The 902,958-nt window shown below is 62.7% G+C and carries 878 protein-coding genes, 14 tRNA genes, 2 other RNA genes, 9 pseudogenes and 3 riboswitches (1 of these 906 only partly in view); of the genes and pseudogenes, 415 read left to right on the top strand and 488 right to left on the bottom strand.

From position 1 onward, the window contains the following. A protein-coding gene (gene yaaA / locus C7I56_RS04425; RefSeq protein ID WP_106639286.1) for a peroxide stress protein YaaA crosses the window boundary here: on the top strand, positions 1-248 show its final stretch. The gene continues 508 nt to the left of window position 1, outside the view; the window shows 248 of its 756 coding nt (coding positions 509-756); its start codon lies off the left edge, out of view; it ends in the stop codon at positions 246-248. Between the two features lie 119 nt (positions 249-367). Then, positions 368-3,094, top strand: coding sequence for a DNA gyrase subunit A (gene gyrA, locus C7I56_RS04420; protein ID WP_199792316.1), 2,727 nt, complete (start codon positions 368-370; stop codon positions 3,092-3,094). Positions 3,095-3,287: 193 nt separating this feature from the next. Here the strand turns inward: gyrA and C7I56_RS04415 are convergent, their stop codons facing one another. After that, positions 3,288-3,677 carry a VOC family protein gene (locus C7I56_RS04415; protein WP_106639285.1) on the bottom strand — a complete coding sequence of 130 codons (390 nt, stop codon included), beginning with the start codon at positions 3,675-3,677 and terminating at the stop codon, positions 3,288-3,290. Next, on the bottom strand, positions 3,674-4,132 hold the full coding sequence (locus C7I56_RS04410) for a DUF488 domain-containing protein (RefSeq protein WP_106639284.1): 459 nt from the start codon (positions 4,130-4,132) through the stop codon (positions 3,674-3,676). Before C7I56_RS04410 ends, C7I56_RS04415 begins: the two co-directional genes overlap by 4 nt. 68 nt (positions 4,133-4,200) lie before the next feature. Between C7I56_RS04410 and trmFO the strand changes: the two genes are divergently transcribed. Then, entirely contained in the window at positions 4,201-5,523 is a 1,323-nt protein-coding gene (gene trmFO, locus C7I56_RS04405) for a methylenetetrahydrofolate--tRNA-(uracil(54)-C(5))-methyltransferase (FADH(2)-oxidizing) TrmFO (protein ID WP_106639283.1), read from the top strand. Beyond that, positions 5,520-6,284, top strand: a complete 765-nt coding sequence (locus C7I56_RS04400) for a ThuA domain-containing protein (RefSeq protein WP_106639282.1) — start codon at positions 5,520-5,522, stop codon at positions 6,282-6,284. The genes trmFO and C7I56_RS04400 overlap by 4 nt, the downstream gene beginning before the upstream one ends. Before the next feature lie 103 nt (positions 6,285-6,387). On the opposite strand, the gene C7I56_RS04395 is transcribed toward C7I56_RS04400, so the two are convergent. From C7I56_RS04395 to eno, 6 genes are all read right to left on the bottom strand, one after another. Continuing rightward, the gene (locus C7I56_RS04395) at positions 6,388-6,819 is read right to left on the bottom strand and encodes an EF-hand domain-containing protein (RefSeq protein WP_106639281.1); all 432 of its coding nucleotides are present in this window, start codon (positions 6,817-6,819) and stop codon (positions 6,388-6,390) included. 52 nt (positions 6,820-6,871) lie between these two features. Next, a complete protein-coding gene (locus tag C7I56_RS04390; protein WP_106639280.1) occupies positions 6,872-7,507 on the bottom strand; it encodes a squalene/phytoene synthase family protein in 636 nt (211 codons plus the stop codon). 115 nt (positions 7,508-7,622) lie between these two features. Next, the gene (locus C7I56_RS04385; protein WP_106639279.1) at positions 7,623-9,029 is read right to left on the bottom strand and encodes a pyruvate dehydrogenase complex E1 component subunit beta; all 1,407 of its coding nucleotides are present in this window, start codon (positions 9,027-9,029) and stop codon (positions 7,623-7,625) included. Then, the gene (gene pdhA, locus C7I56_RS04380; RefSeq protein WP_106639636.1) at positions 9,029-9,979 is read right to left on the bottom strand and encodes a pyruvate dehydrogenase (acetyl-transferring) E1 component subunit alpha; all 951 of its coding nucleotides are present in this window, start codon (positions 9,977-9,979) and stop codon (positions 9,029-9,031) included. Before pdhA ends, C7I56_RS04385 begins: the two co-directional genes overlap by 1 nt. Positions 9,980-10,315: 336 nt before the next feature. Beyond that, on the bottom strand, positions 10,316-10,630 hold the full coding sequence (locus C7I56_RS04375) for an FtsB family cell division protein (RefSeq protein WP_106639278.1): 315 nt from the start codon (positions 10,628-10,630) through the stop codon (positions 10,316-10,318). Between the two features lie 337 nt (positions 10,631-10,967). Further along, positions 10,968-12,242 carry a phosphopyruvate hydratase gene (gene eno, locus C7I56_RS04370; RefSeq protein ID WP_106639277.1) on the bottom strand — a complete coding sequence of 425 codons (1,275 nt, stop codon included), beginning with the start codon at positions 12,240-12,242 and terminating at the stop codon, positions 10,968-10,970. A gap of 157 nt (positions 12,243-12,399) precedes the next feature. Here eno and C7I56_RS04365 point away from each other — a divergent pair, with 157 nt between their 5' ends. The 5 genes from C7I56_RS04365 to C7I56_RS04345 all read left to right on the top strand — a co-directional run bounded on the left by C7I56_RS04365 (position 12,400) and on the right by C7I56_RS04345 (position 14,635). Then, the gene (locus C7I56_RS04365) at positions 12,400-12,996 is read left to right on the top strand and encodes a hypothetical protein (protein WP_106639276.1); all 597 of its coding nucleotides are present in this window, start codon (positions 12,400-12,402) and stop codon (positions 12,994-12,996) included. Positions 12,997-12,998: 2 nt separating this feature from the next. Continuing rightward, complete coding sequence (locus C7I56_RS04360; RefSeq protein WP_158702995.1) at positions 12,999-13,385, top strand: phage holin family protein; 387 nt, start codon at positions 12,999-13,001, stop codon at positions 13,383-13,385. Next, positions 13,385-13,807 carry a hypothetical protein gene (locus C7I56_RS04355; protein WP_106639274.1) on the top strand — a complete coding sequence of 141 codons (423 nt, stop codon included), beginning with the start codon at positions 13,385-13,387 and terminating at the stop codon, positions 13,805-13,807. Before C7I56_RS04360 ends, C7I56_RS04355 begins: the two co-directional genes overlap by 1 nt. Continuing rightward, positions 13,804-14,250: a hypothetical protein gene (locus C7I56_RS04350; protein ID WP_106639273.1), complete on the top strand. Its 447-nt coding sequence runs from the start codon at positions 13,804-13,806 to the stop codon at positions 14,248-14,250. The genes C7I56_RS04355 and C7I56_RS04350 overlap by 4 nt, the downstream gene beginning before the upstream one ends. Positions 14,251-14,404: 154 nt before the next feature. Further along, entirely contained in the window at positions 14,405-14,635 is a 231-nt protein-coding gene (locus C7I56_RS04345) for a DUF4170 domain-containing protein (protein ID WP_106639272.1), read from the top strand. A 43-nt stretch (positions 14,636-14,678) separates the two neighbouring features. Here the strand turns inward: C7I56_RS04345 and C7I56_RS04340 are convergent, their stop codons facing one another. Both C7I56_RS04340 and C7I56_RS04335 read right to left on the bottom strand, forming a co-directional pair. Next, complete coding sequence (locus C7I56_RS04340; protein ID WP_106639271.1) at positions 14,679-15,086, bottom strand: ExbD/TolR family protein; 408 nt, start codon at positions 15,084-15,086, stop codon at positions 14,679-14,681. A 71-nt stretch (positions 15,087-15,157) separates the two neighbouring features. After that, positions 15,158-15,796, bottom strand: a complete 639-nt coding sequence (locus C7I56_RS04335; protein ID WP_106639270.1) for a rhomboid family intramembrane serine protease — start codon at positions 15,794-15,796, stop codon at positions 15,158-15,160. Between the two features lie 162 nt (positions 15,797-15,958). On the opposite strand from C7I56_RS04335, the gene C7I56_RS04330 reads away from it, so the two are divergent. After that, a complete protein-coding gene (locus C7I56_RS04330) occupies positions 15,959-17,254 on the top strand; it encodes a L,D-transpeptidase family protein (protein WP_158702994.1) in 1,296 nt (431 codons plus the stop codon). Positions 17,255-17,294: 40 nt separating this feature from the next. Here C7I56_RS04330 and greA read toward each other — a convergent pair whose 3' ends face one another. The 5 genes from greA to carA form a co-directional block, all read right to left on the bottom strand. Beyond that, complete coding sequence (greA, locus tag C7I56_RS04325) at positions 17,295-17,774, bottom strand: transcription elongation factor GreA (RefSeq protein WP_106639268.1); 480 nt, start codon at positions 17,772-17,774, stop codon at positions 17,295-17,297. 75 nt (positions 17,775-17,849) lie between these two features. Next, positions 17,850-21,179: a carbamoyl-phosphate synthase large subunit gene (gene carB / locus C7I56_RS04320; RefSeq protein WP_106639267.1), complete on the bottom strand. Its 3,330-nt coding sequence runs from the start codon at positions 21,177-21,179 to the stop codon at positions 17,850-17,852. Then, positions 21,180-21,491: a hypothetical protein gene (locus tag C7I56_RS04315; RefSeq protein WP_106639266.1), complete on the bottom strand. Its 312-nt coding sequence runs from the start codon at positions 21,489-21,491 to the stop codon at positions 21,180-21,182. A gap of 3 nt (positions 21,492-21,494) precedes the next feature. Beyond that, entirely contained in the window at positions 21,495-21,665 is a 171-nt protein-coding gene (locus tag C7I56_RS12265; RefSeq protein WP_158702993.1) for a hypothetical protein, read from the bottom strand. Further along, complete coding sequence (gene carA / locus C7I56_RS04310) at positions 21,662-22,837, bottom strand: glutamine-hydrolyzing carbamoyl-phosphate synthase small subunit (protein WP_106639265.1); 1,176 nt, start codon at positions 22,835-22,837, stop codon at positions 21,662-21,664. The genes C7I56_RS12265 and carA overlap by 4 nt, the downstream gene beginning before the upstream one ends. Positions 22,838-22,981: 144 nt before the next feature. On the opposite strand from carA, the gene C7I56_RS04305 reads away from it, so the two are divergent. From C7I56_RS04305 to C7I56_RS04280, 6 genes are all read left to right on the top strand, one after another. Beyond that, the gene (locus tag C7I56_RS04305) at positions 22,982-23,434 is read left to right on the top strand and encodes a GatB/YqeY domain-containing protein (protein WP_106639264.1); all 453 of its coding nucleotides are present in this window, start codon (positions 22,982-22,984) and stop codon (positions 23,432-23,434) included. 77 nt (positions 23,435-23,511) lie between these two features. Next, entirely contained in the window at positions 23,512-23,928 is a 417-nt protein-coding gene (locus tag C7I56_RS04300) for a GIY-YIG nuclease family protein (RefSeq protein ID WP_106639263.1), read from the top strand. Beyond that, the gene (gene dnaG, locus C7I56_RS04295; RefSeq protein ID WP_106639262.1) at positions 23,925-25,781 is read left to right on the top strand and encodes a DNA primase; all 1,857 of its coding nucleotides are present in this window, start codon (positions 23,925-23,927) and stop codon (positions 25,779-25,781) included. The genes C7I56_RS04300 and dnaG overlap by 4 nt, the downstream gene beginning before the upstream one ends. 24 nt (positions 25,782-25,805) lie before the next feature. After that, on the top strand, positions 25,806-27,845 hold the full coding sequence (gene rpoD, locus C7I56_RS04290) for an RNA polymerase sigma factor RpoD (protein ID WP_106639261.1): 2,040 nt from the start codon (positions 25,806-25,808) through the stop codon (positions 27,843-27,845). 155 nt (positions 27,846-28,000) lie between these two features. Further along, the gene (locus C7I56_RS04285) at positions 28,001-28,600 is read left to right on the top strand and encodes an NADPH-dependent FMN reductase (RefSeq protein WP_106639260.1); all 600 of its coding nucleotides are present in this window, start codon (positions 28,001-28,003) and stop codon (positions 28,598-28,600) included. Between the two features lie 203 nt (positions 28,601-28,803). Then, positions 28,804-29,109 (top strand): PspC domain-containing protein, encoded by a 306-nt coding sequence (locus C7I56_RS04280; RefSeq protein ID WP_158702992.1) that lies wholly within the window; start codon positions 28,804-28,806, stop codon positions 29,107-29,109. Between the two features lie 50 nt (positions 29,110-29,159). Here the strand turns inward: C7I56_RS04280 and C7I56_RS04275 are convergent, their stop codons facing one another. Continuing rightward, positions 29,160-29,726, bottom strand: coding sequence for a hypothetical protein (locus C7I56_RS04275; protein WP_106639258.1), 567 nt, complete (start codon positions 29,724-29,726; stop codon positions 29,160-29,162). A 255-nt stretch (positions 29,727-29,981) separates the two neighbouring features. Between C7I56_RS04275 and C7I56_RS04270 the strand changes: the two genes are divergently transcribed. Together C7I56_RS04270 and C7I56_RS04265 are read left to right on the top strand one after the other, a co-directional pair. Next, positions 29,982-30,653 carry a DUF6975 family protein gene (locus tag C7I56_RS04270; RefSeq protein WP_106639635.1) on the top strand — a complete coding sequence of 224 codons (672 nt, stop codon included), beginning with the start codon at positions 29,982-29,984 and terminating at the stop codon, positions 30,651-30,653. Between the two features lie 70 nt (positions 30,654-30,723). Beyond that, on the top strand, positions 30,724-31,563 hold the full coding sequence (locus C7I56_RS04265) for an AAA family ATPase (protein ID WP_106639257.1): 840 nt from the start codon (positions 30,724-30,726) through the stop codon (positions 31,561-31,563). A gap of 276 nt (positions 31,564-31,839) precedes the next feature. Here C7I56_RS04265 and C7I56_RS04260 read toward each other — a convergent pair whose 3' ends face one another. Next, on the bottom strand, positions 31,840-33,255 hold the full coding sequence (locus tag C7I56_RS04260; protein WP_158702991.1) for a methyl-accepting chemotaxis protein: 1,416 nt from the start codon (positions 33,253-33,255) through the stop codon (positions 31,840-31,842). A 100-nt stretch (positions 33,256-33,355) separates the two neighbouring features. Here C7I56_RS04260 and C7I56_RS04255 point away from each other — a divergent pair, with 100 nt between their 5' ends. After that, positions 33,356-34,534: a vWA domain-containing protein gene (locus C7I56_RS04255; protein ID WP_106639255.1), complete on the top strand. Its 1,179-nt coding sequence runs from the start codon at positions 33,356-33,358 to the stop codon at positions 34,532-34,534. Between the two features lie 50 nt (positions 34,535-34,584). Here the strand turns inward: C7I56_RS04255 and tyrS are convergent, their stop codons facing one another. Continuing rightward, the gene (gene tyrS / locus C7I56_RS04250) at positions 34,585-35,808 is read right to left on the bottom strand and encodes a tyrosine--tRNA ligase (RefSeq protein WP_106639254.1); all 1,224 of its coding nucleotides are present in this window, start codon (positions 35,806-35,808) and stop codon (positions 34,585-34,587) included. Positions 35,809-35,898: 90 nt separating this feature from the next. Here tyrS and C7I56_RS04245 point away from each other — a divergent pair, with 90 nt between their 5' ends. Both C7I56_RS04245 and C7I56_RS04240 read left to right on the top strand, forming a co-directional pair. Further along, positions 35,899-36,537: a DOMON-like domain-containing protein gene (locus C7I56_RS04245; RefSeq protein ID WP_106639253.1), complete on the top strand. Its 639-nt coding sequence runs from the start codon at positions 35,899-35,901 to the stop codon at positions 36,535-36,537. Continuing rightward, the gene (locus C7I56_RS04240; RefSeq protein WP_106639252.1) at positions 36,534-37,733 is read left to right on the top strand and encodes an exo-beta-N-acetylmuramidase NamZ family protein; all 1,200 of its coding nucleotides are present in this window, start codon (positions 36,534-36,536) and stop codon (positions 37,731-37,733) included. The genes C7I56_RS04245 and C7I56_RS04240 overlap by 4 nt, the downstream gene beginning before the upstream one ends. A 4-nt stretch (positions 37,734-37,737) precedes the next feature. Here C7I56_RS04240 and recG read toward each other — a convergent pair whose 3' ends face one another. Then, a complete protein-coding gene (recG, locus tag C7I56_RS04235) occupies positions 37,738-39,795 on the bottom strand; it encodes an ATP-dependent DNA helicase RecG (RefSeq protein ID WP_106639251.1) in 2,058 nt (685 codons plus the stop codon). A gap of 74 nt (positions 39,796-39,869) precedes the next feature. On the opposite strand from recG, the gene C7I56_RS04230 reads away from it, so the two are divergent. Both C7I56_RS04230 and mfd read left to right on the top strand, forming a co-directional pair. Continuing rightward, positions 39,870-40,136: an FAD assembly factor SdhE gene (locus C7I56_RS04230; protein WP_106639250.1), complete on the top strand. Its 267-nt coding sequence runs from the start codon at positions 39,870-39,872 to the stop codon at positions 40,134-40,136. A gap of 70 nt (positions 40,137-40,206) precedes the next feature. Next, positions 40,207-43,668: a transcription-repair coupling factor gene (gene mfd / locus C7I56_RS04225; protein ID WP_106639249.1), complete on the top strand. Its 3,462-nt coding sequence runs from the start codon at positions 40,207-40,209 to the stop codon at positions 43,666-43,668. A gap of 22 nt (positions 43,669-43,690) precedes the next feature. Here mfd and C7I56_RS12565 read toward each other — a convergent pair. Continuing rightward, positions 43,691-44,467, bottom strand: a pseudogene (locus tag C7I56_RS12565) (EAL domain-containing protein); the annotation flags it as partial. 551 nt (positions 44,468-45,018) lie between these two features. On the opposite strand from C7I56_RS12565, the gene C7I56_RS04215 reads away from it, so the two are divergent. Together C7I56_RS04215 and C7I56_RS04210 are read left to right on the top strand one after the other, a co-directional pair. Next, the gene (locus C7I56_RS04215; RefSeq protein ID WP_106639247.1) at positions 45,019-45,795 is read left to right on the top strand and encodes an NAD kinase; all 777 of its coding nucleotides are present in this window, start codon (positions 45,019-45,021) and stop codon (positions 45,793-45,795) included. 64 nt (positions 45,796-45,859) lie between these two features. Next, positions 45,860-45,934 (top strand) — tRNA-Asn (locus C7I56_RS04210). A gap of 180 nt (positions 45,935-46,114) precedes the next feature. Here C7I56_RS04210 and C7I56_RS04205 read toward each other — a convergent pair. Beyond that, the gene (locus C7I56_RS04205) at positions 46,115-46,645 is read right to left on the bottom strand and encodes a hypothetical protein (RefSeq protein ID WP_106639246.1); all 531 of its coding nucleotides are present in this window, start codon (positions 46,643-46,645) and stop codon (positions 46,115-46,117) included. A gap of 14 nt (positions 46,646-46,659) precedes the next feature. Then, a complete protein-coding gene (locus C7I56_RS04200; RefSeq protein WP_106639245.1) occupies positions 46,660-47,829 on the bottom strand; it encodes a zinc-dependent alcohol dehydrogenase in 1,170 nt (389 codons plus the stop codon). A 177-nt stretch (positions 47,830-48,006) separates the two neighbouring features. Here C7I56_RS04200 and C7I56_RS04195 point away from each other — a divergent pair, with 177 nt between their 5' ends. Continuing rightward, positions 48,007-48,693 carry a hemerythrin domain-containing protein gene (locus C7I56_RS04195; protein ID WP_106639244.1) on the top strand — a complete coding sequence of 229 codons (687 nt, stop codon included), beginning with the start codon at positions 48,007-48,009 and terminating at the stop codon, positions 48,691-48,693. 43 nt (positions 48,694-48,736) lie between these two features. Here C7I56_RS04195 and C7I56_RS04190 read toward each other — a convergent pair whose 3' ends face one another. The 4 genes from C7I56_RS04190 to addA form a co-directional block, all read right to left on the bottom strand. Beyond that, the gene (locus C7I56_RS04190; protein WP_106639243.1) at positions 48,737-49,627 is read right to left on the bottom strand and encodes a hypothetical protein; all 891 of its coding nucleotides are present in this window, start codon (positions 49,625-49,627) and stop codon (positions 48,737-48,739) included. 270 nt (positions 49,628-49,897) lie between these two features. Next, a complete protein-coding gene (gene secA, locus C7I56_RS04185; protein ID WP_106639242.1) occupies positions 49,898-52,636 on the bottom strand; it encodes a preprotein translocase subunit SecA in 2,739 nt (912 codons plus the stop codon). Positions 52,637-52,851: 215 nt separating this feature from the next. Next, positions 52,852-53,172, bottom strand: coding sequence for a thioredoxin TrxA (gene trxA / locus C7I56_RS04180; protein WP_106639241.1), 321 nt, complete (start codon positions 53,170-53,172; stop codon positions 52,852-52,854). Positions 53,173-53,223: 51 nt separating this feature from the next. After that, the gene (gene addA, locus C7I56_RS04175; RefSeq protein WP_106639240.1) at positions 53,224-56,655 is read right to left on the bottom strand and encodes a double-strand break repair helicase AddA; all 3,432 of its coding nucleotides are present in this window, start codon (positions 56,653-56,655) and stop codon (positions 53,224-53,226) included. Between the two features lie 121 nt (positions 56,656-56,776). Between addA and C7I56_RS04170 the strand changes: the two genes are divergently transcribed. Further along, positions 56,777-58,027 (top strand): M24 family metallopeptidase, encoded by a 1,251-nt coding sequence (locus C7I56_RS04170; protein ID WP_425352375.1) that lies wholly within the window; start codon positions 56,777-56,779, stop codon positions 58,025-58,027. Positions 58,028-58,050: 23 nt separating this feature from the next. On the opposite strand, the gene addB is transcribed toward C7I56_RS04170, so the two are convergent. The 7 genes from addB to C7I56_RS04135 all read right to left on the bottom strand — a co-directional run bounded on the left by addB (position 58,051) and on the right by C7I56_RS04135 (position 67,893). Beyond that, positions 58,051-61,017: a double-strand break repair protein AddB gene (addB, locus tag C7I56_RS04165; RefSeq protein WP_425352367.1), complete on the bottom strand. Its 2,967-nt coding sequence runs from the start codon at positions 61,015-61,017 to the stop codon at positions 58,051-58,053. Beyond that, the gene (locus C7I56_RS04160; RefSeq protein ID WP_106639237.1) at positions 61,010-61,768 is read right to left on the bottom strand and encodes a nucleotidyltransferase family protein; all 759 of its coding nucleotides are present in this window, start codon (positions 61,766-61,768) and stop codon (positions 61,010-61,012) included. Before C7I56_RS04160 ends, addB begins: the two co-directional genes overlap by 8 nt. Continuing rightward, a complete protein-coding gene (locus tag C7I56_RS04155; protein WP_106639634.1) occupies positions 61,765-62,754 on the bottom strand; it encodes an aminoglycoside phosphotransferase family protein in 990 nt (329 codons plus the stop codon). Before C7I56_RS04155 ends, C7I56_RS04160 begins: the two co-directional genes overlap by 4 nt. Then, entirely contained in the window at positions 62,751-63,197 is a 447-nt protein-coding gene (tsaE, locus tag C7I56_RS04150; protein ID WP_106639236.1) for a tRNA (adenosine(37)-N6)-threonylcarbamoyltransferase complex ATPase subunit type 1 TsaE, read from the bottom strand. The genes C7I56_RS04155 and tsaE overlap by 4 nt, the downstream gene beginning before the upstream one ends. Then, positions 63,194-65,278: a PAS domain-containing sensor histidine kinase gene (locus tag C7I56_RS04145; RefSeq protein WP_245409578.1), complete on the bottom strand. Its 2,085-nt coding sequence runs from the start codon at positions 65,276-65,278 to the stop codon at positions 63,194-63,196. The genes tsaE and C7I56_RS04145 overlap by 4 nt, the downstream gene beginning before the upstream one ends. Positions 65,279-65,709: 431 nt before the next feature. Then, complete coding sequence (gene ahcY, locus C7I56_RS04140; protein WP_106639234.1) at positions 65,710-67,122, bottom strand: adenosylhomocysteinase; 1,413 nt, start codon at positions 67,120-67,122, stop codon at positions 65,710-65,712. A 210-nt stretch (positions 67,123-67,332) separates the two neighbouring features. Beyond that, a complete protein-coding gene (locus C7I56_RS04135) occupies positions 67,333-67,893 on the bottom strand; it encodes a YqgE/AlgH family protein (RefSeq protein ID WP_106639633.1) in 561 nt (186 codons plus the stop codon). Between the two features lie 124 nt (positions 67,894-68,017). Here C7I56_RS04135 and C7I56_RS04130 point away from each other — a divergent pair, with 124 nt between their 5' ends. Both C7I56_RS04130 and C7I56_RS04125 read left to right on the top strand, forming a co-directional pair. Next, a complete protein-coding gene (locus tag C7I56_RS04130; protein ID WP_106639233.1) occupies positions 68,018-68,500 on the top strand; it encodes a peroxiredoxin in 483 nt (160 codons plus the stop codon). 180 nt (positions 68,501-68,680) lie between these two features. Continuing rightward, complete coding sequence (locus tag C7I56_RS04125; protein ID WP_106639232.1) at positions 68,681-69,832, top strand: SDR family oxidoreductase; 1,152 nt, start codon at positions 68,681-68,683, stop codon at positions 69,830-69,832. A 1-nt stretch (position 69,833) separates the two neighbouring features. Here the strand turns inward: C7I56_RS04125 and C7I56_RS04120 are convergent, their stop codons facing one another. From C7I56_RS04120 to C7I56_RS04095, 6 genes are all read right to left on the bottom strand, one after another. Continuing rightward, positions 69,834-70,376, bottom strand: coding sequence for a YbjN domain-containing protein (locus tag C7I56_RS04120; protein WP_158702990.1), 543 nt, complete (start codon positions 70,374-70,376; stop codon positions 69,834-69,836). 86 nt (positions 70,377-70,462) lie between these two features. Then, positions 70,463-72,313 (bottom strand): M2 family metallopeptidase, encoded by a 1,851-nt coding sequence (locus tag C7I56_RS04115; RefSeq protein ID WP_106639230.1) that lies wholly within the window; start codon positions 72,311-72,313, stop codon positions 70,463-70,465. 56 nt (positions 72,314-72,369) lie between these two features. Beyond that, complete coding sequence (locus tag C7I56_RS04110) at positions 72,370-73,137, bottom strand: alpha/beta fold hydrolase (RefSeq protein ID WP_425352366.1); 768 nt, start codon at positions 73,135-73,137, stop codon at positions 72,370-72,372. Next, entirely contained in the window at positions 73,118-73,561 is a 444-nt protein-coding gene (locus tag C7I56_RS04105; protein WP_106639228.1) for a GFA family protein, read from the bottom strand. Before C7I56_RS04105 ends, C7I56_RS04110 begins: the two co-directional genes overlap by 20 nt. A gap of 108 nt (positions 73,562-73,669) precedes the next feature. After that, positions 73,670-74,698 (bottom strand): aspartate-semialdehyde dehydrogenase, encoded by a 1,029-nt coding sequence (locus C7I56_RS04100; protein ID WP_106639227.1) that lies wholly within the window; start codon positions 74,696-74,698, stop codon positions 73,670-73,672. Positions 74,699-74,881: 183 nt separating this feature from the next. Beyond that, positions 74,882-77,080, bottom strand: a complete 2,199-nt coding sequence (locus tag C7I56_RS04095; protein WP_106639226.1) for a S9 family peptidase — start codon at positions 77,078-77,080, stop codon at positions 74,882-74,884. 305 nt (positions 77,081-77,385) lie between these two features. On the opposite strand from C7I56_RS04095, the gene C7I56_RS04090 reads away from it, so the two are divergent. Then, positions 77,386-78,189 carry a DUF2189 domain-containing protein gene (locus tag C7I56_RS04090; RefSeq protein ID WP_106639225.1) on the top strand — a complete coding sequence of 268 codons (804 nt, stop codon included), beginning with the start codon at positions 77,386-77,388 and terminating at the stop codon, positions 78,187-78,189. Positions 78,190-78,266: 77 nt separating this feature from the next. Here C7I56_RS04090 and rplS read toward each other — a convergent pair whose 3' ends face one another. Next, complete coding sequence (rplS, locus tag C7I56_RS04085) at positions 78,267-78,650, bottom strand: 50S ribosomal protein L19 (protein WP_106639632.1); 384 nt, start codon at positions 78,648-78,650, stop codon at positions 78,267-78,269. 4 nt (positions 78,651-78,654) lie between these two features. Next, complete coding sequence (trmD, locus tag C7I56_RS04080) at positions 78,655-79,392, bottom strand: tRNA (guanosine(37)-N1)-methyltransferase TrmD (protein ID WP_106639224.1); 738 nt, start codon at positions 79,390-79,392, stop codon at positions 78,655-78,657. A 139-nt stretch (positions 79,393-79,531) separates the two neighbouring features. Between trmD and C7I56_RS04075 the strand changes: the two genes are divergently transcribed. Next, complete coding sequence (locus C7I56_RS04075; RefSeq protein WP_106639223.1) at positions 79,532-80,455, top strand: NAD(P)/FAD-dependent oxidoreductase; 924 nt, start codon at positions 79,532-79,534, stop codon at positions 80,453-80,455. A 93-nt stretch (positions 80,456-80,548) separates the two neighbouring features. On the opposite strand, the gene rimM is transcribed toward C7I56_RS04075, so the two are convergent. From rimM to ffh, 3 genes are all read right to left on the bottom strand, one after another. Next, positions 80,549-81,028 (bottom strand): ribosome maturation factor RimM, encoded by a 480-nt coding sequence (rimM, locus tag C7I56_RS04070; RefSeq protein ID WP_106639222.1) that lies wholly within the window; start codon positions 81,026-81,028, stop codon positions 80,549-80,551. 191 nt (positions 81,029-81,219) lie between these two features. Then, positions 81,220-81,759 carry a 30S ribosomal protein S16 gene (gene rpsP / locus C7I56_RS04065; protein WP_106639221.1) on the bottom strand — a complete coding sequence of 180 codons (540 nt, stop codon included), beginning with the start codon at positions 81,757-81,759 and terminating at the stop codon, positions 81,220-81,222. Between the two features lie 27 nt (positions 81,760-81,786). After that, entirely contained in the window at positions 81,787-83,253 is a 1,467-nt protein-coding gene (ffh, locus tag C7I56_RS04060; protein ID WP_106639220.1) for a signal recognition particle protein, read from the bottom strand. Between the two features lie 239 nt (positions 83,254-83,492). Here ffh and C7I56_RS04055 point away from each other — a divergent pair, with 239 nt between their 5' ends. Genes C7I56_RS04055 through C7I56_RS04025 form a run of 7 tightly spaced genes read left to right on the top strand, consistent with a single transcriptional unit; the run spans position 83,493 to position 90,581 of the window. Next, entirely contained in the window at positions 83,493-85,139 is a 1,647-nt protein-coding gene (locus C7I56_RS04055; protein WP_106639219.1) for a putative bifunctional diguanylate cyclase/phosphodiesterase, read from the top strand. 50 nt (positions 85,140-85,189) lie between these two features. Then, positions 85,190-85,993 carry a diaminopimelate epimerase gene (dapF, locus tag C7I56_RS04050; protein ID WP_106639218.1) on the top strand — a complete coding sequence of 268 codons (804 nt, stop codon included), beginning with the start codon at positions 85,190-85,192 and terminating at the stop codon, positions 85,991-85,993. Continuing rightward, positions 85,990-87,300, top strand: coding sequence for a tRNA (N(6)-L-threonylcarbamoyladenosine(37)-C(2))-methylthiotransferase MtaB (mtaB, locus tag C7I56_RS04045; RefSeq protein WP_106639217.1), 1,311 nt, complete (start codon positions 85,990-85,992; stop codon positions 87,298-87,300). The genes dapF and mtaB overlap by 4 nt, the downstream gene beginning before the upstream one ends. Continuing rightward, entirely contained in the window at positions 87,297-88,235 is a 939-nt protein-coding gene (ftsY, locus tag C7I56_RS04040; RefSeq protein ID WP_106639216.1) for a signal recognition particle-docking protein FtsY, read from the top strand. The genes mtaB and ftsY overlap by 4 nt, the downstream gene beginning before the upstream one ends. Then, positions 88,232-88,843, top strand: a complete 612-nt coding sequence (ispZ, locus tag C7I56_RS04035; protein ID WP_106639215.1) for a septation protein IspZ — start codon at positions 88,232-88,234, stop codon at positions 88,841-88,843. The genes ftsY and ispZ overlap by 4 nt, the downstream gene beginning before the upstream one ends. A gap of 23 nt (positions 88,844-88,866) precedes the next feature. Next, complete coding sequence (locus tag C7I56_RS04030; RefSeq protein WP_106639214.1) at positions 88,867-89,805, top strand: ABC transporter ATP-binding protein; 939 nt, start codon at positions 88,867-88,869, stop codon at positions 89,803-89,805. Then, a complete protein-coding gene (locus C7I56_RS04025) occupies positions 89,802-90,581 on the top strand; it encodes an ABC transporter permease (RefSeq protein ID WP_106639213.1) in 780 nt (259 codons plus the stop codon). Before C7I56_RS04030 ends, C7I56_RS04025 begins: the two co-directional genes overlap by 4 nt. 117 nt (positions 90,582-90,698) lie before the next feature. Here C7I56_RS04025 and C7I56_RS04020 read toward each other — a convergent pair whose 3' ends face one another. Beyond that, positions 90,699-91,325, bottom strand: a complete 627-nt coding sequence (locus C7I56_RS04020; RefSeq protein ID WP_106639212.1) for a superoxide dismutase — start codon at positions 91,323-91,325, stop codon at positions 90,699-90,701. Positions 91,326-91,547: 222 nt separating this feature from the next. Continuing rightward, positions 91,548-92,579 carry a phage shock protein operon transcriptional activator gene (gene pspF / locus C7I56_RS04015; protein WP_106639211.1) on the bottom strand — a complete coding sequence of 344 codons (1,032 nt, stop codon included), beginning with the start codon at positions 92,577-92,579 and terminating at the stop codon, positions 91,548-91,550. A 171-nt stretch (positions 92,580-92,750) separates the two neighbouring features. On the opposite strand from pspF, the gene C7I56_RS12260 reads away from it, so the two are divergent. From C7I56_RS12260 to C7I56_RS03975, 9 genes are all read left to right on the top strand, one after another. Next, on the top strand, positions 92,751-92,894 hold the full coding sequence (locus C7I56_RS12260) for a hypothetical protein (protein ID WP_158702989.1): 144 nt from the start codon (positions 92,751-92,753) through the stop codon (positions 92,892-92,894). A gap of 71 nt (positions 92,895-92,965) precedes the next feature. Then, positions 92,966-93,643 carry a phage shock protein PspA gene (gene pspA, locus C7I56_RS04010; protein WP_106639210.1) on the top strand — a complete coding sequence of 226 codons (678 nt, stop codon included), beginning with the start codon at positions 92,966-92,968 and terminating at the stop codon, positions 93,641-93,643. A gap of 4 nt (positions 93,644-93,647) precedes the next feature. Beyond that, a complete protein-coding gene (gene pspB / locus C7I56_RS04005; protein WP_106639209.1) occupies positions 93,648-93,956 on the top strand; it encodes an envelope stress response membrane protein PspB in 309 nt (102 codons plus the stop codon). Beyond that, positions 93,953-94,333, top strand: coding sequence for an envelope stress response membrane protein PspC (gene pspC / locus C7I56_RS04000; RefSeq protein ID WP_106639208.1), 381 nt, complete (start codon positions 93,953-93,955; stop codon positions 94,331-94,333). Before pspB ends, pspC begins: the two co-directional genes overlap by 4 nt. Positions 94,334-94,357: 24 nt before the next feature. Next, positions 94,358-94,624, top strand: a complete 267-nt coding sequence (locus tag C7I56_RS03995) for a hypothetical protein (protein WP_106639207.1) — start codon at positions 94,358-94,360, stop codon at positions 94,622-94,624. Between the two features lie 11 nt (positions 94,625-94,635). Continuing rightward, complete coding sequence (locus C7I56_RS03990) at positions 94,636-94,956, top strand: hypothetical protein (RefSeq protein ID WP_106639206.1); 321 nt, start codon at positions 94,636-94,638, stop codon at positions 94,954-94,956. A 37-nt stretch (positions 94,957-94,993) separates the two neighbouring features. Next, entirely contained in the window at positions 94,994-95,239 is a 246-nt protein-coding gene (locus C7I56_RS03985) for a hypothetical protein (RefSeq protein ID WP_106639205.1), read from the top strand. Between the two features lie 118 nt (positions 95,240-95,357). Further along, a complete protein-coding gene (locus tag C7I56_RS03980; RefSeq protein ID WP_106639204.1) occupies positions 95,358-95,765 on the top strand; it encodes a SufE family protein in 408 nt (135 codons plus the stop codon). Next, on the top strand, positions 95,762-96,217 hold the full coding sequence (locus C7I56_RS03975; RefSeq protein WP_425352365.1) for a PaaI family thioesterase: 456 nt from the start codon (positions 95,762-95,764) through the stop codon (positions 96,215-96,217). Before C7I56_RS03980 ends, C7I56_RS03975 begins: the two co-directional genes overlap by 4 nt. An 87-nt stretch (positions 96,218-96,304) precedes the next feature. On the opposite strand, the gene C7I56_RS03970 is transcribed toward C7I56_RS03975, so the two are convergent. From C7I56_RS03970 to C7I56_RS03925, 10 genes are all read right to left on the bottom strand, one after another. Next, positions 96,305-96,835 (bottom strand): J domain-containing protein, encoded by a 531-nt coding sequence (locus C7I56_RS03970; RefSeq protein ID WP_106639203.1) that lies wholly within the window; start codon positions 96,833-96,835, stop codon positions 96,305-96,307. Between the two features lie 36 nt (positions 96,836-96,871). Beyond that, an RNA gene (rnpB, locus tag C7I56_RS03965) (RNase P RNA component class A) lies at positions 96,872-97,345 on the bottom strand. Positions 97,346-97,355: 10 nt separating this feature from the next. Beyond that, the gene (locus tag C7I56_RS03960) at positions 97,356-98,045 is read right to left on the bottom strand and encodes an N-acetylmuramoyl-L-alanine amidase (protein WP_106639202.1); all 690 of its coding nucleotides are present in this window, start codon (positions 98,043-98,045) and stop codon (positions 97,356-97,358) included. A gap of 42 nt (positions 98,046-98,087) precedes the next feature. After that, positions 98,088-98,942 (bottom strand): CheR family methyltransferase, encoded by an 855-nt coding sequence (locus C7I56_RS03955; protein WP_106639201.1) that lies wholly within the window; start codon positions 98,940-98,942, stop codon positions 98,088-98,090. After that, the gene (locus C7I56_RS03950; RefSeq protein ID WP_106639200.1) at positions 98,933-100,003 is read right to left on the bottom strand and encodes a chemotaxis protein CheB; all 1,071 of its coding nucleotides are present in this window, start codon (positions 100,001-100,003) and stop codon (positions 98,933-98,935) included. Before C7I56_RS03950 ends, C7I56_RS03955 begins: the two co-directional genes overlap by 10 nt. Before the next feature lie 74 nt (positions 100,004-100,077). Further along, the gene (locus C7I56_RS03945; protein WP_106639199.1) at positions 100,078-100,443 is read right to left on the bottom strand and encodes a response regulator; all 366 of its coding nucleotides are present in this window, start codon (positions 100,441-100,443) and stop codon (positions 100,078-100,080) included. 66 nt (positions 100,444-100,509) lie between these two features. Beyond that, positions 100,510-100,941 carry a chemotaxis protein CheW gene (locus C7I56_RS03940; protein WP_106639198.1) on the bottom strand — a complete coding sequence of 144 codons (432 nt, stop codon included), beginning with the start codon at positions 100,939-100,941 and terminating at the stop codon, positions 100,510-100,512. Further along, positions 100,941-103,274: a chemotaxis protein CheA gene (locus C7I56_RS03935; RefSeq protein WP_106639197.1), complete on the bottom strand. Its 2,334-nt coding sequence runs from the start codon at positions 103,272-103,274 to the stop codon at positions 100,941-100,943. Before C7I56_RS03935 ends, C7I56_RS03940 begins: the two co-directional genes overlap by 1 nt. A 177-nt stretch (positions 103,275-103,451) precedes the next feature. Continuing rightward, the gene (locus C7I56_RS03930) at positions 103,452-104,087 is read right to left on the bottom strand and encodes a histidine phosphotransferase family protein (protein ID WP_106639196.1); all 636 of its coding nucleotides are present in this window, start codon (positions 104,085-104,087) and stop codon (positions 103,452-103,454) included. Positions 104,088-104,153: 66 nt separating this feature from the next. Further along, the gene (locus C7I56_RS03925) at positions 104,154-104,567 is read right to left on the bottom strand and encodes a M67 family metallopeptidase (protein WP_106639195.1); all 414 of its coding nucleotides are present in this window, start codon (positions 104,565-104,567) and stop codon (positions 104,154-104,156) included. A 12-nt stretch (positions 104,568-104,579) separates the two neighbouring features. Here C7I56_RS03925 and C7I56_RS03920 point away from each other — a divergent pair, with 12 nt between their 5' ends. Further along, entirely contained in the window at positions 104,580-105,536 is a 957-nt protein-coding gene (locus C7I56_RS03920; RefSeq protein WP_106639194.1) for an RluA family pseudouridine synthase, read from the top strand. Between the two features lie 50 nt (positions 105,537-105,586). Further along, positions 105,587-106,489, top strand: a complete 903-nt coding sequence (gene rpoH / locus C7I56_RS03915; protein ID WP_106639193.1) for an RNA polymerase sigma factor RpoH — start codon at positions 105,587-105,589, stop codon at positions 106,487-106,489. 91 nt (positions 106,490-106,580) lie between these two features. Here rpoH and C7I56_RS03910 read toward each other — a convergent pair whose 3' ends face one another. Beyond that, the gene (locus C7I56_RS03910) at positions 106,581-108,593 is read right to left on the bottom strand and encodes a M13 family metallopeptidase (protein ID WP_106639192.1); all 2,013 of its coding nucleotides are present in this window, start codon (positions 108,591-108,593) and stop codon (positions 106,581-106,583) included. A 127-nt stretch (positions 108,594-108,720) separates the two neighbouring features. Here C7I56_RS03910 and mtgA point away from each other — a divergent pair. Together mtgA and C7I56_RS03900 are read left to right on the top strand one after the other, a co-directional pair. Further along, a pseudogene (mtgA, locus tag C7I56_RS03905) lies at positions 108,721-109,446 on the top strand (monofunctional biosynthetic peptidoglycan transglycosylase); the annotation flags it as partial. A gap of 401 nt (positions 109,447-109,847) precedes the next feature. Then, on the top strand, positions 109,848-110,897 hold the full coding sequence (locus C7I56_RS03900) for a S66 peptidase family protein (RefSeq protein ID WP_106639190.1): 1,050 nt from the start codon (positions 109,848-109,850) through the stop codon (positions 110,895-110,897). A 195-nt stretch (positions 110,898-111,092) separates the two neighbouring features. Here C7I56_RS03900 and C7I56_RS03895 read toward each other — a convergent pair whose 3' ends face one another. The 6 genes from C7I56_RS03895 to C7I56_RS03870 all read right to left on the bottom strand — a co-directional run bounded on the left by C7I56_RS03895 (position 111,093) and on the right by C7I56_RS03870 (position 116,509). Beyond that, positions 111,093-111,416 (bottom strand): YbaB/EbfC family nucleoid-associated protein, encoded by a 324-nt coding sequence (locus C7I56_RS03895; protein ID WP_106639189.1) that lies wholly within the window; start codon positions 111,414-111,416, stop codon positions 111,093-111,095. A 1-nt stretch (position 111,417) separates the two neighbouring features. Then, on the bottom strand, positions 111,418-113,019 hold the full coding sequence (locus C7I56_RS03890) for a DNA polymerase III subunit gamma/tau (protein WP_106639188.1): 1,602 nt from the start codon (positions 113,017-113,019) through the stop codon (positions 111,418-111,420). Between the two features lie 281 nt (positions 113,020-113,300). Then, positions 113,301-113,395: signal recognition particle sRNA small type (ffs, locus tag C7I56_RS03885), an RNA gene on the bottom strand. 476 nt (positions 113,396-113,871) lie between these two features. After that, a complete protein-coding gene (locus C7I56_RS03880) occupies positions 113,872-114,207 on the bottom strand; it encodes a 2Fe-2S iron-sulfur cluster-binding protein (RefSeq protein ID WP_106639187.1) in 336 nt (111 codons plus the stop codon). Then, positions 114,204-115,424, bottom strand: coding sequence for a cysteine desulfurase family protein (locus C7I56_RS03875; protein ID WP_106639186.1), 1,221 nt, complete (start codon positions 115,422-115,424; stop codon positions 114,204-114,206). The genes C7I56_RS03880 and C7I56_RS03875 overlap by 4 nt, the downstream gene beginning before the upstream one ends. Continuing rightward, positions 115,421-116,509, bottom strand: a complete 1,089-nt coding sequence (locus tag C7I56_RS03870; protein ID WP_106639185.1) for a cysteine desulfurase family protein — start codon at positions 116,507-116,509, stop codon at positions 115,421-115,423. Before C7I56_RS03870 ends, C7I56_RS03875 begins: the two co-directional genes overlap by 4 nt. A 374-nt stretch (positions 116,510-116,883) precedes the next feature. Here C7I56_RS03870 and C7I56_RS03865 point away from each other — a divergent pair, with 374 nt between their 5' ends. After that, complete coding sequence (locus C7I56_RS03865; protein WP_106639184.1) at positions 116,884-117,540, top strand: alpha/beta hydrolase; 657 nt, start codon at positions 116,884-116,886, stop codon at positions 117,538-117,540. Positions 117,541-117,624: 84 nt separating this feature from the next. Here C7I56_RS03865 and C7I56_RS03860 read toward each other — a convergent pair whose 3' ends face one another. Beyond that, positions 117,625-117,804, bottom strand: a complete 180-nt coding sequence (locus tag C7I56_RS03860) for a hypothetical protein (RefSeq protein ID WP_106639183.1) — start codon at positions 117,802-117,804, stop codon at positions 117,625-117,627. Between the two features lie 136 nt (positions 117,805-117,940). Continuing rightward, positions 117,941-118,912, bottom strand: coding sequence for a threonine ammonia-lyase (locus C7I56_RS03855; RefSeq protein ID WP_106639182.1), 972 nt, complete (start codon positions 118,910-118,912; stop codon positions 117,941-117,943). Positions 118,913-119,117: 205 nt separating this feature from the next. Between C7I56_RS03855 and C7I56_RS03850 the strand changes: the two genes are divergently transcribed. The 3 genes from C7I56_RS03850 (at position 119,118) to C7I56_RS03840 (ending at position 122,058) form a co-directional block, all read left to right on the top strand. Continuing rightward, the gene (locus C7I56_RS03850) at positions 119,118-120,305 is read left to right on the top strand and encodes a type III PLP-dependent enzyme (RefSeq protein WP_106639181.1); all 1,188 of its coding nucleotides are present in this window, start codon (positions 119,118-119,120) and stop codon (positions 120,303-120,305) included. A gap of 112 nt (positions 120,306-120,417) precedes the next feature. Beyond that, positions 120,418-121,473, top strand: a complete 1,056-nt coding sequence (locus C7I56_RS03845; RefSeq protein WP_106639180.1) for a 1,9-bis(guanidino)-5-aza-nonane synthase — start codon at positions 120,418-120,420, stop codon at positions 121,471-121,473. Positions 121,474-121,620: 147 nt separating this feature from the next. Beyond that, positions 121,621-122,058, top strand: a complete 438-nt coding sequence (locus tag C7I56_RS03840) for an MAPEG family protein (RefSeq protein ID WP_199792315.1) — start codon at positions 121,621-121,623, stop codon at positions 122,056-122,058. 77 nt (positions 122,059-122,135) lie between these two features. On the opposite strand, the gene C7I56_RS03835 is transcribed toward C7I56_RS03840, so the two are convergent. The 6 genes from C7I56_RS03835 to C7I56_RS03810 all read right to left on the bottom strand — a co-directional run bounded on the left by C7I56_RS03835 (position 122,136) and on the right by C7I56_RS03810 (position 128,915). Continuing rightward, the gene (locus C7I56_RS03835) at positions 122,136-123,335 is read right to left on the bottom strand and encodes a class I SAM-dependent RNA methyltransferase (protein ID WP_106639179.1); all 1,200 of its coding nucleotides are present in this window, start codon (positions 123,333-123,335) and stop codon (positions 122,136-122,138) included. Further along, positions 123,332-124,720: an NAD(P)H-hydrate dehydratase gene (locus C7I56_RS03830; protein ID WP_106639629.1), complete on the bottom strand. Its 1,389-nt coding sequence runs from the start codon at positions 124,718-124,720 to the stop codon at positions 123,332-123,334. The genes C7I56_RS03835 and C7I56_RS03830 overlap by 4 nt, the downstream gene beginning before the upstream one ends. Further along, positions 124,707-125,429, bottom strand: coding sequence for an N-formylglutamate amidohydrolase (locus C7I56_RS03825; protein WP_106639178.1), 723 nt, complete (start codon positions 125,427-125,429; stop codon positions 124,707-124,709). The genes C7I56_RS03830 and C7I56_RS03825 overlap by 14 nt, the downstream gene beginning before the upstream one ends. Continuing rightward, positions 125,426-126,163, bottom strand: coding sequence for an enoyl-CoA hydratase/isomerase family protein (locus C7I56_RS03820; protein WP_106639177.1), 738 nt, complete (start codon positions 126,161-126,163; stop codon positions 125,426-125,428). Before C7I56_RS03820 ends, C7I56_RS03825 begins: the two co-directional genes overlap by 4 nt. 114 nt (positions 126,164-126,277) lie before the next feature. After that, positions 126,278-127,255 (bottom strand): GHMP family kinase ATP-binding protein, encoded by a 978-nt coding sequence (locus C7I56_RS12560; RefSeq protein WP_106639176.1) that lies wholly within the window; start codon positions 127,253-127,255, stop codon positions 126,278-126,280. 10 nt (positions 127,256-127,265) lie between these two features. Further along, a complete protein-coding gene (locus C7I56_RS03810; protein WP_106639175.1) occupies positions 127,266-128,915 on the bottom strand; it encodes an electron transfer flavoprotein-ubiquinone oxidoreductase in 1,650 nt (549 codons plus the stop codon). A gap of 162 nt (positions 128,916-129,077) precedes the next feature. Between C7I56_RS03810 and C7I56_RS03805 the strand changes: the two genes are divergently transcribed. From C7I56_RS03805 to C7I56_RS03795, 3 genes are all read left to right on the top strand, one after another. Further along, positions 129,078-129,779, top strand: a complete 702-nt coding sequence (locus C7I56_RS03805) for a uracil-DNA glycosylase family protein (RefSeq protein ID WP_106639174.1) — start codon at positions 129,078-129,080, stop codon at positions 129,777-129,779. Further along, complete coding sequence (locus tag C7I56_RS03800; protein ID WP_106639173.1) at positions 129,776-131,533, top strand: lytic transglycosylase domain-containing protein; 1,758 nt, start codon at positions 129,776-129,778, stop codon at positions 131,531-131,533. Before C7I56_RS03805 ends, C7I56_RS03800 begins: the two co-directional genes overlap by 4 nt. Before the next feature lie 138 nt (positions 131,534-131,671). Then, positions 131,672-132,745 (top strand): PA0069 family radical SAM protein, encoded by a 1,074-nt coding sequence (locus C7I56_RS03795; protein WP_106639172.1) that lies wholly within the window; start codon positions 131,672-131,674, stop codon positions 132,743-132,745. A 39-nt stretch (positions 132,746-132,784) separates the two neighbouring features. Here C7I56_RS03795 and dnaE read toward each other — a convergent pair whose 3' ends face one another. The 6 genes from dnaE to C7I56_RS03765 all read right to left on the bottom strand — a co-directional run bounded on the left by dnaE (position 132,785) and on the right by C7I56_RS03765 (position 141,713). Continuing rightward, the gene (dnaE, locus tag C7I56_RS03790; protein ID WP_106639171.1) at positions 132,785-136,270 is read right to left on the bottom strand and encodes a DNA polymerase III subunit alpha; all 3,486 of its coding nucleotides are present in this window, start codon (positions 136,268-136,270) and stop codon (positions 132,785-132,787) included. Positions 136,271-136,340: 70 nt separating this feature from the next. Next, a complete protein-coding gene (locus tag C7I56_RS03785) occupies positions 136,341-137,567 on the bottom strand; it encodes a lysozyme inhibitor LprI family protein (RefSeq protein ID WP_158702988.1) in 1,227 nt (408 codons plus the stop codon). A 68-nt stretch (positions 137,568-137,635) separates the two neighbouring features. Then, complete coding sequence (locus C7I56_RS03780; RefSeq protein WP_106639169.1) at positions 137,636-138,307, bottom strand: ABC transporter ATP-binding protein; 672 nt, start codon at positions 138,305-138,307, stop codon at positions 137,636-137,638. Beyond that, the gene (locus tag C7I56_RS03775) at positions 138,300-139,550 is read right to left on the bottom strand and encodes a lipoprotein-releasing ABC transporter permease subunit (protein WP_106639168.1); all 1,251 of its coding nucleotides are present in this window, start codon (positions 139,548-139,550) and stop codon (positions 138,300-138,302) included. Before C7I56_RS03775 ends, C7I56_RS03780 begins: the two co-directional genes overlap by 8 nt. An 82-nt stretch (positions 139,551-139,632) precedes the next feature. Then, positions 139,633-140,937, bottom strand: a complete 1,305-nt coding sequence (proS, locus tag C7I56_RS03770) for a proline--tRNA ligase (RefSeq protein ID WP_106639167.1) — start codon at positions 140,935-140,937, stop codon at positions 139,633-139,635. A 464-nt stretch (positions 140,938-141,401) separates the two neighbouring features. Then, positions 141,402-141,713, bottom strand: a complete 312-nt coding sequence (locus tag C7I56_RS03765; RefSeq protein WP_106639166.1) for a response regulator transcription factor — start codon at positions 141,711-141,713, stop codon at positions 141,402-141,404. 311 nt (positions 141,714-142,024) lie between these two features. On the opposite strand from C7I56_RS03765, the gene C7I56_RS03760 reads away from it, so the two are divergent. Further along, on the top strand, positions 142,025-142,726 hold the full coding sequence (locus C7I56_RS03760) for a helix-turn-helix domain-containing protein (protein ID WP_106639165.1): 702 nt from the start codon (positions 142,025-142,027) through the stop codon (positions 142,724-142,726). A gap of 27 nt (positions 142,727-142,753) precedes the next feature. After that, positions 142,754-144,019 carry a transporter gene (locus tag C7I56_RS03755; RefSeq protein WP_106639164.1) on the top strand — a complete coding sequence of 422 codons (1,266 nt, stop codon included), beginning with the start codon at positions 142,754-142,756 and terminating at the stop codon, positions 144,017-144,019. Between the two features lie 57 nt (positions 144,020-144,076). Here the strand turns inward: C7I56_RS03755 and C7I56_RS03750 are convergent, their stop codons facing one another. From C7I56_RS03750 to C7I56_RS03735, 4 genes are all read right to left on the bottom strand, one after another. After that, positions 144,077-144,652, bottom strand: coding sequence for a hypothetical protein (locus C7I56_RS03750; RefSeq protein WP_106639163.1), 576 nt, complete (start codon positions 144,650-144,652; stop codon positions 144,077-144,079). Beyond that, positions 144,652-145,443, bottom strand: a complete 792-nt coding sequence (locus tag C7I56_RS03745) for a C39 family peptidase (RefSeq protein ID WP_106639162.1) — start codon at positions 145,441-145,443, stop codon at positions 144,652-144,654. Before C7I56_RS03745 ends, C7I56_RS03750 begins: the two co-directional genes overlap by 1 nt. 4 nt (positions 145,444-145,447) lie before the next feature. Then, on the bottom strand, positions 145,448-145,888 hold the full coding sequence (locus C7I56_RS03740; RefSeq protein ID WP_106639161.1) for a hypothetical protein: 441 nt from the start codon (positions 145,886-145,888) through the stop codon (positions 145,448-145,450). Positions 145,889-145,955: 67 nt separating this feature from the next. After that, positions 145,956-146,783: a hypothetical protein gene (locus C7I56_RS03735; RefSeq protein ID WP_158702987.1), complete on the bottom strand. Its 828-nt coding sequence runs from the start codon at positions 146,781-146,783 to the stop codon at positions 145,956-145,958. A 336-nt stretch (positions 146,784-147,119) separates the two neighbouring features. On the opposite strand from C7I56_RS03735, the gene yghU reads away from it, so the two are divergent. Further along, complete coding sequence (gene yghU, locus C7I56_RS03730; protein WP_425352364.1) at positions 147,120-148,022, top strand: glutathione-dependent disulfide-bond oxidoreductase; 903 nt, start codon at positions 147,120-147,122, stop codon at positions 148,020-148,022. A gap of 277 nt (positions 148,023-148,299) precedes the next feature. On the opposite strand, the gene C7I56_RS03725 is transcribed toward yghU, so the two are convergent. After that, positions 148,300-149,637 (bottom strand): MFS transporter, encoded by a 1,338-nt coding sequence (locus C7I56_RS03725; protein ID WP_106639158.1) that lies wholly within the window; start codon positions 149,635-149,637, stop codon positions 148,300-148,302. A 207-nt stretch (positions 149,638-149,844) separates the two neighbouring features. Between C7I56_RS03725 and C7I56_RS03720 the strand changes: the two genes are divergently transcribed. Further along, entirely contained in the window at positions 149,845-150,285 is a 441-nt protein-coding gene (locus C7I56_RS03720) for a hypothetical protein (protein WP_106639157.1), read from the top strand. A gap of 67 nt (positions 150,286-150,352) precedes the next feature. Here the strand turns inward: C7I56_RS03720 and C7I56_RS03715 are convergent, their stop codons facing one another. From C7I56_RS03715 to topA, 6 genes are all read right to left on the bottom strand, one after another. Then, positions 150,353-151,990 carry a CTP synthase gene (locus tag C7I56_RS03715; RefSeq protein WP_106639156.1) on the bottom strand — a complete coding sequence of 546 codons (1,638 nt, stop codon included), beginning with the start codon at positions 151,988-151,990 and terminating at the stop codon, positions 150,353-150,355. A gap of 208 nt (positions 151,991-152,198) precedes the next feature. Continuing rightward, positions 152,199-152,603, bottom strand: coding sequence for a preprotein translocase subunit SecG (secG, locus tag C7I56_RS03710; protein ID WP_106639155.1), 405 nt, complete (start codon positions 152,601-152,603; stop codon positions 152,199-152,201). Between the two features lie 81 nt (positions 152,604-152,684). After that, positions 152,685-153,437, bottom strand: coding sequence for a triose-phosphate isomerase (gene tpiA / locus C7I56_RS03705; RefSeq protein ID WP_106639154.1), 753 nt, complete (start codon positions 153,435-153,437; stop codon positions 152,685-152,687). A gap of 70 nt (positions 153,438-153,507) precedes the next feature. Then, positions 153,508-153,795, bottom strand: a complete 288-nt coding sequence (locus C7I56_RS03700) for a hypothetical protein (RefSeq protein WP_106639153.1) — start codon at positions 153,793-153,795, stop codon at positions 153,508-153,510. A 4-nt stretch (positions 153,796-153,799) separates the two neighbouring features. Continuing rightward, positions 153,800-154,261: an FKBP-type peptidyl-prolyl cis-trans isomerase gene (locus C7I56_RS03695; RefSeq protein ID WP_106639152.1), complete on the bottom strand. Its 462-nt coding sequence runs from the start codon at positions 154,259-154,261 to the stop codon at positions 153,800-153,802. 136 nt (positions 154,262-154,397) lie between these two features. Then, positions 154,398-156,941, bottom strand: a complete 2,544-nt coding sequence (gene topA, locus C7I56_RS03690; protein WP_106639151.1) for a type I DNA topoisomerase — start codon at positions 156,939-156,941, stop codon at positions 154,398-154,400. A gap of 69 nt (positions 156,942-157,010) precedes the next feature. On the opposite strand from topA, the gene C7I56_RS03685 reads away from it, so the two are divergent. Continuing rightward, positions 157,011-157,499, top strand: coding sequence for a GNAT family N-acetyltransferase (locus C7I56_RS03685; protein WP_106639150.1), 489 nt, complete (start codon positions 157,011-157,013; stop codon positions 157,497-157,499). Here C7I56_RS03685 and dprA read toward each other — a convergent pair. Further along, the gene (gene dprA / locus C7I56_RS03680; protein WP_106639149.1) at positions 157,496-158,587 is read right to left on the bottom strand and encodes a DNA-processing protein DprA; all 1,092 of its coding nucleotides are present in this window, start codon (positions 158,585-158,587) and stop codon (positions 157,496-157,498) included. The two genes, C7I56_RS03685 and dprA, sit on opposite strands and share 4 nt — an antisense overlap. Beyond that, a complete protein-coding gene (gene plsY, locus C7I56_RS03675) occupies positions 158,584-159,186 on the bottom strand; it encodes a glycerol-3-phosphate 1-O-acyltransferase PlsY (protein WP_106639148.1) in 603 nt (200 codons plus the stop codon). The genes dprA and plsY overlap by 4 nt, the downstream gene beginning before the upstream one ends. Positions 159,187-159,261: 75 nt before the next feature. Here plsY and murI point away from each other — a divergent pair, with 75 nt between their 5' ends. The 7 genes from murI (at position 159,262) to C7I56_RS12255 (ending at position 164,939) form a co-directional block, all read left to right on the top strand. After that, positions 159,262-160,053 (top strand): glutamate racemase, encoded by a 792-nt coding sequence (gene murI / locus C7I56_RS03670; protein ID WP_106639147.1) that lies wholly within the window; start codon positions 159,262-159,264, stop codon positions 160,051-160,053. A gap of 106 nt (positions 160,054-160,159) precedes the next feature. Then, positions 160,160-161,374, top strand: coding sequence for a 5-aminolevulinate synthase (hemA, locus tag C7I56_RS03665; protein ID WP_106639146.1), 1,215 nt, complete (start codon positions 160,160-160,162; stop codon positions 161,372-161,374). A gap of 211 nt (positions 161,375-161,585) precedes the next feature. Further along, a complete protein-coding gene (rpiB, locus tag C7I56_RS03660; protein WP_106639145.1) occupies positions 161,586-162,044 on the top strand; it encodes a ribose 5-phosphate isomerase B in 459 nt (152 codons plus the stop codon). After that, on the top strand, positions 162,041-163,327 hold the full coding sequence (glyA, locus tag C7I56_RS03655) for a serine hydroxymethyltransferase (RefSeq protein WP_106639144.1): 1,287 nt from the start codon (positions 162,041-162,043) through the stop codon (positions 163,325-163,327). The genes rpiB and glyA overlap by 4 nt, the downstream gene beginning before the upstream one ends. A 133-nt stretch (positions 163,328-163,460) precedes the next feature. Further along, positions 163,461-163,922 (top strand): transcriptional regulator NrdR, encoded by a 462-nt coding sequence (gene nrdR / locus C7I56_RS03650; protein WP_106639143.1) that lies wholly within the window; start codon positions 163,461-163,463, stop codon positions 163,920-163,922. Next, a complete protein-coding gene (locus C7I56_RS03645; RefSeq protein ID WP_106639142.1) occupies positions 163,919-164,647 on the top strand; it encodes an RNA methyltransferase in 729 nt (242 codons plus the stop codon). Before nrdR ends, C7I56_RS03645 begins: the two co-directional genes overlap by 4 nt. A 79-nt stretch (positions 164,648-164,726) precedes the next feature. After that, complete coding sequence (locus C7I56_RS12255; RefSeq protein ID WP_158702986.1) at positions 164,727-164,939, top strand: hypothetical protein; 213 nt, start codon at positions 164,727-164,729, stop codon at positions 164,937-164,939. A gap of 39 nt (positions 164,940-164,978) precedes the next feature. Here the strand turns inward: C7I56_RS12255 and C7I56_RS03640 are convergent, their stop codons facing one another. After that, a complete protein-coding gene (locus tag C7I56_RS03640; protein ID WP_106639141.1) occupies positions 164,979-165,281 on the bottom strand; it encodes a chorismate mutase in 303 nt (100 codons plus the stop codon). 147 nt (positions 165,282-165,428) lie between these two features. On the opposite strand from C7I56_RS03640, the gene C7I56_RS03635 reads away from it, so the two are divergent. Both C7I56_RS03635 and rpsD read left to right on the top strand, forming a co-directional pair. Next, a complete protein-coding gene (locus tag C7I56_RS03635; RefSeq protein ID WP_158702985.1) occupies positions 165,429-165,695 on the top strand; it encodes a hypothetical protein in 267 nt (88 codons plus the stop codon). Positions 165,696-165,839: 144 nt separating this feature from the next. Then, positions 165,840-166,454, top strand: a complete 615-nt coding sequence (gene rpsD / locus C7I56_RS03630; protein WP_106639139.1) for a 30S ribosomal protein S4 — start codon at positions 165,840-165,842, stop codon at positions 166,452-166,454. 51 nt (positions 166,455-166,505) lie between these two features. Here the strand turns inward: rpsD and C7I56_RS03625 are convergent, their stop codons facing one another. After that, positions 166,506-168,476 (bottom strand): alpha/beta hydrolase family protein, encoded by a 1,971-nt coding sequence (locus C7I56_RS03625; protein WP_106639138.1) that lies wholly within the window; start codon positions 168,474-168,476, stop codon positions 166,506-166,508. 124 nt (positions 168,477-168,600) lie between these two features. Here C7I56_RS03625 and C7I56_RS03620 point away from each other — a divergent pair, with 124 nt between their 5' ends. The 3 genes from C7I56_RS03620 (at position 168,601) to aguB (ending at position 172,372) form a co-directional block, all read left to right on the top strand. Beyond that, positions 168,601-170,262, top strand: a complete 1,662-nt coding sequence (locus C7I56_RS03620; RefSeq protein ID WP_106639137.1) for a M28 family metallopeptidase — start codon at positions 168,601-168,603, stop codon at positions 170,260-170,262. A 138-nt stretch (positions 170,263-170,400) separates the two neighbouring features. Further along, entirely contained in the window at positions 170,401-171,381 is a 981-nt protein-coding gene (locus C7I56_RS03615) for an agmatine deiminase family protein (protein WP_106639628.1), read from the top strand. A gap of 142 nt (positions 171,382-171,523) precedes the next feature. Then, positions 171,524-172,372 carry an N-carbamoylputrescine amidase gene (gene aguB, locus C7I56_RS03610; RefSeq protein WP_106639627.1) on the top strand — a complete coding sequence of 283 codons (849 nt, stop codon included), beginning with the start codon at positions 171,524-171,526 and terminating at the stop codon, positions 172,370-172,372. 22 nt (positions 172,373-172,394) lie between these two features. On the opposite strand, the gene C7I56_RS03605 is transcribed toward aguB, so the two are convergent. Then, on the bottom strand, positions 172,395-172,613 hold the full coding sequence (locus C7I56_RS03605) for a DUF6500 family protein (RefSeq protein WP_106639626.1): 219 nt from the start codon (positions 172,611-172,613) through the stop codon (positions 172,395-172,397). A 111-nt stretch (positions 172,614-172,724) separates the two neighbouring features. Here C7I56_RS03605 and C7I56_RS03600 point away from each other — a divergent pair, with 111 nt between their 5' ends. Then, a complete protein-coding gene (locus tag C7I56_RS03600; protein WP_106639136.1) occupies positions 172,725-173,012 on the top strand; it encodes a hypothetical protein in 288 nt (95 codons plus the stop codon). Positions 173,013-173,036: 24 nt separating this feature from the next. Here C7I56_RS03600 and C7I56_RS03595 read toward each other — a convergent pair whose 3' ends face one another. Next, positions 173,037-173,807: a S8/S53 family peptidase gene (locus C7I56_RS03595; RefSeq protein WP_106639135.1), complete on the bottom strand. Its 771-nt coding sequence runs from the start codon at positions 173,805-173,807 to the stop codon at positions 173,037-173,039. A 203-nt stretch (positions 173,808-174,010) separates the two neighbouring features. On the opposite strand from C7I56_RS03595, the gene folK reads away from it, so the two are divergent. Both folK and C7I56_RS03585 read left to right on the top strand, forming a co-directional pair. After that, positions 174,011-174,517, top strand: a complete 507-nt coding sequence (gene folK / locus C7I56_RS03590) for a 2-amino-4-hydroxy-6-hydroxymethyldihydropteridine diphosphokinase (protein ID WP_106639134.1) — start codon at positions 174,011-174,013, stop codon at positions 174,515-174,517. A gap of 16 nt (positions 174,518-174,533) precedes the next feature. Then, positions 174,534-174,609 (top strand) — tRNA-Lys (locus tag C7I56_RS03585). Positions 174,610-174,624: 15 nt separating this feature from the next. Here C7I56_RS03585 and C7I56_RS03580 read toward each other — a convergent pair. Further along, the gene (locus C7I56_RS03580; protein ID WP_106639133.1) at positions 174,625-174,942 is read right to left on the bottom strand and encodes a hypothetical protein; all 318 of its coding nucleotides are present in this window, start codon (positions 174,940-174,942) and stop codon (positions 174,625-174,627) included. 138 nt (positions 174,943-175,080) lie between these two features. Here C7I56_RS03580 and C7I56_RS03575 point away from each other — a divergent pair, with 138 nt between their 5' ends. Then, positions 175,081-175,683, top strand: a complete 603-nt coding sequence (locus C7I56_RS03575) for a phosphatase PAP2 family protein (protein ID WP_245409577.1) — start codon at positions 175,081-175,083, stop codon at positions 175,681-175,683. Between the two features lie 31 nt (positions 175,684-175,714). Here C7I56_RS03575 and C7I56_RS03570 read toward each other — a convergent pair whose 3' ends face one another. From C7I56_RS03570 to C7I56_RS03540, 7 genes are all read right to left on the bottom strand, one after another. Next, a complete protein-coding gene (locus C7I56_RS03570; protein ID WP_106639132.1) occupies positions 175,715-176,368 on the bottom strand; it encodes a DUF938 domain-containing protein in 654 nt (217 codons plus the stop codon). A gap of 52 nt (positions 176,369-176,420) precedes the next feature. Further along, positions 176,421-178,337, bottom strand: coding sequence for an excinuclease ABC subunit UvrC (gene uvrC / locus C7I56_RS03565; RefSeq protein WP_425352363.1), 1,917 nt, complete (start codon positions 178,335-178,337; stop codon positions 176,421-176,423). A 218-nt stretch (positions 178,338-178,555) separates the two neighbouring features. Continuing rightward, complete coding sequence (locus C7I56_RS03560) at positions 178,556-179,194, bottom strand: F0F1 ATP synthase subunit B family protein (RefSeq protein ID WP_106639130.1); 639 nt, start codon at positions 179,192-179,194, stop codon at positions 178,556-178,558. Further along, a complete protein-coding gene (locus C7I56_RS03555) occupies positions 179,187-179,681 on the bottom strand; it encodes a F0F1 ATP synthase subunit B family protein (protein WP_106639129.1) in 495 nt (164 codons plus the stop codon). The genes C7I56_RS03560 and C7I56_RS03555 overlap by 8 nt, the downstream gene beginning before the upstream one ends. 31 nt (positions 179,682-179,712) lie before the next feature. After that, positions 179,713-179,940: a F0F1 ATP synthase subunit C gene (locus C7I56_RS03550; RefSeq protein ID WP_106639128.1), complete on the bottom strand. Its 228-nt coding sequence runs from the start codon at positions 179,938-179,940 to the stop codon at positions 179,713-179,715. A gap of 31 nt (positions 179,941-179,971) precedes the next feature. Next, positions 179,972-180,754: a F0F1 ATP synthase subunit A gene (locus tag C7I56_RS03545; protein WP_106639127.1), complete on the bottom strand. Its 783-nt coding sequence runs from the start codon at positions 180,752-180,754 to the stop codon at positions 179,972-179,974. 62 nt (positions 180,755-180,816) lie between these two features. Then, positions 180,817-181,137: an AtpZ/AtpI family protein gene (locus tag C7I56_RS03540; protein ID WP_106639624.1), complete on the bottom strand. Its 321-nt coding sequence runs from the start codon at positions 181,135-181,137 to the stop codon at positions 180,817-180,819. Positions 181,138-181,318: 181 nt separating this feature from the next. On the opposite strand from C7I56_RS03540, the gene C7I56_RS03535 reads away from it, so the two are divergent. After that, positions 181,319-182,179, top strand: coding sequence for a DUF3298 and DUF4163 domain-containing protein (locus C7I56_RS03535; protein WP_106639126.1), 861 nt, complete (start codon positions 181,319-181,321; stop codon positions 182,177-182,179). A gap of 148 nt (positions 182,180-182,327) precedes the next feature. Here C7I56_RS03535 and C7I56_RS03530 read toward each other — a convergent pair whose 3' ends face one another. Next, positions 182,328-182,834 carry a hypothetical protein gene (locus C7I56_RS03530; RefSeq protein ID WP_106639125.1) on the bottom strand — a complete coding sequence of 169 codons (507 nt, stop codon included), beginning with the start codon at positions 182,832-182,834 and terminating at the stop codon, positions 182,328-182,330. 1 nt (position 182,835) lies between these two features. Continuing rightward, positions 182,836-183,441 carry a GTP cyclohydrolase I FolE gene (gene folE / locus C7I56_RS03525; RefSeq protein WP_425352362.1) on the bottom strand — a complete coding sequence of 202 codons (606 nt, stop codon included), beginning with the start codon at positions 183,439-183,441 and terminating at the stop codon, positions 182,836-182,838. A gap of 147 nt (positions 183,442-183,588) precedes the next feature. Here folE and C7I56_RS03520 point away from each other — a divergent pair, with 147 nt between their 5' ends. Both C7I56_RS03520 and C7I56_RS03515 read left to right on the top strand, forming a co-directional pair. Continuing rightward, positions 183,589-184,485 (top strand): iron-containing redox enzyme family protein, encoded by an 897-nt coding sequence (locus C7I56_RS03520; protein WP_106639124.1) that lies wholly within the window; start codon positions 183,589-183,591, stop codon positions 184,483-184,485. After that, positions 184,479-185,450 (top strand): dimethylarginine dimethylaminohydrolase family protein, encoded by a 972-nt coding sequence (locus tag C7I56_RS03515; protein WP_106639123.1) that lies wholly within the window; start codon positions 184,479-184,481, stop codon positions 185,448-185,450. The genes C7I56_RS03520 and C7I56_RS03515 overlap by 7 nt, the downstream gene beginning before the upstream one ends. Before the next feature lie 62 nt (positions 185,451-185,512). Here the strand turns inward: C7I56_RS03515 and C7I56_RS03510 are convergent. From C7I56_RS03510 to C7I56_RS03490, 5 genes are all read right to left on the bottom strand, one after another. After that, a tRNA-Arg gene (locus C7I56_RS03510) sits at positions 185,513-185,589 on the bottom strand. Between the two features lie 35 nt (positions 185,590-185,624). Further along, positions 185,625-186,071 (bottom strand): DUF1178 family protein, encoded by a 447-nt coding sequence (locus tag C7I56_RS03505; RefSeq protein ID WP_106639122.1) that lies wholly within the window; start codon positions 186,069-186,071, stop codon positions 185,625-185,627. Beyond that, positions 186,068-186,898 (bottom strand): carbon-nitrogen hydrolase family protein, encoded by an 831-nt coding sequence (locus tag C7I56_RS03500; protein ID WP_106639121.1) that lies wholly within the window; start codon positions 186,896-186,898, stop codon positions 186,068-186,070. The genes C7I56_RS03505 and C7I56_RS03500 overlap by 4 nt, the downstream gene beginning before the upstream one ends. Then, the gene (grxC, locus tag C7I56_RS03495) at positions 186,899-187,156 is read right to left on the bottom strand and encodes a glutaredoxin 3 (RefSeq protein WP_106639120.1); all 258 of its coding nucleotides are present in this window, start codon (positions 187,154-187,156) and stop codon (positions 186,899-186,901) included. It abuts the gene before it with no gap. A 53-nt stretch (positions 187,157-187,209) separates the two neighbouring features. After that, entirely contained in the window at positions 187,210-187,953 is a 744-nt protein-coding gene (locus tag C7I56_RS03490; protein WP_106639622.1) for a ComF family protein, read from the bottom strand. Here C7I56_RS03490 and C7I56_RS03485 point away from each other — a divergent pair. Further along, positions 187,952-188,848, top strand: a complete 897-nt coding sequence (locus tag C7I56_RS03485; protein WP_106639119.1) for a methyltransferase domain-containing protein — start codon at positions 187,952-187,954, stop codon at positions 188,846-188,848. The two genes, C7I56_RS03490 and C7I56_RS03485, sit on opposite strands and share 2 nt — an antisense overlap. Here the strand turns inward: C7I56_RS03485 and C7I56_RS03480 are convergent. After that, positions 188,845-189,249 (bottom strand): (deoxy)nucleoside triphosphate pyrophosphohydrolase, encoded by a 405-nt coding sequence (locus C7I56_RS03480; protein ID WP_106639118.1) that lies wholly within the window; start codon positions 189,247-189,249, stop codon positions 188,845-188,847. The genes C7I56_RS03485 and C7I56_RS03480 overlap by 4 nt on opposite strands. 88 nt (positions 189,250-189,337) lie before the next feature. Here C7I56_RS03480 and C7I56_RS03475 point away from each other — a divergent pair, with 88 nt between their 5' ends. After that, on the top strand, positions 189,338-189,508 hold the full coding sequence (locus C7I56_RS03475) for a Flp family type IVb pilin (protein ID WP_106639117.1): 171 nt from the start codon (positions 189,338-189,340) through the stop codon (positions 189,506-189,508). Positions 189,509-189,606: 98 nt separating this feature from the next. Continuing rightward, positions 189,607-189,774: a Flp family type IVb pilin gene (locus C7I56_RS03470; RefSeq protein WP_106639116.1), complete on the top strand. Its 168-nt coding sequence runs from the start codon at positions 189,607-189,609 to the stop codon at positions 189,772-189,774. Between the two features lie 61 nt (positions 189,775-189,835). Here C7I56_RS03470 and C7I56_RS03465 read toward each other — a convergent pair whose 3' ends face one another. The 5 genes from C7I56_RS03465 to C7I56_RS12250 all read right to left on the bottom strand — a co-directional run bounded on the left by C7I56_RS03465 (position 189,836) and on the right by C7I56_RS12250 (position 195,205). Beyond that, complete coding sequence (locus tag C7I56_RS03465; RefSeq protein WP_245409576.1) at positions 189,836-191,299, bottom strand: M48 family metalloprotease; 1,464 nt, start codon at positions 191,297-191,299, stop codon at positions 189,836-189,838. 148 nt (positions 191,300-191,447) lie between these two features. Continuing rightward, entirely contained in the window at positions 191,448-192,389 is a 942-nt protein-coding gene (locus tag C7I56_RS03460; protein WP_106639114.1) for an acetyl-CoA carboxylase carboxyltransferase subunit alpha, read from the bottom strand. A gap of 10 nt (positions 192,390-192,399) precedes the next feature. Further along, positions 192,400-193,296: a tyrosine recombinase gene (locus C7I56_RS03455; protein ID WP_106639113.1), complete on the bottom strand. Its 897-nt coding sequence runs from the start codon at positions 193,294-193,296 to the stop codon at positions 192,400-192,402. Positions 193,297-193,299: 3 nt separating this feature from the next. Next, positions 193,300-195,087 carry a hypothetical protein gene (locus tag C7I56_RS03450; RefSeq protein ID WP_106639112.1) on the bottom strand — a complete coding sequence of 596 codons (1,788 nt, stop codon included), beginning with the start codon at positions 195,085-195,087 and terminating at the stop codon, positions 193,300-193,302. Further along, on the bottom strand, positions 195,068-195,205 hold the full coding sequence (locus tag C7I56_RS12250; protein WP_158702984.1) for a hypothetical protein: 138 nt from the start codon (positions 195,203-195,205) through the stop codon (positions 195,068-195,070). Before C7I56_RS12250 ends, C7I56_RS03450 begins: the two co-directional genes overlap by 20 nt. Before the next feature lie 86 nt (positions 195,206-195,291). Here C7I56_RS12250 and C7I56_RS03445 point away from each other — a divergent pair, with 86 nt between their 5' ends. Both C7I56_RS03445 and aroB read left to right on the top strand, forming a co-directional pair. Next, positions 195,292-195,834, top strand: a complete 543-nt coding sequence (locus C7I56_RS03445) for a shikimate kinase (RefSeq protein WP_199792314.1) — start codon at positions 195,292-195,294, stop codon at positions 195,832-195,834. Beyond that, positions 195,831-196,925, top strand: coding sequence for a 3-dehydroquinate synthase (aroB, locus tag C7I56_RS03440; RefSeq protein WP_106639110.1), 1,095 nt, complete (start codon positions 195,831-195,833; stop codon positions 196,923-196,925). Before C7I56_RS03445 ends, aroB begins: the two co-directional genes overlap by 4 nt. A 9-nt stretch (positions 196,926-196,934) precedes the next feature. Here aroB and C7I56_RS03435 read toward each other — a convergent pair whose 3' ends face one another. Further along, positions 196,935-198,698, bottom strand: coding sequence for a cation:proton antiporter domain-containing protein (locus C7I56_RS03435; RefSeq protein WP_106639109.1), 1,764 nt, complete (start codon positions 198,696-198,698; stop codon positions 196,935-196,937). 13 nt (positions 198,699-198,711) lie between these two features. Continuing rightward, the gene (locus tag C7I56_RS03430; RefSeq protein WP_106639108.1) at positions 198,712-199,182 is read right to left on the bottom strand and encodes an iron-sulfur cluster assembly scaffold protein; all 471 of its coding nucleotides are present in this window, start codon (positions 199,180-199,182) and stop codon (positions 198,712-198,714) included. Between the two features lie 101 nt (positions 199,183-199,283). On the opposite strand from C7I56_RS03430, the gene C7I56_RS03425 reads away from it, so the two are divergent. The 3 genes from C7I56_RS03425 (at position 199,284) to cysK (ending at position 202,047) form a co-directional block, all read left to right on the top strand. Next, entirely contained in the window at positions 199,284-199,502 is a 219-nt protein-coding gene (locus tag C7I56_RS03425; RefSeq protein ID WP_106639107.1) for a hypothetical protein, read from the top strand. A 275-nt stretch (positions 199,503-199,777) separates the two neighbouring features. Continuing rightward, on the top strand, positions 199,778-201,130 hold the full coding sequence (locus C7I56_RS03420) for an MFS transporter (RefSeq protein ID WP_106639106.1): 1,353 nt from the start codon (positions 199,778-199,780) through the stop codon (positions 201,128-201,130). Continuing rightward, on the top strand, positions 201,127-202,047 hold the full coding sequence (cysK, locus tag C7I56_RS03415) for a cysteine synthase A (RefSeq protein ID WP_106639105.1): 921 nt from the start codon (positions 201,127-201,129) through the stop codon (positions 202,045-202,047). Before C7I56_RS03420 ends, cysK begins: the two co-directional genes overlap by 4 nt. Here cysK and msrB read toward each other — a convergent pair. Further along, the gene (gene msrB, locus C7I56_RS03410; RefSeq protein WP_106639104.1) at positions 202,044-202,484 is read right to left on the bottom strand and encodes a peptide-methionine (R)-S-oxide reductase MsrB; all 441 of its coding nucleotides are present in this window, start codon (positions 202,482-202,484) and stop codon (positions 202,044-202,046) included. The genes cysK and msrB overlap by 4 nt on opposite strands. A 185-nt stretch (positions 202,485-202,669) precedes the next feature. Here msrB and C7I56_RS03405 point away from each other — a divergent pair, with 185 nt between their 5' ends. The 3 genes from C7I56_RS03405 to C7I56_RS03395 all read left to right on the top strand — a co-directional run bounded on the left by C7I56_RS03405 (position 202,670) and on the right by C7I56_RS03395 (position 205,541). Further along, the gene (locus C7I56_RS03405; protein ID WP_106639103.1) at positions 202,670-203,464 is read left to right on the top strand and encodes a nucleotidyltransferase family protein; all 795 of its coding nucleotides are present in this window, start codon (positions 202,670-202,672) and stop codon (positions 203,462-203,464) included. After that, a complete protein-coding gene (locus C7I56_RS03400; RefSeq protein WP_106639102.1) occupies positions 203,442-204,176 on the top strand; it encodes a metallophosphoesterase family protein in 735 nt (244 codons plus the stop codon). Before C7I56_RS03405 ends, C7I56_RS03400 begins: the two co-directional genes overlap by 23 nt. Before the next feature lie 270 nt (positions 204,177-204,446). Next, complete coding sequence (locus C7I56_RS03395) at positions 204,447-205,541, top strand: hypothetical protein (RefSeq protein WP_199792313.1); 1,095 nt, start codon at positions 204,447-204,449, stop codon at positions 205,539-205,541. A gap of 4 nt (positions 205,542-205,545) precedes the next feature. Here C7I56_RS03395 and C7I56_RS03390 read toward each other — a convergent pair whose 3' ends face one another. Further along, the gene (locus C7I56_RS03390; protein ID WP_106639100.1) at positions 205,546-206,610 is read right to left on the bottom strand and encodes a hypothetical protein; all 1,065 of its coding nucleotides are present in this window, start codon (positions 206,608-206,610) and stop codon (positions 205,546-205,548) included. A 134-nt stretch (positions 206,611-206,744) separates the two neighbouring features. Between C7I56_RS03390 and C7I56_RS03385 the strand changes: the two genes are divergently transcribed. After that, a complete protein-coding gene (locus C7I56_RS03385; protein ID WP_106639099.1) occupies positions 206,745-207,743 on the top strand; it encodes a hypothetical protein in 999 nt (332 codons plus the stop codon). Between the two features lie 95 nt (positions 207,744-207,838). Here C7I56_RS03385 and C7I56_RS03380 read toward each other — a convergent pair whose 3' ends face one another. From C7I56_RS03380 to C7I56_RS03370, 3 genes are read right to left on the bottom strand one after another with little or no spacing between them, the layout of a single operon-like run. After that, on the bottom strand, positions 207,839-209,635 hold the full coding sequence (locus tag C7I56_RS03380) for an acyl-CoA dehydrogenase C-terminal domain-containing protein (protein WP_106639098.1): 1,797 nt from the start codon (positions 209,633-209,635) through the stop codon (positions 207,839-207,841). A 17-nt stretch (positions 209,636-209,652) separates the two neighbouring features. Further along, the gene (locus C7I56_RS03375) at positions 209,653-210,075 is read right to left on the bottom strand and encodes a MerR family transcriptional regulator (protein WP_106639097.1); all 423 of its coding nucleotides are present in this window, start codon (positions 210,073-210,075) and stop codon (positions 209,653-209,655) included. Between the two features lie 45 nt (positions 210,076-210,120). Beyond that, positions 210,121-210,636 carry a hypothetical protein gene (locus C7I56_RS03370; RefSeq protein WP_158702983.1) on the bottom strand — a complete coding sequence of 172 codons (516 nt, stop codon included), beginning with the start codon at positions 210,634-210,636 and terminating at the stop codon, positions 210,121-210,123. Between the two features lie 150 nt (positions 210,637-210,786). Here C7I56_RS03370 and purF point away from each other — a divergent pair, with 150 nt between their 5' ends. Beyond that, a complete protein-coding gene (gene purF, locus C7I56_RS03365; RefSeq protein ID WP_106639095.1) occupies positions 210,787-212,238 on the top strand; it encodes an amidophosphoribosyltransferase in 1,452 nt (483 codons plus the stop codon). Between the two features lie 110 nt (positions 212,239-212,348). Further along, on the top strand, positions 212,349-213,056 hold the full coding sequence (locus C7I56_RS03360) for an SDR family NAD(P)-dependent oxidoreductase (protein ID WP_106639621.1): 708 nt from the start codon (positions 212,349-212,351) through the stop codon (positions 213,054-213,056). 76 nt (positions 213,057-213,132) lie between these two features. Here the strand turns inward: C7I56_RS03360 and C7I56_RS03355 are convergent, their stop codons facing one another. The 3 genes from C7I56_RS03355 to C7I56_RS03345 form a co-directional block, all read right to left on the bottom strand. Beyond that, positions 213,133-214,386 (bottom strand): SAM-dependent methyltransferase, encoded by a 1,254-nt coding sequence (locus C7I56_RS03355; RefSeq protein WP_106639094.1) that lies wholly within the window; start codon positions 214,384-214,386, stop codon positions 213,133-213,135. Between the two features lie 147 nt (positions 214,387-214,533). Next, the gene (locus C7I56_RS03350) at positions 214,534-215,556 is read right to left on the bottom strand and encodes a 2-oxoacid:ferredoxin oxidoreductase subunit beta (protein ID WP_106639093.1); all 1,023 of its coding nucleotides are present in this window, start codon (positions 215,554-215,556) and stop codon (positions 214,534-214,536) included. Positions 215,557-215,649: 93 nt separating this feature from the next. Next, positions 215,650-217,533 carry a 2-oxoacid:acceptor oxidoreductase subunit alpha gene (locus tag C7I56_RS03345; protein WP_106639092.1) on the bottom strand — a complete coding sequence of 628 codons (1,884 nt, stop codon included), beginning with the start codon at positions 217,531-217,533 and terminating at the stop codon, positions 215,650-215,652. A 222-nt stretch (positions 217,534-217,755) separates the two neighbouring features. Between C7I56_RS03345 and C7I56_RS03340 the strand changes: the two genes are divergently transcribed. The 4 genes from C7I56_RS03340 (at position 217,756) to C7I56_RS03325 (ending at position 221,854) form a co-directional block, all read left to right on the top strand. Then, positions 217,756-218,223 (top strand): RNA pyrophosphohydrolase, encoded by a 468-nt coding sequence (locus tag C7I56_RS03340; protein ID WP_106639091.1) that lies wholly within the window; start codon positions 217,756-217,758, stop codon positions 218,221-218,223. A gap of 148 nt (positions 218,224-218,371) precedes the next feature. Beyond that, positions 218,372-219,583: a hydrolase gene (locus C7I56_RS03335; RefSeq protein WP_106639090.1), complete on the top strand. Its 1,212-nt coding sequence runs from the start codon at positions 218,372-218,374 to the stop codon at positions 219,581-219,583. Further along, complete coding sequence (locus C7I56_RS03330) at positions 219,580-220,596, top strand: arginine N-succinyltransferase (RefSeq protein WP_106639089.1); 1,017 nt, start codon at positions 219,580-219,582, stop codon at positions 220,594-220,596. The genes C7I56_RS03335 and C7I56_RS03330 overlap by 4 nt, the downstream gene beginning before the upstream one ends. Before the next feature lie 4 nt (positions 220,597-220,600). Further along, entirely contained in the window at positions 220,601-221,854 is a 1,254-nt protein-coding gene (locus tag C7I56_RS03325; protein WP_106639088.1) for an N-succinylarginine dihydrolase, read from the top strand. A 100-nt stretch (positions 221,855-221,954) separates the two neighbouring features. On the opposite strand, the gene pgl is transcribed toward C7I56_RS03325, so the two are convergent. The 5 genes from pgl to C7I56_RS03300 are packed head-to-tail and all read right to left on the bottom strand — an operon-like array spanning position 221,955 to position 226,766. Then, complete coding sequence (gene pgl, locus C7I56_RS03320) at positions 221,955-222,665, bottom strand: 6-phosphogluconolactonase (RefSeq protein WP_106639087.1); 711 nt, start codon at positions 222,663-222,665, stop codon at positions 221,955-221,957. Between the two features lie 49 nt (positions 222,666-222,714). Continuing rightward, positions 222,715-222,993, bottom strand: a complete 279-nt coding sequence (locus C7I56_RS03315) for a hypothetical protein (RefSeq protein ID WP_106639086.1) — start codon at positions 222,991-222,993, stop codon at positions 222,715-222,717. Further along, positions 222,993-225,533 carry a cbb3-type cytochrome c oxidase subunit I gene (locus tag C7I56_RS03310; RefSeq protein ID WP_106639085.1) on the bottom strand — a complete coding sequence of 847 codons (2,541 nt, stop codon included), beginning with the start codon at positions 225,531-225,533 and terminating at the stop codon, positions 222,993-222,995. The genes C7I56_RS03315 and C7I56_RS03310 overlap by 1 nt, the downstream gene beginning before the upstream one ends. Further along, entirely contained in the window at positions 225,530-226,483 is a 954-nt protein-coding gene (coxB, locus tag C7I56_RS03305; protein WP_106639084.1) for a cytochrome c oxidase subunit II, read from the bottom strand. The genes C7I56_RS03310 and coxB overlap by 4 nt, the downstream gene beginning before the upstream one ends. Then, a complete protein-coding gene (locus tag C7I56_RS03300; protein WP_106639083.1) occupies positions 226,473-226,766 on the bottom strand; it encodes a c-type cytochrome in 294 nt (97 codons plus the stop codon). Before C7I56_RS03300 ends, coxB begins: the two co-directional genes overlap by 11 nt. 3 nt (positions 226,767-226,769) lie before the next feature. On the opposite strand from C7I56_RS03300, the pseudogene C7I56_RS03295 reads away from it, so the two are divergent. Beyond that, positions 226,770-227,498, top strand: a pseudogene (locus tag C7I56_RS03295) (c-type cytochrome); the annotation flags it as partial. A 1-nt stretch (position 227,499) separates the two neighbouring features. Here the strand turns inward: C7I56_RS03295 and C7I56_RS03290 are convergent. Then, positions 227,500-228,174 (bottom strand): cytochrome b, encoded by a 675-nt coding sequence (locus C7I56_RS03290; RefSeq protein ID WP_106639081.1) that lies wholly within the window; start codon positions 228,172-228,174, stop codon positions 227,500-227,502. Next, on the bottom strand, positions 228,171-228,899 hold the full coding sequence (locus C7I56_RS03285; RefSeq protein ID WP_106639080.1) for a cytochrome c oxidase assembly protein: 729 nt from the start codon (positions 228,897-228,899) through the stop codon (positions 228,171-228,173). The genes C7I56_RS03290 and C7I56_RS03285 overlap by 4 nt, the downstream gene beginning before the upstream one ends. An 83-nt stretch (positions 228,900-228,982) precedes the next feature. On the opposite strand from C7I56_RS03285, the gene C7I56_RS03280 reads away from it, so the two are divergent. From C7I56_RS03280 to C7I56_RS03270, 4 genes and pseudogenes are all read left to right on the top strand, one after another. Further along, positions 228,983-231,457 (top strand): membrane-bound PQQ-dependent dehydrogenase, glucose/quinate/shikimate family, encoded by a 2,475-nt coding sequence (locus C7I56_RS03280; protein ID WP_245409575.1) that lies wholly within the window; start codon positions 228,983-228,985, stop codon positions 231,455-231,457. 416 nt (positions 231,458-231,873) lie between these two features. Next, a complete protein-coding gene (locus tag C7I56_RS12245; protein ID WP_158702981.1) occupies positions 231,874-232,020 on the top strand; it encodes a hypothetical protein in 147 nt (48 codons plus the stop codon). Positions 232,021-232,166: 146 nt separating this feature from the next. Further along, positions 232,167-233,140 (top strand): annotated as a pseudogene (locus C7I56_RS03275) (IS1595 family transposase). After that, complete coding sequence (locus C7I56_RS03270; protein WP_199792342.1) at positions 233,116-233,343, top strand: hypothetical protein; 228 nt, start codon at positions 233,116-233,118, stop codon at positions 233,341-233,343. Before C7I56_RS03275 ends, C7I56_RS03270 begins: the two are co-directional and overlap by 25 nt. Positions 233,344-233,484: 141 nt before the next feature. On the opposite strand, the gene C7I56_RS03265 is transcribed toward C7I56_RS03270, so the two are convergent. Beyond that, positions 233,485-233,817 carry a hypothetical protein gene (locus C7I56_RS03265; RefSeq protein ID WP_106639078.1) on the bottom strand — a complete coding sequence of 111 codons (333 nt, stop codon included), beginning with the start codon at positions 233,815-233,817 and terminating at the stop codon, positions 233,485-233,487. Between the two features lie 411 nt (positions 233,818-234,228). Continuing rightward, positions 234,229-234,534 (bottom strand): hypothetical protein, encoded by a 306-nt coding sequence (locus C7I56_RS12520; protein ID WP_207789939.1) that lies wholly within the window; start codon positions 234,532-234,534, stop codon positions 234,229-234,231. A 202-nt stretch (positions 234,535-234,736) separates the two neighbouring features. On the opposite strand from C7I56_RS12520, the gene C7I56_RS03255 reads away from it, so the two are divergent. After that, positions 234,737-236,959 carry an AAA family ATPase gene (locus tag C7I56_RS03255; RefSeq protein ID WP_158702980.1) on the top strand — a complete coding sequence of 741 codons (2,223 nt, stop codon included), beginning with the start codon at positions 234,737-234,739 and terminating at the stop codon, positions 236,957-236,959. A gap of 35 nt (positions 236,960-236,994) precedes the next feature. Here C7I56_RS03255 and C7I56_RS03250 read toward each other — a convergent pair. Then, positions 236,995-237,071, bottom strand: a tRNA-Arg gene (locus tag C7I56_RS03250). 81 nt (positions 237,072-237,152) lie between these two features. Here C7I56_RS03250 and C7I56_RS03245 point away from each other — a divergent pair. Continuing rightward, the gene (locus C7I56_RS03245) at positions 237,153-237,659 is read left to right on the top strand and encodes a hypothetical protein (protein ID WP_106639075.1); all 507 of its coding nucleotides are present in this window, start codon (positions 237,153-237,155) and stop codon (positions 237,657-237,659) included. On the opposite strand, the gene C7I56_RS03240 is transcribed toward C7I56_RS03245, so the two are convergent. The 4 genes from C7I56_RS03240 to hemB are packed head-to-tail and all read right to left on the bottom strand — an operon-like array spanning position 237,646 to position 241,955. Then, positions 237,646-238,197 carry a gamma carbonic anhydrase family protein gene (locus C7I56_RS03240; RefSeq protein ID WP_106639074.1) on the bottom strand — a complete coding sequence of 184 codons (552 nt, stop codon included), beginning with the start codon at positions 238,195-238,197 and terminating at the stop codon, positions 237,646-237,648. The genes C7I56_RS03245 and C7I56_RS03240 overlap by 14 nt on opposite strands. Then, positions 238,185-238,748: a GNAT family N-acetyltransferase gene (locus tag C7I56_RS03235; protein ID WP_106639073.1), complete on the bottom strand. Its 564-nt coding sequence runs from the start codon at positions 238,746-238,748 to the stop codon at positions 238,185-238,187. The genes C7I56_RS03240 and C7I56_RS03235 overlap by 13 nt, the downstream gene beginning before the upstream one ends. A gap of 2 nt (positions 238,749-238,750) precedes the next feature. Further along, a complete protein-coding gene (locus C7I56_RS03230) occupies positions 238,751-240,964 on the bottom strand; it encodes a fused MFS/spermidine synthase (protein ID WP_106639072.1) in 2,214 nt (737 codons plus the stop codon). Further along, complete coding sequence (hemB, locus tag C7I56_RS03225; protein WP_106639071.1) at positions 240,957-241,955, bottom strand: porphobilinogen synthase; 999 nt, start codon at positions 241,953-241,955, stop codon at positions 240,957-240,959. Before hemB ends, C7I56_RS03230 begins: the two co-directional genes overlap by 8 nt. Before the next feature lie 138 nt (positions 241,956-242,093). Between hemB and C7I56_RS03220 the strand changes: the two genes are divergently transcribed. Continuing rightward, entirely contained in the window at positions 242,094-243,029 is a 936-nt protein-coding gene (locus C7I56_RS03220) for a diacylglycerol/lipid kinase family protein (protein WP_199792312.1), read from the top strand. Positions 243,030-243,161: 132 nt separating this feature from the next. Here the strand turns inward: C7I56_RS03220 and C7I56_RS03215 are convergent, their stop codons facing one another. The 4 genes from C7I56_RS03215 to C7I56_RS03200 all read right to left on the bottom strand — a co-directional run bounded on the left by C7I56_RS03215 (position 243,162) and on the right by C7I56_RS03200 (position 248,737). After that, positions 243,162-246,029, bottom strand: a complete 2,868-nt coding sequence (locus tag C7I56_RS03215) for a valine--tRNA ligase (RefSeq protein WP_106639069.1) — start codon at positions 246,027-246,029, stop codon at positions 243,162-243,164. A gap of 168 nt (positions 246,030-246,197) precedes the next feature. Further along, positions 246,198-246,599 carry a DUF2497 domain-containing protein gene (locus tag C7I56_RS03210; protein WP_106639068.1) on the bottom strand — a complete coding sequence of 134 codons (402 nt, stop codon included), beginning with the start codon at positions 246,597-246,599 and terminating at the stop codon, positions 246,198-246,200. Between the two features lie 14 nt (positions 246,600-246,613). Then, on the bottom strand, positions 246,614-248,071 hold the full coding sequence (locus tag C7I56_RS03205; protein WP_245409574.1) for a TolC family outer membrane protein: 1,458 nt from the start codon (positions 248,069-248,071) through the stop codon (positions 246,614-246,616). A gap of 15 nt (positions 248,072-248,086) precedes the next feature. After that, positions 248,087-248,737 carry a protein-L-isoaspartate O-methyltransferase family protein gene (locus tag C7I56_RS03200; protein WP_106639067.1) on the bottom strand — a complete coding sequence of 217 codons (651 nt, stop codon included), beginning with the start codon at positions 248,735-248,737 and terminating at the stop codon, positions 248,087-248,089. A 189-nt stretch (positions 248,738-248,926) separates the two neighbouring features. On the opposite strand from C7I56_RS03200, the gene C7I56_RS03195 reads away from it, so the two are divergent. Next, positions 248,927-249,000, top strand: a tRNA-Cys gene (locus C7I56_RS03195). Between the two features lie 8 nt (positions 249,001-249,008). On the opposite strand, the gene C7I56_RS03190 is transcribed toward C7I56_RS03195, so the two are convergent. Further along, the gene (locus tag C7I56_RS03190; RefSeq protein ID WP_106639066.1) at positions 249,009-249,836 is read right to left on the bottom strand and encodes an ABC transporter permease; all 828 of its coding nucleotides are present in this window, start codon (positions 249,834-249,836) and stop codon (positions 249,009-249,011) included. A gap of 64 nt (positions 249,837-249,900) precedes the next feature. Here C7I56_RS03190 and C7I56_RS03185 point away from each other — a divergent pair, with 64 nt between their 5' ends. Continuing rightward, positions 249,901-250,587 (top strand): GcrA family cell cycle regulator, encoded by a 687-nt coding sequence (locus tag C7I56_RS03185; protein WP_106639065.1) that lies wholly within the window; start codon positions 249,901-249,903, stop codon positions 250,585-250,587. A gap of 518 nt (positions 250,588-251,105) precedes the next feature. After that, positions 251,106-251,324, top strand: a complete 219-nt coding sequence (locus C7I56_RS03180) for a hypothetical protein (protein WP_245409573.1) — start codon at positions 251,106-251,108, stop codon at positions 251,322-251,324. On the opposite strand, the gene C7I56_RS12515 is transcribed toward C7I56_RS03180, so the two are convergent. Beyond that, positions 251,287-251,490 carry a hypothetical protein gene (locus C7I56_RS12515; RefSeq protein WP_207789938.1) on the bottom strand — a complete coding sequence of 68 codons (204 nt, stop codon included), beginning with the start codon at positions 251,488-251,490 and terminating at the stop codon, positions 251,287-251,289. The genes C7I56_RS03180 and C7I56_RS12515 overlap by 38 nt on opposite strands. A 121-nt stretch (positions 251,491-251,611) precedes the next feature. On the opposite strand from C7I56_RS12515, the gene parE reads away from it, so the two are divergent. Then, positions 251,612-253,597 (top strand): DNA topoisomerase IV subunit B, encoded by a 1,986-nt coding sequence (gene parE, locus C7I56_RS03175; RefSeq protein ID WP_106639063.1) that lies wholly within the window; start codon positions 251,612-251,614, stop codon positions 253,595-253,597. Positions 253,598-253,603: 6 nt separating this feature from the next. Here the strand turns inward: parE and apaG are convergent, their stop codons facing one another. The 8 genes from apaG to C7I56_RS03135 form a co-directional block, all read right to left on the bottom strand. After that, complete coding sequence (apaG, locus tag C7I56_RS03170; protein WP_106639618.1) at positions 253,604-254,002, bottom strand: Co2+/Mg2+ efflux protein ApaG; 399 nt, start codon at positions 254,000-254,002, stop codon at positions 253,604-253,606. A gap of 32 nt (positions 254,003-254,034) precedes the next feature. Further along, positions 254,035-254,763: a DNA repair protein RecO gene (recO, locus tag C7I56_RS03165; protein ID WP_106639062.1), complete on the bottom strand. Its 729-nt coding sequence runs from the start codon at positions 254,761-254,763 to the stop codon at positions 254,035-254,037. 6 nt (positions 254,764-254,769) lie between these two features. Beyond that, positions 254,770-255,771 (bottom strand): alpha/beta hydrolase, encoded by a 1,002-nt coding sequence (locus C7I56_RS03160; RefSeq protein WP_106639617.1) that lies wholly within the window; start codon positions 255,769-255,771, stop codon positions 254,770-254,772. A gap of 103 nt (positions 255,772-255,874) precedes the next feature. Then, entirely contained in the window at positions 255,875-257,440 is a 1,566-nt protein-coding gene (gcvPB, locus tag C7I56_RS03155) for an aminomethyl-transferring glycine dehydrogenase subunit GcvPB (protein WP_106639061.1), read from the bottom strand. A 274-nt stretch (positions 257,441-257,714) separates the two neighbouring features. Continuing rightward, a complete protein-coding gene (gene gcvPA / locus C7I56_RS03150; RefSeq protein ID WP_106639060.1) occupies positions 257,715-259,073 on the bottom strand; it encodes an aminomethyl-transferring glycine dehydrogenase subunit GcvPA in 1,359 nt (452 codons plus the stop codon). A gap of 155 nt (positions 259,074-259,228) precedes the next feature. Further along, positions 259,229-259,600, bottom strand: coding sequence for a glycine cleavage system protein GcvH (gene gcvH / locus C7I56_RS03145; RefSeq protein WP_106639059.1), 372 nt, complete (start codon positions 259,598-259,600; stop codon positions 259,229-259,231). Then, entirely contained in the window at positions 259,597-260,709 is a 1,113-nt protein-coding gene (gene gcvT / locus C7I56_RS03140) for a glycine cleavage system aminomethyltransferase GcvT (protein WP_245409572.1), read from the bottom strand. Before gcvT ends, gcvH begins: the two co-directional genes overlap by 4 nt. 63 nt (positions 260,710-260,772) lie before the next feature. Further along, a riboswitch (glycine riboswitch) is annotated at positions 260,773-260,882 on the bottom strand. A 1-nt stretch (position 260,883) separates the two neighbouring features. After that, a riboswitch (glycine riboswitch) is annotated at positions 260,884-260,982 on the bottom strand. A gap of 63 nt (positions 260,983-261,045) precedes the next feature. Then, positions 261,046-261,687 (bottom strand): hypothetical protein, encoded by a 642-nt coding sequence (locus C7I56_RS03135; RefSeq protein WP_106639057.1) that lies wholly within the window; start codon positions 261,685-261,687, stop codon positions 261,046-261,048. Between the two features lie 101 nt (positions 261,688-261,788). Between C7I56_RS03135 and ispH the strand changes: the two genes are divergently transcribed. Together ispH and rnhA are read left to right on the top strand one after the other, a co-directional pair. Then, positions 261,789-262,739, top strand: coding sequence for a 4-hydroxy-3-methylbut-2-enyl diphosphate reductase (gene ispH / locus C7I56_RS03130; protein WP_106639056.1), 951 nt, complete (start codon positions 261,789-261,791; stop codon positions 262,737-262,739). A gap of 6 nt (positions 262,740-262,745) precedes the next feature. Beyond that, the gene (gene rnhA, locus C7I56_RS03125; protein WP_106639055.1) at positions 262,746-263,186 is read left to right on the top strand and encodes a ribonuclease HI; all 441 of its coding nucleotides are present in this window, start codon (positions 262,746-262,748) and stop codon (positions 263,184-263,186) included. Here the strand turns inward: rnhA and C7I56_RS03120 are convergent. Further along, positions 263,168-264,280 (bottom strand): NAD(P)/FAD-dependent oxidoreductase, encoded by a 1,113-nt coding sequence (locus tag C7I56_RS03120; protein WP_106639054.1) that lies wholly within the window; start codon positions 264,278-264,280, stop codon positions 263,168-263,170. The two genes, rnhA and C7I56_RS03120, sit on opposite strands and share 19 nt — an antisense overlap. Further along, complete coding sequence (locus C7I56_RS03115; protein ID WP_245409571.1) at positions 264,277-265,215, bottom strand: alpha/beta fold hydrolase; 939 nt, start codon at positions 265,213-265,215, stop codon at positions 264,277-264,279. The genes C7I56_RS03120 and C7I56_RS03115 overlap by 4 nt, the downstream gene beginning before the upstream one ends. Before the next feature lie 50 nt (positions 265,216-265,265). On the opposite strand from C7I56_RS03115, the gene C7I56_RS03110 reads away from it, so the two are divergent. From C7I56_RS03110 to C7I56_RS03075, 8 genes are read left to right on the top strand one after another with little or no spacing between them, the layout of a single operon-like run. Beyond that, positions 265,266-265,733, top strand: a complete 468-nt coding sequence (locus C7I56_RS03110) for an A24 family peptidase (protein ID WP_106639053.1) — start codon at positions 265,266-265,268, stop codon at positions 265,731-265,733. Between the two features lie 44 nt (positions 265,734-265,777). Continuing rightward, positions 265,778-266,794 (top strand): Flp pilus assembly protein CpaB, encoded by a 1,017-nt coding sequence (cpaB, locus tag C7I56_RS03105; RefSeq protein ID WP_106639615.1) that lies wholly within the window; start codon positions 265,778-265,780, stop codon positions 266,792-266,794. A 2-nt stretch (positions 266,795-266,796) separates the two neighbouring features. After that, positions 266,797-268,398: a type II and III secretion system protein family protein gene (locus C7I56_RS03100; protein ID WP_106639052.1), complete on the top strand. Its 1,602-nt coding sequence runs from the start codon at positions 266,797-266,799 to the stop codon at positions 268,396-268,398. Between the two features lie 17 nt (positions 268,399-268,415). Then, a complete protein-coding gene (locus C7I56_RS03095; protein ID WP_245409570.1) occupies positions 268,416-269,075 on the top strand; it encodes a CpaD family pilus assembly protein in 660 nt (219 codons plus the stop codon). Then, a complete protein-coding gene (locus C7I56_RS03090; protein ID WP_106639051.1) occupies positions 269,075-270,331 on the top strand; it encodes a pilus assembly protein CpaE in 1,257 nt (418 codons plus the stop codon). Before C7I56_RS03095 ends, C7I56_RS03090 begins: the two co-directional genes overlap by 1 nt. Before the next feature lie 19 nt (positions 270,332-270,350). Beyond that, the gene (locus C7I56_RS03085; protein ID WP_106639050.1) at positions 270,351-271,328 is read left to right on the top strand and encodes a type II secretion system F family protein; all 978 of its coding nucleotides are present in this window, start codon (positions 270,351-270,353) and stop codon (positions 271,326-271,328) included. Between the two features lies 1 nt (position 271,329). Beyond that, positions 271,330-272,322, top strand: a complete 993-nt coding sequence (locus C7I56_RS03080; RefSeq protein WP_106639049.1) for a type II secretion system F family protein — start codon at positions 271,330-271,332, stop codon at positions 272,320-272,322. Positions 272,323-272,381: 59 nt separating this feature from the next. Further along, positions 272,382-272,627, top strand: coding sequence for a LapA family protein (locus C7I56_RS03075; protein ID WP_106639048.1), 246 nt, complete (start codon positions 272,382-272,384; stop codon positions 272,625-272,627). Here the strand turns inward: C7I56_RS03075 and ppdK are convergent. From ppdK to C7I56_RS03060, 3 genes are all read right to left on the bottom strand, one after another. Continuing rightward, a complete protein-coding gene (gene ppdK / locus C7I56_RS03070; RefSeq protein WP_106639047.1) occupies positions 272,624-275,302 on the bottom strand; it encodes a pyruvate, phosphate dikinase in 2,679 nt (892 codons plus the stop codon). The two genes, C7I56_RS03075 and ppdK, sit on opposite strands and share 4 nt — an antisense overlap. 322 nt (positions 275,303-275,624) lie before the next feature. Continuing rightward, positions 275,625-278,150 (bottom strand): glycine--tRNA ligase subunit beta, encoded by a 2,526-nt coding sequence (glyS, locus tag C7I56_RS03065; RefSeq protein ID WP_106639046.1) that lies wholly within the window; start codon positions 278,148-278,150, stop codon positions 275,625-275,627. 114 nt (positions 278,151-278,264) lie between these two features. Continuing rightward, complete coding sequence (locus C7I56_RS03060; protein ID WP_245409569.1) at positions 278,265-279,137, bottom strand: glycine--tRNA ligase subunit alpha; 873 nt, start codon at positions 279,135-279,137, stop codon at positions 278,265-278,267. 88 nt (positions 279,138-279,225) lie between these two features. Here C7I56_RS03060 and C7I56_RS03055 point away from each other — a divergent pair, with 88 nt between their 5' ends. The 5 genes from C7I56_RS03055 (at position 279,226) to C7I56_RS03035 (ending at position 283,173) form a co-directional block, all read left to right on the top strand. Next, positions 279,226-280,128 carry a TraB/GumN family protein gene (locus tag C7I56_RS03055; RefSeq protein WP_245409568.1) on the top strand — a complete coding sequence of 301 codons (903 nt, stop codon included), beginning with the start codon at positions 279,226-279,228 and terminating at the stop codon, positions 280,126-280,128. Between the two features lie 223 nt (positions 280,129-280,351). Further along, a complete protein-coding gene (locus C7I56_RS03050) occupies positions 280,352-280,981 on the top strand; it encodes a 50S ribosomal protein L25/general stress protein Ctc (RefSeq protein ID WP_106639043.1) in 630 nt (209 codons plus the stop codon). A 95-nt stretch (positions 280,982-281,076) separates the two neighbouring features. Next, positions 281,077-281,646 (top strand): aminoacyl-tRNA hydrolase, encoded by a 570-nt coding sequence (pth, locus tag C7I56_RS03045; protein ID WP_106639042.1) that lies wholly within the window; start codon positions 281,077-281,079, stop codon positions 281,644-281,646. 237 nt (positions 281,647-281,883) lie between these two features. Next, on the top strand, positions 281,884-282,480 hold the full coding sequence (locus tag C7I56_RS03040; RefSeq protein ID WP_245409567.1) for an outer membrane protein: 597 nt from the start codon (positions 281,884-281,886) through the stop codon (positions 282,478-282,480). Positions 282,481-282,567: 87 nt separating this feature from the next. After that, complete coding sequence (locus C7I56_RS03035) at positions 282,568-283,173, top strand: TIGR02466 family protein (RefSeq protein WP_106639040.1); 606 nt, start codon at positions 282,568-282,570, stop codon at positions 283,171-283,173. Between the two features lie 2 nt (positions 283,174-283,175). On the opposite strand, the gene C7I56_RS03030 is transcribed toward C7I56_RS03035, so the two are convergent. Further along, complete coding sequence (locus C7I56_RS03030; protein WP_158702979.1) at positions 283,176-283,343, bottom strand: hypothetical protein; 168 nt, start codon at positions 283,341-283,343, stop codon at positions 283,176-283,178. A gap of 41 nt (positions 283,344-283,384) precedes the next feature. Then, positions 283,385-283,690 carry a hypothetical protein gene (locus C7I56_RS03025; RefSeq protein WP_106639038.1) on the bottom strand — a complete coding sequence of 102 codons (306 nt, stop codon included), beginning with the start codon at positions 283,688-283,690 and terminating at the stop codon, positions 283,385-283,387. A 101-nt stretch (positions 283,691-283,791) separates the two neighbouring features. Here C7I56_RS03025 and ychF point away from each other — a divergent pair, with 101 nt between their 5' ends. Further along, positions 283,792-284,892 (top strand): redox-regulated ATPase YchF, encoded by a 1,101-nt coding sequence (ychF, locus tag C7I56_RS03020; protein WP_106639037.1) that lies wholly within the window; start codon positions 283,792-283,794, stop codon positions 284,890-284,892. 126 nt (positions 284,893-285,018) lie between these two features. On the opposite strand, the gene C7I56_RS03015 is transcribed toward ychF, so the two are convergent. Further along, the gene (locus C7I56_RS03015; RefSeq protein WP_106639036.1) at positions 285,019-286,785 is read right to left on the bottom strand and encodes a bifunctional metallophosphatase/5'-nucleotidase; all 1,767 of its coding nucleotides are present in this window, start codon (positions 286,783-286,785) and stop codon (positions 285,019-285,021) included. A gap of 137 nt (positions 286,786-286,922) precedes the next feature. Between C7I56_RS03015 and C7I56_RS03010 the strand changes: the two genes are divergently transcribed. Continuing rightward, on the top strand, positions 286,923-287,369 hold the full coding sequence (locus tag C7I56_RS03010; RefSeq protein ID WP_106639035.1) for a MaoC family dehydratase: 447 nt from the start codon (positions 286,923-286,925) through the stop codon (positions 287,367-287,369). Between the two features lie 171 nt (positions 287,370-287,540). On the opposite strand, the gene C7I56_RS03005 is transcribed toward C7I56_RS03010, so the two are convergent. The 3 genes from C7I56_RS03005 to petA are packed head-to-tail and all read right to left on the bottom strand — an operon-like array spanning position 287,541 to position 290,278. Next, positions 287,541-288,377 carry a cytochrome c1 gene (locus C7I56_RS03005; RefSeq protein ID WP_106639034.1) on the bottom strand — a complete coding sequence of 279 codons (837 nt, stop codon included), beginning with the start codon at positions 288,375-288,377 and terminating at the stop codon, positions 287,541-287,543. Between the two features lie 15 nt (positions 288,378-288,392). Further along, entirely contained in the window at positions 288,393-289,700 is a 1,308-nt protein-coding gene (locus C7I56_RS03000; RefSeq protein WP_106639033.1) for a cytochrome b, read from the bottom strand. An 11-nt stretch (positions 289,701-289,711) separates the two neighbouring features. After that, positions 289,712-290,278 carry a ubiquinol-cytochrome c reductase iron-sulfur subunit gene (gene petA, locus C7I56_RS02995; RefSeq protein WP_106639613.1) on the bottom strand — a complete coding sequence of 189 codons (567 nt, stop codon included), beginning with the start codon at positions 290,276-290,278 and terminating at the stop codon, positions 289,712-289,714. Positions 290,279-290,627: 349 nt separating this feature from the next. Between petA and C7I56_RS02990 the strand changes: the two genes are divergently transcribed. The 3 genes from C7I56_RS02990 to C7I56_RS02980 all read left to right on the top strand — a co-directional run bounded on the left by C7I56_RS02990 (position 290,628) and on the right by C7I56_RS02980 (position 292,610). After that, positions 290,628-291,077: a tRNA (cytidine(34)-2'-O)-methyltransferase gene (locus C7I56_RS02990; RefSeq protein WP_106639032.1), complete on the top strand. Its 450-nt coding sequence runs from the start codon at positions 290,628-290,630 to the stop codon at positions 291,075-291,077. After that, entirely contained in the window at positions 291,074-291,916 is an 843-nt protein-coding gene (gene hemF, locus C7I56_RS02985; protein ID WP_106639612.1) for an oxygen-dependent coproporphyrinogen oxidase, read from the top strand. Before C7I56_RS02990 ends, hemF begins: the two co-directional genes overlap by 4 nt. Positions 291,917-292,016: 100 nt before the next feature. Continuing rightward, a complete protein-coding gene (locus tag C7I56_RS02980; protein WP_106639031.1) occupies positions 292,017-292,610 on the top strand; it encodes a GNAT family N-acetyltransferase in 594 nt (197 codons plus the stop codon). Here C7I56_RS02980 and C7I56_RS02975 read toward each other — a convergent pair. Then, a complete protein-coding gene (locus C7I56_RS02975) occupies positions 292,577-293,359 on the bottom strand; it encodes a DUF7847 domain-containing protein (protein ID WP_106639030.1) in 783 nt (260 codons plus the stop codon). The two genes, C7I56_RS02980 and C7I56_RS02975, sit on opposite strands and share 34 nt — an antisense overlap. A gap of 101 nt (positions 293,360-293,460) precedes the next feature. Between C7I56_RS02975 and lipB the strand changes: the two genes are divergently transcribed. The 3 genes from lipB (at position 293,461) to C7I56_RS02960 (ending at position 295,367) form a co-directional block, all read left to right on the top strand. Then, the gene (lipB, locus tag C7I56_RS02970) at positions 293,461-294,114 is read left to right on the top strand and encodes a lipoyl(octanoyl) transferase LipB (protein ID WP_106639029.1); all 654 of its coding nucleotides are present in this window, start codon (positions 293,461-293,463) and stop codon (positions 294,112-294,114) included. A gap of 89 nt (positions 294,115-294,203) precedes the next feature. Beyond that, complete coding sequence (locus C7I56_RS02965) at positions 294,204-294,503, top strand: hypothetical protein (protein WP_106639028.1); 300 nt, start codon at positions 294,204-294,206, stop codon at positions 294,501-294,503. A 189-nt stretch (positions 294,504-294,692) separates the two neighbouring features. Further along, complete coding sequence (locus C7I56_RS02960; protein WP_106639611.1) at positions 294,693-295,367, top strand: hypothetical protein; 675 nt, start codon at positions 294,693-294,695, stop codon at positions 295,365-295,367. A gap of 92 nt (positions 295,368-295,459) precedes the next feature. Here the strand turns inward: C7I56_RS02960 and queE are convergent, their stop codons facing one another. The 6 genes from queE to C7I56_RS02930 form a co-directional block, all read right to left on the bottom strand. Further along, the gene (gene queE, locus C7I56_RS02955) at positions 295,460-296,086 is read right to left on the bottom strand and encodes a 7-carboxy-7-deazaguanine synthase (protein ID WP_106639027.1); all 627 of its coding nucleotides are present in this window, start codon (positions 296,084-296,086) and stop codon (positions 295,460-295,462) included. Then, the gene (gene queC / locus C7I56_RS02950; protein WP_106639026.1) at positions 296,083-296,775 is read right to left on the bottom strand and encodes a 7-cyano-7-deazaguanine synthase QueC; all 693 of its coding nucleotides are present in this window, start codon (positions 296,773-296,775) and stop codon (positions 296,083-296,085) included. The genes queE and queC overlap by 4 nt, the downstream gene beginning before the upstream one ends. Before the next feature lie 296 nt (positions 296,776-297,071). Then, positions 297,072-297,521, bottom strand: a complete 450-nt coding sequence (locus C7I56_RS02945) for a hypothetical protein (RefSeq protein ID WP_158702978.1) — start codon at positions 297,519-297,521, stop codon at positions 297,072-297,074. Between the two features lie 41 nt (positions 297,522-297,562). Beyond that, positions 297,563-298,474, bottom strand: a complete 912-nt coding sequence (locus C7I56_RS02940; RefSeq protein ID WP_199792311.1) for an Hsp33 family molecular chaperone HslO — start codon at positions 298,472-298,474, stop codon at positions 297,563-297,565. 137 nt (positions 298,475-298,611) lie between these two features. Next, entirely contained in the window at positions 298,612-299,802 is a 1,191-nt protein-coding gene (locus C7I56_RS02935) for an aspartate aminotransferase family protein (protein WP_106639024.1), read from the bottom strand. 142 nt (positions 299,803-299,944) lie between these two features. Then, the gene (locus C7I56_RS02930; RefSeq protein WP_106639023.1) at positions 299,945-300,292 is read right to left on the bottom strand and encodes a hypothetical protein; all 348 of its coding nucleotides are present in this window, start codon (positions 300,290-300,292) and stop codon (positions 299,945-299,947) included. A gap of 182 nt (positions 300,293-300,474) precedes the next feature. Here C7I56_RS02930 and C7I56_RS02925 point away from each other — a divergent pair, with 182 nt between their 5' ends. Together C7I56_RS02925 and C7I56_RS02920 are read left to right on the top strand one after the other, a co-directional pair. Continuing rightward, positions 300,475-302,169 (top strand): DEAD/DEAH box helicase, encoded by a 1,695-nt coding sequence (locus C7I56_RS02925; RefSeq protein WP_106639022.1) that lies wholly within the window; start codon positions 300,475-300,477, stop codon positions 302,167-302,169. Between the two features lie 151 nt (positions 302,170-302,320). After that, positions 302,321-303,385: a sigma-54 interaction domain-containing protein gene (locus C7I56_RS02920; protein WP_106639021.1), complete on the top strand. Its 1,065-nt coding sequence runs from the start codon at positions 302,321-302,323 to the stop codon at positions 303,383-303,385. An 18-nt stretch (positions 303,386-303,403) separates the two neighbouring features. On the opposite strand, the gene C7I56_RS02915 is transcribed toward C7I56_RS02920, so the two are convergent. The 19 genes from C7I56_RS02915 to C7I56_RS02825 are packed head-to-tail and all read right to left on the bottom strand — an operon-like array spanning position 303,404 to position 319,107. After that, the gene (locus C7I56_RS02915) at positions 303,404-303,799 is read right to left on the bottom strand and encodes a flagellar export chaperone FliS (protein WP_106639020.1); all 396 of its coding nucleotides are present in this window, start codon (positions 303,797-303,799) and stop codon (positions 303,404-303,406) included. Between the two features lie 33 nt (positions 303,800-303,832). Continuing rightward, the gene (gene fliD / locus C7I56_RS02910) at positions 303,833-305,446 is read right to left on the bottom strand and encodes a flagellar filament capping protein FliD (protein ID WP_245409566.1); all 1,614 of its coding nucleotides are present in this window, start codon (positions 305,444-305,446) and stop codon (positions 303,833-303,835) included. A 56-nt stretch (positions 305,447-305,502) separates the two neighbouring features. Then, positions 305,503-305,907, bottom strand: coding sequence for a hypothetical protein (locus tag C7I56_RS02905; protein ID WP_106639019.1), 405 nt, complete (start codon positions 305,905-305,907; stop codon positions 305,503-305,505). A gap of 56 nt (positions 305,908-305,963) precedes the next feature. Beyond that, positions 305,964-307,103, bottom strand: a complete 1,140-nt coding sequence (gene flhB, locus C7I56_RS02900; RefSeq protein ID WP_106639018.1) for a flagellar type III secretion system protein FlhB — start codon at positions 307,101-307,103, stop codon at positions 305,964-305,966. Then, complete coding sequence (fliR, locus tag C7I56_RS02895; protein ID WP_106639017.1) at positions 307,103-307,891, bottom strand: flagellar biosynthetic protein FliR; 789 nt, start codon at positions 307,889-307,891, stop codon at positions 307,103-307,105. Before fliR ends, flhB begins: the two co-directional genes overlap by 1 nt. Then, a complete protein-coding gene (locus tag C7I56_RS02890; RefSeq protein WP_106639016.1) occupies positions 307,888-308,166 on the bottom strand; it encodes a flagellar biosynthetic protein FliQ in 279 nt (92 codons plus the stop codon). The genes fliR and C7I56_RS02890 overlap by 4 nt, the downstream gene beginning before the upstream one ends. Before the next feature lie 4 nt (positions 308,167-308,170). Beyond that, complete coding sequence (gene fliP / locus C7I56_RS02885) at positions 308,171-308,932, bottom strand: flagellar type III secretion system pore protein FliP (RefSeq protein WP_106639608.1); 762 nt, start codon at positions 308,930-308,932, stop codon at positions 308,171-308,173. 29 nt (positions 308,933-308,961) lie between these two features. Further along, the gene (locus C7I56_RS02880; protein ID WP_106639015.1) at positions 308,962-309,234 is read right to left on the bottom strand and encodes a FliO/MopB family protein; all 273 of its coding nucleotides are present in this window, start codon (positions 309,232-309,234) and stop codon (positions 308,962-308,964) included. After that, a complete protein-coding gene (gene fliN / locus C7I56_RS02875) occupies positions 309,231-309,554 on the bottom strand; it encodes a flagellar motor switch protein FliN (protein ID WP_106639014.1) in 324 nt (107 codons plus the stop codon). The genes C7I56_RS02880 and fliN overlap by 4 nt, the downstream gene beginning before the upstream one ends. Next, positions 309,551-310,519, bottom strand: a complete 969-nt coding sequence (locus tag C7I56_RS02870; RefSeq protein WP_245409565.1) for a flagellar motor switch protein FliM — start codon at positions 310,517-310,519, stop codon at positions 309,551-309,553. Before C7I56_RS02870 ends, fliN begins: the two co-directional genes overlap by 4 nt. Further along, positions 310,516-311,097: a flagellar basal body-associated FliL family protein gene (locus C7I56_RS02865; RefSeq protein WP_106639013.1), complete on the bottom strand. Its 582-nt coding sequence runs from the start codon at positions 311,095-311,097 to the stop codon at positions 310,516-310,518. Before C7I56_RS02865 ends, C7I56_RS02870 begins: the two co-directional genes overlap by 4 nt. A gap of 9 nt (positions 311,098-311,106) precedes the next feature. Next, positions 311,107-312,339, bottom strand: a complete 1,233-nt coding sequence (locus C7I56_RS02860; RefSeq protein ID WP_106639012.1) for a flagellar hook-length control protein FliK — start codon at positions 312,337-312,339, stop codon at positions 311,107-311,109. Further along, a complete protein-coding gene (locus tag C7I56_RS02855; RefSeq protein WP_106639011.1) occupies positions 312,339-312,770 on the bottom strand; it encodes a hypothetical protein in 432 nt (143 codons plus the stop codon). Before C7I56_RS02855 ends, C7I56_RS02860 begins: the two co-directional genes overlap by 1 nt. After that, positions 312,767-314,098, bottom strand: coding sequence for a FliI/YscN family ATPase (locus C7I56_RS02850; RefSeq protein WP_245409564.1), 1,332 nt, complete (start codon positions 314,096-314,098; stop codon positions 312,767-312,769). Before C7I56_RS02850 ends, C7I56_RS02855 begins: the two co-directional genes overlap by 4 nt. Then, positions 314,095-314,739 carry a FliH/SctL family protein gene (locus C7I56_RS02845; protein ID WP_106639010.1) on the bottom strand — a complete coding sequence of 215 codons (645 nt, stop codon included), beginning with the start codon at positions 314,737-314,739 and terminating at the stop codon, positions 314,095-314,097. Before C7I56_RS02845 ends, C7I56_RS02850 begins: the two co-directional genes overlap by 4 nt. Further along, positions 314,732-315,748 carry a flagellar motor switch protein FliG gene (fliG, locus tag C7I56_RS02840; RefSeq protein ID WP_106639009.1) on the bottom strand — a complete coding sequence of 339 codons (1,017 nt, stop codon included), beginning with the start codon at positions 315,746-315,748 and terminating at the stop codon, positions 314,732-314,734. Before fliG ends, C7I56_RS02845 begins: the two co-directional genes overlap by 8 nt. Beyond that, positions 315,741-317,480 (bottom strand): flagellar basal-body MS-ring/collar protein FliF, encoded by a 1,740-nt coding sequence (gene fliF, locus C7I56_RS02835; RefSeq protein ID WP_106639008.1) that lies wholly within the window; start codon positions 317,478-317,480, stop codon positions 315,741-315,743. Before fliF ends, fliG begins: the two co-directional genes overlap by 8 nt. Position 317,481: 1 nt before the next feature. Beyond that, on the bottom strand, positions 317,482-317,829 hold the full coding sequence (gene fliE / locus C7I56_RS02830; RefSeq protein ID WP_106639007.1) for a flagellar hook-basal body complex protein FliE: 348 nt from the start codon (positions 317,827-317,829) through the stop codon (positions 317,482-317,484). A 12-nt stretch (positions 317,830-317,841) separates the two neighbouring features. Continuing rightward, positions 317,842-319,107, bottom strand: coding sequence for a sigma-54 interaction domain-containing protein (locus C7I56_RS02825; RefSeq protein WP_245409563.1), 1,266 nt, complete (start codon positions 319,105-319,107; stop codon positions 317,842-317,844). A gap of 15 nt (positions 319,108-319,122) precedes the next feature. Here C7I56_RS02825 and C7I56_RS12700 point away from each other — a divergent pair. Next, positions 319,123-320,172, top strand: a pseudogene (locus C7I56_RS12700) (flagellin N-terminal helical domain-containing protein); the annotation flags it as partial. Between the two features lie 213 nt (positions 320,173-320,385). Continuing rightward, positions 320,386-320,688 (top strand): annotated as a pseudogene (locus C7I56_RS12545) (flagellin); the annotation flags it as partial. Between the two features lie 116 nt (positions 320,689-320,804). Here the strand turns inward: C7I56_RS12545 and C7I56_RS02815 are convergent. From C7I56_RS02815 to C7I56_RS02775, 9 genes are all read right to left on the bottom strand, one after another. Then, on the bottom strand, positions 320,805-321,539 hold the full coding sequence (locus C7I56_RS02815) for a sigma-70 family RNA polymerase sigma factor (protein ID WP_425352361.1): 735 nt from the start codon (positions 321,537-321,539) through the stop codon (positions 320,805-320,807). Next, complete coding sequence (locus tag C7I56_RS02810) at positions 321,526-322,347, bottom strand: P-loop NTPase (RefSeq protein WP_106639005.1); 822 nt, start codon at positions 322,345-322,347, stop codon at positions 321,526-321,528. Before C7I56_RS02810 ends, C7I56_RS02815 begins: the two co-directional genes overlap by 14 nt. 1 nt (position 322,348) lies before the next feature. Then, complete coding sequence (flhA, locus tag C7I56_RS02805) at positions 322,349-324,448, bottom strand: flagellar biosynthesis protein FlhA (RefSeq protein WP_106639004.1); 2,100 nt, start codon at positions 324,446-324,448, stop codon at positions 322,349-322,351. Continuing rightward, positions 324,445-325,266, bottom strand: coding sequence for a transglycosylase SLT domain-containing protein (locus tag C7I56_RS02800; protein ID WP_106639603.1), 822 nt, complete (start codon positions 325,264-325,266; stop codon positions 324,445-324,447). Before C7I56_RS02800 ends, flhA begins: the two co-directional genes overlap by 4 nt. A gap of 61 nt (positions 325,267-325,327) precedes the next feature. Further along, positions 325,328-325,633, bottom strand: a complete 306-nt coding sequence (locus C7I56_RS02795) for a hypothetical protein (RefSeq protein WP_106639003.1) — start codon at positions 325,631-325,633, stop codon at positions 325,328-325,330. Then, a complete protein-coding gene (gene flgM / locus C7I56_RS02790; RefSeq protein WP_106639002.1) occupies positions 325,630-325,911 on the bottom strand; it encodes a flagellar biosynthesis anti-sigma factor FlgM in 282 nt (93 codons plus the stop codon). Before flgM ends, C7I56_RS02795 begins: the two co-directional genes overlap by 4 nt. Positions 325,912-325,973: 62 nt before the next feature. Further along, positions 325,974-326,471 (bottom strand): flagella basal body P-ring formation protein FlgA, encoded by a 498-nt coding sequence (locus tag C7I56_RS02785; RefSeq protein WP_245409562.1) that lies wholly within the window; start codon positions 326,469-326,471, stop codon positions 325,974-325,976. Between the two features lie 173 nt (positions 326,472-326,644). Further along, entirely contained in the window at positions 326,645-327,112 is a 468-nt protein-coding gene (locus C7I56_RS02780) for a flagellar motor protein (RefSeq protein ID WP_158702975.1), read from the bottom strand. Further along, positions 327,109-327,789: a motility protein A gene (locus tag C7I56_RS02775; RefSeq protein WP_106639000.1), complete on the bottom strand. Its 681-nt coding sequence runs from the start codon at positions 327,787-327,789 to the stop codon at positions 327,109-327,111. Before C7I56_RS02775 ends, C7I56_RS02780 begins: the two co-directional genes overlap by 4 nt. A 209-nt stretch (positions 327,790-327,998) precedes the next feature. Here C7I56_RS02775 and flgB point away from each other — a divergent pair, with 209 nt between their 5' ends. From flgB to C7I56_RS02705, 14 genes are all read left to right on the top strand, one after another. After that, entirely contained in the window at positions 327,999-328,352 is a 354-nt protein-coding gene (gene flgB, locus C7I56_RS02770; protein ID WP_106638999.1) for a flagellar basal body rod protein FlgB, read from the top strand. Between the two features lies 1 nt (position 328,353). Beyond that, positions 328,354-328,758 carry a flagellar basal body rod protein FlgC gene (gene flgC, locus C7I56_RS02765; protein ID WP_106638998.1) on the top strand — a complete coding sequence of 135 codons (405 nt, stop codon included), beginning with the start codon at positions 328,354-328,356 and terminating at the stop codon, positions 328,756-328,758. Beyond that, a complete protein-coding gene (locus C7I56_RS02760; protein WP_106638997.1) occupies positions 328,755-329,414 on the top strand; it encodes a flagellar hook assembly protein FlgD in 660 nt (219 codons plus the stop codon). Before flgC ends, C7I56_RS02760 begins: the two co-directional genes overlap by 4 nt. A 24-nt stretch (positions 329,415-329,438) precedes the next feature. Beyond that, positions 329,439-330,731, top strand: a complete 1,293-nt coding sequence (locus C7I56_RS02755) for a flagellar hook protein FlgE (protein WP_106638996.1) — start codon at positions 329,439-329,441, stop codon at positions 330,729-330,731. 14 nt (positions 330,732-330,745) lie between these two features. Continuing rightward, positions 330,746-331,486 carry a flagellar basal-body rod protein FlgF gene (gene flgF, locus C7I56_RS02750; protein ID WP_106638995.1) on the top strand — a complete coding sequence of 247 codons (741 nt, stop codon included), beginning with the start codon at positions 330,746-330,748 and terminating at the stop codon, positions 331,484-331,486. Between the two features lie 22 nt (positions 331,487-331,508). Next, positions 331,509-332,297, top strand: coding sequence for a flagellar basal-body rod protein FlgG (flgG, locus tag C7I56_RS02745; RefSeq protein WP_106638994.1), 789 nt, complete (start codon positions 331,509-331,511; stop codon positions 332,295-332,297). Next, the gene (locus tag C7I56_RS02740) at positions 332,294-332,953 is read left to right on the top strand and encodes a flagellar basal body L-ring protein FlgH (protein ID WP_425352374.1); all 660 of its coding nucleotides are present in this window, start codon (positions 332,294-332,296) and stop codon (positions 332,951-332,953) included. The genes flgG and C7I56_RS02740 overlap by 4 nt, the downstream gene beginning before the upstream one ends. A gap of 119 nt (positions 332,954-333,072) precedes the next feature. After that, a complete protein-coding gene (locus C7I56_RS02735) occupies positions 333,073-334,164 on the top strand; it encodes a flagellar basal body P-ring protein FlgI (protein ID WP_245409561.1) in 1,092 nt (363 codons plus the stop codon). Further along, complete coding sequence (locus C7I56_RS02730) at positions 334,161-334,448, top strand: rod-binding protein (protein WP_106638991.1); 288 nt, start codon at positions 334,161-334,163, stop codon at positions 334,446-334,448. Before C7I56_RS02735 ends, C7I56_RS02730 begins: the two co-directional genes overlap by 4 nt. Continuing rightward, the gene (gene flgK, locus C7I56_RS02725; protein WP_106638990.1) at positions 334,445-335,791 is read left to right on the top strand and encodes a flagellar hook-associated protein FlgK; all 1,347 of its coding nucleotides are present in this window, start codon (positions 334,445-334,447) and stop codon (positions 335,789-335,791) included. Before C7I56_RS02730 ends, flgK begins: the two co-directional genes overlap by 4 nt. Before the next feature lie 11 nt (positions 335,792-335,802). Further along, positions 335,803-336,657, top strand: a complete 855-nt coding sequence (locus C7I56_RS02720; RefSeq protein WP_106638989.1) for a flagellin N-terminal helical domain-containing protein — start codon at positions 335,803-335,805, stop codon at positions 336,655-336,657. Positions 336,658-336,751: 94 nt separating this feature from the next. Continuing rightward, complete coding sequence (gene motA / locus C7I56_RS02715; protein ID WP_106638988.1) at positions 336,752-337,615, top strand: flagellar motor stator protein MotA; 864 nt, start codon at positions 336,752-336,754, stop codon at positions 337,613-337,615. Position 337,616: 1 nt separating this feature from the next. After that, positions 337,617-338,549 (top strand): flagellar motor protein MotB, encoded by a 933-nt coding sequence (locus C7I56_RS02710; protein ID WP_106638987.1) that lies wholly within the window; start codon positions 337,617-337,619, stop codon positions 338,547-338,549. 20 nt (positions 338,550-338,569) lie between these two features. Next, positions 338,570-339,616 carry a GGDEF domain-containing protein gene (locus C7I56_RS02705; protein WP_106638986.1) on the top strand — a complete coding sequence of 349 codons (1,047 nt, stop codon included), beginning with the start codon at positions 338,570-338,572 and terminating at the stop codon, positions 339,614-339,616. 427 nt (positions 339,617-340,043) lie between these two features. On the opposite strand, the gene C7I56_RS12240 is transcribed toward C7I56_RS02705, so the two are convergent. From C7I56_RS12240 to C7I56_RS02690, 4 genes are all read right to left on the bottom strand, one after another. Then, entirely contained in the window at positions 340,044-340,214 is a 171-nt protein-coding gene (locus tag C7I56_RS12240; protein ID WP_158702974.1) for a hypothetical protein, read from the bottom strand. A 54-nt stretch (positions 340,215-340,268) separates the two neighbouring features. Then, positions 340,269-341,858, bottom strand: coding sequence for a peptide chain release factor 3 (locus C7I56_RS02700; protein ID WP_106638985.1), 1,590 nt, complete (start codon positions 341,856-341,858; stop codon positions 340,269-340,271). A 165-nt stretch (positions 341,859-342,023) separates the two neighbouring features. Beyond that, the gene (locus tag C7I56_RS02695; RefSeq protein WP_342587691.1) at positions 342,024-344,165 is read right to left on the bottom strand and encodes a M3 family metallopeptidase; all 2,142 of its coding nucleotides are present in this window, start codon (positions 344,163-344,165) and stop codon (positions 342,024-342,026) included. 92 nt (positions 344,166-344,257) lie between these two features. After that, positions 344,258-345,322 (bottom strand): phosphotransferase family protein, encoded by a 1,065-nt coding sequence (locus C7I56_RS02690; RefSeq protein WP_425352360.1) that lies wholly within the window; start codon positions 345,320-345,322, stop codon positions 344,258-344,260. Between the two features lie 98 nt (positions 345,323-345,420). Here C7I56_RS02690 and C7I56_RS02685 point away from each other — a divergent pair, with 98 nt between their 5' ends. The 8 genes from C7I56_RS02685 (at position 345,421) to C7I56_RS02655 (ending at position 352,553) form a co-directional block, all read left to right on the top strand. Then, positions 345,421-345,930, top strand: a complete 510-nt coding sequence (locus tag C7I56_RS02685) for an RNA polymerase sigma factor (protein WP_158702973.1) — start codon at positions 345,421-345,423, stop codon at positions 345,928-345,930. Further along, a complete protein-coding gene (locus tag C7I56_RS02680; RefSeq protein ID WP_106638983.1) occupies positions 345,927-346,559 on the top strand; it encodes a hypothetical protein in 633 nt (210 codons plus the stop codon). Before C7I56_RS02685 ends, C7I56_RS02680 begins: the two co-directional genes overlap by 4 nt. A gap of 278 nt (positions 346,560-346,837) precedes the next feature. Continuing rightward, positions 346,838-346,993 carry a hypothetical protein gene (locus tag C7I56_RS12235; protein WP_158702972.1) on the top strand — a complete coding sequence of 52 codons (156 nt, stop codon included), beginning with the start codon at positions 346,838-346,840 and terminating at the stop codon, positions 346,991-346,993. 110 nt (positions 346,994-347,103) lie between these two features. Continuing rightward, positions 347,104-348,078 (top strand): HEAT repeat domain-containing protein, encoded by a 975-nt coding sequence (locus tag C7I56_RS02675; protein WP_106638982.1) that lies wholly within the window; start codon positions 347,104-347,106, stop codon positions 348,076-348,078. Then, positions 348,078-349,004, top strand: a complete 927-nt coding sequence (locus tag C7I56_RS02670; RefSeq protein ID WP_106638981.1) for a transposase — start codon at positions 348,078-348,080, stop codon at positions 349,002-349,004. The genes C7I56_RS02675 and C7I56_RS02670 overlap by 1 nt, the downstream gene beginning before the upstream one ends. A 266-nt stretch (positions 349,005-349,270) precedes the next feature. Then, positions 349,271-349,966 (top strand): cell wall hydrolase, encoded by a 696-nt coding sequence (locus tag C7I56_RS02665; protein WP_106638980.1) that lies wholly within the window; start codon positions 349,271-349,273, stop codon positions 349,964-349,966. A gap of 87 nt (positions 349,967-350,053) precedes the next feature. Beyond that, on the top strand, positions 350,054-351,238 hold the full coding sequence (gene wecB / locus C7I56_RS02660; protein WP_106638979.1) for a non-hydrolyzing UDP-N-acetylglucosamine 2-epimerase: 1,185 nt from the start codon (positions 350,054-350,056) through the stop codon (positions 351,236-351,238). After that, a complete protein-coding gene (locus C7I56_RS02655) occupies positions 351,198-352,553 on the top strand; it encodes a 3-deoxy-7-phosphoheptulonate synthase class II (RefSeq protein WP_106638978.1) in 1,356 nt (451 codons plus the stop codon). The genes wecB and C7I56_RS02655 overlap by 41 nt, the downstream gene beginning before the upstream one ends. A 24-nt stretch (positions 352,554-352,577) precedes the next feature. Here the strand turns inward: C7I56_RS02655 and C7I56_RS02650 are convergent, their stop codons facing one another. Beyond that, positions 352,578-355,091, bottom strand: a complete 2,514-nt coding sequence (locus C7I56_RS02650; protein WP_106638977.1) for a glycoside hydrolase family 3 protein — start codon at positions 355,089-355,091, stop codon at positions 352,578-352,580. A gap of 262 nt (positions 355,092-355,353) precedes the next feature. Here C7I56_RS02650 and C7I56_RS02645 point away from each other — a divergent pair, with 262 nt between their 5' ends. The 10 genes from C7I56_RS02645 to C7I56_RS02600 all read left to right on the top strand — a co-directional run bounded on the left by C7I56_RS02645 (position 355,354) and on the right by C7I56_RS02600 (position 362,473). After that, on the top strand, positions 355,354-356,421 hold the full coding sequence (locus tag C7I56_RS02645; protein ID WP_106638976.1) for a LacI family DNA-binding transcriptional regulator: 1,068 nt from the start codon (positions 355,354-355,356) through the stop codon (positions 356,419-356,421). After that, entirely contained in the window at positions 356,418-357,647 is a 1,230-nt protein-coding gene (locus C7I56_RS02640) for an MFS transporter (protein WP_106638975.1), read from the top strand. Before C7I56_RS02645 ends, C7I56_RS02640 begins: the two co-directional genes overlap by 4 nt. 47 nt (positions 357,648-357,694) lie before the next feature. Beyond that, positions 357,695-357,769: transfer RNA gene (locus C7I56_RS02635), tRNA-Glu, on the top strand. Between the two features lie 232 nt (positions 357,770-358,001). Then, positions 358,002-358,346 (top strand): ArsR/SmtB family transcription factor, encoded by a 345-nt coding sequence (locus tag C7I56_RS02630; protein WP_106638974.1) that lies wholly within the window; start codon positions 358,002-358,004, stop codon positions 358,344-358,346. Positions 358,347-358,348: 2 nt separating this feature from the next. Then, the gene (locus C7I56_RS02625) at positions 358,349-359,278 is read left to right on the top strand and encodes an MBL fold metallo-hydrolase (RefSeq protein ID WP_106638973.1); all 930 of its coding nucleotides are present in this window, start codon (positions 358,349-358,351) and stop codon (positions 359,276-359,278) included. A 14-nt stretch (positions 359,279-359,292) separates the two neighbouring features. Beyond that, a complete protein-coding gene (locus C7I56_RS02620) occupies positions 359,293-359,721 on the top strand; it encodes a YeeE/YedE family protein (protein ID WP_245409560.1) in 429 nt (142 codons plus the stop codon). Between the two features lies 1 nt (position 359,722). Beyond that, positions 359,723-360,157, top strand: coding sequence for a DUF6691 family protein (locus C7I56_RS02615; protein WP_106638972.1), 435 nt, complete (start codon positions 359,723-359,725; stop codon positions 360,155-360,157). A 5-nt stretch (positions 360,158-360,162) separates the two neighbouring features. After that, entirely contained in the window at positions 360,163-360,504 is a 342-nt protein-coding gene (locus C7I56_RS02610) for a protein tyrosine phosphatase family protein (protein ID WP_106639598.1), read from the top strand. A 13-nt stretch (positions 360,505-360,517) separates the two neighbouring features. Then, positions 360,518-361,297 (top strand): sulfite exporter TauE/SafE family protein, encoded by a 780-nt coding sequence (locus C7I56_RS02605; RefSeq protein ID WP_106638971.1) that lies wholly within the window; start codon positions 360,518-360,520, stop codon positions 361,295-361,297. A 102-nt stretch (positions 361,298-361,399) separates the two neighbouring features. After that, positions 361,400-362,473 (top strand): NAD(P)-dependent alcohol dehydrogenase, encoded by a 1,074-nt coding sequence (locus tag C7I56_RS02600; protein ID WP_106638970.1) that lies wholly within the window; start codon positions 361,400-361,402, stop codon positions 362,471-362,473. Here C7I56_RS02600 and C7I56_RS02595 read toward each other — a convergent pair. From C7I56_RS02595 to C7I56_RS02585, 3 genes are all read right to left on the bottom strand, one after another. Beyond that, entirely contained in the window at positions 362,470-363,045 is a 576-nt protein-coding gene (locus C7I56_RS02595) for a CC0125/CC1285 family lipoprotein (protein WP_106638969.1), read from the bottom strand. The two genes, C7I56_RS02600 and C7I56_RS02595, sit on opposite strands and share 4 nt — an antisense overlap. Continuing rightward, positions 363,042-363,491: a redoxin domain-containing protein gene (locus tag C7I56_RS02590; protein WP_106638968.1), complete on the bottom strand. Its 450-nt coding sequence runs from the start codon at positions 363,489-363,491 to the stop codon at positions 363,042-363,044. The genes C7I56_RS02595 and C7I56_RS02590 overlap by 4 nt, the downstream gene beginning before the upstream one ends. 256 nt (positions 363,492-363,747) lie before the next feature. After that, positions 363,748-364,551 (bottom strand): universal stress protein, encoded by an 804-nt coding sequence (locus C7I56_RS02585; RefSeq protein ID WP_106638967.1) that lies wholly within the window; start codon positions 364,549-364,551, stop codon positions 363,748-363,750. 295 nt (positions 364,552-364,846) lie between these two features. Here C7I56_RS02585 and C7I56_RS02580 point away from each other — a divergent pair, with 295 nt between their 5' ends. From C7I56_RS02580 to C7I56_RS02570, 3 genes are all read left to right on the top strand, one after another. Then, positions 364,847-366,013, top strand: coding sequence for a sensor histidine kinase (locus C7I56_RS02580; protein ID WP_106638966.1), 1,167 nt, complete (start codon positions 364,847-364,849; stop codon positions 366,011-366,013). Next, positions 366,006-366,665 carry a response regulator transcription factor gene (locus C7I56_RS02575; RefSeq protein WP_106638965.1) on the top strand — a complete coding sequence of 220 codons (660 nt, stop codon included), beginning with the start codon at positions 366,006-366,008 and terminating at the stop codon, positions 366,663-366,665. Before C7I56_RS02580 ends, C7I56_RS02575 begins: the two co-directional genes overlap by 8 nt. Before the next feature lie 184 nt (positions 366,666-366,849). After that, on the top strand, positions 366,850-367,659 hold the full coding sequence (locus tag C7I56_RS02570; protein ID WP_158702968.1) for a universal stress protein: 810 nt from the start codon (positions 366,850-366,852) through the stop codon (positions 367,657-367,659). On the opposite strand, the gene C7I56_RS12785 is transcribed toward C7I56_RS02570, so the two are convergent. The 7 genes from C7I56_RS12785 to C7I56_RS02545 all read right to left on the bottom strand — a co-directional run bounded on the left by C7I56_RS12785 (position 367,607) and on the right by C7I56_RS02545 (position 372,236). Further along, a complete protein-coding gene (locus C7I56_RS12785; protein WP_342587690.1) occupies positions 367,607-368,077 on the bottom strand; it encodes an MBL fold metallo-hydrolase RNA specificity domain-containing protein in 471 nt (156 codons plus the stop codon). The genes C7I56_RS02570 and C7I56_RS12785 overlap by 53 nt on opposite strands. Before the next feature lie 72 nt (positions 368,078-368,149). Next, positions 368,150-369,238, bottom strand: coding sequence for an MBL fold metallo-hydrolase (locus tag C7I56_RS02565; RefSeq protein ID WP_342587689.1), 1,089 nt, complete (start codon positions 369,236-369,238; stop codon positions 368,150-368,152). Beyond that, entirely contained in the window at positions 369,235-370,143 is a 909-nt protein-coding gene (locus C7I56_RS02560) for a universal stress protein (RefSeq protein WP_158702967.1), read from the bottom strand. Before C7I56_RS02560 ends, C7I56_RS02565 begins: the two co-directional genes overlap by 4 nt. Next, positions 370,133-370,618, bottom strand: a complete 486-nt coding sequence (locus C7I56_RS02555) for an Hsp20/alpha crystallin family protein (RefSeq protein ID WP_106638962.1) — start codon at positions 370,616-370,618, stop codon at positions 370,133-370,135. The genes C7I56_RS02560 and C7I56_RS02555 overlap by 11 nt, the downstream gene beginning before the upstream one ends. 77 nt (positions 370,619-370,695) lie before the next feature. Next, positions 370,696-370,995: an MDR/zinc-dependent alcohol dehydrogenase-like family protein gene (locus C7I56_RS12780; RefSeq protein WP_342587688.1), complete on the bottom strand. Its 300-nt coding sequence runs from the start codon at positions 370,993-370,995 to the stop codon at positions 370,696-370,698. 60 nt (positions 370,996-371,055) lie between these two features. Then, entirely contained in the window at positions 371,056-371,682 is a 627-nt protein-coding gene (locus C7I56_RS12775; RefSeq protein WP_342587687.1) for an alcohol dehydrogenase catalytic domain-containing protein, read from the bottom strand. 11 nt (positions 371,683-371,693) lie between these two features. Further along, complete coding sequence (locus tag C7I56_RS02545; protein WP_106638961.1) at positions 371,694-372,236, bottom strand: GNAT family N-acetyltransferase; 543 nt, start codon at positions 372,234-372,236, stop codon at positions 371,694-371,696. 126 nt (positions 372,237-372,362) lie between these two features. Between C7I56_RS02545 and scpC the strand changes: the two are divergent. The 3 genes and pseudogenes from scpC to ppsA all read left to right on the top strand — a co-directional run bounded on the left by scpC (position 372,363) and on the right by ppsA (position 376,941). Continuing rightward, positions 372,363-373,881, top strand: a pseudogene (gene scpC / locus C7I56_RS02540) (succinyl-CoA:acetate CoA-transferase ScpC). A 94-nt stretch (positions 373,882-373,975) separates the two neighbouring features. Further along, positions 373,976-374,485, top strand: coding sequence for a hypothetical protein (locus tag C7I56_RS02535; protein WP_158702966.1), 510 nt, complete (start codon positions 373,976-373,978; stop codon positions 374,483-374,485). A gap of 62 nt (positions 374,486-374,547) precedes the next feature. After that, the gene (ppsA, locus tag C7I56_RS02530) at positions 374,548-376,941 is read left to right on the top strand and encodes a phosphoenolpyruvate synthase (RefSeq protein ID WP_106638959.1); all 2,394 of its coding nucleotides are present in this window, start codon (positions 374,548-374,550) and stop codon (positions 376,939-376,941) included. Positions 376,942-377,048: 107 nt separating this feature from the next. Here the strand turns inward: ppsA and C7I56_RS02525 are convergent, their stop codons facing one another. From C7I56_RS02525 to C7I56_RS02515, 3 genes are read right to left on the bottom strand one after another with little or no spacing between them, the layout of a single operon-like run. Next, entirely contained in the window at positions 377,049-378,254 is a 1,206-nt protein-coding gene (locus tag C7I56_RS02525; RefSeq protein WP_106638958.1) for an efflux RND transporter periplasmic adaptor subunit, read from the bottom strand. A 4-nt stretch (positions 378,255-378,258) separates the two neighbouring features. Beyond that, positions 378,259-380,649, bottom strand: coding sequence for an ABC transporter permease (locus C7I56_RS02520; RefSeq protein ID WP_158702965.1), 2,391 nt, complete (start codon positions 380,647-380,649; stop codon positions 378,259-378,261). Beyond that, the gene (locus C7I56_RS02515) at positions 380,646-381,350 is read right to left on the bottom strand and encodes an ABC transporter ATP-binding protein (RefSeq protein ID WP_106638956.1); all 705 of its coding nucleotides are present in this window, start codon (positions 381,348-381,350) and stop codon (positions 380,646-380,648) included. Before C7I56_RS02515 ends, C7I56_RS02520 begins: the two co-directional genes overlap by 4 nt. A gap of 141 nt (positions 381,351-381,491) precedes the next feature. On the opposite strand from C7I56_RS02515, the gene C7I56_RS02510 reads away from it, so the two are divergent. From C7I56_RS02510 to C7I56_RS02500, 3 genes are read left to right on the top strand one after another with little or no spacing between them, the layout of a single operon-like run. Further along, the gene (locus C7I56_RS02510; RefSeq protein ID WP_106638955.1) at positions 381,492-381,935 is read left to right on the top strand and encodes a CBS domain-containing protein; all 444 of its coding nucleotides are present in this window, start codon (positions 381,492-381,494) and stop codon (positions 381,933-381,935) included. Beyond that, entirely contained in the window at positions 381,932-382,375 is a 444-nt protein-coding gene (locus tag C7I56_RS02505; RefSeq protein ID WP_106638954.1) for a universal stress protein, read from the top strand. Before C7I56_RS02510 ends, C7I56_RS02505 begins: the two co-directional genes overlap by 4 nt. A gap of 1 nt (position 382,376) precedes the next feature. Next, entirely contained in the window at positions 382,377-384,794 is a 2,418-nt protein-coding gene (locus tag C7I56_RS02500) for a cation-translocating P-type ATPase (protein WP_106638953.1), read from the top strand. Between the two features lie 281 nt (positions 384,795-385,075). Here the strand turns inward: C7I56_RS02500 and C7I56_RS02495 are convergent, their stop codons facing one another. After that, the gene (locus tag C7I56_RS02495) at positions 385,076-386,263 is read right to left on the bottom strand and encodes an acetyl-CoA C-acyltransferase (protein ID WP_106638952.1); all 1,188 of its coding nucleotides are present in this window, start codon (positions 386,261-386,263) and stop codon (positions 385,076-385,078) included. Between the two features lie 188 nt (positions 386,264-386,451). On the opposite strand from C7I56_RS02495, the gene C7I56_RS02490 reads away from it, so the two are divergent. From C7I56_RS02490 to C7I56_RS02470, 5 genes are all read left to right on the top strand, one after another. After that, complete coding sequence (locus C7I56_RS02490) at positions 386,452-387,606, top strand: acyl-CoA dehydrogenase family protein (protein ID WP_106638951.1); 1,155 nt, start codon at positions 386,452-386,454, stop codon at positions 387,604-387,606. A 100-nt stretch (positions 387,607-387,706) separates the two neighbouring features. Then, entirely contained in the window at positions 387,707-387,961 is a 255-nt protein-coding gene (locus C7I56_RS02485; RefSeq protein WP_106638950.1) for a hypothetical protein, read from the top strand. Further along, the gene (locus tag C7I56_RS02480; protein ID WP_106638949.1) at positions 387,958-389,571 is read left to right on the top strand and encodes a carboxyl transferase domain-containing protein; all 1,614 of its coding nucleotides are present in this window, start codon (positions 387,958-387,960) and stop codon (positions 389,569-389,571) included. Before C7I56_RS02485 ends, C7I56_RS02480 begins: the two co-directional genes overlap by 4 nt. Before the next feature lie 208 nt (positions 389,572-389,779). Beyond that, the gene (locus tag C7I56_RS02475; RefSeq protein ID WP_158702964.1) at positions 389,780-390,247 is read left to right on the top strand and encodes a hypothetical protein; all 468 of its coding nucleotides are present in this window, start codon (positions 389,780-389,782) and stop codon (positions 390,245-390,247) included. Between the two features lie 76 nt (positions 390,248-390,323). Beyond that, complete coding sequence (locus C7I56_RS02470) at positions 390,324-392,210, top strand: acetyl/propionyl/methylcrotonyl-CoA carboxylase subunit alpha (protein ID WP_106638947.1); 1,887 nt, start codon at positions 390,324-390,326, stop codon at positions 392,208-392,210. Between the two features lie 41 nt (positions 392,211-392,251). Here C7I56_RS02470 and otsA read toward each other — a convergent pair whose 3' ends face one another. The 6 genes from otsA to C7I56_RS02440 form a co-directional block, all read right to left on the bottom strand. Further along, the gene (gene otsA / locus C7I56_RS02465) at positions 392,252-393,664 is read right to left on the bottom strand and encodes an alpha,alpha-trehalose-phosphate synthase (UDP-forming) (protein ID WP_106639597.1); all 1,413 of its coding nucleotides are present in this window, start codon (positions 393,662-393,664) and stop codon (positions 392,252-392,254) included. After that, positions 393,661-395,451, bottom strand: coding sequence for a glycoside hydrolase family 15 protein (locus C7I56_RS02460; RefSeq protein ID WP_106638946.1), 1,791 nt, complete (start codon positions 395,449-395,451; stop codon positions 393,661-393,663). The genes otsA and C7I56_RS02460 overlap by 4 nt, the downstream gene beginning before the upstream one ends. Then, a complete protein-coding gene (gene otsB / locus C7I56_RS02455; protein ID WP_106638945.1) occupies positions 395,448-396,212 on the bottom strand; it encodes a trehalose-phosphatase in 765 nt (254 codons plus the stop codon). Before otsB ends, C7I56_RS02460 begins: the two co-directional genes overlap by 4 nt. A 66-nt stretch (positions 396,213-396,278) precedes the next feature. Continuing rightward, complete coding sequence (locus C7I56_RS02450; protein ID WP_106638944.1) at positions 396,279-396,758, bottom strand: SH3 domain-containing protein; 480 nt, start codon at positions 396,756-396,758, stop codon at positions 396,279-396,281. Positions 396,759-396,900: 142 nt separating this feature from the next. Next, complete coding sequence (locus C7I56_RS02445) at positions 396,901-398,307, bottom strand: NAD(P)H-dependent flavin oxidoreductase (protein WP_106639596.1); 1,407 nt, start codon at positions 398,305-398,307, stop codon at positions 396,901-396,903. 66 nt (positions 398,308-398,373) lie between these two features. Beyond that, positions 398,374-399,240 carry an alpha/beta fold hydrolase gene (locus tag C7I56_RS02440; RefSeq protein ID WP_106638943.1) on the bottom strand — a complete coding sequence of 289 codons (867 nt, stop codon included), beginning with the start codon at positions 399,238-399,240 and terminating at the stop codon, positions 398,374-398,376. A gap of 61 nt (positions 399,241-399,301) precedes the next feature. On the opposite strand from C7I56_RS02440, the gene C7I56_RS02435 reads away from it, so the two are divergent. Both C7I56_RS02435 and astD read left to right on the top strand, forming a co-directional pair. Continuing rightward, positions 399,302-400,861, top strand: coding sequence for a protein adenylyltransferase SelO family protein (locus C7I56_RS02435; protein ID WP_158702963.1), 1,560 nt, complete (start codon positions 399,302-399,304; stop codon positions 400,859-400,861). 32 nt (positions 400,862-400,893) lie between these two features. Continuing rightward, positions 400,894-402,348 carry a succinylglutamate-semialdehyde dehydrogenase gene (astD, locus tag C7I56_RS02430; RefSeq protein ID WP_106638941.1) on the top strand — a complete coding sequence of 485 codons (1,455 nt, stop codon included), beginning with the start codon at positions 400,894-400,896 and terminating at the stop codon, positions 402,346-402,348. A 35-nt stretch (positions 402,349-402,383) separates the two neighbouring features. Here the strand turns inward: astD and C7I56_RS12230 are convergent, their stop codons facing one another. Together C7I56_RS12230 and C7I56_RS02420 are read right to left on the bottom strand one after the other, a co-directional pair. Next, complete coding sequence (locus C7I56_RS12230; RefSeq protein ID WP_158702962.1) at positions 402,384-403,208, bottom strand: hypothetical protein; 825 nt, start codon at positions 403,206-403,208, stop codon at positions 402,384-402,386. A 39-nt stretch (positions 403,209-403,247) separates the two neighbouring features. Further along, on the bottom strand, positions 403,248-404,759 hold the full coding sequence (locus C7I56_RS02420) for a replicative DNA helicase (protein ID WP_106639595.1): 1,512 nt from the start codon (positions 404,757-404,759) through the stop codon (positions 403,248-403,250). 211 nt (positions 404,760-404,970) lie between these two features. On the opposite strand from C7I56_RS02420, the gene C7I56_RS02415 reads away from it, so the two are divergent. Beyond that, entirely contained in the window at positions 404,971-405,435 is a 465-nt protein-coding gene (locus C7I56_RS02415) for a UPF0262 family protein (protein ID WP_106638939.1), read from the top strand. 62 nt (positions 405,436-405,497) lie between these two features. Then, on the top strand, positions 405,498-406,052 hold the full coding sequence (gene dcd / locus C7I56_RS02410; protein WP_106639594.1) for a dCTP deaminase: 555 nt from the start codon (positions 405,498-405,500) through the stop codon (positions 406,050-406,052). Between the two features lie 94 nt (positions 406,053-406,146). On the opposite strand, the gene C7I56_RS02405 is transcribed toward dcd, so the two are convergent. Both C7I56_RS02405 and C7I56_RS02400 read right to left on the bottom strand, forming a co-directional pair. Beyond that, entirely contained in the window at positions 406,147-407,670 is a 1,524-nt protein-coding gene (locus tag C7I56_RS02405; protein ID WP_280951940.1) for a helicase HerA domain-containing protein, read from the bottom strand. 60 nt (positions 407,671-407,730) lie between these two features. Continuing rightward, positions 407,731-408,303: a DUF1579 family protein gene (locus C7I56_RS02400; RefSeq protein ID WP_106638937.1), complete on the bottom strand. Its 573-nt coding sequence runs from the start codon at positions 408,301-408,303 to the stop codon at positions 407,731-407,733. Positions 408,304-408,484: 181 nt separating this feature from the next. Between C7I56_RS02400 and C7I56_RS02395 the strand changes: the two genes are divergently transcribed. Next, on the top strand, positions 408,485-409,645 hold the full coding sequence (locus C7I56_RS02395) for a hypothetical protein (RefSeq protein ID WP_106638936.1): 1,161 nt from the start codon (positions 408,485-408,487) through the stop codon (positions 409,643-409,645). A gap of 83 nt (positions 409,646-409,728) precedes the next feature. Here C7I56_RS02395 and C7I56_RS02390 read toward each other — a convergent pair whose 3' ends face one another. Both C7I56_RS02390 and C7I56_RS02385 read right to left on the bottom strand, forming a co-directional pair. After that, complete coding sequence (locus C7I56_RS02390) at positions 409,729-412,227, bottom strand: ribonuclease R family protein (protein WP_106638935.1); 2,499 nt, start codon at positions 412,225-412,227, stop codon at positions 409,729-409,731. 38 nt (positions 412,228-412,265) lie between these two features. Continuing rightward, the gene (locus tag C7I56_RS02385; RefSeq protein ID WP_106638934.1) at positions 412,266-413,603 is read right to left on the bottom strand and encodes a M28 family peptidase; all 1,338 of its coding nucleotides are present in this window, start codon (positions 413,601-413,603) and stop codon (positions 412,266-412,268) included. 129 nt (positions 413,604-413,732) lie between these two features. Between C7I56_RS02385 and C7I56_RS02380 the strand changes: the two genes are divergently transcribed. After that, positions 413,733-414,509, top strand: coding sequence for a peptidase associated/transthyretin-like domain-containing protein (locus tag C7I56_RS02380; RefSeq protein ID WP_106638933.1), 777 nt, complete (start codon positions 413,733-413,735; stop codon positions 414,507-414,509). A gap of 51 nt (positions 414,510-414,560) precedes the next feature. Here the strand turns inward: C7I56_RS02380 and C7I56_RS02375 are convergent, their stop codons facing one another. Further along, a complete protein-coding gene (locus C7I56_RS02375; RefSeq protein WP_106638932.1) occupies positions 414,561-415,568 on the bottom strand; it encodes a fumarylacetoacetate hydrolase family protein in 1,008 nt (335 codons plus the stop codon). A gap of 95 nt (positions 415,569-415,663) precedes the next feature. Here C7I56_RS02375 and C7I56_RS02370 point away from each other — a divergent pair, with 95 nt between their 5' ends. From C7I56_RS02370 to C7I56_RS02315, 11 genes are all read left to right on the top strand, one after another. Next, positions 415,664-417,160 (top strand): CoA-acylating methylmalonate-semialdehyde dehydrogenase, encoded by a 1,497-nt coding sequence (locus tag C7I56_RS02370; protein ID WP_106638931.1) that lies wholly within the window; start codon positions 415,664-415,666, stop codon positions 417,158-417,160. A gap of 18 nt (positions 417,161-417,178) precedes the next feature. Beyond that, positions 417,179-417,556: a hypothetical protein gene (locus C7I56_RS02365; protein WP_106638930.1), complete on the top strand. Its 378-nt coding sequence runs from the start codon at positions 417,179-417,181 to the stop codon at positions 417,554-417,556. 28 nt (positions 417,557-417,584) lie between these two features. Beyond that, positions 417,585-418,727: an acyl-CoA dehydrogenase family protein gene (locus tag C7I56_RS02360; RefSeq protein ID WP_106638929.1), complete on the top strand. Its 1,143-nt coding sequence runs from the start codon at positions 417,585-417,587 to the stop codon at positions 418,725-418,727. Between the two features lie 118 nt (positions 418,728-418,845). Next, a complete protein-coding gene (locus C7I56_RS02355) occupies positions 418,846-419,895 on the top strand; it encodes an enoyl-CoA hydratase/isomerase family protein (protein WP_106638928.1) in 1,050 nt (349 codons plus the stop codon). Positions 419,896-419,997: 102 nt separating this feature from the next. Beyond that, on the top strand, positions 419,998-420,771 hold the full coding sequence (locus C7I56_RS02350; protein ID WP_106639593.1) for an enoyl-CoA hydratase: 774 nt from the start codon (positions 419,998-420,000) through the stop codon (positions 420,769-420,771). Between the two features lie 124 nt (positions 420,772-420,895). Beyond that, positions 420,896-421,798, top strand: a complete 903-nt coding sequence (mmsB, locus tag C7I56_RS02345; protein WP_106638927.1) for a 3-hydroxyisobutyrate dehydrogenase — start codon at positions 420,896-420,898, stop codon at positions 421,796-421,798. A gap of 77 nt (positions 421,799-421,875) precedes the next feature. Beyond that, a complete protein-coding gene (locus tag C7I56_RS02340) occupies positions 421,876-424,002 on the top strand; it encodes a M13 family metallopeptidase (RefSeq protein ID WP_106638926.1) in 2,127 nt (708 codons plus the stop codon). A gap of 103 nt (positions 424,003-424,105) precedes the next feature. Continuing rightward, positions 424,106-425,017 carry a cation diffusion facilitator family transporter gene (locus tag C7I56_RS02335; RefSeq protein ID WP_106639592.1) on the top strand — a complete coding sequence of 304 codons (912 nt, stop codon included), beginning with the start codon at positions 424,106-424,108 and terminating at the stop codon, positions 425,015-425,017. Positions 425,018-425,242: 225 nt separating this feature from the next. Next, a complete protein-coding gene (locus tag C7I56_RS02325) occupies positions 425,243-425,656 on the top strand; it encodes a hypothetical protein (protein ID WP_245409559.1) in 414 nt (137 codons plus the stop codon). After that, positions 425,653-426,126 carry an HAD family hydrolase gene (locus tag C7I56_RS02320; RefSeq protein ID WP_106638924.1) on the top strand — a complete coding sequence of 158 codons (474 nt, stop codon included), beginning with the start codon at positions 425,653-425,655 and terminating at the stop codon, positions 426,124-426,126. Before C7I56_RS02325 ends, C7I56_RS02320 begins: the two co-directional genes overlap by 4 nt. 299 nt (positions 426,127-426,425) lie before the next feature. Beyond that, positions 426,426-429,668, top strand: a complete 3,243-nt coding sequence (locus C7I56_RS02315; protein ID WP_106638923.1) for an autotransporter outer membrane beta-barrel domain-containing protein — start codon at positions 426,426-426,428, stop codon at positions 429,666-429,668. A gap of 139 nt (positions 429,669-429,807) precedes the next feature. Here C7I56_RS02315 and C7I56_RS02310 read toward each other — a convergent pair whose 3' ends face one another. The 6 genes from C7I56_RS02310 to C7I56_RS02285 form a co-directional block, all read right to left on the bottom strand. Continuing rightward, positions 429,808-432,279 (bottom strand): fimbria/pilus outer membrane usher protein, encoded by a 2,472-nt coding sequence (locus tag C7I56_RS02310; protein WP_106638922.1) that lies wholly within the window; start codon positions 432,277-432,279, stop codon positions 429,808-429,810. Between the two features lie 10 nt (positions 432,280-432,289). Further along, the gene (locus tag C7I56_RS02305; protein WP_245409558.1) at positions 432,290-433,048 is read right to left on the bottom strand and encodes a fimbrial biogenesis chaperone; all 759 of its coding nucleotides are present in this window, start codon (positions 433,046-433,048) and stop codon (positions 432,290-432,292) included. Positions 433,049-433,167: 119 nt separating this feature from the next. Continuing rightward, positions 433,168-433,725 carry a hypothetical protein gene (locus C7I56_RS02300; protein WP_106638921.1) on the bottom strand — a complete coding sequence of 186 codons (558 nt, stop codon included), beginning with the start codon at positions 433,723-433,725 and terminating at the stop codon, positions 433,168-433,170. 170 nt (positions 433,726-433,895) lie between these two features. Next, on the bottom strand, positions 433,896-434,921 hold the full coding sequence (locus tag C7I56_RS02295) for a hypothetical protein (RefSeq protein WP_106638920.1): 1,026 nt from the start codon (positions 434,919-434,921) through the stop codon (positions 433,896-433,898). Next, entirely contained in the window at positions 434,918-435,403 is a 486-nt protein-coding gene (locus C7I56_RS02290; RefSeq protein WP_158702961.1) for a hypothetical protein, read from the bottom strand. Before C7I56_RS02290 ends, C7I56_RS02295 begins: the two co-directional genes overlap by 4 nt. Positions 435,404-435,450: 47 nt before the next feature. Next, a complete protein-coding gene (locus C7I56_RS02285; RefSeq protein ID WP_158702960.1) occupies positions 435,451-436,050 on the bottom strand; it encodes a hypothetical protein in 600 nt (199 codons plus the stop codon). 181 nt (positions 436,051-436,231) lie between these two features. Between C7I56_RS02285 and tgt the strand changes: the two genes are divergently transcribed. Continuing rightward, the gene (gene tgt / locus C7I56_RS02280; RefSeq protein WP_106638917.1) at positions 436,232-437,365 is read left to right on the top strand and encodes a tRNA guanosine(34) transglycosylase Tgt; all 1,134 of its coding nucleotides are present in this window, start codon (positions 436,232-436,234) and stop codon (positions 437,363-437,365) included. Positions 437,366-437,410: 45 nt separating this feature from the next. Here the strand turns inward: tgt and C7I56_RS12810 are convergent, their stop codons facing one another. From C7I56_RS12810 to C7I56_RS02265, 3 genes are all read right to left on the bottom strand, one after another. Further along, entirely contained in the window at positions 437,411-437,731 is a 321-nt protein-coding gene (locus C7I56_RS12810; RefSeq protein ID WP_106638916.1) for a DUF1289 domain-containing protein, read from the bottom strand. Then, positions 437,619-438,953, bottom strand: coding sequence for a DEAD/DEAH box helicase (locus C7I56_RS02270; protein ID WP_106638915.1), 1,335 nt, complete (start codon positions 438,951-438,953; stop codon positions 437,619-437,621). The genes C7I56_RS12810 and C7I56_RS02270 overlap by 113 nt, the downstream gene beginning before the upstream one ends. Before the next feature lie 91 nt (positions 438,954-439,044). After that, positions 439,045-439,488 (bottom strand): hypothetical protein, encoded by a 444-nt coding sequence (locus C7I56_RS02265; protein WP_106638914.1) that lies wholly within the window; start codon positions 439,486-439,488, stop codon positions 439,045-439,047. 103 nt (positions 439,489-439,591) lie between these two features. Here C7I56_RS02265 and C7I56_RS02260 point away from each other — a divergent pair, with 103 nt between their 5' ends. Together C7I56_RS02260 and C7I56_RS02255 are read left to right on the top strand one after the other, a co-directional pair. Continuing rightward, positions 439,592-441,037, top strand: coding sequence for an FAD-binding oxidoreductase (locus tag C7I56_RS02260; protein WP_106638913.1), 1,446 nt, complete (start codon positions 439,592-439,594; stop codon positions 441,035-441,037). A 66-nt stretch (positions 441,038-441,103) separates the two neighbouring features. Further along, positions 441,104-441,928 carry a SapC family protein gene (locus C7I56_RS02255; RefSeq protein WP_106638912.1) on the top strand — a complete coding sequence of 275 codons (825 nt, stop codon included), beginning with the start codon at positions 441,104-441,106 and terminating at the stop codon, positions 441,926-441,928. Between the two features lie 265 nt (positions 441,929-442,193). Here the strand turns inward: C7I56_RS02255 and C7I56_RS02250 are convergent, their stop codons facing one another. Next, a complete protein-coding gene (locus C7I56_RS02250) occupies positions 442,194-443,063 on the bottom strand; it encodes an N-formylglutamate amidohydrolase (protein WP_106638911.1) in 870 nt (289 codons plus the stop codon). Between the two features lie 418 nt (positions 443,064-443,481). On the opposite strand from C7I56_RS02250, the gene cpdR reads away from it, so the two are divergent. The 3 genes from cpdR (at position 443,482) to C7I56_RS02235 (ending at position 445,047) form a co-directional block, all read left to right on the top strand. Next, on the top strand, positions 443,482-443,859 hold the full coding sequence (gene cpdR, locus C7I56_RS02245) for a cell cycle two-component system response regulator CpdR (RefSeq protein WP_106638910.1): 378 nt from the start codon (positions 443,482-443,484) through the stop codon (positions 443,857-443,859). A 52-nt stretch (positions 443,860-443,911) separates the two neighbouring features. Continuing rightward, positions 443,912-443,986 (top strand) — tRNA-Val (locus C7I56_RS02240). Between the two features lie 110 nt (positions 443,987-444,096). Beyond that, complete coding sequence (locus C7I56_RS02235) at positions 444,097-445,047, top strand: DUF2279 domain-containing protein (protein ID WP_106638909.1); 951 nt, start codon at positions 444,097-444,099, stop codon at positions 445,045-445,047. Positions 445,048-445,074: 27 nt separating this feature from the next. Here the strand turns inward: C7I56_RS02235 and C7I56_RS02230 are convergent, their stop codons facing one another. Further along, a complete protein-coding gene (locus C7I56_RS02230; protein ID WP_158702959.1) occupies positions 445,075-445,890 on the bottom strand; it encodes a universal stress protein in 816 nt (271 codons plus the stop codon). Next, positions 445,887-446,507: a DUF308 domain-containing protein gene (locus C7I56_RS02225; RefSeq protein WP_158702958.1), complete on the bottom strand. Its 621-nt coding sequence runs from the start codon at positions 446,505-446,507 to the stop codon at positions 445,887-445,889. The genes C7I56_RS02230 and C7I56_RS02225 overlap by 4 nt, the downstream gene beginning before the upstream one ends. 182 nt (positions 446,508-446,689) lie before the next feature. Here C7I56_RS02225 and C7I56_RS02220 point away from each other — a divergent pair, with 182 nt between their 5' ends. Genes C7I56_RS02220 through C7I56_RS02210 form a run of 3 tightly spaced genes read left to right on the top strand, consistent with a single transcriptional unit; the run spans position 446,690 to position 453,670 of the window. After that, complete coding sequence (locus tag C7I56_RS02220) at positions 446,690-448,789, top strand: autotransporter assembly complex protein TamA (protein WP_106638906.1); 2,100 nt, start codon at positions 446,690-446,692, stop codon at positions 448,787-448,789. Further along, positions 448,789-452,991 (top strand): translocation/assembly module TamB domain-containing protein, encoded by a 4,203-nt coding sequence (locus C7I56_RS02215; RefSeq protein ID WP_106638905.1) that lies wholly within the window; start codon positions 448,789-448,791, stop codon positions 452,989-452,991. The genes C7I56_RS02220 and C7I56_RS02215 overlap by 1 nt, the downstream gene beginning before the upstream one ends. A 55-nt stretch (positions 452,992-453,046) precedes the next feature. Continuing rightward, the gene (locus C7I56_RS02210; protein WP_106638904.1) at positions 453,047-453,670 is read left to right on the top strand and encodes a response regulator transcription factor; all 624 of its coding nucleotides are present in this window, start codon (positions 453,047-453,049) and stop codon (positions 453,668-453,670) included. A 279-nt stretch (positions 453,671-453,949) separates the two neighbouring features. On the opposite strand, the gene queA is transcribed toward C7I56_RS02210, so the two are convergent. The 8 genes from queA to C7I56_RS02170 all read right to left on the bottom strand — a co-directional run bounded on the left by queA (position 453,950) and on the right by C7I56_RS02170 (position 461,968). Next, entirely contained in the window at positions 453,950-454,984 is a 1,035-nt protein-coding gene (gene queA / locus C7I56_RS02205) for a tRNA preQ1(34) S-adenosylmethionine ribosyltransferase-isomerase QueA (protein ID WP_106638903.1), read from the bottom strand. A gap of 16 nt (positions 454,985-455,000) precedes the next feature. Further along, entirely contained in the window at positions 455,001-455,735 is a 735-nt protein-coding gene (locus tag C7I56_RS02200) for a peptidylprolyl isomerase (RefSeq protein WP_106638902.1), read from the bottom strand. A gap of 68 nt (positions 455,736-455,803) precedes the next feature. Continuing rightward, a complete protein-coding gene (gene coaD / locus C7I56_RS02195) occupies positions 455,804-456,307 on the bottom strand; it encodes a pantetheine-phosphate adenylyltransferase (RefSeq protein ID WP_106638901.1) in 504 nt (167 codons plus the stop codon). A gap of 34 nt (positions 456,308-456,341) precedes the next feature. Continuing rightward, complete coding sequence (locus C7I56_RS02190) at positions 456,342-457,253, bottom strand: polyprenyl synthetase family protein (RefSeq protein WP_106638900.1); 912 nt, start codon at positions 457,251-457,253, stop codon at positions 456,342-456,344. Then, positions 457,250-457,498: an exodeoxyribonuclease VII small subunit gene (locus tag C7I56_RS02185; RefSeq protein WP_106638899.1), complete on the bottom strand. Its 249-nt coding sequence runs from the start codon at positions 457,496-457,498 to the stop codon at positions 457,250-457,252. Before C7I56_RS02185 ends, C7I56_RS02190 begins: the two co-directional genes overlap by 4 nt. 73 nt (positions 457,499-457,571) lie before the next feature. Further along, the gene (locus C7I56_RS02180; RefSeq protein ID WP_106638898.1) at positions 457,572-458,858 is read right to left on the bottom strand and encodes an amidohydrolase family protein; all 1,287 of its coding nucleotides are present in this window, start codon (positions 458,856-458,858) and stop codon (positions 457,572-457,574) included. A gap of 95 nt (positions 458,859-458,953) precedes the next feature. Further along, positions 458,954-460,345, bottom strand: a complete 1,392-nt coding sequence (locus tag C7I56_RS02175; RefSeq protein ID WP_106638897.1) for an amidohydrolase — start codon at positions 460,343-460,345, stop codon at positions 458,954-458,956. 21 nt (positions 460,346-460,366) lie between these two features. After that, positions 460,367-461,968 carry a peptide MFS transporter gene (locus C7I56_RS02170; protein WP_106638896.1) on the bottom strand — a complete coding sequence of 534 codons (1,602 nt, stop codon included), beginning with the start codon at positions 461,966-461,968 and terminating at the stop codon, positions 460,367-460,369. A 249-nt stretch (positions 461,969-462,217) separates the two neighbouring features. Here C7I56_RS02170 and C7I56_RS02165 point away from each other — a divergent pair, with 249 nt between their 5' ends. From C7I56_RS02165 to C7I56_RS02155, 3 genes are all read left to right on the top strand, one after another. Continuing rightward, a complete protein-coding gene (locus tag C7I56_RS02165; RefSeq protein WP_106638895.1) occupies positions 462,218-462,799 on the top strand; it encodes a nitroreductase family protein in 582 nt (193 codons plus the stop codon). Between the two features lie 252 nt (positions 462,800-463,051). Further along, positions 463,052-463,399, top strand: coding sequence for a GntR family transcriptional regulator (locus C7I56_RS02160; RefSeq protein ID WP_106638894.1), 348 nt, complete (start codon positions 463,052-463,054; stop codon positions 463,397-463,399). 12 nt (positions 463,400-463,411) lie between these two features. After that, entirely contained in the window at positions 463,412-463,963 is a 552-nt protein-coding gene (locus C7I56_RS02155) for a manganese efflux pump MntP (protein WP_199792309.1), read from the top strand. A gap of 10 nt (positions 463,964-463,973) precedes the next feature. Here C7I56_RS02155 and nadC read toward each other — a convergent pair whose 3' ends face one another. The 12 genes from nadC to C7I56_RS02100 all read right to left on the bottom strand — a co-directional run bounded on the left by nadC (position 463,974) and on the right by C7I56_RS02100 (position 472,980). After that, positions 463,974-464,822 (bottom strand): carboxylating nicotinate-nucleotide diphosphorylase, encoded by an 849-nt coding sequence (gene nadC / locus C7I56_RS02150; protein WP_106638893.1) that lies wholly within the window; start codon positions 464,820-464,822, stop codon positions 463,974-463,976. After that, entirely contained in the window at positions 464,822-465,823 is a 1,002-nt protein-coding gene (gene nadA / locus C7I56_RS02145) for a quinolinate synthase NadA (RefSeq protein WP_106638892.1), read from the bottom strand. The genes nadC and nadA overlap by 1 nt, the downstream gene beginning before the upstream one ends. Continuing rightward, positions 465,820-466,512, bottom strand: coding sequence for a DUF4230 domain-containing protein (locus C7I56_RS02140; protein WP_106638891.1), 693 nt, complete (start codon positions 466,510-466,512; stop codon positions 465,820-465,822). The genes nadA and C7I56_RS02140 overlap by 4 nt, the downstream gene beginning before the upstream one ends. Then, positions 466,509-467,375, bottom strand: a complete 867-nt coding sequence (locus C7I56_RS02135) for an MBL fold metallo-hydrolase (protein ID WP_106638890.1) — start codon at positions 467,373-467,375, stop codon at positions 466,509-466,511. The genes C7I56_RS02140 and C7I56_RS02135 overlap by 4 nt, the downstream gene beginning before the upstream one ends. Positions 467,376-467,850: 475 nt before the next feature. Continuing rightward, a complete protein-coding gene (gene grxD / locus C7I56_RS02130; RefSeq protein ID WP_106638889.1) occupies positions 467,851-468,177 on the bottom strand; it encodes a Grx4 family monothiol glutaredoxin in 327 nt (108 codons plus the stop codon). Between the two features lie 12 nt (positions 468,178-468,189). After that, on the bottom strand, positions 468,190-468,423 hold the full coding sequence (locus C7I56_RS02125) for a BolA family protein (RefSeq protein ID WP_106638888.1): 234 nt from the start codon (positions 468,421-468,423) through the stop codon (positions 468,190-468,192). Between the two features lie 4 nt (positions 468,424-468,427). After that, positions 468,428-468,754 carry a DUF1476 domain-containing protein gene (locus tag C7I56_RS02120; protein ID WP_106638887.1) on the bottom strand — a complete coding sequence of 109 codons (327 nt, stop codon included), beginning with the start codon at positions 468,752-468,754 and terminating at the stop codon, positions 468,428-468,430. A gap of 320 nt (positions 468,755-469,074) precedes the next feature. Beyond that, complete coding sequence (locus tag C7I56_RS12225) at positions 469,075-469,236, bottom strand: hypothetical protein (protein WP_158702957.1); 162 nt, start codon at positions 469,234-469,236, stop codon at positions 469,075-469,077. Then, the gene (locus C7I56_RS02115) at positions 469,233-470,240 is read right to left on the bottom strand and encodes an NADPH:quinone oxidoreductase family protein (RefSeq protein ID WP_106638886.1); all 1,008 of its coding nucleotides are present in this window, start codon (positions 470,238-470,240) and stop codon (positions 469,233-469,235) included. Before C7I56_RS02115 ends, C7I56_RS12225 begins: the two co-directional genes overlap by 4 nt. Before the next feature lie 10 nt (positions 470,241-470,250). Next, positions 470,251-471,135: a hypothetical protein gene (locus C7I56_RS02110; RefSeq protein ID WP_106638885.1), complete on the bottom strand. Its 885-nt coding sequence runs from the start codon at positions 471,133-471,135 to the stop codon at positions 470,251-470,253. A 78-nt stretch (positions 471,136-471,213) separates the two neighbouring features. Further along, positions 471,214-472,086 (bottom strand): hypothetical protein, encoded by an 873-nt coding sequence (locus C7I56_RS02105; RefSeq protein ID WP_106638884.1) that lies wholly within the window; start codon positions 472,084-472,086, stop codon positions 471,214-471,216. A gap of 51 nt (positions 472,087-472,137) precedes the next feature. Next, entirely contained in the window at positions 472,138-472,980 is an 843-nt protein-coding gene (locus C7I56_RS02100) for an N-acyl homoserine lactonase family protein (protein WP_106638883.1), read from the bottom strand. A 106-nt stretch (positions 472,981-473,086) separates the two neighbouring features. On the opposite strand from C7I56_RS02100, the gene lepB reads away from it, so the two are divergent. The 4 genes from lepB (at position 473,087) to era (ending at position 475,893) form a co-directional block, all read left to right on the top strand. Then, entirely contained in the window at positions 473,087-473,932 is an 846-nt protein-coding gene (gene lepB / locus C7I56_RS02095; protein ID WP_106638882.1) for a signal peptidase I, read from the top strand. Beyond that, complete coding sequence (rnc, locus tag C7I56_RS02090) at positions 473,932-474,594, top strand: ribonuclease III (RefSeq protein WP_106638881.1); 663 nt, start codon at positions 473,932-473,934, stop codon at positions 474,592-474,594. Before lepB ends, rnc begins: the two co-directional genes overlap by 1 nt. Before the next feature lie 103 nt (positions 474,595-474,697). Next, positions 474,698-475,003: a GIY-YIG nuclease family protein gene (locus C7I56_RS02085; protein WP_245409596.1), complete on the top strand. Its 306-nt coding sequence runs from the start codon at positions 474,698-474,700 to the stop codon at positions 475,001-475,003. Then, positions 475,000-475,893 carry a GTPase Era gene (gene era, locus C7I56_RS02080; protein ID WP_106638879.1) on the top strand — a complete coding sequence of 298 codons (894 nt, stop codon included), beginning with the start codon at positions 475,000-475,002 and terminating at the stop codon, positions 475,891-475,893. Before C7I56_RS02085 ends, era begins: the two co-directional genes overlap by 4 nt. Here the strand turns inward: era and C7I56_RS02075 are convergent, their stop codons facing one another. The 3 genes from C7I56_RS02075 to C7I56_RS02065 are packed head-to-tail and all read right to left on the bottom strand — an operon-like array spanning position 475,894 to position 477,203. Further along, positions 475,894-476,187 (bottom strand): type II toxin-antitoxin system RelE/ParE family toxin, encoded by a 294-nt coding sequence (locus tag C7I56_RS02075; RefSeq protein ID WP_106638878.1) that lies wholly within the window; start codon positions 476,185-476,187, stop codon positions 475,894-475,896. It lies immediately after the preceding gene. Further along, the gene (locus C7I56_RS02070) at positions 476,180-476,422 is read right to left on the bottom strand and encodes a type II toxin-antitoxin system ParD family antitoxin (protein ID WP_106638877.1); all 243 of its coding nucleotides are present in this window, start codon (positions 476,420-476,422) and stop codon (positions 476,180-476,182) included. The genes C7I56_RS02075 and C7I56_RS02070 overlap by 8 nt, the downstream gene beginning before the upstream one ends. 52 nt (positions 476,423-476,474) lie before the next feature. Then, positions 476,475-477,203 (bottom strand): NAD-dependent deacylase, encoded by a 729-nt coding sequence (locus C7I56_RS02065; protein WP_199792308.1) that lies wholly within the window; start codon positions 477,201-477,203, stop codon positions 476,475-476,477. 41 nt (positions 477,204-477,244) lie between these two features. Between C7I56_RS02065 and C7I56_RS02060 the strand changes: the two genes are divergently transcribed. Then, the gene (locus C7I56_RS02060) at positions 477,245-477,730 is read left to right on the top strand and encodes a GNAT family N-acetyltransferase (protein WP_106638876.1); all 486 of its coding nucleotides are present in this window, start codon (positions 477,245-477,247) and stop codon (positions 477,728-477,730) included. Further along, positions 477,727-477,915, top strand: coding sequence for a hypothetical protein (locus C7I56_RS02055; RefSeq protein WP_106638875.1), 189 nt, complete (start codon positions 477,727-477,729; stop codon positions 477,913-477,915). The genes C7I56_RS02060 and C7I56_RS02055 overlap by 4 nt, the downstream gene beginning before the upstream one ends. Before the next feature lie 93 nt (positions 477,916-478,008). Here C7I56_RS02055 and C7I56_RS02050 read toward each other — a convergent pair. Then, positions 478,009-478,122 (bottom strand): annotated as a pseudogene (locus tag C7I56_RS02050) (Sir2 family NAD-dependent protein deacetylase); the annotation flags it as partial. 150 nt (positions 478,123-478,272) lie between these two features. Between C7I56_RS02050 and C7I56_RS02045 the strand changes: the two are divergent. Further along, the gene (locus tag C7I56_RS02045; protein WP_106638874.1) at positions 478,273-478,704 is read left to right on the top strand and encodes a DUF2231 domain-containing protein; all 432 of its coding nucleotides are present in this window, start codon (positions 478,273-478,275) and stop codon (positions 478,702-478,704) included. Then, complete coding sequence (locus C7I56_RS02040; protein ID WP_106638873.1) at positions 478,701-480,014, top strand: PQQ-dependent sugar dehydrogenase; 1,314 nt, start codon at positions 478,701-478,703, stop codon at positions 480,012-480,014. The genes C7I56_RS02045 and C7I56_RS02040 overlap by 4 nt, the downstream gene beginning before the upstream one ends. A 265-nt stretch (positions 480,015-480,279) precedes the next feature. On the opposite strand, the gene C7I56_RS02035 is transcribed toward C7I56_RS02040, so the two are convergent. After that, positions 480,280-480,768: a hypothetical protein gene (locus tag C7I56_RS02035; RefSeq protein ID WP_106638872.1), complete on the bottom strand. Its 489-nt coding sequence runs from the start codon at positions 480,766-480,768 to the stop codon at positions 480,280-480,282. A gap of 153 nt (positions 480,769-480,921) precedes the next feature. Here C7I56_RS02035 and C7I56_RS12440 point away from each other — a divergent pair, with 153 nt between their 5' ends. Continuing rightward, on the top strand, positions 480,922-481,092 hold the full coding sequence (locus C7I56_RS12440; protein ID WP_199792307.1) for a hypothetical protein: 171 nt from the start codon (positions 480,922-480,924) through the stop codon (positions 481,090-481,092). A 55-nt stretch (positions 481,093-481,147) separates the two neighbouring features. Here C7I56_RS12440 and C7I56_RS02030 read toward each other — a convergent pair whose 3' ends face one another. The 6 genes and pseudogenes from C7I56_RS02030 to glmM form a co-directional block, all read right to left on the bottom strand. Continuing rightward, complete coding sequence (locus tag C7I56_RS02030) at positions 481,148-482,059, bottom strand: restriction endonuclease (protein ID WP_106638871.1); 912 nt, start codon at positions 482,057-482,059, stop codon at positions 481,148-481,150. After that, a pseudogene (locus C7I56_RS12540) lies at positions 482,043-484,820 on the bottom strand (type ISP restriction/modification enzyme). Before C7I56_RS12540 ends, C7I56_RS02030 begins: the two are co-directional and overlap by 17 nt. Before the next feature lie 578 nt (positions 484,821-485,398). Further along, on the bottom strand, positions 485,399-486,532 hold the full coding sequence (locus C7I56_RS02020) for a site-specific DNA-methyltransferase (protein WP_106638870.1): 1,134 nt from the start codon (positions 486,530-486,532) through the stop codon (positions 485,399-485,401). Positions 486,533-486,841: 309 nt separating this feature from the next. Then, complete coding sequence (locus C7I56_RS02015) at positions 486,842-487,444, bottom strand: ribonuclease HII (protein WP_106639587.1); 603 nt, start codon at positions 487,442-487,444, stop codon at positions 486,842-486,844. 50 nt (positions 487,445-487,494) lie between these two features. Continuing rightward, positions 487,495-488,310 carry a bifunctional hydroxymethylpyrimidine kinase/phosphomethylpyrimidine kinase gene (thiD, locus tag C7I56_RS02010; RefSeq protein ID WP_106638869.1) on the bottom strand — a complete coding sequence of 272 codons (816 nt, stop codon included), beginning with the start codon at positions 488,308-488,310 and terminating at the stop codon, positions 487,495-487,497. Then, positions 488,307-489,641, bottom strand: a complete 1,335-nt coding sequence (gene glmM, locus C7I56_RS02005) for a phosphoglucosamine mutase (protein ID WP_106638868.1) — start codon at positions 489,639-489,641, stop codon at positions 488,307-488,309. The genes thiD and glmM overlap by 4 nt, the downstream gene beginning before the upstream one ends. Before the next feature lie 104 nt (positions 489,642-489,745). Between glmM and C7I56_RS02000 the strand changes: the two genes are divergently transcribed. Continuing rightward, on the top strand, positions 489,746-491,032 hold the full coding sequence (locus C7I56_RS02000; RefSeq protein ID WP_106638867.1) for a dicarboxylate/amino acid:cation symporter: 1,287 nt from the start codon (positions 489,746-489,748) through the stop codon (positions 491,030-491,032). A 463-nt stretch (positions 491,033-491,495) separates the two neighbouring features. On the opposite strand, the gene C7I56_RS01995 is transcribed toward C7I56_RS02000, so the two are convergent. The 3 genes from C7I56_RS01995 to C7I56_RS01985 all read right to left on the bottom strand — a co-directional run bounded on the left by C7I56_RS01995 (position 491,496) and on the right by C7I56_RS01985 (position 499,194). Further along, positions 491,496-492,914, bottom strand: coding sequence for an amino acid permease (locus C7I56_RS01995; RefSeq protein ID WP_106638866.1), 1,419 nt, complete (start codon positions 492,912-492,914; stop codon positions 491,496-491,498). A 92-nt stretch (positions 492,915-493,006) separates the two neighbouring features. Continuing rightward, positions 493,007-497,194 carry a translocation/assembly module TamB domain-containing protein gene (locus C7I56_RS01990; RefSeq protein ID WP_245409557.1) on the bottom strand — a complete coding sequence of 1,396 codons (4,188 nt, stop codon included), beginning with the start codon at positions 497,192-497,194 and terminating at the stop codon, positions 493,007-493,009. After that, entirely contained in the window at positions 497,191-499,194 is a 2,004-nt protein-coding gene (locus C7I56_RS01985; RefSeq protein WP_106638864.1) for an autotransporter assembly complex protein TamA, read from the bottom strand. Before C7I56_RS01985 ends, C7I56_RS01990 begins: the two co-directional genes overlap by 4 nt. A 253-nt stretch (positions 499,195-499,447) precedes the next feature. Between C7I56_RS01985 and recN the strand changes: the two genes are divergently transcribed. From recN to ligA, 3 genes are read left to right on the top strand one after another with little or no spacing between them, the layout of a single operon-like run. Further along, positions 499,448-501,109, top strand: coding sequence for a DNA repair protein RecN (gene recN, locus C7I56_RS01980; protein WP_106638863.1), 1,662 nt, complete (start codon positions 499,448-499,450; stop codon positions 501,107-501,109). Further along, positions 501,109-501,816 (top strand): dienelactone hydrolase family protein, encoded by a 708-nt coding sequence (locus tag C7I56_RS01975; protein ID WP_106638862.1) that lies wholly within the window; start codon positions 501,109-501,111, stop codon positions 501,814-501,816. Before recN ends, C7I56_RS01975 begins: the two co-directional genes overlap by 1 nt. After that, positions 501,813-503,921 (top strand): NAD-dependent DNA ligase LigA, encoded by a 2,109-nt coding sequence (gene ligA / locus C7I56_RS01970; protein WP_106638861.1) that lies wholly within the window; start codon positions 501,813-501,815, stop codon positions 503,919-503,921. The genes C7I56_RS01975 and ligA overlap by 4 nt, the downstream gene beginning before the upstream one ends. Positions 503,922-504,165: 244 nt before the next feature. Here ligA and C7I56_RS01965 read toward each other — a convergent pair whose 3' ends face one another. The 3 genes from C7I56_RS01965 to C7I56_RS01955 all read right to left on the bottom strand — a co-directional run bounded on the left by C7I56_RS01965 (position 504,166) and on the right by C7I56_RS01955 (position 507,295). Then, positions 504,166-505,086 carry a 50S ribosomal protein L11 methyltransferase gene (locus tag C7I56_RS01965; protein WP_106638860.1) on the bottom strand — a complete coding sequence of 307 codons (921 nt, stop codon included), beginning with the start codon at positions 505,084-505,086 and terminating at the stop codon, positions 504,166-504,168. Between the two features lie 81 nt (positions 505,087-505,167). After that, positions 505,168-505,866: an SDR family NAD(P)-dependent oxidoreductase gene (locus C7I56_RS01960; RefSeq protein WP_106638859.1), complete on the bottom strand. Its 699-nt coding sequence runs from the start codon at positions 505,864-505,866 to the stop codon at positions 505,168-505,170. A gap of 133 nt (positions 505,867-505,999) precedes the next feature. Continuing rightward, positions 506,000-507,295: a methyl-accepting chemotaxis protein gene (locus tag C7I56_RS01955; RefSeq protein WP_106638858.1), complete on the bottom strand. Its 1,296-nt coding sequence runs from the start codon at positions 507,293-507,295 to the stop codon at positions 506,000-506,002. Positions 507,296-507,562: 267 nt separating this feature from the next. Between C7I56_RS01955 and sdhC the strand changes: the two genes are divergently transcribed. The 4 genes from sdhC to C7I56_RS01935 all read left to right on the top strand — a co-directional run bounded on the left by sdhC (position 507,563) and on the right by C7I56_RS01935 (position 511,884). Next, complete coding sequence (gene sdhC / locus C7I56_RS01950; protein ID WP_106638857.1) at positions 507,563-507,967, top strand: succinate dehydrogenase, cytochrome b556 subunit; 405 nt, start codon at positions 507,563-507,565, stop codon at positions 507,965-507,967. Further along, positions 507,967-508,353, top strand: a complete 387-nt coding sequence (gene sdhD, locus C7I56_RS01945; protein WP_106638856.1) for a succinate dehydrogenase, hydrophobic membrane anchor protein — start codon at positions 507,967-507,969, stop codon at positions 508,351-508,353. Before sdhC ends, sdhD begins: the two co-directional genes overlap by 1 nt. A gap of 1 nt (position 508,354) precedes the next feature. Further along, positions 508,355-510,142 (top strand): succinate dehydrogenase flavoprotein subunit, encoded by a 1,788-nt coding sequence (gene sdhA / locus C7I56_RS01940; RefSeq protein ID WP_106638855.1) that lies wholly within the window; start codon positions 508,355-508,357, stop codon positions 510,140-510,142. 155 nt (positions 510,143-510,297) lie between these two features. Continuing rightward, positions 510,298-511,884 (top strand): ArnT family glycosyltransferase, encoded by a 1,587-nt coding sequence (locus C7I56_RS01935; protein ID WP_158702956.1) that lies wholly within the window; start codon positions 510,298-510,300, stop codon positions 511,882-511,884. Here C7I56_RS01935 and C7I56_RS01930 read toward each other — a convergent pair. After that, on the bottom strand, positions 511,827-513,152 hold the full coding sequence (locus tag C7I56_RS01930; protein ID WP_106638853.1) for a lipopolysaccharide biosynthesis protein: 1,326 nt from the start codon (positions 513,150-513,152) through the stop codon (positions 511,827-511,829). The two genes, C7I56_RS01935 and C7I56_RS01930, sit on opposite strands and share 58 nt — an antisense overlap. Positions 513,153-513,230: 78 nt before the next feature. Between C7I56_RS01930 and C7I56_RS01925 the strand changes: the two genes are divergently transcribed. The 6 genes from C7I56_RS01925 to C7I56_RS01900 all read left to right on the top strand — a co-directional run bounded on the left by C7I56_RS01925 (position 513,231) and on the right by C7I56_RS01900 (position 518,662). Beyond that, positions 513,231-514,349 (top strand): hypothetical protein, encoded by a 1,119-nt coding sequence (locus tag C7I56_RS01925; protein WP_106638852.1) that lies wholly within the window; start codon positions 513,231-513,233, stop codon positions 514,347-514,349. Between the two features lie 8 nt (positions 514,350-514,357). Further along, positions 514,358-515,521 (top strand): hypothetical protein, encoded by a 1,164-nt coding sequence (locus C7I56_RS01920; protein ID WP_106639586.1) that lies wholly within the window; start codon positions 514,358-514,360, stop codon positions 515,519-515,521. A gap of 58 nt (positions 515,522-515,579) precedes the next feature. Then, positions 515,580-516,365 (top strand): succinate dehydrogenase iron-sulfur subunit, encoded by a 786-nt coding sequence (locus tag C7I56_RS01915; protein ID WP_106638851.1) that lies wholly within the window; start codon positions 515,580-515,582, stop codon positions 516,363-516,365. Between the two features lie 110 nt (positions 516,366-516,475). Continuing rightward, a complete protein-coding gene (gene zapE / locus C7I56_RS01910) occupies positions 516,476-517,585 on the top strand; it encodes a cell division protein ZapE (RefSeq protein ID WP_106638850.1) in 1,110 nt (369 codons plus the stop codon). Positions 517,586-517,683: 98 nt separating this feature from the next. Continuing rightward, on the top strand, positions 517,684-518,475 hold the full coding sequence (locus C7I56_RS01905; RefSeq protein WP_106638849.1) for an outer membrane protein assembly factor BamD: 792 nt from the start codon (positions 517,684-517,686) through the stop codon (positions 518,473-518,475). A gap of 4 nt (positions 518,476-518,479) precedes the next feature. After that, entirely contained in the window at positions 518,480-518,662 is a 183-nt protein-coding gene (locus C7I56_RS01900; protein ID WP_106638848.1) for a hypothetical protein, read from the top strand. Positions 518,663-519,034: 372 nt separating this feature from the next. On the opposite strand, the gene C7I56_RS01895 is transcribed toward C7I56_RS01900, so the two are convergent. Further along, positions 519,035-519,682 carry a LexA family transcriptional regulator gene (locus C7I56_RS01895; protein WP_425352359.1) on the bottom strand — a complete coding sequence of 216 codons (648 nt, stop codon included), beginning with the start codon at positions 519,680-519,682 and terminating at the stop codon, positions 519,035-519,037. Positions 519,683-519,770: 88 nt separating this feature from the next. Here C7I56_RS01895 and C7I56_RS01890 point away from each other — a divergent pair, with 88 nt between their 5' ends. Together C7I56_RS01890 and C7I56_RS01885 are read left to right on the top strand one after the other, a co-directional pair. Next, on the top strand, positions 519,771-519,968 hold the full coding sequence (locus C7I56_RS01890; protein ID WP_106638847.1) for a hypothetical protein: 198 nt from the start codon (positions 519,771-519,773) through the stop codon (positions 519,966-519,968). Further along, positions 519,965-520,288 (top strand): hypothetical protein, encoded by a 324-nt coding sequence (locus tag C7I56_RS01885; protein WP_106638846.1) that lies wholly within the window; start codon positions 519,965-519,967, stop codon positions 520,286-520,288. The genes C7I56_RS01890 and C7I56_RS01885 overlap by 4 nt, the downstream gene beginning before the upstream one ends. Positions 520,289-520,403: 115 nt before the next feature. Here C7I56_RS01885 and C7I56_RS01880 read toward each other — a convergent pair whose 3' ends face one another. Next, the gene (locus C7I56_RS01880) at positions 520,404-520,952 is read right to left on the bottom strand and encodes a type 1 glutamine amidotransferase domain-containing protein (protein ID WP_106638845.1); all 549 of its coding nucleotides are present in this window, start codon (positions 520,950-520,952) and stop codon (positions 520,404-520,406) included. A gap of 95 nt (positions 520,953-521,047) precedes the next feature. On the opposite strand from C7I56_RS01880, the gene C7I56_RS01875 reads away from it, so the two are divergent. Both C7I56_RS01875 and C7I56_RS01870 read left to right on the top strand, forming a co-directional pair. Continuing rightward, positions 521,048-522,058, top strand: a complete 1,011-nt coding sequence (locus tag C7I56_RS01875) for a DNA topoisomerase IB (RefSeq protein ID WP_106638844.1) — start codon at positions 521,048-521,050, stop codon at positions 522,056-522,058. After that, positions 522,058-523,212, top strand: coding sequence for a mechanosensitive ion channel family protein (locus C7I56_RS01870; protein WP_106638843.1), 1,155 nt, complete (start codon positions 522,058-522,060; stop codon positions 523,210-523,212). The genes C7I56_RS01875 and C7I56_RS01870 overlap by 1 nt, the downstream gene beginning before the upstream one ends. A gap of 43 nt (positions 523,213-523,255) precedes the next feature. Here the strand turns inward: C7I56_RS01870 and putA are convergent, their stop codons facing one another. Then, positions 523,256-526,288 carry a bifunctional proline dehydrogenase/L-glutamate gamma-semialdehyde dehydrogenase PutA gene (putA, locus tag C7I56_RS01865; RefSeq protein WP_106638842.1) on the bottom strand — a complete coding sequence of 1,011 codons (3,033 nt, stop codon included), beginning with the start codon at positions 526,286-526,288 and terminating at the stop codon, positions 523,256-523,258. Positions 526,289-526,370: 82 nt separating this feature from the next. Between putA and C7I56_RS01860 the strand changes: the two genes are divergently transcribed. The 3 genes from C7I56_RS01860 to C7I56_RS01850 all read left to right on the top strand — a co-directional run bounded on the left by C7I56_RS01860 (position 526,371) and on the right by C7I56_RS01850 (position 528,513). Next, positions 526,371-526,826 carry a MaoC family dehydratase gene (locus C7I56_RS01860; protein ID WP_106638841.1) on the top strand — a complete coding sequence of 152 codons (456 nt, stop codon included), beginning with the start codon at positions 526,371-526,373 and terminating at the stop codon, positions 526,824-526,826. 25 nt (positions 526,827-526,851) lie between these two features. Further along, positions 526,852-528,027 (top strand): acetyl-CoA C-acyltransferase, encoded by a 1,176-nt coding sequence (locus C7I56_RS01855; RefSeq protein WP_106639584.1) that lies wholly within the window; start codon positions 526,852-526,854, stop codon positions 528,025-528,027. 111 nt (positions 528,028-528,138) lie between these two features. After that, positions 528,139-528,513, top strand: a complete 375-nt coding sequence (locus tag C7I56_RS01850) for a YkvA family protein (RefSeq protein WP_106638840.1) — start codon at positions 528,139-528,141, stop codon at positions 528,511-528,513. Positions 528,514-528,633: 120 nt separating this feature from the next. Here the strand turns inward: C7I56_RS01850 and C7I56_RS01845 are convergent, their stop codons facing one another. Both C7I56_RS01845 and C7I56_RS01840 read right to left on the bottom strand, forming a co-directional pair. Further along, positions 528,634-532,116: a PAS domain-containing protein gene (locus C7I56_RS01845; RefSeq protein ID WP_106638839.1), complete on the bottom strand. Its 3,483-nt coding sequence runs from the start codon at positions 532,114-532,116 to the stop codon at positions 528,634-528,636. A 69-nt stretch (positions 532,117-532,185) separates the two neighbouring features. Beyond that, on the bottom strand, positions 532,186-533,406 hold the full coding sequence (locus tag C7I56_RS01840) for a polyhydroxyalkanoate depolymerase (protein WP_106638838.1): 1,221 nt from the start codon (positions 533,404-533,406) through the stop codon (positions 532,186-532,188). Positions 533,407-533,782: 376 nt separating this feature from the next. On the opposite strand from C7I56_RS01840, the gene C7I56_RS01835 reads away from it, so the two are divergent. Together C7I56_RS01835 and C7I56_RS01830 are read left to right on the top strand one after the other, a co-directional pair. After that, positions 533,783-535,555 carry an ABC transporter transmembrane domain-containing protein gene (locus C7I56_RS01835; protein WP_106638837.1) on the top strand — a complete coding sequence of 591 codons (1,773 nt, stop codon included), beginning with the start codon at positions 533,783-533,785 and terminating at the stop codon, positions 535,553-535,555. Beyond that, complete coding sequence (locus C7I56_RS01830) at positions 535,552-536,103, top strand: flavodoxin family protein (RefSeq protein WP_106638836.1); 552 nt, start codon at positions 535,552-535,554, stop codon at positions 536,101-536,103. Before C7I56_RS01835 ends, C7I56_RS01830 begins: the two co-directional genes overlap by 4 nt. Before the next feature lie 129 nt (positions 536,104-536,232). Here C7I56_RS01830 and C7I56_RS01825 read toward each other — a convergent pair whose 3' ends face one another. The 5 genes from C7I56_RS01825 to C7I56_RS01805 all read right to left on the bottom strand — a co-directional run bounded on the left by C7I56_RS01825 (position 536,233) and on the right by C7I56_RS01805 (position 539,717). Next, on the bottom strand, positions 536,233-536,493 hold the full coding sequence (locus C7I56_RS01825; RefSeq protein WP_106638835.1) for a hypothetical protein: 261 nt from the start codon (positions 536,491-536,493) through the stop codon (positions 536,233-536,235). A gap of 684 nt (positions 536,494-537,177) precedes the next feature. Beyond that, positions 537,178-537,603: an ExbD/TolR family protein gene (locus C7I56_RS01820; RefSeq protein WP_106638834.1), complete on the bottom strand. Its 426-nt coding sequence runs from the start codon at positions 537,601-537,603 to the stop codon at positions 537,178-537,180. A gap of 26 nt (positions 537,604-537,629) precedes the next feature. Then, positions 537,630-538,106, bottom strand: coding sequence for an ExbD/TolR family protein (locus C7I56_RS01815; protein WP_106638833.1), 477 nt, complete (start codon positions 538,104-538,106; stop codon positions 537,630-537,632). Between the two features lie 106 nt (positions 538,107-538,212). Further along, positions 538,213-538,986: a MotA/TolQ/ExbB proton channel family protein gene (locus C7I56_RS01810; RefSeq protein WP_106638832.1), complete on the bottom strand. Its 774-nt coding sequence runs from the start codon at positions 538,984-538,986 to the stop codon at positions 538,213-538,215. A gap of 50 nt (positions 538,987-539,036) precedes the next feature. Further along, positions 539,037-539,717 (bottom strand): energy transducer TonB, encoded by a 681-nt coding sequence (locus C7I56_RS01805; RefSeq protein ID WP_106638831.1) that lies wholly within the window; start codon positions 539,715-539,717, stop codon positions 539,037-539,039. 278 nt (positions 539,718-539,995) lie between these two features. On the opposite strand from C7I56_RS01805, the gene C7I56_RS01800 reads away from it, so the two are divergent. Continuing rightward, entirely contained in the window at positions 539,996-540,823 is an 828-nt protein-coding gene (locus C7I56_RS01800; RefSeq protein ID WP_245409556.1) for a hypothetical protein, read from the top strand. Positions 540,824-540,930: 107 nt separating this feature from the next. On the opposite strand, the gene C7I56_RS01795 is transcribed toward C7I56_RS01800, so the two are convergent. Both C7I56_RS01795 and C7I56_RS01790 read right to left on the bottom strand, forming a co-directional pair. Further along, positions 540,931-541,332: a dihydroneopterin aldolase gene (locus C7I56_RS01795; protein ID WP_106638830.1), complete on the bottom strand. Its 402-nt coding sequence runs from the start codon at positions 541,330-541,332 to the stop codon at positions 540,931-540,933. Beyond that, on the bottom strand, positions 541,333-542,091 hold the full coding sequence (locus C7I56_RS01790) for an SDR family NAD(P)-dependent oxidoreductase (RefSeq protein ID WP_106638829.1): 759 nt from the start codon (positions 542,089-542,091) through the stop codon (positions 541,333-541,335). Between the two features lie 166 nt (positions 542,092-542,257). Here C7I56_RS01790 and C7I56_RS01785 point away from each other — a divergent pair, with 166 nt between their 5' ends. The 3 genes from C7I56_RS01785 to C7I56_RS01775 are packed head-to-tail and all read left to right on the top strand — an operon-like array spanning position 542,258 to position 544,640. Further along, a complete protein-coding gene (locus C7I56_RS01785) occupies positions 542,258-542,824 on the top strand; it encodes a DUF1285 domain-containing protein (RefSeq protein WP_106638828.1) in 567 nt (188 codons plus the stop codon). After that, a complete protein-coding gene (locus C7I56_RS01780) occupies positions 542,821-543,426 on the top strand; it encodes a CoA pyrophosphatase (RefSeq protein WP_106638827.1) in 606 nt (201 codons plus the stop codon). The genes C7I56_RS01785 and C7I56_RS01780 overlap by 4 nt, the downstream gene beginning before the upstream one ends. A gap of 35 nt (positions 543,427-543,461) precedes the next feature. After that, positions 543,462-544,640 carry a CCA tRNA nucleotidyltransferase gene (locus C7I56_RS01775; protein WP_245409555.1) on the top strand — a complete coding sequence of 393 codons (1,179 nt, stop codon included), beginning with the start codon at positions 543,462-543,464 and terminating at the stop codon, positions 544,638-544,640. Here the strand turns inward: C7I56_RS01775 and C7I56_RS01770 are convergent. Continuing rightward, on the bottom strand, positions 544,607-546,325 hold the full coding sequence (locus tag C7I56_RS01770; protein WP_106638825.1) for a putative bifunctional diguanylate cyclase/phosphodiesterase: 1,719 nt from the start codon (positions 546,323-546,325) through the stop codon (positions 544,607-544,609). The genes C7I56_RS01775 and C7I56_RS01770 overlap by 34 nt on opposite strands. A gap of 126 nt (positions 546,326-546,451) precedes the next feature. Next, positions 546,452-548,698: a DNA topoisomerase IV subunit A gene (gene parC / locus C7I56_RS01765; RefSeq protein WP_106638824.1), complete on the bottom strand. Its 2,247-nt coding sequence runs from the start codon at positions 548,696-548,698 to the stop codon at positions 546,452-546,454. A gap of 245 nt (positions 548,699-548,943) precedes the next feature. Here parC and purC point away from each other — a divergent pair, with 245 nt between their 5' ends. Continuing rightward, the gene (gene purC, locus C7I56_RS01760; protein WP_106638823.1) at positions 548,944-549,720 is read left to right on the top strand and encodes a phosphoribosylaminoimidazolesuccinocarboxamide synthase; all 777 of its coding nucleotides are present in this window, start codon (positions 548,944-548,946) and stop codon (positions 549,718-549,720) included. A 497-nt stretch (positions 549,721-550,217) separates the two neighbouring features. Here the strand turns inward: purC and C7I56_RS01755 are convergent, their stop codons facing one another. Both C7I56_RS01755 and C7I56_RS01750 read right to left on the bottom strand, forming a co-directional pair. Next, positions 550,218-551,129: a M23 family metallopeptidase gene (locus C7I56_RS01755; RefSeq protein ID WP_106638822.1), complete on the bottom strand. Its 912-nt coding sequence runs from the start codon at positions 551,127-551,129 to the stop codon at positions 550,218-550,220. 122 nt (positions 551,130-551,251) lie between these two features. Further along, positions 551,252-552,076, bottom strand: a complete 825-nt coding sequence (locus C7I56_RS01750) for a ferritin-like domain-containing protein (RefSeq protein ID WP_245409554.1) — start codon at positions 552,074-552,076, stop codon at positions 551,252-551,254. Between the two features lie 158 nt (positions 552,077-552,234). On the opposite strand from C7I56_RS01750, the gene C7I56_RS01745 reads away from it, so the two are divergent. After that, entirely contained in the window at positions 552,235-552,987 is a 753-nt protein-coding gene (locus tag C7I56_RS01745) for an enoyl-CoA hydratase-related protein (RefSeq protein ID WP_106638821.1), read from the top strand. 109 nt (positions 552,988-553,096) lie between these two features. On the opposite strand, the gene bcp is transcribed toward C7I56_RS01745, so the two are convergent. Next, entirely contained in the window at positions 553,097-553,561 is a 465-nt protein-coding gene (gene bcp / locus C7I56_RS01740) for a thioredoxin-dependent thiol peroxidase (protein WP_106639581.1), read from the bottom strand. Next, entirely contained in the window at positions 553,551-556,253 is a 2,703-nt protein-coding gene (gene glnE, locus C7I56_RS01735; protein WP_425352358.1) for a bifunctional [glutamate--ammonia ligase]-adenylyl-L-tyrosine phosphorylase/[glutamate--ammonia-ligase] adenylyltransferase, read from the bottom strand. The genes bcp and glnE overlap by 11 nt, the downstream gene beginning before the upstream one ends. Between glnE and C7I56_RS12220 the strand changes: the two genes are divergently transcribed. Next, positions 556,228-556,509 carry a hypothetical protein gene (locus tag C7I56_RS12220; RefSeq protein WP_158702955.1) on the top strand — a complete coding sequence of 94 codons (282 nt, stop codon included), beginning with the start codon at positions 556,228-556,230 and terminating at the stop codon, positions 556,507-556,509. The two genes, glnE and C7I56_RS12220, sit on opposite strands and share 26 nt — an antisense overlap. Positions 556,510-556,670: 161 nt before the next feature. On the opposite strand, the gene C7I56_RS01730 is transcribed toward C7I56_RS12220, so the two are convergent. The 3 genes from C7I56_RS01730 to C7I56_RS01725 all read right to left on the bottom strand — a co-directional run bounded on the left by C7I56_RS01730 (position 556,671) and on the right by C7I56_RS01725 (position 558,403). Beyond that, a complete protein-coding gene (locus C7I56_RS01730; RefSeq protein ID WP_106638820.1) occupies positions 556,671-557,315 on the bottom strand; it encodes a sigma-70 family RNA polymerase sigma factor in 645 nt (214 codons plus the stop codon). Between the two features lie 86 nt (positions 557,316-557,401). Continuing rightward, a complete protein-coding gene (locus tag C7I56_RS12695) occupies positions 557,402-557,536 on the bottom strand; it encodes a hypothetical protein (RefSeq protein ID WP_280951939.1) in 135 nt (44 codons plus the stop codon). A gap of 69 nt (positions 557,537-557,605) precedes the next feature. Then, positions 557,606-558,403 (bottom strand): response regulator, encoded by a 798-nt coding sequence (locus C7I56_RS01725; protein ID WP_106638819.1) that lies wholly within the window; start codon positions 558,401-558,403, stop codon positions 557,606-557,608. A 289-nt stretch (positions 558,404-558,692) separates the two neighbouring features. Here C7I56_RS01725 and C7I56_RS01720 point away from each other — a divergent pair, with 289 nt between their 5' ends. Together C7I56_RS01720 and C7I56_RS01715 are read left to right on the top strand one after the other, a co-directional pair. Then, positions 558,693-558,896, top strand: a complete 204-nt coding sequence (locus C7I56_RS01720) for a NepR family anti-sigma factor (RefSeq protein ID WP_106638818.1) — start codon at positions 558,693-558,695, stop codon at positions 558,894-558,896. A 39-nt stretch (positions 558,897-558,935) separates the two neighbouring features. Beyond that, positions 558,936-560,495: a sensor histidine kinase gene (locus tag C7I56_RS01715; RefSeq protein ID WP_245409594.1), complete on the top strand. Its 1,560-nt coding sequence runs from the start codon at positions 558,936-558,938 to the stop codon at positions 560,493-560,495. Here the strand turns inward: C7I56_RS01715 and C7I56_RS12215 are convergent. Then, positions 560,492-560,662: a hypothetical protein gene (locus C7I56_RS12215; protein ID WP_158702953.1), complete on the bottom strand. Its 171-nt coding sequence runs from the start codon at positions 560,660-560,662 to the stop codon at positions 560,492-560,494. The genes C7I56_RS01715 and C7I56_RS12215 overlap by 4 nt on opposite strands. A gap of 413 nt (positions 560,663-561,075) precedes the next feature. On the opposite strand from C7I56_RS12215, the gene C7I56_RS01710 reads away from it, so the two are divergent. After that, positions 561,076-561,204: an entericidin A/B family lipoprotein gene (locus C7I56_RS01710; protein ID WP_106639579.1), complete on the top strand. Its 129-nt coding sequence runs from the start codon at positions 561,076-561,078 to the stop codon at positions 561,202-561,204. Positions 561,205-561,299: 95 nt separating this feature from the next. Here the strand turns inward: C7I56_RS01710 and C7I56_RS12690 are convergent, their stop codons facing one another. From C7I56_RS12690 to C7I56_RS01565, 29 genes are all read right to left on the bottom strand, one after another. Beyond that, positions 561,300-563,015: a phospholipase D family protein gene (locus C7I56_RS12690; RefSeq protein ID WP_106638816.1), complete on the bottom strand. Its 1,716-nt coding sequence runs from the start codon at positions 563,013-563,015 to the stop codon at positions 561,300-561,302. Continuing rightward, on the bottom strand, positions 563,015-563,785 hold the full coding sequence (gene tatC / locus C7I56_RS01700; RefSeq protein ID WP_106638815.1) for a twin-arginine translocase subunit TatC: 771 nt from the start codon (positions 563,783-563,785) through the stop codon (positions 563,015-563,017). The genes C7I56_RS12690 and tatC overlap by 1 nt, the downstream gene beginning before the upstream one ends. Beyond that, positions 563,782-564,087, bottom strand: a complete 306-nt coding sequence (gene tatB / locus C7I56_RS01695; protein WP_106638814.1) for a Sec-independent protein translocase protein TatB — start codon at positions 564,085-564,087, stop codon at positions 563,782-563,784. The genes tatC and tatB overlap by 4 nt, the downstream gene beginning before the upstream one ends. A gap of 23 nt (positions 564,088-564,110) precedes the next feature. After that, positions 564,111-564,353: a twin-arginine translocase TatA/TatE family subunit gene (locus C7I56_RS01690; RefSeq protein ID WP_106638813.1), complete on the bottom strand. Its 243-nt coding sequence runs from the start codon at positions 564,351-564,353 to the stop codon at positions 564,111-564,113. A gap of 189 nt (positions 564,354-564,542) precedes the next feature. Continuing rightward, positions 564,543-565,118, bottom strand: a complete 576-nt coding sequence (scpB, locus tag C7I56_RS01685; protein ID WP_245409553.1) for an SMC-Scp complex subunit ScpB — start codon at positions 565,116-565,118, stop codon at positions 564,543-564,545. After that, positions 565,115-565,867 (bottom strand): segregation and condensation protein A, encoded by a 753-nt coding sequence (locus C7I56_RS12530; protein WP_158702952.1) that lies wholly within the window; start codon positions 565,865-565,867, stop codon positions 565,115-565,117. The genes scpB and C7I56_RS12530 overlap by 4 nt, the downstream gene beginning before the upstream one ends. 135 nt (positions 565,868-566,002) lie before the next feature. Continuing rightward, on the bottom strand, positions 566,003-567,010 hold the full coding sequence (gene nagZ / locus C7I56_RS01675; protein WP_106638810.1) for a beta-N-acetylhexosaminidase: 1,008 nt from the start codon (positions 567,008-567,010) through the stop codon (positions 566,003-566,005). A gap of 1 nt (position 567,011) precedes the next feature. Then, complete coding sequence (locus C7I56_RS01670; RefSeq protein WP_106638809.1) at positions 567,012-567,644, bottom strand: SPOR domain-containing protein; 633 nt, start codon at positions 567,642-567,644, stop codon at positions 567,012-567,014. Further along, positions 567,644-569,374: an arginine--tRNA ligase gene (argS, locus tag C7I56_RS01665; protein ID WP_106638808.1), complete on the bottom strand. Its 1,731-nt coding sequence runs from the start codon at positions 569,372-569,374 to the stop codon at positions 567,644-567,646. Before argS ends, C7I56_RS01670 begins: the two co-directional genes overlap by 1 nt. Positions 569,375-569,596: 222 nt before the next feature. After that, positions 569,597-570,760 carry a deoxyguanosinetriphosphate triphosphohydrolase gene (locus C7I56_RS01660; RefSeq protein WP_106639578.1) on the bottom strand — a complete coding sequence of 388 codons (1,164 nt, stop codon included), beginning with the start codon at positions 570,758-570,760 and terminating at the stop codon, positions 569,597-569,599. Next, complete coding sequence (locus tag C7I56_RS01655) at positions 570,757-572,265, bottom strand: tetratricopeptide repeat protein (RefSeq protein ID WP_106638807.1); 1,509 nt, start codon at positions 572,263-572,265, stop codon at positions 570,757-570,759. The genes C7I56_RS01660 and C7I56_RS01655 overlap by 4 nt, the downstream gene beginning before the upstream one ends. Positions 572,266-572,904: 639 nt before the next feature. Continuing rightward, entirely contained in the window at positions 572,905-574,329 is a 1,425-nt protein-coding gene (ftsZ, locus tag C7I56_RS01650; protein WP_106638806.1) for a cell division protein FtsZ, read from the bottom strand. Between the two features lie 204 nt (positions 574,330-574,533). Next, positions 574,534-575,793 (bottom strand): cell division protein FtsA, encoded by a 1,260-nt coding sequence (ftsA, locus tag C7I56_RS01645; RefSeq protein WP_106638805.1) that lies wholly within the window; start codon positions 575,791-575,793, stop codon positions 574,534-574,536. Between the two features lie 11 nt (positions 575,794-575,804). Then, complete coding sequence (locus C7I56_RS01640; RefSeq protein WP_106638804.1) at positions 575,805-576,749, bottom strand: cell division protein FtsQ/DivIB; 945 nt, start codon at positions 576,747-576,749, stop codon at positions 575,805-575,807. Further along, entirely contained in the window at positions 576,746-577,669 is a 924-nt protein-coding gene (locus C7I56_RS01635; protein ID WP_106638803.1) for a D-alanine--D-alanine ligase, read from the bottom strand. The genes C7I56_RS01640 and C7I56_RS01635 overlap by 4 nt, the downstream gene beginning before the upstream one ends. 156 nt (positions 577,670-577,825) lie before the next feature. Further along, a complete protein-coding gene (gene murB, locus C7I56_RS01630; protein ID WP_106638802.1) occupies positions 577,826-578,719 on the bottom strand; it encodes a UDP-N-acetylmuramate dehydrogenase in 894 nt (297 codons plus the stop codon). Positions 578,720-578,816: 97 nt separating this feature from the next. After that, complete coding sequence (murC, locus tag C7I56_RS01625; protein ID WP_106638801.1) at positions 578,817-580,229, bottom strand: UDP-N-acetylmuramate--L-alanine ligase; 1,413 nt, start codon at positions 580,227-580,229, stop codon at positions 578,817-578,819. Then, positions 580,226-581,359, bottom strand: coding sequence for an undecaprenyldiphospho-muramoylpentapeptide beta-N-acetylglucosaminyltransferase (gene murG, locus C7I56_RS01620; protein WP_425352373.1), 1,134 nt, complete (start codon positions 581,357-581,359; stop codon positions 580,226-580,228). The genes murC and murG overlap by 4 nt, the downstream gene beginning before the upstream one ends. A 20-nt stretch (positions 581,360-581,379) precedes the next feature. After that, positions 581,380-582,573 carry a peptidoglycan glycosyltransferase FtsW gene (locus C7I56_RS01615; RefSeq protein WP_106638799.1) on the bottom strand — a complete coding sequence of 398 codons (1,194 nt, stop codon included), beginning with the start codon at positions 582,571-582,573 and terminating at the stop codon, positions 581,380-581,382. Beyond that, positions 582,573-583,847, bottom strand: coding sequence for a UDP-N-acetylmuramoyl-L-alanine--D-glutamate ligase (gene murD / locus C7I56_RS01610; protein ID WP_106638798.1), 1,275 nt, complete (start codon positions 583,845-583,847; stop codon positions 582,573-582,575). Before murD ends, C7I56_RS01615 begins: the two co-directional genes overlap by 1 nt. Beyond that, positions 583,844-584,914 carry a phospho-N-acetylmuramoyl-pentapeptide-transferase gene (gene mraY / locus C7I56_RS01605; RefSeq protein ID WP_106638797.1) on the bottom strand — a complete coding sequence of 357 codons (1,071 nt, stop codon included), beginning with the start codon at positions 584,912-584,914 and terminating at the stop codon, positions 583,844-583,846. Before mraY ends, murD begins: the two co-directional genes overlap by 4 nt. Continuing rightward, on the bottom strand, positions 584,915-586,288 hold the full coding sequence (locus C7I56_RS01600) for a UDP-N-acetylmuramoyl-tripeptide--D-alanyl-D-alanine ligase (protein ID WP_106638796.1): 1,374 nt from the start codon (positions 586,286-586,288) through the stop codon (positions 584,915-584,917). 108 nt (positions 586,289-586,396) lie between these two features. Then, positions 586,397-587,812, bottom strand: coding sequence for a UDP-N-acetylmuramoyl-L-alanyl-D-glutamate--2,6-diaminopimelate ligase (locus C7I56_RS01595; protein ID WP_106638795.1), 1,416 nt, complete (start codon positions 587,810-587,812; stop codon positions 586,397-586,399). Positions 587,813-587,815: 3 nt separating this feature from the next. Then, positions 587,816-589,507 (bottom strand): peptidoglycan D,D-transpeptidase FtsI family protein, encoded by a 1,692-nt coding sequence (locus C7I56_RS01590; protein ID WP_245409552.1) that lies wholly within the window; start codon positions 589,505-589,507, stop codon positions 587,816-587,818. Then, a complete protein-coding gene (locus tag C7I56_RS01585; RefSeq protein ID WP_158702951.1) occupies positions 589,504-590,205 on the bottom strand; it encodes a hypothetical protein in 702 nt (233 codons plus the stop codon). Before C7I56_RS01585 ends, C7I56_RS01590 begins: the two co-directional genes overlap by 4 nt. Continuing rightward, a complete protein-coding gene (rsmH, locus tag C7I56_RS01580) occupies positions 590,202-591,155 on the bottom strand; it encodes a 16S rRNA (cytosine(1402)-N(4))-methyltransferase RsmH (protein ID WP_106638792.1) in 954 nt (317 codons plus the stop codon). Before rsmH ends, C7I56_RS01585 begins: the two co-directional genes overlap by 4 nt. Further along, positions 591,152-591,637, bottom strand: coding sequence for a division/cell wall cluster transcriptional repressor MraZ (locus C7I56_RS01575; protein ID WP_106638791.1), 486 nt, complete (start codon positions 591,635-591,637; stop codon positions 591,152-591,154). The genes rsmH and C7I56_RS01575 overlap by 4 nt, the downstream gene beginning before the upstream one ends. A gap of 280 nt (positions 591,638-591,917) precedes the next feature. Next, positions 591,918-593,171, bottom strand: coding sequence for a Gldg family protein (locus C7I56_RS01570; protein WP_106638790.1), 1,254 nt, complete (start codon positions 593,169-593,171; stop codon positions 591,918-591,920). Next, positions 593,172-593,483, bottom strand: coding sequence for a hypothetical protein (locus tag C7I56_RS01565; protein WP_245409551.1), 312 nt, complete (start codon positions 593,481-593,483; stop codon positions 593,172-593,174). A 104-nt stretch (positions 593,484-593,587) separates the two neighbouring features. On the opposite strand from C7I56_RS01565, the gene C7I56_RS01560 reads away from it, so the two are divergent. Next, complete coding sequence (locus C7I56_RS01560) at positions 593,588-593,968, top strand: hypothetical protein (RefSeq protein WP_106639576.1); 381 nt, start codon at positions 593,588-593,590, stop codon at positions 593,966-593,968. A gap of 73 nt (positions 593,969-594,041) precedes the next feature. On the opposite strand, the gene C7I56_RS01555 is transcribed toward C7I56_RS01560, so the two are convergent. Next, positions 594,042-594,512, bottom strand: a complete 471-nt coding sequence (locus tag C7I56_RS01555) for a VOC family protein (protein WP_199792303.1) — start codon at positions 594,510-594,512, stop codon at positions 594,042-594,044. 136 nt (positions 594,513-594,648) lie between these two features. On the opposite strand from C7I56_RS01555, the gene purL reads away from it, so the two are divergent. The 4 genes from purL to C7I56_RS01535 all read left to right on the top strand — a co-directional run bounded on the left by purL (position 594,649) and on the right by C7I56_RS01535 (position 599,164). After that, on the top strand, positions 594,649-596,835 hold the full coding sequence (purL, locus tag C7I56_RS01550) for a phosphoribosylformylglycinamidine synthase subunit PurL (RefSeq protein ID WP_106638789.1): 2,187 nt from the start codon (positions 594,649-594,651) through the stop codon (positions 596,833-596,835). A gap of 78 nt (positions 596,836-596,913) precedes the next feature. Further along, positions 596,914-597,084, top strand: a complete 171-nt coding sequence (locus tag C7I56_RS01545; RefSeq protein WP_106638788.1) for a (2Fe-2S)-binding protein — start codon at positions 596,914-596,916, stop codon at positions 597,082-597,084. A gap of 267 nt (positions 597,085-597,351) precedes the next feature. Beyond that, on the top strand, positions 597,352-597,831 hold the full coding sequence (gene bfr, locus C7I56_RS01540; RefSeq protein WP_106639574.1) for a bacterioferritin: 480 nt from the start codon (positions 597,352-597,354) through the stop codon (positions 597,829-597,831). An 88-nt stretch (positions 597,832-597,919) separates the two neighbouring features. After that, the gene (locus tag C7I56_RS01535) at positions 597,920-599,164 is read left to right on the top strand and encodes a DUF418 domain-containing protein (RefSeq protein ID WP_106639573.1); all 1,245 of its coding nucleotides are present in this window, start codon (positions 597,920-597,922) and stop codon (positions 599,162-599,164) included. 101 nt (positions 599,165-599,265) lie between these two features. Here the strand turns inward: C7I56_RS01535 and C7I56_RS01530 are convergent, their stop codons facing one another. The 9 genes from C7I56_RS01530 to guaA form a co-directional block, all read right to left on the bottom strand. Then, on the bottom strand, positions 599,266-599,694 hold the full coding sequence (locus tag C7I56_RS01530; protein ID WP_245409550.1) for an Hpt domain-containing protein: 429 nt from the start codon (positions 599,692-599,694) through the stop codon (positions 599,266-599,268). 55 nt (positions 599,695-599,749) lie between these two features. Then, positions 599,750-599,974 (bottom strand): sulfurtransferase TusA family protein, encoded by a 225-nt coding sequence (locus tag C7I56_RS01525; protein WP_342587686.1) that lies wholly within the window; start codon positions 599,972-599,974, stop codon positions 599,750-599,752. After that, positions 599,971-601,341, bottom strand: coding sequence for a ribosome biogenesis GTPase Der (gene der, locus C7I56_RS01520; RefSeq protein WP_106638786.1), 1,371 nt, complete (start codon positions 601,339-601,341; stop codon positions 599,971-599,973). The genes C7I56_RS01525 and der overlap by 4 nt, the downstream gene beginning before the upstream one ends. 171 nt (positions 601,342-601,512) lie before the next feature. Beyond that, on the bottom strand, positions 601,513-602,862 hold the full coding sequence (locus tag C7I56_RS01515) for an outer membrane protein assembly factor BamB family protein (RefSeq protein ID WP_106639571.1): 1,350 nt from the start codon (positions 602,860-602,862) through the stop codon (positions 601,513-601,515). Next, the gene (locus tag C7I56_RS01510) at positions 602,862-603,566 is read right to left on the bottom strand and encodes a tetratricopeptide repeat protein (RefSeq protein ID WP_106638785.1); all 705 of its coding nucleotides are present in this window, start codon (positions 603,564-603,566) and stop codon (positions 602,862-602,864) included. The genes C7I56_RS01515 and C7I56_RS01510 overlap by 1 nt, the downstream gene beginning before the upstream one ends. 134 nt (positions 603,567-603,700) lie before the next feature. Continuing rightward, positions 603,701-604,558 (bottom strand): 3-methyl-2-oxobutanoate hydroxymethyltransferase, encoded by an 858-nt coding sequence (panB, locus tag C7I56_RS01505; RefSeq protein WP_106638784.1) that lies wholly within the window; start codon positions 604,556-604,558, stop codon positions 603,701-603,703. 212 nt (positions 604,559-604,770) lie between these two features. Then, the gene (locus C7I56_RS01500) at positions 604,771-605,631 is read right to left on the bottom strand and encodes a DMT family transporter (RefSeq protein WP_106638783.1); all 861 of its coding nucleotides are present in this window, start codon (positions 605,629-605,631) and stop codon (positions 604,771-604,773) included. Between the two features lie 22 nt (positions 605,632-605,653). Further along, positions 605,654-605,998, bottom strand: a complete 345-nt coding sequence (locus tag C7I56_RS01495; protein WP_106638782.1) for an ArsC family reductase — start codon at positions 605,996-605,998, stop codon at positions 605,654-605,656. Continuing rightward, positions 605,995-607,554, bottom strand: coding sequence for a glutamine-hydrolyzing GMP synthase (guaA, locus tag C7I56_RS01490; protein WP_106638781.1), 1,560 nt, complete (start codon positions 607,552-607,554; stop codon positions 605,995-605,997). The genes C7I56_RS01495 and guaA overlap by 4 nt, the downstream gene beginning before the upstream one ends. Positions 607,555-607,853: 299 nt before the next feature. Here guaA and C7I56_RS01485 point away from each other — a divergent pair, with 299 nt between their 5' ends. Together C7I56_RS01485 and C7I56_RS01480 are read left to right on the top strand one after the other, a co-directional pair. After that, complete coding sequence (locus tag C7I56_RS01485) at positions 607,854-608,858, top strand: sensor histidine kinase (RefSeq protein ID WP_158702950.1); 1,005 nt, start codon at positions 607,854-607,856, stop codon at positions 608,856-608,858. Between the two features lie 102 nt (positions 608,859-608,960). Next, complete coding sequence (locus C7I56_RS01480; protein ID WP_106638779.1) at positions 608,961-609,731, top strand: LytR/AlgR family response regulator transcription factor; 771 nt, start codon at positions 608,961-608,963, stop codon at positions 609,729-609,731. Here the strand turns inward: C7I56_RS01480 and C7I56_RS01475 are convergent. Beyond that, positions 609,707-611,779: a response regulator gene (locus C7I56_RS01475; RefSeq protein WP_106638778.1), complete on the bottom strand. Its 2,073-nt coding sequence runs from the start codon at positions 611,777-611,779 to the stop codon at positions 609,707-609,709. The genes C7I56_RS01480 and C7I56_RS01475 overlap by 25 nt on opposite strands. Positions 611,780-611,784: 5 nt before the next feature. Next, on the bottom strand, positions 611,785-617,472 hold the full coding sequence (locus C7I56_RS01470) for a HAMP domain-containing protein (RefSeq protein ID WP_106638777.1): 5,688 nt from the start codon (positions 617,470-617,472) through the stop codon (positions 611,785-611,787). Between the two features lie 258 nt (positions 617,473-617,730). Between C7I56_RS01470 and C7I56_RS01465 the strand changes: the two genes are divergently transcribed. Genes C7I56_RS01465 through C7I56_RS01450 form a run of 4 tightly spaced genes read left to right on the top strand, consistent with a single transcriptional unit; the run spans position 617,731 to position 618,976 of the window. Further along, the gene (locus tag C7I56_RS01465; RefSeq protein ID WP_106638776.1) at positions 617,731-618,039 is read left to right on the top strand and encodes a hypothetical protein; all 309 of its coding nucleotides are present in this window, start codon (positions 617,731-617,733) and stop codon (positions 618,037-618,039) included. Positions 618,040-618,043: 4 nt separating this feature from the next. Beyond that, positions 618,044-618,322 carry a DUF5985 family protein gene (locus C7I56_RS01460; RefSeq protein WP_199792302.1) on the top strand — a complete coding sequence of 93 codons (279 nt, stop codon included), beginning with the start codon at positions 618,044-618,046 and terminating at the stop codon, positions 618,320-618,322. After that, positions 618,322-618,588 (top strand): DUF5985 family protein, encoded by a 267-nt coding sequence (locus C7I56_RS01455; RefSeq protein WP_106639569.1) that lies wholly within the window; start codon positions 618,322-618,324, stop codon positions 618,586-618,588. The genes C7I56_RS01460 and C7I56_RS01455 overlap by 1 nt, the downstream gene beginning before the upstream one ends. Before the next feature lie 7 nt (positions 618,589-618,595). Then, complete coding sequence (locus C7I56_RS01450; RefSeq protein WP_106638775.1) at positions 618,596-618,976, top strand: PaaI family thioesterase; 381 nt, start codon at positions 618,596-618,598, stop codon at positions 618,974-618,976. A gap of 104 nt (positions 618,977-619,080) precedes the next feature. Here the strand turns inward: C7I56_RS01450 and C7I56_RS01445 are convergent, their stop codons facing one another. Together C7I56_RS01445 and C7I56_RS01440 are read right to left on the bottom strand one after the other, a co-directional pair. Beyond that, a complete protein-coding gene (locus C7I56_RS01445) occupies positions 619,081-620,184 on the bottom strand; it encodes an acyl-CoA dehydrogenase family protein (RefSeq protein WP_106638774.1) in 1,104 nt (367 codons plus the stop codon). Between the two features lie 95 nt (positions 620,185-620,279). Next, entirely contained in the window at positions 620,280-621,443 is a 1,164-nt protein-coding gene (locus tag C7I56_RS01440) for an acyl-CoA dehydrogenase family protein (protein WP_106638773.1), read from the bottom strand. A gap of 78 nt (positions 621,444-621,521) precedes the next feature. On the opposite strand from C7I56_RS01440, the gene C7I56_RS01435 reads away from it, so the two are divergent. The 6 genes from C7I56_RS01435 (at position 621,522) to C7I56_RS01410 (ending at position 628,129) form a co-directional block, all read left to right on the top strand. Then, positions 621,522-622,766 (top strand): acyl-CoA dehydrogenase family protein, encoded by a 1,245-nt coding sequence (locus C7I56_RS01435; RefSeq protein WP_106638772.1) that lies wholly within the window; start codon positions 621,522-621,524, stop codon positions 622,764-622,766. Positions 622,767-622,846: 80 nt separating this feature from the next. Then, entirely contained in the window at positions 622,847-623,623 is a 777-nt protein-coding gene (locus C7I56_RS01430) for an SDR family NAD(P)-dependent oxidoreductase (protein ID WP_106639568.1), read from the top strand. Positions 623,624-623,732: 109 nt separating this feature from the next. After that, complete coding sequence (locus C7I56_RS01425; RefSeq protein WP_106638771.1) at positions 623,733-624,518, top strand: SDR family NAD(P)-dependent oxidoreductase; 786 nt, start codon at positions 623,733-623,735, stop codon at positions 624,516-624,518. Positions 624,519-624,679: 161 nt separating this feature from the next. Further along, positions 624,680-626,743: a 3-hydroxyacyl-CoA dehydrogenase NAD-binding domain-containing protein gene (locus C7I56_RS01420; protein WP_106638770.1), complete on the top strand. Its 2,064-nt coding sequence runs from the start codon at positions 624,680-624,682 to the stop codon at positions 626,741-626,743. A gap of 211 nt (positions 626,744-626,954) precedes the next feature. After that, positions 626,955-627,521 (top strand): alpha-ketoglutarate-dependent dioxygenase AlkB, encoded by a 567-nt coding sequence (locus tag C7I56_RS01415; RefSeq protein WP_106638769.1) that lies wholly within the window; start codon positions 626,955-626,957, stop codon positions 627,519-627,521. Beyond that, on the top strand, positions 627,518-628,129 hold the full coding sequence (locus C7I56_RS01410) for a cytochrome b (RefSeq protein WP_106638768.1): 612 nt from the start codon (positions 627,518-627,520) through the stop codon (positions 628,127-628,129). The genes C7I56_RS01415 and C7I56_RS01410 overlap by 4 nt, the downstream gene beginning before the upstream one ends. 62 nt (positions 628,130-628,191) lie before the next feature. Here C7I56_RS01410 and C7I56_RS01405 read toward each other — a convergent pair whose 3' ends face one another. Together C7I56_RS01405 and C7I56_RS01400 are read right to left on the bottom strand one after the other, a co-directional pair. Then, positions 628,192-630,348 carry a prolyl oligopeptidase family serine peptidase gene (locus C7I56_RS01405; RefSeq protein WP_106638767.1) on the bottom strand — a complete coding sequence of 719 codons (2,157 nt, stop codon included), beginning with the start codon at positions 630,346-630,348 and terminating at the stop codon, positions 628,192-628,194. Between the two features lie 349 nt (positions 630,349-630,697). After that, entirely contained in the window at positions 630,698-632,860 is a 2,163-nt protein-coding gene (locus C7I56_RS01400) for a prolyl oligopeptidase family serine peptidase (RefSeq protein ID WP_425352357.1), read from the bottom strand. A gap of 122 nt (positions 632,861-632,982) precedes the next feature. On the opposite strand from C7I56_RS01400, the gene C7I56_RS01395 reads away from it, so the two are divergent. Then, positions 632,983-634,035, top strand: coding sequence for a hypothetical protein (locus C7I56_RS01395; RefSeq protein ID WP_106638765.1), 1,053 nt, complete (start codon positions 632,983-632,985; stop codon positions 634,033-634,035). Positions 634,036-634,251: 216 nt separating this feature from the next. Further along, the gene (locus C7I56_RS01390) at positions 634,252-634,656 is read left to right on the top strand and encodes a glycine zipper 2TM domain-containing protein (RefSeq protein WP_106638764.1); all 405 of its coding nucleotides are present in this window, start codon (positions 634,252-634,254) and stop codon (positions 634,654-634,656) included. Positions 634,657-634,832: 176 nt separating this feature from the next. Here the strand turns inward: C7I56_RS01390 and rplQ are convergent, their stop codons facing one another. From rplQ to rpsM, 4 genes are all read right to left on the bottom strand, one after another. Then, on the bottom strand, positions 634,833-635,258 hold the full coding sequence (gene rplQ, locus C7I56_RS01385) for a 50S ribosomal protein L17 (protein WP_106638763.1): 426 nt from the start codon (positions 635,256-635,258) through the stop codon (positions 634,833-634,835). A 135-nt stretch (positions 635,259-635,393) separates the two neighbouring features. Next, complete coding sequence (locus C7I56_RS01380; protein WP_106638762.1) at positions 635,394-636,458, bottom strand: DNA-directed RNA polymerase subunit alpha; 1,065 nt, start codon at positions 636,456-636,458, stop codon at positions 635,394-635,396. A 120-nt stretch (positions 636,459-636,578) separates the two neighbouring features. Then, the gene (gene rpsK, locus C7I56_RS01375; protein ID WP_019831586.1) at positions 636,579-636,968 is read right to left on the bottom strand and encodes a 30S ribosomal protein S11; all 390 of its coding nucleotides are present in this window, start codon (positions 636,966-636,968) and stop codon (positions 636,579-636,581) included. A gap of 96 nt (positions 636,969-637,064) precedes the next feature. Beyond that, positions 637,065-637,433 carry a 30S ribosomal protein S13 gene (gene rpsM / locus C7I56_RS01370; RefSeq protein ID WP_106638761.1) on the bottom strand — a complete coding sequence of 123 codons (369 nt, stop codon included), beginning with the start codon at positions 637,431-637,433 and terminating at the stop codon, positions 637,065-637,067. 210 nt (positions 637,434-637,643) lie between these two features. Between rpsM and C7I56_RS01365 the strand changes: the two genes are divergently transcribed. Further along, on the top strand, positions 637,644-638,159 hold the full coding sequence (locus tag C7I56_RS01365) for a DUF6438 domain-containing protein (protein ID WP_158702949.1): 516 nt from the start codon (positions 637,644-637,646) through the stop codon (positions 638,157-638,159). 3 nt (positions 638,160-638,162) lie between these two features. Here C7I56_RS01365 and C7I56_RS01360 read toward each other — a convergent pair whose 3' ends face one another. The 34 genes from C7I56_RS01360 to ctrA form a co-directional block, all read right to left on the bottom strand. Next, positions 638,163-638,678, bottom strand: coding sequence for an SRPBCC family protein (locus C7I56_RS01360; protein WP_106638759.1), 516 nt, complete (start codon positions 638,676-638,678; stop codon positions 638,163-638,165). A gap of 204 nt (positions 638,679-638,882) precedes the next feature. After that, complete coding sequence (locus tag C7I56_RS01355) at positions 638,883-639,536, bottom strand: adenylate kinase (protein WP_106638758.1); 654 nt, start codon at positions 639,534-639,536, stop codon at positions 638,883-638,885. A gap of 32 nt (positions 639,537-639,568) precedes the next feature. After that, complete coding sequence (gene secY, locus C7I56_RS01350) at positions 639,569-640,936, bottom strand: preprotein translocase subunit SecY (RefSeq protein WP_106638757.1); 1,368 nt, start codon at positions 640,934-640,936, stop codon at positions 639,569-639,571. Between the two features lie 207 nt (positions 640,937-641,143). Further along, on the bottom strand, positions 641,144-641,674 hold the full coding sequence (rplO, locus tag C7I56_RS01345; protein ID WP_106638756.1) for a 50S ribosomal protein L15: 531 nt from the start codon (positions 641,672-641,674) through the stop codon (positions 641,144-641,146). A gap of 120 nt (positions 641,675-641,794) precedes the next feature. Further along, positions 641,795-641,971 (bottom strand): 50S ribosomal protein L30, encoded by a 177-nt coding sequence (gene rpmD, locus C7I56_RS01340; protein ID WP_106638755.1) that lies wholly within the window; start codon positions 641,969-641,971, stop codon positions 641,795-641,797. 5 nt (positions 641,972-641,976) lie between these two features. Beyond that, a complete protein-coding gene (gene rpsE / locus C7I56_RS01335) occupies positions 641,977-642,717 on the bottom strand; it encodes a 30S ribosomal protein S5 (protein WP_106638754.1) in 741 nt (246 codons plus the stop codon). Positions 642,718-642,720: 3 nt separating this feature from the next. Then, a complete protein-coding gene (gene rplR / locus C7I56_RS01330; protein WP_106638753.1) occupies positions 642,721-643,074 on the bottom strand; it encodes a 50S ribosomal protein L18 in 354 nt (117 codons plus the stop codon). A 3-nt stretch (positions 643,075-643,077) separates the two neighbouring features. Then, positions 643,078-643,611 (bottom strand): 50S ribosomal protein L6, encoded by a 534-nt coding sequence (gene rplF, locus C7I56_RS01325; RefSeq protein ID WP_106638752.1) that lies wholly within the window; start codon positions 643,609-643,611, stop codon positions 643,078-643,080. 1 nt (position 643,612) lies between these two features. Next, entirely contained in the window at positions 643,613-644,008 is a 396-nt protein-coding gene (rpsH, locus tag C7I56_RS01320; RefSeq protein WP_106638751.1) for a 30S ribosomal protein S8, read from the bottom strand. A gap of 10 nt (positions 644,009-644,018) precedes the next feature. Continuing rightward, positions 644,019-644,324: a 30S ribosomal protein S14 gene (gene rpsN / locus C7I56_RS01315; protein WP_106638750.1), complete on the bottom strand. Its 306-nt coding sequence runs from the start codon at positions 644,322-644,324 to the stop codon at positions 644,019-644,021. A 42-nt stretch (positions 644,325-644,366) separates the two neighbouring features. Further along, positions 644,367-644,948 carry a 50S ribosomal protein L5 gene (gene rplE, locus C7I56_RS01310; RefSeq protein WP_106638749.1) on the bottom strand — a complete coding sequence of 194 codons (582 nt, stop codon included), beginning with the start codon at positions 644,946-644,948 and terminating at the stop codon, positions 644,367-644,369. Beyond that, positions 644,941-645,261 carry a 50S ribosomal protein L24 gene (gene rplX / locus C7I56_RS01305; RefSeq protein WP_106638748.1) on the bottom strand — a complete coding sequence of 107 codons (321 nt, stop codon included), beginning with the start codon at positions 645,259-645,261 and terminating at the stop codon, positions 644,941-644,943. Before rplX ends, rplE begins: the two co-directional genes overlap by 8 nt. 4 nt (positions 645,262-645,265) lie before the next feature. After that, positions 645,266-645,634 carry a 50S ribosomal protein L14 gene (gene rplN / locus C7I56_RS01300; protein WP_106638747.1) on the bottom strand — a complete coding sequence of 123 codons (369 nt, stop codon included), beginning with the start codon at positions 645,632-645,634 and terminating at the stop codon, positions 645,266-645,268. 62 nt (positions 645,635-645,696) lie between these two features. Next, on the bottom strand, positions 645,697-645,963 hold the full coding sequence (rpsQ, locus tag C7I56_RS01295) for a 30S ribosomal protein S17 (RefSeq protein ID WP_106638746.1): 267 nt from the start codon (positions 645,961-645,963) through the stop codon (positions 645,697-645,699). A 9-nt stretch (positions 645,964-645,972) separates the two neighbouring features. Then, entirely contained in the window at positions 645,973-646,179 is a 207-nt protein-coding gene (rpmC, locus tag C7I56_RS01290; protein ID WP_106638745.1) for a 50S ribosomal protein L29, read from the bottom strand. A 3-nt stretch (positions 646,180-646,182) separates the two neighbouring features. Beyond that, on the bottom strand, positions 646,183-646,614 hold the full coding sequence (gene rplP / locus C7I56_RS01285) for a 50S ribosomal protein L16 (protein ID WP_106638744.1): 432 nt from the start codon (positions 646,612-646,614) through the stop codon (positions 646,183-646,185). A gap of 12 nt (positions 646,615-646,626) precedes the next feature. Then, a complete protein-coding gene (gene rpsC / locus C7I56_RS01280) occupies positions 646,627-647,334 on the bottom strand; it encodes a 30S ribosomal protein S3 (RefSeq protein WP_106638743.1) in 708 nt (235 codons plus the stop codon). 1 nt (position 647,335) lies between these two features. After that, positions 647,336-647,716, bottom strand: coding sequence for a 50S ribosomal protein L22 (rplV, locus tag C7I56_RS01275; RefSeq protein WP_106638742.1), 381 nt, complete (start codon positions 647,714-647,716; stop codon positions 647,336-647,338). A 3-nt stretch (positions 647,717-647,719) separates the two neighbouring features. Continuing rightward, a complete protein-coding gene (gene rpsS, locus C7I56_RS01270; RefSeq protein ID WP_106638741.1) occupies positions 647,720-647,995 on the bottom strand; it encodes a 30S ribosomal protein S19 in 276 nt (91 codons plus the stop codon). A gap of 2 nt (positions 647,996-647,997) precedes the next feature. After that, on the bottom strand, positions 647,998-648,834 hold the full coding sequence (gene rplB / locus C7I56_RS01265) for a 50S ribosomal protein L2 (protein WP_106638740.1): 837 nt from the start codon (positions 648,832-648,834) through the stop codon (positions 647,998-648,000). Between the two features lie 10 nt (positions 648,835-648,844). Beyond that, a complete protein-coding gene (locus tag C7I56_RS01260) occupies positions 648,845-649,159 on the bottom strand; it encodes a 50S ribosomal protein L23 (RefSeq protein WP_106638739.1) in 315 nt (104 codons plus the stop codon). Further along, positions 649,152-649,778 (bottom strand): 50S ribosomal protein L4, encoded by a 627-nt coding sequence (gene rplD / locus C7I56_RS01255; RefSeq protein ID WP_106638738.1) that lies wholly within the window; start codon positions 649,776-649,778, stop codon positions 649,152-649,154. Before rplD ends, C7I56_RS01260 begins: the two co-directional genes overlap by 8 nt. A 3-nt stretch (positions 649,779-649,781) precedes the next feature. Then, complete coding sequence (rplC, locus tag C7I56_RS01250) at positions 649,782-650,537, bottom strand: 50S ribosomal protein L3 (RefSeq protein ID WP_106639567.1); 756 nt, start codon at positions 650,535-650,537, stop codon at positions 649,782-649,784. Positions 650,538-650,777: 240 nt separating this feature from the next. After that, positions 650,778-651,089 carry a 30S ribosomal protein S10 gene (gene rpsJ / locus C7I56_RS01245; protein WP_028969184.1) on the bottom strand — a complete coding sequence of 104 codons (312 nt, stop codon included), beginning with the start codon at positions 651,087-651,089 and terminating at the stop codon, positions 650,778-650,780. 220 nt (positions 651,090-651,309) lie between these two features. After that, entirely contained in the window at positions 651,310-652,500 is a 1,191-nt protein-coding gene (gene tuf, locus C7I56_RS01240) for an elongation factor Tu (protein WP_106638737.1), read from the bottom strand. Between the two features lie 125 nt (positions 652,501-652,625). Further along, positions 652,626-654,719, bottom strand: a complete 2,094-nt coding sequence (gene fusA / locus C7I56_RS01235) for an elongation factor G (RefSeq protein WP_106638736.1) — start codon at positions 654,717-654,719, stop codon at positions 652,626-652,628. Between the two features lie 193 nt (positions 654,720-654,912). Continuing rightward, complete coding sequence (rpsG, locus tag C7I56_RS01230) at positions 654,913-655,383, bottom strand: 30S ribosomal protein S7 (RefSeq protein WP_106638735.1); 471 nt, start codon at positions 655,381-655,383, stop codon at positions 654,913-654,915. A 12-nt stretch (positions 655,384-655,395) separates the two neighbouring features. After that, the gene (gene rpsL, locus C7I56_RS01225; protein WP_106639566.1) at positions 655,396-655,767 is read right to left on the bottom strand and encodes a 30S ribosomal protein S12; all 372 of its coding nucleotides are present in this window, start codon (positions 655,765-655,767) and stop codon (positions 655,396-655,398) included. Between the two features lie 411 nt (positions 655,768-656,178). Further along, positions 656,179-656,580 carry a cupin domain-containing protein gene (locus C7I56_RS01220; RefSeq protein ID WP_106638734.1) on the bottom strand — a complete coding sequence of 134 codons (402 nt, stop codon included), beginning with the start codon at positions 656,578-656,580 and terminating at the stop codon, positions 656,179-656,181. Positions 656,581-656,667: 87 nt separating this feature from the next. Further along, positions 656,668-657,003, bottom strand: a complete 336-nt coding sequence (locus C7I56_RS01215; protein WP_106638733.1) for a DUF3140 domain-containing protein — start codon at positions 657,001-657,003, stop codon at positions 656,668-656,670. A gap of 16 nt (positions 657,004-657,019) precedes the next feature. After that, the gene (locus tag C7I56_RS01210; RefSeq protein ID WP_106638732.1) at positions 657,020-657,643 is read right to left on the bottom strand and encodes a murein L,D-transpeptidase catalytic domain family protein; all 624 of its coding nucleotides are present in this window, start codon (positions 657,641-657,643) and stop codon (positions 657,020-657,022) included. Between the two features lie 171 nt (positions 657,644-657,814). Beyond that, positions 657,815-659,089, bottom strand: coding sequence for a Xaa-Pro dipeptidase (locus C7I56_RS01205; RefSeq protein ID WP_106638731.1), 1,275 nt, complete (start codon positions 659,087-659,089; stop codon positions 657,815-657,817). A gap of 223 nt (positions 659,090-659,312) precedes the next feature. After that, entirely contained in the window at positions 659,313-659,930 is a 618-nt protein-coding gene (locus C7I56_RS01200; RefSeq protein WP_158702948.1) for a DUF4142 domain-containing protein, read from the bottom strand. Between the two features lie 134 nt (positions 659,931-660,064). Further along, positions 660,065-660,775, bottom strand: a complete 711-nt coding sequence (ctrA, locus tag C7I56_RS01195; protein WP_106639565.1) for a response regulator transcription factor CtrA — start codon at positions 660,773-660,775, stop codon at positions 660,065-660,067. A 309-nt stretch (positions 660,776-661,084) separates the two neighbouring features. Between ctrA and C7I56_RS01190 the strand changes: the two genes are divergently transcribed. From C7I56_RS01190 to C7I56_RS01180, 3 genes are read left to right on the top strand one after another with little or no spacing between them, the layout of a single operon-like run. Then, a complete protein-coding gene (locus tag C7I56_RS01190; protein WP_425352356.1) occupies positions 661,085-661,741 on the top strand; it encodes an RluA family pseudouridine synthase in 657 nt (218 codons plus the stop codon). After that, entirely contained in the window at positions 661,728-662,141 is a 414-nt protein-coding gene (gene arfB, locus C7I56_RS01185) for an alternative ribosome rescue aminoacyl-tRNA hydrolase ArfB (RefSeq protein WP_106638728.1), read from the top strand. Before C7I56_RS01190 ends, arfB begins: the two co-directional genes overlap by 14 nt. A gap of 16 nt (positions 662,142-662,157) precedes the next feature. Further along, complete coding sequence (locus tag C7I56_RS01180; protein ID WP_106638727.1) at positions 662,158-662,640, top strand: GAF domain-containing protein; 483 nt, start codon at positions 662,158-662,160, stop codon at positions 662,638-662,640. 75 nt (positions 662,641-662,715) lie between these two features. Here C7I56_RS01180 and C7I56_RS01175 read toward each other — a convergent pair whose 3' ends face one another. Next, positions 662,716-663,165, bottom strand: coding sequence for a universal stress protein (locus tag C7I56_RS01175; protein WP_106638726.1), 450 nt, complete (start codon positions 663,163-663,165; stop codon positions 662,716-662,718). A gap of 128 nt (positions 663,166-663,293) precedes the next feature. Between C7I56_RS01175 and C7I56_RS01170 the strand changes: the two genes are divergently transcribed. From C7I56_RS01170 to C7I56_RS01155, 4 genes are all read left to right on the top strand, one after another. Then, positions 663,294-664,607: a pyruvate dehydrogenase complex dihydrolipoamide acetyltransferase gene (locus C7I56_RS01170; protein WP_106639564.1), complete on the top strand. Its 1,314-nt coding sequence runs from the start codon at positions 663,294-663,296 to the stop codon at positions 664,605-664,607. Beyond that, on the top strand, positions 664,607-665,014 hold the full coding sequence (locus C7I56_RS01165; protein ID WP_106638725.1) for an acyl-CoA thioesterase: 408 nt from the start codon (positions 664,607-664,609) through the stop codon (positions 665,012-665,014). The genes C7I56_RS01170 and C7I56_RS01165 overlap by 1 nt, the downstream gene beginning before the upstream one ends. Before the next feature lie 33 nt (positions 665,015-665,047). Further along, positions 665,048-666,445, top strand: a complete 1,398-nt coding sequence (gene lpdA, locus C7I56_RS01160) for a dihydrolipoyl dehydrogenase (protein WP_106638724.1) — start codon at positions 665,048-665,050, stop codon at positions 666,443-666,445. Positions 666,446-666,598: 153 nt separating this feature from the next. Then, entirely contained in the window at positions 666,599-667,348 is a 750-nt protein-coding gene (locus tag C7I56_RS01155; RefSeq protein WP_106639563.1) for a proteasome-type protease, read from the top strand. Between the two features lie 5 nt (positions 667,349-667,353). Here the strand turns inward: C7I56_RS01155 and C7I56_RS01150 are convergent, their stop codons facing one another. Next, on the bottom strand, positions 667,354-668,112 hold the full coding sequence (locus C7I56_RS01150; RefSeq protein ID WP_106638723.1) for an arginyltransferase: 759 nt from the start codon (positions 668,110-668,112) through the stop codon (positions 667,354-667,356). 219 nt (positions 668,113-668,331) lie between these two features. Next, positions 668,332-669,561, bottom strand: coding sequence for a threonine ammonia-lyase (locus C7I56_RS01145; protein ID WP_106638722.1), 1,230 nt, complete (start codon positions 669,559-669,561; stop codon positions 668,332-668,334). A 200-nt stretch (positions 669,562-669,761) separates the two neighbouring features. Here C7I56_RS01145 and C7I56_RS01140 point away from each other — a divergent pair, with 200 nt between their 5' ends. Together C7I56_RS01140 and C7I56_RS01135 are read left to right on the top strand one after the other, a co-directional pair. Further along, entirely contained in the window at positions 669,762-670,631 is an 870-nt protein-coding gene (locus C7I56_RS01140; RefSeq protein ID WP_106638721.1) for an NAD(P)-dependent oxidoreductase, read from the top strand. Beyond that, positions 670,628-672,271, top strand: coding sequence for an amidohydrolase (locus tag C7I56_RS01135; RefSeq protein WP_106638720.1), 1,644 nt, complete (start codon positions 670,628-670,630; stop codon positions 672,269-672,271). Before C7I56_RS01140 ends, C7I56_RS01135 begins: the two co-directional genes overlap by 4 nt. 102 nt (positions 672,272-672,373) lie before the next feature. Here the strand turns inward: C7I56_RS01135 and C7I56_RS01130 are convergent, their stop codons facing one another. Beyond that, a complete protein-coding gene (locus C7I56_RS01130) occupies positions 672,374-674,428 on the bottom strand; it encodes a protein-disulfide reductase DsbD family protein (protein ID WP_106638719.1) in 2,055 nt (684 codons plus the stop codon). A gap of 65 nt (positions 674,429-674,493) precedes the next feature. On the opposite strand from C7I56_RS01130, the gene C7I56_RS01125 reads away from it, so the two are divergent. Beyond that, positions 674,494-676,107, top strand: a complete 1,614-nt coding sequence (locus C7I56_RS01125; protein ID WP_106638718.1) for an alkaline phosphatase family protein — start codon at positions 674,494-674,496, stop codon at positions 676,105-676,107. 97 nt (positions 676,108-676,204) lie between these two features. Here C7I56_RS01125 and metH read toward each other — a convergent pair whose 3' ends face one another. From metH to C7I56_RS01105, 4 genes are all read right to left on the bottom strand, one after another. Next, the gene (gene metH, locus C7I56_RS01120) at positions 676,205-678,805 is read right to left on the bottom strand and encodes a methionine synthase (RefSeq protein WP_106638717.1); all 2,601 of its coding nucleotides are present in this window, start codon (positions 678,803-678,805) and stop codon (positions 676,205-676,207) included. Between the two features lie 96 nt (positions 678,806-678,901). Then, positions 678,902-679,948, bottom strand: coding sequence for a homocysteine S-methyltransferase family protein (locus C7I56_RS01115; protein WP_106638716.1), 1,047 nt, complete (start codon positions 679,946-679,948; stop codon positions 678,902-678,904). Continuing rightward, positions 679,945-680,862, bottom strand: coding sequence for a methylenetetrahydrofolate reductase (gene metF / locus C7I56_RS01110; protein ID WP_106638715.1), 918 nt, complete (start codon positions 680,860-680,862; stop codon positions 679,945-679,947). Before metF ends, C7I56_RS01115 begins: the two co-directional genes overlap by 4 nt. Further along, positions 680,859-681,812 (bottom strand): ArsR/SmtB family transcription factor, encoded by a 954-nt coding sequence (locus C7I56_RS01105; protein ID WP_106638714.1) that lies wholly within the window; start codon positions 681,810-681,812, stop codon positions 680,859-680,861. Before C7I56_RS01105 ends, metF begins: the two co-directional genes overlap by 4 nt. Positions 681,813-682,008: 196 nt before the next feature. Between C7I56_RS01105 and C7I56_RS01100 the strand changes: the two genes are divergently transcribed. Both C7I56_RS01100 and C7I56_RS01095 read left to right on the top strand, forming a co-directional pair. Next, on the top strand, positions 682,009-682,254 hold the full coding sequence (locus C7I56_RS01100) for a lipoprotein (RefSeq protein WP_158702947.1): 246 nt from the start codon (positions 682,009-682,011) through the stop codon (positions 682,252-682,254). A gap of 176 nt (positions 682,255-682,430) precedes the next feature. Further along, on the top strand, positions 682,431-682,667 hold the full coding sequence (locus C7I56_RS01095; RefSeq protein ID WP_106638712.1) for a hypothetical protein: 237 nt from the start codon (positions 682,431-682,433) through the stop codon (positions 682,665-682,667). Positions 682,668-682,864: 197 nt separating this feature from the next. Here C7I56_RS01095 and groL read toward each other — a convergent pair whose 3' ends face one another. Together groL and groES are read right to left on the bottom strand one after the other, a co-directional pair. Next, on the bottom strand, positions 682,865-684,511 hold the full coding sequence (gene groL, locus C7I56_RS01090; protein WP_106638711.1) for a chaperonin GroEL: 1,647 nt from the start codon (positions 684,509-684,511) through the stop codon (positions 682,865-682,867). Between the two features lie 113 nt (positions 684,512-684,624). Next, positions 684,625-684,912 (bottom strand): co-chaperone GroES, encoded by a 288-nt coding sequence (groES, locus tag C7I56_RS01085; RefSeq protein WP_106638710.1) that lies wholly within the window; start codon positions 684,910-684,912, stop codon positions 684,625-684,627. Positions 684,913-685,133: 221 nt separating this feature from the next. On the opposite strand from groES, the gene sppA reads away from it, so the two are divergent. Further along, complete coding sequence (sppA, locus tag C7I56_RS01080) at positions 685,134-687,002, top strand: signal peptide peptidase SppA (protein WP_106638709.1); 1,869 nt, start codon at positions 685,134-685,136, stop codon at positions 687,000-687,002. Positions 687,003-687,021: 19 nt separating this feature from the next. On the opposite strand, the gene C7I56_RS01075 is transcribed toward sppA, so the two are convergent. The 7 genes from C7I56_RS01075 to mdh form a co-directional block, all read right to left on the bottom strand. Continuing rightward, the gene (locus C7I56_RS01075) at positions 687,022-687,648 is read right to left on the bottom strand and encodes a trimeric intracellular cation channel family protein (protein ID WP_106638708.1); all 627 of its coding nucleotides are present in this window, start codon (positions 687,646-687,648) and stop codon (positions 687,022-687,024) included. A gap of 8 nt (positions 687,649-687,656) precedes the next feature. Then, positions 687,657-688,733 carry a phosphatase PAP2 family protein gene (locus C7I56_RS01070; RefSeq protein WP_158702946.1) on the bottom strand — a complete coding sequence of 359 codons (1,077 nt, stop codon included), beginning with the start codon at positions 688,731-688,733 and terminating at the stop codon, positions 687,657-687,659. A gap of 60 nt (positions 688,734-688,793) precedes the next feature. Continuing rightward, the gene (gene lpdA, locus C7I56_RS01065) at positions 688,794-690,188 is read right to left on the bottom strand and encodes a dihydrolipoyl dehydrogenase (RefSeq protein WP_106638706.1); all 1,395 of its coding nucleotides are present in this window, start codon (positions 690,186-690,188) and stop codon (positions 688,794-688,796) included. A 102-nt stretch (positions 690,189-690,290) separates the two neighbouring features. Beyond that, positions 690,291-691,565: a 2-oxoglutarate dehydrogenase complex dihydrolipoyllysine-residue succinyltransferase gene (gene odhB / locus C7I56_RS01060; RefSeq protein ID WP_106638705.1), complete on the bottom strand. Its 1,275-nt coding sequence runs from the start codon at positions 691,563-691,565 to the stop codon at positions 690,291-690,293. Positions 691,566-691,574: 9 nt separating this feature from the next. Further along, a complete protein-coding gene (locus tag C7I56_RS01055; RefSeq protein ID WP_245409549.1) occupies positions 691,575-694,391 on the bottom strand; it encodes a 2-oxoglutarate dehydrogenase E1 component in 2,817 nt (938 codons plus the stop codon). 35 nt (positions 694,392-694,426) lie between these two features. Continuing rightward, complete coding sequence (gene sucD, locus C7I56_RS01050) at positions 694,427-695,311, bottom strand: succinate--CoA ligase subunit alpha (RefSeq protein WP_106638704.1); 885 nt, start codon at positions 695,309-695,311, stop codon at positions 694,427-694,429. Positions 695,312-695,450: 139 nt separating this feature from the next. Next, positions 695,451-696,413, bottom strand: a complete 963-nt coding sequence (gene mdh, locus C7I56_RS01045; protein WP_106638703.1) for a malate dehydrogenase — start codon at positions 696,411-696,413, stop codon at positions 695,451-695,453. Positions 696,414-696,623: 210 nt separating this feature from the next. Between mdh and C7I56_RS01040 the strand changes: the two genes are divergently transcribed. After that, positions 696,624-696,986, top strand: a complete 363-nt coding sequence (locus C7I56_RS01040; protein ID WP_106638702.1) for a hypothetical protein — start codon at positions 696,624-696,626, stop codon at positions 696,984-696,986. Positions 696,987-697,003: 17 nt separating this feature from the next. Here the strand turns inward: C7I56_RS01040 and C7I56_RS01035 are convergent, their stop codons facing one another. The 4 genes from C7I56_RS01035 to yajC form a co-directional block, all read right to left on the bottom strand. Then, positions 697,004-697,378 carry an Mth938-like domain-containing protein gene (locus C7I56_RS01035; RefSeq protein ID WP_106638701.1) on the bottom strand — a complete coding sequence of 125 codons (375 nt, stop codon included), beginning with the start codon at positions 697,376-697,378 and terminating at the stop codon, positions 697,004-697,006. 5 nt (positions 697,379-697,383) lie between these two features. Further along, a complete protein-coding gene (gene secF, locus C7I56_RS01030) occupies positions 697,384-698,346 on the bottom strand; it encodes a protein translocase subunit SecF (protein WP_106638700.1) in 963 nt (320 codons plus the stop codon). Between the two features lie 118 nt (positions 698,347-698,464). Beyond that, complete coding sequence (secD, locus tag C7I56_RS01025) at positions 698,465-700,063, bottom strand: protein translocase subunit SecD (protein ID WP_106638699.1); 1,599 nt, start codon at positions 700,061-700,063, stop codon at positions 698,465-698,467. Further along, complete coding sequence (gene yajC, locus C7I56_RS01020; RefSeq protein ID WP_106638698.1) at positions 700,060-700,395, bottom strand: preprotein translocase subunit YajC; 336 nt, start codon at positions 700,393-700,395, stop codon at positions 700,060-700,062. Before yajC ends, secD begins: the two co-directional genes overlap by 4 nt. A gap of 362 nt (positions 700,396-700,757) precedes the next feature. Between yajC and C7I56_RS01015 the strand changes: the two genes are divergently transcribed. The 3 genes from C7I56_RS01015 (at position 700,758) to C7I56_RS01005 (ending at position 702,114) form a co-directional block, all read left to right on the top strand. Beyond that, positions 700,758-700,834, top strand: a tRNA-Pro gene (locus C7I56_RS01015). Positions 700,835-701,113: 279 nt separating this feature from the next. Then, positions 701,114-701,653 carry a glycoside hydrolase family 108 protein gene (locus C7I56_RS01010; RefSeq protein WP_106638697.1) on the top strand — a complete coding sequence of 180 codons (540 nt, stop codon included), beginning with the start codon at positions 701,114-701,116 and terminating at the stop codon, positions 701,651-701,653. Positions 701,654-701,706: 53 nt separating this feature from the next. Further along, a complete protein-coding gene (locus tag C7I56_RS01005) occupies positions 701,707-702,114 on the top strand; it encodes a holin family protein (RefSeq protein ID WP_106638696.1) in 408 nt (135 codons plus the stop codon). Between the two features lie 49 nt (positions 702,115-702,163). Here C7I56_RS01005 and C7I56_RS01000 read toward each other — a convergent pair whose 3' ends face one another. Next, a complete protein-coding gene (locus C7I56_RS01000) occupies positions 702,164-702,778 on the bottom strand; it encodes a Yip1 family protein (protein ID WP_106638695.1) in 615 nt (204 codons plus the stop codon). Positions 702,779-702,922: 144 nt separating this feature from the next. Here C7I56_RS01000 and hslV point away from each other — a divergent pair, with 144 nt between their 5' ends. From hslV to C7I56_RS00930, 14 genes are all read left to right on the top strand, one after another. Next, positions 702,923-703,474 (top strand): ATP-dependent protease subunit HslV, encoded by a 552-nt coding sequence (gene hslV, locus C7I56_RS00995; protein WP_106638694.1) that lies wholly within the window; start codon positions 702,923-702,925, stop codon positions 703,472-703,474. 91 nt (positions 703,475-703,565) lie between these two features. Next, entirely contained in the window at positions 703,566-704,867 is a 1,302-nt protein-coding gene (gene hslU, locus C7I56_RS00990) for an ATP-dependent protease ATPase subunit HslU (protein WP_106638693.1), read from the top strand. A gap of 124 nt (positions 704,868-704,991) precedes the next feature. Next, entirely contained in the window at positions 704,992-705,447 is a 456-nt protein-coding gene (locus tag C7I56_RS00985; RefSeq protein ID WP_158702945.1) for a hypothetical protein, read from the top strand. A 133-nt stretch (positions 705,448-705,580) separates the two neighbouring features. Beyond that, positions 705,581-706,150 carry a NifU family protein gene (locus C7I56_RS00980; RefSeq protein WP_106639561.1) on the top strand — a complete coding sequence of 190 codons (570 nt, stop codon included), beginning with the start codon at positions 705,581-705,583 and terminating at the stop codon, positions 706,148-706,150. After that, positions 706,150-706,758 carry a tRNA (adenosine(37)-N6)-threonylcarbamoyltransferase complex dimerization subunit type 1 TsaB gene (gene tsaB / locus C7I56_RS00975; RefSeq protein WP_199792301.1) on the top strand — a complete coding sequence of 203 codons (609 nt, stop codon included), beginning with the start codon at positions 706,150-706,152 and terminating at the stop codon, positions 706,756-706,758. The genes C7I56_RS00980 and tsaB overlap by 1 nt, the downstream gene beginning before the upstream one ends. Next, positions 706,755-707,231, top strand: a complete 477-nt coding sequence (rimI, locus tag C7I56_RS00970) for a ribosomal protein S18-alanine N-acetyltransferase (RefSeq protein WP_245409548.1) — start codon at positions 706,755-706,757, stop codon at positions 707,229-707,231. Before tsaB ends, rimI begins: the two co-directional genes overlap by 4 nt. A 111-nt stretch (positions 707,232-707,342) precedes the next feature. Then, positions 707,343-707,759 carry a Ros/MucR family transcriptional regulator gene (locus C7I56_RS00965; protein ID WP_106638690.1) on the top strand — a complete coding sequence of 139 codons (417 nt, stop codon included), beginning with the start codon at positions 707,343-707,345 and terminating at the stop codon, positions 707,757-707,759. A 68-nt stretch (positions 707,760-707,827) separates the two neighbouring features. After that, positions 707,828-708,250 (top strand): Fur family transcriptional regulator, encoded by a 423-nt coding sequence (locus C7I56_RS00960; protein ID WP_106638689.1) that lies wholly within the window; start codon positions 707,828-707,830, stop codon positions 708,248-708,250. A gap of 100 nt (positions 708,251-708,350) precedes the next feature. Next, positions 708,351-709,088, top strand: a complete 738-nt coding sequence (locus tag C7I56_RS00955) for a lysophospholipid acyltransferase family protein (RefSeq protein ID WP_106638688.1) — start codon at positions 708,351-708,353, stop codon at positions 709,086-709,088. Further along, positions 709,085-710,425, top strand: coding sequence for a tRNA (N6-isopentenyl adenosine(37)-C2)-methylthiotransferase MiaB (miaB, locus tag C7I56_RS00950; protein WP_199792329.1), 1,341 nt, complete (start codon positions 709,085-709,087; stop codon positions 710,423-710,425). The genes C7I56_RS00955 and miaB overlap by 4 nt, the downstream gene beginning before the upstream one ends. Continuing rightward, entirely contained in the window at positions 710,425-711,414 is a 990-nt protein-coding gene (locus C7I56_RS00945; protein ID WP_106638686.1) for a PhoH family protein, read from the top strand. Before miaB ends, C7I56_RS00945 begins: the two co-directional genes overlap by 1 nt. A 97-nt stretch (positions 711,415-711,511) precedes the next feature. Then, positions 711,512-712,027 carry an rRNA maturation RNase YbeY gene (gene ybeY / locus C7I56_RS00940; RefSeq protein ID WP_106639559.1) on the top strand — a complete coding sequence of 172 codons (516 nt, stop codon included), beginning with the start codon at positions 711,512-711,514 and terminating at the stop codon, positions 712,025-712,027. A 5-nt stretch (positions 712,028-712,032) separates the two neighbouring features. Next, a complete protein-coding gene (locus C7I56_RS00935; protein ID WP_106638685.1) occupies positions 712,033-712,926 on the top strand; it encodes a hemolysin family protein in 894 nt (297 codons plus the stop codon). A gap of 110 nt (positions 712,927-713,036) precedes the next feature. Next, a complete protein-coding gene (locus C7I56_RS00930; protein WP_158702944.1) occupies positions 713,037-713,207 on the top strand; it encodes a LysE family transporter in 171 nt (56 codons plus the stop codon). 152 nt (positions 713,208-713,359) lie between these two features. On the opposite strand, the gene C7I56_RS00925 is transcribed toward C7I56_RS00930, so the two are convergent. After that, on the bottom strand, positions 713,360-714,397 hold the full coding sequence (locus C7I56_RS00925; protein ID WP_106638683.1) for a DUF3667 domain-containing protein: 1,038 nt from the start codon (positions 714,395-714,397) through the stop codon (positions 713,360-713,362). Positions 714,398-714,490: 93 nt separating this feature from the next. Here C7I56_RS00925 and C7I56_RS00920 point away from each other — a divergent pair, with 93 nt between their 5' ends. The 8 genes from C7I56_RS00920 (at position 714,491) to C7I56_RS00885 (ending at position 720,380) form a co-directional block, all read left to right on the top strand. Next, complete coding sequence (locus C7I56_RS00920) at positions 714,491-715,132, top strand: nicotinate-nucleotide adenylyltransferase (RefSeq protein ID WP_106638682.1); 642 nt, start codon at positions 714,491-714,493, stop codon at positions 715,130-715,132. Between the two features lie 9 nt (positions 715,133-715,141). Continuing rightward, positions 715,142-715,540 carry a ribosome silencing factor gene (rsfS, locus tag C7I56_RS00915; RefSeq protein ID WP_106638681.1) on the top strand — a complete coding sequence of 133 codons (399 nt, stop codon included), beginning with the start codon at positions 715,142-715,144 and terminating at the stop codon, positions 715,538-715,540. A gap of 127 nt (positions 715,541-715,667) precedes the next feature. Further along, positions 715,668-716,090, top strand: a complete 423-nt coding sequence (locus C7I56_RS00910) for a 23S rRNA (pseudouridine(1915)-N(3))-methyltransferase RlmH (RefSeq protein ID WP_106638680.1) — start codon at positions 715,668-715,670, stop codon at positions 716,088-716,090. A gap of 4 nt (positions 716,091-716,094) precedes the next feature. Then, complete coding sequence (locus tag C7I56_RS00905; RefSeq protein WP_106638679.1) at positions 716,095-717,222, top strand: murein hydrolase activator EnvC family protein; 1,128 nt, start codon at positions 716,095-716,097, stop codon at positions 717,220-717,222. A 131-nt stretch (positions 717,223-717,353) separates the two neighbouring features. Beyond that, complete coding sequence (locus C7I56_RS00900; protein WP_106638678.1) at positions 717,354-718,712, top strand: S41 family peptidase; 1,359 nt, start codon at positions 717,354-717,356, stop codon at positions 718,710-718,712. A 114-nt stretch (positions 718,713-718,826) separates the two neighbouring features. Continuing rightward, complete coding sequence (locus C7I56_RS00895; protein WP_106639558.1) at positions 718,827-719,318, top strand: disulfide bond formation protein B; 492 nt, start codon at positions 718,827-718,829, stop codon at positions 719,316-719,318. Beyond that, the gene (locus C7I56_RS00890; protein ID WP_106639557.1) at positions 719,315-719,872 is read left to right on the top strand and encodes a demethoxyubiquinone hydroxylase family protein; all 558 of its coding nucleotides are present in this window, start codon (positions 719,315-719,317) and stop codon (positions 719,870-719,872) included. Before C7I56_RS00895 ends, C7I56_RS00890 begins: the two co-directional genes overlap by 4 nt. 4 nt (positions 719,873-719,876) lie before the next feature. Next, the gene (locus C7I56_RS00885) at positions 719,877-720,380 is read left to right on the top strand and encodes a hypothetical protein (RefSeq protein ID WP_106638677.1); all 504 of its coding nucleotides are present in this window, start codon (positions 719,877-719,879) and stop codon (positions 720,378-720,380) included. A gap of 113 nt (positions 720,381-720,493) precedes the next feature. Here C7I56_RS00885 and C7I56_RS00880 read toward each other — a convergent pair whose 3' ends face one another. Then, the gene (locus C7I56_RS00880) at positions 720,494-722,257 is read right to left on the bottom strand and encodes a DUF885 domain-containing protein (RefSeq protein ID WP_106638676.1); all 1,764 of its coding nucleotides are present in this window, start codon (positions 722,255-722,257) and stop codon (positions 720,494-720,496) included. A gap of 117 nt (positions 722,258-722,374) precedes the next feature. Between C7I56_RS00880 and C7I56_RS00875 the strand changes: the two genes are divergently transcribed. The 5 genes from C7I56_RS00875 (at position 722,375) to C7I56_RS00855 (ending at position 727,434) form a co-directional block, all read left to right on the top strand. After that, the gene (locus tag C7I56_RS00875; RefSeq protein WP_106638675.1) at positions 722,375-723,619 is read left to right on the top strand and encodes a putative DNA modification/repair radical SAM protein; all 1,245 of its coding nucleotides are present in this window, start codon (positions 722,375-722,377) and stop codon (positions 723,617-723,619) included. Between the two features lie 62 nt (positions 723,620-723,681). Beyond that, positions 723,682-724,545, top strand: a complete 864-nt coding sequence (locus tag C7I56_RS00870; RefSeq protein ID WP_158702943.1) for a hypothetical protein — start codon at positions 723,682-723,684, stop codon at positions 724,543-724,545. Positions 724,546-724,602: 57 nt separating this feature from the next. After that, on the top strand, positions 724,603-726,051 hold the full coding sequence (locus C7I56_RS00865) for a UdgX family uracil-DNA binding protein (RefSeq protein ID WP_106638673.1): 1,449 nt from the start codon (positions 724,603-724,605) through the stop codon (positions 726,049-726,051). Positions 726,052-726,139: 88 nt separating this feature from the next. After that, the gene (locus C7I56_RS00860) at positions 726,140-726,658 is read left to right on the top strand and encodes a hypothetical protein (RefSeq protein WP_106638672.1); all 519 of its coding nucleotides are present in this window, start codon (positions 726,140-726,142) and stop codon (positions 726,656-726,658) included. Continuing rightward, positions 726,655-727,434: a DUF1828 domain-containing protein gene (locus C7I56_RS00855; RefSeq protein ID WP_158702942.1), complete on the top strand. Its 780-nt coding sequence runs from the start codon at positions 726,655-726,657 to the stop codon at positions 727,432-727,434. Before C7I56_RS00860 ends, C7I56_RS00855 begins: the two co-directional genes overlap by 4 nt. A 139-nt stretch (positions 727,435-727,573) precedes the next feature. Here the strand turns inward: C7I56_RS00855 and C7I56_RS00850 are convergent, their stop codons facing one another. The 3 genes from C7I56_RS00850 to C7I56_RS12210 form a co-directional block, all read right to left on the bottom strand. Next, the gene (locus C7I56_RS00850; RefSeq protein ID WP_106638670.1) at positions 727,574-728,533 is read right to left on the bottom strand and encodes an IS1595 family transposase; all 960 of its coding nucleotides are present in this window, start codon (positions 728,531-728,533) and stop codon (positions 727,574-727,576) included. 129 nt (positions 728,534-728,662) lie between these two features. After that, positions 728,663-729,655 (bottom strand): NADP-dependent oxidoreductase, encoded by a 993-nt coding sequence (locus C7I56_RS00845; RefSeq protein ID WP_106638669.1) that lies wholly within the window; start codon positions 729,653-729,655, stop codon positions 728,663-728,665. Positions 729,656-729,854: 199 nt separating this feature from the next. Further along, positions 729,855-730,952 carry a DUF2171 domain-containing protein gene (locus C7I56_RS12210; RefSeq protein WP_245409547.1) on the bottom strand — a complete coding sequence of 366 codons (1,098 nt, stop codon included), beginning with the start codon at positions 730,950-730,952 and terminating at the stop codon, positions 729,855-729,857. A gap of 23 nt (positions 730,953-730,975) precedes the next feature. Here C7I56_RS12210 and C7I56_RS12685 point away from each other — a divergent pair, with 23 nt between their 5' ends. The 4 genes from C7I56_RS12685 to C7I56_RS00820 all read left to right on the top strand — a co-directional run bounded on the left by C7I56_RS12685 (position 730,976) and on the right by C7I56_RS00820 (position 741,606). After that, the gene (locus tag C7I56_RS12685) at positions 730,976-731,110 is read left to right on the top strand and encodes a hypothetical protein (RefSeq protein ID WP_280951938.1); all 135 of its coding nucleotides are present in this window, start codon (positions 730,976-730,978) and stop codon (positions 731,108-731,110) included. Between the two features lie 68 nt (positions 731,111-731,178). Then, positions 731,179-731,254, top strand: a tRNA-Ala gene (locus C7I56_RS00830). A gap of 179 nt (positions 731,255-731,433) precedes the next feature. Beyond that, entirely contained in the window at positions 731,434-733,161 is a 1,728-nt protein-coding gene (locus C7I56_RS00825; RefSeq protein ID WP_158702941.1) for a ShlB/FhaC/HecB family hemolysin secretion/activation protein, read from the top strand. Positions 733,162-733,173: 12 nt separating this feature from the next. Beyond that, a complete protein-coding gene (locus C7I56_RS00820) occupies positions 733,174-741,606 on the top strand; it encodes a YDG domain-containing protein (protein ID WP_106638667.1) in 8,433 nt (2,810 codons plus the stop codon). Here the strand turns inward: C7I56_RS00820 and C7I56_RS00815 are convergent. Next, positions 741,590-742,399 carry a class I SAM-dependent methyltransferase gene (locus tag C7I56_RS00815; RefSeq protein WP_106638666.1) on the bottom strand — a complete coding sequence of 270 codons (810 nt, stop codon included), beginning with the start codon at positions 742,397-742,399 and terminating at the stop codon, positions 741,590-741,592. The genes C7I56_RS00820 and C7I56_RS00815 overlap by 17 nt on opposite strands. A 111-nt stretch (positions 742,400-742,510) precedes the next feature. On the opposite strand from C7I56_RS00815, the gene C7I56_RS00810 reads away from it, so the two are divergent. The 4 genes from C7I56_RS00810 to C7I56_RS00795 all read left to right on the top strand — a co-directional run bounded on the left by C7I56_RS00810 (position 742,511) and on the right by C7I56_RS00795 (position 745,798). After that, entirely contained in the window at positions 742,511-743,266 is a 756-nt protein-coding gene (locus C7I56_RS00810; RefSeq protein WP_106638665.1) for a 16S rRNA (uracil(1498)-N(3))-methyltransferase, read from the top strand. Positions 743,267-743,308: 42 nt separating this feature from the next. Continuing rightward, positions 743,309-744,682: a glutamate--cysteine ligase gene (locus C7I56_RS00805; RefSeq protein WP_106638664.1), complete on the top strand. Its 1,374-nt coding sequence runs from the start codon at positions 743,309-743,311 to the stop codon at positions 744,680-744,682. Between the two features lie 103 nt (positions 744,683-744,785). Beyond that, entirely contained in the window at positions 744,786-745,409 is a 624-nt protein-coding gene (locus C7I56_RS00800) for a PilZ domain-containing protein (protein WP_158702940.1), read from the top strand. An 8-nt stretch (positions 745,410-745,417) separates the two neighbouring features. Further along, positions 745,418-745,798 carry a hypothetical protein gene (locus tag C7I56_RS00795; protein ID WP_106638662.1) on the top strand — a complete coding sequence of 127 codons (381 nt, stop codon included), beginning with the start codon at positions 745,418-745,420 and terminating at the stop codon, positions 745,796-745,798. 3 nt (positions 745,799-745,801) lie between these two features. On the opposite strand, the gene C7I56_RS00790 is transcribed toward C7I56_RS00795, so the two are convergent. The 6 genes from C7I56_RS00790 to C7I56_RS00765 all read right to left on the bottom strand — a co-directional run bounded on the left by C7I56_RS00790 (position 745,802) and on the right by C7I56_RS00765 (position 752,307). Further along, positions 745,802-747,622 carry a response regulator gene (locus C7I56_RS00790; protein ID WP_106638661.1) on the bottom strand — a complete coding sequence of 607 codons (1,821 nt, stop codon included), beginning with the start codon at positions 747,620-747,622 and terminating at the stop codon, positions 745,802-745,804. After that, complete coding sequence (locus C7I56_RS00785; RefSeq protein WP_245409546.1) at positions 747,609-748,487, bottom strand: CheR family methyltransferase; 879 nt, start codon at positions 748,485-748,487, stop codon at positions 747,609-747,611. The genes C7I56_RS00790 and C7I56_RS00785 overlap by 14 nt, the downstream gene beginning before the upstream one ends. Then, positions 748,484-751,576, bottom strand: coding sequence for a response regulator (locus C7I56_RS00780; RefSeq protein WP_106638659.1), 3,093 nt, complete (start codon positions 751,574-751,576; stop codon positions 748,484-748,486). The genes C7I56_RS00785 and C7I56_RS00780 overlap by 4 nt, the downstream gene beginning before the upstream one ends. Before the next feature lie 219 nt (positions 751,577-751,795). Further along, a tRNA-Gly gene (locus C7I56_RS00775) sits at positions 751,796-751,869 on the bottom strand. Positions 751,870-751,924: 55 nt separating this feature from the next. Further along, positions 751,925-752,176, bottom strand: coding sequence for a GIY-YIG nuclease family protein (locus C7I56_RS00770; RefSeq protein ID WP_106638658.1), 252 nt, complete (start codon positions 752,174-752,176; stop codon positions 751,925-751,927). Between the two features lie 45 nt (positions 752,177-752,221). Continuing rightward, positions 752,222-752,307: transfer RNA gene (locus C7I56_RS00765), tRNA-Tyr, on the bottom strand. 128 nt (positions 752,308-752,435) lie between these two features. Here C7I56_RS00765 and rlmB point away from each other — a divergent pair. Together rlmB and C7I56_RS00755 are read left to right on the top strand one after the other, a co-directional pair. Continuing rightward, entirely contained in the window at positions 752,436-753,179 is a 744-nt protein-coding gene (gene rlmB, locus C7I56_RS00760) for a 23S rRNA (guanosine(2251)-2'-O)-methyltransferase RlmB (protein ID WP_106639555.1), read from the top strand. 25 nt (positions 753,180-753,204) lie between these two features. Further along, positions 753,205-754,074: a hypothetical protein gene (locus C7I56_RS00755; protein WP_106638657.1), complete on the top strand. Its 870-nt coding sequence runs from the start codon at positions 753,205-753,207 to the stop codon at positions 754,072-754,074. Positions 754,075-754,262: 188 nt separating this feature from the next. On the opposite strand, the gene C7I56_RS00750 is transcribed toward C7I56_RS00755, so the two are convergent. Then, positions 754,263-754,580, bottom strand: coding sequence for a 2Fe-2S iron-sulfur cluster-binding protein (locus tag C7I56_RS00750; RefSeq protein WP_106638656.1), 318 nt, complete (start codon positions 754,578-754,580; stop codon positions 754,263-754,265). A gap of 87 nt (positions 754,581-754,667) precedes the next feature. Between C7I56_RS00750 and C7I56_RS00745 the strand changes: the two genes are divergently transcribed. Together C7I56_RS00745 and C7I56_RS12680 are read left to right on the top strand one after the other, a co-directional pair. After that, entirely contained in the window at positions 754,668-755,285 is a 618-nt protein-coding gene (locus tag C7I56_RS00745) for a DNA-3-methyladenine glycosylase family protein (protein WP_106638655.1), read from the top strand. A 55-nt stretch (positions 755,286-755,340) separates the two neighbouring features. Next, on the top strand, positions 755,341-755,472 hold the full coding sequence (locus tag C7I56_RS12680; RefSeq protein ID WP_280951937.1) for a hypothetical protein: 132 nt from the start codon (positions 755,341-755,343) through the stop codon (positions 755,470-755,472). 180 nt (positions 755,473-755,652) lie between these two features. Here the strand turns inward: C7I56_RS12680 and C7I56_RS00740 are convergent, their stop codons facing one another. After that, the gene (locus C7I56_RS00740) at positions 755,653-755,976 is read right to left on the bottom strand and encodes a hypothetical protein (RefSeq protein ID WP_106638654.1); all 324 of its coding nucleotides are present in this window, start codon (positions 755,974-755,976) and stop codon (positions 755,653-755,655) included. Positions 755,977-756,092: 116 nt separating this feature from the next. Here C7I56_RS00740 and C7I56_RS00735 point away from each other — a divergent pair, with 116 nt between their 5' ends. From C7I56_RS00735 to C7I56_RS00725, 3 genes are all read left to right on the top strand, one after another. Further along, a complete protein-coding gene (locus C7I56_RS00735; RefSeq protein ID WP_158702939.1) occupies positions 756,093-756,632 on the top strand; it encodes a hypothetical protein in 540 nt (179 codons plus the stop codon). 397 nt (positions 756,633-757,029) lie between these two features. Then, a complete protein-coding gene (locus C7I56_RS00730; RefSeq protein ID WP_106638652.1) occupies positions 757,030-757,224 on the top strand; it encodes a hypothetical protein in 195 nt (64 codons plus the stop codon). Between the two features lie 262 nt (positions 757,225-757,486). Beyond that, positions 757,487-757,963 carry a DUF2721 domain-containing protein gene (locus C7I56_RS00725; protein ID WP_106638651.1) on the top strand — a complete coding sequence of 159 codons (477 nt, stop codon included), beginning with the start codon at positions 757,487-757,489 and terminating at the stop codon, positions 757,961-757,963. A gap of 4 nt (positions 757,964-757,967) precedes the next feature. Here C7I56_RS00725 and C7I56_RS00720 read toward each other — a convergent pair whose 3' ends face one another. The 4 genes from C7I56_RS00720 to C7I56_RS00705 form a co-directional block, all read right to left on the bottom strand. Further along, the gene (locus C7I56_RS00720; RefSeq protein ID WP_158702938.1) at positions 757,968-758,765 is read right to left on the bottom strand and encodes a pepsin/retropepsin-like aspartic protease family protein; all 798 of its coding nucleotides are present in this window, start codon (positions 758,763-758,765) and stop codon (positions 757,968-757,970) included. Positions 758,766-758,970: 205 nt separating this feature from the next. Continuing rightward, positions 758,971-759,312 carry a hypothetical protein gene (locus C7I56_RS00715; protein ID WP_199792300.1) on the bottom strand — a complete coding sequence of 114 codons (342 nt, stop codon included), beginning with the start codon at positions 759,310-759,312 and terminating at the stop codon, positions 758,971-758,973. A 121-nt stretch (positions 759,313-759,433) separates the two neighbouring features. Then, positions 759,434-759,982, bottom strand: coding sequence for a hypothetical protein (locus tag C7I56_RS00710; protein WP_106638649.1), 549 nt, complete (start codon positions 759,980-759,982; stop codon positions 759,434-759,436). Between the two features lie 268 nt (positions 759,983-760,250). Continuing rightward, the gene (locus C7I56_RS00705; protein WP_106638648.1) at positions 760,251-760,547 is read right to left on the bottom strand and encodes a hypothetical protein; all 297 of its coding nucleotides are present in this window, start codon (positions 760,545-760,547) and stop codon (positions 760,251-760,253) included. A 326-nt stretch (positions 760,548-760,873) separates the two neighbouring features. On the opposite strand from C7I56_RS00705, the gene C7I56_RS00700 reads away from it, so the two are divergent. From C7I56_RS00700 to C7I56_RS00640, 13 genes are all read left to right on the top strand, one after another. Next, positions 760,874-761,485: a YceI family protein gene (locus C7I56_RS00700; RefSeq protein WP_158702937.1), complete on the top strand. Its 612-nt coding sequence runs from the start codon at positions 760,874-760,876 to the stop codon at positions 761,483-761,485. A gap of 195 nt (positions 761,486-761,680) precedes the next feature. Next, positions 761,681-762,703, top strand: a complete 1,023-nt coding sequence (argC, locus tag C7I56_RS00695; protein WP_199792299.1) for an N-acetyl-gamma-glutamyl-phosphate reductase — start codon at positions 761,681-761,683, stop codon at positions 762,701-762,703. Beyond that, on the top strand, positions 762,700-763,860 hold the full coding sequence (gene argJ / locus C7I56_RS00690; protein ID WP_106638645.1) for a bifunctional glutamate N-acetyltransferase/amino-acid acetyltransferase ArgJ: 1,161 nt from the start codon (positions 762,700-762,702) through the stop codon (positions 763,858-763,860). Before argC ends, argJ begins: the two co-directional genes overlap by 4 nt. After that, the gene (gene argB, locus C7I56_RS00685; protein WP_106638644.1) at positions 763,857-764,723 is read left to right on the top strand and encodes an acetylglutamate kinase; all 867 of its coding nucleotides are present in this window, start codon (positions 763,857-763,859) and stop codon (positions 764,721-764,723) included. Before argJ ends, argB begins: the two co-directional genes overlap by 4 nt. Beyond that, on the top strand, positions 764,720-765,601 hold the full coding sequence (gene argF, locus C7I56_RS00680; RefSeq protein WP_199792298.1) for an ornithine carbamoyltransferase: 882 nt from the start codon (positions 764,720-764,722) through the stop codon (positions 765,599-765,601). The genes argB and argF overlap by 4 nt, the downstream gene beginning before the upstream one ends. Next, complete coding sequence (argR, locus tag C7I56_RS00675; protein WP_106638642.1) at positions 765,598-766,074, top strand: arginine repressor; 477 nt, start codon at positions 765,598-765,600, stop codon at positions 766,072-766,074. Before argF ends, argR begins: the two co-directional genes overlap by 4 nt. A gap of 134 nt (positions 766,075-766,208) precedes the next feature. After that, positions 766,209-767,990 carry a TadE/TadG family protein gene (locus C7I56_RS00670; protein WP_106638641.1) on the top strand — a complete coding sequence of 594 codons (1,782 nt, stop codon included), beginning with the start codon at positions 766,209-766,211 and terminating at the stop codon, positions 767,988-767,990. Further along, positions 767,990-768,592, top strand: a complete 603-nt coding sequence (locus tag C7I56_RS00665; protein ID WP_106638640.1) for a TadE/TadG family type IV pilus assembly protein — start codon at positions 767,990-767,992, stop codon at positions 768,590-768,592. The genes C7I56_RS00670 and C7I56_RS00665 overlap by 1 nt, the downstream gene beginning before the upstream one ends. After that, on the top strand, positions 768,574-769,287 hold the full coding sequence (locus tag C7I56_RS00660; RefSeq protein WP_245409545.1) for a TadE/TadG family type IV pilus assembly protein: 714 nt from the start codon (positions 768,574-768,576) through the stop codon (positions 769,285-769,287). The genes C7I56_RS00665 and C7I56_RS00660 overlap by 19 nt, the downstream gene beginning before the upstream one ends. Before the next feature lie 43 nt (positions 769,288-769,330). After that, a complete protein-coding gene (locus C7I56_RS00655; RefSeq protein ID WP_106638638.1) occupies positions 769,331-769,657 on the top strand; it encodes a polyhydroxyalkanoic acid system family protein in 327 nt (108 codons plus the stop codon). A 171-nt stretch (positions 769,658-769,828) separates the two neighbouring features. Continuing rightward, the gene (locus C7I56_RS00650; protein ID WP_106638637.1) at positions 769,829-771,139 is read left to right on the top strand and encodes an FAD-dependent oxidoreductase; all 1,311 of its coding nucleotides are present in this window, start codon (positions 769,829-769,831) and stop codon (positions 771,137-771,139) included. Between the two features lie 93 nt (positions 771,140-771,232). Then, a tRNA-Pro gene (locus C7I56_RS00645) sits at positions 771,233-771,309 on the top strand. A gap of 97 nt (positions 771,310-771,406) precedes the next feature. Then, positions 771,407-771,631, top strand: a complete 225-nt coding sequence (locus C7I56_RS00640) for a hypothetical protein (protein ID WP_106638636.1) — start codon at positions 771,407-771,409, stop codon at positions 771,629-771,631. Positions 771,632-771,640: 9 nt separating this feature from the next. Here C7I56_RS00640 and C7I56_RS00635 read toward each other — a convergent pair whose 3' ends face one another. Together C7I56_RS00635 and C7I56_RS00630 are read right to left on the bottom strand one after the other, a co-directional pair. Next, on the bottom strand, positions 771,641-772,549 hold the full coding sequence (locus C7I56_RS00635; RefSeq protein ID WP_158702936.1) for a hypothetical protein: 909 nt from the start codon (positions 772,547-772,549) through the stop codon (positions 771,641-771,643). After that, positions 772,546-773,892, bottom strand: a complete 1,347-nt coding sequence (locus C7I56_RS00630) for a glycosyltransferase family 2 protein (RefSeq protein ID WP_106638634.1) — start codon at positions 773,890-773,892, stop codon at positions 772,546-772,548. Before C7I56_RS00630 ends, C7I56_RS00635 begins: the two co-directional genes overlap by 4 nt. 282 nt (positions 773,893-774,174) lie before the next feature. Here C7I56_RS00630 and C7I56_RS00625 point away from each other — a divergent pair, with 282 nt between their 5' ends. Then, a complete protein-coding gene (locus tag C7I56_RS00625) occupies positions 774,175-775,491 on the top strand; it encodes a hypothetical protein (RefSeq protein WP_106638633.1) in 1,317 nt (438 codons plus the stop codon). A 55-nt stretch (positions 775,492-775,546) separates the two neighbouring features. On the opposite strand, the gene C7I56_RS00620 is transcribed toward C7I56_RS00625, so the two are convergent. Beyond that, positions 775,547-776,005 (bottom strand): hypothetical protein, encoded by a 459-nt coding sequence (locus tag C7I56_RS00620; RefSeq protein WP_106638632.1) that lies wholly within the window; start codon positions 776,003-776,005, stop codon positions 775,547-775,549. 116 nt (positions 776,006-776,121) lie between these two features. On the opposite strand from C7I56_RS00620, the gene C7I56_RS00615 reads away from it, so the two are divergent. Next, positions 776,122-776,784, top strand: a complete 663-nt coding sequence (locus C7I56_RS00615; protein WP_106638631.1) for a hypothetical protein — start codon at positions 776,122-776,124, stop codon at positions 776,782-776,784. 42 nt (positions 776,785-776,826) lie between these two features. Here C7I56_RS00615 and C7I56_RS00610 read toward each other — a convergent pair whose 3' ends face one another. Both C7I56_RS00610 and C7I56_RS00605 read right to left on the bottom strand, forming a co-directional pair. Then, a complete protein-coding gene (locus C7I56_RS00610) occupies positions 776,827-777,186 on the bottom strand; it encodes a ribose-phosphate pyrophosphokinase (RefSeq protein ID WP_106638630.1) in 360 nt (119 codons plus the stop codon). Position 777,187: 1 nt separating this feature from the next. After that, positions 777,188-777,673, bottom strand: coding sequence for a hypothetical protein (locus tag C7I56_RS00605; RefSeq protein ID WP_106638629.1), 486 nt, complete (start codon positions 777,671-777,673; stop codon positions 777,188-777,190). Positions 777,674-777,783: 110 nt separating this feature from the next. On the opposite strand from C7I56_RS00605, the gene rarD reads away from it, so the two are divergent. Further along, positions 777,784-778,689 carry an EamA family transporter RarD gene (rarD, locus tag C7I56_RS00600; protein WP_106638628.1) on the top strand — a complete coding sequence of 302 codons (906 nt, stop codon included), beginning with the start codon at positions 777,784-777,786 and terminating at the stop codon, positions 778,687-778,689. 86 nt (positions 778,690-778,775) lie between these two features. On the opposite strand, the gene C7I56_RS00595 is transcribed toward rarD, so the two are convergent. Continuing rightward, a complete protein-coding gene (locus tag C7I56_RS00595) occupies positions 778,776-779,960 on the bottom strand; it encodes a BaiN/RdsA family NAD(P)/FAD-dependent oxidoreductase (protein WP_106638627.1) in 1,185 nt (394 codons plus the stop codon). Positions 779,961-780,089: 129 nt separating this feature from the next. Next, complete coding sequence (locus C7I56_RS00590) at positions 780,090-780,704, bottom strand: TetR/AcrR family transcriptional regulator (protein WP_106638626.1); 615 nt, start codon at positions 780,702-780,704, stop codon at positions 780,090-780,092. 197 nt (positions 780,705-780,901) lie between these two features. Between C7I56_RS00590 and C7I56_RS00585 the strand changes: the two genes are divergently transcribed. The 4 genes from C7I56_RS00585 (at position 780,902) to C7I56_RS00570 (ending at position 786,068) form a co-directional block, all read left to right on the top strand. Then, positions 780,902-782,170 carry a spinster family MFS transporter gene (locus C7I56_RS00585; protein ID WP_199792297.1) on the top strand — a complete coding sequence of 423 codons (1,269 nt, stop codon included), beginning with the start codon at positions 780,902-780,904 and terminating at the stop codon, positions 782,168-782,170. Continuing rightward, complete coding sequence (locus tag C7I56_RS00580) at positions 782,167-783,051, top strand: alpha/beta fold hydrolase (RefSeq protein ID WP_106638624.1); 885 nt, start codon at positions 782,167-782,169, stop codon at positions 783,049-783,051. The genes C7I56_RS00585 and C7I56_RS00580 overlap by 4 nt, the downstream gene beginning before the upstream one ends. An 80-nt stretch (positions 783,052-783,131) precedes the next feature. After that, positions 783,132-785,726, top strand: coding sequence for a GEVED domain-containing protein (locus tag C7I56_RS00575; RefSeq protein WP_106638623.1), 2,595 nt, complete (start codon positions 783,132-783,134; stop codon positions 785,724-785,726). Positions 785,727-785,804: 78 nt separating this feature from the next. Then, the gene (locus tag C7I56_RS00570; protein ID WP_106638622.1) at positions 785,805-786,068 is read left to right on the top strand and encodes a DksA/TraR family C4-type zinc finger protein; all 264 of its coding nucleotides are present in this window, start codon (positions 785,805-785,807) and stop codon (positions 786,066-786,068) included. A 79-nt stretch (positions 786,069-786,147) separates the two neighbouring features. On the opposite strand, the gene C7I56_RS00565 is transcribed toward C7I56_RS00570, so the two are convergent. Then, on the bottom strand, positions 786,148-786,894 hold the full coding sequence (locus C7I56_RS00565; protein WP_207789937.1) for a hypothetical protein: 747 nt from the start codon (positions 786,892-786,894) through the stop codon (positions 786,148-786,150). 299 nt (positions 786,895-787,193) lie between these two features. After that, positions 787,194-787,565, bottom strand: coding sequence for a cupin domain-containing protein (locus C7I56_RS00560; RefSeq protein ID WP_199792296.1), 372 nt, complete (start codon positions 787,563-787,565; stop codon positions 787,194-787,196). Between the two features lie 110 nt (positions 787,566-787,675). On the opposite strand from C7I56_RS00560, the gene C7I56_RS00555 reads away from it, so the two are divergent. The 3 genes from C7I56_RS00555 to C7I56_RS00545 all read left to right on the top strand — a co-directional run bounded on the left by C7I56_RS00555 (position 787,676) and on the right by C7I56_RS00545 (position 789,559). After that, positions 787,676-788,152 carry a MarR family winged helix-turn-helix transcriptional regulator gene (locus C7I56_RS00555; RefSeq protein ID WP_158702934.1) on the top strand — a complete coding sequence of 159 codons (477 nt, stop codon included), beginning with the start codon at positions 787,676-787,678 and terminating at the stop codon, positions 788,150-788,152. Between the two features lie 479 nt (positions 788,153-788,631). Beyond that, positions 788,632-789,159 (top strand): Panacea domain-containing protein, encoded by a 528-nt coding sequence (locus C7I56_RS00550; RefSeq protein WP_106638619.1) that lies wholly within the window; start codon positions 788,632-788,634, stop codon positions 789,157-789,159. Then, positions 789,134-789,559 (top strand): hypothetical protein, encoded by a 426-nt coding sequence (locus C7I56_RS00545; protein ID WP_106638618.1) that lies wholly within the window; start codon positions 789,134-789,136, stop codon positions 789,557-789,559. Before C7I56_RS00550 ends, C7I56_RS00545 begins: the two co-directional genes overlap by 26 nt. 5 nt (positions 789,560-789,564) lie before the next feature. Here C7I56_RS00545 and C7I56_RS00540 read toward each other — a convergent pair whose 3' ends face one another. The 5 genes from C7I56_RS00540 to C7I56_RS00520 form a co-directional block, all read right to left on the bottom strand. Then, positions 789,565-790,602: a P63C domain-containing protein gene (locus C7I56_RS00540; protein ID WP_106638617.1), complete on the bottom strand. Its 1,038-nt coding sequence runs from the start codon at positions 790,600-790,602 to the stop codon at positions 789,565-789,567. Continuing rightward, positions 790,599-791,519 (bottom strand): IS1595 family transposase, encoded by a 921-nt coding sequence (locus tag C7I56_RS00535; protein ID WP_199792295.1) that lies wholly within the window; start codon positions 791,517-791,519, stop codon positions 790,599-790,601. Before C7I56_RS00535 ends, C7I56_RS00540 begins: the two co-directional genes overlap by 4 nt. 59 nt (positions 791,520-791,578) lie before the next feature. After that, positions 791,579-792,322 carry a hypothetical protein gene (locus tag C7I56_RS00530; RefSeq protein WP_158702933.1) on the bottom strand — a complete coding sequence of 248 codons (744 nt, stop codon included), beginning with the start codon at positions 792,320-792,322 and terminating at the stop codon, positions 791,579-791,581. A 69-nt stretch (positions 792,323-792,391) separates the two neighbouring features. Next, entirely contained in the window at positions 792,392-793,177 is a 786-nt protein-coding gene (locus tag C7I56_RS00525) for a class II aldolase/adducin family protein (RefSeq protein ID WP_106639552.1), read from the bottom strand. 52 nt (positions 793,178-793,229) lie between these two features. Next, entirely contained in the window at positions 793,230-794,804 is a 1,575-nt protein-coding gene (locus C7I56_RS00520) for a GAF domain-containing sensor histidine kinase (protein WP_106638615.1), read from the bottom strand. A gap of 191 nt (positions 794,805-794,995) precedes the next feature. On the opposite strand from C7I56_RS00520, the gene maiA reads away from it, so the two are divergent. Next, entirely contained in the window at positions 794,996-795,631 is a 636-nt protein-coding gene (gene maiA, locus C7I56_RS00515) for a maleylacetoacetate isomerase (RefSeq protein ID WP_106638614.1), read from the top strand. A gap of 171 nt (positions 795,632-795,802) precedes the next feature. Here maiA and C7I56_RS00510 read toward each other — a convergent pair whose 3' ends face one another. After that, entirely contained in the window at positions 795,803-796,402 is a 600-nt protein-coding gene (locus C7I56_RS00510) for a TetR/AcrR family transcriptional regulator (RefSeq protein ID WP_158702932.1), read from the bottom strand. A 184-nt stretch (positions 796,403-796,586) separates the two neighbouring features. On the opposite strand from C7I56_RS00510, the gene C7I56_RS00505 reads away from it, so the two are divergent. The 3 genes from C7I56_RS00505 (at position 796,587) to C7I56_RS00495 (ending at position 802,502) form a co-directional block, all read left to right on the top strand. Next, positions 796,587-797,777: an efflux RND transporter periplasmic adaptor subunit gene (locus tag C7I56_RS00505; RefSeq protein WP_106638612.1), complete on the top strand. Its 1,191-nt coding sequence runs from the start codon at positions 796,587-796,589 to the stop codon at positions 797,775-797,777. 124 nt (positions 797,778-797,901) lie between these two features. Next, positions 797,902-801,111, top strand: a complete 3,210-nt coding sequence (locus C7I56_RS00500) for an efflux RND transporter permease subunit (protein ID WP_106638611.1) — start codon at positions 797,902-797,904, stop codon at positions 801,109-801,111. Beyond that, positions 801,108-802,502: an efflux transporter outer membrane subunit gene (locus C7I56_RS00495; RefSeq protein WP_106638610.1), complete on the top strand. Its 1,395-nt coding sequence runs from the start codon at positions 801,108-801,110 to the stop codon at positions 802,500-802,502. The genes C7I56_RS00500 and C7I56_RS00495 overlap by 4 nt, the downstream gene beginning before the upstream one ends. 24 nt (positions 802,503-802,526) lie before the next feature. Here the strand turns inward: C7I56_RS00495 and C7I56_RS00490 are convergent, their stop codons facing one another. Then, a complete protein-coding gene (locus C7I56_RS00490; RefSeq protein WP_106638609.1) occupies positions 802,527-804,431 on the bottom strand; it encodes a TonB-dependent receptor plug domain-containing protein in 1,905 nt (634 codons plus the stop codon). A 176-nt stretch (positions 804,432-804,607) separates the two neighbouring features. Then, positions 804,608-804,814, bottom strand: a riboswitch (cobalamin riboswitch). 106 nt (positions 804,815-804,920) lie between these two features. After that, positions 804,921-805,007 (bottom strand) — tRNA-Leu (locus C7I56_RS00485). A 104-nt stretch (positions 805,008-805,111) separates the two neighbouring features. Between C7I56_RS00485 and C7I56_RS00480 the strand changes: the two genes are divergently transcribed. The 5 genes from C7I56_RS00480 (at position 805,112) to C7I56_RS00460 (ending at position 808,941) form a co-directional block, all read left to right on the top strand. Beyond that, a complete protein-coding gene (locus C7I56_RS00480; protein ID WP_106638608.1) occupies positions 805,112-806,044 on the top strand; it encodes a complex I NDUFA9 subunit family protein in 933 nt (310 codons plus the stop codon). A 15-nt stretch (positions 806,045-806,059) separates the two neighbouring features. Next, positions 806,060-806,863, top strand: coding sequence for an undecaprenyl-diphosphate phosphatase (locus tag C7I56_RS00475; RefSeq protein WP_106638607.1), 804 nt, complete (start codon positions 806,060-806,062; stop codon positions 806,861-806,863). Positions 806,864-806,920: 57 nt separating this feature from the next. Continuing rightward, a complete protein-coding gene (locus C7I56_RS00470; RefSeq protein WP_106638606.1) occupies positions 806,921-807,709 on the top strand; it encodes a DUF2059 domain-containing protein in 789 nt (262 codons plus the stop codon). Positions 807,710-807,794: 85 nt separating this feature from the next. Further along, a complete protein-coding gene (locus C7I56_RS00465) occupies positions 807,795-808,214 on the top strand; it encodes a hypothetical protein (protein ID WP_106638605.1) in 420 nt (139 codons plus the stop codon). Between the two features lie 52 nt (positions 808,215-808,266). Beyond that, the gene (locus tag C7I56_RS00460; protein ID WP_106638604.1) at positions 808,267-808,941 is read left to right on the top strand and encodes a glutathione S-transferase family protein; all 675 of its coding nucleotides are present in this window, start codon (positions 808,267-808,269) and stop codon (positions 808,939-808,941) included. 4 nt (positions 808,942-808,945) lie between these two features. Here the strand turns inward: C7I56_RS00460 and C7I56_RS00455 are convergent, their stop codons facing one another. The 3 genes from C7I56_RS00455 to C7I56_RS00445 are packed head-to-tail and all read right to left on the bottom strand — an operon-like array spanning position 808,946 to position 814,530. Then, positions 808,946-810,217, bottom strand: a complete 1,272-nt coding sequence (locus tag C7I56_RS00455; RefSeq protein ID WP_425352353.1) for a DUF445 domain-containing protein — start codon at positions 810,215-810,217, stop codon at positions 808,946-808,948. 30 nt (positions 810,218-810,247) lie between these two features. Then, a complete protein-coding gene (locus C7I56_RS00450; RefSeq protein WP_106638603.1) occupies positions 810,248-813,316 on the bottom strand; it encodes an efflux RND transporter permease subunit in 3,069 nt (1,022 codons plus the stop codon). An 11-nt stretch (positions 813,317-813,327) separates the two neighbouring features. Then, complete coding sequence (locus C7I56_RS00445) at positions 813,328-814,530, bottom strand: efflux RND transporter periplasmic adaptor subunit (RefSeq protein ID WP_106638602.1); 1,203 nt, start codon at positions 814,528-814,530, stop codon at positions 813,328-813,330. A 264-nt stretch (positions 814,531-814,794) separates the two neighbouring features. On the opposite strand from C7I56_RS00445, the gene C7I56_RS00440 reads away from it, so the two are divergent. Continuing rightward, positions 814,795-815,511 (top strand): SIMPL domain-containing protein, encoded by a 717-nt coding sequence (locus tag C7I56_RS00440; RefSeq protein ID WP_106638601.1) that lies wholly within the window; start codon positions 814,795-814,797, stop codon positions 815,509-815,511. Positions 815,512-815,599: 88 nt separating this feature from the next. Here the strand turns inward: C7I56_RS00440 and C7I56_RS00435 are convergent, their stop codons facing one another. The 3 genes from C7I56_RS00435 to C7I56_RS00425 form a co-directional block, all read right to left on the bottom strand. After that, on the bottom strand, positions 815,600-815,857 hold the full coding sequence (locus tag C7I56_RS00435; protein WP_106638600.1) for a GlsB/YeaQ/YmgE family stress response membrane protein: 258 nt from the start codon (positions 815,855-815,857) through the stop codon (positions 815,600-815,602). Between the two features lie 193 nt (positions 815,858-816,050). Beyond that, entirely contained in the window at positions 816,051-816,350 is a 300-nt protein-coding gene (gene sciP / locus C7I56_RS00430; protein ID WP_106638599.1) for a CtrA inhibitor SciP, read from the bottom strand. Positions 816,351-816,453: 103 nt separating this feature from the next. Further along, entirely contained in the window at positions 816,454-816,735 is a 282-nt protein-coding gene (locus tag C7I56_RS00425; RefSeq protein WP_106638598.1) for a hypothetical protein, read from the bottom strand. 119 nt (positions 816,736-816,854) lie between these two features. Between C7I56_RS00425 and mnmA the strand changes: the two genes are divergently transcribed. Next, entirely contained in the window at positions 816,855-817,961 is a 1,107-nt protein-coding gene (mnmA, locus tag C7I56_RS00420; RefSeq protein WP_106639550.1) for a tRNA 2-thiouridine(34) synthase MnmA, read from the top strand. Between the two features lie 557 nt (positions 817,962-818,518). Here mnmA and C7I56_RS00415 read toward each other — a convergent pair. After that, entirely contained in the window at positions 818,519-818,917 is a 399-nt protein-coding gene (locus C7I56_RS00415) for a hypothetical protein (protein WP_106638597.1), read from the bottom strand. A 125-nt stretch (positions 818,918-819,042) separates the two neighbouring features. After that, the gene (locus C7I56_RS12675) at positions 819,043-819,168 is read right to left on the bottom strand and encodes a hypothetical protein (protein ID WP_280951936.1); all 126 of its coding nucleotides are present in this window, start codon (positions 819,166-819,168) and stop codon (positions 819,043-819,045) included. 150 nt (positions 819,169-819,318) lie between these two features. Between C7I56_RS12675 and C7I56_RS00410 the strand changes: the two genes are divergently transcribed. From C7I56_RS00410 to C7I56_RS12665, 6 genes are all read left to right on the top strand, one after another. Next, entirely contained in the window at positions 819,319-819,519 is a 201-nt protein-coding gene (locus tag C7I56_RS00410; protein ID WP_106638596.1) for a hypothetical protein, read from the top strand. 7 nt (positions 819,520-819,526) lie between these two features. Next, the gene (locus C7I56_RS00405; RefSeq protein WP_106638595.1) at positions 819,527-819,814 is read left to right on the top strand and encodes a hypothetical protein; all 288 of its coding nucleotides are present in this window, start codon (positions 819,527-819,529) and stop codon (positions 819,812-819,814) included. Between the two features lie 26 nt (positions 819,815-819,840). Then, positions 819,841-819,993 carry a hypothetical protein gene (locus tag C7I56_RS12205; RefSeq protein WP_158702931.1) on the top strand — a complete coding sequence of 51 codons (153 nt, stop codon included), beginning with the start codon at positions 819,841-819,843 and terminating at the stop codon, positions 819,991-819,993. A 223-nt stretch (positions 819,994-820,216) separates the two neighbouring features. Then, the gene (locus C7I56_RS00400; RefSeq protein ID WP_106638594.1) at positions 820,217-820,645 is read left to right on the top strand and encodes a hypothetical protein; all 429 of its coding nucleotides are present in this window, start codon (positions 820,217-820,219) and stop codon (positions 820,643-820,645) included. A gap of 9 nt (positions 820,646-820,654) precedes the next feature. Beyond that, positions 820,655-821,404, top strand: coding sequence for an MBL fold metallo-hydrolase (locus C7I56_RS12670; protein ID WP_106638593.1), 750 nt, complete (start codon positions 820,655-820,657; stop codon positions 821,402-821,404). Next, positions 821,365-821,760, top strand: coding sequence for an MBL fold metallo-hydrolase (locus C7I56_RS12665; RefSeq protein ID WP_158702930.1), 396 nt, complete (start codon positions 821,365-821,367; stop codon positions 821,758-821,760). Before C7I56_RS12670 ends, C7I56_RS12665 begins: the two co-directional genes overlap by 40 nt. 33 nt (positions 821,761-821,793) lie before the next feature. Here C7I56_RS12665 and C7I56_RS00385 read toward each other — a convergent pair whose 3' ends face one another. Further along, a complete protein-coding gene (locus tag C7I56_RS00385; RefSeq protein ID WP_158702929.1) occupies positions 821,794-822,333 on the bottom strand; it encodes a DUF3617 domain-containing protein in 540 nt (179 codons plus the stop codon). A gap of 61 nt (positions 822,334-822,394) precedes the next feature. On the opposite strand from C7I56_RS00385, the gene uvrB reads away from it, so the two are divergent. Beyond that, entirely contained in the window at positions 822,395-824,596 is a 2,202-nt protein-coding gene (uvrB, locus tag C7I56_RS00380; protein ID WP_106638590.1) for an excinuclease ABC subunit UvrB, read from the top strand. Positions 824,597-824,696: 100 nt separating this feature from the next. Here the strand turns inward: uvrB and C7I56_RS00375 are convergent, their stop codons facing one another. Continuing rightward, positions 824,697-825,053 carry a hypothetical protein gene (locus C7I56_RS00375; protein ID WP_106638589.1) on the bottom strand — a complete coding sequence of 119 codons (357 nt, stop codon included), beginning with the start codon at positions 825,051-825,053 and terminating at the stop codon, positions 824,697-824,699. 130 nt (positions 825,054-825,183) lie between these two features. On the opposite strand from C7I56_RS00375, the gene C7I56_RS00370 reads away from it, so the two are divergent. Next, positions 825,184-825,753, top strand: a complete 570-nt coding sequence (locus tag C7I56_RS00370; RefSeq protein WP_106639549.1) for a CC0125/CC1285 family lipoprotein — start codon at positions 825,184-825,186, stop codon at positions 825,751-825,753. Between the two features lie 43 nt (positions 825,754-825,796). Then, complete coding sequence (locus tag C7I56_RS00365; protein WP_158702928.1) at positions 825,797-826,093, top strand: hypothetical protein; 297 nt, start codon at positions 825,797-825,799, stop codon at positions 826,091-826,093. A gap of 96 nt (positions 826,094-826,189) precedes the next feature. Here the strand turns inward: C7I56_RS00365 and C7I56_RS00360 are convergent, their stop codons facing one another. Beyond that, the gene (locus tag C7I56_RS00360) at positions 826,190-826,639 is read right to left on the bottom strand and encodes a hypothetical protein (protein WP_207789936.1); all 450 of its coding nucleotides are present in this window, start codon (positions 826,637-826,639) and stop codon (positions 826,190-826,192) included. Between C7I56_RS00360 and C7I56_RS00355 the strand changes: the two genes are divergently transcribed. Next, positions 826,638-826,892, top strand: coding sequence for a KTSC domain-containing protein (locus tag C7I56_RS00355; protein ID WP_106638586.1), 255 nt, complete (start codon positions 826,638-826,640; stop codon positions 826,890-826,892). The two genes, C7I56_RS00360 and C7I56_RS00355, sit on opposite strands and share 2 nt — an antisense overlap. On the opposite strand, the gene C7I56_RS00350 is transcribed toward C7I56_RS00355, so the two are convergent. Then, entirely contained in the window at positions 826,885-827,463 is a 579-nt protein-coding gene (locus C7I56_RS00350; RefSeq protein ID WP_158702926.1) for a hypothetical protein, read from the bottom strand. The genes C7I56_RS00355 and C7I56_RS00350 overlap by 8 nt on opposite strands. A 120-nt stretch (positions 827,464-827,583) precedes the next feature. Here C7I56_RS00350 and C7I56_RS00345 point away from each other — a divergent pair, with 120 nt between their 5' ends. From C7I56_RS00345 to C7I56_RS00330, 4 genes are all read left to right on the top strand, one after another. Continuing rightward, complete coding sequence (locus C7I56_RS00345) at positions 827,584-830,412, top strand: M16 family metallopeptidase (protein ID WP_106638584.1); 2,829 nt, start codon at positions 827,584-827,586, stop codon at positions 830,410-830,412. Between the two features lie 40 nt (positions 830,413-830,452). Next, complete coding sequence (locus C7I56_RS00340; RefSeq protein WP_106638583.1) at positions 830,453-831,586, top strand: sensor histidine kinase; 1,134 nt, start codon at positions 830,453-830,455, stop codon at positions 831,584-831,586. Further along, on the top strand, positions 831,583-832,383 hold the full coding sequence (locus tag C7I56_RS00335) for a LytR/AlgR family response regulator transcription factor (protein WP_106638582.1): 801 nt from the start codon (positions 831,583-831,585) through the stop codon (positions 832,381-832,383). Before C7I56_RS00340 ends, C7I56_RS00335 begins: the two co-directional genes overlap by 4 nt. A gap of 130 nt (positions 832,384-832,513) precedes the next feature. Then, positions 832,514-833,179: a DUF4893 domain-containing protein gene (locus C7I56_RS00330; RefSeq protein WP_106638581.1), complete on the top strand. Its 666-nt coding sequence runs from the start codon at positions 832,514-832,516 to the stop codon at positions 833,177-833,179. Positions 833,180-833,280: 101 nt separating this feature from the next. On the opposite strand, the gene C7I56_RS00325 is transcribed toward C7I56_RS00330, so the two are convergent. Both C7I56_RS00325 and C7I56_RS00320 read right to left on the bottom strand, forming a co-directional pair. Beyond that, positions 833,281-834,513, bottom strand: coding sequence for an ABC transporter permease (locus C7I56_RS00325; protein WP_106638580.1), 1,233 nt, complete (start codon positions 834,511-834,513; stop codon positions 833,281-833,283). Further along, positions 834,510-835,454, bottom strand: a complete 945-nt coding sequence (locus C7I56_RS00320) for an ABC transporter ATP-binding protein (RefSeq protein WP_106638579.1) — start codon at positions 835,452-835,454, stop codon at positions 834,510-834,512. The genes C7I56_RS00325 and C7I56_RS00320 overlap by 4 nt, the downstream gene beginning before the upstream one ends. Before the next feature lie 43 nt (positions 835,455-835,497). On the opposite strand from C7I56_RS00320, the gene queG reads away from it, so the two are divergent. Further along, on the top strand, positions 835,498-836,559 hold the full coding sequence (gene queG / locus C7I56_RS00315) for a tRNA epoxyqueuosine(34) reductase QueG (protein WP_106638578.1): 1,062 nt from the start codon (positions 835,498-835,500) through the stop codon (positions 836,557-836,559). Positions 836,560-836,562: 3 nt separating this feature from the next. Here queG and C7I56_RS00310 read toward each other — a convergent pair whose 3' ends face one another. Then, entirely contained in the window at positions 836,563-836,946 is a 384-nt protein-coding gene (locus C7I56_RS00310) for a hypothetical protein (RefSeq protein ID WP_245409544.1), read from the bottom strand. A 144-nt stretch (positions 836,947-837,090) separates the two neighbouring features. Between C7I56_RS00310 and C7I56_RS00305 the strand changes: the two genes are divergently transcribed. Next, positions 837,091-838,086, top strand: coding sequence for an adenosine kinase (locus C7I56_RS00305; protein ID WP_106638577.1), 996 nt, complete (start codon positions 837,091-837,093; stop codon positions 838,084-838,086). Positions 838,087-838,202: 116 nt separating this feature from the next. Here the strand turns inward: C7I56_RS00305 and C7I56_RS00300 are convergent, their stop codons facing one another. Together C7I56_RS00300 and C7I56_RS00295 are read right to left on the bottom strand one after the other, a co-directional pair. Then, entirely contained in the window at positions 838,203-839,783 is a 1,581-nt protein-coding gene (locus C7I56_RS00300; RefSeq protein WP_106638576.1) for an amino acid permease, read from the bottom strand. Between the two features lie 246 nt (positions 839,784-840,029). After that, positions 840,030-840,407 (bottom strand): histidine triad nucleotide-binding protein, encoded by a 378-nt coding sequence (locus tag C7I56_RS00295; protein ID WP_106639547.1) that lies wholly within the window; start codon positions 840,405-840,407, stop codon positions 840,030-840,032. An 82-nt stretch (positions 840,408-840,489) separates the two neighbouring features. Here C7I56_RS00295 and C7I56_RS00290 point away from each other — a divergent pair, with 82 nt between their 5' ends. The 4 genes from C7I56_RS00290 to C7I56_RS00275 all read left to right on the top strand — a co-directional run bounded on the left by C7I56_RS00290 (position 840,490) and on the right by C7I56_RS00275 (position 844,013). Then, on the top strand, positions 840,490-840,972 hold the full coding sequence (locus C7I56_RS00290) for an SspB family protein (RefSeq protein ID WP_106638575.1): 483 nt from the start codon (positions 840,490-840,492) through the stop codon (positions 840,970-840,972). Between the two features lie 116 nt (positions 840,973-841,088). Then, positions 841,089-842,483 (top strand): class II fumarate hydratase, encoded by a 1,395-nt coding sequence (gene fumC / locus C7I56_RS00285; RefSeq protein WP_106638574.1) that lies wholly within the window; start codon positions 841,089-841,091, stop codon positions 842,481-842,483. A gap of 151 nt (positions 842,484-842,634) precedes the next feature. Next, entirely contained in the window at positions 842,635-843,267 is a 633-nt protein-coding gene (gmk, locus tag C7I56_RS00280; protein WP_106638573.1) for a guanylate kinase, read from the top strand. 176 nt (positions 843,268-843,443) lie between these two features. After that, complete coding sequence (locus C7I56_RS00275) at positions 843,444-844,013, top strand: hypothetical protein (protein ID WP_106638572.1); 570 nt, start codon at positions 843,444-843,446, stop codon at positions 844,011-844,013. Here C7I56_RS00275 and C7I56_RS00270 read toward each other — a convergent pair. The 7 genes from C7I56_RS00270 to C7I56_RS00240 form a co-directional block, all read right to left on the bottom strand. Then, entirely contained in the window at positions 844,010-844,699 is a 690-nt protein-coding gene (locus C7I56_RS00270; RefSeq protein WP_106639546.1) for an ATP12 family chaperone protein, read from the bottom strand. The genes C7I56_RS00275 and C7I56_RS00270 overlap by 4 nt on opposite strands. Beyond that, positions 844,699-844,932 carry a hypothetical protein gene (locus tag C7I56_RS00265; RefSeq protein WP_106638571.1) on the bottom strand — a complete coding sequence of 78 codons (234 nt, stop codon included), beginning with the start codon at positions 844,930-844,932 and terminating at the stop codon, positions 844,699-844,701. The genes C7I56_RS00270 and C7I56_RS00265 overlap by 1 nt, the downstream gene beginning before the upstream one ends. Beyond that, positions 844,932-845,588, bottom strand: coding sequence for an HAD-IA family hydrolase (locus tag C7I56_RS00260; protein WP_106638570.1), 657 nt, complete (start codon positions 845,586-845,588; stop codon positions 844,932-844,934). The genes C7I56_RS00265 and C7I56_RS00260 overlap by 1 nt, the downstream gene beginning before the upstream one ends. Continuing rightward, complete coding sequence (locus C7I56_RS00255; protein WP_106638569.1) at positions 845,581-846,183, bottom strand: FMN-binding negative transcriptional regulator; 603 nt, start codon at positions 846,181-846,183, stop codon at positions 845,581-845,583. Before C7I56_RS00255 ends, C7I56_RS00260 begins: the two co-directional genes overlap by 8 nt. Further along, positions 846,183-847,277 (bottom strand): RluA family pseudouridine synthase, encoded by a 1,095-nt coding sequence (locus C7I56_RS00250; RefSeq protein ID WP_106638568.1) that lies wholly within the window; start codon positions 847,275-847,277, stop codon positions 846,183-846,185. Before C7I56_RS00250 ends, C7I56_RS00255 begins: the two co-directional genes overlap by 1 nt. After that, on the bottom strand, positions 847,274-847,651 hold the full coding sequence (gene crcB / locus C7I56_RS00245; RefSeq protein ID WP_106638567.1) for a fluoride efflux transporter CrcB: 378 nt from the start codon (positions 847,649-847,651) through the stop codon (positions 847,274-847,276). Before crcB ends, C7I56_RS00250 begins: the two co-directional genes overlap by 4 nt. A gap of 102 nt (positions 847,652-847,753) precedes the next feature. Then, positions 847,754-848,056, bottom strand: a complete 303-nt coding sequence (locus C7I56_RS00240) for a glycine zipper 2TM domain-containing protein (RefSeq protein ID WP_106638566.1) — start codon at positions 848,054-848,056, stop codon at positions 847,754-847,756. 235 nt (positions 848,057-848,291) lie between these two features. Between C7I56_RS00240 and C7I56_RS00235 the strand changes: the two genes are divergently transcribed. Beyond that, entirely contained in the window at positions 848,292-849,869 is a 1,578-nt protein-coding gene (locus C7I56_RS00235) for a hypothetical protein (protein ID WP_158702925.1), read from the top strand. Here C7I56_RS00235 and C7I56_RS00230 read toward each other — a convergent pair whose 3' ends face one another. After that, the gene (locus C7I56_RS00230) at positions 849,870-850,568 is read right to left on the bottom strand and encodes a pirin family protein (RefSeq protein WP_106638564.1); all 699 of its coding nucleotides are present in this window, start codon (positions 850,566-850,568) and stop codon (positions 849,870-849,872) included. It abuts the gene before it with no gap. Between the two features lie 103 nt (positions 850,569-850,671). Then, the gene (locus tag C7I56_RS00225) at positions 850,672-851,301 is read right to left on the bottom strand and encodes an FMN-dependent NADH-azoreductase (protein WP_106638563.1); all 630 of its coding nucleotides are present in this window, start codon (positions 851,299-851,301) and stop codon (positions 850,672-850,674) included. A gap of 93 nt (positions 851,302-851,394) precedes the next feature. Here C7I56_RS00225 and C7I56_RS00220 point away from each other — a divergent pair, with 93 nt between their 5' ends. From C7I56_RS00220 to C7I56_RS00210, 3 genes are all read left to right on the top strand, one after another. Then, on the top strand, positions 851,395-852,333 hold the full coding sequence (locus C7I56_RS00220; RefSeq protein ID WP_106638562.1) for a LysR family transcriptional regulator: 939 nt from the start codon (positions 851,395-851,397) through the stop codon (positions 852,331-852,333). Positions 852,334-852,393: 60 nt separating this feature from the next. After that, positions 852,394-854,220, top strand: a complete 1,827-nt coding sequence (locus tag C7I56_RS00215) for a DUF885 domain-containing protein (RefSeq protein ID WP_106638561.1) — start codon at positions 852,394-852,396, stop codon at positions 854,218-854,220. 168 nt (positions 854,221-854,388) lie between these two features. Then, complete coding sequence (locus C7I56_RS00210) at positions 854,389-854,652, top strand: DUF3297 family protein (protein WP_106638560.1); 264 nt, start codon at positions 854,389-854,391, stop codon at positions 854,650-854,652. A gap of 7 nt (positions 854,653-854,659) precedes the next feature. On the opposite strand, the gene C7I56_RS00205 is transcribed toward C7I56_RS00210, so the two are convergent. Continuing rightward, complete coding sequence (locus tag C7I56_RS00205) at positions 854,660-856,861, bottom strand: amylo-alpha-1,6-glucosidase (RefSeq protein WP_106638559.1); 2,202 nt, start codon at positions 856,859-856,861, stop codon at positions 854,660-854,662. Further along, a complete protein-coding gene (locus tag C7I56_RS00200) occupies positions 856,854-857,939 on the bottom strand; it encodes a glycosyltransferase family 4 protein (protein WP_106639545.1) in 1,086 nt (361 codons plus the stop codon). Before C7I56_RS00200 ends, C7I56_RS00205 begins: the two co-directional genes overlap by 8 nt. Before the next feature lie 187 nt (positions 857,940-858,126). On the opposite strand from C7I56_RS00200, the gene C7I56_RS00195 reads away from it, so the two are divergent. Further along, positions 858,127-858,441, top strand: coding sequence for a hypothetical protein (locus tag C7I56_RS00195; RefSeq protein ID WP_106638558.1), 315 nt, complete (start codon positions 858,127-858,129; stop codon positions 858,439-858,441). A gap of 85 nt (positions 858,442-858,526) precedes the next feature. Here C7I56_RS00195 and C7I56_RS00190 read toward each other — a convergent pair. Further along, a tRNA-Thr gene (locus C7I56_RS00190) sits at positions 858,527-858,602 on the bottom strand. A gap of 134 nt (positions 858,603-858,736) precedes the next feature. Between C7I56_RS00190 and C7I56_RS00185 the strand changes: the two genes are divergently transcribed. Both C7I56_RS00185 and C7I56_RS00180 read left to right on the top strand, forming a co-directional pair. Further along, positions 858,737-859,375 carry a PAS domain-containing protein gene (locus C7I56_RS00185; RefSeq protein WP_106638557.1) on the top strand — a complete coding sequence of 213 codons (639 nt, stop codon included), beginning with the start codon at positions 858,737-858,739 and terminating at the stop codon, positions 859,373-859,375. Positions 859,376-859,489: 114 nt separating this feature from the next. After that, positions 859,490-864,151 (top strand): NAD-glutamate dehydrogenase, encoded by a 4,662-nt coding sequence (locus C7I56_RS00180; protein WP_106638556.1) that lies wholly within the window; start codon positions 859,490-859,492, stop codon positions 864,149-864,151. Between the two features lie 104 nt (positions 864,152-864,255). Here the strand turns inward: C7I56_RS00180 and C7I56_RS00175 are convergent, their stop codons facing one another. The 8 genes from C7I56_RS00175 to C7I56_RS00140 all read right to left on the bottom strand — a co-directional run bounded on the left by C7I56_RS00175 (position 864,256) and on the right by C7I56_RS00140 (position 874,761). After that, positions 864,256-865,380 carry a PepSY-associated TM helix domain-containing protein gene (locus C7I56_RS00175; RefSeq protein WP_199792294.1) on the bottom strand — a complete coding sequence of 375 codons (1,125 nt, stop codon included), beginning with the start codon at positions 865,378-865,380 and terminating at the stop codon, positions 864,256-864,258. 66 nt (positions 865,381-865,446) lie between these two features. Further along, positions 865,447-866,130: a Fe2+-dependent dioxygenase gene (locus C7I56_RS00170; RefSeq protein ID WP_106638555.1), complete on the bottom strand. Its 684-nt coding sequence runs from the start codon at positions 866,128-866,130 to the stop codon at positions 865,447-865,449. A 111-nt stretch (positions 866,131-866,241) separates the two neighbouring features. Then, entirely contained in the window at positions 866,242-868,524 is a 2,283-nt protein-coding gene (locus C7I56_RS00165) for a TonB-dependent receptor (RefSeq protein WP_106639543.1), read from the bottom strand. A 98-nt stretch (positions 868,525-868,622) separates the two neighbouring features. After that, a complete protein-coding gene (locus tag C7I56_RS00160; RefSeq protein ID WP_425352352.1) occupies positions 868,623-868,862 on the bottom strand; it encodes a ribbon-helix-helix domain-containing protein in 240 nt (79 codons plus the stop codon). 142 nt (positions 868,863-869,004) lie between these two features. After that, positions 869,005-869,727, bottom strand: coding sequence for an acetoacetyl-CoA reductase (phbB, locus tag C7I56_RS00155; protein ID WP_106638553.1), 723 nt, complete (start codon positions 869,725-869,727; stop codon positions 869,005-869,007). Between the two features lie 30 nt (positions 869,728-869,757). Beyond that, positions 869,758-870,765 carry a ferrochelatase gene (gene hemH / locus C7I56_RS00150; protein WP_106638552.1) on the bottom strand — a complete coding sequence of 336 codons (1,008 nt, stop codon included), beginning with the start codon at positions 870,763-870,765 and terminating at the stop codon, positions 869,758-869,760. After that, a complete protein-coding gene (locus C7I56_RS00145; RefSeq protein ID WP_106638551.1) occupies positions 870,765-872,990 on the bottom strand; it encodes a molybdopterin cofactor-binding domain-containing protein in 2,226 nt (741 codons plus the stop codon). The genes hemH and C7I56_RS00145 overlap by 1 nt, the downstream gene beginning before the upstream one ends. An 88-nt stretch (positions 872,991-873,078) precedes the next feature. Then, positions 873,079-874,761, bottom strand: a complete 1,683-nt coding sequence (locus C7I56_RS00140; RefSeq protein WP_106639542.1) for a class I adenylate-forming enzyme family protein — start codon at positions 874,759-874,761, stop codon at positions 873,079-873,081. A gap of 133 nt (positions 874,762-874,894) precedes the next feature. On the opposite strand from C7I56_RS00140, the gene lgt reads away from it, so the two are divergent. The 6 genes from lgt to C7I56_RS00110 all read left to right on the top strand — a co-directional run bounded on the left by lgt (position 874,895) and on the right by C7I56_RS00110 (position 881,150). Next, a complete protein-coding gene (gene lgt, locus C7I56_RS00135) occupies positions 874,895-875,707 on the top strand; it encodes a prolipoprotein diacylglyceryl transferase (protein WP_106638550.1) in 813 nt (270 codons plus the stop codon). 94 nt (positions 875,708-875,801) lie between these two features. After that, the gene (locus tag C7I56_RS00130; protein ID WP_245409542.1) at positions 875,802-876,848 is read left to right on the top strand and encodes a class I SAM-dependent methyltransferase; all 1,047 of its coding nucleotides are present in this window, start codon (positions 875,802-875,804) and stop codon (positions 876,846-876,848) included. Further along, a complete protein-coding gene (locus C7I56_RS00125) occupies positions 876,848-877,372 on the top strand; it encodes a GNAT family N-acetyltransferase (protein WP_106638549.1) in 525 nt (174 codons plus the stop codon). The genes C7I56_RS00130 and C7I56_RS00125 overlap by 1 nt, the downstream gene beginning before the upstream one ends. Then, on the top strand, positions 877,369-878,130 hold the full coding sequence (gene pgeF, locus C7I56_RS00120; RefSeq protein ID WP_106638548.1) for a peptidoglycan editing factor PgeF: 762 nt from the start codon (positions 877,369-877,371) through the stop codon (positions 878,128-878,130). Before C7I56_RS00125 ends, pgeF begins: the two co-directional genes overlap by 4 nt. Positions 878,131-878,316: 186 nt before the next feature. After that, on the top strand, positions 878,317-879,720 hold the full coding sequence (locus C7I56_RS00115; protein WP_106638547.1) for an SLC13 family permease: 1,404 nt from the start codon (positions 878,317-878,319) through the stop codon (positions 879,718-879,720). A 125-nt stretch (positions 879,721-879,845) separates the two neighbouring features. Continuing rightward, positions 879,846-881,150, top strand: a complete 1,305-nt coding sequence (locus C7I56_RS00110) for a cystathionine gamma-synthase family protein (RefSeq protein ID WP_106638546.1) — start codon at positions 879,846-879,848, stop codon at positions 881,148-881,150. Positions 881,151-881,256: 106 nt separating this feature from the next. Here the strand turns inward: C7I56_RS00110 and C7I56_RS00105 are convergent, their stop codons facing one another. Beyond that, a complete protein-coding gene (locus tag C7I56_RS00105; RefSeq protein WP_106638545.1) occupies positions 881,257-881,967 on the bottom strand; it encodes an HAD family hydrolase in 711 nt (236 codons plus the stop codon). 87 nt (positions 881,968-882,054) lie between these two features. Here C7I56_RS00105 and C7I56_RS00100 point away from each other — a divergent pair, with 87 nt between their 5' ends. The 4 genes from C7I56_RS00100 to C7I56_RS00085 are packed head-to-tail and all read left to right on the top strand — an operon-like array spanning position 882,055 to position 885,528. Continuing rightward, positions 882,055-883,164, top strand: coding sequence for an ABC transporter permease (locus C7I56_RS00100; protein ID WP_106638544.1), 1,110 nt, complete (start codon positions 882,055-882,057; stop codon positions 883,162-883,164). Next, a complete protein-coding gene (locus tag C7I56_RS00095; protein ID WP_106638543.1) occupies positions 883,161-883,955 on the top strand; it encodes an ABC transporter ATP-binding protein in 795 nt (264 codons plus the stop codon). Before C7I56_RS00100 ends, C7I56_RS00095 begins: the two co-directional genes overlap by 4 nt. Beyond that, a complete protein-coding gene (locus C7I56_RS00090) occupies positions 883,955-884,938 on the top strand; it encodes an MlaD family protein (RefSeq protein ID WP_106638542.1) in 984 nt (327 codons plus the stop codon). The genes C7I56_RS00095 and C7I56_RS00090 overlap by 1 nt, the downstream gene beginning before the upstream one ends. Continuing rightward, positions 884,935-885,528: an ABC-type transport auxiliary lipoprotein family protein gene (locus tag C7I56_RS00085; RefSeq protein ID WP_342587683.1), complete on the top strand. Its 594-nt coding sequence runs from the start codon at positions 884,935-884,937 to the stop codon at positions 885,526-885,528. The genes C7I56_RS00090 and C7I56_RS00085 overlap by 4 nt, the downstream gene beginning before the upstream one ends. Positions 885,529-885,645: 117 nt before the next feature. Here C7I56_RS00085 and C7I56_RS00080 read toward each other — a convergent pair whose 3' ends face one another. Then, positions 885,646-886,551 carry a LysR substrate-binding domain-containing protein gene (locus tag C7I56_RS00080; protein ID WP_106638541.1) on the bottom strand — a complete coding sequence of 302 codons (906 nt, stop codon included), beginning with the start codon at positions 886,549-886,551 and terminating at the stop codon, positions 885,646-885,648. A gap of 295 nt (positions 886,552-886,846) precedes the next feature. Between C7I56_RS00080 and C7I56_RS00075 the strand changes: the two genes are divergently transcribed. Beyond that, the gene (locus C7I56_RS00075; protein WP_106638540.1) at positions 886,847-889,150 is read left to right on the top strand and encodes a CDC48 family AAA ATPase; all 2,304 of its coding nucleotides are present in this window, start codon (positions 886,847-886,849) and stop codon (positions 889,148-889,150) included. An 87-nt stretch (positions 889,151-889,237) separates the two neighbouring features. On the opposite strand, the gene C7I56_RS00070 is transcribed toward C7I56_RS00075, so the two are convergent. Further along, complete coding sequence (locus C7I56_RS00070; RefSeq protein WP_106638539.1) at positions 889,238-890,632, bottom strand: MFS transporter; 1,395 nt, start codon at positions 890,630-890,632, stop codon at positions 889,238-889,240. Positions 890,633-890,754: 122 nt separating this feature from the next. Between C7I56_RS00070 and C7I56_RS00065 the strand changes: the two genes are divergently transcribed. Then, positions 890,755-891,369, top strand: coding sequence for a class I SAM-dependent methyltransferase (locus C7I56_RS00065; protein WP_106638538.1), 615 nt, complete (start codon positions 890,755-890,757; stop codon positions 891,367-891,369). Positions 891,370-891,454: 85 nt separating this feature from the next. Here the strand turns inward: C7I56_RS00065 and C7I56_RS00060 are convergent, their stop codons facing one another. Next, positions 891,455-892,633 carry a phospholipase D-like domain-containing protein gene (locus tag C7I56_RS00060; protein WP_106638537.1) on the bottom strand — a complete coding sequence of 393 codons (1,179 nt, stop codon included), beginning with the start codon at positions 892,631-892,633 and terminating at the stop codon, positions 891,455-891,457. A gap of 123 nt (positions 892,634-892,756) precedes the next feature. Between C7I56_RS00060 and rpoZ the strand changes: the two genes are divergently transcribed. The 3 genes from rpoZ to C7I56_RS00045 all read left to right on the top strand — a co-directional run bounded on the left by rpoZ (position 892,757) and on the right by C7I56_RS00045 (position 894,276). Further along, entirely contained in the window at positions 892,757-893,098 is a 342-nt protein-coding gene (gene rpoZ, locus C7I56_RS00055) for a DNA-directed RNA polymerase subunit omega (RefSeq protein WP_106638536.1), read from the top strand. A gap of 13 nt (positions 893,099-893,111) precedes the next feature. Continuing rightward, the gene (locus C7I56_RS00050) at positions 893,112-893,678 is read left to right on the top strand and encodes a methylated-DNA--[protein]-cysteine S-methyltransferase (protein ID WP_106638535.1); all 567 of its coding nucleotides are present in this window, start codon (positions 893,112-893,114) and stop codon (positions 893,676-893,678) included. A 166-nt stretch (positions 893,679-893,844) separates the two neighbouring features. Further along, entirely contained in the window at positions 893,845-894,276 is a 432-nt protein-coding gene (locus tag C7I56_RS00045; RefSeq protein WP_199792293.1) for a nucleoside deaminase, read from the top strand. Between the two features lie 390 nt (positions 894,277-894,666). Here C7I56_RS00045 and C7I56_RS00040 read toward each other — a convergent pair whose 3' ends face one another. Beyond that, complete coding sequence (locus C7I56_RS00040; RefSeq protein ID WP_106638533.1) at positions 894,667-895,344, bottom strand: YiaD family glycine zipper/OmpA-like lipoprotein; 678 nt, start codon at positions 895,342-895,344, stop codon at positions 894,667-894,669. A gap of 136 nt (positions 895,345-895,480) precedes the next feature. Between C7I56_RS00040 and C7I56_RS00035 the strand changes: the two genes are divergently transcribed. Further along, entirely contained in the window at positions 895,481-896,809 is a 1,329-nt protein-coding gene (locus tag C7I56_RS00035; protein ID WP_106638532.1) for a hemolysin family protein, read from the top strand. Between the two features lie 248 nt (positions 896,810-897,057). Here the strand turns inward: C7I56_RS00035 and C7I56_RS00030 are convergent, their stop codons facing one another. The 3 genes from C7I56_RS00030 to purD all read right to left on the bottom strand — a co-directional run bounded on the left by C7I56_RS00030 (position 897,058) and on the right by purD (position 899,383). Continuing rightward, positions 897,058-897,588: an NADH-quinone oxidoreductase subunit E gene (locus tag C7I56_RS00030; RefSeq protein WP_106638531.1), complete on the bottom strand. Its 531-nt coding sequence runs from the start codon at positions 897,586-897,588 to the stop codon at positions 897,058-897,060. 18 nt (positions 897,589-897,606) lie between these two features. Next, the gene (locus C7I56_RS00025; RefSeq protein WP_158702924.1) at positions 897,607-898,044 is read right to left on the bottom strand and encodes a hypothetical protein; all 438 of its coding nucleotides are present in this window, start codon (positions 898,042-898,044) and stop codon (positions 897,607-897,609) included. A 61-nt stretch (positions 898,045-898,105) separates the two neighbouring features. After that, positions 898,106-899,383 (bottom strand): phosphoribosylamine--glycine ligase, encoded by a 1,278-nt coding sequence (purD, locus tag C7I56_RS00020; RefSeq protein ID WP_106638529.1) that lies wholly within the window; start codon positions 899,381-899,383, stop codon positions 898,106-898,108. Here purD and xseA point away from each other — a divergent pair. The 3 genes from xseA to C7I56_RS00005 all read left to right on the top strand — a co-directional run. Then, entirely contained in the window at positions 899,382-900,839 is a 1,458-nt protein-coding gene (gene xseA, locus C7I56_RS00015; RefSeq protein WP_106638528.1) for an exodeoxyribonuclease VII large subunit, read from the top strand. The genes purD and xseA overlap by 2 nt on opposite strands. A gap of 14 nt (positions 900,840-900,853) precedes the next feature. Next, complete coding sequence (locus C7I56_RS00010) at positions 900,854-901,045, top strand: DUF2093 domain-containing protein (RefSeq protein WP_106638527.1); 192 nt, start codon at positions 900,854-900,856, stop codon at positions 901,043-901,045. Positions 901,046-901,254: 209 nt separating this feature from the next. Continuing rightward, positions 901,255-902,958: TonB-dependent receptor (locus tag C7I56_RS00005; protein ID WP_158702923.1), on the top strand; the 1,704-nt coding region annotated here is incomplete at its 3' end.

The raw sequence follows: 902,958 nt of genomic DNA, 5'->3' as shown, positions 1-902,958 counted from the left end.
ATTGGGCCGTGGTGCACGACCGCCTGCCCAAGGACACTCCAGTCATCGAAATCGACTTCCGGGAGGAAGGGCCGAACGGCCTTCGCTTCAACACCTTCGCTGCCAAGCGGGCGCGCGGCATGGTCGCCCGCTATATTTGCGAGCACCGCTTGACCGATGCCGAGGCACTGAAGGGGTTCGACAGCGACGGCTATGCCTTCGATCCGGATGGGTCGGACGAGACGCGCTGGCGCTTCACACGCCGCTAAAGCCTGCACGCGCGCGTACGCGCGCGGGGGTGGCCTTGGGCAAGCGCATCCGCTAACACCGCTTCAAGGGGCGGCAATCTTGATCGCTCCGGCACGATTCAACTGTCAGGACGATTACATTGGCCAGCACGCCGCCGACCATCGAAAATAGCGATATCAGCCCGATTTCCATCGTCGAGGAGATGAAGACCTCCTACCTCGATTATGCCATGTCGGTGATCGTCGCCCGCGCCCTTCCGGACGTGCGCGACGGGTTGAAGCCGGTGCACCGCCGCATCCTTTACGGTGCGCACGACGCGGGCTTCGTCGCCGGGCGCCCCTATCGCAAGTCGGCGCGCCTCGTCGGTGACGTCATGGGTAAATATCACCCGCACGGTGACGCCTCCATCTACGATGCCCTTGCGCGCATGACGCAGGATTGGTCGATGCGGGTGCCGCTGATCGACGGCCAGGGGAATTTCGGTTCCATGGATCCCGATCCGCCCGCCGCGATGCGTTACACCGAAGCGCGTCTTGCCCGCGTGGCCGATGCGCTTCTCGAAGACATTGATCGCGACACGGTCGATTTCCAGCCGAACTACGATGCGTCGGAGCGTGAGCCGCAGGTTCTTCCCGCCCGCTTCCCCAACCTTCTCGTCAACGGCGCGGGCGGGATCGCGGTCGGCATGGCGACCAACATTCCGCCGCACAATCTCGGCGAAGTACTGACCGCGTGTAAGGCCTATATCGACAATCCCGCGATCACCGTGGATGAACTGATTGAAATCGTCCCCGGCCCCGATTTCCCGACCGGCCCGCTGATTCTGGGCCAGGGCGGCGCCCGCAGCGCCTATCACACCGGACGCGGTTCGATCATCATGCGCGCCCGCCACGAGATCGAGGAAGGTCGGGGCGACCGCCGCTCCATTGTCCTCACCGCCATTCCCTATCAGGTCGGCAAATCGGGATTGGTCGAAAAGATCGCCGAAGCGGCGAAGGAAAAGCGGATCGAGGGTATTTCCGACATTCGCGACGAATCGAGCCGCGAAGGCGTGCGCGTCGTCATCGACCTGAAGCGCGATGCGACACCGGAGGTGGTGCTGAACCAGCTGTGGCGCCATACGCCCGCCCAGTCCAGCTTCCCGGCCAACATCCTCGCCATTCGCGGCGGCCGCCCGGAAACGCTGAACCTGCGCGACATCATCGAAGCCTTCGTCAAATTCCGCGAAGAGGTGATCACTCGCCGTTCGAAGTTCGAACTCAACAAGGCGCGCGACCGGGCGCACATCTTACTCGGCCTCGTCATCGCGGTAACCAACCTCGACGAAGTGGTGCGGATTATCCGGGGTTCGGCCTCGCCTGCTGAAGCGCGCGCTTCGCTTCTTGCGCGCCAGTGGCCGGTCGCGGAGATCGCCCAATATATCGCGCTCGTCGAAGCGGTCGAACATGAGGTGGAAGGCGACAATTATACGCTGAGCGAGACCCAGGTCCGCGCCATCCTAGACCTCCGCCTCCATCGCCTCACCGCGCTTGGCCGCGACGAAATTGGCGATGAGCTTAAGGAACTGGCCGCGTCCATTTCCGAACTGCTCGCCATCCTTGCCGATCGCGTGAAGCTTTATGGCGTGATGCGCGAGGAGTTCGATGCGGTTGAAAGCCAGTTCGCGACGCCGCGCATCACAACCATCGCGCCCGCCGGTGACAGCATTGACGATGAAGACCTGATCGAGCGCGAGGACATGGTCGTGACCGTCACCCATGGCGGCTACATCAAGCGCACGCCGCTCGACACCTTCCGTACGCAAAATCGCGGCGGCAAGGGCCGTTCGGGCATGTCGACGAAGGATGAAGATGCTGTCGTGAAGCTGTTCGTCACCTCGACGCACACGCCGGTTCTGTTCTTCTCGACCCACGGCAAGGTTTACCGCATGAAGGTGTGGCGCCTGCCCGAAGGCGCTCCGCAGGCGCGCGGCCGCCCGATGATCAATCTCCTGCCGCTGGCGGAAGGCGAAACGATCTCGACTGTCCTGCCGCTGCCGGAGAATGAGGAAGAGTGGAAGAACCTCCACGTTATCTTCGCGACTGCCCATGGCGGAGTGCGCCGCAACAGCATGGACGCGTTCGCGAACATCCCGTCCAACGGCAAGTTCGCCATGCGCTTTGAAGAGGATGCGACCGATCGCCTGATCGGCGTTGCCCTTCTGACCGAAGATGACGACGTGCTTCTCGCCACCAAGAACGGCCGCGCCATCCGCTTTGAGGCGACTGCGGTCCGCGAATTTCAAAGCCGCACCTCCACCGGCGTTCGCGGCATCACATTGAAGGACGATGACGAGGTCATCTCGCTGTCCATCCTCAAGGGCTTCCAGGCGACCACGGAAGAGCGCGAAGCCTATCTCCGCGCCGCGCCGTGGAAGGAGAATGAAAACGCGCCGACCCTGTCGCCGGAGCGGATGAAGGAGTTCGAGGATGCGGAGGAATTCCTCCTCACCGTGACCGTCAACGGCTATGGCAAGCGCACCTCCACCTTCGAATATCGCCGCACCAACCGCGGCGGCCAGGGCATCACCAATATCGAAACCTCCCAGCGCAACGGCTGTGTAGTGGCGAGTTTCCCCGCGCATAATGGCGAGCAGTTGATGCTCGTCACCGATCAGGCGAAGATGATCCGCACCACCGTCGGCGACATCCGCATCGCGGGCCGCAACACGCAGGGCGTCACCATCTTCCGCGTGGCCGACAACGAACATGTCGTGTCGGCGGCGCGGATCGAGGAGAGCGAGGACGAGGCAGAAGCCGTCGTGGACGTCGAGGACCAGACCTTGGCGGCGAGCGACGCGGTAATCGAGGGCGGCGGAGATTCCTAAGCACATCCGCTAGTCCTGAGCCTGTCGAAGGACGTGGGCCAGGCACGGTTCACACGGGCTTCGACAAGCTCAGCCCTAGCGGCAGTAGGGGTATTTGCTGTCCGCGCGAGCGGAGCGAAGCAATCCAGCGGCACTGGGCTTGGCCGCAGAATGGATTGCTTCGCCGCTTACGCTTCTCGCAATGACGGCTGGATTACTCCGTCGCGTAGCAAACCGCTTCGACATTAATTCCGTCGGGATCGTGGACGAAGGCCGCAGAATAGTTTGGCCCATATTTCGGCCTCAAACCCGGCGCGCCATTGTCCTGCCCACCGGCGTCCAGCGCCGCCCGGTGGAAGGCATCCACTTCCGCCCGTGTTTCGACCCGGAAAGCGACATGCGTGCCCTCCCATGGCCTTTCGTTATCGCCGATCCAGAAGAAGGGGTCGTTGCTCTTTCCGAAGCCCACGGTGGCACCGCCGCTTTCCGATTGATCCGCGCCGAAGGTCATCAGTGGTGCGATGCCGAGCGGTGCCAGGGCTGCTTCGTAAAAGGCCCGGGATCGTGCGATGTCGCTGACGGCAAGCCCGATATGATCGATCATGGTCCTGCTCCTTTCAGATTATCGACCGGGTAGAGATCCACCACCTGCGCATCCGGCAGCACATGCTTCCACAACAAAGTGCGGTGACACCCGGCAGGATCACGTTCGAAACAGAGTAAGGCGGACGGCTTTTCTCCGGCCAGGTCCTTGAGCTGCTCCGCCTGCAAGCCTGCCTCGGGCGTATTGAGCTGAGCGCCGTACACCCGCTCCAACACGTCATACCTGCCTTTTCGCGCCGCTTCGCGCCCTTCGGCGGGGGTGCCGAGCGCCTTCAAATTCACATAATCGATCCCGGCCTCGCGCAAGCCATTGGCCAGGATATTCTTTGAAAAGCCGGGCCTGCGCGACAGCGGTACGGCGCGGACATCGATCACCTGCTTCACACCCGCCGCGTGCAATGTCGCGATGAATTCGGCTTGCGTCGCGCCCTCATAGCCGATGGTGAAGATTTTCATGGCCGCTCCTTTATGCGAGCTAACACGCGAACCTTCACAAGGCTCCGGCCCTCGCCTATCGCAGGTCTATGTCTCATCAGGTGCATATCATCGGCGGCGGGCTCGCCGGATCGGAAGCGGCGTGGCAATTGGCGGAAAAGGGCGTGAAGGTGCGCCTGTCCGAAATGCGGGGCGTGGAAGCGACGCCCGCCCATCACACGGACAGCCTCGCCGAACTCGTCTGCTCGAATAGCTTCCGCTCCGACGATGCGGAGAACAATGCGGTCGGCCTGCTCCACGCCGAAATGCGGCAGCTCGGCTCGATCATCATGGCCTGCGCGGATCAGCACAAGGTGCCCGCAGGTTCTGCGCTGGCCGTGGACCGCGACGGTTTCGCGGCCGCAGTAACGGACAAGGTCGCAAACCATTCGAATGTCGAGCTGGTCCGCGAACGCGTGGACGCCCTCCCCGCCGACACTATGACGCCGGTCATTATCGCCACCGGCCCGCTCACCGCCGCAAAGCTCGCCGAATCCATTGGCGGCGCGACGGGCAGCGACGCCCTCGCCTTCTTCGATGCCATCGCCCCGATCGTGCACAAGGATACGATCGACATGGACATTTGCTGGTTCCAGTCCCGCTGGAACAAGGGTGAAGGGAAGGACTATATCAACTGCCCGATGGACAAGGATCAGTATATCGCCTTCGTCCAGGGCCTGATCGACGGCGAGAAAACCGAATTTCGCGAGTGGGAAAGGGACACGCCCTATTTCGAGGGCTGCATGCCGATCGAGGTGATGGCCGAGCGCGGCATCGAAACCCTTCGCCACGGCCCAATGAAGCCCGTCGGCCTCGACGATCCGCGCACCAGCCGCTGGCCCTATGCCGTGGTGCAGCTGCGCCAGGACAATGCGCTTGGCACGCTGTGGAATATGGTCGGCTTCCAGACCAAATTGAAATATGCCGAGCAGGTGCGGCTGTTCCGCACGATCCCAGGCCTTGAGAATGCCGAGTTTGCGCGATTGGGCGGGCTTCACCGCAACACCTTCATCAATTCGCCGCAGCTGCTCGATGAGACTCTGCGCCTGAAATCCCGCCCCCACGTTCGCTTCGCCGGGCAAATTACCGGTTGTGAGGGCTATGTGGAATCCGCTGCCGTTGGACTTCTTGCCGGACGCTTTACTGCGGCGGAGCTTTCGGGCTCAACCCTCCCTCTCCCGCCCGTGGAAACCGCTTTTGGCGCCCTCCTCGGCCATATTACCGGGGGCGCGGAGGCGGACAGCTATCAGCCGATGAACGTCAATTTCGGGCTCTTCCCGCCGATCGCGGGAAAGACGAAGAAGGCGGATCGAAAGCAGATGTACACGTCGCGGGCGCGTGAGGCATTTGCGGCTTGGCGGGAGGCGATATGACACGTTTGAGCGCGATCCTCCTGACGCCGTTGCTGGCCATTCTCGCTCTGTGTGCACCAAGTGAAGCGCGGCCGCAGCGTGAAGCGAAGCAGGTGCTGATCTTCAGCCACACGACTGGCTTTCGCCACGATTCGATCGCGGCGGCGGTCCCGGCTCTTTCCCGCATGATGCGCGAACAGGGCGGCAGCGCGGTGGCAACGGAATCACCCGACGTGTTCACGCCCAAGAGCCTTGAAGGGTTCGACGCAATTGTCCTTTTGAGCAGCACGACCGACCCCAAGGATCCGGGGAGCGAATGGTTGACCGGCAAGCGTGCCGAGGCCTTGCAGCGCTTCGTGCGCAAGGGCGGCGGGATTGTCGCGATCCATGCGGCGTCCGACTCCCATTACCATTCGCCTTGGTACGGCTCGCTCGTTGGCGGGCAGTTTGAGCGGCACCCTCCGGAAACGCCGGTGGGCAAGCTCAATGTGCTGGATGCCAGCCATCTGGCGACCCGCGGCCTGCCCACATCTCATAGCCGCGCGGACGAATGGTACCGGATTAGGGCGCTCGATCCGAAGGCACGGCTGCTCGTTACGCTCGACGCTGCTTCGATCGGCGAGGCGGGAGCGCCCTGGCCGATATCCTGGACCCGAACGCAGGGTAGCGGCCGGATATTTTACACCGCGCTCGGGCATACGAGCGAAAGCTATTCGGACCCCTATTTTCTCGATCATGTAAGGGGCGGCCTGCTTTGGGCGTGGAAGGACGAGCGCCTGTAAGTCATTCCCCGTCATTGCAAGACGCGAAGCAATCCAGAAGCATCAAGACTGGCGACGAGGTGGATTGCTTCGTCGCTTTACTCCCCGCAATGACGAGTGTCGGTTAGCAGGCGCACTTCTTCTTTTTGGCCGGTTTCGGCTTGGTGGTCAGGAATTCCGCCGCGTTGAGAGTGCCGTCGCGATTGACGTCGGCCTTGGCGAACTTGTCGGACGTCGCGACCGCCCATTCTTCAAACGACAATTTGCCGTCGCCATTCTTGTCGAGCTTCTGGAAGGGCTTGCGGCGCGTTTCGAGCATTTCGGCACGGGTGATCGTGCCGTTCTTATCCTTGTCGTACCGAGCGAAGCGCTTTTCCTCACGGCTCTTTTCCGGCGCGGAAGGCGGTTCGACCATCGTGTCGAGGAGCGGTACGGCGGCGCGCGGTTGCGGCGCGGACGGAACTGGGTTTTCGCTTTCAGCCTGGCTTTTCCAGATGAAGAAACCGGCCAGCACAAGCAGCAAGGCCGAGCCGACACCTGCAAGAAAACGTCCCATTTTTCCTCTCCCTTACCGATGAGGTTAGAGGAAGATTTCCATCATTCCAAGATCAGCGGCCGGTGAGGCGGTGAACCAGCATCGCGGCCATGCGGCGTGGCGAGCCTTGCGCTTCGAAAGGCAGGCCACCGCTCGCATCGTGACGGGCGAGCTTGGCGAGCATGGTGAGCGGGCGTGGGCCTGCGCCGTAATGATGAAGACGCTCGCAGGCGGCGGTCAGCGCGGCGTTGCGTTCGCCGCTGTCGCTGAGGTTACGGGCAAGATCGGAAAGGGCCCAGCCTTCGCCGAGGCGGGGTTCAGGTTCAGGTCCGCCGAGGATGTGGGTGGTGAGACGGAAGAGCCGGGCGCCACGATTGGCGGCATAGAGCTGGAGGCCAGCGGCATCGAGGCGGTCGGCGAGGAGAGCCCGCCAGCCTTCCTCCAGCCCGGCCAAGTCGGCGCCGGTGATGGCGAGGGGCAGGATATGGGCTTCGAGGGCCTGGAGGACCGGCTCGGCGGGCGCTGGGGTGGTGTCGAGCCGCTCCAAGGCCTCCCGCCACCAGACCAGCTTAATCTGACGGATGGCGGGTTCGCGGCCCGAGGTGAGGGCTGCCCCGAGGGCGGAGTCCAAGGTCCAAAGCGCACGGACCGCCTCGCGGTGGCGGACCGGGACGTAAGCCAGAGCCAGGGTGCGGTCGGGGTCCAACACTAGCCCTCCCCCTTGATGGGGGAGGGTTGGGTGGGGGTGATGCTGGGGATCGGTTGTGCTCTACGTCGAGCATCACCCCTCCCCAACCCCTCCCCATCGAGGGGAGGGGCTATAATCACCGATAGGTGACCTTCTTCGCCGCCGCGACGACGTCGTCCACCTTGATGAGCGCGGCCTTTTCGAGGTTCGCGGCATAAGGGAGCGGCACGTCTTCGTTGGTGACGCGAAGGACCGGGGCGTCGAGGTCGTCAAAGCCCTGCTCCATGGCGACGGCCATGATTTCCGACGCGATCGAGCAAACCGGCCAGCCTTCCTCAACCACGACCATGCGGTTGGTCTTGGCGAGGCTCTTCAGCACCGTCTCGGTGTCGAGCGGGCGAAGAGTGCGCAGATCGACGACTTCAGCTTCGATGCCCTCGGCCGAAAGCTTTTCGGCGGCATCAAGCGCGACGCCGACGCCGATCGAGTAGCTGACGAGGGTGACGTCCTTGCCTTCGCGGGCGATGCGGGCCTTGCCGATGGGGAGGACGTAATCGTCGACCTTCGGCACGTCGAAGCTCTGGCCGTACATCAATTCGTTTTCGAGGAAAACGACGGGGTCTTCGCTGCGGATCGCGGCCTTCAGCAAGCCTTTCGCATCCGCCGCCGTGTAGGGCGCGATAACGATGAGGCCGGGAACGCTCGCATACCAGGGCCCGAAATTCTGGCTGTGCTGCGCGCCGACACGGGCCGCGGCGCCGTTCGGGCCACGGAACACGATCGGGCAGCGCATCTGGCCGCCAGACATGTAATTCGTCTTGGCCGCCGAATTGATGATGTGGTCGATCGCCTGCATGGCGAAGTTGAACGTCATGAATTCGACGATGGGCTTCAAACCGCCCATGGCGGCGCCGCTGCCGATGCCGGCAAAGCCATATTCGGTGATCGGCGTGTCGATGACGCGGCGGTCGCCAAACTCGTCAAGCAGGCCCTGGGTGACCTTATAGGCACCCTGATATTGCGCGACTTCCTCGCCCATCACGAAGACGCGGTCGTCGGCGCGCATTTCCTCTGCCATCGCGTCGCGCAGCGCTTCGCGGACCGTGGTGCGGACCATTTCGGTGCCTTCCGGCACGTCCGGGTCAGCAGCCTGGCGCGACGCGGGCGCGGTCAGCTGCGTGGCACCGGTTTCGAGCTGCGGCTTGGCCTGCTCGGCTTCCGAACCGACTTCAGTCTTCTGATCCGACGGCTGTTCGACGGGCGCCTTGGCGGCGGGAGCCTGGACGGAGGAGGCATCCTCCCCCTCGCCCGCGATCATCGCGATGACAGTGCCGACCTTCACGCCGTCCGTGCCTTCGGCGACCAGGATCTTGGCGATCGTGCCTTCGTCCACGGCCTCGAACTCCATCGTAGCCTTGTCGGTTTCGATCTCGGCGAGAATGTCGCCAGACTTCACTTCGTCGCCTTCCTTCACGAGCCATTTGGCGAGCGTGCCTTCCTCCATCGTGGGGGAAAGGGCGGGCATTTTGAGTTCGATGGCCATCAGTATTTTTCCACCAGGGCGTCGGTGTAGAGTTCGGAAAGATCGGGTTCCGGCGACTGTTCGGCGAAGTCCGCCGATTCAGCGACGATGCGCTTGATCTCGTTGTCGATCGTCTTGATCTCGTCGGCCTTGACGCCGGCGGCTTCGAGCTCGCGCTTGATCGCTTCGATGGGATCGGACTTGTCGCGCACCGCCTGCACTTCGTCGCGCGAGCGATATTTGGCCGGATCCGACATGGAATGGCCGCGATAGCGATAGGTCTTGAGTTCCAGCAGGATCGGGCCCTTGCCCGCGCGGACCCAGGCCAGCGCCTCTTCAGCCGCACCGCGCACCGCGAGCACATCCATGCCATCGACCTGGATGCCCGGGATGCGGAAGCTTTCGCCGCGCTTGTAGAGCTGGTCTTCGGAAGACGCGCGATTGACGCTGGTGCCCATGGCATATTGGTTGTTCTCGATCACATAGATGATCGGGAGCTTCCACAGCTCGGCCATGTTGAAGCTTTCATAGACCTGGCCCTGGTTCGCGGCGCCGTCGCCGAAATAGGCCATGCAGACGCCGCCGTCATTGCTGTATTTGTGCTTGAAGGCGAGGCCGGTGCCGAGCGAGACCTGCGCGCCGACGATGCCGTGGCCGCCGTAGAATTTATGCTCGACGCTGAACATGTGCATCGAGCCGCCCTTACCCTTCGAAATGCCGGCGGCGCGGCCGGTGAGTTCGGCCATGATGACATTGGGATCGATGCCGTAAGCGAGCATGTGGCCGTGGTCGCGATAGCCGGTGATCACCGAATCCGTCTTGGAATCGAGCGCCGACTGAAGGCCGACAGCGACCGCTTCCTGGCCGATATAGAGGTGGCAGAAGCCGCCGATGAGGCCGAGGCCGTAAAGCTGACCGGCCTTCTCTTCGAAGCGGCGGATGAGGAGCATCTGCCGGTAATATTCCAGCATCTCCTCTTTCGAGGCCTCGTAACGCTGCGGCTCGGCCGGGCGCTCGCGGTTGGAAATCTGCTGCGCTGCCGGAGCGTCTCCGGCGCCGCTTTTCGTGGTTGGGGTCTTGGCCACGCTGGGTCTTTCCTGACGGTTCGTCGAATGAAGGCGGCTCTATGGCCCCAAAGGATGGGCAGTGCAAGCCGACGCTAGAGCCGGCTGGCCTTTCCCAGCCCTTCGAGGCGAAGTTGATGAAATTGATGCCGTGGCGATGATTTTCGCAACGCCCTTCACACCATCAATTTCGATTGAAAATGCTTATGCCCTAAAACCGGGCATGTAGGAAAGTTCCGACGCTTATTGCGCGATCGGGATGACCACTTCGTCCGGGCGGACGAGGCCGAGTTCGCTGCGGACCATTTCTTCGGCGAGGTCAGGGTCGGCCTTGCGCGGATCGAGCAAGGTGGCGCGGTGAGCGAGGCGGTCGCGTTCCTGTTCAAGCTTGGCAAGCTCGATGGAGCGCTCCCCGGCCATGCGGCGATAATCGCCATATTGGAGGATGCCATTGGAGCCAAACACGGCATAGCCCGCAAAATTCGCGATGATGAGGATCGCGAGCGCCGGAAACAGCGCGCGGCGGATCAGCAGGATTGCGTTGTTCGTGCTCGTCATCGTGGATTTACAGAATCAGTAAAAGCGGGAGGAATCAAGTTCTTTCCCGCCTTTATGGTAAATAAATCGAGATTTCGAGGGGTATCAGGGGTTGGGACGCGGGAATTCTTGCTCCCCACCCCCGTCATTCCGGCGGAAGCCGGAATCTCATGACGACAAGGGCGCCTTTCCGGTAGGAGACCCCGGCTTTCGCCGGGGTGACGTGTTACCCGTCCCTTGATGGGGAGGCTGGGTCGGTAATTTGCGGCGTAGAGCGCCGCTTTTTCCGGAGGCACCACCCCCACCCAACCCTCCCCCATCGAGGGGGAGGGCTTTAGATGGAGGGCGAGGGTCGGCTTTAGCGGAGGATGGAGCGGCCTGCGTAGACCGCCTGCATGCCCAGTTCTTCCTCGATGCGGATGAGCTGGTTGTACTTGGCGAGCCGGTCGGAGCGGGCGAGGCTGCCGGTTTTGATCTGGCCGCAATTCGTGGCGACGGCGAGGTCGGCGATGGTCGTGTCCTCCGTCTCGCCCGAGCGGTGGGACATGACGGCGGTGTAGCGGTTGCGCTGCGCCATGGTGACGGCCTCGAGGGTTTCGGACAGGGTGCCGATCTGGTTGACCTTGACGAGCAGCGAGTTGGCGAGGCCCTTCTTGATGCCCATGGCGAGGCGCTTGGGATTGGTGACGAAGAGATCGTCGCCGACGAGCTGGACCTTGTTGCCAATCTTGTCGGTCAAAGCCTTCCAGCCTTCAAAATCATCCTCGGCCATGCCGTCCTCGATCGAAAAGATCGGGTAGCGGGCGGCGAGATCGGCGAGATAATCGGCCATTTCGACCGGCGAGAGCGTCTTCCCCTCACCCACCATGCGATAGGCGCCGTCCCTGAAGAATTCGGTTGCGGCGCAATCGAGGGCGAGCATGACGTCGTCGCCGGGCTTGTAACCGGCCGCCTCGATCGAGGCCATGATGAAGTCCAAAGCGTCGGTGGTGTTGGCGAGGTTCGGCGCGAAACCGCCTTCGTCGCCCACCGCGGTCGAGTGGCCGGAATCGTGCAGGCGCTTCTTCAGCGTATGGAAGATTTCGGCCCCGCAGCGGACGGCTTCGGCGAAATTCTCGGCACCGACGGGCACCACCATGAATTCCTGGAAATCGATGGGATTGTCGGCATGTTCGCCGCCATTGATGATGTTCATCATCGGAACGGGAAGCAGCTGCGCCGAAACGCCGCCGACATAGCGGTAGAGCGGGAGCGCGCGGGCTTCCGCCGCAGCCTTGGCGACCGCGAGGCTAACGCCTAGGATCGCATTAGCGCCGAGGCGGGATTTGTTCTCCGTACCGTCCAGCTCGATGAGGGCGGCGTCGATCTCCGTCTGCTCCTCGGCCTCCATGCCGACGATCGCTTCGAAGATTTCTCCCGTAACGGCTTCGACCGCCTGGGTGACGCCTTTGCCGAGATAGACGGCCTTGTCGCCATCGCGCTTTTCGACCGCTTCGTGCGCGCCGGTGGAGGCGCCCGAGGGCACTGCGGCACGGCCCATGCTGCCGTCTTCCAGCATCACTTCGACCTCAACGGTGGGGTTGCCCCGGCTGTCGAGGATCTGGCGGGCGTGAACGTCGAGAATGGCGGTCATTGTTACGGCCTCGTTATGAGCTATATTGGAGATGTTGGGTGGCCTTATCGGCGCGCGCCCGGCGGCGCAACTTTCGCGTCCGGCAGCGGAACGAAGGCGAAGCCGCGGGTGTTCTTCGTGGACAGGATTTAACTCAATTTTACTGGAGGTAATAGTTATGCCCGCCCGCAACCCGGACGAACTTCCCGAAGGCACCGACCACATCGTCAATGGCGCGATGGAAACCAATGGCGGTAGCACAGGCACTGAAACGGGCGGCCGCAATGGCGGCTTTGTCGCGAGCGCAGATACCAACGACACGGGCGGCACGGCAAGCAGCGGCGGCATCAGGGGCCAGATCCGCTCCGGCGCCCAATCGCTGAAGAGCCAGGCGACCGACAAGGCGCGCAATTATGCCGTGGACGGCAAGGCAAAGGCGTCCGACAAACTGGACGATCTTTCCCGCATCGTGGAGGACGCGGCCCGCTCGATCGACGAGCGGCTGGGCGCGGAATATGGCGATTATGCGCGCAAGGCGTCGCGTTACGTTTCCGATTTCTCCGCCAGCATTCGTGACAAGGATGTCGACGAACTGGTGGACGATGCCCGCGTCATCATCCGCAAGAGCCCGGCCGCCGCGCTCGGCGTTGCCGCAGTCGTCGGCTTTACGTTGGTGCGGCTGGTGAAGGCCGGTCTCGACGAAGCGATCACGACCGGCAATTCCACAAGCAGCGAAAGCGGCAATCCGGGCCGCGGCAAGCGCAAGGGAGACTGACATTGGCGAGCGCGGGGCAACGGCCTGACGACGGCATCGGCGATCTCGTTTCGCGCCTGATCGAGGATGGAAAATCCTATGCGCGGGCCGAGGTCAACCTTGCCAAGGCCATTGCCCAGCATCGCGCGGGCAAGGCGAAAAGCGGCGCCGTTCTTCTCTGCGCTGGGATCGCCTTGCTCCTCGCGGGCTTTATCGGGCTGATCGTCGGGATCGTGATGGGACTCGCGCCTCTTATCGGGCCCGTCTTGGCGGGCGTTGCCGTTTTGGTTGTCACGGGACTGATCGGCTTCCTTCTGATCCGCGCGGGCGCGCGTAAGCTCGCCGTGATCGGATCGGGGAGCGATGAGGAGCGCGAGGCCCTTGGCGATGGATTGAGGGAGGCGGCGTAATGAGCGGCGCTACCACTGACCGGATCCGGGCCGCGCGGGCGGAAGCCGAACGGGCGAAAAAGCAGCTCGCTTCGACCTTCGTCGCGGCCAAGGAGGCGATGAAGCCGCAGACGATTGCCAGCAATGCGTGGGACAATGTGAAGGATCTTGGCGGCGGCATCGCCACCGAGGTTGTCGACACGGTTCGCGGTCAGCCGGTGACGGCTTCGGCCGTCGGCGCGGCGTTGACTGTTGCCATCGCACGGCGCCCTTTACGCTGGCTATCGCAGAAGCTGTCCAAGTCGCCGGATGAAGCCCCGCTCGTTTCCGCCCCTTATGCAACCGACGTCCAGCAAACGACGTTCATCAATCCAGAGCAAAATGCGCCCGAGGCCCTGCCCGCTTCCGAACGGCGCCAGTATAGTGAAGGAATGACCGCATGACGAAAACCAGCATCCGCGACGACGAAACCATCACAACCGAACATTCGGAAACGAAGGGCCGCTTCAGCTCCGCAGCGGACAACGCCCGCAACCGGGCGAGCGATGCCTATCGCGCCGCCCGCGAACGCACGGGATCAGCCTACAGCAGCGCGCGTAGCCGGGCGAGCAGCGCGACGCAGCGCACGAGCGACGCGATCTCCGCAAATCCCGTGGCGGCCGTGGTCGGCGGCCTCGCCATTGGCGCGGTTGTCGCCGCCCTCCTCCCCAAGACACAGCGTGAAGTGCAGGCGCTGGGCGCCACCGGCGCGCGGCTGACCGACAAGGCGCGTGAGGCCGCGAAGAGCGCCACCGATGCTGGCCGCGAAAAGCTCGACGAACTGGGCTATGCGGTGGTGAAGGAAAAGATCGGCGCTTTCGTTGGCGGAAAAGCCAGCGAAGCCTGACGCTTTGTTTCTTCGAACCAAAAAAGGGCGCCGCGCGATCGGCGCCCTTTTTCTTTGCCCGCGAACGTTGCACGGCCACCCAAGTCTTGCCTCCGGAAGCGTTCCTGCTTAGGCGAGCGGCAATCCAATATCGGCAAATGATCGGGGTAGACGCATGAGCAAGCTGCATCTGGTATTCGGTGGACGCGTCCGCGATCCTCAGGGACTGGACTTTGTCGACCTGCCCTCTTTGCACCTCGTCGGCCTTTTCTCCGACTATGACAGCGCGGTCGATGCCTGGCGATCCAACGCTCAGCGCACCGTCGACGATGCCGAAATGAAATATGTGGTGGTGCCGCTCCACAAGTTGCTCAACCCTGCAACGGGTGAAGCCACGGAGGCTTGACTAGCCGCCGATCTGCTTTGAGGCATAGCGGACATTTGATTAGTTAAATTTCAAAGCCTCGCTGGTCAGGCACATTGGACCATTCTGGGCCTTCCCCGCAGGCCAGATGCTCAGCGCATTGCAACTCGCGCGTCATCAACAAGCGAATCCTCACGACCTCCGCGCAAGGCGCTTCGGCGGTCGGTCGAAACAAGGTGAGAGGTTGTGGATTCATCGTTCCACTGATGCGAAGGTACTCGGCTAAAGCCTGCCAACTAACCGCCTGTCCATTCCAATGCGGAACGGCATCGATGTTCAACTGGATCGTATTCACCGCGCGATGAGCGGTTTGCATACTGTTCGGATCTTCTAGCCAGGCAGCATCGGGCCCTACACAGCTATTGTCGCCCTCGGAGCAAGCTCCGGTCGTGAGGATACCAACCAGGGTGAAGAGGCGAGCAGTCGCGTTCATGCCTAAGTGTTGCGCAAAGCCGCTACGAGCGCAATGTCCGCATACGCCCCTAGCAGCATCTAGGCTGCCTCCTACGCCTTGCGGTAGCGGAACAGCAGCAGTGGCTTGGCCAGGAGCAGTCCGGCGACGAAACCGCCGATATGGGCGGCGATGGCGATGCGGTCTCCTGTTGTTTCGAAGGTGATGGCGGTGAGCAATTGCAGGCCGATCCACGCCGCGCCCAGCCACAATGCGTTCAGCCATAGGGCGAGGGTCGGATTTGCGACCTTTACCCGGTTGCGGCCGAACAGCATCGCATAAGCGCCAAGGATCGCGGAAATCGCGCCGCTCGCGCCGATCATCGGCACCATTCCGCCCGACTCCGCAGCATATTGGGCGGCGGCGGCGGCATAAGCGCCCGCGACATAGAGGATTGCGATGCTGGACCGGCCGAGGATGGGTTCCACCGATCGCCCGCAGAAAACCAGGATCAGCATGTTGAAGGCGAGATGGATGAGCCCGCCATGGACCAATGTCGCGGTGAGTGGGGTTAGCCACACCGGGGCCATGCCGCCTTCGTCGCCATAAGTGAGGCGCGCGGGGATGAAGCCGCCCCAGACCGCGATGAAGTCCCCCGCCCGCAGCGTCGAGGCGAGTATCCAGCACAAAGCCGTCACGGCGGCGATCGCCATGGTCACCCGCGCATTGCGCCAATCCTGCGGTGGGCGCATCAGTTCTTGCCCAGCAGGACGTGAATGCGGGTCGCGGCGATGGCTGGCTTGCCCATGGTTTCTCCCAACATGGCGGAACAAGCCCCGTCCTTACGCGATCATGTGGTGACGGCAAGGCCGCATCGGGCTTCGCGGTTCGGCCTGAGTTCAGTTGGGGGTGTTATGACGTTGACCATGTTCCACTGCGCGCTTGCCCTTGCTCTCTCCCTCATCGCCACGCCGGCTGCCGCGCGCGATATCCGTCCGATCGAACCGGTTGAGATTCCGCCGAGCGTTCAGCAGGGCATCGACATGATCTATATCGATCCGGAAATCGCGCCTGCGATGCGGGAGCGGGATGGATTGTTGAAGGATCTGGGACTGAAGGAAGTTCCCGGCGCGCCGGTCGATCTCTTCCTGCCCGTTCACCCCCTCTACACCGAATTGCGGCGCGGCCTCATGCGTTACCGGATGGATTGGGCAGGCCTGCCGCAGGTGGAGATTGACGAAGGGCCGACGCTTAAGCTTGGCATGACGGGGGACCGCGTGGCTTTGCTTCGCGAGCGGCTGGGTCTTCCCGCCGGGGACAGATTCGACGCCGCGCTGGGGGCTGCGGTGCGCAAATATCAGGGCGTACATGGGTTGAAGGCGGACGGGGTCGCCGGTGCGGGCACGATCGCGTCGCTGAACAAGGGCGCCGAATATTATGAGCGGCTGCTGCTCATCAATCTGGAGCGTGCCCGCGTGCTGCCGCGCGCCAGCGAACGCGACCGCTATATCCTTGTCGATGCGGGCGAGGCGCGCCTCTACCTCTATGAAGACGGCAAGGTGCGGGACAGCATGAAGGTGATCGTCGGCAGCGCCGAGACGCCGACGCCGATGATGGCGGCCCTGATGCGCTTCGCCAGCGTCAACCCTTATTGGAACGTGCCGCCCGATCTGGTCCAGACATTGATCGCTCCGAAGGTGGTGGCGAATGGCCTCCCCTACCTTGAAGAGCGCGAATATGAGATTTTGTCCGATTGGACCGAAGCGGCCGAAATAGTCGATCCCGCCTCGATCGATTGGGCCACGATCGCGAAGGATGGCACGACCATGCGGTTCCGGCGGCGTCCGGGCCCTTGGAATTCCATGGGGCGCGTCAAATTCATGATGCCCAACGATTATGGCATCTACCTTCACGACACGCCGGACAAGTCACTATTCAACGCGGAAAATCGCTGGATCAGCAACGGTTGCGTGCGAGTGGAGGATGCCGAAAGGCTCGCCACCTGGCTATTCGGCCATATGCCGCAGGGGGGCGATCCGAAGGTTGAGCATAATGTCGACCTCGACCGGCCGGTGCCTGTCTACATCACCTATATGACGGCCGGCGTGTCAGGCGACGGCGTGACGTTCCGAAAGGATCCTTACGACCGCGACCCCGCACTGATCGCGCGCCTTTTCGACGAAACGGAGACGGTGATCGCGTCGAATTGAGGTCGGTTTGCCCCGGCCTTCGCCGGGGAAGGCCGCGAGATCAGATGAACTCGATCTTCTCGATCTCGTAATATTTGTCGCCTGACGGCGCGGAGAATTCGACTTCATCGCCGACATTGCGGCTGATGAGCGCACGGCCCAAGGGCGATGAATAGCTGATGCGGCCGACCTTCGCGTCCGCCTCGGTCTCGCCGACGATCTGATATTTGATCGGCTTGTCATTTTCGTCGAGCAGATGAACGGTCGCGCCGAATACAACCTTGTCGCCCGACAAGGTCGTCGGATCGATGACCATCGCGCGGCTCAGGCGGTCTTCGATGTCGGCGATCTGCGCCTCGATCTGGCCCTGACGTTCCTTCGCCGCATGATATTCGGCATTTTCGGACAGGTCACCATGGGCCCGCGCTTCCTCGATCGCGTCGATGACGGCGGGACGCTCGACCATTTTCAGGTGGCGCACCTCGGTCTGGAGCTTTTCATACCCCTCCGCCAGCATCGGCATCTTGTCGACCGTCGCCATGGTAAGCCTTTCGTTCAAATAACAATGAGCGGCTGCTTGTACAGCCGCCTGTTCACAAAGAAAATGTGCGGAAAATTACGCGTCGAAGGCGGAATAATAATCCTGCAAGGACCGAACTTCAAGGCTGCGGCCTTTTGAAGTGGCAATAGCCTGCACAACAGCGGCGCTGGACGCCGCTGTCGTGAAATAGGGCACTTTTGCCATAAGGGCCGATGCCCGGATCGATTGGCTGTCCTTGTGGCTCTGCCAGCCTTCGGTCGTGTTGAAAATGAGGTCGATGCCGCCGTCCTTGATCTTGTCGACGATATGCGGGCGGCCTTGGGCGACCTTGTTGACGCGTTCGACGTTCAGGCCCTGACCGATAAGATAATCGGCGGTGCCTGCGGTCGCGACGGCCTTGAAACCAAGGTCGAGGAGCGTGCGGACGGGCTCCAGGATCAGGGTCTTGTCGCTATCCTTTACCGACACGAACAGGGTGCCGCTTTCCGGAAGCACGACGCCGCCGCCAAGCTGAGATTTGAGAAATGCCGTCGCAAAATCCTTGTCGATTCCCATGACTTCGCCGGTTGACTTCATTTCCGGTGAGAGGACCGGATCGACGCCCGGGAAGCGCGCGAAGGGGAAAACGGCTTCCTTCACCGCGATATGATCGATCGAGCGGGACAGCGGCAGGAACTTCGCCAGCGGCTCGCCCGCCATGACCCGCGCCGCGATCTTGGCGACCGGGGTGCCGATCGCCTTGGCGACGAAGGGCACGGTGCGGCTGGCGCGGGGATTGACCTCGATCAGATAGACTTCGCCGTCCTTCACCGCGAACTGGACGTTCATCAGGCCCTTAACGCCGAGCGCGAGGGCGAGCGCCTTCGCCTGACGCTCGATCTCGTCCACGATGGACTGATCGAGGCTATAGGGCGGCAGCGAGCAGGCGCTGTCGCCGCTGTGGACGCCCGCTTCCTCGATATGCTGCATGACGCCCGCAATGGCGACTTCACTGCCGTCGCTGATCGCGTCCACGTCGACCTCGATCGCGTCGCGGAGATATTGATCGATGAGGACCGGGCTGTCGCCAGACACCTGAACGGCGGTGACGATATAATCCTCAAGCTGGGCCGGGCCGTCGACGATCTCCATCGCGCGGCCGCCAAGGACGTAGGATGGACGGGTTAGGACCGGGTAACCAATCCGCTCGGCCACGGCCAAAGCCTCTTCGCGGCTGCGGGCGATACCGTTGCGCGGCTGCTTGAGGCCAAGACGGGTGACGAGATCGGCGAAACGTTCGCGGTCCTCGGCAAGGTCGATCGCGTCGGGCGAGGTGCCGAGAATCGGAATACCGGCTTTTTCCAGCGCGGCGGCGAGCTTTAGCGGCGTCTGGCCGCCAAACTGGACAATGACGCCGTGGAGTGTGCCCCTGGACTGCTCGACATGGAGGATTTCGAGAACGTCCTCGGCGGTCAGCGGCTCGAAATAGAGGCGGTCCGACGTGTCGTAATCCGTCGACACCGTCTCCGGATTGCAATTGATCATGATGGTTTCATAGCCCGCATCATCGAGTGCGAAGCAGGCGTGGCAGCAGCAATAATCGAACTCGATCCCCTGCCCGATCCGGTTCGGGCCACCGCCGAGAATAACGACCTTCTTCGCGTCAGTGGGCTGGCTTTCGTCCTCCGGCTCGCCGAAGGTCGGCGCTTCGTAAGTCGAATACATATAGGGCGTTTTCGCCTCGAACTCGGCGGCACAGGTATCGATGCGCTTGAAGACTGGGCGGACGCCGAGCTTGTGGCGAAGCGCGCGGACCTCGTCCTCGCTGGTCGCGCCAGTCATCGCCTTCACCGTGTCGTGGATGAGGCCGTGGCCCTTCACCATGATTTTGCCGCCAACCACGTTCGCCGCCTTGATGGCGAGATCGGCGAGGCGCTTGTCGGAGAAGCCCATGGCCTTGAGGCGCCGCAGCCCTTCCGCGTCGCGCGGCAGGCCGTTCGTGCACACTTCTTCCTCCGCGTCGACGATTTCCTTGATCCGCTCGAGGAACCAGGGATCATATTTGGCGATGGCGTGGACCTCGTCCACCGTGAAACCTTCGCGCAGCGCCTGGGCGGCGACGAGCAGCCGGTCGGGTGACGGCGTCGCGAGCGCCGCCTCGATCTCCTCACGCGGGGCGCCGTAGAGGGCCTTGACGCCATCAAAGCCGGTGAGGCCGGTTTCGAGGCCGCGCAGGGCCTTCTGCAGGCTTTCGTGGATATTGCGGCCGATCGCCATCACTTCGCCCACCGATTTCATCGCGGTGGACAGCAGGGCTTCAGAGCCCTTGAACTTTTCGAAGGCGAAACGCGGGATCTTGGTCACGACATAATCGATGGTCGGCTCAAAGCTCGCGGGTGTCGCGCCGGTAATGTCGTTGTCGATCTCGTCCAATGTGTAGCCCACCGCCAGTTTCGCCGCGACCTTGGCGATCGGGAAGCCCGTGGCCTTGGACGCGAGCGCGGAGGAGCGGCTGACGCGCGGGTTCATTTCGATGACGACGAGGCGCCCGTCCTCCGGATTCACTGCGAACTGGACGTTGGAACCGCCTGTTTCCACGCCGATTTCACGCAGCACCGCGATGCTCGCGTTGCGCATGATCTGATATTCCTTGTCGGTCAGCGTCAGCGCGGGCGCGACGGTGATCGAGTCACCGGTATGGATGCCCATGGGGTCGATATTCTCGATCGAGCAGATGATGATGGCATTATCCGCGCGGTCGCGGACGACCTCCATCTCATATTCCTTCCAGCCGAGAACGGATTCCTCGATCAGAACCTCGGTCGTCGGGCTGGCGTCGAGGCCGCCGGCGACGATGGCGACGAATTCGTCCTTGTTATACGCAATGCCGCCGCCGGTGCCGCCGAGCGTGAAGGACGGGCGGATGATGGCGGGCAGGCCCACGACGTCCAGCGCCTTCATCGCATCGTCGAGGCTGTGCGCGATCTGGCTGCGCGGGCTTTCGAGCCCGATCTTGTCCATCGCATCGCGGAATTTCAGGCGATCTTCCGCCTTGTCGATCGCCTCGGCATCGGCGCCGATCATCTTCACGCCATATTTGTCGAGCGTGCCGTCGCGGAAGAGCGCGAGCGCGGTGTTCAATGCCGTCTGCCCGCCCATCGTCGGGAGCACCGCATCGGGCCGTTCCTTCTCGATGATCTTTGCCACCAATTCAGGCGTGATCGGTTCGACATAGGTCGCGTCCGCAAGCTCCGGATCGGTCATGATCGTCGCCGGGTTCGAATTGACGAGGATGATGCGATAACCTTCCTCGCGCAACGCCTTTGCGGCCTGCGTCCCCGAATAATCGAACTCAGCCGCCTGCCCGATGACGATCGGCCCCGCGCCGATGATGAGGATGGAGGAGATGTCGGTGCGCTTTGGCATTTATTGTCCACTCTGCTTTGCGGGCGCTTCGTTACCGACGAAGCCCATTTTCAAACCCAAGTCGGTCCCTTTCACCTTCCGAAGGAGGCAATCGACACTCTCATAACTGGCGTCGATCGGCGGTTTAATGTGTAATTCATCGGTTCCGATCAACTTCAGAGATCCCTGCGGAAGGCCGCAAGTTGTCGTGATCTCCACAAGTCGCGCTTCCTTTTCAGCCCGTATTTCCTCAGCGGTGAGGGGCGAATTGGTGCAGCCACCGCACGCTAAACCCAATAAAAGCGTCAGGGTGATATTGGTGCGCGTGAGCAAGTGCTATTCCCAGATGAGCAGATTATATAGGAGAGCGGCGAAAGCGATGGCGAGCGCTACCCAGGTCGAGGTCATGTCAAAACGCGGCCGCCAGTTGCGCTTGCGGGGAACAGCCGGAATAGCGTTGATCTCCGCCTGCATTTTCTGGCGTGCGGGATTGCGCTTGGAGGTCATGCGCCCCCTTCCCCAATTTGCGAAACGAACTTCTTGAACAGATAGATGCTGTCTTGCGGCCCCGGGCTCGCTTCCGGGTGATATTGCACCGAGAAAGCCGGGCGATCCGTCAGTTCCAGGCCCGCGAGGCTCCCGTCGAACAGCGAGATATGCGTCGCGCGCGCATTTTCCGGCAACGTTTCGGTTTCCACCGCGAAGCCGTGGTTCATGCTGGTGATTTCGACGCGGCCATCCTCCAGACGCTTGACCGGATGATTGGCGCCGCGGTGGCCTTGGTGCATCTTCGTGGTCTTGGCGCCGACCGCGAGGCCGAGGAGTTGATGACCAAGGCAGATGCCGAAGAGCGGCTTCTTCGTTTCGAGCAGCTGCCGGATCACCGGCACCGCATATTCGCCGGTCGCGGCGGGATCGCCCGGGCCGTTCGACAGGAAAATGCCGTCGGGCTTGTGCGCCATCACTTCTTCATAAGTTGCGGTGGCGGGCAGCACGGTGACGCGCGCGCCGGCATTTGCGAGATTCCGGAAGATGTTGCGCTTGGAGCCGTAATCGATGGCGACGACGTGGGGCAGGCTTTCATCGTCCACGCCGGGCGCATAGCCCTCTCCCCGCGCCCAAAGGCCGCCCGACCAGCGGTACATCTGGCGGCAGGAAACTTCTTTGGCGAGATCCATGCCTTCGAGGCCGGGCCAGGTGCGCGCCTTTTCCTTCAGGGCATCGATATCGAATGCGCCCTTGGCATCGTGCGCGATGACGCCGTTCGGAGCGCCTTTCTCGCGGATCAGGCGGGTCAGCGCCCGCGTGTCGACGCCGGACAGGCCGATGCGGCCGTTCGCCTTCAACCACTGGTCGAAATCCTGCACGGCGCGGAAGTTCGACGAATGGGTCACATCCTCGCGGACGATACAGCCCAATGCGAAGGGATTGTCCGCCTCGACATCCTCATAATTGGCGCCGACATTCCCGATGTGGGGGAAGGTGAAGGTGACGATCTGCGCCGCATAGGACGGATCGGTCATGATCTCCTGATAGCCGGTCATCGCGGTGTTGAAGCACACCTCGCCCACCGCATCGCCCTCGGCGCCGAAACCCCGGCCCCAGATGATTGTCCCGTCCGCTAACACCAATACGCCCGTGGCTCCATGTGGCGCAGGCGTGTGCTTGGTGTCGGCCATGGGGCGGGCACTCCTAGTAAAAGGTTTCTGGCGATGTCGCTAAGGCTCGTCCGCTAGAGACAGGGGGGCGCAGCGTCAATCTATTAAACAGGATTTATGCGGGCTATCGTGCGTCCTTTCCGCTGAAAGCAAGAACGAGAGATCATGATTCGCGACGACCTCAAAGCCGCGCTCGTCACCGCCATGAAGGGCGGAGACAAGGAACGGACGGCCACCATCCGCCTCATCCAGTCGGCGATCAAGAACCGCGACATCGAACTGCGCACCGCCGCCAACGCGCCGGATGACGACGTTTTGGTTACAGAAGTGCTGCAAAAGATGATCAAGCAGCGCCGCGAATCGATCACCATGTACGAGCAAGGCGGTCGCCAGGAACTGGCCGACCAGGAAAAAGCCGAGGTCGCGATCATCGAGGGCTTCCTGCCTGCACAGATGAGCGAAGATGAGGCCAATGCGGCGATCGACGCGATCATCGCGGAAGTGGGTGCGGGCTCGGTCAAGGACATGGGCAAGGTAATGGCGGTGCTGAAGGAACGCCATGCTGCGAGCATCGACATGAGCAAGGCGAGCGGGCTGGTGAAGGGGCGGCTTTCTTAAATGCGGCATGGCGGCTTCGTTCGTCCCGAGCCCTTCGACAGGGCTCAGGACAGGCGAAGTCGAGGGGCGCTGGCACGATGACCGTGCAATTCTGGGTCTATCTGCTCAGATGCTGGGACGGGTCGTTCTATACGGGCCACACGGACAATCTTGAGAAGCGCTTGGCCGAGCATGGGGAAGGCTTGGCCGCCGATTGGACGCGGAGGCTACCAGTCGAACTGGTCTGGTGCGACATCGCACCTAGTCGGGAAGAGGCGCTCGCATTCGAGCGGCGGGTGAAGAATTGGTCGCGAGCCAAGAAGGAAGCATTGGTGACAGGGGATTGGGAGAAAGTCGGCCATTTTGCACGACCGCCTCACGAGCGCCCCTCGACTTCGCTCGGGACGAACGAGAGTGGAGCGTTGCGCGAGGATAACAGCCCAACCGAACACCTGAGCTCGTTCGTCCCGAGCGAAGTCGAGGGGCGCACTTCCGATGTCGGGGGGTCGTCTTGAGCCTTTCCCCCCAATTTCTGGACGAACTGCGCGGCCGCACCCTCATCTCCTCGGTCATTGGGAAGCAGGTGAAACTCACCCGCGCAGGCCGCGAGTGGAAGGCCTGCTGTCCGTTTCACAAGGAAAAAACCCCGTCCTTTACGGTGAATGACGAGAAGGGCTTCTACCATTGCTTCGGCTGCGGCGCGCATGGCGACGCGATCCGTTTCCTCACCGATGCGCAGGGACTTCCCTTCATGGATGCGGTGAAGGAGCTGGCCGACAAAGCGGGCTTGGAAGTGCCTGCCGCCGATCCACGGGCGCGGGAGAAGGCCGACAAGGCGGCAGGGCTTTACGACGTCATGACGGCGGCTTCGCGCTGGCTTGAAGAGCAACTGGCGGGCCTGGAAGGCGCGGCGGCGCGGGATTATCTGAAGCGGCGCGGCATCACGGACGTGACGCGTGCGCGCTTCAATTTCGGGTTCGCGCCGGACTCGCGGACGAAGCTCAAGACGGCGCTCAAGGAATTCGGAGTCGAGAAGCTGGTCGAGTGCGGCCTGCTGATCCAGCCTGAAGAGAGCGGCAAGGAACCTTACGACCGTTTCCGGGGGCGCCTGATGATCCCGATCCGCGATCAGCGCGGGCGGGTCATCGCCTTTGGCGGCCGCATCCTTGGCGATGGCGAGCCCAAATATCTCAATTCCCCCGAAACGCCTCTCTTCGACAAGGGGCGGACGCTCTACAATCTCGACCGCGCCTCGCCCGCCAGCCGCGATGCCAAACGGGTGGTGGTCGTCGAAGGCTATATGGACGTGATCGCCCTTGATCAGACAGGAATCGGCGAAGGCGTGGCCCCGCTCGGCACAGCGCTCACCGAAGGGCAATTGGAGCGGTTGTGGCGGCTCGCCGCCACTCCCCTCCTCTGCTTCGATGGCGATGCAGCGGGGCAGAAAGCGGCTGTGCGCGCGGCGCTCCGGGCATTGCCGCACGTCGGGCCGGGGCGGTCGCTTGGTTTCGTCACGTTGCCCACAGGTCAGGATCCCGACGATCTTCTCCGCGCCAAAGGGCGTAGCGCCTTGGAAGACCTGCTCGGCGCACCCGAAAGCCTCGTCGATCGTCTCTGGCGACATGAGAGCGCCGCCGAGCCGCTCGATACGCCGGAACAGAAGGCTGGTTTGAAGCGCCGCCTGCTCGATCATGTCGCGACCATCGCCGACCCGGATGTGCGCGATCAGTATCGCAGCGCGCTCATGGACCGTTTCTATGCCCTTACCCGGCCGCCACGCCGGGAATGGACGCCGAACCGGCCTGTGGGGCGCAGTGTTTTCCAGGGGCGTTATGCCCCTCCTCGCCCCGCCTCGCAGCAGGCGAAGGCGGTGAGCGCGACGGGATTGGCGCCGCACGAGAGCCGCGCGATTCTCGCAGGCTTGATGCGTTTTCCGGCTATTCTGTCGTCTCATGCCGAGACGATTGCCGCCCTCCCCTTCCCGTCTGGCCAACCGTTGCGGCTGCGCGATGTGCTGATCGATTGCGCGCTGTCGCACGGCGAACTTGATCCCGACCGCCTAAATACCATATTGGCGGACAAAGGCGTTGCTGCTGTCGTGGAGCAATTGCGCCTGACACAAGGATTGGGCTTTTCCTTTACACGTCGTGACGCCGACCCGGAACGCGCCTGCCGCGAGCTGGTTTTGGTGATCGAGACGTTGGCGGCGCGCCCTGCCCTCGATGCTGCTTTGGCAGCGGCGACGGCGCGGCTGGAAGAGGATGGCGATGAAGCGGCGTTTATGGAGCAGCAACGGCTTCGAACGGCGCGGGACGAGGTAAATGGGCGGCTTGCGGCGTTGATGGAAAACGCGGCGGGCGATGCCTGATTTAAATTTGGAATAGGCGTGCGAATGGCGAAGACGAACACGGTCGAAGCGGACAAGAACGAAAATGGCGATGCTCCGCTCATCGACCTCAATGAGGCGTCGATCAAGAAGCTGATCGCCCGCGCCAAAAAGCGCGGCGTCATCACTTATGACGAACTCAACGACGCCCTGCCGCAGGATCAGATGTCGTCCGAGCAGATCGAGGATATCATGTCCGCGCTCAACGACATGGGCGTGAATATCGTCGAGAATGACGATAGTGACGAAGAAGGTGAAGAAGCCGATAGCGGTCCCGAGGAAGTCGGCGAGGAAAGCAACGAGGGCGAAGGCGAAGGCGAACGCTTCGTCATCGAAAAGAAGAAGGAGACGGTCGATCGCACCGACGATCCCGTCCGCATGTACCTTCGCGAGATGGGGGCGGTGGAGCTGCTCAGCCGCGAGGGCGAGATCGCGATCGCCAAGCGTATCGAGGCCGGCCGCGACACAATGATCTGGGGGCTTTGCGAAAGCCCGATCACCTTCAATGCCATCATCGAATGGTCGACCGCGCTTAACGAAGGCACGATGCAGCTGCGCGAGATTCTGGATCTCGACGCGATGCTGTCCAAGGGTCCGACCGCCGAGCAGGTTGCCAACGAAGAATCGGGCGAAGGCGAGGACGAAATCTCCGAAAAGACTGCGGGCCCCTCCTTCAAGGAGGAAGAGGAGCCTGAGGAAGAAGCTTCGACTGACGAGGATGAGGATGGTCTGACCGAGCGCCGTGCGCCGCGCCCGGCCGAAGAGGATGAGGAGGACAATGCCCTCTCCCTCGCCGCGATGGAGGAATTGCTCAAGCCGCAGGCGCTGGAGAAGTTCGCCAGCATTACCGCGCTCTTCAAGAAATTCTCGAAGCTCCAGACCGCGCGCATGGAAGCCATGGGCAACGGCCAGGAATTCCCGAAGTCCGACGAGAACAAGTATCAGAAGCTTTCCGAAGAACTGACCGCCGAAGTCGAAAGCGTTCAGTTCCACCAGCAGAAGATCGAATATCTCGTCGATCAGCTCTACAGCTACAACCGGCGCCTGACCACGCTTGGCGGCCAGATGCTGCGCCTGGCCGAGCGCCACAAGGTGCCGCGCAAAGCCTTCCTCGACAATTATATGGGCCATGAGCTTGACGAGAATTGGACGGAACGCGTCTGCAATCTCGACAAGAAGTGGACGGCTTTCTGCACCGAGGAACGTGACGGCATCGAGCGCATTCGCAGCGAGATCAGCGAGATCGCGCAAGCCACCGGCATGAGCCTTGGCGAATTCCGCCGCATCGTGAACCAGGTTCAGAAGGCCGAGCGCGAAGCGCGGATCGCGAAGAAGGAAATGGTGGAGGCGAACCTTCGCCTCGTCATCTCCATCGCGAAGAAATATACGAACCGCGGCCTTCAGTTCCTGGACTTGATTCAGGAAGGCAATATCGGCCTTATGAAGGCGGTCGATAAGTTCGAGTATCGTCGCGGCTACAAGTTCAGCACCTATGCGACCTGGTGGATCCGGCAGGCGATCACCCGCTCGATCGCTGATCAGGCCCGTACGATCCGTATTCCGGTCCATATGATCGAGACGATCAACAAGCTGGTCCGCACTGGCCGCCAGTTCCTCCACGAATTCGGCCGCGAAGCGACGCCGGAAGATCTTGCCGAACGCCTGTCCATGCCGCTCGAGAAGGTCCGCAAGGTGATGAAGATCGCCAAGGAGCCGATCTCCCTCGAAACGCCGATCGGCGACGAGGAAGATAGCCACTTGGGCGATTTCATCGAGGACAAGAATGCGGTGATCCCGGTCGACGCCGCGATCCAGGCGAATCTTAAGGAAACCGTCACTCGTGTGCTGGCGTCCCTTACGCCGCGTGAAGAGCGCGTGCTCCGCATGCGTTTCGGCATCGGCATGAACACGGATCACACGCTTGAGGAAGTCGGCCAACAGTTCAGCGTGACCCGCGAACGTATTCGCCAGATTGAAGCGAAGGCTTTGCGGAAGCTGAAGCATCCGAGCCGGAGCCGGAAAATGCGGTCGTTCCTCGACCAATAACCCGGCTCGTCATTGCGAAAAGCGTAACGACGAAGCAATCCAGAGGCTCGATCCTCGCATGGATTGCTTCGCTACGCTCGCAATGACGTAGGCACTGCCGCAACCTTCTGCCCTTACAGCCATTTCTCACCTGCGCCCGCAGCAGGAGACCAGCTATGGCCAGGCACAAGATCGCGATCGTCGTCGGCAGCCTTCGCAAAGACAGTATCAATCTGAAGGTCGCACGCTCGATTTGTGCCTTTGCATCGGACAAGCTTGATTGCGACATTGTGGGGATCGGCGATCTGCCGCTCTACAATCAGGATTTTGATACGGACTCCCCTCCGCCTTATGCCCGCTTCCGGGAAGAAATTGCGGCGGCGGAGGGTATTCTTTTCTGCACACCTGAATATAATCGCGGAATCCCAGGGGCTCTCAAAAACGCGATCGACGTCGGCTCGCGCCCTTATGGCCAGAGCGTGTGGGACAAAAAACCCGCCGCGATCATCACCGCATCGCCCGGCGCAATCGGCGGGTTCGGTGCCAATCATCAGCTTCGCCAGGTGTGCGTGTTCTTGAATATGCCAGTGATGCAGCAGCCTGAAGCCTATCTCGGCCGGGTATCCGACGACAGCTTCGATGCCGACGGATGCATCAAGGAAGGTGCCCTGAAAGGACTGATCCTCTCCCTCACCACCGCCTTTTCCGACTGGGTCGATTTGATTATTCGCTCGCGGCAGCTCCTTGCCGAGGATGCCGCGCACGCCAAGGCGTAGAGAGATTAAAAAATCTGAGCGCTATCGGCGACAAGGTCCAGCGTCATCGTAGGAAAAATTCCCAACACTTAGTAGCGAATTTTCCTACATCGGTATCGACGCGTTACGCAATTCTCGATTAATCAGCGGAAAACCACCATTTTCATGATCTGGCACGGCTCCTGCTGAACAGCATGCAAACACGCTGTTCAAAGGAGCCGATAATGAACATTGCCAAACAGAACCTTTTCACCCGCGACGACACCTTCCTTGGTATCTGTCAGGGATTGGGAGAAGACCTTGGGGTGAGCCCGGATATTTTCCGTGTGGCCATGATCCCGGCACTGTTTTTCTTTCCCGTTCAAACGCTGCTCGCTTATTTTGGAGCGGGCGTCGTCGTCCTCCTGTCACGGTTGATTTTCCCGGCCACGCCGCGGGTCCGTAAAGCCGATCATCGTCGCGATGATGCTCAACAAGAGCCCGCCGGAGCGCATAGGCTTGAGCACGCACCGGAGCGCCTTGCGGCCTGACCGGTTATGCCCTGGCGGGATGATCGCATCCCGCCAGGCGGCGAGCGCGCTCAGTCCCTCGTTTTCAACGAGAAATCGAGTTCGAAGTCGCGTGGGTCGCGGCTCATGACGAAATCCATAGGTTCGGCCCAAGCCTCAACAGAATAGTCGATTTCAGCAAGTCCGCGAATGAAAGCCTTTTGGCCATCGAAGGACAAATGCACAATTCCGGTCTTGCCCCTGCTATTATCGATCTTGACGATCAGACCGCCGGCAGGATCCGCTTCAATCCTGCCCTCGGCGCGCTGTTCCAGCTCGTGTTCGTCTGTCAGCTTGTACAAGAAAGAGGCCCGCTGCTCTTGATAGTCGATCGAAAGTCTCAAAAACTTGATGGTCTTTGCCTCATGGACGAGACCTCCGGACTTTTCCTGCCGGGGGCCAGGGACAGTTTTGGGATCACGGTCGAAAAAGTAACAACCCGTGACCGGCTTTCCGGCCTTCAGAACCTCGACCGGCGCACAAATGCCTTCCAGGTAGCTTTCGACATTGCGGATAACCGGTTTGGCAGCAGGCGCTGCCACGGCCGGAGCGATCACTGCGGTCGCAAGGCCGCAAGCTGCAAGATAACGTATCACCATTTTTCCCCTCCCCAGAGATGGACGTGCATGAAGCGGCGCGCCTTGTGCACTGTCAATCCTGAACGGCGGCTGTTCTGTCTTTGAAAGGTTGGCCCCTTACGCACAATTCATTCCGGCCATTGAATAAAAGCATATCGCGCAAATCGCTGAGAAACTTGAAAAAGCCGGCAGTCCCTTTGCGGGACACACCGTAAACCCGGCGTTTACTCAATGTCATTAAGGCGTGGCACGCGGGGGCGCAAAATGGAGACACGGATGGGACTGGCGCAAGTTGATCATGTGGACGGCTCCCGAGGCGCCAGCCTGCTGTTCGCACATGTGATGGAGCGTGGAAGCGCAGCGCATCCCTATGTGCGGAGTGCAGCTTTATCCGGCGGGCCCGATGCGGGAACGAACCTGACCGACGCCGTTCATTTTCTCTGCACGCTTCACGCCCGCTATCCGAGCATCATCGAGCATGCGGCGGAACGGAGCGTCGATCCGGTAGCGACAGCATGGTTTTCGGCAGCATCGCGGGCTTTTACCGCCGAGCGGTCGTTGCTCGCCAAGCTGGTCGTGACCGTCGGGGCCCTGCCCGCAACGCCCGGCGCCGGCGCAAGCGATGCAATGGCCATCGGACAACAGCGGGCGATGACCATGCTCGCCCAATCCGAACGGCGCGGGTGCGGACTTGGCGCGGCGCTGGCGCTGGCGCTCGACTGGTTCCACATCCGCCATGTGCTCGATCTCGCCGCATTACATTTTGGCATCGCGCCGCCGCCCAACCGCTTCACGGACGAAAATGCCATTGCCGAGGTTGCCACCGCGACTTCGGCAAGCCCCGCTGTGGAGCGCGCCATGCTGTTCGGCGCCGAGCAGATTGTATTGCAGCATCACGGCCTGTGGGGCGTCCTCGAAGCCCGGCAGATGGCCCGCGCCGCGCTTTAACCTTCTGCTGCGCGGTTGCGCAGGCGATTGCCCTCCCCTATCCCGCCTTACGTTTGCACGAGAGGGATAGATGCGCTTCGAGGGCACCAGCGATTATGTCGCGACCGAGGATTTGAAAGTTGCGGTTAACGCGGCCGTCGCCTTGCGCCGCCCTCTCTTGGTCAAGGGCGAGCCTGGTACGGGCAAGACGGTGCTGGCCCACGAGATCGCCCGGGCGACCGGCGCGCCACTCATCGAATGGCATGTGAAGTCGACGACCAAGGCGCATCAGGGCCTTTACGAATATGATGCGGTTGGGCGGCTGCGCGATGGCCAACTCGGCGATCCGCGCGTCCACGACATTGCCAATTACATCCGCAAGGGGAAGTTGTGGGAGGCCTTTACCTCCGACACGCTTCCCGTCCTGTTGATCGACGAAGTCGACAAAGCCGATATCGAATTTCCGAACGACCTGCTCCAGGAACTCGATCGCATGGAATTCCATGTTTACGAGACCGGCGAGACGGTGAAGGCGAAGGAACGGCCAATCGTCGTCATCACATCGAACAATGAAAAGGAGCTGCCGGACGCCTTCCTGCGACGCTGCTTCTTCCACTATATCAAATTTCCCGACCGCGAGACGATGCGGGCGATCATCGACGTACACTTTCCCGGCATCCAGCAAATGCTGGTCGCGAAAGCCATGGATATCTTTTACGAGGTCCGCGATGTCCCGGGCCTGAAGAAGAAGCCGTCGACGAGCGAGCTGATCGACTGGTTGAAGCTGCTATTACATGAAGACATGCCGCTCGACGTGCTTCAATCGCGCGATCCGGCCAAGGCTATCCCGCCTCTCCACGGCGCTCTCCTCAAGAACGAGGCGGACATCATGCTGTTCGAGAGGCTGGCCTTTCTGTCGCGGCGATCATAGGCGGCTAGGGTCCGTACTCAGTTAGGGAGTGGGTTGGGATCGTCTGGAGAGCGCTTTTGGGCAGGAGAGAGCCGAAGGGCGGGCCTCGACGGCCCGATCGAGGCGCTCGACGCATCCAAAAGCGATCTCCAGACGACCGCGAAGCGGCGGGCCGTCCTTTGCCGCCTGGCAGCGTCGCTCGTCGGTCACGATGCATCAAGCATCGCTCCCTCCTCGCTCCTCGCCAGACAACAAATGCCAACCCGTCACAACCCGCTCCCTGATTGAGTACGGACCCTAAGCCTCGCCGAGTCCCTCATCGCGATAGGCAAGCTCGAAATTGCCCCAACGCCGTCCCTTGATACGAAGCGGGACGAAGACGTTCTTCACCGCGATATAATTGCCCTCGCTGAATTGAACGCTGTAGGCCGCGAGCATGGCGGGAGCTTCGCTCGCCACCGCCCGGCTCGTCGCGTCGTCCATCATTATCCGGCGATTGCGGCAATATTCCTGGTTCCATTCGATATCCATGCGCTGGGGCTGTGAGCGTTCCGTGCGGTGGGTGGGCAGATAGCCGTTCACATCGCCGATGATCGGACCAACATAACGTGAATCCAAATCCTTGATCTGATCGAGCATCGGCCGGATGTAGCGATCAGCAAAGGCGCTGAAACGGGTTTCGAACTGTTCCGGGTTGGTGCCGGCCATGGGGCGATAATCCCTGTCGAACACGTCCTCCAAAGTGATTTCGCCGCGGTCGATACCGTCTTCGATCACTGTGGCGATCTCCGCGCAATAAACCTGCGCAAGCTCGATAAAGGCGGTGTCATCAATCCGCACGCCGCAACTGGCGAGCTTGTCGAGCATCAAACTGGACAATTGCTCGAGCTTCGCGATGCGGTCTTGAGCCTGGATAAGCTGACCACCATTGGCGCGCGCATCGGTCGCGAACGTCGCCAGGCCGCCCTTTACACGGTCGAAGCTTCGCTGGATGGCGCTGGTCGACTGCGCGATGCCGTCTGTCTGGTGATCGACCATGGCGACGAGGTCGGCGACGTCCCGGATCGTTTCGTTGATTGTGACGAAACCGCCCTGGGCGATACGGCTGCGGTCGACGCCGGTCTTGATCTCCGAGGTCACAAGCGTCGCCTCGCGGGTCAGGGAAGCGATGGTCGAGCCGATTTCGCTCGTCGCGGCGCGCGTGTCGTGGGCGAGCTTCTTCACTTCGGCGGCGACGACGGCGAAGGAGCGGCCCGCCTCCCCTGCCCGTGCCGCTTCGATCGTTGCGTTGAGGGCCAGCATGTTCGTCTTGTTGGCAATCGCCTCAATGCTCGACGAGACGTTCTGCACCTGCTCCATCGCGGCAGCGAAACCCGCCATACGGTCGCCAAGCTGGACGACGAGGTCGGCAAGGCCGCTGAAAATGCCGATCGTGTCGGCAATGGCCGCGCGGCCATTTTCGAGTTTTTCGCGGGCGCGTTCGGATAGGAGCTTCGCTTCATCCGTGGATTCCGACACGCGCGCCTGATCGAGGAGCAGACGTTTCGTAATCTCTTCCAATTTATCGAGCGTTTGAAGGTTTTCGGCGATGCGGCCGGACACGACAGACACATAGCCCGACACATCACTGCATTCGATTGCCAGCGACCCGCAACTGCGCGCGACGTCGTTGATTGCGCTGCTATCCAACTGCTCCACGGCGGAAGTTGCCACGGCACACCCCTTTTTCAATCTCAACTGGCTCGGTTAGAAGGGAAAAGTTGAAAGGGCGTTAACCGTGGAAACGGCGACCACCCTGGTCTAATATCTGCCTATGTTTTTCTCCTTCGTCGATGAACTGCGCGCGGCCGGGATCCCTGCTTCCCTGAAGGAGCATCTGACCCTGCTCGAGGCGCTGGATGCCGAGGTGATCGCCACGCGGCCGGAGGATTTCTATTATCTCGCCCGCGCCACTTTCGTGAAGGATGAGAGCCTGATCGACCGCTTCGATCAGGTGTTCGGCAAGGTCTTCAAGGGCCTGGAAACGACCTACGGAACGGAAGAAGCGCCGATCCCCGAAGAATGGCTGAGGAAGATCGCCGAACTTTACCTCACCCCGGAGCAGATGGCGGAGATCAAGTCTCTTGGTTCCTGGGAAGAGATTATGGAGACGCTGAAGAAGCGGCTCGAGGAGCAGAAGGAGCGGCATCAGGGTGGGTCGAAATGGATCGGCACCGGCGGCACCTCCCCTTTCGGCCATGGCGGCTATAATCCCGAAGGCGTACGGATTGGTGGCGAAGGGCGGCACGGGCGCGCGCTGAAGGTGTGGGACAAGCGCGAATTCCGCAACCTCGACAGTTCGAAGGAACTCGGCACCCGCAACATCAAGGTTGCGCTCCGCCGCCTCCGCCGCTTCGCCCGTGAAGGCGCGGCAGACGAACTAGATATTGACGGCACAATCGACGGGACGGCTCGCAAGGGCTGGCTCGACATCCGCATGCGACCCGAACGGCACAATGCGGTGAAACTGCTCCTCTTCCTCGACATTGGCGGATCGATGGACCCGCATGTCCGCGTGTGCGAGGAGCTATTCTCCGCAGCGACTGCTGAGTTCAAGAACCTCGAATTCTTCTACTTCCACAATTGCGTCTATGAAGGCGTGTGGAAGGACAATGCCCGCCGCTTCACCGAGCGGACGCCGACTTGGGACGTGCTCCACAAATACGGGCATGACTATAAACTCGTCTTTGTCGGCGACGCGTCAATGAGCCCCTATGAAATCAGCCATGCCGGCGGATCGGTGGAACATTATAATGAGGAAGCGGGCGCCGCCTGGATGCAGCGGCTCACGACCACCTATCCTGCCGCCGTGTGGCTCAACCCGCTTGGCGAGCAGCATTGGGGTTATTCCCACTCGATCGGCATGATCCGCGAGTTGATGCGCGGGCGCATGTTCCCGCTGACGCTCGACGGGCTGGACAATGCAATGCGGGAATTAAGCCGGAAGAGTTGACCGGCCGGCCCAATTGAGTGCCGGACTGCCGCCGATAACGATCGGAATAGTTATCGTATTAAAATTCCATGCTTCTTCTTACCGGCGGAAATACGGACCGGCCCATTCACAGCGACTACGGCTGTCTCGCTGTCGACCTTATCGCCATCTACCTTTGCGCCGCCGCCCGCGATCAGGCGCTTGGCTTCGCCCTTGGACGCGCACAGGCCCAAAGCCACCATCGCGTCGAGAATTCCGATCTCGCCCGAAGGCACGGCAAAGGTCGGCAACGCTTCACCCGCAGCGCCTTCCTCAAAGGTCTTGCGCGCGGTCTCTGCCGCTTCCTGAGCGGCATCTTCGCCATGGCACATCGCCGTGGCCGCATCGGCCAGCACCTTCTTGGCCTCGTTGATCTCGCTGCCCTGCAGCGCCTCAAGCCGCGCGATTTCGTCCAGCGGCAGATCGGTAAACAATTTCAGGAAGCGACCGACATCGGCATCCTGCGTATTCCGCCAGAATTGCCAGTAATCGTACGCACTAAGCTGGTCGGCATTGAGCCACACCGCGCCCGCCATCGTCTTGCCCATCTTGCCGCCGTCCGCCGTCGTGATGAGCGGCGTCGTAAGCCCGAACACATGCGTTCCGTCCACCCGGCGGGAAAGCTCCACGCCGTTGACGATATTTCCCCACTGGTCCGATCCGCCCATCTGCAGCCGGCATTCCGCCCGTCGCGACAGCTCCAGAAAATCGTAAGCCTGAAGGATCATGTAATTGAATTCGAGGAAGGAGAGCGATTGCTCCCGGTCGAGCCGCAGCTTCACGCTGTCGAAGCTCAGCATCCGATTGACCGAGAAATGCTGGCCGATGTCGCGCAGGAACGGGATATATTCGAGCTTGTCGAGCCACTCGGCATTGTCGGCCATCACCGCGTCCGTCGGCCCATCGCCGAAGGTCAGGAAATTCTCGAACACGCGCTTGATCGACGCGACGTTGCCCGCGATCACCTCATCCGTCATCAGCTTGCGGGCTTCGTCCTTGAAGCTCGGATCGCCAATCTTGCCCGTGCCGCCGCCCATCAGCACGATCGGTTTGTGCCCGGCCTGCTGAAGCCGCCGCAACATCATGATCTGCACAAGGCTGCCGACGTGGAGCGAGGGCGCGGTTGGGTCAAAGCCGATATAGGCCGGAATGATCTGCTTCGCGGCGAGCGCATCGAGGCCCTCCGCATCCGTAACCTGATGGATGTAACCGCGCTCGGAAAGCAGGCGAAGGAGATCGGACTTATATTCGGTCATAGCGACGCGCGGTTAGCACGCCCTTCGCTTGCGACCAACACCGTTCGGGCTGAGCTTGCCGAAGCCCAGTCCTCCTCTTAATCCGAACTCATGGCCAAACGCGTCGCTCTCCAATGCCATCCCGATACACCCTGCGGTCCGCTGACCGGCATCGATGTAGAGGTAACCCGCCACGGCTCTCGATCGGGCCTCCGCCGCATCGCGCTCCGTTTCGTGGCGAGCGGCAATATCGACGCTGTCCGCTTTCCTCATCACGTCACGAGCCACGCGCGAAAAGACGAGCTCTGGCGCACCACCTGTTTCGAAGCCTTCCTGCGGGTCGGCGATGACAACGCCTATCGCGAGTTCAACCTCGCACCGTCCGGCAATTGGAATTGCTACCATTTCACCGGTTATCGTGAGAATATGGCGCCGGAAAATCATGTGGGAGATCCGGCGATCCAGACCTATATGCGCCGCGAACCGCTGGGCCCGGGCGATGACGGCCACAGCTCGAGCATCGGCCCGCTCGACCGCTTCGAAGCGCCTTTCCTGATGCTCACCGCCACGCTCGAGCTTCAATCCGCCATGCTTCCCCTTGATCAGCCCTGGCATCTCGCCCTCTCGGCCGTAATTGAGGAAAAGAACGACCGCGTTTCCTATTGGGCACTGAAACACCCCTCGGGAAAGCCGGATTTCCATCATGAGGATTGCTTTGCGCTCGAACTCCCGGCAGCGATGCCATCATGAAATTCGGAATCGACCGCCTCCTCGCTGATCCAGCCCTCCGCGCTCCGCTCGAGGGCAAGCGCGTCGCGCTGCTCGCCCACCCCGCCTCGGTGACGGAAGACCTCACCCACAGTCTCGATGCGCTGGCGGCGCTGGGTGATGTGACGCTCAGTGCAGCCTTCGGCCCGCAACATGGCCTGCGCGGCGACAAGCAGGACAATATGGTGGAATCGCCGGATTTCCGGGATCCCGTCCATAACATCCCGATCTTCAGCCTCTATGGCGAAGTGCGCCGCCCGACCGAGGCGATGATGGACACGTTCGACGTGATCCTCATCGATCTCCAGGACCTGGGCTGCCGCATCTACACCTTCATCACCACCTTGCTCTACGTGCTCGAAGCCGCTGCAGAACATGGCAAGGAAGTCTGGGTGCTCGATCGTCCCAATCCCGCGGGGCGCCCGATCGAAGGTCTCACCCTTCGGCCGGGCTGGGAAAGCTTCGTCGGAGCAGGACCGATGCCGATGCGCCACGGCCTGACGCTCGGCGAATTGGGTCTCTGGTTCATCGCGCACTACAAACTCGACGTCGCCTATAAGGTGATTGGGATGGAAGGGTACGAACCCGACGCCGCGCCCGGCTTCGGCTGGCCGACGGATCGCCTCTGGATCAACCCGAGCCCCAATGCGCCTAACCTCAACATGGCCCGCGCTTATGCCGGAACCGTGATGCTCGAAGGCGCTACATTGTCGGAGGGGAGGGGCACGACCCGTCCGCTCGAACTGTTCGGCGCACCCGATATAGACGCCCGCGCCGTCATCGCCGAAATGCAGGCCGTCGCGCCCGAATGGCTCACTGGCTGCAAGCTCCGCGATTGCTGGTTCGAACCGACATTCCACAAACATGTCGGTACCTTATGCAGCGGTGTTCACATCCATGCCGAAGGCGCTTTCTACGATCACGCCGCCTTCAAGCCGTGGCGCATCCAGGCGCTCGCCTTCAAGGCTATCCGCAACCTCTACCCGGATTACGACCTCTGGCGCGACTTTCCTTACGAATATGAATTCGGGAAGCTCCCCATCGACGTCATCAACGGCAGCCCGCTTTTGCGCTTATGGGTGGACGATCCGGCCGCGACACCCGCAGGGCTCGATGCGTTGACGGCGGCAGATGAGGAAGCTTGGGCGGAGGAACGGCGCCCCTACCTCCGTTATTGAGTTTTTAACCGGAACGGATGAGGTCCACCGCGGCATCCCTCTCGAAGAGATAAAGGAGGTTGCGAGCCGCTTGCCCGCGCTCGCCCTTCAGGCCGCCGTTGCGGTCGATGAGGAGGCGGGCGTCTCCTGCCGCGATGGGGGCAAGTTCCTGTAACAATTCGGGCGTCGCAACGCGGAACTGGGCTTCGCCGGACTGGCGAGTACCGAGGATTTCGCCCGCGCCGCGGAGGCGGAGGTCTTCTTCGGCGATGCGGAAGCCGTCATTGGTTTCGCGCATCAGGGCGAGGCGAGCGCGGGCGGTTTCGCTTAACGTATTGCCGCGCAGGAGGAGGCAGATGGATTTCTGGTCGCCGCGCCCTACTCGGCCGCGAAGCTGATGAAGCTGAGCGAGGCCGAAGCGGTCGGCGCCTTCGATAATCATCAGCGTCGCGTTGGGCACGTCAACGCCCACTTCGATCACCGTTGTGGCGACCAGAACGGAAAGGTCGCCGCGCTGAAAGGCGGCCATGACCGCATCCTTTTCCGGCCCCTTCATGCGGCCGTGGACCAGACCGACGCGGTCGCCGAAGCGCTGGCGCAGCGTGCGAGCGCGTTCTTCGGCGGCGGCCTGATCGGAGGCTTCGCTTTCCTCGACGAGCGGGCAGACCCAATAGGCTTGCCCGCCGCCTTCCATGTGGCGGCCGAGCGCGTCGACGACTTCGACGAGACGGTCGACGCTCAGCACGCGGGTCTCGATCGGCTGGCGGCCGGGCGGCATTTCGTCGAGGCGGCTCACGTCCATCTCGCCATATTGGGTGAGCGTCAGTGTGCGCGGGATCGGCGTCGCGGTCATGACGAGAAGATGCGGCGGATGCGTGGCCTTTTGCGCGAGCATCATGCGCTGAGCTACGCCGAAGCGGTGCTGTTCGTCCACCACCGCGAGGCCGAGATTTTTATAGCCCACCGCTTCCTGGAAGATGGCGTGGGTGCCGACGAGGATGTGGATCGAACCGTCGGCTAGCGCCATGAGCGTCGCGTCGCGCGCCCTGCCCTTCTCGCGGCCGGTGAGGATTGCGATGTTGACGGGCAGCCCGGAAAGTTGGCGAATAAGGGTTTCGAAATGCTGGCGAGCGAGGATTTCGGTGGGGGCGAGCATGGCCCCCTGAGCACCGGCCTCCACAGCGATGAGCAGGGCTTCCAGCGCCACGAGCGTCTTGCCGGAGCCGACGTCACCCTGAAGCAGGCGGAGCATCGGCATATCCTGCTGCATGTCGCCCTCAATCTCGCCCATCGCGCGGCGCTGGGCGCCGGTGGGCGCGTAAGGCAGATTTAGCAGGGCGCGGAGGCGCCCGTCGCCCTTCAGCGGCATGCCCTTGCGCTTGCGGGACGAGGCACGGACGAGGCTCAAAGCCAACTGGTTGGCGAAGATTTCGTCATAAGCGAGGCGATAGCGGGCGGCGTCGGCTTCCGGATCGCGATGGGCGAGATTGAGCGCCTTCTGCCAGTCCGGCCAGCCGCGTTTCGCCATCAGGCTGGGCTCGATCCATTCACCAAGATTTGGCAAGCGGTCGAGCGCCTGCGCCACAAGCTGACCCATGCGGTTGTTCGTGAGCCCTTCCGACAGCGGATAGACTGGCTCGCGGAGAGGCAGCGTTCCGGCTTCGGCGGGCGGCAGGACATAGTCCGGATGGACCATCTGCAATTCCTGGCCGTAGCGATCGAGCTTGCCGGAGATGATCTTGGGCTCACCCAAGGGGAGCTGCTTTTTCGCCCAGCCCGGATTGTTGAAATAAGTGAGGGTAATGTAATTGCCCGCGTTGTCCTTGGCGTGGACGCGGAACGGCCCCCTGCCCCCACTGTGGCGGTAATCGACGGGCGTCACCTCGACGACGATGATGCAGCCGACATCGGCTTCGTCCAGCTCCGCGACGCGGCGGCGCTCGATCCAACTCACCGGCAGGTGAAACAGGATATCGGCGACCTTCTCCAGCCCCAGCCGCTTGAGCGGCTTGGCCAAACCGGGGCCGATGCCCTTCAGCACCTCCACTTCGGCGAACAGCGGATTGAGTATGTCGGGCCGCATGACTAGATGCGTGTCCTAATCAAAGTCGACGGGCACCGCCAGCGCCCGCCGGCTCTTTTCCTATTGGAGCCATGATGGACCGCGACAACCGCCTGAAACGCCTGCGCTTTCGTGCCTGGCACCGCGGAACGAAGGAGGCCGATTTGCTGATCGGCGGCTATTTCAATGCGCATCACGAAGCGTGGGGCGATGCGGAGATCGAATGGTTCGAGACGTTGCTCGGCGAAGAGGATGTCGAGATCATGGCCTGGGCGATTGGCACCCAGACGCCTCCGGAGCGTTACGGGGGGCCGATGATGAAGAAGCTCCAGACCCTCGATTATATCAGGCATTTGCGGTGATGGCGGTGGCGGAAGCGGTTCGTCCCCTCCGCCTTGATGGGGGAGGGATTTCTTGCGCGGGTGGCAGGGCATGAGCGGCCTCAAGAAGATCCTTTCGGCCAAGGCGTCGATCACCCTCGCCGGTGCGCCTTCCGGCTTCATGCCCTGGCTTGCCGCCGATCTCGCGCGGGCAGCCAAGGGGCGAGCGGTGTTCATTGCGCCCGATGAAGCGGCGATGCGGGCGATTGTGGATGCGGCGCATTATTTCGCGCCGGAGCTCGAGACCTTGTCCTTCCCGGCCTGGGACTGCCTTCCCTACGATCGCTCCTCCCCTTACCTTCGCGCGTCTTCGGAGCGGCTGGCGGCGCTGCATGCGCTTCAGCGCAAGAGCGACAAGCCGCAATTGCTCGTCACCACGGTCAACGCCGCGACGCAGCGGACGCTGACGCCATTTCGCATCCGGCAGTTGGTCGCACGGCTGGCGCCGGGCGAACGGATCGACCGGGACCGGCTAGCTGTACTCCTCAACGCCAATGGCTATGTCCGCGTCGAAAGCGTTCAGGACGCTGGAGAATATGCGGTGCGCGGCGGCCTCGTCGACCTCTTTCCCTCGGGCGAGGAAGAGGCCTTGCGCCTCGACTTTTTCGGCGACGAGATCGAGACGGTGCGGCGCTTCGATCCGGCGACGCAGCGGACGACGGGGACGGTCGAGGGCTTTACCCTCCTTCCCGCGTCCGAAGCTTTGCTGGACGAAGAGAGCATTAAGCGGTTCCGCTCGCGCTACCGTGAATTGTTCGGGGCGACCGCGACCGGCGATCCGCTTTATCAGGCGATTTCGGAAGGACGGCGCCTTGCCGGACTGGACCATTGGCTGCCCTTGTTCGAAGAAAGGCTGGCGACGCTCTTTGATCACCTGTCCGACGAGGATATCGTGGTTCGCGATGCGGGCGATGCCGGTGCGGCCGAAGCGCGGTTCGAGGCGGTCGAGGATTATTTCGAAAACCGCAAGCGCGCGCAGTCGAACGATCCCGGCAGCTACCGCCCGCTCGAGCCCAAGACACTCTATCTGACACGGGACGAGTGGCAGGCACTGATCGCGGAACGGCCGCTTCACCTCGCGACACCGTTCCACGAGCCGGAAAGCTCCAGCGTCGTCGACTTCGAAGTGGATGGCCCCCGCGACTTCGCGCCGGAGCGCGCGCAGAATGCCAATGTCTATGAAGCAGTGGTTGAGCATGTGACCGCGCTTCGTCGGGCGGGAAAGAAGGTTGTCCTCGCCAGCTATACGAGCGGCGCGCGGGAGCGCTTGAAAGGCCTGCTCGCCGATCATGGCCTGACCAAGACGGTCGAGACCGATGGCTGGCAGGAGGCGCTGGGCGCCGCAGCGAAGAATCAGGTCGCGCTGACCGTCGTCCAGTTGGACCATGGTTTCACGACCAAGGATGTGGCGCTTCTCACCGAGCAGGACATGCTCGGCGACCGTCTCGTCCGGCGGCGCAAGCGGAAGAAGAGCGCGGACGCCTTTCTGTCTGAGCTCGCGACGCTTAGCCCCGGCGATCTTGTCGTGCACGCCGACCATGGCATTGGACGCTATGAGGGGCTGACGCAGATCCCGGTCGGCACGTCCCCGCACGATTGCGTCGCGCTCGAATATGCGGGCGGCGACAAGCTCTACGTGCCGGTCGAGAATATCGACGTCCTCTCCCGCTACGGCAGCGGTGAGGAAGGCGTCAGCCTCGACAAATTAGGCGGCGAGGCCTGGCAGCGGCGCAAGGCGCGGATGAAGGAGCGGATTCGCGAGATTGCGAACGAGCTCATCAAGACCGCCGCAGAACGCGCGCTCCGTCCCGGCGTGGTGGCGGAACCCGACACAAGCTATGCCGCCTTCGTCGACCGCTTCCCTTATGAGGAAACCGAGGATCAGGACCGCGCCATTGCGGACGTGATCGAGGATTTAGGCGCCGGGCGGCCAATGGACCGTTTGGTCTGCGGGGATGTCGGCTTCGGCAAGACCGAGGTGGCCCTGCGCGCAGCTTTCGTGGCGGCGATGGCGGGCTATCAGGTTGCGCTCGTCTGCCCGACCACCCTCCTCGCCCGTCAGCATTATAACAGCTTCCAGGAGCGGTTTCAGGGTTTCCCGGTGGAGATCGGCCGTCTGTCTCGGCTTGTTCCCGCCGCCGAAGCGAAGCTCACTAAGGAGCGGCTGGCCGAAGGACATACGGATATCGTCATCGGCACCCACGCCCTGCTCGCCAAGGGTGTGGAATTCAAAAAACTGGGCCTCGTCATCGTTGACGAGGAACAACGCTTCGGCGTGACGCACAAGGAAAGGCTGAAGGCGATGCGGGCGGACGTTCACGTCCTGACGCTCACCGCGACGCCGATCCCGCGCACGCTGCAGATGGCGATGTCGGGGCTGCGCGAGCTTTCCGTCATCCAGACTCCGCCGGTCGATCGCCTGGCCGTGCGCACCTATGTTATGCCCTGGGATCCGGTGGTGCTGCGCGAGGCGCTGCTGCGCGAACATTATCGCGGCGGGCAGAGCTATTTTGTCGTGCCGCGTATCGCGGACCTTCCGGACATCGAGGAGTTTCTGCGCAACGAAGTGCCGGAGGTGCGCTACGTCGTCGCGCACGGACAGATGTCGGCAACGGAAGTGGAAGAGCGGATGTCCGCTTTCTACGATCGGAAATATGAGGTGCTGCTGTCGACCACCATCATCGAGAGCGGGATCGACATCCCGACGGCGAACACGCTCATCATGCACCGCGCCGATCGCTTCGGCCTTGCCCAGCTCTATCAGCTGCGGGGGCGCGTAGGACGGGCAAAGACGCGCGCCTACGCCTATTTCACGACGCCCGAGACGCGCACCGTCACCGAAAATGCGGACAAGCGCCTGCAGGTGCTCGCCAATCTCGACAGCTTGGGCGCGGGCTTCCAGCTTGCCAGTCACGATCTCGACATACGGGGCGCGGGCAATCTGCTCGGCGACGAGCAATCGGGGCACATCAAGGAAGTGGGCTTCGAGCTTTACCAGTCGATGCTGGAAGATGCGATCGTCGCGGCCAAAGCGGGCGACGTAGGCCTGGAAGCGCGGCAGGAGGAATTCTCGCCCCAGATCACCGTCGATGCGCCGATCATGATCCCGGACACTTATGTGCCGGACCTCGACCTTCGCATGGGCCTCTATCGCCGCATGAACGAACTTGAGACTCGCGCGGAGATCGAGGAATTCGCGGCGGAGCTGATCGACCGCTTCGGCAAGCTCCCGGAGGCAACGGATAATCTCCTCAAGATCATCGAGACGAAGAATAATTGCCGCAAGGCGTGCATCGTGAAGCTCGATGTTGGGCCGAAGGGCGCGCTTGTCTCGTTCCAGAATGACGAATTTCCCGACCTTCAAGGGCTCATCGCCTATGTGCAGCGTCTGAAGGGTACAGCAAAATTGCGACCGGATTCAAAGCTCGTCATCACCCGCAACTGGCCGGACCCGCAAGCGCGGATCAATGGTGCGGTGCAGCTATCGAAGGGGTTGGCGAAGATTTTGGGGTGACGTTCCGGCTAAGGCTGGAGCGCTAATTCCGTGCAGCGACCAAATCTTGCAAAGCGGCGCTGTTGATCGGCGGCGAATGGAGGAAGCCCTGTGAATAGGTGCAACCTTCCGCTGCCAGAAGATCGAGCTGCTCCTGCGTTTCCACCCCTTCCGCGACAACGGCGAGATCGAGGGAGCGGGCCATATCGATGACGCTGCGGACGACGACGCTGTCGCGGGTCGATCCCAGGATATCGACCGACATGCGCTTGTCGATCTTGAGGTAATCGAGCGGCAGTATCTTGAGATAAGCAAGACTCGAATAACCGGTGCCGAAATCATCGATCGCGACACAAAGGCCCGCCTCGCGAAGCTGGCCGAGCAAGGAGGAGGCGGTGTCGAGATTGTGCATCAGGCCGCTCTCGGTGACCTCCACGGTGACGCGCGCGCGCGGTGCGCCGGATGCGTCGATCAGCGCGAGGAAATTGCGCACGAAACCCGGCGCCATGATGTCCCCCGCCGTGATGTTGAGCGACACGCGAAGGTTCGAAAGGAGCGCTGGCCAAGCGGCCACTTCCCGCAGTGCCTTGGCATGAACGTGGCGGGACAATTCAAGGTTGAGGTCGGAGTGCTCGGCCGCGTCGAACAGGGCCTCAGCGCCGACTTCGCCTAATTCCGGATGGTGCCAGCGGGCCAGCGCTTCCACGCCGACGATCTTGCCGGTGGCAATGGAAACTTGCGGCTGGAAAAGAATATGAATTTCATCGCGTTCGAGTGCGGGCTTGAGATCGATTTCCAGCCGCTTGCGGCGCCGTTTGCGCTTGCTGTCGGTAAGGAAAAGCGCAGCGGGGCTCTTGCGGCCGCGAAGACCACGGCGGCGGCCACCGGAAACCTGTTCGGCAAAGCGCGCGGCGAAATGGACGGCCTCGACAAAATTGCGTGTCTCGAACGGCGCGAAGATGAAATGCGTGACGCCGTTACGCCGGAACCAGGGCAGATGATCGCATTCGGCGGGGAGGATGAGGAGAATTGCACTGCGCTCCTTCTCCGCAATCTCGGCAAGGGCCACAACAGCCTTGCGCGCGGGCCCCATGGCATCGCGCGCGTCGATGACGATGACCCACGCGCCGGAGCGCCTGAACGTATCCGGGCTGCTTTCGATATCTTCGGCAAGGACGGGTCGCCAACCGGCGCCTTCGCTCATCCGCACAAGATCAGCGCCGTGACGCGGAGAGAAAATGAAAAGCGGCGACTTGGATTCTGGCATTCAATACTTCCCCGGGGGGTCGCTCTATCGGGCAGAGAACGTTCCGCCAACGTCAATATTTCCTTTGCTTGCCGGATGGGCGTCACGCCCATAACTAGAGCGCTATGACCGGCTCTAAAAAACTGGCGTTGGTAACGTCGAAATCTCCCGTAGCGAAGGAGGCCGGAGCGCTGCTGAAGGCCCGTCACCCCTTTGTCCCGATGGACGAAGCGGAGATTGTGGTTGCGCTGGGTGGCGATGGGTTCATGCTCGAGACGCTGCACGCAATGCTCCGGAAGAAGAAATTGAAGCCGGTCTTCGGCATGAACCGGGGCACGTATGGCTTCTTGATGAACGAGTGGCGGCCGAACGGGCTCGACGCGCGGATCGCAAACGCAAAATCCTTCGCGGTGACACCCTTATCGATGAAGGCGGTGACAGCGGCGGGGAAGACCTATCGCAGTCCAGCCATCAATGAAGTTTCGCTGCTCCGCGAGACGCGCCAGACGGCGGGAATCGAAGTATCGGTGAACGGCCGCGTGGTGATGCAGGAGCTGGTCTGCGACGGCGTGCTGGTGGCGACGCCAGCGGGCTCCACCGCTTATAATTTCTCCGCGCAGGGACCGATCCTGCCTTTGGGATCGAAGCTTGTCGCATTGACGCCGATCAGCCCCTTTCGCCCCCGGCGCTGGCGCGGGGCGGTGCTGCCCGATGATATGACGATCACTTTCCGCGTTCTCGATCCGGAAAAGCGCCCGGTTTCCGCCGTGGCGGATCAGTTCGAGGTTCGCGAAGTCGAACGCGTGGAGATCAAGGCGGACCGCGCCGAGGCACTGACGTTGCTCTTCGATCCCGAACATGCGCTCGATGAGCGGATCGCGATGGAACAATTTAACATCTGACCCGGAAAGGCGCTTGCCTTCCCGAAAAAAGCGCTGCTATAGCCCCGCTCGCCCAAGAGGCTGCTCCCCGGTAGCTCAGCGGTAGAGCATCCGACTGTTAATCGGACGGCCGCCTGTTCGAATCAGGCCCGGGGAGCCACACTCCCTTGCAGTCTCTCAGGCATGAAAAGCCCCGGCAAAATCGCCGGGGCTTTTTCGTTTGTGTGATCTTCGCCAGTTCGGTTGCGTCTGCGTCATACCGGCGTAGGCCAGTATCTCGTGACGAGAAGGCGCTTTTCCGGCAGGAGCCCCCGGCTTTCGCCGGGGTGACGGAATGAGGTTAGGTGGTGACCTCAAGCTCGCGGGTTGCGATCTTTTTCTCCTCCTTTGGCCGGCCTGCGCCACGGGCTTTAGCGGCACCGCTGGGGAAACCGCTGCGGTCGCTGTAATCGCGCGTTTCTCCGCGTTCGCGCGCGCGTTCCTTGCCGAGCGATAGCGCGACAGCGACGTCGATCAGCGTGATGGCCGCAACCGCGCCGATCGCGATCGCCGCATTGCGTTTGGCCTCACCCTGCCCCTTCAACCCCTGCGCCAGCGTGCCGAGGTCTAGAAGATCGCCCGCAACGCGGCTCCAGATGAATGGGGCGGGATCGATCGAAAGCGCGCCAACGCCCGCGCCGATTTCGCGCACGCCATAAGCCCGCAGGACATTCTCCTGGCCATCGAGACCGACGGCGCGGCCGACCTTGCCGGGAGCAACGAGTTCGGCAATGCCAAGGCCGATACTGAACCAGCCGAGATTGCGAGCCATGCGGTCGGTAAGGGTCAGGCTCTTGTCGGGGCGCGCGGTCGCCAAAGTGGAAGCTTCCATGTCCGTATCTCCTTTTAAGGCTTCAGCACGACTTTGATGCAGTCGTCCTGCTTATGTTCGAATGTGCGGTACATGCCGGGCCCTTCATCAAGGCCGGTCGTGTGGGTGATGACGAAGGAAGGGTCGATTTGCCCTTCCTCGATCCGGCGGACGAGATCGTCGGCCCAGCGATTGACGTGGGTCTGGCCGGTGCGGATGGTGAGGCCCTTGTTCATCACCATGCCGAACGGCACCTTGTCGAGGACGCCGCCATAAACGCCGGGGATGGAGAGCGTGCCGCCCGGGCGGCAGACATACATCATCTCGCGCAGAACATGGGGGCGATCGGTTTCCATCATCGTCATCTGCTTAGCGCGGTCGTAGAGAGCGTCGACCGATGAAGTGGCGTGCGCCTCCATGCCGACGGCGTCGATGCACTTTTCGGGGCCCTTGCCATTCGTGAGCTCATTGAGGCGCTCGATGACGCTCTCTTCCTCAAAATTGATCGGGATCGCTCCGGCGGCAGCTGCCATGGCGAGCCGTTCCGGCAGCCGATCAATCGCAATCACTTGTTTGGCTCCGAGAAGGATCGCGCTGCGGATCGTCATCTGGCCAACCGGGCCACAGCCCCAGACGGCCACCGTGTCGGTTGGCTCGATGTCGCAATAGACGGCAGCCTGCCAGCCTGTCGGAAAGATGTCGCTGAGGAACAGGGCCTGCTCATCGGTCATGCTGTCCGGCACCTTGATGTGCGTGGCGTCGGCGAACGGAACGCGGAGATATTCGGCCTGACCGCCTGAATAGCCGCCGGTGAGGTGCGTGTAGCCGAACAGCCCCGCCGTGGCGTGGCCAAACACCTTGTCGCCAAGATCCTTGTTGCGGTTCGTGCGCTCGCAAACCGAGAAATTGCCCTTTCGGCACTGATGGCATTCGCCACAGATGATGGTGAAGGGAACGACGATGCGGTCCCCTTTCTTGAGCGCCTTGTTGTCTTTACCGACCTCGACCACTTCCCCCATCGTTTCATGACCCACGATGTCGCCGGGCTTCATGCCGGGCATGAGGTTGTGGAAGAGGTGAAGGTCCGATCCGCAGATCGCGCAGCTCGTCACCTTTATGATGGCGTCGCGGCCATCCTCGATCTCCGGATCGGGTACGGTATCGTACCTGATGTCCTGTTTTCCGTGCCAAACCAATGCCTTCATGACCGTCTCCCTTCGAGGTTGGAGAAGCAACGCACGGTCTGGCGGATCGCCCGTTGCTGCCGTCGCAGGGAAACACCGGCTCGCCGTTTCAGGCCCGGTTCCGGAATATCAGGGCGCGATCAGCCGGAACCGCCCCCTGACCAAGTCAGTTTCAATCGCCAAAGAAGGAGGTCATAGATGGCAACCCGTGAAACGAGCAGAAGCACAAGCCGGAGTGGCGGAACGAGCCGCAGCCGGACGAACAACCGGAGCAGCAACAACAATGGGTCGAGCACAGGCAGCAGCCCGCGCTCGGGATCTGAAAGCAGCGCTTTCAGCTGGGACAATGGCGGCCGCACCGCAGTGATCGGCGCGGCGGTAGCCGGGGTCGCGGCAGGCTTTGCGGCCAATATCGGCCGCAAGTTCATCGTCCAGTTCGCCACGGGCCGCGGCGATTGGATGGAAAGCCTTAAGAACGAACATGAAATGACGCTCGCCATTTTCGACAAGATTGAAGCGACGCGCGACGATCAGACGATGATGCGCGGTATGCTGCTGATGCAGCTGAAACACGCACTCAGCAAACATGCGATGGAAGAGGAAAATGTTATCTATCCGGCGCTTCGCGAAGCCAACGAAGGAGCGGAGGCCGATCACCTCAATTCCGACCACGGCTATGTGAAGACGTTCCTTTACGAACTCGACAATATCGAAAAGACAAGCCCGGAATGGATCGCCAAGGTCCGCGAGTTCCGCACGATGCTGGAAACGCATATGGAGGAAGAGGAGGAGCGCATCTTCCCGGAATTCCACGCTTCGCTGAGCGAAGAGCAAAACAAGAAGCTGACGGCCGCTATGCACAAGGAAGGGCTGAAGCTCGCTTGATGCCCTGATACCCTCTCCCTTTCAAGGGAGAGGGCCTCCCGCACTAGAGTTCGGGCTTATTCTCATTGGCCTTACGCACGCGTTCGCGTTGCGCCTCTGCCTCATGACCCTGAATTTTGCGTGAGAGATTGACCGCTGCGTCCCAAGCCGGGCCGAGATCAACCGCAGACACGCTCATCCTCGTCAATACGCCGTCGCGGTTCCAGCCAAGCTGCGCTTCGATCACACGTCCGCAACCCGCGCGGCGGCCTGCCTCCCAATCTCGCTTCGTCATCGAACTGTCGAGCGTCACGCCATTGTAGAGGCCGATATCCGGACCGCCGGAACCGATCATGCTGTTGCTGAGTGCAGCGCGGCAATTTTCGCCGACGCGTGTATCCATGGGTTTACCGGCGTCATTCCAATACCAGAGCATCGTTCCGCCCGATGTGCCCTCACTTGCGGGAACGCCACGGATAAAGTTCGCCTTGGCGAGCCCTTTATGGAGATTGGGTTCGCCATATTTGTCGACCAGTCCTTCGATCGTGTTGGCGACGAGCGGCCCCTCCCCCGGTCGGAAGGTGCGGTAATGATAGATACCCCACGCGCGTTCGCGATTGGTGTCGGGCAAGAAGCTCACCGCCATGATACGGCGGCCAAGGCGCTCGCCTCCGGTGAACGGGGATGGATCGCCGAAAACCTCCGAACGCATGGCTGAAGTAAAGATAAGATCGTCGCGATTATTGAGCCGCACCTTGTCGATATAGAAATCCTTGCCCCCGCGATGAACGTTCGGCAGCCCGGCGGCGCCGATCGCCGCCGTGGCTTCAGCAGGAGTCATGCCAAGGCGAAGGCCGTTGATGTCGACAGTCACCGGCGGCCCCGCCGTTTCCTGCGCGATCGCCAGGGACGCTGGCGATGCCCACAGAAGAGTCAGCAGGAAAACCGCCTTCATCCCATTTCCCTTTGTCCGTTGGCGACCGGAAAGTGATGCGTGAGGGTGAGCCATAATCCGTTCCCATGCATTGGCCCGAAGTTCAGTTCGGGGCCGTTCCGAAACCCTTACTCCGTTTTTTAGCTGTTTTCCAGAAAGTAGCATGAGCCAGAGGCCACACTCTTCGTAAAGGCTGCGCTGGATCGATCATAAAAGAAGGGCGCCGGTGTGCGCACCGACGCCCCTTTTTCCGGGAGATGCCGGTTTCACCGGCATGACTTCCCGATCTGATTACAGCGCCCCGTGGCAATGCTTGTATTTGCGGCCCGATCCGCATGGGCATGGGGCGTTGCGGCTGATCGGTTCCTCGCCCGTCATCGCCACCTGAACGTTGGTGTCTTCGGGCATATCCGGCTGCGCCATCTGCATCGGCGGCAAACGCGACATGATGTTGCCGGTGGACGCGTCTACGTCAGCACTATTGTCGTCACCGGTCATCGGATCGATGTGGGTCGTCACGAAGTCCGGAAGTGCCGGCTCGACCGGGGGCGTCCAGTTGAACTGCGCATAAGCGAGTGAACGCGTGACGTCCTCGCGGATCGAGCCGAGCATGCGCTCGAACATCTGGAAAGCTTCGTGCTTATATTCGTCGATCGGCTTCTTCTGCGCATAAGCGCGCAGGTGGACGACCTGACGAAGCGCGTCGAGCATTCCCAGATGCTCCTTCCAGTGATGGTCAAGCGACTGGAGGAGGATGCTCTTTTCGACCTGAACATAGGTTTCAGGCGGCAGATCCGCCGTCTTGCCAGCAATTTGCTGATTGGCGAGTTCAAGGAGACGCTCGACCAGCATTTCCGGTTCGACGGCTTCTTCCTGAACCCAATCGTCGATCGGTGGCGTCAGGCCGAAGATGTGCTGCACCCGTTCCTTGAGCGTCGCGACATCCCACTGTTCGGGATAGGTATTGGGCGGGCAGGTTTCCCCGACGATGCCGTTCACCGTTTCGGCGCGCATGTCCTCCACCACGTCACCGACCGTGTCGGCGTCCATGATGTCGGCGCGCTGTTCGTAGATCACCTTACGCTGATCGTTCATCACGTCGTCATATTCGACGACCTGCTTGCGGATGTCGTAATTGCGCGCTTCGACCTTCTTCTGCGCGGTTTCGATCGCCTTTGAAATCCAAGGGCTGACGATCGCCTCGCCATCTTCCAGGTTTTTGTTCATCAGACGCGCGAACATCGTCTGGGGACCGAAGATGCGCAGCAAATCGTCGTCGAGACTGAGGTAGAAACGGCTAAGGCCCGGATCACCCTGACGGCCCGAACGGCCGCGCAGCTGATTGTCGATCCGGCGGCTTTCATGCCGCTCGGTGCCGAGGACGAAGAGGCCACCCGCCGCAAGCACCGCCTGCTTTTCAGCCACGATCTCGGCACGGATTTCCTCCGCCTTCGCGTCATATTCGGGCGTGCCCGCCGTCAGCGCGGCATGTTCATCCGACATGCGGAACTCAAGGTTGCCGCCGAGCTGGATGTCGGTGCCCCGACCAGCCATATTGGTGGCAATGGTGACCGCGCCGATGCGGCCGGCCTGGGCCACGATGTGGGCTTCCTGCTCGTGATATTTGGCGTTGAGGACATTATGCTTGATGCCCTCAGCCGCGAAATATTTCGAAAGTGCATTCGATTTATCAATAGAGACGGTGCCGACCAGAATTGGCTGACCAAGCGCCTGCTTTTCCTTCACCGATTTAGTGATGGCGGCGAATTTGTCCGCTTCGTTCTTGTAGAATTCGTCATCCTCGTCGATCCGCTGCACCGGAACGTTGGTCGGGATGGTCACGACGTTCATCTTGTAGATGTCGTAAAATTCCGGCGCTTCGGTCGCCGCAGTTCCGGTCATGCCCGACAGTTTCGGATACATGCGGAAATAATTCTGGAAAGTAATCGAAGCGAGCGTCTGGTTTTCCGGCTCGATCGTCACGCCTTCCTTGGCCTCGACCGCCTGGTGCAAGCCATCGGACCAGCGGCGACCTTCCATCATGCGGCCGTTAAATTCGTCGATGATGACGACCTTACCCTCGTGGATAAGGTAATCGACGTCGAGCTTGAAGATCACATTGGCCTTCAGCGCCTGGTTAACGTGATGGACAACCTGCGTGTTCTCAAAGTCATAAAGGTTGGCACCAACGAGAAGGCCCGCATCTTCCAGCAGGCGTTCCATTTTTTCCGTGCCGTCTTCGGTCAGCACGACCGATTTCTGCTTTTCGTCGACTTCGTAATCGTCCGGCACCATCTGCCGAACGATAGCATCGACGCTCTTGTAGAGTTCCGACTTGTCATCCGTGGGGCCGGAAATAATCAGCGGCGTGCGCGCTTCATCGATAAGGATCGAGTCTACTTCGTCGACGATGGCGTAGTTGAAAGGCCGCTGCACCATCTGGGCGCGGTCATATTTCATATTGTCACGCAGGAAATCGAAGCCGAGCTCGTTATTCGTCGCGTAGGTGATGTCGCTATTATAAGCGTCGCGGCGCTGAATATCGCTAAGGTTCGGCACGATGACGCCGACCGTAAGCCCGAGGTAGCGATAAACCTGGCCCATCCATTCCGCGTCGCGGCGGGCGAGATAATCGTTTACGGTAACGACGTGGACGCCCTTGCCGGGAATGGCGTTCAGATAGGTAGCGAGCGTCGCGACAAGCGTCTTGCCCTCACCCGTACGCATTTCGGCGATCTCGCCGCGATGAAGCGCCATGCCGCCGATCATCTGCACATCGAAATGGCGCATGCCGAGCACGCGGACAGACGCTTCACGGACCGTGGCAAAGGCTTCGGGCAGCAGGTCGTCCAGGCTTTCGCCCGCATCATGCCTTTCGCGGAAACGCCTTGTTTGTCCCTTCAGCTCATCGTCGGTCATCGCCTGGATGGCGGGCTCCAGCGCATTGATCTTGTCGACGATCTTGCGGAGAGTGCGGACGTAGCGGTCGTTGGACGATCCGAAAATGGCTTTGGCAAATCCGCCAAACATGGGCGATCCTGTCTATTCTATTGTGTGATTTCACATGCGTCCGTCATGCGGACGCCCCCGCGAAATGCTGCCGCGCGATGTAGGATCGCGCAGGGACCAAGTCAATTGAAGGGCCCTCTCCATGTCATTCCGGCGAGAGCCGGAATCTCATGCCGGGAATGCGCCTCTCCATTGGGAGACCCCGGCTTTCGCCGGGGTGACCTGTGAGGATAAGCTTAAAGTTCGCCTTCCAACCAATTCTGGATCGAGCCTTTGGGTGCTGCGCCGACCTTGGTCGCAGCCGGCCGGCCGTCCTTGAAGAGGATCATCGTCGGGATGCCGCGCACGCCATATTTGGCCGGGGCATCGGGATTTTCATCGATGTTGATCTTCGCGATCGTAACCTTGCCATTGAGGTCGTTACTGATTTCCTCAAGCGCCGGCGCGATCATCTTGCACGGACCACACCATTCCGCCCAGAAATCGACGAGAACGGGCTCGGAAGCGCCCAGCACATCTTGCTGGAAGGAAGCGTCGGTAACGGTCTTGGTCGCCATGATGATCTCCGTAATGTGTTGGCGCCGATGTAGGGCCGAGCGTGGCCCGCCTCAAGTCGCGATTGGCCGGTAACGTCCAATCTCGTCGTCTGAAAGAGCGAACAAGGTGGGGCCTGCGGTGTAAAGCAAAGCCGCGTCGACGGCGCGATCAGGAAAAACGACTTCAAGGGCCGCGACATAGGCCGCCATCTGCCGGAGATGCGGCACGGGAATAGCATCTCGGCTGCGGGGCACCGCTCTCCCCGTCTTGAAATCGGCGACCAGAATGCGGCTTTCGGTGATGAGCAGGCGGTCGGTGGTGCCCGAGATGACCGATCCGTCGCCAAGGACGGCGGCGATCGGCGCCTCGGCAAGCGCGTTTTGTCCGAACAGCTCGCGAAAGCGGGGGTCGTCGATCACAGTGCAGGCGGCGTCGATCAGGGCGCCGCGTAGGGCTTCATCCGCTACACCGCGCGCTTTCAGCAGCCACTGGTCGGCAACCTCTTTTCGCTCAGCTGGTGCAATGGCTGGCAAGCGTTCGAACAATTGGTGGAGCAGCCGCCCGCGCTCCGCCGCCTGGCGCATGGCGGGCGAAGGCGGCGGATCGGCGACATCATCGTCTCCCAAGGCAGAGGGTGCGAGCGGCCGGGGTGGACGGGCCTCTTGAGGGGGCGATCGATAGAGCCAGCCGGGAAGTTGCGCGTCGGCGCGCTGGTCAACCGGATCAGGCTTCCGGCCCGGAAGCGGGGCGCTGCCGTGAAGGCGAGCCTTGCCCCAAAGCGGATCATCGTCCCATGCCGCCCCCATCCGGTCCAGCGTGCTTTCGATTGCGCGATACCAGCTTTCCTGCGGCGGTCCGTTGCGATCGGCGGGACCGAGGGCGCCGCCGATATAAAGCCGTTCCTCGGCGCGGGTAAGCGCGACGTAAAGAAGGCGCCAATGCTCCTCGCGGTCGCGTCTTTCCCGGGCCTCGACCTGCGATCGCAGCGGCTCGGTCAATTCGTCCTTTCGCGGGCGGAAGATAGGAACGCTGAGGCCATTCTCCAGCGGTAGGTTCGCAAAGCTTTCCCGCTTGCGCGCCGGATCGACCGTTGCGTCCGCGAGGATGACGAGCGGCGCCTGTAGGCCCTTCGAACCATGAACCGTCATGACCCGTACAGCATCGGAGGGGGCGGAGGGATCGCGTACGACCTCGACATCGCCGCGCGCGAACCAGTCGAGGAAGTGCTGGAGCGAAAGAGCGCCCTTGCCCTCGAAATCGAGCGCGCTGGCGAGAAGCAGTTCGATCGGATCGCGCGCTTCGGCGCCCAGTCGCTCGATCAGCTTGCGCCGCCCCCCTATCGGGCCAGACAGGATTGTTTCGAGAAATTGGTGCGGCGTCGCATAATCGGCCATGGCAAGGATAGCGAGCAGACCCTGAAGCGTTTCGGCGGCCTTGCCGCTCGCAGCCGTCCTTGTCCGGAGCAGCGGCCAAAGCGCGCCCGTCCGGCCGTGCGCTACTTCATAAAGCTCATCTTGCGACCAGCCGAATAGGGGCGACACGAGCAGGCCGGCGAGGTTGAGATCGTCGAGCGGCTGGAGCGCGAAGCGGATCGCGGCGACCAGATCGCGCACGGCAAGCGGCGCGTTGAGAAGCAGCCGGTCGATGCCCGCAACCGGGACGCCTTCCGCGTAGAGCCGCGCGACGATCAATCCGGCTAGCTCACTGCGGCGGCGGACGAGGATGAGGATGTCTTCCGGCCGTAACGGACGTTTCTTGGCTTCGACCATGAAAGGGGCATCGAGCCAAGTCTTGATCTGCCGGGCAAGGGTGGCGGCGTAGAGGCGGGCCGCATCGCCGATCCAGCCTTCCTCCCCTTCATCCACCTCCGCCTGGCTTTCAGCGGTGAACGGAGCCCATAATGTCACGGAGCCGCCACGGAGCCGATGGTGGCTCTCATGTTCGGCAGCCGGACTGGGAAGGCCGAGCGGCGCGGGGCCGAAATCCTCCAGCCAATTGTCGACGAGGGACAGGATGGCGGGCGATGAACGGAAGCTGCGGCTGATCGACAGGTCGAGGAAGCGCGCTTCGACCCCATCGGCTTCCCGGGCGAACCAGGCACGGGCGATTTCGAATGACTGCGGATCCGTACCCTGGAAGCCGAAGATCGCCTGCTTGTAGTCGCCGACGGTGAAAATCGTGCGGCGGCCGGGAGGATCGTAATCCCCCCCGCCCCGCGCGCCCTCACCCGCGAAGAATTCCAGGGTAAGCGCGCGGACGATGTTCCACTGCTTTTCGTTTGTGTCCTGAGCTTCATCGATCAGCACATGATCGGTGCGCTGGTCGAGCTTGAAGCGCACCCAGTCGCCCATGCCGGGTTCGAGCAGCAATGCCTCGGCCTTGCGGATGAGATCATCGAAATCGACCGCGCCCGCCCTGCGTTTGGCATCGGTATAAGCGAAGGCAAAGGCCTGCCCCGCGCGAAGCCCGGCCGCGACCAACGTGACGAGGCGCGCCTTGGCCCGCATTTCAATCAGCGCCTTGCAACATTCGGCGAGGTCGCCGGCGAGGCGTTCGTAATCGGCATCGGCCTTCAACTGCCCGGCGGTGATAGCACGCGGCTCGCCATCCTTGCGAAGCACGACATCGGCCAGCTCGCTCAGGGTCTCGGCACGGTCGGCGGCGGTACGGCCGCGCCAGGCGGTGATCGCGGCGCAGCATCTCTGCCCGGTCGCGGTTCCCCACATGCTGTTTGCGGACGAGATACGGTCAATCAAGCCTAAGTCAAATGTGTCGTTATCGCAAAGGCTTGCAATGCGTTCTTCAATATCCCCGGAAGGAAGATCGAAGGCCCTTCGCAGCCGCGCCTCGATCCCGGGAGCAGGCCCGAGCGCCTCCATCGCATCAGGCGCGCGGGCGCATTGAGTCAGGAAATCCTCCGCCCCGCTTTCCCCCAAGCGATGGCTCAATGCCTGCATGTCGCGGATAAGGCCAAGGTCGCCGCCAGCATCCGCGCGCACGAGCAGATCGGCAAGCGCCTGCCGCGCCAATTGCTTCTCCTCACGCCCCTCAAGGGGCCGGAAGCCGGGTGTCATCCCCGCTTCGGCCGGAAAAGCGGCGAGCAAGGCTTGGGCGAAAGCGTGGATGGTCTGGATACGCAGCCCCCCGCCGCGCGCGTCGAGTACACGGGCAAACAGGGTGCGCGCCCGTGCACGCCCCTCGGGCCCCGGATCTTCGCCCAGCGCCATCAGCTCGACGCCGAGGTCCGCATCCTTGAGCCGCACCCAATGGGCCAGCCGCGCATGAATACGGTCGGCCATTTCGGCCGCGCCCGCCTTCGTAAAGGTCAGGCACAGGATAGAGGATGGATCGGCGCCGCGCAGCAACAGGCGCAGCACGCGAGCGGTCAGCACATGGGTTTTGCCGGTTCCCGCCGAGGCGGACAGCGCCGCATGTTCGGCGGGATGGGACGCACGGAGCTGATCGCCCTCCAAGCGGTCGAGCGGCCTTAATCTACCGGACATCAAGAAAGCTCCCGCCCATCGCGCTTCTATAGGAAAACCCGAAGCTCCAGCCAAGCGGAGCGCGAAGCTTGCCTTGCACGGGCGATACCCTAACAGTGCGGTTGCAGGAGACACTATGACCATGATCGCGAACCGCAGGCAATTTCTCGCGCAGACTGGAGGCGCGTTGGCGGTCAGCGCGTTGGCGCCTTCGATGGCAGTGGCGGCCGATCCGGGCCCGTCTAATCTTGCCGCCCGCGCAGTTCCGATTACCCGCGAAGAGCGGCTGCGGCGCATCGCTAAGGCTCAGCGGCTGATGCGCGAGCAAGGCATGTCCGCGCTCCTCATCGAACCGGGGGCCTCGCTCGTTTATTTCACCGGCATCCAGTGGTGGCGCAGCGAGCGCCTCACCGCGGCGATCATTCCCCTCGAGGGCGAGATTGGTATCGTCACGCCGTTCTTCGAGGAATCATCTATTCAGGAGAGCCTCGGCGTGCCCGGCGATGTGCGGGTGTGGCAAGAAGATGAAGATCCGATCGCCCTTGTCGCGGGTTGGCTGAGGGATCGCAAGCTCGGAACCGGCCGGATCGGGATCGAGGGAAGTGTGCGCTTCTTTGCGAGCGACGGCCTCGGCCGCGCCTTGCCGGACGCAACGATTGTCCCGGGCGCACCAGTCGTGCGCGCCTGCCGGATGATCAAGTCGCCTGCCGAACTCGCGCTGATGCAGGTCGCGAGCGACATCACGCTCGCCGCCTATCACGACGTCCACAAAAAGGTGGTTGCAGGCATGACGTCACGCGAGGTTTCGGCCCTGATGACCGCAGCCATGCGGGAACGCGGTGCCAATCCGGAATTCGCGCTCGTCCTCCTGAACGACGCTGCAGCCTATCCCCATGGGTCGGACAAGCCGCAAAAGGTCGTTGAGGGCGGCATCGTCCTGATGGATTGCGGCTGCACCGTCCATGGTTATCAGGCCGACGTGTCGCGCACTTTCGTTTTCGGCACGCCGAGCAAGGAGCAAAGGACGGTGTGGGAACATGTCCGCCGCGGCCAGGCCATCGCCTATGAAGCCGCGCAGATCGGCCGGCCCGCTGGAAGCGTCGATGATGCCGTTCGCGGATGGTACGAGAGCATCGGCTACGGCCCGCGTTATGCCCTTCCCGGCCTTTCCCACCGCACAGGTCACGGCATCGGGCTGGAGGGGCACGAGCCGGTTAACCTCGTGCACGGCGAAACGACGCCGCTTGCCGCTGGCATGTGCTTTTCCAACGAACCGGGCCTCTACTTCCGGGGCAAGTTCGGCGTCAGGATCGAGGATTGTTTCTACATGGCGGAAGGCGGACCGCGCTGGTTCTCGACGCCGCCCACATCGATCGACGATCCGATCGGTTAGCAGCTACCGCAGACTATCCAACTTCAGTCCTCCCGACCATACCATTCGTCGAGACGCATCAGCTGGTCATAATCGCCATAAGGTGCATATTCCGGGTGAAGCTTCGCCGTGAAGGGCGCGTCGCCGGTCAGCCATTCCGATATCGCGTCGGCGATCTGGCGCGCGGCGAGCGTGGTGAAATCGGCGGGATCGATGGCACTCCGTCCGCCCACCGGGCTCGCGACATGGCCGATCGTCCCGGCCTTCTTCGCGAGCGACCAATATTCGAACCCTAGGGGCCTTCCCGAGGCCTCTCCAAAGCCGCCACGCTCGGCGATGAGGCCCAGGAGTCCAAGCTGCATTGCATAGCCTTCCGCTACCGCCTTGGACCGGGGAGGCATGCCCGTCTTATAGTCGACGATGACAAGGCTGCCATCGGCGGCGCGATCGATCCGGTCTGCGATACCGCGCAAAGTGATGCCGTCGAACTCTATCGATCCGCGATGCTCGGCGGCGATCGGTCGCCGTCCTTCCGCAGCCAGCCGGGTCACTTCCTCGGCGATCCAGTCAATGGCTTCGAGCAGGCGCGGCTCCCACAGCGCCTGCATCAGCGGACGTGCCGCCTGATCCTTGAGCAGGGCCTCGGCGCGGAGGCGAAGACGCGCGGGATCGCAGCCATCCTCCTTCGCCCAGGCTTCCAGGATTGCATGGACCGCCGTTCCCCGCCATGCCGCGCCGGGGTCTGCATCGACATCCTCGATTGCGGAAAGCCTGAGCATCGAACGGGCATAGAAAGCGAAGGGGTCGGCCTTCAGACGGTCCACATCCGTCACCGAAAGCGACTGCGGACGGTCCTTGACCGGCGGACGCGGCGCGGGGCGATCGGCAGGACGATGCGCCTCTGGCCGGTCGATCGCGCGTGCCCAACGCTGGGCGAGCGGCGCGCGGGTCATACCGCCGGTCATTGCCTCCAGCCGGAGCCAAAAACGCGACGCGACGGCGGGCGCGCGCGCGTCGCGGCTGGCGCGGGTGACGATTACCTGCGGCGCTCCAAGCGCGCTCGCAAAATCGTGCGCGGCAAGCCCGATGCGCCGCTCCAACCCTGGCAGGCCGAGATCGGCGCGAATGCGCGGCGCGAGCCAGGGATCGGGCGACGGCAAGGCGGGCCAGGTGCCTTCGTTGAGCCCGCTCAATATCATCAGGTCGGCATGCTGCAATCGCGCCTCGATGAGGCCCCAGATGAAGATGCGGGGATGCTGACCATAAGGCGGTCGCACCGCTTCGCCGGACAGAAGCTGGCCAAGAATGGCGGGCATAGCGCGCCGGTCGACCGCGTCAGGGCCCGCTTCGGCCTGCGCTTCCGCTTCTGCCAACAGATCGGCGGCGGCGCGGCCCGCCGGGCCTGACCATGCTGCATCACCCGCTAACCGGGTCGCGGCTTCGCGAATTGCCGCCAAACCATCGGACAGTCGCCCCCCCTCGCTACGATGTTCGAACGGCTCGAGCAGCGGCAGGACTGTGCGCCACCACGCGAGGGCGAGCATACGAAGATCGCGCGTGCGTTTGTCGCCCTTTTCCAGAAAATCCGCGATAGCGTGAAGCCCCGCTGGAGGACGCGGCCCGCGCAGCGCGAGGTCGAGCAGCCGCACGCCGTCCAGCCACGCCGCGCGCTCCTCACCTTTCCGCACCAGAGGATGCTTGAGCAGAGCAAGAAGCGGCACGGGCGCGAAGCGTTCGGCAGCCGCCGTCGCCAACGCAAGGAGCAAGGTGCCCGGGGGCGTTTCGGAGAGCGGGCGCCCGGCGCTGTCGTCGGCGACGATACCCCACCGTTCAAGATGAGCGGATACACGCCGCGCAAGGAGGCGATCGGGCGTAACGAGCGCCGCCGTTCTTCCTTCCGTTTCCACCGCCTCGCGCAGAAGGATGGCGATGCCCTGCGCTTCCTCGGCGGGATCGGTGAATATGGCGGCACGGACGCCCGACAATCGACGTTCGGCGGGCGGCAGATCGTTCCATTTGCCCGTAGCGTAAGCGGGGGCCATGGCATTGGCGATGGCCCTGCTGCGCGCGGCGGGCGCATCGTGGCCGCCGCTATGGCGCCAAATTTTCACTTCGTCCCGGTGTGCGCCCATGCGGTCGAGGAGAAGCTTTAGCTGATATTGCGGATGGGTTTCGATCGGACGGCTCCCATCCTCCGCGCCGCCCAACGCGGTCCACTCCTCCTCAGGCATCGCGGCATCAAGGCCCGGAAAGACGACCATGCCGCGATCGAGGCTCGATACTACGCGAAGCAGCCGGGCAATGGCGGGCGCTGTCGTGGTGATGCCCGCAGCAACCACGAAGCCATCCGGCGGCGCCTTGCGCCACTGCCGCGCGACCGTGGCGAGCAACCGGTTGCGGCGATCGGCAAGTTCTATTTCGCCTGATTTTAGAATATATTCCGGCCACTCTTTCAGAATAACCCTGAGCCGATCGAGTGACACCTGCCAATGGGCGGACAGGTCCGGCTCCACGTCAGCCGCGCCCGCGAGGCGGGCCGGATCGACCTCCTCGACCAACAATTGATCAAGCGTGCGGCCAAGGTCCGCCGCAAGGCGAAATGCCTCTGCTGGATCGGTGCCGGGCACATGTTGGGTGACGAGGCGGGCGAGGATCATCAGCCGCCGCATGGGGGCGACGGCTGGCGGCACCGGCGCGTCCATGCCTTCGAGCGCGCCGCCAATTCGTTCGTCGAGATCGGGATCGCCGATCGGCACCAGACGGGGCAAAAGTAGCCCGCCGCCCGATTGCCGTACGAAGGCATCCGACACCGCGCGCACCGCGCGATTGCTGGGAAGGAGGATGACGCCGTGGGCTAGCCCCGTGGGCGACTGTCCAAACCGGGCGATGAGGCCCGCCGCCAATGCATCGGCAAAGGCGCGGTGCGGCGGAATCGTGAAGAGATTCAGGCGAAGCCGAGAGGCCGCCTCTCTTTCACGCTCCACGGCGGCGCCCATCGCCCCGTCACTCATTGGAAAGAAGGGATTCCGTGATCTTCACCGCCTGCGGAGTGCCGACATCAAACCAAAGCCCCTGATGAACCGCGCCGAAGCATCGTCCTTCCGCAATCGCCCTGTCCCACAGGATATTGGTTGAGAAAGGCCCATCCGGAGTATCCGCGATCAGTCTCTTCGCCAGCATCTGGATGCCCGTATAAACGAAGGGCGCCACGGTTCCGGCTTTGCGGCGGCGAACCCGGCCTGCGGCATCCATATGGAAGTCACCCTGCCCACCATGGCAATTCGCCCGGGCGAAGGGGACCAGCAGCAAAAGCGCGTCCATATGCTCCGCATCCCAATGGGAGGCGAGCAGGCGCAGCGTGTCGACAGGGCCGTCGATCCACAAATTGTCGGAATTGACGGCCAGGAAGGGATCGGCGTCGATCAACGGCAGCGCGCGAACCAGTCCTCCGCCCGTTTCGAGCAGCTGATCGCGCTCATCGGACACCGCTATTTCAATGCCTTGCACGCGGTTCTTCAAATGCGCTTCGAGCGCATCCGCGAGATAATGTACATTGACCACCGCCTTTTCGACCCCGCTTGCACGCAGGCGATCGAAGCAATGATCGATGAGCGGCTTGCCTGCGACTTCGACCAACGGCTTGGGCCGGGTCGCGGTCAGCGGACGCATTCTCTTGCCGAGCCCCGCCGCCATGACCATCGCGGTCCGCGGCACCCTCCCTTCAGGGTCGGGCCGAAGCGAGAGCGGCGGCTTCAGCGTCATCGTTCGCCCCCCTCCCAGGCGGCGGCGCGCTTGTCGGATGGCACGTTCGCATCGAACCACGCCTTGATTGGGATCAGCGCAGGATGCGCAAGGTTGCGCTCAAGATAGCCCCAGACGCGCGGCTGGAAATCGAGATAATGGGCCTTGCCGTCCCGCTTCCACAGGCGTGTGAAGATGCCAAGGATCTTGGTGTTCCGCTGTGCGCCGAGCACTTCATAATGGGCACGGAAGCGAGCCGCGTCGGAAATGCCCGCCGCCTTCACGAAGCGGGCCAACATCCGCTCTTCAAGATCGGGCGCAACGTCGCGGCGGGCGTCCTGAAGCAGCGAAACGAGGTCGTAGGCCGCATGACCGGCAAGCGCATCCTGGAAATCGAGCAGGCCAAGCTCGCGGCGCCCCTCGAGCACCATCAGATTGTCGGCATGATAGTCGCGAAGCACGAGGACGGGGCGCGCCGCGACGTCCCGCGCCACATCGGCCCATGCCTCTGCCCAGGCGGCCCGATACCCTTCCTCGTCGAGGTTCATATCGAGCGCGGGCGCATACCATTCCGGGAACAGCGCGACCTCCCGCGCCATAGCGGCTTCATCATAAGGCGGGATGTCGCCGGGTGCGGGCGTCGAAACCAACTGGGCCAGGATATCGACCGCCGCTTCGTAAATTGCTTCCTCGCGTTCCGGTTCGCGCAGAAGCAGCGGGCCGACGCGGTGATCGCCGAAGTCCTCGAGAAGGAGCAGCCCCCTCTCGCGATCCACTGCAAGCGGGCGCGGCGGCAGGAAGCCCCGATCGAGAAGATGCCCCGCCACGGAGAGAAACGGCCCCACATCCTCGTGCTCTGGCGGCGCGTCCATCAGCACCGCCGTGTTCTCTCCCAAATGCACGCGAAAATAGCGGCGGAAGGACGCGTCGCCGGCAAGCGGGCGGATATCCGCCCCTTCCCATCCGTGAGCGGCGAGGAAAGCGGGCGCGGATTGCGGCGGAATCATGGAAGCGGCCATCTGTCTTTCCAAGCGGGCGGCACCTGGGCTGTCAAGGCGCGCGCGCCCTCTCCGTCGCGTTCGAGAAACAATTGCAGGCTGTCAGGCCAAAGCGCCGCGCCAAGCCGCTCGGGCCATTCGACGATCAATGCCGTGTCCCAGCGCGCATCGTCCAACGCCAGTTCCTCGAGCTCGCTCTCATCCTCGATCCGGTAGAGGTCGATATGCCAGACAGGAATGCGGACGTCCGGCGCCTCATAAACCTGGATGATCGGAAAGGTCGGGCTCGCGACATCGCCTTCGAAACCAAGGCCGCGCAGGATGCCGCGCGCCAGGCTGGTCTTGCCCGCCCCAAGATCGCCATGAAGCGCGACAACCTCGCCCGGCTGCAACCGCGCGGCCAATGCACGCCCCAAGGCTTCGGTTTCGGCCTCGCCGGTCAGGCGGATCATGCCGCCTCCCCCGAGCGCGGAATGTGAATGGTGACCTTCGTTCCGGCGCCAAGTTCAGATTCCAGCGTGATCTGGCCGCCATGAGCTTCGATAAACTGCTTGGCGAGCGGCAGGCCGAGGCCGAGCGCCGAATCCCCCTCGCCCATCGCTGCGCCCGTACGGTGGAAGCGGTCGAACACGCGGTCACGATCCGCGGTTGCGATCCCCCGGCCATTGTCGGTAACGATGATCGTCGCGCTCTTCCCATTGCCCTCGGCCCGCAGGCTCACCTTGCCGCCAAGATCGGTATAGCCCACCGCATTGGTGAGGATATTGTCCAGCGCCTGCCGCAGGCGCCTCTGGTCCCCCGCCACCTTGCCCGCCGAAGGATCGATCACGATGTCGAAGATGATCGCCTTACGCTCCGCGGCCGCACGCACGCCCTCGGCGGAGGCGGCGCAGATATGCTCCAGGTCCACCTGATCCTCGGCCAGCAAGAGGCCGCCTGTATCGCTCTGCGTGAGGTCCAGCACATTGTCGATCAGGCTCGACAAGCGCGATACGGAATCGAGAATTGCCCGCACATAATCATGCGCCGATGCGGACAGTTCGCCCGCATAGCCGTTCGCCAGCATCTCGGTAAATCCGGCAATGGAGGTCAGCGGCGTGCGCAGCTCGTAGCTCATGTTCGAGACAAAGGCCGTCTTGAGCTTGTCCGCCTCGACCAGCGCCTCGTTCCTCTCGCGCAATGCCGCTTCGATCGTGCGGCTGTCCGTGACGTCGATCATGGTGAAAAGCGCATTGCCGTCCGGCAGCGGAACGGCGGCGAATTCAAAGTCGCGGCCACCGGTCAGCTGGACATTGCCGGTGCGCTGCTTGCGCTCCACTGTCGCGCTTCGCACCATTTCGCGAATAAGCGAGGCTTGGCTGCGGTTTTTCAGCCTCTTGCCAAGCCGGTTGGCGAGCGCGTCGATGCGCGGATGAGCAACGAGTTCCTCCTCCTCCAGGTGCCAGACCTCGCGGAAGCGATTGTTCCACAATTGGAGCCGCCCGTCGGACGCGAATACGCCCACTGCCTCGAACAGATTGTCAAACGTGGCGGTTCGGACGCGTAGCAATGTGTCGCGCGCGCTGGCGAGCTGGATCTGCTCGGTCCGATCCTCGAAGATCAGCAGCAGGCCTCCATCAGGCAGCGGCTGCGCGACGACGCGCAAGTGCCGCCCCCCCGGCAGCAGCCAATCCTCTTCCTCCGCAGAGACGCCCGCAATGAACCAGGCCCGATGCTCTTCCTTCCACTGCGGGTAATCTCGCACCTCGGGAAGCTGCCTGTTTTCGCGCATACGGTCGAGCACGCGGTCGAATTCCGGCCGCTCGGCCAGCCAATCGATGGGGAGATTGAACAAACGCGCAAACGGCTGATTGTAGAAAGTGAGGCTTCTATCCCGCCCGAATTGAACCACACCTGCAGACAGCCGATCGAGCAGATCGCGCTGCGTCCGTGCAAAGCGGGCAAGGTCGGCGCGCGCCTGTTCGCGTTCTTCGACATCGATCGCATAGCCCGCGACACCCGTTTCGCCGAGTGGCAATTCGACGACCCGCATCATGCGTCTCTGCCCGGCAACGGTCGCGGGAACAGTCCGTGCCACCGCCTCACCCTTTTCGCGAACCGACGCGGCCTGACTGAGCGGGCTCCGCCCGTCCGTTTCGTCAACCAGTTCTAGACCCGATTGCACTGCCGTCAGGGCATCCGGCGCCTCGACAGCGGCAACATAAGCGCCGTTCACCATGGCAAGGCGAAGGTCGGGGCCCCGATACCACATCGGAAACGGCGCCGCCTCGATCAGCGCGGAAAGGGCATCGAGCGTCCCGGAGAGCCGCTGATTCTGCCCATGCAGCGCCTCCATCTTCCGTTCGCTTTCCGTGATGTCGATAAACCACAGAAGCTGCGTTCCGACCGGATAAGGATGCGGCGCCGGCCCAGCCTTGACGAGAAACACGCGGGAGGTTGTGATCGGCCTGATGATCCTGGTGAATGCGCCGCCGGACCGCCGGATTGCGTCAGCCTCTTCGGCGAGCTCGGCATCGATCTCTTCCAGTCGCATCGCGCCACTGCCGTGGATGCCCAGGCGCTCTTCAAACGCCCGGCTGGCATCGAGTTCACCTTTGGCAGTGACGATAACTGGTAGAGCGGGACCGTTAGCGAGCAGCGCAAATGCCGACAGCGCTTGTTGCTCGGAACCAGCGGCGATGGCAGCGCCCCGCGCGCCGCGATAGGTCAGCCAGGAGAGCCCAGCGAGCCAGATGCCGGTGGCCGCGCCAAAAAATGTCAGGGTCGACGATGAAAAACTGATCGGTCCGCCCCTTCAAAATACAGCAAACGGCCAACACCGGGCCCGGTCCAAGCATAAAAGGAAATCCGGCCACAGCAACGGTCGACGTGACCGGCAAAGAAAAAGGCGGAATGGCTAAGCCACCCCGCCTTTTTCTTAGCGAATGTCACGGCCGATTCCACAACCATGAAGTGAGCCGGAAATCAGTAACGATAGTGATCCGGCTTGAACGGGCCTTCAACCGGCACGCCGATATAATCAGCCTGTTGCTGCGTCAGGGTCGTGAGTTTGACGCCGAGCTTTTCGAGGTGGAGGGCGGCGACCTTTTCGTCGAGGTGCTTGGGAAGCACGTAGACGTCGTTCTTATACTTGTCAGAGCTCGTCCACAGTTCGATCTGGGCAATCACCTGGTTCGTGAAGCTGCTGCTCATCACGAAGCTCGGGTGGCCGGTGGCGTTGCCGAGGTTGACGAGGCGGCCCTTCGAAAGGACGATGATCTTCTTGCCGTCCGGAAATTCGACTTCGTCGACCTGCGGCTTGATCTCGGTCCATTTCATGTTGCTGAGCGCGCCGATCTGAATCTCGCTGTCGAAGTGGCCGATGTTGCAGACGATCGCCATATTCTTCATCGCGCGCATGTGATCGAGCGTGATGACGTCGGCATTGCCCGTCGCGGTGACGAAGATGTCGGCGCGCTTGGTCGCCTCTTCCATCGTCACGACTTCAAAGCCTTCCATCGCCGCCTGTAGTGCGCAGATCGGGTCGATTTCGGTGACCAGAACGCGGGCGCCGCCGTTACGGAGCGACTGGGCCGACCCCTTGCCGACATCGCCGAAGCCCGCGACGACCGCAACTTTGCCGGCAAGCATCACGTCGGTGGCGCGGCGGATGGCGTCGACGAGGCTTTCCTTGCAGCCATAGAGATTGTCGAACTTCGACTTGGTCACGCTGTCGTTGACGTTGATCGCCGGGAAAGGGAGCTTGCCCTTCTTGGCGAGATCGTAAAGGCGGTGAACGCCCGTCGTGGTTTCTTCCGACACGCCCTTGATCGCCTGCACGGTCTTGGTGAGGTAGCCGGGACGTTCGGCGAGGAACTTCTTCAGCGTCGCGGCGAAGATTTCCTCTTCCTCGTTGGTCGGGGTGAACAGCTCTTCACCGGCTTCGACGCGCGCGCCCCAGAGGGCGAACATGGTGGCATCGCCGCCATCGTCGAGGATCATGTTGCAGACCTGGTCCTGGCCCCAATCGAAGATGCGCACGACATAATCCCAATATTCTTCCAGCGTTTCGCCCTTCACGGCGAAAACCGGAACGCCGGTCGCGGCGATTGCGGCGGCGGCGTGGTCCTGAGTCGAGAAGATGTTGCACGACGCCCAGCGCACGTCGGCGCCGAGCGCGGTCAGCGTCTCGATAAGCACGGCCGTCTGGATGGTCATGTGGAGCGAGCCGGTGATGCGCGCACCCTTCAAAAGCTTCGACGCACCATATTCGGCCCGGAGCGCCATCAAGCCCGGCATTTCGGTTTCGGCGATTTCGATTTCCTTGCGGCCGAAAGCGGCGAGGCTGATATCCTTGATCACATAATCATTCGAGCGGGTCTGGGCCTGAGTCGCCACGATGGGTCTCCTAAAATGACGGAAGGCCGCTTGAGGGCGGCCAGCATGAGCGCGCTCCTAGCCGCGCACGCGCCGCAAGGCAAATATAAAGACATCTTTATATGCCCCTCACGCCCCACCCCGTCATCCCGGCGAAAGCCGGGATCTCAGGACCATTTGATGCAATTTCGTCGCTAGCCCCCCGCTTTCGCCGGGTAACGGAAGCAGGATTTAAGCCGTGCCGAAACTGCTGGTCAGCAATCGGGGGTCGATACCCGCGCTTGCAAAACCGCGGTCCCAGCGCTGATCCACTCCGCAATCGAACATCAGCGCTTCATCGCCCTGAACCGAGAACCAGCCATGGCGGGTCATTTCCTCGTCGAGTTGTCCGGCGCTCCAACCGGCGTAGCCGAGCGCGGAGACCCATCGGGTCGGACCCTTTCCAGCTGCGATGGCCTTCAAAATATCGAGCGTTCCGGTAAGCCGCCAGCGTCCAGCGACATCGACAGTGCCCTCCCCGCCCCAATCGGATGAGTGAAGGACAAAGCCACGCTGAGGCTCCACCGGTCCGCCCTGGTGGATCACCGCATTGGGTGCGTCGCCCGGATCGATGCCGAGTTGGCCTAGGAGATCGTGGAAGCGGATGCGCGGCATCACGCGCCCCAGCCCGATACCCAACGCGCCATCTTCATCATGCGCGCAGATGGCGAGCACAGCCTTGTCGAACCGTGGATCGCCGATGCCCGGCATGGCAAGAAGGAACTGTCCTGCAAGAAAAATGGGCCCGTCCATGATACGGAACATAGGCGCAGGCCTGCCGTTTTCCAAACCGCATCGCCCCTGTTCGCGGGCGATCCGCCCTGTTATGCGGCCGGAACGATTTGCAGCTTTATCTTCACATCAAAGGATCAGTTTCATGACCATTTCCGTTGGCGATCGCATTCCGTCCGTGACCCTTACGAAAGTCACGCCGGATGGCCCCGAACAAATTGGCAGCGAAGATTATTTCGCGGGCCGTCGTGTCGCGCTTTTCTCGGTTCCCGGCGCCTTCACCCCCACCTGCTCGGCCCGCCACCTTCCAGGGTTCATCGAAAAAGCGGAGGATATCAAGGGCAAGGGCGTTGACGAAATCGCCTGTACCGCCGTCAACGACGCTTTCGTTATGGGCGCATGGGGCAATAATGCCGAAGTTGGCGACAAAGTCACCATGCTCGCCGACGGCAATGGCGACTTCGCCAAAGCGGTGGGCCTCACCATGGACGGCTCCAAATTCGGCATGGGTACGCGCGGACAGCGTTATTCGATGGTCGTCAACGATGGCGTCGTCGAACAGCTGAATGTCGAGGAACCCGGTGCATTCAACGTCAGCAGCGCGGATTATCTCACCGAACGCCTTTAATTGTCTTTAGATTAGAGCGAAGCAATCTATCCGGCCACCAAATTCGGTGGCCGCTGGATTGCTTCGCTACGCTCGCAACGAGACGAAGGGCGTTTTAGCTTCGTTCCGCCTCTGCTCATCGGTCTTCCAGCAACTCCAGCGTCCCGGTCGCATTCCTCCCCCTAGATCGAGGAGAGTAAAATGGCGGCGCGACTTAAACCCATCGAAGAACAGGTCATCGTAGTCACCGGGGCGTCGAGCGGCATCGGTCTTGCAACTGCTCTCCTGGCGGCTGAACGCGGCGCCGCCGTCGTGCTCGTTGCCCGCAATCAGGATGCGCTTCAGCAAATAACCGGCGAGATCAGGGCCAAAGGCGGTCGCGCCGCCTTCCTCGCCGCCGATTTGGCGGACGAAGGCGCGCCGCACAGGATCGCCGATCTTGCGACACGCGAATTTGGCGGCTTCGACACCTGGATCAACAACGCCGCAGTCGCAATGTTCGCCCGCCTCGACGACACAACGATGGGCGAGCATCGCCAAATCTTCGACATCGGCTATTTCGGGCTCGTCAATGCCTCACTCCTCGCGGCCCGCCGCCTCCGCGAACGGGGCGGAGCGATCATCAATGTCGGCTCGATCCTGTCCGACCGTTCGGTCCCGGTCCAGGGCGCCTATTCGGCGATGAAGCACGCCGTCCAGGGATTTACCGAAGCGCTCCGCATGGAATTGGAGATGGAAAATGCGCCCATCTCCGTAACTTTGATCAAGCCGACCGGCATGCACACCCCCTATCCCGATCACGCCCGCAACAAGATGGACAAGCCTGCGGCCATCCCGCCTACCGTTTACGACCCGCGCCTCACTGCGGAGGCGATCTGCCATGCCGCCGAACATTCGAAACGGGCCATGATCGTTGGCGGTCAGGGCATCGTGCTGACGAAGCTCGCGAACATTTTCCCGCGCAGCACGGACAAAATCATGGAACGCTTTTTTGGCGAAGAATTACAAAGCATCGACCGGCGTCCACCGGCCGGCACCAAGGACAATTTGTTCGAACCGCGCCGCGATGGCGACATCGAATCCAGCCATGACCAGTATGTCCGCCGCCGGAGTTTAACGCTAAAGGCACAAATGCACCCACTCGCCACTGCGGCAATCGCCGGCGGCGCGATAATGGCTGCGGCGGGACTGATCCTTGGTCGGCGCGCCATGTCGCGTCGTTCAGCCTTCGAACCGCGTCAACTTCACGACCTGACCGACAATAATATCACCGGTCACGACCCGTCGATGATCGAGATTCTTGAGGCGACACCTTATAGGGAGCCGGACGCAGCCGACATCCATGTCGGCTAACTCAGGAAGAGCGCTTCTTTTCCAGCGGTCCCAGCACTTCGGTTGCAAAGGTTTCAGCCTGGCTCGCGAAAACGAGGAAATTGACGGCAAGGTCACCGCGAATGAAGCCATAGTCCGCTGTCAGATAACGCTGCATGGATGGATTGCCTTCCGGCGATAAATAGACCTTCGCAAAGGCATATTTGTGATTGAAGCGGGCAATCGCGTCTGCGACCTGTGGCTGCGGCGTGTTGGCGATTTTCGTCCAGGACGCCTGCATGCTCAATGCCTTGCAGCTTCCCCCAACGCATGAACTGAGCAGCAGGGTCGCCTTCCGGCCATTCGGGAAGGTGACGAGGAGGCGCGGTGCCGCCGCCGTCCCGCCCGCCTGATAGCGCGCACCGATAGATCGCAATACGCCGCCCACCGTATCCGCATTGAATCCGGCGATAAGCTGCCGGTTTTCGGGCGCCTTGGGATTCCACACCGGCGGCGCGGCGGTGACGGATGTGGCAAGGGCGAGAGAAGAAAGAATTACGATGCGGGCCGCGATCATCGGCGGCATTCTCCAGCTGATAAAGAAGGGGCGGCGCATCCCTGCCCCGCCCCATCTGAATTAACCATTTACAGCCCGTTTGTCAGCCGTTTTCCTTACCAGCCACAGCTCTTGCCCTTGTTCTGGCGCTTGAGCCAGGTCTGCAGCGGGCGGAAATATTCGAGCATCGCCTTGCCGGACATCTGCTTGGTCCCGGTGAAGCTTTGAAGCGCTTCCGGCCAAGGGCGCGAGGCGCCCATTTCAAGCATCGCGTTCAGCTTCGTTCCGACGTCCTTGTTGCCATAGAAGGAGCAGCGGTGAAGCGGGCCCTTCCAACCGGCCTGATCGCAGGCCGCCTTATAGAATTGGAACTGCAAGATACGGGCGAGGAAGTAGCGCGCATAAGGCGTGTTACCAGGAATATGGTATTTGGCGCCCGGATCGAATTGAGCCTCGGTACGCTCAACCGGAGGCACGATGCCCTGATATTGCAGACGAAGGTCGTTCCACGCCTTGTTGTAATTTACGGGCGTGATGGAGCCGTCGAATACGCCCCACCGCCATTTGTCGACCAGCAGGCCGAACGGCAGGAATGCAACCTTATCCATCGCCTGGTTGAGAAGCAGGCCGATATCCTTGTCAGCCGACGGCACCTTCGATTTATCGAGAAGACCGATCTGCGTCAGATATTCCGGCGTCACCGAAAGCGCGATTGTGTCACCGATCGCTTCGTGGAAACCATCATTCGCGCTGTTGAGGTAGAGGAACGGCTGCTTATTATAAGCCCGCTGATAGTAATTGTGCCCAAGCTCGTGGTGGACGGTCACGAAATCGGCGGCATTGACCTTCGTGCACATTTTGATGCGCAGATCGTCCTTATTGTCGAGATCCCAGGCCGAGGCATGGCAGACGACTTCGCGGTCACGCGGGGCGGTGATCATCGAACGCTGCCAGAAGGTTTCGGGAAGCGGGGCGAAGCCCAGCGAACTGAAGAACCCTTCGCCCGTCTTCACGATCTTCGTCGCGTCATAGCCGTTTTCAACCAGCAGGTCGGTCAAGTCGTAGCCGATATCTCCGGCACCCTGCGGCGCGACGATGTCGTAAATATTGCCCCATTCCTGAGCCCACATGTTGCCGAGGAGGTCGGCACGAATGGGGCCAGTCTTCGCCTGTACCTCATCGCCATATTTTTCGTTGAGCTTAGTACGCGCGTAGCAATGGAGATCGTCATAGAGCGGCTTCACCTCGCCCCACAATTTGTCCATCATTGCCGCGAATTCGTCGGCGGGCATGTCATAGCCCGAACGCCACATGGCGCCCGTATCCTTGAAGCCAAGTTCCTTCGCGCCCTGGTTCGCGATTTCAACGAGGCGCGCATAATCCTCGCGCATCGGCGTGCCGACATTGGTGTGCCAGCTCGTCCACATTTCCTTCAGGTCTTCCGGATCCCGCGTCGTGCCCATCAGGGCTTCGAGGTCGTTCCCGGTCTTTACCTCGCCATTCAGCGTGCCACGGCCTTTGCCGTAGGTGGAATTGAGGCGGGTCGAAATCTCGTTGAGCTCCGCGGCAGCCCCGTCCGTCGTCGGCGCCGGAAGAACGAGCCCGCCCTTAAGGATGTCGAGCTTGCGGCGCGTGTCGTAGCTGAGACCCTTTACATCGTTGAACTTCGCCGCCTCATTGGCGAGCCGAACGGACTTTTCCGTGCCGATGGTGCCGAAATAGGCGGAGAGCGCGTCGGTATCATCGGTGATATAGGTGTTGTTGACCCAGGCGGCGCGCGCGCTGATCACACTAAAATCGCCAAGCTCCTTTTCCGCCGCCGCAACGAAGGCATCGGCGTCCGCAGCCGTGAGCGCCGCAGCTGGCGCTGCCCGGGCCGGGGTTTGATTTTGTGCTGCGGCAGGCGCGCTGAACGCCAGGCAGGCAGCAATGGCCGCGGCGGAGGCAGCGGAGATCGTGACTTTCATCGGGAATCCTCTCGGTTCATGGGTTGCCGCCAATTGAGCGTGCCCGCGCCCCAACGTCAAGCCGAGAGGAAGCCGAGAATCGCCTGACCCAGTTCGGGCTTCGTGACGGCGTTCATGTGATTGCCTGGAATGGTTTGAAAACGAGCCCCTTTTATGGCTCGGGCCAACTCTTCGCCCGAACCATTATCGTCGTCGTCCGCGCCCGTCACAACCAGAATGGGCGTTTCGATCGCCGCTAACTCCTGGGCCGACGTATCCGCGAAAGTGTTGAGGATCAGGAGAAGGGCCTGAGGATCGCCGCCAGTGGTTTTGAGGAACGCTTCGGTCATCCATTCGGACGTGCCACGCGGAAAGGTGCCGAGATTGGTGAGGACGTTGTGGAAATACCCTCCCCGCCCCTGCGTATGAAGAATACCCTCCAGACCCATTCCGGAAAGAACTGCCCGTCGCGGACGCGCGCCCTTCACCATCATACGCACCGACGTCCGCGCGCCGAGCGAATAACCGGCAAGGTCATAGTCGGTGAGGCCGAGATGATCGATCAGCGCGAAGCCATCGTCAGCCAGCACATCCTTGGGATAAGCGGCGGGATCATGCGGTTTGTCGCTATCCCCGTGAGCACGCAGATCCGGCATGATGACTCGAAAGCCCGCCGCGGCAAGCTTCTCCGCATGACCGTAGCGTATCCAATTCACGAAGGCGTTCGAGAAATAGCCGTGGATAAGGACGAGCGGGCGCCCTTCGCCCATTTCCCGATAAGCGAGCCTCACACCATCGCGACCGGAAAAGTAGCGAACGGGAATGTCAGTCTGGGAGTTTGCCAACGGTCTTCATCCAGCGGTCGACGAGGCCCTGATGTTCGTCCGTGCGGATTTCCTTCAAGCCTTCGGTGTTGAGCCAGGCGCGGTGAATATTTTCCGCGCCGAAATGGTGGAAAGGGCGAAAGCGCGATGGATCGTCGAACGTCCCGACGATCAGGTCCATATTCTCGCTGTCCGGAAATTCAAACGTGAGCGACGTGCCGCAGGTCGAACAGAAGCCGCGCCGCGCGATCGGAGAAGATTGATAATAATCCGGCTCCCGTTTCCAGCTGACATCGGCCTTCTTCGCATTCTTCATCGCAAGCGACACGTTGCCCGACGCACGCTGGCACATGCGGCAATGGCAAAGATAGGCTTCGTCATTCTCGATCGATGCGGTGTAACGGATTTTCCCGCACATGCAGCCGCCGGTCATGTTCTGCGTCATTGCCACCTCACCAGCCGTCACCCTGAACTTGTTTCAGGGTTCATCTCCCAACTCCCGAAACCTTCCAACATGGATGCTGAAACAAGTTCAGCATGACGGTGGAGCGGGTCAAGCCGCCTTCTGAAGGTGCTTGCGGCCGAGAAGTTCCGCGATCTGCACCGCGTTCAGCGCGGCGCCCTTGCGCAGATTGTCGGATACGCACCAGAGCGACAGGCCGTTGTCGACCGTGCTGTCTTCGCGTACGCGGCTCACATAAGTGGCATATTCGCCCACCGCTTCGACGGGGGTCACGTAGCCGCCATCCTCGCGCTTATCGACGAGCATCACGCCTGGCGCTTCGCGAAGGATCTTCTGCGCGTCGGCGGCGCTGATTTCATCCTCGAACTCGATATTGATCGCTTCGCTATGACCGACGAACACGGGTACGCGGACGCAAGTCGCCGTCACCTTGATCTTGGGATCGAGAATCTTCTTCGTCTCCACCACCATCTTCCATTCTTCCTTGGTCGAACCATCGTCGAGGAAGCTGTCGATATGCGGGATGACGTTGAAGGCGATCTGCTTGGTAAACTTCTTGGGTTCCGCGCTATCGCCAACGAAGATGTTGCGGCTCTGCTCGAACAGCTCATCCATGCCGTCCTTGCCCGCGCCGGAAACCGACTGATAGGTCGCGACCACCACACGCTTGATCTTCGCGGCGTCGTGAAGCGGCTTCAGCGCCACCACCATCTGCGCGGTCGAGCAATTCGGGTTCGCGATGATGTTCTTCTTTTTGTAGCCCGCAATCGCTTCTGGATTCACCTCCGGCACGATCAGCGGTACGTCCGGATCCATGCGGTAGAGCGAGCTGTTGTCGATGACGATGCAGCCGGCCGCCGCCGCCTTGGGCGCATAGGTTCTCGAGGCTTCCGAACCCGCCGCGAATAAGGCGATGTCCCAGCCGGAAAAGTCAAAATGCTCGAGATTTTTGACCTTCAGCGTCTCGCCGCTGTCGCCGAAATCGATCTCGTCGCCCGTGGAACGGGCCGAGGCGACCGCCGCGATCTCCGCCAGCGGAAATTGACGTTCGGCAAGAATGTTCAGCATTTCGCGGCCGACATTCCCTGTCGCGCCGACAACGACGACCCGGTATCCCATGGTCACAAGCTCCAATTAGAAGGTTTGACGCCATCTAGGGTGTGACGAGCCTGAGGGAAAGTAGCATCGCCACTATTGTGTTCCGGCCCTGCTCGAACACATCGCGCTCTTCCCGTCATCGCGAGCGAAGCGAAGCAATCCATCGGCTGGATCACCACGTCGCTCCGCTCCTCGCGATGGCGATCAGTTCTTCACCTCGCGCTCAAGAAAGCGCTCGATCGTCTTCCACATATGAACCTGCGGCCCTTCGCCCGACACGCGATGGGTCGCGCCGGGATAAACCATCAGCTCGAACGGCACCTTCTTACCCTGCATCTCGCCCATCAAAGCGGTCATATTGTCGAACACGACATTGTCGTCCGCCATGCCGTGGATGAGGAGGATAGGATCGGCTATCTTCGAAGCGTTCGGGATCGCGCTCGACGCCGCATAAGCCGCGGCATCCGCGCCCAGGGGATTGCCCATGTAACGCTCGGTATAATGGGTGTCGTAAAGCTCCCACCTCGTCACAGGCGCCCCCGATACGCCTGCCGCGAAGACCCCGGGAAGGTTCTCGAGAAGCTTCAACGCCATATAACCGCCGTACGACCATCCGTTGACAGCAATCCGGTCTGGATCGACGAAGGATTGGGTTTTCAGGAAATTCACGCCCGCAAGCTGATCCTGTACTTCCACACTGCCCATGGCGCGGTAGATCTGATCCTCGAACGCCTTGCCACGCTGGGGCGTGCCGCGCCCGTCCACCGAAAAGACGATCCAGCCCTTGTCGACCAGATATTGCTGAAGCGCCCCCGTCCAGCCGCGCGTCACCTGGCGCCCCGTTCCCGGGCCGCCATAGACCTGCACGAACACGGGGTAACGCTTCCCGGGCTCCATCTTCGGCGTCATCATCTTGTAGTAGAGATGGCTGCCATCTTCGGCCTTGATCGTCCCGAATTGCGGAACGACGTGGCTGTCGAGATAGGGCGCATAAGGGTGGTCGCCGCGGACGGCATTTTCTTCGATCCACGCGATCCTCTTGCCGCTCGTGTCAGCGAGATAGACTTGGCCCGGCTGGGAGGGCCCCGACCGGGTAACGAGCGCCCGCCGCGCCGCCTGATCCATTGCGGCGCCATTCCAATAACCGCTCTCCGTTAGCCGCCTTGGCTCGACCTTGCGGTCAAGGCGCGCGACATAAAGATGCTGCTCGAGCGGCGAGTCCTTGTTCGCGGTGAAGTAGACAAGGCCCTTCCCCTCATCGACGCCCTCAACCGCGCTCACCGCCCAGTTGCCGGAGGTGAGCTGCGTCCACTTGCCATTCTTCCAGCGATAGAGGTGGTTGTAGCCGGACCGCTCCGACGACCAGAGCAGGCTGCCGTCCTTCAGCGCGCGCAGATTGTCGTGGAGGTTGACCCAAGTCTTGGCGGTTTCCGTGAACAATATCTTCGACGCGCCCGTGTCGGGATCGACGGCGAGGAGATCGAGCCTCTTCTGGTCGCGGCTTTCGCGCTGGACGAGCAATGACTTGCCATCCGGCGTCCAATCGACGCGGGCGAGATAGATGTCCTTGTCGGGCCCGAGATCGACCTTCGTCTGCCCCGACCCGTCCGGCCGCATGACATAGAGGTCGACAATGGCATTGGGCGTGCCCGCCGCCGGATAGCGCTGTTCATAGACGCGCGTCCCGCCAGCGCCGATGGCGGCGCGCGTAACGACCTTCACGGGGCTTTCATCGACCCGCGCAACGGCGAGATAGCGATCGTCCGGCGACCACCAATGGCCGGTCGTCCTGTCCATTTCCTCCTGCGCTACGAACTCCGCCGAACCCCAGGACAGGGTGCCGCCACCGTCGTTGGTGAGCTGCTTTGCCTTGCCGGCAAGGTCGGACACGAACAAATTCTGGTCGCGCACGAAGGATACGTAACGGCCGGTTTCCGAGACCTGCGCGTCTACCTCTGTTTCGGGCGTTTCGGTGATCCGCCGCACGGCGCCGCCAAGATCAGCGACGAACAGGTCGCCGTCCAGCGGGACGAGGATCGCCTTGCCGTCGGGCGCCCAATCATAAGCGACGATGCCCTTGGTGCCGCTCACCCGGGCGCGCTCGCGGCGCATCTTCTCTTCTTCGGACAGTTCGGCGCCCGATCCGAATTTCAGGGAATCCACCAGCATGCGCGCTTCGCCCGTATCGGCGTCGATCGCCCAAAGATCATAGCGATCCTTATCCTCTGCCCGGTTGCGCAACAGGGTCACGAGACGCCCGTCCGGCGACAGCCGTGCCAGGCGCGGACTCGGTCCATTGAGATCGGGGCTTTGGAATACCCGATCGAGCGTGAGATCTTCGGCAGAAGCGGGAAAGGCGGCGGAGGCCATTGCGGCGGCCAAAACCAGGGGGAGGAAACGCATGCCGCTTCGTAGCGCACGCTGGCCCGGTGTAAAGATGGCGGAAAGTGAAGGGGCCCATCCGCGCAAAGGGAGGAAACGCGGACGGGGCCCTGGCTCGTGGCTGCCCCTGCTCTCGAGTCCCTTCCTATGTAGTTTCTCTGAGTGATTCCCGCCATCTGCAAAATAGCGAAAAGTCCTCTAACTTTCGTTAGATAGCTCAGATCACATGCTCGCCCTCAAGGCTATTTCATGGTAAAGGTGAGTCATGGCGGCCCCCGGCCCGCCTCGGCGCCGGACCCGCCGCCTGCTTCGCGAAGGAGAGAGGCATGGCCGTTGCTCACCGCTACCCAGCCGCCCCTGCAACAGGCGCTTTGCCGGTGCGCAGGATTAGTAATGACGACCTTCGATTTGCCCTCCGCCAGGGGATGGACGATTTTATGGCAAAGCGCGGCGATATCCTGATTGCCGGGCTGCTCTACCCGCTGATTGGCGTATTCGCGGCCGTGATCATGCTTGGCGGGCCATTCCTGCCGCTCTTTTTCCCGGTGGCCGCGGGCCTCAGCCTGATGGGGCCGGTCGCGGCCGTCGGCTATTACGAATTGGCGCGGAGGCGGGAGCTGGGTATGGAATCCGACTGGCGCCATTTTTTCGACGTCGAACGCAGTGGCGCGGCGGGAGAAATCCTGTCCATTGCCCTCCTCCTGCTCCTGATCTTTGCCTTGTGGGTGCTGGCCGCCGCCACACTCTACATCCTGCTCTGGGGTTGGGATGTGCCGGCCTCTTTCGCCGCATTTGCGGAAAGGCTGTTCACAACCACTGAGGGGTGGGCGCTCATCCTATGCGGCAACCTTGCCGGTGCCCTGTTCGCGGTGGCGGTGCTTGCCATCAGCGTGGTTTCTTTTCCCATGTTGGTTGACCGCGGCGGCTCGGCCAGTGCCGCCGTCCGTACCTCGCTCGCGGCGTTCCGGGAGAACCGTTCGGTCATGCTGCGCTGGGGCGTGATGGTGGGGGCGTTGCTGATGCTGGGTTCCATCCCCTTCTTCATTGGCCTTGCCGTGGTGCTACCATGGCTCGGCTATGCCACTTGGCACCTCTATACCCGAACCGTGGAGAGGACCGCGCCGCGCTGACAGCTGGCGCCCCCCACGAAAAAGGGCGCGGAAGCCAATGCTCCCGCGCCCTTTCTATTTTTTGCCTGAAAGTCGGATCAGCCCTGGTTGGCTTCCCCGCGCGTGTCGCGACGCTCGGCGATACGGGCCGATTTGCCGGTGCGGCCGCGCAGATAATAGAGCTTCGCGCGACGGACGGCGCCGCGGCGCACGACCTCGATCGAATCGATGTTCGGGCTGTAGAGCGGGAATACGCGCTCGACACCTTCGCCGAAGCTGATCTTGCGGACGGTGAAGGAGGAGCCGAGGCCCTTATTGGCGCGGGCGATGCATACGCCTTCATAATTCTGCACGCGGGTGCGTTCGCCTTCGACGACCTTCACGCCGACCTTCAGCGTGTCACCTGGGCGGAATTCGGGAATTTTCTTGGCGGAGTTGAACTGCTCGATGGCTTCGGCCTCGAGCGTCTGGATGAGGTTCATGTACTTAACCTTCGTCTTCGCGCCGCGCACCAGAGGGCGACCGACCGGAAGCATCCCCATGACGCTCCATCAAGTCCGGCCGCCTTAGCCGTGTGTCTTCGATCGACCTGGCTTTCCGCCAGGCGGCGATCTTCGCATGATCCCCCGATCGCAGCACTTCGGGGATCGTGCGCCCTTCCCACAAATTAGGTCGGGTATATTGAGGGTATTCGAGGAGGCCGCCTTCAAAGCTTTCCTCCTCACCGCTCGAAGCCGCGCCCATTACGCCAGGAAGCAGGCGAACGCAAGCGTCGAGCAGCACGATCGCTGCCGTCTCGCCGCCGGACAGAACATAGTCGCCGATCGAGACGGGAATGATCGGCCTGGCCTCGAACAACCGCTCGTCCATTCCCTCGAACCGGCCGCAAAGGATCGAGACGCCGAGCCCGGCAGCAAGCTCCCGCACGAAGTCCTGAGTAAGCGGCTTTCCGCGCGGCGTCATGGCTAGGAGCGGCGCCTGAGGCTGGCGCGCAAGCACATGATCCACCGCCGCGCCAAGAATGTCCGCGCGCATCACCATCCCAGCGCCGCCGCCAGCGGGCGTATCGTCAACCGAACGATGCTTGTCCGTCGCGAAATCGCGGATCTGCACGGCATCGAGTGACCATTTGCCTTCGGACATCGCCCTGCCTGCCAGGCTGAGTCCGAGCGGCCCCGGAAACATCTCAGGATAAAGGGTGAGGACGGTTGCGGCCCAAGTCATGCGCCCCTTTCGCCGGAAAGGCTCAACGTCGCAACCCAAAGCATCGTCACCCTGAACTTGTTTCAGGGTCTATCTATCCGCCTGCCCAGCCGCCACCTGCATGGATGCTGAAACAAGTTCAGCATGACGAGGGTTGGGCATGAGCATGAACGACTTCGACCTTGATTGCCTCATCATCGGCGGCGGGCCTGCGGGCCTCACCGCAGCCATCTATCTCGCCCGCTTCCACCTCAAGCTGAAGGTGGTCGATGCCGGGAAGAGCCGTGCAAGCTGGATCCCCCTCACCCGCAACCATGCCGGCTATCCGGACGGTATTTCCGGCAAGGACCTTCTCGCCGCGATGAAGGCGCAGGCGCAGAAATTTGATGCTTCGATCGAAACCGGCCGTGTGACCCGGCTCGACAGGATCGAGGGCGGTTTCGAGGCGGAATGGGGCAGTGGGCCGGTCACGGCACGCACGGTGCTGCTCGCCACCGGCGTCACCAATCGCCGCCCGCCGATGGACGAGGATCTGCACGAGGAGGCGCTGTCGCGCGGTCTCATCCGCTACTGCCCGATCTGCGACGGCTATGAGGTGACGGACAAAAAGGTCGGCGTGATCGGCAGCGGGTCGAATGGCGTCGCGGAGGCGGTATTCCTGCGCAGCTACACCGCCGACATCACCCTGATCGCGCCCGACCAGGCACATCAGTTGAGTGCAGAGGATCAGGCGCAGTTACGGGAGTTTGGGATCGAGACGGTGGATGGCCCCTGTCAGGCCGTCGCGATCGACAAGGATTGCATCACGGTCGCCACCGCGGCGGGCTTCTACACATTCGACAGCGTTTATCCGGCCCTGGGATCGGACACGCATACGGAGCTTGCCGAGCAGGTCGGCGCCTCGCTCTCCGAAGCTGGATGCATTCTCGTCGACGATCATCAGCGGACGCGAGTGCCCGGCCTTTATGCGGCAGGCGATGTCGTCATCGGCCTCGATCAGATCAGCCATGCCATGGGCGAAGGCGGCGGGGCGGCGACGACAATCCGCAACGATCTGGCTAGAGAGAGGCCGCTATTGAGATAGCCCCAACCCCGTTCGCTTCGAGCGCAGTCGAGAAGCGTTCTACAAGGACGTGCAGCGCTTCTCGACTGCGCTCGAAGCGAACGGGTTTAGGAATTAAGCCAAGAAAGCGGGATCGACGATGATCTTACCGTCCACAAAGTCGGCAATCGTCGGATTGAAGGGCACCATCACCTTCTTCCCATCGGGCCGCTCGATCTCGAGAATGTCGCCCGCGCCGAAATTCTCGACGGCGGCGACGGTGCCGACAGCCTCCCCCTCACGCGTCGCGCAGAGCAAGCCGATGATATCGGCATGGTAATATTCCCCCTCTTCCAGCGGCGGAAGCGCTGAGCGGGGGACGGTGAGGACAGTGCCGCGGAGCGCCTCAGCGGCGTTGCGGTCCGCGATTTCGACGAAGCGGGCGATCGGCATGCCGCTGCCTTCCTTCACCGATTTCAGGGTCAGCGTTCGCTCGCCTGCCTGAACCACCTTGTGCTGACGCAGGCTCTCCGCACTTTCGGCGAAGAGCTTCAGGCGCACCTCGCCCGATATGCCATGCGCACCAGCTATGGCGGCGAGGGTGACATCAGTCATAGCCCCTCCCCTCGATGGGGGAGGGTTGGGTGGGGGTGATCTACGACGTAGAGCGCGTTCCTTCCGGAAACATCACCCCACCCCAACCCAGTGGCGGGTCGGTCATGCCCCCGGCATGACCTGAACAGCGCGGGGCGCTGTTTACCCGCCACTCCATCAAGGGGAGGGGCTATGTCATGAATCAGCCTCAATTACTCAGCCTTTTCAGCGCCTTCGGCCGGAGCATCTTCAGCGGCGCCTTCAGCCGGTTCGCTGGTCGATTCACCTTCGTTGGCAGCTTCCGAAGCCGGGGTGGCTTCTTCGACGGCTTCAGCAGCTACTTCGACGGTTTCTTCCTGGGCCGGAGCTTCTTCGGCCGGAGCGGCAGCGGCTGCGGCAGCTGCTTCAGCGGCTTCGGCTTCCTTGGCGGCGCGTTCTTCGGCGCGTTCCTTGGCCTTTTCGCCCGGCTCGGCCTTCTTCGGGTTGTTGCGCGCGGTACGCTCGAGGAGGCCAGCGGCGTCGAGGAAGCGATGGACGCGGTCCGTCGGCTTCGCGCCAACCGACAGCCAATGCTTCACGCGATCGGTGTCGAGCTTCACGCGCTCGGGATTGTCCTTGGAAAGCAGCGGATTGTAGCTGCCGACGCGCTCGATGAACTTGCCGTCACGCGGGGCGCGGACGTCGGACACGACGACCTTGTAATAAGGACGCTTCTTCGAACCACCGCGCGCAAGGCGAATTGCAACTGCCATTTAATATTCCTTTCTAGATACTTGTGCTTATTTCTTGATAAATTTGTCGAAGCCCGGGGGCAGATTGAACGGCGTGTTCCCGCCCGGAAGGCCCGGAAGCCCTCCCGGCGCAGCGCCACCCGCACCGCCGCCCATCAGGCCGCCGAGGTCGGGCATACCCCCCCCGCCGAACAAGGCGCCGAGCTTGCCGAAGCCGCCCATTTTGCGGACCTTCTTCATCATCGTCGCCATTTCCTGATGCATCTTGAGCAACCGGTTGACGTCCTGCACCGTGGTGCCCGAGCCATTGGCGACGCGAATCTTGCGCTTTGCGTTGAGGAGTTCGGGTTTGGCCCGCTCCTTCGGCGTCATGGAGGAGATCATCGCGTCGAGGCGATTGAGCGCCTTATCGTCCTGCGCCGCCTTCACCGCGCCCGCCATCTTCTTCATGCCCGGAAGCATGGAGGCAAGCGCGCCGAGGCCGCCCATGCGCTGCATCTGCGCGATCTGGGTGCGCAGATCGTTCAAATCGAACTGCCCCTTGGCCATCTTGCGGGCCATCGCCTCGGCCTCTTCGGCCTGAACGCTTTCCGCCGCGCGCTCGACGAGGCTGACGACGTCGCCCATGCCGAGGATGCGGCCCGCGACGCGATCGGGATGGAAGCCTTCCAGCTTGTCCATCCCCTCGCCAACGCCCGCGAATTTGATCGGCTTGCCGGTGACGGCGCGCATGGAAAGCGCCGCACCGCCGCGCGCATCGCCGTCCATGCGGGTGAGGACGACGCCGGTCAGGTCCACCTGCCCCGCAAAGCTCTGCGCGACGTTCACCGCGTCCTGACCGGTCAGCGCATCGACGACGAGCAGGATTTCCGCCGGGCTGGAGACTTCGGCCACCGCCTTCATCTCGTCCATCAACGCCTGATCGACATGGAGGCGGCCCGCCGTGTCGAGCAGCAGCACATCATAGCCCTGCAGTTTCGCCGCCTGCATCGCGCGGCGGGCGATATCCACCGGCTGCTGGCCAGCGACGATCGGCAGCGTCGCGACGTTGGTTTGCGTGCCGAGGACGGCAAGCTGCTCCTGCGCCGCCGGGCGATTGACGTCGAGCGACGCCATCATCACCTTCTTGCGGTTCTTCTCGGTAAGTCGCTTGGCGATCTTCGCGGTCGTCGTGGTCTTACCGGAGCCCTGCAGACCCACCATCATCACGACCGCGGGGGGCGTCACATCGATATTAAGCTCGGATTCGTCCGCACCCAGCATCTCGACGAGGGCATCGTTGACGATCTTGACGACCTGCTGGCCCGGGGTGACCGACTTCAGAACCTGCTGGCCGACGGCCTTCTCAGTAACCTTGTCGATGAAATCGCGGGCGACCGGCAAGGCCACGTCGGCTTCGAGCAGCGCGATCCGCACTTCGCGCATCGCGGCGCGGACATCGGCTTCGTTGAGAGCGCCACGGCCACGCAGACGGTCGAACACGCCGCCAAGGCGATCGCTCAGACTTTCAAACATGCGCGCGGCTCCTTAAAATGCACCGCTGCCCACAAGCACGAAAGCGCCGGCGGGCGAAACCTCGCCGGCCAGCGCGTGTCCGTGGACACCGGATATCGATCCATTCCCAAGGAAACGGTTCGCAGCGCCCATAGCTTTCGCGCCTGTATTGGTCAAGCCAGATGGCAGGTTTGCCGATCGCGCCAAATCGGACCGTGTCTTAATCAGCTTTTTACTCCTTTCCCTTACCAAGATGATCGATGGCCGGGGGAAAGAAAACCATATCGGGCGGCAGCCCAAAAAGCTCGGTGGCGGTGCGCGACGCGGCGGCGATCACACTTGCCGTTACGGCATTGTTCCTTTTCGCGCACGTCACGGGCTACGATTTGGCTAGAGCTGCACACCCTGCCCTGATCAATATCAATGCGCTCTCCGCCTTGCTTCTCCTTAGTCTCGCCTTCGGTGTTTATGGCTGGCGCAGGTGGCGGGATGCCGCGCATGAAGTCGCGATCCGCCGCGCGGCCGAACGCCAATCGCTCACTCTCACCGCCACCGATCCGCTCACCGGCTTCCTCAATCGAGCGTCTTTAGGCGAAGCGTCCGATCACATGTTCGCGATCACCCGCCCTGCCGGACGGACGGTGGCGATGCTGACCATTGACATAGACGGCTTTCGAACGATCAACGATTTGTACGGCCATCTCGCAGGTGACGGTTTACTGCGCGCCGTCGCCGCCGTCATGCGCACCGCCCTCCCCAATGAGGCCGTGGTGGCCCGCATCGGCGGCGATACGTTCGCGGCGATCTTCCCGTGCGATCCAAAGGCACCCTGGGCCGCCAATGCCGTCGCGGAACGCATCCTCGATCGCCTTGGCAAACCGTTCAATCTTGGCGGCGCTTATACCGAAGTCAGCGCGTCGGGCGGCCTTGCCCAATCCGACATCGGCTGTTCGGAGTTCGAAGCGCTGGCCCGCCGCGCCGACATCGCCCTCCGCGCCGCACGTAAGCTTGGGCGCGGACGCTATCTCTGGTTCGACGCGACGATGGAGGCCGAACTCGAAAAGCGCAACGCGATCGAGGCGGGCCTGCGCGATGGCATTCCCACTGGCCAGTTCGTCCCTTATTTCGAAGAACAGCGCGATCTGGCGACCGGCAGGTTGATGGGCTTTGAAGTGCTTGCCCGCTGGAACCACCCAGAACGCGGGCTCGTCCTGCCCGACGAATTCATTCCGGTGGCCGAGGATTGCGGCCTCATCGGCGATCTGTCCATGGCAGTCATCCGGCAGGCGTTGGAAGAAGCGCGCAGCTGGGATCCGACCATCACGCTTTCGATCAATATGTCGCCTGCGCAGCTCAAGGATCCCTGGCTCGCCCAAAAGCTGGTGAAATTGCTGGTCGAGACCGGCTTTCCGCCGGACCGGCTGGAAATCGAAATCACCGAAGCCGCCTTGTTCGAAAATCTTGGTCTCGCGCAATCGATCGTCGGAAGCCTCAAAAATCAGGGCATCCGCATCGCCCTGGACGATTTTGGAAGCGGCTATTCATCGCTCTCGCACCTTCGCGCCCTCCCGCTCGACCGCTTGAAAATCGATCGCAGCCTGATCGAAACGGTGACCGACAGCGCCGATTCCGCCGATTTCGTGACTGCAATTGCGCGGCTTGGCGAAAGCCTTGGCCTCGCCATCACCGCAGAAGGCATTGCGACGCGGGAAATTGAGGCGCGCGTCAAAAGCATTGGCGCGTTCAAGGGTCAGGGGTGGCTCTATGGCCGTCCGATCGGGATCGACGCCGTTCGAACACTCCTTGCCAGCCGGGGCCTTTTGCTCTCCGCCCGCATCGCCGCTCCAGCAGCGCAGGAGCCTGTGTCCCGGCCCATGCCGCGCCGCTCCGCAGGCCCTGCGCGGTAAAGCGCCGCGAGTGTAGACTTGGGGCCCTGCGCCCCCTAGATCGCGGCAGGATGATGCGCCGCTTTCATAAAATGCATGGTCTGGGCAACGATTTCGTGGTGTTCGATGCACGCGAAGAGCCCTTGGCCATGGATGCCGCCTTGGCCCGGGCCGTGGCCGACCGGCACCGGGGCATCGGCTGCGATCAGTTAATCGTGATCGAGCCCTCGGTGGTGGCGGACGTCCGGATGCGGATATTCAATGCCGATGGAAGCGAAGTAGAATCCTGCGGCAATGCAACGCGCTGCGTCGCGGCCTTGCTGGGCGGCCCCACCCGGATCGAGACACTGGGCGGCTTGCTCCTCGCCCAGGCTGACGGCGCGGGCGCCAGTGTCGACATGGGCGCGCCTCGGTTTGGCTGGGACGAGATCCCCCTCGCCTACCCGATGGATACCGCAGTTATGCCGGTTGGGTGGGACGGCTTGGAACGGCCCTTCGCGGTCAATGTCGGCAACCCGCATGTGATCTTCTTTGTCAGTGACGCCGACGCCATCGATCTTGCCCGCCTCGGCCCCCTGATCGAATGTGACCCGCTTTTTCCCGAACGCATCAATGTGAACGTTGCGAGCGTCGCGGATGGACGGATCAAGCTTCGCGTCTGGGAGCGGGGCGTGGGCCTGACGCGCGCCTGCGGAACGGGCGCTTGCGCCACGGCTGTTGCCGCTATTTCCCGGGGATTGGCGCCCTCGCCGGTGGAAGTCGATCTCCCCGGCGGCGCGCTGACGATCGATTGGGCCCCGGGCCGCACGATCCGCATGTCGGGCGCCGCGACCTACGTCTTTACCGGCGAAATCGACCTGGAAGGGTTGCGGTGACCAGCCCCGAGATCATCACCATGGGCTGCCGCCTCAACATGGCGGAAAGCGAAACGATGCGAGCGCTTGCCGGCGGGCAGGACGATCTCGTCATCGTCAACAGCTGCGCCGTCACCAACGAAGCCGTCCGTCAAACGCGCCAAGCCATCCGCCGCGCCAAGAAGGCCCGCCCCGACGCTCGCGTCATCGTCACCGGCTGCGCCGCACAGGTCGACCCCGCAAGCTTCGCGGCAATGCCCGAAGTATCGGGGGTGATCGGGAACCGCGAGAAGTTCCTCTCATCGTCATTCCGGCGAAAGCCGGAATCTCAGGAAAGAAAAAACACCGAACCCACCATCCAAGAGATCCCGGCTTTCGCCGGGATGACGGATCATGCCGAAATCCGCGTGTCGGACATCATGGCCGTCCGCGAAACCGCCCCCCACCTCGTCACGGGCTTTGCCGAACACAGCCGCGCCTTTGTCGAAGTGCAGAATGGCTGCGATCATCGCTGCACCTTCTGCATCATCCCCTACGGCCGGGGAAACAGCCGCTCGGTCCCCGCCGGCCTAGTCATCGACAAGATCAAGGCATTGGTGGACGAGGGCTATAACGAAATCGTCCTGACCGGCGTCGACGTGACCAGCTACGGCCCCGATCTCCCCGGCGCACCGACATTGGGCCAGCTTGTCGAGCGCATCCTCCGCCACGTCCCCGTCCTCCCCCGCCTTCGCCTCTCATCCCTCGACAGCGTGGAGATCGACGATCGCTTGTTCGACATCATTACCGGCGAGCCGCGCTTCATGCCGCACCTCCACATGTCCTTTCAGGCGGGCGACGACATGATCCTGAAAAGGATGAAGCGCCGCCACAGCCGTGCCCAGGCCGTCGAGATGGTCCAGCGCCTTAAAGCCAAGCGGCCGGAAATCGCCATCGGCGCGGACCTCATCGCTGGCTTCCCGACCGAAACCGAAGAGATGGCCGAAAACAGCCTGCGCCTCATCGACGATTGCGAAATCGTGATGGGCCACATCTTTCCCTTCTCGCCCCGGCAAGGCACCCCGGCCGCGCGTATGCCGCAGGTCGATCCGAAGCAGGTGAAAGAACGCGCGGCCCGCATGCGGGAGGCAACGGCGCGGCAGAAAGTGAAATGGCTGGAAAGCATGATCGGCACCCGCCAGAAGGTGTTGATCGAACGCAGCGGCGTCAAAGGCCATGCGGAGAGCTTCGCGCCCGTCCTCATCCGTCAGGCCCGCGAAGTTGGTAAGATCGTGGAAGTGAAAGTCACAGGTTTGGAAAACGAAATGCTGATCGGAGAGGCCGCTTGAGTGAGACACCCTGGCTTGAGCGGCTGCGCGGCGGCTTCAAGAAAACTTCCGATCGCCTCGGCGACAACCTCACCGGCCTCTTCACCAAATCCACGCTCGACAAGGAGACGCTGGACGAGATCGAGGATGCGCTCGTCGCGTCCGACCTCGGCCCGTCCACCGCCGCGCGGGTGCGTGAGCGGCTCGCGAACGAGCGGTTCGAACGCGGCCTAACCGAAGCAGGCGTGCGCGAAGTGGTGGCGGACGAACTCGCCAAGATCCTCGCCCCCGTCGCCAAGCCGCTCGAAATCGACGCCTTTCCGCGTCCACAGGTGATCCTCGTCGTGGGCGTGAACGGTTCGGGCAAGACCACGACCATCGCTAAACTCGCCAGCCTGTTCCTCGAACAGGATTATGGCGTGCTTCTCGCCGCAGGCGACACGTTCCGCGCGGCCGCCATCGGACAACTCAAAATCTGGGCCGAACGCATCGGCGTTCCGATCATCTCCGGTCCCGAAGGCGGCGATCCATCCGCCATCGTGTTCGACGGCGTGAAGAAAGCGACGGCGGAAGGGATCGACGTGCTGATCGTCGACACGGCGGGCCGCCTCCAGAACAAGCGGGAGCTGATGGACGAACTGGCGAAAATCCGCCGTGTCCTCGGCCGCCTCAATCCGGCAGCGCCGCACAATGTCGTCCTCGTCCTCGACGCGACGACCGGGCAGAACGCCCTCAACCAGATCGAAGTGTTCAAGGAAGTGGCTGGCGTCACCGGCCTCGTCATGACCAAGCTCGACGGCACCGCGCGCGGCGGCGTCCTCGTCGCCGCCGCCGAGCAATATGGCCTTCCCATCCACGCCATCGGCGTCGGCGAAGGCGTCGGCGATCTTCGCCCCTTCAATCCCACAGACGTCGCCCGCGCCATCGCCGGCGCGACCGGAGAAACCCAATCGTGACCGCGACTGCGCAAACCAAGCCAAAACCTCACGGCTGGCTCAATTTCCTCGTCGATTTCGGCCCCTTGCTGGTCTTTTTCGTCGCCTTCAAATGGGCGGGCATCTTCGCCGGGACCGCCGCCTTCATGGTCGCGATCGTTATCGCGCTCGTCCTGTCGCTGGTGAAATTCCGCACCGTCTCGCCGATGACTTGGCTCTCGGCCATCCTCGTTCTCGGGTTTGGCGGCCTCACCCTCTACTTCAACGACCCGCGCTTCATTCAGCTGAAGCCGACGCTTATCTACGCCGGTTTTTCGATTCTGCTCTTCGCGGGCCTCGTTTTCGGCCGTCCTTTGCTCAAATATGTGTTCGGCGCAGCGTTCGAGGGGCTGAACGAAACCGGATGGCTCAAACTCTCGCGCAACTGGGCAATCTTCTTCGCGGCAATGGCGGTTCTGAACGAAGTCATGCGCACCTATCTCACGTTCGACACTTGGCTCACCGTCAAGGTCTGGGGCATCACCATCCTCTCGCTCGTCTTTGGCGCGGCGAACCTGCCGATGCTGATGCGCCACGGCTTCTCCGTCGAAGAAGCCAAGGAAGAACCGCCGATCCCGCCGCAGGGCTGATCGTCAAAAACAAGGGGGGATGCATGCAGCCCATCATACAGATTGAAGGCGTCACAAAGACCTATACGTCCGGCCATCAGGCGCTGAAGTCCGTCGATCTCACCATCAACCGCGGCGAGATTTTTGCGCTGCTCGGCCCCAATGGCGCGGGCAAGACGACGCTCATTTCGATCATCTGCGGCATCGTGACGCCCTCCTCCGGCACGATCCATGCCGCTGGCTTCGATATCCAAAACGGTTATCGCGAAGCCCGCGCCCGCATCGGCCTTGTCCCGCAGGAGTTGACGACCGACGCCTTCGAAACGGTGTGGGATACCGTGTCCTTCAGCCGGGGTCTGTTCGGACGCGCGAAAAACCCGGCGCTGATCGAGAAGATCCTCCGCGACCTCTCGCTCTGGGATAAGCGCAAGGCGAAGATAAAGGAATTGTCGGGCGGCATGAAACGCCGCGTGATGATCGCCAAGGCGCTCTCCCACGAGCCCGAAATCCTGTTCCTCGACGAGCCCACCGCGGGCGTCGACGTGGAACTGCGCCGCGACATGTGGAACCTCGTCCGCCAGCTTCGGGAAAATGGCGTCACCATCATCCTCACCACCCATTATATCGAGGAGGCCGAGGAAATGGCCGACCGTGTGGGCGTGATCAGCCAGGGCGAACTGATCCTGGTCGAGGAAAAGACGCGCCTGATGCAGAAGCTCGGCAAGAAGGAGCTGACCGTCATCCTCGCCGACCCGATGACCGCGATCCCAGCGGAACTCGCCGACTGGAAGCTCACTCTTAAGGCCGACGGTAACGAACTCGAGTATATTTTCGACACGCATGACGAGCGGACGGGCATCCCCTCACTTCTGCGCCGGATGGGTGACCTCGGCATCGGCTTCAAGGATTTGAACACGCGGCAAAGCTCGCTTGAGGATATCTTCGTCAGCCTTGTCCACAACAATGGGAGGAACGGCCAATGACGCGCGTACCCGCCTTCAACCTCCACGGCGTCCTCGCCATATACAAGTTCGAATTGCACCGCTTCTTCCGGACCTTGTGGACCGGCCTCGCGGTGCCGGTCATCACGACCTCGCTCTATTTCATCGTGTTCGGCTCCGCTATCGGATCGCGGATGACGGAAATTGGCGGTGTGCCCTATGCCGCCTTCATCGTGCCGGGCCTGATGATGCTCTCGCTCTTCACGGAAAGCATCTTCAACGCCTCTTTCGGCATTCACATGCCGAAATTCACCGGCACCATTTATGAATTGCTGTCGGCTCCGCTGTCTGCATTCGAGACGGTACTCGGCTATGTCGGGGCGGCGGCGACCAAGTCGACCATCGTCGCGCTCGTCATTCTCGCGACCGCGCACCTCTTCGTGGACATCCAGATCGCCCATCCCGTGCTGATGATCGCCTTCCTGCTGCTTATTGCGGCGACCTTCTGCCTCTTGGGTTTCATCATCGGCGTATGGGCGAAGGGGTTCGAGCAGCTTCAGATCATCCCGCTGCTCATCATCACGCCGCTCACCTTTCTTGGCGGCGCCTTCTACTCGATCGACATGCTGGCCGAGCCATGGCGGACGGTCACCCTGTTCAACCCCATCGTCTATCTGATCAACGGCTTCCGCTGGACCTTCTATGGCACCGCGGACGTCTCGTTCGGGATGAGCTTCGGGATCACTGCGGGCCTGTTCCTGGTCTGCCTCTCCGCCGTCGCCTGGATTTTCAAGACGGGTTATCGCCTGAAAAACTAACCTCCCCCTAGGGAGGGTTGGGTGAGGGGCGAGCGCCGTTCGCATTCATCCCTCACCCATCCCGGCGCTCGAAGGCTCCGGGCCTCCCTCCCGCGCGAGGCGGGAGGGATCGTATCCTTAACCCTCCTGATCGGCGCGGGCGAAGCCGTTGCCGTCGAGGTTCTGGGCGACGAAGTCCCAGTTCACGATGTTTGACAGCACCTTGTCGGCGAAGTCGGGCCGCGCGTTGCGGTAATCGATATAATAAGCATGCTCCCACACATCGAGCGTCAGGAGCGGCTTCATGCCGTCATAGACGACCGGGCTGTCCGCATCGTGGAGCGACGTGATCTTGAGCTTGTCGGAATCAAGCACCAGCCAGGCCCAGCCGTTCGAAAAATGGCCGACCGCTTCGGCCTTTAGCTTCTCGAGAAGGGCGTCGGTCGATCCGAATTCGCTGGCGATCATGTCGGCGAGCTTGCCGGTCGGCTTCTGCCCTTCCGCGGGCGCGAGGCACTGCCAGTAGAAGCTGTGGTTCCAGATCTGCGCGCTGTTGTTGAACAGCGGCTTGTCGCCCTTCTCCTTCGCGGCGTGGATCACTTCGATCAGCGAGGCGCCGGCCAGACCCTTGTCGCCCACCATGCCGTTCGTTTTGTCGACATAGGCCTTGTGATGCTTGCCATGATGGTAGTCGAGCGTCTCTGCGGACATATAATCGCCAAGCGCGTCTTTCGCGAAGGGCAGGTCCGGGAGCGTGAAAGCCATGGGTATTCTCCTTTTTGGATCACCAGCAGCTAGACGCTCCGGGGCCGGATTTGAATGGCTGTCGCACAAAAAAGCCGCGCGGGAATTGCGATAGAGCAGGTTTGCGCTGGAGGGACTCGATCGGAACCCCACGCCCGTTCGCTTCGAGCGAAGTCGAGAAGCGCCAGCTCAGGTGGGGGTGTCTCGACTTCGCTCGACACGAACGGCAAAGTTGTTGCGCCGTCAGCCCTTCTCGCCGAGCTTGTGCCGCTTCATCGCGTGACGGAGCTGATCGTAGGTCAACTGAAGCGCGGTCGCCGCCGCACGCTGATTCCAGCGACATTTATCGAGCGCGGCGGCGAGGATCGCCTTTTCATATTCGGCGACGGCGAGGCGAAAATCCGCACAATTGGACGGATCATAAGCGGCGGAGATGGCTGCGACCGCCTGCACCTCGGCGGGGCTGGCCTCGGTCTTCGTCGGCGACATCGGCTGGGGACGCCAGGGCGATTCGAAAGGGTCGAACTGGATATAATCGACCGGATTTTTCGAATCCTCCCAGCGATAAACGGCCCGCTCGATCACATTGCGCAGCTCACGTACATTGCCCGGCCAGTCGTAACTCAGCATGCGGTCGATGGCGTTAGTGCTGAAGCCCGGCCATTCCGGCCAATCGAGCTCCAGCGCCATACGCCGGGCGAAATGATCGGCGAGGACGGGGATGTCGCTGATCCGGTTGCGGAGCGGCGGCAGCGTCACGACTTCGAAACACAGGCGGTCGAGAAGGTCGGCGCGGAACCGCCCCTCGTCCACCAATTTGGGCAGATGCTCGTTGGTCGCGGCAACAATGCGCACGTCAACCCGCATCGGACGGCTGGCGCCGATCCGCGTCACCTCGCCATATTCGACCGCCCGAAGAAGCCGGTCCTGCGCGGCAGAGGACAAGGTCGCGAGTTCGTCCAGAAACAGGGTTCCCCCGTCCGCTTCCTCAAACCGCCCTGCCCGCGCCTTGGACGCGCCGGTGAAGGCGCCCGCTTCATGGCCGAACAATTCCGCTTCGATCAACGTCTCGGGCAAAGCCGCGCAGTTCATGACGACCAACGGCCCGTCCCAGCGCGAAGACAAGTGATGGAGGCGCTCGGCCACCAGCTCCTTACCGGTCCCGCGCTCGCCGATCACCAGGACCGGCCGGTCCAGCGGCGCGGCACGGCTCGCCCGCTCGATTGCATCAAGGAAGGAGGAGGATTGGCCAACAAGCTGCGTGGTGCGCTCCATGACCAGATGTTGGGACCATTTCCCATCTCTTAGCAAGGGAAATCGAATGATGCTCCGAGCGTCTCCGGTAAAACCCACGCATTTCCGCCAAAAATGAATTTGGCACGGCTCTTGTAGCGTAAATGGCAAGAGCCGCCGGAACAGGCGGTCCAGGGTTCAAGGAGAATGACCATGTTCAACATCGACCTCAACAGCATTCAGCGTGTTGCAGCCTCTGCCGTGGCCGCCCTCGTTCTCAGCGCCACCTGCATCGGCATGGCGGTTGCTCCGGCAGCGGCGGAACAGGCACAAGTGGTTTCCGTATTGAGTGCCTGAGCCGGAAGCGATGTGGTATAGGGGCTGACAAGGCCTGCGGGCCACCGAAGACCTCAAGGAGTTTCAGTTAGATGGGTATCTTTTCGCGGACACGCGACATCATCGCCGCCAATGTGACCGACCTGCTCGACAAGGCGGAGGATCCGGGCAAGATGATCCGGATGATCATCCTCGAAATGGAGGAAACGCTGGTCGAAGTGCGCGCGTCCGCCGCCCGTTCGATCGCGGATCAGAAAGAAATGCGTCGCCAGATCGCGAAGCTGGACAAGATCCAGGAAGGCTGGGTCGAAAAGGCCGAACTGGCGCTCTCTAAAGATCGCGAGGATCTCGCCAAGGCCGCGCTGATGGAGAAGCAGAAAGCCGCCGAAATGGCCGATAGCTTGAAGACTGAAATTGCCGTGCTGGACGACGCCCTGCGCGCATCGGAAGCCGATATCGCGAAGCTTCAGACCAAGCTGCGTGAAGCCCGCACCCGCCAGAATGCGATCAACAGCCGCATGGAAAGCGCGCATAACCGCGCCCGCCTCCGCGAAATGTATGCCGGCCCCAAAACCGAGGATGCGTTCAGCCGCTTTGACGTGCTGGAGCGTCGCGTGGACATTGCCGAGGGCCATGTCGACGCGCTGGCGCTGGGCGCCCCGCCCAAAACGCTGGAAGAAGAAATTGCCGAGCTTCGCAATGCCGAGAAGATCGAGGCCGAGCTTGAAGCTTTGAAGGCCAAAACCCGCAACACTGGCCAGGAGGGCTGAGCAGATGGAAGAAGTCCTTGTTCCCATTTTCGTCGTGGGCATGCTCTTCATCGGCCTGCCTTGGCTGGTTTTTCACTACATTACCAAGTGGAAGAGCGCTGCAACGCTCACGACTGAGGACGAAAGCCTCCTAAACGACATGCACGACACGGCACGCCGTCTGGAAGAACGCCTGTCGACGATCGAGCGGATCATGTCCGCGGAAAATCCCGGCTGGCGGTCGATGACGCAGGATCCTGTGGAGCGGCTGGGCATCCGTGACATGAGCGAGATCGATCGCGATCTCAGCGAACTGAGGAGCCTCCGGAAATGAGCGCGAGCCAGACAAAATTCTACCTCGACAAGCAAAATGCCAAATGGTTGGGCGTCTGTGCGGGGATCGCAGACTATACCGGTATCGACGCGACGGTCGTTCGAATCGCCGTGTTGATCGGCACGGTGCTTGGCTCCGGCGCGCTTATCGTCGCTTATCTGATCGCGGGCTACATCGCCCCGTCGAAGCCCCGGGAGCTGGAGTATAGCACGCCGGACGACAAAAAGTTTTGGCAAGGCGTCCGCGCCAATCCCACCCGGACGGTGAAGGCGGTGCGCTCCAAGTTCCGCGACATCGACCGGCGCCTCGCCGACATTGAAACCTATGTGACGAGTTCGAACAACCGGCTCGCCAATGAAATCGAAAAGCTGCGCTGATTTCGTCAACCGAAGGACAAGGACATGGATAAAGCCGTTCTACTTGCTTTCATCGTCATCGGCCTGCCCGTCATCCTGGGGGTGTGCGGCGACCTGTTGAAAAGATGGATGCGCCTTAAGGAAAAGCAGCTCGATCATGCCGCTCAGCTCGCCGCAGACAAGGCAGCGGCCCAGGCCGCGCATATCGAGCGGCTGGAGCAGCGTATGCGGGTGCTGGAACGCATCGCAACGGACAAAGGCGGAGACCTTGCCGCACAGATTGACGATTTGCGCGACGAGCGCATGAACTGAGGACGCCCGTCATGGATAAGTTCACCTTCATATCCCAATTCTTCCCGCTTTTCGGGATCTTGGGCCTTCTCGCCATCGGCGGCTGGATCTTCACCACTTGGCTTCGGATCAAGAACGGCTATCCGCTCGAAAACAGCTGGGGAAAGCCGATCTATCCGAAGATCAATGACGAGATGGTGGAGCGCGTGAAACTGATCACACAGGAAAATGCGCAGCTCCGCGCCGAACTCGGTTCGATCAAGGATCGGCTTGCAACGGTCGAGCGGATCGTGACGGACGACAGCCACCGGCTGACGCAGGAAATCGAAGCCCTACGCCTTCCGAAAAACTAAATCGCTGATAGACTAAGCGAAAAAGGAGCTTCGTCGCATGAATCCGTTTGAAATGGTGGTGATCATTGTCGCCATCGTCTCCATCGCCGGGATCCTCAAGGCCAAATATGGCGTCCGCCGCGACCGCCATGGTAACGAATATCATGTGAATGATCAGGAATCGGCGCGACTGCGCGACGAGGTAAAGATGCTCCGTGATCGCGTCGCCGTGCTGGAGCGCATCGCGACCGACAAGGAAAGCAGCCTGGAGCGCGAGATCGAAAAGCTGCGGGATCAGCGTTGATCCCTTCGCCGTCATCCCGGCGGAAGCCGGGATCTCGTGACGAGATCGCACCCTTTTGTCCTGAGACCCCGGCTTCCGCCGGGGTGACGTCCACCCAATCCTCTGTTACCGCGCGCCCATGACCGCGCTCGACGATATTTACGCCGATTACGAACTGCTTGAGGCCGACGATCGCTACCGGCTGCTGATCGACCTTGGCCGCGCGCTCGAGCCGATGCCCGATGCATTGAAAACCGACGCTACGCTTGTGCGCGGCTGTTCGGCGGCTGTGTGGGTCTATCCGATGCCACAGGAAAACGGGCGCCTGCACTTCCTCGCCGACAGCAATGCCGCGATCACGAAGGGCATCATCGCGCTTGTTCTCGCGGCAGTGCAGGATCGAACCGCCAGGGATATTCTCGCGACGGATATCGAGGCCGCGCTTGGCCCCTTCGATCTCAAGAATCAGCTCAGTTCCAACCGTACGCAAGGGATTCCGAACATGATCTCGCTCATCCGCCAAACGGCCGAGCGGATGGACGTATGAACGCCGCCGATGCCCTCCGCGACATGCAGGGCTTCGATCCGAAGCTGTTTGCGGACTTGGCAGGGAAAGTCGGGCATGGCGGAGCACTGGGCATCGACTATCGCGCGCATGGGCCGGATTGGGCGGAATTATCCCTCGATTACCGCGAGGAATTGATCGGCGTCGAGGAAACCGGCGTCATTGCATCGGGCCCGATCATCAGCCTGATGGACATGGCGACGAGTATGGCGATCTGGATCAAGCTCAACCGCTTCCGTCATCAGGCGACGCTCGACATGCGGATCGATTACCTCCGTCCCGCCGTGCCCGGCCGCACGATCATCGGGCGTGGGGAATGCTACCGCATCACCAGCAAGATCGCCTTCGTCCGGGGCGTGGCGCATGACGGCGACCCGGAGGATCTGGTGGCGAATGTGACGGGGACGTTCATGTTTACCGAAAAGCGGAAATAGCCACACGTCATCCCGGCGGAAGCCGGGATCTCGTGACCAGATCGCACCTCAATCGTCCTGAGACCCCGGCTTTCGCCGGGGTGACGATTATGAGGCGCCCCGCCGCTCTTCGGCCTTCGAAAGCACTTCATACGCCGCGGTGATCGCCTGAAACCGTTTGGCCGCATCGGCATCGTCCGGCGCAACGTCCGGGTGATTGATCTTGGCGAGTCGGCGATAGGCGGCTTTGATTTCCTCAAAACCCGCATCCACCTCGACGCCGAGTATGTCCAGCGCGCGCATTTCGTCGCGGCTGCGGGTGCCGTCGCCCTCGCCGCCCCAGCCGTAGAATTTCGCCTGGCCATAGGCGTTGGCGTCGCGCTCTTCATTGGCGGCGCGAGCCTCGGCGTCCTCCTTGGACAGGCCGGCGAAATAGTCCCAGCCCTTATTATACTCAGCGGCGTGACGTTCGCAGAAATACCAGCGATCCGGACGGTTGGGCGATTTGGGTGCGGGACGGTCGCCGGGCTCATCGCAGCCTTCGCGGTCGCACAGGCGCACCTGCTGCGTCGCCCGTTCGCTGCCGTAGGCACGCCAGCGCGGAAAACCCCAGTCATTCGATCGCGTCGGACGTGCCATGACCACCCAATACCAGCCGGAAAACCGGCAAAAACAATCACCAGAGGGTCTATAAGCCGGGTTCTGTCCAGCGGTTCCCCGCCTGTGCGACCATTCCTCTAGGAGGCGGATCGCTCCGCCCCTCAAGCAACCAACCCGGGCGGTCCGGCCGGAACAAGGTCACCATGCCGCCCCTATTCGGTTTTGCTCCCGGTGGGGTTTACCGTGCCGTTCCCGTTGCCGGGCCCGCGGTGCGCTCTTACCGCACCCTTTCGACCTTACCCTGCTTCGCCGAAAGGCTACGCAGGGCGTGCCCGCGCTTTTCAGCCTTGTCACAGGGCATGCCCTGTGAAGTTTCAACGTAGCAGGGCGGTATGCTTTCTGTGGCACTTTCCCTGGGGTCGCCCCCGCCGGACGTTATCCGGCACCGTTGTTCCGTGGAGCCCGGACTTTCCTCCCCGCTTCGCTAAAGCTTCGCAGGGCATGCCCTTCGTAGCCTTGGCGAAGAAGGGCGGCCGCCCAACCCTCTGGTTCGCCCTATCTAGTCGTCGCCTTGCGGTTTGGGAAGAAGGAGCGCGAGGAGAAGCGACCGGCATTCGCCATCGATCGTGCCATCGATCAATTCCGGACGGAATCGGCGCTGAAAAGCAACGGTTGCCGCAAGGGAGTCACTTACATCGTAACCAAAGCGCTCCAGCGCGAGGAGGAAAGCGCTATCCGACCAACCGGGATCGACGAGGTTCTTCGTCGGGCGCGGTAGAGCAAGCCGGAGTCGGGCAAGCTGATGCCATGGAAAAAGTTCGCCCGGATCCTGCTTTCGCTTGGGCGCGACATCGGAATGGCCGACGACATTGCCGCGCGTAATGCCGTGCCGCTCCTTGATCTCCGCGACCAACGGGATCAACGCCTCGACCTGCGCCTCCGGGAACGGATTATAACCGAATTCATGGCCGGGATTGACGATTTCGATCCCGACGCTCGCTGAATTAACATCGGTGATGCCGCGCCAGAATGAATTACCGGCATGCCAGGCGCGCTTGTCCTCAGTGACCATGCGCAGGATCGTGCCGTCTTCCTTGATCACATAATGGGCCGATACCCCGGCTTCAGGATCGGTCAGCCGCTCGATCGCCGCCTCACCCGTCTCCATGCCGGTATAGTGAAGCACGATCATCGAAACGGGCAGCGCCCGCTCGCCGAAATTGGGGGATGGGTGATCGATCATCGCCATGCCCGCCCAAGAGACCGGCAATCGGGCCTTTTGGCAATAGGGTCAGGCCGCGCTGCTTGCCGGAACGGTCGTGCGGCGCGACGTGGGGGAGTAGATACCTCGAAATTCGGTGCTGGACACAAAGGCGTCGCTCTGGCCGATCACCGTTTCCCCCGCTCCAAGCATAAGATAGCCGTCATGCGCGATCGCCTGGGAGAGGCGGTCGAATACCGCGCTGCGTGCGGCGGCGTGAAAATAGAGAAGAACGTTGCGGCAGAGGATCACGTCGAAGCGTCCCGGCGCGGGCGGTGCGTCCATCAGGCTCTGTGTCTTGAAGCGGACCTTGCCGCGAATCGCCTCGTTCAGCCTCCACTGCCCCTCGCCCTCGGCCGCGAAATGCCGGATCATCTGCACAACCGGCAGACCGCGCTGCACCTCGAACTGGGAATAGAGCCCGTTACGCGCCTGTGCGATGGCGCCACGCGATACGTCGGTCGCGACGATGTCCACGGTCCAGCCGTCCCAACGCTCTTTCTCATCGGCGATCGTCATCGCGATGGAATATGCTTCCTGCCCGGTCGAGCATCCAGCGCACCAGATTGATAGTCTCTTTTCGCGCGCCCTCGCCTTCTGAAGCGCCGTAAACGCCCCGATCATCAGCAATTCGAACGGCTGACGATCGCGATAGAAATAGGTTTCGTTGTTGAGCAGGGCGTCGACGACTGCGTCGGACAAGGCCGGTTCACGTCCAGATACGATATCGCCAAGCAGTTGGTCGAGCGAATCGAACCCCCGTTCGCGCATCAGGCTCTTTAAAGCCGTTTCGATACGCCAGCGGCGGCTGATCGCCAGCTGCTGACCGGTTCGCGCTTCCAATAGCCCCGCAAGAATGCGGATGGCCGCGTCGGTTACTTCCACACCCCCTCCTGCGCCCGCTCGGCCACATGACCGGCCAGTTGGGCGGGCGGTGCAACTGCGGAAGCGAGCCCCGCTTCCGTCACTACACGCGGCATCCCCCAGACCGCCGAACTTTCCTCGTCCTGAGCGAAGATCACGCCCCCGCGCTCCGCCAATTCTCCGGCCCCCACCAAGCCGTCGCGGCCCATGCCGCTAAAAATCACTGCCGCCCCCCTTTTTCCGTACATGCGCGCGATCGACGCCAGCATCGGATCGACCGAGGGCAAGCAGCCCGACGAAGCGGGGTCGGTGGAAAGGGTCACGCGCACCATCCCGCCGCGCCGTTCAAGGCACAAATGCGCATCGCCCGGTGCCACTAATATTTCCTCGGCCTTCAAGGGCAGACCGGGTTCCGCGACCCGGGTAAGACGCCCTGATGCCGCTTCGACCTGCCGCGCGAAATGCGGCATGAAAACGGGCGGCAGATGCTGTGTGATGAGGATCGGCGCGCCGATCGTATCAGGCAGATGGCGCAGGAAATCGCTAAGCGCCTTCAAGCCTCCGGTGGAGGCGCCGAGGCCGAGACAGCCGATGCGATAAGGTTCGACCTTGCGCAGCACGTAGGGCGCGGAGTTCCCAACTGCCGCGGCCCGGACGATCGGGGTAACATTCTCTTCGCCCCCGCTTTCGCTCTCGTCCCGCTCTACCCGGCCGATGCGGCGAAGGCGGTCGGCGAGCACATGGGCAAAGCGCCCCCCAAAATTACCCGTGCCTGGCTTGGGCAGCGTATCGGCCGCGCCAAGCGAAAGGGCGCGCACTGCGGCCTCCGCCCCATCCTCGGCATTGGAAGAAACGATGAGAACCTTGGCGCCATTTCCGGCGCGCAGAATTTCGGGGAGAACATTGAGCCCGCTCGTGCCGGGCATCTCCACGTCAAGGAGCACAATGTCGACGGACAGACCGGTTAGCTTCTCAAGAGCTTCGTCGGCACGGCCTGCGGTCGCGACGATCTCGAAATCGGGAAAAGTCGATATCATTCGCGCCAGCACGGCCCGCGCGACAGGCGAATCGTCGACGATCATTAGTCGGATACGTGGTGCCTGCCCCGGCATCGCTCCTTTCCGCGCCCCGTCGATTGCGAAGGCGGATGCTGCCGTCACGCGACGCCGACGATCTGGAGCTTGCTCTCCAGCGTCTCGCGGTCGAACGGCTTCATGACATATTCGTCGGCACCGGCTTCGATCGCGGCGCGGATATGGGCCGTGTCGTTCTCGGTCGTGCAGAAGACGACCTTGGGTTGCCGCTCGATCGTCTGCTGGCGGAGCGTGCGCAGGAACTCCATCCCGCTCATCACCGGCATGTTCCAGTCGAGCAGTACGACGTCCGGCATCTGCTCCTCGCAGCGGGTCAGCGCTTCGCGGCCGTCCTCGGCCTCGTTCACATTGAAGTTGAGCGTTTCCAGAATGTGACGCGCAACCTTGCGGATCACCTTGGAATCATCGACGACGAGGCAGTTCTTCATCCCAAAAAACTCCTGGAGAGCGAAACATCCGTTTAGGATCGAAAAGTAAGGATGGAGTTAAGGCAATCACGCGGCACGGCGCGACGGGCCTTCGATTATCGCGGCCGGATCGACGAGCAGGAAAATATTTTCTCCCACCTCGATCATCCCGCGTGAAACCTCTGCCCAATTGGGGCTGGGTAATGTGGTCGCCGGCGCGGGTTCGCCAGCGCTTTCCACCACATCCTCCACCCGGTCGACCAGCAGGGCATAGGGATGCCCGCCAATATTGACGACCATCGCCTCGCGCCGTGGCTCTTTCGCGGGCGGAAGGCCGATAGCGGTGCGGCAATCGATGACGGACAGAACCCGGCTGCGCAAGGCTGACAGGCCCAGGATATGGGGCGCAGACCCCGGCACAGGAGTGAGCGTGTCGAGCTCCACCACCGACTCCACGTCGCTGGCTGTAACCGCGATCCGCTCTCCGTCGATATCGACGATCAGGTAAAGCCCGGCCATTAGCGCTGGCCCCGCACGGCGGCCCGGGCGGTGAGCGCGCTGAGCAGCCCTTCGCGGTCATAGCGATAGATGCTGCCCTCCTCCCCATCCGGTGCGGACCGGAGGCGGAGGAGCTTGCCGGAAACCGCCGGGTCGGGCACGTCTTCGGCATCACCCAAGATCAGGACATCCACTTCGGCGGGATCGGCGCGCTCCGCCTCCACCACCCGATATCCGGCCTGTTCCAGGATTGGGCGAAGGATGGTGTGCATCCAGGCGTCGCCAGAGGGCAAGGCGCAGGTAAGCGGCGCTTCCGCTGCCGCCGGCTCGCCGCAATGGGTTGCGAACAGCCAATAGGGGTCGAGGATTTCCACCTGCTCGCCATTCATCAGCGCAACGCCGCCGATTTCGCCCGCATCGATTGCGGGATGGATTTCGGCGGCAAGCGGCATGATGTCGATCACTTCGCGGAAAGCATAAGCCAGTTCCGCCGTGCCATCGGTCAGGCGCAAAAGGCGTGTACGGCCTTCCGGCGCGCGCTCGCATCCGGCAAGCGGCAGCATGGCGTCGCGGATCGTAACGCGCAGACGCCCGGCGCTCATTTGAACGGCGGGCGCCTCGACGTCCTCGATCCGCTCGACGAGTGCGAGGCGCACGGCCCGCGCTTTTCCGTCGAATCCGCGGAAGAGCAGCACAGGCGGCCGTTCTTCGCGTACGTCTTCGGCCACCTCGACCGGAGCGTTGATCTCCTCTGCGTCCAGTTCGACACCCGCTGCAGCCGCGATGCCGGAACAGTCGAGCAGCAGGATTGGGCTGCCGTCATCGGCAAGAGTCGTTCCCGCATAGAGGCCGGTCGCCATGATCGGCGGCGCGGCGGGCTTGATCACCAATTCCTCGTGATCGTGGACGAGATCCACGGCGAGCGCATAGAGCCCCGAGCCTGCGGGTTTCAGCACGACCATCATCTGGTCCGCTTCCGGCGCCCCCTCTTCCATCCCCAGAGTGGCGGCAAGCGAAACGCGCGCAATACGGCGACCGCGAATGTTGGCGAGGCGTGCGCCGCCCAGCCCCTCGATGCGCACATTGTCGCCGCGCACCCGCACAATCTCCTCGATAGCGGAACGGGGCAATGCGAATTTCTGGCCACCTGCCGTGACGGTAAGGGCTGGGATGATCGTCAGCGTCAGCGGCACGCGGAGGGTGAGCCGCAAGCCGACGCCCAAGCGGCTGTCGAGATCGACGATCCCGCCAATCCGTTCGATATTGGCGCGAACGACATCCATGCCGACGCCACGCCCGGAAATCGACGTTACCGCCTGCGCCGTGGACAGGCCCGGCTGGAAGACGAGCGCGACCTTCTGCTGCATCGTCATCGTTTCCGCGCGGGCCGGATCGACGATACCGGCCGCGAGCGCCTTCTTGAGCAGCCGATCGCCATCGATGCCGTGGCCGTCGTCGGACACTTCGATGAGGATCTGGTTGCCCGATTGACGCGCGTGGACGCGGAGCGTGCCGGACGGCGGCTTGCCGAGCGACGCGCGCTCCTCGGGGCTCTCGATTCCGTGGTCGATGGCGTTGCGGATGATGTGGGTCAGCGGATCGCGGATCATCTCGATCATCTCACGGTCGAGTTCGACGTCGCCGCCGTCCACGTCCAGCGCGATCTTCTTGCCAAGTTCCATGCAGAGGTCACGCACCATGCGCGGTAGCCCCGAGAAGAGATTGTCGATCCGCTGCATCCGGGTCCGCGTGATCGCCTCGCGCATTTCGGCGATGCAGGAGGATACACGGTCGAATGCCGCTTCCAGCACCGGATCGGCCTCGGTCTCGCGCAGACGCCGTGCAAGCTCGTTGCGCGCGAGAACCATGTCGGACACGCCATTCATCATCCGGTCGAGAAGGTCGACGGACAGCCGGATGGAGCGGACAGGCGCGCGGGCTTCACCGCCGCTTTCCTCGCCCATTTCGCGCCGGAGCGCGGCGACCTCGGGTTCATTAAGCGCCGCGACCAGAAGCTCATCGTCACCGCTTGGCACCGCTTCACCGGTCTGGAGCGCCTGCGCGATCTCCCCGATCCGGTCGACGATGGCGAGGACGGCGCTTACCAGATAGGGCTCAGCCGTGCGGCGCCCGGCGCGCACTTCGGCCAGCGCATCTTCGGCGGCATGGCTCAGGGTTTCGAGCCGCGGCAGATCGAAGAAGCCGCAATTGCCTTTCACTGTGTGGACGAAGCGGAAGATGGCATCCAGCCGCTCGCGGTCCGCCGGATTGGCTTCCCAGGCGACAAGTTCGCCGCCAATCGCCTCCAGCATGTCGCGGGTTTCCGCGATAAAATCGTCGATCAGGTCGTCCATCAGGCCGTGCCTCAAGCGGTTGAGGTTCGGCTTATCCGGCCCGGCTGGTAAATATCTGTTTAACTGCGGGTGTTGAGGGGTTCTGCCCCTCCCGTCATCCCGGCGAAAGCCGGGATCTCGTGACGAGCAAGCGCCTTTTCCGGCCTGAGATCCCGGCTTCCGCCGGGATGACGGAGGCTAGGCGGGGACGGACGCCCCGAGCAGCAGCACGCCTTCGTCGGCATCGCCATATTGCAGCGATCCACCGCCTTCCTGGACAAGACAATGGACGAGCCAGGCCGCAGCGACGCGCGGCGCCACCGCATCTTCGGCACCCTCGCCAAGCAAAGTGCGCTTCAATTCCGGATCGACCACGATGCGTGGCCCTTCGGCGCGGATGACCATGTCGAGCCCGTCGCCGTGCCGCTCGACCCCGATATCGAGCCGTCCACCGCGCACCAGGGCGTCACCCGCGATGAGCGAGAGGTTGAGGAGCACCTTTAGCGCCGCCTTGCTCATCGTCGACTCGTCGACCATCCAGCCGACGACAACGCGGCTGTCGCCATAAAGCCCCTCGATCGCGGCCTTGGCCTCGCGCGTATCGACCTGATCGGCGAAACCGCCCGCAGCGCCGAAGGCCAGACGGAAAAATTTCAGCTTGTTGGCCGATGCCCGGGCGCTGTCGGCGAGCAGGTCGAGACAGCGGGCCCGCATTTCGGGGTCATGTTCCTCGGCGAGCAATTCGATGCCGTTGTTGAGAGCGCCGACCGGACTCAGAAGATCGTGGCACAGGCGCGAGCACATCAGACTGGCAAATTCGTGCGGCTTCATCATTGCCCCTGTTTTCAAGCATCCACTCCAAGGCCCTATTGGCCGCTGGAGAGAGCGGAGGCAAGGCGCTCAATCGCTCTCCGCGATCTTCACCGGATCGAACCGGCCGTGAACCGCAACGCCCTGCCGCGCCACCCACAGTGCCGCTGCATCGCCGGAGACGATCAACCACAAGGCGCCTGCCTCCCCTGCCCGCCGCTCATCTTCGAGCGAAGGCCGCACATCGCCGCTAGGGTGAGAATGATAGTGGCCGAGGATTTTGCGGCCCTCTCCGCGCGATTGCCGCTGTAAGGGCAGCTGTATGCATGGATCGAGCTCAAATCCGCGCTTCGGGTCGAGGGCGAGGTTCGGTGACGCTACGGCTTCCTGGATTTCTTCAGCCCGCCCGACCAACAAGCCGCAAATTTCGGCCGGTTGTGCCGCCGCCGCTTCATTTCGCAGCCGTGCCAGCACCCCCCTTGAAATCTTAACGGCGTACCCCACATCGCTTCCCTGATGGATCGGGGGGTTTCGATCATGCGCGCTGCGGTCGCACCGGAAGCTGAGGGCTGGCGGCTCGACCGTGCCCTTGCCGCCGCCGTCCCGACCCTTTCCCGCGAGCGGCTGAAGGCGCTGATCAGCAGCGGCGCCGTTTTCGGCCCGCAGGGCGCGGCGGTCCGCGATCCCGCGTCCAAGGCGATTCCGGGCGGGCTTTACGAAGTCCATGTTCCCGCTCCTGCCGAGGCGCACAACGTGCCGCAAGATATTCCGCTCGTCATCACCTATGAAGATGAGCATCTGCTGGTCGTCGACAAGCCCGCCGGAATGGTCGTCCACCCTGCCGCCGGCAATCTCGACGGCACGATGGTCAATGCCCTGCTCCACCATTGCGCGGGCCGCCTGTCCGGCATTGGCGGCGTGGCGCGGCCGGGCATCGTCCACCGGATCGACAAGGGTACGTCGGGCCTGCTCGTGGTCGCCAAGACGGATCGCGCGCATGAGGGCCTCGCGGCGCAATTCGCCAAGCACAGTATCGACCGCCGCTACAAAGCGATCGTGGCAGGCATCCCCAATCCGCCCAGCGGCACGGTGGACGCCCCCCTCGCCCGCTCGTCGGCCAATCGCCAGAAGATGGCGATCGTCGCGGAGGGCCGGGGCAAGCGCGCGGTGACCCATTATGCGCTCGAACGGCCGCTAAAGGAGGCGTCACTCATCGAATGCCGCCTTGAAACCGGCCGCACCCACCAAGTGCGTGTCCACATGACCTCGATCGGCCACGCGCTGTTGGGCGACCCGGCTTACGGGCGCACAAAAATCGCTCACCGTGACATATTAAATCGATTGGACTTCAAACGGCAGGCCCTGCACGCTGCGGCTCTGGGCTTCATCCATCCGGTATCGAAACAAAACTTGACTTTTGAGAGCGTCGTTCCGTCTGATATGCAGGAACTGTTAAGCGCCCTCTCCGTATAAATGGACAAGCGTATCGGCGCCCCCAAGGCACCGATCAGGGAGTAAAGACTATGGCAAGCGGCAACGTCCCCAAAACCATCCCCGCGATGAGCGGCGAGGCGGGCCTCAACCGCTATCTGTCGGAAATCAAGAAGTTTCCGATCTTGGCGCCTGAGGAAGAGTTCATGCTCGCCAAGCGCTGGTCCGAGCATCAGGACACCGAGGCCGCGGCCAAGCTGGTGAACAGCCACCTTCGCCTCGTCGCCAAGATCGCCATGGGCTATCGCGGCTACGGCCTGCCGGTCAGCGAGCTGATTTCCGAAGGCAATATCGGCCTGATGCAGGGCGTGAAGAAATTCGAGCCGGACCGGGGCTTCCGCCTCGCCACCTACGCCATGTGGTGGATCCGCGCGTCGATCCAGGAATTCATCCTGCGCAGCTGGTCCCTCGTGAAGATGGGCACCACCGCAGCGCAGAAGAAGCTCTTCTTCAACCTCCGCCGGATGAAGAACCAGATCGAAGCGTTCGAGGACGGCGACCTGAAGCCGGAGGACGTGACGAAGATCGCCACCGATCTCGGCGTTTCGGAAGAGGACGTCATCTCCATGAACCGCCGCATGGCGATGGGCGGCGACACGTCGCTGAACGTCCCCCTGCGCGAGGAAGGCGAAGGCCAGTGGCAGGATTGGCTGGTCGATACTGACCCGCTGCAGGACGAACGCGTCGCCGAAGCCGAAGAAACCCGCGTCCGCCACGATCTGCTGATCGAGGCCATGGAAGCCCTCAACGACCGCGAACGCCACATCCTCACCGAACGCCGCCTGACGGACGATCCGAAGACGCTGGAAGAACTGAGCCAAGTCTACGACGTCAGCCGCGAACGCATCCGCCAGATCGAAGTCCGCGCGTTCGAAAAGCTGCAAAAGGCACTGATGAATTTGGCCGGCGAGCGGAAGCTGCTGGCGGCACACTAAAAGGATCGCGCCGAAGTGGTACTTCGACGCGGATTTTGGTGGAGCTGGGCATTTTCCCCCAGAATTCCAGCTGCTTAACGGGGGCTTGGACCTACCACAAGCGGCATTGCCGCTCTGCCGGACGCATCATTTTGGCATTTGCCTTACAGCTGAAGGCGCGACCAAAGGCAGGCAGATTCGACAAAGGAGCATTGATCCGAAACGCGGCGGGGGCATGGCCATTAGATGCCACGGATTGCTTGAAATAGCCCTCGGTTTGGGCGGTGCAGCGGTTCTGCGCATATCGGTAGAAAAAGCGCTGCGCAGGCGACGTGCCGCTTGAGTCGCGCTGGTAAACGCGGTCTCCCAGGTTCGCCTCCAGGGCTTCGAAGGCCAGCCGAACGCCGCCATAATCCGCTACATTTTCTCCATATTGCCGTTCTCCTGACATCTTAACGCCCGGCAGCGCTTCATAATCACTTGCTTGATTGATGACGCATTGGCCGCGGTCTTCCTTGGCCTTGATGTCAGCATTCCCCCACAATTCACGATCGCTGCCATCGGCGCCGAACATGTGCGCTTCGATCACATGGACGAACTCATGCCCGAAAACGGCGCCAAACGTTGCGTAGTTAAGCTCCGGCGGCGCATCTGGATCGAATCGGGGAGCCCCCAAAAATGCTGCCGTCACGATGAGGGAATTCGAGAGAGCGTCGGGAAAGCCGTTCGGAACGACGAGGCGCGCTGCAGCGATGCCGTCACCAACCCACGGGCTGACGATCATCTCCCAACCGGTGCGGGATCGATCCTGATTGGCCCGCCTCCAATTGCGACGTTGTTCGAAGGTGCGCGCGGCCAGTACGTTGGCGAAAAAGGAGGAACGATCCAGGGGATAGCCACCCACTTCAGGCCATTCGTTGGGATATCCGATCTTCAGGTCGGTCTTCGTCAACTTATCGACTGTCGCCTCACGAGCCTCAGGCGACAGCCATTCATTGCCAGCGATGGATGCGACGACCCTGAACTTGATGTCCTCGGCCATCTTCTGAGCTGCATCTCGCGCCTTCCAGCCTAGAATACGGGTCGCATATTGCCGTGAGAATTCGACGCCCATCGCGCGGACCGTCGCATCGCGGCACCGGCCTGCGGGGTTGGCGATCTGCACGCGAAGAGCAGGAATAATATCGCCGAATGTGCGGTTATAAGGATGCGGCAATTCGCCTCGCAGCGAAAACAGGAATGACCACCGCAGAAAGGCCCGTATGTCGGCTAAAGATCGGCTGGTCAGTTCCTCTTCAACCGCTCTCAAATATGCCGGAGCAGTGACATTGACCGTTCGGTCCGGCGCTGCGCCCACCATGACGAAATAGCGGGGCCAATCGATCGATGGAGCAAGCTCTTCAAGTTGCGCGAGCGAAAGCGGATTTTCCGCCGTGCTGGCATCATAACGGTCACCCCTCTGCTTCCGCAGCGCAGTCACGATCGACGCGACAGCCGCCGCTTCACGTTCCGCGTCCGTCTGCGTAAGCCCGGCTGCAGAAAAGGTCCGTGCGACAACCGCCTCATCCGCCCACAGATAGGCGTTGTGAATTTCACCCCTGTAGCGGCTCCACTGCTTCCGATCGGGCTGGCCGCTATAGGTAAAGAACGGGTCCACGCCGATGACGCTCAATTGATGCAGCAGGGTCTGAAGCTGTTCCGGCGACTGGACCGCGTCGATACGCGCTAGCCAATCCTTAACCGCCGCAACGTCGGAGGTGCCGCCATTGAGGCAGGATGCATGGAATGTCTTCAGTCGTGCAAGTTCAGGATCGTCGGAAATATTCTGCAAGAACAATGCTTCAAGATTGCGATCCAGATTCGCCTCGAACTGTTGGGCGGTCATGTCGATCGACGGCGTGGCATCATTCGGCTTCGCCGTTGCGATGAATCCGCCGCAGGATCGACGGTAAAAATCCTCACAGGCATCGACGGACATATCCATTGCAGACCATGAAATCGCGTTGCTCGGCTGCGGTTCGGGCTTCGCCGAGATGGCGGCGGATGGACTGGCTGCGAGCGCGAGATAGATACCGGCGCCATTTAGCGCACCGCCCATCGCTGCCGCGAGAAATTGCGAACGCATGTCTACCTCCTTCCCCAACCAATTATCTATTTCATGCTACTAATGTAACACATCCTTAGCAAGGAGCCTGAGGTGAACGGAACAAGTTCAGCATGACGCCGCCTGTCCTACCCGCTAATCTCGCCTAATGGCGAGGGTAAAGGCACGGCGGGCGCGGGCTCGGGGTTCACGGCGGGGTTGGGGCGGCAGGATCCTTGGGTGGATCCTGAAGGGGATCGTCCTTTTCATCCTGATCAGTCTGCTTTGGGTGGTGCTATACCGCTTCGTGCCGCCGCCCATTACCTTCACCATGATGGGCGATGTGCTGGGCGGGCGGTCCATTTCGAAGGACTGGATGCCGCTCGACAGGATCGATCCCGACATGAAGCGCGCCGTCATCGCGGCGGAGGATGCGAAATTCTGTTCGCATTGGGGCTTCGATCAGGACGCGATCGCGGCCGCGATGCGCCGCAATGCGAGCGGCAAGGGCGTGATCCGGGGCGGCTCCACGATCGGCCAGCAGACCGCGAAGAACGCCTTCCTGTGGCAAGGCGGCGGCTATTTCCGCAAGGGCCTGGAGGCCTGGTTCACCCTGCTCATCGAGAATATCTGGGGCAAGGAGCGGATCATGGAGGTGTATCTGAACCTCGCGGAGACCGGCATCGCGACCTATGGCGTCAATGCGGGCGCGCAGCGCTATTTCGGCAAGGACGCCTCCAACCTCACCCGGCAGGAGGCCGCGCGCATCGCCGCTGTGCTGCCGCTGCCGAAGAAGCGCGAGGCGATTACCCCCACCGGCTTCACCCGCCGTTATGGCAACAGCATCGCGGCGCGTATTCGCGTGGTGGCGCGCGACAATCTCGATGCGTGTTTGGACGGCAGCGGGCGGACGCAAGCGGAGGAGCCGGACTCTGCGCCCAAGGCCAAGACCAAAGCGAAGGTTGCACCGAAGCAGGCACAGCCCGTCGAACCCACGCCGCAGCCGGAACGGGTGGAGGATTATATCGGACCGGATGCTGCAACGCCGGCAGAACCTGCGCCCGCCAACACGCCTGCGCCGGAGGAATTGGACATTTGAGCTATTCGTCCTCGCCCAGATCAAAAGCCCTCCCCCTTGATGGGAGCGCCGGGTGGACAGCGCCCCGCGCTGTCCAGGCCATGCTGGGAGCATGGCCGACCCGGCGCTGGTTGGGTGGGGGTGATGTATCCGGAAACTCTCCGCACTACGTCCTAGATCACCCCCACCCAGCCTCCCCCATCAAGGGGGAGGGGTAAATGGAGCGAGTCGGGGGTATCAGCAGGCGATCAGCGGTGCAGGGCATAGGCGCCCTCGCCGCGACCCTGGCCCTTCCCGCCCCCGCTGCCGTCCGCCCGCCGTTGAAAGCGCCCCGGCTGCGGCTTGGCGACACGGTCGGCCTGATCGAGCCTGCGGGATTTAGCGACGATCTGATCGAGGTGGAGGCGATTGCGGGCACGATCCGCGCCATGGGCCTTGTGCCCAAAATCGGCCGCCACGTTGCCGCGCGTCACGGCTATCTCGCAGGCACGGACGAGCAGCGGGCGGCCGATGTAAACGCCATGTATGCCGATCCCGAAGTCCGGGCGGTCTTCGCGATCCGGGGCGGCTGGGGCTGTGCGCGGATCCTCCCGCTGCTCGACTGGAAAACGATCCGCGCCAACCCCAAGCTGCTGGTCGGCTATAGCGATATCACCGCTCTGCACCTCGCCTTCGCGGCGCGCGCGGGCTTTCCGACCATTCACGGGCCCAATGCGGCGAACGGCTGGCAGGAGCAGAGCTGGAACAGCCTGTGGAGCCTAGCCTTCAACGGCGACACGCCGATGCTGCAGAATCCTCCGTCTTCACCCGACGCCCTGCTCAATCCCGAACGCTGGCACACCACGCCGATCCGGCCCGGCAAGGCGAAGGGGCGCCTCATCGGCGGCAATCTCGCGGTGCTGACGGCGCTGGTCGGGACGTCCTGGCTTCCCGACATGAATGGCGCGATCCTGTTCATCGAGGATACCGGCGAGGCCGAATATCGCATCGACCGGATGATGACCCAGCTCGCGCTGGCGGGCATATTGAAGCGGCTCTCAGGCGTCGTCTTCGGCCAATGCACCCGCTGCACGAGCGACACCGAAGACTATATCGGCTTCACCGTCCCGGAGGTGCTCCACCACCACCTAGCCCCGCTCGGCATCCCCGCATTTTACGGCGCGAATTTCGGCCATGTCGGTAACCAGCTTTGCATACCGGTCGGCGTACGGGCGGAGATGGACGCGGGGGCGGGATCGATCAGGGTGCTTGAGCCGGTGGCGGTTTAACTCCACCGTCACCCTGATTTCAGGGTCCATGCCACTGGCATCGCGATGCCTGGAGATGGATGCTGAAACGAGTTCAGCATGACGGCCATGTCTTTCCAACCGCGTCATACCGGCGGAAGCCGGTATCTCAGGACGGATAAAGCGCGATCTCGTCACGAGACCCCGGCTTTCGCCGGGGTGCGGACAACCGCGAAATCAGAGCGGCATTTTGAAGCCCGGCGGCAGAGGCAGGCCGCTGGTGATCTTCTGCATTTGATCGTTGGCGGCGACATCCGCCTTGGCGCGGGCGTCGTTGATGGCGGCGGCGATCAGGTCTTCCACCATGCCCTTTTCGGACGGCTGGAGGAGGCTCTCGTCGACGCTGACGCCGATGATGCGGCCCTTGGCGCTCGCCTTGATCTTGACGAGGCCGCCACCCGACACGCCGTCGATCTCGATCGTGTCGAGATTATCCTGCGCCTTCTGAAGCTCGGCCTGGGCCTCCTGGGCCATTTTCATGATATCATCGAGGCTAGGCATGTCAGGCGCTCCGTCTTTCTTTTCCGGGATAGTCGATAAGCTCGGCCTCAGGGAAAATCTCCCGCGCGGCCGAGATGATGGGGTGATCGAGGATTTTCTGCTTGTTCGCTTCCGCCGCCATCTTCTCCTGTTCGAGGAGCGTCGGTTCGGAGGGCGCATCGGAAATGGCGACGGTCCACTGTTGCCCCGTCACCGCTTTCAACGCGGCGGTAAGGTCGCGCGCGAAATCGCCCGGCAGCGGCTTGGCGGGCCGGATTTCCAGCTCCGGCGGCTCGTAGCGGACGATGCCCGCATAATCGTGAAGCTGCTGGGCGAGCAGAGCCTTGCCGCCCTCCTGTAGCGCAGGGATCAGCGCTTCGAACGTCGCGGGCAGTGCGAGCATGGCGGGTTCGGGCGCAGGCTGCGGCGGCGCGGCGCCGGACGCAGGTGCGCGCGCGGGCACCGCCTCCCCGCTCGTCAGCTTTTCCATGAGCGTGCCGGGATCGGGCATGTCGGAGGCGTGGACGATGCGCAGCAGAGCCATCTCGGCGGCTTCCAGCGGCATCGCGGCGCTGTTCACTTCATTGAGACCCTTCAGCAGCAGCTGCCACATGCGGTGAAGCGCGGCGTGGCCGAGGCGGCTCGCCCAATCGGCATAAGCCTCGCGTTCCTCGACCGATTGCGCGGGATCCTGACCGCCGCCGACCTTCGCCCGCGTGATGCCGTGGACGCTTTCGAGAAGGCCACGGATGATCGCGGAGGGCTCGACGCCCAGATCATATTGTTCTCGCACCGCCGCCAATGCGGCCTGCGCATCGCCCGCAAGGACGAGGCCAAGCATATGCCGCACCGCGCCGCGATCGGACAGCCCCAACATCCTCCGCACCTGCTCCGCCGTGACGCCGTCCGCGCCGTGAGCGATCGCCTGGTCGAGAATGGAGAGGCCGTCACGGGCCGACCCTTCCGCCGCCCGCGCGATCAGCGCCAGCGCCTCGGGTTCAGCAGTGACGCCTTCCTTCTGCACGACTTCAGCGAAATGGGCGGCAAGCTGTTCGGCGGAAATGCGGCGGAGGTCGAAGCGCTGGCAGCGTGACAGGACGGTCACCGGCACCTTGTTCACCTCAGTCGTGGCGAACAAAAACTTCACATGTTCAGGGGGTTCTTCCAGAGTCTTCAGAAGCGCATTGAACGCATTCTTCGACAACATGTGGACTTCGTCGATAATGTAGACCTTGAAGCGCGCCGACACGGCGGCATAGCGCACCGCCTCGATAATCTCCCGCACATCGTCCACGCCGGTGTGGGACGCGGCGTCCATCTCGACGACGTCGATATGGCGCCCTTCGGCAATCGCGCGACACGGTTCGCACACGCCGCAGGGATCGATGGTCGGTCCACCCTGCCCGTCCGGGCCGATGCAATTCAATGCCTTGGCGACGAGGCGCGCGGTCGAGGTCTTGCCCACCCCGCGCACGCCGGTCAGCAGGAAGGCGTGCGCCAGCCGCCCGCGCCGGATCGCATTGCCCAGCGTCTGCACCATCGCATCCTGGCCGATCAGCTCGCCAAAACTCTGCGGCCGATATTTGCGCGCGAGGACGCGATAGGGCTGGGGAGATTCGCTCATGGGCTCATCTGTAACCGTTCGGACTGGGCCTGTCGAAGCCCTGCAACGGATAATATACACCCGCTAGCCCTGAGCCTGTGGAAGGGCGTGTGAATCGCACATTGCCCACGCCCTTCGACAGGCTCAGGGCTAGCGTCGGTGGGATGGAGCGAGTCTAGGGTGTTGCGATTGTTCGCTTTCTCGCCATTGCGAGCTCAAGCGAAGCAATCCAGCGGCTGGATCGCCACGCCGCTTTGCGGCTCGCGATGACGAAGAAGGTAAAAGCGTCGCGGCGAAGCTGCGCGGTAGGAGCCGGGCGACCCGGGGCGAAATCGTTACGGCTGCTTCCTTCCGGACCTGACCGGGTTGGCGACAGCACCGTCCGCCCGACTCCCGCGCGCTAGTTAGGGGGAGCTTGCCCATCTTGCAATGGCCCAAAGCGGGGCGACACCCACCTTTCCGCAACCAGGAAGGCCAGCGGCGTCGTACAGGCAAGCAACCAAAGGGCATATCCTATGCCCAATCCACAGCCGCGATAGAGCCCTTCGTCAAATGGCCGGAACCCACCGATTTGGAGGGCTGCTAAAAGCGCAAGAATTAGCGCCGCCATTGATAGCGACGCCCACGGTCGCTCGCCGGATGCGAGGGGAACAAGCGCAAGAAGCAGAAGCGGATTTGCGTACCAGCCAAATTGCCCTTCGATCGGTCCAGCCCAACCTGAAACCAGCATAGCCAATCCGGACTGCCAAAAGCTTTGGGGCGCCATATCGCCATACGCAGCGCAATATTGGACGGCCGGAAGCGCAAGCGACCCCGCCCATGTTGCGGCAACGGCCAAAGCGAACCAGCGACCGACGCGCACATCGCTCACGATCAACGCCCCTGCATATTATGGGCGCCGGGCGGCACACGAACGGAGATGCTTTCCATCTCCTCGGTGAGCCAGATCTGGCAGGACAGGCGCGAGGTGCGCGTTGCGTGCATGGCGAGGTCGAGCATATCCTCTTCCTCCTCGCTGGCGCGCGGCAGCTTCGCAAAATCTTCTGCCTCCAGGATGACGTGGCAAGTGGAGCAGGCCATCTGACCCTCGCATGTGCCTTCCAGCGGCTGACCATCCGCCTGCGCAACATCGAGCAGGCGCGCGCCGGGCGCGGCCTCGACCTCGCTCAGCACATCTCCATTGGCCGAGAGGAAACGCACGATGGTCATGCCGCGAACTGCCTCTGGCGCCGCGCGGCGGCCATGATGAGATCGAGGGCGTGAAGCAAGTCTTCCTCCGTCGTGTAGCGGCCAAAGCCGATGCGGATACTCGCCCGCGCTTCGCGATCGGTGAGGCCGAGTGCGGAGAGAACATGGCTTGGCCGCCCCGATCCGCTTGCGCAGGCCGACCCTGCGGAAAAGGCGACATCGCGCACATCCGAAATGAGGCGGGCGCTGTCCACGCCGGGCATCAGGATGTTGAGATTGCCGTGATAACGCGCATCGGCCGATCCATTCAAAATCCATTGATTGTCCAACCGTTGCCAGGCAAGTTTCCAAAGCCTTTCGAGATGCGCATGATCTTCCTCCGCGCGTTCAGCCAGCAGCCGCGCCGCCTCACCAAAACCCACGCAAAGCGCTGGCGAAAGGGTGCCGGAGCGGGTGCCCCCTTCCTGCCCGCCGCCATGAAGCAGCGGCTCCAGCACAACGCCATCGCGCACCCACAAGGCGCCAATGCCCTTCGGCCCATGTACCTTATGGGCGGACAATGCGATCATGTCGCAGGCTTCGACCGGCACCGGCACTCGGCCGAAACCTTGGACCGCATCACAGAAGAAAATTGCGCCTTTTTCGTGCGCTAGAGCAGCAAGCTCAGAAAGTGGCTGAATAACGCCAATCTCATTGTTGACCAGCATCGCCGCGACGAGGCCGGTACGGTCGTCGATGCGATCGGCCGCGAGATCGAGGTCGACAAGGCCATCCGGCCCGACCGGAAGGATATCGATTTCAAATCCCTGCCCTCCGAGCCAGGCTACGGTGTCGAGTACGCACGCATGTTCGGTGGCCAAGGTAACGATCTTGCGCTTTCCTTTGGGGAGGCGCGCCGCAACGCCTTTAAGTGCCCAATTCGCTGCCTCGGTCGCCCCAGAAGTAAAGTACAACTTTCCCCCTGCCCCATTGCCGTTCGGTTCGAGCGCAGTCGAGAACCGTGGTTCGGAGTCTGGGGCAAGCACTTCTCGACTTCGCTCGAAGCGAACGGAAGGAAGGAGGAGCGCCTGTACGATCCGCTCCCGCGCCACTTCGATCACGGCGGCCGCTTCCCGCCCAAGCCGGTGCGGCGAATGTGGATTGCCAAACTGGGTCTCGATCCACGGCCGCATCGCTGCCGCGACTTCCGGCGCAACCGGGGTCGTCGCCTGGTAATCGAGATAGATGGGCGCCTTCATGCCGCTCGTTTCCGCGCCGCCATTTCGGCCCAGGCTTCTGCAAAGCGCAGCACGTCCGCTTCCGTGGTCGACCACCCGAAACTCACCCGCACCACCTCCCGCGCCGTTTCCTCACTCATGCCCATAGCCAAGAGAACGCGGCTGGGCTTCAAGCTACCAGACGAGCAGGCGCTGCCCGCCGACACCGAAATACCCGCCGCATCGAGCTGAATAAGCTGCGCCAGCGCGGGCACGCCCGGCATGCGATACGCGCCGATAGTGGGGATGCGCGGGGCATCCGCAGCGATCACAACGCCGCCTGCTTCAACGACCCGCTCATCAAGCGCCGCGCGCAGCCGCGCCGCTTCTTCTAGCCAATCCTTGCGCGCCTCCAGCGCGGCGGCCATGGCGAGGATCCCCGGCACATTCTCCGTTCCCGGCCGATAGCCATGCTCCTGACCCCCAACCGCATCGACGAGGCCATATTCACGGACCAGCAGGGCCCCGACACCCGGCGGACCGCCAAGTTTGTGAGCGGACAGAACGATCATGTCGGCCTTTGGGAGAGGCAATTTCCCCGCAGTCTGCGCGCAATCAGCGAGAAGGAGTCCGCCCGTGCCGCGTATCACCGCTGCGATCTCGTCCAGCGGCTGAATCACGCCAGTTTCGTTATTGGCGTGCTGAACCACGTAAAGCTCATTGTGCTCCTGCGAACGCAGGAGCCCAGTTTCCCCGCCCGAACCGCTGGACTCCTGCTTTCGCAGGAGCACGACACCTCGGGAGTCCACGTTCAATCGCTCAGCCTTCGGCGTCAACCTTAACACCGCATCATGCTCAACCGGGGAAGTGACGACCCGCTCGCGTCGGCGCAGCGCAAGCGCCAGCCCCTCGCTCGCGCAGGAGGTGAAGATCACCTCCCCCTCCCAGCCGAGCGCCGCCTTGATCCGTGCTCGCGCATCTTGCAGCGCCGCCTTGGCCGCTCGGCCTTCGGCATGAGGCGAACTCGGATTGGCCCAGATGTCCATCGCCGCCGCCATTGCTGCCTTGGCTTCCGGCCGCATCGGCGTCGTTGCGGCATGGTCCAGATAGATACGGTCGTCAGCCACTCTTGCTCCTAGGGCCTGTATTCGGCGATGAGGTGTACCGGGATCGTCCGGAGACGGCTTTTGGGCAGGAGAGAGCCGAAGGGCGGGCTAACCGCCAGAACAAGGCGATCGACGCCGCCAAAAGCCGCCTCCGGACGACTGCGGAGCGGCGGGCCGTCCTTTGCCGTTTGGCGGCGTCGTTCGTCGGTCACGATGCAAAAGCATCGCTCCGTTCCTCTCTCCTTGCCAACCGCCAAATGCCAACCCGTCACGGTGCACCTCATCGCCGAATACAGGCCCAGATTGCTAAGTCGCCCTCTCTCCATATATAGGAGCGCGCGAACCGTGGCCCAGCCGGGCCGCGCCCTTATTCTTGCAACCCGTGCCGAGGTGCAATGCCCGAAGTTATTTTTCCTGGCCCCGAAGGCCGTCTCGAAGGCCGTTTCCAGCCCGCTCCGCGTCCGCGCGCGCCGGTGGCGATGATCCTTCATCCCCATCCGCACAGCGGCGGCACGATGAACAATGCCATCGTTCAGGCGCTCTACAAGACGTTCGTGCGCCGGGGCTTCGCGGTCCTGCGCTTCAACTTCCGCGGGGTCGGCAAGAGCCAGGGCGTGTTCGACAATGGCATCGGCGAATTGTCGGACGCCGCCTCCGCGCTCGATTGGGTGCAATCCATCCATCCGGAAGCCGAACAGACCTGGGTCGCGGGCTTCAGCTTCGGTGCATGGATCGGCATGCAGCTTCTGATGCGCCGCCCGGAAGTGCGCGGCTTCATCTCGATCGCGCCGCCCGCCAACATGTATGATTTCACCTTCCTCGCGCCCTGCCCGTCATCGGGCATCATCATCCAGGGCGAAGAGGATGAGGTGGTGACGCCGATCGCGGTGCAAAAGCTCGTCGACAAGCTTCGCACCCAGCGCCACATCACCATCGCGCACGACACGATCCCGGGCGCCAACCATTTCTTCCAGAATGAGATGCCGGAGCTGATGAAGTCGGTGGACGACTATCTCGACTTCCGCCTCGATCCGAGCTGCCCGATCCGCTGATTTTCTTTCCCTCTCCAAGCCGTTCGCTTCGAGCGTAGTCGAGAAGCGTGTCTCGACTACGCTCGACACGAACGGCTTGGGGTCTCAAGTTATGGGCATCGTCCAGATCAGCACGTTGCCGAGGATCACCGCACCGGCGATCAGCATCAGCACCCCGCGCTTCACGTCGCGCTTCTTCGCGATCAGCCACATGCCGCCAGCGCCAAGTGCGAAGACGGCGAGCATGCCGATGGAGAGGGCGAGGTTTCCGATACCGCTGTTCATGGCCTGCCTTTGGCATGATGATGGAAATCAAGACAAGCCGTTCGCCCTGAGTAGCGGCTGAGCGGAGCCGAAGACGCGTATCGAAGAGCCTAAGCTGGGGAACGCTTCGATACGGGCCTTCGACTTCGCTCAGTCCCTACTCAGCACGAACGGCCTGAGAAGTGAGTATGTCAGCATAAAGGGCGGAATCGACATTACCCCCCGACACCAGGATCACGCTCCTGGCGCTGAGGCTTCCCGCCTTCCCGGCCAGAGCCGCCGCGAGCGCGACCGCGCCGCCCGGCTCCACGACCAGCCGCAGGTGCCGCGCGGCGAAGGCCATGGCGGTCTGCACCTCCTCCTCGCTCACCGATACGCCCGTCGCGCCAGCATCGCGCAGCGCACCGAAGGTCAGCGGCGACACCAATTTCGTCTGCAGCGCGTCGCACAGGGTCGCGGGCGCATCGTCCGGCACCGGCACCCGCTCGCCCGCTTCGAAGGATCGCGCCATATCGTCCCAGCCTTCGGGCTCCACGGTCACGATCTCGGCATCCGGCAAGGCAAGCGCGATACCGGCCGACAAGCCTCCACCGCCGCAGCAGACCAGCACCTTGTCCGGCATGCCGCCCAATTGCTCGGCTATCTCTACGCCCGCCGTCCCCTGCCCCTCGATAATGTCAACATCGTCGAAGGACGGCACCAGGGTCGCCCCCTTCTCCGCCGCCAGCCTTGCGCCGATCTCCTCGCGGCTCTCCGTCACGCGGTCGTAAAAGACGATCTCCGCGCCCGCCTCCCGCGTCGCCGCGACCTTCACCGCAGGCGCGTCCGACGGCATGACGATCGTCGCCAGTATTCCGAGCCGCTTGGCCGCGATCGCTACGCCCTGCGCATGATTGCCGGACGAAAAGGCGACGACGCCCCGCTTTCGCTCGTCAGCGCTTAGCTGCAGCAGCCTATTCGTCGCTCCACGCAGCTTGAAACTGCCGCCCGTCTGCAGGCACTCCGCCTTCACCCAGGATGTCACACCGCCGATTTCCACCGGCAAGAGCGGCGTCTTCACGACATGATCGCGAATTCGGGCGGCGGCGGCGCGAACGCCTTCCTTGGTTGGAAATCGACTCATAAACATCCTCGACTCGTCGCAGCCTCAAAACGGACCGGCAGTGTCACAAACCGCTCGTCCTCCCTGAGCTAACATGCTGGCGCAGCGCTGGAAAACGCAGGCCTTTACATGGCGAAACGACGCTCATATATCGCGCCCTCCGCTGCCCCATGGGGACTTCCAAACCGCAAGGCAGCATTTTCGTCAACAATGCCTCTGGAGGTCCCTTGAATTGCACAAGCATCATAGCGCGCTGGGGCTAGCTTCCCTTAATCGGCCGGTTCAGCCGGTCACGCTCCTTCGTCCGCATGCCGCACAGCGTGCCGCCCGCTTCTTTGTCGAGAAGTTTCCGGGCAAGCCGATGTATGCGGTGAAGGCAAACCCCACTCCGGAGCTCCTTGAGATCCTGTGGGATAGCGGAATTACGCATTATGACGTCGCCTCCATCGCGGAAGTGCGCCTGCTTGCGCGCACTTTGCCGGACGCGACGCTGTGCTTCATGCACCCAGTGAAGGCCGAGGAAGCGATCGAGGAAGCCTATTTCACGCATGGCGTGCGCACCTTCTCGCTCGACACTCTGGACGAGCTGGAAAAGATCGTGCGCGCGACGAAGGGCGCCACAGACCTCAATCTCTGCGTTCGCATCCGCGTCTCCTCCGATCATTCGAAGCTGAGCCTTGCTTCCAAGTTCGGCGCGGAGCCGGACGAGATGAAGGCTTTGCTCATGGCCACCCGTCAGGCCGCCGACGCGCTCGGCATCTGCTTCCATGTGGGCAGCCAGGCGATGACGCCCGCCGCTTATGGCGAAGCGATGGAGCGCGTGCGCCAGGCGATCGTCGAGGCGGCGGTCACCGTGGACATCGTCGATGTCGGCGGCGGCTTCCCGTCCACCTATCCGGGCATGGAGCCCCCGCCGCTCGAAACCTATTTCGAAGTCATTCATAAGGCCTTCGAAAGCCTGCCGATTTCCTATTCGGCGGAACTCTGGTGCGAGCCGGGCCGGGCCCTGTGCGCCGAATATGCAAGCGTCCTCGTCCGCGTCGAAAAGCGCCGGGGCGACGAGCTGTACATCAATGACGGTGCCTATGGCGCCCTGTTCGATGCCGCCCATGTCGGCTGGCGCTTCCCGGTGAAGCTCGTCCGCGAGGACGCATCCGACACGCGGGACATGGCGTTCAGCTTCTACGGGCCGACCTGCGACGATCTCGACCATATGACCGGGCCGTTCATGCTACCCGCAGACGTTCAGGCGGGCGATTATATCGAGATCGGCATGCTCGGCGCCTATGGCTGCGCGATGCGCACGGCCTTCAACGGCTTCGGATCGGATTTGAAGGTGATCGTGGAGGATGAGCCGATGGCCTCGCTCTACCTCGCCCAAGAGGAACGCCCGGCGGCCTCGAACGTCGTGAAGCTGTAACGGCAAACATACATATTTGGCGTCATTCCGGCGAAAGCCGGTATCTCCCTTCTCCCTTTAAAGAAGTGAGATTCCAGCGTTCGCTGGAATGACGGGTCATTGGAGACATACGATGAACACCGAAACCCCGATCAACGACACCCGCAAGGCGGAACTCCTGTCGAAGGAAGTCGAACATATCGACATCAAGAGCTTCGACGCGCGTCCCATCGTCGATGCGATGAAGAAGATGAGCTTCACCTCGCGCGATCTCGGCCGTGCGACGGAAATCTACAATCAGATGCTCGCCGATCCGGATTGCTCGGTGATCCTCGTGATCGCGGGCTCGACCTCGGCCGGCGGCTGCATGAATCTCTATGCCGATCTCGTCGCCAACAACATGGTCGACGCGATCGTCGCGACCGGTGCGACCATCGTCGATATGGATTTCTTCGAAGGCCTTGGCCACAAACATTATCAGGCGCAGGAAATCCCTGACGACGATACGCTGCGTTCGCTCTACATCGACCGCATCTACGACACTTATATCGACGAAGAGCAGCTTCAGGTCACCGATCACACGATCGGCGAAATCGCCAACAGCCTTGAACCCCGCCCTTATTCCTCGCGTGAGTTCATCAAGGCGATGGGAAAGTGGCTGGTTGAAAACGGCAAGAAGGACAACAGCCTCGTCAAGCTCGCTTACGAGCATGACGTGCCGATCTTCTGCCCGGCCTTCGTCGACAGCTCGGCGGGCTTCGGCCTCGTCAAGCACCAGGTCGACCGGATGAAGGAAGGCAAGCCCTATATGGTCTTGGATGCCATCGCCGACTTCCGCGAGCTGACCGACCTCAAGATCAAGGCAGGCACCACCGGCCTCCTCATGATCGGCGGCGGCGTTCCGAAGAACTTCACGCAGGACACCGTCGTCTGCGCCGAAATCCTCGGCCACGAGGATGTCGAAGTACACAAATACGCGGTGCAAATCACCGTTGCGGACGTTCGCGACGGCGCCTGCTCCTCCTCGACGCTGCAGGAAGCCGCAAGCTGGGGCAAGGTCTCCACGGCGCTGGAACAGATGGTCTTCGCCGAAGCCACGAGCGTTCTCCCGCTCCTCGCCTCCGACGCTTATCATCGCGGCCACTGGAAAACCCGCGCCAAGCGCGCCTTCGGCAAGATGTTCGGCTAACCAGCCTCGTCATTGCGAGGAGCGCAGCGACGAAGCAATCCATCTCGCGGTCAGCCTGGCGATGGATTGCTTCGCTCGCGATGACGACAGGTTGCATATCCGTAACGATTGAAGCACCTTCCCTTCAAACAGGGGAGGTGTTTTTTCATGATCTACAGCCCAATTCTCGCGCCCGTCGTCGTGCTCGTTGCGTGGTCGCTCATCGTCATGTTCTGGATGGTTTTTACCCGTTTCCCGGCGATGAAGCGGAAAGGAATCAGCCTGAAGGGACGGGTCGGCTCCCGCCCGGGCGCGCTCGACGGCGTCGTGGAAGACAATGTCCAGTGGAAGGCCCATAATTACAACCACCTGATGGAGCAGCCGACCTTATTCTACGCCATCTGCCTGACGCTGGCGGTGATGGGGATCGGCCACGGCCTAAACCTCTACCTTGCCTGGGGCTATGTGGGCCTGCGTGTTCTGCACAGCCTGGTCCACGCCACGACGAATGTCGTTACCCACCGCTTCATCCTGTTCGTACTGGCTTCTATCTGTCTGATTGCGCTGACTCTGCACGCCGCGATGGCGGTGATATATCGCGGTTAACCGGCGTTGTGCTCCTGCGAAAGCAGGAGCCCAGACTTTCCACCGGTGCTGCTGGGTTCCTGCTTTCGCAGGAACACTTAAGCGCGTTCGCGGCTAAAGGCCGCCGCCAGTTCGACGTGCGTGGACCAGCGGAATTGGCCGACCGGCTGTATCCAGTCGAGCCGGTAGCCGCCGTCCATCAGCATCTTCGCATCGCGCGCGAAGGTGGAAGGATTGCAGGACACATAAGCGATGCGCGGCGCCGCTGAGCGGGCGATGAGCGCGATCTGTTCCTTGGCTCCGGCCCTCGGCGGATCGAGAACGAGGGCTTCGAAGCGATTGAGCTCCTTCTCGTCCAATGGACGGCGGAATAGGTCGCGGTGGTCGACGAAGATCTGCCGCTGCGCCCGGTTCGCCGCAGCCTTGAGCGACAAGGCCGCATCCCGTGCGCCTTCGGCCGCATAGGTGCGGCCCGGTAGGGACAGAGCGAAGGTGCCGAGGCCCGCAAACAGATCCGCAACAATCTGCGCGGGCCCAACAGCCTCCCGCATTGCCGCGACAAGCGCCGCCTCCCCTTCCTCTGTCGCCTGCAGGAAGGCACCATGCGGCAGCGGAACCGCAACGCCGCCGAGCGTGACGGTCACCGGTTCGGGCTCCCAGCGCGTCTGGGGCCCATAGCCGTCATCGAGTGCCAGCCGGGCAAGGCGGTGCGTCTCGGCAAACGCCGCCAGCGCCTCGGTCGCGGCAAGGCTATCCGCCGTCACATTTTCCAGCAGGACGTCGACGCCCTGATCGCAAAGCGTGAGCCGCACCCCGCCACTGCCGCGCGGGCCAAGCAACTTGCCGATAAGCGTCCGGATAGGCGCGATCAGCGCAAAGAGTTCGGGCCGGAGGATATGACATTCGCGTATGTCGATGATCTTGTGGCTCTTCTCCGCATTGAATCCGAGCAGCACCGTCTTGCCCCGGCTTTCCGCCCGGAGCGACGCGCGGCGGCGGCTGTTGGGCGGCGAGATATGGGGTGGGCGGATATCGACGCCTGTTATGCCCTGCGCGGCCAGAGCCGAAGCGACCCGGTCCATGAGGAAATCCGCAAAGGCTGCATCGTCCACATGCTGGAGCTGGCACCCCCCGCATTCCGGGAAATGGCGGCACGGCGGCACCTGATGATGCGGCCCCGGCGTCACCACGCCGTCGGCGCTCACTATGTCACCCGGTGCCGTCTTCGGCACATGGCGCCCGCTCTCGGTCACACCGTCGCCACGCGCGGCAAGGCGCAGGATCGTCTCATCAGTCATAAACATTCGCTCAAAGCTCGCGGCAGATGCCGGATCAGATCGTCGGCGATCAGGAAGGGGCCCGCGAGTTCCGCCGCGCGTGCATGCAGCCAGACAGCGGCACAAGCAGCCTCGAAAGCCCCCATCCCGCGCGCCCGCATTGCGGCGACAATCCCCGTCAGCACATCGCCTGTTCCCGCCGTCGCCAGCCAAGCGGGCGCACCGCCGGAAATCGCCGCCCGCCCATCCGGCGCCGCGACCACCGTGTCGGCGCCCTTCAGCAGCACCACGGCGTTGGCCCGTGCGGCGGCGGCGCGAACCTGATCGATCTTGCTCCCTTCCAGCGTCCCGAACAGCCGCGCGAATTCCCCGCCATGGGGCGTCAGGATCGGCGGCTCCACCAAGCTGGAGAGCAGCCCAATATCTTCCGCGATCAAGTTCAGCGCATCGGCGTCGAGGACGAGCGGATGTCCGGACTGCATCGCCTGCCGCAGCAGGCCCTTCGCGCCGTCCGACCGGCCAAGACCCGGCCCGACCCCAAGCGCATTGATGCGACGGTCGCTGATGTTCGCGCCGTCACGCTCGGTCGATTGCACCACGGCTTGCGGCACATCGCGAACGTGACGGTCGGCGACCAGGCGCACATAGCCCGCCCCTGATCGGGCCGCCGCCGACGCGCAAAGCGCCGCCGCGCCGGGCATGTCACCGCCTAGGACCGCGACATAGCCGCGATCATATTTGTGAGCATCCGGCCCTGGTTTCGCCAATCGAGGCCGCTCGATCCGCACGAGTTTGCTGGTCGCCGCGATACCGATGTCCGCCACCACGATACGCCCCATGTGGCGCGCGGCTGGCTGTAGCAAGTGAGAAGGTTTCAGCGCTCCGAACGTCACGGTCAGGTCGAAGTCCGGCACCGCGGACAGGATCGCCCCGCTATCGGTCGCCACTCCGCTCGGCAGGTCGACCGCAACGGAAATCCGGGCCGCTTCCGCCAATCGGCACAGAGCGCCGCTTAAGGCAACGTCGAGAGCGCGGGACAGCCCAGTGCCGAACAGGGCATCGATCAGCAGCGGCGCGCTTTTCGCTTCCTCGATCCGCTCGACCGGGCCGGTCCAACCCTTTCGTGCATCCCGCGCCGGATCGCTTGCCGGTTCGCCCGTCGCGGCGACGCGCACATCCACGCCTTGTTCGGCAAGGGCGCGGGCGATGACATAGCCGTCGCCGCCATTATTGCCGGGCCCGCACAGCACGACGGCAGGCAGCGGACCGGCGAAAATCCGGATCGCCTCAGCCGCCGCAATCCCTGCTCGCTCCATCAGCAGGCGAGCGGGCGTGCCAGCTACGACGGCGGCGGCCTCGGCTGCGCGCATCTCCGCGGCGGTCAGGATCGGGTCAGGCGAGCGCATCATGCGTTTCGCGGATGACCGGAACCAGGATATCGGCCCAGCGCGCGACACCGGCAGCGTCGCAGATCAGATCCTGCCGCACCTCAATGGCGAGATAGGGGAGCCCCCGGCTTTCCGCATGGCGATCCATAGTCGCGTTGAGGAGCTTGCCCGAATAAGGCTCATTATCGCCCGTCGGGATGCCGCGTGCGCGAAGTAGGTCGATGGCGAACCGCGCGGCGCGGGCGTCTTGATTGTAGAGTATGCCGACTTCCCACGGCCGCGCTTTCTCGGGCTCGGTGCGCAGGCGCGGCGTAAAGCTGTGCAGGGTGAAGAGCATCCTAGGGGCGAGCGCCTTCACCTTCTCCTCGATCAGCGCATGATAGGGCCGGTGAAAACGCGCGATCCGCGCCTCGCGGCCCTCGGCATGGAGGTCGGTGTTGGCCGGGACGACATGGCCGTCGCTGATCGGTGGAATGGCAGCCAGCTCATGCTCGTGCCGGTGAAGGTCGACTACCAAGCGCGACACGCGGGCGAGAATGGCGGGGCATTGCAGCCGCGCCGCGACGATGCGGGCGAGCGGATCGATGCCAATATCCACCGCGATATGTTCGTTGAACAAGGCGGGATCGATGCCGAGGTCGATATCGTCCGGCACATGATTGGAGGCATGATCGGCAACGAGCAGCAGCCCGTGGTCGGCGCCCGCAATGAATTCCGCCACGTTCATTTCTTCACCCGTAGCGCCACGCGGTCCGCAAGCGCGTCCGAAGCCATCAGGGTGTCGAACAGCCGGTCCTGTTCGTCGTCGCTCCGCTGCCCTCTGGCCGCGAGCCGCACACCGCGCCGGAGCGCCGCGAGGCTTGCCGTTTCAAAGGACGCGATGCTCTTCACCAAAGCTTCGGCGGCCTGTGGCGCGCAATCGCTGGCAATCTCGACCAGCCCGATAACCGACGCCTCGCCCCCGCTGACCGGCGCGGCGGAGAGGAGCAGCCGCGTCGCCTGCCCCGGGCCAACCAACTGGACGAGTCGCTCTATATCTTCTTGAGGATAGGAAATGCCGAGCTTGGCCGGCGTGATCGCCAGCTGCGCGCGCGTATCAGCCACGCGAATGTCGCAGGCCATAGCAAGCGCCACCCCCGCGCCGTAGCAAGCCCCCTCGATCACTGCGACTGAAGGAATGGAGAGCCCCGCCAGCCGGTCGAGCCCCGCCCGCATCGCGGCGCGAAAGGCGCCCGCAGCCTCCTCATCGCCCCGAAAGCCCGCAAAGTCCGAAATGTCCGCCCCAGCGCAAAAGGCTCCGCCCGGCAGCCCCGAAACCACCAGCACACGCGCACCCGAAGCTTCAACCTCACCCAGTACCGCCTCAAGCTCCGCCCACCCCGTGAGCGGCACAGCATTCCGCGCCTCCGGCCGGTTCAGCCGCAGCCGCGCGATGCTGTCGTCGAGAGTGAGATCGAACATGCCGCCCTGTTGCCTTGGGAGAAGGCGTTTGTCGCGTGAAATTTGCCGAAGTGCGGACGACCTGCGCTGCTCTATCACGGTCGAGATTCCGGCCTTCACCGGAGGCGGCCGGGGTTAGATCAAGCGGGACGAGAGCTTCCACCAATCGGGATGGGCGTCTCTGATAGCTGTAGCAGCCGCATCCCGGGCCTCTTCATCCTCGAACAACGCAAAGCAGGTTGCGCCGGACCCAGACATGTGGATGAGGGTCGCGCCGGGCTGTGCCGAGAGAGCTGCAAGGACCGCTTCGATCTCCGGCGCGACAGCGCAAGCAGGGGCCTGGAGGTCGTTGCGGCCCGCTTTGGGGTCGCCCGGCATCGGGCCTTTGTCCACGCCGTCCCAGCCGTTAAACACGGCGGCGGTGGAAACGGCGGTGCGCGGGTTGACGAGGAGGACGGGGGTTCCGGCAAGGCCGAGGTCTACGGGGCGCAGCTGGTCCCCGCGCCCGTCGCCGCGCGCCGTACGGAATGCGAGGCAGGCTGGCACGTCCGCGCCGAGTCTCCGGGCGATCTCATCGATCGCGGCCCAAGTGGGAAGCACGCCCTGCTCTCCGGCCGCAAGTCCGTCGCTCGCCTTCCTGTAAGAAGCCTTATAAGGACGCCCCTTATAAGGCGCCAATGCGCGCATTGCGGTGGTTTGGGAAGTGTCGGGTAGGTCGGTGGCTTCGGAGGTTTGGGGGGCATCGGTTATCCCCCACCACCGTGCCAGCAGGCGGAGAGCGGCGGCGGCGTCGGCGGAGCCTCCGCCTATGCCGGAAGCGACGGGCAGGTTCTTTTCCAAAGTGAGGGCTGCACCGTTCTTAGCCTTATCGATGCCGAACCGCTCGGCCAGGGCGCTCGCTGCACGAAGGACGAGATTGTCTTCGCCTGCGCTGAGCCCTTCCGCAAAGGGGCCGGTGATGCGGAGGGTGATCTCGCCTTCTCCCTCCTCCACCCGCAGCCGGTCGCCGTCCGCGCAGAAGGCGAAGAGGGTTTCGATGCGGTGATAGCCGTCCGGCTCCCGCGCCCGAACGTGGAGGGCGAGATTGAGCTTGGCGTAGGCGGTTTCCTCCACGTGCGCGCGCTTACATGTTCGGATAATTGGGGCCGCCGCCGCCTTCCGGGACCACCCAATTGATGTTCTGCTTGGGATCCTTGATGTCGCACGTCTTGCAGTGGACGCAATTTTGCGCGTTGATCTGGAGGCGCGGGTCGCCCTCCTCCTGGCCGACAATCTCGTAGACGCCCGCCGGGCAATATCTTTGCTCAGGCGCGTCGTAGAAAGCGAGATTATAGTCGATCGGAACGGCGGCGTCCTTCAGCGTCAGGTGGACCGGCTGATCCTCCTCATGGTTGGTGTTCGAGAGGAACACCGACGACAAGCGATCAAAGCTGATAACGCCATCGGGCTTCGGATAGTCGATCTTTCGCGCCTGATCCTTGGTGAGCAGCCCTTCATTGTCGGGATGATGGTGGAGCGTGAAGGGCAGGCCGATGCCGAGGTGCCGCATCCACATGTCGAGGCCCGCGACCATCGTTCCGAACATCGGGCCGAATTTGGCGACAGCAGGCTCGGCGTTGCGGACGGTCTTCAGTTCCTTCGCGACCCAGCTCTTTTCCAGCGCTTCGGGGTAGTCCGCAATCTCGTCGCCCTGCCGGTCCGCCTTGATCGCCTCGAACGCGGCTTCAGCGGCGAGCATGCCGGATTTCATCGCGGTGTGCGTGCCCTTGATGCGCGGTACGTTCACAAAGCCCGCCGAGCAGCCGATGAGGGCGCCGCCCGGGAAGGTGAGCTTCGGCACGGACTGCCAGCCGCCCTCATTAATCGCGCGCGCGCCATAAGAGACGCGCCGCCCGCCCTCGATGATCGCGCGGACTGCCGGATGTTGCTTCCAGCGCTGAAATTCCTCGAAGGGCGAGAGATAGGGGTTCTTGTAACCAAGGCCGACGACGAAGCCCAAGGCGACTTGCCCGTTTTCCTGATGATAGAGGAAGCCGCCGCCCACTTCATCGCTGAGCGGCCAGCCCTGGGTATGGATGACGCGGCCCGGCACATGCTTGTCGGCCGGAATGTCCCAAAGCTCCTTGAGACCGAGCGCATAGACTTGCGGCTCCCGGCCATCGCGGAGGTTGAAGATGCGGATGAGTTCCTTCGACAAATGCCCGCGCACGCCCTCCGCGAAAAAGGTATATTTGGCGTGGAGCTCCATGCCCGGCTGGTAATCAGGCTTGTGCGTACCATCGCGTGCGACGCCCATGTCGCCGGTTGCGACGCCCCTGACCGAGCCGTCCTCGTTGAACAGGACTTCGGCGGCCGCGAAGCCGGGGAAGATTTCCACGCCCAGCGCTTCGGCCTGCCCGGCGAGCCAGCGGCAGAGGTTGCCGAGCGAGCAGGTATAGGTGCCCTTATTATTCATGAAGGGCGGAAGGAGGGCATGCGGGAATTCGTGCTTCTTTGTCTCGGACAGGAACCAATGGTGGTTCTCGGTCACCGGCACGGTGAGCGGGCTGCCCAATTCCTTCCAATTGGGGAGGAGTTCATCGAGCGCGCGGGGATCGATAACCGCACCCGACAGGATGTGGGCGCCAACCTCCGATCCCTTTTCAAGAACGCAAACGGACAGTTCGCGTCCTTCCGCGTCGGCCAACTGCTTCAGGCGGATCGCGGCGGCGAGCCCCGCCGGGCCCGCCCCGACGATCACAACATCATAGGCCATGGACTCGCGTGCCGACATTCATCTTCTCCAATATTCGTGGGCGCCGCGCCGGACTCATATCGTCGCAAACAGCCTTCAACTCGCAGATAAGCGCCCTTTTTAAGGTTGACCAGCCCGTCCTCCTCTGACCCTAGTGCAATCGTGGAGCGGGGCAGCGACACCTTATCCCCTGCGGCCGCGATGAGCGCGCTCCAGTGGTGGATCGAAGCGGGCGTCGACACGATGGTGAGCGACGAACCGCGCGATTGGTTGCGCCCGAAAACCGTTCCTGTTCCGGCTGGTACGCCGGAAGCCAAACCGGCTCCAGCCTCGCCCGCTCAGGAAGCCTTGCCCGCGACCCTGGACCTGTTCCAGGCTTATTTGCGCGACAGCGATGCCCTGCCCTACAGCGCGCCGCGTGCGCCGCGCGTCATACCTTCAGGCGATCCGGCGTCCGGGCTGATGATCATGATCGACATGCCGAGCGAGGATTGCCTGCGCGATCGCCAGCTGATCGGCGGTGAGGCTGGGCGGTTGTTCGACAGAATACTCGCCGCGATCGGGCGCGACCGCACAAGCGTCTATCTCGCCGCCCTCTCCTGCTTCCGCGCACCGAGCGGCGTGCTGGCAAAGCCGGAAGAGGACCGCTGCGCCGAAATTGCGCGCCACCACGTGGGGCTCTCCAGCCCGCGCGCTTTGCTATTGATGGGCGATGGCGCAGCGCGGGCGCTGACCGGCCAATCGGCGACACAGGCGCGCGGGCGCTGGCATGAAGTCGCAACCCCTTCCGGCCCTGTGCGCGCGATTGCGACGCTGAGCCCACAAAGCCTGATTTCTCACCCCCGTCTAAAGGCCCATGCCTGGGCCGACCTGCAAATGCTGATGGAAGGATTTGAGCCATGACGATCGTTCGCGCGGCCCTGCTCCTCGCCGCATCGACGGCCATTGCCACCCCCGTCGTGGCAAATGCGTGGGACAAGGTTCAGGCCCCTGCCCCCGCGCCTTCGGAGCTGAACGCCGCCGAGCGCGCCCAATATCGTGAAGTCTTCGCGGCGATCCGGGGCGGGCGCTTTGCCGATGCCGCCGCGCGGCTCGATGGGATGAGGGACGGGCCCCTTCATGCCTTTGCCCGTGCCGAACTTTATACAGCGAAGGACAGCCCGGAAGCGTCGCTCGAGCAGCTTTCGGCACTTCTTGCCCGCGCCCCGGAATTGCCCCAGGCTGCGCAGCTTGTCCGGCTTGCCGCGCGGCGGGGGGCGACCGCCCTTCCCTCCATTCCCCAACCGCAGCGCTTCGATTGGGCGGGCAGCCAGCCCCGCCGCGAGCGGGCGAAGAGCGTGAAGGGTGATCCCGTTGCTGCGCAGATCGAACCGGTGATCAGCAAGATGATCGTCGACGATCAGCCTGCGGCTGCCGAGACGTTGCTAATCTCCCGTGAGGCGGAAATCGGCCCGCAGGCGCTGACCGAATTGCAGCAGCGTATCGCCTGGTCCTATTATCTGATCGGCGACAATATTTCGGCGCGAAGGCTGGCGGACAAGGCCCGGCGCGGGGTCGGCGACTGGGCGCTGCAAGGGGAATGGACCCACGGCCTTGCGTCCTGGCGGATGCAGGATTGCGACAATGCCGCTTATTCCTTCGGAACGGTGGCGGGCAGATCGAGCGATGCGGAGCTTGCCGCCGCCGGCCATTATTGGGCCGCGCGCGCCGATATGATGTGCGGGCGTCCGCAGCAGGTGCAGGGCCGGTTGCGCGTGGCAGCGCGGGCGAACGAAACCTTTTACGGGCTGCTGGCGGCGACGGCACTGGGCATGAAGGCTCCCGGCCCCGGCATTCATAATTACCGGGACGCGGAATGGCGCAACGTGGCGGGCCGACCCAATGTGAAGGCTGCGATAGCCCTTGCCGAGATTGGCGAGACGGATCTCGCGGGCGAAACGATCCAGCATCAGGCGCGGATCAACCCCGCCGATCACGACGCGATGCTTCACCTCGCCAGCGACCTCAGCCTCGCCCAGACGCAAATGTGGCTCGCCCACAATGTGCCGTCAGGTAAGCGGGTGGCGTTCACCGCCCGTTATCCGGCGCCGGATTGGCGCCCGGCACGCGGCTGGCGGGTCGATCCTTCACTTGCCTATGCCCATGCTCTTCAGGAATCGAATTTTCGAACGAAGGCCGTCAGCCACGCCAATGCCCATGGCGTGATGCAGGTTGTGCCCGGCACGGCCGGCGACATTGCCCGCAAGCGCGGTGATCCGTTTAGTCGCGAGATGCTGTTCGACCCCAATGTGAACGTCGAATATGGCCAATCCTATCTCGAATATCTGCGCGACTATAGCGGTACGGGCGGCCTGCTGCCGAAGGTGATCGCAGCCTATAATGCCGGTCCGGCGCCGATTTCCCGCTGGAATGAGCAGCAGATGGCCGGCGGCGATCCGCTGCTCTACATCGAGTCCATCCCTTATTGGGAAACACGCGGTTACGTGCCGATTATCCTGCGCAATTATTGGGTTTATGAGCAGCAAGCCGGAAAAACGGGATCGGCATCGCGGCAGGCGCTCGCCCAAGGTATGTGGCCTCGTTTTCCGGGCTTGAGCGGCCCGACTGCTGTGCGGATTGCGCCGCAGAGGGCGAGCACAGCTTACGGTTCGCCCTGAGAACCATGCTTCACCCCGGCGAAGGCCGGGTCTTAGGACGAGAAGACGCCCTAATTGTCACAAGATTCCGGCTTTCGCCGGAATGACGGTTTAATTTTGCTCTTTATCTGTTCTTGGCATCGGCGCATAAGCCCTTGGATGAGACACGAAGCCCGCCCGGGACGCGGCGCACCTGTTAACAATGTGCCGACCCGCTTCGGCCTCGCCACGCGCGAAGCGGATGGCGATTGGCTCGACGCGCGGGAGGATATTGACGAGGGGCTCCCGCAACTGCGCACCACGGTGACGGTGGAAAAGCCCAAAACGATCATCGCCCGCAACGCATCGCCGGACGTGGGTTTCGACCGGTCGATCAACCCCTATCGCGGCTGTGAGCATGGCTGCATTTATTGCTTCGCGCGGCCAAGCCATGCCTTTCATGACCTCTCGCCCGGCCTCGATTTCGAAAGCCGCCTGTTTGCCAAGCCCGATGCGGCGGAACTGCTCCGCAAGGAGCTGGCCAAGCCCGGCTATGTCGTGCGCAACATGGCGATGGGGACGAACACCGATCCCTATCAGCCGATCGAGGGCAAGTGGCGGATTACACGATCGATCATCGAGGTCCTGGCCGAAATGCGTCACCCGCTGATGATCACCACGAAATCGGACCGCGTGCTGCGCGACATCGACCTGCTGGCACCGATGGCCGCGCAGAAACTGGCCGGCATTGCGCTTTCCATCACATCGCTGACGCCGGAGACTTCGCGGACACTGGAGCCCCGCGCGCCCGCGCCGCGCAAGCGGCTGGCAGCCGTGAAGGCGCTGACAGAGGCGGGCATTCCAACCTATGTGTCCATTGCGCCCATCGTTCCGGCAGTCACTGACCACGAGCTGGAACATATCGTGGAAGCGGCGGCCGAAGCGGGCGCGGTCGGCTGCTTCTATATCCCCGTTCGCCTGCCGCACGAGGTGGCGCCGCTCTTCCGCGCCTGGCTGGAGGAACATTATCCAGACCGGGCGGAAAAGGTGATGCACACCATCCAGTCCCTTCGCGGCGGCAAGGACAATGACCCCAATTGGTTCACGCGGATGAAGGGCCAGGGACCGTGGGCGGATCTGCTTGCGACACGCTTCAAGCTTGCTTGCCGCAAGCATGGCCTCAACCGCGAGAAGCTTGCGCTGCGGACCGATTTGTTCCGTCCTCCGGAAGGCCCGCAGATGCGGTTATTCTAGCGCCCGCTTCACGCCCCTGCAGAAGCAGGAGCACGCTATTTATTCGTTCGAGGCCCAAGCCAGCCTAAGGCTCTCCGACGCGGAAAGGCTCACCCGGCCCATGCCCGGCAGACGCTCGATCCGCGCCGCAATTTCGGCGTCGAGCTGATAGTCGCGACCGAGCAGGACCAAAGCATTCCCGCTCTCCATCGGCACCCGCAACGTGAGGCGCCCGCGCCCACCGCGATGAGGCTCCAGCGCTTCGGCCAGAAGCGCCAGCGCATCCGGTCCCGAAACCTCGACCTCCATCGACAATTGCGTCCGTTGCGACAGGCTTTCGAACGGCTGGATCGACTTGATCGTAACGCGCGGCGTTTCTTCGCCCGGCCGCCGGTCAAGTTCGACGTTTAGAAGCCCGCAGCCGCCGACCTTCGCCGCTTCCTCCACCTGCGCCGCCACCACGTCGTCAAACACCGTCACCTGGAACTGGCCGGAACTATCCGACACCGTACCCATCAGATAGCGGCGTCCTTTGGCTGAAGTCCGCCAGCGCGCTTCCTCGACCAAACCGGCCATCACCCCAGGCGAGCGCCCGCCATCGGCAGGCGCGGGTAGCGCGCTCAGCTGCGCGAAAGTCTTGGCGCCATGCGCTTCGGCGAGATGCCGGTAATTGTCGACCGGATGGGCCGAAAAATAGAAGCCGAATGCTTCCTTTTCCTGCGCCATGCGCTCGGCGAGCGACCAGCTTTGTGCGGTCGGCATGCGGATCGGCACGACATTGGCGGCGCCCTCGCCGAATAGGCCACCCTGCCCGCTTATCCGCGCGTCGGCGGCACTGGCAGCGGCGGCAAGCAAGGTTTCGGGCGACGCGAACACCGCCGCGCGATCCGGCGCGATCCCGTCAAAGGCGCCGCCCGCCGCAAGGCTTTCCAATTGCCGCCGGTTGAGCAGACGCGGGTCGATACGCGCGGCGAACTCATCGAGATCCTTGTAAGGGCCAGCAGCATCGCGCTCGATGCAAAGCTGCTCCATTGCCTTCTCGCCAACACCCTTCAGCGCACCGAGGGCGTAGCGGACGGCATGGCCCTCGCCTGCTGCTTCCACCGAGAATTCGGCCTCACTGCCATTGATGCAGGGCGGCAGGAACATCACTTCAAGCCGCCGCATATCTTCGACGAAGATGGCGAGCTTGTCCGTCTGGTGCATGTCGAAGCACATGGACGCGGCGTAGAATTCGACCGGATGATGCGCCTTCAACCACGCCGTTTGATAGGCGACGAGTGCATATGCCGCCGCGTGGCTCTTGTTGAAGCCATAGCCCGCGAACTTGTCGATCAAATCGAACAGCTCGTTCGCCTTGGCGGGCGTGATCTGATGCGCCGCGCAGCCGCTGACAAAGCGCTCGCGCTGCGCATCCATCTCCGCCTTGATCTTCTTACCCATGGCGCGGCGCAGAAGATCGGCTTCACCCAGACTGTAGCCGGCCAGCACCTGCGCGGCCTGCATGACCTGTTCCTGATAGACGAAGATGCCGTAGGTTTCCTTCAGCACGCCCTCGAGCAAAGGATGCGGATATTCAATCGGCTCCCGCCCGTTCTTACGCGCACCGAAGGTCGGGATATTGTCCATCGGGCCCGGCCGGTAGAGCGAAACGAGCGCGATAATGTCTTCGAAATTGGTCGGCTTCACCGCCGCGAGCGTGCGGCGCATGCCTTCCGATTCCAGCTGGAATACGCCGACCGTTTCACCGCGCTGGAGGAGCTTGTAAACTTCCTCATCATCCCATTCGAGCCGGTCGAGATCGACGCTGATGCCGCGTTTGCCGAGCATCTGCACCGCCTTCTGCAGCACCGACAAAGTCTTCAGGCCAAGGAAGTCGAACTTCACCAGCCCCGCGCCCTCGACATATTTCATGTCGAACTGCGTCACGGGCATGTCCGAGCGCGGATCGCGATAGAGCGGCACGAGCTTGTCGAGGCGCCGGTCGCCAATCACCACACCCGCCGCGTGGGTCGAGCTGTGGCGCGGCAGGCCTTCCAGCTTCATCGCCAGATCGAACAGGCGGCGCACCTGCGGATCGTTCTTATATTCGGCGGCAAGTTCGCTGACGCCGTTTAGCGCGCGCTCCAGCGTCCAAGGGTCGGTCGGATGGTTTGGCACCAACTTCGCGAGCCTATCCACCTGCCCGTAGCTCATCTGCAACACGCGCCCGGTATCCTTCAGCACCGCGCGCGCCTTCAGCTTACCGAAGGTGATGATCTGCGCGACCTGATCGCGGCCATATTTCTGCTGGACGTAGCGGATGACCTCGCCGCGCCGGGTTTCGCAAAAGTCGATGTCGAAGTCCGGCATCGACACGCGCTCCGGGTTGAGGAAGCGTTCGAACAGCAGGTTCAATTTCAGCGGATCAAGATCGGTGATGGTGAGCGCCCAGGCGACCACCGATCCCGCACCCGAACCGCGGCCCGGCCCCACCGGAATATCATTGTCCTTCGCCCATTTGATAAAGTCGGCGACGATCAGGAAGTAGCCGGGAAAGCCCATGCGGACGATAACGTCCACTTCGAAATCCAGCCGGTCGAAATAACGCTGCCGCGCCTCTTCGCCGAGATCGTTATAGGCCGCGAGCCGCGCCTCCAGCCCCGCCCGCGCATCCCGACGCAGCTGCTCGGCTTCGCCCTCGAGATCGCCCGCAAGGCTTGGCAGGATCGGCTTGCGCTTGGGCGCGCCGACCGCGCAGCGCTGGGCCACCACGGCGGTATTCTCGATCGCCTCGGGAATGTCAGCGAACAGGTCGCGCATGTCCTGCGGCGGCTTCATCCAGGCTTCGGGCGATGATTTGTTGCGATCGTCGCGGTCCACTTGGCTCGATTGCGCGATACACAGCATCGCATCATGCGCCTGGTGGAAATGCGCGTCGGCGAAGCAGGCTGGATTGGTCGCGACGAGGGGCAAATCGCGCGCATAGGCAATGTCGATCAGCCCGGCTTCCGCCCTCTGTTCCACCTCCATACCGCGACGGCAAAGTTCGACATAGAGACGTCCAGGAAACAACCCTTGAAGGCGCGTCAGATAGGCTTCGGCCGCGTCCCTCTGCTCCTCGGCAAAGAGGCGCGCGAGGCCGCCTTCCCCGCCTGCGGTGAGCGCGATGAGGCCGTCCGTCCGCCCCGCGAGCACGGCAAAATCAACATGCGCATCCTCCTCGACCGGCCGATCGAGATGAGCGGCCGAAACGAGCGCGCAGAGATTGTCGTAGCCGGTCGCATCCTGCGCATAGAGAGCAAGCCAATCGAGTATCGGCCCCTGCCCGCCCGACGGGCCCGGTCGCGCCACAGCCAGCATCGCGCCGATAACCGGCTGCACGCCCTCGCTTTTGCACGCATCGGTGAAAGCCATGGCGGCATAGAGGCCATTGCGGTCGGTGAGCGCGACGGCGGGAAGGTCGAGCTTCTTCGCCTGCTTGGCGATCGCCTTGGGCTCAATCGCGCCGTCCAGCATCGTGTAGCAGGAGAAGACACGCAGCGGGACGTAGGGGTTGGAAGCCATTATCGGACTATGGGCGCACGGTTCGATTCTGACAAACGCCACGCGGCCTTTTCCACAGATTTCGCGGCGCTCAGCGCATGTCCGACAGGATATCGCGGATTTCGCGGGTGCGCCCGTCGAACGCCTGGGAAACGCAGGCTTCATTGTCACACGCCGCCAGATAAGTGCTGAAGGTTCCCGCCGTCCGCCGGAGAATCGAGGCGGTTTCCCGGTCCGCATTTTCGAGCGCCGAATAATAGAGGCTGGTCGTCCGCCGCTCCTTCGCCGCGAGCGCAGGGTTTGCGCAGAGTATCTGCGCCGATCGTCGCGATGCGCGGCAAGTATTTGCCGCAGCCTTACGCTGGCCTGCGGCGGGCTTGAGCAGCGCGGCAGACTTTTTCGGCCTGGATGCCACAACCTTCTTCGGCACGGGCTTGGCGGCAATCCTGACCGGCTTTTCCGCAGCCTTCTTTTTCTTCGGCGGAGCCTTCACAGCCTTGGTCGTGACGGGTGCAGGCTTCTTCTTTTCGGGCACGACCGTCTTGAGGGCAGCCGTCTTGAGTGGTTTCGCAACAGTTTTAGCTGCGGCCTTTTTAGGCCCCGGCTTCTCAGCCTTGGAGACCTTCACCAACTCAGCTTTTTTTGCGGGCAACGCTTTCTTCGGCGCCACTTCAGGCTTTTTTGGGGGTTCCGCCACTTTCGGCGCAGGCGGCAGAGCCGCTTCCACCGTCTCCTGCGCGGCAATCTTTACGATAGGCGGGACCGCGGCGGCTTCGGGAGGCGCAATCTCAGTCGTCTCAAGCGGTATGGCAGCGCGGATCGCCGCTATCTTACCCGCCTCGGCAGGAAGCCCGAAGGCTGCGAGGCGATAGATGATCGGCTCAGCTCCGCGCATCCGGTAGACGGGGCCGCTGCCGTCCGCCGCCTTTTGCGCGGCATATTCGATCCGCGCATTGATCCGGTGCCGCCCGTCAAACGCATCCTCCGCGCCCGGCGGCAGTTCCAGAATGAATTCGCCGCCGCATACGATCACGCCCAGCGACTCATCATAAGCCTGCACGACCGGATCCTCGACGCGCACCACGGTCGTCCCGGCGAGCAGATCGAGCGCGGCGGGATCGCCCTCGCGTAAATCCAGGGCTTCTTCGAAAAGCTGCGCTTTCAGCCGGTCGTAGGTAATCCGCGATCCGCAGGCATCCGACAGCACCTTGCGCGCCGGGGTCTTGCGCGGTTCCGGTGGCGGAGGCGTCTTTTCCGCGACCGTCGAATAGCCGAAGGCCGCCGCGCTCGCGACGAGCGCTAACGGTATCACGATCAAGAATAGTCTGCGCCTTTCCATGAAGACGCCTATAAGGTTCAATGGCTTGCTGGAAGATGACCAGCTTTTTAGTCGAGCTTGCCGCCGTGCAAATGGACGATCCGGTCCATCTTGGCCGCGAGCCGCTCATTATGCGTCGCGACAAGGGCGGAACTACCCTCCTCCCGAACCAGCCGCAAAAATTCGCCGAGCACCACATCGGCAGTGCGCTCGTCGAGATTGCCGGTAGGCTCGTCGGCAAGGACGAGAGCAGGGCGGTTGGCGAGAGCGCGGCCAACCGCCACACGCTGCTGTTCGCCGCCAGAGAGCTGGCTCGGTCGATGAGTGAGGCGGTGGCCTAGCCCGAGCGAGGTCAACAGCGATTCGGCGCGTGCTGTTGCCGCCGGGCGATCCGCGCCGTGGATAAGCTGAGGCAGGATCACATTCTCCACCGCAGTGAAGTCGGGCAGCAGGTGGTGGAACTGATAGACGAAACCGAGCGAGTCGCGGCGAACACGGGTGCGCCCATCGCTGTCGAGCCGGGCAGCCTCTTCGCCCGCGATGCGGATCGAACCTTGGAAACCGCCCTCGAGCAGGCCGACCGCCTGCAGCAAGGTCGATTTACCCGAGCCGGAAGGGCCGAGCAGTGCAACGATCTCCCCTTGCCCTACCTTCAGCTCAACGCCGCGCAGGACATCGATCGTTTCGCCGCCTTGGTGAAAGCTGCGGCGCAAATCATGGACTTCAAGGACATTATTCATAACGCAGCACCTGCACGGGATCGGTGCTCGCCGCCTTCCAAGCCGGATAGAGCGTGAAGATGAAAGCCGACCCGATGGCGAGCGCCACGATGGCCAACACTTCGAACGGGTCGGTCTTTGACGGAAGTTCGGTTAAGAACCGAATTGAGGGATCCCACAAATTCTGGCCGGTTACGAGCTGAATGAAATTCACCACCGACTGCCGGAAGTAAAGGAAGATAAAGCCAAGGAGCATGCCGGCGACCGTGCCGAGCACGCTGATTGTGACCCCGACGGTCATGAAAATCTTCATCATGCCCGACCGGCTGGCACCCATCGTCCGCAGGATCGCAATGTCCCGCGTTTTGGCGCGCACCAGCATGATGAGGGAGGACAAGATATTGAACACGGCGACGAGGATAATGAGCGAAAGAACGACGAACATCGCGATCCGTTCGACTTCCAAAGCTTCGAAGAGCGTTGAATTCATCGAACGCCAATCGGCCACGACCGCCCTTCCCTGAACCTGGGCGACGAGGGGCGCCAATATCTCGCCCACGCGGTCGGCATCCACGGTCTCCACTTCAACCATGCCCACCGCATCGCCAAGCATGAGCAGGGTTTGCGCATCCTCGATCGGCATCATGACAAATGCCTTGTCGTAATCGTAAACGCCGACCTCGAAGATTGCCGCGACATTATAGGAAACAATGCGGGGCACAGTACCGAACGGGGTCGTCCGCCCTTGAGGGCTGATTAGGCTGATTTGCCCCCCCACGCGCGCACCAAGCGCCTCCGCTAACCGGACGCCGATCGCGACATTGTCGCTGCCGGGCTGGAGCGCGCTCAGCGATCCCGAGACGACATTGCCTTGGAGCGCGGGATTACGGAGGATGTCCGCCCGCGTCATGCCGCGCACGATAATGCCTTCGACGCGCCCCTCATAGCTCGCCATCAACGGCTGTTCGACCAGCGGAATGGCCTCGGTCACGCCCGGCGTTGTCTTCGCATCGCGCACGATCTCGCGCCAATCGGGCAGGCGCCCGCCATAACCTTGCACCACCGCGTGACCATTGAGGCCGACGATCTTGTCGAACAGCTCGGCGCGGAAACCGTTCATTACGCTCATCACGATGATCAGCGCCGCGACGCCAAGCATAACCGCGACGAGGCTGATCGAAGCGACAAGGAAGATGAACGCCTCGCCACGGCCCGGAAGCAGGTAGCGCTTTGCGATCATCCGCTCGTAACGGTTGAGGATCATCGCGCGCCCTCCGCCTCGTCATTGCGAGCGAAGCGAAGCAATCCAACGCCGCTGGATCGCCACGTCGCGATGACGGAAGGGCTCATACGGTCAGCCTCGCCAGCGCCGCCTCGACGGACAATTCCTCGCGCTCGCCCGTCGCGCGGCGCTTCAGTTCAACGACACCTTTTTCCAGCCCCTTGGGGCCGACAATCAGCTGCCAGGGGAGCCCGATCACGTCCATCGTCGCGAACTTCGCGCCGCCGCGTTCGTCGCGATCGTCGTAAAGCACCTCGACGCCCGCGGCCTGGAGCTTTCCGTAAATCTCGTCCGACGCCGCGGCGCAGGCCTCATCGTCCGCGCGCATGTTGACGAGGCCGACCTGGAACGGCGCCACGCTGTCCGGCCAGACGATGCCATTGTCGTCATGGCTCGCTTCGATGATCGCGCCCATCAGGCGGGATACGCCGATGCCATAGCTGCCCATCTGCGGATGGATCTGGCCGCCGTCCTTGGTCTGCACGGTCAGCCCCATGCTGTCCGAATATTTGGTCCCGAAGGCGAAGATATGGCCGACCTCGATGCCGCGCCGCGTGCGGAGGCGTTCGGCGGGGACGGGACAATTTTCGACTTTCTGATGCTCCTCTTCCTCCATCGCATAGAGGCCGGTAAGCTTGGCGATCGTCGAGGCATCGGCGGCAAGCAGTTCGTCGCGCGATACATCCTCCAGCGCCGCGTCGTAGAAGACGGCACTCTCACCGGTATCCGCGAGGATGTGGAATTCGTGGCTCAAATTGCCGCCGATCGGACCGGTCGGCGCACGCACCGGCACCGCCTGTAGCCCCAGGCGCGCAAAGGTGCGGAGATAGGCGACGAACATCGCCTCATAGCTTGCCTTCAGCCCCTGTTCGTCGAGGTCGAAGCTGTACGCGTCCTTCATCAGGAATTCGCGCCCGCGCATCACGCCGAAGCGCGGACGGACCTCGTCGCGGAACTTCCACTGAATGTGGTAGAGTGTGCGCGGCAGATCGCGATAGCTCTTCACCGCATCGCGGAAGAGCGCGGTGATCATTTCCTCATTCGTCGGCCCGTAGAGCATCTCGCGCTCATGCCGGTCAGCGAAGCGCAGCATCTCCGGCCCATAAGCGTCATAGCGGCCCGACTGACGCCACAGATCCGCCGACTGCACCGTCGGCATCAGCATCTCGATCGCGCCTGCCTTGCCCTGCTCCTCGCGGACGATATCGGCGATCTTGTTGAGCACGCGCAGACCCAATGGCAGCCACGCGTAAATGCCAGACGCGGTCTGGCGGATGAGCCCCGCGCGCAACATCAGCTTGTGGCTGACGATCTGGGCATCGGACGGCGTTTCCTTGGTAACGGGCAGGAAGTAACGGGAGAGGCGCATCGGTCTCGTCAATCTCGTGGAGGAAGCGGATACGAACCTCTAGGCGGGTGGTTCCGGTCTGGCAACAATATGCCTCTCGAGGCGCGGCGAGTGTATGTGGCCGCAGCGACACAGGCGCCCTTGAAATGTGGCTCAAGTGCGACTTTCGCATGACAATTTCGGCTTATTCCAATAGTCAGAATTTACGAACGAGCGGCAAAAGCCACGGTTCGGGGAGGCTTCGGCCCCGCTCCCTTTTGCGAGGTAAGGGTGCGTGCGGGCCGGGCATCTGAAAATAGGGGGTCTGACGAGAGATCGTCATACAGGTGCCCGGACCGAATGCGGTCCGGGCACTTGTCGTTTCGGAGCAATAGCCTTGTAATGGGTGAGTTTGCCAAGCGGGCGTCAATGGACGATCCGGGCTGCCACACGATCATCGCCTTGATGATAGTCCGGACTGCGGGGCGCGGGAGTGCCGCGCCCATTCAATGCTTCATTTTATGGCTGCTCTCTGACCCTTTGGCCTCATGCTGGAATAAACATCCTTCACAAGCGCGCGGACCAGCTGGAGTGCCCAGAACCAGCACGCCGTTCAAGACAGCTTGCGCAACCATATGAGCCCGGTTGCGGGCCCGCATTTTCATCCGGACATTTTCGATGTGCCGCTCTACGGTGCGTGGAGCGATCCCGATTTCGTGAGCGACTTCCTTCGCGGACAATCCATTGGCGACGAGCTCAAGAACTTCGCTCTCGCGCGGTGTAAGGTCAGGCTCGGATCCCTGTTCATTCCACGGCATTCCTTCCCCTCCTGTTGGATGGGGCGCAACCGGTCAAAGCTCATGTGGGGAGAAGCAGTTGACGGTAGCGATCCAGCATCTCTTTGCTTTTAAGCCACAAACTCCCTTTACGACGAAAAATCGGCACAGGACGAGCAGGCCGCGAAAGCGCCCTCCTCCACATTCCCAAATATAGTTAAAACTTGGCGGAATTCGACCCGGTAAATCTACGTAGGCTTACTCCCTCCGCAAACTGTCCGGGTATTTGCATCCATTTGCGAATCAACAACAATCCCACAGGCTGATCCCTCAACGATAACAGGGGACTGCTGGTGATCACCATCCATCCGCATGAGGCAGACACCGGCTCCGCTCCTCCATCCAGCTTGCTCCGGATCGGGAAGGGCGTCGCAATCTATTATGAAGGCGATCCCGCCCGGCGATGGTACGAAGTCGTGTCCGGCATCGTCCGCACCTGCCGCTATCATGTGGACGGCCATCGCCAACTCACCGGCTTTTTCTATCCCGGCGACTTCTTCGGCGTGGAAGACAGCAATTATAAGGAAACAGCCGAAGCCGTGACACATGCGGTGATCCGCCGCCATGGTCATGAGGCAACCGGACAGGACGAAAAGGGCCGGCACAAGGGCGAAGATACCGAAGCCGCGCTTCGCCGGGCTCTGTCCAGCGCGCAGCAATGCATTTTCCTCCTCGGTCACCGGACGGCTGCCGAGCGTGTGGCCGCCTTTCTTCTTGCGGCGTCGGTCCGGCTGGGTGCCACGCGCGGTGTGCCGCTCCCCATGTCGCGGAACGACATCGCCGATCACCTTGGACTCACCATCCATACGGTCAGTCGGACCATATCCGATCTCGTGCGCCGCCGCCTGATTGCACTCGAAGGGCCGCAACGCTTCCGCATCGTCGACGAGGCCGGCCTCAGTGATCTGGCGGGCGAGGATCCATCGCTCTCGCCCGGGCAAAGTTTTGATGAGCTGACGATCGGAAATCAGGGAGAACCCCGGGCTTTTGCCTGAGGACCATATAACAGACCGGAGGGCAACATGCCGGCATCATGGGTGAAGAAAACAGCAGCCAGCATTGCCATCGCGTCGGCGTTGACGCCGTGGGTGCCGGCAGCGGCGCAAACGGCCAATATCGCGGATGAGCTTCGCGCCCTGCGTGAGGAACTGAAGCGTCAGCAGAGCATGATCGATCAGCAAAGTGCGCAGATCGAAGCGCAGCAGGAACAGATCGAGGCACTCAAAACGGGACTTTCCGTGCCGGATTTGAGCGAGTTGCGCGGCACTGGCCTGGCCCAGACGACGCCCACCGGGCAACCCACTGTATTCGCGGGACCGCAAATGCCGGACTCGCCGGTCGGCGAAGCGCCGCCCGAACCGGAAGCCGAAGTAAAGGCCGCCCAGGTGGAAGCCATCCCCCAGGAACAGGGTGTGTTGACCCGGCCGGGTCGCATCGTCTTCGAACCTTCGCTTGAATATACAAGGTCATCGACAAACCGGCTGGTCTTTCGCGGCATTGAGCTGGTTCCAGGCATCCAAATTGGCGTCATCGAGGCGAGCGACGCGGATCGCGACACGGTGGTGGGAACCTTTGCCGGTCGCTATGGCCTGACCAGCCGGCTCGAGATAGAGGGCCGCATCCCCTATCTCTATCGCTACGACCGGATCGAGGTCGCTCAGCAGCGGGATGAGAGCATCGTCCGGACGATCGAACTGCGCGAAAAGGATATCGGCGATGCCGAAGTCGGCATTCGCTATCAACTGAATAGCCCACGCGGTCAGCGGCCGATCTGGGTGGCAAGCCTGCGCCTTAAATCCAATACCGGCAAAGGGCCGTTCGACGTCGATTATGACGAATTCGGCGTTGCAACGGGACTCGCGACAGGCTCGGGCTTCTGGGCGCTACAGCCCGGTATCAGTTTCCTGCTGCCGTCGGATCCGGTCGTTATTTATGGCGGCGCAAGCTACCTCTATCATATGCCGGAAGATGTGAACCGGACGGTGGGCGGCGCTTTCATCGGCCGGGTCGATCCCGGCGATGCGATCTCTGCCAATATCGGCTTCGGTTTCGCCCTTAACCCGCGCTTCTCCTATTCGATGGGCTATCGCCACGCCTATCTGTTCAAGACGAAAACGGAAATTGGCGGCACCACCCAATTCGGGAATATCGCCCAGGTCGGGTCACTCAATCTTGGAATGTCCTATCGCTTGACGCCGAAGCAATCGATCAACCTGGGTTTTGAGATCGGCGTGACCTCAGACTCCCCCGACATCAGCATTACCCTGAAGATCCCTACGAGCTTCTAACGCAACCGAAAGCGCGATCCAATGCGCCGGCCGCTGTATTTCCGGCCGGTGTGCGGATTAGTTGCTGATTACGCCTGCCGTCGCATCGGCGATCGAGGATCCGATCGCATCGCTAAGGCGGGAATTAAGGACGCTTGTATGGAAGCCTTCGTAATTGCCGACATCAAGCGTCGCGTCGACTTCTTGTGCCATGTCGACCCCGTTGGCGGTGTTGATCAGGACGTTCTGTAGGCCGCCATCGGTCTTGTGGAGCAATGCAGTCTGCCCTTCATTGGCGAGGAAAACCATATTGTCGCCCACCTTCATACGGATCCCGCCCGTGCTCAAAATTCCCGACTGTAGTTCCGCCGCTGTGGCCGGGCTGAGCGCGGCGGACAGGACTTCCGTCGTGCTCGTCCCTTGTGCGCCCCAATTGACGGTTGTCCGGAGCACAAGTTCGCCGTCGAGGAAGGTGCGGATTTCCGCGCCAAGAGTGATGTCCATTCCGGCATAGGTAAAGCCGCCGCGCTGCTCGCTCAGTTCGGCTTCGCTCACCGGTTCGAGGGAGGCGAATATCTCGTCACCCTCGACCGGTGCATTGGCGGCCAGGAACAGGACGATCACGCCCGCGTGGATCAAAGGTACGCGTTTCATCACTTCACCGTCCCTACCCGCGCATCGATCAGAAATTGCGGGCTGATTTGATAAGCGGGCGGCAGGTGATTGGTGAGGTCGCCGGCCGCGACGCGAATGCCGCTATCCTCGTCCATCGGTGCCGACGACCATGGACCCCAATCCGACGCGAGATCGAAACGGGGCCGGTAATCGTCCGGCGCATCACGCACGACGAGAGCGATGTTGTTCCAATATTTCTGGAAATCCGCGGCGCTATATTGGCCAAGGCCGAGCATCGGATCGCCGACCAGCACCTGGTCTCCCCTGACACCCTTCACCACCACGAAATGCTTGAAGCCCTTCAGGTCGAGCAAGACGATGCTCGGCCGACCGGACTTGCCGAGATCGGCAACGGACAGCCGGTAACCGTCGGCGCGATAGCCCCGGGCCTCCAAGAAATTCTTCATGTCGAACATGGAGAAGCCGACTTTGCGGATCGCCGCTTTGTCGCCCTTTTCCCACATATGGGAAAAGGCCTCGCGCTCCTGCGTGCGCCGGCCGTAATGATAAGTAAGCAAGGTCGCGACAGCGGCGGATCCGCAACTGAAGTCATAGGCCTGGCGAACGACACTGCGGAACGGGATTTCCCACCAGCTCATGACGTGGACCGTGTAATTGTGTCCACCGGTTACCTCCGTGCCGAGCCGGACCTCTGCATGGGCAGGAGACGACAGGGACGCGGCGACCGCCGCGCCTGCCATCGCCGCGGCAAAGGCCAAGATGCCGTGGCGCCTCTTCCGGCTCATCGCGCGTTCCGCCCTGCCCGACATGATCCTATTCCCCAACGTTGATCGTGAAATTCATGCCGGTCTGCAAGCTGGCCTGCGCGCCTGTGTTGATGAGCAGGTTGCCGATGCCGTTGAAGTTGGACAACGCATTGTCGGACAGGCTGACGGCGCCCGCGATATAATCGCCATTCAGCACATTGCCGGATGTAATCGCGACCATCGTCTGGTTGGTCAGCTGTATGGTCTGACCGCCCCGTTGACCGTCGAGCTCTTCATTGGACACGGCGGCTACACCGGCGAAAAGATCGGCGTCGTCGACCAGCGTGTCGCCTGTTGCTTCGGTCGTGATTTCAACTGGCAGGATCTCCAATTCCAGGATCGGTATGAATTCGACGAGATTGGAGCCCGTCTCTTCCGCCGATGCCGAAGTCGGCACGATGATCGCCGCCGCAGCCAGCAGCAGAGCCTTTGCAAGGGGGTTTTTCATGGCTCGCTCTCCTGAAGAAAAAGGCCGGACCGGGTGTGGGCCCCGGTCCGGTCACATTGAGGCTGGATCAGTCGCCGCCGCCGCCGTTGCCGCCGTCGGCTCCGCCGGTCGTGTCGCCGAAGCTCACCGAGCCCTGGGCTGCGATGTTGGTCGCCGCCTGGGTATTGGCGTTGAGGCCGGTGTTCCAAGCCTGGTTCAGAATGCCGGCGAAGGCCGCGAAGGAGCTGCCCTCAACAGAGTTGTCACCGCTGTTATAGCCGACGCTGCTTTCCGTGTCGTCTTCGCCGTCGAAATCGGCGACTTCGTCGAGCTGGCTGTTGGAGTTCACAGCGACCAGGACTTGCGTCGCGACGATGGCAGCTTGCGTATTGCCATTTTCGCGATTGTCGCCATTGCCTACGACTTCGCCGCCGCGCGATGCGGAGCCGTTGCCATAGTTTTCGACTTCATTGTCGCGGTTGTTGCCATTGTCTTCGATTTCACCGCCGCGCGAAGCCGATCCGGCACCATAGTTTTCATTGTCGATTTCGCCACCACGGGAAGCCGACCCGGCGCCGTAGTTTTCGTTGTCGCGGTTGTTGCCGTTGTCTTCAACTTCGCCACCGCGAGACGCCGAACCATTGCCATAGTTTTCGACTTCATTGTCGCGGTTGTTGCCGTTATCTTCGACTTCACCGCCGCGCGAGGCCGAACCATTGCCATAGTTCTCGACTTCGTTGTCGCGATTATTGCCATTGCCCAGGCTATTGCCCGACAGAAGATCAAGACCGTCGGTGACGACGAGGTTGCCGTCGGCCGACCCGTTTCCGCCTTCGGTAATCTGTGCGGCGGCCGGGGTAGCAAGGCCGATCACGAGAGTGGCTGCAGATGCCGCCAGAACGTGCTTGAGTTGCATGACTTTCTCCCATCCTTTTTGGGAGTCCCGGTCCTGCCTTCCAGCATGGCCCCCGAGACTCGGTTTGGCGCTCGCTGTTGCGAACGGGAATGGTGTAGGACTCTCCCCGCCTAACAGTTTTGCGATAAGACAAAGCCTCTGATTTCAGCCGATAAATCGCGGAAAGCCGTCGCTTTTCCGGGGTAAAAAATGTGCGGAACGGCCAACCCGCGATGTCCAAAGCAGCCACTTGCCGTCACCTATCTGGCGACTCGCAAAGCTGGCGAATGAGCGGTTCGCACCCTATGTAGCGGCCGATAAGAAAGCGCCCCGCCGGAGACCGAGATGAGCCAGGACATGAACCCAGCCGACAACCAGCCCCCCGGCTATGTTCCGCCCAAGGTCTGGACGTGGGACAAGGCCAGCGGCGGGAAGTTCGCCAACATCAATCGTCCGATATCCGGCGTTACGCATGATAAGAAACTGCCGGTCGGCAAGCACCCGCTGCAGCTCTATTCACTGGGCACGCCCAACGGCGTCAAGGTCACGATCATGCTCGAGGAGCTGCTTGCGGCAGGCCATGCGGGCGCCGAATATGACGCCTGGCTGATCGACATCAGCGAGGGCGATCAGTTCGGTAGCGGCTTCGTTGCGGTCAATCCCAACTCGAAGATCCCGGCGTTGGTCGACCGCTCGACCGATCCGGAGACGAAGGTGTTCGAAAGCGGCGCCATCCTCTTCTACCTCGCGGAAAAGTTCGGCGCCTTCCTCCCCACCGATCCGCAACAGCGCATCAGGACGATCAGCTGGCTGATGTGGCAGATGGGCTCGGGTCCGCTCATCGGCGGCGGCTTCGGCCATTTCTTCGCTTATGCGCCGATCAAGATCGAATATGCGATCGACCGTTATGCGATGGAAACCAAGCGTCAGCTTCACGTCCTCGATACGCATCTGGCCCAAAACGAATATATGGCGGGCGACGACTATACGATCGCCGACATGGCGATCTGGCCCTGGTATGGCGGGATTATGCAGGACGCCTATGGCGCGCAGCAATTCCTCTCCGCCCACGAATACAAGCATTTGCAGCGCTGGACCGACCAGATCGGCGCGCGCGACGCCGTAAAGCGCGGCAAGATGGTCAACCGCAAGATCGGCGCGCCCGAAACGCAACTTCACGAACGCCACGATGCGCGGGACTTCGAGGTAAATAGGGCGGATCAGGTTGAGGCACGTGGCGGGGTTCGAGTTGATATTTAATTACCGTCCCTCACCCCGCTACGGCTGAGCTTGTCGAAGTCCGTGAGTCACGTGCCCTTCACACGCCCTTCGACAGGCTCAGGACTAGCGGCTGTGAATCTGGAAGTTATAGAAACTTCCCGCACTCAAGCTCGAGTTCCCTCCTCCAGTCTTCGCTGTCATGCTCCAGTCAGACCGCGAGGCATGCGGCCTCCGCTTTCACACACGCTTGATAAAGCCATATGTCGTTCGCTTCCGTGCGAAGCATGGCTGAGACAAAGATATGTCGGGCGGCGCTTCACTGCCCTGCGCGATAGCGGCTATCCGCCTCATCGATCGCCGCCAATGAAGTGCCCTTCGTCTCCTGCATCACGAGCGCCGCAATCAGGCTGATGGCGGCGCTGGCGAGGATATAGATCGCGATGGGTTGCCAGGCTTCATATTCGCGGAGCAGAGCCGTGCCGATGAGCGGGGCCCAGGACCCTGCGACGATGGCGGTGACCTGATAGCCTAATGACACTCCGGAATAACGCATGCGGGTCGGGAACATCTCGGCCATGATGGCGGGCTGGGCGGCGTACATGAGGGCGTGGACGGCGAGGCCGAGCATGATGGCGGCGAGCGCGGCGAGCGTGTCGCCGGTGTCGAGCATCGGGAAAGCGATGAAGGGCCAGGCCATGGTGAGCGCGGCCCCTGCGATATATACGGGCTTGCGTCCGACCTTGTCCGCCATCGCGCCGACAAGCGGGATGACGAGGACGTGGAGAATGTGGGCGGCAAAGAGTAATGCCAGGATCCGCGTCGTATCCGTGCCGCGATGGGCGAGATAGGTGATCGTGAAGGTGACCACCATATAATAAAGGATATTCTCGCCGAAGCGCAGGCCCATGGCGGTGAACACGCCGCGCGGATAGCGGGTGAAGACCTCTTTCAAGCCATAGCCGGTGTGGGCCTCCTGATCGATCTTCTCCTTGGCGGCCTGGAAGATCGGCGAGTCGGTCACTTGCGTGCGGATATAATAACCGATGCCGACGATCACGACCGACAGCCAGAAACCGACGCGCCAGCCCCAGGCGAGGAAATCCTGTTCGCTCAAAGTGGCTGAGAGCGCGAGAAGGACAAGCGTCGCGAGCAGATTGCCCACGGGCACGCCCGCCTGCGGCCAGCTGCCCCAGAAGGCACGGCTTTTGTTGGGACTATGCTCGGTGACGAGCAGCACAGCCCCGCCCCACTCCCCGCCAAGCGCGAAACCCTGAATGAAGCGCAGCAGGACGAGGAGCGCGGGCGCCCAATAGCCGATCGTATCGAATGTGGGCAGACAGCCCATCAGGAAGGTGGAAATGCCGATCAGGACAAGACTGAACTGAAGTAGCGCCTTCCGCCCGATCCGGTCGCCGATATGGCCGAACACGATGCCGCCGAGCGGCCGGGCAAGAAAGCCCACCGCATAAGTCGCGAAGGCCGCAATGATGCCGTCGAGTTCATTGCCGGTCTGCGGGAAGAAGAGCTTGCCGAACACAAGTGTGGCGGCGGTGCCGTAGAGGAAGAATTCGTACCACTCGACAACGGTGCCCGCCATGGACGCACCGACGACCTTCTTAAGATACGGCAGATCGGCCTGTTGTTCGTGGCGCATGGTAAAGGCTTCTCCGATTATGTTTTGGAGTGTGTAAGCCGGTGTCGCATTTCTGGGAAGCTCAAGCGCCGAACTACGGCTACTGCCTCCTGCTGATCGCATATCGATCAGGATCGTCCGCTAGCGTAAAGCGGACGGAGCGAGCATTTCAGCAAATCCTCAGGAATTGCTCATGCCCCCGAGCTCCATCTTATCTAGTCTTGCGGAATGGCAATGAGGTTCAGTTCAACGTCGAGCAATACACTGCGCGGCCTCTTGGTCGCTCCAGCGCCGAGCTTCGCGCTGATGTGTCTAATTTTCGTGACACCACGTTTCGGTTTACTCGACTGCCTCCTTGAGGGCGGACTGGCAATTGCGGGAAGTTACGGCTTCATGTTTGTGGCAGGCGTCCCGACACACATCTTCCTGCGGCGACTCCAGTGGCAGAGCTGGCCGCACTATTTTTGGGGATTCTCCCTTGCTTTGGCAATCGTCGCGGGGGTGATCACGGCATTGGAAGGTAATCCTTCGGATTCGTCGGGTTCAATGTTCGTGACCTTAGGCGGCGACCGGTGGCTGGCTCTTTTCGCACTATGGTTACCATTCGTCGCGGTGATGGCGACGATGTTCTGGGATCGTGCCGTGGATGCCGAGGATCAACGCAAGTAGCAGACCTTCCGCCCCGGGTCGTTTCCGGATTCGCCAGACTGTTCGCAAACCCTGTGCGAAATCGCCGTTAGACTAGCCGACTCTGCTTCACCGCCGCTTCAATGAAGCTGGCGAACAAGGGATGCGGATCGAAGGGTTTCGACTTCAGTTCTGGGTGGAACTGGACGCCGATGAACCAGGGGTGGTCGGGGCGCTCCACGATTTCGGGGAGCTGGCCGTCGGGGCTCATGCCGCTGAATACGAGGCCGCCTTGTTCCAGCTTGTCCTTGTAATGGGCGTTCACTTCGTAGCGGTGGCGGTGGCGTTCGCTGATGTCGGTGCCGCCATAGACTGAGGCGACATGGCTGTTGCCGGTGAGCTTCGCGTCATAGGCGCCGAGGCGCATGGTGCCGCCAAGGTCGCCGCCAGCATCGCGCTTCTGCAAGCCTTCCGCGGTCATCCATTCGGTGATGAGGCCGACGACCGGCTCTTCGGTATCGCCAAATTCGGTGGTGCTTGCCTTGGCAAGCCCCGCCGTGTTCCGTGCACCTTCAATGCAGGCCATCTGCATGCCGAGGCAGATGCCGAAATAGGGCACCTGCCGCTCGCGGGCGAACTGGACGGCGGCGATCTTGCCTTCCGACCCGCGTTCGCCGAAGCCGCCGGGGACGAGGATGCCGTGGCAGGGCTCGAGCGTGGCGGCGACCTCCGCGTCTTCATGCTCGAATACTTCGGCGTCGAGCCACTTGATATTGACCTTCACCCGGTTCGCCATGCCGCCGTGGACGAGTGCCTCGGTAAGGCTCTTATAGGCATCGGGCAGGACGACATATTTGCCGACCACACCGATCGTCACTTCGCCTTCCGGATTGGCGAGGCGGTCCATGACATCGTCCCAGCGCGCCATGTTGGGCGCGGGCGCATCCTCAATCCCGAAGGCGCGGAGCACTTCGGCGTCGAGGCCCGCGGCATGATATTGCGCGGGAACGGCGTAGATGGAACGTGCGTCGAGCGCCGGAATGACGGCTTCTTTCCGCACATTGCAGAAGAGCGCGATCTTGGCGCGGTCACTTTCAGGCAGTGGATGTTCGCAGCGGCAGACGATGATTTCGGGCTGGATGCCGAGGCTGGTGAGTTCGCGAACGCTGTGCTGCGTCGGCTTGGTCTTGAGCTCGCCCGCCGCCGCGATGAAGGGAACGAGGGTCGTGTGGATGGAGATTGTGTCCATCCGCCCGCGCTCATTGCGGAACTGGCGGATCGCCTCGATGAACGGCAGGCTTTCAATGTCGCCAACGGTGCCGCCCACTTCGCAGAGCACGAAGTCGAGTTCCGGATCGATGTCCGAACCGATGAAATCCTTGATCGCATTGGTGACGTGCGGAACGACCTGCACCGTGGCGCCAAGATAGTCGCCGCGCCGTTCCTTGGCGATGATGTCGCGATAGATGCGGCCGGTGGTGATATTGTCCGACTGGCGCGCCGGAACGCCGGTGAAGCGCTCGTAATGGCCAAGGTCGAGATCGGTCTCCGCCCCGTCGTCCGTCACATAGACTTCGCCATGCTGATAAGGGGACATCGTGCCCGGATCCACGTTGAGATACGGGTCGAGCTTGCGAATGCGGACCTTGTAGCCACGCGCCTGGAGGAGGGCAGCAAGCGATGCTGCCATGAGACCTTTGCCAAGCGAGGAGACCACGCCGCCGGTGATGAAAATGAACCGCGCCATGGGAGTTGGGGCTTAAGCGGGTGAACCTGATTCAGGCAAGGGCGAGAATCGGTTGAGGGGCGGAATTATTTCAAGCGCCGACGGTCGGTCAGACGCAAACCGTCACCCCGAACTTGTTTCATAGTCCATCGGGACGCAATCGGGGTGTCACCAGGATGGATGCTGAAACAAGTTCAGCATGACGGAAAGGGGAGCCATCCCCCTTCTATCACTGCGCCAGCGGGACGCTCTGGTTCGTGGCCGGTGCGGGAACGGCGACGTTACCCGCCTGTTCGGCGACGCCGGAGAGCGGATCGCCCGGAGCTGCTGTGCCGCCATTGGCGAGCGGAACGGTGGAAGACGGCGCGGGCGCCGCACGCTGAAGCGAAGCGTCGATCTCGCTCGGCGCGCGGTCGACGGCGGCGAGGCCGGCGAGAGCGATCGAAAGGACGATGAAAAGCGTCGCGAGGATCGCCGTGGCGCGGGTCAGGAAATCCGCGGCGCCGCGTGCGCTCATCAGGCCGGACGAGCTTCCGCCGACGCCAAGACCGCCGCCTTCCGAACGCTGCATCAGAATGACGATGACGAGCGCCGCCGCGACGATCGTCTGGATGATGAGCAGGAAGGTGAACATGGGTCTTGGCTTGTCTTTCAGGGAATGATTGGGCGCGATCTAGTCGATCGGCGGGCAAGGTTCAACCTTTCCGCCTCATCGTCACTTTGCGCTTGCGGCAGCTTCGATGATCGGAACGAATTGTGCGGCGGTGAGGCTCGCGCCGCCTACGAGAGCGCCGTCTACGTCCGGCACGGCGAAGAGTTCGGCGGCATTGTCGGCTTTCACCGATCCGCCATAGAGGATGCGCATCCCCTCCCCTTCCGCGCCGAACCGGCTACGAAGATGGGCGCGGATCGCCGTATGCATCTCCGCCACGTCCGCTGGCGTCGCGACCTTGCCGGTGCCGATCGCCCAGATCGGCTCATAGGCAACGACCAGTTCGCCGGTCTGCGTTTCGTCCGGAACCGATCCGGCCAGTTGCGCCGTCACGACCGCTACGGCCTCGTCCGCATCGCGTTGGGCTGCGCTTTCGCCGACGCAGACGATGGTGAGGAGGCCCGCTGACAACGCTGAAAGCGCCTTGGCGCGCACGTCTTCGTTACTTTCGTGCTGATCGGCGCGGCGTTCGGAGTGGCCGGTAATAGCGATCTTCGCGCCTGCTTCCTTCAGCATCGGCACGGAGACGCAGCCCGTATGCGCGCCACTTTCCGCCGCATGACAATCCTGCCCGCCAATTGCGAGGCTGGGCGCGCGTGCGGCCGCCGGCGCAACCAGGGTGAAGGGGGGGCAGATACCGACGTCGACATCGCAGCAATTTGCTGCTGCGGCGGCCATCGGGTCCAGTTCGGCCAAAGCGGCCAGACTGCCATTCATTTTCCAGTTACCGACGATAAGCTTACGCCGCACGGCCATCCTCCCTTGTTCTTCATTTTGGAGATGTCCTAGCGTTCGGTGAAGGCTTTGTCGAAGCCGCTCGATGCGCTCAAAAGAATTCCGTCAACGCCGCCAGACTCGGTCCGGCGAGCAAGAAGCCCCAGACGATGTCGAAAGTACGGACCCGGCGCATGATCGCCCCCCGCTTGCGTGTGGCGAGGTCCAGAGCGCTAATCGCGAGAACGGACAGACCGCAGAAGGCTGTGAGCGCGAGGGCGCCGATGAACAGGGGCCCCACAGCCTCCCACGCCGCATAAGCGGGCCACAGGAACAGGGCCGCGATACCGGCGAGCGTGCCGATCCCGGCGGCACGCTGGATAGTCCAGAAACGGAGCACGCTCTTATTGCCCCGGAATAGCGATCAGTTCGATGGTGAAGAGCAAGGTCGCGCCACCTGGAATTGGCCCTTTGCCCGACAAACCATAAGCCAGATGCGCCGGAATGGCGAATTCATAGGTATCGCCGACGCTCATCAGCGGCACGCCTTCCTGCCAGCCCTTGATGAGGCGCGGCAATGGGAGGGTCGCGGGTTCGCCCCGTTTGATCGAACTGTCGAACTCAGTGCCGTCGATGAAGCGGCCCGCATAGTGGATGGTGACGGTGTCGGTCGGCGCCGGGCGTAGGCCCGTGCCCCCACCCTTCACCCGGCGGTAACGAAGCCCGCTCGCCGTCTGCATCCAGCCCTCTGACGGCTTCAACGCGTAAAGGTAGAGCATCTGCTGGTTGTGATAATCGGCTGTGCGCTCGGTGGGAACCGCAGGAGCCTGGAGCGCCGCCAAAAGTGCGGCCGTCAAAAGCATCATTTAATCCCCCTCATTCGGCAAATGCTTCCAAACCCCGTCGTCATTGCGAGGCGCGAAGCGACGAAGCAATCCATTTCGCGGGCAAGCTTGGTGCCGCTGGATTGCTTCGCGCCGCTCGCAAGGACGAGTTGGGCGGTCACTTTGCCTTCTTCGCCGCCGGCTTCTTGGCAGGTGCCTTTTTCGTAGCCGCCTTCTTTGCCGGAGCCTTCTTGCCCTTCTTGGCGGGGCCCTTGGCCGCGCGGTCGTCGATCAGCTGCGCGGCTTCCTCCAGCGTCAGCGCCTGCGGATCGATGCTGCGCGGCAAGGTCGCGTTGGTCGTGCCGTCGGTCACATAAGGGCCGAAGCGGCCTTCCATCAGCTTGATCTCCACCTCGGTGCGCGGATGGGCGCCGAGAACCTTCAAGGGCTCACGCGATCCGCCCCGCGCGCGGCCACCGCCTGCGGCGGCTTCAGCTAGCTTCACGACCGCCGCATTCATGCCGGTTTCGAACACGTCGGCGGTCGAACCCAGTTTCGCATATTTGCCGTCGTGGGCGAGATAGGGGCCATAGCGCCCGATGCTCGCGGTGATCGGCTTGCCGCTTTCAGGATGGTCGCCGATCGTGCGTGGCAGGGACAGGAGCTTTAGCGCCCAATCTAGGTCGACATCGGCTTGCGGCACGTCGCGCGGGATAGAGGCGCGCTTGGCGTCCTTGCCGTCACCCTGCTGGACATAGGGGCCGAAGCGCCCGGTGCGGAGGGAGATTTCCTCCCCGCTTGCAGGATCGCTACCCAGCACCTGCGGGCCGCTATCCTGCCCCGCTTCCTCGCCGCCCTGGCCGAAGCGGCGGGTAAACTTACATTCCGGATAGTTGGAGCAGGCGATGAACGCGCCGAACTTGCCGCCGCGCAGGGCAAGCCGCCCCTCGCCGCAGGCCGGGCACACACGCGGATCGCTGCCATCTTCCTTGTCCGGGAACAAATAAGGCGCGAGGAACTGGTCCAACGCCGCCGTGATGTCGGACGGCTTTTGCTCCATGATCTCGGCGGTCTTCGGCTTGAAATCGCGCCAGAACGCTTCCAGCACTTTCTGCCATTCCGCCCGGCCGCCGGAAATGTCGTCCAGTTCCTCTTCCAGACCCGCCGTGAAGTCATAGGAAACATAGCGTTCGAAAAAGCGCTCGAGGAACGCGGTCAGCAGCCGCCCGCTTTCCTGCGGCGAGAAGCGGTTCTTCTCAAGCGTCACATAATCGCGGTCCTTCAGCGTCTGCAGAATCGCGGCATAAGTGGACGGGCGGCCGATCCCCAATTCCTCCATCTTCTTGACGAGGCTGGCTTCGGAATAACGAGGCGGCGGCTGGGTGAAATGCTGTTCGGCATGAACCGATTTCTTGTGCGGAGAATCGCCCTCGCCCATGCGCGGCAGGCGGCGGCTTTCCTCGTCCGCCTCGTCGTCGCGGCCTTCTTCGTAAAGCGCCATGAAGCCGGGGAAGAGCACCACCTGGCCTGTCGCCCGCAGCGCCGTCTGGCCGGTGCCGTCCTCCATCTCGACCGTCGTGCGCTCAAGCCGCGCGGACTGCATCTGGCTCGCCATCGCGCGTTTCCAGATGAGGTCGTAGAGGCGCGCATGATCACCGCTTCCGGCCTTGTCCTTGGCAAAATCGGTGGGCCGGATCGCCTCGTGCGCTTCCTGGGCGTTTTTCGCCTTGGTCTGATAGACTCGCGGCTTGTCCGGCACGTAGCCCGCATCATAACGGTTGGCGATGGCGCGGCGGGCGGCGGAGATCGCTTCTTCAGCCATTTGCACGCCGTCGGTACGCATGTAAGTGATCGCACCATCCTCGTAGAGGGTCTGGGCGATCCGCATCGTGTGGCTCGCCGCAAAGCCGAGCTTGCGCGCCGCCTCCTGCTGCAGCGTTGAGGTCGTGAAGGGCGGCGGCGGATTGCGGGTGAGCGGCTTGGTCTCCACGCTGGCCACGGTGAAGCGGCCATCCTCGACGGCCTTCTTTGCTGCCTGCGCGGTGCCTTCATCGCCGATCGACAGCCGCTCGACCTTGTCGCCCTTGAAACGGACGAGGCGCGCGAGGAACTCGGTTCCGTCCGCCTCCATCGTCGCGGACACGCTCCAATATTCCTGAGGCTTGAACGCCTCGATCTCGCGTTCCCGGCTGACGATCAGGCGTAGCGCCACGGATTGCACGCGGCCCGCCGACTTGGCGCCCGGCAGCTTGCGCCACAACACCGGCGAAAGCGTGAAGCCGACAAGATAATCGAGCGCGCGGCGGGCGCGGTACGCATCGATCAGATCGACGTCGAGCTCGCGCGGCCTCTGCATCGCCTCGGTTACCGCGGACTTGGTGATCGCATTGAAGGTGACGCGCTCGACTTGTTTCGGCAGCGCGCGGCGCTTTTCCAGCACCTCCTGCACATGCCACGAAATCGCCTCGCCCTCGCGATCAGGGTCGGTAGCGAGGATCAAGGCATCGGCCTTCTTCGCCTCGTCAGTAATGGCTTTGAGCTGCTTGGCCTTGTCGGCATAGGCTTCCCACTCCATGGCGAAACCATTATCGGGATCGACCGAACCGTCCTTGGGCGGCAGATCGCGGACGTGGCCGTAGGAGGCGAGGACGCGATAATCCTTGCCCAAATATTTCTCGATGGTCTTGGCCTTGGCCGGGGATTCGACGACAACAAGTTTCATGATGGCTTTCTTCTCACACGTACGCGCGAGGGTGGTGACTGGCGATATGGTTCGTCAAGGGCGCTCGCGATGATCCGTACACCGCGCCTACTTTTGCGTCGCGCGACGATGGACGATCTTGCCGCCATGCATTGCGTGCTGAGCGACCCGCGCGCCACGCTCTACTGGTCGACGCCGCCGCATGAAACCGTGGAGGTAACGGCGGCGTGGATGGAGTCCATGATCTCCTCCACGCCCGAGCAGTCCGAAGACTTCATCATCGAAAGGGACGGCGCGGTGATCGGCAAGATCGGCGCCTGGCGCCTCCCAGAGCTTGGCTACATCATCCACCCGGATCACTGGGGCCAGGGCCTGACGACCGAAGCACTGGCCGCCTTCCTCGACCATGTCGCGAGGCGGCCGGACGTCACGCACCTCACCGCCGACGTCGACCCCCGCAACGCCCCGTCGATCCGCCTCCTCGAAAAATATGGATTTTACGAAACCGGCCGCACCGAACGCACCGCCTTCACCCAAATCGGCTGGTGCGACAGTGTCTATTTCCGCAAGGATTTCTAGGCGAGGCTGACCTTTGCGCCCGCATGCCGTTCCAGACGTCCGGCAAGCTCGAGCTCAAGCAAGACCATGTGCACGATCGCGGGCGGTAGTTCGGCCTGGCGGATCACTTCGTCCACGGACACCGCCGTGGGACTGAGGAGATCCAGCACCACCCGCCGTTCCTTCTCGCTTGCGTCCGGGGCGGCGGCAGGAGCGGCGTAATCGCGGCCTACCTGCGCGAGGGGGCGAAGGTGGAAGGGGCGGATTGTTTCAAGGACATCCTCCGCATTCTGGATCAGGGTCGCGCCGTCGCGGATCAGGCCATTGCAGCCCTGCGCGCGCGGATCGATGGGGGAGCCAGGCACCGCCATCACGTCGCGCCCGAATTCGGCGGCATAGCGCGCGGTGATGAGCGAGCCGGATCTTGGCGCGGCCTCCAACACCACCGTACCGTGGGAGAGACCAGCGATGATCCGGTTGCGATAGGGGAAATGCCGCGCATGGGGCTGAACGCCTGGCGGCTGCTCGGCGATCAGCAGGCCGCGTTCGGATATCGCCTTCTGCCGCGCCTCGTTTTCCGGCGGATAATAGACATCGATACCGCCCGCGATGACGGCGATCGTGCCGCCTTCCAGCGCGCCGTCATGGACCGCCGTGTCGATGCCGCGCGCAAGGCCGGAAACGACCACAGCGCCGCCCCCCGCAACATCCTGCGCCAATTGCCGGGCGAAGCGGCAGGCGGCGGCCGATGCATTGCGCGCGCCGACCATCGCGATAGCGGGCATGTCGAGCAGGGAGAATTGTCCCTTGGCGATGAGCGCGGGCGGCGCCGTGTCGAGCTCGGCCAGCAGCGGGGGATAAAGACCCTGCCCCAAGAACAAGTAGCGCGCACCCAATGCCGCCACCCGCTCCATCTCCCGCTCAATCGCCGCGCGCGGGGCGATACGCGGCGGGCGGCCGCCCCCTCGCGCGGCAAGATCCGGAATGGCATCGAGCGCCGCCTTTGCCGATCCATAGCGTGCAAGGAGCTGGAAGTAAGTGACCGGCCCGACATTGTCAGACCGGATGAGGCGAAGCCGGGCGAGCTGGTCCTCTGAAAAGCCAGTCACTTTTTCTGCCCTACTTTGGGTTCCGTCCCGGCGATGAGACGCCCGATATTTTCACGGTGCTTCCACAATATGAGCAAGGCCATGCCGAGGAAGAGCGAGGCCATTGCAACCTCGCCTGTCGCGAAAGCAGCAACGGGCGCGGAAAGCGATGCGGACATGCCGCCCACCGAAGAGCGGCGGCTTAAAAGCAACGCGCCGATCCACACGGTCGCAAAGATCAGCGCCAATAAGGGTGCGAGCCCGAGGAGAATGCCGAGGAAGGTCGCCACGCCCTTGCCGCCCCGGAAGCGCAGCCACACTGGATAAAGATGCCCGAGCAGCGCGCCTATCGCCGCAACGCCTTCAAGACCCGGAAACAGCGCCCGAACGATCAGGATCGCCGCCGTCGCCTTCAGCATATCGAGGATCAAGGTCGCCGCGGCGAGGCCCTTGCGCCCCGTCCGCAGCACATTGGTCGCGCCGATATTACCTGAACCGATTGCCCGCAAGTCGCCCGCACCGGTGAGGCGGGTAAGAATGATACCGAAAGGGATGGAGCCAAGACAGTAGCCGATCAGGAGGGCAAGGATCGGCGGAAGCGCGGTTTCAGGCGTCAACATGCCGCCGGGTTTAGCGCCTCGCTTCGGACGCGCAACATTTACTCGCGAACGGATGAGAGGCTACACAGCCAATAAATGGCAAAACCCCTCCTCATCTTCGATTCCGGAATTGGCGGCCTGTCCGTCCTGAAACCGATCCGCGCGCTGATGCCGGCCGCGCCCATCGTCTATGTCGCTGACAATGCGGGCTATCCCTACGGCACGAAGAGCGAGGCGGAGATTGCGGCGCGCGTTCCCGCCCTTCTTGGCCGCCTCTCCGAACGCTTCGATCCCGAATTGATCGTCATCGCCTGCAACACCGCCTCCACCATTGCGCTCGACCACGTCCGCGCCGCGCTCGACCTGCCGATCGTGGGCACCGTGCCCGCGATCAAACCGGCGGCGGCGCTCTCGAAATCGCGCACCATCGGCGTCCTCGGCACGAACGCCACGGTGCGCCAGGCCTATGTGGATCGCCTTTCCGCAGAATTCGCCAGCGATTGCACGGTGATCCGCCACGGCTCGGCCGAGCTGGTCGACGCCGCCGAAGCGAAATTGCGGGGGGAAACGCCCGATCCCGCTATCTTCGCCCGCGCCCTCGATGGCCTCTTCTCTCAAACGGGTGGCGACCGGATCGACACGATCGTCCTCTCCTGCACACACTTTCCGCTGGTCGAGGAAGAATTGGCAAAGACCGCCACGCGCCCCATCCGCTTCGTGGACGGCAGCGAAGGTATCGCCCGCCGCACCGCCTGGCTGACGCGGGCGCATGTTTGGCCCGATATTCCATCTGACAGCTTCGCGGTCTTCACCCGCAGAGCGCCGGAAGTCGAAGCTTATACAGTCGCTCTTCGCGATTTCGGGCTAGCCAGGATCGAAACTCTCTAATCCACCCCCCAAAAGGAGGGGCATATTTTGCGATCTATTCGCACTGGCCTTTTCAAACCGCTTTATTGTAAGGGGCGCGCAAGGCACGTTCCCGAGGACAAGTATCTTGGATTATCAGCGGGTTTTCGCACAGGCGATCGAGCGGCTTCACGCCGAAGGGCGCTACCGCGTGTTCATCGATATCCTGCGCAACAAGGGCGCCTTTCCGAACGCCCGCTGCTTTGCCGGCCATAATGGGCCGAAGCCGATCACCGTTTGGTGCTCCAACGATTATCTCGCCATGGGCCAGCATCCCGCCGTCGTCGGCGCGATGGAAGAGGCGCTGCACGATGTCGGCGCGGGCTCGGGCGGCACGCGGAATATCGGCGGCAACACGCATTACCATGTTGAGCTGGAAGCCGAACTCGCGGATCTCCACGGCAAGGAAGCGGCCCTCCTCTTCACCTCGGGCTATGTCTCGAACGAAGCGACATTGTCGACGATCGCGAAGATCCTGCCCGGCTGCATCATCTTTTCCGACGAGCTCAATCACGCATCGATGATTGCGGGCATCCGCAATTCGGGCTGCGAGAAGCACGTGTTCCGCCACAATGACGTAGCCCATCTCGAAGAATTGCTCGCGGCCGCGCCTGCGGACGCGCCGAAGCTCATCGCCTTCGAAAGCGTCTATTCGATGGACGGCGACGTCGCGCCGATCGCGGAGATTTGCGATCTCGCTGACCGCTACAATGCCCTCACCTATCTCGACGAAGTCCATGCCGTCGGCATGTATGGCGCGCGCGGGGGCGGCATTTCGGAGCGCGACGATGTCGCCCATCGCCTCACCATCGTGGAAGGCACATTGGGCAAGGCGATCGGTGTCATGGGCGGCTATATCGCGGCCGATCGCAACATCGTCGATGTGATCCGCAGCTACGCGCCGGGTTTCATCTTCACGACCTCATTGTCGCCGGTCCTGGTCGCGGGCGCCCTCGCCAGCGTGAAGCATCTTAAGGCCTCATCCGAAGAACGCGACGCCCAGCAGGCCGCGGCGAAAAAGCTCAAGGGAATCTTCGCCGAAGCAGGCCTTCCCACCCTCCCCTCCACCACGCACATCGTGCCGCTGATGGTCGGCGATCCGGTAAAGGCGAAGCGGATCAGCGACATCCTGCTCGCCGAATATGGCGTCTACGTCCAACCCATCAACTACCCCACCGTGCCGCGCGGCACCGAACGCCTCCGCTTCACCCCGGGGCCCGCGCATACGGAAGAGATGATGCGCGAATTGGCGAACGCGCTGGTCGAAATCTGGGATCGGCTGGAAATCCGGCTGGCGGCGTAAGGCGAGGCCTCCCTACCGTTCGCCCTGAGTAGCCGCTGAGCCTGTCGAAGCGGTGTATCGAAGGGCTCCGCGCGGAATGCTTCGATACGGGTCTTTGGCAAGCTCAGCCCCTACTCAGCACGAACGCGGAAGGGGTTCCTCACATTATCCGGTGGCGAATCCCGCTTCTCTCCACTAGAGGCTGTGGCTCACCAAAACGGAGACGCACGCCATGGCCCATCGCATCGCCATCGCTTCCGATCACGCCGCCGTGGACTTGAAGGCCGCGCTCGCCGATTATCTGCGTGAAAAGGGGCATGACGTTTCCGACCTCGGCCCGCCGTCCACCGACAGCGTCGACTACCCGCTCTACGGGTATAAGCTCGCGGACGTGATCGCGTCCGGTGAGGCCGATTATGGCGTCGCCCTCTGCGGGTCCGGCATCGGCATCTCGATCGCGATCAACCGCAGCCCCGCCTGCCGCTGCGCCCTCGTGTCGGAGCCGCTGTCCGCGACCTTCGCCCGCTCCCACAATGACGCAAACGTCATTGCCATGGGCGCGCGGCTTATCGGGCCGGAAATGGCCAAGGCCTGCCTAGACGCCTTTTTCTCCACCGATTTTGCAGGCGATCGGCATCAACGCCGCGTCGATCAGCTTTCCAATCCCTCTTTCGCCAAGGACCAAGCATGACCGAGATCCGCGACGCCGGTTTCTTCACCGAAAATCTTGGCTCCGCCGACAGCGCCGTCGCCGATGCGATCGCGGCCGAGCTTGATCGCCAGCAGAACCAGATCGAGCTGATCGCGTCCGAAAACATTGTCTCGAAGGCCGTGCTCGAAGCGCAGGGCTCGATCTTCACCAACAAATATGCCGAAGGCTATCCGGGCCGCCGTTACTATCAGGGCTGCGCCCCGTCCGACGCCGTTGAAACCCTCGCTATCGAACGCGCCAAGCAGCTGTTCAATTGCGGCTTCGTCAACGTCCAGCCGCACTCGGGCGCACAGGCGAACGGCGCCGTTATGCTGGCGCTCACCAAGCCCGGTGACACGATCATGGGCCTCAGCCTCGATGCGGGCGGCCACCTCACCCATGGCGCAAAGCCTGCGCTCTCGGGCAAATGGTATAATGCAGTCCAATATGGCGTCCGTCCCGACGATCATCAGATCGACTATGATCAGGTCGAGCGGCTCGCCAAGGAGCATAAGCCCACCCTCATCATCGCGGGCGGTTCGGCCTATCCGCGCCACATCGATTTCGCCCGCTTCCGTGCCATCTCGGATGAAGTGGGCGCCCTCCTCATGGTCGACATGGCGCACTTTGCGGGCCTGGTCGCGGCGGGCGAGCATCCCACGCCTTTCGGCCATGCCGACGTGGTCACGACCACGACCCACAAGACCCTGCGCGGCCCGCGCGGCGGCATGATCCTCACCGACGACGAAGCCATCGCCAAGAAGATCAATTCGGCGGTCTTTCCGGGCCTCCAGGGCGGCCCGCTCGTTCACGTCATCGCCGCCAAGGCCGTGGCGTTCGGCGAAGCGCTCCAGCCCGAATTCAAGGCCTATGCCAAGGCGGTCATCGCCAATGCCCAAGCCCTTGCCGCCCGCCTCAAGGCACGCGGCGCCGATCTCGTCGCGGGCGGAACCGACACCCACCTCGCCCTCGTCGATCTTCGTCCGCTCGGCATCACCGGCAAGGATGCGGACGAGGCGCTTGAGCGCTCGTCCATCACCTGCAACAAGAATGGCGTGCCCTTCGATCCGCTGCCGCCCTTGAAGACCAGCGGTATCCGCGTGGGCTCGCCCGCAGGCACTACGCGCGGCTTCGGCGTGGCGGAATTCGAGGAAATCGGCGACATGATCGCCGACGTTCTCGACGGCCTCGCTGCCAGGGGCGAGCATGGCGACGCAAGCGTGGAAGCCGACGTCAAGGCGCGCGTCCGCGCCCTCTGCGCCCGCTTCCCGATCTATCAATGAGTCCATATCCGTTCGTGCTGAGTAAAGACCGAGCCTGTCGAGGGCTCGTATCGAAGCGCCTGCACAAGACCCTTCGATACGCCATTTCGACAGGCTCAACGGCTACTCAGGGCGAACGGAGAAAGCCTGACTGATGCGCTGCCCTTTCTGCGCCCATGACAATAGCCAGGTGAAGGACAGCCGTCCGTCCGAGGACGGCTCCTCCATCCGTCGCCGTCGCCAATGCGAAGATTGCGGCGCGCGCTTCACGACGTTCGAGCGCGTACAGTTGCGCGACCTCATTGTCGTAAAGTCCGAAGACCGGCGCGAAACCTTCGACCGCACGAAGCTCGAACGCTCCGTCGCCATCGCCTGCCGCAAGCGCCCCGTTGCCCAAGAACGGATCGACAAGCTCGTCTCCTCAATCCAGCGTCAGGTGGAAACGAGCGGCGAGAGCGAAATCGCCTCAAGCGCGATCGGTGAAATGGTGATGAACGGCCTTCAGGCGCTCGACACCGTTGCCTACATCCGCTTCGCCAGCGTCTATAAGGATTTCCGCGAAGCCAAGGATTTCGAGGATTTCGCCGTCACCGTGGCTGAGGCGGGGCGGGAATGACCGCGCTCACCCCTCCCCCCGCAATCGTCCTCGTCCGCCCGCAACTCGGCGAAAATATCGGCAAGGCCGCGCGCGCCATGCTGAATTTCGGCCTCACCGACATGCGCCTCGTCACTCCGCGTGACGGCTGGCCGAACCCCGCCGCCGGCCCTGCCGCATCGGGGGCGGACATCGTCCTCGAAAATGCGCGGGTGTTCGATAGCGTGGCGGAGGCGGTGGCCGATTGCCCGCACGTTTATGCCACGACCGTTCGCAAACGCGGGCTCGTCATTCCCGTCGTAACGCCTGAGGTCGCAGCCCAGGAAGTTCGCGGCCATGCGGAGCAATCCGCCATCCTCTTCGGGGCCGAACGGTCCGGGCTGGAAACCGAGGAAGTGGCGATTGCGCAAAAGATCCTCACCGTTCCGGTCAACCCGGATTTCCGCTCGCTCAATCTCGCCCAGGCGGTGATCCTCATCGCCTATGAATGGTCGAAGCATGAGACACTCGCCGTCCCTACCGGAGGCGAACCCGCAGAACCCCGCGCCACCCAGGCACAACTCGAAGGCCTTATCGGCCAAATGGACGAAGCCCTCGACAAGGCCGGCTATTATTTCCCCCCGGACCGTGTTCCCGCGACCCGCAAGACGATGCGCACCATCCTTTCAAAGGCTGGCTGGTCCAACCGCGAAATCCAGGCTCTGCGCGGTATGCTTCGTTCGCTCGTCAATCCTCGCCAGCGCTGATTTCGTCGATTAGTCGACAAGTGATTGCCTTGCGTCTGCGCCGATATAGAGCGGCGCCGCTAAACCAAGCGGGGGAACCATGTCGATTTTGTTTGTTGCTCTTTCTCTGCTCGCGACCATGCCGATCGGATCGGATGTCAAGGCCGAGACGAATACCAGCGCCATGACGGCTCCGACGGAGGCTCCGAAGGAAGAGCGGAAAATCTGTAAGAAGATCGAGGCGTCAGAATCGCGCCTTGCCGGCAAGCGCGTTTGCCTCACTGCTGCTGAATGGAAGCGGCAGTCCAATTAAGTTTGGGAACCGGAGCATGACAAATAGGTGCTCCGGCTTTCATCGCGTGGTGTCGAACCGGTCAAATTCGTAGGCGATCGACGCTTCAACCAGTCGCTCGTAAAGATCGGCAATCACCAAATCCGGCACAGCTGCTTTTGCCGCATGGCGTCTGACATTCGCAATAACCTCGGCTTTCCGTGCCTCGTCCCGAACAGCATCGCGATCCGGCTTAATCCGCGCCGCCGCGTCCATATAGCGGAAACGCTCCCCAATAAGCGCGGTAATCTGTTCATCCAGACGATCCACACCGTGGCGTACTTCTGCCATGGTGTGGCAGGCTTGTGGCTTCACTCGATCCATGGTGCCCAATTATCATATCGATCGTGGGGAGCAATCGCATTCCCTGTCGATGCTCCGTGATAGGCGGACTTTAAACATCAAACCAGATCGGCTAGGAATAAGCTTGATCAGCCGTAGCCATTAATCTTGCAATTAAAGGATGACGTTTTGCGCAGCATCAGCCTGTCAGCCGCAATACTTTGCAACCTGCTCGTTCTGTCTGGACCTGCCTTGGCCGAAAAGCCTGCAAAGAAAGACCCGAACAAGATGATTTGCCGTGCCAATCAAGTGGATACGGGTACGATCATGAGCAAGAAAGTTTGCAGGACACGCGCCGAATGGGATGCGATGAGCAAAAAAGGCGAGGATGATGTCGCCCGCCTTCGCCAGAAAACCGACAGCTATTCGGGCAGCCCGTCCAACGGCTTGAACTGATCGCATACTTGACCTCTCACCGCTCTTCTGCCAAAGGCGCGCCTTCGCAATTGGCTCCGCACCCCTGGTGAAGCGGTAGCCGCGTCGGACCTTGTCCGGCGGTGCGGTTCCAGGGACTTTGAACAGCAAATTGGAGTATGACTGATGTCGAAGCGCACCAGCGCCAAGTATAAACTTGATCGCCGTATGGGCGAAAACGTCTTCGGCCGTCCGAAGTCGCCCGTCAACAAGCGTGAATATGGCCCCGGTCAGCACGGTCAGCGCCGCAAGGGCAAGATGTCCGACTTCGGCATCCAGCTCCGCGCGAAGCAGAAGCTGAAGGGCTATTACGGCGACGTCACCGAAAAGCAGTTCAAGCGCACCTTCACCGAAGCCAGCAAGATGAAGGGCGACGCGTCGCAGAACCTCATCGGCCTGCTCGAGCGCCGCCTCGACATGATCGTCTATCGCGCCAAGTTCGCGCCGACCATCTGGGCCGCGCGTCAGATCGTCAATCACGGTCACATTCGCGTCAATGGCGTGAAGTGCAATATCGCGTCGCGTCGTATCAACGTCGGCGACGAAATCTCGCTGGGCTCGAAGGCGCAGGAAATGACCCTGGTCATGGAAGCCCAGAGCCTCGCCGAGCGCGACATTCCCGATTATGTCGTTCAGGACGGTAACACCAAGGTCACCTTCACGCGCGTTCCGACGCTCGACGAAGTGCCCTATCCGGTGAAGATGGAACCGAACCTGGTCGTCGAATTCTATTCGCGCTGATCGGTTTGAAATTATGTTGAAAGGGCGGCCAGTGGCCGCCCTTTTTTTGCCTTAAAGCTTCAATGCCTTCTTCAGGAAGTCAGCGCTTTTCCGGAGCATGTCCGTACGGGCTGCCGAATCCTCGAGATAATGGTCGAGGTCGTCGTAGATGACGAGGTCGGACGGGACGTTCGCCGCCTTTAACCGCGACGCCATCCGCTTGGCATGGCCAACCCCGACATTGCGGTCGACCGAACCATGAAACATGAGCACGGGCACCTTGATTTTATCCGCATTCTGGGACGGCGAGCCCTCCTTGATGTGCGGCCCCGATCCCACAAAGGCGCTGACCACACTGAAATCAGACCAGCCGCGCCGCTCTTCCTTCAATAAGTCGAGATCGGTAACAGGCGCGATTGCAATCGCAGCCTTGAAGAGGCCCGGCTCCGTCGCGGCTGACTGCAGCGCTGCATAGCCGCCATAGGACCAGCCGACGATCGCCATCTTGGCAGGGTCGGCAATCCCTTCCTTCACCAGCCAGCGGCCGCCATCGTCAACATCCCCGATCGCGGTTCGCCAATTCTGGAAGCCATTTTTCTGAAACCAGGCGTCGCCATAGCCGGCCGATCCGCGAAAATTGGGCTGCAGGACCGCATAGCCCTGATTGGCGAAATATTGGGAAAGCCAGTCAAAGCCCCACTCATCGCGCGCACCCGGTCCGCCATGCGGCATGACGATCGCCGGCAGCCCCTTGGCGCTTTCCTTCCCCGGCGGCAGAGTGAGATATCCAGGCACCATCGTGCCGTCAGCAGCAGGATATTGGATATGCTGGACGCTCGCCAGGGGCACCTTGTCGAGATGAGGTCGAACCGGCAGCAATTCCGACATATTCTTTGTGCTGCGATCGAGCAGGTAATAGCGGCCCGGATCGACATCGCTACCCGCCCAAATCAGCAATTTGGTCTCATCCACGCTTGAATCGGCGAAGCGAATGAGCGGCAAATTCGGAATCGCTTTCGACAGAGACACAGAAAGTTTTTGCAGCTCCGGATCGAAATAGGCGACTTCCGCTTTATCTGTGCTGTAGCGGGCGCCGACGATCCGTTCCCGCCTGCCGATAGTAACAAAGCCGCTTACGTCGACATCGGGATGAGAAAAAATCTCTTTCTCTTTAAGCGATCCATCGAGGTCCACAGTATAGGCGGCGTAACGGCCATCTTTCTTCTTGAGGCCATAAGCGACGTTGAGTTTCTTATCGACAGCATAGGGATTGAAACCCTCACCGCGATATTCGGCCATGCTTAGAGCAGCCCAATCGCGCTGGTCTGGCTGGCGATACAGATATTCGATAACCCCCTTGTCAGAGCCGGAGCTGGCCGTCTTCCTGAGGCCCATAATCCTGACGTTGCCATGGCTGTCCGTTATATATTCAACGGCGCTTGCGCGCGGCTGCTCAACGGTGGAGGATTTAAGCGTCCGCGTATCCACTCGATCGACGCCGAGGCCGTCCCTGCGCGACGCCAAAATTCTTCCTGTCGAGCGTTCGGGGATATAATTGCGGGCCATGAGCACAGTGCCATTTTCGCTTGGCAACCAATCTATGACGGAACTGCCGATCAGATCATATCCAAGTTGGTCTTGTCCGCTGCGATGGAGGACCGTGACATTCTTGCCGTCGTCATCGACACCGACGAGGCGCGAGAAGTAGGCGATTTCCGTGCCCTCGACCAAGGTTATGCCATATATCGAACAGACAAGGCGTGTGTTCGCCGCCCATTTGCAATTGCTCAATCGCTCCGGCTTGCCGCTGGCGATGAGAATGGCCTTCGGTTCGGCCCCACCATTAAGCAGAGTAACAAACAGGGCAGATCCCTGTCCTGTCAAAGGCGCGAGATAGGCGAATTTCGTGCCATCAGGCGAAATGCTGGCCTGTTCTATACTCTCGCGAGATCCGAACAAGGCGGCGGCGTCGGGTAGCTCTGCGCTCAAGGCCGTTGTCGAAAGAAGCGAAACGGACAGGCCGGCAAAAGGCAATATTCTCATGACATCCCCCCTTTTGAGCGTTTGATGCATGCTCCGGCCATCGCTGGCAAGTGGCCGGTGCCCGTCTTGCGCACCCCTTTTTCAGCTGTCACACAGGCATCCTGATCCTATTGAAAGAAGCCCCATGACCATTCGTTTCATTGCCCTGCTGACCGCCGGCACCGCACTCGCTGCCTGCACAACTGCGAATATCGACACGGCGCCCGCTTCCGCCGGATCTCCTCAAATCTCTCTCGACACCCTGAAGACTGTCACCGAACAGCTTTCCTCCGACGCCTTCGAAGGCCGCGCGCCCACCACGGCGGGCGAGGAGAAGACAGTCAATCTCATCGCCGAACGCTTCCGCGCTGCGGGGCTCCAGCCGGGCAACAATGGCAGCTGGTTCCAGGACGTGCCGCTTGTCGAAACACTCGCCACGCCGACGCCGCTCACCATTACCGGCGGCAAGGAGCCCCTCACCTTCAACTATCGCACCGACATGGTCGCGAACACCTATCAGGTGGCGCCGAAGGTCGAGCTTGCCAACAGCGACATCGTCTTTGTCGGCTATGGCATCAATGCGCCCGAGCGCGGCTGGAACGACTATGCGGGCGTGGACGTGAAGGGTAAGACGGTCGTCATCCTCATCAACGATCCCGACTATGAAACGCAGGGGCTGGAAGGCCCCTTCGAAGGCCGCGCCATGACCTATTATGGCCGCTGGACCTATAAATATGAGGAAGCCGCGCGCCAGGGTGCCGCCGCCGCGATCATCGTCCACGATACCGAACCGGCCGCTTATGGCTGGAACGTCGTCCAATCCTCATGGACTGGCGCGCAGTACAATATGGATGCCGCCAACAATCATATGGATCAATCCAAGGTGATCGGCTGGCTGACGAACGATGCGGCCAAGCGCCTGATGGCCTCGGCTGGCCAGGATCTCACCGCCCTCACCGCCGCCGCCAAGCAAAAGGGCTTCAAGGCCGTGTCGCTCGGCCTCAAGGCCAACATCAGCCTTGAGAACCAGATCAAGCGGCAGAAGTCGAAGAACGTCATCGGCGTCCTTCCCGGCAAGACGCGTCCCAACGAATATGTTCTCTATTCGGCCCATTGGGACCATCTCGGCCGCTGCGACGCGGCCCCGGACGGCGATGACATCTGCAACGGCGCGCTCGACAATGCGACCGGCACCGCCGCGCTCGTCGCCCTTGCCGAAGCGCATAAGAAGGCTGGCCAGCCTGATCGCTCGATCGTCTTCCTGGCCGTGACGGCCGAGGAATCGGGCCTGCTCGGCTCCAAATATTATGCCGAAAACCCGGTTTTCCCGCTCAATCAGACCGTTGGTGGTGTGAACATGGACGGCATCAACATCATCGGCGCGACGAAAGATGTCGTGGTGATCGGCGCGGGCAAGTCGGAACTCGAACCCTATCTCCAGCGGGCGGCGGCGGACCAGAACCGCGTGATCGTCCCCGAACCGACTCCGGAAAAGGGCTTCTTCTACCGCTCGGATCACTTCAGCTTCGCCAAGCTTGGCGTGCCGATGATCTATTTCGAAAGCGGAGAGGATTTGGTGAGCGGCGGCAAAGCCGCAGGCGCCGCGGCGGCTGAAGATTACACCACCAACCGTTATCACGGCCCGAAGGACGAATATCGCTCCGACTGGGATTGGTCGGGCGGCCTCCAGGACATCGCCCTCTTCTACCGCATCGGCCGCGAGCTTGCCGACAGCAACGCCTGGCCGAACTGGTACTCCACCGCGGAATTCCGCGCGGCGCGGGACAAGTCGCGCGGCGGGCAATAAGCTATTGGTGACAATCCCGTTCGTGCTGAGTAGGGGCTGAGCGAAGCCGAAGACCCGTATCGAAGCACTCCGCGTGGAGTCCTTCGATACGCCATTTCGACAAGCTCAATGGCTACTCAGGATGAACGGGATTCTTTGATGACCTACCGCCAGCCGCCCGAATGGGCGCATCACGAATGGGTGTGGATTGGCTTTCCGAGCCATGGCGACCTTTGGCTCGAGGATCTCGACGCCGCGCAGGAAGAGGTCGCCGCCTTCGCCCGTGCCGTGCACGCGGATGGCAATGGCGAGGAAGTGCGCCTCGTCGCCGCCGATCCCAAAGCTGTCGCACGTGCTCAGGAACTTGTCGGTCCCGACATCACGGTGATCGAGGAGATTTTCGGCGATATCTGGCTGCGCGATACCGGGCCGATCATCCTGAAATCCGGGGAAAGCCGGCTTCCCGCCAGCTTCCGCTTCAACGGCTGGGGCGGCAAATATGACTTGGAGGGCGATGATACGATCGGCCTCCGCCTTGCCGACACGATGGATGCGGAAGCCCAGCGCCATGACTGGATCCTGGAAGGCGGCGCGATCGACATCGACGGCACCGGCCTTGCCGTCACGACCGAACAATGCCTCCTCAACCCGAACCGCAATCCGGGCTTGTCAAAGCAAGAGATCGAAGCGCGGCTGAAAGCCGATCTCGGCCTCGACCGCATCTTGTGGCTGGGCGACGGCCTGCTCAATGACCACACGGACGGCCATGTCGACAATCTCGCCCGTTTCGTCGGAGAAGGGCGTATCGCGATCCCGGTCGCTGCGGGTGAAGACGACCCCAATGCCGCGATCTATGCCGATGCCAAAGCCCGCGCCGAAGCCTTCGACCTGACCGTGGTCCCCGTCCCCTCGCCTGGAAAGGTCGAGGTGGATGGCGAGATCATTCCGGCTTCCTATATGAACTTCTACATCGGCAATGCGGCGGTGGTGGTGCCGGTTTACGGCCAGCCCAACGACGATGCCGCCGTGGAGGCGATCGGCGCCCTTTTCCCCGGCCGCAAGGCCATGGGTTTCCGGGCCGATCACATCCTCACGGGCGGCGGCAGCTTCCACTGCATCAGCCAGCAGGTGCCGGAGTAAGGCCTTACCATCGCCGTTCGTGCTGAGTAGGGACTGAGCTTGGCGAAGGCCTGTATCGAAGCACTCTGAGGGGAACCCTTCGATACGCGTCTTCGACAAGCTCAGCCGCTACTCAGGGCGAACGGAAAGTGAGAGAATGCAGATGACGAAAGTAACCCTCGCCGCCCTCCAACTGGCCTTCACCGATTGCGTGGAGAAGAATATCGCCGCCGTCGAAAAGCTGGTGCGCGAAGCCGCCGCCAAGGGCGCTAAGATCATCCTGCCGCCCGAATTGTTCGAAGGCCACTATTTCTGCCGCACGCAGGATGAGGGCCATTTCGCCCGCGCGCTGCCCACGAACGAGCATCCTGTCGTCCTCGCCATGCAGAGGCTCGCCAAGGAACTGCGCGTCTACATCCCAACCAGCTTCTTCGAGGCGGATGGCCATCATCATTATAACAGCCTCGCCATGATCGATGACGAAGGCGAGATCATGGGCGTCTATCGCAAGAGCCACATTCCCGACGGCCCCGGCTATTCGGAGAAATTCTATTTCCGCCCCGGAAATACCGGCTTCAAGGTGTGGAAGACGAAATACGGCACCATCGGCGTCGGCATCTGCTGGGACCAATGGTATCCCGAAACCGCGCGCGCGATGATGCTGATGGGCGCCGATATCCTTCTCTATCCGACTGCGATCGGCACCGAACCGCACGATCCCGATCTTGATACCAGCCGCCTGTGGCGCCGCGCGATGATCGGCCATGCCGTGTCGAACGTCGTCCCAGTCGTCGCCGCCAACCGCATCGGCATGGAAGGCGACCAGCGTTTCTATGGCCACAGCTTCATTTGCGATGAACGCGGCGATTTCTTGGCCGAATATGGCGCGAACGAAACCGGCGTCCTCATCGCAACGGTGGATACCGTTCAGGCCAAGAAGCACCGTGCCGCCTTCGGCTTCTTCCGCGATCGCCGCCCTGAGCTCTATACGCGCCTGACCCAGGATATTTGAACCGGAGCGCCGCCGCAGCCGCCTAAATTCCCGATCGGATCATTTCCCGGATTTTGACCGCCTTCTCAAAATGATCCAGCGCGTGGGTCTTGATCCACCATTCGGCGGCTTCCATCAGCAGTTTGGGATCATCGTTCCGGTTCGCGAAGAATGCGTAGAAAGACAGGCCGACGCCCTCGCCCTTCTGAGCGATTTTCGCGTCGCACACCGCGATGGCTTTGGTTCTCAGGCTTTGTCTCATAATCCCCCCCATATGCGGGTGCGTCGCTACCACGCCCGCGCCAAGCGTAGAAGGCCGCATGGACTCTTCCCGCCCTTCGTCTAAACACGCGGCAGCTTAAGGAGGCGCGGCATGAAATATGAGAACGAAACATTCACCGGCGTGATGGTGAAACTCGACGGCAATGATTTTGAAAATTGCACGTTTGACGACGTCGTCTTTCACTTTGCGGGGGGCGATCTCAACATGTCGAAATGCACGATCCGCAGCTTCAGCTTCCAGTTCGATGGCGCGCTCGCCAACGGGCTGCACGCCCTTTACCAGCTGTTCGGTACAGAGGGCATGCTTCGCATCATCCGGGGCTTTACCGATCCGCAGGTTGGCGAGGAAATCGCGATTCGCCTCCCCGACCGCAGCTGACGCGCTACTGGCGCTTCCCAGGCGTCAGCTGGCACCCGGCAAAGCAGCACGTACCGCGATCGCCCCATTTCGCGCCTTTACGATCCGCGCCGTTTCGATCGGCGCGGCGAAGGACGTTCCCGTCGCGGTGGCGGCCGCCCCGCTTGCCATGACGGTCGGCACGTTAACGCCCAGCTGCCAGCGATAGACATATTTTCCTGGTTTATCCGTCGGCCGATTCGTCCCTTTCCATGGATGCCCCCCTCCATCCAGCGCGCCGACCAATATGGCTGCCGGAAAGGCTGCTTTTGCCGAGACGAGGTTCAACGGATGATCGAGCCCGTCATTGCCTGCGGCCAGGATTACCGGAATGCCCTGCCGCCCCGCCGCGCGGACGGCCTCCACGATCTGGGGATGGTCGGAAAGAGTGAGCGAAATATTGATCGCATCGACGCCCAGATAAACCGCGTGCCAGATCGCCTGGGCGACCTTTCCAGCATCCTGCTGGCAGGGCGGTGTCGCTCCCGCTGGACACCCGGCATCATCATCGATCCGGATAGAGACGATGGAAAGATCGTGCTCCGCTTCCCGTGCGAGGATCGTCGCGACCATCGTGCCATGGTCATAAGTGGGCTGAAAGGTCGGCCGCGCGCGATTGGATCCCATATCGAATTCGGCCGTCATCAGCGGCTTAAGCTCGTCGGTCAACGCCACGCCGCTGTCGATTACGGCGACGAGCGGGCGATCGGTCGCCGCATAAGCTTCCGATCCCGCCGTCAGAAAAAAGAAACATAAAGAGCCGAAAAACCCGCGCATCGCCACACCCCACCCCAGGCGGAATCGGCGATGGAGGGACGTCTTTTCCCCGCAGCCGCGCCCCCAGCGACGGCCTTGTCGGGCAGGATGTCCCCCCGGACGAATCCCGCTAACAGGCTGATGCGTAACATAAGTTCTGGAATATCCAGCATGAAATGTTGATCGGGGTGGCCGCCGTGCGCCCTCTCGGCTAGGCGCCTGTCATGGGCTCGCATCTCTATGCCATCGCGCTCGGCTCCAATCGCCGCCACGGACAGCATGGCGCTCCAACTGCTATCCTGCGTGCCGCCGCCTCGGCTTTGGATGCATTCGGACAGGTCGAAGTGATCTCTTCCATCCGCGCGACTCCCGCTTTGGGCCCGGCAGGACGCGGCTTTGCCAATGCGGCCCTCATACTCGCCACGGATATGGAACCCCCAGCCCTCCTCGCAGGCCTCAAGGCGATCGAACGCGCTTTTGGACGCCGCGCGGGTCGCCGCTGGGGTCCGCGCGTCCTTGATCTCGACATTCTGCTCTGGTCGGAAGGGGCGTGGGAAAGCCCCGGCCTCGTCATCCCCCATGCCGAGCTTCGCCACCGCCATTTCGTGCTCGCCCCCCTCGCCGAAATCGCGCCCGATTGGCGCGATCCGATATCGGGCCTTACCATCCGCCAGCTGCAAAAACGGCTGACGGCGCCAAGGCCTGTTGACCCGGACGCCGCCCGCTCCTAGTTGGACCCCGTGGTTAGGGCCGTTAGCTCAGTCGGTAGAGCAACTGACTTTTAATCAGTAGGTCGCTGGTTCGAATCCAGCACGGCTCACCACAGTTCCCATTTGTTTTACCGACAACGATCGGGATCGACGTAGCGCCGGTCGCCATCGCCGTCCGTATAATAGCAGCGGCCGTCATAATCCCAATAATAGCGCCGCTGGTTCGACGTTACCGCGCCGACGATCGCGCCGCCGACTGCGCCGGCCGCGACGCCTTCCTCGACGCTGACGCCGTCCACCGCTGCACCCACGCCTGCGCCGACTGCGGCGCCGATAGCCGCCCCCGTCGCGCCGCCGCGCAAGGCCGGATCCGTATCTCCATAAGTCGTACAGGCGCCAAGCGCAGAAGCCGCGATCACAAGTCCGGCCAGTCCAGTTTTACGCATAAATCACCTCGTCCTTTTCAGTCGGACGTCCGCTCGCGTTGAAGGGCAGCGAGCCCGCGGGCAGTCCTTGCCGGTCAAACGGGGACTCGGCGCGCTTCGTTCCGGACAGGCGATGGATGGGTGTGTTAAGGAGCCGGAATGACATTGCCAGTCCGCCTTGCCGTTACGGGTATCTCCCTCGCATTGTTTCTTGCCATGCTCTTGGCGGGTGGTTCCGGTTGGCGGTGGGACGAAGGCGTCTACCTCTTCCTCTATGGCGACCCGCGTCTCGCCGCGCCGGCACGCTTCGTCACCGAATTGGGTGGCTGGAAAATGCTCGTTCCGGCCGCGTTTCTGGGTAGCGCCGCCCTCTTCGCGGCCCACCGACGCCGCGACGCCGCTATCCTTCTCGCGATGACCATGGGGGGCCGTCTCCTGGTCTGGCTCATGAAGGAGGTTGTCGCTCGACCTCGCCCCGCGCTCGAGGATCACCTCGTCGCCGTCGGATCCGCGAGCTTTCCGAGCGGCCATGGGGCGAACGGCCTCATCACCTGGCTGGCCCTTGCCCTGCTCATTCCTCGAAAAAGCCGCGCCGTTGCGATCACGGCAGCTCTCATTCTCGCCTTCCTTATCGGCCTTAGCCGCGTCGTGCTCGGCGTCCATTGGCCCAGCGACGTCATTGCAGGCTGGGCCATCGGCCTGATCTGGACGGGCGGCCTCGCTGCGATCATTCGCGGCAAATCAGCGCGGGGCCCATCTTAAAGAGAGGACCGCCCCCTTTCCTCCGATCACTTTATGGGCGGGAAGGGACGCGCTTCCGAAACACCAGCGACAGGTTGTGCGCGGGCATTTCCTTTATATCGTCGAGCGCGAGCCCTTCAGCCCCGGCCGCCGCGACCACATCTTCGACGTACCGCAGGCCCCATTCCGGATTACGGTCTTTCAGCGACCGGTCGAACGCCTCGTTGCTCGGCGCCGCCTCTACGCCGCGCTGGCGATAAGCCCCGTAGACGTAGAGCACACCACCCTCCCGAAGCAGTTTCCCAGCCCCTTTGAGCAAGCCAAGCGTTGCCGCCCACGGGCTGATATGCACCATATTGATGCACAGGATCGCATCGGCATGATCCACCGGCCAGCGATCGGGCTCGGCGGCATCGAGCGGCACCGGAGCGAGGAGATTGGGCGCCCCATCGGCCGTCCGCCATGCCTCAACCGACCGCAGCGCGACGGGGTCAGCGTCGGTCGGCTGAAACAAAAGATGCGGGAATGCGCGCGCAAAATGCAGCGCATGCTCTCCCGTCCCGCTCGCGATTTCCAGCACCAGACCGGCATCGGGAAGCACTTCTCTCAGCACCTCCGTGATCGGATCGGCATTGCGGGCAACATGGGGCGCAGACCGCCGTGCCTCCCCCGCGCCATCGAATGTGAAAGGTTCAGGATTCGTCATTCCAACCTCCAATAGGCAACCAGATCAACACGCAGGCGGGTAATCTTCGCCCTCATCCTGTCGGGTGGAAATAGTCGTATATGCTGCGCGCCATAGCGCTGGAGATACCGGGTGCTCTCTCCAGATCCTCCAGCGCCGCATTCTTAACCGCCCGCGCTGTTCCAAAGTGCATCAGTAAAGCGCGCTTCCGTCCCGGACCAATACCGGGAACATCGTCCAGTGGGCTGGTGACCAGGCTCTTCGCACGTTTCTGGCGATGCGCACCGATTGCGAAGCGGTGGGCTTCGTCGCGGATACGCTGGAGATAGAAGAGCGTCGGATCGTTGGTCGGCAGCGTGATTTCGCGGCCGCCGGGAAGGTGCATGACCTCTCGACCAGCATTGCGGTCCGGCCCCTTTGAAATGGCGACGACCGGGATGTCGTGAACGCCCGCATCTTCCATCGTCTCGCATACGGCGGAGAGCTGCCCCTTGCCGCCGTCGATCAGCAGCAGGTCCGGCCATTCGCCGCTGGTCCGCTCCGGATCTTCCTTTTCCAGGCGAGCGAAACGGCGCGACAGCACCTCGCGCATCATCGCGAAATCGTCGCCGGGTGCTGTTTCCGGGCGCTTGATGTTGAACTTGCGGTAAGCATTCTTGCGGAAGCCCTCCGGCCCCGCGACGATCATCGCGCCGACCGCGTTGGTGCCCTGAACGTGGCTGTTGTCGTACACCTCGATCCGATTGGGCGAAGCAGGCAGTTCGAACAGGTCCGCAAGCGCCTTCAAATTACGGTTCTGGGTCGCCGATTCCGCAAGACGGCGGTCAAGAGCCTCCTCTGCATTGCGCTTCGCCTGCTTCACCATGCGCACGTGATCGCCGCGCTGGGGATGGCGGAGCGTCACCTTGCGCCCTGCCCGCTCGCCAAAGGCTTCCTCCAAAAGAGCGGCCTCGCCGAGTGTGCGGTCGAGCAGGATCGTCTTGGGCGGCGGCACTTCCTCGTAAAATTGGGTGAGGAAGCTGGTCAGCACTTCCTCTTCCGGCACCTCATTGGTGTGGGAAGGGAAGAAGCTGCGATGACCCCAATTCTGCCCGCCCCGGATGAAGAAGGCCTGGATGCACATATTGCCGCCCTTGCAGGCGAGCGCGAAGATGTCCGCATCCCCCAACCCCTCGGCGTGGATGGTCTGCGTGCCCTGGATGAAGGTGAGCGCGCGCAGGCGGTCGCGGTAGACCGCCGCCAGCTCGAAATCCATATTGTCGGCGGCCTCGCTCATCAGCTTGCCAAGCTTCGCCTGTACCTTGGTCGATTTGCCGCCGAGGAAGTCCTTCGCGTCCTGCACCAGCTCGTCATATCCCGCCTCGTCGATCCGGCCGACGCAAGGGGCAGAGCAGCGGCGAATTTGATAAAGCAGACAGGGGCGCGACCGATTGGCAAAGAAGCTGTCCGTGCAGCTCCTGAGCAGAAACAACTTCTGAAGCGCATTCAGCGTATTGCGCACCGATCCGGCGCTGGCGAACGGCCCATAATATTGCCCCTTCGCCCGCCGCGCGCCGCGGTGGAGCTGCACGCGGGGAAAACCATGGTCCTCGCGGAGCAGGATGAAGGGGAAGCTCTTATCGTCGCGGAGAAGGACATTGTAAGGCGGCCGGTAGCGCTTGATGAGCTGCGCTTCGAGCAGCAGCGCCTCGGCCTCCGTATTGGTCGTGACGATCAGCATTGACCGCGTCTGCGCGACCATACGCTGCAGCCGCTTCGTCAGCCGCGCAACCTGCGTGTAGTTGGTGACGCGATTCTTCAGCGCCCGCGCCTTGCCGACGTAGAGCACCTCTCCCTTCGCATCGAGCATCCGGTAAACGCCTGGACGGACGGGCAGCGTCTTCACGGTGCTGCGAATGACCGCGACGCCGACCTCCAGGTCCGGCTGATCGCTGCCGCGCACAGTGTAAACGGATTTCTCTTCGTTGAAGCGGTCGGAGGACTTGGTCACAACGGGGATTTAGGGGTTGTTGGTTCTCACCACCACCCTCTTGTCACACCAAACCCGCAGGCTTGTCGAAGCTCATTTCAGCTGGAACCATCCTTCGACAAGCTCAGGACTAGCGGTTGAGGGGAGCAGCGTCATTCCGGCGAAAGCCGGAATCTCAGGACGGAAAGGCGTTTAATGGTCACGAGACCCCGGCTTTCGCCGGGGTGACGTGTTAGCGATCAGTTCGGGCGACTGAGACCCGAGATGGTCTTGTCGACAAGGCCCTTGTCCGCAGCCGCGTCATGCGCTTCGGCAATCAGCGCAGCGGCAGCAGCCGAAGCGGCGGCAGCAGCCTTGGCGCGGACTTCGGCGATGGCTGAGCGCTCGGCGGCGGCAATCTTGTCTTCCGCCATGCGGGTGCGGCGTTCGACGAGGGCGGCGGCGTCCGTCTTCGCCTGGGCCACGATGGCATCGGCTTCGTGCTTGGCGCGTTCGAGCATCGTTGCGGCTTCGGCATTGGCCTGGGCCGACTTTGCTTCATATTCGGCCTTCAGCGCTTCGGCTTCGGCGCGAAGCTCGGCGGCCTCGTCAAGCTGCTCACGGATGTGAGCGATCTTTTTGTCCAGCGCCTTGCCGATCGCGGCGGGCACCTTTTTCCAGATCATGATCGCGATGACCGCGATCATCGCCAACGAGACCCAGACGGTGGCATCCATGCCGAGCGCCTTGGGTTCCGCATGATGCTCCGCGCCCTCGGCGGCGTGCGTGGTCACGGCATGCTCGCCGGTCTGGGGAAGGCCCTGTTCCGGCGCGCCCTCAACAGTCGTGTCGAGCGCATTGGCCACGGTGGTGGCGTCCTGATGGGTTGCATTAGCCATTGGCCAGAGCCGCCTTCACTGCCTTTTGCGCCTTGGCCGCGGTGACTTTCGCCCCCGACAGCTTGGCGACCATGTCCTGCGCGGCCTCGACGGCCACGGCTTCAACTTCGGCCAGCGCCGCATCCTTGGCGGAGCGGAGCTGGGCTTCGGCGGCCGCCGTCTTTTCGGCGAGCGCCGCATCGGCCTTGGCGAGCTTCTTCTCGGCATCGCGGGCGGACTTGTCTTTGGCCGCCTGCGTCACTTTGAGCGCCTCGGCGCGATTTTCCTCGGTTCGGGCGCGATAGGCCTCCTCGGTCGAGGTTGCATTTTCGCGCGCCGCCTGGGCCGCGGCGAGATCGTCGGCGATGCGCTTGTCGCGCGCCTCGACGGTCGCACCGATTTTCGGAACCATGCCCAGTCCGACCGTGATGAAAATCAGGCCGAAGGTCACAAGAAGCCAGAAAATCTGCGAGCCGTAAGTACTCGCGATCTGGTCTAGTTGAGGCATGGTTCCGAACGTCCCTTAAGAGGAGGAGTGGTTAGGCGACGAAGAGCAGGATCATCGCGACGACGAACGCGAGCAGGCCGAGAAGTTCGGCGGCCGCGAAGCCGATGAAGAGACGGCCCTGCTGGCTGTCGGCTGCACCCGGGTTGCGGAGCGCGCCGGCGAGGAACTGAGCGAAGACATTACCAACGCCAAGCGCGGCGAGGCCGAGACCGACTGCGGCAAGACCGGCGCCGATGAATTTTGCTGCTTCTGCGTCCATTTTGGAACTCCCTGGATTAAACGATTGAAACTTAGTGAAGATTGATCGCGTCGTTGAGGTACAGCGACGTGAGCAGAGCGAAAACATAGGCCTGGATCGCGCACACCAGCAGCTCGAGCACGGTGATGCCGATCATCAATGCGAAGCTGGGCACGCTGACAAGAGCCGCGAAGCCAAGACCCGCGTTCGCACCGTTGATCACGAAACCAGCCAATACCTTCATCAGGATATGACCAGCCGTCATCGCGACAAACAGTCGGAGCGCGAGGCTGAACGGGCGGATCATGAAGCTAAAAAGCTCAATCAGGAAGATGAGTGGGATCATCACGAACGGCGTACCGTGGGGCACGAACAGGCTAAAGAAGTGGAAGCCATGTTTCGCGAAACCGACCAGCAGCACGATGCCGAAGGAAATGATCGCAAGGATGCCGGTGACGGTGATGTGGCTCGTCACCGTGAAGGGATGCACGCCGATCACGCCGAACGGCATCATGCCGAGCAGATTGGCGATCAGGATGAACATGAAGAGCGAGAAGACGTAGGGCACGAATGTCTTGCCCTTCGGCCCGATATTCGCGTCGACCATCGAGGCGATGAAGCCGGTGAAGCCTTCGACCGCGGCCTGCCAGCGGCCGGGCACGAGCTCGCGCTTCATGCCGCCGAGCATGAACACCCACAGGGCAACGGCGGTGAGTACCATGAACAAGGCCGAATTGGTGAAGGCGATCTGGTGCCCACCAATTTCAAAGCCGTCCCAGATGCTCTGCACCTGGAACTGGTGCATCGGGTCGATCCTGCCTTCTTCGGCCGCCACGTCGCGTCTTCCCCAATTCTAAAGCCGGAAAAATCCGGCGGATAAAGCGAAGCGCCCGAAGATCAGTCCGGACGCCGACTTGAATTCCGTATGATGTTCCTGAACGCCACCCCGATCCCAAGGAACAGGAAGACGAGCAGGAGCAACGGCGTCGTTTCGAACCACTGGTCCAGGGCCCAGCCGATCACGGCGCCGCCGACAAGACCGCCGATGAGGTCGGCAAGCACGCGGTTGCCCTTCTGGTAATCATCATCACCGGGCTTCCGCGCCATGCCGGTCCGCACCGCTTCGTCCAGCTGCGCCTGCCGGAGCCGCTCGTCGAGCGATTCAAGGCGCGCATCCATCGGAGGCTTTCGGTCCTGCCCGGATTCGTCTTCCGTCATGCCAGTCTCCCGAGTGCGGCGCCGCGCCTTTAAAAGCGGGGCGACAAGGGCGTGAAACATGCCGGCGAACGAACCCGCCAAGGCACGGGCCCTTTAGGAAGGGGTGCGCTTGAAGTCAACAGCGGGCCTCGCAGCTCAGGCAAGCGTAGACTGTCTTCCAGCGGTGCGTTAGGTTCGCCTTATGGATGACGCATCAACTGTCGTGCTCCAGCGAAGGCCGGAGCTGAGTTTTCTGTTCCGGCGCCACTGGGCTCTGGTTCTCGCCGGAGCACCATTGTTGATCGCCTGCAACCCGGAGGCCGCCGATCCGCCGACGCGGGATGCCTCCCCTCGCCCGGCGTCTCAACCGGAAACACCGCCCGGCTCACCCACCAGACCACAGGGCGTCACGATCACTGAGAAAGACGACCTCGTCGAATTCAAATTCGCCTGGCCCGCTGCAGCCGCCGCCATTCCCGCGATCGATGCGGAAATGCGCGCTCATGCCACCGAACACCTTAAAAAGGCGCGGGAGGGATCGCGGGAAGAGCAAAAGGTCCGCGCCGGGTCGGACCTGCCGATAACACCCTTTGCCTTCGATGCCGATTGGAAGGCGGTGGGTGAGAACAGCCGCTTCCTCAGTCTCGCTGCGAAAGTATATGAATTTACGGGCGGCGCGCATGGCAACACGCATTATGACATTCTGTTGTGGGATAAGGGCGCGTCGACCAAACGCTCCGCGCTCGACCTGTTCGCGGACCGCGCGGCTGCGACCCTGCATATCAACGCCACTTATTGCCCGCTTCTCGATGCACAGCGAGCCGAAAAACGCGAGGAAGCGCTACCGCTTCAGGGTGAAGGCTGGCAGGTCGAATGTCCCGATGCATCGAAATATCCGATCGCGCCAGTCGATGCGAATGGGGACGGCCGTTTCGATCGGCTGCGCGTCTTGCTGCCACCCTATGAGGCCGGGCCTTATGCAGAAGGCACCTATGAGGTGGACGTGCCGGTCGACGATCGGGTGAAAGCAATGATAAGGCCCGAGCATCGGGAAGCGTTCTGAGGCCGAACTGCCTTCTTCAATGCCCGCCACCCAAACACCGCTAGGACTGAGCTTGTCGAAGCCCGTTCCAGCTGGAACCGTCCTTCGACGGACTCAGGGCTAGCGGGAAATGAGGGGGCGAGCATTATCCAGTCCAAACAACGCAGAATCAGGCGCCGCACCGCCAGGTTCCGGCGATCGTCACCGGCTTTTCGTCTCCTGCGCGCCGCACAGCCGCTTCGGCGGGCCAGCGGGCGGTCTCATCGACGATGATACGATCCGCGCCGATCCGGCCGACACTGACCGACAATCCTTCGCCCCGGAAGAATCCGCCGGTTTCGGCAGGACTTCCGTCTTGCTTCAGATGGACAATCCTGCCGCGCGTTTTGACGATGGCATCGCCTGTAACTGCAACAAGCAGGAAGCGGCCATCGACTGACAGATCGCAGCCTGCACCGGGTTTCAACTCCTTCGCCACGTCCTCATAGCTGATCGGCTCCAGCGGGGATGCAGGTTCCGGTACGGCAGCCTCGGCTTCATTCTTTTCCAGAGCCGCCAGATCCTCGATGCGATTGGCAAGGGCACGGTCTTCGACGTTCAGAGCTCCCCTCTCCTCCTCGCCGCTTCCGCCGCATGCCGTCAGGACCAGGGTGGAGGCGATCAATAGGCACCGCATCTCAATAGCCCATCAAGGCAAGAACTTCGCGGCGGCTGCGTTCGTCCTGTCTGAACACGCCCATCATCCGGCTGGTGGTCATCATGACGCCCGGCGTGTTGACGCCGCGAGCGCTCATGCAGGCATGGCTGGCCTCGATCACAACCGCGACTCCCTTGGGCTGCAACTGCTCCCAGACGCAGTCGGCAACCTGCGCGGTCAACCGCTCCTGTACCTGCAGCCGCCGCGCAAAGCCGTGGAGGACGCGGGCGAGTTTCGAAATGCCAACCACCCGGTCGCCCGGCAAATAGGCGATGGCTGCCTTGCCGATGATCGGCGCCATGTGATGTTCGCAATGGGACTGAAACGGAATGTCTTTCAGTAGCACGATCTCGTCATAGCCGCCCACTTCCTCGAACGTGCGCGACAGGTGATGGGAAGGGTCCTCGTCATAGCCCTTCGCATATTCCTTCCACGCGCGCGCGACGCGGGCGGGCGTGTCGAGCAGCCCCTCGCGATCGGGATCGTCGCCCGCCCAGCGGATGATCGTGCGCACTGCCTCCGCTACCACATCGGGCACCGGGATTTTTGGAGTGGCAGATTCGTCTTTTTCACTGATTTGGATCAAGGCCGGTATCTCGCGATAAGGAATTTGCCCCCTGATACACAGGGTCATGCCCGGCGCGAAGCCCGCTTGGCATGGTTTGCGGCGGAACAACGGGCCCACACCAACGGTTCTTCACCGAAACATCCATAATCATATCTGGGAAACACCATGGCCACCTTGCCGAAGGACGCGGCGCAAGCCGCGTCATCGTCGCAATTCCTGACCGACTCCTTTCAACGCGGACTTGCCCACTGGAATCACGAACGCCTCGACCCAGCCTTTCCGGAGGCGGATTGGCAGCAGACGCTCGACCGCGACACGCGGATGCTACGGCTGGAGGGCGCTTTCCTTGAGAGCCTTCGTGCCGAAATCATGGACGAGGCGGCGCAAGCGCCCACCGATGTCGAAGGCTTCATCGCCTGGTTCGAAGCGCTTCAGGACGATGGCCCGGGGCAAGGCGACCCCCTCTTCCCCTGGATTGCCGAACACGCGACGCGCGAGGACCTGACCTGGTTCCTGGAACAGGAAGCGGCTGGCGAAGCGGGTTTCGACGACCTCGTCGCTTATACGCAGGTAAAGCTGCCCAAGCAGGCGAAGCTCGAACTCGCCCGCAATTACTGGGACGAAATGGGCCGCGGCAATCCCAAGGGGATGCACGGCCCGATGCTCGACGGCCTCATCAAAGCGCTGCAACTCGACGCGCGGATCGACAATACCGTGTGGGAAAGCCTCGCGCTCGCCAATGCGATGACCGCGATGGCGACGAACCGCCGTTATGCCTGGCACAGCGTCGGTGCGCTGGGTGCGATCGAACTCACTGCGCCGGGCCGATCGGCCGCTACCGCAAAGGGCCTGCGCCGCCTCGGCTTCTCGGCCGACGAGCGCCGCTATTTCGATCTCCACGCCGTACTGGACGTCAAACATAGCGAGGCCTGGAACAAGGAAGCATTGCGGCCGCTCGTGTCGGAAGATCCCCGCCGCGCGACCGCGATTGCCGAGGGCGCCCTCATCCGCCTGCGCTGTGGCGAGCGCTGCTTCGAACGCTATCGGGCGGAATTGTGGTGAGCGAGACCCTGATGTTTTCTCACGCTTATGAAGAAGGGCGCCGCGACCTCATTATTCGCCGCGAGCAGCCGCTTTTCGGCGATCAAATGGGTGGCGGCGGGCAGCCGAAAACGGCTTCCGGGGTCAGTTCGGAAACCGGTGTACTCGACACCGTCCTCCTCGCCGCGCCCTGTCATCTGGCGATCGTTCCCGCCAATTCGGTCAGCCGCGAAAGCCTGCGCAATGGCCTCTGCTGCTCGACCCGGCTGGCGCGATCCGAACATCGTAGGCTTGCGGAACTGCTGAATGACCATGGGGTGCGCACGCATATCGTGCCCGCAAAGCCCGGCTTGCCCGACCTTGCCTTCACGCGCGACACCACTTTGATGACGCCCTGGGGACTGGTCGAGCTTCGGCCTGCCGCCCATCACCGTCGGGCCGAAGCGCCTTATGTCGCGAGCATCGTAAAAGACCATGGCTTCCCGATTCACGGCCGGATCGAGGACGGGTCGATCGAGGGCGGTGATATCAGCATCGTGCGGCCCGGCCTCGTCATCATCGGATGTTCTGGAGAGCGCACCGACGAAACCGGCGCCACGGCCCTTGCACGCATGTTCGAGGAAAAAGGATGGCGCGCGATCATCTATCGCTACGACCCCCACTTCCTGCACCTCGACACCATCTTCTGCATGGCCGGGGAGAATAGCGCCCTCGCCTGCATCGACGTCCTCGACGACGGCCTCCTGCTCCAGCTCGCGGCGCTCGGCATCGACATCATTCCGGTCAGTTACAAGGAAGCCCGAAAGCTCGGCTGCAACGTGCTGAGCCTTGGCGCAAAACGTATCCTGTCCACCCGCGAAAACACGCGCGTGAACGACACACTCCGCTCCCTCGGCAATACGGTGATCGAAGCTGACCTTAGCCAATTCACCCGCTGCGGCGGGGGCGTGCATTGCCTGACGATGCCGTTGGCGCGGCAAACCTGAAGAAGCGCCGATCGCTTTCCGGCCCGCAATGACGATCCAATCTAACGCGCCGCGTTGGAATTTGGTGACCCCGACTGGATTCGAACCAGTGGCCCTCAGATTAGGAATCTGATGCTCTATCCTGCTGAGCTACGGGGTCTCCGCCTCGCGGATTAGGCTGCGGGCGCTTGCGGGTCAATTCTCGTCGCGGGGATCGGTGACGGGGAATGGCAAGGGCGCGATGGCGATGCCTTCTTCGATCAGGGTTCGGGTTTCATCCGGCGTCGCCTTCCCGTGGATCGGGCGCTCGTCCTTATCGCCGTGGTAGATGGCACGCGCTTCTTCGGCGAAGCGTTCGCCGACATAGGTCGATCCGTTGAGGAGTTTCTTCTGGAGCGCCGCCATGGCCGCAACCATTTCCTTCATCCCTTCCGGCTCCGGCAGCGCCACATCGGTGCCGGCGATGGGCCGGTCACCCTTGGCCGATATGCGCGGCGCCATCACGGCCTTTTCAACTTCACTTGAACCGCAATAGGGACAGGAGACCAAGCCGCGCGCCTTCTGGTCCTCATAATCGCGGGTCGATCCGAACCAGATTTCGAAAATGTGGGCGCTTTCGCAGCGCAGGTCGAAAACGATCATTGGGTGACGTCCGGCGCCGCGATGGGACGGCGATGCCGGATAGCGGGTAAGCGCGAGCGGACGCGGCTCACCTCTTCCAGGTCGATCTCGGCGAAACCAACGCCATTGCCTTCGCCCATGTCGAACAGCACCTTGCCCCATGGATCGACGACGAGCGAGTGGCCATAGGTCTTTCGCCCATCCTGATGCGTCCCGCTTTGCGCGGCGGCGATCACGAAGGCGCCCGCCTCGATCGCGCGAGCGCGGAGGAGGATGTGCCAATGGGCCTCCCCTGTCGGCACGGTGAAGGCGGCGGGGACCGACAGGATGGTGGCGCCCGCATCGGTCAGCGCCCGGTAGAGATCGGGGAAACGCAAATCATAGCAGATGGTGACGCCCATCATTCCCGCAGGCGTCGATACGGCAACCGCCCGCTCGCCCGCGCCATAAACGGCAGATTCGCGCCAGCTTTCCCCGGTTGCGAGATCAACGTCGAACAAATGTATCTTGTCATAGCGCGCACGGATTTCGCAGCGATCATCGATCACGAAGCCGCGGTTGACGAAGCGCCCATCAGGCCGCTCCCCCTTCAGCGCCAGCGAGCCGAGGTGGACCCAGATGCCCGCCTCTGCCGCCGCAGCCCGCACCGATGCAAGCACACGATCTCCTGCCTCATCCTGCATCGCGGCCTGCGCGCGTTCCCTATCCCGGTCGAGCAGGCCGCTCATTTCCGGGGTGAACAGCATGCCCGCGCCGCCCTCCGCCGCTTCCTTAATGGCTGCGACGAGGTCCTGCGCATTGGCGTCGGGATCGATGCCGGTCCGCGCCTGGTAGAGGGCGATTTTCATTTAGCGGGCGAGAAGCGGGTCGAGCTTTCCGTCGCGGTCTAGGGCATGGAGATCGTCCGATCCCCCGACATGATAATCGTCGATGAAGATTTGCGGCACCGTGGTCCGGCCATTGGCGCGCCCCAGCATTTCCTGCCGCTTGGGTCCGCCCATGGTGATGTCATATTCATCGAAATCCGCGCCCTTTTCAGTGAGCAATTTCTTCGCGCGCACGCAATAAGGGCAGAGCATCTTGGTATAGATTTCGATACGGGCCATGGGTCACTCCTTAACGCATACAAGGTGCGAAGTGAGGCGCGGGTTCCCGCTTGTCAATCGTCGCGGATCACCCGCGCCCAGCACAGGATGCCAACCTCCTCCGCTCCGGCACGAATCAAGGCGGCGGCGCAGGCCTGTGCCGTCGCGCCGCTCGTATAAATGTCGTCGACCAAGATGACGGGACGGCCGGCGAGCCTCGCCTTTCCCTTCGCGTCCACCGCAAAGGCGCCGCGCATCGCTCTCGCGCGGGCGCTGCGTCCAAGGCCGCGCAACACGGGCGTTGCCTTGACCCGATGTAGAAGGTGGAGGTCCGCGTCCCGGCCGCTCATGCGCGAGAGCGCGGTGGCGATCAGCGCCGCCTGATTATAGCCGCGCGACCAGATGCGCCAGCGGTGGAGCGGCACCGGCACGATGATGGCATTGGGCGGGAACAGCCCGGCGTGACGGTTCATGAAGCGGGCTAGCGTTTCGGCGATGCCCGGGCGGCGGCTATATTTGAGCTTCAGCGCCACTTTCCGGGCGATGTCGCCATAAGCGACGGCAGCGCGCAGCCGCGCGAAGGGCGGCGGATCGGCAAGGCAGGCGCCGCACTCGCTTGCGCCCGGCATCGCGACTTCGAACGGAAAGCCGCAGCGCGCGCAACAAGGATCGCCGAGAAATTGAAGCGATTGCCAGCAGCTCATGCAGAAACGGTGCGGACCGTCAGTCACGACGCCGCACCCCGCGCAACGCGGCGGGAGCGCGAAATCGACGATCGCCCGCACCGGCCATCCAATCTTTGAAAGCACCCCCTGCATGGCGTCCTTGTCATCCAGCGACGGGCGCGGCACAAGCCCGGCCGTGAGCATCGACACGCCCTTCGACCGCGCGCTCCGCCGCCAGCGCCGCGACCGCGCCGCCCGCACCTTCGCGGATGCCGATTATCTACACCGGCTGGCGGCGGAGGAGTTGCTCGATCGGCTGGATCTCGTTCAACGGAGTTTCCATGACGTGCTCGATCTCGGCTCGGGCGGCGGCTACCTGGCCTCCCGCCTGCGCGATCAGGGGATGGCGGTGACGTCCGTCGACGCGGGTGCGCGGTTTGCCGAATTGACGAGGGGCGTTCAGGCTGAGGAAGATCAACTGCCTTTCACGCCGCAATCCTTCGATCTTATCATGTCCGTGGGCGTACTCGACACGGTGAACGACCTGCCCGGCGCCCTGGTCCAGATCCGGCGGCTATTGCGCCCCGACGGCTTGTTCCTGGGCGCGTTCCTTGGCGCAGGAAGCCTTCCCGCCCTCCGCGCCGCGATGATGGCGGCGGATGAAGTCGCGGGCGCCATGTCGCCGCATATCCATCCCCAGATCGACCTCCGCTCCGCCGGGGATTTGCTAGCCCGTGCAGGCTTTGCGCTGCCGGTCGTCGACAGTCAGGACATCACGGTCCGCTTCCGGCATCTGTTGCGGCTGATTGGCGATTTACGTGCGATGGGCGGGACCAATATTCTCGCCTCGCGCGCCCGGCGCCCCGTTCTCCGCGCCGGCCTCGCTGCCGCCATCGCCGACTTCGCGTCGCACGCGGATGCTGACGGCCGCACGGCGGAGCGATTCGAAATCGTCTATCTGTCGGGCTGGGCGCCCTCGCCCGATCAGCCCAAGCCCGCGCGGCGCGGCAGCGGGCGCGTGTCCTTGTCCGAAGTTCTGAAGAGCTAGATCAAGGCGTCGAGCAACCCGATCAGCGGCTTGTCGGCGGGCGGCATCGGAAGCGCGAACATTTCGTGCGGCCGCACCCATTTCAGCCCATCCGAATCGAGCGCCTGGGGCGTGCCCCGCCATTTCCGGCAAATGTAGAGAAGAAGCAGGAGGTGTTTGTCGTCCAGCGGGGCACTCGCAAAGGTTGAGGGTGCAAGACAAGCGGCATCCGTATCGATGCCCAATTCTTCCCTTAATTCGCGGATCAGCGCCTCTTCCGGCCGCTCGCCAGCCTCGACCTTGCCGCCAGGAAATTCCCATAATCCAGCCATTTGGCGATGAGCGGAGCGCTGCTGCAGTAATATTCGCCCGTCATTGTCGACCAGGGCAACAGCGACCACCACCAAAAGATTATCTTGCATCAAATCGGGGTCCTTAAACTTTCTTAACTCTCCCTATGGATATTTGCGCAGGAAACAGGCAAATATTCGCGCGGGGGAACAAGCAACGATGTTCATTGCAAAGCTATATCGCAGCCGCAAGGCCGCGACGGCCATAGAATATGGCCTCATTGCAGCGCTCATCGCCTTGGCGGCCGTGGGGGCCATCTCCCAATTGGGAAGCGGGTCGACCGGGATGTTCAAAGGCGTGGAAGATAAAGTCACCGACGCAATGTCGTGACGTTAAATCTTTTGCAACTTCTTCAGAATAAACCGGACGAGCTTGCCGACTAGGAAAGCAGGAAGAGTGGACACTTCCTACGAACAAGGAGATCGGACATGAACAAGTTTCGTAATCTTTTGAAGGACGTCAAGGCCGCGACCGCCATTGAATATGGCCTGATCGCAGCCCTCATCGCAGTCGCCGCCATCGGCGCGCTCGGTGGCATCGGCGAACAGCTGAACAGCACGTTCGGCAACGTCGAAAGCGAACTGAAGGGCGAATAAGCCTTCTCTTCGAAGTTAAAAGAGACGGCGGGCCATCAGGTCCGCCGTCTTTTTTTAATTCCTAAGCGCGATTGCCGTAGACGACGATCTTCACCTTGTCGCCCGCGCGGAGCTGGCTGTTCGACGCCAGCGAATTCAGCACCAGGAAGCGTTCGAGCTTCAGGTCGTTATAGGCCATCCGGCTCGCCAGGCTCTGCACCGTATCGCCGGGCCGCACCGTCACCACATCAATCACACGCGGGCGGATTGCCGACTCTTCCGACGCGCTAAGCCGCGCCGTCGAGCTCACCAGCGAACTGAACGGCCCCAGACCGCTTCCCGCCCGCGTCAGTGTGACGAAATGATAGGCCGTGTTCACGTCCCATTGATAGGCGAAGACCGTCACATCCAACTGCCCCTGCTGCGTCGCGACCCGCGCCGTTGAATAAGCCGCGGGGATGCCGTTCACCGTCGTTCCGCGCGGCTGGGCGAAATTGATCTGGCTCTGCCCGCCAAGGCCACGGAAAACCTGTGCGATATAGCTGCCGAGGTCGCCGCTATAACGCCCGCCCGCAAACATCGCCTGGCCGTTCGATCCGGAAATCGTCACTGCCCGCGTGCCATTCTGGATGCCGTAGCCATTGGGCACGGTGAAGCGCAGCCGCAGGTCCGGGTGGAAGAAATTGCGGCCTTCGACCACGCCTTGTGCGGGATCGTCGTCGACCAGCATCCCATCGATCTGGGCAAGGAACGCGTCGCGGTTGCGGGCGCCGCGCCCCGACATGCCGCTCTGGCTCGCCCGCTGCGTCGCGCGCGTCACACGGTCGGCGCTGAGCGGATGGGTGCGCGCCCAGGACGGGATGGCCCGCTCGTCCGGCCCGCCCGAAACGCGCGTATCGAGAGACGTCGCTTCACCGAGTGAGCGGAGCAGCGAGGGCGATGCGGCGGGATCATAGCCCGCCCCCGCCATGTAGCGAATGCCGAGGTCGTCCGCCTCGAACTCCTGGCTGCGAGAATAGCTGAGCACAAGGCCGGTACTGATCTGGTTGGCGATCTGCGCCACTTCGCTCGATCCGGTGACGACGCCCGCCAGGACGGATACGATCTGGCTCAGCTGAGACCGGTTGCTGCGCTGCTTGCTATGATCCGCGGCGATATGGCCGACTTCGTGGCCGAGCACCGAGGCAAGCTCCGCCTCATCATCCATCAGACTGAGCAATTGCCGCGTGATATAAACATAGCCGCCCGGAACCGCGAAGGCGTTCAACACCGGCGAGTTGAGTGTCGTGATGGTATAGGCCCCATTGCCGCCGCCCTGAACGCCGGATTGTGCGGCAACCTTGCGGCCGACGGTGGTGACATAGGCGCCGCGCGCGCCGGTTTCTGCGCCGCCAAATTCCTCGATGATCTTAGGGTGCTGCTGCGCGGCGGTTTGCGCCGCTCCTTGCGAGATTTGGCGGCCCGCCCCCTCCCCGGTCAGTCCTCCCGATGCACAACCGATAACGGCAGCCGACAGGGACAGGGCTGCGAGAATCCTCACCTTCATGGACATACTCCCGGCACTTCAGAACGATAGAGTTCCGAAATGAACACCGGAGGTTAGGTGAGGTTCCGTCGCACTTAGTGCTCCTGCGAAAGCAGGAGCCCAGACAGTCGAGCCGCTGGGTTCCTGCTTTCGCAGGAACACGATTAAACTATGCGATCGACAGGAATTTCTGGCGGCGCTCGGAACGGATTTGCGCTCCGGTCATGCCCGCATAACGATCCAGCTCTTCGCCAATCGCAGCGCCAAGCGTTGCAATCGCCGCTTCGCGCTGGCGATGGGCACCGCCAACCGGTTCCGCGACGATCCGATCGATGACCCCGAGTTCCTTCAAATGGTCCGCCGTCACCCGCATCGCTTCAGCGGCATCGGCGGCTTTTTCCGCCGTGCGCCACAGAATCGACGCGCAGCCTTCGGGCGAGATAACCGCGTAAACGGAATGCTCGAGCATCAGCACGCGGTTCGCCGCCGCAAGCGCGATCGCGCCGCCCGATCCGCCCTCGCCCACGATCACCGCGACGATCGGCACGGACAAGGCAAGGCACTCTTCGGTCGAGCGGGCGATGGCTTCGGCCTGCCCGCGCTCTTCGGCCTGCACGCCCGGAAAGGCGCCCGGCGTGTCGACCAACGTCACGACAGGAATGCCGAAGCGGTCGGCCAGCTGCATCAGGCGGATCGCCTTCCGATAGCCTTCGGGCTTCGCCATGCCGAAATTATGCTTGATGCGGCTTGCGGTATCGTCGCCCTTTTCATGGCCGATCACCATCACCTTGCGACCGCTCAGCGTGCCAAGACCGCCAATGATCGCCTGATCGTCGGCAAAGGCGCGGTCGCCCGCAAGCGGCACGAAATCATTGATCAGCGCCGCGATATAATCCTTGAAATGCGGCCGCTCGGGGTGACGCGCAACCTGGGTCTTCTGCCAGGGGGTCAGCTTGCCATAAGTATCGCGCAGCAGCTTTTCGGCCTTCGCTTCAAGCTTGTCCACTTCCGCGTCGATGTTGAGCGAGCCAGCGGCCGCCGTGTCGCGCAGTTCCGCCACGCGCGCTTCCAGCTCCGCGATCGGCTTTTCGAAATCGAGATAGGTCGCCATGGCCCGCGGGTTACGTGCGCTTTGCCCGGACGTCAACGAGCGGATGGCGGCTGTTGACGAGTTCGACGAGGCGGCGGCTGTCGACATGGGTGTAGATTTGCGTCGTGGCGATGTCCGCATGGCCAAGCAGCATCTGCAAAGCGCGAAGGTCCGCCCCACCCTCCAGCAGATGCGTTGCAAAGGCGTGGCGCAGAACGTGCGGGCTCACCCGCTCGGGCGGAATCCCCGCATTGGCGGCCAACGCCTTGATGAGCTGATACAGGCGCACGCGGCTCAAATGGCTCTTGCCCGATGGGAAGAGCCAGAGCGAATCCCTCGGCACGAAGGCGCTCCATTCGGCCACGGCCGCGCGGGCGCGGTCGGAAATGGGAACGAGCCGCTCCTTGCCCCCTTTCCCCTTCAGGATGAGGAACGGCTTGTCCGGCGATATGGCGGCGCGGGGCAAGGACACCAGTTCCGTCGCGCGGAGCCCCGAACCGTAAAGCAGTTCCATGAGCGCGATCAGGCGGACAGGGCCCGTTCCACTGATCTCGGCCTTCTGCCGGGCGAGTTCGGCGAAGAGCGCGTCGACCGCCTGATGATCCAATATTTTTGGCAGGGCCCGTTCACTGACCGGGCGCGGCAAGGCGGTGGAGGGATCGTCCGTGCGATATCCTTCATCCTGCAGAAAAGCGTAGAAACGCCGCAGCGCCGCCGACTTGCGGGCAACCGTCGCGCGCTTCAAATCCATCCATTCGGCGCCGAGGCCGGATAATGCGTCCACGCCCGCCATGACCAGCCGCCCGCCAAGCAATTCCGATGCCCCGCGCAAATCCCGCTCATAGGCGAGCAATGTATTGCGCGCCGCCCCCGCCTCGGCCGCCAGCATTTCGAGGAAGGCGGCGATGGCCTGACGATCCTCGTTCATTCGTCAGACCCGATACAGCGCCTCGGCCGCGATCATCCGCGCTTCAAAGTCGAGGCCAACGGCATGAAGCGCCCGCGTGATGCGGTAAAGATGCTGCGGCGGAACCCCCCGCCAGTCGCCCGTTTGCATTCCGGCAGCGGCCAGGATCGCGACAGCGCCTGCCTGACGGCGCGACACCGCACGATCCAGGGCGTCGGTCCAAAGATTGCGTTCATCAAGGGCGAAACCGTAGTCACTCGCAAGATCGCTCGCGGCATTCATGTCGAGACGGCCAAGCCCCGCAAGCGCCGCGATGAGCAGCCGCCCGCGGCTCTCATTCGCGTCGATGGCATCGTTGAGACGCCCGCGATCAGCCGCACCCCCGTCCGGCGCGCCCACGGCAAGAAGCGACCAGGCGAGAAGGCCGCTCTCTTCGTCGAAACCCCGCGAGACCGGAAGCCAGCGTGCCGCGCGACGATCCATGCCTGCCGCCAGCATCGCCGCGACGATCCGGCCTGAAGCGGCTTCCCGCTCGGCGGACGGCGCGATGCGGGCCGCCGCGCCGGCGGTCATGATGAGGCGGGCATGGCGTTCCGCCGCGCTGCCTTCATCGTCCCAAAGGTCGTTAAGCGCCGCCAGCCGCTCGTCAAAGCCGCCCGCATAAGCGCGGCCAAGACGCTCGGCGATCGTGCCGCCGCGTTCCGAAGGGTCCATCCGGTCGGCGAGCAGGCTGTGCATTTCGACAAGCGCGCTACTCGAAAACACACCAAGCGATGCGGCGACATGGGCAGCCGCAACCCGGCGATCCAGCGGGATCATCGGCGCGCGGGCCTGCCACGCCCAGATGTGGGGGCTGGCGCGATCCATCAGTGCGCCTGGAATATCCACGCCAGCCGCTGCGGCCATGCCGAAGCGCCAGGCGTTAAGGCCGTCGACGCCGTCCCATTGCAGATTGACGGCACGGCGCGTGTCCGACCCGGCACCCACGATCTTTTCAGCGAGCAGCAGGTCGAAATCGGCATTGCCGCTCTTACCCCGCGCCTGATCGACAAGGCTGCTCGCCCGTGCCGGTTCTCCAGCCAGCGCGGCGCACATCGCGTCGGCGAGCGGCCAGATCCGTTCGCTCGACATGGCCTTGCCCGGCTCGACGAGAGGGCAGAGCGCGGCGGGATCGGCGGTGGCGAGGGCCGTCTGCGCCGCCACCTCCATCATCTTGGGCGTATAGAGGTCGACGTCGACCTGCTGGACGAGCATGCGGGCGGCATCCGCCTCACCCATGCGCAACAGCAGCCACGCCCGTTCGGCAACCCAATCGACTGGCTGGACCGCGCCCGGCGCGGCCGTGCGGCTGATCAGTGCGCGGCGAAGCAGGATCGACGCCCAACGCGACGGCAAGGGGGCGTCCATGCGCCGCATCAGGCTGGACAAGAAGCGGCCATTGGCGGCGCCAAAAGCATCGGGAGCAAGCCCCCAATCGGCCGGGCCGATCACGCCGACGACCGACGGATCGCGCCGCGCATCGTCGGGAAGATCGAACGCGCCGGGCTGGCGGCGCGGCTGAGCGGCGGCAATGGCGGCGAGGTCTTCCTCCGCCGCATCGGTGATCACCGTATCGGTCGGCGCGGCCACCGGAGCAACGGGCGCACGCGGCGGGGCGGGCGGCGGCGTCTGGACCGGCGGCGGCAGAGTTTCCGGGTCGTTGAAGCCGGGCGGCAGAATCGATTCGGGCGTTTCCTGGCTCAAGGCCGGAATCGCGATGGCGGCGAGCGCGGCCCCCGCGAGGATCAGGCCCTTATTGCGCCAGGGCTTCATTCGTGACGTCCTGCTCCATCCGCGTTGTCGGAACCTCGGTAGCGCTGTTCGACAGATAGACGGCCCCGCCGATGATAATGACGGCGAGGATGATCAATATAAGGGCGGATCGCGACATCAGCTTTCCCGTAAATAATGGCACAAGGGATTGGACGATGGCCGCCTTTTGCCCCACGATGCCGCCCTATGTATAGCCCCGGCGGCATGACGAGACCAATCTCTTCTCCCGATCGATCGATCGTGCTCGTGGGCCTCATGGGCGCGGGCAAGTCGACCGTGGGGCGGCGCCTCGCAAAAAGGCTGCGTATGCCTTTCGTCGATTCCGATGCGGAGATTGAGGATGCGGCGGACCGCAGCATCGCCGAAATTTTCGAACAATATGGCGAGGAAAGCTTCCGCGACGGCGAAAGGCGGGTGATCGCGCGGTTGATCGAGGGGCGCCCGAAGGTGATCGCCACAGGTGGCGGCGCCTTCATGAACGATCGGACGCGGGCGCTCATCCTGTCCCGCTGCATCGCCGTGTGGCTGGACGCCGATCCCGCCATCCTTGCCGAGCGCGTGTCGCGCCGCGATACCCGGCCGTTGCTCAAGGACAAGGAAGCGCTGCCCTTCCTCCGCGACCTCGCCGAAATGCGCAATCCGATTTATGCGCAGGCGCATATCCGCATCCATACCGAACCCTTGCCCCACGACCGTGCGGTGGGTGAGATCGTCAGAGCCCTCCGCGCAATGGTGGAGACGGCATGAGCCAGGTGCGGGTGGAGTTTGCGGACGGCGGTTACGATGTGCTGATCGAGGCGGGACTGATCGACCGCGCCGGACCGCTGATCGCGCCCTATGCGCGGAGACGCATTGCAATCGTGAGCGAAGATCGCGTCTGGGAAATATGGGGCGCGCGGCTGTCCGATACATTGCGCGGCGTGGGAATCGAACCATTGCCTGTGATCATCCCGGCGGGTGAAGGGAGCAAAAGCTGGGAGATGCTCGGCCAGCTTCTCGAACGGCTGCTCGCCCTTGGCATCGAACGCGGCGATCGCATCATCGCTTTTGGCGGCGGTATGATCGGCGATCTGGCGGGGCTCGCAGCCTCGCTGCTGAAACGCGGCTGCGGCCTGATCCAGATTCCGACGACGATGCTCGCCCAGGTCGACTCCTCTGTGGGCGGCAAGACGGCGGTGAATATGGCGGCGGGCAAGAACCTCGCCGGGGCGTTTCACCAACCCAGCCTGGTGCTGATCGATCCCGCACTGCTCACCACCCTTCCCCCCCGCGAACTGACGGCGGGCTATGCGGAGGTGGTGAAATACGGCCTGATCGACGATGCTGATTTCTTCGTCTGGTGCGAATATAATGGCGCGGCGCTGCTCGCCGGGGATCAGGCGGCGCAGTTGCACGCTATCGAAACCTCCGTGCGGGCCAAAGCGCGGATCGTCGGCGCGGATGAGCGGGAAACGAAAGGGCAGCGCGCCCTCCTTAATTTCGGGCACAGCTTCGCTCACGCCTTGGAGGCCGAAGCGGGCTATTCCGGCGCGCTTCTCCACGGCGAGGCGGTTGCCGCGGGCATGTCCCTCGCCATGCGCCTGTCGGTTGCCGAAGGCCTGTGCCCGGACGAGGACGCGATGCGGGTAGCCGGGCATCTCCGCGTCATGGGGCTCCCCACCACCATTCCGGGCCAAAACCCCGAACGCCTCCTTGCCCATATGCGGCAGGACAAAAAGAACCGGAATGGCTGCATCCACCTCATTCTATCGCGCGGAATTGGCGGGACTTTTCAAACGGATACGATTTCCGAGCAGCAGCTGCTTATCTTCCTCGGCCAGGAATGTGCATATAGCTGACCCTTCAGCTCAACCCTCGCCCATCGAATTGGCCGGTGTGAACATCCGCTCCTTGGCGGCATGCAGGTCGCCCGACTTGGATTGACGCTCCAACCGCTCGGCGTCGCGATCCCGATAGGCCTGTTCGACTTCCGCCGCCTCCTCCTCGCTGAAGCCGAAGCCGACCAGTGCCCTCCGTCCCATCAGCACCGCGGACTCGAATACTTCGCGATAAACGCCTGCGAGATCCACGCCGTCTATCGCCATGACATGCAGGCGATCATAAGCGCGGACGTGCACCGCAGCCTGCGGAAAGGCTTCGAGGATGGGTTCTAGTCGGCCCGCCGTCAGGGCGTTACCGTCGGTGCAGAAAAACAAGGCCTGCGCCTCGCCCGCCCCCGCCTGACGAAGGAGATCGAGCCGGGTGCCGTCGCCATAATAAACCTTCTGTCCGAACGTCCCGGCAATTTCGATCTGGCTTGGCTTGCGGTCGATGATGGTGACGCCAATCTCCTTCGCCATCAACATTTGCGCCACGGTCTGACCATAGCGGCCATAGCCGATGACGATCGCCTTGGTGACGGGCGACAGCTCCGGCCCGTCGAGCGCGACCGCGCGTGGAGGCGCTCTTCGCTCGCGCCATCGGTTGAACATCATCAGGAAAGGCGTGGTGGCCATGGACAGGGTCACGATCGCGCTGAACAGGCTCGCGGCTTCCGGCGCCACCAGCATCGCGCGCTGCGCTTCGCCAAACAGGACAAAGGCAAATTCGCCGCCCTGGCTCAGCAGCAGGCCGAGCATCACCGCCTTCCGCCCGTCCATCCCGAACAGGCGCGCCAGACCGTAGAGGACCGTCGCCTTCACCGCGATCAAGCCAATGGTGAGACCGACAACGAAGAAGGGTCGATCGGCGATGACGTTGAGGTCCAGCAACATGCCGACGGCAAGGAAGAAGAAACCGAGCAGGATGGAGCGGAAGGGGTCGATGTCCGCCTCCAGCTCATGCCGATAGGGCGAGTCGGCCAGCATCACGCCCGCGACAAAAGCGCCGAGCGCGGTCGACAGATGTAGCGACTGCATGATGACCGCCGCAGCCGCGACCGTGAAGAGGCCCGCGACGACGAACAGTTCGCGTTCGCTCACCCGGCCGATGATGCGGAAGAGCGGATTGATGATGAAGCGCCCGGCAAGGACGAGGCCCGCAATCGCGGCGACCGTCACTAAAGCCTGCTGCCAACCTGGAGGCGCCGATGGGTCCGGCACCCGCGACATAGCCGCGATAATCGCGATAAGCGGGACGATCGACAAATCCTGGAACAGCAGGATCGAGAAGGCTCGCTCCCCCGTCGGGGTATTGATAGCATCGGGACGAAGGCTCGGGAGCACCTGCGCGGTTGAGGACAGGGCAAGCGGCAGGCCGATGGCAAGGGACGCCTCAAGACTGAAGCCGGTGGTGAAGTAAACAAGCGCGGTGATCGCGAGGCCGCTCAACGTCACCTGTAGCGTACCAAGGCCGAACATATCGCGGCGCAAGCGCCAGAGGCGGCTCGGGTTAAGTTCCATGCCGACAAGGAAGAGGAGGAGGACGATGCCGAGGTCGGCAATCGCCAATATCTGGCCTGCCTCGCCTCCGAAAAACCCGAAGCCGTGCGGCCCCACCACCGCGCCAGCCACCAGATAGCCAAGTACGGCGCCAAGGCCGAAGCGCCGGAACAAGGTAACGAATACCAAAGCCGCGCCGAGAAGGAGGACGCCGTCTCTTAGCAGAAAGGCCGTCGTACCGTGACCGTCCATCAGCCTGTTCCTTTCACGCGCTAATTTGCCGGCTCGTGCCGGACACGCCTGAAACATGCAAGCTGACGGCATTGGCCGCAGCCTCTGCGACAGCCTCGAAAGGGAGCAGGATCGAAGGATGACGCGCGGCAAAGGGCTGAGCGGGGCGCAGAATTTCTATTCCGGGCCAGTCGCCGGGATCGGCTCTGGTTCCGCCAAGGAACCCCTTTAGAGCGTCGCGTGCCTCAGCAAGCTCAGCCGCCGTTCGCCCGACTGCGGCCGCACCCATCAGGGAAGCCGATGCCTGGCCAAGGGCACAGGCCTTTACCTCTTGGCCCAGAGCAGCGACACGGCAATCCGCGCCGAGGATTACGTCCACTGCTATACGGCTGCCGCATACGACCGAGCGCTTCTCCACACGCGCGTCGGGCCGCTCCAGCTGGCCGAGATGCGGGATAGATGCGGCAAGGCGGAGAATGTCGCGATTGTAGAGCGCCGTCGTCATAACCGGTCATATAGGCGCGCTCACACAGCTGCGCCAATGCAGGAAAGGAACGAGCGCCGATCGCGCCGCGTTGACCCGCATCTCCAGCAAGGATCACCCCGATGACGCAGAATGGAAAGAGCGGCTCGCCGGGCGGCCGCGATCAGGCAGGCGGCGAGTCCCAGGGCGGCCACTATCCCAACCCGCACGACGGCAAACCGGATGCACAGAAGGATTATGATGGCGGCCAGTCAGGCAAGGCCTATCACGGCCACGGCCAGCTTGGTGAGCAGGATATCGAAAACACCGAGAACGCCAACGCGCCCGCGAAGGGAGATTGAGCCGTCATCCCGGCGAAGGTCGGGATCTTGTGACGATAATGCGCCTCCTTCGTCCTGAGACCCCGGCTTTCGCCGGGGTGACGTGCTGACTTCGAGCGTGCCTGAGTTCGAGCGCACCTGAGATCCAGCGTGCTGAGTTCCAGCGTCATCCCGGCGAAAGCCGGGAGCTCGCGACGAGAACGCGCCTCTGCCGTCCTGAGACCCCGGCTTTCGCCGGGCTGACGCAGTAGGCCGAACCAGTTGCGATGAACATTGTCCCGGCCTAGGTGCCTTTCATGCCCGCATCCGCTTCTACTCCCCCGACGTCCCCATTTCACTATCGCGACTACCGCGCCTTCTGGGCCGCGCGGCTGGCCTCGACGATCGCAAGCACGATGCTGGTCGTCGTCATCGGCATCCACGTTTACGACATTGCGCGTGAGACGATGAGCATTGCCGAAGCCTCATTTTGGCTCGGAATGGTCGGCCTCGCGCAATTCCTGCCATTGTTCCTCCTCACCCTCGTTGCGGGCTATGTCGCGGATCGTGTCGACAGACGCTGGATCGTCCGTGCAAGTCTGGCGCTCGAGTTGATCTGTGCTGCGGCGCTGGCTGTGCTTGTATGGTTCGATGCCATGTCGCTCGTCCCACTTTTCATCGTGGCGGTCGCGCTCGGCATCGGCCGCGCATTTGCCGGGCCTGCTCTTTCATCCTTCGCGCCCAATCTGGTGCCCGCCGAACTGTTGCCGAGCGCCATCGCGCTCAATTCCATTGCCTGGCAGGCGGGCGCGGTCGCCGGGCCACTGATCGGCGGCGCGACCTACGCAGTCTATACCGCCCTTCCCTACGAAGCATCCGCGATCCTCTTCGCCATTTCGCTTGGCGCAATGCTGATGATCCGGCCAATTCCGCTCGGCAATGCAGGGGACAGGCACCCGCTTCGTGCCGTGATCGAAGGTCTCGCCTATGTGCGAAACAACAAGATCGTGCTCGGCGCCATCACGCTCGACCTATTCGCGGTGTTGCTCGGCGGGGCGACCGCGATGCTGCCGGTTTATGCGCGCGACGTTCTCCACGTCGGCTCCGAAGGCCTCGGCGCACTCCGCGCGGCGCCCGCGGTGGGTGCCGCGCTCACCGCGCTCATCCTCGCCCGCCGTCCGCTAAAGCGGCATGTCGGCATTAAGATGTTTGTCTGCGTCGGCATATTCGGCCTCGCGACCGTCGTGTTTGGGGAAAGTCGCGTCATGTGGCTGTCGCTTGCCAGCCTCGTCGTGCTTGGCGCTGCGGATATGGTGAGCGTCTATGTGCGCTCCTCGCTCATTCAGCTTCACACGCCGGACGCCATGCGCGGACGGGTGTCGGCGGTGTCGGGCCTCTTCATCTCCGCATCCAACGAACTCGGGGAATTCCGCGCCGGGCTTGCGGGCTCGGCGTTCGGGCCCGTCGTGGCTGTCGTGGGCGGCGGCGCGCTAGCGGTGGCAGTCACCGGTTTTTGCGCCTGGGCCTTCCCCAGCCTTCGCAAGGCCGACCGTTTTGTCGCGCCCGACGAAGCTGTTCTTGCCGAAGCCTCTGGAAAGGACCGACCCGACTTCCCAATTCCCCCAATGGTTGCGGGTCTCAACCCGAAAGCCGAGAAAGGACAGCCATGAAAGCCGCCAATATTCTCGAAACAATCGGCAACACGCCGCACATCCGCATCAACCGCCTGTTTGGGCAAGCCGAAGTGTGGGTGAAGTCGGAGCGCTCAAACCCCGGCGGATCGATCAAAGATCGCATCGCCCTTGCGATGATCGAGGATGCGGAGAGATCCGGCGCGCTGAAGCCCGGCGGCACCATTATCGAACCGACAAGCGGCAATACCGGGATCGGCCTCGCCATGGTCGCGGCGGTTAAGGGGTATAAACTGATCCTCGTCATGCCGGAAAGCATGAGCCTGGAGCGCCGCCGGTTGATGCTGGCTTATGGCGCGAGCTTCGACCTGACGCCGAAGGAAAAGGGCATGAATGGCGCCATCGCCCGTGCGACCGAATTGCTGGGCGAGATCGAGGGATCGTGGATGCCGCAGCAGTTCGAAAACCCTGCGAATATCGATGTGCATGCCCGCACGACCGCCCAGGAAATCCTGAACGATTTTCGCGACAGCCCGATAGACGTTCTAATCACCGGCGTCGGCACGGGCGGCCACATCACCGCCTGCGCGCAAGTGTTGAAGAAGGAATGGCCGAACCTGCAGGTTTTCGCGGTCGAACCGACCTTGTCGCCCGTCATTTCCGGGGGCCAGCCGGGGCCGCACCCGATCCAGGGCATCGGTGCGGGCTTCGTGCCGAAAAACCTCCACACCGATCTGCTCGACGGCGTGATCCAGGTCGACCCCAATGACGCCAAGGACATGGCCCGCCGCGCCGCACGCGAGGAAGGCTTGCTTGTCGGTATCTCATCGGGCGCCACCCTCGCCGCGATCCGGCAGAAGCTGGCGGAAGTGGGTGAAGGCAAGCGCGTACTCGGGTTCAATTACGATACTGGCGAGCGCTATCTGTCGGTGCCGGATTTCCTGCCGGAAAATTAAGCCCCTTCCCTTTCCGGAGTTTCCTGAAATTCCATCGCTATGGAATTGAGGCAGTAGCGAAGGCCTGTCGGCGGCGGGCCGTCCGGGAAAACGTGGCCCAGATGCCCGTCGCAGCGGGCACAGCGTATTTCGGTGCGGACCATTCCGTAGCTACTATCGCTAATCTCGCGAATATGATCGGGATCGAACGGCTCGGTAAAGCTTGGCCAGCCAGTGCCGGATTCGAACTTGGTGCCGGATTTAAACAGCGGAAGCCCGCAGAGGCGACAGGCATAGACCCCGCCTGCCTTGTTGTTGAGCAAAGTGCCGCAGAACGGGCGTTCCGTGCCGTGCTCCAAGATCACCTGTCGTTCTTCAGGGGTAAGTTTCGCGGCGAGCCGCTCCCGCTCCTCCGGCGCCAAAGGGGTCACGTCATATCCTGAAGCAGATGTCGTCATCTCAATAGCCTTCCACACAAGCACCGTTCGGGCTGATCCTGAGCTTTGTCGAAAGATCGAAGCCCTGCCCTTCTATAATGGAAATAGGGAAGGACAGCCCTTCGACAAGCTCAGGGCGAATGGGCAGAGATCTTAAAACGGGCTTGCGGGAACGCAATCGCCCTACCCGCCGTTACGGCTGTCCAATGAGCGACACCCTCCAAATTCTGGACGAAGCCAGCTTCGAACCGCCGCCCGAAGCGGTGGATTTTTACCGCGACAGCCTGGCGCTGCTGAAAGAATCGGGCATCCCGTTTCTTCTGTCCGGCACTTATGCCTTGAGCTGCTTCACCGGAATCGTCCGTCCGACCAAGGATCTGGACGTCTTCTGCAAGCCATCGGATGCCCCCAAGATCTTGGCCTTCTTCAAGGAGAAGGGATATGAAATCGAGGTCGAGGACGAACGCTGGATCGGCAAGGTCTGGAAGGGCGAGAATTTCTTCGACGTGATTTTCAACATTTCGTCAGCCAGCATCCCGATCACCGACGAATGGTTCACGAAAGTCTATGAGGCGCAGGTTTACGGCACCACCGTCCGCATCACGCCGCCGACCGAATTCGTGCTGTCGAAAATCTTCCTGCAGACCCGCTACCGCTATGACGGAGCGGACGTCGCGCACACCATCTTGAAACAGCATAAGGACATCGACTGGCATTGGCTGCTCTCGTCGATGGAGCTCTATTGGGAAGTGCTGCTCATCCAGATGTTGAACTTCCGCTTCATCTACCCGACCGAGCGCGAGATGATCCCGCGCTGGTTGTTCGATGAGCTGATCGACAGAGTGAAGGCACAGGCGGAGCTTCCGCCGGCGGGGATCAAGATCTGCCGCGGCCGCCTCCTCTCCCCCCGCGATTTCGTGATCGACATCAGCGAGTGGGGCTTCGCCGATATCGTGGGCAAGGGAATCGACGAGAAGCATGAACGACCAAAGCACCACTGAGACGATCACGCTCGCCGCGATCGGCGACCTCCACGTCAATGACGATAGCCACAACCGCTATCGCGCGCTTTTCGAGGAAATGGCCGAGAAAGCGGACGTGGTCGCCCTGTGCGGAGACCTCACCAATTTCGGCAAAGCGAGCGAAGCCGAAATCCTCGCAGAGGATATGCGCCACTGCACCGTCCCGATCGTAGGCGTGCTCGGCAATCACGACTATGAATGCGGACAGCCGGAGAAGGTCGTCGAAATCCTCCATCAGGCAGGCATGAAGGTGCTGGACGAACAAGCCGCCATGATCGAAGGCGTCGGCTTCGCGGGCGTCAAAGGCTTTATCGGCGGCTTTGGACGCGGCGAGCTTGGCGCCTTTGGCGAAGAGGCGATCAAGGTGTTCGTCGACGAATCCAGGAACGAAGCGCGGAAGCTGGAAAATGCGCTGCGATCACTGCGTACCGAGCGCGTCGTCGCGATCACCCATTATTCGCCCATTCCCGAAACGGTGGAGGGCGAGCCCCCGGAAATTTTTCCGTTCCTGGGCTCGTCGCGGCTGGCCAATGCCATCGACCGTTTCGACAACGTGAAGGTGGCGCTTCACGGTCACGCCCACCGCGGCGCGTTTAAGGGCGCGACGCCGCGCGGCGTCCCCGTGTACAATTGCGCGCAGTTTGTCGTGCAGGCAGAAGCGGGCAAGCCTTACGCCTTGTTCGAGGTCTAAAAGCCGCACGCGCCGCGTTGCTTGTTCCGTTCTCACCAAGCTGGTAAATCTCCATCCGGGCCGACAGAGCCGGATAATGATCCCACGCATTAAACCGCGTGCGTAAATGGGGAGGCTAGTCTGATGTTCTCATCCCGTCTTCGGCGTGCCCGTGGCCTTGCCACCTCGTCGGCTTTAAGCGTCTTTGTCCTGAGCAGCCTTTCCGCATGTGGCGGTGGAAACGGTCAAGGCTCCAGTCCAAATGGTGGTGGACAGGTTCCGGCGCCGCCCGTGCCTCCGCCCGTTCCGACGCCTCCTCCCCCGCCCGACCCGCCTCCCGCCCAACCGCTGCGCAGCGTCGCGGCCTGGGAGGCGCTGTTTCTGAATGTGTGGAATCAGGAGCATGAAGGCGATTATCTGCCTCGCAGCCAGTCTTTCGACAGCGCGCAATATTACAATCTTGCCTACGCGATCGATGGCAACACGGCGATGTACCGGGCAACCGGCAAGGCGGAGTATCTCGACCGCGCCCTTCTTTATGTGAACAATGTCGTCGCCAATGTCCGCCCCTCATCGTCCCTGCCGGGCAGTGTGTTTAAGGACGGTTATCTTGGCTGGGCGTCGGCAGCTTCCGACACTGCGGGGCAGGAAGTGCCGCTCTACGAAAGCTATTGCTGGCGATACGTGACGCGATTGCTGCGCGTCATCGCGGAAACGCCTACCCTCTACAACGATCCCGTCTATCGCGCCCATTACGACAGGCTGTTGGCCTTCACCGAGATGCACATTTTCGATAAATGGGCCACGCGCGGCGCCAATTCCTATATCTATCGCAACCGCACGCATATGGCCGCGCATTGGGCGTTTATCGCCATGGACCTGTCGCGGATGACTGCGGACCCGGCTCGAAAGGCGGCTTATCTTGCCGTCTTCAACAACATCAATCGCGACATGCCGAACCACCCCTCGTCTCTCCGCGAACAGATGCAGCCAGGATTTGGAGCGCCGGACGCTTATTATTGGAGCGATATCTGGGGCTCGATCGCCCGCCCCGGCCAGGATGTCGCCCACGCGAACGGCGTCATCTCGTTCATCGTGGAAGCGCACGACGCCGGAATGGAGTGGACGGACGACGACATCAGAAAGTTCGTCGCAACCCTCGACAAGGCGATCTGGCCGGCAGCGGGGCAATTCGCATCTCACGTCGACGGTTCAGGGAGCGGCACCGGCTGGTTCAACGACGGCCTGATGAAACTCGGCCGCTACGACCGCAACCTGCAACTCCGGCTGGAAGCACACCGAGTCGGCAACAACATCACCTTCTTTGGCAACGGCGCGCTTAACGCGGCCATTTTAACGCAGTCAGGTGCAAGTTCGCCCGCCTGACGTCTCATTCAATTCCGGGCGGCTCCGGCGACGGGGCCGCCGCGCTTGTCGGCAGATAGCCCCGTTCGATCAGGAACGCGCGCAAAGCCTCGGGATAGCTCGAATATTCGATCAATTGGTCTTCGGGACATTCACCTTTCGTGCTGACCCGGCAACCGGTTGGCAAATCCCATTCGGCGTCATTCTCATAAGACCGCAGCATTTGCGCCCAGGCCTCATCGAACCGGCCGATGCGGGCCGCCGATGCAACGAAGGCGGCACAGGCGCCATTGCGCGGGCTTTCACCGTCCGGACGGCACCTCTCTCCGCTCTCCGTCATCCGCTTAGCAAAAAGCGGGCGGAAAGCGGGCGCACGGGATACGTCAGCGAACTTCGCGCCCACCAGGTTGTAAACGGCAGGCGGCGCCTCGCTAAAGGCATAGGCCGTGAAAGCGTAGAGAAATGCATTGTCATAGAGAATGAAATCGGCCGTCCCGTCGCCCGAAAGGTCGCGCGGAAACTCGCTGATCCCCTCGCCGTCCCATTCCCCCAGGTCCGCCGTCACGAAGCTGTCGCCGGACGGGACCGCGACCTGGATGGCGGTACAGCAATGCGCGCCGCCCGAATAGCTTGCGAGGATGACATGATCGATCCGCGCCTGTGGATTGAGGCGGCCGATCCCTATGCGGTGTGTGGCGGTCGGTTGGGCGGCTTCGCCTCTCATCACATGATCGTTCATACCGGGCGCGCTGACCGTCACCTCCGGAGCGGCCAGATCGTCCTCCACGACAGATGACACCCTGACCCGAATTTCGCCGGACTGGAACGTCACGGGCTCCGGATATTTCGCCGCGCTCCATTCAACGAAGGTGCCCGCCGCGATTTGCTGCGCCGCCTCCTCTGCCTGCACAACATTCGTCAGGTCGGTATCCGGCAGTGTGGTGGTGGCGGCATTGTCCGCAGGAGCGCCATTGTCCTTGGGCCAGGCGAACAGCGCCGCGACGCCAAGCAGCAGGATGCCGCCCAGAAGGTAGAGAGGCCAATTCCGTCGCTTGCTTTGCCCTAAAGCGTCCGTCGTTTCATGCACCATAATACCTCCCTCACCTCCGCCACCCTAAAACAGCGGAATACGCCCGCCAAGAGAGACCCCGCCTTGTCCCACTTCAAATAGCCATGTTAGGCAATAGCCGGGGATTCGGCTGCGGACCGAATGGGAGGAACATCATGATCTTACGCACGCAATTGCATCGCTATCTCGTCGCGTCCGTCGCGCTTGCCGCACTCTCGGGATGCGGTGGAAATGATGCGCAGACCACGACCAATAAAAGCGAAGAGGTCGCCGAGGCGCCGAAGGTCGATCCGGCTCTTGTCATTCAGGGAATGGTGACCGCGCCCGATGGACACTCGCTGGATGGCACCAAGGCCCTTGCCTGTCTGACGCCGCAGGAGACCTGCCTGAAAGAGGCCGAAGTCCCTGTGAAAGTCGAAAACGGCGTCGGCACCTACGAAATCGTTGTTCCGCAAAAAGGTGATTATCACGTTCTGATGTGGAAGGACGTAAACGAGAATACGTCGCTTGATGACGGCGATCTTATGGCCTTCGCAAACAATATGGACGCCATTCCGTCCGGGGAAAAACTGACCCCACTGACGCTTATCGTCGACCCGAAAGGCGACAAGAAGGTGGATAGGAATCCCGGTGGCATACCCTATCGCATGGGCAATCCGGCAGCCGCGGCCGACGCCGTCAAGAACGCCGGAATTGCCGGCAAATGGTCGCAGCAATCCTTTGGGACGGAGCTGGTCTGGGGTCCGGAAATTAAATTCCAGGCCGCGATTGCTACCGGGGGTTTCGGCACCAATTTGGGCGGCACCTTTGGCGCTGGATCGCCGACCAACACAACGATCACTTATTCATACAAGCCCGTTAAGGTGAAGCGGACGACGTCCCTCGACGTCGCGCCCGACGGCACTTTCCACATGGTCGCCCAGATGGAACGTCGCACGGGCAAGTGCACGCCGGTGCGCGAAGAGCGGTTCGGCCATGTCCGGCAGGAAGCTGGTAAGACGATCTTCGCCGTCGCCGACGTTCGCCAGCAATGCGGCAAGGGCAAGATGGAAAAGCTGAAGATCGACAAGGCCGACTATGTGTTCGCTGCCAAGGACAACGGCTTTACGCTGAGCGGCGACAAGGGCGCGAACCTGTCCTTCTCAAAGAATTGACGATCCTCGTCATTGCGAGCGCAGCGAAGCAATCCAGTCCTCACCAGATGGATCGCTTCGCTTTGTTCGCAATGAGGAAGAGTTAATACGCGCCCTTAAAAGGCCTCCACCGGCAGCGCCATCAGAGCGTCCGCCCCGCCCTCGATCTTGCGGCGGAGCGCACCAGCATCCGGCATGATCCGTTCCGCGAAGAAGCGGGCGGTGATCAGCTTGGCTTCGTGAAACGCCTTGTCGTCCGTCCCCGACGCAAGCAGTTCGCTCGACGCCTTCACCATGCGGAGCCACATGAGGCCGAGCGACACAATGCCCATCAAGGTCATGTAAGGGTAAGCGGCGGCGCCCGCATTGTTCGGGTTCGCCATGCCGTTCTGCATCAGCCACATTGTCGCGGTCTGCAATTCGCCATTGGCCTTTTCGAGAGCGGCGGCGAAGTCCTTTGTGGCATCACTGCCCTTGGCTTCGGCGACTTCGGTGCCGACGAGCTTGAAGAAGGCCTGGATCGCGCGGCCGCCATCCTTGCCGAGCTTGCGACCGACCAGATCCATGGCCTGGATGCCGTTCGTGCCTTCGTAAATCTGGGCGATGCGGGCGTCGCGGACGAACTGCTCCATGCCCCATTCGCGGATATAGCCGTGGCCACCAAACACCTGCTGGCAATTCACCGCATTCGCAAAGCCGATGTCGGTAACATAACCCTTGATGACCGGGGTGAGCAGCGAAATGAGGTCATCGGCCGCGAGCCGTTCTTCTTCGGTCGCAGCCTTGCGGGTGAGATCGACCTGCAGTGCGCCCCACAGTATGAGCGCGCGGGCGCCTTCATTATAAGCGCGGGCTTCCATCAGCATGCGGCGGACATCCGGGTGGACGAACAAGGTATCGGCCTTCGCTTCGGGATCGCGCAGTTCGGGGACGAGCGCCCTGCCCTGGCGGCGATCCTTCGCATATTGGACGGCGTTCTGATAGGCGACCTCGCCCTGCGCGAGGCCCTGGAGGCCGACGCCAAGGCGTGCCGCATTCATCATGATGAACATCGCGGCCATGCCCTTTTCAGGCTCGCCGATCAGATAGCCGGTCGCATCGTCATAGTTCAGGACGCAGGTCGAATTGCCGTGAATGCCCATCTTGTGCTCGATCGAGCCGCAGACGACGCCGTTGCGCGCGCCAACCGATCCGTCCTCATTCACCAGGAACTTCGGCACGATGAAGAGCGAGATGCCCTTCACATTGTCCGGCGCGCCGGTCCGCTTGGCGAGGACGAGGTGGATGATGTTGTCGGCAAGGTCATGTTCGCCGGACGAGATGAAGATTTTCGTGCCGGTGATCTTGTAGCTGCCATCATCCTGCGGCTCGGCCTTGGTGCGGAGCAGGCCAAGGTCCGTGCCGCAATGCGGCTCGGTGAGGTTCATCGTGCCGGTCCACTCGCCCGCGATCATCTTGGGCAGATAGGTTTGCTTCTGCTCGTCCGATCCTTTGACCAGAATCGCCGCGATCGCACCGGCGGTAAGGCCGTGATACATTTCGAAGGATTGGTTGGCCGAAAGCAGATATTCGCTGAACGCCGTGGCAATCACCTGCGGCAGGCCCTGGCCGCCATATTCGACTGGCGCGGACAGCGTGCCCCAGCCCGCTTCCTCGAACTGCTTATAGGCATCCTTGAAGCCCTTCGGCGTCGTCACCGATCCATCGTCGTGGCGGGTGCAGCCTTCCTCATCGCCCGAGCGGTTCAATGGGAAGATCACTTCCTCGCAAAAGCGCGCGCCTTCGGTGAGGACGGCTTCCACCATGTCGGCGGTCGCATTCTCGAAGCCCGGGACGTTCGAATAACGGTCGAGGCAGACGACGTGATCGAGAACATAGCGCGTATCGCGCACGGGGGCGGAATAAACTGGCATGCTCGCTCCTAAAGTTCTTATTTTCCGTTGGTATCCACGCCTTCGACAAGCTGGATGAACCCTTCCAGCTCGTGGATAGTCGCATCGATATCGACCTTCTGCTTCTTCAACAGATCAACCCGCGCCTTGCACTTATCGAGCGTCACACGGCGCTGTGCCTGCCGGTTATCGCCAAGGTCGTAGAGGTCGATCATTTCGCGAATGTCGGCGAGACTGAAGCCCACCCTCTTGCCGCGCAGAATCCAGGCGAGCCGCGCCCGGTCGCGCCAACTGTAGACGCGGGACAATCCCTGCCGCTCCGGCGAGATCAGGCCCTCATCCTCATAGAAACGCAGCGCCCGGGCTGTGACAGCGAATTCGTCGCACAAATCCGTGATCGTGTAGGTGCGGTCGGCGGCATCCGCCGATTGAAAGTCGGAATGAAGCGCGGTGTTCGGCATAAAGGCATTGCTACTTTACGTTCACGTCAACGTCAACGACCCACGCTACCGCGTTCCGCATAAAGGCTCGCCCACCAGATCGCGGGCGCGCAGGGCATCCTCCACCGAGGGGGCAACCATCGTGAAGCCGGCACCCGCAAGGCTCGTCCCTGCTGTACAATAATAGGAACAGCCGCTGGGAACCGCGTTCGAAATCACGAGCCTGCGCCCTTCAAGACGCGCGTCGAACGTGCAGGTCGATTCACCGGCCATGGTGAAATGCAAGTCACGCCCTTCCCGGCGCAATGTGCCGCCGCCGCTGCAGCTTCGATCGCCAGCACCGCGCAGGACAAGGGCGAAGCGCGTCGGCTGCCCTGATTTTTCAATGGCGCAGAGCTGGCTCGTCCCAATTCCCTGACCGCTTTCATAGAGGCCGGTAAGGCTGCCGGGTTGGCCGTCCGCGCGCAGCACCGGCGGCGTTTTCGCCCTCTCGCTAGAGGCCTCTCCATCAGCCTGCTTCGCTTCCTCCCCTTCCCGCCCGCAGGCGGATAGCAGCAGCAGGGCGATTAGAACTGCACGCACATTGCCTCTCCGTAACCATCTTCCGTTCAGCCAAGCGGCGTTAGGGGCGCTTGGGTTCCAACAGAAAAGCGTGCGCGGGCCAAGAGATGGGGCGACAAAGCCGATCCGGCTTCCTATATGACGCGCGAACAGGGGCAACGGGCTAGAGACATGTTGACCACCAATCCTTTCGACAACGACAAGCTGCGCGAGGAGTGCGGCGTTTTCGGCATTTGGAATGCGGAGACGTCTTCCGCCGTGGTCGCCCTCGGCCTCCATGCCCTCCAGCATCGCGGACAGGAAGCGGCCGGGATCACCAGTTTCGACGGTCATCGCTTTCACAGCCATCGCGCCCAAGGCCATGTTGCGGGCAATTTCGATAAGGACGATGTGATCCGCGCCCTCGCCGGCAGCGCGGCCGTCGGTCATGTCCGCTATTCGACGACGGGCGAAACCTCACTCCGCAACGTCCAGCCGCTTTTCGCCGAGCTCTCCCTGGGCGGTTTCGCGGTCGCGCATAACGGCAACATCTCGAACGCGATGAAGCTCCGCCGCGAACTGAATGCGCGCGGGTCGATCTTCCAGTCGACGTCCGATACCGAAGTGATCATCCACCTCGTCGCGACCTCGACCAAAACCGGTCTCGTCGATCGCTTCATCGATGCGCTGAAGCAGGTGGAGGGTGCCTATTCCCTCATCTGCCTCACCGCCGAAGGCATGATGGCCTGCCGCGACCCGCTTGGCATCCGCCCCCTCGTCATGGGCCGCCTTGGCGATGCGATCATCTTCGCGTCGGAAACGGTGGCGCTGGACGTCGTCGGCGCGACTTTCATCCGCTCGGTCGATCCGGGCGAATTGGTGCTCGTCAACGGAACGGACGTGAAGTCGCTGCGCCCCTTCGGCAGCGTGTCCGCCCGGCCCTGCATCTTCGAACATATCTATTTCGCCCGGCCCGATTCCATCATGGACGGCACCTCCGTTTATTCGGTGCGCAAGCAGATCGGTGCGGAGCTCGCCCGCGAAATGCCGGTCGATGCCGATTATGTCGTGCCGGTGCCGGATTCCGGTGTCCCTGCCGCTATTGGCTATGCCCAGGAAGCGGGCATTCCGTTCGAACTCGGCATCATCCGCTCGCATTATGTCGGCCGGACGTTCATCCAGCCGGGCGATCAGGTTCGCCACCTCGGCGTGAAGCTGAAGCACAATGCGAACAGCGCGCTCATCAAGGGCAAGCGCATCGTCCTGATCGACGATTCGATCGTGCGCGGCACCACCAGCCTCAAGATCGTGCAGATGCTCCGCGACGCGGGCGCGGCGGAGGTCCATATGCGGATCGCTTCGCCGCCGACGGCGCATAGCTGCTTTTACGGCGTCGATACGCCGGAGCGCAGCAAGCTGCTGGCCGGACGCATGAACCTTCAGGAAATGACGGATTATATCCAGGCCGACAGCCTCGCCTTCATTTCCGTGGACGGCCTTTACCGCGCGGTAGGCGAACAGGCCCGGGAAGCCGCTCGTCCGCAATATTGCGACGCCTGCTTCACGGGCGACTATCCGACCAGCCTCACCGATTTCACGGAAGCGCACGCGGCCGAGCCCGAGCGGGTCGAAACCTTCGCCTGACATTAAACACAAAGCCGTCACCCTGAACTTGTTTCAGGGTCCATCTTGGCGCATCGCGCCGTTCAACAAAATGGATGCTGAAACAAGTTCAGCATGACAATGGGGATATTATGAGCCAGTTTCTCGACGGAAAAATCGCGGTCGTAACCGGCGCCAGCCGCGGCATCGGCGCCGCGACGGCGGAGGCGCTTGCCGCGCAGGGCGCGCATGTGGTCCTGACCGCGCAGACCGTGGCGGGCCTCGAAGAGGTTGAGGACCGCATCTACCAATCGGGCGGCAGCGCGACGATCGCGCCCCTGAACCTCACGGAAAATGATAGCGTGGCTCGCCTTTCCTCGGCCGTGGCGGAGCGTTGGGGGAAGCTCGACATCCTCGTCCTCAATGCCGCCATGCTCGGCAACCTGATGCCGGTCGCGCAGATGGACGGGAAGGAATTCAACAAGATCCTGACCCTGAACGTGATCGCCCAGCAGGCGCTGATCGCGGCTTTCGATCCTCTCCTCCGCAACAGCGATGCGGGCCGGGTGATCGGCGTCACCTCCAGCGTTGCCAGCGATCCGCGTGCCTTCTGGGGTGCCTATGGCGCGTCCAAGGCGGCGTTCGAAAATCTCGTGCTGAGCTATGCCGATGAAGTGAAGAACCTCGCCCCCGTCCGCGCCGCGATCCTCGATCCCGGCGCCACCGCGACCCTGATGCGTGCCAAGGCCTATCCGGGCGAGGACGCCAGCAAGCTGAAGCAGCCCTCTGCGGTCGCCGACGCGATCGTCGAACTGTTGCGCTCCGACTTCGAAACCGGACACCGGCTGGAAGTCCGCTAACCTCCTTGTGCTCCTGCGAAAGCAGGAGCCCAGTTGAGGGGTGCGGCGCTGCTGGGTTCCTGCTTTCGCAGGAACACTAGGCTTTCAGCAAAGTCACCTGCGCGACGTCGATTCCGCCGCCGCGAAATCCTCCCTCGCAATACATGAGGTAATAGCGCCACAGATTGTGGAAGGCGTCGTCAAAGCCATCCGGCAGGCGGCCTTCCGCGACCGCCGCATCGTAACGCTGCCGCCAGCGCTTCAGCGTCTCGGCATAGTGAAGGCCAAAGCCCTCGCGGTCCTGCCAGGATAGGCCCGCCTTCCCGGCTTCGACTTCGAACCGAGGCTCGTCGATCAGCAGGCCGCCGGGGAAGATGTAGGTCTGGATGAAGTCCGCGCTGCCGGCATAGCTGTCGAACAAGGCGTGCTTGATCGAGATGAGCTGGATCGCGGCCTTGCCCCCGGGCTTCAGCGCGCGGGCGATGCTTTGGAGGTAAGCGGGCCAATATTCCTGCCCCACCGCTTCCACCATCTCGACGCTGGCGACGGCATCGAATGTGCCCTGAACATCGCGATAGTCGGTCAGCTGTATGGACGTGCGGCCCGCTAGCCCCGCATTGGCGAGACGCGCTTCGGCATAGGCTTTTTGCTCGGCCGAAAGGGTGATGCCGACCACCTCGACGCCATAATCGCGCGCGGCGATTTCCATCAGGCCGCCCCAACCGCAACCGATTTCCAACAGGCGCTGGCCCGGTTTCAGGTCGAGCCGGTCGAGCAGCGCGCGAACCTTCCGCTCCTGTGCCGCTTCCAGCGGTTCCGCGAAATCGTCGAACAGGGCGCTGGAATAAGCCATCGTGGCATCGAGCCAAGCCGCGTAGAAATCGTTGCCGAGATCGTAGTGGAAGGCGATATTCTTGCGCGCCTGATCCTTGCTGTTGCGGCGGAGCAGATGCGCGGCCTTGTTGACGGCGCGCCACAGGCCCTTGGCACGGGCGGCATCGCCCAGGCTCTCGCCATTGCGCATGAAGAGATCGAAGAGAGGCACGGGATCGGGGCTGGACCATTCGCCACGCTCCCAGGCCTTGTACCAGCCGACCGAGCCGGAGGTGGCGAGACGGACGAGCGCGTTCCAGCTGTGGAGGCGGACGACCGGCATCGGCCCGGGCGCGCGGCCACCGATCAGACGCTTGCTGCCATCGGGCAGGGTGGTATCGATCCCGCCTTCGAGAAGGCCCGCATCGATCCGGTCGAGGATCTTTGAGAAGCCGCGACTAAACGCTTTGGCGAGCAGACCACCGCCTGTCGCAAAGGAGCGGTCGGCCTGAGTGAGATGTTTGCCGCGAGTTGCCATAGTGGGCTGCTTAGGTTTCACGAGCTCCGATGCCAATAGCCCCTCCCCTCGATGGGGAGGGGTTGGGGTGGGGTGATGTTCGACGTAGGTCAGTGAACTCCCCAGCATCACCCCCACCCAACCCTCCCCCATCGAGGGGGAGGGCTTTTATTCCGCCCGGGGCTCTTTCTCGACTTGCCAGCTTTGCCCCTTGGAGACGAGGGCCTGGAGGTTCGGCGCCTTGCCTGCGGCCGCCGCCTTATTCTGCTCGACGACCGCGCTTTCGAAGGTCGGCGCGGGGCTGTCGAAGATGACGCCCAATGCGACGGGGAAGATGTCGGACGGCATTTCGACCAGCATTTGGGCGAGCGCCTTGTTCTGCGGGTTGTGGACGAGGACGCCCGCACTCTGCCAGTCGCCGTCGGTCACGTCGACGACACGGAGCGAGAGCGTTTCGACATCGAGCGCGATGCCCTTGGCACCGCCGTCGAACAGCATCGGCTCGCCGGTCTTCAGCCAAAGCTGCTTTCCGGCATTTTCCTTCGCGGTGAAGGGCGCGAAGACGTCGTCATTATAGACGATGCAATTCTGGTAGATTTCGACGAAGGCCGCGCCCTTGTGGGCATAAGCGGCCTTCAGCACGTCCGGTAGATGTTTGCTGACGTCGATACCGCGCGCGACGAAGCGGGCGCCCGAACCGAGGGCAAAAGCGCAGGGGTTGGCCGGGCGATCGACCGAGCCGTAAGGCGTCGAGGGCGAACGCGTGCCCGCGCGGCTGGTCGGCGAATATTGGCCCTTGGTGAGACCGTAAATCTCGTTGTTGAACAGCAGAATCTGGCAATCGAGGTTGCGGCGCAGCACGTGCATCGTGTGGTTGCCGCCGATCGAAAGCGCATCGCCGTCGCCGGTAATGATCCACACGTCGAGGTCCGGATTGGCGAGTTTTACACCGGTGGCAATCGCGGGCGCGCGGCCGTGGATCGTGTGGAAGCCGTAGGTTTCCATATAATAAGGGAAACGCGACGAGCAGCCGATGCCGGAGATGAACACGGTATTTTCCGGCTTCGCGCCAAGTTCCGGCATGGTCCGCTGCACGGCCTTCAGCACCGCATAGTCGCCGCAGCCCGGACACCAGCGCACTTCCTGGTCGGTCGCGAAATCCTTGGCCGTGAGTTTCGTCAGTTCGTTCATTTCATCTCTCCACGTCATTCCGGCGAAAGCCGGAATCTCCGTGTCATCAGGTGCATTTTCGTCCCGTCATCCCGGCTTGCGCCGGGATGACGGTCAAGCGTTCAAAGCCTCGTCGATCGCCGCTTCGATTTCGGCGATCATAAAGGGCTGGCCGGACACTTTGAGGACCGGCTTCGCGTCCACCAGATATTGGTCGCGCAGCAGGGTCTTGAGCTGCCCATTGTTCATTTCCGGAATGATGATCCGGTCATAAGTGGCGAGGAGCTCACCCAAATTCTTCGGCAGCGGCCAGATATGGCGGATATGGACGTGGGAGACGTCCAATCCTTGCTTCCGCGCGCGGCGGACGGCCTGGTGGATCGGGCCGAAGGTCGAGCCCCAGCCGACCACGGCGAGCTTCGATCCCGCTTCGCCCAGCGTCACGTCCTGATCCGGGATCGTATCGGCGACGCCCATCACCTTGGCGGCGCGCATATCGGTCATCGCCTGATGGTTGTCGGGGTTATAGTCGATGTGGCCGGTCTTCACATTCTTTTCGATGCCGCCGATACGATGCATCAGGCCTTCGCTGCCCGGCTTGATCCAGACGCGGGCGCGCTTGTCGTCGCGCTTATAGGCCAGCACCTGCTCGCCCTCGGCCGGCCTTTCATCGTGGAACGTCACGGGGAACGGCGCATATCCGCCCATGTCCGGCACCTTCCACGGCTCGGCGGCATTGGCGATATAGCCGTCGGTGAGCAGCATGACCGGCGTCATATATTGGACGGCGATGCGCACCGCCTCGATCGCGCAATCGAAGGCGTCGGCGGGCGAGCGGGCAGAAATGACCGGCATCGGCGCGTCGCCATTGCGGCCATAGACGGCCTGATAAAGGTCCGACTGCTCGGTCTTGGTGGGCAAGCCGGTCGACGGCCCGCCGCGCTGCGAATTGACGATGACGAGCGGAAGCTCGGTCATGATCGCGAGGCCCATCGCCTCGCCTTTCAATGCAATCCCCGGCCCGGACGAAGAGGTAACGCCGAGCGATCCGGCAAAGCTCGCGCCGATCGCGCTGGCGATGGCCGCGATTTCGTCCTCTGCCTGGAAAGTCGTGACGTCATATTCCTTGAGCCGCGACAGATGGTGAAGGATCGCGGACGCCGGGGTGATCGGATAGCCGCCGAAGAACATCTTGAGGCCCGCAAGCTGCGTGCCAGCGACGAGACCAAGCGAAATGCTCTCGGCGCCGGTGATCGTGCGATAAAGGCCCGGCTCGGCGGGCGCGGGATCGATATGGTGCTGCTTGAGCGGTCCCCCGATTTCGGCGGTTTCACCAAAGGCGTGACCCGCATTCAGCGCAGCGATATTGGCTTCGGCCAGCTCCGGCGCCTTGGCGAACTTCGTCTTCAGCCAATCTTCGATCGGCCCGCGATCACGATCGAACATCCAGAGCGCGAGGCCGAGCGTCCACATATTCTTGCAGCGCAGGGCCTCCTTATTGCCGAGGCCGAAGGGCTTCACGGCATCGAGGGTGAGCTGCGAGATATTGAACTTGATGAGCTGCCATTTGGCGAGGCTGCCATCGTCCAGCGGGTTCGCATCATAACCCGCCTTGGCAAGGTTGCGCGCGCCGAATTCACCCTCGTCGGCGATGATGAGGCCCCCGGGCTTCAGCGAGGCGACATTCACCTTCAAGGCCGCCGGGTTCATCGCGACCAGCACGTCGGGCGCATCGCCCGCCGTCTCGATGGCAGAGGAGCCGAAATTGATCTGGAAGGCCGAAACGCCGAACGTCGTGCCCTGCGGCGCGCGAATTTCCGCCGGGAAATCCGGGAAGGTCGCAAGGTCGTTCCCCGCGAGCGCGGTGGAGAGCGTGAATTGCCCGCCCGTCAATTGCATGCCGTCGCCGCTATCGCCCGCGAAGCGGACGACAACCGCCTCCAGCGGGCCATGCGGCTCGGATTCCTCAGGGGTCACGATATGGGTGGCGGTTGCCATCTACGATCCTTCGAATAGTCTTGCGCGTTCCCCTACGCTTCAAGCGTCCATGCTTCAACGCTCAAGATGGCATTACGATCTCTGTCATCCCGCCGCCGCTAGTCCTGAGCCTGTCGAAGGACGTGTCATCTCGTTCCGTCCTTCGACAAGCTCAGGACTAGCGGGGTGGAGGAGGCCGCGATAATCGGGGCGCGTACAAGCCATTTTTCAGAAAGGCCGTTCGTGATCGACCTCCCCTACCGCCCCGCCGCTGGCGTGATGCTCCTCAATCGCGACGGACAGGTGTTCGTGGCCCAGCGTTTGGATAGCACGCTCGAAGCCTGGCAGATGCCGCAGGGTGGGCTCGACGATGGCGAGGATGCCAAGGCCGGCGCCCTGCGCGAACTGGAAGAGGAAACCGGCATTGCGCCTGAACTCGTCGAAGTGATCGCGCGGGCCCCGGGGGAATTGCTCTACGACCTGCCGGACGACCTGATCGGCAAAATGTGGGGCGGCAAGTGGCGCGGACAGCGTCAGGCCTGGTTCCTGTGCCGCTTCCTGGGACGCGACGAGGACGTCGATCTGGAAACCGCGGAACCGGAATTCCGCGCATGGAAATGGGCCGATCCGGAGGAGCTTCCGGCGATGATCGTCCCGTTCAAGAGGAAATTGTACGAGGATGTGCTGGCGGCATTTCGGGGGTGGCTTTGATCTCGCTCTAACGTCACCCTGAACTTGTTTCAGGGTCCATGATTCAAGCTGCCAAATTGTCATCGACATGGATGCTGAAACAAGTTCAGCATGACGATATGCCGCCATGCGTTGGCATTCAGCGCAAACCCCAGCTACACACCCCCACATGGAGAGGCTTTCCCGACATGAAGCGGCGGCTGTGGAGCGCGCCGGGGCGGACCCTATGCTCGACAAGGTGGAGCGGTGGGCCGCGATCAATAGCGGGTCGTCGAACATGCTCGGCCTCGCGACGATGGCGGCGGTATTGGCCGACGAATTTTCGGTGCTGCCGGGTGAACTTCATCTCCGCGACCCGGCACCGGTTGACGCGATGGCATCGGACGGGTCGCTGAACGCGCTTCATTATGGGCAAAATCTGCATTTGAAGGTGCGCCCCAGCGCGCCGGTGCAATTGCTCTTCACCGGCCATATGGACACCGTGTTCGGCATCGATCACCCGTTCCAGGATTTGACGTGGCGCGAGGACGGCGTGCTTGGCGGCCCCGGCGTTGCCGACATGAAGGGCGGGATCGCGGTCATGCTTGCGGCGCTGAAAGCGCTGGAGGCCGCACCGGAGGCCAAGGCCTTTGGCTACGAAATCGTGCTCAACAGCGACGAAGAAGTCGGCTCGCCGGGCTCCGCCGCGCTGCTTGCGCAGGCCGCGCGGGGGAAGAACGCTGCCTTCACCTATGAACCCGCCGCCCTCCCCGACGGCACGCTCGCGGGAGCGCGTCCGGGCAGCGGCAATTTCTCGATCCTGATCAAGGGCAAGAGCGCCCATGCCGGACGCAATCCGGAGGATGGCCGCAACGCCGTCGTCGCCGCCGCCGACCTCGCCCTGCGCCTTGCCAAGGCCAAGGGGCCGCGCCTGTCCGTCAACCCGGCACGGATCGAGGGGGGAAGCCCCAACAATGTCGTGCCCGACCACGCTATTTTGCGCGTCAACATGCGCCCTTTCACGACCGAGGATCAGGACCGCGCCCGCGCCCAGCTCGATGCAGCGGTTGCGATGGTCGCGGCCGAACATGACGTGACGATCCATGTTCATGGCGGTTTCGGGCGCCCGCCCAAGCCGCTCGATCCCGAAGCCGAGAAACTGTTCGGCCTTGTCCGCCGCTGCGGCCTCGACCTTGGCCAGGATATTCGTTGGCAGCCGTCCGGAGGCGTGTGCGACGGCAATAATATCGCGGCCTGCGGCGTCCCCGTCGTTGACACGATGGGCGTGCGCGGCGGCGCCATTCATTCCGATCAGGAATATCTGATCGTGGACAGCCTGGCCGAGCGCGCCCAGCTGTCCGCCCTTTCTATCCTGCGCCTCGTTACCGGAGCCCTTGCGTGAGCTTTCGCATTCGTCCCGTCACCAATGAAGATTTCAAAGCCATTTATGAAATGGCCAAGCTGACCGGAGGGGGGTTTACCAACCTGCCGCCCGATCGCGGCGCTTTGGTCGAAAAGATCATCCGGTCCGAAGAGGCCTTTGCGCGGACCGAAGAATTACAGACGAACGACTGCTTCATGATGGTGCTGGAAAATGCCGAAACCGGGCAGATTCGCGGCACCTGCCAGATGTTCGGCATGGTGGGCACGCAGCAGCCTTTCTACAGTTACCGCATCAGCACGCTGACCCAGACGTCGAAGGAACTCGGCCGCACCTTCCGCGCCGAGATGCTGACCCTTGTGACAGACATGGAGGGTTCGTCCGAGGTGGGCGGACTGTTCCTCCATCCCGGCGAACGGGCAGGCGGCCTTGGCCTCCTCCTTGCGCGGAGCCGCTATTTGTTCATTCGTCAGCACCGGCAGCGTTTCGGCAACCGGCTGATCGCCGAGCTTCGCGGTGTGATCGACGAAGCGGGCGGATCGGCTTTCTGGGATGCGATTGCGGGCCGCTTCTTCGGCATGGGATTCCAGGAAGCCGACGAATTCAACGGCACGCACGGCACGCAGTTCATCGCGGACCTGATGCCCAAGACGCCGGTCTATACCGCCATGCTGCCCGAAAGCGCGCGCGGCGTCATGGGCCTCCCCCACCCGTCAGGCCGCGCCGCGATGAAGATGCTGGAGCGCGAGGGCTTCGCCTTTGAATCCTATATCGACATTTTCGACGGTGGCCCGACGATGATCGCGCAGGTCGACAAGGTGCGGACGGTGCGCGACGCCGCGGAGTATGTCTTTGCCGGCACGAGCGAGGATTGGGACGGCGAACAGCGCATGATCTCGACCGGGCGGCTCGGCAAGTTCCGCGCCTGCTATGGCTATGTCAGCACCCGCGACGGCACGGCCATGCTGGATCCGAAAGCGGCCGAACTGCTTGAAATCAAACCAGGCGCCCCCTTCCTCGCAATCGGGCGCTGATGCCATGACGCTGCGCGAGATCAATTTCGACGGCATTATCGGGCCAAGCCACAATTATGCCGGGCTGAGCCAGGGCAACCTTGCCTCTGCGCGCAACGCCCGTTTGGTGTCGCAGCCGCGTGCCGCCGCGCTGCAGGGCGTCGAAAAGATGCGGCACAATCTGCGCCTCGGCCTTGCGCAAGGCGCCTTTATGCCCCTGCCCCGCCCCAATCGCGGCTGGCTGGCCGCGCTCGGCACTGATGTGGAGAACGCGCCGGACAGCATCCGTCCCGCGGCCTTTTCAGCGTCGGCCATGTGGGCCGCCAATGCCGCCACCGTGTCGCCCGCGCCGGACACGGCGGACGGGCGATGCCATCTGACCGTCGCCAACCTGCGGACGATGCCGCACCGCAGCCACGAATGGCCGGACACGCTTGCCCAGTTGCGTCTCGCCTTTGCGGATGAGAGCGCGTTTGCCGTCCATGCGCCGGTGCCCGGCACCTTTGGCGATGAAGGGGCGGCCAACCATATGCGCCTGTGCGCAAGCCATGGCGCGCCCGGCGTCGAAGTCTTCGTCTATGGCGAACGCGGCGGCGCCTTTCCCGCCCGCCAGCATGTCGAGGCGAGCCGTGCCATCGCCCGCCTCCACGGCCTCGATGCCGATCGCACGTTGTTCGCCGCCCAGTCGGAAGAGGCGATCGCGGCGGGCGCTTTCCACAATGACGTTGTCGCGGTGGCGAACGAGAATGTGCTGTTCGCGCACGAACTGGCCTTTGCGGACAAGGGTGCGCTTTACGCCGACCTCCGCCGCCTGATGCCCGAGGTGGAGATTGTCGAAGTTCCGGCGAGCGCGGTGAGCCTCGCCGATGCGGTGGCGAGCTATCTTTTCAACGCGCAACTGGTTTCGCTGCCCGAAGGCGGAATGGCCCTGATCCTGCCGGAAGAAGCGCGGGAGACGCCCGCGGTCTGGAGCTGGCTGCAGGACATGGTCGCGGGCAATGGCCCGATCCGGCAATTGCTCATCGTCGACGTGCGCCAATCCATGTCGAATGGCGGTGGCCCGGCTTGCCTGCGCTTGCGCGTCGTCGCTGATCCGTCCTCGGTGGATCAGCGGTTCATGATGGACGAAGCCAAGCTCGATCGCGTCGCGGGCGTCATCGCCTCCCACTGGCCGGAGCAGATCGCGCCGGAGGATCTGCGCGATCCTGCGCTTTGGCGGCAGATGGAGCAAGCGCGCGAGGCGCTGTTTCGGGAATTGAGGCTCAACGAGCTCCTCTAGTACCCGTCACCCCGGCGAAAGCCGGGGTCTCGGGACCAGACCGCGCCCTCTCGCCCCGAGATACCGGCTTTCGCCGGTATGACGTGATAGGCGTGAGGGACTACTCCGCCGCCCAGAAGATATCGACGGGCGTGTCGAGTTCGGCGAGCAGGCGGCCGATCGGCTTGGACGACAGCGGGCCGTCTTCGATCGCCTTTTCCAGCACCTCTTTCTTCTCATCACCCGTGATGACGACCATCATCGTGCGCGCCGACGTGAGCGCTGCCGCGGTCAGCGTGACGCGATCATAAGGCGCATTATCCGGCATCGGATCAGGGCGCACGCCAACGGCGCGGCGTTCGCGCGGGCCGGTGAGTGCGCGATCCATGTCGGGGCCGGGGAAGATCGATGCGGTATGCCCGTCCGCGCCCATGCCGAGGCAGACGAGGTCGAGCGGCCAATCGACGATGGCGAGGCGCGCATCGCCCAGCTGTCCGGCCTGCCGATAATCGCCCAGCGCCGTTTCATCGACCAGCGAGATGATGTTCGCGCCCTTTGCGCCGAAAAAGTTTTCGAGCTTGGCATAATTGCTGGACGGATCGTCGAGGCCGACAAGGCGATCGTCGGTGGGGATCAGGGTCACCTTTTCCCAGTCGATATTCTTTTCAAGCAACGCCTTGTAGATTGCGTCGGGCGTGGAGCCGCCGGGCACCGCAAGCCGCGCGCCGCCATGAGCCTCGGTCGCGCTTTCGATCACGAAGGCGATGTCGCCGGCGGCCTGTTCGGCCAGCTCGTTCGCCTTCTCGAATTCCCACCATTCGATCTCGGTCATGTCTTCCCTCTTTTCCTATACGCCGCGCCCTATGACAGAGCGGACCGCGTTAGAAAAGAACCGGCAGCCCCTGCCAGATGATGGCGATGAGCGCGAGGACCGCTCCGGCGCGCCCGGCTGGGCTGACCCAGCCTGCAAGAACGGCTTCGCTTTGCCTGTTGATCCACGCCATGAGGAGAAGCGTCGCGGCTGCGCAGGCCAGGGTGAACAATCCCGCAATCGACCGCGCCGTTCCCGAAGACAGAAAGATGCTGCCCGTAAAATAGAGGCCAAAGAAGTGTACCGCCCAAAGCGCCAGGCCGCCGAGCAGGATGATCCAGCTGCGCATCACAGCGTTCCGGGAAACAGCCGGACCAAGCCGGGACCGGCGGCACCCAATGCGGCGGTGAAGATAATGAAGATCGCGGGCAGATCGATCACATTGCTGCGCGGTACGGGAATGAAGTTCCGGGCGCCCCGCGCCGCGACGAACGCCGCCATCAGCAGCGCGATCCCGCTGAGGCAGGCCTGCAGGCCGATAAAGGCGTGGATCACCGCCCCCTGCCCGCTCGCTTCGGGATCGAGACCCGCTGCCAGCCAGCTGCGATAATCGATGAATGTGACGGCGCTGATGACGATCGAGGCGAGGATAAGTAGCCAGATGGCAAGGCGCTTGCGGCCATCGCCCTTCAGCAACGCCCGCCGCGATCCAGCGGCGAGGAGCGCTGACAGAGCCGCGCCACCCACGATCAGCGCGAGGGAGACGGCGTCCGGCGGATCGATCCAGAACCGCGTGCTCCGCCCGTAAAGATAGAGGTAGGAGAAGACCGTCATCAAGAAGATCATGCCGATGACGATCATCAGCACCACCATCGCCCACCAGCCATGGGTGCTGGTGCCGGTGACATAGGTCGGCACGTTGATGCCGGCTCCAATATCGACGAACGGCTGCTTCACCGGCCGGTCGGTTTCCCACATCCAGCGCAGCACCGCGAGGATCGCCAATACGCCGCTCACCAGCCCCGCCCCATAAGCCTGGACGGTCAGCAGCAGGAAGAAGCCCGCCGTGAACACCGCCGACAAAAGCGGCCAGACGGACGGCCCCGGCATGATCTGCAGATATTGCGGCTCGGCCATAAGCGGGCTGGTGACGATCGTCTCGCGATTGCCCGTCACGCTGCCGGGCAAGAAATAGCGACCCTCCTCCACATCTTTCGAAAGATCGGGATCGTCCCACAAAGGCTGGCGGCTCTTCACGACTGGAATGGAACGCGTCGAATAAAGCTCGGTCGGCAGCCATTCGAGCGTGCCGGCGCCATAGATATTGCCCGCATTGCCGCCGCCCGGCGCGAGGCGGACGTTGCGTATGAGGTCGATCACGAACAGAGCGATACCCGCCGCGAGCACGAAAGCGCCGACGGTCGAGATAAGGTTCGGCAGATCCCAGCCGCGATCCGGCAAATAGGTATAAACCCGGCGCGGCATCCCCATCATGCCGGTCAGATGCATGGGCAGAAAGGCGATGTGCATACCTGCGAACATCAGGCCGAACACCCATTTGCCGAGCCGTTCGGACAGCGCGCGGCGGCTCACCATCGGCGCCCAATGATAAAAAGCCGCGAACATCGGGAAGACCATTCCGCCGATCAGCACGTAGTGAAGGTGGGCGACGATGAAATAACTGTCATGCGCCTGCCAATCGAAGGGCACGAGCGCGACCATCACGCCGGTCAGGCCGCCCATCGTGAAGATGATAAGCGTGCCGATGATGAATAAAGCGAGCGTATTGTAGCGCACCTTTCCAACTGCCAGCGTCGCGATCCAGGCAAAAACCTGGATGCCCGCCGGAACGCTCACCGCCATGCTCGCCGCCGAAAAGAAGCCGACGGAAAGGGTCGGCATCCCGGTCGTGAACATATGATGGGCCCAGACGCCGAAGCTGATGAAACCGGTAGCCAGCAAAGCGAGGACGACAAGGCGGTAGCCGACGAGATCGGTGCGCGCGACCATCGCGACCATCATCGAGACAAGACCTGCTGCGGGCAGGAAGATGATGTAGACTTCCGGGTGGCCGAAGAACCAGAAGAGGTGCTGCCACAAGAGCGGATCGCCGCCCCGCGTCGGATCGAAAAACGGCCAGTTGAACGCCCGCTCAAACTCCAGCAGCAATGTGCCGAGGATCACCGCCGGAAAGGCGATGATGATCATGATCGCGAAGACGAGCATCGCCCAGGCGAAGATCGGCATCTTGTCCAGCGTCATGCCCGGCGCCCGGGTGCGCAGCACGCCCACCACGATCTCGATCGCCCCGGCAATGGCGGAAATCTCGATGAAGCCGATGCCGAGCAGCCAGAAATCGGTGTTGATCCCCGGCGAATAGGCCGTGCTGGTGAGCGGCGGATACATGAACCAGCCGCCATTGGGCGCGAGGCCGACGAAAAGCGAGGAGAAGAATGCGAGCCCGCCGACCAGATACGCCCAGAAGGCGTAGGCCGAGAGGCGGGGAAAAGGCAGATCGCGGGCCGACAGCATTTGCGGCAGCAGCATGATGCCCAGCGCCTCCACCATCGGCACGGCGAAGAGGAACATCATCACCGTGCCGTGCATGGTGAAGAACTGATTGTAGGTTTCCTGCGGCAGCACGCCCATCAGCGGCGCGGCGAGTTGCACCCGCATGACGAGGGCGAGGATTCCGGCGAGCAGGAAGAACAGAAAGGCCGCGCCGACATAATAAATGCCGACATAATTGTTGTTGACGACGGTCAGATATTGCCAGCCCTTGGGCGCGCACCAGATGCGCTCCAATTCCTCCAACTCGCCGCGCGGGCGGGCGCCGGACGTCGGGAAACGATCGTAGAGCTTCGGGTCGAAGCCGGTTTCCGACGTCACTTCAGCCCCTCGAGATAGACGGCGATGGCCTTCAAATCCTCGGCCGGGAGCATGGTGTAGGCGGGCATACGGTTGGCGGGCTTGATCGCCTGGCTATTGCCGATCCATCCGATCATCGCGCCGCGATTATTGGGTAGGATGCCAGCGCCCAAAGTGCGGCGTGCGCCAACATAAGAGAGGTCCGGCCCCGCAAGGCCGTTGGCGGACGTTCCGGCCACCGCGTGACAGGCCGCACATCCCGCCGACGCGAACAGAGCCGCGCCGCGCCGCGCTTCGTTGGTTGCGGGTGCCGGTGGCGGCGCTTGCCGGGACGCCATCCACCGCCCGAAATCCTCCGGCGTATGAGCGACGACGACGAAGCCCATCAAAGCGTGGGGCCCGCCGCAATATTCGGCGCATTGCCCGCCATAGACGCCCGGTTTGTCGGCCTGGATGCGCATCACATTGGTGCGGCCGGGGATCATGTCGAGCTTGCCCGACAGGCGCGGCACCCAAAAGCTGTGGATGACGTCCGCCGATGTCAGTTCCAGCGCGACGGTCTGCCCGGCGGGTATGTGGATTTCGTTGGCGTCGCGCAGGATTTCGCGCCCCTGCCCGTCGAGATAGGACACCCGCCACCACCACATTTCCCCGCTGACGCGGATCCGCATGTCCGTGCCCGCGATCGGCTTCGATATGCCGCTGGTAAGACTAAGCCCCCAGATGAGGAGGAGGGTGAGCACCACGACGGGGAAGGCGACGCCGCCGATCCAGATCATCCGCTCGCCGCCCAGCCGCTTGCGCAGCGCGGGGCGCCCTTTCAGCGCCGTCCAGATGGCGAGTAGGACAATGGCGAGCACCGCGACCGCCATGCCCGTCAGCACCCAGGCGAGCGTCGTGATCGATCCCGCGAAAGGGCCCGCCGGGTCGAACACCGGCGGCGGCCATCCGGCTAGGCCTTCAACGGTCATGAAGCGTGTAAAGATAAGCGGCTGCATCGCGCGCTTCGCCCTCGCTGATCGGCATGGCGGGCATGGCGGTGCCGGGCGTCATGGACGGCGCGTTGCGAATGTAGCGGACCAGCAGATCCGGACGGTTGGAGAAGCGGCCCGCGATCATCCCCTGATCGGCAAAGCCGTCGAGCGAGGGGCCAAGTTCGCCTTGAGGCCACTTGATGCCGGGGATGGCGTGGCAGGCCGCACAGGCCGCTTTCTCGATCACGGCCTTTCCGCGCATCGGGTCCGCTCCGGGCATCTGATGCCGCTCTTCGGGCGGAGCCTTGCACGCGGCCAAGGCAAGAGAGCAGATCGTCATGGAAATCATTCGCTTCGCCACGGCAGCCCGCATTCAGTTACACCCCCGGAACCGTTGGGGCGGCGCGGAGGTTCCTCGCTCGTGCTCAAAAGCTTGAAACCTTGGCCGGTGCGCGCTTTGATCCTCGCCAGCGCCGCGTTCGGGGCAGCGGCCTGTAATCCGCCCGAAACCCGCGCGCACGATCCCTATTCGGCGAGTGGCGAGCTCATTGCCTTGTCCGGCGGCGATGCGGGCCCGCAAAATGCGTGCATCGCCTGCCACGGCCTGAAAGGCGAAGGCAATGGCGCGGGCGTGCCGCGCATTGCAGGGTTTGGGGCTGGTTACCTGTCCCGCCAGATGGAATTTTACGCAGCGGGCCTACGCCGCAATCCGGACATGCAACACCTCGCGCGCCGCCTCTCCCAGCAGCAGCGGCAGGATGTCGCCGCTTATTATGCCGCCCTCCCCGCGCCTGCGATCCAGCAGAAGGCAACCGCGCCATCGCGTCTTTATATCGAAGGGGATTCGTCGCGCGGACTCACCGCCTGCGCCGCTTGTCACGGCGCGAATGGCGAAGGACAAGGCGAAGGCAATCCGCCGCTCGCCGGACAGCCCGCATCCTACCTCGCCGATCAGCTGCGCCAGTGGCGACAAGGGGAAAGGCGCGGCGATCCGGGCAACCTCATGCTCGTTATCAGCCAGCGCCTGTCACCCGCGGAGATCGAGGCCGTTTCGGCTTATGCGTCAAGCCTTCCCGGTGATCGTCCGCGTCCTTCACGTCCGGAAGCATCCCTTCCAGAACGTCGTCCCGATCCCACCAATGATGTTTCAGCGCCGCGCCCACGTGGAGCGGAATGAGGATGATGAGGATGAGGATGAACATCTGGTGCAGATCCTCCGCCCAATCGAGGATCGCCCATTGCCATTGCGGGTCAAGCCCACCGAACGGCATTTGCGGCCACGGCACCAATCCCGCGACATAAAGTGGCCTCCCGTCGCCGAGAGCCGACCACATCATCCATCCCGTAATCGGCAGGCCGAAGAAGCAGAGATAGAAGACCACATGCGTCGCATAAGCGATATTGGTCTGCCACCCGCCTTTATCCGCGTCGTTGATCGGCCCCGGCACCATCATCCGCCATGCAAAGCGCAAGAAGGCGAGGAAGAGGATGAGAAGGCCAAGGTCGCTATGCCATTGATAAGCGGTCAGCCGATCGCCGCCCGCATACATGCGCGTCGTGTACCAGCCGAGCGCGAGCTGCAGGATGACGAGCGCCGCCATCACCCAGTGGAAGATGATCCCGACCGGCGTATAGCGCCCCTTGTCGCTATGCCGCCGCGCCCATTCGCGGAGCCGCGCCCCAATCATGCGCGCGCCGCCTCTTCGCGCGACAACCAACGGCCAAGCAGCAGCAACGCCGCGCCAAGATAGAAGCCGGCGGACGGCGCCCACATAATGAGCCCGGCAAGCTGCTGGTCGTCCATCTGCGTATAGCCCCATGGCAGTGTGGTCAGCGCATGAGGCGCATAAAGCGGATTTCCGCTGAACGTGATGAGCGCGCCGAGCAATCCCATCAGCACCATCGTCGCCAAAAGCGCCACCACGCCCGCCGGGCCGGATGCCGCCCGCAATGCCCGCCAGAAGAAGATCGACGGCAACAGGATCGACGCCTGCATCAGCCAATAGGCAAGATCGCTGGACAGCGCCCAGGCATAAAGCGGCGGTGCGTGCCACGCCCAGAACAACACGGCCTGAGCGATGGTCCACGCTGCGATCCGGCTATACCCCGTCGGCGCGGGCCAGGCGAAGGCGAGCAACGGCGCAACCGCCGCCGACAGCAGAATGTGATGCGCGACCCGGGCTGAAAACAATGCCGAACTCAGCGCACAGAGCGGAGAGATGAAGAGCAGGACGCACAGAAAGATCGCCGCCGCAAAGCAGAGACCTTGTCTATCGACTGCATATCGGAATCGGGCATAGCCCAAGACCGCCAACCCAAATCCACCCATCAAAAAAGGGTCGAAATTCCAGCGCGACAGAAGCTCGGAAGGCAAAGGCGCAGGTCCGCAATAGGGGAAGAAAGGCTCGATCATTGGCGCCTTGCGGATTGGAACGGTTACGAACCGGAACCAACCGCCCGGCGGCTGGTTCCGTTCGCATCCGCGAGATGGAGAGCATGATGGCATCGACCGCCCCGCCCCTTATTCGCCGCCGATCCTGGGCCGCGACGGCCGTCGGCATCCTGCTCGCCCTCCTCGGCGCGGTCTTGCTGATCGGCGGCATCTGGCTCCTCGCGCTCGGCGGTTCGCCTTATTATGCGGCGGCGGGCGCGGGGCTCGTCCTGTCGGGCTGGCTCATCATGACACGGCGGCTGGCAGGCGCCTTGCTCTACGGCGTGATATTCATCGCGACCGTCATCTGGGCATTTTGGGAAAGCGGGACGAACCCCTGGGCGCTCGTGCCGCGCGTAGTCGGCCCGGCGGTCCTTCTCTTGCTCGTTATTCTGGTCACACCCCTGCTCAGCGCGCGGGTCAACTGGAAGGGCGCAGGCGCCGCCTTCCTCGCCGCACTGGTCATATTGATCGGCGGCGGCGTGATAGCCGGGCGCATGGCGCCCGACGCGGTGATCGGCGGCATACCTCCCGCGCGCGGCGTGGTTCCCTTGAGCGTGGCAACACAGGCGTCGGGAAGCGACTGGACCGCTTATGGCGGCACCTATGGCGCCCAGCGTTACTCGACGCTCGCCCAAATCACGCCGGGCAATGTTGCACGGCTGGAGCGCGCCTGGGTTTATCATACCGGCGACCTTCCCACCGACATGAAGAACAATAAATATGGCGCGGAAACCACGCCGCTGAAGATTGGCGACACCGTCTATCTCTGTTCGGCCAAGAACATACTGATCGCTTTGGATGCGGCGAGCGGCCAGCAAAAATGGCGCTTCGATCCGGGCGTGCCCGACGCCTGGATTCCCTATACCGCCGCCTGCCGGGGCGTCGCGTATCACGATGCGAGCGCGACCGCCGCTCCGGCAACCGCACCGCGACCGGCGCCGCCGCTGGCTTCTCCGTCTCCAACCACCACGGCCTGCCGCACCCGGATCATCGAAGGGACGCTCGATGCGCGCCTCATCGCCGTCGATGCCGCAACCGGGCAGCCCTGCCGGGATTTCGGCACGAATGGACAGGTCGATCTGAAGGTGGGCCTCGGCCAGGTCGACCCCGGCATGGTTTCGGTCACCTCCGCGCCCACGATCGTGCGCGGCGTGATCGTCGTCGGCCATCAGGTACTCGACGGTCAGCAGCGCAACGCACCGTCCGGCGTCATCCGCGGCTATGACGTAACGACGGGCGCGCTCCGCTGGGCCTGGGACATGGTCAATCCGCAATGGACAGGCATGCCGCCCGAAGGCCAGGAATATGCACGCGGCACGCCCAATATGTGGACGACCGCGTCGGGCGACGAAGCGCTCGGCCTCGTCTACCTGCCCATGGGCAACAGCGCCGTCGATTATTGGAGCGGCACACGCAGCCCACAGGAAAAGCGCTTCTCGACATCGCTCGTCGCGATCGACGTTGCGACCGGGCGGCCCGCCTGGTCCTTCCAGACCGTCCGCAACGATGTTTGGGATTATGACCTCGGCTCGCAAGCCACGCTCGTCGATCTCCCCGCCGGCAATGGCGCCGTGCCCGCGCTTATCCTGCCGAGCAAGCAGGGCGACATCTATATTCTGGACCGGCGCACCGGACGCCCGCTGACGCCCGTCGCGAATATGACGGTGCCGGGCGGCGGGGTGGAGCCTGCGCAGCGTTCGCCGACGCAGCCAGTATCCCTGTACCATACGCTGCGTAAGGCGGATCTTCAGGAACGCGACATGTGGGGCATGTCGCCGATCGACCAGATGATCTGCCGCATCCAGTTCCGCCGTGCCCATTATGACGGCTTCTACACGCCGCCGACCGCGGACCGCCGCTGGATCCAATATCCAGGCTATAATGGCGGTTCGGATTGGGGCGGTATCGCGATCGATCCGCAGCGCGGCGTCATCATCGCCAATTATAACGACATGCCGAACTACAACCGGCTCGTCCCGCGGGCGGAGGCCGATGCGAAGGGTTGGGAAACGCGTGCCCAAATTGCGGCGCGTGGCGGTTCGCTGACTGGAAAGCCGGAAGGCAAAGGCGATCCCCAGGCCGGAACGCCCTATGCGATCGACGTCAATGCGGGCTGGCGGCTGCCCTTCACCAACCTCCTCTGCAAGGAGCCGCCTTATGGCGGCATCCGGGCAATCGATATGATGACCGGCAAGACCATCTGGGATCGCCCGTTCGGCTCGGCCCGTCGCAACGGCCCGTTCAACATCCCGACCGGTATTCCCTTCGACATCGGCACGCCGAACAATGGCGGCGGCGTCGTGACGGCAGGCGGTCTCATGTTCATCGCCGCCACCACCGACAATCTCATCCGCGCGATCGACGTCAATACCGGCAAGACCCTGTGGCAAGACGTGCTCCCTGCAGGCGGCCAGGCAACCCCGGTCACCTATGAGGCAGGCGGACGCCAATATGTGGTCATCATGGCGGGCGGCCATCACTTCATGGAAACGCCCGTAGGCGACGCAGTCATCGCCTACGCGCTGCCGCAACGATGATTTTTCAAGCTGGTGGGAAAATGCGGTATTATGGCGCAACAGCACCAAGCATGATGCCACCTGACGCCCTATGTAGCGGGTATGGGGAATTCGAACCTTAGAAAGGGGCTAGAGGAGAAACTCTGCGTTTTGCAGGGAGAGCTTGACGCTACTCGCAAGGAATTGCGGAGCATTCAGACGGCAGCGGATCGCCTGCCGACGCTCTACCATCAAGTCCGAGAGCTTGAAGACCTCGTGGCGTGCGCCAAGAAGCTGATCAAGCGCGATTACCCTGATTGGCAGCAACCAACTTACCTTAAGCCCCGTCCGCCAAGGAAGTGGAGAGGTCTTTTCAAGTCTGGTGAGATTGGCCTTCGGGCATTAACCGTTCTTCGCGAAAATGGTGGCTGGATCGGCCTCTTGAAATTGCTTCTATCATGCTCGACCAGATCGGGCACGATCCGGAAGACCTCGTTGCGCGTAGAAAACTCACCAATTCCGTAGGTGGATATTTCAAATCACATGAAGGTGATCTGGTCGAATCACGCGGCAGTTTCGCCAAAGAATGGCGGGTGATTCGCTAAATATCATCCATGTCTAAAAAGGTATGTCCAGAAACACTGGAGCGTTAACCATACGGATTTTGCATATCTGCCAAAACCTATGTCCGAAAATAAAAGTGTTGATTTAGTTAGATAATCTGCATCTTTACTCCGCTGCAACTCATGCAATGGAGGCAAAGTCGCAGCATTTCCTACTCTCGGCCGAAGCGAGGGCGCTTAGTACTAAGCGCATCCATCGCTTGTCTGACGAGGAGGCATTTGCCGAGTTCGTAGCCATTCGCTTTTCCGAAAACGGTGGAGCGCCGTTCTGCCCGTGGTGCGGCCATCGGGAGGTTTACGCAATCACTACCCGCAAGAAGTGGAAGTGTGCCGCCGCCGCCTGCCGCCGACAATTTTCAGCTACATCACGCACCAACTTCGCGAGCCGTAAGCTCCCCTTCCGCGATCTGCTCCTCTTAGTCGCCCACTTCATCAATGCGCTAAAGGGCATCAGTGCCATCCGCCTCAGCCACGAGCTTGAGGTCAGTTACAAGACCGCCTTCGTCCGCCTACACAAGCTCCGCGAAGTGCTATCGGTTCAGCAGGAGAACCCTCTTCGCGGAAAGGTGGAGATCGACGGGGGTATTTTGGAGGTCATGCCCGACCTAAAAACAATCGCCCCAGTCGGGTCGATCGCCGGCGTCTTCCCCATCGAACAGGCAAGCGACAATGCGTAGTGATCATGAGGGAGCGGCACGGACGCAGCCGGCCCTTCATCATGTCGGAAAGTGATGCTGCACGAATAGCGTATGAAGTTATCGAACGAGGGAGCGCAGTCTACACGGACGATGCGACACACTGGAACCGTCTGGCATCACGCTATGATTTACATAAGGTCAATCACAGCGAGCTCTATTCGGATGGTGATAAATGTACCAACTGGGCTGAATCTTACTTCGCTCGCCTGCGGCGTGCCGAGATGGGAACCTATCATCACATCGCCGGTCCCCACATAGCCGAATACGCAAACGAAATGTCTTGGCGCGAAGACCGGCGTCGATACGATAACAAGGAGAACTTCGACGCTCTACTCTTCGCCGCGACGCATCATCCCGTGTCCCGAAAGTGGAGTGGGTATTGGCAGAGGCGAAGGGCCGCGTGATGGCAACCTTTCGTTTCCACCTTATCGGCTCCAATCAACCTGTAGAAGTTGAGGTCGCCGCAACGTCGATCAACGACCTGAGCCAGATGATGTCGTGCCAACGGTTCGTAGAAGGGCGGCTGACGCAGCCGGACGGCGATGGAGTTCTCGCTGGTGTGCTGATTGCCACATCGCGCGTCCAATGCGTTATAGAGGCAGATTAGGCCGCAGCGCAGTGAGCCACCGTTTCTGAGGCAGCTTTGAAAGCGCGATCTGAGATTGCATTCAGACGCTCCGATGAAACGCCGGCTTTCAGTACAGCCGCAGGGTCGTCGCTACTATCGAAGTCGCCACTCCCATCCTCGCTATAGTAGCCTATTTCGAGATCCTTTCGGCCGCCCATCGAAAGCGTCACGACAGCTTTTGTAAGTAGTCGGATCATACGCGAAAGCCTTGAACCCATTGTAGCCGCCCATGCGGTTTTTGGCGTTGTATTCCCCGCACAAGATCATCTGCAAGGAACCGCCGACCGCTACCTGCTTGGTATGGATATTCCGAAGCTGGAGGCTGGATGGCTCCACCAAACGGGCTGCTAACACCTTCTTGGCTGAGGCAGCCATGCCTTCAACAGTTTGCGCGAGGGCGATCCCGCTGCCTAATAGGAGGGCACCGGCGAAAACCCGCTTCATTATTTTCATAGACATATTCCCGCGTTCGCCCGGCTGGTGCCGGGACGGTTAGTCACGCGCGAACACGGTAAGCACGCCCCGCTTATTGCCCCGAAGGGTATTGTATTTGGCGGGCCGCCCGACATGAGCGGACCCGTGTTCAGTGCGCGAATGCACACCCCACGCCGGTGACTAAGCCGTTGTGAGGCGAGAGTAGACTGGACGAGGATGACGCTAAGCGCAAGGCCCTTGACAAGGGAGGCGTTTTTTGTTAAACCTCATAGGCATCGCTTGTGAGGTTCTGTAAATTGATTTGCGCCGGACCTTGATCAGCTTCAATCAGCATACACAAAGGAACCGACCATGGCGGATCGGAAGGTGCCGTTGTTGGCCCTACAACGGATAGCGCGTGAGGCAGTCAGTAACGCTACATTTATATCGTCACTCCCCGCCGGGGAGAGTGCCGATGCTGCCATCCGACTTTTTCTCGACCGCCGCCGCGAGGAGATTGTAGCCGCCGCACTCAGGGCACTTGATGACTACGCGCTTGTTCTCCATCCGGAAGAAGTGTTGCGCCTCCTGTATGGAGAAGTTTCGGAGGAGGAGTTCGCCATCTTGGCCGCAGCGTAGGTCGCAGGCGCTGTAGCCTACCCCTTCGGAGTCCGCATGGCGGGGTGGGATCACAGTATCATGGTCCGGATAAAATACGTCTATGACCGACAGTCTTTCCGATTCTCTTCGAGACATTCTGAGCCCCTATAGGTTTAGCAGGGCACTCTAACTTCCGGGTTCCTATCACGCCAGTGTCCGAAATGGATGAGTAAGGCTGAAACGGTTTAGGCGCGTGTCATAGACAAGAGCGCTCAATTCTCAGATTCGTCAGAGAACGGGTATGCTGCTAATGGCTTAGCAACATGACTTAATCAGGCGCACGGGTCTGGGGGCTAAGGTGCTTACAGAAATCAAAGTTGCTAGCACAGCGAGCTATACGACAGCAGGTGCGCGCCTTGATGGCCTCAAGGCTATCAATTTTATTTTCGGCACGAACGGGACTGGCAAGACTACAATCTCACGTGTGGTTGACGATCCCGATGGGCATCCAACGTGCAGCCTCAGTTGGGTAAACGGGAAGCCGCTTGAGCGGCTGGTCTATAACCGCGACTTCGTCGCTCGCAATTTCGCTCCGCAACTTCGCGGAATTTTCACGCTCGGCGAAGCCGAGAAAGACACGCTGGAAAGGATCGACCGAGCTAAGGCTGATGTGAAGAAGGCTGAGGATACAATCAACCAGCTAGAGAACACGTTGGGTCTTCCGGATCAGTCCACTGGCAAACGGGCCGAGAAGAAGGCGCTGCGCGAAAAGTTGGAAGCCGACTGCTGGACAAAGATCAAAGGGAAGCACGACGCCCATTTCAAAGATGCCTTTTCGGGTCTCAGGAACTCGCAGTCGCGGTTCTGCGATCGAGTGCTACAGGAGCTTGCCCAAAATGGCGCGGCGCTGGAGGACATCAACACGTTAAAGGAGCGGGCTTCCAGCCTTTTTGAGCAGGGCATGGAGCGTTATGCCGCAATTCAGAATATTGATGCCACCGCATTGATCGAGGCGGAAGTCGAGCCCGTCCTAGCAAAGAAAGTCCTCGGGAAGGAGGATGTCGATGTTGCCGCGCTTATCACCCGCCTTGGAAATAGCGATTGGGTGAGGCAAGGGTTGGCCTATCTTGATGGAGCGGAGCAGTGCCCGTTCTGTCAGCAGGCTATCGAAAGTGATCTCGCGGAGCGGCTGAACGCCTATTTTGACGAAACCTTCCTTGCCGACACCCGCCAGATCGAGCGCATCGAGCAGTCTTACGGCTCGGTCGCGTCTACTCTCATAGAAAGCCTAGAAGCGATCGTTTCACTGGACAGCCGGCATATCGACGCAACGCGTCTCCGGGCCGACATTGATCGGCTTGTCACTCGACTGGAGTCGAACAAGCGCCTTATCGCGGCCAAGAAAAGGGAGCCCAGCACGCCAGTGACTTTGGAGCCGATCGGTGGGGCGGTTGCTGCGCTCGTTGGTCAGATCGACACCGCCAACGCAGTGATCGCGACGCACAACGCGCTGGTTGATAATCTTGCGACCGAACGCTCCAAGCTGATCGACGAAATCTGGAAGTACCTCCTCCACGAGAACGACGCGTTGCTTACGGCCTATACGACCGCAAAAAACGGCGTGGAGAGCGCGATTCAGTCACTCACCTCGCAGATCACAAGCAGGAGGCAGGACCTAGATACCGCCAAAGGCGAACTTCGCACCCTCGAAAAGAGCATAACGAGCGTCCAGCCAACAGTGGATGGGATCAATGCACTGCTTTCGTCCTTCGGCTTTACGGGCTTTAGGCTCAGGACCACCGGTGAACGCAATCACCTCTACGAGATCGTTCGGGACGATGGTGAAAATGCCACTGACACGCTCAGCGAGGGCGAGCGAGGCTTCGTCACTTTCCTCTACTTCTACCACCTCCTACGCGGCAGCACCTCTGAGTTCGGCATGAGCGCCGAGCGCGTGGTAGTGTTCGATGATCCCGTATCCAGCCTCGACAGCGACGTTCTCTTTATTGTCAGTGCGCTCATCAAGCGGGTCCTTAAGGAAGCGTGCGAGAACAGCGGGCAAATCAAGCAGGTGTTCGTCCTCACTCACAACATCTACTTCCATAAGGAGGTGTCGTTCGACTCCAAGCGAGGTGTCGAATGTCGGGCTCATGAGACCTTTTGGATCGTCCGGAAATCGCAAGGACAGTCAGAGGTGACGAGCTTCAACACCAACCCCATCAAGACCTCCTATGAGCTGCTTTGGGAAGAAGTCCGCAACCCCAACAGGTCCAGTTTGACCATCCAGAACACCTTGCGGAGAATCGTCGAGAACTACTTCAAGATTCTCGGGAGCGTGGACACTGACGACATCATCGCTCGATTTGAGGGTAAGGATCAGCAGGTCTGCGCGTCGCTCTTCTCGTGGGTGAATGATGGATCGCACAGCGCGCACGACGATCTCTACGTCTCGGTCGATGAGGGCGTGGTCGAGCGCTACCTAGATGTCTTCAAGCATGTCTTTGAGAAGACCGACCACAAGGCACACTACGACATGATGATGCGGAGCAGTGAGGCGGGGCCGATAACCATGCCCGCTTAAGGACTTGGTGCGTTTGCGCCATAATACCGGGAAAATGGCGCGCCCGAAAGGATTCGAACCTCTGACCCCCAGATTCGTAGTCTGGTGCTCTATCCAGCTGAGCTACGGGCGCGCGGTGAGAGGGGCCATAGGGCGAAGATTTGAGGGGCGCAACCCCGTTGCTGATAAAAGCGCGCGGCTTTAGTAAAAAGCCATGATCCATCGCCCTGTTGCCGCGCTTAGCGCCGCCATCGCCGCTCTCACGCTTTCCGGCTGCGCCAAGCCAGGCGACTTCCCGTCACTCGCCCCCCGCGCGGTAGAAAGCGAAGGGGCAGGCCAGCCCGTGCCCCCTCCCCCGCCCGCCCCCGCCGAACCCGCGCTCGCCGCGCGGATTGCCCAATTGCGCGCCGAGGCTGAGGCGGGACAGGGTGCCTTCGCTGCTGAAGCGCCCGCAGCGCGCGCCGCCGTGGCAAAGGCCGGTGCGAGCGGCAGCGAAAGCTGGACGGTCGCGCAGCAATCGGTGTCGAGGCTCGAAGCCGCGCGGAGCCTGACGACGACAGCACTGACGGAGCTGGATCGAATCGCGATTGAGCGCGCCAGCCGCCCGACCAACCCGGATGATTATGAGGCGTTGATGGCGGCGCTCGAAACCGCGCGGGCGCTCGCGGACGCACAGAAAGCGGAAATCGAACGGCTGACGGGCGCGCTTAGCGGCGCCTGATCGCCTGGGCATGAGCCTTGGCGAGCTCCACATAGTGCGCGACGCCCGCCTGCTGCGCCGCCAGCCCCTCGTGCGGAATTTCGCGTAGCTGCCGGGCCGGGCGCCCCGCCCAGAGCTGCCGCGCGGGTATCGTCTTGCCGGGCGTCAGCATCGCGCCCGCCGCCAGCATGCCGCCGCTTTCGACCGTGCAGCCGTCCATGACGATCGATCCCAATCCCACGAAAGCACGATCGTGAAGCGTGCAGCCATGGACCATCGCCATATGGCCGATCAGCACATCATCGCCGATGATCGTGGGATTGCCCTCCGGCAGACCGGGCTTTGGCGAATCGCAATGGATGATCGTGCCATCCTGCACATTGGTGCGCGCGCCGATCCGGATGCGGTTCACATCGGCGCGGATCACCACATTGTACCAGATCGACGCCTCCGGCCCGATCTCCACATCGCCGATAATCCGCGCGCCCGGCGCGACGAAGGCCGTAGGATGGATCACCGGCGTTTTGCCGCCGAAGGGAATGATCGTCACGCCGTCCATTCGTTCCTGCCGATTTCGTAGATGATCGTGGGGTTGAGATCGGGGCCGAAGCGGGGATCGTCGTAATCGAGATCGGCCCGGCGCCGCATGCCCAGCCGCTTCATCAGCCCCCAGCTCGCTTCATTCTTCTGAAAGGTGATGGCGACCACCCGCTCTGCATGAAGCGTATCGAAGGCGAAACTCAAGGTGGCCGTGGCGGCTTCCTTGGCATAGCCTTGGCCCCAGGCATCTTCCCGGAACCGCCAGCCTGCTTCGACCTCACCCGTCACGCTGCTGCCCGCGCCGTCGGCAATCTTCAGCCCGCAGAAACCGAGGAAGGCGCCGTCTTCCCGCCGTTCGACGACCCAGAAGGTGAAGCCGCGATCCTCCTGCCAGCGGGCAAGACGTGCCGCGACCTCGTCATAAAAGGCCCGGCTTTGCACCCCGCCCAGCCAGCGCATCACCGCTTCGGTGTTGCAATGAATGTGAAAGGCGTCGGCATCCCCCTCCCGCCAGTTGCGGAGGACAAGGCGCTCCGTTTCGATCGCGACAGCGCCGGGCGTCCTCTCCATCCCTAATCCTCCCAAGCCTTGAGGAGCGGTAGGATGCTTCCGAAATCGTCGGTCCAGCCGTCGAAGCCCGGCCGCTCCAGGATATCCTGCCAGCCTGTTCCCTCGGCACTTTCAGCGCGGAGACCATCAATCGTCGCACCGTCGCGGCTCAATGCGATCCAGAGGGAAGTCGTCGCATGCTCCGCCTCCTCCGCGTCATTGGGCGAATAGGTCATGAGCGTCGCCTGCCAGCCGCCGTCCCGCGCCGCCTTCGCGATCACCGGTTCGAGCTCGATATAGCGGTTGGAGATGTGGAAGAGCGCGATGCCCTTTTGCTGCAACGCGCGCCCATAGACCTGCAAAGCCTCCCGCGTCAGCAGGTGCATCGGCACGGAATCCGACGAAAAGGCGTCGATCGCCAGGATGTCGAAGCCTTGCGGCGGCTGCTCCGTCAGGCGGATGCGCGCGTCGCCAAGCACGATCCGCGCATCCGGCGCGCAATTGGCGAGGAAGGTAAAATAGCCGCTGTCGCGCGCCAGCCGCGCCATCTTCGGATCGATCTCGAAGAAGGTCCAGTTCTGCGCGGGCCTCTTGTAACAGGACAAGGTGCCGGTCCCGAGCCCGACGACCCCGATCCGCGCTTGCGGGCCGTAAAATTCCTCCGCCCGCGACATAATCTGCCCGACGCCGGATTTGGGCGCATAATAGGTCGTGGGCGCGGTCAGACGCCCCGGGCGCATATCCTGAAGGCCGTGCAGCGTCGTGCCATGGGTCAGCACCCGCGCCTCGCCCCGATCGCCGACCGAAAAGACGCCGAAATAGCTGCGGATCCGCGTGTCGTAGCGGGAGATATTCAGGATCGCCCACCCGCCATGGCTCAGCATCAACGCGCCGAGGAGCACGGCAAACAGTGCGCGCCTGCCCATCGCCGCCACCGCCGCGAGGGCGATCACCGTCGTAGCGGCAAGCGACCAGAAGGGCGAAACCTCCGGCCGGAGCTTGGTATCGGCCGAAAAGGACAAGGCAAAGGCGATGATGAGCACGGCCGCGATGACCGGCGCACGCACATTTTGAAGGCCGCTCCAGACCGCCCTTTGCGGCACCAGAAAGGCGGCGGCCAGGATCAGGATTGGATGTTCGTACGTCCAGTCGAAGATCGCGGGCGCCAACAGCGCGCAGAACAGCCCGCCGAGCATCCCGCCCACCGACATGACAAGATAGAATGTCGTCAGTCGATCGGCCGCAGGACGCAACCTATAGAGTTCGCCATGCAGCGCCACCGCGATGGTGAAAAGAAGAACGAGCCCGAGCAAGGCGAAGAGGAAGACCTGTTGGCTCCCGTCGAAGAAAGCGAAGCCGCCGCCCAGCAGGATCAGGACGGGCGCGATCTGCGTGATGAAATCGGTTGGCCCGCGCCGCGTCGCAAAGGCGATGACGAAGCTCAGCAGATAAAGCGCGAGCGGCACCACCCAAAGCAGGGGCATCGCAACGATGTCGGTGGTGAGGTGCGTCGTCGTCGACAGCATCAGGCCAGACGGCACCGCCGCCAGTGCCATCCAGTACAGGATTCGGCCCCGCGAGGGAGCAGGGGTGCGCGGCTTTTCGTCATGCGCGACATTGGGCACGTGGCGCAAAGTCGCGGCACAGGCGGCAAGCATCACGGCAAGGAGTGCATAGCCCCCCGTCCACAGCCAGCTCTGCGCGTGAAGGCTGAGGAAGGGTTCGACGAGCAAAGGATAGGTGATGAGCCCGCCGAAACTGCCAAGGTTCGACGCCGCATACAGGGCATAAGGCTCCCCACGGTCGCTTTCCAGCGCATACCAATGCTGCATCAGCGGCGCCTGCGCGGATACGGCGAGGAAGAGCGGCCCCATCGACGTGACGAGGAAATAGGGCACCCACAAAGCCGGCGACATTTCGGCGGGCGGAATAGCGGCGTTAAGCCCGATCGGCAGCCACAAGGCCGCGATCGCGAATAGCGCCAGGTGAAGCCCCGCCTGCTGTCGCGGTGCCTGCCTCGCGAGCCAATGCGCCCAGCTGTAACCGGCGAGCAGCAACATCTGATAGACCAGCATCGCGCTGTTCCAAACGGCGGGCGCGCCGCCGAGCCGGGGCAGCGCCATGCGCGCGATCATCGGCTGGGTGAGGAAGAGCAGGAAGGAGCCGACCATCACGGTCGCCACGAAAAGCGGCCGAGCGAAACGCTCCGCCGGACGCACCGCTAGCGCATCAGCCATTGGCAAGAAGCCGTGCGGCATGGGCGGCATGGTAGGTGAGGATGCCCGATGCACCCGCCCGCTTGAAGGCGATCAGCGTTTCGAGGACCAGCGCATCGCGATCCCCCATGCCCGCTGCGGCCGCAGCCTCGATCATCGCATATTCGCCGGACACTTGATAAGCAAAGACAGGCACTTCGAAGCGGTCTTTCACTTTGGCGACGATGTCGAGATAGGGAAGCCCCGGCTTCACCATCACCCAATCGGCGCCCTCGGCAAGATCCAGTGCCACCTCCCGCAACGCCTCCTCGGCATTGGCCGGATCCATCTGATAGGTCTTCTTGTCGCCCTTCAGGAGGCCCCTCGAACCAACGGCATCGCGGAACGGGCCATAGAAAGCCGAGGCATATTTCGCGGCATAGGCCATGATACGGACGTTGACATGGCCATCCGCCTCGAGCGCTGCGCGGATCGCGCCGATCCGGCCGTCCATCATGTCCGACGGCGCAACCACATCGGCCCCCGCCCGCGCCTGGACCAGCGCCTGCTCGACCAGCATTTTGCTCGTCTCGTCATTCAGCACATAGCCCGCATCGTCGGTGATGCCGTCATGCCCGCTCGCCGTATAGGGATCGAGCGCGACGTCGGTCAGGATGCCCACCTCCGGCACCGCGTCCTTCACCGCCTTGATCGCGCGGCACATGAGATTGTCGGGGTTGAGCGCTTCTTCACCCCGCTCGGTCCGAAGGTCGCGCAGCGTGTTCGGGAACAGAGCCAGGCAAGGAATGCCAAGATCGCGTGCTTCCCGCGCCCGCTCGACGAGCCGATCCACCGACCAGCGCGACACGCCCGGAAGGGTCGCGATCGGCTCCTCCACCCCCTGCCCATCGGTGACGAAAAGCGGCCAGATCAGGTCGGATGGCGTGAGAACGGTTTCCGCGACAAGCGCCCGGCTCCAGGCTGCTGAACGGGAGCGGCGCATGCGGAGAGCGGGAAAGGAAGCAAGGCTCATGGCGGCGGGTCTAATGGGTTTGCTGCGCGGAGGCTAGCCGCCCCATCTCCCACCCCGTCCCCGGCGAAAGCCGGGGTCTCGGGACGAGTAAGGCGCGTTTTCGTCACCAAATTCCAGCTTTCGCCGGAATGACGGAATATGTGGGGCACCAAAACCCTTTCAGTCAGTTGTGCCGCTGTGGAAACGAACCGCCCCGTCCCCCGTGAAGCCGTGCTCATCGTCAACGCCCATAGCCGGCGCGGCGAAGCTTTATTTCATGATGCCAAGACAAAGCTTGAGGAAGCAGGCATCCGCCTCATCGCCGCGCACCCTGTTAAGAAGCCGCGCGACTTGAACGGCACTGTCAAACGGGCGGTGCTCGAAGGCGCGCCGATGGTGATCGTCGGCGGAGGTGATGGATCGCTTTCGTCAACCGTGGACGACGTCGTCGGGCGCGATTGCGTGTTCGCGCTCCTTCCCTTGGGCACTGCCAACAGCTTTGCGCGCACGCTCGGCATCCCGCTCGACCTTGACGGCGCAATCAATGTGATCGCGACCGGTCAGCGTCGACGGATCGACCTCGGCATCATCAACGGCGACTATTTCGCGAATTGCGCGGCCATGGGCCTCTCCCCCATGATCGGCGAGGGCATCCCGCACAAATTAAAGCGCTATCTTGGCCGTGTCGGCTATCTCATGTGGGCGCTCTGGTGTTTCATCCGCTTCCGCCCCTTCCGCCTGACGGTGAATGACGGCGAGAAGAAGCGGCAGCTTTGGGTCACCGAAGTGCGCATCGCCAATGGCCGCTATCATGGCGGCGTCGAACTGATCGAGGGGGCGGATATCGAAAGCGGCGAAATCGTCGTTCAGGCCGTCACGGGCCGCAGCAGCCTGCGCCTCGCCTGGGATTGGTTCGCCAAATATTTCAAGCTGCCCCGCCGAGAGGCCGTGGCCGAAGAATTTCACGGAGCGCGCATTGAAATCGATACCCGCCCCCGCCAGAAAATCTCGATCGACGGCGAAGTGCTGGCGAAAACCCCCGCCGTCGCGGAGGTCGCGCATCGGGCGATCGAAGTGGTCGTCCCACGCACCTGACCCCTAACGTCGTTCCCAAGCCACACGTGATTCCAACACCATCCGTCATTCCGGCGAAAGCCGGAATATCATGACGAAAACACGCTTTATTCGTCCCGAGGCCCCGGCTTTCGCCGGGGTGACGACAAGGCCTCATCCCAATCGCGCCAGCGCAGCACCGAGCCGTTCAGCCTCGGCCGCCTTCTCCGCATGATCGGCCCGCGCCTTTTCCACCGCTTCCGGCTTTGCTTTCTCTACGAAGGACGGATTGTTGAGGCGTCCAGCAAGACTGTCCCGCTCCTTCTCCGCCGCCGCAATCGCCTTGGCGAGGCGTGCACGCTCGGCCTCAAGGTCGACGACATCGCCAAGCGGCAGGACAAAGGTGGCCTCATCGACCACGATCTGCAGCGCGCCGCCCGAGGGCGCATCGCCTCCCGCCTGATCGACACGCGCAAGACGCGCCAGAACAGCCCCCTGCTGCGACAGCCGCGCGGCAGTTTGCGCAGACGGATCGCGCGCATAAACGGGCAAACGCGCACCCGGAGGTACGTTGAGTTCCGTCCGCGCCGCGCGGATTTCGCTCACCAGCCGGATCAACCAGTCGATTTCCTGCGCCGCATCCGGATCAATCGCGCGCGCATCGGCCATCGGCCATTTCGCGACGATCAATTCATGATCGCGCTGCCCCATCTTCGACCAGAGTTCCTCGGTGATAAAGGGCATGAACGGGTGGAGCATGACCAAGATCTGATCGAGCACCCAGCCCGCCACGGCTCGCGTTTCGTCCACCTCGCTCCGTTCGCCCTGAGCCTGTCGAAGGGCTGCCTTTCCTTCCCCATCACTTGGAGAAGAGGACAGGGCTTCGACAGGCTCAGCCCGAACGGTGTCCTTCTCTGTAGAAAGCACCGGCTTGATGAGCTCCAGATACCAGTCGCAGAAGCGGCTCCACACGAACTGGTAAATGGTGTTCGCTGCCTCATCGAAACGAAGCTCAGCGAGCGCAATATCGAGCGCCTGGACGGTCGCCACGACTTCCGCGACAATCCAGCGATTGACGGCCAATGTCGCCGCAGGCGGCTCAAGATGGGCGCTCGCGCCGATGCCGTTCGATTGGCAGAAGCGCGCGGCATTCCACAGCTTCGTCGCGAAGTTGCGATAGCCCTCGATGCGCTTCTCATCCATCTTGATGTCGCGGCCCTGACTTTCCATCGCCGCCATGAAGAAGCGCAAGGCGTCCGCGCCATATTTGTCGATGAGGCCGAGCGGATCGACCGTATTGCCCTTCGATTTCGACATCTTCGCGCCATCAGCCGCGCGAACAAGTCCGTGGAGATACAGGGTCTTGAACGGCACTTCTTTCATGAAGTGCAAGCCCTGCATCATCATCCGCGCATCCCAGAAGAACAGGATGTCGAAGCCGGAAATCAGCACATCGTTCGGATAGCGTCCGCCGAGCTGCCTCCCCCCGCCGTTCGTTTCGAGCGAAGTCGAGAAACCTTGTTCATCGCCCGCCAGACGCTTCTCGACTTCGCTCGAAGCGAACGGGGTGGATTGTGGGTCCGGCCAGCCGAGCGTCGCAAACGGCCAGAGGGCGGAGGAGAACCAGGTGTCGAGCACGTCCGGGTCGCGGCGAAGCGTGGCGCCCTCGCCTGCCTCAGCCTGCGCTTCGGCCTCCGTCTCGGCGACATAGACCTTCCCCTGATCGTCATACCAGGCCGGGATCTGATGCCCCCACCAAAGCTGGCGGGAGACGCACCAGGGCTGGATATTCTCCATCCAGTGGAAATAGGTCTTTTCCCAGCTCTTGGGCACGATCTTGGTCTTGCCGCTCGTCACCGCCTCAATTGCGGGCTTGGCGAGCGTTGCGGCGTCGACATACCATTGGTCGGTCAGCCACGGCTCGATCACCACGCCCGAACGGTCGCCGAACGGGGTCTGGATCGTGCGCGGTTCGGCGTCATGCTCGACGCCGTCCTTGTCGACATGCGGGACGAGGAAACCGCCCTCCTTCAAACGCGCTACCACCAGGCGGCGAGCGTCCTGATCGGCCTTCGGATCGTTTGCGGGCAGGCCGATGAGATCGTCGGGAATGTTCCCACACTGGATCACGCGCGCCTTGGCATCCAGCATGTTGAGCATGTCGGCGGGCTTGATGCCTGCGCGCTTACCGACTTCGAAGTCGTTGAAATCATGCCCCGGCGTGATCTTCACCGCACCGCTCCCGAGCTCCGGATCGGCATGTTCGTCGGCGACGATCGGGATCAGGCGGCCGGTGATGGGCAGCCGCACCTGCTTCCCGATCAGCGCCTTGTAGCGCTCGTCATCGGGGTGGACGGCAACCGCCATGTCGGCGAGCATCGTTTCGGGCCGCGTCGTCGCCACCTCGATAAAGCCGCTGCCATCCTCAAGCGGATAGCGCAGCCGGTAGAATTTGCCCGCGACCTCGCGCGTTTCGACCTCAAGGTCACTGATCGCGGTGCCAAGGCCCGGATCCCAATTGACCAGGCGCTTGTCGCGATAAAGGAGGTTCTGGCGGTAAAGCTCGACGAACACCTTGAGGACCGCTTTCGAAAAGCCCTCGTCCATCGTGAAGCGTTCATTCGCCCAATCCATCGAGCAGCCGAGACGGCGAAGCTGACGCGTAATCTCGCCCCCGCTTTCCTCCTTCCACTCCCACACCTTTCCGATGAATTCGTCGCGGCTGAAGTCGGTGCGTTTCTGCCCCTTTGCATTCAGCTGCCGCTCGACCACCATCTGCGTCGCGATACCGGCATGATCGGTGCCGACCACCCAGCGCGCATCCTTGCCCTTCAACCGCGCGTGGCGGACCAGGATGTCCTGCAGCGTATTGTCGAGCGCGTGGCCGATATGGAGGCTGCCCGTGACATTGGGCGGCGGATTGACCAGCGTCCAGGGCTCGGCGCCGGGTCGTTCGGGCGCGAACAGCCCCTTTTCTTCCCAATAAGGATACCAGCGGGCCTCGATCTCGGCCGGGTCGAACGTCTTTGGAAGGTCGGTCATGATATGGCGTTAGATTTTGCCGGGGCTAATCGCAACCATCCTCATGCCCGGCCCACTCGCCCCTCCACATAACCGCTAGCCCTGAGCCTGTCGAAGGGCGTGTGCAACCCGCGATTCCCTCGCCCTTCGACAGGCTCAGGGCTAGCGGCTTAGAATAGCTTAAGGAGGCTAAAGATCGCGCCCGGTAATCCGCGCGATCTCGCGGCGGACGAGTTCCTCGACCATGTCGGGGAGCCGCTCGTCCAGCCACTGCTTCAGCAGCGGACGCAGCATCTCGCGCACCACCGCCTCCAGCGGCCCCTCGCCCGCGGCAGCGAGCGGGTTCTGTTGGCTGACTTCGGATAATGCGGCCAACGCCTGGCGGCTCGATTGCGCGGCGCTTTCCGACAGCATTGGTTCGCCAGTGATCACGGGCTGGTTCAGCTCCAGCACATCGTCCTCGCCTTCATCCTCCGCATCCGCGGCCCGCCCCCCACGATTGCGCGGCACAGGCGGCGGCACGTCTTCCGCGATCACCTTTTTGATCGAGGCGAGGATTTCTTCCATGGACGGATCATAAGTGTCAGCCATGGCGGGCTTATCGCTTATTGCGCGGGCGGAGTCACGGGGCTTGTTGCCTGATCGGCCGGCCCCACCACAACCGTGCGGGTTGCCACCGGCTGCGGCGTTTCATCGTCCGACCAATCCGACCAGCGGCGCGACACGCGATCGTAATTCGCGACCGGATCGTAGAGCGCCGTGCCACCGTCGAGGTTCAGATCCTCGATCTCCGCCTGCCCCATCGCATTGAGGAGGCCGAAGCCGGCGACATAGGCATCGCGGCGCGCGGTAACCAGCTGCACCTGGCTGTTCAGCAATTCCTGTTCGGCGTTCAGTACGTCGAGCACGTTGCGTGTGCCGACCGTCTGCTCGGCGCGGGTGCCTTCCAGCGCCAGGCTGTTCGCCGACACCGCAACCTCGTTCGATTCGATGGCATCCAATGCAGCGCGATAGGTTGCGAACGCCGCGCGAGTCTGCGCCACAATGCCGCGCTCAATCTCGACGCCCTGTTCCAGAAGCTCGCTCTGTAACGCCTGCGCCTGCCGCACGCGGGCGCTGACGGCCCCGCCCTGATACAAAGGAAGGCGCGCTTGGACGCCGACGCCCGTCGATGTTTGCGTGTTCGAAACCGTGCTGCCCGATCCGAACTGATCGTCGGCCGTGCCGAGGTAATTGACGGCCTGCCCCGTGCCCACCGCAGACACGGTCGGCAAACGCCCCGCCCGCGCCACGGCAACCTGACGGTCCGCAGCGCGAATCTGCGCCGCGATGGCGACCAGATTGGCATTGTTGGCAAGCGCGACGTCAACCGCATGATCGGCGGTCTGCGGCAGCTGCGGCAAAGGCGGCGGCGGCTGCAGGTCGCCCGGAAGGGCGCCCGTGACCCGCCGGTAATTTTCTTCGCTGGTCGTCAACCGACCCTGCGCAAGTTCCAGATTGCTCCGCGCCAGCGCCAGCCGGGCTTCGGATTGCGCGACGTCGGTACGCGTAAGATCGCCCACCTCGAACCGGTCGCGCGAGGCTTGCAGATCGGTTTCCAGAACGCGAACCTGATTCCGATTGAGTTCGACGATCGACCGGTCGCGGATAACGTCCATGTACACACTCACCGCGTCGGTGAACACATCGCCTTCGGTCGCGCGCAGATTGGCGCGGCCCGCAAGCACGCGTTCATCCGCCGCACGGATATTGTTGCGCACCGCCCCGCCCGCGAAGAGCGGGTATTCAAGGTTCACCGTCGCGCTCAAGTTGCGCCCGGTCCCACCGCCGGTCTGGGTCAGATCCTGGTTGAAGCCTCCGGTCGCGCTGACGCCGGGGCGGCCCGCCGCACGGGCGATCGCAACATCTTCGTCGAGCCCGCGCAGCTGCGCGCGTGCGCCGGTCAGCGTCGGGTTGCTGTTATAGGTCCGGACGAGTGCCTCGCGGAGCGTTTCGGCCTGGGCTCCGCCGCCCACCACCAGCGCCATCGCGCTCGCCGCCATCAAGAAACCAGCCCGCATCATTCGCACTCCGCGTAATTAGAAACTGAATGCCCGCGCTTTTTCAAAGCCCGGAAGAATAGCCGCCGCCGCGTCCGAATAAGCGGTCAGCCCGAAGCCTTCGCCGCCCTTGCGGCCGATCGACAGGCGCGCAACGCCGTCTTCCAGCATCGCGACTGCAATCCGCCCGCCATCGGCAAGCTGATCGATGATGGCCTGCGGGATCGTTTCCACCGCGCCGTCGATCAGAATGATGTCGTAAGGAGCGCCTTTCTTATGGCCTGCGCTCAACGGCCCTTCGATCAGCTTGACGTTCGTCCCCGCCAGCGCCTTGGACGCGAACGATGCGAGCGCCGGATCCTCTTCAACCGCCACGACGGAGGGCACCAACTGGTCGAGCACGGCCGCAGCATAACCCGTCGCCGCGCCGATCACGAGCGCCCGGTCGGCCGGTCGGGGCGCGCTTTCGGAAAGCAGGCGCCCCAAGGCCATCGGCGTATTGAGCTGGCGCCCGCCGCCAAGATCGGTCAGCGCATCGGCATAAGCCAATGCCTGGCGCGCAACCGGAACGAACCGTTCGCGCGGAACCTCGCCCATCGCGGCAACCACGCGCGCATCGCTCACCCCGGTCGTCCTTAGCTGGCTCGCCACCATAGAACGGCGCATCTGCTCGAAATTCTGTTCGGTCATCGAAAGCCCTATTCGCACAACTGTTTTACAAGTGCAATACACTGAGATGGTTTTCGGCTTCTACCCGCTCGCCAATCGCAGGCCAAGCGCGTTTCATGCAGCGTCAGGATGAATAGGGCCCGAACCGGGGTTGAGCCGTCAACTGCCGGGTTGACTTGGCCTTGAAAGGCCCGCACATGCGCCGACGGCGGCCCGATGGCGGAGTGGTTACGCAGAGGACTGCAAATCCTTGCACGCCGGTTCGATTCCGGCTCGGGCCTCCAGCCGTCTCCTAATTTTTCAGCTTCCACCCGCTCCGCAGCAAGGCGTAGCACGCGGCACAAAGCGCGATATTGATGGCGAGCAGCAGGATGCCGCCGAAGAGAACAGGCGAATCCGCCTCCTTCAAAAACCCGTACCGGAAGCCTGATATCACGTAGAAGAACGGATTGGCGTGGCTCACTGCCTGGAAAGTAGGCGCAAGGCTCTCGATCGAATAGAATGTGCCGGACAGCAGCGACAACGGCGCGACCACGAAATTGGTGACCGCGGCGGCATGATCGAACTTCTCTCCCCAGATGGAGGTAAGGAGACCGAAGAAACCCAGCATCATCGCGCCCATCAGGCCGAACCAGATCATGGCAAGCGGATGGAGCGGCGTCACGTGAACGCCCGGCCATAACGCCATGGCGAGCCACACCGCGCAGCCGACGAGAATCGCGCGCGTCACCGCCGCGCCGATCAATGCCGCGATCAGTTCGCCTGTCGACAGCGGGGGCATCAGATAATCGACGATCGTCCCCTGGATTTTACCGACCAGCAGGGAAAAGCTCGCATTGGCGAACGCATTTTGCAGCATCGCCATGATGATGAGGCCCGGCGCGATGAAATCTGCAAAGGGCACACCCATGATCCGCCGCCCGCTTCCGCCCAGGGCAACGGTGAAAATCACCAGGAACAGCATGGTTGTAACCGCTGGCGCCCATACGGTTTGAAGCTGGACCTTGAAGAAACGCCTCACCTCCTTCACATAGAGGGTCTTGAGGCCACCCCAGTTCACGTTCCGGATAACGGGGACGCCGGGGGCGGTCCTGACCCAATTTGAAGGTTGGTCGTTCATGGCGCCGTGGCTAATACGGGACGCAGTGGGCCGCAAGCCGTGAAGCGGATTATAAGGAAACAGAATGTCTTGGACCGATGAACGGATCGATCGCCTGAAGGAATTGTGGTCAAAAGGAATGACCGCGAGCCAGATCGCCGAGGAATTGGGCGGGGTTTCCCGCAACGCGGTGATCGGCAAGGCGCATCGCCTCGGCCTCCAGTCGCGCCCCTCGCCGGTGAAGGCGAACGAACCGGCCGCAGCCAAGGCGAAGAAGGCGAAGGCACCTGCCGCCGCTCCGGCAGCGCCTGCCCCCAAGCCCGCCATTGCCGCGACTCCGACGCCCAAGCCTGCGCCCGCACCCGTCGCTTCCGCTCCGGCCCCGCGCCCCGCTGCATCGCCCCAGGCAGGATCGAACGCCGCGCCTGAGTCGCAGCCCATCATCCGCTCGATCGGCCCGGGCGGCTTCATCCGCCAGACGCCGAGCGAGCAGCAGACCCCGATCCCGCCCGCCCCGCCGCGTCGCCTTGTGCCCGCCAAGCCGAGCGCCGAGGTCGCCGACAAAACGAGCCTGCTCGATCTCAACGAAAAGATCTGCAAATGGCCGATGGGCCATCCGGGTGAGCCGGACTTCCATTTCTGCGGCGCACCGTCCAATCCGGGCTTCCCTTATTGCGTCCAGCATTGCGGCGTAGCCTATCAGGCCCAAATGCCCCGCCGCGACCGCCGCCCGCCGCCGCCTCTACCCTTCGGCGGCCCGCGCATCCGCTAAGCCTAACCTATTCCACCGCCGCTAATCCTGAGCTTGTCGAAGGGCGTGTGAAACGCACGATCCCCACGGACTTCGATAGTTCAGCCCTGGCGGGATTGGAAACAGTTGGGAGCAACGGCAAGGCACCAGCTCAATCACCCCACCCCGCTAGGGCTGAGCCTGTCGAAGGGCGTGTGAAGGGTACGTGACTCACGGACTTCGACAAACTCAGCCGTAGCGGTATGACAAGGCTCGCAGCCCTCTTCCGGGGCCCCAATGCCCTTTTTAGCCCCCCCCCCCAGCAGTTACCCCACCCCGCTAGCCCTGAGCCTGTCGAAGGGCGTGGGAAGGGCACGATGCCCACGGGCTTCGACAAGCTCAGCCCTGGCGGTGATAAAAAACAATAGAGCCTGTCGAAGGACGGTCCGGCACACATCAATGCCAATCAAACCGAAGGCTGAAAAAATCTAATCCGGGCCCCTAAAATCCCCGGAACCGCCCGGAATTCCGGCCGTTAAGCGTCCGCCTCACCGCCTGTCATGCACAGGCGCCCCAATATCGGAGCAAGAATAGCCGCCATGTCGAGCCACGACGCAATTTACTACGAAAAGCGTGCGGAAGCGCAGCTCGCGCTTGCGCAAAAGGCGAAGACGGGAAAGGCGGTTCAGGCCCATTACGACCTCGCCTCGGCCTATCTCGACCTCGTCTACGGGCAGGATATTAGCGCGGACGAACCAGCGGTGTCGCAAGCGGCCTGAGGAAACCGCAAACGCCATTGGCGATCAGGATCAACCCTTCAGGGCGTTGAACAGTTTCAAAACGGCGAAATGGACGCGCAACGCCGCGCGGAGAAGCTTCTCCGTCCAGCGATGGCCAGATCACGCGTGCGGCGTTCTTGGCCATATCGGATTTGATCACGTCCATGCCGATTCTTAACCTTTTGGTAACCAGTCCGTTCCCTGGTTGACCCCTCGTTCCGGCTCAACGGGCATGCGAGGAACATGCCGCTTTGCACGACGAACACGCAAAGCTTATAGACAAAGCCATGACTGACCTGTTCGCGTCGCCCTCCTCCGCAACCTCGGAAAATTACGATGCTTCCGCCATCGAAGTGCTGGAGGGGCTCGAGCCCGTCCGTCGTCGACCGGGCATGTATATCGGCGGCACGGACGAGCGCGCCTTCCACCATCTTGCCGCTGAAGTTCTCGACAACAGCATGGACGAAGCGGTGGCGGGTCATGCGACGCGGATCGAAGTGACGCTGGAGCCGGGCAACCGCCTCACCATCGCCGACAATGGCCGCGGCATCCCGGTCGACCCGCATCCCAAATATCCGGGCAAATCGGCGCTGGAGGTCATCCTTACGACGCTCCATTCGGGCGGCAAGTTCAGCGATAAGGCCTATGCAACCTCGGGCGGCCTGCACGGCGTCGGCGTCAGCGTCGTCAACGCGCTGTCGACTGAAACCGTCGTTGAGGTGGCGCGCAACAAGAAGGTTTACCGCCAGACTTTCGCTCAGGGCCATCCCACGACCAGCCTCGAAGAAGTCGGTCAGACCCAGAACCGGCGCGGCACGACGATCAGCTTTACGCCCGATCCGGAGATCTTCGGGCCCGAAGCGAAGTTTAAGCCCGCGCGCCTTTACCGCCTCGCCCGTTCCAAGGCCTATCTGTTCGCTGGCGTCGAGATACGCTGGAAATGCGATCCTTCGCTCGTCGAAGGCACCGACACGCCCGCTGAGGCCGTGTTCCAGTTTCCGGGCGGCCTCGCCGATCACCTGAAAGAGCAGATTGGCGAGCGCAATTGCGCCACCAACGAATTCTTCTCCGGCCGGCAGGAATTTCCGGACAGCCAGGGCTCGGTTGAATGGGCCGTCGCCTGGCCTTTGTGGAGCGAGGGCGGCTCCTCTTATTATTGCAACACCATCCCCACGCCCGATGGCGGCACGCACGAACAGGGTATCCGTGCGGCGCTCACCCGTGGCATTCGCGCCTTTGCCGAACTGGTCGGTCAGCAGAAGAAGGCAAAGGACATTCAGGCGGATGACGTTGTCACGGGCGCGGAGATCATGCTGTCCGTCTTCATCCGCGATCCCCAATTCCAGAGCCAGACCAAGGACCGCCTGACCAGCCCGGACGCCGCGCGGCTGGTCGAAGCCGCGATCCGCGACCATTTCGACCATTATCTCGCCGACAATATGGAGCGGGGCCGCGCCCTCCTGGGCTTCGTACTCGATCGCATGGATGAGCGCCTGAAGCGCAAGGCCGAACGCGAGATCAAGCGCAAGACCGCGACCTCGTCCCGCAAGCTCCGCCTGCCCGGCAAGCTCACCGATTGCGCCAATGACGACCCGGCGGGCACCGAACTCTTCATCGTCGAAGGCGACAGCGCCGGCGGCTCGGCCAAGCAGGCGCGCGACCGCAAGACGCAGGCAATCCTCCCGATCCGCGGCAAGATCTTGAACGTCGCCAGCGCCAACAGCGCGAAGATCGGCGCCAATCAGGAAATTGCCGATCTCGGCCTCGCGCTCGGCTGCGGCTTCCGCGACCGTTGCGATGCCGACGCGCTGCGCTACGAACGCATCGTCATCATGACCGACGCCGATGTTGACGGCGCGCACATCGCGACCCTGCTGATGACCTTCTTCTTCCAGGAAATGCCGGAAATCGTGAAGCGCGGGCACCTCTACCTCGCCCAACCGCCCCTCTATCGCCTGTCAGCAGGCGGCACCGTCGCCTATGCAAAAGACGATGCCCAGCGCGCCGAACTCGAACGCACCATCTTCAAGGGCAAGAAGGTCGAAATCGGCCGCTTCAAGGGTCTTGGCGAAATGAACCCGGGCCAGCTTCGCGAAACCACGATGGATCCCAAAACCCGCAGCCTGATCCGCATCACCCTGCCCCAGGATTATCAGGATCAGCAACCGGTCAAGGATCTCGTCGATCGCCTGATGGGCAAAAACCCCGAACACCGCTTCGCTTTCATCCAGAGCCGAGCCGCGGAGGTGGACGAAGAAGCGATCGACGCCTGACGCTGGTCAATCCGCCAATGCGGTCGCAACCAGCGGGAAACGCGGAATCGCCACCGCGAATGAGGATCCATCCGCGCCGATCATGTGGTAGCAGCCTTCCATCGCGCCGCTCGCCGTGCCCAGCGGGCAGCCGGAGACATAGTCGAACGATCCGCCCGGTTCGATCACCGGCTGTTCGCCCACCACGCCTTCGCCGCGCACGTCGTGAATGACGCCATTGCCGTCGCTGATCTTCCATTCGCGGCTGATGAGCTGCACAGTCTGCCCGCTCTCATTTTCAAGTCGCACATGATAGGCCCAGAACCAGCGGCTCCTGTCCGGCTCCGATTGATCAGCAAGGAAGCTGGCGGACACCAGCACGGTGACGCCGCGCGTCGTCGCGCTATGCGGGAAGAACGATCTCACGGAGATGAGCTTTCCTTGTTCCATGGCTCCCGTCAACACACCACGCGCTTCAAGCGATCGATCAGCCGGTCGCGGGCGGCCAGCGCTTCGGACTGGCGATCGATCAACACGTCGCGCGACAGAAAGTGCCCGGTGAGCCGCAATCCATCGAAAATCCCGTCCCAATCCGCCTCTCCGCCGGTCAGAAAGGCGGGTAACGGCAGCAGCCTGTCGCGATACTCCCCCGCCCCCTCACCACTCACCGCCCGCCCGCTCTTCGGGCTGACGAAAACCAGGCCGTCCCGCCGCCCCGTCGCCGCACATTCGGTAAGGTCGAGCCCGAACCCCAATTCCGCCAGCACCAGCAATTCATACCGCACCAGCGCCGCCGCCCACCCCTTGGCCGACGGCGCCGCCTCGATCGCCGCCAACAGCCCGTCCAGCGCATCGTAAAGGCGGGGATAGGGCTGTCCCTCCGGCAAGGCGGTCGCGGACAGCGCCGCCGCCCAATCGATGGCCGCCGCGGGCAAGGCTTCGCTAAACAAAGGCGCGCGGCTGGCGATCAATTCGACGCTCAATTGGGCAAGCTGCTCCTCCGTCCGCGCCCGATATTCGGCCTGTACGATATTGCCGGGGATCAGCACCGGCTTCAGCCGCCGCGAACGCCCGCCCCGCACATAGCCCGCCTGCATCCCCGCCTCCGGCGTCAGCAGCCGCGCGATCGCGCCATGCTCGCCATGCGAACGCAGCGACAGGACGATGGCGGATGTCGAAAGGTGCACTGCGCCCTACCCGCCATTGCGCGGCATCCAGCGCGCAAAGGCATCGGGCCATGCCGACCCGGGCATGGTGTCCGGCAGCGTCAGGCCAAAGCCGTGCCCCCCTTCCGAAAAGATATGCGCTTCGACCGGCACCTTGGCGGTCCGGCAAGCCGCGATCATCGCCGTCGTATGCTCCAACGGCACGAGCTCATCGTCGATCGCGTGGACCAGGAAGCAGGGCGGCATCTTCGCATCGACGCGCAGGATCGGCGAGCGCGCCCGCGCCGCCGCCGCGCCGGGCTTCGGCCCCAACAACGCCTCGTCGAGCCGGAAGTCGACGAGGGTCGTCACCGGATAAACCAGCCCCACGAAAGCGGGTTTCGCCGATTGCCGGTCCGCATCGTCCACCGGCGCATAAACCGCCTCGTCATGCGCAACGGCCAGATCGGCGGCGAGATGTCCGCCAGCTGAAAAGCCGATAACGCCAAGCCTCTTTGGATCGATGGCAAAGTCGGCGGCGTGGGCGCGGATGATCCGCATCGCCCGCTGCGCGTCCTGCAGGGGAACGACGTGCCGGTTCGCCCACCCCTCGCCCGGCAGGCGATAGGCGAGTACGAACACCGTGGTCCGCGACGCATTGAAACGCTGCGCCACCGCCATGCCTTCATTCTGCACCGACACGAATTGATAGCCGCCACCCGGGATCGACAGCAAAGCCGATCCATCGGGCCGCGCGGGCCGATAGACGTGCAGCTCCGGCACCGCGATGCCCCGCACCCACAATTGGCGAGCAGCTGCCGGGCCGTTCATCGTCGGATTATAAACCGGCGGCGTTGCGCCCGCCCCCGGAATGCCTTGCGGCCAGAGCGGATAACGCTCCCGCGCCGGCCAGAGCGGCATGCTCGGGTCGCCAAGCGCCGGTGTCGGCCCCAGCCACTCGCCTTGGGCGGCAGCAGCGCTCGCCGCGCTCATCGCCGCGACCCCTGCGCCAATCGCGCCGCCGAGCAACGTCCGCCGATCCACCGCCATCTTCATCTCCCTCGATGCCAATGGCGGTGTGGACTGCCCGGGCGAGCGCTTCAAGCGGCGATAGGCAGCCGAGCGGTGCAGCCCTTGCGCCGGAAGCGACCGCTTATTCCGCCGCAACCCCTTGCGTTGGCTCCTTCCACGCCAGCACGGGCTTGCGCGCCGCCAGCGTTTCGTCGAGCCGCCGCCGGGGTGCGTAGATGGGCGCGGCCTTCAACGACGCATCGCCAGCCTTCGCCCGCTCCGCAACGCTCCTTAGCGCGCCGATGAACTGATCCAGCGCCGCCTTCGATTCCGTCTCGGTCGGTTCGATCAGCATCGCGCCATGGACGACCAGGGGGAAATACATGGTCATCGGGTGGAAGCCCTCGTCGATCAGGCCCTTCGCCACGTCGAGGGTCGAAAGCCCGCCGCCGAAATCCTTGTCGCTGAACAGGGCTTCGTGCATGCACGGCCCGCTATTCCCGAACGGCGCATCGAGCACATCGTCCAGGCTGCGCAGGATGTAATTGGCGTTCAGCACCGCATCCTCCGAAACCTGGCGCAGCCCATCCGCGCCGTGGCTCAGGATATAGGTCAGCGCGCGGGTAAACATGCCCATCTGGCCATGGAAGGCGGTCATCCGGCCAAAAGTCCGCCCGTGATGCTCCTCCGCCGTTTCCTCTTCGATGAGGACATAGCGGTCGCCCTGCTTCTCGACGAACGGCAAGGGCGCGAACGGCGTCAAAGCCTCCGAGAAAACCACCGGCCCAGACCCCGGCCCGCCACCGCCATGCGGGGTGGAGAAGGTCTTGTGCAGGTTGATGTGCATCGCGTCGATGCCAAGGTCGCCCGGACGCACGCGCCCGACGATGGCGTTGAAATTCGCGCCGTCACAATAAACCAGGCCGCCCGCTTCATGCACGGCCTTGGAAATCTCGATCATGTCCGGCTCGAACAGGCCGCACGTATTGGGATTGGTGATCATCACGCCCGCAACGTCCGGGCCAAGCCGCGCCTTCAATGCCGCAAGGTCCACGCGCCCGCGCTCCGTCGCCGGAATATTCTCGACCCGATAGCCGCAGAAGGCCGCCGTCGCCGGGTTGGTCCCGTGCGCGCTTTCCGGCACCAGGATCACCTCGCGCGCATCGCCCCGCGCTTCCAACGCCGAACGGATGGCGAGAAGGCCGCACAGCTCGCCATGCGCGCCCGCCTTCGGGCTCATCGCGACACTATGCATGCCGGTGAGCTTCACCAGCCACTCGCCAAGGTCCGCTATAACCTTCAGCGCGCCTTGCACCGTGTCGATCGGCTGCAAGGGATGAATGTCGGCAAAACCCGGAAGCCGCGCCATCTTCTCATTCAGGCGCGGATTATGCTTCATCGTGCACGAACCGAGCGGAAAAAGGCCAAGGTCGATGGCATAATTCTGGCGGCTAAGGCGCGTATAGTGGCGCACCGTCTGCGGCTCGGAGAGCCCCGGAATACCGATGTCGCGCTTGCGCTCCAGCCCGCCAAGGCGGCTCGTCACCTTGGGTGCCGGGGCGATGTCGACGCCGCAGCCGCCCGCCTCATCCATTTCGAAGATCAAAGGCTCTTCCAGCATCAGCGCCCTGTTGCCGGTGAAGGTCTGCACCTCCATGCCCTCGCCCGATCCCATTTCAGGCTTCCATCCGCTCGCGTTGATGCTCATGCGCGGCACTCCTTACCAACCAGATTTCCCGTTCGCCCTGAGTAGCGTCTGACCCTGAGCTGGCCGAAGGGCGAAGACGCGTATCGAAGGGCTCCGCGCAGATGCTTCGATACGAGCCCTCGACAGGCTCGGTCTCTACTCAGCACGAACGGTTCTGTGATCACGCCACAATCAAAGCGCCCTACCCTCTCCGTTCGCCCTGAGTAGCCGTTGAGCCTGTCGAAACGGCGTATCGAAGGGCTCCGCGCCGGTGACGGAGAATTAACCCCGCCCATCACGCCAACACCTCCTGAAGCGCACTAGCCAGCGCTTCGATATCCTCGTCCGTCACCACTTCCGTAACCGCCACGACCAGTCCGTTCTCAAGCGCCTCGGCCTCCGGATAGAGTCGCCCGAGCGACACCCCGCCCAAAATGCCCTTGTCCGCCAGCGCCCGCACGGCAGGCCGCGCTTCCTTTGGTAGCTTCAGCGTGAATTCGTTGAAGAAGGTGTCGTTGACCAGTTCCACGCCCGGCACCTTGGCCAGCCGCTCCGCCGCCAGCACCGCGCGGGCGTGGTTCAGCACCGCCAAATCCCGCAGCCCCCGCTCACCCAGCAAGGTCATGTGGATTGAGAAAGCAAGCGCGCAAAGCCCTGAATTGGTGCAGATATTCGACGTCGCCTTCTCGCGGCGAATATGCTGCTCGCGGGTCGACAGCGTCAACACAAAGCCGCGCTTGCCTTCCGCGTCCACCGTCTCGCCGCACAGACGCCCCGGCATCTGGCGGACGAACTTTTCCTTGCAGGCGAACAGGCCGACATAGGGCCCGCCGAAATTGAGGCCGACGCCGATCGACTGACCTTCGCCGACCACGATGTCCGCGCCCATATGCCCCGGCGCCTCGATCGCGCCCAAGGCCACGGGCTCCGTCACCACCGCGATCAGCAACGCGCCATTGGCATGCGCCTTCTCCGCGATCGGCGTCAGGTCCGTGATACGACCCAAAATGTCGGGATATTGCACGACGACGCAGCTCGTCTCGCCGTCGATGGACGCGAGCAGCCGCTCCGCATCCGTCTCTGCCGTCAGCTCCGGCAGTGCCACGTCAAGCCGGTCGCCGGTGAAGCGCGCCATCGTCTGCGCCAGCGACACATAATGGGGATGCAGCCCGCCCGACAGGATCGCCTTGCCGCGCTTGGTCACGCGCCGCGCCATGGTGATCGCCTCCCAGCAGGCGGTCGATCCGTCATACATGGAGGCATTCGCGACGTCGCAGCCATAAAGGCGCGCCACCTGCGTCTGGAATTCGAACAAGACCTGCAACGTCCCCTGCGCGATTTCCGGCTGATAGGGCGTGTAGCTGGTCAGGAACTCGCCGCGCTGAATAATGTGATCGACGCTCGCCGGCACATGATGCTTGTAGGCGCCCGCCCCCAGGAAGAAGGGCACTTCCCCCGCAACCATATTCTGCCGCGCCATCGCGCCCATTTGCCGCTCGACGCTCATCTCGCTGGCATGGTCCGCCAGCCCCTCGATCTTGCCCGAAAGCCGCGCCGCCTCCGGCACATCCACGAACAGATCGTCGATCGACTTGGCGCCGATGGTCCGCAGCATTTCCTGGCGGTCGGTATCGGCAAGGGGAAGGTAACGCATGGGTCGAATTCCTAAACCTGTTCCCAGTTATCCGTTCGCCCTGAGTAGCCGTTGAGCCTGTCGAAACGGCGTATCGAAGGGTTCCCCAGGGAATGCTTCGATACGGTCTTCGGCTGCGCTCAGCCCCTACTCAGCACGAACGGCTTTTGACGGGATCACTGACTATCCACGAAAGCCTTATACTCGTCGGCGTTCATCAGCCCCTCAAGCTGGCCCTCGTCCGAAAGCTTCAGCTTGAAGAACCAGCCCTCGCCTTCCGGTGCGGTGTTGACCAGCGACGGATCGGCTTCAAGCGCGGCATTGCCCTCAACAACCTCGCCCGAAACCGGCGCATAGACGTCCGAAGCCGCCTTCACCGATTCCACGACCGCAGCATCGCCGCCTTGGCTGACTTGCGTACCAGCAGAAGGCACTTCGACGAACACGATGTCGCCAAGCTGGCCCTGCGCGAAATCGGTGATGCCGACGGTGGCGATGTCACCCTCGACCTGGATCCACTCATGTTCCTTGGTGAAATAGAGGCTCATTTACCGGCTCCCTTGCGGTGATATTTGTGCGGAACGAAGGGCATCGGGACGACCCGTGCCTGGAAAATCTTGCCGCGCTGGGCGAGCGTGATCGCGGTGCCTTCCTGCGCGGACGCGAGCGGCACATAGGCCATGGCGATCGCGGCCTCGAGCGTCGGGGAAAAGCCCCCGCTCGTCACGCGGCCAACCTCATTGCCCTCACCATCCACCACCATGGCGCCTTCGCGCACCGGCTGACGGCCTTCGACGGCCAGGCCGACACGCTTGGTGATGGTGCCGTTCTGCAGCTCGGACGCGATGCGATGCCAGCCCGGAAAGCCGCCTTCCTCGCGGCGGCGCTTGGACAAAGCGAAGGTCAGGTCAGCCTCGACCGGAGTCGTCGTCGTATCGAGATCGTGCCCATAGAGCGGCAGCCCCGCCTCAAGCCGCAGCGAATCGCGCGCGCCAAGGCCGATCGGCTTCACCTCCGGCTGGCTTGCGAGCAGATCGGCGACCTTCTCAACATCTTTCGCCTGCACCGAAATCTCGAACCCGTCCTCGCCGGTATAACCCGAACGGCTGATCCAGGCGGGAACGCCGTCGATTTCGAACATGCCGCCGGTCATGAAGGTAAGCTCTTCGACACCCGGCGCGACACGCGACAGCGCGTCCACCGCTTTCTGCCCCTGCAGCGCGAGCAGCGCCTGCTCCTTCATATGGTCGATGACCAGGCCAGGCAGCATCCGCTCCAGATGCGCGATGTCGCCGTCCTTGGTGGCGCCGTTCACCACCAGGTAGAAATGATCGCCGCGCCGCGTCACCATCAGATCGTCGATGATCGCGCCGTCCTCGGTCAGCAGCAGCGAATAGCGCAGCCGTCCGTCTTTCAGCAGGCCAAGGTCGGCCGGGAGCACGCTTTCCAGCGCCTTATCGAGATTGGGACCGGTGATGACCAACTGGCCCATATGGCTGACGTCGAACAAGCCGGCGCTCTCCCGCGTCCACTTATGCTCGGCCATGATGCCTTCATATTGGATCGGCATCTGGTAGCCCGCGAACGGCACCATCCGCGCGCCCTTGGCGCGATGCCACGCGTCCAAAGGTAACGTCTTTTCCCCGGTATCGCTCACTTCCGTCTCCTTCAAAGGCGCATGGCGTCACGCTCCGCGTACAAAGCGTCAACTTCCAATACCCCCTCTGTCCCGAGACCTGAGAGCTTTCGCCAGCCGCTTTGCGACCGCTTACCCCTTCGGTGGGATGTGACGTGCCGAGGCACTTTCGCCAACATCCGCTTTCCAGAGTGTCTGACCCGCGCGGTCCTTGAGACCTGAGAGATTCCGGGGTGGTTGCTCCTTCGGCGGCGGCGGGTTTGAAGTCCCGCCGCGCTCTCCCGCGCGAGTCCCCGGCAGCTTCCCGCCAGCGACCCTCGAAGCTCTGGCCGGAGCCAGAGCCAGAGTCAACGCACCTTATTTGGTGGCGTTATAGGCAAGCTGTTCCTGGGTCAGCTGGAAGCCCACCAGCAGCTCGAAGCTCGCCCGCTGTACCGCGGTGCGGACGTTCGGATTGCTCAGCGGATCGACCGCCGCGTCTGCGTCGCCAGGCTTACGCTCGCGCGTCACCTCACGGCGAATATCTTCCGGCAGGGTCGCTGCCGAGCGCAGCACCCGCGAACTCGCCTGGCCCGTCGTCGTCGCGCGGTAAGAGCCGTCTTCGAAGCGGAGCGTCACGCGGTTAACCCGCTTCGACACCACGTTGGTTCCGGCGTGTACGACCGTCGCGAAATAGGGAATCACCACCTCGCGCGCGCCGCGATTGTCGCGGCGCTGGCCCTGCACTTCGAAATTGGCGGCCGTGTTCACATACTCACCCGTCTCGTCGCAGGTTGAGGTGAGGTTAGTCATCGTCGCGACCACGTCGATCGCATCGGCGGTCCGCGCATTTTCCGGCGAGAAGAAAGTGACATCGCCCGTTCCGGCGGGAATCGCCACCGCAGTGCAGGCCGTGCGGGTAACAAGAATTCCGCCCGTATTGGTGATCAGGCCGTCCGAGCTGCAACCGAGCAGCGCCAGGGAGAGAAGAGCGGAAACAGCAACCTTGGCCTTGATCACGAGATGGATATCCTTACCTGCGGGGCACGAACGCTGCCCATTCGCGCGCGATCATAGGAAGCGGCTTTCAAGGCTGCAAGTAAAGGCGTAGACGAACACCCATGTCCGCATCAAAGCCGCCCTTAAAGCTCCTCATCGCCGCCCCGCGCGGCTTCTGCGCGGGCGTCGACCGCGCCATCCGCATCGTGGAGCTGGCGATCGAGCGTTACGGCGCTCCCGTCTATGTGAGGCACGAAATCGTCCACAACAAATATGTCGTGGATTCGCTGAAGGAAAAGGGCGCCATCTTCGTCAAGGAATTGGACGAAGTTCCCGACGGCGTACCCGTCGTCTTTTCCGCCCATGGCGTGCCAAAAGCCGTCCCTGCCAAGGCGGAGGAACGCGGTCTTGAATATCTCGACGCCACCTGCCCGCTCGTATCGAAGGTTCATCGCCAGGCTGAGCGGCTCGTCGAGGCGGGAAAGCACATTCTCTTCATCGGCCATGCCGGGCATCCGGAGGTTATCGGCACGTTCGGTCAGGTACCCGAAGACCAGATGACGCTCATCGAGACGATGGCGGATGCGGAATCCTACCAGGCCGCCGATCCGGACAATCTCGCCTATCTCACGCAGACCACGCTTTCGGTGGACGACACGCGCGATCTAATCGCTGCGCTCGAGCGGCGCTTTCCGACGATCCGCGGCCCCAAGGGCGAGGATATCTGCTACGCGACGTCGAACCGGCAGACGGCGGTCAAGACGATGGCCGCACAATGCGATTTCGTGCTGGTGATCGGCGCGACGAACAGCTCAAATTCCGTTCGTTTGCTGGAAGTCGCGGAGCGTGAGGGAACGCCAGGCCGCCTCATTGCGCGCGCCGCCGAGATCGATTTCGGCTGGCTTGAAGGGGTTCGTACCCTTGGCATTACCGCAGGTGCATCAGCGCCGGAAATCTTGGTGCGGGAAGTTGTGGAACGCGTGGCCGCACATTTCGAAATTACCGAGGAAGTGGTCGAAACAGCCGTCGAAAACATGACCTTCAAGCTTCCCGCTGCTCTCCGCGCCGCTTGAGCCATCGTGACAGAAGTCGAAATTTTCACCGATGGCGCCTGCAAGGGCAATCCCGGGCCCGGCGGTTGGGGCACGATCATCCGTTCCGGTGAGCACGAAAAGGAATTGAGCGGCGGCGAAGCGCTCACCACCAACAATCGAATGGAGCTAACCGCGGCGATCCGCGGGCTTCAGGCGCTGAAGCGGCCCTGCGTTGTCACCGTCAGTACGGACAGCGTTTATGTGCGCGACGGCATTACCAAATGGATCCATGGCTGGCGGCGTAACGGCTGGAGGACCGCCGACAGGAAGCCCGTCAAAAATGCCGAGCTTTGGCAGGAATTACTCGAAGCCTGTGGCGCGCATCAGATCACATGGGAATGGGTGAAGGGTCACGCCGGACACCCGGAAAATGAGCGGGCTGACCAACTTGCCTGCGACGCCGCCCTTCAATTCATGAAGCGCTGAGCGGCATAAGGCGCGGGGTCGATCGCGGCGACCATTGGATCGGGTGAAAGCTCAAAAAGCAGGGACGCAGCAAGCTTCGCGGCCGCAGGCGCCGTCTGAATACCGAAGCCCCCCTGCCCTGCAAACCAGAAAAAGCCCGGCTCCGCAAAGCCGTAGACTGGAAGCCGATCCGGCGCGAAGGTCCGGAGCCCGGCCCATTTGCGTTCCACCGCCTCGACCTTCCAATCGACGACCGTTTCAAGCGTCGCGATCGCGCGGGCGACATCCATTTCATCGGGCGCGCAATCGCAGGGCGGACAAGGCGCCTCATCATGCGGGCTGAGCCAGAGCCGTCCGCCTGCTTCAGGCTTGAAGTAAAAGCGCCCGCGCGCGTCCATCACCAATGGCAGAATGGCCAGCGCAGGCGGATCGACGCGCAGTTGGATCATGGTGCGGCGATAAGGCTGAATTCCGAGCATACGCATTCCGGCGCGTGCCGCGACCTCATCTGCCCACGCACCCGCAGCGTTCACAAGCAGCGCCGCTTCGGCGCGCTCCCCGTAATCCAGAGTCCATAAGCGCGATTGCCGAGAAGCGGATCGAAGCGCGGCATCCGTTTTAAGGTGTGCGCCACTTTGCCGCGCCGCGCGGAGGTAAGCGCCGTGCAGGGCGGCAACGTCGATGTCGCGGCAGGAAGGCTCCCACAGTGCCTTATCCCACCCGGGCCTCACCCCTGGGATGGCCGCTTCGATCGCCGATCGGTCAGCCAGACTGAGATCCACCGGCGTGTCCGAGAATTGCCCGACCATGGCGTCCAGTGCCGCCTCACCCTCCGCGTCGGCAAGGGTCAGGGAGCCGCGCGGATGAAGAAAAGACCGGTCATGGAAGGCCGCAGGCGGATTGGATAGAAAGCCTTCGGAGGCCGTCGTCAGCGGCTGGATGATCGGCCCGCCATAGGTTTCCGACCAGAAAGCCGCCGAACGACCGGTCGCATGATAGCCGGGCTGATCCTCGGCCTCGATGAGGAGGACGGAAGCATGAGGCGCCACTTCGGCGGCAAGGCTGGCGCCCGCAATGCCCGCCCCGACAATGGCGATATCGTAACGCTGCGTCATCCGGTCTGCCGATCGAAAAAGACGTCGATGCGGGCAAAGGCATCGAGCCGCACTCTATCGGATTCGCGCAGAATCTCATGGGCGGCATCCGGATAGACGATTAATTCCGCCCCCCGTATTTGGACCGCAGCCTTTCGGATGGCGGAAGTACTCACCAACCCGTCTTTTTCCGCCGCCAGGATCAGCATCGGCACTTGAATCGAGGCCAATGCGCCAGCGGTCAGCCGCGCAATCGAACGATATGCCGCGACAACCCAGTTCCAGGTCGGAATACCGAGATCGTAGGCAGGCTCCCGCTTCTGCCACCAAAGCTCGTCGGCGTAGCGATCGGGACAGGATGTCAGCCGGTTACGGCGTGCATCCTTGCCCGCGATCCGTGCCTGATAGTCGCTCACCACGGGCGCCCCGCCTCGACCCAGCGCGACCAGCAGGCGAGCCAGCCGAGGCGCAATAGAAGCGGGAACCGGTCCGCTATTAATCCCAACCATCGGCGCAACGAGCACGACCGCGTCGGCCTTCACCGCTTTTTCCGCCAGAGCCCGCAGCAGCAAATGCCCGCCCATCGAATGGGCGATCACGACATGAGGCCCGGGTGACCCTTCCCGCCATTCCCGAACGAAGGCCGCGAGATCGTCGATCAGCGGATCGAATCCAGCCTGCGGATCCGGTGCACCGCGTTCGCCCTCCGACCCACCTTGCCCGCGCCAATCGAAAGCAGCTACGCGCCAGCCCGTTCGGCGCCAATAATCCATCGCCTCGAGATATTTTTCGATGAAATCGCCGCGGCCACCAAGAAAGAGTAAGCTGCCGCGCGACGGCACGTCCCCCTCTGCGGGCCAATCCATTACCCGCAGACGCCAGCCGTCGGCAGCCGTCCAATCGGAAAAAAGTGCGCCTTGCGGCTTGGCGCGCCGGTCGATCTCGCCTGTCTTCACCTGCCCAGTTACGGTTTTGAAAGGCGCCTCGTCTAGGGCATGAGGCCTACATGAGCGAAATCTCCTACTACCTCCTCGGCCTCCTCATCGCGATGCTGCTGGCTGCGGCGATCTGGGACGTGAAGAGCCGGACGATCCCAAACAGTCTCAATGCGGCGATCGCGTTCGCCGCGATCCCCTATTGGATCGCCATTGGTTTGCCGATCTGGCCGGATATGGCGCTTCAATTCGGCATCGGCCTGCTTGTGTTCGCCGTCTTTGCCGCCGTCTTCGCCATCGGCGCGATGGGCGGAGGAGATGTGAAGATGGTCGCGGCGCTCGCGCTATGGCTTCCACCAAATCAGGTGCTGACGATGATCGTCATCATGTCGATTGCGGGCGGCGCGCTGACACTGGTCATGCTCATCTGGCACAAAGTGATTCGATCTTCGAAGCCGTTGGAAATTCCCTATGGCGTCGCGATCGCGATTGCAGGTGTTTTAATGCTTGGCGAACGGTTTCTTAACCACTTTAGTTGATGAATGACGCCGAACCAGGTTCCCGTGGGGAGGCAGTAGGCGTCATGGATGTGAAAAAGATCGTGCTTTTGGTGGGCGCGTTGATCGTTGCAGCGGTCACCGCCGTTATGGCCAAAAACATGTTCACCGGGGCAAGCGCGCCGCAAGCGCAGGCAACTCCGATGGTGCAGGCAGGACCGGAAGTGCTGGTTGCGACCCGCGCGCTCCCCGTCGGCACGATCATCGACGCGGAAGCTCTGCGCTTCCAGCCGTGGCCGAAGGGGCTGATCCAGCCGGCTTATTACACGAAGGAAAATGGCGGCGATCCGGCGAGCTTGATCGGCACCGTCGTCCGCAACGAAATTACGGCGGGGCAGCCGATCACCCAAGGCTCACTGGTGAAACCGGGCGAGCGCGGCTTCCTTGCCGCGGCTCTCGGCCCGGGCATGCGCGCGATCACCGTCGGCGTATCACCGACCAGCGGGGTTGCGGGGTTCGTCTTTCCGGGCGATCGGGTGGATATCGTCCTGACCCAGGAAGTCGAGGGCGGCGGCGAGGGCGAAGCGCTGAAGGTCGCCGAAACCGTGCTCCGCAATGTGCGAGTCCTTGCGGTCGATCAGAGCCTGACGGCGCAGGATGAAAGCGGCAACAACGTCGCAAAGACGGTGTCCACGGTGACGCTGGAAGCGACGCCGCAAATGGCGGAAAAGGTCGCGGTCGCGCAGAAGATCGGCGAACTCTCGCTCTCCCTGCGCTCGATCGCCGACAATACGGCCGAGCTGGAGCGCGCCATCGCCGCAGGCGAAGTGGATGTTCCGGACAACAATGATCCGAAGGCCGAACGCAAGATGCTGATCAGCATTGCAAGCCGGCCGATCGACACGGGTTCGACCGTCACGGTTGGCGCGGACGTGTCGCGCTATCAGCGCCGCACGGTTCCGGCAAAGCCCGCGGCGCAAACTGTATCGCAAGGGGGCGCTTCGGAAGACAGCCGTCCGCAGGCATCGGCTAAACCCGCCGGTCCAGTGGTCCGCGTCGCCCGTGGCAACACGGTCACCGAAGTCGCGGTGGGGGTTAAGTGAGTATGAAGAGCAAGTCTTTCATGGCCAAGGGCCGCATCGGCTTCGCCGTCGCCGCACTGATGGCGTCGGGTGTCGTCATCCTTCCGGCTGCTGCGCAAGCCCAATCTGCCGCCGTCCAACCCGCGAACGATGTCGCTATTTCGGTCGGCACCGGACGCATGGTGCAACTGGACGGCGCGATGAGCGACCTTTTCGTTGCCAACGATACCGTGGCAGACGTTCAGGTCCGCTCCGCCAACCAGATCTATATCTTCGGCAAGGCCGCAGGCGAGACCACCGTCTATGCCACGAACAAGGCGGGCAAAATCGTTTATTCGGCCAATGTCCGCGTCGGCAAGAATATCGATTCGATCGATGACATGCTCCGCGCCGCTATGCCCGACGCGCAGATCCAGGCAATGCCGATGAACGGCTTCGTATTGCTGACCGGCACCGTCGCGGCGCCGGCGGACGTCGAAGACGCCACCCGCCTGACCCAAGCTTTTGTCGGCGAAGGCATGCAGGTCATCAACCGGTTGCGGACAGCGACGCCGCTTCAGGTCATGCTGCAAGTCAAGATCGCCGAAGTCAGCCGTTCGCTGGTCAAGGAAATCGGCTTCAATCTGCTGAGCCGCGACCGTACAAGCGGCTTCCTGTTCGGCATCGGATCGGGCGGACGGAATATCGGATCGATCGGTCAGGTTCCCCTGACCGACTTTCCGAAGCTCGACGCCTCATCGCTCTACGGCCTGCCCGCCGGCAGCCTTCAACTCCCGTTCAATCCGGCGACGGGCCAGTTCATCACCGGCCCGACATCGAATGTGCCGTCCTACACAACGAACCGCGATCTCGGGGTTAACACGACGCTGAACTTCGCGGGCAATCTGCTGGGCGTCGACATTCTCTCGGCACTCGACCTCCATCAGGATGACGGCCGGGTTCAGACGCTCGCCGAACCAACGTTGGTCGCCTTGTCCGGCGAAACGGCGAGCTTCCTTGCGGGCGGAGAGTTCCCCATTATCATTTCCACCGGCCTCAACGGCAATACGGTGGAATTCAAGGAATATGGGGTCAGTTTGGCCTTCACGCCGACGGTTTTGGACGGCGGCAGGATTTCCATGCGCGTTCGCCCCGAAGTGTCGGAACTGACCGAAGTCGGCGCGATCACACTTAACGATTACACGATCCCCGCCCTCACCACCCGTCGCACGGAAACGACCGTGGAACTGGGTTCGGGCCAAAGCTTCATGATCGGCGGTCTTCTCCGCAATAACGGGAATAACCGGGTCACCAAGGCGCCGTTCCTCGGCGACCTTCCGATCATCGGTGCCCTATTCCGGTCAACCTCGTTCCAGCGTAACGAGACTGAACTCGTCATCGTCGTGACGCCGTATCTCGTAAAACCGGTGAGCGCGAACCAGATCGCGCTGCCGACCGACGGCTATCGTAATTCGAACGACGCCGAACGCACATTGCTCGATCGCGCGCACCACAGCCAGCCGGGCGAGCAACGCCCGAAGCCGTCCGTCGCGACACCGCAAACCGTACTTCCTGCAGGGGCCACTCCGGCAAATTCCAGCGGACCCGCACCCAAATCCAACGCCGCCCCCGGCTTTTCATTCTGACCGGGCGACAGGAACATATGATGATGAACAGCTCGAAGCTTTCCGCTCTCCTGATCTTGGCCGCGCCGTTTGCCGCTCATGCAGGCGACAACAAGATCACGCCCTATAATAATCCGGGCCTGAATTCGGCAAATCAGCCTGTCGTGCAGCGGACGGATTATGTCCTGGACGTTGCAGCAACCGGCAGCGGCTTGGCTTCGGGTGAGGCGGATCGTCTGCGCGGCTGGTTTGAATCGCTCGCGCTGGGCTATGGCGACCGGATCTACGCACAGGAATCAGGCTATGAAGACGCGGGCGCCCGCGCGGATATCGCGGCACTGCTGGGCCGCTATGGCCTCGGCCTCACTGAGGGAGCGCCTGTCATGTCCGGTAACGTCCAGCCCGGATCGATGCGCATCATCGTTACGCGCAGTACCGCTTCGGTGCCCGGCTGCCCCAATTGGGAAAAGGGCGAGATCAATTCCCGCACCGCCAAGACGCCGCCCAATTATGGGTGCGCAACCAACTCCAATCTCGCCGCGATGATCGCCGATCCCAATGATCTTGTGCAGGGCAAGGCCGCGCAAGGTGGCAGCGACGCGCAAGATGCGGTGAAGGTTATCAAGGTCTATCGCGATCGTATTCCGACCGGGACTGAAAAGCTGAAGGCTGAAGCGACGAGCGGAGGATCGAACTGATGAACGCGCCATTCTCCCGCGGTCTTCGCGATCCGTTCACCGCTTTTGTCGGCGACGAAGCAACGGCTGAACTTGTCCGGTCCGTCGCCGTCGAACATGGCTGGCAGCCGGAAAAGGTGAACCGGGGCGGGCTGCGTAACGCCGTCCAATCTCTATCCGTGTCGGCAAGCCCGAGCATTCTGTTCGTTGATCTGTCTGAGTCGGCCGATCCACTGAATGACATCAACGCACTGGCTGAAGTCTGCGAACCCGGCACCGTGGTGATCGCGGCAGGACAGATCAACGACGTGCGCCTCTATCGCGACCTCGTCGCCAGCGGCATTCAGGATTATCTCCTCACCCCCTTTACAGCCGATCAGCTTCGCGACGCACTTGCGCACGCACAGCTGACACTGGCCGGCCCACGCGTGAATGAAACGACGGCTGAGCGGCCACATGTCGTTGTTGCGGTAACGGGCGTGCGCGGCGGTGTCGGTGCGTCGACGCTGGCGACATCGCTCGCATGGCTGATGGGCGATTCCCTGGGCCGCTCCACAGCTCTTCTCGATCTCGACATCCATTTCGGAACGGGTGCTCTGGCCCTCGATCTCGAGCCCGGTCGGGGCTTGACGGACGCAATCGAGAACCCGAGCCGCATCGACGGCCTGTTCATCGAACGTGCCATGGTCCGTGCCAATGAACGGCTCGCCGTGCTGTCCGCCGAAGCGCCGATCAACCAGCCGGTGCTGACCGACGGGTCTGCTTTCTTCCAGCTCCAGGAAGAAATGAAGAATGCGTTCGAGACGACGGTTCTCGATCTGCCGCGCGCGATGATGATCCAGCACCCGCACCTGATGAACGACGCGCATGTTGCCGTCGTGGTCGTCGAGCTGACACTGGCCGCAACGCGTGACGCCATCCGCATATTGTCCTGGCTCAAGGCCAATGCGCCGCAAGCGCGCGTGATCGTCGTAGCGAACCGCGTCGCGGCGCCCGCCATGCAGGAAATCAGCCGCAAAGATTTCGAGCAATCGATCGAGCGCAAGATCGACATACTCGTCCCCTTGGATGCCAAGGCTGCGTCCAATTCGGCAAAGCTCGGCCAGCCGTTGGCCCAAGCCAAAGGCGCGGCCAAGGTTACGCAGGCGCTCAGCCGCCTCCTTGCCCTCACCGTCAGCACCATGGATGATGGCGGGGAAGCCGAAAGCACGACTTCCAAATCCCTGATCGGAAATCTGAAGGGCCTGATGGCCAAGAAGACGAAGCAGGCGGCATAAGGACGAAACGAACCGCGCCATGCCGACATTTCCGATCGTCATCTTTGCTCTTGGCCTGATCGGCACGATCGCTTTGCTTGCGGTCGCGCTCAGCGGCCCGTCGGCCGCGAAAGCGCAAGCGCGCCGGCTTGAAGACTTGCGCGAACGGCACAGCCGCTCGATGGATGTCGCGGCACAGGCGCAGATGAAAAAGCTCGTCGCGGCGCGCAATTCTTCCGCGATAGACGGGCTGGCGACGAGCCTCATTCCCAATCCGGCTTTGCTTCGCCAGCGCATTCAGCGCACGGGAAAGACTTGGTCGCTCGGCCAATATGCGACGACCTGCGCCGCCATCATTCTGGTGGTCTCTATTCTCCTGATGTCGCGCGGCGCGCCGGTCTTCCTGTCGCTTCTGATTGGGCTGGGTGTCGGTATCGGCATCCCGCACTTTGTGATCGGCAAGCTTATCACCAAGCGCGTGGCACAGTTCACCGCCCGCTTTCCGGACGCGATCGAGCTCATGGTCCGTGGCCTTCGCTCGGGTCTTCCCATTTCGGAAACACTTGGCATCGTGGCGGGAGAAGTGCCTGGTCCGGTTGGTAGCGAATTCCAGACGGTCGCGGACAAGATGCGGATTGGCCGTACGATGGAGCAGGCGTTGCAGGAAGTGGCGGATCGCCTGGGGACGCCTGAATTCCAATTCTTCGTCATCACCCTTTCCATTCAGCGCGAAACCGGCGGCAACCTCGCCGAAACGCTGGCGAACCTGGCCGACGTCCTGCGCAAACGTTCGCAGATGAAACTCAAGATCCGTGCCATGTCATCGGAAGCGAAGGCGTCCGCGATGATCATCGGCGCCCTTCCCTTCATCGTCTTCGGCCTCATCTTCATGATGAACCCCGAATATATGGGTGGCTTCTTCAGCGAACCGCGGCTGATGATCGCGGGCGGCGGCGGACTCCTCTGGATGGCGATCGGCGTGTTCATCATGGCCAAGATGGTCAATTTCGAGATTTGATATGGCACCGGCTAACCCGACAGTTTTAGGCGTCGATGTCATGATGATCGCCACGGCATTGTCCGCCGTGGCCACATTCGCCGTGCTCGTCGCCGTCTATGCCGCGACAACGGTGCGCGATCCGATGGCGAAGCGCGTCAAGGCGCTGAACGAGCGCCGCGAGCAGCTGAAGGCGGGCATCATTGCCTCCACCTCCAAGCGCCGCAAGAAGATCACCAATCGCAACGAAGCGGCCGACAAGGTTCGCACCCTCCTCTCTTCCCTGAAAGTGCTTCAGGACGAGCAAGTCGAAAAGGCGCAGCGCAGCCTGCTTCAGGCGGGCATCCGTTCCAAGGATCTTGCCTTTGTCGTCATCTTTGCGCGCCTCGTTCTGCCGATCGTGATCGGCGGCACGGCAGTGATCGGCGTCTATTTGCTGGACTGGTTTCCGGACTGGAGCGGCCTCAAGAAATATGCGCTGGTCGCCGGATCGCTCGTCGGCAGCTACAAGGCGCCGGACATCTTCCTCAAAAACAAGATCACCAAGCGTAGCGAAGCGATCCGCAAAGGCCTTCCCGACGCGCTCGACCTCCTCGTCATCTGCGCGGAAGCCGGGTTGACCGTCGATGCGGCTTTTGCCCGCGTCGCCCGCGAACTTGGCAAAGCTTATCCGGAGCTAGGCGACGAGTTCGGATTGACTTCGATCGAGCTGGGCTTCCTGACCGAGCGGCGTCAGGCATTCGAAAACCTCGCCAACCGTATCGATCTCGACGCCATTCGCGGCGTCGTTACGACGATGATCCAGACCGAGAAATACGGCACGCCCCTCGCGTCGGCTTTACGCGTGCTATCGGCCGAATTCCGCAACGAACGCATGATGCGGGCGGAAGAAAAGGCTGCGCGGCTTCCCGCGATCATGACGGTGCCGCTGATCCTGTTCATCCTGCCGGTGCTGTTCATCGTGATCCTGGGCCCGGCGGCCTGCGCCATCTCCGACGGCTTCCTCAACAAATAGGGAACCGAGCGCAGATTTGATGATTGTTCCGGGCACGTAAGCTACCCCGGAGATGCGCCATGATCGCCTTCACGATTACCGAGTGGGTCATCCTGATCCTTGTCTTCCTGCTCGGCCTGTTCATCGGCATGGCCTTCCTGGCAGGGGGTAAGTGGAAACGGCGCTATCGCGATGAGGTGGCGCGGCGGGAGGCAGCGGAGCAGGAGAATGCCCGGCTCCACCGTGAGGCCCGCGAGCTGGACTCGCTACGGCACAGTGCGGCCAAGGCTCCCCCGCCCCGCCACGATGAGGATCGCAGGCTTTAACGCGACCTGAGCGCCGCCTGCGCCGCCGCAAGGCGGGCGATGGGGACGCGGTAGGGAGAGGCTGAGACGTAATCGAGACCCGTCCGCTCGCAGAAAGCGATGGAGGACGGATCGCCGCCATGTTCGCCGCAAATGCCGAGCTTGAGGCTGGGCGTGGTCGCCCTGCCCCGTTCGGCAGCGATGCGGATGAGTTCGCCGACGCCATCCTCGTCGATGCTGACGAAGGGGTCGCAGGTGAAAATGCTTTTTTCGACATAAGTGGTGAGGAAGCGGGCGGCGTCATCGCGGCTGACGCCCAAAGTGGTTTGGGTGAGATCGTTGGTGCCGAAGGAGAAGAATTGCGCTTCCTCGGCGATGTCCCCAGCGCGGAGAGCGGCGCGGGGGAGCTCGATCATTGTGCCGACGAGATAGTCGACGGAGTGGCCTTTCTCCTCGAACACCTTGTTCGCCGTGGCGTCGATGAGTTGGCGGATGATGGCGAGTTCGGCCTTGGTGGCGACAAGCGGCACCATCACTTCGGGCAGCGGCGCCTCGCCGCTCGTCTTGGCGACCTCGACCGCCGCCTCGAATATGGCGCGGGCCTGCATCTCGTAGATTTCGGGATAGGTGATGCCAAGGCGGCAGCCGCGATGGCCGAGCATCGGGTTGAATTCGTGCAGCTCGGCGACGCGCTGCTTCAATTGCTCGACACCGACATCGACGGCGCGGGCGACTTCGGCAAACTCTTCCTCACCGTGGGGGAGGAATTCGTGGAGCGGCGGATCGAGGAGGCGGATCGTGACGGGCAGGCCCTTCATGATCTCGAAAATCTCGATGAAGTCGCTGCGCTGGGCGGGGAGCAATTTGGCGAGGGCGGCACGGCGGCCCGCTTCATTTTCGGCGAGGATCATCTGGCGGACGGCGGTGATGCGCCCGGCGTCGAAGAACATATGTTCGGTGCGGCAGAGGCCGATGCCCTCCGCGCCGAATTCGCGCGCAGTGCGGCAATCGTTCGGAGTCTCGGCGTTGGTGCGGACCTTGAGGCGCCTCACCTTGTCGGCCCATTCCATGAGGGTGCCGAAATCGCCCGCAAGCTCCGGCTGGACGGTGGGGACGGCGCCGAGCATCACCTCGCCGCTTGCGCCGTCGATGGTGAGCGTGTCGCCTTCCTTGACCTCGACGCCGCCGACGCGCACGACCTTGGCCTTATAATCGATGGCGAGGGTGCCCGCGCCTGAGACGCAAGGACGACCCATGCCGCGCGCCACGACCGCAGCGTGGCTGGTCATGCCGCCGCGCGCGGTGAGGATGCCTTCCGCAGCGTGCATGCCGTGAATGTCCTCCGGGCTGGTTTCGATGCGGACCAAGATGACCTTGTCGCCCTGCCCTGCCCGGCGCTCGGCGCTGTCCGCGTCGAAGACCGCGATGCCGCACGCCGCGCCCGGGGATGCGGGGAGGCCCTTGGCGATCACCCGGCGCTCCGCCTTGGGGTCGAGGGTCGGGTGCAGGAGCTGATCGAGCGCGGCGGGATCGACACGGAGGATGGCCTCCTCTTCCGAAATCAGGCCTTCGCGGGCCATGTCGATGGCGATCTTGAGCGCGGCCTTGGCGGTGCGCTTGCCCGAACGGGTCTGGAGCATCCAGAGCTTGCCGCGCTCCACCGTGAACTCGATGTCCTGCATGTCGCGATAATGGGTTTCGAGCAGGTCGAAGACGCGGGCGAGTTCGCCATAAACCTCCGGCAACGCCTCTTCCATCGATGCGGCCTTGGCACCCGATTTTTCGCGTGCGGCCTTGGTGAGATATTGCGGAGTGCGGATGCCTGCGACGACATCCTCGCCCTGCGCGTTGATCAGATATTCGCCATAATAAGCCCGCTCGCCGGTGGCGGGATCGCGGGTGAAGGCGACGCCGGTGGCGGACGTGTCGCCCATATTGCCGAACACCATCGCCTGCACGTTGACCGCCGTGCCCCAGTCGCCCGGAATGTGGTTGAGGCGGCGATAGACCTTGGCGCGCTCCGACTGCCAGGAGCCGAACACCGCGCCGACGGCGCCCCACAATTGTTCATGCACATCCTGCGGGAAGGGTTTGCCCCAAAGCTCCTCGACCAGTGCCTTGTAACGGCCGACCAGAGCCTGCCAGTCGGCGGCCTCAAGATCGGTGTCGAGGTGGACGCCCTTGTCTTCCTTGGCGATCTCCAGCGCTTCCTCAAACGCGCCGTGATCGAGTTCGAGGACAACATCCGAATACATTTGGATGAAGCGGCGATAGCTGTCCCAGGCAAAGCGCGGATCGCCGGAGGTGGCGGCGAGGCCCTCCACCGTCGCATCGTTGAGGCCGAGGTTGAGGACCGTGTCCATCATGCCCGGCATCGACACGCGGGCGCCGGAGCGGACCGAGACGAGCAAGGGATCGGCGGGGTTGCCGAAGGTCTTGCCCGTCACGCCTTCGATATGGGCGATGCCGTCCACCACTTCGGCGTGGAGGCTATCGGGGAAGCTTTCACCTTCCTGATAATAACGCGCGCACATTTCCGTGCTGATCGTGAAGCCCGGCGGGACCGGCAGGCCGATGGAGGCCATTTCGGCGAGGTTGGCGCCCTTGCCGCCGAGGAGATTCTTATCGCCGTTGCCGCCATCGGAAACGCCGCCTCCGAAGCGATAGACATAGCGATGCTCTGCGGCGCGGTTCATTTCAGGGTTTCTCCGATGGGAAGGTTGCGGGCCGGACGGCGAAGGCGGAATGCGGACGCTTCTTTATTGTTCCCCTGCGAAAGCAGGAGTCCAGCCGCACCGACTGAGCCGCTGGGCTCCTGCTTTCGCAGGAGCACTGGGATTGGACTCTCCTCCCCTTCAGGGGAGGGGCTGGGGGTGGGGCGGTGGTAGAAAGAAAGGCGCGGCTGACACCGCGCACCCACTCCTCGATCCCCTCCCTTGAAAGGGAGGGGAGGTGGGATGCCATCGAGGAGAAGTTGATGAAATTGATGCTCTGGCAACATTTCATCAACCTCGCTCCTCAGCCTTCTATTTTGGAGAAGTCCGCGACCGCGTGGACCGCGTCGCGCATCCGGGCGAGGAGGTTCAGCCTCGCCTCGCGCTTCGCGGGGTCGGGATCGTTGACCGTGACCTTGTCAAAGAACGCATCGACCGGCGCGCGGAGGCTCGCCAGCGCCGCCATCGCGCCTTCGAAATCCTCCGCATCGATCGCGGCCTTGGCCTTGGGCTCGGCGGCGTCGAGTGCGGCGATGAGGTCAGCCTCTTCCTTTTCGGGCGTGTAGGACAGCTCTTTTTTCGGATGGTGGTGCGCCATTTCGGCGATCGCTTCCGCGACGCCCGGTTCCTCGACCAGCACGAGCGGGTCTTCCTCGCCCGTCTGCGGGATGCCCTGGCTGTCCGCGGCGACCAGAGCCTCGGCGCCGGTCCAGCCTTCCTTCTTCAGGATATTGGCCGCGCGTTTGTAGCCCGCGAGAAGGTCGGTCCCCTCGCCTGTCTCGACGAAGGATTGCAACGCCTTCACCCGTGCGAGCAACCGGACGAGATCGTCCTCGCCGCCGAGCGCGAACACCGCGTCGATGAGATCGTGGCGGACGCCTGCCTCACGTTGCTGGACTTTGAGACGGTCGGCTGCAAACTCAGGCACGCTTCGCTGAGCATTCGTCGCATTTTCCAGCAAAAACTTCTCAAGGTCAGTGAATCTAAACGGCTTTCTTGGCTCGGGAGAAAGTCCTTCTAAGGCCTTGAGAACTGTGTTCAGGCCTTCATTCTTTGCGAATTCCGCTAACCGTGTCAGCTCCTCGAGAAATTCAACATTCTCTTCAACGGGCGCTCTATATAGTCGGGAAGCCATTACAATCATATCTGCATAGGCTTGATGAAGCTCTCCAAGGGCAGCACTTAAATTGTAACGAAGATCATTTTTTAAGGTTAGGGCAGCCACCGCCAACGCTGCCCGGCGGAGAGCGTAGGGATCTCTGGAGCCAGACGGGCTTTCTCTAACCACAAAGAATCCAAAGATCGTATCTAACTTATCCGCCAAGCTCACCGCCACCGTGACCGGGGCGGTGGGGACTTCGTCGCCTTGGCCGACCGGCTTGTAATGGTCGCGGATGGCGTCGGCGACGGCTTGCGGCTGACCCTGGGCGCGGGCGAGGTAGCCGCCGATCAGGCCCTGCAGTTCGGGGAATTCGCCGACCATGCCGGTGACGAGATCGGCCTTGCAGAGGCGGGCGGCGGTTTCGGCTTGTTGGGCCAAAAGCTCTCTCTCCCCTTCAGGGGAGAGAGTTGGAGAGAGGGGGCGATCTGTGGGTTCGCTGGGTGGCAGCGGAGAAGGCTTTGATTCCCCCTCTCCCAACCCTCTCCCCTGAAGGGGAGAGGGCTTTACGATCCCCTCTTCCACCAGCCATCTGGCGAGTTTGGCGACGCGATCGACTTTGTCGGCGATGGTGCCGAGCTTTTCGTGGAAGACGATCTGGCTGAGTTTCTCCGCCTGCTTTTCCAGCGGGATCTTGAGATCCTGTTCCCAGAAGAACTTCGCGTCCGACAGGCGCGCGGCCAGCACCTTTTCGTTGCCTGCGACGATGGAGGCACCACCGTCTGCCGCGTCGATATTGGCGGTGCAGATGAAGGCGGGCGCGAGGTCCGTGCCAGCCCCTCCACCAGCCTTCGGCTGGTCCCCCTCCCCGTGCCGGGGAGGATTTTCGACCGCGAAATATTTCTGGTTGGTCCGCATGGTGAGCTGAATCACCTCTGGCGGAACTTCGAGGAAGCTCGGATCGAACGACCCCAATAGAGGCACCGGCCATTCGGTGAGGCCGGCATTTTCGGCGACCAAGCCTTCATCTTCAACCAAGGTCAGGCCCGCATCGCTGGCGGCCTTGGCGGCGCCGTCGCGGATGATCTGCTGGCGCTCCTTGGGATCGACAATGACATGGCAGGCGCGGAGCTTTTCGGCATAATCGTTGGCGCTGCCGATGGTGATCTGGCCCGGATGGTGGAAGCGATGGCCGACGGTGGCGGCGCCCGCGCTTATCCCTGCGACTTCGAAATCGACGATTTCTTCACCGAGCAAAGCGACGATGCCCTGCAGCGGACGCACCCAGCGCGGGCTTTCGGTCGAGAGCGAGGCGGCGCCCCAGCGCATCGATTTGGGCCAGGGGAAGGCGCGGATGATGGCGGGGACAGCCTCAGCGAGAACATCCTCCGTGGCTTGGCCGGGCTTGTCGATGACGGCGAAGTAAGTGCCGTCCCGGTCGACGAGCTGGTCCTGGGTGAGGCCGGTCTTGCGCAGGAAGCCTTCGAGCGCCTGCGGCGGGGCGCTGGTGCGGGGCCCCTTCAGTTCCTCGCTGACGGCGGCGGTTTCCGTGGGAAGATTGCGCGCGATCAGCGTCAGGCGGCGGGGGGTGGAGAGGGTCTCGATCCCCTCCGCCTTCAGGCCCGATTTGGCGAGTTCGGCTTCGAAGAGGGATGCGAGATCCTTCTTCGCCTTCGCCTGCATGCGGGCGGGGATTTCTTCGGAGAGGAGTTCGAGGAGGAAATCAGGCATGTGCCACTCCTCCCACTACGTCATGCTGAACTTGTTTCAGCATCCATGCCGGTGACATCTCGATGCCCATAGATGGACCCTGAAACAAGTTCAGGGTGACGTTAGAATACACCATCACGCGTCCCATCCGTTCTTTTCCATCCACGCTGCACAGGCGCCTTTCGCCAAATCGCGGACGCGGCCGATATAGGCCTGGCGTTCGGCGACGGAGATGACGCCCCTCGCCTGCAGCGTGTTGAAGATGTGGCTGGCCTTGATCGCCTGGTCATAGGCCGGGAGCGGCAGCTTCGCATCGATGCAGCGGGTGCATTCCTCGGCGGCGTCCTTGAAGCGGCGGAAGAGGCTGTCCGTATCGGCGACTTCGAAATGATAGCCGCTGAATTCGACCTCGTTTTCCTTGAAGACGTCGCCGTACGTGACGCCTTCATCATTGAAAGCGAGATCGTAGACGTTGTCGACGCCCTGAATGTACATGGCCAGGCGTTCGAGGCCGTAGGTGAGCTCGCCTGTCACCGGCTTGCAATCATAGCCGCCAACCTGCTGGAAATAGGTGAATTGGGTGACTTCCATGCCGTCGCACCAGACTTCCCAGCCAAGGCCCCAAGCACCGAGCGTCGGGCTTTCCCAATCGTCCTCGACGAAGCGGATATCGTGCTTGGTGAAATCGATGCCGATGGCGGCGAGTGAGCCGAGATAGAGTTGCTGCAGGTCGGGCGGGCTCGGCTTCAGCACCACCTGATATTGATAATAATGGCCGAGACGGTTCGGGTTTTCGCCATAGCGGCCGTCGGTCGGGCGGCGCGAGGGCTGGACGTAGGCGGCCTTCCACGGTTTGGGGCCGAGCGCGCGCAGAGTCGTTGCGGGGTGGAAAGTGCCCGCGCCCATCTCCATGTCATAAGGCTGGAGGATCACGCAGCCCTGCGCGCTCCAATAATCATGGAGTTTCAGGATAAGGCCCTGGAAACTGAGTGGCTTGGTCTCGCCCAATTTTTCGCCTTCGCATCTGCAACAATGTGGGTCGCATCGCTTTGGCGCATGGGGCATGGTCCGGTCAAGGAACAGACAGGAGAGATTCGTGGATTTCAGCCGTTTTCACAGCAAGGGCCGTGCTTTCCTTTCGGGCGTAGCGCTGAGCCTTGCCGCCTGCGCGAGTGCGGAGGCGCCGGAAGCGCCCGCTGTTGCCAAGCCGGCGTTGTGGAAGATCGCGGACGAGGACACGACCATCTATCTCTTCGGCACCGTGCACCTGCTGCCCAAAGGACTGGCATGGCGTAGCCCGGCGCTGGAGCGGGCAATCGCTTCGTCAGACACGTTGGTGACGGAAATCATATTGCCGGAGGATCCCGCCGCGATGGCGCAGGTGATGAGCAAGATGGCGGTGTCTCCTGGCCTGCCACCGCTCGCCGAGCGAGTTCCGGCGGAGAAGAAGGAAGCACTTGATAAGGCGGTGGCGACGAGTGGATTGCCCGCGCCGGCACTCGACCGGCTTGAGAGCTGGGCCGCGGCTTTGGCGTTGATCCAGGGGGCGTTCCAGAAGCTCGGCCTCGATCCGGAAATCGGCGCGGAAAAGAGCCTGACGGCGAACTATAAAGGCAAGAAGCACGTGGCGTTGGAAACGCCCGAGCAGCAATTGGCCTTTTTCGACACACTTCCGGAGGAGGCGCAGCGCCTCCTCCTCGCCAGCGCGATCGAGGATAGCGCGACGGCCAATGCCCAGTTCAAGGCGATGCTCGACGCTTGGGCGGCGGGTGATGTCGATGCGATCGCACGGACGTTCGATGATGAAACCGCGCTGTCGCCGGACCTTCGCGCCGCGTTGATGACGAAGCGCAATGCGGCGTGGGCGGAGTGGCTCGAAAAGAGGATGGACGAGCCTGGCACGGTGATGGTCGCCGTGGGCGCGGGGCATCTGGCGGGAGCTGACTCCGTTCAGGGCATGCTCGAGGCGAAGGGGATCAAGGTAGAGCGGGTTCAGTAAACTGTGCCCGCGTCATTCCAGCGAAGGCCGGAATCTGGTGGCGAATAAGGCGCCTCTTTCGTCCTGAGACCCCGGCTTTCGCCGGGGTGACGGATTGGGTGGATCGAAAGGGCTTATTTCTTGCCTTCCCCCGTCCTCTCCCCTATAGGCGCCGCTTCCTGTGCCATGGTCATCCCTGGAGGCGTGGCGGGAAGTTTATCAATCTGTTTCGAAAGGCATGCACATGAGCGAACAGCTTCAGCTGTCGGCCGAGACGCGCGAACGGGCTGGCAAGGGAGCCTCCCGTGCCATGCGTCGTGAAGGCCGCGTCCCCGCCGTTATCTACGGCAACAAGGAAGACCCGATCTCGATCCACATCGAGGAGAAGGTGCTGGTCAAGGCGTTGAACACCGGCCACTTCATGAACTCGGTCGCGATGATCGACGTGGGCGGCAAGGCGATCCGCACCCTTCCCAAGGACGTTCAGTTCCACCCGGTCACCGACCGGCCCCTGCATGTCGACTTCTTCCGCATCGGTGAACATTCGACCGTCACGGTCGCCGTTCCCGTGCGCTTCGAGAATGAAGAAAAGTCGCCGGGCCTCAAGAAGGGCGGCGTTCTGAACATCGTTCGTCACGATGTCGAACTCGTCGTCGATGCGGCTTTGATCCCTGACGATGTGGTTATCGACCTGTCCGGCTACGAGCTTGGCGATTCGATCCATATTTCGGCGGTGAAGCTGCCGAGGGGCGCGACGCCCGCAATCACCGACCGCGATTTCACGATCGCCACGGTCGTTGCTCCGTCCGGCCTCAAGTCGGCCGAAGGCGCTGAAGCCGCCGAAGGTGGCGAAGAGGCGGGCGAAGAAGCCTGAACTTTTTCAGGTTCCTGACATCGTTCCGGCGGGAGCGGGATCTTCGCGAGGAGATGCCCGCTTCCGCCGAACTGCCGTTTGAGCCAGTTAAAGATATGCAGATCTGGGTCGGCCTCGGAAATCCCGGCGCGCAATATGCGCTCCACCGGCACAATGTCGGCTTCATGGTGATGGACGCCATCGCCGAGGTCCATGGCTTCGAGCCGCCCAAGCGCGCCTTCCACGGCTGGGCCCAGCAAGGCCGTATCGCGGGCCAACGCATCCTGCTCCTGAAACCCGCCACCTTCATGAACAAGAGCGGCCAGGCCGTTGGCGAGGCGATGCGCTTCTTCAAGGCCGAGGTGGGCGACGTCACCGTCTTCCACGACGAACTCGACCTCCCGCCCTTCAAGGTGAAGGTGAAGACGGGCGCCGGCACGGCAGGGCATAACGGCCTGCGCTCCACCGAACAGCATATCGGCAATCCGTTTCGCCGCGTGCGGATCGGCATTGGTCATCCCGGGCACAAGGATCGGGTAACAGGCCACGTACTGGGCAATTATGCCAAGGCGGAAATGGATGATTTGAGCGACATGCTTGGCGCGATCGCCGCAGAGGCCGAATGGCTGGCCCAAGGCGACGATCCGCGTTTCATGAGCAATGTCGCGGCGCGCCAGCAGAGATAGCCAAGTCGATCCGTTGTAAAAACGCAACAGGTGCGACTTCGTTACAATAAGTTGTTGCGCGCCCAGAATGTTCAGCTAACAGCAAGCTCGCAATGGTTAACCGCCATGCCATCGCCAAGTCACGACTGAGCGGTGCCTAAATTAAACCTGCAAAGGTCACAGGCAAGACAACATAACTGGCGGGAGATTTCCCGGCCGGATGTATCTTGCCACGTGAAGAGTATGGGGAATATTGTTATGAAATTCGCATTTATCACTGCTGCTGCTGTCGCAGCCCTCACCTCCACTTCCGCTTTTGCTGCCGACATCACTGGCGCTCGCGTTGAAGGCGTGATCGGTTATGACAGCCCGAAGGATGGTACGGGCACTTTCGACAGCGAAGACGTTGAGGTCGATTTCGATATCAAGCTTGATGGTATAGTTTATGGTGTTGGCCTGGGCTACGACTTTGCAGTCAGCCCCACTCTCGCGCTTGGCGTCGACGCCGAAATCTCCGACTCGTCGTCCGATTTCGAAATCGAGGAAGAAGGCGATTTCGCGCGCCTGTCTCTTGGTCGCGACCTCTATGTCGGCGGCCGCGTCACCACCGCCGTTTCAGACAAGTTCAACCTGTACGGCAAGATCGGCTACACCAATACTCGTATCAAGTTCGCATATGACTTCGAAGATGAAGCAGACAGCGCATCCACGAATCTTGACGGCGTCCGCGTCGGCGTCGGCGGCCAATATGCAGTTGCCGGCAACACCTATGTCGGCCTCGAATATCGCTATTCGAACTATGAAGCCGACGTTTCGCGCCACCAGGTGGCCGCCTCGCTCGGCTTCCGCTTCTAATCATTTTACAAGATCGATGGAAAGGAGGGGCTTTTGCCCCTCCTTTTTTATTTGCGGACGGCAATAAGTGCTTTAGCGCCTGCCACTGTGACTACCCGATCTCTCTTCGCCACCCGCTTTTACGAAGGCGCCCTCGCCTCTCCCGGTCTTTTGGAGGAATTGGAGGATGCCTGTCTGGCGTTGTCGCAGGAGGATGAAGCGGGGCGGCGCTGGTCGAAGGCGCATGGCTATCGAGGCTATACCTCCTACGCCTCTCTAAACGATTTGCCCGCGCGCGATCCGCGCTTTGCTGATCTTGTCAAATTGTTGAACCGGCATGTCGCGGCATTTGCGGCGGAATGCGCGTTCGATCTTGGCGGTAAGAAGCCCGAGCTCGACAGTCTGTGGGTCAATGTGATGAAGCCGGGCGCGACGCATAGCGGGCATATTCATCCGCACAGCATCATTTCCGGCACGCTTTACATCGCCGTGCCACCGGGATCGGGTGCGTTGAAGCTGGAGGATCCGCGGCTGCCGATGATGATGGCCGCCCCGCCCCGCCGTGCGGATGCGTCGGAAGACTTGCAGACCTTTGTCTATGCCGAGCCGCAGCCGGGCACGATCTTTCTGTGGGAGAGCTGGCTGCGACATGAAGTGATGCCGTCCGCCGCTAAGGCCGAGCGGATCAGCATAAGCTTCAACTATCGCGCCTGATCCTATCCCGCGCTATCTGCCTTGAGAGCAGCAACGCAGGTCTTCAGCTGCGCAAGGGCGAGATCGCTGCCGCTGACATTGAAATTGCCGCTGGCGCCCGTGCCCTTGACGTCGAAGATGAAGCGACCAGCCTCGATAACCTCGTCGAGAGACTGCGGGCTTACCATCATGATAAACCCTGTCATGTCCGCGTCCGAATATCCGTTTGCCGTCATCGCCTGATCGTCGTCGTCAGCCGAAGCCGGACCGATATGTCATACGGCTTGTCCTTTTCGAGATCCCAATTCTTGCTCAGCCCGCCCACTGCGGCCTTGCCGTTGGGCATCAAGACGAGGGCGAAGTTCACTTCCGTCGGCCCTTCGCCATAGACTGTCATCATTTCACAAAAGCCCTCTCCTTCCGTGAAATCCCAATCCTGAAGGCTCGGCCACTGACGTGCCGAAGGCGCCGAAGGCTGCGCGGCGTAAACTGCATGTGACGATGCGGCCAACGCCACGGCGAGAATGATTTTCTTCATATTACCCCCAATCGCTTTGAGGCTGCCACTAACAGCGATGCTGGCATTGCGCCACAGGACCGTCTAGGGCGTGCGCGAATAGTGTTCAAAGGCAGTACAAAATGGGTTTTCGTTGCGGCATCGTGGGGCTTCCAAATGTTGGGAAGTCCACCCTTTTCAACGCATTGACCGAAACGGCGGCCGCGCAGGCGGCCAATTACCCCTTTTGCACGATCGAGCCCAATGTCGGTCGCGTCGCCGTGCCCGATCCGCGTTTGCAGGACATCGCGAAGGTCGCGGGATCCGCGAACATCATCGAGACGCAGCTTGAGTTCGTTGACATTGCGGGCTTGGTGCGCGGTGCGTCCAAGGGCGAAGGGCTCGGCAACCAGTTCCTCGGCAATATCCGCGAGGTGGATGCGATCGTCCATGTGCTGCGCTGCTTCGAGGAAGGCGATGTGACTCACGTCGAAGGCCGCGTCGATCCGATCGCGGACGCCGAGACGGTCGAGACCGAATTGATGCTGGCCGACCTCGAAAGCCTCGAGAAGCGGGTGCCGAACCTCGTCAAGAAGGCGCAACAGGGTGACAAGGAAGCCAAGGTGCAGGCCGCCGTGCTCGGCAAGGCGCTCGAAATCCTTCGCCAGTCCAAGCCCGCGCGACTGACGCAGCCGGCGGACGAGGAGGAAGCGAAGGCGCTGGAAAGGGCGCAGCTGCTCACCGCCAAGCCCGTCCTCTATGTCTGCAACGTCGATGAGGGCGATGCCGCGACCGGCAATGGCCACAGCGCGCGCGTATTTGAGAAAGCGGCGGCGGAAGGCGCCAAAGCCGTCATCATCTCCGCTGCGATTGAGGCCGAAATCGCGACGATGCCGATGGAAGATCGCGCCGACTTCCTTAAGGATTTGGGCCTTACCGAAACGGGCCTGTCGCGGATCATCCGCGCGGGCTACGACCTTCTCGACCTCATCACCTTCTTCACTGCGGGCCCGAAGGAAGCGCGAGCCTGGACGGTGGAAAAGGGATCGAAGGCGCCGCAGGCCGCGGGTGCCATCCATTCCGATTTCGAGCGCGGATTCATCCGCGCCGAGACGATCGCCTTTGACGATTACATCCAGTGCGGCGGCGAAAGCGGCGCGCGGGATGCGGGCAAGCTGCGATCGGAAGGCAAGGATTACGTCACCAAGGACGGTGACGTGATGCTGTTCCGGTTCAACGTCTGAGCGTAACTGTTCTTCACCCTGAACCCTTCGTCAGGCTCAGGACAGGCTTGTTCAGGGTCCATTTCGCCGACTGTCGCGTTGTCATCGACATGGATGCTGAAACAGGTTCAGCATGACGGGTGGTGGTCAGTTGATGCGCTTCACCCGATTTGCGGCGGGCGGCTTCAGGCGGCCTGCTTTCACAATATAGGCCTCCAGCGCGTCGACGTCGATCGGACCGCCGACCGTGTCAGCGCCCTGTGTGAAAACTGTGAAATTATCTCCGCCGCTCGCAAGGAAGCTGTTCGTCGCGACGCGATAAACCGTGTCATCGCGCAGGGGCTCGCCGTTGAGGCGCGGGTCGACGATACGTTTTCCCGCCGGACGTGACAGATCGTAGCTATATGTGAAGCCCCGCGAGGGCATCAGCATGTTCGGCTGAGCAACCGTGTTGGTGCCGCTGTCGAATTGCTGTTCCAGCAACGCACGGATCTGAAGGCCGGTGAAGCTTTGCACGACAAGCGTATTGCCGAAGGGTTGGGCGGAGATGAGCTGGCCATAAGTAACGGCGCCCCCCTCCCCCGGCACGATATCCGCGCGAAGCCCGCCTGCATTGGAGAAAGCGACCTGCGCCCCGCCAGCGTCCGGCGCGCTCGTCGCGTCGAGATGGGCGTCGGCGATAAGCGCGCCGAGCACGGATTCACCGGCAGGTGACGTTTCGCGCAGGGCGGACCCGTCAAACTGGCCAGCGACGCGCTGCGCGACCGGCGCCACGGCAGTGGCATAGCGGCTCACGAGCGCCGCGACCCTTGGTTCCTGCGGGAAGCGGGCGAAGGCAGCGTTCGTCTCAACGGGCCCGGATGAGGACTGATAAGCCTCACCTTGAACGATCACATTGTCGGCGCCGCGCTTTACGACCTTGCCCGACGCGGGATTGATGCTGAGCGTGATGTCGGTGAGCAAGGTGCCGCTGCGCCCCGCGCTGGTAAGCAGGAAGGGACGCTGCGGATCGACCGTGCCGTAATCGCAAATATAGGATTGGTGGGTGTGGCCCGACACGATGACATCGATGCCCGGATCGAGGCGCGGCAGGATCGGCAGCAAATCACCCGTGACGCCGTCGCAGGTCTTGGTGTTGTAACCGGCCTTTGAATAGACGCCCTGATGGATGAGCACGACGATCGCGTCCGCGCCTTCGGCCTTGAGCTTTGGGATGAGCGCGTTGATGCTGGCCGCTTCATCCTTGAACGTCAGGCCCGCAACGCCGCCAGGAGAGACGAGCGTCGGCGTGGTCTTCAACGTCAGGCCGATGAAGCCGACCTCCACCTTGCGCGCACCGCTACCGAAGCTGCGTATGCCATGGGAGGGGAAGAGCGTGCCGCCGCTTTCGGTGATGACGTTGGCACCCAGGAACTTGAAATCGGCGCCGCCAAAATCGGCGTCGACGCGGCAGGGGTCGAGATGCGTGTTCTTCTCACACCCGCCCTCCTGCATCCGCAGCAATTCCTTGCGGCCGCGATCGAATTCGTGATTGCCGACGGCGTTGAAATCGAGGCCGATGAGGTTCATCGCCAATATGGTCGGCTCATCGAGGAAATGGGACGAGATGAGCGGCGAGGCGCTGATCAGGTCGCCCGCCGAAACGACGACATTGTTGGCGTTCGCGGCCTTGAGGCTCTGCACGGCGGAGGCGAGATAAGCGGCGCCACCGGCGGGGACGCGGATCGCCGCGCCAGCGGGCGTGGTGGCCGGGATTGCCGTGCGGGGCGGCTCCAACGCACCGTGGAAATCGTTCAAGGCAATGATCTTCACATCGACCGGCGCGGTCCCTTGATCCGCGACGCGTGGCGAGACGCAGGCCGAAACGGTGGCGAGCGCCGCCAATGCCAATGTGATGCGCATGTCTTTACCCATGATGTGAGAATGCCTGCCGCTCTGTCGCACGCGGAAGGCTCATTGTCACCGTTTGTTGCGCCGCGATGACTAAGGTTCTGGCGCGACAGATCGGTTTCTGCTCAAAACTGTTTACACGATCAGGAACGGAGCATCGCGTGCTGTATCTGGAAGATATCGAGGTGGGGCAAAAAGCCTCTTTTGGCCGCTATGAAGTGACGCGCGAGGAAGTGATCGCGTTCGCGTCCAAATATGATGCTCAGCCTTTCCACCTGTCGGACGAGGCGGCGGCCAAGACTTATTTCGGCAGGATCGCCGCAAGTGGCTGGCACACCTGCGCGATGACCATGTCAATGATCGTCGAAAACGGCAAGACAAACCCAATGGCGACGATGGGCTCGCCCGGCGTCGATGAGCTGCGCTGGCTGCGTCCTGTCTATCCCGGCGATACCTTACGGGTGGAAACATTGATCGCCGATGTGACGCCCTCACGCAGCAAACCCGATATCGGGACGTTCAAGAGCGACCTCACGGTCTTCAACCAAGGCGACGTTGCGGTGATGCGGATGAAGACGATCGTGCTGATCCGGCGGCGGCCCGCTTAGTTCACTGCTGTCACCCCGCTAGTCCTGAGCCTGTCGAAGGACGTAACCAGCTGGAACCATCCTTCGACAGGCTCAGGACTAGCGGTGGTGGGGTAAAAGATGATGGAAAAGAAAATGGGCGCCGCAGCTTTAGCTGCGACGCCCATTTTCTTTTGCTTTCGAAGCAGCCGCTTAGCGGTACTTCTTTTCCGCCCAGATGTTGCGGTAGGCCATGTAGGCAAGGCCAGTCGCGATGAGCAGGAAGAAGATGACCGCGATACCGGTGCGATGGCGGTTTTCCAGCTTCGGCTCGGCCGTCCAGGTGAGGAAGGCCGCGACATCTTGCGCCATCTGGTCGACCGTGGCGTTGGTGCCATCGGCATAAGTGACCTGGCCGTCCGATGTGATCGGCTGCGGCATCGCGATGTTGAGGTTGGCGAAATAGGGGTTGTAGTGCAGCCCCGTGCCTGGACGGTTTTCGGCCGGAAGATTCGCAGGCGGATTCTGATAACCCGTGAGCAGCGAATAGACATAGGCCGGGCCGTGGTGGCGCGCCTTGGTGATGAGCGAAAGATCGGGCGGGAGCGCGTTGTTGTTCGCGGCGCGGGCAGCCGTTTCATTCGCATAGGGGCTCGGGAAGTTGTCCGAAGCAATCGCCTTGCGCGTGGACGCTTCGCCCGTGGCGGGATCGATCGAGGGAACCTCGATCTGCCACTGGTTGGCGATCGCCTTCACTTCGGCTTCGCTATAGCCAATGTCCTGAAGGTTGCGGAACGCGACCAGGCCGAGGCCGTGGCAGGCGGCGCAAACTTCCTTGTAGACTTGGAAACCGCGCTGCAGCTGCTGGCGATCATAATGGCCGAACGGGCCGTCGGACGCGAAATGCACGTCCTTCACCGGCTTGTGGAAACGGCTTTCGACGCTTTCCACTTTCTCTTCGGTCGCGAACGTCACCGCGCCGCTGATGAACGAGATCATCAAGACGCCGACGAAGCCGAGGCCGACCAGGAAACCAATCAAACGAACCATGATCCTCAGTCCCCCTTAAGCGGCCGTTGCCGGCTTGGTGCCGTCGACACCGAACGGAGCGGCTTCCTGCTTTTCACCATGCAGCACCGATTCCGAGATGGAATTGGGCAGCGGCAGCGTCGTTTCGAACTTCGAAATGAGCGGCAGGATGATCAGGAAGTGCGCAAAATAATAAGCCGCCGCGATCTGACTGATCATGACGTAGGGCTCTTCCGCCGGCGCGCCGCCGCAATAACCCAGGATCAGAACGCACGGGATCAGGCCGAACCAGAAGAACTTCTTGAACGCCGGACGGTAATTGCCCGAACGCACTGGCGACTTGTCCAGCCACGGCAGGAAGAAAAGCAGCAGGATCGACGCGAACATCGCGATGACGCCCCAGAGCTTCGCCGGAAGGATGAAGTCGACCGTGAAGGCGCGCAGGATCGCGTAGAACGGCCAGAAATACCATTCAGGCACGATGTGCGCCGGCGTCGAAAGTGGGTTTGCCGGGATGTAATTGTCCGCGTGGCCGAGATAGTTCGGCGCGAAGAACAGCACCAGGCAGTAAGCGATCAGGAAGATGCCCAGGCCGAAACCGTCCTTCGCCGTGTAGTACGGGTGGAAAGGCACGGTATCCTGCGGGCCCTTCACGTCCACACCGGTCGGGTTGCCCGAGCCCGGAATGTGGAGCGCCCAGATGTGCAGGATGATGACACCCGCAATCACGAACGGCAGCAGATAGTGGAGCGAGAAGAAGCGGTTCAATGCCGCATTGTCCGGAGCGAAGCCGCCGAGCAGCCATTGCTGGATCGGCTCGCCGACGAGCGGGATGGCGCCGAACAGGCCGGTGATGACCTTCGCGCCCCAGAAGCTCATCTGACCCCAGGGAAGGACGTAGCCCATGAACGCGGTCGCCATCATCAGCAGGAAGATGACGAGGCCCAAGAGCCAAACCATTTCGCGCGGTGCCTTATACGATCCGTAGAAGAGGCCGCGGAAGATGTGGATGTAGACCACGATGAAGAAGAAGCTTGCGCCGTTCGCGTGGGCGTAGCGCAGGAGCCAGCCCTGGTTCACGTCGCGCATGATGTGCTCGACCGACTGGAAGGCGATCGCACCCGCCGGCGCATAATGCATGGCGAGGATGATGCCGGTGACGATCTGCAGCACGAGCGCGAAGCCCGCCAGAACGCCGAAATTCCAGAAATAGTTGAGGTTGCGCGGGACCGGGTAACCGGCGCCGATCGCGTTATAGACGAGACGCGGCAGCGGCAGACGTTCGTCCAGCCAGCGCATCAGCGGCATTTTCGGAGTATAATGTTCCGCCCAGGGAAAGCTCATCTCGTTCTTCCTCAGCCGATCTGGACAACAGTGTCGGAGGTAAATGCGTATTCCGGCACTTCGAGGTTCTTCGGCGCCGGACCCTTACGGATGCGGGCGGCCGTGTCGTAGTGGGAACCGTGGCAAGGGCAGAAATAGCCGCCATACTCACCCTTATTCTCGCCTTCCGCAGCGCCCAACGGCACACAGCCAAGGTGCGTACAGACGCCCAGCGTGATGAGCCAGTTCTGCTTGCCTTCAAGCGTACGCTCGGCAAGCGTCTGCGGATCGCGGAGCGAACCGACGTCGACCGCATTGGCCTCCGCGATTTCCTTTTCCGTCAGGTTGCGGATGAAGATGGGTTGCTTGCGCCAGATCGTCTTGATCGCCTGGCCCGGCTGGATCTGCGACACGTCCACCTCGGTAGAGGCGAGCGCCAGAACGTCGGCCGACGGGTTCATCTGGTTCACCAGCGGATAGACCACCGCCACTGCGCCGACCCCGGCAAAGCTGACTGCTGCGATATTGATGAAATCGCGGCGGCGAACGCCATCGGGCGCCCCTCCTACCACTTCATCGCTGTTTTCGACCGTCGCCATCATGACCCTTCGAGCGATTCAACACAGGAATACGAAATACCGCCCTCGTCCCGAAAATTCCCGGAAAAAGGCGGTTTTCGCTCACCACCGCTCTTGGTTCCCCCTGTCGCGGCTTGCGGCCTGATAGCCGCCCCCATGCCGCTTTGCCAACAGCGATTTTTTGCGTGGGGCGGCGGAGGACGGCGACGGCACCTTACGTGTGCGAGCCCTCCCCCTTATTGGGGAGGGTCGGGTGGGGGTGATCTACGACGTAGGACACCGCCTTTTCCGGGAACATCACCCCCCATCCCTCCACCATCGAGGGGGAGGGGGGTTTACCGAGCGCGTGTTCCGGCTATCGGGTTCTTTTATGCGCCTTTCTCTCTACCAGCCCGACCAGGCGGGCAATGTCGGCACGATCCTGCGCCTCGCGGCCTGCCTTGGCGTTCCGCTGGACGTCATCGAACCCTGCGGCTTCCCCTTTTCGGATCGAGCGCTGAAGCGAGCGGGCATGGATTATGCCGAAATGGCGAACGTCACGCGGCGCGCCAGCTGGGCCACTTTCGAATCTTCCGCGAAAGGGCGGATCGTCCTCCTGACCACACAGGGCGGCACGCGCCTTGACGAAGCTCAATTTCTTCCCGGCGACATCCTCCTAATGGGCGCGGAGAGCCGGGGCGTGCCGGACAATGTGCACGCCCGGGCCGACATGCGGGTGCGGATTCCTCAGGTTGAAGGCACCCGGTCCTTGAATATCGCCGTCGCCGCGGGCATCGCCCTTGCCGAGGCGCTGAGACAGACGAAGGAATGGCCGAGATGATCGAGCTCGATGAACAGCAGCACGCGGCGAAGGACTGGTTCGAATCGCTCCGCGACCGGATCTGCGCGGAATTCGAGGCGATCGAACGCGAGGCAGACAGCGATGCCGCCTTCCAATATCTCCCCTGGGAGCGTGAAGACCATGAGGGCGAGCCCGGCGGCGGTGGCGTGCGCGGCCTGATGAAGGGCAAGGTGTTCGAGAAGGTGGGCGTCAACGTTTCCACCGTTGGCGGCACGTTCAGCCCGGAATTTGCAAAGACGATCAATGGGGCGGAGGACGATCCCCGCTTCTTCGCGACCGGCATCAGCCTCGTCGCCCACATGGCGAACCCGCATGTGCCCGCTGTCCACATGAACACTCGCTTCCTCTGCACGACCAAGCGCTGGTTCGGCGGCGGCGCGGACCTCAACCCGCCCATTCCCTATCAGGAGGATACCGAGGCCTTCCACGCACGCCTCCGCGCCGCCTGCGCCGCGCATGATCCGACTTATTATCCGAAGTTCAGCAAATGGGCGGAGGATTATTTCTTCATTCCTCACCGCGGCGTCCATCGCGGGGTAGGCGGCATTTTCTACGATCATCTTGAAGGTCTTTTCGATGCGCACTTCGCCTTCACCCGCGACGTTGGCGAGGCCTTCCTCGATATCTTTCCGAAGATCGTGCGGCAGCGAATGGATATGCCCTTCACGCCCGAAGACAAGGCCCGCCAGCTCGAATGGCGCGGGCGTTATGCCGAATTCAACCTGATCTACGATCGCGGCACTCTGTTCGGCCTCAAGACGGGCGGCAATGTCGACGCCATCCTGATGAGCCTGCCGCCGGAAGCGACGTGGAGTTGAGACCCTCTATCACGTCACCCCGGCCAAGCCGGGGTCTCGGGACGGCTATCCTTCCTGAGATTCCGGCTTTCACCGGAATGACGTTTAAGAAGCGCAGGCTATGAGCAACGAGCAGATCATCGACATCCCGCCCGGCCATGTCGGCGCGGTCGTGACGTTCCTTGAGATGACGGAACGACCAAGGCCCCGCCCCTTCCCGCCAGCGCCTCTACGGTTGCGGCAATGGACCGATGCCAAGCCTGGCAAATATCGTGCCCTGTTCGAGCGCATCGGCGGACCGTGGCTCTGGTATTCGCGGCTGGCAATGGACGACGATCAGCTTCGCGCGGCGATATGCGAGGTTCATGTGGTCGAGGATCAGCGCGGGATTGAGGTCGGCATGATCGAGCTCGACTTCGCGCAGGCAGGCACCTGCCTGATCCGGTTTCTGGGACTTGTGCCGGAACTGGCGGGCAAAGGCCATGGCCGCTGGCTGTTTGCTCAGCTGCTTGCACTGGCATGGCGGCCTGGAGTGGAGCGCGTGCTGGTCAACACCTGCACGCTCGACCATCCGGCCGCTTTGCCTTCTTATGTGAAAGCGGGGTTTAAGGCCTATCGCCGCTCGTTCGAGAGCTTCCCCGATCCGCGCCTTATCGGGCTGCTGCCCCGCGAGGCCGCGCCTCACATTCCGCTGGTCGAGCCGCCGGTCAGCTGAACATAGATGCGCGCGACAGCCACTTGAAAATAGACGGAAAAGACGGCGCTCGCGATGCCGCTGACGACCAGCGACAGGACGAACGACACATTGCCCTTTTCCGGCGGCCCGGCAACCAAAGCGATCAGCGAACCGAAAACGAGGGTGATCGCCAAAAATGCAACGACCGCCACAATCGCGATCACTGTTGCGAACATGATGAGTGGGCTGAAATGGCCGCGGGTAAGCGCCCAGCTTCGCCGAAGGATCCCGCCCGCCCCGACCGGCTCGGCCACCGCCACCGGCGTCATCAAGATCACGCGGATCCAGATGAAGGTGAAAATCGCCAGGAAAACCAGGCCGCCGAAGAGCATCGCCGTCTCGCTGGTCAAGCCGAGTGCGAATATTACCAGAAGCGCAGGCACGGCAATGAGCAGGGTCACAGCCGATAGGATCAGCACCGCAAGCAGAATCGGAAGTAGCCGTTTAAGGGCGTGACCGATCGCATCGCCGACGGATTGAGCGGGGCGAATGGCCAGCGTCGTGATCGAGAGCGACCCGATCATCGTCGCGACGATCACCGGAATGAAAAGCCACAGCCAGGGCCCGCCCTCCACCGGCTGCCCCGGAACCGACTGCGGCGTGACGAACTGCAAGATGATGGTCGGCACGGCGAGGAAAGCGAGCGCGATCGGGAAAAGCAGCCCTGCTTCCCGCTTCACGAAGGCTGTTGTTTCATTCCAGGCCTGAGAAATTGAAAGCGTCGTCATGAGAGCGTTCCCCTGTTGCTGATGGGTGGATAGCCCCAATGCTTTTGCAGGTGCAATCATCCTTCTTGCGCGGCCTCCGCCGACGCGCCACATGAGCCGCGATGATTGAAGAGATTGAATGGCGGGTAACGCCCGGCCTTACCTCTTATCCCGATGCGCTGGCAGAGATGGAACGGCGCCATGCCGCGATCCTGGCGGGCGAGGCAAAGGAGCTGGTCTGGCTGCTCGAGCATCCGCCGCTGTTCACGGCGGGAACGAGCGCGGATCCGGCGGAATTGTTCAATCCACAGGGGTTTCCGGTCTACGAAGCGGGACGCGGTGGGCGCTACACCTACCACGGCCCGGGCCAGCGGGTGGGCTACCTTCTCCTCGACCTCAACAAGCGCGGGAAGGACGTGCGCAATTTCGTCCATGCGCTGGAAGGCTGGCTGATCGACACGCTGCGGGCGCTCGGCGTCACGGCAAGGCGCGCGGAAGGCCGGATCGGAATCTGGGTCGACCATGGAAATAGCGAGGCCAAGATCGGCGCGATCGGTGTACGCGTGCGGCGCTGGGTGACGATGCACGGCTTTTCGATCAATGCCGATCCGGACCTTTCACACTTTTCGGGCATTGTGCCATGCGGCATCGCCGAATATCCGGTGACAAGCCTTGCCGAAATCGGCTCGAACGATATGAAAGGTTTCGATGCGGCACTGAAAAAGGCGCTGAAATCGTTCCTGGATGCGTTGAATCACCCAGTAGACAAGGGTTGAGAGCCGAATTCTTTCCGTTTATTGTGGATTTCGATTTGGCAAAACATGGGGCCACCCCGACCAAATCATCTAACGAGGGAGTTATTTGAATGCGTGCAATTCTTTCGAAGGTTATGACCGGTTCGATGGTTGCCGGTGCGGCCCTTCTCGTCGCGGCTTGCGGCGGCAGCGAAGATGCTGCTGTCAACAACACCGCCATGACGGAAATGGACAGCAACGACATGATGATGATGGACGGCATGACCAATGACATGACCGCCGTCGACGCCGGCACCAATGCCGCCGGCAACATGGCGACCGACATGACCATGGATTCGAACACGACGGCTCCGGTCGCCGACACCACGGCTACGACGACGACCGACGCGGACACCACCAACGGTATGTAAGCGCGGCCGGTTGTCCGGTTGTTTTTGAAGAGGGGCCGTCCGGGATCGGGCGGCCCCTTTTTACATCGGCGGGGTGCGAACGAGGCGCCTCTCTGGCGACTCCATCCATCGCAGGCGGGATTGCGAGCCGGTGGGGTTAAGGTTAACATGACGACGAGGCGGCCAGCACCGGCCGTGGAGGATGTGCGAATGGCGTTCCGGTTCTTGAAGACCATTGCCGCGGCTGCGGCGCTCACCCTGCTTCCGCAGGCGGCTTCGGCCCAGCTCTTCTTCAAGGATCCCGATTTCAAGCCCGGCGCAATCGCGGCCAGCGACCCACTTGTCGGACTGCCGCTTCCCGGCGCCAGTGCGGCCGAATATGAGGCGCATATGATCTGGAATATGCGCGCGGGCCTCAACGTCGCGGCGCTGCAATGTCAGTTCGCGCCCTATCTGCGCGCGGTGGATAATTATAATGACATTCTCGCCCATCATTCGAAGGAGTTGATGGACGCCTACAACACCGTCGGCAAATATTTCAAACGCGTCCATGGCCCGAAGCAGGGCCAGAAGCTGTTCGACGATTATTCGACCATAACCTATAATAATTTCTCGACACTGCACGCCCAGGTCGGCTTCTGCCAAGTGGCATCGGGCATCGCGAAGGAAGCGCTGACCCGTCCCAAGGGCCAGTTCCATGTGACCGCTGAAACGCGCATGAGGGAGCTTCGTAACAGCCTGGTGCCGCTCGGCGGCGAACGTATGCTGCAATATAATCCCTGGCCGCTGGTGCGGCAGCTGGTGCTGCCGACGTTCAACGAGAAATGTTACGACAAGAAAAACCGGCTGAAGAAAAAATGCCGGGGGCAGTACGTCACGGTTTGACGGTAATCGTCCCCCAGCGAGGCCGGGGTCTCGGGACAAGATAGCATTAAATCACGATGAGATTCCGGCTTTCGCCGGAATGACGTTTCAGCTCAGGGCAATCCCAGCAATTTGTGGGTCTGGAGCGAGAGGCGCCAGCGCGGGTTGGCCATGACAAAGGCGATTGCGGCCTGCAGCCATTCGCTTTTGTCCGCGCCGTCTTTCGGCTGGATGAGGAAGTGGTCGAAGTCCCAGGCTTCCATGGCCTTGGGATCAACGCCATCCTGGGGCCAGACGAGTTTCAATTCGTTGCCCTTACGCTGGACGACGGGATTGGTGCCCTTGGGGCTGACGCAGATCCAGTCGATCCCTTCGGGCGCGTCCTGGGTGCCGTTCGTTTCCACCGCAATTTCGAAACCGCGCGCGTGAAGCGCTTCAAGCAGAGGGCGGTCAACCTGCAGGAGGGGTTCGCCGCCCGTCATTACAACATAAGGCCGCTCGCCCTCACCCCAAAGAACCGCGACCTTATCGGCGAGGGCTTCAGCCTCGTAGCGGCCGCCATTGGCGCCATCCATGCCCACGAAATCGGTGTCGCAGAAAGTGCAAGCTGCCTCCGCCCGATCCTGTTCGCGACCCGTCCAGAGATTGCAGCCGGAAAAGCGCAGGAAGACGGCGCGGCGCCCGGCTTGGGCACCCTCCCCCTGCAACGTCAGGAAGATTTCCTTGACCGCGTAGCTCACGGTCGCGCGGCGTAAATGGTGGGATCGGGCAGCCCGGCTTCCTCGAAGCCCTTCGAGCGCAGGCGGCAGCTGTCGCAATAGCCGCAATGCTCGCCCGCCAGCGTCGGATCGTAGCAGGACCAGCTGAGCCCGGCATCGAGGCCGAGGCGCGCGGCTTCGGCGGCGATGTCGGCCTTCGTCATGTGCAGGAGCGGCGCTTCGACGTGGAAGCTGTCGCCTTCGACCCCCGCCTTGGTCGCGATATTGGCGAGCCGTTCGAACTGGGCGATGAAATCAGGGCGGCAATCGGGATAGCCGGAATAATCGAGCGCGTTGACGCCGATATACATGGCCCGCGCCCCCGCCGCCTCCGCCCAGCCGAGCGACAGCGACAGGAAGATCGTGTTGCGGGCGGGCACATAGGTGATCGGCACCACGCCCTCTTCGACCCCATCCTTCGGCACCGCGATGTCGGCGGTGAGCGCCGATCCACCAAAGCCGGTGAGGTCGAGCGGCAGGACAATGTGGCGCTCCACACCCAAGGCGTCGGCGATCCTGCGGGCGGCGTCAATCTCGATACGGTGACGCTGGTTGTAATCGACGGTGAGCGCCAGCAGCCGGTAGCCGTCCGCCTTGGCGCGGCCAGCGGCCACCATGGAATCGAGGCCGCCCGAAAGGAGGACGACGGCAAGAGGCTGCGCTTCGGTCATGGCGCGCGGCTAATCCTGTTCGAGGGGGAGCGCAAGCGGAGGGCTCCAAAAAGCGGGCCGCCCCAAAATGGCGGCGGCCCAGTTCGGACCTTCAAATGGCCCAAAGGGAGGAAAGCGTGCCATTCCGGGCACGTGGGAGGATTAGCGAAGGGCGGCTAAACCGGGGCTGAACGGGATAACCTCCGTCATTCCGGCGAAAGCCGGAATCTCATGCCGGATAAGCTCCGGTGTCCTCTTGTCCTGAGATTCCGGCTTTCGCCGGAATGACGTAGGAGGGGGTAAATGGGGCGGGCGCTTTAGCAGCTTCCAACGTGCCTAGCTTCGGCGCGCATGGCGTAGGGGATGCCGCCCAGGACACCCTGCGTGTCGATTTGCGCGAGGCGCGGGGTTTCGACGCGCAGCGCGGTGCGGCCCGAGCCGTCGCCGCACGTATAAGCGATCGTCGCATCCTTCGCTTCGTTGCGGATAACCGTCCATGCGCATTGGCCGGAATGACGAACCTGCATGAGCGCGCGGCGATTGCCGAGGCACAGGCTGCTCGCGCGGCCGCTGTTGAGGTCGCGCAGCTGCCAGCGCCCTGCCTCAAGCGAGGACAGGGCGGCCAAGCTGTCGCCGCCCCGCGTCGTGGCGGGCGATGCGGCCAGGAGGCCGATAATTGCTGCCGTCGCGATTCTCACGCCCGTCATCCCGGCGAAAGCCGGGATCTTGGGCTGGAAGGGCGCGCTGCTCTCGTCGCTTTCCTTCATGAGATTCCGGCTTTCGCCGGAATGACGAGAAAACAGCCGTTTCATGCCTCTGAATCCGTGAAGCGGATCGGGAAAACGCGCGAGCAGAATTCGCAATCGACGTTGATGAAGCCGTCATCGTCAGCCATTTCCGCCCGTTCTTCGGCGCCGAAGCGGCCGATGACGCTCTGGATATAGTCCGAATTGCAGCGGCACCCCTTGGTAAGGGACTGGGCGGCAGTGACGCGCACTTCCTCTTCCTCATGGAACAGGCGCCAGAGCAAAGTGTCGAGCGGCAGTTCCGCGTCGTACAACTCATTCGCCTTGATCGTCTGGCCAAGCGCGCGGACATGCTCCCATTCGGGATGGTCGAGGCGGGTGTGGAGACGCTCCCGCCCTTCTTCACCCTCCGGCAGGTGCTGAATGAGGACGCCACCTGCAAGATGGCCGGTATCGTCTACCGACAGGCGAACGAGGCTCGGTATCTGCTCGGACTGGCTGAAATAGCTTTCCGCCGCCTCGGCAAGGCTGTCGCCTTCCAGCGGCACGATGCCCTGATAGCGCTCGCCCGTCGCGGCCTGATCGAAAGTGATGGCGAGATAACCTTCGCCGAACAGGTCGCAGAGGTGCGGAATGCTGGGCTCGGCCGCCAGGCGTTCGTGATCGAAGCGGACATAGCCGCGCAGCTCACCGCCTTTATAGTCGCAGACGAGCAGGTCGACGATGCCGTCCTTCGTCTGAGCCTGAAGCGTGAGCTGGCCGTCGGCATCCTTCAGCATCGCGCCGAGGAGCGCGGCAAGCACCAGGGCTTCCGACAGGATGCGCGCGATCGGCGCCGGATAATCGTGGGCAGACAGGATATCATCCAGCACCGGGCCGATCCGTACCAGCCGCCCGCGTGCGTTCCGCGAGGGAATGGTGAAGCCCAGGGCCTGATCGAGATTGGCCGCGTTCAGTTCGTGTTCGACAGTCATCGGCTTCATTTAGTGTAGGGGTGTGGAGATTTCAGCCCCAATTCCCAAACACCGCTAGTCCTGAGCTTGTCGAAGGACGGAACCAGCTGGAACCGTCCTTCGACAAGCTCAGGACTAGCGGTGTGGGTGGAGACAGGTCAGGCAGCAGCCTGAGCCACCTCATATTGCCGCGCGGCCTCGGACAGGCGCTCGACAAACTCCGTGACATGCGCGTCCTCAATTACGAGCGGCGGCAGGACGCGAAGCACATTGTCGCCTGCCGACACGGTGAGAATGCCGCGGTCGCGGAGATAGGTGACGAAGGCGCGGCTGTCGGTCTTCATCTTGATGCCGAGGATAAGGCCAAGGCCGCGCACGCTTTCGAAAAGGTGATCGTGATTGGGGATCATCTGCTCGAGCGCGCCGCGCAGGCGCTCGCCCATGCGGGTGACGTGATCGAGGAATTCGGGGGTGTGGACGACGTCCATCACCGCCTGTCCAGCGGCCATGGCGAGCGGATTGCCGCCATAAGTCGACCCATGCGTGCCGACGACCATGCCGGCGGCGGCCTTTTCGGTGGCGAGGCAGGCGCCCAAGGGGAAACCGCCGCCAATGCCCTTGGCCGAAGCTAGAATGTCCGGCTCCACGCCATAATGTTCGTAGGCAAAGAATTTGCCGGTGCGGCCGTAACCGCACTGCACCTCGTCGAATACGAGCATCAGGTCGCGCTCGTCGCAGACCTTACGAAGGCCCGAGATGAATTCCTGGCTCGCGGGGCGGATGCCGCCTTCGCCCTGCACGGGTTCGAGCAGGAAGCCGGCGGTGTGATCGTCGACGGCGGCGAGCGCCTGCTCAAGATTGTCGAATTCGACCACAGTGAAGCCGGGAAGCAGCGGCGCGAAACCGTCGCGGAGCTTTTCCTGATTGGTGGCGCTAATCGTCGCCATGGTGCGACCGTGGAAGGCGTTGGTGAAGGTGATCAGCACATTCTTGTGCGGATTGCCCTTGGCATGATGGTAGCGGCGCGCGGTCTTGATCGCGCATTCCACCGCTTCGGCGCCCGAATTGGTGAAAAAAACCGTGTCGGCGAAGGTCGCGTCGACGAGGCGCTGGGCGAACGCCTCGCCCTGTGGGCTACCGTAGAGATTGGAGACGTGCATCAGGGTCGCGGCCTGATCCTGGATCGCCTTGGTGAGGTGCGGGTGACCGTGGCCGAGCAGGTTCACCGCGATACCGCTGGCGAAATCGAGATATTTTTCGCCTTGTTCGCCATAGAGATAGACACCCTCGCCTCGCACCGGCCGCACCGGAGAGCGCGGATAGACGGGCATGAGCGGCGTGATGGGCATCTTATTCTCCTGAAATCCTAAGCGAAAAAGGCGACCTTATTAGGGTCGCCTTCAACGCCTGCCCTTATAGGGCCCTTATCCCAAGCCCGCTAGTCCTGAGCTTGTCGAATGCTTTCGACAGGCTCAGGACTAGCTGTACCGGTTACCAGCCGATCCGTTTGCCCGGACGATTGTTATTATCCTGGCGTTCGAAACGCAGATCCTGCTGCAGCCTGTTCACCTGACGACGAAGATCGTCACGCTCGCCGCGGCTGAGGCCATTGCGGGCGTAGCGGTCGTGCAGGCGGTCGATCTGGTCCGCGCGGCGGAGCAGGCCATTGGCTTCACGGTGCGAGATGCGGCCGCGATTTTCGGCCTGGCGCACGCGCTGGGCGATACTGTCGAGCTGGCGTTCGATGCCAGTGTCGTGATGACGATAATTCTGGGCGGCGGCCGGCGCCGCAACGGCAACAGTGGACAGGGCCAGAACCGAAAGAAGAACCTTACGCATTACTCATCTCCTCACTCAAGATGACATTCTTCTACCGAGTCGCTGCTGTTCGACGTCTGAACGGACCTGTCAGCTTCGGTTCAGCCGCGTAACGGCTTGCCCGCACCATTATAAGGAGACTTTTCCGCCGACCCATGTTAAGGGCGCGCCCGACGCCTTCGTTGCGCTTTTTCAGGATATATATGTTCGATACGCTTTCTCCCCTCCTTGCCGAGGCACTTTCCGCGCGCGGCTATGATGCGCCAACTCCGGTTCAGGCCGCCGTTCTCGAAGCGGACGCCAATCGCGACCTTATCGTTTCCGCCCAGACGGGGTCGGGCAAGACGGTCGCCTTCGGCCTCGCCATGGCGCCGCAATTGCTGGAAGAAAATGGCAGTATGCCGTTCATCCGCGAGCCGCTGGCGCTCGTGATCGCGCCGACGCGCGAGCTCGCGTTGCAGGTGAGCCGGGAGCTGATCTGGCTGTACGGCAAAGCGGGGGCGCGGATCGCCACCTGTGTCGGCGGTATGGATGCATCCAAGGAACGCCGCAATCTTCGCGATGGTGCGCATATCGTGGTTGGGACGCCGGGACGCCTGCGCGATCACCTCGAGCGTGGCGCCCTCGACCTGAGCGCGCTTCGCGTCGCCGTTCTCGACGAAGCCGATGAGATGCTCGACATGGGTTTCCGCGAGGATCTGGAAGAGATTCTCGACGCGACGCCGGACGGGCGGCGCACGCTCCTTTTCTCCGCGACGATGCCCAAGCCGATCGTGGCACTCGCCAAGCGCTATCAGAAGGATGCGGAGCGCATCTCGACGATCGGCGAGGATCGCGGTCATGGCGATATTGCCTATCAGGCGGTCGTGCTCGCCCCATCCGACATCGAACAGGCGGTGGTGAACCTGCTTCGCTTCCACGAAGCGGAATCGGCCATGCTGTTCTGCGCGACGCGGGAAAGCGTCCGGCGGCTGCACGCCAGCCTCGTCGAACGCGGCTTCGCGGCCGTGGCGCTATCGGGCGAGCATAGTCAGAATGAGCGCAACCAGGCGATGCAGGCCCTGCGCGACCGGCGCGCCCGCGTGTGCGTCGCCACCGATGTCGCGGCGCGCGGGATCGACTTGCCCACCTTGTCGCTCGTCATTCACGTCGAGCTGCCGCGCGACGCGGAAACTCTGCAGCACCGTTCTGGCCGCACCGGCCGCGCGGGGAAGAAGGGCATCGCCGCCCTGCTCGTCCCCTATCAGCGCAAGAAGCGCGTCGAATCGATGCTGCGCGGTGCCAAGATCAATGCGGAATGGATCAAGCCGCCGTCGTCCGATGATGTGCGCAAGCAGGATCGCCAGCGGCTGCTCGCCAACCTCCTTGAGCCCGTCGAGGCGGATGACGAGGATCGCGCACTGGCCAAGCAATTGATGGAGCAACGAAGCGCCGAGGACATCGCAGCCGCGCTCGTCCAGGCACATCGTGCCCGTATGCCCGCACCGGAGGATCTTCTCGACGAGGGTCCGGCACCGCGCGACCAGGGCCCGCGCGCGGGCTTTGAGGATACGATATGGTTCCGGATGGACATCGGGCGGCGGCACAATGCCGACCCGCGCTGGATTCTGCCTTTGCTGTGCAGGCGCGGGCACATCACCAAGAGCGAGATCGGCGCGATCCGCATCGCGGCGAACGAGACCATGTTCGAAATCCCGCGCGCGGCCGCCAGCCGGTTCATGGCCGCCGTCAAGCGTACGGCCCAGGCCGGTGCCGAGGGCGAGGATGGGATCACCATCGAAGCCGTGGACGGAAAGCCCCGCGAAATGGCGCGCCAGAACCGCCGCGCCGGGCCGCCGCCTGTGCGCCACAAAGCGCGCCCGGCACACCATCACAAGGGGCTGAAGCGGCCGCGTTAAAGTTCATTCGCGTCAACCCGTTATAAGACAAAAAAAGAAATTCGCGTTTGCTGAACGTTAACGGGTTGAACCCCATTCCTGCTTTCAACGCGGGTCAGGGGATGATGACAATGCGGTTGATTCGAAATCTTAAAATCGGCGGTTGCGCCTGATGTCATGCATCTGGGCGCCGCCGGCTGATCCGGCCAATACGATTGAATCTTTGATTATCGGGGTCAGCCCCGGAATCTCGGAACTGAAATATCTGATCCGTCAGGTCGCGCCGACCAATGCGTCGGTGATCGTCACTGGCCCATCCGGTGCGGGCAAGGAAATGGTGGCGCGCGCCATTCATGCCGAAAGCCACCGCGCCGCCAAATCCTACGTTGCCGTCAATTGCGGCGCGATCCCGCGCGAACTGCTCGAATCCGAATTATTCGGGCATGAAAAGGGATCGTTCACAGGTGCCGTTGCCCAACGTAAGGGCCGGTTCGAGGAAGCCGACGGCGGCACTTTGTTCCTCGACGAAATCGGCGACATGCCCGCCGACATGCAGGTGAAATTGCTGCGCGTGCTGGAAGAACGCACCGTGCAGCGTGTCGGGGGCCGGGGCGAGATTGGTGTCGATACACGGATCATTTCCGCGACGCACCGCGATATCGACGAAGCGATCGAAGAGCAGCGCTTCCGCGAAGACCTTTTCTACCGCCTGTCCGTCTTTCCGATCGACATCTTGCCGCTCTGCGATCGCCGCGAAGACGTGCCCCTGCTCGTCCGTCATTTTCTGCGCCAGATGGCCGATTCCAAGCAGGTCGTGCGTTTCTCGCCAGCCGCGATCGATAAGCTCGCCGCGCATAATTGGCCGGGCAATGTGCGTGAGCTACGCAATGTGATCGAACGGGCAGTGATCCTCTATTCGGGCCAGACGGTCAGCGCCGAGCAGATCGAACTGCTCATCGCCCGCCGCCCGCGCATGAACCGCCAGGAGCGCGAAGCGGTCTGGCAGGCGAGCGCCGAAGCTGCTCCGTCAATCGCGGCCGAGCCCGCCACGCCCGCCGTATCGATGAAGGACGCGCCAGTCGACCTTCGTGCCATGGTGGCCGAGATGGAACGCGAGCAGATTGTCGAAGCGCTGCGCTTGGGCGACGGCGTGGTGGCCGAGGCCGCGCGTATGCTTTCGCTTCAGCGCACCACCCTCATCGAAAAGATGCGGAAATACGGGCTCGCTAAGGCCTGACGGCACCGACGAGGGGTCCTATTGGCCGATCGCCGTCCAAGCGCCCGCAATCTCGCCCAGCATGTCGCGCGCGCGGACGATCTGTTCGTCGTCATTCTCGCGCCCGCCATTCACGACAAGGCGCCGTGCTTCGCGATAGACGGTCGCAAGGCCCGCCGCGATTTCCGCGCCGCGATTGAAATCGAGACTGCCTTCAAGCCCATGAAGGATCGATAGGGCCCGCGCCTGTGTGCGTCCACGCTTCACGATATCCCGCTGCCGGATGGCCGCACCCATCGTGTCGAGTGCCTTTAAAAGCTCCTCATACATGATCGCGACGAGGCGGTGCGGAGACGCCCCTTCCAGGCGGCTGGTGAGATCGATGCTCTCATAACGCGCACGCGCCGCGCCGAATTGTCCATGCGTCATATACATACTCACGCCCTCCCACTCCTGTTACGGCGATGCTCAGTCACCGCTCTTGGTCCACATCTTGATTTGCTGGTCGAGATAGCTTTGCGTGGCCTTGAACACGGCAACACGTTTTTCCATCGATGCGTAACTGCTGACGAGCCGGTCGTGATAGGCCGTCATGCGCCGCTCCATCGCCTCGCGGTCGTCGGCGATATCGCCGGCTTCGTCGCTGAAGCGCGTATTGCTGTTGGTGAGCGGTCCGCCCGGCGCGAACAATGCGTCCTTGATCGCGAGCAGCGCGCCGCCGATCCCCGCATCGATGGTGATCGTTGCGCTGGATATTGCGCCCTTCACCTGAAGGACGAGGCCCGTCGCGCCGGATGCGGTCGAGGCGATCAGAAAGTTGCCGACGGCATCGGCGGCCTTTCCGTCTATAAAGCCGGAGGCGGCGGCGCCATCGACGCCCGGCACGACATTGGTGATCGTATAAGTGCCGGGCTTAACCTTCCCAAGCGCGCTGGTGATGACCAGATTGGGATTGCTGCTGTGCTGGCCCGGGTTGAAAAGCGCTTCGACGCCGTCGGGATGGTTCTTGAGAGCCCTGTCGAAAACTTCCTGATCGAGCGACAATGTGCCGTCGCGATTGGTATAGACGCCAATGTCGCCGAGCGTGTGCGGTCCGTCCTCGCTGCTGAGGATCGTCGATGGCATACGATTGAGCTGCCGCATCATATCGCGCACGCCAAGATCGTTGCGAAGCGGCTTGCTTGGCTGGCCCGGGGTGCTCGGCCCAGCCAGGTCGTTCAGTACGATATTCAGTTCATTGAAGGCGGCGATGAAGTCGCCGACGGCCTGCCGGATCGCTCCGGTCGGCCGTTGCGATCCGATGGCCACGGCATTGCCCGGGGCGGCCTTCAGGAGATCGAGCTGGATGCCGGGAATAAGGTCAGAAATGCTATTGGAATCACGCGCCACCTCGACGCCATCCAGTATGACGATCGCGTCCCGCGCGGCCTGCGCCTGCGTCAATCCGTTGGTAACGCTCGGGCCGAAGGCAAAGCGTTCGAGGCCCGATACTGTGCCCTCTGGCACGGACAGGGTGAAGGCCTGCGCCTCCCCCGTTTGCCCCTTCAGCATGATCTGCGCGCCCTGCGTGCCGGTGACGATCGTCGCCGTGACACCGGCTTTCTTGTCATTGATCGCCTTGGCGAGGCCTTCCAGGCTGTCATTGTTTTCGTCGACAATGATGTCGAGCGTGCGGCCGCCGACGTTAAGGGTGATCGTGCCCTGGCCGACGGGATCGGTGGCAGCGCCCAGCGGCTGCGACACCAAGGTCTGGGCCTGGGCGAGCTGCTTCACCTCAAGGCGTGCCGAATAATCGCCGAGGCGCGAGCCCGGGAGGGCCTTGGCGGAAAAAACGGACGTGTCGGACACGGTCGGCTGGGTGAAGAGCGTGCCGCCGCCGACTAGCGAAGAGAGAGCGGAGGAGAAAGAGGCGATCGCGTTGGAGGCTTCGGCAATGCCGGAAATGCGAGCGGCATTGGCCTCTTCGCGTTTCTTGATCGCTGCTTCCTTTGGCGCCCGGCTTGCGGTGTAGAGATCCTCGATCAGCTTGGCGGTATCGAGGCCCGATCCGGCTCCCAGCGCATATCCGATCGATGAAACCATTTGGCCATTCCCCTTGCTGTTCTGGATAACGGCGCGGCGCGTGGTTTCTTTAGTTTTTACTCCGTCAAAATTCGCACTGTGGCGCGAGGCACGCCCGCTTGCGCGCAGAGGGCCCGGGCGGGGTAAGCCGACATTCGGCCGATGAGCGAAAAGACGGTCTCCAAAGCCATATTGTCGGGCGCTGGCTGAGTGGCGCCGAGATCGTCGGCCACCGCCGCCAGCCAGCTGTCCATCGGCACATTGCCGCGGCGGGCCCGCTCACGCAGGAGGTCGATTTCGGCTATGGCGGCGGCAAGGTGTTCGCGAAGGCCGCCCTCATGCCCATGCGGTCTTTTTTCGAGCGCCTTGATGATGCGAGTCAGGCGCTGCGTCCCGGCCTCTCCCTGAAACGCAATCTGAAGCGCGCCCTCGATCTGTTCGAGAGCGCGTTCGTGTATGTCGTCATGGTCCTTCGCGCTCATTCCAGCCGCCTTCAACCCATCTCGCCGCAACCAAGAACGGCAGGGGAAAGGAAAGCTTAAATGTCCGGACGACCTTTTTCGTCAAAACGTGCGCCGGTGGGCACATCGACCTTGGGTTGCGGGGTGTCCGACGCGAGCGCCGCGTCGAGATTGAACACGAAAGCGAGGATCGTCGCGACGGCGAGATAAAGGTCTTCGCGGATCACCTGGCCTGCCCGCGCGGTAAAGTAGAGGGCGCGGGTAAGCTGTGGGTAGCTCAGCATCGGAACGCCGGCTTCCTTCGCCAGCTCGCGGATCGCATCGGCGGTCGCACCTTTGCCCCGCGCGACGACGAAGGGGGCCGGGTCGCTGCCCGGGCGATAGCGGAGCGCGACGGCAAAGTGCGTCGGGTTGGTGAGGATCACGGTCGCATCTTGCACCGCGGCGCGGGCGGATGCGGCAAGCACCTCATGCTGCTTGCGGCGGATCGCGGCCTTCAATTCGGGCGAGCCTTCGGTTTGCTTATGCTCTTCCTTCACCTCCTGCTTCGTCATGCGCAGGCGCCCCTGACGCTGCAATATCTGGGTCGGCACGTCGATGAGGGCGATGAGGGCAAGCGCGAAGGCCATAACGAGCACGGCCAAGGTGAATGTCTCGCCCACGTCGCCGAGCGCGGCATTGATGTCCCGGGACGTAAGGCCGATCAGCGCGTTGGCCTGATCGAGGAGCAGCCATACGCCGATCGACCCCAGCAGGATCACCTTGGCGAGGGATTTGGCGAGTTCGATGACGCCGTGCATGCCGAACATGCGCTTCAGCCCCTTCATCGGATTCATCTTGTTCGCCTTGAACGCGAAGGCGCCGGACCGGAAGCCGAGTGAGCCGAGCACCGCGGGCGCGGCGATCGATGCGGCCATCGTCACCGCGAACAGAATGATGAGCGGCACCAAGACGATGCCGATCAGTTCGAACGCGACCGTGGCCGGATCGAAATTGCGCACGGCCCCGGCATCGAACGTCAGCGCATCGGTGAGCATTTCTTCCAACGCGCCGATCATCAGCGGCCCGGCCATCGCCACCCAGATCGCGCCTGCGACGACGACGAGGGCGGTGCCGAGTTCGCGCGACTGGAGGACGTCCCCTTTCTTGACCGCATCCTGTTTGCGCTTCGGCGTCGGGGCTTCGGTTTTTTCGTCGCGATCCGCTTCGTCCGACATCAGGCGCCTCCGCCGAGCGCCAGGCGGCTCGCTTCATCGAGGCCCATCTGGATCGAGACCAATATCCCCTCGCCGATCACTGGCGCGGCCATCGCGAGCAGGACAAGGCCTGCGAGCAACGCGGCGGGGAGGCCGACGGAAAACAGGTTGAGCGCGGGAGCAGAGCGGGAAAGCATTCCCATCACGACCTGAACCAGGATGATCGCGAAGCCCACCGGCAAGGCGATGGAAAGGCCCGCCGCGAATAAGGTGCTACCGAAGAGGACGAGGCCGTTGATGCTCTCCGCCGCCATCCAGGCATTGCCGGGCGGCAGCGCGCGATAGCTTTCAACGATCGACGCGGCGAGCGCCAGATGGCCGTTGACGGCGAGGAACAGGAAGGTGCCGAGGATGGTGAGGAACTGGCCGAGCGCCGGGCTCGATTGTCCGCTCGCCGGATCGATCATCGATGAAAAGCCAAGGCCCATGGCGTTGCTGATCGCCTCGCCCGCGACCAAGGCGGCTGAGAAGCCGATCTGCACGGCAAAACCAAGAGCCAGCCCCGCAAGCACTTCGCCGAGCACCAGCATGAAACCTTCGATGGTCGCGAGGCCTCCTGTCGGAAGCACGAAATCGGCGGCCGAAAGAGCTGGAATGCCGATGGCTAGCGCGATGATGAGGCGCAGCTGGACCGGCACGGCGGGCGCGCTGAACACGGGCGCGGCGAGGAAGGCGGCGCCGGGGCGGACCATGGCGAGCATCCACAGCCACAATTGGGTTTCGACCCCCGCGAAACCGGCCGGGATCATCGCGTTATGTCGGGGATGCGCGCGAAAATATCCTGCGTGAAATCCATCAGCAGCATCAGGATCGCGCTTCCGAAAAGCACAAGGCACAGGCCGACGACGATCAGTTTCGGCACGAAGGACAAAGTCGCTTCGTTGATGGACGTCGCTGCCTGAATCATGCCGAGAATTACACCTGCGATCAGCGCGGGGACGAGGATCGGGGCGGTCGCGAGCGATACGATCCACAACGCCTGCTGCGCGACGCCGATGAAATAATCCGGGCTGTCGACAACCATGCCTCTACCCCACCGTGAACGAAGCCGCGAGGGAGCCCATGGTGAGCGCCCATCCATCGACCAGCACGAACAGCAGAAGCTTGAACGGCATGGAGATGATGGTGGGGGACAGCATCATCATGCCGAGCGCCATCAGCGTCGAGGCCACGACGAGATCGATGATGAGGAAGGGCAGGAAGATCAGAAAGCCGATCTGGAAGGCTGTCTTGAGCTCGCTCGTCACGAAAGCTGGGAGCAGGATCGAGAAGGGAATATCCTGCGCGTTGGCGAAGGCCGGGGCCCCCGCGAGATCGGCGAACAGCTTCAAATCCGTCTCGCGTGTTTGGGCGATCATGAATTTGTGAAGTGCGTCGCCCGAACGCGACACACCTTCCTCGATGCTGATCGAGCCATTGCCGTAAGGCGTGTAGGCGGTTTCGTTGATCTCGGTAATCACCGGCCGCATCACGAAGATGGAGAGGAAAAGCGCGAGGCCGACGAGAACCTGGTTGGGCGGCGTCTGCTGCAGGCCCAATGCCTGGCGCAGGATCGACAGCACAATGATGATGCGCGTGAAGCTGGTCATCATCAGGACGAGCGACGGCAGGACCGTCAGCAGGCTCATCAGGACAAGGATTTGCAGCGACAGCGACAAAGGTCGGCCGTCGCCGGAGATGGTCTGGACGGCGCGGTCGAGGGCACCGGGTTGGCCGCCTGCCTGCGCGAAGGCTGGGGCTGCAATCAAAGCCAGACCAATGAACAATGCGATGGCCAGCAGAATGCGCAGTCGGCACCAGGCGGGTAAAGCGATTGCGCTCACTTCTCGTCAACCTCGGGCAACGGGCCTTCGGAGATAAGCTGCACCTGCCCCCGAGATACCGAAATCAGCAGCCTTTTGTCCGCGAACTCCACGACCGCCAACCGCCCAGTGGCACCCAGCGGAATGGCATCCACTAGCTTCACCGCCCTCTCCCGCTGACCGAGCGCCAGGCCAGGCTGCGCTTTCCGCCAGAGCCACAAGGCGCCGAACGCCATGCCCGCGACGAGGGGCACGAGGAACAGCAGTTTCAAAATATAGGTGGTCATCATTTGCGGCGTTCGAGCCCCGCGAGACGCGCTTCGGCGGCGATTACTTCGACGATGCGGATGCCGAAGCGGTTATTCACCGTCACCACCTCGCCCTTCGCGATGAGGCGGCCGTTGACCATGATGTCGAGAAGGTCGTGCGCCTGACGATCAAGCTCGACGACGCTGCCTTCCTGAAGATCGAGCAATTCGGAGAGCTTGAGCGAGCTGCTGCCGACTTCTACCGACAGGCGCAGCGGAATGTCTGCGAGCAGCTGATAATTCCGGCCCGCGAGAACGGCGTCCTCAGGCTTTTGCGCGATCTTTTCTTCAACGTCGCTCATCGAGCGCCACTCCTGTCTACTTTTTCAATCCTGAGCGCGGCCTTGCCTTCCTGATCGCCGATCGACCCGAAGGCGAGCAGGCGACCGGACACCAGTAATGGCACCTGGGCGGGCAGGCTGATCGGGATGACGTCGCCGGGTTCGAGCGCCAGCAATTCCTGCATGGAGATGCTGGGCCGCGCGAGCACGCTCCGCGCCTGGATGCGGACTTCGCCAAGCGCCGAGGCCATGCGTTGCCGGGCCGTCCGGCTCGTATCGTCATGCACCTTCGCCGAAAGCTCGTTTTCAACCGAACGAAGGGCCGACACCGGATAGAGGATGTCGATCTTCGCCGGACGCCCCTGCCCCAAGGTCACGGTGAAGCGCGCGACGGCCACCGGCTCGTCGCCACGGACGAGGCTGGCATAGGCCGTGTTCGTTTCCCGTGACAGGAGCTGCGGCGAAACCGTCATGACTTCGGACCATACCTCGGTAAGCGTGTCGATGAGCGCTTCTGAAATCCGCCCCAGAAGCCGTTCTTCCGTAGCGGTAAATTCATTAAATTTCCGTTCATCATAGTCGCCGGATCCGCCATAAAACATGTCAACCAGACGGCTGATGAAGCTTGGCTCGAGTGCGATCAGGACCGCGCCCTTCAATGGCCGGAAGCGATAGAGGCTGATGCTCGAAAATTCGGGCTGTTCCAGCCGCCAGCTTTCGAAGCGGCGGACGTGGACGCGCTCGGCGTCGACACCCGGTTTGTCGCGGGCGAAGGGTTCGATCACGTCGCGGAGCTTGCGCGCCATGCGAACCGACAGGCGATCCACCGCCGGAAGCATCGGCATGGGGGGGATCGTCTCGTTGGCGAAGGAGAAGGGCCGGTGAAGCTCTTCCTCGCTGCCCGGAGCGGCCGTGGCTGCATGCTCGTTGAGGCCGTCGATCATCGCGGCGACTTCATCGCCCGAAAGCGCTGCGGATTTGCTCATTGCATCACCATGCTTGTGAAATAGACGTCGTCGATGCCGCCAAAGCCTTCCTTGGCCTTCAGCACATCGTTGACCGCCTTTTTGAGATCCTTGCGAAGCTGATCCTTGCCCTGCGGCGTCGCGAGCGCGATCGAATCCTGATCGGAGAGCGCGAGGAGAACAGCCGAGCGGATCGCCATTTCGTGCGTCTTCACATTTTCCAGGACACGCTCGTCATAGAAAGTTGAGACGCCGAGCCCCAATTGCATGAAGCCATCCGTGTCGCGCAGGTTCACCGTGAAATTCTGCTCGAGCGGATAATAAGACGCCTTGAACAGGCGCGGATCGGGCGACTTGTCGCCCTGCGCCGAATGATATTTGGCGGCGTCGGCTTCACTCGTCCCATCGCGCGGGACGAGGTGAGGCTGGTTCGGATCGATGACAGGCGCATGGGACTTGCCGCCCGCGCCCGGCAACATACCGCCAGCATAGAGACCAGCGCCGACCCCGCCGCCACCGATGCCGACGATCAGCACGGTCATCAGCAGGATTTTCTTCATCTTACCCGGCTTTTTCGCGGGCTTTTCCGTGTCACTCATTGCCAGTCCTTATGCGTAGCGTTCGGAGGGCCCAGCCTTGCGCGCGGGCTCCGGTGTCTCGTTGGTTTCATCGGCACGTGCGGCTGCGCGGATAAAATCCTGATCGTTCCGTCCTTGCGCGTCGCGGCGCGGATCGCCTGCGGGGCCTTGGCCGGTGCCAAGATCGACATGAGTTTCAGCGATCCGAACACCCTGCGCCTTGGCTTCGGCGACAAGGCGGGGCTGCGCGTCCGCGACGATCGTCCGCGCGGCCTCGGTATCGGCGGACAGGCGGATCGACGCGCCCGCCTGCCCTTGGCTCACCTCGACCCGCAGGGTGCCAAGGGTCTCGGGGTTGAGGCGGAAGCGGAGCTGGCCGTCCTTCCCCCCTGTTTGCGCGATGTCCTTGGCGAGCTGATCCAGCCATTGCTCGTCGCGCGAGAGATTAAGCTGCTGCTCGACCGCAAACTCGGCAGGCATTGCAGACTCGAAAGCCGCGACCGCGTCCGGGGCCGCTTCGGAAAGAGCGGGCGCGATGTCGAAGACGAGCGGTTGGAATCCCTGCGTGTCGGTCCGGGGCATGACAGGCGTAGCGGCGGGTAAAGCCCTTTCGAGAGACACCGACTTTGCGGGACGAGCCGCTGGAACGGCCGGGGCCAGTGCCGAAGCGATATGGCCCGGATCGGCTATTGGCTTCGCGGCCGGAGCCGGGACTACGACCGTCGCCTTGCCCGGCAATGACGCCTCTTCATTCTTCACAAGGGACTGTTCGCCACCAATCTCAGCCTTCGGGAGCGGAAGCTGGAAGTCGGCAGGCGCATCGTCGACCTTCTGCTCACCCGAAGGCTGAGTCACGTCGGCAAGGATCGGCGTAGGGGCGCCGTCCGCCATGGGCGATTGGGTGGAAACGGAAGCTTCGACAGCCGGAGCTGAGGTCATCGCCGGAGCAGCAACCGGGCGCTCCACTGGAGGCGGCGTGAAGAGGACAGCCAACGCCAGAATCTGATCCTCCGCGTCCGCTTCATCGTCATCAGTAGAGGGAGAGACCGTCGACACGTCCTCCGCCTCGCCATCGCTCGCCAACGCTTCAGGCGGCAGGAACAGGAGCTCGCCCGGCGCCGCGGCGCCCAGCTCAGCGGGCGGGGGGACGACTAAAGTTGAAAGCAGCTGCGTGAAGAGATCGCCTTCGGCAGCGACGGCGCTGCCGTCCCCTGCCCGTTCGGGCGTGGCACCAGCGATCTTGATGGTGGAATGAAGCGTCATCACGCATCGTCTCCCTGTCTTGCGGAGCGGAATTTTGGACGGATGGACGCGGAGATCTTCCGCTCCTCCCGCGCTTCGTCAGCGGCGCTCGCGCGATCCTTCAATTTGTCCGCGCTCTCCTGCTGGATGCGCGCGGCGAGGCGGACCTGATCCTTTGCCTCCGCCACGGAACGGGCCCGATCGAGACTGCGCTCCAGCCCTTCGCGCGCCTGTTCGATGCGGAGCGCTAGTTCGCCCATGCTGCCAATGGTTGCGCCGTTGGTCGTACCGACATCGGCGGTGAGTTCGGCGCGGAGGCGAGCAAGATGTTCGGCGCTCATTTCCAGCGCGTTGACCTTGCCCTTGGCTTCACTGGCAGCTGCGGCGGCGAGGTCGTGCTGGATGTGGCGGACGCGGGCGATACGCGCGCGCTGGCGGGAGACGGGGCTCATTGCGCGAATTCCTCGATCAGGGCGGCTTTGGCCTGTTCGAAACCGATCCGCTCGCCCGGCGCCTGCTTCAGGAATGCAAGCACGTCCTGCCGCCGCGCGATGGCGTTATCGATCAGCGCGTCGCCGCCCGATTGATAGGCGCCCATCAGGATCAGGTCGCGATTTTCCTCATAAGCCGACCAGAGGCGGCGCAGCATGGAGGCGGCGTGGAGATGATCCGGAGTCACGCAGTCGGGCATGACGCGGGAGAGCGACTTGCCGACGTCGATGGCCGGATAAATGCCCTGCTCGCCGAGTGCGCGTGACAGGATGATGTGACCGTCGACGATCGCGCGGGCGGCGTCCACGATCGGATCGTTCGTGTCGTCACCGTCGGCGAGTACGGTGTAGAGCGCGGTGATCGATCCGCCGGTGCGGCTGTCCGCGCCTGCCCGCTCCACGAGGCGTGGGACCAGGCCGAGTGCGGAGGGCGGATAGCCCTTGGCCGTCGGCGGCTCGCCAAGCGACAGGCCGATTTCGCGCTGCGCATGGGCAACGCGGGTGAGGCTGTCGATGAGGAGCAGGACTTTGAGGCCCTGCGCGCGGAAATATTCGGCGATGGCGGTGGCGCGCATCGCGGCGCGGAGGCGGAGCAGAGGCGCGTGATCGGCAGGCACGGCGACGACGACCGATTTCTTCCGCACCTCGCCCGTTAGCTTGGTGGCGAGGAAGTCGCTCACCTCGCGGCTGCGCTCGCCGATCAGGCCGACGACGACCACATCGGCATCGGCGCCCGCGATCATTTGGCCCATGAGGACGGACTTGCCGACGCCCGAACCCGCGATGATCGCAATGCGCTGGCCGACGCCTGCGGTGAGAAGCGCGTTGACAGCACGGACGCCGATGTCGAACGGCTCGGTCACGCGGCCGCGATCCAGCGGATTGCCCTGCTGCCCGGCGAGCGGCCAGCGTTCGGCGGTGGTGACGGGGCCGAGCGCATCGAGCGGGTTGCCAAGCGCATCGACCACGCGGCCGAGGAGCGCCGGGCCGACATCGCACATATTGCCGCCGGAGAAAGGCTCGACCCGTGCTCCAGCGGCGTGCGGGGCATCGCCGTCCAGGGCCATCAGCAGAGTGCGGTTGCCGCGAAAGCCGACGACTTCGGCGCGCGCCGATTGGCCGTCGGCAGTGATGATCCGCGCGCCCGCGCCGATCGGCTGGTTAAAACCCGTCGCTTCCAGCATCAGCCCGTCATAAGCGGCGAGCTTGCCGATGCGCGTGGCGCGGCCGTCCGGGATGCTCACCCGGTCCAGCATCGCGCTCGCCGCGTCGGCGAGAGAGGGCGTCACTGCTCCATCCCCATCTTGTCGAGTGCGGCGCGGAGCCGTTCGAGGCGGGCGGCGGGGCCATCTTCGATCCAGCCTTCGCCGGTTTCGAGGAGCAATGTGCCGCGTTCGAGAGAGGGATCGCCAAGGATCGCGACCGGAAGACGGGCAGCGTCGAGCAAAGCCGCATCGTCGGGATGGACGCGAAGGCGGCCGGGCTCGACATCTTCGCCGATCATGGCGGCAACGCGCTCCGCGCGCTCCATGAGAACGCCCTTGTCGATCTCGACCTGACCGACGATCTGGCGGACAAGCCGCTCGACCGCCTCTGCCATAAGCACGGCAAGCGCGTTGGTCGGTTGCGGTTCCAAAACCTGAAGGTTTTCGGCGAGGCGCGCAATCGCGTCGCGCTCGGCGGCGACTTCCATGTCTGCGGTACGGCGGCCCGCGTCGAAGCCTTGCGCGAAGGCATCGGCCTGGATTTTCTCGACGTCGATCTCGCCGGTTTCCGCGAGAGGCGGAAGCTCGTCCGGCGTCAGAAGGTCTGAACCATCGCCATCGGGCTGGAAAGACGTCCACGGCGTGAACATCGGCGTCGCCCGCTCGATCGCGAAGCTGCCGACCGTTTCGGCGTCCGCGACGCCATGGCGCCAGATGTTAGACATAGTCGTTGCCGCCGTCGAGGAGCATGATGGTTCCGGCGTCGGCGAGGCGTCGGGCGATGGCGAGGACTTCTTTCTGGGCATCCTGAACTTCCGCTAGGCGGACGGGGCCGCGGGCTTCCATATCGTCCTTGATCGCGTCGGCCGCGCGGCTCGACATGCAGCCAAGGATCTTTTCGCGAAGACGGGGATTCGCGCCCTTCAAGGAGAGCACAAGCACGTCGTTTTCCACGTTGCGGAACAGGGTCGACAGGCTCTTCTCGTCAATCGCGATGAGATCGTCGAAGATGAACATCTCCTCCTCGATCGTCTGCGCGAGGCGCTTGTCGACCTTGTTCAGGGAGCGGATTATGCGCTGGCCGGTGCCAGGACGAAGATTGTTCATGATCTTTGCAGCCTCCCCCGCCCCGCCGCGCGCGGTGGCAGGCGTTGCGGAACGGGAGACTTCGCCGACGAGGATGCGCTCAAGCTCTTCCAGCGCTTCGGCGGTCACGATTTCAAGCGTGGCGACGCGGTGGATAACGTCGGGCTGCATGTCGATCGGCAGCATCTGAAGCACGTCGCCCGCCGCAGTCGGCTCCAGATGCGCGAGGACGAGCGCCGCGATTTGCGGATGTTCGTCCTTCACAAGCGCCGCGATGGTGCGCGCGTCCATCCAGTGGAGCGCGTCGAGCGCGCGGCTGCTGGTCGGCGGCGTGATGCGGGCGAGCATGGAGTCCGCGCGGGCCGGGCCCAGCGCATGGGTCATGACCGAACGGACGCGGGTCGACGCGTCGAAACCCAGCGTCGTGCGCGCTTTCGCCATGGTCATGAACTGGACGACGACGCTGTCGACCTGAGTTTCGGTGACGTCCGCAAGTTCGAACATCGCGCTGCCGACCTGTTGCACCTCGTCCGGGCTGAGGCGCGTCAGCACCTCCGCCGCCTCCTGCTCCTCAAGGAGCATCAGGAGGATCGCGGCCGCCTCGCTGCCGCTCGCCGCTTCGAGCGTATCAGCGCCATACTCAGCCATTCTTGTCAGCTCCCTTGCTGTCCGAGCGGATCAGATCGCGCACGACGAGGGCGGCGCGGGTCGGATCCTGGCGGACGAAATTGCGTACGAGTTCGGCGCGGGCCTCATAGGTCTTGGCTGCCTCGATCATTTCGAGCGTGACCTTAGTGCCCGCATTTTCCCGCGCTTCGGCGCTCAGCGCGGCGGAGATTTCATCACCGAGATTGCCCTTGCCGCCGCCAATTGCACCGCTGGATGCCGCACGGTTGGCAAGCACGGCACTGCCCTTCTTGAGTAGCGGACGGCCAACGCCGAAGATGAGCAAGGCGGCGAGGCCGAGCGCGGTGAGGTTGCGCGCGAGCATCGACACCCAACTTGCCTCCCACCAGCTTTCGGTCGCCGTTTCGACCGGCGCGAAGGCGCGCGAAGTGAGCGCGACTACGTCGCCGCGCTGCTGATCGAAACCGACCGCGCCCTTCACGAGATTTTCAATCGCAGCGAGATCCTGCGGGCTCAGCGGCTTGCCGCCCTCCGGCGTCTTGAGCGCGACGGCGACGGACAGGCGCTTCACCTGACCTGTTTGTTCCTTCGTGTGCGAGACTTCGCGACCAACGGCGAAGTTACGCGAATAATTTTCGGTGCGGCGCTGATTGGCGGCGCCAGCTGCTGCCTCCGCGCCCGCTTCCTGCACACCGGGCGCCGGGGCAGCAACCGCGGCCGGAGGCGCTTCGTTGGCGATCGCGCCGGGCACGCCGCCCGCTGCTGCCGGACCTGCCGCGCCGGTACCGTCGCTGCTCGTGCTGCCCTCTTCCGAACGAAGCGCGCGCGCTTCCTCAGGAAAGCCTTCGCGGGTTGCTTCCTTTTGGGAAAAGTCCATGTCCGCGTGGACTTCGGCGGTGAAGTTGCCCGCGCCGACGATGGGTGTCAGCAAAGCGGTGAGTGCCTCGCGATAGCGGTTCTCGATCTTGTCCTGAACCTCGACCTGCCGCTCGGATTCCGCAACGGCACCATTGCCGCCCGCGCCGGAAAGCAAGCGGCCATTCTGATCGACGACCGACACGCCATCGGGTGCGAGACCTGGAACGGAGGAAGCAACGAGGTGGACGATTGCCTGAACCTGCGCATCGCTCAGCGCCCGGCCTGCGGCGAGCGTCAGCATAACGGATGCCGCCGGATCGGCCTTATCGCGGAGAAACACGCTCTGCTGCGCGACCGCGAGGTGGACGCGCGCCTGCTGCACGGCATCGATCGCTTCGATCGTGCGGGCAAGGTCGAGCTCGCGAGCCGAACGCAGCCGCTCGCCCTCAACGGCGCGGCTCGATCCCAAAGGAAGATTGGTGATCAATTCGTCGCCGCCCGGCGCGGCCTTCGGCAGGCCCTGCTGAGCGAGCAGCATCTTGGCCTGATGATAATCGTTTTCGGATACCGAAAGCGCGCCGGTCGTCCGGTCAATGGAATATTGGATGCCTGCACCGCTCAGGGCTTCGGCGACCGCAGCCTTGTCGGCATCGGGAAGCCCCTGGAACAAATCGCGGCTTGGTGGCGCGCTGAATGTCATCCACAAGAGGGCGGCGAGGCCCATCAGCGCCAGGAAACCGATGGCGGGCAGGCTCTTCGCTACCGCCGGTTGGCGTGTGAAAACCTGGATGGACTCCAGGATGGCACCGGTGCCGCCAGCGCGGGGCGTGGACGGGGCGACGGATCGCGCTGAAGCGGCGATGACGTCGTTCGATGTGGCTGCGATGTCGCTCATATCAGACCGGCATACTCATGATATCTTTATAAGCACTTAGGAGCTTGTTCCTGACCTGAAGCGTCGCTTCGAACCCGATCGAGGCTTGCTGGCGGGCGAGCATCACGGACGCGATGTCGGACGTTTCGCCCCGCTCATAAGCCGCGCTCACATTGCTCGAATTGGATTGAAGCTCGTTGACCTGAGCGAGCGCGCTGCGCAGCGCATCGCCAAAATCGGCGCCCCCGGCCTTCTGGACACCGCCCAAACCCTCCGCGCCGCCAAGGCCGGCCGCGCGCTTGATGGCTCCGCTCTGCTCGACGAAGGCCGCCCGCATCGAGAGGACTTTGGTGCTGTCGATTGTCGACATGATCTATTCTCCTCAGGCCGCCGCCACACGCATATCGGCGAGCCGATAGCGGAGCGTGCGTTCACTGATGCCAAGCTGTTCAGCCGCCTTCAGGCGATGGCCGCCGGTCGAAGCAAGGGCCGCGCGTATGACGTCTTCCTGAGCGGCGCGACCTGCCGCCACAAAGCGCGGCACTGCGCGGACCGGAGCAGTTTCGATCTGGAGATCGGCCGCCTCGATCCGGTCGCCCTCGCGAAGCAGCATTGCACGCTGCAGCACGTTGTCGAGCTCGCGCGCATTGCCCGGCCAATTGTGCGCCATCAGCCGGTCGAGCGCAGTGGCGGTTGGCCAGGGCAAAGCCTCACCCGGAGCCATGTGGCGCAGGATGAGAGCAGCGGCGATGGCGCGGACGTCGAGGCGGCGATGGCTCAAAGGCAGCAACTGCAGCGGCATGACGTTGAGCCGCCAATAGAGATCGGCGCGGAATTTTCCTTCGGCGACTGCCGCCGCAAGATCGCGGTTGGCGCAGGCGATGACGCGAACGTCGACCGCTTCGGGCCGGACCGCGCCGACGGGAAGCACTTCGCGTTCCTGCAGCGCGCGGAGCAATTTGGCCTGAAGAGAAAGGGGCAATTCGGAAATTTCGTCGAGCAGAAGCGTGCCGCCTTCCGCCGCACGGAACAGACCCTCGCTGTCCGCGCTGGCGCCGGTAAAGCTGCCCTTACGGTGACCGAACAGGATGGCTTCGATCATCGTTTCGGGAAGCGCGGCGCAATTGACGGCCACGAATGGCCCCGATGCACGCGCCGATGACGCGTGGATGAAGCGCGCCAGCCCTTCCTTGCCGGTGCCGGTTTCTCCGAGGATGAGTACGCTGGCGCCGCTCCCCGACACCCGCTCGGCGAGGGCAAGAAGGCGGGCGCTTTCCGGTTCGCCGCAGGCCGGACGCACCGGGCTGCGCATCAGTTCGGCAACAAGGGCGTGGCCGAACGCCATGTCGTCAAAACCGAAGCGCAGAAGAGCGGGCCTTGCCCCATCGCCCAGAATGAGCGCGGGCGCACCATCCGTATATTCGATCAGCAGATCGCCGCTTCGTGCCGCATCGGCTTCTGAAACATCGAAGATGGTCGGAAGATCGGCCGTCGCCGGGCTGCCCGAAATGGGCAGGCATGCAACGCCCGCACCCATCAGCCAACGCTGAAGAAGCGGATGCGCCATCACCACTTTCTCGCTCAATCCGATCATCAAGCCACCCCCGAAATCTGTACCGGCGCCCGACGTCTCGGTTGCCTCGCCCATATTTAAGCAAGGGCCATGCCACGTTTTGATTTAGCTCTGTTTTACGCACATCGCGGGCTCGCCTTACGCGCGCGTGTCAGCGGCTCGACATGCAGGGCGTCGAAAAGCCGACGCCGAAATTTTCCGATTAAAGTTCGGCTTGGCCGCGCCGTTATCCCAATTCGTGGCGACCCTCGCTTGATCCCGGGCCGCCTTATTCGAGCGGGAAAGGACTACCCAATGACTGCCATCAACACGAACAGTTCGGCTCTCCGGGCCCAGAATGCCAGCCGCATGGCCAACCAGAGCCTGTCGACCGCCATGGAGCGTCTGTCGACCGGCAAGCGCATCAACAGCGCGAAGGACGACGCCGCCGGCCTCGCCATTGCCAGCCGCATGACCAGCCAAGTGCGCGGCATGGCCGTCGCCGTCCGCAATGCCAATGACGGCATTTCGCTGGCGCAGACGGCCGAAGGCGCGATGGGCGAAGTCACCAACATGCTTCACCGCATGAAGGAACTGGCCCTCCAGTCGTCCAACGGCACCCTGAAGGACAGCGACCGCGCCGCTCTTCAGTCCGAAGTCAATCAGCTGACCAAGGAAATCTCGAACATCGCAGAAACCACAACCTTCAACGGCGTGAAATTGCTCGACGGTTCCATGGATACCCTCAAGCTGCAAACTGGCCTCAATGCCGGTGAGCAGACTTCACTTGCTCTGGTTGATGCAACCGCGTCGGAACTCGGCATTCAGGCGAAGGTCGAAGGCGCCGTCGTAAACGCGGCTCTCGCTGCAGGCGACTTGCTGATCAACGGTGAAGACATCGGCGCTGTTGCCACGGTCGATGCAAAGAGTGTTGCTGCCGCCATCAACTTGAAGACCGTCGACACCGGCGTAACCGCCAAGGCGGAAAATGAAGTGACCGCCGATGTGGGCGCGATCGCAGTGGGCGACGTGCTGGTCCTCAACGGCCAGACCTTCACGATGACGGCCGCCGAAGACGATGCCGCTTCGCTAGCCAAGCGCCTCAACACGCAAACCGCCGCCACAGGCGTAGAAGCCAGCGTGGACGACGACGGTCGCCTGTCGCTGAAGGCCGTGGACGGCCGCAACATCACTGTGACCAATACGGACTCGATCCTGTCCAATGCCAAGGACGTCAAGGGCAGCTCGTTCGCGATCGGCACCGCATTGATCGACGTCGAAGGCGCGGTCACCCTGACGGCTCAGCCGGGCGAAAATATCCTGATCGGCGGCACGTCCGCAGCCGACTCGGGCTTCACCGCCGGCAACACCAAGGGCATTTCGATCGCTACGCAAAAGGGCGCCGAGGACTCGATCGCTATCATCGACGGCGCGCTCGACAAGATCAGCGCGGGTCGCGGCGACTTGGGCGCGGTTCAGAACCGTCTCGAAGTTACGGTCAACAACCTGACCACGACTTCGACCAACCTTGAAGAAGCGCGCAGCCGTATCGAAGACGCCGACTTCTCGGCTGAAACGACCAATCTCGCCAAGGCGCAGATCCTGAGCCAGGCATCCACCGCGATGCTCGCCCAGGCCAATCAGAGCGCCCAGAACGTGATGAGCCTTCTCCGCTAAACTCTCACTCGAGTTAGTGGGCGGAAAAGCCCCGGCGTGTCGCTACCACGCCGGGGCTTTTCTATTGTTTTGGGGGAGCGCGCGGAATAGCCCCTCCCCTTGTTGGAGAGCGCTCTCTAGTTCCAGTCGCTAAGAGTACCGCGCAGCCTGTCGAGCGCCGATTTCTTGATCTGACAGACACGGGCGGCGCCGATGCCGAGGGTCTGGCCGATTTCCTCGAGGTTCAATTCCTCGACGAAATAGAGCTGGAGGACCATCGCCTCGCGCTCCGGAAGCTCGCGGATGCCGTCGGCGATCGCGGCTTTCAGGCCTTCGCGCATCAACGCATCGTCGGCCCTTTCCTCGACATCGGCGAACCACACGGACTGATCCGAATAGACATCGTCGAGGCTTTCGTGACGCACCGTCATCGTTTCATCGACCATTTCGCGATAATCGGAGGCCGAAACGCCAAGCTCTTCGGCCATTTCGGCATTGCTCGGCGCACGGCCGAGGCGGCCTTCCAGCTTTTCGCGGGTCGCCGTGATCGTCTTGCGCTTCACCATCGCGGACCGGCACATCGTCGCATGGCGACGGAGATGATCGATCATCGCCCCGCGGATGCGCATCTGGGCATAGGTCGCGAAGGCGTGGCCGCGATCCTCATAGGCATTGGCCGCTTCGACGAGCGCCACCATCCCGATCTGCACCAGATCCTCGATATCGATCGCGTTCGAGACGCGGCCATGGACGTGCCACGCGATCTTGCGGACGAGGCCCATATGAGCGCGCGCCAGCTGTTCGGGCTGCGTGCGCGAGGGCGTGCGCTTGTAGGTCGTCACCACCATGTCCTGTGGATCACCGAGCGCCATGAAGGGCCTCCATTCCAAAGAAGCGATCACCGGTTTCGCGGAGCCCCGGATCGAGCTGCGCGAGCGCGCCCGCGATCTCGCCGAAGGCCAGGGAGGCGTGGCTGCGCGGAAAGGCTTCGAGGCAGCATTGCTTGCGAAGCACCGACTGCCGGACATGATCGTCCCGCGGCACGGAGCCGAGATAAAGAAGTTCGGTCGGGAGGAAGCGGCTCACCACCTCGCGGAAATGCCGGAAGAGCTCGCGTCCCCTTCCCTCATCGTCCACCATGTTGGTGACGACGGCGGCGGATGTGATGCCGTGATCCAGTGCCAACACCTTCGTCAGCGTATAGGCGTCCATGAAGGCAGTGGGCTCGGCCGACAGGACAATCATCACCATGTCCGACAAAGAGGTAAGCCGCAGCGATTCCGGAGCGACGCCGGTCCCGGTGTCGAGGATCAGATAATCGAGCGTCGCGGCATAAGGACGGAACACGTCCGCAAGCCGCCGTTTCTCCTTGCGCCCAAGGTTGGCCGTGATGCCGCTGCCATTGTGCCCGGGCACGATTTTCACGCCCGAAGGCCCCGCGACGATCACGTCGGCAAGCCCGCATTGGCGCGCGATCACATCGGCGATGGTGAGCGGCGAATTAAGGCCCAAAAGGATGTTCGCATTGGCAAGGCCGATGTCGCCATCGACCAGCATCACATTCTTCCCCGCACGGGCGAGCGCGACGGACAGGTTGACGCTGCAATTCGTCTTGCCGACGCCGCCCTTGCCGCTCGAGACTGCGATCACGCGGGCGGTGCGTCCTTCGTTCCAACGCATATTACACGCTCTCCGGCAACATCATGGCTTCCCGCTGTCCGCCGACGACGGCGACGACCTCGACGGGCTTGCCGTCCGGGATTTCGAGAAAGGACAAGACCGGCACGTCCGGGATCTGCGGCGCCAGCAGGCGCGACAGCGACCGGCGCGCGATCGGCGACGTAACGATGGCGAAGCGGCGCGCCTCGCCCAGAAGAGGACCAGCGGCATCGCTAACCGCCTGCACCAGGCGCTGGCCAAGGCCCGGCTCGATCGGGTGCATGGCGGTCTGTCCGGTGCGCACGGCCTGCGCGAGCAGGGTTTCAAGCTCCGCATCCAACGTGATGACCGGCAGCGGCATCTTGATCGGCACGATCGTCTGGACAATCAGCGCCCCGATCCGCTGGCGGACCCTTTCGACCAGCTGGACCGGATCGGCCTCCTCGCGTGCGGCATCCGCCATGGCTTCGGCGATGCGGCGGAAATCCTTCAGCGGTACGCCTTCGGCCAGCAAGGCACGGCACAAAGCGGCGATGGAAGCGAGCGGCAATGGCTGCGGCGTCAGGCCCGCGACGAGTTGCGGCGCGACTTCCTTCAGCGCGTCGAGCAAATTCTGGGCTTCGTCCATGCCGAACAATTCGGCGGCCTGCATCTGGACAACATGGTTAAGGTGCGTTGCGACCACCGTCGCCGGATCGACGACAGTGTAACCCGCGACCACCGCATCGGCGCGCTTCGACGGCGCGATCCAGACGGCGTCGAGGCCAAAGGTCGGATCCTTGACCTTGCGGCCGTCGATCGTGTTCAGGAGATCGCCCGAGTCGAGCGCGAGCAGGTCTTCCGGCCAGATCTCGTCCTCTGCGCAGATCACGCCGGCGACCGTGATGCGATAGCTGTTGGGCCCAAGCGAGAGTTCGTCACGCACCCGGACGAGCGGCACGACGAAGCCGAGCTCCCGCGACAGCTGACGCCGTATGCCGGTGATGCGGCCCATAAGGGGCGCGCCCTTGCGTTCATCGACCAGGCCAATAAGGCCGTAGCCAAGTTCGAGGCCGAGGGCGGCGCCGTCGCTCACTTCGTCCCAGCCAATCGCGCTCGGCGACGGCGTGATCGCGGCCTCGACCGAGGCTGGCTCGATCGGCTTGGGCGCCTTGTGGAGACGCCACGCAACGTAACCTGCGATGGCTGCGGCGGGCAGGATGATCATGTGCGGCATTCCCGGCAGCACACCCAAGAACAGCAGGATTGCAGCCACCGGCGTCCAAGCGCGGGCCGAGGCGAACTGGCTGCTGATCTGGCCCGAAAGATCGAGCGGCGAAGACACGCGCGTCACGACGGACGCGGCAGCCACCGACAGCAGCAGCGCCGGAACCTGCGCGACCAGCGCGTCGCCAATGGCGAGCAGGATGTAGGTTTCCGCCGCCTGTCCAAGAGACAGACCATGGCTCACCGTACCGAGTACGAGGCCGCCGATGATATTGATGACGAGGATGAGCACGCCCGCGACCGCGTCGCCCTTAACGAACTTGGACGCACCGTCCATGGAGCCGTAGAAATCGGCTTCCGTCGCCACTTCCTGACGGCGATGCTTGGCTTCCTCGGGGGTCATCAGACCGGCGTTCAGATCAGCATCGATCGCCATCTGCTTGCCGGGCATGGCGTCAAGAGTGAAGCGCGCGGACACTTCCGACACGCGGCCCGCGCCCTTGGTGATGACGACCATGTTGATGATCATCAGAATGAGGAAGACGAAAACGCCGACGACATAATCGCCGCCGATCAGGAAGCTGCCAAACGCCTCGATCACATGGCCTGCCGAAGCCGATCCTTCATGGCCGTGGACGAGCACGACGCGGGTCGACGCGACGTTCAGCGCCAGGCGCAACAGGGTGGCGAAGAGAAGAACGGTCGGGAAGGACGAGAAGTCCAGCGGCTTTGCGACATTCAATGCCACCATCAGGACGGCAAGGCTGATCATGATGTTGATGATGAAACCGATGTCGAGCGCAAAGGCCGGGATCGGCACGACCATCAGCATGACGAGCATCAGGGTGGCGAAAGGCAGCACCGCCCCCTTCCCTGCGCTGATCCACGCAGCCCTGCGGACGTTGGCGGCGCTCATGCGGACGCTCCGATCTTCGAGAGCATTTCATAGGAAATGCGGGCAAATTCGGCCGATGGCTTGGCGATCGGGCGGATGCCGCGATCGGCTTCTTCCGCGCCAGCCGCGTGCGTGAAGCGATGGGGCGCGGCGGGCATCGGCAGGGTAGCGCCCATCGCCGCATATTGGGGCGCGGCGAAGGAAGGTCCACTCTCCGTGCCCAATTTGGCGGCGAAATTGTCGCGGATTTCAGCGACGCTCCGCGCACTGCCGTCAGGGCGATAGAAGATGGAGCGGTTGGCGCGTGCCGCTGCGGGAAGGATTGAAGCAGCAGGTGTCGACGGATCGGCGGCATAGGCGCCGAGAAACTCCTCGGCCCCGCCCGCCCCCAGAAAATGGGCGAGATAAAGGTCGACGCTTTCCATGGGGCGGCCAAGCCGCGCTTCCAGATAGTCGCGATTGTCCGAAGCGAATTCCGCCGCCATGGCCGAAGCCGCTTCCGGGTGGTTCCGAAGATCGAGGATCGCCCGGCGCGTCTCGGCATCCGGCACGCTATACCGCCCACTCCGCCCATGGATCGCGTCGGCAGCCCAGCCAAGGCCGTGCTTCGCGCCATGGTCCTTGACCGTGCCGAGCCAGGTCTGATCGATGAATTGATAGAGGCCAGTGGCGCTGGAGGTCCGCGCGCGCGCATTGGGATCGAAGCTGCTTTCGATCCGCGCCTGGTTCATCAGATAATCGAAATCGACGCCGGTGCGGGCAGATGCGGACGCGATGGCATTGCCGATCCGGTTGCCCGGCCCACTTGCCCCAGCCCTGATGTTCACCGTCGAAACCATGACGTCTCCTTCAATCATGGAGACGTTAAGCAAGGGGTGTGCCAGTTATTTGCAAAGCCGCTTAGCGGCGGGGAGAATAGCCCGTTGCAGGTCGGCCGCGCAGCGCGGCGAGGGTGTCGAGCCGCTGGCGGGTCATGTCCGTCAGAAAATTGACGCGGATCATCGCGGCATGAGCGAGCGCGCGGATTTTGTCGGCGCGCGCGCGGATTTCGGCTTCGTCATGCCAGCCGCCGACGCTGCGCGCCGCGTCCACCGCATAACGGAGCGCTTCGATGCTCTGTTCGAGAACATCGACGTCGTTGCCGTCGAGCGCGTTGACCAGCGCCTCCTGGCAATCTTCAACCTTGCGGAGCGCGGCGGCGCTCACTGGGCGTCACGATATGGAATATCGAGCGCGATCATCCGCTCGGCGATCTTTTCCGGATCGACCGGGTAACGGCCTTCCGCGATGGCGGCGCGAAGCGCGGCGATCTTTTCGGCATTGACCGGCGGGCCCGAGGCAAGGTCGGCGAGCAGGCTCGCCGAACCGCTGGCTGCGCTTCCGCTCGTCGCGCTACCGGCCGAGGATGCGGCGCCGCTCTTGGCGACTTGGCCCCTCTGAATGTCGATGCGGCCAAGGCCGCCTTTTCCAATGCCGTCGATCATCACTTACGTCCTTTCGCGGCCCAGCCGCTCGTCCTCGCGCCTTATAACGACCCTGACGGGAATTACTTAAATCCCGGTAACAAAATCCGCCCGTCGATGCTGACCTCACCGATGATCGGGCCCGCTTTCCGCTCGGATCGGACACGGATTCGGTCGCCCGGCGCGCCGTCCTGTTCGGCGACCGCGAGCGTGCTCACGGTGAAAGCAGAGCCGGCCGCGACAACCTCCACCTGATCGCCCTTGCGGATGATCGGCTCGGCCTTAGCGGCGCGGACCGTCGCGCCCGAGGCCACGACCGGAATGCGGATGCGCCATCCCAACGCCTCGCAACGCACCGTGGCCGCGCCAAGCGCAGGCGCTTCGACCGAAACCGGTTGTGGGCAAGCCGCAAGCTTCAGGCGGCGGTCGATCGGCCCTGATGGTCCACCGGGCTGGCCGATATCCGCGCCGAGCGCGGACGTCACCCGCACTTCCAGGGCATCCAGATCCTGAAAACCCTGCGCGGCGGCAGGCGCAGCGCCCAGAGCAGATAACAGGATCAAGCGTCGGAAAAGCGTCACTCGCGCCTCCTCTCAATAAGTTCGAGAAGAGTTAAGCAAAGGTTGTGCCAGCTCTAACCAACTCCTTGGCCTTATAGCCCTCCCCCTCGATGGGGGAGGGTTGGGTGGGGGTGATGCTGGGGAAGATTGCAGCCCTACCCCGAACATCACCCCTCCCCATCAAGCGCAGGGGCTTATCTGGCCCTTACCTTCAGCTGCTGCCCTTCAACATCCCGCCCCACTGGCATCGCAATCTCGATCCGCTCGGGCGCCAATCCCCCTTCTTCCACCGCGCGCGCGACGGCGGCGGCACGGGCGGCGGAAAGTTCGAAGCCGTCGAACCGCGCCGCATCCTCCGCGCGGCCGACGCTTTCAATCTGCACCTTGCGGCCAAGCGCCATCGCGCGCCGCCCGATGCCGACAAAGCGTGTGCGTCCGTCGCGGGTTAGGCGCGCTTCCCCTTCCTCAAAGAACGCATCGGCGGGGGCATCGACGACGAACGTCTCGCCTCCTTCTTCCTCAGAACCAAAAGCGCCGCGCGTGGCCCGCGCGACGTCCTCCACATCCGCCTTGCCGGTGTAGAGAATGATGAAGAAGCCGAGGAGCAGGAGCCCAAGATCGGCGAGGCTCATTGCCCATCGCGGGACGTTGACCTGGCTCATGTCTTGGCGGCCGCGCGTTTCGGCCAAGCAGCAAGCGGCACGACTTCTTCCGCGCGCGCGAGGGCTTCGAGGCGGCCCAATACCGCTTCCTGCCAGCGCCGTTCCATGTTCGACAGCCGCTCCAGTCGCCCGCCGATAGGAATGGCGACTATGGCAGATAGGATGAGGCCATAGAGGGTAGTAAGCAAAGCAAGCGCCATGGCCGGGCCGAGCGTCGCCGGATCGTCCATCGCCGCGAACATGCCGATGAGGCCGAGGACCGTGCCGATCATGCCCATTGCGGGCGCGGCGTCGGCCGCCGATTTCCACACCGCGATTGCGGCTTCATGGCGCTGGGTGCGGCCTTCGATTTCCGCGCGTGCCCAGACCGCGAATTCTTCCGCACGATGGCAGTCGGCAAGCTTCACCGCCGCGCGGCGGACAAAGGGGCTCGACGTATCCACCCGGTCGGCAAGAGCGATGCCCTTGATGTCGCTGATCCTCTGGATTTGCCGCACGGCCCGTTCCGCCGCGAAGGCATCCGCCACCGGCCGCGCCCTGATGAGGGGACGAAGCGCCCGGACGGCGCCCTTTAAATCCGCCCCTGGGAAGCGGAGCGCGGTCACCGCGACAGTGCCGCCTCCGACAAGGAGAAGAGAAATAGGGTCCAGCAAACGCATCGCGGTTTCGATTACCATTTCTCTCTCCCTCCCTTTGGCGGGCCTGCCCCGGCAAATCCTTGCCGCTCGCCCGGCAATTTCCTGCCGCCCTCTGGCCCGCTTCAGCCCCGCACGGCACATTCGCGCCGTCCAAACGGATTTGGCACGGCTGTTGCATCGGATGACCGGCAAGTCCTGTCTCCACTGATAACGGCGGCCAGGGCAAAGACTTTAGAAGGCTTGATGAGATGGCAGGTTCAGACCCGCTTTTCGGGATCCACGGCACCGCGCTGGCGCTGCGTTCGCAGCGTATGGCGATGCTCGCGTCCAACATCGCGAATGCGGCGACCCCGGGCTACAAGGCCCGCGACATCGATTTCGACAAGGCGATGAGCCTCGCCTCCGAGGGTCAGAATATTGACGGGGCGGCGAACAATGCCGTCGCTTATCGCGTGCCTGTCACGCAGTCGCTCGACGGCAATACCGTCGAATTGTCGACGGAGCAGACGCAGTTTGCGGAAAATGCGGTTCAGTACCGCACGACCCTCGCCTTCCTCGAAGGGCGCATCTCCACCGTCAAGCGCGCGCTGAAGGGGGAATAAGATGGCCGGCCCTATGAACGTCTTCGACATATCTGGGCGCGCCATGTCGGCGCAGCTCGTGCGGCTCAACACCACCGCGTCGAACCTCGCCAATGCGGGCACCGTATCGGGCACCAAGGAAGGCGCCTTCCGCGCATTGAAGCCGGTCTTCCAATCGATCAGCGAAGCCCCCGGCGTCGCCACCGTCGGCGTCCAGAATGTCGTCCAGGCGGGCACGGAGCCGGTCAAGAAGAACGACCCCAACCACCCGCTCGCCGACGAAAATGGCGATGTGTGGGAAGCGGGCGTCGATAGCGCGGCCGAGCTTGTCGAAATGATCGAGGCCGCCCGCCAATATCAGAACAACGTCCAGGTCCTGCAGACCGCGAAGACCCTTACCCTCGACACTTTGAGGCTCGGCCAATGACGACGATCACCGGAAACAACGCGGCTCAAGCGCAGACGAACACGACGGCGGCGGCGAGCAGCGGCGGTCTCGATCAGAACGCTTTCCTGAAGCTGATGACCACACAGCTGACCATGCAGGATCCGTTCAACCCGATGGATAACACCCAGATGGTCGCCCAGATGGCGCAATTCTCGCAGGTGTCCGGCATCGCGGAAATGAACCGCTCGCTGAAATCACTCACCGAGATGATGGGTGCGGGCCGCCTTAACGACGCCGCAGCCTGGCTCAATCGGTCGATGCTCGTCCTTTCCGATTATGCCGCGCCGATGACGGATGGCAGCTATTCGGGTGAAGTGCACCTCGCCGACGATGCCAAGGACGTGACTTTAAGCCTCGTCGACAGCAGCGGCGCGGTCGTCCATTCCGAGCAGATGGGCAGCAAACCCAAAGGCCCGTTCACCTTCGCCTGGGATGGCAAGAATGCGGCTGGAGAGGCCGTGCCCGGCCCCCTGAAGGTCGTCGTCACAGCATCGACCGCCGACGGCAAGTCGATCGAAACCGCCACCGCCACGTGGACCCAGGTCCAGTCCATCCAGTCCCCCGCCAGCGGCGTCACGCAGCTGATGACGGGGCTCGGCACCCTTTCTCCGCAAGACGCGATCCGTCTCGCCTGACCTTTAGACACGGGAGAAGAAACCATGTCCTTCTACACCTCGCTTTCCGGCCTCAAAGGCGCACAGACCGATCTCGCGACCACTTCGAACAACGTCGCAAACGTGAACAGCTATGGCTTCAAGAAGAGCCTCACTTTGTTCGGCGACATTGCCTCAGCCTCCCGCACCACGCCCGGCAACGGCACGCGGCTGAAAGCGATTGAGCAGCAGTTCATGCAAGGGGGCTTCGAAGCCACCGCCCGCGAGCTCGACATCGCGATCACCGGCAACGGCTTCCTCGTCACGCGCAACAGCCTGACGGGCGGCCCGACCCTCTTCACCCGCAACGGCCACCTGTCGCTCGACAAGAACAATTACTTGATGGACGCGGCCGGCGGCTATGTGCAGGTGATGCCGGTCGATCCGGAAGGCAATGTCACTTCGACCGGCCTTGAGGCGATTACCGCCCTCCAAATTCCGGCCCAGTCGGGTGTACCGCAGGCGACGAGCAATATCGACCTTACGATCAACCTGCCTTCGAGTGCCGATCTTCCGTCGGACCGCCCCGTCTATAATGCGGCCAATCCTTACGCCTTCGATCGCCTCGATCCGAACAGCTACAATCACACGGTCCAGACCACCGTCTTCGACAGCGCCGGCCGTTCGATCCCGGCGACCATCTATTTCGTCCGCACCGCCTCGATCGATGGTGGCGACCCCACCAACGGCTGGGAAGCCCGCATGTTTGTGGGCAGCGAGCCGGTGACCGCCGATGCGGCCGCTGCCAGTCAGCCCGCTCCGCTCGTCATGACCTTCGACGCGGCGGGTGTGATGACCGCCCCGGCAGGTGCCTTCACATTCGCAGATGTCATTCCGGCAGGCTCTGCCGAGCCGCTGTCCTTGACCCTCGACTTTGGCTCCACGGCGCAGGGCGCGGGCGCCTTCCGTCTCGCCAATATCGATCAGGACGGCGCAGCGGCCGGTAAGCTCGACGATATTTCGATCGGCGCGGACGGACTTGTCACCGCCAGCTATTCCAATGGCGACACCCGCGCGCTCGGCAAGCTTGCCATCGCCAATTTCGCCAATCCGGTCGGCCTCAAACAGCGCGGTGACGCGCATTGGTCCGTCACCGGCGACAGCGGCGACGCGCAGATCGGCGAGGCGGGTACCGAAGGCTTTGGCGGAGTCCAGTCCGGCGGTCTCGAGCGTGCCAATGTCGACATTACCGACGAACTGGTCGCCCTCATTTCCGCCCAGCGGAACTTCCAGGCCAATGCCAAGGCGATCGAGACGTCGAACAATATGACGCAAGCCATCGTCAACATGCGGACCTGATGAGGATCTGATCCATGGACCGGCTGATCTACACCTCTCTTTCGGCGATGCGCGGGGCGATGTCCCGCCAGGCGGCGACGGCGAACAATCTCGCCAACGTCAACACGGTGGGCTTTCGCGGCGAAATCGCCGCGGCCCAGGCCGTGTGGCTGCAGGGTGGCGAGCTTCAGCCGCGCGCTTTGTCGTCGGAACAGGTGATGGGCGCCAACATGGCTCAGGGCGCGGTGACGGAAACCGGACGGGCGCTCGACATCGCGTTGGAGGGCGACGCCCTCCTTGCCGTGCAGGCGCCCAATGGCGAGGAAGCCTATACGCGGCGCGGCGACCTGCAGATGGCGGACAGCGGGCTTCTCACCACCGGCGATGGCAACCCGGTCTATGGCGAGCAGGGTCCGATCACCCTGCCGCCCGCCGAAAGCATCAAGATCGACAAGGACGGCTCTATCTGGGTCGTGCCCTTGGGCGGCGATCCCAATCAGCCCCAGCTTGTCGACCGGCTGAAGCTCACTTCGCCCGCCGGTTCGGTGGTGCTGAAGGGACTGGATGGCCTGTTCCGCGTGCAGGGCGGCGGCGCCCTCCCCTCCGATCCATTGGCCCGCGTCAATTCCGGAAGCCTCGAAGGCTCCAATGTCGAAGCCACCAGCGCGCTTGTGGAGATGATCGAGGCGAGCCGTGCCTGGGAAACCCAGATGAAGCTCATCAGCACCGCGCGCGAAATGGATACGTCCGCCGCCGATCTGATGCGGCTCGATTGATTGATTTTGAAGGAGTGAAGCCATGACGAACGCAGCCCTCCACGTCGCCCGCACCGGCCTCGACGCGCAGTCGGCCCGCATGCGCGTGATCGCGAACAACCTCGCTAACGTGAACACGACGGGCTTCAAGCGGGAACGGGCGCAGTTCGAAACGCTCGCCTACCAGACGCTCGTCGCGCCCGGTTCGCCCTCGTCGGCGGAGAACCGCTATGCCACCGGCCTGTCATTGGGCGGCGGGGTGCAGATGACGAGCATTGCGCGCACCAACACGGCCGGGTCGCTCAACACCACCGACAACACCTACGATCTCGCGATTGAGGGTGATGGCTTCTTCCAGATCACTATGCCGGATGGAACGACCGGCTTCACGCGGGCGGGCGATTTCAACCTGTCTGCGGACGGCACGATTGTGACGCCCGACGGCTATCCGATCCAACCGCAGATCCAGGTGCCAGAAGGCGCCGATTCCGTGACGATCGGCGCGGACGGCACGGTCTCCGCCCAACTCGCCGGGCAGAGCGAGCCGACCGAGCTTGGCCGCATCGAAATTGCCCGCTTCGTCAATCCGGCCGGCCTTCAGGCCAAGGGCAACAACATACTCGTTGAAACCGCATCGAGCGGCGCGCCGCAAGTTGGCGCGGCAGGCCTCGATGGCCGCGGCACGATCCGTCAGGGCGCGCTCGAAGGCTCCAACGTCAATGTCGTCCAGGAACTGGTCGACATGATCGAGACGCAGCGCGCTTATGAGGTCAATTCGAAGATGATCTCGGCGACGGACGAGATGCTCCGCAACGCGAACCAGCAGCTCTGATCATGGCCGCCGCACCCGCCCTTCTGATCGCCGCCGGTATCTTCGGCAGCCTCTTCGGATCGAAGCCGAAGGAAAGCTACGAACCCGCTTTGCCGCCCGTTCCGGTGGTGCAAGCGCCCAGCAACGGCGCGATCTTCCAGACCGCCAACGGCTATGCGCCGCTCACCAGCGGCCAGCGCGCGGCGATGGTGGGCGATATCGTGACTATCGTGCTGGTTGAGCGGACGCAGGCCGCCAAATCGAACGCGGCCTCGCTCGATCGCAGCGGCGACATTGGTTTGACGCCGCCGACGACGGGGCCGCTGTCATTGTTCAATCCCAGCGATGTCGCCATGGGCGGCGACCAGGGCTTTAGCGGCAAAGGCGCCGCAACCCAGTCCAACAGCCTGACCGGCGAGATCAGCGTGACCGTCGCCGCCGTCTATCCCAACGGCAACATGCTCGTGCGCGGCGAAAAGCTTGTGACGCTTAACCGCGGTGACGAGTTCATCCAGATTTCCGGGATGATCCGCCCGGCCGATATCGGCGCGGACAATCGCGTCGCCTCCACCCGCGTGGCCGACGCCCGCATCACTTATTCCGGCAGGGGACAGCTTGCGCGGGCGAGCCAGCAAGGCTGGCTCCAGCGCTTTTTCTCCCGCGTCAGCCCGTTCTGAGGATGAGCAATATGGCCTTCCCCACTTCCGTTCGCCCTGAGCTTGTCGAAGGGCTGCCCTTCCCCTCTCGGACAAAAAAAGAAAAGAACAGGGCTTCGACAAGCTCAGCCCGAACGGTTTTGGTAATCGCGCTTTTATTAGCTACAATCAGCACCCTCTTCGCCGCGCCCGCACATGCCGAACGCGTAAAGGATCTCGGCGCCTTCCAGGGCCTGCGTGCCAACCAGCTCACCGGCTACGGCATCGTGGTGGGTCTCGCGGGGACGGGTGACGACAGCCTCGATTATGCGACGCAGGGCATGAGGGGCGTCACCTCCCGCTTCGGCCTCACCCTGCCCCCGGGCGTCAATCCGGCGCTGAAGAATGCCGCCGCCGTGATGATCACCGCCGAACTCCCGCCCTTCGCCAAGCCCGGCCAGCGGCTCGACATCACCGTGTCGGCGCTGGGCAAGGCGAAGTCGCTGCGCGGGGGCACCCTCGTGCTTGCCCCTTTGCGCGGCGCAGACAATGAAATCTATGCGATGGCGCAGGGCAATCTCGCCGTCGGCGGCCTCGGTGTCGAAGCGGCGGACGGATCGAAGGTATCCGTCAACATTCCGTCGGCCGGGCGTATTCCGGGCGGCGCCACGGTGGAACGCGCGGTGGATGCGGGCTTCGCGACGTCGCCGACCCTGATGTTTAATCTCGCCGATGCCGATCTCACTACTGCCCAACGCGTGGCCCAGGCGATCAGCGGCAAGCTCGGCATCAATGCGCGTGCTACGGACGCGGTGACGATCACGATCGAAGCGCCGCAGGGCGCCGAGGTGCGTACCGCGCTGATGAGCCAGATTGAGAATTTGAACGTGGATCCCGCAGATGCACCCGCCCGCGTGATAGTCAATGCGCGGACCGGCACCGTGGTCGTCAACGGCGCGGTGCGCATCGCACCCGCTGCCGTCAGCCACGGCAAGCTCACGGTCGCGGTTCAGGAAGATCCGCGCGTCATCCAGCCCGCGCCATTTTCGCGCGGCCAGACGGCTGTGGAGCCTTCCAGCAGTATCGAAGTGATCGAGCAGCGCGCGCCGATGTTTCAAGTTTCGGCCGGCGCGTCGTTATCAGAGATTGTGAAGGCGGTGAACGCGATCGGTGCGGCGCCTTCCGATCTGGTCGCGATCCTCGAAGCGCTGAAGCAGGCGGGGGCCCTCAAGGCCGAATTGGTGGTGCTATGAAGATTACGGGGATTATGGGAGCGGCGGGGGCGCCGCAGCAGTCGGGCCCGAAGACGGCGGAGCTGAAGGCCGCCGCGCAGGCGTTCGAGGCCGTATTCCTGCGTCAGATGATCGGATCGATGCGCCAGGCGGGCCTTGGCGAGGACATTCTGGGCAGCCGCGCCACCGATCAGTTCCGCGAGCTTTCGGATGCGAAACTCGCCGACAATATGGCCGAAACGGGCAGCTTCGGGGTCGCCGAAATGCTGCTGAAGCAGTTCGGCGCAAGCGGGGGGACGAAATGAACGACCTGTTCCACATCGGCCAGACCGGCCTTTCCGCGTACAAGACGGCGCTGAGCGCGATCGGGGACAATGTCGCGAATGCCGAAACGCCCGGCTATTCCCGCCGCAGCGTGCACATGAAGCAACTCAACGTCTTCAGCGCGCGGAGCGTTACCTATCGCGAGGAAAGCCTGTTCGCGGGCGTGGAGGCTTTCTCGGTCGAGCGCGCATGGGATGCCTTCCGCGCCGCCGACGCACGGCTCGCCGCGTCGTCCGCAGGCAGTGCGGCAACCCGCAAACAATGGCTGACCTCGCTCGAAACCGCGCTGGACGATGGCCCTGCAGGCATCGGTCAAACCATCACCGGATTCTTCAATGCGGCCCAGACGCTTTCCGCAACCCCGCGCGATATTCCCAGCCGGGTCGCGATGCTGGCCAAGCTCGACGAATTCACTATGGCCGTGCGCCGCACATCGGACGGCATCGATCGGCTTTCGGATAGCGTCACGACCGCCGCACAAGGTGAAGTCGATGCGCTCAACCTCGACATTCAGGCGCTTGCCAAGGTCAACAGCGCGCTTCGCCAATCGACGCCTGGCAACAATGCCCGCGCCGCTTTAGAGGATCAGCGTGATAGCCTGATCGACAGCATTGCGACGCGGATCGATGTTTCCGTGGCGGTGGATGAAACAGGCGCCGCGACCTTGACCTTGGCCCGCGCGAGCGGCGTGACTTTGTTGGACCCGGCCTTCGCCAGCGTCGTGGGCGTCGTCCCGGCGCTCGATGGCCGACTATCGCTCGAACTCTATGCGAACGGCACGACTGTGCCCTTGCCCGCCACCGGTGGAACGCTCGCCGGCCTTACCGAGGTCGCAGCGAACCTTGCCGATCGGCGCAATGAACTGACGTCGATGGTGACGGACTTCATGAACGCCATCAATACCTGGTCGCAGGCGGGCCTCGACCGCGCGGGCAATCCGGGCGCGCCGATGCTGACCATGGCGGCGGGGCTCCAATCCCTGACGCTTGTCACGACCGATCCCGCCGCAATCGCGGCGGCAAGCGCGGGTGCGGAAAACGGCAACCTCCTCACTCTCGACACACTGCGCGGAGTGCAGGGGATCGAGCAGCGCTGGACGGCGATGGTGACGTCTCACGCCCACATCCTGTCCGCGACCAATGCCGAAGACAAGGCCGCCACCAATCGCCGCGACAACGCCTATGCGGCGCTCGACGAAGTAACGGGCGTCGACCCCGACCGCGAGGCAGCGGAGCTGATGCGCTACCAGAAAGCCTATGAAGGGGCAGCGCGCATCATTCAGGTCGCCCGCGAAACCGTTGATTCCATTCTCAACCTGTTCTGAAGGCCTGCGCCATGATTAACGCCACTCGCTACCGCCTTGATGCAGAGATCAACCGGCAGGCCAATCTTGCGAAGGAGATTACCAAGCTCCAAACGCAGATTTCCACGGGCAAGCGTATTCAGGCGCCGTCCGACGATGCAATTGCGTCCGCCCGCATCACGGAAATAGGCCGCAACCAGGCCGACGAGGTCGCGTGGAAGCGCAATCTGGGCACAGCAGCCGCCCTTTCAGATCAAGCCTTTTCGACACTGACCGCATTAATGGCTACCGTGGATAGGGCAGCCTCACTCACATCGTCGGCTAATAACGGCGCGGCGTCTGACGAAGCGCGCAAGATTTACGCGAATGAAATTCGCCAACTGGCGGCCCAGATCACCGGATTCTCAGAAGCGCGGGACACACGGGGGGAACCCCTGTTCCGGACTATCGAGCTCGAAATTCCCGTGGCGACTGGTCTTCGCCTCTCCCCCGTCGCGTTACGCGAAGAGATTTTTGGGCCGATTGAGACCGGCGCCGATCCGATGGCATTGTCCGAAATTCTACTCGCAGCAGCCGATGCGATGGAGATTGAAGATCAGGGCGGACGCCAAGCTGCGCTCACCACTGCGCTCGATAATGTTAATCGCGCGGCTGAGCATGTCGCCCTTGTGCAGGGCGATCACAATGTGCGCGGATCGCGCATCGCCGCTTTGGAAGAGCAGTCGGAAGACACCAAGCTTCGCCTTGCCGTGGAACGAGATGAGCTGGAGCTTGTCGATCCATTCCAGGCGATCGCGCAATTGGAAGCGACCAAGCTGTCGCTTGACGCGGCGCAGGCCATCTTCGCACGCGTCAATGAAAAGACGTTGTTCGATTATCTGAGATAAGCGTCTAGCCGGCCTAAAATTTTCCTGCCCGCTGCCGTTATCATCTAAGGGAAGCCGAGCGCTCCCCTTGTAAGGCAACCAGACGGGGTGGGTGATGTTCGCAGCGATCGGCTTGGTTGTGGTTCTCGTCATGGTGTTTGGCGGGTTCACGATCACAGGCGGCGACCTTGGCGCCGTGATGCATGCCCTCCCTCATGAAATGCTGATTATCGGCGGCGCCGCTTTGGGCGCCACCATTGCCGGCAATAGCGGCAAGGAATTGAAGGCTTTGGGCGGCGGCTTCGCCAAGGTCTTCAAAGGCCCGAAATATGGGAAGGACGACTTCCTCGGCGTTATCTTCCTCGTTTCCAAGCTCATGAAAATGTTGCGCGTCGATGGCCCCGTCGCGGTCGAGCCGCACATCGAGGATCCCCAGAGCAGCGCGATCTTCCAGGAATATCCCAAGCTCTTGAAAGACGAGACGCTGATTCATCTAATCTGCGACACCTTGCGCCTCGTCGTCGTTTCGTCCGGAACGCTCGATCCCCACGCGGTCGAGGACGTGATGGACAGCTCGATCAAGACTCATCACCATCACGTTATCCGGCCTGCCGATACGCTTCAGACCCTCGCTGACGCCCTCCCCGCCCTTGGCATCGTCGCGGCCGTTTTGGGCGTGGTGAAGACGATGGGCTCGATCGACCAGCCGCCCGCCATCCTTGGCGGCATGATCGGCTCGGCGCTCGTCGGCACCTTTCTCGGCGTGCTGCTCGCTTATGGCATCGTTGGCCCCTTCGCGAACCGGGCCAAGCAGGTGATCGAAGCGGACGCCGCGATCTATCATGTCGTTAAGCAAATCATCGTTGCCTCGCTCCACGGCCATCCGCTGCCGCTCGTCATCGAAGCCGCGCGCTCGAGCATCGATCATTCGAACCAGCCGGCTTTTGCCGACGTGTTCGACGGGATGAGAGGGCGGTAAGATGGCGAGCGCCGCCAAGAAAAAGAACGAGCCTGAAGTCCGTCCGATCATCGTCAAGAAGATCATCGAGGATGGGCATGGTGGCCACCATGGCGGCGCGTGGAAGGTCGCCTATGCCGATTTCGTGACGGCTATGATGGCGTTCTTCCTCCTCATGTGGATCCTCGGCCAGACGGACGCCCAAAAGCGGAAAGGCCTCGCCGATTATTTCACGCCTACTATCGTCGAGTTGAAGCAGAATAGTGCCGGATCGAACGGCATCATGGGCGGCGATTCCATTGTCGGCGCCGACAACTACCCGAACCGCGCCGCGCAGACCGGCACGAAGGCTATAACCATTCCCCGCGACGTGGTTGGCGGCCCGGATTCGGGTGGCGGCAAGGAACGCGATATGGAGCGGTTCGAGCGACTGAAGAAGACGCTCGTCCAGCGCATGGAGGCATCGGCAGCGCTCAAGAAACTAAAGGCGCAGGTTCGCTTCACCGATACGCGCGAAGGGTTGCGCATCGATTTGATAGACGAGGCCAATTTCTCGATGTTCGCGGTCGGTACTGACAAGCTATTGCCTCAAGCTCGCACTCTGCTGGGCGAAGTCGCGCAGGTCATTGCCGGTGTGCCGAACGAAATCATCGTCCGCGGCCATACCGATGCCCTTCCCTATTCATCCGGCGGCATGAACAATTGGCTGCTATCGGGCGCACGGGCGGAGGCAACGCGCGCGGCGCTTCACAGCAGTGGGGTGCCGGGCGGTCGTTTTGCACGGATTGAAGGTGTGGCCGAGCGGGAGCCCTATGTGCCCGCCGACCGCTACGATCCGCGCAACCGCCGCATGTCGATCACCCTAGCCTGGGCTAAGGGTGATCCGGCACCCACGGCGGCGGCAAACAGAATCAAGGCATCGCTTCCAGCGAGGGCGAAGAGCGAGGACCGATAAAAAGGGAGAGCGGGCAAGCCATGGCGACACCTGCGAAAGACGTGACCGACAGGCGCCTGTTCGACGCCATCGGTGCCTTTCTGTTCAAACACAGGCTGGATCCCAATCCGGCCAATTATCTGCTGGCCTATCGTCTTTGTTGCGGCCCGGACGAGGACATGTCGCGCGAGATCGACGAGGCGACACGCGACGGCGTGCGCCTGAGCCAGGACGAGGCGGATCGAATCCGCGTCAAATATGGCTTTCAACGCGCTTCCGGAGACCCCGATCGCGCGAACGCCGAAGAAGCTGCCCTGGTCGAAGAAGCCCGTGACCAGATGGAGCGCTTCACTCGCATTGTCCAAGCAACGCGCGATGGCAACCAGGCCTATGGCCGGGAGCTGAATCATGCCGCCGATCAGCTGTCGCGCATGACCGGAGCGGAGTCGATCCAGGCCCTCCTCAAGCTCACCACGACGATGATCGACCGCGCCCGCACTGCGGAAGAGCGGATGGAGCAGGCCGTTACGGAAGCGGACTCCCTGCGCGTAAAGCTCGCCAGCGTAACCGAAGAGGCTCAGAGCGATGCGCTGACCGGTCTCGCCAACCGTCGTGCGTTTCAAGACCGGCACCGCATGCTGTCCGAAAGCAACGTGCCGATGTGCCTCGCCTTGTGCGATATCGACAAGTTCAAGGCGATCAATGACACGCATGGTCATGCCGTGGGCGATCGCGTGCTGAAGGCGGTTGCCAACATCCTGTCCGAAACCTGCGGGAAGCATCTTGTCGCCCGTTATGGCGGGGAGGAATTTGCGATCCTCTTTTCGGGCATTCCCCTGCGCGCTGCGACGACGATGGTAGAAACGGCGCAAGCGGAATTGGCCGCAAAGCACTTCAAGGTCCGCAACACCGACGTTGCGATCGGCATGCTCACCTTCTCCGCTGGAATCGTAGAATCGAAAACGGGAGAAAAACGCGACCGCCTCGTCCAACGCGCGGACGCACTGCTCTATCGCGCGAAGCAAAATGGCCGCGACCGGGTGGAGATGGAAGGAGAAGGCTCCGAAGCCGTCGCGAACGATGCGTGATGGAACATGCAACCAGAATTGGAGGCAAAGCCAACTCCGTTAGTCCTGAGCTTGTCGAAGGACGGTTCCAGTTAGCTCCGGGGTTGGCCTTCGGCTCGACAAGCTCAGCCCCGGCAGGATTTTTAACCTGTGAAGGTCTGGGCCCTCCGTTTCTCGGCCCCAAAATAAATGGGGGAGCAGGCCGAAGCCCACTCCCCCAAAATTCGAACGGTCCCCGCCCCCAGTTTCCGTCCGAAAACTCATGATCATCGAAGGAAATCGTTTCGCGGACCCCCGCGCCCGGCCACGACATCGCTTCGTGTTCGAAGCGGCTTTCACCGCCTCGTCCCGATCTCAGTCAGACGATTTTTACCGCTGCTTTTCAAATATCTGTCGACGAAAACCCGGAATACGTCGACGATCATGGAATTTTGCAGGCTTAAAGCACTTAATCGCGCTTTTTCGTGGGCTTGGAGCGGTTCGCATAAAGAAGCGCCGCGACGATCGCCGCTGACCCGATACCGACGGCTACGCCCGTTTTCACCCAGCCCTTCTTGTCATCCGGATTGGCGGCGGCTGGCGCCTTCTTCGGCGCGTCGGACGTGTTCTGATCGGACATAGTAGCTCCCTTGGATGAAGCGGCATTTAGCGCGGCTCGTGAGCGCAAGCCAGATCAATGACGCTCCTTCGTCGCGGTGAAACGGATCGTCGGGTTACGGCCCTCATGATAATTCAGCTCCCAAAGATCCTTGGCCATAAAGACCGGCGCGCCGTCGCGATCCTTGGCAATGGCATTGCGGTGGGTGCCGATAAAGGCTTTGAGGTCCGCATCATTGTCCGACGCGATCCAACGCGCCGTGTCCCAGGGCGAGGCTTCGAACTTGGCATCGACCTTATATTCCGCATCGAGACGGGAGATGAGCACGTCGAGCTGAAGCTGCCCGACAACGCCGACAATCCATTGCGAGCCGATTTCAGGGTGGAAAACCTGGGTCACGCCCTCTTCGGCCATGTCGTCCAGCGCCTTGCGAAGCTGCTTGGTCTTCGTCGGATCGACGAGCAGCACGCGGCGCAGGATTTCCGGGGCGAAGTTCGGAAGGCCGGTATATTGGATCGCCTCATCCTCGGTCAGCGTATCGCCGACGCGAAGCGTGCCGTGATTTGGAATGCCGATGATGTCGCCCGGCCATGCCTCGTCCGCCAGTTCCCGGTTCTGGGCGAAGAAGAGGATCGGGCTGTGCACCGCAATTGCCTTGCCGGTTGAGGGCTGGAGCAACTTCATGCCGCGTTTGAACTTGCCCGAGCAGAGCCGCATGAAGGCCACGCGGTCGCGATGCTGCGGGTTCATGTTCGCTTGCACCTTGAAGATGAAGCCGCTGACCGCCTTGGTATCGGGATTGACCGGGCCGCTCGCCGAAGGCTGCGGTTGCGGCGACGGCGCGTGGTTCGCGAGTGCGGCGATCAGTTCCGCGACGCCGAATTCCTTGAGCGCCGAACCGAAATAGACAGGTGTCAGGTCGCCGGCGAGATAAGCTTCACTGTCGAATTCCGGATAGGCCCCGGTCGCGAGTGCCGCCTCCTCGCGGAATTTGGCCAGCTCATCGGCGGAGATGACCTCGTCCAATTTCGAATCCTCGATCCCCTCAAACGACCGCGCATCGCCTTCAAAATGGGCGCTGTCATTTTTGGCGGGGAGATTGAGCTTGTTGTGGGCGAGATCGTAAATGCCTTCGAACGTGCCGCCCATACCCACCGGCCAGCTCATCGGCGCCACGTCCAGCGCCAGCACATCAGCGATCTCGTCGAGGAGTTCGAACGGCGCCTTGCCCTCCCGGTCCACCTTGTTGACGAAGGTGATGATCGGGACGTTGCGAATACGGCAGACCTCAAACAGTTTGCGCGTCTGCGGCTCGATGCCCTTGGCCGCGTCGATCACCATGACGGCGCTGTCGACGGCGGTGAGCGTGCGATACGTGTCTTCGGAAAAGTCTTCGTGGCCCGGCGTGTCGAGCAGGTTGAAGGTCACGCCTTCATGTTCGAACGTCATGACCGAGCTGGTCACGGAAATACCGCGCTGCTGCTCGATCTTCATCCAGTCCGACCGCGCGCGCCGGTTCGCTCCACGTGCCTTTACCTCGCCCGCAAGATGGATCGCGCCACCGAACAGCAGCAGCTTTTCGGTGAGCGTCGTCTTACCCGCGTCGGGGTGCGAGATGATCGCGAAGGTGCGCCGGTCCGGGCGGCCGGTGGGTCGGTCTGGCATGATGCTTTTCGAGAATGCTGTGAATGCTTGGCGGCGCCTTAGCCGGTTTCGCATTCAAAATAAAACACCCACGTCTTGCCGGCGAAAGCCGGCATCTCAGGACAAGAGGGCGATATGCCGCCCTGAGCCCCCGGCTTTCGCCGGGGTGACGCGAGTAGATGATGTTTAATTCGTCGGGAAGCCGCGCTTCTTGAGCAGGGCATTCACGTCCGGATCGCGGCCGCGGAAGGCCTTGTAGGCGTCCGCGCGATCCGTCTCGTTGCCCGTCGACAGCAGCGTCTTTGCGAACCTTTCAGCCGTCGCCTTGTCGAATGGATTGCCCGTTTCCTCGAACGCCGCCCAGGTGTCGGCGTCCATGGTTTCCGACCAGAGGTAGGAATAATAGCCGGCCGAATAAGCGTCGGACGAGAAGAGGTGGTTGAACTGCGGCAGGCGGTGACGCATCACCAGTTCGCTCGGCATGCCGAGCTTCGCCAGCGTTTCCTTCTCGAACGCCTTGGCATCGACCACCCCGTTCGGATCGGTGTGGAGCGCCATATCGACCAGCGCGGACGAGAGATATTCCACCGTCGCGAAGCCCTGGTTGAACTTGGACGAGGCTTCGATCTTGTCGAGCAGGGCCTTCGGCATCGGCTCACCGGTCTTGTAGTGCTTGGCGAAGCGCGACAGCACCTGCGGCGTCAGCAGCCAATTCTCGTTCACCTGGCTCGGATATTCCACGAAGTCGCGCGGCGTGCCGCCGAGGCTCGGATAATAGACGTCCGACAGGAAGTAGTGAATGGCGTGGCCGAATTCGTGGAACAGCGTTTCAGCGTCGTCGAGGCTGATGAGGACCGGCTCGCCGTCGCCCGGCTTCACGAAATTGTTGTTGTTGGAACCCAGCACGATGTCGTCGCCGGTCAGGCCCGCGCGGCTGCGATAGGTCGTTGCCCATGCACCCGAGCGCTTGCCCGTCCGTGCGAAATCGTCACGGTAGAACAGGCCGACCTGCTTGGCGGTCGCGCGATCCGTGACGCTGTAGACCCGAATATCGGGGCTCCAGGTCGGAACCGTGCCGGTGACTTCCTTGAAGTCGAGCCCGTACAGCTCACCCGCCGCCCAATAGGACGCGTTGATGATGTTGTTGAGCTCGAAATAAGGCTTCACCTCGTCCTGGGTCAGGTTGTAGCGATCCTTGCGGACCTTCTCCTGATAATAACGATAGTCCCACGGCTCGATCTTGATCTTCGCGCCTTCCTTGTCGGCGATCACCTGCTGGTCGCGCACCTCGTCCTTCACGCGTGCGACGGCGGCCGGCCAGACCTTCATCATCAGCTCGTTCGCCTTTTCCGGCGTCTTGGCCATCGTGTCCTGCATCCGCCATTCGGCATGGCTCTTGAAGCCCAGGAGCTTGGCGCGGTCCGCGCGCAGCTTCACGATCTTGGCGATCGTCGCATTGGTATCGTTCGCGTCTCCATTGTCGCCGCGATTGACGAAGGCCTTCCACGCCTTCTCGCGAAGGGCGCGATCATCGGCGAAGGTCAGAACCGGGTCCACGGCCGAGCGCGTGTTGACGATGGCATAGGTGCCGGCGGGAAGCTTCCGCTCCTTGGCAGCGGCAGCGGCGGCTGCCTTGATGTCGTCCGGAACGCCCTTCATCTGGGCTTCGGTCGCGGTGATATAGGTGCTTTCGTCGGCCAGCACTTTCTCGCTGAATTCCGCGAAGGCTGCGGCGAGCTGCTGATTGTACGCCGACAACTGCTGCTTCTGCGCATCATTCAGATTGGCACCGCGCCGCACGAAGCTGTCGTAGAGGCGCGTGACCACCCGCTTCTGCGTTTCATTCAATCCCGAGGTTTCGCGCGCATCGTAAACGGCCTTTACGCGCTGGAAGAGCTTGGGATTGAGCGTGATTTCATCCGATGCGGCGGCAAGCTTGGGCGACCATTCGCGCTGCACAGATTGATAGGCCGGGTTCGACATATTGCTCGTCATCACGCCGAAGGGAGCGAAAACATTGCCGAGGCGCTGGCCGGATTTCTCCAGCGCTTCCACCATGTTAGCGAAAGTCGGCGCGGCGGTATTGTTCGCGATGGCGAGCACTTCCTTGCGCTGTTCTTCGATCGCGACGCCAAGTGCCTGCGAAACGAGTTCCGGCGTCACCTTGTCGAACGGTGGAACACCGGCATAGGGGCCGGTCCAGTCGGCAAGCAACGGATTGCTGGCCGCGGCTGCGGGCGCGGCGGTAGAGGGTGCGGTCTGGGCCATTGCAGCGGCTGAACCGCCGAGCGCGAGCGCGGTTGCGCTTGCGAGAAGCAAAGTCTTCAAAATCTATCTCCCAATGGTGCCGCGAGAGGCTCCCCGCGCGCGGCGTCGATGCCCTTACTATAGGAACAAGCCTGAACGGGTTACAACATATCTTATGCCGCCCGCATCGCCTGCGCCCAGGCAAGATCGGCAAGCGGCTCCAGGCCCTCCACGGCCTTGGCCGCATGAGCCGAAGACGCGGTGCCGCGCACCATTCGACCCTTGATGCCATGAATGATCGCGGCGAGACGAAACATGTTGAAAGCGATGTAAAAATCGAGATGCGGAATACCCGCGCGCCCGGTGCGGCGGCAGTAAGCGGCGACATAATCCGCTTCGGAAGGGATGTTGAGCGCGGCAAGGTCCAGGCCCGCGAGGCCCGCCGTAATGCCCGCGGGCATGCGGTACATCATCAGATGATAGGCGAAGTCCGCGAGCGGGTGGCCGAGCGTTGAAAGCTCCCAATCGAGGACCGCCAGCACTCTCGGCTCGCCCGGATGGAAGATCATATTGTCGCAGCGAAAGTCGCCGTGGACGATCCGAGCCTCATCTTCTCCCGGCGGAATGTTGGCGGGCAGCCATTCGACGAGCCTGTCCATGGATGCCACCCGCCCCGCTTCGGCGTCGCCAATATACTGCTTCGCCCAGCGCCCGATCTGCCGCTCGAAATAGTTGCCGGGCTTGCCGAAATCGCCAAGGCCGATCGCCTCCGGATCGAGGCTATGGAGCCGGGCAATGGTCTCGTTCATCGCATCGAAGTAGAGGGGGCGCTCGTCGTGCGCGACGTCCGGAAAGGCCGAGTCCCAGAAAATGCGGCCCTCGACGAGGGCCATCACATAAAATTCGGTGCCAATCACATCCGGATCGGCACAAAAGCCGAGTGGTTCCGCTACGGGAAAACCCTCGCCTGCCAGCGCGCTGATCACGCGATATTCGCGGTCCACCGCATGGGCGCCAGGCAACAAAGTGCCCGGAGGCTTGCGTCGCAGAACATAGGAACAGCCGGGCGTATCCAAGCGGTAAGTAGGATTCGATTGCCCGCCTTTGAACTGAAGAACAGTGAGCGGTCCTGAAAAGCCCGCAACTTTACCTTTCATCCACTTTTCGAGCCGTAATGGGTCGAAGCGATGCGCGTTGCGAACTTCGGCGGTGCCGCTATTCTCGACGCTCCTACTCACGGGCCACCTCATTTCTCCGGCGGTATGACAGACGAAATGGCAGCATCCGGGGAAAATCCAGCGCGCGCAAGCGGGTTGTGCGCGCGTCAGGTCTGGCAATGAGCGAAGCGAAGTCCACAGAACTTTTGTTCAAGGACGTTTCCAAGACCTGCTCCGGCCTCATCTCTCGCATCGCGCTGTCTTACGAGGCTGACCATGCCCTGCGCCGCGAACTTATTCAGGACATCATGCTCGCCATCTGGCTGGCTCTACCCTCATTCCGGGAAGAATCCACGTTGAAGGCCTTTGTTGCGAGCATTGCTCAGAAACGGTCCATTTCCCACGTGACAAAGAGGGCCAGGGAGCCAAGGCATGTGGACCTTCCCGACGATCTCGTGGCGCGGAACCCCGCACCGGACGAAATCGCTCTCGAAAACGACATGAAGAAGCACCTTGTGGAATCGATCCAGCAATTGCCACTTCCACAGAGGGAAGCCATAGTATTGTCCCTGGAGGGGTTCAGTTACGGTGAAATGGCGGACATGCTGGGCATCACGGCCAATGCCGCGATGCTTCGCTGCCAGCGGGCTAAAACGACGCTTAAAGCCATTATAGGGAAAAGGTCGTGACGGGGGAGGAATTCGACGATTTCGCCGCTCTGTGGCGAGATGAGCCGTCGCCTGAGGAGCAGGCGGCGCTGGAGGCGCTTGCCCGGCGCACGAGCCGGCGCGCCCGGCTTATGCAACAGCTGGAAATTGGCGGCGGGGTTATCGTGATGCTCGCCCTTGCCGCCGGGCTTATCCTGACGCCGGCACCGGCGGTTCTGTTTACCGTGACTTTGCTGATCGTCGTCCTGATCTGGTCGTCCTGGCGCCGCTACACGCTGACGAAAATTGCACTCTTGGTCGACACGAGCGATCGTTCAACCCTGCTCGATAATGCGATCAGGAGCGCCGACCTTCGCTTGCGGCGGTCGCGCTTCGGCTTGTGGCTGATTGTCCCCGGATATGTTCTGGGAATCATGACCCTCCATGCCATGGAGAAGCGCAATCTGGACGATATTCTCAACGTCCTTCTCCTCCACGCCTCGCCGCTAACACGCCCTGGCATCGCGACCATATTTGTTCTGGGTGGCCTGTTCGCCTTCTTCCTGAAGGCTCATCGCGACATCCAGCGCGAACTCGATCATCTAAGAGAGCGACAGGAGCAATATCTGCGAGAGGCGCGACTTGATGAACTTGCCGAACCGCAGAGCTGAGCTTTGCCGTTTTCACCCCCGATTGACCCATCCCGACATGCTAATTTCCTCTGAAAACTGAACCATTTCCATTCTTGGTAAAATTTTTTTTTACCATAGCGACAGGTTTTTAATTTCGCCGGGACTAAGCGCTTTGGGGGAAGAGAGAATCTACCTGTCCGGACGGTGTTCAGCTCTCGCCATGAGGCGAAAACAGAATGCAAGTCGGTTGACGGCTTTTGGCCAAGCCGAGACCATCGCGACCCCCGAAGTAGCACTGAAGTTACGAGGGAAATCAAATGACCAAGATCGACATCGCATCCGTGCCGGAAATCAAGACCAGCGTTGGAATCCAGGGTTCGGCGAAGCAGCGCGAAGTCGCTGGCCCGTTCTGCGCAGGCATCATTGCCGCAGCTGGCGTATATCTCGTCGGCCAGCACTTGCAGGGTAAGTAATTCGTGCGTGCGAGGGCGGCACCCCACGAGCCGCCCTCAGCATGATCGTCCCCGCCCCAACCCTTGGACGACCCCCTGTAGCTGCCTGCTGGCTATGCTAAGATAATGTTATGTTCACGACGAGCCTATTGCACGAATGGCTGAGCGATCCTGCGCGTCAAGCCGCCACTCATGAACGCGTTGTCGCCTTTTCCAATCGCTGGATTCAGCATCCGCTTTACACGGACACGGAGCGGCAACTCGCGGCGGCAAATGGGTCGTTTGAGGCTGTGCTCGCCGTTGCGCATGCCTTTCTGGAGCGGGATGCCGATATCACGGCCCTGGTCGATGATCTGATTGCGGAGGCTGCTGGCGACCCATTCTTCAGCCCACCTTTTTCAGCGCCGCGCACCGACCTTAGCACTGGCATTGTGCTGTTTGAGAGCAGCCCCCTGGATATCACGTTAAACGTGATCAACGCGGATGCCCTGGCTGCGAAGAAGGTCGCCAATCGCGGTAAGGGAACGATTGGTTTTCCGGGCATTGTCACTGTCTACCGTTACCTCAAATCGGGCAATGCCCTGTTGTCTTTATGGGAAGCGCCGGAGGCTGGGTCGGATTTTTCGGCTGGGACAGCCGCGGGCCCGCGCATGACCGGCAGGCGGCAAATGAGCGATGGCGAAGTCTGGATGATAGATGGTCGCCGGGAAAGCTTCATCATTGAACACGCGTCTTCCGATATCGTACAGCTTCAAGCGCAGATCAAAATCGACAGTGCGCCGCTGGCCGTCGAATATGATGTGGAAACCGGAGCCCTTGCGGGCGCGACCGCGACGGACGAAGTCAGTTCACGCGTTCAGATGATGGTGACCTTGCTCCGTTTGATGGGCCGGGACGATGCAGTTCCCCTCATCGAGCAATTCCTGACCAATCAGCCCTTTTTCACCCGGTGGCATTTAATGCGCGAGTTCCTGGCTTTGAACGCCGAAGCCGCGCTGCCGCATCTCCGCCGATTGGCGCTGGAAGATCCGCATGAAGAAGTGCGCGACGCAGCACGCCAAACGCTCGAAACCTTTTTCCCCGATGGCGATAGGGGAATTGCCTGATGCCCCGCGTGATCCATGCCGATTCAGAAGAGAAGATTGAGCTCGGCGATCTGGTCGACGCGCTCAAGGGCGGCCGCTTCGATCCACGGGATGAGGACAATTTTTCATCTTGGGGGCCGCTGCTGAAGAAGCTGGCTAACAACCGGACATTCCTGACCGATCTCGTCGTTGGGGAGCTTAAGGATCGTTGCGACGGTCAGGTGACTAACAACGAATATAGCAGTCAGGTTATCATCCTGCATCGGGACTCGGAATTTATCGTGCGGGCGAATTTCTGGCCCGCGCTGACCGATAGCGTGATCAAGCATAGCGGCACAGCGCCCTTTCTCTACGACGTTGCCCACGATCACAATTTCTCATTCCTGACAGTAGGCTATCTCGGTCCGGGATATTGGAGCGACTATTACGAATTCGACTATGAGTCCGCCGCCGGTTACGATGGCGAAAAGGTTGAGTTGAAATTTATCGAGAAAGCACGCCTCGATCAGGGTAAGGTGATGCTCTATCGCGCGCACAAGGATGTGCACCGCCAGCTTCCTGCCGATGCGATGTCGATGTCCATAAACATCCTCGAAGCCAATCCGGGCGTGCATTACCGCGATCAATATCGCTTCGACTTGGACAGCGGGGCGGTATCGAAAATCGTCAATACGCTGACGATCGAACCGCTTCTCGCTCTCTCGGCGCATTTTGGCGGCGACAAGGGCAAGGAACTGTTGGATCATTATGCGCGGTTTCATCCAAGCGCGCGGGTGCAGATGATGGCTGTTTCCGCTCAGGCTTCAGCGGCAGGCGATATCGATGCACGGTTGGCGGTTTTTGAAGCGGCGGCCCGGGGTGGCAATGCATATGTCGCGCCGATGGCCGCCAAGCGGATTAAGATGCTGGAAAGTGGGCGTAATTGGCTGAACACGAAGCCTGTTTGACCTACATGCAGGCGTTTGCACGTCGTTAAGCTATTAATGTTCCGCTCCTTTTCACACACCATCGATCTACCAGCACGGCTCGTCCCGCCTTAATCGACCATTGGTTGACTCAGCTTGATCCACCCGCGATGTGCGACCTGCATTTGAACGAGCGGGTTCGCCGCATGGGGGCGGCGATAAGCAAGACGGACGGTGATGCAGGCGACCTTCGCGGACAGACGAAGGCGGTTCCTAGGGCAGTGCCGGCCGCATAATTGCGATCATGAATGACTTCAATTTTCCGGACTGCGGCCATTGCCGCGGCCTCCCTTGGCTTTGCTGCGGCCATCGCGTCGGCCGCCCCTTCCATTGCCGGTGAAAACGCCGTGGCTCAGCCTGTCCCGGTCTACACTGACCACGCCAGCGCGACGATCGCGCCTGTGGCGACGCCACCCGCGCCTGAGCAATCTGGCGGCCTCCGTGCCGTGGGACGCGCGATCAAAGCCGCGCTTCCCGGTGTACAATATCCGGCGCAGATTCAGGCGCAGCCACTGCCTTTCTCACAACCGCTCAATCTTGAGCAGATGATCGCGAGCTATACAGGCTTCGAAGCGATCGATGCCGAAAAGGAGTGTCTTGCGCGCGCAATCTATTATGAGGCGCGCGGCGAACCGCTGGAAGGCCAGCTCGCGGTCGCCAACGTCGTTTTGAACCGTGCGGCGTCGGGCCGTTATCCCGCTTCGCTCTGCGCCGTTGTTCGTCAGCCCGCGCAATTCTCCTTCGTGCGGCGCGGCCATATTCCTGCTGCACCGCGCAATGAAGCGTGGCGCAAGGCAGTGGGGATTGCCCATGTGGCGAGCGCCCGCTTCGCAAGCGGCCTCACATCGGACGTCTTATGGTATCATGCCGATTATGTCGCACCATCTTGGGGGCGGCGGCTCAATCGTGTAGCAAAAATTGGCGCTCATATTTTTTACAGCTGAATCAATCACCTGTAATAAAATATCGAAATCATCGACTGAATTTCCCTCCAAAACGGACTGACTCCCAGTTCGTTTTGGAGGTTTTTCATGGACGGGACTTTCCATATCGCATCGGTGATCGGCACCAGGCCCGAAGCGATTAAGATGGCACCCATTCTTATTGCCTTGAATCATTTGGGATTTCGTCAAACGATCCTCTTGACTGGCCAGCATGATGGACTGGCGGACATGCTCCCGAATACCGTAGGAGCCCTTCCGACTGCGCGCGCTCGCCCAATCGATTGCAGCCTGGGGTCGTTGCGCAGGCACTTTCGCGCGCAACTAACCGGGCGAATGCTTCAGTCCCGGCCCGATCTTCTGCTGGTCCACGGCGACACGACCAGCGCCATAGCGGGGGCAGTCGCCGCGCATAATCTGCGCGTACCGTTGGGCCATGTCGAAGCGGGCTTGCGCTCCTTCGACCTGCGCCACCCTTGGCCGGAGGAAGGCCACCGCATCGCAATCGACATCTTATCCGATCTTCTGTTCGCCCCTACACCCGATGCTGCCGCAAATCTGTCCCACGATCACCGCGTCAAGGGCGGGATATATGTGACTGGCAATACGGGCATCGATGCACTGTTCGCCGTTCGCAAGGCCATGTCCTCCGCCCCACCCATGGCGGATAGGCCGATCATTCTCGTCACGTGCCACCGCAAGGAAAATGGCGGTGAGCCAACAGCCCGCATCTGCGCTGCGCTAAAGCGCATTGCTGCCAGCTTGCCGGTGCGGATCGTACTCCCACTTCACTGCAATCCTCAGGTTCGACAACCGATCATCGAGGTTTTGGGTGACGCGGCGAATATCGATCTCATCGCGCCTTTACCTTATGAAGAGATGGTCAAACTCATGGCGCGATCTTGGGCAATTGTCACCGATAGTGGCGGGCTTCAGGAGGAAGGCGCCGCGCTCGGCAAGCCGGTCCTCGTTCTGCGCAAAACCACGGAGCGTCAGGAAGCGCTCGCAACCGACAACCTACGCCTCATTGGCACGAGCAGCGATCAGATTGTGGCGGCCGTAACCAGCCTGTTCCAAAACCCGCGGCTTTATCGCCGCATGTCCGTCCCTTCCCTGGCTTTTGGCGACGGCCAGGCGGCTCCCCGCATCGCCAATATCATCGCCCGCTGGCTGGAAGATCGCCGCACCCTTACGGCCTTGCCAGCTGTCAAGATATCCGCGAAGAGCCGGAGCGATGGCGAACATATGGTCCCCCGCGAGCTGGAGGCAGTTTGAAGCACGGCAGCAGCCCGTTTATCGCGATCGGGGAGCGTTAGCCGACGCGCTGGCGCAGATCGGATCCTTTCCGCCTCTCGTTTTTCCGAACGAAATCAGCGACCTCAAGGCAGACCTTGCCGAGGCGGCAGACGGGCGAGCCTTTCTCCTTCAAGGCGGCGATTGCGCGGAGAGTTTCGCCGAATTTTCGCCCGACAATATTCGCGACACCTTTCAGCTGATCATGCAGATGGCGATGGTGCTTGCCTTTGCTTCCAAGCTGCGGGTGATCAAGGTCGGGCGGCTTGCGGGGCAATTCGCCAAGCCGCGCTCGACAGAGCTGGAGGAAAAGGAAGGGGTGGCCCTACCCGCCTATCGCGGCGATATCATCAACGACATCGGCTTTGCCCCTACTGGGCGCCAGGCGGATCCCTCCCGAATGTTGCGCGCATATGCGCAGGCGGCAGCAACACTCAATCTGCTGCGCGCTTTTGCGAGCGGCGCGCAGGGGCGGATGGATCAGGCGGCAACGAGCAGCCGGATCATAGACGCCAGCCCCTCGGCAGGCCGGTTCCGCGAACTGGCCGCGCGGGTTGACGAGGCGCTCGATTTCCTCGCCGCCTGCGGCCTCGATCCGGCGAGCGCTCCGCAGCTTCGGACCACATCTTTCTATACCAGCCATGAAGCGCTGTTGCTGCCCTATGAAGAAGCCCTGGTGCGGTCCGATGGCCCCAGGGGGCGGGCTTATGGCAGCTCCGCTCATTTCCTGTGGATCGGAGACCGCACGCGTTTTGAAGGATCGGCTCATGTCGAGTTCCTGCGGGGGCTCGACAATCCGATCGGGATCAAATGCGGCCCCTCGACCAATCCCGACATGCTGGTACGGCTATTGGATACGCTCAATCCCGGGCATGAACGGGGCCGTATCACGCTCATCACGCGTTTGGGTCATGGCGATGTGGAGCGGCTCCTCCCTCCCCTTATCCGAGCCGTGCGTCTATCGGGCCACCCCGTCTTGTGGTCGTGCGACCCGATGCACGGCAATACGATCAAGGCCAATGGCTACAAGACGCGTCCGTTCGACCGCATCCTGGACGAAGTGCGCGGCTTCTTCGCTGTTCATGCCGCAGAGGGAACGATCGGCGGCGGCATCCACATCGAAATGACGGGGCAGGATGTCACCGAATGTACGGGGGGAACCTGGGGTGCGAGCGAGCACAATCTCGGCGACCGCTATCACACCCATTGCGACCCCCGCCTCAATGGCGGCCAGGCGATCGAGCTTGCTTTTCTGCTCAGCGAAATCCTGAACGATGCAGTGAAAGGCCGGGGCTAAAGCCCCGGCCTTCACCGCTCATCTTCATTCAGCGCCGCAACGATCGAGCGGCACTTGAGCGTAAGAGATGCGGACGTCGGACACCGCGAAAGCCAGCTTCCCGGTCGTCGTCATGGTGAAGGGCGCTGCGACCCGCTGCATATCCGCACCCGCTTTCTTGAAGCAGATGAGCGGAATGGCGATGCTTGTCCATTCATTCGCCTTCGCACTGCGGAGCGCGCCCGTTATCGGCACCGTAGTTCCGGCGATTCCCAGCGTTACCGGCCCAGTCGGCGCGCCGTCCAAGCGATAATCTACGATAAGGCTGAGTTCGCCATTGGTTTCACGAGACAGGTCCAGCGGTTGGGCGGCTGCGATCTGTGCCGTCGCGGCACCGGTGCCGTCCCATGTAAATAGCCGCGCATCTTCCTGCGCCCGCCGGTCGACGCCGGCGATGCTCAAACGGTTGCTCGCCGTCGCGCCTTTGTTGCCGGTGATGGTCGCATCCGGCCCGCCCTCGTCGGTCAGGGTCAAAAGCCATCCTGCAGGAACGCTGCCGCGCCCGAACACGACGCCGTCGGCACCCGCCTGAGCCCCGACTGGCCGTTCTTCAGACAGGATCGGAACCGCGCTATTGTCGGCATAAGTGAGGCCATGACCGTAGGCGAAGAGCGGATCGTAATTCGCGTCGCCCCGGTTCAGCGGCGTCTGGTCCGCCCGCTTCGGCCAAGAGTAAGAAAGCTTGCCCTTGAAGTCGTGATTGACGCTACCGTCCTTCTTGCGCACCAGCACGTCGGCGATGCCGCCGCCCTCGCTACCCGGCAAAAAGGCCGCGACGAAAGCGTCGGACGCGTTGATCTCCGGGTTAACCCACATCGGACGGCCAGAAAGGAAAACGGCGACCACGGGAATACCCGCCGCCTTCAGCTTTTTCAGGAGCGCCAGATCCTTTTTATCGGCCGGGCTATATTCGAGGTTTGGGCGGTCGCCCATGAATTCGGCATAGGGCTCCTCACCGAAGACGACGATCGCAACGTCGGGCTTGGCCGTAAAGCTGCCGTCGGGGCTCAATGCCGCCGTGCCACCTGCCGCATCCGCGGCCTCCTTAATCCCCGCATAAATGGACTGGGCGTTCGGGAAATGGCTGTTGTCGATGCCGGTCCCTTGCCAGGTCAGCGTCCAGCCGCCCGACTGCTTCGGCAGGTTATTGGCGCCGTCCCCTGCAACCAATATCTTGGCGTTGGCCGCGATCGGTAACACCTTGCCTTGGTTCTTTAGAAGAACGAGCGATTCCCGCACCGCCTGCCGTGCGACGGCGCGATGTTCGGCCGAGCCGAGCAGTTCGTATCGGCCCGCGAACGGGCGTGCCGAGGGTTTGGGCTTATCGAACAGACCCGCGCGGAACTTCACGCGCAGGATGCGGCGCACGGCATCATCGAGCCGCGCCGCCGGGATTTCACCAGATTTCACTTGGGCAAGGGTGCTTTCGTACAGCCCCTTCCAGCTATCGGGGGCCATGAACATGTCGAGGCCTGCATTGATCGAATTGGCGCAGGACGTGACGGTGCAGCCCGGCACCTGGCCATGGCCGTTCCAGTCACCCACGACGAAACCGTCAAACTTCATCTGTTCCTTGAGCGCGCCCGTCAGGAGGCTCCGGCTGCCATGCACCTTCTCGCCGCGTACGCTCGAAAAGGACGCCATGATCGACTGTACGCCCGCTTCCACAGCCGGCGCATAGCCGGCGCCATGAATGTCGCGCAGGGAATCTGCGGGCGAAACATTGTCCCCCTGATCCTTGCCGCCTTCCGTGCCGCCGTCGCCGATGAAATGCTTGGCGGTGGAAATGACCTTGCCCGGCCCCATGAACTCCGGCGTTCCGGCCTTACCTTGAAGTCCCTCAACCATCTCCGCCGCATAGGAGCGCACGATTTCCGGATCTTCCGAAAAGCCTTCATAAGTCCGCCCCCAGCGATCGTCGCGAACGACGGCGAGGGTCGGCGAAAAATCCCAGTCGAGGCCGGTCACAACCATCTCCCGAGCAGTCACTTCGCCGATCTTGCGGATCAGTGCCGGATTGCGGGTGGCGCCAAGGCCAATATTATGGGGAAAGAGCGTCGCGCCGACGACATTGGCATGGCCGTGCACGGCGTCCGATCCCCACATGACAGGAATCTTTTCGCCTGCCCAGTCAGCCGACATCGCTGCGTCCCAGAACGCGTCGGCGAGCTTCACCCAATCCGATGCGGGGCCCGTTTCATTGCCGTAGGGCGAGGAATTGCCACCGTTGAGGACCGAGCCAAACTTGTATTTGCGCACATCCTCCGGCGTGATGCTCCCGATATCGGGTTGGATCGTCTGCGCGACTTTCTCCTCGACGCTCATCTTCTTCAGGATCGCGTCAATGCGCGCTTCGATCGCCGCATCCTTCTGAACCTTGCTCTGTATGGCGGGCCAAGCCCCTTCGGGGCGCGCCACATCCTGGGCAAAGCTTGGCATCGCCGCGAACATCGTTGTCGATAGCAGAAAGGCGCCGCCAAAGGCTCGTTTCAGCATCATCTTTATCCCCTTAAGATCGTCGTGTGGCGCTTCTCATCGGACGCCTATGCCCTTCGGTGTTTGAAGGCGGAGCATCCGTCATGCAAGCATTTTTGTGAACGCTCTCAAGAACGTTCCCATGTCGGGCTGGACGATTGTGGAGGTTACAGCTAACACCCGAAGGATGGGGAGAGCGGCCTTTCAGGGCGAATATAAACAATCGCGCGGACGTGTGGTCCGCTGCGCCGATCGCCGCGATGCCGGACAGGCACAGGATTGACAGATGAGCGATACTCTTAACCCGCCCCGCAAGCGTCAGGCCGTGACCATCAAGCATGTCGCAGCTGAAGCTGGCGTTTCACTGCAAACTGTGTCGCGCGTCATCAACAACGGTCCGAACGTCACGCCCGCCGTCAAGGAGCGGGTGAAGGCAGCGATCGAGAAACTGAAATATGTGCCGAGCCTCGCCGCGCGCGGCCTCAGCGGATCGCGCTCCTATCTGATCCTCGCATTGAACGACAAAGAGCCGACGGTCGAAGGCTGGCGCGAAGGGCGCGGAAACGATTGGATCGACCAGATGCTGCTCGGCGGCATGCTGCGTTCCGCAGACTTCGGCTATCGCATGCTCTTCGAACTGGTCGATTCCCATTCGGGCAAGATGATCGAGCAGATCGAGGCTGCGCTCCTTTCGCTCCGCCCTGACGGCGTGATCCTGACTCCGCCCCACACGGAAAATCAAGCTATCTCTGACTTGCTCTCTCGCTACGGCGTGCCCTTCGCGCGGCTTGGATCGCGCGGCGGCGAAGACGGGTTCAGCATCGCGATGGACGATGCGGCCGCAGCCAGCGCGGCGGTCGACCATCTTCACGGCCTTGGCCATCGCCGGATCGGCTTTATTACCGGCTCTCCCGAATATCGTGCGAGCGAGGATCGCCTCGCGGGTTTCCGCGATACGATGCACAAACATCAGTGCCTGGACGAGGGTCTGATCGAACCTGGCGATTTCAGCTATCAAGCTGGCGCAGAGGCGACGCGGCGCCTCCTCGCCCTCGACAATCCGCCCACTGCGATCATTGCGAGCAGCGGCGAAATGGCCCTTGCGGTCCTTGGCGTTGCGCGCGAGCAACGCATCGCGGTCCCCGATGCGCTGTCCATCGTCAGTTTCGACGACACGCCAACTATGCGGCTCACCCTCCCCCCACTTACTGCCATTCGGCAACCGATCGCCCCAATGGCTGCCACCGCCGCCGAGTTGCTGATCACCGTTAAAAATGGCGAGGCGCAGGAGCGATCGCACATTCTTCCGTTCGAGTTGATTGTCCGCCAGTCGACCGCGCCCTGCCCGCGATGACCGGCCTCGCGGACCCTGGCCCGGCTCCGCACATTAGACAGTCTTCCATTCTCCTTTACGCGCTTGCATATCTCGGCGCCTTTCTGACCTTCGTCCCGTTCTTCAGCATTTTGCTGCCACTGAAAGTCGTTGCAGTGGCCCCATCTGATGAAGTCCGGCTGATGAGCGCGATTGCAACCTGGGGTGCGCTCGCCGCCAGCGCTGCCAACATCCTGTTCGGCGCGATGAGTGATCGCACATGGGCGCGATCAAGAACACGGCGCCCATGGATCACCGCGGGTTTCATCGGGACGCTTGCTGCTTATATTGCCATACATTCAAGTACGGAGCCGCAAGATCTGATCCTGGCGGTGATCGCCCTTCAGGTTGCGATCAATATGCTGCTCGGGCCTTTAGTGGCCGTGATGGCGGACGAGGTGCCGGACCGCCAGAAGGGCCGCGTTGCCGCTCTCCTGGCGATCGCCCACCCTCTTGCTTCCCTGTCGGGCGCGCTTCTCGTCATACCCGCGGCAAGCGAGGGGCAACGCTATTTCGTTCTGTGTATGTTGATAAGCGCGGCCCTACTGCCTTTTTCCGCCCTCTTCCGGGAAAAAGGCGCAGGCGCGCGTGTCGAGGCATCGACCGTGCCTCTTCGCCGTTCCGCCAATTACTTTCTCGTCTGGCTTGCACGCCTGCTCGTGCAAACTGCTGGCGTCACTGTCTCGACCTATGTTTTTCTTTTCCTGATGTCCGCAGGTCGCAGTTTCGGCCCTGCCCCATTCAACATGACTAACGACCAGTTCATTGCATCCCTCATCGCCAGTGCAACTCTTGTTGCGGTTGGGGTGACGCTTGGAGCCGGCCGCCTCTCAGATTTCTCCGGCCGGCGAAGGCCCTTCATCGCGCTTGCGGCCCTAACAATGACGATCGCGCTCCCCACGCTTGCCACGGCTGGGAGCTGGTCAATGGCAGCCTTTGCCTATGGATTATTCGTCTCGGGCTATTCCATCTTCATCGCGCTTCATTCGGCGTTCGCGATGGAAACACTTCCGGCGCCCAGGCACCGGGCCCGGGATCTCGGCATTCTAAACCTCACCAACACCATCCCGGCATTGATCGTCCCGCTTGTCATTCTGACACGAGGCCAAGCCCTCGCCCCGATCTTCGCCTTCCTTGGCCTGGTTACTGCGGGCGGTGGCCTCATCATGATGTTCGCACGGCGCGATCTAAGCCCTCCGGGAGCTTGACAGCCGCCGCCACAAACCCATATCCGCGCCTTCTCCAAACACCGCGCGGCCCCTTCGTCTAGCGGTCAGGACGTCGCCCTCTCACGGCGAAAACACGGGTTCGATTCCCGTAGGGGTCACCAGAAATCGATGGCTTAGCGGGTCCACGCCCCACCTTTCGGTGATCGCTTGGCAATAAGCGATCATGGATTTCCGCGACTGTCGCCGGACAAACCGGACCTCGGGCGTCCGCGAATATGCATATGATCCGATAGCTGCCCGAAGAGGTCATTGCGGCGACCTTTACCCTCGGCCTGTGGCCGCTTGAAATTTAATTATATTCTTCTAAATTAGCATTCTCTAATAGAGAGTGTGATGCAGACTGAATTTCTTGACCGTTTTAGCCGGCACGCTGCCCAGGCCGTGGATTTGCTAAAGGCTTTGGCCAGTGAGCCGCGCCTGCTTGTCCTCTGTTATCTCGCCGAAACTGGCGAGATGTCCGCGGGCGACCTGACTGAGTCTGTGGGCCTTAGCCAATCGGCATTGTCACAGCACCTTGCGCGATTGCGCGAAGAAGGTCTCGTTGCCACCCGGAAGGAAGCCCAGACCGTCTTTTACCGCGTCTGCGATCCGAAGGCGGAGCAGGTGCTCGCACTTCTCCACGACCTCTTCTGCCCGGAACTTGGACAGGAGAGACACGCCGGAACGAAGGGAAATTGATCATGGACAAGGACACCAATCTGGAGCGTGCAATATCTCAAGCCGAGGCGGTATTGCAGGGGCGCATCCGTAGCCCGCATGTGAAGGCTTTCTTCGACGAGCCGACCTTTACTGCAAGCTACGTTGTGCACGATCCGGTCACCAAGGTGGCTGCGATCATCGACAGCGTGCTCGATTTCGATCAGCCGTCGGGGCGGACGAGCCTTAACTCCGCCGATGCGATGATCGCTTATGTGAAAGAGGAAGGGCTCAAGCTGGAGTGGCTACTGGAGACGCACGCCCATGCCGATCATCTGTCCGCCGCACCCTATCTTCAGGAGAAACTCGGCGGAAAGCTCGTCATCGGGGCGGGAATCATCACCGTGCAAAATGTCTTTGGGAAGATCTTCAACGAGGGCACCCGCTTCGCCCGTGACGGCTCCCAATTCGACCGTCTGCTGATCGACGGCGATACGCTGATGATCGGGGAAATCCCCCTGATCGCGCTCCACGTTCCCGGTCATACGCCGGCGGACATGGCCTATATCATTGGGGACGCCGTCTTCACCGGGGATACGATGTTCATGCCGGACTACGGTTCGGCGCGGGCGGACTTTCCGGGAGGCGACGCGCGTCAGCTCTATCGCTCGATCCGCCGCCTGATGAAGCTGCCGGACGAGAGCCGCGTATTCCTGTGCCACGATTACAAGGCCCCGAACCGCGACGAATATGTCTGGGAAACGACCATGCGCGCCGAGCGGACCGGCAACGTCCACATGCACGAAGGCGTCAGCGAGGAGGACTTTGTCGCGATGCGCACGCAGCGCGACGCCACCCTTTCGATGCCAAAGCTTATCCTGCCGTCGATCCAGGTCAACATGCGTGGCGGCCGGATGCCGGAGCCCGAGGAGAATGGGGTCAGCTACCTCAAGCTCCCGCTCAACCAGCTTTGAAGGAGAGACTGATCATGGAACCGATAGCGCCGCTCGTCGCGATAAGTGGAGGCCTGCTGATCGGCATCGCTGCCGCGTTGCTCCTCCTCCTGGCCGGACGCATTGCAGGCGTGAGCGGGATGCTGGCGACCGCATCGACCATCGGCGCAGGCGGAGCCCCCCGGTCGCAAGCCGTTGCCTTCGTCGCCGGACTGCCGCTCGGCGCAACATTGATTGCATTTTTGGTCCGAAAGCCGGATTTGATCGTGACGTCTTCAGTTCCGCTCTTGATCATCGCCGGGTTGCTTGTCGGCTTCGGAACGCGATTGGGCAATGGCTGTACCAGCGGGCACGGTGTTTGCGGCATCGCTCGGCTGTCGCATCGGTCCATTGCCGCCACGGCCACTTTCATGGCAAGCGCGGCCTTGGTCGTGTTCATCCAACGCCACGTGGTTGGAGGTTGAGATGCGGAAACTTCTTCCAGGGCTGACTGCGGGTATCATCTTCGGCGCGGGGTTGGTGTTGTCCGACATGGTCAATCCCGCACGTGTACAGGCCTTCCTCGATGTCGCGGGCGCTTGGGATCCGACGCTCGCGTTTGTGATGGGTGCCGCGCTGCTGCCGTCCGCGATCGCCTATCTGGTCCGGGGCCGCATCGCTCGCCCTGTGTTCGCCGCCCGCTTTTTCATTCCGGAAAACCGCAAACTGGATTCCCCGCTGCTAATCGGCGCGGCGATGTTCGGTATCGGTTGGGGCCTCGTCGGCTTTTGTCCAGGCCCCGCCATCGCAGGATTGGTGCTCGGCGCCTGGCAACCGTGGCTGTTCGTTGTCGCCATGCTCGCCGGGATGGTTCTGCACCGGCTCTTCACTTCCAATCAAGCTTCCGCTCGCAAAGGATGAGCAAGATGAACTATACGCGTCTGTCCGATCAGGTTGCGGTTGCCCCGCAGGTGCAGCTGGAAGAACTTCGCGAGATTGCCTCGTCAGGATTTGCCGGCATCATCAACAACCGCCCTGACGGCGAAGCGCCGGAGCAGCCGAGTTCGCAGGAGCTCGAGGCAGAGGCGAAGCGGGTGGGCCTCGCTTACTGGCATATCCCTGTGGTTCCTGGAGAGATGACCAGCAAGGACGTGGCCAACTTTCGCGCCGTCTTGGCTGCGGCAGACGGGCCGGTGCTTGCCTTCTGCCGTACGGGTAATCGCTCTACGGCTTTGTGGAAGGCCGCACAATTTTCATCCCTATCGTGAGCGGACGACGCGGATGCTTGATATAATTCAATATCTGCTCGGCGCCGCATCGGGCGTGCTGGTGGGGTTCGTCCTGGGCTTGGTGGGCGGCGGTGGCTCGATCCTCGCCGTTCCTCTCATGGTGTATCTTGTCGGCGTTCCCAATCCGCATGTCGCGATCGGCACGAGCGCGCTGGCAGTGGCAGCGAACGCGCTGACGGGGCTCCTGAACCACGTTCGCGCAGGCACCGTGAAATCGCGATGCGCGCTGGTCTATGCCGCTGCGGGCATTGCGGGGGCATTCGCGGGGTCCAGCGCGGGCAAGGCCTTTGACGGACAAAGGCTTCTGTTCCTCTTCGCAATCGTGATGATCGTCGTCGGCATCCTCATGCTTCGCAAGCGGGGTCACGCGGGCAATCCTTCGGTCATGCTGGGCCGGGAGAATGCGGCCAAGCTCGTCGGCTATGGCGCTGGAACCGGCTTGTTTTCCGGTTTCTTCGGCATTGGCGGCGGTTTTCTGATCGTTCCGGGTCTCGTTGCCGCGACCGGTATGCCGATGATCAACGCAATCGGTTCGTCCCTCGTCGCGGTAAGCGCGTTCGGGCTGACGACGGCTGCAAATTACGCCTTATCAGGGCTGGTCGATTGGGCGCTCGCGGCGGCCTTCATAGCCGGAGGTGTCGCTGGCGGCTTTTTCGGAGCGCGCCTCGCAAAGCGTCTGTCCGGCACGCAGGGCCGCCTCACAACGATCTTCGCCGGCCTGATCTTCGCGGTCGCCATTTACATGCTGTGGAAGAGCGCCGCCGCGCTGTGAACGGGCTTCCGTCCCCCTGCCCGCGTGAACCCCGGAACACTGCGTATTTCGCGCGTGCCGCCCGAAGCCCATCATGCCGCCCAATGGATACGGAGGCGCGCGATGGAGAAGATGAAGGCAGCCATCTTTATCGAACCGGGCAAGATTGTCCTGGGCGAGAAGCCGGTTCCGGACGTGGGGCCTCTCGACGCCCTGCTTCGGATCACCACAACGACGATCTGCGGCACCGATATCCATATCCTGAAGGGCGAATATCCCGTGCAAAGCGGCCTCACCATCGGCCACGAGCCTGTGGGGGTCATCGAGAAGCTCGGATCGGCGGTAAAAGGCTTCGAGGAAGGTCAACGCGTCATCGCCGGAGCAATCACGCCTTCAGGCTACTCCAATGCCTCCCTTTACGGCTGCGGTGCGCAGTGTGGGGCCGGGACGAGGCATGGGTGGAAGCATATCGGCGGTTGGCGGTTCGGAAATACGATCGACGGCGCGCAGGCGGAATATCTCCTCGTGCCCGACGCCATGGCCAATCTTGCCCAGGTGCCCGAAGCGTTGACGGACGAGCAGGTGCTGATGTGTCCGGATATCCTGTCCACCGGCTTTGCGGGCGCTGAATCGGGCAAGATCAGGATTGGCGACTTTGTCGCCGTCTTCGCGCAGGGCCCGATCGGCCTTTGCGCCACGGCCGGCGCCAGGCTGATGGGCGCAGCACGCATCTTCGCAGTTGAGGCATTGCCCGAACGCGCCGCAATCTCCCACAAGATGGGCGCTGACCATGTGATCGATTTCAGCCAGGATGATCCGGTCGAAATAATCATGGAACTGACCGATGGCCGCGGAGTGGACGTGGCGATCGAAGCCCTCGGGCGGCAGGAAACGTTCGAAGCCGCCCTTCGCGTCCTGCGCCCGGGTGGGACGCTTTCTTCCCTGGGCGTCTATTCCGGCGACCTCAAAATCCCGCTCGATGCCTTCGCCGCCGGGTTAGGCGACAACAGGATCGTCACGACGCTCTGCCCGGGCGGGAAAGAGCGGATGCGGCGCCTGCTTTCCATCGTGAATAGCGGGCGGGTCGACACCGAGCCGCTCGTCACCCATCATTTCAGCCTAGACGATATCGAGACGGCCTACGATCTTTTCGGGCATCAGCGGGACGGCGTGCTCAAGGTCGCTATCCGTCCCTAGGGCACACTGGTCGGCACCCTGATCAATGGGGTGAGGTCGGCAATCACTTTGCGCGCATCGAAGCCGCGCGGCTCACCGGCCGGAAACGGTCCGCCCCGCATCCGGATGACTGACCGGGCCTCGATCCGGCGAACGTCTCTGGGATTTGTCTTTTGCCACCACAATGGATCACCGGCGATTTTGCCAGCCCCCAGGCGATAGCGAAACAGCCGCCAGTAGGTGCGCCATTCACCATAACCAGCACCATAACGGATGCTGAAGCTGCTGTTTGGAGAGATGTAGGTATAAGCGTCCCGTTCGACCCAGTGATCGCCTACCATGAACCAATCAAAGCCGCTTTGAAGCGTCAGTTCGGCCGCCCGATAGAGCAAATAACGTTCGACCACTTCCGGCGAGGTTGGGCGAGTTCCGGCAAAGCTCACCTCGAAGCTGTCGGGTGAGAGGCGCCTTTCCGAATATCCCCCCGGAATTTTCTGTCGGGCAAGGTTGGGCTGATAGGGCGTCACCGTACCGCATCCCGCGACGAGGAGGCTCGCGGCCAGGATCGGATATGTGATCCCGGACCGCCTCACTTGAACCCTTCCGCCGCTTCCAGAACCTTGCAGGCATGGCCCGCCAGGGGTGCGTTGCGCCAGATATGACAAAGCCGGCCATCCCGATCGTAGAAAAATGTGGCGGGCGCGGTCCCTTGCGCTGGCGCACCCCCATTCAGCCAAACGGAAAATGACGAGGCGCCCGATCCGTCGACGTCCTCGACGAGGCTTATGCCTTTGCCGAAACTGCGTTTTTCCAACGCCGCCCCGGACGGCAGGATACCCACGATCCATGCGCCACATCTAGCGAAGGCCGAAGCGAGCATGGCGAAGTCCGCGATCTCATAGTCCCGCTCTTCGGCGTCCAAAGGGCAAAAGAACAGGATCAGCTTCTGTCCGCGAAGATCCTTTGGGCAGAACCAGTCGCCGGTCTGGGTTCGAAACCGAATTTCCGGGGCAAAGCTGCCCGTTGATATCATCTTCATCCACCTGATCGGTATAAGGCTGCATCAGGAGGTTAGACCCGGGTACACGCCGCGCCTTCCCGTAAATGTCCTTAGTGCCCTTATCGACGGCTCCGGTGTCCAGGCCGTGAGGCGGGGATTGCGGTGCCTGTGTACGGCCCGCTCGATGACGATACGCTCCTCATCGGCCCATAGCTCGGTAGGCCGGGACAGAAGATGCTCAGCCAGCCTGAGAAAATCCCCCTCTCCTTCCATCGAAACTAATCCCGCCGTCCCGTTAATGGGCGAGGAGCAGCGGGATTTCCGCGCGGTCGAGCATCCGTTGCGTGACGCCCCCGAATATCGCCTCCCGGATGCGAGAGTGACCATAGGCGCCCATGACAAGATAGGCCGCATTCAATCTGCGGGCCTGTTCGGCGACGATCTCGTCCGCTTGCGCGCCGTTCCCCTCAATCTCCTTCACCTCCGGTTCGATGCCGTGGCGGGAAAGATAGACGGCCGCTTCCTCGATCGTGGCTGCGGATGCCGGTTCGCCAACCTGAATTATGTGGACAGCGCCTGCCAGCTTCAGGAGCGGGATCGCCCCGGTGAGTGCCGCCATGGCGGGTACCGAGCCGTCCCAGGCGATGAGCACGTTGCCGGCAACATCGAGCCGCAACCAGTTCTGCGGCATGGCCAGAACAGGCTTGTGCAGCCGCAAGACGAGGGAGGAGACGATGCTCGCCATCTGGGGGCCTGCCGCGTCTTGCAGGCGCGCGTTGGCGACGACGATGTCCGCGAGACCGGCCGATGCTTCAAGGCAATCGGCAATGTCGCCTGTGCTCTTGTACACATCCCAAGTCACATCCTCGCCGGAAAGACGCTCCCTGATCCGGGCCCGATTACCCGCTTCCCGCGCTTCACTGTCTTCGAGCAGAACGGCATAACCTGACGCGCTGGCATAGTCGCCAACCAGCACGGGCAGCTGAACGACGTCGAGGCAGGTCAAATGGCCCTTGAGACCGCGTGTAAGATCGAGGCCCGCCTGGAATCGTGCCTCCTGTCCGGCATCGTCATGAATCAAAAGGAGGACATTTTTCATGGAGGCGCTCCTCGGCTGCTTTCCGTTGAGGATGGAGAGGGAGGGCCTGAGCGAATATCCGGGATGTTACGGATGCCGTTTCAGGTCACCCAGGATCGTTGGCGCCGCCGTCCGAAACCCGTCATTTTCGCGAGATCCTTCCTGGGCGGACATCAGTTTCATTACCTGGACGAAGCCATTTGCTTTTCCGGATGGCGCCATGGCCGCCTCCTCACATGGGTGAATGTACCAAGGCGACATGTCCCTCCATCAGGAGTATTCCCTATAACAAGACTCCCTGCGACGTGAGTGCGGCATGCATGCGAAGCGCGAGATCATGAAGAATGGCAAGCGCCTGGAAGCGCCGCAGCCCTTTGCGCGCGAGGAACATTTGCGCTCGATCCTCGACACCGTGCCCGATGCGATGGTGGTGATCGACGAAGGCGGGCTCATCATCTCCTTCAGCGCCGCCGCCGAAAAAATGTTCGGCTATAACGAGGCCGAACTTCTCGGCGAGAATGTCAGCACGCTCATGCCTTCGCCGGACAGGGAGCGGCATGACGCATATCTGCGCCGTTATTATGAAACCGGGCGGCGCAAGATCATCGGTATCGGCCGTGTCACCACGGCCCGGCGGCGCGATGGAACGACCTTTCCGATCGATCTGCATATCGGCGAGGCGCGGCTTGGCGAGGACCGGGTGTTCACCGGCTTCATTCACGACCTTTCGGAGCGGCAGGAAACCGAAAGGCAGCTTCATCGCCTGCAATCGGAGCTGGCGCATGTCTCGCGCGTCACCACGATGGGCACCCTTGCGACGTCCATTGCCCATGAGCTTAATCAGCCCCTCACAGCCATCGCCAATTACACTGAAACCGCGCGGGAGCTTCTGAACTCACCCGATCCTGCTACCCTGACCACGGTCCAGGAGGCATTGGCGGAATGCGCTGGGCAGTCGATCCGCGCTGGCCAGATCGTGCGGCGCCTGCGGGACTTCATCTCGGGTGGTCAGCCGGAGCGGCGGGTCGAGAGTCTCAGCCGCCTGATTAACGAAGCAAGCGCCATGGCCCTGGTCAGCGCGCGGGATCGCGGCGTCGAAGTGGAGATCAGCCTCGACCAGGGCGCTGACGCCGTCCTCGTCGACCGCATCCAGATCCAGCAGGTTCTCTTCAACCTGATGCGCAACGCGATCGAGGCGATGGATGGCAGTCAGACGAAAATCCTGCAGATCAGATCTTCACCCGACGCCGACGGCTTCGTGCGCGTTTCCGTTTCCGACAGCGGCCCCGGTCTTGATCCCGATGTCGCATCCAGGCTGTTCCAGCCTTTCATCAGCACGAAGGCGTCGGGCATGGGCTTGGGTCTTTCCATCTGCCAGACGATCGTGCGGGGCCACGAGGGGCGCATCTGGGCCGAGCCCTCGCGCCTTGGCGGCACCACGTTCAGTTTTACCTTGGTCAACGCGGGAGTGAAGGATGACTGACCGCATCGTCCATCTCGTCGACGACGACGAAGCGATCCGGCGCTCCGCGAGCTTCATGCTCAAAACGTCGGGTTACCTTGTGAAGACTTACGCCTCGGGTGCCGAATTTTTGAAAGTGCGGGAATTGCCGCCCGGCTGCATCCTCCTCGACGTACGAATGCCTGAGATGGACGGGCTCGAAGTGCAGCAGGCACTTCGCGACCGGGGAACGACCTACCCGGTGATCGTGATGACCGGCCATGGCGACGTCTCGGTCGCCGTTCAGGCCATGAAGTTCGGCGCGAGCGATTTCATCGAAAAGCCGTTCGAACGCGCGACGCTGCTTCAGGCCGTGGAACATGGATTCGACCGCCTCGACAGGTCCGACAAGGCGCAGGCGCGTGCGTCGGAAGCCGAGATCATGCTGCACGCCCTGACCCCTCGTGAACGGGATGTACTGGAAGGGCTGGCGCGGGGGCTTCCCAACAAAACAATCGGCTACGACCTGGGCATCAGCCCGCGCACCGTCGAGATCCACCGGGCCAACGTGATGACAAAGCTCAAGGTCGCCAGCCTGTCCGAAGCCCTGCGCATCGCCTTCGCGGCCGGGCTGGGCGAGGAGTCCGCGTCGAACACGGCTCCTATGCCGATGCCGCCTCTCGCCTCCCGGTGAAATCAAATGTGCCGTTTCACTGGCTTTTTCCTACACCGGGGTTGTTCAGGGCCCCCGATAAGCGCCCTGATATTAGCAGCAGCGCCTCCACTCAGTGAAACTGCGTAAATACGGCAAGTCCGGCTTCCCCTATTTGATTTTAGAGGATCGCATAAAAAGCGCGGGCAGGCCGCCGGAGGCGAAGATGAGATCGATACTCCTGCACGTCTATGACGACACCGGCTTTGAGAGCCGATTTCAGGCGGCGCTCGACCTCGCCCGGGCGTTTAAAGGGCATATCACCTGCCTTCATGCGACGCCGCTTGAGGATTATCTCGTCACCGATCCGCTCGTCGCGGCAGCCCTGCCCGAGGAATTCTCAACGAAGATGCGGGACATCAGGCTGGCGCTCCAGCATCATATCGAAGACCGGCTTCGCGCGGAGGGGATGGGCTGGGACTGGGTCCACCGCGACGAGCTCATATCGACGGCGCTCATTCGCTATTCCATGCTCTCCGACGTTGTCGTCATCACTCGGGCCGATCGCGCGCTGTTCAAGGACGAGCCGCGCCCGATCGCCGCCGCCGTCGCGATGAGCGCCAGAGCCCCCGTTCTCGCCATCCCGGAAGAGCAACGCGGGTTCGACGTGGAAAAGCCGGTGATCATCGCCTGGAACGGCTCCCCCGAAGGCGCGGCGGCCGTCCGCGGCGCCATGCCGCTGCTGCGAACCGCTTCGGAAGTGCAGCTGGTGGAGGTCGAGGAGAAACGGCGGCTCTATCCGCTCGATCTCGCCGCCCGCTACCTTTCGCGCCACGACGTCCACGTTCATATCGCCGAACGTCAGGCAGACCGTGGAGACGTCGCCGGGGCCTTGCGGAGCGCTGCGGCGGAGATCGGTGCCGGGCTGATCGTCATGGGCGCGTTCGGCCACTCACGGCTGCGCGAATTCCTGCTCGGCGGCGTTACCGCCGATCTGCTAAGCGAGAGTGAGGTGCCGCTGCTTCTCGCGCACTAGTTTTATCCCGCTTGCGCGACCGAAAGGCGGCATATTCGTCCAGCACAGCCCGAACCCTGGCAAGGGCTTCCGCCCGCCTTTCGGCATCGATATCCTGCAGCTTGCTTTTGAGATTGACGGCTAGATCGGCATACTCATTCTGCCAATCGCGGCTGAGGATCGACCGCAGATCCCTCCTTCCGGTCCTAAGCCGCCGTGCCGGCGCCGCCGGTGCAAGTTCATAGGCTTCCCCTATCTCGGGAACGATAACCGAAGACATGTCTGGCAGAGCATTCCGCAGGGCTTCGATAGCACCCTGCTCCCCATGGGCGAGGAACAGGCTGCCTCGGATCGGCTCTCGCGCCGCGATCCAGTGGAGCAGTTCACTTCTGTCCGCATGGGCCGAATAGCTGTCTAGGCGCCGTATATGCGCCCGCACCGCGACATCGCGACCCGATATGCGAACGCGCTTCGCTCCGTCGAGAATGACCCGCCCCAGCGTGCCTTGCGCCTAAAAGCCGACGAACAGGATCGTCGAATCCCAGCGCGGCAGGTTGAAGCGGAGATGATGGCGAATGCGGCCCGCTTCGCACATGCCCGACGCCGCAAGGATGATCGCCCCCGACATGGCGTTGAGCCGCATAGACGCATCGACCGTCTCCACGAAATGGAAAGCCGGATGCCTGAAGACCTCGCCGTCGCCAAGATCCTCAAGCTCTCTCCGGTGTTTCTGGAAGATGACGGTGGCACGGGTGGCGAGAGGAGAGTCGATGAAGACCTGCCGCCGCGCGATGCGGCCCTCGTTCATCAGCCTCGCGAGATCCAGCAACAGCTCCTGTGTCCGCTCGAGGGCGAAAACCGGGATGATGAGATTACCGCCCCGAGCCAGGGCTTCTTCAACTTCCAGCGCCAGAGCGGCCCGCCGTTCATCGGACGTCACCTGCTCTCTTTCGCGATCGCCATAGGTGCTTTCGCATATCACATGATCCATTCCGGACGGCCCGGCAGGGTCGAGGTGAAACGATTTGTGATCCGGGCCGATGTCGCCCGAAAAGAGCGTCCGGACGCCCCCTGCGGTCACCTCGATCGATGCGGAACCCAATATATGTCCGGCATTCCACATTCGTGCGGTGACATCCGGACAGGGATGGAAGTCGGTTCCGAGCTCAACCGGCCGCACCAGCGCCAGTGCGTCTTCGGCGTCGGTCAGGGTGTAGAGCGGTTCGATCGGTGCTTCATCCGCCCTGTCGGCCCGGCGGTTTCGCCGGTCGGCCTCCTGCTCCTGAATGCGGGCTGCGTCGCGCAGCATCTCCGTCAGCAGTTCCCGCGTCGCAGGCGTGCACCAGATCGGCCCGCCAAAACCTTCCTTCGCAAGGCGGGGGAGCAAGCCGCTATGATCGAGATGGGCATGGGTCAGGAGGACCGCGTCGATCCGCGCCGGGTCGAATGCGAACGGCTGGCGATTCAGCGTCTCGAGGCTTCGCGATCCCTGAAAAAGGCCGCAATCGATGAGCAGTCTTTGCTGTCCCGCCGCGAACTCGAAACAGGATCCGGTCACGGTCTGGCCCGCGCCGTGGATGGTCAGAACCGGCGTGCTCACGTGGCCTTCCAGCCCACCGGAAGCACCAGCACGTCCGCGCTCGCCCAAAGGAGGACATATTCGGCGAAGCTCCCTTGGATCAGCCGTTCCATGCCCATACAACCATGGGTGCCCATAGCGATCAGGTCGGGCTGCAGGCGATCGGAGCAACGCTCGATCACTTCCATCGGGTCGCCTTCCTCGACGCAGGTGAAAAGGCGCTCCGGAGCCGTGCCCGGCCCAAGCGCTCGGGCGAGTGCCTGCTGCAGGTTATGCTCCCTGTCGTAACGCCTCTTCTCGCCCGCTGCCGCATTCTCGATAAAGGCGGAACCGCCGGTCTCCACCGCCTGGACGACATGAATCTCGGCGCCTGGCGCGATCTGGAGGGCGAAGCGGGCGAGATCGGCTGCGAAGATATCATTATCCGACGCCGCCATGACCCGCTGGTAGTCGCCTCCCTCTCTCTGCGCGACGAGGAGCGGCACGGCCAAGCGCTGGAGAATATGGCTGGCGGTAATGCCGAAAATCGTATCCCGGAAGCGCGGTTCGCCATGCCCGCCAATAATGACGAGATCGGCCTTGGTCCGCTCGGCCTCCCGGGAAATCACCTCCTCCGGATGGCCGTCCAGCATATGCACGGAAAAGTCGACCTCCAGATCGGAAACATCCTTCACGATCTGGCACACCTGCTTGCGGACATTGACGCGAAACGCGGCCTGCCTGGAATGATCGAGCGGCGTCGGCGCGGCGTGAATGATACGAAGACTGGCGCCGCTACGCGCCGCGATCCGGCACGCCCGCATCAACGCCTTGTTCGAACGTGCTCCAAGATCGATCGCGGCGATGATGCAGTGCAGGGCATGGCCGGCCTCCGGCTGGGGGTCGACCGCGCCCTCGGGCTTGAGACTGCCGGGATTACCGGCCATCGGCCTCGATCGCGATCCGCTGCTTCTGTTGCTGCGCCTGCTCATTCTTCGGAAGCGAGATCTTGAGCACTCCGTCCTTGAACTGCGCCTTGATCTTGGACGGGTCTGCGCCCGTGGGCAGATCGATGCGCCTTTCAAAGGCACCGTATGAGCGTTCGGAAAGCATGAAGCCGCGCTCCTTCTCCTCGCGCTCCTCCTTCTTTTCGCCGGAAATGCAGAGCATCCCTTCCTCCACCGTCACCTCGACATCTTCCGGCTTTATGCCCGGCAGCTCGGCAGTGACCTTGTAGGCTCCTTCGGCCTCCGTCATTTCCAGCGCCGGGACGGGCATCTGCATCGAACGCCCGAACCGGAAGACCGGAAAGTCTTCGAACAATCTGTCCACTTCGTCCCTCAACCTCGTAATCGGCTCCATATCGCCGAAGAGGGAGCGCCGCGCGGGAAGCATCGGCGCATTGCCATTGTCGCGTGCCATTTTTGCCGTCTCCTCAAAGAAAATGGACGGCGATCTCGTTATCGCGCCAATGGCCGCTCATGGATACGGAATGTCCCTTAACGCGGAGGAAGGAGCACGGCGCCCCCCTGGATTCCCCCTGACCTGACCGCGTCGATGGCGTCGTTCGCCTGTTCAAGCGGATAGCAGCGGGTACGTGTCTCCACGGGAATTTGGGCCGCGATCCGCAGGAACTCCCTGCCGTCGGCGCCGCTGAGATTTGCGACCGACATAACCGACCGCTCCCCCCAAAGATCGTGGTAAGGAAAGGCCGGGATATCGCTCATATGAATACCGCCGCAGACGACCCTGCCGCCTTTACGAACCGCGCGCAGGGCGGCGGGCACGAGCTTCCCCACCGGTGCGAAGATGATTGCCGCATCGAGTTCATGCCGGTGGGTTTCATCCGAGCCGCCCGCCTAAACGCAGCCCAGCGCACGTGCGAAGGCTTGGCCTTGCACATCACCAGGCTTTGTAAAGGCATAGACTTCCCGTCCTTGCCACAAGGCGACCTGCGTCAGGATATGTGCCGCGGCGCCGAAACCGTATAGCCCTATACGCCGGGCATGGCCGGCCATGCGGAGCGACCGGTATCCTATAAGCCCCGCGCAAAGGAGTGGCGCGGCTTCTGCATCGGAAAACTCTTTCGGTATCGGAAGGCAGAACGCAGCATTGGCAATGCAATGGGTGGCAAAGCCCCCGTCCCGGGTGAACCCAGTGAAGAGGGGGTGATCGCAGAGATTTTCCTGTCCCGCGTGGCAGTAGCGGCATTCTCCACATGTGCGCCCAAGCCACGGTACGCCGACACGGTCTCCAGCGGCGAAGTGTGACACGCCCAGCCCGCTGGCAAGGACATGACCAACGATCTCGTGGCCGGGGACGATCGGCAGATGATCTCTTATGTCCCCGTCGATAATATGAAGATCGGTGCGGCATACGCCGCAGGCAGATATCTGGATGAGAAGCTCCCCCGCGCCCGGCACCGGCGTTTCCCGCTCGACGAACTGGAGCGGGCCACCAACCTCCTGAAGCTCCATCGCCCGCATGCGCTGCCGATCTACGGATTGAGGCTGGCGCGAAGCAGGATGAGCGTTGAGTCTCCGGGATACTGCTCCGCCTTGAACCCCATCTCGCGCTCGAGCTCGATCGCCTGATGATTTTCCCGGCTCTCGATCGATTCCAGCGACTTGAAGCCGCGCGCCTTCGCCCAGCGCGCGGCATGCTCCAGCAAAGTCCAGCTGATGCCCTTCTTCTTGTAGTCGGCCCGGATCGACAGCGCGACTTCGGCCTGCTCCTTCTTCTCGTCTCCTGCGACCATTGCCGTGGCGATGATCGTGCCGCTCGCCGGATCGACAGCAAGAAAATTCTCGGTCCGGTCGTGATCGACATCCACCATCATCTCGAGCAGCTCTTGTCCGACTGTGTTGAGGGCCGTCAGGAAGCGGAACCGCAAATCTTCGTGGGCGACATGGGTGAAGAATTCGCCGAGCGCGGCCTCATCCTCAGGACGGGTAGCGCGGACATCAAACGCGGCGCCGCTGCGCGCCGTCAGCCGTGTGACTTCCGCGTGCGCGGATCGTTGCTGCAGATCGGCGGCCATGGCGCGACTCCTTGTTGGCGAATGGCGTCATCCTCGCTCGGCCCTCTTCGCCCCGTAATAAGTAATCAACCTGATCGGTCTGCGAGCGCGTTGTCTTTATGACGGTTCTGAGATTGACGGAGACGAATGGTGGGCGAGGCGAGCCGTATCGACTGCGTGGCGCTTCGCGCGAAGGTGACGACAGCCCAGGAGGCGGCATCGCTGATCCGGTCCGGCAGCACGGTCGGCATGAGCGGCTTTACGGGCTCCGGCTATCCAAAGGCCGTGCCACTCGCCCTCGCCGCCAGAATCGAGGCTGAGCATGCCAGGGGCAATCCCTTCCGGGTGCGCGTGTGGACCGGAGCATCCACCGGTCCCGAACTCGACGGCGCACTCGCCAAGGCTGGCGGCATCGAGTTCCGCCTCCCCTACAATAGCGATCCGATCGCGCGGGAGATGATCAATCGCGGCGAGATGGAATATTTCGATATGCATCTGTCGCAAGTTGCGCCCATGGCTTGGCAGGGCTTTTTGGGACCGCTCGACACCGCGGTTGTTGAGGTGTCCGGCATCCGGCCAGACGGTGCCCTCATCCCATCCTCGTCGGTCGGGAACAATAAGACATGGCTCGACCGCGCTTCGCAAGTGATCCTGGAAGTAAACAGCTGGCAGAACAGCGCGCTCGAAGGGATGCACGACATCTATTACGGCACGGCCTTGCCTCCGCACCGGGTTCCAATCCCGCTCGTGCGCCCCGACGACCGTATCGGCGAGCCCTATTTCCGCTGCGATCCCGAAAAGATCGCGGCTATCGTCGAAACCAATGCCCCGGACCGGAATCTGCCGTTCAACGCTCCGGACGAGAAAGCGCGCCATCGCCGATCATCTGCTTGATTTCTTCCGGCACGAAGTAGCGAAAGCCCGGCTTCCCAAGTCCCTGCTGCCGATCCAATCGGGCGTCGGTAATATAGCCAACGCCGTGCTCACGGGCCTTATCGACGCGCCGTTCGACGCTATGACCGCCTATACGGAGGTGATCCAGGACGACATGCTCGATCTCCTCGCAGTCGGAAAGCTGCGCATGGCCTCCGCCACGGCCTTCTCGCTGAGCCCGGAAGCGGCAGCGACGCTCAATGCGGAAATGGCGCTGTTCCGCGACAGGATAATCCTGCGGCCGCAGGAGATGAGCAACCATCCCGAACTCATCCGCCGCCTCGGCTGTATCGCGATGAATGGAATGATCGAGGCGGACATTTACGGTAATGTGAACTCGACCCACATCATGGGATCCCGCATCCAGAATGGCATCGGCGGATCGGGCGATTTTGCGCGCAACGCTTATGTGTCGATCTTCATGACCCCCTCGACGGCCAAAAACGGCGATATCTCAGCCATCGTGCCGCAGGCGAGCCACGTCGATCATATCACCCAGGACGTGCAGGTGATCGTCACGGAACAGGGCTTGGCAGACCTGCGCGGCCTTTCGCCCAAGCAGCGCGCCGAAGCGATCATCGATACGTGCGCCCATCCCGATTACCGTCCGATGCTCCGCGATTATTTCCGCCGGGCGCGCAAGCATTCCTACGGCCAGCAATCACCCTCCCTCCTCTCTGAAGCTTTGTCCTGGCACCAGAGGTTCGTCGAAACCGGCAGCATGCGCCCCTGACCCGTCCCGGTAATTTCCTTATATTTTCACGGAGAGGGCGGACGCATCGTTCGTTTCGCGGGCACAATCGCGCACGAGGAGCCAGGCTGTGCGGATGACGAACTTGATACTCGCTGGCCTCTCGATGCTCATTGGAGCCGTCGAACCAGCATCAGCTCAGGAAAGCGGCGGGCCGTCACCGGATTTCGTGGCCATGCAATTCCAGGATTGGGCCGTGATTATCACGCCTGGCGCGAGCGAAGCGGGAACCTTGAACCCGGCGGGTAACGCCCTTGGCTTCGTCTGCGGGCAGCAATGCGTACACTTCCTCGACGTTCAGGAGGAATGCCGCGACGGCAGTTCTTATCGAGCAGTCGCAAACGTGGATGACCGGCGCTTCGACCTTGGCCTCACCTGCCATCCGCTGGAGGATCGGAAAATCTTCATAATCGATATGTCGCCCGCCTACCTGACGGCCTTGTCGGAAAGCCCTTCCCTCACTTTCGACATCGCATTGGACAAAGGCCGCAATACTCAGGCGGCCTTTTCTCTCCTCGGATGCAACGATGCCGTGCATTTGGCAGCTGAGGCGGTCGTGGCAGAGGGGCCGGCGCAGGGCCCCTAAGTAACATCCCGCACTGACAATCCTGCCCGAGCTCTGACAGTTCAGCATGGAGAGGACGTCTTATGACAAACATGCTGTGGTTCAAAGATGTCGGGATCAGCGATGTGGCTGACGTAGGCGGCAAGAACGCATCCTTGGGGGAGATGATCCGAAGCCTCTCGTCACACGGGATCCGGGTGCCCACCGGCTTTGCCACTACTGCCTCGGCCTATCGGGACTTCCTGGACGGCAACGCCTTGTCGCCCTTCATTCTGACGGCACTCCGCCGGTTCCAGGAGGGCGCGCTGTCGCTCCGGGACTTCGGTGTGCAGGTGCGCGAGCGGATTCTTGCCGGACGCTTCTCCCCAGCGATGGAGATGGAGCTCAAGTGTTTCTACGCAGCATTGTGCCGCGAAACAGGGATCGCCGACGTGGCGGTTGCCGTCCGCAGCAGCGCAACCGCGGAGGATTTGCCGGACGCAAGCTTCGCGGGGCAGCAGGAAACCTACCTCAGCGTTCGGGGAGAGACCGCGCTCATTGACGCTTGTCGCCGATGCTACGCTTCCCTCTTCACCGACCGCGCGATCACCTATCGAGAGATAAAGGGGTTCGACCACCTACAGATCGCCCTGTCCGTCGGCATCCAGCAAATGGTGCGGACCGATCTTGGCGGGTCGGGTGTGATGTTTACCGTGGACACCGAAACCGGCTTTCCCAATGCGGTGGTGATCAGCGCCGCCTGGGGCCTTGGCGAAACCGTGGTTCAGGGCACGGTCGACCCCGACAAATATATGCTGTTCAAGCCTTTTCTCGATCGCCCCGCCATCGCGCCACTGCTGGAGCGTAGTCTCGGCGTGAAGGCGATCAAGATGGTCTATGGGGAGACGGCGGCGGAACGCACCCGCACAATTGAAACGACAGACGCGGAGCGGTCCGCCTTCGTCCTGCCCGAAGACGATGTCCTGACGCTCGCTCGCTGGGGCGTCGCGATCGAGCGACATTATGGCCGCGCCATGGACATCGAATGGGGAAAGGATGGAGAGACGGGCGCACTGTTCATCCTCCAGGCCCGGCCGGAGACGGTACACGCCGCCGCATCCGGCTCCTCCTTCGACGTCTATGCCCTGAAGGATAAGGGAGAGATTCTTGTCACAGGTTCCGCGGTTGGATCGGGCATGGCGGCGGGCGAGGCCTGCCTGCTGAGAAGCTCCGCTGATGCCAGCCGCTTCCGCGACGGCCAGATTATCGTCGCCGATGCCACGAACCCCGATTGGGTGCCGCTGATGAAGCGCGCCGCCGGAATCGTCACCGATCATGGCGGCCCCACCAGCCATGCGGCGATCGTTAGCCGCGAGCTTGGCCTTCCGGCGGTGATCGGCACCGGCCAAGCCACCCGCCGCATCGCCGACGGCCAGCCGATCACCATCAGTTGCGCCGAAGGCGAGAGAGGCGCCGTCTATCAGGGCCTGCTGACATTCGAGCGGCAGACTGTTGAGACGGCGAAGCTTCCTGATCCCGGCGTCGAAATCATGGTCAACATGGCCAATCCCTCCGCCGCATTTCGCTGGTGGCGGCTTCCAGCCAAGGGCGTCGGGCTGGCGCGGATGGAGTTCATCATCAGCGGGATCATCAAGCTTCATCCGATGGCCGCCGCCCATCCCGAGCGGCTTTCGGCGGAGGATGGGGAGACGGTCCAGCAACTGGCGCTTAACCATGCCAGCCCGGCCGACTATTTTGTCGAGACGCTGGCCGAAGGCATCGCCAAGATCGCCGCGCCCTTTCATTCCCATCCCGCCATCGTCCGCCTGAGCGATTTCAAATCGAACGAATATGCCGGCCTCACCGGTGGCGGCGCGTTCGAGCTTGGGGAGGAGAATCCGATGCTCGGCTTCCGGGGCGCGTCCCGTTATTATGATCCGCGCTACAAGGACGGCTTCGCGCTGGAATGCCGGGCGCTGAAGCGGGCGCGAGAGCGGCTGGGCTTTTCCAACATCGTCGTGATGATCCCCTTCTGTCGGACCGTCGGGGAAGCTGACCAAGTGCTCGCCGTCATGGCGGAGAACGGCTTAGCGCGCGGCAAGGCGGGGCTTCAGGTCTATATGATGTGCGAAATCCCGTCGAACGTGGTGATGGCGCGGGAGTTTGCGCGCCGGTTCGACGGCTTTTCCATTGGGTCCAACGACCTCACCCAGCTCGTCCTCGGCGTCGACCGCGACTCGGCCGAACTTGCGAAGCTGTTCGACGAGCGGGACGAGGCGGTAAAGCGCATGATAGCCTCGGCTATATCCGCCGCCCATGAAGCGAGGATCAAGATCGGCATTTGCGGACAGGGCCCGAGTAATCATCCGGACTTCGCCCGCTTTTTGATCGACGAGGGCATCGATTCCATCTCGCTCAATCCCGACAGTTTCGTGAAGACCGTGGAGGCGATGGCCGGGATGCGGAACGATGCTGTTCCGGTGTCGCGGTTCGCTTGATGAGCTTTCCTCATTGCGAGGAGCGTAGCGACGAAGCAATCCCTAGGTTGCAGCCCGCGTCGATATCGCTGGTGGCGCTGAATGAGGAGCCTCGCCCGAGCGGTCCGTCAGTTCGACGCCCTGACCTTTACACCATCGGCCACCTTGTCACTGGGGTGGATAATGACGGTCTCGTCCGCTTCCAGGCCGCCTTTTACTTCGCCGAACGCGTCGGTGATATGACCGATACGAACGCGGCGAAGCTTGGCTCGCCCCCCCTCGACCACGAACAAGGCCCAGTCACGTCCTGACCGGAACAAGGCGCTGACCGGCACGCGCAGCGCGTCCCGAGCCGACCAGGTCGCGATCCGCACGGTGGTCCGGTAACCATGGCCGAGCCGGGAGAAGGCGCTTCGGGGCTCGGCGAAGTCGATGACCGCGTTCACCCTCTGCTCCTCCACACCGAGCGCCGAAAATTTTGTGAAGCCGAACGGTTCGACAAGTCGCACCCGGCCCTTCAGCGGCCGTTCCCCGCCCCAGGCGTCGATTTCGACCGGCGCTCCCGCTTGCACTTGGACAGCGTCGCTGGACAGGAGATCACTGACGATTTCCAGGCGAGAAGGATCGCCGACCTCGACCAGCGGTGTGCCGGCAAGGACGACGCGGGCGCTTTCCTGCGGGACCGTGAGGACATAGCCGGGTACCGGCGACGTGACAGCGACTATGCCGCGCCTCTGCCGCCCACCGCCGGGCACGATCAGCGCGGCGTTCGCGGCGGCGAGTTTTTCCGCCGCCGCCCCAACCATGTTCCGGCTTTCCGAAACGGCTGCGGCGTTGGCATCCCGCGCGGCGCGCGCTTCGTCGAACTGCGCGCGCGAGGCGAAGCCGCGATCCGCAAGATCCGCGATCCGGCCGAATGTCCGCTCCGCCGCCACAGCGCTGGCCTGCGCGTTCGCGACGCGCGCGCGCGCGGCGGCGAGCTCGGCCTCGGCCGCACGGACATTGGCCCGCGCTTGGGCGAGGCTGCGGGCGTCGAGCGGGGCTGGATCGGCGGGGACAATCCGGGCGAGTATCGTCTGGCCGGGAACGACCTTCGCGCCGGGTTTGAGCGGCACGCGCTGCGCCTCGCCCGCGACGGGCGCTGACACGACATAAAGGTCGCGTACCCGGGTTTGGCCCAGGTCACTGACCGTGACCACCAACGGTCCGCGCGACACCTGACCCACCTCCACTTCCAGCGCCGGCGTGCGCAGCGCGAAGAGGGTGGCGACGGCCACCGCCAACAGAACGAGGACGGTGATGATGCGCGGACCGGTAAGGAGCTTCGTCTTCACGGCCTCACTCCCGCGTTTTGAGCGCACGGATGAGGTCGAGACGATCAACCCGCGTCCGGATGACAAGCGCGGTGATGGCAGCCGCGGCGCCGACGATCAGCACTCCATCCGCCATTGTGCTGGCGTTCATGCCGAACGGTATCGTGTAAAGGTCGGCATGGCCGTCTCCCGCCGTGCTGTAACGCTGCGTAATATAGCGCGACAGGCCGATCCCGAACAGAATGCCGAGCGGGAGGGAGGCAAGCACCAGGATCGCGAGTTCGCCAAGCAACACGAAAGCGGTTTCCGCTCGTCGAAAGCCCAGCACCCGGAGCGAGGCGAGATCGCGCGCGCGCTCGGCAAGGCTGATCCGCGCGCTGTTATAAACGACCCCGACGACGATCAGGCAGGCAAAGCCGGTGTTGAACATGGTGACGATGCCCATATTCTGCGCGATCGTGTCGCGAAGGCTCTGGACGGTGGCCGCAAAGCTCGTGACATTGGCAACGAACGGAGTTCCCTTAAGCGCTGCATAAAGCGCCGGAAGCTGATTATCGTCGACCAGCAGATAGGCGCCGGAAATGCTTCGCCCCTCAATAAGCAAGCGGTTGAGCACCGCACGGTCGATCGTCGCCGATGATCCGATCGGGCTTTCGATCACCCCCATAACCGGGATGTCGAGAACTGGTCGGTCGCCCTCCGTCACTTCCGCGCGCACGATGTCCCCTGGCCCGACCTCAAGCTGCTCGGCCAGCCGCCGCGACAGGATGGCACCTGCGGGAGGAGGCTCCACGAGCGCGCCGTTAATGTCGATCAGGCGGCGGAGATTGGCTCCCGCGTCGGCGCTGCTCAGCCCTTCGCGCTCCTCGTGTTGCGCGGCGATCAGGCGCGCCGCGGTCGCGCGGAACGGCTCGACGCGGATCACCCCCGGCAGGCGGCTCAGGGAATAGAGCGCGCCTTCATCCCGGGCCTCGGCGAAGGAAACGATGATGTCGGCACGCTGGGATTTGCCGAAAATAAGGTCAATCATCCGCTCGACATTGTCCGTTGCGCTCGCCGAAGCGATGTAGAGGCCGAGGGCAAGCGCGAGCCCCGCGACAGTGAGGCACGACCGCAGGGGTCGGCGGAGGAGTCCACGCAAGATCATCCGCGTGGGTTCGTCCGGCCCGAGGCGGCTGGCAACCGCGACCAGGCGTCCCGAGAAGTCGGGCGGCAACGGCGGGCGCATCGCTTCGGCGGGGGCGAGCCGCGCGGCCCGCCGCACGGCGAGGGCCGAGCCCGCCAAAACCGCTGCGAGCGTCACCCCGGCCGAGACTAGATATACGTCGACGCCCGCCCGAAATTCCAGAAACGGAAAGGTGAAGAAGCGCTGATAGAGCGTGGACAATTCCCGCCCCAACCAGGTGCCGAGAACGGCGCCGAGCACCATGCCGCCCGTCGACAGGAGCAATGCCAGGCCCGCATAATGGCGCATGACGTCGCGTCTGCGATAGCCGAACGCTTTCATCAGGCCGATCACTTCCCGCTCCGTATCGACAAGGCGCGCGAGCACGATGTTGAGGAGGAAGGCCGCGACGCCAAGGAAGATGGGCGGCAATATTTCCACCGTCGTGCGGAGCTGGCTGATCTCGTTCGTCACAAACCGGTTCGAAATCTGCTCGTCCCGTCCATAGGCGCCGCCCCCACCATAAGGCTCGAGCAGCAGGTCGAGACGACGGATCACTTCTGCCTCGCTTGTGCCCGGCTCCAGCCTGACCATGGCCTCGTCGAATGCATCGGTAAGGTCCAGCATCGCGGCTAGCGGTTCGCGGTTCATCCAGAGAATGCCGAAACGGCGATTGTCCGGGAAAAGCTGACCCGGCGGCACGGCATACACATATTCGGGCGACAACACGGTGCCGACGAGACGAAGCTCCACCTGCTTGCCATAGAGGAGCGTGGTGAACGTATCGCCAAGAGCCAAGCGGGCGGCGACGGCAAAGGCTTCGCTGGCGACGGCCTCGTCGGGGCGGCCCGGCTCCGGCAGGCGACCGCTGCGCAGCACGAGCCGGTTGAGCGATGGCTGACCTTCCGGTGGCAGAGCAAGAACGCGCGCCGCGACCGGCTCCACTATTCCGGGAATGTCGAGAATGGCCCCGGCACTCACACGGCTTTCGGCCACCGAGATGCCGTCGATCGCCCGCACCTCCGCCATTACGCTTTCCGGCGCGCGCTTCAGTGGGGCGAAAATGTCGGCGAAACGGTAGCGATCGTAATAGGCCTCGCGCGTCGCTTCCAGTGAGCGGATCATGCCAAAGGACATGACTGCCATGCCGACCCCGGCCGCGATGACCAGCGCGATGGCAAAAGATTGTGCTCGAAGCCGCCAGAGATCCCGGAACAGCTTCCTTGTCAGCATGGAATGCGGTGCGATCACCAGCGAAGCTCCGTTACCGGCTTGCGCGCCTTATTCCGCCTGCGTCCGGCGATCTGGCCATCGCCGAACAAGATGACCTCGTCGGCCATGTCGGCAATCACCGCATTGTGGGTGATAACCAGGCTGGTGGTGCCAAGTGCCTTGTTCACCTCCTCGATCGCCGCCAACACGCGTGTTCCGGTCGCGCTGTCCAATGCCCCTGTCGGCTCGTCGCAAAGCAACACCCTGGGCTGCTTGGCGATGGCGCGGGCGATAGCCACCCGTTGCTGCTCGCCACCTGAAAGCTGAGATGGGAAATGGTCGAGCCTTGCCTCGAGCCCGACCAGCCGGAGCGCCTCGGCTGGATCGAGGGGATTCTCCGCAATTTCGGTAATCAGCGCTACATTTTCCCGCGCGGTCAAAGATGCGATCAGATTGTAGAATTGGAAAACGAAGCCGACGCTTTGCCGTCGATATTCCGTCAGTTGATCCTCGTTGCAGGCGGTGAGATCGAGATCGTAGAATAACACTTGTCCCGCCGTCGCCGTGTCCAGGCCGCCGAGAATATTGAGCAAGGTTGACTTGCCGGAGCCGGAAGAACCGAGGAGGACCGCCATCGTCCCTTCCTCGATCGTGAGGTCTACGCCTCGGAGCGCGTGCACGATACCGGCACCGCTGCCGTAGGTCTTCGTGAGACCTTCCACCCTGTAGACCGCCGCCATCCTTTTTCCGATCGAGCCGAGGACAACCGAGGCTAGGCAAGGAAGAAACGGCGCCCAATCCGTAACATCCCGGATTTGTCGGGCTCGCCTCCCGGTCGATCATGACCGCAGCAGAGTCGCCTCAATCACAAGGAGAGAGCCATGAAGGTCAAGAATATCATGACCCCGTCTGTCGAAACGATCGGCCCTACCGATACAATCGTCGATGCCGCCAAGATGATGGGGGAAATGGACGTCGGCGTCCTGCCCGTCGTAGATGGCGGATTGCTGGTGGGGATGGTGACCGATCGCGACATCGCCATTCGCGGCGTCGGCGCTGGGCTGCACCACGGTACGCCGGTGATGCGTGTCATGTCCGAAGATGTCGAAACCTGTATGGAAGATGACGATCTGGAAGACGTCCTCGACCGCATGGGAGACGAGCAGATCCGCCGTATGCCGGTCACGACCAAGGATGGCGCGCTGATCGGCATCGTTTCGATCGGCGATGCCGCACGCGAGGGCGACGATGAAGAGGATGTCGGAGAGGCACTGAGCAGCATTGCGCGACCCTCTGGCCGCCACTGCCAGACGATCCCGGCATGAGCGTGCGCGGAGAAGGTATGTTTTCCCACATCCTTCTCCCCCTCGACCTCGACGAGCCGAGTAGTTGGCGCAAGGCGCTGCCGGCAGCACTCTCTCTTACCCGCAATTTCAGCTGCCGCCTCACCCTCTACACCGTCATCAGCAATCCCGATGCCGCGGAAGCGGCGGAATGGTCGGCGATCGGCTATCGCGAATTCGTCTCCGTTACCGAAGCGCGGCTGTCGAACCTCGCCGCTGAAATTGAGGACGCGCCGGGCGTGTCAACCCGGGTCGGCCGAGGCAGTGTTTATAGGAGCATCGTTGAAGACGCGCGGGTGATGGGGGCCGACCTAATCGTCATGTCGGCCCACCGGCCGGAGATGAAGGACTACCTGCTCGGCGCCCATGCCGCGCGCGTGGTCCGTCACGCCCATTGTTCCGTCTTCATCGTGAGGGAATGAGGTGCGGCGAACGCTGCCCACCGACCGACTAACGCTCCTCCAGACCGATCCGGCAGCAGGATTGACCGAGGAAGAGACGGCGAAGCGGCGCGCACGCTTCGGAACCAACCGGATCGCGGAACGCCCGCCTCATTCCGGCACAGCATTGGCGCGGGATACGGCTCGCGACCCTATGATCTGGTTTCTCCTTCTGACCGGGCTGCTCTTCATGATGGTCGGCGACTATCGCGACGCCTGGATTCTGGCCTTTGCCGTCGTCCCCCTCGTCGGAATGGATTTCTTCCTTCACCGGAGGGCGGAAGTCTCGATCGAGGCGCTCGGAAGCGTCCTTGCTTCCTCCGCCCTCGTCATCCGGCAAGGCGAAAAGCGACTGATCTCTGCCGAAGATCTGGTGCCCGGCGACGCTATCTTGCTAGAGGCTGGCGCGTCCTTCCCCGTCGACGGTCTCATCCTCTTAAGCGAGGGAGCAAAGGCCGATGAATCGGTCCTGACGGGCGAGGCTGAACCTGTTGGCAAGGCGCCGGTCCAGACCGGTTGGACGGCCAAGCCCACCGGCGGAAGCCTGTCGGATGAAAATTGGGCTTTCGCAGGCGCGCGTCTGTTGACCGGGAAGGCTGTCATGATAGCCATTTTTACCGGCTCAGACACCCTTTATGGCCAGATCGTCCAGACTGCCGTTGCGGGCCCTGCGGGCCAGACGCGGCTTCAAAAGGCCGTATTGGGCCTCGTCCGCATCCTGCTGGGCGCTGCTCTCGCCCTCTGTTTGCTGCTCGCGGCGGTCCGGCTGTGGCAGGGTTTTGGGCTTATCGATGCACTCATGAGCGCCGCCACCCTGGCGGTCGCCGCAATACCGGAAGAATTCCCGGTCGTCCTCACCTTCTCCCTGGCTGCCGGGGTTGTCCGGCTCGCACGGCGGCGCGCGCTGGTCCGGCATGCCATGGCGGTCGAGAATATCGGCCGCGTATCGATCATATGCACCGACAAGACGGGCACAATCACCGAAGGGAGGCTGAGCCTTTCATCTGTGACGCCCGCAGCCGGATATAGCCGCGCCGACGTCCTGAAGTCCGCGCTTATGGCGGCGCAGAGCGGCGCCCAGGATCCCCTGGACGATGCGATTGCGGCGCAGGCGCCGCCTCTCGATTCCTCATGGTCCCTGCGAACCTCTTATCCCTTTACGGAAGGTCGTCGTCATGAAGCGGCATTCTGGATTGGTCCTCGGGAGGCTCGCATCATGCTCAAGGGTGCTGCCGAAGATGTGATTGCGATGTGCAAGCTTAGCCCCGATGAACGCCAGCGTTGGCTCGCCGAAGTCAGCAAGGCGGCCAGTCGGGCGGAGAAGGTGATTGGCTGTGCATCTCAAAGTCTGCCCTCCAGTCCTCTAGCCGAACCGGCGGGCGGCTATCACTTTGTCGGCCTTCTTGGCTTCTCCGATCTCCTGAAGTCCGGTGCCAAGGAGGCATTGGCACGTGCACGCCAGTTCGGCGTGAGAGTGGTAATGGTGACGGGCGATCACCCGGAAACCGCCGCGGCGATCGCCCGAATGGCAGGGTTCCCCGAAGACTCCAAGGTCATGACCGGAGACCAGCTGACGGCGAATAGCGTCTCAGGAGCCGCTGACATCTTCGCGCGGGTATCGCCAATTCAGAAAAAGCAGATCGTCATCGCACTCCGGCAGCCCGGCGAGGTCGTAGCGGCAACGGGGGACGGCGTGAATGACGTTCTCGCCTTGCGAGAGGCGGATGTCTCCATCGCCATGGGCCTCACGGGCACCCGTAGCGCACGTGAAGTGGCAGACATCGTCCTCCTCGACGATAATCTCGGAACGATTATCGACGCAATCGCGGAGGGACGGCAGCTTTTCGCCAACCTGAAGCGCAGCTTCGCCTTTTTGCTGATGATCCATATACCGCTCGTTTGCTCGGCGGCGGTAATTCCATTTTTCGGCTATCCCTTACTCTACCTGCCCATTCACATCGTCTGGCTGGAGCTGCTCATTCATCCGGCCTCGATCCTCGCATTTGCCGACAAGTCGACCGAAGAGCCCGTGCCCTTCCCGGGCTCTACCTTCTTTTCAGCGCGGGATTGGGCGGTCATTATCAGCACAGGCACCTTGGTAACCGGCGCCGTCATTTACGCTTTCCTCAGTAATCTTGACAGGCTGGGGATCGAAGCGGCGCGATCTAGCGCGCTCGTTTGCCTAACCGCCGCATTAGGCGCCGTAACACTATTCCTTTCGCGTCGAAGCATCGTTTCGATGGCGATAATCGCCCTGACCTGGCTCTCGTCCAGCTTGTTATCGATCCCCGGCTTGGCGGACTTGCTGCACGCGGCTCCGCTCCCGCTCGGAGATTGGCTGCTCGTCTTTGGCATAGGCGTGCTCGGATCCATGCCTGCACTAGCCAAAAGAAACCAATAATGCGCTAATCGGTTCGAGGCGTTCGTGGCCTCAGTAGCGCGATAACCTCGATACTAAATTAGGGATAATAGATCGGAGGCATAGCGCGCCTGCGGGGTAGTTGGCTGCTGCGACTGCGCTTTGGCGATGCGCCCAGCGCCGCTGGTATCGCGAGATGGTATAGTTGCGTCAAGCTACAGGAAGAAAGGCAGGGAAGGCGTTAATCCTGGTAAGGCGCCCCTCCCCCCTCGGACCGCCATCGGTTAGGACCGCCACTATCAAGAGGGCGGTCCAATTCGAAGTCAGTCCACCAATTCCACCGCCATTGCGGTGGCTTCGCCGCCGCCGATGCAGAGGCTGGCAATGCCCTTCTTCCCGCCCGTGCGCTCAAGGGCCGCGAGGAGGGTGGACAAAATCCGCGCACCCGAAGCGCCGATCGGATGACCGAGCGCCACGGCGCCGCCGTGAATGTTCACCTTCTCATGCGGAATGCCGAGATCGCGCATCGCGGCCATCGACACGCAGGCAAAGGCTTCGTTGATTTCGAACAGATCGACATCCTCGACCTTCCAGCCCGTCTTCTGGAGCAGCTTCTCGATCGCGCCGATCGGGGCAGTGGTGAAGCGCTCCGGCTCGCGGGCGTGGGCCGTGTGGCCCACAATGCGCGCGACCGGCTTCAAACCCTTCGCCGTCGCTACCGATTCACGCGCCAGCACCAGCGCCGCCGCACCGTCGTTGATGGAGGAGGAGGTCGCCGCCGTGATCGTGCCATCCTTGGCGAAGGCGGGCTTCAGCGACGGAATCTTGTCCGGCTTGCCTTTCTTGGGGCTTTCATCCTGCGAAACCACTTCTTCGCCAGCGCGGGTCTTGACCGTGACGGGCACGATCTCCTTGTCGAAGCCACCGCTATCCTGCGCCTTCACGGCACGGGCGAGAGATTCGATCGCATAGGCGTCCTGCGCCTCGCGGGTGAACTGATATTCGCGCGACGTGTCCTCGGCGAAGGTGCCCATGGCCCGGCCCGGCTCGTAAGCGTCTTCCAGGCCGTCCAGCATCATATGGTCGTAGATTGCGTCATGGCCGATGCGCGCGCCGCCGCGATGCTTCTTCATGAGGTAAGGGGCGTTGGTCATGCTCTCCATGCCGCCCGCGATGATGATGTCGCTGGAACCGGCCGCGATGGAATCGGCCGCCATCATCGCCGCCTTCATGCCCGAACCGCACATCTTGTTGATGGTGACCGCCTCGACATCTTTCGGAAGGCCCGCCTTCAGTGCCGCCTGACGCGCTGGCGCCTGGCCGAGGCCGGCGGACAGCACGCAGCCCATATAGATGCGCTCGACATCTTCATTGGCGATCCCGGCCCGCTCGACGGCGGCCTTGACCGCAACCGCGCCAAGCTCCGGCGCACTGACGTTCGACAGGCTACCCTGGAACGCACCCATCGGCGTGCGGGCGTAGGAAAGAATGACAACGGGATCGGCGGTCATGATAAACTCCTGGTTTCCGACTTCGTCATTACGAGCGCAGCGAAGCAATCCAGCCACTGGATCGCCGCCTCGCTGCACTCATCGCGATGACGAGGGAGGCTATTGTGCACTGCACATAAGCCCCCTTGCCGCCTTGTTCAAACCTTTCCCCCACGCTAGGGCCGGATCAAAATAAGGAGAGGCCTCACATGTCCGACTTCGGACTCGATTTCGCGCTCGGCGAGATGGCGGACGCCATCCGCGAGACCACTGCCCGTTTCGCCGCCGATCGCATCCAGCCTTTGGCCGCGAAGATCGACGAGGAGGACTGGTTTCCGGTCGAACTCTGGCCGGAAATGGGCGCGCTGGGCCTACACGGCATCACTGTCGAGGAAGAGCTTGGCGGCCTCGGCCTCGGCTATCTCGAACATGTCGTCGCGCAGGAAGAAATCGCCCGCGCCTCCGCCTCGATCGGCCTCTCCTACGGCGCGCACTCGAACCTCTGCGTCAACCAGATCCGCCGCTGGGCGAACCCGGAGCAGAAGGCGAAATATCTGCCCAAGCTCATCAGCGGTGAACATGTCGGCAGCCTCGCCATGTCCGAAGCGGGCGCCGGATCCGACGTTGTCGGCATGAAGATGCGCGCCGAGAAGAAGGGAGACCGCTACGTCCTCAACGGCACCAAATTCTGGATCACCAACGCGGCTTATGCCGACACGCTCGTCGTCTATGCGAAGACGGGCGAGGGCAGCCGGGGCATCACCACCTTCATCATCGAAAAGGACATGCCGGGCTTCTCGATCGGCCAGAAGATCCCGAAAATGGGCATGCGCGGTTCGCCGACCGCCGAGCTCGTCTTCAACGACTGCGAAGTTCCGGAAGAAAATGTCATGGGTCCGCTCAACGGCGGCGTTGGCGTCCTCATGTCCGGCCTTGATTATGAGCGCACCGTCCTTGCGGGCATCCAGCTCGGAATCATGCAGGCCTGCCTCGACGTCGTCCTGCCTTATGTTCGCGAGCGCAAGCAGTTCGGCAACCCGATCGGCAGTTTCCAGCTCATCCAGGCCAAGGTCGCCGACATGTATGTCGCGCTGAACTCGGCCCGCGCCTATGTCTACGCCGTCGCCCGCGCCTGCGATGCGGGCAAGACGACGCGCTTCGACGCCGCAGGTGCGATCCTGCTCGCGTCGGAAAATGCGGTGAAGACCTCGCTCGAAGCCATCCAGGCCTTGGGTGGCGCGGGCTATACCAAGGATTGGCCGGTCGAACGCTACTTGCGCGACGCCAAGCTTCTCGATATCGGCGCGGGCACAAATGAAATCCGCCGCATGCTGATCGGCCGCGAACTCATCGGCGCTGCATGATGCCCCTCCCCCCGTCATTCCGGCGGAAGCCGGAATCTCATGACGAAAGGGCGCGTTTCCGTCCCCAGACCCCGGCTTTCGCCAGTGTGACGGAGGAAGTGTGAGCGAGAAGCTCGTCGAAATCGTCGAATGGTATGCGGCGGGCAGCGCGGCCTTTGCAGCGCTTCTCGTCGCCCTCGATCTCGGTCGGAAGGTGACCGGCTATGCGATGGTCCTTTTCTGCACCTCGTCCGTCGCCTTCATCACCTATGGCCTGACCGACAATGAAGGCGCGCTCTGGGTCCAGAACACGATCCTGCTCTGTATCAACCTGGTTGGCGTTTACCGCTACCTCATTAGAAAGCGGCCGGTATGACTGCTCTCACCTCCAAGATCGATGACGGGGCCGAAGCCTTCCGCCGCAACGCCGCGCATAACCGGGCGCTGGTGGAAGAATTGCGCGCGAAGGTTGCGGAGGCGGCGAAAGGCGGCCCCGAAAAGCATCGCGAACGCCACGTCTCGCGCGGCAAGCTCCTCCCCCGCGATCGCGTCACCCGCCTTCTCGATCCCGGCTCGCCTTTCCTTGAGGTAGGCCAGCTTGTCGCAAACGGAATGTATGGGAACGAAGCGCCCGGCGCCGGTATGATCTGCGGCATCGGCCGCGTGTCGGGCCGCGATGTAATGATCGTCGCCAACGATCCCACCGTGAAGGGCGGCGCCTACTTCCCGATGACGGTGAAGAAGCATCTCCGCGCCCAGGAAATCGCCCTTCAGAACCGTCTCCCCTGCGTCTACCTCGTCGATAGCGGCGGCGCGAACCTGCCCCACCAGGCCGAAGTCTTCCCGGATAAGGAGCATTTCGGCCGCATCTTCTTCAATCAGGCGCAGATGTCGAGCCAGGGCATCGCCCAGATTGCCTGCGTGATGGGCAGCTGCACCGCAGGCGGCGCCTACGTCCCCGCAATGTCGGACGAAACCGTGATCGTCCGCAATCAGGGCACAATCTTCCTCGGCGGCCCGCCTTTGGTGAAGGCCGCCACCGGCGAAGTCATCAGTGCCGAAGATTTGGGCGGCGGCGACCTCCACGCGCGCAAGTCCGGCGTGGTCGATCACCTTGCCGAAAATGACGAACACGCCCTCGCCATCGTCCGCGACATCGTCGCCAATCTCGGCCTTCCGTTCGCTTCGAGCGAAGTCGAGAAGCATGGCACGGGCTTTAGCGATCCGGTTCCGCCCAAATATGACGCGGAAGATCTCTACGGCATCATCCCCGACGACGTCCGCACGCCCTACGATGTCCACGAAGTCATCGCGCGGATCGTAGACGGCAGCGAATTCCACGAATTCAAGCCGCTCTACGGCTCGACCCTCGTCTGCGGCTTTGCCCGCATCTGGGGTATGCCGGTCGCGATCCTCGCCAATAGCGGCATCCTGTTTTCGGAAAGCGCGCAAAAGGGCGCGCATTTCATAGAACTCGCCTGCCAGCGCCGCACGCCCTTGCTGTTCCTCCAGAACATCTCCGGCTTCATGGTCGGCGGCAAATATGAGGCGGAAGGGATCGCCAAGCACGGCGCCAAGCTCGTCACCGCCGTCGCCACCGCGCAGGTGCCCAAGATCACCGTGCTGATCGGCGGCAGCTTCGGGGCAGGCAATTACGGCATGTGCGGCCGGGCTTATTCCCCGCGCTTCCTTTTCACTTGGCCCAACAGTCGCATCAGCGTGATGGGCGGCGAACAGGCCGCGAGCGTTCTCGCCACCGTCCACCGCGACGCCGACACGTGGGATGCGGAGCAAGCCGAAGCCTTCAAGGCTCCGATCCGCCAGAAATACGAGGACGAAGGCAATCCTTATTACGCCACAGCCCGCCTCTGGGACGACGGCATCATCGACCCAGCACAGACCCGCGACGTCCTCGGCCTAGCCTTTGCGGCCACCTTGAACGCCCCCATCCCTGAACGCGCTCAGTTCGGCGTGTTTAGAATGTGAGGTGAAGACAATGTTGCTCCAACCTTCTTCATTGCCCGTTGCGATTGTCGGTGCGCAAAATATTGGCGTCGTAGTCGAGTACAGCTTTTTCGATGGGGGAAGCGATGACGCCTCCTGTTTGAGAGAGGCCGTAGCGAGCCATTTTGAATTGCTTGCCACACGCGGCAGGCGTTGGCGGCCAGGTGACAGGCCGCTATTCGACCCGGCGGTGCTCGACACAATGATCGGCTCGCCCATCGACCGCCTCAATTTTCTCGGTGAATGGTACGATCCGGCCTCCAACGGGTTAATCTTGCGGGGTTCAGGTGAAATCGAAGGCATGGGGCGCCGCACCAATCCTCGCTATTCCGAACTGGAGGTGCGGCGGCGCTTCCCTAGTGGTTGGAGCCCCGAACATCCTTCGCATGACATGGGCAACTACGCTTATGCCTTTTCTCAGCCGCCGCTCGGCCTCCTTTCCGGTTATGCCGTCGTAGAGGCGATGTTCCGCGAAATTAACGATCTGATCCTTCAACCTGGCGACCGTCACCGGATCCGCAACTGGAGCGGTTACGATCTCACCCGTTTGTCGGACTATTTCAATGCCGGCGCAGAATATTGGGGCACGTTCCTCTTCACCATAGTGAACGAGCCAAGCGGTCGCCTCGTGGTGATCAGCGCCTCGGCAAGCGATTGAACGGCAAAATGCGGCCTCTTCCACGATCCCCAATTATCCTGCCCGTAGCGGCGAGGACTTTGCACGGTGCCCTATCATGATCCAATCCCTCCTCATCGCAAACCGGGGCGAGATTGCCTGCCGGATCATCCGCACCGCCCGGCGGCTCGGCATTCGCACAATCGCCGTTTATTCCGACGCGGACGCGAAGGCGCTGCATGTGCGGGAGGCGGACGAGGCCGTGCATATCGGCCCGTCGGCAGCGCGTGAAAGCTATCTGATCGGTGACAAGATCATCGCTGCCGCCAAGCAAACCGGCGCGGAGGCCATCCATCCGGGCTACGGCTTCCTGTCCGAAAATGCCGATTTCGCGGAAAAGGTGATCGCGGCAGGCCTGATCTGGGTCGGCCCGCAGCCTTCCTCGATCCGCGCCATGGGCCTGAAGGACGCCGCCAAGAAATTGATGGACGCGGCGGGCGTGCCCACCACGCCCGGCTATCTTGGCGACGATCAATCGCCGGATCGCCTCCAGTGCGAAGCCGACACCATCGGCTATCCCGTCCTGATCAAGGCCGTGGCGGGCGGCGGCGGCAAGGGGATGCGCAAGGTTAACGCTGCGTCCGACTTTGCCGACATGCTCCTCTCCTGCAAGCGCGAGGCTGCCTCCTCCTTCGGCGACGACCGCGTCCTCATCGAAAAATATATCGAACGCCCACGCCATATCGAAGTGCAGGTGTTCGGCGACCGCCAAGGCAATATCGTCCACCTGTTCGAACGCGATTGCTCGCTCCAGCGCCGCCATCAAAAGGTGATCGAGGAAGCCCCCGCGCCCGGCATGGATGATGCCACACGCGCCGCCGTTTGCGAAGCCGCCGTGAAGGCCGCCAAGGCCGTGGACTATGTCGGCGCGGGCACGATCGAATTCATCGCGGACGGATCGGCGGGCCTCCGCCCCGACCGCATCTGGTTCATGGAAATGAACACGCGCCTGCAGGTCGAACATCCGGTGACGGAGGAAATCACCGGGCAAGACCTCGTCGAATGGCAGCTCCGCATCGCATCCGGCGAGCCGCTCCCCAAGCGCCAGGACGAACTCGCCATCAACGGCTGGGCGATGGAAGCGCGCCTCTATGCAGAGGATCCCGCGCACGAATTTCTGCCCTCCACCGGCCGCCTCGACCATTTCGTGCTGGGCCGCTCGATCCGTATCGACACTGGTGTCGAGGAAGGCGACCGCATCAGCCCTTATTATGATCCCATGATCGCCAAGCTGATCGCCACCGGCTCGACGCGCGAAGAGGCGATCGACCGCTTGGTCGACACGCTCGACCAGGTCGAAGTCTGGCCGGTCAAGACCAACGCGGGCTTCCTGAAACGCGCCGCCGCCCATCCGGATTTCCGCGCGGGCGATGTCGAAACCTCGTTCATCCCCTCACGGATCGACGATCTGGTTCCGGGTACGGAGCCGACCGACGGCATCTGGTCGCTGGCCGCCAATGCGCTGCTGGCGTCCGATTATGGCAATGCCGGCATCGGCGCCGATCCTTGGGCAGGCCTCACCGGCTTCCGCGCCAATGCCGATGATGATCGTACGGTCGCTCTCGCGCATGGCGGCGCGACCCGGCTCATCGACCCGGACGAAGCCGAACCCGAAGGCATCGCGACGACCGGCGGCAATGCCGTCCTCGTCTTCTCTGAAGGCCAGGCCTTCGCCTTCACCCTTCCGGGCGCGGGCGGCAGCGCAGGTGGCGGCGTTGCCGGCGACGGCTCGCTCATCTCCCCCATGCCCGGCCGCATCATCGCCGTGGATGCACGGCAGGGCGATACGGTCACGAAGGGTCAGAAGCTTGTCACGCTGGAAGCCATGAAGATGGAACACAGCCTCACCGCGCCCTTCGACGGCGTGGTCGCCGAACTCAACGCTAGCGAAGGTGCGCAAGTGGTCGAAGGCACATTGCTAGTTCGTATCGAAAAGGCGGAGTGATCGTCGGGCAGGACGAGTACCCTTTTAAGCTAAGACAGGCGTCATTTTCCCGCAGGGGCCGGTTCGGGCTCTCGCGCGCTCTCGCCTCCCAGCGCCTTCACGAAATCCAGTCGCCACTGGACGACATCTTCTTTCTCCACGCTTTCCATCATTGCCTTCCAGCGACGGATGCGTTCTTCGCGCGGCATTTCCAGGGCCGTCTTGATGGCATCGCTCACCTCATCGGCGCTGTACGGATTGACGAGCAACGCGTCTTTCAACTGCAGAGCCGCGCCAGCGAAGCGGGATAGAATGAGAACGCCCGGATCATCAGGATCTTGCGCCGCGACATATTCTTTGGCGACAAGGTTCATGCCGTCGCGCAACGGCGTGATGAGCGCAATTTGGGACGCGCGGTAAAAACCGGCGAGATCGGCGCGCGGATAGCCCTGATTCACATAGCGGATCGGCACCCAGTCGATTTCCGCAAACTCGCCATTGATGCGGCCAGAAAGTGCATCCAGCTCTTCGCGGATTGTCTCATAGGTCGAAACCTCACCCCGGCTGGGCGGCGCGATTTGGAGAAGGAAGACGTCCTCGCGCTTATCCGGATTGTTTTCGAGAAAACGCTGATAACCCGAGAAACGCTCATGCAGCCCTTTGGAATAATCGAGCCGGTCGACGCCGATCAGCACCTTACGGCCTGCCGCACTGTCACGAAGCCGCGCATAGGCTTGCTCGGCTTCGTCAGAACGGCTGGCATCGGTAAAATCGGCAAAGTCGATGCCGATCGGATAAGCCGCGATGTGTACGCTGCGATGACCGATGTGAAGTGTACCGTCCGGGTCCAACGTTCCGCCAAGTTCGCGGACCACATAATCGCGAAATGCCTCCAGCCATTCCTGCGTTTGGAAGCCGATCACGTCATAAGCGAGGAGCGACCGCACCAATTTCTGGTGGTCGGGCAGTGAAACGAGCAGGCGCCCGGGCGGCCAAGGGATGTGGAGAAAGAAGCCCATCCGGTTCTTCAGCCCGCGGTCACGCAGCTTCTGGCCTAGCGGGATCAGATGATAATCATGGATCCACACCAGGTCGTCCTGATCGATAAGCGGGCTGACCGTATCGGCAAAGCGTTCGTTGACCCGCTGATAACCCGCGTCGAAGCTCCGGTCATATTCGGCAAGATCGATACGATAGTGGAAAAGCGGCCAAAGCGTGCGGTTGGCATAGCCGTTATAATATTCGTCAACGTCCTGATCTTCGAGATCGATCGTCGCAGTCGTGACGCCATCGGCGCGCTGCAATTCGATATGACCGGTAAATTCGTCGGTGCGGTTTCCTGACCAGCCAAACCACAGGCCCCGATATTCGCGAAGCGCCGCGCCAAGCGCCACGGCTAGCCCCCCCTGCGCCCCGGCGGCGCTATCGGCTTTGGGCGGGGAAACCCTGTTCGAGATAACGATCAGGCGGCTCACCGGATAGAACTCCACGAGCGGGACAGCATCACCGCGCAGTTGATCAATCCGACGAGGCTGTAGGTTTGCGGATAATTGCCCCATAATTCACCGGTTTCGAAATCGGTGTCCTCGGAAAGAAGGCCAGCGGGCGTCAGCCGCTCCAGCATTTTTTCGTAGAGCTCCCGTGCCTCGCCGGTGCGGCCGGTGAGATGCATCGCTTCGATGAGCCAGAAGGTGCAGAAGTTGAAAGCAGTTTCGGGCAAGCCGAAATCGTCCTCGTCGGCATAGCGGAGCATGTGCTCGCCGCGCCGCAGCCCTTTTTCCACCACTTCGGCTGTGCGAGTAAAACGGGGATCGCGCGGCTCGACGAAACGGATATCGGCAAGCTGGAGGAGGCTCGCATCGAGCTCCTGCCCCCCGAACGTCGCGGCAAAGCGCCCTTCCTCTTCCACCCACGCATCCTGCTCGATCCGCGCGCGAACCTTGGTGGCCCTGTCCCGCCACACTGCCGCGCGATCTTCAAGTCCCAAAGCCACGGCTGCATTGGCAAGCCGATCGCAGGCGGCCCAGCTCATCGCCGAACTATAGGTGTGGACGGAGGTTCGCGTCCGGAATTCCCAAAGCCCGGCATCGGGCTGATCGTGCATGTCCCACGCCCGCTCACCAACCTTTTCCAGCGACGCGAAATCCGCCTCGGTCGCGATCCGGAACAGGCGCTGATCGAAAAAGGCCTGGGCGTTAGACAAGATGATCTGTCCATAAGCGTCGTGCTGAATCTGGGTATAAGCGGCGTTGCCCACCCGGACGGGGCCCATGCCGCGATACCCTGCCAACGCGTCGGCCTCCCATTCCTCCAGCTTCGCCGCGCCGCTTACGGCGTAAAGCGGCTGGATATGCCCGCCCTTGGCGTCGTCTACGATATTGCGCAAATAGCCGAGATAGCCCTCCAAGACGTCAAGCGCGCCCAGCCGGTTAAGTGCCTGCACCGTGTAATAAGCGTCGCGCACCCAACAATAGCGATAATCCCAGTTGCGGCCGCTGTTGGCGGCCTCCGGAATGGATGTGGTGAGCGCCGCGACGATCGCGCCCGTCTGTTCGTGCTGGCACAGCTTCAGCGTAATCGCAGCGCGGATCACGACATGCTGCCACTCCAGCGGAATGGCGAGCCCCCTCACCCATTCGCGCCAATGGTCGGCGGTTTCATGCAGCATAGTGGCAAGCACGTGGCTGACATTGCCGTTGAACGGCTCATCCGGGCCCAGGAAGAAATGAAGGGATTTTTCGAGCCGGAAACAGCGCCCTTCCAATACATGGCCCACAGGAGCATCGGTGGTAAGACGAAGCGGCTGTGGCTTCAGAAGATAACGGATGTGATTGGTGCCGTTGGTCCGCTCCGCATCCTCCCCACCCCAATGGGTCGCGGGATTGAGCTGCATGCGGATCCGGGGCGTGCCCGCCACCGGGCGCACGATGCGCACAAACGCGACCGGGCGGTACATACGACCGGAACGAAAAAACCGCGGACAGAAGTCGAATATCTCGGCGGCGCCGCCATCCGCGTCGGTCAGCTTCGTCACCAGGATCGGCGTATTACGGAGATAGCGCTGTTCAGCATGAACCTGATTTTCGAGCGCAATCCGCCATTCCCCGCGCGGCAGGGCGCTGTCGCCCTTCGGGTCGAGAAGCGAGCAGAAAAGCGGGTCGCCATCGACCTGTGGCGCGCACCCCCAAACGAACCCCGCATTTCCATCGACGAGCGCGCTGACCTGGCAATTGCCGATCGGCCATAGCGACAGATTGCTCACAACGCGCCTCCATCGGCAAAACCGTTCAACCAGCGCGCGACGGATGCGACGCTATCGAGGCGCCAGAGCGCCGCCGTCGGCCGTGCGGCGCCCACCAGCACGCCGGCGCCGCCCAGCTCGGCGGCCGCCGCGAAGGCATGTTCGTCTGTTAGGTCGTCTCCCACGAAGACAGGACGCGCGGAGGCAAATTCCGGTTCCGTCATGAATGCGCGGACCGCATCGCCCTTGTCCGCACCATGGGGGCGGAGTTCGGTCATCATCTTGCCGTGCTGAACGCGAAGGCCCGTTGTTCGCGCAATCTCATCCATGAATGCCTGGGCGCGCCCCTCGATGTCGGGAACCTTCCGATAATGGAGAGCGACACCGAAGCTCTTGTCCTCGACAACCATCCCTTCAACACCGCGCGCGAAATCTTCCACGGCTTCCAGCGCTATGGCAATTTCAGGCGGCAGGTCGGGCGCAACGATGCGGCCATCGGCGAAGCGCAGTTCCAGCCCGTGCGATCCCGATACAGCGAGGTTCGAGCAGCGCACATAGCGGTCGATATCGGCGATGCCCCGCCCGCTGATGAGGGCGAGGCGCCCCTTGAGCTTCCGCGAAAGAGCGCCGAGCAGCGGCCCCAATTCCGCGGGGACATGGATCTCGTCCGGCGCCTCCGCCAGTTCAACGAGCGTCCCATCGAAATCGAGGAAGAGCGCCGCGCCGTCCAGAAGCGAAGGCGGCGGCGGGGTGAGGTTAAATGACAATGTAGGCCCCTGCATCGTGCCCCTTCAAAGCACGAAACGCAGAGCTGTTCCCAAAATCCCGCCGTTGACGGGTGCGGTCCCCTAATCGATCGCTTCACCAGGATCGGTGCCCCAAAAATGGGAAACGCGAATGAAGCCCTGCTTCCCCTTCACATCGATGCGACACCATCCGTCGTCACATTTTGATATGCGGCCAACAACGCCCGGTTCCGCGCGATAGCGGATGGCCGACGACGCATCGGGCTTGTCATGGATCGGCCGCGTGCCTTCGCCGGTAATGAGCGCGGTCCGCCGATCGGAAAGCAGATGGACAAGCATCCAGCCCGTCGTGCCGTCCGGATCCTGCACTTTTCGCCAGCTCGGATAAACTTCCAGAACCTTGATGGGCAGATCGGCGCGCTGATAGAGGAAGGTGCCCGGATAATTGCGCCCAGGCCCCGTCCGCATCATCGCCTTCCCCGCCGTGATCGAAGCCCAATAAGGCGTCTTCCGCTCCTCCTGCGCCGAGGCGGAGGTTGCGAAACAGGCAAAAAGGAGGAGGCTGATCGCGCTTTTTTTCATGCTACTTGCTTATCCGATGGGCCGCCGCTGGTTCAAGCGCGCACGATATCATCATTGCGACCGAGCGAAGCAATCCAGCAGCACCGGACCCGGCCGCAAGATGGATTGCTTCGTCGCCACGCTACTCGCAATGACGCGTGGATCAGTCGCCCGCGGCGATACGATCGATGAGCTGCTTCACCGTGGGCACGAAGCCGTTCGAATAGAAGGGATCCTTCTTGAAACGGAAGGCGGCGTGGCCGGCGAACATGAGGTTTTCCTCGACCGGGCCGCCATGGGCGATGTCCTGAAGCGTCTTCTGAATGCAGAAGCTGCGCGGGTCCGCGAGGCGTCCGGTCGAATTCTTCTCATTATCCGCCCAGGACGAGAAGGCACATTGGCTGAGACAGCCCATACAATCGGCCTGATCCTTACGGATGACCGCCTTTTCTTCCGGCGTCACGAAGACGAGGGTTTCGTCCGGCGTCTTCAGCGTTTCCGTGAAGCCTTGCGCATACCATTCGCGCGCATGGAGCAGGTCGCCCTTCGTCACCCACACATTCTTCTTGCCTGCGACGCCGACGTCTAGCTGGAAAGCATGATCGCCAAGTTCTTCCTTGGTAAAGGCAATCTGGCGATGCGAGCGCGCTTCGAGATTGCGCAGAAAAGGATTGCGAACCGCCGAACTATAAAAGCCGGTCGGTGAGAAACGGTGGAGGAGGACATCCCCTTCTTCCAGCGTCATTAAACGCTGTTTCCATTCATCGGGAATGGGGCTTTCCTGCGTCAGGAGCGGGCGGGTGCCGAACTGGAATGCGATCTGCCCGAGTTCGGGGTTATCGATCCAATTGTCCCATTCCTTCAAATTCCAGACGCCGCCCGCCATGACGATCGGCACGCTGTCCGAAATACCACCTTCGCGCATTGCATCGCGCAACGCCTTGACGCGCGGATAGGGATCCTGCGGAGCAAGCGGGTCTTCGGCGTTGGAGAGACCATTGTGGCCGCCAGCCAGCCAGGGATCTTCATAAACAACGGCGGACAAATAACCGGCGAACTTGGAATAAGCCCGCTTCCAGAGCGCGCTGAAGGCGCGGGCCGAACTGATGATTGGAAGATAGGTGACGCCATAAGATGCGGCGATTTCGGACAGCTTATAGGGCATGCCCGCGCCGCACGTGACACCCGCTACCATACCCTTCGTGCGCTCAAGAACGCCATGCAGAATACGCTGGGCGCCGCCCATTTCCCAAAGGACATTGATGTTGATCGCGCCCTTGCCGTTCGACATTTCAAACGCGCGGCGAACCTGCTCGACCGCGCCGTCAATGGCGTATTTGATCAGTTCTTCATGCCGGTCGCGGCGGGTAAGTGCGTGATAGACCTGCGGAATGATCCGGCCTTCGGGGTCATAGCTGTCGGCATTGACTGCGGACACGGTGCCGATTCCTCCGGCAGCTGCCCAGGCGCCCGAACTCATATGGTTGGTCGCCGAAACACCCTTGCCGCCCTCAACCAGCGGAAGCACTTCGCGCCCCGCATACAGGATCGGCTTAATACCCTTGAACAATCCATCCTCCACGCTTTTCGACGAGCGCCTATATCGACGAAATCGCCAATTGGCCAAAAAATCGTATCAGAGGCTTTTCAGCACTCGTTCGAGCAGGCGATCAATGCCCGCCACAGCTTCCGGCTCCTCGAGCGTCGGCGCATGTCCAACGCGCGGAACGGTCACGCTTTCCATCTCCGGCAGCCGCGCGGTCATCTTTTCGGCCGTTTCGGCGGTGAAAAGGTCTGAGCGCTCGCCCCGGACGATCAATGAAGGAATGCCTTTAAGGCCCATTAAGGCTGGCCAGAGGTCAACGCCGATGGGCCCGTCCGGCGCCCGGAACGGCTCGGCGATCTTCATATCATAGTCGAACACGATGCGCCCTGCACCGCTCAACCTGCACAGCCGCTTGGCATGGATGAGCCATTGATCGAGCGTCCAATCCGGATAAACCTCACCCTGCACTTCCGAAAAATAGCGGGCCGCATGCAGCCAGGTCGGCCAGCTTTGTGACCGGCCGACATAGCCGCGAATCCGCTCCAGGCCCCGTCCGTCCAGCTCCGGTCCGACATCGTTGAGCAGCGCGCCCTTCAACCGACCCTTCTGACTAGTCGACAACAGCATCGTGATAAGGCCGCCCAAAGACGTGCCGAAAAGGACGAAGCGCTTCAGGTCCAGCGCGTCGATCAGCGCCGCGACGTCGCCCACATAAGTGAGCGGCACATAACTCATCGGATCCTTGGCGTAGGCGCTATCCCCGCGTCCACGCAGATCGAGGCACAGGACGCGCCAATCGCCGGCCAGCCGCGCCGCCACGCCTTCAAAATCCCGCGCATTGCGGGTGAGGCCCGGGATGCAGAGGATCGGCGGACGATCGCCCCGCCCGGGATAATCGCGGTAATGCAGACGGAGATCATTCCCGGCCTGCCAATATCCGTCGGTCCATGCCGCCATGCCTTGCGCCCCCTTGTTGGAGCCCCATTTATCGACGGATGATTCACGCTTCACAAGAGCGATGGGGAAACCTCCGCTCCTCATCTCGGTTATTGCGGCGATGGCCGCCATCAGCGCATATCGCCCAATGACGCCTATACTCTCGCTCGGCGAATCCGTTTACGACGCCGTGAAGGCCGCCGACTTTCCCCAGACGATCCTGCGCTTCCGCAACGATCGCGCCGCGGCGTCGGTTGGCCTCGATACCTTCACCGACGCGCAATGGCTGCGTCATTTCGGGCGGTTCGATCCGTTGCCGGACAATCTGCCCGAGCCGCTGGCCCTTCGATATCACGGCCATCAGTTCCGTACCTACAATCCGGACATTGGCGATGGGCGGGGGTTTCTGTTCGCTCAGCTATATGACGGGCGGGGCCGCTTGCGGGACCTTGGCACCAAGGGATCGGGCCCGACACCCTATAGCCGCTTCGGCGATGGACGGCTGACGCTGAAGGGCGGCGTTCGCGAGATATTGGCGACGGAAATGCTGGAAGCCCTGGGCGTCGACACCTCCAAGACCTTCTCTCTGATCGAGACTGGCGAAGCGCTGGAGCGCGGCGATGAACCCTCCCCCACCCGCTCCGCCGTGCTGGTGCGCCTCAGCCACGGCCATATCCGTATCGGGACGTTCCAACGGCTTGCTTATTATCAGGATGCGGACGCGATGCGGCGCCTGGTCAGCTATTGCCTCACGCACTTTTTCGGAGAAGACGAGGGAGACGATGGAATAGCGCGCTTCTTCGCCCATGTCGCCCGCCGCTGCGCGCGGCTCGCAGCCTCCTACATCGCGGCGGGCTTCGTTCATGGCGTGCTCAACACCGACAATATCAATGTGACGGGCGAGAGCTTCGATTATGGGCCGTGGCGGTTCACGCCGATGTGGGACGGACATTTCACCGCCGCCTATTTCGACCAGACCGGGCTCTATGCGTTCGGCCGCCAGCCCGAGGCCATTCACTGGAACCTGGTTCAGCTCGCCGCCTGCCTGCGCCTGATCGCGGAAGCCGATGCCCTCACGTCCGCGATCGAGAGTTTTCCAGACCTCTTCCGGGCCGAGCTGGCCGCCGCGATGCTCGCCCGGCTCGGCGTCGTGCCGCAAAATCGGGAGGAAGACTCCGCTCTGCTCGTCGCGATGGAAAATGCGCTTGTGGAAAAGACGGTCACGATCGACCGCTTTTTCTTTGACTGGCGCGGCGGGCGTCTCCGTGGAGATTCCACCGCCAATCCAAACCCCTCAAGCACCGGACAGTCCGATCCGAATACCCCTTATAAGGGACTTGATCCTTATAAGGGGCGAGGCGATGGTGGCCACCCGCGCGGGTTTGATATTTCCGGGTCGAGCGCTGAGGGCGGCCCATATGAGGGCGCTGAATTTCGCGGCTTCAAGGAGCAGGTGGCAGGCTACGACGCCGCCCCCGGCGCGACGGACCATCCTTATTGGTCGGATGCCGAGCCTTGCTCCATGCATATCGAGGAGGTCGAGGCGATCTGGAGCGCGATTGACGAGCGGAACGATTGGGCACCGCTTCATGCCAAGGTCGCCGCGATCCGGCGAATGGGGGAGGCGTTGGGCAATGCTTGACCCTTTTGCCCAAACATGGTGGGGCGAGTGGCATGACTGACGCAGCCGACAACGCGGAAAAACTCGTTTCGATCGAACCGGCAACCGGCGAGGCGATCTGGGAACATCCGATCGGCGATGTCGATGCGGAGGTTGCCGCCGCGCGCGCCGCATTCCCCGCCTGGGCGCAGGAACCGCTTGCCGTCCGCGCCGAGGCTCTGCGCCGCTTCGCGAATACAGTCCGCGCGCATCAAAATGATTTCGCCGATCTCATCGCCCGCGAAACCGGCAAGCCGCTGTGGGAAGCGCTGACCGAGGTCGAGGCGGTCGTCAACAAGGTCGACATTTCCATCAACGCTTATTCGGAACGCAGCTCCCAGCACCGCTTCGAAGGTGCGTTGGGCGCCAAGGTGTCGCTCCGCCACAAGCCGCATGGCGTTCTTGCCGTGCTCGGCCCCTATAATTTCCCCGCGCATTTGCCGAACGGGCATATCGTCCCGGCCCTGCTTGCGGGCAATGCGGTGGTGTTCAAGCCTTCGGAAAAGACGTCGGCGACCGGCATGGTCCTCACCAAGATGTTTCACGAAGCGGGCATTCCGGCGGGCGTCGTCCGCTGCGTGATCGGCGGGGTGGAGCAAGGCAAGGCACTCGCGGCGCATCCGGAGATCGACGGATTGCTGTTCACCGGTTCGGCGCGCGCGGGCGTGTCGCTGCACAAGCAGTTCGCGGAGACGCCGCAGAAAATCCTCGCGCTCGAAATGGGCGGCAACAATCCGATCGTCGTCTGGGATGCGGGCGATACGGACGCGGTCGCCACCATCGTTGCGCAATCCGCCTTCCTCTCCGCCGGGCAGAGGTGCAGCAATGCCCGCCGCCTGATCGTCAAGGACGGGATGGAGCAGAAATTGCTGAAGCCGCTCCTCAAGATTGTCGACCGGATGATCGTGGACCATCCCCTTGCCAAGCCCGCGCCGTTCATGGGGCCGGTGATCGACAATATAGCCGCCGATCAGCTGGAGGCAGCCTATGCGGCGCTGGTCGCGAAGGGCGCCACGGTGATCCGCCCGCTCGAACGGCGCGATCCCGCCCTCCCCTTCCTTTCGCCCGCAATCCTGGACGTGACGGACGTCGCGGATCGCCCGGACGAAGAACTCTTCGGTCCCATCCTCCAAGTCATCCGCGTCCCCGATTTCGATGCCGCCATCGCGGAAGCCAACAACACCGCCTACGGCCTATCCGCCGCCCTGATCGGCGGCAGCCCGGAGCTGTTCGAACGCTTCTGGACCTTCGTCCATGCCGGCGTCATCAACTGGAACAAACCCACGAACGGCGCGCCTTCAAATGCACCCTTCGGCGGCGTAGGCTTAAGCGGCAACCACCGCCCGAGCGCTTACTACGCCGCCGATTATTGCGCCTATCCCGTCGTATCGTCGGAAGCCGAACAGATCAGAGGCGCAATCGCAACCGGCCTAAGGGATTGGCAAGACCCGAATATGGTTGAGGATTGATCAGCCTCGTTTTCCCCCAGCACCACGCTGAACATCTACACGCTGACGGGGTACTCCAAGAAAATTGGCTCCCTTCCGTATACTTTACCAGGCGCGATATAACCTTTGGGAGCGAACGCCCCTCTAAATTCCGCCCCTTCAAAAATGCAGACTAAGCTTGGGGGAGGATTAATGATGTCACGCAGTTCAGTGACTTGAGAATATACGGACGAAAGGAGTTCGTGAGCGATTTGCCTGAGCATTGGCAATATGACAGGTGGAAGCATATTCCAGATATTCGTTCCAAAGGCCTCGCTATTTTTGTGAATAGGGAACGAATTTATTAGCTCGATATACGATACGTGCTTAAGAAACTTTTGATCACTATCCGAATGCGCGCCACCGTCTGCATCGCGAACAGCTATGATCAAATCTCGCCTGCTCATAATCTTATTTGAGGTGGGAATAACCGGATCATCTAACCAAGTGTCGATGGATAGTTCGACAAAGCCATCGGGCGGACTTAAACGAAACACTAGTGGTACCCAATGTGCTCGAGGCTCATACCCACCAGAGCCATCATGAGATCCGCCGAATAATAAGCTTGCAAGGGGGCTAGAGGAAGAGTTCAAAACGCTCGCTCCCAAGGCACTCCTATCCACAATTATTTTAATGCCTTCAACGCCGACTTGACTGAGCAAAGGCAAGTTATTCGCCTTTTTTACCGCAATTTGACAGATCAAATTCGACATCAGCCGCGCAGACTCAAATACCCCACGATCATACAATGCCACCAAGTGGCCTAACATTGCCAATGCGCTTAGAAAGTTTCGCTGTGCCCTTCCTGAAGTCTTATCAACCAGCTCGAGGTTATCAGTCATTCCGACCTTCCGACTGAAATTAGCGCAGTAGTCTTATGACTACCCCCGCATCTCCGGCGCATAGCCTTCTTCGATATAGTCGCTGAAGCGCGTGATCTTGGCGTCGAACCTTAGCTTCACCTTGCCCGTGGCGCCGTGGCGTTGTTTGGCGATGATGAGTTCGGAGAGGCCGTAGGCGCGTTCCATGTCGCGGGCCCAGCTTTCATGGGCTTCGAAGGTCTTGGCGTCGTCACCGTCCAAGGGCCGCTTGGGCTCGCGGGCGGCGACATAATATTCTTCGCGGAAGACGAAGAGCACGATGTCGGCATCCTGTTCGATCGAGCCGGATTCGCGAAGGTCGGAGAGCTGCGGGCGCTTGTCCTCGCGGCTTTCCACCGCACGGCTGAGCTGCGAAAGGGCGAGGACGGGAACGCTGAGTTCCTTGGCCAGCGTCTTGAGGCCGCGACTGATTTCCGAGATTTCCTGCACGCGGTTGCCATCGCCGCCCTTGCCAGTGCCCTGGAGCAGCTGGAGATAGTCGACGATGATCATGCCGATGCCGCGCTGGCGCTTCAGACGGCGGGCGCGGGTGCGGAGCGCGGCGATGGTGAGGCCAGCCGTGTCGTCGATATAGAGCGGCAGGCTTTCAAGGTCCGCAGCGGCGCGGGCGAGGTTGCGGAAATCCTGCTGGCTGATCTTGCCCATGCGCAGGTTTTCCGAGCTGATGCCCGATTGTTCGGACAGGATACGGGTAGCGAGCTGATCGGCCGACATTTCCAGGCTGAAAAAGGCGACCGCGGCACCCGCCGATTTTTCCGCCGGAATGCCGTCTTCCATGTCGCGCACCAGCCGCTGGGCGGCGTTGAACGCGATATTGGTGGCGAGCGAGGTCTTGCCCATGCCCGGACGACCGGCGAGGATCAGAAGGTCGGACGGGTGGAGGCCGCCGGTCTTGACGTTGACCGTGTCCAATCCCGTGGTGACGCCGGAAAGGCCGCCGCCGGTGTTGAGCGCCTTTTCCGCCATCTCGACGGCCATCTTGGTGGCCTGGGCGAAGGTCTTGGTACTCCCCTCCCCCCCGCCTTCCTCGGCCACGCGGTAAAGCGCACCTTCGGCAGCCTCGATCTGGCCCTTGGGGTCGACTTCTTCCGAGGTATCGAGGGCACTTTCGACCATTTCACGGCCGACGCCGATCAAAGCGCGGAGCAGGGCGAGATCGTAAATCTGGCCGGCAAAGTCGCGCGCGCCGATGATCGCGGCGCCGGAGCCGGTGAGCTGGGCGAGATAGGCGGGCCCGCCAAGCTCCTTCATCTCCTCATCCGCCTCGAACATCGGACGGAGTGTGACGGGGCTCGCGATCATGTTGCGGTCGACGAGCTTCAGGATCGCTTCGTAAATGCGGGCGTGGAGCGGCTCATAGAAATGGTCGGGCCGCAACTTCATCTGAATGTCTTCGCACAGGCGATTGTCGATCATCAGCGCGCCGAGCAGGGCCGCCTCCGCCTCGATATTGTGCGGGAGCGCGGTCGCTTCAGGCGCGGGAGAGTCGACGAGTTGCAGTGGGTTGGCCATCATCCGTTCCTACCGAAAAAGCGGGATGAGGCCTAGCAAGCTCATCCACATGTCTGTGGGCGAAATGCTGGAAAAGCCTGTGTAACATCGCTCCCAGTTCGTCATTGCGAGCGCAGCGAAGCAATCCAATTCGGTGCCGCTGGATTGCTTCGCTGCGCTCGCAATGACGAGGATGGTGGCACCACCCCGCCGCAAGCGCTAACAGGGGCGGATGGGTGAGCCGCGCATCATCGATATCAAGCTGGACGAGCGGACGGTCATCCGGCGCAATGACGATGTCGAACGGGAAAAGGAGGTCGCGCTCTTCGACCTCCTCGAAAATAATCGTTTCGAACCGGACGGACTGGACGGGCCGTTCAAGGTGGTGATGCGGGTGGAGGATAATCGCCTCGCCATCGACATCCATGACGCGCAAGAGGAGTTGCTGGACACGGTGCGGCTCGGCCTTGCTCGCTTCCGGAGGCCGGTGCGGGACTATTTTGCGATCTGCGACAGCTATTTCAAAGCCATGCGCGCCGATTCTCCTAAAGGGATCGAGGCGATCGACATGGCGCGGCGCGGCATCCACAATGATGCGGCCGAGCTGCTGCAAGAGTGTCTGGAGGGCAAGGTCACGGTTGATTTCGACACGGCGCGGCGGCTCTTCACCCTCATCTGCGTGCTGCACATCAAATAGGCTTGCCCTTCGCGGCCGGAGCCGCGAAAGCTTGCGCCTACATCCAAATTCGGGGGACTTTCATGTCGATCATGTCGGACAAGTGGATTCGCGAGCGGGCGCTTTCCGACGGGATGATCGAGCCGTTCGTGGACAGCCAGCGCCGCGAAGGCACGATCAGCTACGGCCTCTCCTCCTATGGCTATGACGCGCGGGTGGCGGACGAATTCAAGATTTTCACCAATGTTGACAGCGCGATCGTCGACCCGAAGGATTTCGCGGCGAATAGCTTCGTCGATCGCAAGACCGATTGCTGCATCATCCCGCCCAACAGCTTCGCCCTCGCCCGCACGGTCGAATATTTCCGGGTGCCGAAGGATGTGCTGGTCATCTGCCTTGGCAAATCGACCTATGCGCGCTGCGGCATCATCGTGAACGTCACACCGCTCGAGCCGGGTTGGGAAGGCCATGTCACGCTGGAATTTTCCAACACCACGCCGCTGCCCGCGAAGATTTATGCGAATGAAGGGGCGTGCCAGTTCCTTTTCCTGCAAGGCAATGAGCCCTGCGAGACGAGCTATGCCGATCGGGCGGGCAAATATATGAGGCAGCGCGGGGTGACTTTGCCGCGGCTCTAATTTCGTCATTCCGGCGAAAGCCGGAATCTGGTGACCAGATTGTGCCTTTTTCGCCCTGAGACCCCGGCTTTCGCCGGGGTAACGCGCTCGATGTTCAGCGCGAGCGGCTGAACAGATCGACCGGTTCGGGTGACGGCTCCGCCGAAGCGGTAGTCCAGCCGAGCGTCGGCAGGCCGATCGAGCGGCGGCCGGAGAGGTCGGTGCGCACCACCAGATGCCCCTGATCCTCGATGAATTGGAGGAGGCGGCGGACGCGGCCCGGGGAGCGCGTGCCGTAAATTTCGGCGATGGCATCGTCGCTCGGGCATTCCGCCCCTTCCCGCGCGGCGCGGGCGATGAAGAGGAAGGTGCCGAGCATGTCTTCGGGCAAGGTGCCCGCAATGGCGAGCGCGTCGGCCCAGCCTTCCTCATCTTCGCGGAAGATACCGGCCTTGGCCATGCCGAGGCGGCGGCGGAAAGCGGCAATGTCGAGGCCGGGATTGCCGAGGCGGCGCATACGGCAGCGCGTGGCGAAATCCTGAAAGAGGATGGCGGGCTGCTGAAAGGCCGACACCGGATCGGCGACGATTTCGCGCAGGGCCTCGGCGACGATCTCTTCCTTCTCCTCATCCTCGATGCGCGGAAGCTGAGGGGCGGCAGGCGCGGCGACCGGGGCTGCGATCGAGCGCATGAGATCATCGGCGGGAACGACGGCCGGTGGCGGCGGCGGAGGGGGGGGCGGACTAGCCTCGATCGGCGCGAAGAGCAGGGATTGAAGATCGCCGCCGCCAGCTTCGGGGAGCGGTGTCAGCTTGGGGCTGGACGTACGCGCGGAGGTTTTGACCTCGCCGATTTTCACCGCCACCGGGCGGCGCGAAATTGCTGGGCCCAGCGCAAGGAAATGACCTCGCGCAAGGTCGCGTATCTGTTCGGCCTGGCGGCGCTCCATGCCCAAAAGATCGGCCGCGCGGGCCATATCGATATCGAGGAATGTGCGACCCATCAGGAAGTTCGACGCCTCGGCCGCGACATTCTTGGCGAGCTTGGCAAGACGCTGGGTGGCGATGACACCCGCCAGGCCGCGCTTGCGGCCCCGGCACATGAGGTTGGTCATCGCGGCAAGGCAGGTGCGGCGCGCTTCATCCGACACTTCGCCAGCGGCGGCGGGCGCGAAGACCTGCGCTTCGTCGACCACGACAAGCGCGGGATACCAATGGTCGCGCGGCGCGTCGAACAGGGCGCCGAGGAAGGCGGCGGCGCAGCGCATCTGCTCCTCCATCTCCAGCCCTTCCAGGCTGAGGACGACGCTGGCGCGATGTTCGCGGATGCGCTGGGCGAGGCGGGCAATCTCCACCAGGCTATAATCGGCGCCTTCCACCACCACATGGCCGAAGGCGTCGGAGAGGGTGACGAAATCGCCCTCCGGATCGATGACGATTTGCTGAACCGTCCCGGCGCTGCCTTCGAGCAGGCGGCGCAGAAGGTGCGACTTGCCGGAGCCCGAATTGCCCTGCACCAGCAAGCGGGTCGCCAGCAATTCTTCGAGATCCATCTCGATCGGCTTGCCCGCGCCGTCCGCCCCCATGTCGATCTTCACGCTCACCCCTCGCCTTTGAACGGCTTGGGCGGCGCGAGGCAAGACGGGAGCGGCGGGCTGCCCAAGAAAGCTGGGGATAAGACCCGCCGCCCTTCGAAACGATCAGCCCTTGCGGCGGGTGAACACGATATGGACCAACGGCACTTCGCCGGTGCGCAACAGCGCGACGCTCCGGAATTCGTGAACGTCGGGGCCCTTCACTTCTTCGGTGAAGAGAAGGCGCTGGTACGTCCCGGGCGTCGGCCCCGGCACATCGGCATGCCAGGTCAGCTTCTTCTTTTCCGCATCCCAACGGCCCTTGTCGAAGCGCATCTGCTGCTGATTATTGTCGGTCCAGACGCCAGCCATGCCGCCAGTGACGCTGTCATAGCCGAGGATGGCGGTGCCTTGATAAGGCGTGCCGTCGACCGAAAATTCATCAAGCAGCCACATTCCGGCGGATTTGACGGTGCGCTTCATGACGCCCTTCGCCTTGTCGTCGGGCTTGCCCTTCTCTTGCGAAGGAAATGTGATGTCGGCATCCCATGTGCCCGCCGCGTCGGCGATGAAGGCCTTGAACTCTGCCTGCCTGTCCGGTGCCGGCGCGGATGCTGGCGCCGCCTGCTGCGCCGCGGCCACGCCGCCGCCAAGGCTCACAAGCGCCAACGCGGACGCCCAAATCGCAATTTTATGCATTTCCCTCTCCCCTAAAACCCCATCAAGGATGAGAGGCGAAATAGAGGCTTTTGAAGCGCTCCGATAGATGTTCGATCAAAGGCCGTCTCGTTCATTCACCGCTCATTTTCGATCGCCCATCGCAAGTGCCTGCCATTTGCCTCTGGACTCCTTGGCCGGGGCGAATAGGGACGACAAACCCATGTTGACTTCGAACCTGAAAATATTGCTCGCGAGCGCGGCCGTGCTGACGATAGCCCCGCCGTCCTTTGCACAGAACCAAAGCGAGGTAGTCGGCCCACCCGCGCTCGAAGATTTCGATCTGAAGGGCGAGGAAATCGTCACTCAGCCGCCCGTTCCCGCGCCGCGTCCGCAGCAACAGCAGCAGACGGTGCCGGTCACGGTAGTGCCCGCGCCACCAGCGCCGTCGCAGAGCCAGCCCAAGCAAAGGCCCGCGCAAAACCGGACGGACGCACGGCGCGAGGCAGCCCAGCCAACACCCGCGCAGACTGCTGAAACAACGCCTGCCAAGGCTGATACACCGGCGGCCGCCACGCCGACCATGACACCGCCGTCCATTCCGGTTTTGCCTGAGCAAAGCCCAGCGCAGGCGGATGCGGCACGTGCGCCTGCCATTACCTCGGATCCTGACGACAGCTTCCCCGTTTGGCCTGCGATCGCGGGCGGCCTCGTTCTCTTGGGAGCAGGCTTTTATTTCGGTCGCGGCCGCTCGACCCGCGTCGCTGCTTCGGGCGGCACCGCCGCGCGCGCGGTCGCACCGCCACCTCAACCACCACGGCCTGAGCCTGAGCCTGCACCAGTCGCCGCGGCAGCGGCCGCCGCGACGCTCGCGCCTAGACCCCGGGCGTCCATCGAATTGCTGTTCGAGCCGACCTCGACCGTGCTTGGCGACAAAGAAGCGATCGTCCACTTCCTGCTGACCGTTCATAATGACGGCAAGCTGCCAGCGAAGAACGTCCGGCTGGAAGCGCGGATATTCAATGCCAGCGGAAAGGTCGATGCCGATATCGGCAGATTCTTTGCCGCGCCGCTCCAACGCCGGGTCGTCTCGCTCCCTTCGGAACTGCCACCCGGCGAGCGCCTAGCCATTCAAGGCGAAGTGCCGATCCCGGTCGCGGACATCAAGCCGGTCGCCATCGACGGGCGCTCGCTGTTCATACCGATCGTCGCCGTCACTGCCATTTACGAATGGGATGAAGGCTCCGGCCAGACGTCGAAATCCTATATGGTCGGCGTCGAAGCGCAGCAGACGGGCAAGATGGGGCCCTTCCGCCTCGATCAAGGGCCGCGCGTCTACCGCTCGGTCGGCCAGCGAGAGCATCGGATGGCGCTGAACTCGTAATCGCACTTATGTGCTCCTGCGAAAGCAGGAGCCCAGCCGCTCGACAGCGCCTCTGGGTTCCTGCTTTCGCAGGAACACTATTTTCAGCGCCTGCCACTTTGATGCCGGATATTACCGGGCCGCCCCCGCTTGCCCTGCATCCGCCGCTCCGGCTTGCCGTCGCGGCGGCCATCTCGCTTCAGCGCCCGGCGAACGGGCGAGTATGACCCGCCCTCCGGCAGTTCGAACCGAAGCGCGCCGCTCACCGGATTGGCTTCCGCGAGACGGAGCTTCAGGCGCTGGCCGGAGGCATAACGCTCGCCGGTCTCGTCGCCGGTGAGGGTCTGGCTTGACTCGTCATAGCGGAAATAGTCCTGGCCGAGGGTGGAGACGGGCACGAGGCCATCGCCGCCGAGGCCCACCACGGTGGCGAAAAAGCCGAAGGGCTGAACCCCGGTGATCCGGCAATCGACCAGTTCGCCGACATGATCAGAGAGGTATGCGGCAACATAGCGGTCGATCGTTTCTCGCTCGGCCTCCATCGCGCGGCGTTCATGTTGGGAGATGAGTTCGCCGGTCACCTCCATGGCCTCGGCCTCATGATCGGTCAGGCCGCCGTCGCCAAGACCATAAGCGCGGACGAGCGCGCGGTGGACAATGAGGTCCGCATAGCGGCGGATAGGACTGGTGAAATGAGCGTAGGAACCGAGCGCTAGGCCGAAATGGCCGTGATTGTCCGGGCTATAATAAGCCTGCGTCTGGGTGCGCAGCACCTGCTCCATCACCTGCGGGCGGAAATCGGCTTCGCCGATCCGCTCGAGGATATGATTGAAGGTCTGGGGACGGACGACTTGGCCGAGCGCGAATTCGACCTCGAAGGTTTTGAGATATTCTTTGAGGGCTACCAGCTTTTCGCGGCTCGGCGGTTCGTGATCGCGGTACATGACCGGCGCCTTCTTCGCCTCCAACGCTTTGGCCGCTGCGACGTTGGCGGCGATCATATAATCTTCGATCAGCTTGTGTGCGTCCAAGCGTTCGCGCGGGGCGACGGAGAGAATGCGGCCCTTCTCGTCCAGCATGACGCGGCGTTCCGGCAGGTCGAGGTCGAGGGGTTGGCGCTTCTCGCGCGCCTTGTAGAGTGCGGCCCAGCAGGCCCAGAGGGGTTTTAGTGTGTTTTCGATGAGATCGGCGGGGACCGGAGGTTCCGCCGGTTCAAGCTCGGGCATCGAGCAGGGGGAAGAATAGACTTCAACAATCTCATTCCCGTTCGTGTCGAGCGTAGTCGAGACACGCTTCTCGACTTCGCTCGAAGCGAACGGTGTTTGCTTGGCGGTAGGGAGCGCATCGATCGCCGCCTGCGCATCCTCATAGGCGATATTGGCTGCGATGCGGACGAGGGCGCGAGTGAAGCGCCAGCTTTTCAACTCGCCATTCTTCGACACTTGCAAGTGACAGGCGAGCGCCGCCCGGTCTTCCCCTTCTTTAAGCGAGCAGACATCGGCGGAGAGGGTTTCGGGCAGCATCGGCACGACGCGGTCCGGGAAATAGACGCTGTTGCCGCGTTTCCGCGCTTCCTTGTCGAGCGCCGAGCCGGGGCGGACGTAAAAGCTGACATCGGCGATGGCGACAATCGCCTTCCAGCCGCCCGCATTGGCGGGATCGTCATCGTCTACCGCCCAGACCGCATCATCATGATCGCGCGCGTCGGCGGGATCGATGGCGACGATGGGGATGTGGGTAAGGTCTTCCCTTTCGAAGCCACCAAACCCCGTTCGGGCTGAGCTTGTCGAAGCCCTGTCCTTCTTCTCGTCCTGAGCAGAAGAGAAGGACAACCCTTCGACAGGCTCAGGGCGAACGGGTTGGGAGGGTCCGATATCGGTTTTCGCCATGCGCTCGGCTTCCTCGATCACGCCGTCGGGGAAGGTATGCGGAATGCTATGCTTGTGAATAGCGATGAGGCTGAAGCTGCGGGGGGCGAAGGGATCGCCGAGGATCGTGTCGACCCGGGCGGAAATGCGCGGGGGGCGCCCTGTCTTTTCGGCGAGGACGAGATCGCCGACTTCCGCCTCGCCCTTGTCGGAAATGGGAAGCTCCCGCCGCTCGCGCTTGTCGACGGGGCGGAGCCAGTAACGCTCGCCTTCCTGATGGACGACGCCCATGACGAGTTCGCTGCCTTTCAGCAGCTTCTTCATCGGGTGAGCGATATAGCCATTCCCGCGCTCTTCGGTGCGGGCAAGGATGCGGTCGCCGACTCCCAGAGCGCCCTTCCGTCCCCGCTCCTGCACGCGGATGCGGGGCTGTGGCCCTTCGGCCTCCCAACGTTCGGGCACGGCCCAGATGTTGCCGCCATCGTCCACGTCCTGCACACGCAGCACCGTGACCTTGGGAATGCCGCCCATCTTGTGGAAGGCGCGACCCGGGCCGCTGTCGATCAGCCCTTCATCACCCATGTCGCGCAGGAGCGCCTTCAAACCGATCTTGTCCTGCGCGGAGAGGCCGAACGCCTTGGCAATCTCCCGCTTGCCGACAGGCGTGTCGCTCGATTGTATGAAGTCGAGAACCTGCTCCCGTGTCGGAAGACCGCGCGATTGTCGTTTAGCCATTCACCCTCTCTCGACGCTTGGGGCGCCGAGAACAAGGTCTATTGCTTCGGCGCCGGAACATAGGGCTGGAACGCACCACCCGGCACGGCGGATGCAACCGGGCTTTCATATCCGTCCTTCGACACGGACGAGACGCCGAACACGAAATCGTCCACGCGGATGCCTTTGAGGACATGGCCGGTCGCAGTTGCGGACAGGCGGACGCTATTTTCCCAATGGGCGGCATCGGTCGGCCGCCAGCGGACGATATAGCCCGTCGCTGCGGGAACCGGCGCCCATTTCAGGGTCGTATCGGTCGACAGCGCACCCTCGACCTTCGGCGCGGGCGGCGGCGGCGCGCTGGCGAGGGCGGCGAGGGCCGCGATGTTCAGCTTCGTCACCTTGGCGAGATAGGGGAAATCCATCTTGTCGATGGTGTCGCCATATTCGACGCCGTTTTCGGTGCGCAGATCCTGATGCTGCTCATTGTAATTCTCGATCGCGACCGAGAAGCGGACGGCGGGATAACCGGCGTTGAGGAATTCGGTGTGGTCGCCGCCCCGCCCGAAGCGGTCGTTGCGCCAGATCTGCCGGACGTCAAGGCCGAGGGAGAGATCGTCGACCAGCGTGTCGAGCCAGCGCGACAGGTTGCGCGAGGGCGAGTCATTCTCGCCACCCAGGCTGCGCTGCGGCTGGCGAAGATCGGGCCCGCCCTGCCAGCGCGGACCTTCGGAAAAAACGCGGACGTGGGCGTCGTCGCACACACCGTTGGAGCCGCAGCTGCCGCCAATGATATCGTTGTTCAAATTCGCGATGACGTTCCAGCCGTGCGCCTTGGCATAGTCGGCGAGGATCTTCGCGCCGACCAGCCCCTGCTCTTCGCCGGAGAGCACGCCATAGACGATGGTCGCGGGGAATTTGTGCTTGGAAAGCACCCGCGCCGCCTCGATCACCGCGACGGTGCCGGAGCCGTCGTCATTGGCGCCGGGCGCATCGGAGGTGACATCCATCACGTCCGTCACGCGGCTGTCGATATGGCCGGTGATGATGACAACGTCGTTGGGACGCTCAGTGCCCTTTTGCACAGCGATGACATCGACGACCTTCGTCGGGTTTGGGATGCGGCGATTGGTGACCGTGTCGGCGGGACGCGCGGTCGTCAGGCAATTTCCGCAGGCCTTGGAATAAGACTGAAGCTCGTCCTCCGCCCAATTGAGCGCGGCGCCTATGCCGCGCTTCGGATCGGTCTGGGAGGAAAGCGTGTGGCGGGTGCCGAAGCTCACCAGCTTTTCGACATTGGCGCGGAGCTTCTGCTCGCTCACCTGATCCGCGATCTGCGCGGGCTGCGCAGCGGCGATCAGCAGGGGCAAGGCGCCCATCATGGTCAGCTTTCTCATATCGCCCCCTTGGTTGCACATCGCATCAGGAACCAAGCTTCGTCGCCCCGTGCAACACTTTTGTCGATGGGATAGGGACAGCGCGCATCAAATGCCCTTCATCCATCTCTTCAGTTTCATGGGGAAATTATGACTTACGCTCACCGCCTCACCTATCCCGCCCTGATGGCCGCCGCACTCATTTCCTGTGGCGTTCCGGCGGCAAGCAACGCCGCGCCTTATTATGTGCAAGGGCGCGTCGTGGATTCGCAGGGAAAGCCACTGAAGGGCGCAAAGGTCGTCATGGACGTTTACAACTGGAACGATACGAACATCGACCATTCCACACGAAGCTATGACGATACGGACAAGGTGGCCATCACCGACGCGGCTGGTAATTACCGCGTACGCGTCGGGGATGGCGGGTGGCGTGTCCACGGCTCGATCGAGAAGAGCTATAACGGCGACACTTTCTCGCTGCCGCTTCATCCGGATAACCCTAATTGGGTTCCGGGCAAGGAAGGCGGCGTGCGGAACATGGCGTGGAAGCTCACAGGTAAGATTCCCGACGAAATTGGTGGCGGATTTTATGGCGGCACTGTGGAGGTCGTCACGACTTATGAGTCCGGTTTTCGCGAGGAATCCTATCCCCAGGTGGAATTGACGCTGGAGCCAGTCGGCCCGCTGATCGATGGGAGCGCCGGGACGGCTCTCACCCGCAAGCCGGACCGCGATGGCAACATCAAAGACGTTCCCATCGGCCGGTATCGGGTTCAGGCTCGCCTCGGCGGTCGTCCGCTGACCCTGCGTCTCGACGATAATCAGAGCCCGTTTCAACAGTCGACCGTGGTCGATTTTAAGAGCCGCGGGGATTCGAACTGGGGCTATTGCATCAATTGCGTGCAGATCGAGCTGCGCAAGCGCTAAGCGATCGTTACGAATGAATAGGGTCCGGAGCCGTCGCCCCGGACCCTTTTTTTAGGCGCTGACGACCTGCTGCTCAATCGTGCCGAAGATGGCGTGGCCGTGCTCGTCTTCCATCCAGATGCGGACCGTGTCGCCGCTCTTGAGGAACGGCGTTGCGGGTTTACCGTCGAGGATCGTTTCGATCATTCGCACTTCGGCGAGGCAGGAATAGCCGAGGCCGCCGCGTGCCACGGGCTTGCCGGGGCCGCCATCGGCATCGCGGTTCGATACGGTGCCGGAGCCTATGATCGAGCCTGCGCCGATATTCCGCGTCTTGGCGAGATGGGCGATCAAGGTTCCGAAATCGAAGGTCATGTCCTCGCCCGCATCGGCGCGGCCGAAGGGCTGGCCGTTGAGATCGACCTTCAAGGCGCCGTGAAGCTTGCCGTCCTTCCAGCGGTCGCCAAGCTCGTCGGGCGTGACGAGGACGGGCGACAGGGCACTGGCGGGCTTGGACTGAACGAAGCCGAAGCCCTTGGCGAGCTCGGCGGGGATGAGGTTGCGCAGGGACACGTCGTTGACGAGGCCGACCAGGCGGATGTGTGAAAGCGCCTCTTCGCGGGAAACGCCGCGCGGCACGTCACCGGTGACGACCACGATCTCGGCCTCCAGGTCGCAGCCCCAGCTTTCGTCGGCGAGCGGGATGGGATCGCGGGGGCCAAGCATTTCGTCGGAAGCGCCCTGATACATGAGCGGATCGGTCCAGAAGCTCTCGGGAAGCTCGGCTCCCCTCGCCTTCCTCACCAGTTCGACGTGATTCACATAGGCCGAGCCATCCGCCCACTGATAAGCACGCGGCAAAGGCGCGGCGGCGTTGCGTTCGTGGAAGCGCATCATCGGAATCGCTTCGTGGGCAAGATCGGTGGCGAGCAGTTCGAGCTGCGGCGCCACGCGATCCCAATCATCGAGCGCGGCCTGCATGGTCGGCGCGATATGCGTCGCGTCCGCGCACCAGGCGAGATCGTGGCTGACGACGACAAGGCGCCCGTCGCGCCCACCTTTCAGCGATCCGAGTTTCATGCGCTCTCCTTTTCACTTTGACCAACCAACTGGCATTTCCGCCGAGGCTTGGCTAGGGCCAGCGCAGATCAAAAAGACTCACATTCGAGGATGCCATGCGGAATATCGATCATTTCATTGGCGGCGCGGCTTATGCGTCGGGCGAGCGGACGAGCGACGTGTTCGATCCCAATAATGGCGTCGTCCAGGCGCAGGTTCGCCTAGGGACCGCCGCCGATCTTCAAAAGGCGATGGACAATGCGCTGAAAGCGCAGCCCGCCTGGGCCGCGACCAATCCGCAGCGCCGTGCCCGCGTGATGTTCAACTTCAAGGCACTCGTCGAACAGAATATGGACGAGCTCGCCCACCTTCTCTCCTCCGAACATGGCAAGGTGATCGCGGACGCCAAGGGCGACATCCAGCGCGGCCTGGAAGTCATCGAATTTTCCTGCGGCATCCCGCACGCGCTGAAGGGCGAATATACGCAGGGCGCCGGCCCCGGCATCGACGTCTTTTCGATGCGCCAGCCTTTAGGTGTCGTCGCGGGCATCACGCCGTTCAATTTCCCCGGCATGATCCCGATGTGGATGTTCGGCGTCGCCATCGCCTGCGGCAACGCCTTCATCCTGAAGCCGTCCGAGCGCGATCCGTCCGTGCCCGTCCGCCTCGCCCAATTGATGCAGGAAGCGGGCCTTCCCGATGGCATCCTGCAGGTCGTCAATGGCGATAAGGAAATGGTCGACGCGATCCTCGACCATGAGGATATCAAGGCGGTGAGCTTCGTCGGATCGTCCGACATCGCGCACTATGTCTACAAGCGCGGCGTCGCCGCAGGTAAGCGCGTCCAGGCGATGGGCGGCGCGAAGAATCATGGCATCGTCATGCCCGACGCCGATCTCGATCAGGTGGTGAACGACCTGTCGGGCGCGGCCTTCGGGTCGGCGGGGGAGCGCTGCATGGCGCTTCCGGTCGTGGTGCCGGTCGGCGACAAGACCGCCAATGCGCTGCGCGAAAAGCTCATCCCGGCGATCGAGAAGCTGCGTGTCGGCGTCTCCACCGATGCCGAAGCGCATTATGGCCCGGTCGTGAACGCGGCGCACAAGCAGAAGGTCGAAAATTACATTCAGATGGGCGTCGATGAAGGCGCCGAACTGGTTGTCGACGGACGCGGCTTCACCCTTCAGGGGCATGAGAAAGGCTTCTTCGTCGGCCCGACCCTGTTCGACCATGTGAAGCCGACCATGCAGAGCTACCAGGAAGAGATTTTCGGGCCCGTCCTGCAGATCGTCCGCGCCGACAGCTTTGAGGAAGCGGTGCGCCTTCCTTCCGACCACCAATATGGCAATGGCGTCGCGATCTTCACCCGTAACGGCCATGCCGCCCGCGAATTTGCGGCGCGCGTCAATGTCGGCATGGTCGGCATCAACGTACCGATCCCGGTGCCGGTCGCCTATCACACCTTCGGCGGCTGGAAGCGCTCGGCATATGGCGACATCAACCAGCACGGCATGGAAGGCGTCCGTTTCTGGACCAAGACCAAGACGGTCACTCAACGTTGGCCCGACGGATCCGTTACTGGGGAGAATGCCTTCGTCATTCCGACGATGGGCTGATCCAAGGGCAAACGCAAAATGTATCAGATCGACTTCGACGAGGATAAAAGCCTGATCCGGCTCAAGCTGGCGGGCTTTTGGGATGCTGATATTGCCACGCGTTTTTCGGCCGAATTCCTTGCAAAAGCTGCCGAGGTTGGGCGGAACGGACGGATCGTGTCGGTCCTCGGCGATGGGCGGGAGCTGCCCGTGCAATCGGCGGAGGTCTCCGAAGTCTTCGGGAAACTCATGGACGACATGTCGCGGGCCGTTGGCGGACGCGTCGCCATCATCACCGCGACAACCCTAAACCGCCTGCAGGCTCAGCGCATTTTCCACGGACAGAAATTTCAGGTGTTCGATGAACCCGTAGCCGCCGAAGCATGGGCGCTGGAAGGAATTCCTTCGCGCAGTTGAACGTCTCAGATCAAGATTGAAGGACAGGATGACCCAGTTCGACCTTACCGATGACCAGCGCCAGATCCAGGAAATGGCGCAAAAGTTCACCGCCGACGCCATCACGCCTCATGCGGGCGAGTGGGACGAGAAGCATATTTTCCCGAAGGACACGATCCGGTCGGCGGCGGAACTGGGCTTTGGCTCCATCTACGTGAGCGAAGATGCGGGCGGCATCGGGCTCGGTCGGCTGGAGGCGGCGCTCATCATGGAGGCGATGGCTTACGGCTGTCCGTCCACCTCCGCCTTCATCTCCATCCACAATATGGCCGCGTGGATGATCGACCGCTTCGGGTCGGACGACCTCAAGGCGAAATATCTCCCGTCGATGGTGACGATGGAGAAGATGGGTTCTTATTGCCTCACCGAGCCCTCCTCGGGTTCCGACGCGGCAGCGCTCAAGACCAAGGCGGTGCTGGACGGCGACCATTATGTCGTGTCGGGCTCCAAGGCGTTCATCTCCGGCGGCGGCGAGAATGAGATTTACGTCGTCATGGTCCGCACCGGGGAAGATGGCCCCAAGGGCATTAGCTGCCTTGTCATCGAAAAGGACATGCCGGGCGTTAGCTTCGGCGCGCAGGAAAAGAAGCTCGGCTGGCATTCGCAGCCGACCTGCCAGGTCAATTTCGACGACGTGCGCGTGCCCGTGTCGAACCGCGTCGGCGGCGAAGGCGAAGGCTTCCGCATCGCGATGATGGGTCTCGACGGAGGTCGCCTCAACATCGGCGCCTGCTCGCTCGGCGGCGCGCAACGCTGCCTCGACGAAGCGGTCAAATATACGAAGGATCGCAAGCAGTTCGGCAACCCGATCGCGGACTTCCAGAACACGCAGTTCACGCTGGCCGATATGGAAACCGAACTTCAGGCCGCGCGCATCCTCCTCTACACCGCCGCTGCCAAGGTGACGGCGAACGCACCGGACAAGACCAAGTTCGCGGCGATGGCGAAGCGCCTTGCAACTGACACGGGCAGCAGCGTCGTTGATCGTGCGCTGCAACTGCATGGGGGCTACGGCTATCTTCAGGATTATCCGATCGAGCGCTTCTGGCGCGACCTTCGCGTGCATTCGATTTTGGAAGGCACCAACCAGATCATGCGGGTGATCGTTTCGCGCGAGATGTTGCGGCAGTGACCCTTCGATACGCCATTTCGACAAGCTCAATGGCTATTCAGGCCGAACGGGTTTTTCTTTTCCGTTCGTCCTGAGTAGGGACTGAGCAACGGCGAAGGCCCGTATCGAAGGACTTCTGATGACCGAAGACATCATAACCATGATCGAAGGCCGTGTCGGCCGCATCCGCCTCAATCGCCCGAAGGCCATCCATGCCCTGACCAAGGACATGTGTTCGGCCATGATCGCGACGCTGATCGAATGGAGCGATGATCCGGCGGTGGAAGCCGTCATGATCGACCATGCCGAAGGGCGCGGCTTCTGTGCGGGCGGCGACGTGCGCATGCTGGCCGAAAGCGGCTCGACGGACGGCGCCGATGCCCGGGCCTTCTTCCACGAGGAATATCGGCTCAACCACCTGCTCTTCACCTATGAAAAGCCCATCATTGCCTTCATGGACGGCATCACGATGGGCGGCGGCGTCGGCATTTCGCAGCCCGCCAAATATCGCGTGGCGACGGAGAATACCCGCTTCGCCATGCCGGAAACCGCAATCGGCCTGTTCCCGGACGTCGGCGGCGGCTGGTATCTGTCCCGCCTGCCGGGCCGGGTCGGCCAGTTCCTGGCGCTGACCGGCGCGCGGATGGATGGCGCCGAGTGCAAATATCTCGGCCTCGCCAGCCATTATTGCCCGAGCGAGAAGCTGGAGGACGTCAAGGCGCAGATCGCCGCGCGTCCGGACCGGATCGAGGGCATATTGGGAACGGCCGGAGCATCGGTTCCGGAAGCCAGGGTTGCCGACAATCTCCTGACCATCAACCGGCATTTCGCATCGGATCGGCTGGAGGATATTCTCGCCAGCCTTGAAGCCGATGAGTCCGAATGGGCGCAGACCGAGCTTGCAACGCTCCGCACGAAGAGCCCGCAGGCCTGCAAGGTTTCGCTCCGCCAGCTTGCCCTCGGCGCGGTGATGACCGACTTCGCGGACGAGATGCGGATGGAATATGGCATCGCCGCCCATGTCGTGGTGCGGCCGGACTTTATCGAAGGCGTCCGCGCCGTGTTGATCGACAAGGACAATGCACCGAAATGGAATCCCGACACGCCCGAGGGTGTAACGGACGAAATGATCGACACCATCTTCGCGCCGATGCCGGAAGGCGAGGAATGGACGCCGCTAGCCGCTTAATCGTCATTCCGGCGAAGGCCGGGATCTCAGCGAGGGCGGAGCGCTGAACCTTTCGGTCACGAGATTCCGGCTTTCGCCGGAATGACGCTTAGGACGAGAATGATGAGCTACGAAAACATCCTGGTCGAACAACGTGGGGCGGTGACGCTCATCACCCTCAATCGCCCGAAGGCGCTGAATGCGCTCAATACGGCGGTGCTGAATGAGCTGATCGCCGCCTTCGCCGCCTATGATGCGGACGACAGCCAGCGTTGCGCGGTGCTGACCGGTAGCGAAAAGGCTTTCGCGGCGGGCGCGGATATCAAGGAAATGCAGGATCAGGGCTTTGCCCAAATGTATGCGTCGAACTTCTTCTCCGGCTGGGAGAAGGTGACGGCCACGCGCAAACCTTGGATCGCGGCGGTGGCGGGCTATGCGCTCGGCGGCGGCTGTGAGGTCGCCATGATGGCGGACTTCATCATCGCGGGCGACAATGCGCAATTTGGCCAGCCGGAGATCAAGCTGGGTGTGACGCCGGGCATGGGCGGATCGCAGCGACTGACCCATGCAATCGGTAAGGCCAAGGCAATGGAAATGTGCCTTACCGGCCGGATGATGGGCGCAGAGGAAGCGGAACGCTCTGGTCTCGTCGCGCGAGTGGTGCCCGCAGCTTCGCTACTCGAAGAGGCGCTGAAGACCGCAGAAACGATCGCGGCCATGGGCCCGCTTGCCGCCATCGCCAACAAGGAAATGGTGAACGCCGCCTTCGAGATGGGCCTGGCGCAGGGCATTGTGTTCGAGCGTCGGTTGTTCCACGGGCTCTTCGGGTCCGAGGACCAGAAGGAAGGCATGAGCGCCTTCGTCGACAAGCGGAAGGCGGAGTGGAACGGGCGGTAAGCTGACCCCGCAAAAACGCCCCGCTAGCCCTGAGCCTGTCGAAGGGCGTGTGAAACGTGCGGGGCAAACGCGCTTCGACAAGCTCAGCCCTAGCGGTTCTGGATGTAAGGTAGAGGATAACGAAATGGCAAAGGTCGCATTCATCGGGCTCGGCAATATGGGGAGCGGTATGGCCGCCAATCTCGCCAAGGCGGGACATGAGGTGCGGGCTTTCGACCTTTCCGATGCGGCCCTCGCCAAAGCCGAAGCAGCGGGTTGCATCCGCGCCGCTTCCGCTGCCGAAGCGGCGAGCGAGGCCGATGTCGTCGTCACCATGCTGCCTGCGGGCAAGCATGTGGAGGATGTGTACGAGAACAGCATCCTCGGCGCGGCCCCCAAGGCTGCGATCCTGATCGATTGCTCCACGATCGATGTCACCACGGCGCGCAAGGTGATCGCGGACGCGGAAGCGGCGGGCTACCAGATGGTCGATGCGCCGGTCTCCGGCGGTATAGCGGCGGCCGAAGCGGGCACCCTCACCTTCATGTGCGGCGGCACGGACAAGGCCTTCGAAGCGGCACAACCCTTCCTCGAAATCATGGGCAAGGCGGTGATCCACGCGGGCGGCGCGGGCGCGGGTCAGGCGGCGAAAATCTGCAACAACATGCTCTTGGGCGCGTCGATGGTCGCGACCTGCGAGACCTTCGCGCTGGCTCAGAAGCTCGGCCTCGACCCGCAGACCTTCTTCGCCATTTCGAGCCAGGCATCGGGCCAGAACTGGTCGATGACGAGCTATTGCCCGGTCCCCGGCGTCGGTCCGCAGACGCCTGCGGATCGCGACTATGAAGGCGGGTTCGCAACCGCCCTGATGCTGAAGGATCTGAAGCTCGCCATGGAAGCGGCACAGAGCGTCAACGCCTATACGCCCATGGGCGCTGAAGCGGAGGAACTCTATACGCGCTTCGCCAATCTTGGCGGCGCGGGAAAGGATTTTTCCGCCATTATCAAGATGATCGACGACAGCTGGGAAAAGCCTGCCGACGCATGATCATTTGACGTTCATCGCTGCCCCTGAATAGTGTCCGCCATCCGGGCGATTCACGCCCATGAGCCAAAGGGGCAGAAATGAAGCTTTTGACGACCAAGGCGCTCGGCCTTGCGCTGCTTGCGGCCGCCCCCGCTTTTGCGGACGAGAGCCATGATTGCATCGACGAGGCCTGCACGATGCTGTCTCTATTCGACAGCGCGGCAAGCACTGGCGCGAGCAGCAGCACCGCCACGACGATTGCGGCCGCCCCCATGGGCGAGTGGGGCATCGATACGGCGGGCATGGACAAGAGCGTCAAGCCCGGTGACGACTTCTTCGGCTATGTGAATGGCACGTGGGCCAAGACGACGGAAATTCCGGCGGACCGCTCCTCTTTCGGCGCGTTCGCGACGCTGCGCGATCTTTCCGAGGCGCGTGTTCGCCAGCTGGTTGAAGGCTATAAGCTCGGCAATCCCGCAAAGGACGGCGATCAGGCGAAGGTTGCGGCTCTCTACCAGGCGTTCATGGACGAAGCGGCGATCGAGAAGCTCGGCGCCAAGCCGCTCCAGCCGAAGCTCAAAGCCATACGTGGCGTGAAGTCGAAGGATGACATGGCCAAGCTGATGGGCCAGTCGCTCGGCCGGGTCGGTGGCAGCTTCTTCGGCGCGTTCGTCAACGACGACAGCAAGAATCCGGATTATTACGCACTGTACATGAGTCAGTCCGGCCTCGGCCTGGGCGACCGCGAAATGTATCTTCAGGAAAAATTCGCGCCGCAGAAGACCCGCTACCAGCAATATGTCGCACAGATGCTCGGCCTTGCCGGCTGGGCGAATGCGGAAAAGGCGGCCGCCGACATCGTCGCGATGGAAACGAAGATCGCCGAGGCGCATTGGACCCGCGCCGAAAGCCGCAACCGCGACAAGACCTATAATCCGATGACGCTCGCGGAGCTGAATACGCAGGCGCCGGGCTTCCCCTGGGGCACGTTCATGGCGGCCGCCAATGTCGGCAAGGCCGACAAGGCGATCGTGTCGCAGAACACCGCATTCCCGAAAATCGCGAAGATTTTCGCGGATACCGATCTTGAGACGCTGAAGGCATGGCAGGCTTTCCAGACGGTGGATGACGCCGCCCCGCTCCTGTCCAAGGCTTTCGACCAGGCACAGTTCGAATTCCGTTCGAAGTTCATGAACGGCCAGCCGGAGCAGCGCGAGCGTTGGAAGCGCGGCGTCGGCGTGGCGGAAGGCGCGATGGGCGAAGCCATCGGCCGCGACTATGTCGGCCTCTATTATACCGCCGAAGCAAAGACCGCGATGGACAGCCTGGTCGCCAACGTGAAGGCTGCCATGAAGACCCGTATCGAGGGCCTTCAGTGGATGAGCCCGGAAACGAAGGTCCAGGCGCTCGACAAGCTCGCCAATTTTGGCCTGAAGATCGGCCATCCCGACAAGTGGCGGGATTATTCGGCGCTGCAGATCAAGAATGGCGACCTGTTCGGGAATGTCGAACGGGCGGCGGCTTTCGAATGGAATTATCGTGCCAATCGGCTCGGCCAGCGCGTGGACGAAGCCGAATGGGGCATGACGCCGCAGACGGTGAACGCTTATTATTCGCCGGTGAAGAACGAGATCGTCTTCCCCGCCGCAATCCTGCAACCGCCCTTCTTCGATCCCAAGGCCGATCCGGCCGTCAATTACGGCGCCATTGGCGGCGTAATCGGCCACGAAATCAGCCACGGCTTCGACGATCAGGGCCGCAAGTCGGACGGCAAGGGCATCCTGCGCGATTGGTGGACGGCCGATGATGCGGCGAAATTCGAAACGCAGGCAGCGCGATTGGGCGCTCAATATGAAGCCTACACCTTCCCGACGCTGCCCGACATGCGCATCAACGGCCGCGTCGCGATGGGCGAGAATATCGGCGATATGGCTGGCATCCACGTCGCCTATGACGCGTACAAGAACTCGCTCAATGGTCAGAAATCGCCGGTCATCGACGGTTTCACCGGCGAACAGCGCCTGTTCATGGGCTGGGCGCAGGTGTGGCGGACGCTGTGGCGCGACGATGCGCTGCGTCAGCAGATCGTCAACGGCCCGCACTCGCCGGGCCACATCCGCGCCTTCGCGCCGCTCCGCAACGTCGATGCCTGGTATGAGGCATTCAACATCCAGCCGGGCGAAGCGCTCTATATCCCGCCGGAAGAACGCGCGCGGATCTGGTAAGAGACTGAAGGGGAAAGGGAGCTTCGGCTCCCTTTTCTTTTGCGCGCAGGCGAACATTCACCCGCCCGCAACGTTCGCCCCTTCCAGGATGTGGAAGGACGAAATGGCGACAGGGTCGAAAAAGGCGGTACTCGCCGCGATGGGCGCCAATCTCGGCATCGCGATCGCGAAGTTCGGCGGGGCGGCCTATACCGGTTCAAGCGCGATGCTCGCGGAGGGCGTGCACAGCCTCGTCGACACGGGCAATCAACTGCTCCTTCTCTTCGGCATGAAGCGATCGGCGCGGCCCGCGGACCGCAAACACCCCTTCGGCTATTCGCGCGAAATCTATTTCTGGAGCTTCGTCGTCGCCGTACTGCTCTTCACGGCGGGCGGCGTCGTGGCGATCTATGAAGGCGTCCAGAAGCTCAATGCGCCCCATCCGGTGGAAAGCCCGGTCGTCAATTACGTCATACTCTGCCTCGCCATGGTGATGGAGGGCGGATCCTTCCGCGTTGCGCTTGGCGAATTCCGCAAGGTTACCGGCAATACATCCTGGTGGCGCGCGGTACGGGAGGCAAAGGATCCGGTGCTCTTTACCGTCTTGTTCGAAGACACGGCGGCTCTTATCGGCCTCGCAGTCGCGCTGGCGGGCCTTGTCGCCGCCCATCTCTTCAATCTCCCCGCTTTGGACGGCGTCGCTTCGTTGCTGATCGGCCTAATCCTCATCGCGGCCTCGCTGCTGCTTGCGCGCGAGACGATGAGCCTCATTATCGGGGAATCCGCCTCGCCCGCGCTCCTCGCAAGGCTCGAGCATCACCTGCTTCGCGAACCCGTCATTGTCGAGGTGCGGGACATGAGTTCGGTTCACCTTGGCCCTCACGACATCGTCGTCACCGCTCTCGTCGACTTTCGCGATACCGTTCCGGCCGGAGAAATCGAACGGATCGTCGGGCGTCTTATCGCAGAGATTCGCGCTGTCGAGCCAGATGTGAAACGCCTGTTTCTGGCGCCAACATCCTTTGCGGGCGGCTAGGCTCCGGACTCAATTAGGGCCCTTCGTGGAGTGGGTCGGTGCCAGGCGGCGGCACCTCATCCAATTCGCGGCGGTGCCGTTCGCCTTCCTTCCGGCTTTCTTCAACATGCGAAGGCAGGTTTCCCTCCTGCTCCTCTTCCCTCTTCCTCTCCATCATGCTTCCTTTCGCTAACAACAACGCGCACTGCGAGGAACCGGTCCGCTTGCACCAGCATTGGATGACCCATGACAATGAACGCGAAGGAAGCATCGGATCGGGCGGGCAACGGGAAAATGGTGATCGGTTGGGCTCTCGACCTCAGCCAGCGCCGGGAGCTCCTTCAACAATTTCCGCCGAAATATGGCGAAGTGGTCGCCGATCATGTGACCCTGAAGGCTCACACCTCCCGCGATGCCGGGCTTCCTTCGGAAACGGAGGGCGAGATCGTCGGGCGGAGCGACGACGGCAAGGGGGTCGAGGCGTTGGTGGTGCGGATCGATGGAACCACGGATAGGCCGGACGGCAGCACCTATCATATTACCTGGTCGCTGGCGGAAGGCAGGCGGGCCAGGGAAAGCAACGACGTGATCGCGGCATTCGGCTGGGCGCCGATCGCGCTCCCCATGCCGATCCTGCTCCAGCCGAAACGCTTTCCATGACCCGGCAGCTCTACCTCGACTGCGACGGCGTTCTGGCCGATTTTGACGCGGGTGCGAAGTCCGTCCTTGGCGCTTCCCCGCGCGAGTTCGAGCGGCGGCATAATATCGGGAAGATGTGGGCGAAACTCGCGGCCGCGCCGGATTTCTACGGCACCCTGCCCCCGATGCCGGGCGCGATGACATTGTTCGAAGCCGTCCGCCATCTCGATCCAATCATCCTCACCGGCCTGCCGCGCGGCAATTGGGCTGCCCCGCAGAAGGAACGCTGGGCTGCAGAACACTTCCCCGGCACGCGCATCATCACCTGCATGGCGGTCAACAAACGCAATCACGCGAAAGAAGGCGATGTGCTGGTCGACGACACGCTGAAGCACCGCCATCTGTGGGAAGAAGCGGGCGGGATTTTCATCCATCACCGAACCGTCGATGAGACGCTGATGGCCCTGCGCGAATATTTTCCGATGTCCTAATCTTCCCTCGTCATTGCGAGCGAAGCGAAACAATCCAACTGTGCTTGCCAGAACCATGAATTGCTTCGTCGTATCGCTCCTCGCAATGACGGCTGGTCCGGTTCACGAGCCACAATTTCGGAATGGCATCTTTCCTCGGCGCTCAGCATCTGGCATGGCTGCGCGCGACAGGGGACAGCGATAAGCAACTTAAGCCGGGGGGACGCTCTTTCTGGGTTCAATCCCACGTCGTCCACAGAACATCGCTGAACAGCCACGAACGGCAAGAAGTTGCCGCCTTTGAAGGGGTTTGAGTCCAGATGCGTTATTTGCTTGCTGCCACGTGCCTCACGCCGGTTGCGCTCGCCGTTGCGATGCCAGCCGCCGCCCAGACGGTGATCTCCACCGCGCGCACCACATCGATTTCCACGTCCACCGCAAACAACGGTGCCGCGAGCGACATTCGCATCGCCACCGGTGGCTCGGTCCGCCCGACGGTGAGCGGCGGCGCTGTGATCGTGGACAGCAATAATGCTGTGACGAACGAGGCCACGATCGGCACCAACAATGTGAACGATTCCACCGGCATTCTCGTCACGTCCGGCGTGACGGCGACTACAATCAACAATGCCGCGGGCGCGACGATTTCCATTATCGAAGATTATACGGGCACCGACAGCGACAAGGACGGCGATCTCGACGGCGGCTTCGCGCAAGGGACAGGCCGGTACGGGATCCGCGTTTTGGGCGGTGGCGCTCCCCTTACCGGAAACATCACCAATTCCGGAACGATCACCATCGAAGGTAATGCTTCGGCCGGTATCAGCATCGAAAATACACTGAACGGCCGCCTCATCAATAACGGCACGATCAACGTGACCGGCAATGACAGCGTTGGCATCCGTGCGAATGACTTGAACGGCAACACCCGGATTGCGGGCGCCATCACCGTGAAGGGCGCCAATGCTGTCGGCGCCCAGATGCTTGGCGACATCACCGGGACGCTCGAAATCCAGGGAGCGATCTCGAGTTCGGGCTATCGCTCCAACAGCCGACCGACCACGACCGCGGCACTCAACGCACTCGATGCCGACGACCTGCTCCAGGGCGGACCGGCCGTCGATATTCGCGGCAATGTTTCGGGCGGCATCATCTTTGCCGTTGCGCCCGGCACGACAGACAAAGACGAAGACAATGACGGCATCAAGGATAAGGACGAAGGCGCCGCGAATATCTCGACCTTCGGATCGGCACCGGCCATCCGCATCGGGTCCGCGACCGAAGATATCGCGGTAGGCGCGGTAACCGGCCACGCTTCGGGCCATGGTATTGTCATCAACGGCACAGTGAAATCGGATGGCGTTTACAGCGGCGTCACCTCCACCGCGATCCAGATCGGGGGCTTGGGCGGCGACGTGACAGTCGCTGGAGGAATGACGATCGGCGCGAGCGTCAACGCGGAGTCGTTCGATCGCAGCGCGACGGCGCTCAACATCGGGTCTGGTGCCACAGTCGACACGGTCAGCGTATCGGGCCTCCTCAGCGGGTCTGCGGGTGGAGCGGAAAGCTCGACACGCGCTGAAGGCTTGGCGATCGAAGCCGGTGCGACCGTCAACCGGATCACTAATAGCGGCGTCATCCGCGGCGCGGTCAGCGGCACGGGCGGCATTGCCAGCGCGATCGTCGATCGCTCCGGCGGCCTCGACCTTATCGAAAATACGGGCACGATCGCCGCAACTGGTGCCGCGCTCGACGCGGATCGCACCAATGCGATCGACGTCAGCCTCAACGGCACCGGCGTCACCATCCGCCAGAATGCCGTCACCACCGGCAACGCGCCGCAGATCATCGGTAACGTCCGCTTCGGCGGCGGCGACGATGTATTCGACATTGCCGACGGCACCGTCACCGGCAACACCACCTTCGGCGCGGGGGCCAACCGCCTCGCGCTTTCGGGCGATGCCGCCTATACCGGCAACGCGACCTTTGGCGCTGGTGTCGATACGATCACCATGGCCGGAACCTCGCGCTTTGCCGGGGACATCAATTTTGGCGGCGGCGCCGACACGATGACGCTGGCCGGCACGTCCAGCTTCACCGGCCGGATCAGCAATGCCGGTTCGGCGGCAATCACTGTCGATGGCGGCCGCTTTGGCGCAACCAATGTGGGGGAGGTCGATATCGGCTCGCTCACCATGGGCGCGAATTCCACCCTTGCGGTCACGCTCGATCCGGTCAGCGGCAACAACACATTGTATGACGTGGCGGGCGCGGCAAGCTTCGGCACGAACAGCCGCATCTCGGTCACGTTGAGCCGCATCGCGGATTCGGAAGGCACCTTCACGGTTTTGCGTGCAGGATCGCTGACCGGCGGCGCCAACATCAGCGCCGACACGGCGACCCTTCCCTACCTCTACGCCGGATCGGTCACCGCCAACGAAACGACCGATACCGTGGCGCTTAACATCCGCCGCAAGACGGCAAGCGAGCTTCAGTTCAACGCGTCGGAAGCCGCCGCTTATGACGCGATCTTCGACGCGCTCGACAGCGACGAGCAGGTGGCCGACGTGTTCCTCGGCATCGGCGAGCAGGGCGCGTTCGACGCCGCTTATCGCCAGCTCCTTCCCGAACATGCTGGCGGCACGTTCGAAACCGTCACGCAGGCCTCGCGTGCGACGGCGCGGATGCTGCAGGATCGCCGCATCCCGGTCGCACCGGACGGACGCCCGGGCGTCTGGGTGTCGCAGGTTGTCTGGGGCACGAGCAAGGATATCGGCGACACGTCCGAATATGACGTCAGCGGCTGGGGTGCCGCGGCAGGGGCCGAAAAGGAACTGTCCGAAGGGAACGTGGTCGGCGCATCCTTCGGCTATCTGCTCGGCAAGGACGCCTTTGGCGGCAATGACAATCAGGTCGATACCAACCAGTTCGAACTGGCCGGCTATTGGCGCGGCGATTTCGGGCCGCTTCAGGCCTATGCGCGGGCGTCGGGCGCCTTCATTAAGTTCGAAGGCTTCCGCCGGTTCATCGGCACTGCCGGCAGCCAGACGGTCACCCGCACGGCCGAAGCGGATTGGAACGGTACGCTCTTTTCGGGAACGGCGGGCGCTTCTTATGAAATCCAGTCGGGACGCCTGAGCTTCCGTCCGACTGCGGCGATCGATTATTATCGCCTGTCGGAAGGCGATTATGAGGAAAATGGCGGCGGCGACGCCTTCAACCTCAGCGTCGACAAGCGCACGGGCGACGAACTCGCAGCCACGGGCTCGATGGTCGTCGGCTATGATTTCGGCAGCATGGATCCGCAGGGCACCTGGTTGCGCCTGGAAGCGGAAGCCGGACGCCGTCAGATCATCGCGGGCGAGCTTGGCACGACCACGGCCCGCTTCGCGGAAGGCGACGATTTCGTGCTTCGTGCCGAAGACCGCAAGAGCGGTTGGATCGGCCGCCTCCGCCTCGCCGGCGGCACGCAGATCTTCCGCCTTGGCGGCGAATTCAGCGCGGAAGAACAGCAAGGCCACGCAGCCGTCGCCTTCCGCATCGGCCTGAACGCGGCCTTCTAAATGGCTTGGAGGCGGAGTAACCTGCTCCGCCTCCGCCTACCCACCCCCGCTAGTCCTGAGCCTGTCGAAGGACGGAACCAGCTGGAACCGGGCTGCGTCACCAGCCCTAGCGGGGTGAAATGGTCGCCTTTAGAAGAAATCAGCTCGAAGGGCGCACCTCGCCGAGCTGAATAACCCCCTCAGCCTCATCAGCGATCTCGATTTCAAATATGCTCCGGTCCGGATCGAGCATCTCGATCCGCCAGCGCCCCGGCGCCAGGCCGGTGGCACCGAAGCGCCCGTCACCATTCGTGAACAACGTAACCGGCTCACGATCCGGCTGGGCCAATTCCGTCGCAGTGCCCGCAACGAGGCTGACCGGGGAGCCATCCCGCGTGACAAGACGCCCGACCACCGTCACCGAATAATCCGACCCCACCGTCAATTTGTACCCCGCGCGATAAGGCGGGAACAGGCGGAAAGCGCCCTGCCCTAAATCTGCACCGGTCGGCGCCGCAGGCGCGTCCACCGTAATCGAGCGCTCGCTATAGCTGGTCAGGCTAGAATAGAGGGCAGTGCCAAGCGCCCCCGTATGGGCCGTGGCGCCCGATGGGCTCGGGTCCAGCACGACGTCAGCGCCCTTCAGCGAGCGGTGCGCCTGAACCACCGCAAAGCTGTCATAAACCGGCCTCCCCCAAGACACCGCGCCATCCGCCACTCCCACAGCAGTGCCGAAGCGGAGAGAGGAGCGCTGACTGGTCGAAGGCCCAAACTCGCCATCGAACGTCCCGAAATGGCTGAAGCCCAATTCGGCGCGGTTGGCGAAATAATTGGCGTTGACGGTTGCGCCGACGCCGCCATCGCTCCGCTCGATGTCGGCATTGAAATTATAGGCGCCGACGCCCGACCCCCGATAGGTCTGGTAGGTGAGGCGCGCCCGGTTGAACCGCGGGTCGTAATCGCCGCGCAGGCTGGAATAGCGGCCAAGGCGATAGGTGAGCGACAGGAACGCGCCGACCTCGGTGCCGAACGCATCCCGTTCATAGCGCGCGTCACCGGTGAAGTTCAGGGCCGCATTGATCCGCCAGCCCATCGTCGCGCGCAGGCTGGCGACATCGCGTTGGTCGCCCCGGCCCTTGGAATAACGTGCATCGACCCCTGCATAGATGTCTTCGTTGATCGACCGGCTGTAGCCCCCGCCAATTTCATAAACGAAGGGATTGAACGGCCGCAAAGTGCCGATCGGCCCGAAGTCCCGACTCCTCGCTTCCAGGGAAAGGGAAAAACTGTTCGATAGCCCATTGGCGCGGAGGACCGGCCGCTGGAATGTCAGGATCGACGCCCAGCCTTTGCCATAACCCTCAACCTGCGACGCGGCGAGGAACCCCGCAAAGGAGCCGATGGGCGTCGCAAGCACCGCTTCGGGCCCACCCATCCAGCCATAAGGGTCAACCTGGACGTTCGCGCCAAGGGTCAACGTGTCGCTCATCCCCCGCCGGTAGAAGCCTGTGAAGGCAAGATCGTCGCTGTAACGCGGCCCATTCCGTCCCAGCGGCGCGATGACACCGGCATAAAGGCCGAATTCGCTCAGCCCCCTCGCCAGCTGCGCCTGATCGAGGAAGATATTGTAGCGCACCGTCTCGGATCGTCCGGCATCGTCAGTGATCGTCAGGCGGATATCGTTCGCACCTTGGGTGAAAGGAAAGTCGCGCAGATCATAGCTGCCGGGATCGAGCTCGATCCGCCGCACGATCTGATTGTTGACGCTCACCTCCACGCTCGACCGGCGATCAAGGCGAAAACTCCGGTCGCCGCGCGGCCGAATGATCGCCTGCGGCTCAAGCACGCTGTAGGAGCGATAGAGGGCAAGGCCCGCAATTTCCGGTGCCGATTGAAAGCCCCGGCCAAGTGTCAGCAGGTCGCCCGCGCTCCAGCGCATGAGCCTGTCCTGATCGTCGTAAACGGCCCGCGTGCCGCGCCGCTGGAAATCCGCATCGCGCGCACCCGGCTGGTAATTGGCTTCCGACTCGATAACGATTCCGCGAACACGCGCCGCGCCGTCGATGAAGATGACCGGGAGGTCCAAGCCGCGATCCGCGCCCTGATGCACATAATCGAGCGATCCGCGCACGCTGACATAGGCGCTATAATCGGCGGGCGCGATGAAGCTGCCCGTCGGACCGTCGTCAATGTCGGACAGGGCAAGCGAGCGCGACGCCCGGCTGCCCGGCGCGATGTCCAATTGCAGCTCGAGCGCTTGCGGATTGTAGCGGATGAGGATGCCCGCCCGTTGAAATTCGCTCGCGGTCAGCGGACGTCCCCCGGCGACGGCGCTCTCCAGCGTCTGAAGCGCGCCGGCATCCACGCGGTTCTTGAGCAGATCGAGCAGGCGCCGCGCGGAAAAATGCACCCGCTCATCCGCCTCGATCGTGATCGTCGCATCGCCAAGATAGGTCGATCCGTCCATCACGGGCGCGGTCAGCACAACCGGCTTGCCCGTCGGATTGAGCTGCCCAGCGGCTTGCGGATCGGGCGCGATCTCCACCGTGGCAGCGGACGGCGCCCCCTGCCCTGATGCCAAAGACGGATTGAAAAGAACGAACGCGGCGGAGACCGCGAGCCGCCCTTTCATCCCCGACGCCTTAGCTTTCCGGGGTGAACTCGGCCTCAATACGCCCCCCTTGCTGCGGCAACTCGACAGGAACGACGATCCGGCGGATCTGCCCAGCGCCGACGAGCCCATAGCCGACCGTCTGCTGGATTTCGGGGCCCGACAGTGCACGGCGGAACACTTCCTTGCCGCCCGCATCATATTGCACGATCCGCAACCGTCCGCGCGACAGATAGCCATGCGCCTTGGTGAGATTGCTCACCGTGATTGCGGGCACCGGCTTTCCTTCCGCGTTCGTAGCGGTTTCCGTTTTGGTGATGGTGAGCGCGGGCTTTTGCCCATCCGGCGAAACGCTCACCAGAACCTGGAAATTATAGAGGAGCTGGATGTTCGACTGCCCCTCTTCCAGCTTCACGGGAAGCTGCGCCACCGTCACATAATAATGGCGGCTGGTGTCGAGGGTCGGTGCGCCGACATATTGGACGCGGAACGTCTGCCGCTGGCCGGGCTGGATCAGCGCTTGCGGCGGGAAGACGGCAAGATCGCCCGGATCCTGGCCCGTAGGCGCAACGCCGTCCGTATCGAGCTTCAGGCTTTCGATCCGGATTTCGACCGGCAACGGCTTGTCGAACGTGTTCTCGACCGTAAGAACCTGGCTCATGCCGCGTCCGCCGGTGGTGAGATCGATGACGACCGGCTGGACGGTCATCGCATAGACGATCGATGAAATTCCCAGGGCGGCGAACAGGATCGCGGCCCAGATCGGTACTTTCTTAAGCAACGCCTTCACACGCAATCCTCCCGGCTGGCGGCCTATCATGGCGGGGCCTGTCCGAAACAGCAATTGGCGGGCACCATTGATGCCCGCCAATCTATAATCTTTTGCAACCGTTCTGGTTGCGAGATTTGTTACGCCGCCGGCGAGATGATGACGTCGACCGAACCGGCGTAGCTGCCCGCTTCCAGGATCGCGGTGCTGTCCGAAGTCTGGCCGTTGGAGATGGCGAGCGTTACGTTGTTCGAAGCCGAGGCCAAGCGATCACCGAGGAGGCCGGTGGTCGCACCCTGGCTGCTCGTCAGGTCGGTCACCGTCGCGGTGCCGCCCTTGGCGCCAACCGCGGTCAGCGTCGCGGTGTAGTTCACCTGGTTGGTGTAGCCAAGGCTGGCGGTCGTCACGGCGGCGTTCGTCAGTGCCTTGGCATTCACCGAAAGCTGCGGGTTGGCGCCGTTGCAGCGGATGGTGAACTGGCGGGAAAGGCCGCCGGTGTTGGAACCGAAGCCGCTGTCCACAGTGCCGGTCGACTTGGCAAGTTCGCCGAGCGTGATCGTGCCGCTGATCGGCGTGACGGCGGTGCACTTTGCGGCAACGCTGCCGGTGATGTCGACGGTGCCGGCGGCCTGGGCGAAAGCGGGCTGAGCGGCGAAAGCGGCGAGAGCGGCGACGGTGGCGAGAGCGATCTTCTTCATGGCGTAGTCTCCTGAGTAATCTTGGTGGAGCATCGTTGCTCCGATGCCCTGCTTATGCCTTGGGAGATCGCTGCCAGATATTTAGCGGAAGGCGAAAAGAGCGGCTAACCTTGTGGGAGAAAAACTATATCCAAGGTTAGGATTTTCGGCCGCTCTACGAGACGAGGCGCTTAAAGCGCCGAACAGGACAGGCCGGATGACGCGGATATAACCGGCGACAAGGTGACGGTGATAATGTCCGCGTAATTGCCGGACGGCGCCTTACCCGCTCCCCCTTCCAGCAGAGTCGCGCGAATCGGCAGGGTTCCGCCCGCGCCGCCGACGCCCGCACGGGCGCAGGTTCGCGTGCCGAAGCTGCTGTTCGATATGATATCGGTGCCGAGGAACTGAGCTTTATATTGGATGGTCTGCGCAGCGTTGGCGAGGCTGCCGCCCGGGAAAGTCAGCCGGAAGTTATTCTGCGACTGGACCTGCACCTGATAGGGGCCGGAGCTCTTCACGCGAATCGCATTGCTCGCTGACGTCGTATAGGATGCGGGCGCCGCCTGGACGGCAGCGGTATTCACCTCGCCGATTTCGCCGAAATCGAGCGCGGACCCGGCATAATAAGCCTGGAGGGCACTCACCACATTCACATTGATGCGGACGCCGTCGGCAAGCTTTGTCGGTGTGAGCACACTGGCAAGGCCACCCTCGCCCGAACAGATATACAGGATGTCGAGTTCGATCGGATCGCCCGATGACAGGTCGACATTGGGCGGCACGGTGACGCGCAGGTTAAGCGCCGCCGATATGTCCGAACTGAATAGACCGCCAAAATCATAACGTATTTCGCCCGCCGCATTGGCGCCGCCGTCGATCGCCGTCAGCGAGCGCGGCCGGGTTCCCGTCGCCCCCTCCGTGTAGATGACGCGGCTGCCCTGATAGGTGACGTCATAATCAGGCGCTCCGACCGGCTTGGTGAGGACAAGGCTCACCTGATTGGTGCGGCCCGTGATGAAGCCCCGGGTGCGGGTCAGGATCAACGGCACCGTCACTTGCGACAAGCCGGTTGAGGAAAATGGGTCGTAAGTGATCGTCGCGGGCGCGGTCGCCTGCCCTGTCACTCCGCATCGCGTGGACTGCGCCTGCGCTGGCGATACGGCCGCAAGCGCCGCGACCAGACTTCCGCCGAAAAGATACAGGCCGCGCCTCACGGTGCCGGTGCGACGATGATTTCCACCGCCCCTCCTTGCCCGGCATGGGCGCTCTGCTCAGAAGCGAGACGCACGTCGGCGATATGGACGAGGACATTGCCCTCGTCCGCAGCCAGCCGGGCGCCGAGATCGACCGGAGCCATGGGACTGGCCTCGGTTGCCGTACCGCTTCGCCCGCCCGCGCCGAAGGCGGTCAGCGTTACATCCGGATTGGCGAGCGATTGACTGCGCACGGACAGAGCGGGACTGTTTCCGCTGCAGCGCACGGTCACCCTGCGGCTCACCTCGGACAACTCGGGAAGGTCGTGCCCGATCTCGATCGCATCCACGGCGCGGCCATAGCATCGCGGCGCAACGCTGCCCTGCATGTCGACCCGCGCGGTCTGGGCCGAAGCAGGCACCGCCATGACCGAAAGGCCAAGCGCCAGCTCACCGATCAGGATCGTTCGGGCATGATCCAAGATGTTGGCGCGGCGCATCATATTTCTCATTTGGCTTAAGTCGCCGGGGCCGTAAAGCATTCCATTGGTCATAAGGCGGCGCTCACGGTGACGGTCAAAGTATCCGAATAGGTGCCGGCGACGAGCGGCGTTGCACTCGCCGAATAAGGCGCGGCCGAAACACGAACATAGGAACCGTTTGATTTCGTCGACGGGGCGCCGAGGCGGAGGCCGGTGCTGCTGCTTGCCGTGCCCGCAAAGGCCGCGCAGCTGCCGCCCGACGACAGGGTCGATGCAGCGCAGGTCGCGCTGGCCTTGGTCGCATTGTCCGCAACCAGGTTCACCGTCACATCATAAGGCGCCTTCGACGCAAAGCCTGTCGCGGCGGCGGCAGTCTGCAACCCGCCATTGGCCGAGCTCACTGCCACGCGCGAAGCACCCGAACAGTTGAGCGTGATCGGAATGTCGCGGGAAAAACCGGTCGTGTCGAAATCGGCCTGGCTGATCGATGCATTCGGCGCGGATGCAAAACCGCAGCGATCCTTGACCGACGCCTTGACGTCGATGCCGAGCGCCAAGCTGTTCACCGCGCCCTGTCCCGGAGCATAGACCGTATTGGAATGAGCGGCCGTGCCGGCAAAAGCCAGCATCGCCATCATCCCAATCCAGACTGCCCGGAAACCCTGCACCAATCGTCCCTTCTGCCTGCGGTCGAATATGTCCGCTTCAGACAATCAGATGCGATTTTTGGGACCACACAACAATTTATCGCCCGGGCAATTCGGCCCTTAACCGGCGTTGGCGGAAGCTATATCGGGGGATATAGTCAAAGCCATTCCGTTCGGCGCTGGACGGGGTTAAGAGCCGCCCATGCACGAACGCTCTCGCTTCTCTTTCCAGATCGCCGCTACCGACGGCGCCGCTCGCACCGGCACGATTTCCATGCTCCGCGGCGATATCCGCACGCCCGCTTTCATGCCGGTGGGCACGGCGGCGACGGTGAAGGCGATGAAGCCCGCGGACGTGCGCGCGGCGGGGGCGGACATCATTCTTGGCAACACCTATCATCTGATGCTCCGCCCGGGTGCGGAGCGGATGGCGCGGCTCGGCGGATTGCACAATTTCATGGGCTGGGAACGCCCGATCCTCACCGACAGCGGCGGCTATCAGGTGATGAGCCTATCCGACCTCCGCAATATGAGCGAGGAAGGCGTGTCCTTCAAAAGCCATCTCGACGGCTCCGCGCACATGCTGACGCCGGAACGGTCGATGGAAATCCAGCGGCTGCTGGGCTCGGACATCGTCATGGCTTTCGACGAATGCACGTCCTATCCGGCAACGCGCGATCAGGCTGCGGCGTCGATGGAGCGATCAATGCGCTGGGCGAAGCGCTCGCGCGACGGCTTCGATACGGGGCATGACCATGCCGCGCGCTCGGCCCTGTTCGGCATCCAGCAAGGATCGATGGAGGAGGATTTGCGCCGCATTTCTGCCGACAAGCTGATCGACATCGGTTTCGATGGCTATGCGGTCGGCGGCCTTGCCGTCGGCGAAGGACAAGCTGAGATGTTCCGCGTCCTCGACTTCGCACCCTCCATGCTGCCGCACGACAGGCCGCGCTACCTGATGGGCGTCGGCAAGCCCGACGACATCGTCGGCGCGGTTGAGCGTGGCATCGACATGTTCGATTGCGTGCTGCCGACCCGCTCAGGCCGCAACGGCCAAGCCTTCACCCACGATGGCCCGCTCAACATCCGCAACGCCAAGTTCGCCGAGGATCAGGGCCCGCTCGATCCCAGCTGCGCCTGCCCCGTCTGTGGCACATGGAGCCGCGCCTATCTCCACCACCTCATCCGCGCCGGCGAAATATTGGGCGCGATGCTGATGACCGAACATAATATCAGCTTCTACCAGCAATTGATGCAAGGCCTGCGCGACGCCATCGCCGAAGGGCGATTAAAATCCTTCGCCGACGCCTTCAGGGCGCGCTACTCAAAAAAATAAACCGTTATTCCGGCGAAAGCCGGAATCTCATGACGGAAGGGCGCCTTACTCGTCCTGAGACCCCGGCGTTCGCCGGGGTGACGAGGAGAGGGTCGACTTCCGCTCTCCCGCCGCTGCTACGATTTCCCGTTTCCGCGCATCGCTGGCCCCGATCCACTCGCCAATCTCAACGAGCGTCCGGCCGCAGCCGACGCAGAGGGTGCGTTCGAATTCGACGTGCAAACGCCCGTGCAGGGCGAGGCAACCGGATCGCTCAGTTCGGCACGCCGAAGTTAAGGAAGTCCGGGACAGGCCCGTTCCAGCCCTCGTCCGCGCCTTCCGGCTCCTCGACACGCGGGGCGCGGCGGGGCTCTTGCGGACGATCATCACGCGCACGTTCGGGCTTGCGTTCCTCGCGTGGCGCTTCGGCTTTCTTCGCCCTGCCGCGCGGCGCCTTCTTCGGCGGCGCTTCAGCTTCCAGCTCGCCTGCAGGTGCGGCCCCGTCCAGCATCGGAATCGCACTGCCGATCAGCTTCTGGATCGCGCCGAGATGCTCCGCATCCTCCGCCGTCGCCAGCGTCACAGCCATGCCGCTCTTGCCCGCGCGGCCGGTGCGGCCGATGCGGTGGACATAATCGTCGGGCTGATAGGGCACGTCGAAGTTGAAGACGTGGCTGACGCCCTTGATGTCCAGACCCCGCGCCGCGACGTCAGACGCGACGAGGATGTTGATCTCGCCCGACTTGAACCGATCCAGCTCCTTCAATCGCTCGGACTGCTCCATGTCGCCATGGATCTGGCCCGCCGCGAAGCCGGAGCGCTTGAGGCTGGTCGTCAGATCGCGCACCGTCGTCTTGCGGTTGGCGAAGATGATGGCGGTCGTGACATCGAGATCGCGGATCAGCCCCTTCAGCGCGTCCCGCTTTTTGCGCGGTTCGATCTTCAACAGCCGCTGATCGATCAGCGCGTTGCTGCTGGCAGGCCGCGAAACTTCGATCATTTTCGGGTTCGACAGGAATTTGTCGGCCAATTTCTTAATCGGCGGCGGCATCGTCGCGGAAAAGAGCAGGGTCTGCCGGTTCGTCGGCAGCTTCTTGCAGATATCCTCGATGTCCGGAATGAAGCCCATGTCGAGCATCCGGTCCGCCTCGTCGATGACAAGCAGGTTGCAGCCGGTGAGCAGGATATTGCCGCGCGCGAACAGGTCCATCAACCGGCCGGGCGTCGCGATGAGGACGTCCACGCCCTTTTCGAGCGCCTTTATCTGATCGCCCATCGATACACCGCCGATCAGCAGCGCCATCGAAAGCTTGTGATGCTTCCCGTATTTCTCGAAATTTTCCGCGACCTGAGCGGCGAGTTCGCGGGTCGGCTCCAGGATCAGCGAGCGCGGCATGCGCGCCCGGCTGCGGCCCTGGGCCAGGATGTCGATCATCGGCAGCACGAAGCTCGCCGTCTTGCCGGTGCCGGTCTGGGCGATCCCGATAAGATCGCGGTTCATCAGAACGGACGGGATCGCCTGCTGCTGAATGGGAGTGGGCTCGTTATAGCCCGATTCCTCCACGGAGCGGAGCAATTCGTCGGAAAGGCCGAGATCGGCAAAGGTCATTCGAAATCCGGAAAAGAGTTGCGCGTCTATCGTAGCAGCCGCCTACGCGCGGGCTTGTGCGCATAGGCGCGCGCTTGTCAAGCAAAGCGCGTCATTTGGGGACGGCGGTCAGGGTCCGGAAAGTCTCGATTCCACACTGACCGCCGACGCGCGAGCGAATCATATCGCGGTCCGCGCAAATCTTTCCATCGTCGGATCGGGTTAGGTAAAAACCGTAATAATAATCGAGCGCTGGGCACTTATTACCGAGCCGCGCACGCACCCGGCGATTGTCGCGAAGGATGAGGTCGACGCTGTTTTGACCAAGGAAAGTCGCGCCCAGAATCTGCCGCGTCGAAATGCATTTCGGCCCCTTCCCTTCTTCCCAGCGGACATTGCGTGCGGGTTGAGATTGGCGGATGCGCACGGGAATACGGACGATCGTGCGCTGCTGGACGATGACCTGCCCCATATTGCCACCCTGTGCGACAGGACGAAGCCCGCCGCCCGCGTCGGCAAGGGACAGCATGAACAGCGCCGCGCTGACGAGGATCATCGGACAATTTCCATCAGACCCGCAATCTGCGTTCGCGGTTGAACATGCGATTAATTTGCTCCACTCGCCCCGAATGGCCTCTCTAATATCGGCTGCGGTCCATATGGCAACTTCATCGCGTCTCTTCCTGGAACAGCTCGCCGCATTGGTCGGCCCGCGCGGTTTCACGACCGATGCGGATGCGATGGCCCCATGGCTCACCGATTGGCGCGGGCGCTATCATGGCGCGGCGGCCGCCCTGGTTTCGCCTGCGAATACGGAAGAGGTCGCGGCGGTCGTTCGGCTGTGCGCCGATCACAATGTCGCCATCGTCCCTCAGGGCGGAAATACGTCGATGGTGGGGGGCGCAACGCCATCGCCGGATGGTGGCGCGATCCTCCTATCGCTGCGGCGGATGAACCGCATCCGCAGCCTCTTGCCCGACAGCAACCTGGCCGTGTGCGAGGCCGGAGTGATCCTCGCCAATCTGCACGACGCGGCGGCGGAGAAAGGACGACGCTTCCCCCTGACCCTCGGCGCCAAGGGCAGCGCGACGATCGGCGGGCTCGTGTCGACCAATGCTGGCGGCACGCAGGTCTTGCGCTTCGGCACAATGCGCGGCCTTGTTGCCGGGATCGAGGCGGTGCTGCCCGATGGCAGCATCCATTCCGCCCTCGCCCCGCTCAAGAAAGACAATCGCGGCTACGACCTTAAGAGCCTGCTGATCGGCGCCGAAGGAACATTGGGCATCGTGACCGCCGCCACTCTGACCCTCGTTCCCGCGTTTGCAGAGCGGCGCGTCGCCTGGGTCGGGCTGAACGATCCGGAGGCCGCCCTCACCCTCCTCCGACGGCTGGAGGCGGCGCTTCCCGATGCCGTCGAAAGCCTCGAACTGATCCCCGCTCATGCGCTGGACCTCGTTCTCGCCCACATTCCCGGCACCCGCGCGCCGCTGGACGCCCCCCACCCCTGGCATGTTCTGATCGAGGCGACCGCACCCGAATCGCCCTCCACGCTCGGCGACCGGCTGACAGCGGAACTGGAAAGCGCAATCGAGGCGGATATCGTGAAGGACGCGACGATCGCCGCCTCGCTGGCGCAGGACGATGCTTTCTGGCGGATCCGCGACAGCATTTCGGAAGCCGAGCGGGCGGGCGGCGTAGCCGCAAAGCACGACATTTCCGTGCCGGTTTCGTACATGCCCCGCTTCATGATGGAAACCGCACCGGCGGTCGAACGCGCCTTTGCCGGCACCGGGGTCATCGCCTTCGGGCATTTGGGCGACGGCAACGTCCACTTCAACGTCATGGCCCCTGCCGGAGCGCCGCCCGATTGGCTGGCGAGCGAAGCGCCTGCAATTTCAGCGTTTGTGCACGACGCGGTCACGGCCGCAGGCGGCTCGATATCCGCTGAACATGGCATCGGCCAGATGAAGATCGATGAGCTGGAGCGCCTCAGCTCGCCCGCCCGCCTCAACGCCCTGCGCGCCATCAAGACGGCGCTCGATCCAAAGGGCATCATGAACCCGGGAAAGCTTGTCCCGCTTGCGAAAAAGCCGCGTCCCTCGTAGAGCGGCGGCAGCAACAAGGGCTGCCAACCGGCCGCCTTACATCGAATCACGACGGAGATCTGACTGATGGCGAGCGCAGCGCCGGCCACTCAAATGCCACTTTTCTACAAGCAGCTCGAACCGCTTTCGAGCAATGTGCATCCGGATTTCAAGGTTCGCCCGAGCGACAAGGCTCCGTTCCTTGCTGGCGCCAATGCGATTCCGATCACGATCGACGAATTCGTCATCGCCCAGCGTTATTTCCCGATCGTCTTCACCAACGACGAAAATCCGGTTCCGCTGGCGCTGATGGGCCTCAATGAAGGCGTCAACGTCTTCGTCGACGATGAAGGCAAGCTTCTCAACAACGAAGTCTATGTCCCGGCCTATATCCGCCGCTATCCGTTCATGCTCGCCCGCGTGCAGCAGGGTGCGCAGGACTTGACCCTTTGTTTTGACAGCACTGCCGATGTGGTCGGCAAGTTCGACGAAGGTCAGGCGCTGTTCGACGGCGCGGAGCCGAGCGAAACCACGAAGAACATCATGAAGCTCTGCGAAGACTTCGAAATGTCCGTGCAGCGCACCGCCGCCTTCGTCAATGAACTGAAGGAAGCCGACCTCCTCATCGACGGCGAAATCTCGATCCAGCTGTCGGACGGCCGCCCGCCCTTCATCTATCGCGGTTTCAAGATGGTTGCCGAAGACAAGCTGCGCGAACTGCGCGGCGACACCCTGCGCAAGATGAACCAGAACGGCATCCTGCCGCTCGTCATGGCGCATATGTTCTCGCTCAGCCACGCTCGCGACATCTTCAACAAGCAGGCGATGCAGAAGAAGGGTCCGGACCTCGAAGCGACCAAGCCGGCAGCGGCCGAAGCCGTTGAAGCCCCGAAGAAGGGCAAGAAGGCCTAATCAGCCGAATTTGACGAGGGCCGCCTCATCGCGGCTCGATCAAGATCAGGCGGCCGGGAACGCGTTTCCCGGCCGCTTTTCTTTTGCCCGACCCGTTTGCCGCGCGGGACGAGTGGAGCCCGTGGCCCTTGAAAGCGCTCCCGCCATCCCTAAATCGTTAACGATACAGAGCGCGGCTCCCCCCTTGCCGCACTGTATTACGTCCTTTCGAGGGCGTTCCTCCCTGAACCTTGGCCACTCTGTGCATCGCACGGGGTGGTCATTTTTATTCGGCGGCGAGGAGGTGGGCGCCGAGCGCGGTTTCAACCAGCGCCTCCGCGACGGCGGCAATCAGATGGCTCACCGCATCGAACCCCTCACCCGCCTCGACCAGTGCCGCGTCGAGATACAGGCTGCGGTCGATTTCGATCTGAACGGCGTGCACGCCGTTTTCGGGGCGTCCATGCATCGCGGTGATGTGCCCGCCCGCATAAGGCTGGTTGAGCGCGACCTTGTGGCCCGACGCGTTGAGCACGCCCAATGCCGCATCGCGAAACGCGCTATCGGCGCTCGTGCCGTGACGATCGCCCAGAACCAGCCCCGCGCGCCCGCTGCCGTAACGCGGCGGCATGGAATGGCAATCAAGCAGGATCGCAATTCCGAATTGCCGCTTCGCCTCGGCGAGCAGGGCCGCAAGCGCCGCGTGATAGGGGCGATGCACAGCGGTGATACGCCGCTGCACCTCCGCTCCCCGCAGCCGTCCGCGCCAGATCGCCCCGATGCCGGACAAGCGGGTCGGAACAAGGCCTAGGCCGCTCCGGGCACGCGGAGAGGGCTGGAAGGGCGTTTCCGGATGCGGCGGGGCCACGGCCAGCGGATCCATGTCCTGCTCGTCCCGATTGAGGTCGATCAGCGCGCGCGGCGTTTCGGCGATGAGTGCCGTCGCCCCATTTGCCACCGCCCGCCAGATCAGGCGGTCGACCAGCCGATCCTCCAGCAGCATGAGCTGGCTCTCCGGCAACCGCGCGTCAGCGAGCAGCGCCTCGCCATAGCTGCGCCCCGCATGAGGGACCGATAGAATGAGCGGGGAAACAAGCCGGTCAGGCCCGACGCGCCGGAAAAAGGGCTCCACATCGTCGGGAAGGCGGTCGGCCATGGCTTAGGGTCCAGACTCAATTAGAGAGTGGGTTGGGATCGTCTGGAGAGCGCTTTTGGGCAGGAGAGAGCCGAAGGGCGGGCCTCGACGGCCCGATCGAGGCGATCGACGCATCCAAAAGCGCTCTCCAGACGACCGCGAAGCGGCGGACCGTCCTTTGCCGCCCGGCAGCGTCGCTCGTCGGTCACGATGCCTCAGCATCGCTCCCTCCTTTCTTCTTGCCAGACAACAAATGCCAGCCCGTCACAACCCGCTCCCTGATTGAGTCCGGACCCTCAGCGCTACGCCTGCAAGGGAACTTCCGCAACCGCATATTCTTTAAGGGCAGAGCGGCCTCTCGCTGGCCTTCTGTCCCGCCTTGGCGCATAATAGGGCGGTTCGCCGAATATGGAGGACACGAAGCCGTTTCGGAGCGCGCATGTTGAGGATTTTGCTGGCAGAGGACGACACATCGATGCGCGTCTATCTGTCGCGCGCATTGGAAAAGGTCGGCTACAGCGTCACCGCCGTTGATCGCGGCACGGCGGCGCTGCCGATCCTCGCGCACGAGCGTTTCGATCTCCTCCTCACCGACATCGTGATGCCGGAAATGGACGGGATCGAGCTCGTTCAAAAGGCCTCGGCGATCGACCCTGGCATGCGCGTCATGTTCATCACCGGATTCGCCGCTGTCGCCCTAAAAGCGGGCAAGGCGAACCCCGAGGCGCGCGTTCTGTCCAAGCCCTTCCACCTGCGGGATCTCGTCGCGGAAGTGGACCGTTTGTTCGGGAAAGAGGACCGGCACGAACAATTATGAATTTGGGCGCTTGCGTCTCCGCAAAGCCCCCGCTAATAGCCGCCCCTCGAGTGGGCGTGTAGCTCAGTGGTAGAGCACTGTGTTGACATCGCAGGGGTCGCAAGTTCAATCCTTGCCACGCCCACCATTTTCTCTTCCTATCGCTGAGAAAAGCAGGATGAACGTCCGTCGCAGGGCGTTCAGGAACCTGCGCGTGCGCCGGATTGTTGGCCTTGCCTGACAGTCGGGACGTTTTTGATGCGTGTCGGAAATTGGGCCTTTCCCACGGCAGTCTGCGCCTTGTTCGGCTTGGCGCCTGCCCGAGCCGCGCCGTCCGGCCTGCCTGTGGTTACTGAAACCCAGGCGCCGGTCCTGACCCCTGTCACGTCCGAACCACCCCTGCCTCCCGCCTACACCCTCCCGTCACCCGCACCGGCGGAGTCCCGGCGCTACGATAGCTTCGGGCGCCGGGTTGGGGCCGTGAAGTGGGAATTGGGTGGCCTCGCCGCCGCACTGACCTTGACCAATCTGCCCGTCGTGGTCCGCGACCCTCAGCCCTTCCGCTTCAAGGGCGAAGGCTGGTTCGGCAGAGACACGCCCAATGCGGGCGTCGACAAGCTCGCCCACGCCTGGAACACCTACGTTATCTCAGACATCCTCTACCGCCGCATGGCCCGAAAGACGGGCGGTGGCCCCAAAAGCGCGCGGACGGCAGCCGTGCTCGGCCTCGGCCTGCAAACCTATGGCGAATTGTTCGACTCCTTTCACAGGGGCAGCGGCTTTTCGATGGAGGATATGGCCTTCAACCTCGCCGGAGCGGGGTTCGGCGTCATGCGCCATTCGGTGCCGGGCATAGACGAAAAGGTCGATTTCCGACTGATGATCGTGCCGAACAAGGACGTCATCACCTTCCGCGGTAAGGAGCATTTCGAGCAGCAATGGTTCCTGCTTGCCGTCAAGGGATCCGGTTTCGAAGCAACGCGCCGCACCCCCCTTCGCCTTTTTGAATTCCATGTCGGCTATCATGCGTACCGCACCTCGCGGGAGGAGCGGGATCGCGGCATCGGCCCGGTGCGAAAGCCCTTCATCGGCGTCGGCCTCAACCTGTCCGAATTGTTCCTGAAAGGTAAAAAAGGATCAGCGGCGGAGATCGGTCGGGCTGCGCTCGATTATCTGCAAGTGCCTTACACGGCCGCCCATGTCGACTAAGGTCCGTGCACTCCTACTGCATTCAGCCTAGTGGGCGAGGATCAGCGGCAATTCGGCATGATCCAGCACATGACGCGTGGTGCCGCCAAGCATTGCCTCCATCACCCGCGACCGACCATAAGCGCCCAACACCAGATAACGCGCCTCCAGGTTGCGCGCAGCCTTCAGCAATGCCTCGCCGGTCGTCCCCTGCCCCCGCCGCCATTCGTGCAGTTCCGCCTTGATGCCGTGGCGCGCGAGATAGCGGCAGGCGTCGAGCGGCGGCAGGCCGAGCTCGGAATCGCCGTCCACGACAACAAGGTTCACCGTCGACGCGCGCGCCAGAAGCGGCAATGCGAAGCGAAGTGCGTGGGCTGCCTCGTCCGATCCGTTCCAGGCGACAAGGGCCGCGCCGGAACAATCGAACCCGCGCCCCCCCGAGGGCACGGCTAGGACCGGCGCGAAAGCATTGACGGACACCGCATCGGTCAAAGCGGGCGGGGATGCCTCCCCGCCGCCGCGCCGGACTGGCTGGCTTAATATGACAAGGTCCGCGAGCCGCGCTTCATTGACCAGCATTTGCGCGGGCTGCCCATCGCGATGCACCCAATCCCAGGCGACGCCTTCGCCCGCCAGCCGCTGCTCGATGCGCCTGCGATGCTCCTCCTCGGCCTCGCGCAACCCTTCGATCGCAATAGGCAGGGCATAAATCCCACCGAAGGGATCGCCGAGGATGAAGGCGTCATAAGGCGTGACGGTCAGGCAGGTGAGATGGCCGTCGAAGGCGCGGACCACGTCCAACGCCGCTTCCAGCCGCGCGCCGAGGCCCGCATCGTCATTGGCATAGAGAAGAACGGATTTCATCGACCTACCTCCACATCGGAAAGGGTGTTCGCGCATCGCGGACGCGATATGCCGGTCAGGAACAGGCCCGCCGCGGCCAGGCTGATGCCCGCGAAGAGGAAGCTCGCCGTCGCCGCGGTGGACGGCCAGCCCAGAAAGCGTTCCCACCAGGCGGTGGTGCCGAGCCCGATATAGGATATGAGGCCAAGGACGAGGTCGACCGACGCGCGCAGGATGCGGCCTTCTTCGGTGAACAGGTCCGTCGTCAGGAAGGCCGCGACCAGGTCCAGCCCCCCCCGCAGCAGCAGCCAGAGGGTAAGCAGTCCAGCCAGCCGCGCCGCCGTCCCGTCCATATTTGCGATCAGATAGCCGCCGACGCCGAGCGAAATGAGGCCGAGGATGATGTCGAGCCGCCCTTCAATCTGCTCGATCCGGCGTTGGGCGATGCCCGCGACGATCTCGATCACGCCGGCGGCGAGGATCAGGTAGCCGGTCGTGCCGATCACGGCGCGCGGATCGACCACCTCCACGCCGATCGCCGCCAGCCCGCAACCGAGCATCAGGAGTCCGCACACCAGCAGCACGAAACGCTGGGGCCTTTCGCCCCTTGCTGGCTCGCGTGAAAGGGTCTGCGCCATGCTTCCATCCTTTCATGCCGACAACGCATGATGTTGCCCGAAAGTATCACGTTCCGGGCATAAAATCACCAAGGGCCGCCGTGCTACTTACGGACTCGGAACGAACTTCCAGAATGGGTGTTCATGCCCGACGTCGAGCAAGTTTCGAGGGGGGAATGGTTTCACGTTTTTCAGGATCGCGCATGGCGGGGGCCTTGGCTTTCGGTCCATCACGCTCGGCTTTGTCATTCCTCATCCTGACCGCGACGACGCCTGTCGTGGCGCAAACCGCGCCGGAAGAACCGATCGTTTCCGACAGCCAGTTCGAAGAGGCCCTGCCCGCGCTCGATCCGGCGCTCGACGCGCCCTTACAGCCGATCGAAGAGTTCGAGCTTCCCCCGATCGATGAGACGGCACCCGCCGTCCCCGCGCCGCAGACTGGCGCGCCTGCTACCGTAACGCCCGAGGCTCCCGGCACGGATCCCGCTTTGGCCGAACCGCTGACCCCGCTCGCCACTTTCGACGTCAATGTGCCCGAGGCGACCGAGCAGGTGATCGATCCCGCCGCGCCCGAACCCGTGCAATTCACCTTCCGCACCGAAGGGCTGGATGAAGTGGATCTTAAGAATCGCTTCCTCGACCTCTCGGCGCTTGAGGATGCGGACGGCGAACTCACCAACGGCGCAATGGTCGCGGCACGGGCGCGGGAGGATGAGCGGCTCGCCATCACCATCCTGCGCTCGGAAGGCTATTATGACGGAATCGCCGTTGCGACCGTCACGCAGCGCCCCGATGAGCCCGGCCAGCTCGATGTCGTGCTCACCGCCGCCCCCGGCGATCAATATAAGCTCGCCTCCATCGCGATCACCGGTGCCGCGCCCGAGCCGACCGCCATCGCGACCGAAGCGCTGGACCTGAAGGTCGGCGACCCGATCATCGCGGTCGACGTGGAGGCCGCCGAAGCCCGCGTCGCCCTTCGCCTGCCGCAGCAGGGCTATCCCTTCCCGGAAATCGGCCTTCGCGACATCGCGCTCGATCCCGCGACCGATACGGGCGACTATGTCCTGCCGCTCACGTCCGGCCCGAAGGCGCGGTTCGGCGGCTATCGCACCGAAGGCGATCTTGCCTTCGACGCCGAACATGTCGGCGTCCTCGCCCGCTTCGAGCGCGACGAACTCTACGATCGCCGCCTCGTCGACGATCTGCGCGAAGCGATGGTCGCCACAAACCTCTTCGACAGCGTTTCCGCCGAGCCGGTCCTTACCGGAGAAACAGCGCCGGACGGCACCCAATATGTCGACATCCTCGTCCGTCAGGATGCCGGCCCGCCGCGCTCCATCTCGGCCAATGGCGGCTACAATACCGGCGAGGGCTTCCGCGCCGAGGTGAGCTGGGAACATCGCAACATGTTTCCGCCCGAAGGCGCGCTGCGCGTCGCGGCCGTGGGCGGCACGCAGGAACAATCGCTTGGCGTCCAGTTCCGCCGCTCCAATGCGGGCAAGCGCGACCGCACCGTCTTCCTCACCGCCGAAGCGGCACGGCGCGATTATGACGCGTTCGAGGCCTATACCGCGACGCTCGCGGGGCGGATCAGCCGGGAATCGACACCGATCTGGCAGAAGAAGTGGACTTGGTCCTACGGCGCCGAACTCATCGCCACGAACGAGGATCGCTTCAGCTTCGAAACCGGCGAGCGCGAGCGCGCGACCTTCTTCATCGGCGCGGTGCCATTGCAGATCGGCTATGACGCCTCGGACAACCTCCTCGATCCCACCAAGGGTTTCCGCATCACCGCGCGGACCAGCCCGGAAGTCGCGCTGCAGAACGGCACCCGGCCTTATGCCCGGACGATGATCGACGGCAGCGCTTATTATCCGGTGAGCGACAGCCTGGTCATTGCAGGCCGCGCGCGGTTTGGCACGATCAGCGGCATCGACCGCGACGACCTTGCCCCCTCGCGCCGTTATTATGGCGGCGGCGGCGGATCGGTGCGCGGCTTCGGCCATCAGGAGCTTGGGCCTCGCGACCCGAACGGCGATCCATTGGGTGGTCGCAGCGTCAACGAATTCGCGCTCGAAGCCCGCTACCGCTTCGGCAATTTCGGCATCGTGCCCTTCATCGACGCAGGTCAGGTCTATAGCGGTCAATTCCCCAAATTCTCCGACCTGCGCTTCGGTGCCGGGATCGGCGGACGCATGTACACGAATTTCGGCCCATTGCGCGTCGACGTCGCGACCCCGCTCGGGCGGCGCGAGGGCGAGAGCCGCATCGCGCTTTACATCTCGATCGGACAGGCCTTCTGATGGTCGAGGAAGCGCAGGAAACGATCGTCGTCCGCCATCATCGCGGACGCCGCGCCCTGAAATGGGGCGCCATCGCGATCGGCGCGATCCTGTTGCTCGTCCTGGCCCTCTTCATCGGGATCAACACCCGGTTCGGACAGAATTACGTCGTCAAGCAGATCAACAATCTGGAAATGGCATCCGGCCTCGACATCGATGTCGGCCGGATCGAAGGCGACATATTCGGCGACCTCATCGTCCACGACCTCGTCCTGCGCGATCCGAAGGGCATTTTCTTCGCCGCCCCCCGCGTCGAACTCGACTGGCGCCCGCTCTCCTATTTCCAGAACCATATCGATATACGATCAGCGGTGATCCCGCAGGCCGGACTCTTCCGCCTGCCCGAATTGCGCTCTTCGGGCGATCCTAACGCGCCCCTGCTTCCCGACATCGATATCGACATCGGCCGTATCCGGATTGACCAGCTCGGCATATCCCCCGCCGTCACCGGGAAGCGCCATTTGCTGAAGCTCCTCGGCCAGGCCAAGATCGCGGACGGCCGCGCGCAAGTGGCGCTCGATGCAGGCGCGGTCGCGGCGCTCGGCCTACCCGGCGGCGACCGCCTTCGCCTGAAGCTCGATGGCGTGCCGGACCAGAACCGCTTCGACCTCGAAGCCCGTCTGGACGCGCCCGGCAATGGCTTCGTGGCGGCGCTCTCCGGCATCAAGCAGCCGCTCCGCGTGGCGATCGGCGGCAAGGGCAGCTGGGCGAATTGGCAGGGCCGCGCCCAGGCCATGCTCGGGGACCGTGGCCTCGCCAACCTCGCCATCACGGGCCGCGACGGCCTGTTCGACGTCAATGGACGGATGCGCCCGGACCTCCTGCTTTCAGGCCCCGCTCAGCGCCTCACCGCCCCGCTCGTCCAGCTCAACCTCACCACCCGCCTCGCCGACCGCAAGGCCGACACGAGGCTCCGCCTCAACAGCGCGGCGGCGGCCATCGCCATGGAGGGCATGATCGACCTGGGCGAAAGCCGGTTCGACAATGTACGCGTCGCGGCACGCCTCCTCCGCCCCGGCGCCATCGCGCCCAACCTGTCGGCACGCGACCTCGACCTCGCCCTTGTCCTGAACGGCGGCTTCGGCACACCCGATGTCGCCTATCGCCTGACCGCCGCCTCGGTCGGGTTCGACGAGACGATCGTACAGGGCCTGGGCGCGGAGGGCCGCGCCCGGGTCAACACAGACCGCATCGTCATCCCCGTCAGTGCGCGCGCCACGCGGATCGCGGGCCTCAACCCGGCGCTTGGCGGTCTGCTCACCAACGTCGCCCTGAACGGCACCTTCGCCATCGCCGACGGGCGCGCTCTGTCGGACGACCTCAAGATCCGCTCCGACAAATTGAACGCCACCGCCATCGTCGTCGCCGACTTCAACAGCGGCCGCTACACCGGCGCCATCAACGGCCGGGTGAATAATTACCTGATCGAGGGGATCGGCATCGTCGATCTCGACACCAATCTCGACGTTATCAGCACCGCTGCAGGCTTCGGCGTCGAAGGCCGCGTGGCGCTCCGCACCCGCCGTATCGACGTCAGCGCCGCCCGCGACCTACTGGGCGGCAATGCGACGGCCAGCGCCAATCTCCGCATGGACCCGAGCGGCCTCATCCGCTTCTCCAACGTCCGCCTCAACGCGCCTTTATTCCGCGTCACCTCCGGCGACGGCACATACAGCCCCGGCGGTCAGCTCAACGTCCGGGCGACTGCCGTCTCCAGCCAATATGGCCCCCTCGCCGTGCGAGTCACCGGCACTGCGAGCCAGCCCCTCGTCCGCCTGCGCGCGGCAAGTCCGGGCTTTGGCGTCGGTCTTTCCGACGTCGAAGCGACGGTACGCGGCACGGGACGCGGCTATCAGGTGAACGCCACCGGCCAGTCGCAATATGGCCCGTTCAGCGCCGACGTCACGATCCTGACCGGGCGTGGCCCGCTCACCATCGACGTCTCGCTCGTCCGTTTCGCCGGGATCGACTTTGCTGGGCGCGTCCAGCAGACCGCCGCCGGGCCCTTCGCTGGGCAGCTCAGCCTCAACGGATCGGGCCTTACCGGCACTGTCCGGCTCGCCGCTGCCGGGCGCTACCAGCAGGCGCAGGTGTCGGCGCAGGCCAATGGCGCACGCATTCCAGGCGAGCAGCCGATCCTCATCCAGCGCGGCCTCATCGAAGCCACCGCCATTCTCTATCCCGATGGCCCCTCCATCAATGGCGACGCCCAGCTTGCCGGAGTACGCAGCGGCCAGTTCAGCCTCACCCGCGCCCGCGCTCGCGCGCAAATGCAGGGCGGCACCGGCACCGTGAAGCTCTTCGCCGAAGGTGCGAGCGGCACGCCCTTCACCATCGCGGGCAATGCGCAAGTCACGCCCAACCGCATCCTCGCCGCGTTGCAGGGCCGGGTGAACGACATCCCTTTCCGCCTCGAACGGCCCGCCGATGTGCGCAAGTCCGCGCAGGGCTGGCAGCTCCTCCCCGCCACCCTCGTCCTCCCGCAGGGCAATGTCCGCCTCGCCGGGCGCTTTGGCGACGGCGTCACGCTCCAAACGCGGATGAACAATCTCGATCTCTCCATCGCCAACGCCTTCGCGCCGAACCTCGGCCTTGGCGGACGGGCGAGCGGCGGCGTGGATTTCGTCCAGGCCAGCGGCGCCGCCTTCCCGCGCGCCGATCTCCGCCTCAATATCGACGACTTCACCCGCACCGGCGTCGCCACCCGCTCCACTCCGGTCGACATGTCGGTGGCCGGCACGCTTCGCCCGGAAGGCGGGGCAGTGAATGCCGTCATCCGGCGCGGTGGACCGGTGATCGGCCGCCTGCAGGCCCGCCTCCAGCCGCTGTCAGCGGGTGCCGGAAGCTGGATGACCCGCCTCCTCGCCTCGCCACTGTCCGGCGGCATCCGTTATAACGGCCCCGCTGAAGTGCTCTGGTCGCTGTCGGGCCTCTCCGATCAGCAACTCTCGGGCCCGATCGGCCTCGCCGCCGATTTCAGCGGGCGGGTGCAGCGCCCGCAATTGACCGGCGTCGTCCGCGCCAACAATTTGACCTTCGTCGATGAAACCTACGGCACTCGCCTTACCAAAATGGCGGTCCAGGGGCGGTTCGCCGCCTCGCGCCTTGAGCTGACGCAGATCAGCGCGCGGGCTGGCGAAGGCACGATCACGGGCCGCGGCAGCGTCGATCTCGCCTCCGCCGCCGGTTTCCCGATCGACGTGCAGCTCGATCTAGACAAAGCCCAGCTCGCCCGCTCCGACGCGCTCGGCGCCACCGTGTCCGGCCGCATCGCCGTCACCAATGGCCCAAACCAGCCCGCCCTCATCAGCGGCGACCTGCGCCTGCCCGAAGCCCGCTACCGCTTCGTGCGGCAGGGATCGGCGGAGGTCGCGGTGCTGGAGGGCGTCCACCTGCGCGGCGAACCGATCGCCCGTCCGGAAGAGGAGGACACGGCCGGTCCGCCCAGCATCTGGAATCTCGATTTGCGCGTCCGCGCCGACAATCAGGTGTTCATCTCCGGCATGGGCCTCGAATCCGAATGGGAAACCGACATCGCGGTGCGCGGCACGACCAGCGCACCACGCGTCGAGGGTTTCGCGGAGGTCATTCGCGGCACTTACAGCTTCGGCGGCCGCCGCTTCGACATCGCAGAAGGCCGGATCGAATTTACCGGCGGGCGCCGCATCGAACCGCGCATCCAGCTCGCGGCGAGCACGGAAGTCGAAGGCATCACCGCGACGATCAACGTCACCGGCTCATCCTCCAACCCGCAGATCGCGCTCACTTCGACGCCTGCCTTGCCGCAGGACGAAATCCTGTCGCGCATCTTCTTCGGCGGTTCCGTAACGGACCTTTCTGCAACCCAGGCACTGCAACTGGCCGCATCGCTCAACTCCCTGCGCGGCGGCGGGGGCGGCCTCAATCCGCTCGGTAAGCTCCAGTCGGCAAGCGGCATCGACCGCCTTCGCATCCTGGGGTCGGACGAAGCCACCGGACGCGGCACCGCAATCGCGGCTGGCTTCTACATCAGCAACGACATCTATCTCGAAATTATCACGGACGCGCGCGGCTTTACCGCAACGCAGATCGAAATCGCTCTGTCCCGCGCCTTGAGCGTCCTCTCCGCGGCAAGCTCGGCGGGTGGTTCCGGAGTGAGTGTACGCTACCGGAAGGAGTATTGATTGGTTTAGGGTAGGTGCACGAATCGTATTGCTCAGTTTGTACCGGAGTATTTGAATGACGAAGGTTCTGTTGGCGGAGGACGATCCGCTCACCCTGTCGGGCATCGAACTCCTCCTCGCGAACAGCAATTACAAGGTCGCCGCCGCCGTCACCAATGGGGAGGAAGTGCTGGACGAAATTGCGTCCGCTCGGCCCGACGTGCTGATCCTCGACGTTGACATGCCCGGCCGCACCGGCCTCGACATCTTGCGCACGCTTCGCAGCCGGGGGGACCAGCGCCCCGTCATCCTCCTCACCGGCCGCATCAACGATCAGAAGGCGACCGAAGCGATGCAACTCGGCGTCAACGGCCTCGTCATCAAATCCGCCGCGCCCAGGGATCTCGTACCCTGCCTCGATATGGTGATGCAGGGCCGCCGCTGGCTCGACCATGAAGTGCTTCAGCGCGCGATGGATTACACCCTCGGCGACAATGCGGGCGGTGACCCCCTAAAACCCTTAAGCCCCCGCGAACGCGCCATTGCCGGTCTCGTCCAGCAGGGCCTCCGCAACAAGGAAGTCGCCTCCGAACTCGGCCTCACCGAAGGCACGGTCAAGGTCCACCTCCACAAGATTTTTGACAAGCTGGAAATCAAGAGCCGCGCGGAATTGATCCTCCTGGCAAAGGCTGGGGATTAACGCCCTCGTCCCGGGCTCACCACTCACCCTACGCACACCCCCACCGCTAGCCCTGAGCTTCGAAGGGCGTGTGAATCGCACCTTGCCCACGCCCTTCGACAGGCTCAGGGTTAGCGGCTGAGTGGAATTCAGTGAACAAAGCGGCGGCGAGGAGCGCTCGTTCGCTCCAGAAGCATCAGCTCCCCGCACACCGCTAGTCCTGAGCTTGTCGAAGGACGTGTGAACCCTTCTCACGCCCTTCGACAAGCTCAGGACTAGCGGTACTCGGGCAAGAAGCCCTCACCCCTCAGGCAGCAATAAACTCGCATCCCCATAGGAATAGAAGCGATATCCATCCGCAATCGCATGGGCATAGGCCGCTTGCATCACCTCACGCCCCATCAATGCCGAAACCAGCATGAACAGGGTCGATTTGGGCAAATGGAAGTTGGTCATCAGCCCATCCACCACCCGGAATCGATAACCCGGAGTAATAAAGATCGCCGTATCATCCGCGAACGGCCGGACCAGCCCATCCTCGCCCGCCGCGCTTTCCAGCAGGCGCAGGCTCGTCGTGCCAACCGCGATGATCCGTCCCCCGGCAGCGCGCGCAGCATTGATGCGCTCCGCCGTCGCGCCATCGATCCGGCCCCATTCGCTATGCATGCGATGATCGTCCGTATCGTCGGCCTTGACCGGCAGGAAGGTGCCCGCCCCGACGTGGAGCGTCAGCGTCTCGTGAAGCACGCTCTTCGCATCGAGCGCGGCGAGCAGCTCAGGCGTGAAATGCAGCGCGGCGGTCGGCGCGGCGACGGCGCCCTTCTCCTTCGCGAACATCGTCTGATAATCGGACAAATCCCGTTCGTCCGTGTCGCGCTTGCCCGCAATATAGGGCGGCAGCGGCATCCGCCCCGCCCGCTCGAGCAGCACCTCCACCGGCTCCTCGCCATCAAAGGTGAGGAGAAAGCCGCCATCCTCCCCGCGCTCGCCGGCAATGGCGGAAACGTTCGCGCCGAAATCGATCCGGTCGCCATCCTTCAGCCTCTTGGCGTTGCGGATGAAGGCACGCCAGCTGCGCAAACCCTCACGCTTGTGCAGCGTCGCACCGATCCGCGCCTCACCGCGCAGCCCCTCAAGCTGGGCGGGAATGACGCGCGTGTCGTTGAAGACGAGCATATCGCCCGCACGCAAAAGGCCCGGAAGATCCGAAACGATCCGATCCTCCATCGCCCCGCCGCCGCGCACGACAAGCATCCGCGCGGCATCGCGCGGGCTGACGGGCCGGAGCGCGATCCGCTCCTGCGGCAGTTCGAAATCGAAAAGATCGACGCGCATCAGCGCGCTTCGTCCATCAGTTTTGCGGCGTCGGTGCCGGAACCGGAGCTGGCGCCGGGGCGGGAACCGGCGGTGCGGCAGCGGCCAGCTCGGCAGGCGAAAGCGGCGGCACATTATCGGCGCCGATCGACGCGCGAACGATGCGCGACGGATTGATCGGCGGCTCGCCCCGCTGGATCGCATCGACATATTGCATGCCGCTCACCACACGGCCGAATACCGTATATTTATTGTCCAGCGTCAGGCGCGGTATGAACATGATGAAGAACTGGCTGTTCGCGCTGTTTGGATCGCCCGCCCGCGCCATGGATACGGCGCCGCGCACGTGCGGCAGGCCGTTAAACTCCGCCGTCAGGTCGGGCAGCTGCGAACCGCCCTCGCCCGTGCCCTGCGGGTCGCCGGTCTGTGCCATGAAGCCTTCGATCACGCGATGGAAAAGCAGGTTGTTGTAGAAGCCCTGGCGGGTCAGCGTTTTGATCCGCTCGACATGATTGGGCGCGATATCCGGGCGCAGCTGGATGCTGACCCGGCCGCCGGTCGACAGATCGAGATGAAGGGTGTTTTCAGGCTCCAGCGCCGGAACATTGATTAGCGCCTTGGCTTTCGCGGCGGCATCGGTCGCTGCGGCTTGCGTCATCGCTGCCGTCGATGCGCTGGCTTCACGAGGCACCGGGTTGCCCGCAGTTTGCGCGCCAAGCGGCGAAGTCAGCGCCAGGCCGGCGATCAGGGCGAAAACGGGTTTGAAACGCATGATATCGAGGATCCTTGGGATATGCCCTGACGGCTTTGCCGCCCTTCTGCTTAGCTCAAGCTGAACGATCAAGAGCCTTTGCGGCCAATCGCGTCGACGCGGGCACCGACTTCGGCGGCGACGACGGGCGGCACGAACTTGGATATGTCTCCGCCGTACATGGCGATTTCCTTGACGAGGCGGGACGCAATGGGCTGCAGCGACACGTCCGCCATAAGGAAGACGGTCTCGATCTCGGCGTTGATTTGCTGGTTCATCCCCGCCATCTGATATTCATATTCGAAGTCCGCGACGGCGCGCAGGCCGCGCAGGATCATCGACGCGCCCTCCCGCTCGGCGAAATCCATCAGCAGCGAATCGAATGCGACGACCTTGATGTCGCCCGGAATGTCCGCAATTTCGCGGCGCACCATGGCGAGCCGCTCCTCCAAGCTGAACATCGGCGATTTGGACGGATTGGTTGTAACCCCGATCACCAGGCAATCAACCAGCTTCGCGCCGCGCCGGATGATATCCATATGGCCAAGCGTGATGGGATCGAACGTCCCGGGATAGACTGCGGTGCGGGTCATGCTTCCCAATATCCAAGAATGTAGCGGCCGGTCATCAATGATCGCGCTCGATGACGAAGCGGGCGATGGCGCGGAGCAGATCGGCCTCCGCTCCGAAATCCTTCAGATGATCGATCGCCTGGTCGACCAGCATATGCGCCTGCTGCCGCGCCCGTTCGACGCCGAGCAGCGACACAAAGGTTTCCTTGCCCGCCGCCGCATCCTTGCCGACCTTCTTCCCCGTCACCGCCTCATCACCCTCGACGTCGAGAAGATCGTCGGCAATCTGGAAGGCGAGGCCGAGATCGCGGGCATAGCCGCGCAAACTCGTGCGGCCCTCGGTCGGGATGCGCGCCATGATCGCCGCCGCTTCCAGGCAAAAGCCAATGAGCGCGCCGGTCTTCAGCTGCTGCAAACGGGTAACGGCGGCGAGGTCCATCTGCTCCTGCGCGGCCATCAAATCCATCATCTGGCCGCCCGCCATGCCCGCCGGGCCGGATGCCCGCGCGAGCTCGGCCACCAGCTCCACCCGCACCGCATGATCGTCGCTGATGCGCGGATCGGCGAGCACCTGAAAGGCGAGGTCATGCAGGCAGTCGCCCGCTAGCACTGCCGTACATTCGTCGAATGCCTTGTGCGTGGTCGGCTTGCCCCGGCGCAGATCGTCATCGTCCATGCACGGCAAATCGTCGTGGATCAGCGAATAGACGTGAATGCATTCGACGGCGAGGCCAACGCGAAGCGCGCGGGCCCGGTCGATGCCGAAGAGGTTGGACGCCGCAACCACCAGCAGGGGCCGCATCCGCTTGCCGCCGCCGATCGCGGCATATCGCATCGCCTCGTAAAGCCGCGCGCGTTGATCCTGCGGGACTGCAAGCAGCTGATCGAACAGCCGATCGATGTCCGCGCCGATTTCATCGATGGCGCTTTTCAGCAGGGCTTGGCTCTCGGCCACGGCTGCGGTCATTCGCTGTCGAACGGAACCGTGCCGGACGGCTGCCCGCCCGGACCAAACTGAATCTTCTCGATTCTAGCCTGCGCCGCTTGCAGTCGCGCCTCGCATTGCTGCTTCAAACGGTCGCCCTCGGCATAAAGCTCGATCGACTGGTCGAGCGATGCCTCCCCGCTTTCGAGCTTCCGCACGATTTCCTCCAGCCGCTTCAGCGCGGCTTCGAAGGACAATTGCTCGATGGGTTCAGCCTGTTCCTGCATGACGCCATGCTTTGACGCTCCGACGGGCGGGGGTCAAGATCGGCCGCGCCGCCCTCCACCCGCTGGACGTCACTTACCGGTCATAGGCCTTGGGAAGCTGCCCCTCGGCCGGATCGAGATAGCGGTCGCGAAGCCGGGTCTGACGGCTGCCGAGCGGCTGCTGCGCCCCGTCGATCAGCATCAGCGCGGGCGCCGAGCTCAGCTCGAGCGGATCGCCGTCCCAGATCACCACGTCGGCGCGGCGGCCAGCGCGGAGAGATCCGAAATCATTGCCAAGGCCCATTACTTCCGCAGGGCCGGAAGTAATGGCGGCCAACGCCTCGTCCCAGCTGAGCCCGCTCGCGCCCGGCACCTTGGACAGGGCCACGAGATTGCCCGCCGACTGCTTGGCGTTGCGCGGCTGTCCGCCAACCTCGCCGACGCCAAGCTTCACGCCCGCATCCTGCATCCGCCCGTAATTGGACTGGGTGGCGGCCAGCACTTCGAAGGATGAAGGCAGGTCATTGAGGGCCGATGCGATGACGGGGACGCCCGCCGCCGCGATCCTGTCCGCGACCATCCAGCCTTCGCTCGCGCCGACCAGCACGAGTTTCAGCGCCGGAAATTCCTCCCGCAGCTTAAGCACTTGCAGGATGTCGCTCGCTTGCTCGACATGGACGAGCAGAGACTGCTTTCCTTCGACGACCGGCACGAGCGCCGCGGCATCGAGGCGCATCAGAAGCGCATCCGAATCCCTGCCGCCATAAGCGGACGGGTTTCGGGCATATTCCCGCGCTTCCAGCATCGCGTTGCGGAAGAAAGCGTAAGCCGCCGCGCGGCTGCCGCCCGCTTCATTCGCGCCGCGCTCGCCGAACTCCACGAACTGGAAGGCGCGCGGGACAAACACCGCATCGCGATCCTCGCCCGTGTCGACCAGCGCGCCTTGCCCTGCGAACATCGTGCGCGCCGTATCGGGCGCAATCACGGCACGGGTGACGCCACGACCCCGGCTGATCGCCATGGACGACACGCGCGCATTGACGGCTGGCGCGACATCCAGCGCCGCCGAAAATGGCGAGCTCGCCGCAACCGTATCGTTGGTATCGCCAACCGCTTCGACCTCGACGAGGCCAAGCTGCGTAAAGCCCGCGACGAGGCCCGGCGTGACCCAGCGCCCCTCCGCATCGATGCGCTGGGCATCGGCCGGAACACTGACATTGGCGCCCGCCGCGACGATGCGGCCGTTGCGGATCACCACCGTGCCATTGTCGATCGGCGCCGATCCGTCACCAATCGCGACCTTGCCATTGGTGATCGCAATGGTCTGCGCGGCGGCGGGGGCGGCAATCAGCGCCGCAAGGGCAACCAACCCCGTTCGCATCGTGCGGAGTCGAGATGCGTTTGCGCCCACGGTTCTCGACTTCGCTCGAACCGAACGGTGGTTGGGTCGGAAGGAGCGGGAGTTGAGGGATAAAGTCATTTCACATCTCCCTCACCCGGCTGGCCGAGCTCGAAGTCCGACACCGGCCTCCGCTTCGGATCATTGGCATCATACATCAGCGCCCCGTCGATCCACACGCGCTCGGGCCGGGTGTAGACGCTGAACGGATCGCCGTTCCACAGCACCACGTCGGCCATCTTGCCGGGCTTCAAACTGCCCGTCTGGTCGGAGATGCCCATCGCCTTGGCCGGATTGTAGCTGAGCCACGTCCAGGCGGTTTCCGGCGCGATCTCAATCCCCGCGCGGCGGCCATCGCCCATCGCTTTGGCCGCTTCCTGATTGAGGCGCTGGATACCGTTGGAATCGTCGGAATGGACGATCGTGCAGGCGCCCGCTTTGTGCATCAGCGGAATATTCTCGTTGATGGCGTCATAGGCTTCCATCTTGAAGCCCCACCAATCTGCCCACAAAGCACCGCAGACATTGTTGTCGCGGAGCAGGTCGGCGATCTTGTACGCCTCCACCGCATGGTGGAAGGTCGATACCTTGTAGCCGAACTCTTTCGCCATATCCAAAACCTGCGCCATTTCATCGGCGCGATAGCAATGGTTGTGGACCAGGATTTCGCCGTCGAGCACACCGACCAGTGTCTCCATCTGGAGGTCGCGGGGCGTATTCGGATCCTTCGCGACCTTGCGCTTATAATCCTGCGCCTTGAGCCAGGTCTGGCGATTGAGCGCCATATTGCCCATGCGCGTGCCGGGCATCTGGTTGCGATTGCCATAGACGCGCTTGGGGTTTTCGCCGCACGCCATTTTGAGGCCATGGGGCGCGCCCGGAAACTTCATGCCCTGAACGGTGCGCGCGGGCACGTTCTTCAGCGTTACCGTGCGCCCGCCAAAAAGGTTCGCCGATCCCGGCAGGATCTGAAGCGTCGTCACCCCGCCATTGGCGAGCGCACGGGAAAAGCCCGGATCCTGCGGCCAGACGCTATGTTCGGCCCATACCTCAGGCCGAACGGGGCTGGTGATTTCATTGCCGTCGGAATGCGCCTCGACCCCCGGGCTCGGATAGTCGCCAAGGTGACTGTGAATGTCGATGACGCCCGGCGTCACCCATTTGCCCGCCGCGTCGATCCGCGTCGCGCCTTCGGGGATCGCCGTGTCCGCCCCGCCGACCGCGAGCACCTTGCCGTCGGCCAGCACCACCGTGCCGTTGTCGATCCGCCCGCCTTCGCCGTCGAACACCGTCGCGCCGGTGATCGCGGTCACCACGCCCGGATACGCCTTGTAGGTGGAGGCGTAGACCGGTTCCGGCGCGGCAGCCTCAGGCGTTTGCGAAGAAGCGGCCTTCGGCTCTTCGCCCGACGTGGTCGCGCAGGCGGAGAGGAGGGCCGCAAGCGCGGCCCCCGTCAGCAGATGTTTCATGGTGCTGCCCCTTGTTCGATCTTACGCTTTGCCCGGTACAGTCTCGCCATTGGTGTTCGGCGACGGTGCGATCGGCTCGGCGAGCTCCGGCGTTCCCGCCATCCGCTCGTCCTGCAGCGTGTCGAGATGCATCAGGCGCTTCACGAAGGGCGCGAGCACCAACACGACGACACCGATACCGACGGCGGTCCAGCCGACCGTGGTCCAGACGTTTAGGAACAGTTCCTTCGCGCCTTCGCCGCTTTCGGCATTTTCGGCGCCCGTCGCGGCCGAGATCTGGCCCGCGACGAAGTTGCCGCCCGCCGTCGCGAAGAACCAGGCGCCCATGATGAGGCCGGCCATGTGACGCGGCGCAAGCCGGTTCATGGCGGAAAGCCCAACGGGCGACAGGCAAAGCTCGCCGGTCGTGTGGAGGAGGTAGAGGAAGACGATGAGGATCATCGGCGTCATGTTCTGGCTGCCAAAGGCCTGCGCGCCCCAGACGAGGGCGAGGAAGCCAAGGCCGACCTGAACGATGGCGAGGCCGAACTTCGCCGGGGTCGACGGCTCGATACCGCGACGGCCGAGGCTGGTCCACAACGACGCGAAGACCGGGCCGAGCAGGATGATGAAAGCCGCGTTGACCGACTGGAACCAGGTGGTCGGGATTTCATAGCCGAAGAAATTGCGGTCGACGTGACGGTCGGTGAAGAGGTTCACGCCCGCGCCCGCTTGCTCGAACAGGCCCCAGAAAACGGGCTGGAGGAGAAGCAGGAACAGGATCGCGAAGATGCGGTCGCGGTCGTCGCGCGGCAGCTGCCGAACGGCGGTGAAACCGATATAGCCAAAGAGCGCGAGGCCGGAGATCAGCAGCAATGTACCCACGACCTGCTGATATTGGACGAGCGCCCAGATGATCGCGATCGCGACGAGGCCAAGGCCGTAGAGCAGCCATTCGAAGGGGACGCCCGCAACGCGTTCGCGGAGGCGTTCCGGCGCGGGGGGCTCGGCCCGGTTCATGAGAAGCGGACGGCCCCAGATGAAGACGAGGAGGCCAAGCAGCATGCCGACGCCGGCAGCGCCGAAGCCGTAGGACCAGCCATAGGTTTCGCCGAGGAAGCCCGCGATCAGAACGCCGAAGAAGGAGCCGAGGTTAATCCCCATATAGAAGATCGTGTAGGCACCGTCGCGACGGACGTCGGTACGCGGATAGAGCTGACCGACGATGACCGAGATATTGCCCTTGAGGAAGCCCGAGCCGACGATAATGAAGGCAAGGGCGAGCCAGAAGATGCTGATCGTCGGATCGCCCTGTCCGCCTGTCCCTTCGAAGGCCATCAGGAAGTGGCCCAGGGTCAGGACGACAGCGCCGAACAGCACCGCCTTTCGTTGCCCGAGATAGCGGTCGGCAAGATAGCCGCCGAGCACCGGCGTGATGTACACGAGGGAGGTATAGGCACCATAGATCAGCGATGCGTCGCCGTCCGAGAAAAGCCAATGCTTCGTCAGGTAGAAGATGAGCAGGGCGCGCATCCCGTAATAGGAAAAGCGTTCCCACATCTCCGCGAAGAACAAGACGAAAAGGCCGCGCGGATGACCAAGAATGGTCTTTCCTTCTGCCGCTATTGCCGGATTGGTTGCCACTGACGCTTCACTCCCAACATGGATGGCCGCCCCATTCACCCAGGGACAGCGCGTTGGGCGGGCAGACTAACGCGCAAAACGCTCTTGTGAAGCCGGATTGTGACGCCCATGTGCCAATCATGTGTCCTAAACGCCGGAAACCACTCGCCGTCATCCCGGCGAAAGCCGGAATCTCAGGACGAAAAATGCACCATTCTTCTCGACGAAATCCCGGGCGCTCGCCGGGATGACGTCCGCTAGGACAACCAAATGCTGAACGATCTTTCCACGCCCCTCTCGCTCCTGAAGACCCGCCGCTCGGGCCGCCCGCGCGACCTCGTCGAACCCGGGCCCGATGCCGCGCAGCTCCGCGAGATTTTTGAAATTGCGGCGCGCACCCCCGACCATGGCAAGCTCCACCCCTGGCGCTTCATCCACGTGCCGAAATCCGCGCGCGGCGCCTTTCACAGCCTGCTCGGTGACGCCTATCGCGCCGCCAATCCGGAGCCCGGAAGGCTGGAACTGGAAGCCGTGGAGCGCTTCGCTAACCAAGCCCCCGAACTCGTCATCGTCACCTTCCGCCCGGTCGACAGCCCGCGCATTCCCTTGTGGGAGCAGGAACTGTCCTGCGGCGCCGCCTGCATGAACCTCCTCTCCGCCGCCCATGCGCTCGGCTATGCGGGCGGCTGGGTTACGGGCTGGGCCGCCACGTCCGAACAGGTGACCCGCGCCTTTGCGAGCCAAGAAAACGAACGCATCGCGGGCTTCATCTTCATCGGCACACCGGGCGTAGCGCTGGAAGAGCGGCCAAGGCCCGATCTCGACGAGGTTGTAACGGAGTGGAAAGGCTGAACGGTCGAGCTTCAACGCCTAAGAACACGGCCCACGCCCTTCGACAAGCTCAGGGCTAGCGGCTGAGAGAATACTCGGAACCAAGGGCTTTTTGTCAGCAACCAACCTGCCCGCCCGCCCCGGCCGGACCAGTCCTGTCCCCACCCCGCTAGTCCTGAGCCTGTCGAAGGACGTTCCAGCCAGCCCCAAACCCGAACCATTCAGCGCATCCCAACACTTGACCCCCTCACTGTCTTAGTTCACTATGGCGCCATGCCCAATGATGACCGACCCGTTTACCTCCGCCTGCGAGACAGCATCGCGGCTGGAATCCTCGAAGGCCGGGTGAAGGACGGCGATCCCCTGCCCTCGGTTCGCGCGCTTGCGGCCGAGCATGGCGCCAATCCGTTGACGGTCGCCAAAGCCTATCAGACCTTCCAGGACGAAGGGCTGATCGTCGTGAAGCGCGGGGTCGGCATGTTCGTCGCGGAAGGCGCGGCGCAGCGCCTGCTGGCCGCCGAACGGTCGGATTTCCTCGACAATCGCTGGCCGGGCATTTCCGCGCATATGAAGCGGCTTGGCCTCGACGTCGAAGATTTGGTAGAGCGCGCCCTCGCCTGAGCGGGGTTTAATGTGACTGCCCTTTTTATTCTCGCCTTCGCGCTTGCGATGGATGCCTTTGCCGCGTCCCTGTGCCAGGGCGCCGTTGCGCGTCCGGGGCCGGGCGGCGCGATCCGCATCGGCGCGGCATTCGGGACGGCGCAGGCGCTCATGCCGCTCATCGGCTGGGGTCTCGGCATCGCCTTCGCCGGGGTTATTCAGGCGGTGGATCACTGGGTCGCGCTGATCCTGCTCGGCGCCCTTGGTCTCCGCATGATCCGGGCTGGACTGAATGAAGAGGCTGACTGCGCGCCGCCGCTCATGGGCTGGGCCCTGCTCTCGGCTGCCGTCGCCACCAGCATCGATGCCGCCGCGGCGGGCGTCACCCTGCCCCTGCTCGAACAGCCGGTCCTGATCGCAATCCTGGTGATCGGCGCGACGACGGCTATCCTTTGCTTCGGCGGCGTCTTCGCGGGTGCGGCGCTCGGCTCCCGCCTTGGCAAGAAAGCCGAGGTGGCGGGCGGCCTGATGCTTTTAGCGCTCGGCCTCAAGATCTTCACCGAGCACCAGTTCCTCGGCGCCTAACCCGGTTCGCTCAGACCGCTGAAAAATCCAGCCCGATATCCGCCGCGGGTGCCGACTGGGTGATCCGTCCCACCGAGATATAGGTCACGCCGCTCTCCGCTTTGGCGCGGATGGTCTCGATCGTGACGCCGCCACTCGCCTCGGTCGGCACGCGGCCATTCACCAGCGTCACGGCTTCGCGCAGGGTCGCGGCGTCCATATTATCGAGGAGCAGGTGCGTCGCGCCCGCGCCGATTGCCGGTTCGATCTGGTCGATCCGGTCGACCTCCACAATGATCCGCTCGATCCCGACATCCACAGCGCGGCGCACGGCTTTCGCCACCCCACCGGCGACGGCAACGTGATTGTCCTTGATCATCGCGGCATCGTCGAGCCGCATCCGGTGGTTGGTCGCTCCGCCCATGCGGGTCGCATATTTCTCAAGCACGCGGAGGCCGGGAATGGTCTTGCGCGTATCAAGCAATGTCGCGCCGGTCCCCGCAATAGCATCGACATAGGAACGGGTAAGCGTCGCGATGCCGGACAGGTGTTGCAACGTGTTGAGCGCCGAACGCTCCGCCGTCAGCATCGCGCGCGCATTGCCCCTGATCCGCAGAAGCTCCGTCCCGGCGGCAACGCGGCTGCCATCCTCAACCAACCGCTCGATCTCAACCTGCGGATCCAATGCCCGGAAGAAGGCCTCGGCAACCGGCAAACCCGCGACGACGATTGCATCGCGGCTGTCCATCACGCCTTCGAACCGCGCATCCTCCGGAATGACCGCCGCCGACGTGATATCGCCGTGATCGCCCAGATCTTCCGCCAACGTGTCCCGGACGAAGCGGTCCAGGTCGAACCGCTCAAGCGCGAAGCCCGCCATCAGGCGCCGGTGATGATCGGCTTGCCGACATCCCCCTGCCCCACCGTGCGGCCCGCCATGTCGAGCATCCGGTCGAGCGACTTCTTGGCCGCAAGGCGCAAGTCCTCGTCCATCTCGATACGCGGCTGCAAGTCCCGCAGCGCGATGTAGAGCTTCTCCATCGTATTCAGCGCCATATACGGGCACATATTGCAATTGCAGTTCCCGTCCGCGCCCGGCGCACCGATGAACGTCTTGTTCGGCGCGGCCTTTTCCATCTGGTGGATGATGTGCGGCTCGGTCGCGACGATCATCACGTCCGACGGCGAATTCAGCGCATAGTCGAGGATCGCCTTGGTCGATCCGACATGATCGGCATGATCCAGAATATGGCCCGGGCATTCCGGATGGGCGAGCACGGGCGCGCCCGGATATTGCGCCTTCAGCTTCAGCAATTCGGTCTCGCTGAATGCCTCATGCACGATGCAGACGCCCGGCCACAGCAGCATGTCACGCCCGGTCTTGCGGGCGAGATAGCCGCCGAGATTCTTGTCCGGGCCGAAGATGATCTTCTGTTCCTTGGGGATTTGGGCAAGGATCGTCTCGGCTGACGAGGAAGTGACGATGATGTCGCTGAGCGCTTTCACCTCCGTCGAGCAATTGATGTAGGTGAGCGCGATATGATCCGGATGCGCCTCCCGGAACGCCTTGAACTGATCGGGCGGGCAGCTGTCTTCCAGGCTGCACCCGGCGTCCATGTCCGGCAGCACAACGATCTTGTCGGGCGAGAGGATTTTCGCCGTTTCCGCCATGAAGCGGACGCCGCAAAATGCGATCACGTCGGCGTCGGTCGCCGCGGCCTTGCGGCTCAAATCCAGGCTGTCGCCGATAAAGTCGGCAATGTCCTGCAATTCCGGCGCCTGATAATAATGGGCGAGGATGACGGCGTTCTTTTCCTTGCGGAGCCGGTCGATTTCGGCGCGCAGGTCGAGGCCCTTCAGGCTGAGGTTCGGAGCGTTCATGTCTTCGCCTTACTCTCTTCCAAAACATCTTCAATCCGCCGCGAACGATCGAGCTGCGATGGATCACGGGTGCCGGCTTCCCCGGCAAAGCGGGCGACGACCTTCGCCTCGATCCCGGCCGCACGCAGCGGCATTGCGAAGCTACGCTCAACGGCGGTGCGGGCGGCATTGCGCGCCAGCCGCATCGGCGTCTGCGCGCGGGCCTGTTCGAGCAGGCTTTGCGTGCCGCGCTGCCGGTTCGCCGCGTCGAGCGCAGCCTCGGCATTGGTCAGCGACATGAGGACGCCGCCGCCCGAATATTCCTGCACCTGATTAAGGTCGATCTCCGGCCCCGCAATTTCTACCGGCGGCAGGGTGACGTTGAGCGTGTTCGTCGCGGCATCCCAATCGAGATCGTCGCGCTGCAACTTCGCAAGGTCCACTTCATAGCGGACGGTGCCCGGCAGGATCATCGTCTTCTGCGCATCAAGGCCAAAGCGCGACTGCGTGGACGTCACCACCGCAACATAGCGCGCGACGAAGGGCGTCAGCCGCGCCTGCTCCCGCACCGATTGCAGACTTGCCGTCGCGATCGTCTCCGGATCTGGCCCGCGCCCGAACAGGCCGGGAAGCTTCATCGCGCCCATTAGCGCGGCGCCTAGAATCAGTCCGGCGGCCAGCACCGCGACAAGAATGAATGGACGCTTCATGCAGCGAGCCGCCACGCTTCGCCGTCGCGCGCCACTACGCCCCGCCCTTCAAGATCGAGAAGGTGGGCCAGTACCGATCGCCCCGCCGCGACGTGAAGACGCGGGTCGAGGCCCTTATACATCTGCCCCACCATTGCCCCGATATCGCCCACGCCCTGTTCGAGATGACGCAAGATTTGCCGCTCGCGCTGCTTCCTGTGGCCCATAATGCCGCGAATGAGCTGCTGCGGCTTCTCCACCGCCGGACCATGGGCCGGGTAATAAATCCGGTCCTCGCGCAAACGGAGCTTGTCGAGGCTGCTCATATAAGCGGCCATATCGCCATCGGGCGGCGACACCACCGTCGTCGACCAGCCCATGACATGATCGCCGGTGAACAACACCCCCGTCTCCCGAAGCCCAAAGCAAAGGTGATTGGACGTATGCCCCGGCGTCGCCACGGCTTCCAGCGTCCAGCCCGGCCCCTCGACCGTCTCCCCATCGCCCAGCACACGATCCGGCGCATAATCGAAATCGAACGCCGCATCGGCCCGCGGCCCATGATCGTCGATAGCGAGCGGCGCGCACCCGACAATCGGCGCCCCGGTCGCCGCCTTCAACGCGCGGCTCCCCGGGCTGTGATCGCGATGCGTGTGCGTGCAAAGGATCGCCGCCACCCGCTCTTCGCCAAGCGCGGAAAGCAGCGCGGCAAGATGCGCCTCATCCTCCGGCCCCGGATCGATAACCGCCACCGCGCCGCGTCCCACGACATAGGTTTGCGTCCCGGTAAAGGTAAAAGGCGACGGATTGGGCGCAAGCAACCGCCGCACCAGCGGCTCCACCTCTTCCATCCTGCCCGTAGGCCAATCGTTCATGCCGCCCATGTGGCATCCCAGGCCCCTAAATCCAAGACTGGGGTGACCAATCCTCCATACGCACCAGGGAAGACAGCGCGCTAATGCTGCAATGTAGAATGATGGCGAGATTAGAAGGGCGCCCTTATCCAACCCCGCCAGGGCTGAGCCTGTCGAAACCCGACCAAGCCTCCAGCCCTTCCTCGGCAGGCTCCGGATTAATAAACTGTCCCGCGGGCTTCAGCCGTTTGACCTGCCACCAGATCCTAATCGCCGGTGACCGCCAGCTATCGACCACTCACCAGCGCCAACGCTGTCGGCAAATTTTACAACCAAGCAACAGATTACTTGAGCGTTAACCATAAGAAGCGCGCAAAATCGTTATTCTCACAATATGGCACGAGACCTGTATCATGTCCCATGTCCACACACGATCCTATCGTGACATAAGGGGCGGGCTGGCTGATTTTCCGATCTCGCCGCCCGCCCCTTATTGTTTTTGGGGTTAAGCCTTGGCGACATCCTTGTCAGCGATCAGCTGCTGCAATTCGCCCGCTTCGAACATTTCCATCATGATGTCCGATCCGCCGACGAACTCGCCCTTCACATAAAGCTGGGGGATGGTCGGCCAGTCGGAATAGTCCTTGATGCCGTTGCGGATCTCGGCATCCTGCAACACGTCGACCGTTTCGAACTTGACGTTCAGATGATCGAGGATCGCCACCGCGCGGCTCGAAAAGCCGCATTGCGGGAACAGCGCCGTGCCCTTCATGAACAGCACCACGTCATTGCCGTTCACGATCTCGTCGATGCGCGCCTTGATATCGCTCATTTCAATTCACTCCTATTCCGGTATCGCGGTGGTGAGCTGGAGCGCGTGGAGCACCCCGCCCATCCGGCCGCCGAGCGCATCGTAAACGCGCCGTTGCTGCTGGACGCGGCTCTGGCCCCGGAAGCTTTCCGAAACCACCCGCGCCGCATAATGATCGCCGTCTCCGGCAAGATCGGTGATCTCGACATGGGCATCGGGAATGCCCTGCCGGATCAACGCCTCGATCTCGCTTGCTTCCATGCCCATCGGATCAGTCCTGCGCCTCGATCATCTGGCGCCGTGCTTCAACCTGCTTGTGCTCCAGCGCCTCGCGGATGCGCGCTTCGTCGACATCGACGCCAGCAGAGGTCAGGTCGCCAAGCAGCTTACGCACCACATCATCATCGCCCGCTTCCTCGAAATCGGCGCGAACCACGTCCTTGGCATAGGCTTCGGCCTCGACCTCGGTGAGCCCCATCAAATTCGCGGCCCAGGCCCCCACCAGCCGGTTGCGGCGCGCGATAATGCGGAACTGCATTTCCTCGTCCCGCGCATATTTGGTTTCAAAAGCCCGCTCGCGATCGTCGAAAGTCGTCATGGATGATCCTACCCTGTCACATTCCCCGCCGAGATAGGCGCGGATCGCCACAGGCGCAATGTTCGGGAACGCGGCTTAATTAACCCTGCTCCGATCCCCCCGCCCCGCTAGTCCTGAGTTTGTCGAAGGACACTACAGCCCGCGCCACGGGAAGCCTCCGCGAACGAACGGGACGAACAGGCTTCGACAAGCTCAGCCCTATCGGTGGTGGTGGGCACGATTCCCACAAAAGCTCATTCCACCACCAACCCGTTAGTCCTGAGCCTGTCGAAGGACGGTCCACCCGCCCCCCATCCAAAACACAACGCAGCTCTAAAAACTCACTCCCCGGGCCGCGCCTCGCCCGCATCCGGCTTGTCCTGCTCCGCAGCCCGATTGGCCTGATCGGCCTCCCATTGCAGCCGCTCCGCCCGGTCGGGCTCGGGCATGTCCGGAGAACAAGCCGCAGTCAGGAACAGTAGGGCCAATGCACCGCGCCTCATCCGCAATCCTCCATCGTCACCACCAGCTTGCCCACCGCCTTGCGCGCAGCCATGTGCGCGATAGCCTCACCGCCCTGCGCCAGCGGCCAGGTGCGGCTAACCTTGGGGGCGATCTTCCCCTGGTCCCACAGCCGGAACAAAGTCTCCACATGCGCGGCATTGGCCCCCGGATCGCGCGCCGCGAACGCGCCCCAGAACACGCCGCACACATCGCAGCTCTTGAGCAAGGTGAGATTGAGCGGCAGCTTCGGAATTCCCGCCGGAAAACCGACGACCAGATAGCGCCCTTCCCACGCGATCGAGCGAAGCGCGGGCTCGGTATAATCGCCGCCCACCGGATCGTAGATGACGTCCGCGCCATTCGGCCCCACCGCGTCCTTGAACTGCTGGGCCAGCGCCTTGGATTGATCCTTGTCGAACGGCCCGCGCGGATAGACGATCGCCGCGTCGGCCCCCGCCGCCTTCGCCACTTCCGCTTTTTCTTCAGAGGAAACAGCGGCAACGACACGCGCCCCGAAAGCCTTGCCGAGCTCGAGCGCGGCCAGACCCACGCCGCCCGCCGCGCCGAGCACCAGCAGAGTCTGGCCCGCCTCCAGCCGCCCCCGATCGAGCAGCGCATGGATGGACGTCGCGTAAGTCAGGATCAGCGCCGAACCCTCCTCGAAACTCCGCCCCTCCGGCAGCTTCAGGGCCATGGCGGCAGGCACCACCACCTTTTGCGCAAGGCCCCCATGGCCGATCATCGCGATCACCCTGTCGCCCGCCGCCCAGCCGGAAACGCCCTCACCCACCTGTTCGACGACCCCCGCAACCTCACCGCCCGGCGCGAAGGGCCGCTCGGGCCGGAACTGATACTTGTCCTCGATAATCAGCACATCGGGATAATTGATCGCGCAGGCCTTCACCCGCACCAGCAATTGCCCCTTGCCCGCCACCGGATCGGGGAGATCGGAAAGCTCCAGCGTTTCAGGCCCACCCGGCGATTTCGACAAGAGAGCCTTCATGCCTTACCTCTTAATCCAGCAGGGCCTGCAAAGCCCGCATATCGGTTTCCCGTATCGCCGCCGACAGCACATCCATCTTGGACATATAATCCAGCGAAACGGTCATGCTGCGCACGGCATTTTTCGGCGCGCCGGCAAGGTAAGCAGGATTGAGCTTGGCGAAAACCCTCGTGGGTTTAGCCGGGCAGTCATAGCGCTTCGCCGGATTCCGCAAATCCCCGAAGCAGGCTCGTTGCGTTTTCTGCGCAGGCGAAAGGCTGGCCAATGCCGCCTCGACCGCTTCGACCTTCGATTGCGTATAGGCATCGCCCGGCTTCGCCGCCAATGTGCGGCGCAAACCGGCAAGCTCCATCGTCGCCGCTTCGGCTTTGGTCAGCGGCAGGATAACGGGCCGGTCCGGCTTCGTGATCAAAATCTTCAGGCTGTCGCCATCGGGAACGCGGGCGATGCCGTTGGCGCTGAAAAGCTCCGGCCGAACCTGATAAACGTCCGGCTCCCCCGCCCAATTCGCGGACGACAGCAGGTGCGGGCTGTTGAAGAATATCTTGATGTTGGGAAGATCGCCCGCGCCCCCGATCCGGGCGATGCCGACGACGCCCTCGACTTGGCGCGGCCCCTTGGAGAAACTGCTCTGGTCGCCCCTCTTGCCGCCATAGCCAGCCATGAGCTTGAGCTGATAACCCGTCATATTGGTAATGGCCGGCGTCGCCAGAACATGCCGCATCGCCGCGCGCATTTTCGATTGCAGCGCCGCATTGTCCTGGGGCGCGCCGCCGCCCAGCGTCACGCCGTCCACCGAAGCTGCGCTCGGGCCCCCGCTGCCCCGCCCACGCTGCGCCTGCGCAACGCTCGTCGAAAGGGCAACGATCACGGCCGCAGCTAAAATCTTCTTCATCTCATCATCCTGTAATTGCTGCGGCTTTTGTGCTGGCCAAAGGCTTCACGCTCGACAATTTTGCGACGAACGGCCCGCTCAGTCGATCAAGGTCTGAAGGGCCTCCATATCGACCTCCTCCATCGCCGCCGAAAGGATGTCCGTTCGCGATGTATGGTCGAGCGATACCGTGATGCTGCGAACCGACGTTTTCGACGCGCCTGCGAGATAAGCGGGGTTGAGCCGGGCCAGGACTATGGGCGGCTCGCTCGAACATTCGTAGCGCTTAAGCGGGTTACTGCTACTTGTCCTGCATGCTCGCTGCGTCTTCTGCGCCGCCGACAGGCCCGCCAAAAACATCTCCACTGCCGCGATCTTTTCCGAAATGTAACTATTGCCCGGCTTTGCCGCCAATTCACGGCGCAAACCGGCCAGTTCCATTGCCCCGGCCTCCGCCTTGGTGAGAGGCAGAACGGCAGGCCGGCCGGGCTTGGTAATCAGAACTCGCAGCCGCTTGCCCTCGGTAACGTGACCGATTCCATCCCGATCCAGAACTTCCGGACGCACGACGAAGACGTTCGGCTCGCCCGCCCATTCCGCCGAGGGAAGCAGGATCGGGCTGTTGAAATAGAGCTTGATGTTTGGAAGGTCGCCTGCACCGCCAATCCGAGTCACGCCAACCATGCCTTCAACCTCACGCAGTCCTTTGGTGAGGCTATTGGGTCCACCCCAAGAGCTAAAATATCTGGCGTAGAGCTTGAACTTATAGCCCGTCATCTCGGCAATGGCGGGGACGGACAGAATATGCCGCATCGCCGCCCGCATCTTCGACTGAAAGGCAGTATTTTCCTGCGGCGTTCCACCGCTTAACGTGACGGCGTCGGCCGACGTGAAGCCCGTCGAGAGCTTCTGAGCGTAAACGGCACTCGACGCGAGCGCGAGAATAAGGGTCGCGGCAAAAATCTTTTTCATATCATCGTTCCTGTTCCGCGAGCGTCCCGCGGCTTGGTCAAATTATCGAAATTATTCGGCGGTCGCGGGAAAGGCGGGCAGCTTGGCGATGTCGGCGGGCTCGTGCTGGATCACCACCTTGGCGCCGATATTCTTCGCCATCTTGTCGAACCGGTCCATCGACGCCAGCGTGTCGGCGCGGTTGGTGTTGAACGGCGGCACGCCCTTATGCGCCACCTGCTCGGTGAAGTGATAAAGGTCGCCGGTCAGCAACACCGGGCCCGATGCCAGGCGGACGAGCAGGGCGTGATGCCCCGGCGTATGGCCGGGCAGGTTCAGCATGACGACCTTGCCGTCGCCGAATACATCGTGATCGCCGCTCACCGACCGGGCCTTGCCGCCATCCTCGATCCACGGCTTCAGCCGCGCGGGCTCGAGCTGGGGATTGGCGGGCTTGGCCGACAAGGCGGCATAATCATCCGCGCCGATCAGCAACGTCGCCTTGGGGAAGGCCGCCGCCTGGCCGATATGGTCGCTATGGAAATGGCTGATGCCGACTATCTCCACTTGTTCAGGCTTCACGCCGATCTCGCCCAGCTGCTGCACGATCGTCTTGTTGAGCTTCATAATCGCGAAGCCCGCATCCGTCGTCTTGCCCTGCATCTCCGCGCCGATGCCGGTATCCCACAGCAGATAGCGGCCGCCATTGCGGATCAGATAGCAGCTGTCGGTAATTTCCTTGGGCCCCGGCTTATAAGCCAGCGTGTCGGAAAAGAAGGCGTTGTAATCCTTGATCGTGAACGTGCCGCAATCGAGCCGCCACAGCGACACCTTCGAATCGGCTTTTGCGGGCTGCGGCGCCTGCATCGCGGTCAGGCTCAGGAAGGCCGTGGCGGCCAGAAACAACGTCTTCATAAATCCTCCCCTTTTAATCGCCGCGAAGATTAGGGGCCGCCGCAAATATCGGCAAGCCGGTCGCGGCGCTTGACCAAGTCCCTCCCCCACGCGAAAGCGCTTTGTCATGGACAGCGGCGACATTGCGGGCACCGGGGCGGCCAGGCCCCCGGCGATCAGGAAAAAGGATGGCCTTGCGGAAACCACGCGTTTCCTGCTCGTCCTATTCCTTGCCGCCGTGCTGTTGCGCAGCCTGTTCATCGCCGCGTTCAGCATCCCGTCGGGTTCGATGCTGCCGCGCATGATGATCGGCGATTATCTGTTCGTCGCCAAATGGCCCTATGGCTATTCGCGTTACTCCTTTCCCTTCGGCCTCGCCTCCTTCGACGGCCGGATAATCGCGGACGCGGCGGAGCGCGGCGATGTCGTTGTCTTCCGTTATCCGGGCAGCGATCAGGATTATGTGAAACGGCTGATCGGCCTTCCCGGCGATATGGTGCAGGTGCGCGGCGGCACCCTTTATCTGAATGGCGAAGCCGTACAGCGCACGCGCATCGCGGATTTTCCCATGCCGGTTTCGCCCAACAGTCCTTGCCGCTTCGTCAATCCCGCGAACAAGCGCGAGCTGGCGGGCGCGAATGGCGAAAGGCTGTGCGCTTATCCCCGCTATCGCGAAACCCTGCCCGGCGGCAAAAGCTATGACGTGATCGATCAGGCCGATATCACCCGCGCCGACGACACCGAAATCTTCATGGTGCCCGAAGATCATTATTTCGTGATGGGCGACAATCGCGACGACAGCCTCGACAGCCGCTTTCCCGTTTCGTCTGGCGGCGTCGGCATGCTGCCCGCCGAAAACCTCATCGGGCGCGGTCTCATCACCTTCTTCTCGACCGACGGCTCGGCGGAATGGTTGAAGCCCTGGACTTGGGTCTCCGCTACGCGTTGGGACCGGATCGGCGAGACCTATTGATGAGCCCCGTTCCCGCCTGGGTCGAAAAGGTCACCGGCCACAAGCCGAAAGACCCCGCTCTCTTCATCCGCGCCCTCACCCACGCCAGCCGGGGCGGCGATCATTATGAACGCCTCGAATTCCTCGGCGATCGCGTTCTCGGCCTGATCGTCGCCAGCTGGATATTCGACCTCTTCCCGAACGAACCCGAAGGCGTGCTCTCCCGCCGTTTCAACGTGCTCGTCTCCCGCGAAACCTGCGCCGACGTTGCCCGCGACCTCGGCGTCGGCGCGCAGGCGATTCTGGGCAAACAGGCCCGCGAAGACGGCGCGACCGAAAGCGACAACGTCCTTGGCGATATTGTCGAAGCCCTGATCGGTGCCCTTTATCTGGAAGGCGGCCTCGAAGCCGCCACCGCCTTCGTCCGCAAGTCCTGGGGCAACCGCGCCGAAAAGCATAGCAAGGCGCCAAGGCACCCCAAATCCGCCCTTCAGGAATGGGCCGCCGCCAACAACAAACGCCCGCCCGCCTACGAACTCAAAGGCCGCACCGGCGCCCACCACGCCCCCAAATTCATCGTCGAAGTCGCGATTCAAGGCGTCGGCGAAGCCCAGGCCGAAGGCACCAGCAAACAAGAAGCCGAAACCGCCGCGGCGAAGGCATTATTGGAGAAGGTCTCGTGACGCCTAAAAAGCCCACCTCGGCTTCACCGGCACCGTTCGGCCTGAGCCTGTCGAAGGCCTGCCCTTCCTCTTCGCATCATCCAGCGTGACGTTCTGGACCTACATGCTCCACTGCAACGCAGGCCGACTCTATATCGGCCACACAGACAATCTCGAAAGACGCATAGCACAACACGAACAAGGCCAAATCCCCGGCTTCACGCGAAACCACCTTCCAGTAACGTTAGTCTGGTCGGAAACCTTACCTTCGCGCGAAGAGGCCTTGGCCGCAGAACGCAAAATTAAAGGCGGGAGCAGAGCCAAGAAGCTCGCGTTAATTCGGGGCGATTTCGAAGAAATCAGCCGGCTCGCAAAAAGTAAGGACAGGCCTTCGACAAGCTCAGGCCGAACGGAGTTTTACGTAAAATGACTGAACATTGCGGCCTCGTCGCCGTCGTGGGCGCCCCGAATGCGGGCAAATCCACCCTCGTAAACGCCCTGGTCGGCCAGAAGGTCGCGATCGTCAGCCCAAAGGCGCAAACGACGCGGGTCAGCCTGATGGGCATCGCGATCCATGAGCGCGCGCAAATCCTCCTCATGGACACGCCCGGCATCTTCGAACCCAAGCGCCGCCTCGATCGCGCCATGGTCGCCGCCGCCTGGGGCGGCGCGCAGGATGCGGACCTCATCGCGCTCGTCGTCGATGCCAAGACCGGCTTCTCGCGCCGGATCGAAGAAATGCTCGACACTTTGAAGGCCCGTCGCGAGCCCAAGATCCTGATCCTCAACAAGGTGGACGTGACGGCAAAGGAAAACCTCCTCACCCTCGTCACCCAATTTTCCGAACGCCTTGATTTCGAGGAAATCTTCATGGTGTCCGCCACCACCGGCGATGGCGTCGCGGATTTGAAGGCCGCGCTCGCCGCCCGCGTCCCCGAAGGCCCCTGGCACTTTCCGGAAGACCAGGTTTCCGACGCCACCGACCGCATGCTCGCCGCCGAAGTCACCCGCGAACAGCTCTACCACCAGCTCCACGCCGAACTGCCCTATGAAAGCGCGATCGAGACGGAGAAATATGAAGAGCGCAAGGACGGCTCGGTCGCCATCCACCAGCAAATCCTCGTCGGCCGCGACAGTCAGAAGGCCATTGTCCTCGGCAAACGCGGCGCACGCATCAAGGAGATCGGCGAAGCGGCCCGCAAGGAGCTCTCCGAGCTTCTCGGCCGCAAGGTCCACCTTTTCCTGCACGTCAAGGTAAATCCCAAATGGGAAGAAGACCGCGGCCTCTACCGCGAAATCGGCCTCGACTGGGTGGAGTGATCAGGGTATTTGCCCGTCGACGTCCATCCGCGCATGTAGGATGCGGACAACCTCGACAGTCTCCGCGTCACATCGATAAAAGATCCGATGGCTGCCCGCTGCCGCCTTCCTGTATCCAGGGCGCACATCGCCACAATCGCTGCCGATGAGCGGGTTGCTCTTGATGTGTTGAAGGATAGCATCAATCTCGTCGAGATAGGTGTCGGCCTGCGCCTCGCCCCATTGCCCGGCCGTATACCGCCAGATGCCGATCAAATCGGCTTCTGCCAGCGGCCGGATCAACAGATTACGCACTCGCCATGCGGCCTTTCCGCTTCATCGCGTCGATCGACAGCGGCTTTGCTGCGCCACTTTCCTCACCTGCGATCAGGGCTGCGCGAAGGCGGGCAAACTCGGCCTCCTTTTCCTCCAAGAGGCGGAGCCCTGCCCGCACGACCTCGCTCGCATTGCCATAGCGGCCTTGCATCAACTGCTCGCCGATAAAACTTTCAAAATGATCTCCGAGGACGAAAGATGTAGTTCGCGACATGGATACGCTCCTTGTGCTAAAATATAGTACACTGAGTTTTTGATGCCAAGCTTTATGGCTTCAGCATCTCATCCACCCACACCGGCACCAAATCCCCGGCCCGCCCGATCCGGCTTTCGTGAAAGAACACGCTCCCCTGGCTGGGCTCCAAATTCATCTCCAGCGTCCGCGCGCCCATGTAGCGGGCGGTCTGCACGAACCCCGCAGCCGGATAGACCGCGCCCGACGTGCCGATGCTGACGAACAAATCGGCCTTGCGAAGCGCCTCCTCGATCCGCTCCATCTCATAAGGCATCTCGCCAAACCAGACGATGTCCGGCCGCAACTGCCCCTCCGCGCCACAGGCCGGGCAAGCCGGGCCGTCGATCAAATTGCCTTCCCACCGCGACCGCGCATCGCAGCCAAGGCACCAGGCGGACTTGAGCTCGCCATGCATATGAAGCAGCCGCTTCGCCCCGGCACGTTCGTGAAGATCATCGACATTCTGCGTCACGATCAGCAAGTCGCCCGGCCATTCCGCGTCCAGCCGCGCCAGCGCCCGGTGCGTCGCATTGGGCGCGACCGTGCCGAGCTTCGCCCGCCGCTGATCGTAAAAAGTCTGCACAAGCTCCGGATCGCGCGCGAAAGCCTCCGCCGTCGCGACATCCTCAAGTGGAAAAACGTCGTCACCTACCGGCCAAAACGTCTCGCCATTGCGCTTTCGGAATGTCTCAAGCCCGCTTTCGGCTGAGATTCCCGCGCCTGTTAGCACGACGATGTTGTTGATCTTGATCGTGTTCACGCCCCGCTTATCTCCGATGCAAACACAATCAAGGAGAGGATATGCCAAGTCTCGTCAACCCGATGGATGCCTTCAAGACCTTCGAACCCGCGTTGAAGCGAGGCGAGTTGAAGGTGCAGCAAGGTGACACCGACCCGAACCTCTTGGTTCATCTCGACCACCCAATGGGCGAGATGAGAATCACCTATGCCAAAATGCGCGGTGAGTCGGTTGGCGCGATAGCAATGATCATCAACGCGGAGCCGTTCGAAGGGAAGCCGGTCTTCCAAATCGGCTACGCGGTGCCGCAGCACCTTCGGAAGCGCGGGCTTGGCAAAGAGATCGCTCAAGCCGCGATAGCCGAGTTCACAGCGGGAATGGCCCGTAACGGGATGAAGTCGTTCTACATAGAAGCCATCGTTGGTATTCGAAACATCGCCTCCCAGAAGGTCGCGGAACAGGTGATCGGTGGTCCCACGAAAGAAGTCGCAGACGAGCACTCAGGCGAAGCGGCACTTCAATATATGCGGAAGATCGAAGCGGCGTGATCGTCTTCCGGAAGCCGTGGCCGATGTCGAACGCACCGCCCGAGATTGAGTCTTGGTGTCGCGACCATATCAAGGGACATTATGAGCTTAACGCCTACAGCGTCGAGAACGGGCACTACGCACGCTTCGAAGCGAAGGCCGATGCGATGAAGTTCAAGCTGACGTGGTTGCCAGACTGGCGTTGAGGCTCACATCAGCCGGTTAGCCAGCGACGTGCCGAATGTCCGCAATAGGTCGAAAGCAGACGTTCGGTGGGAGGTGCATCGGGAACTCTCTCGATCCTCAACCCGGTGCCCTTCCCACAGCCCGTCCGGCCCCCGAAACGTCGCAACCCCGCTCTCCGCCGAAATTCCCGCGCCGGTCAGAATGACGATGTTCTGAATGTCCTGCATGGAAAGGAGGATAGGGCGCCCGCCCGCCGCAGCCAAGGGCCGACGCGACCCCACTTGCCGCCCCGATTGTTACGGACGGAACATCTTCCTTGCGCCCGCATTTCCTCGCCATAGGCCCGTTCGGGGCTCCGACCAGCAAGGAGGAAGGCCGTGGCCACGACCGTCACCCCAATCTATCGACGGGCCATCCATCCCGTCCACGCCGTCTTCCTCGCCGCCGCCCTGCCCTGCTTCCTCGGCGCCTTGCTTAGTGACCTCGCATATGGCGCGAGTTACGAAATCCAGTGGGCGAACTTCTCCGCCTGGCTGATTCTCGCGGGCCTCGTCTTCGCGGGCCTCGCGCTTGCCGCCGCGCTTATCGGTCTGTTCCGCGCCGACGTCCGCCGCGACCGCCGCCGCACGATCTATATCCTGCTCCTCGCCGCCGCGTGGATCGCGGGTTTTATCAACGCCCTCGTCCACGCCAAGGACGCCTGGGCCCGCATGCCGGACGCGACGATCCTGTCGGCCATCGCCTTCCTCCTCATCCTCGTGGCGGTCGTCATCGGCTTCTCCACCCTCCGCGCGGGAGCCGTGAAATGACCCGCGCCCGCCTGATCCTCGCCGCCGCCCTCCCCGCCTTGCTGCTCGCCGCTTGCGGGAAGGAGCCCGCCCAGCAAACCTATGGCGCCAACCCCGCCCTTCCCGATCCCCAGCGCGGCCTCCTCCCCTCGATGAAGATCGCCGACCCTGCAAATTGGGACGGCGCGATGCCCTCCGTGCCGGAAGGCTACACGATCCGCGCCATCGCGACCGATCTCAAAATCCCGCGCCAGACCCTGGCCCTCCCCAATGGCGACATCCTGGTCGCGGAAGGGAAAGGCGGCAACGCGCCCAAGCTGACACCAAAGGACGTGCTCGCCGGCATCATCAAGGCGCAGGGGACAAGCGCGGTAAAAGGCGGCAACCGCCTCACCCTGCTCCGCGACGCGGACGGCGACGGCACGTACGAAGGCCGCACGATCTTCGCCGAAAATCTGAACGCCCCCTACGGCCTCGCTTTCGCCAACGGCGCCATCTACGTCGCCAATCAGGACGCCGTCGTCCGCTTCGACTATCGACCCGGCCAGACCAGGGCGGCCGCCCCGCCCGTCAAGGTCACCGACCTGCCGAGCCAAATCAATCACCACTGGACAAAGGCCCTCACCGCCAGCCCCGACGGCCGCTTCCTCTATGTCGGCATCGGATCGAACAGCAATGTCGGCGAACGCGGCATGATGGCGGAGCAGGACCGCGCCGTCATCTGGCAGATCGACGCGCAGACCGGCGCCCACAAGACCTTCGCATCCGGCATCCGCAACCCCACCGCGCTCACCTTCCAACCCGGCACCGGCGCGCTCTGGGCGGTGGTCAACGAACGCGATGAGATCGGCCCCAATCTCGTCCCCGATTATCTCACATCGGTGCGCGAAGGCGGCTTCTACGGCTGGCCCTATGCCTATTGGGGCCGGAATGCCGACAACCGCGTCCGCCCGCAAAGGCCGGACAAGGTCGCCGCCACCATTCGTCCCGATTATGCGCTCGGCTCCCACGTCGCGGCCCTCGGCCTTGCTTTCTCCACCCCCGTCATGGGCGCACCCTTCGCGGACGGCGTGTTCGTCGGAGAACATGGCAGCTGGAACCGCTCGCCCCCCGTCGGCTATAAGGTCGTCTTCGTCCCTTTCCGCAATGGCCGCCCCGCCGGCCAGCCGATCGATTTCGTCACCGGTTTCTTCGGAGAGGACGGCAAAACCCGCGGCCGCCCCGTCGGCGTAACCCTCGATCCCCGCGGCGCCCTCATCGTCGCGGACGACCTCTCAAACACGATCTGGCGCGTCACCCCCACCACGCCGCCACAGTCCGCTCCGCAATAGAACGCCCCCTCCTCCACAGGATCTTGTCCCCAACCCGCTAGTCCTGAGCCTGTCGAAGGACGTTCCAGCCAGCACGGCTCGCAATCCCACGCCCGAACGATGCACACGGGCTTCGACAAGCTCAGCCCTAGCGGCAGGAAGGGCACCGCATTACAAGACCGAGGCCCAAGGCCCCACCAACCCCGCTAGTCCTGAGCCTATCGAAGGACGTTCCAGCCAGCACAGCCCCCGAAACCGCGCCACCAACACCCCCAAGCACCCAGCCTCAAAGCCGCTGCTTCAATCCATGCAGCCGCGTCACCCGTCCACCCTCGCACACCGGCGCAGCGATCAGCCGCATCCAGCGCGCGTCCCCGCCGCTCGCGGGCCTGATCTGCGCATCGAAGGTGAAGCCGCGCTGGTGCCGGATCGCATAAGCGCGCAGCCGCTCCATCCCGGACCGCGATTCCTCGATATAAAGCGCCACCGTTTCGTCCCGCCGCACAGGCGCCCCGCGCGGCAATCCGAAAAGATCGTAAACCCCCGCGCTCCAGGTCAGGCGATCGCCATCAAGGTCGCACTCCCACCGCCCGATGCCGAGCCGCGCCAGCTCCTCTTCATTGGCGAGCGGCGAAGCGGTGGCGGGAAAGGCCGCCCCTGGCCAATCGAGCAGCCGCCCAAGGTCAAACCGCCGCTCCCGCTCGAACAGCGGCCAGCTATGGTGCAGCGGCAATGGCTCCACCGCCCTGAAGCAGATCTGAGTCGCGGCATTCATCCCCGCCAACATATAGAAAGATCACCGAAAAGTCCGCCCGCCTCGCAACATCAGCAGCGTCCCGCCTTGCCAATTCGGGACAACCGGAACGCCCCGAACCGGAACAAAAAGTGAACCTTGTGAGTTGAATGCGAACACGCGAAAGGATCCACAATGGCAGAGCGCGAACTCAACGAACCCCATAAAGGCGACAAACGCTACCAGCGCCGCAATGAAGACGGCACCTTCAGCGAAGCGGACGACGTCTCCAAATCCCTAAGCCGCGACGTCCGCCAACACGCCGCGACAAAGAAGCCGAAGAATGAGGGCGACAAGGGGGATTGATCCCCACTCATAAAGCCCTCTCCTCCCGGGAGAGGGTTGGGTGAGGGCGACTTCCCTAAATTTCGTCGAAGAAAGCCTCGTCGACCGTCACTTCTTCGACGAGCCGCACGCTCACCCCAAGCCCCTGCTCCTTCAGAAGCTGGCACAGCGCCTCGCCATCGATCAGGTCGATGGCCGGCGCGCCGTCACGCGTAGCTTCCTTGCGCGCCTCTACCGTGAACGTGCCCGTCGTAATGATCAGGCCCTTGTCAGCCCGCCCCTGCATGGCGCCGCGGAAGTCGCGCACGACACTTGATCCCACCGATCCCTTGTAGCGTTTGCACTGAAAGAGAACCTGGAACGACACGAGCTTGACGCGCAACACGCCCTGCCCGTCGATTCCGCCATCGCCCGATCGCCCGGTCACTTCCACCCGAACGAACCCGCTTTCCCGGAGCAGGCGCTGGCACAGACGCTCAAAGGCGTAGGGGTCCATTGCCTGCATCTTGGCCAGCAGCACATCGGACCAATCGATCGCTTCGGCCTCCTGCGCGTCTTCATCCTCACTTTCGCTGGCCGCCGCAGCCAGCGATCGCGCGGCAAGCTGCTGCGCGCGCCTCTCCTTCTTCGCGGCCCGGATCGCGGCGCGGACGACTTCGACGGGCTGATCCGCCGCCTCCCGCCCCGCTTCGGTCAGCACCCACACGCCCTTGCTGTCGTTGCTGAGGTATTTGGGAAACTTCAAATAACTCCGCGCCCAAGACATCTTATCGGTGATGATATTGTCGCCGCTTACCTCGTAAGTCCGGTCCAGTTCCGCCTGCGAAAAGCCGAACCGCTCGACAAGCTTGTCCTCAATTTCCTCGATCGAAGCCGATCCACCCAAATCGCGGATCACCTGCAATGTGGGGATATAGAAATCGTCCTTGCGGATATTGGCAACCGTCACGTCATTCCCCCAATTCAAAACCTTAAGGCGCCTCGGCATCCTCGACGCCGCGCGCGCTTTCCGGCAGCGCCTTCATCGCCTCGGTAATCGCCACCGTCTCCACGCTCACCCGCACCACCTTGGCGAGGAGAGCGATCATGCTCTCCTTGTAATCTGCGAAGCGATAGGTGTTGAACTTGGCCGCGATGGTCGGATCGCGCGGGCGCTTTTCCTTATGCTGATCGAGTACCCAGTCGATCGCGCTACGATTGCCGAGCCGATAGGTCCACGCCTCGGGCGGGATGTCGCTAATTTGCGTATCCGCATCGACGACGACCAGCCCCTTGTCCGGATGCGACTTCAATACCGGCTTGGGGTGCGTACCCTCGGCCCGCTTGGCGGGCATGTCGATCCGCTCCACCGCCCAAGGCTCCACCTCCTCATAACCGATGTGAATCTGCATCAATGTCTCGCCCCACGCTGCCCAGCGCGCGAAATCGGCGTACAAGGGGATGCGTGGAAACTCGCGCTTCAGATTGAGCGCGTAGATTTCCCGGTAAATCGGATCGTGGAGAACGGCGTAGACGTAATGGAAGATTGCGTCCTTCACCCCGTCCGTTTCGCTTTCATTAGGCGAGGAGCCAACCGCAGCCTTCAACGCCTTCTTCCCATAATGGGCGATGAATTTATTCAGCGCCCAATCGGTAATGTTGCCAATCCGATCGCCGGACTTGGTATAGCGGTAACGGGAAAATGTCTGCGTGCCGCCGGAGCCAGGGCTGACGAAATTATAGTCTGGAACAGCATTGATCGCGAGCGTGAAATACGGCTTCCCGGTCGAGTCCCCCATGATAGTTATCGCTGGGTTGACCTCGCCAGATTTGAACATGCGGTCGTTCTGGTAAGTGACTTCGTTCAGCCGGTTGCTCTAGTAGAACCATTGCCGGTTGAATGGCCGATAGAATCCGCGCCTAATCGCAACGGCGTCAAAAGTAATTTCTTCATGCCGCTCCAGGGCTGTGCGCTGCAACCGGCTCCACTTGATTTCACCCCGGCCATAAACGTCCTTCTCTAGATCGATTTTGGTCCCAGAGTTCAATGCCCTAAGCCACGTGCCGTACACCGCAATATGGTGTTCGACCTTCGCTTCTAGACTGGCTCGCTCCCGATCCCATACCCATTCATCTCGTGCACTCACGACGCCCAATGAATAAAGGCGGAAGATCGCTCGGTCGCCGCCTCGTGCATCGCTGGTTTTCATTTTAGGATCGGCGAGCGGCAACATGGTGTCATCAAAGTCGATTTCGGGCTCGCCAATCCAAGGCTCCCGCGTACTGCGCGCTGTCCGAAACGGAATGCTCTGGATATCGGTACGCGCTAACCAAGATAGCTTGTCTTCTTGGGCTGCCGCTTCAGTGTGATGATAGTCGAGTAGCATGGGCTCGACCGACTTCGCTCTCTGCTTAATCCAAAAGCTAATGGCGACCCCTGTGCCTATGCCGAAGACATTGCCCCCACCACCCGGGCCCCCACGCCTACGATAATCCCCGCCAAGGTCGATGACATAAGCCCTGCTAAACTCGCTGCCGGCAATTTCGCGAAACCCGTCGAAGGTGCGTGCATCTACGAAGCTGCGATTTGTGACGAACGCGATAATACCTTCATCGCCAACACGATCGCTCGCCCAGCGGAAGAAGCGCGCATACATGTCATAGAGCTTCGTTTTCTGTGCCGTGGATGCCCTGATATACGTATTCTTGATTCTCCGATCGATGTGGGCATAGGCGCGGTTTTTATTATTATCGTTCTCGTTTTGCTGGTTGGCATTATAGGGCGGATTGCCGATGATTACGCTGATCTTGCGCCGGTTCTGGCGCTTGATCCGCTCGATATTTTCATCGCTCAGTGCGCCTAACAAATCGAACTGATGCCCTGAGTGAATGCCTAGGGCGTCGACATTATCGAGGGTGTCGACGAAGCACAGATTTTCGAACTCCGCGAACTGCCCGCTGATCGCCTGATAGGTCGCCTCAATATTCAGGTTGGCGACGTAATAAGGCAGGATCGCCACTTCGTTGGCGTGGAGCTCCTCCTTATATTTGTGGCGGAGCTTGTCGGGATAGCCCCGAAAATATTCGAGCAGTTCGACGATGAAAGTGCCGGTGCCCGTGGCGGGATCGAGAATTTCCACGCCGGGATCGATCAGATTCTTGCCGAAATGCTGTTCGCACAGCCAGTCGGCCGATCGGATCATGAAGCGGACGATCTCACCGGGCGTATAGACGACGCCCAGCCGGTCCGCGGCGGCGGGATTATAGACCTTGTAGAAATTCTCGTAGAGGCCTTTCAGGAAGCCCTGCTTTTCCGAATGGCTCTGGATCAGTGCCGCCGTTGAGGCGATACCCGCATAATAAGGGGCGAGGGCGCGGAGCAATTGCGCCTTCTCCCCGCGGTCGAACAAGGCGTCTTCGACCTTCTTCAATTCCTTGGCGACATTGTTGTGTTCGTGGAATTCGGGGTTGTCGAACACCTTGGCGAAAATGTCCTCGGTCAGGATGTGCTGGATCAGCATCTCGCGCACATCGTCTTCGCTGACCGACGGATTGATCGCATCCTTCGCATGAGCGTGGAAATCGGCGATCGCGGCGGCGAAGCGGCTGGAGGCCGCGTGCTTCTCGGCTATCCTGTCGCGCAATGCCTCAAGGATCGCGGGCAGGTCCGCTGCGAACCGTTTCACGGCTCGTTTGAAGTCGGCAATCTCCTGCCGCTCGTGGCCGAAGAATAGGATGAGCAGCCGTTCCAACGGTTCGGCTTCGTCCATCGGCACGCGCATCACTTCACGGCCGTCCTGCCACAGTACGGCGGTGTGATCGTCGGAAAAGATGATATTATCCTTGGGATAACCTTTCCGGAACTTGGCCGCGATCTCGGTATCGAGATCGTCGTCGGCGTCCTTCGCTTCCCAATAGCCGAAGGGCACGCGTAATGTGTGGAGCAGCGCGCCGTCGACATAGATGTTGGTCTTCTGCGGTGTCAGGATATGGTGTTGCGCAACGAATTGGAGGTCTTGGCTCCGGCTCCAGCGTTTCAGGAGATCCTTGAACGGCTCGCTCAGCACGCCTTCGCGGCGGCTGCCCGAAATCTGGCGCAGCCGGTCGAACTCGGCGCGATATTCATTGATCAACTGGCGGCTCACGGCACCCTCCCCTCACCCGCACCTTGGCGGGAGAAAGGGGCCCGTTCAAGCGCTTAACGATCCGCTTCCGCACCGCCTTCGCCAACGGTCCGCAAACATCCGCCAACTTCCGCCCGAGAGGGGCGCAACCTTCCGCGCCCATTCCCCCTCGCAGCCACTTTCAACGAGACACGCTCCCAGCAACTTTCGCCAACTTTCAGCGATCAGCCCAAAGCCGCGATATATTTCTGGCGGAGGTCGTCGAGGCAAACCAGCCCCTCGCCCTGCTCGATATGCCAGAAGGTCCAGCCATTGCAGCTCGGCGCCCCCTGCGCCGCGGCGCCGATCTGGTGGATGGAGCCCTGCTTGTCGGCCAGCGTCACGGAGGCGTCCGCGCCCACCTTCGCCTGCCAGCGACGCTTGCTGTCGGTCAGCACCGCACCGGGTTCGATCATCCCTGTCTCAACCAGCGCGCCGAAGGGCACCTTGGGCTGCTGGCGCTTCGAGACCATGGTCTTCATCGCACTCTCGTCCAGCTCAAGGGTGGAGGCGATGCGCTGCTTCGCGACCTTGACGTACTTCTTCTCCCGCTCGATGCCGATCCACTGGCGGCCGAGGCGGCGGGCGACGGCGCCGGTCGTGCCAGTGCCGAAGAACGGGTCGAGCACCACATCGCCCTTGTTCGTGCAGGCGAGCAGCACGCGGTAGAGCAGGCTTTCGGGCTTCTGCGTCGGATGGGCCTTCACCCCTTCCGTCTTCACCCGTTCGCCGCCCGAACAGATGGGCAGCACCCAGTCCGACCGCATCTGGAGATCGTCGTTCAGCGCCTTCATCGTGCGGTAGTTGAACGTGTAGCGGCTATCCTCGCTCTTGGACGCCCAGATGAGGGTTTCATGCGCGTTGGTGAAGCGGGTGCCGCGGAAGTTCGGCATCGGGTTGGACTTGCGCCAAATGATGTCGTTGAGGATCCAGAAGCCCAAGTCCTGCAGCGTCGCGCCGCAGCGGAAGATGTTGTGATAGCTGCCGATCACCCAGAGCGTGCCGTTGGGCTTAAGGATGCGGCGGGCTTCCTTCATCCACTTTTTGGTGAAATCGTCATAGGCCTGGAAGGTGTCGAACTTGTCCCAATCGTCGTCGCAGGCGTCGACGCGGCTGCCTTCGGGGCGAAACAGCTCGCCGCCAAGCTGCAGATTGTAGGGCGGATCGGCGAAGATCATGTCTACGCAGGCGTCGGGCAATGACGCCATCGCAGCGATGCAATCGTCCTCGATAATTGAGTTGAGCGGCAGGCCGCGCTTCGGCTCGGACGTCGCCTTCACACCCTTTTTCGGCGCCGTGACCTTCTGCAAAACGCTCATCGAAATAACCCCCGTCGGACAAGAGGCGCGACCCTGAGTCAGCGGGACTCATGGGTCAAGAACAATGACTTGGAGCGCAATGTTCAAAACGAATCCAGCCACCGCGAACGAAAGGAGTCCGGCGCAACATATGGGGCAGCGTGGTTAATGCAGGACTCAAGATAAGGTGGTGTGGCGGAAAAGACTCAAGGCCTAAACAATCCCTCTCCTCCCAGGAGAGGGAGGGCCCCGACGCGGCAGCGGCGGGAGGGTGAGGACGGCCAGCAACTGATCACCCTCACCCCAGCCCTCTCCCTCAGGGAGAGGGAGTTATAGATCGAGCAGATGCTGCTTCACCGGCGCGAAGCTGCGGCGGTGGAGCGGCGTCGGGCCCAAACGGTCGAGCGCCGCGCGGTGATCGGGCGTGCCGTAGCCCTTGTTGGACCGCCAATTATAGCCCGGATGCTCGTCGCAATATTGCGCCATCATCCGGTCCCGCGTCACCTTGGCGATGATGGAAGCAGCGGCGATGGAACGGCTTTTCGCGTCGCCGCCGATGATCGCAGTGGAGGGATATGTCCATTTGGGACAGCGATTGCCGTCGACGAGCACCATGCCGGGCTCGATCCCCAGCGCCTCGACCGCGCGGGTCATGGCGAGCATCGTTGCCCAGAGGATATTGTAGCGGTCGATCTCCTCCACGGTCGCGATGCCGACGCCGATGCGGGCAACCTGCTGGAGCTTGCCGTAGAGGCTTTCGCGGACTTCGAGGCACAATTTCTTCGAGTCATCGATCCCGCGCGGGCAGTGCTTGCGGTCGAGTATCACGGCAGCCGCGACAACGGGCCCGGCGAGCGGCCCCCTGCCCGCCTCGTCCACACCGACGATGGGGGCGGCATAGTCCTTTTCGATCTTGAAGCAGGGCGCGGTCATTTGTGCGTCATCATAAGCCTCGCCCGAAGGGTTCGCCAGACAAAGCGCGCTCAACTCATCGCGCGCAGCTCGTAGGGGATACCGCCAAGCGCGTGGCCGAGCGGCCCGTGGCCTGCGCCAAGATCGGGCGCGGCGGCGATGGCGCGCTGGACGTAATCGCGAGCGCGATCGACCGCTTCCGCAATCGGCCGACGCTGACCTAGGCCCGTGGCAATGGCGCTAGCAAGGGTACAGCCGGTGCCGTGCGTGTTGCGCGTGTCGAGCCGGGGGCTTTCCAAGCGGGTGGTCGTGCCATCTGCTCCTATGAGCGTGTCGCGCAGGACCGGCCCGTCGATATGGCCACCCTTTGCCAATACCGCGACATTCCACTCGGTGGAGAGAGCCCGCGCGGCCTCCTCCGCCTCTTCATGGCTCGTGACGGAGCGGTGGGTCAGGACGCCAAGCTCAGGCGCGTTCGGAGTGACGATCGTCGCCACCTGTAGCAATTTCCGGAATGCCGCGATCGTCGCCTCGTCGGCGAGCGTCGCGCCGCTGGATGCGACCATGACCGGATCGAAGACGATCGGTATATTCTGGAAGGCAGCAAGGCGCTCGGCCACCCGCTCCGCCGTGTCGGGGGCGCCGATCATGCCGATCTTCACCGCATCCACGCCGATGTCGGACGCGACCATGTCGATCTGCCGCAGCACGAAATCGGCGGGCACAGGAAGGACGCCTTCGACGCCGAGTGTGTTCTGCGCGGTCAAAGCGGCGATGGCGGTCATCGGGTGGCCACCCATCATGGTCACCGCCTTGATGTCCGCCTGAATGCCCGCGCCGCCCCCGCTGTCAGACCCTGCGATGATGAGGATGCGCGCGATAGTCACGCCGTCTGGATCGCCGCGCAGATGTCGTCCACCACTTGAGTGACCAAAGTCTCGTCCTCGCCTTCCGCCATAACGCGGATCAGGGGTTCGGTGCCCGATTTGCGGATGACGAGGCGGCCGCTGCCGTTAAGGCGCTGTTCGCCCGCAGCGATTGCGGACTTCACGCTTTCCGCCTCCAGCGGCTGGCCGCCGGTGAAGCGAACATTCTTCAAAAGCTGCGGCAGCGGATCAAACTGGTGGAGAAGCTCGCTCGCCGGCTTCCCGTCGCCCGCCAGCGCGGCAAGCACCTGGAGCGCGGCGACAAGGCCGTCGCCCGTGGTCGCATAATCGGTGAGGATCATGTGCCCCGATTGCTCGCCGCCGACATTGTAGCCGCCCTTGCGCATCTCCTCGAGCACATAGCGGTCGCCGACCTTGGTACGGATGAGGGACAGGCCGCATCTTTCCAGATGCCGTTCGAGGCCAAGGTTCGACATTACGGTCGCCACGACGCCATTGCCGCGCAGCTTGCCGCGCGCCTGCCAGTTGCAGGCGATGAGCGCCATCAGCTGGTCGCCGTCCACCACTTGCCCCTTTTCGTCGACGACGATCAGGCGATCCGCATCGCCATCGAGCGCGATACCGAGGTCGGCGCGCGTTTCGATCACTGTTTTTTGAAGGAGGCCCGGCGCGGTCGAGCCGCAATTTTCGTTGATGTTGATACCGTCGGGCTTCACCCCGATCGCGATCACCTCCGCCCCCAATTCCCACAAAGCTTCCGGCGCGACCTTATAGGCAGCGCCGTTCGCGCAATCGACCACCACGCGCAGGCCGTCGAGGCTCAAGTGATCCGGGAAGGTCATCTTCGCGGCATGGATATAGCGGCCTTGCGCGTCGTCGATGCGGCGGGAACGGCCGATCTGGTCGGCAGGGACGAGCGGCGGGAGGTCGTCTATCAGCTTCTCGATTGCCAGCTCATCCGCGTCGGACAATTTAAAGCCGTCCGGCCCGAACAGCTTGATGCCATTATCGACATACTTGTTGTGGCTGGCCGAAATCATGACCCCAAGGTCCGCGCGCATGGACTTTGCGAGCATCGCCACGGCCGGCGTCGGCACCGGGCCAACCATCACCACATCCATGCCGACGCTGGTAAAGCCAGCGGTCAGCGCCGATTCCATCATATAGCCCGAAAGCCGCGTGTCCTTGCCGATCAGAACGCGGTGGCGGTGGTCGCCGCGCAGGAAGTGTGCGCCCGCTGCCTGGCCCACGCGCTGGGCCATTTCCGCCGTCATCGCCCCCTGATTGGTCCGGCCTCTGATCCCGTCCGTCCCGAAATATTTCCGCGTCATTCCTAAACCCTGTTGTTGCGCTGCAAAAAACGAGCGCCCATGATCATCGGCTTTAGCGCCCCCGGCGCCGCTTTTGAACCATCTCTTGTGGAGTAAGCCGATCCATGTCCCAACCGACACGCATCCTGGCCGCGCTTGTCCTGGGCCTGTCCCTTGGCCTGTTCAGCGCATCCGCGGGCGGGACGTGGATCGACGGAGCGGTATCGACGGCGAGCCTGATTGGCGGTTTGTGGCTGAACGCGCTTCAAATGACCATCGTCCCGCTCGTCGTTTCCCTGCTTGTTACCGGCATCGCGGCGACGGCCAAGGCGGCGCGGGCCAGCAAGGTGGCGGGCCGCGCGCTCGTTCTGTTCATCGTCCTGCTGTGGATTTCCGCCGCCATCGCCGCTGTGCTGACGCCGATGATCCTCGAAGCCTGGCCGCTTCCGCGTGAGGCCGCGGACTCCTTGCGCGGCGCGATTGCCGGATCGACGCCGGTGGGCGACGTGCCGAGCCTTACCGACTTCTTCCGCTCCATCGTACCGACCAACCCGATCGCGGCGGCGGCGAATGATGCTTTCCTGCCGCTCATTCTCTTCACGCTCGTCTTTGCGTTCGCGCTCACCCGCATCCCTGCCGCGGCGCGCGATCAGCTGATCGCCTTTTTCCGCGCGATTTCCGATGTGATGCTGGTGATGATCGGCTGGATATTGTGGCTGGCGCCGGTCGGCGTCCTTGCGCTCGCTTATGCGGTTGGCGCAAAGGCAGGCACGGCGGCGTTCGGCGCGCTCATCCACTATGTGGTCGTCGTCTCGGCGATCGGCATCGTCGTCTGGGCGCTTGCCTACCCGCTCGCCCTTATCGGCGCACGCACCGGCCTTGGCACTTTTGCGCGCGCTGTCGCGCCGAGCCAGGCGGTTGCGATCAGCACACAATCCTCGCTCGCTTCGCTCCCCGCCATGCTGCGCGGAACTGAGAAGTTAGACGTGCCCGTCGCGTTGTCCGGGGTCATCCTGCCCATGGCCGTCGCTATTTTCCGCGTGACCGGTCCGGCGATGAATCTTGCCGTCGCATTCTACGTCGCGCACCTGTTCGGGATCGAACTTGGTCCGGCCGCGATCGCAGCGGGCGTCGCCGCCGCCGCAACGACCACCCTGGGCGCGGTCAGCCTGCCTGGACAGGTGAGCTTCATCACCTCCATCGCCCCTATCTGCATCGTCATGGGCATCCCGATCGAGCCGCTCGCCTTGCTGATCGCGGTGGAAACAGTGCCCGATATCTTCCGCACATTGGGCAACGTCACGATGGATGTCGCGGCCACGGCCACTGTCGCCAAGCGCAGCGGCGTCGCGGTCGAAGAGGTGGTGAGCGAACAGGACATTCTGCTCGACAGCGGCGTGGAAATGCGTTGATGCGCTACCACACCTTAAGACAAGGTGATGGGAACGCTTGCCAATCTGATACGCGAAAGAAATTCCGCAATATCGGCCTAGCGAGCCCGGCGCGGACACGATCCGTCGCGCATGCGGTGCACCCGGTGCGCTTCACGCTAAGTCAAGGATAGTGAAACGGAAAACACCCTCCTGAGCACCCGGACCAGATGAAGGTCTACAGGCCTTTCAGGAGAGCACGGTTTGCGGCGGACAAGCCCTTACCCTGGGACAGGCGATCAACCACGCTCTGAATAGGAGCGCCGCTTTTCACCGTAAGCTGCTTTCCCGCCAGCCGCGAAAACATGTCTTGGAAGTCACGGTGCTGGGCGACCGGCGTCGCCCTCATCGCCTGTGAGCCCCTTGAAATCAGCACGCCAAGGTTCCGCGAAGTTCATCAAACTTAACAACTTCATGCGACGGAAAGGAACCATGGCCTCTACCGTCAGGCTGAAGGCGCCTGTTGCGCAGCAACGCTCCGGCGGCTGCCGTAAAGCAGGTATGCCGCAAGACCGATCAGGTTCCAGATCAGGAAATAGAGCTGCGTCTGTTGTGGCAGGCTGAGGAAGAGATACAGACATCCCCCGATTGCGATCAGGCCGACTGGCCAGGCCAAAGGGGTGCGGAACTGGCGCGGCGTCCCGGGCTCGCGGCGGCGCATGATGAGCATGCACAATGCAACGGAGGCAAAGGCGGCCAGCGTCCCGGCATTGGCAAGCGCCGCGATCTCGTCGAGCGGGAAGAGCCCCGCGATAACGCCGACGATGATCGCGGTGAAGACGGTGATGCGCGTCGGGCTTCCCCGGCGGGACACGCGGGCCAGGCCGCGCGGGAGCAGCCCGTCGCGCGCCATGACGAAGAATATCCGGCTCTGCCCGTAGAAGAAGGCGAGGATCACGGTGGGCAACGCGATCACCGCCGATGCGGCAAGATAGGTTGCCGCGCCCGGCTTGCCGATCTCGCGCAGGATCAGTGCAAGCGGCTCGGGGCTGTTGGCAAAGCGCGTATAGGCCAATGCACCCACCGCTGCCGCCGCGACAGCCAGGTAGATGGCAACGCAAGCGACCATCGATCCGACGATTCCGATCGACAAGTCGCGGGCAGGATTCTTGGTTTCCTCGGCGGCCGTCGCGATTGCATCGAAACCGTAAAAGGCGAAAAAGATGATCGCCGCCGCCGCCATCACGCCGCGCTCCACGCCCTCTCCATCCATGGTCTTGGCAAAGCCGAAGGGCATGAATGGATCGAAATTGGCGGCGTTGAAATAAGGCAGCGACACGGCGACGAACACGACGAGAGCGATGATCTTCACCACCACGAGAATGGCGTTCAGCGTCGCGCTTTCCCGCGTTCCCGCGATAAGCAGCCCGGCAACGATGGCGATGATGAAGATAGCCGGCAGGTTGACGATCCCGCCGGCGTGCGGCCCCTCCATCAGGGTCATCGGCATTCCGATCGACGCTTCAAGAAGCGGCGCGGCATAGCCCGACCAGCCCACCGCCACCGCGCTCACGACCAGCGAATATTCGAGGATCAGGCTCCAACCGATCACCCATGCGACAAGTTCGCCGATGACCACATAGGAGTAGGTGTAAGCGCTGCCCGAAGCCGGGATCATCGTCGCCATTTCGGCGTAGGCCAGTGCCGCGCAGGCGCAGATGAGGCCGGCAATCACGAATGAGAGCAGGACCGCGGGACCGGCCTTGTCTGCGCCGACGCCGATCAGGGTCAGGATTCCCGTCCCAACGATCGCCCCGACGCCGAGCGCGATCAGATGCGGCCAGCTTAACGAGGGTGTGAGGCGATGCTCCGGCGCCAGATCTTCGGCCGCCACGATCCGCTTGCGCGCATTCCAATTTCGCATCCGCCCCCTCCGCTTGTTTATATTCGGCTGCGTTTCAGGCTGGCATCGGCGAAGGCGATTGTCGAGTATGTTTCCGGAGCGGTTCGAGGCGATCAATAATCTTTCGACACGCGCACGCTGCCGCTGTGGCGCCCGATCGTCGAGACGCTGGACAAAAGCGAAAGCCAGCGGGTGATCTGATATTCGATGCGCGTCGCGGAATAACCGCGGCCGTCGGTCACGACCTCCACGTAGAAGCGACGGCCGAGATATTTTCCTGCGGCAATCGATGTTCCCTGCCCCGTGACGACGTCCGCGGGAAGGATGCGCAACCGGTCCAGCCCGACAGCGGATCGGACCGCGTTGATCGGATCGAGCCCGCCGCCGGGATTGTTGAGGGCCGCGACCGCTGATGCCAGCTGCAGAGCCTCAGGGGCGGACAGGTTGGTGATCGAAGTCCCGAAAAGCAGGCGACTCAAAAGTTCGTCCTGCGGCAAGGCTGGCGTGCTGGTGAAAGCGATTTCCGGGCGTAGTCCAGTGCCGGTTACGCGGATCGACGCATTCAATCCCTGCACGCCGCCTTCCGCGACAATGTCTAGTGTCGGATCGGGCGGACTGTTGCCCGTAAAGCGGATCGCGCCGCGTTCGAGGTCGAAGGTGCGCCCGGCAAAATCATAGCTGCCCCGGACAAGGTCGGCCCGGCCAGATACGGCGGGTGCGCTCACCGTGCCGCCAATCTTGAGGTCCGCGCTCCATTCGCTGGAGATGCCGAGCCCCGTCACTTGTAGCCCGCGCCGCGCCCGAAGATTGATGTCGTAGCGCCAGGGACTTGCGGGCGCGCTCGCCGCCCAATTTTCGCGTCCGTTCACTTCCTTGACGTTGAGGCGGGGCACCTGCTGAGCTGCCGTCGCGCGGCCAAGGCGGAAGAGGCCGCTGACGAGGTCGACATCGCCGGAAATGACGCCACCGTCGCCGTCGGACTGGATGCGGACCGGTCCCGTCACCCGCGCCTTCAAGTCGTCGCGATCGATGATCTGCGCGCGGGTCGTATCCATGGTGAGGTCGATACCAAGGCCGCGCGCCGATAGCAGGAAAGACCCTCGCCCGCTTACCCGGCCATCATTCTTCGTCGTGCCCGAAAAGCTGTCGAGCAGCAGGCGCGATCCGTCGAACCTCCCCGATGCCGCGAGGTTCTGGACAACTGTTCCGGTGATGGCGCTTTCAAGACGGGCCTGTTGCGCGCGGAGCGACCCCTGGATGACTGGATCGTTGAGCGTTCCTGTCACGTCGGCACCAATCGCGGCCGGGCCCGATAGGCTGAACAATTCCAGGCCGGTCAGTCCCCAGAGCGTGTCGACCGGGCCGTTATAACGGATTTGCGCGAAGAGCGGGGCTGCGTTGAGGCGGGCGAGGAGTGAGCCCCCTTCGGGGAGCGGCGAAAGCCGGGCCTGGGCGCGGCCGATCGTCTTACCCTCGCTTGCCGCAACGGCGCGGAGGGCTGCATTGCGGCCTTCAAGCTTGGCGGCGATGCCCATGTCGACGGGCCGCGAAGACAGTACGACGCCCGCGCGGGTCAGGCCCTTCACCCGCATGTTCATCGCACCGCTGGGCAGTGATCCGTCGGCGGGCACGTCGTAACGGATCGTTCCAGAGGCCAGCCCGCCAAGTTCGAGATCGGGGAAGAAGATGTCCAGCACGGCAAGCGGCATCGCGTCCACTCGCGCATCGAACTGGGTGCGGCTCGAGAGGAACAAGCCGGAGACGTCCGCCGACCCGCCCGCAAAGGACAAAGAGGTTGGCGATAGCCGCCAGCCATCGCTCTCACGGGTCAGGACGGCAGGGCTGGACAAGGCGATGGGCCGGCGGTCGATGCTGCCATTACCCGAAATCCGCAGGCGCCCCGGGGCCACATCGGCAACGGTCTGGAAGGAGAAAGCCCGGCCGCGCGTGCCCGTCACATTGGCCCGCACCTGCCCAGCGCCACCACGCAGGCTGGCGCTGGCGGAGAGGTTGGCGAGGGTGACCGCGCCCCGCCTTACACCGCGAGCATCGAGGGTGGCCTCGACCGAAGTTCCGGCGGGGTCGAGGAGGATGACGCCGTCCAGTTTCCCCCGCGCGATCGAGAGTGGAGGCGGTCCGGAGAAGGTGGCCTGATCGGCATTGAGATGGGCCTCGATCCGCTGGATATCCCCCTGGGGATTGAAGAGAAGAGCGCCGCGCATACCACCGCCGAAGATGTTGAGCTGACCGGTAAAACCGCCGGGATCGGAGCGAAGGGAGCCGGTGGCGGTGGTGCCGGAAACGCGGAGGGCCGCGACCTGGATAGTGGCGGGAGCGGCGGCGGGAAGGACGATCGCGCCTTCGGAGGTGAAGGGGCCGAGGAGGGAGCTGCCGGAGGCGTCGTAGGTGTAGCCTTCAGTGCCTGGCTGTAGGGTCAGCTGCATGCCCCTGACGTCCAATGCGGCGTTGGGGCGGTCGAAGTTCAACGTCAGGGCCGGGCGGCTGATATTGCCGTCCAAAACCATCGAAAACGGGCCATATTGGGCCTGATTTCCGCGTCCTTCGAAGCGAAAAGTGCCGTTTTTGCGACGATATCCATTGCCATTCACCGCAATTTGCGGCGCGCGGAGGCGTAAATTGCGGAAATGCAGCACGCCATCGGGCCCGCGAACGAGATTTGTTTCGATCTGCGGCAGGCCGCCCGCGAGCGACAGCAGGAATTTGTTGTCGAGCCGCCGCACCCAGGCCTTGCCGGTGCCGGTCACCACCGTGCCGCGGCCATTGGGGCCTGGCGCCACCTTCAGCTCGCTCGTCACATCGACGATGCCGAGGCCCGGAATGTAATAGCGCGTAATGCCGCCCGAGAGGACGACGTCGTAGCGCCCGGTGACGAGATCGACAAACAGGCTGACCTTGCCCTTGAGCTTATCCGAGGTGAGGCTGAGCCCCTCCCCGCTCAATTGCCGGGCGGTGACTTTGAGAAGGCCATCGACGCGGAGGTTGCCGAGGATTCCGCCCGCGACCGCGCCAACGCCGGTGACGCGGCGGGCGGTGAAGCGGACCGGCACGGTGACCGGCGGATCGCTCAATTGCCCCCTTCCTTCCGCACGCACATCTTCAAAGCCGGTCTGGTCGAAGGCGATGCGCGGCGCGGTGGCGCGATAGGCGAAGGCGGCGGCCTTGAACGGACCATTGAGTGTCAGAGCGAGGCGGACGCGGTTGCCGGTCATGTTCGGGAACAGAGCGGGAGGACGGAGCAGATCGGCGCCGATACGGACATTTTCAAAGGCGCTCGTCGCGAGATCGACGATGCCCGCCGTTTCGATCTTCAATGCGGCGGAGCGGAGAGAAAGACGCCCGTCGAGGCGGCGGTCGACAAAGGTGCCGCTGCCCTGCACCGCGATGCGCGGCGCGCTCAGCCGGGCAAGCTTGCCCTTGAGGAACTGCGCGGGCGCAAGTGCGCCGGTGAGGGAATAGGTGCCTTTTTCCGCTTTCAGCCGCAGGTCGGCGCTGGGCTGGCCGGACAGATTGAGACGCGCGCGGCCCGCCCATGCGGCCCAATTGCCGTCGCCTTCGATGGCGAGGCGGATGGGGCGCTTCGTCCCGACGATCGCGCCCGCCAGGCTGTTTTCCGGCGCGGCGAGCTGGACGTCGAGATCGAAGCGGTTCTTGTCCGGCTGCGCATCGAGCAGGACAGACAGGCGATCCCCGCCGTCGCGGATCATTGCGTCGATATCGATAAGGGCGCGGCCTTCGCGAATGTCTGCGCGGCCCTGGAAAATGCCGGAGCGCTCGACCCCCGTCACGCCCTTCGCGATGCGCACTTCCTCTACGCGGAGGCGGTCAATCCAGACATCGAAGCCGGGCAGGATCGGCCCCGGCTTTTCGGCGGGACGCAGCTTTGGCAGCCGTTCCAGCACGACGAGCCGCGACGTCGCGCTGTTGATGTGAAGACGGTTCGAGACCCAACCGATCGGCTCCCAATCGAGATTGATTTGCGGCGAGTGGGCGAAAAGCCCCTGCGGATCGTAGAGGCGCACATCGCGAAGGCGCGTTTCGCCCCAGATCGAGCCTTCGATCGCACCGATGCGGATACGCAGGCCCGAGCGCGGCGTCTGTTCGGCGATCTTCTGGACGATGAAGCGGTGGCCGCTTTCGGTGTCGAGATAATAAAGAAAGGATGCGAACGCGAGCAAAGCCGCGACGAACAGGCCAAAGGCGATTCGGCCAAGGCGGACAAGCGGGTGCGCCCCCTTGCGGCGCGGCTGGACCGGCTCCGCCATCGCCACCGTGTCGGTCAAAAGGCCTGCCCCAGCGACACGTAGACGGCGATGCGGCTATCGCCCTCGATCGGATTGAGCGGCGTGCCGACATCGACACGGATCGGACCGAAATTGGTATGATAGCGAACGCCGATCCCTGCCCCGAAACGGAGATCGGACACATCGGGAATTTCGGACGTGTAGATGTTCCCCGCGTCAATGAAGGGCACAAGGCTGAGGCTGTCGTCGAACAGCGGCGTGCGGACGCGCGCCTCCAATGAGAATTCCGCCAGGCTGCGACCGCCGATCGGATCGTCGAAGATCGGATCGCGGGGTCCGAGCGCCTGATAGCCATAGCCGCGCACCGACGCGCCGCCGCCCGCATAGAAACGGCGGGACGGCGCGATCCGGTCGCGGCTCGCGCCGACGATGGTGCCGAGCCGGGCGCGGCCCGCAATCACGACGCGGTCGTTAACGGGCTGATAGTAGCTGCCGTCGAGCTGGACGCGCGCATAGCCAAAGACGCTGCCCTGCAAGGATGCTTCCGGAGACAGGCGGCCCGAGAGGCGGAAACCGCGCGTCGGATCGAGCAGGTCGTTCGATCCGTCATAAGCGAGGCCCGTCGGCAGCGCCCCGATCAGGAAGGTGCGGCTGCGCCTTTGCCCGCTGTCGATATCGACGTCCTGTTCGTCCGACGCGAGCAATTCGGCGCCGTAGAACCAGGTCCATTTCTTTTGCCAGATGATGTTCGACTGGCGTTCGATATTGGCGGCTAGCGTGAAGGTGTGCGCTTCATAGGCTTCGCGCTCGACGTGTGTAGCGGCGACGAGGCCGTTCAGCACCTGATCGCGGCCAAGGAAATTGTTGCGGCGCAGGGCCGCGGAAATCGCCTGTTCGCGCGTGCCGAGCACGCCCCGGAAGGTGACGGCGCCTTCGGGCGGCAGGAGATTGCGGTGCTGCCAGCTCGCCTCGATCCGGAAGCCTTCGCCCGTGCCGTAGCCGATTTCGCCGGCGATGGTGCGCATCGGTGCGCGTTCCAGCGCGACGGCAATGTCGACGGCGCCCGTCGCTTCGTTCACCACCGGCCGCACCGTGGCGGCTGAAACAAGCCCCGACGCAACGAGGGCGCGGCGCAGATCGTCGAGGCGCGAGCGTTCGAACGGATCGCCTTCGCGGAAGCGGGCGATGCCGCCGATATGCACGGCGGAGAAAAGCGGATCGCCCTCCACGACGATGCGCCCGAAGCGCCGTTCGCCATTTGGCGTGACGGGCAGCGTCAGTGTCGCGGTCTGCGTATCGTGATCGACAATGATGTCGAGATCGCCAAGCTGAGCAAAGGCATAGCCTTGTTCACCGAGCGCAACCTGCAGGGCGGCAAGGCCCTGATTGACCGTGGCCGCGTTGACCGGATCGTTTTGCTTGACGCCAAAGGCGCGGCGAAGCCGCTCCTCATCAGCATCTTCGGCCGCATCGAGGCCGGGAAGGCTGACGTCGGCAAAGCGATAGAGCGGGCCGGGCTCGGCTTCGAGGATGACATTCACCTGACCAGCACCGTTCGCCGCGTCGGCGACGGGTTCGACAAAGGCATCATAATAGCCACGCGCGCGCAGGAGCTGCGTCAGGAGTTCGCTATCCTCCTCGGCGCGCCGGTCAATCTGCGCCGCGTTGGCCGGATCGCCGCGATTGGCCTCAAGGACCGACAATGCGTTGAATTCCTCGAGGAGGCCCGCGATGCCGGACAGGCCCCGGATCGCCACCGTATAGGAGCGTTCCGTCGCCGCGTCGGCAAGCGGGGTTTCGGGAAGATCGGGGATAGCGGCGTCGCCCGACGTTTCGAGGTCGGGCCAGTCGAGGCCCAGATCGGGCATCGGATCGAGCGGCGCCGAAGGATCGAGCGGCAGTTCGGGCAGGCCGGGATCCTGCGCCACGGCCTCTTGGGACGCAGACGCGTCCTGCGCCGCGAGGGGCGATGACCAGTGAATAAGGGCTGTCGCGGCGAGGAGGGCCGCTACCTGCCGCCCCGCAGCGACTTGCAACATGGGGGAAGGTTAACCCGAGATGCGAGGGGGCGCTAGGGCGATTGTGCTTCCTGGCGCTCCCCCTGCTCTTCTAGCCCCTCCCCCTTGATGGGGGAGGCTGGGTGGGGGTGATCTACGACGTAGGGCACTGCCTTTTCCGGAAGCATCACCCCCACCCCACCCTCCCCCATCAAGGGGGAGGGCTTATTCTTCATTGGGGGAGAGCCTACGCATTGGCATTTGAGGGCGCCGATGTTCTCGTTATACACCGGTCATGCTCACCGCCCTTTCCATTCGCGATGTCGTGCTGATCGAGACGCTGGACCTGGAATTCGGGCCGGGCCTTGGCGTGCTGACCGGGGAGACGGGGGCGGGGAAATCGATCCTGCTTGATTCGCTGGGGCTGGCGCTGGGTGCGCGGGCCGATAGCGGACTGGTGCGTAGCGGCCAGGCGCAGGCGGTGGTGAGCGTGAGTTTCGACATTGCCGACGACCATGCGGTGCGCGGCTTGCTCGATGAAGGCGGCATTCATGTGGAGCCGGGCGAGCCCGTCACCATCCGCCGCATCGTCAAGGCCGATGGCGGGAGCCGGGCGCTGGTCAACGATCAGGCAGTGTCGGTGGGCTTGCTCCGCGACCTTGGCGGGCTGCTCGTCGAAATCCACGGCCAGCATGACGATCGCGGGCTGCTGAATGCGCGCGGGCACCGGGCGCTGCTCGACATTTATGGCGGTATCGATGCGCGGACGGCGGAAAGCGCCTATCGGGGGTGGCGCGAGGCGGACGAGAAGCTTGCAGCGGCGCGGGCCGACCTCGACCATGCTGAGCGGGACCGCGAATATCTGGAACATGCCGTCGCCGAACTGACGGCGCTCGGGCCCCAGGTTGGCGAGGAGGAGGAATTGGCCTCCATGCGCGCCAATATGCAGAAAGGCGCGCGGCTGGCCGAGGATATTAGCGCGGCGGCGGCGTTGCTTGAGGGGTCCGAAGGCGGGCTTGCCCAGCTTCGGCAGGCGGCGCGGCGGCTCGACCGGATTGCCGAGGAACATGACAAATTGGCCGAGGCACTGGCGGCGATCGACCGGGCGGTGATCGAGGCTTCGGAGGCAGAGGATCGCTTGAACGAGGCGAGCGAGGCCTTGTCCTATGATCCGGCGCGGCTGGAAGAGGCCGAAGCGCGGCTGTTCGACCTTCGCGCCATGGCCCGCAAGCATCGCGTGGAGTGCGACGCCCTCCCCGCCCTCGCCGAAGAGATGGCGGCGAAACTGGGCGCGATCCAGGCGGGCGGCGAAGGGCTTGCGGCGCTGGAGCGGCAGGTGGCGGAGCAACGCGCGGCGTATGACGCGGCGGCGGCGGAATTAACGCGGTTGCGCATGGAAGCTGCGGCGCGGCTCGACGCGGCGGTGGCGGGCGAGCTTGCGCCGCTGAAGCTTGATGCGGCGAAATTCCGGACGGTGATCGAGCCGCTGACGGATGGGCAGTGGAGCGCGAAAGGCAAGGACCGCGTGGAGTTCGAGATTGCGACCAATCCCGGCGCGCCATTCGCGCCGCTCGCCAAGATTGCGTCGGGCGGCGAATTGTCGCGGTTCATTCTCGCGCTCAAAGTGGCGCTGGCCGAGCGTGGCGGCGTTGCGACGATGATTTTCGACGAGATCGACCGGGGCGTCGGCGGCGCGGTGGCGAGCGCGATCGGGGAGCGGCTCCACCGGCTTGCCGCTGGCGCGCAGGTGCTGGTGGTGACGCACAGCCCGCAGGTCGCGGCGCGCGGCGGGCAGCATTATTTTATCGAAAAGAGCCATGACGGGACGGTGACGCGGACTGGAGTTCAGGCTTTGGATGCGTCGCGACGTCGGGAGGAGATTGCGCGGATGCTGTCCGGTGCGGAAGTCACGGACGAAGCGCGGGCGCAGGCGAGCCGGTTGCTGGAGGCGGCGTGATGGATTTTCAGCCCTTTCAGATGACGCATCAGGGCGTGGTGCATGAGGGAAAAATTGCGTTTCCGGCTGGCGGCGGGCCGGTGCCGGTCGTGCTCATCTTTCCGACATTTTCGGGCGTCGATCAGCTCGCACATGAGGCGGCGGAGCGGCTTTGCGGTTGGGGTTATGGCGCGATCATTTGCGACGTTTATGGCGACGGCCGTACTGGGGAAACGCGTGAGGAAAGCACGGCGCTGATGCGGCCATTCATCGAGGATCGCGCGCGGCTTCGGGACGTCCTGCTCGCTTGGGCGGAGGCGGCGCGCGGGGCCGGGGGCGTGGATGCAAGCCGGATCGCAGCGATCGGCTTCTGTTTTGGCGGGCTGTGCGCGCTGGACCTGGCCCGGGCTGGCGCGGATGTGCGGGCGGTGGGAAGCTTCCACGGGCTGTTCACGCCGAGCGGGCTTGAGGACGGGCAGATCAAGGCGAAGATCGCCGTCTATCACGGCTGGGACGATCCGATGGCGACGCCCGAGCAGTTCGTGGCGCTCGGGCGCGAACTGACGGACGCGGGCGCGGATTGGCAGGCCCATGCCTATGGCGGGACGATGCACGGCTTTACGAGCCCGAGGGCGGCGGCGCCGGAACTTGGCGTCCTCTATAATGAAGTGGCCGCAGAGCGGGCATGGGGCTCGCTCAGGACGTTTCTGGCCGAGACTTTTGCGTGAGCGACTTGTTTGAGGAAGCTGAAGCCGCTGCCGAGTTAAAGCGGCTGGCGGAGGAAATCGCGCGGCACAACCGGCTCTATCACAGCGAGGATCAGCCCGAAATTTCGGACGCGGATTTCGATGCGCTGATCCGGCGCAATGCCGAGCTTGAGGCGAAATATCCGCATCTCGTGCGGGCTGACAGCCCCGCTGTCCAAGTTGGCGCGGCGCCGGCTGGGCACCTTGCCAAGGTGCCGCATGCGGCGCCGATGCTCAGCCTCGACAATGCCTTTTCGGATGAGGATGTCGCGGATTTCGTCGGGCGGGTGCGGCGGTTCCTGAACCTTGGCGAGGGCGCTGAAGTGGCGCTCACTGCGGAGCCGAAGATTGACGGGCTGTCCTGTTCCCTGCGCTACGAAAAAGGCGTGCTGGTGCTCGCCGCGACGCGGGGCGACGGGACGACGGGCGAGGATGTGACGCCCAATGCGCGGACCGTCGCCGATATTCCCGAGCGCTTGAGCGGTAAGGCGCCGGACGTGTTCGAGATACGCGGCGAAGTCTATATGGCGAAGGCTGACTTTGCGGCGCTGAACAAGCGGCAAGAGGCCGAAGGCGGCAAGATTTTCGCCAATCCGCGCAATGCGGCGGCGGGCTCGCTGCGGCAGAAGGATGCCGCGATCACCGCCGCGCGGCCCTTGCGGTTCCTGGCCCATGGTTGGGGCGAGGTTTCGGAGCTGCCCGGCGAAACGCAATGCGACATCATGCACGCCATCGCCGCCTGGGGACTTCCGGTTTCGGAGGATTTCCAGCGTTTCACGGACATGGATGCCCTCATCGCCCATTATCGCGCGATCGAGACGAAGCGGGCTGACCTGCCCTTCGATATCGACGGCGTAGTTTACAAGATCGACCGGCTCGACTGGCAGAAGAGACTCGGGCAGGTAGCACGAGCGCCGCGATGGGCGATCGCGCATAAATTTCCGGCCGAGCGGGCGCAGACGACGCTCAACGCTATCGACATCCAGGTCGGGCGGACGGGCAAGCTGACGCCGGTCGCGCGGCTGGAGGCGGTGACTGTGGGCGGGGTGACGGTGACCAACGCCACGCTTCATAATGCGGACGAGATCGGGCGGCTGGGCGTGCGGCCCGGCGACCGGATCGTCGTTCAGCGCGCGGGCGATGTCATTCCGCAGATCGTGGAGAATTTGACGGCGGGCGAGGACCGGCCGCCTTATGTGTTTCCCGACCATTGCCCGGAATGCGGATCCGAAGCGGTGCGTGAGGAGGGCGAGGTGGACGTGCGCTGCACGGGCGGCCTCATCTGTCCGGCGCAGCGCGTAGAGCGGCTGCGGCATTTCGTCAGCCGCCATGCGCTCGATATCGAGGGACTGGGCCTCGTCCATATCGAGGCCTTCTTCAAGGACGGGCTGCTGCAATCGCCCGCCGATATCTTCAAGCTGAAGAAGGGCGTGCTGCTCAGCCGCGAGCGGTGGGCGGAAGTTTCGGCGCAAAATCTGATCGACGCCATCGACGCAAAGAGGACGCCGCCCCTCGACCGCTTCCTTTTCGCGCTTGGCATTCGTCATGTCGGCGAGGTGACCGCCCGCGATCTCGCGCGGCGTTACCGGTCGTTGGAGGCGCTGCGCGAGATGGTCGCGCGGGCGCTCGCGGTTCGGGAAGAGATACAGCCGACGCCTGCCGAGCCTGAGCGCAAGTATGTGCAGCGCCGCGACAAGGCGGTTGTGGCGGTGATCGACACGCCGAACATTGGCCCGGAAGTCGCCAATGCGATCCTGGATTTCTTTGACGAGCCGCATAATCGCGAGGTGCTGGACGACATCCTCGCCTCGGGCGTCGCCGTGCAGGATGTGGTGCATGAGACGCGACAGTCTGAGGTGAGCGGCAAGACCGTGGTGTTCACCGGCAGCCTTGAAACCATGTCGCGCGATGAGGCCAAGGCGCAGGCGGAATCGCTTGGGGCGAAGGCTGCGGGGTCGGTGTCCGCGAAGACCGATCTGGTGGTTGCGGGGCCGGGCGCGGGGTCCAAACTCAAAAAGGCCGAGGAGCTTGGGATCAGGGTGATCAGCGAGGCGGATTGGGCGGCGATTGTGGCTGGGGCTTCTTGATAGGGTCGTTACTCCCGGCGGAAGTCGGAATATTGTGACGGGAGGGGTGCGTTTTCTTCCTGAGATCCCGGCTTTCGCCGGGATGACGGGGACAGGGCGGTTGGTGTGCTATCGTGAGTTGCTTGTCATGGAGCCGTCACCCCGGCGGAAGCCGGGGTCTTGTGACGAGAGGGGCGCCTTATTCTTCCTGAGATCCCGGCTTTCGCCGGGATGACGACGGGACAGATGGGGGGGCGGGCCGGGTCTATTGCCAGCCGAGCGCCTTTCGTTTGCGCATGGTGAGGATGGTCCAGTCGCCGCGGACGATGTCGAAGCTGCCCATCAGGCCTTGACGACGATAGGCGGCGGTGACGGCTTCGGCCTGGGTGTTGAGCAGGCCGGCGAGGATCAGGCGGCCGCCGGGTGCGAGGGCATCCGCCACCGACGGGGCAAGCTCGATTAGCGGGCCTGCAAGGATGTTGGCGATGATGAGGTCGTAGGGCGCGCGGGCGGCGAGGCGGGCGTGCTCCATGCCGGGCGCGACGATTAGCTCGACTTCGCCCTTGCCGGTGCCGACGGGAATGGAATTGATCCCGGCATTTTCGTCCGATACCTCGATTGAGACAGGGTCGATGTCGGACGCGGCGACCTTTGCATCCGGCCAGAGCTTCAGCGCGGCGAAGGCGAGAAGGCCGGTGCCGGTGCCGAGATCGAGGATGTTGTCGAAGCGGATCGCCTGTTCCTTCAGACGGTCCGCAGCCATGAGGCAGCCGGTCGTGGTTTCGTGCTGGCCGGTTCCAAAGGCGCGGCCCGCGTCGATTTCGAGCGCGATCGCGTCGGCGGGAACGTTGTCGCGGTGCGCGGGGGTGTGGACGAAGAAGCGGCCCGCGCGGATCGGCTCGAGGCCTTGTTGGCTCAGCGTCACCCAATCTTCTTCGGGGAGCTGCTCGACGACAGGATCCATGCCAGCCGAACTTGGCGCCAGAGTGCGGAACAGAGCGATGTCGTCCGCCGTGGGCTCCTCCTCAAAATAGCCGTCGAGGCGCCATTCGTCGGGCCTGGTTTCGTCGGGCTCGCTCGACATGATGACGGGCGGATTGTCGAGGGTCGCGAAGGGTGTTTCCTCGCGCTCGACGGCTTCGGCCTCCGCCTTGGTGCAGGGGAGTGTGATCTTCCAGCTACTCATTCTTGTGCTCCTGCGAAAGCAGGAGCCCAGCGACCCTGCCCTACGAACCTGGGCTCCTGCTTTCGCAGGAGCACAACGGAATTAACGGACATAGCTTGCGCCGTTGACGTCGATGACCGCGCCGGTGGCGGAGGGCGGCGCATCGAGGGCGAGCCAGCGGACGGTTTCGGCGACTTCCTCCGGCTGGGCGACGCGGCCGAGTGGGATGTCGGCGAGAAGCTTCGCCCCTCCCCGGCTTTCGAGATAATCGTCCGCCATGCCGGTCATGGTGAAGCCGGGGCAGACCGCGAAAGCGAGGATGTTTTCGCCCGCATAGCCGCGCGCGATCGATTTAGTCATGCCGATCATGCCCGCCTTGGACGCGGCATAATGCCAGTGCTGCGGGCTATCGCCGCGATAGGCGGCGCGGGAGGCGACATTGACGATGCGACCGTCGCCGCGTGTCCGGAAGTGGAGAACGGCGAGGCGGCAGAGTTCGGCCGATGCGGTGAGGTTGATGCGCATGGTCCGCTCCCAACCATCGAGCCAGGCGTCGTGCCCGACCTCGATCGGCGAAGCTTCGAATATGCCGGCATTGTTGATGAGCACGTCGATATGGCCGAGGCGATCGATCGCTTGGGTCCATAGGGCTTCAGCGGCGCCGGGCTGCGAGAGGTCGGCGGCGATCTGGTTGTCGCCGCCTTTGCTCGAATGGCCGACGGTTTTGTTGCCTGAGAGCGCGGAGAAGATGGCGGCGCCTATGCCCCGGCTGGTGCCGGTGACGAGGATGTTCTTGCTCATGCGGGGGCGATAGGGCGGGATAAGGTCCAGGAAAACCCCAATCCGTTCGGGCTGAGCCTGTCGAAGCCCTGCCTTACTCTCAAGAAGGGCAGGCCTTCGACAGGCTCAGGCTGAACGGTAGAGGGGAACGGCGTTAAGCCGCGAAGCTATTGACGAATTCGGCGGTCTTGGCGCGGAAGCGGCCGAGCTGGTCGTGGACGCGGATGAAGCCGTTTTCGACCTGGTCGATCTCGCTCGCGACATTTTCAGTGTCGGTGCGAATGGCGGCGATGGTCGAGGACATGGAATCGGCGGCAAGCGCGGTTTCGTCGACGGCGGCGGTGATCATCGTCACGGTTTGCGCCTGGATTTCCATCGCTTCGCGGATCCGGGTGGCCGACACTTGAACATCCTCGACCGTCTGCTTGATCGAGTCGTTGGCGTCGAGCGTCTGGCGGGTCGCCTGCTGGATGGCGGCGATCTTGCCGTGAATGTCATCGGTGGCGCGGGCAGTCTGATCGGCGAGCGACTTCACTTCCTGCGCGACGACGGCAAAGCCCCGGCCCGCATCGCCCGCGCGCGCGGCTTCAATGGTGGCGTTGAGGGCGAGGAGGTTGGTCTGGCCCGCAATGTCGCGAATGAGGCCGAGGATCGATTCGATGGCCGCGACGTGGGCGGAGAGCGCCTGGCTGACCTTCACAGCGTCCGTGGCCTGATTGCCCGCGCGGGTGGCGACGCCGGCGGCGACCTCCACTTCCGTCCGCGCGTCCTCGATAGCGCGGATGAGGCCGGCGGCGGTTTGCGCGGCTTCGCGCATGGCGACGGCGGATTGTTCGGCGGCGGCAGCGACTTCGCTCGTCTTGCCGAGCATGCCGCGCGCGGCCGTCGCGGTCGACGCGGTGCGTTCGCGCAGTGTGGAGGATTCGCCGGTCGCGGCGCTGACCATGTCGGCGACGAGCCGTTCGAAGCTTTCGCTCTGGCGGCCGCGCGCTTCGGCCGCGGCATTGGCTTCAAGAAGCGCGAGCTGGGCGAGAATCAGTTCATTTTCGTAGCAGGCAAGAAGCTGCATCGTCGTCATGGCCCGCGCCATGCGGGCGGGATCGCCGCCCAAATGATCGCGGATCGCGACCATCATCGCAGCCTGGATCGTCGCGCGGCGGCGGATGACTGCGGGCGCGGACCGGCCGCTCGAATAGATTTCGATGCCGAATTCCGCCACGTCCTGCAGCCACTTGGCGTCGAAGGGATTGACGAAGCGGGCGCGAATTTCTTCGGCGGCCCTGTCCCCCGCCTCCGCACGGACGACGTTGACCAGCACTTCGCCCGCGTCGGCCCACAAATCCTGTAGATCGCGTTCGAACCCGCCATCACCATTATAAGCGGCGAGGCGCGAGGAGATTTGCTGCGGCGTCAGCTTCTGAACCTGATTGTTCGAGGGAAAAGCGATCATCGGTACATCCACGGGGTTCGAGTGGCACGGGGTTCGAGTGGAGGCCGGAGATAAAGCGAAATGGTAAATAAAGTTTTCGCTGACCGCCGATATCGTCATCGCGAGGAGCGGAGCGACGTGGCGATCCAGTGGGCCGCTGGCTCCGTGCCGCTGGATTGCTTCGCTTCGCTCGCAATGACGAGAGGGCGGGCGGGTGTCAGGACCGCTTGCAACATTGGCCTTTTGTCCTAAAAGCGCCCCAAACTTTAAGCTGGAGCCGACGCGCCCATGAGCCGCAACACATCGCGACCCTTATCGCCGCACCTCACCATCTGGAAATGGGGCCCGCACATGCTGGTCTCGATCCTCCACCGCGTGACCGGATCGGGCCTGTCGGTGGTCGGCGGCATCGCGCTTGCCTGGTGGCTGGTCGCGGCGGCGTCCGGCGAAGAGGCTTATGGGAAGTTCACCGGCTTCCTGACCGAAGGCTGGGGCATGTGGGCGGGCCTTGTGGTCGGTATCGGCCTTACTTGGGCGCTCTTCCAGCACACTTTTTCGGGCCTTCGCCACCTCGCCATGGACATTGGCGCGGGCTTTGAGCTTCAGACCAACAAATTCTGGGCGCAGATGACGATCGTCGGCTCCGTGCTCGCGACCGCATTGCTGTGGTTCTACATCCTGGAGGTGAAGTGATGCGCAGCAAGACTGCTCTCGGGCATGTGCGCGGCCTCGGCTCCGCGCGGACCGGCGCCCATCATTGGTGGCTGGAGCGGCTGACTTCGGTCTCGACGCTCGTCCTCTTCGTCTGGTTCTTCGTGTCGATCCTGCGTTTGCCGGACATGGGCTACGAGACGGTGACGACGTGGCTGCGTTCGCCGCTCAACGCGGTGCCGATGCTGCTCTTCATCCTGTCGACCTTCTGGCACATCAAATTGGGCATGCAGGTCGTCTGGGAAGATTATGTGCATGAATCGACCAAGGTGTTCGCGATCACCCTCACCAATTTCCTGGTGATCGGCGTCGGCGCGCTCGCTTTCTTCTCCGTTCTCAAGATCGCCTTTGGCGCAGAGGCTCAATAAAATGGCTGACGCTTACAAGATCATCGACCATGTTTACGACGTCGTCGTCGTGGGTGCGGGCGGCTCCGGCCTTCGCGCGACGATGGGCGCGGCTGAGAAGGGTCTCAAGACTGCCTGTGTCACCAAGGTCTTCCCGACCCGCTCGCATACCGTGGCGGCGCAGGGCGGCATTGCGGCGAGCCTTGGCAATATGGGTCCGGATCATTGGACCTGGCACATGTACGATACGGTGAAGGGCTCCGACTGGCTCGGCGACCAGGACGCGATCGAATATCTGTGCCGCGAGGCGCCTGCCGCCGTCTACGAACTCGAACATTATGGCGTGCCGTTCAGCCGCACCAACGAAGGCAAGATCTACCAGCGCGCCTTTGGCGGCATGACGCAGAATATGGGCGAAGGCCCGGCCGCGCAGCGCACCTGCGCCGCCGCCGACCGCACCGGCCACGCCATGCTCCACGCGCTCTACCAGCAGTCGCTGAAATATGACGCGGACTTCTTCATCGAATATTTCGCCATCGACCTGATCATGGAAGATGGCGAGTGCCGCGGACTTATCGCGATCTGCATGGAAGACGGCACGATCCATCGCTTCCGTAGCCAGGCGGTGGTGCTGGCGACGGGCGGCTATGGCCGTTGCTATTTCTCCGCAACCTCGGCCCATACCTGCACCGGCGACGGCGGCGGCATGGTGCTGCGCGCTGGCCTGCCGCTTCAGGACATGGAGTTCGTCCAGTTCCACCCGACCGGCATTTACGGCGCAGGCGTGCTCATCACCGAAGGCGCGCGCGGCGAAGGCGGATACCTGACCAATTCGGAAGGCGAGCGCTTCATGGAGCGTTATGCGCCGTCCGCGAAGGACTTGGCGTCCCGCGACGTCGTATCGCGCTCCATGGCGATGGAAATCCGCGAAGGACGCGGCGTGGGTAAGGAGAAGGACCATATCTACCTTCACCTCGACCATATCGATTCCAAGATCCTCGCCGAGCGTCTTCCCGGCATCACCGAAACCGGCAAGATCTTCGCGGGCGTGGACCTGACCCGCCAGCCGCTCCCCGTCGTGCCGACCGTCCACTATAATATGGGCGGCATCCCGACCAATTATCATGGCGAAGTCGTGACCCTGAAGGACGGCAATCCGGACGCGGTCGTCCCTGGCCTGTTCGCGGTCGGCGAAGCGGCCTGCGTGTCGGTGCACGGTGCCAACCGTCTCGGCTCCAACTCGCTGATCGATCTCGTGGTGTTCGGCCGCGCGACCGGGATCCGCCTCGGCGAAATTCTGGAACCCAATGCAGCGGCACGGCCGCTGCCCAAAGGGTCGGAGGAAATGGCGCTCAGCCGCATCGACGCGCGGCGTTATGCCAAGGGCGGCAGCCCGACCGCCGACATCCGCGCGCAGATGCAGAAGACGATGCAGGCCGATTGCGCCGTCTTCCGCACCGAAAAGACGCTGGACGAAGGCAAGACGAAGATCGACGCCGTCTACAAGCGCATGGACGACGTGCAGGTCACCGACCGCAGCCTCATCTGGAATACAGATCTTATCGAGACGCTGGAGCTCGACAACATGCTCCCGCAGGCGGTCGTCACCATGCACAGCGCCGCCAACCGCAAGGAAAGCCGCGGCGCCCACATGCACGAAGACTATCCGAACCGCGACGACGCGAACTGGATGAAGCACACGATTTCGTGGTTCGATCAGGGCAAGGTGAACATCGATTATCGCCCGGTCCACGAATATACGCTGACCGACGAAATCGGCTACATCAAGCCCAAAGCCCGGGTTTACTAATTACCTTTTCTCTTACAGGGCGCGTCACTCGCTGGCGCGCCCTTAGGCTTTGCCGATGGCGAGCCTGCTAGAGATGGATCGTCCAGGCGTTTCACTTTACTCGTAATATATTCCCGTTAAGTCGTTGCCCGGGGCTCCTTTCAGGGGTGGGGACATTGATTCTAACGCGCATCAACCGAGCCGCCTCGTTGCGGCCCGCACCCTTTCTGGCCGTGGCGTTCCTCGCGCTGGCGGCGATCTTCGCGACATTGTCGCTGATCGCGCCGCTAAACCATGACGAGAGCCAGTATTTTGCAGCTGCGGAATTGGTCGCCGCCGGCTATGGTCCATTTCAGGACTTCGTCTACCTGCAAACGCCGCTCCAGCCGCTGCTGCTGGCGCCGCTCGCGGCGCTTTCCGCTTCATACAGCCTGATTACGTTGCGGCTGACGCAGGCATTGGCCGGTATCGCCACGCTGTTGCTCGTCTACCTTGCCCAGCGCCGTATGGGCGTGGGGCGCAAGATCGCTTTGATCGGCGCCGTCCTGCTCGCATTGTGCCAGGCCTTTCAGTTCGGAACCACGGTCGTCCGCAATGACGCCTTCCCGCCCCTCTTCGCTTGTATCGGCACCTATCTTTCCATCGCGGCCTTGTCCGGCTCGTCCCAAATTCATTCGCGTTGGCTTTGGGCAGGCGCCGGACTTGGCTTCGGCACCGCGATCGCAACCAAGATTTCCTACGCTTTGCCCGGTGCCGCTATCGGATTGTTCCTGATCGGGACCTACATGAGAGACCGTCGCTGGACGTCCGCGCAAAACGCAATCTTTTGCGCGGGCGGCGCGGTCGCGGCACTCCTCCCCGTGCTTTTTTTGCGCTCCCTGACGCCCGAAGCCTTCGATTACGGCGTCTTTCACTATGCCAGCCACGCACCCTTCGACTGGTATGGAGGGAACGGCCTCGGTGAACGTCTCACCTTGGTAGCCAAGGTGCGTGACACAGCGGCCCTGTTGCTCGAAGGCCCAGCCTGGGCGGCACTTGCTGCACTTGTTCTCTCGCTTTTCCTGATCCGCGACCGGCGGTCTGAGGTGGTGCTCCTCGACCTGCTGATCTTCGCCGGATTGGTTGCAGCGATCCTACCAACGCCCACGTGGGAGCAATATCTCATCCCGATGCTGCCGCCCCTATTCATCCGGTTGGGCATTCTGCTCACGAACTTAAAAAACTGGCCGTCCCCGCTTCGCATCGTAATGACCCTATCGTTGATCCTCGGTGCCGGAATTGGGATTGTTCAGCCGGTTAAGTGGACGATCCGCGCCGCAACGGGCGAAGCCAATGCCCTGACCGCGACGGACGAAGCCCAATGGATTGGTGCACGCTTACAGGCAGCAGGCGCACAAGGCCCCATTGCCAGCCTTTCGCCGCACGTAACGCTGGACAGCAATTTCCCGGTCGACCGCCGCTTCGCCGCCGGGCCCTTCTTTTATCGGACGGGCGACATCATCGCTTCGCATGAGCAGCGGGAAATGGATGCCATTTCACCCGCCACTCTCACCGCCTTTCTTGATGCGCAGCCCCCGGCGGCCATCGTCACCGGCTATGAGACCCGGCATCGCCGATTCCGGATCGATCTCGACGCGCCGCTTCGCGCTTATGCATTGGCCCGTGGGTATAGAAGGGAGGAGAGCCCGTTCGGCGCGGCGGAACTCTATATCGCCCCGCGATCTCCCACGGCGCGCATGGCGCGAAACGCCGCCCAACCATAAAGGATCAGGCTCGCGGCAGCAGCGGCAAGAGTGGCGATACCCGCGCCGGTTGCACCCAGTCTCGGGAGGAGCAAAGCCAGCAGAGCCGCGAGAACCAGCGTCGCAACGAACTGGAGCCGCAGAGCAAGTCCGGCCCGACCCGTGGCGACAAGTGCAGGCTCGAAGCTCGTTCCGCCAAGTCCGAGAGCTGCCGCCGTACCGAGTAACATAAGAAGCGGATAAGCCTCCGCATAACCAGGCCCCGCGATCAGGCCAAGCGCCGGTCGGCCGATCGTGATGAGGAGCAGGATGATCGTGACCGCGCCGATTGCGGTAAGACGGACCGAACTTCTGAACAGCTTCGAGAGATTGGCTTTCATATCGCCGAAATGAACGCGGGTGAGCTCCGCATAAACGGATCGGGAAAGCATTTCGGAAATGCGGGCTAGAGCCTGACCCAATTGATGGGCAAGGCGATAATTGCCTGCGGCGACCGGCCCGGCGACAAGGCCTACAATCAGAGTCGTCAGCTGCTTGGTCGCGCCGTTCAAGGTCGTGCTCGCATTGGTGATCCAGAGAAAGGACATGATCCCCGGATTTTCGACGGCTGCCTGACGGAGCCCGCGCCAGCGAAACAGACTCATCGCCCCTTTCGAAACGCGTGCCGCCGACCACCAATAGACGGCGGCTGTCGCCACCTCGGAAGCAGCCCAAGCGGTTAAGAAGCCTGTCACCGTCGGCATGAAGGCGACGGCCAGGATCGCGCCAACAAACCGCACAATCGCGGTCGTGGAATCGGCAACGGCGCCCACCCCAAAGCGATCGTGAAGCCGAAGAACCCCGACCGCCGTCGACCGCGCGCTGAGGAGTATGACGATTGCGAAAAGCAACGCCTCCCGGCGCACTGCGGCATCCCAGCCGAAATAATCGCTGAAATATGCAGTTCCGGCGAGCGCGATAAGGCACCCGGCAATCGCGCCGCCATAATCCAGGGCAAGGGTCAGGGTAATCACATTGGCGAGCTTACCGCTCTCCCCAGCCTGGAAATGCGGCATTCCGAACCGCACGACTCCCTGCCAGGTTTGGAAGCTCACGAAGGATGAAATGGCCTGAGCGATACCGATGATGAGCACGAACTGGCCGAAAGCGGCGGGGCCCAAAGTGCGCGTGGCGAGGCCGAGATAGACGAGGCTCAGCACCGCCCCGACGCCCTTCCCCGCAAGCAGCCAGCCCGCATTTTCGAGGACACGCGCGATCGTGCCGTTGCGCGCTTCGCCTTTCGCGCGCATCCGCCCAACCCATTGGCGCCACTTCCCGACGATCAAAATTCGTTTCCTACCCGATCCGGCGCAGCTAGGAAGGCGCCGATGAAGATTGCCTTCCTCTATATCGCCGAAGCCTATCAATGCTACCACGGTGCGGCGATCGCCCTTGAACTGGCCAAGCGGGGCGCTGAGATCGTCAATTTCTATAACGACCCCGATACGCCCTATCATCTTGAGCGCATTCACCGCGCCTATGACGCACCGGCGATTCCGGTCGAACGGCTGGCCCGCTCTCCACTGACGCGGGGCCTCCAAGCCATCAAGCCACTCGGCATGCAAAAGGATCTGGTCTTGTGGGACAATCGCAAGGCCTTGTCCCGGTTCGACATGATCTTCGCCGTCGAAAATTCCATCGCCAGCCTGCGCAAGATGGGAGTGACTAGGCCAAAACTCGTCTATGCAAGCCATGGATCGGGTGATCGCGCGCGCGGCTTCATTCCAAGGATTGCAGCCTTTGACCTTGTTCTGCTCTCCGGCCGCAAGACCGAAAAGCGGATGCTGGAAGGCGGATTGATCCGGCCCGGCCACTACGCCCTTCCAGGATATACGAAGCTTGAAACGGCGGCCCGTATCTACAAGGCGGAGGGACGGTTATTCCCCAACCCGCGTCCCACGGTGCTTTACAATCCGCACAAGGCGCCGGAGCTTCAATCGTGGAGCCGGTTCATCGAGCCGATGCTCCGGCAATTTGCCGAACAGGACCGGTTCAATCTGATCGTCGCGCCGCATGTGAAGATGTTCCGGCGGCGATCCGCAACACTTCGGCGGTCTTGGGAAAGCCGCAGCACGGACACTATCCTGATCGATCTCGGCTCCGATCGATCGGTGGATATGACCTATACCGAAGCGGCGGATATTTATGTCGGCGATATTTCAAGCCAGGTTTATGAATTCCTCGCCCGCCCGCGTCCCTGCATATTCCTGAATGCGCACGGCATCGATTGGCAGAACGACCCGAGCTTTCTCCACTGGCGTTTCGGCGAAGTCGTGGACCGCCCGGAAGACCTGATGCCCGCGATCGAGCGGGCGCGCGAGCGGCACCCTTTTTATGCCGCATTCCAAGCGCAGATGGCGACGGAGACGCTCGGCGATCTTCGTCCGGGCATCGCTGGCCGCGCGGCTGACGCGGTCATCCAATTCTGGAGAGACGGGCGGGTTTGACCGGCAAGATGAAGATCGGCTTCCTCTACAATCACGACGCCATACACCAGATCGCGCATACCGCGCCGATCGTGGCGGCGTTGCGGGCGGCGGCGCCGGAGGTTTCGATTTCGATCCTGACCTCGACCCGGTCGCAAGAGGCGCGGGTGCGGCTGCTGCTGCCGCCCGACATCATGGCTTCGGTGGAGATGGTGCGGTTGAAGCCCGGCTTCCTTCAGGCTTCGTTCGGCTGGATCGCCAATGCGGTGGCGCCATTCCGGCGGCTAGCGGTGCTCAAGAACAACCTCGATCTTCTGGCCAGTTTTGACGCGCTTGTCGTGCCCGAGACCACCAGCGCGTTTTTGAAGACGCGGTTCGGCATCACCGGCCCCAAGCTCATCTATCTGCCGCACGGCGCTGGCGACCGGTCCGTGGGCTTCCTGGAGGTGACGAAGGCGTTCGACCTTGTCCTTCTGTCTGGCAGGAAGGTGCGGGACCGGATGCTGGCGGCGGGAATCATACGACCGGGCGGTCACGCCATCGTCGGCTATCCCAAGTTCGACACGATCGATCTCGGCGCCCGGCCCCGCTTGTTTGCCGACAGCAAACCGGTTGTTCTCTACAATCCACATTTCGACCCGAAATTGTCGTCCTGGTACGATATGGGCAGGAAGGTATTGGACTGGTTCGCCGAGCAGGATCGGTACAATCTGGTCTTTGCGCCGCACGTTATGCTGTTCCGGCGGCGGATCCATGGATCGGTCGAACATGCGCGCATCCGGATGACGGGCGGCATTCCGGAAACTTATCGCCGTTATCCCAACATCATCATCGATACCGAGAGCCAGCGCAGCGTCGACATGACCTATACGCTCGGCGCGGACATCTACCTTGGCGACGTATCGAGCCAGATTTACGAGTGGATCGCGCGGCCTCGCCCGGCTATCTTCCTCAACGCTCACGGCGCGCGGTGGCAGGGCAATCCCAATTACGCCCATTGGCGGCTTGGCCAGGTAATCCAGAGTATCGAGGCGCTGCCCCAAGCCCTGGCGCGGGTCGAGCAAGATCCTGCGGACTATGAGACGGTGCAGCGCGCGGCGTTCGAGGAAACCTTCTCCCTGACCGGGGAGCGATCCGCCGATCGGGCGGCGCGGGCGATCCTCGATTTCCTGGCGTCCGCCCCCCAAGCGTAAAAGAGCCTTTCCCCTTGGCCCCGCTTTGGCTATCGAGCGCCCAAGCAAAGGATCGACCATGGCTGAATTCACGCTTCCCAAGAACAGCAAATTGAGCGGCAAGGGCAAGACGCACGAGGCGCCAGCCGACGCGACGCGCGTGAAGACGTTCAAGGTCTATCGCTACGATCCCGATAGCGGCGAAAATCCGCGCTACGACACGTTCGAGGTCGATCTCGACAGCTGCGGGCCGATGGTGCTCGACGCGCTGATCAAGATGAAGAGCGAGCAGGATCCGTCCCTCACCTTCCGCCGGTCCTGCCGCGAAGGGATTTGCGGATCCTGTTCGATGAACATGGACGGCAAGAACGGCCTCGCCTGCACCACGGCGATCGAGGATATCAAGGGCGATGTCCGCATCACCCCGCTGCCGCACATGGATGTGGTGAAGGATCTGGTGCCGGACTTCACGCACTTCTACGCCCAATATGCCTCGATCGAGCCGTGGCTGAAGACCAAGACGCCGACGCCGTCGGGCAAGGAACGGCTGCAGTCGCCGGAAGACCGGGCGGCGCTGGACGGGCTTTACGAGTGCATCCTGTGCGCCTGCTGTTCGACATCATGCCCGAGCTATTGGTGGAATTCGGACCGTTTCCTGGGGCCGGCTATCCTGCTCCAGGCCTATCGCTGGCTGGCCGACAGCCGTGACGAATATACGGGCGAGCGGCTGGACGAACTGGAAGATCCGTTCCGCCTCTATCGCTGCCACACGATCATGAACTGCGCGAACGTGTGCCCGAAGGGTTTGAACCCGGCCAAGGCTATTGCCGAAACCAAGAAGCTGCTGGTCGAACGGGCGCTTTAAGCATTGATGAACACCGTTCGCTTCGAGCGAAGTCGAGAAGCGCTGATCCGACATCCTGGAGCACGTCTCTCGACTACGCTCGAGACGAACGGGATGGGGGCACTGGGTTTGTGACCGGAGTTCTCCAGCGATACGAAGCTCTGCTTGCAGCTGGGGAACTCAGGGCTGATCCCGATCAGCGGACGGCGGCTGAGCGGCTGGACCGGCTGGTGGGGCAAGTGAATTCGCCGTCCAAAATCGGGCTGATAGCGCGGCTCGCCGGGAAGACCGCGCCCACCCCGCGCGGCCTCTACATGTGGGGTGGCGTTGGGCGCGGAAAGTCCATGCTGATGGACCTCGCCTTTGCCGCCATTACGGTGCCCAACAAGCGCCGGGTGCATTTCCACGAATTCATGCTCGAGGTGCATGAGCGGCTGAAGGTCGAGCGGATGCGGGAGAGCGGGGATCCGATTCCGCCAGTCGCAGCAGCCATCGCTGCCGAGGCGCGGGTGCTCGCGTTTGACGAGATGGTGATCAACAACAGCGCCGACGCGATGATCCTGTCGCGGCTGTTTACCCAGCTGCTTGCAGGTGGCATGACCGTCATCACCACATCCAACAGGCCGCCGCGCGACCTATACAAGTATGGGCTCAACCGCGAATTATTCTTGCCTTTCATCGACTTGATCGAGGCGGAGTTGGACGTTCTGCCGCTCAACGGGCCTACCGATTACCGACTGGAGCGGCTCGGCGGGTTTCCAACCTGGTATGTGCCGAATGGCGCCGACGCGACGGCCGCCCTTTCCCGCGCTTTTTTCCGCCTGACCGACTATCCGCCCGAGGATGCGGCGCATGTGCCGTCCGAGGACATTGCGGTGCCGGGCGGGCGGACCATGCATGTGCCCAAGACGTTGAAGGGCGTCGCGGTTTTTTCCTTCAAGCGACTATGCGGTGAGCCGCGCGGGGCGCCCGATTATCTTGCCATTGCGCGGCGCTATCACACGGTGATCATCGTCGGGATTCCGCGCATGGGGCCGGAAAATCGGAACGAGGCGGCTCGGTTCGTGACGCTGATCGACGCGCTTTACGAGAATAAAGTGAAGCTGCTTGCCGCCGCCGATGCGCTACCTGTCGCGCTCTATCAGGCGGGCGACGGTGCGTTCGAATTCGAGCGGACCGTTTCGCGCCTGATGGAGATGCAATCGGCCGACTATCTCGCCGCCGGACATGGTGAGGAATGAACACCCGCCCCGTTAAAGCGGGGTTCAGCCGGAAAAGCGTGAAATCCCTCCGATCCTTCCCGCTTGGCCTTCGTCACAGCCTCAGCTAAGAGCCCATCATGCTGCGTAACTTCAATCGCCCGATCACCGTCCTCCTGCTGACGGCCGCCCTTGTCCCGCTCGCCGGTTGCGCGACCAATCGCGACACACGTGCCGCCCGCGACGCGCAATATGTCGCCCGCGACGTCAACACACTGTACAATGCGGCGAAAGACCGGCTGGACAAGCGCCAGTACAAGCTTGCCGCCGCCTTGTTCGATGAAGTGGAGCGCCAGCACCCTTATTCGATCTGGGCGCGCCGCGCGCAGCTGATGAGCGCCTTTTCCTATTATGCGGACAAGGATCATCAGAAGTCGATCGAATCGGCCCGCCGCTTCCTGTCGATCCACCCGGGCAACAAGGACGCGCCCTACGCTTATTATCTGATCGCGCTCAATCATTATGAGCAGATCGAGGATGTGACGCGCGACCAGAGCATCACCAAGCAGGCATTGGATGCCCTGAACGAGCTCGCCCGCCGCTATCCGACCACCCAATATGCGGCCGACGCGCGGTTGAAGATCGACCTCGTCAACGACCATCTCGCGGGCAAGGAGATGGAGATCGGTCGCTTCTACCAGAACCGGAAGCAGTGGCTCGCCTCGATCGTCCGCTTCCGCGTCGTGGTGGACGAATATCAGTCGACGACACACACGCCCGAAGCGCTGATGCGCCTCACCGAATCCTATCTCGCTCTCGGTATGCCCGAAGAAGCGAAGAAGGCGGCGGCGGTGTTGGGCAACAATTACGCCAACACCAAATGGTATAATCACGCCTACGAGCTGATTCAGCGCCACGGCCCTGCGGCCTGATCGCATGACGCGCACGCCCGCACCGCGCCGCCCGCGTTCCGCCGGGGCGTTTCTGGCTCTGTCGATCATCGCGGGTTCTGTGATCGGCGTGTTTGCGGGGCAGCCGAGCCTGGGGTTCCTGATCGGGCTTGGCTTGGGTGTGTTGGTGGCCGTGCTGGTGTGGTTGATGGATCGGCGCGCGGTCTGATCTGATTGTGTTCCGGCAAAGGCCTGGGTCCAACACTTCGATCCGAGACGCTGTGTTCCGGTTCTAGCAAAAATACATTGATTTCTCGTCATTGCGAGCGGAGCGAAGCAATCTAGTGCCAATGAACCTGGCCGCGAAGTGGATTGCTTCGTCGCTTTGCTCCTCGCAATGACGGAAAATGGTACGCCATCGACTGCGCCCGCGAGAAATGTAATGGATACCCATCACTTGCTTCACCGCTAGCCCTGAGCTTGTCGAACGGCGTGTGAAGGGTTCGATGCACACGGGCTTCGACAGGCTCAGCCCTAGCGGTATTGGTTTAAGTTCGAGTCTTAAACTCCGCTAGACCCGGCCCTAGCGGCGATACAGTGGCTAGCGTAATGGCCGCCCGACCCAGATGACGCGGCCGACGATGTCGACATCCGAGAGTGCGCAATCCGGCCAGCCGGGATAGGCCGGATTGTCGCTGCTGATCGACAGGCGGCGCTCGGCGGGATGGAGGGCGATCCTTTTCACCACCAAGGCGCCGTCGATGCGGAGCACGTAGATGCCGTCGCGGAGGCGTGTGGCCGCGTCTGAGCCGTCGACAAGGATTTCGTCGCCATCGCTTAAAGTGGGCGCCATCGAATCGCCCGCGACGCGGATCATCGAAATCTGGCCGACATCGCCGCGCGTGAGGCCGCGCAACCAGTTGCGGTCGAAGCCGAGCAGAGCGGATGCCCTTTCCTCCTCCGCAAAGGCGCCGGGGCCTGCCGACGCGCCGATATCGAGGCGGGGGATCACGACCAGCTTGTTGTCCGCTCCACGCGGCGCAGGCCCGCCCAGAGCGGCTTCGGAGACGCCGAAATATTGGGCGAGGCGGCGACGATCTTCCTCCGACAGGCGGCGGGGTGTGCCGCGTTTGATAAACTGCTGGATGTAAGCGGGATTGCGGCCGATCAGCCGAGAAAGAGCGGAATAATCCTCCCGCCTCTCCTCGATCAATCTGCGCAGCGCTTCGCGTCCATCAATCATGTTCATCCCATACGGATAGGATTTTTCCTAGACAAGTAGGAAATCGCATGATGAGAACATAGCACGAACATAATTGAGTCGGAAGGAGGATCCGGTGGGACATATTTTGAGGCGGATCGAAGTCTATCTGCGAAAATCGAACACGCCTGCCACGCGGTTCGGACGGGAAGCCATGCGCGATCCGCGACTGGTGCTGGACCTGCGCCAAGGGCGGGAGCTGCGCATGGAAACGGCGGCGCGGCTCATCGCCTATCTCGATTCCAAGGAAAACGGATTGGGAGCGGGACGATGATGCCGATCCTGCGCGATGCCTCCGCCGAGCTTCTGCGCGCCATTCGCAAGCGGGCCGGTTGCGCGGTGATGACGATCGAGGAATTGAGTAGCCGCCCGTGGGCGAGCGCCACCTTTTCCGGCGCGCGGCATAAGCTGGCGCTGCGGCTGGATGGTGTGGATGCGGAGGAGGTTGCGACGCGGTTCGCGGCCGGGATCGAGGCGGCGGAATTTGCGCTGCGCGGGCATATCGTCGCGGATATCGCGGTGGTGGGGGCGGATAATCTGGATGGGAGTGCGGTGCGGCTGCGAGTTGAGGCGCTGACGGTGGAGGATGCCTAAGCCCTCTCTCCTTCAGGGGAGAGGGTTGGGAGAGGGGAAGTCGGGGGCGCCTGCGGCGGTATGTCTACCTCATCCCCCTCTCTCCAACTCTCTCCCCTGAAGGGGAGAGAGGGTTTTACTCCGCCGGCATCTTGGCTTCGACCTTTTCGACCAGCTGAATGAAGGCTTCGGTAAACGCTGGAATGTCCTCCGGTTTGCGGCTGGTCACGAGGTTACTATCCACTGCCGCTTCCTGATCGACGACATTGGCGCCTGCGTTGCGCAGGTCGGTGCGGATTGAGGGCCAGCTGGTGACTGTGCGGCCGCGGACCACGTCGGCTTCGACGAGGAGCCAGGGGCCGTGGCAGATGGCGCCGACCGGTTTTCCGGCGTCCATGAATTTTTTGACCAGCCCCACGGCTTTTTCGTCCATGCGCAATTTGTCCGGATTTTTCGTGCCGCCGGGGATGAGGAGCGCGTCGTAATCGCTGGCGTGGACATCGTCGAACGTGATGTCGACATTGGCCGCCTTGCCTTTGTCGCCCTTGATCTCGCCCTTCTTGATCGAAGCGAGGGTGACGTCCGCGTCCCAATCGATGAGGGTGCGGCGCGGGTCCAGCAACTCCGAATCTTCGAACCCGTCAGTGGCGATGATTAGAATCCGGGCGCGCGAAATGTCCGGCATGGCGTGTCTCCATCTATGAAAATGTGCGGGATTAACGGCGCGCGCGGTGACGCCGTTCCGGAACGAAGCGGCGGCCCGGTGATTATCCGCGATATATGCTGTGCTTTGTAGACGACGCCCTGCCCGGCATCACGCGCCGCCGTGCTGGCCGGGGATGGGCTTATTATGATGCGAAGGGAAACCGGATCACGGACCGGGACGAGATCGACCGTCTGAACCGGGTCGGCCTGCCGCCCGCTTATAAGGACGCCTGGTTCTGCCCATCCCCCCACGGTCATATCCAGGCGATCGGATATGATGAGAAGGGGCGGAAGCAATATCGCTATCACCTGGATTTCCGCGCCCAGCAGGAGGCGGCGAAATATGACCGCTGCGCGAGCTTCGGGCGGGCCCTGCCCCTCCTCCGCGCGCGGGTGGAGGAGGATATTGCGGGCGGAAAGCTTGGGCGCGACGCGGTGGTTGCCGCCGTCGTGCGGCTGATGGACCTTGGCTATGTGCGCGTCGGCAACGAAGCCTATGCGCAGGCGAATAAGAGCTTCGGCGCGACGACGCTCCGCACCCGCCACGTGTCGGTCAGCGGCAAGACAGTGAAGATGCGCTTCAAGGGAAAGTCGGGGCAGCTTCAGGAATTGTCGATCACCGACCATACCCTCACCCGCATGGTGAAAAAATGCCAGGATCTGCCCGGCCAGCATCTGTTTCAATATCTGAGTGACGAGGGCGACCCGTCTCCGGTCACCTCGTCAGACGTCAACGCCTATATTCGCGATGCGATGGGTGAGGATTTTACCGCCAAGCATTTCCGCACATGGGGGGCGAGCGTCATCGCATTCGAGCAGATCTGCAAGGCGGGCGAAGACGGCCTCACGCTGAAGCAGATGCTGGAGCCGGTCGCCAAGGCGCTTGGCAACACGCCCGCGATCAGCCGGAAATCCTATGTCCACCCGGCGCTGATCGACCTTATCAAGGAGCATGAGCGCGAACCTTTGTGCGGGTTGCAATGCCCCCGCGCGACCAAGTATCTGTCCGGCGCGGAGCGCGGGCTGATCGATTTTCTCGATACGGTCGCGGTTGCAACGAGCGAAAGCAATTCGAAGGCGGCCTGATGACCAACCAGAGTAATGTTTCCGCAGGCGATGCCGTGCAGAATTTGTCGCAGGATAGCGCGCAGCTGATCGGCGAAACGTCGACCTGGATCAGCCGCAACGGGATCGACATATTAATCGCCGGTGCATTTGGCGCCGTGATCGTCCTGATCCTGCTCGGCGTCCGGTCATTGGGCTGCCGGCTTCTCGCCAGGCGTGAAGAAGGCGACCTTCACTGGCGCACCATTTTCGCGCGGACATTGGCCAAGACGAGTCTGTTCTTCATCGTCATGTGCGCGGCCGAACTGGTGGGCGAACATGCCGCGACGCCGCCCGCGGTGCTCCGCGCCATACACTTCCTCTTCGTCATTTCCGCGACGGTTCAGGCGGCGATCTGGGCCCGCGAATTGATCCTGGGCTTCGTCGAGCACCGCGTGGGCGGGGGCGCGGAGCATAGCACCTTAGGCTCGGCTGTCGGGATCATCCGGTTGCTCGTCAGCATCGCGCTGTTCGCGGTGGCGCTGATCGTCATTCTCGACAATCTCGGCGTCAACGTGACGGGCCTTGTCGCGGGCCTTGGCATTGGCGGCATTGCGATCGGCCTCGCCGCGCAGGGTATTTTTTCCGACCTGTTCGCGGCGCTTGCCATCATCTTCGACAAGCCGTTCCGCAAGGGTGATACGATCCAGTTCGACACGATGGTGGGAACGGTGGAGCAAATCGGGCTCAAGACGACCCGCGTCCGTTCGCTGCAGGGCGAGCAGGTGGTGATTTCGAACACTAAATTGCTGGAGGCCCGGCTCCACAATTATGCCTTGTTCGAGCGGCGGCGGATCGTGATGACATTCGGCCTCGTCTACCAGACGCAGCCCGATGTGCTGGCGCGGATCGGCGCGGAGGTGAGGGAAATCGTGGAGGCGCGCGACATGGCGACGTTCGACCGTTGCCACGCCTATCAGTTCGGCGCGTCGTCGATCGATTATGAATTCATCTTTCATGTCGAAACGTCGGACATGGATGTCGCCATGCAGGTGCGGCAGGACATCATGATCGGCATCATGAAGCGCTTTGCCGACATGGGCGTAGAGTTTGCTTACCCGACGCAGACGACCTTCACGGCGGCGCCGGACGGGCGATTGGTCATGCCCTATGCGGATCCGGTGAGGGCTAGCTGACGCGCACCGTCATCCCGACGGAAGCCGGGATGACGTTTATCGGTTAGATCCCGACATCGTTCAACGATAGCAAGGTCGCATTGCCGCCGGATGAGGTGGTGTCGGTGCTCGTCACCCGCTCCGCGCAGAAGCGCGGCAGGTAGTGCGGGCCGCCGGCCTTGGGGCCGGTGCCGGACAGGCCTTCACCCCCGAACGGCTGAGAGCCGACGATGGCGCCGATCATCGAGCGGTTGACGTAGAGGTTGCCGACGCGGGCGAGCTGCTCGACATCGTCGGCGGAGCGGGCGATGCGGCTGTGGAGGCCCATGGTGAGGCCGAAGCCGCTGCGGTTGATGCGGCGGATCGTGTCTTCCAATTGCCCCGCCTTCCACGTCGCGACATGGAGGATCGGGCCGAACCATTCGCGCTTCAAATCTTCGATGGCGTCGAGACGGATGGCGGTGGGCGGCACGAAGAGGCCGGCCCTTGGCGCATCGATCGTCTTGATCCAGCGGCCTTGCTGCGTTTCGCGATAGGTCATCAGGCGGTCATAGGCTTGCCTGTCGATGACCGGTCCGACATCGGTGCGCGGATCGGCGGGATCGCCGACGATGAGCGTGTCCATCGCGCCGCTGAGCATTTCGAGCGTGCGGTCGGCGATTTCTTCTTGGAGAACGAGCAAGCGAAGCGCCGAGCAGCGCTGGCCCGCCGAGCGGAAGGCAGAGGTGACGACGTCCTGCACCACCTGTTCGGGAAGCGCGGTGGAATCGACGATCATCGCATTGATGCCGCCGGTTTCGGCAATGAGCGGGATGATCGGGCGCTCTTCATCTTCCAGAAGCGTCCGGGCAATCCGCTTGGCCGTGGCGGTGGAGCCGGTGAAGGCGACGCCCGCAATGCGCGGATCGGCGGTCAAGGCCGCGCCCATTTCGGGGCCTCCAATGGCGAGGATGAGCGCATCTTCGGGGATGCCTGCGCTGTGGGCGAGGCCGACGGCGTAGGCCGCGATTTCGGGCGTCTGCGGAGCAGGCTTGGCGACCACGGTATTACCCGTGACGAGCGCGGCGGCGACTTGGCCTAGGAAGATGGCGAGCGGGAAATTCCACGGCGCGATGCAAACCCAGGTGCCGCGGCCTTCCATGCGCAGGAGGTTGCGCTCGCCGGTCGGCCCGGGGAGTTCGACGGGCTGGAGGCCGTCACGGGCCTGCTGGGCGTAATAGCGGCAGAAATCCACCGCCTCGCGCACTTCGCCGAGCGCATCGGGAATCGTCTTCTTCGCTTCCTGCACCGCGATGCGCATCAAGGCATCGCGTTCCTGTTCGAGGAGGTCGGCGAGGCGATCAAGACAGGCGGCGCGGTGATCGATGCCGGCGGCCTCCCAAGCTGGGTAGGCTGAGAGGGCGCGGGAGACAATTTCCCGCGCAACACCGCTCTCATCGTTCGTATCGAGCGAAGTCGAGATGCGATTGCGCGAGCGCCCCTCGACTTCGCTCGGGACGAACGAGACTTGGCGCGCGACGCGTGCGAGCTCGGTTTTGTCGTTGAGGTCGATGCCCTCGCTATTCTTCCGCGCCGGACCGAACAGATCCTTGGGCAGCGGGATACCGGGGTGGCGGGTGCCGCCCACGGCCGCGATCTTTTCGACTGGATCGGCGAGGATTTCCGCGTCGGTCATATGCTCGTCGGCGAGCTGGTGGACGAAGCTCGAGTTCGCGCCATTTTCGAGCAAGCGGCGGACGAGATAGGCGAGGAGGTCGCGGTGACCTCCGACCGGCGCGTAGATGCGGGTGTGGTAGCCCTGCTCGCGGACCAGGGTTTCGTAGAGGCCCTCGCCCATGCCGTGCAGGCGCTGGAATTCGAAGTCGCGGCTCTCGCCCGCCCATTCGAGGATGGTGGCGACGGTGAGCGCATTGTGGGTGGCGAAGGCCGGATAGATGTTCGGCGCGGCGAGCATGTCCTTCGCGCAAGCGAGGTAGGAGACGTCCGTCGCGGCCTTGCGGGTGAAGAGCGGATATTCGTGCAGGCCCTGTTCCTGGGCGCGCTTGATCTCGCTGTCCCAATAGGCGCCCTTCACAAGCCGTGCGGCGATGCGGCGGCCGGTGGCGCGGCCCACGGCATCGGCCCAGGCGATGGTCGGGCGGGCGCGCTTGCCATAAGCCTGGATCGCCATGCCGAGGCCATCCCAGCCCTTGAGCGCCGGGAGCGCGGCGACGGTGCCGATGATGTCGAGGCTCATTTCGAGCCGCTCGGTTTCCTCGGCGTCGATGGTGAAGGCGATGCCGTAATTGGCCGCGAGCGTCGCCAATGCCTCGACCTGTTCGATCAGCGAGGAAACGCAGCGGTCGTACTGCGCGACTTCGTAGCGCGGATGGAGGGCGGACAATTTGACGGAGATGGAGTGGCCCGCCTCGGGCACCTTGCCGACGGCGTGGATGGCGTCTTCATAGGCGCGGAAATAGCGTTCGGCGTCCGGGAAGGTGCGCGCGGCTTCGCCCAGCATGTCGAAACTCGCCGTGAAGCCCTTATTCTCGGGCTTGCGCATCCGGCCGATCGCTTCCTCGATCGTGCGGCCCATGACGAAGATTTCGCCCATCATGCGCATCGCGGCGCCGACGGCCTGGCGTACGAACGGCTCGCCCGCGCGGGAGATGAGTTTTTTGAGGACGCTGGCCTGTTGCGTATCGCTGACCAGCGCACGGCCGATGACGAGGCCCCAAGTGGCGCTGTTCACCAGCTTGGAATGGGACTTGCCGGTATGCGCGCGCCAGTCGGCATTGCCGAGCTTGTCAGCGATCAGGAGATCTGCGGTTTCCGGATCGGGCACGCGGAGGAAGGCCTCGGCAAGCGAGAGCAAGGCCACGCCTTCCGAGGTATTGAGGCGATATTCCTGCAGGAACTGGTTCACCCAGCCCGACGATTGCGCGCTGCGGAGTTCGGCGAGCATGCCTAGCGCCCGATTCTCAACCCGCGCCCGCTCGCCCGAGTCGAGCCGCGCGTCCTTCAGGAGCCCGGAAAGCACGTCCGGTTCCGGCATACGGAAAAGTCGCGAAATTTCGGCACGCGCGGTTGCCGTAGCGTCGCTTACGCCAGTTGCCATCTTTGCCTCTCCTGGGGGCTTGAGTCCGCCGCAAATCGGGTTCTAGACCGGCGCCCTAGCGAAGCCGGAGGCGCGTGGGAATATGCCTGTTGCCAGTCTCGACGATATCAAGGCGAAAGTCGGCGCCGATCTTGGCGCGTCGCCCTGGATCGAGGTGACGCAGGCGCATATCGATACGTTTGCCGACGTGACCGGCGACAAGCAGTTCATCCACCTCGATCCGGACATGGCGGCCCGCACGCCGTTCGGCGGCACCATCGCTCACGGCTTCCTCACCTTGTCGCTCTTGAGCCAGATGGGCGCGAGCGTGATGCTGGTGCCCGACACCACGAAAATGGTCGTCAATTACGGCTTCGATCGCGTCCGCTTCATTGCGCCCGTCCGCTCCGGCAAACGGGTGCGCGGCCATTTCACGCTTGCCGGGCTGGAGGAAAAGCGCCCCGGCCAATGGCAAGCGCTGCATGAAGTCACCGTTGAAATAGAGGGCGAGGGCAAGCCCGCGCTTACCGCCGACTGGATCGGCCTTATATATTGCTGAACATTAGGAGAGAGGTTTCATGGCAATCCGCGACGCAGTCATCGTTTCCACCGCCCGCACGCCGATCGGCAAGGCCTATCGCGGCGCGTTCAACGCCACGCCTTCGCCGACGCTCGCCGCGCATGCGATCCGCGCTGCCGTCGAGCGGTCCGGTGTCGATCCGGCGGAGATTGACGATGTGATCATGGGCGCCGCGCTTCAGCAGGGCGTGCAGACGACGATCGGGCGCACCGCCGCGCTTCGTGCGGGCCTTCCCGTCACCGTGTCGGGCATGTCGATCGACCGTCAGTGCGCGTCGGGCCTCATGTCTATCGCGACGGCGGCGAAGCAAGTGATCGTCGACCGGATGGACGTGGTGGTCGCGGGCGGCGTCGAAAGCATCAGCCTGGTCCAGACCCCCGAAATGCGCGTCGGGCCGGACCCCGAACTGCTTGCCATGCACAATGGCGTCTACATGCCGATGATCAGCACCGCCGAAGTCGTCGGCAAACGTTATTCGGTCAGCCGGGAACGGCAGGACGAATATGCCTTCCGGTCCCAGCAACTGACGGCGAAGGCGCAGGCCGAGGGCAGGTTCGACGACGAAATCATCTCCGTCACCGCCAAGATGGCGGTCAAGAACAAGGAAGCCGGCGAAATTTCCATGCAGGAAGTGACGCTGGCCAAGGACGAGGGCAATCGCCCGGAAACGACGCTGGAGGGCCTTCGCGCGCTGCAGCCGGTCATGGGTCCGGACGCGATGATCACGGCGGGCAATGCCAGCCAGCTTTCGGACGGCGCGTCGGCTTGCGTGGTGATGGAAGCCAGCATCGCGCAGGCGCGCGGGCTCCGGCCGCTCGGCCGCTATCTCGGCATGGCGGTGGCGGGTACCGAGCCCGATGAAATGGGCATCGGCCCGGTCTTCGCGGTGCCGAAACTCCTGAAGCGCTTCGGCCTTACCATGGACGATATCGATCTGTGGGAGTTGAACGAGGCGTTCGCGGTGCAGGTTCTCTATTGCCAGGACCGCCTCGGCATTCCGGATGAGAAACTGAACGTCAATGGCGGCGCGATTTCGATCGGCCACCCATACGGCATGTCCGGCGCGCGGATGACCGGGCATATCCTGATCGAAGGCAAGCGCCGTGGGGCCAAATATGTCGTCGTCACCATGTGCGTCGGCGGCGGCATGGGCGCGGCTGGTTTGTTCGAGGTTTTGTAAGCTTTATCCGTCACCCCGGCGCAAGCCGGGGTCTCAGGGCCAGAACGCGCCTTACTCGACATGAGATTCCGGCTTTCGCCGGAATGACGCGGAAGGTAGGGCTGAGACCCTATGCCCCGCAACACCTCCCTCGCCCACAAATTGCGCGTCGATGTGCACGCGGCCTGGCTGTCGGCACGAGATGCGCGGACGTCTTGGGGTGCACGGCTGTTTGGGCTGTTGGTGACGGCCTATGCGCTGTCGCCCATCGACCTTATTCCCGATTTCATTCCGGTCTTCGGGCTGATCGACGATGTGATCCTGGTGCCGATCGGCCTGTGGCTGTTCGTAAAGATGCTGCCGGATGGCGTGTTCGAGCAGCATCGCGCGGAGGCTGAGGCTGCATCCGAGCAACCCGGCTCAGTTTGGGGCGCGGCGATCGTCGTGGTCCTGTGGGTGCTGGCTGCGTTGCTGATCTGGCGGTTGATGGCGTTTAATTTCGATTGAATCGTCATTCCGCCGAAATCGACTAAACCGTCATCCCGGCGAAAGCCGGGATCTCGTGACGAACAGGCGCCTTCTCCTTCCCGAGACCCCGGCTTGCGCCGGGGTGACGTGCGTGCCCGCTTACTCGTCCAGCACGCTCCGCACCTTGGCGGCGAGTTGATCGATGCCGAAGGGTTTGGGAAGGAAATTTGTGCCGGGATCGAGCACGCCATTATGGACGACCGCATTGCGGGTATAGCCGGTCGTGTAGAGCACCTTGAGACCCGGGATGCGCTTCACCGCCTCGTCCGCGAGTTGGCGGCCGGTCATTTCGGGCATCACGACATCGGTGAAGAGCAAAGTCGCCCCCTGCCCCGCGTCAATCAGGCGCAGCGCGTCAGGGCCGCTCGGTGCGTGGACGACGGTGTAGCCCAGCTCCCGCAACGCCTCGATCGAATAGTTGCGGACGCGTTCTTCATCCTCGACCACCAGGATCACTTCGGAAAGGCTGCCGCCGCGCGGCGCCTCGACCACCTTGGGCTGCACCTGCGGTTCGGGCCCATAGAAGCGGGGGAGATAAATCTTCACCGTCGTGCCGACGCCGACCTCGGAATAAATTTTGACGTGCCCGCCCGATTGGCGGACGAAGCCGAACACCTGGCTGAGGCCAAGGCCGGTGCCCTTGCCGACGCTCTTCGTCGTGAAAAAGGGATCGAACGCTTTTTCAATGACGTCGGGCGGCATGCCGGAACCGGTGTCGCTGACCGCGATCATCACATATTGGCCGCTCTGTATCTCGTAATCGCGGGCATAATCGTCGTCGATATGGGCGTTGCCGGTCTCGATCGTGAGCTTACCGCCGCCCGGCATGGCATCGCGCGCGTTGACGGAAAGATTGAGGACCGCGTTTTCGAGCTGGCCAAGGTCCGCATTGGCCTTCCAAAGACCCGCCGACAGGACGGTTTCGACGCGCACGTCTTCCCCAAGCGTACGGGTCAGAAGCTCGGTCATGCCCGCCACCATGCGGTTGGCATTGATCGGCTCGGGCTGGAGCGGCTGCTGGCGTGAAAAAGCCAAGAGGCGCTGTGTCAGCGATGCCGCCCGCGTCGCCCCTTCCATCGACGCGTCGATATATTTGGCGACGTCGGTTTCACCCTTGGCCAAGCGGCGCTGAAGGAGGTTCAACCCACCGATCACGACGGCGAGCATATTGTTGAAATCGTGCGCGATGCCACCGGTCAGCTGGCCGATCGCCTCCATCTTCTGCGATTGGCGAAGCGCGGCCTGGGTGCGTTCGAGCTCCGCGGTGCGTTCGAGCACGCGTTCTTCCAGCGTGGCGTTCAGCTGCCGGAGCGCCTGCTGGGCACGGGCACGCTCGACGGCATCCCAGGTGCGCTGGGCGACATCATTGGCGAGCGTCACATCGTCCGCCGTCCACGCCCGGGGCTCGGGCTCGTGAAGGTAAAAGAGCGCGCGCAGCTGTCCTTCCGAGACAAGCGGCACGACGATCAGGGCTCGGCAACCGATACTGTCCCATGTTTCCGCATAAGCAGGCCCCGCGCGCGGATCGGTGCGGAAATCGTCGACGACCAGGCTGTGCCCGGCGCGGAGCTCGGCAACGATGGCGGGGCCGAAGCCGTCGAGGATACGCGCTTCGCCCGCAAGATTCGGCACATCATCGCGCGCCGTCCAATCCCGTTCCACGCGGACGATTTCACCGCTCGCGTCCACGTCGCCATAGCCCGCGCGGGCGACGCGCAAATGGCGGCCAAGAGCCTCGGCAGCGGCCATGGTTCCGGCGCGCGGATCGGAAACGCCACGTAGAATATCGTTCAATTCCAGCAGGAAGGCCTGGCGGTCTTCAGCGACCTTCAGCTCGTGAATATCGGTGCAAGTACCGAACCAGCGGGTGATCGCGCCATGGGCGTCACGCACCGGCTGGGCACGGCCGAGCACCCAGCGATAATCGCCGCTACGATGACGCAGGCGATATTCGATATGATAAGGCTCGCCCGTTTCCAGGCATTCCCGCCAGACGCCCCAGGCGCGCTCCTGATCGTCGGGATGGAACATGTCGTTCCAGCCCGCGCCATCGGTCGATCCGTAGGGGACGCCGGTATATTCGTACCAGCGGTCATTATAATAATCGTGATAGCCGTCCGGTTGCGTCGACCAGATCATCTGGTTGATCGAATTGGCGATGCCGCGGAATTTTTCCTCGCTCTGGCGCAGAGCGTCGGCGGCCTCCGCGCGTGCGACGGCGTCCCAGGTCAGCTCGGCCACTTCTTCGGCCAAGGCGATGTCTTCCGCGCTCCAGGCGTGCGGATCCTGGTGGTTGATGTAGAGTCCTGAAAGCCAGATGCCGTCGCGCACGACGGGCACGCCAATCGCGGCCCGAATGCCGAATTTGGCGAAATCGGTCATCGCCAGATTTTGATCGGCGAGGCTGTCTTCGAACCACATCGTCTTTCCGCTACGGATCGTGCGGTTGTAATAGTCGCCGTAACGGGCGCTGTCGGTGCGCCCTTTCCGCACAGGCAGGCGGCCCGCGCTCCAGCCGGGGCCAAAGACCATCGCGTCGCCCTCGGTCCGGTAGAAGCCAGCACGGTCAATGCCAAGCTGACGCCCGAGCGCCTCGGCTGCGGTTGAGAGGATCGTATCGGAATCGCTCGATGCGCGCAGACGCTCCGACAGCGAAAAGATGAAATCGCGCCGCTCCTTCGCCTCGCGGATCGTTTCTTCGGCGAGCCTGCGCTGGGTGATGTCGAACGTTACACCCGGAAAGCGGATCGCCTTCCCTTGTTCGTCGAGGACGGCTCTGCCCCGGGCGGCGACCCAGCGGATGGAGCCATCGGGCTGGACCAGCCGATATTCTTCAGAAAACAGCTCGCCGGTCTTCAAAATTTCAGCAATGCGCCCCTGAACGCTGCCAATATCGCCGGGGTGAATGCCGCTGAAAAAATCCGTGATCGGCGCACCGCGCGCCGCCTGCTCGGGATCGACGCCGTAGATATGCGCGAAGCGCTCGTCCGCAGTGACGCGATCATTGGCGATGTCCCAGTCCCACGTGCCGACACTGTTCGATGCACTGAGCGCCAGTTCCAGCCGCTCCTGGCTTTCACGCAAAGCGCGCTCCGCCACGATCTGCGCGGTCATTTCATGGCCTTGGTTGAGCACACCGGCGACAACGCCATTTTCATCGCGAATGGGCGTGAAACTGTACGTCCAATAGGTTTCCTGGGGGACGCCGTCGCGCTCCATCGGCAGCATCTGGTTGAAGGCCGAAAAGCCCTCGCCCGTCGCCATAACCTTTTCGAGCTGCGGCCCGACGATGGCCCATATGTCCGCCCAGACTTGGGCACCGGGCCGACCGAGCGCCCAGGGGTGACGGTCGGCCGGAATGGGTGCCCAGGCGTCATTGTACAACAGATGGAGGTCAGAACCCCAATAGATGGCCGTCGGAAAGCTCGAGTGGAGACAGATGCCCAGAGCGGTCCGCAGCGCCAGCGGCCATTCATTCGGGTCGCCCAGCGGCGTGCGCGACCAATCGTGGGACCGGATCCGATCCCCCATTTCGCCGCCGCCCGCCAGATAAGTCGGAATGACCGAAGACCCGCTCGCCACCAAACCCCTTTACGCCCTTAGGCGATCTTATTTGTCAGCCCCGAGATGGGCCGCGTCTGAAACGAGCAACTAGCGATTATGGTCCATGATCCATTGTTCGAGCACGGGCGCGATCTTGCCCCGCCATTTGCTGCCATGGAATATGCCGTAATGGCCGACACCCTTGGCCATATGATATTTCTTCATATCCTTGGGTAACTTCGTCGCCATGTCGAGCGCCGCCTTGGTTTGGCCGATACCGGAAATATCGTCACGCTCGCCCTCGATGGCGAGGATCGCCGTGTCGGTGATCGCGCCCGGTTTCACCAGCCGCCCGCGATGCTCCATTTCGCCCTTGGGAAGCAGGTGGCGCTGAAAAACGACGTCCACCGTCTGAAGGTAGAATTCCTCGGTCATGTCGCAAACCGATCGATATTCCTCGTAAAAGGCCTTGGTCGCATCCGCGCTTTCGCCATCGCCCTCGACGAGATGCTTGAACATCTCCCAATGGCTCATCAGGTGATTGCCAAGGTTCATGGTCATGAAGCCGGCCAATTGAAGGAAGCCGGGATAGACCTTCCGCCCCGCGCCGGGATAGGAATAAGGCACGGTGGCGATGGCATTTTGCTCGAACCAGGCATGCGGGCGCTGCGTGGCGAGCAGGTTCACGGCCGTCGGCGCCTTACGCGTGTCGATCGGACCGCCCATCATGGTGAGCGTGCGCGGCGTGGCCGGATGCTTGTCTTCGTTCATCAGCGCGACCGCAGCATAAGCGGGAACTGACGGCTGGCAGACGGCCAGCATATGCGCGCCCGGACCGATATGATCCAGAAAAGCAATGAGATAATCGATATAGTCGTCGAGGTCGAAGCGCCCCTCTTCCACCGGCACCAATTTCGCATCACGCCAATCGGTGATGTAGACATCATGGCCGGGCAGCATCCGTTCGACCGTTGCGCGTAACAGCGTTGCAAAATGTCCCGACATGGGCGCGACGATCAGCAGCTTAGGCGACCCGTCCGCTCCATCGCGGCGGAAGCGCTTCAACTGGCCAAAGGGTTTCCGAAGGACGATTTCCTCGTGCACCGCTACCTCGCGGCCATCGATCATTGTCTTATCAAGGCCGAATTCGGGCTTGCCGCGAGGCGCGGCGGCGTGGGCGAATACATCGAGCGCCGAGGACACGACCGGTCCCATCGCGCTGTAAGAAAAAGGATTGGCGGGATTTTGCATCCAGCCCGCGCCGATATTCGCCAGCGTGCTCGCCCCCGCAAGCAGCGACCGCTGAAATTCATAAGCGTCGTAAAGCATTGAACCTCCCGCCCGTGCTGCACTGCAATAGCGCGACTGACGCCTGAAAAGCTATAGGTTTCAAACATGAACTGGCTTGGAACGTTCCAAACTGCGTCATCCCGGCGAAAGCTAGAATCTCGTCACGGATAAGCGCCTTTTCCGGCTTGAGACCCCGGCTTTCTCTGGGGTGACGATGAGTTGGGGGAGCTGAGTGAGAGATATGCTTTCAATACACCCTCCCCGCTAGCCCTGAGCTTGTCGAAGGGCGTGGGCAATGCACGATGCACCCCGGGCTTCGACAGGCTCAGCCCTAGCGGCAAGGTTTGAGCTGATAGAAGCTAATCCAGGGCAAATATCATTGAGCCCGGACCGCCGCACTGCTACGCGCGGCACCATGGCAGATACGGCCCCAGCCCCCGCCGAACGCAGCTTCGGCAACCTCGCCATGATCTGGCGATTCACCGCGCGCTATAAGGGGCGGATAGCCTTGGCGGCGCTGTCCCTGCTCGTGTCGGCGGGCGCAACGCTCGCTATCCCGAACGCCTTTCGCTTGATCATCGACCGCGGCTTCGGATCGGCGGGCGGCGATATCGGCCGGTGGTTCCAATATCTGCTGTTCGTCGTGGTCGTGATGGCGATCGCGACGGCATTTCGTTTCTACTTCGTATCCTGGCTCGGCGAACGCGTGGTCGCGGACATCCGGATTGCCGTGCAGGACAATCTCCTGCGCCTCGCGCCGCGGTTCTTCGAGGAGAACCGCCCGTCCGAAATCGCGTCGCGTCTGACTGCCGACACGACAATTATCGAGGGCGTCGTGGGATCGTCCGTATCGGTGGCGCTCCGCAACATCGTGATGGGGATTGGCGGGCTCATCTATCTTTTCGCCCTGTCGCCCAAGCTGACCGGCATGTTGCTGCTTGGCATTCCTTTGGTGCTCGTCCCCATCATCGTTTTGGGACGGAAGGTACGCGCGGTTTCTCGGGACAGTCAGGATCGCGTGGCGGATGTCGGCGCGATGGTCGATGAAGTGCTGGGCGCGATGAAGATCGTCCAGGGCTTTGGCCAAGAAAATCGCGAGGCAGGCCGCTTCCAAGGTGCGGTCGAACGCGTCTTCCGTACCGCCCGCGCCCGCATCGCGCTGCGCGCCGCAATGACGGCGATCGTGATCGCGCTCATCTTCGGGGCGATTACGCTGGTCATGTGGCAGGGCGCGATGGACGTTCAGGCCGGACGTCTGACCGGTGGCACCATCGCCGCTTTCGTGCTGACCGGCGGTCTTGTCGCCGGGGCGTTCGGCGCCTTGAGCGAAGTTTATGGCGAATTGCTACGCGGCAGCGGCGCGGCCGGGCGGCTCAACGAGTTGTTGAACGAAGTTCCGGAGATCAAGGCGCCGCCGGTGCCGCTCCTCCTTCCGTCCCCGGGCATTGGCACCCTCCAATTCGAGAAGGTGTCGTTCCGCTATCCGACGCGGCCGGAAATGAGCGCGCTCGATCAATTCTCGCTCGCTGTAAAGCCCGGCGAGACGCTGGCGGTCGTGGGCCCGTCCGGCGCGGGGAAGACCACCCTCTTCCAGCTTGCGCAGCGTTTTTATGACCCGGAAACGGGCACCGTGCGGATGGACGGGATCGACCTGCGCGATGCCGACCCTTCCGATGTGCGTGCCCGCATCGCGGTCGTGCCGCAGGAAACCATGATCTTTGCCGCCAGCGCGCGCGACAATCTGCGTTATGGCCGCTGGGATGCGCCGGACGCGGATCTTTGGGCCGCCGCCGAAGCAGCCAATGCCGCCGCGTTTCTGAAGGCGCTGCCCGATGGGCTCGACACCTATCTGGGCGAAGGCGGAGCGCGCCTTTCCGGCGGGCAGCGTCAACGCATTGCCATCGCCCGCGCGCTCCTGCGCGACGCACCGCTGTTGCTGCTCGATGAAGCGACATCGGCACTGGATGCGGAATCGGAGCAGCTCGTCCAGGCCGCGCTTGAACGATTGATGGGCGGACGCACCACCATCGTTATCGCCCATCGCCTCGCCACCGTCCGCCGCGCCGACCGGATCATTGTGATGGATGGCGGCCGGATCGTCGAAGAAGGCACGCATGACAGTTTGAGCGTTGCAGGCGGCCTCTATGCTCGCCTGGCGCGGCTGCAATTCGAAGGATTGGCGGCATGACGATTGCGGGCGCCGATCTGCTGATCATTAGCGGCGCCGCCCGCAACGACGGGCGCACCGCAGCCCTGACCAATGCCCTCGCCGAACGCTTGCGGCCATTGACGGTTGAGACGATCGATCTGGCGGACATGAACCTCCATCCCTTCGATTACCGGACGGCGCATCAGCGCGACGCATTCGATCAGATCGTCACGCACCTGCTCGCCAACCGCCATATCCTGTTTGCCACGCCGGTTTACTGGTATGCGATGAGCGGCGTCATGAAGACGCTCTTCGACCGTCTGACCGATCTGCTTGGCGATCGCGATCAAGCTCGGCGCGGCCGGCAATTGGAAGGCCGCCATGCCTGGCTGCTGGCCAGCGGCACTGACCCTGCGCTTCCGGACGGCTTTACCGTGCCCTTTGAGCGTATGGCTGCCTATTTCCACATGAATTGGTGCGATACCTGCTACGTGCAGTTGCCCAGCGCGGAAGAGAAGACTGCCGATGCGGTCGATCTCTCCGTGCTCGACGCCCTTGCCGAGCAGCTAAGGGCGGCGCTGACTTAAGCGGTCACGAACCGTGAAAACTGTCACGCCCGCGCCCGCGCAAATCGAGCCGAAAGCAAGCTCAGGCTCAAACTTGCTGCTCGTCGATTAGGGTCACAGGATTGAAGCGAGCCTTATAAGGCACATCGTCTAGCGTCCGGAACGGTCCGAACGCGAGCCCGCTCGCTCCAGACGACGGCGAAGTTCGGCTTGCCAGCGCGGCTCGTCCAGCCGGGGTTTAAAGGCTTTGTCGAGGAGAAAACGGGCGCGGTGGAAGCGAGTGAAGGCGTGGCGGCCGCGCGTCGCCTGCCGCTCATTACGGATGCGGTCCCAGCGCATCCGAGCCGCAGCGCGCCAGAACATATATCCCAGCGCGCCCAATATGATGAGCGGGATTGCGGCATAGACCATGAACAGCGAACGACGAGACCTGGCAGCCGGTTCCTTTACCAGACCGTCGCTGATCAATTCCGGCGCTCGACGCCCGCTTTATCTACGCGACGCCGAAGTCGTCCGCGCCTTCTGGATTGAAGATGCGCCCGTGCCTCACATGGCGTGGTGAGACGACGTCATGGATTGCCTCGCCAACCCGGAAGGCGGAGCGCTTTACGCTCCCCGAGCGTATTTCCATTCACCGAACAGGGCTGGCTGGCTCGCCGCTTATGATCTTGTCAGTTGTTTCAGCGCGGGCTGACCAACTTCAACATGTCGGGCTTAAACGTGTGCCACTTAGGCTCGCCATCGACAAACCAGTGGCACTCCCAACTGCCCCGATCGTCTCTGAGCCGAGGGTCATGACTGGACCGCCCGAACGCAGTTGCGCCGTATCACCTACTTTAAAACTCATTAAATACCCCCTCCAAACGGAAAACGTGCGAAGATATCGCTTCACGGCATCCGTCCACCTCAACGCTGTCAGTCAGCGCTGCGAAGCGGTGCCCCTTGGGAGCATCGCTCGGTGCGGACAGATGCCTTTGTATATCTTGTCCGATCGTCAGCCCAAGTCAAAGCGCCGTATCGCAGACTGGAGCCGCCAAAAGAAAAGGGCGGCCCTTAAAGAGCCGCCCTTATTCTGCTTTGCGAAAGAGCTAAGGCTTAGAAATTGCCGTATTGCTCGTTTCCGACGAAGCCCATCTTTTCGACATTGGCACGCTTGGTAATCGCGAGCACCTGGTCGACGACTTCGTAACGCGCGTCCGGATAGGGCTGCAGATGCAGTTCCGGAACCGGGTTCATCGTCGTCGTCAGGTCGAGATATTGGCGAAGAGTCGTCTCGTCGACCGCGGCGCCATTCCAGAGGATCTGGCCCGACGTTTCAATGACGATCTTGTTCTTCACCGGATCGACCGGCGGCGGCGTGTTGGTCCGGCTGTCGACCGGAAGGTCGAGCTTCACCGCGTGCGTCTGAATGGGAATGGTGATGATGAACATGATGAGGAGCACCAACATGACGTCGATAAGCGGCGTCGTGTTGATATCCATCATCGGTTCGCCTTCGGCGCTTCCCGCTGACATCGCCATTTCAATATACTCCTAGAAACTTGCCGTTACGCGCCGCCGCCCTTCGGGGCGGGCTCGGAGATGAAGCCGACGCGCGAGAAGCCCGCACGCTGCATCGTGAAGATGGCACCGCCGATGCAACGGTACGGCGTGTTGATGTCACCGCGGATATGGGCTTCGGGGAGCTCGGTCACATTTTCCGGGCCGCCCTGACGCGCGATTTCGTCCTCGAGCTTCTTCACCGCCTTGTCGAGCAGCTGCTGGGAGTTGACGCGCTCCAGGCCCCAATAGACCTCGCACTCATTGCCAGTTGCACGCACCGAAAGTGACACGTTTTCCGGCTTGGTCGTCGTCGGTTCGAATTCCACCTGCGGCAACTCGACATCGACGGCCTGCACCACGACGGGAACAGTGATGAGGAAGATGATGAGGAGCACCAGCATGACGTCGACGAGCGGCGTCGTGTTGATGTCCGACATCGGGGTATCTTCGCCACCCTCCGCTGGGCCGACACTCATGGCCATAGACTATATCCTATCCTGATCATTCGTGACGCGGACGGATCCGCGCTAAAACTCAATCGCTGAAAGGGCGGCCGGCGCTCGCAAAGGGGCGCCGGCCGATCTTCCTTTAGGCCTTCGGCCCCGTCGTGGTCGCGGGCTTCGCGGCCGGAGCAACCGGCTTGGCAGCGGCAGCGGCCGGAGCGCGGGCAGCCGACATCGGCTTCACCGCACCATTCGACATCATGTAGCCATGCAGATCGTTCGAGAAGTGCGCGAGCTCTTCCAGAACCGACTTGTTGCGGCGCATCAGCCAGTTGTAGCCAAGCACGGCCGGAACGGCCACGGCGAGGCCGAGTGCGGTCATGATGAGCGCTTCACCGACCGGGCCGGCGACGGCGTCGATCGATGCCTGACCGGCGGCGCCGATCTTGATGAGCGCGCGGTAGATACCGATAACCGTACCGAACAGGCCGATGAACGGCGCGGTCGAACCGACGGTGGCGAGCAGAGCAAGGCCGTTCGACAGCTTCGAGGCGATCGCGCCCTGGCTGCGAGCGAGCGAGCCGAGCATCCAGTCATGCTGGTCGATCGGATCGGTGAGCTTCGTGTGCTGTTCCTGAGCGACGAGACCATCGTCGACGATCTGACGATAGGCGCTGTTCTTGTCGAGCTTGCCAGCGCCTTCGCGCAGGTTCGCCGACTGCCAGAACGCGGTGCGCACGCGCTTGCCCTGGTTCAGGATCTTCTGCTGTTCGAACAGCTTGGTGAACATGATGTACCAGGAAGCGGCGGACATCACGACGAGGATGATGAAGGTCGCCCAGGCGATCGTGCCGCCCTGCTCGAGCGCCGCCATCAGGCCATACGGGTTATCACCGCCATGTGCAGCTGGATTAGCCATCTTAAGTTATTCCTCTTCAAATCAAAAAGTGGGTTCAGTAATCGAAGAACTTATCTGTCACTGGGAAGACGCCAGACGATCCGGCTTGAATAAGTATCGGTCGTCGGATTGCCCGCCGAATCCTTGGCCGGCGTAAAGCGCGCACGGCTGCGGAGAAGGCGGCAGGTCGCGCTGTCGAGGGCGGACGATCCGCTGCCCGACGTCACGGTGCAGTTCGTGACACGTCCGTTGGCGCCGATTTCGAGGCGGAAGCCAGTCGTACCTTGTTCTTCGGCACGAAGCGCGCTCGAAGGATAGTCGGCGTCCGAAATCCATGTACCCGGATTACCACGAGCCTTGGCGGTTTCAACCTTGCGCGGTGCGGGCGGCGGCGGCGGAGCGACCGGCGCCGGCGGGGCCGGAGCGGCCTTCGGCGTGATCACGACGGCCGGCGGCGCGACGTTGACGGTCTGGACCGGAGGCGGCGGCGACGGCGTCCGCACAAGCGGCGGCGGCGAAACCACGGGCGGCGGCTGCACCGGCACCGGGGTTTCCGGCGGGGGCGGCGGCTCTTCCTCAGGGGGCGGCGGTTCTTCGATAACGTCGAACGTCTTCAGGTCCTGAACGGCCTGCTTGGCAACCTTCAGCGCCAAGCCCGAGACGAACGCGTAGCCAAGAAGAGCGTGAAGCAGCGCCACGACGGCAATCGCCATGACCCTGTTGGAGCTCATCTTCTGATCAGCATATGCCATTAATCAGCCACACTCCCTATCTAAAAATAGTGCAGGTCGGATGCGCTATAAAACGCACCCGATCCGTTACGGGTCCAATCATGTCAGAGCATTTCTTGGACAAGGCCTATTTCTGTATCGTGACAGTCCGGGGTACGCAATCCTACAAAATGTCACATTGTTACCGGAGCCGCCATAGCGAAATCTGGCGTTAATGTGGCGGAAACTAACGTTATTCCGCCATTTCGGATCAAGGGAGAGTGAGAGTGCGGCAGCAGGCGATTTTCGCGGGATTTGTAATGACGCTCAGTTTTGGGACGATGGCGGGCGAATCACTGCACGCCCAGCCCGTCCCGATTGCCGCCCCCAGCCTCACTTATGCCGACGCCGCCGACCTGACGCTCCAGGCACCGGTGATCGCCCATGTCCGGGTTGCCAAGGCGTCCCGCCTCAAGGGCGCCGATGCGGCCGGCGTGCCTGCGGGAAGCACGCGCTTCTATGTCGAGGCCGACGTCCTTTCCCTGATCCGCGGGGCGAACGGCATCCAGACGCGGGTTCGCTACTTGGCCGATCTTCGCAATGACACGGGTGGACGCGCGCCCAAGCTGCGCAAGAAAGACGAATATCTCATCTTCGCGACGGCGGAGGGCGGGCGCCCTGGCGAAGTCCGGCTTGTCGCCCCCGACGCGCAGGTTCGTCACAGCGCCGCAGAGGCCGACCGGGTTCGCGCCATCCTTCGCGAGGCAAATGCGCGCGATGCGGCGCCGCGCATCACCGGCATCGGCCGCGCCTTTCACGTGCCGGGCAGCCTACCGGGCGAGAGCGAAACGCAATTCTTCCTGATGGGCGCGGACAATCGCCCCTTGTCGATCAGCGTGCTGCGCCGTCCGGGCGAGCAGCCGCGCTGGGCGGTTTCGGTGACGGAGATCGTCGATGAATCCGCGACTGCACCGCGTCCCGACACCCTGCTTTGGTATCGTCTCGCTTGTTCCTTGCCCGCTTCCCTGCCGCAACAAAGCTTTGCAGAGGCGGACGCAGCGACCATTCCCGCCATCCGGGCCGATTATAACCTGATCAAGATGTCGCTAGGCCCCTGCACGCGGACGCGGACGCGGACTGCACGCTAAGCTGCCTAGCCGTCACCGTTCGGGCTGATCCTGTCGAAGCCCTGCACTTCTTTCCTGGAAGGAAGGGCGGCCCTTCGACAAGCTCAGGGCGAACGGTATGTTACTCCTTAAAAGGACGCCAATTCCACGCCGACGCCCGCGCAATCGGGATAGATGTCGGGCTTCCGGCTGGACACGCGGAGAGCCGTTACGCCCTTGCGCGCCGCGACGAGATCGTAGATCGCCCGCACCAATGTTTCCTGAAGATTGAAGCGGCGGCTGGCGGCAAGCTTGCCGATTTCCGTGCGCAGGAAATCGTAATTCCAGGCGGCAGCTTCCTCGTCCTCGGTCGCGAAGGAGGCCTCGTCCACCCATACCTCGACGCTGACGCTCAGGCGCTGCGGCGTTCCGATTTCGAAGTCATGGAAGCCGATGTCGGCATTGAGGCAATAATCTTCCAGCACGATCTTGCGCGTGCTCGGCGCGAGGGCTGACGGCACCAGCCCGTCGAGATTGCGAAGATCGCTCACTTATTTAGACTCCAGATATTGTACGTCGCGCGGCAGGCCGAGAAAGCGTTGCCCGCCGTCGATGGTGATGGTTTGCCCCGTCAATGTCGGCACCGAGAGGATGAAGCGCAGCGCCGCCACAATCTCCGCCACGTCGACGCCTCGTTCCAGTGCATTCATCTTATGCACCGCATCGAAATTTTCGCGGCTTTGAGGTCCGGATACGAGCGTGACGGACGGCGCGATGCCGCAGACGCGGATGCGCCGTTCGGCCAAAGCCCGGGCATACAATTCGGTCAGCCCGGCAAAGCCCATCTTCGACACGGTATAGGTAAAGAAATCAGGATTGGGCTGGAGGAGCTTGGCGTCGAGCAGGTTGATGACGACCCCGCCTCCTTCCGCCCGCGCGGCAAAGGCGCGGGTCAGCAGGGCTGGCGCGCGCAAATTCACCGCGTGGTGCGCGTCCCAATCCTCGACCGTGAAATTGAGCGGGGCGTCATAGGTGAAGAGCGAGGCGTTGTTGACGAGCAGGCGAGCCGGCGGAAGGCCGTCCGCCGCCGCCATGATCGCGTCCGCCGCGTCGGGATCGGCGAGGTCGGCCGAAACCACCGTGGCATTCCCGATTTCGGCCGCCAGCGCCTCCGCCTCCGCGCGCGAGCGGTTGCAGTGGATGAGGACGTGCCAGCCATCGTCGGCAAGCGCACGCACCATCGCCGCGCCGATCCGCTTTGCACCGCCTGTGACGATGGCGGTTCCCGGTCCTTCAAACTCGCTGGTCATTGCAGGGCGCATACGTTTTTCAGCCCTATGTTGCCACCCCCTCCCCCCTCCCCGTCATGCTGAACTTGTTTCAGCATCCATCTTGCGGGCAGCATGACCGTCACCAGCCTAGACCCTGAAACAAGTTCAGGGTGACGATGAGCGAGGGAAGACCTACATCGCCTTCATGCCCGCTCCCGAACCTCCCGCCGACCTCTCCAACCTGAGCCTCGCCGAAATCGCCCGGCTGGCGGAAGAGCATAAGCTGCCGCCCGTCGCGCTTTGGAACCCGGCCCATTGCGGCCATAGCGGTATGCGGATCGCGCGGGACGGCACCTGGTTTCATGACGGCAGCCCTATCGGTCGCCCGGCCATGGTGCGGCTCTTTTCGACCATCTTGCGCCGCGAACCCGATGGCAGCTTCGTTCTGGTCACGCCCGTCGAGAAATTGGCCATCGACGTCGAGGATGCGCCCTTCACCGCCGTTGAACTAAAGAGCGAGGGGGACGGGACGGGACGGCGCCTCGCCTTCCGCCTCAATACGGGCGACCTGATCGTTGCGGGTGAGGCGCACCCTCTCCGCTTCGAAAACCATCCCGAAGGTCCGCGCCCCTATCTTACCGTGCGCGACGGCCTTGAGGCACTGATCGTCCGCCCAGTCTATTACGAGCTGGCCGGTCTCGCGCTCGCGGACGACGGTGCGCCGCCGGGCCTGTGGTCCGATGGCGTCTTCTTCCCGCTGGAGAGCGCATGAGCCTGATCGCGCGCTTGCGGGAAGCCTTCGGCAATCCGCTTGAGCCGCATCCCATGCTGATCCCCGGCGATCCCGTCGATCCGGCCCCGCCCGGTGAGGAGGTGATGCCGACGCCGGCCGCCGTCCTCGTCCCCGTGGTTATGCGCCCCGAACCGACCTTGCTCCTCACCCTGCGCCCCGAAACGGTGCGGCGCCACGCTGGGCAGGTGAGCTTTCCCGGCGGCCGGATCGATCCCGGCGATGCCGATGCCATCCGTGCGGCTCTGCGCGAGGCAGAGGAAGAAGTCGCGCTGCCGCGGCAAGCGGTCGAGATTATCGGCGCGGCCGATCCCTATCGTACAATTACCGGCTATCAGGTTACGCCGGTCGTCGGCCTCATTCCGCCCGGCCTGCCGCTCGTTCCCAATCCAGCGGAGGTGGCGGATATTTTCGAAGCCCCCCTTCCCTATTTGCTCGACCCCGTGCACCAACAGGCCCGCACCGCTTTCTATCAGGGCCGCGAGAGGCATTATTATGAAATTTTGTGGGAAGGCCGCCGCATCTGGGGCGCGACGGCCGCGATGATCGTCAATCTGTCCCGGCGTCTGGCGGAACGGGCATGAGACTTCCCCACGCCCCTTGGCGAAATCAGAACGGAATGGCTGGCCTTCTGGAAGCATTAGACGCGGCCAGCGGCAAGGCGCGCTATGTCGGCGGCGCGGTGCGCGACGCTCTGCTCGGGCTGGCTGTGAGCGATGTCGATATCGCGACGTCGCTTCTGCCTCAAGACGTGCTCGCGCGGCTAAAGAATGCGGGCATCAAAGCCGTCCCCACCGGACTAGAACATGGAACCGTCACAGCGGTGCTGCCGGGCGGGCCGGTCGAAATCACCACGCTGCGGCGAGACGTCTCGACGGACGGGCGGCGCGCGACCGTGGCCTTTTCGGACGATTGGCAGGAAGATGCGGCCCGGCGTGATTTCACTTTCAATGCCTTGTCCGCCGATCCGATGACCGGCGAGATTTTCGATTATTTTGGCGGGCTAGATGACCTCGACTCCCGCACGGTGTGTTTCATCGGCGATCCGTTGCAGCGCATTGCGGAAGATCATCTGCGCATCCTGCGCTTCTTCCGTTTCCATGCGCGGTTTGGCGCGGGCGCGCCCGACGCGCAGGCGCTGGACGCGTGCACGGCGCGCGCCAATGACCTCATGGCTCTGTCGCGCGAACGGATTGCGGACGAGACCCTGAAGTTGCTCGCCCTTGCCGACCCCGTGGCAACAGTGCGCCTGATGGCGGATCGGGCTATTTTCCGCCCCGTCCTTCCTGAAATCGGATCGGACGGCGTCGAGCGGCTGGAGCGATTGGTGGATCGCGAACGGGCTTTCGGGATTGCGCCCGATCCCCTCCGCCGCCTCGCCGCCCTGCTTCCCGCCGACGTGGACAAATCCATGGCAGTGGGCGCCCGGCTGCGGCTGTCCAACCGCCAGCAGAAGCGGCTTGCCTCGGCTGCCTTATGGCCTGCCTCATCCGAAAGCGATCCGGCGATCGTGGCTTATGAGATTGGCGGCGAGGAAGCCTTGGACCGCCTCCTGCTCCGGGACGAGGATCAGGGACTGGACGTGGCCGTGCCTTTTCTTTCCCAATGGGTCCGGCCGCGCTTTCCGATCGGCGGCGGCGATCTCATCGCCATGGGGCTGACCGCCGGGCCGGTAGTTGCGCGGGTCTTGAAGATGATCGAGCAGGAATGGGCGAGAGGTGGCTTCACGAACGATGAAGCAGCCATCCGCATGATGGCCCGCGCTCAGGTCGAAGGCGCGCTCCGCGACAGGATATAGGCGTAGGCGTCATCGGCCGTCATCGGCATGGCGAAATGATAACCCTGCCCGTGCGAACAGCCGAGATAACCGAGGGTGCGGGCAAGATCCTCCGTTTCGATGCCCTCCGCCGTCGTCGACATGCCGAGCGCGGTGGCGAGCGAGAGAACGGCGCGGATGATCGCGAAACTGTCGCGGTCGGTCATCATTTGCGACACGAAGCTGCGGTCGATCTTCAATATGTCGATCGGCAGGCGCTGAAGATAGGCGAGCGAGGTATAACCCGTCCCGAAATCGTCCATCGCGATACGGGCATCAAGTGCCTTCAATCCGTTCAGCACTGATGCGGCCCGTTCCGGATCGCGGACGATCGCGCTTTCGGTGAGTTCAAGCGTCAGGCGGCGTCCCTCAACCTTGTGATGGGCGAGCGCCGCGGATACCTGCGCCGCGACATCATCCCGCGCGATCTGAACCGCGGAGACGTTGACGCCCATATAGAGCGGCAGCTCCTGTCCCGCCTTTTCGTCCCAATCGGCGAGCGTGCGCACCGCTTCCTCGATCGCCCAGCGGCCAAGCGGCACGATAAGCCCCGATTCTTCGGCGACGGCGATGAATTCCGATGCATGGGCGTGGTCACCATTGTCCCGCTCCCATCGTGTCAGGGCCTCAAACCCTGACACCGCGCCGCTTTGAAGGTCGACGAGCGGCTGGAAGGCCATGGTCAGTTGGCCGTTTTCGATCGCGCGGCGGAGCTCGGTTTCCAAACTGAACAATCGCCGCGCGGCCTGGCCTTCGTGCGGCTCGTAAACGTGAATCTCGTTATTGTCCTTGGCCCGCTTCACCGCAAACTGGGCGTTGCGCACCACTTCCTCGGCGAAATCGACTTCCCCGCTCACCAGCGCGCAACCGATCGAGCAATCGACCTGGATCTCGAGCTCCGATAGCCGGAAGGGCATGACCAGCGCCTCTTTTATCCGCCGGGCCGCAGCCAAAGCGTCGTCAAGGCCGGTGTCGAGACGCATCAACACGCCGAATTCGTCGGAGCCGATGCGGGCGAGCACATTGCCCGGTGCCAAGGCCGAGAAAAGCCGGCTCGCAAAGGCAATGAGCAATTCATCGCCCGCGATGGCGCCGACACATTCATTGACCCGGCTGAACCGCGCCATGTCGATAACGAGCACCGCGTGGCTGCCTTCCGAAAAATTCGGATGCTGAAGCAGAAGCTCGACATTTTCGGCAAAGGCGAGGCGGTTGGGGAGGCCGGTAAGACTGTCGCGCAGCATCTCGGCGCGCAGGCTCCGCTCCGTATCGACCTGCGCGGTCCTGTCGATCAGCGTCAGCAGGCAGCGATAGGGGGCATAGGGTGCGGGGCGGAGACGGGCGAAGCGAACCGCAAAATGGCGGCCACCGACAGTGCCGTCCCCACTGTCGAACTCACTCTCTTCCGCATCGCTAATGATGAATGCTTCGACACGGCCCCCGATTTCACTCGCCGTCATCAGCCGCGCGTCGGCGATGGGCGCATCGACCGGGTTGCCGTCCAGACCTGCGATGCGGCGGAAATGGCGATTAGACTTGTCGATCCAGATATGTCCGGGGCCATCGGCGCAGATTACCGCGCCCGCGATCGGCAGGGCGTCGAGATATTCCTGGCGCCCCGTCTCGAGGAGCACGTCACGGGACACGGGCCAATGCGACGCGGCCATCTCACTGGGAAAAGCGAGGGACAGGGCGGGCTCTTCCGAGCGTCGCTGAGGGAAAGCAGACTGCATCGCTGGCGGGATTTAGTCCGAAGCGGTTAATTCTTGATGAGGATTTTGGTCAATAATTGCTCAACCGAAGCGATTGTTGCGCGGAAATCCGGTGGGCGGCATTCGTCCCGCCGCGCCGCGCGCCGTGCGCCAGCCTGACAAATCAGGCTCGGTCCGCACGCGGCCGCTCTCCCCACCCATTTCCCACGATAAACCTTCGGAAAACAGGAAGCTCGTGACGTCCGCAAGCCCGCCGTCGCGGTAACGCTGGAGCTGCACGCCCTGCCCGCGCCCCATTTCGGGAAGCTCGCTCAAGGGGAAGACCACCATCTTCCGGTTCTCCCCGACCACCGCGATATAATCGTGCCCTTTTGGGACAGGCTTTACGATGCTGAGCCGCGACCCGGTGCGAACATTCACCACCTGCTTGCCCTTGCGCGTTTCCGCCACGGCGCCGCGCGCGGAAGTGAGGAAACCGCGCCCGTCCGATGCCGCGACGAGCAGATTGCCGTCCTGAGCCGGAAGCAACGCGATGACATCACCCTCGCCTTCCAAATCCACCATCGCGCGGACCGGTTCGCCAAAACCGCGTCCGCCCGGCAATTTGTCGCCCGCCAGTGTGAAGAAGCGCCCATTGGCCGTCGCAAGCAGCAATTTGTCCGTGGTCTGCGCGTGGAAGGCGAAGGCCGGGCCATCCCCTTCCTTGAACTTCATCGCTTCGGGCTGGGCGAGATCGACATGCCCCTTCATCGCGCGAATCCAACCCCGCTGGGACATGATGACCGTGATCGGCTCCTTTTCGATAAAGGCTTCGAGTGGGATGTCCGCAATCGGCGCCGCTTCCTCAATCAGCGTCCGGCGCGCACCCAGCGGCGTATCAAGATTGTAGCGGGCCTTCAGCGTCGCCAAATCCTTCTTCAGCCGCGTCTGCTGCGCCTTATCGCTGTTAAGCAATTTCAGCAGGCCATCCCGCTCCTTCTCCAACGCATCTTTCTCGGCGCGCAGCTGCATTTCCTCCAGGCGACGAAGCGAGCGCAGCCGCATGTTGAGGATCGCCTCCGCCTGACGGTCGGTGAGGCCGAATTCGGCCATCAGCACGGGCTTCGGTTCATCCTCCTCCCGGATGATCTGGATGACGCGATCGAGATTGAGGAAGGCGATGATATAGCCGCCGACCAGCTCCAGCCGGTCGTCGATCTTCGCAATGCGATGCCGCGAACGGCGCCGCAGCACGTCGAACTGATGCGCAAGCCATGATGTCAGCACCTCGCGCAGCCCCATAACGCGCGGCGTGCGGTTGGCGTCGAGCACGTTCATGTTCAATGGCACGCGCACTTCGAGGTCGGTGAGGCGGAAGAGCCGGTCCATCAGGACGTTAGGCTCGACCGTCCGGCTGCGCGGTTCGATGACGATCCGCACTTCCTCGTCCGATTCATCGCGCACGTCGGCGAGGATCGGCAGCTTCTTCTCCGAAATCAGCGAAGCAATCTGCTCGATCAGCTTCGACTTCTGAACCTGGAACGGAATTTCGCTGATCACCGCAACCCAGGTGCCGCGCCCCTGATCCTCGGTCGTCCATTTTGCCCGCACCCGGAAGCTGCCCCGGCCGTTCAGATAGGCTGCCGCGATCACATCCTCATGGTCGACGATGATGCCGCCCGTCGGGAAATCCGGCCCTTTCACATAGGCCATCAATTCCTCAGGCTCGGCCCTGGGATTGTCGATCAGATGCGTTGCGGCATCGATGATCTCCTCCACGTTATGCGGCGGAATGCTGGTCGCCATGCCCACCGCAATTCCGCTCGCGCCATTGGCGAGCAGGTTCGGGAAGAGCCCCGGCATCACCTCCGGCTCTTCATCCTCGCCATTATAGGTGGGCCGGAAATCGACCGTGCCGTCGTCAAGCCCCGCCATCAGGTCGAGCGCAACCTGCGTCAGCCGCGCTTCGGTATAGCGATAGGCCGCGGCATTATCCCCGTCGATATTGCCGAAATTCCCCTGCCCGTCGACGAGCGGATAGCGCAGCGAGAAAGTCTGCGCGAGGCGGACCATCGCGTCATAAACCGACTGGTCGCCATGCGGGTGATATTTACCGATGACGTCGCCAACAACGCGCGCGCATTTCTTGTAGCCCGCACCCGGATCGAGCCGCAGCAGCCGCATCGCCCAGAGCAGGCGCCGGTGCACGGGCTTCAGCCCGTCCCGCACATCCGGCAGCGAACGCGCCGTGATCGTCGAGAGCGCATAGACAAGGTAGCGCTGCGACAGGGCCTCATCGAAAGGCTGGCGGACGATCTGGTCGAATTCGTCGGTGGTGACTTCGGACATGGGTACGGGGGATAGCAGGGCATCATCGCCGCCTCAATCGTCACCCTGAACTTGTTTCAGGGCCCATGCCGGTTATATCGCGATGCGGCTCGATGGCCCCTGAAACGAGTTCAGGGTGACGCATGGGCCGGCGACATTGCCCTCCCCCGCCCCTTGCCGTATAGGAGCGGCCAAAGCCCCGGACCGGCCGCGCTCAGGCGAGCGTCGCGCTTATCCGGGGCGCTCTTTTTCGGGAGTAAAGCGACATGTCCCGCCGCCGCCAGATTTACGAGGGCAAGGCCAAGATCCTGTATGAGGGTCCGGAGCCCGGCACGCTCATCCAATATTTCAAGGACGACGCGACCGCCTTCAACGCGCAGAAGAAGGGCACGATCAGCGGCAAGGGCGTGCTCAACAACCGGATTTCCGAGCATATTTTCACCCTGCTCGGCAATATCGGCGTACCGACGCACTTCATCCGTCGCCTCAACATGCGTGAGCAATTGATCCGCCAGGTCGAGATCGTCCCGATTGAGGTTGTGGTGCGCAACGTCGCGGCCGGATCGATCTCCAAGCGGCTCGGCATCGAAGAGGGTACGCAGCTCCCCCGCACGATCATCGAATATTATTATAAGGACGACGCGCTCGGCGATCCGATGATCGCGGAAGAACATATCGCCTGCTTCGGCTGGGCGAGCCAAGATGAGATGAACGACATCGCCGACATGGCGGTGCGTATCAACGATTTCCTGTCCGGCCTCTTCGCGGGGATCGGCATCCGCCTGGTCGACTTCAAGCTCGAATTCGGACGGCTGTGGGAAAACGATTTCAGCCGCATCATCCTTGCCGACGAGATCAGCCCCGACGGCTGCCGCCTGTGGGACATGGCCACCAATGAAAAGCTCGACAAAGACCGCTTCCGCCGCGACCTTGGCGGAGAGGCCGAAGCCTATCAGGACGTCGCACGGCGCTTGGGGCTGCTGCCGGAAGGTGAGACTGCGGTACTGGATCTCGAAACGCACCGGAAGAAGCGGGGAAAATAAGGCTTCCGCCCGGGTCCTAATCCACCGAATAGTCGTGAGCTTATCGAAGGACGGTTCCAGCTAAAACTGGCGGTGAGAGGAACCTGCGGCGATTCTTCCACCCGTCATTCCGGCGAAAGCCGGGATCCCGTGACGAGAACGCACCTCTTTTGTCCTGAGACCCCGGCTTTCGCCGGGGCGACGGCAAAACCCCAAGAGCTCGCCTCTCTAGTCCGAAAGGCTGGCTTTTCCTCATTGTGCGACCCGAAGCATACCGCCTTCCCCCCAGCCGCTAGTCCTGAGCTTGTCGAAGGACGGTTCCAGCTAAACCGGTAGTCGCCGTGTTTGAGAGGTCACCATTATATCGTCATTCCGGCGAAAGCCGGGATCTCGTGACGAGAATGCGCCTTGTCCGTCATGAGACCCCGGCTTTCGCCGGGGTGACGTACTAGATACAAAAAAGCCCGCCACTCCCATTCTGGAGGGCGGGCTCTTCCTTATCCTGACAATTCAGAAACTTAGCGCTTCGGCCCACCATAAGCGAGCTGGCTCGACGCGCGGCGCTGGACGGCGGCGAGATATTCGTTGGATTGCAGGAAGGGCACCGGGTTCACGGCCTTGCCGTCGATGCGGACTTCATAGTGAAGGTGGCTGCCCGTCGAGCGGCCGGTCGAACCCATCAGCGCGATGAGGTCGCCGCGCTTCACGCGCTGGCCGGGCGCAACAAGAGCCTTTGAAAGGTGGCCGTAGCGCGTCTGGATACCGCGACCGTGGTTCAACTCGACGAGATTGCCGTAACCGCCCACCCAGTTCGAACGCTGCACATAACCATCAGCCGTTGCATAGATCGGGGTGCCAAGCGGTCCTGCAAGGTCGACACCGGCATGCATGGCGGCGCGGCCTTGGAAAGGATCGGACCGCACGCCGAATTTGGAGGTAAGCGCCGTGCCCTTCACCGGCATTGCGGACGGAATGGCGATCATGCCCTGCTCGAGCTGGTCGAGCTGCTTCCAGCTCGTGAAAAGGGATTTGAAATTCGGATCGGCGGTTTTGAGCGGTTCAACCACTTCGAACGGACCGCCAACGCCGGTAAAACGCTCCGGATCGAGGCCAAGCTTTTCGACTTCGGCTGCGGTCTTGCCGTAGCGGGCGGCGGCATGAGCCTTCAACGCCTTCACATCGGCCTGCATAGCCTGGACCTGCCGCGCCATGCGTTCGACGTCGTTTTCCGGAGCCGCGGTTGCGATCTTGGCGGCGGCAAAGGCCGACCAGATCAGCAGCATCAGCAACAGGACGGCCCCGGCGGCCTGCGCTTCGCCGCTCACGCTGAAACGCTTCAGCGCCTTGCCGTCATGGTAAAAAAATTCGCGTTGTTTGAAGACCACAGGAAACCTTCCGGCCAGTTTGGTCGTTTTCGCGATGTTCGTCATAATTTCCCGGCGGTCCCTATCTGGTACGCACAAGGCCACAAAATGCGGCCGAACAAACAGGCTGTTCGAAGCCTGTCTACTACGCCAAGGAACTGCCCACCCCGTGACGTGGCTGCAAAGTGTTAGACTTGTTCCCTCGCGGCAACCCCTTCGTAAAAATCCCGGGACAAACCGGCTTGGTCACGCGCTGAGTCGTTGAATGGTGGCTTAATCATCCCCCGGAAGTAGGTTTCTATTAACCATTTCCAGCGGCTTTTTGGCTCGAATCCGGCAGAATCGCAGGCATATTTGAACCATCGCGTGCCAGCCGCGACATGGCGGATTTCGTCGCAATAAATGCGGTGGATGATGGTCGCGGATCGCTTGTCGCCAGCCGATCGAAAGCGATCGATCGTCGCTGGGGTGACGTCGAGACCGCGCGCTTCCAACGCCATGGGAACGACGGCCAGCCGCGCGAGAACATCATGGGCGGTCTTTTCCGCCGATTCCCAAAGGCCGTCGTGAGCGGGGAGTGCGCCGTAAGAGGAGCCAAGCGCCCTGAGGCGACGATCGAGCAGGGCGAAATGCATCGCCTCGTCCGCGCCGACGCCGAACCAGTCGTCGACGAATGCGCGCGGAAACTGCTCGCCAAATCGTCCCGCCAGGTCAAACGCAAGGTCGATGGCACCGAATTCGATATGGGCGAGCGCATGGAGCATCGCGATCCGGCCCCGTTCCGATCCGCCCTTCCCTCTTTTCGGCATCCTTGCGGGCGGCAGCAGATCGGGCTTTGCCGGACGTCCGGGCCGCGCGGGCATCGCCACGTCGAACCGGTGGAGCAGTCTTCCCTGTCGCCAGGCCCGTGCCACAGCCCGCGCCGCCTTCACCTTTTCGCGCGGCTCCGTTGTCTCCAGCACAAGCCGCGCCGCCGCCGCGACCGTCATTTCACCCGTCATGAGCGATCCCATAAACGCTGACCCTCGTCATTGCGAGCAAAGCGAAGCAATCCAGCGGCTCCGAACCTGGCCGCTTCGTCTCTCCGCTCCTCGTAATGACGAGAAATCTGCCCGCTTGTGGGGATCCCGGCGCCGCGCCAATATGGCCTTGCAACAACCGGGAAAGCGCCATGTCCGAACATATCCTGTCCTCTCTCGACAATGGCGTTTTGACGTTACGGCTGAGCCGCCCGGACAAGAAGAATGCGATAACGATCGCCATGTATGCAGCGCTCGCCGATGCGCTCACACAGGCCGCGGAGGACGATGCGATTCGTGCCGTGGCGCTGCTCGGCGACGGCGATATCTTCACCGCCGGTAACGATCTTGCCGACTTCATGGCCGCGCCGCCCGTGGGCGCCGATCAGCCCGTCTACCACTTCCTGACCGCGCTCAACGCCTTCCCCAAGTTCATCGTCGCGGGCGTTCATGGCCGCGCGGTCGGCATCGGCACGACGATGCTTCTCCATTGCGACATGGTCGTCGCAGCGGAAGGCACCGTCTTTTCCATGCCGTTCATCGACCTTGGCCTGGTCCCGGAAGCGGCGAGCTCCCTCCTCTTCCCCCGCCTCGCCGGGCCGCAGCGGGCCGCCAAACATCTCATTCTTGGCGAACCCTTCTCTGCGGACGAAGCGCTCGGTTTCGGCCTCGTCAGCGAAATCGTCCCGGTTTCCGCCGTCGCGGAGCGAACCGCCGCCATTGCCGCCTGCGCCGCCGCCAAGCCGCAAGAGGCGGTGCGCATCGCCAAGGCGTTCATCCGCGACACGGGCGGCAGCGTTCAGGATCGGATCGAAGCGGAAGGACTGGCCTTCGCCCAACGCCTGCGCTCACCCGAAGCGATGCAGGCCTTCCAGGCGTTCTTCAACAAGAAGACAGCGGCCTAAACCCACATCCCGCCCTCACGTCATCCCGGCAAAAGCCGGGATCTCAGGACGGAAAAACACCCTATCCGGCACCAGATTCCGGCTTTCGCCGGAATGACGAGAGTGAACCTCAGGTCAGTTCCCGGGCGGCGGCCAGCACCTGCTCGGCATGGCCCCCAACCTTCACCTTGCGCCAGATGCGCTTCACCACGCCGTCTCGGTCGATGAGGAAGGTCGCGCGGTCGATGCCCATATATTGGCGGCCATACATGTTCTTTTCGACCCACGTTCCAAAAGCCGCGCAAACCTGACCGTCCGTATCACTGGCGAGGGCAACACGAAGGCTGTGTTTATCGATGAAGTTCCTGTGCTTTTTCGCGTCGTCCTTCGACACGCCGATCACCCAGGTGCCTGCCTGTTCGAACGCTTCGGCAAGCGCGGAAAAATCCTTGGCTTCCGTCGTGCAGCCGGGTGTGTCGTCCTTCGGGTAGAAATAGATAACCAGCTTCTGGCCGCGAAAGTCGGCCGGGCTGATCGTCTGCCCATCCATGCCTTCCAGCACCACATCCGGCACCAGATCGCCCTCATTCACCATTGTCTTCTCCGCGCGACACCTGCCGCCATAAGTCCGAAACGCTCCGCCGGGCCCGATCGTAGGCGGCAAGGAGCGCGTTCCAATCGTCCATGCCACAGGCCCGGGCTACCAGAAAGCGGGAGGCTCCGGGCGGTTCCGCCGAGCTTGGCGAAACCAGGCGGAACATCACGAGCATCGCGGTCAACAGCCGGTGCGCATCGGCGATTTCCGGCGGCACCAGCCCTGCCGCGGTCAGCGCCTCGATTGCGCGGGGCAATCGCGGGTCGAGACCAATCTGGTGGGTGAGCGCCAGCACCTGAACGGCAAATTCCAGATCGACAAGACCACCTGGCTCAAGCTTGATATCGAAATATCCAGCGGGCGGCTTGTGACGCGCCATTTCGGCTCGCATCCGCGCGGCATCGGCCCGGAGCTTCGTTTCATCGCGGGGTGCGCGCAGCACCGTATCGACCGCCGCCGCGAGATGGTCCCGTCCCATTTGCGATCCATAAACCGGCCGCGCCCGGGTGAGCGCCATATGCTCCCACGTCCAGGCGTGGTTAGCCTGATAATCCTCGAAACTCGCGAGCGACACGGCGAGCAGCCCGTCCGCGCCGGACGGCCGGAGCCGGGTATCGACCTCGTAAAGCGGCCCGGCCGCCGTCGGCACGCTCAGCGCCGCGGAAACGCGCGGGGCGAGGCGGTTGTAATATTCAGTCGCGCCCAGGGGCCGTCCACCGTCGGACGTCGCCCCATAATCGCCCGTGAATATATAGATGAGGTCAAGGTCCGACGCGTAGGTCAACGCCTCGCCGCCAAGCCGGCCCAAGCCTAGGACGAGAAGCTCGGATCCCGGCACTTTGCCATGAACCGCTTCAAACGCCGAAATAGCGGCATCAGCAAGCACGCGGATCGCGGCTTCGGCAACGCGGGCATATCCCGCTGCCACTTCCAGTGGATCGCTGCGTGCAAGGATCAGCTGCACGCCGAGCGCAAAGCGCCGCTCATTGACGCTCCGCCGCACACGGTCGAGCAGCATCTGATAATCCTCGCCCCGCTCCCCTTGCGAGAAGGAGGCAGCAAGGTCTTCGACGGAGGGTGCGGGGAGGAAGGCGGTTTCGTCGATCAGCCCATCGAGCAGTTCAGGCCGTCGTCCAAGCTGCTCGGCAAGGGTGGGCGCGTGACTCAGCACCGTCGCAACAATTTCGGTCAGCGCGGGCCGTGCCTCGATCAGCCGGTAGAAATTGACGCCGGTGGGAAGACGCTCGACCATATCATCAAAGCGGTTCATCGCCGCCATCGGGTCGGGGGCGGCACCAAAGGCCGGAACGAGCTTTGGCAGCATTGCCTCAAACGCTTCCATCGCCGCATTGGTGCGGAGCGAACGCGCCTTGCCGGCGCGCCACCCCTCGATCCGCTGCCGCGCCGCGCCCGGATCGGCGAAGCCGAATGCAGACAGCTGAGCCTCCAGTACATCGGGCCCGCGCGGTAGCCGATCCTCTTCCTGTCCACTCAACCGCCCATAAATCGCCGACACGCGGGCAACGTGCGGTTCCAATATGCCGACAAGCTCGGCCCCTGCGCTCAATCCATGCAGCTGGGCGACATTGTCGAGGCTTGGTGCATCATTCGGCAAAGCGTGGGTTTGGCGATCATCCACCATCTGCAGCCTGTGCTCGATCGTGCGGAACAGTCGATAACCTTCGCAAAGAGCATCGGCATCGTCCCGCCCGATCCGCCCCGCGTCCGCCAGAGCCGCGAGAGCGTGGAGCGTGGAGGGCGCGCGCAGCCCCGGCTCGCGCCCGCCATGGATGAGCTGATGGATCTGGGCGAAGAATTCGATCTCCCGTATCCCCCCGCGTCCCCGCTTCAAATCGAAGCCCGGCCCAAGCTTCTGACCTTCGGCATAATGGTCGCGGATGCGGCGGCTGATCGTCTGGATCTCGCCCAGCGCTCCATAGTCGAGCGAGCGGCGCCAAACGAACGGATGGATCGCCTCCATGAAATAACGGCCAAGCGCCTGATCGCCAGCGACGATCCTGGCCCGAATGAACGCCGCCCTTTCCCAGGGCAAAGCAGTTGATTCATAATAAGAAATGGCGGCGTTTACCGGCAAGGCGATCGGCGTCACCTCCGGCGAGGGCCGCAACCGGAGATCGACACGAAACGCATAACCATGCCCATCGCGTTTCTGGAGCAGCTCGATCACCTTTTGCCCGATCCGAACCGCCGCCTGCGCGGGCTCCTCCCGAGGTCGACAGGGAAGACGCTCCGGATCGAAGAGGAAGAGAAGATCGACGTCCGACGAATAGTTAAGCTCGCGACTGCCATGTTTGCCGAGCGCCAGGATCGCAAATCCCTCCGGCTCGGCATCCGGCGTTCGCTCCTGGAATGTTTCAGAAAGCGCACGCTCAATCAGGCGATCGGCGAGGTCAGAGAGGGTTTCGACGACAAATACCAGATCGAAAGCGCCCGCCAAATCGCCGATGCCCAGAGTGAGCGCAAAGGCATTCCGCTCCAGGCGGATCGCTGCGGCCGGTGCCTGATCCTTGCCGATCTCACCGGACAGGATCAGCGCTTCATCCAACCGCCCTTCTTCGAGCGCCGCAGTAATCGCCGGGAATGCGCCAAGCTGCATCCGCAAGTAAGGCGAATGGTCTTGGGCCCTATCCAGACCGTTGCGAATCATGGATTTGTCGACTGTCGCAGTCATGTCACAAGCCGGACCTGTTCCGTTCCCTTCCCGCAATAGTTGCAACTTCGGCGCGGAACATACGTTCTACCGCCCAATGGATAGAATTAACCCGAGAAATGAAGCCATGGTCAATGCTTCCTCACGGCGCTTTGTGAAAGTAGCGCCGCCGACAGTTCATGCCGGGATCGGAAATGCGTTGCGGGAAGCGTTCGCGATGGACGGCGAATTGCGCTCGCTCCAGGGTTTCCAGGATTTATTGGCAAAGCTGGATTGAGGGCTGAGAACAGAGCAAACCTGATACCCACCCCGCTAGGGCTGAGCCTGTCGAAGCCCGGAACAAACTGGAACCGTCGAACAAACTGGAACCGTCCTTCGACAGGCTCAGGGCTAGCGGCGTTGGATGGCAGGGGTGTGGAGCGCGGAAACGCAAGCCGATCAAATCTCTCGATCGCGGCTCAGCTCGTCGACCTCGCTCATGATGCTCTGTAGCGCGGTCTTGTCGGCGTCCGTTTCATGTTCGCGACGCGACGGCAACTTACCCTCGCTCAGGATTTGCTCGAGCGCGACACGGCCACGCGCGACGCGACTCTTGATCGTGCCCACCGCGCAGCCGCAGATTTCGGCCGCTTCCTCATAGGCAAAGCCTCCCGCGCCGACGAGGATCAGTGCCTCGCGTTGCGGTTGCGGCAAATGCATCAATGCGCGCTGCATGTCGCCCAACTCCACATGCCGATCCTGGCTGGCGGGCGCGGCGAGCAGCTTTGACGCTGTAATCTCGTCCCATTCGCCTTTGAAGCGGGCTCGGCGCATTTGCGAGAGGAACAGGTTGCGCAAAATGATGAAGGTCCAGGCCCGCATATTCGTGCCAGCCTGGAAACGCTTGCGGGCGGCCCATGCCTTGAGCAAGGTTTCCTGGACAAGATCGTCGGCCATGTCGCGGCTGCCCGACAGAGAGCGGCCGAATGCGCGCAAATGGGGAATGACCTGCGCCAGCTGATCCTTGAATTCATCGTCGGGCAGCGGGACGAGAACGTCCGGCGCAGTATTTTCGCTCGTAGCGGCTGGCGTATCGCCGACCATCGTGGATCCCCCGTGTGAGGCGGTAAGCATATGCCATTCTTCGCTTATTTTAAGTGGAGTGGCAGTACGGAAATTGACGTAAGTATTTAACGCCAGACGAAAAGGATGAGTGCGAACAGCAGAACGACAAGCATGAGCGAGACCGAAAGGATGACCCGCGTCATGCGTGGCGTCGCGCCAGCGCGCGCTTCCGTCGTACCGATATGCTGGCGATCATCCATTCTTGCCGCTCCCCATAAGTAAGTTCGAAACCTGCCAACGCCAGATGCGTCGGCAGGTTCCAATCGTTATCAGGCCGGAACGGTTGCCGTGTCGAAGAACAAGGCCTGCGCGATGGCGGCCTTCACCGTTGAACGCTGGAACGGCTTGGTGATAAGGAAGGTCGGCTCCGGACGTTCGCCCGTCAGCAGACGCTCGGGGAAAGCCGTGATGAAGATAACCGGAACCGAAAATTCGGCGAGAATGTCCTTAACAGCGTCGATGCCGGAGCTGTCGTCGGCGAGCTGAATATCGGCAAGGACGAGCCCTGGCCGGTGCGCGCGGGCCTGCGCCACCGCCTCATCGCGCGTGACGGCGACGCCGGTGACCGTGTGGCCGAGATCGCGAACAATCGTCTCGATATCCATTGCGATGATCGGCTCGTCCTCGATGATGAGAACTTCGGCACGGGTCTGACGCTCGATTTCCTGAAGCGCCTCGGCAACCAAGCGTTCGACATCCTCATCGTCCGACCCGATGAGATAGGCCGCATCCTCGGTCGTGAAGCCCTCCATCGCGGTCAACAGCAATGCCTGACGCGACAAGGGGGTGATGCGGGCGAGACGCGCGCGGGCGACATCTTCCGGATCCTCGATCCCCGAACCCGCGCCCGGATCTTCCTCGATATTCGCGGAAGACCAGATGGCGTGGAAAGTCCGGTAGAGACCAAGGCGGGCGTCGACATCACGCGGAAAATCGTCCGGCGCCTGAACGATCGCCTCCAGCGTTGCGCGCACGAAAGCGTCGCCATGCTGCTGCGATCCGGTGAGCGCGCGGGCATAGCGGCGCAAGAAAGGAAGATGAGGCGCGAGTTCCTGGCCAAGCGACATTTTCGTTACGACTCCTTCATGAACAGGACGATACTTGAGAGCCCGCCCCCTGCTTTGCAAGCCCGACCGCGAGCATGCAATTGAACCAATTCTGCACGAAGAAACCGGTCTTGCCCGCCCTTCACACCCTGTATGGAACCAACGGCTGAGTTTTTTGTTTCCATGCCACTGCAGGGTATTTATCTCGCCCCTGTGAAATCATCGTCCGCTTGGGGCCGATCGGATCAAACCGGCCGGGCCCGGGCCGTTATCAATAGCGGGCGCGGTCCGGCCGCGAGGGGTAAAGGTTTTGAGCTTTCATTACGACAAAGACGGCGAAGGCCGGCGCAAGGAAGAAAGGCTGGCCGATAAAAATGCCGCGCCCAACGCAAATCCTGCGGAAAAGAAGCCGTCCTCTCCGGAGCTCGGCAACGCCCTTCGCTCTGTCTATCAGCAGACGGTGAATGAGGATATCCCGCCTGAAATGCTGGATCTGCTCGGCAAGCTGGGCTGACGTTGCCGCCCTAGGGGGGCGTGGAATGGGCGATTGAGCGTGATTCGCTTCAACCATCATCGATTGTTCGCATTTTTTTCCCGGCTTCCAACCGGGCCGAAGATGCTCGTCATCATGGCGGGCTTCTTACTGCCACTGCTGGTCATCGCGATCTTCGCCTCGGTCGAAAGCGCCGACCAGAACCGGATGCGGCGGGAAGCGGAGGCGCAGGGCCGGCTTGAATTGTCCGCGCAGCGCATCGACTTCGCCTTGTCCCGCATCGCGATCACCATTCGTGCCGCCAATGCCGCGATCGAGTTTGCACCGGAAGGGTCCGGGGTTTGCGAAGCGACGCTGCGCCGCCTCAGCAGCGCGGGCACCAGCGGCCGTTATGCGCTTTATGGTCCAGACGGCCGTCCCCGCTGCGCTACCCCGGATTTCGTAGCGCCCGCCATCCCCGCCAGCCTAGACCGCACCGGCGCCGTCATCGAGATTCTGCCCGAGGGCGAAGCCCTTCGTTTCACCCTGTTCAGCGGTGGTGGCCGGGTCGAGGGCATGGGGGAATTACCAGTCGACCTGGTTCGCCGCTTAGCGGTCCCGCCGGGGGTCGATGCCGATTACAGCTTGGACCTGACACAGGGCGGACGGTCGATGGGTTTGGTCAGCGGGTTCCGGCCCGGCCCGCTCGTCGAAACGATCGCGCTTTCAAAGCCACTCGCCAATGACGGCCTTGTTCTCCGCGTGGTTGCGGGTGCCGTCCCCGTTACGGCAACCGAATTCATGATGGTCGTACTGCCGGTTTTGATGTGGATCGGCGCCGCGATCATCGGCTGGGCGGTGGTCAGCCGGTTGCTCCTCCGTCCGCTCGTCCGGATGCAAAAGGTGGTGTCCGCCTATCAGCCAGGCGACCGCGAATTCTATCTTCCCCTCGTCCGCACCCCCGCGCGCGAGATTCAGGAATTGGGTGACGCCTTTGAAGGCCTCACCCGTACCGTCGCCCGTCACGAGGCCGATCTTGAAGATGCAGTAGAGCGGCAGAAGAAGCTGGTGCGCGAAGTCCATCACCGGGTGAAGAACAACCTGCAGGTCGTAGCATCCCTGCTCAATATCCATTCGCGCGGGTCGGCGGATGAAGCGGTGGCGGCCGCTTACGCCTCGATCCAGCGCCGCGTGGACGCCCTCGCGGTCGTTCACCGCAACCATTATGCGGAGCTTGAGCAAAATCGCGGCGTCGCGCTGAAATCGCTCATCTCCGAATTGAGTTCCAACCTTCGCGGAACGGCGCCGCCCACGGCCGCCAATATGACGATCGCGCTCAACGTCGCGCCGGTCCACGTCACGCAGGATGTCGCGGTCTCCGTGGCCTTCCTGATCACCGAGATCGTCGAATATGCGATGTTCTGCGGGGCCCGCGCCGTGATGATCGCGCTCGCCGACAATGGCGACGGCACCGCGGCGCTATCGGTCATGTCGGAAAGCCTGAAAGATGACGCCGCCTGCGGCGAAACGCTGACCGAGCGGTTCGAACGCATTGTCACAGGCCTGTCCCGCCAGCTTCGTACCGCCATGAACAAGGATGGCGATAAAGGCGTCTATTCGCTCAATATCGCGATTCTCTAACCGTCCCGTTCATTGCTGGGCACAGGGCGGGCCACGCTCTCCTTACGGGCACGGGCAAGGTCGTCCGATCCCTGCCCCGCCTCGTTCGCAGCATCGATATTCCGCCGTTCATCCTCATGGATGCCATCGAGATCGGAATGGGGCGTGGATTTTGGCGGCTTGGTCACGAAATATCTCCTTCAGGCCGGTGAACGGACCCGGCCGCATCAGAGTTTCCCTGCAATAAGGGTCATTTAGGATTTTTTTAGCTTTGCGGAATTTTTTTCATTTTTGTATGGAACAACCCGCTGCCAACATTGTTGTGCAGTTTGGATAGTGACCTTTTGCCCCCCCGCTCTCGCTATCCAAGACATGAGCCCGGACGCGCTAACCTCCCCCCCCCCCCCGGTAGCGCCTCCGGGCTCAAAACTTTCTAAACTCCGATTTTTCCTCTCTCCGCGCTGACGATCATGTCGCGTCGGTAGGGTGTTCCACCGGATATCATGACGTCCGTGGAACCATGGGAACGCGCGAACATTGGTGCGATGCACGCACGCCGAAAACGATCGGGCGCGCGCGAGTTGTTCAGGAGAATGATCCCATGATTCGGAAGTTCATCGCCCTTTTTGCCCTCACCACCAGCTTCGCGCTCGCGGCCTGCAACACGGTCGAAGGTGTTGGCCAGGATGTCCAGTCCGCCGGTGAAGCGGTTGAAGACGCCGCCGATTAAGCTGAAGGGCTTTTGCAATAAGAAAGGGCGCCCCGTTTGGGCGCCCTTTTCGTTGGAGACTCCTCAGGACTAACGATAGTTTAAATAGAGATCACTCACACCAAATCGTCAGGCACGAACAAATACGGGCGCGCGAACTTTTTGGCGCGGTTGAGCTGATAGGGAACGACGAACCCCCGCCGATCCTCCGGCTTCGCACTGCGATTGGCCTCCGCCATCTTTCGCCATCCGGCAAGCTCATCGGGCAACGTTCCGCCCCATAATTGCCGCCACAGGCCATTGCGGAAGCGGGAAATGGCTCCGCCCTCCTCCCGCCAGATAAAGCCAAGCTCGGTGTCCCAATCGAAGCTTCGGCCATTGATATTGGCGGATGAGAGCAGGCAAATATCGTCGTCCGCGATCAGCAGCTTCGAATGAATATGGATGACGCCCGATCCATAAGCGGAGCCGCGCGTCGCCTCGAACTCCTTCTCCCCGGGCTTTACCTTTTCCTGCTTGGCGAGCGTGAAGAGGCCCACCCGGTCCGCGCCGCCCTTTTCGATCAAGCGGCCAAGCGCCCGCGCCTGGAGATATTCGCCATGCCGATGGGCAAGATTGTCCGTTTGCTTCTCGAACGCCACTTCTTCGGGCACATTGGCGATCAGAACGATAACCTGAAGGTCGGGCGACGCCTCAAGGGCCTGTTCGACCCAATTGGCGGCATCGTCCGACCGGAAGAATTGCGCCTCGATATAAAGTGTGCGGCGTGCGGCGCGAATGACGTTGCGGTGGGCGGCCTTCAGTTCGCGAACCCGTTGGCGAGGCCCAATCGCGAAGGGTAAGGGGGAGCGGACGGACAGCGTGCGGACGATCTGAACCTCCGCATTCCCCTTCACAGCCTCGGGCTTTGGAAGCGCACCGACCGGTGTAAGCGGATCGAGCATCAATTCGCGCCCGCATCCATCGGTCCATCCGGCGACGATCTCACGATAGCGGGGCAGCTCGCGATTCCACAGAAATTTGAAATGCCGGGCGACGTCAGCCGCCGCCGCGCCTTCAACCCGGGCCGAAATGTCGTGCCAGGTCTGGTCCGTGCGCTGCCGGTGCCGCCGGTCGTCCCAGCGCCGCTCGTCGAGGTCGATGCCGCCGACAATGGCAACGCCGCCGTCCACGACCACCGCTTTCTGGTGATAGGTCGCAGGCCACAAACGTGGCGGCGGGCCAGCCTTCCACGCTTTGGGCTTGTTTTTCTCCCAGCTCAGGTAACGCCACAAACCAGGACGCGTATCGAACCCGCCATCGTCCCTCTTCTTCGCCGCGATCAGGCCCTCGACCACATTGCGTATGCGGGATCGCAAAGCGAAGCGAAGCGCCTGACGTATTCCCCAACCCATCTCCCCTTCATGCTGCACGACCATAAGCTGGAGGCGCGGACGCTCCTCCTCATCCAATTCGTCGATGATGGCGCGGATGCGGCGATAGGTCGACCAGGATCCGGCATGGAGATAATCGGCTAGCACCGGCTCGAAATCGGCCAGCAGGATGCGCACTTCCACACCGCGTTTCACCGCGTCATGCAGCAGCGCCGACCAATCCTCCAGCCCCTTCGCTTTCGCACGATCGGAACGGAGCTTGGTGTCGGGATCGAAGACGCGAAAGGACATCCAGACCGAAATCTTGGCATCCAGCACAAGGTTTTCGAGCGCCGGAAACATGTCCGCAGCCTCGATCAACGGCGTGACCTTGCCGTCGTGGCGGACAGGAAAGGGACGCGTCCAATCCGGGCCACCCTTTTCCTCTGCGCGGACGAAGGGCAGGCCCCGCGCGGCCATCAGGCTTCGCTCTCTTGCGCGGCCCGCTCTCGGCGCTTTTCGGTGAACCAGATCGCCATTAGCGCAAGTTCGTAAAGCAGGATGAGCGGGATCGCGAGCATGAACTGGGACAGGATATCGGGCGGCGTCGCGACCGCTGCAACCACGAATGCAATCAGGATCGCATAGCGGCGCCCGCCAGCGAGCTGCTGCCGCGTGACGATCCCTGCCCGCTCGAGCAACATCAGCAGCACCGGCAGCAAAAACGCGATGCCGAAGGCGAGGATGAAGTGCATGACGAGCGAGAGATAGTCGCCGATCGAGGGCAGCGCCTGCTGCTCGATCCCGCCGATATTGCCTTCATATTGCAGGAAGAATTTGAACGCGGTGGGCATGACCACATAATAAGCCAGCGCGCCGCCCATCACGAACAGGATCGGGGTGGCGATCAGGAAGGGCAGGAACGCCTTCTTCTCATTGGCATAGAGGCCCGGCGCCACGAACGCCCAGATCTGGTTGGCGATGACCGGGAATGCGAGGAAGAACGCGGCGAACAAAGCCACCCGCACCTCGACGAAAAACGCCTCATAGAGCTTGGTATAGACCAATGTCCCCTGCCCCGGCCCGAAGGCATGGACAAGTGGCTGGGCAAGAAACGCGAAAATATGGTCGGCGAAGTAAAAGCAGACGCCAAAGGCGGCGAACAAGGCCAAAAGGGACCAAACCAGGCGGCGGCGGAGCTCGATCAGATGCTCCATCAACGGCGCCTTGCTGTCGTCAATATCCTTCATGGCTGTTTCGGCTCGTCGGATGCGGCAGCAGGCGGCGGAAGCGCCTCGGTCTCGGCGGAAGGCAGCATCGGATGCTCGCGCATGATCCGCTCATTCTCCTCGCGCCACTTCTTCTCCATTTCCTCAAGCTCCGCTTCGCGCATCATCGTGTCGATGCCCGAGCGGAAATGCCGCGCCATGCCCCGCGCCCGCCCGACCCAATGGCCGACGGTTCGCATAACGCGCGGCAAATCCTTCGGCCCGATCACGACCAAAGCGACGATGGCGATGATGAGAAGCTCGGTTGGAGCGACGTCGAACATATCTGCCCGTCAGCCTGAGCGGATCAGGGCTCGCGCCGCTCCGGGTCGGCGGTCGAAGTCGGCGCGGGCTGCGCGTCGACAGCCCGCTCGTCCGCGATCCGGCGCGGCTGGGCGGGCGGCGGCGTATCGTCTTCGGCCATGCCCTTCTTGAAGCTTTTGATGCCTTTCGCGACATCGCCCATCATGTCGGAAAAACGGCCCTTGCCGAACAGCAGCAGCACGAGGATACCGACGATGAGCCAATGCCAGAGGCTGAAACCACCCATATGAGAATCTCCATCGCGCCTGAGGAAGCGCCGTGGTTCCCATCTAGTCCTTGTAGGCGCGGAGTTAAACCCGGTTATTAAGCCCCTCCCCCTTGATGGGGGAGGCTGGGTGGGGGTGATCTACGACGTAAAGCGCCGCCTTTTCCGGACGCATCACCCCCACCCAACCCTCCCCATTGAGAGGGAGGGCTATTCGTCCGCCGCCCCCAACTCAAGTTGCTGTTCGAAGGCGAAATCGACCGGATCGAGCAGCCCAGCCGCCTTCAAATCCTCAATCCCAGGCAGATCTCGCCGACTTCCCAACCCGAAATGGGTTAAGAAAGCTGCGGTCGTCGCATAGATAAGCGGCCGCCCCGGCACTTCACGCCGTCCGGCGGGCCGCACCCAGCCCGCCTCCATCAGAACGTCCAAAGTTCCCTTGGAGATCTGGACGCCGCGTATCGCCTCGACCTCGGCGCGGCTTACCGGCTCGTGATAGGCGATGATCGCCAGCGTCTCGACGGCGGCGCGGGAGAGCTTGCGCGCTTCCTCCCGCTCCTTACGGAGGAGATGGGCAAGGTCCGGCGCGGTCTGGAAATGCCAGCGCTTGCCGCGCTCCACCAATTCGATGCCGCGCCCGGCATAATGGTTCTGAAGCGCGGCCAGCGCCGCCTTCACGTCCAGACCTTCACCGACATAAGCCACGATCTCATCCACGCTCATCGGCGCTTCGGCAGCAAACAGGGTCGCCTCGACCGCGCGGAGGGCATCGTCCGGCGGGGTCACGCCGCCCTCACGAAAAGCGGCGCGAAGGGCGCCTTCTGGTCGAGCTCCAGCCGCCCTTGCTTGGCGAGTTCCAAAGCGGCGAGGAAACTCGATGCCAGTGCGGACTTTCGATATTCGCCATCCTGCGTCGCGGGCAGAAAGGCCTCGATCGCCGTCCATTCGATGGAGGCGCCAAGCAATTGCTCCACCCGATGCAACGCTTCATCCAGCGTCATCACCGGCCGCCGCGACACGACGTGGAAGGCAGGCTCGGCCCGCGCCCGCACCGCGCCATAAGCAGCGATCAGGTCGTAAAGCTCCGCCTGCCAGGCGGCTTTGCGCACCACCCGCAGCCCCTCCGGCGCGGCGCGTGCGAACACGTCGCGGCCAAGCCGGTCCCGCGCCATCAGCCGCGCGCCTGCTTCCCGCATTGCATCGAGCCGCTGAAGGCGAAGTTGCAGGCGCAGTGCCAACTCCTCCGGGCTCGGATCCTGCTGAGGATCCTTGGGCAAAAGCAGGCAGGATTTAAGGTAAGCAAGCCACGCCGCCATGACGAGATAATCGGCTGCAATCTCGAGCTTCAGTTCCTTCGCCTCGGCGATGAAGGTGAGATATTGTTCAACAAGGGCCAGGATCGAAATCCTGGCCAGATCGACCTTCTGGCTCCGCGCAAGATTAAGCAGCAGGTCGAGCGGCCCTTCCCACCCGTCGAGGTCCAGCGTCAACCGGCCCTCATTGCTCGCCGGGCTAAAGAGATCCCCCTCGTCCATCGGAGGAGTGTAGGCCGAACCCCGCGCGAAGGTGAAGCGGAATCCCACCTACTCGTCACCCCGGCGAAAGCCGGGGTCTCACGACGGAAAAGGAGCAGGCTGGTCTGGGGATACCGGCCTTCGCCGGTATGACGTTCAGGAGTAAGCTAAAAGCGCATCCCGCTTGGCGGCCAGTTCTTCGTAACTCACCACTGGAGACACATCGCGGATCGTCGCCATCGCCCGCTCCAACCGCGCGATGCTCTCCGGCGTCAACGCGCCGATAGTACCCGCAATCGCCTGCATCTCGGCCATGTCGCCCGAACAATGAAGCGCGACATCGCATCCCGCCGCCAGCACCTTCGCTGCCCGCTCCCCGAAGTCGCCCTGAAGCGCGTGCATGCCCAGATCGTCGGACATCAGCCAGCCTTCGAAGCCGATCCGTTTGCGGATGATCTCGCCGATCACATAAGGCGACTGGCTGCCACAATTGTCCTTGTCCCAAGCCGTGTAGACGACATGGGCGGTCATCCCCATCGGCGCCTCGCGAAGGCTGCGGAAAGGCCGGATATCGACTTCCAACTCCTCCTCGCTGGCGGCGACGACGGGGAGCTCGACATGGCTGTCGCTCATCGATCGGCCATGGCCCGGCATGTGTTTCACGACACCGACAACGCCGCCCTCGCGAAGCCCGTCCAGCGTCGCGCGGCCGAGTGAGGCAACTTGCATCGGCTCGGATCCAAGCGCCCGGTCCCCAATGATGTCATGCGCGCCCGGCTGACGAACATCGAGCAAGGGCAGGCAGTCGACATTGACGCCCACGTCGCGCAGGATCGCCGCAATCGCCGCCGTATTGGCCTTGAGCGCCTCGATCGCGCTGATCGGCGCAACCTGGTACAGCTTGGCGAACGCTTCGCCCGGCGGGAAGACCGGCCAGACGGGCGGCTTCATCCGCGCGACACGACCGCCTTCCTGATCGATCAGGATCGGCACATCGTCGCGCCCGTGGATGGCGCGGAGATCGTCGGTCAGCGCCCGCATCTGCTCGACGCTCGCGCAATTGCGCTGGAACAGGATATAGCCCGCCGGATCGGCGTCCTTGAAGAAGGCCCGCTCGTCAGCGGTCAGGCTTTCCCCCGTCATGCCGAAGATCGATGCCAGCATATCAATCTACCGTCACGCACGCTTCGCCCGCGACGCGCAAGCGGTTGCACAGGTTTGCAGCATCCGGCCCGTTAGCGCGGAGGCGGTAAAGCGTCTTCTCGCCCGACGTCACGGAGATCACATTATGGGTGAGCGGCGCGATATAGGTAAAGCGCTTGGAAAGGGCAGTCCACGCCTTGTTGGCCGCCGCCTCGCTCGAAAAGGCGCCAAGCTGGATCGTCGCGACCGCGCCGGGCGAAGCTTTGCCCTGGCCTCCGCCGCCTTCGGTCAGCGGCGCTTCGGGCACGGCGTCGACATCGAGGCGCCCAAGCGGCTTCGCGCCCTCGCTTGCGGCAAAGGCGGTGTCGCCTTCCCCTTCAATCTCCATGCCACCGGGGTCCGGCGCAGGCACCTTATAGGGGCCGGGATCCGCCTTGATCAGCTGCACGCCCTCCGTGCCGCCATCGTCCCGGTTCATGAACCAGAAGAAGCCGCCAACAAGGCCGCCGATCAGTACGAAGCCTATGATAACGCCCAGTATCAGGCGCCCTGCAGAGGGCCCTTCCGGCCCCTCATCCTCCTCGACCGGAACGGGCTGGAGCCAGGGCGGCGTGTCCGTGTCGTTCAACCCGCCAAGTCGCCGCCCTTCGCTCATCAGTTCATCTCCTGCGCGGCCTTCACGCCCATGATGGCAAGGCCGTTGCGGATAATCTGCCCGATCCCGGACGCGAGTTCCAGCCGTGCGCGCGTAAGCGCCGGATTGTCCGGCTGAAGGAAGCGGCGGGCGGGATCGTCATTGCCCTTGTTCCACTGGCTGTGGAGCGCGCTCGCCAGATCGTGGAGATAGAATGCGATGCGGTGCGGCTCATGCGCCGTCGCCGCGCCCTCGACGACGCGCGGGAATTGCGCGCCCAGCTTCACCAGCGCCAGTTCGTCGGCGTCGAGCAGCGACAGGTCCGCCACACCCGAAACGTCGATCCCCGCTTCCGCCGCCCGGCGGTGGAGAGAACAGATGCGGGCATGGGCATATTGGACATAGAAAACCGGATTGTCCTTCGACGCTTCGACGACCTTGGCGAAATCGAAGTCCATCTGCGCGTCGGCCTTACGGGTGAGCATCGTGAAGCGGACGACGTCCTTCCCCACCTCGTTCACCACATCGGCCAGCGTCACGAAATTGCCCGCGCGCTTCGACATTTTCACCGGCTCGCCGCCACGCAGCAGGCGCACCATCTGGACGAGTTTGACGTCGAACGGCACCTTGCCTTCGGTCAGCGCGGCAACCGCCGCCTTGATCCGCTTCACCGTACCCGCATGATCCGCGCCCCAGATGTTGATCAGCTGGTCTGCATTCTGAGCCTTCTGGAAGTGATAGGCCATGTCCGCGCCGAAATAAGTCCAGCTGCCGTCGGATTTCTTGATCGGACGATCCTGATCGTCGCCATATTCGGTCGAGCGGAAGAGCGGCAGCTCGACCGGCTCCCAATCTTCCGGCGTCTCGCCCTTCGGCGCTTCGAGCATGCCGTCATAGACGAGGCCGCGCGCGCGGAGCGTCGCTTCGGCGGCCTCCGGCTTCTTGGCCGCTTGCACCTCGGCTTCCGAGGAGAAAACATCGTGATGGATGCCAAGCAGCGCCAGATCGGCGCGGATCATCTCCATCATCGCCGCGACGGCGGTCTTGCGGAACAGGACCAGCCACTCGCTTTCCGGCTTGCCGACAAACGCGTCTTTATGTTCGGCGGCGAGCTTTTCGCCGACCGGCTTCAGATAGTCGCCCGGATAAAGCCCTTCCGGAATCTCGCCGATATTCTCGCCGAGCGCCTCGCGGTAACGCAGATGCGCGGAGCGGGCGAGCACGTCCACCTGGCCGCCCGCATCGTTGACATAATATTCGCGGATGACGGTGTAGCCCGCATATTGCAGCATGCTGGCGAGCGCGTCGCCCACCACGGCGCCACGGCAATGGCCCATATGCATGGGGCCCGTCGGATTGGCGGAGACATATTCCACATTCACCCGCTGCCCGGCGCCAACGGCCGAGCGGCCATAGTCACCACCGCCCGCCAGGATCGCGCTGAGCTCATCCGTCCACACATCGGGCTTCAGGCGGATATTGATGAAGCCCGGTCCCGCGACTTCGACACTCTCCACCTCGTCCAGCGCTTCGAGCTTTGGCTTGATGAGGTCGGCGAGAGCACGCGGGCTTGTCCCGGCTTTCTTCGCAAGCACCATCGCGGCATTGGTGGCAAGATCGCCATGGGACGGATCGCGCGGCGGCTCCACCGCCACGCCCTTTCGCTCGACGCCCGCCGCAAGGCTGCCTTCCGCTTCCAGCGCGGAGAGAATGGCATCGATATGATCGGCAAAACGAGCGTAAAGCGTCACGGCAAATCCAATGAAATGAGGGAAGCAAGACGCTGTAGTGAGAGCCGCGCTTTTCGTCCAGCCGATCCGCCGCCCCCGCTCGTTCGTGCTGAGTAGGGGCTGAGCTTGCCGAAGACCCGTTTCGAAGCACTACGCACGAAACCCTTCGATACGCCGTTTCGATCCTTCGACAAGCTCAGGATCAACGGCTACTCAGGGCGAACGGCGATTGAGACACTCAGGTTAGAACCCCTCCGGCAACTCCACGGGGCCGATCAGCTCCTCATGCCGCGATATGGCATAGCGGTCCGTCATCCCTGCCACGAAGTCGCAGATACGGCGGAGGCATTGGACCTTGTCGTCCGTCGGCGCCGTCCATTCTACCGGCATCAACGACGGATCGTCGCGATAAGCGGCGAACAGGCGCGACAGCACGGCCTTCGACGCATCCTGAATGGCGAGGATCGGGGACGAGCGATAGACCTCGGCGTAGAGGAAGGTCTTCAGCTCCCGTTCCTGATCCGCCATTCCTTCCGAAAATCCGCACAACGCCCGGCCCGCCGTGCGCACATCGTCCGCCGAACGCGGCGCGGCTTCGGCGACGCGGCGGCGCGTCTCGTCGAGCAGGTCACTCACCATCCGCCCGATCTGCTCGCGGATCAGCTCCGGATAGAGGCGCGCTTCCTCGATGTCCGGATAGCGGCGGCGCACCGCTTCCCAGCTTTCGGCGACGAACGGCACGGTCAGGATATCGTCGAGTGTGATCAGCCCGGCGCGAAGGCCGTCGTCGATATCGTGATTGTCATAGGCGATGTCGTCCGCGATCGCCGCGACCTGCGCCTCGAGGCTCGGCCAGGTGGTGAGGTCGAGCGGAAAGGCCGCATCGGCCTCCGCCAGCGCCCAAGGCACGCGGGCGACGGGCCCATTATGCTTGGCAAGCCCCTCCAGCGTTTCCCAGCTGAGATTAAGTCCCGCAAAGCGCGGATAGGGCGTCTCCATCAGCGTCAGCTGGCGGATCGTATTGGCGTTGTGGTCAAAGCCGCCCGCCTCCGCCATGGCCGCCTGCAGCGCATCCTCTCCCGCATGGCCGAAGGGCGGATGACCGATATCGTGGGCAAGGCAAAGCGCCTCGGTCAGATCTTCGTTAAGACCAAGCGCGCGCGCCACGGTCCGGCCGATCTGCGCGACTTCCAGGCTGTGGGTCAGCCGGACGCGGAAATGATCGCCGTCGGGTGCGATGAACACCTGCGTCTTGTGGCGCAAACGGCGAAACGGGATGGAATGGATGATGCGGTCGCGGTCGCGCTGAAAGGCGTCGCGCGGCCCCCGCGTTTCGCCGCCGGGCTCGGGATGGAGCCGTCCACGCGAGCGGGCAGGATCGGAAGCATAAGGCGCAAGTCGCCTTATTTCATTGGAAGCTTGGTAATTTCCTGTCCCGCCGTGCTGGTCCATGCAAAGCCGCTCACTTTATCCTTGGCGAGATCGTTGACGAATGCCTGCGCCTCTTTACTCGTCTTGAACGGCCCGACAAGCAGGCGATTGCTGGCGCCGTTCTTCACCATCCACGCGCTTTTCGCGGACAGCGTCTTGGTGGCCTTGGCTTTGATTTTCTTATATTCGCCCGGGAGCGCATTTTCATTCGATCCGCTGGCAAGCTGAACCCACGCACGCGACGGATGCGCCTTTGCCGGATCGGGCTTCTTGGCCTCCGCTTTCTTGGTTTCCGTCTTTTTGACAGGCGCCTTCTTCGCAACTTCCTGTTTGGGTTTCGGCTCTTCCTTCGCCGCCTGACGGGCGGGCGCGGGCGGGTTCGGCGTCACGACAGGCGCGGCGGCCGGAAGATCCTGCACAAGAGCGGCGATGTCGGCGAACTGGATCGCGGCTGGTTCCGGTTGCACGGGCAGAACCTGAGCGGTCACCGCCACGGGCTGCGCCACCGGCGGCGGGGCGGAAGCTGCGACGGCCTGCTGCCGCACCGGCTTGGTCTGAGGCGCGATCGTCCGCTCTTTTGCCTTGCGCGTGACCTGAGCAGCTGTCGGCTCGGGCGTTACGGCAACGGCCTGAACCCGCACCGGCGCGGGCGCCTGGGCCACCTGAATGGTCTGCGTCCCTTGCAAATTCTGGAAGGTCACGGGCATCTGGCCCAGGTGCACGGCCGCGGCCTTTTCCGCGGGCGTCAGAGTGGGAAGCTTGGCAAGGAAAGGCGCGAAGGCCGGAGCCTGGGTCGGCAGTGCCACCTGCACTGCTTGCGTCGCACCGCCAATATCGCCCGTCAGCGCGAGGATGAACGCCCGCGTCCGCCAGGCCGCCTTGTCCTGCATGCGCAGCTGCCCCTCGATCGTGGCGAGCGCCTTGGCCTTGTCCCCGCCAATCGCCTGGGACAGCGCAAGCCGCCGTTCGACTTCGGGCACGTCGCGATGGGTGCGGATGGCAAGCGCATAGTCATTCTGCGCCGCCGCCTGATTGCCCTGCAAATCGTAGGCAAGGCCACGATAGGCCGCCATTTCCTGTTCCGGAACGCCGAGCGTGAGCGCTTCGCCGAACATCAGCAGCGCATTGCCGGGCTGCCCCAGAAGCGCGAGTACGGATGCGATTCCCGTCTTCACCTCGCCATCGCGGGGCGAAATCTGCTCGGCCCGCGCAAAAAAGCCCCCCGCCGCTTCGGCATCGCCAAGGCGCAGGGCAGCGGCGCCCGCGCCTTTCAGCGCGACGAGGCTCTGCGGATTGGATGAAAGCTCCCGCACATAGCGCGAAAGAGCCACCGCGGGATCCTCTGGCCGGGGCGCCGATCCCATCTGATAGGATGGCGAACCGCCATTTCCGGACTGAACCTGAGCCGCCGCCCCCGAAGTCAGCAGGCTGGCCAGCAACGCACCCCCACCCAGGCGCAGCATGGTCATCGATGAAGTCATGGCGGCCTTAAGCCACCCCAAACCTTTCACGCCAATTAAGAATAAGCAAGGCTGCGCCGGACCGGTTCACCAGGACGGCGAACCGAACCATTTCGCGTCATTCGCCGCTGCCTTGGAAATGCTCAATCACACAGCAGCGCGGAGACAGCAGCATGGAGTAAGTCGCCATAGCCTATCCCCCTTGGCGCTTTATGCCCGCAGTGGCCGCAAATAAATCACTATGCCACCCACCACCGCTAGGGCTGAGCCTGTCGAAGCCCGTGAGCATCGCGACCTTCACACGCCCTTCGACAAGCTCAGGGCTAGCGGGTGTATGTCATCCGGCAACCGGTTCCCCCATTCAAATGGCTCCCTCCCCCGCTAGGGCTGAGCTTGTCGAAGGGCGTGGGCATCCCCCCCCTTCACACGCCCTTCGACAGGCTCAGGGCTAGCGGATGTATGCGATGCTGCACCTGAAGGGTCTCAACTCGAAATTTGCGTCACCCACTCACCCGGGCTGAGCTGACGAATCCCGGTCCAGCTAAAACCTCCTTCGATAATCGCGAACTACCCGAGCCTTCCAAGGAACCAGCCGGTGTGAATTCGCTAGATAGCCCAGCTCATTTCACCCCTCCCCGCAAAAGCGGAGCAGCCCAATCCTTACTGCCCGCTGCCGCGATTGAGGAAGCGTGGGATATCGAGCGGATCGCGCTGGCCTTCGCCCTCGGTATCGCCAACCTTCGACGCACCGCGCGCGATGTTGGACATACGCTCGAACAAGGTGCCGCCTTCGCGGGCCGGAGCCGGTTTGGGCGCTTCCTGGCCAGTCAGCCAGCTGCGCGTGCCCGGCGCGGGCTCGGCCGCTTCGGCCTGCGGTGCTTCGGGAGCGGTCGGCTCGCCAAGCAGCAACTCGCCAGTATTTTCATCCGGCGTTGCAACGTCGTTCAGTTCCAGCTCGTCGCCCGCTTCGGCGCCGCTGAGATCGAGTTCGTCCGTGACATCCGCAACCGGCTCCTCGGCAACCGGAGCGGTCGGCTCTTCAAGCTCCAGCGGCATCGGCGCCGGGCGACCGCCGCCGGGGAAGGAGAAGACCTTGGACGGCACCGGCTGCGGCACCGCTTCGGCATCGATGCCGGTCGCGACGACCGACACGCGGATCTTGCCTTCAAGGTCGGGATTGAAGGCCGAACCCCAGATGATGTTAGCATCTTCGTCGACCAGTTCGCGAATGTGGTTCGCGGCTTCATCCACTTCCATCAGGCGCATGTCTTCGCCGCCGGTGATGGAGATGATGACGCCCTTCGCGCCCTTCATGCTGACGCCGTCAAGAAGCGGGTTGGCGATCGCCTTCTCTGCCGCCTCGATCGCGCGATTATCGCCGCTGCTTTCGCCAGTGCCCATCATCGCCTTGCCCATTTCACCCATCACGGAGCGGACGTCGGCGAAGTCGAGGTTGATGAGGCCGGGCATGACCATGAGGTCGGTGATGCCCCGCACGCCCTGCTGCAGCACTTCGTCGGCCATCGCGAACGCTTCCTTGAAGGTCGTGTTCGGGTTGGCGATGCGGAACAGGTTCTGGTTCGGAATGACGATCAGCGTATCGACATGCTGCTGCAGTTCTTCGATGCCCGCATCGGCCGAACGCATACGGCGCGTGCCTTCAAAGCTGAACGGCTTCGTCACAACGCCGACGGTCAGGATACCCTTTTCACGCGCCACCTTGGCAACGACGGGGGCCGCGCCGGTGCCGGTGCCGCCGCCCATGCCGGCTGCGATGAAGCACATATGGGCGCCTTCGAGCGCACGTTCGATTTCCGCGATCGTCTCTTCAGCGGCCGCCTTGCCGATTTCGGGACGCGAACCGGCGCCAAGGCCCTGGGTGATCTTGAGACCAAGCTGAATGCGCTGATCGGTCGGGGACGCGTTCAATGCCTGCGCATCCGTATTGGCGACCATGAAGTCGACGCCCTGAACGTCGCTGGCAATCATGTTGGCAATGGCGTTGCCGCCCGCGCCGCCGACACCGATCACGCTGATCCGCGGCCGAAGCTCATCCACTTCCGGACGGATGAAATCGATGCTCATGCTGGTCTCCCCGTTGATACGCGACGCGCCGCGAAGCGCTTCGGCGCACTATTGCACGACCCGATTCGCGGACGGAAGCGAAAAGTTAATTTCGCCTGCGTTTTTAGTGACGAAGAGGCGATTTTTCGTGGGGGAAGCCGATAGATTATGGTTAACAGCCAGTCAAGCCGGCGAATTTGGCCGCTTCACAACCCGGGCCAAGAGTCAATAGCCGCTCTTGAACGCCGAAATCAGCCTTTGCATAAAGCCGCCGCCGGGCCCCTTCGGCGCATCGCCGCCGGGCTGGGAGATCTGCCGCAGGTCGAGCTCGTTCGAGGCCGCGAACTGGGCAAGGCCGACGAGCGTGGTGAAGGCCGGGCCGCTATGCGCGTCGGGAAGCCCCGCCAGGCGCGGGCGCCCGATGCGGACGGCGCGGCCGAGCACGCCCTGCATATAATCGGCAATGCCCTTCAATTCCGAACCGCCGCCGGTCAGCACCACCTGACGCCCGAACGGCCCGGCAAAGCCCAACTCCTTCAGCGCCGTCGCAATCTCACCCGTCAAATGGTCGAGCCGCTGGCGGATGACGGCAATGAGCTGGGCCCGCGTGATGCGCGCCGCTTCCGTCCCCTCCTCGCCCCCGCCCATCGGAACGAGTTCGATCATTTCATGATTGTCGCGCGGAGATGTGGTGGCAGAGCCATAGAAGCACTTCATCCGCTCCGCCTCCGCCCGGCGCGTACCGAACGCCGAAGCGATGTCATCGGTAATGTCGATCCCGCCAAGGGCAATGGACTTGAGCCCCACCAGCATGCCGCCCGCAAAAACCGAGACGTTGGTCACGCCCGCGCCCACTTCGACCAGGGCGACGCCAAGCTCGCGCTCCTCCTCGCTCAAGCAGGCCTTGCCCGCCGCGACGGGGGAGGCGACGATCGCCTGCACGCCAAGATGCGCGGACCGCACACACAGATCGAGGTTGCGCACCGGCGCGATGTCGGCGGCGATGACGTGGATGTCGACCGCGAGCCGATCGGCGTGGAGGCCGAGCGGGTTCTTCACGCCTTGCAGCCCATCCAGCGTATAAAGCGCGGGCAACGCATGGAGCACCATCCGTCCGTCGGGCTCGATCGAATTGCGCCCGGCAAGAAGCAGCGCGTCGATATCGTCCTTTTCGACCCGATGCCCGCCCGTTTCGACAGCGACGGACGCTTCGGTCGAAACCAGTCCGCCAGCGGAATAGCCGACGAACACATCTTCAATATTGAGGCCCGCGATCCGCTCCGCTTGCTCCACCGCTTCGCGCACCGCCGCCTCGGTACGCTCCATGTCGGCGATGAAACCGCGCTTCACGCCTCGGCTTTCGCGCTGACCGGTGCCCAGGATCCGCAGCGTGCCATCCTCGCCCGGCTCGGCGATCAGCGCGCACACCTTGGACGACCCGATATCGAGTGCGGTGACGAGCTTTCTACCCGGCGGCGGCGCCATCCATTCTTCCCCTAGATCGTTTTCGTGAGGTCCGTCGGACCCGTGTTGACCGGCGGCGGAGGCGGCGGCGCATCGGGCGTCACGTCCGGCACGGCATCCCCCGGATTGCGGGAAACGCGGACGATGAACTTGCCTGCTATGCGCATGTCGAAGCGGACGAGCCCCCGTCCCAGCAACGCCGTCTGCTGATCCATACGGGCGAAAAGAACAAGCGCTTTTTTCGCCGCTTCCTCACCCTCTGGCAGGGCAAGGGTCTCGCCGGATTGAAACCGCAAATCCCACCGCCGCGCCCCGATCCAGGTCGCGCTCGCCAGCATCGCCTTCAATTGCGGCGCCGCCTCGATCAATCGCCCCAGAGATGCCGTCTGCTTGTTGGCGTCCGGCCCGATGACCAGCGGCAGGTCCGGCATCGCGTCGAGCCGCACCTGATCCAGAACCACGCCCTCATTATCGATCAGCGCAAGGCGCCGGTTGTGCTGCCAGATGGCCGATGGCTGGCGTTCGACGATGTCGACCACCAAAGTGTCCGGCCAGCGCCGCGACACACGCGCATCCTTCACCCAGCCGAACTGCATCAGCCGGTCCCGCGTGGCCCCGATGTCGATCAGCGGCAACGCCATGGACGGCTGATCCAGCGCCACGGCATAAACCGGCAGGCGCTGCATATGCTTCAGCCCCTTGATTTCCACCCGCTTCACGGAAAATCCGGCGCGTCCGATCGCCTCGCCAATCTCGACGCCCGCCATCTGCGGCAGGCGGAAAACCAGCGCCAGCGCGATCAGCACCGCGACACTCGCGCCGCCGAGCAGCCACCAGCCGACGCGGCGGATAAGGTCGCCGGACACCGGCAATCCGGCAAAAGTCTGTGCCTTCTTACGCCCCTTGGCGGCGCGCGCCTTGGCAGAGGCCGGGCGGCCACGCGCAGGCGATCCGCCGCGTGCCACCCGCGCCGTCACAGGGCGAGATCCACGATCTTCTGGACAAGCTCGGCATAGGACATGCCCTTATACTTCGCCTGTTCGGGGACCAGGCTCAAGGGCGTCATGCCCGGCTGCGTATTGACCTCGAGCAAATAGAGCCCCTCGACACCCCGCTCATCGTCCCAGCGGAAATCGGACCGCGACGTGCCCTTGCAGCCGAGCAATTGATGCGCCTTCAGCGCCATCTCGAGCGCCGCGTCGCGAACATCATCCGGGATTTGCGCCGGGCAAACATGCTCGGTCATGCCGTCCGTATATTTGGCGTCAAAATCGTAAAAGCCGGACTTGGGGCGAAGTTCGGTCACCGCCAGCGCTTCATCGCCGATCACCGCCGCCGTCAGCTCGCGTCCGGGAATGAAGGGCTCGGCGAGCAACCGGTCGAATTCCTGCCACGGCCCCTTGGCATCGCGCGCGATCGGATTGCCGGTATTGCCCTCATTGGTGACGATGGCGACACCGACAGACGAGCCTTCGTTCACGGGTTTAAGCACATAAGGCCGCGCCATCGGATCGGCGACATACAGGCCCTCGCTCTCGACGATCTGCCCTTCCGGCATCCGGATGCCGTGCGGCACCAGCGTCTGCTTGGTCAGCTCCTTGTCGATCGCGATGACGGAGGTGACCATGCCACTATGCGTATATTTGACGCCCATCAGGTCCATCATGCCCTGCACCGAGCCATCCTCGCCGGGCGTCCCGTGAAGCGCGTTGAACACAACATCCGGCTTCGCTTCGGCGATGCGCGCGGCGACATCGCGATCCATATCGATGCGCGTCACCTTATGGCCTAGGCTTTCGAGCGCATCGGCAACGCCATTGCCGCTCATCAGCGACACCGGCCGCTCGGCGGACCAGCCGCCCATCAGTACCGCGACATGAAGCTTCTCGTTACGCATACATCACCCCATAAATCGTCACTGCGGCGGGCCACAACGTCACCCCGGCGAAACAGGACGTCACCCCGGCGGAAGCCGGGGTCTCATCGTGCAGGGCCGCGCTCTTCCGGCCTGAGATTCCGGCTTTCGCCGGAATGACGCGGAAAGGTTGCCACATCACGCCACCCCCACCCGCTGGATTTCCCATTCCAGGGTCACCCCGCTCTTCTCCTTCACGCGGCGCCGCACTTCCTCGCCCAATGCCTCGATATCGGCGGACGTCGCCGCGCCAAGGTTAAGCAGGAAATTGCAATGCTTTTCCGATACTTGCGCATCGCCAATTGTGAGCCCCCTGCATCCGGCTTCATCGACCAGCCGCCACGCCTTGCCACCCGCCGGATTCTTGAAGGTCGACCCCCCCGTGCGGCTCCGCAACGGCTGCGATTCTTCCCGCGATTGCGCGATCCGGTCCATCTCCGCCTGAATGACACGGGGCTCTTCGGCATGGCCCCGGAATGTTGCCGACACCACGATCGCCCCTTCGGGCAATGCGCTATGCCGATAGGTGTAGCCAAGCGCCGAAAGCGGCAAAGTCCGCCGCTCGCCCGAACGCAGCACCACCTCGCATTCGAGGAGAATATCTTTCACCTCACGGCCATAAGCGCCGCCGTTCATCCGGACGAAGCCACCAACGGTGCCCGGAATGGAGCGCAGGAATTCAAGCCCCCCGATCCCGGCGTCGCGCGCATTGGACGACACAAGAATGCCCGATGCTCCGCCGCCACAACGAAGGGTCAAATCATCCAGCCGGTCGACCTTCGCAAAGGCCTTACCAAGCCGCACCACGACGCCCGGAAAGCCGCCATCGCGAACGATCAGGTTGGAACCAAGGCCCAACCCCATGACCGGCACTTCAGGATCGAGCGCGGCCAGAAAATCGCTGAGATCATCCACATCGGCAGGCTCGAACAACCACTGCGCCGCCCCGCCCGATTTGAACCAGACGAGCGGCGCCAAGGGCGCGTCTTCAGTCAAACGGCCGCGCACGGCAGGGAGAACCACTACACTCACGCCCCCTCCCCCGTTCGCTTCGAGCGAAGTCGAGAAGCGTCAGCACAAGCGGTTCTCGACTTCGCTCGAACCGAACGGTTGAGGGCGAAACCGCACATCACTTCGCCAGTCTCACTTGGCGGATCTTCTCGCCCAGACCAGCAGCCCATTTCGTAATATCCCCAGCGCCCAGGCAGATCACCATATCCCCAAGCGCCGCGACATCGCGCAGCTGCCGCGCCAGATCATCCGCATCCCGCACCGCGCTCACCGCGCGATGGCCGCGTTCCTTCAGGCCTTCGACCAGATCCGCTGCCCCAGCGCCTTCGATCGGCGCCTCGCCCGCCGCATAGACCGGCGCGACATAGACGATGTCGGCGTCGTTGAAGGCGCCCTGGAACTCGTCCATCAGATTGTGGAGGCGCGTATAGCGGTGCGGTTGCACCACCGCGATCACCCGGCCTTGCGCGCCTTCACGGGCGGCGGCGAGCACCGCCTTGATTTCGACCGGATGGTGCCCGTAATCGTCGATGATCGTGACGCCGTCGACCTCACCGACCTTGGTGAAGCGCCGCTTCACGCCGCCGAACTGGGCAAATCCGCGCGCAATCACGTCGTCGGCTATGCCCATCTCGATCGCCACGCCGATCGCGGCCAATGCGTTCTGGACGTTGTGGCGGCCCGGCATGGGCAGTTCCACGCCCTCGATCACGCGCACATCGCCATGGCGGTCGCGCACGCTAACATCGAAGCGATTGCCGCCTGGGAACGGCGTCACATTGTCGCCGCGAATGTCGGCCGGTGCCGCGAAGCCATACGTCACGACCCGCCGGTCACGCAGGCGCGGAATGATCGACTGCACTTCGGGATGATCCACGCACAGGAATGCCGCGCCATAGAAAGGCACATTCTCGACGAATTCGACAAAGGCGTCCTTTACCTTATCGAAGCCGCCATAATGATCGAGATGCTCGGGATCGATATTGGTGACGATGGCGAGCGTGCCGTCAAGGCGCAGGAAGCTGCCGTCGCTCTCGTCGGCCTCCACCACCATCCAGTCGGATGTGCCAAGCCGCGCATTGGAGCCGTAGGCGTTAATGATCCCGCCATTGATGACGGTCGGATCGATCCCGCCCGCGTCGAGCAAAGCCGCGACCATGGACGTCGTCGTCGTCTTGCCGTGCGTGCCCGCGACAGCAACTGTCGCCTTGAGCCGCATCAGTTCCGCCAGCATCTCCGCGCGGCGGACGACGGGGATGCGCCGCTCATAGGCGCATTGAACCTCGGGATTATCCTTCCTGATCGCGGTTGATGTGACGACCACCGCCGCGTCGCCGAGATTGTCGGCCTGCTGTCCGATCATCACCTTGATGCCCGCCTTGCGCAGCCCTTCGATCACATAGCCCTCGGCAACATCCGATCCTTGGACCTTATAGCCCAGGATATGCATCACCTCGGCAATACCGGACATGCCGATGCCGCCGATACCGACGAAGTGGATAGTGCCGATGTCGGTGCCGACGCCCCTCATGCCAAAGCCCCCTGAACCGGCGCGGAGACCGTCTTTTCCGTGACCGCGATTTTGTCCATACCCGGCGTCCTGGCGATGCGTTCGACGAGGTCCGCAAGTGCGCGGGTCGCATCCGGGCGCCCGCAGGCCCGTGCATGGGCCGCCGCTTCGGCAAGCGCGTCGGGCTCCAGACCGAGCGCCTCGATCTCCCGCGCCAACCGCTCCGGCGTGAATTCGCCCTGCGGGACCATGCGCGCCCCGCCTTCCTTGGCCATTTCGCGCGCATTGGATGTCTGGTGATCGTCCGTCGCGGAAGGCAGCGGCACCAGGATTGCCGGCCGCCCGGCCGCCGTCAGCTCCGCGATGGTCGAGGCGCCCGCGCGGGCGATGACGATATGGGCCGAGGCGAGCCGCTCCGGCAGGTCCGGCAGATAGGTCGCAAGCTCCGCCTTCAGCCCAAGCTCGGCATAGCGCGCCCGCACCCGGTCGATATCCTCGGCCCGGCATTGCTGCACGATGTTGAGCCGCGCGCGATAGGGTTCGGGGAGCAACGTCAGACCATCCGGCACCACGCTCGAAAGCACGGTCGCGCCCTGGCTTCCGCCCGTCACCAGCACGTTCAGCTCGGCATCGGATTTCGGAAAGGGCCTATCGCGCAGCGCCAGCACCTCGTCCCGCACCGGATTGCCGACCAGTTCGACTTTGCTTGCGCAGGCAGGCGGCAGGCGATCGACTTGCGGGTAAGCGGTCGCAATGGCGTCGACCTTCCGCGCCAGCAGCCGGTTCACCCGGCCGAGCACCGCATTTTGTTCGTGGATCGCCGTCGCGATCCCCGCTCCCTGCGCGGCCAGCAAAGCCGGAAGCGCGGGATAGCCGCCAAAGCCGACGACAGCGGCAGGCTTCAGCTGACGGTAAAAGGCCCGCGCCTGCTTCCGCCCCGCCAGGATGTTCCGCCCTGCTTTCAGCCAGCCGAATATGCCGCCCGCCAGCCGCCCTGCGGGCAGGATATTGACCTGAACCCCGCCGAACAGGCCCGGAATCTTTGCACCGCGATCATCGGTGATGAGCGACACCTTGTGTCCGCGCGCCATCAATTCCTCGGCCAGCGCATGGGCCGGAACCATGTGCCCGCCAGTTCCTCCGGCGGCCATGACGAAATGGCGCTTCACGATCACTTACCTCTCACCACATAAGGGGAGCGGTGGAGATAGGGGTTTCGCCGCGTGAAGGCGAGCAGCAATCCAAAGCCGATCGAAAGAGCCAGCATCGACGATCCGCCATAGGAGATGAAGGGCAGGGTCATGCCCTTGGACGGCGCGATCTGCACGTTGACCGCCATGTTGATCAGTGCCTGCAACCCGAACTGCGTCACCAAGCCAGCCGTTGCGAGGAGAAGAAACGTATCCTCCTCATGCAGCAGCTTGATCAGCACGCGCGCAACGATCGTCATGTAAATGGCCGCGATGGCGATACAGGCGATCAGGCCGAATTCCTCGCCGATCACCGAAAAAATGTAATCGGTGTGCGGCTCGGGAAGGTGGAATTTGCGCGTACCGCCGCCGGGGCCGGTGCCGAACAACCCGCCCGCCGTCAGCGTCCGCAGCGCGCTGTCCGTCTGGTAGGTATCATGATTGCCCGCATCGGCGAACAGGAAGGCGTCGATACGCGTCGTCGCGACCGGATAGAAAAGATAGGCGAGCACGATCGCGATTATGCCCGCAGCTCCAAGGCCAATCAGGAAGCGCATCGGCACGCCGGACAAAGTGAGTAGGATCACCCATGCCGCGCCGAAAATGATCGTCTCGCCGAAATTGGGCTGTCGCATCAGCAGCAGCGCGACGATGCCGAGCATCAGCGCCGATAGCGGAACGACGGGCAAGCTCTTGTCCTGATCACGCAGCGACAGGAGCCAGGCCATCGAGACGATGAACATCGGTTTTAAAAATTCGGACGGCTGGAATTGGGTGAAGCCGACACCGATCCAGCGCCGCGCCCCGTTCACTTCCTGTCCGATGATCGGCACCAGGAAGAGGAAGAAGGTGAAGATGCCTGCGCCGATCAGACACAGCCGCCGTGCAACCGTCTTGGGAAGCATCGACACACCGATCATCACCGGAAAGGCGACGATGATCCAGACAAGTTGGCGGTAGAAATAATGAAGCGGCGCGAAGCTCACCGCTCCGCCCGAATAACGCTGCGACGCCGCCGGGGAAGCCGCCGCCACCGCGATGAGGCCGATGGAAATCAGCACGACGACCAGCATCAGGAGAACGCGGTCGATCTCCCAAAACCATTTGCCGAGCGCGCTCCGGTCGGACCGGCCGAGCCGCGCCGTCTGTGCTTTGCGGGAAGGAGGCGCATCCATCACAGCGCCTCCACCGCCGTGCGGAACGCCTCTCCGCGCGCTTCATAATCCTTGAACTGATCGAAAGACGCGCAGGCGGGAGACAGGAGAACAACCTCGCCCGCCACCGCCGCAGCGGCCGCGTCGCGCACCGCCTGATCCAGCGTCCCGCTCTCGTTAACCGGCACCTTGCCTGCAAGCAGCTGAGCAAACAGCGGCGCCGCGTCGCCAATCACATAGGCCCCCCGCACATTGCCGAGATAGGGCAGGCAGGCATCCAGATCCTCGCCCTTGGCAAGCCCGCCCAATATCCAATGAATATGCGGATAAGCACCAAGCGCGGGCGCGGTGGAATCCGGGTTGGTCGCCTTGCTATCGTTGACGAACAGCACCCCATTCTTCTCGGCTACTCGCTCCATCCGGTGCGGCAACCCGGGATAAGTCGCCAGCCCCTCGGCGATCTTGTCGTCGCTCACGCCCAGCGCCCGCGCCACCGCGACGGCGGCGGCGGCATTTTGCGCGTTGTGCGGCCCTTGCAGCGAGGGCCAGCGGGACTGGTCCCTCACATCGGCAGAGGAAACGATCATCTTTCGCCCGCTCACTTCGCCCGCAATCGCGCGGGTATAATCGTCCTCCGCCGCGATCACCGCGATATGATCCTCGGACTGCATGGCAAAGAGCCGCGCCTTGGATGCCGCATAATCCTCGATCCCGTCATAGCGGTCGAGATGATCGGGCGTGACGTTCAGCAAAACCGCGACATCGCAGTCCAGGCTCTGCGTCAAATCGATCTGATAGGACGACAATTCCAGCACATAGACGCCGCCTTCGGGAAGCGGATCCTGCTCCAGGATGGGCAGCCCGATATTGCCGCCCATCGCCGCCGGCATGCCCGCCGTCTTCAAAATGTGGTGAATCAGCGCCGTCGTCGTCGATTTGCCGTTGGTGCCGGTAATGCCGACCACCTGGTGCGGCGGCTGCTCGGCCCGCGCCTGCGCGAAAAGTTCGATATCACCGATGACAGGCACTTTGGCTGCCCTCGCCCGCTCCGCGATCGGATGCTTGTTGAGCGGCACGCCGGGCGACACCACCACCGCCTCAAAGCCGTAAATGGAGGTCACAAGCGGATCGGCGATCCGCGCGAAGGGAGCCGCGGCACTCCGCGCCTCTTCCTTCCCGTCCCACGCCATCACCCGCGCGCCGCTGCCGGCAAGCGCTTTCACCGTCGCCAGCCCCGATCGCGCGAGGCCGAGGACGGCATAATCCTTATCCCTGAACGATGCGCTCCCGATCATCTCAGCTTCAGGGTCGACAGGCCCGCAAGCGCGAGGACGAAGCTGATGATCCAGAAACGAATTACGACGGTCGGCTCCGACCAGCCGACCTGCTCGAAATGGTGGTGAATTGGCGCCATCTTGAACACGCGCTTGCCCGTCCGCTTGTAGAAGAAGACCTGCACGATCACCGACACGGCTTCCAGCACAAAAAGGCCGCCGATGATCGCCAGCACAATCTCATGCCGCGTCGCGACCGCGATCGCGCCAAGAGCACCGCCCAGCGCAAGGCTCCCGGTATCGCCCATGAAGACGGCAGCCGGCGGCGCGTTGAACCACAGGAAGGCAAGGCCGGCACCGATGATCGCCGAACACAGGACCGTAAGATCGCCCGATCCCAACACATGCGGGATACCGAGGTAGGACGAGAAGATCGCGTTACCGACCAGATAGGAAATGAGCAGGAAGGCAAGGCTCGCGATAATGACGGGCATGGTCGCCAGCCCGTCGAGTCCGTCCGTCAGGTTTACGGCGTTCCCCGCGCCGACAACGACGAAAGCCGCAAAGACGATGTAGAACCAGCCAAGATCGATAACCGGCCCGTTATAGAAGGGGATGTAAAGCTCCGTGCCCGCGCCCCAAATCATGATTGCGCAGCCTGCGCCTGCCACCACGAATTCGGCGGCGAGGCGAACCTTGCCGGACACGCCCTTGTGGCTCTTCTTCGTCACCTTGTCATAATCGTCGAGAAAGCCGATCAGGCCGAAGCCCACCGTGATGATCAGGCAGCCCCAGAGGTAGCGGTTAAAGAAGTCCATCCACAGCAGCATCGCCACGGTGACGCAGGTGAGGATCATCAATCCACCCATGGTCGGCGTGCCGCGCTTGGCGAGATGGGTTTGCGGGCCGTCTTCGCGGATCGGCTGCCCCTTGCCCTGGCGGACGCGCAACCAGCCGATGAATTTAGGGCCGATGAGAAGACCGAGAAACAGGGCCGTCGCCGTCGCGGCGCCCGCCCGGAACGTCAGATACCGGAAGAGATTGAATATCCCTTCATAACCGAATTGTTCGGCGATCCACAGAAACATTCAGCCTTCCCCCACCAAAGCTGCGACGAGGGCGGACAGGCCCACACTGTTCGATCCCTTGACGAGAATGGCATCACCGGGCCCGATCATCTCCCGCGCGCGCGCCGTCGCGCTTGCAGCGTCCGGGACATGCGTGAAATCCACCCTGTTTCCAAGGGCTTTTGCCAGCGCGCCCATTTCTTCGCCAACCAGGATCGCATGATCGACGCGCGCAGCCTCGATCGGTTCGGCAAGGGCTGCGTGAAAGTCGTTCGAGCCCGGCCCAAGCTCCCGCATGGAGCCGAGAATCGCGATCCGGCGCGTGGCCGATCCTTCGGCGCCAAGCGTCTTCAGCGTGGCCGCCATGGACGCCGGATTGGCGTTGTAGCTTTCGTCGATCACCAGCGCTTCGCCACCCGGCAAAGCGATACGATGGCGCGCGCCGCGCCCTTTCATGCCTTCGAGTTCTGCAAGCGCCAGACCAGCCGCGGCCAGATCGCCGCCCACGGCCTGCACCGCCGCGATTACCGCCAGCGCGTTCGACACCCAATGCTCGCCCGGATGGCCGATGGTGAAGGTGAGTTCAGCGTCCGGCAGGGTCGCGGAGATGAGCGTTCCGCGCGCCACCGGCACCACATCCAGCGCCCGCACATCGGCCCCCTGCCCAAGGCCGAACGTCACAATTTTGGCGGCATAAGGCTCGGCGGCGCGGATCAACTGGTCGCGATATGGGCTGTCGAACGGCACGATCGCGGTCCCGCCCGGCTCCAGGCCCTGAAAAATCTCGCCCTTCGCATCAGCAATCTCTTCCTCGCTCGCAAAGAACTCGCGATGCGCGGGCGCAATGGCGGTGACGATGGCAACATGCGGGCGCACCAATCGGGTTAAAGCCGCAAGCTCGCCCGCAGCGCTCATACCCATTTCGAACACACCGAACCGCGCCTCGCGCGGCATCCGGGCGAGCGACAGCGGCACGCCGGTATGATTGTTGTAGCTTTTGACCGAGCGATGAGCCTGGCCGCGCTTCGGCCGATCAAGGGCGGCGAACAGAGCTTCCTTGGTACTGGTCTTGCCGACCGAGCCCGTGACACCGATGATCTTAGCCTTGCTCCGCGCGCGCGACGCGCGGCCCAGGTCGTTCAAGGCCTTGGTCGTGTCGTCGACCAGTACGTGCGGCAGGGCGCCGCCTTCGCTCACAATCGCGCCCGCCGCGCCCGCTGCCTGAACCTGATCGAGGAAGCGATGCCCGTTGGTCAATTCGCCCTTCATCGCGATAAAAAGGTCGCCCTGCCCGATCTCCCGGGAATCGAAAGCAACGCCGGTCACTTCAAACGGCGCGGAAGCGCTGCCGTTGGTCGCCGCCGCGATTTCTTCGGAGGTCCAAAGGCTATCCACTAATCGAACCTTTTCCGTTCGTGTCGAGCGAAGTCGAGACACGCAGCGCCCGGCCCTGCAACACGCTTTTCGACTTCGATCGAAGCGAACGGTGTCGGGTGAGAGCCCTCACGCCGCACACTCCCGCGCCACGGTGACGTCATCGAACGGCAGCACCTTGTCGCCCACGATCTGCCCCTGCTCGTGCCCCTTGCCCGCAAGCAGGATGATATCCTCCGGTCCCGCTTCCGCGATCCCGGCCGCAATGGCTTCCCGGCGCCCGCCGACTTCCCGCGCGCGCGCCGCGCCCGCCAGCACATCGCGGCGGATGGCGGCGGGGTCTTCGCTGCGGGGATTGTCGTCGGTGATGATGACGAGGTCTGACATGCGGGCCGCCACCTCGCCCATCTCGGGCCGTTTGCCAACGTCCCTATCGCCGCCCGCACCGAAAATCGTGATGAGCCGACCCCTGGCATGAGGCCGAAGCGCCTCGATCGCGGCTTCCAGGGCGTCCGGCGTATGAGCATAATCCACGTAAACGGGTGCCCCCGCCTTGGTAATAACGGCGCGTTCGAGACGGCCACGCACCGGCTGGAGGCGCGAAAGGTGCGAGAGGGTCTGCTTCACATTGCCGCCGGTCGCGATGACCAGGCCCGCCGCCGTCAACACGTTCGCGGCCTGATAGGCGCCGATCAGCGGCAGCGTCACCTTATGCTCGGTGCCATCGGCTTCGATGACGAGCGTCTGGCCAAGCTGGGTCGGCGTGCGCGAGATCAGGCGCAGGCTCTCGCCCTTCGTGCCAACCGTCATCACATTCAGCCCGCGCTGACGCGCAATGCCTTCGACTTCGGCGGATTTCGGATCGTCGGTCCAGATCACCGCTGCTGCGCCGGGTTCCAGCACCTCGCGGAACAATCGCATCTTGGCGTCGAAATAGGCGTCCATCGTCTCGTGATAATCGAGATGATCGCGGCTGAAATTGGTGAAGGCGCCCGCCGATACCGCAAGCCCTTCGGTACGATATTGCGACAGGCCATGGCTCGATGCTTCGAACGCGGCATGGGTAATGCCCATGCGCTTCAGCCCCGCCATATTGGACAGAAAGGTGACGACATCCGGCGTCGTCAGGCCGGTCGTCACCTGCTCATCCGCCGTGGTAACGCCCAAGGTGCCGATCGACGCGGAAACATGCCCCGCCATGCGCCAAAGCTGGCGCACCATTTCGACGTTGGACGTCTTGCCATTCGTGCCCGTCACCGCGACGACGGTGCCCGGAAAGGGCGCGAAGAAACGGGCGGCAAGCGCGGCAAAGGCCTGGCGCGGCTCATCCGCCTTCACATGCACGGCGCCCTCCACCCGCGCTTCGGGCCGCGCGACGATGGCGACCGCGCCAGCCTTTACGGCTTCGGCGATATAATCCTCGCCATTGAAACGGCTACCGGGAAAGGCGCCGAACACCGTTCCGGGGGCAATCTTCCGATGATCGATCGCAAAACCCGTGACCTGCGCTTGCGTCTCGGTTCCGATCAGTTCGCCAAGGCGCATCGCTCAATCCCCCCGGATGAAGGGGAGGACTTCGGCGAGATTCGCGTCGCGGCTCGTGCTCGGCTGCACGCCAAGCATCGGGCCGACGCGGCTCACAACCTTTGAAATGACCGGGGCCACGTTCCAGCCTGCGGTATGGAAGCCATAGGTTTCGGCCGTGGATTTGGGATCGTCGAGCATCGCCACCACAACATAGCGCGGCTCGTCCATCGGGAAAACGCCTGCAAAGGTCGTGACGACGGATGCCCCGGTGTAGCGGCCGCCGACAATCTTTTCCGCAGTGCCGGTCTTGCCGCCGATGCGATAACCCGGCGCATCCGCCTTCTTGCCCGTACCATGCGTGACGACAAGGCGGAGCAAAGCGCGCATCTTGTAGGACGTATCCTCGCTAAACACGCGCCGGCCTGCGGGAACGGGACGGTTCTTGCCGGTTTTGAGCAGGGTCGCGGGATGCCAGATGCCGCCGTTGAACAGGGCCGCATAGCCGCTGGCGAGGTGGAGCGGCGTCACCGCGATGCCGTGGCCGTAGCCCACCGTCATCGTCGCGACCTCACCCCAATCATTGCCGGGCGTCAGCGTCCGCCCGCGCTCCATCAGCTCGATCTCGACGCGATCGAGGAAGCCCATTTTCTTCAGGAATTCCTTCTGCCGCTCAGCGCCCAGCTGCGCCGCGATCTGCGCCGTCCCGATATTGGAGGATTCCTGCATGATCTCGGACACCGAACAGGCGCGATTGAACGGGTGCGTGTCGGTGATCGTAAAGCCGCCCGCGCGTAGCCCGCTTGAGCAATTGTACATCTGCCCAAGGCTTTTGACGACGCCTGCATCCATCGCCATCGCGACAGTGAAGGGCTTGAAGGTCGATCCAAGCTCGTAGACGCCAAGCGTGATGCGGTTGAACCGCGCATCCATCGATCCCTTGCCAGGCACGTTGGGATTGAGTTCGGGAAGCGAAGACATAGCGAGCACTTCGCCGGTCTTTACATCCATGATCACGCCCGCCGCGCCGATCGCACTGAACTTGTGCATGGCGGCGAGCAGTTCGGCCTCCAGCGCCTGCTGAACGCGGGCATCGATCGAAAGCTGGATGGGCTCGCCCCGGGTCGCAGGGTCGGACATCTGCTTGTCGAATGCGCGCTCGATACCGGCCGCGCCCTTGCCGTCGAGATCGGTATAACCAACGACATGGGCGGCAAGCTCAAGGTTCGGATAAAGCCGCTCGGGCTCGCGGTCGAAAGCGATGCCCGGTTCGCCAAGCGCATTCACCGCTGCCACAAGTTCCGGCATGGCGCGACGGCTCAGATAGACGAATGTTTTATCGGATTTTAAAAGGGACAGATATTCGGCCGCGCTCTTCTCCGGCATCAGCTCGTTCAGCTTCACCGCAAGTTCCGCTGGATCGCCGAGCAGTTTCTTCGGATGGACGGCGATCGACCAGGCATCGATGGTGCGGGCAAGCGGCACGCCGTTGCGGTCGATAATGTCTCCGCGCGCGGGCAACAGCGGATTGCCGACCGCGCCCGTGTCGGCGCGGTCGGAAAAGACGCTTAAATAGAGAATGCGGGCGACGATCAATGTCGTAACGCCCGCAAACACCAGCATCATCAACATGAGACGGTGATAGGTAAGGGAGAGCGTCTGCTGCCGCTGTCCCGGAAGGCTTACCCCCTGCCGCTCGATCGCAATTGCCGTCACCGCGTGGCCCCGCTCCCCTTGCGCGTTTCACTCTTCGCCGCGGCGCTCAGATCGCCGAGCACATCGTCGCCAAGCAGACCCGCCGACTTGACCGGCGCGCTCTTCTTTTGGGGCTTGGCGGCAGCAACGGTTTCCGCCTTTTTCTTGGGTTGCGCGGATGCCTTCTCGGCAGCCGCCTTTTCCACCGGCATTTTCTTTACCGCCGCCTTGGGCGCCACGACCTCAGCCGGTGAAGCGGGGGACGGCGTATAGCTTGCCTTGCGGAGCACCGGTTGCGGCACAGCGGCACCCACATTGGCGGCGGCCTGAATCAGCCTGGGTTGGGCAGTTGCCACAGGCTGATCCGGGACCGCCACCGTCTCGGCAGAGGCAAGGCGAAGCGGCGCGCGCTCCTCGATCGTCTTTTCGCGGGTTTCGAAGCGGGCGAGCATCACTTCATTGTCGAGAAACTGGTTTGACGCGGGCGCGGACAGGGCCAGGACTTCGGCGTTCCAATGCTCGAGCTGCGACAGGCGGCCGCGCGTGCCAAGCTCGGTCTGCAGCGAACGGATATCCTGCTTGGCCGCAACGATGCGCCGCTCGAGGCTCGCAAGCTCCGCGCGCTCCGATGCAACCTGGAGCGAGAGCATGTAGCAGCCAAGCGCGGCGGCAGCGACGCCGGCAACCCAACCAACGGGCTTGAACCCTTGCGCCATCATTGCGCCAGTCCTTCTCTTTTCCAGGCGATTGCGGCGGTGCGCCGCGCGACACGAAGCGTGGCGGAACGCGCACGCGGATTGCGGGTGAGTTCGGCCTCGCTCGGGCGCAGGGCCTTGGCGACCGCCTCGAACGTCGGTGCCGGGCCCTTAGCCGCGACCGGCAGATGGCGTGACCCGGCGGGCGTCGAACCGCTCCGCTCTTTCAGGAACCGCTTCACGATCCGATCTTCCAGGCTGTGGAAGGTGACGACGGCAAGCCGCCCGCCTTCCTTCAATACCTGCTCCGCGGCTTCCAACCCTTCTTCCAGTTCCTGCATTTCCTGGTTGAGGTGAATGCGGATGGCCTGGAAGGTGCGGGTCGCCGGATCTTTCTTCATGCCCGGATGATGACCCAGCGCCTTGCGCACCACATCGGCCAACTGCCCGGTCCGCTCGATCGGGCGCGCGGCCACGATGGCGCGCGCGACGCGGCGCGACTTGGGCTCCTCGCCATAATGATAGAGGACGTCGGCAATTTCGCCTTCGTCGGCAGTATTGACGAAATCGGCGGCGCTTTCACCGTCCTGGCTCATCCGCATGTCGAGCGGGCCGTCCGCCTGGAATGAAAATCCGCGCTCGGCTTGGTCCAGCTGCATCGACGACACGCCGATATCCAGCGTCACACCGTCAACTTCCGCAATGTTTCGTTCGGCAAGCGCCTGACGCATCCGGGAAAAACGCTCCGGAACAAGCGTCAGGCGCTCCCCGCTCTCCGCGACGAGCCCTTGCCCGTCACGAATGGCGTCGGGATCGCGGTCGAAGGCGATGACCTTCGCACCCGTCTCCAAAATCGCACGCGTATAGCCGCCGGCGCCGAACGTGCCGTCGACATGAACTTCGCCCGCCTGGGGAGAGAGACCCGCAATCACTTCGTCAAGAAGGACCGGAATATGGGGCGCGGGCTGGCTCACAGCGCGATCCCCTTCTCTTCCAGCCGGTAAGCCGCGAGTTCTTTCAAATCCGCATCGCCGCTCTTCAACGCAACATGCGGATTCCAGATTTCGAACGTACCGCCGACGCCGACGAACAGCGCCAGATCCTCGATCTGCCCCTTCTTGCGCATCATCGGGGGCAGGATGATGCGGCCGCTCGTGTCGTAAGGAACGTCCTCGGTAATGCCGAATGTGCGACGCGCGCGGGCATAGTGATTGGCCGCCTCACCGCCCTGCGCCTCTTCGTTCAGGCGGCGGCGTTCGTTTTCGGCATGGAGGTAACGGGCATAGCCGCGATCATAAGCGGTGAGGCAAGGGTCGACCTCATGCGCACCGAGGATCAACGCCTTGGCGTCGGAGCGGCGCTCGATCACTCCACGGATGAACGACGGAACCGACAGACGCCCTTTGGCATCCACCGCGTTCAGTGCGCTCCCGTTGAAGAGATGTTCGAGTTCCACCCTGTTTCGCCTGCCTTCTTTAAAGCCAAGCCTTCCCTGACCACAGGAACGCGCCTCCGCGTCCCTGCGCCGTTGCCACGTGGCCAGAGAATGCCCCTCTTTATTATGGCTACGTGGATAACATTCATTAGGTAGGGATGGAAGGGGTTTTCATGCCCTGAACGGGGATTTCATGCCATAATATGGGATAAGACATAGTATTCATGGTTTGTTCTGAGCCCAGTTGCAGCTTTGTTCTGTTGCACAACCTGTGGATAAGTCAGTGGGAAGTAGTGGATAGTTAAGACTTGCGGCGGACGCGCAAGACGAGTCCCGTTACGCCCGCAGCGAGAACGGGAAGAAGAGCGAAGAGAATGGCGCGCCCCGCATTATCGCCGGGTTTTCGCCAAGCCACATCTCCCGACTGCCGCATCCGCGACAGTCCACTCAAGCTATCAAGCCAGTCGGCCACGAGCAGTGGATTATCGGCAATCCGGCGATGCCGATCCCCGCCCCGCTCCCCGGGCGCGGCCCATAAGGTGTCGTGAAGCATGTCCGCGTCCGCGACCAGCAACGCACGTCCCCGTCCGATCCGGCAATCGGCAAGCAGCCCCTCATCCCCCAGGCGGCAGCCTGGGTCCGCCGCTCGAAAGCGGCCGGGGGCAGCCACTGTCCATTTGCGCGGCCCGCTGATCCGGATCGCAACGCCCCTTTCTGCCCCTTCTTCGAGAGCGAGCCCCCAATGATCGAGCAAGGGGCCAAGCAGCCCGATCGGCGGCGGACGGCGCGCGTCGCCCAGCGCCAAGTCGCTCGGCCACAGCAGCATCGGGTCGGTGAGGATCAGCGCCTTCCCTCCCCCACGCACCCACGCATCGAGCCGGACCAGCTCGACGGGCTCCAATCGCCGCGGCTGGGCAAGGAGGAGCAGCCTTCCTTTTGCAAGGCCGGCATCGTCCAGCACGTCGAGCGGCGTGATATCGAACTCTGTCTGCAAAACACTATAAGAGCGGACCGGCCAAGGCTCACGAGACCAATCGCTCCAGCCGCCCCACAAAAGCGGCAAGCCGGTCATCACCAGCAATGGGGGCCGAACCGCTCCCCCTTCCCGCTCCTTTTCCAGCACGATGCCGTCATAGAAAGAGAGGGCCTGTGGATAGATAAGCAGGGGCAGCGCCAACACCGCGCCCGCAATCGCTCCGAACCGCCGGTGGATTCGCTTCCCACCCTGGATCAGCATTTCGTAGATCAGAACAAGCACCAATCCACCCAGTAGGCCCCGCGCGAGCTCCGGCATGGGATTGATTGCCCCAAGCCCCACCACCAGCAATCCCTCACCCAGAGAAGCCAAAGCCAGTCCGGCGCCGTAAAGTCCCAAACGGATGATCCATCCCTGCCGCCGCGCCGCAAAGGCGAGGCCGAGCAGGCACCAGGGCCGGAAAGCGAAAAAGAGCAACGCTTCGGCCCGCCCCCAATCCAGGACGCGCCCCAGCGTCAGGCCCAGGCCGATCTCCGCCAGCGCGTAAATCGCGGCGCCCAGCGCCAGCCGCCATGCCATTTATTGAGGTTGGGCCTGCCCGACGCTCTTGTCGGCTGGCGCATTCTTTTCGGCATTGCCGGGCGCGACGCCGAGTTCCGCGAGCGGCTCCTTGGGCTGCTCCTTTGCCAGGGGCGCCGCAGGCGGATTGGCGAGCACCACCACGGGCTGGCTTTCGCTGAGCCCCGGGTCGATATTGTTGGCGGTGATCAGTTCCTCGTCGCTCGCGCGCGTAAAAATCGCCGCGAGCATCACGATCAGGAATACGAAGGCAAGGCCGGTAAAGCCGATCCTCACGCGCTGCATTCCGGTCATATCCTTGGCACGCTTCATCGCAACGGAGGATAACCAAGCGATCGCACTTTGTCGAACCCCTCGAAGAATGACATTTTTGGGGCTTGACGATCCGTGCTGCACTCGCGAAATCTTCCGTTGTTATGAAAAACCTAAAGCACCTCACCGTCGCGGCTTCGGCTGCGGCCCTCCTTTCCCTCTCGGCTTGCAATGAGCCGGAGGTCGTCACCGCCAACGCACCCGATCCTCAGGCTGAAGCGCTCGCCAACGCGGCGCCGGTTGAATTGCCGCCGTCGATCCAGTCGACGCGCACATATCGCTGCAAGGATAACAGCCTGCTTTATGCTGATTTCTACACCAACAATACGGTGAAGGTCCGCGACAAGAAGGGTCCGGAAGGCACGATTCTGACCGCCCCGGAAGCTGGCCAGGCCTACGCGGCCGAAGGCTATTCGCTGAGCGGCAACGGCACCACCGTTACCTACACCGCACCGGGCAAGGGCGCGCAGAGCTGCAAGGCCTAATTTCTCTTCACCTTTAAAGATTGGGCCGGCGGGACACAATTCCGCCGGCCTTTCTGTTGCTCCGGTCCCAAAGTCAGTTCGCCATCTCGCTCGACCAGGCCTTCATCTTCTCTTCCATTTCCTGTGGCGGCACGTCCCTAATCTGGGTCGACAAGGTCCAGCGATGGCCGAACGGATCAACGACCGTGCCCATGCGATCGCCCCAAAACTGGTCTTCCGGTTGCCGCTCAACCGTCGCACCCGCCTTGATCGCCTGCTCGAACGCCGCGTCGACATCGCCAAGATAGATCATCAGGCTCGACGTCGCCCCGCCTCGTTTTGCGGGGCTAAGCAAGTTCATGTCCGGCCATTCATCCGACAGCATGACGTGGGAATCCCCGATCACGATCTCGGCATGAGCGATCTTTTCCCCCATCGGCAAGCGCATCTTTTCCTTCGCCCCAAAGGCATGGGCGTAAAAGTCGATCGCCGCCTCCGCGCCATCGACGATAAGATAGGGCGTTACGCTGTGATACCCCTGAGGAATGCCTTTGCGGTCCATCATCTCTCTCCTTTTTAACGCGTGACTATCGGCCGGCCAGAAGAGTCGCGCAATCCGGAGAAACGCCCAAAACTCCGTCCCCGTTGAGAGGGAGGGACTTAGTCTTTCCACGCGCGCAGACTCCCGCTAATGCCCGCGCATGACCCAATCGCCGATCACCCCGGAAGTCGTCGCCGAACACGGCCTGTCTCCTGAAGAATATGAGCGTGTTCTCCACGCCATGGAGCGGCAGCCGAACCTTACCGAGCTCGGCATCTTCTCGGTCATGTGGTCGGAGCATTGCTCCTACAAATCGTCCCGCATCCACCTGAAGAGGCTTCCGACGACAGGCCCCCAAGTCATTTGCGGCCCCGGCGAGAATGCGGGCGTCGTCGATATCGGCGATGGGCAGGCCGCCATCTTCAAGATGGAGAGCCACAACCACCCGTCCTACATCGAACCCTATCAGGGCGCGGCGACCGGCGTCGGCGGCATCCTGCGCGACGTCTTCACCATGGGCGCTCGTCCCATCGCCAACATGAACTCGCTCCGTTTCGGCCGACCCGATCATCCCAAGATGCGCCACCTGATCGCGGGCGTCGTCCACGGCATCGGCGGTTACGGCAATTGCGTCGGCGTCCCCACCGTCGGCGGCGAGGTCAATTTCCATAAGGCCTATGACGGCAACATCCTCGTCAACGCCATGACCGTCGGCATCGCCGACACCGACAAGATCTTCTATTCGGCGGCCTCCGGCGTCGGCAATCCGATCGTCTATGTCGGCTCCAAGACTGGGCGCGACGGCATCCACGGCGCGACCATGGCCTCGGCCGATTTCGGCGAGGATTCGGAAGAAAAGCGCCCCACCGTGCAGGTCGGCGATCCCTTCACCGAAAAATTGCTGATCGAAGCCTGCCTTGAACTCATGGCATCCGACGCCATCGTCGCCATCCAGGACATGGGCGCGGCGGGCCTCACCTCCTCCTCGGTCGAAATGGCGTCTAAGGGCGGTGTAGGCATCGAACTCGTCATGGACGATGTGCCCCAGCGCGAAGAAGGCATGACGCCCTATGAAATGATGCTGTCGGAAAGCCAGGAGCGCATGCTCATGGTGCTTAAGCCGGGCCGCGAGGATTTCGCCAAGGCGATCTTCGAAAAATGGGAGCTGGATTTCGCCGTCATCGGCCACGTCACCAACACCGGCCGCATGGTGCTGAAGTGGAAGGGCGATGTGGTCGCCGACATTCCCTTGGCTCCGCTCGCAGACGAAGCGCCGCTTTATGATCGCCCGCACGTGCCGACGCCCAAGCCCGCACCGCTCGCCAATGTGCCGGAAAGCACGGACATCGGCGCCGATCTCCTCAAGCTGATGGGCACGCCCGATCTCGCCAGCCGCCGGTGGATTTGGGAGCAATATGACCACATGGTCGGCGCGGATACGGTCCAGCGCCCGGGCGGGGACGCTGCGGTCGTCCGCGTCCATGGCACGCAAAAAGGCCTTGCCATCACCACTGATTGCACGCCGCGTTATTGCTTCGCCGATCCGGTCGAAGGCGGCAAACAGGCGATCGCCGAAGCGTGGCGCAACCTCAGCGCAGTTGGCGCAAAGCCGCTCGCCGTCACCAATTGCCTCAACTTCGCCAATCCGCAGCGTCCCGAAATCATGGGCCAGATCGTCGGCTGCCTCGAAGGCATGAGCGAAGCCTGCCGCGCGCTCGACATGCCGATCGTGTCGGGCAACGTGTCGCTTTACAATGAAAGCAAGGCCACTGGCGGCGGTTCGGCCATTCTCCCCACCCCGGCCATCGGCGCCATCGGCCTGCTACCCGATTGGTCGGAGAGCGCGACCCTGGCTTTCAAGGGAGAGGGCGAAGGCATCTATCTGATCGGCGGCACGGTTTCCGAACGCGCCGGGCACCTTGGGCAGTCGCTCTGGCTGCGCGAACTTCACGGCCGCGAAGACGGCCCGCCCCCGCCAGTCAATCTCGACCGCGAAAAGGCGGCAGGCGATCTCGTTAGACAGTTGATCGCAGACGGCAAGGTTACCGCTGTCCACGACGTGTCCGATGGCGGCCTGCTCGTCGCAGTCACGGAAATGGCATTGGCTGCAGGCATAGGCGCCGAACTCGGCGCGATCACCGATGCCGCGGCCGCCTTTGGCGAAGACCAGGGGCGTTATGTGGTGACAGGCGACGATATCGACCGCGCTTATACGATGGGCGTTCCCATAACGCGCATCGGCACGACAGGCGGAAATGAAGTTGCGGGCATATCGCTCGATTCGCTTCGCTCAGCGCATGAGGCCTTCTTCCCGAAACTGATGGGCGCAGACGCGGCACTCGCCTGACGGCGATTGCGGACCATTCGTCGCAATTTGCCAATGGTATATTGCGACTAAATCGCATTATCGCTATTTGCGATCTCCATGATCGTTTGCGTCTGTAATGCGATTCGCGAGAGCGATGTGCGGAAGGCCACCAAAAATGGCGCGTCTTGCCCCTCCAGCGCCTATGCCTGCCTTGGCCGCCGCGCCAAATGCGGCCAATGCTTTCCCTTCGCTCGCCAGATCATCGCCGCCGAGCGCGCAACCGCCTGAGGCTTTCCTACAGCGCCGCAAAATGCCATCATGGGTGGCTCTTTCTTATCCGCTATCCGCGCTCGTCCGTCTTAAGCTTAAGGTTTTGGAAAAACGCGCCACAGCATCAACTTCATCAACTTTGCCCGGGAAAATGCGTGTCACTCGCGGCCCGCATGCCTGCGAATGACTGGCAGATGCAGCGCCATTTTTCCCGGAGATGAGCCATTTTCCGCTGTGAAAAGCCAGCTCGACTGATACAATGCCGCCTCAATTATGGAGACGGCCATGAAGGGCGACGATCGCGTCATCGAATTATTGAATGAGGCGCTGAGGAACGAGCTTACCGCCGTCAATCAATATTGGCTTCATTACCGTCTGCTCGACCATTGGGGCATCCAGCGCCTTGCCGAATATGAGCGGCATGAGTCGATCGACGAGATGAAGCACGCCGACCGCCTTTCGGAGCGTGTATTGTTCCTCGATGGCCTTCCCAACTTCCAATTGCTCGGCCGCCTTCGCATCGGTGAAACGGTTGAGGAAGTGCTGAAGGCCGATCTGGAGCTGGAGCGGGAGGCCGTGGTTCAACTCAAAGGCGCTATCGCCCATTGCGAGAGCGTCCGCGATTATGTGAGTCGTGACCTCTTCGCCGAAATCCTGGCCAGCGAGGAAGAGCATGTCGACACGCTCGAAAAGCAGTTCGACATGATCGAACGCATGGGCATCCAGAATTACATCCAGCTCCAGTCGAAGCCCACGGAGGGCTGAGGCCGCCGCAACGCCGCACTTTCAGTAAGGTGATAGCGGGCGGCATCCTGTATAGATGGCCGGTCGAACAGGAGGGGAGTTAATGGCGATGGCGTCGGAACCGCAGGCTCGCATTGCGACGCTCGATATCGTGCGCGGCATCGCGGTCATGGGCATATTGGCGATGAATATCCTGGCCTTTGCTATGCCCCAGGCCGCCTACCAAAACCCGGCTGCCTATGGCTGCACGGAAGGTGCGGACCTCATCGCCTGGTGGTTCAATTTCGTGCTGATCGACGGGAAGATGCGTGGCCTTTTCTCGCTTCTGTTCGGCGCCAGCCTGCTGCTCGTCGTGGAGCGCGCCGCGGCGAAGGGTGAAAATCCCACTTCCGTGCACTTTCGCCGCATGGCCTGGTTGTTCGTGTTCGGCCTCCTCCATTTCTTCCTGGTCTGGTGGGGCGACATCCTTCACCAATATGCATTGATCGGCGCCCTCGTCTTCCTGTTTCGCAATAAGCCCGTAAAGGGCCTAATCGGCTGGGCGGTAGGCCTTCTCATCGTGCAGACGATCCTGATGGCGATGCTCTCGGCCGGTTTCCTTGCGGTTAGCGCGCAGGCCTCCGCGCCCGGAGCCAGTCCGGACATCATCGCGCAGTGGAACGAGATGAAGCAGGGCGTTGGCCCGCTTCCGCCCGCCGAACTGGCCAAGGATCTTGCGGTACATGACGGCAGCTATGCCGGCCTCGTCGCGCACCGTGCGGGCCAGACCAGCTTCATGGTCATCGGCATCTTCTTCTTCGGTGTCGAAACGCTCGCATACATGCTGATCGGCATGGCGGCGCTGAAAAGCGGCTTCCTGACCGGCGCGTGGGAAAACAGGCGCTACATCCGCTGGATGCTCATCTGCTATGCGATCAGCATTCCGCTATACATGCTGATCGCGGCGTGGGTCGCAGGGTCGGGGTTCGACACCGCCACGGTGGCGGCCGCGACGATAGGGGCGGTGACGCCCATTCGGCCAGTCATGATCATAGGCCACGCCGCGCTCATCATCCTGCTCACCCGGCAGGGCGGCGCGCTGGTCGATCGCATCGCGGCGGCAGGCCGGGCGGCGTTCACGAATTATCTGGGCACCAGCATCATCGTTTCCACCCTCTTCTACGGCTATGGCGGCGGTCTCTACGGCGATCTTGGCCGAGCAGAGGTCTATTTGGTGGTGATCGCCATGTGGGCACTGATGCTGATTTGGTCCAAGCCCTGGCTCGACCGCTTTGCCTACGGCCCTTTCGAATGGTTGTGGCGCAGCCTCGCCCGCTGGCAGATCCAGCCGCTGCGAAAGGCTGTGGCGGTTTAGATTAAAGCGTTACCCTGAACTTGTTTCAGGGTCCATCTAACCACCTGTCGCGCTTTCGCCGGCATGGATGCTGAAACAAGTTCAGCATGACGGCCCTTGGCTTAAATCCGCCCGAATTCCTGGTTGGTAGGCGCGCGACCAAAAGCGGGGCGGCGCTGGGCGAGCGGGTTCATTTCCTGCGCGAACAGCGCCATCGTCTGATTGAAGAGCTGGCGCAGGCGGACCACTGAGGGCAGCAGGTCATCCGGGAACAGGCGGCTTTCCACGGCGCGCCGCGCGGCAAATTCAATTCGTTCGGCAATTTCGCCGATCGGCTCCGCGCCGAACTGCCGCGCCTCGGTCTTCAGCGTGTGCGCGGGCAGGACGAGCGCCGCCGCGTCGCGCCGGTGCATGCCGTCTTCGATCCGGGCGACGGCCTTCTCACCGTCCTCCTGAAAATAGCCGAGGATTCGCACGAAGCTGGCGCCAAGTTCGGTGCGGGTGCGCGAAAAATATGCCCAGTCGACAATGGCTTCGCTCTCGACGTCCAAATGCGCACACTCCCTTGCAACGGTTCAGCCTTAAGGAAAGGCGGTAAATAGGCGGTTACGAAGCGCTGAAATCAACCAGAAAGGCCGTATCGGCTTCGGGCGTCAGCGCCCAGCCGCGTTCGGCGCAGAGGCTCGCAATCTCCTTGGGTGCGATCGGGTCGTCGGCCAGGATGCGGACGCTTCCCGTGCCCCCCGTTTCCCGCGCCGCACGTGCCAAGCGCATGACGGGCCAAGGACAGAGCATCCCCCGCGCATCGACAAGACGCGCCTCGCCGCTCACGATCCGCCACCGAACGGATTCTTCGGCGCCCGTGCATGGAGACGCACCGGCACCGCGCCAAAGCCCAGTTCCTTGCGGATGCCGTTCACGAGATAGCGCTTGTAGCTTTCCGGAAGCTCATCCACGCGCGTGCCGAACAGCACAAAGCTCGGCGGCCGCGTATTCACCTGGGTAATATAGCGCAGCTTGATCCGCTTGCCTCCGGGCGCAGGCGGCGGATTATTCTCGACTGCGCGTTCGAACCAGCGATTAAGCTCTCCCGTCGACACACGCCGCGACCAGATATCGCGCACTTCGAAGGCGGCGGAAAGAAGCTGGTCGATGCCTTTCCCTGTCCGCGCCGACACGGCGATGAGCGGCACGCCGCGCACCTGCGAAAGGCCTTCTTCCAGCGCCGCGCGAATGCCCTGGAACAGGCTCGAATGATTGTCAGCCACGTCCCACTTGTTGATGGCGATAACGAGCGCCCGGCCTTCCTGCAGCGCGTTATCGGCGATGCGCAAATCCTGCGCCTCCAGCCCCAAGGTTCCGTCGAGCAGCAGCACGACCACCTCGGCGAAATCCACCGCACGGCGGGCATCGGCGACCGACAGCTTTTCGAGCTTGTCCTGAACTCGCGCTTTCTTGCGCATCCCCGCCGTGTCGATGAGGCGGACCGGACGGACCTTGCCCTCTCCATCCTTCCATTCCCAGTCGATGGCGATGGAATCGCGGGTGATTCCAGCTTCCGGGCCGGTGATCAGCCGTTCCTGCTCCAGGATGCGGTTGATCAGCGTCGATTTGCCAGCATTGGGGCGGCCGACGATGGCGAGCTTCAGCGGCCGGTCTTCCTCCGGCACGTCTTCCTCAGCGAAAGGATCCTCCTCCCTCTCGATATAGGGGGCAAGCTGCTCGTAGAGATCGGCAACGCCCTCGCCATGTTCGGCGCTGATCCCGATCGGATCGCCAAGGCCAAGGGAGTAAGCTTCGAGAAGGCCGCTTTCGCCCGCTTTCCCTTCCGCCTTGTTGCCCGCGAGGATGACGGGCGTGGTTTCGCTCCGCAGCCAGCGCGCGATTTCCTCGTCCAGCGGCGTGATACCAGCGCGGGCGTCGATGACGAACAGCGCCGCGTCCGCTTCCTTCACCGCGGCGACGGTTTGCGCGCGCATGCGGCCGGGAAGGGTTTCGGGATCCTCATCCTCGAAACCGGCCGTGTCGATGATGCGGAATTCGGTGCCGAGCAGGATCGCATCACCCTCCCGCCGGTCGCGGGTCACGCCGGGCCGGTCGTCGACCAACGCCAGCTTCTTGCCAACCAGGCGGTTGAACAAGGTGGATTTCCCGACATTCGGGCGTCCGACGATGGCGACGGTGGGCAATTTAGGCATCCGCCCGCCCTGCCTGAGTGAGCCCGGACATTCAAGTGCGGGCTCTGCAAACGCCTCGCTTCACACGCCCTTCGACAGGCTCAGGGCTAGCGGCTTTTTAAGTTTGCTCCATCTCGCCAGAGCTGAGCTTGTCGAAGCCCGGTCCAGATGAACCGGTCTTCGACAACCTATTTACCGCCAAGCGGTCAGCTTCCCGCTGTCGTGCAGAACGTAGAGCGTATTATTCGCCACGACCAAAGGCAGCGACACCGGCATCTTCGTTTCAACCGTCGTCTGGATCGCGCCATCGAGCGGCGACACGTTGCTGATCTGCCCTTCCGAGCTTGCGACGATCAGGCGGTCCCCGGCAAGGACCGGGCCGACCCAGCTGATCGGGCCCTTCTTGTCTTCTTCGTCTTTGTAGCGGGGCAGCTGCGTCATCCAGCGCACGCGGCCCGTTTCGCGCGCAATGGCAAGGAGCTGGGCGTCGTCGGTCACGACATAAATCCAGTCGCCCGCCACCCAAGGTGTCGAGATGCCCGCAATATTGATTTCCCACAGGCGCTGGCCGGTGACGAGATCGATCGCCACCATGCGGCCACCCTGTCCAACCGCATAGACGCGGCCATTGTCGATCACCGGATCGGCATCGACGTCGGACAGGTTGGTGACCGCCGTCGAAATGGACGTGCGCGTCAAGGCATCACCCCAAACCGGCTGGCCATTTTCATAGCGGAAAGCCGTGAGTTCACCCGAGGAGAAGCCCGCGACCACCGTACCCTGACCGGCAGCCGGGGCCGCGACGCCAAACACAGCGGCCTGTTCGAGCGAACCCGAACCCTGCCAGCGTAGCGCGCCATCAGCCGTGTTCAGCGCATAAAGCTGGTTATCCTGGCTCAGCACATAGGCGCTGTCATAGGCGATGGTCGGAGCTCCGCGCAGCGGGCCGCCCGGACGCGCTTTCCACAGCTGATTGCCGGTCGCGGCGTCGAAAGCGACGACATCGCCAATGCCGTTGGTCGCGTAGACACGGCCATTGTCGTAGCTCGCGCCGCCGCCGAACACCGCGCCGCTATTGCCGGTATTCTCGCCGGTCCAGAAGCTGCGGCTGCCGCTCACTTCACCGACCTTCGCGGTCCAGCGCGTGCTGCCAGTCGCGGCATCGATCGCGCGGAGCGTGGCGCCGGTGTCCATCACGAACACGGTATTGTTGGCGACCACCGGCGCCGCGGCGAGGCGCGTGCGCTGCGTGCTGCCGGAAATCTCCGCCGTCCACGCGCGGCCGATGCTTGTGCCGAGCGCGAGATGGCCCAGCGATTTGGTCGCGCCGCCGCCCGGCTGCGCCCAGTCGGTATTGTTCGTCACCGCCGGAAGTGTGACGGGAACGGATGCCAGCACCGGATCGACGGCGATCCCTGATTCGGACGACAGGACAGGGATACGCTGCCCGACCGTCGGGGTCACCGGACCCTTCTTTCCGCCTACGATTCCGCAACCGGCAACAAGGCTCGCGGCGGTTACGGTCAGGACCAGCTTCTTCATCATTTCACTTCCTTGGCAGCGGCTTCGGCAGGCACGGCATCGATGCCGAGCGAGGATGCCATCTGGATGGCCCGCGACCGGATCGTATCCGGCAATTGCGCGTCCTTCGCCATGGCGGCGAAAATCGGCCCGGCCAGTTCCGGCTTATTCTGTTTCATATGCGCGATGGCAACCATTTCGCCCGCGCTTCCAAACCAGGGATTGCCCGCAACCGCGAGACCCTTAAGCCGGTCGACGACCTGCGCGGGCGGAAGCGTATCGAACTCGGCCGCAGTCCAGCGGATGAGGGCCAGTTCGCGATAGGGCGCGGCGAAATCATCATTCTCGGCCACCGCCTTGAAGCCCGCGATCGCGTCCTTGTCCTTCCCTTCGCTCATCGCGATGTCCGCCTTGGCGAGCAAGGCCGCGGCGCGATAGCCCGGCGTTCCGTCCTTCGCCAGCGCGTCGAGACGCGGTCCGGCCTCCTTGAGCTTTCCGGCCTGAAGATCGTCGAACGCGGCGTTCAGCGCCTCGGCATGGGCGCCAGCCTTTTCCGTCTCGCGATGCTGCCAATAGAGATAGCCGCCGATGACGACGAGCAGGATGATCGCACCGCCGATCACAGCCTTGCCGTAACGCCGCCAGAAACCGGTCAGCTGTTCGCGGCGAAGCTCCTCATCCACCTCGCGGTAGAAGGATTCATTGTCCGTGGGCTTGAGCGCCAAGAATCGTCTCCATTTCAGGCCGCGGTCTGCCGCGCTCCACCTATCCGCTTCCTGAACGAAAAGCCGGATGGGTGAACGCGCCCCGCTTCTGCCGCCACTCTATAGGGGGTTGGCTGCCAAACGGAAGAGGCCGTTCAACCCCTGGCCCGGTAGATATGACCCTCGCCCGGGAAGGCGCGTGAACGGACTTCGGCCGCATAGGCCGCCGCCGCATCGGTAACATGCTGGGCGAAATCATCATATTTCTTCACGAACCGCGCCGTCTGCTCGAACATGCCGAGCATGTCATCGATCACTAGAACCTGCCCGTCGCACTGGGCCGACGCGCCGATGCCGATCGTCGGACAGGAGATCGCCCGCGTCGCCTGAATTGCGATCTCTTCCATCACGCCTTCAAGGACGATCGCAAACGCGCCCGCATCGGCCACAGCCTTTGCGTCGGCGAGGATTTTCGCCGCCTCCGCCTCGCTCTTGCCGCGCGCGCCATAGCCGCCGAGCGCGTTCACCGCCTGGGGCGTCAGGCCAACATGGCCGACGACCGGAATGCCGCGCTTCACGAGGAAGGCGACGGTTTCGGCCATCGCCTCCCCGCCTTCAAGCTTCACCGCCGCCGCGCCGGTTTCCTTGAGGATGCGGGCTGCGCTTTCGAAAGCTTGCTCAGGGCTCGCTTCATAGGAGCCAAAGGGCATGTCGATCACGACGACGCTATGCCAAGATCCCCGCACCACGGCCGCCCCATGCGCGCACATCATGTCGAGCGTGACCGGCACAGTGGAAGGCAGACCGTAAATAACCTGCGCGAGGCTGTCGCCCACCAGCAGCATGTCGCAATGCTGATCGAGCAGTTGCGCCATCCGCATCGTGTAGGCGGTGAGCATGACGATGGGCTCGCCGCCCTTCATCGCCTGAATTTTGGGAACGGTCAGCCGCTTCATCGGCGCGGGCGTCGGATTGGCGCGGCTGGTCGCGGTGTCGAGCATATAGGTGGACATGGCTTACCCTTTATCGCCGCGCGAAGCGTCGCAGGGCCCACAGACCCTGTAACCGCTTCGAGGGAAAGTTGATGAAATTGATGCTCTGGCAAGTTTTTCCAACTGCCGGTTCCGGCCATCAACTTCCGCTGATCGATAGGGGATCGTGAGAACCGGATTCATCATCGCGCCTTCATGGCAGATTATGGCGATGTAGGAAAATGCGCAGCCCGCTATCCGCCGAACTGCATCCGCACCAGCCCCGTCGCCAATATGCCGGCAGCGACGATCCGGCGGCGGCCAAAACCTTCGCCGAGAAACAGGGCTCCCATCATCGCCGCGAACACGACCGACGTTTCGCGCAGGGCCGATACCTTTGCCGCTTCTATCAAGCCGAATGCGTAAAGCGCGGCGCCAAAGGACAGGATCGACAGCGCGCCCGCAGCAACGCCATAACGCCACTTCATCGCCACCGCCTGACGCAGCGCATCCCTCCGCATGATCGTGGCGGCGGCGGTGATGAGGATGCTATCGAGAAGGAACAGCCAGACGATGAACGTGAAGGGGCTGTGCGCCAGCCGCACACCGCGGGCATCGGCCACATTGTACAAGGCGATGCCGATGGCCGTCCCGAGGGCCCAAAGCAAGGCTGCGCCGTGAGGATGATCGCGAAAGCCCCTCCCGCGAGGCGGCAGCGCGAAAGCGATAACGGCGCCGGTTGCCATGAGCAGCCCGGCCCAGGCCAGCGAGGCCAGCTGCTCATTGAGGAAAAGCAAGGCCGAAAGGGCGGTGAGCAAAGGGGCCGAACCGCGCATCACAGGGAAAATCAGTGACAGATCGGCCCGCTGCATCGCCTGCACGAGGCAGATCTGGTAGAAGAAATGGGCCGGCATCGCGATCAGCAGCGCCGTCCAGGTTGCCGTGTCCGGTAAGGGCACGATAAAGGCGGCGGGCAGAATGAGCAGCGCTGCGCTTAGCGACAAGATCGCGCGCCCGACGAGGATATCGCTGCCCATCTTTACCGACATATTAGCGGCTGCAAGCGTGACGGCGGACATCAACCCCAGGCTGATCGCCAATATTTGACTGTTCATCGGCGCGTCCCCCCGGACGATGTCAGGCGAAAGTCGTGGCGTAAATCTCCGGCTTGAACCCCGCGATCCGGCGGTCGCCAAGATCCAGTATCGGGCGCTTGATCATCGATGGCTGGGCCTGCATCAAGGTCACCGCTTTGTCTGCGTTCAGCCCTTCCTTGTCCGCGTCGGGAAGCTTTCGGAATGTCGTGCCCGCACGGTTCAGGACTTTCTCCCAGCCGAATTTGTCCACCCAGGCGCGAAGCTGGGCTTCGTCGACGCCCGCAATCTTGTAATCGTGAAACGTGTAGGCGATGCCGCGCACGTCGAGCCAGGCGCGGGCCTTTTTCACCGTGTCGCAGTTCTTGATGCCGTAGAGGGTGATCATTCCCACTCGATCGTTCCGGGCGGCTTGGAGGTGTAATCGTACACCACGCGATTGATGCCGCGCACTTCGTTGATGATGCGGGTCGCGGTCCGGCTGAGGAACGCCGCGTCGAACGGGTAGATGTCGGCGGTCATGCCATCCGTCGAGGTGACGGCGCGCAGAGCACAGACGCTGTCGTAGGTGCGTCCGTCGCCCATCACGCCCACCGTTTTCACCGGGAGCAGCACGGCAAAGGCCTGCCAGATGGCGTCGTAGAGACCCGCATTGCGGATTTCCTCGAGATAGACGGCGTCGGCCTTGCGGAGGATATCGCAGCGTTCCTTCGTCACCTCGCCCGGAATACGAATGGCGAGGCCCGGGCCCGGGAAGGGATGGCGGCCGACGAACACGTCCGGCAGGCCGAGTTCGCGGCCAAGTTCGCGCACCTCATCCTTGAAGAGTTCCCGCAGCGGCTCGACGAGCTGCATGTTCATGCGCTCCGGCAGGCCGCCGACATTGTGGTGGCTCTTGATCGTCACGCTCGGCCCGCCGGTGAAGCTGACGCTTTCGATCACGTCGGGATAGAGCGTGCCTTGGGCCAAGAAGTCCGCGCCGCCGATCTTGCGCGCTTCTTCGTCGAACACGTCGATGAAGGTCTTGCCGATGAACTTGCGCTTGGCTTCCGGATCGGTGACGCCCGCGAGGCCGGAGAGGAAGAGTTCCTCCGCATCCACATGGACGAGCGGAATATTATAGTGATTGCGGAACAGGCTCACCACCTGCTCGGCTTCGTTCGCGCGCATCAGGCCGTGGTCGACGAAGACGCAGGTGAGTTGATCGCCGATCGCTTCATGGATCAGCACCGCCGCGACCGCGCTGTCCACGCCGCCGGACAAGCCGCAAATCACGCGCCCCTTCCCGACCTGCGCCCGGATTTCCTCGATCTTGGTCGCGCGGAATTCAGCCATCGTCCAATCGCCGGCAAGGCCGCAGACGTGCCGCACGAAATTGGCGATGAGCTTGCCGCCGTCGGGCGTGTGGACGACCTCCGGGTGGAATTGAACGCCGTAGAAATTCTTCTCGTCATTGACCGTCGCGGCATAAGGCGCGCCTTCGGACTGGGCGACGATGCGGAAACCCTCAGGAAGCCGTTCGACCTTGTCGCCGTGGCTCATCCACACCTGATGCTTCTCGCCCTGATGCCACAGGCCGTCGAAGAGCGGGCAGCCATCGACCACTTCGATGAAGGCGCGGCCGAATTCGGCATGGTCGCCGTTGACGACCTTGCCGCCCAATTGTTCGGCCATCAATTGCTGGCCGTAGCAAATGCCCAGGATGGGAAGGCCCGCCTCGAACAATTCGGCCGGTGCGCGCGGGCTGTCGGCGGTGGTGACGGAGGCGGGGCCGCCGGACAGGATGATGCCCTTCGGCTTCAGCCGCTGAAAGGCTTCCAGCGCGGAAGAGAAAGGCGCGATCTCGCTATACACACCCGCCTCGCGGACCCGGCGCGCGATGAGTTGCGTCACCTGGCTCCCGAAATCGACGATGAGGATATTGTCGCTGGGCTGGATCGTCATGGCAACCGGGCCTTTCGGAGCATCGGGGAATGGGGCGGGCCTTAAGCGTCGGCCCCATGTCTGTCCAGCGATGTCGGCGGTTGCGCACTTACTTCCAATCGTGCCGGAAATGGGATGCTCATGGCTAAATTCCGGCCCAATTCGGCACAGGCATCGCGATCCGCCGGACAGTAAAGCTTCAAATCATTGTCCGAACACCAAAACCCACTACAGCGCCCGCCGATCTATCCGGGGGGTAAGGTGCACGCGACTCGAAGCGTGAGCATAAGCGCCCGGACGGTTCGGTGGGGGAAATGAACATGCTGATTACGATCGGGGCGGGACGCACGCGTCTGCGCCTCTCACTTTTGCTCGGGCTGAGCTTCGTGGCCCTCATTCTGGCGGCGCGCCTCAGCGCGGGCATCGCCCCCGGTGCCGATATGCTGGCGGGCACCCTCAGCCTCGCGGCGATTACGATTGCGCGCAGAGCGCTAGCAGACGCCGCGATCCGTCAGGCTCCTGCAGCCGCACGCTTTATACAGCCCACCGCGCTCCTCGGCGCCGCATTGATACAGACCGTGCTGGACCAAAAATTCGGCCTGTTGCTCGGTTCTCTCCCGGGCAGTGAGGCGCCGGGATCGGCATTGTGGATATTTCTCACCTATCTGCTCTTCCAGGCTCTGGAGGCGGCGCTTCCCGCCCTTTCATCGCGTGGCCGGACCGTCCGGCGGGCTCAGGCGGATGCGGCGAATGCGGAGGCCGCGATGCTGCGCCTTCAATTGAATCCGCATGCGATCGTGAATTCCTTGAACGCGGTGACGAGCCTCATCCTTTCAGGCCAGCATCCCAAGGCGGCCGCGATGGCGGACAAGCTGGCCCAGTTTCTCCGCCTGTCCCTGCAAATGTCCAAACCATTCATCCCGCTTGGCGACGAGCTGATGATGATCGAGGCCTTTTTGCAGGCCGAAAGCATACGATATGGCGACCGGCTCGATATCTTGATCGATTGCCCGGACCATTTGGAGGAGATCGACGTACCGGCGGCCCTCCTGCAGCCCCTAGTGGAAAATGCGGTGAAGCATGCAATGGCGAGCGGCCTGGGCATGGTTGGTCTGGTGATCCGCGCCGCAGAGGCCGGAGACCGCCTGCTCCTGTCGGTCGAAACCGACGTCGCGAGCGGTTCGACTTCGTTCGGAATGGGCCTCTCCAACACGCAAAGCCGCCTCGCGACCATCTATGGCGACCTTGCCTCGATCGATATCGGCATGGATTCGGAAGGCTATCGTGGCAGGATTTCAATCCCGCTGACATCGGGAAGCAAATGATTTGGTTGCGAATTTTTAGACGGGAAAATACGTTCATGTTCCGTATAAGAAGTGTGAACAACAACGGCCTCAACACGAAACAGGGGTGAAAGCGCGAATATCATGACGCTCAGGGTGCTATTGGTCGATGACGAGCCGCCGGCTCTCCAGCGCCTTGTCCATGCGCTGGAAACGATCAAAGGCATCGAGATTGTCGGCATGGCCGAGGATGGCCGCGTGGCGCTCGATCTGGCCGAAACGCTGAAACCCGATCTGATCCTTCTCGATATCGAAATGCCCTATTTCAGCGGGATCGAAGTTGGGCGGTCCTTGTCGAAGCGTGCCGAGACGGAGATGATCTTCATCACCGCCCTCGATGAATTCGCGATCGAAGCATTCAACATGCAGGCGGTCGATTATTTGCTGAAGCCCGTCCAGCCGGACCGGCTGCGCGAGGCGTTGAAGCGCGCGCAGCTGCGCCTGGAGCAGCGCCAGGGGGAAGCGGGTGACGCGAATCTGCCAGCCGAGGCGGCAAACGGCGCGAGCGCGGAAGGCCGTTCGGGCGATCCGATTTTCTGGATTCCGAAGGGCGACGGCACGGTGCCGCTGCCCGTGGGGGATATCCGGCGGATCGAGGCGGCACGCGATTACGCGTTATTCTATACCGAAGCCCACACCTATATCCTGAAGATCACCATGAAGGAGCTGGAAAGCCGCCTTCAATCTCAACCAATGCTTCGGGTCCATCGCGCCGCGTTCGTGCGGCCGGACATCGTCGTCCAGGCCGATTTTTCAGGGCGCCGGATCGTTCGCCTTCATACCGAGGATGGGGCGATCGTAGACGTGGCATCAAAATATGCCGAAAATGTTCAGACCGCGCTTGGAAGCGCCTGATCCATTTCCATTTCGCGCGGAACGGCGCGCCTTATTGCCGCAGTCAGCTTTTCCGGCGTGAAGGGCTTCGTCAGCACCGTAACATTTGCCGGACGGTTCTGGATATTGTCCGCGTCCGCATAACCGGTGATGATGATGGCGGGCAGGTCTGGCCGCAATTCGCGCAAGCGGCGCACCACCTCGATCCCCGAGAGCGACGGCATGGCATAATCGGTGATGACAAGGTCGCAGCAATGCGTGTCGGCGGACATCGCCGCGATCGCCTCCAGCCCGTCCGATGCCTCCGCCACCTGATGACCGAAGTCGCTCAACAAGGCTGTCGTCGTCGTCCGGACCCCGGCATGATCATCGATCAGCAGCACGCGCAATCCGGGGCCGGTGTCGACAGGCTCAACCCGCTGGCGTGATGCGGTTTCCGTCGCGGCAGCGTCCGAAGCAGCCCTTGGCAGCAGGAGCTCGACGCTGGTGCCCTCGCCAACCCGGCTCTGGATCCGTATGCCGCCGCCCGATTGCTTGGCAAAACCGTAAACCATGGAAAGGCCAAGGCCCGTCCCCTTGCCCACTTCCTTGGTTGTGAAGAATGGCTCCATCACTCGTTCAAGGTCATCGGGCGCGATACCCGATCCTGTGTCAATCACGGTCAGGCTGACATAATCGCCTTCCGGCAGATCATGTTCGTTGCCGGCCTCCAAGACCTTATTGCGCGCATGAACCTCGATCCGGCCGCCGTCAGGCATCGCGTCGCGCGCATTGATGACGAGGTTCATCAGCGCCAGCTCTAGCTGGGCTTCATCAGCAAAGACGTTCCACGGCTGGCTGGCAATCGACCAATCCAGTTCGACCAGACCGCCGAGCGTATGGTTGAGAAGGTCGCCGACGGCCGTCGACAATTGGGCCACCGAAACCGGCGCGGGCTGCAATTGCTGGCGCCGCGAAAAGGCGAGCAGGCGCCGGACAAGGTCGGATCCTTGTTCGGCCGCGCGCCGTGTCATCGTCAGAATCTTGCGTTGGTCCTCCGCCAGCGCCACGCGCCGGTCGATAAGGTCGATCCCGCCCAAAACGGCGGCAAGAAGATTGTTGAAATCGTGCGCGATGCCGCCGGTCAATTTGCCGATGGCATCAAGCTTCTGGGCCTGGACCAGCTGGCTTTCGAGCTCGCGGCGTTCGGTGACGTCCAGCAATGTGCCGACCACTTCGCGCCCGCCATATTCGTCAGCCAGCACCATCGTCTGTTCCAGGAAGTGCCGGTAGGCTCCATCCGCGCATTGCCAGCGATATTCGATCGCCAGGCCGTTTTGGTATTCCAGGCTGCGATAGCCGGACATGACCCGCGCGCGATCGTCGGCATGAAGGCGCTGGTGCCATTCCTCCACCGGCGGCGGCGTTTCGAAGCCGCTGATCCGCGCCAGATTGCCGCCGACGATCCGGGGCGTCGTGAAATCAGGTCCGAATTCGCGCACGAACAGGACGATGGGCAGGGACTCGATGATTGCAGCCTGCCTCTTCTCCGCATCGCGCAGCGCCTGCTCGGCACGCAGCTTTTCGGCCTGAATGCGAAGATTTTCGTCCAGCAGCCTTTGCTCCTGCTCGGCCTTGTGCTGAATTTCGCGCGTCTTGGCGAAGAGATCAACGAACACCGACACTTTGGATCGCAGGACGAGGGGCTCGACCGGCTTGAACACATAATCGACCGCGCCCATCGCATAGCCGCGGTTCAAATGCGCACTTTCCTTGTTCACCGCGGACAGGAAGATGATCGGGATACGCTTGGTCTGCTCGCGGCTGCGGATCATCTGCGCGGTTTCGTAACCGTCGAGGCCAGGCATGAAAACGTCGAGAAGGATGACCGCGAATTCGCCATTCAGCAGGTGGCGCAACGCCTCTTCGCCCGACGAAGCGACGACGGTATCCGCGACTTCATCGACCACCGTCTTGAGCGCAAGCAGGTTGCGCTCGTCATCATCGACAATCAGCACGCGCGGCCTGCCTTCGGCAAGAGGCGCGAATTGCGGCGCGGCGGCTTTGCGCAGGGGTGTCGGTTCCACCATGGAAATTAGTCCGCGCTCACCATCGCAGGCGACGATCCTTCCTGTGAACGCGCGCGGCCGATCCACACGCGGAGCAGGGCCAGCAGCAGATCGATGTCGACCGGCTTGGCGATATAATCGGACGCCCCCGCATCGAGGCACTTCTGCCGGTCGCCCTTCATCGCCTTGGCGGTCACGGCGATAAGCGGCACGTTGGCCAGCGCATCGCGCGTGCGGATCTGCCGCATCGTTTCATATCCGTCCATTTCAGGCATCATGATGTCAATCAGCGCGATGTCGATATCCGGCGTGTTTTCAAGGATTGCGATGCCCTCTTTCCCCCGTTCGGCGTAGAGGACGGTCGCGTCGTAAGTCTCCAAGACGCTTGTAAGCGAGTAGATGTTCCGGATGTCGTCATCGACGACGAGGATTTTCGCGCCCTTGATTTCCGGCACGCCGCGATGCGCATCCTCTGCCGCTGCGGGCCGCCGTCCCCGGCGCAGCGTTGCCGGCAACAGTGTCGCAAGCTGGTCCAAGCCTGATGCAATCTGGATGTTGCACGACGACGCCACGCGATTGATCGCACCGCGCGCATCCGGATCGTCCTCGCCGCCGCCAAGCACGATGAGCGGAGCCGCTGGAGCCTGCGCGCATATCCGCTCGGCCTCGCCTGCAACCTTCGCCACGGGAAGGAGGATCGCGTCATAATCGCCAAAATCGCGGGGTGCGTCCGACAGGGTTGGAGCCGCGTCATAGCGCATGGCGGGATCGCCGACCGCCTTGGCCGCCGCCTTCCGCCCCTTCGCGTCGAAGCCCACCATCAGCACCTGCCGCTCGACGCGGCTGACGCGCCGGTAAAGATCGCCGAACACCACAACCAGTTCGTCATGTGTCGCCGGCTTTTCGGTAACGCCGACCGCGCCGAGCGCCATGGCGGAAGCAACCTCTTCCTTGCCGGAAATGACGTGGATCGGGATATGCCGGGTGTCGGGATCGTGCTTCAACAGGTCGAGCAGCACGAAGCCGTCAATATCGGCAAGGCCAAGGTCGAGCGTGATCGCATCGGGCTGGAGCTTGCGCGCCATGCCCAATGTCCCCGCGCCCGCCGCCGATACAACGCCCTTCAGACCCGCTTCGTGCGCCAGTTCGAGAAGGATGTTGGCGAAGGTCGCATCATCCTCGACGATCAGCACGAACGGATCGTCGCCGAGGCCGTCACGATCGTCCGCCACTTCTTCGGCGGCGGCTGGTGCGCTCAGCATCGGCACATGATCCTCGCTCGCGGTCGCGCCAAGCGCGGCGCCGCTGACCGAATTTTGCGGCACGAACAAGGTGAAGGTCGACCCCTTGCCCGGCGTGGACTGCACCTGCAATTCACCGCCCAGCAGCCGAGCGATCTCGCGGCTGATGGATAGGCCAAGGCCGGTGCCGCCATAGCGCCGGCTGGTCGTGCCGTCGGCCTGCTGGAACGCTTCGAAGATCAGCTTCTGCTTGTCTTCGGGAATGCCGATCCCCGTATCGGACACGGTGAAGGCGATGACTCCTTCCGCGCCATTCAGCACCGGATGATCCGCGCTCCACCCGCTCTGCACGCGCGCGGCTGACAAAGTCACGGATCCTTGCGACGTAAATTTGAAGGCGTTTGACAAAAGGTTCAGAACGACCTGCTGCAGGCGCTTTTCGTCCGTGCGCATGACGAGCGGCAGGCGCTCGTCGAACGCAACCTCGAACATCAGCCCCTTGTCGGCCGCAAGCTGACGGAAGGTGCGTTCGACATTCTGCTTCAATACCTTCAGCGGCACTTCGCCGAGATCGATCGACACCGTGCCGGATTCGATCTTCGACAGATCGAGAATGTCGTTGATGAGGTTGAGAAGGTCGGACCCCGCCGCATTGATCGTACGTGCGAATTCCGTCTGCTTCTCGTTCAAATTGCCCTGCGGATTGTCCGCGAGCAGCTTCGAGAGGATGAGGAGAGAATTGAGCGGCGTCCGCAATTCATGCGACATGTTGGCGAGGAATTCGGACTTGTATTTCGACGTCAGCGCAAGCTGTTCGGCCTTTTCCTCGATGGCCCGGCGCGCCATGTCGATTTCGATATTCTTGCCCTCCACCTGCTTCTTTTCATATTCGAGAAGCAGGGCCTTTTCCTGCAGCTCCTCGTTCGTCGCGTGCAGCTCTTCCTGCTTGGTCGTAAGCTCGGTCTGACGCGCCTGAAGCTCGGTGGTGAGCAGCTGCGACTGGCTGAGCAGGCCTTCGGTGCGCATCGTCGCCGCGATGGTGTTCAGAACGATACCCACCGATTCCATCAACTGGTCGAGGAAGGAGACGTGGGTCTCGTTAAACTTGCCGAATGAGGCGAGTTCGATCACCGCCTTCACGTCATCTTCGAAGATGGCGGGCATGATGTTGACGTTGACCGGCGCGCTATGCCCGAGCCCCGATCCGATGCGGATGAAGTCGGCAGGCACTTCGTTGAGCAGGATGCTGCGCTTGTCCGCCGCCGCCTGACCGATCAGGCCTTCGCGCAGGCGGAAGACGGGCTTCAGTTCATCGATCCGCTCGGCGCCATAGCTGGCGGCAAGTTCCAGCACGGTTTCGTCGCCGTCGCGCTTGGCGACATAGAAGACGCCATATTGCGCGTTCACCAGCGGCGCGAGTTCGGAGATGATGAGATTCGACACGGTCGCGAGATCGCGTTCGCCCTGCAACATGCGGCTGAACCGCGCGAGGTTGGTCTTAAGCCAATCCTGCTCCGCATTCTTCAAGGTCTGTTCCTTGAGGTTGCGGATCATCTCGTTGATATTGTCCTTGAGCGCGGCCATTTCGCCCGACGCTTCCACGGCGATTGAGCGCGAAAGATCGCCCTTCGTCACGGCGGTCGCCACGTCGGCGATGGAGCGCACCTGGTTCGTTAGGTTCGCGGCAAGCTGGTTCACGTTGTCGGTGAGGTCGCGCCACAAGCCTGCGGCGCCCGGAACGGAGGCCTGGCCGCCAAGGCGCCCTTCGATACCCACTTCGCGCGCCATGTTCGTCACCTGATCGCCGAAGGTCGAGAGCGTATCGATCATGAAGTTGATCGTTTCGGCCAGCGCCGCGATTTCGCCCTTCGCGTCCACGGTCAGCTTGCGCTTCAAATTGCCCTGCGCCACCGCCGTCACAACATCCGCGATGCCGCGCACCTGATTGGTGAGGTTGTTCGCCATCAGGTTCACGTTGTCGGTCAAATCCTTCCACGTGCCGCCGACGCCCGGCACCTGCGCCTGGCCGCCGAGGCGCCCTTCGGTCCCCACTTCGCGCGCCACGCGGGTCACCTCGGATGCGAAGGAGTTGAGCTGATCGACCATGACGTTGATTGTGTCTTTGAGCTCCAGGATTTCCCCACGCACGTCGACGGTGATCTTTTTGGAAAGGTCGCCGCGCGCCACGGCGGTCGTCACTTCGGCGATGTTGCGCACCTGGCCAGTCAGATTGTCGGCCATCAGGTTCACATTGTCGGTCAAATCCTTCCACGTGCCCGCGACGCCGCGCACTTGCGCACGTCCACCGAGCTTGCCTTCCGTACCCACTTCACGCGCCACACGGGTCACTTCGGATGCGAAGCCATTGAGCTGATCCACCATGACGTTGATGGTGTTCTTGAGCTCCAGGATTTCGCCCTTCACGTCCACGGTGATCTTCTTGGACAAGTCGCCCGATGCCACCGCGGTCGTCACTTCGGCGATGTTGCGCACCTGGCCGGTGAGGTTTGCAGCCATGGCGTTCACGTTATCGGTCAGATCCTTCCACGTACCCGCAACGCCCTCTACCTGCGCCTGTCCGCCGAGGCGCCCTTCGGTGCCCACTTCGCGGGCCACGCGGGTCACTTCCGACGCAAAGCCGTTGAGCTGATCCACCATGACGTTGATGGTGTTTTTAAGCTCCAGGATTTCGCCCTTCACCTCCACGGTGATCTTCTTGGAAAGATCGCCGCGCGCCACGGCGGTGGTGACTTCGGCGATGTTGCGCACCTGGCTGGTCAGGTTGCCGGCCATGGCGTTCACATTGTCGGTAAGGTCGGCCCATGTGCCCGCGACACCCTCCACCTGCGCCTGTCCGCCGAGGCGCCCCTCGGTGCCCACTTCGCGCGCCACGCGGGTCACTTCGGATGCGAAGCCATTCAATTGATCCACCATGACGTTGATGGTGTTTTTCAGCTCCAGGATTTCGCCCTTCACGTCCACGGTGATCTTCTTGGAAAGGTCGCCCTTCGCCACGGCGGTCGTCACTTCGGCGATGTTGCGCACCTGGCCCGTCAGGTTCGCGGCCATCAAATTCACATTGTCGGTGAGGTCGGCCCAGGTGCCCGCGACGCCCGGCACCTGCGCCTGCCCGCCGAGCTTCCCTTCGGTCCCCACCTCACGCGCCACGCGCGTCACTTCCGATGCGAAGCCATTCAGCTGATCCACCATGGTATTGATGGTGTTTTTGAGCTCCAGGATTTCGCCCTTCACGTCCACGGTGATCTTCTTGGACAAATCGCCTGATGCCACGGCGGTCGTCACTTCGGCGATGTTACGCACCTGGCCGGTGAGGTTATCGGCCATCAAATTCACATTGTCGGTCAGATCCTTCCACGTGCCGCCGACGCCCGGCACCTGCGCCTGACCGCCCAATTTCCCTTCCGTACCCACTTCGCGCGCCACGCGGGTCACTTCGGACGCGAAGGAGTTCAATTGGTCCACCATGACGTTGATGGTGTCCTTGAGCTCCAGGATTTCGCCCTTCACCTCCACGGTGATCTTCTTGGACAAATCGCCTTTCGCCACCGCAGTCGTCACGTCAGCGATGTTACGCACCTGACCGGTCAGGTTCGCGGCCATCAAATTCACATTGTCGGTCAAATCGGCCCAGGTGCCCGCGACGCCCGGAACCTGCGCCTGCCCGCCGAGGCGCCCTTCGGTGCCCACTTCGCGGGCCACGCGCGTCACTTCCGATGCGAAACCATTAAGCTGGTCCACCATCGTGTTGATGGTGTTCTTGAGTTCGAGAATCTCGCCCTTCACGTCCACGGTGATTTTCTTGGAAAGGTCGCCCTTTGCCACGGCGGTAGTCACGTCGGCGATGTTACGCACCTGCGCGGTCAGATTGCCCGCCATCGCGTTCACATTGTCGGTCAAATCCTTCCACGTGCCGGCGACGCCCTTCACATTCGCCTGGCCGCCAAGCTTGCCTTCCGTACCCACTTCGCGCGCCACGCGCGTCACTTCGGATGCGAAGGAGGCAAGCTGTTCCACCATGGTGTTCACGACCTTGCCGATGCGCAGGAATTCGCCGCGCAACGGGCGTCCGTCAATTTCGACGGACATGGTCTGCGACAGGTCGCCCTTCGCCACCGCGCCGATGACGCGCGACACTTCGGCGGTCGGCTGGACGAGATCTTCGATCAGTTCGTTCACCGACTGGACCGCGCTGTCCCAATTCCCGTTGCCATCCTTCAGATGGCCGCGCTGCAGCATCTTGCCTTCCTTGCCGACGACTTGCGACAAGCGGCGGAATTCGCCGACCATCTGGTCGTTCAGGCCGACGATTTCGTTGAACAGGCTGGCAATCTCGCCGTCCGTGCCAGCGGCGTCTTCGGGGAGGCGTACCGAAAAATCGCCGCGCCGGAATGCGCGAAGCGCTGCCAGCAGCTGTCGGCGATCGAAGCTTTCGACTCGGGTTTCGGCGTTCACCGGGGGATACTCCTGCACGAAAAGCCGGCAAAATTGCCGGTCGCGCCCCCGCGTGGCGCGACACTGCCTCCGCCCGCTTCGCGCCGCAAGCCCAAAGTTATTTTCGATGCTCGGGGTTGATCGACAAGGCCAGCCTCCTAAAAAGGCGCCTCCTTGCCGATCACGCAGGGTTCATCATTAACAATGATTTCGGGGACGATGCCGGCAAGCGCGGACCTTCTAGCCTTTATAAGAGGATCGTTCCGTTCCATCTGGTCGATGGAGCTGATGCTTCTGCTGCGGGCTGATCGGAACCGCGCCTGGACGCGGCCGGAACTCGTAGGCGCACTTCGCGGCAGCGATTCGGTGGTGGCGCAGGGGATCGAATCCCTCGTGACTGCCGGAATGGTGACGGATCAGGATGGACAGATACGTTATGCTCCGGCATCCGGCGAAATCGATCGCCTGGCGGGAGAGGCTGAGCTTTACTACGGAAGAAAGCCAGATGCCGTCCGCAGGGAAATCGTGATGGCCGCGCACGATCAGCTCCGCGCTTTTTCGGACGCGTTCAAGCTTAGGAGGGATTGAGAATATGTCAGAGATATTCCGCGCCCTCGTCTATCTTCTCTGTCTCGGCACGGCCGGTACGTGCGCCTTCCTTCTATGGCGCAGCTTCCGGCAGAGCGGTGCGCGCCTGCTCCTCTGGACGGGCTTGTGCTTCGGCTTCCTTGCGCTGAACGCCTTGGCCGTGATCCTCGATATGTTCATCATCCAGTCGATAAGCCTGCAGATGCCGCGCCTCCTGCTGTCGCTCGCGGCGGTCGGCGTTCTCGTCGGCGGCCTCATCTGGGATATGGAGGAGTGGAGCTGATGACGCTCTTCACTTTCCTTTCCGGAATGATCACAATGGGCTTCCTCGCGGGCGGCACGTTCTTCCTGCGCTTCTGGCGCAGATCGAGCGACGGGCTGTTTCTCGCCTTCGCTATCGCCTTCTGGCTACTCGGACTGACCCAGGCCCTCCTCGCGCTCACCGATTTCCCGGTAGAGGAATCCAGCTTCTTCTATCTCATCCGTCTCACCGCCTTCATCGTGATCATCACCGCGATCGCGCTCAAGAACCGCAAACAGGCCGATTAGGGCCTCGATGCTGGATCGCCTGCCGCCTTATGCGCGCCTTCTCGACCTCCGGACGGAGCGGGATGCGGACACTCTTCTCTGGATCATGCCGTTCGCCGCGCCGGTCGTCGGGCGCCCCGGCTATCTCCACGGCGGCGCAATCGCGGGCCTGCTCGAATTCGCCGCGCTCGGCACACTCTACGACCAGATGGGCGAGACCCGGGTCGAAGCCAAGCCGATCAACGTCAACGTCAATTTCATGCGCGGTGGCATTGATCACGACACCTTCGCCGCCGCCACCATCACCCGCCTCGGCACCCGCGTCGCAAGCGTCGAAGCCCAGGCTTGGCAAAAGGACCGCGCCAAGCCGATCGCATCGGCTCACATGACTCTGCTGCTAAAGCGCTAACCCACACACCCGCTAGTCCTGAGCCTGTCGAAGGACGTGAGCAACGTACAATTCACACGGGCTTCGACAAGCTCAGCCCTAGCGGGTGTGAGAATGCTGAAAGATCAATATCCGTTCAGCCGCGCCAGCTGATCCGCGTGATAATTGGCGTCCCCAAACAGCTCGTTCAGCACCCGGTCGCGCTTCATGTAGAGGCCGATATCATATTCGTCGGTCATGCCGATGCCACCGTGCATCTGAACGCCCTCCTGCACTGCAAGCGTCGAAACCTGCCCCGCTTTGGCCTTTGCGACATGCACCATCGCCTCGGCCTCGGCGCTGCCTTCATCCAGCAATTGCTGCGTCTTCAATGTCGTCGCACGCGCTATTTCCAGTTCGGAATAGAGATGTGCGGCGCGGAATTGCAGCGCCTGAAACTCCCCGATTAGCCGCCCGAACTGCTTGCGCTGCTTGAGGTAGTCGACGGTCATGCCGATCGCGCCCGACGCAACGCCAACCATCTCCGCCGCAGCGCCAACCCGCCCCGCGCGCAGGACGCGGCGCAGCACCTCTTCGCCGCCGATCAGGGCGTCAACATCGACCTCGACATTGGCGAAAGTCATGCGCGCGCCGATGCTGCTGTCGGCCATGCGAACGCCCTCGACCTCAAGGCCTTTCGCATCCTTCTCCACCGCGAACAGTCCAAGCCCCTCCTCCGTCCTCGCCGCGACAAGGATGAAGTCCGCCGAAGCGCCCTGAACCACGAACTGCTTGGCGCCCGACAGGCTGTAGCCATTGCCCGAACGCTTCGCCTCCACCGCGATTGCTTCAGGCCGGTGCTTCGCGCCCTCATCGATCGCCAGCGCGGCCACGGTCTCGCCTTTCAGAATGCCGGGAAGCCATTTTTCGCGCTGCGCCGTGCCCTTCAAGGCCTCGACCGCCGCGACGGCTGTGATGAGGAAGGGCGAAGGCGTCAGGTTACACCCGATCTCCTCCAACACGATCCCTGCTTCGACATGGCCGAGGCCGAGACCGCCATCCGCTTCATCGACGAGAATGCCGGTAAAACCCATTTCCCCGAACTGCCGCCACAAAGCATGGCCGAACCCATCCTTGCAATTCATGTCGCGCCACTTGCGCAGCTGCGTCGGAATCGCGCCTTCGCTCGCCATGAAGTCCCGCGCCGTATCGCGCAGCATCGCCTGATCTTCGGTGAGGTAGAGGGGCATTTTCTCTTTTCTCCGTCACCCCGGCGAAAGCCGGGGTCTCGTGGTGAAGGGCTGTGTCTTTCCGTCTTGAGATCCCGGCTTTCGCCGGGATGACGTTAGGCCCCCGGCAGATCCAGAATGCGCTTGGCGATGATGCCGAGCTGGATTTCGCTGGTGCCGCCCTCGATCGAATTGGCCTTGGTGCGCAGCCACTCCCGCGCCGCCTTGCCGCCGCGCGAACGATCGCTTTCCCATTCGAGCGCGTCGGCACCGCCCGCGGCCATGACCAGTTCGTGCCGGGCCTTGTTCAATTCCGTGCCCGCATATTTCATCATTGATGGCTGAGCGGGATGGGCCTGCCCGGCTTTGAGTTCGTCGATGAACTTCTCCGACATCGCCTTGAAGGCCATCGCGTCGACATCGAAGCGCGCCACGTCCGCGCGGAGGATCGGATCGTCCGCGAGCTTGTCCTTGAGCGCCGCGCCAAGTCTACCGCCCGTGCCGCCAAGGCCCATGCCGGAGATCATCTCGCGTTCGTGGCCGAGCAGATATTTGGCGACGTCCCAGCCCTTGTTCACTTCGCCGACCACTTGATCCTTCGGCACCTGCACATCGTCGAAGAAGGTCTCGCAGAAAGGCGAATAGCCGGAGATGAGAAGGATCGGCTTGGTCGACACACCGGGCGAGGCCATATCGAAGAGGAGGAAGCTGATGCCCTTATGCTTGGGTGCGTCAAAATCGGTGCGGACGAGGCAGAAGATCCAGTCCGCCTTGTCGGCGTAAGACGTCCACACTTTCTGGCCGTTCACCAGCCAATGGTCGCCCTTGTCCTCCGCCTTGGTGGCAAGGCTCGCAAGGTCCGATCCGGCATTGGGTTCCGAATAGCCCTGACACCAGCGGATTTCCCCGCGCGCGATTTCGGGAAGGAAGCGCGTCTTCTGCGCCTCCGTCCCATATTTTAGCAGCGCCGGGCCGAGCATCGAAATGCCGAAACTGTAGAGCGGATTGCGCGCATTGATCCGCGCCATTTCCTGCCGCAGAACCTTGGTTTGCGCGGGGTCGAGGCCGCCACCCCCATATTCGCTTGGCCAGTCCGGCACGGTCCAGCCGCGCTCGGCCATCCGCTCCATCCACAGGCGCTGGGCCTCGCTCTTGAACACCGGATTGCGCCCGCCCCAGCAGGCATCATCCTCGCTCCGCATCGGCTCCCGCATCTCGGCCGGGCAATTCGCCTCCAGCCAGTCACGGGTCTCCGCCCGAAACGCTTCCAAATCGGCCATTGATCTTGTCTCCGCAGCCTCTCCGCGATAGCCCGGATGATAGGTTTACGGGAACGTAAAGCAAGCGAGAGGAAGGCCATGGATTTTACCCTTACGGAACGCGAGGCTTTTTACCGCGACCGGGTTCGCCAGTTCATCGAGACTCAGATTCGCCCGCGCATCGGCGACTATAAGAAGCAGCTCGAAACTGGCGACCGCTGGCAGCCGCTGGCCGTGATCGAGGAATTGAAGCCGAAAGCCCGCGAAGCCGGCCTTTGGAACCTGTTCATGCCCCCCGCCCCCGTCCTCCCCCATGTCGACGACACGTTCGCATTCGAAGGCACCCAGCTCACCAATCTCGAATATGCGCTCTGCGCCGAGGAAATGGGCCGGATCGGCTGGGCGAGCGAGATATTCAATTGCTCGGCGCCCGACACCGGTAATATGGAGGTGCTCCACCGCTACGGAACGCGGGAGCAGAAGGAACAGTGGCTCCGCCCGCTGATGAACGGCGAAATCCGCTCCGCCTTCCTGATGACCGAGCCCGCCGTCGCTTCGTCCGACGCCACCAACATCGAATGCGACATACGCCGCGAGAGCGACGACTATGTCATCAACGGCCGCAAATGGTGGTCGTCCGGGGCGGGCGACCCGCGCTGCAAGGTCGCGATTCTTATGGGCAAGACCGACCGCGAAGCGCAGAAGCATAAGCAGCAATCGATGATCTTGGTGCCGATGGACGCGCCAGGCATCACCGTTGAGCGTGCGCTGACCGTCTACGGCTATGACGACGCGCCCCACGGCCATATGGAAATCGAATTGAAGGACGTGCGCGTCCCGGCGTCCAATATGTTGCTCGGCGAGGGGCGCGGGTTCGAGATCGCGCAAGGGCGCCTTGGCCCCGGCCGCATCCACCATTGCATGCGCACCATCGGCGCGGCCGAAGAAGCATTGGAGGCGATGGTGAAGCGGCTTCAATCCCGCGTCGCATTCGGCAAGCGCCTGATGGAACATTCGATCTGGGAACAGCGCGTGGCGCGTGCCCGCATCGACATCGAAATGTCGCGGCTCCTTTGCTTGAAGGCCGCCGACATGATGGACAAGGCTGGCAATAAGGCCGCCGCGAACGAGATTGCGATGATCAAGGTGCAGGCGCCAAGCATGGCGCTCCGGATCATCGACGATGCAGTACAGGCCCATGGCGGCGCGGGCGTCAGCCAGGATTTTGGATTGGCCTCAAGCTGGGCGGGCATCCGCACCCTCCGCCTGGCGGACGGGCCGGACGAAGTGCACAATCGCGCGATTGCCAAGAACGAGTTCGCCAAACACGCGCTCGCAGATTGAATAACAGTCCGTTCGCTTCGAGCGAAGTCGAGAAGCGTGTCTCGACTACGCTCGACACGAACGGGAGGGAGGATGAGAAAATGAACCTGTTCGACCTGACCGGAAAGGTCGCCATCATCACCGGATCCTCGCGCGGCATCGGTCGCGCCATCGCCGAAGCCATGGCCGAGCAAGGCGCCAAGGTCGTCATCTCCAGCCGCAAGCGCGAAAGCTGCGAGGAGGCCGCCACCGCGATCAATGAGAAGCACGGGCCGGGGACCGCGATCGTTGTCCCCGCCAACATCTCGTCCAAGGATGACCTTCAAAACCTCGTCGATGAAACCAAAGCACAGCTTGGCCGCATCGACATCGTCGTCTGTAACGCAGCGTCCAACCCCTATTACGGGCCAATGAGCGGGATCACCGACGATCAGTTCCGGAAGATCCTGGAAAACAATGTCATCGCCAATCACTGGCTGATCCAGATGGCGGTACCCGAAATGCTGGAGCGCAAGGACGGATCGATCATCATCGTCTCCTCGATCGGCGGTCTCACCGGCTCCGCGATCATCGGCGCTTACAACATTTCCAAGGCCGCCGACTTCCAACTTGCCCGCAACCTCGCCGCCGAATTCGGCCCATCGGGCGTCCGCGTCAACTGCATCGCGCCCGGCCTAGTCCGCACCGATTTCGCCAAGGCCCTATGGGACGATCCCGACACGTTGAAAGCTGTTACCCGCTTCACGCCGATGAAGCGGATCGGCGAGCCGCACGAAATCGCGGGCGCCGCCGTCTTCCTCGCCGCGCCCGCCTCCACCTTCATGACCGGCCAGACGATCATCGTCGATGGCGGTTCGACCACGGGAACGGGGTTGTGATGATGCCCCGCCTCGCGCGTCACCCCGGCGAAAGCCGGGGTCTCATGACGGAAAAGGCGCAGGCTGGTCCTGAGATACCGGCCGTCGCCGGTATGACGGGGAGGCATGAATGAAGCTAGAAAACAAAGTCGCCATCATCACTGGCGCGGGCTCGGGCATCGGCAAGGCGTCCGCGAAGCTGTTCGCCGAAGAAGGCGCGAAGGTCGTCTGTGCCGACATCAAGGGGCATGAAGAGACCGCAGCCGAGATTGGCGACGCAGCCATCGCAATCCATGCCGATGCAGGCTCCGAAGCCGATGTGAAGCGGCTGGTCGCCGAAGCCGTCGCCCGCTTCGGCGGCCTCGACGTCATGTTCGCGAACGGAGGCATTTCGGGCGGCCTCACTGGCCTGTTCGATCAGACGCCGGATGACTGGACCGAAATCCTGCGCGTCAACCTGATCGGCCCCTTCCTTGCCATCAAGCATGCCGCGCCGGTCATCAAGGAACGCGGCGGCGGATCGATCATCTGCACCGCGTCCGTCGCGGGTATTCGCGCCGGTGCGGGTGGCCCGGCTTATTCGGCCTCCAAGGCGGGCGTCATCAATCTCGTGAAGACCGGCGCGGCGCAGCTCGTCGGATCGAACGTCCGCGTCAATGCCATCTGCCCCGGCCTCATCCAAACCGGCATGACGCAGATGATCTATGACCATGCCCGTGCCCAAGGCAAAGGCGACAGGATCGGCCGCTTCAATCCGCTCCAGCGCGGCGGCGAGCCCATCGAAATCGCCCGCTCGGCCCTCTATCTGGCGTCCGAAGAGTCGAGCTACGTCAACGGCCATGCCTTGGTCGTCGACGGCGGCCTCGCGGCGTCCTATCCCTTCACCAAATTGCTCTACGGGCAGACGGCCTTTTGATATGAACTTGCACCACCTTCTCCGTTCGCCCTGAGTAGCCGTTGAGCTTGTCGAAACGGCGTATCGAAGGGTTCAGCTCGAATGCTTCGATACGGGCCTTCGCCAAGCTCAGTCCCTACTCAGCACGAACGGATTAGGACGACAGATTAGGAGAAGTAAGAATGAGCCCCATTTCCACCAAGCGCCACGGCGACATCCTGATCGTCACGTCCAACAATCCGCCGGTGAACGCGCTCGGCCATGCGGTCCGCGACGGCCTCGTCAAGGCGATCGACGAAGCCGATGCCGATGATGCAATCAAGGCCGTGGTCATTCGCTGCGAAGGGCAGACCTTCTTCGCGGGCGCCGACGTTTCCGAATTCGGCACGCCCAAGGCGTTCGAGCAGCCGATGCTGCCGCAGGTTGTCGACCGGATCGAAAATTGCACCAAGCCGGTCGTCGCCGCGATCCACGGCACCGCGCTTGGCGGGGGACTCGAAGTCGCGCTCGCCTGCCATTATCGCGTGGCGGTGCCGTCGGCGAAGCTCGGGGTTCCGGAAGTGAAATTGGGCCTCCTCCCCGGCGCGGGCGGCACGCAGCGCCTGCCGCGCGCCGTCGGCGTCCAGAAGGCGCTCGAAATGACGACCAGCGGCACGCCGATCGGCGCCAAGGACGCCCACGCGCTCGGCCTCGTCGATCGCCTGATCGAGGGCGATCTTGAACAGCATGCCGTCGCTTATGCCGAGGAGGTGAAGGACGTCCGCCCGCTCCAGAAGACCAGCGAAAAGGACGACAAGCTTGCCGAAGCCCGCACCAATCCGGGCATTTTCGATGAATTCCGCAAGGCGAACGCCCGCAAGATGCGCGGCTTCGATGCGCCGGAAGCGAACATCAAGGCCGTCCAAGCCGCGGTTGAAAAGCCCTATGCCGAAGGCGTGCTCGAGGAGCGCCGCCTGTTCATGGAATTGATGAGCGGACGCCAAGCCAAAGCCCAGCAATATTTCTTCTTCGCCGAACGCAAGGCCTCGAAAATCGATGGCCTGCCGGAAGACACGAAGCCTCGCGACATCAAGCGCGTGGGCGTGATCGGCGCGGGCACGATGGGCGGCGGCATTTCGATGAACTTCCTGTCCGCAGGCATCCCGGTGACGATCGTCGAAATGCAGCAGGACGCGCTCGATCGCGGCACCGGCATCATGCGCAAAAATTATGAAGCGACCGCCGCCAAGGGCCGCATGACGGCGGAGCAGGTTCAAGGCGCGATGGGCCTGCTGAAGCCAACGCTCAATTTCGACGACCTCGCCGAATGCGACCTCATCATCGAGGCGGTGTTCGAGAATATGGACGTGAAGAAGGATGTGTTCGCCCGCCTCGACACGATCGCCAAGCCCGGTGCGATCCTTGCCTCCAACACCTCCTATCTCAACATCGACGAGATTGCCGCTGTCACGTCGCGGCCGCAGGACGTGGTGGGTCTCCACTTCTTCTCGCCCGCCAATGTGATGAAACTGCTGGAAATCGTGCGCGGCGCGAAGACCGCGCCGGACGTGCTCGTTACCGCGATGCAGCTGTCCAAGAAGATCAAGAAAGTCGCCGTCGTCGCGGGCGTCTGCTACGGTTTCATCGGCAACCGCATGCTGATCCCGCGCCAGATGCAGGCGATGCAGCTGCTCTTGGAAGGCGCGACGCCGGAGCAAGTGGATCGCGTCCATGTCGAATTCGGAATGCCCATGGGGCCGTTCCAGATGGCCGACCTCGCGGGCGTCGACATTGGCTGGCACCGCGATCCCAAGCGCATCGAAAATATCCGCGATGCGCTGTGCGCCATCGACCGCTGGGGCCAGAAAAAGGGCGCGGGCTTCTACGATTATGACGACAAGCGCCGCCCATCGCCGAGCCCCAAGGTGCAGGAGATTATCGAGCAGTTCCGCGCGAAGGAAGGCGTCACCCCGCGCGACATTTCCGATCAGGAAATCATGGAGCGCACCATCTACACGATGGTCAATGAGGGCGCGAAGATCCTGGAAGAAGGGATGGCTCAGCGCGCTTCGGACATCGATGTGGTGTGGGTCTATGGCTATGGCTGGCCCGTCTATCGCGGCGGCCCCATGCACTGGGCGGACGGCGAAGGCCTCACCAAGATCGTCGACGGCCTGAAGGGGCAGCAGGAACGTCTAGGTGCCGATTTCACCCTCTCCAACCTCCTCGTCCAGAAGGCGCAAGCGGGCGAGAAGTTCACGCGCTAACCCCCTCGTCATTGCGAGGAGCAAAGCGACGAAGCAATTCAGCGGCGCGGAGCTGGATTGCTTCGCCCCGCCCGCAATGACGACCTTCACCGTCACCCTGAACTTGTTTCAGGGTCCATGCTTGTGACAGCTGCGCTGCTCGCCGATGGATGCTGAAACAAGTTTAGGGTGACGGTGGTGGAACATTACAGCGACCGTGAGTTAAAGCGGGATGCAGAGCGACCTCTTCGCCCCCGCCCTTCCCGAAGGCATGGCCTATAAGCCCGACTTCCTGTCGCTGGACGAAGAGCAAAACCTCGGCGCACGCATCGCCGCGCTCTCGCTCAAGCCTTTCGAATTCCAGGGCTTTGTTGGGAGACGCCGCACCCACAGCTTCGGCCTCCACTATGCCTTTGACGGTAGCGGCCTCCGCGCAGCCGATCCGTTTCCGGACTGGCTGATCCCCGTCCGGGACCATGCAGCTGACCTTGCAGGACTACCCTCCGAAGCCCTCGTCCACGCCCTACTCATCGAATATGCACTGGGCGCCGGTATTGGCTGGCACAGGGACCGTCCGGTCTTCAGCGATGTGATCGGCATCTCCCTCTGCGCCCCCGCCCCGCTCCGCTTCCGGCGCAAGGTGGGTGCGAAGTGGGAGCGGATCACGGTCACGGCCGAGCCCCGCTCAGCCTATGTCCTGCGCGGCCCCGCTCGCGAAGAATGGGAGCATAGTATCCCGCCGGTGGACAGCCTGCGACATTCCATTACCTTCCGCAGCTTGAAGGGAGAGAAGCCATGACGACTGTTCCTGACGCAATTCCCCAACCCCGCACCTTGCTCCGCTATAATGGAGGCGCGGTGGCACTGCACTGGATGAGCGCCGCCCTGATCCTCGCGCAAATCTATGTGGGCTTTACCTTCCACGGCATGGAGCGCGGGCCGGTGCGCGGCGAATGGTTCACCTGGCACAAGACGCTGGGCGCGCTTATCCTCATCCTCGGCATCCTCCGCCTCGTCTGGCGCCTGATGCACAAGCCGCCGCCCTTTCCGCCCGAGCTCTCCCGCTGGGAGCGGTTCGCGGCCGTGTGGAACCACCGCGCTTTCTATGTCCTCATTATCGCCCTGCCGCTGACGGGTCTGGCCGCGATTTCAGGCGGCGCCGATGAAGCCACAACGCGCCTCGCGGGCGGTATTCCGCTGCCCCTCATCCCCGGCCTGTCCGAAGCCTTTGGCGACGCGATGGGCGAAACGCATGAGATATTGGTGAAGCTCACCATCGCCCTCCTCATCCTCCACGTTGGCGCGGCGCTGAAGCACCAGTTTATCGATCGCGACGGCATTTCTGGCCGCATGCCGCCCTTCCCCACCCCGCGCGACAAGGATCGGGTCGAGGCTGAAGGCCGCTGAAACAAAAAGGGGCGTCCAACCGCGATTGGACGCCCCTTATTCCTTGACGATCGGCTGAGCCCTTAGTCGCCAATCTTCAGCCCGGTATGGTGGGCGATGAAGCCGTACATATCGGTATATTCCTCGATCTGCTTGTCCGTCGGCTTGCCCGAGCCATGGCCTGCCCGCGTCTCGATGCGAATGAGGTGCGGCGCGGGGCCGGTTTCGGCCGCCTGCATCGCGGCGATATATTTGAAGCTATGCCCCGGCACCACGCGGTCGTCCGTATCGGCCGTCGTCACCAGCATTGGCGGGTAATTCACGCCCGACTTGATGTTGTGATAGGGCGAATAAGCATAGAGATTGCGGAAATCCGCTTCCTTGTTCGGATAGCCATAATCGTCGACCCAATAGCGTCCAGCCGTGAACCGGTCGAAGCGCAGCATGTCCATTACACCGACAGTCGGGAGCGCGGCGGCGAACAGGTCCGGCCGCTGATTGAGCACCGCGCCGACGAGCACGCCGCCATTGGACCGCCCCTCGATCGCCAATTTCTGCTTCGATGTGATCCCCTGCCCGATCAGATACTCTCCGGCAGCGATGAAATCGTCGAACACATTTTGTTTGTTGAGCAGGCGCCCGGCGTCGTGCCAGGCCTTACCATATTCGCCACCACCGCGAAGGTTCGCCACGGCGAGTACGCCGCCTTCGGCGACCCAGGCCATCCATTTGGGCTGGAATCGCGGCAATTCCGGCGCGTTGAACCCGCCATAGCCGTAGAGGAGCGCGGGCACGTTCTTCAGCGCCATGCCCTTTTTGTGGACGAGGAAGAGGGGCACCTTCGTCCCATCCTTCGACGCGTAGAAACGCTGCTCCACTTCGAACTGGGCGGGATCGAAGGAAAGCTCGGGCTCCGCGAACACGCTGCTCGCGCCCGTCTTGCTGTCATAGCGATAGATGGCGCCCGGCGAATTAAAGCTGGCGAAGGAGAAGAAGGTCTCGCTGTCGCTGGCGTCGCCGGAGAAGCCAAAAGCCGTGCCGATGCCCGGCAGCTTCACGGTGCCAACCTGCTCTCCGGCCATGTCGAAGGTGCGCACCTCCGTCTTCGCATCGACGAGATAGGAGGCGACGATCTTGTCGCCGACAATCGAGGCGCTGCCGAGCGTCGCCTGATCTTCCGGAACCAGTTGCGCCGTCGCGAAACCCGGCTTTGACAGGTCGGCCGACACAATCCGTCCGCGCGGCGCATCCTTGTCGGTCCGCCAGTAGAAGGTCGTGCCATTGTTGCCGAGATAGGCCCATTCATTCTCAAGGCCCGTCACCAGCCGCCGCGGCGGGCTTTGCGGCGCCTGAAGGTCGATCAAGGTCACTTCGTAACGCGCATCGGTGCCTTCGGACGACGTCACGATCAGCCAGCGGCCATCGTCCGACACTTCCGCCGTATTGCCGAGCTTCGGACGATCGGGCTGAGCGAAGACGAGCTTGTCGTCGGTCTGGTTCGTGCCGAGCTTGTGGAAATAGACGGCCTGACCTTCATTCAGCGACTGGAACTGTGCGCCCGCGCTCGGCTCGGGGAAGCGGGAATAATAAAAACCCGATCCGTCCTTCGCCCAATCGAGGTTGGAGAATTTCACCCACTTCACTTCGTCGGGCAGCACCTGACCCGTCGCGACGTCCAGCACCTTCACCACACGCCAATCGGTGCCGCCTTCCTGGATCGAATAGAGGAGATGCTTACCGTCCTTCGAGGGCACCCATTCGGCCAGCGCTGTCGCGCCATCCTGCGACCATCCATTGGGATCGACCAGCTGACGCGGCGTGCCATTGAGGCCGTCGCGAACATAAAGAACGGACTGGTTCTGGAGGCCGTCATTGCGCATGTAGAAATAGCGGCTCCCCGCCTTTTCCGGCACGCCATAACGCTCATAATCATAAAGAGCGGTAAGGCGCGCCTTTAGCGACTCGCGGCCCGGAAGCTTGGCGAGATAGGCGCTCGACACCGCATTCTGCGCTGTCACCCACTCACGCACCTTCGGATCTTCGCGCACGTCATTTTCGAGCCAGCGATAGGGATCGGCCACGGCCACGCCGAACTGCCTTTCCACCACGTCGCCACGCGCCGTTTGCGGGTAGGCGATAGCCGCGGTTGCAGCTGCGTCGCCGACTGCGGCGGGCGGGACAGCGGCCGTCGTGCAGGCGGCGGTGGTGGCAAGCAGCAGAAGGGCCGCGGTGATGCGCATGAGGTTTTCTCTCCAAACTATTCTAGCCTAACCGTTCGCACTGAGTAGCCGGTGAGCCTGTCGAACCGGCGTATCGAAGTGCCTTGGCGGGGGTGCTTCGATACGGATCTTCGACTTCGCTCAGCTCCTACTCAGCGCGAACGGGCTAGAATTAATTAATTCATTACGACCTGCTCGCATTGCGAGCAGACGATGGAACTGTCCTTTTCATGGAAGGGACCGCTAACAACTTCCCGCGTGACATTGGATGGCCGATCCATACGCTCAGGGGTGCCATCCTCTTCGAAACGGATTTTTCCTTCAGCGCCACAGTCGCAAATCAGCGGGAGAGTTCTTCCAATCCTCCCCATCACTTCACCGTCAGGCCGGTATGTTTGGCCGTGAAGGCCCACATGTCGGCATATTCCTCGATGATCTTGTCGGTCGGCTTGCCCGAGCCATGCCCTGCGCGCGTTTCGATGCGGATGAGGTGCGGCTTGTCGCCGATATCCGCGGCCTGGATGGCGGCGGCATATTTGAAGCTATGCCCCGGCACCACGCGATCGTCCGTGTCGGCCGTCGTCACCAGAAGCGCCGGATAATCCACGCCCGTCTTGACATTATGGTAAGGCGAATAAGCGTGGAGGAGTTTGAAATCCGCCTCCTTGTTCGGATAGCCATAATCGTCGACCCAGTAACGGCCCGCGGTCCAGCGATCGAAGCGCAGCATGTCCATCACGCCCACGGCGGGCAAGCCGGCGGCGAATAGATCGGGACGCTGGTTGACGACGGCGCCAACGAGCAGGCCGCCGTTCGAGCCGCCCTGCACGGCAAGCTTGTCCTTCGTCGTAAAGCCTTGCGCGATCAGATATTCGCCCGCGGCAATGAAATCGTCGAAGACGTTCTGCTTGTTCTGAAGGCGCCCGGCGTCGTGCCAGGGCTTGCCATATTCGCCGCCGCCGCGAAGATTGGCGACCGCATAGACACCGCCCTGCTCCATCCAGGCGAGGCGCGTCGGCGAATAAGCGGGCGTCATCGACACATTGAACCCGCCATAGCCGTAAAGGATCGTGGGCGCGCCCTTCGACAGGTCGAGACCCTTTTTATGCGCGATGAACATCGGCACCTTGGTCCCGTCCTTCGACGTGTAGAAACGCTGGCTGACCTCATAATCGGCAGGGTTGAACTTCAGCTTGGGTTCGGCCCATGGCGTCGCTTTATCGGTTGCCGCATCATAACGATAAACGGTGGTCGGCGTCGCGAAGCTCGTGAAGGCGAAGAAGGTTTCCGGATCGTCCGCCTCACCGTCGAAGCCACCTACGGCGCCGATGCCCGGCAGGCTGATCTTGCCCTTCAGCGCGCCATCCAGCGCATAGCGGCGCACTTCCGCCTTTGCATCGACCAGATAGGTGGTAAGCAACGTGCCGCCGACGATCGACGCGCCATCCAGGGTCGCGACATCTTCCTTCACGATTTCGACCGGCTTCGGATCGGCCTGGGACACGTCGAGCGATACGACGCGAAGGCGCGGCGCGTCCTTGTTCGTCACCCAATAGAATATGCTGCCTTCATTGCCGATATAGGACCAATTGTTCTCAAGCCCCTTCACCAACGTGCGCGGCTTGGCGGACGGATCGGTGAGGCTGATGAGCGTGATTTCGTAGCGGTCGTCCGTGCCTTCCGCAGTCGTGACGATCAGCCATTTGCCATCGTCGCTCACCCCCGGATAATGGCCCCGGCGGGGCTGGTCCGGCGTTTCGTACAGCATCCGGTCCGCACTCTGTGGCGTACCAAGTTTGTGGAAATAGACCTTGTGGTTCTCGTTGAGCGCCTGAAACTTCTGGTCGGCGGGCACTTCCGGGAAGCGACTGTAGTAGAAGCCCGATCCGTCCTTCGCCCAATCGACGCCGCCATTCTTGATCCATTCGATCTGGTCGCCGGTTTCCTTGCCCGTCTGCGTGTCGAGTACCTTCACCGTGCGCCAGTCGGTGCCGCCGTCCTGGATCGCATAAGCAACGTAACGGCCGTCTTCCGAAGGCGCCCAGCTGGCAAGCGCGGTGGCGCCGTCCTTCGACCATGTGTTCGGATCGAGCAGCACCTTGCCTTCGCCGTTCAGGCTGTCGCGCACATAAAGAACGGACTGGTTCTGAAGGCCGTCATTGCGCGTGTAGAAATAGCGGCCGCCCTTCTTATAAGGCAGGCCGAACCGCTCATAATCGTAAAGCGCCTTCATGCGATTGGCGAAGATATCGCGGCCCGGCAGGGTGGCGAGATAAGCGTCCGTCACCTTGTTCTGCTCGGTCACCCATTCCCGCACCTTCTGGTCCTCGCGGACGTCGGCCTCCAGCCAGCGATAGGGATCGGCGACAGCCACGCCAAATTGCGCTTCCACCACATCCTGGCGCAGCGTCTTGGGGTAAGTGATCGGGGCGTCGGCTTGCGTGGTCGTCGCGGAGGTGGCGGTCATAGGGGTCAGGGCTGTTCCGGTCGTGGCGAGAAGGGTCGCGATGGTCAGACGTGTCGCAGGACGCATGTGGGAATGCCTTTTGATGGGACAAGATATGGAGCTGAGCCTAACGGCACCGTTCCGCTTGTCAAAGGGCTGTGATATTGGGCGGAGAGAGCCGCAAAGGCCGACAGTCCTGGGGAAGAAAAATGGGGAAATTCACCGTCTTGGCAGCCTTGCTGCTTTCATCCGCGGCAGCCGCGCAGCAACCGACTGCGTCCGCCGCGCCGGAAAAGCAATATTTGAAGGAGTTCAAGGCCGCTCAGGGGTATACCTTCGCATGTTTCGGCGAGGAGTCAGCCGAAGGCTGCCTGGCGATGATCCAGCATTATTATAATGCGATGATGGCGCCGGACGCCGATGAAGGCGTCAAACATTATATCTTCAAGGATTACCTCCACGCCAAGTCCGTCCACGGCGGCAACCTCCGCGAAAAGGGCAAGCTTGAAGAGGCCAAGGCCGTGCTTCAGCCCGCTTATGCCGAAATGATCCACCATTTCGAAGGCGGAAAGCATTTTCATGCCTTGATAGACAACCTCCCGCTTCAGGAGGAAACCTATCTGACGCTCCGCGCGCTTCGCCAGGATCAGGAAGCCGAGCAGGTGCTCGCCAACGCTCGCCAGGCGGCGGATCAGCTCCACAGCCAGCTTGAACAGTCCAAGGGCAACGAACATCAGATGAAGCTGCAACATGCGGGGATGCTGAGCAGCGAGAAATTCGAAACCGCCGCTGCCAAATATCACAAGGATCGCGCCGAAACCTTCAAATCGGAAGGCAAGTCGGATCTTGCCAAGGCGGAACGCGACCGCGCGATCGAGGGCTGGCGCCGTGCCTCCGCCTGGATCGAGCGCAGCGCATTGGCTGGCGTCAAGGGCATGATGGACATGCGCCCGGAAATCCGCATCGCGGAGGCCCAGATGGACCTTGGCTCGGCTCTTCTCGACAATGGGGACAAGAAAGCGGCGGAGGAATCCTTCATCTATGCCGGCACCTTCAGCTGTGATCTGGCCGCGAATACCGCCGAAACGCCGTTTGACCGCGACCTGGCGCAGGGCCTCTGCGACCGGGCCAGCATGGGCTACCTTCTGACTTCCGGAGAATTGGCGCGGATTTCCGAGGCGCAATCGAAGGCGATGTACGAACAGCAGATGGAGCTGCTGAAAACCGACATCACGCCGATCATGAAAGCGATGCAGGACTAGCGAACTCCTCCTATCCGCCACACCCCGCTAGTCCTGAGCCTGTCGAAGGACGGCTCCAGCTGGAACGGGATTCGACAGGCCCGGGACTGGCGGGCGGGTGGGGAAAAGACAGCAAATTCAATCCGTTCATCGCAGACTCAGTCGAAGGGGAGAATAGTAATCCTTCGGCGCGGCCGCTGCTTCTGGCTCCGCCTCCAAGCGTAAGGAGCCAGTATCATGCTCAAGACAATGATCCTCTCAGCGGCGGTGCTCGCCACCACCGCGACCGCCCTGCCCACGGCCGCCGAAGCCCGCCCGCGCTATCGCGACCATGGCTATTCAAACTATTATGGCGATGGCTATCGCTACGATCGCCGCAGCTACCGCGATTATGATCGCGGCTATTACGGCAATTACGATGGCCGCTATTATCGTGACCGCCGTTACCGGCGCTGCAATGATGGCACGACCGGTGCCATCGTCGGCGGTGCGGCTGGCGCGCTGCTCGGCAGGGAAATCGCCCGTAGCGGCAATCGCGACCGCTATTATTACCGTAACCGTGGCGGCAACGGCACGACCGGCGCGATCCTGGGTGGCGCGATCGGCGCTCTCATCGGCAACGAAGTCGGACGGAATTGCTAATGCTTTAAGCCGTTAGTCCTGAGCGTGTCGAAGGACGATTCCTGAGGGAACGGGCTTGGCCTTAAGCCGCCTTCGGCTCGACAAGCTCAGCCCGAGCGGTGTTGAGGGTGGGCTATCCTAACAAAAAAGGGCTCCGTTTCCGGAGCCCTTTTCTTTTCACTATGATCGCGATGGGTTCAGGCGGCTTCCGCCTCGAACGCCTCGTCGTTCATGACCGGGCCCGAATCCTGGCCTTTGGCCGAAACGTCACGGTCGACGAATTCGATGATCGCCATCGAAGCGGCGTCCGAAGCGCGGATGCCGGCCTTGATGACGCGGGTATAGCCGCCGTTACGGTCCGCATAGCGGGTGGCGAGGACGTCGAACAGCTTCACCAGCTGCTTGTCGTCGAGCAGGCGGGCGTGAGCGAGACGACGGTTCGAAAGGCCGCCCTTCTTCGCCAGCGTGACCAGCTTTTCGACATAGGGACGCAGTTCCTTCGCCTTGGCGACGGTGGTCATGATCTGCTCATGCTTGATGAGCGCGGCCGCCATGTTGCGGAACAGGGCCGCGCGATGGCTGGAGGTACGTTGCAGCTTACGGCCGCCGACGCGATGACGCATTGTTCTTTTCCTTCGTTCGTCCCGAGGCCGTATCAGGCACCCCGGACCAGGCGGTTTTGAAAAGGGGAACCGCCCTTTACCCCTTTAGCCCATCAGAGAGCTGATTTCGGCCTGTCCCCCGGACAGGCCGAGCTTTCAGCCCATCAGCTCTTGTTCGAGCTTCTTGGCCATTTCCTCGATATTTTCAGGCGGCCAACCCGGAATGTCCATGCCGAGGCGGAGGCCCATGCCGGACAGCACTTCCTTGATTTCGTTCAAGGACTTGCGGCCAAAGTTCGGTGTGCGGAGCATTTCGGCTTCCGTCTTCTGGACGAGGTCGCCGATGTAGATGATGTTGTCGTTCTTGAGGCAGTTCGCCGAACGGACCGACAGTTCCAGCTCGTCCACCTTCTTCAAGAGGTAGCGGTTGAGCTGGTTGGCGTCGCTTTCCGCGTCCACCGCAGCCGCCGCCATGCCGCCGCCGGTCGAAACCGGAGCCGCCTGGATGCCGTCGTCAAAGTGGACGAAGAGCTGCAGCTGGTCCTGAAGGATGCGAGCCGCATAAGCGATCGCATCTTCCGGCGTGATCGTGCCGTCGGTTTCGACGGTCAGCGTCAGCTTGTCATAGTCCAGTTCTTGGCCGACGCGGGTGTTTTCCACCTTGTAGCTGACCTGGCGCACCGGCGAGTAAAGCGCATCGACCGGGATGAGGCCGATCGGCGCGTCGGCCGGACGGTTGTTGGCGGCCGGGACATAGCCCTTGCCCGCCTGAACCGCGAGTTCCATGTTCAGCGTCGCGCCTTCGTCGAGATGGCAGATGACGAGATCGGGGTTCATCACCTCGATATCGCCCGTGGCTGCGATCTGACCGGCGGTGACTTCGCCCGGACCCGTCGCGGAGAGCGACAGGCGCTTGGAGCCCTCGCCTTCCATCTTCAGGGCGACCTGCTTCACGTTGAGGACGATGTCGGTCACGTCTTCACGAACGCCTGCGAGGCTCGAGAATTCGTGCAGCACGCCTTCGATCTTGATCGAGGTGACGGCAGCGCCCTGGAGCGAAGAGAGCAGCACGCGGCGCAGCGAGTTGCCGAGCGTCAGACCGAAACCGCGCTCAAGCGGCTCGGCGACGAAGGTCGCCTTGCGCCGGGCGTCGCCGCCCGCTTTCTTTTCCAGAGCGTTGGGTTTCTTCATTTCCTGCCAGTTCTTTGCGTTGACGGCCATGATCTTCCCTTGGCTTCCTCGGAAGCGATCAAAGATCGCCTCCGGTTTTGTAAAAATTCGAAACCGCCTGCGGTTTCGGCAATCTGCAACCGGCTTTCCGCAAGCGCGGAAAGACGATTTTTACACGCGACGACGCTTGGACGGGCGGACGCCGTTGTGCGGGATCGGCGTCACGTCGCGGATGGACGTGATCTGGAAGCCGACCGCCTGCAGCGCGCGAAGGGCGCTCTCGCGGCCCGAACCCGGACCCTTCACTTCGACTTCGAGCGTGCGGACGCCGTGCTCGGCGGCCTTCTTGCCCGCGTCTTCGGCGGCGACCTGGGCGGCATAAGGGGTCGACTTGCGGCTGCCCTTGAAGCCCATCATGCCCGCCGATGACCAGGCAATCGCATTGCCCTGCGCATCGGTGATCGTGATCATCGTGTTGTTGAAGCTGGCGTTGACGTGCGCAACGCCGGCGGTGATGTTCTTGCGCTCGCGCCGACGAAGGCGCTGAGGTTCGCGTGCCATAATCTTTATTCCTACCTAATCCTGTCGGGCGTGGGCCCTGAAGAGATGCTCCCGAAGGAGAAGTGTCTCGCGATCGTCCCCCGGACGATCACTCGCTTACTTCTTCTTGCCGGCGATCGGCTTGGCCTTGCCCTTACGGGTGCGCGCATTGGTGTGCGTGCGCTGGCCGCGGACCGGAAGGCCCTTGCGGTGACGCAGGCCGCGATAGCAAGCCAGATCCATCAGACGCTTGATGTTCATCGCGGTCTGGCGGCGAAGATCGCCTTCCACGGTGTGATCGGCGTCGATCGTTTCGCGGATCTGCAACACTTCCTGGTCGGAAAGATCCTGGACGCGGCGCTCGCGCGTGATGCCCAGCTTCTCGGTGATCTCCTTGGCTTTGGCCGGGCCAATGCCGTGGATGTAGGTCAGCGCGATTTCGACGCGCTTGTTGGTCGGGATGTTCACACCCGCAATACGTGCCATTAGATAATTTCTCCTGCTCCACAGGGCGGCTGGCCACCGCCCCATCTCAGCGCTTCAAAAACCCCGGAACAGGCGTAGCCGACGCGCGCACGACATGCGCCGCCGGAAGACCGGTTAACGGGATAGCGCGCAGATAAGAGCGGCAGGTGATTCTGTCAACAGCCGCAGGGCGCGTCGGGAACCGGGAACCCTCCTGCTCGTTCCGGCGGCATGAAATTCTTACGCACCCGATACAAAGCCGCCCTGGTCGTGTCTATATTGGCCGCCCTTCCCGCCTGCACGACTATTCCCGCCGGTGGAAGCTCCGCCGCAGCAGGCACAGAGATGATCGAAATCGAACATGGGGCCTGCTTCGGCTTCTGCCCGATGTACAAGGCCTCGATCACGGCTGACGACCGGATCAACTTCGAGCCCGTCCGTTTCACGCGGGTCGAAACGCCGGTGAGCCGTCAGGGCACTCCGGGCACTTACGAGCGGATCGCGGCCTTAGTGGGCCCGCTCCGCCCGGCCAGTGCGGGCGAATATGACATCAGCCAACAATGCGACAGTCAGGTCACCGACCTGTCGGATTACCATGTCCGCTGGCGCGGGCCGGACGGGGTGCGGCAGGTGCGCTTCTATCCCGGCTGTCTCAACAGCCAGACCGAAGCCAATAAGCGGCGCATGGAAGAGGCGATCGACACGCTTGACATCGACGATCTGGTGGTCCGTCCCGAAACGAACTGAAGCTCAGCGGGACAGCCGCGCCTTCAGGCGATCGAACTGCTCCGCGAGAACCTTGTCCACCGCTGGGGCCAACGCTGCGGCGCTATTCCGGACTTGGCCGCTGACGACATAATTTTGTGTGATTTCGGTGCCGCCCGCGACCGGCTTGAACGACCAGGTCAGGCGGCCCGTTACTGCCTCCGCCTGAAGCGGGCCTAACGCCGTGTCGACGCGCAGCATTTCACCAGGCATTGCAAGAATGACGCGGCCATGCTCGACAAAGCCGCCCGATGACAGGGTTTCACAGAAGCAGCCGCTTGGCTCCAGCTGCATGGTGAGGGCAGTGGCATCTCCGGAATAGCTATGCGCCGGACTCCACCATTGGGCGGGCTGGCCGATCATCGCATAGGCCTCTTGGGGCGTTGCCGGGACGATGGCCTTGCTTTCGGTTTCGAAATGCGTGGCGGACATGGATTTGACTTCGGCTGCTGCCGGAGAAGCGAGCAGGACGGCGCAGAAAGCGGGGATGAGGCGGATCATGGCGGACCTCCAAGGTGGGCCGCATTTTAGCCGATCGTCCCGAGCCTAGTCGAGGGGGTGCTGGCATGACGGTTCGAAGCGCGCCCCTCGACTTCGCTCAACGAACGGGTTTTTGAACATGGGTGCTCCTGTGAAAGCAAGAACCCAGCGGCTCATATCGTGAGAAATGGGCTCCTGCTTTCGCAGGAACACAGCGTGCGGCCTTCAGCGGCGGTCGAGGATCGTCTCGATATCCGCATTCACATGTACGATCGGCGCCATACCGTCGACGCGGCGGACGATGCCCTTGGCTTCGTAGAAGGGCAGAATCGGCGCGGTCTTGGCGCGATATTCGCAAAGGCGGTTGCGGACCGTTTCCTCGACATCGTCGGGGCGCCGCTTGAACTGGTCTTCGGCGCCGCAACGGTCGCAGATCATGTCGATCTTCGGCAGCTTGTAGCGGTCGTGATAACCCTCGCCGCATTTGGCGCAGGAGAAACGGCCGGTGATGCGGTCGACCAGAGCCTCCTCGTCTACCACGAGCTCGATCACATAATCGAGCTTCATGCCCTTACTGGCGAGAAGCTCTTCCAGCGACCGTGCCTGGGCGTCGGTGCGGGGATAGCCGTCGAGGATAAATCCCTGCTCCACATCCGGTTGGTCGAGCCGTTCGGACAAGATGCCGGTGACGATCTCGTCCGAAACGAGGTCGCCCGCATCCATCACCGTCTTCGCCTTTTTGCCGACCTCGGTGCCCGCAGCTACTGCCGCGCGCAACATGTCGCCCGTTGAGAGCTGGACCATGCCGCGCTCTTTCTCGAGGCGGCTGGCCTGAGTTCCCTTGCCGGCGCCCGGAGGGCCAAGGAGGATGATGTTCATGCCTCAAGAACTCCCCTGTTTCGCGCCGCCGTTTAGCGTGCGCGTCCGCCCTTCAGCTTCGCCTTCTTGATCAGATCACCATATTGGTGCGCGATCAGGTGGCTCTGGATTTGGGTCACCGTGTCCATCGTCACGTTGACGACGATGAGCAGGCTGGTGCCGCCGAGATAGAAGGGAATGCCCGCCCGCGCGACCAGGAATTCCGGCACGAGGCAGATGAGCGTCAGATAAGCGGCGCCGACTACGGTGATGCGGGTCAGCACGTAATCGAGATACTCCTCGGTCCGCTTGCCCGGACGGATGCCGGGGATGAAGCCGCCATAGCGCTTCAAGTTATCCGCCGTTTCTTCCGGGTTGAAGACAACCGCCGTGTAGAAGAAGCAGAAGAAGATGATGCCCGCGGCATAGAGCGCCATGTAGAGCGGCGCGCCGTGCTGCAGCGCGGTCGTCACCGTAATGAGGATGTCGCCCCAGGTGCTCTCACCCGCGACACGATTGCCCGCGAACTGCGCGATGGTCAGCGGCATGAGGAGCAGCGACGAGGCGAAGATCGGCGGAATAACGCCCGAAGTATTGAGCTTCAGCGGCAGGTGCGACCGCTCCGCCTGCATCAGGCCGCGCTGCGTCTGGCGCTTCGGGTACTGGATGAGGATGCGGCGCTGAGCGCGCTCCATGAAGCAGATGAAGGCGATGAGGCCGACGACCAGCGCCAGCACGCCCATGATGAGCAGCGGCGACAAAGTGCCGGTGCGGCCGCCTTCGAAAACCTGCGCGAGCGCGGTCGGCAGCTGAGCAACGATGCCCGCCATGATGATGAGGGATACGCCGTTGCCGATGCCGCGGCTGGTGATCTGCTCACCCAGCCACATCAGGAACATCGTGCCGCCGACAAGGCTGACGACGGTGGTGATCCGGAACATCATGCCCGGGTCGATAACGGCCGAGCCGCCCTGCCCCGCGCCCCAGCCTTCAAGGCCGACGGCGATGAAGTAGCCTTGGATCGCGGCAAGGAATACCGTGCCGTAGCGTGTATATTGGTTGATCTTCTTGCGCCCGCTCTCACCCTCTTTCTTGAGCGTAGCGAGCGTCGGCGACATGGTGGTCGCGAGCTGAACGACGATGGACGCCGTAATATAGGGCATGACGCCGAGCGCGATGAGGCTCATGCGCTCAAGGCTGCCGCCCGAAAAGGTGTTGAAGAAATCGAGCACGGTGCCGCGCGTCGTGTCGAACAGGCTCGCCAGCGAGCGCGGATCGATGCCGGGAAGCGGCACGAAGCTCAGCAGGCGAAAAAGGATCAGCGCTCCAAGCGTGAACCACAGGCGCTTTTTAAGATCGGTGGCCTTGGCGAAATTCGCCATGCTGAAATTGCTGGCCATTTGTTCGGCTACGGATGCCATATGCTATTCGACCTCGGAAAGTGGCGGGTGGCGATTGCCGCCACCCCTGCCCCAGAATTCCGTTCGCCCTGAGTAGCCGTTGAGCTTGTCGAAACGGCGTATCGAAGGCTCTGTGCGAGTGCTTCGATACGGGTCTTCGCCTGGCTCAGCCCCTACTCAGCACGAACGGGGTTGTGAGAGGCATATATAGTGCGGTTTTCCCGCTTGTCAGGCCTTCGCCTTCTTCGCAGCGGCGCGGCTCGTGCCCTTCTTCGCAGCGGCCTTTTCGGACGCCGGAACGACTTCGATCACGTCGACCTTGCCGCCAGCCTTTTCAATGGCTTCGCGGGCACCAGCGGAAACGCCGGAGACGAGGAAGCTGAGCTTGGCCGTAAGGCTACCCTTGCCGAGCAGGCGAACGCCATCCTTGCCGCCACGAGCAACGCCGGCGGCCTTAAGGGCCGCATGGTCGATCGTGCCCTTGGCATCGAGCTTGCCTGCGTCGACCAGCTTCTGGATCGCGCCCAAATTCACTTCAGCATAATCCTTGGCAAACGGATTGTTGAAGCCGCGCTTCGGGATCCGCATGTGGAGCGGCATCTGACCGCCTTCGAAGCCCCAGATCGAGACGCCGGAGCGGCTCTTCTGGCCCTTCTGGCCACGGCCGCCGGTCTTGCCGAGGCCTGAACCGATACCACGGCCCACGCGGACGCGGGACTTACGGGCACCTTGGTTATCGCGGATTTCATTGAGTTTCATGTCTTGCACTCGCTTTCGCTATGTTCGCGCTGATAAAAACGTAGCCCCGGCGCTAGGGCCGGGGTTTCCGTTGTCCTCATAGTGATGCCGCCAACTTTCGCAAGTCGGCAGTCGAAGGCTTTAGCCTTCGACCTTCACCATATGCTGCACCTTGCGGATCATGCCGCGGACTTCAGGGGTGTCCTGAAGCTCGGACGTCCGGTGCATCTTGTTGAGGCCGAGACCGATCAGCGTCTGGCGCTGATCGGGGGTGCGGCGGATCGGCGAACCGATCTGGGTGACCTTGATGGTGGCCATGTCTCTTACTCCGTCACAGCCGCGGCATCAGCCTCGGCCGTCTGCGAGCCGCCACGGCCGAGCAGGTCTGCAATCTTCTTGCCACGACGCTGCGCCACCGACTTGGGGCTGGTCTGATCGGTGAGCGCTTCGAAAGTCGCCCGGATCATGTTGTAGGGGTTGGACGTGCCGACCGACTTGGTCACCACGTCGGCAACACCAAGGCTTTCGAACACGGCGCGCATCGGACCGCCAGCGATGATGCCGGTACCCGGAGGCGCGGTGCGAACGGTCACCTTGCCGGCACCGAAATGGCCACGGCCATCATGGTGCAGCGTGCGACCTTCCTTGAGCGGAACGCGGACCATCGCCTTCTTGGCGGCGGCAGTCGCCTTGGTGATCGCTTCCGGCACTTCGCGGGCCTTGCCCTTGCCGAAGCCCGCGCGGCCCTTGCCGTCGCCGACGACGACCAGTGCTGCGAAACCGAAGCGCTTACCGCCCTTCACGGTCTTGGAGACGCGGTTGATGTGGACGAGCTTTTCAATGAGCTCCTCGCCACCATCCTCGTCGCGATTGCCACGACGATCGTCGCGACGGCCACGGCCGCCACCGCGATTGTCGCGACCGCCCTGTCCGCCACGGCCGCCACGGCCACGGCGTTCGCCGCCGCCGCGCTCTTCGGTAGCAGGAGCGGGAGCATCGGTGGCGGGGGCTCCGGCCTGGACGGCGTCCTGACCTTCGGTGCCTTGGGTGTTTTCTTCAGCCATCACTTAGAACTCCAGTCCGCCTTCGCGCGCGGCATCGGCGAGAGCCTTCACGCGGCCGTGGAACAGAAAACCGCCACGGTCGAACACAACCTTGGTAACGCCGGCGGCCTTGGCCCGCTCGGCAACCCGGCGGCCCACATCCTGCGCGGCGTCGGACGTTGCGCCGGTCTTGCCGCGCACGTCCTTCTCCAACGTGGACGCGGAAGCCACGGTGCGGCCTTCGACGTCGTTAATGACCTGCGCATAGATATGGCGGCCGGAACGGTGCACCGACAGGCGCGGCTTGCCGCCGCTGACCTTCCGGAGCGAGGTACGGACGCGCTGACGGCGCCGATCGAAGAGAGAGAGTTTCGCCATGGCTTACTTCTTCTTGCCTTCTTTGCGGAAGATATACTCGCCGCGATATTTGATGCCCTTGCCCTTGTACGGCTCGGGCTTGCGCCAACGGCGGATCTCGGCGGCAACCTGACCAACCTTCTGGCGGTCGATGCCGGAAATCTCGACGGTCGTCGTGTCCGGGGTCTTCACCTCGATGCCTTCCGGCACCGGGATGTTGACGTCGTGGCTGTAGCCGAGCTGCAGCTTCAGGGTCTTGCCTTGAGCGTTTGCGCGGTAACCAACGCCGGTGATTTCGAGGGTCTTCGAAAAGCCCTCGGTCACGCCGGTGACCAGGTTCTGCACCATGGTGCGCTGCATGCCCCAGAAGGAGCGCGAGCGCTTGCTGTTGTTGGCCGGCTGCACCGAAATCCCGCCATCTTCGATGGCGTAGGTGACTTCGTCGAGCATTTGGAGAGTGAGCGTGCCCTTCGGTCCCTTGACCGAAAGCACCTGGCCTTCGGTGCTGGCGGTAACGCCAGCTGGGATGGTTACGGGCCGTTTGCCGATACGGGACATCTTAGAACACCTCCGCCAGCACTTCGCCGCCGACATTCTGATCGCGCGCTTCCGCGTCGGACAGAACGCCGCGAGGCGTCGAAACGATGGTGATGCCGAGGCCGTTGCGGACGCGGGGCAGTTCCTGCGAACCCGAATAGACGCGGCGGCCAGGCTTCGAAATGCGGGACAGGTGGCGGATCGCCGGCTGGCCCTCGAAATATTTCAGCTCGATGCGAAGGCCCTTATGGCCGCCAAGCGCTTCTTCGCTGTAACCGCGGATATAGCCCTCGCGCTGAAGCACGTCGAGAACGCGGGCACGCAGTTTGGACGCGGGGGAAACCACGCTGTCCTTGCGCGCCTGCTGGCCGTTGCGGATGCGGGTGAGCATATCACCCAAAGGATCGGTCAATGGCATATCTTATACCTTACCAGCTCGATTTCGTCAGACCGGGGATCAGGCCCTTATTGCCCAATTCGCGCAGCATGACCCTCGAAAGCCCGAATTTGCGATAATTCGCGCGCGGACGGCCAGTCATCTGGCAACGGTTGCGGACCCGGGTCGGGTTCGCGTTGCGCGGGATTTCCGCCATCTTCAGACGTGCGATCAGACGCTCCATATCGTCTTTGGACTCGTCGTCCGCGATCGCCTTCAGCTTCGCATACTGGCCGGAATATTTCTTGACCAGCTTCTTGCGACGCTCATTCTTGTTGATGGAACTCAGTTTCGCCATGACTTAAGTTCTCTTCCTTCTAAGTCTGCGGCAGAACGACCCTCAGGCCGCCTGCTGCTGATCCTGTTCGACCGGGAATGGGAAATTGAAGAGGCGCAGCAGCTCGCGCGCTTCCTCATCCGTCTTCGCGGTGGTGGTGACGATGATGTCCATGCCGCGCACCTTGTCGATGCGGTCATAGCTGATCTCCGGGAAAATGATCTGTTCCTTGAGACCCATCGCATAATTGCCACGGCCGTCGAACGACTTCGGGTTCAGGCCGCGGAAGTCGCGAACGCGCGGAAGCGCGATCGTGACCAGACGGTCCAGGAACTCGTACATACGTTCACGGCGCAGCGTGACCTTGCAGCCGATCGGCATGCCTTCACGCAGCTTGAACTGCGCGATCGACTTCTTCGCCTTCGTCACGACAGGCTTCTGGCCGGCGATCAGCTCCATTTCGGACGCTGCGACTTCGACCTTCTTCTTGTCCTGCGTGGCTTCGCCGACGCCCATGTTGATGACGATCTTTTCGATCTTCGGCACTTCCATCCGGTTCTTGTAACCGAATTTCTCCGTCATCGCCTTGACGATGCGCTCGTCATAATCCTTGCGGAGGCGCGGCGTGTACTTTGCTTCAGCCATTGAGAGTCTCCCCGGACTTCACGGCCACGCGGACCTTCTTGCCGTCCTTGGTTTCGAAACGGACGCGCGTCGGCTTGCCCGTCTTGGGATCCTTCAGCGCGACCTTGGACACGTGAAGCGGTGCTTCGGCGCGTTCCAGACCGCCCTGCGGATTGGCCTGAGTGGCCTTGCGGTGACGGGTGATGATGTTGACGCCCGACACGACGACCTTGCCGTCCTTCGGCAGGTTCTTCGTGACTTCGCCCGTCTTGCCCTTGTCCTTGCCGGACAGGATGACGACCTGGTCGCCCTTCTTGATCTTCGCAGCAGCCATGATCTTACAAAACCTCCGGCGCGAGCGAGATGATCTTCATGTGCTTCTTCGCGCGCAATTCGCGGACGACCGGGCCGAAGATACGGGTGCCGATCGGCTCCTGGTTGTTGTTGACGAGCACCGCGGCGTTGGAATCGAAGCGGATCGTCGAACCGTCGGGACGATGAATGTCCTTGGCGGTACGGACGATGACGGCCTTGTGGACGTCGCCCTTCTTCACGCGACCCTTGGGGGACGCTTCCTTCACCGACACCACGATGATGTCGCCAACGCTGGCAAAGCGGCGCTTGGAGCCGCCGAGCACCTTGATGCACTGGACGCGCTTGGCGCCCGAGTTGTCAGCCACATCAAGGTTGGACTGCATCTGGATCATCGATCCATTCCTTCTTTCACTTCAACCGGGAAAGCCCGGCGATCAGTTACAATTAATGCGACTTAGATGTCCGACTTGGCGGGCGTGGCATGCGTGTCGACGCGGTCCAGAACCTTCCAGGTCTTCAGCTTGGAGATCGGCCGCGTCTCTTCGATGCGGACGGTTTCACCGGCCTTGAACTCATTGCCCTCATCGTGGGCATGATACTTTTTCGACAGCTTGATGATCTTGCCGTACAGCGGGTGCTTCACCCGCCGCTCGACCTTCACCACCACGGTCTTGTCGGTCTTGTCGGACACCACGGTCCCGGTCAGAATGCGCTTCGGCATGATAACTCCTTAGGCCTTCTGAGCGGCGCGCGTGCGCTCACCCTGCAGCGTCTTGATCTGGGCGATGGAGCGGCGGACTTCACGAACGCGCGCCGGCTTCTCGAGCTGGTTGGTCGCAGCCTGGAAGCGCAGATTGAACTGCTCGCGCTTCAGTTCGCCCAGCTGTTCACTGAGCTGGTCGTCGCTCTTGGCTTTGAGATCGTCGATCTTGGCCATTTATCAATCTTCCTCAATCAGCGATTCACCGAGGCGGGCCACCACCTTGGTCTTGATCGGCAGCTTTTCCATCGCACGCTCGAAAGCGACGCGGGCCAGCGGTCCGGGAACGCCGTCCAGTTCGAACAGGATGCGGCCCGGCTTCACGCGGGCTGCCCAATATTCGGGTGCACCCTTACCCGAGCCCATGCGGACTTCGGCAGGCTTCGACGAAACCGGCACGTCCGGGAACACGCGGATCCACAAACGGCCCTGACGGCGGATGTGGCGGGTGATCGCGCGGCGGGCCGCTTCGATCTGGCGAGCGGTGATCCGGTCCGGCTCCAGGGCCTTGAGGCCGAAAGCGCCGAAGTTCAGATCGGTGCCGCCCTTGGCGTTGCCCGAGATACGGCCCTTGAAGGCCTTGCGGAATTTGGTGCGCTTTGGTTGCAGCATGTCTCTAATTCCTTAGCGACGGTCGTCGCGAGCCGGGCGAACGCCCGACGTCTGCGCTTCCATCATGAGGCGGTCCTGAGCCATCGGATCGTGGCCAAGGATTTCGCCCTTGAAGATCCAAACCTTGACCCCGCACACGCCATAAGCGGTGTGGGCCTGGGCTTCGGCATAATCGACGTTACCGCGCAGCGTATGGAGCGGCACGCGGCCTTCGCGATACCATTCCGTGCGGGCGATTTCAGCGCCGCCGAGGCGGCCGCCGCAGGTGATACGAATGCCTTCCGCGCCGAGGCGGAGAGCCGACTGCACCGCGCGCTTCATGGCGCGACGGAAAGCGATACGGCGCTCGAGCTGATCGGCAACACCCTGGGCGACGAGCTTGGCGTCGATTTCGGGCTTGCGGATTTCGACGATGTTCAGCGACACGTCGGACGATGTCATCGAAGCCAGCTTCTTGCGAAGCTTTTCGATGTCGGCGCCCTTCTTGCCGATGATGACGCCCGGACGCGCGGCATAGATGTTGACGCGGCAAAGCTTCGCCGGACGCTCGATCACGACCTTGGAGATCGCGGCCTGCGGCAGAGTCTTCAGGACATATTCGCGAATCTTGAGATCCTCGAGAAGAAGGCGGCCATAATCGGCGCCTTCCGCATACCAGCGGCTGTCCCAGGTGCGGTTGATCTGCAGGCGCAGACCGATCGGAGATGATTTTTGACCCATCTTAAGCTTCCTGGCTCGCTTCGCGAACGACGATGCGCACGCGGCTGAACGGTTTCACGATGCGGCTCGAACGGCCACGCGCACGGGTCGCGAAGCGCTTCATCGAGATGCTCTTGCCGACGCTGGCTTCCGCGACGACGAGGCTGTCGACGTCGAGATTGTGATTGTTTTCCGCATTCGCGATCGCCGAAGCGAGCACCTTGCGGACATCAACCGCCATCGCCTTCTTCGAGAAGGTGAGGACATTGAGCGCATCTTCGACCTTGCGGCCGCGGATGAGCGCGGCGACGAGGTTCAGCTTCTGGGCCGAACCACGGATCGTGGTGCCGACGGCCAGCGCCTCATTTGCCGCGACGCGGCGGGGGGCTTTTTCCTTAGCCATGGCTTACCTCTTGCCCTTCTTGTCGGCCGCGTGGCCGGGGAAGTAGCGGGTCGGAGCGAACTCGCCGAGCTTCATGCCGACCATTTCTTCCGAAACCGAAACCGGCACGAACTTGCGGCCATTGTAGACGTTGAACGTCAGCCCGACGAACTGCGGCAGAATGGTGGAGCGGCGCGACCAGGTCTTGATCGGCGCGCGGCCACCGGATTCCTGCGCCGTCTCTGCCTTCTTAAGCAGCGACAACTCGACGAACGGACCTTTCCAGACGGAGCGGGCCATTATTACCTCTTCTTCTTCGCGTGACGCGAACGGATGATCATCTTGTCCGTCGCCTTGTTCGAACGGGTGCGCGCACCCTTGGTCGGCTTGCCCCACGGGGTCACCGGATGGCGGCCACCGGAGGTCCGGCCTTCACCACCGCCGTGCGGGTGGTCGACCGGGTTCTTCGCAACGCCGCGGGTCAGCGGACGCTTGCCCATCCAGCGAGTACGGCCGGCCTTGGCGAAGTTCTGGTTCTGGTTGTCGGGGTTCGACACCGCGCCAACCGTGCCCATGCAATCGCTGCGCAGGTAACGCTGCTCGCCCGAATTGAGGCGAACGATCACCATGCCCTTGTCGCGGCCGACGACCTGCACATAAGTGCCTGCCGAACGTGCGATCTGGCCGCCCTTGCCCGGCTTCATCTCCACATTGTGGACGATGGTGCCGACCGGCATCTGGCCAAGTTCCATGGCATTGCCCGGCTTCACGTCGGTCTTCTTGCCGGCGACGATGGTGTCACCCGGGGCAAGACGCTGCGGTGCGATGATGTAGGCGAGTTCGCCGTCTTCATACTTCACCAGAGCGATGAACGCGGTGCGGTTGGGGTCATATTCCAGACGCTCGACGGTGGCCGGCTGGTCCCACTTGCGACGCTTGAAGTCGATATAGCGGTACTTCTGCTTGTGGCCGCCCGCGATACCGCGCGAGGTCACGTGACCCTTGTTGTTGCGCCCGCCCGTCTTGCGCTTACCTTCGGTCAGCGCCTTGACCGGCTTACCCTTCCACAGCGACGACTTGTCGACGAGGATCAGGCCGCGCTGGGACGAGGTAGTCGGATTATAATGCTTGAGTGCCATCGTCCGCGCCTCAGATTCCGGTGGTGACGTCGATGGACTGGCCGTCGGCCAGCGTCACGATCGCCTTCTTCATGTCAGACTTGGTGTAGGGACGACCCTTCCACTTCTTCGTCTTACCCTTCTGGGTGATGGTGTTCACGCCCAGCACCTTGACGCTGAACAGAGCCTCGACCGCCGCCTTGATCTGCGGCTTAGTGGCCTCGTTCGCGACCTTGAAGACAACGGCATTCTGCTCGGAAAGCAGAGTCGTCTTTTCGGTGATGTGGGGAGCGAGAACGACATCATAATGCTTGATGTCGACACCCGTCTTCTGCTGCTTAGCCATTGAAGCGCGCCTCCAGCTTTTCAACCGCGGCGCGGGTCAGCACCAGCGTTTCGGCCTTGAGAATGTCGTAGACGTTCGCGCCGACCGCCGGGAGAAGGTTGATCTCGCGGAGGTTGGAGGACGCCAGAGCGAAACCGACGTTCAGCGCGTCGCCGTCGATGACGAGAGCGGTCTTGCCGAAGCCGAGCTTGCCGAGCTGATCCTTCAGCGCCTTGGTCTTGGACTCCTTGACGTCCAGATTGTCCATGACGACCAGCTTGCCGTCACGAGCCTTGGACGACAGGGCCATCTTGAGGCCGAGCGCACGGATCTTCTTGTTAAGCGACGGATTGAAGTCGCGGACCCGGGGGCCGTGGGCCTTACCGCCGCCGATGAAGATCGGGGCGCGGCGATCGCCATGGCGAGCCGTACCGCCGCCCTTCTGGCGACCGAACTTCTTACCCGTGCGGGCAACATCGGAGCGCTCGCGAGCGGCGCGGGCGGTGCCGCGGCGCTTTTCGAGCTGCCAGGTGACGACGCGGTGAAGGATGTCGGCACGGGGCTCAACGCCGAAAATCTCGTCGTTAAGCTCGATGTCGCCTTTGCCCTTGGCGTCGAGGGTCTGAACCTTGACCTTCATCGTTTAGCCTTCCTGGCCTTCGGTGGCTTCCACGGGAGCCTCGGCCTGCGCCGGGGTGTTCGCGGGAGCGGTGTTGCTGTTGGCAGCCTGGCGGATGCCGGCCGGATACGGCGCATCTGCGTGGCGGGCGACCTTCACGGCGTCCTTGACGAGGAGCCAGCCGCCCTTCGAGCCGGGCACCGAGCCCTTCACGAAGATGAGGCCGCGCTCGACGTCCGTGCGGACGACTTCGAGGTTCTGCTGGGTGCGGTTGCGAGCGCCCATGTGACCGGCCATCTTCTTGTTCTTGAAGACGCGGCCCGGATCCTGGCGGTTACCGGTCGAACCATGCGAACGGTGCGACACCGACACGCCGTGCGTGGCACGCAGACCGCCGAAGCCCCAACGCTTCATGGCGCCGGCGAAACCCTTACCCTGAGTCACACCCTGAATGTCGACCAGCTGGCCGACGGCATAATGATCGGCTGCGATTTCGGCGCCGACGTCGAGGAGAGCATCCTCGGCGACACGGAATTCAGCGAGCTGCGCCTTCGGCTCCACTTCGGCCTTGCCGAAATGGCCGCGCTCCGGCTTCGTCAGGTTCTTGGCCTTGGCCGAACCCGCGCCGAGCTGAACGGCGACATAGCCGTCACGATCCGCCTCGCGGCGAGCAACGACCTGAACATTGTCGAGTGCCAGGACGGTGACGGGCACGTGGCGGCCGTCCTCCTGGAACAAGCGGGTCATCCCCATTTTCTTCGCGATCACGCCAGTACGCATGACCATACTCCTTATACAGAGGCCCCCGAAGCTTCCTTCAGGGGCGTGCCAGCCCAACAAATGATGCGTGCCCCGCTCTGGGCCATTTCCTCGCAAGCGAGAAAAGCGGGGGACGCAGACCACGGCGATGCCGTGCGGTATCCCGAACCATTTTCCTGCCAAAAACCTTGGTTTTGCAGGGGCCCCGGTCCGAGCGGGGCCGAATCTCTCAGCGCATCCTAGCGGCTGCGCGTGCTCCCCTTAGGCGAGCTTGATCTCAACATCAACACCTGCTGCGAGATCGAGCTTCATAAGAGCGTCGACCGTCTGCGGAGTCGGCTGAACGATGTCGAGCAGGCGCTTGTAGGTGCGCACCTCAAACTGTTCGCGGGACTTCTTGTCCACGTGCGGCGAACGGTTGACGGTGAACTTCTCGATGCGCGTCGGAAGGGGGATGGGACCGCGAATAAGGGCGCCGGTGCGACGGGCGGTGTCGGCGATGTCGCCAGTTGCCTGATCGAGCACACGATGATCGAACGCCTTGAGGCGAATGCGGATATTCTGCGTTTCCATGGTCCTACCGATGCGAAAGAGCCGACGGCGCCTATCCAGCGCCGTCGCCCTGAACTCGTTTCAGGGCCCATGTCCAAACGCGTGCCGCAGCGCGCGTTTGGACATGGATGCTGAAACACGTTCAGCATGACGGCAGATGAGATGCCGCACTAACTAAATTACAAACAAGAAAAAGCGGGCCACCCAAGCTCCGAAGAGAATCAGGCGGCCCGCTCCTATATTACTTCGTGATGTTCGCCACAACCCCGGCGCCGACCGTACGGCCGCCTTCGCGAATTGCGAAGCGCAGACCCTGGTCCATGGCGATCGGAGCGATGAGCTTCACGCCCAGCTGGACGTTGTCGCCCGGCATGACCATCTCGGTGCCTTCCGGAAGAACCACTTCGCCCGTCACGTCGGTCGTGCGGAAGTAGAACTGCGGACGGTAGTTGGCGAAGAACGGCGTGTGGCGGCCACCTTCGTCCTTCGACAGGACGTAGACTTCCGCCTGGAAGTCGGTGTGCGGCGTGATCGAACCCGGCTTGGCCAGAACCTGACCACGCTCGACTTCTTCACGGCCAACGCCACGGATCAGCGCGCCGATGTTGTCGCCGGCTTCACCCTGGTCGAGCAGCTTGCGGAACATTTCAACGCCGGTGACGGTCGTCTTCTTGGTGTCCTTGATGCCGACGATTTCGACTTCTTCACCAACCTTCACAACGCCGGTTTCGACGCGGCCGGTGACGACGGTGCCGCGACCCGAGATCGAGAACACGTCTTCGATCGGCATCAGGAACGGCTTGTCGAGCGGACGCTCCGGCTGCGGGATGTAGCTGTCGACAGCGGCCATCAGCTCGAGAACGGCCTTCTTGCCGATTTCTTCGTTGCTGTCTTCAAGAGCGGCGAGAGCCGAACCCTTGATGACCGGAATGTCGTCGCCCGGGAAGTCGTACGAGGACAGAAGCTCGCGGATTTCGAGTTCGACGAGCTCGAGCAGTTCGGGATCGTCGACTTGGTCGACCTTGTTCATGAACACGACGAGGGCCGGAACGCCGACCTGACGGGCGAGCAGGATGTGCTCACGGGTCTGCGGCATGGGGCCGTCGGCGGCCGACACGACGAGAATGCCGCCGTCCATCTGAGCGGCGCCGGTGATCATGTTCTTCACATAGTCGGCGTGGCCCGGGCAATCGACGTGCGCATAGTGACGCTCGGTGGTTTCATACTCGACGTGGCTGGTCGAAATGGTGATGCCGCGCTCACGCTCTTCCGGAGCCTTGTCGATATTGTCGTAGCTGGTGAAGGTTGCGCCGCCGGATTCGGCGAGAACCTTGGTGATCGCCGCGGTGAGCGAGGTCTTGCCATGGTCGACGTGACCGATGGTGCCGATGTTGCAGTGCGGTTTGTTCCGCTCAAACTTAGCTTTCGCCATTGTTGTCCTACCTTCTTCTCAATTGCACTCGACCGCATCGCCCGCTTGAGGCCGCCTGTCGAAACTGTCGTTTGCACACCCTAAGCCAGGCTTCGGATGCGCGCCCCATAACGGCTCTTTCCGGCTTATGCCAGCTTTGCCTTAACCTCGTCCGCAACGTTCTGCGGCACTTCCTCATAATGCGAGAACTGCATCGAATACTGAGCGCGGCCCTGCGTGAAGGAGCGCAGCTCATTAACGTAGCCGAACATGTTCGCAAGCGGGACCATGGCTTCGACGACCTGGGCGTTGCCCCGGCTGTCGGTGCCCTGGATCTGGCCACGACGGCTGTTCATGTCGCCGATCACGTCGCCGAGATAGTCTTCCGGCGTCACGACTTCGACCTTCATGATCGGCTCGAGCAGCTTGATGCCGGCCTTCTGAGCCGCTTCGCGCATTGCGCCACGGGCACAGATTTCGAAGGCCAGGGCCGACGAGTCGACGTCGTGGTACGCGCCGTCCGTCAGGTGGACTTCGAAGTCGATGATCGGGAAACCGATCAGCGAGCCGCTCTCGGCGGTTTCCTTGAAGCCCTTTTCCACCGACGGAATATATTCGCGCGGAATGTTACCGCCCTTGATCTCGTCGAAGAACTGGAAGCCCGAACCGCGCTCGCCAGGAACGACGGTGACCTTCACGCGGCCGAACTGACCCGAACCACCCGACTGCTTCTTGTGGGTGTAGTCGATGTCGACCTTCTTGCCGAGATATTCGCGATACGCCACCTGCGGCGCGCCGACATTGGCTTCGACCTTGAACTCGCGCTTCATGCGATCGACGAGGATTTCAAGGTGAAGTTCACCCATGCCCTTGATGATCGTTTGGCCCGATTCGTGGTCGGACGACACGCGGAACGAAGGATCTTCGGCAGCGAGGCGATTGAGCGCGATGCCCATCTTTTCCTGGTCGGCCTTGGTCTTGGGTTCCACCGACAGCTCGATAACGGGCTCGGGGAATTCCATACGCTCGAGGATGATCGGGTTCGACGAATCACACAGCGTGTCGCCGGTCGTGGTTTCCTTGAGGCCCGCAATCGCGACGATGTCGCCGGCGCGTGCTTCTTCGATGTCCTCACGGCTGTTCGCATGCATGAGGAGCATACGGCCGATCTTTTCCTTCTTGTCCTTCACCGAGTTCAGATAGCTGCCCTTGGTGAGGGTGCCCGAATAGATGCGGGCGAAGGTGAGCGAGCCGACGAACGGATCGTTCATGATCTTGAACGCGAGGAGCGACATCGGCGCATCGTCGGCCGGCGGACGCGAATCTTCGGTCTCGCCGTCGAGCTTGACGCCCTGAACGTCCGGAATATCGAGCGGGCTCGGCAGATAGTCGACTACTGCGTCGAGCAGCGGCTGAACGCCCTTGTTCTTGAACGACGAACCACAGAGAACCGGCACGAAATCGAATGCCAGCGTGCCCTTGCGGATCAGCTTCTTCAGCGTGGCGGTGTCCGGCTCAGTGCCTTCGAGATAGGCTTCCATCGCCGCATCGTCCTGCTCGACGGCGATTTCGATGAGTTCGGAACGGGCAGCCGCTGCGGCGTCCTTCATGTCGTCCGGGATTTCGCGATATTCGAACTTCGCGCCGAGCGACTCGTCCAGCCACACGATCGCGCGGTTTTCAACGAGGTCGACGAGGCCGACGAACTGGTTCTCAAGACCGATCGGCAGATAAAGAACCGCGGTGCGCGCACCCAGGCGATCCTTGATCATGGCGACGCAGCGGTCGAAGCTCGCGCCGGTGCGGTCGAGCTTGTTGACGTAGCAGAGGCGCGGAACGCGATACTTGTCGGCCTGGCGCCACACGGTTTCGGACTGCGGCTCAACGCCGGCAACGCCGTCGAAACAGGTGACCGCACCGTCGAGGACGCGCAGCGAACGCTCGACTTCGATGGTGAAGTCGACGTGACCCGGCGTGTCGATGATGTTGATCAGGTGCTCTTCACCCTTGCCTTCAGCGGCGCGCCACTTGCAGGTCGTCGCAGCGGACGTGATCGTGATGCCGCGCTCCTGCTCCTGCTCCATCCAGTCCATGGTGGCGGTGCCTTCGTGCACTTCGCCGATCTTGTAGGACTTGCCGGTGTAATAAAGGATACGCTCGGTGGTCGTGGTCTTGCCGGCATCGATGTGGGCCATGATGCCGATGTTGCGGTAGCGTTCCAGCGGATGGCTGCGGGCCATGATCTTTAACTCCGATGCCGGTTGCGGCGGGTGAATCTTTGGGTCTTAAATGCCGTTCGGCCCTTCGATAGCCTCAGGAGAGCTTGTCGAAGCCCTGCCCTTTCCCCTCTTTCTCAGAAGAGGTCAGCCCTTCGACAAGCTCAGGGCGAACGGTGCGGGCGGAGCCACCGAAGCGACTCCGCCCATATAGGTATTACCAGCGGTAATGCGAGAACGCGCGGTTGGCTTCCGCCATACGGTGCGTATCTTCACGCTTCTTCACCGCGTTGCCGCGATTGTTCGAAGCGTCGAGCAGCTCGCCGGAAAGGCGGGCCGACATCGTGTTTTCGCTGCGGGCGCGGGCGGCCGAAATGAGCCAGCGGATGGCAAGCGCCTGGGCGCGTTCCGCACGGACTTCGACCGGCACCTGGTAGGTCGCACCGCCGACGCGGCGGCTGCGGACTTCGATACCCGGCTTCACATTGTTGAGCGCGTCATGGAACACGCCGATCGGCTCCTTCTTGGCCTTCGCTTCGACGGTGTCGAGCGCGCCATAGACAATGCTTTCGGCGACGGCTTTCTTGCCGTCCAGCATGACGCTGTTCATGAATTTGGAAAGGACCACGTCTCCGAACTTCGGATCGGGCAGGATTTCGCGCTTCTCTGGGCGACGACGACGAGACATATCTCTATTCCCTTACTTAGGACGCTTCGCGCCGTACTTCGAACGGCTCTGCTTGCGGTCCTTCACACCCTGCGTGTCGAGCACGCCGCGAAGCACGTGATAGCGCACACCCGGAAGGTCGCGCACACGGCCGCCACGGATCAGAACCACGCTGTGCTCCTGAAGGTTGTGGCCTTCGCCGGGAATGTAGCTGATGACTTCGCGCTGGTTGGTCAGGCGAACCTTGGCAACCTTGCGGAGAGCCGAGTTCGGCTTCTTCGGGGTCGTCGTATAAACGCGCGTGCAAACGCCGCGCTTTTGCGGGTTCGCTTCCATCGCGGGAACTTTCGAGCGCGCCTTCTGCGGCTCGCGACCCTTGCGGATCAGCTGATTGATCGTTGGCATGAAGCCCTTCACCTTACGTTACTTTACCGCATGCAAAAAACGCAAAAGCCCCGGCGGCCCTCATGACCCCCTGGCCTTTTGCGAACATACGGCAATGTTCAAGCTCGCTTGGCGCCACGGCATCCGAATCCGGACCGCTGCCCTCAAGCGAGGCGGCCTATACGCACAGAGTCCCTCAGGCGTCAACGGCGGAGGGCTGAAGGAAGCGGGTGTCGCGCCAATCCGTTCTTGCCGAGCAGGGGGCCCCGTTCGTGCTGAGTAGGGACTGAGCCTGTCGAAGCCTGTCCTGAGCGCCTGCCTTGGCAGGCAGTCGAAGGGGCCCGTATTGAAGTACTCCTGCGCGGAACCCTTCGATACGCGTCTTCGACTTCGCTCAGCCGCTACTCAGGGCGAACGGGTATGAAAATCCGACTATTCCGTCGTCTCGCCATCCCAATGATCATTGTCATGATCCCGCTCGGCCTGCTCCTTGTCCTTATGGACAGTGCCGTCGCGATGTTCGGGCGGGCCGTAAAGGGTGTAGAGCTTCAACGGCCCGTCGCCCGTATTCACGACATTGTGCTTGGCGCCCGCGGGCACGATGACGGCGAAATCATCCTCCACCTTGTTGGCCACGCCGTCGATGCGGATCTCGCCCGATCCTTCCTCGATCCGGAAAAACTGGTCGCGATCCTCATGCACTTCCTCGCCAATCTCTTCGCCGGGCTTCAGTGTCATGAGGACGAGCTGGAGATGCTTGCCCGTATAAAGAACGCGCCGGAAATCCTCATTCTCCAGCGTGACCTTTTCGATATCGTTGCAATAGCCCTTCATCGCTGATCTCCTTCTCACCGCTCAACCGCGGGAACGCCCAACCGTTCCTCTCCCAAATTTGGAACCGGGGCGGCGCGGTTCAAGGGATCATTTCAGCGGATCGTGTCCCCAGTTCATCAGGCTATACCGCCAGCGCGAGGTCACCACATTCTCCGGCTCCTGCGCCTTGTGGCGACGGATATAGCCGACAACCTTGCGCATATGGGCATAGTCCTCGTCGGTTAGATCGGCCTTGCTGGTCCCAAGGATTTTGATAATGCGCCGTCCAGAGGCGTGGCCCACGGATTCCGTCGCGCCTTCCTTCTTTTGCCCGACCTTGAGACTTTCGTCTGTCTCAAGCCACTCTTCGAGTTCCCCTGGGGCCATGTTCACCAGTTGGTGAAAGCTTTGATAGACTTCCCCTCGATCCGGTGTTTTCGCCATTATCGAGCAACCTTAGCTAAGCGAGCTTTTCAGCATAGATCAGACGGCCGGGGCCGAGACGAAGCAAGACATATTGAAGGTTCGTCAGCGACAGCACGAAACACCCTTCGCTCCGCCCGAGCTTCCCGGCCGTCTCTGCCAGCTGCGGATCGGCATACCAGGCGCTATGAACGACGATATTGCGCATTTCGGCGTTGCTGTTCGTATGGTCCAATCCCTTCAAACGCAGCGAACGGCCATATTTGCCATGATAGATATCGCTGGTCAGATAGGCACCCGCGGACGAGGCTTCTGAATTTACTTCATTGGAAAAATGTTCGAGCCATCCAGAATGTGCGGGGTCCGAACCACGGCCGTGACTAACGTGATATTCGCTCGCTACGCCTGACAGGATATCGACAATATAAAGACGTGGGGCACGCGACGCCTTTGAAAAATCAACGACGCCCATGATGTCGCGATTGGGGATGCGTCTGGTATCGAGCGCCGCCTTCGCTTTCTCCATTAAAAGGGGAGAAATGACCGGTTGAGTGGGGCGCGGTGCACTGAACACCCCTTGCGCCATTAAGCTTCCCGGCATGCAGCCTACCATTGCGGCTGCAGCTCCAGATCGGACCAAGTCTCGGCGCGTATAGATCATATTGCCCCCTATTGAAGGCTCATCATGCCCATGAACTCAACACGTTCCAATGATTGCGAGCTCGCTTCGTCGTAATAGAGAAGCGCGCCATCGCATTCTGCCAATGGCGTCGGCGTGTCAGCGCAATAATCAGCGCAATAAGGTGTGGCGAGCGGGGGACAAAGACCTGCCTTATCTGTCTTGGTTTACCCGCTCTCCGCCTTTGATGACGACGTCGACTTTCTCCAATAGGCTGACATCGGCCAAGGGATCTCCCTCGATTGCAATGATATCTCCATAGCGGCCGACCGCGATCGCGCCGACATCCTTCTCCCAGCCCAACGCCTGCGCGGCGTTGGAGGTTGCGGTGCGGATCGCCTGGATCGGCGACAGGCCGAAACGGACCATCACCGCGAACTGCCGGGCATTCAGGCCGTGCGGATAGATACCCCCGTCGGTCGAAAAGATCATCTTCGCTTCCGCCTTCGCGGCCTTGGCGAAATTCTCGCGCTGGATCGTGCCGACGCGGCGCTCCTTCTCAAGGTTTTCCGGGAGCACGCCGTTCGCCTCGCCTTCCGAGAGTGTATATTCGGTGTTGTACACGTCGAAGCCGAGCCAGGTGCCCTTTTCCTTGGCGAGGCGGATGCCTTCATCGTCGATGAAGCTCACATGCTCGATCGTGTCGATGCCCGCCCGGATCGCAGCCTTGATGCCGTCGGCGCCATGGGCGTGGGCGGCGGATTTCATGCCCAGCATATGCGCCTCGTCCGCCGCCATCTTCAGCTCTTCATAGGTCATCTGCTGCGCGCCGGGATCGGTGTTGCGTGAGAACACCCCACCGGTCGCGCACACTTTCAGCACCCGCGCGCCAAGCTTGCGAAGCTCGCGCACCTTGGCCCGCACCGCTTCGGGTCCATCGGCCACGCCGGGCGACGTCTTGGCGTCAGATGGGCGATTGGTATTCTCGTCGCAATGCCCGCCCGTGGCACCAAGCGCATAGGTCGCCGGAACGATGCGCGGGCCGGGCAGGAAGCCGTCGTCGATCGCCTGTTGAAGCGCCACGTCGGCATAATCATAGTCGCCCAGACTACGGACGGTCGTAAACCCAGCCTTCAGCGTCGCTTCCGCGTTCGGCACGGCCATCACCGTGTTAAAGCTGTCCGTATATTCGAGCGCGCGATAGCCCTGAACCAGCGGCGTGCCGCCGAGGTGAACGTGCATATCGATAAGGCCCGGGAGGATGGTCTTGCCCGGCAAGTCGATCCGCTCCGCCCCCTCCGGAATGAAGGGCCGCTGCGTCCCCGCGCTTACGACGGAAGCGATGCGCCCATCGGTGATCACGACCACCGGCTGCTCGACCATCTTGCCGCTGAGCACATCGACCATGCGGTCGGCGGTCACCACCACGGTTTTCGCCGAGGCGGTCGATGCCAGAAGAAGGGCGGCGGCGGTCAGTGCGATTTTCATGGAGGCTCCCCCGGATTGGTTGGGGGAGGAATGTCAGTCCGCGCCCGCGCCCGCAACTGAAAAGCCACCCCACCCAACCCTCCCCCTTGCCCCTAAGCCCTCCCCCTTGATGGGGGAGGGTTGGGTGGGGGTGATGCTTCCGGAAATACTCCGCCCTACGTCGCAGATCACCCCCACCCAGCCTCCCCCATCGAGGGGAGGGGAAGACTAAGGGACTGACCCTTTACCGCCCGACACTCCCCGCCAATTCCCGCGCGCGGGTCATATGCTTTTCCACCACCGGCGCTGTCTTGCTCGCATGATCCTTCAGCGCCGGAACATCGCCGCTCGCGCCATAGCCCTGCAGCATGCCAAGCGCCTTTTCATGCGCCTGGACCTGCTGCTGCATATAGACCCGGTCGAAATCGGCGCCGCTCGCCGTGGCGCGGAGTGCCTCCATATTCGCCGTCTGCTCGGCATTGAGCGCAGGCGTCACGGTGATGGCTGGCTCAGCACGTCCGGCTGCAGTCTTCAGGTCCGCCGTCGCCTTCTCATGCTCGGTGACGAGCATTTGGGCAAAGGCCTTCACGTCTGCATTTTGCGCCTTCTCCGCCGCAAGCTTCGAGCTTTCGATTTCATACATGTCGCTCGCCGCCGCCATCGCGGCATATTCCTGACCGTTGGCGGGCATGGTAGGCATTGTCGTGTTCATGCCCATGTCATTGGTCATGGCGGTGTCGTTCATCATCAGATTGTCCATGGCCATATCGTTTAGGGCCATATCATTGGTTGCCGGTTCGCTGCCGCCGCAAGCGGCCAGCGCCAGCGCAGCGGCCGTCGCCGTGAAAATCGTGCGTTTCATGCTTTCTCTCCTTCGACCTCTAAAGGGTCGCGGACGGAAACGAGGGGACGGCATGACGCGTTCCGATATCGCGGCTTCAGGCACAAAAAAGCCGGAGCCTAAAAGACCCCGGCTTACATAGATTAATCAAGATGTTAGGCCATTTCAGCCGCGACGGGCGTGCCCACTTCTTCCGGATCGCGCAGCACATAGCCGCGGCCCCACACCGTCTCGATATAATTTTCACCCGCGCAGGCCGAGGACAGCTTCTTGCGGAGCTTGCAAATGAAGACGTCGATGATCTTCAATTCCGGCTCGTCCATGCCGCCATAAAGGTGATTGAGGAACATTTCCTTGGTAAGCGTCGTGCCCTTGCGGAGCGAGAGGAGCTCCAGCATCGCATATTCCTTGCCGGTCAGATGCACGCGGCTGCCGTCCACTTCGACCGTTTTTGCGTCGAGATTGACGGCGAGCTTGCCGGTGCGGATCACCGACTGGCTGTGGCCCTTCGAACGGCGCACAATGGCATGGATGCGGGCGATGAGCTCGTCGCGGTGGAAGGGCTTGGTCACATAATCGTCGGCACCGAAGCCCAATGCACGGACCTTGCTGTCCATCTCGCCGATGCCCGAGAGGATCAAAACGGGAGTTCCGACCTTGGCCGCCCGCAATTTCTTCAGCACGTCATAGCCGTGCATGTCGGGCAGATTGAGGTCGAGGCAGATGATGTCGTAATCGTAGAGCTTGCCGAGGTCCAAGCCCTCTTCGCCCAGGTCGGTGGTATAAACGTTAAAGCCTTCGCCGTTCAGCATCAATTCGATGCTTTTGGCCATTGTCGGCTCATCTTCGATCAGCAGGACACGCATCCCATCGCCCCCGTTTTTCATTGCCCAAAACGCACCGGACGATGCGCGGTAATCTTCGTTAACCACGGGTTCAGTGAAGTTAAAAGGTTAATTTCCTCTAAAAGTTAACACCGGTTTCATGACGTTGCGCATAAGCCACAGCCATGGCAGGGCGGGCGGCATGTTCGTCCACAAACCGAAGGGGCCAGGCGGGTCCAATCAATGCATCTCCCAGCGTCACCCCGGCGAAAGCCGGGGTCTCCCGACGGAAGGGCGCCTTATCCGTCACAAGATTCCGGCTCCCGCCGGGATGACGGGCGGGTTGTGATCATGTGGGCCGAAAAAATCCTCTATATCGACGCGGAAGCGATCGTCCTCGACAAGCCCGCGGGCCTCGCCGTGACGCCGGGCAAGAAGGGCGGGGAGAGTCTCGAAGATTATCTCGATGCCCTCCGTTTCGGCTTCCAGCGCCTCCCTAGTCCCGTGCACCGGCTCGACAAGGATACGAGCGGCTGCCTCCTCCTTTCCCGCAACCCCAAGGCCCACAAGCGCTTTGGCCATGCTTTCGAAGCGCGGCGGGTGGAAAAGCAATATGTCGCGGTGCTGGACGGCATCCCCACTGCGACGGAGGGCACGATCGACCTCCCCCTCGCCAAAATCTCATCAGCGGAAAAAGGGTGGCGCATGATCCCCCGCGCGAATGGCCAATCCGCCCTCACCCATTGGCGCCTTCTCAAGGCGAAGGATGGCCGCGCGCTCGTCCTGTTCAAACCGGAGACCGGCCGTACCCACCAGCTTCGGGTGCATACAGCTGAGGGTCTAGGCCATCCCATCTCCGGCGATCCCATTTATGGCGCCGGAAAGGGTCCGATGCTGCTCCATGCCCTCTCGTTGAAGATTGAGCGGGACGGCAAACCGGCCATAGAGGCCAAGGCCCCGCTGCCGCCGACCTTCGTCCAGGCCGGCTTCACCGATGCCGACCTCTGACCCCTTTCCGATTCCGGAGGATGCGCTGGAGGAAAGCTTCATCGCTTCCTCCGGACCGGGCGGCCAGAATGTCAACAAGGTCGCGACCGCCGTTCAATTACGCTGTGACGTCTTCAAGCTCGGCCTCGCGCCCGACGTCTACCGGCGCCTCAAGGCGCTGGCGGGAAGCCGGATGACAAGCGGCGGCGAGATCGTCATCACCGCCCGCACGTGGCGTACGCAGGAGGGCAATCGCGAAGAGGCCCGCGCCCGTCTGGCGGAACTCATTGCCAAGGCCCATATCCGCCAGGCGAAACGGGTTAAGACGAAGCCCAGCCGCGCCGCCAAGGCCAAAAGGGTGGACGAGAAGAAGAAACGGAGCGGCGTCAAGCAGGGGCGCGGCAAGGTGAGAATGGATTAGCCGCGAAGGAGCAAGAATGTTCGAATTCAGGATCGAGGCTGCGGACAAGGCTGATTTCTACCGCCAGATCGCCGATGCGGCCGACGCGCTGACCCATGGCGAGCCCGATGCGATCGCCAACATGGCCAATGTCGCGGCTCTTCTTTGGGACGCGATGCCCAACCTCAATTGGGCGGGCTTCTACCGCAATGTGGACGGCACCCTCGTCCTCGGCCCCTTCCAGGGCAAGACCGCCTGCATTCGCATCCCTTTCGGCAAGGGCGTGTGCGGCGCGGCGGCGGAAAGCCGGGAAACGCAATTGGTGGAGGATGTCCACGCCTTCCCCGGCCATATCGCCTGCGACAGCGCATCGGCGTCCGAACTTGTCGTGCCGATCCTTCATGACGGCCAATTGATCGGCGTCCTCGACCTCGACAGTCCGAGCCCGGCGCGGTTCGATGCGGAGGATGCGAAGGGCTGCGAGGCGTTGATCGCGCGGATTGCGGATCGCCTCGCTTGAGTGTTCCTGCGAAAGCAGGAACCCAGCCACTCAACGTTTCATCTGGACTCCTGCTTTCGCAGAAGCGCAATCGCCTCAGCTAATCCGGTCCAGCGCCTCCTCACTGAGGCCACCCGGCACGATCATCAGCGGACAAGGCAAGGTTGCCGCGACGTTCGAAAAGTGAGCGACAAGCGGTCCCGGCCCGCCATCCGGCGAGGCGGCGAGGACCAGCGCGGCGACTTCCCGTTCGGCAAGCAATTCGCCGATCACCTTCACCGGATCGCCCTGGCGCGTAATGACGGACGGCTGGATGCCCGCTTCGTCGAGGATCGCGCCGGAGGCTTCCAGCACCTTCGCTTCAGCGCGGAGCCGCGCTTCTTCCTCCATCGCCGCCTGAACACCGCCCCATTGGACGAATTCGGGCGGATCGATGAGGGCGAGGATTGTCACCGCGCTTCCCGTCCGCGCGGCGCGGCGGGCGGCAAAGCGCAGGGCTACGCGCGATTCCGCGCTATCGTCGATCACCACCAGATATGTGCGCACCGCGCCTCTCCCTTATTTCCTGGAACGCTGCGCCAGATTGCCGGTTGACGCAAGCTTCACCCTTGACCCAATGCACCCACTTGCTGTTTGGACGGCGCACAGACGCGCCCAAGAGGAAAGTCCGGCTTATGCCCATCGAACTGAAGATGCCCGCTTTGTCTCCCACCATGGAGGAAGGCACCCTCGCCAAATGGCTGGTGAAGGAAGGGGACGTTGTGAAGTCCGGCGATCTCCTTGCCGAGATCGAGACGGATAAGGCGACGATGGAGTTCGAAGCGGTCGATGAAGGCACGATCGCGAAGCTGCTCGTTCCGGAGGGCACGGACGGCGTGAAGGTCGGCACCGTGATCGCGATGATTGCTGAGGAAGGCGAGGACGCCGGTGCAGCGGCTTCGGCGCAGCCCAGGGCGGTCGCGACGGATGCGGGCGAAACTGGCGCCGGACAGCCGGCCAAGGCTCCGACCCCGGAACCGCAGGAAAAGGGCTATGGAGCTTCTCCCACCCAGGACGCGCCGCTCGTCAAAGCGCAGCCGCAGGCCAGCGCTGGCGGCGATCGCGTGAAGGCGAGCCCGCTCGCCCGCCGCATCGCCGAACAAAAGGGCATCGACCTTTCTGGCATCACCGGTTCCGGCCCGAACGGTCGGATCGTGAAGGCGGACATCGAAAATGCGGGCGGCCTCGCCCCGCGCGCCGCCGCTCCGGGCCAGGCGCCCTCCGCCGCGCCGCAAGCCGCAGTGCCGGTCGCTGGCGACATTCCCGGCGAAACGATCAAGCTTTCCAACATGCGCAAGACGATCGCGCGCCGCCTCACCGAATCGAAGCAGACGGTGCCGCATTTCTACCTCACGGTGGACTGCAACCTCGACGCGCTCCTCAAGCTGCGCGGCGACCTCAACAAGGGCCTTGAGGCACGCGGCATCAAGCTTTCCGTCAACGACCTGCTCATCAAGGCGCTGGGCGTCGCACTCACCGACGTGCCGAATGCGAACGTGGCCTTCGCGGGCGACAATCTGCTGAAATATAGCCGCGCCGATATTTCGATGGCCGTGGCGATCGAGGGCGGGCTCATCACGCCGGTTATCACCGATGTGGCGAACAAGCCGCTGTCGAAAATCGCGCAGGAAGCCAAGGATCTCGCGCTGCGCGCCCGCGACGGCAAGCTTGCACCCCACGAATATCAGGGCGGCACCGCGTCCATCTCCAATCTCGGCATGTACGGCATCAAGCAGTTCGATGCCGTCATCAACCCGCCCCAGGCCATGATCATGGCGGTCGGCGCGGGCGAGAAGCGTCCTTACGTCGTCAATGACAGCCTGCAGATCGCCACGGTGATGACCGCGACCGGCAGCTTCGACCACCGCGCCATCGACGGTGCCGTTGGTGCCGAACTGATGGCCGCGTTCAAGCGCCTCGTCGAAGCGCCGCTCGGAATGCTCGCCTGATGGGGTCCGACGACGAAGTCATGCCGGACGGCGCGCCTGCCATTCGGGTGACAGCCATGCCCGCCGACACCAATCCTTATGGGGACGTGTTCGGGGGCTGGCTGATGAGCCAGATGGATTTGGCCGCAGGCTCCGTCGCGTCACGCCATTCGGGTGGCCGCGCCGTCACTATCGCCGTCGATGGCATGACCTTTCACCGGCCCGTTCTGGTGGGCGACGAAGTGTCGGTCTACGCAAAACTCGTCTCGGTCGGCCGCACGTCGATGAAGGTCGATGTCGAAGCCTGGCGCCGCGCCCGCAACAATGACGACACCTGCCGCGTCACCCGCGCGACCTTCACCTTCGTGGCGGTCGGCGAGGACCGGCAACCCCGGCGTGTCCCGGGGCTGATGGACAATCAAGGCTGAGGCGCGCCGTCTTCGCGCCCGATGGAGCAATCAATGGCTGAAACCTACGACCTTATCGTTCTCGGCTCCGGCCCCGGCGGCTATGTGGCCGCGATCCGCGCGAGCCAGCTCGGGCTCAAGACCGCCATCGTGGAGCGCGAGCTTCTGGGCGGCATCTGCCTCAATTGGGGCTGTATCCCGACCAAGGCGCTGCTGCGCTCGGCTGAAATCTTCCATTATATGAGCCATGCCAAGGATTATGGCCTCGCCGCCGAGAAGATCAGTGCGGATCTCGACGCGGTGGTGAAGCGCTCGCGCGGGGTCGCGAGCCAGCTCAACAAGGGCGTCACCGGCCTCATGAAGAAGAACAAGGTCTCCGTGCACATGGGCACCGGCAAGCTGACCGGTAAGGGCAAGCTGACGGTGACGGCGCAGGACGGCAAGACGACCGAGCTTACCGCCAAGAATATCATCGTCGCGACCGGCGCCCGCGCCCGCGACCTGCCCTTCGCCAAGGCGGACGGCAACCGCGTCTGGACCTACCGCCACGCAATGACGCCGAAGGAGATGCCGTCCAAGCTGCTCGTCATCGGCTCGGGCGCTATCGGCATCGAATTTGCGAGCTTCTATAACGACATGGGGTCAGACGTGACGGTCGTCGAAATGCTCGACCGCATCGTGCCGGTCGAAGACAAGGACATCTCCGCCCATCTCGAAAAGGCGCTGAAGAAGCAGGGTATGACGATCATGACCGGCGCCGGCGTCGAGAAGCTGGATGTTGGCGCCAATGGCGTAAAGGCCGCGATCAAGGGCAAGGACGGCAAGATCGTGGAGAGCGATTTCAGCCACGTCATCGTCGCCATCGGCATCGTGCCCAACACCGAGAATATCGGCCTTGAAACGTTGGGCGTCAAAATGGAGCGCGGCCATATCGTGACCGATGGCGCTTGCAAGACCAATGTCGAGGGCCTCTACGCGATCGGCGATGTCACTGCGCCGCCCTGGCTCGCCCACAAGGCCAGCCACGAAGGTGTGATCGCGGCCGAGGCGATTGCGGGCAAGCATCCGCATGCCATGGATCCGAAGAACATTCCGGGCTGCACCTATTGCCACCCGCAAATCGCCAGCGTCGGCCTGACCGAAGAGAAGGCCAAGGAGGCTGGTTATGAGGTGAAGGTCGGCAACTTCCCTTTCATCGGCAATGGCAAGGCGATCGCGCTCGGGGAGCCGGAAGGCTTCATCAAGACCGTGTTCGACGCCAAGACCGGCGAGCTCCTCGGCGCCCACATGATCGGCGCGGAAGTGACCGAGCTGATCCAGGGCTATACGATCGGCAAGGCGGGCGAGCTCACCGAAGCGGAGCTGATGAACACCGTCTTCCCGCACCCGACGCTTTCCGAGATGATGCACGAAAGCGTTCTTTCCGCTTACGGCAGAGTGCTGCACATGTGATCCCTCCGTCATTGCGAGACGCGAAGCGACGAAGCAATCCATCTTGCGGCCAGTTCCGGTGCCATTGGATTGCTTCGCTTCGCTCGCAATGACGACAAGGTAGCGGGAACAGGATCGCCGCCCTCGCTTTTTCCCAATCGGGAGAAAGCCGCGATGACCTATTGCCTTGGAATGCTGCTCGACGCCGGGCTGGTGATGATGGCCGACACGCGCACCAATGCGGGCGTCGACAATTTTTCCTGCTACCGGAAGCTCCACACGCTCGCGGAAGCGCCGGACCGGCAGATCTTCGCATGCACGTCGGGCAGCCTGTCCGTCACGCAATCCGTCATCGGCCTGCTCAATGAGGGCCTGCCAAGTCATGACGGGACGGACGGCATCCGTCACCTCGACTCCGTGCCGACAATGTTCCGCGCCGCACATCTGGTCGGCGAAGCCGTGCAAGTCGTGCGCAATGCGATGGACCCCGCTTTGGCGCCGCATGACATCAGCACCAGCGTTTCACTACTCCTTGGCGGCCGGGTGGGTACGGAAGCGCCGCGCCTCTTCCTCATCTACTCGGCGGGCAATTTCATCGAATGCCAGCCGGAATCGCCCTTTTTCCAGATCGGCGAAACGAAATATGGCCGACCGATTCTCGACCGCGGCCTCAACTGCATGACGCCCCTGCCGCTTGCGGTGAAGCTCGCCTTTCTGTCCTTCGATTCCACCATGCGCTCGAATTTAGGCGTTGCCCGGCCGATCGATCTCATGGTGATGCCGAAGGACAATCGCCAGCCGGTTCTCACCCGCCGCATCCAGCCCGACGACACCTATTTCAACGAACTGTCGCTTGAATGGGCAAAGGCGTTGGCAAAGGCCGCGCTGACGATTCCCAATCCGCCCTTCCTGCCAGAAGGGTGAGCCCCTCAGCCTAGCGGCAATTCCCGCTGGTCGGGCTCGAACCGGCGCCAGCCGTCCGAACCGAGCCGCTCCAGCGGCTTGAACTTTGCCTTATAGGCCATGCGCCGCGCTTCGGAGACCCAATAGCCGAGATAAACGTAGGGCAGCTTTGCACGCCCCGCCCGCATAATGTGGTCGAGGATGATATAGGTGCCAAGGCCCGGCCGCGCGGGATCGTCCGTTTCGAAGAAGCTGTAGATCATCGACAGCCCGTCGCCCTGCTGGTCGGTGAGGCAGGCGCCAACCAGCTTGCCCGGCCGGTCGCCGTCCGAAGGCTCGCGATATTCGACGAGGAAGGTCTTGACCGGGCTTTGCTCCACCATGTCGGCAAAGTCGCTTTCGTCCATGCCGACCATGCCGCCCGCCGGATGCCGCGCCTTCAAATAGCGGCCGAGCAATTCATATTGCTCTTCGGTCGTCCACGGCTTGCAAGCGGTGACGTCGAGGTCGGCATGGCGGCGGATGAGCTTGCGCTGCGTCGCATTGGGCGTGAATTCTTCCGCGACGACGCGCACCGATACGCAGGCCGAACAGTCGATGCAGGAGGGGCGATAGGCGACACCCTGGCTGCGGCGAAAGCCGATCCGGCCGAGCGCGTCGTTCAACTCCGTCGCGTGCGGACCGCTCAGTTCCGTGAACACCTTGCGCTCCGTCTTCCCCGGCAGATAGGGGCACGGCGCGGGCGTCGTGACGAAGAAGCGGGGGAAACGAAACGGGGCGCTCACGGCGACTCCAACCTGCCTTTGCTATTTCAATGAACAACTATGCGCCCGTCGGGCTCCCAAGAAAAGAGCAGCTTGGTCCAGACGTACCGCAGCGGCACAATAAGCCTTTGTTTTCAAAGTCACTCGTCATTGCGAGGAGCAAAGCGACGAAGCAATCCACTTCGCGGCCATCTTGGGCGCCGCTGGATTGCCTCGCTTCGCTCGCAATGACGATGTAGGCTAATGGATATCGACAGGATGCACGTTGAAGCCGGCATCCTTTAAAGCCTCGCCCAGTTTCGCCATCTGCGCCGCGTCGCGCGCTTCGCATTCGATGTCGATGAACGTGTCCTTGGCCGGCAGCGGCGTGAAGATGCGCTGGTGATAGACTTCGACGATATTGATCTGATGCTGTTCAAAGATGCGGATGACGGAGAACAGCGCGCCGGGCCGATCCTGTAGCTCGATACGCAGGCGCGCGAGGCGCCCCTGCCGGGCAAGGTCGCGCAGCAGCACCGTGGCGAGCAAACGCGGGTCGATATTGCCGCCGGACAGGATGAGGCCCACCGTCTTCCCCGCAAAGCGCTCCTCATGGGTGAGCAGCGCCGCTAGGCCCGTGGCGCCCGCCCCTTCCGCCACGGTCTTCTCGATCTGGACGAGCAAGCTCACCGCCGTCTCGATGTCGCGTTCGGGAACGATCAGCATGTCATCCACCACTTCGCGGATGATTGTGGAAGTGAGCGCGCCCGGCTTCTTGACCGCGATGCCTTCCGCGATCGTGTCCCCGCCCGATGGCAATTCCTCGTTTCTCATCGACGCATACATGGACGGGTAAAGCTCGGCCTGAACACCGACCACTTCGATATCCGGCCGCATCGTTTTGGCCACGACGCCCATACCTGCAATCAGGCCGCCGCCGCCAACCTGCACCACGAGCGTGTCGATGTCCGGCGCGTCGGTCAGCATTTCAAGTGCCACCGTCCCCTGCCCCGCAATGATCGCCGGATCGTCGAAGGGATGGACGAAGGTCAGGCCGCGTTCTTCGGCAAGCTGCAGCGCATGCGCATAAGCCTCATCGAACAACTCGCCATGCAGCACCACGGTGGCACCATGCCCTTCGGTCTGCATGACCTTCACCGTCGGCGTCGACTTCGGCATAACGATGGTCGCCGGAATGCCGAGCCTTTTGGCGTGATAGGCCAGGCCCTGCGCATGATTGCCGGCCGATGCCGCAATGACACCCTGCGTTTCGCCCATCGTCAGCAGCTTGTTGAGGGCACCGCGCTCCTTATAGGCGGCGGTGAATTGCAGGTTCTCGAACTTCACATAGACGGTCGCGCCCGTCACCTCGGACAGCGTTTTCGATAGCAAGGTCGGCGTGCGCACCACAGCGCCCGCAATGCGCTCCGCAGCCGCCTCGACATCGGCGATAGAAACGGGGAAGTCCTGACGGTTCACGAAGCTGGCCATGGCGCGAAGCTGTAGGCGGGAAGAGCGAGGCCGTCCATCCTGCCGCATCGTCACCCCCTCCAACCGTCACCCTGAACTTGTTTCAGGGTCCATCCTTCCGGCCGCACGTCACTCGCCGCCATGGATGCTGGATCAAGTTCAGCATGACGACCGGAATGGCATCTAGCACTGCGCCCAAACCTCCCCTATCGAAGCCAATCATGGCACGGATCGCATATCTTGGGCTGGGCGTGATGGGCGCCCCGATGGCGCGGCATCTCATCGCCGCCGGGCATCATGTCACCGTCTACAACCGCACCGCCGAAAAGGCGCGGGCGTGGGTCGCCGAACATGGCGGAAGCCATGCGCCGACCCCGGCCGCTGCGGCGGGCAATGCGGATGTCGTCATTTCCTGTGTCGGCGCGGACAAGGATCTGGAGGAAGTGACGCTGGGGGCGGACGGCGCCTTCCGCAACATGCGGCCCGGCACGCTCTTCATCGATCACACCACCGTGTCCGCCCGCATCGCCCGCCATCTTGCGGAGGAAGGGCGCGCACGCGACATCCTGTGCCTCGACGCACCCGTTTCGGGCGGCCAGGCCGGGGCGGAAAATGGCCAGCTCGCCATCATGTGCGGCGGCACCGAAATCGCCTTCGCCTCGGCCGAACCCATCATGCGCGCTTATGGCGCCCGCATCGTCCATATCGGCCCGGACGGCCACGGCCAGCTAACCAAGATGGCCAATCAGATCGCCATCGCCAACGCCGTTCAGGGCGTCGCCGAATCCCTACATTTCGCGACCGAAGCGGGGCTCGATACCGACAAGGTGCTCGACGCCATTTCCGGCGGCTCCGCGCAAAGCTGGCAGATGGTCAATCGCTGGAAGACGATGAGCGAAGGTTCGTTCGACTTCGGCTTCGCCGTCGAATGGATGCGCAAGGATCTGGGTCTCACGCTCGACGAGGCGCGGCGCAACGGCGCGAAGCTCCCCGTGACTGCGCTTCTCGACCAATTTTACGCGGATATCGTCGCCATGGGCGGCAGCCGTCAGGACACGTCATCGCTCATCAGAAGGCTCACCGGCAAATGAAGAAATGGATTGCGGGCTTCGCCGCCCTCGCTGTGGCGCAGGGCGCGGCTGCCGACGTGTTGGTCGACAATGTAAACGGCTATACGCTCAACCAGAAGGGCGAACTCGTCCGCTTCACCGGCATCGTCGTCGATGACGAGGGCAAGGTCGAGAAGCTGCTCGACAAGAAGGACAAGCGCCCGCGCACCGATTTCCTGACGGACGGCAAGGGCCGCGTTGTCATTCCGGGGCTGATCGACGGCCACGGCCATCTGATGGGCCTGGGTCATCTCGTCCTATCCCTCGACCTCAGCGACACGAAATCCCTGGCCGAAGCGCAGGCGAAGATCGCGGCCTTTGCCGCCGCCAACCCCTCCCCGCGCTGGATCGTCGGCCATGGCTGGAACCAGGAGACGTGGGGCCTCGGTCGCTTCCCGACCGCCGCCGAGATCGACGCCGTCGTCGCGAACCGTCCGGTCTGGCTTCGCCGCGTCGATGGCCATGCCGGTTGGGCCAACACGCTCGCCATGAAGGAAGCGGGCATCACCGCGCAAACCAAGTCGCCCGCCGATGGCCGGATCGAAATGGCGGGCAAGCAGCCCGTCGGCGTTTTCATCGATGGCGCCATGCCGCTCGTCGAGCGCGTCGTCCCGCCGCCGCTTCCGCGCGTCAACGACAATGCGCTGCTGAAAGCGCAGGAGGTCATGCTCTCCCTCGGCCTCACCAGCGTCGCCGACATGGGCACGAGCGCCGAGGACTGGCTGACCATCCGCCGCGCGGCGGACCGGGGCGCACTCGACGTACGCGTCCTCTCCTATAGCGCGGGCATCGAACCCCTGATCGCGGTTGCGGGCACCGGCCCGACGCCCTGGCTCTACAACAACAAGCTCCGCATGGTCGGCGTAAAGCTCTACAGCGACGGCGCGCTGGGTTCGCGCGGCGCATGGCTCAAGCACGATTATCGCGACGCGCCGGGCCAGAAGGGCCTGGGCTTCCTCAACGACGCTCAGCTCAAGAATCTGATGAGCCGCGCCGCGATGGACGGCTTCCAGGTTGCGGTCCACGCGATTGGCGACGCGGCCAACGCCCAGCTTCTCTCCGCGATCGAAGAGCTTTCGGAAACCTATAAGGGCGACCGTCGCTGGCGCATCGAACATGCGCAGATCGTCGATCCCGCCGACCTCACCCGCTTCGCGCGCAACGGCGTGATCGCCTCCATGCAACCTGTCCATGAAACGTCGGATTGGAAGATGGCCGAAGCGCGCATGGGCCTCGATCGTCTGGGCGGCGCTTATGCCTGGCGCTCCATGCTCGACAACAAGGTGCCACTCGCCTTCGGATCCGATTTTCCGGTGGAATCGCCCAACCCGTTCGCGGGCCTTGCCGCAGCGGTCAGCCGTGAAGACGCGACCGGCAACCCGCCGGGCGGCTGGCTTCCGCAGCAAAAGATCAGCATGATCGAAGCGTTCAACGCTTTCACCCGCGGCGCGGCCCATGCGAGCTTCGCCGAAGACCGCCTCGGCACGCTGGAGCCGGGGCGCATGGCCGACTTCCTCTTCATCGACCGCAACCTGTTCGGGGAGATCACCCCCGCCCAAATCCGCGATACCAAGGTTCTCGAAACCTGGGTCGCGGGGAAAAAGGTCTGGGAGCGGAAGTAATCCGGATCGTCATTGCGAGGAAACTGCGACGAGGCAATCCATTTGGCGGCTCGATACCGCACCGCCGGATTGCTTCGCTCCGCTCGCATGACGAATTCAGTCTTAGCGCCCGAGCGCCGCCATATCTCCGACCGTCAAAATCTGCGGCAGAATCTCCGCGTCCCGCCCCGGCGCGTAATAGAGATAAAGCGGCACGCCCGACCGGCCGTGCTGGGCAAGGAAGCGGCCGATCGCCGCATCGCCGCGCGTCCAGTCTCCGACGAGCACCGCGATATTGCGCGACTTAAAGCCTTGCGCCACGTCGGCTCGCGACAACACGCCTTTTTCATTGACCTTACAGGTGATGCACCAATCGGCGGTGAAATAGACGAAGACCGGCCTCTGCTCACCGCGCAGCGCGGCGAGCTTCGCCTCGCTGAACGGTTCGGACTGGAGCACGCCCTGCACCCTGGCCTGTGCAGGCATTTCGAGCGGCACGATCAGGATCGCGGCAAGCCCGGCAGCCAATGCAGGCGCCAGCGGCAGCCAGGCGCGGGGACGCCCCTGCCGGATGCCGACCCACCACAAGCCGAAGGCGAGGAGCAGGGCGGCGCCTATCCCAAGCGCCATGGCATCCACGCCCGCTTGCCGCCCGAGTATCCAGGCAAGGCCGAGCGCGGTCAGGAACATCGGAATGGAAAGGATACGCCGAAGCCGCTCCATCCACGCGCCGGGCTTGGGCAGGCGCCGCCGCAGGGCAGGCAGGAAGCCGAGCAGCAGGAAGGGCAGGGCCAGGCCAAGCCCCAGCCCCGCGAAGATGGCAAGCGCCGCCGCCGTCGGAAGCACCAGGGCCGCGCCCAAAGCCGCGCCCATGAACGGCCCGGTGCAGGGCGTCGCGACGAAGGCCGCGAGTGCGCCCGTCCAGAACGCCCCCTGTGCGCCGCCCGCGCTCGCCAGCTTACTTCCGCCGCTGATCGCCGGAAGTTCGAAAAGCCCGGCGAGGTTGAGCGCGATACCCGTCACCAGCAGCAGCAAGATCAGGATCACGCGCGGATCCTGAAGCTGGAAGGCCCAGCCCACCGCTGCGCCACCCGCGCGAAGGCCGAGCAAGACGCCGCCAAGCGCAAGGCACACCAGAACCACGCCCGCCGTATAGGCCAAGGCCTCGCGCCGCGCCGCCATCTCGTCGCCGCCCGCCTTGGCGAGGCTCAAGGCCTTGAGGCTCAGGATCGGAAACACGCAGGGCATGATGTTGAGGAGGAGGCCGCCGAGGATGGCGCCCCCGAGGGCCGCGAGGATCACGCCGATCCCGCCCGCGCCTTCAGCGCCCGCGGTTCCAATCGGATCGCCCGCGGGCGGCACGGTGCCGGGCGTCGCGGTCAGCGACAACCCCTGTCCCTCGCCGATCTTCAAAAGGCCATCGATCTTGGCGAGGCCCGCCGCATTGCTGCCCGCCTGCGTTTCGACGATCAGCATGTCGCCGTTGCGGCTCACCGTCTGCACGGCGCCATGGTCAAGCGCGCCATATTCGAGCGGGAAGAAGTAAGGATCGATAACGACCATGGCGGCGGGGAGCGGCACGCCGATCCGCACCCGGCCATTTTCGACCACGAACCGTCCGTCCGCGCCCAAAGGCTTGGGCATCGCTGCCTCGAACGCATCGAAGCGCGCATCCCGCACCACAGCATTGCCCGCCGCGCCCGCGACGATCTCCGCCGACAATTCCGCGCTTTCCGGGACGCAAATCTCGTCCGTGCAGGCGAGATAGTCGAGCTTGGCTTTCAAGGGCAGGGGCGTGCCCGGCGCCACATCGCCCGCCAGCTTCAATTCGGCGAGCAGGGCATAATCATGCTCGTAGACATAATTCATGATGCCCGACACGACCAGGCGCCCCGGCAGCGGATAGCGCAGATCGCCGACGCTTACGCCCGGCGGCAAATCCCAGGCAATCGTCGCCTCCGCGCCCGCATCGCCGGGGTTTTTCCAATAGCCGTGCCAGGTCGGCTTGGGCTTCATCATGAAGGCGATGGGAATGGCGCCGCCCGCCGGAACCTTTTTGGCGCCAGTGAGCAAAGAAACGGCGATATTCTTGCCGCCGGCTTGCTGCGCCAGGGCCGGCGCCTGAAGGCCAAGCAGCATCAAGGCGGCCATCATCAATCTGCAAAGAACAGCGGGCATCGAAGCTCCTTGTTGATTCCGGGCGCTTGTATAGCATGGGAACGAAACCGCTACCCTCGGGGGAAATGATGAAGTTCCTGTTCGCCGCCGCGGCCTTGGCCGCCACCGCCCTCTCCGCGCCCGCTTTCGCACAAGAAGCACCGAAGAAGCCGCAGCTGATCGTCGCGATCTCAGTCGATCAATTTTCGACCGTCCTGTTCAACCGTTACCGTCCGCATTTCACCGGCGGCCTGAAGCGCCTTGCGGACGGCGTCGCTTTCGCCAACGGCTATCAGGCCCATGCCGCGACCGAAACCTGCCCCGGTCATTCGACGATCCTCACCGGCTCGCACCCCGCCCGCACCGGGATCGTCGCCAATGCCTGGTACGACCGCAAGGCTCCGCGCGAAGACAAGGACGTTTATTGCGCGGAAGATGAGCGGGTGCCCGGCAGCACGTCGCGCGCTTACACCGTCTCCCCCTATCACCTGAAAGTGCCTGCCATGGGCGACCGGATGAAAAGGGCCGATCCCGCCGCGCGTATCGTCGCAGTCGCGGGCAAGGACCGCTCGGCGATCATGATGGGCGGCCATGGCCCCGACCAGCGCTGGTATTGGAAATCGAACACATTCGTATCCGATCTTGTCACTACGCCCGCCCCGGTCGTCGCGCAGGTTAACGGAGTGGTCGCCCAAGCCCTCGCACAGCCCCGCGCGCCACTCACCCCGCCCGCTTTCTGCGCGGGCAAGGACAAACCCGTCACCGTCGGCACGATGACGGTCGGCACCGGACGCTTCGCCCGCGAAGCCGGGGACGCATCCGCCTTCACCCGTTCGCCGGAACTGGACGGCGCGACCCTCGCCATGGCGGGCGCGCTCTTCCAGCAGATGCAGCTGGGGAAGGGCGGCCATACCGACCTTCTCGCCGTCAGCCTCGCCGCCACGGACTATGTCGGCCACGGCTTCGGCACGGACGGTATGGAAATGTGCTTGCAAATCGCCTCGCTCGACGCCGATCTCGCGGGCTTTTTCAGCCTGCTCGACAAATCGGGCGTCGATTATGCGGTGGTCCTGACTGCCGATCATGGCGGTGCCGACGCGCCGGAGCGAGCGCGCGAACAGGGCATCGCGGACGCCGCCCGCATGGCGCAAAGCATCTCCCCCGATGCGATCGGCACCGAAATCGGCCGCCGCCTCGGCTTGTCGGGCGATGTGCTGGCCGGGGAATATCACGTCGCGGCGGGCGTGCCTGAAGGCCGCCACGCGGAGGTGATCGCGCTGGGCAAGCAGCTCATCGCCGCGCATCCGCAGGTGGAGGCCGTTTACACCGCCGCCGAAGTTGCCGCGCATCCGTTGCCGACGACGCGCCCGGAACAATGGACAACGCTCGACAAGTTCCGCGCCTCGTTCGATCCGGAGCGTTCCGGCGACCTCCTCGTCGCGCTGAAGCGCAACATCACCACGATCGCCAACCCCCGCCCCGGCATCGTGGCTACGCACGGCACGATCCACGATTATGACCGCATGGTCCCGATCCTCTTCTGGCGTTCGGGCGTGGCGCCGGACAATCGTCAGGAAAGCGCGATGACCGTGGACATCCTGCCCACCCTCGCGAGCCTCATCGGATTGAATGTCCCGCAAGGCGAGATTGACGGAAAGTGCTTGGACATCGTGCCGGGCGACGGGACGAACTGCCAGTAGCAGCCACAATCACGTCATTCCGGCGAAAGCCGGAATCTCTTCACGGAAGAGGCGGATTGTTGTCCAGAGACCCCGGCTTTCGCCGGGGTGACGTGCTCTAGTCGAGGTTCGGCCGCAGCCACCTTTCCGCTTCATCCAGCGTCACCCCGCGCCGGCCGGCATAATCCTCCAGCTGGTCCCGCCCGATCCGCGCGACGCCGAAATATTGGCTGTCCTTGTGCCCGAAATAGAAGCCGGAAACCGCCGCGGTCGGCAGCATGGCAAAGCTCTCCGTCAGCGTCACCCCGCCAGCAGGCGCGCCGCCCAGCATGTCGAATAGGATCGGCTTCAGGCTGTGGTCGGGGCAGGCAGGGTAACCGGGCGCCGGGCGAATACCTGCATAAGTCTCCCGGATCAGCTCCGCGTTGGTGAAATGCTCGTCCGCATAGCCCCAGACGCTGTTCCGAACATGGGCGTGGAGCAATTCGGCAAAGGCCTCGGCCAGGCGATCGGCCAGCGCCTTTAACAGGATGTCCGAATAAACATCGTTCGCGGCCTTGAACCGTTCGAGATGCGCGTCGATGCCGTGGATCCCGACCGCAAAGCCGCCAATCCAGTCTTCGCCGTCAGGATCGATGAAGTCGGCAAGGCACATATTGGCCCGGCCCTCACGTTTCTTGATCTGTTGACGGAGGAAAGCGAGGCGCGTTTCCTCATTGCTCGCCAGCACCAACACATCGTCGCCCTCGCGGCGGCAGCGCCACAGGCCGACGGTCGCGCTGGCCGTCAGCCAATGCTCCGCGATGATCCTGTCGAGCATCGCCTCGGCGTCCTTGAACAGAGCCCGCGCGCTTTCGCCGACCACTTCGTCCTCGAGAATCGCGGGGTAATTGCCCGCCAGCTCCCAGGCGCGGAAGAAGGGAGTCCAGTCGATCACGCTGCGAAGCTCGCGAATCGGCCAGTCGTTGAAATGATGGACGCCAGGGCGCTGCGGCATCGGTGCCTTGCCCGCCGGATCGTAGGGGAAAGCATTGGCGCGCGCTTCGGCGAGGCTCGCCAGCTCATTCTGCCCCTTGTTGGCGCGGGTTTCGCGAACCTGTTGGTAATCGGCGGCGGTCTTCTCGACGAGCGGCGTGCATTGTGTGTCGGAAACAAGCGCGGAGGCCACGCCTACCGCGCGGCTCGCGTCGAGCACGTGGAGCACCGGCCCGTCATAGGCCGGGTCGATCTTCAGCGCGGTATGCACCTTGCTCGTCGTCGCCCCGCCGATCAGCAAAGGCCGCGTCATGCCTGCCCGCTGCATTTCGGCGGCCACCTTCACCATCTCGTCGAGCGACGGCGTGATGAGGCCCGAAAGCCCGATCATATCCGCGTCATGCTCGTCGGCGGCTTTCAGAATATCCTGCCACGGCACCATGACGCCCAGGTCGACGATCTCGAAGCCGTTACATTGCAGCACGACACCGACGATATTCTTGCCGATGTCGTGCACATCGCCCTTCACGGTCGCCATCACGACCTTGCCCTTGCCTTGGGTGGCTCCGGTCCGCTCCTTTTCCTCTTCGATGAAGGGGATCAAATGCGCGACCGCCTTCTTCATCACGCGGGCGGATTTGACGACCTGCGGGAGGAACATCTTGCCGGATCCGAACAGGTCGCCGACGACGTTCATGCCGTCCATCAGCGGCCCTTCGATCACCTCGATCGGGCGCGCCGCCTGCTGCCGGGCCTCCTCGGTATCCTCGACGACATGCGCGTCGATGCCCTTCACCAGCGCATGTTCGAGCCGCTTGCCCACCGGCCAACCGCGCCATTCGGCGGCTTCCTTTTCCTTGGCCGGATCGGAACCGAGATATTTCTCCGCCAGCGCGACCAGCCGCTCGGTCGCATCGTCCCGCCGGTCGAGGATCACATCCTCGCACGCCTCGCGCAGCTCAGGGTCGATCGTGTCGTAGACGTCGAGCTGCCCGGCATTGACGATCGCCATGTCGAGGCCCGCCGGAATGGCGTGGTAGAGGAAAACCGAGTGCATCGCCCGCCGCACCGGCTCGTTGCCCCGGAAAGAGAAGCTGAGGTTCGACAGGCCGCCCGAAATATGCGCATGCGGGCAGCGCTTGCGGATTTCCTTACACGCCTCGATGAAATCCACCGCATAGGTGCGATGCTCATCTATCCCCGTCGCGACCGCGAAGATATTGGGATCGAAGATGATGTCCTCGGGCGGAAAGCCGATGCCGACGAGGGTCTTGTAGGCCCGCTCGCAAATCTCGACCTTGCGGTCCTTGGTGTCCGCTTGGCCCGTCTCGTCGAAGGCCATGACGACCACCGCCGCGCCATAGGCCATGACCTTGCGCGCGTGGGCGAGGAATTCTTCTTCCCCTTCCTTCAGGCTGATCGAATTGACGATCGGCTTGCCCGACACGCATTTCAGGCCCGCCTCGATCACGCTCCATTTGGAACTGTCGATCATGAAGGGGACGCGGGCGATGTCGGGCTCGGCGGAAATCAGCTTCAGGAAGGTCGTCATCGCCGCTTCCGCGTCGAGCAGCCCTTCGTCCATATTGATGTCGACAACCTGCGCGCCGCTCTCCACCTGCTGGCGCGCGACTTCAACGGCGGCGGCATAGTCACCCGCCATGATCAGCTTCTTGAATTTGGCCGATCCGGTAACGTTGGTGCGCTCGCCGATATTGACGAAGGTGGAGCTAGACTGGGTCATCTAAGAACAAAAATCCGTTCGTTTCGAGCGAAGTCGAGAAACGCTTCATCCCGTGCCTCGTGTCTCGACTTCGCTCGACACGAACGGGAAAGACGGTCAGGCAGCCAGATTCATCGCTTCCAAACCGGCCAATCGCGTCATGACCGGAGGCTTGGGCAGCACGCGCGGCGCGAGGCCCTTCACCGCTTCCGCCATCGCCGCGATATGGGCAGGGGTGGAGCCGCAGCAGCCGCCAAGGATGTTGACCATCCCCTGTCGCGCCCATTCGCCGACGAAGTCCGCGGTCTGGCGCGGCAGCTCGTCATATTGGCCGAGTTCGTTCGGAAGGCCGGCATTGGGATAGACCATCACCAACGTATCCGCCGCCTGCGCCAGCGTCTGCACGTGCGGCCGAAGCTGCTCCGCGCCGAACGAGCAATTGAGGCTGATCGTCACCGGCTTGGCGTGTCTCACGGCGTGCCAGAAGGCTTCCACCGTGTGGCCGGAAAGATTGCGTCCTGACAGATCGGTGATGGTCATGGAGATCATCAGCGGCACGTCCTGCCCGCGCGCCACGCCCGCCTCGATTGCCGCCATGATGCCGGCCTTGGCGTTGAGGGTGTCGAAAATGGTTTCGATCAGGATGAAATCGACGCCGCCGTCGAGAAGCGCATCGGTCTGCTCGCGATAGACCTCTTTCAATTCGTCGAAATCGATTTCGCGGAAGCCCGGATCATTGACGTCCGGCGACAAGGATAAGGTCTTGTTGGTCGGCCCGATCGCGCCCGCCACAAAGCGCGGGCGCCCGTCTGCGGCTTCCGCCTCATCGACAGCTTTGCGTGCGATGCGGGCCGATTGCAGGTTGATGTCCCGCACCAGATGTTCGGCGGCATAATCGGCTTGGCTGATCTTGTTGGCGCTGAACGTGTTGGTCGAAACGATATCCGACCCAGCCTTCAGATAAGCGCGGGTAATCTCGTCCACGACCTCAGGCCGCGTGATCGCGAGAATATCGTTATTACCCTTCTGATCGCGGGCGAGATCGAGCGTGCCGCGATAGGCGGCTTCATCCAGCCCATAATTCTGGATTTCGGTCCCAAAGGCGCCGTCGGTCAGGAGGATTCGCTCCCTGGCTGCGCGGATCAGTTTTTCTCTCGCGTTCACGCCGCAAACTCATTGGGACGAAGGCCGAGCATATGGCTGATCGCGTAGGAAAGCTCGGCCCGGTTCAATGTGTAAAAGTGGAAATGGCGGACGCCGCCTGCATACAGCTGGCCGCACAGTTCCGCCGCAACGGTCGCCGCGATGAGCTGGCGGGCGGCGGGGAGGTTGTCGAGGCCTTCGAACAGCCGATCCATCCAGGCCGGGATGCTCGCCCCGCACATCGCTGCGAACTTACGGGTCTGGGCGACGTTCGACACGGGGAGAATGCCCGGCACGATCTCCGCATCGATCCCCGCCGCCGCCACGTCGTCGCGGAAGCGGAAGAAGCATTCGGGCGAGAAGAAAAATTGCGTGATTGCCCGGTCCGCGCCCGCGTCGATCTTGCGCTTGAGGTTATCGAGGTCGGCGGCCTTGTTCGCCGAATCCGGATGGCATTCGGGATAGGCCGCGACCGAGATTTCGAAAGGGGCGATGGCTTTCAGGCCCGCCACCAGCTCGGCGGCATTGGCATAACCTTGCGTATGGGGCTGGAACGCCTTCCCCTCCTCCGGCGGATCGCCGCGCAGGGCGACGATATGCCGCACGCCCGCGTTCCAATAGGCCCGCGCGATATCGTCTATCTCGCCCCGGCTCGCCTCGACGCAGGTGAGGTGCGCAGCGGCGGCAAGGCCGGTTTCCTTCGCGATCCGCTCCACCGTCGCGTGGGTGCGTGCGCGGGTGGAGCCGCCCGCGCCATAAGTCACCGATACGAAGCGCGGGCCGAGCGGCGCGAGCGTCTCGATCGAGTCCCACAAGGTCGCTTCCATCTTCTCCGTCTTGGGCGGGAAGAATTCGAAGGAGACCCCGATGTCTCCCGCGACATCCTCGAAAAGCGGCTTGCCTCCATGGGCGAGCGCGGGCGCGACCGGGCTCATGCGACAGCCTTCAGGTGGCGGCGCTTGCATTCGCCGATCCAGATGGTGACGGTGAGTTCGCCGCCCTTCAGATGCTCGACGACGCGGCCTTCAAGGCCTGCGCCATCCAGATATTTGAGCATCGTCTCGTCCGCAAAGCCGAGGCGGGTATGGGCATCGCGGTCGCGCAGTTCCTCACGCTCATGCGGCGCGAAGTCGGCGATGAGCAGGCGTCCGTCCGGCGCAAGCAAACGGGCAGCCTCCGTGATCGCCGCATTTGGCTGCTGCGCATAGTGAAGCACCTGATGAATGATCACGGTGTCCGCCGACTCGGACGGCAATGGCAGCGCATACATGTCCCCTTGGCGAAGATCCGCAGCGAGGCCCGCCTCACCCAGTTTCGCACGGGCGAGCCGCAGCATTTCCGGCGACCGATCAATGCCAGTGGCACCATCCGCATTCGGGGCAAACAACTCCAGCATCCGGCCCGTTCCAGTGCCGATATCGGTAAGACGTCCCACCGGCCTATCGCTGAGCGCCCGCGCAATCGCCGCCTCGACTTCACTCTCGGCAATATGGAGCGAGCGGATTTCGTCCCAATTCGACGCGTGGATTGAGAAGTAACGCTCCGCTGCCGCCGTCCGGTCCGCCCGTACCGCGGCGAGGCGCGCCGCGTCGGCAATCGCCCACGGATCTTCTCCGTCGAGCGCCGCCCAGGCGTCGAGAAGAGCGAAGAGCGGCGTCACCCGCTCCGCAGTCGCGAGGCTCAGGAATACCCAACTCCCTTCCTTGCGCCGTTCGACCAGGCCCGAATCGATCAAGATCTTCACATGGCGCGACACGCGGGGCTGACTCTGCCCCAAAACTTGCGCGACTTCGCCCACCGACAATTCCATTGCCCGCAGCAGCGCAAGGATACGAAGGCGGGTCGGATCGCCCAGCGAACGAAAGATTTCCGGTCTGTCTGACATATTTGCGGATATAAAGATGTCTTTATATGCCGGTCAACGAGGAAGTAGGCGACGCTTTGACAACCAAGCTAGTAGACAAAGCTATGGACATGCCGAATTGCTTGTCATAATGAACGCAGCTGCTGGAACGCCGGAGGCCTTGTGCCAAAGGCCCTCGCCCAGCAGAATTATTACCCATTCGAATAGGGGAATGCTCGTGAAGAAGATCGCTCTTTCGCTCGTCGCGGTTGCCGCGCTTGCTGCTTGCAACAACGCCGAAACCACCAACGACACCAACGCCGCTGACATGACCGTCAACGAAGCCGTTGTCGACGTCAACGCTGCTGCGACCGACGCTCTGAACGCTGCTGACACCGCCCTCACCAACGCTGGTGAATCGGTTGAAAACGCTTCGGAAGCCGTTGAAAACGCTGCTGAAGCAACCGCAACCAACGCTCTCTAAGCGTTAGGTTCGGAGCAATCCGAATAGAAAGGGCCGGGCGCCATGGGCGCCCGGCCCTTTTCTTATGCGCGGGCTCCACCGCGTCTGATCCAGGCATATTCGGGGGCCACTCAGGCTGGCTTTCGCAGAGGCGCAAAAATGCTAAGCTGCTGTCTCTACCGATAGTGGAGATTGCCATGCGCCGCGCCGCAATGACCCTCGCCGCCCTCGTTCTCCTCACCGCCTGCGGACGCGGAGAGGATGAGAATATGCCCACCGCAGAAGAATCGCAGGGCCTCAACGAAGCGGCTGAAATGCTCGATACGTCGCCCGACAGCCTTGTCGCGACCGATGATGCGGAGCTTGGTAACGGCGAAATCGCGGCGGACGCCAATGAGCTGGATGCGAACGAAGCGCTGACTAACGAAGAATAGCGTCACGGCATGCTGCAAAAAAGAAGGGCCCGGGAAGCGATTCCCGGGCCCTTCTTTTTTTCGGTTCTGGAGCGCGCGGGCGAAGCCCGCGCGTCGGTCGGATCGGCTGTGGCCGTCCGCCGTCCGGACGTCCGGCGAGTCCGCCGACTAACGGCGGGAACGCTTCACGTTCCCGCCGTTAGCGGTGGCCGCCTTCGTTAGAAATCCATGCCGCCCATGCCGCCCATGCCACCGGGCATGCCGCCGCCCATTGCGGGCTTGTCCTCCGGAAGCTCCGCCACCGCTGCTTCGGTGGTGATGAGGAGCCCTGCGACCGAAGCCGCGTCCTGAAGAGCGGTGCGGACGACCTTGGTCGGGTCGATCACGCCGGCCGAAACCAGGTTTTCGTAGGTTTCGGTCTGGGCGTTGAAGCCCAGAGTGTCGTCATTGCCTTCGATCAGCTTGCCGGCCACGACGGCGCCGTCGACGCCTGCGTTTTCGGCGATCTGACGGACCGGAGCCTGAAGCGCGCGACGGATGATGTCGACGCCGCGGGTCTGGTCGTCATTCTGGCCGGTGAGGCCTTCCAGCGCCTTGGTGGCGTAGAGAAGCGCCGTGCCGCCGCCGGGAACGATGCCTTCTTCGACAGCCGCGCGGGTGGCGTGCAGCGCGTCGTCGACGCGGTCCTTGCGCTCCTTCACTTCGACTTCCGAAGCGCCGCCGACCTTGATCACCGCAACGCCGCCAGCGAGCTTCGCGAGACGCTCCTGCAGCTTTTCGCGGTCATAATCGGACGTCGTGTTTTCGATCTGCTGACGGATCGATTCGACGCGGCCTTTGATGTTGTCGGCCTGACCCGCACCGTCGACAATCGTGGTATTGTCCTTGTCGATGGTGACGCGCTTGGCCTGGCCGAGCATGCCGACCGTGACGCTTTCAAGCTTGATGCCGAGATCTTCGGAAATCATCTCACCGCCCGTCAGGATAGCAATATCTTCCAGCATCGCCTTGCGGCGATCACCGAAGCCCGGAGCCTTGACGGCCGCGACCTTGAGGCCGCCGCGCAGCTTGTTGACGACGAGCGTTGCGAGCGCTTCACCTTCAATGTCTTCCGCGATGATGAGGAGCGGGCGGCCCGACTGGACGACAGCTTCCAGGATCGGGAGCATCGCCTGCAGGTTCGACAGCTTCTTTTCGTGGATCAGGATGTACGGATCGGAAAGTTCGACCTGCATCTTTTCCGGATTGGTAATGAAGTACGGAGAGAGGTAGCCGCGGTCGAACTGCATGCCTTCGACGACATCGAGCTCGAATTCGAGGCCCTTGGCTTCCTCGACCGTGATCACGCCTTCCTTGCCGACCTTTTCCATCGCTTCGGCGATCTTTTCGCCGACGACGGTGTCGCCGTTTGCCGAGATGATGCCGACCTGGGCGATTTCATTCGACGACGCGATGTTCTTCGAACGGCCCTTGAGGTTTTCGACAACCTTGGTGACGGCGAGGTCGATGCCGCGCTTCAGATCCATCGGGTTCATGCCGGCCGCGACCGACTTCATGCCTTCGCGAACGATCGACTGGGCAAGAACGGTGGCGGTGGTGGTGCCGTCGCCGGCGAGGTCGTTCGTCTTCGACGCGACTTCGCGGAGCATCTGGGCGCCCATATTTTCGAACTTGTCCTTCAGTTCGATTTCCTTGGCGACCGAGACACCGTCCTTGGTGATGCGCGGCGCGCCGAAGCTCTTGTCGATGACGACGTTGCGGCCCTTCGGACCCAGGGTCACCTTCACCGCATCGGCGAGGATGTCGACGCCGCGCAGGATGCGCTCACGGGCGTCACGCGAAAACTTGACGTCTTTCGCTGCCATTTTTCTTGTCCTTTTCCTTTTACGTCACCCCGGCGAAAGCCGGGGTCTCGTTGAGATTTCTTGAGCCTTTCCGTCATGAGTCCCCGGCTTTTGCCGGGATGACGGAAGACGGATCAGCCGATGATGCCGAGAATGTCCGATTCCTTCATGATGAGGAGATCCTCACCATTCACCTTCACTTCGGTGCCGGACCATTTGCCGAACAGTATGCGGTCGCCGGCCTTGACGTCGAGCGGGGTCACCTTGCCGTCTTCGCTACGGGCGCCGGTGCCGACGGCGACGACTTCGCCTTCCTGCGGCTTTTCCTTGGCGGTGTCGGGAATGATGATCCCGCCGGCGGTCTTTTCTTCGGCCTCGACGCGGCGAACGAGAACGCGGTCGTGCAACGGACGAAAGTTCATGTGCGTTACCCTTGTTGAATGAATGGGTTTGGCACTCACAAGAGGCGAGTGCCAACGGCGCGGATATGTGAGGGAGAGCCCCACGGGTCAAGGATTCGTGCGGGAAATTTTTGCAACCCGATGAACAAAAGCCCCCTCCCTTGGTGGGTGAGGGGTAAGGACATTTACACCCCGCCTTTCTAACCCTACCTCCTACCTCGATATCTAAAGGAGACGACCCCTTGTCCTTCGTACGCGGCGCCTGGAAGCTTCTGGTCGGGATCAAGGACGCGATGGTGCTCCTCGCCATGCTCCTCTTCTTTGGCGTGCTCTACGCAACGTTGTCGATGAGCCCCAATGCGGGCGGCGTGAAGGAAGGCGCTCTTCTCCTCGACCTTTCCGGCTCGATCGTCGAGCAGCCCGCCGAAACCGATCCCGTCACCTTGATCGCGGGTGGCAGCGGCATTCGCGAATATCGCCTGTCCGACGTCATCCGCGCGCTCGACAAGGCAGCGGGTGACGGCCGCGTGAAGGCCGTGGCGCTCGATCTCGACATCTTTCTCGGCGGCGGACAGGTTGCCCTTGGCGATGTCGCCGACGCGATCGACCGGGTGAAAAAGGCGGGAAAACCCGTCCTTGCCTACGCGACCGGCTATAGCGACGACAGCTATCGCCTTGCCGCCCATGCCAGCGAAGTCTGGCTCAATCCCATGGGCACCGTGCTCGTCGCAGGGCCCGGCGGCCAGAACCTCTATTATAAGGACATGCTCGACAAAATCGGCGTCACCGCCAACATCTACCGCGTCGGCACCTACAAATCGGCTGTCGAACCCTATTCCCGGACCGACATGTCACCCGAAGCGCGCGAGGCGAGCCAGGCGCTCGTCTCCGCTTTGTGGGAGCAATGGCTGGATGATGTCCGCAAAGCTCGCCCCAAGGCCGCCGGTATCGCCGATTATGCCGCGCGTCCCGCTGAAGCACTCGCCGCGACGCAGGGCGATATGGCGCAGGCCGCACTCCGCGCAGGCCTCGTCGACAAGCTTGGCGACCGCACGGATTTCGGGAAGCGCATGGCGGAATTGGTGGGCGTGGAGGATGACACGGTTCCCGGCAGTTTCAACGCCACGCTCTATGACGACTGGATCGCGGCCCACCCTGCCCCGACGACCGGCAAGATCGGCATCGCCACCGTCGCGGGCTTCATCATCGATGGCGAAGGCGGCGGGGGTACGGCCGGCGGCGCGACGATCAGCACGATCATCCGCACCGCGCTGAAGGAAAAGGATCTCTCCGCCCTTGTTGTCCGCATCGATACGCCGGGCGGCTCGACACTCGCATCCGAGGAAATCCGCCGTGCGCTGCTCGATGCCAAGGCGGCTGGCCTGCCGGTTGTCGTCTCGATGGGCAATACGGCCGCGAGCGGCGGCTATTGGATCGCGACCGCCGCCGATCGCATCTATGCCGAACCTTCCACCATCACCGGCTCCATCGGCGTCTTTGGCATCGTCCCGAGCTTTGAAGGGCTGACGCAAAAGATCGGCGTCAATGCCGACGGCGTGAAGACAACGCCCTTGTCCGGCGAGCCCGATGTGTTCCGCGGCCCGTCCGACACCGCCAATCAGGTTCTGCAATTGGGCGTGGAGAACAGCTATCGCCGCTTCATTACCCTCGTCGCCAATGCCCGCAAGCTGCCGGTCGGGCGGGTCGACCAGATTGCACAGGGCCGCCCTTGGGATGGTGGCACGGCGCGCCAACTCGGGCTTGTCGACGCCTTTGGCTCGCTTGACGAAGCGGTTGCCGAAGCCGCTCGCCGCGCCAAGCTCGATCCCGCCAAGGTGGAAACTGTCCATCTCGACCGCGAGAAGACCTTCTTCGAAATGCTGATGAGCGGCGTCACGGCTTCCGAAGCGCCGCCCGCCGCCGCCCGCGACGCCTTCACCCGCGCCGCGCTCAAGCCCGAATGGCTTCTCCGCCACGCGATTGCCGACGCCGAAACCATGCTGTCGTCGAGTGCGATCCAGGCCCGCTGCCTGGAATGCCCGATCGAGGCCGCACCGCAGCGAGCGAAGAAAGACGGCTTGCTCGCGCTACTCGCGAGTTGGCTCAGCTAGGTCCGGCGAAAAGCTTAGCTCACCGCCCATAAGCGGGAAGCGACAAGCCTTTCCAAATCGCAAGCCCACGCAGCGTGAACCCCGCGAGCGCCGCCAGCGGCCCCGCGACGAAACCCGGTAGCCCCATCAACGTCAGCGCCACCAGCAGCGCTGCGGACAAAGCGGCGGCCGTCACGTAAAGTTCCGGCCGCATCAGGATGGACGGTTCGCCCGCCAGAGTGTCGCGGATGATTCCGCCGACGCATCCCGTAAGCACACCCATCGCCATGGCGGGAAGCGGCGCCACTCCCCAGGCTAGCCCCTTGGCCGCGCCGAAGGTCGCATAAGCGGCAAGCCCCACCGCATCGAGCAAGTCGAGCGCCTTTCCCCGCCACAGCCGCGCGGGCGTCGCCCACACGATCAAAGCGGCGGCAAAGCAGATGAACAGGATCTTGTTGCTGTGCACCCAAAAGATCGGCGCGCCGATCAACAGATCGCGCACCGTCCCGCCGCCCGTCCCAGTAATGACGGCAAAGAAGAGGAAGGTCACAAGCGTCTGCTTCTTCGCCCCCGCCGCAAGCGCGCCGGACAGCGCGAAGACGAGAATGCCGGCAAGATCGAGCCATTGGAGGACGAAGCCAAGCTGTTCGGCGGCGGCGGGCGGCATGGCTCTTCCTATCTCAATTGCGGGCGCAGATCGGGAATAGCGCGAAAATCGGAGATCCCGCCATCATAGCCCGACCATGACAGATAAAATCCCGCCCCGCGCCACAATGCATAGGTGACGACAGCGGCGAGGAGGCCGTCGACGGCATAGTGCCATCCAAGGTGGATCGAACCAAAGAATATGATGGCGACAAAGGCCCATCCTGCTGCCGCAGCCAGCTTCCCGAAGCGCGTGAGCGCAAGCGCGTATAGAATGGCGATTGCATTGTGCAGGGACGGCATGGCGGAAATGCCCATGCCTGGGCTATATATTTTCTGCTTATGCGCGTTCCACAATATCTGCTGCCAGTGAACGGCGCCCAGCCCGCCTTGTTCGCTGGAGTAAGCATTAAGCTTGGCCATGAGCGGCGCATAATCCGGCGCGGACGCGGCCTGGGATGCCGCCGCAAAACACGGGCCGGCCGATGAAAAAAGATACGCCCCGCCGACCCCGAGAACCAGCCATGCCGCCGCAAAGGTAAGGAAGAACCGGGCGCGATCGGCGCGCGGGGCGAAGAAGGCAAATCCCACAATCGCGCATGACAGAAGCAGGATCCACAAGGTGTAGATGCGATCGATCACCAGGGTGCCCGTATAAGTGTTCACAATGGCGTGGGTGAAAACCCATGGTTGCTGCCCCAGGAACAATTGCCGATCCATAGCGGCAAACGCGTCGTCCCACGCGAAAGGCGCGTAGAGGGGCATCAGCATCTTCAACATGCCGAAGCCGGTGAAGAGCAGCGGCATCAGCAGAAGGGGAATGACAGCCGCCGCAACCAGCAGCGGAGAATCAAAGCGCCTCGTGGACGGCTCGCCCCCCAATCGGGCTCGCCGCCTTTCCAGCACGATCCCGGCCACGAGGACGGGGAAGAAGACTGGCAGGACCCTAAGCGCCTTCACCACATAGCTCTCAAGCAGGGTCAATATGTCTAAACCATGCAGGGCACCAAGCCGCTGTCCTGTCAGGAACAGCGATGCTGTGACGGCAAAGACCGGCAGGAGCCACAGAAGCTCCTCGGCATGGCGAAGCCGCCTATTTCCCACCATCTGCATCTCCGCAACTGCAGAGGATGGGATAGGGAAAAATGGTTAACGGAAGCCTGAGGGTCAGATGTGGATCGGCTTGCCCGTCACCGCCATCGCGGCTTCCTTCAGCGCTTCCGAATGGGTCGGGTGCGCGTGGCAGGTGTAGGCGATGTCCTCGCTCGTCGCGCCGAATTCCATCGCCTGTGCGGCCTGGGCGATCATCGTGCCCGCGACCGATGAGACGATGTGGACGCCGAGCACACGGTCGGTCTTGGCGTCGGCAATGATCTTCACGAAACCGTCCGTGTCGTTGATCGCCTTGGCGCGGCTGTTCGCCATCATCGGGAACTTGCCGACCTTCACCTCGCCCTTTTCCTTCGCCTGCTCTTCGGTGAGGCCGACGCCGGCGATTTCCGGGTGGGTATAGACGACCGACGGGATGACGTCGTGGTTCACGATGCCGGTAAGGCCCGCAATATTCTCCGCCACCGCAATGCCTTCATCTTCCGCCTTGTGGGCGAGCATCGGGCCCGGGATCACGTCGCCAATCGCCCAGATTCCCGGCATCTTGGTCGCGAAATCGTGGTCGGTTTCGATCTGGCCGCGCTGGTTGACCGCGAGGCCCGCCTTGTCGAGGCCCAGGCTTTCCGTGTTCGGACGGCGGCCGATGGCGACCAACACCACGTCCGCTTCAATGGTTTCTGCGGCACCGCCAGCGGCGGGCTCGACGCTGACGGTCGCCTTGCCGCCATTCACCTTCACGCCCGTAACCTTGGTCGAGGTCTTCATCTCGAAGCCTTGGCGTTTGAAGATCTTCGCGGCTTCCTTGCGGACTTCGCCGTCCATGCCGGGAAGGATCTGGTCGAGATATTCGACCACGGTGACCTTGGCGCCAAGGCGCTTCCACACCGAACCGAGCTCCAGCCCGATCACGCCGCCGCCGATGACGACGAGATGCTCCGGCACCTTGGGAAGCTCAAGCGCGCTGGTGGAATCGACGACGACCTTATGGTCGATCTCGACACCCGGCAGCGGCGTCACTGACGAACCCGTCGCGATGACGATATTCTTCGCGCGCACCGTGCGGCCCGCGACGTCCACCGTGTCCTTGCCGGTGAAGGTGGCAAGGCCCTTCAACCATTCGACCTTGTTTTTCTTGAACAGGAATTCGATGCCGCCGGTGAGGCCGGTCACCGCGTCCGTGCGCTGCTTGTGCATCGCATCGAGGTCGAGGCTAACCTTCTCCGCCTTCACGCCATATTTGGCGAGCGCGCCCGAATTGGCTTCGGCAAACAATTCCGATGCATGAAGCAGCGCCTTGGATGGAATACAGCCGACATTGAGGCAGGTGCCGCCCAGCGTCTCGCGACTTTCCGCACACGCCGTCTTCAGGCCCAGCTGCGCCGCCCGGATCGCCGCGACATAACCGCCCGGCCCCGCGCCGATCACCAGAACGTCGAAATCATAGTCAGCCATCTTACATCCTCTCAACGTCATTCCGGCGAAAGCCGGAATCTCGTCCCGGCTATCGCGCCGGCTCGTCATGAGACCCCGGCTTGGCGCCGGGGTGACGGTGAATTACAAATCGATCAGCAACCGCGTCGGATCTTCCAGCGCTTCCTTCATGCGGACGAGGAAGGTCACCGCCTCGCGGCCGTCGACCAGGCGGTGGTCGTAGCTCAATGCCAGATACATCATCGGACGGATCACGATCTCGCCGTTGCGCACCACCGGCCGTTCCTCGATCCGGTGCATGCCGAGCACGGCCGATTGCGGCGGGTTGATGATCGGGGTCGACAGGAGCGAACCGAATACGCCGCCATTGGAGATGGTGAAGGTGCCGCCCTTCATATCGTCCATGCTGAGCGTGCCCTCCTTGGCGCGCTTGCCGAAGTCCGCGATCGTCTTCTCGATCTCCGCGAAGCTCATCTTGTCGGCGTTGCGGATCACCGGAACGACGAGGCCGTTGGGCGCCGACACGGCGACCGACACGTCGAGATAGTCGTGATAGACGATCTCGTCGCCTTCGATATAGGCATTGACGGAAGGAACGTCGCGGGCGGCCAATGCCGCCGCCTTTACGAAGAAGCCCATGAAGCCAAGGCGGACCTGGTGCTTCTTCTCGAACAGATCCTTATATTTGGCCCGTGCCTCCATGACCGCCGACATGTCGAGGTCGTTGAAGGTGGTAAGAAGCGCGGCGGTATTCTGCGCTTCCTTTAGACGCTTGGCGATGGTCTGGCGCAGGCGCGTCATGCGCACACGCTCTTCCTTGCGCTCGCTCGTCGCAGGCGCAGCGGCCTGCGGCGTAGCGGACGGGGCCGGAGCGGCCTTCGCGGTCTGGTTCTGTGCGGCGGCGAGCACGTCGTCCTTCGTCAGGCGCCCGTCCTTGCCGGTGCCCTTGATCTTCGAGGGATCGAGGCCGTGCTCCAGAACCAGGCGGCGCACCGCCGGGGAAAGGGTGAGGCTGCTATCGCCCTGCGACGCATCGGCCGCGTTACGAAGCTGGATATTCTCGCCCGCGCCTTGCGGGTTCACCGGTGTGGCAGCCACTTGCGCGGGCGCCGCAGCGGCCTGCGGCTGAGCGGCGGGAGCCGGAGCAACAGCAGCACCCGAACCCGCTTCGATCCGTCCGATCAGCGCGCCCACCTGAACGGTATCGCCTTCCGCGACCACCTGATCGCCCATCACGCCCGCAACGGGCGCGGGCACTTCCACCGCGACCTTGTCGGTTTCCAGGCTCGCGATCGGCTCGTCGGCCTTCACAGGCTCGCCGGGCTTCTTCAGCCATTGTCCGAGCGTCGCTTCGGTGATCGATTCACCCAGAGTGGGGACGGTTACGTCGGTCGCCATTGTCTTTCCTTACCCCGCTTTACGTTGTTCGGGTGCATTGTGTCCCAGTGCTTCGGCGATCAAAGCCGCCTGTTCCGCCGCATGGCGCTTAGCGAGCCCCGTCGCCGGGGATGCCGCCGCCGCGCGGCCCGCATAGGCCGGGCGCTGCGGTTTCACGCCCGCTTGGCCGAGGCATTGTTCGATATAGTCGCGGACGAAGAACCAATAGCCGTTATTCTTCGGCTCTTCCTGCGCCCATACCACTTCTTCCACATTCGCCATCCGCTTCAACCGCGCAACGAGCGGCTCGGACGGGAAGGGATAGAGCTGCTCAATGCGGACGATCGCGGTATTCTTGTCGCCCGCTTTGTCGCGCGCGTCGATCAGATCATAGGCGACCTTGCCCGAACACAGCACCAGCCGCTTCACATCCTTGTCCGCCGGCGCCGACGGATCGGAGAGGATCCGCATGAAGTGGCTCTCGCCGGTAAAATCGGCCGCGCTCGACACCGCCGCCTTGTGCCGCAGCAGCGATTTTGGCGTCATCATGATGAGGGGTTTACGGAACGGACGCAGCATCTGGCGGCGCAAGATGTGGAAATAATTCGCCGGGGTCGTGCAGTTCGCAACCTGCATATTGTCTTCGGCGCAGAGCTGCAGATAACGCTCCGGACGCGCGGAGCTATGCTCGGGGCCCTGCCCCTCATAACCGTGCGGCAGCAGCATCACGAGCCCGTTGGCCCGCAGCCACTTCGCTTCGCCCGCCGCGATGAACTGGTCGATCATCACCTGCGCGCCGTTCGCGAAATCGCCGAACTGGCCTTCCCAAAGAACGAGCGTCTTCGGGTCGGTCAGCGCATAGCCATATTCGAAGCCCAGCACGCCGAATTCGGAGAGCGGGCTATCCCGCACTTCGAACCGGCCACCCTCAATCTGGGTCAGCGGCACGAACTTCTCGCCATTCTTTTGGTCGACCCAAACGGAATGGCGGTGACTGAACGTGCCGCGCCCTGAATCCTGGCCCGAAAGGCGGATATTATAGCCGGCCCCCATCAGCGCGCCAAAAGCCAAAGCCTCGCCCGTCGCCCAATCGAAATTGGCGCCGGATGCGAACATTTCCTTCTTCGCGTCGAGAATGCGGTGCAGCGTCTTGTGAACCTCGACGCCTTCCGGAACCGTGGTTAGCGTCTGGCCGAGCGTCTTGAGCTCATCCTCGCTGATCGCGGTCGAAGTGTTGCGGCGCTCGGTCTCCGGCGTGCCCGGCTTGTTGAAGCCCGCCCAGCGGCCCTCGAACCAATCCGCCTTGTTCGGCAGATAGGATTTCGCGGCCTCAAACTCGCCTTCGAGAAGCGCCGTGAACTGGCCAACCTGATCGTCGACCCAGGCTTGATCGACCACCTTCTCCTCGATCAGCCTTTTGGCATAGATGTCGGAAATCGGCGGATGCTGGCGGATCGCGGCATACATGACCGGCTGGGTGAAGCTCGGCTCGTCGCCCTCATTGTGGCCGAAGCGGCGATAGCACCACATGTCGATCACGATGTCGCGGTTGAACTGCTGGCGATATTCGATGGCGAGCTTGCAGGCGAAGGTCACCGCTTCGGGATCGTCGCCATTCACATGCAGGATCGGCGCCTGAACGCTCTTCGCGATGTCCGACGGATAAGGCGACGAACGCGCGAATTGCGGTGAGGTGGTGAAGCCCACCTGATTGTTAATCACGAAATGGATCGTGCCGCCGGTGGCGTAGCCCGGAAGGCCGGAAAAGCCGAAACATTCCGCAACGATGCCCTGCCCCGCGAAGGCTGCGTCACCGTGGAGCAGAACGGGAAGAACCTTGTCGCCTTCCACGTCGCCCATCATCGTTTGAATGGCGCGCACCTTGCCGAGCACGACCGGATCGACGGCCTCCAGATGGCTGGGATTGGGAACTAGCGACATATGCACCTTGATCCCGTCAAATTCGCGATCGGTGGAGGTGCCGAGGTGATATTTGACGTCGCCCGATCCGCCGACATCGGCCGGGTTAGAAGCGCCGCCCGCAAATTCGTTGAAAATGGCGCGATAGGGCTTGCCCATCACATTGGCGAGGACGTTGAGGCGGCCACGGTGCGCCATGCCGAACACGATTTCGCGCACGCCATATTGGCCGCCATATTTGATGACGCTTTCGAGCGCGGGGATCATCGATTCCCCGCCGTCGAGCCCGAAGCGCTTCGTGCCGACATATTTCTTGGCGAGGAAGCGTTCCCACTGCTCGCCCTGGATCACCTTGGCGAGGATGGCCTGCTTGCCTTCGGGGGTGAAGTGGATTTCGGCGTCCTTGCCTTCCATCCGCTCCTGAAGGAAGCGGCGCTCCTCCAGGTCGTTGATGTGCATGTACTCCAGGCCAACATTGCCGCAATAATTGGCCTGCAGGCACGCGACGAGCTCGCGCACCGTGGCATATTCAAAGCCGAGATTGCCGCCAAGATAGATAGGGCGGTCGAGCGCAGCGCCGGTAAAGCCGTGAAATTCCGGCGTCAGGTCGGCGGGAAGTTCGCGCTTGGTGAGGCCCAGCGGATCAAGATTGGCGGCAAGGTGGCCGCGCACACGGTAGGTGCGGATCAGCATCATCGCGCGGATGCTGTCGTCGGCGGCCTGCTGCACTTCGGCGTCGGACTTGCCTGCGGCGGTCGCGGCAGCGCGCGCCTTGGCCGGCATTTTCTCGATCGCCATGAGCGTGGGATCGAGGCCCTGATTGACCTCGTCGAGCTGCGTCAGCGGCCAGTTGTCACGCGCCCAACTGGGGCCTTGCTCCGGTTCGCTGTCACCGAACATGTCCACGCTCATCGTCTTTCCCGTCATGCGCCTATTTGTAAGCGCCTAGTCTTACCCGCCGGTTAGCCCTTGAGGACTTCGGCCAAAGTCTTGCCAAGCTCAGATGGGCTTGGGGAGACGCGAATTCCAGCCGCTTCCATGGCGGCGATCTTGTCTTCGGCGCCGCCCTGGCCGCCCGATACGATCGCGCCGGCATGGCCCATACGGCGGCCCGGAGGCGCCGTGAGGCCCGCAATGAAGCCAACCATCGGCTTCTTGCGGCCGCGCTTCGCCTCATCGGCAATGAACTGCGCCGCTTCCTCTTCGGCCGATCCACCGATTTCGCCGATCATGATGATCGACTTGGTTTCATCGTCGGCAAGGAACAGCTCGAGCACGTCGATGAAGTTGGTGCCGTTGACCGGATCGCCGCCGATGCCGACGGCCGTGGTCTGGCCCAGGCCTTCGTTCGTCGTCTGGAACACCGCTTCATAAGTGAGCGTGCCCGAACGCGACACGACGCCGACGCTGCCCTTGGAGAAGATGTTGCCCGGCATGATGCCGATCTTGCACTCGTTCGGCGTCAGAACGCCCGGGCAGTTCGGCCCGATGAGGCGCGACTTGGAACCGGAAAGCGCCCGCTTCACCTTCACCATGTCGAGCACCGGAATGCCTTCGGTGATGCAGACGATAAGCGGCACTTCCGCGTCGATCGCCTCGAGGATCGAGTCGGCCGCGAAGGGCGGCGGAACGTAGATGACGGACGCGTCGGCGCCGGTCGCCTTCACCGCCTCATCGACCGTGTTGAACACGGGCAAACCGATATGCGTCTGCCCGCCCTTGCCCGGTGTCACGCCGCCGACAACCTGCGTGCCATAAGCAATCGCTTGCTCCGAATGGAACGTCCCTTGAGCGCCGGTAAAACCCTGCGTGATGACCTTGGTATTCTTGTTGACGAGAATGCTCATACTCTGTCCCTATTCCGTCACGCCGGTGGAAACCGGCATCTCCATGCGAAGGGCCGCAGCCCTTCCCGACGAGACCCCGGCTTGCGGGAATTCCCATCAAAGTAGTACTTTGATGGGGCCCGGCCCGGGGCGACGCCTCTTATTTCAGCGTTTCGTCGATGCCCTTGCAGGCTTCGAGCAATTCCTTGACCGCGTCGACCGACACCTGGAAATTCTGCTTGGCGCTGTCGTTTAAGTCGATCTCGACGATCTTCTCCACGCCGCCCGCGCCGATCACCACTGGAACGCCGACATAAAGGTCGCTGATGCCGTATTGGCCGGTAAGGTTCGCTGCCGCCGGAAGGACGCGCTTCTTGTCCTTCAAAAAGCTCTCAGCCATCGCGATCGCGCTGGTCGCGGGCGCATAGAAGGCCGAGCCAGTCTTCAACAGGCCGACGATCTCGCCGCCGCCCGAACGGGTGCGGGCAACGATAGCGTCGATCTTTTCCTGGGTGGACCACCCCATCTTGATGAGGTCGGGCACCGGAATGCCCGCGACGGTCGAATATTCGATGACCGGAACCATCGTGTCGCCATGACCGCCAAGCACGAAGGCGGTGACGTCCTCGACCGAAACCTTGAATTCATCCGCAAGGAAGTGGCGGAAGCGGGCCGAGTCGAGCACGCCCGCCATGCCGACGACCATATTGTGGGGCAGGCCGGAAAATTCACGCAGTGCCCACACCATCGCGTCCAATGGATTGGTGATGCAGATGACGAAGGCGTTCGGGGCATATTGCTTGATGCCCTCGCCCACCGCCTTCATGACCTTCAAATTGATGCCGAGCAGATCGTCGCGGCTCATGCCCGGGCGGCGCGGAACGCCGGCGGTGACGATGCAGACATCGGCGCCCGCAATGGCGGAATAATCGTTCGCGCCCTCAAGCTTCGCGTCGAAGCCGTCCACCGGACCCGATTGCGCGATGTCCAGCGCCTTGCCCTGCGGCGTGCCTTCCGCAATGTCGAAGAGGACGATGTCGCCCATCTCCCGCATCGCCGCGAGGTGCGCGAGCGTGCCGCCGATCATACCCGAACCGATAAGCGCGATCTTCTTCCGAGCCATTTGACTCCCAGCCTTTCTGTTTCCAAGCGGGATCGGGCTGCGAGGCGCAGCCACGAAGACGTGGCGACCGCTTAGACCCGACAAGGCTCCGGGGCAACCGTTGAGCGCGGGAATTTTGGCCGATCACGATACACAAGCTGGCGGGCAGGCGGAACGCGCGCCGCCACTGCCCGTTTAAACCGTCCGGGACAGAAATGTCAGGAGAAACGTATGCGTAAGGCAATGATGATGGCCGGTCTTGCTGCCTTGACGATATCGACCGCCACGGCCGCCGTCGCGCAAGGACACGGCAAGGGCCACGGGAATCATGCTTATGGCCATGGCAAAGCGTGCCCGCCGGGTCTCGCTAAGAAAAACAATGGCTGCTTGCCGCCGGGTCAGGCGCGGAAAATCTACGGCCAGGGCGATCGCCTGCCATCCGGCTATCGCTACGTCGCGGTGCCCGAGCGCTACCGCGACCGGATCGGCAGCTACGATCCCGACCGCTACCGCTATTATTATGACGAGGATCGGATCTATGTCGTCGATCCAACGACGCGGCTCATCACCAGCGTTATCAGCTTGCTTCTCTGATCGGCGGCGAGCCGTTGTTAGAGCGGCATCAGGGCCGCGGCGATCCAGCGGCCTTCCCCGCGGAGCATGCCCCAGGTGCGGGCGGCGGCCTTGCTGTCCATCGCCTCGACACCGATGCCCTGCGCTTCGAGAGCCTTGACGAAGGCGCGGGGCGGAAAGGCCATAGCGGGGCCGGTGCCTAGGATGAGGAATTCAGGCTGCGGCTGGAGGCCAAGCAATGGTGCTATATGGTCAGCTGCAAGCATGTCGAGCGGTGGCGGCGCCCATTCTTCCGCCCATTCCGGCGTCATCAACACGGAGCCGATGATGCCGCCGCTGACGATGAACTTCCCTTCGGCAAAGCCGGTGACGAGGGGGCCCGATGCCGCGTCATCCTGAGTGAAGCGCGGCATCGCCCTCAATAGCCTTCGTTACGCGATCCGGCCTGTTCGCCGACGGGCGCCGCCTTGGCAATGAAGCTGTCGGGTCCGACCTTCAAGGCCACCAGGATCGGCGACGAGATATAGATAGACGAATAGGTGCCGACGAAAATGCCGATGAAGATCGCGATGGTGAGGCCGAAGATCACGTCGGGCCCAAAGATCAGCAGCATCGCGAGCGCGAGCATGATCGACAGGCTGGTGACGACCGTGCGCGACAACGTCTCGTTCAGCGAAACATTGAGCATCGGCACGGTTTCCATCTTGCGGTATTTTCGAAGATTCTCGCGGATACGGTCGTAGATCACCACCGTATCGTTCAGCGAATAGCCAACGATGGTGAGAATCGCCGCGACGACGTTCAGGTTGAACTCCAATTGGGTCAGCGCGAAGAAGCCCAAAGTCACGACGACGTCGTGAAACAATGTGGTGAGCGCCCCGACGCCGAACTGCCATTCGAAGCGGAACCAGATGTAAATGGCGATGCCGAGCATGGCGAGGCCGATGGCAAGCGCGCCGGATCGGAAAAGTTCACCCGACACTTTCCCCGACACGGTTTCCACCGCATCGAACCGTGCGGACGGATATTCCTTCGAGACGACGTCCTTCACCTGCTCCGCCGCCGCATTGGCTGCCGCTTCGCCGCCTTCGGGAAGCGGCAGGCGGATCGAGATGGTTTGCGGTCCGCCAAATTCCTGAATCGTCGCGTCGCCATGATTGAGCGCTTCGATCCGGTCGCGGAGCGTATCGATCTCCACCGGTTCGCTGAACGACACGCGCAGCATCTGGCCGCCGACAAAGTCGACGCCGAGATTGAGCCCGCGCGTCGCGACAAGGCCGATCGATGCGATGGTGATGAGGAGCGAGAGGACAAGCCCGACCGTCCGCCAGCGCATGAAATCGATATTGGTATTGTCGGGAACCAGCTTCAAAAGGCGCATTATCTTTCTCCCGTCACCCCGGCGAAGGCCAGGGTCTCAGCGAGGACTGGCGCAATGACTGGCATCGCGCCCGTTCGTCCGGAGATACCGGCTTTCGCCGGTATGACGATCAGGGGTTTCATATGTGGAGTTCCCTCGGCCGCGCGCGGCGCACCCAGAGCGTAACGAGCATCCGCGTGAAATTGACCGCGGTAAAGACGGAGGTGACGATGCCGATCATGAGAACGGTGGCGAAGCCGCGCACCGGACCCGAGCCGAAATAGTACATCAGAACCGCCGCAATCACGTTGGTGATGTTCGCGTCGAAAATGGCGGTCGATGCTTCCTTGTAGCCGGTGTCGATCGCGTCGAGGATTCGTCGCCCTCGCTTCAACTCCTCGCGTATGCGCTCATTGATCAGCACATTAGCGTCTACCGCCGCGCCGATCGTCAGCACGAAGCCGGCAATGCCGGGCAAGGTGAGCGACGCGTTGAATATCGCCATGACGGCAAGGATGAGGAAGGCGTTCAGCACCAAGGCGAGCGTCGCATAGACGCCGAAGCGCCCATAAGTGACGAGCATGAAGGCGATAACCGCAGCCGTGGCGATGATTGACGCGATCGCGCCCGATTTTACCGAATCGGCGCCGAGTTCCGGACCGACGGTGCGCTCCTCGATCACCTTCAACTCGACCGGCAATTTGCCGGAGCGGAGCGAAATGGCGAGTTGGTTTGCGCTCTCTACGGTGAAATTGCCGCTGATCTGCGCTGAACCGCCAAGGATCGGTTCGTTGATGTTCGGGGCCGACAACACGACGTCGTCGAGAATGATCGCGAACGGCTTGCCGACATTGTCCTGCGTCACCTTGGCGAAACGGCGCCCGCCCGATCCGTCGAAGCGGATATTCACGACCGGTTCGTTGGTGGTCTGGTCATAGCCCTGCTGAGCATCGACCAGTTGGTCGCCGGTTACCATCGCGCGGCGTTGCACGGCAATACGTCCTGCTGCGCTCTCCGGATAAGGCAGAACCTGGCTGCCGACCGGTGCGCGGCCCTGAGCCACCTGCGCCGGATCGGCGGTGAGATCGACAAGCTTGAAGTCGAGCCGCGCCGTTTTGCCGAGCAGAGCCTTCAATCCTTCCGGATCCTGAAGACCGGGCACCTGGACGAGGATGCGATCGTCGCCCTGGCGGATGACGGTCACTTCCTTCGTTCCATCCGGATCGACGCGATTGTAAACGACCTCGCGTGCCGTATCCATCGCCTGGTTCAAGGCGGCATTAATGCCCGCTTCGGTCGGCTGGATGACGATGCGGCTGGTATCGACGACGTTCACCGTCCAGTCGCGCTGGCCGGTCAGGCCCGCGGGCTGGGTGAGCGAGCGGACGAGCTCGACGGCCGCATCGACCTGCGCAGGATTGCGCACCATGAAGGCAAGGCGTCCGCCGGATGTCGAGATATCGCCAATCTCGATACGCGGCGAGGCGCGGCGCATTTCGGCGCGGATGGTTTCTTCCATCGTCGCAATGCGCTGAGTCGCGACATCCTTGGTATCGGCTTCGAGCAGCAGCTGGCTACCGCCGGCGAGATCGAGGCCGAAGCTGATCCGCGCACTCGGCATCCAGGACGGCATCTGGCTTGCCACCCGGTCGGGAAGCAAGCTCGGGATCGCGAAGAGAATACCGATCAGGCAGACGAGGCTGATGCCCCAAACCTTCCAGCGCGAAAATTCCATCAGTCGTTCGCCGGCTTGGTGCCGTTGGCACGCACTTCGGAGAGCATGCCCTTCACGACGCGAACCTTGACGCCCGACGCGATTTCCAGCTCGACCTCATTATCCTCGACCTTCGTCACCTTACCGATGAGGCCGCCGCTGGTGATCGCCACGTCATTCTTCTTCACCGCGTCGATCATCTCGCGATGCGTGCGCATCCGCTTTTGCTGCGGACGGATGAGCAGGAAGTAGAAAACCACGAAGATAAGGAGGAGCGGCGCCACCTGAACGATGAAACCGGCAGCGCCTCCGGGCGCCGCGCCGGCAGTGGCTGCATAAGCGGGTGTCACGAGCATTTAATTCATCCCTGTCAGGGCCCGGCGCCCCCCGGGGAGCCGTGAAAGGTTGCGCGCCTATCATGGGGAGCGGTGCGGGCGCAAGCAAGGGCAATGCGGAAGCCGCCCGTCATCGCGAAAGTACATCGTCGTCATTGCGAGCAGAGCGAAGCAATCCAGCGGCGCCGGGCCCTATCCTCCGCTGCTTAGATTGGGGCCGCCGAAATAGTGATCGTCACCCTGAACTTGTTTCAGGGTCTATGCCGATGACGGTCTCGCGGCCTCCGGGATGGATGCTGAAACAAGTTCAGCATGACGGACAGCTGTTGCCAGGCTTAATACTTGCCTTCGCGGTCAACTCGACCTAGAGGCGCCCTTCTGGTCGGAGCGTAGCGCAGCCTGGTAGCGCATCACACTGGGGGTGTGGGGGTCGCAGGTTCGAATCCTGTCGCTCCGACCATCTATCGCCCCATATCGAGATCAGCGGGCAGGCATGTGCCAGGCGACGACTCCGGCGATGATCGTCCTCCACTTCTCGACCCACACCGTCACTTCTCAACCCACTTCGTCATCCCGGCGAAAGCCGGAATCTCGTGACGTAAAGGGCGCCTTTTCCGGCGTGAGATCCCGGCTTTCGCCGGGATGACGGACGTGGGGGCCGCAGGCCGCACAATCGCATTTTCCTACACGAACCTTTATGGTTATATAACTTTGCTCCAAATTACCAAGGAGCAAAAAAATGGACCCCACTTCCCTCATCGACGAAGTCATCGCCCGCGAGGGCGGCTATTCCAACCACCCCGCCGACAAAGGCGGCCCCACGCGCTGGGGCGTCACCGAATTGGTGGCGCGCAGCCACGGCTATCGCGGCGACATGAAGGCCTTTCCGCGCGAAGAGGCGGTCGCCATCTACCGCCGCCTCTACTGGCTGCGCCCGGCTTTCGACCGGGTTGCCACCTACGCACCAGCGCTTGCCGCCGAATTGTTTGACACTGGCGTGAATATGGGCCCGCCGATCGCCGCCGGTTTCCTGCAACGCGCGTTAAACGCCCTCAATCGCGGCGCCAGCGACTTTCCCGACATTGCTGTCGACCGTCAGATTGGCGACCGCACCATTGCGGCCCTCAAAACCTTCATCGCCACCCGCGGCGAGGCGGGCGAAGAGGTAATGCTGAAGGCGGTCGAGGCGCTGCAGGGCGAGCGTTATCTGAGCCTCGCCGAGAGCCGGCCAGCCAATGAAGCCTTCCTTTACGGCTGGCTCGCCAACCGCCTCGGATAAATCCGCCACAGCATCAATTTCATCAACTTTCCCTCGAAGACGGAGAAAAGACAATGTCCCTCATCGCAGGTATCGTCAGCCCGCTCACCAAGCTTATCGACAAGATCATTCCTGACCCGGAAGCGCGCGATCGCGCCAAGCTCGAACTTTTAAAGCTGGAAGGCAGTCAGGAAATGGAGGCTGTGAAGGTTCAGCTCAGCGCCATCGTCGCCGAAGCCGGATCCGCCGATCCATGGACGAGCCGCGCACGGCCGAGCTTCCTCTATATGATGTATGCCCTCATCCTGTGGGCGATCCCGATGGGGCTTATTTCGGCCGCCAGCCCGGAAATGGGCGCAAGCATCGCGCGGGGCATGACCGCCTATCTACGCGGCATACCGGAGGAGCTCTATGCCCTCTTCGGCACCGGCTACCTTGGCTACACCGCCGCCCGCGAGTGGGGGAAAGCCAAAGGCGTCTAGCGTGAAAGGAAAATGGCGTCCGGCATCAAGGTGCCGGACGCCATTTTAATTAGCCGACCAGAAACGGCGCCATGAAAAATGCAAGCACAAGGGCGAGCACGAAGACGGCAAGGATCGTAACGATCACGTAGGACATTGCTTTGTCCTCCGGCGCCTTCATCAGACGGGGCAGGCCAGTGTAAATGAGGTACAGGCTGTAAAGGCCCAGGATGTTGAGGAAGCCGAGGCTGGGGATAAGTGCGAAGACCCCGGCAAGCCAGGTCGCCGTTGCCGAATAAGCGGACACTTTCAATGCCTGGATACGGTTGCTTTCGCCGCCGAAGCGGGGAGCAAGCCAATCGATCACCAGCGCGATCAGAAAAATACCGACCAGTGCACCGGCATAGGAAATGATAGCGCTTTGCAACGCGTCCGCCAGCGTCGGGCGATAGGTGACGCCAAGCGTGCTATAGCCGAAGATCTGCCCGCCGATGAGGCCGGCAAGAACCGGTATGGCGGCGAGAATCATTACATAGCCGGTGTAGATACCCTTAACCGTGGCCGGTTCGGCCGCGATCAGTTCCCATTCGACCTTCGGCTGGGTAATGATGCGCTTAACGCGGTCGGTAAGGCTGGCAGGCTGGCCGATGGGCGGGATGCCCTGGCTGTTCGTTTCAATCGTCATTTAAGATCCCCCGGTAGTTCTACCCAGATCATAAAGCGAAAGTCCTTGCGCACTCAAGTCCCGCACACGCGAAAGGGGCTGCCGTGGATTTGATATTGGCGATCCCCCCTCCCATATCGCGGCTTCATCGACGCGGGGACAGGCATGAGCGAAGACAAGATCGGCTGGCACGGCACGACCATTTTGGGCGTGCGCAAGAACGGCCGGGTGGTGGTTGCGGGCGACGGGCAAGTTTCGCTCGGCCAGACGGTGATCAAGCCCAATGCGCGCAAGGTCCGGCGGCTGGGCGACGGTTCGGTCATCGGTGGCTTTGCGGGCGCGACGGCCGACGCTTTCACGCTTTTCGAGCGGCTGGAGCGGAAGCTGGAGCAGCATAATGGCGCCTTGATGCGCGCCGCTGTCGAGCTCGCCAAGGACTGGCGGACCGACAAGTTTCTGCGCAACCTTGAAGCGATGATGATCGTCGCGGACAGGGACGTGACTTTGATACTCACCGGCAATGGCGACGTGCTCGAGCCCGCAAGCGGCGTCGCGGCGATCGGGTCGGGGGGCAATTTCGCCTTGTCCGCCGCGACCGCGATCTTCGAATATGAAGAGGATTCCGAGACGATTGCGCGCAAGGCGATGAAGATCGCCGCCGATGTGTGCGTCTACACCAACGAAAACCTGACGGTGGAGACGATCGAAACGCTTTAACGTCATTCCAGCGAAAGCTGGAATCTCCCTTCCCCTTCCTTTCAAAGAAAAAGAGATCCCAGCTTTTGCCGGGATGACGCTGGAAATAAGAATGAACGATAATCTCACTCCCAAGGCGGTGGTTGCCGCCCTCGACGAACATATTATCGGCCAAACCGAGGCGAAACGCGCCGTCGCGGTGGCGCTTCGCAACCGCTGGCGGCGCCAGCGCCTCTCGGACGAGCTTCGCAATGAGGTGACGCCGAAGAATATTTTGATGATCGGCCCGACCGGCTGCGGCAAGACCGAGATCAGCCGCCGCCTGGCCAAGCTTGCCGACGCACCGTTCGTGAAGGTCGAAGCGACCAAATTCACCGAAGTCGGCTATGTCGGCCGCGACGTCGAACAGATCGCCCGCGACCTTGTGGAGGAAGCCGTGCGCCTCGAGCGCGACCGTCGCCGCAGCGCGGTGAAAGACGCCGCCGAGGCTGCGGCCATGGAGCGGCTGCTCGATGCCCTCACCGGTAAGGGCGCGAGTGAGGCGACCCGCGAAAGCTTCCGCCGTCGCTTCGATGAGGGTCATCTTGCATCGAGCGAGGTCGAAATCGATGTGTCGGAAGCGCCGAGCACGCCCTTTGAACTTCCGGGTATGGGCGGCCAGGTCGGCATGATCAACCTGAGCGATATGATGGGCAAGGCGTTTGGCCAGCAGCCCAAGAAGCGCCGCCGCCTGAAGGTGCCGGACGCCTGGGCGAAGCTGATCGAGGAGGAGGCCGACAAGCGCCTCGATACGGACGATGTGAACCGCGTAGCACTGGCCGATGCGGAGGCGAATGGCATCGTCTTCCTCGACGAAATCGACAAGATCGCGGTGTCGGACGTGCGCGGCGGCTCGGTAAGCCGCGAAGGCGTGCAGCGCGACCTGCTGCCGCTGATCGAAGGCACGACGGTGTCGACCAAATATGGTCCGATGAAGACTGACCACATCCTCTTCATCGCATCCGGCGCCTTTCATGTCGCCAAACCATCGGACCTGCTGCCCGAGCTTCAGGGCCGCCTTCCCATCCGCGTCGAATTGAAGGCTCTGACCGAGGAGGATTTCGTCGCAATCTTGCAGGACACGCGCGCCAGCCTTGCCGAACAATATCGCGCGCTCATCGCAACGGAGGGTGTGGGAATCAGCTTTACCGATGACGGCATCCGCGCGCTGGCGCGAATTGCGGCGGAGGTAAACGGACAGGTCGAAAATATCGGCGCGCGGCGTTTGCAGACTGTCATGGAAAAACTGTTGGAGGACATCAGTTTCCATGCCGAAGATCGTGCCGGGGAAACAGTTACCATCGACGCGACCTATGTCGAAAGCCAGTTGTCGGCCATCGCCCGGAACACCGATCTCAGCAAATATGTGCTTTAATCTCGCTGCACCGGCGAAGGGTCAATCTGGCTTCTATCCCTTGTCGGGCACGACTCGTCGATAACGTGCATCCAGAATCGTTTCCGCCATGTTTATCTTCAAGCTCTCGCAAGGAGATTGTTTGATGTTTGATAAGAAGTTTCTGTTGGCCGCTTCCGTTTTCGCCCTCCCCGCTGCTGCAAGCGCTCAAGTGGGCGTCGACGCGAATGTGCAGGTCAATACGCAGGGCGTCGGCGATGCCGTGTCGAACACGGTGAACAGTGCGGCCGGCACGGTTCAGCAGACCGCGGATAAAGTCATGCCCAAAGTCGAAGCCAATGCGACCGCGCAGGCAGGCCCGGTTGTCGCAGCCACGGCCGCGGACATCACGGCTGGCAAGGCAGTCGTTGATCCGCAGGGTGGCAAGGTCGGCACGGTCGAAGCCGTGAATGCGCAAGGCGCGATCGTCGCCACCGGCAAGAGCCGCGTCCAGCTTCCGCTGGCCAGCTTTGCCAAGAGCGATGCCGGTCTCGTCATTTCGCTGAGCCAAGCCGAGCTCGACGCCCAGGCGGCTGCAGCGGCTAGCGCTGGCGGCAATTAATCTGCTCGCCTAGCCCTGAACTCCGCTAGGGCTAAGAGAATAACGTGTGTTCAATAAGCCCCGATCGCGCTGCGGTCGGGGCTTTTTACATCTCCCGCTTGATCCCCCCGCGCCGCGCGCCCAAATGGAAGCCATGCTGATCCAGACCGAAATCACGCCCAATCCGGCGACCCTGATGTTCCTCCCCGGCCGCGCAGTGATGACGGCAGGTACGCGCGACTTTGCGACGCCGGAGGAAGCGGAGGTTTCGCCGCTTGCCTCCGCAATCTATTCGACGGGCGAGGTCGAGGGCGTGTTCTTCGGCAAGGACTTCATCTCGGTCACCGCGGCGCCGGGCGTCGAATGGCCGCAATTGAAGCCTGAAATCCTCAATATCCTCCTCGATCATTTTTCGAGCGGCGCTCCGCTGTTCAACGCAGGGAGTGCGGCGGAGATCTCGATCCCCGATGCGGACATTCCGGACAATCCGGAAGATGCCGATATCATTGCCCAGATCCGCGACCTCATTGATAAGCGCATCCGCCCCGCCGTGGCGCGAGACGGCGGCGACATCGTCTATCGCGGCTATGACAAAGGCACCGTCTATCTCGCCATGCAAGGCGCCTGCGCCGGCTGCCCGTCCTCAACCATGACCTTGAAGCAGGGCATCGAAAGCTTGCTTAAACATTATGTCCCTGAAGTCGAGACGGTCGAAGCCGTCTGATGCTGCTGGTGATCGACAGTGCCACCGAAGCCTGTTCGGTCGCCCTTCTTGATGAAGACCGGATCGTTGCGGAACGGCATGAAATTGTGGGCCGGGGTCATGCCGAACGTCTGATCCCGATGATCGCCGAATTGACCGGCGGCATGAAGCCCGATGCGATCTTCGTCGATTGCGGCCCAGGCAGTTTCACCGGTATCCGCGTCGGCCTTGCAGCCGCGCAGGGGCTGGCGATCGGCTGGAGCGTGCCGGTGCATGGCTATTCTTCCCTCGCCCTGATCGCCGCTGGAAACTTCGCGCAAGGCGAAGCCGATCAATTGACGGTTGCGCTTCACGGCGGACATGGGCAACTTTTCGTTGAAACTTATGCGCGCGAACCATTCAGAGTGCTGGAGCCGCTCCAGTCCCTGTTTCCCGCCGAAGCAGCGGCCGCCCCTGCGCACCTTGTCGCCGGAAGCGGTGCTGAAACCCTCGTCGCCGCACGCGGCCATGGCGAGGCGGTGACAGCCTATCCCCGTGCCGCCGATGCCCGGCTCCTGCCCACGGCCCTGCGCGTGCTGCCGCCACGTCCGCTCTACGGCCGTGCGCCCGATGCAAAGCCCAAGATGTGAGCGGCTCCGATCCCGTCCGCCTTATGTCGGGCAGTCCGGCCGATCTGAATGCCGTCATGACGGTGATGACGGACAGTTTCGACCCGGGGTTTGGCGAAGCATGGACACGCGCGCAATGTGCCGGAATCCTGCCCATGTCCGGCGTATGGTTGATCCTGGCGCAGGCCGGCGATCGGCTTGCCGGCTTCGCGCTTGGCCGGATCGTGCTTGCCGAAGCGGAATTGCTGTTGCTCGCCGTGCGCCGCGATTTTCAGGGGCGTGGCATTGGAAAGTCATTGCTTGATCAGTTTATCGGAGATGCATCGTCGCGCGGTGCCCACCATCTTCACCTGGAGGTTCGCGACGGCAACCACGCGCTCAAACTCTATTCCGCCGCCGGGTTTAAACATGTCGGCACCCGCAAAAACTATTATTGCGGATCGGATGGCGCCTTATTTCATGCACTCACTTTATCAAAAGTGCTCAAGAACTGAACAATCATACTAACATTTGCGAATCTTGACTTGCCAACCGCTGCCTGGGGGACCAAGTGGGACGCGGGCGGCCCCCACCCGCCCCCCGATTAGCAACAGGGGCAAAGTAAAATGAATGAAGTCGACAATGCTCAAGAAACGCTGATCACATTGACCGCGGACATCGTCTCGGCACATGTGAGCAACAATAGTGTTTCGGTCAGCGATCTTCCGCAGCTTATCCAGAATGTTCATTCCGCGCTGGCGGGTCTTGGCAACGCTGCTGCCGAACCTGAGGTCAAGCAGGCCCCGGCCGTGTCGGTCCGCGCTTCGGTGAAGCCGGATTACATCGTCTGCCTGGAAGACGGCAAGAAGCTGAAGATGCTGAAGCGTCACCTGATGACGCATTACAATATGACTCCGGACGAATATCGCCAGAAGTGGGGCCTTCCGGCCGATTATCCGATGGTTGCGCCGAACTATGCCGAGCAACGCCGCTCGCTCGCAAAGAAGATCGGCCTCGGCACCTCGCGCCGGACCAAGAAGTAATGGAATGAGCGGCCGGTTGTCGTGGCCGGCCGCTTTGACCTCTGCGAAGACTCCGCTACATCGGCGCCATGAGCCGTAGAATCGACGTCGAGGCGCTGTGCGCCGAAAAGGGCCTTCGCATCACCGAACAGCGCCGGATCATCGCGCGCGTTCTTTCGGAATCCGAAGACCATCCGGATGTGGAGGCGCTCCACGCTCGCGCATCCGCCATCGACAGCGGCATTTCCATCGCGACAGTCTACCGCACCGTCCGCCTGTTCGAAGAAGCGGGCATCCTGGAACGCCACGATTTCGGCGACGGCCGTGCCCGCTATGAAGCGGCTGCAGAAGCCCATCACGATCACCTCATCAACGTCGAGACGGGCGAAGTCATTGAATTCGTCGACGATGAACTCGAAACGCTCCAGCGCAAGATCGCGGAGAAACTGGGCTTCCGCCTCGTCGATCACCGCATGGAGCTTTACGGCGTCAAGGTAAGCCGCGAGGGCTGAGGAGCGTGCCCGTCTGTTGTGCTCCTGCGAAGGCAGGAGCCCAGTTAAAACCTTTGGAGCTGCTGGGTTCCCGCTTTCGCAGGAACACGAGGATTTCCGTATGCGCATGACTTTTCGCATCGCGGCCATCGTCATCGGCCTACTGGCTTGCCTCCCGCTGCATTATCTCTGGAAGCTGACCGGGCGCTTCTCGCCCTGGCCGCGCATGTTTCTCGGCTGGACGGCCCGTTGTGCCGGAGCGCGGGTGATCGTTGAAGGGCAGCCGCTATGCCGCGACGTCCTCTTCCTCGCCAATCATTTGAGCTGGCTCGATATACTCGTCGTCGCGAGCGCGAGCGGCGCGTCCTTTGTGTCCAAAGATGAGGTTCGGAAATGGCCGGTCATCGGCTGGCTGGCGAGCCTTCACAATACCATCTATGTCGCGCGGAGCGACCGGAACGGCGTGAAGGGTCAGGCCGACCAGCTTCGCGCCGCGCTCGCCACCGGCCAGCCTGTCGCGCTTTTTCCTGAGGGGACGACCGAGGGCGGCCACGAGATATTGCCCTTTCGCGCCAGCCTGCTTTCCGCGCTTTTCCCGCCGCTGCCCGCCTTACGCGTTCAGCCGGTCGCCCTCGATTATGGCGCGGCGGCACATGACATTGCCTGGGTGGGCAAGGAGCCTGCGGTCGCCAATGCGAAACGCGTGCTGTCGCGCAAAGGCGGCCTGCCGGTCATCGTCCGCTTCCTCGAACCCGTCGATCCGCATGAAGCGGGTGACCGCAAGACACTCGCCACCCAGGCGCGCGAGGAAATCGTCGCGGCGCTCGATGCTTCCGAAGCGCCGCGTGATCGCCTATAGGCTGGCTCATGAACCGCGATCCAAAGACCTTCCACGTCAAAAGCTTCGGCTGCCAGATGAATATGTATGACGGCGCCCGTATGACGGAGTTGCTGGAAGCCCAGGGCATGACCGCCGCAGTGGACGGCGTCGAGGCGGATCTCGTCGTCCTAAACACATGCCACATCCGCGAAAAGGCGGCGGAAAAGGTCTATTCGGACATCGGTCGCCTGAAGCGCGAGGACGGATCGCGCCCGATGATCGCAGTGGCAGGCTGCGTCGCCCAGGCTGAGGGCGCCGAAATCCCTCGCCGCGCGCCGAGCGTCGACATCGTCGTCGGCCCGCAAGCTTATCACCGCCTGCCCGATCTCCTCAATGAAGCCAAAACCGGCAAGCGCGCGCTCGACACGGACATGCCGATCGAATCAAAGTTCGGTGCCCTTCCCGCCCGTCGGAAGCAGGCACCCAGTGCGTTTCTCACCGTTCAGGAAGGCTGCGACAAATTCTGCACTTATTGCGTCGTACCCTACACCCGGGGCGCGGAAGTTTCACGGGACTGGACGGCGATTGTCGATGAGGCCAAGGCGCTGATCGACGGCGGCGCGCGCGAAATCACCCTGCTCGGCCAAAATGTGAATGCCTGGGAAGGTGAAGATGACAAGGGCCGCCACCAAGGCTTTGACGGCCTGATCCGCGCATTGGATGCGCTACCCGGTCTTGCTCGCATCCGTTACACGACCAGTCATCCCAATGACATGACCGAGGGGCTGATCCAGGCCCACGGCGATGTCGAAAAGCTGATGCCTTATCTGCATCTCCCGGTTCAGTCTGGGAATGACCGCATCCTCAAAGCCATGAACCGCAGCCACACGACGCGGAGCTATCTTGCGATTCTCGACCGCGTTCGCGCGGTACGGCCGGACATCGCTCTATCGGGTGACTTCATCGTCGGCTTCCCCGGTGAGACCGAAGCGGAGTTTGAAGATACGCTGAAGCTTGTTTCGGCGGTGAACTATGCGCAGGCTTACTCGTTCAAATATTCCCCGCGCCCCGGAACCCCGGCGGCGGATATGGAGAATCAGGTGGCCGCAGAGGTGATGGACGAACGGTTGCAGCGCCTCCAAGCCCTGATCAACGTCGGTCAGCTCGCCTTCAACCAGGCGACCGTCGGCAAGCACACGCAGGTGCTGCTCGAGCGGCAGGGTAAGAAGCCCGGCCAGCTCATCGGCAAGTCGCCCTGGCTTCAGTCCATCCATCTCGAAACTGTCGCAAAAATCGGCGAAATCGTGGATGTGGAAATCCTGTCCGCCGGGCCGAACAGCCTCGCGGGCGCCGAACTTATGGAGAAAGCCGCCTGATGCCGCAAAAGAAGCTCGATCCCGCAACGCCCCGCGCGCGCCTTGAGATCGAGTTTGCGGAGCCGCATCTGCTTGGCCCCCTGTTCGGCGAGTTCGACCGCAATCTCGTCGCGATCGAGGATAAATTGGGCGTCTATATCGCCGCGCGCGGCAATCGGGTGCAGGTGGAGGGCGAACCCGAAGCTGCCACCCGCGCCCGCGACGTGTTGCAGGGGCTCTACAACCGCCTTGATGATGGCCAGGATATCGACGCCGAAGCGGTGAGCGCCGTCATCGCCATGTCGGGCCAGCCCGTGCTGGAAGGCATCGTTTCCGACGTATCCGAACCGCCCAAGGTGATGATCCGGACGCGGAAGAAGACGATCGTTCCCCGCTCCCACACGCAAGCCCTCTATATGGAGGCTTTGGGCCGCGACGATCTCATCTTCGCTCTTGGCCCGGCGGGCACCGGCAAGACCTATCTCGCCGTTGCGCAGGCGGTGCAGCAATTGATCGGCGGATCGGTCGACCGCCTCATTCTCTCCCGCCCCGCAGTGGAAGCGGGCGAGCGGCTGGGCTTCCTCCCCGGCGACATGAAGGAGAAGGTCGATCCCTATCTCCGCCCGCTTTACGACGCGCTTTACGACATGCTCCCCGCCGAGCAGGTTGAGCGCCGCATTGCGTCCGGCGAGATCGAAATCGCGCCCATCGCCTTCATGCGCGGCCGCACGCTTTCCGATGCTTTCATCATCCTCGACGAAGCGCAGAATACCACGCCGCAGCAGATGAAGATGTTCCTGACCCGCTTCGGCATGCGCAGCCGCATGGTCGTGTGCGGCGATCCGTTGCAGGTCGATCTTCCCAATCCCGGAATGTCCGGCCTCGCCGACGCGGTCGAGAAATTGGAGGGCGTCGAGAAGATCGCCACGGTGCGCTTCACCGCAGGCGACGTCGTCCGGCATCCGCTCGTCGGCCGGATCGTCGAGGCTTATGAGGGGCCGATCGCTTGAAGTCTCCCCGCCCCTCCCGTTCGCTTCGAGCGAAGTCGAGAAGCGTTGGCGCGGGCGCTTCTGGACTTCGCTCGAAGCGAACGGCAAGGTGGGCTGCATGATTGTCGTCGAATCCGACACGGGTCAGGATTGGGACAGTCGCATCGACTGGTCCGCGCTTGCCGACCGGGCGGTGGAAGCCGCAATCCGGCACAGCGCCTGGCCTTGCCTCATCGATAGCGCCCTCTCGGTCGAAATCTCTGTGAAGTTCACCCATGATCGCGACGTGCAGGTGCTGAACGCCGCCTATCGCGGCAAGGACAAGCCGACCAACGTCCTTTCCTTCCCGATGTTCGAAGCCGAATTGCTCGAATCGCTGGTGAAAGCGGATGGCGGCGAGATACTTCTTGGCGACGTTGCGCTGGCGCATGGCGTCTGTGTCGCCGAAGCGGAAGAGAAAGGCGTTGCGGTCGAGACGCATGCCGCCCATCTTATCGTCCACGGCACGCTCCATCTGCTCGGCTACGATCATATGGAGGATGACGCGGCGGAGGAGATGGAGGCGATCGAACGCGCGGCCCTTTCCGCCATCGGCATCGCCGACCCTTATCATGTTGAAGAGGTGCAATCTTAAAAGAGATGGACGAAGATTCCAGTAGCACCGCCCGCGATGGCGGGCGTACATTCTGGGGGGGGCTCCGGCACTTCCTGTTCGGCGATGACGGCGAATCAACGCTTCGCGACCAGATCGAAGAAGCGATCCAGAGCCACGCGGGTGAAGTTCCGGCTGTCGGCGACCTGACGCCGGTGGAGCGGCAGATGCTCCTCAACCTCCTGCATTTCGGCGAAAGCACGGTGTCCGATATCGCGGTGCCGCGCGGCGACATCATTGCCGTTCCAGCATCCGCGACGTTCGACGAGCTCGTCGCGGCCTTCGCGGACGCGGGACACAGCCGCCTACCCGTATACAAGGACAGCCTCGATCATGTTGTCGGCATGGTCCATATCAAGGACGTGTTCGCGCTGAAGGTCGAGGGCGCGACGCCGCCACAGGATATCGCGGCGTTCATCCGCACCCCTCTTTTCGTGCCGGAATCCATGGGCGTCCTCGACCTGCTCGCCCGCATGCGGAGCGAGCGCGTCCACCTTGCCATTGTCGTCGACGAATTTGGCGGCACCGAAGGGCTCGTCACCATCGAGGATGTCGTGGAGGAAATCGTCGGCGAGATCGAAGACGAGCATGACGAGACTCCGGAAGGCATGCTCGTGCCCCTCGAAGACGGCATCTGGGACGCCGACGCGCGCACCGAATTGGAAGAGATAGCCGAGACTGTCGATGCACGCCTTGCCGTCGTCGAGGAGGATGTGGATACGCTCGGCGGCCTCGCTTTCGTGCTCGCGGGACACGTTCCCCAAGCGGGCGAGATCGTGGAGCATCCTAGCGGGTGGAAGCTGGAAATTACAGACAGCGATACCCGCCGCGTCAATCGCCTCCGCCTCCACGCACCGGAGGAAGTCGCCGCTGTCGAGTGAAATCTTCGCCCTTCCTGTCCTTCACATTCCAGCGAAAGCTGGATGATCTGAGGGAGAGAGGGCGGCGATGAAGCTCGAACTAGGGATGACCCATCTCGGCCTTGGTCGCGGTGACGCCCGGGCCGGCCCCGCTCCTGTTCTGCGGTCAGGCGATCGCGCACGAGTTCCGGGCAGGCTTCGGCGTCATTCTCGGCACGCAGGCAGGCAATCTCGTTTATTTCATCCTGTCCGCAGCGGGCCTCGGCGCGGTGCTGATGGCGTCGGAGTCACCGGCATCGTGATCGACATCATCGTCCTGCCAATCTACGCCGCCATCGCGGCCCGCGGCGGAAGGGTCATGGCATCCGATCGTCTCGCCGCCTGGCGCGAGCGGCTGTCCGGCGCCGCTCTTATCGCCGTCGGGGGCGCAATGTCTCTGTTGAAAAGGCCTGACCTACATCGCTCCCATCACGCCGATCAAAGCGAAGAACACCGAAAAGACGAGGAGGGCGAAGATGGTAAGGGCTACCGTCCGCCACGAGGCGCCGAAGCGGGAAAGGCCATAGGCTCCCTTCAACTGCCGGTACATGTGAAGGGGCGGGACGAAGGCGATTGCCGCCCCGATCCATTCGCTTGCCAAACCCGCGACGCGCAGCAGCGACAGGATGACCGTTCCAAGCGTCATGAAGGCGATCGAATAGGTGACGAAGACCGTGTGGTCGTACATGCGGTGCCGCCGCCCCCGGAACAGAAACAAGAGCGCGACGAAGGGCACCGACAGCGGAATGAGCGCCCAGGAAAATTTATAGGCGTTGTTCTGAAGCTTGTAGAGGACGAGGTCCGGATTGGCGCGCGCCTTTTCGAATGCGTGCCGCAACCAACTGCCGCCCTGAAATTGGAGGGTTTCGGGATCGCCGGTTGCGATTTTGAGAGCTGCCGCTTCGCGCTTTGCGTCGGCGATATCCTGCCGGAGCTCTCGCGTATCTTCACCCCGCGCTTCGGCTGCGGCGCGCTGCTCCTCCAAAGTTTTGACCTGCGCATCGGCCCGCGATCGCTCCGCCTCCACCTGCGCCATATCGGGACGATTGAAATCGGTGGCGATCGGCCCGCCGATCGTACTGAAGGTGATGAACATCAGGAAAGCGGAGAAAAGGAACAGCGCCATGGGCGACACGAATTTGGCCCGCTCGCCCTCGACATAGCGCCGCGTCAGTTCACCCGGCCGCCAGGCGAGCAGCGGAAGGGTTCTCCATATCTTCCCGTCAAGGTGAAGAATGCCATGGGCGAGATCGTGCCACCACGCCATGAGCGAGCGGTGTACATGGCCCGACTGACCGCAGGCATGGCAATAATCGCCAACCAGCGCCGTTCCGCAATTAAGGCAATTCCCGCCATGGCCGTGCGGTGCCTCGCCCGCTTTCAGCTCCACCGCCCGCGCGATCATGCCGCCGGTCGCGAGATCCCCCATCGCTTCGATGCCTTCGCCGCCCATATTCACCCCGTTTGTTTCCTCACATCATGCCGCAGCGGCCAGGCAGCGTCGAGGCCCGTTCGCATCGTGCCGACGCCGTGCTATCGCCGCCTCATGACCCTCACCGGCCTCCTCGGCGGCTCCTTCAATCCGGCCCATCGCGGGCACCGCAAGATCAGCCGCCAGGCACTTGAGGCTCTGGGGCTGGACGAAATCTGGTGGCTGGTATCCCCCGGCAATCCGTTAAAGCCGGATGAGGGCATGGCGCCGCTCCCTGCCCGCTTCGCGTCCGCCCGTGCCGCCGCGCGCGGACTCCCCATCCGGGTCACTGCGATCGAGCGGCAGCTCGGCACACGCTATACGGTGGATACGCTGAAGGCGCTTCGCCGCCGCTTTCCCGAAAGGCAGTTCGTCTGGCTGATGGGCGCGGACAATCTCGCGCAATTTCACCGGTGGAAGGATTGGCGGGAAATCGCCAGAACGGTGCCGATTGCGGTCCTCGCGCGTCCCGGATATAAGGGGGATGCCCATGCGGCACGCGCGATGGGCTGGATGCGGCGCTTCGTCCGGCCCGCAGGCCAGGCTCGGCACTGGACGAAGTGGAGACTGCCGGCTCTCGTGCTGCTTGATCTGCCGCTCGATCCGACATCTGCAACGGCCCTGCGCGCCGCGAGCCCCGGCTGGCACCAAAAGTTCCCCGGAACGTTCCAAACCAAAGCCCTGCGTGACGGCGTGACGCGCAGGCAATTGAAATAAGGAGGCAATTTGCCCGACCCTTCCCCCGCCCCGTCAACCGACGGCGGCAAAGACCAAGTGGAAAAGCTGCACGATCTCGTGCTGAGCTCCCTCGACGACGATCAGGCCGTCGAAGTGGTTTCCATCCCCCTCTCCGGCAAGTCCAGCATCGCCGATTATATGGTCGTCGCGAGCGGCCGCTCGACGCGCCAGGTCGCGTCCATGGCGCAGAAGCTGCAGGAGCGCATCAAGCGCGAACTCGGCCGCAACGTGCGGATCGAGGGCCTTCCGATCGCAGACTGGGTGCTGATCGATGCCGACGACGTGATCGTCCACCTCTTCCGCCCCGAAGTGCGCACCTTCTACAATCTGGAGCGGATGTGGGCGTTCGAGGAGAGTGCGCAGGCATCGGTGCCCGCCGAGGCGTGACTTACCCTACACCCCTCCCCCTTGATGGGGGAGGCCGGGTGGGGGTGATCTCTCCGCCCGCACCGAGCCTAGCCCCAGCATCACCCCTCCCCAACCCCTCCCCATCGAGGGGAGGGGCTTAAAAGATATGCTCCTCCATATCATCGCCCGTGGCCGCATTGCCCGCAGTCCTGAGGGCGAGCTGGTCGAGCGCTATCTGAAGCGGGTGTCGTGGCCGACGAAAATCTCAGAGCTTCCCGAAAGCGGCGGCAAGGTTCCACCACCGGGCGACAACAGCGTCACCGTCCTGCTCGACGAGAAGGGTGAGCAGCTGGGCTCCATGGCCTTTGCCCGGCACCTCGAAAAATGGCGGGACAATGGCCGCCGCGAAGCACGCTTCCTGATCGGCGGCGCGGACGGGTTCGGCGATGAGGATCGCGCGCACGCCGACCTTCTTATCGCTTTTGGCAAGGCGACCTGGCCCCACCTCCTTGCCCGCGCCATGCTTGCCGAACAATTGTGGCGGGCGACGAGCATTCTTGCGAACCACCCCTATCATCGCGAAGGGTAAAGGCGTGACACTCCGCCTCGCCTTCGCCATTGCCTTCGCACTGCCGATCGGCGTCGCTGTTGCCGCGCCCGGCGTTGAAGAGGCGCGGAGAGAGGCGGCAGAGGCCGCTGCCCGCGCGGCGAAGCTGGAGGGGGCAGCGCGCGTGGCCCGCGACCAGGCGGTACGCCGCCGGGCCGAAGGCGCGGCGCTTCTTGCCCGTATCGAAGCGGCGGAGGCGCGGATCACGGCGGCGGAGGAACGCGCGCGGGAGGTTCGCGCCCTGCAAGGTCAGCTGCATGCACGTCTGGCCCGGGAATCGAGGCCGGCGGCACGGCTGACCGGTGCGCTCGCCACTCTCGCCCGCCGCCCGCCTGCCCTTGCTCTGGCCGCGCCGGGATCGCTCCGCGACATGGTCCGCGCCCGCGCCGCGCTGCATGCCGCGCTCCCCGCCGTTCGTGCCAAAACCGCCAGTCTGCGCGCCGATGTCGCCGAAGGCAGGTGGCTGAGCGAAGCTGCCGGGCGCGCCGTCGCGGACGGGAGGGAAGCGCGCAGGGATCTACAGGCGCGGCTGACGTCGCTTGCCGCGCTTGAGGCGCAGGAAGAGGCCCGCGGCACCGCTTTGTCGGGGGCCGCCTTCCGCGAAACGACGCGCGCTTTGGCCCGGAATGAGCAGGCCTTCGGGCTTCTCTCAGCTGCCGAAACGACCCGCCGGGAGCAGCAGGCTTCCGCCAGCCTCGCCCGCCTTGCCGGACCCGCATTGCAGCCTGCCGGGAAGCGCCCGCGCCCCGGCCAGCCGGCCTATCGCCTTCCCGTCGCGGGCCGGGTTGTTACCGGAATGGGCGAGTTGTCCGCCGCAGGCGTTCACAGCCGTGGCCTTACGCTTGCCGTGCCCGCCGATGCCGAGGCGGTCGCTCCGGCAGGCGGGCGGATCGCTTATGCGGGCGCGTTCCGATCCTATGGCGAGATTGTGATCGTCGATCATGGCGGCGGCTGGACGAGCCTGATCACCGGCCTTCAAACACTCGGCGTGCGGCGCGGACAGGCCGTGCGGGTCGGGGAGCCGATCGGGCGCACGGGGGACCGGCCTGTCATCGTCGAACTGCGGCGCGGTGGTGCGCCATTTCCGATCGCGCCTCTGGTGGCGCTTCGGTAGTCGTCATTGCGAGGGAAAAGGGACGGCGAGCGGTGAAGCGGCGCAATTATCCGCCCGTTCATCCGCCATTTCTTTTCGCGGCGATAAAAAGACTGTAGCATCGCGCCAGATGCGTGAAGGACTCTATTGATATGGCCAGCAACCTCATCCGATCGATCGGCCTTGTCAGCGCCGTCGCGCTCATTCCCGCCGCAACGGCCGGGATCGCCGCCGTCGACAGCGCGACCTATAAGGAGCTCGAGCAGTTCATGCTCGTCTTCAACCAGGTCCGCTCCGAATATGTCGAAAAGGTGGATGACAAGACGCTGGTGCGCGGCGCGATCGACGGGATGCTGGCGAGCCTCGATCCGCATTCTGGCTATCTCGACGAGCGCGACTTCGATCGCCTGATCACCTCGACCGACGGGGAATATGGCGGCCTTGGCCTTACCGTTGGCATGGAAGATGGTGCCGTGCGCGTCGTCGCCGCAACGGAAGACACGCCCGCGGACAAGGCCGGGATCAAGGCTGGCGACTATCTGACCCATATCGACGGCAAACTCATCTATGGCGGCACGCTCGATGAGGCGGTCGATCAGATGCGCGGCGCTCCCGGCACCGACGTCACCGTACGCGTCGTCCGGTCCGGCCGCGACAAGCCGTTCGATGTGAAGATCACGCGCGCGATGATCGAGATCAAGGCGGTGAAGTGGGAAGTGAAGGACGGCGTCGGCATCCTCAACGTCAACGCCTTCAACCGCACGACGACCCCGCTCGCCGCCCAGGCTATTGCCGAGATGGAAAAGCAGCCAGGCGGACCGCCCTTGGGCTATATCCTCGACCTGCGATCCAATCCGGGCGGGCTGGTCGACGAAGCGGTCGGACTTTCGGACGTCTTCCTGGAAGGCGGCGAAGTCGTGTCCTCACGCGGGCGCCGGGCGGGCGATGTCGAACGTTATTATGCCAAAGCGGGCGATCTCGCCAAGGGCCGCCCGGTGATCGTGCTCATCGATTCGGGGAGCGCTTCGGCGTCCGAAATCGTTGCCGGCGCGCTGCAGGATTACAAGCGCGCGATCGTGATGGGCGAGCGCAGCTTCGGCAAGGGGTCGGTTCAGACCTTGCTGCCTTTGTCCCGCACGACGGGCCTGCGCCTCACCACTGCACGCTATTATCTGCCGAAGGGCCGTTCGGTGCAGGAAGGCGGCATCGCGCCGGACATCGCCGTGCCGCAGCTTTCCGATCCCGATTACAAGGATCGCCCGCGCATCCGTGAGGCGGATCTGCGCCGCCACCTCGTCAACGAAGCCAAGGTCGAGGATGACGTGATCCAGGACGACGGCAAGCCCGATCCGCGCTTCACCGCGACGGCGGAGGAATTGGAGAAAAAGGGGATCAAGGATTTCCAGCTTCACTATGCGCTGAATACGATTTCGCGCCTCGGCTCCTTCCAGCAGGCGAAGGCCGATGCTCCGAAGAAGGTTGCTGGTGCAAAGAAGTCGGGCGGGCGTTGATCTAAGCCATCATTCCAGCGAAAGCTGGAATCCAGACGATGTTCGAGACAGAGCGCATGGACTCCAGCTTTCACTGGAGTGACGGAGGGAGCTGGAGTGACGGAGGGGAGACGTTTGACCAATCTCGATAAGGCACGCTGGCTGTCGCTGCTGATCCCCGTCTCGCTCCTTGCGGGCGCCTATGGCTCGGAAATGATCGGTGGACTCCATCCGTGCGAAATGTGCTGGTGGCAGCGCTATCCGCATTTCGCCGCCATACCGCTTGCGCTGATCGCCTTCCTGCTCGCACGCGGGCCGGACAAGGGGCGCAGCTTCGTGTGGCTCGCCGCCCTTACCATTGCGCTGAGCGGCGCGATCGGCGTCTATCATGCGGGCGTCGAATGGGGCTTCTTCGAAGGCATCACAACCTGTTCGGCTGGCGGGACCGCCGGCGCGTCCAATGCCGATATCCTCGCGGATATTATGGCGACCCCGCTCGTTCGTTGCGATGAAGTGCAATGGACGTTCCTCGGCCTGTCGCTCGCCGGTTGGAACGCTCTTATCTCCCTTGGAGCGGCGGGATTGATCCTATGGCTCAGCCTCAGGCGACCGATGGCGCTGGCATGACGGGCGAAACGCTTACAACGCGCGGCTGGCGTCCCGGCGACCGGCGGGCGGACGTGCCATCCATGCTACGTGTCGATCAGGCGGGCGAATATGGCGCGACCCGCATCTATGCCGGGCAGCTTGCCGTGCTTGGCGACCGCCACCCCGCCGCGCGCCTCATCGCAGGCATGGCGCTGCAGGAAGATCGCCACCTCAAGCATTTCGACGCGATGCTGGCGGAACGCGGCGTGCGCCCCACCCTCCTCCAGCCATTCTGGAACGTCGCTGGCTTCGCATTGGGCGCTGCCACCGCCTTGATCGGCCCGAACGCCGCCATGGCCTGCACCGCTGCCGTCGAAACCGAAATCGACAAACATTATGCCGAGCAACTGGACGCGCTCGGCAGCGACGAGCCCGAGCTTGCCGAAACCATCCGCGAATTCCAGGCCGAAGAGCTTGAACATCGCGACACCGCGATCGCGGCGGGCGCCGAAAATGCCGTCGCTTATCCCGTCCTGACCGCCTTCATCCGCGCCGGCTGCCGCGCCGCGATCGCGCTTTCCAAGAGGATTTGATCCCATGCTGAAATATATGCTGACCGCCGCCGCCATTCTTGCCGCGCCCGCCGCCGCGCAACAGGCTGCGGCACCCGCCGTCGGGCCCGCTGATATCAAGATCAACCAGCTTTACATTTATGGCGAGGATACGTGCCCGGCGAGTACGGAAACGGAAATCAACGTCTGCGCCAAGCTGCCGGAAGAAGACCGCTACCGCATCCCGCAGAACCTTCGCGAGGAAGGCGATCAGCGCAACAATGCCTGGTCCAATCGCGTGGAAGAGCTGTCCTATGTCGGCCGCACCGGCGCGGGCAGCTGCTCGCCCACCGGACCCGGCGGCTGGACAGGGTGCTTCGGGCAGTTGCTCAACCAGGCTCGACTGGAACGCCAAAATCGCGACGACGTGAACTGGAACCGCCTGATTGAAGAAGCGCGCCAGGAACGCCTCGGCCGCATCGATGCCGACGCCGCCGCTGTCGAGGCGGAAATCCGCGAGCGCGAAGAGGACAACGCGCAGCCGCGTTAAAACTCATTCCCCTCCCCCTTGATGGGGGAGGTTGGGTGGGGGGTGATCTACGACGCAGGGCGCCGCCTTTTCCGGAAGCATCACCCTCACCCATCGAGGGGATAGGCCTCTAGTTACGACACCGGTCCGCTCACGCCGCTATAGGCTGCGATCCAACGATCGATTTCGGCTTCCAGCACCGAGAGTGGCACCGAACCGTTGGCCAGCACTGCGTCGTGGAAGCGCTTCAGGTCGAACTGGGCGCCGAGCACCCTTTCCGCCCTCGCCCGCAATTCGCGGATCTTGAGCTCGCCCACTTTGTAGCCAAGCGCCTGGCCCGGCCAACTGATGTAGCGATTAACCTCCGCATCGATATTAGCCTCGGTCAGCGCCGTATTGTCCTTCATGAAGGCGACGGCCTTGGCCTTGTCCCAGCCCTTGGCATGGATGCCGGTGTCGACGACGAGCCGCGCGGCGCGCCAGGCCTGGTAGGAGAGCTGGCCCATTTTCTTGGCGGGCGTATCGTAAAGGCCCATCTCCTCGCCCAGGCTTTCCGCATACAGACCCCAGCCTTCGGTGAAGGCGGTGAATTGCGTGAAGTTGCGGCGGAACGGCGCCAGCTCCATTTCCTGCTGCAGCGCAATCTGATGGTGATGGCCCGGCACGCTTTCGTGCGCGGTCAGCGCGGGCAGCTCCCAGAACGGGCGCTGATCGAGCTTTGACGTATTCACATAATAAGTGCCGGCAAGGCCGCTTTCCGGCGATCCCTGACCGTAAAAGGCCGTGGTCGTCCCTTCCGCGATTTCGGCCGGAATGGGGCGGATGCCGTAAGGCAGGCGCGGCAGGCGGCCGAAGAGGGTCGGCATCTTGCCGTCGATCTTCTTGGCTTCCGCCGCGGCCTTTTCCAGCAATTCTTCGGGCGTTTTCGCATAATAAGCGGGATTGGTGCGCAGGTCCGCGATAAAGGCTTCGCGGCTCGCAAAGCCCGCCTCCTTCGCGACCTTTTCCATCTCGGCCCGGATGCGCGCGGATTCCTTGAGGCCGATGTCGTGGATCTGCTCCGGCGTCAGGTCGGTCGTCGTTTCCGCACGGACCCGGAAGGCGTAATAATCCTTGCCGCCTTTCTGCGCCGACACGCTATCGGCCTTCGCGCATTTCGGCAGATATTGGGTGCGGTAGAAATCGAGATGCTTGGCATAAGCCGGGTTCACGACATCCGTGATCGCCGCCCGGCCCCGCGCCTGCAGCGCCGCCCAATCGCTTTCAGAAATGGCGGACGGACGAGTGCGCGCGAACGGGCCGTAGAAGCGCGATTTCGTCACATCCTGCGCGATGACGCCCGCGATCGTCCGCTCATAATTGCCGAGTACCGAGCAGGGGAGAACATAGCCGCCCTTCACCGCCTGCGCGGTGACGGCAAGCGCCTGATCGTTGAGTTTGGGATAAAGGCCGAGGCGGGTCAGGTAGCTTTCATAATCCGCCCTCGTCTGGAACGGCAGATCGTCGGCGAGGCTCGCAAAACCCTGATGCCAGCCATAATAAGTGGTGAAGAGCATGGTACGCTGCGGATAACGATTGGCCTCCACCGTTTCGCCCAGCATCCGCGTCAGGATCGCGTGATTGGTCCGGTCCGTATCGGTGAGCTGGTCGGCGGGAATCGCTTGCAACCGCTTCAAGAAGGCCGCCGCCTCCGACGCATACCGATCCTGCGCGGCGAGGCTGTAATCCTGTACCTTGTCGTCATAATCCCGAACGCCGAGCGTGGTCGCATAAGTGGGCGCGTTGCGCAGCAGCCAGGCATAATGATCGTCGAGCAGCTTCGCGAAATCGTCGGACGGCGCGGCGGCGAGCGGTGAGGTGGAAGCAAGGGCAGCGGCAAAAGCGAGAGTGAAGCGCATCGCGGTCTCCTGATCGGTTTGGCGCGCACCCTAGTCGAGCCGCGCGTTCAGGCAAGCTATCGCCGATCGCGCGGGCGGACGCTGGACATTGGTCGCACAGGAACATATATCGAACACATGGCTCAACTCGACACCCGCCAGAAGCTCGCGATCCTTGCGGACGCCGCGAAATATGATGCGAGTTGCGCGTCTTCGGGGACGAAGAAGCGGGACAGCAGCGGCGGCAAGGGGATCGGCTCGACCGAAGGGATGGGCATTTGCCACGCTTATGCGCCGGACGGGCGGTGCATTTCGCTGTTGAAGATCCTGCTTACCAACAGCTGTATTTTCGACTGCCATTATTGCATCAACCGCAAGAGTTCGAATGTGCGCCGCGCGCGGTTCACGGCGCAGGAGGTGGTTCAGCTCACCCTCGCTTTCTACAAGCGCAATTATATCGAGGGGCTGTTCCTGTCCTCCGGCATCATCCGTTCGTCCAATTATACGATGGAGCAGATCGTCGAAGTGGCGCGGAGCCTTCGCGAGGATCATGATTTTCGCGGCTATATCCACCTTAAGACCATTCCCGATGCCGATCCCGAGTTGATCCATAAAGCGGGCCTTTATGCCGATCGCGTATCGATCAATGTCGAGCTTCCGACCGATCAGGGACTTGCCCGCCTGGCGCCGGAAAAGGATGGCGGCCGGATCGAAGGCGCGATGAAGGGCATGAAGGTCGCGATTGAAGACGGGAGAGATGCGAAAGCGCGGTATAAGTCGGCGCCGAGCTTCGCGCCCGCAGGCCAATCCACGCAGATGATCGTGGGCGCGGATGCGGCGGATGATGGGGCGATTATTCAAAGAGCGAGCCGCCTTTATGGCCGGTTCTCCCTGCGGCGCGTTTATTATTCCGCCTTCAGCCCCATTCCCGACGCAAGCGCGGTGCTGCCGCTGCAGCGCCCGCCCCTGATGCGCGAGCATCGCCTGTATCAGTCCGATTGGCTGATGCGCTTTTACAATTTCCGGCCCGATGAGGTGATCGCGGCGACCGACAAATCCGGTATGTTGCCGCTCGACATCGATCCCAAACTCGCTTGGGCGCTCAAATTTCGCGAACATTTTCCCGTCGACGTCAACCGCGCACCCCGGGAAGCATTGCTGCGCGTCCCGGGTCTGGGCGTGAAGGCTGTCGACCGCATCCTGGTTTCGCGGCGCTGGCGACGACTCACGCTCGACGATATCGGCCGTCTGACCCTGTCATTGAAGAAAATCAGGCCCTTCATCGTCGCCGATGGATGGCGGCCCACCAGTTTAGTCGACAAAAACGACCTGCTTCGTAGAATACAGCCCCCCCAGACCCAGCTGGAACTCTTTGCAGCATGATTTTGACTGCTATGTAGCTCAGGGGGGCAGCCGGAGTGCCGGATGCCGAGGGGAGTTTTAAAATGGCTTGTATACGATTGGGCGGCCTTGTGGCCGTGGTTGCCGTGGCGTTGTCCGCGCCGGCGATGGCCGACACTGGCGAGAGGCTGACCGCGCCATCCGCTTTTCCGGTCATCGCTGCCGAGAATGCCTTTGCAAGGCGGCACCAGGAGATTTCCGTAAAGGAGACCTTCCTCGAATATTCCGCGCCGGACGGCATCGCGCTCACCAAAGAGGGCGTCAAAAATATCAAAGAGTTCATTGGGACTTGGCCCGACTCAGCCGACGCGGGCTTCATCAAGTGGTGGCCGACTATGGCGGGTATCGCCCAATCCGGCGACCTTGGCTTTACGACCGGGCCGGCATCATATGGCGGCGACAAAGCCTATAGCGAGTATTTCACTGTCTGGAAAAAACAGCCGGACGGCAATTGGAAGTGGCTGCTGGATCAGGGAACGAAACCGCGCAAGCTAGCCTCCGAAACGACGACCGATGTGTTCACCGTGCCCGTGTCCAAGGTGAAGCGGATGAAGGCGAAAAAAGCCTGGGCAATGCTGCAGGACGAGGACAAGGCTCTGAGCGTGTTGCCGGTGGCCGATGCGAAGGCCGCTGCCCATTATGCGCCGGAAGTGCGCTTGCTTGGCTACCAGGCACCCGCAGTCAACGGCATCGAAGCTGCGCGGACCGTGCTTGCGGGCCGTGCCGCGGACCTCAAGACCGAACATCAGGGCGGCGGCGTTTCGGCGGCGGGCGACCTTGGCTATACCTATGGCACCGCCAATTGGAGCGACGATAAAGGAACGGCAAAGCAAGGTTTTTATCTGCGCGTGTGGCAACGCCGTGAAAATGGCTGGCTCATCCTCGTCGAAAACGTCAGCCCCTTCTAGGGTCCATGTCGGAAAGGCGCTTTTGGAACGCGCCTTTCCTTCGATGCTTGATCCCTCATGCGCGCCGTGACCCTGGCTCATGAAGAGGATTTTGACGGTTGGCGCGATGCGGCCCGCGCGCTTGTGCTGGCCCATGTGCCGCCGGAGGGTGTGACATGGTCGGCCGGGGATAGCCCGGGCGACCTGTTCGGGGAGGAAGCGGTGCTTCCCGCCGATGCGCCCGCTTTTTCCGTGCCGCGCCCGTTCGTCACCCTCGCACGCGCCGCGATCTGCCACCGCGATCCGCAGCGATTCTCCTTGCTCTACACCCTGCTGCTGCGCGTCCGCGCACAGCCGCGCATGCTGGAAGATCAGGCCGATCCGCTCGTCCGCCGGATCGAGGGCATGGCGAAGGAGGTGCGGCGCGACATGCACAAGATGCACGCCTTCGTGCGGTTCCGCGAGGTGGAGGAGCCGGACGGCGGCGCGCGCTACGTCGCCTGGTTCGAGCCCGACAATCATATCGTGCGCACCAATGCCGGCTTCTTCGTCCGGCGCTTCAACACCATGCGCTGGTCGATCCTGACCCCTGAAGTGTCGATCCACTGGGATGGCGAGCGGCTGACCGAAGGGCCGGGCGCGACGCAGGCCGAGGCTCCCGAGGGCGATCCGATCGAGGAGACGTGGAAGACCTATTACGCGTCCATCTTCAATCCGGCGCGGGTGAAGGTCAAAGCCATGACCAAGGAGATGCCGAAGAAATATTGGAAAAACATGCCCGAGACGGCGTTGGTCGGAAAGTTGATCGCAGGCGCCCAGGCACGGGAGGCGGAGATGGTCGAACGATCGCGCACCAAGGTTGCTGCGGAGGTTCGGCAATCGGGACATGATGCGGCGGGGGCGGCAGAGCGCCGCCTACAGCCCGGCGGCAATGCGCTTGCCGCCTGGCAGGCGTTGCTTGAAGAGGCCCGCGGCTGCACGCGCTGCCACCTCCACAAGATCGGCACACAGACCGTGTTCGGCGAAGGGCCGGTCGACGCGCCCTTGATGTTCGTCGGCGAACAGCCGGGCGATCAGGAAGACCTAGCCGGGCGCCCCTTCGTCGGCCCGGCGGGACAGCTTTTCGACAAGGCGCTGGAGGAAGCCGGGATCGACCGCACGCGCGCCTATGTCACCAACGCGGTCAAGCATTTCAAACACGAGATGCGCGGTAAGAGGCGGCTTCACCAAACGCCGCAGACTCCGGAAATCCAGGCGTGCCGCTGGTGGTATGAAAAAGAACGCGAACTGATCCGCCCGCCCATCACCGTCGCCCTTGGCGCGACCGCAGTGCGGCAGGTGTTCGGGCGGGCGATGACCATCTCATCCTTGCGCGGTTCGGCGCATCAGCTCGATGATGGTGGCGAAGCATGGGTCACCGTCCACCCGAGCTTCATCCTGCGCGTCCGCGACAATCGCGAGGCGGAATATGCGAGGTTCGTCGAGGATCTGGCCCGCATCGGCGAACGGGTGAAGGCGCTGGCTTGATGAAAGTCGTCACCCCGGACTTGATCGGGAATGATATACGTGACAAAGTTCCGCTTGACGTTCCTCGTAGCGCGGGTAGGTTGCGCCCTTGGAAATTCGAGCCTTCCTGAAAACGCCAAAAGTACTGACCAAGGCTGGGCAATGGAAATGTGGCGCCCTGGATACCAAGCAAAGGATGTCTAAGACGGCATTCCCTTTGGCGAGGAAGCGCAGCTTTATCCTTGGCAATCAATGGTGGTGGAAGCTGGACCACTACCAGTGCGGGGCCATCTCTGGCCGCATTTTAATCGCGTTCCACTTAGAAAAGGCGAATTACATCGCGTATCTGGCTGTTGAGCGAGGGCCTGAAGAACTGGCTATCGTGGTGTGTCTAGAACACCACTTCGATCACGGAAGCTGGCACTGGCACACCAAATGCGCCGAATTGAGCGACTTTGCGACAGGTGCAACGCGACAGCGTCCGGGGGGAATTCGCATTCCTCCAAAGGGAGGTTACAACCGGGTTAGAGCTTACGAGATGGGACACATTGAGGCCGTAAACCGCGCCTACAAAGCATTCAGGGTAGCGGATGGCGCAGCCTCCGGAGAACAAGGTTTGTTGCTGTGAAAGAACAGCTTTGCCGAGCCTTCTGTGATGAAATCACCGTGCGAGAATTTCCATTCGGGCTGGCGGTTAGCACCGCGTTCGCCTTTCCGGATGGTGATCGCATCGGCTTTTACGTGAAGCGAGAGGGGAATGGGCTGTTCGAGCTTCAGGACAGTGGGCTGGTGTTTCCGAACCTAGAAGCTAGCGGCCTTGACCTCTCAAACAAGAGCCGTGCTGAGGCTTTCGCGGAGCTGCAAGCTGAATACGGGGTGTCGCTCGACGAAGGCGATCGCGAATTCCGCTTAAGCAGCGTCTCCGAAGATGATTTGCCTGCTGCGGCAATGAGGTTCATTTCGTTTATGCTCCGCGTGAGCGACCTGCTGCTACTCTCTGAGGATCGAGTGGCCAGCACCTTCCGATTGGATGTCCAGCGCATGTTGAATGAGCAAATCGGCGGAAGGGCGCTTATAAGTGAAGGCGCGCCGATCTCCGCCGAACTGTCCGACTTTCTACCAGACTTTGTGATCCGACATGATGAGAGCCCGCCAGTAGCGATTTTTCTGGGGACAAGTGATGCTCGCGTGCTCGAAGCTCTTTATGTCCAAATGCGCGCCGAGCACGAAGAGCATTTAGACATCAAAATATTGGCCCTGCTAGAGCGAGAGAAGGCCGTCACTGCAAAGGTTCGTCAGCAGGCCACTAATCGCTTATCTGGCGTCCTCCATTTCAGAGGCGACGAGACTGGGGCAATTGGCCGAGTGGCGAAGCTGGCAGGAGTGTCCCATGCAGTCCACTGAGGAAGACGAAGTGCTCCGCAGGATGCTGAACACGCCGCCTAAGCCGCACAAGCCGCCGAAAGAGTCGGACCTGAAACAGAAGGATCAGCGGAAGTAGCGCTTTCGCTTCTCCCCGATCTCGCGGGGAGGTCCAACCTTCTTAGGCTCCGATGTGGTCAGCCCGCCGATAGGTAAGGCGCTTGCCAGTGATGCCCTTGAGGGCTTGCTCGCAGCGTTCGAAGTCGTTGTCTTTACGCGTGTTGTAGCGGAAGTCGAACTCGACGCAGTAGCGGTGCAGGTGCTTCGGAGACATATGGTAGTAGGTGCCGACCACGCCGCGCTTGAAGATCGAGAAATAGCCCTCGACCGTGTTGGTGTGAGCCGTCCCGCGCACATACTCGCCAGCGCTATGGTTCACGATCTCATGCTTAAAGGCGCGGTGCATGTGGCGATACTGACCCGCATCATCGGTGCAGAGCGTGGTGGCCGCGTCAATCTGCTCGACAAGGATCGGCTTGAGGTTGGCAGCGGTCACGCTCTGAACATGGGTTGAGCGAACCTTGCCGTCACGCTCGACCAGAGAAAAGACGGTTTCCTTGCCCCAGCTACCGCCAAGGCGGCGCGTGGCGCGCTTGCTCTTGTGGCGGTTCTTTTCCTTGCCACCAATGAAGGTTTCGTCCGCTTCAACCGTCTTGCCCTCACCACCTAGCGGCGGTTCGCCTTCCGCAGGGCGCATGCTCTCGCGGATGCGGTGAGACATGAACCACGCGGTCTTCTGAGTCACGCCGAGCATGCGGGCGAGCTGGTGGCCCGACATACCGCGTTTGGACGAGCAAAGCAGGAAGGTTGCCAGCACCCACTTGTGAAGCGGAACCTTGCTGCTTTCAAAGAGGGTGCCGACCGTTACCGTGAACTGCTCGCGGCAATCGTTGCACTGAACCACGCCCTTGCGGAGCGCCCCTTCTGGATGTGCCTTCGTCTTGCGCCCGCGCTGCGGAGGGAGCCGCTTTGCGCTGAATGAACCGCAATGCGGGCAGAACGGGCCATCTGGCCAGCGCAGGGCCTCCAGATGCTCGCGGGCTGCGTCTTCATTCGTGAAACGGGGCGCGGTGATATCCATGCCCTCTACCTACTGGCAGAGGATTGCTTTGTCAAGTATATCAGTCCCGACTTGATCCGGGGTCCATCAGGACGCCTTCGCGATCCCATCGACATGGATGCTGAAACAAGTTCAGCATGACGGAAGGGATTACAGCCGCACCAGCATCTTGCCCATATTGCCGCCGCTGAACAGGTCGAGAAAGGCCTGCGGTGTCGCTTCGATCCCATCGCGCACCGTTTCGCGTGACTTCACCTGGCCGTTCGCGATCCAGCCGCCCATGTCGCGGTAAAAATCCTGGATCTCACCCAGATAATCGGTCCAGATGAAGCCCCGCATCTGGATACGCGCGGCGATCACCCGCATGATGTAGCGGAAGGACTGCGGTTCGCCTTTGTTATAGCTGTCGATCATGCCGCAGATCGCGAAGCGCGCATTTTGCCGCGCACAGGCGAAGGCGGCGTCGAGATGGTCCGAGCCGACATTGTCGAAATACACGTCGATCCCTTTCGGAGCCGCCTCCATCAGCGCCTTCACCACCGGCCCGGCCTTGTAATCGATGACCGCGTCGGCCCCGAGTTCCTTTACAAAGGCGCATTTATCCGCGCCGCCCGCCGATCCGATCACGGTCATGCCCTTCGCTTTGGCGATCTGCACCACCGCCGACCCGACCGCGCCCGCCGCCGCCGACACAAAGACGATATCGCCCTCTTTGGCCTCCGCCACGCGCAGCAGGCCAAAATAAGCCGTGCCGCCGGTGAGGCCGAGATTGCCGAGCCATTGTTCGTCCGCGACGCCCAGTTCGGGAAGCTTGGTGAAAAGCTGGGCCGGCCCCACCGCCTGCTCGCGCCAACCGAGCATATGCTGGACCTTGTCGCCAACCTTCAGCTCCGGCGCATTGGATTCAACGACCGTGCCGACCGCTCCGCCCTGCAACGGCTCCCCAAGCGCGAAGGGCGGCACATAGCTTTTCACATCGTTCATCCGGCCGCGCATATAAGGATCGACGGACAGCCAGCTATTTTCGACCCGCACCATATTCTCCCCCAGCGGCGGGAGGTCGAGATCTTTCAGTTCGAAATTATCCATCGTCGGCATGCCCGATGGGCGGGAGACGAGGTGCCATGCCTTGGTGCCGGTCATCGGAATTCTCCTGTGTTTTGGGGGAGATTAGCTGGGCAAACGTATCGATAAAAGCCCTCCCCCTTGATGGGGAAGGGCTTAGATTGAGGGAGGGCTCACAATGCCTAAAAACAAAAAGCCCGGCCGGTGCTGTTGAAGCGCCGGCCGGGCCCTTGTGTCGCCCCAAGCTCGTGAATTGGGGCGGCCTCAAAGCCTACAACTAGTAAGTGCCGGAAAAGCTCCGGTTCAAAGCACGGGGGCCGTCACTTCCCGAATCTTCGCGTTCGAACAGGGCGCGGCTGCGCTCTTCGTCCTGCCACGCCTTCATGGCATCGCTGGCGCTCTTGTTGATCGTGACCTTGTCCTCGACCGTCTCGATCCAGCTGCACGGGATCGAATGGTGATGGCCACCGGCCGACGCATCGCTTTTGGTCAAAATGATGCGGTCGCCGCGCACCTTGTCCACCGTGCCGACATGCTCGCCATCGGAGCCGAGCACTTCCATATGCTCGGTCACCTTGCCGAGCGAGGAACGCTGACCCTGGCGCTTGGAGCGCCAATTGCCGAATTCCTGTTCGAACTGCGACTGGTGCTCGCGGCGATATTCGTCATAGTCGCGGTCGAGCTCGCCCATCTGGCGGCTCCGCCATTCCGAATAGCTGCGGTCATGATGATCACCGCCCGAGCTGCTGCTCGCGCCATAGATGGCCGCCGAGCGCGCCGAGCTGCGATAGCCGCTGCCCGTATTGCCATACAAGCCGCCGCCAGCACCGTAGGGCGCTGTCATCGGATGCGCGCCATGGGTGCCGGTGCTGCCGACGTCGGCGCGGTCGAAACGGCGTCCGCCAAATTCGCTGCCGCCAAAGCCTGAGCCGCCCCAGGTATCCTGGGCGCTGGAGCCGGAGCTGCGGCCATAACCGCCGGGGCCATCTTCATAATTGCTGGAGCCGCCGCCGCTGGAGCGATAGCCCAATCCGCTGGAGACTTCATTGCCCCAACCGCCGCCAGCGCGCTCGCCGCTCCAGCCGCGCCCTTCATAACCGCCACGGCTCCAGTCGCCGCGATCGTTCGAGCTGCCGGTGGTCCAGCCGCGGTCACGCCCTTCGGCCTCCCAGCGCATACGGTCGCGCTCGCGGCGGCGCTCCGCGTCCTCGTCGCCAAACCAGGAGCGGACTTCATCGCCCGCGCGGTCGAAGAAACCGCGATCGTCATCCTCGCGCCCGTAGCGCCGGTCATAATCGCGGCCATAGCTGCCACGTTCCTGATCCCGACCCTGCCAGCGCCCGCCCGAGCGATTGTCACTGCGGTAATTTGCCATCTCGTCTCTCTCCTTCGTTGATCGTGCGCGCACCAGAACGGGGCGCGGGCGGGCATGACCCGCTCGATGCCATTCAAAACGAAGCGGAAAAGGCGGCGTTCCTGATGAAGAGCCGATCTGTGGTGCAGCGGCGGCGAAACGGATTTGGCAAGGCCTGATCCACCAATTGGCCGATTGCATCGCCGCTTTGGGAGAGTTATTGGAAGCGCCTTCGCGAGAAAAGCGCGGGGCCGTAGCTCAGATGGGAGAGCGCTGCAATCGCACTGCAGAGGTCAGGGGTTCGATTCCCCTCGGCTCCACCAACCTCTAAAATCGTCGATTTCGAAGCGCGGCCTCCGGGGGCGTCGTTTCTGCCTTCTGCGAGTCGCTCCAACCTTCGAGAGCAATCTCAAGTCAAGTCACTGATATCACAGATCAATCACCTTCTCGACGCAACGGTTAAAAAATGCGATAGAAGGTTGGTTTCTTGGGGGTTAATCAAATGGTTATGGTTGGCGTGGGTGCGCATGCGCGCGCCCTGTTGCGTTCGTCCGTTCTTATCGCAGGCGGCATCGGTGCCGCAGCATCCGCGCAGGACGCGCTTCCCTCTCGCGAACAGATCCAGATTTTGCCGGAACAACAGGCGCAATCTCGCGGCCAGGTCGACATTCGCACGCAGGATGTGGCGCGTCCGCCTTGTGCATTCGAAAATTCGCCCTTGGAAGTGAGCCTCGACCGGCTGCGGTTCGTCGGTCCGGGTGGCGAGGCGCTTCCAGCCGAGATTCTGGCGCATGTGTCAGGTGTGACGCCCAAGGCCGGAAGCCAGCCGTTGTCGGCGCTTTGCGCCTTGCGCGACGAGGCCGCGAACAGGCTGAATGCTGCGGGCTACATCGCCTCGGTTGACATTCCGCCACAGGAAATCGTCGGTGGCGAAGCGGCGTTGCAGATCATCCCCGCTCGCCTCAAAGACGTGCAAATCATGGGCAACCCCGGCCCGTATAAGGCGACCATCACGGCGCGCATCGCGCAGTTGAAGGCGCTTGGCGCGCTACGGCGTCAGGAGGTGGAGCGCATCCTGCTGATCGCGGGCGACGTGCCCGGGCTCGACGTGGCGCTCAACCTGCGTCCCGCCGGTGCCGCGCCCGGAGAGGTGAACGGTATCCTCTCGGTCGCTTACACGCCGTGGACGGTCACCACGAATGCACAAAATATGGGATCGCGGACGATCGGCCGCGAAAGCACGTCCGTGCGGGCCGATTTTTACGGGCTCACGGGCCTTTCCGACCGCACCTTCATCGGCCTGTCCTCGACCTTCGACGTCGATGAACAGCAGACCATTCAGGCCGGCCATTTCTTCGGTGACGATCGCGGCGGCACGCTCGGCGCGCAGGTGAGCTATGCCTGGTCGTATCCGGATATCGGATCGCTCGATTTCCAGTCACGCTCGCTGATCTTCTCGGTCGATGCCGCAATGCCGCTCGTCCGGGCTGTGCGCGAAAATGTGAGCGTTGGCGCGGGCCTCGAGCTGATCGAGCAGCGCTCTTATCTCGGCGAACCAGACAACGGCCCTCTCATCACCCGCGACAAGTTGCGCGTCTTCTATGCCCGCTTTCAGGGGGGCATCCGCGCGCCGCGCTTTGGCGCGCCCGACGGCTATGCGCTTGGCGGTTCGATCGAACTGCGCAAGGGACTCGGCATCCTGAATGCGAGCGAAGAGGGCGAATTGGCGCTCAGCCGCACCGACGGCAACCCGGAAGCGATCGTGCTGCGCGGCACCTTCGACGGCATGGCAAGCGTCCTGCCCGGCCTCAGCTTCGCCACATCGGTGCAGGGGCAATATGCGGACGATCCGCTGCTGAGCTTCGAAGAATATTCGATCGGCAACTACCGCCTCGGCCGCGGCTATGATCCGGGCGCGACGAGCGGCGACCGCGCGTTCGGCTTCCGCTTCGAACCGCGTGCCGAGCTGCCGCTGACCGGCCCGGTGCGGGCGCAGGCCTTTGCCTTTTACGATCATGTGAAGGTGTGGAACCTCGACCGCTTCACGGCTGAAGATGGCCGCATCCTGCGATCTTGGGGCTTTGGCGCGCGCCTCAGCCTGCTCGGGCGTGCCGCGCTCGAATTCATGTACGCGATCCCCGAAGACAAGGCGCTCGCGACCGATCCGGCGACCGCGTCCAGCCGCTTCCTTGTTTCGCTTACCACCCAGTTCAGTTCGAAAGTCCGGTAAAGGACACCGCGCATGGCCCAAACGTTCCGCCTGACCCTCGTCGCCACCACCGCGCTCGTCTCAGTCCCGCTCGCCGCAACCAGCGCGGGCGCGCAAGCGCTGCCCACGAACCCGACCTTCGGCGCTGGCCCCGCGCCGACGATCACGTCGGACGGCTCGACAATGACGGTTGGCCTCAATCAGACCAATACGATCATCGACTGGGAAACATTCAATGTCGGGACCGGGAATCGCTTAGATTTCACCTATGGAGGCAGCGAAAGAGGCGCGGTGCTGAACCGCGATCAGAGCGGCAACCAGTCTACAATTACCGGCGCGATCAACGGCCCGTCCAATCTCGACGTCTATATCCTGAATTCCGACGGTGTGGTTTTTGGGACCGGCGCTAATGTGAACGTTGGTGGGCTTGTTGCAAGCACACTCGGCATGGACTCCGACGATTTCATGGACGGCGGGGCCATGAAGCTGGCTGGTGACTCCTCGGCTAAGGTCCAAGTGCTATCGGGCGCAGAAGTCAGAACAAAAAGCGGTAGGGTTGTTTTAGCGTCAGCGGGCGGCATCCACATTAATGGGCGTGACGAACTGTCGAGGTTAGGCGTGATTGCGGCTGCCGATGATGTGGTTATCGTTACCGCACAGGAAGTGACTATATCGGGAATAGGAAGCCCGCTATCGCTTACCATCTCGCGAGGGACGACCGGCGGTGACGTTACACTTGCAGGTTCAGTGACCGGTCGGAACATTTATGCCGCCATGGCGGCGCAAGAAGGTGCCGGCGCGTCAACGCTGAGAGTTGCAGGTTACCTAGCCGCGACGACGGCAAGCCCCTCCGATCGCGGGATCGTGCTCTCCGCCGGTGTATCAGCTAGTGGCATCGAGTTGGCGCCCGATACCGGTGCAACGGGTGGAGGAGTCAATATCAATTCGTCCGGCACATTGGTAACCTACAAAACACATACAAGTAATGTTGCCGATATCGGCGTCTTCGCCAACAGCTCAGTCCAAATCAGGCAAGCCCAATCGGCGGGAAATCTGGAGATTTTTTCCCCAAATCCGATAAATGTGTTGAATTTATTCGATAGCCCATCGACTCTCTCGGCGAGAGGTAATTTATTAATAGGAAACAGCCTAGTATTATTTGGTGAAACGTGGATATCAAACCTCGGCAACATTCAGATTGAGGGAAGCATCAGTAACGGCTCGGGGAACGGTTGGATCAAGGCCCAAAGCGACTCCGGCAACATCGATTTTCAGGGCGACGTCAGCCTTGCCAGGATCGAGGCTGTTGCCACTACAGGCACAGTTCTTGGTAAAAACCTGACATCGACCGGCGACATCCTTCTTAAGGGAAAAAGTATGCAGGCCTCGGCCGTCAGTGCTGGGCGCGATCTAAGCGCGACCGCGACTGCCGGTAACATCACTTTCTCGAGCACTACCTCTACCCGCGACGCGATGCTCAACGCGTCGAACATGATCTATCAAGGCGACGTTACCGTCGGCGGGGATTATGCGATTACCGCGCAGGATTTCAGCGGCGGCTTCAACCCGAACCTGACGGGCGCCAACAGCAAGTTCACGATCACCGACACGGGCGGCGGCCTCACCGTGGGCACTCTCAGCGCGCCGGGCACGCTGACGATCAACGTCACGAATGGCGGCAGTCTAAGCCAGGTAGGCGGCAATTTGTCGTCGGCAAATTCCGATGTCGTGCTGTCCACCGTCGGCGGCGGACTTATTGCGCTGGATGGGACGATCAATAGTCCAGGTGTGGTGAGGCTGATATCGTCAGGCGCGCTCACGCAAACGGCAACATCCTCCATCTTCTCCAGCAGCCTGTTTGGAATTGCCGCAGGCAACGCGATCCTCACCGGCGCGAATCAGGTGTCGACCTTGGCGGGTCTCGTAAGTGGGGGCAGAGTCAGTTTCACAAATGATAGAACGCTGACCGTCACGGGCAGCGTCGAAGCTGCGCAGGGGCGCCCAGTTGTTATTTCTGTTGGCGGCGCAACCAGCGATCTCATCATCGATGCAGCGGCCGGGGGATCGGTTTCCGGTGACCTCGTGAACCTGTCGGCGGGCCGGGATATCGACGCCCAGAATGTAACCGGTGGTTCGTATGTTGGTTTAGTTGCGGGTAGAACCATCGACACGGGTATTATGTCGGTCGGAGGCGACCTGAGCCTACGCGCCGAACAATGGTCCAGCGATGCATTCGCTCAGTTGGATGTTGGCGGAAATTTATCGATTACCGATACGGGCGGCGGTTTTGAAATCGGCGATCTCTCCATGTCGGGGTCGATCAGCATTCACACGCTAAGCGGGTTGCTCCGCCTCCTGCCCGGATCAACCGGGCTTCAATCATTAAACGGTGACATCTCTCTATCCCAAGCGTCCGGAGGGGCGGCCGGGATCAATATCGGGAACGCGATCACCGCAAACTCCATCAATATAAATACGACCGGCGTTATCACGATTGGCCCGAATATCGGCCTTTCAGCAACGACCGATATTTCTGCCACTGGAAGGGTGCAGGTCTCAGGTCCGGTGACGTTGACGGCCGGAAACGACATCTACGTGCACGATACGATCGACCGCGCGGCCGGAACCGGCGCTTTGTCGATCACGGCCGGAAATATGGCGTATTTTTACGGCGACGTTGGTGCCACCAATGCCCTCACCTCGCTCACCGTCGACGGACGGGCCGAGCTGAACGGCGTGGTCCGGACCAGCGGCGATGTGACGTTCAATGGAGATCTCTACAGCCCAGGCGATATCGATATCGTATCGGCGTTCGGCACGGCCACGGTCGCGGCCAATGTGGATGCGGGCGGCAATTATCGCGTGCAGGGTCAGTCCGTTTCGCTCGGCAGCGTCGATGGCATAATCCAGCGTGCGCAGGGCGAGGTGACGGTCGCCAGCACGGCGGGTGACATCACCGGCGCGTCGGGGCTGACGATCCAGTCGAACAGCGATGGCATTGGCGAGGAGATGCTGCTTCTCGACGCTATCAACGCTGATATCGATTTAGCCGGTGTCACGCTTCTGGGCGGGACGGATCGGCAATCGGACATCGGAATCGGCAAAAGCGTTCACGGCGTAACGACGGATGACATATCCGCGCGCTCATTCCGCACCTTCGATCCTGTTACGGGGTTGAGCGGCAACCTGTCGGTGAGCGGCGATCTGACTCTGGGCGATGTCACTCTCGATACCGTCTTCAACGTCCAGACCCCGGGCAATATTGCCGCGGGCACGCTCGTGGCGTCCGCGGCCTTCATCCGCACCGGAAATGCCGCAACCCTGACGATGGGTGATGTCGCGGTCGGAGGAGGCTTCGAAATCCTTGCAACAGGTTCGGCTGCGATTGGAGACCTGTCGAGCAGCTACCTCGAAGTCGCGGCGAGCGGCGACCTAGAGGCCGGAAATTTGAGCGTTGGGGGACGTCTGCAGATAGCAGCCGACGGTTCGGTGACGTTGGGCCGGGCGGGAGGTCTGGTTAATGGGACGTCGGTCGAGATTGAAGCTGGCGATCTGACGCTGCTTAGTGACCTCGTTTCTAGTGGCGGCATCAGTCTTACGGCCAATACCGGCGCCATCACGGCGCAATCGGTGACTGCCCATGGTGGGAGTCTTGAAATCGAAGGCCTTGGCCTGACGGCCGGCGTGCTTTATTCGAACCGCGAGATTTCCATCGCGGGGAATGGCAACAAGACGATTGCCAGCCTAGATGCCCGAAAACTAGGCTCTACTGCCACCGGAAACGTCTTGATCGAAGGCGGCGGCAATGTCGTGGTCGGCAGCATCGACGCGGAGGGCGACGTGATCGTCGGCAATATCGATGCGCCGAACAGCCTGACCGTAACCGGTGCCGTCATCGCGGACGGGTCCGTCGCGATGGAAGCTGGCAGTCTCGATCTCGATAGTGTGGCGGCGGGCGAAGATATCGCGTTGCTGGCGACAGCCGGCGATCTCTCCTTCATCAGCCTGAGCGGCGACGATGTCTCTGCCGCCCTGAGCGCTTCGGCGAACGGCAGCATAACCGGGCAGGATGTCACCGGGCGCACCGTCGTACGTTTGAACGGCGGCGCCGGCACCACCACGATATCCGGCGTCGTCACCACGCCGCTGCTTCATTACAACGGATCGCAAACCAATCTTGTAGGCGCGAACAGGATCGCGGTGCTTGGCGCATCGACGGGCGGGCTGAGCCTCAACAATGTCGTCAATCTGTCGATCAACGACCTGCTCGACGCGGGCGCCGCGGACGTTGCGATCACGACGAGCGGTAGCCTCACGGCCGCCAACGGCAGCACCATAAACGGGGCCCTGATCTCTCTGTCGAGCGGCGCGAACCTGGCGCTTGCGGCGGGAAGCGCATTGTCGTCGGCAACTGGCGATGTCGAGCTTTCCACATCAGGCACCGGCAACATCTTGCTCGATGGGACCATCAACGCGCTCGGCAATCTCGCCCTGAACTCGGCAGCCTCTATCGTTCAGGCTGAGACGTCCTCAATCAACGCGGCCAGCCTTTCAGGGACATCGGGCAACACGGCCAATCTGACCGGCGCCAACACCATCGCAGAACTTGCTGGCTTCACGAGTGCTCAAGCCCTCTATTTCAACAACAACGCAACGCTGACAATCTCCGGCCTGGTCAGGGGAGTGGCTGGGGCCGTTATCATCGGCACTGCAGGCGGGAATAGCGATCTCAACATCGATGCGGCTGCGGGCGGCGCTGTTTCTAGCGGCAGGACTGTTTCCCTGACCGCCGGGCGCAATCTTGACGCGCAGAATGTCAGTGCCGCTTCCGATATCGATCTGACGGCAGCCGGCACCATCGACACGGGCGCCGTATCGACCGGCGGCAGCCTCACCATGACCGCCGCGTCATGGTCCGCTGATGCCTTTGCGGACCTGACGATCGGCGATGATCTCAGCATCTACGACACCGCCGGCGACTTCGCGATCGGCGACATCACGGTATCGGGCGATATCCTGATTTCCGCGCAGGACGGCATACTCAGCCTGTCGTCCGGAACGACCGGTCTTCGGTCGCTCAACGGCGACGTGACGTTGACGCAGGCGGGTCCGGCGGGCGGAATCCAGATCGGCAATGGGGTCTACGGCCGGACCATTTCTCTTGATGGTCAAAGTGTCGATTTCGTTGCGGGCGCCGCGCTTTCGGCGGTCAACGATATCGAGGTGGCGGGGCAGACGATCGTCTCGGATACGGCCACTTTGACTGCGGGGCGGAACGTCAATTTCACCAACGGCATCGACGGAAATGCCGGCCGGGGCGACCTCTCGATCACCGCCGCGTCCGTGACATTGGGGGGCGCGGTCGGTGCGTCCAGCGCGCTACGATCGCTCGTCATCAACGGCACCGTGGACCTGAACGGCGCGGTTCGAACCATTGGCGACATGACGTTCAATGGCAATGTGGCGAGTTCCGGCGATGTTGATTTGCTCTCGACATCGGGCAATGTGACGGCAACCGGCAATATTGCTGCCGATGGTTATCTTGCGATCGAAGCGGGTGGTGATGTCACCACGGGCAATTTGTCGTCCGGCGGCGCATTACGGGTAACCGCCGATGGCGCGGCCACGCTCGGTCAGGCCAGCGGCGGACAGGTGGCCGCGACGGGCGCGATCACCGTCAATGCCGGGTCACTTACCGCGCGCGGGCTCATGCGATCGAGCGGCGGCGGCATCAGCCTCACGTCTGACGGACTCCTCACTGCGGACAGGATCGACGCCGCAGGAGGCCCGCTCGTCATCGCGGCAGGCGGCATTGTCGCGGGTGCGCTCTCCTCCTCGTCCGATCTTTCGATTTCGGGCGATGGGGACAAGACGATCGCAAGCCTTCAGGCTCTGAATGCTGGCGACATCAGGATCGATGGTCAGGGCGACATTTCGATCGGCACCGGCGGCGCGGCTATCTCCACGGACGGGGACGTGATCGTTGGCGACGCGGTTGCGCTCGGCAGCCTGACCGTCAACGGCAGTATCAATGCCGGCGGCTCTGTTGGGATTGAAGCGGATGGCGATGTCAGCACCGGCAACCTGTCGTCCGGCGGCACGCTGCGCGTCGCGACCAACGGCGCGGCAAGGCTTGGCCAAGCTAGCGGCGGACAGGTGTCCGCAGCAGGCACCATAACCATCGACGCCGGGACGATCACCGCACGCGGGCTCCTTCGGTCGACCGGAGGCGGCATCAGCCTTACTGCTGGCGGCCTTCTTACAGCGGACAGGGTTGAAACCGCTGGAGGCCCGCTGGCCATCGCGGCAGGCGGCATCGTCGCCGGCGCCCTCTCCTCCGCGTCCGATCTTTCGATTTCGGGAGATGGAGACAAGACGATCGCAAGTCTCGCTGCTCTGAACGCTGGCGACATCAGCATCGATGGCAGCGGCAATATTACCATCGGCACCGGTGGCGCGGCGATCTCCACGGATGGGGATGTGATCGTCGGCAGCGCGGTTGCTCTTAGCAGCCTGACTGTCAACGGCACCGTCAGTGCGGGCGGATCGGCGATCATGACGGCGGGCAGCTTCGATCTCGACACTGTCGTGGCTGATCAGGATATCGCGATCACCACGACAACCGGCGGCATCCGCTTCGGCAGCCTCAGCGCAGAGACTGTCGCCCTCAATATGCCCGTTTCAGCCAATGGCGGCATCGATGGGCAGGACATCACCGCCGATCATGTTGTCCTGAACGCGGGCGACGGCACGATATCGGTGACCGGGGTCATCGATACGGCGCTGCTCCAATATGCCGGTTCGAATGCCATCCTGAACGGCGCGAACCGGATCGCCGCACTGGGCAACTCGTCCGGCGCGCTGTCGCTCAACAATGTCGGCAACCTCGTGGTCGAAGGCGTGGTCGCCGGCGGCACCGGAGACATTTCGGTCCGGACGAGCGGCAATTTCACCATTGCGAGCGGCGGTCAGGTGCGCGGCAATCTGGTCGGCCTGTCGAGCGGCGGCACCTTCGTCAATGCGCGCGGCAACGATGCGGTTACCGCGCTCGATCATTGGGCGATCTACCTCACCAATCCGGCGGGGCACAGCTATGGTGGGCTGGACAGCAACAACCACGCCGTGTGGAACGGCACGATGACGAGCCGGGCGATCAACAGCCTTTCGGGCAACCGCTACGTTTTCGCCTATCAGCCGACGGTCACCATCTCCACGACGGGCGCCACCAAGACTTATGGCGACGATCTCTCCGGCGCACTGGCAACTATGTATACGGTCGGCGGCCTGCAGGCGGGCGTTTCCGGCGCTTTCCTTGCCGACACCGCCGAGAGCGTCTTCTCGGGCACCCCGCTGATCAGTTCGGCGGGCGCGGCGATGAAGGCGGGCGTGGTGGGCGGCCCTTATGGCGTAACGGCCAGCCAGGGATCCATGAGCCCGCTCAGCGGCTACGCGCTGGCCTTCGTCAATAACGGCCTCATCACAGTCACCCCGAAGACGGTCACAGCCACCGTCACGGCCAACGACAAAACCTATGACGGCAACAACCTGGGAACCGGATCGGTTACGCTGGACGGCATATTGGATGACGACAACGTCAATACCGCCGGCACGACCTTCAGGTTCGACGACAAGAATGCCGGGACGGACAAGACGGTGACGATTGCGGGCACGATCCTGACCGGGGGCGACGCCAGCAATTATAATCTCGTCGTTCCCGTCAGCGCCTTGGCCGATATCCTGAAAAAGGACATTACCGCAGTCGCAACGGCCCAGAACAAGACCTATGACGGCACTGCCGGGACGACAGGTTCGTTCACCTTCAACGGCAAGGTCGATGGCGATATCCTGACGGCGACGGCGGATTTTGCGTTCGACAACGCGAATGCCGCAAATGGCAAGACGGTCAACATCACCAATGCCGTGGTGAGCGGCGCCGATGTGGGCAACTACAACATCGTCATTCCCGCCTCCACTCTGGCTTCCATTCTCCGCCGCACGCTCGTCGTACAGGCGAACAATGCCACCAAATATTCCGGCAAGGACGACCCCCTCTTGGGATATGTCGTGACAAGCGGGACGCTGGTTGAGGGCGATGTGCTGACCGGCAACGTCGCCCGCGCGCCGGGCGAGAGGATTGGCCGTTATGCGATCGGTCAGGGGTCGCTCACCGCGTCGAACAATTATCAGATCGTCTATAATCCGGGCACCTTTACGATCCGCCCCGATCCGGAGGCGCAGCGGCCCGATCCTGCGCAGGATCTCGCGACGCTCGCCAATGCCTTGTCGAAGCGGCACCGCATACGCGCGCGCGGCGAGATTCTCGATGCCAGCCGGGCTTTCTGCCCGGCGACGGATGAGGATCGCGAAACCTGCATGACGACGGCGGAGAATGAGGTGTGGAAACGGCCTCCGGGGGCCGGACTCGCAGCTCGCTCCTCATCGCACCGGATCACAGCTGGACGGTGACCTTCAGGTAAGTGGCGGGAATTTCGGTTCTCGCCGCGCCGCCCTTATTCTGTTCGATGAAAAGCTGGTTGAGTTCGGCCAGAAGCTCGTCTTCCTGCCCGTTCGCCGTGGCCGCTTCGAATGCGTTCATCGTCGGGCCGTAATAGTTGCGGAATAAGGCGACGAAATCTTCCGGGGGACCCGGATAGCGGAAGGTGTAGGTCGCGCGCTGGCAGTCGATCGCGAAGGGATCGACGCTCGCCGCCGCGAACCTTTTCTCGACTTCTTGCCGAATGCCCCAGGTGACTGGGCTGACGAAGCCTTCGGGCGGGGGCGGCGTGTAGCTTGCGCTGATCTTCAGGATTTGCGCGACAAGCGTGGGGTCGCCCGGAATCCAGTTGCCCATCACGATCCGCCCGGCCGGCCGCGTGACGCGGACCATTTCGCGGGCGACGTCGACGGGTCTCGGCGCGAACATCGCCCCGAATATACTGACGACGAGATCGAAGCTTTCGTCCGCAAGATCGCGAAGGTCGGACGCGTCGCCTTCCTGGAAGCGGACATTGTCGAGCCCCGCCGCGGCGGCACGCGCCCGTCCGGCCGCGACGAGATTGGAGGCGATGTCGACGCCCAGAACGTTCGCGCCGCGCTCCGCTTCGGGAAGGGCGGTTGTTCCGTCGCCGCAGCCGAGATCCAGAACATCCATCCCCTCGCGGATGCCGAGTGTATCGACAAGCTCTTCGCCACTATCCCGGATCGTCGCGGCGAGCCGGGTGAAATCGCCTTTTTCCCACAATGCCTTGTTTGCGTTCATCTCTTGCCTCCGGATGCGGGACATTAAAATGCTTCAGCACCAGGCGCCTTGCGATTTGTCAGTGATCGACAGCGTCTCGACCTTGGCACCACGCGCGGCTAGAGCGATGCCATGCCCGCAACGCCCGCCTGGCCGCCGTCCAGCCTCCCGCGCCTTTATGTCGATCAGCCGCTCGCACAGGATCTGGCGCTGACCCTGGACGGCGCTCCGGCCAATTATCTCGGCGCCGTATTGCGGCTGCAGCCCGGCGATGCGGTGAAACTGTTCGACAATTGCACCGGCGAATGGCTGGCCGCGATTGAGGAGGCTGGGCGCAAGCGGCTGTTGCTCCGCATCACACGGCAGCTGCGCGGGCTCGAACCAGTGCCGGACCTCTGGCTGCTCTTCGCGCCGATCAAGAAGGGCCGGATCGATTGGATTGTCGAGAAGGCGACGGAATTGGGCGTCGCGCGCCTGGTGCCGGTCATCACCCGGCGCACCATCGTCGACCGGCTGAACCAGGATCGCCTGTTCGCGCATATGGTCGAAGCTGCCGAGCAATGCGAGCGAACCGCCCTGCCTTTGCTCGACGACGCTAGAAAGCTGGACGCCGTGCTGAAGGACTGGCCGGACGATCGCACCCTCTATTTTGCCGATGAAATGGGCGGTGAGCCTTTCGCCGCCACCGCCCGGCCCGGGCCCGCCGCTATTCTCATCGGGCCGGAAGGCGGGTTCACGGATGAAGAGCGCGAGACGATCCGTGCGATTGCCGCCGCCAGTGCGGTATCGCTCGGTCCCCGCATCTTGCGCGCCGACACGGCGGCCGTAGCCGCGATCAGCATCTGGATGGGCGCGGCTGGCGATTGGTCGATGTCGCCACGATCTTAAACCCGCTAGCGGACGGCATCGCGCCCCGTTACAGCACCGCGCATGACGACACGCGTGGCCTCAGGCGGAAACGATCCCCTCATCGAGACGAGCGACGATTTGCTCGCTCCCTTCGTCAAGGGCGAGAAGCCGCCTGAAGCATGGCGGATCGGCACGGAACACGAAAAATTCGTCTATCGCCGTGACGATCATCGCGCGCCTTCTTATGACGAGCCCGGCGGCATTCGCGACCTGCTGATGGCGCTCACCGAATATGGCTGGCAGCCGGTGATGGAGGGCGACAACGTCATCGCGCTCGCCGGTGCGGATGGCACGATCAGCCTTGAGCCCGCTGGCCAATTCGAACTGTCGGGCGCGCCGCTCGAACATCTTCATCAAACCTGCGCCGAGGCGGGCCGCCACCTTCGTCAGGTGAAGGAAGCTGGCGACAAGCTTGGCCTTGGTTTCCTCGGCCTTGGCATGTGGCCGGACAAGACGCGCGCCGAATTGCCGGTGATGCCGAAGGGCCGCTACGGCATCATGCTGCGCCACATGCCGCGCGTCGGCTCGCTCGGCCTCGACATGATGCTGCGCACCTGCACGATCCAGGTAAACCTCGATTACGCATCCGAAGCCGATATGGTGAAGAAATTCCGCGTCGGCCTCGCGCTTCAGCCGCTCGCCACCGCGCTCTTTGCCAATTCGCCTTTCACCGAGGGCAAGCCCAACGGCTTCCTTTCATTCCGCAGCCATATCTGGTCCGACACCGATCCGCACCGCACCGGCATGCTGCCGTTCGTGTTCGAAGATGGCTTTGGCTACGAACGCTATCGCGATTATGCGCTCGACGTGCCGATGTACTTCGTTTTCCGCGACGGCAAATATATCGATGCGGCGGGCCTGTCCTTTCGGGATTTCATGAAGGGCGAACTCTCCGTCCTTCCGGGCGAGAAGCCGCGTCTTTCGGATTGGAACGACCATCTCTCCACCGCTTTCCCTGAAGTGCGTTTGAAGAGCTTCCTTGAAATGCGCGGCGCGGACGGCGGGCCGTGGAGCCGCATCTGCGCCCTGCCCGCTTTCTGGGTTGGCTTGCTCTACGATCAGGCCGCGCTCGACGCGGCGTGGGACGCGGTCAAACATTGGTCGATCGCGGATCGGCAGCGGCTGCGCGACGAGGTTCCAAAGCTTGGCCTCAAGACGCGGACTCCGGATGGCGAGACGTTGCGCGAGCTTGGCGTCCGCATCCTCGACATATCGGCGGGCGGCCTCAACGCGCGCGGTCGCATCAATGCATCGGGGGACAATGAGACGGGCTATCTCGATCCCTTACGTGAAGTCGTCGCGCGCGGCACGACGCCCGCCGAACTTCTGCTCGACCATTATCAGAACGCGTGGAAGGGTGATGTCCGCCATATTTATGAGGAAATGAGCTTTTAATCGCACCGGCGGGCGGTTTAGAACGGTCGCGGTAAATCATTCTTAAACCGTTTCCGGATAGATGATCCGGAATGGAACACGCTCAGATGCAAAGGGCAGCTGCATGCTGAACAAGGCGAATGAGGAGGAGACGGTTTTCTCCTTTTCAACGGAAATGCCGGAACAGGATCCGCGCCGCCAGTCGCCGCGTATCCGGATTCTGCGCGTCGGCACCTTGATCGTGAACGGCCGCCGTGAACTCTGCCTCATCCGCAATGTGTCGGCGGGCGGGCTCATCGTGCATATCTATTCCGACTTCAATGTCGGTCAGCGCGTGACGGTGGAACTCAAATCCTCCCAATCGATCGACGGCACGATCATGTGGGTCAGCGATTCGAATGCAGGCGTCCAGTTCGACCGCCCGATCGATGTCGAGGAATTGCTGTCCAACCAGATCCAGGAAGACGGCTGGCAGCCGCGCATGCCGCGCGTCGAGGTAGACCGCCTCGCCACCCTGCGCATCGGCGCCCATGTCATCACCGCGACGGTGCAGGATATCTCGCAAGGCGGCGTCCGCGTCGAGGTGGATACGGAGCTTAATCCCGGCGACGACGTCATCGTCACGCTGGAAAAATTCCGTCCGCTGCCCGGCGTCATCCGCTGGCATCATAATGGCCTGGGCGGCATCGCGTTCAACGAAGTGCTGCGCTTTCACGAATTGATGGACTGGCTTCGGCCGAAGGGCTGAGTCAGGCGGTGCCCGTCTCCGGCAGAAGCGAAAAGCGGCTGCGATTTCTGGCCGTCGCCATCGCGGCGCTGATCCTGTCGGGCGAAGTTGCGCGCTGGTGGGGCAATCCCCGTTTCATCCCCCTCGCCTTCGAAGAAATTTTGATCGCCGCCGCGCTCATTTGGGCTGCGCTGACCCGGCGGTTCGGCACGCTTCCACTCGTTGCGGCCTGGGCTCTGCTCGCGGGCCATATGCTCAGCCTGCTCGTGCCGACGCTCGACCATTTGCTGTTCGGCCCGCCCAAGGCCAAGGTCGGCTTTTACACAGCGGCTCTATCGATCATGCTGGCCATCGCTTTGTTCGCCCTTGGCTGGGCCATGAAGCTGACACGCAACAGGAGCGCGCAATAACGTTCACGCTGCCGCGTCGATCGCAACTGCATCGACAAGGTTTGCCATGCTTTCGAGCAGCAGTTCCGGATTGAACGGCTTGGTAAGGATCGGCACGTCGGCGAAATCGCGCGGAAGGTGCTCCGGCCCGTAGCCGCTGACAAACAGGAACGGCACATTCCGTTGCGTGAGCGCGGCGGCGACTTCATCAACCGCCTGCCCCTGTAAATTGCCGTCAAGCAACGCGCCATCCAGCGCCGTTTTCCCGATGATGCGCAGGGCGTCTTCTGCCGTGGCGGCAGGCCCCACCGCCTCCACCCCCGCGTCATGGAGCAGCGACAGCAGATCGAGCGCGACGAGCGGCTCATCCTCGATCACCAGGAACCTTTTGCCCTGAACGATCCCTGCTCTGACCGGCGCCGATGTGATTTGCGGCGCAATGCGATCCTCACCCGCATCCAGCGCGATATTGCCCTCATAAGGAAGTGTCAGCCGCCAATGCAGGCCGTCCGGATCGTAGCTGGCCTGCGCGATGCCGCCCTCGGCCTTCAGGCTGCGCTCGATCAGGGACGTGCCAAAGCCGCGGCGCGACGGCGCGGCGACAGCTGGCCCGCCCGTTTCGACCCAGTCCATGTCCAGCTTATTATCCGCCAATGTCCAATTCAGGCGGACGTTGCCCTGATCATTGGACAGCGCGCCATATTTGATCGCGTTCGTAAACAGCTCGTGCAGGACGAGTGCGAGATGCAAGGCCGGTTCGGGGTCAAGATCCACCGCTGGCCCGCCAATGTGCAGCCGCGACGGGTCGATCGTGCCAAGCTGCACCTGCCCATCGACCAGTTCGCGCAGCCGTGCGCCCTTCCATGTCGTCGCACTCAGCAGCGAATGGGCGGCGGCAAGCGCGTGAATGCGCCCCATGAAAGTCGGCGCGAAATCATCGGGTCCGGCCGAATGCTTGAGGGTCTGCGCCGCGATCGCCTGGACCGAGGCCAGGGTATTCTTCACGCGGTGGTTGAGCTCTCCGATCAGCAGGCGCTGCGTCTCTTCAGCCTTCTGCCGTTCGGTGACGTCCAGAATCTGCGCGTTGACCGAAACGAGCGTACCGACGGGGCTCAGCAAGGCCGAGCAATACCATTCGCTCGCAATCGGGCTGCCGTCCTGGTGGCGGGCGCGGAACGTCTCGACCCGGCGGCGCTCGGCGGCCTCCCCGATTTCGCGGATGCAGCGTTCGAGCGCATGGATCTCGTCTTGCGGCAACCAGGGCAGTTCCGCTGCGGGCAAGCCAAGAACATCGGCGGCGGGCCAACCGAATAGACGCTCGGCCCCCTTTGACCAGCTGATGATCCTGAGGTCCGGTCCGAATTCGACCACGGCCAGCGGTGAATTGTCGCCATGCGCCTGGATGCGGGCCAGCGCCGATGCCAGATCGTCGCGCTGGCTGGCAATTTCCTGCCGCTGCCGCGCAAGCTCGACAAAGATATCGACTTTATTGCGCACCACCTGCGGATCGACAGGCTTGAGCAGATAATCGACCGCGCCCGCTTCATAGCCCCGAAACCGGCGGCGTTCATCAGTGGCGACCGCGGTGAGGAAGATGATCGGCACTCGGCGCGTCCGCTCGGTCCCGCGCATCAACTCGGCAAGCTCGAAGCCGTCCATGCCCGGCATCTGAACGTCGAGCAAAGCAAGCGCGACATCGTGGACGAGCAGCAGTTCCAGCGCCTCCGCGCCCGACCGCGCCCGGAGCAGGTTGACCCCTTCCTGCGCAAGCAGCGCCTGCAGCGCATCGAGATTCTTGTCGACATCGTCGACCATCAGCAGCTTCACCGGATCAAGCGGCTTCATGGTCGGCCTCCTGTTGATCCAGGCGCCGCCCGGCGGTGCGCCGGTAGATCTTTTCGCCGGGATCGAAATCCGCGAAGCAATCCGAATAGCGGGAAAAACGCAGATTTTCCTTGGACCCGAGGCCCAGGAACCCGCCGCGCACCAGCGCGTCGCCGAACAGACCCAGCGCGCGATCCTGCAGCGTGCGGTCGAAATAGATGAGCACGTTGCGGCTGGATACGAGCTGCATTTCCGAGAACACCTCGTCCGACGCCAGATTATGCTCCGCGAAGACGGCGCGGCGGCGAAGGGACTTGTCGAAGACGATGCGGCCGTAGCCGGCGGTATAATGGTCCGAAAGCGACGTCCGCCCGCCCGACGCCTGATGATTGGCCGTGAAGAGCGGAACCCGCTCGAGGTCGTAAACACCAGCCTCCGCTTTCTCGAGCGCAGCGGGGTTGATGTCGGTGCAATAGAAAAGCGTTCTGTCCTCCAGCCCCTCTTCACGGAAGAGAATGGCGAGGGAATAGAATTCCTCACCATTGGCGCAGCCTGCAATCCACACTTTAAGCGAGGGGAAGGTTCGCAGGTGGGGAACCACGTGCTCGCGCAGCGCCCGGAAATAGGCCGGGTCGCGGAACATCTCGCTCACCTGGATCGTGAGATAACCCATCAGCTGCCAGAACATGCCCGCGTCCCGCAGCATCCGGTCCTGCAAGGCCGACAGGCTCGCACATCCAAAATGCTGCCGCGCCCGTTCCAGGCGACGCTGCAGCGACCCGCGCGAATAGCCTCGAAAATCATAATGATAACGCTGCCGGATCGCCTCCAGCAACAATTCGGTTTCGATGTCTGCTACGGGATCCATCCCGTCCGCTTCGATCATCGCGGCATCCACACCCGGACCAGCGACAGCAACTTATTCACGTCGAGCGGTTTGGCCAGATAGTCGTTGGCGCCTGCCGCCAGACATTCCTGCTGATCGCGCGCCATCGCTTTGGCGGTGAGCGCGATGATCGGCAGATCCTGCCATTGCGGCTGATCGCGTATCGCCCGGGTTGCCGCAAGTCCGTCCATTTCCGGCATCATCACGTCCATCAAGACCAGTTCGACCGGCGCGCCGCTGTTCCCGGCAACCTCCAGAGCGGTAAGCGCTTCGCGGCCATTGCGGGCGATCTGCACCTTTGCGCCATGCGGTTCGAAGATGCTGGTGAGCGCATAGACGTTCCGTATGTCATCTTCGACGACAAGGATGTGGCGGCCGTCCAGAGCCGCGTCGCGGTTGAGCGCCTTCGACAGCAATTTCTGTTGCGGCTCGGGAAGGTCCGACACCACCTGATGAAGGAACAGCGTCACTTCGTCGAGCAATCGCTCAGGGGACTTCGCGCCCTTGACGATGATCGACTTGGAATAGCGCCTCAAACGCAACTCTTCATCCTGCGACAAATCGCGGCCGGTGTAGACGATGACCGGCGGGAAACCGACGCTCTCGTCCATGCTGAGCTTCTCGAGCAGGTCGAGGCCCGGCATGTCCGGCAGGTTGAGGTCGAGGACCATGCAATCGAACGTTTCGGCACCCAGCCGGTCCAGGCATTGGGCGGCGCTGTACGCGTCGACCGTCTCGACTTCGCGGGACGCCAGCAACAGCCGGATGCTTTCGGCCTGTTGGGTGTCGTCTTCGACCACCAGCACGCGGCGCATGCGCTGCGCCATATGGGCTTCCAGCCCCTCTAGCAGGTCGATCAACTGTTCGCGGCGCACCGGCTTGAACATGTAACCGATGGCTCCGGCCGCAAGCGCGATCTGACTGTTGTCGTCGACGGACACGACGTGAACCGGAATGTGCCGGGTGCGCGCATCGCGCTTGATACGGTCGAGCACCGACAGGCCGGTATGATCGGGCAGGTTCATGTCCAGGATCACGGCGTGGGGCAGATATTGCCGCGCCATCAACGCGCCCTCGTCCGCCGTCTCCGCGATCAAACATTCAAAGCCGGATTCATGGGCAAGATCGTAAAGGATGCGGGCAAAGGCGGGATCGTCCTCGACGACGAGGAGCACGCGGCTGTCGCCCGTCAACCGCTCGCGATCATCCTCCAGCGCGTTGCGACGCTTCGGCGCCGGACTGGCTGCAGGCGCCACGCGCGTTTCGGCGAGAACTGGCATGGTCGCGGGCCGGGCCGGTTCGACTGCTTCCGGATCGTAAGTCTCAGGCAGCAGCAGCGAGAAGGCACTGCCCTTCCCCTTCGTGCTTTCCAGACGGACTTCGCCGCCAAGCAGGCGAGCCAGCTCGCGCGAGATTGAGAGACCAAGGCCGGTTCCGCCATATTTGCGGCTGATCGTCCCATCGGCCTGGCGGAAGGCTTCGAAAATCACCTGTTGCTGTTCGGGCGCAATGCCGACGCCGGTATCGCGCACGGTGAAGGCCACGCGGCCATCGCCCGATGGCCCGACGCTCAGCACGATTTCACCCGCTTCGGTGAACTTCACCGCGTTGGACAGGAAGTTGCGGAGCACTTGCTCGATCCGCTGCGGATCACTCTCGAAATCGTCCGGCGCCCCCGGCAGCGTCTCGACCCGAAGGTCCAGCCCCTTGGCCGTCGCACCCGCCGCAAAGGCATCGCGCAGCTTTTCAACCATCGGGGGAATCCGAATGCGCCGGGGCTGCAATTCAAGCTTACCGGCCTCGATCTTCGAAATGTCGAGGACGTCGTTGATGAGCGCGAGCAAATCGTTGCCGCTTGTCTCGATCGTCTCGGCATATTTGACCTGATCGGCGGTGAGCGTAGCCTCGCGATCGTCGGCCAGAAGGCGGGCCATGATGAGCAGCGAGTTGAGCGGCGTGCGCAGCTCGTGGCTCATATTGGCGAGGAATTCGGACTTGTAACGGCTGGCCTGTTGAAGCTCGCGCGTCTGCTGCGTCAACGCGGCCTGCGCGCGGGAAAGGTCGTCACGCTGTACCTCGAGCGCCTGTGCCTGCTCTTCAAGCTGAGCGTTCGATTCCTCGAGCTCGGCCTGTTGCTGCTCAAGCCGTGCCTGCGATTCCTGCAGCGCCTGGCTCTGAACCTCCAACTCCTCATTGTTAGCGCGAAGCTCTTCGCCCTGCACCTGCAATTCCTCGGCCTGCGCCTGGGTTTCTTCCAGAAGCTCTTGCAATTGCGCGCGATATTTTGCCGATCGCACGGAGATGCCGAGCCCCTCGGAAATACGAGACAGCAGTTCGGCAGCTTCAGGGTTGGCGCGATTGAAGCCCAATTCGATCAACGTATTGGCATCGCCCTCCACAACCGCCGGTGCGATGATGAGATGGCGCGGAGCGGACTGCCCGAAGGCGGAACCGAAGGTGAGATAATCGTCCGGCACCGTGTCGAGAATGAAGGTCCGGCCCTCGCTCGCCGCCTGACCGAGCAGGCCGTCTTCGGGCCGGATGAGGACCGGCATGGGTGAATCGGCGGGTACGCCATAGGTGGCCTGCCTCCGGAAACCCTCGCCATTGCGAACGAAGATCGCACCCGCCTGCGCGCCGAGATAGTCGACCAGGAAATTAAGCGCATTGCGCCCCAATTGCTCCACGGGCTGCTCGCCGCCCACGGCATTTGCGAGCCTCACCTGGCCAAGTTGCAGCCATTCCTCTTTCCGAATTGCCAGCCGGTTGCGGACGAAAAGATAACCAACGCCGCCCAGAACCCATGCCGTCAGCACGCCAAGCATGCGATTGACCTGCGCGACTTCAGGATCGACCCCGGTGGGGGCGAGGTTGAATCCAATGACCGTTAAAAGCGTCGCAATCGCCGAAACGGCGACAGGTGTGATCGGTCGCGACGACAAATAAGCGAGAACCGTCGGAAGAAGGTAGACCACCCATATCGCGGTGCCCAATGGGAGAAGGAGGTCGGCCGTAAACGGTCCTGCAAGCAACAGGGCAATCGCGCCGTAAACGAGCGGCTCGTTCTTCGATCCAGCTGAAAGGGACATCCAAAAACTCGGATAAGGTGGGGACAAGCGAGAGGGCGTTATCACGAAACCCTCCCGCAAGTTCAACCTTCGATCTGCCTTTTTGGGTCCATCGCGAAACAGCCATTTCAATTTACGGCTAATTGCTTAGCCCCAGAACGCGCCTTCCCGCATAGCGTTTGCGGATGCGTGGCGGGCTTTCGCGCAATCTATATTCAGGATTTTTAGGAAGGGCGAGGCTGGAGCGGGTAAGGGGAATCGAACCCCTCTAGCTAGCTTGGAAGGCTAGAGCATTACCACTATGCTATACCCGCCCTGCTGCGCCAAGGCTTCGCAGGGCAGGCCCTGCTGGTAGCGCGGACATCTGCACTAATGGGCAGGCCTTGTCCAGAAGTGTCTTTTTGCAAAAGCGTGACCGGAGCCATGCTTCAAATAAGCTTCGAACGCGCGCGCACTTTGCTCATGTTGAAACGCAATATATGTCACCAGCTGCCACGGAATGAGCCTTTTGGTGTGCGATGATTCCCCGGCATTATGCTCCGCCAAACGGCGCTTCAAATCATTGGTGCAGCCGACATAGCGGGCTCCACCGGCGCCTTCGATCAAATAAACATAATGCATGGATCAGGACCTGTCCTGCGTAGCTCCGCAAGGAGCGAAGCAGGATGGTGGACAGGGCTGGATTCGAACCAGCGTACGCTCACGCGGGCAGATTTACAGTCTGCTGCCTTTAACCACTCGGCCACCTGTCCATGGTGCCTCAAGATAGGAAGGCGCCACATGGCGAAAGGGCGCCGCGCTGTCAACGCGCCACGCACGATTAAATCGCGCTTTTTGCATCATGCTTGCCTTGGCGCGCGGGCAAGGCCATTGGAAACCCATGCGCCGTAAAGCCCGTCAAGCCACCAATCCGCAGAATCGTCCCCGCTTTTGGGGTCGCCACGCCGTCTCCGCCGCCCTCGCCAATCCGGAGCGGCGCATCATCCGCGTTTCGGTTACGCGTGAGGCTGCGGTCGATTATGATTTCGATCCTGCTACCCCCGTCACTTATGCCGACGCCGCCGATCTTGGCCGCCTGGTGCCGAAGGACGCGCCGCATCAGGGGATCGTCGCGGAAGTGGAGAAGCTGCCCGACATCTGGCTCGGCGATCTGCTCGACGAGGCGGAGGAGGGGCGGCCACTCCTCGTCCTCGATCAGGTGACCGACCCGCACAATGTCGGCGCGATCCTACGCTCGGCCGCAGCCTTCAACGCGCTCGGCATCGTGACGCAGGACCGGCATGCGCCGCCCGAATCCGGAGCGCTTGCCAAGGCGGCGAGCGGCGCGCTGGAGACCGTGCCCTGGGTGCGCGTCGTCAATCTCGCCCGCGCGCTGGAGGAAATCGCGGAAGCAGGCTTCTGGCGGGTTGGCCTCACCGGCCACACCAACACTTTCCTCGCCGACGCTTTGGGGCCGAAAAAGATCGCGCTTGTCCTTGGCGCGGAAGGCGAAGGGATGCGGCAGAATACGCAGACGCATTGTGACGCGCTCGCCAAATTGCCGATCAGCGACCGGATCGAAAGCCTCAACGTATCAAATGCGGCCGCCATTGCCCTCTATGCCGTTGCCGCTCATAAGGGCTGAAACAACGCAAAGAGGGGGCGTTATCATGAAGATGTTCAAGGCTCTGGCGGCGGGCGCGGTGGCGCTTGTCCTCACCGGGTGTCAGTTCCTGACTCCGGGCAATTACGATGCGGCGATGACGATTCGTAAGGATGGCAGCTTCACCTATCGTTATACTGGTGAGATCCAGTTCCTGACCCAGTTCGGCATCATGCAGCAGGTGGCCGCCAAGGAAGCGGCGGACCGCGCGGCGGAAACCTTCAACCCGGATAATGAAATTTGCTTTACGGAAGCAGACGAGGACGGGAATTCGGACACCCGCCCCTGCAGCGAGGAAGAGCTCGCGCAGAAGCGTAAGGATTGGGAGGCCGAAAAGACGGCCCGGGTCGAGCAGGATAAGAAAACCTTCGAAACGATGAAGGCGATGTTCGGCGGCCTCGACCCCTCCGACCCGGCGACAATGACCGAATTTGCCCGCCGCATACAGCTGCAAAAGGGGTGGAAGAAGGTCTCTTACAGCAACAAACCAGGCATATTCGACGTCGAATATGAAATTTCCGGCCAGATCGACCGCGACTTCATCTTTCCGGTTTTCGACGGCGTGAACATCATGGCGCCCTTCGTCCAGGCCGCGCGCCGCACGGATAACAAGGTGCGTGTTTCCGCCCCCGCTTTCGTCCAATCCCAGGAAGGGGAAATGACTGGAGCAGTGGTCAATATCGCGATGGCGGAAATGATGAAGGATGGCGCCGGCGTGATGAAGCAACCCAATGGCACGTTCACGCTGACGACAGATGCCGAAATCCTCACCAACAATACGGATGAGGGCCCCGTGACCAAGGCCGGTCTAAAGACGCTGACTTGGAAAACCGGCCTGTTCGACAAGGGTATTCCAGACGCCCTGATCGGCCTTTAAACCGGTCTCCAAATGCCCTTCCCCCGCTAGTCCTGAGCCTGTCGAAGGACGGCACCAGCGTGCACCGTCCTTCGACAAACTCTGGACTAGCGGGGTGGAAATGACTGAGCGTTAAAGCGCAAGCTGCCCGGGCCGGCCTGCCTGCGTTGGCCGCTCAATCCGGCCCTTGCCGGACAATTCACCTGGCCTCAATCCTCCGGAGCAATGGTGACCCGCAGGCCGTCGAGCTCCGGGCCGAAGATCAGCTGGCACGACAGCCGGCTCGTCGGTCCCTTATGATCCGAACTGTCGAGGAGATCCTCCTCATCGCCGCTCCGCGCGGGCAATTTGTCGGCCCAGTCCGGATCAACCTGAACATGGCAGGTCGCGCACGAACAGCAGCCGCCGCACAGGGCAAGAAGCTCGTCGATACCCGCCTCGCGGATCACTTCCATGACATTGTAACCCGCTCGCCCTTCGACGACATGTTCCGATCCGTCACGGGTAACGATGGTGAGTTTCGGCATCCGTTGTCCTTTTAGCGCAAGAAACGGGAGCGCATCCCGGCGCGTCTATGCTAGGCGGGCCCGGTCAAATCAAGCGAGGCGAGGTCAGTGGGGATTTCTGCGGAACGATTGAAGGAATCGCTGGATGCGCTGGCGGGGATCGAGCCCGCCTTTGGGCGAGTCATCGCGTCTATCGGCTATCCCGAACCCCGGATCAGTGCCCCCGGCTATGTGACATTGCTGCGAGCGATTGTCGGGCAGCAGGTCAGCATCAAGGCAGCCGCCGCGATCTGGAACAAGCTCGACGCCGCGGTCGGCGGTGCCGACGATCCCGCGCGTGTCGCCGCTGCGAGCGAGGAGACGCTTCGCGGCGCGGGCTTGTCCCGGATGAAGGCACTTTACGCGCATAGCCTGGCCGACGAGGTGCTTTCGGGTCGCCTCGACCTCCTCAACCTGCCCGCCGACGATGAGGAGGCAATCGCCAAGCTCGTAAAGGTCAAAGGCATTGGCCGCTGGTCGGCGGAAATCTATCTGCTGTTCGCGGAGGGACGCACCGACATGTGGCCCGCTGGCGACTTGGCCGTCCAGATCGAGATTGGCCGCATCCTCGGCCTTCCCGAAAAGCCCACGGAAAAAGCGGTGCGTAATCTTGCCGAACCTTGGCGCCCGCATCGCGGCGCGGCGGCGATCCTCAGCTGGCATCATAGGCACGTCGTCCCGATCTAGGGTTTAGTCGATTGCGGGGTTGAACTTTTCGCCGGCAAAAAGTAGGGGCGCGGCCATGACAGAATTTGCGCTTTTCGGTCTCGCGGCGCTCGCCGTGGCGGCACCTTTTGCCGCTTACGAGCTTTTTTCGCGGCACCAGTACAATAAGCGGCAGGCGATCGCCCGCCGCCGCAAGGATCGCGTCTAAGGCTTATCGGGTCTTACCCTTTGTCATCGAACCGCAACCGCCGTCCTCTACGGCTGGGTGCGAGGAGATGAACGATGGCTAGTATCGCACCACGATCCGGATCATTGTCCCGCGGGGGCTGGCCCCTGTTCGGGCGCATGCTCATGTGGGCCGTCCGCAACGCGCGTTGAGGTTTGGCGTTCAAGCCTTGAGCGCGCACGCCACGGTCGAGGCCGATACGACTTCGAAAATCTCGGTATCGTTCACCGCTCGCACGCGGTCGATGAAGCGCGCCACGGTCAGGCGGCGCTTGTCGCCTTTTAGATCGTCGGCAAGGTTCGAAATCTTGTTCAGCTGAAACACGGTCAGCCGGTCCGTCCAGCGTTCCGCCATGCACTCCGCCATCGGCCGCGACAGGCCCGCTTCCGACAGCCGCGTCGCAACGCGGCCTTCGAACGGCTGGGCGCAGGATGCGATCAGCGCGAAGGGCACAAGATAGGCAATCGACCGGGCTCGGCGCATCATCGGCTCCAAAGATCATGGCACGGCCTCGTCCATCGGCCGTTTGTGGTTTAAGACCCGCACCATTAACCGGTTCGTCACGCGCGCCAAGCCCCGTGCAACCGTCAAAGGGAGAAGTTATGAACCTGTCGCGTCATCTGCTGCTCACCGGCGCCGCCCTCGCCGCCGCAGCCTGTGTTCCAAAGCCCGAAGCCCCTGCCCCACGGCCGGCGCCGCCCCCTGTCCCGCCCCCCCCGCCCGCACCGGCGCCGCCACCCGCCGCGCCGCAAAATTGGGCGGACATTCCATTGACGCCGGGCACATGGTTCTACCGCGATCAGGGCGCGACATCCGCCGCCATGTTCGGCGTGCCCGCGAGCGAGGGGCAGTTCACGGTGCGCTGCGACAAGGCCAGCGGCCGGATCGCATTGGAACGGGAGGGGGCGGCAACCTCGCCCGCCCTCGCCATCCGCACATCCTTCACCGTGCGCAGCCTGCCCGCGACCGTGGCGCAGGATCCGATGCCCCGCACGGCGGCCTCGCTCGCCGCGCAGGATCCCCTGCTCGACAGCATGGCGTTCAGCCGCGGGCGCTTTTCGGTGGAAGCGGCGGGCCTGCCGATGCTGATCCTCCCGGCCTGGCCCGAAGTCGCCCGGACGGTCGAAGACTGCCGAAGATGAAGGGAGCGCCATCGCGCCGCGCGGCATGTGGAGCCTGACCGGCATGGCGGTCCGGATTTGGCGCGAAGCGATGAATCTTATCGGGAATTTAGTTTCGAACAAGTCTTGATCGGCGACTCGACCCGAATCATATTCGTCTCATCTTCAACGAGCGAAAGGAGGTGATCCGATGTCTCATGGTTCAGCTAAGAGGTCGGTTCGGTTCGTTCGGGAGACGGAGGCTTAAGGCCTTCTTTCATTCTCCCGGGCTGGAGCCTCTCCGGCCGCTGACCATGTTGGAAGGGTCGTCAGGCTGAGGTCTGGCGGCCCTTTCGCTTGTCTGGAAGAGGTGGTGCTCGGGAACCGGCGCGCAATGCAGACGTTCGTTCCGCCATCACAATCATCAGGGAGATTGACGATGGACGAACGCCCCCGCGAGGAAAATGTCACCGTGGTCGAAACGCGCAGCGGCGGAGGCGGCGGCACGATCGCCCTGATCGTGCTTGTCCTGCTCGTTCTCCTCGCACTCTTCCTGTTCCGCGACAGTATCTTCGCCGGCGCGGATACGCCCGAAAAAGTGGATGTCGAGATCACGACCACCAACGGAGGCTGATCGCCGCCGCAGGTGCGGTGCGTACTGGATCGTCCTTCGACAAGCTCAGGACTAGCGGCGGCGTGGATAAGGGGAAGCCGATGACTCCACCCGCAAGGGCTGAGCTTGTCGAGGCCGGTTCACCCCCACCAGTCCGTGGGGAAATACAGCCTACCCCAACCCCGCCAGGGCTGAGCCTGTCGAAGCCCGGTCCACCCCACCAGCCGCGAAAAGCAAGAACACAGATTGACGCCCCCGTGACGGCCCCGCATGGTCGCGCCTAATGACCGACGTTATCGACGCCAACATCTCGCAGATCGCGCATATCATCCAGCTCGCCGTGGCACCGGTTTTCCTGCTCGCCGGGATCGGCAGCATCCTGAACGTGCTTGCCCATCGCCTTGCCCGCGTCGTCGATCATGCGCGGCGGATCGAGGCGCGCGTGCCGGAGGAGACGGGCGAATTGCGCGCGGCCGATATCCGCGCCCTCGCCGTGCTCGACCGGCGCATGGCCTACACCCATTGGGCGATCGGCCTCTGCACTGCGGCCGCCTTGCTCATCTGTCTGGTGGTGGTCGTGTTGTTCGTGGCCGATCTCGTCACGATCAATTTCGCGATCCCCGTCTCATTGCTGTTCATCGCGGCGATGATCAGCCTCACCCTCGGCCTCCTCCTCTTCCTCGCCGAAGTGACGGTCGCCACGCGCCACGTGCGCGTCAACGAACAATTCGTCCTGAAAGGGAAGCCCCGGCACGATTGACCGATCAGGGTAGCAGGATAAGGCGCTTCCCCGGATAATCGACGATAAAGGCTGATCGGCTCTGAAAGGCGTAAGCGCCAAGAAAGCCGATTGCGTCGGGCCGGGCGAAATAGCCGGTTCTGGGCTGTACGATCAGATGGGGTTCACGGATTTCAAGCTGCCCGACCCGAAACGAGGAAGCCTTGACCACGGGAATCCTTATTTCGCCACCGGCACCGCTCGCCGTGAAATGCGTGTAAGGCTCGAGCTTCCCATTCGACGCCTTCAACCTCTCGTAAAATGCTTCTGTGACATTCACGAAACTTGTCGGCCCATCACCTATGGAGGCGCCGGTATCCAGCCGTAATTTGACAGCCTCGCTGTCGATGGCAGCGACAATGCTCGGAATATTGTTGTCGAGCTCGAAAGGCACGATCTCGGCCTTTGAGAGATCGGCAAGCAAGTTCGCCTTCGCCGCGATGCGCACGACACCCCTCGTCCGGTCGAACAGGATTGCATGGTCCTTCAACGCGTCATAGCCGAGGATTCCGGCGATCCGATGCCCGTCCGGCGCCAGAGACCCCGACAGATCGTATGTGGTCGGCTTGAGGTTATGCACCGTGATGCCGCCTATATGGGCCTCGGCCACGTCTACGGATGACGCTTCGATGGTTCCTGCCGATCCCTCCACCTTTGTCGATGCCCCAGCGGGAAGAGCGAGCGCCTGGGAAATGGACGTGTCGAACGCCGAACGGTTAGCGCCCGTATCGACCAAAAACCAATGAGGTCCGCTCGATCCGATATAGCCTTGAATGAAACCCACCGAATTCCGGATCACGCTGGACGGCAATTCTTGGCTTTCCGCCGGTTGAGACGCATTTGCTGGAGCTGGCTGAGTCCCGAAAATGGTCAGCAAAACCACCGCTGAAATTCTGCAAAGTCGATTATTCATGGAAAGCCCCTCCGCCCCGCTACATTAGTAACAGGATGGAGGGGCGCCGTTACAAGGTCAATAGAAGTGAAGGGCCTCAGCGCCGGTAACGCCAGCGATAGCCGTCCCAATAGCGATTGTTGTAATCGGTCCAGCCATTGTTGTTCCACCGGCGGTGGTCACGTCGCCAGTCGCGCGTATCGCGGCGATAGTCGCGGCGATAGTCGCGGCGCGCCTCGCGCATGTCGCGTCGATAATCGCGGCGGGCTTCCCGTACATCGCGGCGGCTGTCGGCACGGCGCACGTCGCGATAATAGTCGCGCTGGGCCTCGCGAACGTCGCGGCGATAGTCGCGATAATCGGAGCGGGGGCTATCCGCCAAGGCTGGCGCCACCGGCATCATCGCGGCGGCGACCGCGGCCAATATCAATTTACGCATCACACTCTCCCGAAAACTCGCCCGCACGGGGCGGACGGGACTAGAAACACGGAGATGATGCCCGATGTTGCATGAACCCAAAACTACGTCCGGTTCATGCAACATCCATATCGGTTAACGCCTATCCGGCGACGGTCAGATCGACCTTTTCCACCCATTCGGGGAAGAATACCGCTTCCCGGTTCGACCAGCCCGGCGCCGTCGCCGCCGCTTCGCTGATCGACTGGAGGAGGAGGCGCCTCCGGTCGGGGTGAAGGTGCGGAAGTGCAGCCGCCGAACAGAAAGCCGCGGGTAGCCACGGCCGCACCGCCGCGCCGATCAACCGCTCGTACAGAAAACGGTAGGACGCGAAATCACTGAGCTTCCCCTCACCCAGATCGAACGCCGTCGCGGTGATGAGCGGGCCCATCATCGGCTCCATCGCATCGAGGCCACTATCGTCTGGCACATGATCGCGGATATGGTCGAGGCGCCGATAGACATGCTCCTGCGCGCGGATGCTCGCCGCTTCGTTGGCATTGCGCGACCAGCGCTTCAGCGCGTCGCGACGATTAAGCCCCACGTCCAGCGAGCGGCGGATATAGCGCTGCGTCGCGGCCGGAAATGTTGCGAACTCCTTCATCTCGACCAGCGCGAGCGTGCCGTCCGCCGGCTTCACCTGTGTACTCATGACCCCACTCCTCTTGCCCTTGGAAAGATCATGGTTCCGCCCGGCTTTCCCGGACATGAATTTGATCTTCCCCGCTCCCAAGGACGAGTGAATCATGCAAAGCCTTAACACGCAATGATTAAATCGCCTGCGAAACAAGGTGAAATTACCCAGTGCCAGGCACATGGAAATGCGGAAAACCGGCCATGCGTGCGGCGTAGAAGAGGTTTGCGGCCCCTTCCACGTCATGAAGTTTTCCACAGTTTTTTGGGGTTCGCGCCGGTAGGCGTCAGTCTGGCGATGGTCGGATAATGGGCTCTGCCTGGTTTTGATCCCGATCGGAATGTCCTGAGTCGCCCTGCCCCTGCTGGCGCTCCTTCTGACCATTTTCCTCTTTGCGGGGTTCGGGCGGTGCGACGGAGGCGGTTTCCATAACGTCCTCGTCAACGAGCTGGCCGTTCCTGCCTTCCATGGCTGTTCTCCTTTCGGATGCATAACGCGTGGAAACGGAATTGGGCGCATCGCTCACGTGTCGCGCAACATCGGCAATGTCGGCGAACGCCTCATCACGTTCAACCTGCCTCATTCATCCGCTGGGTCTGGACCGTCGAAGCGCGGCGCAAGCTGGAACCGTCCTTCGACCAGCTCAGGACTAACGGTTGCGGGCGGGGGCTGTAAGGGTTGGGCAGCTTGGAACGGGCCTATGACTTGGTAGCTCCGCACCCCGCACACCACCCGCTAGTCCGGAGCCTGTCGAAGGACGTTCCAGCCAACACAAGTCCCAACACCCACACCCGAACGGCTGCCGGCCAGCGTTGCGCAATCCGCAACGGATTAATGCATGTGAATAGTCTTTCGCAAAACCGCGCGACCCTTTACGTCCGGCATCATCCATCACCCCTGGAGACATTCATGCGCAAATATCTGATTGCCGCTTCCCTCGTCACGGCCACCATCGCCACCGCCCACGCCACCCAGCAGGCGGCGCCCGCTCCGGCGGCGGAAGCGGTAAAGAGCGGCAGTTACGCGCTCGACAAGAGTCATGTGAAGATCGTGTGGGGCGTCTCCCACATGGGCTTTTCGACCTATTATGGCGAATTCACAGATTTCGACGCGCAGCTGACGCTGGATGGCGCCAATCCGGAAAACAGCAAGTTGAACGTCACCATCGACGTGGATTCGGTCGATACGCATGACGATGCGCTCGACGGGCACCTTAAAAAGGCCGATTTCTTCGACGTCGAAAAATTTCCGAAGGCGACCTTCACCTCGACCAAGGTCGAGCGCACCGGCCCCACCACCGCGACCGTCACCGGCGACCTCAACCTTCACGGCGTGACGAAACCCGTCACGCTGGCCGTCACGCTCAACAAGGCCGCCGACGGCCCGATGACCAAGATCTACACCGCCGGCTTCTCCGCCGAAGGCACGATCGACCGCACTCAGTTCGGCATGAACACCTACGCCCCGGCGCTAGGGTCGGACGTAAAGCTGCTCATTAGCGGCGAATTCAACCTGAAATAAGATGCGGGGCGGAGCCCTCACGCTCCGCCCCTTACTCCGCTCGTCACCCCTTCGTCGCCCCCCCTTCACCCCGCCGCCACCTCCGTCACCCCGGCGAAAGCCGGGGTCTCATGACGAAAAGGGCACCCTTCTCCACGGGATTCCGGCTTTCGCCGGAATGACGCTCTTGCATAATTATGCATGAATGTGCATATTATGCAGATGATCAAAGTCGGCATATTGGGCGCATCGGGTTATGCGGGCGGGGAGCTGTTGCGGCTCTGCGCCGCGCATGGAGCCTTCACGCCCGTTCTTTTCTTCGGCGATAGCCAGGCGGGTGAGACCCTCGCCTCGGTTCATCCCCATCTCGCGCTCGCTTATCCTGATGCGCGGTTTGAGCGGTTCGATCCCGCGCATTTGAAACAGGTCGATCTGCTTTTCGCCTGCATGCCGCACGGGGAATCGCAGAAAATGGCCGCCGACGTGGTGAGGAGCGGCGTCGCTTTCGTGGATCTCGGCGCCGATTTCCGGCTCGACGATGCCGCGACGTTCGAACGCTGGTACGGCGAAGCGCACCAGGAGCCGGACCTGCTCGCCCAGTTCGTCTACGGCCTCCCCGAAATCGCGCGCGACCGGATCAGGGGGGCCAGGCTCGTCGCCGCGCCCGGCTGCTATCCGACGTCCGCGATCCTGGCCCTGAAACCGCTGGTCGATGCGGGCCTGATCGAAAAGACCGGCATCATCGTTGACGCGGCCTCCGGCGTGACGGGCGCCGGGCGCGCCGCGAAGGCAGACACTCATTTCTGCGCCGTGGACGAAAATTTCGCGGCCTACGGCCTCCTCAACCATCGCCACACGGCGGAAATGGAAATGGGCACGGGCGGCGAGGTGCTGTTCACCCCCCACCTTGTCCCCATGAACCGCGGCATCCTCGCCACATGCTACGGCACCGCCCCGCGGGAGATGGATGCGAACGCGCCGCTCGAAGCGCTGAAGGCCGCTTATGCGGATGAGCCCTTCATTCATGTGTCGGACGCGCTTCCCGCGACCAAATGGACGCTCGGGTCAAACGCCGTCCACCTCACCGCCCGCTACGATCCGCGCACCCGCCGCGTCGTCGCCATCGCCGCCCTAGACAATCTGGTGAAGGGCGCCGCCGGCCAGATGATCCAGTGCGCGAACCTGATGCTGGGTCTCGACGAGACCGAAGGCTTACCCTGCGTAGGAGTATTTCCATGAGCGTAACCGCCGCTATAGGTTTCGTCGCCTCCGGTCTTCATGCCGGCATCAAGGCCGCAAAGCACGACATGGCGCTGGTCGCCACGGCCGACGGCCAGCCCGTCACTGCCGCCGCCGTCTTCACCCAGAACAAGTTCGTCGCCCCTCCGGTCGTGGCGAGCCGCGCGCGGCTTGAGGCCAATGGCGGGCGCTGCGCGGCGATCATCGTCAATTCGGGCAATGCCAACGCGGGCACCGGCGAACCCGGCCGCGCGGACGCGGAGGCGATGTGCGCCGCGGCGGCGCAGGCGGTGGGCTGCAATGCCCGGGATGTGCTCGTCTGTTCGACCGGCCTTATCGGCATCCCGCTGCCGATCGACACGATCCTCGTGGCCGTCCCGAAGCTCGCGGCAGGCCTGTCGCCCGGCGGCGCGACCGAAGCGGCGAAGGGCATCCTCACCACCGACACCCAGCCCAAGGAAGTGGTGGTGAAAGGCTCCACCTTCACGCTTGGCGGCATGGCCAAGGGCTGCGGCATGATCGCGCCCAACATGGCGACGATGCTCGCCTTCCTGACGACCGACGCCGATGTCGACCAGGCCGAATTGCAGGCGCTGCTGAAGCAGGCCGTGGACGCCACCTTCAACACGCTGAACGTCGACGGCGCGACCTCCACCAACGACACGGTGATCCTGCTCGCATCGGGCAAGAAGGGCCGTCCCGACATGGAGGAATTCGCGAAGGCGCTCGAAACGGCCTGCATGCAGCTCACCCTCATGATGGCCGCCGATGCGGAGGGCATGACCAAGATCGTCACGCTCAGGGTAACCGTCGCGGCGAGCGATGAGGAAGCGCGGATCGCCGCCAAGTCCATTGCCGAAAACAACCTCGTCAAATGCAGCTGGTATGGCAGCGATCCTTATTGGGGCCGCCTGCTCGGCGCGGCGGGATCGGCGGGCGTCACGTTCAGCATGGAAGGCTGCAGCGTCGCTTATGGCGGCATCCGTGTGGCGCAGGGCGGCGTGGAAATCGATCACGACAAGGCTGCCGTGGCGAAACATATGCAGGGCCGGGACATTCTGATCGAAGTCGGCCTCGGCGTCGGAAGCGGCTCCGCCCGCACGATCGGCATCGATCTTGGCCCGGGTTACATCAAAGAGAATAGCCAGACGTCATGACGCCAGTTCAAACCGCAAACATCCTGGTTCAGGCCCTGCCTTATATCCAGCGCTTCGCCGGAAAATCGGTGGTGGTGAAACTTGGCGGCGCCGCCATCGACAAGGAATTGGACCGCGCCCTTGCGCAAGACGTCCTGCTTCTCCGCAGCGTCGGCGTGCGCTGTGTGCTCGTCCACGGCGGCGGACCGCAGGTGGACGCGATGATGCGCCGCGTCGGCAAGGAGCCGGAATTTCGCGATGGCCTGCGCGTCACCGATGCCGAGACGCTGGAGCTCGTCCGCATGGTGCTGGTCGGCAAGATCAACCGCGATCTCGTCGCCACCATCAACGGCGAAACACGCGAGGAGCCGGTTGCGGTCGGCGTCTCGGGTGAGGATGCCGGATTGCTGACGGTCACGCCGCGCGACAGCTCCCTGGGGTTCGTCGGCGATGTCAGCCACGTCCGCCCGTCCGTGCTTCACCGCCTTCTCGATGAAGGCCTGACACCGGTCGTGTCGACCATCGGCGCGGACGAAAACGGCCAACCCTACAACGTCAATGCCGACGAGGCCGCCCGCGCCATCGCCGTCGCCATGGGCGCGGAAAAGATCGTCTATCTGACCGCGGCGCCCGGCCTGCTTGAGGACAAGGACAATCCCGACACCCTCGTCCCGCGCCTCACGTCGAGCGAGCTCAACGCGCGGATCGAAAGCGGCAGTGTGCAGGGCGGTATGATCCCCAAGCTCCGCGCCTGCGCCGAAGCTGTCGATGGCGGCGTCGACACCGCCCACATCATCGACGGCCGCGTCGCCCATGCGCTGTTGATCGAATTGCTGACCGATGCGGGCATCGGTACGATGGTGAAGAGGGAGAAGAATTGGTGAACCGCCCCGACCTCCTCAGCCTCGCGGATCTCACCCGCGCCGACATCGAAGCGATCCTCGCCCTTTCCGAAGGCGATGCGGGAAAGCCCTTGTCCGGAAAGGGCGTCGCGCTCTTCTTCCAGAAACCTTCGGCGCGGACCCGCAATTCGATGGAGATGGCCGCCGTGCAACTTGGCGGCCACCCCATCTATATCCAGAAGGATGAGCTCGGCCCCGGCACACGCGAAAGTGTCGAGGACGTCGCCCGCACCCTCGCTTGCTATCACGCCATCATCGCCGCGCGCGTCAACGATCACCGCTTGCTGAGCGGCATGGCAGCGGCGACCGACACGCCCGTGCTCAACATGCTCTCGGACACCGATCACCCGCTTCAGGGCCTGGCCGATCTCCTCACCATCCGCCAGCTGCTCGGACGGCTGGAAGGCGCGAAGATCGCTTATGTCGGGGACGCCAACAACGTCGCCCGCTCGCTCGCCGAAGGCTGCGCGCTAATGGGTGCCAAACTCACTCTCGCCAGCCCCGAAGGCTACGGCTTCTCCGCTGCCGAACTGGCCCGTCTGGGCACTGTCCGGCAGGTCGTCGATCCGGTCGAAGCGGTCGAGGGCGCGCAGATCGTTTATACCGATGTCTGGGTTTCGATGGGCCAGGATGGCGAAGCCGCCGAGCGCCAGCGCGCCTTTGCCGCCTATCAGGTCGACGAGGCCCTGATGGCCCGCTCCGCCGATGCTTACTTCCTCCATTGCCTGCCTGCCATTCGCGGACAGGAAGTGTCGGCGGGCGTCATGGACAGTTCGCGCAGCGCCGTCTGGCGCCAGGCGGAAAACCGGATGCACACGGCGCGCGGCGCCATGGCGTGGATCATGGGGCAGGGGCGATGAACGACGTTACGCCAGGCGGCACCGCCCGCGCCCGGCGCCTGCGCGTCATCGCCGAAATCATCGGCGGCAATATCGTCTCGAGCCAGGAGGAAGTGACCGAACGTCTCGCTCAGATGGGCCTCGCCGTCACCCAGGCCACCGTATCCCGCGACCTAGACCATCTCGGCGCGATCAAGGTGCGACAAGGCGGCACGCTTCGCTACGCACTCCCCGGCGACACACCCGCCGCGCCGCCGCCCGGCCGGCTCGAACGGATCTTCGCCGAATGGGTGCTCTCGGTCGAACCGGCGGGCCAATTGCTGGTCCTCAAGACGCCGCCCGGCTCCGCCCATATCGTGGGCCACGCGCTCGATCAGGTTCAGCCCGATGAAATCGCGGGCACGCTTGCGGGCGACGACACTTTGTTCGTGGCGCTCCGCAACGGCGTCAATCCGGATCAGACCGCGTCCAATTTCCGAAGGATGATTGGTTAACGCCAATCGTTGCGCATCCGCATCCAGCGCCTTTTCCCGCCAAAAAATCACCGTTAACCATCTTCTTTCAGCAAGGATTAGGAAGAATGGTGCATGACGCATGATCCGACATGTGTGGGCAGGACATGTAACAAATGAACAAACGCGCAATTTGCAACGCTCGCGATAACAAGCGAACCACCTTCCTGTCGCGTCTCATGCGCGACACGCGAGGGAACACCCTCGCCATCGTGGGCGCGGCCTTTATCCCGCTCACGGCCATGGTTGGTTCCGGCGTCGACCTCTCGCGCGCTTACATGGCCAAGAACCGCCTCCAGAGCGCCTGCGACTCCGCCTCCCTCGCCGCCCGCCGCGTCATGCAGAACGACACGCTGACCGACGATGTCGTCAAGGAAGCCAAGAAGTTCATCAACTTCAACTTCCCGCAGGAAACCTACGGCACGCTCGCCTTCACTCCCGTCGTCACCAAGCCCGCCCAGGGCACCGTCCATATCGATGTCGAGACGCGGATTCCGACGTCGATCATGAAGATTTTCGGCTTCTCCACCTTGCCGCTCGAGGTGTCGTGCGAAGCCTCGCAGAATTTCGTCAACACCGACATCATCCTGGTGCTCGACACCACCGGCTCCATGGCGGGATCGCGCATCGCCGCCCTGCGCGATGCGGTAATGGCGCTTTATACGGAATTGGAGCCGATCCAGACCCAGCTTGAGGCCAATGGCATGCGGCTTCGCTACGGGATCGTGCCTTATTCGAGCAATGTCAGCGTCGGGCATATCGTCAAGGAGATGGAGCCCGCTGGCCAGAAATATATCGCGGACAATTGGTATTATCATTCCCGCCGGCCGATTTATCGGACCTCTACCGTCACAAGGCAGGGCAACACGACGCGCGGCATCTGCCACGGCCAGCAGCGGCTTCGCGATCCGGAAACCGGTTATCCGGCAACGCTGACCGAGACGGTTTGGGCGCGGAGCGGCGGGGCCCAGCGTGACTGCTGGTTGATCGCGTCCACCTTTGCCAATAGTCAGGATGAGCGGGTAAAGACCGACAATGACGGCAACAAGCAGTGGCGCTACGGCATCGTCAACCAGGACGTGCGCGCCTATGTCAGCACCGCTGGCGGAATTCCGACGCCGCACATGGATTCCAACCAACCGAGCGAGTGGCAACATTCGACGTGGAAGGGCTGTATCGAGGAACGCGATACGGTCACCACCATTGCGTCATCGACCCCGGTCCGCCCCGTTCCCGCAGGCGCGCTTGACCTCAACATCGATCTCGTCCCGCAGGATGAAGCCTCAACGTGGCGGCCCTATTGGCCCGAAATCATCTATAATATGGAAAGCAATACGGACGGCTATCCTTATGGATATAATGGCGGCGAAAGCGTAGCTTGCCCGGCAAAGGCTAAACGCCTGCAAAAATGGTCCAAGTCGGACATGCAAAATTATGTCAACGCGCTTGTTGCGCACGGCAACACCTATCACGACATCGGGATGATCTGGGGCGCGCGCCTGATTTCCAGCGGCGGCATCTTCGCATCGGACAATCCCGATAATTACAACAGCATGCCGGTATCGCGCCACATCATCTACATGACCGACGGCGAGCTCGTGACCAATGATTCCTTCTATACCTTCCACGGCATCGAAAACCGCGATCACCGCGTCCGTGGCAATAGCGGCGACAGCCTCACCGTCCGCCACGACAAAAGGTTCCGCATGGCCTGCGATGCCGCAAAGGCAAAGAATGTGTCGCTCTGGGTGGTTGCTTTCGGCACCGGCCTTACCGACTCCCTCAAATTCTGCGCGAGCAGCGAGTCCCAGGCCTTCCGCTCGAACAACCGTGACGAACTGATCGCCAAATTTACGGAGATCGGCAAGAATATCGGCTCGTTGAGGCTCAGCCTCTAATGGCAGGGCGGACGATCATCCGCCGCCTTGCGGGCGATGAACAGGGGGCGACCGCCGTCGAATTCGCGATGGTGCTGGCACCCCTGTGCATCCTCATCCTGGGCCTTTTGGATCTTACCTATCAGGTCTATGTGCGCTCCGCCGTTCAAGGCACTTTGTTTGAAGCCGCGCGCCTTGCCACGGTCGGCAACAAGACAGGCCAAGACATTGACGATCATGTCAAAAGCCGGTTGCAACATTTTAGCGACGACGGCGCGATCCAGATTCACAAGAAAAGCTATTACGACTTTGCCGGCGTCAGAAAGCCGGAAGTGATTACGCAGGATATCGATCCTGTAGGCCAATATAATCCCGGCGACTGCTTCCGCGACGTCAATGGCAACAAAACCTACGATACCGATCGTGGCAAGGGCGGCCTTGGCGGCAGTGACGATATCGTCGATTACGAAATCGTGCTGACCTATGATCGTCTGGTTCCTGTCGGCAGCTGGTTCGGGATGCAGGACAAGATCACCGTCTCCTCGTCCACCCCGCTTCGCAACCAGCCTTTCGCATCGCGCAGCGCCCCTCAGGCGGAGGAAATATGTTTGCCCCAGTCCTGATGCTGCGCCGCCTTTGCAAGTCCAATCGCGGCGTCGCCTATATCGAATTCGCCATGGCTTTGCCCATTTTGCTGATGGCGAGCCTTACGGGCATCGAAGTCGCAAACCTCGTCATGTCTCATCTTCGGGTCAGCAACATTTCGATGATGACCGCGGACAATGCCTCCCGCGTCCGGGATTCGATCGATGAATCCGACGTCGTCGAGCTTTTCGTCGGTGCCCGGACATCTGGCAGTTCGATCGGCTTCACCGAGCATGGCCGGATTATCCTGTCCAGCCTGGAAACGAGCGATGATGGCACCAAGCAGTGGATACGCTGGCAACGCTGCATTGGGCAGAAGAACGTCAATTCGTCCGATGGCCGTCCCATGTCGAAGGCAGGCACGGCCATCATCGACGGCACCGAAGTGCTCGCCGAAAACCGTACCAACCAGAGCGCCGCCCCCAGCCATTGGGAAAAGCAGACCATTACGGGCATGGGGCCCGCTGACCGCCAGATCCAGGCGCCGGGCGGCAGCGCGGTCATGGTTGCCGAAGTCGTCTACGATTATCAGCCGGTCTTCTTCGATAACTGGCTCGGCGATACCGAAATCAAGTCGATCATGGCCTTCAACGTCCGCCAGCGCGCCAACCAGCTCATCCGCAACGGCGGCAAGATCCAGCCCTATAGCTGCAATCGTTTCACTCAGGTCTAAGGGCGGCTTGCGGGGCGGGCCGGAAAGCCGCTAGGCTCGTCCCATGACCCGGCCTCTCGTCATCGACCTCCCTCATTCGCTCGGCACACAGGAAGCGCGGCGGCGCATGGAGGGCGGCGTCGGGAAGCTGTCCAGCCATATCCCCGGCGGCGCGGCGGATGTGCGCCATCATTGGGAAGGCGACAGCATGCATCTTGCCGTCACCGCGATGGGGCAGACGGTCACGACCCGCATCGATGTCGAGGACAAGAAGGTGCACGTCGAACTCGTCTTGCCCGGCATGCTCGGCATGTTCGCAGGGCAGATCGAAGCCTATTTGCGCGGCAAGGGCGGCCAATTGCTGGAAGACAAAACACCGGGCAAAGCCTGACATTTTCCCTCGTCATTGCGAGGAGCCCTGCGACGAAGCAATCCATATGGGCCCCAAGGCTGTGTCTGGATTGCCGCGCTCCGCTCGCAATGACGAAACGCCGATGATTCCAGGCCACTGGAAAGGCCGCCTAAGTCCGGTTACCATCGCCTGACATAACGGGAGACGCACATGCGGCATGTGGCGGTGATCGGTTCGGGCCCGGCGGGCTATTATAGTGCCGAGGCTTTGCAGGGCGCTTTCGGCGGCGACATCCGTATCGACGTGATCGACCGCCTGCCCGTCCCCTACGGCCTTATTCGCTTCGGCGTTGCGCCCGATCATCAATCGATCAAGGCCGTGTCCCGGCGTTATGAAAAGGTCGCCTTGTCCGACAATGTCCGTTTCGCCGGCAATGTCAGCGTCGGCACGGATATCAAGGTCGACGAACTCTTGAATCTCTACGACGCGGTCATCCTCGCGACGGGGGCGCCGCAGGATCGGCCGCTCGACATTCCGGGGAGCGATCTTCCCGGCGTCATCGGATCGGCGGCGTTCGTCGGCTGGTATAACGGCCATCCCGACTTCGCCACCCTCGATCCACCGCTTGACGGCACGGACGCCGTCGTCATCGGCAACGGCAATGTCGCGCTCGACGTCGCCCGCATCCTGGCGAAGACGGAAGACGAATTTGCGGGCTCCGACATTGTCGGCCACGCGCTCGAAGCCCTTAAAAGCTCCGCGATCCGTAACATTTACATCCTCGGCCGCCGCGGCCCGCATCAGATCGCGATGACGCCGAAGGAATTGGGGGAGCTTGGCCACCTCGCCAACGCCGCGCCTCGTGTCGATCCCGCCGATCTGCCGCCCGAAGACGCGGACGCCGCGCTCGAACCGGGCTTGCGCAAATCCGTCGCGCACCTTCGTAATTTTGCGGCGGCTGGAGGCGCCCCCGACAAGGCCAAGACAATCGATTTCGATTTCTTCGCCGCGCCGGTCGCGATCGAGGGTGACGGCCACGCCCAGCGCATCATCGTTGAGCGCACGCACGTCGATGAAACCGGCCGCGCAGCCGGCACCGGCGAAACCTATGCCGTGCCCGCAAGCCTCATTATCAGCTGCATCGGTTATCGCACGCCTGCCATCCCCGGCATTCCTTATGACGAAGCGCTTGGCCGGTTCGCCAATGAAGGCGGCCTGATCGCCGACCGCCTTTATTGCGTCGGCTGGGCGCGACGCGGGCCGACCGGTACGATCGGCACCAACCGGCCCGACGGCTATGACGTGGCGGAAAAGATCGTTGCGGCGCTCGGCCCCGGCGATAGCGGGCGGCAGGGGCGCGCGGGCCTCGACGCGCTGCTCGCCACGCGTGGCGTCGACCTCGTCACATTCCGCGATTGGCAGAAAATCGAAGCGGCCGAAGCTGTCCGCGCCCGGGAAGGCGCACCGCGCGAAAAGTTCACCCGGATCGGCGAGATGCTGGACGCCGCGCGGGGCAATTGAAAAACTCAGGCCAAGCCCGCTTGCATCGGCCCCAACCCGCCCCTATAGGCGTCCACCTGCCTTCCGGTTGGCCCTCGGGTCAGACGCATCGGTCGGGGAGTAGCTCAGCCTGGTAGAGCACTGTCTTCGGGAGGCAGGGGCCGGAGGTTCGAATCCTCTCTCCCCGACCATTTACTTTTCATCGCTCTATTGAACCGTCTCGCGGTGTTGCGCTGACCTGTCGCCCTGCCGCTTGGAACCGCTCCGGCTCGCGTGGTTTGATTTTGCATGAGCACAATCATCAAGATCGAACGTCACGCCATTGCCGGTACACCCTACGAAAATGCGGAGAGCGCGGGCGCCGGATCATCAAACCGGTCGCTCCGCATCATCGCCCTCGCCTTCACCGCACTGGTTATGACAGTGGGCATGACCGAGGCCGCTTCCGACCTTTTCGACAAAGCTGCGGGCGGACGCTATGCCGAAGAGATTTTCCGCGACATGCTCCGCTAGGGCCCGCTCTTAAAAGGCGCGGGTCAGCCCAAAAGTAGCCTGGACATATTCGTAGCCCAGCCCCGCTGCGGTTGGCGTTTCGCTGCAAAGGAAGGACGCCTTCACCGCCCAATTCTTTCCGACCGGGCTTATCGTCTCGATCCGCAGGTGGCTGGACCGCCGCCATCCGCTGTTGGAATCGCGCAGCACGCCAACGCCCGCTTCCGCCATATATCGCCAGCCCTGCGAAAAGCGCCGGATCTGCAGCACCGGCATCGCCTGCGCATACCAACGTGGCGAATAATAATCATATTCGCGCGGGTCGCTGTTGCGGAAATATCGCCCGCGCAGCTGCGCGCTCAGCCCAAGGTCGGGGTCGATCGTGTGAACATAATTGCCCCGTATATGGGTGCGGACATTGTCGCCGGTGAATTCCTGCACTCCGGCAAGGAGGTTGACCATATTTCGCCCGTCGACCGGCAGGTCGATGCTGGCTCCGGCGAAGGTGTAGTAAATGCCCTCGCGCAGCCCACGCGGCGTTTCCAAAATATCGCGCTCGATGAAATATTCCTGCCGGAAACGGCTTTCATTGTGGATGGCCGCCGATCCTAAAACCGTGTCGCCGTCCGTGCCAATGCTCGCATTCCATTTCCAGCGCTCGCCGTCCGCAGCCTGCAGGTAGACGCGCTCCCGGCCCTGCTGCCCCTGCCCGATGGGATTGAACAGCGCCTTTTCGATCCGGACACCCTGCCGCCGCTCCGGGCCATCGTGGAGCCAATCCAGGGTCAGGCTATAGCGGATCACCTCGGTATCGTCCGCATCGGCCGAATAGAAGATATCGGCCGTAGCCGCCTGGCGGGTACTCGCGGCGTCCTGAGCCAAAGCGGGCGAAGCCAAGCCTGAAGTCAAAGCGAACAGATGGATGGTAAAGGATTTCACTTCGTTCCCCATTTCTTGGTTCGGCCCATGATTTCAGAGGCATAGCCCCAGACGCAGACGGGCTGCATGACCAATGTGTAGACAAAGAGGTAGTAGAGCAGCCCGCCCATATGGTGGCGCATTTCGACCTTCTGGCGCCGCACCATCCTCTTCTGCTTGCGGTAGATGAGGATGTTCCACAGCCCCGCGAGCGGCAGCACCGCCAGCGTCATCGGCCCGGCGATCCAGAAGATGCCGAAGAAAGCCGCGATCAGGCCCGGGATGAACACGAAGGTGTAGATGAGGTCGAGCGGCAGGAAGAGCAGGTTCCACCAGATGAACAGCACCGCGAGGCGCGGCTGGAACAGCAGCCGCTCGTGGTGGTCGAGCGCCTCGATCAGCCCGCGCGACCACCGTTTCCGCTGCAGCGCGAATTGGCGGTAGGTGGTCGGCGCATTGGTGAAGACGATGGCATCCTCGGCATAGCCGACGCGATGGCCTTTCCTGAGCATCGCCCAGGTGAGCACGATGTCCTCGCCGACGCATTCGGGCCAGCCGCCGACCTCGATCAGCGCCTCGCGCCGGTAGATGGAAAAGGCGCCCTGCGCGACCAGCGTGCCGTGATACATGCTCTGCATCCGCTTCACGGCGGCGATGCCGTGAAAATAATCCCATTCCTGCGCGGCGACCATCAGGCTTTCATGCGCATTGCGGACCAGCACGGCGCCCGCCACCACTACGGTTTCCGGCGGGTCCGACAGCAATCGTTCGACGATATGGGTCAGCGCCCCGCCTTCCAGCCGGGAATCCCCGTCGATCGTGACGATCAGGTCGTGGCTCGCTTCGGCAAGTCCGCTGTTCAGCACCGCCGCCTTGCCCCGGTTCGCGGCATAATCGATGATCCGCACCACGCTATTGGCCGAAAAATCATGGGCCCGCGCCGCCGCCTCGGCCTCCGCAACGGTCCGGTCGGTCGATCCGTCGCTCAGCACGATCACCTCGATCGCGCCCGGATAATCTTCGCGGGCGATGCTCTTCAGCGTATCGGCGATCGCCGCTTCTTCCTGAAAGGCGGCGATCAGGATCGTAATGCCGGGATAACTTTCCTGCCGAACACGCGGCGGGCGGCGGTCGAGCAGCAATGTCGCCACCAGAAATGCATTCATGAAGCCCGGCACATAAGCAATGAAGGTAATCGCGACGAGCGCCGCCAAGGGATGAGTCAGCGCCCCCAGATCATCCTTCCACCGGGATGACACCCAGATGGAAAACATGGTCCAAAGGATCGCGACGCCAAGCGCGATCGAAAATTTGACGGCGACCGGAACGCGCAAACGCGCCCGCGCCGAAGCGGCCCCCTGCATAGAAGAAGGCGCTCGTTAACGAAGTGTGAGTTTGAATGAGTGATGGAGAGAAAGGGTTGAGGGTAAGCAAAGCAAATTAACCATATGTCCAAAATGGACCAAGCCCACTCCGGTTCCGTGATTGTTTGGGAAATGGCGGGGCATCCGTTATCGGAAAATAGGGCAGACAAGCGGCTAAGCTGTGAATAAGCGCTAACTTTCGTCGCATCGACAAAGGGTTTGGACGCACCCCGCTCCACCTCCAACCCTCGCGCTTTAGTAAAGGCGGACGAGGAGACCGTCATGCCCAAGCTTTACCGTGCAATCCCCGCCTGGCTCGTCGCATTGCCCTTACTCGCACCGACCTTCGCAGTGCCCGCCATGGCGGAATCCCTAAAGCCGGGGCAGACGCCTTTCTGCCCCCCGCCGCCGACGCAGCGGGTCGCCACTTTCACATTCAGCATTGATGTGACCGGCACGCATAAATCGGAAGCCAAGATGTACAGGGCGGACGTCCAGCGCTCGCGCACGCTGAAGGGCGTGGCACGCATGGTCTATAATGGCGAAAGCGACCATGATGATCTCGATGCAAACGCGACGGACTATGGCGAAATCACCCGCACGCCGGACATTCCCGACGGCTTCGAGCCGGGCGAAACGCCGATCGTCGACGGCAAGCGCAACCTTGGCAACAGCGCAGTCGGCGGGCTGGCGCAAAAGATGCAGACGCGCATCGCCGAATGCCAAAGAAAGGGCGGCCCCGATCTGATGCAGTGTCAGATGGAGGCTGTAAAGGCGATCGGCGCTGAGGCGGAGCGACAGTGCGATCCCGACGATCCCGAGTCGGAGGACAATCCAATGTGCGCCGCCATATTCGGCGGCGACGACGGGCAGGTTGCGGAACTGCCGACGCGGCCGGGACAGTGCATCCCCGGGAAGAAGGGCGTCGAGAGCGGCCCCTTCGAAAACTGGATTTCCACCGATTGCAGGATCGATGCCACCATCGACGATCGCGGCACGGTCGCCCTTGATGACGGCGATCCTTATAACGGAGTGAGGCTGGAGAGTTCATCCTATAGCGAGAAGGGATCCGAGCGCCGCAACGCCTGCCAGGTGCTCGTGTCGGTCGGCAAGATGACCAATAAAGCCAGCATATCCATTGACTGGGGTGGCGGCACGGTCGCGACGACGGAAAGCTTCGGTGGCGATTCAGGCAAAGCTCTCATTGTCTCGTCCGACCATTCGGTCTCGCGGAGAATTACCGCTGACGGTAACGTGATCGATGGCCATGATGTAACGCGCGACGCCATTGTGGCGCCTCAAAATAGCGGGGAGGGCCAAAATTCCTCGGTTCAAACGAAGAATGGTACATCCCGCCGCGCAACCCACAATCCAATGGATTGGTCGACAATGACGCCCAATTGGAAAAAACTGTTCGTAGGCACGCCGATGGGCTCACGCAGCAATTTTCAGGGCTCGTGGACGACCAGTCGTGACAATCCTCCGGGTGCGGCAAAAGGATATTGGTATGGTCAAAAAGGCAGTAACACCAAGACTGATAGCAAAACCGTAATCAGCTGGCATTTCGACGCTGACCCCAAGCCTCACGTCATCAAATAGGCGCTGTAAAGTCGGCTGGCTTGCGCCACACTATCGGCGATCGTTCCGTTTTGGCCTAAAGCCGTTCGGGTCGATCGCCACCCTGCGTCCCAACCGGCTTGCGCCAGGCCGCGCTTGATTGGCGCCAACCCGCGCCAGGCGCGCGGAACGGCGACGCGGCACGGCTCGTTTCAATCGTCCAACATAGGAGGATGATGTGGAAGGCCAGAACCAGAACAACCCGCAAAACCAGAATGACCGGTCCCAGCAGCAGCAGGACCAGGGCGGCAACCGTCAGGATCAACAGCAGAACCAAAGCCAGCAGAGCCAAGACCAGAGCCGTCAGGATCAGACGGGTCAGGAGAGCCCGCAGGATCTCGGCTCCGAAAGCCAGCAGGGCGGCAGCATCGGACAAAGCGACCGCAACCAGCAGCGTCAGGATGACCAAGACTACAATGCCGGCGAAGGTGACGTGCAGTTCGAAAGCGACGGCAATGCCGAGTTCGAGAGCGACCGTTAAGCCTTTCTCGATCATCGAAAATACGGGGCGGTCTTGTCAAAGAGGCCGCCCTTTTTCGTTGCGCGATTTCGGAACTGTTTTCCGGGCTGCTCGTCTGTTACGGTTGAAGAACGGATAAGCTGGAGACGGCAATGGCACAATCGACTGCACCCAAGAATGCCGGTACGAATTCGGACGACGGCGCCAAATCGGCGGCCGCGAAGGAAAAATTGCGCAAGGCGGGTCAGAAGGCCGCCGAACTGTCCAAGGATCCGGTTGCACGCGGCGTGATGGCTGCGGGCCTGGTGACGGCAGCGGCGGCGCTTTCGACGAACAAGAAGGTTCGCGACACCGCGAAAAAGGCGGGCAAGGATGCGGCGGAAACCGCTGAAGATGCCTTCGATCAAGCCACCCGGATCGGCGCAGCCGTGATCAGCGCGGCGGCCGATGCGGTTCGCAAATTGCTCGGCGGCGGATCGAAAAATGGGGGCACAACCAGCACGCAATCGGACAGTGGCGAAACCGGCCGCGCTTCGGCGCCCGCGAAACCGGCGGCGCCGCGCAAGTCTGCTCCAACCCGCAAACCAGCGGCAAGCAAGGCGGCGGCCCCGCGCAAGGCAACGACGGCAAAGTCAGCCGCGCCCAAGGCGACGACCGCAAGGGCCAGCACGGCAAAATCGGGAAATCCCGGCACCGCCGCAAAGCCGGCCGCCACGCGCGCGGCTTCGGCCAAGACCGCATCTGCAAAAACCGCCAAGCCGAAGAGCACCGGCACGCGCGGCCGCAAGCCCGCCGCGCCGCGCACCAAGGCCTGATCGCTACAATAAGGCTCTCCTTCTTTTAAAGGAGGAGAGCCATTATCGCGTTCGCCAAAATTCGAACGCCTCCTTCTGCACGGTCGCAATGAAGCGCCGGGCCTCCGGTCCTTCCCATAGCCCGTCATAACCCCGCTCGCGGCGCGGCGTTCCGGCTACCCACCAGCCTTGCCCCGGAAGCCCGTCCGACTGGCGGACGACAAGCACCCCAAGTTCCGGCTCGCCGCGCGCCTCCGCATCCTCATCCACCGTGCCGAGCACGGCGCAAAGCTGCCGCATCTTGGGCCGTGAAAAGGCATAGCCCAGATGCGCCAGGAGCTCCGAATAAGTGATGGTCGCGCCCGCCCGCGCAGCGGCGATAAGGTGCGCGCGCACCTCCTGCCAGTCGGCGAGCGCGTTCACCTCATTGTCCGCGGTCGCGGAACCTCAGCGTCCCGGTCGTGCCGCCGTCCTCGCCCGGCTTCAGGATCAGGTTGAACGGTTCGCCCGTGTCGTCGACCACGCTCATCGAATGGACGCCGTTGGTGATGTTGATCCCGGTCACCTTGAAATTGCCCGAACGGCGCGGATCGCCATACCATTTGGCGACCGTATCGATATCGTCCTTCGCCGCAAAACCGATGTTGAAACGCGGCGTGCCCGTGGCTTGGTCGCGGCTCATCGTCAGGCCCGTCGCCTTCGCGCCCGGATAAAGCGCTTCGGAATCGGTCGTGATCTCCACCTTGTGCGTTTCATTGCCCGGCAGGTCGGCGGCAAGATCGAAGCCCGGCGCGGACACCGAAACGGTGCCGTTGCCAAGCTCGACGGCGGCGTTGACATCGTCTTCGCCCGCGCTGCAGCCGCTCACGGCCAATGCCGCAATCGCGGCCGAAATCGTCACAAAACGCATAATCTTTTCCCTTCCCCACAGGATCAATCCCGCCGTTTAGCCCAGGCCGATGCCCGCGCCAATCGGCAAGGCCAGTTGCGAAACGCAACCGCCTTGTCTAGTGCCGCGCCATGACCGACACCGCCTCTCAGCCAAGCCATCGCTCCGGTATCTGGCTGGGCATCGCGGCCTACAGCATCTGGGGCTTTCTTCCCGCTTATTTCAAGCTGCTCGCTCATGTCGATCCGGTGGAGCTCGTCGCCCACCGCATCCTCTGGTCGCTGCTGTTCCTTGCCGTTCTACTTACGGTCTGGCGGCGGTGGAAAACGCTCGCCGCTGCGCTTCGCACACCCAGGGTCGTTGCCATTCTAGCCGCAACCGCGGCGCTCATCGCGATCAACTGGGTCGTCTACATCTGGGCGGTCCTGAACGGGCATGTGCTCGAAGGCAGCCTTGGCTATTATCTCAACCCGCTCGTCAATATCCTGCTCGGCGTCGCGATCCTGAAAGAAAAGCTCACCCGCCCACAGATCGCGGCGGTGGCGCTGGCCGGGATCGGCGTCGCGATCCTCGCGGCGGGAGCGGGCGAGGGGTTGTGGATCAGCCTAACCCTTGCCTTCACCTTCGCGACCTACGGCCTGCTGCGCAAAATCGCTCCGGTCGAGGCGGTGGAAGGCCTTTCGATCGAAACCCTGATCCTCACCCCGCTCGCTTTCTTCTGGGTGATGACGCTCCACGCGCAGGGAGCGAGCGGCCTCGATATGGGCAGCGGCACCACCATCCTCCTCATCGTGTCGGGCGCGGTGACGGCGGTGCCGCTGCTCCTCTTCACCGCGGCGGCCAAGCGCCTGCCTTATTCGACGCTCGGCTTCCTCCAATATATCGCGCCCTCGCTGCAATTCCTGCTGGCGGTGCTGGCCTTTGGCGAGCGGCTGACGACGTCGCACATCGTCTGTTTCGGGCTCATCTGGACCGCGCTCGCAATCTTCGCGGCGGACGGCGTACGAATGAGCCGGGTTCGAGTGCGGGCGACTTAAGCGACATTGTGCTCCGGCGAAGGCCAGAGCCCAGTTCTTCCGTCAGCGCCTCTGGGCTCCGGCCTTCGCCGGAGCACCTGAGCCCCTTACAAGGCCTGCGCCGCCGCCCAGCCGCTCGCCCACGCCCATTGGAAATTATAGCCGCCAAGCCAGCCGGTCACGTCCACCGCCTCGCCGATCGCATAGAAGCCGGGCACCTTGCGCGCTTCCATCGTCTGCGATGAAAGCCCGTCCGTCGCGATGCCGCCCACCGTTACTTCCGCCTTGGCATAGCCTTCGGTGCCGTTGGGCATGAACGGCCAGCCCGCAAGCCTCTGCCCCGCTTCGGCGAGCTTGCGGTCGGGAAGATTGGCCAACTCCCCTGACAAAGCGATGCGCTCCGCCAATGTCTCGGCCAACCGATCCGGAAGCGCCGCCGACAGGGCAGAACGCAGGGTCGCACGCGGCTTTTCCTTCTTGAAAGCCAGCAGCCAGTCCGCCGCCCGGTCCGGCAGAAAATCGATCGCGATCGGCTCGCCGTGCCGCCAATAAGATGAGATTTGCAGGATGGCCGGCCCCGACAGCCCCTTGTGCGTGAACAGCGCCGCCTCCCGAAACGCCGCTTTCCCCGCACGGGCGACGACGTCGGTCGCGACGCCGGACAGGGTGCGGAACAGCACTTCATCGCCGCCAAGCGTCAGGGGCACCAAAGCAGGGCGCGGCTCCACCACCTTCAGCCCGAAACGCCGCGCAAGATCATAGGCAAAGCCCGTCGCGCCAAGCTTGGGAATGGACGGCCCGCCGGTCGCGACCACCAGGGCAGGCGCCTCGGCCGTACGTCCGTCCACCTCGACCCGATAATGCCCGTCGGCATGATCGACCGCGCCGATCGGCGCGCCGAAGGCAAAGGCGACGTTCCCCTTCGCACATTCGTCCATCAGCATCGCGACGATCTGCCGCGCCGAACCGTCACAGAACAGCTGGCCCAACGTCTTTTCATGCCAGGCAATGCCATGAGCATCGACCAGCGCGATGAAGTCGTCCGGGCGATAGCGGCCAAGCGCGGACTTCATGAAATGCGGATTGGCGGACAGATAGCGATCGGGCCCGGCATGGACATTGGTAAAATTGCACCGTCCGCCGCCCGAAATCAGGATCTTCTTGCCCGGCTCCGGCGCGTGATCGACAACCAGCACCCTTCTGCCGCGCTGCCCCGCCGTCGCGGCGCACATCAGCCCCGCGCCTCCGGCACCCAGGATGATCGCATCGAATTTTTGGACAGGCCCACTCATGTGGATGCCTTAGGGTCCGTTGGCATTTCCGGAAAGTGCCGCGTTGGGGCCCGCGAAAAGGAGCTCGCCCGTTTCGCCATCCGGCGACCGCCGACTACCGTCACGAATGAAACCCGGAAATATCGGCGATCACGACCGCCTCTCGAGCCCTTCGAAGATCAGATTGACGGTCGCGTCGGCGACCTCCGCCGGAGTGAGATCGTCGCTCCACAGGCCATAACGCATGCCCATGAATACGCTGATCCCGATCAGCGCCCAGGCCCGTGCTTCTTGGTTTCCGCCCCGGATCTCGCCGCGTTCCGCCGCAGCCGAAAGGTTGCGGCTATAGCCATCGGCAAAGCTTCGATAATGGTCGCGATAGGCATCCTGCGCGACGAACTGCGCTTCTTCGATGATCCGGTACAGCTCGGGATGCTCACGGGTGAATGCGATAAAGGCCTCCAACCCCTTGCGCTCCGCATCGCGGCGGCTGGTCGCGCCATGCACGGCTTCGGCAACATGCTGGCGCGTTCTGCGGCTCATGTCGCGGACAAGAGCGCGGAACACCTCCTCCTTGCTTTCGAAATAAGTGTAGAAGGTGCCAAGGGCGACGCCCGCACGGCCGGTAATGCCGTTGATCGCCGCTTGATAATAGCCCTTCTCGCCAAATTCCTGCGCCGCGGCTTCGAGCAGGCGGCGAAGCGTCTTGCGCCCTCGCTCCGTTCGCGGCGTCCGGTCGCTACCAGGGGTCAGCACCTCACTCATCTATTTGATCTCCCGACCCCCTCCAACAATGCGCGGATCATTCGGGCGATGCAACTGCCCGCATAGGTTGAGCCGGCAGAAGCAATCCAGCAGGACCGGGCCAAGCCGCAAAATGGATTGCTTCGTCGCCGCACTCCTCGCAAGGACGTCTCATTCGGGGTGATCGAATTCTAAAAGGAATTGATATGGAGGGGAGCATGGAACGGGCAACCAACGGTAACAGGGTGCTCGCCATCCTGCTCCTCGCCTACATCTTCAACTTCGTCGATCGGCAGATCCTCTCGATCCTGCAAATCCCGATCAAGGCGGAACTCGGGCTTTCCGACGCGCAGATCGGCCTGATGGGCGGCCTTGCCTTCGCGCTTCTTTATTCCGGCCTTGGCGTGCCCATCGCGTGGCTCGCCGACCGCAAGGACCGGGCAAGGATCATCGCGGTCAGCCTTGGCGTGTGGAGCGCCTTCACCGCGCTTTGCGGCGTCGCGCAGAATTTCTGGCAGCTCTTCCTTACCCGCATGGGCGTCGGCGTCGGCGAAGCGGGCGGCGTTGCGCCAGCCTATGCGCTCATTTCCGATTATTTCCCGCCCGAACGGCGTGCTCGCGCGCTCGCTATCTTTTCGCTCGGCATTCCGATCGGTTCCGCGCTCGGCGTCTTCTTCGGCGGCTGGCTCGCGAGCAGTATCAACTGGCGCTACGCCTTCATGATCGTCGGCCTCGCGGGGCTCCTTATCGTCCCCCTCGTCCTGTTAGGCATCAAGGATCCGGGCCGTGGCCGATACGACCGCGCACCGGATACCGCCGACGTCAAGGCGCCATCTTTCGCGGAGGTCGCCCGCACCGTCGCAGCCAAACCCAGTTTTTGGCTGCTCTCCTTCGGCGCCGCCTCCGGATCGATCCTGGGCTACGGTCTCGCCTTCTGGCTTCCGCCGCTTCTCACCCGCAGCTTCGGCTTGGCGCTGGTCGATATCTCCTGGTATTATGGCTCCATCGCATTGGTCGGCGGCGTGATCGGCGTGTGGCTCGGCGGCTGGTTCGGCGACAAGCTCGGCCGCATCCGCCCTTCGGGATATCCGCTCATCCCGGCCATTTGCTTCCTGCTCGCGGCGCCCGCTTATGCGGCTGGCATCTTCGCCTCGTCGCTCACCATTGCCTGGATCATGTTCACTATCGCAGCAGCCCTGGGTCTCGCCTGGCTCGGCCCGGTGGTCGCCGCTGTCCAGCATATCGTCCCGCCCAGCATGCGCGCCACCTCATCGGCCGCCTTCCTCTTCATCAACAATCTGCTCGGCATCGGCTTCGGTATCTATTTCTTGGGGCTGATGTCGGACATGATGACGGCGACTTATGGCGATGCGGCGCTTCAATATTCGATGTTCTACGGCCTTGGTTTCTACCTCCTAAGCGCCGCCCTCTACGGCCTTGCCGCCCTGCGCATCGGCCGCGACTGGTATCGGGGAGAAATGGCATGAAGACAACAAAGATTGCGATGGCGGCAGGCGCCGTCCTCACCGCCTTGGGCACAGCGCCGGCGGCGGGCGCGGCGGATTTCGCTTCCGACCGCATCACCGTCACCGCCAGTGGTGAGGGCCCGGACGTGGTCCTGATCCCAGGCCTCACCTCCTCGCCCGAAATTTGGGCTGACACCGCCGCCGCAATTCCGGGCTACCGCTATCATTTCGTCCAGCTGAGCGGCTTTGCGGGCGCGCCGCCCACTGGCAATGCGAACGGTCAGGTGGTCTCCGCCTCGGCCGCCGAAATCGCGCGCTACATCAAGGAGCGGGGGCTAAAGCATCCCGCCGTCATCGGCCATTCGATGGGCGGCACGCTCGGCATGATGGTCGCCGCCCGCAATCCAGACCTCGTCGATCGTCTGATGGTCGTCGACATGGTGCCGTTCGCCGGCATCTTCTTCGGTCCGCCCGGCACCACGGCGGACAGCGTAAGGGCAACCGCCGACATGGTGAAAACCAATCTCCTGACCCAAAGCGACGATGCCCACGTCAAGAGTATCGAGGCGAATATCGCCACCATGGTGACCGATCCGGCGAAGCGCGCCGCGCCCGTTCGCCACGGCGTTACCAGCGATCGCGACGTCAGCGCCCGCGCGATGCACGAACTCATCACCACCGATCTGCGCGGGGAACTTGGCCAATATAAGGGCAAGCTCACCGTCCTTTACGTGAAGCAGCCGACCGTGCCGATCACCGCCGGGCAATTCGACGCCGTCTATAAGCTAAGCTATGCCGCCGCGCCGCAAGCCGCATTGAAGCGCATCGACGACAGCCTCCACTTCATCATGTTCGACCAGCCGGAACGGTTCAGGGACGAAGTCCGCGCCTTCCTCAACTGACCCGTTCCACCCCGGCACAATCTGTCGCGCCGGCGCAATTGCGGTTGAAATCCTTAACCTTTCCGGGGCAAAGGGCGCGTGTGTCGAACGTTCGCATCGATGCGCCCGACTCCCCACGGTCTGCGGCGGCGGCATTGAGGCTGCTGTTGGTGTGCCTGGCCCTGTTCCTTGGGGCCGTGGCTGCGCCCGATGCCGCATGGGCGAATTGCACCGGCAATTTCACCTATACCTATAATGGCTCGGGCAGCAGCAGCTACAATCTGGGCAATGGCCAGTCGCTTCGCATCCAGAGCGGCACGTTTAGCGGCAATATCGACAGCCTCGCTTCGACCGCGAAGATCTGCATCGATAGCGGCGCGACGTTCAGCCCGAACAACCTCAACAACATTGCGGGGCAGATGATCAATTACGGTACGATCGTCTTTCCAAACGTCAATTTCGGCAACGGCTTCTCGCTCGACAATTTCTGGAAGGTGACCTTTTCCTCCAGCGCCAATTTCAACGGCGCGGGCACCTTCCGCAATCGCGCCAATGCCGATCTCATCTTCCGCCAGACCGTGCAGTTCGGCAACGGATCGACCTTTTTGAACGACGGTCGGGTTGTCGCGGACGGCAATTTCAACCTTCAGAACAACACCGTCTTCACTAACAATTTCGAAGTGCTGGTGCGCGACACGTTCAACCCGGATGGCGTGGTCAACAATTACGGGCGCGTCCACGCCGAACGCTTCATCAACATCAACGCCAGCTCCACCGCGACCAACCACTGCTCTTGGATCGCCGATGAAGGCTTCAACAACAATTCGCCGCGCACGGTGACGTTGGGCCTCATCTTCATCAATTGGCGGGGTTCGGGCAACGGCAACAATTTTCAGAATAACGCCCAGTTCAAGGTCGGCCCCAATTCGATCACTTATGGCTGGAGCTTCATGAACAATAGCGCAATTACCAACGTGGACGGCACCGGCGGCGGCCGCTTCATGTTCAAAAATCCCGGCGTTCCTCCGGTTCAGCATACCAGGAACCAGGGTACGTTCGCGGGCACCAGTGCCGGCAACCCAATCATCTTTTACGACGACACACGCTCAAGCGCGGCCATCTTCGACAGCGGCAATACGCCCACCAACACGATCCGTCAGGTGATGGCTGCCCCGCCGATCGATCTCGCCTCCCCCACCTGCTCGCCCGCCATCCGTCAGGTGATGACCGATCCCGATCCGCCCGCCCACACTTATGATTATTCGGACGCGCCCGCTTCCTACGGCGCACCGGTACACAGGATCGTCGCGGGCCTTCATCTCGGCGCCCGCGCGCCCGATTGGGACGGTGGCCCCTTCGCCACGCCCAATGCCGATGGCGACGATCTATCGGGCAATGACGATGAAGACGGCGTCACCATGCCCACTCTTCAAAAAGGCGTGCAGACCGCGCTCGACGTCCGCGTCACTGGCGCCGGGCGGCTGCAGGCCTGGATCGATTATAACGGCAGCGGCACGTTCGACACCGCCGAAAAGATCGCGAGCAACCTGCAGGACACGGCAAGCGGCAACGGGAATGTCGCGGGTGACGGCATCATCCGCATCGTCTTCACCCCGCCCACGAACGCCACCTCGAACCAGACCTATCTGCGCCTGCGCTGGTCGAGCGCGAGCAATCTCAACGCCACCGCCGCCGCCAATGATGGCGAGGTGGAAGATTATGCCTTCACCTTCGGCCTTGCCCCGCCACCGACCCAGACGCCCGGCTCCGGCACGACGCCCAGCACTTGCCCGGCGGAAGGGAACGAGCTTCTTGTCCAGCCCGGCAATGCCGTCGCGCAGACGTCGACGGGTATACCTAACGCCGCGCAGGCGATCGGCGCCGTTTCGCCAAACGGCGCTTATGCCTCGACCGCCAATGCGGCGACCGTGGGCGCTGGCGGCGTCCTCACCCTCGATCTCACCGGCGCCGCCAACCAGGCCGTGGCGGCGGGCGGCGACATCACCCTGTCCATCGCCCGCGACGATGCTTCGGCCCGCATCCGCGTTCAGGTCTCGCCCAACGGCACCAGCTGGACGACGATCGGCACTTATGGCGCGGGCGGAACGCTCGGCAACGATTTCAGCAACGGTGTCCTTCGCCACGTCATGTTCGAAGCGCCCGCCGCAGGCACGCGCTACATCCGCATCTGGAATGAGGCAGGCACCTTCTTCGTCGACGGCGCCGCCTTTGCCGATATCTGCGCGCCCGCCGGGACGCCCGCCACGCTCACCGTCGTCAAAAGCTCCGAACCCTATATCGCCGATGCCTTCCTCACCCCCGGCGCGGACGTGAGCTACGCGATCCGCGTCACGAACAGCGGCGACGGTGCGGTCGACACTGGCGGCATCCTGCTCGTCGATACCCTTCCCGCCACGCTCACCTTCCACAATGGCGCTTATGCCGGGCCGGGCGGCAGTTCGCCTTACCCCTTCCTTTTCACGCAGAGCGGCGCGGCCCTCAATTTCAACCACGCCACCGACATCGCTTATTCCAATGCCGCGGCGCCGCCTGCCGCCTTCGCGCAATGCACCTATCAGCCCGCAGCGGGCTATGACGCCGCCGTCCGCCACATCTGCATCCGCCCCACCGGCGCGATGGCAGGCGGTGAAAGCGGCACCAGCTTCACCGTCCGCTTCCGCGCACGGCTGAACTAGTCCAGCGCCTTTACCCGGACGGAACCGGCCCTTCCGCTCGCCGGTTGAAGCAATAACGCTATCTCGGGAGCAGATGTCATGGCCGGCGGATGGACGCGCGACGGCGCGGTGCAGGATCAGATCGACGACACCGTCCTCGACGCCGTCAACGGCGCCCGCGCCCGCTTGCCCTCGGGCGAAAGCTCGACCCATTGCGAAGATTGCGGCGAAGACATTCCCGAACCCCGCCGCCGCGCCCTCCCCGGCACCCGAACCTGCGTCCCGTGCCAATCCGAACGCGACGCCCGTCGGGTCATGACGGGCATCAACCGCCGGGGGAGCAAGGACAGTCAGCTGCGCTGATGCTTGCTCCTCCACCTTGCACATTCCCGGCATTGGATCGGCGCACCGGCGTCCGGCCGCGACGGCCTGGACTGAACATCTAGCGGGCCAGCCACGTCTCCCAATCGTGTAGAAGCTCGGACTCCGAAATTTCAAGTTTGGCCAAAATGTCGTCATTGCTCGTTAGCGGAAGCAGGGACTTCAGTGTGTCGCGGCCATATTTGTTCTCAATGAACTGTACCATCGAACCCGCAAATCCGTATTTGTGCTTCCCGCTCCACATCGTCGCTAATGATTTGGGAGCTTGTCCCCCCGCCGCCGCCTCTCGTGCTTGAAACAAACGTTCCTTTGTAAGCTGACCGCTTACGACAACGGCAAGCCCTTCGATGAACCACGCCGCGTCGTCCATTCCGGTAAAATCCCGCGTCACATTGTTCTGGCCGTGGAATACGTGCGTAAGTTCATGCCTCAGGATCGCCCGCGCCTCCTCGACATCCCCGGCACGATGATCGCACGCATCGGTGGCCCAAGCGCTTGGCAGCAACATCACCAGCCGATCCGCTACACCGGTCGCGACCATCCAGCATTGCGTAGGCGCAAGGCCCCATGCGGCGGGTATCGCCGCATCAAACTCGGATCGGCTATTGGCAAGAGTCGCCTGGAACGGTTGATCAAATTCACCGCCAAAATATTTGCCAACCTGCCTTGTAGCAGTTTTCATCTCAGCCTGAGCATCGAAACCGGTCTCGCCATTCCCCCGCACCTGATGTTGAAGGGATGGCCTTTGTCCGTGAACTTGGCATCCAGCGACAGCGACAAAGCCGCATATTATTCCCAACACCTTCACTAGGCCTAGATACTTCATGACTCCCCCGCTGCATAGTATTAATACAGCAAGTCACTTACGACAGACTAGGATACTCGACAAGGGCAGCGATCTCGCCCCAATTGTAATGGGTGCCACGACCCGCCAAAACTTTTGAGCCTCGCTTCAGCTCTATTCAGGGGAGATGAATGAAGTGCGGCGAGAAGGCCGCCCATGGGTGATGGCCAGACACCCCACTGGTGATTGAAAGCATGGGTTCGCCGATCGAAGGACAATCGATCGGCTCGTCGAACCCGGACTGGTTCTTCATCATCCGATCGTCATTTCGCCCACGGCGGAATGAATCGCGCATCGGCGGTGACGGCCTCGGCACCGACCGGCAGGATGACGACGGCATGGAATGCCGCCTCGTGCGGGTTGGAAAGCGCAAAGCTTGCCATTGCCGGGACGATCAATGCGTCGCCGGCTTTCACATCGAAGCGGTGGCCGTCGATGCTGGCGACTGCCGCCCCCTGCGTCGCGATGAACACTTCCTCTCGCGTCACCGAATGGGGGGCGCCCTCGACACCCGGATCGATTTCCACGCGCCAGACCGAATTCTCCGTCGATCCGCGAGATGGCGCCGCCAGCCCGTAAAATTTGATGCCCGGCAGTTCGAACAGGACGGCGTCTTCCGCTTTGATCACAGGCACGATTGGCTTCTCCAACAATTCGGGAAAGCGGCACAAAATCGGCAATGTGGGTTGCCAGCCGCCAGCGTGTACAATAATAGTCAGGCATCCTGACGGTCAAGGGGCACATTTTGGCAGATTTCAGTATCGCCGATATGCAGGCATTGCGCGTCACCGGTCTGGGGCGCCTGCTGATGAACGCGTCCCGGCGTTATAATGATCGCGCCATAGAGATGCTGAGGTCGGCGGGTCATGCGCGCCTCAGCGCGGCCCATGCCATGATCCTGCCGCACATCGATGTGGAAGGCACGCGGCTCACCGACATTGCATCCCGGGCCGGTGTTACGAAGCAGAGCGCATCGGAAATGGTGCAGGATCTGGAACGGATCGGCTATGTCCGCCGCGAACGCGACGCCCTCGACAAGCGCGCCGTCAAAGTGACCTTCAGCGCGCTCGGCCATCAATTCCTGAAGGACGCTTATGCCGTCCATCTTCAGCTGGAGCGCGAACTCTCGGTCTTGCTACTGAGCGAAGCGGACATGTTCAAAAACAATCTTCGCCGCTGGGCCCAACATGCTGATGGATTCGCTGTAGGTCCGGATGCGTAAGCGCACATTTCGTCGAATTGCCAACCTGTCTCACGACCAATTGGCCAGACTCGAAGTGCTGAGCTCTCGCCTCCCCGCGGTTTTGCGTTTGACCGAGATAAGCCAACACCGGAAACACTCGCCAAGTAATCGCGCGCGCCTCGCTAGCGAAAGTGGACGTAAAAATGTAAAATCAGCTCAAGGTTACCGCAACGCGGATTGCGCTACAAACTAGGTGGCATCATTATGGAAAGGAGCCATAGCCATTCGATGCTTTGCTCTTTCCCTGGGTTCAATCTAGCCAGCGGATCACCAGCCCGGAAAGCTTCTGGTGTCATCTCGTAACAAAATCTGGTCATGCGTTTCTTCTTGAACGTGTCCCGATATTCGACTGCCCCAAAGGCATAGAGGCTGGCGCTGCCCTTGGGTCCTATATACGAATGTGACCCGGCTGGACGCGGGGGGTCGGATTCCCTATATGTTCGTGATGGAGGCCAGTCATGCATCGCGCAGTTGCCATAGCGAATGAGTTTTTGAAGCGAGCCGGATCTGGCGGGCTAACCCAGATGCAGCTTCAGAAGCTTGTTTATTTTGCCCACGGGTGGGCCTTGGCATTGCGTGATGCGCCGCTCGTCGCCGAGGATGTGGAGGCGTGGAACTATGGCCCGGTTTATCGCGACCTTTATGACCATACCAAGTACTTTGGGAAGGACCCCATCGAGCGGCTGATTACGCCTGATGATGATGAGGCAGCGCGGTTTTTTAGTAGATCGAAGGACCCTAAAGCGCCCTATGAAGCCGAGTTGACGGACTACGAGCGACAGCTGATCGATGCGGTTTGGATGAGATACGGCAAGCTTAGTGGGGCCAGACTTTCAGCTCTAACGCATCAGCGTAACACGCCGTGGTTTGACACATTCAAGTCTGGCCGTAGCGAGGCAATTGATAACGAGCGGATCAAGCAACACTATACCGAATTGGCCGCTAAAGCCCGAGTTCGTCTTGCCGACGCCGCCAGCGCAGCCTGATACGTCGATCATTGCCGGGGCTCCAATCGAGCCCGGTGATCTGGTTGGCGCTCAAGCGCCGGATGAGCAGATTTATCAGAACATAATAGGCGACCTAGCCCTAAAGCTGGAAGAGCTTACTGCCGAAAATGATAAACTTAAGGGTCAGCGCTCTGTCGAAACTGCGAGGGCGGACTTGTTAGCGCCATTTTCCAACAAGGTCTTCTGGTTCGTCGCGGGATACTGCGTGGTGGTGGCCCTAATACTCGCTTTGTGCGGGTGGAAATCCCACACGCGCTTTGAACTCTCTGACACAATCCTCGGCATCATCGCTGGGAGCACCGCTATCTCTGTAATTGGGCTCATTGGGGCGGTGGTGACGGGATTATTCGGACTTCCTGCGGGCGGAGCAAGGAAGTAACTGGATCAGTCGTTGAGTAGATCCAACTGATCCCCCTTCTGCGGGAAGCGCTTCTGGAACAGCTTCTTGAACTGGTTGATGGTGTCCGACACCGCCATAAGCGTTTGAACCTCCTGAACCTGCCGCTTTAACTTCTCGATGCCGTAGCCGTGCGTAAGATGCTGGTGGAAGCGCGCCTTGCGAGTGCCCCGCTTGTCAATCTTGGGATTGATGCGGTCCAGCTCTTCCAGCACCGCGCCGTTTTCCAGCGGTTGATAGACGTAATTGCGGGTGAACATGGCGAAGTGCTGAGGCCGGTTTTGAATGACGGTGCCTGCTGAGGTTTGGGTGAGTCGCTTGCTCCCGTAGATCCGGTTTAGTTCGTCATAATAGGAGTCCGGAAACTGCTTCATCCACTCCTGCTTCTCGGCCTCAATGTATTGCTGGACGAGGATCCGGAGCGCTTTGGGGTCACGGACCTGTTGGAAACCTGTAGCCTCATCGATGAGGGCGGTGACACCCACTTTGGCGAAGGCGTTGAGTAGGATCCGCGCCTGAACGGCTAGGTTTTCTTGGGTTTTAGAGAGCTTGCCCGCCTCCTTCGCCTTGATGATCGCCTTGCAGACATCGACCAGAACATCGGCCTCATAGCCGTGCGCCAGATCCTGTGTCAGAGGTTTGAAATTGACCGGATTTGCGATCCTTTCGATCAGCGTATCGCCTAGTTCGGATCCGATGCCTTTCCGCGTCATGGAGCGCATGAAGGCGTTCCCGCCTTCGGACTTAAGACCAAGGGCGCGGGCCATACCGCGCTTGTGGAAGACGCGGCGGCCATCTTCCAGGACGTAGCAATCGAGGTTCAGATCCCCGACTGTCATCTGCCCTTGGTGGCTTGCCTTCGGCAGTTCGATTTCACCCCCCGTAGGAGTGTCATCGTCCATATTGATCTCCTTCGGATCCGTGCCGATGAAGCGTTCCATCGCCTCATCAAAAGGTATGTCGAGGGACAGCGGGCGGTCCTTCTTCTCTGCGGGCTTCTTGCGGGGTGCTTTCTTGGCGGTCATGCGATGAGATCCTGGTAGGTGAGGCGTCCGGTGGTCTGAGCGAGGAGTGCGTTGACCCTGCTACCTTCGCCCATTTCGCGAAGGTTGAAGCGCCACGTCATTTCGCCAAGGTAGCGGCTGAGGTGCTTGGGGGAGAGGAAGTGGTGAGTGCCGACGATCTGGCGCTTGAACAGTGCCCAGACGCTCTCAATGCCGTTCGTGTGGAGGCAGAAGTGGCGAACGTACTCACCGGCTGAGTGATTGACGCGGTGGTGGTTGTAGTCGCCTTGCAGGCCAAGGAACGCGCCATGCTCGTCCGTCATGATCGCGGATCCGGGCTCAACGTTGTCGCGGATACGGTCTTGTACGGTGGCGGCGCGAAGATTCGGGGTGATCTCTGTGCGGAGTTCGCCGCCACGCTCTAGCATACCAAGGACGGCAACCTTACCGGATCCGCCCTGCTTGCCGCCCGTGCGCTGCCAAGCGTGCTTGTTCTTCTCTTTGCCGCCGATGAAGGTTTCGTCGCTCTCAATTTCGCCTGACAGGGGGCGGTTGAACGACTTAGTGGCGATCGCATGACGAAGGCGGTGGGTCATGAACCACGCCGTCTTCTGAGTGACGCCGATATCCTTGGCGAGCTGAGTGGAGGCGATGCCCTTCTTGTGTGAAGTGATAAGCCAAATGGCGAGAAGCCACTTGCGAAGCTCGATTTTGCTGTCCTCGAATATCGTGCCGACTTTGATGGAGAAGCGCTTGCGGCAGTCGCCGCACTTGTGGGTGCGCTTGTCGGAGAAGTGATAAACTTTCGTGGATCCGCACTGCGGACAGAAGGGGCCGTTCTTCCAGCGAATGGCGGTGAAATGGTCAATCGCGGACTGCTCGTCCGGGAAAGCCTGCATCATCTGAAAGAGAGTATCGAACTGCTGGATCACCGCCACGACTCCACCGTTTGTGAAATCGTTTTAGGTGTTATCGTGACCCACGTCAATGGGTCATATTAGTATATAGGACCCCTGCCCTTTGCGATCTGATCGAACATGGTCTTTGGGATTGGATCGTAGCTACGCACACAGCCAGGCTGTTCTTGGCCGTTGTGGATCACGGCCGAATGAGGCTCGCCGACGCGAATGCGCGATTCAGCCGGTTTGTTGAAGTATTCTCTGGCCGCTTCAGGGGTAAAAATATAGACATTTCCCATGTGAATAGCTTTGTACGCCGGAGTAGTTCCTGCGTTCTTCATGGTAAAATTGAACTCTACTATCCTAGAGCCGTCTTCCTGCGACCACTGCTCAAGTTTCCCTGCCTGAATAGAAACGTAGGCCCGTAGCTGAGCTCTGGATACTTGGCGCTGATCCCAGAAGGTGAGGGCGACGAACACCGTTCCGAGAAAGCTGAGGCCGACAGCTAACCAAGTATAATTAGCTGCGTCATGGGCCGCATCGGCCGCCTTCCACTGGGCACAAAGATCGCTGCTTCGCTTATCCTCACGATCCTCGCAGCCCTTATCATCCTCAGGGACTATGTTATTAATGGCATCGACAATCCGCGTCGTGCTCGTATTAAGTGCAGCAGCGGATTGGTCTTGCTGACTTTGAGCAGCTGACTTTGGCTGTTGAGCGGACAGGGTTAGCCATCCGACAGCCGCAAAGATGATGCGCCAACAGCCTTTAGGCATTTCTGCACAAACAAGGCTTAAATTTGCCCGGCGCAAGCTTATTGCGGCTGTTAGGCTCTGCTTCATACATGCCGATAGTTGACAGCTTTACGATCTGTTGGAAATAGTCCGCCTTCTACCTTAGCGACACCCCTTTTACGTCGCAAAGCCCGGATCCAGCCGGTACGCCTTCCTGAGTAAGGCGGGCCAGGCAAGCAGGCCTGCCGCCACCTTCAATCCCATCATACCTTGCTGCGCCGTCACTTCGGGCGATCCTTGCGGGGGATTGTTGATATTCTCGCCCGCCGACAGCGCCATGATTTGCGCTTCGCAGGCGCGTTCCAGGAAATAGAGTTTGAGGAAACATTCGCCCACCGTCTCGCCGACCGCGAGGGTGCCGTGGTTGCGCAGCAGCATCGCGCCCTTGGGCCCGAGGTCCGCGACCAGCCGCTCGCGCTCGTCGAGGTCAACCGCGACGCCTTCATATTCGTGAAAGGCAACGTCCTCGCGGATCAGCATCGCGGTTTGGGTCAAGGGCAGCAGCCCTTCCGCATGGGCGGACACGGCTTGGCCTTGCGGCGTGTGGAGATGCATGACGGCCTTGGCATCCTCGCGCGCCATATGGATCGCGCTGTGGATGGTGAAGCCCGCCGGATTGGTGATGAAGGGGGATGGCTCCACGGACAGCCCGTTCATGTCGACCTTGACGAGCGACGACGCCGTCACCTCTTCGAACATCAGATTATAGGGATTGAGCAGGAAATGATGCTCGGGCCCCGGTACGCGGGCGGACAAATGCGTGAAGATCAAATCGTCCCAGCCATAATAAGCCACCAGACGGTAAGCGGCGGCAAGGTCGACGCGGACCTTCCATTCCTCTTCGCTCACCTTGCCTTCGAGCGAGGGGATTTCCACCGACGATAGGGCATGCGCATCCGCCATGCCCCGGTTGATCGCATCCACGCGTCCCATATCGCCTCTCCTTTTGCCGTTCTTATATCAAAGGCAGGTCAACGTGAAAGGTGGCCCCGCGCGTCGGGCCGGTGTCGAGGTGGACCGTGCCGCCCTGCTGCTCGATCAGATTCTTGGTGATGGCAAGGCCAAGGCCGGTGCCGGGCTGACCCCGCTGGGAAGAACTGTCGGCTTGCGCGAAACGCTTGAAGAGCCGCGGGCGGAAGCTGTCCGGAACACCCGGCCCCTGGTCCGCCACGCTGATCCGCGCCTGATCGTCCTTCCGCTCAAGGCAGATCCGCACCTCGCCCCCGGCTGGCGAAAATTTGACCGCATTGGATATGAGGTTGGTCATCGCCTGGGTCAGCCGCCCCGGGTCCGCCTGCACGCAAAGACCGTCCTCGGCATCCAGTGTCAGCGTCACATGAAAATGATCGGCATAAGGCGTATTCTGCTCGCACACCGCGCGCAGCAGCGCGTGGAGTTCCACCGTCTCAAACTGGAACTCCGCGCGCCCGGATTCCAATTTCTCGATATCGAGCAGGTCGTTCACCAAAGTCACCAGCCGCTCGCTATTCTTCTTGGCAAGATCGGCGAGGTGCTTGGCCTTGGGCGGCAATTCGCCCCCCGCGCCCCCCGCAAGCAGCCCGATCGAGCCGCCGATCGCGGTCAGCGGTGTGCGCAACTCGTGGCTCACCGTCGCGACGAAATCGTCCTTCATCTGCGCCAGCTGTCGCTCTTCGGTCACGTCCGACACAGTCATGATGAAGCGCCCGCCCCGGATCGTGTTGCGGCAGATGTCGAGATGGCGCCCGTTCACCCGCACGATCTCCAGCTTGCGGCTATCGGTCGACAGGATCGATTGGACGAAGCCCTGCACGATCGCATCCGGATCGCCATCGCCAAGATCGCCGCGTTCGGCGACATATTTCATCAGTTCAAAGGCATAATCCCCCGGCTTCACGAAACCCGGGGGATAATCGAACAATTCGACAAAGGCGTCGTTGCAAAGGTTCAGCCGCAGGTCGGAATCGAACAAGGCCACGCCCTGCCGCACATTCTCTACCGTGAGGTTCAAAAGCTCCGTCTTCTCCTCCAGCGCCGCCTGCCGCTCCGCCGCCACAAAGCTCGCCACGCGCAGCTCGATAATGTCCGAAACCGTGCGCGCCAGATCCGCCAGCCGCCGCCTCTCTTCCTGCGAAAAGCTGCGCGCCTTGTTGTCGATCAGGCACAAGGTTCCCACCGCATGCCCACCCTTCACGATGAGCGGCGCGCCCGCATAAAAGCGCACATGCGGCGCGCCGGTCACCAGCGGATTGCCGCAAAAGCGCGGATCGGCCTCCGCATCTTCCACCACGAACACGTCGTCCCGGGTGATCGCATAGGCGCAAAAGGCCACTTCGCGCGGCGTCCCCGCAATGTCGAGCCCGCAGCCGCCGCGAAAGCTCTGCCGGTCGGCCGTCACGATCGACACCAGCCCGATCGGCACGCCGAACAAATGGGCGGCAAGCTGCGTCAGATGATCGAAGGGCGGCTCCCGCCCGTCGGTGGCGAGGCCGTAGCGCTCCACCGCCTCCAGCCGCTCAGCCTCATGCTCGGGAATTGGGGGCGAAATCATCGCGCCCAGCTCGCAATCGTCATCGAAAAAGCTCTGCCTCTCATGCGGGTCTTTTCAATCAACGGCCTGCTCTCTCCCCGGGTTTCACCCCGCTTTTCTCCCTTTTGGCGCGATCGGCAGATTGTCCCGCGCTTACGTCCCGCGCAAGCATTTTGCTGGCCTGAAACGGGACAGCGGACTAGCCTCTCTCCATGACCAAGCCCGTCCTCTTCGATTATTTCCGCTCGTCGGCCAGCTACCGCGTTCGCATCGCGCTCAATATGAAGGGCGTCGCTTATGACAGCGTTCCGGTCAGCCTGATCGACGGCGAACAGAAAAGCCCTGAACATCTCGCCCGCAATCCGCAGGGCTTCGTGCCGCTGCTCGATATCGACGGCCACCGCATCGCGCAGAGCCTGGCGATCATCGACTATCTCGACGCCCGTTTCCCCGAGCCGAAGCTGGTGCCCGTCGATCCGGCGGACCGCGCGCACGTCTTCTCGCTCGCCCTTCTCATCGCCTGCGACATCCACCCGGTGAACAATCTGCGCATCCTGAAATATCTCGCCGGGCCCTTGGAGCAACCGCAGGAGGTGCGCGACGATTGGTACCGCCACTGGATCAAGGAAGGCTTCGCTGCGCTCGAGCAAATGGCAAAAGCCCGCGCGGGCCGCTTCCTCTTCGGCGATATGCCGACCCTAGCCGACATCTGCCTCGTCCCGCAAATGTTCAACGCCCGCCGCTTCAACCTGCCGCTGGATGATTATCTGACTTTGGTGCGCGTCGATGCGGAAGCGAGCCAGCTCCCCGCCTTCGCGGCGGCACATCCGGATAAAGTCGCGCCCTGATTAGAACGCCACTCTGACCCCGCCTCGTAACCCACCCTCGTCACCCCGGCGAAAGCCGGGGTCTCATGACGAAAAAGGCGCATTCTGGTCCCGAGATACCGGCTTTCGCCGGTATGACGGTGGGGGGATACCGCAGTTATGGCGAAGCGGGGGCGACCGCGGGCATGACGATCAGTAGGAGGGCTTATCCTCTTCCAGCGCCACCTTCACCAGCCGCTCGATCCGCCGCGCGACATCGTGACGGCAGGCCCCTTCGCACACCGTCTCCACGGCCATGATGGAGCGCATGATCGCCGTCCCCATCATCACCGCCATCGCCATCGACGCTCGCTGCTGCGCGCCCTCCCCGCCGATCAGCGCGGCAAGCGGTTCCAGCACATCGGCACTGAACGCGCTCCGCACGATCGAGGACGCGACCGGGGAGGATGCCGACCGCAGGATGATCAGCAGCCGCTCCATATTATGCCCGTCTTCATCCGGCGCCTGCTCTGTCGCCATCGCGGCAAGGCGCGCGGCAAGGGCACCCGCGTCGGTCAGGCCGTCGAACTTTTCCTCTTTGCCGTGGCTGAGGACGGCGCGGAACAGCCCTTCCTTGCCGCCGAAATAGCGGCTGACGAGCGCGACATCGACGCCCGCATCGCCCGCCACGTCGCGTAAGCCCACATTGTCGTAGCTCTCATTGAGGAACCGGCGCCACGCCGCAGCGAGTATCGCTTCGCGCGTTACTGCCGCGTTCCGGACGCGGGGACGATCATCTAGCGGACTTGTCACACTTTTTGCGGTACCATGAATCGCGCCCACGTCAACAATTGATGACTTTTGGTGTCATCAGCTGTTGACACGATGAACGGCGGTTCATAGTGGGTCATCGCCTGTTGACTTGCAGCGCGGATTTCCGGGGCTTTAGGGGGGGTCGTATTCCTCTCGTCCGGCGCGCAAAAACCGGAAAAGACATATGAAAGCCAATATCTTCGCTGCTGCCTTGTTGCTGGCGCTCGCCGGGTGCTCGAATGCCGACGAATCGGCCGGGGGTCCGCCGCCTGCCATGCCCGTCACCGTCGCGAAGCCGCTCGTTCAGGACGTTGTTGACTGGGACGACTATGTCGGCCGCTTTGAAGCGATCCAGAGTGTCGAGGTGCGCCCGCGCGCGACCGGCTATCTGCAGGCGGTTCACTTCCGCGACGGCCAATATGTGCAAAAGGGCCAGACCCTTTTCACCATCGATGCGCGCCCGTCGCAGGCGGCGCTTGAACAGTCTCGCGCCCAGCTCGCCCGCGCCGAAGCGACGCTCGCCAATGCGCGGACCGAACTCGCCCGCTCCGAAACCCTCGCCGCCTCTCGCGCCGCAAGCCAGGAAGAGGTTGAGGCCCGCCGCGCCGCCGTCCGCGCCGGACAGGCCGATGTTGCCGCGGGCCGTGCCTCGGTTCGCGCCGCCCAATTGAATGTCGGCTTCACCCGCGTCGTCGCCCCGATTTCGGGCCGCGTCGGCGAACGCCTTGTCGACGCCGGCAACAGCGTCGCCGCCGATCAGACGATCCTCACTACCATCGTCTCGACCGAGCCCATTCACTTCGCCTTCGAAGGCTCCGAAGCCCTGCTGCTGAAATATCAGCGCCAGAACCAAGGCACCGGCGCCGGCACCGAAGTGCGCATCCGTCTGTCCGACGAAGCCACCTACAGCCGCTCGGGCCGCCTCGATTTCATCAACAATGCGGTGACGACGGGTTCGGGCACCATTCGCCTGCGTGCCGTGGTTCCCAATCCCGATGGCTTCCTGAAGCCCGGCATGTTCGGCCATATGCGCCTTGCGGGGTCTGCCCCCTACCGCGCCATGCTTGTGCCGGACACGGCGATCGTCACCGACGCCGCCCGCAAGGTCGTCTATGTGGTTGCGAAGGACGGCACGGTAACGGCCAAGCCGGTCGAACTCGGCCCGCTATTGGGCAGCCACCGCGTCATCCGCAAGGGCATCGCGCCCAATGAACAGGTTATCATTTCCGGCCTCCAGCGCGCCCAGCCGGGCCAGAAGGTGCAACCCAAGCCCGGTAAGGTGCCGCCGCTCAGCACCGCGCCGACCGCAACCGTCGAAGGCCTCGCCCCGCCGCCATCCTCGGCCACCGTGGTCGGCAAAGCGGGCGGCCAGTAATCGCGATGCCGATGCCCCTCCATTGTGCTCCGGCGAACGCCGGAGCCCGGCGGCACCGCTCGTGCCGCTGGCCCCTGCTTTTGCAGGGCAACACTCCTCTTCCTCTCTTGAGCAGGCCTAAGCCATGAATATCTCAGGCTTCTTCATCGAACGGCCGATCTTCGCATCGGTTATCGCGGTGTTCATCACGCTGATCGGCGCCTTCGCCTATCCGCAGCTGCCGCTCGCCCAATATCCGGAAATCGCGCCGCCGACGATCACCGTCAACGCGGCCTATCCGGGCGCGTCCTCCGAAACGCTCGCCGAAACCGTGGCAACGCCGCTCGAACAGGAAATTAATGGCGTCGAAAACATGCTCTACATGAGCTCGTCTTCGACGTCCGGCGCCGTCGGTATCACCATCACCTTCAAGCCCGGCACCGATCTCGATGCCGCGCAGGTGCTGGTGCAAAACCGCGTCGCCCTTGCCGAACCGCGCCTGCCCGAACAGGTGCGCCAGGTCGGCGTCACCGTCGCCAAGCAGTCGACCGGCTTCCTGATGATCGTCGCCCTGACCTCGGACGATCCCAATCTCGACGTCGATTATGTCGGCAATTACGCCAATTCGAACCTTCGCGATCGCCTGCTCCGCCTCGAAGGTGTCGGCGGCGTCCAGGTGTTCGGCGGCGGAAATTATTCCATGCGCGTCTGGATCGATCCGGACCGCGCCGCCGCCCGCAACTTGACGGCTGGAGAAATCGTCTCGGCGCTTCGCACCCAGAATGTGCAGGTCGCTGCCGGTGCCGTCGGCCAACCGCCTTACGCCACCGGCAACCCCGCCTTCGAAGTGCCGTTGCAGGTACAGGGCCGCCTTTCCGACCCGGCCGAATTTTCCGATGTGGTCTTGAAGACCGATCCGCAAACCGGCGCGATCACCCGCCTTCGCGACGTCGCACGGGTGGAGCTCGGCTCGCAAGATTACGGGATCGAGGCGCAGTTCGGCGGCAAGCGCGGCGTCGCGCTCGCGATCATCCAGCAGCCCGGCTCCAACGCACTTGATGCTGCGGAACTGGTCCTGAACGAGATGGAAGCCGCATCCAAGGAACTCCCGCCCGGCGTCACTTATTCCATCCCCTACAATCCGACCGAATATGTCGCGGCGTCGGTGGAAGCGGTGCAGGAAACCCTGCTCGAAGCCGTCGTGCTCGTCATGCTCGTCGTCATCGTCTTCCTCCAGACGTGGCGCGCCGCGGTTATCCCGATCATCGCCATTCCGATCGCGCTCGTCGGCACCTTCGCCGCGCAGCTCGCCCTGGGCTTCTCGATCAACTCGCTGTCGCTCTTCGCGCTCGTCCTCGCCGTCGGCATCGTCGTCGACGACGCAATCGTGGTGGTCGAAGCGGTGGAAAAGCATATTCGTCAAGGCCTATCCCCTCGCGAGGCCGCCCATCGCACGATGCGCGAAGTGTCCGGGGCTCTCATCGCCATCGGGCTCGTGCTCACCGCCGTGTTCGTGCCCACCGCCTTCGTGTCGGGTATTCCCGGCATCTTCTACCGCCAGTTCGCGGTGACGATCGCCGCGGCCTCGATCATCTCGCTTCTTGTGTCCCTCACTCTTTCGCCCGCCATGGCCGCGCTTCTCCTGAAGCCGCACAAGGAAGGCGATCACGAAGATGAAGGGCCGCGCTGGATGCGTCCGGTCAAGAAGGCCGGCGCCAAGTTCAACCAGGGTTTCGACTGGCTTTCCGACCGCTACGGCAAGTGGACCGCCAAACTGATCCGCCTGACCACGATCATGCTGGTCGTCTATGCGGGCCTCCTCGCGCTCACCGGCTGGCGCCTTGCCGACACGCCGACGGGCTTCATTCCCGAACAGGATCAGGGCTTCCTGATCGGCGTCGTCCAACTGCCGCCGGGCTCCTCGCTCGAACGCACGACGGAGGTTTTGAACAAGGCACAATCGATCGCCTTCGACACGCCCGGCATCGTCACCGCCGCCTCCTTCGCAGGCCTCGACGGCGCCAGCTTCTCGCAGGCATCGAACGCAGGCACCATGTTCCTGAAGCTCTCCGATTTCGAAGAGCGCAAGGGCGAGGGCATGAGCGCGAACGAACTCTCGCAGATGCTCACCGGCAAGATTGCGGGTTCGATCGAAAATGCCAACGTCTTCTTCATCGCGCCGCCCGCCGTGCCGGGCCTCGGCAATGGCAGCGGCTTCACGATGATGCTGCAGGACCGCTCGGGTCAGGGCTACAAGGCGCTTGAAGGGGCGACCTTCGCGATGATGGGCGGCGCGTCCCAGATGAAGGAAGTCACCCAGGTCTTCAGCCTATTCAACACCGGCTCGCCCCGCATCGCCGCGGACGTGGACCGTGAAAAGGCGCAGATCCTGGGCGTGCAGCCCGCGCAGGTTTACGAGGCTTTGGGCACCTATTTAGGCTCCACCTACGTCAACGACTTCAACATGCTCGGCCGCACCTTCCGCGTGACCGCGCAGGCCGAACCGTCGGCCCGCGACGATCTCTCGGACGTCGGCCGTCTGCAGGTGCGTTCGGCCTCGGGCCAGATGGTCCCGCTCTCCGCCGTCGCGGCCCTTCGTTACGACAGCGGCCCGGCGCGCGTCGTCCGCTACAACATGTTCCCGGCGGTCGAGCTTCAGGGCCAGGCCGCGCCGGGCGTGTCGTCGGGTGCCGCCATCCAGGCGATGGAAGGCCTCGCACAGCAGACCCTTCCGCAGGGCATGAGCTATGAATGGACGGGCCTCGCCTATCAGGAGCAGGCGGCGGGCAATACCGCCACGCTCGTCTTCCTGCTTGCGGTCGTGTTCGTCTTCCTCGTCCTCGCCGCACAATATGAAGCGCTGACGCTGCCTTTGGCAGTCATCCTGATCGTCCCCATGTGTATCCTCGCCGCATTGCTCGGCGTGAATATCCGGGGTCAGGACAATAATATCCTGACGCAGATCGGCCTCGTCGTGCTCGTCGCTTTGGCCGCGAAGAACGCGATCCTCATCGTCGAATTCGCCAAGCAGGCGGAAGACGAAGAAGGGAAGGACCGGTTCGAAGCTGCCGTTCAGGCCGCGGGCTCGCGTCTCCGTCCGATCCTGATGACCAGCTTCGCCTTCATCTTCGGCGTGATCCCGCTCGCCATCGCGGTGGGCCCTGGCGCGGAGATGCGGCAGGCCTTGGGCACCGCCGTGTCCTTCGGCATGCTCGGCGTCACCATCTTCGGCCTCATCTTCACGCCACTCTTCTACGTCCTCGCGCGCAAGCTTGGCATCTCTTTCGCCGACTATCGCGCCCGCGCGCGTAAACATCCGCCAACTTCCGCAGAGCCCCAGGGAGGGGCCGCATGATGACCTCCAAGCTCCTCACCGGCCTCAGCTTTCTGGCCCTCTCGGCCTGCGCCGTCGGCCCGGACTATCGTTCGCCTGCCCCCGCCGCCCCGGCCCAGACACCCTTCTCCGCGGCCCAGTCGCCAACTTTCACCGGCGACGAACCGGCCGGAAAATGGTGGAGTCTCTATGGGAATCCGACCCTCGATTCCCTCGTAGAACAGGCGCTCACCGCCAACACCGACCTCCGCGTCGCCGCCGCCAATCTGGCCCGGTCCCGCGCGGTCCTCCGCGAAGCCCGCACCGGCCGCCTGCCCTCGACGGACCTCTCCGCCTCGGCTAGCTACGCCCGCACCCCGGGCAATGGCGAGGGGCCCATAGAGGGCGAGATCTACGATGTCGGCCTCGACGTCGGCTATCAGGTCGACCTCTTCGGCCGGATCAGCCGCGCCATCGAGGCGGGCCGCGCCGATGTGGACGCCGTCCAGGCCGCCTACGATTTCACCCGCATCACGGTCGCCGCCGAGACGACCCGTGCCTATGCCGACGCTTGCAGCGCGGGCCAGCAGCTCGCCGTCGCGCGCCGCACCGTGTCCTTGCAGGAAGAGACGTTCGACCTCACCCGCCGCCTGTTCGAAGGGGGCCGCGCCACCGGCCTCGACACCGCGCAGGCAGGTTCGCTCCTCGAGCAGACCCGCGCCGCTATCCCCACGCTGGAAGCCGCGCGCCGCACCGCGCTCTACCGCCTTGCCGTCCTCACCGGACGCCCACCCGCCGAGTTCCCGGCAGAGGTCGCGTCGTGCGAAACCCCGCCGGTCCTGACCAGCCCGATCCCCGTCGGCAACGGTGCGACCCTGCTCGCCCGTCGTCCGGACATCCGCGCCGCCGAGCGCCGCCTCGCCGCCGCCACGGCCCGCGTCGGTGTCGCCACCGCCGATCTCTATCCGAGCATCAGCATCGGCGGATCGATCGGCTCCACCGCGACCTCGATCGGCGACATCGCCTCAAGCTCGGCCTTCCGGTTCGGCATCGGCCCGCTCATCTCGTGGAGCTTCCCGAACATCGCCGCCGCCAAGACACGCGTCGCTCAGGCCGAAGCCTCTGCCGAAGGCGCGCTCGCCGAATTCGACGGCACCTGGCTCAATGCCCTTCGCGAGACCGAAAGCGCCCTCACCCTCTACGCCAATGAGCTGGACCGTGTCGCAACCCTCCGCCGCGCTCGCGACAATGGCGCCGAAGCCGCCCGCATCGCGCGTCTGCGCTATCAGGCGGGGCGGGAGAGCTTCCAGATCGTTCTCGACGCCGAACGCCAGCTCGCCCAGACCGAAGCCCTGCTCGCCCAATCGGAAGCGCAGCTCTCCACCAACCAGATCGCCCTGTTCCTGGCGCTTGGCGGTGGCTGGGAGAGCTAAGCCTCCCCCAGTCACCGCCCGGTATCAGAAGCGCGCCTTCACGCCCGCATAAGCGGCGCGGCCCGGGCTGCGGTAGCTGAAGAGTTCCTCATAGTCCGTGTCGAGCAGATTCTCGATCCGGCCGAATGCGGACAAGGCGTTCGTCAGCTTCCATTCCGCCGCGAGGTTGACGAGGACGAAGTCGTCCAGCGTCACCGTGCGGGGCGACCAATCGGGCGCATAAGTGACATCGTCCTGCTTGCCATTGTAACGGACGGTGAGATTTGCGCCGCCCCGATCGTCCGGCGCCTGCCAACCGACATTCAGGCTGGCGATATGCGGCGCGCGGCGCACCTCCTTGTCGCCATCTTCGCGGGCACTTGTGTAGGTATAGGCCGCGTCGATCCGCCATGCTTCGCCAATGCGCGCTTCCCCGAACAGTTCGATGCCGCGCTGCTTCGATTTGGTATCGCGGTTGGCGGGTGAGGCCTCATATTCCGGAGGAAGATAGACGGTATAGATTTCATCCGTCAGCACAGTGTCGAAATAAGTAATGCCGATGCGCGAGCGATTGCCGTCAAAGCTCTGCTCGACACCAATTTCCCAGCCCTCCGACCGCTCCGGATCCAGGTCCGGATTGCCGGTATAGCGGCCATCCACATAACCGTAGAGTTCGTTAAAGCCCGGATTCTTGATGCCGGACCCGGCCGCTGTGCGCACCCGCGTGCCGGACGCGAAGGCATAGCTGCCCTGAACCCGGTAGGTCGTCGCATTCCGGAACCGGTCATTGTCGTCATGGCGGATCGCAGCGCCGATCGCAGCATTATCGCCGATGGTCAGATCATATTGTCCGACAAGGCCGAGATTGTCCGTGTGGCGCTTGCCGGTGAAGGCATAGCCGGTTGGATCGGTGTTCCGGTATTCCTCGCGCTCCAGATCGGCTGCGGCTGTCAGGCGGTGCTGCACGGCGCCGGTGCCGAACCGGAAAGCGGTCACATAGGACGCCTTGGTTCGCTGCCCTTCATCGCCATAAGACGGCGTGAAATATTCCGTGCCCTTGCGCTCCGTATCGGCAATCTGCGCGGACAGATCGTGGGTCCACCGTCCGTCGATCGCGGCAAATTCGGCGCGGACCAGGCCATACCAGGCTTCATTGTTGAAATAGGTGCCGGGCGTATCGATCGTGAAACCGAAAGTCGGGCTGGCGGGATCATAATCCGTGCCGTTGAAGTCCGCCTCCGTCCGGGCATAACGGCCTACCGCGCTCAGGCGGAGAGTGTCGGTGGGGGACCAGCCAAGCTTCACCGTACCGGCGAGGCTGAGGCGGGCCAGATCGCGATCGCCGCCCCGCGCGTCCGACGTGCCTTCCGTGCTGGCCAGCGTCGCCGTCGCGGCATAATCGAAATCGCCCGCAACGCCCCCAGCGCGCGCACCGGCATTGAACGTGCCGAACGATCCCGCTTCCGCGCGGAAGCGATAGCCAGGCGCCTCTGCTCCGCTCGCCGTGATGTAGTGAATGACGCCGCCAATTGCGTCGGACCCATATAGCGCACCCTGTTGCCCGCGCAGCACCTCGATCCGCGCGGCATCGTCGACGATCAACGTTCCGAAGTCGAACTCGCCATAATAAGGATCGGAAACCTCGATACCGTCGATAAGGACCAGCGTGTGATTGCCCTCCGCGCCCCGCATACGGACTTGCGCCAAACCCGAAATCGGGCTGACCGCGAGGCCCGGCACGTCGCGCAGCACGTCAGCGATCGTCCGCGCCTGCCGGCGCTCCAACGCTTCCTCATCGATGATGGTGGCGGAGCCGCCATATGTATTGCGGTCGATGCCGTCGCCATCGCGCGTCGCGGTGACGATGATGTCGCCTTCCTCAGCGAGGGCGGGCGCGGCGATCAGTGAACCCGCGATCGCGGCAGTGGAAGCGTAAAGCAAATTTTTCATCGGGACTGTCCCCCAAACGTCCGTGCGACATCGGCGTGGGGCATCCGCGCAGCGCGCGCGGCCGGGCGCACCGGCGAACGGACGTGAAGGCCCGCCGGTCGTCCGTGCGGCCCACGCCGCACTCATTCGTCGCTCGAACGAGAAGTCCCGTGCCCCGGCCAATCCCTGAGCCAAAGCGAGAGCGACATGCGCCGGTCGGTCTCCTGGCTCGCGGGTCATCGTCTGCTGCACGCCTTCCCGGGCCTTTGCCCAGTGGCCGCGGCCTTTCCGAAAAGGAAGCCGCCGGCGCAACACACTCACCGCTCACAGTTACAGGGATAGCCTCAGATCAGGCGAAAAGACCGCCCTCCTGCGTTCCCGGTACCGGCACGTCATGCCGAGGGCAGAAATACCGCCCTCACGGCGCCCTTTAAGCAGCCGGATTCGCCATGCCAAGCGCAATTGCGCTTTGGCGTCTCGCGCCGACGCGATTCATCGATGTCAGGAAAATGGTGCCCAGAAGAGGACTCGAACCTCCACGCCCTTGCGAGCGCCAGCACCTGAAGCTGGTGCGTCTACCAATTCCGCCATCTGGGCACGGGGTAGGCGGCGCGCTTAGCGGGCGCGCGGGGCGCTTGTCAATCGAGAGACGAGCGGGCAAGGGGACAAAATCGCTCCAAGGCTGCAAAGGAAGGCGTAAAATGGACCGTCTGGTCACTGTATTCGGAGGCGGCGGCTTTATCGGCCGTTATGTCACGCAGGGCTTGCTGAAAGCCGGATGGCGCGTCCGAATCGCGCAGCGCGATCCTAAACAGGCCTGGTATCTGAAGCCGCTTGGTGGCCTTGGCCAAACCCAGTTCGTCGCGTGCGACATCCGCAAGCCGGATTCCGTGGCCCGTGCGCTGCAGGGATCGGAAGCGGTCGTGAACCTGGTGGGCATCCTCAAGGGTAATTTTAAAGCCTTTCACATGGACGGTGCCGCGAACATCGCCCGTGCGGCGGCGGAAGCGGGTGTAAAAACCCTTGTTCATATGTCCGCCATCGGCGCCGATCCTGAAAGCCCGTCCGCTTATGGCCGGTCCAAGGGCAAGGGCGAAGAGGCCGTTCGTGCCGCTTTCCCCAATGCGACAATCCTGCGCCCGTCCGTGGTGTTCGGCCGCGAGGACAATTTCGTGAACCGTTTTGCGCGCATGGGGTGGCTGCCGGTGCTTCCGGTCATTCGTGGCGCTTCGCGCCTTCAACCGGTGTTCGTCGGCGATGTCGCCCGCGCGGTTTGTGCGGCCATCACCGATCCGGGCGCCCACGCCGGGCAAACCTACGAGATTGGCGGGCCGCAGGTCATGACGATGCTGGAATTGAACCAGTTCATCGCGCGCCAGACGGGCCGCGACCATCATATCGCCGATATTCCGGATGCAGCGGGGAGCCTGATGGCCCGCGCGGTGGGCTGGCTGCCGGGCGCGCCGATTACCTGGGATCAATGGCTGATGCTGACGCGCGACAATGTCGTGAGCGACGGCGCGAAAGGCCTGAAGGCGCTGGGCATCACGCCGACGCCGCTTGCCGCCGTGACCGAAGGCTGGCTCACCGCCTATCGCCGCCACGGTCGCTTCGCCGCCAAATCGCCTTACTGACGCGCGGCCATTTTTATGACCACCGATATCCTAACGTACATCCTGCTCGGCTTTATCGAGGGGCTAACGGAATTCCTGCCCGTCTCCTCGACCGGCCATCTTATCCTCGCAGGCGCGTTGCTCGGTTTTGAGGGTGAAGCCTCGAAGACCTTCAAGATCGCGATCCAGCTGGGTGCGATCCTCGCCGTCCTCCTCGCCTATCGCGACCGCTTCTGGAAGGTGACGATTGGCCTTGCCGCGCGCGAAGGCGGATCGATCGCCTTCACCCGCAACATCCTGCTCGGCTTCCTTCCCGCCATGGTGATCGGCGTCGTCGCCTATAAGAGCATCCGCGCATTGATGGAGACGCCGGAGATCGTCGCGGTGGCGCTGATCGTCGGCGGCATCCTCATCCTCCTTATCGAGCGGATGGTGAAGGCCGTTCGCATCCACAGCGTCGAGACGATGCCCGCAAAATCGGCCCTGGCGATCGGCATTGTGCAATGTCTTGCCATGATCCCCGGCGTCAGCCGTTCGGGCGCGACGATCATGGGCGCTTTGCTAATGGGCGTCGAGCGCAAGACCGCGGCGGAATTCAGCTTCTTCCTCGCCGTGCCGACGATGATCGCGGCAACCGCCTACGATCTCTACCAGAATCGCGATCTGCTGTCGGCGGGAGACCTGCAGGGCATCGCCATCGGCTTCGTCACGGCCTTCGTCGTGGCGTTGGCGGTTGTAAAGGCTTTCGTCGCCGTCGTATCGCGTTACGGCTTCGCACCCTTCGCCTGGTATCGCATTGTCATCGGCAGCGCGGCGCTCGTCTGGCTGACGCTGCGCTGAGCTTGACTTGTTTTCCTGCTGCGTCCGGAGCGCAGGCAGGCCAGTGGGAGTACCATCATGATCACCATCGCTGCCGCCATCGCTTTGGCAACGCCTATCGTTCAGGCTGAGCCGGGGAACGTTGCGCCCGCGGCTGAAACTGCGGTCGATCCGGCGCGTCTGGAAATCGCGCAGCAAGTGGTCGAGCAAGTTTGGCCGCTCGGCACGGCGTCGCGCATGATGAAGGAAAGCGCGGACGGCATGATGGATCAGATCCTGGCTGGCGCATTAGGCATGTCGGCCGCGGACATGGCCAAGATGGACGGCCAGCCGACCGACGGCATCGATCCTGACGCGACCGTGGGCGATCAGGCACGGGCGGCGGATCCGCATTTCGAGGAAAGGATGCGGATCGGCATCAAGGTGATGAATGACGAAATGGCCGTCCTGTTCAGCGCGATGGAGCCCACGCTCCGCGACGGGCTGGCAAAGGCCTATGCGCGCCGCTTTACCAGCAGCGAACTCACGGATCTGAACACATTTTTCAAGACCCCGACGGGCGCCAAATATGCCCGCGACATGATGACCATCATGCAAGACCCGGAGATCATCGCTTCGATGCAAAGCTATGCGCCGATGATGATGGAGGCGATGCCCGGTATGATGAAGAAGGTTGAGGAGGCGACCGCACACCTGCCACCGCCACCGAAGCGCCCGGAAGAAACGCAAGACAGCCTGATCGAGCAGCAAATGATGGATGTGCTGGAGGAGCCGGCCGACGAAAGCTATGTGCCGGTGGACGAGCTGCCTGAGCCCGGGATGGAGGATGAAACTCCATTGGACGCGGAAGACATTCCGGTCAGCTGAGCGTTCAGCGGGGGCTCATCCCCAAGCTTTAAGGCGACCCACATATTTCGCATGCGTTTTCAGGCGATTGATGTGGAGAAGCTTGATGCGACTGTTGTTTCTTGCCCCTGTTTTTCTCCTCGCGGCAGCGCCGGCGGCGGCCCAATATCATGATTCCCGTGACGACGAGATCGTGCGCGCGCTCCCGACGCCCGGAGAGATGGCGGATGTCAGCGACATGATCGGCCGGGTCATGTCCGCAATGATGGATATAGAAATAGGCGGCGTTGTCGAAGCGATCGATCCGGGTGCCCGCGGCCCCCGTGACCGCACGCTTCGCGATATGGCCGGGCGCGACGATCCTTATTTCGAGGATCGGATGCGCCGATCGGTTTACGGTGCCGTAACCGACATGGGCGATATCATGACTGATATTACAATCCTTACGCCGCGTCTTCGCCGCTCGCTCGAGGATTTGGGCCGCGATGTCGATGATGCGGTACGGGATCTCCCCAGCCGCCGATAAAGTCGCGGCGAAGAGTGGACTGATTTCGCGTCTTCGCTAAAGAAGAGCGCGCATGTGGCAACTCTATCAATTTCCGCTTTGTCCATTTTCCCGCAAGGTTCGCCTTCTGCTGGGCGAAAAGGGCGTGGGGCACGAGCTGGTGCGCGAATCCCCATGGATGAAGCGCGATGAATTTGTCGATATGAACCCGGCGGGGCAAACGCCGGTGCTGGTCGAACCCACCAAGGGCATCAGCCTCATCGATAGCGGCGCGATCTGCGAATATTTCGAAGAGACGGTTGAAAAGTCGCCGATGATCCCGGGGACCGCTGCTCAGCGCGCCGAAGTCCGTCGTCTCGTCGCTTGGTTCGACGGGCGCCTTTATGGAGAGGTGGTCGCGCCTCTTTTGGAAGAGCGCATGACGAAGCGCCTCGTCACCCGCGATCCGCCGGATACGCGCGTACTGCGCGAGGCGATGAAGGTCGCGAACGCGCATCTCGATTATCTCGATTATTTGCTCGATCACCGCCGCTGGCTTGCGGGTCCGGTGCTGAGCCTCGCCGATCTCGCGGCAGCGGCGCACCTGTCGGTGGCAGATTATCTGGGCGGCATTGATTGGCGCGGTCACAAGCAGACGACGGACTGGTATTCGGTAATGAAGTCTCGGCCGAGTTTCCGGGCCTTCCTGGGCGAACGGATGGAAGTGATCTCGCCACCTGCTCATTACGACAAAGTGGACTTCTTTTAGGCCCTCACAGCGTCGTTTCGGCGACGTGAATGAGCAGGCCGACCAGGCCCCCGACAAGCGTACCGTTGATCCTGATATACTGAAGGTCGCGGCCGACCGCGCCTTCCAGGCGGCCAGTGATGGTGCGCGCATCCCAACTGCGCACGGTTTCGGACACGAGAGCGACGATGCCGTTGCCATAAGTCGCGACGATGCCGACAAGGGCCCGGCGGGCGAATTGATTGATCGCGGCCTTGAGGCGCGCATCTTCCTGTAGCGTTTGACCGAGCTGGCGGAGCGCGTCGCCGAACTTGCCAGCCAACGCCGCATCGGGGTCGCGAGCGGCTTTAAGCAGCGCCGCGCGGCCATTTTCCCACAGGCCGTCCATCCAGTCGCCGACAGCGTCATTTTCGACGATATTGTTCTTCATTTCCTCGACCTTCGCCTGGGTCTCGGGATCGGTACGCAGGTTCTGGGCGAGCCTGGCCAGCCCTTCTTCCGCGCTCTGACGCAAGGGATGTTCAGGATCGACCGCCATATCGATGGTGAGGCGGCGCAGGCCATCGATGATCGAATCCGCGAGGCGATCGTCAATGCCGGCGAGGCGCATCACCCAGCCCGCGCGCTCGTGCACCATCTGGCGGATCACATCCTCATTGGCGTCTAGCGTCCGCCCGGCCCAGGTGACGATGCTGTCGAGAACGGGCACGTGCCGATTTTCGTCCATCGCCGCTTCCAGCGATTGACCGAGAACGGGCGACACTTGCAGCGTCTTGATGCGCGAGGAAATGGCGCTTTTCACCATGCCGCCCAGCCGCTCCTGATCGAGCGATTCCAAGATATCGACTATGAGGCGGGATGCACCTTCGCGCAGGCGCCCCTCCTCACGCGGCGGATCGGTAAGAAAGCGACCGATCGCGCCCGCCACATCGACGCCGCGCATACGCCGCGCGACGACGGAGGGGGTGAGGAAGTTGGTTTTGAGGAAGGCGGCGAGCGTGTCGCCGATCCGATCTTTGTTGCGCGGGATGATCGCCGTATGTGGGATGGGCAGGCCGAGCGGATGGCGGAAGAGCGCCGTCACCGCGAACCAATCGGCAAGGCCCCCGACCATCGCGGCTTCGGCAAAGGCCTTTACGAAACTCCAAGCGGGGTGCGCATCCTTCATCGACGTGGCGAGCAGAAACAAAGCGGCCATCGCAACCAGCATGCCGGTCGCCATGATCCGCATGTTGGGCGCGCCGCCTTGCATGGGATGAAGAAGGCGAACGGGGCCGGACGGGCGAGGCGCAGTCATGCCCCTATATCGCCCGTCCGGCCTTTTGGTTCATTCCGCGGGCTGAACGGATGGCCCGTGATCCTCTGGCCCTTTATAAGTGAGGAGCTTCCGACCATGGCGGGCCAAGCGTTTCTCAAAACCGAGAGCGAGAGAGAAGAGCGCCGGGACAAGCACCAGTGTGAGCACCGTCGAGAGTAACAAGCCGCCGATCACGGTGATCCCCATAGGCGCACGCCAGGCACCATCGCCAGACAGAGCCAATGCCGTGGGCACCATGCCGGCGACCATTGCGACCGTCGTCATGACGATCGGCTGCGCTCTCTTGTGGCCAGCGTCCAGGATCGCCGTCATTTTGTCGACGCCCTTCTCCATTTCCTCAAGCGCGAAATCTATGAGGAGGATGGAGTTCTTCGCGACAATACCGAGCAACATGAGGATGCCGATATAGACGGGGAGAGAAACCGGGTTGCCCGTTGCGAGCAGTGCCAAGGTGCCGCCAAGGGGGGCGAGCAACAAAGATCCAAGGTTCACGAGCGGTGGCATCAGACGCTTATAGAGCAGGACGAGCACCGCGAAGACCATGAAGATGCCGGAGATGACCGCGACGATAAAGCTCTGGATCAGTTCCGACTGCCACTTTTGCATGCCCGACACGACCTGATTTACGCCAAGCGGCAGATTTTTCATGGTCGGCAGCTGATTGATCTTCGCCCATGCCTGGCCGCTCACCATACCGGGGGCGAGATCGGCCCCTATGGTGACGCGGCGCATCTGGTTCATGCGATCGATCCGGGTCGGACCTGCGCCGAAGCCGATGTCAGCGACAAGCTTCAGGGGGACCGAGCCACCCGCCGTCGTCGGCACTGGCAGGTTTTCGATCGTCGACAAACGCGAACGAGCGTTTTCATTGAGCGACACGCGGATCGGGATCTGGCGATCGGACAGCGAGAATTTTGCGCTGTTCTGATCGATGTCGCCCAAGGTCGCGATGCGGATAGCGCTGCTGAGTGCGCCAGTCGTCACGCCGAGCTCGGCCGCAAGGTCAAGACGGGGCCGAATGGTGATTTCGGGTCGCTGGAGATCGCCATTTACCCGGGGTGCCACGACTTCCGGAACCGAAGCCATTTCCTGAACCAGCTTGTTCGCCGTTTCCTGAAGCTTGACGGGATCATCGCTTCCCAAGGTGACCATGATGTCGCGACCGCCGCCAAATTGGGAGCGGAAGGATACACGCGCATCGGGAATGTTTGCGAGTTGCGGCGCAATCGCCCGTTCGAACTCGATACTCGTGCGCGTCTTGTCTTCCTTATAGATGGCAGTGACATTGGCGCTGCCGACGAACACTCGCGTGAACGTCGACTCCACCTCCGGTTGCTGCTTCAGCAAGTTGGCGACCTGACGCGCAACAGCTCCGGTCTGCACGAGCGTGCTGCCGGGAACCATTTCGATAGAGGCCGTCGAACGATCCTGATCGGTTTCCGGCTGGAAGGTTTGCGGAAGCATCGCAAATGTGCCGACCGTCAGAAGGAGCGCCACAATCCCGCCGACGACCGCCGTCCAGCGATGCTTCAGTGTGAAGCGAAGAACGGCCATATACCAGTCCATGGCCTTGCCCTCACCATGCGACTGATGGCCCTTCGACTTCAAAAAGTACGCGGCGATCATGGGGGTGATAAGGCGTGCGACGGCAAGGCTCATCAAGACTGCGGCGACCACGGTGAAGCCGAAATTCTTGAAGAACTGGCCCGCCACGCCGGGCATCAGACCGACCGGGAAGAATACCGCGACAATCGACATGGTAGTGGCGAGCACCGCGAGGCCAATCTCGTCCGCTGCCTCTATCGACGCCTGATAGGCCGATTTGCCCATGCGCATATGCCGGACGATATTTTCGATCTCCACGATCGCGTCGTCGACCAGCACGCCGGCCACCAGCGAAAGCGCGAGCAATGTCATGGTGTTGAGCGTGAAGCCCATCATTTCCATGAACCAGAAAGCGGGAATAGCCGAGAGCGGAATGGCGAGGGCCGAGATGATCGTCGCGCGCCAATCGCGGAGGAAGAGGAATACGATGAGAACCGCCAGCACGGCGCCCTCGATCATGGCCATCATCGAGCTGTGATATTGCTCCTTGGCATATTTCACATTGTCGAAGATGAGCTTGAACTGAACATCCGGGTTGCGCTTTTCGAGCGCTTTCAGCTTTTCCATCGCACCGTCATAGACCGACACGTCGGATTCATTTTTCGCGCGCTGGAAGCTGAAAGCCAGCACTTGCTGGCCGTCCTGCGTGGCATAAGAACGTTGCTCGGCGTAAAGATCGCGCACGTCGGCGATGTCGCCGAGTTTCACCGTTCGACCGCCGCCTACCGAGATCTGGGTCTCGCTGAGCGCGAAGGCGTCGGCGGCATTGCCGAGCACGCGGACCGACTGCTCAGACCCCGCAATTTCGGCCCGCCCGCCCGCGGCGTTAAGGTTCACCTGGCGAAGCTGTTGGTTGACCTGGCTGGCCGTCAGACCCTGGGCCTGCAACTTGGCGGGATCGAGGATAACGCGAATTTCGCGATTGACGCCGCCGGTCCGGTCGACGCCCGCCATGCCCGGAACCGACAACAATTCCTTCGTGACCGTATTGTCGACATACCAGCTCAATTGCTCGAGCGTCATACTGGTCGAGACAACGGTGAAGCTCGCAAGGTCATTATCCGTCGTATCGACGCGAAACACTTGCGGCTCCAAAATCCCTTCTGGCAGCTGCCCCCTTATCTGGGTCACTGCGTCGCGAACGTCGTTCACCGAGCGGTCGATCGGCGTTCCGATCGCGAGCTGGATCACCGTTGTCGAACTGCCTTCGGTGACATTTGAATTGATTTCCTCGATACCGGGGAGCGACCGGACGGCGGCTTCGACCTTTTGCGTGATCTGGTTCTCAAGCTCCGTCGGCGCCGCTCCGGGCTGAGAGATCGCAACGATAACAACCGGAAAATCGATGTCCGGATCGTTCTGCACCTCCATCCGCGAAAAGCTGATCAAGCCGGCCAAAGTAAGGGCCACGAACAGGACAAGCGAGGGAACCGGGTTCCGGATCGCCCAAGCCGATATGTTGCGGAAGCTCATGTCGGATCGCCTTAACGTTTGGCCGTCGCGCGGACGGGCTGGACGGTATCGCCGGGGTTCAAGAATGCGCCGGCCGACTGGACGACCCGCTCATTGCCCTGAAGGCCGCCGGTTATGGCGACGCCCGCATCCGACACGTCGCCAATCTGCACGTCGCGGCGGACAATCTTGTTATTATTGTCGACGATGTAGACGAAATTGCCCTTGTCGTCGCTCTGCACCGCCGATTCCGGGAGCAGCGGCGCGTCGACCGCGCCCGCGCGGATATCCGCGGAGGCGAATCCGCCCGGGCGGATTCCCTTGTTATAGGGGATCGAAATGCGCGCTTCGCCCTGACGCGTCTGCGGATCGATAACCGGGGACACTTGCCAAACCGAACCGGACACCGTTTGCGTGGAGCCGACGGGCGTGACGCTGGCAGGAACGCCCACGGAAAGGCGCGTCAGATCTTCCTGAGACAGGCGAGCGAGCATTTCCATCTCGCCACCCATGGCGATGCGGAATAGGGCTCCGGAACCAGCGCTGACGACCTGCCCCGGCTCGACCATGCGATCGAGTACAAGGCCGGCGGCGGGCGCTGTCACATCGAGCTTGCCGATGCGTGCGCGGGTTTCGGCGAGTTGCGCCTGGGCGACGCGGACGCGAGCATTGGCGGCGTTCAACGTCGCCTGTTTGCGGTCGATGTCGGCCTGAGACACGAAGCCGCGGGCGACAAGCGCCTGTGCGCGCTTCAATTCATTGGCGGCCAATGCGGCGTCGGCGCGGGCGACGTCGATTTGGGCAGCGAGCTGCTGCGCCTGCTGCGTCTGAACCGAACGTTCGATGATGGCGAGCGTCTGACCGGCGCCCACCCACTGGCCCGGTTCGACGAGGACGCGCGTAACGGTGCCGCCTTCGCCCGACACGCCCACCGGCATATCGCGGCGCGCGGCGAGCGTGCCGGTCGCGGAAATGAGGCGGGCAACCTGCTGACGGCCCGGCACGATCACGGTGACACGCGGTGTTGCGCCCGACTGCCCCTTGACGGCGGGCCCGGCGGCCTTTTCTTCCGATCCGCCCGAAAAAGCGAAGACGGCAGCGACGATGACGAGCAGCGCGATCACGCTTGCGATGATGATCGTGCGGCGGCGGCGGTTGCGGATGATGATCTCATCCTCGCTATACTCCCCGCCCGAAAGAGCATCACGACGCCATTGAGCCGCTTCGATATTCATCTTCTTGTCTTTCCCAAAGGTCGCACGGCTGCTGCCGCGTCTGGCTGTATTATCTCAATAAGGCACCAGCCTCAAGCCGGAATTATGTTTGCGGGAACCCGACCATGCTGGACGCGCGCCATACACCGATAAGGCACGATTTTCCATCGACTTTGCTATTCGAAGATGAACTTCAGCTGTCTTTGCCATTCAGCAACAATGCACCGATAGACGCGTTGGTGAAGCCGCCGTCGTTGCGGTGAAGAAACAGTTTTGGAGACCAAGATGATTCGACTGCTCACCCTTGCTTCCGCCATTGCGCTGATCCCCGCCGCAGCCCCGGTGGCCGCGCAGGACGCGGCTGCTATCCGTCCAATCGACGGCACCCGGCTGGACGTGGTGGCGACCGGGGAAGTCACCCGGGTGCCAGACATCGCCCGGATCAGCACCGGTGTGGTGACCCAAGCGCCGACCGCCAGCGACGCCATTCGCCAGAATGCGGCCGCAATGAACAAGGTGCGTGCTGCCCTGAAACGAGCGGGCATCGCCGATCGGGACATCCAGACGAGCAGCCTCAACCTCAATCCCGATTATCGCTATCAGGACAATCAGCCGCCGCAACTCACCGGCTATCGTGCCAGCACGGATGTGAGCGTCCGGTTCCGCGATATTGCCAAGACCGGCCAGATTCTCGACGCCCTGGTCGCTCAAGGGGCGAACCAGATCAACGGTCCGACGCTGATGATCGACAAGGAAGATGAAGCAATGGACGAAGCGCGCACCGACGCTCTCGCCAAAGCCCGCGCCCGCGCCGATCTCTATGCTCGCGCCATGGGCAAGCGTGTCGGGCGGATCCTGTCGGTGAGCGAAATGGGCGCGGCGCGCCCGGCACCGATGCCTTACGCCGTAGCCGAAGCCCGCGACGCGGGAAGTGCCGCCAAGATCGATCCGGGCGAGCAGGCGGTGAACGTCACGCTCTCAGTCAGTTTCGAACTGCAGTAAGTGAAGTCGGCTGTCCTTAGCCGCACAACGAAAAGGGCCGCTCCGGACGATCCGGAGCGGCCCTTTTCAAGCCATCAAGCTGCGGCGATTAGCGCACGCGGCCGCGACGGAAAAGGTTGACGATTGCGAGCAGGATAACCGCGCCGAGCAACGACACCAGGAACGAGGTGAGCTTCAGCGGCGCATTGTTGATCGAGCCGCCGGAGATAATAAGGCCGCCGATAAATGCGCCGACGATGCCGACGACGATGTTCAACAGGATGCCCTGCTGTGCGTCCGTACGCATGATGATGCTGGCCAACCAGCCGATAATGCCGCCGATGATGAGCCAAAGAATGATACCCATTGATGGTCTCCTTTCCCTTTTTTGCGCCGGTGAACCGGGTGATTCTGTCGGCGATGTGAAGGGCAAGACGCGCCAGTGCCGCGCTTGTTCCTCCCCGCCCGCCGCTGTTTCTTGAGGCGGCGGAGCGATCGGGAAACGACTCAAATCGCGGATTGTTTCGGGAAAGGAGCGAAAGGCGCGGCGGCGCGTCCTGTCAGGCGCGCCTCTGCCGCTCGTAAAGCGACTTGTAATGCTGGATGCGGGTGACACGAAGGCCTGCCATTCCCGCGCGATCGACGGCGCGCTGCCAGGTCGCGAATTCCTCCAATGTCAGGCCGTATCGTTCGCATGCTTCGTCGATGGACAGGAGACCGCCATTCACCGCCGCAACGACTTCCGCCTTGCGGCGAACCACCCAGCGCGTGGTGGAACGCGGCGGCAGCGTATCGACGGTCAGCGGCTCGCCGAGCGGCCCGATGACCTGAGCGGGGCGGATTTTCTGGTTCTCGATCATTGCTGCCTCAATGAGCCCGCGACACCGGGCTTTCTCCCTTTTTGAACGCACCGCCGTGGGGCAGCGGCACGAAACTCGTAATTGCGGGAAGTAAATATTCCCTTCACGGCTGCGGGGGATCGATCTCCCGTTCCGCAACATCGCGGTTGAACGAGCCACCTTGGCCTAGGATCGCGCGGCGCCAGGCCGGGCCGCCCTCGATCAGGTCGACAAAGCAATCCTCTGCCGCAGCAGGTGTCGGTTCCCCGCCATCAATAACCGGAGCGAAAGCGGCGGGCCCGCTTCCTTGCGCGGCGTTGAGCAGGGCAACGAGCATCGGATAGTCGAGCGCGCTCTGCCGATCGGCCGCCTTGAGGCGCGGACGTCTGTGGGGTGTCATGTCCATGAGTCGGAAGGCTAGGTTCGGGAGAATGACGATTCGGTAAACGCCGCATAAAGCTTTTAAGCCGTCCGTCCCGAAGCGGGACTGTGCGAAGCGCCTTCATCGTCCTATATGCGCCCGTCATGACAGCGGATTTCCAGCTTAGCCGTCCGGCCAACGAGGCGCGGATCGTCGTCGCCATGTCGGGCGGGGTCGATTCGTCTGTCGTGGCCGCGCTTGCCGCCCGCACCGGGGCGGAGGTGATCGGCGTCACGCTCCAGCTCTACGATCACGGCATGGCGGTGCAGAAGCCGGGAAGCTGCTGCGCGGGCCAGGATATTTACGACGCCCGCACGGTCTGCGACCGGCTTGGCATCGCCCATTATGTGTTCGATTATGAAAGCCGCTTCCGCGAGGGCGTGATCGACCGCTTCGCCGACGAATATATGAAGGGCCGCACGCCCATTCCTTGCGTGCGCTGCAACCAGGGCGTGAAATTTACCGACCTTCTTTCGCTTGCCAGGGAACTCGGCGCCGATTGCCTTGCCACCGGTCATTATGTCCGTCGCGTAGTCGGACCGAAGCGCACGGAACTGCATCGCGGCGCCGATCCCGCCCGCGACCAAAGCTATTTCCTGTTTGCGACGACGCAGGAACAGCTCGACTTCCTGCGCTTCCCATTGGGCGATATGCCGAAGAGCGCGGTACGCGAAATCGCCAAGGAGCTGGCCCTCGCGGTTGCCGACAAGCCCGACAGTCAGGACATCTGCTTCGTGCCCAATGGCGATTATGCTTCGGTCGTGAAGAAGGTGCGCCCGGAAGCTGAGGATGATGGCGAGATCGTCGACCGCGCGGGCAATGTGCTTGGACGCCATAAGGGCCTCATCCATTATACGGTCGGCCAACGCCGGGGTCTCGAAATCGGCGGGCAGCCGGAACCGCTTTATGTCGTAAAGCTGGAGCCGGAGAGCCGCCGCGTGATCGTCGGCCCCAAGAGCGCGCTTGCCGTTCGTGCCGCGCGATTGGGAGAGATCAACTGGCTCGGCGGCGAGGGACAAGGCCGTTACAGCGCCAAGGTGCGGTCCATGGCCCGCCCCACGCCGGCTCGCTTCGATGGCGAGAGCATCCATTTCGACGCCCCCGAATATGGCGTCGCGCCCGGGCAGGCGGCAGTCCTTTATGATGGCGATCGGGTCATGGGTGGCGGCTGGATCGAAGAAACGGTCGCGGCTGAGATGGAAACGGCCTGACTTCAGCCTACCTCCATAACACCTCTTTATCTTACATCCGCTAGGGCTGAGCTTGTCGAAGCCCGTGTGAATTGCGCATTGCACACGCCCTTCCACAGGCTCAGGGCTAGCGGGGTGGGAAATGCAATATCGGCTCGGTTTACCGTTGGCCCTAAGACTGTCGAAAGGCTGTCTTTTACTTATCGACCCGACAAAGGAAGACCGGTGATTCAGCCGTCGCCCTGATCGAGGGCCATCACCACTTTCTTCGGTGCCCATTCCCGCCAGGCCGCCTGGAGCCGCGCGCGTAGCGCCTCATCATCGACCGCATCCAGCCGGATGAGCACAGTCGGCCAGCCCTTATAATGATCGGTTTCGAAGAAGGCATCCGGGGCCGCACCCCAGAAGATGCTCCTTCACTGGAATTTCGCACATGAGGACGAGGATACCCGCCGAGTGAACCCGGATCATAAGCTTGCTGCCAACTTCAGCGCAGGCGTGCCATAGGAAGTCTACCGCTCGATACCTGTATATCCTTCCAAGACCCGCTCGGCCCGGGCGATATCCTCTTCCAATGCTCAGATGTCCGTTTTGGCGTCGGTTCCCCCCTGCGGCGCGGATTTGCGCGCCTTAACTTGCTCTTCGATCCCCTCAAGCGCGGTGATCGCACGGTCGGCCATGTCATTGGCAAGGTTCGTCAGTGCGTCCTTAAGGGAATCGCCGGCTTCGAAAATCCGGTCCTTCGTCGCTCGTACCTTAGGCGAAGACGCCGCTTTCTTTGCGGTCAGCGCGCCCGCAGCGGCCACGAGCGCGGCTGCGGCGATTTCGGCAACGATCGGATTTTCAACGGCTCGGAGAACGGGATCGGCAGCCGTTCGCACTTTCTTGGGCACTTTGACGCCCGCGATCGTCTTTGGAACCTTCAACTTGGCCTTGGCTTTCTTGCCGTCCTTCGTTTTCGTGCCGGATTTCGCCATATCGTCCTCGCTCTTCGAACTGATCTACTGATATAATACAGCTCGCCCGTTTGCCAATATAAAAGGCGGACCGTCCTTTCGAACGATCCGCCTCCGGGAAAAGCTCCCTTAGAAGCAAAGGCAGCTTATTGCTGCTGGCGGTCCTGCCGCTGCTTGCCGCTCTCGCCCTGTTGCTGACGGGATTGGCCGCTTTGCTGCTGCTCCTGCTGCTTTTGCGATTGCTGGCGTCCAGACTTGTTCTGGTTGGCCATGGCTTCTTCTCCTTCAATTGGCTCGTCCCCGTTTGCCGGGTAACAACGCGAAGAACGTGCCGCCGTCGCGTGACGTTCCTGCTTTCGTCCCGTCGGGCCAACCGTTCACCGAAGTGCGGAACGGCCATTGCCTGCCCGCGTTTTAAGGCCATGACGATCAACGACATTGTGGCCGGCGCCCCATCCGAGCATCAGGGCCGTGCCCCTGGCCTCTATGATGAGCAACTGCAGCGTCAGCAGCAGGAAAAGATGTTGTTCCAGACCGTGTTCGAAACGCGCGTCGAGGAAATTCATGTGTTGCCCGCGCCCGATACGGTCGTCGCGCGCCTTCGCCGCGTGCTGCATATTTGAGGAGACGATGATGAACCGCCCCGATGGCAATCTATCGACCGACTATCAGCGACCCGGCGATGCCGCACGTCCGCAGGATACACTGGATCGGGAGGACGATCGCGGCCATCGCGCCTCTTTCGATCCCAAGACCGGCAAGGTTGCAGGCTCCGGCGCCGGTGCTGGCGGCAACAATCCCGGCGAGGATTATGACGACGATCCCATGGCCGGTGGCGGATCGGCTGCTGGCGGCCCGGTGCCCAAGGATGAGGCCGCGCAGCGCCCGCAGGACGAAGACCAGAACGACCGGCGATGAGCGGAGACACAAAAAGCGGGCACCCCTTGCCTGCCAGCAAAGAGGCCCGCCACGGCGAGGTGCCCGAACATCTCGAGGAGAAAAAGGGTAAAGGCGAAGACGCAGCCGAACAGGCGGCTCCGCATCCGCAGGGCGTGGAGCCTTCGGGTCGGCCTTACGAGGCCGATCCGGACGTTTGAGCGTCCTCTTCTGCTAGCCCGACCCTTACCGTCATCCCGGCGAAAGCCGGGATCTCAGGACAATAAGGCGCCTTATTCTGCAGGAAATCCCGGCTTTATCCTGCAGGAGATCCCGGCTTTCGCCGGGATGACGTTTAGATTGAATAGGTTTAGCGACCCCGTTCCCGCTCCCCCGAAATCACGCTAAGCATGAGCGTGAGTCCATCCAATGGGGGGAGCCATCATGCGTGCACTGATCCTTGCTGCCATTCTATCGAGCGCCCCGGCGCTCGCCCAGAAGCCATCAAGCGAAAGCACTCCCTCGCCCGAGAAACTGTTGGCTGAACTTGGCATGGGCGTGTCCGATGAAGAGCTGACGCGCGCCGTTGCGGAAGCATCCTCTCATCCGCTTGGCACCCTCTCCAATCCCGTGCGTGTCGGCGGTCCGGAAGGCGAACGGGCCTATATTGCCCGGCTTCGCTGCGTCGATGGATCGGAACCGGTCACCGGCCCGCGCGCCTCGGGCGGCATCGGCGCTTATGGCACGATCGTCGATCTCTACCCGCTCGACTGCAAGGCCGCCGCGCCCGGCAAGATGGATCTCGTCATGGACATGTATCATGACGGCCATGTTGAAACCGCTGCGCCGGCGGGCTTCACACTCCTCCCCTGACGCCGCGCCATGATCCGCATCCTGAAGGGGCTCGGCACGGCCCTGCTGTTTCCGATCATCGCGCTCTGCTGGGCGCCGACGCTTTTGATGCCATTTCTCGATTTCCGTTATTATCGCGGGCCAATAAGCGACCATTTCGACGGAGAGCGCTTTTTCAATGCCTATACGCCGCGTGGCCCCCAAAGCCCCAGCGCAGGCTTCTTCCTTGGCCGCGTTGGCGGCGAGGTCCGCGCCGCCTGGCCGGAACAAGTGCAAGTGACGCCGACCATCCCGCCTGCCCGTGTTCAGGGGGACGCGATGAAGGTCACCTGGATCGGCCATGCCACGGTGCTGATTCAGACGGGTGGACTCAATATCCTGACCGATCCGATCTGGTCGGAGCGCGCGTCGCCGGTTTCATTCCTCGGTCCCAAACGTGTTCGAGCGCCGGGTGTTCGGTTCGACGATCTCCCAAAGATCGACCTCGTCCTCATCAGCCACAATCATTATGATCATATGGACCTTCCCACTCTGAGGCGGCTGTGGGAGCGGGACAAGCCACAGATTGTCGTGAGTCCCGGAAACGATACGATCTTGAAAAGGGTGGGTATTCCCTCTCTGCCTATGGATTGGCGGGGCGGTTATTGGATCAACGATGCCTGCGATCCATCGATCGCGCCGTGTCGCGCCGCAATCGATGTAACCGTCCAGCCCAACCATCATTGGAGTTCACGCTGGGCGTGGATCGCAATCGCGCGCTCTGGTCGGCCTTCACCGTGAAGCTGCCGGGCGGCAACGTCTTCTTCGCAGGAGATACCGGCTATGGCGATGGCAGCTGGGTCAAGGAGGCAGCGCGTCACGGCCCCTATCGCCTCGCCATCCTGCCGATCGGAGCTTACGCGCCCCGGGCAGCGATGAAGAATAGTCATCTCGATCCGGACGAAGCGATGGCCGTCTATCGCACACTTGGCGCGAAGAGCGGCCTTGGCATACATTGGGGCACGTTCCAGCTGACGTTCGAACCAATCGATGAGCCGGTAAAACGGCTGAACGCGCTGCGGACGAAGGGCCGGGCGGCGGAGCAGGGCTTCGTCACGACCGAGGTCGGCCGGACCTGGGACGTGACGGCGCTATAAGCCCCCCCCGCGATGAGGGAGGGCTTTTGTGGATCAGGCCTTCGGCGTTTCTTCCGACTTCTCGGGCGTACAAGTGCCGGCAACCTTCTTGCCCACGATCTTGCGGGTCATCGCGACATCGCCATCGCCCGACAAATAGGTCTGGGTGCGCGCCGACACGTCCAAAGTGGTGGCGGTGTAGGTGCCGTCGAGGCTGACCTGAATATTGCCTGCGAGCCCGTCGATCTTGCAGCCCAAGGTGCCGCTAAGGCGCCCGCGCTTCATGTACAGATTCTCATACACGCATTCGCCAAGGTCGGCACCCGCGAAGATGGCGGGCTGGGGCTGGGCAACCTCGTTAGCCGCGATGCAGGCGCCGGCTTCCGATTTGTCGCCGACCGCGCCCTTGAGCGCAGGCTTGGGAGCATCATCAAGTGCGTCGATGCCGGTCAATTCGGTGGCGAACACCCACTGCCCCGCTTCCAGCTTCAGATTGTCCTTAGCGGCTTCAGCGGCCTTCTGGTCGGCCTCCGCACTGTCCGTGCAGGCGGCCAGAACAAGCAACGGCATCAAAGCGAGTACACGCATCGTCATCCTCCCCCTTCTTATCGGGCAGACGCTAGCGCGGACGAAAACGAATGACCATATAGCTTCCATGGCGATCCAAATCCGCACCACCCTGGAAGAACCGGAAACCGGCCAGGACTTCGTCCCCCACCGCCCGCAGCGCCCCGAAAAGAGCGAGGGCGGCAAGGCCTTCAAGATCGTGTCCGATTATGAGCCAGCGGGCGATCAGCCCGCAGCGATCAAGGAGCTTGTCGGCCAGATCAAGGATGACGAGAAGACGCAGGTGCTTCTGGGCGTCACGGGTTCCGGCAAGACCTTCACCATGGCGCAGGTGATCGAGCAGACGCAGCGGCCCGCCCTGATCCTTGCGCCGAACAAGATACTAGCGGCTCAGCTGTATGGGGAGTTCAAGAGTTTCTTTCCCGACAATGCGGTCGAATATTTCGTAAGCTATTACGATTATTACCAACCGGAAGCCTATGTGCCGCGGTCGGACACCTATATCGAGAAGGAAAGTTCGGTAAACGAGGCGATCGACCGGATGCGGCACTCGGCCACCCGCGCACTTTTGGAGCGCGACGACGTGATCATCGTGGCATCCGTGTCCTGCCTCTACGGCATCGGATCGGTCGAAACCTATTCCGCCATGGTCTTCAGCTTGAAGAAGGGCGAGACGGTCGATCAGCGCGAGATCATCCGCAAGCTCGTCGCGCTCCAGTACAAGCGCAACGACCAGGCCTTCGCGCGCGGCAATTTCCGGGTGCGGGGCGATAATCTCGAAATCTTCCCCAGCCACTATGAGGACACGGCCTGGCGCATCAATTTCTTCGGCGATGAGATTGAGGAAATTGTCGAATTCGACCCGCTGACCGGCAAGAAGGTGGCATCGCTTGACTATGTGAAGGTCTATGCCAACAGCCACCACGTCACGCCCGGCCCGACGCTCAAACAGGCGATGGAGGCGATCAAGCATGAGCTTGCCGAGCGCCTGAAGGAGCTGGTCGCGGAAGGCAAATTGCTCGAAGCCCAGCGCCTCGAACAGCGCACCAATTTCGATCTGGAGATGATCGCGGCCACCGGCTCCTGCGCGGGCATCGAAAATTACTCCCGCTTCCTCACCGGTCGCCTGCCCGGCGAACCGCCGCCCACTTTGTTCGAATATCTCCCCGAAAACGCGCTTCTCTTCGTGGACGAAAGCCACCAGACGGTGCCGCAGATCGGCGCGATGGCGCGCGGCGATCATCGCCGCAAGATCACGCTCGCCGAATATGGCTTCCGTCTGCCGAGCTGCATCGACAACCGCCCGCTTCGCTTCAACGAATGGGACGCGATGCGCCCGCAGACCGTCGCCGTGTCCGCGACGCCCGGCGGGTGGGAAATGGAGCAAACGGGCGGCGTCTTTTCCGAGCAGGTCATTCGCCCCACCGGCCTCATCGACCCGCCGGTCGAGATCAAGCCGATCGAGGATCAGGTCGACGACCTTATCCACGAAGCGAAGGAAACCGCGAGGAAGGGTTATCGCACGCTCGTCACCACGCTCACCAAGCGTATGGCGGAAGACCTCACCGAATTCCTCCACGAAGCGGGGTTGCGCGTCCGCTACATGCACTCGGACGTCGAGACGCTGGAGCGTATCGAGCTGATCCGCGACCTGCGCCTTGGCGTCTACGACGTCTTGGTCGGCATCAACCTACTGCGCGAAGGCCTCGACATTCCCGAATGCGGCCTCGTCGCGATCCTCGACGCCGACAAGGAAGGCTTCCTGCGCTCCGAAACCTCATTGATCCAGACCATCGGCCGCGCCGCGCGCAACGTCGAGGGCAAGGTCATCCTCTATGCCGATCGCGTGACCGGATCGATGGAGCGCGCGCTCAACGAAACCGATCGCCGCCGGGAGAAGCAGAAGGCCTATAACGAAGCGCACGGCATCACGCCGATGACCATCAAGCGCAACATCAGCGACATTCTCGCCGACGTTTCCAACCGCGACAGCGTCACCGTCGACACAGGCGACGAGGAAGCGACACACCTCGTCGGCCACAATTTGCGCGCCTATATCGAAGACTTGGAAAAGCGGATGCGCAAGGCTGCCGCCGACCTGGAATTCGAGGAAGCCGGGCGCCTGCGCGACGAAATCCGCCGTCTGGAGGCCGACGAACTCGGCATTCCCGATCACGAAAAGAAGGCGCCGGTCCTCGGTCATTCCATCAGCGGCAAGCCAGGCACGCGCACCACACGCTTCGGCAAACAAAAGGCTGCGCGGGCGGAGAGGCGAACGCGCGGACGCTAACCTCCCCCGTCATTGCGAGCGAAGCGAAGCAATCCAGCGGCACCGCGCCTGGCCGCAAGATGGATTGCTTCGTCGCTAGCGCTTTTCGCAATGACCAAACTCAAGGCAAGCTTGCGTTGTCCGATGCGGTTTCCAGCTCCTGAGAATTTGCGATCTGGGCAATCCCGTCGCGACCGATGACGATCACCCAGTCCTGCCCATCGCCGCAGCGCGCCGCCCAGACCGGCTGGCCGTTCCGCTCTCCTTGGAAAGCCGAGCGTTCGACATTTTGACAATCGCGGCCCGCATCGCGGATGGCGCGAATGAAGACGGCGTTGCGTTGCCCTTCCGGCATGGTCATCAGCCGCGCCTGGTAATCGCCCTGCGGCACCTCCACCGGCTGGACATCATTTTCCGATGCGCCGCTATCGCACGCGGCGATCAAAGCGGTTGCGCAGAGCCCAAATATAAACTTCATGCGCCTCTCCAATTCTTAATTTGGATTAAGAACGCAGAAGTGGTCGACCGGTTTCTTTTGCGGCCGCCATGTCCGGAACGTCCGCTTTTATTCTTCGTTTTCAGTTCGTAAGAGAAAAAGGATGCCGCCCATGACCCTGTATGGAAAAAGCGGTTCGCGCGCGCTGGCCGGCCCCGCTGCGATCGCCTTATTGTTGACCGCCTGCGCGACCGCGACGCCTTATCAGCCGATCGGCACACGCGGCGCATCGGGCGGTTATAGCAGCCAGCAGATCGAGGATAATCGCTATCGCGTCAGCTTTGCGGGCAACCAGTTCACCAGCCGCGCACGGGTAGAGAATTATCTTCTCTACCGCGCGGCGGAGCTCACCGTGCAACGGGGCTATGACGGCTTCACCATCGCGCAGCGGGCCACGGATCAGCAGCGGACGACGACCGTAAGGTCCGATCCGTTTGGCCCTGGCCCTTATGGCTATTGGGGCCCGTCCTGGCGTTATCGCGGCCCTTGGGGCTGGCGGAGCTGGGATCCCTGGTATGGCGATCCATTCTTCGACCGCACCGTCGATGTGAACACGATCGACCGCTATGAGGCGACGGCGGAAGTCGTGATGTACCGAGGCGTGCGGCCCAATGATCCGCGCAGCTTCGACGCCCGTCAGGTGATACAGAATCTGGGCCCGACGATCGAACTCCCCAAATAGGGCGTTCATTGATCGCTAAGGCTTGCCCCTCTATATGATGGACATGGGTATGATGACCTTCTTGAAACGCCAACCGCCCGCCCGGCTTGCGGCCATTGCGGCCGGCATCGGCCTTGTCGCGCTTGCCGCTGGGCCTGTCGCGGCCGCCATCGCCGATCCGGTGAAGAAGACGCCGGATAATTTTTCCTATGATATCAAGAACGGCAAACGCGTTGCCAAAGGCGGCAATCGCGTCACCAATGCCGACGGCAGCTGGCGCGAGGAGCGCAAGGACGGCGATTGCGTAATCGTTCGTGAAAAGACGGCAAGCGGCGAATATCGCGAGACGCGGAGCTGCTGATCGACCTTCATCGCGAGCGGAGGGAAAAGATCGCGCGACCTTGAGCCGGCCACAAGATGATTGCTTCGCTATGCTCCCAATGACGATTGTGGAAGCTCAGGCGCCTTTGAACCGGCAAACGGGCAGTCCGAGCTTCACATTGTCCCCGCAGCTTCGCACCTGCACCCGGCCGGCGGCGCCGACGAAGATCGCCCAGTCGCGGTTGCCCTCGCAGCGCAGCGTCCACATGCGCAGGCCCTGATATTCTTCCTGATAGACGCTGGAGACGATGCGGCGGCAACTGCCCCGATTGTCCTGAACCGCGCGGCGGAGGGTTAGTCCACGATCGGTTTCGCTCAATTTCATGAGCTGATCGTGAAATGGATTGGGCTTCGACGTCGAGGCCTTGGCGGGTTGCGACCGCTCCGGTTCAGGCGCCGTGCCAGCATCGCCGCAGCTTGCAAGCAAGGCCGCCAGTCCGAATATCGCCACCACCTTGCCATCGCGCATACTCATCTCCCGTCCGTCCGGAACCTTCATAACGCGGCGCCGGTTGCCCGCAATCATGCCGTCTCTTTCTTCATCGGCCATTGCGCGCGCCGCCTATGACGATGTCAGCCGCATTCTGGACCTCTGGTATCGCGATGGCGACCGCTATTCCTATTTCGATGTGCCGGGCGCGGTTTACGAGGCGCTGCTTGCCGCGCCATCCGCAGGCCGCTTCGTCAATGACCAGATCAAGGGCCGTTTCCGTTTCGAGATCGAACCGCGCCGCCGCCGTTTCCGCCCGCATGAGGAGGGAGGGTCCGGACTCAATTAGGGAGCGGCTTCACCTCGCTTTGCGCAATATGCCAGCGGCGCTGTTCTTCGGTCGACCCGGGCACGTCGTTTACCCGGCGCAATGTGACCGGACCCGCCATGTTGAAGGCTTCGCCCGATGCCAAGCGGCCATAGACCCGTACCGACACGGTGACGTAGATGGAACCCGCCGCACCCTGGGCCGGGCCGGGCGCACCCACATCCGCATGATAGTCCGCGAACCTGGCGAAGCTTTCCGCAAAGGCATCCGCGTCCATTCCGCTTGCCCTGCCGCCATCGGACCAGAGCGCCCAAGCCTCGGAATAGCGGCCCTGCCCAATCAGCGCATAATAAGATTGGACGATTTTGGCAGCCGCCTGCGGGCTATCCGGCGCGACGGGCGCTTCGACAAGCGGGGCGCGATCATCGGGTGGGGTATCCGCGCCGTCCGGACCGGGCGGGGCTGGAGGTGGGACGGAATTGCCGGCCGGTTCCGGTCGCGTAACGATGCCATTGTCCGCAGCCTCGTCACCCCCGCCGCAGCAGGCAAGGGTTAGCGATAGAGCGGCGAGGATCGGCATTGCTGGCTTCACGGTGAGGTTCCTGGATCAGGCCACCAATAACGGTGCGCGGCGGCAAAAGGTTCGAAGCTGCCGCAGTAGTAAAAAGCGGCCTTATTGCGGGAACGCAGCGCAGACCCTAGCTTAGGGCCCATGCATCGACGCTTGAAGTGGCTCGCCGCCCCCCTCCTCATCCTTGCCGCGCCGCTGGCTGCTCAGCCGGGCGCCAGCGACTGGTTCTACAAGGATACCGATCTCGCCGCCGATCCGGCCTGGACGTTCGGCACCCTGCCCAATGGGCTGCGTTATGTCGTCCGGCGCAACGCCTTGCCGGAAAAGCAAGTGTCGATCCGGGTGCGGATCAATACCGGCGCCTTGAACGAAGAGGATCACGAGCAAGGCTGGGCGCATTTCGTCGAGCATCTCGCCTTCCGGGGCTCGAAAAGCTTCGCCGACCGCGAGGCGCGGCAAATCTGGCAGCAATTCGGTGCAAGCTTCGGCAGCGACACCAATGCGTCCACCGATTCGACGCAGACCGTCTATCAGCTCGATCTGCCCCACGCCGACCAAACGACGCTCGACACCAGCCTGCACGTCCTGTCCGAAATGGTCGACACCGCCCTCTTCGTGCCGGAAGCCGTCAATGCGGAGCGCAAGATCGTGATGGCGGAAAAGGGGCGCCAGCCCGAACTCGCCGTCCGTTATCAGGATATTGCACGCCCGCTTTTCTATGCGGGCCTCAAATATGCGATGCGCGACACGATCGGCACGGACGAGACGCTCGCCGGAGCAACGCCGGAGGGCCTCAAGGCCTTTTACGAGCGATGGTACAGACCCGATCATGCGACGGTCGTCATGGTGGGCGATGCGGACCCAAAGATGATGGCGGAGTTGATCGCCAAGCGCTTTGGCGATTGGAAACCGGAGGGGCCCCCGCCGCCGATGGTCGATTATGGCGCGCTCATCACGCCGAAAGAGTCGGCGGGCGCGCTTGCCTATTCGGGCGCGCCTTACAGCGCTTCGGTCACGTGGGTTCGCCCTTATAAAGCACTCCGGCACGACCTTGCGCGCGAGAAGATGGATTTCGAGCGCACGCTCGCCACGCAGATCGTCAATCGCCGCCTTGAAGCGCGGGCACGATCGGGCGAGGCTGCTTATGTGAGCGCGGGCCTCGGCAATGCGCGGTCCACGAACATTGCCGATACGACGCAATTGAGCCTGACGGCGCGGGACGGGCGTTGGCAGGAGGGGCTGAACCAGAGCTTCGCCATCATTGCCGATGCATTGCGCACACCGCCGAACACGGCGGAAATCCAGCGCGAACTTCAGAACCTGCGCCGCGCCGCCATGTCCGGCGTCGAGGGTGAGAATACCATTCGATCCCAGCAATGGGCCCAGGCGATGGTCGGTGCCGTAGACGGCAATTCGGTGCTGGTCGCCGCGAAAACCTCGCTCGCCATGCTCAACAGCATGGCGCCCGCGATGACGCCGGACACCGTCTTCGCCGCAATGAAGCAATTGTTCGAGGGCGCAGATCCCCGCATCATGTTGCTGACCCCGCAGGATGTCGGCGGCCCAGGCGCGGCGATGACCGCTCTTGCCGCGGCCCGGCAGGCTGCCCCCGCCGAACGCATGGCGGACCGCGCGGTGACCTTCGACAGCCTTCCAAAGCTCGGCAATCCCGGCAAGGAAGTGTCACGGCAGGAGATTGCGGACCTGGGCGTCACCATCGTCCGCTTCGAAAACGGATCGACGCTCACCTTCAAGCAGACCAAGTTCGAAGAGGGCCGGATCGGCGTCAAGCTGCTTTTCGGCGAGGGCGTAAGCGGTCTTCCGTCGGATCGCTCGACCCTTGCGTTCATGAGCAATGTCGTTGCGCCCGCAGGCGTCGCCGATCTCGATCTCGACGGCATGGAGCGGCTGCTGACCGGACGGCGCATCGGTATGAACTTCCAGGTTGGCGAGGACGCGTTCGAGCTTTCCGGCGGCACGAACAAGGAGGATCTGGCCGATCAGCTGCGTCTGCTTGCCACCAAGCTTGCCCGTCCGCGCTGGGACGATGCGCTCTTCGCCCGTGCCAAGTCGGGCCTGCTCGACAGCTACGACCTTGGCTTCGCATCGGCATCGGCACGCGCGGGGCGGGAGTTTTCCGCCTTCGCGCGGAGCGGCGACCAGCGCTGGGCGATGCCGCCCAAGGAGAGGATCGCCCAGGCGACGGATGAGGAGTTCGAGGCTCTCTTTGCTCCCGCGCTTTCAACCGGGCCGGTCGAGGCAATCATCGTCGGCGATGTCGATCTTGAAACTGCCATCGCGGCGATGAAGGCCACCGTCGCGGCGCTCCCAGCCCGTCCCGAGGCGCCGGCACGTCCGGGCGCGGTTCGCCCGCCCGCACCCAACCCGGAACCGCAGATCTTTACCCACAAAGGTGATCCCAATCAGGCGCAGGCGACGATCGGGTGGACGACCTTTGGAGGCCTTGCCAATCAGAAGGAACGGCGCGCGCTCAGCATGGCGGGCAATATGATGCGCGTGCGGCTGTTTGACCGGCTGCGCGAGGAAGAAGGCGCGACTTATTCGCCAAGCGCTGCGTCGGGAAGTTCCGATACCTTTGCCGACTGGGGCATTTTCTACGCGTCGGCCGAGATCAAGCCGGAAAGCGCGGACACCTTCTTCCGCATTGCGCGGGAAATCGTGGCGGATCTCGCCGCCAATCCTGTGCAGGCGGATGAGTTTGCCCGCGCCCAGAACCCGATCATCAGCGGCATCGAGCGCCAGGTCGCGACCAATGCTTATTGGCTTGAAACACTCGAAGGGTGGACGCGGGAGCCGCGCCTGATCGAGCGCGCCCGCTCCTTCCTCACCGATTATAGGGGGCTGACGCCCGAGGATGTGCGCAAGGCTGTGGCGACTTATGTTGCCGATCAGGGCGACTGGTCGATGCTGGTTCTGCCGGAGAAGAAGGCTGCCGCCGGTGGCAACTGATCCTGCCCTGACGGGGTCGACCGGCTTTGGGGGGCAGACCATGGCAGCTATTCCTACGCTTGGAACAGGCGCCGGGGAGGAACAGGGGCGCAAATTCCACCTTCAGGAAGAACCTTTCTTCGAGGACAAGAATCGTGCCTTCTGGATCCTGCAATCGGCGGGCTGGGCGGGCTTCTTCATCCTCCGATCGCTGTCCGGTCTTGCCAATGCGATGGGCTTTTCCTTCATTCTCCACGCGGCCTTGCTGACCGCCACGGGCTATTCGCTGACCCTCCTTATGGCGGCGGCCTTTCGCAGGCTGATCAAGCAGAAGCCGATCATTACCTGGACAGTGTCGATCCTCTTGGTGCTCATCGCCTCCGCAGCCTTTTCGGCGATCGAGACGTGGAGCCATGCAACCTTTATCGACCCCGGCGCGCGGCCCGAGGGCATCCAGTTTCTCGGCGCGATCCTGCTTGATTTTACCCTGCTCGTCGCCTGGGCGGCGCTTTATTACAGCATCAACTACTATATCCTGCTGGAAGAGCAGGCGGACCAATTGCTGCGGCTTGAGACCCAGGCGAGCTCCGCTCAACTTGCCATGCTGCGCTACCAGCTCAATCCGCACTTCCTGTTCAATACACTCAATTCCATCTCGACCCTTGTGCTGCTCAAACAGACGGAGCGGGCCAACGCGATGCTGTCGCGTCTCTCTTCTTTCCTGCGTTACACATTGGTCAACGAACCGACCGGCACAGTGACGGTCGCTCAGGAAGTGGAGACGCTCAAACTTTATCTCGAAATCGAAAAGATGCGCTTCGAAGAGCGGCTTCGCCCGCGCTTCATGATCGATCCACACGCCGCGCAGGGACGCCTCCCCTCGCTCCTCCTGCAGCCCCTCGTCGAAAATGCGATCAAATATGCGGTGACGCCGCAGGAGGAAGGGGCCGACATCGCCGTGGAGGCGCATCGCATCGGTGAACGGGTCATCATCACGGTGGCGGACAGCGGGCCCGGGGCCGCCGGACAGGATCTGGCGGCCGTCACCATATCCACCGGCGTCGGCCTGCCGAACATTCGGGACCGTCTGGCGCAAGCCTATGGCGCCGACCATCGTTTTGAGACTCAAACGAACACAACAGGGGGATTCAGCGTTATCATCGATATCCCGTTCGAAACCGAGGAACCCAAATGACGATCCGTACGATCCTGGTCGACGACGAATCCCTGGCGATTCAGGGCCTTCAGCTACGGCTGGAAAAGCATGACGATGTCGAGATTATCGACACCTGCACCAACGGCCGCGAAGCCATAAGGTCGATCAAGACCCATAAGCCCGATCTCGTATTTCTGGACATCCAGATGCCGGGCTTTGACGGCTTTTCCGTCATTCAGGGCCTGATGGAGGTCGAGCCGCCGCTCTTCGTTTTCGTCACGGCTTATTCCGATCACGCCATCCGTGCCTTTGAAGCGCAGGCCGTCGATTATCTGATGAAGCCTGTGGAGGAAGACCGCCTTGCCGACACGCTCGACCGGGTGCGCCAGCGCTTGACGGAGCGGAAAAGCGCCGAAGAGGCGGGTAAATTGAAGGAAGTGCTCGCCGAAGTTGCCCCCGATGCGGTGGATACGGTCGGTGAGGGCGAAGATTCCTTTGCCTCCAACCGCTATGAAAAGCTTATCAACATCAAGGATCGCGGGCAGATTTACCGCGTGGATGTCGATTCTATCGAGAAAATCGACGCAGCGGGCGATTATATGTGCATCTATACCGGCGATAACACGCTCATCCTGCGCGAAACGATGAAGGATCTGGAAAAGCGGCTCGACCCGCGCCGTTTCCAGCGGGTTCACCGCTCCACCATCGTCAATCTGGACCAGGTCCGGCAGGTCAAGCCGCATACGAATGGCGAATGCTTCTTGGTGCTGGGCAGCGGCAGCCAGGTGAAGGTCAGCCGGTCTTATCGCGACGTGGTGGCGCGCTTCGTTCACTAAATTCAGTGCTCCGGCGAGAGCCGGAGCCGGACGTTTCCAAGGCGGAACAATCCTTAATCATATCCGGTTATAGCGAGGTGCCGGCCGTTCCGGGCCCGCTTGTCGCGTCAGCTCTGTTACCGGAGGAAGGATGATCCGCCGTGATTATCTGCGATTGGGCATTGGCGCCGCCGTCGCGCTGGCGGCAGGATGCCAGAAAGCCGATGCGCCCCGCCCCGCGCCATCCGTCAGCATAGAACTTCCCAATCAAGAGCAATGGACGGATGTGGCGAGCGCCGGTCATGCGGCGCGGATCGCTAATCTGGACAGCCTGTGGACCGAAGCGCTCGATTCCGCGCGCAAGGCGGGCCTCACGCGACAGGTGGCCAACGAGGCCGCATTGCTCGATCCGAGCGCGGCCCTCGCTCGCCCCGCGCCCACCCCCGGATTCTATATGTGCCGCATCATCCGGTTCGGCGCGCCCGGCACGAAGCAGCGGGCGATGAGCGTCTATCGCGAATTCTTCTGTTTTGTCGGCGCCAATAACGGCCACCTCGCGCTCACCAAGGATGGCGGATCGGAGCGGCCCGGAGGCTATCTGTGGGACGACGACGGCAATGACCGGCGCATGATCTTTCTCGGCGCGGTGGCGCTTGGGGCCGAGAAGGCGCCGCTCCCTTATGGCGAAGACGTGTCGCGCGACGTGGCGGGCGTGTTCGAGCGGATCGGCGATTTCCACTTTCGCCTCGTCATGCCGAACCCGCGCCCGGATTCCCGGCTCGATGTGATGGAGCTAAGAGCAGCCCCTGCGGACTAACTTTCCGTCATTGTGAGCGGAGCGAGGCAATCCAGCGGCGCCGAACCTGGCCGCTATCTGGACTGCCGCGTCGCTTCGCTCCTCGCAATGACGAGACTCGCTTATTTCCGCGCGAAGGCCGATTTGAATGGGCCGAAGAAGGAACCGGCCTTGCCGGATTTGAGCACCGTCGTGCGGAACATCAACGTCGCGATGCGAACGATGACGAACAGGCAAACGAGTTGCCAGGCAATGGCAAGGAGGTGAGGCCAGATGCTCGGCGACTGGGCGGCGAGCGCGATCATGGTGAGCGGCGAGGTGAGGGGGAAAAGCGCCGCGGCCAAAGTCATCGTCACATCATTTTGGCCGACCGTTGCGCTCGCCAAGGCGAAGAAAGCGAGCTGGCCAAAGGTGATCGGCATCGACAGGGTCTGCACTTCGCGCACGCTGTTCGCCTGCGCGCCGACGCCCACGAACAAGGCGCCGTACAGCATGTAATTGGCTGCGAAATAAAAGATGAGAAGCAAGATGTAGAGCGGCCAGCCCACCGCCGGCGGGGTAAGCCAGCCAGCGACCCCCTGGAACAGGTAGACGGCGGCAAGACCGAGCGTGCCCCAAATGGTGACGCCGATCATCGAAATCGCAAGCATCGCCATGATCTTGCCGAGGAAGACGGCGTCGAGCGGAACGGCGGCTGCGAGGATTTCGATCACCTTGCTCGATTTCTCCTCGACCAGGTTGGAGAGAAGCATGCCCGCAAGGATGATCGTGAAGAAAAAGATGATCGTCTGCCCGGCGCGGGCGAGCGCGTGGCGGCCCATGTTAACGTCGCCGCCCGCTTGTTCGGTTGTCACAATGGTCACTTCCGGCTTTTGCGCAGGCAGTCCCGCGCCTTGCAGCGCCGATCCGTTGCGCGCGGCCTCCACGACCACGGCCATTTCCTTGGCAAGATCACCTACCGTGTCCGCTGCGCCATAAATGATCGGGCGATCGAGGCCGCCGGTCATCACGGCGGACACGTTGGATTCCGGGGAGGCCAGCAATGCCCGTGCTTGAGCCTGCGCATCTCCTTCAGGAAGAACGGGCTCGATCGCGGGAAGCGCCCTTTCGCTCAACGCCTCGACCAGAGGTGCATGGGCGGCAGCCATTGCATCGGTGACCTCGACCGGTGCGACGATGGCAACCTTCGGGCGGCCCATTTCGCGATCGCTTTCCTCCGTCATCTGGCCGATCAGATAGCCAAATCCGACGCCCAGGATCGGCGCGAAGAGGAAGATGAGGAAGGTACGCGAATAAACGGTCGCGATAAAATCGCGGCGGCAGATGACCCAGGCGGCGCGGAAAATGTCGTTCATGCCTGTTCCTCCACCCGGGTGCTGTTTTCCATTTCACGGGCAACCGCATCGCCCGCAATCGCCACGAACGCGTCGTGCAGGCCGGGCCGTTCGATCGACAATTCTTCGATACCCGCGCCGCCATCGATCAGCGTTTTAAGCAAAGGTTCGATGCCGCTTTCGGGCAGTTCGAACTGGAAATGGCCGTCCGTTTTCACGGCATTTCCGGGCAATGCATTGCGCCAGGCGCCATCCTCGACGCGAGTCCGGAGTCTGACCTGCGGGCGCAGCCGGTCCCGCGCTTCGGCCACCTTGCCTTCGAAGCGCAGCCGTCCGCCTGCAATGATCGCGATCCGCTCGCACAGCCGTTCGGCATGGGCGATGACGTGGGTGGAGAAGATGACCGTCGTCCCTTCCGCCGCTTCCGCGCGGATCAGGCTTTCGAGCCGCCCTTGATTGATTGCGTCCAACCCGGAGAAAGGTTCATCCAGTACGATAAGCTTTGGCCGGTGAACGATCGTACCGAACAACTGAACCGTCTGCGCCATGCCCTTGGACAGGCTCTTGATCGGCTTGTTCACATAATCGCCAAGGCCATTCTGGCTCAACATCCCTTCGGCGCGCTGGCGGCCAATCTCGAGCGGAAGACCGCGCAGGGCGCCCATGAAGGCGATTACTTCCCGGGTGGTCATCGACGGATAAAGGCCGCGCTCTTCGGGGAGATAGCCGACGATGGGCGCCGCCTTGATCGGCTCGTCATAGCCGAGCAGGGTGCGTTCGCCCCGATCCGGGTCGATAATGCCAAGAAGCATGCGGATCGTGGTGGTCTTGCCCGCGCCGTTCGGACCCAGGATGCCGTAGATCGAGCCTTCAGGAACCGCGATGTCGACGCCGTCTACCGCCGTCTTGCCGTCAAACGCCTTGAAGAGGCCTTTCGCCTCGATCGCTAACCCGCCCCGCATTTCAAACTTTCCCCATATGCTTTCAAGATGGTAGCGGGACAAAATGGACGATGGCAAGCCAAAGCTGCGCCACCTTTTGGAGGCGGAATCCCGCGCGCTCGGATTTTGCGCGTTCGGGATCGCGCCTGCCGAAGCTGCGCCCGAGAGCGGGCGGCGGCTGCAGGAATGGCTGGCGACCGGCGCCCATGGCGGCATGATCTGGATGGAAGAGACGGCCGATCGCCGCGCCTCGCCCACGGGCCTGTGGCCGGACGTCAAAAGCGTGATCGCATTGGGCATGAGTTATGCGCCGGGCCGCGATCCCCTTGCCCTCGCCGATCATCCCGACAAGGGCCGCATCTCGGTCTACGCGCAGGGCGGCGATTATCATGACACGGTCAAGAAAGCGCTGAAGGGCCTCGCCCGCTGGCTGGTGGCCCAAGTGCCGTCAGAACTGAAGGTCTTCGTCGACACCGCGCCCGTCATGGAAAAGCCGTTATCGGAGGCCGCGGGCCTTGGCTGGCAGGGCAAGCATACCAATCTCGTCAGCCGTCAGCATGGCAATTGGCTGTTCCTCGGCGCCATTTACACCACGCTGGAGCTGGAGCCGGATGTGCCGCATCGCGGTCATTGCGGCAGTTGCACCGCCTGCCAGACGGCGTGCCCGACCAACGCCTTCCCCGCGCCCTACCGCCTCGATGCGCGGAAGTGCATTTCCTATCTCACCATCGAGCATAAGGGGCCGATCCCTGAGGAATTCCGCACCGCGATCGGCAACCGCATTTATGGCTGCGACGATTGCCTGGCCGTCTGCCCGTGGAACCGGTTCGCCAGCGCCGCGCATACCCACAAGGCCTTTGCGCCCCGCGCCGAATTGACCGCACCCGATCTTGCCAGCCTGCTCGACCTCGATGACGGCGGGTTCAGGCAGGTCTTTTCGGGATCACCGATCAAACGGATCGGGCGCAACCGCATGGTGAGGAATGCCGCGATTGCGGCGGGCAATAGCGGTGAAATGCGGCTGATCCCGGCGCTGGATCGGCTAACGGGGGATGACGATCCGGTTGTCGTCGAGGCCGCGCGGTGGGCGCTCGATCAACTCCGCCGCGCGCCGGCCGACCGCTAAGGATCAGCGCGCCTTGCCGAGCGCCGAGACGCAAGAGGCGCGATCGAAATCCGTTCCGTCGGGGCGGCGGGCATCGACATGCGTCACCACCGGGTCGCCCCGTCCGCCGCGCGGATAGAGATAGGCGTCGAGAATGCAGACGTCGCTTGAGAATTGAAGCTTGCGCGCCGTCCCTTCGTGAATATCGAGCTCCGGCGTTCCAAAAGCCCGCTCAAGCGCGCGTGCGTCGCGCCCCATGACAGCTTCGAGGCCGAGATAGGACGGCGATACCGGCGGCGATACTTCGGGCGCAGTGGGAAGGGCGGGTTCGCGCGCGGGCCCCGGTACGCAGGCGGACAGCGCGGCGGACGCTGCAAGTCCGATGATCGGGCGATTGATGATGCGCATATGTCCCTCCTTGGCCCGGTAGACCATCGCCTCCCGCCCGCGTCAATCCGGGCTAGGCCGGTTTAGCGAGCGGGGCGCGCAGTTGATCCCGCGAAGCCGTCCGTCTAGGGCGCCCGCAATCTTTTCGCAAAGGAACGCCATAACGTGACCGACACCCGTCTCGACGTCCTCGCCATCGGCAACGCCATTGTCGACGTCATCGCCAATTCCGACGATGCCTTCCTTGCCGCCGAAGGGCTGGACAAGGGCTCCATGCGCCTGATCGATGCGGAGGAAGCGACGCGTCTCTACGGCAAAATGGGCACGGGCCGCGAAACGAGCGGCGGATCGGCGGCGAACACGGCGGCGGGAATCGCGGCGCTCGGCGCGCGCGTCGGGTTCATCGGGCAAGTGTCGGGTGATGAGCTTGGCGATATTTTCAGCCACGACATCCGCAGTCTCGGTGTCGAATTCGCCACCCCGGCCACGATGGGCGGCACGCCGACGGCACGTTGCCTGATCCTGGTGACGGATGATGCGCAACGCACCATGAACACCTTCCTCGGCGCGAGCCAGAACCTTCATGTGGCGCAAATCGACGAAGCCCAAGTTCGGTCGGCAGCCATCCTCTATCTCGAAGGCTATCTTTGGGATCCGGAAGAACCGCGCAAGGCGATGGAAGAAGCCATTCGCATCGCGCGCGCGGCTGGCCGCAAGGTCGCCTTCACTCTCTCCGACAGCTTCTGCATCGCTCGCCACCGCGACGGCTTCAACGCTCTGATCGATGAGGGGAAGATCGACATCCTCTTCGCCAACGAAGCGGAGATCACCGAACTTGCGGGCATCGCGGATTTTGACGCCGCAGTCGCCGCGACCCAATCGCGCGTGCCGCTGCTCGTCGTGACGCGCAGCGAGAAAGGCGCCATCGCCGTCGAAAATGGCGAACGTTCTGCGGTATCGGCCGAGCCCGTCGAAAAGGTTATCGACACGACCGGCGCTGGCGACCTCTTCGCAGCAGGCTTCCTTGCCGGCCATGCGCAGGGCCGCTCCAATGCGGAAGCCTTGCGCATGGGCGCCGTCGCAGCGGCCGAAGTCATCTCCCATTATGGCGCACGCCCGGAAGTGGATTTGAGGGCACTGGTCGCCCAGCGCATGGGCTGAACTGTACCGCCTTCTCCGCCACTACCGCTAGGACTAGCGGGGTGCGGGGTTAGAAACGAAGCCAACAAAAAAGGGAGGCCGAAGCCTCCCTTTTTCTTTGCCTGAAGACCCTGCCCTTAGGCGTGGTTGCCGTCTTCGACACCCGGAATACCAGGTTCGATATCGGCGATCTCGGTCTCATGCACTTCGATCAGACCGCGGCCGAGGTGGCTGTTGCGGTAGCTGTAGGCATAATAGATGACCAAGCCGATGGCGCCCCAAACCGGCAGAACCAGCATCGCTTCAAGCGGCAAGTTCAGGAAGAGGAAGATGCAGCCCACAATGGTCAGGGGCCCAAGCAGCCACAACGCCGGAGTGCGGAACTTGCGCGGACGGTTCGGCTCGGACTTGCGCAGCAGCATGACCGCAATCGCCACCATCATAAAGGCATAGAGCGTGCCGGCATTGGCAATGTCGGCGAGCTGACCGACCGGCAGGAAGGCCGCTGCGAAAGCAACGATGCCGCCGGTGATGGCCGTCACCACATAAGGCGTCTTCCACTTCGGGTGAACCTTCGACAGCCCTTCGGGAAGCAAGCCGTCGCGGCTCATCACGAAGAAGATGCGGGTCTGGCCGAACAGCAAGATCAGGATCACGGACGGCAGGGCGACGAAGGCCGCGATGCCGAGCATGTTGCCGACGCCGGAGAAGCCGATCACGCGCAGCACATGAGCGAGCGCTTCATTGGAGCAAACCAGCATCTCGCCATATTGCGGCAGCGCGCACTGACGGGCGAGTTCTTCCGATCCGGCCGGGAACGGGATGCCGTTCGGACCCATGATCGGCTGGCCGCCGATCGTGCCGATCGCGCCTGCCGCGACCAGAATGTAGAAGACAGTGCAGAAAAGGAGGCTTCCGATGAGGCCAATCGGCACGTTCTTTTGCGGATCACGGGTTTCCTCCGCCGCGGTCGAAACCGCGTCGAAGCCCACATAAGCGAAGAATATCGTCGCTGCCGCGCCCACCGCGCCGATACCCGAACCGAAGCCGCCGAACACGCCGGCAGGGAGGAATGGATTGAAATTGTCCATTTCCGCTTTCGGAAGCGTGAGGAAGATGAACACCGTAAGAGCCGTCACCTTGATTGCGACGAGAACGGCGTTCACGCGCGCGGATTCGGTGGTGCCGATCATCAGCAGCCAGGTGACGAGAAGGGCGATCACGACCGCCGGCAGGTTGATGACGCCGCCGGGGGCGCCACCCAAAGCGAGCGGCCCCGCGCTCAGCGCCGCCGGCAGCTGAACGCCCATGAATTCATTCAATATCGTCCCGGTGAAATAGCCGGACCACCCAACCGACACAGCGCTGGCGGCAACCGCATATTCGAGGACGAGGGCCCACCCGACTGTCCAGGCGAGCAGCTCACCCATGACCGAATAGGTGTAGGTGTAAGCAGAGCCCGCGACCGGGATCATCGCGGCGATCTCGGCATAGCAAAGCGCCGCGACGATGCAGATGAGACCGGCAATGGCGAAAGCCAGCATCAGGCCCGGCCCTGCTTTCTGCGCGCCCGCGGCGGTCAGAACGAAGATGCCGGTGCCGATGACGCACCCGATACCAAAGAGAGTAAGCTGGAGTGCACCCAAGGACCGGTGCAGCGACTTCTTCTCAGCCGTAGCGAGAATAGCGTCGAGAGGTTTAACACGCCCGAATATCATGCGGGATCCCCTAATATCACGGCCCCCTGCGACCGCCTGGTTGTTATTGCGCGCCGGAGCCTAGCCGCTAATCGCCGCTACGCAACAGTTTATGACGAATTGGCGTCATTCTCGCCCCCTGCCCTGATTCCACCCCCGCTAGTCCTGAGCTTGTCGAAGGACGGTTCCAGCTTACACGGGGTTGGCCTTCGGCCGCCTTCGGCTCAACAAGCTCAGCCCTAGCGGGGGTGGGAGAATAGGGGCTGTTTAACGACTAAGCATCGGCCCGAGAGGCTGTCCGCCGAAGATGTGGACATGGAGATGCGGCACTTCCTGCCCGGCGTTCCCGCCTGTGTTGGCGAGCACGCGATAGCCGTGATCGACCAACCCCTCGTCACGCGCGATCTTCCCAACGGCCCGCACGAAGGCAGCAATTTCGGCTTCGGATCCATTGGCGGAAAAATCGTCCCAGGAGACGTAAGCCCCCTTGGGGATCACCAGAATATGTGTCGGCGCAGCCGGATTGATATCGTGGAAGGCAAGAACGTGATCGTCCTCATAAACCTTATTGCACGGCAGCTCACCGCGCAGGATGCGGGCGAAGATGTTGGTGTCGTCATAAGGCAAAGTCGCATCGATCGGCATCATCGTCTCCGTTCGGCGGCCGGTGGCAAGGAAGGGCCGCATCGCGCTTGACCGTGAAGCGGGCCGCGCTACGAGTCAAAGCATGAGTGACGAAACGCCCGACAGCCTGATTCCCTATGACGAGATCGTGCAGGACGCGCTGCGCGCCGTCGTCGGCCGGGTGCTGGGCGAGATACAGAAGACCGGCAACCTGCCGGGCGGCCACCATTTCTACATCACCTTCAAGACGCGCGGCGCCGGGGTCGACATCCCGCAGCACCTGATCGAGCGTTTTCCGGACGAGATGACCATCGTCATCCAGAACCGCTTCTGGGATCTGAAGGTCGCGAAGGATTATTTCGAGATTGGCCTCAGCTTCAATCAGGTGCCCGCGAAGCTGCATATTCCATTCTCCGCCATCACCTCCTTCGTCGATCCGGCGGTCGATTTCGCGCTGCAATTTCATGCCGAAGTCGAGGAAGAAGGCCCCTCCCCGCATGACGAGGCCGAAAACGACCATCCGATCGCCGAACCGATCGAGGATGGATCGAACGTCGTGTCCGTGGATTTCAGCCGGAAGAAGTGACGGCCCCAACAGGCCGTCACCTCATGCGCCATTCCTGCGAAAGCCGGAATCTCGTGACGATAAAGGCGAATTTTTCGGGCTGAGATCCCGGCTTTCGCCGGGACGACGGAGGTTGAATGAGCAGCGACACCCGCACCGAAACCGACAGCTTCGGCCCCATCGAAGTCCCCGCCACAGCCTATTGGGGTGCGCAGACCCAGCGCTCCATCGAGAACTTCCCCTTTGGCGATCGCGAACGGATGCCGATCGAGATCGTTCATGCCCTCGCCATCGTGAAGCAGGCCGCCGCACGCGTGAACCGCGCCCACGGCCTCGATCCGCAGAAAGCCGAAGCGATGGAGCAGGCTGCGGCGGAGATCATCGCGGGCGATCATGGCGATCAATTCCCGCTCGTCACCTGGCAGACGGGCTCGGGCACCCAATCCAACATGAACGTCAATGAGGTGATTGCGGGCCGCGCCAACGAAATCCTCACCGGCACGCGCGGCGGTAAGAGCCCCGTCCATCCCAATGACGACGTCAATCGCGGCCAATCGTCCAACGACAGCTTCCCCACCGCCCTACACATCGCCGCCGCCCGAACGGCCACGCGGCGACTCATGCCTGCACTTGAAGGCCTTCGTGCTGCCCTGCAGGCAAAGGCCGAAGCGTGGGACGATATCGTCAAGATCGGCCGCACCCATTTGCAGGACGCTACGCCACTCACGCTCGGCCAGGAATTTTCCGGCTATGCGAACCAGCTCTATCGCTGCGCAAAAAGGATCGAGCCCGCCGTGATGCATGGCATGTGTCAGCTTGCTCAGGGCGGCACGGCGGTCGGCACCGGCCTCAACGCGCCGCACGATTTCGGCGCGGACATCGCGAAGGAGATAGCGGCGCTCACCGGCCTCCCCTTCTTCACCGCCGAGAACAAGTTCGAAGCGCTCGCGTCGAACGATCCCATCGTTCATCTGTCCGGCACCCTCAACACCCTCGCCGTCGCGCTCACCAAGATCGCCAACGACATCCGGCTCCTGGGCTCCGGCCCGCGCTCCGGCCTTGGCGAACTCAGCCTGCCTGAAAACGAGCCGGGCAGTTCGATCATGCCGGGCAAGGTCAACCCGACCCAGTGCGAAATGCTGACGATGGTCGCCGCTCAAGTGATCGGCAATCACATGGCCATCACCGTGGGCGGCCTGCAGGGTCATTTGGAGCTCAACGTCTTCAAGCCGCTCATCGGCGCCAATGTCCTGCGCTCGATCGACCTCCTCTCGACCGCGATGGACAGCTTTCGCGAACGCTGCGTCGAGGGCATGGAGCCGAACCGCGAACGGATCGCCGAATTGGTCGACCGCTCGCTGATGCTGGTGACCGCACTCGCCCCCGAAATCGGCTATGACAACGCCGCGAAGATCGCCAAGCATGCTCACCAGAACGGCCTGACCCTGAAGGAAGCGGGCCTGGCCCTCGGGCTGGTGGACGAAGCGACATTCGACCGGGTCGTGCGGCCGGAAGATATGGTCGGGCGCTAAGCCCGTTCATCGTCATCCTGAACTTGTTTCAGGATCCATGTCGATGACAATCGGGATGCGGACAGATGGATGCTGAAACAAGTTCAGCATGACGCGAGAGGGCATCCAATCCGCACCTTGACGACCATCGCCCACCGCGCCACTAGCGGCTATGCCTCTACCGTTTCCGCTCAAGCGCCGGGGATTGCTGTTCGTTCTGTCGAGCCCCAGCGGCGCGGGGAAATCCACGATCGCGCGGATGCTCCTTACACAGGACGACAAGATCGACATTTCGGTCTCGGCCACCACGCGGCCTCCGCGCCCCGGCGAAGTTCACGGCAAGGATTATTTCTTCGTCAGCGATGAAGAATTCGACCGCATGGTCGAAGCGGGCGAATTTCTCGAATGGGCCCACGTCTTCGGGCGCCGCTACGGCACGTTAAACGCGGAAGTTCGCAAGACGTTGGCCGCAGGCCGCGACGTCCTCCTCGACATCGACTGGCAGGGTACGCAGCAATTGAAGCAGGTCGATCCCGACATCGTCCGCGTCTTCATTCTCCCGCCATCGATGGAGGAATTGGAACGCCGCCTGCGCTCACGCGGCACCGACAGCGACGACGTGATCCAGGGCCGCATGGCCCGGGCCGCTGCCGAGATCAGCCACTGGGCCGAATATGATTATGTGCTGATCAACAACGATGTCGAAAAATGCCGCGAGCTCGTCGACAACATTTTGAAGGCAGAGCGCCTCAAGGCAACCCGGCGCACCGGCCTCACCGATTTCGTGCGCGGCCTGATCGGCTGACTCCCGCCGAGGAGGAAGAACCGTTCGGGCTGAGCCTGTCGAAGCCCTGCCTTTCCTTCTGCATCGGTGGAGGCGAAGGACAGCCCTTCGACAAGCTCAGGGCGAACGGAACTGATCTAGCGATTGCGGCGATTTCCAATTCCGTGCGTTCCCCGTGCGAAACAAGGGGAAACGAAATGGGACGTGTCATCCTGGGTTCGGTCGTCGCCGCGATCGCGATGTTCATCATCGGCTTCATCTTCTTCGCGACGCCGCTCAACAAGCTGAGCTATGCGACGCTCGGCAACATGGAGGCGGCGTCCGTCCAGCAGAGCCTGGCCGCCAACCTCCCCAAGACCGGCACTTATTATGTGCCGGAGCCCGAAGCTTCGTCCGAACAGACGGTGATGTATGGGCAGGGGCCAATCGCCACGATCCACTATAATCGCGGCGGCTTTGCGGCGGTGGACGCGGGCGCGCTCGTCGGCGGGTTCGTCCTCAACTTCGTCACGGCGCTGCTGATCGGCGCGGCCCTACTTGGGATTGCGGACCGGGTGACGGACTTCGGCTCCCGCGTCCGATTGGCAGCGATTTTCGCGGTTGCAGCGTCGGCCCTGCTCCATCTCGGCCCGCCGCTTTACTTCCACTCGGATTGGACCAACGCCATCTATTTGTTCATCGCCGACGCACTCATGCTGGCGGTTGCGGGCCTGATCCTCGCCCGCTGGTTCTTGCCGAAGAGGGCAGCGACCAGCAGTTCGCTTTAAAGCAAAGTCAGAAATCGGTGCGCCGCTTCGAAATCGTGGCGGCGCGCGTCGAGGGCGGCCCTGGCTTCGGCATCCTCGCCCCATTGCTCGGCCTGCCAGGCTTCGTCGAGGCTGGCCGCCGCCCATGCAGTGTCGAGATCGGCTGCCCCTTCGGCCAAGGCCAATGCGATGACCAGCGATCCGCTGATCGTGACGAGCGGTGAAAGCCCCGCAAGTTCGAAGGGGTTACGACTGTCCACGGCCGCGCTCAGCCGCTCGACCGTGCCATCCGGCTGCGCATTGTGCATGATCCCGCAGATTAGGGTGAAATCGACGTCGAAGCGGCGCCGCGCCCAATCGAGGAGCGGCGTCCAGGCCGCGTCCTGCCGCGCGATCAGGCTGTCCGGCCCTTCCGCGCGATAGCAGAGAAGATCACCCTCGCCGTAGCGGGCGAGGCCCGCCGCGAAGGCCGCCCGGTCCTTCGCCACCCGGTCGATCGCGGCATTGGCCAAGCCGGTAAGCGGCATGGTGCGCGGGTCGACCTGATCGCCCTGCCCCTCCCATTCCGCCGCCACGGCCTCCGCCAAAGCGAGCGTCGGCAACAGCAAAGGCTCGCGCGCGGGCGTCCGTACCGGGCGGCCGTCGAGCACTATCTCATGCCCCTCCGCGCCCGCACGAACGGCGACATCCTTATAGAAACGCTTCATCAGCCGCCCGTCCGCCACCGCCGCGCCAGCCAGCGCGGGGCGAGGAAGCTGATCGCGAGGCCGATGAGCGCCATTGGGAAGCCGACTTCCGTCCAGCCACCCTCACGCAAAACATTGCCCTGCCAGACGATGATGCCGAAGATGGTGAGCGCCGTCCCGCCGATCCGCGTCAGATTAAGCGCGATGAAACGGTTGCGCCAGGTCGCTTGGCTGGTCGGTACAGGTTCGGTCATCAAAAGCTCCTGGCGATGGCGGCGATGGCCGCCGGGTTCCCGACAATGTGGTCCGCGCCCGCCTCTTTCAACGTTTCGCGGTCATGATAACCCCAGGCCACGCCGACGCCGGTCACGGACGCGGCCCGCGCCATTGCCATGTCATAGCTCGTGTCGCCGATCATCATCGCGGTTTCCGATGCCGCACCGGCCTCGGCCAGCGCCGTCTCGATCATGGAAGGGTGCGGCTTGGACGGATGGCGGTCGGCCGTCTGCAGCGTGACGAAACGCGCATGGATGCCGTGATGCTCAAGACAAAGGCGAAGGCCACGATCCGACTTGCCGGTCGCGACGCCAAGCAGCCAGCCAGCCTCGTCCAGCTCGGCGATCAGTTCGGCAATCCCGTCATAGAGCGGCTCGACGACACGCCCCTGCGCGCGCATCTTCTGGAAGGCGCGCTTATAGTCTTCCGCAAGCGCGATGTGGAAATCGCTCTCCGCCTCCGGAAGCATGACCTGCATCGCCTCAATGAGGCTCAATCCCACGATCCGGCGCGTCTTCTCGCGGCAAGGCGGCTCAAGCTTCGCTGCGGCGAAACATTCCTCCATCGCCAGGCAGATGTTGAGCTGGCTGTCCACCAAAGTGCCGTCGCAGTCGAAAATGGCGAGTTTATTCAACCCTGCCCGCCATCAAGTCTGCAACGGCCGGGTTTCCGGCAGCACGCAATCCCGCGACCGCGCCGGCAATCTGTTCCGCCGGTTTATTCTGCCCAAGCTTGCGCGTTCCGACCACGCTCTCCGCCTTCAACTCGAAGCCAAGGATGGACTTCAGGAGGCCATCGAACAGACCCGGCGACATCTTGCCGCTGGTCCACGGCTTCTTCGGCAGCAGGCGATTTTCATGTTCCGCGGACAAATCATCGATCTGCGCGGCAAGATCCGTATCGGACAGGCGAGTGACAGGCCCCGTAATCTCAGCCGTCACATAATTCCATGTCGGCACCTGATCGTCCGCACCATACCAATCCGGGCTGATATAAGCCTCAGCCCCCGCGATGCTCGCCAGCGCAACGCGCCCCTCAATCTGCTTTGCGACTGGGTTAGAGAGGGCGAGGTGAAAGCGCAGATGCCCTTCGCCGGTTACGACCACCGGTACATGGGCGACGAGAGGCCCATCGTCTCCCTGCACGAATAAATGGGCGAACGACACGCCTTGGACGAAGGCCATTATCTCGGCCTTATCCTCCCATCGAAAATGACGATTGCTGTGCATCAGCTCCGCCCCCGGCCGCGCCTCTCTCCCTTGCGCGATTTGCGGCGCGCCTTGGCTTCGGCGCGCGCCTTCTTCTCGCGGCCTTCCGGCGTCTGGCCATAGGGTATTTCGTCGATGGGAAGATCGCCGTCCGCAATGTCGAAACCCAAAGCCTGCAAGCTCTCGTCGAAATGGTCCGGCAGTTCCGCCGTCACGTCGATCCGCCCGCCGTCGGGATGATCGATGCGCAGACGCCGCGCGTGGAGGTGGAGCTTGCGACTGATCGCGCCCGTGAGGAAGGCGTCCTGTCCGCCATATTTGCCGTCGCCGACGATCGGATGGCCGATCGCCGCCATATGCACGCGAAGCTGGTGCGTCCGGCCGGTGTGCGGCTGAAGCTCCACCCAGGCCGCGCGATTGCCCGCCCGTTCGATCACGCGATACCGGGTGCGGGACGGCAGGCCCTCTTCCTCGTCGACATGCATCTTCTCGCCACCGGTGCCAGGCTGCTTGGCGATGGGAAGGTCGATATAGCCGTCGCGGATTTCCGGGACGCCGACGACCAGCGCCCAATAGATTTTGCGCGCCGTCCGGCCGGAAAAGGCCTTGGAAAAGAAAGCGGCGGCACGCGGTGTGCGCGCGACGAGCAGCACACCCGACGTATCCTTGTCGAGCCGGTGGACGAGCTTCGGCCGCGCCTCATCCTCTTCGACAAGACCATGCAGCAGGCCATCGAGATGGACGTTGGTCTTCGTGCCGCCCTGCGTCGCGAGGCCGGGCGGCTTGTTGATGACGATCGCCTGGGGATCGCGATGGATCGCCATCTCCTTCACATAAGCGATTTCGTCTTCGCTGAGCTTCTTCTGCTGCGGCCGTTTCGGGCGGCTATCGGGCGCGGGAGCCTCTGCCGGGGGCACGCGGATGATCTGCCCCGCCTCGATCCGGTCGCCCGGCGCGGCGCGCTTGCCGTCGACCCGAAGCTGTCCCGTCCGCGCCCAACGCGATACGAGGTTGAAGCTCGCGTCCGCCAAATTCCGCTTGAACCAGCGGTCGAGGCGAATTCCGTCATCGTCGGCCGAAACCGTGAACTGGCGAACCTGATCGCTCTCGCTCATGCGCTCACCCTCACCAGCCACAATCCGGCCAGCAGCATCAGGATAGATCCCGCCACCGATGAAATCATATAGGCGCCCGCAAGGCCGTAGTCGCCGCGCTGAAGCATGTTGGTGCTTTCAAGACTGAAGGCCGAGAAGGTCGTGAAGCCACCGAGCACCCCGGTGCCGAGGAACAGGCGAAGCGGTTCGCCGGTCGTGCCTTCCTTCAGCAGCACGCCCGCAAGCACGCCCATAAGCAGGCCGCCGAGCAGGTTCGCGATCCACGTCCCCCATGGGAAATCGGGGCCCATGTGATGGAACGCAACACGGCCGAGATGATAGCGGAAGCCCGCCCCGATCGCGCCGCCCGTCATAACGAGAAGATAATGAAACATCAGGCCTTGCGCTGTAGCGTCAGGCGCCAGATTACGCCAGACAAGATAAGGGCCGGACTGCCCTGCTTGGCAATCCGGCCCTTATGTTTGCATATAAGGATGTTAGCGGCAGCGCGAACGGCCACGCTCGACTTCGCGACCGAGAAGCGCACCGGCGGCGGCGCCGAGAATGGTACCCGTGGCGCGTTCGCCACGCGTATCGATCGCGCGGCCGGCAAGAGCCCCTGCGGCACCGCCGATCAACATGCCGGTCGTGCCGTTCGAACGCTTGCAGCGCCAGCGGCCGCGGCTGTCTTTCCAGGTCTTGCCCTTATAATAACCGTCATGAGCCATAGCCGGCGCGACGGGGAGAGCCATCGGCAACGTCATCGACGCTGCGGCGATTGCGAGTGAAAGCTTACGCATAACCGATCCCTTTAAACTTGTGGACATGCTGGAAAACCAACGCGCCCATGATCGGCTGAGTTTCATTAACCCTTCACAACGACTTAGCCTCGCGAGACAAGAGCTGCGGCAGAACGTTATGGCTAATCGATGAACCGTTCCACTGCTCTGAACCGGCCGGGTCCGGTTCACATCGTCTGTTGGCTTCACCATAGTCATGCGTTACCAGTCAGCAACCATGAGCCGGGGGGCTAAGATGAAGATTTCGACACGCGCGGTATATGCCTTAATGCTCGCGGCATGCCTGTCGGCGCCGGTGCAACAGACTGTAGCAAGCAGCCGGGATAACGGACGTCGTTACCATGGGGAAATCGAAACGAACCCCAACGCGCATTACAGCCGTGATTATTATCTGAACGATCCGAAGGTCGGGCAATTGCTCCGCTGCGCGGCTTATCTTGATGCGACAGTCCGCCTTTATTTTGCCCATGAAATCAACGGCGGCACGCTCATTCCCCTGGGTCCGTTGAAACCCCGCATATCGCCTGCCGACGCTGAAGAGCGCGATACTTATGCTCGCGTCAGCAAAGATCTCCTCAAGCAGGCGGATGGCCCTGCCCGATCGCTGCCGGATTACGGGATGCATCACGCTCTCTCGAAAACGGCCAAGGGACCAAAGTCTTTCGACCAGAAGGAATTCGAATTCGCTCAGGAAAAGATGTCCCTTCTCGCTCTCAAGCAAGTCAGAGGCGGAGTGGGCCTTCAAGCGATGAAGATCGACAGGTCGCGCTGTTTCGACCTTTCCGAGATTGCGCCCCTAAAAACGCGCCTAGAGGCGCGGCTTAAAAAAACGGTGCCGGGAATGGAAATCCCGACATCAGCGAGCATCAAGCGCGGCCGGCTACCCGCCCCCCTTTTGGGCTATCTTTATCAACCAAACGCTTATCGCCATCTCACCTGCGCAGCGATAGCCTATACCACGGGCACGGAGCGGTTTGGATTGATGCCCGACCCCGGCGTTGCGCCCGTGGCAGGCGCTGCGGACACTCTGCATCGCTACCAGGCAAAACTGGAACCCGGTGAAGCATCTGTTCGAGAAGCTTACCGCAAGGCTGTCGCGGGCACTTTCGACGCCGGGCTGAAGCAATTGGGGCTCAAGAGCGCAGCGGATATAGAAAGCTATCGCGCAAGTTTCCGGGCTGCCGAAAATGCCGTGCGCCCCTTGATTGAAGAGGGGCTGACCGAAGACTTGATGGCTGAACCGATGCTTCAATGTGCGTCGCTCCCCACCATGGCGCCCTTTATAGAAAAGAGCGCCGGCGCTTCGGCCGCAGGACCGTTGGAAGCGCCGGAGGACGTGAATGGCTGGCCCGACCGGGCTGACGGCTATCTCGCTCACCCGGTTGCGTTCAGAAACATCTTCTGTTCCGCGTTGATATACAGCGCCTACAATTTGGGCGAATCCAAAAGCCGCTGGTTCGCACCGCCGTCCAACCGGGACCGCGAATGGTCGCCTCCCGATGCCGGGTTCTCGGTTCCGCAAGGCGACGGTGGAGATCGTGCCGCCATCAAGGCACTGGTTTACGCCCTTTACGACGCGGGGCAGATCGATCAAACCGCGAAGAATGAAGCGAAATCGTCTTTCGGCACCTATGCGCGCGATTATAGCACCACGCTCTTTTCCGCGGAATATATAGTCAAAAATCGGCAAGGTATGGCGGCGATGGCGCATGGCAGCACCAATTGCCTTGCGCTTCCACAGGTGGCGCCGCTTGCCAATGCGGTAAGGATGAAGGTCGGCGCCTGGGATAAGCGCCCACCTTCATCCTTCTGATTAACGCGCGTCGACCACCACGACCTCGGTGTCGTCGAGCGCGCGGATTTCGATTCCGGTTTCGCCGGTGATCGCGACACCGTCGCGCGCTTCGGCGCGGACGTCATTCACTTCGATCGCGCCGTTTACCGCGACAAGATAAGTGTGCCGCGCGGGATCGAGGCCAAGCGTCGCGCTTTCGCCCGCGTTCAGCGTCGCGCCCATGACGCGGGCGGCGGCGTTGATCTTGAGCGCCTCTTCGTCCTCGGCAAAACCGCTGGCGAGCGTGGTGAAGGCGCCTGCGCGATCACCTTTCGGGAATTGCTTTGCGCCCCAGCTCGGCTCGGCGCCCGGCCTGTCGGTCAGCACCCAGATCTGGAAGAGCGTCGTCGTCTCGTCCTCCAGATTATATTCGGCATGCTGGACGCCGGTGCCTGCCGACATCACCTGCACATCGCCCGCGCCGGTCCGCCCCTTGTTGCCCATCGAATCCTGGTGGGTGATGGCGCCGGTGCGGACATAGGTGATGATCTCCATGTCCCTATGCGGATGGGGCGGAAAGCCCGAGCGCGCCGCGATTTCGTCATCATTCCACACCCGGATCGCGCCCCAGCCCATACGGGCGGGATCGTGATAATTTGAGAAGGAGAAATGATGGCGAGCATTGAGCCAGCCATGATTGGCGTGGCCGAGCGTGTTGAAAGGACGGATGTCGATCATGTCATATCTCCTCGCCCGCCGTCGTCACGGCGAAAGCCGGAATGTCGTGACGGAAAGGCGCTTCTTCGTTCCAAAGTCTCCGGTTTCGCCGAATCAGCAGGATTCAAGCCGCCAATGCCAGCTCCCGCGCCGCAAGCCGAGCCAATGTCTCGTTCGCGCTACGGATCGCTGCCTCCGCTACGTCCTCCCCAAAAGCAAGGCCCTCGGCCCGGACGAAATCGACATCCGTCATACCCATGAACCCAAGCATCCCTTTCAGGTGCGGTTCTTGGAAGTCCATGGCGGACGAAGCCTCGTCGCTATAGACGCCCGCCCGGCTTTCGATAACGATAACGCGCTTGCCGGTCATCAGACCTTCCGGGCCATTTTCGGTATAGCGGAACGTCACCCGGGCGCGCACCACATAATCGAACCACGCCTTTAAGGTCGACGAGATGCCGAAATTGTACATCGGCGCGCCGATGACGATCAGATCCGCGGTCCGCATTTCTTCGATCAGCGCATCGGATATCGCACGCGTTTGCCGCTCCGCCTCCGTTTCCGCCACCTCGTTGCGGATACCGGCCACCGTTTCGGCAACAAGGTGCGGCAGCGGATCGCGGCCCACATCGCGGATCGTAATTGTCGTGCCAGGGTTGGCAGCCTGGACCCGCGCGGCAAATTCTCCGGTCAGGCGTGATGACACGGATTCCGACCCATGCGCGCTGCTGTTGATGATTAATATGTTGGACATCGGATTACTCCCTCACAAAACTTGTCGGAGGGGAGATAGGAGCGTAGCAGTGTTGCGAGTAGACAGCGAACCCGCATCATGGTGTTGTGAAACATGAAACGCCCGAATGTCGATCTGATGGATGTCCTCGCCTTCGTCCGCGTCGTTGAAACGGGCGCGTTTGCCCGTGCCGCAGAGCGGATGGGGATGTCGAAATCGATCCTCAGCCGTCGCGTTCAGCGGTTGGAAGAACAGCTCGGCGCGCGCCTCCTCACCCGCACCGCGCAAGGTGCGTTTGCCACCGATATCGGCGAGGCCTATTTCGCCCGCGCATCCAATATCCTTGCCGAGCTGGAAGCGGCTGAAGAAGTGGTTGCAGACGCGGTTACTCAAATCGCCGGACCGATCCGGATCAGCGCGCCAATTTCCTTCGGCATCGACTATCTGGGCTCCGCGCTCGCCGATTTCGCCGCAGCCCATCCGCGCATCGATCTCGACGTGTCGCTGGAGGACAAGAAGGTCGATCTTGCGAGCGGTGGCTTCGACCTTGCCATCCGCATCGGCAATCTGGCTGATTCCGCGCTGATTGCCCGGCGCCTGACGACCGTCCGTTCGGTCCTTCTCGCCAGCCCGGATTATCTCGAAACGCGGGGAAGGCCGGAGCATCCCCGCGACCTCAACGGCCACGACCTCCTCGTCTACGCCAATATCGGCAGCAGCGAACAGTGGCGCTTCAAGGTGGATGGCGAGTGGGAGCAGATACGCGGTAATCCGCGTCTACGCGCCGACAATGGCGATATCCTCCGCGAGGCCGCCTGTGCCGGGCTTGGCATTTGCATCCTGCCGACCTTCATCGCCTCTTCCGCGATTCGCGAGGGCAAGCTTGAACCTTTGCTCGCCGATTACCCGCAGCCGGATATCGGTCTCCATGTCGTTATGCCGCCGGGGCGCGCCACAACCGCGCGGGTGCGGGCCCTGATCGAATTTCTCGCCGCCCGCTTCGGCCCGGAACCTTCATGGGATCCATGCAACGCCGCTTATTCCAAGCGCTAGACGAGCCGCGAAGACGCGCTACAACGTGGACCCTTCAGGGAAGAAAATGGAGGGGCCCATATGAAAATTCGTGTTTCGATCGCGCTTTTGATGGCCAGCTGCGCCTTGCCGGTTGCGGCGCTCGCACATCAGGCTGCGCCACACGCTTCCACCCCCGCCGCCCAGACCGAAGACCAGCGCCTCGTCACTTTTCTGGACGAGGCCTTTGAAGAACAATTGGCACTGAGCCCCGAATTTCAAACCGCGCTCGGCCGCAAGACGAATTACGACAAACTCGACCGCTATACCGATGCGGCTAGCGTCGAGGCCCAAGCGCTTGCCGAAGCTCGCCTTGCAAAAATGAAGGCGGACTTCGATCCGGCAAAGCTCAGCCCGGCCGGAAAGCTCAACTATCGCCTCTTTGAATATAATGTCGACCAGGGCCGCAAAGCGCAGCAATGGCGCGGCCATCGCTATGTCGTGACGAACAATTTCAGTATTGTCGGCTCGATTCCCGCTTTCCTTGCCAACAATCACCGCATCGCCACCGTGGCCGATGCGGAGGCCTATATCGCCCGCATTCGCGAAACCGAGCGTGTGATGAACGAAGTGACCGCCCGTTTGAAGGCCCAGGTCGTAGCCGGGATCATACCGCCCAAATTCGTATTCGAACCGGTGAAGGCCGACGCCCGGAACGTCATCTCCGGCGCGCCCTTTGCTGACGGCAAGGACAGCACGATCCTTGCCGATTTCCGGAAGAAGGTGGAGGCTCTGGACGCGCCTGCGGATGTAAAGAAGAAGCTCGTCGCGGACGCATCAGCTGCGCTCACCGGCCCGTTCAAGCGCGGTTATGACACGATCCTGGCCGCACTCGATGAAGTAGAGCCCAAGGCAACGACGAACAACGGGGCCTGGGCGCTTCCGAACGGCCAGGACTTCTATAGCGCGTCACTCGAACAGATGAATACAACGGCGATTACGGGCGATGAAGTGCATCGCATCGGCCTTGCCGAAGTTGACCGCATCCATGGCGAGATGCGGGCCATCATGAAGCAGGTGGGCTTCACCGGAACACTGCAGCAGTTTTTCCGGGAGCTTAAGACCAATCCGAAATATCAATATTCGAACGATGCCGCTGGCCGCGAACACTATCTGAAAGATGCCGGCGCCTTCGTCGATCAGGTGATGGCGGCCGCCCCCAAATGGTTCAACCGCCTTCCCAAGGCACCGCTCGAAGTCCGCGCGGTCGAGGAATGGCGTCAAGCGACCGCGCCGATCGCCTTTTATAATCCACCCACTCCGGATGGATCGCGCCCGGGCATCTATTACGTCAACCTGAGCGACATGACGCAGGTACTGAAGCCCCAGATCGAAGCGATCAGTTACCACGAAGGCGCGCCCGGCCACCATTTCCAGATCGCGCTGGCGCAGGAGCTTCCAGGCGTGCCCAAATTCCGTCTCTTTGGCGGCTACGGCGCCTATAATGAAGGCTGGGGGCTATATGCCGAGGGTCTCGGCAAGGACATGGGCTTTTATCAGGATCCCTATTCCGATTTCGGCCGTCTCTCGACCGAACTCTGGCGCGCCATCCGCCTCGTCACCGACAGCGGCATGCATAGCAAGCAATGGACGCGCGAACAGGCGATCGACTATTTCAAGGCCAATTCGCTCCTTTCCGACCGGGATGTGGTGAAGGAGGTCGAACGCTTCCTCGTCTGGCCGGGCCAGGCGACCAGCTATAAGGTCGGCCATCTCAAAATCCTCGAACTGCGCGAGAAGGCAAAGAAGGAGCTTGGCCCCAAGTTCGACATCCGCGCTTTCCACGATGTGGTGATCGGTAACGGCGCCCTGCCGCTCGACATCCTGACGGAGCTGGTCGACGCTTATATCGCCGCCAACAAGGCGTGATAGGACCGGTTGACGGGGGCGAAGGGCCGTGAGGTCATAAATGTGGTAATTCGGACCGGCTCCTATTGATCAGACGATAGTCTATCGTCTGATCAATTGAGCATGGCGCCAAAGGAATGTAGGGCCGCTTGATCCGGGCGCCCGCCCGATCAGCATCAAGAGGTTTTCATGTCCGATACGCCACCCGATCATCTGTCGCTCAATCCGCGCAGCCCGCACTTCAACCTGGAGCTTCTCCAGCGCGGCGTCGGCATCCGCTTCAACGGCGTCGAAAAGACGAATGTCGAAGAATATTCGGTGAGCGAGGGCTGGATCAAGGTTGCCGCCGGCAAGGCCGTCGACCGCCATGGCCATCCCGTGACGATCAAGCTGAAGGGCACGGTCGAACCCTATTTCAGCGACGTGCAGAATAGCGAAGATTCGGCGGCCTGAGAGCCGCCTACTTCACGATCATTACGGTTGCCGGGCCACTGCGATCGGGGACGGCAACAGTAACGTCGGTGTCGTGCCGGTTGAAGCGGAGGGCAAGTCTGCTCTTGCCGACGCGCAGTTCAGGCACATGGAGCGTATCGATGAATCGCGGCAAAATGGGAGCGTTTAAGCGCACGCATTCTTCCGCTTCGTCGATCTCCAGCCCGAGGCAGGCGACCAGCAGGGCAAATGGCGCGGCCGCCGCCCAAGCCTGTGGCGCACAAGCGACCGGATAAGCGGTAGGCCCGCGCCGGGGGCGCCTGCGAAATCCGCAAAATAATTCGGGAAGCCGTCGAAGTTCATCGAAGGTTGCCGCTGCGAACAGGCCTTCAAAAATCTTCGCCGCCTCCTTCCGGTAACCGTAACGGGCAAGCCCAAGAGCAATCACGGCATTGTCGTGCGGCCACACCGATCCATTATGGTAAGACATCGGATTGTAACGCGCTTCGCCGGTCGCGACCGTGCGCACGCCCCAGCCGCTGAAGAAAGTGCGGTCCACGAACTGTTCGGCCATCGCCGCCGCCCGTTCGGGCGACGCGATGCCGGTAAAAAGGGCATGGCCCGCATTGGATGTCCTCACGCGGCACGGCTGCTTCTTGCCATCCAGTGCCAGCGCGTAAATCTGTAAATCCTCGAGCCAGAATTTCTCTTCGAAAAGCAGACGGATGCGATCCGCCTCCTCTTCCCAGCGCAACGCCTGCTCTTCACTGCCGAGCGCGCGCGCCAGGTTCGCCGCGCCGCGCTTGGCAGCGAAAACATAGGCCTGTACTTCGCATAAGGCGATCGGCCCTTCGGCAAGCGTGCCGTCGGCATGGAAGATGGCGTCGTGGCTGTCCTTCCAACCTTGGTTGGACAGGCCCTGATCGGTCATCCGGCAATATTCGACGAACCCGTCTCCGTCCGCGTCGCCGTAGACGTCGATCCAATGCATCGCCGCTTCGATATTGGGCCAGATTTCGCGGATCGTCGCGGTGTCGCCAGTGCGCGCGAAATAGGCATCGGCAAGCATGATGAAGAGCGGCGTCGCATCGACGGTTCCGTAATAGCGGCGGAACGGCACCTCTCCCAATTCCGCCATTTCGCCCGCGCGGGATTCGTGGAGGATCTTGCCGGGTTGCGCGTCGGCTCGTTCATCCACTTGTGTCGCCTGACTGGCGGCGAGGGTGCGCAGAACACCCTGTGCCACTTCCGGCGCCTGAGACACGATGAAGAGAGCAGACAAAATGCCGTCGCGGCCGAAGACAGTGCTGTACCAAGGCACGCCCGCATAAGGATAAGGGCCGTGCGGCGTCGCGGTGATCAGCATGTCGAGATCGTAAGCCGCACGACGAAGCACTTCATCGAAGAGCGGATTGGAACTCGACATGCCGCCAAGCAGCTTGCGCTCGCTTGGAATCAGCCGGCGCAGGTCGCGATAAGCGTTGAGGAAAGGAAGCGGCGGCGCCACCGCCTCACCTTCGATTGCGCAGGTGATTGTGATCGTGATGCCCACCCGCCCGTCCGGCTCCAGCTCCAAGTCCCAACCCGCGCCGTTTTCGCTGAGACGGTGTGGCGGAGGATCGAAGGCAATTGTAGTATAGCGGACGATGTCGTCCAGGCCGCGATAGGTGAACAATAACTCCGACGGCGAGATAATTTCAGCCCTGCCGACTCCGCGCAACTTCCGCTTTTCGCCGCGAACTTCGAACAGGTCGACGAAATCGGCCCCGAAGGCCAGATCGATCCGCGCCGTCTCGCTTACAGTTCCGAAATTGCGAAGGCCGATTCGCTCGTAGCAATGCTGTCCGATCAGGAACTTCCAGCGATTGGCGAATATCGTGCCGCGCGTTACGCGCACCCGGCCATCGGCATCGTGAATATCGTTGTTGGTGAGATCGACGAGCAGGGCCGCATTATCCTCCAGGACCACGGAATCGAGGAGCAGGGGCCGGTCGCCATTCAACGTGAGGTCGAAGCGCGACAGAAAGCGCGTATCGCGGAAATAAAGGCCCTCCGGACCCTTTCCCGCACCGAAATCGCCATCAATATCAAAGACGCCGAACAGATTGTCGCGCTTCAACGTGCGGAGCGGCCGCTCGACGAGCGACTGCTCGGCCTCGATATAATATTCCTCGGGCTGCACCTCGACAGCCTGCGCGGGATAAGCGCGGGCGCGCCCTTCATCAGCCATAAGGCAGCAACTCCAGCCTGTTCATTTCGGCCACCGCCGGCATCACAACGCGCGGGACAGTGCTGGCGAGCTGTTCGTAGAGCGCAACATAATCGGATGCCATGCGACGCGCGGTGAAGCGTGCGTCGAACCGGGCGCGAACCCGTTCGCGCGGCAGGATGCGCGCCCGATTGACCGCCATCACCGCCTCATCAAGACTGTGGACGATGAAGCCGCTTTCGCCCTCATCGATCACTTCCGGTACCGAGCCGTTGCCCCACGCAATTACCGGCGTTCCGGCGGCCATCGCCTCGATCATCACCAAGCCGAACGGTTCGGGCCAATCGATGGGAAACAACAATGCCATGGCGTCCCCGAGGAACTTCGCCTTATCGGCATCCCCGATCTCGCCGATATAATCGACGAGCGGGTTGTCGAGCAAAGGCGCAATTTCGCTCTGGAAATAGGCCTCGTCCGCCTTGTCGACCTTGGCGGCCATCTTGATCGGGATTCCTGCGGCCGTGGCAATTGCGATCGCCCGATCGGGCCGCTTTTCAGGCGACATGCGCCCGATGAAGGCGAGATAGCCCTCGCCCCTGGTCGAGAAAGGAATGAGTTCATCCGGAAGGCCGTGATAAACGGTCCCAATGAAGTTTGCGGGCGGCATCGGCCGCCGCTGGTAATCGGAAATCGATACCAGCGACATGTTGGGAAAAGCGTCGAGCACGGGCCAGAAATCGGGCATGTCCTGCCGCCCATGGAGCGTCGTCAGGCATTTGCCCGCATAATCCTGGAACATGGCATGGGGCAGAAGATCGACGTGAAAATGAATGACATCGAACTGATCGGCCATGCGGCGGACCTGATCGAGCATGACAAGCGTGTGCGCGGTATGATCATTGATCCCCGCAAGCCTCAGCCCGGTTTCGCTGCCCGGGATCAGCTTGGCCGATGTCGCGGAATCTCCACTGGCGAATAAGGTAACGTCATGGCCCAAGTCGACCAGAGCTTCGGTCAGCCACCAGACGACACGTTCCGTTCCGCCATAGAGCCGCGGAGGCACCGCTTCGGCGAGCGGCGCGATCTGAGCAATGCGCAATATAATCTCCGATGTGAAGCCCGCTTTCGCGAACCACAACATAACGTGAGTTAGGTTTTGGGAGTTCCGTGACGGGACGAAAGCCGCGTTGATCCGAATGAAACGCGCGTCTGAAAGTTGAGCTCCGCCGGTCCCGGGGAACGACCCATCCTTGCCCTGCGAGGCGATTGACCGCTAGAGGCGTGACATGCCGCCGCCCACCCCTTTCATCGATCGGGTCACCAATATTCTCGTCTGGGCGGGCATTTCGCTTGCGGCCATCGCGCATCTCATTTTGATTATCGAGATTGTCGAATGGTTCGCGACGGGCCAGTGGCCGGGCTGGTCGGTCGAGGACGGGATGCTGTTCGTGGGAATAGAAGAGCCACTGGCTTATTTCAACGTCGTTCAGTTCGCCCTCGATATCGCAACCGACCTTCCACTCGCCGTCGGTCTATATTTCTTCGGCCTGTCCATTTTCTTCAGCGCGCTCAACTTGGAACCTGAAAATCATCAGGCCTGACCGCAGCGGCTCACCCCGTCCCGGATTTCAGTGATTAAAGAAAGCGCGTGAGCCGGATCGATTTCAAGCGTGCGAATGGCAAGAATGGTGCCGCTTAGGTGACTCGAACACCTGACCCCATCATTACGAATGATGTGCTCTACCAGCTGAGCTAAAGCGGCATTTCCGGCTTGCGGAAGCGGCGCTCTATCAGCGGGCGTGAGGGATGACAAGCGGTGCCTGAAGATTTGCGTATGGTTACGCTTTCTAAACCACCCGGAAGGCATTGGTTCGGAAAGAAAGAATGGGTGGGTGAATGGACGCGATGCTGACCTTCGAGGAAGAATGGCTTCCGGTGGATGAAACGGAGGGCGGATCGGGAATCGAATCGCTGCTCGGCGCCGGCATGGACGAACGGCGCCTGCACTTGCGCGCTCACCGCCGCTGGATGACGGCGCATCAGGGCTGCAGCTACCCGACGATGGACGATCTTGTTCAGGCGGGCACGGGCGAATTTACCGCCTTCGACCTGCTCCTCGATTTCAATGCCTCCGATGATGTGCCCATGGTCCGCCACGTCGGCCACCGGTTGCGCGCCACCTTGGGCTCGCCGGCGGGCGGCCCGCTACTGGCTCGCCTGACCGCATATTATCCGATGATCGCGGAGAGCGGCGCTCCCGTCGGGTTCGAAGCCGAGCTATCCAACGGACGCGGCGGATCGACCCTCTATCGCGGAATATTGATGCCTGTCGCAGGTCGAGCTGACGGAGGGCCCGCCCTTTATGGCGTGATCACCTCGCGCGAACTTGCCGACAGCCAAGCAACGCTCAGTCTCGCCTTCGAGGTCGATCGCGCGCTTCACGAAGGCAGTCGGTTTTCGGCCGAGCAATTGTGGAATAGCGGATCTGCCACCGATGATCCCGCCCGCATGCGCCACGCCCTTTCGCTTGCCTGAAAATTTCAAGGAAGCGAGGCCCGCTCGCCTTGCCCCCTTCCGTTCCCCAAGGCTATAGGCCGGGGCGACAAAGCGCTCGGCGCCCTATGCCGCGCGCGCCTGGAGCGGACCTGTATGACGTCGAATGCAAAGGGTGCGGAAAAAGCCGCCGACCCGTCGATCCTGAGCGCCCTTAAAGCAGCCTTGGTGGACGGCGCCCTGCCCGGCGAAGTGACGGGTTTCGACGCCGAAGCGGCGGAAGAGGCGGCGCGGTTCGTGGCAGCCTCGGCGCTCTATCGCGAGACTGGCGTCGCCGCCGTAACTCTTGAGTCGCTTGGCGGCGAAGTCGGACGGCGCAGGATGCGTCTCGCTATCGTCAATGACGACATGCCCTTCCTTGTCGATTCCGTCGCGGCGGCGATCGCGGCGCGCGGCCTTATCGTTCACCGCCTGCTGCACCCCGTCGTTTGCGTCGAGCGGGGTGCCGACGGCGGCCTCACGTCCGTCGAGCCGTTCTGCGAAGACAAGGGCCGCCGGGAATCGATCATGTACCTGGAGATGGACCGCATCGATGCGCGCGGACGTCGCGAGCTCGTTGCGGACATCGAGCGCGTGCTCGATGACGTGCGCGCCGCCGTTGCCGATTGGCCGCAGCTTCAAGCCCGTATGCGTGCCGATGCCGATGCGCTCGCCGATGAGGAAGCCGCCGCGCTCCTCCACTGGTTCGCCGATGGCGCCTTCACGCTTCTTGCCCACCAAAGCGAAAAGTGCGGCGGCGGCGCGAGCGAGCGGCTGGGCCTTTCACGCGCGGGTGATGCGAAGCTTTGGGATGATGAAAGCTGCGCGGCGGCAATCGACTATTTCCGCAATGGCGGCCAGGCCCCGCTCATCGCCAAGGCAGATCGAATCTCGACCGTTCACCGCCGCGTACCGCTCGATCTGCTCGTGCTCCCGGTTCGCGAGGGCGGAGAAATCAACGCCATCACCATTCACGGTGGTTTGTGGACCAGCCAGGCTTTGCGCGCGCCCTCCGAGCAGGTGCCGGTGCTTCGCCGCCGCCTCGTGCAATTAGAAGAGGCGTTCGGCTTCGATCCGAAGGGCCACGCCGGCAAGGCGCTGCGCCACGCCGTCGCATCACTCCCGCGTGACCTTCTCGTCGGTCTCCACGTCGCGGCGGTAAAGGTGCTCATCTCGACAGCCATGTCGCTTGCCGACCGGCCGCGTCCGGCGATCATTCTTCTTCAGAGCATCCTTAAGGGCCATCTTTTCGCTTTTGTCTGGCTGCCGCGCGAGGAATTGTCGACCGAACGGCGCCACGCCATCGGCCGGATGATCGAAAAGGCCGCCAAGGGCACCCTATCCAGCTGGTCGGTCGAGTTGGGCGACGGCGATCTCGCCCTGATCCGCTACACGCTTGACGTCGAAATGGGCAGCGCCCTGCCCGACGTCGCGGCATTGAATGCGCGCCTCACCACGATGGTGAGCGGCTGGGAACCGGCGGTCGAAGAGGCGCTTGGCGCCCGTGTCGGCAGCGGCCGCGCTACCCGCCTGTCGATCAGCCACCTCGGCAGCTTCCCGGAAACCTATCGCGCCCATACATCTGCCGAAGAAGCAGCCGAAGACGTTGTTCGCCTGTCCGCTCTTGGCGACGAGACGGCCCGGGACGCGCGCCTTTATGCGTTGCCGGATGACGCGCCCCATCAGTTACGGCTCAAGACCTATCGGCTCGGCCATGTGATCCCGTTGTCCGACGCGGTCCCGGTGTTCGAGAATTTCGGCTTCCGTGTTCTGGAGGAGCAGCCCACCGCGCTCGACGGCGGCCGAACCGGCCATATCCACGATTTCCTGCTCGAAATGCAGACGGGCGCCAGCGCGGCCGACATATTGGAGCGCGCGGATTCGATCGAAAAGGCGATTGCGGCCGTGCTGGGCAATGAAGCCGAAAATGACGTGTTCAATCAGCTGCTCGTGGCTGCGGCCCTGTGCCCGCGCGACGTCGTGCTGTTCCGCGCCTGGTTCCGCTATCTTCGCCAAACCGGCCTTGCTTATTCGATGCAGACCGTTGTCGATGCGCTGCGCAAGGCACCAGCGGTGACGAAGGGCCTCATCGCCTTGTTCGACGCGCTCCACGACCCGGCGCTCTCCGGCGACCGGATCGCAACCGCCGGTGCTGCCGAGCAAGCCGTGACGGATGGACTGTCTACCGTCGCCGCGATTGACGAGGACCGCATTTTGCGGCTCTTCCGCAGCGTCATCAGCGCGACGCTTCGGACGAATGCCTTTGCGCCCGCCGCGCAGGAAGCCCTGGCCTTCAAGCTTGATTCCAGCCTGATCCCGGGCCTTCCCGCGCCGGTGCCGTGGCGCGAGATCTGGGTCTATTCACCACGTGTCGAGGGCATCCATTTGCGCGGCGGGCCGGTTGCGCGCGGTGGCCTGCGCTGGTCCGACCGGCGCGACGATTTCCGTACCGAAATCCTTGGCCTTGTGAAGGCGCAGATGGTGAAGAATGCCGTGATCGTGCCTACGGGCGCCAAGGGCGGCTTTTATCCCAAGAAGCTGCCGCCGATCAGTGACCGCGATGCCTGGTTTGCGGAGGGCACGGAATCCTACCGTATCTTCATTCGCTCGCTCCTCTCGGTGACCGACAATATTGTCGAGGGCCAGGTGGTGCACCCCGAAGATGTTACCATCCGCGACGATGACGACCCCTATTTCGTCGTTGCTGCCGACAAGGGCACCGCAACTTTTTCCGACGTCGCGAATGCAATCTCCGCGGACCGGAATTTCTGGCTCGGCGATGCGTTCGCTTCGGGCGGCAGCCAGGGTTATGACCACAAAGCGATGGGCATCACTGCCAAGGGCGCCTGGGTATCGGTCCAGCGCCACTTCGCCGAGATGGGCATCGACGTGCAGACGCAGTCGATCCAGGTTGTCGGCTGCGGCGATATGTCGGGCGACGTGTTCGGCAACGGCATGCTCTTGTCGAAGGCGATCAAATTGGTCGCCGCCTTCGATCACCGCCACATCTTCCTCGACCCCGATCCCGATCCGGCGAAGAGCTGGGACGAGCGCAACCGCATGTTCCAGCTGCCGCGATCGAGCTGGGAAGATTATGACAAGGTGCTCATTTCGAAGGGCGGCGGTGTTTTCGCCCGCACGCTAAAGTCGATCCCGCTCACGCCGGAAGTGAAGACGGTGCTCGGCATCGAGGCAGACGAGCTGACACCCGCCGAACTCATCAGCGCGATCCTGAAGAGCCCGACCGACCTTATCTGGTTCGGCGGCATCGGCACCTATTTGAAGGCGTCGACGCAGAACAATGCCGAAGTCGGCGATCCCGGCAATGACGGCTTGCGCGTCAACGCCAACGAATTGCGGGTGAAGGCGATCGGCGAAGGTGCGAACCTTGGCGTTACTCAGGCCGCACGCATCGAGTTTGCGGCGCACGGCGGCCGGATCAACACAGACTTCATCGACAATTCGGCAGGCGTCGACTGTTCCGACAATGAAGTGAACATCAAGATTCCGCTCAATCGCGAAATGGCCGAAGGGCGTCTCGCCGAAGCCGATCGCAATGAGTTGCTCGTCGCGATGACCGATGCCGTGGCGCATCTCGTTCTTGAGGACAATCGCCTCCAGACCCTCGCCCTTTCCGTCGCGGAGCGCGGCGGCGCCGAGGCGCTTCCCGCCCTTGTTCGCGCGATCGAGATTTTGGAGGAAAGCGGACGCCTCAACCGCAAGGTGGAAGGGCTCGACACGAACGAAAACCTGCTCCGTCGCGCGCAGGACAGTCGCGGCCTTACCCGGCCCGAACTCGCCGTCCTGCTGTCCACAACCAAAATGGCCCTTCAGTCCGCGATCGAGCATGGCAATCTGGCCGAAGATCCAACCATGGAGGGCGACCTGATGGCCGCTTTCCCACCGCTCATGCAAAAAAAGCACGGCCAGGCCATCCGCGAACACCGTCTGCGCGGTGAGATCATTGCGACCAAGGTTGCCAACCGGTTCGTCAACCGCATGGGCGTCCTCGCGCCCTTTGCGCTGACTGAAGAGGAAGGCGCGTCCTTTGCGCAGGCGGCAGCGGCTTTCGTTGCGGCCGAGCGGCTGTTCGACATGCGCCGCTTGTGGGCGGATATCGATGCGCTGGCGATACCCGAAGCGGTGCGGCTTGCCCTTTTTGACGAGGCATCGACGGCGTTGCGTTTCCACGTGTCCGACATCATCCGCTGTACCGCGCCCGATGCGCTGCCCGGCGAGATTGTCGCGATGCTTGAGCCAGGGCTCAAGAAACTCGACGCGTCGGTTAACGATCTGCTCCGCGACGAAGCGCGCGGACAGGCGGGTGCTTTGCATGAGCGGATTGCGGCCCCCGGCGTTCCGGCCGACATCGTCGACCGCATCGTCCGCTTGTTCGAAATGAATGGCGGTGTCGGCATCGCCGCCCTTGGCCAGCGGCGCGGCGTGAACGAGGTGGCCCTCACCGAAGCTTATACAAAGCTCGGCGAAGCGCTCGGCCTTGACTGGGCGCAGAGCGCGGCCAACCGCTTCCATGCTACCGATCAGTGGGAGCGCCTGCTCACCGCAGGTCTCGCCCGCGATTTCGAGCAATTGCGGCTCGATTTCCTGGAGCGCGGCGGCAACGATCCGCACGCGGCGGTGGACCAATGGGTTACCGCTCACGCGGCTCGTATCGAGCAGTTCCGCCACCTCGTCGACCGCGCCCGCACGGCATCGGTCACGACATCGGCAATGCTCGCACAGATCGCGACGCAGGCGCGGGTATTGTTGGCGCGATAAGTTCCCTCGCCCCTTCAGGGGAGAGAGCTTGGGAGAGGGGGAGTCTGGGAATTCCGTGCAGGTGCCCACGCCATTCCCCTCTCTCCCCTGGCGGGGAAAGAGAGCTATTCCGACGGCGCAGAGGCCAGCTTCGCCTTCTTGCGACGGGCCATGTCGCCGCGCCATTTGCGCGTGTTGAGCCACATCATGATGCCGGTGACGCTGAGGATCGCCGGGATGATGCCGCCCAGGAAAATCACCACCTGCCACACCGCGCCCATGCCGGCGCCGTCATGCCAGCGGCGCATGGTCCGCGCGATGGTTTCGGGCTGCGGCGGCTTGGGCGGCGTGATCTCGCCGCCGGCATCCGCAATTTCCACTTCGGCTGGGCCGCCGTCGCGCTCGTAGGCAATTTTCCAGTCCGGCGCCTTTTCCGTAGGCCAGGTGATCGCGACCAGCGGCCCCGTCGCGTGAGCGGAGGCAGCCTGAAGCGCTGCTTCCGGCGTCATTGCGGTTGTCGCCAGCGGAGCGGCCGGCGCAGGGCGGCCGCCCTTTTGCGCGGGAGCCCCCGATAGCGGCCCGAAGAAGGAGGGGAAGGAAATCCACACACCGGTAAAGGACAGCATGGCGAGCGGAATGGCGATCCAGAAACCCGCCTGATGATGCAGATTGCTGCTGAACCTGGGTTGGCGCTTCCACTTGAAGCCCTTCTTCACGCTGCCCGACACCGGCCACCACAGCCAAATCCCGGTCAGCGATGAGATCAGCATGAACACGCCGACCCAGCCGACAATCTGACGGCCCATGCCCGGCACCATCAGGCTGCCGTGCAGGACGTGGAGGAAGCGAACCGCGCCAACGTCGCTCGGCGCGCTGTCGAGCAACTTGCCGCTCGCGGGATCGAGCCATGCCTGATTGCGAACTGGACGCCCGGGCGCTCCTTCTTTGGGCGGGGCCATCGCGGTGACGAGCACAGGGCCTTCGCCTTCGGGATAGCGGATTGTGCCGACCCTCTCGCCGGGCTGGAGTGCGGGGGCAGCGGCCTGCGCATATTGCGAGGGTGTCAGCCGCACGTCGGACGAGGTAACGGCATAGCGGCCCGGATTAAGCGCCTCGTCGAGCCAGTCGTGCCAGACGAGCGCGGATCCAGTGAGCGAGATGGGAATGATCAGGATGGCGAGCAGGATGCCGATCCATTTGTGGACTTGAAACCACGCATTACGCAGCTTCATTTTCGTCGATGCCGCCATTGCCATCCCCTTCGGCTTGAGTCACGCGGACGGCGTGCCACGGCGGCTATTGCAAGTCAATCGCAACTAACAGTCGGCCCAGCGCCTCAGCAGATTGTGATAAACACCGGTGAGCTGGATGATCGCCGGATCATCCTGTCCCCGATCGGCGGCAATGGTCTGGATCGATCGGTCGAGGTCGAACAGCAAAGTGCGGGCGCCATCGTCGCGGACCATCGACTGTACCCAGAAAAAGGACGCGACCCGCGCGCCGGATGTCACCGGCTCCACGCGATGCAGGCTGGACGCGGGATAGAGGATCATGTGCCCGGCAGGCAGCTTCACGGCGTGCGTGCCGTACGTATCCTCGACAACCAGCTCGCCGCCGTCATAACTGTCCGGATCGGCGAGGAAGAGCGTCGCGGAAAGATCGCTGCGGACCTTGAGATCCGTGCCCTTTTTCAGGCGCACCGCATTGTCGACATGGGTGCCGAACCGTTCGCCGCCTTCATAGCGGTTGAACAGCGGCGGGAAGACCTTCGAGGGCAAAGCGCCCGCGATGAACAGCGGCGATTGGCCGAGCGCATCGAGGATGATCGCGCCCGCCTGCCGCGCCGCATCCGAATTTTCGGACAGCTGCATATTGCGCTTGGCAAGTGCCGACTGACGACCCGAGGTTTCGTTACCGTCCACCCACTGCCCCGCATCGATGAGGCGCCGCACCTCGGCCAGGCGTCCGGGATCGAGCACATCTGGGATCGCAAGCATCATGGCCGTTCTCTTAGATCAACTGCATCGTCATTGCGAGCAAAGCGAAGCAATCCAGGCTCGCGGCGAGATGGATTGCTTCGTTGCTTCGCGCCTCGCAATGACGAGAGTGGATCAAAAGCTGTAGAACAGGCTCAGCACCGCCGAACGATCCTCACCCGGCGTCGCCCAGCCATTGTTACGGATGCCGGTGAAATAACGCTCGTTCGTGATGTTCTGGACGTTGAGCTGCGCGGTCAGGCCGTTGCCGAACGGATAGGATGCGAACGCGCGGTGCGTCATCCAATCGTCGGACCGGAACTCCTGCGGCGCGGCGAGCGTGCTCTGGTTGAGCGCGAAGCTGCCCTGATAGGTGAAGCCGTAGCCAAGCTGCAGGCCGAACGGGAAGGTGTAGGTCATGAACAGGCTGCCCGAATGCTTCGGCGTCTGCTGCAGGTCGTTCCCGCGCTGCGGATCGATCACGCTTGCGCTGTTGCCGCAAGCGGTGCCCGGGTTATCGAGACAGAAGTCGGAAACGCTCTGCAGCACTTCGCTGTCGAGATAGGTGTAATTGGCGAACACCGACCAGGCTGGCGTGATGTTGCCGGTGACGCCGAGGGCGATCCCGTCGACGCGCGAGCGGCCGTCGAGAACCTGAAGGGTCGGCGCGGCGGGATCCTGCGAAGGCACGCGGAAGTTGCTGCGCTCGTTGCGGAACAGGGCAGCCGTTAGCTGCAGGCGCCCCCGCATCAGGTCCGCCTTGCCGCCAATCTCGAAGTTCCGCGCGGTTTCGGGCGCCGCATCGCAGAAATCCGAGAAGGTAGCGCCCGAGCCGCTGGTGCACCCGCCGCGAACGCTGGCCGAGGACGGCGTCTTGGCGTTGGCGTAGGAGATGTAGAGGCTGCTCCAATCGGTCGGCTTGAAGACGAGGCCGGCCCGATAGGAGAAGAGACTTTCCTTGCTGACCTGATCCGCTCCGCGTCCATAGGCGCCGGGCGTCGCGTAAGTATCGGCGCGGAACAGGTTGCGGACGCTTTCATAGCGCAGGCCAGCATTCAATTCGAAGCGGCCGAGCTCGAGCGTATCGAAAGCGTAGACAGCGGCGTTGCGGCTGTCGCCATAAGATTTCCCTGTCACAATGCGGTTCACCGGACCCCGCCAATTCGTGTCGGGATCGGCAATCTCAATCGGGGGCTGCGGCAACACAGCGCCATTGGCGTCACGCAGCAATTGCGCGGTGACGAGCGTATAATCTTCCTGAGCGAATGAAGCGCCGACGACCAGCGTGTTGTTGGCAGCGGTAAAGCGCAGGTCGGTCTGGTTGTAGAGGAGATCGTTCGTTTGATCGCGGACGAGACCGCGCGGCCCACTCGGATAATAGAAACCAGGCTGCTGACCCGTGGCACAAGGCGCGCCCAGTTGGTTCGTTCCATTGGACAAGCACCACGCGCCTGCCCCGCTCGCCTGCGGTGCGCTCGTCACCGTCGGCTGGAAGACGCGCTGCCAGCGAGTGAGGTTGCGGACTGTCAGGCTATCGCTGAAATCGTGGGTGAAAGTTGCGGTCAGCCGGTCGACTTCGGTTTTCTGGCTGTCGAGATTTTCAATGCCGAAATAGTCGCTGTCGTCGACGCCGTCGAGCGGTCCGCCCGCGACCGCATAATAAGGTACGCCATAAACTGGTGTGTTGTCGTCCCGCTGATGGAGGTAGGCGAGCGTCAGGCTGGTGGGGCCATCGATACCGAGGGTGATAGCGGGCGCGAAACCGTAGCGCTGATACTTTTCAACATCCCGCCCCGGCGCATCGGCCTTATGCCCCATCGCGTTGAGACGCACCGCGATGAATTCGCTCAATCGGTGGTTGGTGTCGATCGTGCCGCGCAGGTAATTGTCGGTCCCCACGCTGGCCTGAAGGATGGTCAGGTTTTCAGCCTGCGGCACTTTCGAAACAAGGTTGATCGTGCCACCGACAGAGCCCGCGCCGTTAAACACGCTGTTCGCTCCGTTATAGACTTCGATCTGCTGCAGGTTGAATGGATCGGTGCGGCTATATTGCGCGCTGTCGCGGACACCGTCTTGGGTTACGTCGTTGTTCGCCGAATAGCCGCGCAGGTTAATACTGTCGCCATAACCGCCGCCGCCTTCGCCCGCGCCGAAGGTGATGCCCGGGATGGTGGAAAGCGCGTCGCGCAGGGTGAGGAGGTTCTGCTTGCGCAGCGTCTGATCGCTGATCACCGTTACCGTCTGCGGCGTATCGACGAGCGGCTGCAGCGCCTTGGGCGATTCTAATTCCTTGGCCTCGCGCTCGCCGGTGACGATAATCGATTGGTCATCAGTATCGCGAGCGATAGTGCTTTCACCGTCAGCGGCGAAAGCCGGCGCGGCAAAAGTGACGCAGCTCAGCGCCAGAAATGCGGGCATGGCGGTGCGGAAGGAATCGGACACTGGAAGCTCCCCTTGTTGTGAGGTGCCCTCTATTGCGAGTCGTTCGCAACGTCAATGCCTATTGAGAATGACTCTCATTTTTGTCGCGGAGATGCCGTCCGATCAAATAACCACAGGCGGATCGCGCTCCCGAGATTGGGCGGATCACTGGCCTGAATGCGCTCAACATCAATCCGCGCGACGAGGGCGTTAAGCGGCACCCCCTCCTCCTCAGCCGCCCGGCAAAGGGCGTCCCAGAATAGGGGCTCGAGACTGATTGATGTCTGGTGTCCGGCAATGGTCATCGACCGTTTAACAGGGCCGCTATAGTCCACGGATCATCCTTAGCAATTACACAGCCCCACTCTCGCCGTCACCCCGGCAAAAGCCGGGGTCTCAGGACGAGAACGCGCCATCCCTGTCACCAGATTGCGGCTTTCGCCGGAATGACGGCAAGGGAAATGAAAGCCCGCAACTTCAATACATATGCTGGCCACCATTGATTGACAGAGTCGATCCGGTGACGAAGCCCGCATCCTGCGCACAAAGAAAGGCAACGCCGCGCGCAATTTCTTCGGCGCGGCCCAGGCGGCCCACTGGGATACGGGCGACGATCTTTCCCAGCACATCCTCCGGCACGGCTGCGACCATGTCTGTATCGATATAGCCCGGCGCTATGGCGTTGACGGTGATGCCGGACCGCGCACCTTCCTGTGCCAGCGCTTTGGTGAAGCCATGGATGCCGGACTTCGCGGCAGCATAATTGACTTGGCCATATTGCCCGGCTTGGCCGTTGATCGAACCGATGTTGACGATGCGGCCATATTTCCGCGCATTCATGCCGTCCCACACGGCTTTCGCCATGTTGAAGCAGCCGCCGAGGTTTACGTCGATCACGTCGTCCCACATGTCGCGGCTCATTTTCTTCATCGTGCCGTCGCGGGTGATGCCGGCATTGTTGACGAGGACCGCGACCGGCCCCAGCGCCGCCTCGATCCGCATCACACCCTCGACGCAGGCATCATAATCGCCGACATTCCATTTATAGGCTGCAATGCCCGTACGGCTGGTGAAGTCGCGCGCCTTGTCGTCATTGCCCGCATAATTGGCCGCGACCATAAGGCCCATGTCCCGCAAAGCCAGGCTGATCGCCTCCCCGATGCCGCGTGTTCCACCGGTTACGATCGCAACTTGCGTCATCAACCTCTCCCTTATTTTATAGCTGCGATCCTATGGCGCGGCCATCCATCCGGCAAGCTCACGCGTTAAAATGCTGCGCAGCATTTCGATCCCCGGCTCGCTGTCGTTGAGACAAGGCAGATAGGCGAAATCCGTTCCCCCCGCGGAAAGAAAAACCTCTTTCCCGCGAATAGCCAGTTCCTCTAGCGTTTCGAGGCAATCGGCGGAAAATCCCGGCGCGATAAGCGCCACCTTCTTCATGCCCCGCCCGGGCATAGCCGCCAGCGTCGTATCGGTCGCGGGCTCGAGCCACTTGGCCCGCCCGAAGCGGGACTGAAAGGCGACCTTGATCGTCCGACCCGTCGCCTCCGACAGGAGCCGCGCTGTCTTTCGGCAATGACAATGATAAGGATCACCAAGATGTAACGTGCGTTCCGGCATGCCGTGAAAGCTGGCCAGGATCGTGTCCGGTGTAAAATCGAGCGCGGCAAGCCCCGTTTCCAGCGCCTTCCTTAGGGCGCCAATATAGGCAGGGTCGTCATGATAAGGCGGCAAGGTCCGGATGGCAGGCTGCCAGCGCATCGCCGCGAGGGCGGCAAAAGCGGCATCGTTCGCCGTCGCCGTCGTCGCCGCGCAATATTGCGGGTAAAGCGGCGCGATCAGGATCCGCTCACACCCCTGCGCCTTGAGTGCGCCGATCCGGTCCGCGATCGCCGGCTGGCCGTAACGCATGGCATAATCGACGATCACATCCGCGCCGAATGCGCCTTGCAGCGCCGCCGCTTGCCGACGGGTAATGGCGGCCAGCGGCGACCCTTCCTCGCTCCAAACCTGTGCATAAGCGTGAACGGACTTTTTCGGTCGCGTGTTGAGAATGATCCCGCGCAAGATCGGCTGCCAGATCAGGGGCGGGATTTCCACGACGCGGCGGTCCGACAGAAATTGCTTGAGATATCGGCGTACCGCCCCCGCCTCCGCCGCATCGGGCGTGCCGAGGTTGATGAGGAGCACGCCAACCCTTGCGATCGGGATGGCCGGATGATCAGCGGGTTTCTGCATCAACCTGTTCCGGGAATAAGAGGTAAAGAGCGGAGGCGCTGGCCGGACGCGGCGAACAGCGCATTGGCAATTGCGGGCGCGGCGAGAGGTACGGTGAGTTCGGTGACCCCGCCGGGATCATCCTCGCTCGGCATGATCTCGACCGTGACATCCGGCGCGTCCGCAAGGCGCGGAAAGCGAAGCCCGGACAATGTGCGTACGGTCGGAAGCCCGCCCTCGAAGCCGATCGGCGCCCCACAGGCGGCGGCGATGCCGTAGATGAGGCCGCCCTCAATCTGCTGCCGCACGATTTCGGGGTTGATGACGCGGCCGCAATCGACGGCGCACACCGCGCGCTCGACCTTGATGCGCTGGCCGCCTGCAACCGATATTTCCACCAACAACGCCGCATAGGAACCATAAGCCGCGTGGCAGGCGAGGCCCAGCGCTCCTCCCGTGGCGCCGCCATCCCACCCGCCCAAATTCGCGGCTGTCGAAAGGACGCGGGCAAGGCGAGGGTTGCCGCCGAGCATGCCGATGCGGAACGACATAGGTTCAGCCCCGATCCGCCGCGCGACTTCGTCGATGAAGGATTCGAGGAAGAAGGTGTTGACGCTCCGCATCCCCGAACGCCACGCGCCACGTGGAATTCCTGGATTGGCCGGAACGTGTTCGATGGTAAGGATCGGGATGCCGTAAGGCGGCACCGCGCCCGCAACCGCGCTCCGGTCCGCTTCGTCCGGCGCCCCCGCAGTTCCGGCGCTGAGCCAGCCGCTTTCCCCGCCCGGCGCAGCGATGCGCGCAGCCAAGGCGGCGATCCGCCCGTCATCGCCCAGACGCGCCGACAACCGGACAATGGCAGGCGGCCGATATCGATCCTGCGTCATCTCCTCGAGCCGCGACCAGGCGAGCTGGACCGGCCGTTGCAATTCACGTGCGATCGATACCGCCTGCGTGATCGCCTCGGTCTCAAGCCTGCGCCCATAACCCCCGCCGCCCGGCATCGGATAGATAATCACCTGACCCGCATCGACACCCGCCACTTCTGCGGCAGCAGCACGCGCGACAGCCGGAGCCTGCACCGCTGCCCAGATTTCAACCTGCCCGTCTTCGATCCGCACGGTTGCGCTTAGCGGTTCCAAAGCTGCGCTGGCGGCGGGTGCGGCGCTATAATGCGCGCTAAAGCCTATGCCGCCGATAAACGCATTGCCGACATCGCCGGATTCGAAGAGGCGCGTCGCCTCGCCGCTTTCCCTGGCTTCGGCCAGCACCGCCTCGGCATCGGCGGTGTTGAGGAGAGCCCCACGCGTTTCGAAGACCGGCTTCATCGCTTCAACCGCGCGATTGGCCGCCCACCAATTGCTCGCCGCGGCGCCAACCCAGGTTTCACGTTCGAACAGGCCAAGAAGGCCAGGCACGCGGCTTGCCGCCTCGCGGTCGATGCGCTCGAGCCGATTGTCACCGATCGGCCCGGCCCGCACGGACGCATAGACCATGCGCGGCAAGCGCACATCGGCGGCAAAGCGCGCGGACCCATCGATCTTGGCCGGGACGTCGATGCGCGGCAGCGGCTCGCCGACCAAGCGGTTCCGGTCGCCTGCGCGCATCGGCAGGCCATCCGGCACATCCTGTTCAGCGGCAGCCTCCGCCAACTCCGCAAAGCTCAGCCGGTTGCCGCCATGGATTACGAAGCCGTTCGCGGTTTCGACCTCTTCCCAGTCGACATTCCAGCGATCCGCCGCCGCTTTAGACAACAACACCCGCGCTGCCGCGCCTGCCTCCCGCAAAGGCCGCTCGAACGCGCGGATGGAGGAGGAGCCACCGGTCAGCATTAAAGCAGAGCGCTCCGCCGATCCGCGCGCGGCCCAGCGGGTGATGCCCTGCAAGGCGTCGGGCACGCCTTCACCCACCCCCTCCTCGGCAAGCAGCATATTGGCATAGACCGGGCTGAGCGGCGCAGGTTCAACAGCGACCGTCCGCCAATCCGCTCCAAGCTCATCAGCAAGGATTTGCGGCAAACTGGTATAAACGCCCTGACCCAATTCGGCCTGCGGGACAGCGACGACCACGCGCCCGTCACTACCGATTTTCAAATAGGCGTTGAACACCGTTTCGCCCGGCCCGGCCCGCAAGCTGGTCTCAGTTCCGCGCGGCCACATCGTCCAGGCAATGACGAGGCCCGCACCAACGCCGCCGCCGATCAGCAGCGTGCGCCTGCTTAAAGCTGTTGCCGGTGCCTTCGCCATCGCAGCCTGATAGGGAGAAGCGCGAACGGCGACAATCTCCGTTCACGGCTTTCCGGCTTCTGACAACGTCTTCGGGGAGAAAGGCGGTTCAGGCCGAAACCCTGTCGCCATAACGATCCCGCAGCGTTACCTTGTCGATCTTCCCGGTGCCAAGCTTGGGAAGCGGCTCATCCAGAAACCAGAAACGCGCCGGAATTTTGTAATGCGCAAGCCGTTCCTCCAGGAAAGCGGCAAGACTGCTCTCATCCAACCCGCCCTGCTCCTCGCAATAGATGATCGCGGCGGGCACCTCGCCCAGACGGTCGTCCGCAATGCCGAAGACAGCGGCTTCGGAAACGGCCGGATGTGAGTAAATGGCCGCCTCCACTTCCTGGCAGCTGATATTCTCGCCACCGCGAATGATGATGTCTTTCTTGCGGTCGACAATGAAGAGATAGCCGTCTTCGTCGAGATAGCCGATGTCGCCGGTGCGCACATAGCCGTCCGCCGTGAACAACCCTTCGGTTGCTTCGGCATCGTTCCAATAGGCCCGAATATTGGCGGCGGTGCGAATTCCGATCTCGCCGCGCTCTCCGGTTGGTAAATGCGTGTCGCCGGTTCCAAGGATCGCAAGCTCGACAAGCGGCGGCTGCGCCCTGCCGGTCGATGCGGGCCGGTCGGCATAATTGGACCAGAAATTGCTGCAGCCCGTCGCATTGGTTTCGGTCAGGCCATAGCCGAGCGCCGGGTTGGCGGCGGCGAAGCTTTCCTGGAGCCGCTTCACATGGGCGATGGGCCGCGCCGCGCCGCCTGCCGCAATGTCCGTCAGCGAGGAAAGATCATATTTGCCGCGATCCGGATGCTGCATCAGCTCCAGGCTCATCGTAGGCACGCCGACGAAATAGGTGATTGTTTCCCGTTCGATCAGGCGCAACGCCTCGCCCGGATCCCATTTCGGCATCAGCACCATGCCGCGCCCGATCACGAAGCTGTTCAACATGACGGGCACTTCGCCCGTCACATGGAAGAGAGGCACGCAAACCAGCGTGCGCGGCGGGTTGACCGGCGGACGCCCTTCGCTTTCCAATATGCCTTTCAGGCAGATGAGGCCGATCGAATAAGCGTAGGTCGCATTAGCGACCGCCTGATGGGTCGACACCGCGCCCTTTGAGAGGCCAGTCGAACCGGATGTGAAGAGGATGGTGGCATCATCTTCGGGCGCTACGGCGGGAAGCGCAATGTCCGCACCCCTTCTCGCCAGGATCGGCGCAAGGGCATCCGCGATTGGCCGGTCGATGTCGAGCGTCACGACATCCGCCTTCGCCCCCGTTGCTACGATCCGCTTGGCGCGTAGCGCATCGGCAAGGATCAGTTTGGGATCGGTGAGCGCGATGCCATGGGCCAACTCGTCCGGCTGCCACCAGCCGTTGACGAGCACAGCGATCGCCCCGGCTTTCAGCACTGCCATGTAGGAGACGATCCAGGACGGACAGTTGCGCATGGCGATGGCGACCCGGTCGCCCTTGCTTATGCTAAAGCCGCTAGCCAGCGCCTTCGCTGCCTCGTTCGCCCTCACATTAAGGTCCGCAAAGGTCAGCCGCTCATCACCTGCGATGACGCCGATGGTATCGGCGTTGAGCGCGCAAAACGCGTCGAAGAGGCCGGGCAATGTCTGCGGAAAATTCTCGACGATAGGGAGGCCGCGCGCGTCCTTGCCGATCTGGACCGGGCCGCTAGGCCCGGTCACCGCGTTCAGCACGGCTTCGAACTTCAGATCGAGTGCGCTCGGCATCCTCACCATCCTCGCTCTTTTCGTTTTGATTCACTCTTACTATGAGGGGTGAAATCACAAGGGGAAAGCCTTGATACTGACAGCACTTACAGCCGCCGCAGTTGACGCTACGGCGGCCTTACGTTGGGACCGGATGGGCCTCGACCCCATCGCCCTTGACCTCGGCTTTTTTCAGCTCCGCTGGTATTCTCTGGCCTATCTCGCGGGCATCGTCGCGGGCTGGTGGTACATGCTGAAGCTGATCGACCGGCCCGGCGCCCCGATGGCGCGGCGGCATGTCGACGATCTCGTCTTCTTCGTGGCGATCGGCGTGATCTTTGGCGGGCGCCTGGGCTACGTCCTCTTCTACCGGCCCGAATATTATCTCGCCAATCCGCTCGAAATTCCGCAGCTGTGGGACGGCGGCATGTCCTTCCACGGCGGTGTCATCGGCGTGTCGCTCGGCCTTCTCTATCTGGCGCGCAAGAATGGCCTAAACTGGCTGCGCATCCACGATTATGTCGCCTGCTGCATTCCCTTCGGCCTGTTCTTCGGCCGCATCGCCAATTTCGTGAACGGCGAATTGTGGGGCCGCCCGACCGATCTTCCTTGGGCTGTCGTCTTCCCGACCGGCGGCGAGGTGGCACGCCATCCGAGCCAGCTTTACGAAGCGGGTCTCGAAGGCCTCGCGCTCGGTTTCATCCTCTGGTTCCTGTTCTGGAAGACGGAGGCGCGTTACCAGCCGGGCAAGCTCGTCGGCACCTTCCTCTTGGGCTACGGCATCAGCCGCTTCCTCGTCGAAATGGTGCGCCAGCCCGACGTCGGCCTCGAACATCTCTGGTGGGGCCTCTCCATGGGCCAGACCCTCACCGTGCCGATGATCCTTGGCGGTCTCTATCTCATCGCGACCGCCAAGGGCCGCCGCGCGCGCGTGGAGCCCATTGCGGGCGGCGAAAGCGTCGCCTGACATGTATGCGCCCTTTACTAATCCGCTAGTCCTGAGCTTGTCGAAGGACGGTTCCAGCTGGAGCGGGCTTCGACAAGCTCAGCCCTAGCGGGATATGGGTAGAATAGATTTTTCCGAAAAACTGAAGCGACAGATCGCCGCCACTGGCCCGATATCCGTCGCGCATTATATGGGGCAGGCGAACGCGCATTATTACGCGACGCGCGATCCGCTCGGCGCGGCGGGGGATTTCACCACGGCGCCGGAGATCAGCCAAATGTTCGGTGAACTCGTTGGCCTATGGCTCGCCGATCTGTGGATCCGCGCGGGTCGACCGGATGGCGCTTGCTATGTCGAGCTTGGGCCGGGCCGCGGCACGCTTGCCGCCGACGCGCTGCGGGCGATGAAGGCGGCGGGACTGACGCCGCCGGTTCACTTGGTCGAGACGAGCCCCGTACTTCGCGCGGCGCAGAAGGAACGAGTGCCCGACGCCCGCTGGCATGACGATGTGGACACCCTTCCCGAGGATCGGCCGCTGCTGATCGTCGCTAATGAATTTTTCGACGCGCTTCCCGTGCGCCAGCTCGCCCGCATGCCGGGCGGCTGGTGCGAACGGATGGTGGGTATCGACGACGGCGCCTTCATGCCCGGCGCCGGGCCGCTCGTTCCCGACAACTTAATTCCGCCGCACCTGCGTCACGCGCCGGTCGGATCGGTCCTTGAAACCTCGCCCGCCTCGGTCGCGATCATGCGCGCGCTGTCCGAGCGGATCGCAGGGCAAGGCGGCGCGGCCCTGATCATCGATTATGGGCATGAGCGGACCAGCATCGGCGACACGCTCCAGGCGGTGCGCGGTCACGCTTATGCCGATCCCTTCGCAAATCCAGGCGAGCACGACCTCACCGTCCATGTCGATTTCGAAGCCTTGGGCGATGCCGCGCGTGCGGGCGGTGCGCGCGTGTCGCCGGTTGCGGCGCAAGGCGCCTTCCTCACCGCCATGAGCATCGATCTGCGCGCGGCCGCCCTGTCTCGCGCCGCTCCGGCGCGGGCCGGGGAGATCGAAACGGCACGTAGCCGCCTCGTCGCCCCCGAACAGATGGGCACCCTGTTCAAGGCCATGGCCTTGACCGCGCCGGCTTGGCCCGAACCTTTGGGCTTTTGATGACCGACATTACCTATCGCATGGCGAACACGGCAGATGCCGCCGCGCTCGCATCGCTTGCACGGCGCACTTTCACCGAGACATTCGGGCACCTTTACAAGCCCGAGGATCTCGCCGCCTTTCTGGAAGGGCACACGACCGAAGGCTGGACCGAAGAACTGGCGAACCCCGATTTCGCGGTGCGCCTCGCTATCGCCGGGAATGAGGCGGTCGCCTTCGCCAAGGTGGGGCCGCCCTCCCTGCCCTTCCCGCCCATCGGCCGGTCAACGGAGCTGCGCCAATTCTATGTATTGAAGCCCTGGCACGGCGCGGGCATCGCGCAGGCGCTGATGCGGTGGGTTCTGGATGAAGCGCAACGGCGCGAGGCCGAGCATCTCTATTTGTCGGTCTTCATCGACAATCACCGCGCGCGCCGCTTCTACGCGCGCTACGGCTTCACCGAAGTCGGCCCATATGCGTTCAAAGTCGGCAATCATGTGGACGAGGATATCGTGATGCATCTCGCACTGGAGAAAGCGGCATGACCGTGGAGGTCATCCGCTCAAGCCTTCTCGACGGCCTGCCCCACGGCTTCCTCGGACGGCGGGGCGGCGTATCGGAAGGTGTTGCCGCGGGCCTCAATGTCGGCCTCGGCAGTGGCGACGATCCAATCGCGGTCGCGGAAAATCGGCGGCGGGCGGTCGAAGTAGTGGCACCGGGACGGCAACTCGTGTCCGTCTATCAAATCCATTCCGCCATCGCCGTCCCAGTGAATGACCCTTGGGGCGATGAAGCACGCCCTGAAGCCGATGCCCTCGTCACCAACCGCCCCGGCCTTGCACTCGGCATCGTCACGGCGGACTGCACCCCCATCCTGTTCGCCGACAAGCAAGCAGGGGTGATCGGCGCGGCCCATGCCGGATGGAAGGGCGCCGTGGGCGGCATCGTCGAAGCGACTGTTGCCGAGATGGAGAAACTCGGTGCCCGGCGCGATGCTATCGCCGCCGCCGTCGGTCCCACCATCGCCCGCAAATCCTATGAGGTTGACGAAGCCTTCCTGCGCCGCTTCGTCGAGGCGGATCCGGCCTTCGAGCATTTCTTCTCGCACGGGCGCCAGGACCATTATCAGTTCGACCTCGAAGGCTTCGTCCTCTCCCGTCTCGCCGCCGCCGGCGTGACGAAGGTCGAGGCACTCGGCCTCGACACCTATTCCGCCACCGATCGCTTCTACAGCTACCGCCGTGCCACTCATCGCGGCGAGCCGGCTTATGGGCGGCAAATGTCGGTGATTGCTTTGCCTTAAAGCCCCACCCTTCAGCTCTTAGCCCTCCCCCTCGATGGGGGAGGGTTGGGTGGGGGTGATGCTGGGGAAATGCACCGTCCTACCTCGAACATCACCCCTCCCCAACCCTCCCCATCGAGGGGAGGGCAATAGGCTAGCGCTCGATCGATACCTCTGGCACACCTTCCCAAAAATTAGGGGATGCCAATGACCGCACGTTTCGGTCTGTTCGGGGGCCTGGCCGTCTTCGCGCTTCTGTTGCTGCTGCCCGCGCCCGGCGGAATGCCGGTCACGGCCTGGCGTACCGTTGCACTCGTCATCCTGATGGCGACATGGTGGATGACGCAGGCCCTGCCACTCACCGCCACCGCCCTCCTCCCGTTTCTCGTTTTCCCCTTGTTCGGCGTGATGAGCGCCAACGAGATTGCGGGCGCTTATTATTCGCCCATCCTGTTCCTCGTCCTCGGCGGCGCGATGATCGCGCTGGCGATTGAACGGACGCGGCTCCATTGCCGCCTTGCACTCGCCATCGTGGCGCGCGGTGGCAAGACACCGGGAGGCCTCCTCCTCGCCTTCATGATCGCGACGGCGATCATCAGCCTCATCGTCTCGAACACCGCGACGACTTTGATCATGATCCCGATCGGCATGGCGGTGCTGCAAGCCGCCAACGTTAAAGACGGGGAGACGGACGGCTTTCCCGGCGCGCTCGTCATGGGCATCGCCTTTGCCGCGACGCTCGGCGGCTTCGGCACTCTCGTCGGCTCGCCCACCAACGCCATTGCGGCGGGGATCATCGAACGCAGCACCGGCCTCACCATCGATTTTCTGACTTGGTCGCTTTACGGCCTGCCGGTCGTCCTCATCTCGGTGCCGCTTTGCTGGCTGATCCTGATGCGGGTGCAAAAGGTCGGCGATCATGGCTTCGACACGACGGCGGCGCGCGAAGGGATCGGCAATGTCGGTCCCTGGTCGGTGGCGGAGAAGAGGCTGGTTCCGCTCGTTGCCACCGTCCTTCTCGGCTGGTTCGCTCTCCCCTTCCTGACGCCCTATGTGCCCGCAGGGACGTTGACCGACGGCGCCATCGCCGTGGCAGGCGCCCTTCTCCTCTTCGTCATTCCAGACGGAACGGGACGTCCGATCCTTGTCTGGGACGAGGCGAACCGCGCGCCCTGGGGCGTCATCATGATGTTCGGCGGCGGTCTGGCGCTCGCCACCGGAATCGAGCAATCGGGGCTCGCCGAATGGATGGGTGAGGCGATGAAGCCGCTCGCCGCCGTCCACTCCCTGCTTATCGCGATCGCGCTCACCGGCTTCGTCATCCTCGTCACCGAATTCGCGTCCAACGTCGCGGCGGCGAGCGGCATCATGCCGGTAGTGGCGGGCGTGATCGCGGCAACGGGCGTCGATCCGATCCTCCTCGCTCTCCCCGCCGCCTTCGCCGCGAGCTGGGGCTTCATGCTGCCGTCCGGGACCGGCCCCAATGCCATCGCTTGGGCGACGGGCCACATCGCCTTGCCGCGCATGCTGAAGACCGGCCTGCTGCTCGACATTGCGGGCGTCCCGATCATGGTCGGCACCGTCTGGGCCATTGCCGCTTTCGCCCTCTGAGGCTAGGAGAGCCACGGGCAACAGACCTCACCCCCCGGGGACGCTCTAACTTGAGCGGCCGGTGAGCCTGCCTCCTTTTCAAGGAGAGGCTCGGTCTCCACGCAAAACTGCACAAGGAGACAGACATGGCAGACGAATCCGACATCACCGGCGCAACGCCGCGCCGCCGCCCAAAGCCCGACGTCATCGAAATTGGCGGCCGCAAGTTAAAGCCCGCCACCTTGATGATGGGCCACGGCTTCGATCCGGCCCTCTCGGAAGGCGCATTGAAGCCACCGATCTTCCTCACCTCCACCTTCGTTTTCGAAAATGCGGCTGCTGGTAAGCGCCACTTCGAAGGCGTGACGGGCAAACGTCCGGGCGGCGCCGACGGCCTCGTCTATTCGCGCTTCAACGGCCCGAACCAGGAAATATTGGAAGACCGCCTCGGCGTCTGGGAGGATGCCGAAGACGCGCTCACGTTCTCCTCGGGTATGTCGGCCATCGCCACCTTGCTGATGACCTTCGTGAAGCCAGGCGACGTCGTCGTTCATTCCGGCCCGCTTTATGCGGCGACCGAAACCCTGATCGGCCGCATCTTCGGCAAGTTCGGCGTGCAGTGGCTCGATTTCCCGGCGGGCGCGACGAAGGAAGAGATCGAGGCAGTGGTCGCCAAGGCCAAGGAAATGGGCAATGTCGCGCTCATCTATCTCGAAAGCCCGGCCAATCCAACCAACCAGCTTGTCGACGTGCAGGCCGTTCGGGACGTGCGCGACGCGCTCTTCACCGCCGATGAAAAACCGCCCATCGCGATCGACAATACCTTCCTCGGGCCGCTTTGGTCGCGTCCACTCGATCATGGCGCCGATCTCAGCGTCTATTCGCTCACCAAATATGCGGGCGGCCATAGCGATCTCGTCGCGGGCGGCGTCGTGGGTTCGAAGGCGCTCATCACGCCCATCCGCATGATGCGCAACACGATCGGCACGATCACCGATCCCAACACCGCCTGGATGCTGCTCCGCAGCCTCGAAACGCTGGAACTGCGCATGAGCCGCGCGGGCGAAAATGCCGCCAAGGTCTGCGCCTTCCTGAAGGATCATCCGAAGGTCGAAAGCGTCGGCTATCTCGGTTTCCTCACCGAAGGCCGTCAGGCGGATATCTATCGCCGCCACTGCACCGGCGCGGGCTCGACCTTCTCGCTCTATCTGAAGGGTGGAGAGCGCGAAGCCTTCGCCTTCCTCGACGCGCTGAAGATCGCCAAGCTCGCCGTGTCCTTGGGCGGCACCGAAACCCTCGCCAGCGCTCCCGCCGCGATGACCCACCTCTCGGTCCCCGACGAACGCAAGAAGGCGATGGCGATCACCGACAACCTCGTCCGCATCTCGATCGGTGTCGAGGATGCCGAAGACCTGATCGCGGACTTCGACCAGGCTTTGGCGGCGATTTAACATTCGCCCGTTCGTACTGAGTAGGGGCTGAGCGAAGTCGAAGACCCGTGTCGAAGTACCTCCCCCATGGGAGCTCTTCGATACGCCGCTTCGGCAAGCTCAGCAGCTACTCAGGGCGAACGGCCTGAGTAGCTTCCTGCCTCTTCCGCCAATCCAGCACTTCCCACCCTTCAACCTCAGCCAGCCTTACCAGCCGGTCGTGCGCATTCGCCGCCACCGGCTCGTCCGACCAATGGTGGACGGGCGCGTCCGAAACGTGGTCGGAATAGAAGCGGATGTGGACGGCCTCACGGGTCAGTCCCTCACGCTCCAGCCAGGCCTGGATCATGGCGAGCTTTTCGTCGCCATAGCAGTTTCGCCCCTCGATCTTCGCCACGATCCGCCCGGCCGCATCCAGCCCCGTCTCGGTCGCGATCACGTCCGTGATGCCAAGCCGCTCGGCGATAGCCGCGGCGTAAAGGCGATAGGATGCGGTCGCCATCACCACCCGCCGCCCCGCCGCGCGGTCCGCCGCGATGCTCGCCCGCGCGCCGGGGAGAATGTTCGTCGCGACCTGCTTGTCGGCAAAGCTCTGGATCACTGGTTCCAGCCGTTCGGGCGCGATGCTGCGGCCGATGAGCAGGGTGTAATTGATCTCCTTCAGCCGCCCCCGGTCGATCAGCTTCGCGACATAGGCAAGCATCGACAGGATGACGAAGGGCATCAGGACCAACCGCCACGGCGCCAGCTGCCGCGCCGCGTGGATCAGGAACGGCGTATAGGTTGCGTTCCGGGTGATCGTCCGGTCCATGTCATAAATGGCGAGCGCTGATTTCATGTGGCCGCCGAAGCACAGGAACGCGCGATATGTCCACCCCCGGAACGACCTTGCCCGTTCACTGTTATTGGCGCAGTGTCCCGCCCGATGAGTGATATCGCCCAGTTTGAGGAAGTGACGGAAGACGGCCGCCAGGTGCTGCGCTTCTCCGGCCCTCTCACCTTGGCCCGGCTCGGCCGCCTGCCCGATCGCCTGAAGGAGGTGAGCGGACGCGGGATGCTGGTCGATGTCGGCGGCGTCGACCGGATGGATACGGTCGGAGCATGGCTGATCCACCGGCTGGTGCACGACAATGACGCGGAAGTGCGCGGCGCCGATGAGAGCACCTCTTTCCTCCTCCAGAATGTCGCTGCCGCCGACAAGCCTGCCAAGATCCGGCCCGACCGCCGCCCCGCCTTCGTGCAGATCATGGACCAGATGGGAACCGCGACGGCGCTAGCGGGCAAGACCATGCTCGGTCTGCTCGGTTTCTTTGGCGCGCTTCTCGTCACCACCTGGACAGTGATCAAGCGCCCGCGCCGGTTCCGCTTCAACGCGACGGTTCAACGTTTCGAAATTGTCGGCATCCATGCGCTCGGCATCATCGGCCTGATGAGCTTCCTCATCGGCATCGTCATCGCGCAGCAGGGCGCGGTGCAGCTTCGTCAGTTCGGCGCGGAAGTGTTCACCATCAACCTGATCGGCCGCCTCACTTTCCGCGAGCTTGGCGTGCTCATGACCGCCATCATGGTCGCGGGCCGTTCGGGCAGCGCCTTTGCCGCGCAACTCGGGTCGATGAAGCTTGCCGAGGAAGTGGACGCCATGCGCACGATCGGCGTGTCGCCGATGGAAGCGCTCGTCCTCCCCCGCGTCATGGCGACGGTGCTGATGATGCCGCTGCTCGGCTTCTACTCCGCCATCGTTGCGATTATCGGCGGCGGGCTCCTATGCTGGGTGTCGCTCGACATTCCGCCCGCCACCTTCATTCAGCGTATCCGTGAAGTGACGCCGATCACCGACGTCTGGATATCTCTCATCAAGGCGCCGGTCTTCGGCCTCATTATCGGTATTTCGGGCTGCTTCCAGGGGATGCAGGTCGAAGGGAATAATGAGGAAGTGGGGCTGCGCACCACCGCGGCGGTCGTGCAGGCGATCTTCCTCGTCATCGTTCTCGACGCATTTTTCGCGGTCTTTTTCTCGGAAGTGGGCTGGGTATGAGCCAGAATGGCGACAGCATCATCTCTGTGCGCGGCCTGAAAAACGCGTTTGGCGAGCAGGTCGTGCATGAAGGCCTCGACCTCGACGTGCGCAAGGGCGAGATTTTGGGTGTGGTTGGTGGCTCCGGCACCGGCAAGTCGGTGCTGATGCGGTCGATAATCGGCTTGCAAACGCCGCTCGCCGGGGACGTCACCGTCTTCGGTCAGTCGATGGTCGGACGCGATGAGACCGAAGCAAAGAATATCCGCCGCCGCTGGGGCGTGCTGTTCCAGGGCGGCGCGCTTTTCTCGACGCTCACCGTTGCGGAAAATGTACAAGTGCCGATCCGCGAGTTCTACCCGCGCATCGACAATCAGCTGCTCGATGAAATCGCGACCTACAAGATCGCGATGAGCGGCCTCGCGCCCGAAGCCGCGATGAAATACCCTTCAGAATTGTCGGGCGGCATGAAGAAGCGTGCCGGCATCGCCCGCGCGCTGGCGCTCGATCCTGAACTTCTCTTCCTCGACGAACCGACAGCAGGCCTCGATCCGATCGGCGCCGCGGCCTTCGATCAACTCGTCAAGGAATTGCAGAAAAACCTCGACCTCACGGTTTTTCTCATCACCCACGATCTCGACACTCTTTACGCCATTTGCGACCGCGTCGCGGTGCTGGCGGACAAGAAAGTGATCGCGGTCGGAACGATTCCGGAACTACTTGCTTTGGACCATGAATGGATTCAGGAATATTTCAGAGGGCCGCGCGGCCGGGCCGCCCAGGCGACCGAAACGGCAGAGGTTAGCGCCTGATGGAAAATAGATCGAACTATGTGATGGTTGGCGGCGTCGTGATGGCGCTGCTGGTGGCCGTCGTCATCTTCCTCATCTGGATCGCGAATGCAGGCAGCGACACGGAAAAGGAATATGACATCTTCTTCCGTCAGGGCGTATCCGGCCTCAACAAGGGGTCGGTCGTCAGCTATTCCGGCGTTCCTGTCGGCCAGGTTCGGCTCATCAGCCTGATGCCCAAGACACCCGAATTCGTCCGCGTCCGCATATCGGTCCAGGAAGACACGCCCGTTATCCAGGGCACGACCGCGACGATCAGCGGTGTGGGCTTTACCGGCGTGTCCGAAATCCAGCTTGAGCCGCCGCAGCGCAGCACCGCCGCTTCGGGCCGCGTCCCCCCGCCACTCGCCTGCCCGGAAAGCAATGCCGCCGCGCAATGTCCATTCGGTATGCCCGTCATCCCGACCAAGCCTGGCGGCCTCGGCGCCCTGCTCAACAGCGCGCCGCAGCTTCTGGAGCGGGTATCGACGCTGACCGAGCGCGTCACCGAACTGCTCGACGATGACAATCAGCAGTCGCTTGCCGCGATCCTCAACAATGTCGAGCGGATCAGCGGATCGCTGGCCGACCGTTCGCCTGAAATCGCCGCAACCTTGGCCGAAGCGCGCATCGCGATCCGCCAGGCGGGCGCCGCTGCCGAAGCGTGGGGGCAGACGGCAGGATCGGTGAACCAGCTTCTGAATGAAGAGGGCAAGCCGCTCATCAGCGATCTGCGCTCGACGATCCGCGCCGCCGAAAAGAGCATCACGGCGCTCGAAAGCACGATCAACGACGCGCGGCCGGGCGTTCAGAGCTTCTCCAAACAGACGCTTCCGGAAGTCGGCCAGCTCGTCCGCGACCTGCGCGAAACCTCCGACGCCCTCCGCTCGATCACGACCCGGATCGATCAGCAGGGCGCGGGCTCGATCATCGGTGAACCCAAATTGCCGGATTACAAAAAATGATGACCATCTTGCTCCGCGCTGCGGCGCCGCTTGCTCTCACTCTGGCCCTGTCCGGCTGCATCAGCTTCGGCGCCAAGCCGCCCGAATCCCTGCTGACGCTCACTGCCGAACAGGTGCGCGAACAGGGCACGACCCGCACCGCGCCGCAGGCGGAAACCGTAATCGTCTCCCCGCCGACGGTGCCGCAAGAGCTGCGCGTCACCCGCGTTCCGGTCCGCACCGGCGCGACGCAGATTGCCTATCTCAAGGACGCGCAATGGGTTGAGCCGCCAAGCACGCTCTTCGGCCGCCTCCTTACCGAACGGATCGCCGCGAGCGGACGGGTGGTGATCGACGCGCGCCAGACGACGTTCGAGCCGGGCGTCATCCTCACCGGCCAGCTTCAGGCCTTCGGCGTGGATGCGGACCGCCGCGAAGCCGTCATCGTCTATGACGCCGCACTTGCCGGCCCCGACAATGCCGTCCGCACCCGCCGCTTCGAAGCCCGCGCCCCGATGGCCGAGATCGACGTCGAACAGGCCGGACCCGCGCTCAATCAAGTGGCGAACCAGGTGGCAGGCGAAGTCGCGAGCTGGCTCAGCGGCGGCTGATCCCTCTCTCGTCATTGCGAGCGGAGCGAAGCAATCCAGCGTCCCGGAGCCTGGCCGCAAGATGGATTGCTTCGTCGCTCCGCTTCTCGCAATGACGAGGCTTGGGACGACCGGGCATCAAATGATCGGCGCCCCGCGCGCATTCTCGCCGCCGCTGAACAGCCAGTCGTGGAAGATCCGCACCGGCCGCCGCGCCATGGCAGACCGGCGGCAGGCGAACCAATAGCTGTAGGGACTATCCACCGCGACATCGAACAATTGCACCAGGCGCGGATCGTCCGTCCCTTTCAAATGGCTTTCGAGCATGAAGGCGACGCCCAGCCCTTGCGCGGTCGCGTCGAGAATGAGGTGACCGGAATCGAAATGGTCGATCGCCGCCGGTTGCAGATCCGGCATGCCGATCGCCTCCCGCCAATAGTTGAACGTTTCCGGGAGGTCGCGATGCAGATAGATGGTGACGCGCGCCAGCTGCGAGGGATCAGTGAGCGCCTCCGGCCCCTCCAGCATCCGGCGCGATCCGATCGCAATGATCCGGTTATCGTCCAGACGGCGCGAATAAAGGTTCGGATCGACATCCGCAGTCACCAGCGCGATCACCGCATCCAGCCCCTCGTCGAGCCGGGTGAGGAGCTGCGGCGCGGTGTCGATGTCGATATGAAGCTCCGGGTGAAGCGCGCGCAATTCGGGCAAGCGCGGCATCAGCCGCTGCGAGGCGAACAGCGGCAGCACGCCAAGGCGCAGGCGCATCAGCTCCCCCTCGCTCGATGCACGCTCCATGGCGATCGCCAGCGCGTCGATGGACGGCGCAATCTCGCGTAGCAGCCGCTCCCCGTCCGCATTCAGCATTACCGCCTGATGCCGCCGTTCGAATAAAGGACGCCCAACGAAGCGCTCGAGCGCCTGCACCCGCCGGCTGAGCGCGGGCGAAGACAAGGCCAGCGTCTCGGCCGCCGCCTTTACCGAACCCTGCCGCGCAACCTGAACGAATGCTTCAATCGCCGTCAGCGGCGGTAAGCGCCTCACGGATTTGCATTCCTTGCACTCTTGTGCACCGCACAAAAGCACGCCTCACGGTTTTCAGCCATTGTTAACGATCCCAATGGTTGCAATTTTTGCAATCGTATCATGTTTCTTCGCACTTGCACAATATATCGTTCTTGGCGACAAAGGTCGGGCCTTTCAGGCATCCTCTCCTAAAGACTTTTACGGGCTGGTCCTCACGGACCGGCCCTTTTTTTATTCCGGATGCGGACCTTCCCCGGTGGAAGCGCCGTTGACAATGCCTATCTCGCCTTAAGTTCAAGTGGAGAAAACAGGCATGGCCGACGAGGATGCGAACCCCAACCGGCTTCAGGTCGCGACGATGCGGCCGGACGACAGTGGACGGGGGCTCGCCCGCCTGCCGCGCGCGATGATGAACGCGCTGGGTTTGAGCGACGGCGACGTTATCGAAATTGTGGGCAAGCGTACGACGCCGGCACGCGCCGTTGGCCCCTATCCCGAAGACGAGGGCCTCGAAATCATCCGTTTGGACGGCCTTCAGCGCGCCAATGCCGAAGTCGGCTCTGGCGATTTCGTCACGGTCAGCAAGGTCGAATCGAAGCCTGCCCAGCGCATCGTCTTCGCGCCGGCTCAGAAGAATCTCCGACTGCAGGGGTCGGCCCAGGCCCTGAAGCGCAGCTTCGGCATGCGGCCCGTGACGGCGGGCGATGTCGTCGCAACGACCGGCCAACAGCAGGTTCAGCGCGGCGACCTCCCCGCCGAACTCCGCGCCATGCTGAACGCGCCCGCCTACGCGCTTCAGGAAATCCGCCTCACTGTGATTTCCACGGTGCCGAAGGGCATCGTCCATATCGACGCCTCAACCGAAGTCGAGCTTCGCCCCGAATATACGGAGGCTAAGGAAACCCGCCGCGCCGACGTCACCTATGACGATCTGGGCGGCATCGGCACGACGATCGACCAGCTTCGCGAAATGGTCGAGCTCCCGTTGCGCTACCCCGAAATCTTTGAGCGGCTCGGCGTCGATCCGCCCAAGGGCGTTTTGCTCCACGGCCCGCCCGGCACGGGCAAGACGCGCCTCGCCCGCGCCGTCGCCAATGAAAGCGATGCCGAATTCTTCCATATTGCCGGACCCGAAATCATGGGCTCGGCCTATGGCGAGAGCGAAAAGCGCCTGCGCGAGATTTTCGAGCAAGCGGGCGAAGCCTCCCCCTCCATCATCTTCATCGACGAAATCGATTCGATCGCGCCGAAACGCGGTCAGGTATCGGGTGAAGCGGAAAAGCGAATCGTCGCACAGCTTTTGACACTCCTTGATGGTCTCGAGCCGCGCCAGAACGTCATCGTCATGGCCGCCACCAACCGGCCCGAGGCGCTTGACGAGGCCCTCCGTCGCCCCGGCCGCTTCGACCGGGAGATCGTGATCGGCGTCCCCGACGAACGCGGCCGCCGCGAAATCCTCGGTATCCATACGCGCGGCATGCCGCTCGATCCGGAGATCAGCCTCACCGAACTTGCCCGCAAGACCTACGGCTTCGTCGGCGCGGATCTTGCCGCTCTCACTCGTGAAGCGGCGATCGAGGCGGTGCGCCGCATCATGCCGAAGATCAATCTGGAAGAAGGCACGATCCCGCCCGACGTGCTCGATACATTGTCCGTCGTGCGCGGCGATTTTGACGAAGCTCTGAAGCGCGTCCAGCCATCGGCGATGCGCGAGGTGATGGTGCAGAAGCCCAATATCCGCTGGGCCGATGTCGGCGGCCTGACCCGCGTCCAGAACCGCTTGCGCGAAGGTGTCGAACTGCCCTTAAAGGATCCCGAAGCCTTTCGCCGTCTCGGCATCCGTCCGGCCAAGGGCTTCCTCCTTTACGGCCCACCCGGAACCGGCAAGACCCTGCTCGCCAAGGCTGCGGCCCGTGAAGCGGAGGCCAATTTCATCGCCACCAAATCATCGGACCTCCTCTCCAAATGGTATGGCGAGAGCGAGCAGCAGATTGCCCGCCTCTTCGCCCGCGCGCGGCAGGTGGCACCGACCGTCATCTTCATTGACGAACTCGACAGCCTCGTCCCCGCGCGCGGCGGAGGCATGGGCGAGCCGCAAGTAACGGAGCGGGTGGTGAACACGATCCTCGCCGAAATGGACGGCCTGGAAGAATTGCAGTCGGTCGTCGTCATCGGCGCGACCAACCGCCCGAACCTCATCGATCCGGCCTTGCTCCGTCCCGGCCGCTTTGACGAACTCATTTACGTGCCGGTGCCCGAGCGCGAAGGCCGCCGCCACATATTGTCCATCCACACCCGCAACATGCCGCTCGCGCCCGATGTCGATCTCGACGATCTCGCGGCGCGGACCGAGCGGTTTACCGGCGCGGATCTTGAAGATCTCACCCGCCGCGCCGGCCTTCATGCGTTACGCGCGTCCATGGGCGCCACCCAGGTGACAAGAGCCGATTTCGAAACCGCGCTCGGCGAAACCCGCGCGTCGGTCACAGCGGAGATGGAGCGCGACTATGAAAAGATCGAACAGAGCATCAAGCAGGATGCGATGAGCAGCACCGGCATCGGCTTCATTTCCCCCGGCATGCTCACCCCCCGCAACGCGGAAAAGCACGAGGATTAAATATCCCCTCTCCCCTTCAGGGGAGAGGGTTAGGGAGAGGGGGAGTCGGGGACATTCGCGCGGTTTCCCACATCATCCCCCTCTCTCCTACTCTCTCCCCTGAAGGGGAGAGAGGGTTAGCCACCCGACCAACCCGATCATCACCGCTGCCGTCACGAAAAACGGCAGCGGCATCGCCACCCCGTAAAGCGCCACTCCAATCGCAGGCGCGGCAACATAAGCGACCCCGTTTACGGACGTCACCATACCCGCAACCGCATTCTGCTCGTCCACCGAGACGCCAAGCGAAGCACCACTCGTAAAGCCCGGACGAAACAGCCCGAACCCGACCGAAGCCAGCGCAAAGCCAAGCGTCAGGCCGTAAAGCTCCCCCGCAAGCCCCGTCACCACGGCGCCCGCAGCCGCAACCAAACTCCCCCACACGATCAGCGCGCGTGGCGGCAAACGCAGCTGCGGGATCAGCCACCATTGGGCGAGCAAAGCGGCCGCCGCGCCCGCCATCAGCACCACGGCGATCGACTGCTGCGCATGATCGATCGGCACAGCCAGCCGGTCGATGACGAGAAACCCGATCACCCCCAGCATCGCCGCCTGCCCATGCCCGCCAATGATCCCCGCCGCGAGCCAGGGGAAAACGCGCGGATCCCGCCAGCGAAGGCGAGATACCTTTTCATCAACCTCACCACCAACCCGCTCGTGTCGAGCAAAGTCGAGACGCGCATCCTCATTCTCGCCAACCGCTTCTCGACTGCGCTCGAAGCGAACGGTGGGGATGCCCTCGCGGGCCAAACTATCCCCGCTCGTCCCGCCCATCATCGGCTCTTCCACCAATTGTCCGAAGGCCGGGTTGCGGGGCGTATCGTCCGGTAGGCGCGTAACGATCGCCACCAGCACCAAAACCCCGATCCCGGCGAACACGATGAGCGGCCCCACCAGCCCAAGTGGTTCAAAGATAAACAGCGGCGCAACCGCAGGCCCGATAATCGTGCCAAGACCGAAGGAGGATGCGATGGCGGCCAGCGCGTTGGTTCGCTCCGGCCCGTCCGTCCGCGCCGCAATATAGGCCTGAACCGCAGGCGGTGCCGCCGATCCAAAGCCGCCATAAAGCGAGCGCCCGGTAATGAAGATGGCGAACACGATCAGCGGTCCGATCAGCCCGCTTATCCCTGCCGCCAGCGCAAGCCCGCAAACCAGCATCGCGGAGATGAATCCGGTAAGCCCGAGCCGCATCAGCGCCCGCCGCCCCCGCCGGTCCGCCTGCCGTGCCCAGCGCGGCGCCGTAACGACCCACAGCAAGGCCGAAAGGCTGAAGGCGACAGCGATCAAAAGATCGGGAATGCCAAGCTGCCGGCCGATCGCCGGAAGCAATGATTGCATCGCGGTATTGCCCGCCGCCGCAACCATCATGACTAGGAACAACAGGGCAAAGCGCTCGCGCGACAGGCCGAACCCCTTAACCTCCTTCTGGCGCATCGCATCCATCGTTCGCAGCGTCCTAAAAAGGCGGCAATCCGTCCCGCTCGCTCCGTCCCCGTCTACCCGCCCTTGCCATCGGGACGTTCCTTTGCCAACGCTAACCAATTCGATTGCTAAAAGGGTCCGCGATGAGTTTTTCTGCCGAACAAGCCCGTGAAGGTGCGGTCAAGCGCGCGCGTTTTGGCAGTCCGCAGCTTCAATTCCTGAAAGGTTTTGTGAAGCATCCGGTGATGGTCGGGTCGATCATCCCCTCTTCGCGCGCCCTTATCGACAAGATGCTCGCTCCGGTCGATTGGGCGAATTGCAAATTGTTCGTCGAGTATGGCCCCGGTGTTGGCACCTTCACGCAGCATATCCTCGAACGGATGGCACCTGACGCAACCCTGCTCGCCATCGATACGAATGCGGATTTCACCGATTTCCTCAACGCCAAGTTCACCGATGGACGTCTTGAAGCGGTGACGGGTTCGGCCGCGGACGTATGCAAGATCATCGCCGACCGCGGTTTCGATCACGCCGACTACATTCTTTCCGGCCTTCCCTTTTCCACCCTCCCGCCCGGCGTCGGCCCGCAAATCGCCGAGCAGACAGCGGCGGCCCTGCGCCCCGGCGGCGCCTTCCTGGTCTATCAATTCTCGCCGAAGGTCCGCGACTTCATCGCCCCGCATTTCGAGCGGATCGACAAGGGCTTCGAATGGTGGAACGTGCCCCCCGCCACCCTCTTCTGGGCGTGGAAGGATTAAGCCTTAAGTGCTCCTGCGAAAGCAGCAGGAGCCCAGATGAAGGGCTCGGCGCTGAGCTCCTGCCCTCGCAGAAGCACGAGGGTTCCTAACGCCCCTCCAGCCCGAAGTTCAGCCGTCGCGACACATTATAGTCGGCAATCGCGACGATGAAGTAGGCGAGCCCCCAGGTCAGCCGGTTCCACCAGCTGCGCCGCGCCGTGTGGCTCTCGCGCGTAATTTCGGCGCTGTCGGCAATCTCTCCGTCCACGTAGCTGCGCATCAGCCCGGCGAAGGCCGGATCCTCGACTCGCAGCATCAGCTCCAGATTCAGGAACAGGCTGCGCATATCGAAATTGGCCGATCCGATATGGACGGCATCGTCGACGATGACGAGCTTGGAGTGAAGCTTGGTCGGCTGATATTCGAACACCCGCACGCCCCGCCGCAGCAGCCGTGAATAGGTGTGCCGCGCCGCGCCCACCGTCGCGCGATTGTCGGATTTTGCCGCCGTCACCACCCGCGCCGCGCCCCCGCGCCGCGCCACGCCGGTGATCCGCCGCATCATCCCCTGGCTCGGTGCGAAATAGGCCGCGATCATGTCGAGCCGCCGCGCATGGAGCATGTCGCGCTTCACTGACCGTGCCCAGGGCGACAGCCGCCGCGTCGGTCCACCGAACAGCCAGCGCAAAGCCCCCTGATCCTCGCTATGCTGGCTGAGCAGTCGCCGCAGTTCGCGGATCCGCGCGCCTCGCCGTTTTGCCCAGGCGAAAAGGGCGTCGAAATAACCGGTGAGGCAGGTGACGCTCGGCCCCTCCACCATCAGGCCAAGGTCGCGCCACGCGCCATCGCCCACGTTGCCGAAATAATCGTCCGACACGTTAAAGCCGCCGATCATCACCCGCCGCCCGTCGGCGAGCGCCAATTTCTGGTGGTTGCGCAGCAGATAGCGCCGCCCCCATCGCGGCTGGAACCGGCAGAAACCGCATTCGCTCTCGATCAGCGGCTTGAAGAAATCGTCCCCCACATCGTCGCTGCCGAAACCGTCGATGAGCAGATGCACCTCCACCCCCCGCCCGCAGGCGCGCAGCACGGCGTCGCGCACCCGCCGCCCGGCCGCGTCATCCTTGAAGATATAATAAAGCAGGCGCAGCGATTCTGCCGCCGAATCGATAAGGGCGATCAGCGCGTCGAGCCGCCCCGGCCCTTCGGCCAGGAGCGTGAGGCGGTTGCCGTCGACATCGAGCGGATTGTCGAGCCGGAACGCGGGGGCGTGGGAATCGGCCATTCCCCCCGATGTATGCCATGCGCCGCCTGCTGCAACCCCTCGAAAATCTTGACATTGGCGGGCCGTCAGCCTAGACTGCGCCCTTTCCAAACCAGCTTTCTGGCTATTTGCGGAGCAGCTTTCATGGCGCGCGTTACCGTCGAAGATTGTGTCGACAAGATCCCGAACCGGTTCGATCTCGTTCTGCTGTCGGCGCAGCGGGCCCGCCAGATTTCGGGCGGCGCCGAACTGACGCTGGACCGCGATCGCGATAAAAATCCGGTCGTCGCGCTGCGCGAAATCGCCGAGCAGACGGTGAAGCCGAAGCATCTTGAAGAAGCTCTGGTCTCCGGCCTGCAGCGCGTCCAGATCGACGAAGACGAGGCTCCGGACGAAATCGGCTCGATCGCCGCGTCGGCCGAAGCGCTGCGCCTCACCGCCGCCGCGCCGCCGCGCAACACCAATCTCGCCGGCGATTACGAATAAGCGGACGGGGCCGATGACCGGTCCCGCCTTCGCTTTGTTCGGCACGCCGATCGGCACATGCGGCATCGTCTGGAAAGGCGGTGCCGTTGTCGCAACTGCGCTCCCCGATACGAGTCGCGGGGCTCTTGCCCTTAAGCTTCAACGCCGTTTTCCGGATGCGGCGGAGGCCGCCATGCCGCCCGCCATCGCGGCGCTGGCTGAAGCCATCATCGCCTTGCTTGGGCCAAGCGCGACCGAGCCCGATCCCTCCCTTCTCGATTTCTCTGGCGTCGATTCCTTCGAACGCCGCGTCTACGATGCCGCGCTCGCCATTCCGCGCGGTGAAACCCGCACTTATGGCGAACTCGCCGCCGCGATCGGTTCGCCCGGCGCCGCCCGCGCGGTCGGCCGCGCCCTTGGCCGCAACCCCTTCCCGATCATCATCCCCTGCCACCGTATCCTCGCAGCATCAGGCGGCAGCGGCGGCTTCTCCGCGCCCGGCGGCGCCCTCACCAAGATGCGCCTTCTCGACATCGAACGCGCCGCGTCCGGCGCCGCGCCGGGCCTGTTCGACATGCTTCCGTGGCAGGTCAAACCCTAAACCCTCATTGCGAGCATAACGAAGCAATTCAGTGGCTCGATTCTACCCGTCGTGTGGATTGCCGCGTCGCTACATTCCTCGCAATGACGAGCAGGCGACGCTCCCGCTTCCGCAGGAGCACAACTCCCCGTAAGACGAGGATATGCCCTTCCCGCTTCCGCCCCCCATGCGCCTGGCCCTCGACGAAGCCCTCGCCGCCGCGCAAGCGGGCGAAGTCCCGGTCGGCGCGGTCGTGACACGCGGCGATGAAGTCGTCGCGGTCGCGGGCAATGCCATGCGCGACCATCTCGACCCAACCGCCCACGCGGAAATCGTCGCGCTCCGCCGCGCGGGCGAGGCGCTTGGCACCTCGCGCCTCGATGAATGCGACCTTTGGGTGAGCCTGGAACCCTGCGCCATGTGCGCGGGCGCCATCGCGCTCGCCCGCATCCGCCGCCTCTATTTCGCCGCTACCGATCCAAAGGGCGGCGCGGTCCTGCACGGCCCGCGCCTCTTTGCGCAGCCAACCTGCCATCACGCTCCAGAAGTCTATCCCGGCATTGGCGAGGAAGAATCCGCCGCCATGCTCCGCGCCTTCTTCCACGAACGGCGCGCTTAATCGACCTTCACCATTCGGGTCAGGCTGAGGCGAAAAAGGTGCTTTTCGAGAACCGGCGCGCAGCCTACTTTAAGTAGGTGAGCACCGGAAGCGCAGAAAAGCGCCATTTGCAGCCCGGCCTCACCCGAATGAAATGAAAGGGCCGGCACCAATGGCGCCGGCCCTTCCGAGACAGGATGGGATGTTCCCGTCTGGCGCGGGCCCCTGTCACAAAAGTGACGTCAAGGCAAGACCTTTGCGCGTCCGGAATGATTGGAGAGTGAAGCATCAAAAGCCCTCCCCCTCGATGGGGGGAGGGTTGGGTGGGGGTGATGCTTCCGGAGTAGGCTTTGCCCTACGCCATAGATCACCCCCAACGCATCCCTCTCCATCAAGCGGCAGGGGATAGCCTCAAACACCCGAACCCTGAACCGGCACCACGCGGATCTCGACACGCCGGTTCGCTTGCTTGCCCACTTCCGTCGTATTCTCCGCAATCGGGCGGCTCGAACCAAAGCCCTGCGTCGCGATCCGCGCCGGATTAACGCCGCGCGCGATCAGGTAATTGCCAACCGCCTGCGCCCGGTTCTGCGACAGCGGGATGTTGATCGCGTCGCTGCCGGTCGAATCGGTGTGGCCATAGACGTCGATCAGCGTAGAAGGGAAATCGGCCAATGTGCGTGCCACTTCATCGAGCGTCGGCTGGAATTGCGGCTGAACCGCATAGCTGTTCGTCGCAAAGGTAACGCCCGCCGGCATACGAAGCAGAAGCTCGTCGCCCACCCGGTCGACTTCCACGCCCGAACCCGCGGTCTGCTCGCGAATGCGCTGTTCCTGGCGGTCCATATAGGCGCCGATTCCCGCGCCCGCGATCGCGCCGATGCCCGCGCCGACGATCTTTTCGGTGCGGTCGTTGCGCCCGCCGATCAGATCGCCGCCCAGATAGCCGCCGATGACGCCCAGCCCCGCGCCGATCGCGGCCTTGGAAATGGTGCGCTCGCCCGTCACCGGATCGGTAACGCAAGCCGCGGTGGAGGCGAGGAGGGCGGCGCCCATGGCGATGCCCGCGAAACGCTTGGCTGGGATCATGATAATCCTTCCTTTGCAATCGGATATGATGGTCGATGGCGTGGGAACCGCCGGGCTCCCGCCCCGGTTCCATTGAGGGGGCGTTACGAACGCATTGCCCGATGAACGATTTGGCGGCTAAGATCGGATTTCCATCATGGCACCGTCTCCCCCCCTCACGCCCTTCCCCTGGTTCGACGTCGTCGTCATCCTGGGCCTTGTCATCCTGAATGGCCTCTTCGCCATGTCGGAACTCGCGATCGTCTCGTCGCGCGCGCCGCGGCTCAAGGCCATGGCCAAATCCGGCAAGAAGGGCGCGCAGATCGCGCTCGATCTCGCCGCCGATCCCGGCCGGTTCCTGTCCGCCGTGCAGATCGGCATCACGCTCATCGGTATCCTTGCGGGCGCTTATTCCGGCGCCAGCCTTGGCGGGCCGGTCGCAGAACGCCTCATGCGTTTCGGCCTCGAACCGGAAACCGCCGAAACGGTGGGCTTCACCATCGTCATCGTGCTCACCACTTACGCTTCGTTGGTGATCGGCGAGCTTGTGCCCAAGCAATTCGCGCTCCGCAGGCCCGAAGCCATCGCCGCGCTCGTGTCCACCCCCATGCTATGGATGGCCCGCATCACCGCGCCGTTCGTCTGGATCCTCGACAAGACGACTGGCCTCGTTTTCGCCCTGTTCGGCCTCAAGCGAGATAGCGAGGACAAGGTGACGGCGGAGGAACTCCATCTCGTGGTCGCCGAAGCCCATAGCGCAGGCATTTTGGAGGAAAACGAGCGCGCCATCATCTCAGGCGTCATGCGTCTTGCCGACCGCCCGACCCGTGAAGTCATGACGCCGCGTACCGACGTCGACTGGATCGATATAGACGCGGCGCCGGACGCCGTGCGCGAACACCTGCTCCGCACCCCCCACAGCCGCATCGCCGTTGCAGAAGGGTCGGTGGACAAGGTGGTCGGCGTGATCGAGGCGCGCGATGTCGCCACCTGCCTTCTCGCCGGCCAGCCCCTGAACCTGCGCACCTTGATGCGCGAGGCGCCGGTGGTGTCCGATCAGATGGGCGCGATGGACACGCTCGCCGTGCTTCAGTCCGCCGAAGTGCCGATCGCCTTCGTCCACGACGAATATGGCCACCTTGACGGCATCGTCACGCCCGCGGACCTCCTCGCCGCCCTTGCGGGCAATTTCCTCTCGGACCTCGACGTCGACACCGATCCGCCGCTTGTCGAGCGCGAAGACGGCAGCTGGCTCGTCTCAGGCTCCGCCTCGGCCGACCTGCTCACCGACCGCCTCGGCATGCCGCTCCCGGAAGAACGCGACTTTTCCACCGTCGCGGGCTTCGCTTTGTCGGTGCTGAAGCACATCCCCGAAGTCGGCGAACGCTTCAGCCACGGCAATTGGCGCTTCGAAATCCTCGACATGGACGGCCGCAAGATCGACAAGATCCTGGCAATGGAAAACGTCAGGGGAAGGCGCCCCTAATAAAAGTCCCTCTCCCCTTGCGGGAGAGGGATTAGGGAGAGGGGTATGGCTGAGGGCGCTCGATGCGCCTGAAGACATCTTAGGCTCGCTAGCGCCCACACCCTCTCTCCCCTTCAGGGGAGAGAGTTGGAGAGAGGGGAATGACGTGGGAGAAACGTGCAGACGTCCCCGACTCCCCCTCTCCCAGCATCGAGGCGGCTTTTGGTCTTGTCCGGGGGACAAGACTGCCGAGAGGAGCTTGCGGAGCCTTACGCCCCGCCCAACTTCCCGAACTTCGCCTCAAACCCATCCCGGTCGCCGCGCGCCAGATAATGCGCCTGATCGACCAGCCGGTCCCGCGCGATCCGCCCGGAAAAGGCGCCGAGCTTGCCGTCCAGCACTTCGATCTCGCCCGCGCTCAGGCGTGAAATTTGCTCGAACCGCGTGATCCCATTTTCGTTGAGCAAAGCCGCGAACTTCGGGCCGACTCCCTTCATCGTCTGCAGATTGTCGGGCGGGCCTTCCGCGCCGGGCAGTTCGGCATGAGCCTCGACGCCCATGAAATGCCCCGCAACATCGGTCGCCGCCGCTGCGCCTTCGTCGATCAGGCCATTGCCCTCGCGCGTATCGGGCGCAGTGCGGGCAAGTGGTGCGGGCTCCGGCCTGGATTCGACCGGCGGCACCTTCGTCTCGACGCGGGGCGCGGCCTTGCGGCGGAAGATCCACCACGCGACCGCGATGCCCAGCACCAGGACGATCAGGATCGGAACAAGATTGTTTTCGGCAAGCAAGGTCATCATCTTCCCCTTGGACTGAAATCAATAAAGGCCGTCGTCGTCGCGGCGGCGCCCGAACAGCAGCCAGCCAAGACCCAATCCGGCCAGATAGGCGATGGCGACGAGGATCAGCAATTCGGCGAGGAGCGGCATCGCGGTGGGTGCGCCGCCCGCATCGTCGGCCCAGTGATAGCCGGAAATCCCTTCGATCTCCGCCACCCAGTCGTTAATTCCTTTGAGCTCGCCCTGCCCTTCGCGCTGGAAAGCGTCGGCCGGGCCGGAGAGCGTCGCATGCCGGGACAGCGGATCGTGACCCAGGCGGACGGTGACGCCCGGCACATTGGTCTGCGCCACCGCGGCCTGCGCCTGCCGCTCCAGTCCGTCGACGAAACGCGCGCCGGCGCCAAGCGGCCCGTGATGGAGCCAGCCGATCAGCAAGGCGGCGGCAAGGCCGATCGCGAATTTCACCCATCCCGACATGATGCTCTCCTCCCGTTTCGGCACGGTATCGATTGGCTGAACGCTTGGGGCAAGCCCCGGTTCACCCCGCTTGTTTCTCCCGTGCCACTTCGCGCCAGCCGATATCGCGTCGGTAAAAGCCGCTCGGAAAGTCGATCGCGGCAACCGCCTTATAGGCCGCTGCCTGCGCGGCATGGATCGTCGCGCCTCGTGCCGTCACATTGAGAACACGTCCGCCACTCGCGACGAGCCGCCCGTCCGCCAACGTGGTGCCGGCGTGGAAGACCTTCGCGCCATGTACGCGCTCGAGTCCCGCAATCGCGCCGCCCTTGTCCGGCGTGCCCGGATAGCCCTTCGCCGCCATCACCACGGTGAGCGCGGCATCGTCCGAGAAACGCGGCGCTTCCGCTTTGCCAAGCTCGCCCTTCGCGGTTGCCAGCATCAGTGCGAGCAGATCGCTGTCCAGCCGCATCATCAGCACCTGGCATTCGGGGTCCCCGAACCGCGCATTATATTCGATGAGCTTCGGGCCCGCCTCAGTGAGCATCAGTCCGGCATAGAGCACACCCGAAAAGGGCGTGCCTTCGGCCGCAAGCGCATCGACGGTCGGCTGGACGATCCTGTCCAACACTTGCCGTTCGAGCTCCGGCGTCAGCACGCGGGCCGGGCTATAGGCGCCCATGCCGCCCGTATTGGGGCCAGTGTCGCCGTCGCCGACGCGTTTATGATCCTGCGCCGATCCGAACGGCACCACGCTCTTCCCGTCAGTGATCGCGAAGAAGCTCGCTTCCTCGCCGGTCAGAAACTCCTCGATCACCACCGACGAACCGGCCTCGCCGAACGCGCCGTCGAACATCGTGTCGAGCGCGGCCCTCGCCTCTTCGGTTGTCTCCGCGATGATTACGCCCTTGCCCGCCGCAAGCCCGTCCGCCTTGATCACCACGGGGAGACCAAAGTCCGGAAGCGCGGCCTCCGCTTCGGCCTTGCTCGCCGCGCAAACGAAGCGCGCAGTCGGAATATCGTGCCGCGCGCACAGCTCTTTTGTGAAGCCTTTCGACCCTTCAAGCTGTGCGGGCACCTTATTTGGCCCGAAAACCAGGATATTTTGCGCGCGAAGCGTGTCGGCAAGGCCGTCCACTAAGGAGGCTTCGGGTCCGATCACCACCAATTCCACCGCGTTTTCGCGGCAAAATGCGGTGATTTCGTCGTGTTTTGAAGGGTTCAGCGCCACGATCCGCGCCTCCTGCCCTATCCCCGGATTGCCCGGTGATGCATATAGCTGGGTGAGCAGCGGCGATTGCGCGATCTTCCACGCCAGCGCATGTTCGCGCCCGCCGGAGCCAAGCAACAGGACGTTCATGACCGATTTCCCTTCCGATGATTTCGGGCTGTTAGCAACCGATACGCCCGGCGACAACGCGCCCGCTCTCTCTGTCTCCGAATTGTCCGGCGCCCTGAAGCGAACGGTGGAGGACGCCTTCGGTCACGTCCGGGTCCGCGGCGAGATTTCCGGCTGGAAGCGCGCCGCCTCTGGCCATTGCTACCTCTGCCTGAAGGACGACAAGGCCGTCCTCGACGGCGTCATCTGGAAAGCCGTCGCGGGCGCGCTCCGTTTCCGTCCCGAGGACGGGATCGAGGTCGTCGCGACCGGCCGCCTCACCACCTATCCCGGCCGCTCCCGCTACCAGATCGTGATCGACCGGCTGGAGCTTGCCGGGCAAGGCGCGCTCATGGCCCTCCTCGACAAGCGTCGCCAGGCGCTCGCCGCCGAAGGGCTGTTCGACGCCGCCGCCAAGAAGCCCTTGCCCTTCATGCCCAAGGTGATCGGCGTCGTCACCTCGCCCACCGGCGCCGTCATCCGCGACATTCTCCACCGGCTTGAGGATCGCTGCCCCACCCATGTCGTCGTCTGGCCCGTCGCCGTGCAGGGCGAAGGCGCTGCCGAACAGGTCGCCGCTGCCGTACGCGGTTTCGATGCCGCCCGGCCGGGTGGCCCCGTTCCTCGCCCCGATCTCGTCATCGTGGCGCGCGGCGGCGGCTCGATCGAGGATCTTTGGGCCTTCAACGAGGAAGCGGTCGTGCGCGCCGTCGCCGATTGTTCGATCCCGATCATCTCGGCCGTCGGCCACGAAACGGACACCTCGCTCTGCGATTTCGCCGCAGACGTCCGCGCACCGACGCCCACCGCAGCCGCCGAAATGGCCGTCCCCGTCCGCGCCGAACTCGCCGCCTTGGTCGCCGATCTCGGTGCTCGCGCCGCCCGCTGCACGCACCGCACCCACGAACGCGCCGCCGAACAGCTCGCCAACTGCCTCCGCCATTTCCCGGCCCGCGACGATCTCCTCGCCCCGCAGCGCCAGCGGCTGGACGAACTTTCCGAGCGCCTGCCCCGCGCCCTGTCTGCCCGCCTCGGTCACGCCCGCGCCGATCTCGGCCATGCTGCAGGAGCATTGCGCCCGGCCCTACTCACCGCCCGCCACGCCCGCGCCGCCGACCGGCTCGCGTCCGTCCGCCTCGACGGCCAGATCATTCTCCGCAAGATCGCCGAGGGCGACCGCGCCGTGAAAGCCTTATGGCGCGTCGCCGAGCTAGCGCACCCCAACAAGCCGCTCGAAAAAGGCTATGTCCGCGTCGAAGACCGGAGCGGCCATGTCCTCACAGCCGCAGCCGCCGCACGCGCGGCCCGTCACTTCACCCTGATCTTCGCCGACGGCCGCGTGGACGCTGAAGTCGCGGGGGCTGCCAAGTCACCCGTTGAGCGTGCGCGCCGCGCTAGCTATTCACAGGACAAACCTGAGCAACCGAAACTTTTCTAAGGATTTTGAAGTCTATGCTGATGGCCAACGCCGACCGCCCCGCGAAGGTGCACTATCTAGACGGCACGTTCCGCCTTTTATCGTCAGGCGATCACGTATTGTGCGCCGTCACCGGGCGAAAGATCCCCCTGGACCAGCTTCGTTATTGGAGCGTGAGCAAGCAGGAAGCCTATAGCTCCTGTGAGCTCTCCTGTCAGTCTCAATGAAGGAGCGCTGATTCCCCATCTGGGGTACAGTATCGCTGGAATGCCCAACTGTGACATTTCTGAGACAGTGGACAATGTCCACGACATGGATCGCCGACGACAGCTTTACAACAGGCGTACTTTAGAGGCAGCTTTCGCCCCGCAGCCGGAAAACCGGCGCCAAAACAGCGCAGCTCAAGAAGAAGAGCGCGTCCACATAGGGGTGAAATATGACGAATCTCCACACCAGGATTCTGCGTGGCAGCACGGCTTTGACCGCGGTTGCCCTTTTCGGCGCGAGCTTTGCCGCGCCCGCTTTTGCGCAGGATGCAACCAACACGCCGGGCGCCCAGACGACCGAGCAAGGGGAAGAGCAGACGCCGGCTCCGGTTCCCAACACTAACACCGGCAACACCGAAGAAGAAATCGTTGTTACCGGTACGCTGTTCCGTGGCACGACGTCGGCAACCGTTTCTCCGATCACGGTTCTCACGACCGAAGCCATTGACCAGCGCGGCCAGAACACGATCCAGGATGCGATCCAATCGCTCGCATCGAACAACGGCCCGGCACTGACCAACTCCTTTACCGCCAACGGCGCCTTTGCCGCCGGTGCATCGGCCGTGTCGCTCCGTGGTCTTTCGACCAACTCGACGCTCGTGCTGTTCGATGGCCAGCGCGCCGCTTATTATCCGCTCGCCGACGACGGTTCGCGCAACTTCGTCGACTTGAACACCATTCCTGACGATATCGTCGACCGCATCGAAGTGCTGCGCGACGGCGCTTCGTCGACCTACGGCGCGGACGCCATCGCCGGCGTGGTCAACATCATCACGAAGCGCGAATTCCAGGGTATCAGCGGCCGCGCCGAAGCCGGCATCTCGCAGGATGGCATCGCCGCCAACCAGCGCCTCAGCCTGACGGCCGGCATGGGCGATCTCGATGAAGACGGCATGAATGCCTATATCAGCGGCTTCTGGTTCAATTCGGACGGCGTCTACAACCGCGAATTGCCCTATCCGTACAATTCGGATGACGAAACCGGCATCTGCTTCGATGGCGAATGCGGACCGAACAACATCGTCAACTCACGCGATCCGATCACCGGCGAGCTGGAAGGCTTCCTGATCGGTTATGATTCTTACGTTCGCCCGTACGATGCGACGAACACCACAGCGCTTGGGCGCTACGAATTGCTCAATCCGGCAGCGGGCTGCCAATATGGCGATGGCTATTTCCTGACTCCGTCGGAAATCGCGGCCAATGCTCCGGCGCCCGCAGCGACGCAGGTCTGCACCGTCGACATCACGAAGCAGTTCGGCGTTGTTTCTCCGAATATTGAACGCTTCGGCGGCTCGGGCCGCTTCACCGCGCGTCTCGGCGACACTGCCGAAGGTTATGTGATGGTGAACTTCCAGCAGAGCACGGTTGACTATACCGGCTTCCCGCCCGTGGTTCGCGGCGCGGCCAATGCCGGTATTCTTTACCGTCCCTTCTCTACTGCGGCTGGCCCGGCTGCCAACCTCGCCCCGGGATCGTTCCCGTTGACCCTTCCGGTCTATGTCTGCCCGACGGGCGTTGGCGATGCTTCGGGCCTCAACACCGGGTGTACGGCAACGACGCCGGGCGCGACGCTCAATCCGAACAACCCGTTCGCAGCTCAAGGGCAGGTCGCGCGGTTTATCGGCCGTCCGATCCAGGATCCGACCTACAACGAAACCCGCAGCCGCGTGTATCGTGTTGCCGCCGGCGTCACCGGCACCTTGCTGGAAGATTGGGACTATCGCGTCGACCTGACGGCGATGCATAACGATCTGCGTCGCACGCAGACCGGCTATGTCTATATCGCCAACCTGCTCACGGCGATTGCCCAAGGTACGTTCAACTTCGTCGATCCGAGTGCGAACACTCAGCAGCAGATTGATTTCGTCTCC

The sequence above is a fragment of the Allosphingosinicella vermicomposti genome (assembly GCF_003012815.1).
GTDB lineage: Bacteria > Pseudomonadota > Alphaproteobacteria > Sphingomonadales > Sphingomonadaceae > Allosphingosinicella > Allosphingosinicella vermicomposti.
The sequence above is the reverse complement of the archived record's forward strand: the minus strand, read 5'-3'. Positions and strand labels throughout refer to the sequence as shown.

Bases quoted from the DNA above. Each gene is read 5' to 3' on its own strand.
- C7I56_RS04415 (WP_106639285.1), bottom strand. From the start codon at position 3,677: ATGATCGATCATATCGGGCTTGCCGTCAGCGACATCGCACGATCCCGG.
- C7I56_RS04410 (WP_106639284.1), bottom strand. From the start codon at position 4,132: ATGAAAATCTTCACCATCGGCTATGAGGGCGCGACGCAAGCCGAATTC.
- trmFO (WP_106639283.1), top strand. From the start codon at position 4,201: ATGTCTCATCAGGTGCATATCATCGGCGGCGGGCTCGCCGGATCGGAA.
- C7I56_RS04400 (WP_106639282.1), top strand. From the start codon at position 5,520: ATGACACGTTTGAGCGCGATCCTCCTGACGCCGTTGCTGGCCATTCTC.
- C7I56_RS04395 (WP_106639281.1), bottom strand. From the start codon at position 6,819: ATGGGACGTTTTCTTGCAGGTGTCGGCTCGGCCTTGCTGCTTGTGCTG.
- C7I56_RS04385 (WP_106639279.1), bottom strand. From the start codon at position 9,029: ATGGCCATCGAACTCAAAATGCCCGCCCTTTCCCCCACGATGGAGGAA.
- pdhA (WP_106639636.1), bottom strand. From the start codon at position 9,979: ATGCTGGAATATTACCGGCAGATGCTCCTCATCCGCCGCTTCGAAGAG.
- C7I56_RS04375 (WP_106639278.1), bottom strand. From the start codon at position 10,630: ATGACGAGCACGAACAACGCAATCCTGCTGATCCGCCGCGCGCTGTTT.
- eno (WP_106639277.1), bottom strand. From the start codon at position 12,242: ATGACCGCCATTCTCGACGTTCACGCCCGCCAGATCCTCGACAGCCGG.
- C7I56_RS04365 (WP_106639276.1), top strand. From the start codon at position 12,400: ATGCCCGCCCGCAACCCGGACGAACTTCCCGAAGGCACCGACCACATC.
- C7I56_RS04355 (WP_106639274.1), top strand. From the start codon at position 13,385: ATGAGCGGCGCTACCACTGACCGGATCCGGGCCGCGCGGGCGGAAGCC.
- C7I56_RS04350 (WP_106639273.1), top strand. From the start codon at position 13,804: ATGACGAAAACCAGCATCCGCGACGACGAAACCATCACAACCGAACAT.
- C7I56_RS04345 (WP_106639272.1), top strand. From the start codon at position 14,405: ATGAGCAAGCTGCATCTGGTATTCGGTGGACGCGTCCGCGATCCTCAG.
- C7I56_RS04340 (WP_106639271.1), bottom strand. From the start codon at position 15,086: ATGAACGCGACTGCTCGCCTCTTCACCCTGGTTGGTATCCTCACGACC.
- C7I56_RS04335 (WP_106639270.1), bottom strand. From the start codon at position 15,796: ATGCGCCCACCGCAGGATTGGCGCAATGCGCGGGTGACCATGGCGATC.
- C7I56_RS04330 (WP_158702994.1), top strand. From the start codon at position 15,959: ATGACGTTGACCATGTTCCACTGCGCGCTTGCCCTTGCTCTCTCCCTC.
- greA (WP_106639268.1), bottom strand. From the start codon at position 17,774: ATGGCGACGGTCGACAAGATGCCGATGCTGGCGGAGGGGTATGAAAAG.
- carB (WP_106639267.1), bottom strand. From the start codon at position 21,179: ATGCCAAAGCGCACCGACATCTCCTCCATCCTCATCATCGGCGCGGGG.
- C7I56_RS12265 (WP_158702993.1), bottom strand. From the start codon at position 21,665: ATGACCTCCAAGCGCAATCCCGCACGCCAGAAAATGCAGGCGGAGATC.
- carA (WP_106639265.1), bottom strand. From the start codon at position 22,837: ATGGCCGACACCAAGCACACGCCTGCGCCACATGGAGCCACGGGCGTA.
- C7I56_RS04305 (WP_106639264.1), top strand. From the start codon at position 22,982: ATGATTCGCGACGACCTCAAAGCCGCGCTCGTCACCGCCATGAAGGGC.
- C7I56_RS04300 (WP_106639263.1), top strand. From the start codon at position 23,512: ATGACCGTGCAATTCTGGGTCTATCTGCTCAGATGCTGGGACGGGTCG.
- rpoD (WP_106639261.1), top strand. From the start codon at position 25,806: ATGGCGAAGACGAACACGGTCGAAGCGGACAAGAACGAAAATGGCGAT.
- C7I56_RS04285 (WP_106639260.1), top strand. From the start codon at position 28,001: ATGGCCAGGCACAAGATCGCGATCGTCGTCGGCAGCCTTCGCAAAGAC.
- C7I56_RS04280 (WP_158702992.1), top strand. From the start codon at position 28,804: ATGAACATTGCCAAACAGAACCTTTTCACCCGCGACGACACCTTCCTT.
- C7I56_RS04275 (WP_106639258.1), bottom strand. From the start codon at position 29,726: ATGGTGATACGTTATCTTGCAGCTTGCGGCCTTGCGACCGCAGTGATC.
- C7I56_RS04270 (WP_106639635.1), top strand. From the start codon at position 29,982: ATGGGACTGGCGCAAGTTGATCATGTGGACGGCTCCCGAGGCGCCAGC.
- C7I56_RS04265 (WP_106639257.1), top strand. From the start codon at position 30,724: ATGCGCTTCGAGGGCACCAGCGATTATGTCGCGACCGAGGATTTGAAA.
- C7I56_RS04255 (WP_106639255.1), top strand. From the start codon at position 33,356: ATGTTTTTCTCCTTCGTCGATGAACTGCGCGCGGCCGGGATCCCTGCT.
- tyrS (WP_106639254.1), bottom strand. From the start codon at position 35,808: ATGACCGAATATAAGTCCGATCTCCTTCGCCTGCTTTCCGAGCGCGGT.
- C7I56_RS04245 (WP_106639253.1), top strand. From the start codon at position 35,899: ATGGCCAAACGCGTCGCTCTCCAATGCCATCCCGATACACCCTGCGGT.
- C7I56_RS04240 (WP_106639252.1), top strand. From the start codon at position 36,534: ATGAAATTCGGAATCGACCGCCTCCTCGCTGATCCAGCCCTCCGCGCT.
- recG (WP_106639251.1), bottom strand. From the start codon at position 39,795: ATGCGGCCCGACATACTCAATCCGCTGTTCGCCGAAGTGGAGGTGCTG.
- C7I56_RS04230 (WP_106639250.1), top strand. From the start codon at position 39,870: ATGGACCGCGACAACCGCCTGAAACGCCTGCGCTTTCGTGCCTGGCAC.
- mfd (WP_106639249.1), top strand. From the start codon at position 40,207: ATGAGCGGCCTCAAGAAGATCCTTTCGGCCAAGGCGTCGATCACCCTC.
- C7I56_RS04215 (WP_106639247.1), top strand. From the start codon at position 45,019: ATGACCGGCTCTAAAAAACTGGCGTTGGTAACGTCGAAATCTCCCGTA.
- C7I56_RS04205 (WP_106639246.1), bottom strand. From the start codon at position 46,645: ATGGAAGCTTCCACTTTGGCGACCGCGCGCCCCGACAAGAGCCTGACC.
- C7I56_RS04200 (WP_106639245.1), bottom strand. From the start codon at position 47,829: ATGAAGGCATTGGTTTGGCACGGAAAACAGGACATCAGGTACGATACC.
- C7I56_RS04195 (WP_106639244.1), top strand. From the start codon at position 48,007: ATGGCAACCCGTGAAACGAGCAGAAGCACAAGCCGGAGTGGCGGAACG.
- C7I56_RS04190 (WP_106639243.1), bottom strand. From the start codon at position 49,627: ATGAAGGCGGTTTTCCTGCTGACTCTTCTGTGGGCATCGCCAGCGTCC.
- secA (WP_106639242.1), bottom strand. From the start codon at position 52,636: ATGTTTGGCGGATTTGCCAAAGCCATTTTCGGATCGTCCAACGACCGC.
- trxA (WP_106639241.1), bottom strand. From the start codon at position 53,172: ATGGCGACCAAGACCGTTACCGACGCTTCCTTCCAGCAAGATGTGCTG.
- addA (WP_106639240.1), bottom strand. From the start codon at position 56,655: ATGTCCGGTAGATTAAGGCCGCTCGACCGCTTGGAGGGCGATCAGCTC.
- C7I56_RS04170 (WP_425352375.1), top strand. From the start codon at position 56,777: ATGATCGCGAACCGCAGGCAATTTCTCGCGCAGACTGGAGGCGCGTTG.
- addB (WP_425352367.1), bottom strand. From the start codon at position 61,017: ATGAGTGACGGGGCGATGGGCGCCGCCGTGGAGCGTGAAAGAGAGGCG.
- C7I56_RS04160 (WP_106639237.1), bottom strand. From the start codon at position 61,768: ATGACGCTGAAGCCGCCGCTCTCGCTTCGGCCCGACCCTGAAGGGAGG.
- C7I56_RS04155 (WP_106639634.1), bottom strand. From the start codon at position 62,754: ATGATTCCGCCGCAATCCGCGCCCGCTTTCCTCGCCGCTCACGGATGG.
- tsaE (WP_106639236.1), bottom strand. From the start codon at position 63,197: ATGATCCGCCTGACCGGCGAGGCCGAAACCGAAGCCTTGGGGCGTGCA.
- C7I56_RS04145 (WP_245409578.1), bottom strand. From the start codon at position 65,278: ATGCGACTGGAAGAGATCGATGCCGAGCTCGCCGAAGAGGCTGACGCA.
- C7I56_RS04135 (WP_106639633.1), bottom strand. From the start codon at position 67,893: ATGGACGGGCCCATTTTTCTTGCAGGACAGTTCCTTCTTGCCATGCCG.
- C7I56_RS04130 (WP_106639233.1), top strand. From the start codon at position 68,018: ATGACCATTTCCGTTGGCGATCGCATTCCGTCCGTGACCCTTACGAAA.
- C7I56_RS04125 (WP_106639232.1), top strand. From the start codon at position 68,681: ATGGCGGCGCGACTTAAACCCATCGAAGAACAGGTCATCGTAGTCACC.
- C7I56_RS04120 (WP_158702990.1), bottom strand. From the start codon at position 70,376: ATGCCGCCGATGATCGCGGCCCGCATCGTAATTCTTTCTTCTCTCGCC.
- C7I56_RS04115 (WP_106639230.1), bottom strand. From the start codon at position 72,313: ATGAAAGTCACGATCTCCGCTGCCTCCGCCGCGGCCATTGCTGCCTGC.
- C7I56_RS04105 (WP_106639228.1), bottom strand. From the start codon at position 73,561: ATGACGCAGAACATGACCGGCGGCTGCATGTGCGGGAAAATCCGTTAC.
- C7I56_RS04100 (WP_106639227.1), bottom strand. From the start codon at position 74,698: ATGGGATACCGGGTCGTCGTTGTCGGCGCGACAGGGAATGTCGGCCGC.
- C7I56_RS04095 (WP_106639226.1), bottom strand. From the start codon at position 77,080: ATGCGTTTCCTCCCCCTGGTTTTGGCCGCCGCAATGGCCTCCGCCGCC.
- C7I56_RS04090 (WP_106639225.1), top strand. From the start codon at position 77,386: ATGGCCGTTGCTCACCGCTACCCAGCCGCCCCTGCAACAGGCGCTTTG.
- rplS (WP_106639632.1), bottom strand. From the start codon at position 78,650: ATGAACCTCATCCAGACGCTCGAGGCCGAAGCCATCGAGCAGTTCAAC.
- trmD (WP_106639224.1), bottom strand. From the start codon at position 79,392: ATGACTTGGGCCGCAACCGTCCTCACCCTTTATCCTGAGATGTTTCCG.
- C7I56_RS04075 (WP_106639223.1), top strand. From the start codon at position 79,532: ATGAGCATGAACGACTTCGACCTTGATTGCCTCATCATCGGCGGCGGG.
- rimM (WP_106639222.1), bottom strand. From the start codon at position 81,028: ATGACTGATGTCACCCTCGCCGCCATAGCTGGTGCGCATGGCATATCG.
- rpsP (WP_106639221.1), bottom strand. From the start codon at position 81,759: ATGGCAGTTGCAATTCGCCTTGCGCGCGGTGGTTCGAAGAAGCGTCCT.
- ffh (WP_106639220.1), bottom strand. From the start codon at position 83,253: ATGTTTGAAAGTCTGAGCGATCGCCTTGGCGGCGTGTTCGACCGTCTG.
- C7I56_RS04055 (WP_106639219.1), top strand. From the start codon at position 83,493: ATGGCCGGGGGAAAGAAAACCATATCGGGCGGCAGCCCAAAAAGCTCG.
- dapF (WP_106639218.1), top strand. From the start codon at position 85,190: ATGATGCGCCGCTTTCATAAAATGCATGGTCTGGGCAACGATTTCGTG.
- C7I56_RS04030 (WP_106639214.1), top strand. From the start codon at position 88,867: ATGCAGCCCATCATACAGATTGAAGGCGTCACAAAGACCTATACGTCC.
- C7I56_RS04025 (WP_106639213.1), top strand. From the start codon at position 89,802: ATGACGCGCGTACCCGCCTTCAACCTCCACGGCGTCCTCGCCATATAC.
- C7I56_RS04020 (WP_106639212.1), bottom strand. From the start codon at position 91,325: ATGGCTTTCACGCTCCCGGACCTGCCCTTCGCGAAAGACGCGCTTGGC.
- pspF (WP_106639211.1), bottom strand. From the start codon at position 92,579: ATGGAGCGCACCACGCAGCTTGTTGGCCAATCCTCCTCCTTCCTTGAT.
- C7I56_RS12260 (WP_158702989.1), top strand. From the start codon at position 92,751: ATGTTCAACATCGACCTCAACAGCATTCAGCGTGTTGCAGCCTCTGCC.
- pspA (WP_106639210.1), top strand. From the start codon at position 92,966: ATGGGTATCTTTTCGCGGACACGCGACATCATCGCCGCCAATGTGACC.
- pspB (WP_106639209.1), top strand. From the start codon at position 93,648: ATGGAAGAAGTCCTTGTTCCCATTTTCGTCGTGGGCATGCTCTTCATC.
- pspC (WP_106639208.1), top strand. From the start codon at position 93,953: ATGAGCGCGAGCCAGACAAAATTCTACCTCGACAAGCAAAATGCCAAA.
- C7I56_RS03995 (WP_106639207.1), top strand. From the start codon at position 94,358: ATGGATAAAGCCGTTCTACTTGCTTTCATCGTCATCGGCCTGCCCGTC.
- C7I56_RS03990 (WP_106639206.1), top strand. From the start codon at position 94,636: ATGGATAAGTTCACCTTCATATCCCAATTCTTCCCGCTTTTCGGGATC.
- C7I56_RS03985 (WP_106639205.1), top strand. From the start codon at position 94,994: ATGAATCCGTTTGAAATGGTGGTGATCATTGTCGCCATCGTCTCCATC.
- C7I56_RS03980 (WP_106639204.1), top strand. From the start codon at position 95,358: ATGACCGCGCTCGACGATATTTACGCCGATTACGAACTGCTTGAGGCC.
- C7I56_RS03975 (WP_425352365.1), top strand. From the start codon at position 95,762: ATGAACGCCGCCGATGCCCTCCGCGACATGCAGGGCTTCGATCCGAAG.
- C7I56_RS03970 (WP_106639203.1), bottom strand. From the start codon at position 96,835: ATGGCACGTCCGACGCGATCGAATGACTGGGGTTTTCCGCGCTGGCGT.
- C7I56_RS03960 (WP_106639202.1), bottom strand. From the start codon at position 98,045: ATGGCGATGATCGATCACCCATCCCCCAATTTCGGCGAGCGGGCGCTG.
- C7I56_RS03950 (WP_106639200.1), bottom strand. From the start codon at position 100,003: ATGATCGTCGACGATTCGCCTGTCGCGCGGGCCGTGCTGGCGCGAATG.
- C7I56_RS03945 (WP_106639199.1), bottom strand. From the start codon at position 100,443: ATGAAGAACTGCCTCGTCGTCGATGATTCCAAGGTGATCCGCAAGGTT.
- C7I56_RS03940 (WP_106639198.1), bottom strand. From the start codon at position 100,941: ATGGCCGGGCTTTACCTGATCGTCGATATCGACGGAGAGCGGATCGCG.
- C7I56_RS03935 (WP_106639197.1), bottom strand. From the start codon at position 103,274: ATGGACGACCTGATCGACGATTTTATCGCGGAAACCCGCGACATGCTG.
- C7I56_RS03930 (WP_106639196.1), bottom strand. From the start codon at position 104,087: ATGATGAAGCCGCACGAATTTGCCAGTCTGATGTGCTCGCGCCTGTGC.
- C7I56_RS03920 (WP_106639194.1), top strand. From the start codon at position 104,580: ATGGATCGGGGGGTTTCGATCATGCGCGCTGCGGTCGCACCGGAAGCT.
- rpoH (WP_106639193.1), top strand. From the start codon at position 105,587: ATGGCAAGCGGCAACGTCCCCAAAACCATCCCCGCGATGAGCGGCGAG.
- C7I56_RS03910 (WP_106639192.1), bottom strand. From the start codon at position 108,593: ATGCGTTCGCAATTTCTCGCGGCAGCGATGGGCGGTGCGCTAAATGGC.
- C7I56_RS03900 (WP_106639190.1), top strand. From the start codon at position 109,848: ATGGAGCGAGTCGGGGGTATCAGCAGGCGATCAGCGGTGCAGGGCATA.
- C7I56_RS03895 (WP_106639189.1), bottom strand. From the start codon at position 111,416: ATGCCTAGCCTCGATGATATCATGAAAATGGCCCAGGAGGCCCAGGCC.
- C7I56_RS03890 (WP_106639188.1), bottom strand. From the start codon at position 113,019: ATGAGCGAATCTCCCCAGCCCTATCGCGTCCTCGCGCGCAAATATCGG.
- C7I56_RS03880 (WP_106639187.1), bottom strand. From the start codon at position 114,207: ATGACCATCGTGCGTTTCCTCTCGGCCAATGGAGATGTGCTGAGCGAG.
- C7I56_RS03875 (WP_106639186.1), bottom strand. From the start codon at position 115,424: ATGAAGGCGCCCATCTATCTCGATTACCAGGCGACGACCCCGGTTGCG.
- C7I56_RS03865 (WP_106639184.1), top strand. From the start codon at position 116,884: ATGCCCGAAGTTATTTTTCCTGGCCCCGAAGGCCGTCTCGAAGGCCGT.
- C7I56_RS03860 (WP_106639183.1), bottom strand. From the start codon at position 117,804: ATGAACAGCGGTATCGGAAACCTCGCCCTCTCCATCGGCATGCTCGCC.
- C7I56_RS03855 (WP_106639182.1), bottom strand. From the start codon at position 118,912: ATGTTTATGAGTCGATTTCCAACCAAGGAAGGCGTTCGCGCCGCCGCC.
- C7I56_RS03845 (WP_106639180.1), top strand. From the start codon at position 120,418: ATGAACACCGAAACCCCGATCAACGACACCCGCAAGGCGGAACTCCTG.
- C7I56_RS03840 (WP_199792315.1), top strand. From the start codon at position 121,621: ATGATCTACAGCCCAATTCTCGCGCCCGTCGTCGTGCTCGTTGCGTGG.
- C7I56_RS03835 (WP_106639179.1), bottom strand. From the start codon at position 123,335: ATGACTGATGAGACGATCCTGCGCCTTGCCGCGCGTGGCGACGGTGTG.
- C7I56_RS03830 (WP_106639629.1), bottom strand. From the start codon at position 124,720: ATGCGCTCGCCTGACCCGATCCTGACCGCCGCGGAGATGCGCGCAGCC.
- C7I56_RS03825 (WP_106639178.1), bottom strand. From the start codon at position 125,429: ATGAACGTGGCGGAATTCATTGCGGGCGCCGACCACGGGCTGCTGCTC.
- C7I56_RS03820 (WP_106639177.1), bottom strand. From the start codon at position 126,163: ATGTTCGATCTCACTCTCGACGACAGCATCGCGCGGCTGCGGCTGAAC.
- C7I56_RS03810 (WP_106639175.1), bottom strand. From the start codon at position 128,915: ATGTCGGCACGCGAGTCCATGGCCTATGATGTTGTGATCGTCGGGGCG.
- C7I56_RS03805 (WP_106639174.1), top strand. From the start codon at position 129,078: ATGAGCGCGCTCCAGTGGTGGATCGAAGCGGGCGTCGACACGATGGTG.
- C7I56_RS03800 (WP_106639173.1), top strand. From the start codon at position 129,776: ATGACGATCGTTCGCGCGGCCCTGCTCCTCGCCGCATCGACGGCCATT.
- C7I56_RS03795 (WP_106639172.1), top strand. From the start codon at position 131,672: ATGAGACACGAAGCCCGCCCGGGACGCGGCGCACCTGTTAACAATGTG.
- dnaE (WP_106639171.1), bottom strand. From the start codon at position 136,270: ATGGCTTCCAACCCCTACGTCCCGCTGCGTGTCTTCTCCTGCTACACG.
- C7I56_RS03780 (WP_106639169.1), bottom strand. From the start codon at position 138,307: ATGAATAATGTCCTTGAAGTCCATGATTTGCGCCGCAGCTTTCACCAA.
- C7I56_RS03775 (WP_106639168.1), bottom strand. From the start codon at position 139,550: ATGATCCTCAACCGTTACGAGCGGATGATCGCAAAGCGCTACCTGCTT.
- proS (WP_106639167.1), bottom strand. From the start codon at position 140,937: ATGCGCCTCTCCCGTTACTTCCTGCCCGTTACCAAGGAAACGCCGTCC.
- C7I56_RS03765 (WP_106639166.1), bottom strand. From the start codon at position 141,713: ATGCCGTGGAATGAACAGGGATCCGAGCCTGACCTTACACCGCGCGAG.
- C7I56_RS03755 (WP_106639164.1), top strand. From the start codon at position 142,754: ATGCCGGCATCATGGGTGAAGAAAACAGCAGCCAGCATTGCCATCGCG.
- C7I56_RS03750 (WP_106639163.1), bottom strand. From the start codon at position 144,652: ATGAAACGCGTACCTTTGATCCACGCGGGCGTGATCGTCCTGTTCCTG.
- C7I56_RS03745 (WP_106639162.1), bottom strand. From the start codon at position 145,443: ATGTCGGGCAGGGCGGAACGCGCGATGAGCCGGAAGAGGCGCCACGGC.
- C7I56_RS03740 (WP_106639161.1), bottom strand. From the start codon at position 145,888: ATGAAAAACCCCCTTGCAAAGGCTCTGCTGCTGGCTGCGGCGGCGATC.
- C7I56_RS03735 (WP_158702987.1), bottom strand. From the start codon at position 146,783: ATGCAACTCAAGCACGTTCTGGCGGCATCTGCAGCCACTCTCGTGATC.
- yghU (WP_425352364.1), top strand. From the start codon at position 147,120: ATGAACCCAGCCGACAACCAGCCCCCCGGCTATGTTCCGCCCAAGGTC.
- C7I56_RS03725 (WP_106639158.1), bottom strand. From the start codon at position 149,637: ATGCGCCACGAACAACAGGCCGATCTGCCGTATCTTAAGAAGGTCGTC.
- C7I56_RS03720 (WP_106639157.1), top strand. From the start codon at position 149,845: ATGGCAATGAGGTTCAGTTCAACGTCGAGCAATACACTGCGCGGCCTC.
- C7I56_RS03715 (WP_106639156.1), bottom strand. From the start codon at position 151,990: ATGGCGCGGTTCATTTTCATCACCGGCGGCGTGGTCTCCTCGCTTGGC.
- secG (WP_106639155.1), bottom strand. From the start codon at position 152,603: ATGTTCACCTTCCTGCTCATCATCCAGACGATCGTCGCGGCGGCGCTC.
- tpiA (WP_106639154.1), bottom strand. From the start codon at position 153,437: ATGGCCGTGCGGCGTAAGCTTATCGTCGGTAACTGGAAAATGAATGGC.
- C7I56_RS03695 (WP_106639152.1), bottom strand. From the start codon at position 154,261: ATGATGCTTTTGACGGCCGCACTTTTGGCGGCGCTCCAGGCTCCTGCG.
- topA (WP_106639151.1), bottom strand. From the start codon at position 156,941: ATGAAACTTGTTGTCGTCGAATCCCCGGCCAAGGCCAAGACCATCGAG.
- C7I56_RS03685 (WP_106639150.1), top strand. From the start codon at position 157,011: ATGATCCGTACACCGCGCCTACTTTTGCGTCGCGCGACGATGGACGAT.
- plsY (WP_106639148.1), bottom strand. From the start codon at position 159,186: ATGTTGACGCCTGAAACCGCGCTTCCGCCGATCCTTGCCCTCCTGATC.
- murI (WP_106639147.1), top strand. From the start codon at position 159,262: ATGGCAAAACCCCTCCTCATCTTCGATTCCGGAATTGGCGGCCTGTCC.
- rpiB (WP_106639145.1), top strand. From the start codon at position 161,586: ATGGCCCATCGCATCGCCATCGCTTCCGATCACGCCGCCGTGGACTTG.
- glyA (WP_106639144.1), top strand. From the start codon at position 162,041: ATGACCGAGATCCGCGACGCCGGTTTCTTCACCGAAAATCTTGGCTCC.
- nrdR (WP_106639143.1), top strand. From the start codon at position 163,461: ATGCGCTGCCCTTTCTGCGCCCATGACAATAGCCAGGTGAAGGACAGC.
- C7I56_RS03645 (WP_106639142.1), top strand. From the start codon at position 163,919: ATGACCGCGCTCACCCCTCCCCCCGCAATCGTCCTCGTCCGCCCGCAA.
- C7I56_RS12255 (WP_158702986.1), top strand. From the start codon at position 164,727: ATGTCGATTTTGTTTGTTGCTCTTTCTCTGCTCGCGACCATGCCGATC.
- C7I56_RS03640 (WP_106639141.1), bottom strand. From the start codon at position 165,281: ATGGATCGAGTGAAGCCACAAGCCTGCCACACCATGGCAGAAGTACGC.
- rpsD (WP_106639139.1), top strand. From the start codon at position 165,840: ATGTCGAAGCGCACCAGCGCCAAGTATAAACTTGATCGCCGTATGGGC.
- C7I56_RS03625 (WP_106639138.1), bottom strand. From the start codon at position 168,476: ATGAGAATATTGCCTTTTGCCGGCCTGTCCGTTTCGCTTCTTTCGACA.
- C7I56_RS03620 (WP_106639137.1), top strand. From the start codon at position 168,601: ATGACCATTCGTTTCATTGCCCTGCTGACCGCCGGCACCGCACTCGCT.
- C7I56_RS03615 (WP_106639628.1), top strand. From the start codon at position 170,401: ATGACCTACCGCCAGCCGCCCGAATGGGCGCATCACGAATGGGTGTGG.
- aguB (WP_106639627.1), top strand. From the start codon at position 171,524: ATGACGAAAGTAACCCTCGCCGCCCTCCAACTGGCCTTCACCGATTGC.
- C7I56_RS03605 (WP_106639626.1), bottom strand. From the start codon at position 172,613: ATGAGACAAAGCCTGAGAACCAAAGCCATCGCGGTGTGCGACGCGAAA.
- C7I56_RS03600 (WP_106639136.1), top strand. From the start codon at position 172,725: ATGAAATATGAGAACGAAACATTCACCGGCGTGATGGTGAAACTCGAC.
- C7I56_RS03595 (WP_106639135.1), bottom strand. From the start codon at position 173,807: ATGCGCGGGTTTTTCGGCTCTTTATGTTTCTTTTTTCTGACGGCGGGA.
- folK (WP_106639134.1), top strand. From the start codon at position 174,011: ATGGGCTCGCATCTCTATGCCATCGCGCTCGGCTCCAATCGCCGCCAC.
- C7I56_RS03580 (WP_106639133.1), bottom strand. From the start codon at position 174,942: ATGCGTAAAACTGGACTGGCCGGACTTGTGATCGCGGCTTCTGCGCTT.
- C7I56_RS03575 (WP_245409577.1), top strand. From the start codon at position 175,081: ATGACATTGCCAGTCCGCCTTGCCGTTACGGGTATCTCCCTCGCATTG.
- C7I56_RS03570 (WP_106639132.1), bottom strand. From the start codon at position 176,368: ATGACGAATCCTGAACCTTTCACATTCGATGGCGCGGGGGAGGCACGG.
- C7I56_RS03560 (WP_106639130.1), bottom strand. From the start codon at position 179,194: ATGGCTAATGCAACCCATCAGGACGCCACCACCGTGGCCAATGCGCTC.
- C7I56_RS03555 (WP_106639129.1), bottom strand. From the start codon at position 179,681: ATGCCTCAACTAGACCAGATCGCGAGTACTTACGGCTCGCAGATTTTC.
- C7I56_RS03550 (WP_106639128.1), bottom strand. From the start codon at position 179,940: ATGGACGCAGAAGCAGCAAAATTCATCGGCGCCGGTCTTGCCGCAGTC.
- C7I56_RS03540 (WP_106639624.1), bottom strand. From the start codon at position 181,137: ATGACGGAAGACGAATCCGGGCAGGACCGAAAGCCTCCGATGGATGCG.
- C7I56_RS03535 (WP_106639126.1), top strand. From the start codon at position 181,319: ATGGATGACGCATCAACTGTCGTGCTCCAGCGAAGGCCGGAGCTGAGT.
- C7I56_RS03530 (WP_106639125.1), bottom strand. From the start codon at position 182,834: ATGCGGTGCCTATTGATCGCCTCCACCCTGGTCCTGACGGCATGCGGC.
- C7I56_RS03520 (WP_106639124.1), top strand. From the start codon at position 183,589: ATGGCCACCTTGCCGAAGGACGCGGCGCAAGCCGCGTCATCGTCGCAA.
- C7I56_RS03505 (WP_106639122.1), bottom strand. From the start codon at position 186,071: ATGATCGTTTTCGACCTGCGCTGCGAAAGCGCCCACATTTTCGAAATC.
- C7I56_RS03500 (WP_106639121.1), bottom strand. From the start codon at position 186,898: ATGAAAATCGCCCTCTACCAGGCGCGGACCGGCATCGATCCCGACGCC.
- grxC (WP_106639120.1), bottom strand. From the start codon at position 187,156: ATGGCCCGTATCGAAATCTATACCAAGATGCTCTGCCCTTATTGCGTG.
- C7I56_RS03485 (WP_106639119.1), top strand. From the start codon at position 187,952: ATGGCGTCCTTGTCATCCAGCGACGGGCGCGGCACAAGCCCGGCCGTG.
- C7I56_RS03490 (WP_106639622.1), bottom strand. From the start codon at position 187,953: ATGCAGGGGGTGCTTTCAAAGATTGGATGGCCGGTGCGGGCGATCGTC.
- C7I56_RS03480 (WP_106639118.1), bottom strand. From the start codon at position 189,249: ATGCAAGATAATCTTTTGGTGGTGGTCGCTGTTGCCCTGGTCGACAAT.
- C7I56_RS03475 (WP_106639117.1), top strand. From the start codon at position 189,338: ATGTTCATTGCAAAGCTATATCGCAGCCGCAAGGCCGCGACGGCCATA.
- C7I56_RS03470 (WP_106639116.1), top strand. From the start codon at position 189,607: ATGAACAAGTTTCGTAATCTTTTGAAGGACGTCAAGGCCGCGACCGCC.
- C7I56_RS03465 (WP_245409576.1), bottom strand. From the start codon at position 191,299: ATGAAGGTGAGGATTCTCGCAGCCCTGTCCCTGTCGGCTGCCGTTATC.
- C7I56_RS03460 (WP_106639114.1), bottom strand. From the start codon at position 192,389: ATGGCGACCTATCTCGATTTCGAAAAGCCGATCGCGGAGCTGGAAGCG.
- C7I56_RS03455 (WP_106639113.1), bottom strand. From the start codon at position 193,296: ATGAACGAGGATCGTCAGGCCATCGCCGCCTTCCTCGAAATGCTGGCG.
- C7I56_RS03450 (WP_106639112.1), bottom strand. From the start codon at position 195,087: ATGAAGCCCTGGCGCAATAAGGGCCTGATCCTCGCGGGGGCCGCGCTC.
- C7I56_RS12250 (WP_158702984.1), bottom strand. From the start codon at position 195,205: ATGTCGCGATCCGCCCTTATATTGATCATCCTCGCCGTCATTATCATC.
- C7I56_RS03445 (WP_199792314.1), top strand. From the start codon at position 195,292: ATGACGAGACCAATCTCTTCTCCCGATCGATCGATCGTGCTCGTGGGC.
- aroB (WP_106639110.1), top strand. From the start codon at position 195,831: ATGAGCCAGGTGCGGGTGGAGTTTGCGGACGGCGGTTACGATGTGCTG.
- C7I56_RS03435 (WP_106639109.1), bottom strand. From the start codon at position 198,698: ATGGACGGTCACGGTACGACGGCCTTTCTGCTAAGAGACGGCGTCCTC.
- C7I56_RS03430 (WP_106639108.1), bottom strand. From the start codon at position 199,182: ATGACGACGGCGCTCTACAATCGCGACATTCTCCGCCTTGCCGCATCT.
- C7I56_RS03425 (WP_106639107.1), top strand. From the start codon at position 199,284: ATGACGCAGAATGGAAAGAGCGGCTCGCCGGGCGGCCGCGATCAGGCA.
- C7I56_RS03420 (WP_106639106.1), top strand. From the start codon at position 199,778: ATGCCCGCATCCGCTTCTACTCCCCCGACGTCCCCATTTCACTATCGC.
- cysK (WP_106639105.1), top strand. From the start codon at position 201,127: ATGAAAGCCGCCAATATTCTCGAAACAATCGGCAACACGCCGCACATC.
- msrB (WP_106639104.1), bottom strand. From the start codon at position 202,484: ATGACGACATCTGCTTCAGGATATGACGTGACCCCTTTGGCGCCGGAG.
- C7I56_RS03405 (WP_106639103.1), top strand. From the start codon at position 202,670: ATGAGCGACACCCTCCAAATTCTGGACGAAGCCAGCTTCGAACCGCCG.
- C7I56_RS03400 (WP_106639102.1), top strand. From the start codon at position 203,442: ATGAACGACCAAAGCACCACTGAGACGATCACGCTCGCCGCGATCGGC.
- C7I56_RS03390 (WP_106639100.1), bottom strand. From the start codon at position 206,610: ATGGTGCATGAAACGACGGACGCTTTAGGGCAAAGCAAGCGACGGAAT.
- C7I56_RS03385 (WP_106639099.1), top strand. From the start codon at position 206,745: ATGATCTTACGCACGCAATTGCATCGCTATCTCGTCGCGTCCGTCGCG.
- C7I56_RS03380 (WP_106639098.1), bottom strand. From the start codon at position 209,635: ATGCCAGTTTATTCCGCCCCCGTGCGCGATACGCGCTATGTTCTCGAT.
- C7I56_RS03375 (WP_106639097.1), bottom strand. From the start codon at position 210,075: ATGCCGAACACCGCGCTTCATTCCGACTTTCAATCGGCGGATGCCGCC.
- purF (WP_106639095.1), top strand. From the start codon at position 210,787: ATGTTGACCACCAATCCTTTCGACAACGACAAGCTGCGCGAGGAGTGC.
- C7I56_RS03360 (WP_106639621.1), top strand. From the start codon at position 212,349: ATGAGCCAGTTTCTCGACGGAAAAATCGCGGTCGTAACCGGCGCCAGC.
- C7I56_RS03355 (WP_106639094.1), bottom strand. From the start codon at position 214,386: ATGGCAACTCGCGGCAAACATCTCACTCAGGCCGACCGCTCCTTTGCG.
- C7I56_RS03350 (WP_106639093.1), bottom strand. From the start codon at position 215,556: ATGAACGAACTGACGAAACTCACGGCCAAGGATTTCGCGACCGACCAG.
- C7I56_RS03345 (WP_106639092.1), bottom strand. From the start codon at position 217,533: ATGGCAACCGCCACCCATATCGTGACCCCTGAGGAATCCGAGCCGCAT.
- C7I56_RS03335 (WP_106639090.1), top strand. From the start codon at position 218,372: ATGGAGAGGCTTTCCCGACATGAAGCGGCGGCTGTGGAGCGCGCCGGG.
- C7I56_RS03325 (WP_106639088.1), top strand. From the start codon at position 220,601: ATGACGCTGCGCGAGATCAATTTCGACGGCATTATCGGGCCAAGCCAC.
- pgl (WP_106639087.1), bottom strand. From the start codon at position 222,665: ATGACCGAGATCGAATGGTGGGAATTCGAGAAGGCGAACGAGCTGGCC.
- C7I56_RS03315 (WP_106639086.1), bottom strand. From the start codon at position 222,993: ATGCGCAGCTGGATCATCCTGCTCGGCGGCCTGGCGCTTTGGGCGGTA.
- coxB (WP_106639084.1), bottom strand. From the start codon at position 226,483: ATGACCGTTGAAGGCCTAGCCGGATGGCCGCCGCCGGTGTTCGACCCG.
- C7I56_RS03300 (WP_106639083.1), bottom strand. From the start codon at position 226,766: ATGCCCGGAGCGGACCCGATGCGCGGAAAGGCCGTGATCGAGAAAGCG.
- C7I56_RS03290 (WP_106639081.1), bottom strand. From the start codon at position 228,174: ATGATTGGGGCGCGGCTCCGCGAATGGGCGCGGCGGCATAGCGACAAG.
- C7I56_RS03285 (WP_106639080.1), bottom strand. From the start codon at position 228,899: ATGATCGAGCCTTTCTTCCCCTATTGCGGACCTGCGCCTTTGCCTTCC.
- C7I56_RS03280 (WP_245409575.1), top strand. From the start codon at position 228,983: ATGATGGCATCGACCGCCCCGCCCCTTATTCGCCGCCGATCCTGGGCC.
- C7I56_RS12245 (WP_158702981.1), top strand. From the start codon at position 231,874: ATGCTCGACCAGATCGGGCACGATCCGGAAGACCTCGTTGCGCGTAGA.
- C7I56_RS03265 (WP_106639078.1), bottom strand. From the start codon at position 233,817: ATGAAAATAATGAAGCGGGTTTTCGCCGGTGCCCTCCTATTAGGCAGC.
- C7I56_RS12520 (WP_207789939.1), bottom strand. From the start codon at position 234,534: ATGTCTCGAAGAGAATCGGAAAGACTGTCGGTCATAGACGTATTTTAT.
- C7I56_RS03245 (WP_106639075.1), top strand. From the start codon at position 237,153: ATGATCCATCGCCCTGTTGCCGCGCTTAGCGCCGCCATCGCCGCTCTC.
- C7I56_RS03240 (WP_106639074.1), bottom strand. From the start codon at position 238,197: ATGGACGGCGTGACGATCATTCCCTTCGGCGGCAAAACGCCGGTGATC.
- C7I56_RS03235 (WP_106639073.1), bottom strand. From the start codon at position 238,748: ATGGAGAGGACGCCCGGCGCTGTCGCGATCGAAACGGAGCGCCTTGTC.
- C7I56_RS03230 (WP_106639072.1), bottom strand. From the start codon at position 240,964: ATGGCTGATGCGCTAGCGGTGCGTCCGGCGGAGCGTTTCGCTCGGCCG.
- hemB (WP_106639071.1), bottom strand. From the start codon at position 241,955: ATGAGCCTTGCTTCCTTTCCCGCTCTCCGCATGCGCCGCTCCCGTTCA.
- C7I56_RS03220 (WP_199792312.1), top strand. From the start codon at position 242,094: ATGTGGGGCACCAAAACCCTTTCAGTCAGTTGTGCCGCTGTGGAAACG.
- C7I56_RS03215 (WP_106639069.1), bottom strand. From the start codon at position 246,029: ATGACCGACCTTCCAAAGACGTTCGACCCGGCCGAGATCGAGGCCCGC.
- C7I56_RS03210 (WP_106639068.1), bottom strand. From the start codon at position 246,599: ATGGCTGACACTTATGATCCGTCCATGGAAGAAATCCTCGCCTCGATC.
- C7I56_RS03205 (WP_245409574.1), bottom strand. From the start codon at position 248,071: ATGATGCGGGCTGGTTTCTTGATGGCGGCGAGCGCGATGGCGCTGGTG.
- C7I56_RS03200 (WP_106639067.1), bottom strand. From the start codon at position 248,737: ATGACCGAACAGAATTTCGAGCAGATGCGCCGTTCTATGGTGGCGAGC.
- C7I56_RS03190 (WP_106639066.1), bottom strand. From the start codon at position 249,836: ATGAACGACCAACCTTCAAATTGGGTCAGGACCGCCCCCGGCGTCCCC.
- C7I56_RS03185 (WP_106639065.1), top strand. From the start codon at position 249,901: ATGTCTTGGACCGATGAACGGATCGATCGCCTGAAGGAATTGTGGTCA.
- C7I56_RS03180 (WP_245409573.1), top strand. From the start codon at position 251,106: ATGCACAGGCGCCCCAATATCGGAGCAAGAATAGCCGCCATGTCGAGC.
- C7I56_RS12515 (WP_207789938.1), bottom strand. From the start codon at position 251,490: ATGGACGTGATCAAATCCGATATGGCCAAGAACGCCGCACGCGTGATC.
- parE (WP_106639063.1), top strand. From the start codon at position 251,612: ATGACTGACCTGTTCGCGTCGCCCTCCTCCGCAACCTCGGAAAATTAC.
- C7I56_RS03160 (WP_106639617.1), bottom strand. From the start codon at position 255,771: ATGGCGGTGGATCGGCGGACGTTGCTCGGCGGCGCGATTGGCGCAGGG.
- gcvPB (WP_106639061.1), bottom strand. From the start codon at position 257,440: ATGAGCATCAACGCGAGCGGATGGAAGCCTGAAATGGGATCGGGCGAG.
- gcvPA (WP_106639060.1), bottom strand. From the start codon at position 259,073: ATGCGTTACCTTCCCCTTGCCGATACCGACCGCCAGGAAATGCTGCGG.
- gcvH (WP_106639059.1), bottom strand. From the start codon at position 259,600: ATGAGCCTCTATTTCACCAAGGAACATGAGTGGATCCAGGTCGAGGGT.
- ispH (WP_106639056.1), top strand. From the start codon at position 261,789: ATGTCCGCATCAAAGCCGCCCTTAAAGCTCCTCATCGCCGCCCCGCGC.
- C7I56_RS03120 (WP_106639054.1), bottom strand. From the start codon at position 264,280: ATGACGCAGCGTTACGATATCGCCATTGTCGGGGCGGGCATTGCGGGC.
- C7I56_RS03110 (WP_106639053.1), top strand. From the start codon at position 265,266: ATGAGCGAAATCTCCTACTACCTCCTCGGCCTCCTCATCGCGATGCTG.
- cpaB (WP_106639615.1), top strand. From the start codon at position 265,778: ATGGATGTGAAAAAGATCGTGCTTTTGGTGGGCGCGTTGATCGTTGCA.
- C7I56_RS03100 (WP_106639052.1), top strand. From the start codon at position 266,797: ATGAAGAGCAAGTCTTTCATGGCCAAGGGCCGCATCGGCTTCGCCGTC.
- C7I56_RS03095 (WP_245409570.1), top strand. From the start codon at position 268,416: ATGATGATGAACAGCTCGAAGCTTTCCGCTCTCCTGATCTTGGCCGCG.
- C7I56_RS03090 (WP_106639051.1), top strand. From the start codon at position 269,075: ATGAACGCGCCATTCTCCCGCGGTCTTCGCGATCCGTTCACCGCTTTT.
- C7I56_RS03085 (WP_106639050.1), top strand. From the start codon at position 270,351: ATGCCGACATTTCCGATCGTCATCTTTGCTCTTGGCCTGATCGGCACG.
- C7I56_RS03080 (WP_106639049.1), top strand. From the start codon at position 271,330: ATGGCACCGGCTAACCCGACAGTTTTAGGCGTCGATGTCATGATGATC.
- C7I56_RS03075 (WP_106639048.1), top strand. From the start codon at position 272,382: ATGATCGCCTTCACGATTACCGAGTGGGTCATCCTGATCCTTGTCTTC.
- ppdK (WP_106639047.1), bottom strand. From the start codon at position 275,302: ATGAACCGCGCCGCAGAGCATCGCTATGTCTATCGCTTCGGAGGCGGC.
- glyS (WP_106639046.1), bottom strand. From the start codon at position 278,150: ATGCCTGATTTCCTCCTCGAACTCCTCTCCGAAGAAATCCCCGCCCGC.
- C7I56_RS03050 (WP_106639043.1), top strand. From the start codon at position 280,352: ATGAGCGAACAGCTTCAGCTGTCGGCCGAGACGCGCGAACGGGCTGGC.
- pth (WP_106639042.1), top strand. From the start codon at position 281,077: ATGCAGATCTGGGTCGGCCTCGGAAATCCCGGCGCGCAATATGCGCTC.
- C7I56_RS03040 (WP_245409567.1), top strand. From the start codon at position 281,884: ATGAAATTCGCATTTATCACTGCTGCTGCTGTCGCAGCCCTCACCTCC.
- C7I56_RS03030 (WP_158702979.1), bottom strand. From the start codon at position 283,343: ATGATGGTAAGCCCGCAGTCTCTCGACGAGGTTATCGAGGCTGGTCGC.
- C7I56_RS03025 (WP_106639038.1), bottom strand. From the start codon at position 283,690: ATGAAGAAAATCATTCTCGCCGTGGCGTTGGCCGCATCGTCACATGCA.
- ychF (WP_106639037.1), top strand. From the start codon at position 283,792: ATGGGTTTTCGTTGCGGCATCGTGGGGCTTCCAAATGTTGGGAAGTCC.
- C7I56_RS03015 (WP_106639036.1), bottom strand. From the start codon at position 286,785: ATGGGTAAAGACATGCGCATCACATTGGCATTGGCGGCGCTCGCCACC.
- C7I56_RS03005 (WP_106639034.1), bottom strand. From the start codon at position 288,377: ATGGTTCGTTTGATTGGTTTCCTGGTCGGCCTCGGCTTCGTCGGCGTC.
- C7I56_RS03000 (WP_106639033.1), bottom strand. From the start codon at position 289,700: ATGAGCTTTCCCTGGGCGGAACATTATACTCCGAAAATGCCGCTGATG.
- petA (WP_106639613.1), bottom strand. From the start codon at position 290,278: ATGGCGACGGTCGAAAACAGCGATGAAGTGGTAGGAGGGGCGCCCGAT.
- C7I56_RS02990 (WP_106639032.1), top strand. From the start codon at position 290,628: ATGCGCCTTTCTCTCTACCAGCCCGACCAGGCGGGCAATGTCGGCACG.
- hemF (WP_106639612.1), top strand. From the start codon at position 291,074: ATGATCGAGCTCGATGAACAGCAGCACGCGGCGAAGGACTGGTTCGAA.
- C7I56_RS02980 (WP_106639031.1), top strand. From the start codon at position 292,017: ATGAGCAACGAGCAGATCATCGACATCCCGCCCGGCCATGTCGGCGCG.
- C7I56_RS02975 (WP_106639030.1), bottom strand. From the start codon at position 293,359: ATGACGACGCTTTCAATTTCTCAGGCCTGGAATGAAACAACAGCCTTC.
- lipB (WP_106639029.1), top strand. From the start codon at position 293,461: ATGATTGAAGAGATTGAATGGCGGGTAACGCCCGGCCTTACCTCTTAT.
- C7I56_RS02965 (WP_106639028.1), top strand. From the start codon at position 294,204: ATGCGTGCAATTCTTTCGAAGGTTATGACCGGTTCGATGGTTGCCGGT.
- C7I56_RS02960 (WP_106639611.1), top strand. From the start codon at position 294,693: ATGGCGTTCCGGTTCTTGAAGACCATTGCCGCGGCTGCGGCGCTCACC.
- queC (WP_106639026.1), bottom strand. From the start codon at position 296,775: ATGACCGAAGCGCAGCCTCTTGCCGTCGTCCTCCTTTCGGGCGGCCTC.
- C7I56_RS02945 (WP_158702978.1), bottom strand. From the start codon at position 297,521: ATGAAGGAAAGCGACGAGAGCAGCGCGCCCTTCCAGCCCAAGATCCCG.
- C7I56_RS02940 (WP_199792311.1), bottom strand. From the start codon at position 298,474: ATGACTGTCGAACACGAACTGAACGCGGCCAATCTCGATCAGGCCCTG.
- C7I56_RS02935 (WP_106639024.1), bottom strand. From the start codon at position 299,802: ATGCCCATCACGCCGCTCATGCCCGTCTATCCGCGCTCTCCGGTGCGG.
- C7I56_RS02930 (WP_106639023.1), bottom strand. From the start codon at position 300,292: ATGCGTAAGGTTCTTCTTTCGGTTCTGGCCCTGTCCACTGTTGCCGTT.
- C7I56_RS02925 (WP_106639022.1), top strand. From the start codon at position 300,475: ATGTTCGATACGCTTTCTCCCCTCCTTGCCGAGGCACTTTCCGCGCGC.
- C7I56_RS02920 (WP_106639021.1), top strand. From the start codon at position 302,321: ATGTCATGCATCTGGGCGCCGCCGGCTGATCCGGCCAATACGATTGAA.
- C7I56_RS02915 (WP_106639020.1), bottom strand. From the start codon at position 303,799: ATGTATATGACGCATGGACAATTCGGCGCGGCGCGTGCGCGTTATGAG.
- fliD (WP_245409566.1), bottom strand. From the start codon at position 305,446: ATGGTTTCATCGATCGGATATGCGCTGGGAGCCGGATCGGGCCTCGAT.
- C7I56_RS02905 (WP_106639019.1), bottom strand. From the start codon at position 305,907: ATGAGCGCGAAGGACCATGACGACATACACGAACGCGCTCTCGAACAG.
- flhB (WP_106639018.1), bottom strand. From the start codon at position 307,103: ATGTCGGACGAAGCGGATCGCGACGAAAAAACCGAAGCCCCGACGCCG.
- fliR (WP_106639017.1), bottom strand. From the start codon at position 307,891: ATGATCCCGGCCGGTTTCGCGGGGGTCGAAACCCAATTGTGGCTGTGG.
- C7I56_RS02890 (WP_106639016.1), bottom strand. From the start codon at position 308,166: ATGGTTGTCGACAGCCCGGATTATTTCATCGGCGTCGCGCAGCAGGCG.
- C7I56_RS02880 (WP_106639015.1), bottom strand. From the start codon at position 309,234: ATGATGACCACCTATATTTTGAAACTGCTGTTCCTCGTGCCCCTCGTC.
- fliN (WP_106639014.1), bottom strand. From the start codon at position 309,554: ATGAGCGACGTTGAAGAAAAGATCGCGCAAAAGCCTGAGGACGCCGTT.
- C7I56_RS02870 (WP_245409565.1), bottom strand. From the start codon at position 310,519: ATGAGCAAATCCGCAGCGCTTTCGGGCGATGAAGTCGCCGCGATGATC.
- C7I56_RS02865 (WP_106639013.1), bottom strand. From the start codon at position 311,097: ATGAGTGACACGGAAAAGCCCGCGAAAAAGCCGGGTAAGATGAAGAAA.
- C7I56_RS02860 (WP_106639012.1), bottom strand. From the start codon at position 312,339: ATGACGCTTCATTCCACCATCAAGATCGCTGGTGCCACGCCCGAACGG.
- C7I56_RS02855 (WP_106639011.1), bottom strand. From the start codon at position 312,770: ATGAGCCCCGTCTCCCGCCAGCGCGCGCGTATCGCCCGCGTCCGCCAC.
- C7I56_RS02845 (WP_106639010.1), bottom strand. From the start codon at position 314,739: ATGTCTAACATCTGGCGCCATGGCGTCGCGGACGCCGAAACGGTCGGC.
- fliG (WP_106639009.1), bottom strand. From the start codon at position 315,748: ATGGCTGAGTATGGCGCTGATACGCTCGAAGCGGCGAGCGGCAGCGAG.
- fliF (WP_106639008.1), bottom strand. From the start codon at position 317,480: ATGAGCGACATCGCAGCCACATCGAACGACGTCATCGCCGCTTCAGCG.
- fliE (WP_106639007.1), bottom strand. From the start codon at position 317,829: ATGTCGACAATCGACAGCACCAAAGTCCTCTCGATGCGGGCGGCCTTC.
- C7I56_RS02825 (WP_245409563.1), bottom strand. From the start codon at position 319,107: ATGGGCGAGGCAACCGAGACGTCGGGCGCCGGTACAGATTTCGGGGGT.
- C7I56_RS02815 (WP_425352361.1), bottom strand. From the start codon at position 321,539: ATGGCGCTCGGTGATCCACAGGACATGGTGGTGACGACCTACAAGCGC.
- C7I56_RS02810 (WP_106639005.1), bottom strand. From the start codon at position 322,347: ATGCGTTGGAACGAAGGACGCACCGCCCGCGTGATCGCAGTCTCGAGC.
- flhA (WP_106639004.1), bottom strand. From the start codon at position 324,448: ATGAGCGCCGCCAACGTCCGCAGGGCTGCGTGGATCAGCGCAGGGAAG.
- C7I56_RS02800 (WP_106639603.1), bottom strand. From the start codon at position 325,266: ATGGTTTCGACGGTGAACATCAGGGCTGGGGCAAGTGGGCCGGGCAAC.
- flgM (WP_106639002.1), bottom strand. From the start codon at position 325,911: ATGATCGACGGCATTGGAAAAGGCGGCCTTGGCCGCATCGACATTCAG.
- C7I56_RS02780 (WP_158702975.1), bottom strand. From the start codon at position 327,112: ATGAGCCAGGTCAACGTCCCGCGATGGGCAATGAGCCTCGCCGATCTT.
- C7I56_RS02775 (WP_106639000.1), bottom strand. From the start codon at position 327,789: ATGGTAATCGAAACCGCGATGCGTTTGCTGGACCCTATTTCTCTTCTC.
- flgB (WP_106638999.1), top strand. From the start codon at position 327,999: ATGGCAGGTTCAGACCCGCTTTTCGGGATCCACGGCACCGCGCTGGCG.
- flgC (WP_106638998.1), top strand. From the start codon at position 328,354: ATGGCCGGCCCTATGAACGTCTTCGACATATCTGGGCGCGCCATGTCG.
- C7I56_RS02760 (WP_106638997.1), top strand. From the start codon at position 328,755: ATGACGACGATCACCGGAAACAACGCGGCTCAAGCGCAGACGAACACG.
- C7I56_RS02755 (WP_106638996.1), top strand. From the start codon at position 329,439: ATGTCCTTCTACACCTCGCTTTCCGGCCTCAAAGGCGCACAGACCGAT.
- flgF (WP_106638995.1), top strand. From the start codon at position 330,746: ATGGACCGGCTGATCTACACCTCTCTTTCGGCGATGCGCGGGGCGATG.
- flgG (WP_106638994.1), top strand. From the start codon at position 331,509: ATGACGAACGCAGCCCTCCACGTCGCCCGCACCGGCCTCGACGCGCAG.
- C7I56_RS02730 (WP_106638991.1), top strand. From the start codon at position 334,161: ATGAAGATTACGGGGATTATGGGAGCGGCGGGGGCGCCGCAGCAGTCG.
- flgK (WP_106638990.1), top strand. From the start codon at position 334,445: ATGAACGACCTGTTCCACATCGGCCAGACCGGCCTTTCCGCGTACAAG.
- C7I56_RS02720 (WP_106638989.1), top strand. From the start codon at position 335,803: ATGATTAACGCCACTCGCTACCGCCTTGATGCAGAGATCAACCGGCAG.
- motA (WP_106638988.1), top strand. From the start codon at position 336,752: ATGTTCGCAGCGATCGGCTTGGTTGTGGTTCTCGTCATGGTGTTTGGC.
- C7I56_RS02710 (WP_106638987.1), top strand. From the start codon at position 337,617: ATGGCGAGCGCCGCCAAGAAAAAGAACGAGCCTGAAGTCCGTCCGATC.
- C7I56_RS02705 (WP_106638986.1), top strand. From the start codon at position 338,570: ATGGCGACACCTGCGAAAGACGTGACCGACAGGCGCCTGTTCGACGCC.
- C7I56_RS12240 (WP_158702974.1), bottom strand. From the start codon at position 340,214: ATGTCCGATCAGAACACGTCCGACGCGCCGAAGAAGGCGCCAGCCGCC.
- C7I56_RS02700 (WP_106638985.1), bottom strand. From the start codon at position 341,858: ATGCCAGACCGACCCACCGGCCGCCCGGACCGGCGCACCTTCGCGATC.
- C7I56_RS02685 (WP_158702973.1), top strand. From the start codon at position 345,421: ATGAGCGAAGCGAAGTCCACAGAACTTTTGTTCAAGGACGTTTCCAAG.
- C7I56_RS12235 (WP_158702972.1), top strand. From the start codon at position 346,838: ATGACCAAGATCGACATCGCATCCGTGCCGGAAATCAAGACCAGCGTT.
- C7I56_RS02675 (WP_106638982.1), top strand. From the start codon at position 347,104: ATGTTCACGACGAGCCTATTGCACGAATGGCTGAGCGATCCTGCGCGT.
- C7I56_RS02670 (WP_106638981.1), top strand. From the start codon at position 348,078: ATGCCCCGCGTGATCCATGCCGATTCAGAAGAGAAGATTGAGCTCGGC.
- C7I56_RS02665 (WP_106638980.1), top strand. From the start codon at position 349,271: ATGACTTCAATTTTCCGGACTGCGGCCATTGCCGCGGCCTCCCTTGGC.
- wecB (WP_106638979.1), top strand. From the start codon at position 350,054: ATGGACGGGACTTTCCATATCGCATCGGTGATCGGCACCAGGCCCGAA.
- C7I56_RS02655 (WP_106638978.1), top strand. From the start codon at position 351,198: ATGGCGAACATATGGTCCCCCGCGAGCTGGAGGCAGTTTGAAGCACGG.
- C7I56_RS02650 (WP_106638977.1), bottom strand. From the start codon at position 355,091: ATGATGCTGAAACGAGCCTTTGGCGGCGCCTTTCTGCTATCGACAACG.
- C7I56_RS02645 (WP_106638976.1), top strand. From the start codon at position 355,354: ATGAGCGATACTCTTAACCCGCCCCGCAAGCGTCAGGCCGTGACCATC.
- C7I56_RS02640 (WP_106638975.1), top strand. From the start codon at position 356,418: ATGACCGGCCTCGCGGACCCTGGCCCGGCTCCGCACATTAGACAGTCT.
- C7I56_RS02630 (WP_106638974.1), top strand. From the start codon at position 358,002: ATGCAGACTGAATTTCTTGACCGTTTTAGCCGGCACGCTGCCCAGGCC.
- C7I56_RS02625 (WP_106638973.1), top strand. From the start codon at position 358,349: ATGGACAAGGACACCAATCTGGAGCGTGCAATATCTCAAGCCGAGGCG.
- C7I56_RS02620 (WP_245409560.1), top strand. From the start codon at position 359,293: ATGGAACCGATAGCGCCGCTCGTCGCGATAAGTGGAGGCCTGCTGATC.
- C7I56_RS02615 (WP_106638972.1), top strand. From the start codon at position 359,723: ATGCGGAAACTTCTTCCAGGGCTGACTGCGGGTATCATCTTCGGCGCG.
- C7I56_RS02610 (WP_106639598.1), top strand. From the start codon at position 360,163: ATGAACTATACGCGTCTGTCCGATCAGGTTGCGGTTGCCCCGCAGGTG.
- C7I56_RS02605 (WP_106638971.1), top strand. From the start codon at position 360,518: ATGCTTGATATAATTCAATATCTGCTCGGCGCCGCATCGGGCGTGCTG.
- C7I56_RS02600 (WP_106638970.1), top strand. From the start codon at position 361,400: ATGGAGAAGATGAAGGCAGCCATCTTTATCGAACCGGGCAAGATTGTC.
- C7I56_RS02590 (WP_106638968.1), bottom strand. From the start codon at position 363,491: ATGAAGATGATATCAACGGGCAGCTTTGCCCCGGAAATTCGGTTTCGA.
- C7I56_RS02585 (WP_106638967.1), bottom strand. From the start codon at position 364,551: ATGAAAAATGTCCTCCTTTTGATTCATGACGATGCCGGACAGGAGGCA.
- C7I56_RS02580 (WP_106638966.1), top strand. From the start codon at position 364,847: ATGCATGCGAAGCGCGAGATCATGAAGAATGGCAAGCGCCTGGAAGCG.
- C7I56_RS02575 (WP_106638965.1), top strand. From the start codon at position 366,006: ATGACTGACCGCATCGTCCATCTCGTCGACGACGACGAAGCGATCCGG.
- C7I56_RS02570 (WP_158702968.1), top strand. From the start codon at position 366,850: ATGAGATCGATACTCCTGCACGTCTATGACGACACCGGCTTTGAGAGC.
- C7I56_RS02560 (WP_158702967.1), bottom strand. From the start codon at position 370,143: ATGGCCGGTAATCCCGGCAGTCTCAAGCCCGAGGGCGCGGTCGACCCC.
- C7I56_RS02555 (WP_106638962.1), bottom strand. From the start codon at position 370,618: ATGGCACGCGACAATGGCAATGCGCCGATGCTTCCCGCGCGGCGCTCC.
- C7I56_RS12775 (WP_342587687.1), bottom strand. From the start codon at position 371,682: ATGCGGGCGATGGAGCTTCAGGAGGTTGGTGGCCCGCTCCAGTTCGTC.
- C7I56_RS02545 (WP_106638961.1), bottom strand. From the start codon at position 372,236: ATGGCCGCCGATCTGCAGCAACGATCCGCGCACGCGGAAGTCACACGG.
- C7I56_RS02535 (WP_158702966.1), top strand. From the start codon at position 373,976: ATGACGAACTTGATACTCGCTGGCCTCTCGATGCTCATTGGAGCCGTC.
- ppsA (WP_106638959.1), top strand. From the start codon at position 374,548: ATGACAAACATGCTGTGGTTCAAAGATGTCGGGATCAGCGATGTGGCT.
- C7I56_RS02515 (WP_106638956.1), bottom strand. From the start codon at position 381,350: ATGGCGGCGGTCTACAGGGTGGAAGGTCTCACGAAGACCTACGGCAGC.
- C7I56_RS02510 (WP_106638955.1), top strand. From the start codon at position 381,492: ATGAAGGTCAAGAATATCATGACCCCGTCTGTCGAAACGATCGGCCCT.
- C7I56_RS02505 (WP_106638954.1), top strand. From the start codon at position 381,932: ATGAGCGTGCGCGGAGAAGGTATGTTTTCCCACATCCTTCTCCCCCTC.
- C7I56_RS02495 (WP_106638952.1), bottom strand. From the start codon at position 386,263: ATGACCGCCGATCCCGTTGTCATTCTTTCCTACGCCCGCACGCCGATG.
- C7I56_RS02490 (WP_106638951.1), top strand. From the start codon at position 386,452: ATGTCCGACTTCGGACTCGATTTCGCGCTCGGCGAGATGGCGGACGCC.
- C7I56_RS02480 (WP_106638949.1), top strand. From the start codon at position 387,958: ATGACTGCTCTCACCTCCAAGATCGATGACGGGGCCGAAGCCTTCCGC.
- C7I56_RS02470 (WP_106638947.1), top strand. From the start codon at position 390,324: ATGATCCAATCCCTCCTCATCGCAAACCGGGGCGAGATTGCCTGCCGG.
- otsB (WP_106638945.1), bottom strand. From the start codon at position 396,212: ATGCAGGGGCCTACATTGTCATTTAACCTCACCCCGCCGCCGCCTTCG.
- C7I56_RS02450 (WP_106638944.1), bottom strand. From the start codon at position 396,758: ATGAAAAAAAGCGCGATCAGCCTCCTCCTTTTTGCCTGTTTCGCAACC.
- C7I56_RS02440 (WP_106638943.1), bottom strand. From the start codon at position 399,240: ATGGCGGCATGGACCGACGGATATTGGCAGGCCGGGAATGATCTCCGT.
- C7I56_RS02435 (WP_158702963.1), top strand. From the start codon at position 399,302: ATGGGGAAACCTCCGCTCCTCATCTCGGTTATTGCGGCGATGGCCGCC.
- astD (WP_106638941.1), top strand. From the start codon at position 400,894: ATGACTGACGCAGCCGACAACGCGGAAAAACTCGTTTCGATCGAACCG.
- C7I56_RS12230 (WP_158702962.1), bottom strand. From the start codon at position 403,208: ATGACTGATAACCTCGAGCTGGTTGATAAGACTTCAGGAAGGGCACAG.
- C7I56_RS02420 (WP_106639595.1), bottom strand. From the start codon at position 404,759: ATGGCCAACCCACTGCAACTCGTCGACTCTCCCGCGCCTGAAGCGACC.
- C7I56_RS02415 (WP_106638939.1), top strand. From the start codon at position 404,971: ATGGGTGAGCCGCGCATCATCGATATCAAGCTGGACGAGCGGACGGTC.
- dcd (WP_106639594.1), top strand. From the start codon at position 405,498: ATGTCGATCATGTCGGACAAGTGGATTCGCGAGCGGGCGCTTTCCGAC.
- C7I56_RS02400 (WP_106638937.1), bottom strand. From the start codon at position 408,303: ATGCATAAAATTGCGATTTGGGCGTCCGCGTTGGCGCTTGTGAGCCTT.
- C7I56_RS02395 (WP_106638936.1), top strand. From the start codon at position 408,485: ATGTTGACTTCGAACCTGAAAATATTGCTCGCGAGCGCGGCCGTGCTG.
- C7I56_RS02390 (WP_106638935.1), bottom strand. From the start codon at position 412,227: ATGGCTAAACGACAATCGCGCGGTCTTCCGACACGGGAGCAGGTTCTC.
- C7I56_RS02385 (WP_106638934.1), bottom strand. From the start codon at position 413,603: ATGAGAAAGCTGACCATGATGGGCGCCTTGCCCCTGCTGATCGCCGCT.
- C7I56_RS02380 (WP_106638933.1), top strand. From the start codon at position 413,733: ATGACTTACGCTCACCGCCTCACCTATCCCGCCCTGATGGCCGCCGCA.
- C7I56_RS02375 (WP_106638932.1), bottom strand. From the start codon at position 415,568: ATGAAACTCGGATCGCTGAAAGGTGGGCGCGACGGGCGCCTTGTCGTC.
- C7I56_RS02370 (WP_106638931.1), top strand. From the start codon at position 415,664: ATGCGGAATATCGATCATTTCATTGGCGGCGCGGCTTATGCGTCGGGC.
- C7I56_RS02365 (WP_106638930.1), top strand. From the start codon at position 417,179: ATGTATCAGATCGACTTCGACGAGGATAAAAGCCTGATCCGGCTCAAG.
- C7I56_RS02360 (WP_106638929.1), top strand. From the start codon at position 417,585: ATGACCCAGTTCGACCTTACCGATGACCAGCGCCAGATCCAGGAAATG.
- C7I56_RS02355 (WP_106638928.1), top strand. From the start codon at position 418,846: ATGACCGAAGACATCATAACCATGATCGAAGGCCGTGTCGGCCGCATC.
- C7I56_RS02350 (WP_106639593.1), top strand. From the start codon at position 419,998: ATGAGCTACGAAAACATCCTGGTCGAACAACGTGGGGCGGTGACGCTC.
- mmsB (WP_106638927.1), top strand. From the start codon at position 420,896: ATGGCAAAGGTCGCATTCATCGGGCTCGGCAATATGGGGAGCGGTATG.
- C7I56_RS02340 (WP_106638926.1), top strand. From the start codon at position 421,876: ATGAAGCTTTTGACGACCAAGGCGCTCGGCCTTGCGCTGCTTGCGGCC.
- C7I56_RS02335 (WP_106639592.1), top strand. From the start codon at position 424,106: ATGGCGACAGGGTCGAAAAAGGCGGTACTCGCCGCGATGGGCGCCAAT.
- C7I56_RS02325 (WP_245409559.1), top strand. From the start codon at position 425,243: ATGACAATGAACGCGAAGGAAGCATCGGATCGGGCGGGCAACGGGAAA.
- C7I56_RS02320 (WP_106638924.1), top strand. From the start codon at position 425,653: ATGACCCGGCAGCTCTACCTCGACTGCGACGGCGTTCTGGCCGATTTT.
- C7I56_RS02315 (WP_106638923.1), top strand. From the start codon at position 426,426: ATGCGTTATTTGCTTGCTGCCACGTGCCTCACGCCGGTTGCGCTCGCC.
- C7I56_RS02310 (WP_106638922.1), bottom strand. From the start codon at position 432,279: ATGAAAGGGCGGCTCGCGGTCTCCGCCGCGTTCGTTCTTTTCAATCCG.
- C7I56_RS02300 (WP_106638921.1), bottom strand. From the start codon at position 433,725: ATGAAGAAGATCGCTCTCGCCACCGTCGCCGCTCTCGCCGCTTTCGCC.
- C7I56_RS02290 (WP_158702961.1), bottom strand. From the start codon at position 435,403: ATGATGCGCCGCGCCAACATCTTGGATCATGCCCGAACGATCCTGATC.
- tgt (WP_106638917.1), top strand. From the start codon at position 436,232: ATGCACGAACGCTCTCGCTTCTCTTTCCAGATCGCCGCTACCGACGGC.
- C7I56_RS12810 (WP_106638916.1), bottom strand. From the start codon at position 437,731: ATGATCGTCCGCAAGAGCCCCGCCGCGCCCCGCGTGTCGAGGAGCCGG.
- C7I56_RS02270 (WP_106638915.1), bottom strand. From the start codon at position 438,953: ATGACCTTTGCCGATCTCGGCCTTTCCGACGAATTGCTCCGCTCCGTG.
- C7I56_RS02265 (WP_106638914.1), bottom strand. From the start codon at position 439,488: ATGATCCTCGTCAGCGCGGCGCTGTTCATGCTGTCCCTTGCCGACGCG.
- C7I56_RS02260 (WP_106638913.1), top strand. From the start codon at position 439,592: ATGGCAACTTCATCGCGTCTCTTCCTGGAACAGCTCGCCGCATTGGTC.
- C7I56_RS02255 (WP_106638912.1), top strand. From the start codon at position 441,104: ATGGCGAGCGCAGCGCCGGCCACTCAAATGCCACTTTTCTACAAGCAG.
- C7I56_RS02250 (WP_106638911.1), bottom strand. From the start codon at position 443,063: ATGGCCGACCGCCTTCCCGACGATGTGGAGCCCTTTTTCCGGCGCGTC.
- cpdR (WP_106638910.1), top strand. From the start codon at position 443,482: ATGTTGAGGATTTTGCTGGCAGAGGACGACACATCGATGCGCGTCTAT.
- C7I56_RS02235 (WP_106638909.1), top strand. From the start codon at position 444,097: ATGCGTGTCGGAAATTGGGCCTTTCCCACGGCAGTCTGCGCCTTGTTC.
- C7I56_RS02230 (WP_158702959.1), bottom strand. From the start codon at position 445,890: ATGAAATCCGTTCTTCTCTATGCCAATGACGATGCGGGCCTCGGCGCG.
- C7I56_RS02225 (WP_158702958.1), bottom strand. From the start codon at position 446,507: ATGGCGCAGACCCTTTCACGCGAGCCAGCAAGGGGCGAAAGGCCCCAG.
- C7I56_RS02220 (WP_106638906.1), top strand. From the start codon at position 446,690: ATGGCGGGGGCCTTGGCTTTCGGTCCATCACGCTCGGCTTTGTCATTC.
- C7I56_RS02215 (WP_106638905.1), top strand. From the start codon at position 448,789: ATGGTCGAGGAAGCGCAGGAAACGATCGTCGTCCGCCATCATCGCGGA.
- C7I56_RS02210 (WP_106638904.1), top strand. From the start codon at position 453,047: ATGACGAAGGTTCTGTTGGCGGAGGACGATCCGCTCACCCTGTCGGGC.
- queA (WP_106638903.1), bottom strand. From the start codon at position 454,984: ATGCGCGTCGATCTTTTCGATTTCGAACTGCCGCAGGAGCGGATCGCG.
- C7I56_RS02200 (WP_106638902.1), bottom strand. From the start codon at position 455,735: ATGCGTTTCAAACCCGTTTTCGCCCTGATCGCCGGCCTGGCGCTGACT.
- coaD (WP_106638901.1), bottom strand. From the start codon at position 456,307: ATGACCCGCACCGCAGTCTATCCCGGGACGTTCGATCCCATCACGCTT.
- C7I56_RS02190 (WP_106638900.1), bottom strand. From the start codon at position 457,253: ATGACCGCAGCCGTGGCCGAGAGCCAAGCCCTGCTGAAAAGCGCCATC.
- C7I56_RS02185 (WP_106638899.1), bottom strand. From the start codon at position 457,498: ATGCAGGAACAGGCTGAACCCATCGAGCAATTGTCCTTCGAAGCCGCG.
- C7I56_RS02180 (WP_106638898.1), bottom strand. From the start codon at position 458,858: ATGCGAACGGGGTTGGTTGCCCTTGCGGCGCTGATTGCCGCCCCCGCC.
- C7I56_RS02175 (WP_106638897.1), bottom strand. From the start codon at position 460,345: ATGAAACATCTGCTGACGGGGGCCGCGCTTGCGGCCCTCCTCTCCGCC.
- C7I56_RS02165 (WP_106638895.1), top strand. From the start codon at position 462,218: ATGCTGAACGATCTTTCCACGCCCCTCTCGCTCCTGAAGACCCGCCGC.
- C7I56_RS02160 (WP_106638894.1), top strand. From the start codon at position 463,052: ATGCCCAATGATGACCGACCCGTTTACCTCCGCCTGCGAGACAGCATC.
- nadC (WP_106638893.1), bottom strand. From the start codon at position 464,822: ATGGCGGGCTTCGCGCTTGAGCGGTTCGACCTGGACCGCTTCGTCCGG.
- nadA (WP_106638892.1), bottom strand. From the start codon at position 465,823: ATGAACGCTCCGAACCTCAGCCTGAAGGGCCTCGACCTGCGCGCCGAA.
- C7I56_RS02140 (WP_106638891.1), bottom strand. From the start codon at position 466,512: ATGAAGCGTCCATTCATTCTTGTCGCGGTGCTGGCCGCCGGACTGATT.
- C7I56_RS02135 (WP_106638890.1), bottom strand. From the start codon at position 467,375: ATGGGCGGCATGAACGATTGGCCTACGGGCAGGATGGAAGAGGTGGAG.
- grxD (WP_106638889.1), bottom strand. From the start codon at position 468,177: ATGAGCGATATCAAGGCGCGCATCGACGAGATCGTGAACGGCAATGAC.
- C7I56_RS02125 (WP_106638888.1), bottom strand. From the start codon at position 468,423: ATGGGCATGGAAGCAAGCGAGATCGAGGCGTTGATCCGGCAGGGCATT.
- C7I56_RS02120 (WP_106638887.1), bottom strand. From the start codon at position 468,754: ATGACGACTTTCGACGATCGCGAGCGGGCTTTTGAAACCAAATATGCG.
- C7I56_RS12225 (WP_158702957.1), bottom strand. From the start codon at position 469,236: ATGAGGCGCGGTGCATTGGCCCTACTGTTCCTGACTGCGGCTTGTTCT.
- C7I56_RS02115 (WP_106638886.1), bottom strand. From the start codon at position 470,240: ATGAAGGCTCTCTTGTCGAAATCGCCGGGTGGGCCTGAAACGCTGGAG.
- C7I56_RS02110 (WP_106638885.1), bottom strand. From the start codon at position 471,135: ATGAAGAAGATTTTAGCTGCGGCCGTGATCGTTGCCCTTTCGACGAGC.
- C7I56_RS02105 (WP_106638884.1), bottom strand. From the start codon at position 472,086: ATGAAAAAGATTTTTGCCGCGACCCTTATTCTCGCGCTCGCGTCGAGT.
- C7I56_RS02100 (WP_106638883.1), bottom strand. From the start codon at position 472,980: ATGAAGACGTTGTTTCTGGCCGCCACGGCCTTCCTGAGCCTGACCGCG.
- lepB (WP_106638882.1), top strand. From the start codon at position 473,087: ATGGACAGCGGCGACATTGCGGGCACCGGGGCGGCCAGGCCCCCGGCG.
- rnc (WP_106638881.1), top strand. From the start codon at position 473,932: ATGAGCCCCGTTCCCGCCTGGGTCGAAAAGGTCACCGGCCACAAGCCG.
- C7I56_RS02085 (WP_245409596.1), top strand. From the start codon at position 474,698: ATGCTCCACTGCAACGCAGGCCGACTCTATATCGGCCACACAGACAAT.
- era (WP_106638879.1), top strand. From the start codon at position 475,000: ATGACTGAACATTGCGGCCTCGTCGCCGTCGTGGGCGCCCCGAATGCG.
- C7I56_RS02070 (WP_106638877.1), bottom strand. From the start codon at position 476,422: ATGTCGCGAACTACATCTTTCGTCCTCGGAGATCATTTTGAAAGTTTT.
- C7I56_RS02060 (WP_106638876.1), top strand. From the start codon at position 477,245: ATGCCAAGTCTCGTCAACCCGATGGATGCCTTCAAGACCTTCGAACCC.
- C7I56_RS02040 (WP_106638873.1), top strand. From the start codon at position 478,701: ATGACCCGCGCCCGCCTGATCCTCGCCGCCGCCCTCCCCGCCTTGCTG.
- C7I56_RS02035 (WP_106638872.1), bottom strand. From the start codon at position 480,768: ATGAATGCCGCGACTCAGATCTGCTTCAGGGCGGTGGAGCCATTGCCG.
- C7I56_RS12440 (WP_199792307.1), top strand. From the start codon at position 480,922: ATGGCAGAGCGCGAACTCAACGAACCCCATAAAGGCGACAAACGCTAC.
- C7I56_RS02030 (WP_106638871.1), bottom strand. From the start codon at position 482,059: ATGCCGAGGCGCCTTAAGGTTTTGAATTGGGGGAATGACGTGACGGTT.
- C7I56_RS02020 (WP_106638870.1), bottom strand. From the start codon at position 486,532: ATGAGCGTTTTGCAGAAGGTCACGGCGCCGAAAAAGGGTGTGAAGGCG.
- C7I56_RS02015 (WP_106639587.1), bottom strand. From the start codon at position 487,444: ATGACCGCGCCCTGCTTCAAGATCGAAAAGGACTATGCCGCCCCCATC.
- glmM (WP_106638868.1), bottom strand. From the start codon at position 489,641: ATGACGCGGAAATATTTCGGGACGGACGGGATCAGAGGCCGGACCAAT.
- C7I56_RS02000 (WP_106638867.1), top strand. From the start codon at position 489,746: ATGTCCCAACCGACACGCATCCTGGCCGCGCTTGTCCTGGGCCTGTCC.
- C7I56_RS01995 (WP_106638866.1), bottom strand. From the start codon at position 492,914: ATGCGAAATTGGAATGCGCGCAAGCGGATCGTGGCGGCCGAAGATCTG.
- C7I56_RS01985 (WP_106638864.1), bottom strand. From the start codon at position 499,194: ATGTTGCAAGTCGCTGCGGGGCGGCAGGTAGCGGCCCTCCTCGCCGCG.
- recN (WP_106638863.1), top strand. From the start codon at position 499,448: ATGCTCACCGCCCTTTCCATTCGCGATGTCGTGCTGATCGAGACGCTG.
- C7I56_RS01975 (WP_106638862.1), top strand. From the start codon at position 501,109: ATGGATTTTCAGCCCTTTCAGATGACGCATCAGGGCGTGGTGCATGAG.
- C7I56_RS01965 (WP_106638860.1), bottom strand. From the start codon at position 505,086: ATGAGTAGCTGGAAGATCACACTCCCCTGCACCAAGGCGGAGGCCGAA.
- C7I56_RS01960 (WP_106638859.1), bottom strand. From the start codon at position 505,866: ATGAGCAAGAACATCCTCGTCACCGGCACCAGCCGGGGCATAGGCGCC.
- C7I56_RS01955 (WP_106638858.1), bottom strand. From the start codon at position 507,295: ATGATCGCTTTTCCCTCGAACAATCAGGTTCAGAAGCTGACGCCGCAG.
- sdhC (WP_106638857.1), top strand. From the start codon at position 507,563: ATGAGCCGCAACACATCGCGACCCTTATCGCCGCACCTCACCATCTGG.
- sdhD (WP_106638856.1), top strand. From the start codon at position 507,967: ATGCGCAGCAAGACTGCTCTCGGGCATGTGCGCGGCCTCGGCTCCGCG.
- sdhA (WP_106638855.1), top strand. From the start codon at position 508,355: ATGGCTGACGCTTACAAGATCATCGACCATGTTTACGACGTCGTCGTC.
- C7I56_RS01930 (WP_106638853.1), bottom strand. From the start codon at position 513,152: ATGCGCGCGAAAGGCGAAGCGCGCAACGGCACGATCGCGCGTGTCCTC.
- C7I56_RS01925 (WP_106638852.1), top strand. From the start codon at position 513,231: ATGAAGATTGCCTTCCTCTATATCGCCGAAGCCTATCAATGCTACCAC.
- C7I56_RS01920 (WP_106639586.1), top strand. From the start codon at position 514,358: ATGAAGATCGGCTTCCTCTACAATCACGACGCCATACACCAGATCGCG.
- C7I56_RS01915 (WP_106638851.1), top strand. From the start codon at position 515,580: ATGGCTGAATTCACGCTTCCCAAGAACAGCAAATTGAGCGGCAAGGGC.
- C7I56_RS01905 (WP_106638849.1), top strand. From the start codon at position 517,684: ATGCTGCGTAACTTCAATCGCCCGATCACCGTCCTCCTGCTGACGGCC.
- C7I56_RS01900 (WP_106638848.1), top strand. From the start codon at position 518,480: ATGACGCGCACGCCCGCACCGCGCCGCCCGCGTTCCGCCGGGGCGTTT.
- C7I56_RS01895 (WP_425352359.1), bottom strand. From the start codon at position 519,682: ATGAACATGATTGATGGACGCGAAGCGCTGCGCAGATTGATCGAGGAG.
- C7I56_RS01885 (WP_106638846.1), top strand. From the start codon at position 519,965: ATGATGCCGATCCTGCGCGATGCCTCCGCCGAGCTTCTGCGCGCCATT.
- C7I56_RS01880 (WP_106638845.1), bottom strand. From the start codon at position 520,952: ATGCCGGACATTTCGCGCGCCCGGATTCTAATCATCGCCACTGACGGG.
- C7I56_RS01875 (WP_106638844.1), top strand. From the start codon at position 521,048: ATGCTGTGCTTTGTAGACGACGCCCTGCCCGGCATCACGCGCCGCCGT.
- C7I56_RS01870 (WP_106638843.1), top strand. From the start codon at position 522,058: ATGACCAACCAGAGTAATGTTTCCGCAGGCGATGCCGTGCAGAATTTG.
- putA (WP_106638842.1), bottom strand. From the start codon at position 526,288: ATGGCAACTGGCGTAAGCGACGCTACGGCAACCGCGCGTGCCGAAATT.
- C7I56_RS01860 (WP_106638841.1), top strand. From the start codon at position 526,371: ATGCCTGTTGCCAGTCTCGACGATATCAAGGCGAAAGTCGGCGCCGAT.
- C7I56_RS01850 (WP_106638840.1), top strand. From the start codon at position 528,139: ATGCCCCGCAACACCTCCCTCGCCCACAAATTGCGCGTCGATGTGCAC.
- C7I56_RS01840 (WP_106638838.1), bottom strand. From the start codon at position 533,406: ATGCTTTACGACGCTTATGAATTTCAGCGGTCGCTGCTTGCGGGGGCG.
- C7I56_RS01835 (WP_106638837.1), top strand. From the start codon at position 533,783: ATGGCAGATACGGCCCCAGCCCCCGCCGAACGCAGCTTCGGCAACCTC.
- C7I56_RS01830 (WP_106638836.1), top strand. From the start codon at position 535,552: ATGACGATTGCGGGCGCCGATCTGCTGATCATTAGCGGCGCCGCCCGC.
- C7I56_RS01825 (WP_106638835.1), bottom strand. From the start codon at position 536,493: ATGGTCTATGCCGCAATCCCGCTCATCATATTGGGCGCGCTGGGATAT.
- C7I56_RS01820 (WP_106638834.1), bottom strand. From the start codon at position 537,603: ATGGCGATGTCAGCGGGAAGCGCCGAAGGCGAACCGATGATGGATATC.
- C7I56_RS01815 (WP_106638833.1), bottom strand. From the start codon at position 538,106: ATGGCCATGAGTGTCGGCCCAGCGGAGGGTGGCGAAGATACCCCGATG.
- C7I56_RS01810 (WP_106638832.1), bottom strand. From the start codon at position 538,986: ATGGCTAATCCAGCTGCACATGGCGGTGATAACCCGTATGGCCTGATG.
- C7I56_RS01805 (WP_106638831.1), bottom strand. From the start codon at position 539,717: ATGGCATATGCTGATCAGAAGATGAGCTCCAACAGGGTCATGGCGATT.
- C7I56_RS01800 (WP_245409556.1), top strand. From the start codon at position 539,996: ATGACGCTCAGTTTTGGGACGATGGCGGGCGAATCACTGCACGCCCAG.
- C7I56_RS01790 (WP_106638829.1), bottom strand. From the start codon at position 542,091: ATGACCAGCGAGTTTGAAGGACCGGGAACCGCCATCGTCACAGGCGGT.
- C7I56_RS01785 (WP_106638828.1), top strand. From the start codon at position 542,258: ATGCCCGCTCCCGAACCTCCCGCCGACCTCTCCAACCTGAGCCTCGCC.
- C7I56_RS01780 (WP_106638827.1), top strand. From the start codon at position 542,821: ATGAGCCTGATCGCGCGCTTGCGGGAAGCCTTCGGCAATCCGCTTGAG.
- C7I56_RS01775 (WP_245409555.1), top strand. From the start codon at position 543,462: ATGGCTGGCCTTCTGGAAGCATTAGACGCGGCCAGCGGCAAGGCGCGC.
- C7I56_RS01770 (WP_106638825.1), bottom strand. From the start codon at position 546,325: ATGGCCGCGTCGCATTGGCCCGTGTCCCGTGACGTGCTCCTCGAGACG.
- parC (WP_106638824.1), bottom strand. From the start codon at position 548,698: ATGTCCGAAGTCACCACCGACGAATTCGACCAGATCGTCCGCCAGCCT.
- purC (WP_106638823.1), top strand. From the start codon at position 548,944: ATGTCCCGCCGCCGCCAGATTTACGAGGGCAAGGCCAAGATCCTGTAT.
- C7I56_RS01755 (WP_106638822.1), bottom strand. From the start codon at position 551,129: ATGACGAACATCGCGAAAACGACCAAACTGGCCGGAAGGTTTCCTGTG.
- C7I56_RS01750 (WP_245409554.1), bottom strand. From the start codon at position 552,076: ATGGGATCGCTCATGACGGGTGAAATGACGGTCGCGGCGGCGGCGCGG.
- C7I56_RS01745 (WP_106638821.1), top strand. From the start codon at position 552,235: ATGTCCGAACATATCCTGTCCTCTCTCGACAATGGCGTTTTGACGTTA.
- bcp (WP_106639581.1), bottom strand. From the start codon at position 553,561: ATGGTGAATGAGGGCGATCTGGTGCCGGATGTGGTGCTGGAAGGCATG.
- C7I56_RS12220 (WP_158702955.1), top strand. From the start codon at position 556,228: ATGGATTTGTCGACTGTCGCAGTCATGTCACAAGCCGGACCTGTTCCG.
- glnE (WP_425352358.1), bottom strand. From the start codon at position 556,253: ATGACTGCGACAGTCGACAAATCCATGATTCGCAACGGTCTGGATAGG.
- C7I56_RS01730 (WP_106638820.1), bottom strand. From the start codon at position 557,315: ATGGTCGGCGATACGCCAGCCGCTACGAGCGAAAATACTGCGCCGGAC.
- C7I56_RS12695 (WP_280951939.1), bottom strand. From the start codon at position 557,536: ATGGATGATCGCCAGCATATCGGTACGACGGAAGCGCGCGCTGGCGCG.
- C7I56_RS01725 (WP_106638819.1), bottom strand. From the start codon at position 558,403: ATGTCGCTTGGCCAGGAACTCGCGCCTCATCTTCCTTTCTTGCGCCGC.
- C7I56_RS01710 (WP_106639579.1), top strand. From the start codon at position 561,076: ATGATTCGGAAGTTCATCGCCCTTTTTGCCCTCACCACCAGCTTCGCG.
- C7I56_RS12690 (WP_106638816.1), bottom strand. From the start codon at position 563,015: ATGGCCGCGCGGGGCCTGCCCTTCGTCCGCGCAGAGGAAAAGGGTGGC.
- tatC (WP_106638815.1), bottom strand. From the start codon at position 563,785: ATGAAGGATATTGACGACAGCAAGGCGCCGTTGATGGAGCATCTGATC.
- tatB (WP_106638814.1), bottom strand. From the start codon at position 564,087: ATGTTCGACGTCGCTCCAACCGAGCTTCTCATCATCGCCATCGTCGCT.
- C7I56_RS01690 (WP_106638813.1), bottom strand. From the start codon at position 564,353: ATGGGTGGTTTCAGCCTCTGGCATTGGCTCATCGTCGGTATCCTCGTG.
- C7I56_RS12530 (WP_158702952.1), bottom strand. From the start codon at position 565,867: ATGGACGAGGGGGATCTCTTTAGCCCGGCGAGCAATGAGGGCCGGTTG.
- nagZ (WP_106638810.1), bottom strand. From the start codon at position 567,010: ATGCTGGCATCGATCTTCGGCATGACGGGGGAAAGCCTGACCGCTGAC.
- C7I56_RS01670 (WP_106638809.1), bottom strand. From the start codon at position 567,644: ATGAGCGAAGGGCGGCGACTTGGCGGGTTGAACGACACGGACACGCCG.
- C7I56_RS01655 (WP_106638807.1), bottom strand. From the start codon at position 572,265: ATGACTTCATCGATGACCATGCTGCGCCTGGGTGGGGGTGCGTTGCTG.
- ftsZ (WP_106638806.1), bottom strand. From the start codon at position 574,329: ATGAGCATCGATTTCATCCGTCCGGAAGTGGATGAGCTTCGGCCGCGG.
- ftsA (WP_106638805.1), bottom strand. From the start codon at position 575,793: ATGGCGCCGCCGCCGGGTAGAAAGCTCGTCACCGCACTCGATATCGGG.
- C7I56_RS01635 (WP_106638803.1), bottom strand. From the start codon at position 577,669: ATGCGTAACGAGAAGCTTCATGTCGCGGTACTGATGGGCGGCTGGTCC.
- murC (WP_106638801.1), bottom strand. From the start codon at position 580,229: ATGAGGGGCGTCGGCACCGACATCGGCACTATCCACTTCGTCGGTATC.
- murG (WP_425352373.1), bottom strand. From the start codon at position 581,359: ATGGCCGCCGGAGGAACTGGCGGGCACATGGTTCCGGCCCATGCGCTG.
- C7I56_RS01615 (WP_106638799.1), bottom strand. From the start codon at position 582,573: ATGGATGCGCCTCCTTCCCGCAAAGCACAGACGGCGCGGCTCGGCCGG.
- murD (WP_106638798.1), bottom strand. From the start codon at position 583,847: ATGATCGGGAGCGCATCGTTCAGGGATAAGGATTATGCCGTCCTCGGC.
- mraY (WP_106638797.1), bottom strand. From the start codon at position 584,914: ATGTTTCTGTGGATCGCCGAACAATTCGGTTATGAAGGGATATTCAAT.
- C7I56_RS01595 (WP_106638795.1), bottom strand. From the start codon at position 587,812: ATGCGCCTTGGCGAACTGATCGGAACCGAGACGCAAGCGCAGGTCACG.
- C7I56_RS01585 (WP_158702951.1), bottom strand. From the start codon at position 590,205: ATGATGGCGCAAGGGTTCAAGCCCGTTGGTTGGGTTGCCGGCGTCGCT.
- C7I56_RS01570 (WP_106638790.1), bottom strand. From the start codon at position 593,171: ATGGCATGGCGGCTGGCGCTGGGCGCCGCGATTTACGCGCTGGCGGAG.
- C7I56_RS01565 (WP_245409551.1), bottom strand. From the start codon at position 593,483: ATGAAGCGTGCCAAGGATATGACCGGAATGCAGCGCGTGAGGATCGGC.
- C7I56_RS01560 (WP_106639576.1), top strand. From the start codon at position 593,588: ATGAAAAACCTAAAGCACCTCACCGTCGCGGCTTCGGCTGCGGCCCTC.
- C7I56_RS01555 (WP_199792303.1), bottom strand. From the start codon at position 594,512: ATGATGGACCGCAAAGGCATTCCTCAGGGGTATCACAGCGTAACGCCC.
- purL (WP_106638789.1), top strand. From the start codon at position 594,649: ATGACCCAATCGCCGATCACCCCGGAAGTCGTCGCCGAACACGGCCTG.
- C7I56_RS01545 (WP_106638788.1), top strand. From the start codon at position 596,914: ATGATCGTTTGCGTCTGTAATGCGATTCGCGAGAGCGATGTGCGGAAG.
- bfr (WP_106639574.1), top strand. From the start codon at position 597,352: ATGAAGGGCGACGATCGCGTCATCGAATTATTGAATGAGGCGCTGAGG.
- C7I56_RS01535 (WP_106639573.1), top strand. From the start codon at position 597,920: ATGGCGTCGGAACCGCAGGCTCGCATTGCGACGCTCGATATCGTGCGC.
- der (WP_106638786.1), bottom strand. From the start codon at position 601,341: ATGCCTAAATTGCCCACCGTCGCCATCGTCGGACGCCCGAATGTCGGG.
- C7I56_RS01515 (WP_106639571.1), bottom strand. From the start codon at position 602,862: ATGAAGAAGCTGGTCCTGACCGTAACCGCCGCGAGCCTTGTTGCCGGT.
- panB (WP_106638784.1), bottom strand. From the start codon at position 604,558: ATGTCCACCTATATGCTCGACACCGCGACCAGCCGCGCCAATCCGACG.
- C7I56_RS01500 (WP_106638783.1), bottom strand. From the start codon at position 605,631: ATGAACAGTCAAATATTGGCGATCAGCCTGGGGTTGATGTCCGCCGTC.
- C7I56_RS01495 (WP_106638782.1), bottom strand. From the start codon at position 605,998: ATGATCACCCTCTACGGCATCAAGAACTGCGACACGGTGAAAAAGGCC.
- guaA (WP_106638781.1), bottom strand. From the start codon at position 607,554: ATGACGATCCAGCCCAGCGACAATATCCTCATCGTCGATTTCGGGAGC.
- C7I56_RS01485 (WP_158702950.1), top strand. From the start codon at position 607,854: ATGCTGATTACGATCGGGGCGGGACGCACGCGTCTGCGCCTCTCACTT.
- C7I56_RS01480 (WP_106638779.1), top strand. From the start codon at position 608,961: ATGACGCTCAGGGTGCTATTGGTCGATGACGAGCCGCCGGCTCTCCAG.
- C7I56_RS01475 (WP_106638778.1), bottom strand. From the start codon at position 611,779: ATGGTGGAACCGACACCCCTGCGCAAAGCCGCCGCGCCGCAATTCGCG.
- C7I56_RS01465 (WP_106638776.1), top strand. From the start codon at position 617,731: ATGGAGCTGATGCTTCTGCTGCGGGCTGATCGGAACCGCGCCTGGACG.
- C7I56_RS01460 (WP_199792302.1), top strand. From the start codon at position 618,044: ATGTCAGAGATATTCCGCGCCCTCGTCTATCTTCTCTGTCTCGGCACG.
- C7I56_RS01455 (WP_106639569.1), top strand. From the start codon at position 618,322: ATGACGCTCTTCACTTTCCTTTCCGGAATGATCACAATGGGCTTCCTC.
- C7I56_RS01450 (WP_106638775.1), top strand. From the start codon at position 618,596: ATGCTGGATCGCCTGCCGCCTTATGCGCGCCTTCTCGACCTCCGGACG.
- C7I56_RS01445 (WP_106638774.1), bottom strand. From the start codon at position 620,184: ATGCCCCTCTACCTCACCGAAGATCAGGCGATGCTGCGCGATACGGCG.
- C7I56_RS01440 (WP_106638773.1), bottom strand. From the start codon at position 621,443: ATGGCCGATTTGGAAGCGTTTCGGGCGGAGACCCGTGACTGGCTGGAG.
- C7I56_RS01435 (WP_106638772.1), top strand. From the start codon at position 621,522: ATGGATTTTACCCTTACGGAACGCGAGGCTTTTTACCGCGACCGGGTT.
- C7I56_RS01430 (WP_106639568.1), top strand. From the start codon at position 622,847: ATGAACCTGTTCGACCTGACCGGAAAGGTCGCCATCATCACCGGATCC.
- C7I56_RS01425 (WP_106638771.1), top strand. From the start codon at position 623,733: ATGAAGCTAGAAAACAAAGTCGCCATCATCACTGGCGCGGGCTCGGGC.
- C7I56_RS01420 (WP_106638770.1), top strand. From the start codon at position 624,680: ATGAGCCCCATTTCCACCAAGCGCCACGGCGACATCCTGATCGTCACG.
- C7I56_RS01415 (WP_106638769.1), top strand. From the start codon at position 626,955: ATGCAGAGCGACCTCTTCGCCCCCGCCCTTCCCGAAGGCATGGCCTAT.
- C7I56_RS01410 (WP_106638768.1), top strand. From the start codon at position 627,518: ATGACGACTGTTCCTGACGCAATTCCCCAACCCCGCACCTTGCTCCGC.
- C7I56_RS01405 (WP_106638767.1), bottom strand. From the start codon at position 630,348: ATGCGCATCACCGCGGCCCTTCTGCTGCTTGCCACCACCGCCGCCTGC.
- C7I56_RS01400 (WP_425352357.1), bottom strand. From the start codon at position 632,860: ATGCGTCCTGCGACACGTCTGACCATCGCGACCCTTCTCGCCACGACC.
- C7I56_RS01395 (WP_106638765.1), top strand. From the start codon at position 632,983: ATGGGGAAATTCACCGTCTTGGCAGCCTTGCTGCTTTCATCCGCGGCA.
- C7I56_RS01390 (WP_106638764.1), top strand. From the start codon at position 634,252: ATGCTCAAGACAATGATCCTCTCAGCGGCGGTGCTCGCCACCACCGCG.
- rplQ (WP_106638763.1), bottom strand. From the start codon at position 635,258: ATGCGTCATCGCGTCGGCGGCCGTAAGCTGCAACGTACCTCCAGCCAT.
- C7I56_RS01380 (WP_106638762.1), bottom strand. From the start codon at position 636,458: ATGGCCGTCAACGCAAAGAACTGGCAGGAAATGAAGAAACCCAACGCT.
- rpsK (WP_019831586.1), bottom strand. From the start codon at position 636,968: ATGGCACGCGAACCTCAGCGCCTTCGTCGGCGCGAGCGCAAGAACATC.
- rpsM (WP_106638761.1), bottom strand. From the start codon at position 637,433: ATGGCACGTATTGCGGGTGTGAACATCCCGACCAACAAGCGCGTCGAA.
- C7I56_RS01365 (WP_158702949.1), top strand. From the start codon at position 637,644: ATGAAATTCTTACGCACCCGATACAAAGCCGCCCTGGTCGTGTCTATA.
- C7I56_RS01360 (WP_106638759.1), bottom strand. From the start codon at position 638,678: ATGATCCGCCTCATCCCCGCTTTCTGCGCCGTCCTGCTCGCTTCTCCG.
- C7I56_RS01355 (WP_106638758.1), bottom strand. From the start codon at position 639,536: ATGAACATCATCCTCCTTGGCCCTCCGGGCGCCGGCAAGGGAACTCAG.
- secY (WP_106638757.1), bottom strand. From the start codon at position 640,936: ATGGCATCCGTAGCCGAACAAATGGCCAGCAATTTCAGCATGGCGAAT.
- rplO (WP_106638756.1), bottom strand. From the start codon at position 641,674: ATGAAACTCAATGAAATCCGCGATAACCAAGGTGCCCGTAAGTCCCGC.
- rpmD (WP_106638755.1), bottom strand. From the start codon at position 641,971: ATGGCCACCATCAAGGTCACCCAGATCGGTTCGCCGATCCGCCGCACC.
- rpsE (WP_106638754.1), bottom strand. From the start codon at position 642,717: ATGGCTGAAGAAAACACCCAAGGCACCGAAGGTCAGGACGCCGTCCAG.
- rplR (WP_106638753.1), bottom strand. From the start codon at position 643,074: ATGGCGAAACTCTCTCTCTTCGATCGGCGCCGTCAGCGCGTCCGTACC.
- rplF (WP_106638752.1), bottom strand. From the start codon at position 643,611: ATGTCCCGTATCGGCAAACGGCCCGTAACCATCCCAGCTGGCGTTACC.
- rpsH (WP_106638751.1), bottom strand. From the start codon at position 644,008: ATGCCATTGACCGATCCTTTGGGTGATATGCTCACCCGCATCCGCAAC.
- rpsN (WP_106638750.1), bottom strand. From the start codon at position 644,324: ATGGCGAAACTGAGTTCCATCAACAAGAATGAGCGTCGCAAGAAGCTG.
- rplE (WP_106638749.1), bottom strand. From the start codon at position 644,948: ATGGCTGAAGCAAAGTACACGCCGCGCCTCCGCAAGGATTATGACGAG.
- rplX (WP_106638748.1), bottom strand. From the start codon at position 645,261: ATGGCTGCTGCGAAGATCAAGAAGGGCGACCAGGTCGTCATCCTGTCC.
- rplN (WP_106638747.1), bottom strand. From the start codon at position 645,634: ATGATCCAGATGCAGTCCAACCTTGATGTGGCTGACAACTCGGGCGCC.
- rpsQ (WP_106638746.1), bottom strand. From the start codon at position 645,963: ATGCCGAAGCGCATTCTGACCGGGACCGTGGTGTCCGACAAGACCGAC.
- rpmC (WP_106638745.1), bottom strand. From the start codon at position 646,179: ATGGCCAAGATCGACGATCTCAAAGCCAAGAGCGACGACCAGCTCAGT.
- rplP (WP_106638744.1), bottom strand. From the start codon at position 646,614: ATGCTGCAACCAAAGCGCACCAAATTCCGCAAGGCCTTCAAGGGCCGT.
- rpsC (WP_106638743.1), bottom strand. From the start codon at position 647,334: ATGGGTCAAAAATCATCTCCGATCGGTCTGCGCCTGCAGATCAACCGC.
- rplV (WP_106638742.1), bottom strand. From the start codon at position 647,716: ATGGCTAAGGAAAAAGCCCCCCGCCGCGTCGCGGCAAATGAGGCGCTG.
- rpsS (WP_106638741.1), bottom strand. From the start codon at position 647,995: ATGGCCCGCTCCGTCTGGAAAGGTCCGTTCGTCGAGTTGTCGCTGCTT.
- rplB (WP_106638740.1), bottom strand. From the start codon at position 648,834: ATGGCACTCAAGCATTATAATCCGACTACCTCGTCCCAGCGCGGCCTG.
- C7I56_RS01260 (WP_106638739.1), bottom strand. From the start codon at position 649,159: ATGGCTAAGCAGCAGAAGACGGGTGTCGACATCAAGCATTATGATGTC.
- rplD (WP_106638738.1), bottom strand. From the start codon at position 649,778: ATGAAGGTCAAGGTTCAGACCCTCGACGCCAAGGGCAAAGGCGACATC.
- rplC (WP_106639567.1), bottom strand. From the start codon at position 650,537: ATGCGTACTGGCGTGATCGCGAAGAAAATGGGGATGACCCGCTTGTTC.
- rpsJ (WP_028969184.1), bottom strand. From the start codon at position 651,089: ATGGAAACGCAGAATATCCGCATTCGCCTCAAGGCGTTCGATCATCGT.
- tuf (WP_106638737.1), bottom strand. From the start codon at position 652,500: ATGGCGAAAGCTAAGTTTGAGCGGAACAAACCGCACTGCAACATCGGC.
- fusA (WP_106638736.1), bottom strand. From the start codon at position 654,719: ATGGCCCGCAGCCATCCGCTGGAACGCTACCGCAACATCGGCATCATG.
- rpsG (WP_106638735.1), bottom strand. From the start codon at position 655,383: ATGTCTCGTCGTCGTCGCCCAGAGAAGCGCGAAATCCTGCCCGATCCG.
- rpsL (WP_106639566.1), bottom strand. From the start codon at position 655,767: ATGCCAACGATCAATCAGCTGATCCGCAAGGGTCGCGAGCCGCAGAAG.
- C7I56_RS01220 (WP_106638734.1), bottom strand. From the start codon at position 656,580: ATGAAGGGCTATTGCAACGATATCGAAAAGGTCACGCTGGAGAATGAG.
- C7I56_RS01215 (WP_106638733.1), bottom strand. From the start codon at position 657,003: ATGGCGAAAACACCGGATCGAGGGGAAGTCTATCAAAGCTTTCACCAA.
- C7I56_RS01210 (WP_106638732.1), bottom strand. From the start codon at position 657,643: ATGATCTATACGCGCCGAGACTTGGTCCGATCTGGAGCTGCAGCCGCA.
- C7I56_RS01205 (WP_106638731.1), bottom strand. From the start codon at position 659,089: ATGAAAATCGCACTGACCGCCGCCGCCCTTCTTCTGGCATCGACCGCC.
- C7I56_RS01200 (WP_158702948.1), bottom strand. From the start codon at position 659,930: ATGAAACGCACGATTTTCACGGCGACGGCCGCTGCGCTGGCGCTGGCC.
- ctrA (WP_106639565.1), bottom strand. From the start codon at position 660,775: ATGCGTGTCCTGCTGATCGAAGATGAGCCGACAATGGCCAAAAGCATC.
- C7I56_RS01190 (WP_425352356.1), top strand. From the start codon at position 661,085: ATGTGGGCCGAAAAAATCCTCTATATCGACGCGGAAGCGATCGTCCTC.
- arfB (WP_106638728.1), top strand. From the start codon at position 661,728: ATGCCGACCTCTGACCCCTTTCCGATTCCGGAGGATGCGCTGGAGGAA.
- C7I56_RS01180 (WP_106638727.1), top strand. From the start codon at position 662,158: ATGTTCGAATTCAGGATCGAGGCTGCGGACAAGGCTGATTTCTACCGC.
- C7I56_RS01170 (WP_106639564.1), top strand. From the start codon at position 663,294: ATGCCCATCGAACTGAAGATGCCCGCTTTGTCTCCCACCATGGAGGAA.
- C7I56_RS01165 (WP_106638725.1), top strand. From the start codon at position 664,607: ATGGGGTCCGACGACGAAGTCATGCCGGACGGCGCGCCTGCCATTCGG.
- lpdA (WP_106638724.1), top strand. From the start codon at position 665,048: ATGGCTGAAACCTACGACCTTATCGTTCTCGGCTCCGGCCCCGGCGGC.
- C7I56_RS01155 (WP_106639563.1), top strand. From the start codon at position 666,599: ATGACCTATTGCCTTGGAATGCTGCTCGACGCCGGGCTGGTGATGATG.
- C7I56_RS01145 (WP_106638722.1), bottom strand. From the start codon at position 669,561: ATGGCCAGCTTCGTGAACCGTCAGGACTTCCCCGTTTCTATCGCCGAT.
- C7I56_RS01140 (WP_106638721.1), top strand. From the start codon at position 669,762: ATGGCACGGATCGCATATCTTGGGCTGGGCGTGATGGGCGCCCCGATG.
- C7I56_RS01135 (WP_106638720.1), top strand. From the start codon at position 670,628: ATGAAGAAATGGATTGCGGGCTTCGCCGCCCTCGCTGTGGCGCAGGGC.
- C7I56_RS01130 (WP_106638719.1), bottom strand. From the start codon at position 674,428: ATGCCCGCTGTTCTTTGCAGATTGATGATGGCCGCCTTGATGCTGCTT.
- C7I56_RS01125 (WP_106638718.1), top strand. From the start codon at position 674,494: ATGATGAAGTTCCTGTTCGCCGCCGCGGCCTTGGCCGCCACCGCCCTC.
- metH (WP_106638717.1), bottom strand. From the start codon at position 678,805: ATGACCCAGTCTAGCTCCACCTTCGTCAATATCGGCGAGCGCACCAAC.
- metF (WP_106638715.1), bottom strand. From the start codon at position 680,862: ATGAGCCCGGTCGCGCCCGCGCTCGCCCATGGAGGCAAGCCGCTTTTC.
- C7I56_RS01105 (WP_106638714.1), bottom strand. From the start codon at position 681,812: ATGTCAGACAGACCGGAAATCTTTCGTTCGCTGGGCGATCCGACCCGC.
- C7I56_RS01095 (WP_106638712.1), top strand. From the start codon at position 682,431: ATGCGCCGCGCCGCAATGACCCTCGCCGCCCTCGTTCTCCTCACCGCC.
- groL (WP_106638711.1), bottom strand. From the start codon at position 684,511: ATGGCAGCGAAAGACGTCAAGTTTTCGCGTGACGCCCGTGAGCGCATC.
- groES (WP_106638710.1), bottom strand. From the start codon at position 684,912: ATGAACTTTCGTCCGTTGCACGACCGCGTTCTCGTTCGCCGCGTCGAG.
- C7I56_RS01075 (WP_106638708.1), bottom strand. From the start codon at position 687,648: ATGCCGCCCGCCGCCGCCGAACAGCTTGGCTTCGTCCTCCAATGGCTC.
- C7I56_RS01070 (WP_158702946.1), bottom strand. From the start codon at position 688,733: ATGGTGGGAAATAGGCGGCTTCGCCATGCCGAGGAGCTTCTGTGGCTC.
- lpdA (WP_106638706.1), bottom strand. From the start codon at position 690,188: ATGGCTGACTATGATTTCGACGTTCTGGTGATCGGCGCGGGGCCGGGC.
- odhB (WP_106638705.1), bottom strand. From the start codon at position 691,565: ATGGCGACCGACGTAACCGTCCCCACTCTGGGTGAATCGATCACCGAA.
- C7I56_RS01055 (WP_245409549.1), bottom strand. From the start codon at position 694,391: ATGACGGGAAAGACGATGAGCGTGGACATGTTCGGTGACAGCGAACCG.
- sucD (WP_106638704.1), bottom strand. From the start codon at position 695,311: ATGAGCATTCTCGTCAACAAGAATACCAAGGTCATCACGCAGGGTTTT.
- mdh (WP_106638703.1), bottom strand. From the start codon at position 696,413: ATGGCTCGGAAGAAGATCGCGCTTATCGGTTCGGGTATGATCGGCGGC.
- C7I56_RS01040 (WP_106638702.1), top strand. From the start codon at position 696,624: ATGCGTAAGGCAATGATGATGGCCGGTCTTGCTGCCTTGACGATATCG.
- C7I56_RS01035 (WP_106638701.1), bottom strand. From the start codon at position 697,378: ATGCCGCGCTTCACTCAGGATGACGCGGCATCGGGCCCCCTCGTCACC.
- secF (WP_106638700.1), bottom strand. From the start codon at position 698,346: ATGCGCCTTTTGAAGCTGGTTCCCGACAATACCAATATCGATTTCATG.
- yajC (WP_106638698.1), bottom strand. From the start codon at position 700,395: ATGCTCGTGACACCCGCTTATGCAGCCACTGCCGGCGCGGCGCCCGGA.
- C7I56_RS01010 (WP_106638697.1), top strand. From the start codon at position 701,114: ATGGACCCCACTTCCCTCATCGACGAAGTCATCGCCCGCGAGGGCGGC.
- C7I56_RS01005 (WP_106638696.1), top strand. From the start codon at position 701,707: ATGTCCCTCATCGCAGGTATCGTCAGCCCGCTCACCAAGCTTATCGAC.
- C7I56_RS01000 (WP_106638695.1), bottom strand. From the start codon at position 702,778: ATGACGATTGAAACGAACAGCCAGGGCATCCCGCCCATCGGCCAGCCT.
- hslV (WP_106638694.1), top strand. From the start codon at position 702,923: ATGAGCGAAGACAAGATCGGCTGGCACGGCACGACCATTTTGGGCGTG.
- hslU (WP_106638693.1), top strand. From the start codon at position 703,566: ATGAACGATAATCTCACTCCCAAGGCGGTGGTTGCCGCCCTCGACGAA.
- C7I56_RS00985 (WP_158702945.1), top strand. From the start codon at position 704,992: ATGTTTGATAAGAAGTTTCTGTTGGCCGCTTCCGTTTTCGCCCTCCCC.
- C7I56_RS00980 (WP_106639561.1), top strand. From the start codon at position 705,581: ATGCTGATCCAGACCGAAATCACGCCCAATCCGGCGACCCTGATGTTC.
- tsaB (WP_199792301.1), top strand. From the start codon at position 706,150: ATGCTGCTGGTGATCGACAGTGCCACCGAAGCCTGTTCGGTCGCCCTT.
- C7I56_RS00965 (WP_106638690.1), top strand. From the start codon at position 707,343: ATGAATGAAGTCGACAATGCTCAAGAAACGCTGATCACATTGACCGCG.
- C7I56_RS00960 (WP_106638689.1), top strand. From the start codon at position 707,828: ATGAGCCGTAGAATCGACGTCGAGGCGCTGTGCGCCGAAAAGGGCCTT.
- C7I56_RS00955 (WP_106638688.1), top strand. From the start codon at position 708,351: ATGCGCATGACTTTTCGCATCGCGGCCATCGTCATCGGCCTACTGGCT.
- C7I56_RS00945 (WP_106638686.1), top strand. From the start codon at position 710,425: ATGCCGCAAAAGAAGCTCGATCCCGCAACGCCCCGCGCGCGCCTTGAG.
- ybeY (WP_106639559.1), top strand. From the start codon at position 711,512: ATGATTGTCGTCGAATCCGACACGGGTCAGGATTGGGACAGTCGCATC.
- C7I56_RS00935 (WP_106638685.1), top strand. From the start codon at position 712,033: ATGGACGAAGATTCCAGTAGCACCGCCCGCGATGGCGGGCGTACATTC.
- C7I56_RS00925 (WP_106638683.1), bottom strand. From the start codon at position 714,397: ATGGGCGGCGAAGGCATCGAAGCGATGGGGGATCTCGCGACCGGCGGC.
- C7I56_RS00920 (WP_106638682.1), top strand. From the start codon at position 714,491: ATGACCCTCACCGGCCTCCTCGGCGGCTCCTTCAATCCGGCCCATCGC.
- C7I56_RS00910 (WP_106638680.1), top strand. From the start codon at position 715,668: ATGCTCCTCCATATCATCGCCCGTGGCCGCATTGCCCGCAGTCCTGAG.
- C7I56_RS00900 (WP_106638678.1), top strand. From the start codon at position 717,354: ATGGCCAGCAACCTCATCCGATCGATCGGCCTTGTCAGCGCCGTCGCG.
- C7I56_RS00890 (WP_106639557.1), top strand. From the start codon at position 719,315: ATGACGGGCGAAACGCTTACAACGCGCGGCTGGCGTCCCGGCGACCGG.
- C7I56_RS00885 (WP_106638677.1), top strand. From the start codon at position 719,877: ATGCTGAAATATATGCTGACCGCCGCCGCCATTCTTGCCGCGCCCGCC.
- C7I56_RS00880 (WP_106638676.1), bottom strand. From the start codon at position 722,257: ATGCGCTTCACTCTCGCTTTTGCCGCTGCCCTTGCTTCCACCTCACCG.
- C7I56_RS00875 (WP_106638675.1), top strand. From the start codon at position 722,375: ATGGCTCAACTCGACACCCGCCAGAAGCTCGCGATCCTTGCGGACGCC.
- C7I56_RS00870 (WP_158702943.1), top strand. From the start codon at position 723,682: ATGGCTTGTATACGATTGGGCGGCCTTGTGGCCGTGGTTGCCGTGGCG.
- C7I56_RS00865 (WP_106638673.1), top strand. From the start codon at position 724,603: ATGCGCGCCGTGACCCTGGCTCATGAAGAGGATTTTGACGGTTGGCGC.
- C7I56_RS00850 (WP_106638670.1), bottom strand. From the start codon at position 728,533: ATGGATATCACCGCGCCCCGTTTCACGAATGAAGACGCAGCCCGCGAG.
- C7I56_RS00845 (WP_106638669.1), bottom strand. From the start codon at position 729,655: ATGACCGGCACCAAGGCATGGCACCTCGTCTCCCGCCCATCGGGCATG.
- C7I56_RS12210 (WP_245409547.1), bottom strand. From the start codon at position 730,952: ATGGCAAATTACCGCAGTGACAATCGCTCGGGCGGGCGCTGGCAGGGT.
- C7I56_RS00825 (WP_158702941.1), top strand. From the start codon at position 731,434: ATGGTTATGGTTGGCGTGGGTGCGCATGCGCGCGCCCTGTTGCGTTCG.
- C7I56_RS00820 (WP_106638667.1), top strand. From the start codon at position 733,174: ATGGCCCAAACGTTCCGCCTGACCCTCGTCGCCACCACCGCGCTCGTC.
- C7I56_RS00815 (WP_106638666.1), bottom strand. From the start codon at position 742,399: ATGAACGCAAACAAGGCATTGTGGGAAAAAGGCGATTTCACCCGGCTC.
- C7I56_RS00810 (WP_106638665.1), top strand. From the start codon at position 742,511: ATGCCCGCAACGCCCGCCTGGCCGCCGTCCAGCCTCCCGCGCCTTTAT.
- C7I56_RS00805 (WP_106638664.1), top strand. From the start codon at position 743,309: ATGACGACACGCGTGGCCTCAGGCGGAAACGATCCCCTCATCGAGACG.
- C7I56_RS00800 (WP_158702940.1), top strand. From the start codon at position 744,786: ATGCTGAACAAGGCGAATGAGGAGGAGACGGTTTTCTCCTTTTCAACG.
- C7I56_RS00790 (WP_106638661.1), bottom strand. From the start codon at position 747,622: ATGAAGCCGCTTGATCCGGTGAAGCTGCTGATGGTCGACGATGTCGAC.
- C7I56_RS00785 (WP_245409546.1), bottom strand. From the start codon at position 748,487: ATGATCGAAGCGGACGGGATGGATCCCGTAGCAGACATCGAAACCGAA.
- C7I56_RS00780 (WP_106638659.1), bottom strand. From the start codon at position 751,576: ATGTCCCTTTCAGCTGGATCGAAGAACGAGCCGCTCGTTTACGGCGCG.
- C7I56_RS00770 (WP_106638658.1), bottom strand. From the start codon at position 752,176: ATGCATTATGTTTATTTGATCGAAGGCGCCGGTGGAGCCCGCTATGTC.
- rlmB (WP_106639555.1), top strand. From the start codon at position 752,436: ATGCGCCGTAAAGCCCGTCAAGCCACCAATCCGCAGAATCGTCCCCGC.
- C7I56_RS00755 (WP_106638657.1), top strand. From the start codon at position 753,205: ATGAAGATGTTCAAGGCTCTGGCGGCGGGCGCGGTGGCGCTTGTCCTC.
- C7I56_RS00750 (WP_106638656.1), bottom strand. From the start codon at position 754,580: ATGCCGAAACTCACCATCGTTACCCGTGACGGATCGGAACATGTCGTC.
- C7I56_RS12680 (WP_280951937.1), top strand. From the start codon at position 755,341: ATGACAGAATTTGCGCTTTTCGGTCTCGCGGCGCTCGCCGTGGCGGCA.
- C7I56_RS00740 (WP_106638654.1), bottom strand. From the start codon at position 755,976: ATGATGCGCCGAGCCCGGTCGATTGCCTATCTTGTGCCCTTCGCGCTG.
- C7I56_RS00735 (WP_158702939.1), top strand. From the start codon at position 756,093: ATGAACCTGTCGCGTCATCTGCTGCTCACCGGCGCCGCCCTCGCCGCC.
- C7I56_RS00730 (WP_106638652.1), top strand. From the start codon at position 757,030: ATGGACGAACGCCCCCGCGAGGAAAATGTCACCGTGGTCGAAACGCGC.
- C7I56_RS00725 (WP_106638651.1), top strand. From the start codon at position 757,487: ATGACCGACGTTATCGACGCCAACATCTCGCAGATCGCGCATATCATC.
- C7I56_RS00715 (WP_199792300.1), bottom strand. From the start codon at position 759,312: ATGCGTAAATTGATATTGGCCGCGGTCGCCGCCGCGATGATGCCGGTG.
- C7I56_RS00710 (WP_106638649.1), bottom strand. From the start codon at position 759,982: ATGAGTACACAGGTGAAGCCGGCGGACGGCACGCTCGCGCTGGTCGAG.
- C7I56_RS00705 (WP_106638648.1), bottom strand. From the start codon at position 760,547: ATGAGGCAGGTTGAACGTGATGAGGCGTTCGCCGACATTGCCGATGTT.
- C7I56_RS00700 (WP_158702937.1), top strand. From the start codon at position 760,874: ATGCGCAAATATCTGATTGCCGCTTCCCTCGTCACGGCCACCATCGCC.
- argC (WP_199792299.1), top strand. From the start codon at position 761,681: ATGCAGATGATCAAAGTCGGCATATTGGGCGCATCGGGTTATGCGGGC.
- argJ (WP_106638645.1), top strand. From the start codon at position 762,700: ATGAGCGTAACCGCCGCTATAGGTTTCGTCGCCTCCGGTCTTCATGCC.
- argB (WP_106638644.1), top strand. From the start codon at position 763,857: ATGACGCCAGTTCAAACCGCAAACATCCTGGTTCAGGCCCTGCCTTAT.
- argR (WP_106638642.1), top strand. From the start codon at position 765,598: ATGAACGACGTTACGCCAGGCGGCACCGCCCGCGCCCGGCGCCTGCGC.
- C7I56_RS00670 (WP_106638641.1), top strand. From the start codon at position 766,209: ATGAACAAACGCGCAATTTGCAACGCTCGCGATAACAAGCGAACCACC.
- C7I56_RS00665 (WP_106638640.1), top strand. From the start codon at position 767,990: ATGGCAGGGCGGACGATCATCCGCCGCCTTGCGGGCGATGAACAGGGG.
- C7I56_RS00660 (WP_245409545.1), top strand. From the start codon at position 768,574: ATGTTTGCCCCAGTCCTGATGCTGCGCCGCCTTTGCAAGTCCAATCGC.
- C7I56_RS00655 (WP_106638638.1), top strand. From the start codon at position 769,331: ATGACCCGGCCTCTCGTCATCGACCTCCCTCATTCGCTCGGCACACAG.
- C7I56_RS00650 (WP_106638637.1), top strand. From the start codon at position 769,829: ATGCGGCATGTGGCGGTGATCGGTTCGGGCCCGGCGGGCTATTATAGT.
- C7I56_RS00640 (WP_106638636.1), top strand. From the start codon at position 771,407: ATGAGCACAATCATCAAGATCGAACGTCACGCCATTGCCGGTACACCC.
- C7I56_RS00630 (WP_106638634.1), bottom strand. From the start codon at position 773,892: ATGCAGGGGGCCGCTTCGGCGCGGGCGCGTTTGCGCGTTCCGGTCGCC.
- C7I56_RS00625 (WP_106638633.1), top strand. From the start codon at position 774,175: ATGCCCAAGCTTTACCGTGCAATCCCCGCCTGGCTCGTCGCATTGCCC.
- C7I56_RS00620 (WP_106638632.1), bottom strand. From the start codon at position 776,005: ATGATCGAGAAAGGCTTAACGGTCGCTCTCGAACTCGGCATTGCCGTC.
- C7I56_RS00615 (WP_106638631.1), top strand. From the start codon at position 776,122: ATGGCACAATCGACTGCACCCAAGAATGCCGGTACGAATTCGGACGAC.
- C7I56_RS00605 (WP_106638629.1), bottom strand. From the start codon at position 777,673: ATGCGTTTTGTGACGATTTCGGCCGCGATTGCGGCATTGGCCGTGAGC.
- rarD (WP_106638628.1), top strand. From the start codon at position 777,784: ATGACCGACACCGCCTCTCAGCCAAGCCATCGCTCCGGTATCTGGCTG.
- C7I56_RS00595 (WP_106638627.1), bottom strand. From the start codon at position 779,960: ATGAGTGGGCCTGTCCAAAAATTCGATGCGATCATCCTGGGTGCCGGA.
- C7I56_RS00590 (WP_106638626.1), bottom strand. From the start codon at position 780,704: ATGAGTGAGGTGCTGACCCCTGGTAGCGACCGGACGCCGCGAACGGAG.
- C7I56_RS00585 (WP_199792297.1), top strand. From the start codon at position 780,902: ATGGAACGGGCAACCAACGGTAACAGGGTGCTCGCCATCCTGCTCCTC.
- C7I56_RS00580 (WP_106638624.1), top strand. From the start codon at position 782,167: ATGAAGACAACAAAGATTGCGATGGCGGCAGGCGCCGTCCTCACCGCC.
- C7I56_RS00570 (WP_106638622.1), top strand. From the start codon at position 785,805: ATGGCCGGCGGATGGACGCGCGACGGCGCGGTGCAGGATCAGATCGAC.
- C7I56_RS00550 (WP_106638619.1), top strand. From the start codon at position 788,632: ATGCATCGCGCAGTTGCCATAGCGAATGAGTTTTTGAAGCGAGCCGGA.
- C7I56_RS00540 (WP_106638617.1), bottom strand. From the start codon at position 790,602: ATGACCGCCAAGAAAGCACCCCGCAAGAAGCCCGCAGAGAAGAAGGAC.
- C7I56_RS00530 (WP_158702933.1), bottom strand. From the start codon at position 792,322: ATGAAGCAGAGCCTAACAGCCGCAATAAGCTTGCGCCGGGCAAATTTA.
- C7I56_RS00525 (WP_106639552.1), bottom strand. From the start codon at position 793,177: ATGGCGGATGCGCATGCCCTATCGTCGGTGGAAATCCCCTCGCTCGAA.
- C7I56_RS00520 (WP_106638615.1), bottom strand. From the start codon at position 794,804: ATGATTTCGCCCCCAATTCCCGAGCATGAGGCTGAGCGGCTGGAGGCG.
- maiA (WP_106638614.1), top strand. From the start codon at position 794,996: ATGACCAAGCCCGTCCTCTTCGATTATTTCCGCTCGTCGGCCAGCTAC.
- C7I56_RS00505 (WP_106638612.1), top strand. From the start codon at position 796,587: ATGAAAGCCAATATCTTCGCTGCTGCCTTGTTGCTGGCGCTCGCCGGG.
- C7I56_RS00500 (WP_106638611.1), top strand. From the start codon at position 797,902: ATGAATATCTCAGGCTTCTTCATCGAACGGCCGATCTTCGCATCGGTT.
- C7I56_RS00495 (WP_106638610.1), top strand. From the start codon at position 801,108: ATGATGACCTCCAAGCTCCTCACCGGCCTCAGCTTTCTGGCCCTCTCG.
- C7I56_RS00490 (WP_106638609.1), bottom strand. From the start codon at position 804,431: ATGAAAAATTTGCTTTACGCTTCCACTGCCGCGATCGCGGGTTCACTG.
- C7I56_RS00480 (WP_106638608.1), top strand. From the start codon at position 805,112: ATGGACCGTCTGGTCACTGTATTCGGAGGCGGCGGCTTTATCGGCCGT.
- C7I56_RS00475 (WP_106638607.1), top strand. From the start codon at position 806,060: ATGACCACCGATATCCTAACGTACATCCTGCTCGGCTTTATCGAGGGG.
- C7I56_RS00470 (WP_106638606.1), top strand. From the start codon at position 806,921: ATGATCACCATCGCTGCCGCCATCGCTTTGGCAACGCCTATCGTTCAG.
- C7I56_RS00465 (WP_106638605.1), top strand. From the start codon at position 807,795: ATGCGACTGTTGTTTCTTGCCCCTGTTTTTCTCCTCGCGGCAGCGCCG.
- C7I56_RS00460 (WP_106638604.1), top strand. From the start codon at position 808,267: ATGTGGCAACTCTATCAATTTCCGCTTTGTCCATTTTCCCGCAAGGTT.
- C7I56_RS00455 (WP_425352353.1), bottom strand. From the start codon at position 810,217: ATGACTGCGCCTCGCCCGTCCGGCCCCGTTCGCCTTCTTCATCCCATG.
- C7I56_RS00450 (WP_106638603.1), bottom strand. From the start codon at position 813,316: ATGAGCTTCCGCAACATATCGGCTTGGGCGATCCGGAACCCGGTTCCC.
- C7I56_RS00445 (WP_106638602.1), bottom strand. From the start codon at position 814,530: ATGAATATCGAAGCGGCTCAATGGCGTCGTGATGCTCTTTCGGGCGGG.
- C7I56_RS00440 (WP_106638601.1), top strand. From the start codon at position 814,795: ATGATTCGACTGCTCACCCTTGCTTCCGCCATTGCGCTGATCCCCGCC.
- C7I56_RS00435 (WP_106638600.1), bottom strand. From the start codon at position 815,857: ATGGGTATCATTCTTTGGCTCATCATCGGCGGCATTATCGGCTGGTTG.
- sciP (WP_106638599.1), bottom strand. From the start codon at position 816,350: ATGATCGAGAACCAGAAAATCCGCCCCGCTCAGGTCATCGGGCCGCTC.
- C7I56_RS00425 (WP_106638598.1), bottom strand. From the start codon at position 816,735: ATGGACATGACACCCCACAGACGTCCGCGCCTCAAGGCGGCCGATCGG.
- mnmA (WP_106639550.1), top strand. From the start codon at position 816,855: ATGACAGCGGATTTCCAGCTTAGCCGTCCGGCCAACGAGGCGCGGATC.
- C7I56_RS00415 (WP_106638597.1), bottom strand. From the start codon at position 818,917: ATGGCGAAATCCGGCACGAAAACGAAGGACGGCAAGAAAGCCAAGGCC.
- C7I56_RS12675 (WP_280951936.1), bottom strand. From the start codon at position 819,168: ATGGCCAACCAGAACAAGTCTGGACGCCAGCAATCGCAAAAGCAGCAG.
- C7I56_RS00410 (WP_106638596.1), top strand. From the start codon at position 819,319: ATGACGATCAACGACATTGTGGCCGGCGCCCCATCCGAGCATCAGGGC.
- C7I56_RS00405 (WP_106638595.1), top strand. From the start codon at position 819,527: ATGATGAACCGCCCCGATGGCAATCTATCGACCGACTATCAGCGACCC.
- C7I56_RS00400 (WP_106638594.1), top strand. From the start codon at position 820,217: ATGCGTGCACTGATCCTTGCTGCCATTCTATCGAGCGCCCCGGCGCTC.
- C7I56_RS12670 (WP_106638593.1), top strand. From the start codon at position 820,655: ATGATCCGCATCCTGAAGGGGCTCGGCACGGCCCTGCTGTTTCCGATC.
- C7I56_RS00385 (WP_158702929.1), bottom strand. From the start codon at position 822,333: ATGACGATGCGTGTACTCGCTTTGATGCCGTTGCTTGTTCTGGCCGCC.
- uvrB (WP_106638590.1), top strand. From the start codon at position 822,395: ATGGCGATCCAAATCCGCACCACCCTGGAAGAACCGGAAACCGGCCAG.
- C7I56_RS00375 (WP_106638589.1), bottom strand. From the start codon at position 825,053: ATGAAGTTTATATTTGGGCTCTGCGCAACCGCTTTGATCGCCGCGTGC.
- C7I56_RS00370 (WP_106639549.1), top strand. From the start codon at position 825,184: ATGACCCTGTATGGAAAAAGCGGTTCGCGCGCGCTGGCCGGCCCCGCT.
- C7I56_RS00365 (WP_158702928.1), top strand. From the start codon at position 825,797: ATGGGTATGATGACCTTCTTGAAACGCCAACCGCCCGCCCGGCTTGCG.
- C7I56_RS00355 (WP_106638586.1), top strand. From the start codon at position 826,638: ATGCCGTCTCTTTCTTCATCGGCCATTGCGCGCGCCGCCTATGACGAT.
- C7I56_RS00360 (WP_207789936.1), bottom strand. From the start codon at position 826,639: ATGATTGCGGGCAACCGGCGCCGCGTTATGAAGGTTCCGGACGGACGG.
- C7I56_RS00345 (WP_106638584.1), top strand. From the start codon at position 827,584: ATGCATCGACGCTTGAAGTGGCTCGCCGCCCCCCTCCTCATCCTTGCC.
- C7I56_RS00340 (WP_106638583.1), top strand. From the start codon at position 830,453: ATGGCAGCTATTCCTACGCTTGGAACAGGCGCCGGGGAGGAACAGGGG.
- C7I56_RS00335 (WP_106638582.1), top strand. From the start codon at position 831,583: ATGACGATCCGTACGATCCTGGTCGACGACGAATCCCTGGCGATTCAG.
- C7I56_RS00330 (WP_106638581.1), top strand. From the start codon at position 832,514: ATGATCCGCCGTGATTATCTGCGATTGGGCATTGGCGCCGCCGTCGCG.
- C7I56_RS00325 (WP_106638580.1), bottom strand. From the start codon at position 834,513: ATGAACGACATTTTCCGCGCCGCCTGGGTCATCTGCCGCCGCGATTTT.
- C7I56_RS00320 (WP_106638579.1), bottom strand. From the start codon at position 835,454: ATGCGGGGCGGGTTAGCGATCGAGGCGAAAGGCCTCTTCAAGGCGTTT.
- queG (WP_106638578.1), top strand. From the start codon at position 835,498: ATGGACGATGGCAAGCCAAAGCTGCGCCACCTTTTGGAGGCGGAATCC.
- C7I56_RS00310 (WP_245409544.1), bottom strand. From the start codon at position 836,946: ATGCGCATCATCAATCGCCCGATCATCGGACTTGCAGCGTCCGCCGCG.
- C7I56_RS00300 (WP_106638576.1), bottom strand. From the start codon at position 839,783: ATGATATTCGGGCGTGTTAAACCTCTCGACGCTATTCTCGCTACGGCT.
- C7I56_RS00295 (WP_106639547.1), bottom strand. From the start codon at position 840,407: ATGCCGATCGATGCGACTTTGCCTTATGACGACACCAACATCTTCGCC.
- C7I56_RS00290 (WP_106638575.1), top strand. From the start codon at position 840,490: ATGAGTGACGAAACGCCCGACAGCCTGATTCCCTATGACGAGATCGTG.
- fumC (WP_106638574.1), top strand. From the start codon at position 841,089: ATGAGCAGCGACACCCGCACCGAAACCGACAGCTTCGGCCCCATCGAA.
- gmk (WP_106638573.1), top strand. From the start codon at position 842,635: ATGCCTCTACCGTTTCCGCTCAAGCGCCGGGGATTGCTGTTCGTTCTG.
- C7I56_RS00275 (WP_106638572.1), top strand. From the start codon at position 843,444: ATGGGACGTGTCATCCTGGGTTCGGTCGTCGCCGCGATCGCGATGTTC.
- C7I56_RS00270 (WP_106639546.1), bottom strand. From the start codon at position 844,699: ATGAAGCGTTTCTATAAGGATGTCGCCGTTCGTGCGGGCGCGGAGGGG.
- C7I56_RS00265 (WP_106638571.1), bottom strand. From the start codon at position 844,932: ATGACCGAACCTGTACCGACCAGCCAAGCGACCTGGCGCAACCGTTTC.
- C7I56_RS00255 (WP_106638569.1), bottom strand. From the start codon at position 846,183: ATGCACAGCAATCGTCATTTTCGATGGGAGGATAAGGCCGAGATAATG.
- C7I56_RS00250 (WP_106638568.1), bottom strand. From the start codon at position 847,277: ATGAGCGAGAGCGATCAGGTTCGCCAGTTCACGGTTTCGGCCGACGAT.
- crcB (WP_106638567.1), bottom strand. From the start codon at position 847,651: ATGTTTCATTATCTTCTCGTTATGACGGGCGGCGCGATCGGGGCGGGC.
- C7I56_RS00240 (WP_106638566.1), bottom strand. From the start codon at position 848,056: ATGCGTAAGCTTTCACTCGCAATCGCCGCAGCGTCGATGACGTTGCCG.
- C7I56_RS00235 (WP_158702925.1), top strand. From the start codon at position 848,292: ATGAAGATTTCGACACGCGCGGTATATGCCTTAATGCTCGCGGCATGC.
- C7I56_RS00230 (WP_106638564.1), bottom strand. From the start codon at position 850,568: ATGATCGACATCCGTCCTTTCAACACGCTCGGCCACGCCAATCATGGC.
- C7I56_RS00225 (WP_106638563.1), bottom strand. From the start codon at position 851,301: ATGTCCAACATATTAATCATCAACAGCAGCGCGCATGGGTCGGAATCC.
- C7I56_RS00220 (WP_106638562.1), top strand. From the start codon at position 851,395: ATGAAACGCCCGAATGTCGATCTGATGGATGTCCTCGCCTTCGTCCGC.
- C7I56_RS00215 (WP_106638561.1), top strand. From the start codon at position 852,394: ATGAAAATTCGTGTTTCGATCGCGCTTTTGATGGCCAGCTGCGCCTTG.
- C7I56_RS00210 (WP_106638560.1), top strand. From the start codon at position 854,389: ATGTCCGATACGCCACCCGATCATCTGTCGCTCAATCCGCGCAGCCCG.
- C7I56_RS00205 (WP_106638559.1), bottom strand. From the start codon at position 856,861: ATGGCTGATGAAGGGCGCGCCCGCGCTTATCCCGCGCAGGCTGTCGAG.
- C7I56_RS00195 (WP_106638558.1), top strand. From the start codon at position 858,127: ATGCCGCCGCCCACCCCTTTCATCGATCGGGTCACCAATATTCTCGTC.
- C7I56_RS00185 (WP_106638557.1), top strand. From the start codon at position 858,737: ATGGACGCGATGCTGACCTTCGAGGAAGAATGGCTTCCGGTGGATGAA.
- C7I56_RS00180 (WP_106638556.1), top strand. From the start codon at position 859,490: ATGACGTCGAATGCAAAGGGTGCGGAAAAAGCCGCCGACCCGTCGATC.
- C7I56_RS00175 (WP_199792294.1), bottom strand. From the start codon at position 865,380: ATGGCGGCATCGACGAAAATGAAGCTGCGTAATGCGTGGTTTCAAGTC.
- C7I56_RS00170 (WP_106638555.1), bottom strand. From the start codon at position 866,130: ATGATGCTTGCGATCCCAGATGTGCTCGATCCCGGACGCCTGGCCGAG.
- C7I56_RS00165 (WP_106639543.1), bottom strand. From the start codon at position 868,524: ATGCCCGCATTTCTGGCGCTGAGCTGCGTCACTTTTGCCGCGCCGGCT.
- phbB (WP_106638553.1), bottom strand. From the start codon at position 869,727: ATGACGCAAGTTGCGATCGTAACCGGTGGAACACGCGGCATCGGGGAG.
- hemH (WP_106638552.1), bottom strand. From the start codon at position 870,765: ATGCAGAAACCCGCTGATCATCCGGCCATCCCGATCGCAAGGGTTGGC.
- C7I56_RS00145 (WP_106638551.1), bottom strand. From the start codon at position 872,990: ATGGCGAAGGCACCGGCAACAGCTTTAAGCAGGCGCACGCTGCTGATC.
- C7I56_RS00140 (WP_106639542.1), bottom strand. From the start codon at position 874,761: ATGCCGAGCGCACTCGATCTGAAGTTCGAAGCCGTGCTGAACGCGGTG.
- lgt (WP_106638550.1), top strand. From the start codon at position 874,895: ATGGGCCTCGACCCCATCGCCCTTGACCTCGGCTTTTTTCAGCTCCGC.
- C7I56_RS00130 (WP_245409542.1), top strand. From the start codon at position 875,802: ATGGGTAGAATAGATTTTTCCGAAAAACTGAAGCGACAGATCGCCGCC.
- C7I56_RS00125 (WP_106638549.1), top strand. From the start codon at position 876,848: ATGACCGACATTACCTATCGCATGGCGAACACGGCAGATGCCGCCGCG.
- pgeF (WP_106638548.1), top strand. From the start codon at position 877,369: ATGACCGTGGAGGTCATCCGCTCAAGCCTTCTCGACGGCCTGCCCCAC.
- C7I56_RS00115 (WP_106638547.1), top strand. From the start codon at position 878,317: ATGACCGCACGTTTCGGTCTGTTCGGGGGCCTGGCCGTCTTCGCGCTT.
- C7I56_RS00110 (WP_106638546.1), top strand. From the start codon at position 879,846: ATGGCAGACGAATCCGACATCACCGGCGCAACGCCGCGCCGCCGCCCA.
- C7I56_RS00105 (WP_106638545.1), bottom strand. From the start codon at position 881,967: ATGAAATCAGCGCTCGCCATTTATGACATGGACCGGACGATCACCCGG.
- C7I56_RS00100 (WP_106638544.1), top strand. From the start codon at position 882,055: ATGAGTGATATCGCCCAGTTTGAGGAAGTGACGGAAGACGGCCGCCAG.
- C7I56_RS00095 (WP_106638543.1), top strand. From the start codon at position 883,161: ATGAGCCAGAATGGCGACAGCATCATCTCTGTGCGCGGCCTGAAAAAC.
- C7I56_RS00090 (WP_106638542.1), top strand. From the start codon at position 883,955: ATGGAAAATAGATCGAACTATGTGATGGTTGGCGGCGTCGTGATGGCG.
- C7I56_RS00085 (WP_342587683.1), top strand. From the start codon at position 884,935: ATGATGACCATCTTGCTCCGCGCTGCGGCGCCGCTTGCTCTCACTCTG.
- C7I56_RS00075 (WP_106638540.1), top strand. From the start codon at position 886,847: ATGGCCGACGAGGATGCGAACCCCAACCGGCTTCAGGTCGCGACGATG.
- C7I56_RS00070 (WP_106638539.1), bottom strand. From the start codon at position 890,632: ATGGATGCGATGCGCCAGAAGGAGGTTAAGGGGTTCGGCCTGTCGCGC.
- C7I56_RS00065 (WP_106638538.1), top strand. From the start codon at position 890,755: ATGAGTTTTTCTGCCGAACAAGCCCGTGAAGGTGCGGTCAAGCGCGCG.
- C7I56_RS00060 (WP_106638537.1), bottom strand. From the start codon at position 892,633: ATGGCCGATTCCCACGCCCCCGCGTTCCGGCTCGACAATCCGCTCGAT.
- rpoZ (WP_106638536.1), top strand. From the start codon at position 892,757: ATGGCGCGCGTTACCGTCGAAGATTGTGTCGACAAGATCCCGAACCGG.
- C7I56_RS00050 (WP_106638535.1), top strand. From the start codon at position 893,112: ATGACCGGTCCCGCCTTCGCTTTGTTCGGCACGCCGATCGGCACATGC.
- C7I56_RS00045 (WP_199792293.1), top strand. From the start codon at position 893,845: ATGCGCCTGGCCCTCGACGAAGCCCTCGCCGCCGCGCAAGCGGGCGAA.
- C7I56_RS00040 (WP_106638533.1), bottom strand. From the start codon at position 895,344: ATGATCCCAGCCAAGCGTTTCGCGGGCATCGCCATGGGCGCCGCCCTC.
- C7I56_RS00035 (WP_106638532.1), top strand. From the start codon at position 895,481: ATGGCACCGTCTCCCCCCCTCACGCCCTTCCCCTGGTTCGACGTCGTC.
- C7I56_RS00030 (WP_106638531.1), bottom strand. From the start codon at position 897,588: ATGATGACCTTGCTTGCCGAAAACAATCTTGTTCCGATCCTGATCGTC.
- C7I56_RS00025 (WP_158702924.1), bottom strand. From the start codon at position 898,044: ATGTCGGGATGGGTGAAATTCGCGATCGGCCTTGCCGCCGCCTTGCTG.
- xseA (WP_106638528.1), top strand. From the start codon at position 899,382: ATGACCGATTTCCCTTCCGATGATTTCGGGCTGTTAGCAACCGATACG.
- purD (WP_106638529.1), bottom strand. From the start codon at position 899,383: ATGAACGTCCTGTTGCTTGGCTCCGGCGGGCGCGAACATGCGCTGGCG.
- C7I56_RS00010 (WP_106638527.1), top strand. From the start codon at position 900,854: ATGCTGATGGCCAACGCCGACCGCCCCGCGAAGGTGCACTATCTAGAC.